The organism is Rhodococcus sp. FW305-130, assembly GCF_058788335.1.
This window is the reverse complement of the sequence record NZ_JBYTAP010000001.1, coordinates 111527-1010880: the sequence shown is the minus strand read 5'-3', so window position 1 is coordinate 1010880 and position 899354 is coordinate 111527. Positions and strand designations below refer to the sequence as shown.

Genomic DNA, 899354 nt, shown 5'->3' with positions numbered 1-899354 from the left:
TCGTCGTCGTGGGCTCAGTCGTCGTCGTGGGCTCAGTCGTCGTCGTGGGCTCAGTCGTCGTCGTGGGCTCAGTCGTCGTCGTGGGCTCAGTCGTCGTGGGCTCAGTCGTCGTCGTGGGCTCAGTCGTCGTGGTCGGCTCAGTCGTGGTCGGCGTCGGAATTACCGTTGTACCGCAGTTGTGATGGTGGCAATGCCAGCCGTAGTTGCCGTTGCCGTTGCCCTTGTTACCGCCACCGTTGTTGCCGTTGTTGCCGTTGTTATTGTTGCCGTTGTTGCCGTTTCCGTTGCCGTTGTTTCCACCGCCACTGTTGCCGCCAGGTTGGGCGGCGACGATGGCAGGGAAGACCGATACGGCAAGGACGCCGATACCCATCAGGCACATCACAGCAACAAGCATCATCGCTAGCCGTCGTGGCTGGCTCATCGACATTCCTCCCCGACACATACGTCCGACCTGCGGAAAACTGCGGCAGACTCATCGTGCCTATCGCACCGGACACACCCTCGTTACATTTCCGGCAAACATGTATCCGCCCAAGGATCATCCCTCACTTGGAAGCTCAACGGTCCGGATCAGCGGTCGCAATCGTATGAAACGGCGCACACTCGAGCTAAATCTTCACAATTCGGGCAGGCTCTGAAAATGCAGGAAAGGGCCGTTCAACTTTCGTTGAAAGACCCTTTTTGCTGGTACTTCTTGGTGGAGCTGAGGGGAATCGAACCCCTGACCTCTTCGATGCGAACGAAGCGCGCTACCAACTGCGCCACAGCCCCGTGCCACCGCCTCAGCGGTGCTCGGCAACTCTAACAGGAACGAATACTCCCGTTGGAATCACCCGACACGAACTTTCGACCTGACAAGATCGGCCCAGAAGGTCACTGACCGGATGCGCGACGCATCTCGGTGTGCCTGACCTCTTCTTCGTAGTGATCCAAGTGATCGAACGCCGGATCTTCGTCGTCGACCTCGAGAACAACCGCTCCTGGCCGGCGCAATCGCGCGGGAATCAGGCGCAGCTCTTCGTCGGTGTGCGATTCGACTCCGAGTCGCGATCGGTTGAGGCGCTCGGTGCGACGACGGCGAATCTCCTGCTCGATCCGAACCTGCCGACGTAGGTACGCCATGTACCCACCGAGGCCGCACACGGTCAGCACAAACAACCACCACACCATCGGCGAGATGATCAATGCGAGAGCGCCCGAGAGAATCGCGACGAATGCCAGGCCCAGCAATGTCCGCTGACGGAATGCGTACCGCGCCTCCCGGGCGATGGCATCCGCTTCGGGGTCGAACCCGCCTCGGCCGCGCCGAACGGGAACAAATTCTCCCACCGGTGCACGACCGCCGGCGTAGTCGTCTTCTGCGTGAGTGTCCATCTGGTCCTCCGCGTCGTAGCTGCTGCGCACTGGTTCTGGTTGCCAGTTCGGATCGCTTCGATGTCCTGCTGCCGGCCCGCGCTGAACAGGGTTGCTGTCGCCGCGGTGGAGTACTCGAGTCGCGAGCGCCGCGTCACTCGTCTGCCGGATCCTGGGGCGCTTGTTGACAAGCATCGGCACCAGGACGAACAGCCACACGGCCACCAGCCCGATCCACACGAATGAGCTAGGCATGCCGCGGCCTCCTCCCGATCACCTACCAGCACCTATGCCAGCCGTTGACGAGTCAAGGTTAACGGCCGACGCCCTCGCATCGTTGCCGACGCGCCGAACCCCACCATACTCATGTGTCACACGCGTACCGAACTGAACTTCCGGTTCAGTCCCAAAAGTCTCAAGTTCTGGTTGAATCAAAAACCACATTTTTCCGGCCGAAAGTAGGACTACTCAGCGGTAACTGCCGTTTAGCTCGCGTTTCTCACGCTCGTGGCGCCGTATTGGTCACACCCACGAAGCGCGTCCGGACCGCACCAATCTGTCGACGACGGTGGTGGGTACTTCCTCGATGGTCATTCCGACCAGAAGATGATCACGCCATTGGCCGTCGACATCGAGATAGCGCTTGAGAAGACCTTCCTCCCGGAACCCAACATTTCGTAGGACTGCGCGACTCGACGCGTTCTCCGGCCGAACGGTCGCCTCCACTCGATGCAGACCGACCTTCGAGAATGCGTGATCGAGTGTGAGCGCCACGGCCGCTGTGGCTACGCCCCCACCGGTGACGTGCGAGGCGACCCAATAGCCCACCCAGGCGGACCGCAGAGCGCCGCGCACGACATTTCCGATGGTGACCTGCCCGCAGTACTTCCCGTCGAGTTCGATCACCAAGGGAAGGATCCGGCCCTTGCGCGCCTCGGAGCGAAGATTCCCGCACAGGGACGGCCAGACAGTGATGTGGTGGCGAGCATCCCAGGGCGACTCTCCGGTGGGCTCCCACGGCTCCAGGTGCTCGCGATCGCGAATGCGGAGGCGACTCCACACAGCAGCGTCACGGAGCTTCACGGGGCGGACGGTCACCACTCCCGCGGGCACTCGCAGTGGGCCGAGATCTTCCGGCCATCCTGGATGGACTGACATCACACCCCACTCGGGTCGGCGTTACCCACGTTGGGCGAGAAAAGCTACGTCGACTTCTTCACCGATGTGCACTTCGGTGACGTCTCGATCGACAAGAACCAAGCAATTGGCTTCCGCCAAGGTCGCGAGGAGATGTGAGGACGCACCGGGCGCACCCCCGAGTGCCTGCACCAGGTACTCCCCCGTCGCTTCGTCACGCATCAGCTGACCACGCAGGAAACCCTTGCGATCGGCAATCGACGTGATCGTTCCCACCGTGCGCGCCTTCACTACTCGCCGCATCGGTTGGCGGCGTCCGAGCGCGATTCTGATCAGCGGGCGAACCATGACTTCGAATACCACCAGTGCGCTGACCGGGTTGGACGGTAGGAGAAAGGTCGGAACCTCGTCTCGTCCCAGCTTGCCGAAGCCCTGCACTGATCCCGGATGCATGGCAACGCGCTCCACCTCGAGTGTCCCCAGGTCGGCAAGCGCCTCACGAACCTCGTCGGACGCTCCGCCGCCCACGGCACCGGCGATGACAACGATTTCCGAGCGAATCAGCTGTCCCTCGACTACTTCGCGAAGACGGCGCGAGTCGTTGCCCGCGATTCCCACACGGTTGACGTCGGCGCCGGCATCGCGCGCTGCGGCGGCGAGGGCATACGAATTGACATCGTAGACCTGACCAGGCCCCGGCGTGCGATCCACGTCGACAAGTTCTCCACCGACGCTGATGACGGAGAGACGCGGACGCGGATGGACGAGCACTTTGTCGCGACCGACCGCGGCAAGCAAACCGACCTGCGCGGCTCCGATGATGGTGCCTGCCCGAACGGCCACGTCGCCCGGCTGGACGTCGTCGCCTGCACGGCGAACGTAATCGCCCGAACGCACCGGCTCGAAGATCCGAACGCGAGCGCGACCACCGTCGGTGTTCTCGAGCGGAAGAACTGCGTCGGCCAGCGTGGGCAACGGCGCGCCCGTGTCGACTCGCACGGCCTGACGCGGTTGCAACCGGATCGGTTGGCGTGAGCCCGCCGTCACCTCGCCGACCACCGGCAAGCTGAGGTCCGTAGGCTCGCCGTCCTCGCCGCGGAGGTCGGCTCCAGCGCCGGCGACATCGACACTGCGAACCGCGTAACCGTCGATGGCAGCTTGATCGAATCCCGGCAATGGGCGTTCGGTCACCACTTCCTCGGCACACAGCAGTCCCTGCGCCTCCGAGATGGCGACCCGAACCGGACGGGGTGCCACTGCAGCAGCGGTAACCCTGGTCTGCTGCTCCTCAACCGACCGCATCTGGTCCGCGTCCTCCTGTGTCTGGAAATTCGGTGATATCCGTCAGCTCATGATGCCTTGCCTTCGAAAAGGGACAAGCACATTGATACTGCGTTATCGGGCGATCAACCACCGTGGCGACACGCTCAGCGGTCGAGCCGATCCGCGAGCCACTTACGCAAGGACGGACCGTAATCGTCGCTGTCGAGTGCCAGGTCAACCGAAGCGCGGAGGTACCCGCCGGGGTTGCCCAGGTCATGACGCGTTCCGCGGTGCACCACCACGTGAACCGGATGACCCTCGGAAATCAGGAGAGCGATGGCGTCGGTGAGTTGCAACTCACCGCCGGCTCCCGGCTTGATGCGACGAAGTGCGTCGAAAATCGCACGATCGAGCAGATAGCGACCCGCAGCGGCAAAGGTCGACGGCGCGTCTTCCACAGCCGGCTTCTCGACCATGCCGACGACCTTGAGGACGTCGGGATTGACCGCGTCGGGAACGATCTCGACGTCGAAGACGCCGTAAGCGCTCACTGCGTCCTTGGGAACGTCGATTGCACAGAGAACGGACCCGCCGCGCTTGGCCCGAACTCGCGCCATGATCTCCAGGACGCCACGCGGGAGTACAAGATCATCGGGCAGAAGGACCGCGATGGCATCTTCGTCGTCGTCGAGAACCGACTCGACGCAACCGACTGCATGCCCGAGGCCGAGGGGCTGCTCCTGAATCACGGAATCGACTTCGAGCAAACCCGGCGCTTTGCGCACCTTTGCCAGGGCAGCAAGTTTTCCGCTCGCTTCCAGCTTGCTTTCGAGCACGAGATCCTCGACGAAGTGCGCAACCACTCCATCTTTGCCCGGGGACGTCACGATGACGAGCCGCTCGGCTCCCGAGTCCGCAGCTTCACCCGCCACCAGTTCGATACCCGGTGTGTCCACGACCGGCAGCAATTCTTTCGGAACCGTCTTGGTGGCGGGCAGGAAACGCGTACCAAGTCCGGCTGCGGGAACCACGGCCGTACGGAAGGCCCTCGTGCTGCTAGCGACAACGTCTGTCATGCCAACACCTTAGCCGCCGCTTGTTACCGCTCGGTCAGCACGACGAATATCGTTGCGGGGTGACACCTCAGACAAAAGCACAATGGCGACAAATCGCACTCGCAGCACGTGATGCAGTCTCCGAGCACACTCGAAATACGGAAACTGCGGCGTTTATCACGCACATACGTTCAGTGATTGTCGACGGCTCAACCGTCTGTGCGTACGTCCCCACCCGCACCGAACCAGGATCCACCGACTTGCTCGACGCCGTTGCCGAGATCGCGCAGCGTGTACTACTTCCGATCACCGGAGAACCCGGACCGTTGTCCTGGGTTCAATACAGCGGTGCCGACGGTTTGCGCCCCGCGAAGTACGGCATTCGGGAGCCCGTCGGACCCGTCCTACCACCGGAAACCCTGTCCGACGTGGAATGCATGCTGATCCCTGCTCTCGCGGTGGATCTTCGTGGAACACGCCTCGGCCGCGGCGCAGGCTTCTACGACCGGACGCTCGGGTCGGTCGGACCGCAGACTCGGCTCGTGGCAATTGTCAGAGACTCCGAACTCGTCGAGACCTTGCCTGCCGACGACCACGACATTCCGATGGGATGGGCATTGACGCCGAGCGGCGGTCTCACGCGGCTCCAGGGCGATTGATCTGCGGGAATAGATCCCTGATTAGCGCTGTTGGCACTGTCACTTGTAGAGTGCTAAAGGCTGCGGTGTAAATACGCGGCTGCTCGAACATCACAGTGCGGAGGAAGCCCGGTGCCCACCTACTCATACGCATGTACGGAATGTGACAACCGTTTCGACATCGTCCAGTCCTTCAGCGAAGATTCGCTGACGGTCTGCCCAGCTTGCTCAGGCAAGCTCCGCAAGCTGTTCAACTCTGTTGGCATCGTGTTCAAGGGCAGCGGCTTCTACCGCACCGACAGCCGCGGCGGCTCCGGGACTGCGAGCGAGCCCGCTAAGAGTGATTCGGCACCCGCTGCGAAGTCCGAGTCCAAGTCGGACTCCTCTTCGACATCGAGTTCGTCGACCAGCACGCCGGCGCCCGCGAAGGCTGCCGCAAGCTGATTTCCACAACCTCCGGGTTGTCCACAGTTTCACATCGTTAGGGCCGGAAGCACCGCTTCCGGCCCTAACGTGCATGAATGCCGTCAGCACGTTCTCGCTCGCCGAGGCGCTCCGATCCACTGCGCGCCCAGCTCGATCTCAGCCCGAGCACCTTCGATCGCGTCGTCGAACTGACACGCGGCACACGATTCCGCACGGCGACAGTCCGCAAGATCGCAGCCGTTGCCCTGGCCGCACTCGGCGTCGTTCTCTTCTTCCGAGGCGATCCCGCGACCGATACCGTCGCTGCAGTTGTCTCGAGTCGCGATCTCACTCCCGGACAGGTGATCGCGGATTCGGATGTCGAGATCCGAGAGATCGACTCGAAACAACTTCCCGAAGGAGTTGTCTCCGATACCGACCTGGTAGTCGGGAGAACCGTTTCCGGCCCGATTCGCTCCGGAGAAACCGTCACCGACGTGCGCGTTCTCAGCCCACGGCTGGCCGGGTTGTCCGTAGGAACCGACGACGCCCGTATCGTCCCCGTCCGATTGGCCGATGCAGCCGTCGCGGACATGTTGCGCAGCGGGGATGTCGTCGACGTCCTGACCGTCGGCCCTGACACATCCCGCACTGACACATCCCACCCCGACACACCCAACGAATCAATCGCCGACAAGGCCCCGCAGATTCTTGCGGCGGGAGCAGTAGTCGCGCTGGTCACCACGTCGGAAAGTACACGTAACCAGCAGGAACAGGTGATTCTGCTGGCTCTGCCGACACCGGCAGCCAACGTCGTTGCCGCGGCATCCCTGTCCAATGCGATCACCGTGACATTCCGCTGACCGCACAAAGCGTCCGAAGCTCCTCTAGGATTTTTCCAGTCGGTTCGGTATCAACGAACCATCTGGCACTTGCCATCGGAGACTCGAGGGGACACCGACATGCTCAAGGGATTCAAGGATTTCCTGCTTCGCGGAAACGTGCTCGACCTGGCCGTCGCCGTTGTCGTCGGCGCAGCCTTCACCGCCATCGTCACGGCATTCACCAGTAACATCATCAATCCACTCATCGCCGCAATCGGCGGTTCAAACGAGTTGGGCTGGGGTGTCGAAATCATCTCAGGCAACCCCGAGACATTCTTGAACATCGGCGCCGTGGTCACCGCGATCATCAACTTCATCATCATCGCGGCGGTCGTCTACTTCGTGCTGATCGTTCCCGCGAATGCGGCGAAGAAGAAGTTCGTCTCCGAGCCCGAGGACAAGGAAGCCAGCGAAACCGATCTGCTCATCCAGATCCGCGACATCCTCTCCGCCAATGCCGGTGGCGCCGACACAGGAGCCCACGCCAAGACGCTCGAATAGGCAGCGCTCACAGAACAAATCAGGCCCTCGGACATTGTGTCCGAGGGCCTGATTTACTTCTCAACCGCCGTGGTGCGGGGGCCGCTGACTGCGCAGCCAGTCGTCGTCCGAGGATCGCGAGGAACCTTCAGGACCCCGCTCGTCCGACGTCGTCTCGGGAAAGACGTCCCCGAAGATGCGCGCCAGGCGCTTCTTGTCGACTGGCGGCTTCTTCGGGGTATCTGGTTGCTCCGACAAGCTGTCTCAGCCCTCGAGGCTGGACAGCTCGGCGATGACGTGACTCGCCAAAGCCGTCAGGGTTGCCATGCCGTCGCGAATTGCCGGCCTGGTCGACGCCAGATTGGCGACCACGGTGCTTCCCGAAACCCCGACGAGGCCGCGGGACAAGCCTGCTTCGAGCGATCCGGCCGACAGACCGGAAGCGCGAAGTGCTTCGGCAATTCCCGGGATCTCGCGATCGAGAACCTCTGCGGTCACGTCGGGAGTGACGTCACGCGGGGATACCCCGGTACCGCCGACCGAGATGACGAGGTCGACGCCACCGATGACTGCGGTGTTGAGAGCGTTGCGGATCTCCACTTCGTCGGCGGCGACGGCGACCGTCGCATCGACGAGAAAACCCGCTTCGTTCAGTAGTTCCGTAACCAGTGGACCGATGGAGTCGGTGTTGTCGCCGTGGGCTGTGCGATCGTCGACGATGACGACCAGAGCGCGGCCGGCCGATGTGGCTTCGAGTTCCATGACACCTACCGTAGTGTCCGATCCCGACGCCGTTGCGATCTGGCCGAAGATCGGGTCGATCGTCTGCTGATCGCCGAACATCATCGGCCGCCCTGCGCTGCCGCGGTTCCCAACGTGACGTCGACGGTCTTGGTCTGCCCGCCGTCGCTGTACGTGATCGAGACCTTGTCGCCGGGAGCATGTGAACGCACTGCCGCGATCAGCGAATCACCATCTGCGACAACACGATCGTCGACCTTGGTGATGACTGCACCCTTCGGGATACCGGCCTTGGCGGCCGGCCCGTCAGCAGTGACATCCATGACGGTTGCGCCGTCGGCGTTGTCCTGCGACGGTACGGTCACGCCGATCATGGCCTGAGTCGCCTTGCCGGTCTTGATCAGTTCGTCGGCGACGCGGCGTGCCTGATCGATCGGGATGGCGAAACCGAGGCCGATGGAACCGCCCTGGGTACCCGACGACGCTCCGAGCGAGGCGATCGCCGTGTTGATGCCGATCAGCTGGCCGTCCATGTTGACGAGGGCGCCGCCGGAGTTGCCGGGGTTGATCGCTGCGTCGGTCTGCAGAGCGTCGATGACGGTGTTCTGGTTGCCGGACTCACCGCTCGTGGACACCGGGCGATCGAGTGCGGAGATGATGCCTTCGGTGACCGTGCCGGCAAGGCCGAGCGGGGACCCGACGGCCACAACCTGCTGTCCGACCTGAACGTCGCCGGAGTTCCCGAGATCGATGGGGGTGAGGTCGTTGCGGCCGTCGACCTTGATGACGGCGATGTCCGAGACGGGATCGGCACCGACAAGGGTGGCCGAGGCCTTGGTTCCGTCGGAGAACGCGACGCGAAGTTGCGCTCCCTGAGCACCGGCAACGTGGTTGTTGGTCAGGATCAGACCGTCGGAGGACAGGATGACACCGGAACCCTCACCGCCCTGGCCCTGCGCGGTGGCCACCTCGATCTGCACGACGCTCGGCACGACCTTCGAGGCAACGGCCTGAACCGAGCCGGCGGGAGCGTTGGACGTGTTGGTCGCAGTGGGCTTCGGAGCGTTCAGAGAGTTGGTGACCGTCGCGGTTCCACCGTTGCGGTCCACGACGACGGCACCGACCACGCCACCGACACCACCACTGACCAGAACCAGCGCCAGAGCACCGGCAACCAGCGCCATGCGTCCCGACTTCGGCCTTGTGGTGGTCGAACCGGAGTTCGGCCCCTGTAGCGGTGCGGGGATCTGGTTGTGGCCGCCCGGACCGTTCGGGCCGCCGGGGCCACCAGGGTTGGGTGCGCCGTACGGGGCGCTCTGCTGGTACGCGGCCTCATGGGCACCGTGCGGGTGGCCGAAAGCCTGCGTGGGCTGCTGCTGCGCCTGCCCGAAGGCTTCGGTGGGTCGGGCAAAGGATTCGGTCGGCTGATACGGCTGCTGAGGCGCCTGCCCCTGAGGCTGCTGCGGCTGCACTTGAGGTGCTTGCGGCTGCGCTTGGGTGGTGGGCTCGCTGTTGGGCTGCTCGGGCCGGGTCGGCCCGACGTTACGGTCCTCGGTCATCGGCTCGCTTTCGTCTACGGTGACCACCGGACGGGCAGTCACAACTGTTCTGCCGACAATGCTGCCTTGCGCTGCTGAGAAGGCGCTGAGACGTGCCTGTCACTTTACCCAGAGTTCGACGTGAAAATCCGGTGTTGTCGGCTCGGCCCGAAAGACTCTCGGGCCGAACGCATTAACTCGTGACGTCAGTCACCGAAGCACGGGACCAACGGGTCTACAGAACACGCTACTCGGCGCTCGGCCCTGGTTCGCCGGGAAGCACGATACGAACAAGCGCTCCCCCACGATCGGATTCGTCGATCGCGATGGTGCCGCCGTGCTTGACGACGACCTGACGCACAATCGCAAGTCCCAGACCCGATCCCGGCATCGAACGTGCCGCGGTCGACCGGTAGAAACGATCGAACACCAACTCCCGATCCTCCTCCGGAATGCCGGGTCCCGCATCACTTACGGTCAATTCCAACAATCCTTGGCCGACCGGACGCATTTCGACGCGTACCTGTTCGCCCTTCGGACTCCATTTCGCAGCGTTGTCGAGGACGTTCAGCACCGCACGCGACAGGCCCGCTTGATCTCCGTAGACGTACCACGGAGTGGTGACCGCTTCGAACTCGATTTCGTTGCGCCTGCGCCGCGCTCGTTCGAGCGCACGCTCGACGACGTCGCTGACGTCTACGCGCTCGTACACGGTTTCGGGCGCGTCTTCGCGGGCCAGATCGACAAGGTCACCGACCAGAGTCGACAGTTCCTCGATCTGCGCGACGACGTCGGCACGAAGTTCCGCCATGTCCTCGTCGGGAATCTGCGGCGCACCGGGGCGACTGGACGCGATCAGCAATTCCATGTTGGTACGCAACGAAGTCAACGGTGTGCGCAACTCGTGTCCGGCGTCCGCAACGAGGCGAGACTGACGCTCACGAGACTCGGCGAGCGCCCGCAGCATCGTGTTGAAACTCTCTGTCAGGCGCGCTAATTCGTCGCTGCCGGTAACGGGGATCTGCGTCAGATCGTCGGTCCGTGCAACGCGTTCGGTGGCGGCAGTCAGCCTGGCGATGGGCCGTAAACCGGTGCGGCCCACGGTAGTACCCGCCACCGCAGCAAGTATGACGCCACACCCGCCGACCACGAAGAGCACCCAGGCCAGTCGGTCCAGTACTGCAACGGTCGGCGCGAGCCGCTGACCGATCACCAAAGTGCTTCCGTCATGGGTTCGTTGAGCAAGCACTCGCTGACCGTCGACGGTTCGCAGCGAAGAATCCGATTCGCCACGCGCTACGGCATCTTCGGCTTCACCGATCGGCACGTCGGAACCGGGCGGCTGGTACGTGCTCAGGTCCGAGAAGATCAGGGCCACACTGATGTCGGTGGTGTACAGCGTCGCACCGGAGATGTAGCGAGGATCGAATCGCACGACATTGCTGTCGATGAGCACCGCCGCCCTGGTACGCAACTGGTGATCGACGTCCGCGTAGAGCGCACGCGAAACCACCGCGTACGCCGCGATTGCCATGACTGCGACGGCAATGGCCACCACCGACGCAGCGAGGAGCGTCACACGCCAACGCAATGACACCGAACGGGTCAGTGGCATCGGCGGGCGCATTTCGACGGACGCTTGGGTGGTGGAGGATTTCTTCGGTTCGGCGTTCTTGCCGAACGGAGCGGTGATCACGGAGGCGTCTCCCGCAGGACGTAGCCGACTCCGCGGACGGTGTGGATCAACCTCGGTTCGCCGTCGGCTTCCGTCTTGCGACGCAGGTAGCCGACGTACACCTCGAGCGCATTGCCGGACGTCGGGAAGTCGTACCCCCACACCTCTTCGAGAATGCGTCCACGGGTGAGCACGCGACGCGGGTTGGCCATGAGCATTTCGAGGAGGGAGAACTCGGTGCGGGTCAGGCTGATCGATCGCTCTCCGCGCTTGACCTCACGGGTGACCGGGTCGAGGGTGAGGTCCTCGAAGGCCATCATTTCGGAATCGGCGTCCAGATCGGGCGCGGTGCGACGCAGTAGTGCACGCAACCTGGCAAGCAACTCTTCCAAAGCGAAGGGCTTGGGCAGGTAGTCGTCCGCTCCGGCATCGAGGCCGGCGACTCGCTCGCTGACCGAATCGCGGGCGGTGAGCACGAGGATGGGCAGGTCGTCGCCGGCACTGCGAAGACGACGGCACACTTCGAGTCCGTCGAGTCGCGGCATCATGACGTCGAGCACAACGGCGTCTGGCCGGTTGGCGAGGATCTTCTCGAGTGCGTCGAGCCCGTCGACCGCGAGCTCGACCGTGTAGCCGTTGAAGCTGAGCGACCGCCGAAGCGACTCGCGAACCGCCCGGTCGTCGTCGACCACCAAAATACGCATACCGACAGTTTGGACTGAAGTGCTGAGATGCGGCTGAGAGGGTCCGATTCCGGCCTCCGGCGTGTCGCGGTCAGTCCCGGGTTCGCCTGGGCCCGGGCAGGCTCCAATGACGCCATAACGCAAGCAGTCTGAACACCGCGGCGAACGCCGTGCCGCACACCAGCGCGGCGTTGGTGGACAGTCCGGCTTGCGAGACTGTGACCACCAACGCAGCGCCGAGCAGTGCGGGAACCGCGTACAGGTCTTTGTGCAGGAGCAGCGGTACCTCGTTGACGAGGACGTCGCGGATCACTCCGCCGCCGATCGCCGCGGTCGCACCGATCAATGTCGCCGCCAGCGAACTGGCGTTGTTGTCCAGCGCGATGACGGCGCCGGTACTAGCGAACAAGCCCATCCCCAGTGCGTCGAGCGCCAGGATTTCACGACGCAGTCGATTGAGCGGCTCGTGTAGGTAGAACACGGCGAGTGAGGTGGCGGCGGCCGTTCCGAAGTACGGCCAACTGCTCAGCGAACTGGGCGGATGGACGCCGAGAAGGACGTCGCGGACGATACCGCCGCCGATGCCGGTGAACACACCCACCGAGCACACCCCGAAGATGTCGAGTCGCTTGGTGACGCCCACCAAGGCACCCGAGGCCGCGAACGCCACGATGCCCACCAGTTCGAGGATCCTCAGCAGCACCGGCCAAGGATCGCACGGTCAGATGCGGCTCGGGTCGATCACCCCGAGTCGAACTGCTTTGACCAGTCGCCGAGGAACCCGGTGGGTCTGGCCGAAGGCCGTGACCTCGACCAGATCGGGCGCCGTCGCCTTCCACTGGGCACGGCGACTGCGTGTGTTGGAACGCGACATCTTCCGCTTGGGAACGGCCATCAGAGTGCCTTGCGCTTTCCGTAGCGACGCTCGAACTTCTCGACGCGTCCGGCGGTGTCCATCACTCGTTGTGCTCCGGTCCAGAACGGGTGCGAGTCGCTCGTGACGTCGACGACCAACAGCGGGTATGTGCCGCCGTCTTCCCATTCGACGGTGCGCTCACTCGTCACGGTCGACCGGGTCAGGAAGCTCTTGCCGGTGCTGGCGTCCTGGAACACCACGGGGTGGTAGTCGGGGTGCATCTGCTTCTTCATTCGTTTCCCTCTCGCGTAGATTCGGTTTCGGCATAAGGTGATTCGGATTCGTCGCACGGGTCTTCGTGGAACTCTCCGAACGGGTCTTCCCAGGTGGTCCACGACGCTTCGTCGGCCAACTCCTCGTCGGTGACCAGGGCGTGCTGCAGTGTTCGGTCGATCTCGAGCGGGTTCGCACCGCACGTCAGAACGACCATCGAGGTGTCACGGTCGCCGAAACGCTCGTCCCATTTCAGGGCCGCGAGCGCACGGCGCTCGGCTGGAACGCGCTCGCGTTGCTGCGGCGTCATCGCGGCCAGCCAAGTGTCCGCGCTGGCAACTCGCAGGCCACCGCCCGCCGATTCGAGCCAGAGCGCTTCGCCCGGTTGCGTCGCCACCCAGACGCGCCCGCGGGAGTACACGACACCTTCGAGCAGGACGTCGATCGCCTCGTGCAGACGCCCGGGGTGGAACGGCCGGTTCGCAGTGAACTCGACGAGCATCACGCCGCCGTCGTCGTCGAGCGGCGGCTGACGACGCAACAGCGGTGAGTGAGCGTCGGCCAGCTCACCGCGTCGCGCATCCGCAGGCACCTCGAGGAGCAGTGCCTCGATGTCGTCTCCCTCATCGAAGACGGGTACCCGCGGAGCAATGCGCGCGAGAACCGCGTTCAAGCGGGACCGCTGCCAGCCGTCGAGTCCATCGGACCCGCGCAGTACGAGAGCGTCGGCGAAGTCGACCTGCCCGACGACGACCTGAGCCAGGGTGCGGTCGTCGTCGAGGGCTTCGTCGCCGGTGGCGTCGGCAAGCCAGGTCTGGGCGTCGATGCACGTCACGACGGCGTCGACGCGGCAGTCACGCTGCGCTGGTCCGTCCAATTGGCCGACGACGCCGGTCACGACGACATGCTCGATCGCCCAGCACAGCGCTTCGGGTTCGAGTTGGCGGTCAAGCAGCAAGACGATCCGCTGGACCGAACTGTGCGAGTGAAGGCGACGCAGCAGCGGTAGCAAGTCTTCGCGCAGGGTGCAGGAGACGCAGCCGTGCGCGAGCTCGAGGATCGTCTCGCGTTCGGACACCGTGCCGGCAGACCCGGTGCCCCCGGTCATCGAGGTGACCGTCCGCCGGACCACCCCTTCACGGACGTGGCTCAGGTCGTGGTGAACCAGAACAGTTCCGGTTCGCAGCAACGCTCGTGCGGTGTGTGGAGTGGATTCGCTCATGCCGGCGACCAGGACCAGCGGAGTCCTGCCGTCCAGGATCGTGTTCACAGCGGGCCTTTCTGGGAATGATTGTCATTACCGAGGTTGAACGCTACATTGATCTCACCGCATTGTCGAAAACGATTGTCATCTGCAAGTTGAAAGGAACACCCATGTCGGCTCACTGCCAAGTGACCGGACGTGTGCCGGGGTTCGGAAAATCCGTCTCGCACTCCCACAAGCGTTCGAATCGTCGCTGGAACCCGAACATCCAGCGCAAGACATACGTATTGCCCAGCGAGGGTCGTCGCATCACGCTCACCCTCTCGACCAAGGGCATCAAGACGATCGACCGCGACGGCATCGAATCCGTCGTCGCCCGGATCCGCGCACGCGGCGAGAAGGTCTGAGCAGATGGCACGCAACGAGATCCGCCCGATCGTGAAACTCAAGTCCACGGCGGGCACCGGGTACACGTACGTGACCCGCAAGAACCGTCGCAACGACCCCGATCGCCTCGTACTGAAGAAGTACGACCCCGTGGTGCGCAAGCACGTCGATTTCCGAGAAGAGAAGTAGGCATGGCCAAGAAGTCCAAGATCGCCAAGAACAACCAGCGACGGGTCATCGTCGAGCGATACGCGGAGCAACGATCGGCGCTCAAGGAGACAATCCGCTCCCCGAAAAGCTCACCCGAGGAGCGCGCGAAGGCCCAAGCGACCCTGCAACGTCTCCCACGCGACGCCAGTCCGGTACGATTGCGCAATCGAGACGCTGCGGATGGACGTCCGCGCGGCCACCTGCGGAAGTTCGGGCTCTCCCGGATTCGCGTGCGAGAAATGGCGCACCGTGGGGAACTGCCTGGCGTACACAAGTCGAGCTGGTAAGGAAGTCGGATGGCAGTCAAGCGTTCACCGTCGAAGAAGCCACGCCCCGTAGAGGGTCGTAAGCCCAAGAAGAACCCGTTGTTCGCAGCGAAGATCACGCATGTCGATTACAAGGACATCAACTTGCTTCGCACGTTCATCTCGGACCGCGGCAAGATCCGCAGCCGTCGCGTCACGGGCCTGACCCCGCAGCAGCAGCGTCAGGTCGCCGTTGCAGTGAAGAACGCACGCGAAATGGCGTTGCTTCCCTTCACCGCCGCACGGTAGTCACACGTAGAAGTACCGAAGAGGCCGCGCAGTCACTCGACTGCGCGGCCTTTTTGTTGCCCGGACTAAGATTTCCCGAAGTTATTCATTCCAGTCGAGAGGTGCCCGCAGCGTGTCGGGAGTTGTTGCGGGTTTCACCGTCATTTTTGTTGTCATCGCGGTCGGGTATCTGCTCGGCCGTCTCGGCACCCTCGGTAGCCAAGGACAGTTCGTTCTCGGTCGACTCGTCTTCTTCGTCGCGACGCCTGCCCTACTGTTCACCACCCTCGCGTCGTCCGATCTGTCGGTGATCTTCTCCCCGACGCTCGCGGTCGCGTCGGCTACTGCCTTTGCCGTCGGCGCTCTGTACGTCGTCGTTGCAAAGATCTGGCTCGATCGGCCGCTGCCCGAACTGACTATCGGCGCACTGTCGGCGTCGTATGTGAATTCGGCCAACCTCGGAATCCCGATCGCGGTGTTCGTGCTCGGCGATGCCACGTTCGTCGCGCCGCTCCTGCTCTTCCAGATCGTCGTGTACTCCCCGATCGCCTTGACGATCCTCGATCTCACGGCATTGCGGGGCGAAGCCGAAAAACTGTCACTGATCGACACTGTCACCGCTCCGTTCAAGAATCCGATCGTGCTCGCGGGCGCTGCGGGGTTGATCGTGGCGTTGATCGGTTGGGTACCGCCGAGACCCTTGATGCAGCCTTTCGATTTGATCGGCGCCACGTCGGTCCCCGGCGCACTGTTGGCATTCGGACTCTCGTTGTACGGCGTACGAGTGCTCGAGAAGGGCTCCAGTCCGCGCCGGGACGTCGCGCTTGCGTCGACCCTCAAGATCGTCGTCCAACCAGTGCTGGCTTACCTGATGGCGCACTTCCTCCTCGGCATCGACGGCCATCAGTTGTTCGCCATCGTGGTCGTCTCGACGTTGCCGACGGCACAGAACGTCTTCATCTACGCAAGCCGATATCGGCGCGGAATGGTCCTCGCCCGAGACAGCGCCTTTGTCACCACTTTGGCGTCGATACCGGCGATTGCGCTGGTCACGGCGCTACTCGCTTGAGCAGGGTTACGGTGGATTCATGCGTGTACTAACCCTCGCCGTTCTGGCCTGCCTTGCTGTGGCCGGATGCTCCGTCGGGGCCCAGACAACGGGGCCGGTTGCTGCGCCGAATCCGATGGCGGCCAACGAAGCAAGTCCCGCCGACTGGTCGCTCGGAACCCCCGTTCCCGACGAGGTCGACGACAGCGAGATGGGCACGGAGTTCGACAGCCGCACCGACATCGTGGGTGCGACGGCCACCATGTTCGAATCGTGGTCCGAGGTCGACGATCACACGGTGGCAGTCCACTTCGTGACCGGCACTCCGGAGTGCTACGGCGCGTACGCAACCGTCGAAGAGACTGATACGACGGTGATCGTCACGCTCCGAACCGGAGCATTGCCGGAGGCCGCGGACAAGATGTGCATCTTGGTTGCCGTGTTCGGCAGCCTGGACGTTCCGCTGAGCCGACCGCTCGGCGATCGCCACGTCATCAACGGCTAGCCGCGCCTAAACGGCACAAGATCACCGATCGAACACTCCGTTTCGTCAGGTGTGGTGTGCGTCTCCTCGGGACAGACTGAAAACCGACACCCGTGCACTCGCTCGTCGGCAGCTTTCGACTCGAGCGGTGCTCAACATGAAGGAGCTCGCAAGTGCCTACTCTCCAGAGAGACGTTGCAATCGTCGGCGCCGGCCCCTCTGGCCTGGCAGCTGCAACCGCGCTGCGCAAGGCCGGTTTGACCGTCGCTGTGATCGAAGCGCGCGACCGCGTCGGCGGCCGCACGTGGACCGACACCATCGACGGAGCAGTTCTGGAAATCGGCGGCCAGTGGGTCTCCCCCGACCAGACCGCGCTGATCTCCTTGCTCGACGAACTCGGCCTGAAAACTTTCGAGCGCTACCGTGAGGGCGAGTCCGTCTACATCTCGTCGGCAGGTGAGCGGACGCAGTACACCGGTGATTCCTTCCCCACGAACGACACCACGAAGAAGGAGATGGACCGTCTCATCGACGAGATGGACGATCTCGCAGCACAGATCGGCGCCGAGGAACCGTGGGCACATCCCCTCGCCCGCGATCTCGACACAGTCTCCTTCAAGCAGTGGCTGATCAATCAGTCCGACGACGCCGAGGCACGTGACAACATCGGCCTCTTCATCGCCGGTGGCATGCTCACCAAGCCCGCCCACTCGTTCTCTGCCCTGCAGGCCGTACTCATGGCCGCTTCCGCAGGCTCGTTCTCCCACCTCGTCGACGAGGACTTCATCCTCGACAAGCGAGTGATCGGCGGAATGCAGCAGGTATCGATCCGCATGGCGGAGGCCCTCGGTGACGACGTCTTCCTCAACGCACCCGTGCGAACGGTGAAGTGGAACGAATCCGGTGCAACGGTGTTGGCGGACGGCGATGTTCGCGTCGAGGCAAGCCGAGTGATCCTGGCCGTACCGCCCAACCTCTACTCCCGGATCTCGTACGATCCCCCGCTGCCGCGTCGTCAGCACCAGATGCACCAACACCAGTCCCTCGGCCTCGTCATCAAGGTGCACGCGGTGTACGAGACGCCTTTCTGGCGCGAAGCCGGCCTCTCCGGCACCGGCTTCGGCGCGTCCGAGGTAGTGCAGGAGGTGTACGACAACACCAACCACGAGGACGATCGCGGCACCCTGGTCGCTTTCGTCTCCGACGAGAAGGCCGACGCGATGTTCGAGCTTTCCGTCGAGGAGCGTAAGGCCACGATTCTGGCCTCACTTGCCCGCTACCTGGGCCCGAAGGCCGAAGAACCGGTTGTGTACTACGAATCCGACTGGGGCTCGGAGGAATGGACCCGCGGTGCGTACGCGGCCAGCTTCGACCTCGGTGGCCTGCACCGATACGGCGCGGATTCCCGCACACCCGTCGGCCCGATCCACTTCTCGTGCTCCGACATCGCAGCCGAGGGGTACCAGCACGTCGACGGTGCTGTTCGGATGGGGCAGCGAACCGCCGCCGACATCATCGCCCGCAGCAAGGCCTGACGGCCACTTTGCCAAGTCTCGATCATTGCCCGGCAGTCACGACTGCCGGGCAATGATCGAGAGCAGCAGTTCCGCACGAACTCTCGCTACCTCGAGTCGACAGTCGATCAAGCTCTCCACCTTCGCCATTCGGCTTCGCAGCGTGTGCCGGTGGACGCCCATCGTGATGGCTGCCGCTTCCCAGTGCCCGTTGGCCTCGAGAAATGCCCGCAATGACGCCAGCAGTTCGGTGCCGTTGTCACGGTCGTAGTCCTCGATCGGTGTGATCATCGTTTCCGCCAGAGTGTTGAGCACTTCACGCGTCGAATCGAAAGACAGCAGCACACTTCCGGTCAGCGCCGCGAATTCCAAAGGCTCGCCACCGATTTCCGCCGCAGACGCACACAGCTGCGACTGTTCGACGGCGACGGCCAGCGCTGCGACCACCCGTCGCGCACTCAGGCCCACACGAAGTGAGCGAAGATCGGACCTCGATACCCCGCCCAGTAGCTCTCGGGCGAACTGGACGTCGTCGGTTCCACGCAGCAGCACTGTGACGCGAGTGTCGTTGATCCGCGAGAACAACTGCCGCCCTGCCTTGTTCATGAACTCGGCAATCTCGACTCCGACGCGTCCCGCTACGTCGGACGTGTCGGCAAGAACTGTCAACCCTCGGATCATTCCCTCGCCGTCGGCGGCCTGCCGGATCTGTTGCCACGCCGGTGCCGGGTCGCGGTCTTCGGTGAGCAGCAGCCCGAGGGCGTGCGAATTCAACTGATCCTGAGTGGCGCGCAAGCGCGCAGGTTTCTCGAAGTCCAACGCCAGCAACGAGTTCGCGTGACCGAGCAGTATCTGATCGACGTAGCTGAGCGCCGAAGCACTGATCACCGCCAGGTATCCGTACGGCGTTCGCCCGACGCTGATCTGCTGCACCGCGATCGACGCTCCAGACCTTGCAAGCGTCACGCTGCTGGATGCGCCGCCCCCGAGAGTTGCTCGCAGTTCGTCGATCACGTCGTCCGTCGGCAGTTGAGGTGAGCTCTCGAGAACTCGTCCGGCGACGTCGAGAAGAAGCACCGTCGCCGAGGTTGCGATCGCCAGTTCACGCACGGTTGCGGCAGTTCCGCCGGAAATGACGGCACGCGTCATCCGCGGTTGCGCCCGCGACGCCCGGAGGACAGCTTCATATTCCTGCTCTGCCAACCGGCTCATAACGCGCTTGACGACGGCAGCAAACGGCGTCGGCAGCGGCACCTCGATCAGCGGGAGTCCGATCTCGTCGGCGACGGCCACCAGATCGGCCGGGACCTCGGGGTACGACAGCCCGGTTCCGAATCCCACCGCCGCCACACCCGCCGCATCGAGCATCCGGAGATAGCGGCCGCGCTTTTGCTGAGTGGACGGCAATCGGATGCCGGTGGTGAGGATGAATTCGCCGCCGGTCAACCATCGAAACGGGTCGAGCAGCTCCGTGGCGTGCGCAAATGTGATTTCGCGACCGACACCCCGCGCCCCACCTTTGAGTTCCAGCGCGAGATCCGGCTGCGCCAACATCCACCGCACAGCGATCGTCATGGCCAGGACTGTACAACTCGGCGCGTCGGGGATCAAAGATTTCACCTTTTTGGCAGCTGCCTTTACTTGTGAGTCAGCGCACACTTGCTCACACACGCCCCACAAAGTGCGAGTTCCGTGCTGATCACCTCGGCCGGAACTCGTTCGACCTCGAGAGGAACCGGTACCGATGTCGATCGTCGTACTCGAGAACTACATCAACGGTGAATTCGTCGCCTCGGCCGCGACGGAAACACTCGACCTGATCAACCCCGTGGACGAGAGTGTGGTCGGGCGTACGCCGGTCTCCACCAAGGAAGACGTCGACGCCGCCGTCGAAGCAGCACAGCGCGCATTCGAGACCTGGGGTAAGACGACACCAAGCGTGCGGCAGGCCGCACTCCTCAAACTCGCCGACGCCATCGAAGCGCACAGCGACGAAATCGTCGCAGCCGAAAGCGCCAACACCGGCCAGGCCCACCAGATGATCGCCGACGAAGAGGTCAAGGTCGGAGCCGATCAGATGCGGTTCTTCGCCGGAGCCGCACGACTTCTCGAGGGCAAGGCGGCCGGAGAGTACATGGAGGGTTTCACCTCCTACGTCCGTCGTGAGCCGATCGGCGTAGTCGGTCAGGTCACTCCCTGGAACTACCCGTTCATGATGGCGCTGTGGAAGATCGGGCCCGCCCTCGCGGCCGGCAACACGATCGTCCTCAAGCCCAGCGACACCACACCGGGCAGCACGCTGGTCCTGGCGAAGCTCTCGAAGGGCATCCTGCCGGACGGCGTGTTCAACGTCGTGCTCGGCAACGGCGGAACCGGCGCGACGTTGGTGGAGAACCCGGCCCTCGGTCTCGTCTCGATCACCGGTTCGGTGCGGGCGGGCATCGCTGTCGCCGTGTCCGCAGCGCAGCAACTCAAGCGCGCGCACCTCGAACTGGGCGGCAAAGCGCCGGCGATCGTCTTCGGCGACGTCGACATCGAGAAGACCGCCACCGGTATTGCCGAGGCAGCGTTCTTCAACGGTGGCCAGGATTGCACCGCGGCCACTCGCGTGATCGTTCACGAGTCCATCCACGATCAGCTCGTCGAAGCCCTCGTCCGGAACGCCGAGAAACTGCGCCCCGGCGCGCCTTCCGATCCTGATGCTTTCTACGGCCCGCTCAACAACATCAACCACTTCAACGCCGTGAGCGACAAGATCGCGAACCTGCCGGCGTCGGCCAAGATCGTTACCGGCGGAAAGCGTTCGGGCGAAACCGGATTCTTCTTCGAGCCGACCGTCATCACCGGCGTCGCGCAATCGGACGACATCGTGCAGGAAGAGACTTTCGGTCCCATCCTCACCGTCCAGAGCTTCTCCGACGAGAAGGAGGCAATCACGCTTGCCAACGACGTTCGATTCGGCCTGGCCTCGAGCATCTGGACCAAGGATCACGGTGTCACGCAACGCGTCTCCGCCGCTCTCGACTTCGGTGCGGTGTGGATCAACTGCCACATCCCGCTCGTTGCCGAGATGCCGCACGGCGGCTTCAAGTACTCCGGCTACGGCAAAGATCTCTCGGCATACGGAGTCGAGGACTACACCCGTCTCAAGCACGTCATGAGCTCGCACGACTGAGTCGCCACCCCTCCTGCTGTGCGCCTTTATTAACCCCCCGCGGTTAAGAAAGGCGCACAGCAGATTCCTCCAATCCGGAAAAGAGCCACCATGCGCCTTATCGTCGGATACCTCGCCACACCCAGCGGTAAAGACGGGCTGGTCCTCGGGGCCCAGCTCGCGCGCAGTCTCGGCGCGCAACTCGACATCTGCATGGTCCTCCCGCCGGATCGGACACTGCCGGCCAAGGTTCCCTCGGAAGCCGGCTACGACGACATTCTCGCCGCACGTGCACACGACTGGCTCGCCGAGGCGAAAGCATCGGTGCCCGAGGACATCCAGGTGGAAGTACACCTGAGCTTCCACGAGTCGTTTGCTCAGGGCCTGCTCGACGAGGTTGACCGATTGAGCGCGCTGGCGATCGTGGTGGGAGCTTCCGGCGACGGTCTGCTCGGCCGTCACGCGATAGGTTCGGTCTCGACCGAACTACTGCACTCCGCCCACGTCCCGGTAGCACTGGCTCCTCGCGGAACGCGGCACTCGTCGGCTACCGCAATACGAGAGGTCACCTGCGCGCTCGGCACCCGCGTCGGCGCCGACGTCGTCTTGAACACCGCCGTACGTACCAGCGAACTGATGCAGGTTCCGCTGCGACTGGTCTCGCTCGTGGCACTCGACCCCCAGAACGATCTGCGCGATCACCGCGACACCGCCGAGTCCGCCAGGGAACGTGCACGAAACCACGCTCAGGACACGCTTGACATCGCAAGAGCGGCGCTCCCCGCCGAGTTCCCCATCGAGGTCATCATCGCCGACGGTTCAACGGTGGAATCCGCAGTGCGTCAACTGGACTGGCAGGACGGCGACCTCGTGATGGTCGGTTCCAGCCGTCTCGCGCAGCCCCGCAAACTTTTCCTGGGCTCCACCGCCGCCAAGATGCTGCGCGTGCTGCCCGTTCCCATGGTCGTAGTGCCCAAGCACGAATTCACCCAGCCGGAGGCACTGTCATGACCAGCACCGAACTGAGTTCCAAAGGACTCGCTACCGGCAAGATCGGCATGATCTCCGGTGCCGTACTCGGAATCTCCTCCGTGGCACCGGGTTACACCCTGACCGCCAGTATCGGATTGATCGTCGCCGCGGTCGGCCTCAAGATGCCCGCCATCTTCATCGCCGGCTTCATCCCGATGTTCCTCACCGCGTACGCGTACCGCGAACTGAACTCCGACACACCTGACTGCGGCGCGTCATTCACGTGGTCCACCAAGGCATTCGGGCCGTACGTCGGTTGGATGTGCGGCTGGGGCATGGTCATCGCCACCATCATCGTGCTCTCGAACCTTGCTGCCATTGCCGTCGACTTCTTCTATCTGTTCATCGCGCGGGTGGTCGACAATCCGTCGATCGCCGATCTGCCGGGCAACAAATTTGTCAATGTCGGCACCACACTCGTCTTCATCGCCCTGGCCACGTGGATAGCGAGTCGGGGAATCACTACCAGCGAGCGCGTGCAGTTCGCACTCGTCGGCTTCCAGATGGTGCTGCTGGTCGTCTTCGCCATCGTTGCACTGGTTCACGTTGGCGCCGGCGATGCCCCGGCCGGCTTGTCCTTCGACCTGAGTTGGTTCAACCCGTTCAGCGGACTCGCCATCGGTGCGTTTGTCATCGGACTCACCGGATCGATCTTCGCGTTCTGGGGCTGGGATACCTGTCTCACGCTGGGCGAGGAGTCGAAGAACCCCAAGAAGACCCCAGGCCGCGCCGGTTTGCTCTGTGTCGCAACCATTCTCCTGACCTACCTGCTGGTCGCCGTTGCCGCGATGATGTACGCCGGCGTCGGCGAGGAAGGCCTCGGTCTCGGCAATCCCGACAACTCCGAGAACGTCTTCGGCGCTCTGGCCGACCCGGTCCTGGGCAACTGGGGCGGAATGCTCCTCTTCCTCGCAGTCTTCGTCTCTTCCGTTGCGAGCCTGCAGACCACGTTCCTGCCCGCCGCACGAACCATGCTCGCCATGGGCGCATACGGAGCTTTCCCCAAGAAGCTCGCCGAGGTCTCGCCTCGATTCCTGGTGCCGTCGTACGCCACCGTCGTGGCCGGCGCGGTAACCGCGGTGTTCTACAGCGTCGTCACGTTCCTCTCAGAAAGTGCGCTGCTCGACACGATCGCCGCCCTCGGCATCATGATCTGTTGGTACTACGGCATCACGGCATTCGCGTGCGTGTGGTACTTCCGCAAGACGCTTTTCGAGAGCGTACGAAACTTCGTCTTCCGGCTCGCGTTCCCACTCATCGGTGGTCTCATGCTGCTTGCGGTGTTCGTCATTTCGGTCCAGGAGAGTATGAATCCGGACAACGCCAGCGGAGCATCCATCGGCGGAATCGGCCTGGTCTTCTTCCTCGGCTTCGGAATCCTCATCCTCGGCGCGGTACTGATGATGGTCATGCGAGTGCGCAATCCCGAGTTCTTCGAGGGCAAGACCCTCAACCGCGACACGGAGGCTCTGCGCGACGAGAACGACCTCAGCGTGTCTTAGGAGACAGTAGGTTCGGGGGCCTGCGCGATCAGGCCCGCCATCAATACGCGCAAGCCGAATTCGAAGGCGGCGTCGGCACGTTCGGGATTTTTCCCGGATGTTGCCAACGCCGCCTTCATCGCGTCGTTGGCCTCGGGCCCCGATGCCCACTGGACATCCGGCGCCGCCAGATCCAACGCCGAACCGAGAACAAAACTGTCGACGGTTGTGATTGCGTGCAGCGTTTGAGCCGGGTCGAAGCCACCATCGGCGAATGCCTGCGCCAACGCGTTGTACAGGGTGAACGCCACACCGGCCTGCACCGTCTGGGCGGTGAAGAGCGGAATCAGGCGAGGATGTGCTGCGTAGCTTCGCCGGTACTCGGCTGCCAGCGCAGAGACGGTCTCGCTCCAGGATCCCGAGGCCGACTCCACGTCGATTCCCGCCATCAGCTGAGCCCTCATCAGTTCGACGATCTCGGCCCGTCCGGAAACGTGGTTGTAGAGCGACGACGGTCGCACCTTCAGTCGTGCGGCGAGTCCCGGCATGGTGAAGTCGCCGGATTCGGCCACCGACTCGATCGCTGCCTCGGTGATGATCGCCGGTGAGAGCAGTCGTTGCGATGGCCGCGGCATATGTCCTCCTGTAGTGATCCACACCGTTCGGGGCGCCGCAAAAAACAATTCCTCGAAAGTCCTTGATCAATCAGCGCTCACCCACCATACTTAACGAATCACATTCGTTTTACGTTGAACGTCGAATACCCGAGCACCGAGGAAACCCCATGCTGACGATCACCGCCCTCACCCCACCCGAGTCTCTGGCCGCGACTACGCCGTCCACGTCCACACCTCTGCGTGTAGGTCTCGTGCAACATCGCTGGCACGAGGACCAAGACGACCTCTACACCGAATTGAGCGAGGGCATTGCGTCCGCAGCGAAGCTGGGCGCTTCCGTGGTCTTTCTTCCGGAGCTGACGCTCAGCCGCTACCCCGCCTCCACCCCGGCCGGCGACAATCCCGGACGCGAAGCGGAAGACCTGCTCACCGGACCCACTCTCGCCTTCGCCGCCAAAGCCGCCGCCGCGAACCAGGTCCTCGTCCACGCATCGCTGTACGAGCGCAGTGAGGCCGAGGACGGTCTGGGATTCAACACCGCAATCCTCGTCTCGCCCGAAGGTGAGCTTCTCGCCAGAACCCGCAAGCTCCACATTCCGGTGACGGCCGGATACTACGAGGACACGTACTTCCGCGGCGGTCCGGCGCAGGACGCATACCCCGTCCACGAGGCACTCGGCGCGAAGTTCGGCCTCCCGACATGCTGGGACGAGTGGTTCCCGGAGGTCGCACGTGCATACTCCCTCGCCGGTGCCCAGGTTCTGGTGTACCCGACGGCGATCGGCTCCGAGCCCGATCACCCGAACTTCGACACCCAACCGCTGTGGCAGCAGGTGATCGTCGGAAACGGTATCGCCAACGGCACCTTCATGGTTGTTCCCAATCGCCACGGCAGTGAAGGTCTCATCACCTTCTACGGTTCTTCCTTCATCTCGGATCCGTACGGACGCATCCTCGTTCAGGCTCCCCGCGACGAATCAGCAGTGCTGGTCGCCGATCTCGATCTTCGGCAACGTGAAGACTGGCTTGCACTGTTCCCGTTCCTGGCCACTCGCCGACCCGACACCTACTCGGCTCTGACCGCACCGGTGAACACTGTGGGAGCCAACCGATGACCTGGCGAATGCCCGCGGAAAGTGAACCGCACGAACGTACCTGGATGGCGTACCCCAGCGCCGGATACTCCCTCGGCGACACCGCCGAGGAACAGCACGAAGCGCGCTCGACGTGGGCGGCCGTCGCCCACGCCGTCGCCGAATTCGAGCCGGTCACCGTCGTCGTCGATCCCGCCGAAGTCGAAGAAGCACGAAAGTATCTGTCCGAGAAGGTCGATATCGTTGAGGCACCTCTCAACGACGCGTGGATGCGCGACATCGGGCCGACGTTCGTCCTGTCCGACGAAGGCCGTCTCGGCGGAGTCGACTGGGTGTTCAACGGCTGGGGCGCACAGGAGTGGGCGCAGTGGGACAAGGACTCGAAGATCGGCGCATTTGTCGTCGAACAATCCGGTGCCCAGTTGATCGACTCACCAATCGTCAACGAGGGCGGCGGTATTCAGGTCGACGGTCTCGGCACCGTCTTGGTCACCGAAACCGTCCAACTCGATCCGGGACGAAACCCCGACCTGACGAAGGCCGACATCGAGGCCGAACTCGCCCGCACCCTCGGCGCCAAGCACGTGATCTGGCTTCCCCGCGGGTTGACTCGCGATCAGGAGACGTACGGAACGCGCGGACACGTCGACATCGTCGCTGCCATCTCTTCCCCCGGAGTGGTACTCGTCCATGACCAACGCAATCCGGTGCACCCCGACTACGCCGTCAGCAAGACGATCATCGAGTTGTTCGAAAGCTCGACGGACGTCGGCGGCCGGCCGTGGAAGGTCATTCGGGTGCCTGCACCCGAAATCCTGCGCGACGACGAGGGATTCGTCGACTACAGCTACATCAACCATCTCGTGGTCAACCGTGGAGTGATCGCCTGCAGCTTCGACGATCCTGCCGACGCCGAAGCGGCCCGGATCCTGTCAGCCGCTTACCCCGGACGCACTGTCGTCACCGTCGACGCCAGACCGCTGTTCGAACGTGGCGGCGGCATCCACTGCATCACCCAGCACCAGCCCGCTGAACAAGACTGACGGCGGCAGAATTAACGGCGACCTCGCATGTAGTCACTCACGACGGCTGCGCCGAGGCCGTCCAGGTCCGGCGCGATGACGCGTCCACCCACCCGGTGCGCCATCCGGTCGACCACCCTGGCCAGACCTGGATCCTCACCGAGACGGAAGAACGTGACCTTGGCGCCCAGCCTGGCCACGGCGTCGAGTGCTCGAACCGTCAAACCGAGGGTTCGCGCACTCGGCGGGTAGTCGAACCTGGCTTCTCCGTCCGCTTCGAGATGAGCCGTCGGCTCACCGTCGGTGACGATCAACACCACCGGCTGCGCATTGGAATGGCGTCGAAGGTGTCTGGCCGCCAACAACAGTGCGTGGTGCAGGTTGGTTCCCTGGTCCCACGCGCCGTCCAAACCGGCGAGCTCCGACGGGCTCAGTACGTGCGCGTGGCGTCCGAAGGCGATCAACTGCAGCTCGTCGCTGCGAAACCGCGTGCTCACCAGATGATTGAGTGCCAGAGCGGTGCGCTTCATCGGCACCCACCGATCCTCCATCACCATCGAGAACGACGTGTCCACCAACAGAGCCACCGCAGCCTGACTACGCTGTTCGGTTTCGGCCACCTCGACATCGACGACGCTCAGCCGCACCGGCATTCGGCCAGGGTCACGTAGGACGGCGTTGGTGATGGTTCTCGTGACGTCCCACGGTTCGGTGTCCCCGAACTCCCATTCGCGGGAAGCTCCGGTCGGTTCGCCCATCGCACCTGCCCGACGCGTATCGCGTTGACCGGTTCGCGACGACAGTTGCCCGGCGACGTCACGCAGAGCGGTCTGTCCGAGCTGTCGCATGGCTTTGGGCGACAAGCGCCATTGACCGTCTGGTGCGCGATCGAAGAAACCCTGTTCCTGCAAAGCCTTTTCGAGATCGGCCAGGGTGCGAGCATCAGCGGCCGCTTCGTCGCCGAGTTGCCGCGCGAGTAGCTCGGGGTCGATGTCGTCGAGCGCTGCGCCTGCATACTGCTGCGACAGTTGATCTGCCAGCGATTCCAGCTCGGCGATATCCTGCAGGGCACCGGTCCCCTCACCCAACCCCATTCCGTTGTCGCCGCGGAACTGTTGCGAACCTTCCCAGTCCTCACCCGGCCGAGCCGCCTGAAGGAACTGGTCGAGTTGACTCAGCTCACTCATCAGGCTCGGATCGCCGAACGCCTGCTGCGCCAACGCATCCAACTCGTCACGCTGCTCCTGCGAGAGCGAGTTACGCAATCGTTGTGCGGCCGCCGCGCGCTGCGCCAACGAATCCAGAAGTTCGTCGACGTTGCGCGGGTTGTCCGGGAAATACTGCCCGTGCTTGTCCATGAACTCCGCAAACTGCTCCGGAGTGTCGACGCCCCGAGAGTGCGCATCGAGCAGTTGATTCAGATCTGCCAGCATCTGGCGAATCTGCTCACGATCCTCGTCGGTAGCGCCCTCGAGTGCCTGCTTCATTCCCGAGAAGCGTTGATCGAGGACCTCACGTCCGAGCAGATCACGAATCTTCTCGTAATCCGCGCGAGCCTGTTCGCTGCGCCAGTTGTAGTCGGCCAGATCTTGCACGGCCTGAGCTGTCGACGGTGGCAACTCCTCGATCCGCATTTCGTTGAATCGTGCGTCGTCGTCGAGAGCACGTGCCAGTTCTTTGCGCTCTTCGAGCACCGCCTTGTCGAGAAGCTTACGAACCTCGTCGAGCGTTCCGTCGAGATTGTTGCGGCGTAGCAACTCACGTCGACGCCGGTTCGCCTGAGCAGCAAGGTCGTCGAGCCCGCGCATGTCTCGGTTTCCGCGGCGCAGGAGTTCCCGGAGGGCATGGCGCGGCGACGTGCCTGACAACACGTCGTCGCCGATTGCTGCCAAGGCATCGCGCAGATCTACCGGAGGCGCCAGCGGATCGGGACCACCGTCGTACGGCCCGTACCGCGGATTGTGGATCATCACTGCCCCTTACGAATACACCGAGCGGCCGCCCGGGCCTTGATCTTTGGAGATCCGGCGCGCGAGGTAAAGCCCTTCGAGGGCAAGTTCGGCACCGGCGGCACGCTCGCCGTCGGATTGCGCGCCGAGGCGTTCGGCTACTTCGTCCAGGACCTCGAGGTCCGGAAGCTCGTCGAGAAACGCCTTGGCCGTGACAGATTCACCGGTGACGATCGTATTGCCCGTCTCCACAGCAGCAACCAACATCCCGAGGTCGATTCCGCCGAGTCGTACCCGAACCGTATCGGCGGTCGCGCGACGCAGCAGGTGCTCGAGCACCTCCAGTTCCCGTCCCTCTTCACCGGATTCGAATTCGACCTTGCCGCGAAGAACCTCGACCACGGACTCGAGATCGACGGGCCGTGCAACAGGATCGGCCTCGCCGAGCACCGCCGCGCGTCGTACCGCCGCTGCACTGACGGTTTCCGCGCCGGCGACGGCAAATCGTGCCGACACACCCGATCGCTGATCCACCGAGGTGGATTCGCGTAGCAAGCGCGTGAACCTGGCAAGAATTTCGAGAAGGTAGTCAGGCACCTCCGCGGCCAGGTGCGCCTCCTGCTCGATCACCGCGATCTCGCCCGCCAACTCGACGGGGTAGTGAGTGCGGATTTCGGCGCCGAAGCGGTCCTTGAGCGGTGTGATGATGCGCCCGCGGTTGGTGTAGTCCTCAGGATTTGCGCTCGCGACCAGAAGGACGTCCAACGGAAGCCGAAGCGTGTACCCGCGGACCTGGATGTCCCGCTCTTCCATCACGTTGAGCAAGGAGACCTGGATGCGCTCGGCGAGGTCGGGAAGCTCGTTGATGGCCACGATTCCGCGATGCGCGCGGGGCACGAGACCGAAGTGAATGGTCTCCGGATCGCCGAGGCTCCTACCCTCGGCCACCTTGACCGGGTCGACGTCGCCGATCAGGTCGGCGACCGAGGTGTCCGGCGTTGCCAGTTTCTCGGAGTACCGCTCGCTGCGGTGTCGCCAGGCGATCGGGAGGTCGTCACCCAGTTCCTTGGCTCGACGTATCGAAGCCGGTGTGATCGGCTCGTAAGGGTGCTCCCCCAGTTCCGAGCCTTCGATGACGGGCGTCCACTCGTCGAGCAGGAGCCCGAGAGTGCGAAGCAACCTCGTCTTTCCTTGACCTCGTTCGCCGAGCAGAACCACGTCGTGGCCGGCGATCAGCGCCCGCTCGAGTTGCGGGGCGACCGTGTCCTCGAACCCGACTATCCCGGGCCAGGGGTCACGGCCGTCCCGCAACGCGGCGAGAAGGTTCTCTCGTAGTTCTTCCTTGACACTTCGCTGTACGTGTCCGGAGGCGCGTAGCTCTCCGAGGGTTTTTGCGACAGTCACTACTCCACGCTACGAGTGTTTGCGGGGTTTCGCCTCTCGCCGAGGAAGTTCGGTCGCTCAGCCCTCGATGTTCTCGGGATTCATCCAGATGATTTCCCAGATGTGGCCATCGGGATCCTGGAAGCTGCGGCTGTACATGAAGCCGTGATCCTGCGTCGCGTTACCTTCGGAACCGCCGGTCGCGAGCGCCTTGTCGACGAGGGTGTCGACGGCCTCACGGGTCTCGGCCGAGAGACCGAGCAGCGCTTCCGTCGACGTCGAGGTGTCGGCAATGCCCTTGGTGGTGAAGGTCTTGAAGAAGGGCTCGGCCAACAGCATCACGACGATGGTGTCACTGATGACCATCGACGACGCATTCTCGTCGGAGAACTGCGTGTTCTTGGAGTATCCGAGGCCCTCGTAGAAGGTGGTGGCCTTGCCGAGGTCCTTGACGGGCAGGTTGAGGAAGAACATCGGCTGCGGGTTTGTCGCCATGAAAGGTCCTTTCCGAGACTTTGCTGTGCGCCTTTATTAACCGCCGGCGGTTAATAAAGGCGCACAGTAGACCTAAACTCCACCCATGGATACCTGGGTGTTGCCCGCCATGCTCGGTCTCGGACTCGCCGCAGCGTCCGGAATGCGAACCTTCCTGCCGCTGCTGATGCTCAGCGCTGCCGTCCACTTCGAACTGTTCGGGATCACCGTCGGCGAGTCGATGCGGTGGATCGGATCCACCGGCGCGCTGGTGGCATTGGCAATAGCCGCTGTGGTCGAACTGGGTGCCGACCTCATTCCCTTCGTGGACAACGCACTCTCGGTGATCGGGAACGTCACCGGACCCATCGCCGGAGTGATCGCGGCCTGGGCGGCCTTCAGCCATCTCGACCCTGCGATGGCCGCGTTGGCGGGCATCATCGTCGGAGCACCGACGGCGCTGACATTCAGCGCCGCCCAGACCGGCACTCGCGCGGTCAGTACGGCCACTACCGGTGGACTGGCGAATCCCGTCGTCTCCGTCATCGAGGATGTGCTGACTTTCTTCACCTCGTTGATCGCGATGATCTTGCCGCTCCTGATCATTCCGCTGCTCGCCGCACTCTTGTGGTTCAGTTGGCGCGGATGGCGACGTGTCCGGAGTCTGCGCACCGCCTGAACCTGTGGACCTGGTAGACAAGTCGTCATGTCCGACACCGAGATCTCGTTCCAATCCGGCGACGTCACCCTGTACGGGAGTCTTCGCCTGGCAGCCTCACCCGACTCCCCGGCGCCGGCCGCGCTGATTCTGGCCGGCAGTGGCCCCACCGATCGCAACGGCGACAGCGCCCTCCTCGAAGGCGACATCGGAACTCTGCGGTTCATCGCGGATCTTCTTGAAAATCAAGGCATCTCAAGCCTGCGTTACGACAAGCTCGGCAGCGGCGAAACCGCACTCGGCGACTACGAGATCGAGGACATCGCCGATCTCGGCTTCAACACATTCGTCGACGCCGCCTCCGACGGACTTGACTACCTCGCCGGACAACCCGGCGTCGATCCCGAGCGCTTGTTCGTCGTCGGACACAGCGACGGCGCCGTCGTCGCGCTGGCACTTGCCACGGCGAAAGAGGGCACAAGAGTCAGCGCCCTCGCACTGCTCGAGCCGCTGAGTGTCCGGCTTCTCGATCTACTCACGACGCAGATTCACCGCCAGCTCGACGCCGTCGTCGGCGCCGGACAGTTGCCGGTCGAACTGGCTGACGAACTGCGCGTCGCGCTCGCCGACGCCGTCGAGTCTCTTCGGACCGAGGGCACGGTTCCGGATGATCTACCCGAACCGCTGCAGAACGCGGGACTCGTTCACGCCAATGCCAAGGCACTCGCCGAGGAAGACGCACTGGACCCGGTTGCGCTCGTAGCGGCGCTGCCGGCAGGCATGCCCGTTCTCACCAGCTGCTCGGACAAGGACATCCAGGTAATTCCCTCCGACGTCGCGGCACTCGACGCCGCGCTCTCACATACCGCGCTGACTTCAGTGCGGATGCGCAACGCCAACTTCGTACTCAAGGACATCGGCGAAGAACAGTCCACCGGGGCCGACTACGTCGCTCCGCTTCCGTACTCGGCAGAGTTCGCGGAGCCCTTCACAGCGTGGGTCCGCTCGTTCTCCTGATCACGTACAGACCGAATGTCCTCTTTTTCGGGTAGAAAGTTCCCTCCGCGAACCATCGCGGAGGGACTTCTGCTTTCTACGCCTGACCTGCAACGAAGGCTCTCTCAATCAAGCGAACCCGGGGACAGAAGTCACCCGGAGTTTACGTTCGCGGCGCTTTTTATTGGTGCGAACCCTCGATCCGTGCTGTACGGTCATCCATTAACCAGCAACGCCACCCAGAAAGGAACGGACATCATGTCGCTACACCCGAACTTTGCATCCGTACCTTCGTGGCGCAGCTGCACCGCAGGCAAGCACATTTTTTCGGCCGCAATGTCGGCCAAGCACATGGGCAACAAGCGCGGTGTACCCCGAGAATGATCCCCAGTTTCACCGGATTCGTTCTCGGGCACCCAGGGCAAACGCCTCGGGTGCCTTTTCTTTTACCTTTCACACGCAGGAGCACCACATGAAACTTCGAGTCAACCAACTGTCCATCGCGCCGCCGTATGTCGATCTGCCCGGTGACCTCACCGGATACGCCGTCACGCTGGACCTTTCGCACTCCGATGCGGCCCACGAAGCCACCCTCGGCGCACTGATCAGCGAAATCCGCAGTCGCGGAGCCTCACGCGTGGTCATCACCGGCTCACCCCGCGAACTCCAGGGCACCCACAGCAGCGCAGCCTGAAAGAACCGGGCCGGCCTGAATGCAGAACGGGCCCCGAACTCCCGTTGAGGAGTCGAGGCCCGCTACCGAGGCAGGGAATCAGTGCGCGAAGTGGCGCGCACCGGTCAGATAAAGAGTGACACCGGCTTCCTTGGCTGCGGCAATCACCTCGTTGTCGCGAACCGAACCACCCGGCTGCACAACAGCCTTGACGCCGGCGTTGAGAAGAACCTGCAGACCGTCGGGGAACGGGAAGAACGCGTCCGAGGCCGCAACCGAACCTACGACGCGGTCACCGGCTCGCTGAACAGCAAGATGCGCTGCATCGACGCGGTTGACCTGGCCCATACCGACACCGACGGACGCGCCGCCGGAGGCCAGCAGGATCGCGTTTGACTTCACCGATCGGCTGGCGCGCCAAGCAAATTCGAGGTCAGCGAGAGTCTCGGCATCTGCAGCCTCACCGTTGGCGAGAGTCCAGTTGGCCGGGTTGTCGCCGTCAGCGTCCAGAACGTCGCGCTGCTGGAGCAAGGTACCGCCAGAGATCGGACGCAGTTCGATTCCGGTAGCGGTCGGAGCCGCAGCCTTCAGAACACGAATGTTCTTCTTACGCTGCAGAACCTCGACAGCCCCGTCTTCGTACGAGGGCGCGATGACAACCTCGGTGAAGATATCGGCGATCTGCTCTGCCAGTTCGACGGTGACCTCACGGTTGGCTGCGATGACACCACCGAATGCACTGACCGGATCGCAAGCATGCGCCTTGCGGTGGGCGTCGGCAATGTCGGTCCCGATGGCGATGCCACACGGGTTGGCGTGCTTGATGATTGCGACGGCCGGATCAGTGAAGTCGTACGCTGCGCGCCACGCTGCGTCGGAGTCCGTGTAGTTGTTGTACGACATCTCCTTGCCGTGCAACTGCTCCGCCTGAGCCAAACCTGCAGGCGCAGACGGGTTTTCGTACAACGCAGCGTCCTGGTGCGGGTTCTCGCCGTAGCGAAGGACAGCGCTGCGGTTCCAGGTAGCACCGACCCAGGCCGGGAACAGCGAACCGTCCTCGTCAGCTGCGATCGTGCTCGTCATCCAGCTTGCAACAGCGACGTCGTACGACGCAGTGTGCTGGAACGCCTGCGCCGCAAGCACAGTGCGCTCACGCAAGGTGAATCCGCCACCGGCAACGGCAGTCAGGACATCGGCGTACCGAGCCGGATCGACCACGACGGCAACCGACGGATGGTTCTTGGCTGCAGCACGCACCATCGACGGGCCACCGATGTCGATCTGCTCGACGCACTCGTCCGGGCTAGCGCCCGAGGCAACCGTCTCGGTGAAGGGGTACAGGTTCACGACGACCAATTCGAAGGTCGCGATGCCGAGTTCCTCGAGCTGAGCGAGGTGATCCGGCTTGCGGGTATCGGCGAGAACGCCGGCATGGACGCGCGGATGCAGCGTCTTCACGCGGCCTTCGAGGCATTCCGGGAATCCGGTCAGAGCCTCGACCGGCGTCACGGGGATTCCGGCGTCGGCGATCTTCGACGCGGTCGAACCGGTCGAGACCAACTCGACACCGGCCTCGTGCAGGCCCGTGGCCAGCTCGATCAGACCACTCTTGTCGTAGACGCTGACAAGTGCACGGCGCACAGCCTTGCGTTCACTCACTGGGGATCACGGCCTTTCGTCCATCGGAAACCACTCCGCGCGTAGCAACAGCGGCGATGACGTCCGCCAACAACCGTCGCTCCACAATTTTGATGCGTTCATGCAACGAAGACTCGGTGTCGTCGTCATGCACCGGCACAGCTTCCTGCGCCAAGATCGGCCCGGTATCAACTCCGCCGTCGACGAGATGCACCGTGGAACCGGTGACCTTCACGCCGTACGCCAGAGCGTCGGGAACCGCGTGCGCGCCGGGAAAGGCAGGCAGCAACGCGGGATGAGTGTTGATGATTCGGCCGCCGAAACGCGCGAGAAAGCTGGGGCCGAGGATTTTCATGAAGCCTGCACTGACCACGAGATCGGGTTCGTGCTCGGCCACCGCTGCTGTCAGCGCCTCGTCCCAGGCGGCACGATTTTCATAAGTCTTGATCGAGACCTTGAAGGACGGGATCTTCGAATCCGCGGCGTGCTCGGCGGCGAGGCAGTCACGATCTACCCCGACGGCAACGATCTCGGCGGGGTATCCCTCGGCGTGCGAAGCGTCGATCAGCGAAGTCAGCAGGGTTCCCGCGCCGGAAGCGAGTACGACTACCCGCGCGATCGAGTCGCGAAATTGGACCCCGTCGGGCATTGTCGGCTGCGGATTGTCGGCCGAGGCAGTCAGCGCACTACTCCTGAGAACTGGAAGATGATGCGGCCGGAGTATCGGCCGCATGACAGCCTAGTCGCTGGACTTCTGCGGCTTCGAGGGCAGGTCGGTCTCCGGCTCGGCCCCGGCTGCGGAGTCGGCTGTGGGGTCCGCCTCGGGTGCCGCGACAACCTCGGCGTCGACTACTTCGATCTCGACGGTTTCCTCTGTCACTACCTGCACGGGTTCGCCTGATTCCTCGACGATTTCCGCTTCGACGACCTTGGTGACAACGACCGCAGATTCCTGGGCCAGCACTTCGCCCGTGTTCTCGTCGTCCTCGTCTTCCGGTGTGGCCGCGGCCGTGATCGCAAGTTCGGGCTCGACTGTTCGAGCCGGTTCAGCCGTCGGGGGCGCAACCTCGTCCTTCATGTGTCCGCGGTGTGAGAACCACATCGCGAACAGCGCCGAGACGGTTCCGAACAATCCCAGCCACGCAAAAGTCAGAAGACCGAAACCCCACCACAGGACCTCGACGGTGCCGAACTGCCCGAGGTCTCCCCCGGCAGCAAGAGCGAGCAGCGCCATGACGACGCCGGCACCGGCGGCTGCCGTCAGCACTGCGAGCACACTGTCCTGCCCGGCGATGCGTCGAGCGCAATCACGGCCGAGCATCATGCCCACCGCTGCCGGAACGATCAACAACACGGGCCAGATTCCACCGGCGACGCCTTCCGGAATCGCTCCGAGAAGGGGCAAGGGTGGCAGGTCACCGCCGATGTTGCCGAACACGCTGATGGAGACATTGCCGAAATCGGCCGTCGATCCCGTCATCACCGCGGCTGCGCCGACCACGAGGTTCGGCAGGTAGAGCAGCGACAACACCGTCAATCCCAGTACGCCGACAAACCCGTTGCCGCGCGCGAGTAGGTCACCGACCGTCGACCAGGACACGAGTAGTGACACCACGACGGCCACGGCGCCCGCAGCCAACAGCGCTGCCGACGCAGCCGTTGCCGGTCGAAGAGCGGCAGATGCCCACGGCGGAATCTCGGCGACGACGCGATCCCAGTGCGCAGCAGCAACACCGACGGACGCGGCGATCAGGTGAATCCCGGCGACCCAGCCGAAAGCGGCCAACGTGTTGGGGCTCGACAGCGGAATGGCTGCGGAGGCGTCGGCGACCACGGCGAGAGCGATTGCCGTGATAGTCAACGGTCCGGCTACCGCGGCCCCCACCAGGCGGAGGGTGTCGTCACGGGAGTCGGTGTGCACCGCAGTCGACGCGCATCGGCGTGCAACCACCCACATCATGACGGCCGTCGGAAGCAATGGCAGTACACCGAGTTGGACGCCGCTGATAGTCGCCGGCACCTGGTGGATGGCCAACCATGTGGTGGCAATGGCGCCGAAGGTTCCGGTCAGGTCGCTGCTCGCCGATACCAAGGTGACCACAACGACAGCCGCGATCAGCAGCATCGTCAGACCCGACGGCCGGAAGGCGACCGTCAGCAGCTTGCGCGCCAGGTCCGGGTTCGGTGCCGGGCGACCGCCGCCGACGCGGCCGCCGCCAGTACGACCACGTCCGGGTCGTGAGGACGCGGGACGGGACCGGGTGCCATCAATCAAAGAACTCATCCCCTCGAGGGTTTCACTCGATAGTGCGCCGCGCACTCAGGCGCGCCGTCGGGCTCACGGAATGTGGCCTCCACCCGCAGCGGGTCGGAGGCCACATTCATGTTCGTGAAACGAAGTAGTACTACTGCTGACGCTCGTCGGGGTTCTGTGAGCCGAAGACCTTGGTCTCGGCCGCGGAATCGCTGCTGCCCTGATCAGGCTCAGCAGACGGCGTCGGCGCTTCGAAAGTGGGCGGCTCGAAGCCCGTCGGCTGCTCGGTCGAGCCAGTCTGCTGCTGGTTGTACGGCTGGCCGTAACCGCGCGGAGCGGTGAACTGATCCGACGAGTAACTCGGGTTCGGCTGACTCGCGGGCTGCGAGGTCAGCGGATAATAAGACGACGTCGTCGCGGCCGACGAGTCGGTCTGTGCGGGATTCTGCACCGGGTTCTGACCGTAGGGAGACGCAGTCTGGCCGAAAGGCGGCTGCGAAGCAGTCGGGTCGGCGGGGGCGGCGTGCGCTCCCCCGTATCCCTGCTGCTGCGCCTGCCCGTACTGCGGGTTCTGCTGGTACTGGCCCGGCTGCTGAGCCTGCTGCGGCTGGCCGTACTGAGCCTGTCCGTATCCCTGTGGCTGACCTGGCGCCTGCCCCGGCGCCTGGCCCGGCGCCTGGCCCTGGGGCTGGCCATAGCCCTGCGGCTGACCGTACTGCTGAGCCACCGGACGCGGCGCGGGAGCCTTCAGGATTCCGATCTCGAACAACAACGCGGCGACTGCGACGACCGTCTGCACGAACGAGAGGATCAGCACGATGATCAGACCCCAACCGAGGCTGATGTCGACGTAGTCGCTGGTACCTACGGAGAACGCGGCGAACACCAAAGCGAAGAAACCCGTGAGGGTGAGCGCTGCGGCAATGCCTGCATACGACTGCTTCGGGAGGAGCGATACGCCTGCGACCACACCGCCGGCGAAAACGAATCCGAGGCCGTAGATGCTCGACTCGAAGAAGCTCGAACTGGTGTCCAGACCGCTACCGATGCCGCTGCTGCTTCCACTGATCGACGTGAAAGGCGCAAAACCGAGTAGGAAATTGATCAGGCCGAGTGCCGCGACGGCGATGAGCAGGATGAATCCGAGATTCTTGGTTCCACCGCCCGCTGCCGGCTGATTCGGTGGCCCGAAGCTGGGCCCTTGCGGCGTGAACGTCATGACTTCTCCTCGTAGACGGTCTTCGATGGTTACCAGCGTATGTGTCTCGACTTCGCACGCTAACACCGACAGGAGACAATGGGCAGATGCCCTTCACCCTCGCGCCCGGCGCCGACCATGTCGTCGAAACCGAGGTGAAGCACTCACGATTCATCGCCGCGCTTCGCCGGATCGACGACGCCGAGGCCGCCACGGAGTTCGTCGCGGAGCAGAAGTCGCTGTATCCCGATGCGCGCCATCATTGTTCGGCTTTCGTGATCGGATACGAAGCGAACTCACGCGTCGAGCGTGCACACGACGACGGCGAACCAGGCGGGACAGCTGGGGTGCCGATGCTTCAGGTTCTCAAGTCTCGAGATCTGGTCGATGTGATTGTTGTCGTCACGCGCTACTTCGGCGGAATCAAGCTCGGCGCCGGTGGATTGGTCCGCGCGTATTCGGGAGCCGTCTCGGTTGCTCTCGATTCGGCCGAGCTTGTGGCCAGGGAGAGGAAGATCCTGCGCACTTTGGCGATCCGGCACTCAGAGGCCGGTCGGGTGGAAGCGGAACTGAGAGCGCGGGGCGTCTCGGTGCTCGGAACTGCGTATGGATCGAAGGCGGTGATGACGCTCGCCGCCGGTGACGCCGACGATCTCGACTCGATCGTCGCATCCATCACATCCGGTGCCGGGCAGTTGGAACCTGCCGGGTCGATGTGGGTCGATACCACTGTGCGTGGTTAAGGAGTCCGGAGACTCCCTAACCACGCACGGGGGCGAAGCCCCTTACAGGGACTGAAGAATCTCGCGAGCGAGAGCAGCAGTGGCGGACGGCGTCTTGCCGACCTTCACGCCTGCAGCTTCGAGAGCTTCCTGCTTTGCCTGAGCCGTTCCCGAGGAACCGGAGACGATGGCGCCTGCGTGGCCCATGGTCTTGCCTTCGGGAGCGGTGAAGCCTGCCACGTAGCCGACGACCGGCTTGGTGACGTTGGCCTTGATGTAATCGGCTGCACGCTCTTCCGCGTCGCCACCGATTTCACCGATCATCACGATGACCTTGGTCTCGGGATCCTTCTCGAACGCCTCGATGGCGTCGATGTGGGTGGTTCCGATGACCGGGTCGCCGCCGATGCCGATGGCGGTGGAGAAGCCGAAGTCACGGAGTTCGTACATCATCTGGTAGGTCAGGGTGCCCGACTTGGAGACCAGGCCGATGGGGCCGGTGCCTGCAATGTTGGCGGGCGTGATGCCGACGAGGGCCTCACCCGGGGTGATGATGCCGGGGCAGTTCGGTCCGATGATGCGCGTCTTCTTGCCCTTGGACTCGTTGTACGCCCAAGCGTAAGCGGAGTCCTGAACCGGGATGCCCTCGGTGATGACCACGAGGAGCGGGATCTCCGCGTCGATGGCCTCGACGATGGCGTCCTTCGAGAAGGCCGGGGGAACGAATGCGATGGAGACGTCTGCGCCGGTCTCCTTGATTGCCTCTTCGACCGTCGCGAAGACGGGGAGCTCGACAGGGGAACCGTCAGCAGCAACGTGCGAGACCGTGGTGCCGGCCTTGCGAGCGTTGACGCCGCCGACGACCTGGGTGCCGGCCTTGAGCATCAGAGCGGTGTGCTTGGTGCCCTCGCCGCCGGTGATGCCCTGGACGATGACCTTTGAATCCTTGGTGAGGAAGATTGCCATTGTTCTGTGAGTCCCTTACTTCGCTGCGTGAGCGAGTTCGGCGGCCTTGTCGGCGGCCTCGTCCATGGTTGCGACGACCGTGACCAGCGGGTGGTTGGCCTCGGCGAGGATGCGACGACCCTCTTCGACGTTGTTTCCGTCCAGGCGAACGACGAGCGGCTTGTTGGCCTCGTCGCCCAGGGTCTTCAGTGCGCCGACGATGCCGTTGGCAACTGCGTCACACGCGGTGATGCCGCCGAAGACGTTGACGAACACGCTCTTGACCTGTGCGTCGTTCAGGATGACGTCGAGGCCGGCAGCCATGACTGCAGCGGAAGCTCCGCCGCCGATGTCGAGGAAGTTGGCGGGCTTGACGCCACCGTGGTTCTCGCCGGCGTATGCGACGACGTCCAGGGTGGACATGACCAGGCCTGCGCCGTTGCCGATGATTCCGACCTCACCGTCGAGCTTGACGTAGTTGAGGTCGTTTTCCTTGGCCTTGAGCTCGAGGGGATCGGTAGCGTCGCGATCCTCGAATGCCTCGTGGCCGGGCTGACGGAACGCCGCGTTCTCATCGAGGGTGACCTTGCCGTCGAGGGCGAGGATCTGATCGTCAGGCGTGCGAACGAGGGGGTTGACCTCGACGAGGAGTGCGTCCTCGTTGATGAAGACCTCCCACAGCTTCTGGATCGTGACGGCCGCTGCGTCGAGCACCTCTGCGGGCAGCTTTCCTGCCTCGGCGATGCTGCGCGCGAACGCGAGGTCGACGCCCTTGACTGCGTCGACGGGGATCTTGGCGAGAGCGTCGGGGTTCTCCTCGGCGGTGACCTCGATCTCGACGCCACCCTCTACCGAGCACATGGCCAGGTAGGTGCGGTTGGTGCGGTCGAGCAGGAAGGAGATGTAGTACTCCTCGGCAATGTCACTTGCCTCTGCGACCAGCAGCTTCTTGACGACATGGCCCTTGATGTCCAGGCCCAGGATTGCCTCGGCGTTTGCCACTGCGGCATCCACGTCGGGCGAGTACTTGACGCCACCGGCCTTGCCGCGGCCGCCTACCTTGACCTGTGCCTTCACCATCACGGGCTTACCGATTTCTTCGGCAATCTCGCGTGCGCCGGCGACTGTGTCTGTAACACGTCCAGCCGAAGTCGGCACTCCGTGCTTGGCGAAGAGTTCCTTCGCCTGGTATTCGAAGAGATCCATCTGCTCACCGTCTCGTCTGCGTTGTCACCCGCTCGAGGGGTAGGAGCGGGTCTGTTCTGGACTTTAACCAGTTGCCGCGTTCGGTTTGCGCCCGCACTGATGCTATGTGGCCCAAGTCACGCGCAAATGCGCAATGAGGCACGCCTCACCGATCGAGCAAGGTGGCCACACCGAATTTGTCAAGCATCAGTCTCACTGATTCTTGCGCTCGAGAACGCTGCAACGAGAAGCAACACTATGCCCGTGGCCGCTGTGATCGCACCCACCCCCACGGTTGCGTCCGATATGCGCGATGACGTGAGCGGCCACTCACTGACGTACACCAGAGCTGCCACGGCAGATCCGATCAGCAATGCCGCGCCTCGAGCCGGCCGCGCAGACGCTGCGATCACAGCGGCGATCACGACGGTGACGCCGACGAGCAGTTGCCCCCAGACGTCAATTCCCCACGGCCACTCCAGAACTGACGCCGCTGTGTAGGCGTCACCCCGATAGAGGGGAAGCGCGGTCCCGATCAGGACTGCGACTGCGCCGATCCCACCGACGAGAAGCACCAGCCCTCTCGAACCGCCGTCTACCGACGTGTCGACGTCTTCACGTTCTGCGCTTCCCGCCAGCCAGACGAGCAGTCCCGTCGCCGCAGCGAGGAGAGCCGCGCCACAAAGCACGAAGGCGCCGGCACCTAACCCGACGCCTGGAACGTCCGTCGCGATGACCGCCGACTGCATCACAGCCGCGACGCCCATCACGACGGTGGTCCACAGCACTCCGACGGCCGGACGCACCACGGCGGCGCGGCCCGGGGCAAACAGGCCCAGCGCGGCGAGGAGCAGTACGGCAGCCGAGAGCAGGACAACTCGAGACGACAGCATCGACGGTTCGGGAATGTTCTCCGGCAACGACAGGACCGGAAGTGCCACGCCCAGGGCTGCCACTGCTGCGGTGCCAACTGCGGCGATACCGGCAACGCGGTGAAGTCTGTTCACCCGCGCTTGCGCCGCCCGGGACTGAGCCACCATCGCTGCCTTGAGCGCACCCTTTGTTGTCTTCGCAGGCGCGCGGACCACACTTTCAGCGGGAATCGCATCCGTTTCACGCCTGGATGCGAGGTAAGGCGCTGAAACTCCGATCACGACGATGACCACGGCGGCCAGTGCCCCGACCACGGATCCCGAACCGACGCCGATCCGATCGCCGGCCGCGAACCCAGCCATCACCCTGGTTCCACTGACTGCGAGTGCGCCGAGACCGACACCGATCAGGGCGCCGCAGCCCACCGGTAGGGAGATGGACGTCAATGCCGCCGCGACCGCAACGAGCACCGCGACGCCGACCAATCCTGTACCGACGGCAATGGCCGACACCGAGTCGACGAGCGGTTTGACCAGAAAGATCGGATCCTGCGAACTGAAGGAAGGACCGAACAGGGAGAGCACGAACACCACTGCGGCCAGAATCAGCAGCGCTGTCGGCCACGCGCCGATCCGTCCGCCAACCGATCGCCCGTCGAATTCCGCGGCGCGAGCGCTGCCGTATCCGTCCCGTTCCGATTCACGATGGACAGCGACAAGTCCGAGCACCCCGGACAGGACAAGAAGGCAGTGTCCCGCGAGCGCGAGATAAGCGCCCGGACCCGCATCGATCGAACCCGCCGAAATCGGACGGAAAAGGTCCAAGCGGTTTGCATCGATTGCGTCGACGAACAACTGGACGTCGAGAATTGCCGCTCCGAGCGACACCGCTCCGATACCGGCCAGGAGTCCACCGGCCAAGGCGGGCCTGCGGCCCGAGGTGAGCACTGCAACCAACGGCACGATGATCGTGCAGACGGCCGCGAAGAGAGCGGCAGAAGCAAGAGCCCCCGTCGTGTCGACCCCGCGGCCACTCCCGACTCCGACGACGGGGCTGGCCGCCACTCCGACGGCACCGAGCAGTCCGATTACCGCCGCGAGTGGCGCCCCGGACTTCACTCCGGGGTCGTCGAAACGCGCCTGCGACGTAGTTCCAGGTGTTGTGGACACTCGATCGACGGTAGTGCCTGAATGGACCGGTGATCCGGTTGTGACACGCGTGATCACGAAACGAGATGATTCGTCCGTTTTGCCCGTATCGACATATTCCCAGGTCAAGCTGTGAGGCACGTCACATAATCGGACAGGTTTCCGCTACGGCTTGCGCCCATCGCAATCATTTCGTTACCGTCAGTCGGTCTAAGTCACGGGCTGATCACGAACTCGAGGAGAGAACCGGCATATGCATCACCGCAGCCAGTTCACCGCTAGTAGGTTCTCGAACTCAGCTCCAGACGAGGTCACGACCACTTATCCAACGCACTCGGCCAGGCGTTACACCGAGACCAAAAGTTCTGAGATCTCTACCGATATGTTCACTCGAAATTCATCCTCCACGTCGTCAGATTCCGACTCTCACGAGTTCGTCGAGTCCGACGTGATCAGCACCCCCACTTACGCCTCTTCCGCACCGACAGTCGATGTCGAATCTCCGGTTCGCCGCAGCGGTGCTCACCGACTCCCCACCCCTCCCTCTGCTCTCAAGGGCCGCGCCGCCGTTCTGGCAGTTGCAGCCGGCGCAGTTGTCGCCGCGGGCCAGGCAGTTGTCAACGACGGTTCCTCTTCCGCCGCCGACCACTCGGAAGTTGCACTCGCCAACGAGTCCTCCGCGATCGGCACCACCGCAGAACCGCAGGCCGCTCAGTTCGCTCCGGCCACCTCCACGGCAGCCACCACCGAGGCCGACGCTCCCCAGGTCCTCAACGTCGCAGCACCGACCGACCTCTCCCAGTTCAGCAACCTGCTTGCCAAGGGCCAGCGTTTCAGTGACGAGCGCGCAGCACGCGAAGCAGCTGCCCGTCGCCCGCTGTTCGTCCTGCCGGCAGTCGGCACGTTCACGTCCAACTTCGGCACCCGCTGGGGCACCCTGCACGCCGGCGTCGACATCGCCGCCCCGATCGGGACGCCCATCGTCGCAGTCGCCGACGGCAAGGTCATCGATTCAGGTCCGGCTTCCGGATTCGGCATGTGGGTACGCCTACAGCACGCAGACGGAACGATCACCGTCTACGGCCACATCGACACGTCCACCGTCACCGTCGGTCAGCAGGTCATGGCCGGCGACCAGATCGCCACTGTCGGCAACCGCGGCTTCTCCACCGGCCCGCACCTTCACTTCGAGGTTCACCTCGCCGGCGAGAACAAGATCGACCCCCTCCCTTGGCTCGCATCACGCGGCATCAGCCTCGGTATCGAGCAGGACTGACCGCAAGCCCAACGCTTCTGACAAAAAACTTCCGGCCCGCACCTTTCCAGGTACGGGCCGGAAGTTTTTTGTCTGTCTTCTACAGCTTGACCATCGGCACACCGCCGATGAGCATCAACCGCACCTTGCCCGCGCTACCGAAGTCGATGGTGACCGTCGCGGTGGGTCCGGTGCCCTTGGTTTCCAACACGGTGCCCAGACCGTACTTGTCGTGACTGACGCGGTCACCCGTGGCAAGGACCAGAACGTTGTTGCGGCCACGCGCGGCACCGAAACTGGGAGTCGACGCAGCCTTGCCGGACCCTCCCCCGTAGTTCTGCCCGCCACCGTATCCCTGACCGCCACCGTATCCCTGGCCGCCCTGGCTGCCGTATCGGCTTCCGCTGCCGTAACCCGGCCTGCCGCTTCCGAATCCACCACCGGTGCCCGGATCCTCACGGCGCCAATTGATCAGGTCCTCCGGGATCTCCTGGATGAACCGCGACGCCGGGTTCTGGATCGGTTGTCCCCAAGCCGAACGCATGATCGCGCGCGTCAGGTACAGGCGCTGCCTGGCGCGGGTGATGCCGACGTAAGCGAGTCGACGCTCTTCGGACAGCTCTGCCGGATCACCGAGGGCGCGCATGTGCGGGAACTGCCCGTCCTCCCAACCGGTGACGAAGACGACCGGGAACTCGAGGCCCTTGGCGGTGTGAAGCGTCATCATCGTGACGACGCCGTCGTCGGAGTCCGGCAGTTGATCGGCGTCGGCGACAAGTGATACCCGTTCGAGGAAGGCGGCGAGCGAACCCGGATCGGGTTCGCCTTCACGCATTGCTGCGGTTTCCTCGTCGTCCGGATCGATCAGCCCGGCCGCGTTTCGTGCGTCGGAGCTGAATTCTCTTGCCACGCTGACGAGTTCGTTCAAGTTGTCGAGTCGCGCGCCGTCCTGTGGATCGCTGCTGGCCGCAAGCTCGGCGCGGTAGCCGGTTCGCTCGAGCACTGCCTCGGCGACCTCACCGATGTCACCGAGTTCGAAGGGTTCGTCCTCGTCGGCGGCCGGTGTCGGCAGCAGGGCCCGCAGCCCGTCCATCATCTCGAGGAACGACGCGATGGCCTTCTGTGACCGCGTATTGAGCAGCGCCACTTTGCCTTCCGCGCCGTCGCGCAGTGCGGCGGCGAAGCTGATGTTGCGATGCTCGGAGTGCACGGCGACGCAGGCTTCGGCTCGATCACCGATACCGCGTCGTGGCGTGTTGAGAATGCGTCGCAGGCTCACGGTGTCGTCTTCGTTGGCGAGGACGCGCAGATACGCGACGATGTCCCGAACTTCCTTGCGCTCGTAGAAGCGAACGCCGCCGACCACCTTGTACGGCACTCCGAGTCGAATGAAGATCTCCTCGAGCGCGCGTGAGGAGTTGTTGGTCCGGTAGAACACCGCGATGTCGGCGAACTTGGTCTCGCCCTGGTCCACCAGCCGATCGATCTCCGAGGCGACAAAAGATGCTTCGTCGTGCTCGTTGTCTGCAACGTAGCCGACGATCAGTTCACCTTCACCCGAATCGGTCCACAGACGCTTTTCACGTCGGCCGGTGTTCTTGGAAATCACGGAGTTGGCCGCAGACAGAATGTTCTGCGTCGAACGGTAGTTCTGTTCGAGAAGGATGGTCCGAGCGTCCGGGTAGTCGCGTTCGAACTCTTCGATGTTGCGGATAGTGGCTCCGCGGAATGCGTAGATCGACTGATCGGCGTCACCGACGACGCACAATTCGGCCGGGGCAACGGCATGGTCGGACTCTCCGGCACCGCCGACCAGTTCACGCACCAGCATGTACTGCGCGTGGTTGGTGTCCTGGTACTCGTCGACGAGCACGTGACGGAAGCGGCGGCGGTAGTACTCGGCAATCTGGGGAAACGCCTGGAGAAGCGCAACGGTCTCACCGATGAGATCGTCGAAGTCGAGTGCGTTCGCCGCACGCAACCGCTGTTGATAGTGGCCGTAGACCTTGGCGATCAGTCGCGGCAGCTCGGCCGGATCCTGATCGGCTGCGACAACCGCCTCTTCCGGTCCGACGAGTTCGTTCTTCAGGTTGGAGATGTGAGTGGCGAGAAGCCGCGCGGAGAATCGTTTGGTGTCGAGCTCGAGGTCCTTCGAGATCATCGTCAGCAGTCGACGCGAATCGTCGGAATCGTAGATCGAGAAATTCGAGTTCAAACCGGGCAGGAGCGCCGCCTGTGCTCGCAGGATGCGCACGCAACTGGAGTGGAACGTCGATACCCACATGGCGTTGGCACGCGGTCCGACAAGAGCTGCCACACGCTCGCGCATCTCGGCCGCAGCCTTGTTGGTGAACGTGATGGCCAGGATCTGACCGGGGGTGACACCCCGTTCGGCCAGCAGATAGGCGATGCGACGCGTCAGTACTGCCGTCTTGCCCGAGCCGGCGCCCGCGACGATCAGCAACGGCGAACCGGTATGGACCACGGCCTCGCGCTGTTGCGGGTTGAGACCCTCGAGGAGGGCGTCCGAACCCGCGCCATGTCCCCGCGCGCCGCCCCCGTCGTGCTGGGAATGTCCGTCGTGCTCACCGAGTGCTGGGTACGTGTTCATCGCCTGTCCACGCTACCGGCGTCCACCGACACGGTCGTCAGTGCGTCCACCTGCTGGTAGAGGCACTTGGATTACCTGTGTCGAGCATGGCAAACTGGACGCTATGTTCAGCATTTCCGTTCGCGACAACACGGCCGACCCCGTCGGCCCGCTGTGGCGTTACTTTACGTGCCCCGGACCTCGGTGCACGTGATCTGAACAGCTCACCCGCCCCTGGTCCGAATCGGATCCGGGGCATTTTCGTCAGTGTGCCTGGATCGGTAACGACCCGAGCCGAGACCACGATCCACGCAGTAGGAAGAGGAGACGAATAGCAATGAGCACCCAGGCTGCAGCCCCCAATGGAAATACTGTAAATACTGTAAACACTGCTCCGACAGACGTCGAGATCCCCCAGAGTGAGGCGGAGATCGACGAGCTCCGGAAAGAAATCGACCGTCTCGACGCCGAGATCCTCGCGGCCATCAAACGCCGCTCCGAGGTCTCCCAGATCATCGGCCGTACCCGGATGGCATCGGGTGGTCCGCGTCTGGTGCACAGCCGAGAGATGAAGGTCCTCGAACGGTTCAACGAGCTGGGCCAGGAAGGCCACACCCTCGCGATGCTGCTCCTGCGCCTGGGCCGCGGACGCCTGGGCCACTAGCGCACACCCAGATCACTTGCGAACGGCTACATCGGATGCCTCTGGCAGTCCCGATGTAGCCGTTCGTGTGTGTGTCAGTTCTCGAGCGCGATGTACTTCGTGTTCAGGTATTCCTCGATCCCCTCGGTCCCGCCCTCGCGGCCGAATCCGGATTCCTTCACACCACCGAACGGCGCTGCCGCGTCCGAGATCACTCCGCGGTTGACGCCGATCATTCCTGATTCCAGTGCGTCGGAGACCCGAAGCGCACGGTCGAGATCCCTCGTGAAGATGTACGCAGCCAATCCGAACTCGGTGTCGTTGGCGGCCGCGATTCCCTCGGCTTCGGTGTCGAAGCCGGTGATTGCGGCGACGGGTCCGAACACCTCTTCCTTCAGTATCCGCGCGCTCGCCGGAACGTCGGCCAACACGGTGGCCGGATAGAAGTGCCCCTCACCACCTGGCGCTTCGCCGCCCAGTCGAACCTTCGCCCCGGCATCCACCGCATCTGCAACCAACTCTGCGACCGTGTCGAGCTGGTTCTGGTTGATCAGCGGGCCGAGCTTCGTCTCCGGGTCGGTACCCGGTCCCATCGTGAACGCCGCCATCTTCTCGGTCAGCTTGGTCGTGAACTCCTCACGCACGGCGTTGGCGACATGGAACCGGTTGGCGGCGGTGCAGGCTTCGCCTCCGTTGCGAAGCTTGGCCAGTACCGCACCCTCGACTGCCTTGTCGACGTCCGCGTCGTCGAACACGACGAAGGGCGCATTGCCACCCAATTCCATCGACGTGCGGAGCAATCGCTTCGCGGACTTCTCCACCAGCATCTTGCCGACGCCGGTGGACCCGGTGAAGGTGAGCTTGCGCAGTCGGGGGTCGTCGATGAGAGGGCCGGTCACTTCCCCGGATTTCGATGTCGGCAACACCGAGAGGACTCCGTCGGGCAGCCCTGCTTCGGCCATGAGCTGAGCGAGCAGCAGCATCGTCAACGGGGTCTCCGAGGCGGGCTTGACGATGATCGTGCAGCCGGCGGCCAACGCCGGTCCGATCTTGCGGGTGCCCATCGCCAACGGAAAATTCCAGGGAGTGATGGCCAGACACGGTCCGACCGGCGCCTTCGTGACGAGGATCCGGCCGTTGCCCGCCGGCGCCGGCGTGTAGCGCCCGCCGATGCGAACGGCCTCCTCGCTGAACCACCGGAAGAACTCGGCGCCGTACTTGACCTCGGCACGGCTCTCGGCGAGTGCCTTGCCCATTTCGAGGGTCATCAGCAGCGCCACGTCCTCGGCGCGCTCGGTGATCTTCTCGAAGACGGCTCGCAGAATTTCACCACGCTCGCGCGCAGGTGTGCTCGCCCACTTCGACGAGACGGCCACGGCTTCGTCGAGCGCGCGCATCGCATCCGCGGGGCTAGCATCGGCGACGTCGGTCAACGATTTTCCGGTCGCCGGATCTGCCACCGGGAAGGTCGCGTTGTTCTCCGCGGGCTCGAACCGGCCGCCGACGAACAACTGGGTGGGAACTGATCGAATGAATTCGAATGTGTCCATGGGTTCCATGATGCTCGTCGAAGCCGCGTCCGTCTGCCCGCGAGCGAGACTCACGCGGAAGTTTCCAGCTTGTGCCACTAAAGTCGATGATCGTGAGCACTGACATCACCGGAACCTCAGCCTGGCAGAAACTGCGCGCTCATTACGCCGACATCGAAGGCGTTCACCTGCGAGAACTCTTCCAGGACGATCCAGCCCGCGGGCGAGAGCTGACGATCGACGCCGGTGATCTTCACATCGACTACAGCAAGCATCGCGTCAGCCGCGAGACTCTCGCGCTACTCGTCGAGTTGGCCCGCGAGGCCGGCGTCGAGGCACGACGCGACGCGATGTTCGCGGGCGATCACATCAACAGCTCGGAAGACCGAGCCGTGCTGCACACAGCACTGCGTCTGCCGAAGGATTCTGCTCTGACCGTCGACGGTCAGGACGTCGTCGCGGACGTTCACGAAGTTCTGGACGCGATGGGCGCTTTCGCGGACCGGGTGCGCAGTGGCGAGTGGACGGGCGCCACCGGCAAGCGCATCCGCACCATCGTCAACATCGGCATCGGCGGTTCCGACCTCGGGCCCGTGATGGTCTATCGCGCGCTACGGCACTACGCGGACGCCGGAATCAGCGTTCGGTTCGTCTCCAACATCGACCCGGTCGACCTGGTCGGGCAGCTCGACGACCTCGATCCGGAGACGACCCTCTTCATCGTCGCGTCCAAGACGTTTTCCACCCTCGAGACGCTCACCAATGCGACGGCGGCAAAGCGTTGGCTGTTCGCCGGTCTGGGCAGCGAAGACGTCTCGGCCGTAGCCAAGCATTTCGTCGCAGTCTCCACCCATGGTGATCGCGTGGCGGAGTTCGGCATCGACACCGCGAACATGTTCGGATTCTGGGATTGGGTCGGCGGGCGCTACTCCGTCGACTCGGCGATCGGCTTGTCGGTCATGTGCGCCGTCGGACCCGTTCGTTTTGCCGAATTCCTCGACGGTTTCCACCAGATCGACACGCACTTCCGAAACCAACCGCTCGAGCAGAACGCGCCGGTTCTCCTCGGGCTCATCGGGCTCTGGTACTCCAACTTCTTCGGCGCTCAGTCCCGAGCAGTGCTGCCCTACTCCAACGACCTGTTGCGCTTTCCCGCGTACCTGCAGCAGCTGACCATGGAGTCCAATGGCAAGTCGGTTCGCGCCGACGGCTCACCGGTGACCACGTCCACCGGTGAGATCTTCTGGGGCGAGCCGGGAACCAACGGCCAACACGCGTTCTATCAGCTCCTGCATCAGGGCACGTGGCTCGTGCCCGCCGATTTCATCGGCTTCGCGGAATCCACCGACGATCTGCCGACGGCGGACGGCACCGGATCCATGCACGATCTGCTCATGAGTAACTTCTTCGCTCAGACAAAGGTTCTCGCCTTCGGCAAGACCGCCGAAGAAATCGCTTCAGAGGGCACGGCCCCGGAGTTGGTGCCGCACAAGGTGATGCCAGGCAACCGGCCTTCGAGCACCATCCTGGCCAAGGAATTGACGCCCTCGGTCGTCGGTCAGTTGATCGCACTCTACGAGCACCAGGTATTTGTCGAAGGTGCTGTGTGGGGTGTCAATCCGTTCGATCAGTGGGGCGTCGAACTCGGCAAGACGCAGGCACTGGAACTGGGACCTGCACTCTCCTCCGAAGAGGCACCCGGCGACCTCGGCGACACGTCCACCGACGCACTCGTGCACTGGTACCGCAAGGAGCGCGGACGGGCCTGATTCACGCGGCAGCAGGGCCGAACCAACTCTCCGTCGCGTACACACGTCCGGATCGGTCGACGAGCCGAGCGCGAAGCTCTTGCTGTTCAACCCATTTGATGGCGCTGATACCCCGGATCAACGCTGCTTCGCTCGCGGCGTACGCCCACACCGCGTCGTCCGCGATCACCGAGACTTGCGCCCATTCCGTGGAGGGACGCTCCTGGTTCGGCTCCCAGGAGGGCAGCTCTACCGCCCGCGCCGTCGCCATCGCGGTTCCGTTGATCAGTTCGACTTCCTCGCTGCCCGGTACCGGAATCTGCCAGCCACCGGCCGGTGCATGGCCGGCCGTGGCGATCACGTCGCCGATCCGTACGGCAACACCACATTGCAGTTCGGCAGCCACGATCTGCGCGGCGCGATCGACGGTGTCTGCCTTGGCAACTCCGGTGATGTCGAACGACGCACCCCAGGGCGCGTACACCACGTCGCCGTCGAGCTGTACGTCCTCGAACGTCGGGGTCGGGTGGACCGGAGGGATGGACTCGTCCTCGGAGTAGTTGTCGGCAAGCGGATTGACTGCGCCGCCGGTCATACGAGCCGCCCACAGCGCCGACCGCAAGAGAGCAGACATACGCCGAGTCACTTTGACCGGAGTTCCCTGAGCGAGGTTGACGGCGTGAATCTCGGCGTCGCCCCGGCGAAGGTCGCACACCGCCTCGGTCTCGTCGATGGCAGCTGCGATCAACGCGTGCGCAGTGGGCAGCGCAGCGCCTTCGGTGACATCCACCTCCACGGCGGAATCCCACATCGCCCACTTCTCGACACTGACCATGTCAGTCCTGCCCTTCGAACACACCGCGTTGTAACCAGTATGCGCCGGTCAGCAAGCCCCGTGCCATAAGCCGCTTCCGAGGCCGAGGCACGCATCCTGCAGGAGGAGCAGCGCACGGCAGGGGCTGATGGTAGATCTGTGCGACAGAATTGCCGCCCGGACTGTCGCCCTCCGTGTGCAAGCCGCGTAGTCCTTCGAAGGGTCCTGACACGCACCCGATGTCGACGGACGCCGACTACTACCGGCGCAGCGGGCTATTCCGATCCGAAAGACGCAGAGGCGACGCTCGACATGTCGTGCCGGGACGCTGCGCCTCGAGCTCGGTCTGCCGCAAAACACGTCCGGGCGACGCTGATATCACCGCAGGAGATAGCGGCGACTGACGAGAAGCACTGTGTTCCAACGTCGATGACATACCAATCGGCCGCTTTCGACCCGCGCCACTTTCGACAGGTCGACACACCTGCCCGCTCACTCTCGACTGCCGAGAAAATACGCGCCCATCACTACGTGCGAGCGTCGAGCAGAGCACCGAGAAAGAGTTCCGAACACGCGGCGCGCCAACCGCCGGAGAGAGTGACGCCCGGCGCCCGGCGGCAGTGCTCGCACGTTACAGACAGGGCCACAATGCATCGACGCAGCTTCATAGGACCGGCCGAAAGAACCTGCAGCACAACGGCGTAACCACCGACATTTTGCTTATACGCCACCCGCACGCCCGTTGGCAAAACGAACGGTCAGTACGCGGCGTAAATCACATACTTTACAAAGTCTTTGGAATCTCTCCGCGCCAAATATCCGCAGGTGAAAGGACTTTCGACCGGAGTCCAGAATAACCGTGTCGTCTACTATGTGAAAACTGCGAAGTAGCTGTGACGCTGGGTCACGCTCGAGGGAGGAATTGTGACCGATTCATTCAAGGACCGCTTGAACGCCTTGTACCCGGCCACAGCCCCGAGACTCACCAACGCACAAGTTGTGGAAGCCCTTTCACAACGCGGATGCAAGATTTCGACACCGTACCTCTCTCAGCTCCGGAGCGGTGTGCGCACAAATCCGTCAGAGCAAGTCGTTTTGGCATTGGCCGATTACTTCGGCGTAGCAGCAGAGTACTTCTTCGGCCCGACGCCTCGCCAAGATCCCGAACTGATTCCGGAAGAAGACCGTTCGGTTGTCGAAGAGTTCCACGACAGCGAATTGCGTTCTCTGGCTATGAAAGCGGTCGATCTCTCCCCTGAATCGCAGGACCTACTCTCGTCGATTGCGGAGAAACTTCGCTCGTCCGAAGGACTCCCGGCCGTACCTCCGGATTGCAGCACGTACGCCCCACCGTTCACTCGCGACTGATCCAGTGCGAAGATCAGCGAGTCAAGCGGCCCAATAGTGCCGAGGCGGTGACGATTCCGAGCAGCGCTGACCCGATCAGCACGCCGAAGTCGACGACATAGTTGGTCGGCATTCCGATGAGTAGACCGCGTAGTGCTGACACCTCGTAGCTCAGCGGGTTGATGCGGCTGAGCCACTGAACCCACGTCGGCATGAGTTCGACCGGGTACAGCGCGTTGGACGCAAAGAACAATGGCATGGTGATTGCCTGCCCGATGCCCATCAATCGATCTCGTTTGAGCACGATTCCCGCGATCGCGACCGACAAGCAGGCAAAGAACGCGGAACCCAGGACAACGACCAATACGACCCCGAGCAGTTTGAGCGGGTTCCACGTCATACTCACCCCCAACAGCGCCGCCACGATGACGACCACCATTGCCTGGGCGACTGCGCGGATCCCGGCGGCGAATGCCTTACCTGTCACCAATGCTGCGCGCGGCGTCGGCGTGACCATCAATTTGGTGAGGACTCCCGCGTCACGCTCCCAGATGATCTGGATTCCGTAGAAGATCGCAACAAAAAGAGCGGACTGCGCAATGATGCCGGGCGAGAGAAAGTCGAGATACGGTACGTCGCCAGTGGGGATCGCTCGGATATGGCTGAACGTCTGGCCGAAGATCACCAACCAGAGGATCGGCTGGATTGCGCGCGTGACCAATTCAGATCGGTCGTGCCGCAACTTCTGAACTTCCACGAGGCAGAATGTGTAAATTCTCGAGAGCAATCGAGCGAAACCGTTGGTAGTGGGATCAGCCCAAGCGGCGCGCTGTGCGACGGGCACTGCGGACATCGCGGAGACCTCCTGACTTGTCGCCGGTGAGATCGTCGCCGGTGTAGTGACGGAACACGTCTTCGAGAGTGGCCTCCGGCCCCAGTTCGGCGGCCAACTCGCTCGGCTCGCCCACCGCCCGAAGTTCACCGTGATGCATCAACGCAACACGATCACACAGCTCCTCGGCTTCTTCCATGTAGTGCGTCGTCAGCAGCACAGTCATGCCGTACTGCTTCTGCATCTCCGCCACTCGCTGCCAGACGGATTCGCGGGCAATGGGATCCAGCCCCACCGTCGGTTCGTCGAGTACCAGCAGCGACGGTCGGTTCACCAGCGCCTGCGCAAGTTCGAGCCGTCGCACCATACCGCCGGAGAAACTCGACGCCAGGCGATCGCCTGAATCGAGCAGGTCCACCATCTCGAGCGCCTGGTCGACGCGCTCGCGTCGTTCGGACCGCGGAACGTCGTACAGTCGCGCGAACCAGGTCACGTTCTCGCGCGCGGTCAATGCGCTTTCGATCGAGAGCTGTTGTGGCACGTATCCGAGGTAGCGCCGAATGGTCATCGCCTCGGTACGAACTGAGCGACCGAGAATCCGAATATCACCGTCTTGCAGAGGAAGTAACGTGTTGAGCAATCTGATCGTCGTAGTCTTTCCTGCACCGTTGGGACCGAGCAGGCCGAAGCACTCCCCCGCGTTGATGACCAGACTCAGGTTGTCCACCGCGCGGTGGTCGCCGAACTTGTATGTAACCGAGTCGATCTCGACCGCGTGTGCGCCGGGGTCGGGTGAACCTGCCGCTCGGCTCTTCCACCACTGTGTCAGCATCTCACTGCCCCTCACCTTCTGATCCGGCTGCTGCCAGAGCGCTCGCCAATCGCGACAGGGCTGGTAGCGCAGCCTCGATCCTCGCCCTGTCTTCTCCGGTCAGACTCGACAATGCCTGACCGACAATCACACTCCGGCGATCACGCCACACTTCGACGCGGGCGCGCGCCTCGTCCGAGAGGACCAATCGCGCGACGCGTCGATCAGCCTCGTCGGCAACCCGTTCGATCACTCCATCGTCGACGAGCTGCCGAACCAGGGTGGACACCGTGTTTGCCGCGACACCCAATCGCCCGGCAGCCTCAGCCACCGACAGACCCGGGTTGCGCCGTAGCAGCCTGACGAGTTCGATTTGGGCGCCGCCGAGCGGTCGTTCTGCAAACGGTCGCCCCGATGCCTTCCTCGTGCCCCGGCGCAATTGCCCGAGCGTCTCCAGGACATCATCCGAAAGCCTGTGATCTGCTCCGATTTCATCCACACCTCACAATAGCTCTGTAACAGAGCTATTGTCGAGGAATCCGGACGCCCGGCGTTTTCAGCTCGTCCGCAACGGGTATCCCCGATTGCTTGTCCCGAGCACTCCCGCCCAGAACGGAGACGTCATGCGCAGACAGTGGTTGTTCGCGACGGTTGCGAGTAGCGCCCTGATCCTCACCGGTTGCTCACCCGACGCCCTCGATTCCGGGGACAGCGCAGACAACGTCACTGCCATTTCGACGTCGCTGTCGCCACCCGCCGCCGCTGATGCACCCCTGCTGAAGACCGCCGACTCCCCACTCGGGACGATCGCCGTCGACGGCGAGGGCATGACCGTCTACGTCTACAACCCGGACGAGGAGAACTCACAAGCCGGGTCGTGCGACGAAGCGTGCCTGCGTTACTGGCCGGCGGTCACCTCGGTCACGGATTCGCCGATCGTCGAAGGAATCGACGCCGTCATCGACACTGTCGACGGGCCTGAAGGATCTTTCCAGATCACCGTCAACGGCAAGCCCGTCTATCGGTACCTCGACGACAAGGTTCCCGGAGACATGCTCGGACAGAGCGTCGGCAGCCTGTGGTGGATGATCGACGCCGCCGGAAACCCCGTGTTCAAGACTGAGTAACCCTCAGTTGTACGGCTGCCGCGCGGTTTCGGGGTCGCCGTACGTGATTGCCCGTTCCCGACGCGTTTTCGACGCCAGGGTTGCGCCCCAGTTCAGCACCGTGCTGGCGCGATTGCGGAAACCCGCGAGGAACGCGATGTGGATGATTCCCCATGACACCCATCCGATGAACCCGGACAACTGGACCGGCCCTGCCTGAAGCAACGCGTGGCGTCGCGAAATGTAGGCCGCGGTTCCAAGATCGCGGTACTTGAACGGTTTTCGGCTGGGCACGCCGTTTTCCACGGTTGCAGCGATTCGGGCACCGGCGTGCCGACCACCCTGCATCGCGACCTCGGCCACCCCGGCAAGTTTGTCCCGCGACATGAGGTCGCCCACCACGTAGACGTTCGGGTGGCCGGGAACGGTCAGATCGGCTTCCACCTCGATGCGGCCACCGCCGACCTGCTTCACACCCAGCGCCGTGGCCAGTGCCTCGGCGAACGGCACTGCTTCGACGCCCGCGGTCCACAGAATCGTGCGGGTCTCGTACTGCCGCTTCTCTTTTGTCTTCTTGTCCGTCGTCTCGATGCTGGTCTCGCACACGTCGGTGACGTGCACGCCGAGGTGAGTCTCGACGCCGATCCCGTCGAGAGTACGTTTGGCTGCGGCCGAGAGCTTGCGACTGAACGAAGGGAGCACCCGATCGTCGCCGTGGAAGAGCAGTACCCTTGCCTCGTCCGGGTCGATGGACCTGAACTCGTTTGTGAGCGCGTGCATTGCCAATTCGCGGATCTGTCCGGCTAATTCGACGCCGGTGGGTCCGCCGCCCGCCACGGCGAATGTCAGCCACGGTCGACGTTCTTCCGCTGTCGGGAGCGATTCGGCCATCTCGAACGCAGCAATGAGACTGCGTCTGATCGCCAAAGCGTCGTCGAGGGTTTTCATGCCGGGCGCCCATTTGATGAACTCGTCCTGGCCGTGGTACGACTGGCGCATTCCAGCCGCCACGATCAGGTAGTCGTACGGCAATTCGAAGGTCGACCCGTCGAAGCGACTGGCAGTCAGTATCCCGGCGTCGGCGTCCACCGACTTGGCCTCGCCCAGAACGACGTTCGTGTTCTTGTTGTCCTCGAGCAGATGTCGCAGCGGACTTGCGATCTGCCCTTCGGAGAGCAGACCCGTGGCGCACTGGTAGAGCAGGGGCTGGAAGACGTGGCTGGTCCCTCGGTCGATCAGAACCACCTCGACGTCGGCCTTCTTGAGTCGTCTCGCTGCGTACAGTCCACCGAAGCCGCCACCGACGATCACTACGCGGGGCTTACCGTTCGAGATGTGGATGCTCATCAGACAAACCTCGCTGTCACGGAGTTGGGCAGGAATCGTAGGGCCGCATCTATCCCTTGCCACTTGAGGCCGGGTAGCGCCGCTCGGGTGGTTTCCTTCTCGATGGCGTCGACCATGGCACTGACGCCTTCGTCCAAACTGGCCATGAGCGCTGCGTCGTCGCCGGCGCCGGCGGACATGTCGGTCTTGATGAAGCCCGGCAGCAGGGTGGTGACGCGAATAGGTGTGCGCGCCAACTCGATACTGAGCGCCTCACCCAGAGCCGCTACCCCGGCCTTGCTTGCCGAATAGGCCGCTTTTGGCCCTGGTAGCCCCCGATCGGCGCTGATCGAGGACACGAGAACCAGGTGTCCGGCGTCCTGCGCGCGGAAGATCTCGAGCGCAGCTTCACACTGCGACAGCGCGCCGACAAAATTCGTCTGCGCTGTTGCAAGATTCGCGTGCGCTTTTCCGGTTCCGATCTTGGCGCCCTTGCCGAGCCCGGCGTTCACGATCACCCGGTCCAGGCCACCCAACTCGTCGCGCAGCTCACCGAAAACCCGGACGACGGAATCGTGTTCGGTCACATCGAGTTCGCGAACTGCGACGCTGATCGACGGGTACTGCGCCACCAGCTCCCCACGCAGCGTGTCGAGACGATCCGTCCGCCGGGCACACAACGCGAGGTCGCGACCGGCCGCGGCGAATCTCCTGGCCATCTCCTCACCCAGACCCGAACTGGCACCGGTGATCAAAATCTTCTGCCGCGTCATGGGTGCAACTGTAACCATCTTCGAGTTCTCGTACCCGGCGGTAACCGAGCGAACTCGGACCGATCCGACATACCGTGGAGGCATGACCGACGAATTCGATGTCATCGTGATCGGCGGTGGGCCCGCCGGCGAGAACGCCGCCGCGTACGCCATCGCCGGAAGTAATCGCACCGCCGCAATCGTGGAACACGAACTGGTCGGCGGTGAATGCTCGTATTGGGCCTGTATGCCCAGCAAGGCGCTACTGCGCCCGGGGCAGGTCCTCGAGGCGGCCGACGCTTTGCCCGGGATCCCGGCCGGACCGCTGGACGTCGAGGCCGTCCTGAAACGCCGCGACTCGTTCACCCACAACCACGACGATTCGTCCCAGGTCGACTGGGCCACCTCCGCGGGAATCACAGTGATCAAAGGCCACGGGGTGATCGACGGCGAGCGCGCTGTGACCGTCGACGGGACCCGTAAGCTCCGCGCCCGCCAAGCCGTTGTACTCGCCACGGGCACAACTGCCACTGTCCCGAAGACGCCGGGGTTGCGTGAAGCACTCCCGTGGACGTCGCGCGATGCGACCAATCTCCACGAGGTTCCGTCGCGGGTGGCGGTCATCGGCGGCGGAGTCGTCGCAACGGAGTGCGCAACGTGGTTGTCGTCGTTCGGCGCTCACGTGACACTGCTCGTGAGAGGCGATGCTCTGTTGAAATCGGCAGAACCGTTTGCCGGAACGATGGTTGCCGAAGCACTCGGCGCCCGCGGCGTCGACGTTCGACTGAGCACCGCCGTCAACTCGGTGTCGCGACCCGACGCCAAGGACACCGGTGCGGGCCACATCCACGGTGGACCCGTCAGCATCGAGACCTCTTCCGGTGTGATCGAGGTCGACGAGGTCATCGTCGCGGCGGGCCGCGGGCCGACATCTGCCGATCTCGGCTTGTCCGTCATCGGCCTCGAGGACGGCAAGTACGTCACCACTGACGATCACCTCTGTGCCCAAGGTGAGTGGCTCTACGCCGTCGGCGACATGAACGGCCGCTCTCCCCTCACCCACATGGGCAAGTATCAGGCGAGAGTCTGCGGAGACGTCATCGCCGCGCGGGCCGAGAGCCGCGGACTCAGGGGACCTCGGTACACGGCGTCGGCGGACAACGGACAGGTCCCCCAGGTGGTGTTCACCTCACCCGAAATCGCGTGGGTGGGACGCACCGAGAAGAAAGCTCGCGACGACGGCTACGACGTCGAAGTCGTGGAGATCGAACTGGCCGTCGCAGGATCCTCGCTGTTGCGCGACGACTACTCCGGGCGCGCGAAGTTGGTCATCGACAAGGCCACCGACGTGATCCTCGGCGCAACTTTTGCCGGGCCCGAAGTGTCCGAACTGGTGCACGCGGCGACAATCGCGGTCGTCGGCGCCGTCCCACTCGAAACTCTCTGGCATGCGGTGCCCTCGTATCCGACGGTCAGTGAGGTCTGGCTTCGATTGCTGGAGGCTCGCCGCTGACGCGATCCCGAAGTACGTATAGTCGCGACATGGCGTCCGACATACTTGTGACCACGGCCGACGGCACCCTACGCGGCCGCCGGGTGGGAAAACTTCGAGCCTGGCGCGGAATTCCCTACGCCCGGCCGCCGGTCGGAACACTGCGTCTGACGCGGCCACAGCCGGTCACACCATGGACCGGAGAACGCGACGCGACCAGGTTCGGCGACGCCTCGGTCCAGCACAAGAAGGGGCTGCTGCTTTCGCCCGGGAAGTACCAGCCGAGCAGCGAGGACTGTCTGACACTCAACATGCTCGCTCCAGCGAACGCCGGTAACACCCCGCTTCCGGTCATGGTCTTCATCCACGGTGGGGCAAACACCATCGGGACCTCGGCTACCGGCTTGTACTCCGGTGTGTCCCTCGTCGAACGCGGCGACATCGTTTACGTCTCGATCAACTACCGCCTCGGTGCTCTGGGGTACCTCGATTTCACGCCCTTCTCCACGGCCGAGCGGGCATTCGATTCCAACCTCGGACTGCGCGATCAGGTCGCGGCCCTGCAATGGGTGCAGCGCAATATCGCTGCCTTCGGTGGGGATCCTGAAAAAGTCACGATCTTCGGTGAATCCGCCGGAGCCACTGCCGTCACCACCTTGATGGCTACTCCGGCTGCCAAGGGACTGTTCGCTGGTGCGATCGCCGAGAGTTCGGCTCCGGATCTGGTCTCGAGCACGCAGCGATCGCACGCCTGGGGCGCGCGTTTCGTCGAGATCCTCAATTCCGGTCTACCGCCCGCGAAGGCTTTGACCTCGGCGACTGCCGTCGAATTGGGCCGAGCAGGCAGCAGACTCGGTGCCGAGGTACTGGCGAACACGCCTGGACTACATCCCTTCGGTCCGGTCGTCGACGGCGACTTCCTGCCGCGCTCCCCCTTGGACGCATTCAATGAAGGATCGGCACACCAGGTTCCGATGATCATCGGCACCAACAGACGGGAGGGAACGCTGTTCCCGAAGGTGCTCGACGCACTCCCGACCAACCCGTCGCGCATCGACACCATGTTCGCTCTCACCGATCCCGAGGCCGGAAAGCGCATCCTCGCAACCTATCCCGGCTATCCCGACGAGCAGTCCGCGATCGACGTCGGTGGAGACGTGACGTTCTGGCACCCTTCAGTGGAGTTGATGCAGGCTCACGCACAATCGGCGCCGACGTACGCCTACCGATTCGACTTCGCGCCGACGATGATGCGTTGGCTCGGCCTCGACGCCACTCACGGTTTCGAGATGTTCGCGGTCTTCGGTATCGGCGACACCCTTGTCGGGCGCGGCCTCACCCTGCCCGGCGGTCGGCGCGGACTGCGCGCAGTCACCGAATCTGTTCAGGGACACTGGCTTCACTTCGCCAAGCACGGCTCGCCGCGTGGGTCGTGGCCGCGTTACGACGCGCAGGAGCGTAGGACCATGATCTTCGACGAGATCGTCCGCGTCGAGAACGATCCCAGACGTGAACAACGCTTGGCCTGGTCGGGATACAGCGGTTACCGTAGCCACGGCACCGACATCTCCCTACCGTGACGAGCCCCCTCGAGATCACTCTCGATTCCGGGGTCGTACGCGGGCGCCTCGATCGAGGACTGCGCACCTGGCGAGCAATCCCCTACGCAGCGGCCCCGACCGGCCGCTCGAGATTTCGCGCACCACAGCCGGTCGAGGCTTGGAATGGTGTCCGCCCGGCGGAAGCATTCGGCTCTCCGTCTCCGCAGCGCAAGAGCAACTTCGACGAGAACTCACTCTTCGTCAATGTCGTGGCCCCGCAGGTACCGTCGGATTCGTTGCGACCGGTCATGGTCTTCATTCACGGCGGCGCGTACAACGGCGGGAATCCGTCGACGCCCATGTACCGCGGAACGAGCCTGGTCGAACGTGGCGACATCGTCTACGTCTCGATCCAATATCGTCTCGGCGCGTTGGGCTACCTCGATTTCAGTGAGTATTCCACTGCTGAACAATCATTCGACACGAACCTCGGATTGCGCGATCAGATCGCCGCACTGACGTGGGTCCAGCGCAACATCGCCTCTTTCGGTGGCGACCCGAACGCCGTCACCGTCTTCGGTGAATCGTCCGGCGCCAACGCTGTCACCACTCTGATGGCAACGCCCGCGGCCCGAGGGTTGTTTGCTCGGGCCATTGCTCAAAGTCCGCCGGCTGCTTCGGCATACGGAAAGGATCGAGCGCAGCGATGGGCGCGCGAGTTCCTCGAGATCGCAGACGCACCGGAAACCGATCCTGCCTCGTGGCTGCGCTCCGCTTCGGTGAAGGAACTGGTCGACGCCGGCGAAGAACTTGCGCGACGCGGCGCGGACGAAGAACCCGGAACACGGGCATTCGCCCCTGTAGTGGGTGACGACATTCTTCCCGAACACCCGCTCGACGTGTTCGCCGCCGGACGGGCCCACCCCGTTCCGCTGCTCGTCGGTTCGAATCTCCATGAGGGGCGGATCTTTCCGCGCGTTCTCGACATCTTGCCTACCAACCCGGTTCGGATCGAGAAGATGTTCTCCCACACCACCCCTGAAGTGAAAGCACGTGCGCTCGCGGCGTATCCCACGTATCCGCATCGTTTCGCTGCCGCCGATCTCGGCGGCGACATCACCTTCTGGGAACCGGCAATACTGTGCGCACAGGGCCATTGCCAGGTAGCTCCTACCTACAGTTACCGCTACGATTTTGCGCCTCGCCTGCTCAGACTCATCGGCATGGGCGCTACCCATGCCACCGAATTGCTTGCGGTCTTCGGCCGTTCGGATGCACTCACCGCGGCCTTGACCGCGGTCGGTGGACGTCGCGGACTGGCCGCGGTGACCTCCACCGTGCAGCGCCACTGGATCCATTTCGCCCGACACGGAGTGCCGGACCAGGATTGGCCCGCCTACTCCGTCCCGGAGCGGCAAACGATGATCTTCGACGAGACGTCCAGAGTGGAGAACGACCCGATGGGTGAGCGTCGACGCGCCTGGATCGGCTACGAGCACCGACGCTGAAGCCCGGTCAGAAGAACTGGCCTTTCACGAAACCTGCGAGCAGGACCGCGAATCCGCCCACCTCACCGAGAATCAGCAGGAACATTCCGAGGTGCAGGGGCGGACCGGCGGACTCGAACTGATTGTCGGTGTCCTTCATCGCACCGTGAGCGATGTAGCTGAAAATCGCTGCGAGAAAGAAGAACACGACCACTGCGGCACTGGTCAGGTTGATCCACGTCGGCCACGCACTGAGTTCGACGAACACCGCGATCAGCAGCGTCGCAAACGAGTACATCAGGGCTGCGCGGTGGGCGATGTCGACATACGGATGGGCGAGGTGATTATCCGAGGTGGCCATCTGTCGGTACTTCCAGATTCCCAGGCACAGGGAGAGAAGGAAGATCAGACCGGCCGCGAGCAGCGTCAGTGTCGTGTCGATCCCCAGGGTCATCTGCTCACCCCGCAGTGCGCTTCCAGTGAGTCACCGCTGGGTGATCCAGTCGAAGGATTGTCGTAGACGACAACCAGCACCACCGCACGATCTGCCGACACCGATCGCATCCGGTGTGGCGTATTCGCGTCGAAATACAGGCTGTCGCCGGCGTCGAGGTGCATCGTCTGTCCGGGGATTTCGAATTCTACGGATCCGGAGTGCACGAACACGAACTCCTCTCCCGTGTGGTCCATGAACTTGGGACCCATCACCGACGCCGGATGAACCACGAACGGCTGCATGGCCTTTCCGACCATGGAGGGCGCGATCGGATCGTAGACGGAAGACTGCACGGAGGAAGCCGGGTCGATCACGCGGTCCTTGGCGCGCACGATCGTCATGGCATTGCCCTCCATACTGTCCGAGAACAGTTGTCCCACATCGGCATCGAGCACCCGTGCAATTTTGAGCGCCACCGCGATCGACGGGGTACTGATACCCCGCTCGACCTTCGAGAGATAGCTCTTCGTCAGACCGGTCTGCTCGGCCAGGCCCTCGAGCGTCAGACCGGCGCGACGCCGATGTGTTCGCAAAAACGCTGCCATTCGGTTCCCCTCACGAGACTTTGTGTCATCACCCTACCAACACATTGACCTGCGACGATCAGCGACGCTCGCACTGAGGGTTGCACATTTCCGTCCTATATGACACTTTGTGTCCTATAGGTGACTGAATGTCATTGATTCCGGCCCCCGAGAAAGGCACACCCCATGACCGACACGATGCATGCGAGCAAGCAAGAACTCATGGCCACCGCCGAGACGAAAATGCTCACCGAAGTAACCACAGGCAGTTGGACACTTCGACAGAAGATCGCACTGACCTGCCGCGCACTGTCGGACGCCGGCCACGATTCCGGTCTCGCCGGCCAGATCTCCGCCCGCGGTGAGCAGCCTGGCACGTTTGTCACCCAGCGACTCGGCCTCGGGTTCGACGAGATCACCGAGGACAACCTCCTGCTCGTCAACGAGGACCTCGAAGTCCTCGACGGGGAGGGCATGCCGAACCCCGCCAACAGGTTCCACAGTTGGATCTACCGCGCCCGACCCGACGTCAACTGCATCGTCCACACACACCCACTGCACGCGACGGCGTTGTCGATGCTCGAGATTCCCCTCGTCGTCTCCCAAATGGACATCGCGCCCCTCTACGACGACTGCGCATTTCTCGCCGACTGGCCCGGAGTTCCCGTGGGAAACGAAGAGGGCGAGATCATTTCGGCTGCGCTCGGCGACAAGCGGGCAATTCTGCTCGCCCACCACGGCCAACTCGTCGTCGGCAACACGGTCGAAGAAGCATGCTCCCTCGGGCATCTGATCGAGCGGGCCGCTCGGCTGCAGTTGCTGGCAATGGCTGCCGGCGACATCAAGCCGCTACCGCCTCGCCTGGCGAAGGAGGCTCACGATTGGACACTGACCCCTCGGCGCAGCGAGGCGAACTTCGCGTACTACGCCCGTCGGGCTCTCCGCAATCATCCCGACGCACTGACCAACTGAATTTCGTTTCCCACCAACAGAACAGAGAACCCCATGAGCAGCACAATCAAGGGAATCGTCGCCTACCCCATCACCCCGTTCGACCGGGACACCGGAGCATTCGATCCCAAGCCGCTACACACGCTCCTCGACAGCATGATCAGCAGTGGTGTCGACGCGATAGCCCCACTCGGCAGCACCGGCGAGAGCGCCTATCTCGACGACGCCGAATGGGAGTCGGTCGCCCGGGAAACTGTCGACTACGTCGACCGACGAGTCCCCACCGTCGTCGGAGTGTCGGATCTGACGACGGCGGGAGCACTCCGCCGAGCATCGATCGCAGCAGACGCCGGTGCCGACGCGATGATGATCCTCCCCACGTCGTACTGGCATCTGGGTGAGCAGGAGATTCGTGAACACGTCAGTGCGGTCGCCGATTCCGTCGACATTCCCACGATGATCTACAACAATCCCGCGACCACAGGGATCGACATGTCGCCGGAGTTTCTCGTCGACCTCGTCTCCACCGTCGACGGCATCACGATGATCAAGGAATCCACCGGCGACATCACCCGCATGAACCGCATCAACGAACTGAGTGGTGGCACTATCCCCTTCTTCAACGGCAGCAATCCTCTTGCACTGCAATCTTTCTCTGCAGGCGCAAACGGATGGTGCACGGCAGCACCGTGTCTGGCCCCCGAACAGGTGGTGCACTTCTGGCGTCTACTCGAATCCGGTGATCGGTCGGGTGCCGCCGCTGTGTTCGAACAGATCGAGCCACTACTGAAGGTCCTCGTCAGTCGCGGACTGCCGTCGACGGTCAAAGCCGGGTTGGAATTTCTCGGCGTCGACGCCGGCCTTCCCCGCCGGCCCCTGCTGCCCCTCGACGACAACACCAGGACAGCATTGTCCGACGCTCTGTCGGTGGCTCGCGATGTAATCGTCGCGTCGTGACCTGACGTGGGGGCGGGTTCCGGCAAGATGGGATGCACACCGACCGAAGGAGGGGCACCATGTCCGTAGATTCACGGTCTGCGAGGATCGCCGTCACCGGCGCTACCGGTCATATCGGCGGACTGGTGGCCCGGTCGTTGGCCGACGCCGGTGTCCCGCAGCGACTGATCGCACGGTCGGTCAACCGATTACCGCAGCTCCCCGGTGCCGATTCGGCCGAGACCACGTACGGGGATCAGGAGAGCGCTCTCGCGGCTCTGGCCGGAATCGACACCCTCTTCATGGTCTCGGCGGCCGAAAGCGCAGATCGCCTGGATCAGCACCGCACCTTCATCGACGCCGCAGCGGAGGCCGGGGTCAGGCACATCGTCTACACGTCTTTCCTCGGTGCCGCTCCGGACGCGACGTTCACGCTCGCTCGCGATCACTGGATCACCGAAGAACATATCCGCGCTTCCGGACTCGCATTCACCTTCCTGCGCGACAGCTTCTACCTCGATTTCCTACCCGCTCTCGCCGGTGAAGACGGTGTGATCCGCGGACCCGCAGGTGACGGTCTTGTCGGCGCGGTAGCGCGGTCCGACATTGCTGCCGTCGCCGTGTCGGTTCTGCAGGATCTGGATTCTCATGTCGGACAGACGTACAACCTGACCGGACGCGAGGCACTGACGCTCTCCGAGGCCGCGAGCATCATCACCGAGATCACCGGCAAGCGGACCACGTACGTCGAGGAAACGCTCGAGGAAGCCTACGAGTCGCGGGCGTCGTACAACGCACCCGCTTGGGAGCTCGATGCTTGGGTGTCGACGTACACCGCAATCGCGCAGGGTGAATTGGCGATGATCACGAGCACCGCGGAGGACCTTGTCGGCCGGCCTGCGCTCACGCTGCGTGAATTCCTCACAGCAGAAACCGCCTGATGCCACCACGCAAAGCAACCACGGCACGCAAGGCTGCCGCAAAGAAGGCTGCACCGAGGAAGGCTGCACCCAAGAAGAGTGCAACCAAAAAGACCGCCGCAAAGAAGACTGTCGCAAAGAAACGATCACGCGCTGTGATGCCCGACGTTCCGACAGCCGCTCCGGGCGAACGAGTCTGGCTTCTCGACGTACCCTTTCGGACGCCGGCGCCTGGTGCGCAGTTCGTCAAGAAATGGAAGAGCTACGCGTGGGTCGGCACGGAGTTGCCTGTAGAACTCGCTCCGTTCAAGGCACTCCCCTTCTCGTATCAGCAGTGGGTCGAGGACGACATCAATGACAGCACCGGCGAACGCCCGGTTGCTGCACCCAAAATTCCTCGGCCCGAGCAGGTTTCGGGGGCTGCGGCCGTCGTCGACGCTGCTCGGGCCGGCAAACGCGGATTTCTGTTGGCAGACAATGCCGGCCTGGGTAAGACGCTGATCGCAGTGATGTCGGCCAAGACGATTGCCGAGGAACGCGGCGAAACCAACATCCTCGTCCTCGTCGATCGACCCGCACAGATCACCATTCCGCATTGGCGCTATTCCATCGCCTCGGTGGGCGACGGCGGATTCCGCTGGCTGATCATGTCGCCTGACCAATTGAAGAAGCTGATCGCGCGAAACGGCCGTCCCAAGTACACCTTCGGTGTGGTGATCGCGGACGAGGCCCAGCTGTACAGCAACGACACACAGCGCACAGCTGCCTTCGAGAAGGTTGCGCGCTTTTCCAATTCACACGAGCAAGCGCCGTTCGTCCTGTCCGTGACAGCAACACCGGGACATACGCCGGCAGATCAGCGTTACCTGGCGCCGCTTTTTGCGCAGCTGCATTCAGAACCTTCGGAGTACTGGTCCGACCTGGGTGCCAGGCTTGTCGAGTCCGGCCTTCCGCTGGACAAGTCATACGGGAAGTGGACGTGGAGCGCAGAGGCGAAGGAATCAGCGACCCTGCAATCCCAGGCGCTCGAGACCGTGCGTGGATGGATGTCGAACAGCAAACCGCCCTTGATGATTCATCGACCGACTCCGTGGGGACCCGTTCCGCTCGACGGTATGCCGATCGACCTCACGCATGCCCAGCGCGCCGAGTACGAGACCGAGTGGGCCGAGTACGCCTACGAAATGGGATTGGCCCGCAAGAGCCGCAACATCGCGCGGGGCCGTGCGCTTGTTCTGCGCTATCGACAGAAGGCGGGCATGATCCGCGCCGAATCGACGGCCCAGTGGGCGCAGGCGCAGGTCAAGGCAGGCAAACAGGTGTTGGTGGCCGTCGAATTCGTCTCCACGGCAGGCGATCCATTGGTCGAGATGATCGAAGACTCCGGGATCTCGGTGGCAAAACTGTTCGGCGCGGTGCCGGACAAGGAAGGTCAACGTCTGCGGTTTCAACGCGGGGATGCACCGGTCATCGTCTTCAATGTCACGACCTCGATCTCGCTCCACGCCAACGAAGCACTCCCCGACGGCACTCACGCGTCCTCGTTGCCACGGACGGGAATCTTTCATCAACCGCGATACTCAGGGATTGCGGCAGAACAGACATTCGGTCGGTCACACCGCGACTACCAGACGTGTCCATGGGTCATACCCTTCGGCGTGGGCACCAAGGAAGAGGACGTCGCCACGGTCATGTTGCGCAATCTCAATTCGGTCACAGGTCTGAAAGGTGGTGATCGATCCGGTCTGCGGTCGCTGTCCGAACTGCTCGGCGTCGAGTGGCTAGAGCCCGATGTCTTGACCACGGAGGCTTGACCTCGGAGTCTTGACCTCGGAGTCTTGACCTCGGAGGCTTGACCACGGCGGCTTGACCTTCCAATGGCCGTCCAACGCGCGCACACGAACGGTTTCGGAGGTATGCCCCAATTCCACTCCACCAAAACCGAATTCGGCTGACCGCTTCATTCCTTTCGGGACCTTGGGACTCAGGTATCTGTGACCTGACGTGGCAGACTCTTTCGAGTCGAGGTGCACCAGCCTCGAAACAGTGCCGAGAAACCGAGGGGTCCTATGCGCAATATCTACCGGTCATTGATGCGCAATGTCGGCCATACACAATGGTTCTCGGATCTCGGCAAGGATCTGGTTCCGCTCGATCGAGCAGTGCAGAGAGTGTCGGGCGGCAAGCTCTCACTCGTCGGCGAGAACACGGTGACCCAGCTACTGCTCACCACCAGTGGCCGCAAGACCGGCCGTTCTCGCACCACACCACTCCTGTACGCACCCGACGGCGATGCGTTTGTCGTCGTCGGATCCAACTGGGGGCAGGATACGCATCCAGCGTGGACACTCAATTTGATGGCAAATCCCACCGCAATCGTGACAGTGAAGGGCGTCGAAATACCGGTCGGTGCGAGTCTGGCGGAGGGCGCCACGCGTAAGAAGTTGTGGAAGCTCGCGACCACCACGTGGCCACCGTACGAAACCTACGCCGATCGAGCATTCGGGCGCCAGATCCGCGTATTTCGACTCCAACCTGTCAAATAGCTGCTGGCGAGCGCAGGATGGGAAGGACCACCCTGCCGATCTCAGGAGCATTCGCGAATGTCCACAGCACTGACTCACGCAGAAGACACACAGATCACAGCTTCCAACGGGCGGATCGCACTGGAGCCGAACCCCCGCCGCATTCGAGCATTCTTCGCTGGTCACGCCGTCGCGGACACCACTCGTTCGGTGTACCTTTTCGAACGCGGCCGCCTGCCGATGTACTACATCCCTCGCGCGGACGTTCGCACCGAATTCCTCGTCCCGACGTCGACGACCACCCATTGCCCCTGGAAAGGCGACGCCACCTATTGGACGATCGAGATCGGGCATCGCCGGGCCGAGGACGCCGTCTGGTCCTACCCTGAACAGTTCGACGGTTCCCTGGACCTGAGTGAGTACGCCGCGTTCTATTGGGATCGCATGGACGCCTGGTACGAGGAGGATCAACAGGTCTTTGTCCACGCCCGCGATCCATACGTACGTATCGACGCACTCCCCTCGTCCCGACACGTCCAGGTTTTTGTCGGCGACGTACTGGTCGCCGAGACGACACGACCCAGACTGCTGTTCGAAACCGGACTGCCCACGCGGTACTACATTCCGAGAATCGACGTTCGCAGCGAGTACTTTGTGCCGTCCCCGACCACCACGGCCTGCCCGTACAAGGGCACTGCGTCGTATCTGTCCTTCACCGGCACAACCGAACTCGCACCGATCGAGGATCTGGCGTGGTTCTATCCGTTCACCACCGCCGAAGCGTCCGGGATCGACAACCACGTGTCGTTCTATCCCGAACGCGTCGGCAAGATCCTGGTGGACGGTACCGAAATCTGACAGGCGCCGAAATCTGACAGGTGCGGGGATCCGAGAAGGTGCGGGTGCCTATCCCACCGAGACAAGGGATTCCGGGATTCGCAGTTCAGTCTTTTCCAGCCGGCGATCGTGCATCCACACCAACGCCGTTGCAACCGAGAAGACCAACCCGGCGATGCATACTCCGTTCCAGCCGTACGACTTCCACACCATCGACCCCACAGCCGAGCCCACGGCGGCACCCACGAAGTAGGTGGTCATGTAGACCGAGTTCACACGCGAACGCGCTTCGGGGACAAGGGCGTAGATCACGTTCTGGTTGCTGACGTGCACTCCCTGCAGCGCGAGGTCGGCAAGAACGATGGCAACAAGAAACCACACTATATGCGTGGCACCGGAGGCAAACGGAAGCCACGAGACCAACAGAATCGCGATAGCTCCGCCCGTCGCCACCTGACCCAGTCCCCGATCGGCCAGCCTGCCCGCCACGGTCGCCATCAACGCTCCCGCCACGCCGAGTAGTCCGACCAGGCCGATTTGAGTATCGCTGTAGCCGAATTCGCCGGAGAGAAGAAAGGCCATTGTCGTGAAGACTGTGCTGACGGCAGCAAAAGCCAGCCCGCCCATGGCCGATCGAGTTCTCAGGCGCGGCAAGGTCGCAGCCAACTTCCCTACCGACACGAGCGTTGCGCCGTAGCTTGCCTTCGGTCGATCGGCGGAATCGGAAGGCAGAGATCGCCACAATGCCACGGCCATCACCACCATCAGAACCGCCGCAACCTTGTAGACCGTCGACCAACCTCCCAGTCCGGAGAGCACGCCGGCAACACTGCGCGCCAACAGGATTCCGATCAGCAGTCCACTCATGATCGTTCCGACCACCCGGCCGGACCGCTCAGGTTCGGCCAGTGAGGCGGCAAACGGAATCAGCACCTGTGCAGCAACCGAAAAGACCCCTGCCACTGCGATTCCCACGGCAAGCGTGGCAAAGTTGGGCGCAAATCCGCTGACCGCTTGACCGGTAGCCGCCAGCAGCATGAGCCCTACCGTCAGCTTGCGTCGGTCGACCATGTCGCCTACCGGAACCAGAAGTATCAATCCGAGTGCATACGCGACCTGTGCGATGGTCACCGTCGCGGCCGCTGCGGAGGCCGAGACGTTCAAGTGGTCCGAGATGGAATCGAGGAGTGGCTGATTGAAGTAGTTACCGCCCGCGCACAGACCCGTCGCTGCAGCCATCAGCAGCACTATCGGTAGTCCGAGCTTCGGACGCGCGTCGCTTGAAATCATGTCGTCAAGCATGACCGGCAACACCGACGTGCGTCCAATAGATAGATATGCATGATCTATCTCCAGAAGCGATAGATTGGTGCGATGGAACTACGTCACATCCGCTACGCCCTGGCAGTCGCGGAAGACAGACACTTCAGCCGTGCTGCCGCGCGGTTGCACGTTTCACAGTCCGCGTTGAGTGCCCAGATCAGAGACCTCGAAAAGGAACTGGGAGTCGAATTGTTCAACCGCAACAGTCGAAACGTCGGCCTGACTGCTGCCGGGGAGGTTTTTGTCGCCCGCTCCCGTGAGGTGCTCGGCGCCGTGTCGAGACTGGTCAGTGATGTCTCGGCACGGAGCAACGAGCAAGTGCGGCTGACGGTCGGCACCATCACCTCGGCGGGGCGCGTCGACGTCGGCCGTGCGCTGGCAGATCTGACACGCCGCCACCCTGCAATCAACATCACCGCGCGACCGTACGGCAGTGAAGTAGTTATCGAAGGAGTCCGGTCCGGCGCCATCGACGTCGGCATCGTCGGATTGGCCGCAGGCCGCTTACCCAAGAGCTTTGCCGCCGCACCGTTGTGGAGTGAACCCACCGCAGCGTTTGTTGCTCCCGACCATCCCTTTGCCCAGGCCTCGTCGATCAGACTCGAAGACCTACGGGATCACACTCTCGTGGACTTCGCCTCCGGCAGCGAGGCCCGTGTCCAAACCGACCAAGCCTTCGCCGAATCACAGGTCCCACGCGGAAAAACGCTCGAAGCCAACTCGGTGGACCTGATCTGTTCACTGACCGCCAACGGCCTGGGTGTCGGTTTGCTCCCCCAGTCCATGAGCGCCCTACATCCCGAACTGGTCTGTATTCCGATCACCGATGCGCCGCATCGGATCGTCCACGCAATTACCGAACCCACCCATTCGTCGGCGCTCGCCCGCGAATTCGTCGAACTACTCGCGGCGCAGTTCGCTACTTGAGCAGTTTCGACATTCGCCTGTCCGCCAACGGCTTACCGCCTGTCTGGCACGTCGCACAGTATTGAAAAGAACGCTCCGCGAACGACACCTCGCGTACGACGTCACCGCACACCGGACAGGGAAGTCCGGTGCGAGCATGTACTCGCATCCCCGAGCGTTTCTCACCTTTGAGCCGCGCCGCGTCCTGACCTTCCGAACGCTCGATCGCGTCGGCCAGCGTGGACCGCATCACGGCATACAGCGTCGAAATCTGCTCCGGCGTCAGCCGCGACGAGGTCGCGAATGGCGATAGTTTCGCGGTGTGGAGGATCTCGTCCGAGTAGGCGTTCCCGATGCCGGCGATCAGCGACTGATCGACTATCGAGTTCTTGATCCGCGCCGACGTCCCGCCCAGAATCTCTGCGAACTCAGCTTCTGTCACAGCCATCGCGTCCGGCCCCAACCGGGCGATGCCCGGAACCTCCTGCGGATCGTTCACCACCCACACGGCGAGGCGCTTCTTGGTGCCGGCTTCGGTGAGATCGAACGCCGGCGTCAACCCTTCAGGTGTGAAGAAATGAACGCGCAGCGCCAACGGCCCCTTCCCCGGCTTCGGCGGCGTTGGCGACGGATTATCGAGCCACCGCATCCAACCGGCACGGGAGAGATGCGTGACCAACCACAACCCGTCGCAATCCAGAGCCAGATGCTTCCCGAAGCGGGCGGCGCCCGTGACGTCACGCCCTTGCAAAGCCGTGATCGGCGGATCGAAGGTCTTGAGCACACTCAATGCAGCGATATCGACGCGTCCCACTACTGCGCCGACCGCGTGCTGACGAAGGAACCCTGCCAGCGCTTCCACCTCGGGTAGTTCAGGCATGGCATCAGACTAACGCCGACCACGGACACTCACCGTGTGCTCAGTCCGTTTCGGTCAGCAGAACCACCGAGTGTCCACCGCGCGCCTTCGCTGCGTACATCGCGCGATCTGCACGTCGCAGCAAAGTGGGATAGGCGATGAGTGCATCGTCCGGCGATTCGAAAGGACCTGCGACCTTCGCGATTCCGACGCTCAGGGCCACCTCGGAATGGCCGGGAGCAGTGACCGTTGATCGCTGAAGTTCTTGTTCGAGTCGATCGACCGAGCGTTGATCGCCCGAATCGACGATGATGAACTCGTCGCCGCCGATCCGTGCGATCAAGGCCGCCGGGCCGGCGCATTCGACCAGTCTCGATCCGACCTTCTCGATCACAGCGTCCCCGACTGTGTGCCCGTACTCGTCGTTGATGGTCTTGAATCGATCGATGTCGACAGCGGCGACAACGACAAGCGCCGAATTGGCGTACGACCGCTCCAGTAGCAGTCGCACCTCGTCGGCCAGTCCCCTCCTGTTGAGAAGTCCGGTCAGTGGGTCCAACTGCGAATTCAACGCATCGGTGCCGAGAATGGAGAAGATGAACTGACAGGCAAAGGGGATCACGTAGATCGCCGCGCCGACGAGAACTGTCAAAGCGACCAGAACCGGAACATCCGAATAGTTCTCGACAACGGAAATGCGCGTCACAATGCCGATGACTACGACGAATACCCACAGCATGTGCAGGCTCTGTATTCGAGCATTGTGGAAGAACGCGATGTATCCGCCGATCACCGAGAACATCACGGCATGGGCCAGTGCCGCAAGTGGATTGGAATACAACGCCATTGCGGCCGCTATTCCCACTTCCGAATAGAGCACAAAGGCGTATGACCAGGAACGGGAGAGGTTGCGCCTCGTCGAGAGGGCGACGGCCATCATCACGGTTATGACGATGATGACTGCGTTCGCGGTGCGCGCGTGCGGAGTGGTCGGTCCCTGTGGACTGAAGCGAGTCAAGAACATGATCACGGTGACCAGCACCAACGAGCAGACGACAAGAAACCGCGAGGCGACGGTCAACCCTTTGTCCGCGAGATAGCGATTGAAGGTGTCGAATTGGTCCGGACGCCGATACCAATCGACAAGTTGAGAAGAGATCAGCCGGAATGCGGGACCCGAGAGCGGCCGTTGAGACGCGACGGCGTCCGAACGCTCCACACTCTCGGCAGATTCCATAGGGTCAGGGTAATCCAGTCAACTCCCCGCAATCAGACAATTCTCACTCTTTGCCGTCCCACATCACAACTCGATCGCCGCCGGCGGCCTTCGCGCGGTACATCGAGGCGTCTGCTACTCGAAACAGTTCCGTCAACTCCTCGTCGGAAATGATCGAAGACCATTCGGCAGAGGTGATCGCGACTCCGACGCTGGTCGTCACCGCCGGATCACGATCGTCGATTCGCAGGTGCCTTCGCAGATTGTCCTCGAATGCGGGCGCTGCACCGACGTCGATCGTGTCCACCAAGACGAACTCGTCCCCACCGAATCTGGCGAAGAGCGCCTTCTCGCCGCCGCACCACCGCAGTCGATCAGCAATCTGACGAAGTACGAGATCGCCTTCTTCGTGCCCCCGCGAGTCGTTGACGCTCTTGAACGAATCGACATCGACGATCGCGACGACATACGACGACTTGCTCGACGCATGCCCCGTTGCCCCCATTTCGACAACAGCTCGCTGCAGCCCGCGCCGATTCAGAAGGCCGGTCAACGGATCCACATCCGAACTGTCCGCGTCGGAGCCAAGAAGTGAGAGGACGAACTGGCAGGCGAACGGGATGACCACGATCCCGGTGGCGATGATCAGACACAGTGCGGTGGCCAACGCAGGATCCGCGTAGACCGCGACCTTTCGTCCGACCACTGCCAGAACCACGATGGACAGGGCGATGTGAATCGCTTGGAGTCTCGCGTTGTGAAAATACGCGATGTACCCACCGATCAGTATCAAGAGCACGCACTGGATCAACCCGATGAAGGGGTCGTTGTTCAAGAACACACCGACGAATACGCCGACCTCGCAGTAGGCGACAAAAAAGTACGACCACCGACGCGTGATTTCGGGCAGGAGGCAGAAGAGCACGATCACCGCGACCGTGACTCCGATGATGACGGCGTTGACGACGCTGGTGACGTGGTTGTGCACGCCCGCGTCGCTGAAGCGCAGCAGAGTCATCGCAACGATGACCGTCGTCAGGGAACCGATGACCAGCAATCGGACGGCTAGCTCCAGGCCCTTCGTGGCGAGGTATCGATTGAAACTGTCGAATTGATCAGGACGCCGATACCACTGAACGAGAAGGTCGAAAGCCGACTTCACAGCTGATTTTTCACGGCCACGCGGCGCGGGCAGAATCGACTGCAGTCGGTCCTGTCCGAACGATGTCATGCGCAGATCATAGGTGCGCAGACCGTCGTTCGGGATCAAGAGCGCAGGATCGAGGCCGCAAATCCGCGGTCGGTGTCAGCGCCGAACGAGGTACGTGTCCATGATCCAACCGTGCTTCTCGCGCAGCTCCGCCCGGCGCGCGACGATCCGATCTTCGACGTCGCGCAGGTTGCCGGAAATCAACTCCTCGTCCGCGGTTCCGAGGTATGCCCCCCACCAGATTTCGGCATGGTCTTCGGCCACCTGAGTGAAGGTGCAATGCGCGTCGAGCATGACGACGGCGTTGTCCACGCCGTCGGGTAATCCCTCGGCCAGTTTGCGGCCGGTCGTGATGTGGATGGGTTCGCCGATTCGGTTGAGGACGATTCGGTGCTGTGCGGCCAACGACTGCACGCTGGTGATTCCCGGGATGACGGAGTAGTCGAACGTCGCTCTCCCGCGAGCGAGCACCCGCTCGACGATCCGCAGAGTGCTGTCGTAGAGGGAGGGGTCACCCCAGACGAGAATCGCTCCGACGCCAGGTTCGGCCGCGAATTCCGCTTCGAATTTCGCGGCCCGACGCTCGTGCCAGTCCTCGACAACCCCCTCGTAATCGGTCGGGGTTCGGTCCCGCGGCGGGTCCGTGATCTCGACCACCTTGTAGTCGAGGTGAACGTGCTCGTCGAGGATGCCGGTTCGCAAGTCGACCAGAGCCTGCTTCTCGTCACCCTTTCCGATGATGAAGAACGTATCGGCCCTGTTCATAGCCTTGATCGCCTGAACCGTCACCTGGTCGGGATCACCCGCACCGATACCGATCACCAAGAGTTCGCGCATGTGCCGAGGCTATATTGCCGTGGGGGGGGGGGGGGGGGGGGGGGGGGGGGGGGGGGGGGGGGGGGGGGGGGGGGGGGGGGGGGGGGGAGGTACGTACCCCCCCCCCCCCCCCCCCCCCCCCCCCCCCCCCCCCCCCCCCCCCCCCCCCCCCAAGGCAGGCCCTAGACTGATTCCCGTGACTGTCTCCACTGCTTACGAAGACCTCCTCCGGCTCGTCATGGAGACGGGTACCGCCAAATCCGATCGAACCGGAACCGGCACCCGCAGCATCTTCGGTCACCAGATGCGTTTCGATCTTGCCGACGGCTTTCCGCTCGTCACCACCAAGAAGGTCCACCTCAAGTCGATCGTCAACGAGCTCCTGTGGTTCCTGCGCGGCGACTCCAACGTGGCGTGGCTGCACGAGCACGGCGTCTCCATCTGGGACGAGTGGGCCGACGAGAACGGCGAACTCGGCCCCGTCTACGGCGTCCAGTGGCGTAGCTGGCCCACCCCTTCGGGCGAGCACATCGACCAGATCACGCAGACCGTCGAGACCCTGCGCTCCAACCCCGATTCGCGGCGAATCATCGTCTCGGCGTGGAACGTCGCCGACATTCCGCAGATGGCGCTGGCTCCATGCCACGCGTTCTTCCAGTTCTACGTCGCCGACGGAAAGCTCTCCTGCCAGCTGTACCAGCGCAGCGCCGACATGTTCCTCGGCGTTCCGTTCAACATCGCCAGCTACGCGCTGCTCACCCACATGATGGCCCAGCAGGCCGGACTCGAGGTCGGCGAGTTCGTCTGGACCGGCGGCGACTGCCACATCTACGACAACCACGTCGACCAGGTCACCGAGCAGCTCGGTCGCGAGCCCCTTCCGTTGCCGACCCTGAAGCTGAACAAACGCGACTCCATTTTCGACTACACCTTCGAGGACGTCGAGATCGTCGATTATCAGCACCACCCCGCGATCAAAGCGCCGGTAGCGGTCTGACGATGACCGATCGCACAGTCACCCTCATCTGGGCGCAGGCCCACGACGGCGTCATCGGCGTCGACAACACGATCCCGTGGCGCGTGTCCGAGGACATGGCTTACTTCAAACGCGTCACCATGGGACATCCGGTGATCATGGGACGGCGCACCTGGGATTCCATTCCACTGAAGTTCCGGCCGTTCAGCGGGCGTCGGAACATCGTCGTGACGCGCGATCCGCAATGGCAAGCCGAAGGCGCCGAGGTAGTCCACAGGCTGGACGACGCCTTGGCGTTGCCGGACGGTGACGTATTTGTCGTCGGAGGCGGGCAAATTTATTCGGCTGCACTGCCATTCGCGACGCATCTCCTGGTGACCGAGGTCGACCTCGACATCGCCGGTGATGCCTTTGCTCCCGAGATCGGCCCCGAATGGAACCTGAAGTCCGACGAGCCCTGGCAGACCTCGGAGAAGAGCGGGCTGCGCTTCCGCTGGCTGGAATACACGCGCTGACCGACTTCCGCCGATAACGAGGCACCTCGCGAGTGAGTCGGTCATACTCCAAGAACGACATTCACCGCTTCCGAGAGGTCTTCGATGGACAAGAAGTCACTGACCGCTCTCGCTCGTCAACAGTTGAAACTGGCGGGCTCGGCGACCAGCGGTCGCAGTTCACAAACCGTCTACGGCGGCCACCAGCGCAGCCTGCGACAGACGGTGATCGCCCTGAGCGCCGGCAAGAGCCTCGCCGAACACGACAGTCCGGGCGAAGCCACACTGTTGGTCCTGAGCGGGAAGCTGAATCTTGTGTGTGGGAGCGACCAGTGGAAAGGATCCACCGGTGATTTCCTCACCGTGCCGGCCGACCGCCACAGCGTCGAAGCGCTCGAAGACGTTGCATTTCTGCTCACCGTCGCCATGAAGGGTTGAAGTCGGTACCGTCTTCCGGGTGAGCGAAACCGTGATCGAAGTGTCCATCGTCGCAGCCCCGTCCGTTCTGTGGCCCGCCCTGCGCGACCCGTCGCTGATTCGTCGTTGGTTCGGCTGGGAGTACGACGGTCTCGACGACGAAATCGCCCAGATCTACTCCACCGCTGAGGCCGATCCCGAGGCACTGACGCTGAAACTCGGAAACGGTGACCGCTTCTCACTTCTCGAACAAGACGGCAAGACGGTCGTCCGCATCGATCGGCCGGCCAAATCTGCCGACGACGACTGGTACGACGACATCACCGAGGGATGGACGACGTTCCTCCAGTTGCTCAGATTCGCAGTGGAGCACCACGGACTCGCTGAGCGAAGAACCATCTATCTCGACGGCCTGCTGCTCCCTGGCGAGAATGCGGCAACCGTCCTCGGGCTCACCGAAATCGAATTGGAAGCGGGAAGTCGATACGCGGCGACAATCGCTCCCGGCGACTATTTCGAAGGCGTCGTCGACTACGTCACCGATCACCAATTCGGGTTGACAGTCGAAGATCTCGGCCCTGGTCTACTCTCTGTCGCGACCCAGTCGGTGACTCCGCAGCGCCCAGACGGAGGCATGTCCATCCTGCTGACCACCTACGACCTGAGCGATGACGAGTTCGACGAAATCAAGCATCACTGGTCGTCGTGGTGGGAAGGTCGCCGTCAGGAGGGCTGACGTCCCGCGAGGCGATATGCTTCGACCATGGTCGAAGCATCGGGTCACAGTCCGGCACGCACGTTCGGCGAGTTGCTCGACCGCCTGGGCGATTCCAATGCAGACATACCGACACTCCACCGTCTGCTCGAGGCGGTCCTGGTGGTCGGTTCAGGTCTGGATCTCGACCTGACACTCCAACGGATCATCACCTCTGCGACAACGGTTCTGGATTGCCGCTACGGCGCCCTGGGGGTTGCGGCGCCGGGGGGCGGGCTCTCGGAATTCGTGTACGAGGGAATCTCCGGGTCCCAACGCGCGACCATGGGGCATTTCCCCGAAGGTCATGGCGTTCTGGGTGTTCTGATGAATCACCCGCAGACTTTGCGTGTGGCGCATCTCGGCGACCATCCCGAATCGGTGGGATTCCCCGCGAATCATCCACCGATGGAGAGCTTCCTCGGGGCGCCGATCATGATGCGAGGAAAGGTGTTCGGAAGCATCTACCTGACTGAGAAGCGCGGAAAAGCCGAGTTCACCCAAGAAGACGAGGTCATTCTCGAGGCCCTCGCCATCGCAGCCGGCATCGCTGTGGAAAACGCCCGGCTGTTCGAGCAGTCACGAACTCGTGAAAGATGGCTCACCGCAACATCTGCCATTCGCTCGCGGTTGCTGGCCGGTGACTCGCTCGAGGACGGCCTGCAACTTCTTGCCAGTCGCGTTCGGGACCTGACCGGCGTCGACGACGTGATCGTGGTGATCTGCGAGAACGGATACGCACAGGTTCACGCTGCGGCCAGCGCCCGAACCACGTCACGTGGAGTCAGAATTCCAGCGACGACCTATCCGTTCGACGTGGTGCGGAGCACTCGAAAGCTACAGGTACTCACCACTTTAGGTGCACTCACCGAACTGGTGCCGTCGGCCGGAAGTGCGGTCGTGGCACCGATGTGCGTCGCCTCGGGTGTAGTCGGCGCGGTCATCGTGGCGTCGAACTCGACCAACACGCACTGGGATCACGACGAACTGACCCGAATCGAGTCGATGGCCGAACTCGGCTCCGTTGCAATCGAGTTCGACGAGAAACAAAAGGCGCAACGCCTGTTGTCGGTTCTCGCGGACCGCGACCGCATCGCACGAGACCTGCACGACAACGTCATCCAGCGACTGTTCGCGAGCGGAATGAGCCTGCAGAGCACGCTTCCGGACGAGACCCTCCCGGAGTCGGCGCGCGCGATTGTCAAACGATCCCTCGAACAGCTCGACAAGACAGTCCGCGAGATTCGGACAACCATCTTCGATCTGCAGACTCCCACGGCCACCGATTCGTCGAGCCTGCGCCGACGCCTCCTCGATGTCATCGGCGACGCCACCGCACAGTCCGCCGTGACCCCCAGCGTCCAATTCTCCGGCGCCATCGACACTCTGGTGAATCCCGGGATCCACCAGCACGCCGAAGCTGTGCTGCGTGAGGGGCTGAGCAACGTCCTTCGGCATGCACACGCACACCACATCACCATCGCAGTCACCGCGGACGTCGAATTTGCGATCACGATCGAAGACGACGGCGTCGGACTCCCCTCCGACTTCCACAAGAGTGGACTTCACAATCTCGAGCGCCGTGCCGAACATTGCGGCGGTACGTGCACGATCGTCAACCACAATCCGAGCGGTGCACGCCTGCTCTGGCGAGTACCGCTCGGGCGCACCAACTCGAATCGACCGAAGTCCGGTCGGTAGACCTATCGACTGCCGCTGCGGATTTCGGTGGCCAGCACCGCAGCCTGAGTACGACGCTGCATGCCCAGCTTCGAGAGCAGACGCGTCACGTAGTTCTTGACTGTCTTCTCCGCGAGGAACAATCGCGCGCCGATCTCCCGGTTGGTGAGTCCCTCTCCGATGAGGTCGAAGACTGCTCGCTCCTGATCGGAAAGTTCGGCCAACGGATCAGCGGTGCGGTCGCTACGGATCCGCTGCATCAGCGCCTCCGTCGCCCGACTGTCGAGCAGTGAACCGCCGCGCCCGACTGTGCGGACCGCAGCGACCAGATCGGTTCCGAGAATCTGTTTGAGGACAAATCCCGAAGCGCCCGCCATGATCGCGTCGAGTAGTGCCTCGTCGTCCGCGTACGACGTGAGCATCAGGCAGCGCAGGTTGGGCAGCATCGAGCGCAGTTCGCGGCACAGTTCGACGCCGTTGCCGTCCGGCAGCCGTACGTCCAGAACCGCGACGTCGGCATTACTCTGCGGTACCGCAGCCAATGCTTCTCCCACGGATGCGGCCTCACCCACCACCACGAAGTCTTCGACCCCGCCGAGTAGGTCGAACAATCCGCGTCTGACGATCTCGTGATCGTCGACCAGGAATATCCGCGTTGTCATCGAACCCCTCCAAAAGACATCTCACGTCGAACGGTACCGGAGATGGTGGACTCAAAAGTCATTGAATGCATTCTCTTCACTTGTTGACGTGCCGGACGATGAGAACCGGGCAATCCGCAGTATGGAGCAGTGCCCGACTGGTCGATCCGAGGAGCATTCCCGCGAATCCGCCGCGCCCACGGCTGCCGACGACGATCAATTGCGCCGTCTCCGCGTATTCGCTCAGCACTCGGACCGGACGGTCACGCGCGACGACTCTCTCGACGACGACGTCCGGGTAGCGCTCGGTGAAACCAGCCAATTGCTCGGCAAGGACAACTTCCTCACCTGTCTGGATGCTGCTCCACAGTGGATCGTCGGGGGTGGCGCCCAGGGAGGGCTGCACGCTCACATCGCTCCACACGTTGACGGCGATCAATGTTGCACCCCGAGCGGATGCCTGTTCGAAAGCATGCTCGACTGCCTCGATGCTGCTTTCGGATCCATCGACACCGACGACGACAGGACCTTCGGTCGGCGGTCGACCATCAAGCGTCCGGCCCCGGACTACCGCCACCGGAGATTCGCCGTGCGAGACCACCGACACCGTCGCGGAACCGACGACCAATCCGGTGAATTCACCATGCCCGCGGGGCCCGAGCGCAATGATGTACGCGCCCTTGGACAATTCGATCAGGCGATCGGAGACGCTGCCGTCGAGTAGTTCGGTGACGATCTCGAGGTCGTCGTCGATGCTTTGCCGCGCGAGGATCTGCGCGCTGTCCAGACGAGCGGTGGCAGTGCGGCGAAGTTCGTCCTTGAAGCTCTCGGCGAGGTACGGCTCGGAGTAGTAGAAAGCGGGGATGTGCACCACCGTCGCAATGTGCAGCGGACGACCGAGCGCCACCGCCGTTCGAGCGGCCCAGACGACAGCCGACGACGCCGATTCCGAGCCGTCCACTGCCACGACTACGGGTTTGGTTGCACTCATGTTCGTCCCTCCACGATCGACCAGAGAATCTCTTCGCCCTCACACTATTGCCCAATGACGGCAAAAAGGATTCATCAGCCGACGCGAGTCCCGAATCGGACATTCGGAGTTCGGGTGGACTGCGGCAACGGCCCCGCCAACATCCCTTTCGGGCGTCAACGAGGCCACCGGTGCCGGATTCGCACGCAAATCCTGGCTACTCGATCCACGTTAGGCGAAGAACCCGACCGGTCAGAAGTGAAAAAAGTCCCATATGAAAGCGCCGAAAATCGGGTTTCGTGCGCAAGAGATCCCGAATCACCCGCTCTGCTGTGCGCCTTTATTAACCGCCGGCGGTTAATAAAGGCGCACGGCAGGGTCAGTCACAAATCTTGCGGAACTTCTCGATCAGCTGAACACGGCCGTTGCGATCGGCCGCCAACGGCGTGACGTTGAGCGTCGTGACGCCGGCTTCGGCGAAGGCTGCGACGCGTTCCTTGACGTAGCTCTCGGGACCGATCAACGACACGGCGCGAACCAGCTCGTCCGGGACCGCTGCTGCGGCCTCGTCCTTCTTGCCCGCGAGGTAGAGATCCTGAATCTTCTCGGCGGCCTCTTCGTAGCCGTATCGCACCGCGAGGTCGTTGTAGAAGTTCTTGCCCTTGGCGCCCATACCGCCGATGTAGAGCGCAAGGCTCGGGCGTACCCAGTCGAGCATGTGGTCGACGTCGTCACCGATGGCCAGGGCCGGCGACGCGTACACCTGAAGCTCGCCGAGGCTCGGATCGCGCTTGGCCTTGCCCTTCGCAATCGGCTCGCCCCATACGCTTGCTGCCTTTTCCGGATGGAAGAAGATGGGTTCCCAGCCTTCGGCGATCTCAGCCGTCAGTTCGACGTTCTTGGGTCCGAGCGAAGCGATCAGGATCGGGATGCGCTCACGCACAGGATGATTGATCAGCTTGAGCGGCTTGCCCAGTCCGGTGCCCTTCTCGGCGGGGAGCGGAACCTGGTAGTACTTGCCCTGGTATTCGACCTTCTCGCGGCGCCACACCTGACGGCAGATCTCGACGACCTCACGCGTGCGTCCCAACGGAGCGTCGTACTTGACGCCGTGGAATCCCTCGATCACCTGCGGTCCGGAAGCACCCAGGCCCATCACGAAGCGACCGTTGGAGACGAAGTCCAGGCCCGCTGCCGTCATGGCGGTCAACGAGGGCGTACGGGTGTAGATCTGGAAGATTCCCGAAGCGAGTTCGATGGTGGACGTCTTGGCCGCCAGGTAACCGAGCTGGCTGACCGCGTCGAAGGAATACGCTTCCGGAACGAAGGCGATGTCCAGGCCCGCCTTCTCCAGGTCACCGACCTCTTCGACGGTTTCGGCGAACCCGCCGCTGTAGTTCAAACCCATACCGATACGCACGTTGTAACCCCAATCCAGACGATTGCCGCCGTGTGCGACGCGCACACAGCCTTGGTACTCCCATCGAACACTTAACTCACATCGAACACTACGGAACATGAGTCCGCATTCATGTGACTACCCCGTTCGTATTCGATGACCGAAACGAACGGGGTAGCGGGAGAACCTGGAGAGGTCAGGATTCTTCGGGGCGAACCACCATGACGGGGCACTTGGCCGAAGCGATCAGAGTATTGCTGGTCGAGCCGAGGAGCATGCCACGGAATCCACCACGTCCACGGCTGCCGACTACAACAAGCTGCGCTTTTGCCGACCAGTCCAGCAGCCGTCCTCGTGGGTTGTCGAGGTATACCTCGCGCCGGACCTTCACGTCCGGGTACTGCTCGGACCAACCGGCCAAGCTCTCGCTGAGTACGGCGTGCTCTTCCTCTTCGAGAGACTGCGGGGCAAGCGCAGCTGCCCTCGGGTCTTCGAATGCCGCGCTGCCGAGGTCACTCCACACGTGCAGCGCCACCAACTCGGCGCCGCGGAACGCTGCTTCCTCGAATGCCGCGCCCACTGCTTGCGCGCTGAGCGCACTGCCGTCGACGCCGACCACGACGGGTCCCTCCGAAGGCACTGCGCCGTCGCGGTCCCGCACGACGATGACCGGGCACTTGCCGTGACTGGCAACACCGACCGCTGTATTGCCGAGAACTGCCGTCGCCGCCTTGCCTGAAGCGGACGCTCCGACAACGACCCGCCTGGCCTGCGCCGAACTCTCGATCAACCACTGAGTTGCGCTGCCGATGGCGATTTCGGTGTGAACTTCGAGTTTCGGATCGATCTCATGGGCGAATTGTTCCGCCTCTGCCAAGATCGCTTTTCCCGCCTCTTCGACCCATTCGTACACCCCACCCGCGTCGACGTACGGTCCGCCGAAACCGTAAGGCGCGAAGTCGAGAGCGTGGATGATGTCGAGTCGCAATTCGCGCTGGGCGGCGATTTTCGCGGCCTCGCGGAGCGCAGTGGACGCAGTGTCCGAACCCTCGACTCCGACAACAACACTGTTATGTTCGCGTGAACTCATGTGCCCACCTTCCTGAAGAAGTAACCGAGCCACTTTCACTCTAACCATCCCACTTGTCCGGCTTTTTTGGGGTCGCCCCCTCTTCATTTCGGGGACTTAGGTCCCCGAAACTGTTGACGGATAGGAGAATTAGCAGAGCAATCAGGACCAGGTGTGAACGGGATCTCCCGCCCGCATGTTCTCGACGTAACCGCGGAGCATTCCGGTGAGCGCAGTCGAGCGATCCGCGCCCGAGGCCTCCGCGCGCGCCACGTGCTCTCGTTGCCAGGCGGCACCGGTCTGCCGATTCAGGCACCGCCCCTCGATGACGCCGAGATAACGATCGCGGGCCGCGGCGGACAATCCGAAGTCCGCCAAACCCTCGTCCGCCAATGGCAGCAGCCTTCGCAGGACCAACTCGTCGGCACCGACCCAACCGATCTCCGGCCAGTACAAAGTTGCGTCGAGTCCGTACTTGGCGCCGATGTGCAGGTTCTCTTCTGCCGCATGGAACGACATGTGCGACCACAGTGGCCGCTCCGCGTTCACCAGCGCCCGAACTGTGCCGTAATAGAAGGCCGCATTGGCCATGATGTCGACGACAGTCGGTCCGGCCGGCAGCACTCGATTCTCGATGCGCAAGTGCGGCTTGCCATCCGAGCAGTCGTACACCGGACGATTCCAGCGATAGACCGTGCCGTTGTGCATCTGAAGCTCGCTCAACTCCGGAACTCCGCCCGCCGCGAGCACTTCCAGTGGATCGGTGTCCGACACGTCAGGCAGCAGGGCCGGGAAGTACCGCGAGTTCTCTTCGAACAAGTCGAGCACCGAGTGGATCCACCGCTCACCGAACCACACCCGCGGCCGCACACCTTGGTTCTTCAGCTCGAAAGTTCTTGTGTCCGTGGCCTGCTCGAAGATCGGGATGCGCGATTCGTGCCAGAGCGCCTTGCCTGCCAGGAAAGGAGAATTGGCCGCCAACGCCACCTGTACGCCGGCCAGACACTGCGCGGCATTCCAATGCGCGGCAAACTCTTCCGGCGCAACGCGGAGATGCAACTGCATGGACGTACATGCCGCCTCCGGGACTACCGAATTGGTATCGGCCCGAAGAATTTCCACGTCGCTGCCAGGTAGCGCGACACCTTCGACGTCGAGTTCGATGTCCTCGCCTCGAGCGGTGAAAATTTGCTCGTTGAGCAATTCATAGCGCGGGTTCGCGGTGATCCACTCTCGATCGAGATGCTCGAGTTGCAGAGTCGGCAGCATCCCGATCATCACCATCTCGGCGTCGTGCGCATGGATTCGCGCGTCTGCGACGTCGAGGGAGGCGCGCAGTTTCTTTTCCAATTCGAAAGTTGCATCACCGGTGAGTGGGCCGGGTTCAACGTTCATCTCGACGTTGAACTGTCCGAGCTCGGTTTGGAAAACCGCAGCGTCGTCGATGGATTCGAGCACTTCACGGTTGGACATCGCAGGAGCCATGTCCCCGTTCACCAGGTTGAATTCGATCTCCATGCCCAGCAGCGGCGCCGGCTTGTCGACGGCGTCTCGGAAGTCACCACCGTCGAGCATCTGCTTCATGGCGTCGACGCATGACCGCACTTTCTTGCGAAAGAGCCTACGGTCCGCCCGCGTGAATTCTCGCGCCGTGACTTCTGCACCCATCGCGCATTCCCCCTTCGACGATCAACGTCACTGAAGGCTATCCGGCCGGTGTCACCGACAAACGAGAACTGCGGTGGCACCGGGAAGAATTTCCCGACGCCACCGCAGTTCTCCGAAAGTTTCTCTTACGAGTTGTCTACCCAGGTGACAGCCACGCCGCGAGCCTGCAGCCACGCTGCGGGGTCGACCTTTGCGCCGTTCTCGGCAACCTCGAAGTGCAGGTGCGGGCCGGTGGACTGTCCACGGTTACCCACTGTGGCGATCTGCTGGCCAGCATTGACGCGCTGGCCGACGTTGACCTGGTAGTCGTTGACGTGGCCGTACGTGGTGACCGTGCCGTCGTCGTGCTGGACGCGAACCCAGAGGCCGAAACCTGACGCCGGGCCGGCGTCGATGACCTGGCCGTCGGCTGCAGCCAGAATCGGCGTACCGATCGGAGCCGCGATGTCGAGACCGCCGTGGTGTGCTCCCCAGCGCGAACCGAAGGTGGAGGTCAGCGTTCCGGACACCGGCTGCACGGTGCGAGCAGAGGTGCCGGGGTTGATCCCCGCGAGGAACTGCTGTGCCTGCGTGTTGAGATCGGCAGCAAAATCGGGAAGCTCGGGAATGTCGAGAGCGGGAAGTGCCGCCAATTCAGCCGGAACGACAACGCCCTCGGGGAGCAGACCCTGCGGGATTTCGATGCCGGCGATGGTCTGTGTTGCCGGCGCCGCAGCAGCGGTTCCTGCACCCATCTGGCCTGCACCGACGAGGAGTGCACCGGTAGCCGCAGCTACGACACCCGCCTTGACACCGGCACCAGGGCCAGCCGACGGGGTGCGGTGGCGGCCGCTTGCTGCCTCGGGATCGATCTCGAAGACAACATCGTCATTGCCCGTGCGGTGGTGGTTTCCCACAGTGTGTACTCCGTCAGTCGTCGGCGTGCAGCGTCCTTCTGATGAAGCCCGCTCCTCTGTCTGCCGAAGAATGTAACAGTTTGATCAAGGCGGCCGCCACCGTTACCCGATCTTGACCAAAACTATTTCTCGCCGTTCTGTCGGCTGGCGTCCAGTTCTGACTTGAATGCGTCGTATCGTGCCCGGTGAGCGGGTCGGCGACGAATGATCGCCCACGCGATACCCAGAACCACGAACCAGATCGGTGTGACGACAAGTGCCTGCAGGGTGTCGTCCTTGGTTGTCAGCGCCCAGAGGATGAAGACGAAGAACGCGAGCACGACCCAGCACATCACGATGCCGCCGGGCATCTTGAACTTCGACGCCTCGTGCAGGTGCGGACGACGCTTCCGGTACACCATGTAGCTCGCCAAAATGATCGTCCACACGAACATGAACAGCAGCGCCGAGATGGTCGTTACGACGGTGAAGGCCTCGATCACGGAATCGCCCGAGAACAGCAGGATCAGCGACGCCAGCAAGAAGATGCAGGAGAACATCAGGGCGTTCGCGGGGACCTTGCGCGAGTTCAGCTTGCCGAGGGCCCGCGGTGCGTCGCCCTCCTGTGCAAGGCCGAACACCATGCGCGAGGTGGAGTAGATACCCGAGTTGGCCGAAGACGCAGCGGAGGTCAGCACGACGAAGTTGATGACAGATGCAGCGATGCCGAGGCCGGCGAGTGTGAACATGGCGACGAACGGACTCTTGTCTGCGCTGATTTCGCGCCACGGAGTCACCGCGATGATCACGGTCAGTGCAACGACGTAGAACAGCAGGACACGAATGGGGATGGAGTTGATGGCCTTCGGCAGGTTCTTCTCCGGGTCCTTCGCCTCGGCGGCGGTGGTGCCGACCAGTTCGATGCCCACGAAGGCGAACACGGCGATCTGGAAGCCGGCCACGAAGCCCATGAATCCGGTCGGGAACATGCCGCCGTCGTTCCAGAGGTTGTCGATACCCGAGGTGGCACCGTTCGGCGCCGTGAACCCGGAGACGACCATGACGATGCCGACGATGATCAGGCTGACGATGGCGACGATCTTGATCAGTGCGAACCAGAACTCTGTTTCACCGAAGGCGCGAACGGTCGGGAGATTGAGGAGCAGCAGCGCCGCGATCGTCAACAAAGCAGGTATCCATGCCGCGAGACCTGGCCACCAGTATTTGAAGTATCCGGAAATCGCGATGACGTCCGCGATGCCGGTGACGATCCAGCAGAACCAGTAGGTCCAGCCGGTGAAGAATCCCGCCCAGGGGCCCAGCAGATCCGCGGCGAAGTCGGAGAACGACTTGTACGCCATGTTCGAGAGCAGCAACTCCCCCATCGCCCGCATGACGAAGAAGAGCATGAAGCCGATGATCATGTACACGAAGATCACGGAGGGCCCGGCAAGCGAGATCGTCTTGCCCGATCCCATGAACAGTCCGGTGCCGATGGCACCACCAATGGCGATCAGCTGGATATGCCGGTTGGACAGCTGACGTGAGAGGTGGGGGTCTTCGCCGGACGGCTTCGTCAGGTCTGGTGTATTCGCGTGGTCGGACACGGAGGATCCCCCTCGTCATACGGTTCATCCGGGGCATCGAAATCGTGCCCGTCGGGGGAACCTCGGAAAATGTGCTCTCTCAAAGTACGCGTGCACTGGCTCACATCAAGCATCGGAAAGCGGACGCCGATAACCTGTCGAGGTGAACACTGACAGCACGGCCCATCAAGACGGACATATCGCCGCGACGCTGTTCGATTTCTCCGGAACCCTCTTCCGTTTGGAGGAGAGCGACGATTGGACCGAGCACCTCGTCGATCATCAAGGCGATCCGCTCGACGTGCACGCTCAAGCCGAGTTGATGCGTCGGATGACCGCGCCGGTGGGCAGAACCGTCGAGATGGACGAAGCCGGGATCTACGCGTGGGAGAACCGCGACCGGGATCCGAAGTTGCATCGTCAGGCGTACCTCGACGTGTTGAGCAAGTCCGGAGTGCCCGATCCGGTTCGGGCCGAAGCTTTCTACGCGCTGCTGGTCGATCCGGACCAGTGGTCGCCGTACCCGGATACCGGTGAGGTCCTTAAGTCATTGTCGGAGAAGGGCGTACGCACTGCCGTCTTGAGCAACATCGCCTTCGACATCCGTCCGGCGTTCGTCGACCGCGGCTGGGACGTCTGGGTCGACGAGTTCGTCCTGTCGTTCGAGGTGGGTGCAGTCAAACCGGAACCCGCGATCTTCGAATACGCCCTGGCACAGCTGGATGTGGATGCGGCGCAGACCCTGATGATCGGTGACAGCGACGTCGCCGACGGCGCGGCCCGAGACGTCGGTTGCCAGTTCGCACTCGTCGATCCCCTGCCGACGACCGAACGTCCGCACGCGCTACTCGACGCAGTGCGGAAGTTCGGGCTTCTGTAGGGAGCGCTCAGACGCCTTCGGTGAGTTCGCGCAACGACGCGTAGCGATCGCGCACGTGGGGAGCTGGTTCGGCGTCGAATCGTCGCTCTTCCGGTTTCGGCCACACCGGCGGCTGCGTGTCCCCGGACAGTGCCCATGCTGCTTGTCTGCATGCCCCTTCGGCGACGTACTCACCCGGAGCAGGGATTACGACCGGCACTCCGAGAATTGCCGGCGCGATCTCACAGAGAGCGCGAGACTTCGCTCCGCCTCCGACGAGGAGAACTCGCTTCACCTCGACGCCCTGACGAACCAGATCGTCGACGCCGTCGGCCAAGCCGCACAGGAGCCCTTCGACTGCGGCGCGCGCGAAATGCGCCGGCGTCGAGTTCTGCAGCCGGAAGCCGTGCATTGCCCCCGTGGCGTCAGGACGGTTGGGCGTCCGCTCGCCCTCGAAGTACGGAATCATGACCAGCCCGTCGTTTCCGAGGGGCGCGGTCAGCGCCAACCGGGACAGTTCGGCGTGATCGACACCGAGAATGGATGCTGTCGCATCAAGAATGCGCGCGCCGTTGAGAGTGCACACGAGCGGCAGGTGCAGACCGGTTGCGTCCGCGAATCCTGCCACGTTTCCACTGGGATCGTGCGTGGGGGTGGCCGATACAGCCGACACGACGCCGGATGTTCCGATCGAGATGATCACGTCACCGGGGACTGCTCCCAAACCCAGTGCGGCTGCGGCATTGTCACCCGTACCCGGTCCGATGATTCCCCCGGAGTCAGTGCTTCCGATCTTGTCGTTCGGCGATGCAACTCGGGGAACATGGGGGGTGCGATCGCGAAATGCCAACGCCAGCAAGTCGGTACGGTATTCGCGCGTCGAGGCAGCGTAATAGCCGGTTCCACTTGCGTCGCCCGCGTCTGTGGCGAGCTCCTCGATTGAACCGGACCCGCCCAATTTCCAGGACAGCCAGTCATGCGGAAGACACACCGCGGCAGTGCGATCGGCGTTGCCTGGCTCGTGATCTGCGAGCCATCGAAGCTTGCTTGCCGTGACCGCGGCGACCGGAACTACGCCAACCGCGTCGGCCCACGCCTTCGATCCGCCGAGTTCTTCGACCAGATCCGTCGCAGCCTTCGCCGAACGAGTGTCGTTCCACAGCAGCGCCGGCCTGACGACCTCGCCGCCGCTGTCCAGACACACCATGCCGTGCTGTTGAGCTCCGACGGATACCGCTGCGACGTCGCCGAGCCCACCCGCCGCGGCGATTGCATTGTCCATCGCCTCGAGCCAGCATGCCGGATCTATCTCGGTACCGACGGGATGGGCCGCCCGTCCTTCTCGTACCAGTTCTCCCGAATCGGCATCACGGACAATGACTTTGCACGACTGGGTAGACGAATCGATACCGGCTACGAGGGTCACACTGGCGTCCTTTCCGAAGGACCGTCAGCTCGCGTTGGCGACCGCGGGCATCCGGTTGCTGCGCTTACGCAGCGATCGCACATATTCTGCGCGCTCGGTCTCCGTCATTCCACCCCAGATGCCGTACGGCTCGTGGACGGAGAGTGCGTGTTCGCGGCACTGCTGGAGCACGGGGCACGTCGCGCAGACCTTCTTGGCGTTGCGTTCACGGTTCTCGCGAGCGTGTCCACGCTCGCCGTCCGGGTGGAAGTACACCGCGGAATCGTGCCCACGGCACGCTCCCTGCAGCTGCCAGTCCCACACTTCGGCGGTCGGGTACGGCATCGGAAGGTGCTTGTGCATGATGGCGACCTCAATTCCTTACTCGGGTGAAACGGATTCGGGTAACTCGGGGCTGACGCCGGGTCGGACTTATCGACGCCTGGCCGATTGGCCGAGTCGATGTGCACAGACCGTTGCGAGTTCGCCGGTGACCGGCGGAGTCAGCGCTACGACGCCGTCGTCGAGAATTGCCTGCAGCCTGCGGAAATACTCGTCCGGGGCGAGGCCGAAGGTTACAAAGATCTCTTCGTCAGGTCCACCGTCGAACTGCTGCCACTTACGTGCGAACTCGACGATCTCTTGTGTATCGGTGCGGCTCATCAGGTTCTCCCCTGTTTGTGCGCCCTGCTTCACAGAAACTGCGACTCGTCTCCTCGGACGCCCGTGGCAGTGAGTCAAGACACAGACTATGCCTACTTCTGCTTTTTCACAAGACCTACTTACGTCTTTTTGTGGACAAAGTATGCGAACTTTCGCACGCTGAAGTTACCGACGAGGAATGCTTGAATAGGACAATGACCCGACCGTCCACGACTCCGGCTACCGCGGGAGAGGTATTCACGCTGATACGCAGCGGTTCCGCGACCACGCGCAGCGAGATCGGGAAGCTCACCGGCCTGTCCAGGACGGCGGTATCGGCCAGGGTTGCAGCACTTCAATCGCTTGGTTTGATCGCCGATGACGACGAGGGCCCGTCGACGGGCGGCCGGCCGCCGTCCACTCTCACCTTCGCGAACTCGTCCGGCGTGGTTCTCGTCGTGGCAATCGGTCGATCGCGGGCACAACTTGCCGTCACCGACCTGGCGGGCACGATCCTCGCGGCAGAAGACATCGACAAGTCGGTCGGGGTCGGCCCCGACGAACTGATGCCCGAAATTGCCGAGCATCTTTCGTCACTACTGGCCCAGGTCCACCGCGCGCCTACCGAGGTCATCGGAATCGGACTGAGCATTCCCGGAACGGTCGACGTCGCCGCGGGAGCGAGCCTCGACTCTCCGATGATGGCGGGATGGGACGGCGTCGCTCTTGCCCCCTATCTGGCATCGGTGACCACGGCGCCACTGTTTGCCGACAACGATGCCAACGTGATGGCCCTGGCCGAATTGAGCGAACGACGCGAGAGTGCGCCCAACCTCCTGATGATCAAGGCGTCAACCGGCCTCGGCGCAGGAATCGTCATGGGCGGAATCCTCCAACGCGGTTCACTCGGAGCGTCCGGCGAGATCGGGCATACTAAAACCGCTGCAGCGCGGGGCATGAAGTGTCGCTGCGGCGATGTCGGCTGCGTCGAAACCGTCGCCAGCGGTTGGGCTCTCGTGCACGCCCTCCGAGATCAGGGCCGAAGCGTCGGGCACGTGCGTGACGTTGTCCGCCTCGCCCTGGACGGCGACAGCGAAGCCCGCCGGCTCATCAGAAGCAGCGGCCGACTGATCGGCGACGTCATTTCCGGCGCGGTAAACCTCCTCAATCCCGAGGTCCTGATCATCGGCGGCGACATGGCTGAGGCAGACGAGCTCTTCCTCGCCGGACTTCGGGAGTCCGTCTACGGCAACGCAACGGCGCTTGCCACCCGAAAGCTTCAGATCGCTTCGGTCAGCCACGGCGCACAATCCGGGATCCTCGGTTGTGCGGTTCTCGTCCTCGACCATCTGCTCAGCGCCAGGGAAATCGATCTGCGGATCGCCGCGTCGCTCCACACCTGAGCAACTGATTTCTCGCATGCTCTGAACCAGATAATCAGACCTTTCCAGCACCCCTTGTGTTGACGCTCACACTTCTGCATAATTCATTACCTACCGATCATTCGGTTGCCAATATCGACAATGAGATCGCGCAGGAACGCTCCGAGTCAGCCAAAAGCATGCACCGAGCACACCGGCAACGTCGCAGATCGAACAGCGTTTCTCCCCTGTTCCGACTTCCGCGAAGGAGTACGACCGCGCCGCGATGGCGTCGATGGTCGGCACCACCGTCGAGTGGTACGACTTCTTCATCTACGCCCAAGCCGCAGCCCTGATCTTTGCCGACCTGTTCTTCAAGCCGATGGGCTCGGCAGGCCAGATCGTCTCCTACGTCACGGTCGGCATCAGCTTTGTCTTCCGTCCTCTCGGCGCCATCGTGGCCGGATATCTCGGCGACAGACTCGGCCGTAAACGTGTCCTGGTCGCGACGTTGGCGATGATGGGGGCCGCGACGGTTCTCATCGGCGCGCTGCCGACGTATGCCTCGATCGGGATCTGGGCGCCGATCCTGTTGATCCTTCTCAGAATCGTGCAGGGATTCTCGACGGGCGGCGAATGGGGTGGGGCTGCTCTTCTTGCCGTCGAACACGCACCCACCAAGCGTCGAGGATTCTTCGGAGCGTTCGTCCAGATGGGCGTACCGCTCGGAATGTTGCTCGCCACCGGCGTTTTGGCACTGTGCACGTTCACCCTCACGGACGAACAGTTCACCACCTGGGGATGGCGAGTGCCGTTCCTGCTCAGCGTCGTGCTGATCGGCGTCGGCTTCTACATTCGAAGCAAGGTCAGCGAGTCACCCGTGTTCGCCGAACTCAAGGAACGCCGCACCGAGAGCAACACGCCTATCCGAACTCTGTTCAAGAAACACCCGAAGCAGGTCGTACTCGCGGCCCTCTCCTTCATCGGCACAAACGGCAACGGCTACATGGTGATCGGCGGATTCATCGTCGCGTACGCAACCAAGACCTACGGCCTGGGGAAGACCGAACTACTGATTGCCACGCTCGCAAGTGCAGTCACGTGGGGCGTTTTCACCATGATCGGCGCTTACTGGTCGGATCGGCGCGGCCGCACCACGGTGATGAACGTCGGCAACCTCGCAATGATCCTCTTCGCGGTGCCGTTCTTCCTCCTCATCGACACCGGCAATCTCGGCTGGATCTACGTGGCGATGATCCTGTTCTCGGTCGGACTCGGACTGTCGTACGGACCTCAACCGGCATTGTTCGCCGAACTGTTCCCAGCTTCGATCCGCTACAGCGGCGCGTCGATCTCTTACGCTGTCGGCACCATTTTCGGCGGCGCCTTGGCTCCCACCGTCGCCCAATGGCTCCTCGGCAAGACCGGTGGCACTCTTGCCATCTCGATCTATCTCGCCCTGTTGGCCGCAGTGTCGTTCGTCGCCACGATGCTCATCAAGGACCGGTCTGGACGAGATCTGATGGTGTAATCGACCTGAATGAGAACGCCCCACGGCGTCGCGATGCCGGAGTTTGTCAGCCGAACTTTCGAATGGCGAACTCCGGCAACGTCTTCGCAGTATTCGCGGAGCGTACGATCTTGTGGTTCTTGCCTCTCATCAGCGCCAATTGGATCCGCGATTCGATCCAGAACGCACCGCGTGGCGATCGGTTCCAGGTCTTGTGCAGCAACGTCTTCGTCGCTGCGACGGCGTCCGGCGAGCGAGTCATGATCTGCGACAACAGTTCCTGTGCCGGTTTGATCGGATTGTCACTTACTCCGCTCACGAACCCCCACTCGAGAGCCTGATTTCCATCGAACAGTTCAGCAGTCATGGCGAGGCGTTTCACGACGTCCATCGCCGCGAGTTCGCGCATCGTGACCGTTCCGGTCATGTCGGGGATCAATCCCCACTTCGCCTCCATCACCGAGAACGTGCAATCAGGGGTGGTGAATCGAAAGTCTGCGGCGAGCGCCAATTGCAGTCCCCCGCCGAAGCAGTGGCCGTGAACGACCGCGATGACCGGCACGGGCAATTCGCGCCACACCCAGCACGCGCGTTGAAAGAGGTTGGTCTTCTGACCGGGAAATTTCGCAAAGGCCTTGGCCATCCGGCTCGGCTGCTTGCCGGCAGAAGCGAAGTCCAATCCGGCCGAGAATGCGTCGCCCGCGCCTTGCAGAACCACGCCCCGGATCGAACGATCAGTTCTGATCGTTCGGGCCGCGTCCACCAGCGCGTCGAGCATGTCCAGATCGAGACCGTTGAGTTTCTCCGGCCGGTTCAGCGTCACGTACGCCACCGACTGCACTACCTCGACACGAACACGATCACTCACGGCAACTCCTCCGATTCGACATATCCCCGACGAACTTACCTGAGAGTAAGTTCGTCGGGGATTCGTCATACCATCTCGGCAAGAAGTTCCATCGTCACTTGCCCGGCCGGATCCGAATCAGCGGATGAAGGCACGGCCACGACGGTGTCCACACCGACCGCTCGATACGCCTCGAGTTGCTCGCGCGCATCGGCCGCGGTTCCCACGATTCCCACTGTCGCGACCATCGCGTCCGAGACCTGACTCAAGATCTCTCGAGGCGCGGTCCCGGCCCTGGCTGCCTCGATCACGGATGCAAACCCTGCTCGTACGAACATGTCCGAGTACCCGGGGGCAGCGAGATACGGCACAAGCCCACGTCTGAGCTGATCGATCGACATCTGAGTTGGGCCTTCGGTTGCCACGGCCGCCGGCGCCCAAACCGACACCTGGGGCATTGGCGTTTCCATTTCAGCCGCGATTTCCTTGCACCGTGCGATCAGGCGCCCCGCTTGCTCCGGGCTGACCAGATTGAGCACCAGTTCGTCGCCCAACTCCACCGCGGCGCGAAGGGCCTTGTCTCCGAAAGCTGCAACGATCAGCCGCCCACCCGGCGGCTGAAGTCGCAGTCGATATCCGCTGGTCCGCATCACCGTTCCAGCGACTTCGCCCCGCTCGCCGTTCATCAGCGCTCGCACAGCGCAGGCTGACTCCGCGAGTGCACGTGCGGCCCCGGATCTGCTTCGCCCATGCCATTTTTCGACCACGACAGCGCTGGACGTGCCCAACGCTATCGACACGTGACGCCCGGTCAGGTCGGCTACCGACGCCGCCCCGATCGCGATCATCGCCGGATCACGAACCGTCACCGCAAGCGGGCCGACCACCAACTCGGAGTGCTCGAAGCCGGCTCCGACTGACGTCGCCAGAGCAAAGGCGTCGTACGTCGCCATCTCCCCCACCCACACTCGGCCGAACCCCAGTTTGTCGGCGAGGCGTGCAGTAGTGGTCACCTCCCGCGGCGGACGGTCCTGCCACAAGCCCAGGGAGATATCGATCGTCGGCAGTCGGCTATTCGAAATCCCGCTATTCGAAATCCCGCTATTCGAAATCGGAGACAAGACCCATTCCCTTCAAGAGTGTCGGACGGTCGTAGTATTCGAGCCACTCTGTGACCAGCCCGTCTGCCATGCTGAGGATTCCGACAACAGGAACGACGCCGTGGGTCCCGTCGAAGTGGAAATCGTCCACTCGCTGTACAAAAACCCTGCCGTCGATCACGCCGAGCGACTCGATCTTCAGGGTGATCCGTTCACACTTGCTTGCCAGCAATGCAATTCGGCCCGCTACAGCCTCCTTGCCGACAAGAGGTTCCTGCATCACGCTGTGGAGCACACCGTCTTCGGCGAACAGGTCGACGACGCGTGCCCAGTCCATGACGTCCCACGCTTGGAACATCTCACGCGCCAACGCAAGCTTGTCACTGTCGTTCATCACACTCATGCCACACTCTTCTGTCGAAGCTCACGCTTGAGGATCTTTCCGGTCGAATTGCGCGGCAGTTCTTTCCGAATCTCCAGCCGCTCGGGAAGTTTGTACGACGCGATGCGCTTGTCTTTCAGGAACGCAACCAGAGCATCGAGTTCGAGTTCCGTCTCGGGTCGAAGTGTCACCACTGCTGCGACGCGCTCACCGAGTACTTCGTCGGGGTCGCCGATGACGGCCACGTCCGCGACGGCCGGATGCTCGGCGATCAACCCCTCCAATTCGGCTGGAGCGATGTTCATTCCACCGCGGATCACCAGGTCCTTGCCTCGATCCAGGTAGCGGAGGAATTGTCCGTGATCACCGGCAATCTCGAAGATATCTCCGGTGCACAGGAATCCGCGTTCGTCGAACGGTGACGGCCGATCGCCGAGATAGCCGGCAAAGACCGTCGGTCCGCTGATTCGCAACTCACCCGGGTGCCCGACTTCGGTGATGTCCTCGCCGGTGACCACGTCGACCAAGCGAACGTCCATCCAGTCCGAGATCCTGGTGCTCCAGCGGAAGTTCTCGACACCGAAACGAGGGAAGTACCGTGCGCGGTCGTCCGGATCCGGCATGTCCGCAGGCGAGGAGAGCAGACTGATGCCTTCGTTGGACCCGAAGAAGTTGATGACTCCGATTCCATATCGCTCCTGCCATCCCCGCACCATCGGAGGTTGCAGTGGCACAGAACCCGAACCGATCCGCGTCAAGCTCGACAGATCGACCGCCACGAGCATCGACTCGTCGGCGAGCAGCATCCACAACAGAGCAGGCGGCGCTACCGTGTATGTAACCCGCTCGGCCTCGATCTGCCCGAGGAACACTCGAAGGTCGAACGGGTGGTGCTGTACCAGTACACATCCCGTGCGGAGCCAGGGCAGGAACATTCCGTTGATTCCGGCCATGTTGACCATCGGGAACGGGTTAAGCAGGACGTCGTCGACGACGATGTCGGGAGCATCGATCGTGGCCCAGCAGATGGCCAGCCACTCGTAGTGCGAACGTGGGACCCCCTTCGGCTCGCTTTCGGTTCCGGAGGTCCAACAGATCGTCATCGCGTCGTTGGGGTCGTTCGGATCTTCGGTGTTTCGTCTGTCCAGAGCACTTCGCTGCGATTCGGTGGCTGCCCGAGGACTCAGCCCCACGACGCCGGTAGGAAGCTCAGCCGGAAGCTCTGATTCGGGAGCGTAGGCGAATACCGATCTCAGAGAGGCAATCCGGGATCTGATTGCAGCGATCTCGGTAGCCGGGAATCTGTCGCCGAAGCTGGGCACGGTGACAAATGCTGCAAACGCCGCCTGGTTGGCCATTCCTTCCACTTCACGTTCGCGGTACTGCATGGGCAAGGGTGAGACCACGATCCCCAGCGACCACGCTGCAAGGTAGACCTCGACCAGTTCGACGGTGTTAGGCATCTGAACGCCCAGAACGTCTCCCCGGCCCAAGCCTGCCTCGGTGAAGCGCGCAGCGAGCGAGATGACTTCGCTCTCCAGTTGGTTCCAACTGAGGCGTCGTGGATCTCCGCCGGACAACTCGCTGCGGTTCGCCGGATCAACTACGGCAAGCTCGTCCCCTCGGGTCCGCACCTGCACCCGGAACACGTGATCGATCGTCTCGTCGGACCACCACCCTTTCGAGGTGTATTCGTCCACCTTGACGCCAGGATGCAATCCCCTGTGTGTCTTGTTCATTCGCGCACTCGATTCAGTTCTCGTAACGGCCGGAAATGTCGATCACGTCGCCCTGCTTCTCGAACGCCTGAGTAGCGGCATTCCACTCGAACGGCTGAAAGGCCAGGATTCCCAACGCATGGTCCGCGGTCATCGTGAACTTGATTCCGTCGATGAACATCGGCGGGTGGTAGTCCTGCGTTCGCGCGGCACTCATGATGGTGGCACGTGAGAGTCCGTCGGATGACTGAGAGGCCCGAGTGAAGTTGTCCACCAACAGGTCACCGATGGCCCAGCCGTTCACGGTGTAGCTGTTGGTCGGGGAATCTGCACCGTGAGCCGCTGCACCGGCGAGATAGTCGCGCACCGCCGCGTCGTCCTTGTAGAGAGCGTTGTTGGGATCCTTGAGCCACACCATCACCTGCTGCCCGTCGGCAGCATCACCGGCGGGTGCATACAGGGTCGCACCGTCGACGCAGTTCGACGGCTGAATCACGGTGTCGGGCTTCCATCCGACACGTCCGATCGCCTGAGTGATCGCGAGGCAGTCGGTAGTGACACCGGCGACCACCAAAACCTCGGCGCCGCTGGCCTTGAGAGTCGAAGCCGCCGTCTTGGGGTCGGTCAGCGCCTCCTCCGCCGCGATCTCGAAGTTGGTTCCTTCGATCGCGGACTTGAAGCCGTTGGCGATTCCCTGTCCGGACTCGGTCTGGTTCGTGGCCAGTGCGACCTTGGCGCCGTTCGGATACTTCTTCTTCAAGCTCTCGACCACTACCTCCATCTCGACGCCCGGATCCGGTAGATACTCCGTGGTCCACGGGAAGTCTTCGATGACCCGGAACTCGGGCATGCCTGCCTGCGCGAAGAGCAGCGGCACGCAGGCAGTGGTCTGATCGTCCGCGATGGCGTTCAACTGTCCGGCCCCGAAGGTACCCAGAACGTCGACCTTGTCCTTCTGAATGAACTCTCCGACGTTGGCTTTGGCGCGCTCCGGGGAGAATGCATCGTCCTTGACCACGACGTCGAGCTTGACGCCGCCGATGCCGCCGGCCGCGTTCTCCACCTCGAACCGTGCTCGCATTCCTTCGATCACGTTGCCGACGGCATCGGCGAGCGGGCCTGACGTCGGCCCACTCCATCCCACCGTGAGTTTGTCGGTGATCGGCGCTGCGGCACCGCTGGGATCACTGCAGTCGTCGACCGATACTGCTCCGGCCGATGTCGACGTGTTGCTCTCTGCGTCGGAGCTACCTCCGCAGGCCGAAAGGAGTAGTGCCGCAGCGGCGATGACTGCGGGAATCGTGGTCTGCCTTTTCATATCGTCCAGTTCCTTGCTGTGAGTTGAGGGAAACGAGAGTGGGCGAGGGAGACGGCGCTCAGGTGCGAGGTTCACCCTCGCGATACTTGGGATGATCTGCGGGAACCACGAGGACGAACCGTCGGAGCACGCTGTTGATCCGTCCGACGATTCCGTCCGGCATCAAGAACACGATCGCGATCAGCACCGCGCCGAACACCACTCCCGACACGGGGCCGTCGGTGACGCTTCCGGTGTAGTACGGCAAGAACACCACTGCCGTTGCCCCAACGATCGGGCCGAATTGGGTTGCGATTCCGCCCAACACCAGTCCGGTGATGAACTCGATCGACTTCATCAGCGAGAAGGATTCGGGTGAGAGCGCGCCGATGTACATCGTGAACAGTGAACCTGCCAGGCCCGTGATCGCGCCGGAAAGCCCGAAAGCGAGAATCTTGACCCGCGCGACGTTGATGCCATTTGCGCTCGCCGCGATCTCGTTGTCACGCACCGCGACCATAGCCAGACCGAATCGACTCTTGACGAGATTGCGAATCAGGAGCATGACGATCGCCAGAGTCACCACCGACACCCAAAAGATCCAGAGGTAGGTGTCGGCTCGGGTCAGACCCGTCCATTTCGGCGGAACGAGCAGATTTGCGCGAACCACCATTCCGGCGGCACCACCGGTCAGATCCCCGGTCTTGCGGATCACCTCGGGAAATGCCACAGCGACGGCGAGTGTCACGAGAGCGAGATACAGCCCCTTGATCCGCAACGAGGGAAGACCAACGAGAAGCCCTAGTACAAAACACAATACGACCGCCATCGGGATCGTGGTCAACGGCGAGTATCCGCGATCGACGATCAGAACGCCGGTCGTGTACGCGCCCAGGCCGAAGAAGGCAGAATGGCCGATCGACAGAAGTCCGGTGTATCCGCTGACGATATTGAGTCCCGCAATGGCAATCGCGATGATGAAGACGCTCGTGAACTGGCCCACGCGAAACGGCGCGCTCTGTGACGCGAGAAGCAACGCACACACGGCAGCCACCAGCAGAACCAACTGGAGTATCCGGTACGACGTCGATCCGGCGACCACTACCCGCGGTCGCCTGACTGCCTTTTCGGCGACGGCGGGTTCATTTCTCTCGGCAAGCGTCGTCATACCCGCTCCAGTTTCTTGGTACCGAACAGTCCATTGGGTCTGACGAAAAGGATCACCACGATGATCAACAGGGCGGATGTCTGCTGCAGCGAACCGCCGATGACCGAAATGTAGCCGCTGAGCATCGATTCCAGGACACCGATCGTCAACCCGCCGACCACGGCGCCGACGAGACTGTCCAGACCGCCGAACAGCGCTGCGGCGGATGCTGCGATGAAGATCGGGAACATGGTCGTGAGACCGAGTTGTTGCGGCGAGAGCGGAGTGACCAGGACACCGGCCAGGGCACCGATGGCAGCTGCTACTCCCCAACCGATTGCGAGTATCCGGCTGGTCGGAACTCCGGCGAGAGTGGCAGATTCGGCATTGTCCGCGACGGCACGCATGTGCAGACCGACTCTCGTCTTGCGAAAGAGCAAGGACATCAACACAAGTAGGACAACGAGCGCCACCAGTACGCCCAGTGCGTCGCCGTACACGCGCGCACCGCCCACCGAGATGTAGTCGGTCGGACCGTTGGGGAACGGGCTCGGCATTATCTTGGTATCGCTCCCCCAGAGCATTCCGGCCAACGAGTTGAGCCCGGTGAACAATCCCAGTGCCACGATCAGCACTGCCATGTCGCTTCGACGCTGAACCGGCCGAATGAGCAGACGCTCCATCAATGCTCCGAGCAGGAACCCCAATGCCAGGGCCGCTCCGATCGCCGACCAGATCGGCCAGGACATCGTCGTCAGCCACCAGGCGACAAAGGTTGTGAACAGGGCCAACTCGCCCTGAGCGAAGTTGATCGTGCCGGTGGCGCGAAACACCACCACTAGTGCCAGCGCGAGAATTGCGTAGATCGACCCGTTGGTCAATCCGGAGATGAGTCGTTCGAGAAAGAGTGTCACCGTTTACTCCTGGTACCCGAGGTAAGCGCTGCGCACGACGTCGTCGGAACGAAATTCCTCGGGCGTTCCGGCAGCGACGATGGTGCCTACGTCGAGCAGGAAGACCTTCGACGCGAGTTTCATCGCGAGATCGGCGTTCTGTTCCACGATCAGCAGTGCAGTTCCGTCGCTGCGGTTGATCGCACCGAGCGTGTCGAACAATTCGGCAATGACGATGGGCGCCAGCCCCAGGCTCGGTTCGTCGCACAAAAGAAGGGTGGGACGGCTCATCAATGCCCGTGCGACCGCGAGCATCTGCTGTTCACCGCCTGAAAGCGAACCGGCCAACTGTGTGGACCTCCTCGCGAGCACGGGGAATGTCTCACACCACCGCTCGATGTCGGCTTCGATCTCCGCCTTGTCCTTACGAAGGGCAGCGCCGACGAGCAGGTTGTCACGCACCGACAGTTGACCGAGAGTTCCGCGGCCCTGTGGGACAAGGCTGACGCCGGCGGCCACGGCGCGTTCAGGTTTGGATCCCAACGGCGAACCGTTGAAGGTGATCGTTCCCTGATGCGGGATCAATCCGGCAAGCGCGCGCATCATGGTGGTCTTGCCTGCACCGTTCGCGCCGAGAACGACAGCGACCCCGCCGGGTTCCACGTCGAGCGAAATCCCGTGCAGTACATTGCCTCGCCCGTAACCGGCATGCAGATCGTCGACGCTCAGCAGGGTCATGCCGCACGCCCCAGATATGCGTTGATCACAGCGTCGTCCTGCTGGATCTCCGCCGGGGTTCCCTGGGCAATTTTGTGGCCGAAGTTCAGGGCGACAACGTGATCGGAGATCCCGAGCACCAATCCCATGTGGTGTTCGACCAGAAGCGCGCCGAAGCCGAAGTCGTCGCGGAGCGAGACGATCAGTTCTCCCAGTTCTTTGACTTCACTGTGCGTGAGCCCGCCGGCAGGTTCGTCCAGCAGAAGCAGCGAGGGCTCGGACATCAATGCCCGTGCCAGTTCGACACGCTTGAGAGTTCCGAACGGTAGACCGGACGCGGGTGCGTTCGCGACGTCGACGAGTTCGAGACGTTCGAGCAGGTACCAGGCCTTCTCTCGAAGTTCTCGGACTCGGGCACGCGCCGGAGGCAGGCCGAGAAGCCCACTCACGAGCCCGAAGCGACCTCGCGACGATCCACCGACCATGGTGTTGTCGAAGACACTCATGCCGCCGAACAGCGCGAGATTCTGAAAAGTTCGAGCGATTCCTGCGGATGCCAACGCATAGGGACGCAATCCCAACAGGTCGGTTCCTTGCCAGGTGATGACACCGCGACTCGGTTCGTAAATCCTTGTGATGCAGTTGAACAGCGTGGTCTTACCAGCGCCGTTCGGCCCGATGAGTCCGCAGATCTGTCCCGCGCGGACGTCGAATCCGACGGCGTCGAGAGCCGTGACTCCGCCGAATTCGATCGACACATCGGAAAGCGTGAGTACGACCGGTGCATTCCCAGGTTGTGCGGGTGGTGTGTTTCCAAGCATTGGTTTCACCTCCTCGTGACACTTCAATTAACAGTGTGATAGAGATTACTACAGTAAACAGAGGCACTCCGTCAACGTGCGGCCCCCGATCCGGAGCCGAGAAGGGACATCATCGTGAGGTCCAACAACATTCACGCAGTCGACAGCGGCGGGGGCCCAGACGTCAGGGACTACAGCCCGGTCGACGCTCTCGTCGCCAAGCAGGAAATCTACGAGGTTCTGGCTCGTTTCCTCCGAGCCGCAGACCGCGGCGACGTCGAGGACGCCAGGCGGTGTTATCTGCCCGGCGCAACCGAAGACCACGGGGGTGTCTTCACCGGCACCGCTGACGACTACATCGACCACATCGCCGGGGCCATCACCCACCCACGGTCACTGACCACCCACGCAATGACCAACGTCTTGGTCGAACTCGACGGGGATACAGCACACGTCGAGTCCTACGTGCTTGCCTTCGCACGAATCAAGACCTCGGACGGCATAGCCGACACACTCACTTCGGCGCGCCTGATCGACCGCTTCGGTTTCGAGGACGGCAGGTGGGGAATCCGCCACCGCGCACTGCGGTGGGACTGGAACCACGACATGGCCACAGCCGAAGGCTGGATCTTCGGGATGCTCGCGCCTGAAACGTCATTGAAGAAGAGCAAGAAATTCCCCGACGACCTCATCTACACCCGACAGACACAGGAGAACTCATGACAACCTTTCGCGGAACTCCGGTCGAGGGTGCGACCGTCCTCGTCACCGGCGCCAATCGAGGCCTCGGGTTGGCCTTCGTCCAACAGGCGAAGTTGATGGGCGCAGCCAAAATCTATGCGGGGGTGAGAAATCCCGACGAGGTGCCGGCCGAACTCCGAGCCACCGGTGCGCACATCGTCGAACTCGACGTCACCGATCCAGGACTCGTCGACACTGCCGCCGGGGCGTGCGGTGACACCACGGTCGTCGTCAACAACGCCGGGCTGTTCACCGGGAATCGGCTGATCGAGGCCGACGACCGAGAGGCCGCTCGAGCCGAGATGGAGGTCAACTACTTCGGACCGCTGACGATGATCCGAGCCTTCGCGCCGGTCCTCGCCGCCCGCGGCGGAGGATCGATAGTCAACGTCTTGTCAGTCGCCGCAATCGCACCCACCGCCTTCATGGGCGGCTATTCACCGGCCAAGGCGGCTGCTCTGTCGCTCGGTGGCATCGCCCGTGCCGAACTCGAACCGCACGGCACCACCGTCACCTCGTTGATCGTCGGCAGTGTCGACACCCGCATGGCTTCACACGTGCAGGGCCACAAGGAAAATCCCCTCGACATCGCCGCGACCGGACTCGCCGCCATGCAACGCGGCGAGTGGACGTGCGACACCGATTTCATGGCAATCGACGCCCGTGCGCGTCTGGCTCGAGACCCGATTCGGTACGAACGCGGACTGGGCAAGCTCCTCTTCGCCGGCGAACTGACCACTCGATCATGAGCGATCCGATTCGTGTTGCCCAGTGGGCGACCGGCGCCATCGGCAAGACCGCGCTCCGCGGAATCATCGATCGTCCCGACCTCGAGTTGGTCGGCCTGTACGTCTACAGCGATGCCAAGGTCGGGCGCGATGCCGGCGACATAGCCAGACGCGCGCCGACGGGCGTGATCGCCACACGCGACGTGGACGAGATCATCCGCTCGCGCCCCCAGGTTCTCATCCACAGTCCGCGTTTGCAGATTCCGTACGAACGCCACGACGACGATTTGTGCCGTCTGCTGCGCGCCGGGATCAACGTGATCACGACGGCCGGGCAGCACTTCCCCCGCGCACACGGCACCGAGCGCGAGCACATGTTCGCCCAAGCATGTAAGGAAGGCGATTCGACGCTCTTCGGCGTCGGAGTGAGCCCGGGCGTCATCGGTGAGCGATTGGCGTTGGCTCTGACGGGAACATCGATCGAACTGGACCGCATCACGATCGACGAGGTGCTCGACGCTCGCGGCATGCCTGACCCCGACTTCGCGTTCACCGTCATGGGAATGGGCTCGCCCCCGGAGGAACTGGACGGAACCGGGCCGTTGCCCTCGCTGTACGCGTCGCTGTATCTGGAGACCATCGCGTTCATGTGCGAACGTCTGGGGATCACCTACGACGAGGTCGTATCCGATCACAGGGTCGTTGCGGCGCGAACGGATCTCGACGTGGCCGCTGGACGCATCGCCGCCGGAACCGTCGGAACCACCGAATGGCGCTGGCACGCAATGGTCGACGGAAAGCAGTTCCTCACTCTGGCCATCATCTGGACCATGGAACCCGATCGTGAGGAATACGCGGGGCGCGATCAGTGGGAAGTCCACCTGTACGGCAAACCCGAGATCGTGATGACCGTCAATCTCGTCGAACCACAAGATCCGAACAGCCGGACAACCGCCGGTCAGTTCATCACTGCGGGCCCGGCACTACGCGCCGTCGAGCATGTACTCGCTGCTCCCACCGGCATTTTCGAACCCCCTGTCTTTGCCCCCTTCAGATTGGAGCATTCAGCATGACCACTCAGCCGACGGCCGTAGGTTCGACTGCCACCCGTGAACCCGCCACCCGCGAACCTTCTGTGAACGCGCTCCTACCCGATGGTCGCCCCGTGCAGAATCTCGAAGACTTGCTGCGCAGCCGGGCGATTGCCAGTCCGGAGAGCACCGCCGTCATCTCCGATGACGGCCGTACCAGTTTCCGCGAGCTGGACATCGAAGCAAATCGTGTCGCGAATGCACTTCTGCGCGATGGTGTTCGAACAGGTGACCGGGTGGCGTACATCGGCGCCAATGCACCGTCTTTCCTCTCCGTCCTGTACGGATCTTCGAAGATGGGCTCGATTCTGACGGCCGTCAACAATCGGCTGGCACCGGGCGAGGTCGACTACATCCTGAGCAACAGCGAGCCGACCGTCGTCGTACTCGGAGCAGGCGATGAGGGCCTCTCCGACGTCGCCGCGGCGGTCGGTAGCGTCCGGACCGTCGTCACGGTGGACGGTTCCGCAAACTCGGTCTCGTGGAACGACTGGCTCTCCGGTGCAGGGGACGACGACCCAGGAGTGTCACGCCTTCCCGACGATACCGCGCTGATCTTCTACTCGTCGGGAACCACCGGCCACCCCAAGGGAATCGAACTCACCGGCGCGAACCTCGGCCGCGCCCTCGCGACCATGTATCACCTGCTCGATCTCGACACCGATTCCGTGGCCATGTGCCCGGTCCCGTTCTTCCATGTGGCGGGGCTGGGTCTCGCTCTCGTCACGACGCTCGGCGGTGGCGCTCTACTTCTCAAGACCATCGCCGGTCCGCTGGAGCTGGTGGCGCTGATGCAGGAGTACCGGGTGACTCATGCGGTCGCTGTTCCCGCGGTGATCAGCGTCCTCACCTCCCTTCCTGCTGTACGCGAGGCGGATTGGAGTGCCCTGCAGTTCCTGGTCTACGGAGCGGCGCCCATGCCGCTACCCCTGTTACAGGACGCCACCAAGGTTTTCGGATGCAGTTTCCTGCAGGCCTACGGACTCACCGAGTCGACTGGCGGCGTCACCATGCTGACCCCCGAAGATCATCGGGCGACCGACGAGTCGACCGCGCATCGGTTGAAGTCCGTCGGGCAACCGATGTTCGGCGTACCCATCCGCATCGTCGATCCCGTGACGCTCGAAGACGTCCCGGTCGGTACTCGCGGCGAGGTGGTCATCGGCGGCGCTCACGTCATGAGGCGCTACTGGCGCAACGAGGCAGCCACTGCGGCCACCATGTTGGACGGCGACTGGCTCCGAACAGGAGACGGCGGATCGTTCGACGAAGACGGGTATCTCTACCTCCACGACCGCCTCAAGGACATGATCGTCTCCGGCGGTGAGAACGTCTATCCCGCCGAGGTGGAGAGCGTTCTCTCCGGCCACCCCGGCATCCGGGAGGTCGCGGTAGTCGGCGTTCACTCCGATCGGTGGGGTGAGACTCCCATTGCGGTGGTCGTTCGTTCCGGCGATTCGGCTGTCACCGAAGCGGAGATCATCGAGTGGTCACGCGAGCGACTGGCGCACTTCAAGTGCCCCAGTGCAGTTCAGTTCATCGAGGAACTGCCACGCAACGCGAGTGGGAAGCTTCTCAAGACTCGTCTGCGACAGGACTTCGCTTGAGTCCATGACAAGAATTCGGGGCCGGTCGCTTTGAGCGATCGGCCCCGATTTCTGTCGTTCGATGTGAAGCTGGCTCAGCCTGGGTGAATCCGGAATTCGACGCCGCCGACGATCAGGCCGGGCTCGACGGTGTTCGCTCCGATCGACGCCGCCAGATCGACCGCACTGAGCATCGACCGCTCGCCCGGAACGAACGACACGGCGCGCGACCCCAGCGCAATCGAGAGTGATTGCGCCGAATCCAGTTTCTTGCCGAACACTTCGGCCCACAGCGCCGCCGTCTTGGCCGGATCGGGAGAGGACACGTCGACGCCGAGAATGTCGTCGACCCGTGGATCGAGGGAAACCTCCTTCTCCGTCTGGTCCCAGAACCACTCGTCGGCGTCGGGAATCTCGTCGAGTTCTACGAGCAGTCCGAGATCACCGGGATGAAGTTGGACGATCCGGTGACCGTAGGCCTCGAGATCTGCCACCGTCCGAACATCGGCCGCAGCTGCACGTTCCAGATAGGGTTCGATGTTCGAAACCTGGATCGAGAGTGCATAGCCGCCCTCCCCTCCGCCCTTGCGGATCCATCTCGCCAGCGAGACCGTCTCGTCGAGCGGTGCGACGATCTCGAGAAATGCCTGCGGCCCGACGGCCAAGGTCTCGTCGGCCAAACCGATGTCTTCGAGCAGTGGATCTGCGAATCCTGGTGCCAGATTCAACGCTTCACGTAATTGTTGACCGGTCTTGTCCAGGTCTCGTGCACCGATCACCACCTGCCGCAGGATCTCCCACGTGCCCGCGTCGTGCGTGTCCGTCACAGTCCGACCGCTTCGGCTGCGGTGTCGGCACTCTGCCAGCGTCGGAGCTCGGCACCCGGCGCCCACGTCGAGTGGGTGCCACTCGAAATCCGTTCGGGAAGGCGAAGTTTGCACAATGGTCCGTCTCCGACGCGGGCAGCGTCGAAGATCAGGCAGAAGGACGCGTCCTCGTTCATGTCGGTGGTCAACGTGATGAGATAGCCGTCGTCTTCGGCGGTACCACCCACGCGTGGTGCCATCGAGGTCTCGCTTCCATACACGCCGTCACCGAAGGAGAATCGTTCCTCGTTCCCCGTCAGCAGGTCGTGTTTGACCAAGCCGTCGAACAGGAACCACGACGGCTTACCAGAAGCCGCATAGGCGTATCGGTACTTCTCACCCGCGAAATTGCCGTTCATCATGCCGAATTCGGTGATCGAGTCACTGAGTTGCTCTTCACGCGTGGCTCCGGTGACCAGGTTCAAACGCCAGCGGTGAAGCCGGGTCTGCATGCGATCGAGAGCGAGGAAACGGAAGGCGCGCTCCCACTGATTGCCCATACCGTTGTCCGACGGCTCCGGATCACCCTGGTAGAAACCGTCCAGAACAATCTCGTCCCCCTCTTCGTAGGCGTTCACGAAGTGCAGGACGTAGGTCGGATCGGCCTCGAACCACTTGATGTCAGCGGTGTTTCCGCGGCGTGGGATGACTCCGAGACGGAGCGGGATATCGGGATGGAAATTCGCGACGTGCGCGCCCTTCTCCAGTAGAACCGGATCCCAGAACAAGGGGCAGTCGTTGAGGATCGCGTAGTTCTCCGTGAAGGCCATGTCGTGTGGCAACCGCGGACCGGGAAGCGGGACGTCGACGTAGTGGACCAACTCGTTGGCCGAGTCCACGACGCCGTAGTGCATGTACGGCGCTTCCTTGCTGTAGTTGAAGAACAGCATTTCTCCGGTCTTGTCGTCCACCTTCGGATGCGCGGACACACCCCATTCGAAGGGGAACTTGCCGTTCCAGCTTTCCTTTCCGAGTGTCTCCGCCGACATCGGATCGAGACGATACAGATCTCCGCACTGGTAGAAGCTGGTGAGAGCAGTCCCCCGGTGAACGACGACGTCGGTGCTGGACGCGTCCTTCATCCGGGTGCGCGCACCCTTGCCGCCCTCGGGGCGACTGAGTTTGGGAGACTCGGCGAGTCCGGCCCACAAGGCGCCGCCGGCATCCTGCTCGGCCGCCAACCCGTCAGTCCGTACGAATCGATTGCGGTAGAACGACTCTCCGTCACGAAAGCCCACGATGTGAATCATTCCGTCGCCGTCGAACGGGTGATAAGCCTTCATCGAGGGATGGAGCGGATTCTCGGTGTTGCGCAGGTAGACACCGTCGAGGTCTTTCGGAACCTCACCGAATACGACTTCGAGGTTGTCCGCTTTGAACTCGGTGGTCTGGGGTTGCCACGGGCCGGTGCGATACGGGTGATCGTCATCGGCGGGAAGGGTGGACAACAACTTGCCTACGATTTCGACGTCCATGGAATTCTCTTTTCGACTGATGGGGAAAGGCTGGGCTGCACTTTCAGGAAACTGCGTCGACGACAAAACTGACGGTGGTGGCCGTACTTCCACCGAAGTTGAGCGTCGCAAAGCGGCTCGCACCCTCGACTTGGAAACCGCCGGCCGTTCCCGTCACCTGATGGGCCGCGTCGAGAAGCATTCGAACACCACTGGCACCCACCGGATGACCACCGCCGATCAGACCGCCGCTGGGGTTGATCGGTAGCTTGCCGCCCATGGCGATGTCACTACTCTCGATGGCTTTCCACGACTCGCCGGGCGCGGTCAGACCGATGTGGTCGATCGCGAGATACTCACTCGCCGTGAAACAATCATGTGTTTCGATCCCGTCTATCCCGGCCAGGTCGACTCCGGCCCGGGAGAAGGCACCCATCACCGCATCCCGAACGTGTGGCATCACGTAGGGATTATCGGCGTCACGGGCCAGCTTCTGCTCGAGACCTAAACCAACAGTCCGGTGACCCCAGCCCGCGATCTGGGCCAGCGGAGTCGCCGCGGCATCAGGATGCTCACGGAGGTACTTGTCCGTCACCAGCACAACCCCGGCGCCACCGTCGGTCACCTGGCTGCAATCGAATCGTCGAACACCGCCTTCCACAACAGGATTGGTGGCGTCGTCGCCGCCTGCATTCCCGAGCAGATCGGGTACCGCCCAACCGCGTGTCTGTGCATTGGGGTTGTTCTTCGCGTTCGCGAAATTGATCTGCGAGATCGCGCGAAGGTGAGATTCGTCGATCCCGTAGCGCCGCCCGTACTCCTTCGACACACGATCGAACATGTACGGCCACATGAATTTTGCTTCCTGACCTTCGTGTCCGACCCAGGCTGCAGCGCCCAGATGTCCGGCCGCGTCATCACCCGGAACCGTCTTCTCCAGTTCGATACCCATCACCAGAGCCGCGTCGTAGTTGCCGGCGCGCAGGTCTGCCATCGCGGCGAGTACAGCGATACTGCCCGATGCGCACGCCGCCTCGTGCCGGGACGAGGGCACACCCCATAGATCTGGATGCACGGTGGCGGGCATCGCACCCAGCTGACCTTGGCCGGCAAACAATTGACCGAAGGCATTACCGACGTGGATCACCTCGATGTCGGCGGCAGGAACCTTCGCCGCGGCCAGGGTGTGGTTCACCACCTCTTCGGCAAGGTTCGCGAAATCGAGTTCCTCACGGGTGAAGTTCCGTGCGAAGTCGGATTGGTACCCGCCGAGAATCCAAATGTTCGAAACAGTCATGACCTCTCCCCTTGCCGATCCGGCATCGGTGACGTCACCGAGATACCCGTGCATCGGCGGTTGTAATTTCATCGCAACCGTACTACAACTAGCAGAGTAACTCTACTAATTGAAGGGTTGAAAATGACTGATGCTTTTGTCCTCGACTACGTGCGCACACCGCGCGGCCGAGCATCGACGCGAGGTGCCCTCCACGAACACAGCCCAGTCGATCTTGTCGTCCACCTGGCCAAGGCTTTGCAGGGTCGAACGAACCTCGCCGCAGAACAGATCGACGACGTCGTTCTCGGTTGCGCATCGCAGGTGGACGAGCAGGGCGCGAACATCGCGAGAACTGCCGCACTCCTTGCCGGTTGGGGCGATTCCGTTCCCGGCGCGACCCTCAATCGTTTCTGCGCATCCGGCGTCGACGCAGTCGGCCAGAGCGCAGCCCGCATTCGCAGCGACGACGTCTCCCTCGTCGTGGCCGGTGGCGTCGAAAGCGTCTCCCGCACTCCGATGTTCAGTGATCGCGGACCGCTGTGGACCGACCCGGCAACCATCGCGCAGATCGGCTCCATCCATATGGGTGTTGCCGCCGACTTGAATGCCACGATCGAGGGGTACTCCCGCGACGAGTTGGATGCGTACGGCGTCGAAACCCAGCACAAGGCTGCCGAGGCCTGGCGCAACGGCGCATTCGAGCGGTCCGTTGTGCCCGTTCCCGGCAGAAATGGTGAAGCCGGAATCGCGCACGACGAACTGGTCAGGGCAGAGACGACGGCAGAGGGACTCGCCGCGCTGCCTCCGGCCTTCGAAGGGCTCGGCGCCGCCGGTCAGGATGCACTCGCGCTCGCCGCCTACCCTGAGGTCGGCAAGATCGAACACCTGCACACCGTCGGATCCTCTCCCGCCATGGCCGACGGCGCAGCACTACTACTCCTCGGATCCGAGAAAGCCGCGGCCAGAGCCGGCCTGACCCCTCGCGCACGGATCATCGGATCCGCCTCGACTTCGGTGAATCCGGTTCTCATGCTCACGGCTGGTCAGAGCGCCGTGGAGGCAGTCATCGCTCGAGCCGGGCTTCGTCCACAGGACATCGACGTGTTCGAGTTCGCAGAGGCCTTCTCCGCGCTCTGCCTACGGTTCCGCCGCGATCTTGACGCCGGGCCGGACCGCATGAACCCCAACGGCGGCACGATGGCGATGGGCCATGCATTCGGCGCCACCGGGGGAATTCTCGTCGGCGCGTGCGTCGACGAACTGGTACGGAGCGACGGGCGCTACGGTGTGGCCGCGGTCAGCGGCGCCGCCGGTGTCGGAGTCGCGGTGCTCGTCGAACGGATCGCCTCGTGACCGCCAGTTCACTCTCGGGCCGCGTTGCCGTCGTCACGGGAGGGGGTAAGGGCCTCGGCCGTGCCGTCGCACTGCATCTCGCGAGCCGAGGGGTCACGGTGATCGTCAACAATCGAAATCGCACACTCGACGGGAGCGGCCGGGGCCCTGCAGATCAGGTCGTCGACGAAATCCTCGAAGCCGGTGGCCACGCCGTCGCCAACCACGACGACGTCACCGACCCCGAGGTCGGTCGAAAGTTGGTGGACGACGCTCTCACTCGGTTCGGACGACTCGACTTCTGCATCACCAGCGCCGCGGTCAGCGGTCCACAGATGCTCCATCGCACCACCGCCGAGAACCTCAGCACCGTCATCACGACAAACGTCGTCGGGACCGCGCTGGTTGCCGCTGAAGCCTCCCGAGTGATGCGCGAAGCCGGATTCGGGCGCATCGTGATGATTGCCTCGACCGCAGGACTGCACGGCGAACCCACCGTGTCCGCCTACGCCGCCAGTAAGGGTGCCGTCATCGCACTGGGCCGCACCGCGGCCGGCGAAGGCGCGAGTCGCAATGTGTTCACCAATGTCGTACTGCCCTATGCCACTACGCAGATGACCGAGTCCGGAATGGACCCACGATTCATCGACATCATGGGGGCCGACCTGGTAGCCCCGGTGGTCACTGCTCTCGTCGATCCCGAGTCCACGACCAACGGGCAGGTGATCGTCACCGCAGGTAACGGAGTGCGTTCGGCCGACGCCGTCGAGGGCTCGACCGAATTCTTGCCCACCACCACAGAACTCGATGCCAAAGCGCTCGACGCACTGCTCGTGACCAGCCGGCTCGGCACTCCTCACACCTATCCGAGCGCACAGGAAGCCTTCGCGGACTTCGCTTCCGAACTGCTCGACCACCACAATCAGAAAGCGCGCGCATGACCGACATCCCATTGGGCGACCTTGCACTGAACTTCGGTGTGAGCGCACTCGCCGTACTCGTCTTCATCGCAGTCGTGATGGCCGTAGCCATCCGGATGAACAATCACTCGATCATCGACATCTGTTGGGGGCCTGGCTTCGCCGTCGTCGCCGTCGTCTCGTACCTGACGTCCATCGGATCGGACGGCAACGATCTGCGTCGCCTCGTGGTGCTGGCACTGACCGTGGTGTGGGGAATGCGACTCGGCCTCTACATCGGTTTCCGAAACCGTGGGCACGGGCAGGACAAGCGCTACACTGCCCTACTCAAACATCAACAGGGACCGCTGGTTCCGTTCCTGATTCGCAAAATCTACGGCCTCCAGGGCGTTCTCATTCTCGTGGTGTCGCTGCCCGTCCAGTTCGCGATGTACGAGTTTCGCGCCCTCGGAGTCATCGGCGCGATCGGCATCGCAGTCTGGACCGTCGGCTTCGTCTTCGAATCGGTTGGTGACTACCAACTTTCCCGATTCAAGGCAGATCCGGCCAATTCGGGAATGGTGATGGATCGTGGACTCTGGGCCTGGACCCGGCATCCCAACTACTTCGGCGACGCATGTGTCTGGGTCGGACTGTTCATCCTCGCGCTTGGTGATCCATTGGCGCTGATCACGATCGTCTCGCCGATCGTCATGATCAAACTACTGGTGAGCTACAGCGGTAAGGCCTTGCTCGAACGAGGCATGCGCAAGAGCAAAGGCCAGGCCTACGACGACTACGTCGCCCGGACCAGTGGCTTCTTTCCCCGTCCGCCCCGTCCGGCACGAAACCACGCGTCGTGAGCGCCCCCACGAGTGGTCTCGCCGACGTCTTCGATCTGGAATCGACCGGCCCGGACCGGTGGCAAGGGTCGAACGACGGTGTTCGGCTACCTCAGTTGTTCGGCGGCCAACTGGTCGCCCAGTCGATTCTCGCAGCCGGGCACACGGTTACCGACGGCAAAGCGATCAGTTCCGTCCACACGCACTTCCTTCGCCCGGGGTCGACGAATCGCGCGACCGAGTTCTCGGTAGATCGCCTTCGGGACGGAAAACGCCTGTCCACCAGAGGCGTCGACGTCCACCAGGACGGACGACTCGTCTGCCGTTCGACGGTATCAGCCTCCTCGATCGACGAGGGTATCACTCACAGTCGAGCCGTACCCGCCGCGCTCCCGCCCGCTGAGTGCGTGACGTTGCAGGAGTTGGCCGAGGCAGACGGTGGGCTGGGTGAGGTGTGGGAGGAGTTCTCCGCCATCGAGATTCGTGTGTCCCCCATCGATTCGCAGTCCCCCACGACGCATTCGGCGGCGCCTCCGCGCAACATCTGGATGCGTTCGGCTCAGCGACTGAGCGACGATCCGCTGATTCACGTCGCTGCTCTCGCCTATGCCAGTGATCTGATGCTGATGGCAACCGCGCTGACGCCGCACGGCTACGACATCGGGCAGGAGCACTCGCTCGATACGGATTGGACGGGCGTGTCCCTCGATCACACGATGTGGTTTCAGCGTCCCGTGCGAGCGGACGAGTGGCTCCTCTTCGAGCATTCGACGCCCACTGCTCATGCCGGCAGAGCAGTCGTGAATGCCGCGGTCTTCGATCAGTCCGGACTCCAGATCTGCCAAATCACCCAGGAAGCGTTACTCATTGCCCGTATCGAGTGATTCCCGACTCTTTCTGCAGACCACTCGGTACGGTCTCGCGGTGCCGCAGGGTTCGCGGCCTATGATTTCGGGGTGGTACGAGTGAATGCAACCGGATCTTCGGCGTCGGCCGGATCTCCGACACCCACGCCGTCGGTGGGCGTCACCGAGTTGCCTGCGGGCGGACCCAACGCACTGGCGGTCACGCTCGGGCTACTGGGAGACGAGTGGAACCTCTGGATTCTGCGGTTCGCCCTTTTGGGGTCGCGTCGATACAACGACTGGCTGGCTCTCGGGGGAATCTCCAACTCGGTGCTGTCCTCACGTTTGGCAGTCCTGACGGCCGGCGGAATGCTCGAGCGCCGGGAGTACCAGCAGAACCCGCCAAGGCACGAATACTCGGTCACTCGCAAAGGCCAGTCGATCTGGCCGGTCCTCATCACCATGTGGTCGTGGGAGAAGCAGTGGGCACCGAATGAAACCGCGCCACTACCGCCACTACGGCACAGCACCTGCGGAAACGACTTCACTCCGATCCTGCGTTGCAAGGAGTGCGGCGAGGACGTCGACGTGAGATCCCTGGACTCCCAAATGGGGCCGAGTGGGGACTTCTCACGCAGTGTGCCCGAAGCAACGTCGAGGCGCCGCTCCACCAAGTCCGAACGCCGACCGGAAATCCTGGCTCACACGATGGAACTCGTCGGCAATCGCTGGTCGGCAGCGATCATCGGGGCAGCTTTCCGCGGTGCCCGTCGCTACGGAGAGTTCGCCGAGATCACCGGTGCGCCGCCGGCAATCGTCGCCGATCGGTTGAAGCACCTCACCGAGATCGGTGTGATGGAAACGCGGCCGCTTCCGGATCGCCCACAGTGGTCGGAGTATCGACTCACCGACAAGGGAACCGCGTACTTCCCCGTCGTGATGTGCATGATCTCGTGGGGTCAGCGCTGGTTCAGATCCGCGGACGGTCCGGACATCGTTCTCCATCACAAGGCGTGTGGAAAGCGGTTCGAAGCAAGGCTGGGTTGTAGTGCGTGTGGTGAGGAACTGAGGTCTTCGGACATCGAGGCGATCGACCTCACCACCTCGGTGCACGTGCCGGGGTCCGGCTGGTCCTGAGATCCCCACTCAGCCGGCAGTGCGGATCCGGTCGAAGCTCCGTCCTCGGTGTTCGCGCGGCAGTCTGTCCCCTCGCCCGAACAATTTGTTGCGCAGCGTCCCCGCTTCGTAGTCGCTCTGGTAGGCGCCCCTCCTCGTCAGCTCCGGAATCACATGCTCCACAATGTCTTCGAAGGTTCCGGGAGTCACCGCGTACGCGAGATTGAAGCCGTCGACATCGGTCTCGGCGACCCACTCCTGCAACTCGTCGGCGACCTCCGCGCCGGAACCGACGACGATCGGGCCCAGCCCGCCGATACCCGCCCACTCCGCGATGTCCCCCACCGTCCATTCGCCACCTTTCTCGTCGGCCTGACGAAACGATGCGACCGCGGATTGAATGGCGTTGCTCTCGACGTTCCCGATCGGCTCGTCCGCTCGGTATCCGGAGAGGTCGATTCCCATCCACCCCGAGGTGAAAACGAGCGCGCCTTCACTACTCGCGTAGCTGCGGTAGTCCTCGAGCTTCGCCTGGGCCAACTCGGGGGTTCGGTCGGTGATGATCGTCAACAGTGTGTAGATGCGGGCCGAGTACGGATCGCGCCCGACCTTCGTCAGTTCGTTTCGGATTCGGGCAACGGTGTCTTTGAGAATCGCCTTTGTCGGTGCACCCACAAAGATCGCCTCGGCATTCTCGGCGGCGAACCGAACCCCGCGTGGCGACGCGCCGGCCTGGAAGATGACCGGCGTCCGCTGCGGAGAAGGTTCGGAGATGTGGATGCCCGGAACCGTGAAGTGCTTGCCTTCGTGCTCGATCGGATGAACTTTAGAGGGGTCCGTGTAGACCCCGGTGGTTCTGTCACGCACCACCGCGTCGTCTTCCCACGACGTTTCCCACAACTTGTAGAGAACTTCGAGGTACTCGTCCGCGTGGTCGTAGCGATCGTCGTGCTGGAGTTGGTCGTCCTCGCCCATGTTCCGTGCGGCCGACGGGAGGTATCCGGTGACCACGTTCCACCCGATTCGCCCGTTCGTCAGGTGGTCGAGGGTGCTCAAGCGCCGAGCAAACGGGTACGGATGCTCGAAAGCTGTACCTGCGGTGATACCGAAGCCCAAGTGCTCGGTCACGGCAGCCATCGCCGACGCCAGCAGTAGCGGGTCCGAGACCGGTACCTGCGCGCCCTGCCGCAGCGCTGCGTCGTGATTGCCGCCGTACACGTCGTAGGTTCCCAACACATCGGCCAGGAACAGCCCGTCGAATCGTCCACGCTCGAGGAGCTTCGCCAATTCCGTCCAGTACCTCAGATCCGTGTACCTGGACGACTGGTCCTCCGGGTGGCGCCACAGACCTGGCGATTGGTGGGCGACGCAGTTCATGGCAAAGGCGTTGAAGCGGATTCTGCGGGTCATTCCCGCACCATGCCGTGCCTGCTCCGCGGTGACCACCATTGCGATCAGTGCGATCGGTTCGGCTCCTGCTTGCACCCGGCGATACCGTCGACTTCGCGACCTCGTCGGCGGGCCGCTACACTGACTAGCGCAGCTGTGACGCCCGAGGCTTCGTGCCGACAGGTCGAGCGGATGCAACAGCAGTATCGGGAAGCGAAAACCCCGGCAGCACAGGGTTTTCAGCGCTTGTCGGTACGCTCCCCGCCCTCGTAGCTCAGGGGATAGAGCATTCCTCTCCTAAAGGAAGGGTCGCAGGTTCGAATCCTGCCGAGGGCACCAGGTGGGACTCTCCCCACATCGGCGTGACCAACGTGCCATTCTTGAATTCATGACGACGCCTCACTCCACGGCAACTCCCCCGAAGAACATGTCTTTGATCCCGGGTGGGACGTACTGGATGGGCTCCGAAGACTTCTATCCGGAAGAACGCCCAGTTCACCAGGTCACCGTCGACGGATTCTGGATGGACACGACGGCGGTGACAGTCGCCGAGTTCCGACGCTTCGTGAAGGCAACCGGCCACGTCACCACTGCTGAAATCGCCCCGGATGCCGCCGACTATCCCGACGCCGATCCAGCCCTCCTCGTCCCGGGATCGTTGGTCTTCAATTCGCCACCCGGCCCGGTTTCACTCGACGACTACACCCAGTGGTGGTCGTTCACCCCCGGAGCCGATTGGCGCCATCCCGAGGGCGCCGACAGCAACATCGGGGGACGTGAACGGCACCCCGTCACCCACGTGTCGTACTTCGACGCCCAGGCCTACGCCGCGTGGGCCGGCAAGGAACTCCCGACCGAGGCCGAGTGGGAGTTTGCCGCCCGCGGCGGACTCGATCGCCAGGCCTACGTGTGGGGCGATCACGACTCTCCGGGCGGGCGGCCCGGTGGCAACGTGTGGCAGGGCCAGTTCCCCTGGGAGAACCTCCTCGAGGACGGGTACGAGCGCACCGCTCCGGTCGGAAAGTTCCGGCCAAACGGCTACGGACTGCTCGACATGGCCGGGAACGTGTGGGAATGGACGGCCGATCACTACACGTCCGACCACGCCCACAGTTCCAAGAACGTCGCGCCGGCCTCGTCGTGCTGCATTCCTCGCAATCCCCGCGCGGAGTTCGCCACCGAGGCCTTGGCCGGCGAACCCTACGCACGACGGGTGATCAAGGGCGGCTCACATCTGTGTGCACCGAACTACTGCTTGCGATATCGCCCTGCCGCGCGGCAGGGCGAATCCGAGGAGTCCTCGACCTGCCACGTCGGCTTCCGGTGCATCATCCGCATTCCGCAGGAGTAGATCAGAAGGGCCGGTCCCCCAGGATGGCCACCCGCTCCATGACGCGGCGATGAGGGAAGTAGTCGCTCGCAGCGTAGTGCTGGGTGGCCCGGTTGTCCCAGAAGGCAATGGAATTCGGCGCCCACTTGAAGCGGCACTGAAAGTCCGGGACCTTGACCTGCGCGAACAATAGGTTGAGCAGATCGTTGCCTTCGACAGGATCCATATCCGGAATGTGGGTGGTGAAGAGGCTGTTGACGAACAGAGTCTTACGCCCGGTCTCCGGATGCTTACGCACCATCGGATGCAGAACCGGCGGGTACTGCTCCTTCATCTGCTCCAACTTCTCCGGGCTCATGCCGCGTCCGAAGGACGGCACAAAATCGTGGATGGCGTCCTTGCCGTCGATCAAGTCCTTGATCTCGTCGGGGAGGCAGTCGAAGGCGTTACCCATATCGGCCCAGAGCGTGTCACCACCGGCAGGCGGTACGTCGATCGCCCGAAGTACTGAACCGAGCGGCGGCGTCTTCGTCCAGGTGACGTCGACGTGCCAGATGTTCTCCGTTCCTGGACTGTCCTCACCGCGTTCGAATCTGACGACTGCCGGGACCTCTCCCTGCGGGAGAAGTGGATGAACCTCCAGTTCACCCCAATGGGCCGCGAAGTCACGATGATTCAAGCTCGAAATCGGCTGGTCCCGAAAGAACACGACCTTCCATTCGAGGAGGGCCCGGCGCACGTCCTCGATCTGCTCCTCCGACGGATCACGCAAGTCGATATCGCTGATCTCGGCACCGATGAACGGTGTGACGGGTGTGAGAGTGAACCGCTCGTACGGCCTCGATTCAACGCCTTCCGGATTACGCCTCATTCCGCGTGGTCCGAATTCGATTGTGTGATTGCCGATTTGGACTGTTCGTGATGATGTAAGGGTAGCCATCGAATGACTCCGTCCTGTCGTGTCGTGTCGCGGGGTCACACGTCAGTCGACGCATGCAGCCGCTTTGCTCGTGTGCGTTTGTGTGCGCTTTGGGGTGCGGTCAGTGCTCCTACCGTGAGATCGACCAGATGATCCACCGTCGTATCGAAATCTGCCTGCACAACCGGGTTTTCGTCTTCGCGGCGCTGCTCGAAGATTGCCAGAGCGGAGACGCTCATGTTGAACGTCAGATCGATCCGTTCCACCGCGACGCGGCGGGGCAGATGTGGCAATGCCCGCGTCAACCTGCCGACAACCTCGTTGATTCCTTCACTGACCTCGCGAAACTCAGCACTCTGTGTATCCACTGACGGTGAAATTCTCGCGATGAACCGCGCATAGTTGGACCCGTCGACCGTCGTCATGAAATCGGCCAGCGGATACAGGAAGGCTTCGACCAAAGCACGGACCAGGTCGGTCCGCCCACTGGCGTCGACGTCGTCCAGATACGTCAGTCGCGCGGCATTGATCTGATCCATCCGATGCCGGAATACGGCCAGCACCAGACCGTCTCGCCCACCGAAGTGATACTGAACTGCAGAGTTGTTGCGCTGCCCGGCCGCAGTCGCCACGTCCCGCATGGACACTTCGTGAATACCGTGCTCGGCGAACATCCGCTCGGCGACGGCGATCATGGCGTTCTTGGCATCCAACGAGGCGGGCATGCACCGACCATATAAGTCACTGACTTAATTCCGCAAGACCCACCCCCTGTGCGCGGTTAGGGAGTGCAGGGACTCCTTAACCACTCACAGGGTTGATTATCCCAGTCAGCGAGACCTACGCCGCCAACTGAATTCCGATCGATACGCTCCAGATTAAGACGACTGCTTAATCGACCCGGTTTTGCATACGCCAAGGAGCCTGCTGGTGAATCGCCATTCCATCCCGATCATTCCCGAGACGCCGAACGTCGCGGCCGCCGTGTACTACCCCGATCAGAATCCCCCGTACACCCGCCCGGAACCGCTTCGCCCGCCGGCCGGGGCCCCGAACGTGCTGCTGATCATGATCGACGACGTCGGATTCGGCGCACCCTCCGCGTTCGGTGGCCCGTGCCGCACGCCCACCGCCGAGCGTTTGGCCGAAACCGGCGTGAAATACAGCCGATTCCACACCACGGCTCTGTGCTCGCCGACGCGTGCCGCCACACTGACGGGGCGCAACCACCACAGTGTCGGTATGGGTGTCATCTCCGAAATGGCCAACGCGGCACCGGGATACAACGGTACCCGCCCTGCCTCTGCCGCCACGGTCGCACGCGTCCTGCAGGGAAACGGCTATGCGACGGGCGCTTTCGGCAAGATGCACCAGACCCCGACGTGGGAGACCACCGCTGCCGGGCCGTTCGATCGGTGGCCGGTCCGTGAGGGTTTCGACAAGTTCTACGGTTTTCTCGGTGCCGAGTCCGATCAGTTCACCCCGGTTCTCTACGAGGACTTCACGATGGTCGACTTACCCAAGACGCCACAGGAGGGTTACCACCTGTCCGAAGATCTCGTCGACCACGCGATCGAATGGGTCGAGGGCGTCAACACGATGGACCCGGACAAGCCGTGGTTCTGCTACCTCCCCTTCGGCGCGTGCCACGCTCCACTTCAGGTCCCGGACCGCTACCTGGACAAGTACGTCGGCGAATTCGATCACGGGTGGGATCGCCAACGTGAGATCACCCTCCACAAGCAGAAGGAACTGGGCGTCGTCGCTCCTGACACCGAGTTGGCCCCGTGGGCTCCGGGGCTCCCACACTGGGACGAACTCGACGACGACCAGAAGAAGGTCTCGGCCCGTTTGATGGAGTTGTACGCGGCATTTCTCGAGCACACCGACGACGAGGTAGGCAGGCTCGTCGACCGGTTGCAGGAAATGGGTGTACTCGACAACACTCTGGTGCTCTACATGATGGGTGACAACGGCGCCTCCGCCGAGGGCGGCATGGAGGGCTCGTTCAACTACCTCGCCGGCCTCAACGGTTACAAGAGTGCGACATCCGACGTACTGGCGCGCTACGACGAATTGGGGACCGAAACCAGCTACCCGCACTATCCGGCGTCGTGGGCTCTGGCTCTCGACACCCCGTACCAGTGGGCCAAGCAGGTTGCGTCCCACTACGGCGGTACCCGAAACGGTCTGATCGCCCACTGGCCCAAGGGGATCGACAAGCCAGGCGTCAGGGAGCAATGGCATCACTGCGTCGACATCACGCCGACAATCCTGGAAGCTGCCGGTATTCCGGCACCGACCAGCGTCGACGGGGTCACCCAGAAACCGATGGAAGGCGTGGCAATGAACTACACCTTCGCCGAGCCCGACGCCGAAGAGCGCCACACCACACAGTATTTCGAGATCTTCGGCAACCGCGGAATCTACGATCACGGTTGGACCGCAGTCACGGCCCACCGCGCACCCTGGCTGATGGCCACTCACGGCCTCGAGCTCACACCGATGAGCGAAGACCGTTGGGAGCTGTACGACACCTCGGTCGACTGGTCGCAGGCCCGCGATCTCGCGGACGAGCATCCCGAGATCCTGGCCCGGCTCAAGGAAAAGTTCCTCGTCGAGGCGGCCAAATATCAGGTGTTGCCGCTGGACGACAGAACGGTCGGTCGCCACGCCACCGCGGAATCACGCCCCCCGCATCCGATGATGGGCCGCAAGACCCTCACGCTGTACCCACACATGAACGGTCTGGTCGAGAAAGCCGCGCCGACGTTCTTCAACCGCTCGTACACGCTGATCGCGAGTCTGGGTAGCGTCGCCGACGGCATGCTGGTCAGCCTCGGTGGCCGGTTCGGCGGATTCGCTTTGTACATACTCGATTCCGTCCCCGTCTACTGCTACAACTTCAGCGGCGGTGGTCGGACCTTCGTGCGCGGGCGCAACCCGCTGGCACCCAATGCACGCGAGGTGTCCGTCCACTTCGAGTACGACGGCGGCGGAATCGGCAAGGGTGGAACCGCAACCCTGAGCGTCGACGACGAGGTGGTCTCCGAGGGCCGGATCGAGAAGACCACTCGGGCGATCTTCAGCATGAACGAACAGCTCGACGTCGGCATCAACCGGGGAAGCCCGGTCGCGGAAGAGTTCGCGGACAAGGGCACGTTCCGCTACGGCGGCAAACTCAACAGCGTGACGATCGACTTACGCTCCACCCGCGACGTAATGTCCGCGGAGGAACGGGAGAAAATCTCACTCGCCGTGCACTGATCGAACAGGCGACGCTCGCCGATTGTGCAGCCGCGCGCGATATCTGCCGTGCGGCTGCACAATCGCCCTGCGTCTATCCGACCGTGTACATCTGCAGGCACGGACCGACCGGGCGAGCTTCCAGGATGTCGCGCGCCTTCTCACGCGCTGCGTTGAACTCCCAGGGCGCAGTGGTGCCCGGCACTCCGAATCGATATCTGCTCAAGGCACATGAACGCTGCGGTTCCGGTAGACGATCCAAGGCAGGTACCGCGTCGACGGAGAGCCCGCGTAAGTAGGAAACGTCTATGCTCTTGCCGCCCTCGAACCGCTCCACGTTCTTTTGCGCGATGTACGCATCGGGGTTGAACACCGCGAAGGCAAGCAGCGCGACGGCCGAAGTGGCGAGAACAGCTGTGGGCAGCCACTTTCCGGACATCCGAATACCTGCGACGAGCAACAACACGAACACGAAGCCCAGAAGCAGTTCTGTCGCGAAGACGCTGACCCGGAGCACCGTGAAACCGTACTGATTCTCGTACAACCACATCCGGTGCACAGCAGACGCCACGATCACCAGGCTGAAGACACACAGGGCACCCAGCAGTCCGCGGGCAAGACGCCTCGATCCAGCGTCGCGGCGGTCGATGTACCGCACTGCGACGGCGATGACGAGCAGCGTCAGCACGGTAACCGCCATGAGCTGCCAGAAACCCTCACGCGCGTAGTCCGCGTAGGTCAGTCCATCGGTCACCTGTACGTGCTCGTCTCCCCCGAACAGCGTCTTCGTCTGTACTGCAACAAAACCGAGGAACAGCACGTTGAGTACTCCGAGCGGGACCGCCCACTCCCACATCGGCAACGGCGTCGCCGGCGCAGGTGCAAACGCGTCCACCGTCGGCGTTCTGCGACGCAGGTACACCGCAACCAGCGTGCCGAACGCCATCACCACGCCGGCAAAGATCCGTGCCCCCGGGTTCGACACCGAGATGGCAGGAGCGAAGCCGCCGAAGATCTTCGCGAACTCCGGATCCGCACTCACGAACAAAGATCCGAAAATCAGCAGGAGAAGAATCGACACTGCGCTCACGACGACAACTCGCGCCGCCGGCACCCGCGGAGCGGAGCGGGTAGCAAGTTTTCGACGACGAACGAAGTTGACCGTCCGGTGGGGTGCCCGCCAGGGAGCGAACGTTCCCAGAAATATTCCGGTCCACGTCCGCCCGCCGATCAGAGTCCACGTGAACAGAACCCACGCAGCTACGACGCAGAGGAACACCAACCACTCCGCACCGCGAACGGCGGCAACGCCCAGAAGTGCGAGCATCCCCATCGCGGCGGCCCACTGCGTCGTAGACATCCGCGGCGGCGTCAGAATCCCGAACACGATCACCACGCCGACACCGACGATCACGTACGCGATACTCACGAACCCTGGATCGAGGATCAGGGCCGCCAGCGCCCCAACGCCGCTCGCGCCGACGAGCATCGAGCGGGTGGCCATCGACGTGCGATCGGGACGCCAGAACCGGCTGGGTCGCTTGGGTTTTGCAACCGGTATCGGCGCTTTCGGCGGAATGACTATTGGAGCGCTCATGTGATCTCCCATGTTTCGGGTTCAAATTTCGGGTTCGGAACTACGGGCGAATGCCTGATGAAGGCATGCGCCATCGCGAGATCTCTCGATCTCGTTGGAAACTTTGATTCAGCTCTGCGGCAGCACTACTCGAATGCAGCAGCCAGACGGGGCATCGACGACGGCGATCCTGCCGTCATGTAATTCGACCGCCCACTTCGCGATCGCGAGACCCAGCCCGGTACCCCCGTCGGTCGATCCGCCGCGGATGAAGCGGTCGAACACTCGCTCACGGGCGTGTGGCTCGATGCCGGGGCCGTCGTCGTGGACATCGAGCACCAACTCCCCTGCACTGCCGGTACGTACTCGGATGACAACTTTCGTGTCGACGTTCCCGTGCTGAACCGCGTTGTCCACCAGGTTGGTCACCACCTGATGGAGGCGATCCGGATCGGCTACCACGGACAATTTCGGAGGCTTGACGTCTATCTCGATGTCGCCCGCACTCACACTCGACAGCTCACGTAGGAACGGCTCGACCTCGAAACGGCGGCGCTTCAACGGCATGGCGCCACCCTCGAGTTTCGAGAGGTCGAGAAGGTCGGCCACCAGCGCTCCCAGTCGTTCCGTCTGCCGCAACGCCGATTTCATCATCGCCGGATCCGGTTCTTCGACACCGTCGACAACGTTTTCGAGCATGGCTTGCAAAGCGGTGATGGGCGTCCGTAATTCGTGGGAGACGTTGCCGATCAACTCGCGGCGGTACCGGTCGTCGGCCCCGAGGTCCTCGGCCATCCGATTGAACGCATGGGCGAGTTCGCCTACCTCGTCGCGGGAAGTCGCTCGCACCCGCCGCGAATAATCGCCGCGCGCCATCGCCTTCGCCGCGGCCGTCATCTCGCGAAGCGGTGACGTCATTCCGTGTGCGAGCACTTGTGTAACTCCGAGAGCGACAACCAACGCCGTCAGGAGAGCAAAACGAAACGGTTGTTGCGACGTCAGCCAGAAACCGCCCGCGGCGAACAACAGCGCTGCGACAACCAGGAGGCCGACCTTCACTTTGAACGATCGCATCGGGTCCAGCGGCCGCGGCCACCGTGCAAAGAGTCGGTCGACGCCGCTCATCGCGGCACGTCCCAGGCGTACCCGACGCCGTGAACGGTCCGGATCACGGAAGGTCCGAGCTTGCGTCGTAGAGCCTTGACGTGGCTGTCGACGGTCCGACTACCCGCTCCCTCACCCCAGCCCCAGATCTCCTCGAGCAGCGACTCCCGCGGGATCGCCGCTCGCGGCCGCTCCGCCAGGTAGGCGATGAGATCGAATTCGGTGCGAGTCAGGTGGACTTCCTGCGTATCACGACGCACTCGACGTTCGGTCAGGTCGATCACGACGTCGCCGAACTCGAGCAAGTCGGCCACCGGGCGAGCAGCGTGCTCCGCACGATCAGCGCGCCGAAGCAATGCCTGAACACGGGCGACGAGGACACGCATGCTGAACGGCTTGCTCAGATAATCGTCGGCCCCGACGCCGAGACCGATCAGCATGTCGGTTTCATCGGCACGAGCGGTCAACATCAGCACGGGCACCGGGCGCACGGCCTGGATGCGGCGGCAAACTTCGAGGCCGTCGAATCCCGGCATCATCACGTCGAGCACCACTAGGTCGGCATCCATCTGCTCGCAGCGGGTCACAGCGCTGGGGCCGTCGAATGCCAACTCGACGTCGTAGCCCTCGGCACGCAGCCTCGCTGCGATGGACTCGCAGATACTGACCTCGTCGTCGACCACGAGCACTCTTCGCTGACTCATGGAACTGACTGTATTCGGCCCTCGTGGATGAACCTGGGAGGACTTGTGAAGGTTCTGTGCAGGTTCTAGAACCTGCGGATGTTGTTGATCGGCAGATCCGCCAGCGGCGTCAGTCCGGTCGGAACACCAACTCCGTAGGCGTTGAACACCATTCCGAATCCGGCGTAGATGCCGACGTGCGTCGCACCGGGGTAGAAGGTGATGACGTCGCCGGGCGCGAGGGCCCACCGAGGAACCGGCTGTCCGACGTTGGCCTGCTGTTGGCTGGTCCGTGGCAGATTCACTCCGGCCTGCCGAAACGCCCATTGCACCAGCCCGGAGCAGTCCCACGAGTTCGGCCCGACTCCGCCCCATTGGTAGGGCTTTCCGGTCTGAGTGCTCGCTGCTGCCAGCGCGATCAGGCCTGCCGGACTCGGAATGGGGAGGGCGGCTGATCCGCTGCTGATGCTTCCTGCGCTTCCCAGGCTGCCGGAGCTCCCGCTACTGCCACCGCTACCGAGGCTTCCCGGGTCGGCCGAGGCGGGGGCAGCGGAGAGCAACAGGACGCTTCCGGTCAGCAGAGCAGCGACCGTTCCCGTGCGGAGTGTCGACTTCTTCATGCATCCGTCCTTCGTGGGAGTCGTTTCGGCGCGCGGCAGCGCACCTCGATAGCCGTGAACTGGTAAGACACGTGAAAACAAACACTTCGTTCGGATGTTAACGGCGTAGACGTGGTGTTCGGACAGGAATCATTGATCCCATTTGTCGGTTTTCGACAAACAGGCCTTACGTCCCGGCCTGGCAAAGATCAGGGAATGATCGGGGATTTCCTGGATCCGTCGGAGCCAGCGGATCCCTAGATTCGAAATCATGCGCTCATACCTCCTTGTCGCCGCGGTCATCATCGGAGCCACCACGGCGCTGATCGGTTGCTCGACGCTCCAGCGCGCAGTGGAGATTCAATCGGATCTCGACGGACTCACCAGGTCGGGTGTCGTCGGGTCGATCGCAACACTCGACGACGGAACCACGACGGCTGTCATGACCAGCGGCGTACCCAATCGGACCAACGGCGATTCGATCGGCAAGAATGATCGGGTCCGGATCGGAAGTGTGACAAAGACATTCACCGCTTCACTCGTCCTGCAGTTGGTGGCCGAAGGCAAGGTCGACCTCGACGCACCGATCGAGCAGTACCTCCCGGGCCTACTGCACGGCAGTGACATGCACGGCAGTGACATGGACGGCAGTGACATGGACGGCAGTGGCACAGACGGTAGCGCAATCACCGTGCGGCAACTGTTGCAACATCGCAGCGGCCTACCCGAGTTCGCCGGAGAACCCGGCGCCGACGAATGGATTGCCGCAAACGAGGACCGAACGCTGACGCCGTCCGCCGCGGTCGCCATCGCCCTCGGCAAACCGGCGCAATTCGTCCCCGGAACGTCGTTCGTCTACACCAACACCAACTACATCGTTCTCGGAATGCTCGTCGAATCGGTGACCGGCCGCAGCTACGCCGACGAACTTCAGTCTCGGATACTCGACCCGCTGGACCTGGAAGACACGTACCTCCCGGCGGCCGGTGAGCGCGATATCAGGGGCGATCACCTGACGGGCTATCAGGATCTCGATGGTGGCCTGACCGATGTTTCCCGCACGGAACCGTCGATCCCCTGGTCTGCCGGAGCGATGGTCTCGACGGGCACAGACCTGAACGCCTTCTGGCGCGCGCTACTCGACGGGCAGGTGGTGCCGGCCGAGCAGCTTGCCGAGATGACCACCCCTCAGGTCGGCGCCACCGAAGCCGAGGGGCTCGGGTACGGGATGGGCGTCGGCGCCACCGAACTTCCCTGCGGCGTCACCTATACCGGCCACAGTGGCGGGATCTACGGGTACTACACGCTGTCCGGTGCGACGCCGGATCGTGCGTTCACCGTGACGCTGACGTCGACGCCGAAGGACCAGCCGGACACCGTCGCGATACTCTCGCACGCGCTCTGCCCCTGACGCTGTTACCAGTACTGATGACGCTGCCCGTCGGTATCCGCGACGAAGATGACCGCGTCGGCGCCGTCCAACTCCGAAGGTTTCAGCGGCAGATGCCCTGGCAGGATCGCTTCTCCCGCGGTGATCGACGGGCCGAGCGCGGCTCGCAGGGCCGGAGTCGAGAACAGGGCACGCCGACCGGTCGCATCGGCCAACGCTCCCTGCAGAGTGCCCGGATCACTGTCGGGGTTGGCGTCGGTTGCCAAAAATACGTAACGCTCCCCGAGGACAAGTCCGACAAGTGAGCCGGCGCTCCCCCAACTGACCACGTCGCCGTTGACCGGCATGTCGGACGGCACTCGCAAGAGATGGGCATTGTGTGCGAACAGCAGGCTAGGCCCGCGTCGCTGCTCCTGCGCGACGACCGCCAGCAGGTTCTCGGCCATCATCTCGGCACGCAGACTGAGCAGTGTTCCAATGCGATCAGGAGCGGAACTCGCCATCGCGGAGTGATAGCGCAAGAGCCCCAGAGCGGTGCGTGAATGTGCAAGGGCCAGGTCGTACCCGGCCGGGTCGACGGGTCGCAGCACTGGTGCGGCGCGCCGCAGGACGCTGCCGAGGTCGTCCGCAATGATGCGCAGAGCGCGAGCATGATCGGAGTTGCCGACGGACGCAGCCGGATCGAACATCGCCGCCGGGTTGGTCCAGTCGGCGTCCTGACCCAGTAAAAGGTCGGCGTCGTCGAGAGATTGTGGCCGCAACGCGGCGGGCAGGAAGTCACCTGCCGCAGACAGTGCGCGGCGCGGGCTCGGTGCACCGGAGTACTCCACCGGAGCGTCGAAGCCGTAGAAGCGAACTCGGTCAGCCGGAGCGCGGCCGTCGTTGTACTCGCGTAGCCATTCGACGAGTTCGCGGTTTCCCGGTACCGCACCGAATCCGTGGCTGAAGCCTGTGGCGAGCACCTTCTCGATGTCCGCCTCTCCCCCGTTCACGTAGCCGTCGACAAGCAATGCCGCAAAGACATCTGTTTCGAGCACGATCGACCGATATCCTCGTTCGACCAGTTGGCCGAGAAGTTCGTTGCGCAGCAACGGAAAAGCCTTGATCCCATGAGTCGGCTCGCCGAGAGCGAGCAGAGCCGGCACCTCGGTTCGTGCTGCGAGCAGTTCGTCGACGGCACGACCAAGACTTGCCGCGTCTTCGAGTTGGCGGCCGAACTCACTCAGCGCTGGGGCAGTGGACATGATCATCCCTTTCGAAGGTGGACTGCCTTCGACAGTATCGTTGAAGATTCGGGTGAAACTTTTACAACAATTACCTGGGGCATATCGTGAAAAGCCTCAATCGGAGGTGATCAGTGCGGCCCATCGACCTTGCCCGTGAACACGGGTTGTCCGCACAGGCGATCCGCAATTACGACGACGCCGGCGTCCTTCCTCCGGCCGAGCGCAGCAACTCCGGCTACCGGCGATACACCCCAGTGCACGCGCAGGCCCTGCGCACTTTCCTCGCATTGCGCGGCGGTCACGGGCACCAGCGGGCCACGGAAATCATGCGTGCGACCAACCAGGGCGACACCGAGTCCGCCTACCGCCTGATCGACAGTGCGCACGTGACACTGCTCGCCGAGCGAGGAACTCGCACCGAGGTAGCCGCAACGCTGGGGACTCTGTCCACCATGGCACCGGCGCTGGTCCACGGTCCAGCGCTGACGGTCGGTGAGCTTGCGCGCCGTCTCGGCGTTCACCCGGCGACACTGCGCACGTGGGAAGAGCACGGCATCCTGCACCCCGAGCGCGAACGAGCAACGGGTTATCGCGAATACGGTCCGGAGTGTGTGCGCGACGCCGAGATCGCGCGGCAGCTGCGGCGCGGCGGCTACCGACTGTCGCAAGTCGCCCAGTTTCTCGATTCGCTGCGCGAGGCCGGCGGAGCGGACTCATTGGCAGCGTTCCTCGAATCCTGGCAAGACCGGCTGACCATACGCAGTCGCAACCTTCTCGCCGGCGCGGCTCAGCTCGATGCCTATCTCACGATGCTGGATCAGACCTAGCCGGGCCGTCGTCGACGCAACCTATTCTCGCCCTGTGACATCGCCCGGCTTCTTGTCCTCCCGCAGACCCCGCCAACTCGGATGGCGAAGGCGTCCGGTCCCCGTCCAATCCATGAACCGCGCCTCACCGACTAGTTCAGGCCTCACCCACACCGCACCCTTGCGGTCATCTGCTGGAAGTTCCTCCTCGAACGGACTTTCCTTCTGACGCAACGGTTCCAGCACCGCAAGCAGTGACTCCAAATCACGATCACTGAAGCCGGTACCGACGCGCCCCACGTAGGTCAATCCGTCCTCGCCCGGAATTCCCATGAGCAGCGCCCCGATCCCCTGCGCTCGATTGCCCTGCCCGGTGCGCCACCCACCGATCACCACCTCTTGGCTGCGCCAGTTCTTCACCTTGATCCAACTCGACCCCCGCCGCCCTGGAAGGTAGACCGATGCACGACGTTTGGCGACAATCCCTTCCCACCCGGCATCGGTACTCACCTCCAAGGCGTTCTCCGCCGTGCCCTCGATCTGCGGTGGTACCTCGAGCTCACCGACCTTGCCCGCCAACGCATTCAACACGGTGCGGCGATCCGAATAGGACTTCCGCAGCAAAGACACTCCGTCGAGGTACAGAAGATCGAAGGCCAGGAACACCGGTTCCCCACCTCGCTGGAGGAGGCCGAAATCTGTAACTCCCGCGTCGTTGTACGCCACCACCTCACCGTCGAGAACCACGTCATGACCGTCCAGCACCTCGGCCAACCCGGCAAGGGCTGGATAGTCCCGGGTCTTGTCGTTACCCGCGCGACTGCGAAGCGACATTGTGCCCGAACGATATTCGAGAATCACTCGAATCCCGTCCCACTTTCCTTCGAAGGCCCACTCCTGCGGGTCGAGACCTTCGAGCGTTCCAGCGGTGGCAAGCATCGGCTCGAGATTCTTGGGAAACTCCGTTCCGAAACTCGCGTTCTGATCCTTCATCAGATGCATCAACCACTGATCACCCTTTGTCCGGATCAGCGCGAAGCGTCCCTGCACCCGCTCCCCACTCAAGCGCACGATCACCTCGTCTTCACGCCACTTCTCGGTCTCGTATGTCCCGGAATCCCAGATCGTCATCGAACCGCCGCCGTACTCCCCCTTCGGAATCGTGCCCGAGAACGTGGCGTATTCGAGCGGATGATCCTCGGTGTGCACGGCCAACCGATTTTCTCCGGCATTGGTCGGCACACCCTTCGGGACCGCCCAGGACACAAGCACACCATCCCGCTCGAGACGAACGTCGTAATGCAATCGTCTGGCGTGATGTTCTTGAATCACAAAGGTATTGCCTGCTGTCTCCTTGTCCACTGCAGCAGGGATCGGCTCCGGAGTCCGGTCGGCCGACCTCTTGTTGCGATAGTGCGTCAACGTATCGGCTACAGCCGCCGAGACCGGCGGATCCAGATCGCCCAGCAGATCACCGTCGGATTCGACGCGCTCCAGAACCTCGTCGAACAGCAGGTGGCGCAGTTTCGGATCGTCGAGTTCGTCCCAACTGCGCGGCGCGGCAACATAGGGTTGATCGCGACCGCGCATCGAATACGGCGCAATGGTGGTCTTGGCTGCGTTGTTCTGACTCCAGTCCACGAAGATCTTGCCTGCCCGGACATTTCGCGCCATCGTCGCGGTGACGAGATCCGGGTGAAGCTTCTCGAGCCCGGTGGCGATCTGCTTGGCGACAGTCGACGCACCACTGCCGTCCAAGGCTCGATCCAGTGGCACGTAGAGGTGGATTCCCTTGCTACCACTGGTTACCGGATAGGCCGTCCACCCCAGAGTTGCGACCAGATCTCGAATCGACCTCGCCACCTCGGCGCACTCGGCCAATCCGACGCCCTCGCCCGGGTCGAGATCGAATACCAGTCGTGTCGCCGGACCACGCTCGGAACCGTCGAATCTCCATTGGGGAACGTGTAATTCGAGTGCCGCCTGCTGCCCCAGCCACGCCAGCGATGCAACGGAATCGAAAATCGGGTAAGTGACGACGCGATCAGAATGTTGCAGCGAAGCACGCGTGAGCCACTGCGGGGCAGACGAGGCCAGGTTCTTCTCGAAGAAGGACTGACCGTCCACACCGTTGGGCCAACGCTTACGAGTGCCCGGTCTACCGACGACATGTGGAAGCATGACTGCGGCGATACGGGTGTAGTAGTCGATGACTTCGGCCTTCGTGGTGCCGCTCTCGGGGTAGAGAATCTTGCCCAGATTGGTCACGGACACGGTTGTGCCGTCGAGAGTGATCTGACCCCGATCCGTCGTTGCCATCTCCTCATTCTGCTGGATAGCGCTGTGTCTGGCAGTAGAAATCTGATGGATCGGAAACCTGCCGCTGTGCCAGGCCACGGGCAAGACTGGATTCTCGATGGGAGAGGAGACCACGATGACAGTTCGCAGTTCCGTGGAGCCGTTGGTGGACAACAACTGGCGGATGTTCGCCACCTGTAAAACAGTGGACCCGGCGGTGTTCTATTCGCCGGGTGAAGAGCGCGGACGCAATCGGGCTGCACGGGAGAGTTCCGCGAAGCAGGTGTGCTTCCGCTGCCCGGTCATTCGGGACTGCCTGACCTTTGCACTCGAGACCGCTGAAACGCACGGAGTCTGGGGTGGGACGACACCGTCGGAGCGCCTTGCGCTGCGACGCTCAGCTGCGTGAACTCCGCTCACACGAGACCCCCGTCACGTCCAGACCGGACAAACAGGCAAGATGGCCTAGTGCCTATGACACGACGCGCAGTTGCCGTGACCGCGATCTTCGCTTCCTCGATCTTGTTGGGCTCGTGTTCGTCGCAGCCGGAGGCACCTGCGGCAGCAGATACCACCACCACGGTTCCCGAGGCGTTCACCAAACTTCCATCGACGACCGCAGTGGACAAGTGCGGACCCCAGAGCGGGACCACCCTCGAAGACGGTGTCCTGACCATCGCCACTGACTCACCGGCGTACGCGCCGTGGTTCGTCGACAACGATCCGTCGAACGGCAAAGGCCTCGAGGGTGCGGTGGCCCGGGCGGTCGTCGACAAGCTCGGGTACAACACCGACCAGGTTCGCTTCACCACTGTCGCCTTCAACGACGCATTGAAACCAGGCCCCAAGGATTTCGACTTCGACGTCAATCAGTTCACGATTTCCGGGGATCGCCGCGCGAACGTCGACTTCAGCTCGCCGTATTACGCAGTGGCGCAGTCGGTGATCGCCTCACGCGGAAGCAAGGCCGCCGGTGCAAAGAATCTTGCGGATCTGGCCGGCTACCGTTTGGGCGCTCAGACCGGTTCCACCAGCCTCGCGGCGATCACCGACACGATTGTTCCGACCACTGCGCCACGCGAGTTCGCGACCACGGACGACGCGAAAGCTGCGCTGGCCGAGGGCGAGATCGACGCATTGGTCGTCGACATCCCGACCGGATTCCACATCACCGAGAACGAACTGCCCGGGTCGGTCATCGTGGGTCAGTTTCCGCGGCCCAACGCAGTCACCGAATTCTTCGGTTTGGTGCTCGAGAAGAACAGTCCGCTGACCGAGTGCGTCTCCGCGGCAGTCGATGCGCTCTACGCCGACGGAACCCTCGAGAAGCTCGCAACCGAATGGATCACCGACAGCGCCGACGCACCCGTTCTCGAGTAGTTCAGCCGGCGCGCCCACTGATCGCGCCGACGAAGACCTTCGGGATGTCTGCCGGTGTCGGAGCGAAGTGACTGTTACCGCCGGTGAGAGTCGAAATCTGCTCGAGCACATCGGTATCGGCATCATCGGTGACACCGATGGTGATGATCGGTACCGGCCGCGTCGGGTCCTGCTCGCGAGTCAGGGTGTCGAGAAGTTCCTGCAGGGCGATACCCGACGGATCGTCGTTGGCACCGTCGGTAAGCAGAATCACCGAATTGATCGAGGCCGGATCGTAGGACTGTTGCATGGACCGATACGCGGCGAGAACGCTGTCGTACAAACCTGTTCCGCCGCCGACGATCGAAGGGAGGTTGTCGATCCGAGACAGCAGTTTGCTCCGATGATCCGTGTCACCTTCAGTTGCATCCATACGGGCGACAGGTTCGAGTTCGCGGTAGTCCGTCCCGTCACCGAGGTCTACGGAGAACGCCCAGAGACCCAATTGTGCGTTGGCAGGGAACATTCGGATCGCGATGTCACCGGCCTGCGCCGTCGCGGCCATTCGAGTGACCCCGTCCTGCATGTAGTCCATAGACCCCGAGACGTCGACAACAGCCAGCGCGCGGGAAGGCCTGGACAGAATCTCGTACCGCGCAAGCGCTTTGGTGACCACAGACGGATCGGACGGCACCAGCGAGCCAACCTTTCCCACTCCACCGGCTACCGGTGGGGCCTGATCCGCGCCGCGGAACCCGAGGCCGGCAAGTACGGAGCGCCCGGTGTCCGATGCCAGCGCTGCCGCCAGCAGTTTGCCGGCGTCGTCCGCAGCCGACGAGGCTGCACCCACACTTGCCAACGGGTAGTCCATGAAGACCGAACCGGACGACGGTACCGACGCGGTGAGTCGACTGTCCGCATGTGCGGCGAGATAAGCCTCGAAGGTCTGCTCGGTAGTCACCGCGGTTCCGCCGGACGCGTCCACGGTTTGGATGCGCCCGGTCGAACCGGTTTCCTTCAGATTTCTGTACTGCGCTTGTGCCACCGGGACCAGGGATGCCGAGATGGATGTGAGGTCCCCGCCCCGCGACTGGGTCTCGGCAAAGGCCGCCACGATCGGCGCGCTGGAGACGGCACTGGTCAGGGGATCGCCGATGTGCAGCGATGGAGCGCCGAGGACATCCGTCCATGCGCCGGGCGCCTCGGTACCCGGCGCCGAGACGGCGACAACCGGGGTGGACGCGACCGAGTTGCTGATCCGGCGAATCTCCTGCCCGCTCGCCGAAACCTTGTCCAGCCATTCGCTCGAATCAGGGATCCACAGTGCGGGCGCCGCACCGTCGGCGATCGCCGCGACGGTGAGCACGGGATCTTGCGGCGTCACGCTGAGCGAGCTGCATCCGAGATCCGCGGCGGGGATGGCAGCGGCGACAGCTTCGAGTCCCGAGGCGATCGACGGATCGGCCGCCACGGTCACGGTTTCCGGGTTGTCACAGTTGGTTGCCGCCGCAGCTGCAGCGGCGCCCGCACCGAGTTCTCCCTTGTCGCTGACGCTTTTGAACGTCACGGCGAATGCTGCGGTTCCACCGACTGCAACTACCGCCAAGAGTCCGATCAGAACCTGCACGGATCGAGGCATGGACGCAGGTGGTGCGCCGTACCCATGACGAGACGACATTGATCGAATCCTTTCCGGCGGGACCCGCATCAATAACCAACTGATGCCCGGTTTATCCCGCCGAAAAGAATCCTAACTCATGTTAGCGGTGAAGTAGCTCTATGTGGAAATCTCTACAACCTAGGTGTAGATCTGGACAAACTGGGCCAGTGACTTCTCCACATCGCCTTTGAGCGCCCGCGCCACACTCGAACCGATCGGGCCGAACAAGGGCGCGCCGCCCAACTCGACTGTCAGCGCGAGTTCCGACCCGTCGCCCTTTGCCTTCACGTCAAGTTCGAGACCGAGCTTGACCCCACCCTTGCCGTCTCCCTTGAGCGAGATCGCCTTCGGGACGTCGTACTTCTTGATGGTCCACCGAACGCGGTTGCGCAGGCCTTTCACCGTCACGACCGAGCTGATCTCGGTGCCGACACCCAATTGCTCGGGAAGTTCACTGCGCCATCCGTCGTGAACCACGAGCCAGTTTTCGTAGCCGCTGAGATCGGAGGCCTTGTCCCACACTTCTTGAGGAGGAAGCAGAACGTCGATTTTCACTGTGAGCTTTGCCATGGCAGAACAATAAGCCCCGTGCGCCTTTTCCGTAACCAGAGGTACCAGAAAGACGCACGGGGCTTTGCCCCTCTTAGTGGCTGACAGCCTTTTCGACGCCGACGCCGGTGAGGGAGCGAACTTCCATCTCCGCCTGCTTTGCCGGATCTTCGATCTTGTTGCGTCCGATGTACGTACCGACGATGCCGAGGACGAATGCCAGCGGAATCGAGACGATGCCGGGGTTCGAGAGCGGGAACCAGGCGAAGTCGGAGTTCGGGAACATCGACGACGGCTTGCCCGACACTGCCGGGGAGAACACGATCAGCGTCAAGCAGCTGACCAAACCGCCGTAGATGCTGAAGAGCGCACCGGTGGTGTTGAACTTCTTCCAGAACAGCGAGTACAGCAGGGTGGGCAGGTTCGCCGAGGCCGCCACTGCGAAGGCGAGGGCCACCAGGAAGGCGATGTTCTGCCCCATCGCCATGATGCCGAGAACGATGGAGACGAGTCCGATGACCACGACGGTGATTCGAGAAACTCGAACCTGCTGCTCCTCGGTTGCGTTGCCGCGCTTGATGACACTGGCGTAGATGTCGTGAGCGAACGACGCCGAAGCAGTGATCGCGAGACCGGCAACGACGGCGAGGATGGTCGCGAACGCCACCGCGGAGATGATGCCGAGGAAGATGGTGCCACCGAGCTCGAAGGCGAGCAACGGAGCGGCCGCGTTCTCCTTACCTGGCGCTGCCAAGATCTTGTCCGGTCCGACCATGCTGGCCGCGCCGTAGCCGAGAACCAATGTGAAGAGGTAGAAGGCACCGATCAGCGCGATCGCCCAGGTCACCGAGCGACGAGCTTCCTTGGCAGTGGGCACCGTGTAAAAGCGCATCAGCACGTGCGGCAGGCCCGCAGTGCCGAGCACCAAAGCGATTCCGAGAGAGATGAAGTCGAGCTTCGTCATTCCGGAAAGACCGTACTTGGCACCGGGTCCGAGGATGTCTCGTCCCTGCACACCCTTGGTGGTGGAACTGTTGACCATGTCCTGCGCATTGGCGAGCAACTGAGAGAAGTTGCCGCGTACTGCCCACAGAACGAGTACGAACATGATTCCGGCTCCGGCAACCAGCAGAACTGCCTTGACCATCTGTACGTAGGTGGTGCCCTTCATGCCGCCGACCAAGACGTACACGATCATCAGCACACCCACGATCGCGACGACGATCGACTGTCCTACCTTGCCGTCGATGTTGAGGAGCAGGGCGACAAGTCCACCGGCGCCGGCCATCTGGGCAAGAAGGTAGAAGAGGGAAACGGCCAGGGTGGACAGGGCTGCCGCCATGCGCACCGGACGCTGCTTGAGCCTGAAGCTCAGGACGTCGGCCATCGTGAATCTGCCGGTGTTCCTGAGCAATTCGGCGACCAGAAGCAACGCAACCAACCAGGCGACAAGGAATCCGATGGAGTACAGGAATCCGTCGTAGCCGTACACGGCGATCGCACCTGCGATACCGAGGAACGATGCCGCCGAGAGGTAGTCGCCGGCGATGGCGAACCCGTTCTGCGGGCCGGTGAACTGCCCACCGCCGGTGTAGAAGTCGGACGCCTTCTTGGTGGTCCGGCTGGCGCGGATGACCAGCGTCATGGTCACGACGACAAACGCGAGGAAGATCGCGATGTTGAAGGCGGGGTTTCCTACGTCCGTTCCGGACGCGGCGAGTGTGGTGATCACTGTGCGGGACCTTCCAGTTCTTCACGGATGGCGGCGGAGCGGGGATCGAGCTCACGACCGGCGAACTTCACGTACCACGCGGTGATGGCGAAGGTCGTGACGAACTGCCCGAGGCCGAGGATGATGCCGAGATTGATGTTGCCGAGGACCTTGGTGGCCATGAAGTCGTGGGCATAGGTAGCCAGGACGACGTACACCGCATACCAGAGCAGGAAGAATGCAGTGATGGGGAAAACGAACTTGCGCAGACGCGTTCGGAGTTCCTGGAATTCGGGACTCGCTTGCATGTCTATGAATGCCTGGGCATCCGGGGTACGTCGCTCTTGCGGCGACCCCTCACTGATTTCTGCTGTGGACACTGCCGGCTCCTCGCCTCGCGTGTGAAGTGAACTACGCACAGACGTTAGTGAGATCGGAGTCACATGAAGACGCTGTGGCGCCAGTCACACGGTGAGCAGTCGCGCGCTGCGCCGAACGGTCAGGCAGGCGCGACCAACGGCAGAGGGTTCGGGCGGTGAAAGTCAGGGTTGGCGGAGATCGTCTTCGCGATCGGAGCCCATTCCGAGCCGTTCCGGGGCGTGCATCCGCGTGAAGATTCGCGCAATATCTGCCGGTATCTGCTTCGACGACACCTTGCTCACGACGATCATCGTGAGGAACGCCAGCGGCACGCTCACCGCGGCCGGGAACGCGAAAATGGCTGCCGGCCAGCCACCGAGGACGTCCTCCGACAAACCACCCAGGACGGCGACAGTGGCGGCAGTGCCCGCAACACATCCACCGACCACCATCCCCGCCCCCGCGCCGACGGCAGTCAGACCGCGCCACCAGATACCCAACACCAGCAGTGGGCAGAGCGTCGACGCGGCGACCGCGAACACCAACCCGACGGTTCTCGAGAGGTCGACCGACACCACCGCCAGCGACAGCACGAGCGGAACGAGCCCGGCCAGGAGCGCTGCAATACGGAAGTCTCGAACTCGTCCGCGGAGAACATCGGTACTGACGACGCCCGCGATGCTGACGAGCAATCCGGACGACGTCGACAAGAAGGCGGCAATGGCACCTGACGCGACGAGGGCTGCCAGCAGTTGTCCGCCCCACCCCGAGAACACCGAACCCGGCAGCAGCAACACCGCGGCGTCGGAGGTGCCCGTGATCAGAAGTTGCGGAACGTACAGGCGAGCGAAGACGCCGAGGAGGGTCGGAAACAGGTAGAACACGCTGACCAGACCGACAACTGCAAGCGAGGTCAGACGAGCGGCCCGGCCGTCGGGGTTGGTGTAGAACCGGACGAGAACGTGAGGCAGGCCGAGCGTTCCGAGGAAGGTCGCGAGCATCAGCGAGTACACCTGATACATCGGGTGCGGCCCGCCGAAACCCCAACCCGGGGTGATCCAATCCGAGTTCTGCGCGGGCGCTCCGGCGACGACGGGAACCGCGGCTCCCGCGTCGAGAACCATGGACATGCCTTCACCGAGGGTGTGCTCCCCCGGGCCCAGTGTCACGGTTCCTTCGACCACTCGCCCGTCGACTGTGCCGCCGCTGACCGTCACCGGCTCCGATACCTGGACGACGACGTCGGTGGTGATGTCGACGGTCGTCGCAGTGGTGACCGTCGGCGGCATCGACGCGCCTACGTCGTGATGATCGCCGAAGAAGTAGAAGGTCAGTGCCACAGCGGGAATCGCGACGGCAGTCAGTTTCAGCCAGTACTGGAAGGCCTGAACGAAGGTGATCGAGCGCATCCCGCCGCCGACGACGTTGGCGATGACGATGACCCCGACAGCAACGCCGCCGATCCAGCTGGGAACCCCGAGCAGAATGTTGAGCGTCAGTCCCGCGCCTTGGAACTGTGGAATCAGATACAGGATGCACACCATCGCGACGACGAGCATTGCGAGCTTGCGCAATCGCGGTGAGCCGAGACGGAATTCGGCGAAATCGGGGACGGTGTATGCACCGGAACGCCGAAGCGGTGCTGCGACGAACAGCAGCAGGGCGAGGTATCCGGCGGTGAATCCGATGGGATACCAGAGGGCGTCGGCGCCGTATTTCGCGACCAGCCCGGCCACGCCGAGAAACGAAGCAGCGGAGAGGTACTCACCGGAGATGGCTGTCGCATTCCACCGCGCGCTGACGGTTCTGGACGCGACGAGAAAGTCCGAGGTGGTACGAGCGAGCCGAACGCCGTAGATTCCGATAGCCACGGTTGCCACGGCCGCCGCAACGATGCCGAGCACCGTCAGCACCGGGATAGGTTGTCCTCCCACAGCGCCGCGCTCAGTCGTCCACGATGTCGTTGAAGTCCTGCTCGTTTCGCTCCGCACGACGCACGAACACCCAGCCTGTGGTCAACAGCAAGGGATACACGGCGCCGCCCATCACGAGCCACGGCAACCGGATGCCCAGGACTGCGACCTCCGACAGTGTCGGGAAGAGATGCGTCAGAAGCGGTACTGCACACAGGAGCCCGGCTGCGACGACGGCAAGGCGAATCGCCAGCCCCAACTGCGCGCGAACGAGACCGCGGATCATGGCGTCGCCGACTTCGGTCTGTTCCTGCACCTCCACCCGCGTACGGACGATCCGTGCGCCACTACGTTGCGCCAACACAACGCGCTCACGCTGCGGAGGATCGGACTGCGACGTCACCGTGACAACCAGCTCTGCTTGGGCGCACGAACCAGTCGATCCTTGAGTTCACGGGTGTGTCTGCGGCTGACCGGAAGTTCGACGGGAGGCTTGTCTCCGTGCGGGCGCAGACAGACCACCAATCCGCTGCCTACTGTGCGGATGCCGGTGACCAGCGCCAAAGACACCAGGTAGGAGCGGTGCACGCGCAAGAAGCCTGCGTCGGCCCAGCGTGATTCGAGTGTCGAGATCGGGATGCGTACCAGGTGCGACTTCCCGGCGGTGTGCAAACGCGCGTAGTCCCCGTCGGCTTCCACCCACTCCACCGAGGAGCGTTGAACGAGCGTCGTAACGCCGCCCAGTTCCACCGGGATCACCTCGTCGGTGGACGCAGCTTCGGGCTTGTTCTCGCTCTTGGTGCGCCCGGCCAACCCCACGATCCGTTGAACGGCCTGAGCGAGACGCTCCTCTCGGAGCGGTTTGAGTAGGTAGTCGACGGCACCGAGGTCGAATGCATCAACCGCTCGATCGTCGTGCGCTGTCACGAACACCACGGGTGGTGGCGTCGCGAAATTGGAGAGGATGCCGGCCAGTTCGAGACCGTCGAGTCCGGGCATGTTGATGTCGAGAAATACCGCGTCGATGCTTCCACTGCGCAGTATCCGCAACGCAGTCGTCGCATCCGATGCCGTGTGAACGTGCGCCACCGAGTCCTCGGCGCGCAGCAAGAAGGCCAGCTCGTCGAGGGCTGGTTTCTCGTCGTCGACGGCAAGGACGGTCAGCTGGGCATCAGTGTCAGTCTCGTTCACAACAGGTCCATGTTCCCACGACGGTTTCAGCCTGATCATCGAAGGCGAGAATCAGACGTGAATACCCTGCTTGAACTTGGGAACACGCATGCTGACCTTCGTACCGGCACCCGGCGCTGTCTCCACCACGAGTCCATAGTCGTTGCCGAACGCGGCACGAAGTCTGTCGTCGACGTTGGCCAAACCGACGTGAGCAGCTTCGCGTGCGCTGGGTCGTCCCGATCCCGACTCGATGGCGTCAAGTGAGCCGGAACGCAGTAGTTCAGGGTCCATCCCCACACCGTCGTCCTCGACGCTGATGATGCAGTCAGGTCCCTCGTCCGCGGCCACGATGCTCACGGTCCCGCCCTCCGGCTTACTCGAAATGCCGTGACGAACCGCGTTCTCGACCAGCGGCTGGAGAGCCAGGAAGGGAAGAACCACGTTGAGCACTTCGGGTGCGATCTGAAGGCGGACGTTCAGCGCCTCCCCGAATCGCGCGCGTTCGAGGGTCAGGTAACGATCGATATTGCGCAGCTCGTCGGCAAGCAGGGTGAACTCACCCGCAGATCGGAACGAATACCGGGTGAAGTCCGCGAACTCCAGGATCAGTTCTCGGGCCCGCGCCGGGTCGGTTCGAACGAACGACGCGACCGTGTTGAGCGCGTTGTAGATGAAGTGGGGACTGATCTGCGCGCGGAGGGCACGCACTTCGGCTCGATCCAACAGGGCTCTGGACGCGTCGAGGTCGGCGAGTTCGATCTGGCTGCAGGCGTATCGAGCCACCTCGGTGACCGCTCCGAGCATTCCCGGCCACGGGTCTTCGCTGGTGACGATTCCCAGCACGCCGACCACGCCGATGTCCTCGATCAGCAGGGGCTGAGCGATCAGCGCTCGCACATGGTGATCGCTCGGTCCGCGCACCAGGTCCGAGTGGGTGACGAGCACCCGGCGTTCGCCTTCGATCGCGCGAATGGCGGCGTCGTGGAATTGATCGGACAACGCTTCGTGACGGCCGTCCCACGCCAGCAGATTTCCCGACGCGTCTGCGAGGCCCAGACCGGAACCGCCGGTCAGCTCGCGTAGGTGAGGCGCCGCCTCGGCGGCCGAATTCTTGTCGAGTCCACGCCGAAGTGGCCGCGCGGCAAGTGAAGCCGTATGGAGCGCGGCATGGACGGCACGCTCGGTCGGGGTGGTCACCTCACGTCTGGTGCGCATCCACACCGCTGTCAGTGCCCCGGCCACTGCGAGAATCAGCACGCTGAGAAGCGCGACCACGGCCGGACTCAACGCGAATCCTCGTCCAGTTTCCGGATCAGTGTTTTCGGAGCCACCGTGCGGTACGCATCTTCGACGACGTCGGCTACGTCGTTCCAGAATTTCTCGTCCTCGGTCTCGTCGGCACTCGGAACGTCGAGGTACACACCGATCCATCCCCGGCCACCCACGTACGGGGGGACGAAGAACCTCGTCGGATCGCGACTGACCCAATCTGCCTGCGCCCCAGGTGGGGCCGCGGCCCAGATCGCGAGGCGATCGTCGTGGTGGTGATCTGCCATGGTGACGAACTGCGGCGCTTTGCGCACGAACCACGACGATTCACCGTGGCTGACCCGCTCGGTTGCCTCTGGCAATGCCAGTGCAAGTGCGCGGATTCGTGCCGACGCCGTCATCGATTCACGACCCGCAGGTATTCGGTACCGGAACACCTGCAAATCGATCCTTCACCCACGCAACAGCTCCCGGCACAGCGGCGCCGTCCGCGTGACCTTCGCCCGGTCGCGCCTGGAATTCGATGACGTCACCCTCGGCGCAGGCACGTTCGACGGCCGCCTCGGTCCATTCCGGACGGATGAGGTTGTCATTGGTACCGACGACTACGTACATCGGACCGCTCGCGCGTTGGCGTGGGAGAGCAACGTCGCTGAGCCACGCGTGAATTCGGTCCGCGTCCTCGGCGGTAGCTGGCCGGGTGTCGGCGGGCGTCACCTTTCCGACAAGACCCAACTTCTCCGTCGCGCGAGAGGTCAGGCACGAGGTGAGCAGGTCGTAGTTCTGCTCGAATGCGCCGCGCACGTAGTCGGTTCGTTCGAGCTCCGGATGGGTGAGGGACAGCCCTTCGAGTACATAGGGCAGCAGCAGTTGCTGAGGCAGTGACAGATTCACCTCGGAATCACTCGAGATGATCGGCGAGATGTCCGCTGCCGGGGACAGGTTTGCTGCACCGACGAATTCCAGTCCGTCGCCGTAGGTGTCGGCTTCCTCGGCCGCTGCCCAGGAAGCCTGCCCGCCTTGGGAAAGCCCCAGAGTTGCCCACCGAGTCGAGGTGTCCGGAACGACGTTGCGCGCCGCTCGAACCGCGTCGATGACGTTGAACGCCGCGGTGTCCGGTTGCAGGTAAGGATGCGGGTCCGGAGTGCCGAGGCCCTCGAAGTCGGATACAGCGACCACGTATCCCGAGTCGAGGAACGGCGCGACCAGGCCGATCGTGCCGAAGAGGGTCGGCGAGGTCGACGGCGCACAGTCGTCCGAAATACCCGTCGTGCCATGGCCGATGGAGACGATCGGCCAACCGCCCTCCGGCGGCGTTCCAGGCGGTGTGAACACGGTTCCCGATACCTGGGTCTCCCGGCCGTCGATACCGGAGGTGGAGCCGTACAGGATTTTCACCGCGCTCGCTCCGGACGCCGCCACTTCGGCTGTGCTGGTGAAGGGTTCACTGTCGAACACGACGCCGCGTTGCGCGCTGCTCTCGACCGGCGGGGTCGTCGTGGTTGCGTTGTCGGTGACAGAGACATCTGGCGAGGCATCCGATCCGCAGCCGACGCTCACGAGGAGCGCGCTCGCCACCACGACTCCCCAGCCTGCGCGAACCCTCGAACTCCGAACCGTCATACGCAGTGTTCCCCTCTATTTGCCCGCGCTGCCTGCTCGGCGACGCCTGACACGTTCCTCGGCTGCGGCCTCTTCGATGTCGAGTCCTTCCAATACGGTACGCAATACCTCGTCGTCGAGATCTCCGTCGTCGCGCGCGGCGATCAGTGCGACTCGCTGCGAGCGAAGGGATTGATGCCGGAATTTGTCGAAGAGCGCTCCCGCATTCCACAGGGCGGCCTCGCGATCGGCGTCCTCGTCGACCTCTTGGAGTTGAAGCCTCGCCTGCATCGAGCGGCGTACGCGCTCGACGATTGCCTGCAATTCCTTTCCGTCGATCCCGGATGGAGGGTGCGCGGCCGCGTCGGCCAACGCCTTCTCACCGGCCTTGCGAGAAATGTTGCGTGCCAACTCCATCTGTTCCTGGGTACGCAATTGTTCATAGGGATCCGCGACGTCGAGACGACGAATGAGGAACGGCAAGGTCGATCCCTGGATGAGCAGTGTCCCGACCGCGACGATGAACGCGATCGCCTGAATGACGCCGCGTCCGGGGAACGGCTCGCCGGACGAGAGCGCGAACGGGATACCGCCGGCCGCAGCAAGAGTGACGACACCGCGCATTCCCGCCCACGAGACCACCAGATTCTGTTTCCACGTCAGTTGATTCTCGCGATCACGGCGCAGGGTTACACCGAATCGCACACGGGAGTAGCTCAGGAACAGCCACACCGGCCGAATCACGATGACCACGGCCAGGACTGCCAGACCGTACGCGAACACGTGAAGCACCGGAAGCCCGTCGGCGACAACATCGTCGATCACGAAGCTCAGTTGCAGCCCCATGTACGCGAAGACGAACATCTCGAGGAGCGTGTCCAGGCTCGACCACACCGAGCGCTCCTGCAGCCTGGTCATGATCGACGCGTCCGTCGAATAGTGTCCGATCACCAGACCAGCAACCACGACGGCCAGAACACCGGACGCGTGTAGTTCTTCAGCGGCCAGGTAGGCAGCGAACGGAAGGACCAGCCCCAAGCCGGTTTCGAGTGGAGAGTCGTACATGCGGGCGCGAACGAACTTGACGACAAACGCGAGCACCAAGCCGACGACAACGCCGCCGATTACTTCGTACGCGAAGAACAACAGGGGCGAATCCGTCGCAATTCGCGTTCCGGTCACGGCAGCGACCGCGACGGTGAAGAGGGTCAGCGCGGTCGCGTCGTTGACGAGCCCTTCGCCCGTGAGGATGGCGATGACTCGCTTCGGGAGCCCGAGTTTCTGACCGACCGCCACCGCGCTGACGGCATCGGTCGGCGCGATCACAGCTCCGAGCACGAGGGCGGCGCCGATAGTGAACTCAGGAACCATCCATTCGGCGAAGAAGGCAACCACGAACGCCGTCACCAGCACCATTCCGACGCCGAGACGCAGAATGGGCGCAAGGTTGCGTTTGAAGGTCGCGACCGAGAACTTGAGAGCGGCCGAGTAGAGAAGCGGCGGCAGGACCACACCGAGAATGACGTGGGGGTCCAGTTCGGGCCGCGGCATACCGGGGATGAAGGAGGCGACCGAGCCCACGGTCACCAGGACCAGCGGGGCCTGCAGGTTTCGTCGATTGGACAGCCCGGTGACTGCGATGGCGGCAATGACAACCAGCAGAATCCAGGTGAAGTTCACGCGTTCATTCTGCCCGCCGACCCTGGGAGTTCACCCAGCGGACGCACAGAAGCCCGCAACCTTTTCGGTTACGGGCCCCTGAGCAACGGTATGGCCGAATCCGGTTTTACTGCTTTTCGGGAACAGCCTTCTTGGCGGCCTCGGCTGCCTTGTCGATCTGATCGCCGTACTTGTTTCCGGTCTTGTCGTCGGCGATGTCGGCCACCTTGTCGATCGCGTCGTGAACCTTGTCGGAGTTCTCCGCTGCGAGCTCCTGGCCCTTTTCGACCAATCCCTTGACGTTGTCCAAGAAACCCATGTCCGTGTCCTCTCCCGGTGCTGACGCACATCCTTCGGCGGAATCGTTCCTCCGCGCCCTTCGATTCTCACAGGTCGACGGCCTCTACGCCAGAAAGCAGGTCCGTGCGTTCGAGCCGCGCGCAACTCGAGGTAGCGTTAACCCGCCAATAGCTGATTGATCACCCATCGACATCGACAGGTGCCCGGATTGAATGCAGGACTGCGCGGGACGGGGAGCGACCCCCACCCCACGCGTGAACTGCTGTCCCGGTGGTGGTCGGATCGCACCGATTACACCTGGCTCCCCCGATTCCTCGACACTCGCGGGCTGACCGTTCCCGGACGCAAATTAGTCGCGGTGTGGTGTTTTCTCTTCGCGCTGATCGCGGCGACCATGCAGTTGAGCCGCTTCGGTTCCGATTCCGCCCTTGCACGGTCCATCCTCGCAGTCGGGACCATCAGCGGGGTCTATGCCGGTTGCCGTTGGGTGCGAAACGAATCGTGGCCCACCTGGCGCCAATCCGTGGCCTTTGTCGTCTGGGCCGACCTCTGGCTCGCCGTCACGCTCTTCTTCGCGGTTCGCACAGCGTTCGTCGGAACGCTGGGTTGCGTCCTGTTCATCATGATCGGCTTCTACGCGGCGATAGTTCACAGTCCGCGTGTTGCCGTGACCCACATCGGCTGGGCTCTTGCTGTCTGCACGACGCTCGCTGCCATGGCGATGTCCGAGCCGGTCAACGACGACTGGGTGGTCGTGAATCTCTATCTGATGGTTGCCGGTGTGGTTTTCTCCACCGCGTGGATTCTGCAGATCGTCTGGCTGCGCCTGACCGACGACGCACGAAACGCTCACCGGGACTACCTCACCGCGACACTCAATCGCCGCGGACTCCAGGACGAGGCACAGCATCTGCTGCGCAGTGATCGAACGCAGGCTCTGATCGCACTGCTCATCGACGTCGACTCGTTCAAAATCCTCAACGACACGCACGGTCACGTAGCAGGTGACGACGCGTTGACCGCTGTCGCCGACCGCCTCATCGCTGCCGCCGGGCCCGAGGCAGTGGTGGCGCGAATCGGCGGCGACGAGTTCGTCGTCCTGCGCGGAGTCGATCGAGGAGATATCGAACAGGTCGCCACCGAGATACATTCGGCGGTCTCGTCCGACTCCGATCCCTATCCCGTATCCGCCAGTACCGGCGTCAGCGTCTACCTCTGTCCCGAGACGGACTTACCGGATCGGGCTGTCAACGAACTGATCGAGCACGCAGACAATGCGATGTACCGGGCCAAGAAGCGCGGCGGCGATCGCATTGCCTGGGTGCAGATGTTCAGGCGCTGAAACTACTTACTCACTGTGGGCGTGGTGATGCTCGCCGGGCAGGTCGTCGGGCGTCGCGAAAATCTTCCGCTTCTCCCCGTGCAGGCGTGCGCTGATCCACCACGAGAGTTCCACGAGCACAACGCCGATAGCGCCGAGGGTGATCGCGAGCGTCGTCGCAGCGACGTTGCTCGGATCAAGCTTGAAGAACTCACGAGTGAACGGCAGCGCGAACAGGATGAGGTACCCGGCAACCGAACCGCCGATCAGAACGAGCTTCCACCACACGTACGGCCGAGCAACGACGGCCAGGACCCACACGGCGATCATGATCAACGTGATGAGTGCACTGGTTCCGGCCTGGATCTTCTGGGTCTCCGTCTGGTCGGGGCCTTGGTAAGCCAACACGTAGGAGATGAACGTGGTGATGCCGATGATCAGGCCCGACGGCAACGCCAGACGCATCACGCGGGAGACGAAACCGGTTCGGGCGCGCTCGTTGTTGGGGGCGAGAGACAAGATGAAGGCCGGGATACCGATCGTGAACCACGCCGCGATCGTGACGTGGCGGGGCAGGAACGGGTACGGCAGCGGTTCGAAGTCGAAGACCTGGGACAGGACGCCGGTGATGCCGATCAGGAACGCAAGCACCACCGAGTAGACGGTCTTGGTCAGGAACAGATTCGACACACGCTCGATGTTGCCGATCACTCGGCGGCCTTCCGCGACGACGTACGGGAGCGTCGCGAACTTGTTGTCCAGCAGCACGATCTGGGCCACGGCTCGGGTAGCCGGGCTGCCCGAACCCATCGAGACTCCGATGTCGGCGTCCTTGAGGGCGAGCACGTCGTTGACGCCGTCACCGGTCATCGCGACGGTATGTCCGCGAGACTGCAAGGCAGCGACCATTTCCCGCTTCTGATCCGGTCGTACTCGACCGAACGTCGTTGCTCCGTCGAGAGTGTCCGCCAGCTTTTCCTGATCGCTGGGAAGATCCCGCGCGTCGATGGGACGGTCACCACCCTCGAGCCCGAGGGAACCGGCAACGGCACCGACGGAAACCGCGTTGTCGCCGGAAATGACCTTGACCGCGACCTTCTGGCTGGCGAAGTACTCCAACGTCTCCTGCGCGTCCGGACGCACCTTCTGCTCGAGTACGACCAGAGCCTCAGGGGTGACTGTGCCCGGCGCGTCGGCGTCGTCGACGGGAAGGTTGCTGCTGCCGAGCATGAGGACACGAAGCCCGCTCGAACCCACTTCTTCTGCCTTGCGGGCCATCTCCGAGTCGGGATCGAGCAGCACGTCCGGGGCGCCGAGCACCCAGTTGCCGTGACTGCCGTACGACTGGCCACTCCACTTCTTCGCCGAGGAGAACGGCGCGAGCGCGGTGGCTTCGCCCCAACCGGAATCGTCGGAGAGAGACTCGCGAATCGCCAGAACGCTCGCGTTGGGGCGAGGGTCGGACGCGGCCATCGCGCTCAACGCGGACTTGACTGCAGACTCCCCTGATCCACCCGGTGCGACATCGACCTCGGACAGACGCATGCCGTTCTCGGTCAGCGTTCCGGTCTTGTCCGCGCACACCACGTCGACACGGGCCAAGCCTTCGATCGCCGGCAACTCCTGAACGAGACACTGGCGCTTGCCCAATCGGATGACCCCGACCGCAAAAGCAATGGACGTCATGAGCACAAGGCCTTCGGGAACCATCGGAACCAGCGCTGCCACCATGCCGTTGAGGGCGGGTCGGATCGGCAAGCCGATCGTGAAGAGCTGATTGAAGATGATCAGCGCTCCCGCCGGAATCATCAGATAGGTGATGAATTTCAGGATCTTGTCGATACCGCTGCGCAGTTCCGAATGCACGAGGGTGAACTTGCTCGCCTCTTCGGCCAGCTTGGCCGCGTATGCATCTCCACCGACCTTGGTGGCGCGGTACGCGCCGCTACCTGCGGCAACGAAACTGCCCGACAGCACTTGCTGGCCGCTCGCCTTGTGAACCGGATCAGCCTCACCGGTGAGCAGCGATTCGTCGACCTCGAGTGCGGCAGAACTGACCACCTCACCGTCGACGACTATCTGGTCACCGGATCCGAGTTCGATAATGTCATCGAGCACAACATCTTTGGGCGCCATTGCCACGGCGACGCCGTCACGCCTGACCATGGGCTTGGCCTGACTCACGATGGCCAGAGCGTCGAGCGTGCGCTTGGCGCGGATCTCCTGGATGATGCCGATACCGCTGTTCGCGATGATCAACAACCCGAACATGCCGTCAATGATCGAACCCGTCGCGAGCACGATCACCAACAACACGGTCAGGATCGCGTTGATGCGAGTGAAGACGTTGCCGCGAATGATGTCCTTGACCGAGCGGGACGCCCGGTCCGGTACATCGTTGGTTTGTCCCGACGCGATCCTTGCTGCAACCTGATCGGCGGTCAGACCGCGGGCGACGTCGACGTCGTCCGGCAATCGCTCAGGCGCTACCGCCACTGCTGTCTCTTCTGAACTGGTGTGCTCGTGAGCCATGGTCAAAGATTACGCACCCGGAGCAACTAATCAGGGTCGGACTCGTGTGGCAATGACGGCTACACGAAGATCACACCCGTGGGCCGCGGTTCTGCGATGCTGGCCGGAACGAGCAGAGAAGGCCATCGAGGAACGGTATGAAATACGTCTACAACGGTCTCGACGAGGCGCTTCGGTGCGAACGGCCCGTCGACCTGCCGATTACTCTCGACCTCAACCGGACCGACAACGTGGTTGTCTGGTTGTCGGCGATTCGGGTTTACTCGTTCGGGATGATGTTCGCGATTGATGCCCGCTACGGAGATCCGGCACTCTCGCTGAGTCTCGGCACTTACGACGGGCGTCCCACGTTCACACATTTCAGCGCGCCGCTACTCCTCGGCCTCGGTTTCGCGGACGGATCATCGGTGACCACCGCGCGAAGAACGCGAGGCTCGCTGCTGGAGTTACGCACGGCTGAAAGCCGCTCGGGCTCAGTGCGCGGTGAGTATTTGCTGGCTCCGATACCGCCTGCCGGGCCGATCGATGTCGCAACTGCATGGCCTCAGCTGGGAATGGACGAGAAGGTTGTCACCCTCGACGGAGAAGGCATCGCATCCGCATCCGAAAGTGTCACACAACTATGGGAACCGAAACGACAACCCGATCCCGACCTCACCAGCGAACAAGTGACGCATCAACTGCAGTACCAACGTGGGGGTTGGTTCGGAATCCGACTGGATTGAGGAAGATCCCGGGTGACTTTCGAGCAAGGGCCGCAGTCAGCCCAGCGGTATCCACCACTTCGACGGCGGTGTCGGTGACAACGCGTCGATCCTGCCGCCAGGCATCGGGACCGACACTGTTGTGCCCGCCTCTGCGGCCGACTCGTTGAGGCGAATGATCGGCTCCGACCACGAGTGAAACGCGAGGTTGAAGGTCGCCCAGTGGATCGGGACGAAGACACCGCGCGATCCGTCGCCCTTGTTGAGGTCGATGTGTGTCTGCACTGCCTCTTCCGGATTCATGTGAATGTCCGGCCAGCGCACGTCGTACGCGCCCACGGGGAGAAGCGTCAGATCGAAAGGCCCATAGGTTTCACCCAACTGTTCGAAACGTGATGTGTATCCGCTGTCTCCGCCGAAGAACACCCGGTGCTTCGGACCGGCGAATACCCACGACGCCCACTGCGTCGTGTTCCGGACGAGGCCACGACCGGAGAAGTGACGAGCCTCGGTGCACGTGAGAACCAGGTCGTCGATTTTTGTCGACTCGTCCCAGTCCAATTCCACGATCCGGTTCTCTGGCACCTTCCAGTGCCGCAGGTGAGCCCCGATACCGATCGGAACGACAAACGGAGCGGTCTGGGTGCGAGTCAGAATCTTGACCGTCGCCATGTCGAGGTGGTCGTAATGATCATGCGAGATGACTATCGCATCTACCGTCGGTAGATCAGCCAAGGCCACTGGAGTGGGATGCATCCGTGCGGGACCTACTGTGGCCGAGGGTGATACGCGTTCGCTCCACACCGGATCGGCGAGAACGCGGTAACCGTCGACCTCGACGAGAACACTCGAATGGCCGTACCACGTCACGGCCGCGTCACCCGCTACCGACGGCGCCAGCGGAGTGGCCAACGGAATCGGCTGACGCGGCCGACCCGTCGACCCCCGTGTAGCCATCGACTTGAACATCCCGGCATCGGTGCCCGGAATCAGAGTGCTGCTGGGCTCCGAGTTGTGGAACTGGCGGTCCCGGTATCGCGGGGACATCGCCGCATACGGTTGCACTGTGTTTCGCGACGCCCCGATCTGCGTCGGGATTCCCCATGCGGCTCGCGCCACCCACCCTGTCGCCGCGGCAACAGCCGCAACTCCGAGAACCGTCGTCTTCTTCATTCAGACGAGCGTAGCCACTATCTGTCCCGCGTGCCTGGTGCCTGTTTTCCCTGCAACGAGCTTTACTTTCCCTTGAATACGGGAGGGCGGTTCTCGATGCGGGCGGCGCGGGCTTCCTGGACGTCCTCGCTGAGCCAGGCGGCGTGGAGGGCGTCGAGTTGCTCGGGAGACTGTTCCTCCATGGTGCCGTCGTCGTTGAGAACCATCTTCATGTGCCGCAACGACAGCGGTGCGAGATTGGCGATGCGGTGCGCCCATTCCTGAGCGTCGTCGAGGGTTCCGAGCTTGTTGGCGAGACCGCGCGTGAAAGCTTCCTCGGCGCCGATCTGTTCGATGCCGAGCAGAATGGTACGCGCCGGACCGCCGCCGACCAGCGACGCGAGCCGACGCATGGTCCACTTGTCCACCGAGACTCCGAGGGTGGCCGCGGGGATTCCGAAGCGAGCGGTCGGTGCCACGACGCGCAGATCCGACGCGATGGCCAGCTGGGTACCGGCGCCGATGGCCGGACCGTTGACAGCGGCAATGACGGGGATGGGCGCCGTGTCGATCGACCGGAGCATTTCGAACAAGCGGTCGGTGAAGCCCTCCATGTAGACGTCACCGGACAGGTCCGCGCCTGCACAGAACGCCGATCCCTCACCGGTGATGACGACAACGTGCGCATGCTCGGCGACTGCCGCGTTCATCGCGTCCCGTATTGCGATGCAGAGTTCGGCGCTGAGCGCATTACGACGCTCGTGACGCTGCAACTCGATGGTCACGACGTTGCCGTCACGGGAGAACCCGATCATGTCCGCTCACTTTCGTTTCTGGAAGGCTCGACACACGGGAGTTCCGAGGCGCCGCTACCGTCCGCATACTTCTCTGCAGCTAAGTTCTGTACATCAGGAGGTTAGATTACCGATGAGTACAGACGACCTTGCCGCACAGCAACCACACCCGGTTGACGTGGTGGTGATCGGCGCGGGACAGGCCGGACTCTCCGCCGCGTACTACCTGCGCAAGTTCGGAATCGAACCCGAATCGGGGTTCGTGGTGCTCGATCATGCGTCCGGTCCGGGTGGAGCGTGGCAGTTCCGCTGGCCGAGCCTGACACTGAGCACCGTCAACGGTGTGCACGACCTCCCGGGGATGTCCTTTGCGGAAACCACCGGTACAGACGCCGAACAAGTGCCTGCATCGGTGGCGGTCCCCCATTACTTCGAACTGTACGAAAAGCAATTCGAACTTCCCGTCCACCGCCCGGTACACACACGGGTGGTGTGTCCGAGGGAAGAGCGACTGCGAATCGAAACCGACCAGGGGGTGTTCGCGGCGCGAGGCTTGATCAACGCGACGGGAACCTGGGAGCGCCCCTTCATCCCCCACTATCGCGGGGCCGAGTCCTTCCGTGGCCGACAGCTCCATACCAAGGACTATCGAACCGCTGCGGAGTTCGAAGGCAAACATGTTGTGGTGGTCGGCGGCGGTATCTCGGCCGTCCAACTGCTCGACGAGATCTCACGCGTCACGACCACTACCTGGGTGACGCGGCGCGAACCCGAGTTCCGCGACGAGCCGTTCACGCCGGACATCGGCCGCGCTGCGGTTGCCATGGTCGAAGATCGTGTACGACGCGGCCTGCCACCGGGATCCGTTGTCTCGGTGACCGGACTCCCCGTAACGCCTGCCATCCGGGCAGCGCGAGAGCGTGGTGTGATGAATCGACTGCCGATGTTCTCCGAAATTCTTCCGAACGGCGTGAAGTGGGCCGACGGTACCGTCGTCGACGCCGATGTCATCTTGTGGTGCACCGGTTTTCGTAGCTCACTCGATCACCTGGCGCCGTTGCACCTGCGCGGACCGGGTGGCGGAATCCCGATGACCGGGCGCCTCGCCACGCAGGTCGAAGCCGACCCTCGCGTGCACCTGGTGGGATACGGACCGTCGTCGTCGACGATCGGAGCCAACCGCGCCGGCCAAGCGGCGGCGCGCGAACTGACCGCGCACCTGGGAATCGGCGAATGAACAGAATACTGATTCCGGGCGAAACCTGCTGGCGCATCGAACCGGCGGACAATCTTGCCTGCATCGTCGACGCCGCTGACTACTTTCATCATGCGAAGTCCGCAATGCTGCAAGCCGAGAAGCGAATCATGTTGATCGGCTGGGACTTCGACACGCGCATCAAACTCGAACCAGGCAAGCAGACGCTCGACGGCCCCAACCGATTGGGAATGTTCCTCCGCTGGCTGGTCCGCGAGAAACCCGACCTCGAAATCCTCGTACTCAAATGGAACATCGGCGCGTTCACCGCAATTGGGCGCGGCATGACTCCCGTCTTCGTGTCCAACTGGCTGACCGACGAGCGCCTTCGGTTCGAGATCGACGGTGCCCACCCGGTTGGTGCGGCGCACCATCAGAAAATCATCGTCATCGACGACGCTCTGGCGTTCTGCGGCGGCATCGACATGACGGTGGACCGCTGGGACACCTCGGATCACGTCGACCGCAACGACTACCGGATCACACCGAGCGGGAGACGTTACGGCCCTTGGCATGACGCAACCACGGCGGTCGACGGCAATGCGGCCGCGGCCATCGGCGAATTAGCGCGGGCACGCTGGAAATCCGCAACCGGAGAGGACCTCCCACCGGTCCAGAGCACGGCGACGCCGTGGCCGGTCAATTTGGCTCCCACCTTGCGCGTCGTCGACGTGGCCATCGCCAGAACGCTGCCGGAACTCGGCGAACGCACAGAGGTACGCGAGATCGAGGCGCTCTATCTCGCGGCCATCGCCGGGGCAGAACACACGCTGTACATCGAAAGCCAGTACCTCGCCTCACGCACGCTGGCCGAGGCGATTGCCGCGCGTCTACGTGAGGCCGACGGGCCGGAGATCGTTCTGGTCATTCCGCGCAATGCCGATGGATGGCTCGAACAAAAGGCGATGGACGGGGCACGCCACGACCTGCTGCATTTGCTGTGGTCGGCCGATATCCACGACCGGTTCGGTGCGTTCTATCCCGTGACCTCTTCCGGCGCAACAATTTACGTGCATGCCAAGGTGCTCGTGATGGACGATCGCCTCCTGCGAATCGGGTCGTCGAACCTCAACAACCGTTCGATGGGCTTCGACACCGAGTGCGACATCGCCGTCGAATCCAACGACGACGCAGATGTCGAGTTGCGCGCCTCGATCATCGGATTGAGGCGCCGGCTACTCAGCGAGCACCTCGACGTCACCGAGGAAGAAGTCGACGACGCGTTGGGTGAGCAGTCACTGTTGTCGACGGTTCGCGCTCTCTCGACCTCCGACGCTCGCAGTCTGCGCGAATTCGACCGGAATACAGTCGACGGCGAAGACCACGTGCTCGCTGAAAATGCACTGATGGATCCCGAGCGCACGCCGCCCAGACTGAGCGATCGAATCGAAGGATTGCGCCGCCTGCTCGGCAAACGCTGAGACTCTAGAACACGCGCACGCAGTGCCCGGTTGCCAGCGCGAGTTCGACGAGTGTTGCACCGTGAACACTCGGGACGAGCGCGATGAGAAACGTATCGCTGTCGCTGTCGAGCCAGGCAAGTGAAACGCCCGTCTCGGTGATGTTGTCGCCGACTCGAGCGAGAAGCGATTCGAGTCCGGCAGCTCGATCGAAGGCCATGGCAAGACTCTGCGCCCACTCCCACGATCCTGCCGGCGCCGACTCGAGCGCTCGTAGCTGACCGAGAACCTCGGCAGCGTCCTCGTTCCAGTCCACCCAGACCAGGAGTTTTCGGTCGTGCAACGCGTCGACGAGAGCAAACCACGCCAATTCCGGGTGCGGCTTCTCGAGCGTCTGTGAGTACAGCTCGTTCTGTACTTCGACATACCGTTCCGGATAGTCGATCGCGAGAGTCACACGGTCGATGACGACAGTGCTGTCAGGGGCGAGCAGTTCGGCGATCGCGCGCAACGCGTCGCGAGCAGGTCCACCCACTATGGCTCCAAGGTTCGATTCGGTCATCGGTGCGGTTTCCACAGTCTGACATGCGAGTGCGCCTCGTTCGGACGTGTCCTCTATGTCAGGTCCTGAGGCAGATCCCTCCGGAGATTCCCGCGCGCCGCACATCAACGAGTCGACGAGTTACCGAATCGAACAACCCGGCTATCCCATTCGCCGCACTTGTCCGTTTACCCTTTCACCTGGCCTTACAATCCGGATATAGTAATCGGCGATCCATGAAGCCAACTGGGATGTAGCGAGCCAGCGAACAGTCTGTTACCGTTCAGCTAACTACCCCTTCTGGTCAAACCGGATCGAAGGGGTTCGGGCAATGACCCACGGGGGGTTGACGTGAAGGGGCCATGTTCCGCATGAAACACGATTCACACACGACAACCTCTTGGTGGTCGATCGGCGAATGGCGCCTGGGATGGAAGGTCATCGCCGTTCTCGCATTGCCGATGATCGTCGCCGTCGTCCTCGGCGCACTTCGAGTTCAGACAGAACTCGAAGAAGCCGCACAGCTGAGTTCCTCGTCCGAGCGTGCCCTCGCAGTGCCCGCGGCGATCAACCTCGAATCCGCACTGTACGAACTCGCCGAAGCCGCATCGGCACGCACTGACACCGGCCCGGCAACACAAGCAGTTTCGGACGCAATGGACCAACTGGTAGACGCCGCGCGGGCGTTCCAGTCCGACGGCGACCTCAACGACCAAGTGGCTTCGGCGCTCGCCGAGAGCCGTTCCATCACCGAGGAGATCGCCGCCGGCGCGGTGGCTCCCGCACGCTTGGTTTCGCGGGTCGGCGAAGTCTCGCGCGCACTCTCGAGCACCTTCACCAGCGTCGTCGAGCATTCTCAACGCCCTGTCCTGCGCGAACAAGGTGGTCGACTCTCCGCACTCTGGGAAGCGCGACGAGCGCTGGCCGAACAACGAATCCTCTTCGGCTCCGGTGATCCGGACCAGCAAGCTCGTACGTCGATGGTCAGTGCTGCCGGTGCCGAACTGGTCGCTCTGAACAACATTCTGGCCATCGACGGGAGTAACGACACCGTCCAGACCCTCAGCAACTCTGCTCAGAACCGGATCAACGCCCTCGGATCAACGCCGTCGACCTCTCCTCTGGGGAGTCGCGTCGGCGCCGATCTGAAATCCGGCAACGACCAGTACAACAGCCTGACCGACACCACCGTCACCGAGTTCGGCGACACCGTCACCGCCGAATCCAATGCAGCACGAACCGCAGCACTCCGTGACACTGCAATCGTGCTTGGCGCGGTTCTGCTGGCACTGGCCATCGCCCTCGTCATCAGCCGATCGCTCATCGATCCGATCCGCCGGTTGCGATTTGCCGCATTGCAGGCCGCACGACGCGGACTCCCCGACGCGATCGAACGAATTCGCGCAGGTGCCAGTACCGACGAACTCGACTTCGCCCGTGTCCCGATCCGCACCCACGAGGAAATCGGCGAGCTTGCGCGCGCGGTGGACGACATGCACGGTCAGGCCATCACGCTTGCCGGCGAGCAGGCCACCCTGCGGCGCCAGGTCAACGACATGTTCGAAACGCTGTCGAGGCGCAACAAGTCCCTCGTCGACCAGCAACTCGGTTTGATCGAACAGTTGGAGCAGGACGAAGACGACCCGCGTCGCCTCGAGAATCTGTTCCGGCTCGATCACATCGCCGCGAGAATGCGTCGAAACGGCGACAACTTGCTGGTCCTCGCCGGAACCGATGTACGCCGCGCCAGGACCGCCCCCGTCGCTCTCGGCGATACGCTTCGCGCCGCGGTATCAGGCGTCGAGGAGTATCGACGCGTCGAACTCGGGCAGATCCCGCCCGGAGTCGTCACCGGTCATGCTGCCCCGGACGTCGTTCACCTCATCGCTGAGCTGCTCGACAATTCTCTGCGGTACTCCCCACCGGAGACCACCGTCTCCATCAACGCTGCCCGCACTATCGACGGCTCCATGATCGTCGAGATCGCAGATCTCGGTATCGGCATGTCGCCTGCCGATATCCTCGATGCCAACGAGCGCCTCGCCGCCGGCGGCGAGATGAGCGCGGATACAGCGCGTCGCATGGGTTTGTTCGTCGTGAGCCGAATCAGCCGTCGCTACAACATCTCTGTGCGCCTGCGCCCGACGGCAACGTCATCGACGCACAGCGGCATCACCGCCACGGTGCTCCTACCGACGTCGATACTCGATTCGTCTCGGGGACCCGAGATCCGCACGCCGCGAACCGGACCCGTTCCCACGCTCGATCGGACTCCCCCTCCCACACCGCCCGCACCGTCATGGTCACAGCCCGTCCCGACCGACTCCGCACCCCCGCGGCCTGCGACCAGAAGTTTCGCTGATCTCCCGCGTCGAACGCCCGGTAACAGTACCGATCGGACCGAGACGTTCGCCCCGATCACACCACAATCCACTCCTACGGCAACAGCGCCTTCGGGATTGCCACGTCGCACTCCGGGCACAAGTGGAGTACCGGCAGTCAGCACCTCGACTCCGACCACTGCTGCACCCGCCACCTCGGTGTCGTCCTTCGCTCCTCTGCCCGATCCCGAAGGCACAAGCACATCGACGTCCCTTCCCGTTCGTACTCCGTCGCCGGAATTCACCTCGCCGGCACAGGGTCCCGAGATCCCGGTGGGTCCACAACCGTCGACAACCCCGCCGCCGCGGCACCGGCTCTCAGCCCCGACGCCGACAAATACTGCGGCATTCTTCTCCTCACGCACCCGTGACGGGCTCTCTGCTCGCGCATCGGCGAGGGCTGACGGCGCGGGCGACGGCAACTCGAACGGCGTACCCTCTGCTCCGACCACGATGCCGATTTTCGCCCGGATGGTGTCGGAGTGGCTCGTGGATCCGACGGCGGAGACTTCAGCGGCTTCCACCGGCAGTTCGTGGACCACCGACGCGGATCAAGGCTGGCTGGCCGCTCGGACCTCGTTCGAGATGCCGGTCACCAAGATCGCCGATTCCGGTCTGCCCATTCGAGATCGCGGAGCCCGCCTGGTTCCCGGTGCCGTCGGCGGAGGCGGTACGACACAGCGCCATGCATCCAATCCGGCGGACGTCCAACGTGGTTGGAGCAGTTACCAATCCGGAGTACAACGAGGGCGTCGGCGCGCCGCCGACCATCAGCCCGATGGCGGACAGTCTTTCGAATCGTCCACGATGTTGCACAACGATGAAGGAGAACAGTGAACACTGTCGGAGCCCAAGAGACTCCCCGCGCACTCGACTGGCTGGTTTCGGCTTTTGCCCGAGACGTGCCGGGTGTGAGTCACGCGATCATCGTCTCAGCCGACGGGTTGTTGACCGCCTCGAGCACACACCTTCCGCTTGATCGGGCGGATCAATTGGCCGCTGTCACTTCCGGACTCGCCAGCCTGTCCGCGGGGGCGTCACGCCTCTTCGACGGTGGGGCCGTCATGCAGTCCGTCGTCGAGATGGAGAACGGCTACCTGCTTCTCATGGGCGTCGGTAGCGGCGCTTACCTTGCCGCGCTCGCTGTCGCCGGATGCGACATCGGCCAGATCGGTTACGAAATGGCGACTCTCGTCGATCGCGTCGGGACCACGATGGACATTGCCCCGCGAACGTCGCAGGGTATTTGAGTTCGATGCCTCACCATCAATCCGAGTACGACGACCCCGAACCCAGCTTGGTCCGGCCGTACGCGCTCACCGAAGGTCGGACCCTGCCGTCCATCGACCTCCCGCTCGAAGCGATCATCGCGACGATCGAGGACGTGGTCTCGAACAATCTTGCACCGCAAGATATTCGTGCATCGATCGTCGCACTCTGCGAGCAGCGGATCTCGATTGCCGAGATCGCTGCCCACCTCGGTGTTCCGATCGGAGTCGTGCGGGTACTGGTTGCCGACCTCGTAGTAGCCGGATCACTGGAAATACATGCCACTCTGCGAAGCGACGCATCTCGAGTCGAGCGACGCGAACTGATCGAAAGGACCCTCAGTGGACTTCGGGCACTCTGACTCATCGTCTCGCGTGAAATCGACAAAAATCGTGATCGCCGGGGGTTTCGGTGTTGGCAAGACGACGCTTGTGGGGACCGTCTCCGAAATCGTCCCCCTTCGCACGGAGGCAATGGTCACCGACGCCAGCGACGGTATCGACAATCTCGGTTCCACTCCCGACAAGAGCACCACGACGGTCGCGATGGACTTCGGGCGCATCACTCTCGCCGACGACCTGGTCCTCTATCTGTTCGGAACCCCGGGACAGCGCCGCTTCTGGTTCATGTGGGACGACTTGATCACCGGTGCGATCGGTGCGGTCATTCTGGTCGACACGCGCCGCCTGGAAGACAGCTTCGCTGCAGTCGACTTCTTCGAGGCGCGAGGGCTCCCGTTCATTGTGGCGGTCAACCGTTTCGACGGCGCACCAATCCATTCGGCGAGCGATCTCCGGCAGGCATTGGCGCTACCCAACCGCGTTCCCATGATCGAGATCGACGCCCGAAACCGCGAATCGGCCAAACGCGCGCTGATCGCCGTCACCGAGTACTCCCTCGAACGACTTGCAGCTGAAGCAGTCGTCTAGATGAATCACCAGATGCGAATCGTCGCCGAAAGGAACTGGCATGTCGGATGAAATGCACCATTTCTCGATGGGAATCTGGCTGCTCGGGCTCGCCTACGTCGTGTCCGTGGTCGGGTCGGTAGTCGGCCTGGCGTGCACCAGGCATTCAGCGTCGGCGACGACAACCGCCACACGCATGCGATGGCTCGCCATGGCTGCCCTGTCGATCGGTGGTGTCGCCATCTGGCTGATGCACTTCATCGCCATGCTCGGCTTCGCAGTCCCCGGCAGTCCCATTCGATACAACCTCGGATGGACCGTGATCTCCGCGATCATCTCAGTAGGTGCTGTTTTTGTCGGTCTGCTGATCATCGGGACCGAATTCCGCTGGACGCGGCTTCTGATCGGCGGCGTGGTGACCGGTCTCGCCGTGAACATCATGCATTACACCGGCATGCGCGCCTTGCGCTTTCAGGGTGAGATCCACTACGACCTGCTCTTCGTTGCATTGTCGGTTCTCATCGCAGTCGTCGCCGGAACCGCTGCACTGTGGTTCACCATGGTGCTCGAGTCCACGATTCTGCGTTTTGTCGCCGGAATCATCATGGGCATCGCCGTCGTCGGTATGCACTACACCGGAATGGCCGCAGTCGAGGTTGTTCACGACGCGGCAGCCCCGGCGCCGCAGGGACTCGAAGTGTTCTCATTCCTCTTCCCCGTCTTCGTTCTCGGCCTGCTGGCGTTGGCAGTTCCGATTGTCGCCGTGTTGACAGCACCCAACCGTGCGACGGCACGGATGGAATCCGCCGCCGACGACCTGGCGTTCGAAGCACGAGAGTTCGCGACCTCGAACTGAGAGGAGTACGGGGCGAGTCGATGTGAATCGACGACGCCCCGTTACATTTCGGGGATGGTGGATGCCGGACACAACCCCCAGCCGTCGGCCGACGCGGCACTGGTCGTGATCGGTGGTTTGCCGGCCACCGGCAAATCGACGATCGCGCGGGTGCTTGCTCAGCATCACAAGATCCCCTACGTGCGGATCGATACCATCGAACAGTCGCTGATCCGCAGCGGTATCGCTGATGTATCCGGGACCGCCGGATACATCACCGGGTACGCGCTCGCCGCCGAACAATTGCGACTGGGACTCTCGGTCGTGGTCGAATGCGTCAACCCAGTCGAGGCGACACGAAACGCCTGGTCCGCTACCGCACAACATAATTCGGCGCGCTTGCTCAGTGTCGAAGTCATCTGTTCGGATCCCGACGAGCATCGCAGACGCGCAGAACGGCGAGTCGTCGACATCCCGGATCTTGTACTACCTACGTGGCAGGAAATCCTGGATCGAGACTACGAGCCGTGGACCACGGAACGGCTCGTGCTCGACACCGCAATCATGAACTCCGAGAGCGCAGTACGACGCATCACTGCCAGAATGTTCACCGAGTGAGAGCTGCTCACAGGGTGAGAACGAAGAATGCACTGTTCGGATCTTCGCGGTAGTTCCCGAACGGTGGACACGGGACGAACCCGAATTTCGCGTACAACCGGCGTGCCGGATCGAAGAAGTCCTGTGTGCCGGTCTCCAATTCGAGTTGCCGGTAACCTCGTTGTCTCGACTCGTCCACGACGTGTTGAAGAAGTCGCGTACCCACGCCACGCCCTCGAGCTACCGATGAGGTTCGCATCGACTTGATCTCGCCACCGGTCGACGACCGTTCCTTGAGTGCAACACAACCGAGTAGCTCGTCACCTTCGCTCCACAGCGTCCACATGGTCACGGAGCTATCCGTCAGCCCGGTGATGTCCAGCGCGTGAACGCTGTCCGCGGGCGAGGTCGCATGCATGTCGGCGAGATGTTCGGTCAGTAGAGCACGGACCGCATCCCGACTCAGGTCGTCAATTTCGATTCGCACGGATCCTCACTGTCCTCTTCGCTTCCGGCAGCATCGAATGAAAGTATGACTGGCCATCACTTCGGCGAAGGCTTGGCCCGTACGTGGATGCGTTCTCCTTGGGGGCCGAACAGACTCAGTACCTCGACTGGGCCGCCGCCGTCACTACCGAACCAATGCGGGTTTCGGGTGTCGAATTCAGCAGCTTCACCCGTACCCATCACGATGTCGTGATCGGCCAACACCAACCGCAACCTCCCCGACAACACGTACAGCCATTCGTAGCCGTCGTGCACTTGCGGGTCGGGGTCCGTCTGGGTTGCCGGGATGGTCATCTTGAATGCCTGCAGCCCACCGGGTTGCCGAGTCAGCGGCAATACCGTTCGCCCACTGACGCTTCGAGGCGCACTCTGGATACGTGGATCGGCGACCTGTGGTGCCGCAACCAGTTGGTCCAACGGCACTTGGTGGGCAAGCGCGATCGGAAGCAGCAACTCCAGACTGGGTCGACGCTCCCCCGCTTCGAGCCTCGACAGGGTGCTCTTCGAAATACCGGTGGACTCGGACAGCGCTGTGAGCGTGACGTTCCTCTGTGTACGAATGCGTTTGAGGCGCGCGCCGATCTGCGAGATGGCGGCATCGATGTGCGGGCCGTTGACATTCATGGTGCCGAGTCTGACGATGATTCCCAGAAATGGCAACATTAGTTGCTGACGAACCTCCTCTGCGAGCAATCTGTGCTCATGCGAACACACACTGAAACAGAGATCCTCGACGCCGTGATCGTCGGCGGTGGCGCCGCCGGACTCAGCGCAGCCCTGGTGTTGGGTCGGGCTCGGCGCTCGGTCGCCGTCATCGATTCCGGCAAACCGCGCAACGCACCGGCAGCACACATGCACGGCTTCCTCTCGCGAGACGGCATGGCGCCAGGTGAGTTGCTCGCCGTCGGACGCAGCGAATTACAGACGTACGGAGTCGAATTCAAACGCGACGACGTAGTCGACATCTCGTGGCGCGGTATCGAACCCGGCTTTGTCGTCGAACTGTCGGGAGGCACGACGCTCGAAACTCGCACTGTGCTGGTTGCCACCGGCCTACGGGATTCACTCCCGGAAATACCAGGAATCCAGGAGCTTTGGGGGCAAAGCGTGCTCCATTGCCCGTACTGCCATGCGTACGAGATCAGCGACCAACCGATCGGCGTTCTCGGCGGCGACGCTCGCGAGATGTCACTTCACCAGGCGTTTCTACTCCGACAGTGGTCGTCGGATGTGACGTTCTTCCCCGACAAGATCTCGCTCACCCCCGACGAACGCGCGCGACTGGCTGCCCGAGGAGTGACGGTTGCCGACGGATCGGTATCCGGATTGGTCTGCGAGAAAAGCAAACTGAAAGCCGTCGAACTCGACAACGGCCAACTGGTTGCGCGCTCAGCACTGTTCGTTGCGCCGCGTTTCGTTCCGAACGACGCACATCTGACGCGACTCGGCTGCAAAACCAGCCCCACGGGATTCGTGGCTGTCGATCATTCCGGCGCCACCAGTGTTCCTGGTATCTGGGGCGCCGGCAACGTCGTCGACCCTCGCGCACAGGTAATCAATGCTGCGGCTGCAGGTTCAACCGCGGCGATCGCGATCAACGGATACCTGGTCGAGCAGGACGTCGAATCGGCTCTTCGTTCGACCGAGCCTGAGGGTGGTTTCTCGGCGGCCATGGAGCAGGGCATCTGCGAGATGAACGGTGGCAGCGCCCTTCACGGCATCTGACCGAGGCGTCTAGGTCGCGGGGCCGCCGTGCAATTTCTCGTAGGCGGCCTTCTCGGCGTCGTGGCGCGAGATCTTCTTCGGGTTCTCGAGGTCGGAAGGCAAACCGTGACGCTCGAGGCGACGCGACCTGTTCTGAGCCATGTAGGAGACCGAATAGAACAGCGCCAGAAGCACTCCCAGCAGCACCATCGACGCCCGCAGGGCCCACGGCCCGGGGAACAGCATGAAGGCCGCGAAGACGGGAATGAACGGCACCATGCTGCGGATCAGGTGACGTGGCACAGCCCAGTCACCGATCAGGTCGTTTCGCACCCAGTCCTGCATCGAATCGGGCAACTTGCGCCCCACTGAATAACCCAACCACTGAAGGGGATTCGGGCTCGTGCGTTGCTTTTTGGCAGTCACGGAAGTCACCTGTTCGGTACGCATCGGTCTTGACGCAGTCGTCACGTTTCTTTCAGATGTGGTCATCACATTTCTCTCATTGGTCCAAAGCGCCGGCGCGGAGCGCGGCCTCGTTGACCCGCGTCAGAACGTTGTGGAGTTCTTCGAGTTCGGCGAGGCTGACGCCGAGCTTCGCGACAACCGCCGGCGGGATCTTCTCCGCCTCGTCACGCAGTGCCACACCGGCTTCGGTGAGGTCGACGTCGAGTTGACGTTCGTCGGCGCGGCTACGGGTTCGCGTGATCAACCCGGACGCCTCGAGTCGCTTGAGGAGCGGCGAGAGTGTCGGCGAATCGAGCTGCAATGCCTGCCCGATTTCCTTGACCGCCATCGGCGACTTCCCCCACAGGGCAAGCATCACCAGATACTGGGGATGTGTGAGGCCCATCGGCTCGAGCAGTGGCCGGTAGACGGACAGGACTGCCCGGTTCGCGACCGCAAGTGCAAAACACACCTGCCGGTCGAGAGCCAGCGGATCGTCCATCTGCGTCTGCGGAGCCTTCGTCGTCATGAATCCGATGTTACCAGATTGATTAGTGCAGTAACTATTATCGCACTAATCAATCTGGCGACGATCGTCACTTTTCTCCAACGTCGACGTGGGTTGCCCGGTGAGGCCCACGTGCGCTTCCGCCCTCATTCGCTCCACCATTTGCGGGTAGTGCAGCTCGAAGGCCGGACGCTCGCTGCGGATGCGCGGCAACTCGGTGAAGTTGTGACGCGGCGGCGGGCAAGTTGTCGCCCACTCGAGCGAGTTTCCGTAGCCCCACGGATCGTCGACGGTGACCACTTCGCCGTAGCGGTAACTCTTGAAGACGTTCCAGATGAACGGCAGTGTCGACGCGCCGAGCACGAAGGCGAAGATCGTGGACACCGAGTTCAGCACCGTGAACCCGTCCGAGGGCAGGTAGTCGGCGTAACGACGGGGCATACCTTCGCCACCGAGCCAGTGCTGGACGAGGAAAGTGCCGTGGAAACCGACGAACGTGGTCCAGAAGTGCCACTTGCCGAGGCGCTCGTCCATCATGCGACCGGTCATCTTCGGGAACCAGAAGTAGATACCGGCGTACGTGGCGAACACGACCGTACCGAAGACCACGTAATGGAAGTGGGCGACAACAAAATACGTGTCGGTGACGTGGAAGTCGATCGGCGGACTCGCGAGAATAACGCCCGACAGACCACCGAAGAGGAAGGTGATCAGGAAGCCGATCGAGAACAGCATCGGTGATTCGAAGGTCAACTGCCCCTTCCACATCGTTCCGATCCAGTTGAAGATCTTCACACCTGTCGGCACGGCGATCAGGAACGTCATGAACGAGAAGTAGGGCAGGAGAACAGCACCCGTCGCATACATGTGGTGAGCCCACACCGCGATGGACAGAGCTGAGATCGCCAGTGTCGCGTAGACCAATCCGGTGTATCCGAAGATCGGCTTACGGCTGAAGACCGGGAAGATCTCCGAGACGATGCCGAAGAACGGCAGCGCGATGATGTACACCTCGGGGTGCCCGAAGAACCAGAACAGGTGCTGCCACAACAGAACTCCACCTGACGCTGGGTCGAAGATGTGTCCACCGAGGTGACGGTCGACGAACAAGCCCATGAATGCGGCGGTCAGCAGCGGGAACGCCATCAAGATCAGGATGCTGGTGATGAAGATATTCCAGGTGAAGATCGACATCCGGAACATCGTCATGCCTGGTGCGCGCAAACAGATCACCGTGGTGATCATGTTGACCGCACCGAGAATAGTGCCGAGACCGCCCACTGTCAGTCCGAAGACCCACAGGTCGGCTCCGACGCCGGGGCTGTGCACCGCACCCGACAGCGGGGTGTACGCAGTCCAACCGAAGTCGGCAGCGCCGCCCGGCGTGAGGAATCCGCCGAGTACGATCAAACCACCAAAAGTGAAGAGCCAGAAGCCGAATGCGTTCAAGCGCGGGAAGGCCACGTCCGGGGCACCGATTTGCAGCGGAAGTATGTAGTTCGCGAAGCCGAAAACGACGGGCGTCGCGTACAGCAGCAACATGATCGTGCCGTGCATGGTGAACAACTGATTGAACTGCTCGTTCGAGAGGAACTGCATCCCGGGGACAGCCAGTTCCGCACGCATGAACAGGGCCATCAGGCCGCCGATCAAGAAGAACACGAAAGCCGTGATCATGTACATGATCCCGATCTTCTTGTGATCGGTGGTCTTGATCATGTCGAACATCCACGACCCCTTGGGATCACGACGCTTCGGGTACGGCCGCTCCGGAATCGGCTCCAGCTCTCCGGTCCGCTCGTCCGGCACCGTTGTTGTCATGCTCGCGCGTCCTCTTTCGTGCTCGATACCGCCCTCAAGAACTTTCCGCACGACCATATCGCATGTTAATAGTTAATGCACAAACTAAGTGTGGTCGACGTGGACATCAATCGAAAACCGAACGTACGCAACCTTTTGCAGGTTTCGGTGAGATAAAGTCAGGCGGCGGAATAGGTCGAGGGTCCGCCGCGTTGAACAAACCCGTGACTCTTCCCGACACATCGACAGCACCCGAGGCCTCCGCGTTGCGCGGCCTCTTCGAGCCTTTCGAGGTCAAATCACTCTCGTTGCGCAACCGTTTTGCGATGGCCCCGATGACTCGCGCCTTCTCTCCTGACGGAATCCCCGGCGCCGACGTGGCCGAGTACTACCGTCGTCGCGCAGCGGGCGGGGTCGGCCTGATCATCACGGAAGGCACCTATATCCCGGACCCGGCAGCCGGCCCGCACACCCGCGTACCGCGCATCTACGGTGATTCGAGCCTGGGCGGCTGGAAGTCGGTAGTCGACGCCGTGCACGCCGAGGGTGGATCGATCATTCCTCAGCTGTGGCACCTCGGAGTCGAGCGCGGCGAAAACTCGCGTCTGAACCCCGAGGTCGAAACCGTCAGCCCCTCCGGCCTGGCGCTGGACGGCACCCGTCTGGGACGAGAATTCACCACCTCGGATCTCGACACCGTGAAGCAGTCGTGGGTCGACGCCGCACTCAACGCGAAGAACACCGGTTTCGACGGGCTCGAGTTGCACGGAGCGCACGGCTACCTGCTCGACGAATTCCTGTGGGCCGGAACCAATGTCCGCACCGATGAATACGGCGGATCACTGGAAGCCCGCACCCGTTTCCCGGCCGAGGTCGTCGCCGCAATCCGAGAGGCTGTCGGAAACGAGTTCGCGATCGTCTACCGATTCTCGCAGTGGAAGTCCGGCCACTACGACGCTCGTATCGCCCAGAGCCCGGCTGAACTCGGCCGCATCCTCACTCCCCTGGTCGACGCCGGCGTCGACGTTCTGCATCCGTCGACGAGGCGCCACTGGGAACCGGCGTTCGCTGAATTCGACGGTGAAGACGGCAAGCTCGGCCTCGCCGGCTGGACGAAGAAGCTGACCGGGTTGCCGACCATCACCGTCGGCTCGGTCGGACTCGACTCCGTGTTCACGACGGCATTCACCGGCGACGCCGCATCGGCTGTCACGGGGCTGGAGCGTCTCGAAGCTCAGTACGATAGGGGTGAATTCGACATGGTTGCCATCGGACGCGCGCTGCTCGCCGATCCCGAGTGGGTCGAGAAGCTCCGCACCGGACGCGCGGACGAGCACATCGCATTCACTGCAGAACATCGCACGCACCTGAACTGACCTCGCACGACAGAACGGCACTCCCGCGATTGCGGGAGTGCCGTTCGTGGGTCTACCGGAAGTTCTAGCTGCCGAGCGTGACCGGGTCGGGGCCGATGCGGCCGGCCGGGTCGTCGAGAGCACCGATCGCGTTGATCTGTTCCGGCGTCAGTTCGAATCCGAAGACATCGAAGTTTGCGGCGATACGTTCGGGGGTCACCGACTTCGGAATCACCACGTTTCCGATCTGCAGGTGCCAGCGGATGATCACCTGAGCCGCGGTGACGCCATGAGCGTCGGCGATAGCGGTGATGACGGGGTCACCGAGAACAGTTCCCTGGCCGAGCGGGCTCCACGCTTCCGTCGCAATTCCCTTGCCGGTGTGGAAGGCGCGCAGTTCGGCTTGGTTGAACTTGGGGTGAAGCTCGATCTGGTTGAGGACCGGCACCTCACCGGTTTCACCGATGACACGCTCGAGGTTCTCGATGGTGAAGTTGGAGACGCCGATGGATCGAACCCGTCCGTCGGCCTTGAGCTTCTGGAATGCCTTGAAGGTCTCGACGTACAGGTCCTTGGACGGAACCGGCCAGTGGATCAGGTACAGATCGAGGTAGTCGAGACCCAACTTGTCGAGGCTTGCGTCGAAGGCAGCTAGCGTCGAGTCGTAGCCCTGATCGTCGTTCCACAGTTTTGTCGTGATGTAGAGGTCTTCGCGGGCGATGCCGGATTCGGCGATCGCGCGGCCGACGCCCACCTCGTTGCCGTAGATCTTGGCGGTGTCGATACTGCGGTAGCCGGTCTTCAGGGCGGTGGAGACGGCTTCCTGCGTCTCGTCGTCCGGAACCTGGAACACACCGAATCCCAGTGCGGGGATCGTCTTACCGTCGTTCAGAACAATGGTCGGTACAGAGGTCACATCGTTGGTCTCGGTCATATGTGGATCCAACGCACGGGCGCCAGGAGGCATTCCCCACCGAACCTCCTCTTCGCACCCTTGTCGCACCCGAAATGCCGGTCTACCTTGGAATACAAGTAATCGAATCGCCTCGAGAAAAGAGAGAGCGATGAATCTCGGATATCGTCTCGCCTACAAGGTCGGCGTCACTCCCTGGGAGCACACCGGTCACGGCTTCGACGCTCAACTGTCCGGCCTTCTGGATGCGATTCCCCTCCCGGAAGGTGGCCGTGCACTCGATATCGGTTGCGGCACCGGACGCCATTCCATCGAGCTGGCGCAACGCGGGTGGCACGTCACCGGCGTCGACGCCGAACAGGAACCGCTGGACAAAGCGCGCATTCACGCGCGTGAAGCACACGTCGACGTCCGGTTCCTCCACGAGGACGCGGCAGACCTGCACATTGCTGTCGACGGCGGGCACATGCTGGTGCTCGACATCGGCTGCTTTCACGGGCTCACCGATCATCAACGACGGGACTACGGGAGGTCGGTCAACGCGATCACCGCACCCGGGGCGTCCATGGTGATGTTCGCATTCGGGCCAGGTCACCGTTGGCCGATGCCACACGGCGTCTCCGAGGAGGACGTCATGCGAGTATTCGACGGTTGGTCGATGGCCTCGAGTACGGCTGCCGACGTGAGTGAATCGCCACTTCCGGTCCGTGCGGCACATCCGTGCTGGTACCACCTGGTCCGTGACTGACTGCTGTGCGCCTTTATTAACCGCCCGCGGTTAATAAAGGCGCACAGCACCGATTAACACAGGCGCACAGCTCCGGGGATACTTCTCAGGTGACTGCAACACTGCGCATCAGCGGCCTCTCTGCCTCCCGGGGAGAACGCACTCTGTTCTCCGACCTCGATCTCACCGTCGCGCCCGGCGACGTCATCGGCCTCGTCGGCGCGAACGGCGCCGGCAAGTCGACGCTTCTCACTGCACTGGCGGGAATCGGAACTGCCGACGTCGAAGGTTCGATCATCCTCAGCCCGCCAGACGCTGCGGTGGGCTATCTCGCGCAGGAACCCGACCGCATCGAGGGCGAGACCGTCCTCGAGTTCCTCGGCCGACGCACCGGCGTCGCGCACGCCGAGGCGGTCATGAACGCCGCGGCCGAAACCCTGGCTGAAGCGGAGGAGGATCTGTACTCTCCGGCTCTCGAACGCTGGCTGGCTCTCGGCGGCGCCGATCTGTTCGAGCGCGCTGAGAAGGTGGTCGAAGAACTCGGGCTCGGAGTTCCGCTCGATGCTCACATGACGGCGTTGTCCGGCGGTCAAGCCGCACGCGCCGGGCTCGCGTCGCTGTTGCTCTCGCGCTACGACATTCTCCTGTTGGACGAACCCACCAACGATCTCGACCTGCGGGGTCTCGAGCAGTTGGAGCGATTTGTCGCCGAGACCCGAGCGGCGCTGGTTGTCGTGAGCCACGATCGCGAGTTCCTCTCGCGCACCGTCACGGGGATCGTGGAACTCGATCTGGCACAACAGGACATCGCCGTCTACGACGGCGGCTTCGAGTCGTACCTCGCCGAACGCGAGATCGCCCGCCAGCACGCACGCGAGGCGTTCGAGGAATACGCAGGCACCCGCTCCGATCTCGAAGATCGCGCACAGATGCAGCGCAACTGGATGGAACACGGCGTCCGCAATGCGCGCCGTAAGGCCAAGGACAACGACAAGATCGGACGCGGATTGCGGACCGAGTCGACGGAGAAGCAAGCCGCGAAGGCACGCCAGACCCAACGTCGCATCGAGCGACTCGAAGTGGTCGAGGAACCGCGCAAGGAGTGGGAACTTCGCATGGAGATCGCAGCAGCTCCGCGGTCCGGATCCGTTGTCGCAACCACGAATGGCGCCAAGGTAACTCGCGGTCAGTTCACGTTCGGTCCGGTCACGACACAGATCGACTGGGGCGATCGAATCCTCGTCACAGGCGCGAACGGGGCAGGCAAGACCACCCTCCTGAACGTTTTGCTCGGCAAACTCGTCCCGGACGAGGGCATCGCGTCGCTGGGCTCCGGTGTCGCGATCGGTGAGATCGATCAGGCGCGTGGATTGTTCGAAGGTGATCAACCAGTCGTGGAGGCCTTCGGCGCTCAGGTTCCGGACTGGCCCGATGCCGATGTCCGTACTCTGCTCGCCAAGTTCGGCCTGCGCGGACACCACGTACTCAGATCTGCCGCTTCCCTGTCCCCCGGCGAAAGAACAAGGGCTGCACTTGCTTTGCTCCAAGCTCGCGGCGTGAACCTACTGGTACTGGACGAGCCGACGAACCATCTCGACCTTCCGGCGATCGAACAGCTCGAGCAGGCGATGGAATCCTTCGAAGGGACCCTCCTCCTGGTCACTCACGATCGACGCATGCTGCAGTCCACCCGAAGTACGCGCCGGTGGCGAATGGAGAACGGACAGCTCTTCGAGGAGTAGCCAACCGACTCTGCTTGCGCAGACAACCCGCGTGTGCAACTATTTATCAGGCGCACGCAATAGTTGCATGCGCGGCATAGGTGGGCACGGGCGACACGATCGCCCGTCGAACCGCCACACCCAGTCTTGAAAGGCGCTCTTCAATGTTGTCGATCCCCGACCGCACACTGACTCACGGAACCACCGGCGAACCGATCACCATCCCGCAACTCGGGTACGGCGTTTTCCAGGTACCGGACGCACAGACCGAAGAGGTCACTGCCACCGCTCTCGAGATCGGCTACCGCCACATCGACACGGCCGCAATCTACGGAAACGAAGCCGGTGTCGGCCGCGCCATCGCTAGTTCGGGTGTTCCGAGGTCAGAGCTTTTTGTCACCACCAAGTTGTGGAATGACGATCAGGGCCACGACCGATCGCTCGCCGCGTTCGACACGAGCCTCGACAAGCTCGGCCTCGACTTCGTCGACCTGTATCTGATCCACTGGCCGGCACCGGCAAAGGGCCTGTTCGTGGAGACGTGGACCGCTTTCGAGGAGATCCTCGCCTCCGGCCGTGCCCGTGCGATCGGCGTGTCCAACTTCCTGCCCGAGCACCTCGAACTGCTGGCCGAGCACAGCTCGATCACCCCGGCCGTCAACCAGATCGAATTGCACCCCAGACTGCAACAGCACGCGTCACGGGAGTACGCGCGAAGTCGCGGCATCGAAATCGAGGCATGGAGCCCACTGGGACAGGGAACTATCCTCGACGACCCGACCATCGGGAAAATCGCTGCAGCACACGGAAAGAGCCCAGCGCAGATCATTCTGCGCTGGCATCTCGAACAGGGACACACCGTTCTGTCGAAGTCGGTGACACCTGCCCGCATGCGCGACAACGCCGCAATCTTCGACTTCGCACTCGATACCGACGAGTCAGCTGCCATCGCAGCGCTGAACACCGACAGCCGTGTCGGACCCGATCCAGTCGAATTGAACTGAATCGAAACGGCTTCAGGAATTTTCGTGGGGAGTCAACGTCAGCAGCACGGAATCGACGGACTGCTCGGCCAGGAGCGCGTCCAACGGTAAGTGACGGAACAACGCTCGGTAATAGATCGGCGACGCCAGGGCATCCAGGACGAAGTCCAGGTCGAAGTCGCTCCGAATGTCGCCGCGTAGCCGCGCCGATTCCAGCACTGCCGCAGTGGAATCGCGTCGTGGCTGAAAGAATGCCGACTGGAAATCCCGCGCCAATTCCGGGTCCGCCGCCAGATCCGCGACCAACGCGGGCAGGATCCGCCCAACTACCGTTTCGCTCAGTCCCACAACCAATGTCGTGATGCCGGCGACCAGGTCTGCCCTGAGATCGCCGGTGTCCGGCGTTGGATCAGTGCCGATGTGCGCCACGACGACGTCGACCACCAGATGCCGCTTCGACGGCCATCTCCGGTAGATGGCGGGTCGATGCACGCCGGCTCTCGTCGCCACCGAACCGATCGACAGCTCCGCATAACCGTTCTCCCCCAACAACTCCAGGGTTGCCGCCAGTACGGCGTCGTCGATCCGCTCGTCGCGGGCGCGCACCATCTACAGCACCGGTCGCGGCATGAGCACCAGACGCCAGCCGTCGGGATCTTCGAAAGTCATCCCCGCATTCTCCTCCCAGTACGGATTCTCGGCGCCAACGGGTTCGTGCCCTGCTTCACCCAACCGCTGAACTACCTCGTACATCGCCGACTCGCCGGCGAAGTAGAGCACCAACAGGTTGTCCTGCGTCGGCGCCGGGCACGGGCTTCCGTCTTCGTGGGTCGTGAATTCGAGGTGATAGTTCGAATCCGGCAGCCCCAGCATGATTCCGTCGTACCCGGCATGACCGGAGAACCGGTAGAGCTCGGGCAATCCCAGACAGTCGCGATAGAACGCAATCACGTCGTCGAGCCTGTCGGTGGGTCGCGCTATACGCACTTGCACTACTGCGAGTTCGTTCGGCCAAGTTGCCATTAAACAGTACAGTACGTACCGTAATGTTTCGAGAAGATGGCCGCCAGCCTCCCGACGGCAGCTCGCTGCAACTACAAGCGATCATTCTCCGGAAACGCCGCTTTGGGCATGAACGTCGGCCTGGCGAACAGCACAGAGAGATTGGTGGGCTGCGACTCCACCGGGCGATCGGACCGATACAGCAAGGCCTGCTGCGGGGTACTCACCCATTCGCTGGCGAAAATCTCACCGATACGGCCCACCGGCACGTGCGATCCATCCTCGAGTCGAACGGTGACGTCTGCCCCGGCGTCCGACTGGCCGTACACGACCCACCACGATTCACCCTCAACGTCCCCTGGAGTGCGCTGACCGATACCGATGACGGCACCTTTTTCCATCGCATCGCGCCAGACCACTTCACGCCCTTGCGGTCCCACGCTGTAGCTACCGTCCTCGCGCACCTGCACGACGAGGCAGGACTTCTCGAGCACCAACTTTTCGACCACCATGCGACGCCCCTTCTGTTGCCTGAACCCTATCCGCCGACACCACCCAGAAACGGCATCTTCGCGGTTCATGTTGACAAACTGTTGGGTTTTTACAACACTTTGATGCATGAGCCCAGTCCGACGGGGAGACGCGCTCCCCATCTTCAATCGCATCGGAGTGCTTCGCGCCGAGCGGAAGATGAGTCGGGCCCAGCTTGCACAACTCGTCGACGTCAACCCGCAGACGGTGGGGGCGCTCGAACGCGGCGATCACTACCCCAGCCTGGATCTCGCGTTCAGGATCTGCTGGGTATTCGACCTTCCGGTCGAAGCGGTGTTCTCCCGGACGGAGTTCGGGCCGCTGTCGACGGAGGTCTACCGGAATGCACTGTCGACGGAGGTCTACCGGAATGCACCGTCGACGGAGGTCTACCGATCTGACCGCACTACCGAGGGGAGTGAAAAGCCCAGTGCCTGAATCAAATCTGATCGACCGCTACCAGGCCCACCGCACTCGGCGGTTCCTGCAGAACGAGGAGACGTTCCGACATTGGCTCCCGAATTGGCGAACCCGTCGACGTCGGCGGATGCTCGTCATCGCCCTCGGAGTCCTGTTCGCCACGATGGTTGCCATCGGCATAGCGTGCCTGTTCAACCCACTGTTCGCGGTGGCATGGCCGGTCCTCACCCTGTTGTTCCTACCGACGTGGTCTTCACTTCAAATCGTGTCGGGCAGGCAAGGGGATGCGCCGCGGCATGCTCTGGACGAATGGGAGATCCAGCAACGCAACGACGCCCGTTCCGTCGGGTTGAGCGTGACTCAATCGTTGGTCTTCATTGTCGCCATTTTCCTCATTTTCACCTCGTCGGTGCAGTGGAATGTAGAGAGACTGCCTTACTCGGGAGGTTTATTGGCACTGACTGCAATGCTGATCGGCGCGTGCACGCCCGCGATGATTCTCTCGTGGACCAATCCAGACCCGGATCCGATTGATTCCGAAGAGTTCGACCTCTGACCCGTATTACCGAAGCGCACCACTCGACCGATGGGAAGGACCCATGTCAGCCACCCTCACGATCGACGGCATCTCGAAACGCTACGGCGACGTCGTTGCACTCGACAACCTCAGTTTCGAAGTGCGACCAGGCGAGATCTTCGGATTCGTCGGCAGCAACGGCGCCGGCAAGACGACCACGATGCGCATTGCGCTGGGTGTGCTCGGAGCAGATTCGGGGGAAGTTCGCCTCGGCGGCAAACCCGTCGACCTCGACGTGCGTCGCACTATCGGATACATGCCGGAGGAACGCGGCCTCTACCCCAAGATGAAGGTGGGCGCGCAACTTTCCTATCTGGCCGAGCTACATGGACTCTCGAAAGCCGATGCGCATGCGGCGACAGAGCGCTGGACCGAACGTCTGGGTATCGCCGAACGCGTCAAGGACACCGTCGACTCCCTGTCCCTCGGTAATCAGCAACGTGTGCAGCTCGCGGCCGCGCTGGTTCACGATCCAGCGGTACTCGTTCTGGACGAACCGTTTTCGGGCCTTGACCCCGTAGCGGTCGATGTCATGAGTGACGTGTTGGTCGAGAAGGCTCGCACCGGTGTTCCCGTAATCTTCTCCAGCCATCAGCTGGATCTGGTGGAGCGCTTGTGCGATCGCGTGGGCATCATCAGCCGCGGCAGCATGCGAGAGATCGGAACCGTCGACGAACTACGAGGCAAGGGCGACGGCCGAATCGAAGTCTTCGCCCCTGACGCGCCGGTCGGCTGGGCACACCATCTGATCGGTGTCACCACACTGAGCCACCTCGACGGTCGAACGCTCCTGAGCGTCGACGGAACCGCCGACGATCAGCAGATCCTGCATGCAGCGTTGAAAACCGGACCGGTGCACGAGTTCACGCTACGACGTCCGTCACTGACCGATCTGTTCCGAGAGGTAGTAGCCGCATGAGCAACCAGTTGAGCGGAGGTCGAGCCATCGGGTTGGTCGCCCGACGCGAATTCATGACGCAGATCTCGAAGAAGAGTTTTGTGATCAGCAACGTCATCATCCTGGTCGCGATCGTCGGCGGCATCATCGCCTTCTCACTCTTCTCCGGCGGCGACGAGGACAAGTCGAAGATCGGCTTGGTCGGCAACCAATCACTCAGTGCCACGATGGTGTCCATCGGCGACACCCTCGGAAATCCGGTGACGGTGACGGAGGTTTCCGACGACGGAACCGCACGAAACCAGGTCAAGGACGGCGACTTCGACGTGGCCGTGATCGCTGGATCGGGCGGCGGCGTCACTGTCGTGACCAAGAAGGAAGTGCCCACGAATCTGCGCGCCGTCATCGAGAGTTCCGTTGCACAACAAGCACAATCGAATGCGCTTTCCGCTGCGGGGATCGACCCGGCTCAGCTCGCCGAAGCCACGTCCACCGCAGTGGTCACCATCGATGCCATCGATCCCCCGGATCCCGAACAGGGCCAACGCATAGCGATGTCGATCGCTGCTGTGGTGCTCCTGTACATGCAGATCCTGCTGTTCGGAACGTACGTGGCGATGGGCGTCGTCGAGGAGAAGTCCAGTCGCGTGGTCGAGCTGCTGCTCTCCACTCTTCGTCCGCTGCAGTTGTTGTGGGGCAAGGTTCTCGGAATCGGTGCTGTCGGCCTGATGCAGATGGCTGCCTATGCCGTCGCGGGCGTCGCCACCGGACTGGCGACGGGCGTCCTGACCGTGACGGGCACCGCAATCGGCGTTCTGTTCGGCACTCTCGGGTGGTTCATTCTCGGCTTCCTCTTCTTCGCCGTGCTGTACGCCGCCGCCGGGTCCATGGTCTCGCGGCAGGAGGACGTCAACGCCACCGCGATGCCTCTAGCGCTGCTCGTCATGGCGATGGTCAGCGTGGCTTTCGTTTCGGTGAGCAATCCAGAAGGAACCCTGAGCAACGTGTTGAGTTGGATTCCGCCGTTCTCGGCAATCCTCATGCCCCTGCGTATTTCCGCCGGTGTTGCTTCTCCGTTCCAGATCGTGGGAACGATTCTGCTGATGCTGGTGGTGACCGCTGCGTTGTCGATGATCGCGGCAAAGATCTACCAGCGCTCCATCCTTCGTATCGGCAAGGTCGTGTCATGGAAAGAGGCGTTCGGACGCTGATTCTCCAGCGCACAACTGGCGCCACGCGATCCCGGCGGCACCCCGTCCAGGTAGGTTCATCCTGGACGGGGTGCTGCTTACTTGGAGGACGTTGTGCGAATCTCGGCCGAAGAACTACTCACTGCGGTACTCGATCCCGAGAGCTTCGTCTCTTGGGACTCCCCGCCCGTCGACGTCGGACCTGGCCCGAAATACGCAGAAGACCTGGCGAAGGCCCGCGAGAAGAGCGGAGTGGACGAGTCCGTCGTCACCGGTGTCGGTACGGTTCGGGGCCGTCGGGTCGCGGTAATTGCCTGTGAATTCAGCTTTCTCGCCGGTTCCATCGGAGTCGCCGCGGCCGAGCGGATCGTGACCGCCGTCGAACGTGCTACGGCAGAACAACTCCCGCTGCTCGCCTCGCCCACCTCCGGCGGAACGCGGATGCAGGAGGGCACCGTCGCCTTCGTTCAGATGGTGAAGATCGCTGCGGCAGTGGCTGTTCACAAAGCGGCACACCTGCCCTACCTGGTATACCTGCGCAATCCCACCACCGGCGGGGTCTTTGCCTCGTGGGGATCCCTCGGCCACATCACCGTCGCGGAACCCGGTGCTCTGGTGGGATTCCTCGGACCCCGTGTCTACGAATCGCTGTACGGCGAAAAGTTTCCCGACGGTATCCAGACGTCCGAAAACCTGTATCGCAACGGCGTTATCGACGGCGTCGTACCCGTCGACCGCCTCCGTCTGCTGGTCAATCGAGCGCTATGCGTGCTCACCGATCCCCCGGCCCCGGCGGCCACGGACCCGATTCCCTCACCCGAGATTCCCGATGTTCCCGCCTGGCAGTCGGTGATGCTCTCGCGCCGGGCCGATCGACCCGGCATCCGGCAGTTGCTCCGCCATGCCGCAACTGAACAGGTACCGCTCAGCGGCACCGGGCAGGGTGAAACCGACAAGACGATCTTGCTCTCGCTCGCCCGCTTCCGAGGCTTTCCGTGCATCCTGCTCGGCCAGGACCGCAGTGGCCAATCCGCGCTCACCACGATGGGACCGGCCGCGCTCAGGGAAGCGCGACGGGGCATGAAACTTGCCGAAGAACTACAACTCCCGCTTGTCCTCGTGATCGACACTTTGGGCGCGTCGCTGTCCAAAGAAGCTGAAGAACGTGGACTGGCCCCTGAGATCGCCCGTTGCATCGCCGACCTCGTGACGCTGAAGACCCCGACAGTGTCGGTGTTGCTCGGTCAGGGAACAGGCGGCGGGGCGCTCGCGCTGCTGCCCGCCGATCGGGTACTCGCGGCACAGAACGGGTGGCTCGCTCCCCTGCCGCCGGAAGGCGCAAGCGCGATCGTACATCGCGACATCAGTCACGCACCGGAGATGGCGGCAGCGCAGGGCATTCGTTCGTTGGATCTGCTTCGAGACGGCGTAATCGACGCGATCATTCCCGAAACGCCTGACGCGGCCGACGAACCCGTGGAATTCTCCAAGAGGGTAGGGGCTGCGATAGCGCACGAACTCTTCGTGCTTGCCGAAGAGTCGGACACCGATCGCCAGTCCTCCCGTATCGCGCGCTATCGAAACCTGGGAGTTCCGCAATGACGACGAAGGACCGGAATGCGCTGACGCTGCCACACAGTTACGACCGCGCGGCACTCGCTCGTTTCGAATTGTTCCTGTTCGCGGGCATCGCCACCGTGTTGATCACCCGCGCTTATCTGGCGGCAACGGGCTATCCCCAGATCGGGGGCGGCGCCCTCCACATCGCACACGTTCTCTGGGGCGGATTGCTGATGGCCGTCGCCATCGTCGCGACCGCCATCACCGAAGGCTCTCGCACGCGTGACCTGGCCACGCTCGTCGGCGGAATCGGGTTCGGTCTCTTCATCGACGAGGTCGGAAAATTCGTCACCGCCGACGTCGATTACTTCTACCAACCTGCCATCGCGATCATGTACGTCGTCTTCGTTCTCTTCTATCTTGCCGCGCGCGAGGTGGTGATTCGGCGCGGAATGAATGATCGTCATCGGCTCGCCATCGGGGCGCGAGCGCTCTCGGACCTCGCTCTCGGTCAGCTAGACGAGATCCAGTACAACCACGCCCTCCGCGTACTCGACGGCGTCGAAGACCGCAGCCTCACCGACCTCGTCGATTCGATCAAAGCCGGCCTGCATTCACAGACTCCGCCGACCGGCGGTATCGAATCGAAGATCACTCGTGGCCGCAACGCGTTCTTCCACCGTGCTGAGGAACTGCTCCGGCACCGTGTCGTCCGCCGACTGGTACTGACCCTGTTCGTACTGCAGGCTCTTCTGGCGATTGTCCAGGTGATCTACGCGTTGGTGTCCGAGAACGTCGTCGAGGCCGACGACGTCTCCGACCTGGTGGTCCAGATCTCCACCGTCGCAACCGGAGTTCTTGTGGTTCTGGGAGTGTGGTTCCTCTTCCGCGGCCCGTACCTGCGAGCCCTGAGACTCCTGCGTGCATCCCTCATCGTGAGTCTCCTGGTGACGCAGGTCTATCTGTTCACGCAGGACCAGTTCGGCGCGCTTTTCGGTTTCGCAGTGTCACTGTTCATGCTCGCGACACTTCGCATCGCGATTCGAAGCGAAGAGGCCGCCGCGGCTGTACCGCAGTAATTCTCTACCGCAGCGAGATCGCCGGCCGACTCGGTAGATCGCGGATCCCGCGGAGCGGGCTGAAGAGCAAGACCAATCCACACGGCGCGATCAGGCAGGCCATGATCCACATCGTCCCACGCGGTCCCACCGCGTCGCCGAGGTAACCTGCCGTCAGCGCACCGAGCGGAATGCTGCTGTGCAGCAGGAACATACTCGTTGCCACTACTCGTCCGAGGCGGTCCGGCGGACAGTAACTTTGACGGAAACTGCCGAGCACCACGTTGCACGACACGACACCCGCAACCATCACCATGCCGCCGATGCAGAACCAGAACAGGCCGGCACCGTACGTCGTCAGAGGCGCCAACAGGATGAACGGTCCCGTCACCAACTGACAGATGAGAACGCTTCGGGCAGTGCCGAATCTGCGGCCGAGCGGGCGCGCGATCATCGATCCGACAATTCCGCCCACCCCGGCAATCGCCAAGAGAAGCCCGAGTCCGAACTCCCCCACACCAACCGTCTTTTCCAAGAACACGATCTGAATCGTGGTGTACCCGGTGAGACCGAAATTGAGCAGAGTGCCGTAGACGACGATCGACCGCAGATACGGATCACCGGCAACGAATCGCAGTCCGAGCGCAATCTGCCGTCGCAACGGTTCCCGCTGATTCTGTCCGCGATGGACGGTCTCCTGCACACGAATCAGCCAGATGCATACGAAGCAGAAGGCGAACGTGAACGCGTCGACAACCAGACCGGCCGCAAGCCCGACAGTTGCAACCACCAGCCCACCGACGCTTGGGCCGATCACCCGAGTTGCGGCCTCGGCGCCCTGAATCTTCGAGTTCCCTTCGACAAGATCCGCTTCGGCGAGCACCGTGGGGAGATACGAGTGATAGGCCGCCTGGAAGAAGACCGTGGCTGTACCGGTGAGCAGCGCGACCAGGAGCAGGTGGCCGTATGTCATCGCCTCCAGGAAGCCGGCGATCGCGAGGCTCGCGAAGAGCAGCGCGCACGCAGCGTTCGCGATCATCATGATCGGACGCCGTGGCAGCCGGTCGATCCAGGCACCGGCAGGTAGTCCGACGATCAACCACGGCAACCACACTGCCGATGCCAGCACACCGATCTGGAAGCTACTCGCGTCCAGTTCGCGAAGCGCGACCAGCGGCAGTACGACGGTCGTGACACCGTTTCCGATACCGCTGACTGCGTCGCCGGTCCACAGCAGTCGGAAGTCACGCAGAGCGAGGACTCCCCAGAAGCCTGCGCGTTGCGCTGCACCTGTCACATCGATCCCCCTTTCCGTCCCTGGCTTACCCCACCCCTACGCGCCACTGGCCGACGGGACAGGCCCGCCCGGCGCAAAGGGACGGTACCCGCACCGCTACTGAGGCGCACCGCACTGACGGTGACCTAAGGTGTTTCAGGTCACCGGTAAGCGAAGTTCACGAGAGGACACACGTCGATGAGCTCTTCCGAGCAGGCGTCCCACACCACGTATGCCGACGCATATCGCGAGAGCATGGATCAGCCGGAGAAGTTCTGGCTCGACGCTGCGCGGGCCGTCGACTGGGATGTCGCCCCCACGAAGGCTCTCGACGATTCTGCCGCGCCGATCTATCGCTGGTTCCCGGATGCTTCGCTCAACACCAGCTTCAATGCCCTCGATCGGCACGTCCGCGACGGCCGCGGCGATCAGACCGCGCTGATCTTCGACTCCGCGATGGTCCCCACCAAGGCCACGTACACCTACACCGAATTGCTCGAGCAGGTCTCACTCTTCGCCGGCGTCTTGAAAGATCAGGGTGTGGTGGCGGGCGACCGCGTGATCATCGACATGCCGATGATTCCCGAGGCCGCGATCGCGATGCTCGCGTGTGCGCGAATCGGCGCGGTGCATTCGGTGGTGTTCGGCGGCTTTGCGGCCAAGGAACTCGCAACCCGTATCGACGACGCCGGTCCAGTGGTGCTCGTGACGGCGTCCGGCGGCCTCGAACCCGGACGAACAATCGAGTACCTGCCGATGGTCGAGAAGGCTCTGCAACTGTCCGCCACGCCCGCGCACACCGTGATCGTGAAGAATCGCGAGCAGATTCCCGGCGCAGCTGCCGACTACAAGTCAAGTGCCGCAGCCTGGTTCGACTGGGACGAGCTGATCGCTGATGCAACTCCTGCCGACCCGGTGTCGGTCGCCGCGACGGATCCGCTCTACATTCTCTACACCTCGGGAACGACCGGTAAGCCCAAGGGCGTCGTCCGGGACAACGGTGGCCATGCCGTTGCCCTGACGTGGACGATGAAGAATCTCTACGACATCAGCCCCGGCCAGGTCTGGTGGACCGCCTCAGACGTCGGTTGGGTGGTCGGCCACTCCTACATCGTCTACGGGCCACTGCTCGCCGGAGCTACGACGGTCATGTACGAAGGCAAGCCCGTCGGGACCCCCGATGCAGGTGCATTCTGGCGCATCATTTCCGAATACAAAGTGTCGGCACTCTTCACCGCTCCGACAGCGATCCGCGCGGTCCGCAAGGCCGACCCGGATGCAAAAGAGCTTGCCAAGTACGACATCTCGTCGCTCGACACACTGTTCGCGGCCGGCGAGCGCTTGGATCCCGACACCTACGAGTGGGCTACTCGGATTCTCGATCGCCCGGTGGTCGATCACTGGTGGCAGACCGAAACCGGTTGGGCCATCTGCGCGAACCTGCGCGGCCTCGAACCGATGGAGATCAAAGCAGGCTCACCCACCGTCGCCTGCCCCGGATACCGCGTCGAAATCGTCGACGGCAAGGGCGAACTCGTGGGTCCGGGCACCGAGGGCAACATCGTGATCGGCCTGCCGCTTCCTCCCGGAACACTCGCCGGACTGTGGCGTGACGAGGACCGGTACGTGAAGTCCTACCTGTCGACTTTCGAAGGCTATTACCTCACCGGCGACTCCGGATACATCGACGAGGACAACTACGTCTTCGTGCTCGGACGAAGTGACGACGTGATCAACGTTGCCGGACATCGCCTTTCGACCGGAAGCATGGAGGCCGTCGTCGCCGGCCACCCGGCTGTCGCCGAATGCGCGGTCATCGGCATTCACGACGAACTCAAGGGGCAACGCCCCAGCGGCTACGTCGTGCTCAAGTCCGGCGTCGACATCGATCCCGAAACACTCCGACAGGAACTGGTCGCCCGGGTGCGAGACCAGATCGGTGCCGTCGCCACGTTCCGGGACGTCACCGTCGTCGCTGCACTACCGAAGACTCGTTCCGGCAAGATCCTCCGCAAGACCATGCGGCAGATTGCCGACAACGAGGAGTACACGGTCCCGTCGACCATCGAGGACGCGAGCGTACTGGACGAGTTGTCCAAACTCCTTCGCGGATAAGGATTCAGAGAATTCCCCTGCCTGGCTCGCATCGAACGTAGCAGTATGAACACGTTCCAGTTTTCAACGATTCAGACGGGCAGGGGAAGTTCGATGGGCAATTTGGACGGTCAGGTCGCATTCATCACCGGAGCGGCGCGCGGTCAAGGGCGCGCACATGCCGTCAAGCTCGCGTCCGAGGGCGCGGACATCATTGCGGTGGATCTGTGCGCGCCGGTCGCAACAGCGGGGTACGACATGGCCACCGAAGCCGACCTCGCCCAGACCGTCGCCCTGGTCGAAGCTCAGGGCCGGCGCATCGTCGCGTCCGTCGCGGACACTCGCGACCTCGATGCCCTGAAATCAGCGGTCGACGCCGGAGTCGAGAAGCTCGGCCGACTGGACATCGTGATCGCCAACGCGGGAATCGCGGCGTCGGCGAAATTGTCCTGGGACCTGAGCGCCGAAGAGTTCCGCGAGCTGATGGACATCAACGTCACCGGCGTTTGGTTGACGACCAAGGTGTCGATTCCGCACATCATGAACGGCAATCGAGGTGGATCCATCGTGTTGATCAGCTCGATGGCCGGGCTTCGAGGCGTGCCGGGTATCGCACACTATTCCGCGTCGAAGCACGCCGTTCGGGGGCTGGCGAAGTCTCTGGCCAACGAACTCGGCTGGGCGGACATTCGGGTCAACTCTGTACACCCGGGCAATGTGCGAACGACGATGATCGACAACGAACCGATGGTTCGTGCGTTCCGTCCAGACTTGGAGAATCCTGTCCTCGCCGATACCGCTCCGATCATGTCGAAGCTGAATCTGCTGCCCCACCCGTGGGTCGACCCCGAAGTGATTGCGGATGCGGTGTTCTATCTGGTGGGGCCGGCCGGGCGCGGGATCACCGGCATTGCGTTGCCGATCGATCTCGGCACCTCGGAAAAATTCGCCGGCGGCTGAAGGCCCGAACTGATGCAGAATTGCCTCTGCCGGATGGGTCTCGAGCACCATCCGGCAGAGGCAATTCCGGCTTGATCAAGCCTTCGTAGCAACAGAACAAGTAGTCGACAACCTCATAGGCGCTCCTCGTCTGGCGTGGGAAAAACCGTTGTGGGATGCGCAACAAACCCAAGACCCAGCGTAGAAGCATTTGGCCGCAAACGCGCGTCATTCGGCACTATTTTTTTGGATTCGGGCATACTGGACAACGCTCCCACCACGTATTATGGACCCGAGTTCACACTTACAGGGGGTAGGCACAGTGACGGTCAAATACGCCGTAATGGACCCGATTCACGGAAAAGTCGAGATCTCGTTCGATGTCGACACGGGGGTCGTCGACGTCCGAAACGGCAACTCACACGCTCTGTTGACGCGTCGAGTCGATGCCCCGCGCCGCGAAGGCACACCCATCGGAACGCGCGCCGCCGCCGACTTGTTCTTCACTGTCGGTGGCGACGAAGTCGAACTCACTGTCGGCAAAGGGTTTCTGTCCCGTCGCTCGTACTCTGTCTCGGCACTCGTCGACGGCGTGAGTTTGAACTTCGCCCCAGTCGACGACGCGAACAGTGCATTCACCCGCGACGGATTGCGGATCGGGCACTTCTCCAAGAACGAGGAATCCGATCCCAGACAGACCGACGCAGTCTGGTCGAGCACGCCGAGCACCGACGAACTTGTCATCGGATACGCCCTGGCCGAAGCCTTCGATTGTGGAGCACTCAACGGGGCTTTTGCGTTGATCGAATCACTGGTACTCGGCGGCGGATAGAGACCACTCAGAGCAGGTGGATTACCAGCAGAACAACGGCAATAGCTGGGAAAAGCACCTGCACGACGGCTGCGCGGGCTTTGTCGGGAGACGAGAGAATCAGCACCAGTCCCGCGGCAACCATCGATCCTGTGCCCGCCAGGACGAGGGCAATTCCGACCGACGCGGAGCCGGTCGCCGCAATCACGATGCCGACCGCTGACACGATCGCCAGGAAAAGGTTGTAAAAGCCCTGGTTGAAGGCGAGCGGCTGCGTGGTGATCGCCTCTTCCTCGGACTTCACGCCGAACGTGGCGCGGGTCTTCGGTGCCGTCCAGAGAATCGATTCGAGGACAAAAATGTATACGTGCACTGCTGCGGCCAGTCCCGCGAAGATGTAGCCGGCGACGTTCATCGGTGAGCTCCTGTTGCTTCGAGTGAATTCTGTATCGTTCGGTCCAATATATACTGGACCGAACGATACAGAAAGAGCGAGGCTTTGATGGGCAGATCACAAGAATTCGACACAACAGCCGTGGTCGCTGCCGCTTTGGACGTTTTCTGGGCACATGGGTACGAAGGCGCCTCTCTCGGCGACCTCGAATCCGCGACGGGGCTGAGTCGGTCAAGTCTCTACAACTCGTTCACCAACAAGCGCGGATTGTTCGACGCCGCCGTGCGGATGTACCTCGAACATGTCATCCGGCCACGTCTGCGCGGCCTCACGACAAATCCCGGGGCAGACGCCGTCGACGACTACCTTTACTCGCTTGAGCACGCGATCGGCACCATGACCGCCGACTCGCCTCGGCGCGGTTGCCTACTTCTCAATACGGCTGCCGGACTCGGCGCGCACGACGATGCGGTGGCAGCCGTGATCCGCGCCTATCGGCAAGAACTTGCCGTTGCAATTCGCAGCGGGCTACAAGCCACATTTCCGACCGAGACAGACGCCACGCTCTCAGACCGCACTCGAATCCTTCTCTCCTGCACAGTAAGTGCACTGGTCCTCGCGCGAGTTGATACCGAAGAGGCGATCGCAACTCTGGAATCCGCGCGCCGCCTGAACGAAGAGTGGCAGAGCCGGAACACGTAGGCCGTAACCGCACTGTCCGAGTGGGCATTCCGCGAAGTAGGGTTTCATCGATTGGAACTCGAGCACTCGATCCACAACCCACGATCGTGCCGAGTTGCCACCAAAGCAGGGTTCAGCGAAGAAGGTGTTCGACGAGGCTCCGCCAGGCACGCCGACGGCTGGCACGACATGCATGTCCACGCCCGACTACGTAGCGATCAGCCTTCGGCACCGACCCGCGCCGCGAGCGCAAGTGTCTGATCCACCAATTCCGCAACTCGCTGCGGCGCGACCGGTTCGAGGTCGAACAGAATTCGGTAGATGATCGGTGCCACCACGTGGTCCACTACCGAATCACCATCCACGTCAGCAGCTTCCGGCCAACGAGCTAGTATCACGTCGATCTGTGTCCGACAGAAAAAGGCGCACTTGAACTTCTTCGTACCGTCCGGTGCGTGCGTCTGGTCGTCGCTCATCAGCACATCTCGCAGCGATGCGCGACCGACGGGCGCAGACATCTCCTCCAGATAGTCCTGCGCCCAGATCGTCAGATCCCCTCGGAGCGAACCCGTTTCACGCGGGTCGGCGTCCGGTCGCAATCTCTCGATCGAGACGTCGGCAAAGACTTCGTTGATGTCGCCCCACCGCCGATAGATGGTCGACGGGGTCACACCCGCATCGGTCGCGATCATCGGCACCGTGATCTCTGCCCGATCACGCTGTTCCAACAACTTGCGCGCCGACGCATGCACTGCCTGTTGGATGCGCGCACTGCGGCCACCGGGGCGCGGACCTGCGGACGGACTCATAAATCAATACTAACGCAAAGATGTTGCATTAGGCTACGGCCAGGCGTAGCGTCCCAAACGCAAAGTATTTGCGTTTGAAGTCTTCACCACCCGCACGGGAAGCGCTACGACAATGACAACGACCATTTCACCACCGACCGAGAGCACTTCACGCCCACGCTTGGGGCGAGGCGTCGCTTTCACACTCATCGCCGTCATCATCGCTACGTTCCTGGGCGCCTCCGCGACCCCGACACCGTTGTACGAGCACTATCAACAGTTGTGGGGATTCTCCTCGCTCGCGTCGACGCTCGTGTTCGGCATCTACGCTCTCGCATTGCTCGCCACGCTCTTGACCGCCGGATCCCTGTCCGATCACATCGGCAGGCGCCCGGTCCTGCTCGGAGCGCTCGCCTTGGAGGCGGTCTCGCTCGCCCTGTTCGCCTCCGCCGATGGTTTGACCATTCTGCTGATTGCCCGGGTCGTGCAGGGTGTTGCCACCGGCGCTGCAATCAGCGCTTTGGGTTCGGCGTTGATCGACCTCGAACGCACTCCGGGACGCGGATCGATTATCAACAGCGTTGCTCCGACAGTGGGGCTTGCCGTCGGAGCCGTGGGTTCGAGTCTCATCAGCGAGCACCTGCCCAGGCCAACCAGCACTGTCTACCTGGTCCTTCTCGTACTCGTCGTCCTCGAGATCCTCGGGGTTTGGGCCGCTCCCGAGACTTCGGGCGGACGCCCCGGAGCCTGGCAGTCGCTACGCCCCACCCTTGCTGTTCCTCGCGAGGCCCGAACCATGATTGCGCTCACCGCACCGTGCCTGATCGCGGTCTGGGCGCTGGGCGGTTTCTACCTCTCGCTCGGACCGGCGCTGGCGCGCAACGCACTTGACGTTCACAGCTCGCTCATCGGTGCCATCATGGTCGCAACACTGACGGGATTCGGAGCCGCAGCGGTGCTCACCTTCCGCAAACTCGGCGGCCGAACCGTGATGCTGATCGGAACCACCGCCTTGGTGCTCGGGGTGGCAGTCACACTCATCGGTGCTGAAACATCCTCTGCAGTATTGATTCTGGTTGGTACGGCTGTTGCCGGGATCGGCTTCGGAGCAGGATTCCAGGGAACCATCCTCACTGTCATGCCGCTGGCCGAGAACCACGAACGCGCGGGGTTGTTGTCCACCGTCTACGTCATCGCATATCTGGCCAACAGCCTTCCGGCATTGCTGGCCGGCTACCTGGTCGGCAAGGTGGGGTTGGTGGATACGACGCGTGGCTACGGAGCACTCGTCATGGTTCTCGCGGCCGCCGCACTGATCGGACTGCTGGTCACCGGCGAGCGAAAGGTCGAAGCTGTCTCCGTGTCGGAGTAGGTGTCCCCCGATCGGTGGACACACCGTTCCTCCTGCACAGGGTCCGGGGAGTGGACATACGACATCGATCCGCTCCGACATAGTTGTCTTCGAGAGAGCCAACCGAACGCTCACCCGGACAAAGGACACCGACGATGACGAACCCACGCTACGTAGTTGCCGCAATCACAGCTCTGGCCGCCGGCGCCCTCACTTTGGGATTGAGCGGAATCGCCAGTGCCGGAACTCTTCCCACGACCGGCAACACCATCACGATGACGATCAGCAACGACACCGAACAGACAATTCATCTCGAAGGCGCCGACAACCCCTACGGACAGTGGATGCAGAGCCCACGCCAGTCGCTCGCGCCCCACGAGACCGAAATCGTCACGGCATACAACCAGGACCCGCGCGGCCTGACGGTCGACGTCGCCTATTCCACTCCCGGCGGCGGACAAGCCGTCTTCATGGCCAACGACTATCCGCAGTTCGACACCGACGGAACTCGCACCACCGACCCTGATCACTACTTCATCTCGAGCTACATCGACGGCTACTACCCGAACCTGAGCGTCGGGTACCACCTCAGTGCGGTGTGACTGCAGCAGTCGTCATAAGTAATCCATCTGCCTCTCAGACGCACTCGTTCTTGGACATTCGTCCGGCGCGCGGGAAGTGTTGAACACGGCCCCGCACGACCAGGCACACGCCCCGCTGCCGGTGGCCCGAACATCAACGGGAGAGGGAAAACCACAGTGCGACTACCCAACCAGTTTCTGATCTACGTCAGCGATGCCGCCTCCGCAGCAGCGTTCTACGGCGAATTGTTCGACGCGAAGCCTGAGGTCCTCAGCCCTCGGTACATGACCTTCGACCTCGGCGGCGGCGTGGTCCTTGCACTGTGGAGCGGCAAGTCCCGCGACCTCGATCCCGCGACTCCGCGCAATTTCGAAGTCGGCATATTGGTCGACGGCGGGAGCAATGAAATTCGGGCGATCTACGACGAGTGGGTGGCCAAGGGTGTCGAGGTCGTCGAAGAGCCAAACGAAGATGTCTTCGGTCTGACATTCGTCATTTCAGATCTGGACGGAAACCGCCTCCGCGTAGCGCCCGCAGATCACTGAGCACTCAGCCCTTGATCTCGCCGTACCGGCGCAAGGCTTCCTCACGCTCATGCGCGTGATCGACGATCGGGTCCGGGTAGTCGACCGGGCGCATCGCCTTCAACGAGTGGACGGCCTTCCCGGGAACATCGCGGAGTTCTGGAACCCACCGACGGACGTATGTGCCGTCGGGATCGAACTTCTCTCCCTGCGTGATGGGGTTGAAGACGCGGAAGAAGGGCGAAGCATCTGTGCCCGACCCTGCAGTCCACTGCCACCCGTGCTGATTGGAGGCCAAGTCACCGTCCACCAGATGCGACATGAAGAACCGTGCGCCACGCCACCACGGAATGTGTAGGTCCTTCACCAGAAAAGAGGCGACGATCATTCGCACCCGATTGTGCATCCAGTTCTCGGCCGCGAGTTGCCGCATGCCGGCATCCACGATCGGGAAGCCGGTCTTGCCCTCACACCAGGCCGTGAAGGCGGCGTCTGCGTCTACTCCACCGTCGTGACGTAAACGGTCGAACTTGTCGTCGTAGTTTTTCCGCGCGCTGTCGGGGCGTTGAAACAGGATGTCTGCGTAGAAGTCTCGCCACGCCAACTGGCGACGGTAAGCCTGAGCGCCGTCGCCCAGTCGCTTGGAGAGATCTGCCAACATCGTTCGCGGATGGATCGTGCCGTACTTGAGCGGAATCGACATCCGGCTCGTGGTGTCGAGGTCAGGCCGATTTCGTTCGTCGTCGTACCGGTCAAGATCGTTCTCACAGTATTCTTTCCACTGTTCGAGGGCGCCGACCTCACCGACGAAATCGCTGACGGAGGCGGATGGCGCGGGGATACTCACCCGGCGCGGGCCACCCTCCTTGTCGCTCGGATCGAACCAACGGACCGTCTGCGCATCGGTCGACGCGGGGCCCCGCCAACCGTGTTCCATCCACTGACGGAAGTACGGCGTGAACACCTTGTACGGATCACCGTCCGCCTTGGTGACGCGTCCGGGCGCCACGGCATACGGAGATCCGGTGGCGATCAACTCCACCTGCTCCGCCACGGCCGCGTCGCGCCGTCGGCCGTAGGGTCCGTAGTCGGCACTGATGTGAACTTCTTCGGCGCCAACGGATTCCGCTACACGGGGCACCACGTCCGCCGGATCACCTCGAACAACCATCAGTTTTCCGTCGAGTTGATGATCGAGCGCCGTCAAGTTGGCGAACAGTTGATCCTGACGGGGTGAGCCTGCCGGTCCGAGCAGGTTCTCGTCGAGAACGAACAAACCCAACGTCTGCCCGCCGGCATCCGACGCTGCACTCAGGGTGGGAAGGTCACCTACCCTCAGATCACGTCGAAACCAGACCACAGAGTTACTCACCCAGTCGAGCCTACCGATCAGATCCCAGAACGCACCCCACCGCACGAGCTGCAAGTTGCGCAGCTCGTTCTGTTGTCGGTTCGGAAGCGAGCCCGAGCAGTCGCTGCCGGTGCTCCTCCCCGAGCAGCAACGTGTACAACTGATCCGCGCACAGCGCAGCCTTCTGGCCGTGCTGATCGATCAATATCTTCTCCAGAAAGGCAATCGACTTGGCCGGGCCGGATTCGTAGAACGCGGCGGCCAGTTCCGGGAACTGCACGGCCTCGCCGATCATCATGCGGTGCAGCGCAATCGAGTTGTCGCTGTGCAGGGCGACGACGATGTCCACTGCAGCGGCGAGCAGGTCCGACTGGTCGCCACCGGCGTTCTCGACATACGCGTGCTGACGCGAAACAGCAGCAGCGAAGACCGCGGATTTGTCGCCGAAATAGCTGTACACGGTGCGCTTGGCGACGCCGGCCGCCGTGGCAATGGCGTCGATGGTCGTTCGAGCGAACCCGACTTCTCGAAACGAGTCGACCGCAACGTCGAGAATCTCGTTGCGTCGATCAGCTCGCTCCGCGTCGCTGGTTCTCCCACGTCTGCGCGGTTGCTCCATCAAGTCCCCTACTACCGTGCCACTCAATTAATGCTACGTTGACGTTTCATTATTTCGAACACTACAGGAGCACTGCATGACCGGACAACGACTCGTCCACGTCGCCATCGCCGACGACTGGGAAGCGTGCAAGCGTTTCGGTGAGTACGAGGTCTCGACGCGCGGAATCAGTTACGACGAGGCGGGATTCATTCGCGCAACCACCCCGAACGCGCTCGCTTCGGTGCTCGATCTGGTGTTCGGCGACCTCACGTTGCCACTGATCGTCGCCGTCATCGACCAGGACGCTCTGACCTCCGCAGGCATCGACGTCGAATGGGAGGCGGGAAAGCCCCGAATCCTCCGGCCTCTACCGATGGACGAGGACACCGTGCTCGTCGAACTGGTCGTGGAACGCGTTGACGGGGCCTGGCCGATTCCCGACCTGACCCCGTACGCAAGCCCCGCCGGCTAGACCAGCGCAGCCTCGGGTTCGACCACGGGGGTCGACGCCTTCTTCCGGCCGGCGGCGACGCACAGCGCGATCCCGACGGCAATCCAGCACACCAGCACCAGAAGTGGCGTGGCGGCGCCATGGCCGTCGAAGAACGCCATCGAACGGACGGATGCTCCTGCGGCGCCAGGTGGGAGCAGCTGCCCCAATGCACCCCAGCCTGCGGGCAACCACGCGGCAGTTGTCGCCATCCCCGAGAGTGGGTTTCCGATGAACATCATCGTGACGGCACCCAACGCGAATCCCTTCATCCCGAGCAGGGATTCGAGTCCCAGAATGGGCAGCGAGATGGCCGACATGCCCATGGTGAGTGCGAGCGCGGTGAGCAGGTAGTTTCCGTCAAGACTGTTGGTGCCGAACTGCAGAATGGCAGTCAGTGCAAAACCCGCGACAACCGCGACGCCGGCAGCGCCCAACACTCGCTTGACAATGCTCCGCGGAAACAGTTGCACGAGAACAACAGCAGGCATGATTCCGCCGAACACCAAGGGCAAGGCCAATGCCGTGAGCCCAGCACCGGTCGGGTCGTCCGCAGTCAGCGGCACAACGTCTTCGACGGGCACCTTTGCCCCCGAGGCCTCCGAGAGGCCGTTGGCCACCCCGGTCAGGGTCTGGGCGATCGGGGTTCCGCCTGCAGTCGCGATCAACACGTGAGGACCGTTGGCATCAACGGCGATTCCGCCGACCAGGTCGCGATTCCGAATCGCGTCACGCAGGGCGTCGGCGTCAGCGAATTCTCGAGTATCGAAGGCGCCTTGCTTACTCGCCTCGAGCGAGGTGCGGATCTGTTCGGTTGCCGGAGCTGGACCGGTGATGCCCAACTTCAGTTCGTGCGGGCCACTGTTGACCGAGGGCAGTACGAAGGCAAGCAGCATCAGCCCGATCACGGCGGACAAGCCCAACACCACAGCCACCAACTTCTTGCGGTCCCGTGCTTCAACTTCGGCGTTCATAACTACCTTCCCTAAGTGGAAGTTTTTCCTCCACTATTTGTGGAAGATATTCCTCCGGTTATGATGAACTGTCAATACCGGAGGTGAATGTGCGAGCCGATGCACGTGAACGCAGAAACGCAATAGTCGACGCCGCACGAGCGGTGTTCACCGAGCGCGGGCACGACGCGCCCCTCGACGCAGTCGCAGAACTCGCGAAAGTGGGCATCGCCACGCTGTATCGGAACTTTCCGACGCGCGAGGACCTCGTGACCGCCGTCGCCGTCGCAACACTGACCGATGTCCGCGAGGCTGCCGACATCGCACTCACGGCAATGTCCACCGATCCCACAAACGCGTGGCACACGCTGGTGGACCGCCTCGTGGAACTGCGCCTGGGTGCGCTCATTCCCGCACTGGTGGAACGCAGTTTCACCGAGCTGGCGCCCGAAGTTCTGGCGGTGCGTGAGGTGACGAAAACGAAGATGACCGCGACGATCGGCGCCGCTCAGAGCGCCGGACTGGTTCGCGCCGATCTGCAACCGCTCGAATTCGTCATGGCTCTGGCCAAACTGACGCGCCCGCAAATCGAATTGTCCGACGAGGCCATGCCGAACCTGGTCCCGCGGTTGGTCGCGGTGTTCATGGCCGGTCTGCGTCCGGACGGTACCGACTTGCCGGTCTGATCGGCGAAACCCGACGTACCAGGCAAGGCACAATGGGGCTGTGACCGAGATACCGAAAATCCTCGTAGTCGACGACGACGCAGACGTCCTGACCTCACTCGAACGCGGATTGCGGCTCTCGGGATTCACCGTACTGACGGCAGTGGACGGCGCCGACGCGCTCCGAGTGATCTCCGACAAGCGACCGGACGCGGTAGTCCTCGACATCAACATGCCGGTGCTCGACGGCACCGGTGTGGTGACGGCGCTTCGTGCCGCCGGCAACGAAATCCCGATCTGCGTGCTCAGCGCACGCAATTCGGTCGACGATCGCATCGCCGGGCTCGAATCCGGCGCAGACGACTACATGGTCAAACCGTTTGTCCTCGCCGAACTGGTTGCCCGGATCCGCGCAATGCTCCGTCGCAGCAACACTCCGGCCGGTGATCACTCCGAGGGAACGAACACCCTGCGGGTCGGCAACCTCGACATCGACCTCTCCGGCCGGCGGGTTCGCGTCGACGGCAAGGAAGTACCGCTCACCAAACGCGAATTCGAGCTACTCGATGTGCTCGCTCACAATTCCGGCATCGTGCTTACTCGCGAACGTCTCCTCGAACTCGTATGGGGCTACGACTTCGTCGCCGACACCAACGTCGTGGACGTCTTCATCGGCTACCTGCGTCGAAAGTTCGAATCCGGCGGTTCACCTCGTCTGCTGCATACCGTTCGCGGCGTCGGGTTCGTGCTTCGGGAGAACCCGTGAAGCGTCGCCGCTTCTCACTACGAACTCGCGTTGCCGCGGCCGCGGCACTGGGGGCGACGTTCATCGTCATCGCACTCGGCGTGGTCGTTGCACTGGCTATCGCACGAAACAATTTGGCGCAGTTGGACCGTCGCTTGGAGACGGCATCGACGGTCATCGTGGCCAATGCGGCAACAGCGGGACCTTTTCTCGGCGCATTCGGAGACGGCGGAGCGTTCTCCGTGACCATCCGCTCCGACACCGACGGAACCGTCAAATCCAGTACCCCGACGCGACTGCCCGAATTACCGGTCGGCTCGGCGACCGTCGACGTGGACGGTACGAAGTACCGGGCTTACACCGCCGAGGCCGACGGAATCAATGCCCTGGTCTCGCTGGCGGTTCCCTATGCCGAGGCGCGGGACATCACGGTCGACCAACAGCGTCAGGTTGCGTTCTTCGGCGTCGGAGCCGTAGCGGCCGCAGCCGCGTTGGGATGGTTGTTCGGTGGCCCGGCGGTGCGCCCACTCGTGGAATTGACCCGCCGGATCGCCAGGCGAGATCCCGATCTCGCCACCGAGGTTTCCGGCATCCGTGAAGCGGACGAGCTTGCCGCAGCAGCAGAATCGATGCTCAGCGACGTCGCCCGGGCACAGGCCGCGACCAACTCGGCCCTTGCTGCCGCTCGGGACTTTGCTTCCGCCTCGGCTCACGAACTCCGAACTCCGTTGACGGCGATGCGAACCGACATCGAAGTGTTGTCCATTCACGATCTCGACCACGAGCAGCGACGTGAGATCCTCACAGATCTGGCCCGCGCACAGGGCCGCGTCGAATCGACTCTCCGCGACCTGGAGCGACTGGCGAAGGGCGAGTTGTCGACGGCTGAGGACTTCAAGGACACCGATTTGACCGAGGTATGCGACATCGCGGCCGACGATGCACGACGCCACCACCCGAGCGTCGATGTCAGTGTCGTCACGGTGGATTCCCCACTCCCCTATTGCATCCGGGCCCTTCCCGGCGGAATCCGGTTGATCCTCGACAACGCGATCACCAATGCAGTCCGCCACGGCGGCGCGAGCACGGTGCGCATCACCCTCGCACGCCCGGTCGATTCACCGGACACCGTCACGATCACGATCGACGACAACGGTTGCGGAATACCGGCCGAGGAACGCTCGAGCGTCTTCGAACGCTTCACTCGGGGATCGACGGCAGGCAAGACGGGTTCCGGTTTGGGCCTGGCACTGGTGGCGCAGCAGGCGGCCCTGCACGGCGGACGTACGACATTTCACGGCAGTCCGCTCGGCGGGGCTCGCCTGCTGGTCGAACTCAGGGATCAGCCCGGACCCGAATAGCCCCTTCAGGTCTCGATCAACTCGCCGATCCCTGACGCTGTCACTTCGATGACCCGAGCCGAGCCGATGTCGAAGAACAGTCCGGCGATACGCAGGCGACCATCCACACGGGCCTGACCGACCAGAGGATGGCGTTCGAGAGTCTGCAATTGGACTGCAACATTGACCATTCCGAGCTGATCGACCTCCGAGAAACCCGCCTCGGCCGCAGCACGCGCCACCGGATGGCCACTCGTATATGCCTGCAAGCTCGTCTCCGCATGCCTCAACCACTCACCGACAACTCCCGCTTCCGACGAACTGTTCGTCAGGAGTGCCTGCATCGCGCCGCAACCCGAGTGTCCGCACACGATCACCGAACTGACACCCAACTCGTCGATCCCGAAGGCCAGTGCCGCTTCCACCGACGTATCGCGGCCGCCGGCAGGAACCAAGTTTCCGACGTTGCGCACAGTGAACAGGTCACCTGGGCCACTGCTCGTGATGATGTTCGGCACCACTCGCGAATCTGCGCAGGTAAGGAAAAGAGAGTCGGGATTCTGGCCGTCGCGCAACTGATCCATGTGTGGCCGTATCGCTTCGGCGCGATGGCGATGATAGTTGGACACCCCGTCGAGAATGGGTCGCAAGGCTGGCGGGCTGCTCAGATTCCTTCCCGAAGCCTGTGGTTGCCAACTACCCCACGGAGCGAGCAATCCGCGCAGGTCGGTGACTGCGGCGCCGCGCTTCGGCGGACCGGTGGTCGCGCTCTCCATACTCACCGAGCCGACTTCGTCGATGATCACCGAACCACCTGCCAACTCGTACTGCCTCGCCCACTCTTCGATGACGTCGAAGACGGCATGGTCGAGGAAGTCGACGGACAACTCGACGGTGACGTCGGACCGCGGCGGGATGCCGGCGAGTACCGAGGTGAGCTTGGGCAGCACCAGGAAGGTGCACGACCCTTCGACCAGCACCCGCCACTTCCCGGAATCCTTGTCAGCCAACTCTTCTGCCGTGACCGACGCGCGGATGACCCGCCACACCAGGAGGGCGATCGCCAACGCCAATCCGATCAGCACGCCCTCGAGCAGGTTCAAGAACACGACACCGACCACTGTGATGCCGTACACCCACAGGTCACCGGTCCGTCGCGCCAACCGAATGTGCGCCAGCTTGACCAGTTGAATACCGATGACGATCAACAGTCCGGCAAGCGCAGACTTCGGAATCTGCTGCACCAACCCGGCCAGCGCGGCCGAGAACAGCAGGATCCACAGGCCGTGCATGATCGACGACGCACGGGATTTCGCCCCGGCTTCGACATTGGTGGCGCTGCGTACGATCACACCCGTGACGGGCAGGCCGCCGATCGCCCCGGACACCATGTTCGCAGTACCTTGGCCGAGCATCTCGCGATCGAAGTTCGAGCGCGGGCCCGAGTGCATCTTGTCCACAGCCACGGCCGAGAGCAGACTCTCGACGCTGGCGATCAGTGCGATGGTCAGGATGCCGGTTGCGACGCCGAGCCACTGGCCGTCCGGCAGAGCGGGAAGTCCGATCGAGTCCAACAAAGATCCGTCGAGAGCAATACGTTCGACGTCGATCGGCAGCAGGAGCGAAGCGAGAGTTGCCAATACGATGCCGACCAATGCCGCAGGCACCTTCCGGACGCCCGCGGGGAGATAGCGCCACCCGAGAAGAGTGACGATGACAACGAGTCCGATCATCAAGTCCTCGACGTGCAGGGCACCGATCTGTGCGGGCAACTGCCGTAGATTGTCCAGCGCCGAACTGGCCGAGCTTCCGCCTAGCAACACGTGAACCTGTTGTAGCGCAATGGTGATGCCGATACCGGCGAGCATCGCATGCACCACCACCGGCGCAATAGCCAGTGCCGCACGGGCAATTCGGCTGAGCCCGAACACGATCTGCAAAATTCCGGCGCCGACGGTGATAAGGCAGGTGACTTTCCACCCGAACTTGCCGATCAGTTCGGCGACCACCACGGTCAGACCGGCTGCGGGACCACTGACTTGCAGCGGTGAACCTCCCACCGCTCCGGCCACTACTCCGCCGACGATGGCGGCGATCAGACCTGCCATGATCGGTGCCCCGGAGGCGATAGCAATTCCCAAGGACAGGGGAAGCGCCACCAGGAAGACGACCAGCGACGCCGGCACGTCGTATCTGATCAGTTGCTCGAGATAACGCCGGCTTCCACCACCCGGCGGAGACGAATCCCCCACGACTGCTTCGTCTGCGGATGATTGTGCGTGCACTACGGACTGCGTCGACATAGATCTCCTCGCCGGACCCCGGATCCGGCTGCTGGGCAACATGTTCGAAGCGAATCGGCGATCGGAATCGCCGATCGACTGTGACCATGGTAACCGCGATTCCTTACCGTTCCCTTAGATGCGAACCCAGACGTGGTCGACGTCACCGCCGCCCGGCACTGTGACTCGAACCTGAACGTCGGTCCAGAAGAGCGATCGAATTGCTTTAACCCGCAAGCATTTTCGTACGGGCCGCCCGAGTGTTCAGCACACCTGAATGCCGTCGGCGATAATGGTCGGGAGTAAATGCTCAACCACAACGATGTGAAGGCAGGCACCATGTCCGATCAGTACGTCGCCGCGCAGGACCGCTACGAAGCCATGCCCTACCGCCGAACCGGTCGGAGCGGTCTCAAACTCCCGGCGATCTCGCTCGGGCTCTGGCACAACTTCGGCGACGACGTACCGATCGAGAACCAGCGCGCAGTCCTGCGGCGGGCATTCGATCTAGGAATCACGCACTTCGATCTGGCCAACAACTACGGGCCGCCGTACGGAAGCGCCGAGACGAACTTCGGCAGGATCCTGCGTGAGGATTTCTCTTCGTACCGCGAGGAATTGGTCATCTCGTCGAAGGCCGGGTGGGACATGTGGCCCGGTCCTTACGGGTTCGGCGGTTCCCGCAAGTACTTGCTGTCATCCCTCGACCAGTCGCTCGGCCGACTCGGAGTCGATTACGTCGACATCTTCTACAGCCATCGCCCCGACGCCGAGACTCCGATCGACGAGACCGCAGGCGCGCTGATCAGTGCCGTCCAGCAGGGCAAGGCGCTGTACGCGGGTATCAGTTCGTATTCGCCGGAGCGCACCCGTGAAATCGCCGCACTGCTCGCCGCTGCGGGGGTCCCCTTGTTGATCCACCAGCCGAGCTATTCGATGCTGAATCGGTGGATCGAACAGGACCTGCTTTCGGCTGTCGACGATCTCGGAGTGGGCGTCATCGCGTTCTCGCCGCTCGCGCAAGGCATGCTCACCGACCGGTATCTGAACGGCGTCCCCGAGAATTCTCGCGCCGCCCAAGGTAAGTCACTCGATCCGTCGTGGTTGACCGACGACGCTCTCACCCACATCCGCGCGCTCAACGACATCGCGGCAGACCGCGGCCAGTCGCTGGCTCAGCTGGCACTGAGCTGGGCACTCCGCGATTCGCGGGTCACCTCGGTATTGATCGGTGCATCCAGCGTCGCCCAACTCGAAGCCAACGTCGGCGCGCTCGACAATCTCGAATTCAGCGCAGCCGAACTGGCCTCCATAGATCAGCACGCAAAGGACAGCGGCATCAATCTGTGGGCAGAGGCCAGTTCGATCTGAGCGATCATCTGCGCTAGAGCTGAGGCAACTCCACGTTCACGTGCTCGCCCTCTTCGAATACGGCCGAAGCAGGCCCGACGATCAAGGGATCCGGAGTACCGACTGCCCGGTGATCCTTGTTGGGATAGTCGAAGCTGGCGAGCACGTGACGCATCGCTTCGAGGCGGGCGCGCTTCTTGTCGTTGCTCTTGATCACCGTCCAGGGCGCATCCCCGGTATCGGTGTAGAAGAACATCGCTTCCTTGGCCTGCGTGTAGTCGTCCCACTTGTCGAGCGAAGCCAGATCAGTCGGTGAGAGCTTCCACTGACGCACCGGGTCTGTTCGACGGGCTGCGAATCGCGCCAACTGCTCTTCCCGGCTGACCGAGAACCACAGCTTGTGCAGATGGATCCCGGAGTTGACGAGCATCCGCTCGAAGTCCGGGGTCTCTCTCATGAACTCGAGGTACTGAGTCGGCGTGCAGTAACCCATCACTCGTTCGACACCGGCGCGGTTGTACCAGGACCGGTCCATCATCACGATCTCGCCGCCGCTGGGTAGGTGTGCGACATACCGCTGGAAGTACCACTGCGTTCGCTCGATGTCTGTGGGCTTCTCGAGCGCGACGACCCGGGCACCACGAGGATTGAGATGCTCGGTGAACCTCTTGATCGACCCGCCCTTACCGGCAGCATCGCGACCTTCGAAGATAATGAGCACTTTCTGCCCGGTTTCCTTGACCCACAGCTGCAGCTTGAGCAACTCGATCTGCAGACGCCGCTTCTTCCGCTCGTACTCGCGGCGCGACATTTTCTTCTCGTACGGATAGCCCTGCTTCCAGGCATCCGCGAACTCTGAGGGCTCGAGTCCGCCGAGCTTGTGCTTGAGACTCGAGAGCTCGTCGATCTCGGCCGCATAGTCCTCGGTGACGGAAATTCTGGTCGACGGGGTCGGCAGGTCAGGAACCCGACCGTCCACACCGCTGGAGTCGGGGCTCATGAATACGCACTCCCTGTCGTCGAAATGAACGAACGTCCGGAAAGTGAATTTTACGCGCCGAAGCCCTCCGCCGCGGGGCCGAAGCGAATGTTGCTTGGCATCGAGGAGGTAACGACAGGTCCGGCTTCCCAGGCGCCGAACCCCCACGCGGTACCTTGATCGAGGTAACTGAGACGGTCGGTAACCCCCGAGAGAAGAGAGTTCTGGCGAGATGCGAGTAGACGGACGGGAGATCCCGGTAACGGGAAGCCTCCTGCCACCACTGCACCGCCGTACGAGCGACATCATGCGGGTCGCGATCGCTGCCGTGCTGCTCGGCGGCGTCATCGCGGGTTCTCTGATCACCCGAAGTCAGTGGGACGCCCTCGAAACGTCGGTGTCCAACATCGTCGGAGTGCTGTCGCCGAGCCTGTCCGACACTGTGTACCTCCTCTACGGCATCGCAATCCTGGCGCTACCGTTTGCCATTCTGATCGGGCTCATCGTGGGGCGCCGATGGAAGTTGCTGGCCGGATACGCCGCTGCCGGCCTGTGCGCCGGACTCGCGCTGTCGTTCACCGGCACAGGACTCGCCGCACCCAAGTGGCACCTCGACGTCCCCGACCGACTCGACGCCACGTTCCTGTCCCAATTTCTCGACGATCCGCGGTGGATTGCGATGCTCGCGGCGGTGCTCACCGTCTCGGGTCCGTGGCTACCGAAAAAGTGGCGACGAGCCTGGTGGACGCTGCTTCTGCTGTTTGCGCCCATTCACCTGATCGTCAGCTCGATCGTTCCCGCCCGATCGATGCTGGGTCTCGCCGTCGGCTATCTGATCGGCGCGGTGATCGTTCTTGCCGTCGGCACACCTGCCCTCGAAGTGCCGTTGGACTCCGCAGTACGCGTCCTCGCGCGGCGTGGTTACCGCGTCACCGCTTTCCGCGTCGTGAGTCCCTCGGGAATCGGCCCGCTGGTCATGTCCGCCGACATCGACAAGGCTCCGGACGACGAACCGTTCGACGAACTCATTGTCGAGTTGTACGGACAGAACCAGCGAAGCAGCGGAGCAATTCGACAGACGTTCCGCTGGATCTCGTTCCGGAACCGTGAAACTCCTCCCCCTTACGGATCGCTTCGGCGCGCCGTCGAACATCGCGCGCTGATGGGTATCGCGTTCGCCGACATCGGTCTGGCCAGTTCCAAAGCCGTCGCCATCTCGGTGCTCGATCGCGGATGGGAGATGTACGCCCGCCCGAGCCCTCGCGGTATCCCACTTGCCGTCGCCGTCGAAAACCAGGCGGACGAGGAAGAATCCTCCAAACTGATCGACGCGTTGTGGCAAACACTGCATACCATTCACGTACATCAGATGGCGCACGGTGACCTGCGCGCTTCCGAGATTCGCGTCGAGGGCGGAACGATCCTCTTCGGCGGCTACGCGTACTCCGAATTCGGCGCCACCGAAGTTCAGATGCAGTCCGACAACGCCCAACTTCTTTTTGCCACCGCATCACTGTTCGGCGTCGACGCAGCGGTGGACGCCGCGATTCGTGCGCAAGGCGCAGACACGATTCTCGCTGCCTCCGGCCGATTGACCACCTCGGCGTTGCCCAACCGAATTCGGCGGACCGCCGAGGATTCCGCAAAATTGATGACCGAGATCCGAGACGAGGTCGGCGCGAAGAACGGGATCGAAAAGGTCGCTCCCGCACAGGTCACCCGATTCAGTCGCAATCAACTGATCCAGCTCGTTCTGCTCATCGGATTGGTCTACGTCGCCTATCCCTTCATCAGCCAGGTACCCGCATTCATCACGGAGTTGAAGACAGCCAACTGGTGGTGGGCACTGCTCGGCCTCGGCGTCTCCGCACTGACGTACGTCGGCGCGGCAGCGGCCCTGTGGGCCTGTGCGTCGTCGATGGTCAGTTACCGCAACCTCCTGATCATGCAGGTGGCCAACACCTTTGCCGCGACGACTACTCCGGCCGGAGTCGGCGGGCTCGCCCTGAGTGTGCGGTTCCTGCAGAAGGGCGGGCTCGGTACCGTCCGTGCAACGGCCGCAGTCGCGCTTCAACAGACGGTTCAGGTGGTCACCCACGTCGGCTTGCTGATCTTCTTCTCGATCGTCGCCGGACGCGATACGAACCTCTCGCACTTCATCCCGGGATCCACTGTTCTGTATCTGGCGGGTGGCGTCGCGCTCGGAGTTCTCGGTGCATTCATGTTCATTCCGAAACTTCGTGTGTGGCTGCGCGACGATCTGCGTCCTCAGATCACCGAGGTGTTGGGTGAACTGAGCCAACTTGCACGAAACCCGACCCGATTCCTCATCATCGTGGGCGGCAGCGCTGCAACAACTCTCGGTGCCGCCCTGGCTCTGTGGGCAAGCGTCGAGGCATTCGGCGGCGGAACCACGTTCATCACCGTCACCATCGTGACGATGATCGGTGGAACCCTCGCCTCGGCAGCTCCGACACCGGGTGGCGTCGGAGCCGTCGAGGCCGCCCTCATCGGTGGCCTGTCCGCGTTCGGATTGCCGGCAAGCATCGCAGTGCCGTCGGTTCTGCTCTACCGAGTCCTGACCTGCTGGCTCCCGGTGTTCTGCGGCTGGCCGACGCTGCGATGGCTGCAGAAGAACGACATGGTCTGAGCGTTCCCGCTACTGCCGGCGAACGATGTGGGCCTGCAACGCTTCACCGTCGTCGTCGACCCAGCCCTTGCTTTGGGCGTAGTCGACCATCGCCGCCACTCCGTCGACGTCAGTGGCGCTCTCGCGAACACGGGCTACCGAGATGAATGCACTACCACCGCTGACGTATCCGTAATTCCGAAGGCGCAAGAGCTCGTCCAGTTCGGAATCGGCGATGTCGCCGGTCACCTCGACGTGAAAGGCCTTCAGGTTGTCCACTTCGCGGACGCTGACGCGGCCGTTGTCCACCAGTACATACATGGCTTTCCTTTCCTGGATCACTCACGACGGTGAGTGCGTACCGAATACACGCCGGTGATAGGTCAGTGGATTCGCCTCGCAGTGCCAGGCGTCGTCCACCGATCCTGTCACGATCTTGTGATCACCACCGTCCACGACGGCGTCCACGGTGCACACGATCCAGATGGGAGCCTGCCCCTCCCTGACGGCATGCGCGTGAGCGCGGACAGCATAAGCACTACTTCAAAAAAACGGACAACTTCGCCGCCTACCAGCACTGTTGATGCCGATAACCGATACTGAGCTTTATGTCGGAACTCGGAAATGAACCAGACTCGAAGCAGAAGGCGGTGCTCGAGCGACACGCGTCATGGATCGAATTGTTCTTCGACCTGGTCGTGGTAGCCGGTATCGGTCAGCTGGCTCACCTGCTCCACGGTTCGCCGTCGTGGTCGGATGTCGCGCTCTACGCCTTGCTCTATCTCGCGTTCTGGACAGCATGGGCGACGTTCACGATGTACGGCAACATTGCCGGTGACCGTGTCCGAATCCCGAGCATGCTGATCGCCATGTTCGGACTGGCCGTCATGATGGCGGCCGTGGCCGGCATCCACGACAACCATGCGCTGGCCTTCGCTGTCGCCTACGTGGCCGTACGCCTGCTGGCGAGTCGGGTGTGGCACAACGGCCAGATAGTAGTGGACTGGCCGATCGCCCAGATGTCTCTCGGTGTGATCCCGTGGATCGTCTCGTTCTGGTTCGAGGGCGAAACTCGGTTCTGGCTCTGGACCGCCGGTGTGACCATCGATCTGCTGATCATGTTCGTCGTCTCCGGCAGCGCGATCATGGAAGACGCGCAGGAAAAGCTCGAGCGAATCATCAAGGTTCGCGGGTTCAAGGACGACCGGATGCCCGAACTCGAAGCCCTGCACTCCGATCGGGCTCATCTTGCCGAGCGACTGGGCCTGTACGTCATCATCGTGCTGGGTGAGGGTGTGATCCTCGTGATCTCGGCGGCCTCGAAGCTCACCTGGGACTCCACGGTGGTCAGCCTCGCCGTCGGATCGTTTGTCCTGCTCTCGGGCATGTGGGCACTCTCGCTTCTCTACGGCCACGCCGGTGTTCCGCACCTGCAGCCCGAGAAGTTTCCCGCTCGCATCGACATGGCACTGCACTGTTTCACCACCGGCGCTATCGCGGTTCTGGTCGCGGGCCTCGGAGCTGCCACCGAACACGGCGCGGAACACACACCCGCGAACCTGCGGTGGTTGTTGTGCGGAAGCATCGCAGTCTATTTCGGAATCAGCACCGTGGCGGGGCTGTTTGCGCGATCGGACCGACGGTGGCTGCTCGGCTGGGCGCTCCCCTGCACCGCCATCCCTATCGTCATGGGCATTGTCGGCACGCACATGAGCGCCACGTGGATCATCTGGGTGCTGGTGGCCACCGTGACCTGGCAGAACGGCTACGAGTACGCGCAGGTGCGGCGTTCGCGCCGCTCTGCTGTGCGCCTTTATTAACCCCCCGCGGTTAATAAAGGCGCACAGCAGGGACGGTCTTTACCCTCACCGCCGGGTCGAAGCGATAGGGCTGAGCCAACAGGATTCCAGCCAATCGCTTACGCAATCTCGACATCTCGGCCCGGACGGTCACCGTCTTGCGCGGATCGCCGAACAACTGTGAGGCGAGCTGCGAGGCCGTGAGGCCCTCGGGCGCCTGTGTCAGAGCCAGGAGGATCTGCGAATGGCGCGGGCTGAGGTCGATACTCCAACCTCCCAAGGCCGAGAAGTACCGCAGTTCCATCGCATTCGAATCTCGCAGGTCCAATTCGACTTCGGCACAAGCATTTCCAGACGCCGGGTTCGCCTGAGGGCGGATGAGCCAGCCGCCCGGAAGTGGCTCGCACATGCACAATCCGAGTGACGGGAGCCAATGCTCGCCGCTGGTCATCGCTTTCGGTAGTGCAATTCGGTAGATCGGCGCCATCGAGTCCACCGCAGCGACCCAGCCGCTACGGTCTACAACCATTGTCGGCTGACTCGCGCGAGCCAGCGTCGACGCCGAGATCATCCGAAGCCGATCCAATCCGATTCGATGCTTCTCCCGCAGTGCGGATTCCGCCAGTCTGGCCACGCTGTCCACCAAAGCGAGAGTCGACGGGTGGACAGTGCCTGCGGCGCCGGCGACGTTGACGACGGCGAGCGCCCGGCGACTACGCGGATCCCGAACCGTCGCCCCGGAGCAAGTCCACGGATGCTGCGAGCGCGAGTAGTGCTCGGCCGAGAACACCTGCACTGCCGAACCTGATGCCAACGAAGTACCGATCCCGTTGGTACCGACAGCTTCCTCGGTCCACGACGCACCCTCGATCATCCCGAGGCGTTCGGCCCGATCCAGCATTCGACCGGGCCCGTGGCGCCAGAGGATGCGACCCTGTCGGTCCGCCACCACTATCAAATTCGCGTCGTCCGGGCCGACGAGCGGTGCCAGACCGCGTACCGCCTCGTCGAAGATCTCCGTCATTCCGGCCGCACCCCGACTCTCTTCGATCTCCGAGGCACGAGTGGTCTTCGTGATCGAACACCGCTCCGGATCGAGTCCGAGGGCGCGCAGACGCGACCACGAATCGGCGATCACGGAGCGCGGGCGCGCGGGCGGTTTGCGCCCGGACATCGTTGCTTCGTACACGGATTCGAGAACACGTGCGTACTGCGCCGGGTCTTCACCACTACCCAGGGCCGGTTCGAGTCGATTCGTTGCGCCGATCACACTCCAGTCCTATGTGATGGGGTCATCGAAAGCGAGCGTTGCACCCGGTTGCAGAGTTGTCCGCGTGCGTGAACGTAGGACGGCGTTCACGCACGCGGACTGTGCTCATGCGTTGAGGGGTCTCCCCAGCGCCGAGAGCACAGACTCGTGCATTGCCTCCGAGAGCGTCGGATGAGCAAACACGACCTCGGCGAGATCATCGCCGGTGGCTTCGAGGGATCGGGCGATACCGAAACCCTGGATCTGCTCGGTCACATCCGGACCGACCATGTGCGCGCCGAGCAGTTCCCCGGTATCGGCGTCGAAGATCGTCTTGACGAAGCCTTCGGCCTCGCCGATCGCCAATGCCTTGCCGTTCGCCTGCAGGTCGAAGTGTCCGACCCGCAGCGTGCGACCAGTACCGGTGCACTGCTTCTCCGTCAGACCCAGACTCGCCACCTGCGGGCGGGCATACGTGCATCCCGGAACGTAGTCGCGATCGAGCGGATGAACATCGGGCACGCCTGCCAGCTTTTCGACGCACAGGACAGCTTCGTGACTTGCCTTGTGCGCCAAACATGGAGCGCCCGCGACGTCACCGATCGCGTAGATCCCGAAGGCACTGGTACGGCACCACTGGTCGGTGACGATCGCACCACGCTCGATCTCGATGCCCAGAGCCTCCAACCCCAGATCCTCGACGTTGCCGGTGATCCCGGCAGCCACCAATACCCGGTCCACGGTCACCGCCTGGACACCGTCGCTCGTCTGCACGTTCACTTCGACGGTGTCGGCGCCGACGGTCACCGCCGACACCGAGGCTCCGGTGTGAATCGTGATGCCACGCTTCTCGAACTGCCTGCGAACGAACGCCGAAATCTCTTCGTCCTCCACCGGCATGATGTGTGGTGCCATCTCGACAATGGTCACCTCGGTGCCGAGATCGCGGTACAGGCTGGCGAATTCGACTCCGATCGCGCCGGACCCGATCACGAGCAGCGACTTCGGTAGTTCCTTCGGGACGAGTGCGTCGAAATATGTCCACACCCGATCACCGTCGGGGGCAACCCCGGGAATCGAACGCGGCCGGGCGCCGGTTGCAATGATCACGTGGTCGGCTCGATACGTCTGACCTTCCACGGACACGACGCCCTTGTCCACCAACTTCGCGGTGCCTGAGATGACGTCTACGCCGTTCTTCTTCATCAGGTAGGCAACACCGCCGGACAATTTCTCCGAAACCCCTCGGCTGAACGACACCAACTTCGAGATGTCGAACTGGACAGACGCCGAACTGAATCCGTATTTGTCGAGTTCACTCAAGGTATGCGCGACGTCCGCGCCGTGAAGCATCGCTTTGGTGGGGATACAACCCCAGTTGAGGCAGATTCCGCCGAGGCGATCACGTTCTACCAGCGCAACGTTCAACCCCAACTGGGCGGCCCGGATCGCCGCCACGTAACCACCGGGGCCACCACCGATGACAAGAACGTCGTACTTTTTCGACGTATTGCTTTCCACCACAGCCCCTTACACCAACATCAGCGCGGGAGAAGCGACAAAGCGCTGGAGCTCCCGAAGGAAGGTCGCACCCAAGGCTCCGTCGATCACCCGGTGATCGCACGAGAGGGTCACGGTCATCACGGTCCGGACGGAAACACTGTCGCCGACCACCACGGCCCGCTTCTCCCCCGCACCTACGGCCAGGATCGCTCCCTGGGGCGGGTTGATGATCGCGTCGAATGCCTTGATCCCGAACATGCCGAGGTTGGACACCGTGAACGTTCCGCCTTGGAATTCTTCGGGACGGAGTTTGCCGGTCTTCGCCTTGGTGGCCAACGAGAGCACCTCACCGGAGATGTCCGCCAACGACTTGGTGTTCGCGCTACGCACGATGGGCGTGATCAGCCCGGTCGGAAGTGCAACTGCCACCGAGACATCCGCCGACGCGAATCGAAGAACCGATTCGTTCGCGGCATCGAACTGGACGTTCACGTCCGGCACCTTCATCAGCGCAGCCGCGCAGGCCTTCACGATGAAGTCGTTGACCGACAGCTTGACAGCCGGGACAGTCGAATTGATCTCCTTGCGCAGAGCGAGGAGCGCATCGAGCTCGAGATCCGCCGTGAGCCGGAAATGGGGAGCCTGCTGCTTGGACGCCTGCAACCTGCCCGCGATTGCCGATCGCATGGGCGTGAACGGAATTGTGTCGTACTCGGGTTCGACGGCGATGGTTCCCGTCTGAGCCGCCGCTTCTGGCAGGAGCTGCGCGGAACGAGCGGCGTCGTGCACGTCGGCGACGCAGACGCGGCCCCGCGAACCCGTCGGACGACAATCGTGCAGGTTTACGCCCAGCGATCGGGCAGTTCTGCGTGCGACCGGGGTGGCAGGCACGGCACTGTCGTCGGCGGTTGATCGCAGCGGGAGGCCGGATCTCGTGGCCGGCGCTGCTGTCGCAACAGTGCCACCGGCGTCACGAATCGCGTCGTCGATGTCTCGGACACTGATCCGCCCGAGTGGGCCGGTACCCACTACGGCGGCGAGATCGATTCCGAGCGCTTCGGCACGTCGGAGTGCTCGAGGACTCGCAAACACGTCGCTCTGCGTCGTGCCCTGCAGAACACTCGGTACGACGGTGGAACCGGTTGGTGCAGGTTTCGCTGCAACAACCACCTTCGCAGCGGGTGTAGCCGTAGGTGTCGCGGGAGCCTCCGGTTCGGCAGCTGGTGACGGTGCCGGCTCTTCCGCCGGCGCGGTTGCGCCGCGAGCGGCGAGGAACTGCTCGATCTCCGCATCCGTCGTGGACGCATCGGCGGACACACCGATCACGGCACCGACGGGCAGAGTCTGCCCCGGTATGCCGACGATCTTGCGGAGAACACCGTCGAACGGCGCCTCCAGTTCGTTGGTGATCTTGCTGGTCTCGATCTCACAGATCAACTGGCCCTTGGTGAACGAGTCACCTTCCTCGATGAGCCACGCGTTGACCAACCCCTCCTCCATGGAGAGCCCCCATTTGGGGATGTCGATAGCTTTGATGTCAGCCATGATCAGGCTCTCACCAGCTTGCGAACCGACTCTTCAATGCGCGCCGCGTCAGGCAGCCAGGCAGTTTCGAGGGTCGGTGAGAACGGAACCGGAGTATGTGGCGGCGTGATCAGTTCGATCGGCGCTTTCAGGTAGTTGAATCCCTTGGTGGCGATCAGTGCGGCCACGTCGTGCCCGAAACCGCAGCGGGCGGCGGATTCGTCGACGATCACGACGCGTCCGGTCGATGCGACGGATTCGAGGATGCCGTCCTCGTCCAATGGTGAGACGGTACGAGGATCGACAACCTCGACCGAAATACCCTCGGCGGCCAGCTTGTCCGCTACGTCATTGGCGCGGTTCACCATTGCGGACAAAGCGATGATCGTGACGTCGTCGCCCTGCCTGGTGTAGTTGGCGACGCCGAACGGAATCGCGTACGGCTCGTCCGGCACCTCGCCCTTGAGGTCGTAGAGCACCTTGTGCTCGCAGAACACAACAGGATCGTCGTCCCGGATGGCCTGGATGAGAAGGCCTTTGGCGTCGTAGGCGTTGGACGGCGCGACCACTTTCAGGCCAGGCACCGCGGCAAACACGTTGTACGGAGACTGAGAGTGCTGCGCAGCGGCGGAGAAGCCGGCGCCGATCATGCCTCGCACCACCAGCGGAGTTCTGGCTTTGCCACCGAACATGTAGCGGAACTTGGCAGCCTGGTTGTAGAGCGCGTCGTAGGAGACTCCGAAGAAGTCCATGAACATCAGCTCGGCGACCGGCCTCAGTCCGGTCAGTGCGGCTCCGGCAGCCATTCCGATGATCGCGGATTCGGTGATCGGGGTATCGATTACACGCTCCGATCCGAACTCCGTCCACAATCCCTTGGTGACACCCAGGACACCGCCGAATGCCTCGATCTTCTTCGTCTCCAGATCGGGATTGGTACCGGCATGCCCACCGCGTACGTCCTCACCGATCAGGACGACGCTCGGATCTCGTTGCATTTCTTGAGCGATGGCCTCTTTGACGGCCTCGCGGTAGGTCTTCTTCGACACGTTCGTGGCTTCCACGCTTGTCATCTCGGGCTCCTCAGTACGACACGTAGACATCGGTCAGCAGATTTTCGACTGGTGGGTACGCTGCGGCGCGCGCCTTCGCCACCGCCTCGTCCACCAGCACTCGCGACTGCTCGTCCACCGCGTCCAGATCAGCGGTGCTGACCTTCTTCGCATCCACACTGCTACGGAAATTCTTGAGCGGATCCTCGGTTTCCCGCAGTTGCGCAACCTGTTCCGCCGTGCGATACAGCTGCGCGTCACCCTCGAAGTGGCCGTGCCAACGGAATGCGGCCGCCTCGATCGTGGTGGGGCCACCGCCGGTCCTGGCTCGCTCGGATGCTTCCGCCATTGCGTCGTAGACCGCGAAGAAGTCGGTGCCGTCCACCTTGACGGCAGGCATTCCGAAGGATGCAGCGCGGGCGGCGATGTCGGGTGCGCCCACCGCGTAGTCGGTTCCTGTTGCTTCACCGAATCCGTTGTTCTCGATCACGAAGACGATCGGAAGATCCAGCACCACAGCCATGTTCATCGCCTCGAAGACGGTTCCCTGGTTGGATCCACCGTCTCCCGTGAACGACGCTGCGATGACGCCGTTTCGAAGTGTCTTGCCACTCAGTGCAGCGCCGATCGCCAACGACGGTGCTCCGCCGACAATCGCATTGGCACCCAGCATTCCCACGGACAGGTCGGCGATGTGCATCGACCCACCCTTACCGCGGCACAAGCCGTCGTCCTTGCCGAAGATCTCGGCCATCATGCCGTTCAGATCGCAGCCCTTGGCGATGCAGTGCCCGTGACCGCGGTGAGTGGATCCGATGTAGTCGGCGTCGCTCAGGTTCTCGCACACTCCCACCGCGATGGCTTCCTGGCCCGAGTAGAGGTGAATGAAGCCGGGGATGTCACCGGTTGCATTCTCTTCGTGCAATCGATCCTCGAACGCGCGGATGCGCGACATCTTCTCGTACGCCTTCAGCAATGCATCCCGGTCCAGCCCTGAATGAGGCTTGGCCCCGGTCTTTTTCGATCCTGACGTTGCCGGCTTCTGCGCCGTCCGTTGAACCACCGTCACACTCCTCGTTCTCGATCACTCGTCGCCATGCAGTGTCGTGTAGGTCACGGGCGAAGAGAAAGAGTTGCGTGAGGTTGCCGGGAGTTGCGAAGGGTTGCAGCTGTTGACTTTCGAGCGTTGACTCAGGCGCCGCTGAGGCTGCCGCGTCTGATCTTGGACAGAGCGCGGTGTTGTACGAGTTCGACGGCGCTCGTTGTTGTTCTCAGTGACAGCGCCGTCTCGCGCACGTCGAAACCGACAACGATGCGAGCTACCAAGACATTGCGTTCGACGGCCGACAGATCGCCGAACGGCAGAGTGAGTCGACTGGATGCGGGTAGCGAATCGATTTCGCGACTGATCGCGTCGTACAGATGCGCGAGGAACGCTTCTCCGGCGCGTCGTCGTCGCTGGATATCGGCCAGGACGGAACGGCAGATGCCGACGGCAATACGGTCAGCGTCGACCGGTCGCAATTCGGCACGACAGCGCCGCGTCACCAGAGGCACGATGCGTTGAAGGAGTTCCGCAATCGCGTCACGATCCCCTCGGGACGCATCGTCGGCAACACCGTCGATCGAACGTCCACCTGCCCTGCTTGTCATTCCGATCTCCCCCTGGTTCCACCCTTGGTCGAATTCCCGACTACTGCTCAGGTTTCGAACTCGCTAGGGGCGTATCGGCTCGGGGCAGATCCCGGTTTGTTCCCCGATGATGTTGATCTCGGCGTTGGAACGAGGGTCAGCGCCGTAGTTGATCTGGTCAGTGCACTTCTCGGGGGGTTCGACGGCACCGGATGGGAGCGGGGCCGGGCATGAACCCATCTGCTCTCCGATGCTGTTGATCTCTGCATTCGAACGAGGATCGCCCGCATAGTTGATCTGATCGGTGCACTTGGTCGACCCGGTAGCCGGACCAGGGGCCGCAGGGGCAACTGCGCTGGCCGAGACCGGCGTCCAGGCCGGTGCTGCTCCACCCGCCGGGACTCCCGGGGTGGATTCGTCCACACTGCCGGCCGAACTCGAATTTTCGACTGTCTCCGACGTAGGTGCCACCGTGGTCAGCGGGGGTGTGGTCGCGGACGCCGCGACCACTGACGTAGCCGTCGAACCGCTTTCAGGTGCAGTGGTGTCTTCACTCGAACACGCGGTCATGGCGCACGCGCTTCCGATCGTCAGTACGGCAAGCAACACTCGCAGGCGCCGAGACTTGTTGGTCAGCAGAACATCAGGCATGTGCTCTCACGCTCCTCGATACAGAAATTCGGGTCCGTTCACCTCAAATGGCGAACATCGACGTGAATCACTCTAAAAGCCTGATTCCATCGGTTTCGTAACAGAATTCCGGCGGTCGCGTACCAACTCCCGACATTCATACGATTACGTAACGGTGAGTGGTGAAACGCCGATATCGAGATCACGTGTGATCGTATGAAAGTGCGCATGCCGATGAGACAGTTCGCACCGGCCGGGGAGGGGAAAGTGTTGTATCGGAATGAGATCTGCGAGGGCCGAACAGGCCGCACTCGCAGGCTGTTCGGTACGGCACTCGCGACAGCGGCCGTCGGAGCGTCCGTGATCACCGGATGCGGGTCCACCCAGGGTGTTGTGATCGAAGGCGATGTCGCTTCCACCGGATTGTCCGTCACACAGCCCGCCGACCTGGCCAGACGGGTTGCCGAGAATTCGAGGCTGGGCCGTGCGCTTCTCGACGACCCCGGGGTGTCGGAAGGCGTGAAGACAGAACTCCGATCGTGCCCTGATTGGTATCCGATCTCTGTCGGATCCATCCTTCTCGATCCAGGCGCACCTCGTATCGTGCCGGAGACCGAACTGGTCGTCATGAATGTGTATCCGTGCCAACCGGCCCACCAACCCGGGACCGGAGTATCGATTTCGGTCAACCTCGCCGGCTACGTCTACCGCAGCGGCAAGGCCGGTTCGAGTGAAGACAATCCCGAACTGGGTGAGCGCCTGTTCTCCGTCGAAGAGCGCGGAAAGTTCATCGTCAGCGGTCAACGCGCCGCGAGTTTGTCTGTCCTGGAAACGGATCCGCGGTCACCGGAGTTCGAATGTTGCCCCCGTCCACCGCTTCGGACCGAGTTCCACTGGGATGGAACGGAGTTCATCCGTGATTGATCGCCGTCGCCGCGCGATGCTCGCCGGTGTTTGCCTGCCGGTCGCGTTTGCTCTCGCCTCCTGTTCCACCGAGCCTGAATCAGAACCCACTCCGAATATCGCAGCATCACTCGACCCCTCGGATCTCTCACAGGGCTTGAGCATCGATCCTGTTGCCCTCCTCAGAGCAGACCCGGAAGTGTCCGATGCGGTCAAGGACAGTCTCCGACTGTGCGGTGATGCGAACTTCCCCTTCGAAATCCGGTACTCCCACGTGACGGACGCCGTTTGGCAAGATGCCGTCGTCAATGTCTTCACCTGCGAGTCTGTCGGCATCTGGAGACGACCGGCCCCACCGGTCAGCTTCATGGTCGCCGGATTCGTCTACCAGATCGACGAATCGGGCGCTCACAAAGTCTTCGGAGTGCAAGACCCAGGACGCTACGTCGTCGGCTCAACCGGAGGATTGTCAGTCATGGTCGACCTGTGCAAAGACCCCGGCATTCCGGAGTTCTGTCAATCGTCGACTGCATACAAGTGGACCGGTGAAGGGTTTGAGAGTGTTCCGTTCCCATGAAAGCGAAGGCCGATGACCGATCCGTTGATTTTGCTGGTCGAAGACGACGCTGTCATCCGCGAAGCAACGCAATTGAATCTCGAACGCAACGGGTTTCGGGTGATCACCGCATCGGGTGGGTTGACCGGAATGGATTTGGCGGTCGACGCCAAGCCGGATATCGCCGTCCTCGACGTGATGCTTCCCGACCTGAACGGAATCAGCCTGTGCCGACGCATTCGTGAGGAACTGTCGGTGCCGGTCATCATGCTGTCCGCGCGCGACGACCCGGTCGACATCGTTCTCGGATTGGAAGCCGGTGCCGACGACTACGTCACCAAGCCCTTCGACAGCGGTGTCTTGGTGGCCCGTATCCGAAGTGTGCTCCGGCGGGTCGAATCCCATTCCGGTACGGAGAAAGACATCGTGACTCTCGGCGATCTGGAGATCGATCGCGAGTTGGTGACCGTCACGCGTTCGGGCGCCGAAGTGGCACTCACCCCCACTGAAATGAAGCTGCTCCTGATCATGGTGAGTGTGCCGCGCAAAGTCTGGTCTCGCTCCGAACTGCTCTCGGACGTCTGGGATTACGACTGGGGCGGCGATACGCGCATCGTCGACGTTCACATTCAGCGATTGCGCACGAAGATCGGCTCCGAACAGATCCGAACCGTCCGGGGGTTCGGCTACACGATGGACAACCATCGGTGAGATCGCGGGATCTCGCCGCCAAGCTCCCGTCCACCGGGAGGCGGTTGTCGTTTCAGTGGAAGATCGCTGCAGCGATCACGTTCGTGATTGCCGTCGCCTCGATCACGCTCAGTACCGTGATGCATCAAACCTTTTCACACAACCAAGAGGATGCAGCGCGGGCGGCAGCTGATCGCAATCTCCAACTGGTGCTGCAGGACGAAACGGGCAGCATGCGTGCGCTGTTCCGCGCCACCACAGATGGTCTCGACGTTCCGGAAGAGTTGCGTCAGGCCGTGACGGGCGGCAAACGTGCCACCTACCTTGTCAACAGCGGGGACCAGCCATTTGTCTGGGCTGCTGCCGACGTCAACACTCAAGTGGTGGCGATTCGCGTCCCGTACACCGCGCAGCGGGAATCGATCGCCAGCGTCGATCGGACACTTCGCAATGCCACCATCGCAGTGATCGCAGCGGGTGCCGTCCTGGGTGTGCTGCTTGGACTCGCGATGTCGTATCGATTGCGCTCGGCCGCCCGTGCGGCTCGCAAAGTGTCCACCGGAGCGAACATCCGCGTCCGCTCGGTCACCTGGTCGCTTTTCGACGACGAGATCACCGAGCTGGCGGATGCGGTCGACGCAATGTCGGATGCGCTGCGGGGACAATTGGACGCCGAGAAGCGCGTGACAGCCAACATCGCGCATGACCTCAGAACACCCATCTCCGGACTGGTCGGCGCCGCAGAGCTTCTGCCGCCAGGTAGGCCTACCGAATTAGTGCGCGACGGCGTCCATAAACTCAGAAGGCTTGCCGAGGACGTCATCGAAGTGGCCCGCCTCGACACCACGTCCGAGCACGCTGACATCCAATCGGTGGAACTGGCACCGGTGGTTCACCACGCGATTTCCACCACCGGGGTGGAGTGCGAAGTGAGAGTTCACGGGACGCCTGTGTCGTACACCGACGCACGTCGGCTCGAGCGGATCATCGCCAACCTGATCTTGAATGCTCGAAATCACGGAAAGCCGCCGATCAATGTCGACGTCGACCACTCCCGCATCACGGTGCGGGATCGGGGCAGCGGGTTCACTGAAGAGTGGCTTCGTCAGGGGCCGAAGAGATTTCAGACCGATTGCGTCGAACGCGGCCCGAACTCGGGCCTGGGCCTCGGCTTGACGATCGTAGTCGGGCAAGCGGCGGTCATCGGCGCTCGTATCAACTTCTCGAACCATCCGAACGGCGGCACTGTGGTGACGATCGACCTCCCCGAATGCCCGCCAGACGAGTTCGCTTGACACCGAGCCAGTTCGGCCGATCGGCCGGGACGCAGTGCCCCGGCCGATCAGTGGTGTCTCAGGTTCAAACCTGTCCGACAGTGACTCCGGTGCGAACGTCCGGTGCACCAAGGCGCGCCGCATCAGCGGTCAGGTCATCGGGCTGCTCCTGCGATTCCCGCTCGGCTGCAACACGCAACCGGTAGTGTTCGATCTCCTCGGCAATGTGCTCGGGAGTCCAACCCAGCACCGGCGCAACCAGTTCGGCTACTTCCGCGGCTGCCGCGTCGCCGCGGTCGGTCACCTCGATGGAGATGCGGGTACGACGGGTGAGGATGTCGTCGAGATGCTGCGCACCCTCGTGACTCGCGGCGTAGTGAATCTCCGCCTTGAGGTACTCAGTGGCGGAGTCCAACGGCTGCCCCAGTTCAGGCCTCGCCTCGATGAGTTCGAACAACTCGTCAGCCAAAGTGCCGTACCGCCCGAGTAGGTGCTCGATGGTCGAAACGTGGAGCCCGGTGCGCTCAGCGGTGAGATGCCGATTGTTGTGTGCGGCAAAATAGCCATCGGCACCCACCAGCTGGATACGCTCGGTGCAGGACTTCGGCACCTTCTGTTCGAGTCCGTGTACCGCGGAATCGACTGCGTCCTTGGCCATCACGCGGTAGGTCGTGTACTTGCCACCGGCGACCACCGTCAACCCTCGAACCGGACTCGACACCGCGTGCTCACGCGAGAGAGTGCTGGTCGAGTCCGATTCGCCGAACAACAACGGACGCAGTCCCGCGTACACACCGACAACATCCTCGTGCGTCAACTCGTCCTGGAGCAGCTTGTTGACATGTCCGAGGATGTAGTCGATATCGCTTCGGCTCGCTGCCGGATGCGCGAGGTCGAGGTTCCAGTCGGTGTCCGTCGTACCGATGATCCAGTGGCTTCCCCACGGGATCACGAACAGCAGACTCTTCTCGGTCCGCGTAATGATTCCGGTAGAGGAGTTGATGCGGTTTCGCGGGACGACCAGGTGCACACCTTTCGAAGCGCGAACCTGGAATTGCCCTCGCCCACCGACCATTTCCTGGATCTCGTCGGTCCAGACCCCGGCGGCGTTGATGACCTGACGAGCACGGATCTCGAACGCGCGACCCGTTTCCAGATCCACTGCCTTCACTCCGACAACGCGGTCCTCCTCACGGAGAAAACCGATTACGCGGGTGCTGTTCACGCACAGTGCGCCGTATTCGGCTGCTGTGCGCGCCAGCATCATCGTGTGGCGGGCGTCGTCTACCTGGCCCTCGTAGAACTTGACCGAACCCCTGATAGCAGAGCGCTTTCCGGAAGGGAACGACTCGAGAGTCTTCTTCTTTCCCACATGCTTGTGGTGTGAGGGAACCCCGCGGCCTGCGCCCATCACGTCGTAGACGCCGATGCCCAGACCGACGTACGGCCGGTCGATCAGCTTCTCGAGCGGGTAGATGAACGGCACCGGCTTCGCGAGATGCGGGCACAGCGAGTTCAGAACGAGCGACCGCTCACGCAGTGCCTCGAACACGAGCGCAAAATTGAACTGCTCCAGGTAACGCAGTCCTCCGTGGAACAACTTGCTGGACCTGCTCGAGGTTCCGGACGCGAAGTCACGAGCCTCCACCAAGCCCACCTTCAGACCACGAGTTGCGGCATCGAGCGCGCTACCCGCGCCGACCACGCCACCGCCGATGACCAGGACGTCGAGTTCGGTTTCTTCCAACTTCTTCAGCGACTCCGCCCGCGAGGACGGACTCAATGCTTGTGCTGTGCTCATGAAAAGGGTTCCTTCACTTGAAAATAGGTAGAAATTCGGGCGCCGCTATCAGTCTGCGTCGACCCAGTCGAGTGTCCGAGTGACGGCTTTCTGCCAGCCTGCGTACAGCCGCTCACGCTCGGCCGAATCCATCGACGGCGTCCAGCTCTTGTCCTTCGCCCAGTTGCTGCGAATGTCGTCCTCGCTCTCCCAGTACCCGACCGCGAGACCAGCGGCGTACGCAGCGCCCAATGCCGTGGTCTCCGCAACGACAGGGCGGATCACCTCGACGTCGAGCAGATCGGCCTGGAATTGCATGAGGAGTTCGTTCGCGACCATTCCGCCGTCGACCTTGAGTACCTTCAAGTCGACACCCGAGTCGAGGTTCATCGCCTCGATCACCTCACGGCTCTGGTACGCAGTCGCTTCGAGTACCGCCCGGGCAAGGTGCCCCTTGTTCACGAACCGGGTCAGACCGACGATGGCACCGCGGGCATCCGCGCGCCAGTGCGGTGCGAACAGACCCGAGAACGCAGGCACGAAGTACGCGCCACCGTTGTCGTCCACAGAGCGCGCGTTGACCTCGATGTCGGCCGCGTTGTCGATCATGCCGAGGTTGTCCCGAAGCCACTGGACCAGCGAACCGGTCACGGCGATCGATCCTTCCAGCGCGTAAACCGTTGGCTGCTCACCGATCTTGTAACAGACCGTAGTCAACAAACCGTTCTTGCTCATCACCTTTTCGGTGCCGGTGTTGAGGAGCACGAAGTTGCCGGTTCCGTAGGTGTTCTTCGCTTCTCCGGGTGAGAGGCAGGCCTGACCGAAAGTCGCTGCTTGCTGATCGCCGAGGATTCCGGCGATCGGGACGCCGGACAACGTTCCGCGTTCGCGTACGAATCCGAAGGTTTCGGACGAGCTGCGAATCTCGGGGAGCATCGATTCGGGGATGCCCATGTCGGCGCAGATCGCCGAATCCCAAGCGAGAGTGTCGAGATCCATCAACAGGGTGCGCGACGCATTGGTGGGGTCGGTTGCGTGCACTCCGCCGTCGACGCCGCCGGTCATGTTCCACAGCACCCAGGTGTCCATCGTGCCGAAGCACAACTCTCCTGCGTCGGCCTTCTCACGCGCACCCTCGACGTTGTCGAGAATCCACTTGACCTTGGGACCCGAGAAGTACGTGGCCAACGGCAATCCGGTGACTTCGGTGTACTTCTTCGGCCCGTCCTCGCCGGCGAGTGCAGTACAGATTCGATCGGTGCGTGTGTCCTGCCAGACAATTGCGTTGGAGACGGGTTTTCCGGTGGCGCGTTCCCACACCACCGCTGTCTCACGCTGATTGGTGATGCCGACGGACGCGATATCGGCCGCGGTCAGGTCTGCGTTTGCCAAAGCGCCCGCGGTGACGTTGCGGACGTTGTCCCAAATTTCGATCGGATCGTGTTCGACCCAGCCTGCCTGCGGAAAGATCTGTGTGTGCTCGTGCTGTTCGACAGCGACTACGTGCCCACTGTGATCGAAGATCATGCAACGTGTGGAGGTGGTTCCCTGGTCTATCGCGGCTACGAACTGCGTCATCGTGCTACCCCTTTGGTATCGAAAGAAAGTACGAGAGATTGACTGTCAGAGATAATGTTTCGCGGTCACGCCGGTATCGACGCCGGCTCTTCGGTCGCTTCCTCCGCCGACTCGTCGTCAGGCAGGAATCTTCCAACCAGCTTGTCGTAGAGAAACACTCCGATCGGAGCGCCGATCAGGGGTCCCACGATGGGCACCCAGAAATACAAGCTCCCGTACTGATCTCGCCAGGCGCTGCCGTAGCCGGTGATGAAGGACGCCAGTCGTGGCCCGAAGTCGCGCGCCGGGTTGATGGCGTACCCCGCGTTGGTCGCCCAGGCGAATCCGATTCCCACCACGATCAATCCGACGACAAACGGCGCGAGATTCGCGAGCGGCGGAGTTCCACGAGAATCGGTGACTGCAACGATGAGGAACAACAGGATGGCGGTGCCGATGATCTGATCGATCAGAGCCGAGCCGAGACTGACCGGAAGCGTTCCGTTTCCGGGCATCGTCGAGAAGATCGTCTGGGTGGCGGTTGTGTGTCCGGGATCGATCGCATTGAGCATGTCGTTGTAATTCCACCGGACTATCAACGCGGCGACAAAGGCTCCAGCGGTCTGCGCCAGGGTGTACGGCAGCACCTTGCGCCAGGAGAATCCCCGGAAGATCGCGAAGGCGAAGGTCACTGCGGGGTTCAGATGAGCACCCGTCACCCGGCCTGCGACATAGATGCCGAACATGACGCCGAGTCCCCAGGCCCACGCAATACTGTCGTGTCCGCCGAGACCCCCACCGCTCCCGCCGGACACAACCTGCGCCACAACTCCGACGCCGAACAAGATCAAGATCATCGTTCCGGCGAACTCGGCTGCCAACTCGCCTGGAAGCCCCAATCGCTTGGCTTTCTCCATCCCCACCCTCACTTCGTTGTGATGCATGTCATAGTTTGGATTGCTGCACCCGTAGCGTAAAGCCCATTGCACATTCACACATAGCTCGTGCACATATGTGCAAATGCGTCATTTGCGCACCGTAACGCGGGTAACAGACACACTTCTGGGACTTTGCGTGATCGAGCGGCTCAACCTGGTCCGACTCGGATAAGATTCGGTTCAGTGCTCTTGCACGTACGTGCAGACAGGACGAACCCATGGAAACTCCCACTTCCGACTCCGCTACCTCCGATCCGGCGGACCCTCGCATCGCCGACGCCGTTCAGGCCGCACGCCTCTATTACTTCCAGGACCAGACCATGGCTGCCATCGGCCGCGACATGGGGGTGTCCCGATCCACCGTCTCCCGATTGATCACCTACGCGCGCACCTCAGGCCTCGTCGAGATCAAGATCAGCACCCCGCACGGCCAGGCTCCTCGCATCGAACGCGAGTTCTCGGAACGATACGGAGTGCGTGCCCACGTGGTGACGGTGCCGGAACTGGTGGGCGATCTCGAGCGACTCGAGAAGGTCGCAACCTTTGCCGGACGCCTGCTCGCGTCGTTCTTCGACAGCGACATGGTGATGGGGATCGCCTGGGGAACCACTCTCAGTGAAGTCAGCAAGCACCTTGCCCCCAAACGCACGTACAACTCGTACGTCGTGCAACTCAACGGCGCAGCGAACACTCGCACCACCGGAATCTCGTACGCCAGCGACATCATCAGAACCATCGCCGACGCCTACGGCGCTCTCCCCCAAGGATTTCCGGTCCCCGCATTCTTCGACTACCCGGAGACCCGGGAGCAGTTGTGGCGCGAACGAAGTATCAAACGCGTACTGGACATGCAAAAGCGAATGGACCTGGCAGTCTTCAGCATCGGCGTACCGGGCGGTAACGTCCCGAGTCACGTCTACACCGCCGGATACCTCGAACCCGATGAAGCAGAAGCACTTCGACGCGACGGAGTAGTCGGCGACATCGCAACCGTGTTCTTCCGGTCAGACGGAAGCTACCGCGGAATCGAACTCAACGAGCGCGCGAGCGGCCCACGACTGGACCTTTTCGAGAAGGTCGCCAGGCGCGTGTGCATCGTCGCCGGAACAGCAAAACTGCCCGCGCTGGAGGGCGCACTACGGGGCGGGCTGATCACCGACCTGATCATCGACGACGTCAGTGCCACCGCGCTGGTGTCCTGACCGCTGCACCAGCTTCTCGATTCCGTCGAGCAGTAAGCCAAGCGAGAAACTGAAATCGAAGGCATCGTCGCCGGCGGCCTCACCCTCCGGGCTGCCGTCCTCGAAGCCGCCCTCCTCGATTGCGGCACTCAGGTGGGGGAATTCCTCCCGATTGATGACACGAGCAATGAGAGCACCGTATGCGACGTCGTCATCTGCCGACTGCGCTGAACGAGTAGCCAGGTCGGCCGAGAACCGGGCGCGGCCGATGACGAACAACGACACGTTGGTCACCACCTGGAACTTCGACGCGGCACTCAGGGCGACACCGTCGAGGGCGCTCAGACCCGCGTCGAGCCACGCCATGTTGTTGGGCCCGGTCGGTGGAGCCGTGATGGGCAGCTTGAGCCACCACGGTCGACTCAGCATCGTGGCGTACTCCTGATTCGCCCACGCCTCGAGCTTGACGCGCCAGGTCACGCCGTCGGGAATCACCGGCGGTGGCCCGATCACCCGATCCGAAATCAGTTCGATCAGTTCGTCTTTGCTTGCCACGTAGCGGTAGAGCGACATGGTCGTGAACCCGAGCGCTTTGGCCACGCGGCCCATCGACAGAGCCGTGACACCTTCCGCGTCGGCCAACTCGATCGCGGTGTCGAGAATTTGCTCGAGACTGAGCCCCTTCTTGGGACCCCGCGTTCCCGGCTGGTCCAGTCCCCAGGCCAGTTCAACTGCTCTCGGTAGCGCTCCGCGATCCATAAGCTCCCACTCTTCACTCTTGCCATCATCCTAGAACTGTGTACGCTATAAACACGAGTTTATGACATACACAGTTCTTACTTGGAGGTCTCGATGTCAGGAACGATCCCCGCAATCTCGGTCCACGGACTCCGTAAGCGCTACGGCGATCAACAGGTACTGGCTGGACTCGACCTGTCGGTCCCGGCCGGTTCGGTGTATGCCCTCCTCGGCGCGAACGGCGCCGGAAAGACCACGGCCGTAAGAATTCTCACCACCCTCATCCCCTTCGACGGAGGCGAGGTCACGGTCGCGGGGCATTCACTGCCCGGAGATCCACAGAATGTTCGGCGGCGCATCAGCGTGACCGGGCAGTACGCAGCCGTCGACACCTTGCTGACCGGATTCGAGAACCTGACCCTACTGGGCGAACTGAATCACCTGGGCCGGAAGAACTCCCGTCGCCGTGCCGAGGAATTGCTCGACCAGTTCGATTTGACGGACTTCGGCGACAAACGCGCCGGCGACTACTCAGGCGGCATGCTCAGACGACTCGACATCGCAATGAGCCTCGTCGCCCGACCGGACGTCGTCTTTCTCGACGAACCCACCACCGGCCTGGACCCTCGAAGCCGCCACGAAATGTGGTCGATCGTTCGAGGACTCACAGCGTCAGGCGTCACCATCTTCCTCACCACCCAATACCTCGACGAGGCAGACGAATTGGCCGATACAGTCGGCGTGCTGAGCGGCGGTCGCCTCGTCGCCGAGGGAACACCGGACGAACTCAAACGCCTTGTTCCCGGCGGCCATGTCGCTCTGCAATTCGAGAACCTGGCTCAACTCGAACTCGCCGCGGCATCACTGCCGCAGGCGCATTCGAATACCGAGACCTTGACCCTGCACATCCCTTCCGACGGGGCGGTTCCGTCGATCAAAGCCATCCTCGACTCGATCGACGATCCGTCGATCACCGTCGAGAAGTTCTCCGTTCACACTCCGGATCTGGACGACGTGTTCTTCGCGCTCACCGGATCAGGCCAACCCGAGATTGCGAGCGTTCGATGACCTCCACCATTGCAATCGATTCCGCGGTGATGCTCCGCCGGAATCTCAAACACGTTCTGCGCAGTCCGGATTCGATGATCACCGCGATAGCCCTTCCGGTCCTGCTCATGTTGCTGTTCGTCTACGTCTTCGGCGGCGCCATCAACACCGGTAGCGAGTACATCGACTACGTCGTGCCAGGAATCATCCTTCTGTGCGCCGGTTTCGGTGCCTCGACCACCGCGGTCAGCGTCTCGAGCGACATGAAGGACGGGATCATCGACCGTTTCCGGACCCTGGCGATCTCTCCGTCGTCGGTCCTGACCGGTCATGTACTGGCCAGCGTCGTCCGCAACGTCCTGACTACGGCGATCGTGGTCGTCGTTGCGCTGATCATGGGATTTCGCCCGACAAGCGATCCGTTGCGCTGGCTCGGCGTCGCCGCTGTGATCGTCGCCTTCGTCTTTGCCATGTCGTACCTCTCGACAGCTTTGGGGCTCTTGGCCAAGAACCCGGAGGCTGCAAGCGGATTCACCTTCGCCATCATGTTCCTGCCCTACGTCAGCACTGCTTTCGTACCGGCTGAGACCATGCCGTCCTGGCTGCAGGGATTTGCCCGGCACCAACCGGTAACCCCGATCATCGAGACGGTGCGCGGACTCCTGATGGGCACGCCGATCGGGAACAGCGCGGCCATCGCCCTCGCGTGGTGCCTGGGCATCGCCGCCGCGGGATTCGTGTGGTCGAACTGGCTCTACCGACGAAAGACCGCGAGCTGACCACACAAGAAAGCCCCACACCTGACGGTGCGGGGCTGCTTGTGCTGTGCGCCTTTATTAACCGCGGGGGGTTAATAAAGGCGCACAGTGAATTACTTGGCTTCCAGCAGATCGATCACGAAGACCAAGGTCTTGCCGGAAAGCTGGTGCCCTGCACCGGCGGGGCCGTATGCCAGCTCCGGCGGAATGGTGAGCTGGCGACGTCCGCCGACCTTCATGCCCGGGATGCCGTCCTGCCAACCCTTGATCAGGCCACGAAGCGGGAACTGAATGGACTCGCCACGGCTCCAGGAAGAGTCGAACTCTTCACCGGACTCGAACTCGACTCCGACGTAGTGAACGTCGACGGTGCCACCGGGAACGGCTTCGGCGCCTTCTCCGACAACCAGATCCTTGATGACCAGATCGGTCGGCGCGGGGCCTTCCTGGAACTCGATTACGGGCTTGCTACTCATGGGTCCTCCTCGTTGAGGCGAATATAGGGGCAGAAAGCTAGCGGGTTGTAATATCGCTAGGTCCGCGTCAGCGGGACGTAATGTCTCTGTAGTCACGCTCGGTGTAGCCGGTGTAGATCTGGCGCGGGCGGCCGATCTTCGTAGCCGGATCCTCGTGCATTTCACGCCAGTGCGCAATCCAGCCGGGCAGACGGCCCATGGCGAACAGCACCGTGAACATGCGCGGCGGGAAGCCCATCGCGCGGTAGATGAGGCCGGTGTAGAAGTCGACGTTCGGGTAGAGCTTGCGCTCGATGAAGTAGTCGTCCGTGAGGGCGGCCTCTTCGAGTTGCATTGCGATGTTGAGCAGTTCGTCGTCGCCGCCGAGCTTGGCGAGGATGGTGTGCGCGGTTTCGCGGACCAGCGCAGCGCGCGGATCGTAGTTGCGGTAGACGCGGTGCCCGAAGCCCATGAGCTTCACGCCGTCTTCCTTGTTCTTGACCTTGCGGACGAACTCGGCTGCGGTGCTGCCGCTGGCCTTGATCTCGTCGAGCATCTCGAGCACTGCCTGGTTCGCGCCACCGTGCAGCGGGCCCCACAGTGCGTTGATGCCGGCAGAGACGGAGGTGAACAGGTTGGCGTCCGACGAGCCGACCATGCGCACGGTCGACGTGGAGCAGTTCTGCTCGTGGTCCGCGTGCAGGATCAGCAGCATGTCGAGTGCCTTGGCGACCTCGGGATCACCCTGGTACGGCTCGGCCGGGAAGCCGAACGTCATACGCATGAAGTTCTCGACCAGGTTCAACGAGTTGTCCGGGTACAGGAACGGCTGTCCGACGGACTTCTTGTACGCGTACGCAGCGATGGTCGGCAGCTTCGCAAGAAGACGGATGGTGGACAGTTCCACCTGCTCCGGATCCTCGGGATCGAGCGAATCCTGGTAGTACGCCGACAGTGCGTTCACTGCGGACGAGAGAACCGGCATCGGGTGAGCGTTGCGCGGGAATCCGTCGAAGAACCGCTTGAGGTCCTCGTGGAGCAGGGTGTGTCGACGAATGCGGTCCGTGAAGGACTCGAGCTGGGCGTCGGTCGGCAGTTCGCCGTAGATCAGCAGGTAGCTGACCTCGATGAACGTCGACTTACCTGCCAACTGCTCGATGGGATATCCGCGGTAACGCAGGATTCCCTTCTCACCGTCGATGTAGGTGATTGCAGAACTGGTGGATGCAGTGTTCACAAAACCGGGGTCAAGGGTGGTGTACCCCGTTGTGGCCAGCAGCTTTCCCAGCTCGATGCCGTCATTGCCCTCTGTTGCCCTGGCAATGGACATCGTGTACTCACCACCGGGGTAAGTAAGCGTGGGCTTTGTGTCATTGTCAGCGGGCACGAAGGATCCCTCTCAAGCTCGAACCAACGAGTAACTACATGCGATCAACTAGAAACTAGTCGCACGGGAGAGATCGTGCCGAAGGAGGGTCGCTCCACGGCTATTTTTCGGGTACTCACGAACCCGACATACCCACCGAAACTGAAACACGTTCCAGGCTGGGTTTTCCCACTCGCGTGACCGGTACTCCAGTCTACGGAATCGCGCATTTACCCACACTGATCTGCAAATCTCGGCAGCAATCCGAGAATGGGACCAATGTCGGACCGTCCGGAGCACTGACACGAGGTACCGAAAACCGATTGTTATCGGCCGATGCCTACTCGGCGTTACACGATCCCACGGTATGAGAGCCGGATCACAGAGCCTTGATGCCCCAGCTACCCGTCCACGTCTGCCCCGGGTGAAGCACCAGGAGGTCGATGCCCGAATTGAAGGCGTCAGGCGGGCAGGTCATCGGTTCCAAAGCCAATGCGCGGCCGCGATCGGGATACCCCTTGTCGTTGGCGGGATCTGCGATGAAGGCCTGAATCCACGGGAACTCGCGGTTGGTCCACAGGGCAGTGCCCGTTCCATCCGGAGCCAGCAGCTCATGTTGCGTCCGACCACTGCCGTCGACGACGTCCAATGCGCTGTACGGCGTGTCCAACTGAACCCCGTCGAGCAGTCTCGGTGCCCGGAAGTCGTAATCCGTACCGGCGACTGCCTGCGAATACGCGTTCGGCAGCATCCTCGCCGGATCGATCGGCAACCGCGTGCCTGCGGCCAGATGCAGCGCACATTCGTCGAGCGGAAAGTCGCCGGCGCGAATGAAAGTGTGCATTCCGAGCCCGAACGGAGACGAGGTCGCACCCTTGTTCGTGGCCGTATGCGTGACGGTCAACCCGTCGGCACCGACCTCATAGGCGATCGTCAGCTGCAACGGATACGGCCAACCCTTGTGCAGTCCGACGTCCACCGACAGTTCGACGCGCTCGTAGGTGTGGTCCACGAGGCTCCAATTGCGACGACGGACGAACCCGTGGCTCGCGTTCCCCAGCGCAGGTTCGGTGATCTCGAGTTGATGCTCGATGCCGTCGAACATGAAGTGCCCGTCGCGAATTCGGTTGGGCCACGGCGCGAGAACCAATCCGGCCGACAGCGGTGGCTTCGATCCGAGCGCCCAGGTCTCGGTCAGCGCGCGCTGACCGTTCGGACCTTCGTGGTCGAGAAGCCGCAACCCGGCACCGGCCGCGGCGATCTCGGCTCGATAGCCGCCACCACGGATCTCGAACCCTCCCCTACCCGTGCTGTGCGGCGCAGTCATACGTACCAGTTTCCACCACGAGCGACCGGTTAACCAGGACGTCAGACGGCGCGTCCCACCTTGTAGCGAACGAACGCCGGAAATGCGAGGGCAGAAAGGACAACACCGACAATCACCAGGAAGCCGCCGCCCGCTGCCGCGACACCGGTCCCGAACAGGAAGGCCGCACCGCCGTGCAGGACGTCACCGATGCGCGGACCACCTGCCACGACCACGATGAACACGCCCTGCAGTCGTCCGCGCATGTCATCGGTTGCCACTTGCTGAAGCATCGTGCTGCGGAATGCGGCCGAGACCATGTCGACGGCGCCGCCGAATGCCAGGAATGCAACCGCCACCCAGAGCAGAATCACACTGGAACCGGGACTCGCGAAGTACACCGCTACGCCGAAGCCGACCATGGACAGCCCCCACAGCGCGATGCAGACCAGCACGGCCCGCCCCTGGTACTGAACCCGTGGCAACCAACCCGAGAACACTCCGCCCAGAACGGCTCCCACCGACATCGCTGCGAACAGCAGTCCGAGCGCAAAACCGCCGCTGGCGGGGTCACCGAAGGATTCGTGTGCGATTTCCGGGAACAGCGCTCGCGACATCCCGAACACCATCGCGATGATGTCCACCACGAACGACGCGAGCAGAACCTTCTGCGTCGCGAGATACGTGAAACCGCCGAGGACCTCGCTCAGCCCGGCCCGCCGAGACGTGCCGGTCGGCGGAATCGCCGGGAGCTTCCATACTGCCCACAACGTGGCGATCAGAAAGATCGAGTCGAGCAGGTACAGCAGTTGCAGACCGGCCGACGGTATGAGGACACCCGCCAGTAGCGGGCCGGCTATTGCACCGAACTGCACGACAGTCATGTTCAGCGAGTTCGCGGCAGGTAACTGCCTGCCCGGAATCAACCGAGGGATGATCGCCGCTCGCGTCGGTTGGTTCACCGCGAAGAACGCCTGTTGAACCGAGAACAATCCGAGCACCAACCACACGTTGTTCACGTTCAGAGCAGCCTGGATCCAGAACAGCACCGACGTGACACCGAGTCCGATCGAGGTGATCATCAACAGCCGTCGTCGATCCATGACGTCGGCCAGTGCGCCGCCCCACAGACCGAAAACGACCAGCGGGACCAGACCGAAGATTCCCGTCAGACCGACGTAGGCCGAGCTTCGGGTGATCTCGTACACCTGTTGCGGTACGGCGACCACACTGAGCTGAGCGCCGATGACGGTGACGATGCCGGCCGTCCACAGCCGTCGATAGTCGCGATTCTCGAGCGGAGTCGTGTCCGCGAGTAACCGACTCACGGCTGGAGACGGACGGCGGACCACTGTCCGTCGACCAGGCTCGTGCGAACTCGATTGTGCATGCGGTTGGCGCGTCCTTGCCAGAACTCGACGGACTCGGGCCGAATCAGAATCCCGCCCCAGTTCGGTGGCACCGGAATTTCACCGTCCACGCCGAATCGGGCGGCGACCTCACGCAGTTGCTCGTCGAGATCGGCACGCGAGTCGATCGGACGAGACTGCGACGACGCCCACGCGCCGAGCTGCGATCCACGAGGCCTGGTTCGCCAATACTCCTGCGTCAGTTGAGCACTCACGCGCTCGGTGGTGCCGCGGACGATCACCTGCCTGGCAAGGGTCAGCCACGTGAAGTTGGCCGACGCGTACGGGTGGGCGGCGAGGTGACGAGCCTTGTCGGATCCGTAGTTGGTGAAGAAGAGGACACCGTCTTCGCTGAGCCCTTTGCAGAGCACGGTGCGCGACGCCGGATGCCCACCGTCGTCCACCGTCGACAGAGTCATGGCGTTGGGCTCCGGCGCGTCGGCTTCGACGGCGTCCACGAGCCATTGACGCATGAGGGGCAGCCAACCGGTCTCGACGACCGAGGTATCCAATTCCGCACTCATGCGGTCCTCGACGGACTCCGATTCGCTGCCTGCTTGCGGATAGCCCACACGCATGGCCGCGAGTTCGTTGTCCACCGCCTGCGGGTCCTGACGTTCATTCGACACAGCCGAGAACGCTACTCCCGGGTACTCACTGGCCAACGGCTACGCGGCACGCGCTAAAGTTTGCCGTGGCTAGACCCGACCCGGACCGCGAGCCGCACCAGCGACAGCAACCGAATCGGGACGAGACGATTGCGCAGTACAAAACACGGTGCGTGCTCATCCCTGCGAGCACCGAGGCGCAGTCACTGAAGCTGAGGCAGTGCGACTGTAGACCTGGCGCACTCGAACGAGGAGAGTCCACGAGAATGGCAGCGAGCGCAGCAATACCGGACGATTTTGTGAGCGGACTCGAAGGCGTCGTCGCCTTCACCAGCGATATCGCAGAACCCGACAAGGACGGCGGCGCACTGCGCTACCGCGGTGTCGACATCGAAGACCTGGTCGGCCAGAGGGTCACCTTCGGCAACGTATGGGCCCTTCTCGTCGACGGCCGCTTCGGCCCCGGCCTCCCGCCGGCCGAGCCCTTCCCCCTCCCCATTCACACCGGCGACGTCCGTGTCGACGTCCAGGCCGGACTGGCGATGCTGGCTCCCATCTGGGGATACCAGCCGCTCCTCGACATCGATGACGAGACCGCCCGCGACCAGCTCGCCCGCGCATCCGTCATGGCACTGTCGTACGTCGCGCAGTCCGCTCGCGGCATCTACCAGCCTGCAGTCCCCCAGAGCCGCATCGACGAGGCCAAGACGGTCACCGAGCGCTTCATGGTTCGCTGGAAAGGTGAGCCCGATCCGGCACACGTCGAGGCAATCGACGCGTACTGGGTCTCGGCAGCCGAGCACGGCATGAACGCCTCCACCTTCACGGCCCGCGTCATCGCCTCCACCGGCGCCGACGTCGCTGCCTCGCTTTCCGGCGCCATCGGCGCGATGTCCGGCCCACTGCACGGCGGCGCACCGGCCCGCGTTCTTCCGATGATCGAAGAGACCGAGAAGACCGGCGACGCCCGCGCACTGGTCAAGGGAATCCTCGACCGCAAGGAAAAGCTCATGGGCTTCGGACACCGCGTCTACCGCGCCGAAGATCCCCGTGCACGCGTGCTCCGCGCTACCGCGAAGCGCCTCAACGCTCCCCGCTACGAAGCTGCCGCAGCTCTCGAGCAGGCTGCACTGGCAGAACTGCGTGAGCGTCGTCCCGATCGCGCGATCGAGACCAACGTCGAGTTCTGGGCCGCCGTCATCCTCGACTTCGCCGAGGTTCCCGCGCACATGATGCCTGCCATGTTCACCTGTGGCCGCACCGCCGGCTGGTGTGCACACATCCTCGAGCAGAAGCGCCTCGGTAAACTGGTACGCCCGGCCGCCATCTACACCGGCCCGGCGCCCCGTACTCCGGAGTCGGTCGAGGGCTGGGACCAGATCAGCCACGCGTAGTACCCCGCTCGAATTCGCCAATCACGGTAGTACAGAACACAAGTGAAGGAACAGAAAGAAGCGATGACCTCCACACCGATCATCCCCGCCGACCTCAAGCCCGCCGACGGACGCTTCGGCTGCGGTCCTTCCAAGGTTCGCCCCGAGCAGCTGCAGTCCCTGGTCGAGGTGGGCGCTTCGGTGTTCGGCACCAGCCATCGCCAGAAGCCGGTCAAGAACGTTGTGGCCAGCATTCGTTCCGGCCTCGCCGATCTGTTCTCACTGCCCGAGGGCTACGAGGTCGTCCTCGGCAACGGCGGAACCACTGCGTTCTGGGATGCGGCCGCATTCGGCCTCATCCGCGAGAAGTCGCTGCACCTGACCAACGGCGAATTCAGCTCCAAGTTCGCTTCGGTCGCCAAGGCCAACCCGTTCATCGGTGACCCGATCGTCGTTTCCGCCGATCCGGGCAGCGCACCGGTGCCGGTCTCCGACCCGTCCGTCGATCTCATCGGCTGGGCGCACAACGAGACCTCCACCGGTGTGTCGATCCCCGTCTCGCGCCCCGCGGGTTCGGAGAACGCACTGATCGCCATCGACGCCACCTCGGGCGCCGGTGGACTTCCGGTCAACGTCGCCGATTCCGACGTCTACTACTTCGCTCCGCAGAAGTGCTTCGCCGCAGACGGCGGACTGTGGATCGCGCTGATGAGCCCGGCCGCCCTCGAGCGCGTCGCGGAGATCAAGGATTCGGGCCGCTGGACGCCTGACTTCCTCTCACTGCCCATCGCCGTGGACAACAGCTCCAAGGATCAGACGTACAACACCCCGGCCCTGGCCACCCTCCTGCTCTTCGCCAACCAGATCGAGTGGATGAACAGCAACGGCGGCCTCGACTGGACCACCGCTCGCACCGCGGATTCGTCCTCGCGCCTGTACAACTGGGCCGAGGCCAGCGAGTTCGCAACGCCGTTCGTCGCTGATCCGGCACACCGCTCGCAGGTTGTCGGCACCATCGACTTCAACGACGACGTCGACGCTGCCGAGGTGGCAAAGATCCTGCGCGCCAACGGAATCGTCGATACCGAGCCGTACCGCAAGCTCGGCCGCAACCAGCTGCGCGTCGGCATGTTCCCGGCCATCGACCCCGATGACGTCACCGCTCTCACCAAGAGCATCGACTGGGTCGTTTCTCAGCTCGGCTGATTTTCATAATGCTTCACCGCTCGGCCCCCGACATGATGTCGGGGGCCGAGCGTCGTTTGCGCCAGGCCTTGTGAGCTACCACACCGGTGGTCGGATCCGAGGTCATCTCGCCCTGCGTGTCCTGCCGAGTCCATGGTCACGAATGAATTACAGTTGAGCGCGGCGCAAAGTCGCGAGCCGGCGCGATAAGGAGGTCAATGTGCGAGAGCTTCGAGTGATCGGACTTGAACCCGATGGATCGCATGTGGTGTGCGCAGATGCTGAAACCGGCCAGAAATTCCGGCTTCCCGCCGATGACAAACTTCGTGCAGCTTCCCGCGGAGACGTGGCTCGACTCGGCCAGATTGAGATCGAAATGGAAAGCCAACTCCGTCCCCGCGAAATTCAGGCGCGCATTCGTTCCGGTGCTTCCGTAGAGCAGGTCGCCGAAGAAGCGAAGATCCCCATCAGCAAGGTCGAGCGCTTTGCGTACCCCGTTCTGCTCGAGCGTTCCCGCGCCGCGGAAATGGCGCAGGGCGGACACCCGGTGCGCGACAACGGTCCGACGGTTCCCACCCTCTCCGAAATCGTGACCCACGCATTCCGCGCCCGCGGCCACAGCATCGACGAGGCCACCTGGGATGCCTGGCGTGACGAGGACAATCAGTGGGTCGCCCAGTTGCAGTGGCAGGCCGGCCGCACCACCAACGCCGCACACTGGCGCTACCAGCCCGACGCGCACGGCGGAACGATCGTCGCACTCGACGACGCGGCATTCGACTTGATCGATCCCGACTTCGGTCGCCCGCTCCGCGGCCTGGTACCGGTGGTTTCGAACGAGCCGCAGCAGCTTGAACTGTCCCGATTCGACGTCGAACCGGTGGCGGAGATCGAGCCGGAGCCCGCAGCAGTTTCCGAGCGGACAGCAGTTTCCGAGCGGACAGCAGCTTCCGAGCGAACGGTGGTGGCGGAACGAATCGTGACGCCCGAGCCGATTGCTGTCGAGCCGGAGACAGTCGTCGCCGAAGAGGTTCCCGAGCCTGCACCGGACGTGACCCCGAAAACCGCTCCGCAGCAGACGCAGACCAAGGACAAGCGCGGACGGCCTGCTCTTCCCTCGTGGGACGACGTACTCCTCGGGGTCCGCAGCAGCGGTCGCTGACCCGAAGGAAAGTATTCTTCTTTCGAGCGAGGCTGAGGAGAGAGGGCTGCCGGTGGCTGCACGGGTATCGACGATCTGGTTTCTGGGCGGCGCAGACGCTCGCACCGAATTGAGCAAGTACCCACAGCCGGATCAGACCGAGGCGCTGAAAATCGCCATGTCGCTGTACCCGGACAAGGAGTTCGAGTCTCTCGGTCCTCAGCCGCTGTCGATGGCCGCGACGGTGAGCCCCGGCTACGTCTTCGTCGGCGCGTACGGCCGAGTGAGCGTCGTCTGCAGCTCCGAACTCAGCACATTTGTCCCCTCGAAACTGCCTGAGTCCTGGCACCTTTCGGCCGAGGGTGGCTCGACGCTGTTGATCAGCTCCGTCCCCGAAACCGCGCAGGGTTCGTTTGCACTGTGGGAGAACGGCGAGCTACGACGCTCGTTCAGTGCCATCCCGATCGACATCGTCGAAAATCTGGGGATCCCGCAGACGTGGGAACTGGAATTCTGGGCCGGCAACCATCCCCTGCGTTACCCGCCCGGGATCCTGCCCGATCCGCAGTCACTTCCGTTCCACCCGCAGCAGTTCGCGGAGTCCGCCAACCTCGAGTGGCTGGGATTCCGATACACCGGCGCGCCGCGAGAACACGAACTCGACACAACGCAGATTCTCCTGTGGGGCTTCAAGATTCACCGCCCCGGCGAGGCACCCAAACCTGCGCCCCCAGCCCCCGTACCGGTACCCGAGCAGGCGCCGACAGAGATACCCATGCCCGAAAACATGCCGCCGATCCACGACGCACCCGTGGCCAAGCCGCGCGGTCGCCTCGCCCGGTACTTCGGGTTCAAGTAGCGCGAACAAGCATCACACAGTCACGCGGCTATCGCTGCGATCCACCCGAGCGGAACGCCGACTACCGCGCCGTAGACCACCCATCGCCACACGGAGACGGCTCGCCAGCGCCAGACGGTCGGCGCAAGTCCGCCTACCGCAATGATATTGACGACAACTGCCAGGAGCACGTTCACGTTACCCAGCGCGACGCAGAACGTCGCGACAGCGCTGGTCGAGAGCATCGCGGCGAATACCGACACCGCGATTCCGGTGAACCAGGGCGTGCGGTCCAGAGTCACCGGCCGGTCCTGACACGTTCGTAGAAGGCCATAGCCGCTGCGGTTGCGACGTTGAGCGAATCGGTGCCGGGTGCCATCGGTATCTTGGCACGAATGTCGGTGGCCCGCATCGCATGTTCGGTCAGACCTGGCCCCTCGGCTCCCAGCAGTAGCGCCACCTTCTCCCCGGTCATCGCTTCGGCCAAAGTGACCGCTTCCGGATTCGGAGTCAAGGATATGAGCTGAAAACCGTTGCCACGCAGCTCATCCAAGTCGTGTGGCCACTTTGCCACATGCGCGAAGGGCACTCGCAGCACGTGCCCCATCGACACACGGACCGACCGCCGGTACAGCGGGTCAGCACAACCCTTCCCGAACAGAACGGCGTCCACGCCGAGCCCTGCAGCGTTGCGGAACATCGAGCCGAGGTTCTCGTGATCGTTGACGCCTTCGAGGACCACGACGGTCTTTGCGTCCTTCAGCACGTCCGAGACCGCGAGTGGTGCCGGGCGCGCTGCTGCAGCGAGGACGCCACGGTTCAGGTGGAATCCGACGACCTCGGCCATCACTTCGGCGCTCGTACGGTAGAACGGCACGTCCACACCGTCGAGATCGTCAGCGAGCTCCAGGAGCCGTCGTTCAACGCCGAGAAGACTGATCGGCTGGAACCGCGACGTCAGCAGTCGCTGAGTGACGAACACTCCTTCGGCGATGACCAGTCCCTTGCCCTCCGGCAGGTCGGGGCGCCGATCCGAGGAGTTGAGATCGCGAAAGTCATCCAACCGGGGGTCGGCGGGATCTGAGATGTCGATGACGTGAACCACGGGTCTATCGTGCCGTACGCACCGCGGGCCCCCGTCACTACTCCCGACCTAGCGCAGCAGCGTAGCGAAATGCGCGTCGAGCACCTGGCCGATCACCTGCGGATTGGTTCGCTCGGGATTGTCGACGCCGTGCGACGCGAGCCCGTCGGCGAGCGCATGCAACCTCATCGCCTCGATGTCGACCGAAGCGTCCGGCTGCAGGAATCCTGCATCATGTACGGCCTCGACAAATGTTCGATAGTGCTCGAACAGCGTCCGGTCCGTCTCGTCACGCACTGCCGTCAACGTCGAATCGGTCTGGGCAGCAGCAGCAAACGCCTCCCAGACCTGCATTTCTTCACGCCGATCTTCGTCGAGGGGAACGAACTGATCGGTGAACTGGCGGATCGCGCGGCGGATGTCGGGATCGAAGTCGATGCCGGCGATTCTCTTCTCCACTCGGACGGTCACGAGCGTCATCGCGAACAGCAAGAGTTCGGACTGCGTCGCGAAGAAGTGCCTTAGCGACCCCGTCGACATCTTCGCCTCGTCCGCGACGGCCCGGACGCTCGCGCTCGCCACACCATCACGACGGATCACACGCCAGACAGCCTCGGCGATCTCTTCCCGTCGCTCATCGGGGCTGCTTCGTTTCACCACTTCACAAAGCTAACACAGTTGTGCTAGTTTTCGATCACTAACACAGTCGTACTAGAAATGAGCTGATGTCATGATCGTCCATCTGATCATCGCGTGCGAAATCATGTTCTGGGTGTTCATCGCCGCCGGTCTCGCCGCCCGCTATCTGCTGCGCCGCAAGACGCTGGGTGCCGCACTGCTCATCTGCGCACCCCTGGTCGACGTCGTCCTGCTCGTCGCCACAGCCCTCGATCTTCGGGACGGCGGCGAGGCGAACTTCACCCACGGGCTCGCTGCGGCCTACATCGGCTTCTCCGTTGCGTTCGGGCACAGTCTCATCTCCTGGGCCGACGCCAGGTTCGCCTACCGATTCGCCGGCGGCCCGGCTCCCGTCGCGCCACCCAAGTACGGGAGTGCGCGAGCACTGCGCGAATGGCGCGAGTTCGGCAAAGCCGCGATCGCCTGGGCCATCGCGTGCGGACTTCTCGGCGCAGCCATCTTCCTCGTCGACGACCCTGCACGTACGGGTGCCCTCGACGGATGGATCAGCAAGCTGACAGTGGTGCTGGGAATCTGGGGAGCAATCGCCCTGAGCTACACGGTGTTTCCCAAGCGCGAGAAGGTCACGGCGCGCGGCTAGCCTCGACTGCCTGTTCGGTCGCGTCGCACACGATCACCGGACGCAGGACGAACACCGGCAACCTTCCACCGTCTTCCGGCCTCGCAAGACGAAGTTTCAGCCCTTCGCTACGTAGCAGGTACACCCCGGCCACTGTGCCTGAGACGAGCGAGATCACTCCGCCCACGATCAGGGGCGCACGGGGGTCCACGGAGTCGGCGAGCCAACCCAGCAGCGGACTTCCCAGCGGTGTGCCACCGAGGAAACTGAGCATGTAGATGCCCATCACCCGCCCACGCATCTCGGAGGGGACCGACATCTGCAGGATGTTCATCGCGGACGTCGTGAACGTCAACGTCAGTGCGCCCGTGGGAATCAACATCAGCGCCACCAACGCGTAGGTAGGCATCAATCCCACCGCGACCTCGAACACGCCGAAAGCCACTGCGGCACCGAGGAACGTCCGCAACCGCGGCGCTTCCTTGCGCCTTGCGGCATACGCAGCGCCTGCAAGGGTTCCCACAGCAAGCGTCGTGGACAGCAGTCCGTAACCGTCGGCTTCGAGACCGAACGTGTTGCGCGCCATCACCGCCAGGCTGATCGCGAAGTTCAGGCCGAACGTCGAGACCATGAAGACGGACACCATGATCACCCGAAGGTCCTTGCGACCCCACACATATCGGAACCCGTCGCGCACCTGCCCCTTGGTACGCGGCGCCGGTTCGGACGGGATCAGCTCCTTCTTGTTCATCAGGTACAGCGCGATGAGGACCCCACCGAACGTCGCGACGTTGAGCAGGAACACCCATCCAGTTCCGATCAGGTTGATCAAAACACCCGAGATGGCCGGACCGACGATGCGGGCCGTGTTGAACGTCATCGAGTTGAGCGCGATGGCATTGGACAGGTGTTCCTTGCCCACCATCTCGATAGTGAACGACTGACGCACCGGTGCGTCGAGCGCCGAGACACAGCCGAGGGCAAAGGCGATCAGGAAGACGTGCCACAACGCAACGAGCCCACCGACGTCCAACAGACCCAACACCAGTGCGCATACCGCACTCGCCCACTGCGTGAAGATCAGGATCCGACGCTTGTCGTACCGATCGGCCAGCACCCCACCCCACACCGACAGAAACAGCGTCGGACCGAACTGCAAGGCCATGACGATGCCCACCGCCAACGCGTTGCCGTCCGAGAGCGTCAGTACCAGCCAGTCCTGGGCAATACGTTGCATCCACGTGCCGACCAGAGAAACAATCTGTCCGGAAGCCCAAAGGCGGTAGTTGCGGTTGTGGAGCGCGGCAAACATGCCGGAATCGGGGTCTCGGGGCACTCCACCATCTTGCCCCTCGAGTAATTCGTTTGGGCAACGACCTCTATGTAGCGGAGCTACGCGACCTCTGCGTAGCGGAGCTACGCGACCGCATAACTCGCGGAACTACTCCGTCTTGTTGACCATCTCCGTGATGATCCCGACGGCACCGCGCAGCGTCGCGAGTTCTTCGCCACCCAGCCCGGCCAGCTGCTCGTTCATCCACGCCTCACGCGCATGGGTCTCGTCCGCGAGCAACGCCTGCCCGGCGTCGGAGAGATTCACGATGATCTGACGACCGTCCGTGGGATGCGGCGAGCGCTCGACCAGACCGAGCTCGGCGAGAGAAGCAACAACGCGCGTCATCGACGGCGGCTGAACTTTCTCACGTGCTGCGAGTACGCCAGGGGTCATCGGGCCGTACTGATCCAGGCTCGCCAAAGCGGACAGTTGCGTCAGCGATACCTGAGCGTCGACTCTGCGGCCGCGCAGATGCCTGGTGAGACGCACTACAGCCAGGGAAAGATCGCTGGCCAGCGCACGAGTTTCGGTGGTCACGCGTCAGACAATACGTCAAGAGCTGGCCGGTAGCTCACGTAATCGAATACCGGTCAACCCTGATTTCACGTAAGGGCGTCGGTAATGGGTCCGACAGTGAAGTAGGCCACAAAAAGTGCCGCCACGATCCAGAGCAACGGGTGGATCTTCTTGATACCACCGCTGGCAGCGTGCAGGACCACCCATGAAATGAAGCCGACACCGATGCCGTTGGCGATCGAGTAGGTGAACGGCATGACGATCATGGTCAGGAACGCCGGGAGTGCCACCGAGAACTTGGTGAAATCGATGTCTCGGACCTGTCCGATCATCAGCGCACCGACGACGACGAGGGCAGGCGCAGCTGCCTCGATCGGCACGACGGAGTAGAGCGGCGTCAGGAACATCGCGACGAGGAAGAGCAGTCCGGTCACGACATTTGCCAGGCCCGTGCGGGCGCCTTCGGCGATACCCGACGCGGATTCCACGAACACGGTGTTCGACGACGCCGAAGCGCCACCGCCCACGATCGCGCCCGCGCCTTCGACGACAAGCGCGCGACCGACGTTGGGGAGGTTTCCGTCCTTGTCGGTCAGGCCGGCTTCCTTACCGAGACCCGTCATCGTGCCCATGGCGTCGAAGAAATTCGCGAGCACGAGGGTGAAGACAAGCAGGCTGGCGGCCAGAACACCGATGCGGGTGAACGCGCCGAAGATGCTGACGTCGCCGACCAGGCTCAGATCAGGCATACCACCGAGCATCTCCGGGATCGCGGGGATGCTGAGGTTCCAGCCCTTGGGGTTGGTTCCGAGCGAGGGTCCGACATCGGCAACTGCCTCGATGATCGCGGCGAGGATCGTCGTGACGACGATGCCGATCAGCAGTCCACCACGAACCTTGCGCACGACCAGAACACCCATGAGCAGGACACCGAAGATGAACACCACGGTCGGCCACGAAGCGATCGAGCCGTTGATTCCGAGTCCGACGGGAACCGTCGTACCGGCGGCATCGGGGATGCGGCGGACGAATCCGGCGTCGACCAGTCCGATGAAAGCGATGAACATGCCGATACCGGCCGCGATCGCGGACTTCAATGCCGAGGGAATCGCATTGAACACCGCAGTTCGGAAACCGGTGAGTGCCAACAGAACGATGATCACACCGTCGATGACCACCAGTCCCATCGCCTCGGGCCAGGTGACCTGAGGTGCGATGGTGACGGCGAGCAGGCTGTTGATGCCGAGACCCGCGGCGATGGCAAACGGATAGTTGGCAACGAGACCGAAGACGATGCTCATCAGGCCGGCAACCAGAGCGGTGACCGCAGCCACCTGGTTGACCGGAAGGATGTTGCCGAGAACGTCGGTCTTCGCTGCAGCGTCGTCAGCCGAGAAACTGCCGAGGATCAGGGGGTTGAGGACCACGATGTAGGCCATCGCCACGAAGGTGACGACACCGCCGCGAACCTCGGTCGAGATCGTCGACCCTCGTTCGCTGATCTTGAAATAGGTGTCGAGGATCTTGCCGGGTGCCGCCATGTTTGTTCTTTCCCCATCGCTGTAGGTCGCCGTGTGCCGGCGCACATGAAGCCGGTCGCACTAGGGAGAGTAGGCCACCGGGGTACGGGTAGCGTTAATTTTGTGACGGAGACTCGCAACACAACCAGCCTGATCGGCAAATTGTCCGCACCCGCGCCGGCACTGATCATCGGCACCGCGTTGTGGGTGGTCGCCACGATCGTGGTCGCGGTGAGCGGCGATCGTTGGTCGGATGCACTCCCGATCTGTTACGCGGGTATCGGAGTCGGCTTCCTCGGCCTCGCTCTGTTCTCCATTCAACGACGCGCAGCTGTGCGCGGTGACAAGGGCGCACAACAGGGCGCCGGTCTGGTCGACTGAGCAGGTCGATTCACCCTTTCAGTGTGGTAAGCCTACCCTGCACCCTAGTGTCGGTCTTAGCTCGTCAATGCTGAAAGGAACCACGTAACCGTGAAGATCTCCCACCGAAATCGTTGGAAAAGCCGAGGACGTTGGATGAGACTGACATCGGTTGCTCTGGTCGCCCTGGTCGGCACAGCACTCGTCTCCTGCAGTTCGAACGATGACGCAGCAAGTAGTTCGTCGAGTTCCGGTGGCGGCGCCTTCCCCGTCACGATCGATCACGCTTTCGGCAGCACCACGATCGATTCCGAACCACAACGGATCGTCACCGTCGGTTACAACGACGAGCAGGCTCTGCTGGCCTTGGGCATCAAGCCCGTCGGAATGGTCAATCAGTACCCGGGCGAGCCGGACGTCAACCGCACGTGGCCGTGGGTCACCGGCCCTTGGGGCGGAACCGAACCGACCGTCGTCGGCAGCAATCCCGAAACCACGATCAGCGTCGAAAAGATCGCTGCGCTCGAGCCTGACTTGATCCTCGCGCTCTACTCGAGCATCGACAAAGACCTGTACAGCACACTTTCCGCGATCGCCCCGACCGTCGCGAAGGATCCGGCCTACGGCGACTACGCAACTCCGTGGCAGATCACGACGAAGACCGCAGCGAAGGCAGTGGGTCGCGAAGCCGACGGCGAGAAGTTGGTCGCCGATATCGACAAGCAGTTCGCCGACGCCAGAAGCGCTCACCCGGAATTTGCAGACCAGACCGCGGTGATCATCAGCGTCGACACGACCCCGGAGTTCTACGCCTTCTCCTCCGAGGACGCCCGCGGACGGGTCCTCGGCAGTCTCGGATTCAAACCTGCTCCCGCGGTCGAGGCATTGATGAACGGTGAGTTCTACGCGCCCATCTCCACCGAGCGACTAGATCTCCTCGACGTGGACCGTCTCGTTGTCATCGGCAATCCCGATGCCGCCCAGGCGGTCCGAAACAATCCGGGCTTCCAGCAACTCGACGTGGTCAAGAACAATCGCGTCGTCTACGTCAACGACGATCAGGCCCCGCAGGTCGGTGCGGCCCTGACCGCGAGTTCAGCACTGAGCTTGCCGTGGGCGACAAGCCAACTACTCGCCGAACTCACGAAGTAACCAGCGCCCGGCGCTTCCTGATCTGCGCAGTTCCCCAGATCCACACTCCGGCCCACACCATCCCGAACGCCCAACCTGCCAGCACATCGGTCATCCAATGGGCAGCCAGGTAGACGCGGGAGAATCCGACAGCGATCGTGTACAGGCCGAGGCTCGCGAGCATTGCCATCTTCGCGAGCCTCGGCAAAGCAAGCCGAAGAATCACTGCGGCAACCGAAGTCGCGAGTATCGCGCTCATCATCGCGTGGCCCGACGGGAACGAATACGAATCGATTTCGATCAAACGCTCCGGCAGGGGTGGACGGGTTCGCGTGAAGATGCGCTTCAATCCGCTCATCACGAGCAGACCGGTCAACATCGATCCGGCGATCAGCAGAGCGTCCGTTCGGAGCCCCCGAACCAGAAGCACGATCGTGAGCAGCGTCGCGATCAGCCACGACGCGAGGGTTCCGCCGCTGTCGGTGATGACGTCGACCACGTCCACGAGCCACGCCGTCCGCTGGCTCACTGCACTGTCGAGTACCCACTGATCAAAAGACATCTGCCCTCACATCCCTTGCGGCAGAGTCCACGTGCGCATCACGTGATGAACGCCGTCCGAGTCCACCCACCACGGCACGGTCACTGTCGCCTCCACCGCTCCTGTCAGTTCCACCGACAGTTCGTGATGGATCACTACCTCGCCGCCGGGAACCTCACGGCCGAGGGCTGCGAAGCCGAGAACTGCCTGTGGTTCGTTCGCCCACGTCGTCACAACGCCGGTGCTGCTCACTCGTCCGTGAACGGATGTGGACGCCGTAGCGACGTCGAGCAGATCTGCCAGTGCGTCAGCTGTCTCGAAACTGCCGAGCACCACTCGTTGTGCAGGCAGTGCCGCTCCCAGCCACGGTCGGTCGAGAACAAGGGCGTCGCCGGGATCGACCAGATCGCCGGAAAGGCCTCGCACGAACGGCGGCAGGTGCAGTTCCTCCAGGTCGAGAACCCGTCGCTGCGCTGCCTCACCCAGCAGTCGGTGCGTCCGCGCGACGACGGCGGAGGCCGGCATCCGTAGTGGGTCGGCAAGCCGATCGAGCAGCAGCTGAGCTAGTTCCGGATCGTCGACGGTATCGGATGCCAGTAATCCGGCGAAGAATCCGGCGTCGGGGTGTTCGGCAGCATCGAGTAATCCCTCGAAGGTGCGATCGCCTGGAGCGCGCAGCAAGCCAAGCACCTCACCGCCGAGTTCGGCATTCGAACGCAACCACCACGCCGTGTATCCACGACGGTCGGTGAGCAGCGCCCGCGTCGCCGGCGACTCGACCAGCAGCGACAGCGCCTGCGGCCAGCGGTCTTCGTCCACGAGATCGAGATCGCGCACGGCTTCGATGTATTCGGGGTCCTCGTCGAGGGTGTCCCACCATGCGTCTTCGGCGTCGAGATCGTGATCGGGGCCGGACGGCAATTCCTCACGGACCACCGTGAAACCCCACCCGACACCGACTACCCGTAGCGCCTGCTCCCCCACCCGCTGAACAAAATCAGCGTCGACGATGCCGAAGGGAGAATCCTCGACCAGGACGCTTGCGAGGGGAGCTCCCGGAAGCAGAAGCTGGTCGGCGGACCGCAATTCGCCCTCCGAATCGGGAAGCAGCACTTCACCGATCCACGACGGCAGCGCCCCTGGCGCCACGTGGGCCGCCAATCCGAGCACCACTTGCGCCAACTCCGTCGCTACCGAATCATCCTGATCCGCAGCATCTTCGATCAATGCTCGCAGTGCCGGATCGGACAGCAGGTCGGTGGCACTCGCGGTCTGTGCTCCCAATCGAGACAGCAACGGGTGCGCCGCGACAGGATGAACCAACCTCGTCCACTGCACAGACGGTGCGTCTTCGCCCAGTTCGACGCCGACGACGACGGTCCGCGGTCCGGTCACCGTTCGTCCGTCGGAGAGCGGAACCGGCAGTGTTCCAAGCTCTTCCACCGCAAGAGTGTCGATCACCAAGGGCTCGAGAGCCGAATAGAGTCGATTCCACCACTTCGGTTCACGTTCCAAGCCGCTGAGCAGTTCGGCGATGCGCGCGAGCCCGATGCGGTGCGTCGACACCGCCGCGAGTGCTCGCTCGTGCTTGGGGCCGGAGAGCTCGGGGACAACCAGGCCGCCGATGATGTCGGTGAGCAACTCGGCAAGGTCATCACTGAGCCCGGGCACCACGGATGCTCGCTGCGGCGCGCGGTCGGGTTCACCGACCACCGGAAGCCACTCGTTTTCCTGCAGCTCCTTCAGAAGCGCTTCGCGCAGAAGCGAATCGGTTTCGCTGCGGGCAAAGGCAGGAATCGGGACGAGTGCCGTTCGCTGCCGAGGAGGTAGTGCAGCAAGGAACTTCGCATACCCCTCGGCAAGCGGAGCGATCGGTGCAGCGGGCATGAGGCGTCGCCGATCGGGTTGCATTGCAATGTCGGCAATGATGATCGCCGGGATCGACAGTTCCTCGTCGGATCGGGTCGGCGCCCGCAGCACGTCGTCTGCGACCGGCTCGACGACCCCGTCGCGGACCGGCACCAACCACCGTGCATTCGGCGCCGAGTACTGCCACCACGTGCGATCTCCGATGACCACCTCGACGAGACCGGAATCCAGCACTCGTTCCGATCGCCGAAAAGTCTTCTCACCCAAACGAATTGATCCGAGAGCCGGGAGTTCGAGCAGCAGATCGACTGCCTCACCTGTCATCTGCGAAAGCAGCGCCGCGGCATCGACGTCCGGCCGAAGCGTCAGCACCACTTCCGAATCGGCACCGTCGCTCGGCAATTCGCCAGACGGCCACACCAAACGAAGTACGGGGACACCGGTTTCCGGCACGGGGAGTTCGCGAGACTCGATCTCGCGCAGAGTTTGCGAGGCAGAGAATCGAATCGATCCCGTCGACGAGCGCAGTTCAACCTCGTCACCGACCGAGAGAACTGCCGAGAATCCGACTCCGAACCGCCCCGTCACGCCTTCGTCGGCGTCGACCTTGTTCGACGCACGCAGCGCCGTGAGTGCGTGAACGCCGGATTCGTCCAGCGGACGGCCGGTGTTCGCGACGGTCAGCGTCCGACCGTCCACGTCCACCCACAAAGAGCCCTCGACGCCCTCGCGTGCAGCTGCATCGGCAGCGTTCTGCGCCAGTTCGGTGAGCAGACGGTCGCGGTACCCGGCCTTCGCGAGGTCGGATTCCGCAGCCGCGTCTTCACGCAATCGCGTCGGAGATTCCGACCACGCGCGCAGCGTCGCCTCGCGGAGTGCGTCCGTGCCGAACGGATCTTCTACTCGGTGGATACCGAATCCTCAACTGCAACAACGCTCGACGGGCGAGCGGGCACCGCAATCAGCTCGACTGCTCCGTCGTCGAATGCGTCGAACTGCGGCGAGCCCGCACCGAGCGGCAAGCTGGTGTCCGAATGCGCGCCACAGCCGTAGGACACGCTGACCACCCGGCCGTCTGCGGAGAGTTCGTTGCCGCACACGCCGAACGCTGCGTGCAGCGAACCTGCGAGTGGAAGGAAGAATCCACACAGCCCACACGTCGACGGGGCAGCCTTGGCCATCTCCGACTCCGGGCCGAAGTCACCGTCGAACCAACGCTGCGCGGCATCGAGTCGGCCCTCGAGGCTCATGACCTGTTTGCGGCCTAGCCCGATTTCGAGAGCTACCTCGTCGACTTCCGGGTCACCGGTGGCGACGTAGCCGGGAACCAGCCGAGGATCCTCGGCCGGCGGGGCGAGTAGGTCACCGACGGAGAGATCGCCGGGACGAATCCGCTGATCCCATGGCAGCCATTCCGGCGCAACCAACGCGTCGGGACCCGGCAGCAGCGCCAACTCACTGACAGTTGCGCGGGTGTCCTCCGGTCCGGCAGCGACGACAACCGCCCACTGCCAACCGCGGTATCCGGGAATGTCTGCTGCAAATCGATGGGTGGCGGCAAATTCGTCCTCCGACGTCACGCCGAGGTATGCCCCCACACCGCCTTCATGCAGGTCGACGACTGCCGTTCGGGCAAGCTCGACCGCATCGGCCAGTACTGGGCGCGGCACTGCACGCTCTGGAGAAGTAGCAACACTCACTCCTCCAGTTTGCCGCACCACCGCAAGTCCGCAACGCACTGGGCTGCCATGCTGGGCAGATGAGTAGGTCACACGCCAATTCCGTGCGCACTTTTGCAGTGGTCGCCGTGATCGCGTCAGCCCTGGCGGGGTGCTCCGATTCCCCCGGTGCTCCCGACAGCCTCACGTCCGAAACCGGCTCCGTCGAGATCGTTCGAGTGTCCGCGCACGATCCCGACGCGTTCACGCAGGGCCTCGAGATCGACGGAAACCGGTTGTACGAAAGCACCGGACGCGTCGGGCAGTCCTGGGTGCGCTCGAGCGAGATCTCCGACGAGCAGTCCCCCGCTTCGGGACCGGAAGTTGCGCGTGCCGATCTCGACCCGCCGTTGTTCGGTGAGGGCATCACTGTCGCCGGAGACACACTGTGGCAACTCACCTGGAAAGACGGCGTCGCCATCGCCCGTGACAAGGACACCTTGACCGAACGTGGGCGGTTCCCACTCGACACCGAGGGATGGGGAATCTGTTCGCTCGGGGATCGGCTGGTCTCCAGCGACGGTTCGGCCACGTTGACCTTTCGCGATCCCGAAACCTTTGCGCCGATCTCGACAGTCGACGTCACCAGATCTTCGGAGTCCGTCGGCAAGCTGAACGAATTGGAATGCGCCGAAGACGGCTCCGTCTACGCCAATGTCTGGACCACCGACACCGTCGTCCGAATCGACCCGTCGGACGGCACCGTCACGAACGTGTACGACGCATCGGCGCTACGCGAAGAACTCGTCACGGATGGATCGACCAGCACCGTCGACGTTCTCAACGGCATCGCGCAGATTCCCGGTACCGATCGATTCCTGCTCACCGGCAAGTATTGGCCGCAGATGTTCGAAGTCCGTTTTGTTAACTGAGTCCGACATGACACAGGACTCGCAGGGGTGTGCGTGGTAGCCGCGCCGACACTAGGACAGAATTGAGTGGTGACCGGACCGCGCGAACCCTACGACCCCGAAACTCGGCGAATCCACGACGAGCCGGAGGGGCAACAGGTGCACCCCGGTTACGACAATTACCCACCCGCGGCCCGCCCGGACAACTACCCGCCTTCCGCTCGCCCCGCCGCGCGGCGCACGCCGTTGCCGCCGCTGCACCCGATCCCCGAATCACGGGGAGACTCGGATTCTGCGTCCGGTTCCAAGGCACCGGGTGCGGACGCCCCCAAGGCTCCCCCGATGCCCCGCAAGCTCACCGTCACCCGCGTCGCAGCGATGCGCAGCCGCGAACTGACGAACAAGGGCATCGCGACCTTCCAGCGCGCAGCGAAGGCCGACGGCGCGGACAAGTCCGGTCTGACCGCTCTCACCTACGCAGTGATGACGAACAACGCCACCGACGCCGCGATCTCCGTCGCCCTTGCGAACACGCTGTTCTTCTCGGCGGCGACGGGCGAGGACAAGACCAAGGTCGCGCTCTATCTCCTGATCACAATCGCACCGTTCGCGGTCATCGCACCGCTCATCGGTCCGATGCTCGACCGGTTGCAGCGCGGCCGCCGCATCGCACTCGCGTCGTCGTTCGGAATCCGGACGCTCCTCGCAGTGATCCTGGTCTTCAACTTCGACAGTTGGATCCTCTATCCGGCCGCGCTCGGCATGATGGTGCTCAGTAAATCGTTCTCGGTACTCAAGAGTGCGGTGACACCACGCGTCCTACCACCGGAAATAGACCTGGTGCGCGTCAATTCGCGTCTGACGGTCTTCGGGTTGATCGGCGGAACGATCGGCGCCGGCGCCGTCGCGGGTGCGCTCGCGCTCGCTTTCGGTTCCACCGGAGCCTTATGGTTCGCCGTCGCCGTCACCGTCTTCGGCGCATATCTGAGCATGCGAATCCCGTCGTGGGTCGAAGTCACCGAGGGTGAGGTTCCCGCGACCATCACCTACCACCCGGACGAGGCGCACCACGCCGGCAGCGCCCCACCACAGCCGAACGCGAAACCGGCCAAGGTCCGACAGCCTCTCGGACGCGCCGTGATCATCGGACTCTGGGGCAACGGCACTATTCGCGTGCTCACCGGCTTCCTGACGCTCTACATCGCGTTCGTCGCCAAATCACGCACCGATCACGAGCCGCTCCAGCAAGCCATGATGCTCGGCCTGGTCGGCGCAGCGGCCGGTCTGGGAAACTTCGCCGGAAATGCCACGGGTGCGCGCCTCAAGCTCGGCCGGCCCGCACTGATCGTGCTCCGGTGCACTGCGTCGGTCTGGATCATCGCGGTGATCGCAGCGCTGACGGACAACCTGATGACCGCTGCGCTGGCCACACTCGTAGCCTCCGCAGCCAGCGCACTCGCCAAGGTCTCACTCGACGCGTCACTCCAGCACGACCTGCCCGAGGAATCGATCGCGTCCGGATTCGGCAGATCCGAGACGGTTCTGCAGTTGAGCTGGGTACTCGGCGGCGCATTGGGGGTTCTGCTTCCGACCGAATACTGGATCGGGTTCACTGTTGTATCGGTGTTCCTGACGATCGGGCTTCTGCAGACCTTCCTGAGCTACCGAGGAAGCAGCCTCCTGCCCGGCCTCGGCGGGAAGCGACCCGATCTGGCCGAACAAGAAGTGACCGAAGTGATTTACACCGGTAAATCCAACCGAGGACAAGGAAGTACTCCGCAGTGATGATGCGCTCGAGAACAAAGAAGATCGTGGCAGCGATCAGTGTCCTGATGGTGGTGGCACTAGTTGCTTACGTCTCCGTTCTTTTCGTGATCATCAAGAACATCAACGACGACCCCGAAAAGCTGCCGGTCATCACTGCATACGCACACGGCAAGACGATCGAGACGAACCCTGCCGGGTTCTGCACCATCGATCTGTCCCAGTGCGCCCAGGTGGGCGACATCTATGCCCTCGACGTTCCCGCGGGCTACCCGCTGCAGCTGTCGTTGTCGACGGACGTCTCCGATGCGCAGTGGGCCCTGCTGGCGGTCTACGAGGATGCCGACGGCAACCAGACCGGCGAACCCCGAGTCTTCGAGCCCGGCGAGGCCCTGGCAGTGACGGTCGAATCTTCGAGCGATCCCGTCAAGCAACTCGTCGGCGTCGAAATCCACCTCGCCGTCGGTGAGGGAAGCGAACAGGGACTACTGATCTGGTCGATCAAGACCGCCTGATCCCCGGAAGAACGAAAATGCCCTGCACACCGATTGGTGTGCAGGGCATTTTGTTTCGAAGCCGTGTACGGCAGCTCGAATCGAGCGATCAGGTATCGAGCTCGCGAGCGACGGCTCGGACGACCTCGGAGATCCGCTGAGCGGTCTTGCGGTCCGGGTACTTGCCGTTGCGCAGATCCGGCTGGACCTTCGCCTCGAGCAACGTGATCATGTCCTCGACCATGCCGTGCAGCTGGTCAGGGGTGTGCTTACGCTCGACGGGCTCACGACGCGTCGCCGTAGCGCCCCGCAACGACGGCGCCGGCTCCAGCACCTTCAGGCTCAGCGCCTGCGGACCGCGGCGGCCCGCAGCCATGCCGAACTCGACGCGCTGGCCGGCCTTCAAGCCTTCGACGCCCTCGGGGAGAGCGGAAGCACGGACGTAGACGTCCTCGCCCTCTTCCTGCGACAGAAAGCCGAAACCCTTTTCGACGTCGTACCACTTCACCTTGCCGGTCGGCACCGCGTTCACCTGCTCATCACTCGACTGGGGCATCTGCCCCAATGTGCTCGGGAGGCTCTCGGAAGAGCCTCATGGCCTTGCTCGCATCGCTTCCGGTGGAAGAATGCAAAAGAACGCGCCCCACACTTGCTTCAGCGGGGCGCGCAGTCTGTTAACAGTCTACCTGTGACGAACCCGGGTCGGCACCCAGGTTTACAGGCACTATCCTCGTAGGTGTGGACCCTCAACCGAACCCGCGCACTTCCGGCACCGGAAACGGTCTGTTCCGTACGGCGATGGCACTGTTCATCGTCGGATTCCTGGCGATCGTGGCCATCTTCGCAGTCCACATCTTCAGCGACACCCCGCCCGGCCTGGCGTTGTACCTGGTGGCACTCGCGTGCCCGATCGGCTTCCTTCTGGCCATCGTCTACACACTCAGATCCGGCCGACGCGTGCGCTGATCACCCCCGCCTTCAACCGAAAGGTCACTGACCATGAGAATCCTCCTGAACGTGATCTGGCTGGTGTTCGGCGGCTTCTGGCTGGCGTTGGGCTACTTCGCCGCAGGCATCATCTGCTGCATCCTCATCATCACGATTCCCTTCGGAATCGCGGCATTCCGCATCGGCATCTACGCACTGTGGCCGTTCGGTAAGACCGTCGTCGACAAGCCGACCGCTGGCGTCGGTTCGATGATCGGCAATGTCATCTGGGTGATCATCGCCGGTATCTGGTTGGCGATCGGACACATCGTCACCGCCGTCGCGATGGCGATCACGATCATCGGAATTCCGCTCGCGGTCGCGAACCTGAAGATGATTCCGATCTCGCTGATGCCGCTCGGCAAGGAGATCGTCGACGTGGACCGCGTCAATTATGCATAGCCGTGGACCGCGTCAATTACGCATAGCCGTGGACCGCGTCAATTACGCGTAAGCGGGCCCGGAGACAGAAGAACCCGACCACTGCAGGTGCTGTGGTCGGGTTCTCTCGTATCAGGTCGGATCAGCGGCCGAGGCTACCGAGTCCGGGGAGGTTACCGAGCGAACCGGTACCCGTTCCCGGGTTGCCCGGATCAACGGGGCCGACCGGACCCTCGGAGACCACGATGGTCACACTCGAAGCGCGCGAAAGCACGCTCTTCGCAGTGATCTCGACGGTGACGCTGCCGACGGCCGTGGGGGTTCCCGAGATGGTGCCGTCCTGTGCGAGGGTCAGTCCGCCGGGCAGAGCACCGTTGGTGAGCGCAAAGGTTGCCCGGGTATCAGCGGCAGTGAGCTTCTGCGAATACGCCTTACCGACCTGAGCGGCAGGCAGTTCAACGGTCGCGGGTAGCGGGTACGCAGCAACGACGGTCACCTTGCCCCCGTTGGTCGTCGACGCGATGGCGCCGGTCGAGGTGTCGAGCGCGAGGTTTTTGACCTTCTCCAGTGCCGGAACCTTGGTATCGGTCAGAGCGGTGGTGGCGCGGGTCGTCAGATCGACCGACCACAGGTGTCCGTTCATGACGTCCGCGACATATGCAATGCCTGCAGCAGCGTCGACGACCACGCCGTTGGGAATCGCGGTCGGAGACAGCGTGGTCTTCGACAGAACCGCGCCGGCCGGGGTGATCGCCCACAGGTTGGTTGCCCGGGTGTCGGTCATGTAGATGTTGCCGGTGTTCGTGTCGACATCGACGTCGACCGGGTAGAGGTTGTCGGCACGCACGATCGACTTGAGTGCTCCGCCCTTGCGTACGTCCGCCTGCCACAGCGTGCGGCCGTAATTCTCGTCGAAGAAGTTGGTGTCCGCGATGTAGAGAAAGCCGCGGACACTGTCGAAGGCGAGCTTGGTCGGCGTTGCCGACTTGTCGACCAGAATGCTCGACACGGCGTCGGCGGCGTTGGGGTCGACGACTCGGATGTTGCCGGACTTGTAGTCCGAGAAGTACGCGCGGTGTGTTGTGGGGTCGACGACGACATCGTTGATCTGCGGCCGCGAGCCGTCGGGGTTCTTCTCGCTCAGCGTGACCGTCTTTTCGACCTTGCCGGTCTTCGTGTCGACAATCGAGATCGCGCCGCCGTAGGAGGAGGACACGTATGCGCGTCCGAGGTCCGAGTCCACGGCAAGTGCCGACGGGTAACCGACGACACCGTCGATGGTGCCGACGGACTTGCCGGTGTTCGTGTCGACGACGGACAACGAGCTGGTCGGTCCGCCGTACTGCGTGATGTATCCGCGGTGGGTTGCCGAGTCGACGACGATGTCGCCGGGCTGGGTTGCGGAATAGCTTCCGACAACACCGTGTGTCGGATCCTCGGGTGAGGCGTGTGCAGCGGGAGCAGTGACGGCCAGGCCGACAGCAGCAGCGGCGACGGCGAGTGACGCGGTGACCGCACGCCGACGGTATTGCAGTTTCATGAGGGGTGCCCTACTTCTTTGGAAGACTCTGCGAACCCTGCCCATTCGGGGCAAGTCAGGCAAACCTAACCTAAGTTTCAATCTCGATGTTGAGACACAGGACACATCTTCGACCTGGATCGGCGCACCTCTCACTCGGCCGGAATTCCATTTCCACATAACGTGTGACCTTGCTCACATTACGGGTGGATAACGGAACGGACACAACCGGACATTCACTCAGGCACCCCCACCTACCTGGGAAGAGTCTCCTGCGCTTTGTGTGACGCGTTGTACGTCCTTCGCCACGCCGCGTTATCAAATGGTGACACGAGAGACTCGAGCCGTTACCGTCGTTTTCGGCCGGGAAACTCGGCCACCTCCGGCCCGCCGCGCCAAGCCTTGTCCCGCGGGTACCGGACTTCCGACAGAGCATTCCAGGGACGAGGACGGGGGACCCAAAGTCCTCTGTGAGAACAGAAAAGTTCTCCAGTGGACACCGGTTCGATCGCAAGACCGAATCTTGGGGTGAAGCCAGACCCTTTCCAGCCAGGAAAGGCGAGGCCGGGCGACCTCTCAGCCCGAACCCGACAGCTGACCTCGCAGGCGCGTGTGGAGAGGATTTCGACCATCATGAGCGGACGCCATCGCAAGCCCACCACCACCGGTCGCACTGTCGCCAAGGTCGCCGTCACCGGCGCCATCATGGGCGTAGCAGGAATTGCAGCCACCGGAACCGCAAGCGCTGCCCCCGACTCCGACTGGGATCGTCTCGCCCAGTGTGAGGCCGGCGGAAACTGGGCCATCAACACCGGCAACGGTTACCAGGGCGGACTGCAGTTCTCCCCCAGCACGTGGAACGCACACGGCGGCGGACAGTACGCAGCCACCGCAAACCAGGCCACCCGCGAGCAGCAGATCGTTGTTGCCGAGCGTGTTCTCGCAAACCAGGGTTGGGGCGCATGGCCGTCCTGCTCCTCCAGCCTCGGACTGAGCAGCGGCGCCACCGAGCGTTCCGCTCCGGCCACCACGGCTCCTCAGGCAGCTCCGGCTCCGGCACAGCAGGTCGCTCAGACCGTTGCACACCCGGTCGCTGACGCCATCGATCAGGCAATCGCGTTCGCCAAGGCCAACGGCATCCCGGTCGACCCGCAGATCCTCGCAGTCGCCGACACCGCGAAGACGTTCCTCAAGTAACACCGGTAAGACTGTCCGCTCGGACGCTCGAACATCAAGAAGGCCCGCACCGAATCGGTGCGGGCCTTCTTCGTGTCGAGTTGTTATCGGTTGATGACGGTGTGCGGGTGTACGTAAGGAAGTGACTCCACCGGAACCGGAAAGGTGGTGTCCTCGCCGAAGGGTGAAAGTCCACCTGCGCGGGTCGATGACAATTCGGTCACTGCGTGATCTCCGTCTGCAGTTTCCGGCCATCCTGGATCTACATAGTGTTGCTTCGAATTGTTGGCCACGAAGTCATTTTGACAGGACGCCGTTACGCCGTACAGACCAGGTCTCTAATCTGATACCTGATGACCGAAACACGTGGCACCCCGGCGGGCAGTTCCGCAGCCGAAAGTCTGACCGATTGGCTCTCGGCGCGCAGTGACGCCGAGTTGACGGAGTTGCTGCGTCTGCGCCCCGATCTGGCCGTACCGCCGCCGAGCACGATGGTGGTTCTCAGTGGTCGGGCGCAGCAACGCGCGTCGGTCAGCCGAGCGGCGGACGAACTCGACACCCTCGATTTCGGTCTTCTCGAATTGTTGGCACTGGCTGGCGCCGAGGAAACTCCGATGACGCGGGCGGAGCTCAACAGTGCAATCGCCGAACGCGCCCTGACCGGCAAGGGCAAGGTCACCAAGAAGGCCGTCGACAAGTCACTGTCGAAGATGCGTGCGTCCGCCCTCGTCTGGGGTGTCGATTCCATCAGCGTCGTCCCGGCAGTCATCGGGATGATTCCGTGGCGTGTGGGGCGAGCCCTCGAACCTGCCGAGGCGATGACCGAGACCGAGATCTCGGCAGCCCTCGACGCTCTGGACACCCGCGAGCGGGATCTCCTCGAGACTCTCGCCAACTCCAGCCCGATCGGTCGCACCCGCGACGCCGCCCCCGGAACGCCGCCTGAGCGCCCGGTTCAGCGACTGCTGGCGGCCGGCCTGCTGCGGTGGCTCGACGAGCAGACCGTCGAGCTTCCGGCGACGGTTCGTCAGGTCATCCGCGGCGAGCCGGTTTTCGATCCGACGACGCTGACCGCACCCGTCATCGGGGGCGACAAACTCAAACCCGCGGACGTGAACGCCTCAGCGGCCGGCGAGGCGCTCGAGTTGGTACGCCAATGCGAGAGCGTGATCGCTGTTCTGGGCGCAGCACCGGCCCCAGCACTGCGAGCCGGTGGACTCGGTGTTCGAGAACTACGACGCGTGGCCAAGACGGCCGATCTCGACGAAGCGCGAGTGAGCCTGCTCGTCGAATTGCTCTCGGCAGCCGGACTCATCGCCAGTGGAACGCCCGACCCGGCGCCGGTCTCGGACAACGCGGACGAATACTGGACGCCCACACTCGCCGTCGACGGCTGGCTCAACGCGTCCACAGCTCGTCGGTGGGAGGTGCTGGCGTCCGCCTGGGTCGACGTACCGCGAGTTCCGTGGATGATCGGGCTGAGGGATTCCACCGACAAGCCCATCGCGGCGCTGTCCGAGGAAGGCCGGGCCCCGGCGGCTCCGCGCGATCGCCAGGCCATTCTGGGACTACTCTCCGAACTCGACAGTGGCCAGACTGCATCGGCCGTCGAGGTAAGTCGACTACTGGCGTGGCGACGCCCGCGATGGAGCGGGCGCCTACGGACGTTCGCAATCGAGCGGACTCTGGACGAGGCCGCCGCGCTCGGACTGGTGGCCCGCGGCGCGTTGTCGTCACCTGGACGAGCTTTGCTGCACGGCGGGCACGCCGAAGCCGAAATGCAGTCCGCGCTACCCGAGCCCATCGACTACATCCTGGTCCAGGCAGATCTGACTCTGGTTGCGCCCGGCCCGCTCGTACCGGACCTGCTCGAGCAGGTGAGCCTGGTCGCGGACATCGAGTCGGCAGGATCGGCGTCCATGTACCGCATCAGCGAGGACAGCGTGCGTCGTGCGCTCGACGCCGGTCTGACGGCCACCGAACTGCATGCGATGTTCGCCTCGAAATCGAAGACGCCTGTTCCCCAATCACTTTCGTATCTGATCGACGATGTCGCCCGTCGACACGGGCGACTGCGTGCCGGAGTGGCGGCGTCGTTCATTCGATGTGAGGACGCATCACTGCTGGCGGAGGTCCTCGCTTCGGCGGTGGCGGAGCCCCTGGCATTGCGCGCCTTGGCTCCCACAGTCGCGATTTCGCAGGCCCCACTGCGCGAGGTCCTGGCCGAGCTGCGCGCAGCCGGATTCGCGCCGGCAGGTGAGGACTCCTCGGGCACGTTGGTCGATCTCCGCCCACGCGGGGCGCGTGTACCGAACCGTCGCAGCCGACCGGCGTCGCGAATGCCCGCGAGCCCGTCGGCGGATCAATTGGCGTCGTTGGTACGCACGATGCGAGCAGGTGACCGCGCGTCCGCCCCGGGCCGTGGTGGTGTCCGGACGGACGGTTCGAGGGAGAACAATGCCGCCACCATCGCGTTACTGGCCACAGCGGCCCGGGACAATTCGAGCGTCAACATCGGCTATGTCGACGCTCAGGGGGTAGCGACTCATCGCATCGTCGACCCCGTCAGCGTGGGCGGCGGACAGCTGGACGCCTTCGACCCGGCAAGTGGTGCCGTACGCCGTTTCACGTTGCACCGCATTACTTCCGTCAGCCCCGTCGACTCCGGAAAAAAGTAGCAGAAAAGAAGCAACTGGCTTTTTTCTGTAAATGAAGTATGGTCGAGGTCAGTTTGTGATTGCCACTTCGAAAAATGAGGAGCGACAATGGCTGACAAGGCGCCGGGAAAGAACATGAAGAAACCCGCTCAGTCGATCAAGGAACGCCGCGCGGAAAAGCGGGCGAAAAATACGGAGTCTTCCGAGTTCATTCGTAAGCGGAAGCGGAGCTGACAGCACAGTCCAGAGGAAGACGAGCTGACTGCGAAGCTGACCAATGCCTGCCTCCACCGACACCCTCGTGCACCTGCACGAAACATTCAACCTGTTCAAGTCACGTAGTCGAGGAACTGATGCACGCTCGCGCGGCTACGCAGCGGGCATGACCCTTGCATCACTGTGTGTCCTCGACGAACACGCTCGGCAATCCGGAATACTTCTTTCGGATTTACCGCAGAAAGAGAATCAACCATCGTGAAAAGAACAATCCACACCCTGGACCGTATTCAAACGAGACTCGAATCGGAGCTTGATTCCACTCCGGGTGATTCCGAAAAGAATATCGGTTATAGATCCGGAATTTCCGAAGCTATTACTCATGTAATGGAAATGCGGAAGTCAGTGGTCGCGCAGAAATAGGAGGCGCATCAATTAGGCGCTCATCCCAATAACTGTCGCACTCCACCCACCAGAAAGACGACCTGGTCCTCGTAGAAGTCGGCAAGTCGCTCCGGCGCGAGCGGCTTGCTGCTTCCGCTCCAATCGTCCGCCCGGCTCAACGCCTGGAGGAAGCCCATCAAGGCAACCGCCCAGCGAGTCTCGAGCCTTTCGGGATCGGTAGCAGGAAAGCTACGACGGACCTGGTCGAGAAGATGATCGCGAAGGTGCAGCTCGGTCGCCTCGAGGGCTGGATGGCCCGGCCGTGACATCTGCGGCTGCGAAATCTGCGTGACGATTCTGATCCATCGCATTCCCCGCGTGCGATGGCGAAGAAGCAGTGTCTTGTATGGCGCCGTGACGGCCCGCACCAACGCTTCGACCGTCGGCGGCTCCTTGTCGGCGGCTAGGGCGTCCACGTTCGCGCTGATCTGATCTCGCACCGACGTTCCCATGTCCAACAGCACCGCGGCGACCAGATCCTCCTTGGTGCCGAAATGGTAGTGGACGGACGACGGTCCGAGACCGGCCGCCGCGTTGACCGCGCGCAGCGAAACTGCATCCAATCCCTCTGTCGCGAAAAGCCGTTCAGCAGTTTTGAGCAAACGCAGACGTGTCACGTCGCCTTGACGGTTCTGCCGGGAGTCGGTCATACGAACGAGCTTCGCACGGGCTCGCCGAACTTCTCCGAAGCGCTGACCGCGGAGTCAGAGTGATTCACGGTGTGCTCGCACCCTGTTGTCGCGATCGACCCAGCCGTGGGCGCGTGCGTAGTCCACCATCGCGGAGAACTTCTGCCTCCACTGCGCGTTTCCGACCTGGGCCGCGATGGCTTGTTCCAGGTGAGCAATGTCGAGCCAGACATGATCGTCCTCGAGTTCCCCCCACGGTTCCAATGCCCGACTCAGAGTCTCGGATTGATCGTCGCCGCCTACGACGACCGAGAGACTGGTGAAGTCGTCGACCCCGTTCAGTTCGACGGTCGAGGAGGTGGGGGTGATTGTGACGTCCAGTTGCATGACCTCTTTCAACGCTCCTTCTCAAAATGCCTGGTTCAGTTGATCGACTTGGAACAACCTTAGACGACATGATTACGCCAGATAGCGTTGAGCTACAAGTGATTACCAACCTCCCACTGTGCGGGAGATTCAACTTATTGGATCAGTTGATCCATGTTAGACATCTCCATCAGAGCGAGTGATCCAAATCACTCCCCTGTCGACAGGAGATGTCATCGTGTGGTCCGCATCGTCCATCCGCTTCGGAGCCTTCCTCGCCCCGTACCATCCGCTCGACGCCGATCCCGCCCTGCAACTCAGACGCGACATCGACCTCATGACACACCTCGACCACCTCGGATTCGAAGAAGCGTGGATGGGTGAGCATCATTCGACCGGCGCCGAGATCGTGCCTGCCCCGGACATGTTCATCGCGGCCGCCGCAGAGCGAACCGAGCGCATCCAGTTCGGCACAGGCGTGACGTCCCTGCCCTATCACCACCCGCTGATCACGGCCGACCGCATCACTCAGCTCGATCTGCAGACGCGCGGACGGCTCATCTTCGGCACCGGCCCCGGCAAGATTCCCCTCGATGCACACATGATGGGCATCAACCCGTCGGACCAGCGTCGCCGCCAGGGCGAAGCGCTCGAGGCCATTCTCGCGTTGCTCCGCGGCGAGGTCGTCAACATGGAAACCGACTGGTTCACGTTGCGTGACGCACGCGCACAGCTGCCCACATACCGTGCGGACGGCATCGAGACCGTGACAGCGTCGACGATTTCCCCCAACGGTTCGGTGCTCGCCGGCAAGAACGGGCTCTCCCTGCTCTCACTCGCGGCGAGTTCACCCAGCGGATTCGACGCACTGGATCGCAACTGGGATGTGTACGAGAAGGTCTCGGCCGAGCACGGCCACCACGCCGACCGGGCGACGTGGCGTGTGGTCAATCCGATGTTCATCGCCGAGACCCGAGCCGAGGCCGAGCGCGCCGTGAGCCGACGGATCGGATCGATGGCCTCCTACGTGAATCGACAGACCGGCCAGAACCCGGCCTGGGCAGATACACCTGCCGGAATCATCGACCAGTGGCGCAACGACACGCTCGGCGAGTTCGGTCAGGCGATCATCGGTACGCCCGAAGATGCGATTGCTCAGATCGAGCGTCTGATCGAGAAGACAGGAGGGTTCGGCACGTTCCTGATCCTTCACGTGGACATGGCGAGCTGGGAGGACACCAAACGCAGCTACGAATTGTTCGCCTCCGAGGTGGTCCCGCACTTCCGGAAGCGGAATGTCGGACGTCAGGCGAGCATGCAGTTCGCCGAGGACAACCGCGAATACCTGATCGGCGGGCTGGTCGGAGCGATCACCAAAGCCCATACCGACTACTACGGCCAACCGGCCGAGACGGGAGCCGTGCGCGCATGAGGGCCGTCCGATTCCACCAGGGAGAATTCGCCGTCGCCGAGATGGCCGACGCGCCGCCGTTGGCACCCCATCAGATCCGCATCGACGTCGTCGCCTGCGGAATCTGCGGCAGCGACCTGAGCATGTCGAAGGACCCGTGCCGATTCGTCGAGGTCGCACACAACGGTGGCTACCCGCTCGCCACCTTCGATCCAGACGCACCCGTGGTGCTGGGTCACGAATACGCGGGCATCGTCGCCGAGACCGGTTCTGCAGTAGACGATTTCATGATCGGTGATCGGGTGGCCGGCATCGGCTTGGCCACCGACACGGCTACCGGGATCCCGACGATCATCGGTTACTCGAACGAATACCACGGTGCGTTCGGCGATCACATCGTTGTCGACGCATTCTGGGTCCGCAAGGTTCCCGACCATCTGTCACTCGAGCACGCCACACTGGCCGAACCTCTACACGTCGGCGAGATGCATCTCCAGCAGTCCGGCCTCACCTCGGCCGATTCAGCGCTCGTCGTCGGTTGCGGGACGATCGGACTGGGTGCCATCGTCGCTGCGAAAGCGAGAGGGGCACAGATCGTCATCGCGTCCGAACCCTCCCCCAAACGCCGCGAGCTCGCCAAGAAGATGGGCGCGGACATCGTCGTCGACCCCTTCACACAGGATCCGATCGAACTGTGGAATCAGATGGTCGCCGAAGGCAACCCGCTCGTGGGCCAGGCCGCGAACGGCATCCTGATCGCCTACGAATGCAGCGGCCGGGCGGGGGTCATCGGCGAACTGATGCGCACCCTGCCGTTCAACTCGCGAATTCAGGTCCTGGCTGCGCCGTTCGGCGACGAGACCATCGTTCCCGTCATCGGGCAGTTCCGAAGGATCTCGATCAACTTCGGTCATGGCCCCTACGAGAACGCGTACGACATCACCCTTGCTCGGTTGGCCGCCGGCGAGATCGACGCCGAAGCGATCATTACCGGCCGTGTCGGGCTCGATGGAGTTTCGGACGCTTTTGCGGCTCTTCGCGCACCCGACGAGCACGTGAAGATCCTCGTCCTGCCCGCTGCAGGTCGTCCGGAATAGCGGTTGGTCCTGCTCTGTTGACGTAGGGGTGCCCGAACTCGGGCACCTCTACTTCTGGCTGTGCGAGCGTCGCCTGTTGGCGTATGCGCTCCGATACCAGGACAATGGCAGGGTTGGCGTCAGCCGACAACGCGGTGCAACGCTCTGTGGCTGCTGCGTTTGTTTCACTAGGAGGCTTCCGTGACCGACGGACCGTTGATCGTCCAATCCGACAAGACGCTGCTGTTGGAGGTCGACCACGAGCGCGCCGGCGATGCCAGGCAGGCAATCGCCCCCTTCGCGGAACTCGAACGCGCCCCCGAGCACGTCCACACGTATCGCATCACTCCCCTGGCCTTGTGGAATGCCCGCGCCGCCGGACACGACGCCGAGCAGGTTGTCGACGCTCTGGTTTCGTTCTCACGATTCGCTGTTCCGCAACCGCTGCTGGTCGACATCGTCGACACGATGGCCAGGTACGGACGCTTGCAGCTGGTCAAGAGCCCGGTGCACGGCCTCATCCTGGTCAGCCTCGACCGGGCAGTCCTCACCGAGGTGATGCGACACAAGAAGATCTCACCGATGCTCGGTGAGAAGGTCGACGACGACACGGTGATCGTCCACCCGAGCGAACGCGGCCGCCTCAAGCAGATGTTGCTCAAGGTGGGCTGGCCGGCCGAGGACCTCGCCGGCTATGTGGACGGCGAAGCGCACCCGATCGATCTCGCTTTCGAAGAGGGCCACTGGGAACTGCGCGACTACCAGCAGATGGCAGCGGATTCGTTCTGGGCCGGCGGCTCGGGCGTCGTCGTGCTGCCATGTGGCGCCGGCAAGACGATGGTGGGCGCAGCAGCCATGGCAAAGGCCAAAGCCACCACACTCATCCTCGTCACCAATACCGTCGCCGGTCGTCAGTGGAAGCGTGAGCTCATCGCCCGCACGTCGTTGACCGAGGAAGAAATCGGCGAATACTCCGGCGAGCGCAAGGAGATTCGGCCGGTCACGATCGCGACCTACCAGGTGATCACGCGTCGTACGAAGGGCGAGTACAAGCATCTCGAACTCTTCGACTCCCGCGACTGGGGACTGGTGATCTACGACGAGGTCCACTTGCTGCCCGCGCCCGTCTTCCGGATGACGGCAGACCTGCAGTCGCGCCGCCGTCTCGGCCTGACCGCAACGCTGGTTCGTGAGGACGGCCGCGAAGGCGACGTCTTCTCGCTCATCGGCCCCAAGCGCTACGACGCTCCGTGGAAGGACATCGAAGCGCAGGGCTGGATCGCGCCGGCAGACTGCGTCGAGGTGCGAGTGACGATGACGGACGCCGAGCGCATGTCCTATGCCGTCGCCGAACCGGAGGAGCGCTACAAACTGTGCTCGACGGCGCACACCAAAATTGCTGTCGTGAAGTCGATTCTGGCGAAGCACCCGGATTCACCGACCTTGGTGATCGGTGCGTATCTCGATCAGCTCGACGAACTCGGCGAAGCCCTGAACGCGCCGGTGATCAAGGGATCCACCAAGAACAAGGAACGTGAGATCCTGTTCGATCAGTTCCGCAACGGTGAGATCCAGACGCTGGTGGTGAGTAAGGTCGCGAACTTCTCGATCGACCTTCCGGAGGCGTCTGTCGCCGTGCAGGTTTCGGGAACCTTCGGATCGAGGCAGGAAGAAGCTCAGCGACTCGGGCGACTGTTGCGCCCCAAGCACGACGGCGGTCAGGCCCACTTCTATTCGGTGGTTTCCCGCGACACTCTCGATGCGGAATATGCGGCACATCGTCAGCGATTCCTCGCCGAACAGGGCTACGCCTACCGGATCACCGACGCCGATGACCTGCTCGGACCTGCAATCGGCTGAGCATTTCTGCAACACGTTGCAGAATCAAATGGACATACGTCCAGTTATCTGTAGAGTGTCCCCTGTCACAGTCGTGTCAATCGGCCGGGGGTCACCAGCACCATGCGCTCAGTTCCACGTCTACGGGGTCGGCTCGCCGGAACCATCTCGCTGCTGACTGCCGCCGTCGTCGTCGCCACGACCGGCGTCAGCGCCGCGGCACCGAGTCCTGCTCCTACCGCGCAGAACTCGGTGTACGCACTTGCGAACGGTTGCTTCGCGCTGCGCACCGAGTCTGGTGATTTCGTCCGTCGTGACGGGTCGGCGTACCTCACCGACGTAACGAAAGCCGCAGACGCCGAACCGTTCCGGCTACATGCGGCCCAGTTGGGTCGTTTCATGCTGTACGGCCCGGACGGGTCGATGCTCTCGCACGACGGCGCGGACTCGGTACTCGCCACTTCCGAAGCAACTCCCTCCACCGACTGGACCGTGATGTCCACCGGTGAATCGTTCGTTCTGACCGCGACCTCGAACGGCCGTCAACTGATCTCGCGCGACTTGACGCTCACGATGTCCGATCCCGGTGACGTTCCCGAATCTGCGTTCACGCTGATCCCGCGCGACGGCTGCGCCGACTTCCCCGAAGCGGAGGTGGGCGCAAACGGCGTTCCAGGAGAAATCGGACCGAACGGTGAAGTCACGGGATTCATCGACACACACGTGCACATGAACGCTTCCGAGTTCATGGGCGGAAACCTGCACTGCGGCCGACCTTTCGACCCTCAGGGCGTCACCGCAGCGCTCGTCGACTGCCCGGACCATCAACCCGACGGGATACCTGCGCTCCTCGAAAACGTTCTGTCGTACGGCAATCCCTTCGAAACTCACGACACCACCGGCTGGCCGAGTTTCGCCGACTGGCCGGCGCACGATTCACTGACGCACGAGCAGACGTACTACAAGTGGGTCGAGCGCGCCTGGCGTGGTGGTCTGCGAATCTTCACCAATCTCTTTGTCGCCAACCGTGTGCTGTGTGAGCTGTATCCGAGCAAGCGAAATCCCTGTGACGAGATGGAGACCGTCCGGATCCAGGCGCAGCAGACACGCGAACTCCAGGACTACATCGACGCCCAGTACGGCGGTCCCGGCCGGGGTTGGTTCCGCATCGTGAGCTCCCCTGAACAGGCCAGGCAGGTGGCCGCCGACGGAAAGCTGGCCGTCACCCTCGGGGTGGAGGTGTCCGAACCCTTCGGTTGCTCTGTGCGCAACGGTATTCCGCAGTGCACCGAGGACGACATCGACCGCGGCCTGGACGAGTTGTACGACCTCGGTGTTCGGCAGATGATCGTCACGCACAAGTTCGACAACGCCCTCGGCGGTGCCCGTTTCGACGGCGGCGTCACCGGAGTGGCCGTCAATATCGGCAACTACCTGGGCACCGGGGAGTTCTGGCAATCGGAACCATGCACCGGCGTTGCCGAGGACAATGTGCTGCCCACCAAGGTCGACGGCGCACAGAATCTTCTCGCGGTACTCCCACCCGGAGTGACGCTTCCGGTGTACCCCTCTGGTCCGCAATGCAATTCGCACGGCCTGACCGACCTCGGCGCATACACGATCCGAGGTTTGATGGACCGAGGGATGATCGTGGACATCGATCACATGAGCGTCAAGACCGCCGAAGAAGCCCTCGACATTCTCGAAGCAGCGAACTATTCCGGTGTTGTTTCCAGTCACAGCTGGAGCGACCCGAGCCTCTACAAGCGGATCTACGCGCTCGGCGGATTTGTCGCCCTGTACGCCGGGCAACTGGACGCATCGGACGACAAGCCCGAGGAGCGTGGGTTCATCGACCAGTGGCGCGACGCACGGACAATGCGAAGCGAGAACTACTACTTCGGTTTCGGCTACGGCGCAGACACCAACGGCTTCGGGCCGCAGGCCGCACCGCGCGGTGACGCCGCCGAAAATCCGCTCCAATATCCGTACACCGCCTTCGACGGCACCGTAATGGACCAGCAGCGCGCCGGCACCAGGGTTTTCGACGTGAACACCGACGGCGTTGCCCAGTACGGGATGATTCCCGACTGGATCGCGGACATGCGTATTGCTGCGGGCGCCGACGGTGACACGATCATCGAGGACATGAGCCGTGGCGCCGAGGCTTACCTGCAGATGTGGGAGCGCGCGCGAAACTAGCTACGCTGGTGGACGGCTCCCGGGAGATCGGGGGCCGGTCCTAGATCGTCCGGCACCACCCGAAGGATTTTTTCGTGGCTGACTTCCAGTTCACCGTCGACAAGGCCCACGCCAAGTCGGTCAACGACACACTGGCCGACGTACGCCGCCTGCAGATTTCTGCGGTGATCTTCGCGATCGTCCTCGCCGCGGTCGGAGCCTGGCTGATCAGCATGGGTGAGGTGTGGTCCATCATCATCGGCGCGGTCCTCGCCATCGGTGCGGCCAGTTCACTGTGGGTCGCCTTGTGGGCACCTCGCAAGGTGGGAAGCGTCGAATCTCTGTATGCGGACAACCCACTGGTTCCCGCGATCGTCACCGAGGTTCACCCTCGAGCGGCGACCCTGACGGCACTGATCGACATCGCGAAGCCGGCGGCCGGAGCACCGAAGTACGCGCTCGTCAGCCGCAATGTTCGACTCAATCCGAAGTGGCGAGTCGGCGACCGCATTCCGTCGGTGGCACTGCGTTCGGATCGTTCCACCCGCAGCAAGGCTGACACGTGGCAGATGGTCAGCCCCATGCCGATCGAGTGGGGAACCAAGGACTCGGCAGTGCTGGCACGCGCGATCGCAGCTGTCAGTGCGAGCGAGTGGAACTTCCTGCAGAGCCGGATCCCCGACTCCGAAGAAGTTCGCACCCACCCCGATCGCCGGGTTCTGATCAACCCGGCCGATCTTCCTGACTCCCTGCGCTAGCCCTAACGGTTACGCAAGCGCGGGCAGCACTTCCTTCTCGAACATCTCGATTCCCGACGTGTCGTACGCGGCCTCGGGGAAGTAGAAGATTCCGTACTCGAGTCCCTGCGCCTTGAGCGCCGACAGGTTCTCGATGATCTGCTCGGGTGTACCGACGGCAGGCATTCCGCGGAACGCATCGAGCGACGCATCGGCGGCAGCTTCGCCGACCAACGGCGTCAGTCTGTCCTTCAGTGTCTCCAACCGCTGAGCCACCTCGGCTTCCGTCGCGCCGATGGCCACGTTGTAGTTGGCCGAACGGACGATGGCATCGAAATCGGTACCGACGGTGTCGCAGTGCTTCTTCAGGATCTCGGACTTGTGCGCGAAGCCGGCCGGGGTGCCGTCGAAGTTTGTGTACTGCGCGTACTTGGCCGCGATCTTGAGTGTGACCTTCTCGCCGCCACCGGCAACCCAGATGGGAATTCCGCCCTCTTGCAATGGAAGTGGACGGCACAGCGCTCCCTCGACCTGGTAGTACTTGCCGTCGAGCGTCGAGCTGCCGGTCGACCACGCCTGCTGCATGATCTGGATTCCTTCGTCGAGGCGGCCCAGACGCTCACCGGCAGAGGGGAAACCGTAGCCGTACGCGCGCCACTCCTGCTCGTACCAACCGCCGCCGATGCCCATCTCGACGCGTCCACCCGTGATCAGGTCGGTGGTCGCGGCGACCTTGGCGAGGTACGCCGGGTTTCGGTAGCTCATGGCGGTACACATCTGGCCGAGTCGGATACGCGAGGTCGACGCACCGAGTGCGGCCATCAACGTCCACGCCTCGTGAGTCGCTTCTTCCGTCGGCTGGGGAACGGTGTGAAAGTGGTCGTAGACCCACACCGACTCCCACGGCCCTGCCTCCGCGCGCAGCGTGAAGTCTCGCATCACCTCCCACTGCTTCGCGGGGTCGATGCCGACCAGGTCCAGACGCCAGCCTTGAGGTACGAACAGTCCGAATCGCATGTAGCGAGCCTACCTACAGTTTCCCGACGCGCGACCGGGGTGACACCCGCGGAGAATAGACCGGAATGAAGCGGAACATCATCGCCGCGCCGGCGAACGAAGTCGCGCCCAGTGCGGCAAATGCCCACCCGAGCGGGAACACCGCGGCGAGAAGACCGATCGCGAGCGGCCCACCGAACATGCCCGTGTCGTGCGTCAATCGCCATGCAGCGAGGAACTCGGCGCGCTCTTCGGGCGGGGCGATATCAGCGCCGAGAGTCATGATCACGCCGTTGCCCAGTCCGTTGCCGATCCCCATCACGACAGCGACCACGGTCAATCCCACTGCGCCCGTCGAAAACGGCAACATCAGGTACGACACACCGATCACCGTCAGCGAAGGCACCGCGACCAACCTACGTCCGTATCGGTCCATGATGTGTCCGGCCGGATACGAGCACAGCAGGTCCACGGCCGCACCGATACCGAAGATCACACTCACCTGGGCTGCATCCAACCCGAGGTGCAATGCCCACAATGGAAGAACGGCCTCACGCGAAGCTCGGGCGGCGCCCATCAGAAGGGAGCCTGTCCCGAGCGTCGACAGAGCGGCACGATGACGGCGAAGGATCTCCGGGAGGGTGACGTGCCCGTGATCACTGTTGCCCGCCTGCACCTTTCGTGGCGGGTCGGGAACGCGGGCCATCAGCGCCCCGGCGAGCACGACGCCCACCAACTGGACGAGGAATCCTCCGCGCGCTCCCACCAGGAGAATCACGCCGGCACCGATGAGCGGTCCCAGGAAGAAACCCAACCGCCACATCGCGGCGAACGACGACATTGCTCGGGCCCGAAGACCGAGTGGCACGGTCTCGGCGAGGTAGCTCTGCCGCGCAAGGCCCCACACCGCATTCGCCAGTCCGGTCAACAGTGCGCCGATACCGAGCATCCACGGAGTCTGTGCAAGCAGACAGATCACCACTCCTGTTGCACCCAAAGAACTTCCGCCGATGATCGACCTGCGCTCACCGAAACGCGACACTATCCGGCCGGCAGGGAGGTCACCGAGTACGGCACCCAAGCCACCGAGCGCAACGATCAGGCCGGCGACGGCGACCGATGCACCCAGGTCGCGCGCGGTGACGGCCATGATGGGGGCAGCCGCACCCTGACCGATCCCGAAGATGGCCGCCGGCACGAAAACCGTTGTGACCAGTGGCTTGAGTCCGGCAATCGCCGGCTGTTCCTTGGGCAGTGTTTCCGTCACGCGCTCACTTCTGCCGCGTCAGCGGCCCGCGAGAACCGGTTCGCCGGACGATCGAGGCCGTAGTGGCCCCGCAGGGTCGATTCGGTGTACTCGGTTCGGAAGAGCCCACGCGCCTGCAGAATCGGCACGACCCGGTCGACGAACACCTCGAGCCCTCCGGGCAGATAGGGCGGCATGATGTTGAAGCCGTCCGCTGCGCCCTTGTCGAACCATTCGGTCAACTCGTCCGCGACCTGCTCCGGTGTCCCGGCAAAAGTCCGATGCCCACGGCCACCGCCGAGTTTGCCGATCAATTCACGGACGGTGAGGTTTTCGCTCTCTGCAAGATCTTTGACGAGCTGGTATCGACTCTTGTTCCCTTGGATGCGATCGATGTCCGGCAACGGTGGCAGCGGGGCATCCAGAGAATGCTCGGTGAGATCGACACCCACCATGTTCGAGAGCTGGCGCAGCGAATACTCCGGAGAGATCAGGTCCGTGAATGACTGCTCCAGAGCCTTCGCTTCTTCTTCCGTATCCGCGATGAAGGGCACGATGCCCGGCAGCACCTTGATCTCGTCGGGACTACGCCCGTACTTGATCAGCCGCGCTTTGAGATCGTTGTAGAAATCCTGCCCCTGCTCGAGTGTTCGTTGAGCGGTGAACACGGCTTCGGCATACCTCGCCGCGAAATCCTTACCGCTCTCGGAGGAACCGGCCTGTACAAGCAGCGGACGTCCCTGTGGAGACCTCGGCGAATTGAGCGGGCCAGCCACCGTGAATCGTTGACCGTCATGGTCGATGCGATGGACACGATCAGGATCGGCGAAGATTCCGGTCTCTTCGTCCAGGACAACTGCCCCCTCTTCCCAGCTGTCCCAGAGTCCGAGCGTCACGTCGAGAAACTCCTCGGCGCGCTCGTAACGACCGCTGTGCGTCGGTACCGCATCGAGGCCGAAGTTCGCGGCCTCGTCGGCGCCGGCCGACGTCACGATGTTCCACCCGCCTCGTCCGCCACTGATGTGATCGAGGGAAGCGAACTTCCTTGCAAGAGTGTACGGATCGCTGTAACTGGTCGACGCGGTTGCAATCAACCCCACCTTCTCGGTGGCCGCAGCGATCGCCGACAGCAAGGTGACGGGTTCGAAGATCGCCTGAGTGTTGTATTTGACCCGCGGGCCGACTGCTAGACCGTCGGCGAAGAACACCGAGTCCAGCTTGCCACGCTCGGCGATTCTCCCCAGTTCCTGGAAGTGCTTGACGTCCAGAAGGTTGGCCGCATTTGTAAGTGGGTGGCGCCACGCCGCCTCATGATGGCCGACGCCCATCAGGAAGGCGTTCAGATGAAATTGTCGTTCGGACATGAGTTCGCAGAATCTTTCCGTGAAAGTGTGGTCAGGTGGTGACGCGCCAGCGCGAGAGCCGACGTTCGATCAGGACCAGAATCGCGTTGATTGTCAGACCCAACAACGAGATCGCGACGATGCCCGCATACATGTTCGGGATCTGGAAGTTGAGTTGGGAAGCGGTGATCAGATACCCGAGACCGGCTTTGGCCCCGACCATTTCGGCGGCGATCAGCACGAGAATCGACGACGCGGCGGCCATGCGGATACCCGTGAAGATCGTGGGAACTGCGGCGGGCAGAACCACCTTCTGGAACAGCCGAATCGAGGAGAACCCCAGCGAGGCAGCGGACTTGATCAGCAGGGGGTCCACTGTTCGCACACCGGAGATCGTGTTGAGCAGAATCGGGAAGGTGCAGGCGTAGATCACCAGGGCGATCTTCGATTCCTCACCGATTCCGAGAATCAGCACGAAGACGGGAAGCAGAGCCAAGGCTGCTGTGTTGCGGAACAATTCGAGAATCGGGTTGAGGAAGTCGGAGACCGGGCGGTACCAGGCGATCGCGATTCCCAACGGAATCGCGATCGCAATGGCCACGAAGAATCCGGTCAGCGCACGCGTCAGACTGGCCGAAACATGCTCTTGCAATTGTCCGTTCTCGGCGAGAGTGAAGAATGCGGACACAACTTCGGTGAAGGGCGGGAGGAAGACCTTGTCCACCAGCCCGAGCCGAGGTGCCGCTTCCCAGATCCCGAGGAAGATCGCGATCGCAATCGACGGCTTGGCAATCCGCCAGGCGGTGGAACCAATGTAGCGCGCCGCCTTGCCGCCGGCCTGGCTCCGCTGCGCAATGTCAGGTGTTTTGTCGGGCAACGGTTTCGGGTCGACGACCACCTCCGGCGTCGCCAATGCGCTAGACATGTGCAACCTCCTTGGCAGGATCGAGTTCGCCGGCCCGAGCGCGCTCGACTTCACCGTGCAGCAGCGTCCAGATCCGGTGCCGGAACACACGGAACTCCTCACCTGATCGCACGTCGTCGCCGGACCGGTCGATGTCGATGTCGACGATCGTCTTGACGCGCCCCGGGCGCGAAGTCAGTACTGCAACACGTTGCCCGAGGTAGATGGCCTCGTCGATTCCGTGGGTGATGAACAGGATGGTCTTGCCGGTGGCCTTCCAGATGCGCAGAAGCTCGTCCTGCAGCGACTCTCGCGTCTGTGCGTCCAGCGCAGCAAATGGTTCGTCCATCAGCAACACTTCGGGATCGAAGGCCAAGCTGCGGGCGATCGCGACTCGCTGCTTCATTCCACCGGACAACTCGTGCGGATAGCGATCCGCGAAACCTTGCAGACCGACCAGTTCGAGGTAATGCTCGGCGAGTTCGCGTCGCTCACTCTTCTTCACGCCCTTCGCCTCGAGTCCGAACTCGATATTGTGACGTGCAGTTCGCCATGGAAGTAGCGCGTATTGCTGGAAGACGATTCCCCGATCCAAGCCTGGGCCCGTGATCTGCTTGCCGTCCAGAAGGATTCGACCGGAAGTGGGCGAACTGAGTCCTCCGAGGAGGTCCAGCAGAGTCGACTTGCCGCAACCACTCGGCCCGACGAGGACCAGGAACTCCCCCGGCGCCACGTCGATGTTGATGTCCTCGACCGCGGTGAAAACTTCGTCGGTCCCACGAATGTCGAACTGTTTGGTGACGTGCTCGAGCCGTAGTTTCGGTTCTGTGCTCATTTTGCTGCCTCCAGTGCCTGTCCGTCAGCGCCGCTGTCGGGTGAATACGTTCCGTTGGCGTACGGGTTGAATTCGTTGGTGTAGATGTCCGACGGCTTCAACTTTCCTTCTTCGAGTTCACCGTTACGGGTGAGCCAGTCGATCCACGTGCTGATCTCGGTATCGGTGATGGTTCCGCCGGGACCGGCAACTCCTGGGCTCTTCCAGTAGCTGATGAGCTTGGTGTCCTCGTTGCGTCCGCGGCTGTTGATGATCGACGTCAGCTTCGCGATCACTTCTTCTCGTGGGTGCGTCTGGGTCCAGCGAATGGCCCGCGCTGTTCCCTGTACGAAATCGGCGACCGCCTCCTTGTTCTGCGCGATGTAGTCGTCACGGAACACCAACGTGCCGTAGGTGAACGAGCCGAACAGCGATTCGTCGGTGAACAGCTCGCGAAGACCACCGCGTTCGAGCGCTGAGTCACGGAAGACCGAGCCGAGGGTGGCGACATCGATCTGTCCCTGCCGCAGCGCCTGTTCCGTGTTGACCGGCGGAACGACGATCAATTCAACCTGCTTGATCTCGTCAGGCGTAAGTCCCTGCCGCGCAAGCCATTCACGGACGACGAACTCGTGGTGCGCACCAAGGGTGTTCATCCCGACCTTCTTGCCGATCAAGTCCTTCGCCGACTTGATCGGACTGTCGTCGAGTACGTAGTACCCGTTGAAGCTCTCCTTGTCGGAGCCGTAGTACCCGATGACCGAGGTGATCGGTGAACCCGCGGAAGCCAACTTCACCACCGCACCGTTGAACGCTCCGCCGAACTCGGTTTGACCAGTCGCTGCGTTCTGAATGCTCTGAGGGCCGCTGGTCGTATCGCCGATCCAGTTGAGCTCCACGTCGTTGAAGTAACCGAGGTCAGCGGCCAGTTCGGGGTAGATGACCTGTCCGGTGCTGCCCTCGTACCGCAGGACGGTCTTGCCGTCGGCGGTCTTGACGACTTCGTCGGAGGAGCCCGAGCAGGCAACGGCAAGGCTGGACAGAGTGGCAAAGGCGACGGCCGCGGCTACCGAGCGCGCGAAACGAGGGCGAATCATGAAGTTGCTTCCTGTAGAAGATGATTGGTTCAGTTCTCGGCTACACCTGTCCGGAGCGCCGTGTGCGGCGCTCGGCACAGGCAGGTGTGGGGAATGTCAGTTCAACGACAACAGTTGAGCGACATGAGCGGGAAAGACCGAAACACGTGAGACTCCAATGAATGTGAAGACAGAATCGAGCCGTTAGCAGTGCCGAAACCATACGTCGGCACCCACTACCTGGGTCAACGGTTACATTCATGCCGGATTTAATGTGTGAGGTCCGTATCATGAGGGCATGCTTTCGCCGACGACTGCGCAGGACTTCGAGCAACACCGTGGCCACCTGACGTCGGTGGCCTACCGTCTCACCGGAAGTTTCAGCGACGCTCAGGATGCGGTGCAGGAGGCATGGATACGCTTGCAAGTCGCACAATCGAGACAAGGAAGCGACCTCGAGATCCGGGAGCTGCGCGGATGGCTCACCACTGTTGTCGGTCGGATCTGCCTCGATCATCTCAAATCGGCCGCAGTCAGAAGAGAAAGCTATGTCGGACAGTGGCTTCCGGAGCCGATCGTCACGCCCGTCGACGCCACCGCGGGCACACCCTCAGCGATACCCGATCCGCTGGAGTACGTCGTGACGCAGGAACAGAATCGTTTTGCGGCCCTCGTCGTCCTGGACACCCTTACTCCCGCTCAGCGCGTTGCCTTCGTCCTGCATGACGGCTTCGACGTGCCCTTCGCCGAGGTTGCGCGCATCCTCGACATCGAAGTAGCCACTGCCCGTCAGTTGGCCTCGCGGGCCCGTAAAGCCGCAGCGTCGGCGCCGGTCCCGGTCAGTAGCGAGGAGCATGCTGCCGCCGTCGAGCGATTGGTGACGGCTATCGCGAGTGGAGATCTGAACGCCGTGATCGATGCACTCGATCCCGATGCCGTCCTGATCGGTGACGCAGGCGGAACGACCCGCACGGCTGTCAACATTGTGCGCGGCAGCGATCGTGTGGCGCGGTTCTACCTGGGATTGGCCCGCAAGTACGGACCGGCAGCGGTGTTCTCGATGTCACCGGTTCTCGTCAACGGACGGCTCGGCGGTGTATTCGCCGGCTCACCAGGGGATGACCAGTACCCGCAGTTCGCCGCTCGCGTTGCCGGCTTCACTGTCCGCGACGGAGTTGTGTGCGCAGCCTACGATATTGCGAATCCAGCCAAGTTCAGCGCTGTGCCGATGCTCGATCACACCGAACCCGAACGCAAGTAACGAGACTCCCATTCCTCGAGGTGTGATCTGGACACCTGCGTTCCGAACCACAGTCGGTGCAGTACATCCGATCCCAGATGATGCAATTCGGTGTGCGTCCTCCACTGCTGCGACGCCCACTCGGGTTCGTTGTGGGCGGCGTCGATCCCGGCCATCGCGCTACCTCGCAGTTCGAAGTCCAGGTCCCGTCGAAGCTCCGAAAGCTCCGACCAATTCGCCTGTGGTGCATAGTGCCTCGCGCGAATTTCGGTCAGTAGCTTGAACAGGACGCTACTCGCCCGTTCGTCGACCCAGATCAGAGTGCGTCGATGCGCACCGCGCCCCACCGTCCACAGGACCACCAACGCCACGACGACGCCGATTGCCGTCTCGAGCATGCGGCTGAGGATCAGATGTTGGACGGTGCCGTGCGCACCACCGGCCGCGCCGAGGAGAATCGCGAGGGCGGTGATGAAGATGACGGCTATCCCGTAATTCCGCACCAGGAACAGCTCGATCCCGGCCATCAGGACGGCAAGTACCGCCACCAACCACAGACCGGTCGGACTCCAGGCGTAGATGGCACCCAACAGAATCAACCCGAGGACGGTTCCGCCGATGCGGTGAATTCCGCGATAGGTGCCCAGTATTCGATCCGGTCCTTGATGAAGGACCATCGCCGCGGCGATCACCGCCCAGTCCGGGCGATCGATGCCGAGCAGGACGGTGAGGGTTCCCGCGGCCATGCAGGCAATGGACAGCCGAAGTGCCGTGACCGACGCTCGGCTGGACGGATTGCAGGCGCGGAGGAACCGATATCGGATCGTCGGATCGGGCAGAGGCGGGTGAGCCCCGACCTCGTCGACGTCGAACGCGGGGTCCGCCCTGAGCTCCGGATCGTGGTCGTCGGAGATCGCTCTGGCCATCGAGATCTGCGCTCGTTCGAGTTCACGGGTCAACGGGTGGTCTTTCCCGACGATTGCGCCGCGGTAAAGGCACTGCCACGCGTCGTGCAGCCGAAGTGCTGCAGCGTGGCGTTTGTCTCGCGTGAGTTCGGGTGGGGCGTACGCCGCCTGAGCGTCCGTGTACTCCGCAACGGCCGATACGGCTGCCTGTACAGCGCTGCGTTCGACAGCTCTCGGTGCCCACACGATTCCCGTCATCGAGACGACCACCGCGCTGATCCCACCGATTGCCGTCCACATCGCGACCTCGACCGGCGGCTGGCCGGGAGTGGCGATCACGGAGCTGATCTCGGTGGTGAGCAACAGAAAGAACGCGCCCGGAGGACCCAATCGAAGCGCGTCGACGGTGAAGGCGCAGGTCGACACCACGACGGCCATGATCAGCACGACAAAGACGAGCAGCACCGTCGGCGCTCCCTCGGCGATGGCTCGGTGGACGGGCTCACCCACTGATGCCCCGATGAAGGACAGGATCGTCAGCGCCGTCGCGGCGATACCGACTGCCTTCCACCTGCTCCGGTACGGACGACCCTCACCGTAGATCGATGCAAATGCGCCGAGGCCGACCAGGAGCGACGCAGACCCGAATCCGAGCAGTGTGGCGATGGCCGCCGGAATCGCCAGGGCGAGGGCGACGCGAACTGCTCCGGGGTACCGGTTTCCCACCGGTGGCAATCCGAACAGGACGCTGCGCGCCGGCCGCGGAGCCGGGAGGTTGGACTCGTGACCCGCTGATGTTTCTTCGGGGTCCACTGCCCATCCTTCGCGCCGGCCTGTTCGTGTCTGTGTCGTCCCATTCTTGCGGGCGGCCGACGTGGAATTCGAGGCGGGTCCGGAGGTCGATTCGACCACCCCGTTATTGACACTCTGTCAACAGTGTGGATGATAGGTGGAGTCGGATCCGCTCGCGGGTCGCACTTCATCGATCGGGAGAATCACGATGACGCAAGGATCTACCGCAACCCGAACCACCGAACGCCGGTCCCCGTGGATGGACGACGAATTGGAGGCCGTGGCCGACCTGGCAAGGAACTTCTTCGCCAAACACGTCACACCGCATCAGAAACGCTTCGCGTCCCAGGGTTTTCCCGACAAATCCGCCTATCGGGAACTCGGGACGCTCGGGCTCGCCGGCATGTCGATCCCCACCGAGTACGGCGGCGGAGGAGGAACGTTTGCGCACGACGCCGTGCTGTTCCACGAGCAGGTCATGGCGGGTGATCATTCACTCCAACTCGGCGTGCACTCGGGAATCGTGCCGCACTACCTCAATGCCTACGCCGATCACGAGCACAAACTGCGCTGGCTACCGAAGCTGGTGAGTGGCGAGTGGGTGGGCGCAATCGCCATGACCGAGCCCGGCACCGGATCCGACTTGCAGAACATCACCACCCGCGCCGTCCGCGACGGTGACGACTATCTGATCAGCGGCGCAAAGACATTCATCTCGAACGGTCGCAATTGTGATCTGGTGATCATTGCCGCCAAGACCGATCCCGGCCTCGGAGCGCGTGGAGTGTCGCTCATCGTGGCCGAGGTCGATGACAACACACCGGGTTTCGAGCGCGGGCGAATCCTCGAGAAGGTCGGACAGAAGGGCCAGGACACCACCGAGCTGTTCTTCGACCGCTTGCGGGTGCCTGCAACAAACCTGCTCGGGGACCGCGAAGGCACAGGGTTTGCCCAGCTGATGCAGCAGCTACTGCCCGAACGATTGATCTGTGGGGTTGCAGCCACTGCGGCAATGGAGCGTGCCGTCGCCCTCACCGTCGAGTACACCAAATCCCGAAACATGTTCGGGCAAACGCTCTTCGATCTGCAGAACACCCGCTTCGAACTTGCCGAGTGTGCGTCCATCGCTCGTATCTCACGAACGTTCATCGACGACTGCATCGTCAAATATCTTGCCGGGCAGCTCGATGCGACTACCGCCGCGATGGCCAAGTACTGGCTCACCGATCAGCAGTGCGCCGTGATCGACCGCTGCGTGCAACTACACGGCGGGTACGGCTACATACTCGAATATCCCATCGCTCAGATGTACGCCGACGCTCGTATTCAGCGAATCTACGCCGGATCGAACGAAGTCATGAAGGACCTCGTGGCGAGATCACTCTGAGCAATCAGGAATCCGCCTCGCACGCCGGCAGAACGTCACGCACGATGGCGAGCAAACTGCGTACCAGCAGAAGGTGCACCTGTTCGCGGTCGAGCGCTCCCGTCACCAACCACTGCTTACTGGCGGCCTTCGCCAATCCTCCGTACGTCACGATCATCGAATGAACAGCAGCCTCGCTGCCTTCACTCGGTCGAATCTCGAGCGCATCCATCATCCGTCGCGCAGCAACGTCGTCAGCGTCCTGCAGGATCCGATCCATCTCGGGATCACGGCGGAGGTCGTCGGACATGACTGTCGAGATCCACATGTCTCGATGACGCCAGGCGACGTCGAGCCACCGATCGATCACGGCGCCGATCCGCTTCTCCTGGCTCGCCGATCGCGGAATGCGGTCCACCGCCACTTCGGGAATGAAGACGAATCGCCGCACGACGTCGAGGTACAACTCCCGCTTGGAGCCGAAGTAATGATTGAGCAGCGGACGACCGACCCCGGCCGCCTTGGCCAACTCGGTCATCGAGACGTCGGCAAAAGACTTCTCCTCGAAAACCTTTGCCGCGCTGACAATGATCTGCTCACGTCGGTCTTCGGGACCGAGACGCTTTCCGCCTGTGGCCGACGCGGACGTCATTCTTTTCTCGCGGGCGTGCTGTTGACCGTCGCCTGCGCTTCGACCATGAGCGAAATGTGTTCCACCAAACGCTTACGAGAGATCTTGGAGGACGGGGTGTGCGCCTGATAGATGAACGCGAGGGCACCGAACAGCCCCACCGAATTGAGTTCGGAGTTCGCGGAGTCGGTTGCCTCGCCGCCGTACATCAGCTCGAGCGACGCGGAGATCGGATTGGTGAACTCCGCCATCAATTCTCGCCCTCGATCCCACAGCGCAGGTTCCGCCTGGGATTCGACGAACATGATGCGTCCACGGCGCGGATCCCTGAATACGTAGGTGGTGAAGGCCTTCACCACGTGACGGATCAGGGCCGACGGTTCGGAAGGCGCCGCCTCGAGAGCGTCCAGAATAGTGTCGCGCGCCCCGAGAACGACCTCGTCGAGCACGGCGACCAGCAGTTCGTCACGATTGGCGAAGCTCTCGTAGAAGTACCGTTCGGTGAGCGCAGCCTCGCGGCAGGTCGCACGCATGGTCGCGGCGGCCGCACCCTCGGTGCCCATGATCTGCAGCCCGGCTTCGATCAGCTGTGCCCGGCGCGCGGCGCGGCGATCTTCTGGTTCCTGCCCACGCCACCTGCGCGGGCCGGTGCGCCGAGCCTCGGTATCCGTCATGTCCCCATGTTCTCACTGACCGGCAGTGCTCTCGACCTCAGGTTATCGCGGCGACCTCGGCAAGCGAACTGACATCGCACGATGTCAATCAATTCAATTCTGACATCAATCGCTGTTGACATCACTTGATGTCAGACTTACTCTTCGTTCAGTTGTTCACGCACCAATCAGGAGGCGTCACACATGGTCGACATCGACCCAACCTCGGGGCCATCGGCCGGTGACGAGGAAACTCGAACTCGCCGAACACGAGTCGTCGTCATCGGAGCCGGTTTCGGCGGCATCGGAACGGCTGTCCGCTTGAAGCAGTCCGGGATCGACGACTTCGTCGTTCTGGAACGTGCCGCGGAGCCCGGGGGGACCTGGCAGGTCAATACCTACCCCGGTGCACAGTGCGACATCCCGTCGATTCTGTACTCGTTCTCGTTTGCGCCCAATCCGAACTGGACGCGGCTGTATCCGCTACAGCCCGAGATCTACGACTATCTCCGGGATTGCGTCCATCGCTTCGGACTGGCCGGTCATTTCCACTGCAACCAGGACGTGACAGAAGCTTCGTGGGACGAGCAAGCCCAGATCTGGCGAGTACACACTGCGGAAACCGTCTGGGAGGCACAGTTCCTGGTCGCGGCCACCGGCCCGTTCAGTGCCCCCGCCACACCCGACCTTCCCGGGCTCGAATCGTTTCGTGGTCAGATGTTCCACACCGCGGACTGGAACCACGACCACGACCTTCGCGGTGAGCGGATAGCCGTGGTCGGCACCGGCGCCTCTGCGGTGCAGATCATCCCCAGACTGCAACCGCTCGCGGACACGTTGACCGTGTTCCAACGGACACCGACGTGGATCCTGCCGCATCCGGATCAGCCGATGACCGGCTGGCCAAGCGCTCTCTTCGAGCGGGTGCCGCTCACCCAACGACTGGCACGCAAGGGACTCGACCTGCTTCAAGAAGCCCTGGTACCCGGATTCGTGTACAAGCCGTCACTTCTCAAAGGGCTGGCCGCACTCGGCCGAGCACACCTTCGCCGGCAGGTGCGGGACCCGGAGCTTCGCGCAAAGCTGCTCCCCCACTACGCATTCGGATGCAAGCGTCCGACGTTCTCGAACACCTACTATCCCGCGCTGGCGTCACCCAATGTGGAGGTGGTGACGGACGGAATCGTCGAGGTGCAGGAGCGCGGAGTTCTCACCGCGGACGGAACCTTCCGGGAAGTCGACACCATAGTCATGGGAACCGGCTTTCGGATGGGAGACAACCCGTCTTTCGACATCATCCGAGGCCAGGACGGCCGCAGCCTCGCACAGACGTGGAACGGCAGTGCCGAGGCCTTCCTCGGCACCACTATCAGCGGTTTTCCGAACTTCTTCATGATCCTCGGCCCCAATTCCGTGGTCTACACCTCACAGGTCGTCACGATCGAAGCCCAGGTCGAGTACATCGTGAGCTGCATTCTTCAAATGGACGAGCGCGGCATCGGCAGCATCGACGTCCGCGCAGACGTGCAACGCGAGTTCGTACGCGCGACAGACCGCCGACTCGCCACCAGCGTGTGGAACGCCGGGGGGTGCAGTAGTTACTACCTCGTCGACGGCGGCCGCAACTACACCTTCTATCCCGGATTCAACCGATCATTCCGCGCCAGGACCAAACGAGCCGACCTCGCTCACTACGCGCAGGTACAACCCGTCTCGTCCGCAGCACTCACCACTGCTCGAGAAACCGTGAGGAGCCGATAATGCTCGGCATCAACGCCTTCCGAGGCACACCCGTCGTCGCACCGTCCGGCGCTCGCCGCTACACCGACGAAGCACATGCGATCGCCGCCCGTGACGTCGATTTCGACTGGGACGGCGTACCACTGCATTACGTGCCGAACGAACCGATGGTCACCCACGTCATCAACTTCATGCATCTCGTGTTACCCGAGGGAGAGCGGGCCATGTCCGCAACGCTCGCCGAAGCACTCCCGCTCATCGAGGACACCCGCCTGCACGAAGAGGTGGTGGGATTCGTCGGCCAGGAAGCAACACACGCGTCGTCGCACAAAGGTGCACGCGAGCATCTTGCGGACCTCGGCATGGACATGAAACCGATGTCACGCCGGATGGACTGGCTCGTGGACAAGATATTGGGCGACAAAGGATTGACCGGAAAAGCCAAGCACGCCTGGCTCTGTGAACGTCTCGGCTTGTTTGCCGCCATGGAGCACTACACGGCAGTGGTCGGGGAATGGCTGCTCACCGATCCCGCCCTCGAAGATGCCGGCATGCACCCGATGATGCTCGACATGGTCAAGTGGCACGGCGCCGAGGAAGTCGAACACCGCAACGTAGCCTTCGACGCCTACATGTACGTGGACGGCAGCTACGCCAGACGCGTTCGCACGGCGCTGCTGGCCAGCTTCACATTGTTCGTGCTGTTCATCGCCTCGATGAACTACCTGTTCCGACAGGACCCGTCCACGACGAAGGGCCGACTGTGGCCTCTCCAACTGATAAGCGCCACCCGTCGTGGCCTGGTACCCAACATGAAATTCCTGATCACCGAGATTCCTCCATATCTGCGGCCGAGCTTCCATCCTTCCCAGATCGGGGACATGGACGTCGCCATGCGTTACCTCGCTCGCTCGCCTGCTGCCAATCGTTCTTCCGAAGCGAGCGCAGGATGAACAAGACGACTGCCGACAGTTCCCACGACGCACCCGACTTCACACCGACCCGGTCGTTGAGGTTTGCCGCGCAAGCCACCGGCGCTTACCGCCGAATCTTTGCAGCAAGTCCAGCAGCGCACATACTTTCGCGCCCCAGCCCGGTCCGCTACAGCGGGTTCGACATGACTCTGGACGTGAAGTCCGTCCGGTCAGAGTGCGACGACGTCCTGAGTGTCACCTTGACCCCGAGGGAAGGAATCACCCTTCCGTCGTGGATTCCCGGCGCCCACCTCGACATCTTTCTCCCCTCGGGAAGGCAACGACAGTATTCGCTGTGCGGCGACCCCGACGACTTGTCCTCGTATCGGATCGCCGTCCGGAGGATCGACGAGGGTGGGGGCGGCTCGCGCGAGATACACGAGTCGCTGAAACCCGGCATGGTTGTGGACGTCCGAGGGCCACGCAATGCATTTCCGTTTGTCGCTGCTCCGTCGTACCTCTTTGTTGCGGGCGGAATCGGGATCACTCCGCTACTTCCCATGGTGCAACGTTGTCACCGCCGCGGAATCCCTTGGCGTTTGGATTATCTCGGACGAACTCGGACGGCCATGCCATTTCTCGACGAGATCGAGGAATACTCCAGCGGCCGGGTAACCATCCGACCGGACGACGAGTTGGGCCCGACGGATATCGAAACACTGGTCGCTGCTGCGGATCCCGGTGCCGCGGTGTACACGTGCGGACCGGCGCCGCTGATGAACATGGTGCGCGCGGCGACCTTCGCCGGCAATCCGACCGGATCGGTGCACAGCGAGAGGTTCTCCCCACTCCCGGTAGTCGACGGCAAGGAGTTCACGGTGCATCTGGCGCGCACCGGTCTCACCGTCGATGTGGGCGAGTCCGAAAGTGCTTTGGCTGCGATACGACGTGCACTTCCCGGAGTCGCGTATTCCTGCCAACAGGGCTTCTGCGGTACGTGCAAGGTTCGGGTGCTCTCAGGGAGCGTCGATCATCGAGACACCTTGCTCACCGAATCCGAACGTGCCGATTCGATGTTGACCTGTCGATCACGTTCCACCGGTGCTTCTTTGGTGGTGGACCTGTGAGGGGAAAATTCTCTCTTGCGGCAGCCGACGCAGACTTCGTCCGATCCGCGCCGCTGGTGATCACTCACCGGATCGAATCCGAAGCGACGTGCGAAAGCTTGTGGCAGACGTTGACCGCGGACGGAGCGCTCACGTCGTGGGCGCGCGGGATCACCGGAGCCGACTGGACCTCGGCCAGACCATTCGGCATCGGGACTACCCGAACCGTGCGCGCCGGCGCTTTTGCTGCACTGAACGAGAGATTCTTCCGCTGGGACGAGGGGCACCGAATGACGTTCTACGTGGAGTCGGCGTCACTGCCGGGGTTCAAACGCTTCGCCGAAGATCTGGTGCTGGAACCGACTTCGACTGGCAGCCGCCTCACCTGGACGTTCGCTGTCCAAGCGCAGCCGTTGTTCGCCCCGATTCTGTCGCTCTCCCGACCGATCCTCGAACGCGTCACTCGCAGCTGGGCCGACGGCGCCGTCCACCACACACTTCAAGGAACTCCACGATGACGGCGACCGAGATCGACACGACTACGCAGGCGTCCGACGACACGGTGACACAGGCAGTGCGCGACGCCCGAACTGCTTCCGAGTGGTGGGCAGAACTGACATTCGAGCAACGCGCTCGTCGACTGGATCGGTGGCGTGGAATCATCGCTCGTCGAGCATCCGAATTCGCCGACGTCGTGCACCGGGACATGGGCAAGCCGCACCCTGACGCGATGCTCGAAATCGCCATGGCACTCGAACATCTCGCGTGGGCGTCGAAGAATGCCCGAAAAGTATTGGGCAGGCGCAGCGTCCGCTCCAGTTTGTTGACGGTCAATCAGGCCGCCTCGGTGGAGTATCGACCTCTCGGGGTGATCGGTGTGATCGGTCCGTGGAACTATCCGGTCTTCACCCCGCTCGGTTCGCTCTCGTTCTCGCTGGCTGCAGGCAATGCCGTGGTCTACAAGCCGAGTGAGTTCGCCCCGGCAGTCGGGCAATGGTTGGTCCGAGCGTTTGCCGAGGTCGTCCCTGAACATCCTGTGCTGCAAGTTGTCACAGGCGACGGTTCGGTCGGCGCGGCACTGTGCCTGGCCGGTGTCGACAAGATCGGGTTCACCGGATCGACCGCGACGGGCAAGAAAGTCATGGCAGCGTGCGCCGGGACCCTCACACCGGTGTTGATGGAATGTGGCGGTAAGGACGCGCTCATCCTTGATGCCGACGGAAATGTTGGTGCCGCCGCGGATGCTGCGGTGTGGGGCGCATTGTCCAACTCCGGTCAAACCTGTCTGGGCGTCGAGCGTGTATACGTGCACGAACAGGTCTACGACGAGTTTATCGACAAGACAATCACTTTGGCTGCCCGAGTTCATGCCGGTCCGGGTGCCGAGGACAAGATCGGTCCGATCACCATGCCCGCGCAAGTGGCTGTAATCCGGCGCCACATCGACGACGCGATGTCGCGGGGTGGACGTGTCGTTCTCGGAGGGCTCGGCTCGATCTCCGGCCAGTACGTGCAACCGACCATCATGGTCGACGTCCCCGAAGACAGCCTCGCCGTCACGGAGGAAACTTTCGGCCCGACGATGACGATCACCAAGGTCGCCTCGATGGACGAGGCGGTGGAGTTGGTCAATGCGTCGCCATATGCATTGGGAGCAAGCGTGTTCGGCAAGGATGGAGTGGCTGTTGCCGATCGGCTCCGATCCGGAGGAGCGTCGGTGAACTCTTACGTGATGTATGCCGCGGTTCCCAACCTGCCACTGGGTGGGGTCGGAGCATCTGGTTTCGGACGCGTTCACGGCCCAGATGGTCTGAAGGAGTTCACCTATGCCCGGTCGATGACCAGGCAACGATTCCGTTCGCCCCTACCACTGACGACGTTTCGACGGACCGCCCGAATCGACTGGCTGGTCAAGGTTCTCATCCGCGCGCTACACGGAAGGCACTGAAGCAATGACGGGACGCATGTCCGCAATTGCGGGAACAGTCCGCGATCTGGGCATTCCACTGCCCGGACGCCGAATCGACTACGACGTTGCCGGAAAGGTCGTGCTGATCACCGGCGGAGGCGACGGTATCGGTTCCGCGCTGGCGCGCACTCTCCACCGGCGTGGGGCCACCGTGGCGCTGGTCGACGTCAACGAAAGTTCATTGGCAACGGCCGAGCGCTCATTCGAGTCACAGCGAGTCGTGACGGTGACGGCCGATGTCCGAGATCGGGACGGCATGACCGCAGCCGTGCAAACGATCATCGAGCAGCTGGGCAGAATCGACGTCGTGGTGGCCAACGCCGGAATCACCCCTCCCCCGGCAACATTGCGCCAGATCGATCCCGACGCATTCGATCGCGTGCTCGACGTCAATCTCACCGGCGTCTTCAACACAGTGCATCCGACCATCGACGAGGTGATCCGCAACAGTGGGCACATCGTCGTCGTGTCATCGGCGGCGTCGTTCGCCCCCGGTTTGGGCGGCGCTTCGTACATGATCAGTAAGGCTGGGGTCGAAGCGCTCGGCCGGGCGCTGCGTCTCGAGGTTGCCGGCTACGGCGCCACTGCCGGCATCGCGTACTTCGGGATGGTGGATACACAACTTGCACGCGCCACACTCGACGACGACGAGATCGGGCGCAAACTCGACGCTCGACTACCCGGTCCCCTCCGTCATCGAATCTCCCCGGACCGTGCCGCCACGGTGATCGCAGACGCGATCGCGCGCCGCGCCGCGCGGACCCTTGCCCCCGCTGCCTGGGAACCCTGGGCGTGGGGACGCGGATTCATCAATGTCCTGGCCGACGGCTATCTGGCCAGGGACAAACAGGCACACGACCTGATCCGCGAACTCGAAGACAGAACCACCGCTGCGGCCCCGACGAATGTATCAGCCCTGACAAAGGCATCCAGGAGATCATCATGACCACGTTGTGTGCAGCCTTCCAGCGAGTGTCGGCGGTAGCGCCCGACGCGGTGGCCCTGCGAGACATCGGCGATGCGCGAACACTGACGTGGCGCGAGTACGCCGAACAGGTCCGCGAGGTTGCCGCGGGATTGGCCGGAATCGGCGTGGGACACGGCGATACGGTTGCCCTGATGATGAGTAACCGCATCGAGTTCTATCCGATCGACGTCGGTGCCCAACATCTCGGCGCGACGTCCTTCTCCATCTACAACACGTCGGCACCCGAAGCCATCCGTTACATCCTCGCCAATTCCGGTGCACGGGTTCTCGTCTGCGAAGACCGGTACGTGGATACGGTCCGCCGCTCGGGCGCCACACTCGAGACGATCGTCGTCGTCGACGCGCAATCGCATGTCCACCAGCCCGGCACTGTGACCCTGCAGCAGATGAAGAATTCTGCCGCATCGGATTTCGATTTCGAGGGCACCTGGCGTGCGGTGAAACCGAACGACGTCGCCACGTTGATCTACACCTCCGGCACGACCGGCAACCCCAAGGGCGTCGAGACGACTCATGCATGCCTGTTGTTCGAAACCAACGCCGTAAGCGCTGTACTCCCCGTCGAATTCGGTGACCGCATCACCTCGTACATGCCGTCGGCGCACATCGCCGATCGGCTCACCTGCCTGTACATGCAAATGGTGTTCGGCACCCAGATCACTGTCGTGCCGGATCCGCGCCAGGTAGCGGCCGCGCTTCCGGACTGTCGCCCCACGATCTGGGGCAGCGTCCCCCGTGTGTGGGAAAAGCTGAAAGTTGCAGTCGAATCGGCTGTCGCCAACGAACCGGACGACGCGCGGCGAGCGGCGTTGCAGTGGGCACTCGACGTCGGTCGCACTCGTCTCGCACACTTACGAGCCGGTGAAACAGTCCCCGCCGAACTGGAAGCGGACTACGCCCGAGCCGATACGATGGTCCTGTCCGCTCTGCGTGCGAAACTCGGCTTTGCCGAACTGAAGTGGGCCATCTCTGGCGCCGCACCGATTCCGCCGGACACGTTGGCATTCTTTGCAGCCCTGGGAGTTCCGATCTCGGAGATCTGGGGAATGTCCGAGCTGACATGCATCGCGAGCACCGCGCCGGCCGAGCCGACCAAGCTCGGAACGGTCGGAAAGTTACTCCCAGGCATGGAAATGCGCATCGAGGCGGACGGCGAGCTACTGGTTCGAGGCCCGTTGGTCATGAAGGGGTACCGCGGCGAACCGGCAAAAACGGCCGAAGCGATCAGTGCAGACGGGTGGCTCTCGACCGGAGATGTCGTCACCGCCGACGCGGACGGCTACCTCACGGTGATCGATCGCAAGAAGGAGCTGATCATCAACGCGTCGGGAAAGAACATGTCACCGGCTGCCATCGAGACGGCAGTGAAGACGTCGTCGTCGTTGATCGGTGAGGTCGTGACGATCGGAGACGGCCGAAAGTTCAACACAGCGTTGATCACTCTCAGCGCCGACGCCGCGGTCGGAGCGGCACGCTCACTGGGACTTGCGGCCGAGGCCGCGGTACTCGCCAAGGACGCTCGGATCGTCGACGTCGTTGCAACTGCTGTCGCCGAGGGAAACTCGCGTCTGTCGAGGGCCGAGCAGATCAAGCGGTTTCACGTACTCACCATGTTCTGGGAGCCAGGCGGCGACGAGCTGACACCGACGATGAAGCTCAGGCGCAAGCCGATAGCCGAGAAGTACGCGTCCGAAATTGCAGCCCTCTATGCGGATTCGGTCGTTGAGGACGTCTACGAGCCTGCACCCTGCGCATAGATCAGCGTCTCGGTGGCCTTGACCACAAACGTAGCGGCCGATCCCGGAACCAGATCGAGTTCGGCCGCTGCGCTCGCCGTGATGTCGGCAGACAAGCCCGGCTGGCCGGCTTCGTCCTCCGCTCGCACTCGGACGACATCGCCTCGATTTTCGATCTCCGCGATCGTGACCGCAAACGCATTTCGTGGGCTGCCGTGCGGCGGATCCAGGAAGACCGACACTGCTCGCGGCTCGAAGACCGCCACGGCGGCACTGCCGGCCGGTAGGTCGGTCTCCGTCTGGCCCGCGATATCCACCCCGACCGGACTTCTGAGCACTCCGTCTCCGGCCATCGTGCCGCTGCGCAAGTTGATTCCGGCGATGCGTGCTGCGAATGCACTACGCGGGCGGGTCAGAACTGTTCGTACGTCACCACGTTCGACGACCCGGCCACCGTCCATGACGACAACCGTGTCGGCCAGCGCCAGTGCGTCCAGAGCGTCGTGCGTGACGAGTACGGCAGTGCGATCGCCGGTCCTGAGCACTCGGCGCAGTAACGACCGCAGCGCGGGGGCGGAGGCGACATCGAGCGCGGACATCGGTTCGTCGAGTAGAAGCAGTTCGGGTTCAGCAGCCAATGCCCTCGCCACTGCAACCCGTTGCGCTTGTCCACCGGAGAGTTGTGAAGGCTTGCGGTCAGCCAAATCGCCGGCGTCGACTGCGTCCAGCCAATGGCGCGCGGACTCGGCGGAATCGCGACGCGACCGCCCTGCACTGCGCGGCGCGAACGCCACGTTCGCAGCCGCACTGAGATGGGGAAAGAGAAGTGCCTCTTGCGCGAGTAGGGCAGTGCCGCGCCGATGGGGTGCCAACACGACTCCCCTACGGGTATCGGTGAGAACGCGGGAATTGAGTTCGATCAACCCGCGCCGCGGATGATGCAGTCCGGCAACCGCCGCCAGTACCGTCGACTTGCCGGCGCCGTTCGGCCCGAGGATGGCGGTCACCTCGCCCGCCGCTACGTCGAACGTCGCAACGACGTCGCGCTCCGGAATCTCGATGTCGACGTGGAGGCCACTCACAACGAACCCGCCGATCCGCGTCCACGCACCGCAACCACGATGACCACCGCGACTACAACCAGCACCAGCGAAAGCGCCACCGCTGCATCCGGATCGGTCTCACGCTGGAGATAGATTTCCAGCGGCAGGGTACGCGTCACCCCTTGCAGACTTCCCGCGAAGGTCAGCGTCGCACCGAATTCCCCCAGCGCGCGAGCGAAAGCCAGAACTGCCCCTGACACCAGACCGGGAAGCACCAGCGGCAGAGTCACCCGGCGAAGCACGGTGGTCGGGCGGGCTCCGAGCGTCGAGGCAACGGCCTCGTATCTTGTACCCGCAGTGCGTAGTGCACCTTCGAGGCTGACGACGAGGAACGGTAGCGCAACAAACGTCTGCGCCAGGACCACCGCGGTTGTCGAGAATGCTATCTGGATGCCGAGCACTTCCAACTGCTCACCGATCAACCCTTTGCGCCCGAACGTGTACAGCAACGCGATACCGCCCACCACTGGCGGCAGAACCAGCGGGAGCAGAATCAACGATCGAAGAACGGACAGTCCCCGAAAATGACTGCGCGCCAACACCGCGGCCATCGGTACCCCGAACAGGATGCACAGCAGCGTGCTCATTGCCGCTGTCTTCAAACTCAGTTTCAACGCGGCAACCGACGATTCGGAAGTCACGAGTTCCCAGAACTGCGACCACTGCACGGTGGCCAGCATCGCCGCCAAGGGCGCGATGACAAACGCTCCGCCGATCAGCGCCGGAAGGTAAATCCATACCGGCAACCCGAGCGGAGCCCGGACTGCCGGTCTTAGGTGTGTCACGGGGCAGCGAATCCCGCGTCACTCAGAACTGCCAGACCCTTAGGCCCCTTCACGAGATCGACGAATTTGGTTGCCGTTCCCGAATTCTTCGAATCCTTCAGCACCGCAATCCGGTACAGGTTGACCACCGTGGTGGCTTCCGGGAACGCGACCGACTGCACCTTGTCACCCGCGGACTTCGCGTCGGTGACGTAAACGATGCCGGCATCGGCCTGCCCGGACGTCACCTTGTTGAGAACGTCCGTCACCGACGATTCCTCACTGACGGGCGAGAGGGTCTCACCTGTGGCCGTCTCGACCTTCTTCGTAGCCGCGCCGCACGGGACCTGCGGAGCGCAGATCACCAGTTGTGTCCCCTCCTTTGCCAGATCCGCGAAGGACGCGATGCCCTTCGGATTGCCAGGCGGTACAACGATCGTCAAGGTATTGCTCGCGAAATCCGAGGGCGACCCCGCAACGACACCGGCATCGGTGGCCTTGGTCATGTTGGCGGCGTCAGCCGAGGCGAACACGTCAGCCGGTGCGCCCTGGGTGATCTGGGCGACGAGATCCGATGACCCGGCAAAGCTGAATGTGACCGATGAACCGGGGTTCTCGGACTCGAACTCCTTGCCGAGTTCGGTGAAGCTGTTCTTGAGTGACGCCGCCGCGAAGACGGTGATGCTTCCCGTGGCACTGTCACTGGAAGTGGTCGTGGTCGGAGCGGCCGACGACGTCTCCGACGACGAATTGTCGGAGGAACTACAACCGGTCACCAGGGCAAGCGAAAAGGCACCTGCTGCAACAAGTCCGACTACACGCTTCACGAATTTCCTCCAGTATGTTCAGAACTACGGCGTTTCCACGATGACCGTGGTGGCCTTCACGATTGCGACTCCGATACTCCCGACCTCGAGTCCGAGCTCCCGAACCGCGTCGCTACTCATCAACGAGACGACAGTGAAGGGCCCACACTGCATTTCGACCTGGGCCATCACCTTGTCGGTGACGACCTTGGTGACGAGGCCGGCGAACCGGTTGCGGGCCGAACTCGCACCCGTGAGCGGATCGGCCGGTGCGGGTCCGGCGTTGGACCGGGCGAAGCCCGCCAACTCGGCACCGTCGATGACCTTGCGGCCGGAGTCGTCCGTCGTCGCGGTGAGAAGCCCACCGTCGACCCACCGTCGAACGGTGTCGTCACTGACACCGAGCAGACCGGCAGCTTCGCGGATTCGAATGTTGGGCACCAGGTGATCGTAGGTCGCAAGTGCGGACCTAACAAGCCGAAATACTCCGCAGATGCGTGAACTAGTCAATCATGATCACGTATCTGCGGAGCATTGTCGATAGTTGCCGTAGACGAGTCAGCGCATCATTCTTCGGCCCAGGGCACGCGGCAGGAGTCGGTGCTGAACCCTTGCTCGGTGATCCCCAACGCCGAATACATCCGGGCGCGCATGTTTTCGAGCCCGATCTGATAGGTCAGTTCCACGACGCCCGCACGCCCGAACCTGCGCTCGAGATCCGCGACCTGCTCGTCCGTCACCCCGTTCTCCCCGTGCGGGTCACCGGTCATGGCATCGGCGTAGGCGATCGCGGCCCGCTCGTCCTCGCTGTACTTCGGTGAATCCCGGTAATTCGCGATCCCTTTCAGCTTGTCGATGTCCAAACCGTCCAAGCGCGAGAGCATCGTCCCGAAGTCGACACACCACGAGCAGCCGACAGTCCAGGCGACGCGATAGACGGCCAGTTCACGAATGTTCGACGGCAGCACCTTCGACGCCTTCTGCACGGCCATCTCGTGACGGGCAGCCGCGACGAACAATTTCCGATGGTTGGCCAGGACGGCAAAGGGCTCGGGGACTTCGTCGTACTGCCTGGCGGCGAATTTGTATGCCACTTTGATCAACGGACTGGCTTCCGACGGTGTCACTGCGGGAATGCGAGTCATGGCAAGCCTCCGTATGTTCTGGGGCACCGGATTCGATGCTCTCTACAGAGTTGGACGATGGCGGCGATTCAAACGTGACAAGCACCGCGTCCGAGCGGATGTGAGGATGCGGTGTCAGCCGACTAAGCTGCAAAGATGCCTTCGACGCCCCGCAACCGCACCGTCTCGCGTCTGCAGCCGTTCGCATCCACGATCTTCGCCGAGATGACAGCGTTGGCCACACTTCACGACGCGGTCAACCTCGGTCAGGGCTTTCCGGATACCGACGGTCCTGCGGCCATGCTCGAAGTAGCGCGCCGAGCCATCGCCGAAGGCGTCAATCAATACCCGCCCGGTCCGGGCATGCCCGTCTTGCGCCAAGCCATCGCGGAGGATCGGCGCATCCGCTACGGACTCGTCAGTGATCCCGACTCCGAAGTTCTGGTCACCGTCGGCGCCACCGAGGCGATCAGTGCTGCAATTCTCGGACTGGTCGAACCCGGCGAAGAAGTAGTGCTGATCGAGCCGTACTACGACTCCTACGCTGCATCCGTCGCATTGGCAGGCGCTGTGCGTCGGACTGTTCCGCTGGTCGCCGCGGGAGACGGATTCGCGGTCGATCTCGATGCATTGCGCGGCGCGATCACCGCCAAGACGAAGATGCTGATCGTCAACAGTCCTCACAACCCCACCGGCACCGTATTCACCGATCACGAACTTCGAGCGATCGCCGAACTCGCGTGCGAACGCGACCTGATCGTGTTGAGTGACGAGGTCTACGAGCACTTGGTCTTCGACGGCCTCGCCCACACACCGATGGCGTCGCTCCCGGGCATGCGTGAGCGCACCGTCACTGTGTCCAGTGCCGCAAAGACTTTCAATGTCACCGGCTGGAAGACCGGCTGGGCGATCGGCCCCCGAGAACTCATCGACGGAGTCCGTGCCGCCAAGCAGTTCATGTCATTTGTTGCCGGTGCACCATTCCAACCGGCCGTTGCGTACGCGCTGACCAACGAACAGCCGTGGGTCGTCGAACTTCGACAGAGCTTGCAGGGCAAACGGGACGTACTCGGAAAGGCTCTGACCGAGGCCGGTTTCACGGTGCATTCCGGCGGCGGCACGTACTTCCTCCTTGCCGACATCAGACCGTTGGGTGAAACCGACGCGGGAGATTTCTGTCGCGCACTGCCCGAGCGTATCGGCGTCGCGGCCGTACCGGTCGACGTGTTCGCGGACAACCGCGACGATTGGAAGCACCTGGTGCGCTTCGCCTTCTGCAAGCAGGACCACATTCTTTCCGAAGCTGCACGCCGTCTCCACCTGCTCCAAGGAGCAGCGCACCCATGACAGCGCGGACCATCCCGACCGCATTCGTCCACCGCTACCTCGCGTTCTCGCCGGACAACGACGTCGATTTGTCTGGTGCACTGCGAGCTGCTGGGATCGACCTGGAGACATTGTCGGACGCTCGCGCGCGGCTGACCCCAACTCAGGTCACCACCTTCATTCAAACCACCTGGCAGATCACCGACGACGAATTGTTCGGCCTCGGATCCGCCCCGGTCCCCCGTGGCACTTTCCGATTGATCTGCCTGACGTTGATCCATTGCCCTGACCTCGGATCAGCGTTCGCTCGAATGTCCGACGTGATCCGTGCGCTACCGGCTCTGGCCCCACTGGCGATCGAAAAGGGCGAGGAAAGCACGCGGGTGAGCTTCGCAGTCCGAGCTCGCGAAGGCGTCGCCGAACCTGATGTCGCAGAACGTGTCACAACCGATTTTGTCCTGATCTTGCTGCACCGATTTTCCGCGTGGTTGATCGGAAAGCGCGTCCGACTTCGGGCAGTCGAATTTCCGTACTCGGCACCGGATGCGCGGTTGGCGCAGGACTACGACTACATCTTCGGAGCGCCGGTCACCTTCGGCGCGCAGCGAGCGGCACTGGAGTTCGACAACTCGGCCATGCGCGCACCGATCATCCAAACCGAGGAGACGTTGGAGGAGTACCTCCGAGAATCTCCGATTCAGCTCATGTCCGAACGCGATTACGACAGCACTGCGTCGGCGCAGGTGCGACGGGTCCTCGAACTCGGGGTGAAGGGGCGAACCTCCACGGCCGAGGAGATCGCGGAGATGCTCTCGATCAGCGTTCCCCATCTGCGTCGACTGCTGCGGCGTGACGGAACATCACTGAATCAACTGCGCGAGGAAGTGCTCCGCGACGTAGCCATCGCTGGTTTGCGGCGCGGAGAATCCGTCGAAGTACTCTCGGCGCGATTGGGGTTCTCCGAGCCCAGCGCGTTCCGTCGGGCCTTCAAACGATGGACCGGCGACACTCCGAGTTCGTACCGCTAGCTGACGCAGAACTCGTTTCCTTCGGGATCGGTCATCGTGATCCACACGCTCGGCCCCTGCGCTCCACGGTGCAGGATCGTCGCCCCCACCGTCTCGAGGTGCGCTGCGACATCCTCGCGCTTGTCGCCCACTCGTATGTCGAAATGGAGCCGGTTCTTCACCGTCTTCGATTCCGGAACCAGTTGGAACAGAACGCGGGGACGTTCGGGATGCTCCGGATCGCTGATGGCTGCACCTTCGCGCCAGACGAGAACTCCCTCGAAGGTCGTGGTGTCAGATTCCTTGGCGTGACCAGCAGCGACGAGGCCCCTGATGAAGTCTTCGTCGCTGGGCTCCGCTGCCCACCCGAGTGCTGCGGCCCACCACTTCGCCTGTTCGTGCGGGTGTGCCGAATCTACTGTGACTTGAAATTCGTATCCCATGTTCCGACGTTAACGCCGACCACCGACACCTAGTGAAGGTTCAGCCGAGCCCGGGCATCAGTCGACACTCTTGATGGTCTTCATGGTGATCAGCGATGTCACCCGCGAGACAGCCGGAAGCCCGCTGAGCTTGGTGACCATGAAGTTCTCGTACGTCGCGAGATCTTTCACCGCGACCCGAATGAAGTAGTCGGGAATTCCGAACAACCGCCGACATTCGATCACTTCGTCGAAGGCGGCGACCTGGGATTCGAAGTCCTCGATGGTCGCCTGGTCGTTGACTCCGATCTCGGCGGTGACGATCACTTGAAATCCTCGGCCAAGCGCTTCCTGACTGACGATCGCGCGGTACCCGGTGATGATTCCGTCGGCTTCGAGCTTTTTCACGCGGCGCAGGCAAGGGGACGGTGTCAGACCCACCAGATCCGCCAATTCCGTGTTCGTCAGACTCGAGTCCTGACGGAGGTGAAACAAAATTGCGTCATCCATGGCATCCATCGCACTATTATTGCGCACTGTTCAATATGTGGGCATTCTGAGCAATCGATCACCTCGATCTTTGTTATAGATTTGCGTCGTGATCGAACCAGCATCGTCGACGGCCGCGCCTGCCGTCGAACTCTCGCCGCGAACCCCGGCGTGGCGGCACGCCTTCCAACTGTCGCTGCCGGTCGGATTCGGCCTGCTCCCACTCGGGATAGCCCTGGGCGTTCTTGTGGTCCAACAGGGCCTCAACCCTTGGTGGGCAGTCGCTTTCACCTCGCTGATCTACGCCGGATCGCTGGAGTTTCTCGCCGTCGGAATGGTCGCGGCCATGACACCACTGCCGTACGTCGCTCTGACCGCACTGCTGGTCAACTTTCGACATGTGTTCTACGCCTTGAGTTTTCCGCTGGAAAAGATTCGCAACCCCTTCGCCCGCTTCTACAGCATGTTCGCGCTGACCGACGAGGCCTATGCGATGTCGGTAACTGCCGATCCCAAGGCACTCACCGGACGCGTCATCGTCTACTCCCAGCTGTACCTCCACGGCTACTGGATCGGTGGCGCGATCCTGGGCGCGACGGCAGGACAGTGGATTCCAGATTCGATAGTCGGTCTCGACTTCGCTCTGACCGCACTGTTCGTCGTCCTCTCGATCGAGGCAATTCGCGCACAAAACGGATTCGCGGTGCCGGTCGCTGCGGTCACCTGCGCTCTGGTCGCCCGGCTCGCAGCCCCGGATCACATGCTGCCAATTGCAATGGGCGCCTTCGTGCTCTTCCTGATCGGCCGCTTTGTCTACGACTCACGAAAGGCGAAGATCGATGCCTGACACCTCGTACATCTTTGCGGCGGTCGCAGTCATGGCCGTGGTCACCTTCGCGCTGCGCGCAATCCCCTTCGCCGCGCTCATGCCGCTGCGCTCCTCCGCCCTGGTCGGCTACCTCGGCATCTACATGCCGGCCGGCGTCATGCTGATCCTCGTGATGTATTCACTCAAAGGGGTGTCGATCACCGCCCCGTCTCACGGCCTCCCCGAACTGATTGCAGTGTGTGCCACAATCGCCGCGCACCTGTGGCGAAAGAATGCCGTCCTGAGCATCGTTGTCGGAACGACGATCTACGTCGCACTGGTCAATACCGTGTTTGCCTGAGCAATTCCCATCCGGGAGCAAAGCATCTTTACTCCCGGATGGGTGATTTGTAACCTCCAGGCGCTTATCTGAACAGTTGAACACTTATACGATTTCAGTAGGGTGGCCGCCGGCCGCGACTGAAAGATCGGTGAGGTTCGATGTCCACGACAATGACCACGACGGGCACCCGAATCGCCGGCGCTTGGCACAGTCTGGATCGAGGCCAGCGTCGAAGCATCATCGGAATGACCGTCACCGTCGTTGCACTCAACGTCGTCGGGTGGGCAGTTCTGCTCGGTCTGGTTGTCCCCGGCCACTACACGATCGAAGGCAGTGTCTTCGGCATCGGACTCGGTGTCACGGCGTACACGCTCGGCATGCGCCATGCTTTCGACGCCGATCACATCGCCGCCATCGACAACACCACTCGGAAGTTGGTGGCGGACGGCAAGAAACCGATGTCCGTCGGTTTCTGGTTTTCACTCGGACACTCCACCATCGTCTTTGTTCTCGTCGCACTTCTGGCGTTGGGTGTGCGGCAACTTGCCACCAGCCTTTCCGACGACAACTCCGATCTGGAAAAGTGGACCGGCTTGTTCGGCACCACCATTTCCGGAACGTTCCTGATCTTGATCGGCCTCCTGAATCTTTTCTCTCTCATCGGGATTCATCGGGTGTACACGAAGTACAAGGCCGGAACCTTCGACGAGGAACAACTCGAGAAGGAACTCGACAGCCGCGGCGCCCTCAACAAGATCCTGGGCCCGGTGATGAAGATGGTTCGCAAGCCCTGGCACATGTACCCGGTCGGCCTACTGTTCGGACTGGGATTCGACACCGTCACCGAAGTGGGACTGTTGGTGATCGCCGGCGGCGCGGCAGCGACAGGGCTCCCGTGGTATTCGATCCTCGTTCTACCGATACTCTTCTGCGCCGGGATGTCTCTGTTCGACTCGATCGACGGATCGTTCATGAACTTCGCTTACGGTTGGGCATTTGCCCAGCCGGTACGAAAGATCTACTACAACATGGTGATCACCGGACTCTCGGTGGCAGTGGCACTGCTGATCGGGACCCAGGAAATCATCTCGATCTTCACCGACAAACTCGACATCCACGACGGGATTCTCGGCGCCATCGGGAACTTGGATCTCGGCGCGATGGGCTTCATCATCGTCGGACTCTTCGTTGCCACCTGGATGATCGCCCTCCTCGTGTGGCGGTACGGCCGCATCGAAGAACGGTGGCAAGCGCAGTCCGGTGCAGCAGTAGCACGACGAGCGACAGCAGACGAAGCGATGTGAGTTCGACTCGGCCTACGCAGAATCATGGGCCACCCGAAAGCGAATAGCTGATGTACGTCTCGCCCCATTTCAGGTACGCGCTCGACGTCGCCTGGCCGCGGATCTGGTCGTTCTGCCACTGGTAGACAGCGCGCCACGGAAATACGGAACTCACTTGTTCCAAGGTGTACTGCTCACGGTGGCCTTGCGCGTATCGCTGTTCGAGGTCTTCACGAGTGCGCGGCGGGAAATTACTGATCAGATAGGTCCGGCCGAGAGACTCGATGCGTCCTGGCGGCGCAAAGACATCAGCGCTGCGATAAGTGAAGGCCGCATACAGGTAGGCCGCCACCACAATCGTTGCCAGCGCTACCGCGCCGATCTTGAATGCACGTCGAAGCAGGGTCGGCATGGCTCACAGTACAACGACTGCGTCCCGATCTGATGCGGGTCGGCGGCAGCTGCACCTCCCGATTTCCTCGAGCCCAGACCACCTTCCGACTAGTACGGTGAGATCACCGGCAACCGATCTACGGCAACGATGGCGGACTCGCTCGACAACCCAGCGCCCTCTGCCACAGGTGAGGGCACATCGCGGCCAATCATTGCGGGCACCACGCACCAGTGCGGTCCATACGAGGGTCCCCCATGGGAAATCAGTTTCCGTCGCACAGCCTCCACGACCGAAGCCTTCCGCCCCTGCGTCTGGTCGCTATGAGCCAACCCGCTGCGAAAGCTCGACGAGCCGGTTCGAGAATCCCCATTCGTTGTCGTACCAGGCGAAAACCTTCACTTGTTCGCCGACGACCTGTGTGAGGGGCGCATCGAAGATTGCCGAGTGGGGATTGCCGACTATGTCGGCAGAGACAAGTGGCGCCTCCGAATAGGCAAGGTAAGACGAGAGTTCGGGAGTCTGCGATGCGACGCGAAACGCTTCGTTGATCTCCACGACAGTCGCCGGTCGTGAGAGATGGGCAGTGAGGTCGGTGATAGAACCGACTGGCACGGGGACGCGCAGCGAGAGTCCGGTCAATTTTCCGTCCAGCTCTGGGATGATCCGCCCGATGGTGGCGGCGGCGCCGGAGGAAGTCGGGATCGTAGACAATGCCGCGGCGCGGGCGCGCCGGAGATCGCTGTGAGGAGCATCGTGGAGGCGCTGGTCGCTGGTGTAGGCGTGGATCGTCGTCATCAGTCCGGACTCGATGCCGAACGCCTCGTGCAGCACCTTAACCATCGGTGCGAGGCAGTTGGTCGTGCAGGATCCGTTCGAGAATACGTCCTCCGACATGTCGAGGACGTCGTCGTTTACTCCGAGTACAACTGCAGGGACATCACTGTCGGCGGGAGCCGAAATGATCACCTTTCGCGCTCCCGCTGTCAGGTGTTGGCGAGCGTTGACCGAGTCCGTGAATCGGCCGGTCGACTCTATGACGACATCGACGCGTTCGGCTCTCCAGGGGATGAGGGACGGCTCGCGCTCAGAGGTGACGCGAATGCGCTTTCCTGCAACGAGAATCGCGTCCCCGTCGACCTCGACGCCGTCCAGATGACCGGACACCGAGTCCCACTCCAGGAGCGAAGCGAGGGTTGCGGCGTCGGCGATGTCGTTGATCGCGACGATCTCGACATCCGCATCGCTGCGTAGCGCAGCCCGCAGGTAGCTGCGACCGATACGGCCGAAGCCGTTGATTCCGATACGAACGGACATTGATTTCTCTTTCTCGAGTTGGTCAGTGATCGGTGCGCAGAGCGGACTGGGCGGCGTCGAGCAGGGAAATGGCTCCACGAACCGCCGCGTCCATCGGGCCCTGTTCACCCTGCGCGCGGGCAAGTACATAGCCGCCCTGCAGGACGGCTGCCAGCGTTCGCGCGAGATCCGCCGGGACGATGCTCGTCGGAAGTTCTCCTGCAGCAATCGCGGCAGTGATCGCCCGCTCCCAATGGTTCAGCATGGTGTCGAAGGCATTCGCAACGACTGCGATCAGTTCTGCATCCGTGACCACTTCCGGGTCCTGGGTCATCCGACCCACCCGGCACCCCCGAGTACCCGGCCGCGGCAACGAAAGGTAGCGCTTCATCTGTTCGAGGGGCGAGCCTTCTCCACCCAACGGAGATGACTCGCCCGTCATTTCTCGGGTAACTGCAGACAGCGCCTCTACCGCGAGTTCGTGCTTTCCACTGAAATGGTGATACATGCTGCCCTGGCCAACCCCGGCACGTGTCATCACGTCGCGTGGGCTCGTCGCTGCATAGCCGCGCTCCCACAACAGCTCTGCCATCGCACCCGTCAGCTGGTCCTTTGAGTTCACCAATCGACTGTAACAACTAGTATGTACAACCTCAACGTAGGTTCGACCAACAGGCCGGCCGGGCGATTGTGCGGTGATCGACCAGAGCATCGTTGCCGTTCTGGACGTGGCATCTGCAAGACTCCTGAAATGAAGCACGTCGGGCGCGAGGCAGCGGCACTGCTCAACGGGGCCGGGATCGAACTCAGCGAGGGCCTGACCGACGCAGAGTTCGATTCCGTCCACGAACGCTTTGGATTTCACTTCAACCCAGACCACCGCAGCCTTCTTGCCACTGCGTTACCACTTGGCGACCGTTGGCCGAACTGGCGTAGCGCCGACGACCTCGAGTTGGGTACTTGGCTAGATACAGTCACCGAAGGTTTCATTTGGGATGCACTGCATCAACAACCACCGTTCTGGCCGGCATCGTGGGGCAGAATGCCCGCCTCACCCGAGGACGTCACCACAATCGTGCGTCAACAGATCGGAGCGTGGCCGCGCCTTGTCCCGATCTTCGGACACCGCTTCACGCCCGCCGCACCCTCCCCCTCGGGATCGCCGGTGATCTCCGTGTGGCAGACCGATATCGTCTACTACGGGGCAAACCTCCTCGAATATCTCGCCAATGAGTTCCCCCTCGGACAGGGCCGAAAGACACTCTCTCCCATTAGCGTCCGCGTACCGTTCTGGTCCCGATTCATCGAGGCGGCCAACCGCGCGGAATCGATCTGACCGGCCAAAGGTCCTGTTCTGCCTGCCAATAGTTTCGCAGACGAATTTCGCGGGTATTGATCACTTGCGGCGGCGATTTCCAGAGCGAGGGGTCAGCCGCGCAAGGTCTGCCCCCGGCTGTCACTCGCCGGGTGGCGGGCCGCCAAAACCAGCGGGCCGCCGAAAACAATCTGTGCCAGGCGATGATTTCGATGCAAACGACACGACTCGACACCATCCTGATTCTGATCGTCGGGACGGCAATCGGACTGAGCGTCTGGCTGGCCACGCAGGAACCATTCGCGTCGATCGGACTCGGAATCGCAACGGTGGTGATCTGCTGGATCTCTTGCTCGATGATCCACGGCTTCCCACACCGATCGACGAAGGACATGCGTCCGCGCGAGAACCAGGATCGCGAGTCACCGAAACGGCGCTGACGCCGCGTAGGGATGAGGCCAACCGTGGAGGCCCGGACACAGCGAAGTGAGTGGTTCACCTGTCGCAGGTGAACCACTCACTTCGGTCAGAGGATCACACCTCGTCAGGTCGCCAGGTCGCGACGGCCCAGATCACGGCGACGTCGAGGGCGATGATCACGATCGACCACAGCGGGTAGTACGGCATCCACAGGAAATTCGCCACGATCGAGAGCGCCGCGATCACGAAGGCCATGCCGCGGGCCCACGTCATGCCGACGAACAATCCCAGCGACACCGCGATGCCGATGATTCCGAGCACGATGTGGATCCAACCCCATGTCGTGACATCGAATTCGAAGGTGTAGTTGACTCCGACGATCAGCAGGTCGTTGTCTGCGAGAGCCGCGATGCCCTGGAGCAACGCGACGATTCCCGCGACGAAGAGCAGGCAGGCTGCCGCCACCGTGGTCCCGATGGCAAAGCCCTGTCGGACAGGATGGTTCGCATGAGATTGGTGCGGAGCAGTCATGACGTCCCCTTCTTCGGCGAAATAGCGTGAGAACAGTATTCAAAGGTTCACGCCGACGGACATCACCCAGCAAGGATGAACAGCCGTCCAGCACTGCAATCAAGATTCATGGGAACATATGTTCGATTTCGGTGTACGGTGGAGCCTATGACCGCCACGATGCAACCGTCTCTGTTCGACAACGGTGACCTCGGCGTTTCTTTGGCCGATCTCGACGGCACGGTGCAGCGACGTATTCTCACCGCCGGCGCATGGGTCGACCATCGCCCGGCCTGGCTGACCGGATCGGAGGCCGTGTTCGACAATCTGGAAGCCTCGGTGCCGTGGCGTTCCGAACGGCGTCAGATGTACGACCGCGTTGTCGACGTCCCTCGTCTGGTGTGTTTCTACGCAGAGAATCAACCACTGCCGGACGCGCTTCTCACCGAAGCCAAAGACGCGCTGAGCAGTCACTACTTCGACGAACTCGGTGAACCATTCGCCACGTCGGGTCTGTGTTTCTATCGCGACGGTTCCGACAGCGTTGCCTGGCACGGGGACGACACGGGACGAAGTCGCACCGAGGACACGATGGTGGCCATCCTGTCTCTCGGTGCGGCTCGCCCGCTCCTATTGCGCCCTCGTGGGGGCGGCGAATCCATCCGCTTCAATCTCGGACACGGAGATCTACTCGTCATGGGCGGATCCTGCCAACGCACGTGGGAACACTGTGTCCCGAAGAGTGCGCGGGCCCTCGGGCCGAGAATCAGCGTTCAATTCCGCACTCGCGGAGTTAGATAGCGTCGCGGAGTTCGTCTCGCAGCGCCTTCCGATTGAGCTTGCCGACGGCCGTCTTCGGTATGGATTCTGCGAAAACAACCCGACGCGGTTTCTTGTACGACGCCAGTCGTTCGCCAACGTGCGCGACCAATGATGCTTGCAGTGCGTCGTTTTCGACGGTCCCGTCCTCGAGTACCACCACAGCCGTGACCGCCTCCACCCACTTGGCGTCGGCGGTACCCACCACGGCGACCTCACGGACAGACGGATGCGTCAGGAGTGCATCCTCGACTTCACGGGGGTAGACGTTGTATCCGCCGCTGATGATCATGTCCGAAGCTCGGTCCTTCAAGAACAAGAATCCTTCGGCGTCGAACTGACCGATGTCACGGGTGTGAACCCAGCCGTCTTCGGTGAAGGTGTCCGCATTCAGTTCCGGTGCATTGAAGTATCCGGCGATCGCCGATGGCGAGCGGATCACGATTTCACCCGGTTCTCCCTGGGGCACTTCGTTTCCCTCGCCGTCGAGCAGCCTGATCTCGACGTCGATGGCGGGCTGACCACAGGACAGCAGGCGATCTTCCGTGTGATCTTCGGGCCGTAGGACTGCGATACACAGCGGTGCCTCGGTCTGCCCGTAGTACTGGAGAAAACGGTGTTGCCCCCACGCCTGCATTGCACGTTCGATGGTGGCCAGCGGCATCGGCGACGCACCGTAGATCACGGATTTCAGACTCGAGATGTCTGCGCTCGCAAAATCAGGGCGTTCGAGGAGCATCTGAATCATCGTCGGCACCAGATTGATTGCCGTAGCCCGATGCTCGGTTATCGAGCCCAAGAAGGTCGACGGGTCGAATCCGGGAAGGATGACGGTCTTGCCGCCACGCAGCCAGAACGGAAGCACGAAGACACCGCTGGCATGAATCAGTGATGCCGCGTGCAGCATCGTATCGTCCTGAGTCGCCGGAAGCAGATTGAGCAGAACATTGCGGCAGATGCCGGCGTAGCTGCGCTGAGTGTGCTGCGCGGCCTTCAATGTTCCCGTGGTCCCGGAGGTGAACAGCGTCAGGATCACATCGTCGGGAGCTAACTCGACGTCCGGTGTGTCCGAAGGCATGCTCTGTGCTTGGTCGAGCAGCGAACGCTGCCGCGCCGAACCTGTTTCCAGCCCGATGAACGTACGTTCGGGGAACCTGGCGGACAGTTCAGCGGCGCGGTCGGCGAGGTCACTACCGAAGACGACGTGCGAGGTGTCGGTGTCCTCGAGCATTCTCGCGTGCTCGTCGAGCGAGAGACGCGAGTTGAGCGGAACCCTGTTGATGCCGGCTTTGACACAGGCAAAATCGACGGGGACGCTGGCAAGAGAGTTGTTGACCAGCAATGCAACCCGTGCACCACGCCCGATACCGAGGGCGATGAATGTGTGCGCCAATCGGCTGCTGAGTTCGTCCACTTCCGTGAACGTCATCGATCGATCGCCGAAAACGACGGCTGTTCGCGATCCGTGCTGTCGCGCACCACGGGCGATCAGGTCTCTGGTTATGGGCATCATGGTTCAGTTTCCTCGTTCGAATTCGGGTTGTTCTCGAACCGGCCGTGCCGGCCGGCGCCCGCGGCGAACGCAGCAGCGCCGCGCACACCTTCAGCGATGACAATGGGATTTCCCGCGACGCCCTCGGCCTGCAGTGCTTCGGCAAGTGGTAGATCAAAAGATCGGTAGGCCGACGCGCGATCCGCGAGCATGCAGAGTTGAGGGAAAGCGGACAACTGGTGCGCAAGCTCCTTGGCTGCCTGGAGTGACTGCCCCACTGGAACAACACGATTGGCCAGCCCGAAGGCCAGCGCCTCCGGAGCGTCGACCGGGCGACCGGTCAAGATCATGTCGAGCGCTCGCCCCTGCCCGACGATTCGCGGCAGTCGCACGGTCCCGCCATCGATGAGAGGAACTCCCCAGCGCCGGCAGAAGACTCCGAACACGGAATTCTCCTCGCAGATCCTCAGGTCCGCGAGCAATGAAAGCTCGAGCCCTCCTGCAACCGCGTATCCGCTGACGGCGGCGATCAATGGCTTGGACAACACCAACCGACTCGGCCCCATCGGGCCGGTGCCGCCGCCTTCCGGATGCAACTCGTGCACGCGGGCGGGGTCGGAGACTGCGGTCAAATCCGCACCGGCACAAAATGTGCCGCCCGCGCCCCACAGAATCGCCACCTTCTGACTCTCGTCCGATTCGAACTCCAGGAAGGCATCACGCAACTGCGCCGCCATCGGCCCGTCCACCGCATTCTTGCGATCAGGGCGATTCATCACGATGACGGTGACGCCACCGTCACGCTCCACATAGACATCGCCACCTGGTCGATCGGAGTCGGTCACGATATTTCCTCACTGCTCGCGGATAAGGTTTCCCGGTACCCACCATGCCACTTGTAACAGAATTTGTCAGGAGTTGTTCAAAAGTTGTTACAAACTGATCGAGGAATGTCCGCAACCCGAGTTGTGCTGGACCTCGCAACGGCGAGTCCGGACACCGAGTTCAGCACTGCAGTGCTGACCCGGGCCGGCGAGATCGTCGGTGTCAGCGCATCGAGCGTTCGCGTGGCAACGGGCCGCCTGTGCCGCGAGAACAAACTGCGTCGCACCGCTCGTGGAACGTACGTCCTCAACCCGGACGGCATCCCCACCTACAGCGAGGTCGAGGGGTGGCGAACTCGTACCGATCGCATACGCCCCTGGGACGGCACGTGGATAGCCGTCGAGCACTCAGCGCTCAAACGAAGCGACCGCACCGCCGCACGAAGACACGATCAGGCGCTGCGCCTGGCGGGCTACGAGGAGTGGAAGCCCACACTCGCCGTCCGCCCGAACAATCTGCTCGGCGGCACGGACAGCGCCCGCCGCACTCTCCGCCGACTCGGCGCCGCCCCCGAATCGGCTGTCATGGAAATCGCTCACCTTGCCCCCGAGGATGATTCGACAATCCGCACACTCTGGAACTCGGAAGCACTGTTGGTCGACATCGCCGAGGCCCGTGAAGCACTCACACAGGCGCAAACACGCCTGGCGACAATCAGTCGCGAGGAGGCTGCCCGTGAATCACTTGCCTTGGGCAGCGCGGTGATCGCGGTCATCGTGCGCAATCCGCTCCTTCCGGAAGAACTCGAACCGACGCAGCCACTACGTGAACTGATCTCGCACATGCTCGAGTACCAGGACGCATCTCGCGAACTGTGGCAGTCACTGCTCCAGTTCTGATCGACTTCTTCCAGAAGGTAATTCAGTACGTTGCGCGGCCACCGCTGGCGTCGTACACAGCACCCGTCGAGTAACTCACCGCCGACGACGACAGCCAGGAGATCAATTCGGCGATCTCGTCGGCCCGCCCCATCCGTGCCATCGGCGTCAAAGACTGCGAACGAGCGAGGATGGCCGGATCGGTGCCGGCATTCATAGGACTTTCCACGGCCGCGGGAGCAATCGCGTTGACCAGCACACCGGTGGTGGCGACCTCTTTGCCGAGCGACTTCGTCAGCGCGACGACTGCCGCTTTGGACGCGGAATATGCACTCTGATTCGGGTTTCCGTCCTTGGCAGCAATACTCGCGAGATTGACGACCCGCCCCCACCCGGACGCAACCATCCCCGGCACGAACGCCCGGCACATCAGGAATGTCCCTTCGACGTTGATGCGGAACGTACGCCGCCAAGCCGCGAGGTCGACGTCGACGAGTGGCGCTGATGGTCCTACGATTCCCGCACTGTTGATCAAGATGTCGACTCTGCCGAGTCTGGTTCGAAGCGCATCGACTGCTGTCGGATCACTCACGTCGAGTTGTTCGTCCGCACCCTCGGCAAGATCTGCCGTTACCACCCGAACTCCCCTCTCCGTCAACATCTTTGCACTGGCGGCGCCGATTCCGCTCGCACCGCCGGTAACGAGCGCGGTGACACCCTCTGGATAGCCCTGCATCATCTTCACTCCCGAGTTTCTGTGCGCTACGCACTCAATTTATGTTGCAAACAGGCATAATTGCCGTCACACTGTGTAGAAATTCTGAATATATGGCGTTTGCTGTCGACGTCAAATACCTGGAGGCCTTGCCGATGGAAACCCGCTGGTTGCACGCGTTTGTCGCGGTTGCGGAAGAACTTCACTTCGGGCGGGCCGCATCACGGCTCCAGATGGCTCAGTCGCCGCTCAGCCAGATGATCCGAAAGCTCGAAAAGGACATCGGCGTCAAGTTGTTCGAACGAAGCACTCGCAGCGTCGCACTCACGTCCGGCGGACATGCCTTTCTCCCCCACGCCTATCGCGTCATCGAGAACATGGAGACGGCACGACACGCTACGCGTGCGTCGTCGGGAGGCGTATACGGACGAGTCACGATCGGGTTCACCGGAGTGCTCAACTATCAAGCACTTCCGCCGCTCACCCGCGCGTTGCGTCAGCGCTATCCGGAAGTCGAACTGACACTCCTCGGCCGAATCATGACGCGCGACGCGATCATTCAACTCGAGAGCGGCGCCCTCGACCTCGCCTTCGTCGGACTACCGGTGGAATCCGCATCACTGTCTACCCGGCTGATCCGACGGGAGGCGTTCGGCGCCGTACTTCCGATCGACCATCCCCTTGCCGAGAGGGACGCGATCGATCTCCGCGAATTGGCCGACGACGGATTCGTGACCACCCCGCTCTCGGCCGGCTCGGCCCTCCAGGAAACCGCGATGCGCGCCTGCATGAACGCAGACTTCAGGCCTCGCGTCGTCCAGGAAATCACCGATCCGTACATGATCCTGATGCTCGTTGCCGCCGGCGTCGGTGTAGCGCTGATGACGTCCGGCATGGCTGCTATCACCCCACCTGGCAGTGTGTTCGTCCCACTCACCGGCGAGCCGACGTTCATGAATCACGGAATTGCCTGGTCACCCCGGCATATGACCGATGCACTCGCCGTCGCACTGGAGACGTCCGAGGAGATTCTGCCGACGGCGGAGATTGAGACCAAAAACGTCATTATCTGAGACTCATTTAGTGTTGGACGCGCCATAGTCCTTCGTGGCACTGTCGTCTCAGCCGCCGAAAGGTGAGGGACGTCACCGATGCGTGGTGCATCACCAAACGTGCCGCCACGGTCGGCCCATCGGGACGAAAGGACTTCACATGGCACCACCGATCAACTCCACCGGGTCCACGCACTCCACTGCGGAGCACCCGAATTCGAATGCGCGCCGCGCCGCCGTTTCGGGCTTCCTCGGCAGCACCCTCGAGTACTACGACTTCTTCATCTACGGCTCCGCAGCCGCGCTCGTGTTCCCCAAGATCTTCTTTCCTGGCGGCGGCTCGACGGCAACGCTGCTCTCGATCAGCACCCTGGGCGTGGCCTACGTCGCCCGCCCACTCGGCGCAGTGCTGTGGGGACACCTCGGCGATCGGTACGGACGCAAGAACGCGCTTCTCGCCTGCCTGCTCCTCATGGGTGTTGCGACGGTCATCGTCGGTTGCCTGCCGACCTACGACCAGATCGGCATCGCCGCGCCGATCATTCTCGTCTTGCTTCGCCTTCTTCAAGGGCTCTCTGCGGGCGGTGAATCACCCGGCTCTTCGGCACTGACGCTCGAACACGCGCCGGATCACCGTCGTTCGTTCTTCACCTCGTTCACCATGAGCGGGATCATGTTCGGCATCGTCGTCTCCAGCCTGGTATTCATCCCTGTGGCGAGCCTGCCCGACGAAGACCTCTACTCGTGGGGTTGGCGAGTTCCCTTCTGGCTCAGCATCATCGTGACCGTCGTTGCGCTGTGGCTACGTCGCGCCTTGGATGAGCCCGAGGTATTCGAAGAACTCAAGGAACAGGACGAGACGGCCGGAATTCCCGTCGTCGAGATGTTCCGCTCGCACTGGCGCACCGTGATCCGTATCAGCATGAGCTCGACCTTCGCGATGATCAACACCATCGTCAACGTCTTCGCCCTGGCGTACGCCGTCGAATCCGGCTTCGAACGCTCCACGATGCTGTGGGCCATCGCGACCGCCAATTTTGTTGCCGTACTGACTCAGCCGCTGTTCGGCATTCTCTCGGATCGCTACGGACGTAAGCCCATCTTCGTCGTCGGCGCCATCGGAGCCGGCTTGATGATCTTCGTCTTCTTCCATTCGATCGGAACCCAAAGCGTCCCCATGGTCTTCGCTTCGGGAATCGTCATGATCGGAATCTTCTACGCGATGCCCAACGGCACGTACCCGGCATACTTCCCGGAGCAGTTCCCCGCGAAGGTCCGATACACCGGAATGGCCGTCAGCCTCATGCTCGGACTCCTTGTTGCCGGCTTCACACCGGCTATCGCCCAGGCGATTTCGGCCGGAGACAAGAGCAACTGGACACCGGTTGCATGGATGTGCCTGGGCTTCGCCGTCATCTCCGCCATCGCGGCAATGACCGGACCGGAAACGTACCGCACGCCCACAGCAGAACTGGGCCAACCGAAGCCGAGCCTGCCGATCAAGCAGGACTCAGAGCTCACCAGCAACAACGCTTGACCGGACCGGCCCCTCGCGCTGAATTGCCGCGAGGGGCCGTCCCCACTTATGCAGGAGAATGTCATGACTTCCGAATACACACGTCACCGTATCGGCCTTGTCGGGTCGGGTATCGCCACCTCACTCTCGCCCGCGTTGCACGCACACGAAGCAGCAGCACTCGGATTCGACGATTACAGCTACGAACTGATCGATCTCGAGAACCTGAACATCTCGGTCGAGAAAACCGGTGAGGTGGTGCGTGGCGCCGTCGCGGGCGATTTCACCGGACTGAACATCACCCACCCGTGCAAGCAGGTTGTCGTGGACGCGCTCGACGAGCTGTCCGGCAACGCGCGGTTGCTCGGTGCCGTCAACACGGTGGTGGTCGACAACGGCCGTTTGATCGGCCACAACACAGACCACAGCGGATTCCTCACAGCACTGCAGCGCGGTTTGCCCGACGCCGCCTTGGACCGAGTGGTGCTTGCCGGGGCAGGAGGGGCGGGTTCCGCTGTGGCATACGCACTCGCCGCCGCCGGTACCACGGATCTTCGCATCGCAGATATTGATCCCGATCGCGCTGTCGATGTGTGTTCTCGCGTCACCTCGGCCTTCCCTGGCACGCGCACAACGGCTTTGGCGATCGATGAGATCGCCGTCAACCTGACGACGTGCGACGGCGTCGTCAACGCATCTCCGATCGGCATGGTGGGTCACCCCGGAACTCCCTTCGACCCTGCGGCGTTGCATTCCGGATTGTGGTTCGCTGACATCGTTTATCGACCGATGCGCACCGAATTGCTCGACGCTGCAGCTGCTCTCGGATGCGCGGTTCTCGACGGTGGGCAGATGCTGGTGGCTCAAGCCTCTGACACCTTCACACTCCTGACCGGTGTCGAAGCCGATACGGATCGCATGCGCAGCCATCTGAGCGAGCTGCTCTCCGAGACGGCATGCGCATGAGCACAACCGAACACCTACTTTCTCGCGAAGTACCAGGAGCACTGATGAAGGTGACTGCGCCTTTCGCCGAACCTCTCGACATGGGCAGCGTCCGCCTCCGGAACCGGTTCGTGTCCGCCCCGATGGAACGCAACTACTGCGAAGTCGACGGCACCATGACGGACGAGTACATCGCGTACCTCGCCCGCCGCGCCGAAGGTGGTGCTGCACTGATCTTCACCGAAGCCAGCTACGTGCGTGCCGACGGCAAGGGACGCATCCGGCAGATGGGCGTCGACGTCGACGAACGGATTCCCGGCATCAAGAAGATGGCCGACGCGATCCACGCACACGGCGCCCTCGTCGGAGTCGAACTCAACCACGGTGGACGTACGGCGCAAGGTTCTGTCAGCGGGTTTGTTCCCGTTGCCCCGACACCGATTCCGTGTTTGGTTGTCGGCGGCGAGATGCCAGAACAACTCGACGCCGACGACATCGAGCACATCATCGAATGTTTCGGTGAAGCCGCAGCGCGCTGCCAGCAGGCGGGCGTCGACGTCATCTCCCTGCACGGTGGCCACGGGTATCTGATCCACCAGTTCCTCTCCCCTGCTTACAATCACCGCGACGACGAATGGGCCGACCCCACCTTGTTCGTCAACAAGGTCATCGCCTCCGTCCACGAGCATGCTCCGGGAATCACTCTGGGACTTCGATTCTCAGCCTTCGAAGGCATTGACGGCGGACTCGACGCCGAGACGACCCGCGTGCGCATCGACGCCATCGATACCGACCGACTCGATTTCCTCGACGTCTCGGCCGGCAACTACGAAGCGGGACAGTGGATCATCCAGCCCGGTGAATGGTCCCGTGGACTCCTCGCGCCGTACTCCGAGCAGTACCAGCGCGACTTCGACATCCCGGTTGGTGTGGCCGGACGCATCACGTCGCCGGAGATCGCCGCGCAGATCATCGAATCCGGGCAGGCGAACTTCGTCAGCATGGCCCGTACGTTGCACGCCGATCCGGACTTCCCGAATCGCGCTGTCGACGGTGGCCGGTACCGCCCGTGCATCGCCTGCAACTACTGCATCGACAGCCTGGCTGCCGGTCCCATTCCCTGCTCCGTCAACCCGTGGGTCGGACGTGAACTGGATCAGCCTACAAAGCCGGCTGATGCCACCGTGCGGGTCGCCGTCATCGGTGCCGGTCCGTCCGGAATGGCCACTGCCCGCGACCTGGCACTTGCCGGTCACCGCGTCGACCTGTACGACGAACGCCCCAGTCTCGGTGGCGACTTCGCTCTGGCATCGAAGCTGCACGAATATCCCGAATACGGGCGGATCGTGGACTGGTACCTCGCGGAACTGGCCGAACTCGGGGTGCAGTGCCACACTTCGACCAGAGCTGACGCAGCATTGCTCGCAAACAGTGACTTCGACGCGATCGTCCTTGCTGCCGGTGGGCACGGTCCCGTGACTGACCTCCCCGGAGCAGCAACCCGTACCGTCCGTGATGTCCGCGAGTTCCTCGCCTCCGGAGATCCGGCCCCCGAAGCAATCACCATTTTCGGCGCCGACCGCGAGGCTGCCGCTGTTGCCGACGATCTGCTCCAGAAGGGCACCCAGGTCGTCATGATCGGGCCGCAGGAAACCATCGCGCACGACGTCGGCCGACGCGGCAAGATCGTACTGCTGCCGCGCCTGGCCTCAAGTGAGAACCTCACGACCTACCTGAGCTCGATCGTCACCAAAGTCGACGCCGATCGGGTCACGATCTCGACAGGCGGTGTACTGAGCGAAGTCGACGCCCCCGGCGAGCTGCTGATCTCACAGGGCGTCGAGCCGCGCTCGGAGCTTTTGACCGAACTACGTTCACTGGCACCACGACTCGGGGTCCATGCCGTCGGCGACGCGAGCGGTGACGGCGGATCCATCCATGCCGCACTCGTGACCGCAGCCGACGTTGCCGTCGCCATCACCGCCGCCGCTGCGGCCCGTCAGGAGGTTCACGCATGAGCGCACACACAGCCGCACCGGTGGCAACTGCGTTGCCACCCATCGGACTCGGAACCTGGCCACTGGTCGGTGCCGACGCCACGAAGTCGGTACTCTCCGGAATCGAGGCCGGGTACCGCCTCATCGACACCGCCGCGATCTACGGCAACGAGGACGCCGTCGGCGTAGCGTTGGCGGAGTCGGGCCTACCGCGAGAAGAACTGTTTGTCACCACCAAACTTCGTGGAAACGACCAGGTTTCCGGTGACATCCGCGGAGCGCTCGAGCAGAGCCTGGAACGACTGGGACTGGATCAACTCGATCTGTTCCTGATCCACTGGCCGCTCCCGCGAATCGATCGTTACGTTGCGTCGTTCGAGGCGATGCTGGCCTGCCGCGACGCCGGACTGGTTCGGTACGTGGGTGTGTCGAACTTCCTGGAGCACCACCTGCGCCGCGTCGTCGCCGAAACCGGCGAGGCACCGGCAGTCAACCAGATTCAGATGGACCCGTCGCTCGCGCGAATTCCGGTGCGCCGCGCCAACGACGAACTCGGAATCTTCACGCAGTCGTGGAGCCCGCTCGGCCGCGGCGATGTGCTCGACAACGCCGTGGTCGGGGAGATCGCCGGCCGAATCGGTTGCACCCCAGCTCAAGTGGTCCTCGCTTGGCACGTCGCGCAGGGTGTGGTTCCGGTCGCGCGATCAGCGAACCCGACGCGTCAGGCCGAGAACCTGGCAGCACTCGACGTGACCCTCTCCGGCGAAGACATCGAAGCACTGAACAGTCTCGACCGCGGCGAGTCTGCGGCGCGGGACGTCGAAGCAGAGGAACATTTCTGATGACATTGAAAGTCGGAATCGTCGGCTGCGGCAAGATCGCCGGCAACCATGCCCGAGCTCTACAACAAGTCCCCGGCGTCGAGGTAATCGGCTGCTGCGATCCCGATCTCGGACGCGCCCAGGAGTTCGCGGCAGCGCACGGCATTCCCGCAGCCGTGAGTTCAGTGGAGCAACTTCTTGCCCTCGGACTCGACGCCTGCACCGTCTGCACGCCGCACCCGGTACATGAAGAAGTAGTTGTGGCCGCTGCCGAAGCGGGTGTACATGTGTTGTGCGAGAAGCCCATCGCGGTCGATGTTGCTGCCGCCGACCACATGATCGAGGCCGCCGACCGCGCCGGTATCACGTTCGGGGTGCTCTTCCAACGTCGCTTCTGGCCGGCCGCGCGTCGGATCCGGGACGCCATCGACGACGGCCGGATCGGACTGCCCACGCTCGGCGAGGCGTCGGTGATCCTGCACCGCCCGTCGAGTTACTACTCGGCCGACGCGTGGCGCGGACGCTGGGACACCGACGGCGGTGGCGTGCTCATGACGCAGGCGGTGCACCAGATCGACATGCTGGCCTGGTTCATGGGCGAGGCCGTCTCGGTCAGCGGCTTCATACGCACCCACACCCACGGTGAGCACATCGAGACCGAGGACAGTGCGTCAGCTGTAATTTCCTTTGCTTCGGGCGGCACCGCCACCGTCACCGCGACTACCGGTGCCAATCACAATCTGGGCAACCGCGTGACAGTGATCGGGCGCACCGGCGCCATCGCCAGCGTCCTCGAATTTCCTGAAGGGCACGAGGGTGTCAACGAAATCTGGACCGTGCCCGGCGAAGTGGAGTTCCAGTCGCCGTACTCTGCCGACATCGACGCCAATCTCGATGTGGGAGCGGTCAATGCGGCACTGACCGACTTCCACACTCTGCAGGTTCAGGACTTCGCCGACGCGGTCCTGACCGGGCGCGAACCCGCCGTCACCGGACGAGACGCCCGCGCGTCACTTGCCATCATCGCCGCAATCTACGAATCGTCACGAACCGGGAAGGTTGTCGATCTGACATCGACACCGACCCTCGCAACAACTGCCAAGGAGCAGAAATGAGTAGCAGTACCCCCCTCACCTACGACGTAGTTGTCGTGGGCTCCGGCGCAGGCGGGCTTTCCACAGCAATTGCCGCAGCACATGGCGGCGCGTCGGTACTCGTTGTCGAGAAGGCCCACACCTGCGGCGGCGCAACGGCCTGGTCGGGCGGGTGGATGTGGACCCCGCGCAACATGTTTGCCATCGCCGACGGGGTTGTCGAGGATCGTTCGGCGCCGCGGACATATCTGGAGAACCGACTCGGCGACAACTTCGACGCTGCCAAGGTGGATGCACTCCTCGACGGCGCACCGGAGATGGTCGAGTTCTTCGAACGCAAGACTGCACTGAAGTTCGTTCCCGGAGCCAAGATCGCCGACATTCACGGCGACACACCGGGAGCCGGCACGGGTCATCGTTCCGTCGGACCGAAACCGGTGAGCTTGCGAAAGCTCGGACCCGACGTCGCGGCGCTACTACGTCGACAACTGTACGAGACGTCGTTCCTCGGCATGGGCATCATGGCTGGTCCTGATCTGCAGGCATTCCTGCATTCGACTCGATCGCCGAAAGCATTTGTGCACTGTGGTGTTCGCGTGACAAAGCACATGTTCGATCTCGCCACCAAGCGTCGTGGCCAGCAACTCGTCAACGGCACTGCGCTTGTCGGCATGATGCTTCGCTCAGCGCTCGATCTCGGCGTCGAGATTCAGGTGAAAACGTCGGCAACATCGCTGCAGACTGACGATGGCGGTCGCGTTGTCGGTGTCCGCCTCGAAGGCCCGGATGGTGCGTACTCGGTAACTGCCACGCGCGGCGTCGTACTGGCCACCGGCGGCTTCGCCCAGGACATCGACCGCCGACGTGAACTGTTCCCCCGTACCCCCACCGGAAACGAACACTGGTCACTCACTCCGAAGACAACCACCGGCGACGGCATCACCCTCGGCGAATCCGTGGGTGGTCGCCTCGACCGCACTCTTGCCTCCCCCGTCGCGTACTGCCCCGTCTCCATCGTTCGTTACCGCAACGGCAAGGAAGGTGTGTTCCCGCACATCCTCGACCGCGGAAAGCCCGGTGTCATCGGAGTTCTCGCGAACGGCAAGCGTTTTGTCAACGAAGCACTCGGCTACCACGACTACACCCTCGCCATGGTCGAGCAGGTTCCCGAGGAAGACGAGGTGTGCTCGTGGTTGATCGCGGATCAGCAGTACGTGCGCTACCTCCCGCTGGGCATGGCCAAGCCCCTGCCGATCCCGATCCAGCCGTACCTGCGCTCGGGATACCTGACACGGGGTCGCACTGTTCGCGAACTGGCGGAGAAGATCGGCGTTGATCCGACGCAGTTGGAAAAGACAATCGAGGCATTCAATGTCGGGGCCGTGGCCGGTGAAGACCCCGAGTTCGGTCGCGGCACAACGCCGTTCAACCGGGGATCCGGCGATACCGCCAACCCCTGGCCGAACCCGTCGCTTGCACCCTTACAGAAGGGTCCGTACTACGCGGTGAAGGTGGTGCCGGGCAGTTTCGGTACCTTCGCCGGGCTTGTCACCGACTCGTCGTCGCAGGTTCTCGATGACAACGACCGCCCCATCGAGGGATTGCTCGCCGTCGGCGTCGATCAGGCCAGCGTGATGGGCGGGCACTACCCGTCCGGCGGCATCAACCTCGGCCCGGCTATGACGTTCGGGTATCTAGCAGGTCGGGAACTGGCCGGAGCCAAGACAGTTGGAGCGCACGCATGACACTCACACTCGGGCTGGCAGCCCTCACGGTGCTCGATACCGCACCGATGCAGCACGTCGACTTGGCCGAAAAGCACGGCTTCGACACCATCGGTATCCGCCTGATGCCCGCGGCACCGGGCACTACGGCTTACCCCCTGCACGAGGACAAACAGGGGTTGAACGAACTGGTGCGTCGACTGGGCGATTCACCGGTCGAGGTATTCGACCTCGAAATCATCCGTCTTGCAGCCGACTTCGACCCCACCGACTACGTTCCGCTGCTCGAAGCCGGCGCACAGCTCGGAGCCAAAGCCGTTCTGGTGGGCGGCGACGATCGCGACCGCGCTCGGCTCACGGACTCCTATGCCCGCCTCGCTGAACTGTGCGCGAACTACGGCATCGTCGCCTCGCTCGAATTCATGCCGTGGACTGCGGTGCCCGATGCGCGTGCGGCCATCGAGATCGTCTCGGCGGCAGACGGTCCGGCTCGTAGTGTCCTGGTCGACGCACTCCACACCGACCGCTCGGCGACAACACTGGAGGATCTTGCGTCCATCCCGCGCGAGTGGCTTCACTACGCCCAGATGTGTGACGGTTCGATCCCCGCTCCCACCGATGACGCAGAGCTGATCCGTCACGCCCGCGAGGAGCGTCTGGTGCCCGGCACCGGCGGCATCGCCCTGGCCGACATCTGGTCGACCCTGCCTGCCGGACTGCCGGTCAGCATCGAATTGCCCAACGAGCCGCTGCGTCAGGCCGTCGGCACGGACGCCTGGCTGAAGCGCCTGGTCGAGGCCACGCGAGCAGTGTTGGCCTAGCGGCCCTGTGCGCGTTTAGCGAGTCCAGGCACTCCCTAAACGCGCACGGGGGCGTCAGCCCCTCCGAGCCGCAACGGCCTGCGCCAGACGGTCCAACTGCGCTGCGGTGGTGGACCAGTCGATGCACGCGTCGGTGATCGACTGACCGTAGGTGAGCTCGTCCGCCTTACCCAAGGTCAGGTCCTGACGGCCGGCCTCGATGAAACTCTCCAACATGACGCCGGCGATTCCCTGCTCGCCCTCGGTCAGACGTCGGGCAATGTCGTCCAGCACGACGACCTGACGCTCGTGGTCCTTGCTGCTGTTACCGTGGCTCGCGTCGATGACCACGCGCTCGGGCAGGTTCGACTTACGCAGGCGAGCAAGGGTATCCGCGACGGTCTCGGCATCGTAGTTCGGTCCGTCGCTGCCGCCACGAAGAATCACATGGCAGTCCGGGTTGCCCGCGGTCCGAATCAAGGCAGCCTGGCCGTCGAGATCCGTTCCGGGGAACACATGGCTCGCCGCCGCAGCGCGGGTACCGTCGACGGCTACCTGCACATCACCTTCGGTGGAATTCTTGATGCCGACGGGCATGGACAGCGCGCTGCACAGCTGACGGTGAACCTGACTGGCGGCGGTCCGGGCGCCGATTGCACCGTAGCTGACCAGGTCGGCGATGTACTGCGGCATGATCGGATCAAGGAACTCGCAGCCGACAGGCAGGCCCAGACTCGACACGTCGAGAAGCAACTTGCGGCCGATACCGAGCCCGGTGTTGATGTCGAACGTGCCGTCGAGGTGGGGGTCGTTGAGCAGGCCCTTCCACCCGAGAGTGGTGCGCGGCTTTTCGAAGTAGACGCGCATGACGATGTGCAGATCGTCCCGCAGTTCTTCGGCCTTGGCGGCCAACCGGCGGGCGTAGTCCATCGCCGCTTCCGGATCGTGCACGGAGCACGGACCGACAACGACGATCAAACGATCGTCGTCACCGTTGAGGATGTTGATCGTGTCGGCCCGACCGGTGCGCACGGTTGCGGCCGCGACCTCGTCCGGAGCGTGCTGAGCACGAACAGTCGCCGGTGACACGAGCGGACTGATACTCACAGTGCGCTGATCGTCGAGGCTGTCCGAAGCTGCGGTGGTGTCGATGGTGACAGTCATGGGGTTTTCGGTTTCCTGTTCTCAGGCCGACCCCAGAGATGAAGAGAAACTCCAGCGAGCCGGTCTGTAGTCCGGCTCTTGGGTGGAGGTTGTCAGCGCGTGGTTACGCCGGCAGGCCCACCCGGGGCCGGCCTGCTAAACCAGAAATAGACGCGCTGCATGACGGCCACGATACCTCGAGTTCGGATCAGATGGGCGCGCCCCTCCACAACAAGCCGAATCCGAGGGGCGAGTCCCGTGGCACGAGTCCGTGAAGAATGGCCAAATCCGCTGAGCGGTTGGCGCTTTCGAGTAAGGCTCCGGCTGCGAAGTTCGAATACGTTGGTTAGGCACCTGCCAATGCCCGGAACATCAGATGGAGCTGCGCCTTCTCATGCCTGTGATCGAATCGACCAAAACCTTCCACCCGACGGTGTCCCCTTCTGCGACCGAAACCCCCTTGCAGTCGACAAAAGATGTGGACGACGAATTCAGCCGTCTGATCGATTCCTTGACACGACGCGGGTTCCTGAGCGGTGCGGCGGCGCTCGGTGCACTGGGCGCACTGTCTGCATGTTCGAGCGAATCCAGCGGCACCGAAGCCTCGGACGAGTGGGTCGACATCGTCGTCGCAGACCAGACCTACCGTCTCCCGCGGGACCCCAAGCGTGTCGTGGTGCTCGAAGCCCGAGGCGCCCTCGATTTTGCACTACTGGCCGAGTACCCGATCGTCGCGACCAATTGGGATCCGAAGTCTCAGCTCATGCAACAGGTACCCGCCGGCGCAGCTCGCCTCGGTGGGACGAACAACGAACCGAATGCCGAATCGATACTGAGCTACGACCCCGATCTGTTGGTTGTCGGGAAAGGCTGGTGGGATTACTACCAGGACAGGGGCCTGCTCGGCACTGACATCGCCCCGGTGCTCGTCGTTGACGAGGGCACGACGGGCTCGTCCTGGAAACAGGCCATGACCGCGCAGCTCACGGCGCTCGATCGCCGCGAAGTCGCCGAACGCGTCATCGCCCGATACAACGCCGAACTTGCTCAAGCGCGGGCCAAGATCGGTGGTCTCCTCGAAGGCAAGTCGATTGCGATCGCCGGTGCAGACAGCGGTCAGATCTGGCTGCAGAACAACACGTTCGCCGTGTCGGTTGCACAGGACCTCGGCCTGAACGTCTTGACTGACGCCGCCCATGCCGCACCCGATCGGAAGGATTCGACTTTCTACAGCCTCGAGGAGCTCGCGATCTTCGACCAGGCCGACTTCGTACTGCTACAGAACCCCGACGCCGTCGAAGCCGAGTCGCCCACGTGGAGACGAGTCCGCGCTGTCCAGGACGGACATGTCGGACAACTGCGATACGACCTCAACAACGGCCTCGCGCTGACTGCGATGGCCCTGGCCGCTGATATCGCCGAACAGGTACAGGTCATGCGCTGACATCCGTGCGGGCATTGGATCGGTACTGGAGTGACCCCACCACACCTGGTGGGGTCACTCACGCCTCCAAGCGGAATTCGCCTCGCACCTGGCGTACACCGTTGATCTGCACTTCGACGGCATGGTCGCCGGCGTAGTACTTCCGGGTACTGATCGGTTTGAAGGAATGCCTCTTCGCGATGCGGGCCGGCACCCCAGGCTCGAGCGTTCGTGTTGTCAGTTTGAAGACCTTCGGCGTCGTGGTCCCGTTGGCCTTCACGTGGTGGACGATGTAATCGATCACGACGGTGACGGACTCGCTGCCGTTGTTCGTGACAGCGAAGTCGAAAGTGAGTTCTCCACCCGCATCGACTATTTCGCGGTCGATGACGAACCCTTCGACCACGACGTCGGTGGGCGGCGAGAACCCCAGAAGAGACAGAGCATCTGGGTCGCCGGCCTTGATCAACGTCCGCAATGCATGTTTGACGATTTTCAGTGTGTTGGAATCCGGTGTCTGTAACCAACGCTTCGCAGTCGACACGGCGAGCGCTGCGTCAGCACGACTGAGATCGTTGAGATGGTTTGCGACCGAGCGTCGTACATACTCCGAATCATCCCGATACAGCTCGTCGAGAATGGCGATTGTCGACTCGGGACACGCCGTCAATTCTTTCACTCGTCTTCCCCAGGGCAAACGAGTACGAGTGCCTTCGGTCGCCAAGCGCCGGACGTGTTCGTCTTCATGGCCGGTCCAGGTGAGTGCGATCGCCAGCGAACGGTCAAGGTCCGTCTCGAGAAATGTGCGAATTGCGAATTCGGCCGTCAGACGCGACGTCAGCTCGGCAAGCAGAGCCATTCCCTCGTCGGACTCGGAGCCACTTCGTGTCGCCGTGACGGCGACGGCTTCGGTCACCGGCCAGATCATCCAACCAGTGAAGGTCTCCTCTGAAAGCGCACGGCGGATGATCTCGGCGAAGGCCGGAAGATCCTGAGGCAGTTCGGCAGTCATCGCGTCCCGCACAACGCGGGTACGTTCGCCGAGACTCATACCGTCGAATTCGGATGTACTACCCCGAACGAGGGCGAGGCGTGTGTGACCGGAGGCTCGCTCGAGACAGCCTGCCAGATCGGCGACGACGGATTTCCCGAGCAGTTCGTCAGCGGTGGGCATCAGGGGCACACCGTGAGAGCGGAAATCCGATCACCGTCGAGAGTGAAATGGTGATGTAACTGGACGGGGCTTCCGGGAAAATCACCCTCGACCTTCACCGACACGACAACGGCCGAGCCTGGGGTGTTGACCGACTCGATCTTCTGGGTGAAGGTGAACGCCGTCGACACAGCGGACTTCCACGCCACGATTTCTTCGATGCCGACATACGTCCGGCCGTCGTCACGCACCACGGCGTCTTCGGTGAACACGTCACGGACGTCTCCGCCGTCGAAATACGCGCGCGCTGCGCCTGGCACCTTCGCTGAGTCGATCATTCGCGAAGAGTACTGCTGGGGTCCGACAGGTTCGGCGAACTCACTGCGCGAGCGGACGCCGCCAACTGAATCTCCATCAACAGCCTCGTCGAGGGCTCGGACAGGTCGGTATCTGTTATCTCCTCGACCCTTTTGATCCGATACCTGAGTGTGTTCGGGTGAATGCGAAGCTGCTCGGACGCGCGTCGGACATCGCCCGAATGCGCGAGGTAAACGGAGACACTTTCACGCATGTTCGACCCGTTACGCCTGTCGTAGACGTCGAGCGCGTCGATTCTCGGATCGTGCAGTTGCTCGTCGGCCGCAATCGCGTCCATGATTTCGCCCAGCAGCACCGGAGTGCGCGAGTCCGCGAGGGTGGTCACACGAACATCCCCCGACGTTCCGTCCAAGACCCGATCCACTTCGGCGCGAGCCCTAGCCACCTCAGTGAGCGTCGAAACCGGCGACGAGACTGCGGCCCGTAAACCCGAGGGCGACACCTTGTCCAAACGCGCGACAACTTCACGGGTCCACGAGACTGTGGATTTCACGGATTGGGTTCGCGGAAACAGCACATAGATCCGGGCGCCGAATGCACTCACCAGCGATTCACGGTGAAAGGCACTGGCGTGCAGGCGCAACGACGACACGAGCTCACCCGAAGCCGACAACACGCTGCTCCCGACACTCGCCACGCCGATCACCATCGCGGGTCCGGACATCGGGATGGACAACGAGGCCGCCAGAGAAGGAACATCGACGCCGCCGCCGAGAACCCCAAGCAAGCGCTGAACCTGTATCGCCTCGTTACTCGGCGCGTCTCGGATGCGCGAAATCAGCCGAGCTGCAATGGCCGCGGCACCGCGGAGCACTCTCTCGGCATCGCCGGCGATAGGAAGCGGGCCTTCCTGAACCCAGATCGTGCCGAGCAGATCAGAACTGAAACCGCTCTCCCCCTTGATGTTCTCGGAAATTCTGCGAATCGGAACCACCAACCTTCGCCTGATCGCGAGGTCTTCGTGCGCGGGCACCTCGACCACGTCGTCGCTTCGCCGCAAGCTTTCGAAGACGCCCCACTCCTGCAGCTTCCGGAGGTATTCCCGAGGTCCTTCACGGCCGAGGATCGACTGCCGGCGGAGCTCGTCCGCAGCATCTCCTGATGCCGAATAAGCCATGACGTGGGAACGCTCGTCCTCGATGCTGACCATCCCCCGGGTGAGTGACGCGACGTTCTGCGCCAGCTCGAACAAGTCTGTGTCACTGCCGAATACAACGTCCTCCGAATCCTGACGGGATACCGAATGATCGAGCACGCCCCGGATCGTGGTGAACAATCGATCCCAACGAGCGTCCGGATGGACTGCCATCAAGGCGATCCCGGCGCGCTGTGCCGCCGCGCGCACCGACGTGTCCGAGGCCTCCTTCGACATGACGGCCCGAGGCGCTGATCCCTTCTGATCGACGCGGTTCAGCCAGGCTGCCAATTCGGCTGCGCCGATACCGACAGCGAGCCAGAGTTCAGAGGATTCGACGTCCGCGGTTCCGGGGCGTGTGAGGTCCCCGACCTCCGCGAACACCACGGAGTCGACGAAGACGTCATCACCTGACGGCGCGAAGACGAGCTCGACAAAGGCTCCGCCCAGCGCCCGAAGGACCGCGTCGAGCCTGACCTCACGGATAGCCACGTACCACCCACTTTCCGGACCGTTCCAACGCCTCAATTTCGAGAATAGTGCATTTTCCTGCGGAAACGGTTCAGCCGATCGAACAAACAGCGTCCGAGAAGTTTGGCCGATCAGCGGATTACTCGCCGACTCCTTTCGGCTTGACTGATGACGACACGACAACTGCCCCACCCATCAGTCTGCCGAAGGATCGTCATGGACGCCGTCACCAATGTCCCCCACCCCTCCAACGAGCCGGTCAACAATTACGGGCCGGGAAGCCCGGAACGATCACGCCTACGCACCAAACTGACCGAACTGGCCGAGGCACCCACCGACATCCGACAGGTCATCGGGGGCGTCCACCGAACTGCGGAGGGCAAGCGGGAGAACGTAGTTCAACCACACCGTCACAGCTCGGTCATCGGATCGTTTGCGGGCGCAACGCACTCGGATGTTCGTGATGCCATCGACGCCGCTACACTCGCCGCCCCGGCCTGGCGCGACCTCTCGTTCGACGATCGAGCTGCGGTCTTCCTCCGCGCCGCCGATCTACTCTCCGGCCCGTGGCGCGAAACCATCGCCGCCGCAACAATGCTCGGTCAGTCGAAGACCGCATATCAGGCCGAGATCGATGCCCCGTGCGAACTGATCGATTTCTGGCGTTTCAACGTCGCGTTCGCTCGTCAGATACTCGCCGACCAACCCGTTTCCGCTCCGGGAGTGTGGAATCGCGTCGAATATCGACCACTCGAAGGTTTTGTCTACGCGATCACTCCCTTCAATTTCACCGCCATCGCCGGAAATCTCCCTACCGCACCGGCCCTGATGGGCAACACCGTGATCTGGAAGCCGTCACCGACGCAGGCCGTCGCGGCATACCTCACGATGCAACTACTCGAAGCCGCCGGCCTCCCGCCCGGGGTGATCAATCTTGTTCTCGGCGACGGACCCACGGTGTCCGAAGTCGCGCTGGCCGACCCCCGCCTGGCGGGCATCCACTTCACCGGATCGACCGCAACGTTCCAGCGTTTGTGGCGTGAGGTCGGAGCCAACATCTCGAACTACCGGACGTATCCGCGTCTCGTCGGCGAAACCGGCGGCAAAGATTTTGTACTCGCACACAGTTCAGCAGACCCCGACGTACTCACGACGGCATTGATCCGCGGGGCCTTCGACTATCAGGGACAGAAATGCTCGGCCGCGTCACGGGCATTCGTCCCGAAATCGGTGTGGGCCAAGATGGGCGACACGTTCATCGACACAGTGTCGTCACTGAAGTACGGCGACGTCACGGACCTGACGAACTTCGGCGGCGCCGTCATCGACCAGCGTTCCTTCGACCGCAACGCCGCCGCGATCGTCCGAGCCAAGTCGACCGGCAGCCTCACCATCGCAGCAGGCGGCGACTACGACGACCGCGAAGGATTCTTCATCTCGCCGACGGTCCTGCTCGGTGACGACCCCAGTGACGAGGCCTTCAGCACCGAGTACTTCGGCCCCATACTCTCCCTGCACGTCTACGACGACTCCGCACCGAATGCCTACGCCGACATCCTCGCTCGTATCGACAGCGGATCCGCGTACGCCCTGACCGGTGCCGTGATCGCCACCGACCGTGCGGCCGTCGATCAAGCTCACCACGGTCTGCGGTTCGCCGCCGGAAACTTCTACGTCAACGACAAGCCGACGGGCGCGGTAGTCGGACAACAGCCCTTCGGCGGCGCTCGAGCTTCCGGTACCAACGACAAGGCCGGTTCACCGCAGAACCTGCTCCGTTGGGCGTCGACACGCACCGTCAAGGAAACCTTCGTTCCTCCCACCGATCATCGCTACCCCCACCAGGACGTCGATCCAGCCGAGAGCGAGAACCGTTGATGAGTGCCGTCTCGCTGAGCAACCCGCTGCGCCCGGTACTCCTCGCTGCGGCACGCTCGTCGCGGCTGGAGAAGACAGTCTCCGGGATGACCGTGACTCGCAAGCTGGTAGACAGGTTTGTCGCCGGGGACGCGGAACCCGCAGCGGTCTCTGCCGTACGCGACATCCTCACCAGTGGCCGGTTCGTGACGGTCGACTACCTCGGCGAGGACACTACCGATCCAGCTCAGGCAACAGCTACCGTCGACGCCTATCTCTCCCTTCTCCGCTCGTACGCAACGCTTTCCGAAGCGGCTGGGACGCAACACACCCTCGAGGTTTCGCTCAAGCTCTCCGCGTTAGGGCAGTCACTTCCCGGTGACGGCGAGAAGATCGCCCTGGCGAACGCTCACCGAATCGTCACAGCGGCAGACGAAGTGGGCGCGTGGGTCACCGTCGACGCGGAGGATCACACCACCACCGACTCGACACTGTCCATCGTCGAAGAGTTGCGCCGCGACTTCCCGACGCTCGGCACGGTCCTGCAGGCGTATCTGCACCGCACCGAGGCCGACTGCCGGCACTTCTCCGGATCAGGTTCACGAATTCGACTGTGCAAGGGTGCATACAAGGAACCGGCCGACGTTGCGTTCCAAAAGCCCGGCGAAGTCGACGCGTCGTACCTGCGTTGCCTGAAGGTCTTGATGGAAGGTGACGGGTACCCGATGGTCGCCTCCCACGATCCCACCATGATCGACGCCGCCCTCGAACTCGCCACATTGACCGAACGGACAGCCGAGGATTTCGAGTTTCAGATGCTCTACGGCATCCGCGACGGCGAACAACGCAGATTGGTAGCCGAAGGCAATCACCTGCGGGTCTACGTTCCCTACGGCAGCCAGTGGTACGGCTACTTCATGCGTCGCCTGGCGGAACGGCCGGCCAACCTCATGTTCTTCATGCGCTCACTCGCCTCCAACAACTAGGTGCTGGAAACCGGTGGCAGCGGTGGCAACTCGAGGTTCTCACGGAAGGTACCCCCGACGTAATCTGTTCCCACGATTCTGCGCTTGCGTAGTTCCGGCAGCAGTCCGTTCGTGACGAAATCGCGTGTACGCGGATCGGCAAGGTCACCGAGCGTGATGACGTCGAGTACGCCCGCGTCGTATCGTTCCTCGATCGCGTCCGCGAGCTGTTCCGGGGTGCCCGCCGCTGCCCAGTGGCCGGTGTCCTTGGACGCGATGATCAACTCACGCAGAGTCTTTCCTTGTGATGCGAGCTTGCCGAAGATCTCGACCCGGCCCCGTCGTCGATTCACCGACGACGGGTCCGGCAACAACGACTCCGGGATCGGCCGATCCAGCGGCAATTCCGAGAAATCCACGTCACCGCCGAACATGTCGGCAAGCCTCGTGCGACCGGCGTCGAAGTCCGTCGATTCCTCGGCTTCTCTGACCAATCGTTCGACTTCGGTTTCGGTAGCGCCGTACGTTGCGTGGAACGAGCTGAAAATCAGTGGCAGTTCGTCCCCACGCCCCAACTCTGCCGCCCGGGCGCGGATCGTCTTCGTGTAGGTGACCGCGTCCTCGAAGGTTGCGAGAGAAGTGAATACGACCTCCGCGAAGCGAGCACCCAGTTCGATACCTCCGGCAGATTGGCCGGCCTGGAATTGGACCGGACGACGCTGCGGCAGGGAGGGGATGTTCAGCGGCCCCTGCACCGTGAAGTACTTGCCTCGATGCTCGATGGGGACCACCCTCGACGGATCGAGCACCGCTGAGCCCTCTCCCCGGGTCAGGGCGCCGGGCTTCCAACTGTCGAAGAGCGCGTTGACCACCTCGAGCGATTCGGCCGCTCGGGCGTACCGCTCCTCCGGACTCGGCAGGTCCAGGTCGCTGTAGTTCTCTTCTCCGAGTGAGGAAGTGACGGCATTCCATGCGGCTCGACCATTGCTGACGTGGTCCAGGGTGCCGAACAACCGTGCCAGGTTGAAAGGGTGATGAAACGTCGTCGTGACGGTGGCGATCAGCCCCACATGGGTGGTGACCGCACTCAGCGCGGCAAGGAAGATCAACGGCTCCTGCGCGCCGATCGCGCCCTGCGCGCCGAAACTCAGCAGGTCGGCGGCAAACAGTCCGTCGATCTTGTTCGCCTCGGCCGTCTTTGCGACGTCGATCGCGGACGCGACCGTCGACGTCGTCGGATCGATCGCTGCGTCGTAGATACTCACCGCCCCGCTGACACCGGTCACCGTCTTGAGTGGACGCCTACGATCGGCCACCGACCATCCTCCTGGCTTCGCGAAATCTGTTCCGAATTCACAACGCTAGACCGATCCTGGCTCCCGACAAGGTATTCACTCAGCCTGGTTCTATCCCTCCGAACACCGCTTGGTCACGCACCGGATTTACGGGCACGATAGGCGGCGACGTGCGCCCTGTTCCCACAGTTTCCGGTGTCGCAGTATCGCTTCGAACGATTGCGCGACAAATCCACGAAGACCGCTTCGCAGTCCGGGGCCTCGCACCATCGCAACCGCGAGAATTCGTCGGTTCGGATCAGATCGAGCACACCCATCGCCGCTTCTGCGGCCATCCGGTCCACCAGTGGCGAATCGTCAGCGGTGACGTGCAGATGCCAGCCGAGGTCGTCGTGCCTGGTGAGCCGCGGCCTCGCGCCGGATTCGAGTAGCAGCGTGTTCACCACCTCGACGGCGTCGTCCACTCCCGCGGCTTCCCAGAACTTTCGCAGTCGTGGACGCAGCGCACGAACCGCCGTCAATTCCTCCCGCGTGCCGTCCCGCCTGCCGGTCCAATGATCCGCGTCGAGAAACCGTGTCAGCTCCTCTTGATCCGGAAGCAGTTCAGCCCCGCCGCGGGCCGTGTTGACCAACGACGCGGCGAAGACGAGCGCCGATTCCGTGTCACCAGCAAAATGCACTTTGACTCCTGAGCTCTATCAACCTAATGTCAGCATCGTAATCGCTTTTACTCCTGACGGGTGACGACGTGAACTCTCGCAACGGCTTGATCTTCGCTCTGCTGTCCGCGGCAACGTTCGGCGTCTCGGGCCCGTTCGCGAAGTCTCTCATCGAATCGGGGTGGTCCCCCGGCGGCGCAGTGTTCGCGCGCGTTGCCGGCGGCGCACTGGTGATGATGGTGATCGCCGTAGCCACCCAAGGGCCTCGCCTACGACAGGTGAGCGCCCACACGCGAACGGTACTGCTGTACGGGGTGTTCGCGATCTCGGGCGTTCAACTGTGCTTCTTCAATGCCGTGCAACATCTTTCGGTCGGCGTCGCATTGCTTCTCGAGTACCTTGCACCCATCATCGTCATCGGATGGGTGTGGATAACCAAGGGCGCGCGTCCGAGCGTGCAGACGCTTCTCGGTGCGGCGGTTGCCATGATCGGCGCCGCCGTGGTGATCGACGTCTTCGGATCGGCAGAGATCAGTGCCGTCGGAGTCGCCTGGGGACTGGCCGCCGCGGCATGCCTTGCAGTCTATTTCGTCATTTCCGAACGTGCGGACGGTGATCTCCATCCTGTTGTGCTCGCGGCATCGGGGCTCACGGTCAGTGCAATGGTCATCGGCGCGCTCGGACTCGTCGGCGTCCTCCCCCTCCAGTTCTCGGCCTCGAACGCCGTCGTGGCAGACCATTCGGTGAACGTATGGCTGCCGGTGGTGGTCCTGGTCCTGGTCAGCACTGTCATTGCCTATCTCACCGGCATCGCCGCAATCACGCTGCTGGGGCCGACAATCGGATCTCTCGTAGCGCTGACCGAAGTGCTGTGCGCGGTCCTCGCCGCGTGGATCCTGGTCGGGGAATCCGTCACTGCACTCCAAGCTGTGGGTGGCGCAGCAATCATCGCGGGGTTGGTCCTCGCGCGCCTCGGCCAGGTTGCACCGAAACAGATACCGGCCGACCCGATGACAAATGTCATGGCAGAAGAATGACGGACGGACGAGGGATCACGACCTCGAAGCGAGCAGATTCTATGTATGACCTCAGCACAGGCACGGCATTCACCACAGGCACTGCACACACTCAGTGAAGGATCGGCACACGACGCCGTCCGGTTGACCGGACTTCGCAAGAGTTTCGGAACCGTCGACGCCGTCAAGGGTATCGACCTGAGCATCCGCCCCGGCGAGATCGTCGCGTTCCTCGGCCCGAACGGCGCAGGCAAGACGACAACCATCGACATGATCCTCGGCCTGTCCCGGCCGACGTCGGGCGACGTGAGCGTCTTCGGAATGTCACCCCGATCGGCGATCGCCCGCGGACTCGTTTCCGCAGTCATGCAGACCGGCGGACTACTGAAAGAGCTGACGGTTGCCGAGACGGTGCAGCTGACCGCCAGCCTGTACGCCCAATCCCGTCCGGTCGACGAAGTGCTGGGGAGAGCCGGAATCCTCGACATCTCCGATCGCCTGGTCAGCAAATGCTCAGGCGGACAACAACAGCGGTTGCGATTTGCGATGGCGTTGCTGTCGAACCCGCAATTGCTCATTCTCGACGAGCCCACCACCGGCATGGACGTCGAAGGGCGTCGGGACTTTTGGTCCGCCATCCGCGCCGACGCAGATCACGGTCGCACTGTGCTTTTTGCGACGCACTACCTCGAAGAGGCCGATGTCTACGCCGACCGCATCATCCTGGTCAGGCAAGGCACCGTGGTCGCAGACGGGACCACCGCCGAGGTCAAGGCGATGGCGTCCGGGCGCACCCTGCGCGCGACTGTTCCAGGCATCACCGACGAACTCCTGCGAGCCATACCGAACTCCGACGCCGTCGAGGTGCGCGGTGAGTCACTGCTCGTGCACTCGGGTGACACCGATGCCGTTGCACGGTTCCTGTTGACCAATACCCAGGCTCGCGATCTCGAAATCGTCTCGCGTGGCCTCGAAGACGCATTCATCGCACTCACGTCGAACAACTCCGAAGGACAGAAGTGATGACCACTGCAACCGAAGCGAACACCTACGGAGCCGAGCGAACCGTCGTACCTCTCGGCGGATTCAACACGACGCTACTGCGATTGGAATTTCGTCGCCTGACTCGCAATCGGCGCACGATGATCTTCACGCTCGTCATGCCGGTTGTCTTCTTCCTCGTCTTCGGGCTCGGTCAAGGCGACGACGACCACGGGATCGGGCACGGCAATGTCGCCGCGTACATCATGATCAGCATGGCTCTCTACGGCGCGATGCTGGCCACCACCAGCGGCGGAGCGATGGTCTCGATCGAACGAGCGTCCGGATGGAGCCGACAACTTCGGCTGACTCCCCTGACCCCGGTCGCCTACATCGCCGTCAAACTGATCATGGCGATGCTGCTCGGTCTCGTCTCGATCCTTGTCGTCTACGTCGTCGGAGCGTTCACCTCGGCGCAGATGGACGGATCACTCTGGTTCACAACGGCATTGATCGCCTGGTTGGGATCGTCGATCTTCGCGGCCTTCGGCCTGTTCATGGGGTATCTACTCCCCAGTGAGAACGTCATGCAGCTGCTCGGACCGGGACTGGCTCTGCTCGCCTTCGGCGGCGGACTCTTCGTACCGCTCACCGACGGTTCCGTTTGGGCGACCATCGCACAGTTCACCCCGATGTTCGGCATCAACGCCCTCGCCCACGCACCGTTGACGGGCAATAGCATTCACTGGACCTGGATCGTCAATATCCTGGTGTGGTTCGCCATCTTCGCCGGCGGAGCGATCTGGCGGTTCCAACGAGATACGGAGCGTGTGTAGTTGTCGCAAACGACTGACCGAGAAGATTCCGTCGCGCTCCCGCGGCGGAATCGTTTCGGCGTTCTCTTCGCGGCGGTCTGGATGGTATTTCTCGGCGGGCCGCTGATCGAGGGATGGAATCTGCGCGACGAACTGCGCGGCTGGACAGGGATTCTCGCGACGGTCGCCTTCGGTGCGCTCTATCTCTACACGTTCGCCACAACGCAGCAGCGGCGTCGAATGACAATGACTCGGCCGACGATTCGCGAAGCTGCACTGGCTTTGGCCGCCTTGACCGCGTTGGCCGCCGTGATGATCGTCAGCGTCGGGCCGACTGGTTTGGCAGCCGCACCGTATCTCGCGGTGACAGCGGTGACGCTGCTGCCGACCGTCGCGGGCGGCATTCTCGCCTTGGTGTTCGCGGCCTCCGTGGAGATAGTCAGCCTCTCGTCCGGGTGGGGGAACTACTCCGGACTCTCGCTCGGAGTCTGCGCGGCCGCATTCGCGACCTGGGGCATCATGTCCCTGATCAGCCGCAACTTCGCCATGCTCCATGAACGCGAAGAGCAGGAGCAGCGGGCAATCATGGAGGAGCGAACGAGGATGGCGCGCGATCTGCACGACATCCTCGGGCACTCGCTGACCGTCATCACGATCAAAGCCGAACTGGCCAATCGCCTACTCGATGTCGATATCGAACGTGCGCGCAACGAACTCGACGACCTCGAAAGACTTTCGCGTGACGCGTTGGCAGACGTGCGTTCAGCCGTCGAAGGATTTCGTGGGATTTCTCTTCCCGTCGAGATAGCCCGAGCACGAGAGGCATTGCGTGCGGCTGGTATCGAGGACGAGGTGCCGAGCAGTACCGACATGGTTCCCACGCGTCTTCGCGAACTCTTTGCATGGACGATCCGTGAGGGCGTCACCAACGTCGTTCGACACAGCGGTGCGACCCACTGCCGGATCACGGTCGACGAAAATAGTGCGTCGGTCGTCGACGACGGGCAAGGGGCCGGGTCGACGTCTTCCGGCAACGGTCTGATCGGATTACGCGAGCGCGCCGGAGCGTCGGGCGCACGAGTGATCATCACTCATCCCCAGCCGCAGGGGTTTGCACTTCAGGTAGTCGAACAGGAGACAGAGTGAACAGCCAGGGCGATCGAGCAACCATACGGCTGCTCTTGGCGGACGACCAGGCGCTCGTGCGAGGAGCGTTGGCCGCACTACTCGATCTGGAATCCGACCTCTCCGTGGTGGCCGAGGTCGGTCGCGGCGACGAGGTTGTGGCCGCTGTTCTCGAACACCGCCCAGATGTCGCGCTTCTGGACGTCGAGATGCCCGGCATGGACGGAATCGCCGCGACGGCGGCCCTTCGCGAGGCAGCACCCGACACCCGAGTCCTGATCGTCACCACGTTCGGACGTCCCGGATTTCTTCGCAAAGCCCTGCACGCCGGGGCCGGCGGGTTCGTCGTCAAGGACACACCCGCCAGGCAGTTGGCCGACGCAGTCAGGCGTGTCCACGCCGGACTGCGCGTCGTCGATCCCACCCTTGCGGCCGACAGCCTCGTCAGCGGCGAGTCGCCCCTGACGGAGCGTGAGACCCAAGTACTGCGCGCCGCTCACGACGGCGCACCCGTGGCAGCCATCGCAGGGGCGCTCTTCTTGTCCGCAGGGACAGTTCGAAATCATCTGTCATCCGCGATGGGCAAGACAGGTGCGTCGACGCGCGCGGAAGCCGTCAGAATCGCCGAGTCGAACGGCTGGCTCTGATCCGCGTGGCCGGAATCCGCTTCCCCGGCAAATAGTTCGCCGTTCGATTCTTGACGGCGATTTGTCCAGATCACTCAAAGTAGGGACCTTCTACCCTAGGGATTTTCCCTGCAAACAACCCCCTCCGCGAGAATCCAAAACAGCTAATCGTTCGATAACTGGCTATGATGCAGTTAATTGAATCGACGGAGCCTGTGCGTAACGGGGGAAGGGACGTCTCATGTCGAACCAGTTCAACGATCGCTTGAACTCGCTGTTCGAGACTGCCGACTTTCACGTCACCAACGCGATGGTCGTTCGCGGCATGACCGAGTTCGGCTGCCGCATCTCGACGCCGTACCTGTCCCAACTGCGCACCGGCGTCCGAACCAACCCGTCACCCGAAGTGGTTGCCGCCCTCGCCCACTTCTTCAACGTCCATCCGGACTACTTCTACGCCCCGTCCGATCAAACTCCGCCCGCGATCTCGGGCGGCGAGGCGGACCTCTCTCTCCTCGAACAGCTGCACAACGTGCGCCTGCGAAACCTCACCTCTCGCGTCGTCGATCTATCGCCGTCTTCGCAGGATCTGCTTGTCGAAATGGCGGAGAATCTACGTTCCTCCGAGAATCTTCCGCGCGTACCACCGGACTCGAATTCCTACATGTCACGCGCGTAGCGCCCTTCGCCGACTCTCCTTGACTGCTCAGGGAGGGTTGGCCTTATGCTGGTCGATGCAGCTGGTTCGCCCGGCGCGGTCATGAGGAGCCCCGAAGACCGTTCCCGGCGTCGAAGCCCCGTCAGCGCAAGCTGTCGGAGTGAGAGGGAACCCGGTGAAAATCCGGGACTGTCCCGCAGCGGTAAGCAGGAACGACCGCCGTTTATGTGCACTGGGCATCCGCCTGGGAAGCGACGGCCAGTAGGTTCGATCCAACTCGATCGAGTGCCCGCGAGTCCGAAGACCTGCCGACTGTGTCGGGCACGCCGTGCCCGACGGTCCACCGCCTCGTGGAATGGGCGTGTAGATCTCCATCGGACCTCGTGTGCGGTGCGGGCAGTACTGTCCGCCGAAACTCGAGGTCTCGTGAGGTGTACCCGTCTGCCGGCAGTGGCCATCAATGCATTGGCAATCTGGAGAAACTCCGTGACAACAACATTCACTTCGACCGTGCTGGGCTCACCGCGCATCGGTCCTCATCGAGAACTCAAGCGGGCAACCGAAAGCTACTGGGCAGGGCGCATCGACGCCGACGCCCTGCAGGCTGTCGCCCGTGACCTCCGTCGGCAGGGCTTGGCCGACCTCCGTGACCTGGGCCTCGACTCCATCCCGGTCAATACCTTCTCCTTCTACGACCAGATGCTCGACACCGCAGTTCTTCTCGGCGCGCTGCCCGACCGCGTCGCGTCGGTCGCCGATCCGTTGGACCGCTACTTTGCCGCTGCCCGTGGGACGGACACCATCGCGCCACTCGAAATGACGAAGTGGTTCGACACCAACTACCACTACCTGGTGCCGGAGATTTCACCGTCCACCACGTTCGCACTCGACCCGTCCAAGGTCTTGTCCGAACTGGCAGAAGCACTTTCCGACGGCATTGCAGCCCGCCCGGTCGTCATCGGACCGGCCACCTTCCTGCTGCTCTCGAAGGCTGTCGGCACAGACGAGCCGCTGCTCTCGCGGCTCGACGAACTACTCCCCCTCTACGCGGATCTACTCGGTCGGCTCGCGAAGGCCGGTGCGAGCTGGGTTCAGCTCGACGAACCCGCCCTCGTGGGCGATCGCACCGATGAGGAAATCGAAGCGGCACGCGCTGCGTACGAACAGCTTTCAGCGCTGTCCAAGCGGCCGTCGATCCTGTTGGCGTCGTACTTCGGTTCGCTGCGTGACGCGTTGCCCGCGCTTGCGTCCACCGGCGTCGAAGGATTTGCCGTCGACCTGGTGGCCGGTCAGGATTCGATCGGCTCCGTACCTGAACTCGCCCGCAAACTAATCGTCGCCGGAGTGGTCGACGGACGAAACATCTGGCGGTCCGATCTGGACTCGGCACTGAGCACTTTGGGTGCCTTGCTCGGCAGCGTGGACACGCTTGCCGTCTCCACGTCGTGCTCCCTGCTGCACGTTCCGTACACACTCGACGCTGAGTCCGATGTCGACAAGGCCCTGCGCTCCTGGCTCTCGTTCGGCACCGAGAAGGTCAAGGAAGTAGTAACTCTCGCAACCGCTCTCACACAGGGCCGAGAGTCGGTGGAGGACGAGTTCGCTCTGGCACGAGCGGCCGCGTCGACCCGCAAGGACGATCGCAGACTCAATGATGCGAGTGTTCGAGGCCGTCTGGACGCGGTGCTGAACTCGGCAACCGGTCGCGCGCCCGCCGCCGAACGTCGCGCTGCCCAGGACGAGCTGCTTTCTCTGCCGCCGCTGCCCACGACGACCATCGGTTCGTACCCGCAAACCTCGAAGATCCGCATCGCTCGCGCAGCACTGCGCAAAGGTGAGATCGACGAAGCCGAGTACGTCAACCGTATGCGCGCCGAGATCGCCGAAGTTGTTGCGCTCCAGGAAAAGCTGGACCTGGACGTGCTTGTTCACGGTGAGCCGGAACGCAACGACATGGTCCAGTACTTCGCGGAGCAGTTGGACGGATTCTTCGCCACCGCCAACGGTTGGGTCCAGTCGTACGGCACCCGCTGCGTGCGTCCGCCGATTCTGTACGGCGACGTCTCGCGCGCGAAGCAGATGACCGTCGACTGGATCACGTACGCACAGTCCCTGACCGACAAGCCGGTCAAGGGCATGCTCACCGGACCCGTCACCATTCTGGCCTGGTCGTTCGTCCGCGACGACCAACCCCTCGCCGACTCGGCAAATCAAGTCGCACTGGCCATTCGAGACGAGACCGTCGATCTGCAGGCCGCCGGAATCGGAATCATCCAGGTCGACGAACCGGCTCTGCGAGAACTACTCCCACTGCGTGCCGAGGATCAGCGCGCCTACCTGGACTGGTCGGTCGGCGCCTTCCGGTTGGCCACCTCGGGCGTCGCGGATTCCACCGCGATCCACACGCACCTGTGCTACTCCGAGTTCGGAGCGGTGATCGGCGCCATCGCCGGCCTCGACGCGGACGTCACGTCCATCGAGGCGGCACGCTCACACATGGAGGTCCTCGACGATCTCAGTTCGGTCGGGTTCGACCTCGGCGTCGGCCCCGGTGTCTACGACATCCACTCGCCGCGGGTGCCGAGCGTCGACGAGATCGCGGAGTCGCTACGCGAAGCACTCAAAGCTGTTCCGGTCGAACGATTGTGGGTCAACCCCGACTGCGGATTGAAGACTCGCGGTTCCGTCGCGGTCGAAGCGTCACTGCGTAACCTCGTCGAAGCCGCGAAGGTGGTACGAGCGGAGCTTTAGGGGCGAAGCCCCGGTGCGCCTTTTTGGTGGTGGGCACTACCAAAAAGGCGCACGGGGGGTCAGCTCAACCACGTGTTGCCGAAGAGCAGAATCCCGTCCGCACTCGGCATCACTCCGTGCACGTTCTCGCGCCACGGGATGAAAACCTTGCCGGAGTTGACCACGGCCATCGGCGCCGTCTCGTTGACCACGGTCTGAATATCGTCGATGACGGCTCGCCGCTCATCCTCGCCCGACGCTGTTTGCAACTTGCCGAGCAACTCGTCCATCCGAGCGTTCTTGTAGCCGAGAATGTTCGACGGCGATTCGCTGAACAGGTTGCCGTACATACGCACGAACGGTGACTCTTCCAGCACGTTGAACGCGAAGTAGGACACGTCGTAGTCATGCTTCGCGTACAGCATGGAAATCAGATCGTTGATGCTGGTTGCGTAGGTGATGTCGACCGTGAAACCCACTGCCTGCAAGAGCGACTGAAACGTCAGTGCGCTGCGCTGCGTCGCCGGATCGTTCATACCGACGTACGTCAGTTTTCCGTCGTAACCGTCGGCCTTCGCCTCGGCGAGATACTTCTTCGCCGCCTCGGGGTCGAAGCCGTTCCCGGCCACCGATCCGTGCCACTGCGACCACGACGCGAACATGTCGGTGCCGGGTTCGCCGAAGCCGCCCTGAACTCGCTCGTTGAACGTAGTCGGGTCCACCGCAGCGACAATCGCCTTACGCACGCGCTCGTCCTTCGCTGCCCGATCGTCGCGCTGATTGATTGCCAGAACGCCGGCCATGCTGGCCGAGTACACAAATCCTGGATCACCGGCTTCGAAAGCCTCGTGTATGAAATCGGGAGACTTCAGATAGGCGACCTGAATTCCGTCGGTGTGCAATCCCTCGAGTTTGCTCTTCTCGTTGACGATTGCCGGAAAGCGCAACTTCTCGAGGTACGGTGCCCCGTCCCAGTACGTCGGACGGGCAGCGAGCACCAATTCGTCCTGGGAGGCGAACTTCTCGACGGTGAACGGACCTGCCCCGATCGGGGTGAACGTGCCGGTAGCCATCGACGAGGGCGCGACGATCATGCCGGGACCGGTGGTGAACATGATCGGGAACTCGTCCCACGGCTGCGCCAATGTGAAGACGACCGTACTCGGATCCGGTGAATTCGTCTCGCGCACAGTGGTCTTCCACACCAGCGCGTGAGTTCCCTTCTTCTGCAGATAGTGATCGATACTCCACAGGACTGCCGCACTGTCCATCGGAGTGCCGTCGCTGAAGGTGACGCCGTCGCGCAATTTCAGTGTCCACACCGTGTTGTCGCCGTTGGCCGACAAAGACTGCGCCAAGTGGGGAACGTATTCGCCCGCCGCCGTATCGAAGCGAATCAGAAGGTCGTAGATGGCCGCCATTTCGCTACCACCGGTAGCGCCGCCGTCCTGACGGTCAGCCGGATCGAGACTGCTGATCCCGTTGTAGGTGGCAAACGACACGGTGCCACCCGAGCGCGGCTCTCCCCCGTTGTTCTGGTCACCGACAACTCCGACCGTCACGTCCGATGCATCCGTGGTCGTACCTTGGCTGCTACCGGCGCACCCCGTCACCACCAGTGTCGCCGACGCCAGGACAACCATCCAGATTCGAGAGCGAGCTCGGTACGAGCGCTTCATTGCGACTCACTTTCACAGTTCACGGACACGTCGATCCTTGGATCGGACATCCCGGCAGTTTTGTAAGTGAATTCTAGGTAAGGACGCTCCCTGCGTCTTCGTTTTCACAAAGCTGCAGCGATGATTCGCATTCACAGCGAGAGAAACAAGAACTGAATTCTAGAGTGACATCGTTCAGCGAAGTACCAGTCCGATGACGTCTTCGACGTTCCGCTGGGCCTCTGCGAACCCGATCCGGCCACTGGTCCACAGTGCAAGGGCCGTCAACATCGTGCCGCCCATTGCCACGGCCGCAACCCGCGCCGTCTCGGCCGGAATACCGTCCATCAATTCGAACAGCATTCTCCGATGGGCAGCCGCGCGCTGATCCAACGACTCGATCACGAACTGATCCGAGGACGAATGGAGTTCGATCTCGAGTCGAGCGAAGTGAGGCCTACGCTCGAATGCCTTCATCTCGCGGCGATGAAGTGCCAGAACCCGTTCGTACGCGTTGCTCTCTTCGCCGCCTGTTCGCGACTCCTCAGGACGACGAGCCGATTCGAGCCCGCTCCACGCCGTCATCGCCGCAGCAAGAAGTTGCTGTTTGGTCGGAAAGTAGCGATAGAGAGTGCCTAGCGCCACGCCTGAACGCTCCGACACTTCTTTCATCTGGATTCGATCCGACGGCATCTCTGCAAGCATCTCGACCACCGCCGTGGTCAATCGTCGTCTCCGCTCGAGTTGCCCCACCGACATGAGGTCGGTATCCAGGGGAAACTCGTCGCTGCGCACAGTCACGCGCGTCACGATAGTTCAGAACCTCGACCGCAGTGCCAGGTTGCGAAGTTTCATCAGAACCCCGAAATCTAGTACATAGATTAATCACCTGCCGATCGCGCTAGGGTTAGTCCATGAATGACCGGACAACCGATGACCAGTCAACCGTCGGCGAACTCAATTTCTGGTCGTTCATCGAACTGGCCAACAAAAAGCTGGCCACCGAACACGGCTTTCGCGATCAGCTCGCCACCGAGGTTCTCCTGACGCTCAACCGAGCCTCCAACGTCGTCACGTACGATCTCGAGTCGTCGATCCACCGCCCTCGAGGCTGGTCATGGTCCTCCTTCCGACTGTTGTTCGTCACCTGGCTGGCCGGTCCGATCGAGCCGAAGGCAGCCGCCGAGCTCACCGGAATGAGTAGGGCAGCGGTCTCCAATCTGTCCAAGTCGCTGCTGGCAGACGGATTGATCGATCGTCGGCCCACCGAGAACGACGGCCGTTCGGTCCAGCTGTACCTGACCGACAAAGGCCGAGAAGCCATGGTCGAAGCGTTTCGCGAGCAGAACGAACGCGAACACGCCTGGGTCAGCGTCCTGAGCGAGGCCGAACAGCGAATTCTTGTCATGCTCCTGGACAAACTGATCACCAACCGCAGCCAGTTCGACGTACGCGGACGTAACTGACATAGACCCGAACCCCCTTGAAGGGTTGCGCCCATCACATCATTTTAGTTAATGTATTTACTATCTGGTGGAGGTGAGCCAGGCAGAACAGCACAGAAGGAGCCCCGTCATGGCGTTCTATCGACAACTCGGCAACATCCCACCGAAGCGTCACACCCAACACCGTGACGAGTCCGGCAACCTCTACTACGAAGAACTGATGGGAGAGGAAGGTTTCTCCTCGGATTCTTCGTTGCTCTACCACCGCGAGATCCCGTCGGCCATCGTCGACGCAACGGTCTGGGAACTGCGCGATCAGAGCACAACCCCCAACCATCCCCTCAAACCGCGCCATCTGAAACTCCACACGCTGTTTCCCGAAAGCACCTGGAACGAGACCGACGTGGTAACCGGCCGTCGTCTCATCCTCGGAAATGCCGACGTGCGACTGTCCTACGTCGTTGCGGCGGCGCCATCTCCCCTGTACCGCAATGCAATCGGCGACGAGATGGTCTACATCGAATCTGGCGAGGCGACCGTCGAGACTGTCTTCGGCACACTCGAGGCCTGTGAAGGTGACTACGTCCTGATCCCGATGTCCACAACGCATCGATGGATCCCCAAGGGTGACAAACCACTTCGTGCCTACGCCATCGAAGCGAACAGTCACATCGTCCCGCCCAAGCGCTATCTTTCCCGCTTCGGCCAGCTACTCGAGAACGCACCGTTCTGTGAACGAGACCTGCACGGACCGACCGCGCCCATGATCGCCGAAGGCACCGACATCGAGGTACTGGTCAAGCACCGCACGTCGGCGGGCATCGTCGGCACCCGAATGGTTTATCCCACGCACCCTTTCGATGTCGTCGGTTGGGACGGATGCCTGTACCCGTACACCTTCAACATCTCCGACTACGAGCCGATCACGGGCCGTGTTCACCAGCCGCCGCCCGCGCATCAGGCATTCGAGGGGAACAACTTCGTGATCTGCAACTTCGTGCCCCGCAAGGTCGACTACCACCCCCTGTCGATCCCCGTGCCGTACTACCACTCGAACGTCGACTCGGACGAGATCATGTTCTACTGCGGCGGAGACTACGAGGCACGCAAGGGTTCCGGCATCGGGCAGGGTTCGATATCGATTCATCCCGGCGGCCACGCCCACGGCCCACAACCCGGCGCATACGAGCGAAGCATCGGCGCCGAGTTCTTCGACGAGCTGGCCGTGATGGTCGATACGTTCCGGCCCCTCGAATTGGGTGAGGGAGCCTTGGCCTGTGAAGACGAAGCGTACGCCTGGAGTTGGGCAGGGCGGGGGCCTCAGCAATGACGATCATCTCCGCACTCCTGCGCGGCCTGTGCGACGACGCAGCACTCTTCCCACCCGGCAATGCTCCTCTCGCCGAGGCAGTTCCGGCCCACGCGGCCTACCAGCAGGCGGACTATGACGCACTGGTCGGGCCCTTCGTCTTTCCCGCGCCGCGATTGAGCGAACTGGCCGCGTACGTTTCAGCTGACAACCCGGTGACGCTGAGTCTGACTGTGCCGGCCGGTCCAGCCGATACGGCGGCGGCACTGTCGAACGCGCTCGCTATCCCCGGTGTCAGCGTCGCCGCCGTCGAAGTGGGAATTCCTGACGGGTTGGACGCCGAAGCCGCCTTCGAGGAACTCGCTCCCGTCCATGCCGCTCATCCCGACCTGGACATTTTTGTCGAGGTACCCCGCGGTGATCGACGCATGGACTTTCTGACGGCGCTCGAAACCGCCGGGTATTCCGCGAAGTTTCGCACCGGAGGAATTGTCGCCGAAGCGTACCCGGACGAGGACGAGCTCGCCGACGCCGTGATATCCGTTGTCCGAGCGGGTATCCCGTTCAAGGCGACCGCGGGACTGCATCACGGCGTGCGCAATACCGATCCGGAGACAGGTTTCGAGCAGCACGGCTTCCTCAACATCATGGTGGCCGTCAACGCTGTGAGGCGGGGCGCCGACCGCTCGGAAGTTGTTGCTGCTCTGGCGCAACGCGATGGCGAATCGATCGCGCAAGCCCTGGCCGAACTGACCGCGGACGAGGCCGGCGAGGTGCGTCGCCGCTTCCTCTCGTTCGGGACTTGTAGCATTTCGGACCCTCTCACCGAGCTCGAAGGTCTCGGATTGATCGTCCGCTCCGACAAAACCGAAGGAACACTCGTATGACCGTCACGACCATCGACATTCCCGCCGACTCGTTGTTCGGGATCGACAATCTGCCATACGGCATCTTCTCCCCCGCCGGAGGATCACCGCGTGTTGGTGTTCGGGTCGCCGACTCGGTGGTCGATCTCGCAGCGACACTGGGAGATTCCGTCTTCGCCGAACCGACTCTGAATGCGTTCATGGCGCTGGGCCGAGATCAGTGGGTATCGGTGCGTAATCGGATCACGGATCTAGTGAACGGCGAAATAGACTCGGACGCAGTGTTTCCCGTCGACTCAGTCACAATGCACTTGCCGATCGCGGTGGCCGACTACGTGGATTTCTACGCGTCGGAAAATCATGCGACCAACCTCGGACGCCTGTTCCGACCCGACGCTGCCCCCTTGATGCCGAACTGGAAGCACCTTCCGGTCGGATACCACGGGCGCTCGAGCACCATCGTCGTCTCCGGCACCGATATCGTTCGCCCCTGCGGACAGCGCAAGTCACCCGATCAGGAAAACCCGGATTTCGGACCGTCCCGCCGCCTCGACATCGAGGCCGAAATGGGCTTCATCGTCGGAACTCCCTCGAAGATGGGCGATTCCATCACCCCGGACGACTTTGCCGAGCACGTCTTCGGCGCCGTCGTCGTGAACGACTGGTCCGCCCGGGACATCCAGGCGTGGGAATACGTCCCTCTCGGCCCGAATCTCGGGAAGAGCTTCGCGACGTCCATCTCTGCGTGGGTTGTCCCGTTACTCGCGCTCGAAGCTGCCCGAATCGATACGCCGGTGCAGGACCCCGAACCTCTCTCTTACCTGCGCGGCGAGGAGAAGTGGGGGTTGGACATCGACCTGGCCGTCGAATGGAACGGTCACGTCGTCTCCCGGCCGCCCTACGCCCAAATGTACTGGTCGCCGGCGCAGATGCTCGCGCACACCACTATCAACGGCGCAGCAGCGAGCACCGGCGATCTCTTTGCATCCGGAACCATTTCCGGACCGGACAAGGATCAGCGCGGCGCCTTCATCGAACTGACCTGGGGTGGCAAGGAACCCGTGACCGTGGGCTCCGAGACTCGAACCTTTCTCGAAGACGGCGACACCATCGCCATCTCGGCCACCGCTCCCGGCGTCGGGGGATCACGAATCGGCTTCGGGGATGTTCACGCTCGGATCCTGCCGGCAACGCAAACCGAAAGATAACGATTGACAACTGTTTGATTCACGCTGATCTGATGTCCGGAATTCCTTGCCTCACGATTCTCCGAAGATAAGCTGGACTAACCATCCAGAGCGATCGAGAGTCCTGGCTCCGTGACGTCGCAGCAACCCCCTCTGCTGAGGTGCGGGTGCTTTCTGCCAGGTCCGATGGAGGACTCGTGCCAGGCGATCGACCCCGTACCTCAGTGGGGACAGCAGCTGTCGTCGTGATCGTGGGCGGTGGCCCCCGCGGGACCGGCGTACTCGAGCGAATCCTCGCTCACGAATCGGTGAACGCCGATCCCGTACCGATCGACATTCACGTCGTGGACCCGTATCCGGCAGGCGCCGGCCGCATTTGGCGAGGCAGCCAGGCGCCGCTTCTGTGGATGAATTCGACAACCGCGGACGTCACGATGTTCACCGACGAGACCACCGCCGTGACCGGCCCGGTGCTGCCGGGTCCGACCCTCGCGGAATGGGTCGCCGAGCACTCGACTGAACTTGCCGAATTTCCCGAAATCGCGGCAGAAGTTCCGATGATCACCCCGTCGTCGTTTGCATCGAGGTCACTACAGAGCCGATACCTGAACTGGGTGTTCCAGACCGCGGTCGACTCTGCACCAGCGCACGTCGACGTTCGGGTTCATCGACGATCCGTGGTCGACATCGTGAACGTCGGCGAGATACAGACGGTTCATCTGGACGACGGAGTTGTCATCGAAGCGACGGCCGTCCTTCTCGCGCAAGGGCACCCCGATGCGTTGGCTGCCCCGCGTGAAACCGCGCTGACCAGCTTCGCGTCCGAGCACGGGTTGACCTACGTAGGTCCGGGATACACCGCCGACCTCGACGCCGATGTCATTCCCGAACGCGAACCGGTTCTGATCGCCGGGCTCGGGCTGGCTTTCATCGACTGGATGGTTCTCCTCGCCGAGAGCCGCGGCGGCGTCTTCGAACGCGGTGAGGACGGCACCCTCACTTACACTCCCTCGGGTCGGGAACCTCTGTTGTACGCCGGATCTCGTCGAGGCGTGCCGTACCACTCCAAGATTTCGTACTCGATCGCCGACGCGCGGCCACCGCTACCCCGGTTCTTCACCGCTGATCTTGTGCCCGGCGACGGGCCGTTGGATTTCCGAAACGACATCTGGCCGCTGGCGTCGAAAGAATTGGCAGGCGCCCACTATCACGAACTGTTCGCGTCGCACCCGGATCGGACGGTGGGCACCTGGGAGGAGTTCGACGCCGAATTCGCCTCGCTGGCTTGGGGATCGTCTCGATTGCAGGAACTGGTCGAGAACGCAGTTCCGAAGCCGGAAGACCGTATCGATCTCGAGCGACTGAACCGCCCACTCGGCGGTGAGCGCTACGACGGACTTGCCGAGGTCCAATCCCGGATCAACGAATACATCTCGGCAGACGTCGCGCGGAGGTCGGACCCGTATTTCAGCGCCGACGCCGCTGTCTTCTCAGCGCTGCTGTCGACGTACATGACTGTCGGAGAATTGCTGCGGCGCGGCAGAATCCCGGCCGAATCCGTCGCCAAGGACGTCGAGGGTTGGCTTCATTCGTTCTTCAGCTTCATCGCCAGTGGTCCGCCACCCGAGCGACTGGAACAGTTGATCGCGCTCAACGAGGCCGGCATCGTCCAGTTCCTCGGGCCGGATTCGGCGTTCTCCACCGAAATCGACCCGGTAACGGGGGCTGGGATCTTTGTCGCTCGTAGTGCGTCGCACACCGACATCGTGGCCGCGAACACCCTCGTCGAAGCACGCTTGCCGGTTGCGTCCATCAGCGCGAGCGGTGACTCGCTCCTGCGGACGCTTCACGGTCGGGGGGAGGCAGTCGAACTTCGTGCGACCGTCGACAGTTCGGCGAAGCTCGCCGTCGACGGTACTTCACGAATTCTCGACCAGGACAACACAGCTCATCCTCGCCGCTTCGCGGCCGGGCCGTGGGTTGCAGGCCACAACTGGTCGGCGGCTTTCCCTCGTCCCCGTACCAATGCGGGGTTTTTCCGGCACAACGACGCCCTGGCGGCGGAGATTTTGGGCGCTGCGCGCCTGTGAGCGGTTAGGGAGTCCAGGGACTCCCTAACCGCTCACGGGGGCTGTGCCCCTCCTAGCTGAACACCAACTCACCCTCGTCAACCGCGACGGTGATGCTGCCGCCCTCTTCGAGGAGATCATCGAGCAGCATGTCGGCGATCTTGTCGTCGACCACACGCTGAATCGAACGACGCAACGGGCGAGCCCCGAACTCGGGTTGATGCCCGTGCTCGGCAATCCAGTCCACTGCGTCGGCGGTGAACTCGATGTCGATGCCCTTGGACTGCAACCGCTTCCGGCTGTCGTCGAGCAACAGATCAGTGATCCGGTGCAGTTGCTCGGTGTCGAGCTTGCGGAAGATCACTATCTCGTCGATGCGGTTGAGGAACTCCGGCCGCATCGATTCGCGCAACCTGGCCATCACGCGGTCGCGCAGTGGCTTCTCCGCCGACTCTGCATCACCTGTGGTGAAGCCCAGTCCACCGGACTTGCTCGAAATGATGTCCGAGCCGAGATTGCTGGTCATGATCACGACGGTGTTCTTGAAGTCCACCGTCCGACCCTGGCCGTCGGTCAGACGCCCGTCGTCGAGCACCTGGAGCAAGGTGTTGAACACGTCCGGGTGTGCCTTCTCGATCTCGTCGAGCAGGATCACCGAGTACGGGTTACGACGCACCTGTTCCGTGAGCTGCCCGGCCTCGCCGTAGCCGACGTATCCGGGAGGAGCACCGACCAATCGGCTGACCGTGTGCCTCTCACCGAACTCACTCATGTCGAAGCGCAGCATCTTGTTCTCGTCACCGAAGAGTGTGGCAGCCAGAGCTTTTGCGAGCTCCGTCTTGCCGACACCGGTAGGTCCGAGGAACAGGAAGCTACCGACGGGACGATCCGGATCGCTCATACCGGTCCGGCTACGACGCACCGCACGCGCGATTGCGCGAACGGCGTCATCTTGCCCGATGACACGACCGTGCAGTTCCTCTTCCAGACGGCGCAGGCGATCTTTCTCTGCTTGAGTCATCTGGCTGGCCGGAATACCCGTGGCACGGGCGACAACTTCGGCGATCTGTTCAGCAGTCACATCCGGAGTTTCCTCGGAAGGAACCGAGGACCCTGCCTTCTCGAGACGCTTTGCGACGCCGTTGATCTCGTCACGCAGGGTCGACGCCTTCTCGTACAATTCGTCGGCGACGGCTTTCTCCTTGTCGCTCTCGAGCTGCTCGAGACGTTGCTGCAGAGCAGCGGTGTCCACGGTGGCCGTCTTCAACCGAAGCCTGGCGCCGGCCTGGTCGATCAAGTCGATTGCCTTGTCCGGCAAGAACCTGTCGCCGATGTAACGTGCCGACAGCTCCACCGCAGCGGTGATCGCCTCGTCGGTGTAGTGCACCTTGTGGTGATCCTCGTACCGACTGCGCAGCCCGCTCAAGATCGCGATTGCGTCCTCGATCGACGGCTCTCCGACCTGTACGGGCTGGAAGCGCCGCTCGAGCGCGGGATCCTTCTCGATGTTCTTGCGGTATTCGTCGAGCGTGGTGGCGCCGACGATGTGCAGTTCACCGCGAGCGAGCTTGGGCTTGAGGATGTTTCCGGCATCCATCGCACCTTCGGCGCCGCCTCCGGCACCGGCGATGGTGTGCATCTCGTCGATGAAGACGATCAGCTCGTCCTTGTGTGCGGTGATCTCGTCGATCACCTTGGTCAGCCGTTCCTCGAAGTCTCCGCGGTAGCGAGTACCCGAGACCATGCTCGAGAGTTCGAGCTGGACTATCCTCTTGCCCACCAACGATTCCGGGACATCCCCGTCGACGATGCGCTGGGCGAGACCTTCGACGATGGCAGTCTTGCCGACGCCTGCTTCACCCACCAGGACGGGGTTGTTCTTGGTGCGGCGGGAGAGGATCTCGATGGTCTGTTCGATCTCGTCGGCGCGGCCGATCACCGGATCGACGCCGCCGTTGCGTGCGCGATCGGTGAGATCGACGCCGTACTTGTCGAGCGTCGGTGTGGTGGACTCGTCTTCGACTGGACCGGCTGCAGGATTCTGAACCGCTGCCTGCAGCTTCTCCGGCGTGATGCCGGCCGAAGCGAGCAGACGACCCGGAACATGATCGGGGTCACCAGCCAATGCGATGAAGAGGTGTTCGGGATCGATGTACGTCGATCCCAGGGCTCGGGCCAGTTGATGAGCCTCGAGTAGAGCGGTTTTCACGGCGCTGCTGAGCGCAGGAGCAGAGTAGGCCCCCTGCTCACGGCCTTGTGGCAGCCGCAGATCGACGGCGTCGACCACGGATTTCGGGTCGGCTCCGGCGCGCTGCATGAGCGTGCGGACCGGATCCTGCTCCGCCATGACGCGGAGAAGGTGCAGTGCATCGAGATCCGAATCACCGCGAGCAGCCGCTACACGTGCAGCGTCAGCCATGAGTTGCTGGGTGGCCCTGCTCATGAGCCGGGAAATATCGATGCGACCGGGACCCTCGGGCCCGAAGAATGCTGGCATTCCGAAGCCTCCTTGCAGAAAGTTGAGCGTTACTGACTCAATTAACGTGCATGGGGCTCGATCAATTCCCGCGGGCTCAGATTTGTTTCAACACCTTCGGGCCACAGATCGTTCTCAACTACCGAAGGATCCGGTAGATCGACCGACCGGGTACGCCTCGACGTGCATGATCACCGATCCCTCGCAGGGACCACTCGCGATGTCGGTACGCCACGAACCTTTCAGACTGCCATCGGGCTGAGGTGTGTAATACGCCTCGGAGTGCGCCGGTGCCCACACCTTGGGCACGCCTTCCCCCTGGTAGCAATCCCACTCCCAGTCATAGGGGTGCACCCAACTGGTTCCGTCCCAGGTGTATCGCGCAGGCTGCGGCAACGTCGGATTGGCGGGAGCCGGACCGCCGACCACTGTGGCGATACAGACTCCGCTCGAGCAATCCGTCTCGAACGTGTATGTATCGGAGAAATCCGGCTCCCACTGGCTGGCGGCCAGACTTGTGCCCGTCTTGGTCGCGGCGAAACGCTTGAGCGAGTAATCACCGGACCAGTTCGCATCCGCAGCCCCCGCGGGCATCGCTCCGGCGACAAACCAAGTAGCAACGAGAGCAACCACCAGCAATGACTTTCGCATGCGTGAAGTGAATCACAAGCTATGTCCGAATTGTCGGATACTGACCACAAGAACACCGACGACGATCAGCACCAGCGAAACCAACGGCAACGCTCCCGCACCCCTGTCCGCCAAGATCAGCCCGCCCACGACGCCGCCCGCTGCGATCGCCGCATTGAAGATCGTCACGAAAACCGATTGCGCAGTGTCCACAGCGTCGCCCGTCGTGTCGGCGAGCGCAGTCTGAAGGAGAGTGGGAGCGCCTCCGAATGCCACGCCCCATACCGCAACGCTGACTGCGATCACTGCGAAGCTGTCACCGCCGACGCCCAACGCCGTCAAAGCTGCGGCAAAGACCACCAAGCTCAGCACGGTGAGACTTCGAAGGGCCCGGTCGACAAACACCCCGACCACACCGATGCCCACGAAGGCGAAAAGTCCGAACACGAACAAAACGATTCCCAACCGATCGCCGAAACCGATGCGATCCAGAAACGCCGCCAGATACGTGTACACGATGTTGTGCGCGAAGATCCACAAGAACGCGACAAACAGAATCGGTCGTACGCCCGGCAGGACCAGGACTTTCCGCACCGACAGCTGCCGATCCGCTTGTTGCCCGGGAAAGTCCGGCATCACCGTGAGTATCCACACGACCAGAAGTAGCGCAGCAACCGACATCACGGCGAAGACTACGCGCCAATCGGCCAGGGTCCCGAGCCACGCACCCATCGGAACGCCGATTGCCAGCGCGATCGGCTGTCCGACGGAGGCAACCGCAACGGCCCGCCCCTGCAGATGAGGGGGCGCCATCCTGCGTGCGTACCCCGCAAGCAACCCCCACACCACACCTGCTGCCATGCCCGCCAGAAACCGAACACCCAAGGTGAGAACAAGATTCGACGACAGCGCTGTCACCAGATTGAAGACACCGAATCCAACAGTCGCCGACACCAGGACAGCACGCCGTCGCAGTCCTCGGGTCAATGCGATCAGTGGTACCGCCCCGACGACCGAGCCCAACGCGTATGCAGTGACCAATTGCCCGGCGCCGGAGACAGATACGGACAGCCCTGACCCGATCTGCACCAGTAGTCCGGCCGGCATGGTTTCGGTTGTGATTGCTATGAAACCTGCCATTGCGAGTGCCGACAACCCGGCCAGCGGTAGCGTCCGGACGGAATCGGTCTCCGCCAGTGCCGAAGTCGCAGTCCCGTCCGAGTTCGCGCTCACCTCGTCGGCGTTTCGGGACTGCCTTCACCCGACTGGCCGGAACGGACCAGTTCTGCAATCGACGCCCAGTCCATCTCGCCCTGACCGTTCGCCAGAGCCTGAGCGAGCACGCCTCGAAGTACGCCGCCGAACGGCAAATCCAGATCGACGCTGTCGGCGGCGTCGAGCGCAAGCCTCAAATCCTTGAGGCCCAGAGTGGTGGTGAATCCTGCAGGCTCGTACTGACGCGTCGCGACGAGGTTTCCGTAGCTGGAGTAGACCGGCCCCGGGAAGATCGTCGAGGTCAGCAGTTCTACGAGTTGGCTTCCGTCCACACCTGACCTCTCCCCCAATGTGATTGCCTCACCCAAGGATTGAATCGCGGCAAGGATGAGGTAGTTACCGATGATCTTGACGATGTTGGCCTGCTCCGGACGCTCACCTTGTGGCCACGTGCGAGCCCCGATGACGTCGAGGAAGGGTTGCACTCGCTCGAGGAGGGAACTGTCGCCGCCGGCGATGATGTTCAACTGGCCGGCCTGAGCAACAGAAACGCGTCCGAATACCGGCGCCGCGATGTACCCGATGCCGTACTCGGCGTGCAGTGCGGCGGCGCGCTTGGCAAGGCCGACGCTGACGGTGGCCATGTTGACGTGCACGGTTCCAGTCGGAACGGATGCGAGTACGGCGGGATCCAGAATGGCCGCAGACACGGCCGAATCATCCGCCAACATCGACAGCACAACACCGGACTGGAATGCCTCGGCAACGGTTTTCGCGCCGGTCGCCCCTTCCGCGACCAATTCGGCTACCGCTTCAGTGCTGCGATTCCACACCGTCACGTCGAAGCCTGCACCCATCAGATTTCGAGCGATGGGACGACCCATCGCACCCAAACCGACCACGGAAACAGAAGTCATGGATTTCCCTCTCGAAAATGCTGAACCATCTAAGACGGTTCAACACTCTCACACAGGTACAGTTGCTGTCGAACCGGTTGAGATGGTTCGCTACAAAGGAGGATGAAAGTGAACGAAGCAGGAGCTGATCAATCCGCTCGGGACGTGTTTCGACTCGACAACGACACGCTCGCCTTCCGCTTCACCGCCACCCTCACCAATCGGAACGGCTCGAGGTTCGAACGACTCACGAGCCCGCAGCGACTCGAATTATGGTTACGCGCCAACGATCTGATGGACACCCCAGCAACCGCGACAGAAGACGACCTCCGCGGCGCGCAGGATTTACGTGAGGCCATTCATCGCATCGGAACCGCCGTATGCGAGGACCGCCGCGCCTCACGCGCCGATGTCGGGATCGTCAACACCGCATCCGAACTCGGTGATGCCCACCTCGTCCTCGAGAGTGGCCGGGCCCTCTGGAAATCAGCCGGAGACAATCCGATCCGCGACGCTTTGTCGATAGTGGCTGCCGACGCGATCGCGGTGCTCGGTGGACCCGACCACGACCGCGTCAAAGCCTGCCAGGGCGACGGGTGCACCGGCCTCTACGTCGACACCAGCCGCGGCAACAACCGACGCTGGTGCTCGATGAACATCTGCGGAAACAAAGCCAAGAAATCCGCGATGACCGCTCGCGCCGACTAGCTCATCTCACCTTCACCGCGACTCCATTTCGCCGCCACTCCATTTCGCCGCCACTCGGTTCCACAGCTTCTCGATCGGCGTCGACAGCAGGAGAAGAAACAGCGGGAAGTACGACGTCACCGGAACGAGCACACTGACGAGCAGCGCCACCACCATGATCAGGAAAGTGACGATTTCAGCGGTGAAATGCGGCTTCGCATTCTCTTCACTCAACGAAGGGTTGCGAACCAGACCCCACGCGACCACCGCCAGGCACGCAGCACTGGCTGCCATTGTCCCGATGTAGAGAGCCCTGGTTCCGAGATCCTGCGACGGCGCTGCAACGAGCGCAGTCGGGAACGGCAAGAACACGATGGTCATCACCCACAACCCCAGCCCGCGCACAACCACCTTGTCTCCGTCGACCACGAAACGAAGCAGCCGATGCTGCGACCACCAGAGACGGAAGATCACCAGAAAGCTCAGGGCGAACGAATAGAACTGCGCAGCGTGATCGCGCAGGAGTTCCGACGTGGTGCCGTGGTGGTCACTGGTGAGTTCGACCAGCGGCAGGACGAGCAGCGTGATCGCAATGGCGACAATCGCGTCGACGAAAGTGACGTAGCGCTCGAAGTAGCGGGTGCGTTCCGCAATCTCAGCCATTGCGGAAGCATAAGCCTCACAACAGAAACAGACCGGCGACGCCACTTTGCGGGAGGCGGTATCCCGAAACATACAATTAACGAATCAAATTCGTTATACCCCTTGACCGAGGCAGGGCCCATCCCCATACTTAACGAATCACATTCATTAAGTGACTCGCATCACGCCATCAGGGGTCGGTTCCGCCACCCCCCTTCAGGACATGGGGTTGCCCTAGTGCCAATCAACGCTTCTGCGATTACGCAGTCCGACCGGGTTCCACTCACCGCCAACCGCGGTATTGCCGTCTTCAGCATCGGTGTCATGGGATTCATCACCGCGAACCTCATCCCCCTGATGATCGTGGCAATGGTCGAGGACCTCGGTGTCACCGAATCCGCCGCCGGTGCCGTCCTGACCGCATCGCTGCTGGTCTGCGCGTTCACCTGCCTCGCCACCACTCGTATCGCATCGGGTCGGCATCGTCATCTCCTCGGCCGCGTCAGCCTGATGGCAATGGCAGCCGCATTCGGCGTTGCGGCCATCGCACCGTCCACGATGATCGCGTGTACCGCGATCATCGTCGGCGGCATCGGCGCTGGCGGATCTGCATCCGTTGGTGGAGCGGCACTGGCCGCGCTCACGAACCCGGACCGGGCGTCAAGCATCAGCGGCCTCGTGAACCGTGTCGTCGTCACAGCCGTCCTCGCTCTCATACCCATCCTCGGCACACACATGACCAACGCATTCGGCATCGTCGCAGTCCTGGCACTGGCTACCGCAGCAACGGTCACCTGGTTGCCGTCATCCCCGGTGAAAGAGTCGCCGGAGACGGCGAAGTCCGCCAAGACGACCACCACTCTCCCCGCCGGGGTAAGCGCGAAACGACTCACTTTTGCCGGAACCGCATTTCTCGCGATGCTTGCAGTCTGGGCGATCAGCGAAGACTCACTGTGGGCAGTACTCGGCATCATGGGTTCCGAGCACGCCGGACTCTCGGATCAACAAATGAGTCTCGCGCTGAGCGCATCAACGGCGGGTGGCGTGCTCGCGGCTGTTACTTTGACCGCGTTGGGTTCTCGGGTCAGTCGGACAGTATCGATCTCCGTGCTACTGATACTCGGGGCAATCCTGAAGCTGTCTGCCAGCCTCACCACCGATCCCACGATCTACCTGGTACTGGTCATCGCCTGGAACACTGTCTACGCGGCCACGTTCATCGTCTTGGTTGCCATCTCGGCCGCGCTCGACGCCGCCGGCCGATGGTCGGCCCCACTACTGGGCACCTACCTCATAGGCTCCGCGTTCGCGCCACTGTTCGGCACTTCGGTGACGGCCAGCCTCGGGTATCCGACCTTCGGAGTCATCATCTCCGGGATCAGCTTCGTTCTATTAGTCCCGTTCGCCTTGGTTTCCCGACTCTCCGCACGTACCGAGGGTGCGTATCGTCACCACAGCGCCGCCATCACTACTACCGTCATCGCGTAAGGATCACGTAGAAGTCATGAATGACAGCTTCACTCACTACCGCAACGGAAAGATCTTCACGGCTGCCGACGACGGATGGGCCGAATCGATAGTCGTCGAGGACCACAAGCTCAGATTCGTGGGCGAAACCGTCTATGCCGATATCCTGGCTCCCGACGCCGAGGTGATCGATCTCCAAGGCGCCGTCGTGCTACCCGGTTTCGTCGACGCACATACACATTTGGTCATGATGGGATTCGCGCTGCAGAAGTTGGATCTGCGTGATGCCACCGATCTCGCCGACATTCAGTCCAGCATCAAGCAATTCGCGGAATCGAACCCGGATGCACCACGTCTGCTGGGTCGCAGTTGGTTGTTCTCCGCCCTGGATGGAGGGCACCCGACCCGAGAGATGATCGACGCCGTCGTACCCGATCGCCCGGTGTACCTCGACGCCAACGACGTACATTCGGTCTGGGTGAACACAGCAGCACTGCGAGAACTCGGCATCGACGCGGACACTCCCGATCCGATCGGCGGTCGTATCGGCCGGGATCCGGACACCGGAGAAGCCACCGGAATGCTGTACGAGACCGCCATGATGCTCTACGTCTGGCCGAAACTGGCGGAGCTCGCATCCGACGAGGACCGGGACGCCGCCCTCGCGCTCGCGTTCCGCCACTATCTCGAGGACGGCGTGACCGGCGCGGTCGACATGGCTCTCGGCGCGGACGAATTAGCTTCGCTGGAAAGAGCATTGGATGCAGGAGACGGCACATTGCCGCTGCGCGTCGCGGCTCACTGGCTGATGACCCGCGAGGACAACGAGGCTGACAACGTCCGACAAGTTCACGACGTGATCGAACTCCACGAGCGCGTCCAAGGTCCGTGGCTCCGTATCGCCGGAATCAAGATCATCATCGACGGTGTGATCGACAGCTGCACTGCCGCAATGAAAGAGCCGTACTCTGACGGCACCAACGCCGAGCCCATCTGGGATCTCGAGTCCTTGATCCCCGTCGTGACAGCCGCTGACGCCGCAGGCCTGCAGATCGCGATGCACGCGATCGGCGACGAGGCGTCGGAGATCGGATTGACGGCACTCGAGTACGCGATCGCCGTCAACGGAGACATTCCCCGCAGGCACCGAATGGAACACTTGGAGTCCATCACCCGGGACAACGTCGAAAGGCTTGCCCGCCTGGGAATCATCGCCTCGATGCAACCGGTTCACGCTGACCCTGCTATCCAAGAGAACTGGCAGGCGATGCTCGGCGACTACCGGGTGAATCGCGCGTACCCCTGGCCCGAATTCACCGAGGCCGGAGCGGTTCTGGCGTTGGGTTCGGACGCTCCGACGGCGCCCCACCCGCCGCTGCCGAACATGTTCATCGCCACCACCCGTCGATCCGCAATCGATCCGTCACTGGCACCCAACCTGCCGGGGTACGCACTCCCCCTCGCGGACGCGCTGGCTCACGCAACCCGCGACGCTGCCTACTCGTGCCGGTGGGAAGATGTGACCGGCCAATTGGTTCGGGGAAAAGCAGCCGATTTTGTCGTACTGAAACAAGATCCGTTCACCGAAGGGGTCGATTCTCTCCTGACCACGGAAATCGCGATGACCGTGGTTGCCGGATCCGTGCGATACGACTCCGCTCGCGCCACAAACGCCGAAGCCGTCAACACCGAAGCCCGATAGCTGATCGTTACCGGTTGTTCGATAACGCACGCATGCGGCCCGGCGACAGAACGAAGGAGGGACTTGAACACGTGAACCCACACACTCTGGAGGACGCATGCGCAGGAAAGCTCCGATTTCGGCCGCCGTCGCAGCCGCTGCACTGGTGACGGCCACTGCCCTGACGGTCGCCGGTTGCGGGTCGACCGAAGGAACACCCGAGGCGGCGGCTAGTTCAACAGCGTCAAGCTCAACGGCGTCGGCGACCTCGACGGCAAACGAATCCGGGACGACGGTAACGAGTTCTCCCCCGCCGCAATCGGGCACCCCAGCAAGCGAATCCGTGCCGGCGACGACGCCTGCAGTCCCGGCTTCGGGTCCCTGTCTCGACGTCGACTCCCCGGTTGTCACGGACGCAATCGGTACCTTGGGAACCGACGTCAACGGCGGCAGCTGGATACCGAGATCCGCGAGCGAGGAGCAGATCGGTAATTGTCCTGACCTGCTCTGGGTTTCGGTCGATGGTGACGGCGTGGGCGATGCGACGTATCAGTCACACGTCCTGTTCTTCCACGACGGGACTTACCTGGGCACGGCTACCAGCAAGCCGTACTCGTACACACACGTCATCGACAGCAACAAGAATTCGGTGTCCGTCCAATACCGATGGTTGCTCGACGACGACGCATTCTGCTGCCCTCAAGGCGGACCGAATATCGTGAATTTCACGTGGAACGGCAGCGCTGTGGTCGCCGACGGCCAGTTCCCGCCCTCCTGAACCCGTTTCCGTACGATACAGCTCTGAATACAACTGTGCCCCAGCGACAACGGTCGCTGGGGCACAGTCTTCTTCGATCTACTCGCTGACGCTCCTACTCACCGACACCGAGTTCGCGCAGGCGAGTCTTGTACAGCTCGATGTTGCCGAGCTTGATGTCCTCGTAGCCGCGAACCACGTCCGGCAGCGCCGCGATCTCGACGGCGCGATCGTATCCGTCGGTTGCGAGCGTACGAGAGAGATCAGCGATCATGGCCTCGTACTCGGCGAGCAGTTCACGCTCGACCTTGCGGACGTGCATGTAGCCGAAGGGATCGAGCTTGGTACCGCGCAGCTTCTTGCCCTTGGCCAGAACCTTCAGTGCAACATGCGACTTGGGCCCGAGGCCGATCTTCTTCTTGCGGCCCATCACTCGGAGGATCGGGGGGTGGAGCTTGTAGGTCAGGTTCTCCCCGGCCGGCACCTGCGACTTGACGTCTTCGATGAAGGCAGGATCGACCAGCATGCGAGCAACTTCGTACTCGTCCTTGTACGCGGTGAACTTGAACAGGCCGCGGGCGACCGCTTCACTGAAATCGGTCCGCTCGGTTGCGGCACGTTCAGCAGTCCAGACTGCCTGAACCTGATCGATGTAGCGCTGGGCGATCTTGACGGACTGGAACTCGATGAGCTGTGCCGCACGCAGTTCGACCAGTCGCAGGGTTTCACCGGTGAAGGTGGTTCCGGCGAACATGTGAGCCGGTGCGACAACGGGTTCGCGGACGGACTTGGCCGGCGTGGTGACCGCCGAGAACGCTGCAGTGTCGGCAATTGCTGCACGGCCCCAACGGAATGCCGCGATGTTCGCGTCCACGGCAACGCCGTTGATGCCGATCGCTTCTTCGATGGCCTCGGCCGGCAGACGAAGTCCACCGCTCTGGTAGGCAGCACCGATCAGCAGGAAGTTGGCGGCTGCGGTGTTACCGAACAACTCCTGTGCCGCGGCGAGTGCGTCGAACGAACGCAGGGTGCGCGACACCTTGTCGAGACGGGCGAGGAGTGACGTCTCCTCGGGGTAGCGAACAGCCTTGTCGTAGACCATGTCTCCGGTCGGCGTCTGCGACGTCGATGCGATGGAGACCGTCTTCTCGGCGTTGCCGTAGTCGAGGTTCTTGTTGTCCGTCGCGGTCAGCAGGTCGAAGGCGACGATGCAATCCGCGCTGCCCGGGGTGAGGCGGTTGGACGGCTCGAGCGCGCTGGAGCTGAAACGCAGGTGCGAGACAACCGGTCCGGCCTTCTGGCTCAGGCCGATCTGGTCAAGGCTCTCCACCTCGAGGCCGGCGCGCAGTGCCGCAGTTGCGAGCACCTGGTTGACGGTCACGATACCGGTGCCGCCGATGCCCGCGAGGAACACGTTCTGCGTGCTGGTGAGCGGTCCGAAATCGGGATCTGCGACGACGGGCGGGACGGGACGTGCGGCCTTGGGAGCCTTCTTGCCCGGCACCAGTTCGACGGTCACGAATGAGGGGCAATCGCCGTCCATGCAGGTGTAGTCCGTGTTGCAGGACGTCTGGTCGATCTTCGTCTTGCGACCGTACTCGGTGTCCACAGGCTGGACCGAGAGGCAGTTCGACTTCACACCGCAGTCACCGCAGCCCTCGCACACTGCCTCGTTGATGACGACGCGAGTGTTGCGAGTGGGCAGCGTGCCACGCTTGCGCTGGCGACGAGCGTCGGCCGCACAGTGCTGGTCGTAGATCAGTACGGTGACGCCCTTGATCTCGCGAAGCTCCTTCTGAGCCTCGTCGAGGCGATCGCGGTGCCAGAGCTTGGTGCCCTTGGCCAGGGCGCGCTTGTTGTGGCGCGAAGGCTCGTCGGCGCAGATGATGATCTGCTTGACGCCCTCGGTGGTCAGCTTGTGGCTGAGTTGAGCAACGGAGAGGGCACCTTCTGCGTCCTGTGCACCGGTCATCGCCACTACTTCGTTGTAGAGCAACTTGTAGGTGATGTTCACGCCTGCGGCGATGCATGCCTGGACAGCCAACTGACCGGAGTGGAAGAAGGTGCCGTCGCCGATGTTCTGGAACAGGTGAGGCACGTCGGTGAACGGTGCCTGCCCGATCCACTGGCTGCCCTCGCCGCCCATCTGCGTCAGGCCGGTGACAGCGCTGTCCTCACGGCCGGACATGGTGACGAGTGTGTGGCAACCGATTCCGCCGCCGCCGATTGAACCCTCGGGGATAGCGGTGGAACGGTTGTGGGGGCACCCACTGCAGAAGTACGCGGTTCGCTTGGCGGAGAGCACGTTCAGTGACAGCGGTGCCGGGAGGGTGCGCTTGAGCTCGACGTGCGGCTTCAGTACGCGCCGCAACGGGGCGAGCAGCCGGCCTGCGGTCAGTTCACCACTGGCAGGCATGAGCAGACGGCCCTGGCCGTCACGCTTGCCGATGATGCGAGGAGCATCGTCGGTGCCGTACAGGACTTCCCGGATCTGAGCTTCGATGAACGCGGTCTTGTCCTCGACCACGACGATCTGCTCGAGACCTTCGGCGAACTCCCTGATCTTCTCGCCCACGACGGGGTAGCACATTCCGATGCGAAGGAGACGGATCCCGGCGCGGTGCAGCGCCGCATCATCGACGCCGAGGTCTGCCAGAGCTTGGCGGACGGAGTCGAAAGTTGTACCGGTGGCGGCGATACCGATCTTCGCACCCGAGGGGTTGACCTCGATCACATCGAGATTGTTGGCAGTTCCGTACGCGTGAACAAGATCCCATCGCGGGCCGTACAGATCGGCCTCGGCAATGACACTGTCCGGCGGCGCAGCCATCTGACGCTGCTTGTAGACGAAGGGCTTGCCCTCGAACTGAACTTCCGGAACCACGATGTCGAAGTCCGCGATGCTCCCGTCGATCGTCCAGGCACCGTCGGCGACGTCGGCGACGATCTTCAGCGCTACGACGCAACCGGACACCCGCGAGAGTGCAACGGCGTGCATACCCATCGTGATGATCTCTTCGGCATTGCGCGGAAAGAGAACCGGCACACCCATCGCGGCAAGCGAGCGCTCGCTGACGGCCGGAACCGTGGAGGACTTCGACGCCGGGTCGTCGCCCACCAGCAGGACGACGCCGCCCTTGGGGTTCACGCCGTACATGTTGGCGTGGCGAATGGTGTCGGTAGCGCGGTCGACGCCGGGGCCCTTGCCGTACCAGACGCCGGTCACGCCGTCGTGGGTCGCGGTTCCGGCCGGGAGATCCGTCTGGCTTCCCCATACCGCGGTGGCAGCGAGCTCCTCGTTGAAGCCGGGGATGAAGGTGATGTCGTGTTCCGCGAGAACCTTGGGCATGCCGTGGAGCATCTTGTCGACGCCGCCGAGGGGGCTGCCCTGGTAACCGGAGACAAAAGTGGCAATACGCTTACCCGCCCGGATGTCGCGAACGTGCTGCTCGACGAAACCGCGTGCGATTGCCTGAACACCGGTCAGCAACACCGGTCCCGATCCCGACCGGTACCGATCATCGAGGTCATAGGGCTTGGCCTGGGCTACGCCCGACACCAGTTCAGTCATCGTGGACCACCGTTCCGTCTGCAGTGCATTTCAACTACCGTGCATTTTCAACAACCGCGTAACTCGATCTGTTCAGATGATCGTGGTCGAGGTATGTGAAAGCGTCAACAGAGGCTTGTTCAACTATTCAAATTGGCAATTTGTGAGCCAAATCACGTGACCTAGGTCATCGAATCAATCAGTTGGAGACCCGTTCGTGGCGATACGGCGAAACGGACATAAAACGTTCCCGACAATGCACACCGAGAACTTTCTTGACATTGACGCAACGTCAACTTGCATGATGAATGAGCACAACCGATCCGAGAGTAGGAACTCCACGTGAGCGAATGGTCCATCCAAGAACTCGCCAAATCCGCCGGTACCACCAGCAGAACGCTGCGCCATTACGGCGATCTCGGACTCCTGGAACCAAGCCGCATCGGCGCCAACGGCTACCGCTTCTACGACGAAGACGCCCTGGTGCGACTGCAACGCATCCTGCTGCTTCGGGAACTCGGACTCGGATTGCCGGCCATCGCCGAAGTCCTCACCGGTGAACGCGACACGGCCGCCGCGCTGCGTACGCACCTCGAACTCCTCGAGCAAGAGCGCACGCGGATCTCGAGACAGATCGAATCGGTCAACAGGACGTTGAACAAGACGAAGAAAGGTGAATCACTCATGCCGGAAGATGTTTTCGACGGGTTCGACCACACCCGATACAAGGACGAGGTCATCGAGCGTTGGGGCAAGGACGCCTATACCAGCGGCGACAACTGGTGGCGGTCGATGTCCGAGCAGGACCGGAAAGCACATCTGCAAGCTCAAGCTGACATCGCAGCGGCATTCGGAAAAGCACTGACAGCGGGCCTACCCGCGGAAAGCGACGACGTCCAGACGATTACCCAGAGACAGTTCGAGTGGATAAAAATCGGTTGGCAGGGAAGGACTCCCAGCGCCGACGCCTTCACCGGACTCGGCCAGATGTACGTCGACGATCCCCGCTTCACTGCAAACTACGACAAGTACGGAGAAGGCACCGCTTCGCTGGTCCGTGACGCGATGAAGATCTACTCCGAGCGCAATTTGCACTGACGTCGATCAGTCCTGCCCACTGCCGAGGAGGTTGTGGCGGTGCGCTGCCGCGACGGCCTCTTCGCGGGAATGCGCACCGAGTTTGCGATACAGGGCTCGCAGGTGACTCTTCAATGTGTTGTTGGATACGAACAACTTTCGCGCTATCTCGCCGATCGGAATGCCGAGACCCAGTTCCACGAGAACGTCCATCTCCCGCTTCGTCAATTGGACTTGAACGATAGCCGCCGGATACATCTGCGGCACTTCGGATTCGAGAAAGCTTGCGACGGCACTGCTCGGGCCCTCGGCCCGCTCTTCCAGTTGCCTGATCAGATCACGCGGTATGGTCGCCAGCGCCGACAGGACACCTGAGGTTTCGAGCAGTCCGCGAGCCTCCTCCCACGGACTGGCGGCAGCGGGGATTCTCCCCAGTTCGCACAGCGCAGCGCATTCGATCAGCAGGGACTCGAGCCGAAACCTCGTGAGATACTGCTCGCTCCAGTCGATTTCGCGACACAATTCCAATGCCTGTGACGGAGCCCCCGTCAGGAGATGCGCACGAGCGACAGAAACCGTGACAACAGCAAACGTATGCGGCGCAGCGACTGATTCCTCCAGCGCCTTGGTACCCTCCCCGGACGCCAACAGAAGATCGATACGCGCCGCGGCGAGAAGTGCGTCACCGAGTGATCGTTCACACGGATTCACGTGCCCGTGCGTTGCCACTGCGCGCTGGAGCGAAATCAGCCCCGAGAACGGATCCGATTGCAGCAGTGCGAATCTGGTGTAAGTGTAGGCCGCGAACGCCCACAGGTCGCCCGGCGGTGTGATCTCGGCGAGCGCGTCCATCGCGGCAGCGCCGGCATTCAGGTCCACGCGATCGCACGCCACCAGTGCCCGCGCGATCGCTCCCCCCATATGCGAGGGCGGTCCCAACCATCCCGAAACGTCCGGGTGTGTGCTTTCGAGGTGAAGCCAGTCTGTCGCGTGCGCGACGTCCCCGATCAGCGCGGAGTTGAGCGCGGCATTGCCAGCGGCGTGCCGCAGGACGAACTCCGGACCGTGTTCCATCGCACCCTGATAGGCGAGTCGCAATTCCACCGCGGCATCACCGAGGTCACCGGTCAGTTGATGCGAAACACCCCAGATCAGGCGCAGGGCGGGCAGTTGAGACCCCAACGCGCCCAACGACTCGTCACCGAGTCCGTACACAACGTGAGCCAACTTGCGCGTGATCTCGGTAGAGCGTTGGTACTTACCGGATGTTCTCAGCACAACCGATTGGACCGTCCCGACGTTCAACAAGCTGTGCGCATGCGAACTACCACCTATCGCACGCAATTCCGCCGGTTCCGTCGGCAACGAATCGCCGTTGACCAACTGCGGCCGTAGGCGTGATTCGAGCAGGTCACGGCCCACCAGAATCGAAGAGTTCGAACTGAGTACGTCGCCGGGTATGGATTGCAACGCAGTCCGGACCAATCCGGTGTGATCGACCAGAAGATCGGCCCAGTGACGCTCGAGTATGTCGAGCACCCTGGTCCAATGGCGTCCGTCCAAGGCGTAGTGAACGGCACCGGCTATATCCGAAGTCCCGAGAGCGTGATCGACGAGAACCTGGAAGGGATCGTCGAATCCATCCCCTTGTTCGGTCCGTATCTGCATGAATGCCAGTCGAACTGACGGCGCAAAGTACCAGGATGCTTCTCCCTCGGGACCGTCCCGGAATATCAGACCGAAAGACTCGAGCAAGTCCAGTTTGCCCTCCACGTCAAGATCGTCGGACAAGACACGAGCGATCTCTGGTGTGACGGTGCGGGCGGCGGCGATCGTAGTCGCGAAGTCGAACAACTCGAGCGACTTGCCCGATCGAGGAGCGGTCCGACTGACGTACGCGTGGATCGCTTGGTCCACTCGCTGCTGAACGCGTTCGCGCCCACGACTCGGTTCACTCAGCCCCGCAACCGCACTCAGAGCAACCTTCATCAGCACAGGAACGCCGGCAACACGCTCGCAGATCGAATGGACGATGCCCGAGGGAAGGTGGATCCCTGCCTCCGCGAACAGAACTGTGGACTCGTCGAGCGTGTACCTGAGGTCGTTCGCGCACAGGTACTCGTCCACGCGGACGTCCTCGAGTAAGTCCGTCGCAGACCGATCCTGCAGCGTGACGATTACTTTCAATCCGGGAAGCCGCACGATCAGATCCACGATTCGGCGTCCCACCTCGTCACCCTCAACCAGGTCGATGCGGTTGAACACCAACACGAATGGAGTGGGCGACGAGTCGAGTAGTGATTCGATTGCCCCCACCGGATCCTCGCGCATTCGTGGCGGGGCCTCGAGTGATTCCAGAGAATCTTGAATCACTGCGAGCGCAGTGTTCCAGTACTCGAGGGGGGTCATCCGATTCGATGGCGCCGGCACCCAGACAACTGGTCTGATGGGCATGTGCCCGAGAGTCGTGAGCCACAACGCGGCGAGGTCCGTCTTCCCGAACCCACGCGGCGAATCGATGACCGTCAATCCCGCCGAGCGTTCCATCAACCCGAGCAGACGAGGACGAATCGCCGTGGCTCCACGCCCGGCGAGCCGTCTTTGCAGCGTGCCCCTTCCTCGAGGATTTCGCTTTGCTCGAGATAGCTGCGACCGATTCGAAGTGGATGTCATGATGGCCGACAAACGAGCAGTCGATCCCCGCCGAACTCGAGATTTCGTTCGAGCATCGAACTCCCAACCTGTCCACCCATAACGAACAACATAGACAGAATCACCGCGACACGCGAGCACTGGCCGTCTCACAAATACGCCCGATTTGTCTCATCATGTGGGCTCGGTCACTATTGACGTTTATTTGCGGGAGAGTGGCTGCGACCTGCGGGATCTGACATATCATGCCCGCGTGCCGATGAATTCCGCCCGCATTCGCGTGTCGACTCGATCGGTGGACCCTGCGGACGCCAACGACTTCTGGCGTGTCGTCACGCGTCCGTTCTTCGTCACCGAGCCGATAGGCGCCGACACGCCCCTCCAAGGCTCGATCTCCGCCCTGCCTATCGGGACCTCGCTGATCGGTGAAACGACCTTCAACGCGCAGAAGTACAACCGCAGCAAAGTTGTGATCGCCGAGAGCGGACTCGACGATCAGTACATGATCCAGGTCGTCCTCGGCGGACAGGTCAGTGGTGACGCCGACGGAGTGGATTTTGTCGCCCGCCCTGGGGACATCGCGTTCTTCGACCTCGGGCGAACCTGGACTGCTGACGTCGAAACCGAGGCGACCGGACGCACCATCACACTCCTGGCGCCGCGCTCCCTCGTCGAAGCGGAGTCGAAGGGTCGTTCTCTACACGGGACGGTACTGCGCGGAGTTCCTGCCGTCGTGCTCGCTCAGTGCATGCAATCGGTCGTACTCGCGCTACCGCATCTCGATCCCGATGCTGCGGCCGGCTACGAGGACGTCGTCGCTTCCCTCCTGCGTGTCAGTTTGGGTATCGCCGAACCTGATCTGTCGCCGCGGCCCGATCACTCGCTCCGCGATCGTGCGTACGCCTACATCGCCGAGCACCTCTCGGAGACCTGGCTCGGACCGACGAGCATGTGCGCAGCATTGTCGGTTTCCCGAGCACAGCTCTACCGCGCATTCGCATCCGACGGCGGAATCGCTCTTGTCATACGGCGCAAGCGTCTCGAACTCGTCTACCGCGAGTTGACCAGAGCCGAGATGCCGAACGAAACGATCGACGCGTTGGCCCTGCGATGTGGCTTCACCTCGAAATCCCAATTGGCGCGCGCGTTCAAAAACTTCTACGGGATGACTCCGAGCCAAGCTCGTACCGACGGCAGGCGCACGATCGGGGACCCGTCGATCGCACGGCTGCACAGTCGACTCGAGTTCTTCAGCCCCTGAATCCGAAATACTCCACAGCCTCGGGATCGCGCCTGTGTTCTAGTTGATCCATGAGCTGGGTCGACAAGGATTTCCGACATCCTTGATCGTACTGGCGGTCATCGCCGCAGTTGCGTACGTGTTCTCCTACCTGCTCGCCCCCGCCCAGGCCTCCCAGACCCCGTAAGAACCTCTGCTTCATCACGATTCGGCCTCCGAACCGCGGTGGAGATCAATAACTCCTTGCCAGGCAGCGAGCTCAGATCACTTCAGCTGGAAATGAACCGGAGAACAAACTGCTCGATGCCTTCCGAAATGACTTTGGTCAGCGCCGTGAAGTCGTTCGACCAACGTTGAATATCCAAGCTGCTCATTACTTTCCTCCGGTCTACGACCCGGCGCCTGTGACCGCACAACGTATGCGAGGCATCGGTCGCGCATTAGAACTATCTGCGAAAATGCGGTTTCCGTTACCGCTGGACCGACCGAACAGCGACGCAGGTTCACTCGAACCTGATATTGCAGATTCGTCGAACGGTTGCAACAACGTCGAGCAGAGTTCGAGCGAAAAGCACTATCCACCAAAAGTATTAGCTTGAAAGAACTACGATTCACTCGATCCCTGGACGCACGACACTCAACGCGCCGACTTGCGATAAGGGCGAGTTGGCAGGCAACAACCGGGACAAAGCCATCCGACGATCATGCACGAAATACGGCCACGCCACTCCAGGAATTATTCGAAGTCTCCCAAGGGATCGGCTCTGCTCACTCACTTCGCTGATTTCGCCTGGCGACGATGGCGAAGTTCAAAGGGATCCGCGGAGAGTCGCTCGGCAGAGTCCATCCGTTGGCGCATGGAACGAGTTCGGGGAAGGCCGGCCAGTCCATGTAGGGAAGTTCCGAAACTGATTCGATATGAAGACCCACATCCAGCAAGGAACCAATGACCTCGCCTAAGTCGTGGCGCCATTCGTGGTTGGCGGTGTGCGCTATCTGTCCGTCGGAGTTCCCGGTATAGGTCGCCGAGTCTTCGTACGATCGCATGCCGCCTCCGGAGAGGTAGTCGTCGGTGATCATCCACGGCTCGAATGCCATTGCGCCGAGGATCGGATGATCGTCCCGGATCTGAAACACCCCACCCGGCTCGAGGAGGTCGTGGATCGACTGGGCCCAGGTGGCGAGTTCCGGCAACCAGACGATTGTCCCGGCGCTGGTGACGATCGTGTCGAAACGTCGGTCGATCAGCGTCGAGGCGAATCGCGCATCACCTTCCACCCAGGTGATCTCGCGGTCGTCGGCCTTCGCGATACGCGCTGCGTGGCGCAGAGAGTTGGGCGAAAGATCGAGCCCGTGCACCTCCACCGCACCAAGGCGCGCCCAGGAAATGGTGTCGATACCAATGTGACACTGCAAGTGCAGGAGCGAGCGATCCCGCACTCCCGACGCCGGCAGGTGCGGAGACAGACTCGACAGATCGTTCTGCACGACTCTGGAAATGGCCGCTCTGTCGGCGAGAAACCCTCCGACGTCATACATTTCGGAGCGCACATGCACCTCGGCGCGATCGTCCCAATTCGACCGGTTGCCGGCGATGGCTTCTGCCTCGTGCTTCGCTTGGCCCTCGTGCACCATTGACCCTCCGCCATCGAATTGAAGTGTCTTTTTAACACGTCTGTGGTCGTGTTCGCGTTCCAGTTTTCGAAGGGCTGTGGTTTTCGAATCAGACGGTCACTTCTTCGGCAGGTTTCCCCTCGTGGCTCGCCGCGCCGAAGACGGCCACGGCGACGGCGCCCGCGATCGCTCCGACGAATCCGACGATGGCAAGCCATTCCAGGCCAGGTCTCGACGCGTCGCCGAGCACCACGACGCCGACGATTCCCGGAACGACCGTCTCGCCGACAACCAGTGCCGCTGTCGCTCCGTTGACGGATCCCAGTTGCAACGCCACCGTGTGCAGATAGAAACCGCCCAGGCCCGAGACGAGGATTGCCCAGCCGGCCGGATCGCGGAGCATCGTGCCGATTTCGAACGGATCGATCCCGTAGACCACGCGTACGGCAATGGCCAGACAGCCGAACAACACACCGGAGATCAACCCGGCGACAACTGCTGCGCGTGAGCCCAACCATCGGATCAAACCGATACCGATCGACAAGATCAACGCCGAGCCCACCAGGACACCCCAGTGGACGACGTCGTTGGAACTCCCGCCGCCCGCGTGACCGGAAGACAAACCGAGCAGCAGGAGCGATCCGATCACCGCGGCGATCGCGAACCAGTCGCGACGATGCAACTGGATGCCCAGGACCACGGTCCCCAGCACTGCCGTGATGACGAGATTGGCACTGACCACTGTCTGCGACAAGAACAGTGGAATAAGCCGCGCGGAGATGGCACTACCGGCGAATCCGACCGCATCGAGCACGGTGCCCAGGATGAACGACGCCGTCAGCGCGGCGGCGAACGTCGAACGCAAGGTCGGGCCACCCGTCGCCGTCACGTGTCCGGCCTCGCCTCGCTGCTCGGCGGCAGCTGCCGACTTGCGCGCGCCGTACGCCTGCAACACCGACGCCACGCCGTATCCGACGCACGCCACGATCGCGGCAATCAGTCCGATCAGCATCGAAATTCCACACGAAGTTCATGGGCAATGGTCATAGAGATAGACCCTGCCCTATTTTCCCAGGCCTGACATCACCCTCAGGTATTCGAACAAGTGCTACCCGAGAAGTACACCGACCGCCCCTGACCGGTACCTGGGGACACCCCGACCCCTAGTGGAATTGCTTGAGAGCCCTGATCTTGTTCATGACGTCGAGCGCCGCCACCTTGTACGCCTCGGACAGTGTCGGATAGTTGAAGACGGCGTCGACAAGGTATTCGACGGTCCCGCCGCACCCCATCACCGCTTGGCCGATATGCACGAGATCTGTTGCACCCGAGCCGAAGATATGAACGCCGAGCAGTTTCAGGTCATCCGTCGACACCAGGATCTTGAGCATCCCGTAGGTGTCGCCGGCGATCTGCCCGCGCGCGAGTTCACGGTATCGGGAAACCCCGACCTCGTACGGCACCGATTCCTTGGTCAGATCGACCTCGGTGGCGCCTACGTACGACACCTCGGGAATCGAGTAGATGCCGATCGGCTGCAGATCCATCAGCTTCGCGCCTGGTTCGTCGAAGGCGTGGTAGGCCGCGAGTCGACCTTGATCCATCGACGTCGCCGCCAACGCCGGGAAGCCGATGACGTCACCGACGGCGTAGATGTGTTCGACCTTGGTGCGGAAATTGTCGTCGACGTAGATGCGGCCACGTTCGTCGGCTTCGAGCCCGGCGTTCTCCAGCGCGAGTGGCGCTGTGAGGCCTTGCCGTCCCGCCGAGTACATCACGGTCTCGGCGGGAATCTGCTTGCCGCTGCGCAGCGTCGTAAGTGTTCCGTTCGCTCCGACGTCGACGGCCGTCACTTCTTCACCGAATCGGAAAGTGACCGCCAGATCGCGTAAATGGAACCGAAGCGATTCGATGACCTCGGGGTCACAGAAGTCCAGCATCGACGTTCTCTTCTCGACGACGGTGACCTTGGTGCCGAGTGCCGCGAACATCGACGCGTACTCGATACCGATCACTCCCGCGCCCACCACGACCATGGTGGTCGGGATGGAGGTCAGATCGAGGATTCCGTCGGAGTCGAGCACCCGGTGACTGTCGAAGGACACCCCCGCCGGGCGGGCAGGCAACGTTCCGGTCGCGATCACAACGAATTTTGCCGTGATCGTCATCTTGTCTCCGCGCGAGGCGTCCTCGACGAGGATGGTGTGCTCGTCGACGAACGAGCCGACCCCTACCAGCAATTCGACGCGGTTACGCAGGAGCTGAGATCGCACGACTTCGATTTCTTTGGTGATGACATGCTGGGTTCGCGCCAGCAGGTCGGCCGGAGTGATGTTCTCCTTGACGCGGTAACTTGCGCCGTACAGTTCGCGTTGGTTCATCCCGGTGAGGTAGAGAACCGCCTCGCGCAACGTCTTCGACGGAATGGTGCCGGTGTTGACGCACACTCCCCCGAGCATGTTGCCCTTCTCGACCATCGCTACCCGTTTACCCAGCTTGGCCGCCGCGATGGCAGCCTTCTGACCACCCGGGCCGGAGCCGATCACAACCAGGTCGTATTCCATCGGATCAGTCATCGCTTACAAATACCGTCTGCATACGACCGGCAGATGCCGAGCATGTCAATACTCGGTGAACAATCCGCGCGCCGAACGGGCACGACGGCTGTACACGAACCCTGTTGCAATTAAAAGAGATACAGTCAAACCCTTACGAAAATTGCTACACACAAACATATTCCGACATTCGCATGCGCACATTCTTCGCCGTCCGACGGAGTTCACAACGGTCTGTTGAAATTTGTTTCACCCCAGAGTGATTGATCGATCAACTGACAGGTGACCAGGGCAGTAAACCGGATGTCCAGTATTCGAATTGTCCGAAATAACGAGCAGAATGTTCCTCGTCACATCCCGGACCGAAGCAGTTGCGCGGAGCCTCAGGTCGCGTTCTACTTGCCTTGACTAATCATCTGTCACTCTCGGTTACAAACATCCGCCCCGTTCACGATCCCCACCTTTCGCCATCTCGAGAGATCAGGTTTCCCAATGGAATTCACGGAACTTGCCGACTATCCCCTACCTCCTGGGACCGTCACCGAGTGGACTCCTGCCGCAGTGAATCCGCCCGAACTGTGGCCTGTCGACCAGCGTCCCGCCAGCTACATACACGAGGCACACTTGAAACATGCCGAGCAGGCGAAACGGCAGGCGCACCATCACAACGACGGATGCACTCCGTCGTGGCTGGGTACCTCGTTTCGTATCCACGACCGACTCGACCGAAGGATCTGGGCGGCCACTCTCGATCACTGGATCGATCGCCACGAAGTGCTCCGAACACGAGTCGCCATGGAGGGCGAAGCGATAGTCCGACGCACCGCGGGTCCTGGAGACGTCCGAATTCTGGGTAACGAAGTCGGACATCTTGCGTCCTCGATGTCCGTCTTCACGCATCTGCAGCAACTGCTCGACCGGTCGACCGATCCACTTGTGTGGCCTGCGTACCAGTTCGCGACAATTGAAGGTCCCAACCATTTCACCGTGGTCTTTGCCGCTGATCATGCTCTGCTGGACGGATATTCGGTGGCGTTGACCGCGCACGAACTGCAGACGATCTACCGTTCGTCGAGCGAGGGAAGCCCTCCCTCGCCGTCGGAGACCGGAAGCTACATCGACTTCGGCACCAGGGAACGAGATCTCGTGGGACACGCGGACTGCTCTCACCCTGCGGTGCAGACGTGGCGCGAGTTCTACGCGCAGGGCGAGGCTCCGCTCTTTCCAGCGCTGCCCGAACCGGTCGCCGGACGCCGAGCCCCTCAGCAGAGCCTGTCCGCCTGGCTTCTGAGCGCCCGGGGAGCCGAACGCCTGGCAGAAGCGAGCAAGCGCAGCAACCAAGGATTCCTGGCCGCGATACTCGCGTGCGCGGCCAAGGTGACCGGTGATCTCACCGGTGCAGACGAATTCCGCGTCGTGGTGCCGCAACACACCCGTTCGGAGCTTCGATGGGCCGCATCGCTGGGATGGTTCATCGGTGTTGTGCCGGTGAGGATCCCGATTGCCCCCGCAGCAACCGTGAGCGATCTGGCCAAGGTTGCCGGCACGGAGATGCGACGCGTCCGTCCCGCAGCGGCCCTGCCGTATTCGAAAGTGTGCGAGCTGATCGACTCCCCGCAGCACCTGCCGTTCGTGCTCTCGTACATGGACGTTCGTCACGTTCCTGGTGCCGAGCAATGGACGAGCTGGCAGACCAGAGGCCTTCGTAGTCGCGATCATTCGGGAACCGACGTCTACATCTGGCTCACACGGACTCCCGAAGGGCTCAATCTGGCCATACGCCACCCAGGCAACGCGCGCACAAGCCGCCACATCCATCAGTTCGCGGGACTCCTACGCCGCGAAATGGAGGACTTTGCCTTCTCGACCGACACATGCTCACCTCCGACCAACACCGCTGTACCGATCAATACCGCTGCACCGATCGAGGAGAACTCTCATGGAAATGACACCCATCGATCTCTGGGCACCGAAAGCCGGGACGCTCACCGAGTTCAGGCCTACTGAGCAGTCCCTGACGGCAGCATCTCGAGCACCACTGAGCGACCAACCTCTCTCGTTCCTCCAAGAGGGACACATTCGTACCGCCGATCACAAGCGCGCACAAGGCGTCGACTGGTCACCGTGGATCGGATTCACGTTCACTCTGCCCGGTGATCTCGATCGGGAGGCACTGCGTCGGGCGGTCCAGGCGTTTGTCTTGCGGCACAACACACTTCACAGTTGGTTCGAGGTGAGACCATCCGAAGATCCTGGCGGCAGCGGGGTCATCGACCGTCATGTGGTGGATGAATCGACGATCGAACTCGCGCCGCACAGCGTCGGTTCCCTGAACACGACCGATGCGGTTCGCGAGCATGTCAGCCGAAGTTTCGCAGGCGATACCAGCCCACTGCAATGGCCTTCGTTCACCAGTGGCGCCGTCGAGCACGGCACCGGCGCCGGTTTCACCATCTACTACGGCGTCGATCACTCGCACACCGACGGCCTGTCGCTGATGCTGGGCGTCGAAGAACTTCGTGCGCTGTACATCGCCGAAAGCGCCGGCATCGACGCTCAACTTCCCTCTCCCGGTAGCTACGTCGAGTACAGCGGCGAAGAACGGGCAGCGGCGAAGAACCTCGACCTAGCCGCAGAACCTGTGCAGCAATGGATTTCGATTCTCGCCGCCAACGCCGGACAACTTCCGACGTTCCCCCTCGACCTCGGCGTCGCGCAGGGCGAACAGACCCGGTCGACCCGCACACATATCGACGTTCTCGACAGCGACGAGTCAGCCGCGTTCGCAGCGCTGTGCAAGTCCAATGGCGTCGGATTCTCCACGGGGATCTTCGCAGCCCTCGCCCTCACCGAGATCGAAGTTGCTGACAGAGCGAACTACTTCGCGCTCAACGCAGTCGGTACTCGTTCCGATCCGAGATACCTGTTTTCTCAAGGCTGGTTCATCAATCTCGTCCCGGTCTCGTTCACGCTGAGTGGTGTCACCACCTTCACCGATGCACTCCCCCTTGCTCACGCTGCTCGCGCAGCCGTGAAGGGACTCGCGGACGTGTCCATTCACTCGGTGATCGCCCAGGTGTCGAAGTTGACCGGATCCGACATCGGCGGAACCTCGGTCCCGCCGATGGTGTCGTACATCGACATGCGCCTGATTCCAGGTGCCGAGCACCACGACGAACTCGAAGCGCGCGCACTCGGTGGGCCAGGAACGACGGGTGATCTGTCGATGTGGATCAACCGGAAGGAAGACCGTACGTACGTGATGGTCAGTTTCCCCGATACCGAGCAAGCGCACATATCGGTGGATCGGTACCTTCGACACCTCCGCAACGTCCTGAGAACGGTCGCCGATACCGGCGACTACCGTGTCGTTCGTCAGGCGGATGCACGTCAGGAAGTGGAGACCGCCTGATGCACATCACCTTTCTCGACAGGTTCGAGGCACGGCCGGGCCGCATCCTGCAGTGGACGCCGAGCGAAATCTCCACCGGATCGACGTATCCGGTTCCTCCGACCTCGAATCAGCAGCTGCATCTTGCCGGGAGCCGCGGCGATACGACTTGGCTCGCTGCCACTTTCGACGTTCCCGGCCCGATCGACACGGACGCACTCCGGGCCAGCTTCGAGGAATGGACGTCCCGTCACGACGCCCTGTCGTGCTCGTTCTCCCAGGCCGAAGAAGCGGATGAATCCTCGGCGCTGTTCGTCGACGTCACCGATGTCGCCGGTCTGCGCCTCCGTGAGGAAACAGTGGCGGACGCGCGAACGCCGGAACAGGTGCGAGAACTCTTGGGCGAGCGCTTGGATCGATGGTGCAATCCTTTTGCGTTTCCCGCCTACTTTCTCGGGGCCATCACCCGCGAGGACCAGTCGACAGTGATCTGCGGATTCGACCATGCCATCTGCGACGGCTGGTCCATGAGCATCGCAATTACCGAGATCAGCACTCTGTACCGTGAATACACGCGGGCGGACCGTAATCCGATCGCGTCGGATCTCTTGCCCGAGCCCGGGAGTTTCCTCAACTACTGCTTCCGTGAATCGGCAACCGCGGATCCAGAGCCCGGCGACCACCGCATTGCGGGGTGGCGGTCTTTCCTTCGATCATGTGGGGGTGACACTCCCCATTTTCCCGTAGATCTGGGACTGCCCGCCGGGACCATGTCGCCCCAGGGCACAGACACCCGAATGCTCCTCGACGCCGACGAAGCAGAGCTGTTCGACCAGAACTGCGCCGATCATCGACACTCGTCGTTCGGTGCGATTCTTGCGTCGATCGGTTTGGTCACAACACAATTGACCAAAAAGCGAGACACACGCCTTCTATTCCCTGTTCACACGCGTCGGGAACCGCGGCACAACCACACCTTCGGCTGGCTGGTGGCCAATGCACCCATGACCGTGACGAGCATGGATGATCTTCACAGCACTGCTCGGGCAGTCAATCTCGCTTTCCACGAGGCACTTTCACTGTCGTCCGTGTCGTCGAGACAAGTGTTGAGGAGCTTGGGACCCGAGGTTTCGCCCACTCGCCGAGACATCTTCTCGGTGTCCTACGCCGACTACCGGACCATGCCCGGTGGATCTCGCCCCCGCGAATCACGGCCCGGCGACTCACAACCTGCGCCGATCAATCCGCAGCAACTCAGTCGCGTGTCGAGCGCCGACGACGTTCAGTTCTGGTTTTCGCGCACCCACGACGGGCTGGCAGTGCGCACCCGATTTCCGGCACCCGCGGCCCAGGCAGTGCTCACCTTCCTCGAGTGCGTATCCGAGATTCTGTCGACGCCGTAACCAGACGGCTGTGCATCCGCAGATCTATTTGACACTTCTTTGTTGTGCACAACTTAACTGTGCGCTACAGTTGTTCTCGTGACCAACCCACTCGCTCTCGAACGCCAGGTCTGCTTCGCCCTCTATTCGGCGTCGCGGGCCACTACGGCCGCGTACCGGGCAATGCTCGACGACCTGGGAATCACGTATCCCCAGTACCTCGTCCTGTTGACACTCTGGGAACGAGACGGCCGGGGCGTGCGTGAGATCTGTGAGGCACTCGATCTCGATACCGGAACTCTGTCGCCGCTGCTCAAGAGGCTGGAGGGTCTGGGATTCATCGAGCGCCGACGCCTCACCACGGACGAGCGTCGCGTCGAGATTCACCTGACCGAGGCGGGTTCCACCTTGCGCAGCAAGGCCGAGGACATCCCGGCCAAGCTCGCAGGCGCCACTGGTCTGAGTAACGACGAACTCACAGAACTTCGAGACGTTCTCACTCGTCTCGGTGAGTCACTTCAAGCATCCAATGCCCACTCCGACGGAAAGAAGAAGTCATGAACATCGTCTACACCGCAGAAGCACTTGCCACCGGCGAAGGCCGCAACGGTCACGCTCGCACTTCGGACGGACGCCTCGATCTCGGCCTCGCCATTCCCAAGGAAATGGGTGGCAGTGGCGAAGGCACCAACCCCGAGCAGCTCTTTGCCGCCGGATACGCAGCATGCTTCCACTCCGCTCTGCAGATGGTCGCCCGCGCCGAGAAGGCCAACGTGGCTGATTCCGCAGTCGGCGCGCGGGTCGGCATCGGCCCAAACGGTGCAGGAGGCTTCGGACTCGCTGTGACGCTGGAGGTTTCACTCCCCCATCTGCCCCATGATCAGGCCGTCGAGTTGACGGAGAAGGCGCACCAGGTGTGCCCGTACTCCAATGCAACTCGCGGCAACATCGAGGTCACCCTCGAAGTAAGTAAGGACGACGAATGAGCACCACCACTGTCAGCCGGGAAATCCGTCTCGCTTCACGCCCGAGCGGTTGGCCCACCTCGGAGAACTTCGCCACCGCCGAAGTAGAACTCCCCGAACTCGAAGACGGCCAGATCCTGGTCCGCAACATCGCCATCTCCGTCGACCCGTACATGCGCGGCCGAATGAACGACGTGAAGTCCTACCTTCCGCCGTTCCAGGTCGGTGCGCCGCTCGACGGTGGTGCTGTCGGCGAGGTCGTCGAATCCAAGTCGGCTGATCGCGCTGTGGGCGACGTTGTCGTCCACGGCCTCGGATGGCGTGAATACGCCATCCTCGACGGATCCGCAGTGACTCCGGCCGACACGTCCATCGCGCCGGCGACGGCCTACCTGGGTGCCCTCGGCATGACTGGCCTCACCGCGTATGCCGGCCTCACCGCGGTTGCGGAGTTCAAGGAAGGCGATACCGTATTCGTCTCCGGCGCAGCCGGTGCCGTCGGATCGCTCGTCGGTCAGATCGCCAAGTTGCTCGGAGCGAAGCGAGTAATCGGCAGCGCCGGTTCACCGGCGAAGGTTGCCCGACTTCTCGAACTCGGATTCGATGCGGCATTCGACTACCACGACGGCCCGATCACCGAACTGCTCGCCGCTGCCGCCCCTGAGGGCATCGACGTGTACTTCGACAACGTCGGTGGCGAGCATCTCGAAGCCGCCATCGATGCCATGAACCAGGGTGGCCGGATTGCCCTGTGCGGAGCCATCGCTCAGTACAACACCACCGAGAAGCCCACCGCTCCCCACAACCTGGCACTGGTGATCGGCAAGCAGCTCACACTGCGCGGTTTCCTCGTGGGCGGCTACCGTCACCTCGGTGGCGAATTCCGCACCCACATGGCAGGGTGGCTCGCCGACAACAAGATTCAGTGGGACGAGACCATCGTCGAAGGCCTGGAGAATGCACCGCAAGCGTTCATCGACCTGATGCGCGGCGCGAACACCGGCAAGATGGTTGTCACGCTGTAACCCGAACAACATCTGGCTCGAACGGATATGAAGGTGGCCGAGACTTTCTCGAGTTTTGCGCCCACCTTCATATCTGAATCAGATCCCGAACGAGACTCCGGTCAACTTCTCCGACAGCGTCCACAAACCCGAGGCTGTCTTCGAATCGTGTGACTTCTTGTTCGACCCCACGACCTTCGGATAACCTCGCTGCTCGAACGGACCGTCCGGTCCGATGTAACTGCCGCCGAAGGCATCCGGTGCGGTTGCCGCCCACAGTTCGGGAAGGGCACCCATCTCCGCAGACTGCGCGAAGATCGAATTGCCGATTCCCATCAGCTTGTCCTGGATCGACTCGGTGTGCCCCTGCAGGTTCGTCGACGCGTATCCCGGATGCGAAGCAAGCGCTTTGAGCGAAGATCCCGAGGCCGCAAGCCTGCGTTGAAGTTCGTACGTGAACAACAAATTGGCAAGCTTGGACTGCCCGTAGGCCAACCAGCGGTTGTACTTCCGACGCTCGAAATTGAGATCGTCCAGATCGACAGTTCCGAGCTGATGCAGGGCACTGGACATCGTCACGACACGGTCGGTGAGCTTGTCCTTCAGCAATCCGGTCAACGCGAAGTGCCCGAGATGGTTTGTGCCGATCTGCATTTCGAATCCATCGACAGTCCGGCGGAACGGAACCGCCATCACGCCGGCATTGTTCACCAGGACGTCGACCTTCTCCGTTGCGTCGGCAAAGGCTCGTACCGACGACAGATCCGAGAGGTCCAATTTGCGGACAACCGCGTTGGGTCCGATCTCGGCGGCCACGGCATCGGCCTTCGTGGTGTCACGACAGGCGAGGACGACGTCGGCCCCGGCTTTGCCAAGCGCCCGTGCGACTACCTCACCCAGTCCGCTGTTCGCCCCCGTGACGACAAATGTGCGGCCGGTCTGATCGACTACGTCTTCTGCGGTCCATTTGGTCATGCATTCCAGCGTACGTGCCTTACCCGCCGGTAGGGAGGGGTCGCTTTTCTGTCATCGCTTGCGTTTGGCGCGGATCGGCTTTGCACCCGGCAGCGGCGGTGCTGCAGCCACCCTGGGCGACGGGGGCGCAGTCACTCCGGGTGTCGGCGACGATTCAGCTTCCTTCTGCTCCGCCGCGATCCGGCCGTAGACCAAATGCTGTTGTCCCAGCGTCCAGCAGTTGTTACTCACGAAATACAGCAGGATCGCCACGGGCGCGAAAGCACCGAAAGCGATCACACCCACCGGAAACACCCACAATGCGAGCTTGTTCATGATCGCTGTTTGAGGGTTGACGGTTCCGGTGTCCACTTGGCGCGCGATGGACGCCCGCGACGTGAAATGTGTAGCGACGGCGGCGAAGATCATCAGCGGTACGGCAACCAGAATGATGGAGATACGGCTGACGTCGCCGAACGCTTCCAGTTGCGCTGCCGGACTCGAAATCATGGCAGACAACGGCGCGCCGAACAGTTTGGCGTCGAGAAACGACTGCACGTCCGAGGCACTGAAGAAGTAGTTGGCCGTATTCGCGTTGTCCGCCACCGACATCGGTTCGGTCGGGCTCAGAAACGGGACGTGCGATGCCGCTCCAGTCCGATTGAACGATCGCAGGACGTGATAAAGGCCGATGAACACCGGTGCCTGAACGAGCATCGGCAGACAGCCGAGCAACGGACTGTAGTTGTGTTCCTTCTGCAGCTTGGCCATCTCGACAGTGAGTTTCTGCCGGTCACCCGAATACTTCTTCTGCAACGCCTTGATCTGAGGTTGCAGCTTCTGCATCACCAGTTGGGTGCGGACCTGCTTGACGAAGGGTTTGAACAGCAAAGCCTTGAGCGTGAAGACCAGAAATACGACCGACAACGCCCATACGACGCCGTTGTCGGGTGATCCGGAGATCAGTGAAAAGACCTTGTGCCAGAACCAGAGGATTCCGGACACGGGGTAGTAGACAAAATCGAGCATGACGAATGAACCTCACCGAGAGGCACGCTCACAGGAGATGAGAGCGCGGGAATGGTCGTGGACGCAAGACGTCTGACCGACCTACGACGAGTTCACTCCCGCCGACGGCCGATCTACAGACCGATTCCCGGAGCTCGAGGCTGTGGACGGCCGGGCGCGTCCGGGCTGCTCTGCCTGCGGAAAGCGCCACGCAGGCAGCGTTCGTCATCAGAGGGGCCAGTGGCCGAAACCGTGCACAGCTGCAGAAGTTCGTACTTCGACGACGTTGCGAGGGCTGCGACCACGAAGACGGCAATCGCAGTTCCCAGCACCGCGGCGCTACCCGACGATCCAAGCGGAGGCACGGCGAGAAGAGCGATGAACGGCAGCAGAAGCAGCAACAGTGACCGTGTCACCGTTCCCGTGCTCCGCTGTTGCATGACTGCGAGAGTACAGAACATCTGCCGAATCCAGCTAGACGCTTGCCTCACGTACTTGTTCGCGCAGCCATTTGTGTGCTGGATCGTGGTCCAGCCGACCGTGCCACTGTTGGTGAATGGTGACGGCCGGTAGTTCGGTCGGCACCGCAAACCAGGCGACATCGAGGCGAGCGGCAAAGTATCGGGCAAGCCTTTCCGGCACCAGTGCAACGAGATCGCTGTCGGCCGCCATGAGCGCCGCCGCAACGGGCGAGGCAACCACCGCGATCACCCGCCGGCGCATTCCGACTGCGGACAACGCGTCGTCGATCGGTCCGTGTGTCCGGCCACGTCTGGATGTCGAGACATGTGGATGCTCACACAACTGCGCGAGTGTCGGCTGAGCCGTGCGGGCCAACGGCGACGACTTCGATACCAAGCCCACATGACCCTCTCGGTAGAGAATCTCACTGCACACATCAGAGGACGGCAACGGATCAGCGCCGATATCGAGATCGATCGAACCGTTCCGCAGCGAGTCGACGTCCTCGTTTCCCTCTCCGACACAACGGATTACAGCGTTCGGCGCTTCCGCCGCGAAACGCCTGACCAGAGCCGGGGTGAGGCTGGCCGCCGTGCCCTCGTTGATTCGGATCACGAAAGTCCGCTCGAGTTCTGCTGGTTCGAAGTTCTTGCGGTCGATCAACAGGCCTTGCGCCCCTTCCAGGAGCGATCGGACCTGAGGTGCTGCACGCAACGCAAACGGCGTCGGTACCAACCCACGCCCGGCACGAACAAAGATCGGGTCATCCATCGCACGCCGGAGACGCCCCAAAGCCCTACTGGTTGCCGGTATCGACAAGTTCAATCGCTCGGCAGCGCCGGTGACACTGCCCTCCGCCACCAGAGCGTCGAACACTCTCAAAAGATTGAGGTCCATATCCATCGCCATAGTTGCACCATACGCAACTATCTACTGCAATCTTTGCAGTAGACGCACGTTACCGAGATCCCTACTGTCGTTTCAGTAGCCGAATTGGCTGTCGATCAACAACTCCCGCAATAGAACAAATTCCCGCAAAGAGGTGCGTCTTGTCCACAAATACTTCGATACCGACGGAGGGTCGGGCGAACTCGGACGCGCGACAAGGATTGGTGCTCGCAACGTTGTGCGCGGTCACCGTCCTCGTTATTGCGTTCGTCGCGGCCATCAACCTGGCAGTTCCGCTCCTGACGTCCGGGTCTCTGCATCCTTCCTCGACGCAGCTTCTATGGATCGTCGATTCCTACGTCACGGTCTTCGCCTGTCTGGTGATCCCCTGCGGGGCACTCGGTGATCGCTTCGGACGCAAAGGGGTGCTGACCATCGGGTTGATCCTCTTCGCAGCAGGCGCCGCCGTGTCCGCGAGTTCCCCCACAGTGGCGGTGATGCTGATCGGCCGCTGCGTCACCGGAGTCGGAGCCGCCTGTGTTCTGTCGAACAGCCTCGCAATCCTCATGCACGCGACTCCCCCACAGAAGCGTCCTCGCGCAATTGCCATTTGGGCATCGTCGACCGGATTCGGCGGCGTGGCAGGGAATGTCGGTGGTGGCGCGCTTCTGCAGACCGGGTCCTGGCGCTGGTTGTTCGTCGCCGTCGTACCCATCGCGTTGGCAGGTGCTGCCGCAGTCGCCTATCTCGCTCCTCGCACCCCTCGAAATCACCGCGGTCTCGACCCTGTCGGAACCGTCTTGCTGACGGCGGCGACGTTCGGGTTGCTGGTCGGTGTCATCGAAGGACCCGAAAGTGGTTGGGGCAGCATCACGGTGATCTCAGCATTCGTCGCGTCGGCGGCGCTTTATGCGGCATGGATCATCGTCGAGCTCCGCGTCGAGCAACCCTTGCTGGATCCGCGGTTGTTCCGCCTTCCTCTGCTGCGCGCGGGATGCCTGGGAATGACCGTCGCGTTCTTCGGTCTGTTCGCACTGTTCTACGTCAACGCATCATTTCTGCAGTACGCCAAGGGATTCAGCGTTCTCACCACCGGCCTGGCGGTGATACCGCTGACCATTCCACTGCTGTTCGGTGCTCGCTTCGTGCCGCTGATCTCGGCTCGTCTGGGTTCCACCATCACCGTGGCGGCAGCGTTCGCGTTCATCGGGGTCGGCATGTTCGGGCTGTCGACCAGCACAGCCCACACTCCCTATATCGCCTACGCGTTGTGGCTCGTTGTCATCGGCATCGGCGCGGCAGCCGCGCTCCCCGTATTGACTCACGACATCGCGGACTCGCTGCCCCTCGAACAGGCAGGCGTCGGTTCAGGACTGCAGGCGACGGCACGAGAATTCGGCAGCGCCTTGGGCGTCGCCGTCATCGGCACCATCTTGACCAGCCGTTTCATCAGCGCATTGCCCGACGCGATGCGCGACGGAGACGGCGCCGCGCCACGCACGGTCGCAGACGGACTCGAGATGGCCGACACTCCCCTCGCTCACGACGCCGTCCTGAGTGCCTTCACCACCGGCGCGGACAGCGCCGTGCGCGTCATCGCGGTCATCACCCTGATCGCCGGCTGCCTGGTCACTGCGCAATCCGCGTGGTCGAACAGAACGCGAACGAAGGAGACAGAACAGGTGCACTGACAGCTCGTCCGGCCAGTGATTCCGTCAACACCTGGCCGAACAACTCCGCATCGTCGATAAGCCAATTGTGATTGCCAGGAACCTCGCGAACCTCGGGATCACCCAAGGCGGCGCAGACAGCATGAAAACTCGTTCGCGGAATCACATGATCATCAGCTCCCCACAACACGACAACAGGCATCGCGCGGACTGCGATCTCTTCGAGTGCATCGATGAGATCCGCAGTCCGCGCGAGGTTGCCCGTTTGCCACACTCCACGGGCGTTGCGAAGCGCGTTGAACGCGAACTCGTCGAGTCGAAACTGTGGGATTCTGCGAGCGTGTACCGACTCGGCAGCCTCGACCATCGCCGACACACACCAGTTCCACCACGGACGTTCGCGAATCGGGCGCTTCTGACCACCAGCACTCGACCACACGCCACCACCAACCGAGTTCACCAGAACCAAGCGCGAGACTCGCGTGGGGAAGTCCCGCGCCACTGCTGTCGCTACACCGCCACCGAACGAATGCCCGACGACGGTCACCGGACCGGCAACTCCGGCCGCGTCCAGAAACCGCGTCACCCACGCGGCATAACCTTCGAAGTTGCGATCGGCTCGGTCTAGTTCAGCCGTACCGCCAAGTCCCGGAAGCGCAGGCGCAATCACCCTGGATCCCCGGTGAACGACGGCAGCAAGCGCAGATCCATAGGCGCGAGGGGACAACCCCCAACCGTGCAGAAACAGCACTGTCTCGCCGTGCCCACCGACGCCGAAGTCGACAGGTCGAGAATCGACCACGGCGGTGCGCCACTCGATGAATGCATCGGTTCGACTTGCGGAGACAATCATGATCAAATCCCAGTTCAGGTGAGGTTTTTCTCCGGGTGAAGTATCGAACTCGATGTTGCCGCGCACGCACCGGCGCGGCGACGACCGTAGTACCTGCATCGGTACCTACTTCTTTCTTCTGCCACTTCGCGAGACGTCACGATTGCCGACATGCCACTCGAAAACAGGTATGCATCCCGTCCAACTGACCGGCGCGAACACGTCGAGGCGAAACCAGGCTGTGTGTCACAAGCCGAAGCCCGATCACGCCCAGCCGGATACCTGCTTCGGGACGCACCGACGCGAAGGCAACACGAGAAATGTCGCACCACCGATTCACCAGCCCCCGCATGACGAAGATCGCACTCGGAAGGGCGCTTGTCATCGGCGCGCTTTCACTGACAACCCTTGCCGTCAGTATCGACACCGCGAACGCTCAGGCCCCCTTGCTTCCGGACTGGAACACCGCGGGAGTTTCCGTCGTCACGAATCCGGCGAAAGTGTCATCTTTCGCTTCCTCGGACGGAGGCCGCGCATTGGCAGCCGCAGAGTCCAAGATCGGCGCACCGTACGTCTGGGGCGCGACCGGACCGGACTCGTTCGACTGCTCCGGCCTCGTTCAATGGGCCTATGCACAAGCGGGCGTTTCAATTCCGCGAACTACCTACGACCAGGCGGTCGGCGGAGCTCCGATTTCCCGGGACGATCTCCAGCCAGGTGACGTAGTCCTGTACTACGGCGGGGAACATGTGGGGATCTATGCCGGAGACAGTGAGGTCCTTCACGCCCCGACGTCCGGGGAGTCGGTCAAACGCGCACCCGTGGACTCGATGCCATACTATCTCGCCCGGCGCTACTGATATGTATCACGTCAGCTTGACAAAAAGTCTTGTATCGCAACAATATTCGGGCCGTTCATCACGATCCGAATGCTTGACACTCCCCCATTGCGCGGAATGTGATGCCATCCTCTCCCCCGCGAGCGCGGTCTGCACCAGGTGTCGCGGGGCGCGGTTGGACGTAACGCGGTGTTGCGGAGACGGCACTGTCGTGTCCTGGCGAACGGTTCACGGCGACCCCACGACCGTTCTCGCCATCGTCGAATTGGACGAGGGGCCGTGGCTGTACACGTTGCTCACGGAATCCCCGCGCGCGGATGCGTCCGGACCGCTGCGAGTATTGTTTCAACGGCGAGAACTAGGTAAGCGGTACCCGGTGTTCTGCCTGTGCGGCGACGATCGGGGAGAACTGCAATCGGACTTCAGTGCCGATCTGCTGAACCATTGACCTCGCGCGAGTCACGCTCTTGCGCAGTCGATACCACCCACGCCGCGATCTGCGCTCTGGAGGTGAAGCCCAATTTCGTCAGCACGTGCTCCACGTGCCCCTGTGCTGTCCGTGGCGAAATGACGAGGTGCTCTGCGACAGCGCGGTTGGTGAGGCCCTGAGCAACCAGTTCCGCAACTTGCTGCTCACGACGGGTGAGTCGAATCGCGTCGGTCGACGATGTGTCCGGGACTCTGAGATGCTCGTCGAGCGCGTACGCGACAGCTTCACCCTCGGTCATCACAATTCCCCGGTGAAACTGCTTGTCGAAAGCGCCCTTACCCAATGCCTTTTGAGCATCGTTTGCCGCCTTGTCATGGTGGGGTGACAAGATCGGAAGCCCCGCGAGCCGACTCCCGACCTTCTGCCAGTACATCGCCGCAGCGCCGAGTAGAACCGCCGATTGCTTCCAATCACGTTGCGCTGCAGCAATCCACGCCAACTGTTCGATACACCACGCCGAGTTCATTGAAGCGGCCGTGGCCCGCAGACTTCGCGCCAAATGGTCACGTGCGCGCTCGAGGTCACCTCGAAACCAGTCCACAAGCCCTAGATTGCTAAGCGCCGACGCCTGATACATCACTTCGTGCGGCGGTCCGGTGATGGCAAGGGACTCGTCGAAACACTCCACCGATCGCTCCAGCGCGCCGGTAAAGATGCAAGCGAGCCCGAGGGTAATCAAGCCGGCCACTTTGTGCTCTAGATTCTCAGCTGATTGGAAAAGCGATACGGCAGCCTCCAACTTCCTGGCGGCAGTGTCGAATTCGCCGTTGAACGTGTCGACATATCCGTCCGCCCATCCAGCCAAGCCTCGAGAGCGTACATCTCCCACGACCTCGGCAAGGCGCCAACTCTCCTCTACCTGTCCGCGCGCCCGGACGAGGTCACCCTGCATCCCATGCGCTACGGCGTCGATACACAGAATTTCCACGCGATAAGTGTCCGGCTCCCCATCGGAAGCTCTCAGGGTTCGATCCGCCCAGTGCCGCGCCGAAGCGATCCGACCGCCGAGAACCCAGAATTGGTACAGCGCCGCGACCATTCGCGTCGCTGATCGCGTCTGACCCGGCGTCGAGATCGAAAACTCAAGCGCGTCGTAGACGTTGTGCAGTTCACGACCCAGCCTTGCGATCCACGCAGCTTGCTGGTCGCTGATCCACTCGGCTTCCGCACGAACGACCAGCGCTTCGAACCAATCACGGTGGCGCCATCGAAGTTCCACGTAGTCGTTCGAGAACTCGGCCTTCTCTCGTCCGTACTCCCGCAGGAGGTCGAGCAGGTGATAGCGAACGGTGCCGTCGATCTCCTCACGAATGAGGATGGACTTCTCGACCAACGCAGTGACGAGATCGAGCACTTCCGTCGAACTCGAATCCTGCCCGCACACTCCCTCGGCAGCATCGAGATCGAACCCACCCGAGAACACCGACAGCCTCGCCCACAACCGTTGTTCACGCGGTGAGCACAAGTCGTAACTCCAATCGATCGACAATCGCAGGGTCTGCTGACGACTGGGAACATCACGCCCACCGGAAGTCAAAAGGCTGTAACGATCAGAAAGCCGATACATGATCTGCTCCGCCGACATAGATCGCAGCCGAGCAGCAGCCAACTCGATCGGCAACGGCAATCCGTCCAGATCGTGGCAGATACGGGCAACGGCATTCCGGTTCCCTTCGGTCAACACGAAACCCGGCACCACAGTCGCAGCTCTTTCTGCGAACAACAAAACAGACTCGTACCGAGCCAGCCCATCGAAAGCGCGCGGCCCCCGCAGTTCCGGCGTAGTGAGAGAAGGAACCCGCATCACCACCTCACCGCCCACACCCAGAGACTCTCGCGACGTCGCCAGAATCTTCACACCAGCACACCGACGCAAGATCGCCCCGGCAAGCCGGGCAACCGAATCCACCAGGTGTTCACAGTTGTCGAACACCAACAGCAGACTCCGATCGGCGCAAAATTCGATCAAAGCGCGCAGCGGATCAGACGACGAAACCGGCCGCACCCCCAAAGTCACGGCGACATAATCCGCGAGCAGATCCGGATCCGACAACTCCCCCAACTCCACCAACCAGGTACCGTCGCTGAACACCCGCTGCAGCGCACCCGCAAGCCGAATCGCGAGACGTGTCTTGCCCACGCCCCCGACGCCGGTCAGCGTCAACAAACGGGACGACTCGAACAATCTTCTGGCATCGGCCAACTCACGCCGCCGACCGACAAAACTCGTCAACTCCAACGGCAAGTTACCGACAACCCGATGATCGGCTTCTGCACGCACAGCGGATGCCATCGACCGACTCGCTTTCTGCGATTCCACTCCAAAACCAACGCTACCCCCGCGAACTGCACCCGAGAAGCGCTCACCACTGCCCGCGATCTCAGCCTCGGGAGTCGGTCTCCTGCTCGGTCGACACGAACCACGCCGCGATCTGCGCTCTGGAGGTGAAACCCAATTTGGTCAGCACATGCTCCACATGACCCTGAGCCGTACGAAGCGAGATCACGAGATGTTCCGCGATAGCGCGATTGGTCAGGCCCCGCGCAACGAGTTCCGCAACTTGCTGCTCACGACGAGTCAGGTGAGGTGCCTCAGTTGACGATGAACCCGGAACACTGCGACGCTCGTCGAGCGCATACGCGACAGCTTCACTCTCGGACATCACAAATCCGTTGCGAAACGACTTGTCGAAAGCACTCTTACCCATAGCCCTACGAGCAGTCTCTGCCGCAGTGTCGTGATGCGGCGACAAACCCGGCAGGCCCGCCAGCCGACCCCCGACCTTCTGCCAATACATGGCTGCCGCGCCGAGCAGAACCGCGGAATTCTTCCAATCGCGTTGCGCTGCAGCAATCCACGCCAGTGGTTCGATACACCACGCCGAGTTCATCGGGGCATCGAGAATTCTCAGACTTCGCGTCAAATAATCACGTGCGTCATCTAATTCACCTCGGAGCCAGCCCACGAGCCCGAGGGTTCCCAACGCAAAAGCCTGGAACATGACTTCGTTGGCGGGCACGGTGATCGCGAGAGTCTCTTCGTTGCACTCCACCGAGCGATCGAGGGCCCCGGAAAGAAAGTACGCGATCCCCAGGGTGTCCAGGCCGATCACCACATGCAGCAGATTTTCGTCCAATCGAAACAGCGTCAACGCGGATTCCAACTTGGCTGTAGCGGTATCGAAGTTGCCTCTGAACGTATCGACGTATCCGTCACCCCATGCCGCGAGACCGCGTGAGCGTACGTCCGCCAAGGCATTCGCCAGGAGCCAACTCTCGTCGACCAGCGCTTGTGCCCGTTCGAGTTCCCCCTGCATCGCGTGATTCACAGCGTCGATGGCCAAGACATCAACGCGGAACGGGTCGAGCTCCCGATCCTCTGTATTCAGAGCTCGATCCGTCCAATACCGTGCCTGCACAAGCAATCCACCAGAAAGCCAGAATCTGTACAACGCAGCGACCATTCGCGTCGCAGATCGCGCCTCTCCGGTAGTGGAAATCGAAAACTCCAGCGCGTCGTAGACGTTGTGCTGTTCACGACCCAGCCGTGCGATCCACGCCGCTTGCCGGTCACTGATCCACTCGGCTTCCGCACGAACAACCAGCGCTTCGAACCAATCACGGTGGCGCCGTTGAAGTTCCACGTAGTCGTTCGAGATCTCGGCCTTCTCTCGTCCGTACTCCCGAAGGAGGTCGAGCAGGTGATAGCGAACGGTGCCGTCGATCTCCTCACGAATGAGGATGGACTTCTCGACCAACGCAGTGACGAGATCGAGCACTTCCGTCGAACTCGAATCCTGCCCGCACACTCCCTCGGCAGCGTCCAGCTCGAACCCGCCGGAAAATACTGTCAGCCGACCCCACAGCTGCTGCTCCGGAGGCGAGCACAAGTCGTAACTCCAATCGATCGACAAGCGGAGAGTCTGCTGACGACTCGGTACGTCGCGTCCACCAGAAGTCAAAAGGCGGTAACGATCCGAGAGCCGATCCATGATCTGCTCCGCCGACATACCGCGCAGGCGAGCGGCCGCCAACTCGATCGGAAGCGGGAGTCCATCCAGGTCGTGACAGATATGAGCAACGGCGCGCTTGTTCTCCTCAGTGAGGGTGAAACCGGGGACGACTGAAGCCGCACGCTCGGTGAACAACGACACGGATTCGTACTGGGCAAGTCCCTCGTATTCGCGCGGCTGTTGCTGCGGTGTGGTGAGCGAGGGAACGCGCATCGTCACCTCACCGCCCATTCCCAACGATTCTCTGCTCGTCGCCAAGATCTTGACACCGGCACACCGCCGTAGGATCGCACCGGCAAACAGAGCGACGGCATCGACCAGATGTTCGCAGTTGTCGAGTACCAACAGCAGACTGCGATCGGAGCAGTAGTCGATCACAGTGTGCAGCGGGTCCGACGAGGACACCGGCCGCACCCCCAAAATCACGGCGACATAATCCTCGAGGAGTTCTGGATCCGTCTGCTCGCCCAACTCCACCAACCACGCGCCGTCTCGGAACACCCGCTGGAGCGCGCTCGCAAGCCGGATCGCGAGCCGCGTCTTGCCGACACCTCCGATACCGGTGAGCGTCAATAAACGGGACGACTCGAACAATCTTCTGGCTTCGGCCAACTCACGCCGTCGGCCGACAAAACTCGTCAGCTCCAAGGGCAAGTTGCCGACAACTCGCTGGTCGGCTTCTGATCGCACAACGGATGCCATCGACCGACTCGCTTTCTGCCAACCACTACAAATCAACGCTACCCCCGCGTTCGTCGCCCTGAGCAGCGCTCACTTGTGCTTCGTCATCGCAGTCGAAATGTCGGCCCCTCACAGATGCGATTCACGACGGCCATGCCGGTGTCACGCGCCCGAAACAACGGATTTCTACCCTGGCAGCGACGAGAAGGGAGACCGACATGCCACCGCGCCGTAGATCGGTACTACTGACGCAACTGGTAATCGATGCTCCCGGCAGTCCACAACAAACGATCCTCGACGAACTGCGCCGAGTGATTCTGTCGGGTTCGGCGCCTCCGGGTACCCCGATCCCTCTCGGCGACGTGGCTGATGTGTTCGGGGTCAGCCGAATACCAGTGCGGGAATCGCTGAAGACCCTGGTCGGAGAGTCGTTGGTCGACCACCGCCACCAATTCGGCTACACCGTTGCTCAGTTGACGCCGGCAGAACTGCGCGAGATGTACATCGTCCGCGAAACTCTCGAATCAGCTGCATTGGCCGTCGCCGTCGAACAGGCCACCGAAGAGGATCACGAACACGCCGTCGAGGTGAATTCCCGTCTGGAGATCGCGTTGCGCTACGACGACTCTCAGTCCTATCACTGTGAGAGCCGAAACTTTCACCTCGCACTGACCCGACCGTCGCAAATGCTTCGACTTCTGCACATGTTCGAAGCTGCCTGGAACATCACCGAACCGGTACAGCCGATGGTCCATGTTGCCGGCGTCGATCGCCAGGTTCTGCACTCCGATCACACCGCGATGCTGGACGCATTCCTGCGTCGAGACGCAGCCGCGCTTCTGAGTGCTTCCGAAATCCATCATCGCCGACTCAACACCGTGATCGCGACTCTGCCCACAGACACCGGCCTACTGGCCGAGAAAGATATACCGATTGCGCAATAGCTGTGCAACACAGCGTCGATACCTTTCTCTCAACACAGTTTTCATCACTGACGCTGAGAGCTCGTGCACTGTCCGCTGATTTCCTGCACTGATGCACAGGAGCTGTCATGACCGACATTCTTCCGTCCCGAACGACCACTACCCCTACTCCCCCAAAGGAAACCGGCTCGGCCGACCTCGTCGAAGCCGCGGGCCACCCTGTCGGCGGCGGACTGATCAAACCGGGCTACGACCCTCGTTTGACCAACGAGGATCTGGCGCCGCTTCGCAAGCAGACCTGGTCGTCGTACAACATCTTCGCCTTCTGGATGTCCGACGTACACAGCGTCGGCGGATATGTCACTGCCGGTAGTCTTTTCGCACTGGGATTGGCCAGCTGGCAAGTACTCGTCGCCCTGCTGGTCGGTATCACGATCGTTTACTTCTTCTGCAATCTCGTCGCCAAGCCCAGCCAAGTTACCGGCGTACCGTATCCGGTGATCTGCCGCAGCGTGTTCGGTGTCCTCGGCGCGAACATCCCGGCAATCATTCGTGGCCTGATTGCCGTGGCCTGGTACGGGATTCAAACCTTCCTCGCTTCGGCAGCCCTCGATGTCGTACTGATCAAACTCTTTCCGTCACTCGCACCGTATGCCGTCGTCGAAGACTACGGATTCGCCGGACTCTCCGCACTGGGCTGGGGAAGTTTCATGCTCCTGTGGGCACTTCAGGCCTGCGTCTTCTGGCGAGGCATGGAATCGATCCGCCGCTTCATTGACTTCTGCGGGCCGGCTGTGTACGTCGTGATGTTCATGCTGTGCGGGTACCTCATCTACCAGGCAGGCTGGAGCGCTGTCGATCTCACACTCGGCGACGTCAAATACTCCGGTTTCGACGCCGTGCCGGTCATGCTCGGTGCGATCGCTCTGGTTGTCTCGTACTTCTCCGGACCGATGCTCAACTTCGGTGACTTCTCCCGCTACGGGAAGTCGTTCGCTGCAGTCAAGAAGGGCAACTTCCTCGGTTTGCCGTTGAACTTCCTCGTATTCTCGGTGTTGGTCGTCGTCACGGCGTCGTTGACACTGCCGGTGTACGGCGAACTGATCACCGATCCCGTCGCAACAGTGGCACGAATCGACAGCACCTTCGCCATCGTCCTCGGCGCACTCACCTTCACCATTGCCACGATCGGCATCAACATCGTGGCCAACTTCATTTCCCCGGCCTTCGACTTCTCCAACGTGAGCCCGCAGAAGATCAGCTGGCGCGCCGGCGGGATGATCGCGGCGATCGGCTCGATCCTCATCACCCCGTGGAACCTCTACAACAATCCCGACGTCATCCACTACACGCTCGAAACCCTCGGAGCCTTCATCGGTCCGCTGTTCGGAATCCTGATTGCCGACTACTACCTCGTGCGCAAGCAGAAGGTGATCGTCGACGAACTGTTCAGCATGTCGCCGACCGGAACCTACTGGTACAGCAAGGGATACAATCCTGCTGCAGTGATCGCCACCGTGGTGGGAGCCGTCGTCGCAATGGTCCCGGTCCTGGGCAAGGACCTCACCGGGATGTACACCGCAGCGCAGTACAGCTGGTTCATCGGTTGCGGGCTCGGATTTGCCGTCTACTACCTACTCGCCACGCGCACTTCCCTGGCTGTCCGGAATGCTTCTTCTCCCGACACTGTGACGGTCGACTGATCGTCATGAGAATCAAGGTGATCAACCCCAACACCACGTGGGCGATGACCGCCAAGATCGAGGAATGTGCCCGGGCCGTCGCGGGCTCGGGCACATTCGTCGAGGCCGTCAGCCCTGCGATGGGTCCCGCGTCGATCGAAAGCCACTACGACGAAGCTCTCAGCATCCCCGGAATCCTGGCCGAGATCGCCGCCGGAGAAAAGAACGAAGTCGACGGCTACGTCATTGCTTGCTTCGGTGACCCAGGCCTGGATGCAGCCAGAGAGCTGGCCAAGGGCCCCGTCGTAGCTGTCGCCGAAGCGGCAATGAACTACGCAAGTTTCCTGGGACGCGGATTCAGCATCGTGACCACCCTCGGTCGAACCCGCGGCCGCGCAGCCGATCTGGTGGACCGGTACGGCATGCAGGCTCGGTGCCGGGGTATCCACTCCTGCGAGATTCCGGTTCTGGAACTCGATCGTGATCCCGACGCGCGAAAGGTGATCTTGGAAGCCTGTTTCGACGCATTGGAGCAAGACGACTCGGACGTCCTCGTGCTGGGTTGCGCCGGCATGGCGGACCTGTGCCAGGACTTGTCCGACGAACTCGGTGTCCCGGTAGTCGACGGCGTTGCCGCTGGGGTCACGATGGTTCAATCGTTGGTCACCCTCGGACTGTCGACCAGTGCGCGCGGCGAGTTCACACGGCCACTGCCCAAAATCTACACCGGCACACTGACACCGTTCTCGCTGTGAACGTGCCCGAGCGAGAGTCGAGCACCGATCGTCACCAGTGCCAGGACCGCGAACAATACTCCGGCCCAGACTAATTGGCGGGTTTCGAAATGCGCGAGAAACAGTCCACCGACCGCAGTTCCGAGCGTGATCCCCAAGTTGGAGAACGAGATGAAAAGGCTGTTGCCGAATTCAGGCGCGTCGACTGCGTCTCGCCCCATCCAACTCTGCGAAACCACCAGTCCACCGGAATGCACTACACCCCAAACCAACACGGCTACAACCATCGCACCGAAGTACGGGCCTGCCAGATAGAGCATCACGTAGACGACGATGTACAGCAAGGGAAAAGCCACAACCGTGCGCACCACACTCTTGGCGAGCACCGCCCCGAAGACGAAGTTGCCGAAGATCATCACGACACCGAAAGCCAAGAGCATCGCGCTGATCCACGATCCGCTCATGCCCGTCACTCCGCCGAGGTATTCGGCGAAGTATCCGTACACCGAGAACATGGCTGCGAAGACGAAGGTGACGGAAAGGATGGTCAACCACACGCGCGGCCGGCGAAGGATCCCGACCTGTGCGCCGTACGACAGGCGTTGTGTCACCGGAGCCGAGGGCAGAAGTACGACAATCCCGAGAAACGCGAGAACGTTGACCACTGCACCGAAAACGAAAGCCGTGGACACCGAGAAGTTCTCGGCCAGATACGACGTCAGCGGTACACCGAATGCGAATCCTACTGTGACACCCGCAAATACTTTCGTCACAGCTGCAGTTGCTTCCTCCGGTGGCACCAGTCGAACTGCACTCGCGAGTGCGAGCGCGAAGAAGACCGGGTGAACCACGGCGGGAATGATCCGAAATACAAACATCACCTCGAAACTCGACGTGCTCGCGTACACCATGTTGGAGACCGCAAAGACTGCAATCGCCACCAACAGAACGGTTTTCCTGTTGATTCCCGAGGTGATCAGCGTCGTGAACGGACCGGTCACCGCCACGACGAGCGCAAACACACCGACCAACCATCCGGCAGTGGACGCGGTGATACCGAACTTTTCGCTGACCTGAGGCAGAACCCCGATAATGCCCATCTCCGTAGTGATGATTCCGAATACACCCAACGCCAGAACCGGTATCAACAATTTCGACTTCACGACACACTCCTTACTACTAGGCCACACAAGACAGATACATATCTAGATATATAGATATGTTTGATTGAGCAAAACCGGCCGACGAGGGCAATCCGACCGCTACAGCTTTTCGCGAACGAATTCCCTGAACTCGCCGATCACGGTTTCGTTTCGTCGGTAGTACGTCCACTTCCCGATGCGCTCGGACTCGAGCAGACCCACATCTTTCATGCCCTGCAGGTACCCCGAGATCACCGACTGGGCAAGTCCCGATCGCCCCTGAATGTCACCGACACAGACTCCGATGTGAAACCCGAGATCCTGTTGCGTGTACGAGTCCTCGTCGAAATACTTCGCCGGATGCGCGAGCCACTCCAAGATCTGCAGACGAGTCGGGTTGGACAGCGCCTTGAAGATCGCCAAAGCATCCATGGACCGCACCCCTTCTCCTCGCCAACCGGAACGCATCTACTTTTATGGATATGTTTGGCGAAGTCAAGCCCGATTCGGACGCAAAGCTACGTACGTCACATCGACGCATTTGAAGTGAGCTGTGCCACTTACGTTTCGACGACCTGCGGAAATCTCAGCGCCGACTTTCTATCTGTGACGACTTGTTTATAGTTATCGCCAACAACGAATTGCCGGAAGTTTCCGGTTCGCCCGAGAATGCTCGCGGGTGAACACAATTCGCTCAACACCAGCCGTACCCGGCTAGTCATTCGGGAGTCGAACCATGAACACACCGCATCAGTTCAGGGCCGTCCCCACATGGTGATGTCGAAGCTCGCCAAGTGGCAGCTGGTCGCCCTCGTCGTGGTTGCACTCCTGGGTTTGATCTATGTCGGAGCGAAATACGTACGGCTGGACAATCTTCTGGGATTCGGCCAATACACGGTCAAAACCGAACTGGCGACGTCCGGTGGCATCTTCACCAACGCCGAAGTGACCTATCGCGGTGTACCCGTCGGACGCGTCGGCGACATGTCGCTCACGTCCGACGGAATCGAAGTCGACCTGTTGATCGACAGCAGTGCTCCACAGATTCCGGCATCCGCGCGAGCCGTGGTTGCCAATCGCTCAGCCATCGGTGAGCAGTACGTCGACCTTCAGCCCGATACCGACCAGGGCCCGTTCCTCGAAGACGGCTCGGTGATCGCCGTGGGCGAGACCACCACGCCGATCCCCATCGAGAACGTCTTGACCAGCGCCAACGGTCTGGTGCACTCCGTTCCGGTCGACGCACTCCACACCGTCGCGAAGGAACTCGGCGCGGCATTCAACGGCAAGGGCGAAGATCTGCAGGTACTTGCCGACTCGCTGTCGGGGATTTCCCAGTCGGGCCTCGACACCCTTCCCCAGACCCTCGGACTGATCCGTGACAGCCAGACGGTACTCACGACCCAGTCCGATCAATCGTCGGCGATCAAGCAGTTCAGCACCGACCTCGACGCACTGGCTGCGCAATTGCGCACCAGCGACCCCGACATCCGACGCGTGATCGACAACGGCATACCGGCCAGCGAACAAGTCGGCTCTCTCGTCACCGAAGCCGGCCCCGCGCTCACGACCAACCTCTCCAACCTCTCCGCCGTTGCAGCGGCAGCCGCCCCGACACTGCCCTCGCTGCAGCCCTTCCTGCTCTTCCTGCCTGCCCTCGCCGGGGCGGCGCCCACCGTTGCACCGGGAGACGGCACGGTACATCTGGGCTTGGTACTCGAGACCAACAACCCGCTCTCGTGCACCGTCGGTTACGAAGGGACCATGGCGGTCCTCGACGAGATGAAGCGCAAAGACCCGAACTTCGACGACACGACGCAGAACTTCCCGTTGAACACTGCCGCCAACTGCCAGGCACCTCAGGGCAGCGAAACGGGAGTTCGGAGCGCCAACCGCATCGCGTTCGCCGACCCGAACACCTCGCAACCGTGGGACAGCAAGCCCAAGGTGGACCCGGACAAGCTGAACCTGAACCCGATTGCCACTCAACTCGCACCGATGCTCGGTGCGACCCCGAAGTAGCCGTAAACAACTGGCACCGTCGACGCTCCGCGACGATGATGATGTGATGTCGCAAGGAACGCCTGAAGGCGAGTCACAGAGCATGTCACGAAGTTTCGAGGAACTTGTCGCCGAAGCCGAATCCGCCTCCGTCGACGGGTGGGACTTCTCGTGGCTCGACGGGCGCGCCACGGAGCAGCGTCCGTCGTGGGGGTATCAGAGGTTGATGGGTGAACGTCTCGGTGGTGCCGGCGCTGCGCTGGACATCCAGACCGGCGGCGGCGAAGTCCTCGCCGCTGCACCGACACTCCCGCCGGTGATGGCGGCAACCGAATCCTGGCCACCGAACGTAACCAAGGCCACCGCGCTTCTGCGTCCCCGAGGTGTGGTGGTGGTCGCGGATCCGGACGAGCCACCGCTACCGTTTGCCGATTCGGCTTTCGATCTGGTGACCAGTCGACACCCTGCGACGGTGTGGTGGGCCGAGATCGCTCGGGTACTCGAACCGGGAGGAACGTACTTCGCTCAACATGTCGGTCACGCCAGCGTGTTCGAACTCGTCGAGTTCTTCCTCGGTCCTCAGCCGCAGGCTCGTCGCGGACGGCACTACGAGGACGAAAGCGCCGACGCGATTTCGGCCGGGCTCACCGTCGTCGACCTTCGTTTCGAGCGTCTGCGCATGGAATTCTTCGATATCGGCGCCGTTGTCTACTTCTTACGCAAGGTGATCTGGATGGTTCCGGGATTCACCGTCGCGCAGTATCTGGACCGGCTCCGGGAACTCGATCAGCAGATCCGTCGCGACGGATCTTTTGTCGCGTACTCGAGTCGATTTCTGATCGAGGCGCGCAAATAGCCCCGCATTACGCGGGGTGAATGGTCTTCCAGTGCTCGGCGATGTCGATTCGCCGCGAGATCCAGACCTTTTCGTGTGACTGCACATGGTCCAGGAAACGCTCGAGGGCGGCAACTCGGGCAGGGCGGCCGACTATGCGGCAGTGCAACCCGACGGAGAGCATCTTCGGTGATCCGGCCGTTCCCTCCGCATACAGCACGTCGAAGGCGTCACGTAGGTGCGCAAAGAACTGATCGCCGCTGGGAAATCCTGCTGGAGAGGCGAAACGCATGTCGTTGGTATCGAGCGTGTACGGAACGACGAGATGCTTCACCGACTCTGTGCCACGCGGAACGTCTACCCAGTACGGCAGATCGTCGGCGTACGAATCGGAGTCGTAGACGAAGCCGCCGTGCTCGACCACCAATTCGCGGGTGTTCGGTGAATCGCGTCCGGTATACCAACCGAGAGGCGCCGAACCCGTCAGATCTTGCAGAATCTGGACTGCCTCGGCCATGTCGGCGCGTTCACGCTCGATGTCCACGGATTGGTAAGACTTCCAACGTAATCCGTGACACGCGATCTCGTGACCCAACTCCTGAAAAGCACTGACTGCTTCCGGGTTACGCTGCATTGCCCGCGCCACCGCAAAGACCGTGAGAGGCAGGTTTCGCCGCTCGAAGGTCCGCAGGACACGCCACAACCCGGCCCGGGAGCCGTACTCGTACAGCGATTCCATGCTCATGTGTCGATTCGGAAATGCCTCCGCCGGAGTCATTTCCGACAGAAAAGTCTCCGAAGCCGCGTCCCCGTCGAGGACGTTGTTCTCGGCTCCCTCTTCGTAGTTGAGTACGAACTGAACCGCTATCCGCGCGTCGCCGGGCCAGTGCGGATGCGGCGGATGAGGGCCGTACCCCACCATGTCCCGGGGATAGTCGTCGCGCGGATAGTCGCTCATGGCAACAACTTTACCGTCAGCGCCCGGAGATCACAGCGCGAGCAGCGTCGGTGAGTACGCCGAATACTCTCAGCCGCGCCAGGCCACCGTCCGGGAAGATGTCCAGACGGACATCGGTGACCGGAACTTCGGAATCGATCGGAAAGCGATGGCGCGTGTCCGGACGCAGCGTCGTACGCGGCAACAGTTCGATCCACTCCCCTTCCGGAGTTCGGCCGGTCAGAGCGCCCTCACCTGGACTGTTTCCGAGGAAGTACGAGGTGTCGATCTCGACGAAACTCAACACGCCTTCACCCGCGAGTTGTACTTGCACCCAGTCGTTTCCGTCGTCGCGGCGCCTGGCGGTCTCCCACCCGTCCCCCATCGAAGCAGCGCGGCCGGGGAACAGAATGTTCTGCGGTGAGCTGTAGAACATGTTGGAGCAATCGGTCACGCGGCCACCGTTTTCGAGTGCTGCGAGGTCCAACGGCCCGGCATCGAGGAAACGCGGGTCTGGCCGCGCTTCACCGTGAACACGGAATCTCGCAACGCCGCCGTCCGGATAAATGGTCAGCTTGACGTGCGTCCATCGATCCTCCGAAACCACCGAGAACGGATTCTCCGAGTCACCGTGCACGGTCGAGCGTTCGACGATGGTTGTCCACTCGCCGGATCCGGCCAGGTCGACGGGATCCGGATACCCGTCGACGGAGATTGCTTCCACCGAGATCTCGGGCGGGTAATTGCCCTTGAACCACGCGGTGTCGACCACGACGCCCCGCACCACTCCAGGAACACCGAGGCGCACGATCGCCTCGTCATGACCTGCCACACGGCGACGACGCGTCTCCCAACCGTCGTACACCTGCCCCTTGTGTCCGAACGTCGCCGGCTGGTATCCGGCTTTACCTGGTCGGATCAGGGCCTCGCGCTCGGCGAATGCCTCGTCGTTCGCCCAGATGACGGCTCCGCCGAGGGTGCGCAGTGCCAGGTCGGGCAGCAAGGTGAATTCGGTGGTGCTCATCGGTCAGTGTTCTCCTGTGATCGGTGTGGTGCGTCCTACGAGGTGGTGGAGTGCGTTGGTGTCCGCGCTCGGGGCGAGCCGGAGAACTTCGGATTCTGGATAAGCCCCCGCGTCGAGCCCACGCAGTACCACCGCTGCCAGCGCCTGGGCAGTTGCAGGTTCGTCCATCACGTCGCCACCTTGGCGCCCCAGGTACGACTGGATGCGCGGGGCAGCGGCGCCGAGCGCGTTGCGGTAGAAGCCGAACGTGGCGAGCCAGCGGGTGACCAGATGCCCGGGGTGCATGTCCCACCCCTGGTAGTAACCGCGTTCCAGGGACCGCGTGACGAGACGATGGTGCCGAGTGATCGCGTCGCGGATCGCCGTGGCGCTCCCGACGGGCGCGACCTGAGTTGACCCGTCGCACACCCAGACGCCGGTCTGCGCGGCAGCAGCCAACATGAGAGCCTTTGCGTGGTCTGCCACCGGATGTTCGAGCGACTGATGACGCGATGCAATTCCGCAAGCCGCACTGTAATCGTAAGTGCCGTAATGCAAACCGGTCAGACGGCCGGCACCGCGATGGATGGCCTGAGCAACTGCCACAGTTCCGTCGGCAGCGATGACCGCCTGCGGGCTCTCGATCTGCAGCTCGAACCGAAGCGAACCGGTCTCGAGTCCGTGCGCCTTCTCCAGTTCTTCGCAGAGCACCACCGTCGCCGTGACCTGCTCCACCGCGCGCAGTTTGGGAACGGTGAAGACAAATCCGTCCGGCACTCCGCCGGCCGCGTCGAGCACAAGCTCGAGCGTCCTGATCGAGCGTCGACGCTCACCGGCCGGCAGCCCTTTGAACCTGATGCCGCCCCAGTTCGGCCCGGCAGGATCAGCGCTCAACGCTGCAAGTGTCCGCCCGGCCGACGTCGCTGCTGCGTCTTCTTCTTCGTCGCTGCGGCGTCCGTACCCGTCCTCGAAATCGATCCGAAAGTCTTGGACCGGCTTGCGGCCGAGTTGAACTCGCACATCTGCGAGCGCATTCTCCGTGTCGAGATCGGCGAACACATGCGCATGGGAATCGAGAAGCGCGATCGCCTGCTCACCCCAGAGACGAGGGGTGTCGACGGTTGCATCCGCGGCACTGACGTAAATCGTGTGCACGGGCTGGATCTCGACACGGTTTCCCGGGAACTGGGCCGCGAGCCGCTCGTCCACCGGATCCAGAAGTCCGTCCAGACGATCGTGGACGGCGGCGGAGAGTCGGGATTCTGTCATCGGACGATCTTCGCAGAACGTCCGCGAGCCCGCAGGTTCTCACGCCGCCGATCCAGTCCGGGTCAGCGACCCCCGACGAACGGAACGTTGACGAAGCTCGGCCGATCCGCAGCCAATTCGATGTGCTGCGGCTTCAGTTGGCTGTCGGCAAGCATCGGCCCGAGCGCCAGGTATCGCGGCACGCTGGCAGCGTAGACGTCGACGCGGAGCCGGTGACCGGGTTGTAGCACTGCGTCCGTCGGGAGCATGTTGATGTCGACGGCGGTGACCTCACCGGGAACCACCGGCTGACGCGTGTCGATCGTCAGATAGTGGTGCGGTTCACTGTAGTCACCGTTGGCCGAGCGAGTGCTCTTGGAATCGTCGACCGCCCGGAGCGACGCAGTCAGCGCGCCGTTCGTGATCGGTGTCGATGTTCCGTCCGGCGCTACGTCGTTGACCGTCGCTGCCCAGAATCCGTCCGTCGCGTCCAGGACTGTCTCGAGGTGGACGTTGATCGGGCCCGAGAGTGAGGTCGGCTCCGTGACTGCCTCACCGGTGAACGTCAGACCCTCCGCTTCCTGGAATCGGGAATCCTTGGAACACGACGCACCGAGCACCACGGAGATCCCGGCAGTGCCCTGAGTTCCGTCACCGGAGCAGAAGCCTCGCAGTCCGGGTGCGACTGTCAATCGCGCTGCGGCACTGGGCTGGTCACTGGTCAGTGAACCGTCGTAGGCCGCGTGTGCGGCAGTTCCGCTGGGCGCGGAGTTCAGATACATACGTTCGTACGTCGCGCCCGCTCGCGGGAACTGATCATCCGTGATCCATCCGCCACCTTGCTGGAACATCGTCACCGGACCGTATCGCTCGATTCCGTTGTCGATGCCCTTGAGCCACTTGTCGAACCACGCGCGTTCGAGTACGTCGAGGCGAGGCGGCGCACCGTCCTTGCCGAATCCTCCACCGGGAGTGACGTGATAGCCGTTGCCCATGATCAACTGCTTCTGCCCGGCCGGCAGATCGATTCCGTTGTAGATCCGCGGCTCGCTGTTGGCGAAGATGTCGTGCCAACCGCCGTAGACCATCGTCGGAACAGTGATGTTGCCGACGTCAGCGGATCGGTCCTGATAGAACTGACCGTCCTGTGCGACTTGCAGAGTCGACGGTGACACGTCCTCGATTCTCTGGGCCGTCATCGCTTGTACCAGTTCAGGAATCAGGGTGCCGGGATCCTCGAGGCGGCTCGCCAACCACAGTGGATCGAAGTTGCCTTGCAGGATGTCCTGAACGTTCGGAATGAGTTTGAGCCCGTTGACCGCGGTCAGCCACAACGGCATGAACCCGACTCCGAGTCCGCCACCGGTTCCGACGATGTCGCGTAGCAGATCGTTGCCTGGTTCGACCGGGAAGATTGCCTTCAACGCAGGCGGATTGTTACTCGCGGCCTGTACGGAGTTGATCGCGGAGTACGAGATTCCGGCCATCCCCACTTTGCCGTCGGACCACCCCTGCTTGCTCATCCAATCGATGACTTCGACCGAATCCTGTTGCTCGCGCTTGCCGAGCACGTCCCAATTACCTTGGGAGAAGCCGGTTCCACGTGCGTCGACCACTACCTGCGTGTATCCGTTCTGGACCAGATCACGGTTGACGCCGAGAACCCTGGCGCCTCCGCCGGCAATGACGCCCGTCAACTCCGAGACTCCGTCGAACGGCGCCGCGAGGTCGAGCGAGTTCGCCACGTCCATCAACGTCTCACCCACCTGCGGGATCGACAGAGCTGAATCCACCAACGTGTCCAGCAGTTTCGTGTAAGGAGTTATGTTGAGAACCGAAGGCGCCTTCGATTCCACAGCGCGCCCGGACGCATCCGCCGGTCGGTACACATTTGCCTGCAGAACCGTGCCGTCACTCATCGTGATGGGTACGTCCCACTCGACGGAGACGCCCGGATACTGCGGCGCAGTCTCCGTGGCCGCGAGCCAGGTCTGTCCGTCCGACCCTCCCGTCGGATCCGCGGAAGCGACGGCGCTCGGCACCGTCAATCCCACGACGCACAGCCCCACCGCAATCGTTGTCGACCTTCGACGTAGAAGTCGTGTCCTCACGAAAACCCCAATTTTCTGTTGTGATGACCCAGCCCTGCCCCCACGACAGTGACCGGCGTCACGAACTTACCGGATAGTAACTTCCGTCCCATATGTCGTCAATAGGTCTCGATGCCGCCCGGACGGCTAGCTTTGAAGATGTGTCACGATCTCCCCTTCCCGTCCGCGACGGCCTGAACCCGAGTCGCATCCGTCAGCCAGACGACGGCATGTGGGCGACGACGCTCGACTACCTGCTCGAACGGTTTCCCCAGGACGCCGTCCGCCTACGGGAGAAAGTCGCAGCCGGGGAGGTCGTCGACGAGAAGGGCGTCGCGATCACCGAGACGAGCGGTTTCGCCCCCCGGCGTTTCGTCTACCTGTACCGCGACGCTCCCGTCGAAGCGCGGGTGCCGTTCGAGATCGACATCCTCTACCGGGACGAAAACATCCTGGTCGTGGACAAGCCGCACTTTCTCGCGAGCACGCCCCGCGGGCGATACATCGCCGAATCGGCCTTGGTGCGGTTGCGTCGGGATCTCGATCTGCCGGAGTTGAGTCCAGCGCATCGCCTCGACCGCGTCACGGCAGGACTGCTGCTGTTCACCGTGCATCAGGCGGCCCGGCGCGGCTATCAGACCATGTTCGCCGACCGCCGCGTCACCAAGGAATACGAGGCCATCGCGCGTTACGACGCGCAGGTGAGCACTCCCGTGATCGTGCGCAGTCGCATCGTGAAAGAACGCGGCGTGCTCAAGGCCGCGGAGATCGAGGGCGAGCCCAACAGCGAGTCGCGGATCGAACTGATCGAGACGCGAGACGGCTTCGCGCGGTACCGGTTGACTCCCCATACCGGCAAGACCCATCAACTTCGCCTGCACATGACCTCGCTCGGGCTCCCGATCCACGGCGACAACTTCTATCCCGACTTCTACGACGTTGCCGCAGAGGATTATTCGAACCCGCTGCGCCTGCTGTCGAAGGTTCTCGAGTTCGAGGATCCCACGACCGGCCGGCTGCAACGGTTCGAAAGTCGGCGGACCCTGTCCTGGCCGGACGAATCAGGCCGTGGCGACTCGCCGTAGGGACCCCGGACCCTTCCACTGCGCCTCCGATACCGGGAGGATGGAAGCGCAGACCGCACCGCAAGAGGAGACCAGATGAGCAAGACCGCCGTCGTACCCGAAGCCGTACGGGAGATCGAGCGCAAGTACGAGGCGCCGGCCGAGCAGGAAGTTCCCGCGCTGGGTGGACTTCCCGGTGTCGTCGGCGAACCGGTCCACGACTCGATACAGCTCTCTGCCACCTACTTCGACACCGCCGACTACCGGTTGCTCGCCGAGAAGATCACGCTGCGCAAGCGTGAGGGCGGCGATGACGCGGGGTGGCACATGAAACTTCCCGCAGGCGAGGACACTAGAACCGAAATCCAGCTTCCCCCGGACGAGAGCACCGATGTGCCCTCGCCGCTGGCGAGTCTGATCCGGGCGGTCATCCGCGGTCACGATCTGGTGCCGGTCGCCCTGATCATCACTGATCGGGAGCGCACCAGACTCAACGGCGAAAACGGTGTTCTGCTTGCCGAAGTGGTCTCCGACACCGTCATCGCCTGCAAGGCAGACGGTTCCGGTGAGTCGACGTGGCAGGAAGTCGAGGTCGAACAAGGCGCAGGCGGGCAAGCCCTTGCCGATGCAATCGAGTCGGTTCTACTGGACGCGGGGCTCGAGCGTTCTGCGAGTCCGTCCAAACTCAAACGAGCACTGGGCACTTCGGTCACTCCATACGTCGGCCACGAGGTCACCACTGGCAAAGCGTCGAATCCGCGAATTCTGTTGCGTAATTACCTCATCGAACAACTGCGCGCACTGGTCGCCGCGGATCTCGGCACGCGCCGCGCCGACGACGAAGCCGTTCACGACTTCCGGGTCGCAGCACGTCGTATCCGCAGCGCTCTACAGTCGTACGCCGGTCACTCCCCCAAGACCGACGATCTCATCACGGATCTTCGGTGGATCGGTGGAAAGTTCGGTGACGCCCGCGACGTCGAGGTCCAGTGGGAGCGTCTTGTGGAACGACTCGGTGAAATCGACGAGATGCCCGAGCGAGAAGCAGTGCGCGCTCGAATCGACGAGTACTTCTCGGCCCGCGGTGAAACCGCACAGGAAACCGCCCTCGAAGCGCTCGATTCCGAGCGCTACACCACACTGCTCGATCGACTCGACGAGTACGTCGGCGACCTCGAATTCGACACTGCCGCCCACCGTGTAGGAAAGAAGGCGTCGGCACGAGAGCTGGCGCATACCCTGCGCCATCTAGCTCACAAGGTCGGTAAGCGAGTCGATCACGTCTTCGATGCCGATACCCGCACCGAGCGTGACGAGCGAATGCACCGCGCACGCAAGGGCGCCAAGCGGATGAAGTACGCGATCGAGGTCATGGAACCGGTGTCGAAGAGCCGGGCCAAGCGTGCCTTGAAGCATTTCAGCCACTTCCAGGACGTTCTCGGCGAGCATCAGGATTCCGTTGTAGCCCAACATCATCTGCTCGAAATTGCTGCGGAGCAGCAGCACACCTCGCTCACCAGTTTCGGATTGGGCATGGCCTACCGACGAGAACTGGAAATCGCCGACGGGCAAGCAACACTGCTCCGCAAGACGTGGAAGGAAGCCGTCAAATCAGCGTCGTCACTCTGGTGACCAGGCTGCAACCAGTCGACCGATCTCGATCATTTCAGAGGAGTAGACATGAACACACTTGCAGGACACCAGGACGTCGTCGCCGGTATCGACGGATCCGAGGCCTCGACGGCGGCGGCCCGGTGGGCAGCCTCGGTCGCGAACGCGGTGAACTCACGACTGATTCTGGCGCATGCCCTGCCGCAGGAGGGCCCGATCTACAGTCCCGCTGCAGTGATGTTGCAGTCGCAGTTCCTCAGCCAGATCCGCGAAGACGGCGAAGCGATCATCGATGCCGCCGCCGCGGTGATTTCAGCTGAATTCCCGGAACTGACCATCGAATCCGAGATCGCACCGGGCCCGGCGTCGACGCACATCCTCGAATCCTCGGGTACCGCACGCCTGATCGTGATGGGGTCGACCGGATCCGGCGCACTGCGCTCGCGGCTGCTCGGATCGACCGCACTGAAGGTGGCAAATCACGCAACCTGTCCGGTCACTGTCTGGCGTGGTTCGGCGGAGAATCCCGGTCCGGATCAACGTCCCGTCATCGTCGGAGTCGACGGAAGTGCGTTGAGCAAGAAGGCCGTCGAGTACGCGTTTCGTTATGCCGATCAGTTCGACGCGCCGCTTATCGCGGTCCACACCTGGCAGGGTTCGTCCACCTTCCGCGAAGGCGGAGCGGGAATCCTCATCGACTGGGAGGCCGTCGAGCAGGAGGAATCGGCACTGCTGGCAGAGAACCTGGCCGGCATGGCCGATCAGTACCCGGACGTGCCGGTCACCCGCATCAGTGAACCCGGCGCCGCCGCCCCCGTCATGCTCAAGTACGCCGACGACGCGCAGTTGATAGTTGTCGGAAGCCACGGCCGCAGTGCGATGGCCGCCGCCGTGATGGGCTCGACCAGCCAGAATCTGCTGCACCACGCGCCAGGGCCGGTCATGATCTGTCGCGCCTGAATTGCTGTGCGCTTAGCTCACCCTTCCGCGGGCGGGAGGTGCCCACAGCAGGGGTCAGGCGAGGCCCGTGCCCACCAACTGACCTACTCCGTAGGTCACAGCCATCGCGAGCGCGCCGCCGATCACCACTCGTAGCACCGCTCTGGTCTTGCGGGCTCCGCCGAGCGTCGCGCTGATCGTCCCCGTCAGTGCAAGTGCGATCAGCACTGCGAAGAAGGCGATGGGGACGCGGATACCCGTCGGCGGCAACAGAATTGCGACCAACGGGATCGCCGCTCCGATCGTGAACGAGATTGCCGACGAAATCGCCGCGTGCCAAGGATTGGTGAGATCATCCGGGTCGATACCCAATTCGACTTCGACGTGTGCCGCAAAAGCATCGTGCTCGGTCAATTCTTCGGCGACGCGGCGGGCCGTCTCCGGACTCAATCCCTTGTTCTCGTAGATCTCGGTCAGTTCCTGGAGTTCCGCCTCCGGTGTCTCGAGGAGTTCCTTCTTCTCCTTCTGCAGGAGTGCGCGTTCGGTGTCTCGCTGAGCGCTGACCGAGACGTACTCACCCAACGCCATGGACACAGCACCGGCAACCAGACCAGCGAAACCGGCCGTGAAGATCGCGGAGCGCTCGGTTGTGGCTGCCGCGACACCGACCACGAGGCCTGCGGTCGAGACGATTCCGTCGTTTGCCCCCAGAACACCTGCACGCAGCCAGTTCAGGCGATTGTTCAAACTCGGTGCGTGAGGTTCCGATTCCCCACCGGGCGCCCCGTCGGTCAACTGCACACTGTCTCCGGACATGGCAACAGATTAGGACGATCAGTCCGGTTGCGATAGCAATCTGAGCCTGTCCTTCGCGTACTGATATATTCCCAGACAGAACCCAACCAAGCATTTGCTAGGTAATGAAACGGCACACCTCTGGAGGCATTGTGAGCGCAGCACGCACCGCTTTTGTCAGCGGCGGAACCGGTGGAATCGGGTCGGCGATCGCGCTTACTCTCGCCGAACGCGGGCACGACGTCGCCTTCACCTACCGAAACAACAAGGACGCTGCCGAGCAACTGAGCGAGCAGATTCGAGCGCATGGCGTGCTCGCCCACTCGTACTCTCTCGACTTGACCGACGAGTTGTCGATCAGCTCCGCCGTCCGCGATGCGGTCAGTGATCTGGGAGCGTTGACGACACTGGTCCACGCTGCGGGACCGCACGTCCCGATGACGCACCTCTCACGCGTGACGCCGGCGTTCTTCACCGAACAACTGAACCAGGAAGCCGCGGCGTTCTTCACACTCGTCCACACCGCCCTGCCTGCGCTGCGGGCATCTTCGGGTTCGGTGGTAGCGGTGACAACCGCGGCAACGGATCGTTTTCCCGTGCGCGACGGACTCTCCGCAGGCACCAAAGGGGCTGTCGAACAACTTGTTCGCGGATTCGCCGCAGAGGAAGGACGCTACGGCGTTCGGTTCAACGCGGTAGGACCAGGCATGTTGACGGACGGAATGGCGGAGCGACTGATCAACTCCGCCGAACTCGACCAGAGCGCACTCGACGTGACAATGAGCCGAATTCCGTTGAAGCGCTTCGGATCAGCTGTCGACATCGCCGAAGCAGTATGTTTCCTCGCAAGCGACGCGGCCGGATTCATCAGCGGTCAAAAGCTCAACGTCGACGGCGGCTACACCGTCTGAGCGCTATCCACCCAACTTGCGAAAGACCAGTCGCACGGCAAGTTCGAGGTGCGCCATCACCTCGTCCGTCGTCATCCGGCCGGCAACCCACGAGACCAGACTCGACATCCAGACGTCGTCGATGACCTTCACCGCATCCATCTGCTGTTGCGAGACTTCCTCGACGCCGATCGCCTTCGCGAACATCTCGGTCACGACCCCACCGAGCGCGTTGAGTTCCGGAGTCGCCGACGCGTCCGCGAACATGTACGCCCGAACCAACGCTTCGTAACGGAGGTGATCGGTCTCGAGGACCTCCGTATTCTTGCGCAGCACAAACAGAATTCGGTCCGACGGAGTCTCGCCCGGGATTACAAAGTCCTGGAATCTGTCACGCAAACCCTCGAACATCCACAACAATGCGACGACAAGCATGTGGTTCTTCGACGGGAAATACCGGTAAACAGTGCCGATCGCGACGCCGGCGCGATCGGCGACCGATCGCATCTGCACCGCGTCGTAGCCGCCTTCGGAGGCGGATTCCATTGCGGCGTCGACAATCCGGCGAAAACGCGCTCGTTGCGACGGCGTCGTACGACGTCCGGTCACCGAGCTACGTTCGACCACCGACTGGTCTGCCTTGTCGCCACCTGCCATGTCCACAACCCTAATTAGACGTCGTTTTGCCGACTCCCAATGTAGCCGCCCAACGCAATCGTCGGGTGCATGACTGCCCGCTTCCGAGCTGGCCGCCAGTAAGACTGGCCGAGATCAGGAAGCGCGCCGCGGCCGATCGGATCGGCCGCGTCTACGTGGATCTTCCGACCAGTCGCGCGACGGTGCGCGTCGGCCCGGCGCTTGAGTCCGGCGCCTGTCGGGTTGCGGCGCCCGTCGCTCCGGTCGGCGTTGACCAGTAGGGGCAGGCTGGGCGCGGCGAGCAGGCGGCCGACGTCGGCCAGTCTGTGGCTTCTTGGCAATGCCGAACCGAGGCTTGCCGAAGACCAGCGGAATCCAACCGCGACCGCTGCTCTCGGCCGAGGCGACAGCCTCGGGCTCACGGAAGGCTGCGTGCGCGATGAGCCCGAACATCAGCAAGGTGGTGATCATCGACGTTCCGCCCGCCGAGATGAGCGGTAGTTGCAGACCGGTCACCGGAATCAGGCCAACGACGTAGGCGATGTTGATGAACGCCTGCACGACGATCAACGTCGTTGCCGTCGCCGTCATGACCTTGAGGAACGGATCGGTGGACCGCTTCGCGATCCGCAGTCCGACGATCAGAACCGCGGCGAAGAGAGCAACGACGATCAGCGCACCGACCAGACCCAATTCTTCACCGATCACGGCAAAAATGAAGTCGTTGTGCGCCTGAGGGAGGTAACTCCATTTGGCGTCGGACTGCCCCAGACCGCGACCGAAGATGCCGCCGTTCGCCAATGCGTACTTGGCCTGAGTGCTCTGGAAGTTCAAGCCTTGCGGGTCGAGATCAGGATTGAGGAAAGCCTTGATGCGATCCGAGCGGTAACCAGCAGTAAGCCCGAGCACGAGAAATGCGACTGCGGAACCGAGCGTGAGGCTGATGAACGTCTTCATCCGGAACAGCCCGAACCACAGCACCGACATGAAGATGATGCCGATGGTGATCGTGGTTCCGAGGTCCTTCTCCAACACCACCAGAACCAGAACCAGCAGCGTCGTCCCGCCGATCACCGGCAGCGCGCGGTTGACATCCATCCGCGCGTTCATGAACGACGCAACCGTCGCCGCGGACCAGATCGCCAGAGCAAGTTTGGCCAGCTCCGACGGCTGGAAGGAAATACCCGCGATCACAAACCAGCTGCGAGCACCCATCTGTTCCGAGCCGATACCTGGAATCAGCACCAGGACAAGCAGAACAAGACACAGGATCAGCAGCCATGGTGAGGCTCTACGCATCGTTTCGGTCGGCAACCGCACGACCGCCACGAACATCACCAAACCGATCGCTGCGAACATGCACTGCGGCCAGAAGCGGGCGTAGGACGTCCCGGACAGAACATAGGATTCGACGCCCGAAGACGACAGCACCATCAGCAGACCGAACGCGACGATCAGCACGACCAGACCGACGATCATATGGAAATCGAACAGTGGCCGATTCGTCCACATCGCCGTTCGAGCGCGGAAGGGTGTCGATGTGCGGTCACGTTTGTCCGACGATCCACGGGGTGAGTTAACTGGCTCTCCACTCCCGCGACCGTTGGGCTTGTCTTCACTGCGACCGGTCACCACACAAGTATCGTCCCACGACTCCTAACCCATGGGTAACACAAGTCCCATGAGTCACACGGGCTCGGCCTCCCGAGGTCCATGGAGACCCACGAAATACCAGGTCACGTCCTTCGCCGGCGTCGGTCTGCCACCGCCCCCGCCAACGAGAGCGTCAACATGACCACGCAGACGGCAAGCGCGATCCCGAACGCACGTCCGTATCCGTCGGGCGACGATCCGAGTACACCGAGATACAACCCCGATACCGCGGCCAGCGAGATGGTCGCTGACAGGCGCTGAGACAGTTGAAGGAAACCCGCCGCAACACCGTTCGCGCCCGGCGGTGCATATTCGAGAGTCAGCACCCGATTGGGCGCGTCGACCAAACCGCTGGCAACTCCCGACAACACCGCTAGGACCACCAGCACCGGGATCAGATGTTCCCGCGGAATCAGATTGACCGCTGCGATGTACCCGAGGATGACAAGGATCTCGCCGACTATGGCAAAAACCACTGCACTTCGGCCGAACCTGGCAACCAGCCGCCATCCGAAAGCCGACGTCAATGCCATCGCGAGTGAGCTACCGGTCATGAGCAACGCCGCACTCAGCGGGGCGAAGCCCAAACCTTCGATCAGGTAGAGGCTGAGCACCGCGTTGACGGCGAGGATGGATCCGAACCAGAAGAGTGCAACCGTCGTACCCAACCGGAAGCCCCGTGAGGCGATCAACGACGGAAGCAGTACCGGCGTCCCGCCGCGCTCGGCGTACCGACGTTCCCAGAACCAGAAGGCAACGGCAGCGCCGAACGCACCGATCAGGAAAGCCGCAGCCACAGTGACACTGGTTCGGGTCACGATGGGCCACAACAGGAGCCCGGTCGTAGTCGCCAGCAGACACAGCCCAACCGGATCGATCGATGCGCCTGATCGGGTAGTTCGATCACGGCGCAGAAAGCGACACGCCAAAATCAGAGTGATCACGGCAAACGGCACGTTGAGAACGAGAAGCAACCGCCATCCGAAGTCGGCGTCGGAATACTTCAGCAGAACGCCACCGAGGATCGGTCCGGAAACGCCGGCCAGACCACCCGCGGTGCTGTACGCGCCTAACGCCTTCGCCCGAGCCTTTCCGGACACCCGGTCGGTGATGATGCCGAGCACCTGCGAACTGATGGTGCCTGCGCCGATCCCCTGCCCCAGACGCGCCAACACGATCATCGACGGATCCGACGCACATGCTCCGAGGATTCCCATCACAGCGAAAATGCTCAGCCCCGCCAAGAACAAGCGTCGACGCCCGACGACGTCACCGAGTCGGCCCGCCGGCACAAGGGCCAAGCCGAAAGTCAGCGAATAGCTCGCAAGGATCCACTGCACCTCGGAGGTCGACGCGCCCAGCGACGCCCGGATCGACGGAACCCCGATTCCGAGCACCGCCGAATCGAGAAGGGTGGTGAAGCCCGCGGCTACGCAGACGATGATCTCCCAGCGGACGGCCGAATCGAGCTTGGTGGATTCGGCCGCCGCTGTGACCGTGTGGGACAGGACCCGTTACCCCGCAACTTCAGACGCGGCCCGACGCGTGAGCGGCGGTCGCAACCCCAAGTGCTCTCGCAGCGTCGACGTGGAGTACTCGGTGCGGTACGCCCCACGCTCCTGCAGTTCCGGGATCAACCAGTCCACGATCTCGTCGAGCCCGGTCGGCACCAGGTACGGCGAGATATTGAAGCCGTCCGAAGCTCCGTTGCGCACCCAATGGACCAACTGATCTGCGACCTGCCCCGGGGTGCCCGCAAAACCCGAACGCTGCGAGGTCTCGATGGCGACCTGACGTAGCGACAGATTCTTTGCCTCGGCGAGAGCCCGCCATTCACGTGCAATCGCAATGGGGTCGTTGCCGTCTCGCGCGGAACCGCGCGTCTCGGACACCGGGCGGGCAACCGGATCTTCCTCCGGTAGTGGACCGTCCGGGTCTCGGTCGGAAAGGTCCTTCCCCCACACCAATCCGACGAGGGACAGTGCGGTTTGGCCGGTGAACTGACCTTCGAGGACCCACCGCGCCTTCTCTTCGACCTCGGACTCGTTCTCCGCCAACACGATCTGCGTGCTGGGCAGGATCTTGACGTCGTCCTCCGGTCGCCCGACGCTACGCAACCGAGCCCGAATGTCGTCGGCGAAGTCGAGCGCGCCGTCGAAATGCGTCCCGTGTCGCGAGAAGATGACGTCGGCGTGCGTCGCCGCGAAATCGCGTCCAGTCGGCGAATCGCCCGCTTGAAAGATGACCGGATGTCCCTGTCTGCTGCGGGGAAGCGTCGGCGTCACGGTGATGTCGAACTGCGAAGTCTGGCGGCGTACGTCGCTCACGGCTCCCGGAGTCGACCAGTTCTCGGACGTGCGAGAGTCCGAGATCGCGTCGTCGGCCCACGAATCCCACAGTGCCCGTGCAGTTTCGATGAACTGCCCGGCACGCTCGTAACGCAGGGCGTGGTCGAGGAAACCACCGCGACGGAAATTCTCTCCCGTCCAAGCGTTGTCAGTGGTGACCGCGTTCCAGCCGGCCCGTCCGTCGGAAAGTAGATCGAGGCCGGAGAGTCGACGGGCGAGGTCGGCCGGTTCGTTGTACGTGGTGTTCTGTGTCGCGACCAGCCCGATCTTGTCGGTGATACCGGCGAGGGCGGCCAACTGCGCAATGGCGTCGGGGCGGCCGGCGATATCCAGATCGAGAATCTTGCCGTTCTGCTCGCGAAGACGAAGGCCCTCACCGAGGAAGAAGGCGTCGAACAGACCTCGCTCGGCGGTGAGTACCAACCGCCGAAACGTCTCGAAGTCGATCTGGGATCCGCTCGAGGAATCGGACCAGATGGTGGTGTGGTTGACCCCTTGGAAGAAGACGCCGAAGTGAACGTGTGCGTCGGGTCGAGGTACGGCGGAGCGTGATGCAGTCATAGCCGAAATGTCCTTAGCGCGAAGTCAAGTCAGGAGGAGTGGACGAATCGATTTGCGGGCCGCTGCAGGCCGAGGTTGCCCCTCAGAGTCGATCCCGGAACCGGGCGTCGCGTCAATCCGGACTTCGACAGCGCCGGAAGCACGAATTTGGCCAGCACCGGAAGGTCCTCGTCGATCACGAGAGCGTGGAAATGAACACCGTCGAGGTGTCCGGCCAATTCCTTCAGAACCACGGCCGCTTCCCCCGGATCTGCAGCCAGGAGCAGTCGGCCAGTGACGACGGCATTCCCGTACGAGTTCAGCTCGATCAACCGCTGCGCCGCAGACAGATTCGGCGTATCGAATGCCACATCGACCTCGGCGACCACCAATGACGCGCCCTCATCGCGCGCCTTGGCAGCCGACTGTGCAATGGCCTCCACCGAATCACCGGAAACGAGAACAACATCGGCCTGGTGTGGTTCGATGGCGCCGTAGCGGCCGAACACCACCAACTGGCCTTGCGGCGGCCGCGGAACGATTGACGGCCCCTTCACCGAGAAGGTGTCGCCCTCGAAATTGACGTAATGCAGACGATCACGCTCGAGGAAACGCCCACTGAGATAGTCACGGACGACGGCGTCGTCCTCCCACGAATCCCAGAGATCTGTCACGACGGTAACCGAATCCCGCTGCTCCTGCTGACGCGCCGACTCCGTCGTTACCGGAGCCCTCCCCCACGCCCTCGCCGCGGCATCGTCTTCGACCGGAACAGCAAGCCAGCCGCCACGCCCACGCGAGGAGTAGTCCAATGTCGCCAATTGCGAAGAGGTGTGGAACGGTTCGGCGTACGTGGTCCCGACGACGGGGACCAGTCCGATCGTGCTGGTCGTCGCCGCCACGTATGACGCCCTGGAGACGGCATCGATGCGGCCGACAATGTCACCACTCGGAGGGAGGATGGAATCGTCGAACGTCGCGAAGGTGAAGCCCGCATTCTCGGCAGCCGCGACGCGATCGCGCACGGCCTTACCCGTGAGCAACTGATCCGGGCGATGTGAGCTTCGGCGCCAGGCAGCGGGGTGAGTGCCCTCGCCGTCCAGTTCGATACCCACGGCAAATACAGTCATGTGTCCTCCATCGGTCCTGGCGGTAGCACCCACACTGCGGTTAGGTAGCGGGTTGCTGCGGCATCATCGAGCCAGGTCTCTCAGCCACTCTGGATGGTGGATGCAATCTATGCGGGCGACGCTGAACAAGTCAAATCGCGCTTGACGAATCATATTGACCTACAACATATTTCAATACAATCATCCTGATCGAAAGGGTTGCGCAACGCTAGCCGACGTAGACACGAAAGAGCCCCGCCCGACTCGCGTCGGACGGGGCTCTCGGTGTGCGCTGGAACGCTACTTCGCGCCCATCCATGCCTGATCGAACAGCATGATGCCGGTTGCAGTCGGAACCACACCGTGCACGTTCTTCTGCCAAGCCCAGAACGACGTGAGCCCGCCGATCGGCGCCGACGGAACCGTCTCGTTCCACAGCGTCTGAATCTTGCCGATGATCGCCAGGGTCGACGAATTATCCTTGGCTTGTTGTAGATCTGCGATCAGCTGATCCATCGCCGGGTTCGCATATCCAGCAGTATTCGCCATCGAGGTGCTGTTGGTCGTGGAGAACAATCCGAGATCGAGAATCGACTCGTACATTCCGATGCCCGCGTGCGCGAGGTCGAAATCGTGCTTGACGTAGACGTTCTGCACGATGTCGCCGGCGTTGTTGGCCAAGATCAAGTTCACCTCGAACCCGACGGCCTGCAACAGTGACTGCACGGCGAGGCCGATCGCGTGGTCCTTGGGCTCACTGAGCACGACGTAGTCGAGAGTGCCGTCGTATCCGTCTGCCTTCGCCTGATTCAGAAGCTCCTTGGCCTTTTCGGGGTCGTAGGCAATACCCGGTGTGTCTACGTGCCATTGCGACGTCGGACCGAACAACTCCGAGCCAGGCAGTCCCTCACCGTTTTCCACGCGCTGATCGATCAACGTGGTGTCCAGCGCGTAGCCGATAGCCTGGCGAACGCGAACATCCGAGCCCGGTCGGCCTTCACGATTGTTGACAATCTCGGCACTACCGGCGTTGAGCACGTCGATGTAACCGGGGTAACCAGCGGACTTGGCGGAATTGATCGCCGAAGTAAGGCCGCGAATGTAGGCAACATCGAGCTGACCGCTGTTCAATGATTCGAGATTGGCCTGCGGACCGTTGAGTGCAACCATCCGCAGTTTGTCCAGCTTGGGAGCGCCGCCGTAGTAGGACGGGTTGGCTTTGAAGATTCGCTCGACGCTCGGCGTGAAGAGATCTTCGGTGAAGGGTCCGGCACCCACGGCGGTGAACTTGTCGCCTTGCTGCGAACTCGGGGCGACGATCATCCCGTGCCCGAGAGCGAGCATCGACGGAAAGCGCATCCACGGCGTCTTCAGCTTGAAGTCGACCGTCGTGGGGCCGCTTGCCTGCGCCGATTCCACCGAAGCCAGCCACAACTCGGCGCCATTGCCCTTGCCCGCGTTGTACCGATCGATGCTTGCAATCACGGCGTTGGCATCGAGCGCGGAACCGTCGCTGAACTTCACACCGTCGCGAAGTTTCAACGTCCACGTGCTTCCGTCGTCGCTGGTATCGAGCGATTGAGCCAACTTGGGCTCGAACTCGCCGCTCGCAGTGTCGTAACTCATCAGGACGTCGTACACCGCAGCAAAGGCCTCACCGCCGGAACCACCGCGCGCTGCCGTCTTGGTCGGGTCAAGTGAGGGAACGAGAACCTGCACGCCGTACGTCATGGTTCCGCCGGCGACCGCGTCGCCTGGGTCCGGTTGCTCGTTGACCATGCCGGTCACGACGTCCCCCGACGTATTCGTCGTATCGGTTCCGCTGTCGTCACCGTTGCTCGCGCAGCCCACCAACAGAACCCCGGTACCGAGCAATGCGACGGCGACCCGGCTGACTTTCCCGATGCGCCAAGATCTCGAGTGCGACACGGAGATTCCACCTCACTTCCAGTAGACGCAGCCACGGATCGGCCGCAATCGGCTAATAGTGATGTCCTCTGTGGAGTGACGCCCAGCACGTTCCCGGTGACCGGAAACATTCACGGAGACAAAGGATGCGCACAACTGAGATGATCGGGCCGAGTGGTTGACGGCGACTGACATCCGAGCACGAAAAAGCTCCAACCTTATGTTCGAAGAACATGAGATTGGAGCTTGTCGATAAGAATTATGGTGGCCAGGGCCGGGATCGAACCGGCGACCTTCCGCTTTTCAGGCGGACGCTCGTACCAACTGAGCTACCTGGCCGGACGGCACCCGAACCGAATGCCTATCGCATTGCTTTATTCTCAACCAATTGATTGAGAACAAAGCTTTGCGACCCTGACGGGACTCGAACCCGCGACCTCCGCCGTGACAGGGCGGCGCGCTAACCAACTGCGCCACAGGGCCTTGCTTTTTCCTTGCTGTGAAACCGTACTACATCTTCGAGCCGCTCCCAAACCACTGTCCTGGCCTGGCATTTGTGCATCTCAAAGCGTGTCGTGCGGGTCAAACCATACTGCATCGTTTCGCTTTCGCAAAACGTACCCCCTACGGGATTCGAACCCGCGCTACCGCCTTGAAAGGGCGGCGTCCTAGGCCGCTAGACGAAGGGGGCCCGCCGGATCTCTCCGAACTAGTACCCCAACGGCGTTCCGTTGGGAGCTTGGATAGCTTATGGCACAGCGTTCGGAAATCACAAATCGCCTGGTCATGGGCGAAAAGTGGACTATTCCGCGTCGGGGAACTCCACTTGTGGCCAGCCGTCGCGATGAAACTTCTCCAACCACTCCGGTGTGGCCATGGCTTCGAGCACCACTTCGAGGGACTCCTCGAACCACACACCCAGATCGCCACTCGAGGCAATCAGGTCCGCCATGTACCGCTGGCCGGCAAGGCTCGCTGCCAGTACGCGCGTGAATTTCTCCGGGTCCACGTCTTCGCGGAGCAAACCGTCGTCCTTGGCGCGCAATGCCAACTCGTAGGCGGTCTTTCCCCAGACCTGCCCGCCACCAGATTGCACATCCTTGTAGAACTCCGGCTCGATGATCAGCCGGAATTCCGCCTGCACGATTACCTCGGTACGGAAGACCTCGGCAATGTCGAGCACGAGCCCGTGCAATGCGACGAATGGATCGAGGTCTGTTCTCTTGGCCCAACGATCAGTGATTCCAGTGAAGGTTTCGATAGCCGAGGTCAGAACCGCTCGCGCCAACTCTTCCTTGGACTGGAAATGGAAATACATGGCGCCTTTGGTGGCGCGGGAGCCCTCGAGGATCGTGTTCACCGACGCAGCTGCATAGCCGCGCTTGGCGAATTCGACTGCAGCCGCTTCGACCAGGGCGGCGCGGGTACGCCGCGCACGCTCTTGTTGACGTGCCATTTACGGTGTTGTGCCTCTCGCAGAGTTGGTACGCAGAATCGCCGTGATCGGCGCCTGTCATCCCCCGAAACCTCACAATATCCCCTCCAACACACCCTACGTAAGGACTAGAGCGATACCCGCCAAAAGTACTAGAGGCAATCGGCTGTCCGGGGGACAACAACCGACTTTATGCCCAAAAGACACCAAGTGGTATGGTTTTGGCCGCTCGGGTGCGCTGCAGGGGGTGCGCATCCGAGCTTTTTCGTGTCCGAGATTCCGATAATCCGACCTCGCAGACGGAACTGCTTCGCCGACGGATGAACGGCAATCCCAAGGTTTTAAACAACTAATGCGATTGTTTATTCCCCAGTTTTCGTCGAAACCGTGCTGGCGGCATCGAAATAACACAGTTAGACTGTCTAAATGAACGATGGCGAGGGTCGCAGCAAGAATCGGGACGAGATCGACGTACTTTGGGACGATCTGGGTGCCTTCGTCCGGCGTCTCCGCACCAAACGCCACGACCACAAACTCACGCCGAGCCAGATCCAAGCTCTCGGCCACCTCGACCGACAAGGTCCGTTGACCGCAAAAGAGTTGGCGAAATTCGAGCGCGTCACACCGCAATCCATCGCAAAGACCGTGGCCGCGCTCGAGGAACAGGGCATGGTGACGCGAAGGGCGGATCCATCGGACGGCCGCGCGGCCTTGGTCACGATGACCGAACTAGGCACGTCGGCCCTTCACGAAGACCGAACGAAACGCACGCAGTGGCTGGCCGAGGTCATCGACGCCGAGTGCACCGAAGCCGAGCGTGACTTGCTTCTGATCGCCGGCCGAATCCTGCGCAGACTAGGCCAGGGCGCGTCCCCAGCATCGACATCGATATCAGAGGAGTCACTGATGAACCCGTGACCGCCGTCGTCGAAACGTCGACACCCCAAGCCTCCGTTCCCCTGAAACTGAGTCTTGCTCTCGGTTCGGGAACCGTTCTTCAGGCACTGAACTCGTCGATGATTGCGGTGGCAATCGTCCCGATCGCCACATACTTCGGTTCCAGTTCGGGCACAGCGTGGGTCATCTCGGCTCTCTACATCGCGACTGCAGTCACGGCACCGGCGGCGGGGCGACTCGGATCGATCCTCGGCGCCAAACGCGTCTATCTGGCGGGATTGGGTCTGATCGCTGCCGGATCGATCCTCGGCTCGCTCGCCCCGTCGCTGGGTTGGCTTATCGCGGCGCGGATTCTGCTCGGAATCGGCACGGCGACACAGTATCCGAATGCGATGACCGTCATCCGCGAATACGCTGACCGTCACCGGGCTCAAACCCGTTCAGCTATAGCAACACTCACCATTTGCGCTCAATCGGTCGTCGCGCTGGGGCCTACTCTCGGCGGGTTGCTGGTCGGCACACTCGGTTGGCAGTCGATCATGTGGGTGAACCTCCCGCTTGTCGTCGTCACTGCCGTATGGGTCTTCTTCGCCGCTCCGAGCGACTCCGCCCTGCCCGACCGGGCCGGCGCCACTGCGTTGTTCAAGTCACTCGACCCACTCGGTATCACGCTGTTTCTGGCCCTGACGACGTCGACGATGCTCTTCCTCCTGTCTCTCGCCGAGCACGCGAAGTGGTATCTCGTCCCGTCGACGGCCCTCTTCGCGTTCCTGTTCGTCTGGTGGGAACGTCGAACCACCTCGGCGTTCATCGACGTCCGTGCCGTCGCCCGAAACCGCGCACTGAGCATGACTCTCGGCCGGACCCTGCTGACTTACACAGCGTTCTACTGCATCTTCTTCGGACTCCCCCAGTGGCTACAGGTAGCCCGCGGAATGTCACCGATCAGCGCCGGGCTCTTCATGCTGCCCGTCGCTGCGGTCGGGATCTTCGCGACCATGTCCGCGTCCAGGGTGTACGGGAAATTCGGCGCACGGATCACCCTCCTGATCGGCACCGCCGCGTTGGCTGTCGGCGGGATTCTGATCGCCTTTGTCGAATCTAGTTCGACTCCCCTTGTGGCACTCCTGCTCATAGCGGCGATCCTGGGCATCCCCAACGGCTTCAACAACATGGGAAACCAGAACCTGATCAACTCGGTGACCACCTCCGCCGACGTCGGGACCGCGATCGGCCTTTACCGAACAATCCAGTACATCGGCGCCAACCTTGCGGCCGTCGTCATCGAGCTGACCATGCGCGGAACCATCGACGACGCGGGTCTGCATCGCACGGGCGGGACCATCGCCGTCATCGGAATCGCCCTTCTGATGGGGGTGGTGTTTTCACGGACTCTGCGGTCCCGTTAGACTCTGCGCCGCGCCCCTATAGCTCAGTTGGTAGAGCTACGGACTTTTAATCCGCAGGTCGTAGGTTCGAGTCCTACTGGGGGCACAAACACAGACCCGGCGCCTCATTCGGAGGCGCCGGGTCTTGTGCGTTCATGCCACATCAATTCGTGCCACATCAATGCATCAGCAGGTCATCGAAGCAGGAACTCGACGCTCACGCGCTCGAATGCCTCCTTGGCTTCGATCATCACCCAGTGCCCGCAGTTCGGGAATACATGCAGTTCGGCGTTCGGAATCAGTCGCATCGGAATCATCGGCATGTCCGGTGGACACTGCCTGTCGTCGAGCCCCCATGTCAGCAAGGTCGGGCATTGCACCTTGTGCATCATCGACCAGTACGGCGGCACATCCGAGTTGGACATCATCTGCTGCTGAGCGGCAAAGGCTTTGGATCCGTACATCGCGGTCAATGCCTGGTGCGAGGCCGGATCGTTGGCCGTTTCCCATCGTTCCTCGATCCGCGCCTCGGTGACGACAGTCTTGTCGTACACCATGCATTCGAGCCATCGAACCAACTTCTCACGGCTGGGAGCGTCGGCGAAGTCCTGCAGGAGACGGGTACCTTCACTTGGATTCTGACTGAAGATGTTCGGGCCGACGCCACCGATGGTGACCAGCCTGCAGACACGCTCCGGGAACCTCATCGCGACGTTGACGCCGACTACCCCACCCATCGAATTGCCGATCATCGCAGCCGATTCGATTCCCAGCGCGTCCATGAATCGGATCACCGACGACGCTGCCGTGATCACCGGATGGCCGTCGACGGGATCGCTCACGCCGAAACCCGGGAACTCGAGGATGTAGCAGTGGAAATGCTTCGCGAATACCTCGAGGTTCCCCCGATAGTTCCGCCAACCACTCACACCGATCCCTGAGCCGTGCAACAGGATCAACGGCGGACCATCGCCCGCCTCGTGAAAGCGCAAAGTCCCCTTGTCGGTAGCGACTTCGCGTTTGGTCCCCTCATAGGTCACGTCCATCACGCAAGATTAGAACGTGTTACAGATTCAGGACGGCTGATTGCGGAACTTCGCAACCACCGTCAGAAGCATCCCCCGCTACCTCGACGCCCACTGCGATTCGTGGACTTCTGCTCGCTCGGTTTCGACTTCCCCGGCCCAGCCTTCACACACCGGTTGGGGCGCCGCACTTGCTCGAAGTGTCCGGCGCTCACAACATGACCGGCCACACTCACCCGGACAGACGTGTCTGCGCGGGCGGTTCCGACTTCCGCCGAACCCAACGCCAACGCGAATGCAGCCACCAGCACCAGGGCTACCTTCTTCGAGATCTTCATTGGCACGGCCACTGAGACACGGTTCCACTCCAGATACTGAACAGGTGCGCGTGTCTAAGGAACACGCTGAGTGTCGACGATATTCAGTACGGGTGGCCGGCCGCGATCCTTTAGCTCACCAGTATCTGAACAGTCGACAACAAAAGTTTGGGCGGCACGTCAACATCCCGAGGGCGTCAACGAGCCAACGACCAAGCTACGCACCAATACTGAGAATCACGTAAACATCGTGCAGACGCCGGGGCCGGCGCCTTTCGAAACTCCCCCAAAGCGATGTCCAGGTTCACGTCCTGCCTGAATCGTTCTGTTTGGTACTTTTACCCCCTGAGGCGCACTCCTCAGATTCGCTGTCGACCCAGCACAAACGGCGTGCAGTACAAATCGGATACTGCGGCCCGCGAACGCCTTACCAAGCACTCACGAAAGCCCGGGCAAACATGACCGAAACGGAAACCACAGTGCGGGACGACCCGCCGCGGACGCCATTCGAACCCGAGGATCGCTGGGTTCCCGTCGACCGTAGATGGTTCGGCCTGGACCGAGCGACCATCATCCCGGCAGCGATAGTGCTGGCCGTTGCGATAGTCATGAGCATCCTCATCCCGGCCGTCAACAACTCTGTCGCCTACGACGACGAAGTCGTGGCCGGGGATGTCATGGAACTCAAAGACGGCATCACCTTCGTTCCCGCCGTCGGCTGGGGAATCACAGACGGGGTCCGCGAAACTGATGCTCCCGTCTCCGGTTCGTTCCCGCAGCGCGCAACTCTGGTGAACAGCGGTGCACTGTTCACCGTCTACACGGCACCCTTCGCCGGTGACGCGAACGCTCTACTCGAACAGATCAAGAAGACCTCGGACGCCCTGGCAACAGCAGAGTCTTTGCGCGTCAGCGGCGACTCTTCCTCGATCACCACGGCGAGCGGCATTCGTGGTGTCATCACCAGCTACTCGAACTCGACTGCCGACGGCGTGATCGCAGCATTTGTCGTCGACGGAAAAGGCATCGAAGTTGTCTCCACCGGGCCGAGCGATGTGGCTCCGACCATCACGGACGACATTGCTCACATGATCGTGAGCATCAGCCACCGAGCCGGAGAGGGTTCCTGATGAGCACTCCCACAACACAACCCGCAAACGATCTCCTCACCCGCGCCGGTGCGATCGAGAACTCCGGTTGGGGTAGGTCGTTCACGTTCTACCAGCCGCGCAACGCCGCTTTCTGGGTTTACCTCGCTTTGGTGGTGAGCGGCGCCTTCAAATTCTTCTCGCTGCTGTCGTCGTCCGCCGGCGCTTACGGAGAAGCCATCGCGCTTTCGCTGGTGCTGTTCGGTGTGTACGGCGCCATCTTCTGGTGGTTCACGCAGCACATCGACAGGTACGCGCGCCAACCGGTCAAACTGATCGTCGTTGCGTTCCTGTGGGGCAGCTTCGCCGCTACATGGGTGATGGCCGCAAACGCCAACGACGCCATCTTGTCCTTGTACGCCAAGACATTCGGACAGGCGTGGGCATCGGACTGGGGCCCCGGCCTGACAGCTCCGTTCACCGAAGAAATCGCCAAGGGCATCGGGTTGCTCCTGCTCATCGCACTGGCATCTCGATTGGTGCGCACCGCATTCGACGGATTCATCCTCGGCGCCTTCATCGGACTCGGCTTCCAGATCTTCGAAGACGTTCTGTACGCCTTGAACTCGGCCGCGTCGCAGTTCGGAGCCGATCCGGTCGGCGCTGCGATGCCGACGATCATCCTCCGCATGGTATTCGGAGTGGCCGCACACACTCTGTACAGTGCGATCTTCGGTGCCGGACTCGTCTATCTACTGGGACGGCCGGCGGAACCGCGTCGTGTGGGGCGCGGACTCGCGCTGATGGCGACCGCGATGCTGCTCCACGGCCTGTGGGATTCCGCCGGTGCCTTGACACAAGGCAAGAATGCACTCCTCTTTCCGCTCTTCTTTGTCATGGTCGCCGCTGCATTGACCCTCGTGGTCCGCGTGTTTCGAATGACGGTTCCACGTGAACGCCAGTTCCTGAGCGACATCCTGGCACCGGAAGTCGACCGTGGTGTCATCACGGACGAAGAATTCGTCGCTCTGTGCGGCGACCACAAGGCACGCAAGGCTTTCCGCAAATCTGCAGGCGGACACGCGGCCCGTAAACGCGCCGAATACGTCCTCGAAGCCGCGGCAGACCTCGCCGACGCCCTGGCAGACTCCCACGGAACCACCACCGGCCGAGTCGAATTCGCTCGATCCGAGGTAAGTCGTATCAGGAGCGGTCAGCCGTCGGTCAAGCTCTGACCCGCTCCGAACTGGAATTCAACGCCGCGTCCCCTCGTGCGAGAGCACAAGGGAACGCGGCGTTGGCCATTGATCACGTTGCACATCCGGTTCGTCACGTCGCGATCAACCGCTGAACCGCCCCGACCGCAGCCTCGCGACGCTGAGCGACGGGACGGGACGACTTGAGCGCGAACATCCGGGCGATGTCGGTGATCAACAGAATCAACTCCGCGGGATTCCACTCGGGGTCGATGTGTCCCTCGAGTTGACCTTTGCGAATCTCGGCTACCTTCGGCCGGAACGTCTTGCTTCGTATGTCGTCCTCGCTCATGACGTCCGGTGCTTCGAGATCCGCCCATTGCTGCAATCGAGCGTTCTCGGGATGCGCGACGTAGTTGTCGAAGAGTCGACCTGCATACCCCGGCAGATCATCACCTCGTAGTGCTGTCTCCGCTGTGGTTTCGGACGTCCATTGCTCAGTGACGGCAGAAAACAACTCTTCCTTGCTCGCGAAGTACGCGTAGAGACGGTCCTTGCTGGCACGCGCTTGCGCGGCGATCCGATTGATCCGCGCGCCGGCCAGGCCGTACGTCGCAAATTCGTCCTTTGCGGCCGCCAGAATGCGGTCTCTCGTGGCTTCCCCTGCTGAGCGCATGTTCACAGCCTAGAACGAATCGACCGTTGCCGAACCATCCGGTTCGGCGTAGCGTGCAGAGTTGACGAACAATTTGGTTCGCGAACTTCGGCCAACTCACCCGCCGACGCAAGGAGAGACATGAATCTCGATGACGCTCGAACCGCATTCACCCGGCTCCGTGGATCGGAAAGTGGTGTTTCACCAGCAGAACTCGACGAAGTGTGGGCCGCGCTGGAAACCGTTGCCGCCGAAGAAATCCTCGGCGAATGGAAAGGCGACGACTTCGCCACCGGTCATCGTCTGCACGAAAAACTGTTCGCGAGCCGCTGGTACGGCAAGACTTTCAATTCCGTCGAGGATGCCAAGCCGTTGATCTGCCGAGACGAAGACGGCAACCTCTACTCCGACGTCAAGAGCGGCAATGGCGAGGCAAGTCTGTGGAACATCGAGTTTCGTGGCGAAGTCACGGCGACGATGGTCTACGACGGCGCGCCGATCTTCGACCACTTCAAGAAAGTCGACGATTCGACGCTCATGGGCATCATGAACGGCAAATCGGCGTTGGTTCTCGACGGCGGACAGCACTACTACTTCCTGCTCGAGCGAGCGTGATTCGCGCCGAACAGAATTCGACGTCCGCCATGCAGATGACAGCGGCGCTCTCACACGGCCCGCACTCCCCCTTCACCCTCGACACCGTCGAGATCGACGAACCCCGCGCAGACGAGATCCTGGTTCGCATCGTCGCGACAGGCCTGTGCCACACGGATCTGTTCACGAAGACGGTGCTACCGGAAAAGCTCGGGCCCTGCGTGTTCGGACACGAAGGCGCCGGCGTCGTGCAAGCCGTTGGCTCGTCGATCGACAACATCGCGGCTGGTGATCACGTATTGCTGAGCTACCGCAGTTGCGGTGTATGCAGGCAATGTCTCAGCGGCCATCGGGCGTACTGCGAAAGCTCACACGGGCTCAACAGCTCTGGCGCACGCACCGACGGCTCGACGCCGGTCCGGCGAAACGGAACTCCGATACGGTCCGCATTCTTCGGCCAGTCCAGCTTCGCGGAATACGTCATCGCCTCTGCCGACAACACCGTCGTCGTCGATCCTGCGGTGGACCTGACCGTCGCGGCTCCGCTCGGCTGCGGGTTTCAAACCGGCGCGGGTGCCGTGCTGAATCTACTTCGCCCCGAGCCCGACTCGACGTTTGTCGTTTTCGGGGCAGGCAGCGTCGGACTCGCAGCGCTGCTGGCGGCGAGGGCTGCCGGCGTTTCCACCCTGGTCGCCGTGGACCCCGTTGCGCAGCGGCGCGAACTCGCCGAGGAATTCGGCGCCGTCACTGTCGATCCCTCGAATGAAGATGCGCTCGACGCGGTCCGCGCCGCCACCGACGGAGGTTCGACGCATTCCCTCGACACCACCGGAATCGGCTCCGTGATCAATCAAGCCGTCACATCACTTCGAGCACGGGGAACACTGGCGGTAGTCGGACTCGGAGCATCCACGGTCGAGGTGAACATGGCCGACATCATGCTGAGCGGAAAGACAATTCGAGGATGCATCGAAGGAGAGTCGGAAGTCTCGACGTTCATCCCCGAACTCGTCGAACTCTTCACTGGTGGCCGATTTCCGATCGACCGCTTGGTGACGCGCTACGCCTTCTCCGACATCAACAAAGCCGTCGAAGATCAAGCGTCGGGGCGCGTCATCAAACCCGTTCTCGTGTGGTGAGGGGCGAAATGTCTCATTCGTCGACCCGACGGAATTCGCCCTAGACTGCGCTCCTGCACTAGACGTCGGAGCAAGGTGGGGACGATGACAGAACACACCAGTACAGGCGCGGGCCACGGCCGGGCCGTTATGCCGATCATCCGGATGCGCGCACGCAGCCGCGACGAGAACCATCGCGCATCGACGCCACTCGAACTGTTCTTCGACCTGTGTTTCGTGGTTGCGGCCGCACAGGCCGGAGTTCAACTGGTGCATGCTGTTGCCGAGGGCCACTACGTCGACGGCATCGCCGGTTATATGTTCGTCTTCTTCGCGCTGTGGTGGGCGTGGGTGAACTTCACCTGGTTCGCGTCTGCCTACGACACGGACGACGTCCCCTACCGGATCGCGACCTTCGTACAGATTTGTGGCGTGCTCGTCTTCGCCGCCGGAATCCCCGATGCGTTCGACGGAACCGACCGTACGACGGCCATCGTCGGCTACCTCATCATGCGAATTGCGCTCACCTGCCAATGGCTTCGAGCCGCCAGCGGTGAATCCGGTGCAGCGCGAACCACTGCTTTGCAATATGCCGCCGGGCTCGTGATCGTCCAGGCCGGCTGGATCGTGCTGCTCCTGATGCCGGCGTCGGCGTGGATTCCGGGCTTCTTCGTTCTCATGATCGCCGAACTCGCGGTGCCGGCAATCGCCGAGCGCAACCACCAGACGCCGTGGCACCCGCAACACATCGCCGAACGCTACGGCCTCTTCACCATCATCATGCTCGGCGAAACCATTGCTGCCGCCACCATCGCGGTCCAATCCGGCATTCGTGATTTCGACGCCGCCGACCTATTGATTCCGATTGCTGTCGGCGGAGTTCTGATCGTGTTCTCCGCGTTGTGGATCTACTTCGCCGTCCCGATCCACGAGTACCTCGCAGACCAGGGCAATCGCGCCGTCCTGTTGTGGGGATACGGGCACTACTTCGTATTCGGATCCGCTACGGCCATCGGTGCCGGCATCGAAGTAGCCGTCGAGGAAGCAGTTGGCGAGGCGCACATTTCGACGTTCGCAGCATCTGCCGCGGTCACGATCCCCGCCGCGATGTTCCTGATCTTCGTGTGGCTCATGCACTCACGACACTTCAAGCGTGACAGGATCGAGCAGGCTGTTCTACCGGTGAGCGCAATCCTGGTTCTCGCCTGCACATTTGCCGGACACTGGGCGGTCCCGCTCGCCGGACTGGTGGCGGCGGGAACCGTCGGAGTCGGTGTCGGCCTGAGCACTCGGTCGAAGAGCTGACTCAGATTTCCGGGGCCGGAGCCTCGCCCTTGCTCTGCGGCTCGTGTTGCTTGAGCTCACCGCGCATCTTGTCGAGATCCTTGCCACGCTTTTTGTACATGTAGCCGAGCGCAACAAGACCCAGGAACAACGCAACGCCCAGGACTGCACCGACAACGGAGGCTCCGCGGAAACCGGGGCCGTCGACGTCGAGGATCCGCTCGCCCGCATGCGCTGCATTGTTGTTGCCGAGAACAACTGTCAGAGAGAGCAGATTCGGCAGCGCGAAGATCACACCCAACGCGAGAGCCGTGATCTGGATGATTCGAGCATGCTTGCGCTTGCGCACCTGCCAGACCGCCCGGAAGAAGATGAGCGGGACCAGGGTGCAGACGAGACCGAACAACAGTCCCCACGCGATTCCGGCGCTGAAGCTGCCGTTCGCCAACGACGCAATTCGCTGCGCCCACCAACGCGGAAGGAAGGCGGCAAGGATGAAGTAAGCGATGACCAGGACCACCGCCATCACTGCGATCCCGATGGCCTTCTTCGCCCACGGCGGCATGCCCGGTTTTGCGGTGGCCGGTGAAGTTTCCGGTGTCGTCATGACAAATCCTCGTCTAGTCGGCGTCTGTACTGACGAATCTATCCGTTACGGGCGTTCCTCATCCGCATCGAGAACGATCCGGGCAAGCCGCTTCGGAGCAACGAGGGTGAACGAGGTGTAGATCCATTCCTCCAGTTGCGACCATTTCTCCTCGGAAACGTCGGTGCCGATGTCGAGCGCAACCCACCCGTGGCGACCGAGACCGTAGCCGGCAGCGCTTGCGCCTGGTTCGGTGGCCACCACCGCTTCGGCTTCCTCCTTGCTCAACTTGACGGTCAAGGAGGTGGCTTCGACGTTGCAGAACACGAAGTTCTTGCCGCGGACCCGGAAGGTCGGGTGGCCGTCCCACGCTTCGATGTCGACGCGCTCCGCCTCCGGCAGGGACAACGAGATCTCTTCGAGTCGACGCATGTTGTCGGGCATGGAGACGATTCTGCACGCTCGATACCGCGCTTGACACCCGCGACACAGCTAGGCTCGGCGACGACCGCGTTACCGAACTCCGAACACAGGGAGAGTGGCATGCGCACGTTAGTTCATCTGGTTCTGCTCATTTGTGGAATCGCCGTTGCCGTCGGCTCGTTCATGTACGTACTGGCCGGGGTCAAACCCAACAACGTTCGCCTCGAGGACCTGCGGGACGGTTTTCCGGCCGGGTGGGCAATCGAGCAACTCGGCGATCAGTCCGTGACCTTCTACCATTCGATGGCGATACTTCTGCTCGCTGCAGCCGTATTGATTCTGATCGCCGCTTTGTTCGGTTCTCGTATTTCAGCGTGGATCGGAATCATCGTGGGATTGGGAACTCTGGGCACGTTCTACTACCGAGTGAACGATCAATTCGACAATGTCATCAGGGAAAACTACTCCACGATCCTGACAAATCAGACAGGATTCATCTTGACGGCCGGCGGACTGATTCTCGCTCTCCTAGCGTGTCTGGTCCCCCGCGAGAAGACCCGAGCCTGACCGCTCGGCAACCGGAGGGTTACCGTCGACGCCGACATTCACTAGTGTCTGCAACAGCCGGGTACTGACGAGTAGTACCCCAGAAGAGGTAGGGCATCAATGGCATCGCTTGACGACCTTCTATCCCAGATCCCCATCGACCAGATCGCGCAGCAACTCGGCGTGGACCAGGCAACTGCCGAATCGGCGGTCAAGACTGCACTTCCGACCCTCGTCGGTGGCCTCGGCGCCAACGCTCAGGATCCCGCAGGCGCAGCCTCACTCGAAAGTGCGCTGCAGTCGCACGCCGACACCAGCCTTCTCGACGACGGCGTCGACATCAGCAAAGTCGACACCGCTGACGGTCAGAAGATCGTCTCGAACATCTTCGGCGGCAACACCGATCAGGTCGCCAGCGCACTGGGCGGTGTCGGTGGCGGCGGTGGAAACGATCTGGTGAAGCAGTTGCTGCCGATCCTCGCTCCCATCGTCCTGGCCTACCTCGCCAAGCAGTTCACCGGTGGCGGCGCCGGCGCGCAGACCCAGGCCTCCGGTGGCGGCGGGCTCGGGGATCTCCTCGGCGGAATTCTCGGCGGTGGCGGCAATTCCGGCGGCGGCATCGGCGGCGCACTCGGCGGCATCCTGGGTGGATCCGGTGGCGGCGGCCTCGGAGACCTGCTCGGCGGCCTCCTCGGCGGCGGCAAGAAGTAAAACGCTAGACAGAACGCACTGCGGCGATCCCGTTCGGGGTCGCCGCAGTGCTCTGTTCAGTCAACCGTCGAAGATCGAAACATCCTCAGCGACAACGCAAACGCAACCAACAGCAGCGCGCCCACAAAGGCACTGACCCCACCCCAACCGCCGCCCGCGTACGCGAGACCAGCGAGGGCGCCCGCCACGGACGAACCCGCGTAATAGGCAAACAGATACAACGCCGACGCCTCGGCCCGGTGATCGGTCGCGATCAGCCCCACCCAACCGCTGGCCACCGAATGCGCCGCGAAGAATCCTCCGGTGAAGAGCAGCATCCCCACGAGAGTCAACGCCAGATTGTCCGGAACGGTCAGTGCCAGCCCGATACCGATGACAACAACCGAGCCGAGCAGAACACTGCGCCTACCCAGCCGGTCCGAGGCCCCGCCGGCTACCGCTGAGGTGAAAGTTCCGGCGAGGTAGAAAAGAAAGACCAGGCCGACAAGTGCTTCGGGAAGTCCGAAAGGTGCTGCCGTGAGCCGAAACCCGAGGAAGTTGTAGATCGAGACGAATCCGCCCATGAGGATGAACCCCAAGGCGAAAAGCGTGCGCAGCGACGGGTTCGCAAGGTGGCGTCGTAGATTCGATGCGATCGCACGCACCGACACCGGTTGCGGGCGAAAGAACTTCGACGCGGGAAGCTTCCGGATCATGTTGAGCGCGAACAACGCTGACAGCAAGGCTGCGGTCAACAATGCCCAGCGCCACGTACTGAAATCGACGACGGCCGACGGAACCAGCCGTCCGATCAGCCCACCGATCGTCGTGCCGGCTACGTACCTTCCCATCGCTGCACCGAGGTCCTTCCGATCGACCTCCTCGGCCAGATAGGCCATCGCCACCGCCGGGACCCCCGCCAGAGCCAAGCCTTGTGCCGCGCGTCCGATCAGCAGAACCTCGATCGTCGGACTGAGTGGCAGAAGCAAACCGATCACACAGGATGCCGACGCCGACGCGATCATCACCCGTGTGCGACCGAACCGCTCGGAGAGCGCACTGGCCGGAATGATCGCCAACGCCAACATGCCCGTCGTCGCCGAGACCGAAAGTGCAGACACCGCGGGCGAGACGTCGAAGCCTTCGGCGAACGCAGGCAGCAATGCCTGTGCCGCGTACATCGAGATGAATGTCGACAGCCCGGCCGCGAACAGCGCAACGGTCACCGTGCGATACCCCGATGTTCCGCGGCGAAGCGGCACCACTTCGGATTCGATCACATTCTCGACAGTCACCACATACCTCCAGGCATCACTTACCTCCGGTAAGAATCCTCCCGCCGCGCTTCGACAAAAGAAAATGCATAAACTTGGAGTTCTATATGCGTCATAGGTATATAGATTGGGTTCGTGATGCTGACCGAAGACCTCGAATGGTTTGTCGTTCTCGCCGAAACCCAACAGGTGACCGCTACCGCGGATCTGACTCACCTGTCGCAGCCGACACTCTCGCGCAAACTCGCACGCCTCGAACGACAGATCGGAGTGACGCTCTTCGACCGTCAGGGACGCCGGCTCGAACTGAACCGGTACGGCGAGATCCTCTACCGACACGCTCGCACCGCTCTTCACTCACTCGACGCGGCGCAGAGCGAAATCCAGTCGCTGGCGAGCCCCGAAAGCGGCACGGTCCGGCTCGACTTCCTCCACTCGTTCGGCACCTGGTTGGTGCCGCACATGCTGCGCGGATACCGCGTCGAGCATCCCGGAGTGCGATTCGAACTGCATCAGGACAGTGCGCAGTTCCTGGTCGACAGAATTGCCGCCGGCACGTCCGACCTGGCCGTCGTCTCGCCGCAGCCGCGTGATCCGCAGGTGGCATGGATGCAGATCGCCCAGCAGTCACTGGCATTGGCTGTTCCGGCTGATCATCGCTTTGCGAAGTTGCATTCGGTCGAGCTCGCGGACGCGGCCGACGAACCGTTCATCGGTATGCATCCGAACTTCGGGATGCGAAGAATTCTCGATGAACTGTGCGCGGCCGCAGGATTCACTCCGAATTTCGTCTTCGAGAGCAGCGAGCTGGCAACGGTCGGCGGACTGGTCTCCGCGTCCTTCGGTGTCTCGGTCATGCCGGTGCAGGATCCACCGATCTGGGCCGAAGGAGTCGTCTACGTACCGATCGAAGGAGCACAGCGAAAAATAGGGCTGATCTGGTCGAAGAGCCGCGAGCTGTCCGATCCCGCCCGGACGTTCCGCGACTACGTCGAAAGAACGACTTGGTCGTGAAAGTGCCCCCGGATAACTACGGATCGGTAACATCCCTCGAGGGGAGCAATTTTCATGCCATTCTTTTCAAACCTACGGTGCCGTAGGCTGGGGCGAAGTCGCGCATTCACTCAACATGGAGGCAAGAAATGACGAGGATTCTGACGCAGCTGGAGCTGCTACAAGAGCTGCAGCCGGTTGCCGAGGAGAACGTCAACCGCCACATCTCCATGGCCAAGGAATGGCATCCACACGACTACGTTCCGTGGGACGAGGGTCGTAACTTCGCAGCCATGGGCGGCGAAGACTGGAGCCTCGAGCAGTCACAGCTCGGCGAGGTAGCTCGCGCCGCGATGATCACCAACCTGCTCACCGAGGACAACCTGCCCTCGTACCACCGCGAGATCGCCGAGAACTTTTCGCAGGACGGCGCCTGGGGAACGTGGGTCGGCCGGTGGACCGCCGAGGAGAACCGTCACGGCATCGTGATGCGTGACTACCTCGTCGTCACGCGCGCAGTCGACCCCGTCGAGCTCGAGCGCTTCCGCATGGAACACATGACCAACGGTTACAGCGCGCCCATCGACGAGGGCGACGCCGGCCTGCTGCACTCGGTCGCCTACGTGACCTTCCAGGAACTCGCGACGCGCGTCAGCCACCGCAACACCGGCAAGGCTTGCGACGAGCCGATTGCCGACAAGATGCTTCAGCGCATCGCCGCTGATGAGAACCTGCACATGATCTTCTACCGCAACATCTGCGCCGCCGCGCTCGATCTTGCTCCCGATCAGGCTCTCAAGGCTGTGGCGAACATCGTCCAGAACTTCCAGATGCCGGGCGCCGGCATGCCGAACTTCCGTCGTAACGGCGCTCTCATGGCCAAGCACGGCATCTACGACCTTCGCCAGCACCTCGACGAGGTCGTCTGGCCCGTCTTGCGCAAGTGGAACATCTTCGAGCGCAACGATTTCAGCGCCGAAGGCGAGAACACGCGCGAAGAGTTGGCGGCCTTCCTCGAGACCCTTGCCGCCAACGCGACGAAGTTCGAGGAACAGCGCGATCGCATGCTCGCACGCGAAGCCGCCAAGCGCGAACAGCAGGCTTCTTAGTTTCACCAGCTATTCTGTGCCCGGTACCGGATTCGGTACCGGGCACTTCCAATTGTCACAAGTATTTGTTCAGAGGTAGACATGTCATCCCTACGTATCGGTTCACTCGAGCTGCACAGCCCCGTGGTCCTCGCCCCCATGGCGGGCGTCACCAACGTCGCCTTCCGCACGCTGTGCCGTGAACTCGAACTCGAACGTGCAGGCAGCACGTCTGGCCTCTACGTCTGCGAGATGGTCACGGCACGTGCGCTCGTCGAGCGCCAGCCGGCCACGATGCACATGACCACGTTCGGCCCGACCGAAACGCCCCGGTCGCTGCAGCTGTACACAGTCGACCCGGATACGACCTACGCCGCGGCCAAGATGATCGTCGACGAGAACATGGCCGATCACATCGACATGAACTTCGGCTGCCCCGTCCCGAAGGTGACCCGCAAGGGCGGTGGCTCCGCGCTGCCGTACAAGCGTCGGCTGTTCGGACAGATCGTCGCGGCTGCTGTGCGCGCGACCGAGGGCACCGATATTCCGGTCACCGTGAAGATGCGCGTCGGCATCGACCCCGAACATCACACGCACCTCGACGCCGGCCGGATCGCCGCAGCTGAAGGCGCTGCTGCCGTCGCACTTCACGCACGTACCGCGTCGCAGCGCTACTCCGGCACTGCTGACTGGAACGAGATCACGCGTCTCAAGGAACACGTCACCGACGTTCCGATCCTCGGCAACGGTGACATCTTCGATGCTTCGGATGCTGCCCGGATGATGAACGAGACCGGCTGCGACGGCGTCGTCGTCGGACGTGGCTGCCTCGGACGGCCATGGCTGTTCGCGGAACTCAGCGCAGCTCTCAACGGACAACAGATCGCCACGCCGCCGACGCTCGGCGAAGTCACCAAGATCATCGCCCGTCACGCCCAGCTGCTCGCCGCACACCACGGTGAGATGAAGGGCTTGCGCGAACTTCGCAAGCACGTCTCCTGGTACATGCGTGGGTTCCCGGTCGGATCGGATCTGCGGGTCTCGATGGCGTTGGTCAGCACGTTGTCCGAACTGGACGACCTGCTCGGACAGCTCGATCACGACGTCCCGTTCCCCAAGGACGCCGAAGGTCCGCGGGGTCGCCAAGGCTCGCCCGGTCAGGTAGCACTTCCGGAAGGTTGGCTCGACGATCCCGAGGACGATCTTGTGCCGGTGGGGGCTGACATGATGCACTCCGGTGGCTAGCGAGAACACGCCGTCGGATTACTCTGATCACTTTCTGAGTGAAGCACTCAGGATTCACCAGTAATATGGCTCCAGCTTCGTCGACAACCGGTTGACGCCGGCATCTGAATGACGAGTTACTGACAGTCGACGACGGGACAGGTTGCATCGGTGGGTGATGATCACGATTCGGGCCCACCTCCGCCCGAGAGCCGCGCCCCCTGGGAACGTCCGCTCGCAGACAAGCGGTTCCGCAACGCCCGCCCGGACCAACCGGCAACGCCCCAGCGTCCTGCCACACCCCAGCGACCAGCACCGCAACCACCCAGTCCCCCGGAGCGTCGCAGCAGTGGACGGACCGGCCGCCGGGATTCGCCTCCGACCGACGACTCTGTTTCGGTCGCCGAGTTGGTCCGTCGGGTAGGCGACAAGAAGCCGCCACCTGCCCCGGCTGCGCCGCCCAAGCCGGCGCCGACCAAATCCGTGCCACCCAGGACTCCACCTCCATCAGCGTCCGCGCCGCCCCCTGCCCGGCCGATTCCCGCGCGTCCGACCGTCCCGCCTGCCGCTGCGGACTGGATCACCGAAGAACATCCCGTCACCTCCGCAGTGCCGCGGGTAGTCGGTGACACCGGCGCTACCCGTCTGGCGCAAAGCAAGATTCGCCGCCGCCATCGCGCAAAAGTGATCGGCCGATCGGCAGTAGCGTTCCTGGCCGTCATGTCTCTCGCGTTGACCGGCGTCGTCTGGGGTTATCTGCGGTCGGTCGAAGGCGGTTTCGATCAGATTGCGGCACTCGACACCGAGTCCGACGACATCATCGACGCCGGGGGCCAGCTCGGCGACGAGACGTACTTGATCATCGGCACCGATACCCGCGCGGGCGCGAGCGGTGAGATCGGCGCCGGAACCGTCGAAGACGCCGAAGGCGCGCGCGCCGACACGGTCATGCTGGTGAACATTCCCGCCGACCGAAGCCGTGTCGTCGCCGTCTCCTTCCCGCGTGACCTCGACGTCGAACGTCCGATCTGCCAGGGTTGGGACAACGACGCCGGCAAGTACACCAGCGAAACCTTCCCGGCAGCCAGCGGCGACAAGCTCAATGCGACGTACGCACTCGGTGGTCCCAAGTGCCTGGTGAAGGTCATCCAGAAGATGTCCGGCCTGAAAATCGGGCACTTCGTCGGAATGGACTTCGCCGGCTTCGAGCGCATGGTCGACACCGTCGGCGGCGTGAACGTCTGCTCCCCCGGACCGATCGAGGACGGCATCCTCGGAACCGTCCTCGCATCCGGCGGAACGCAGATGCTCGACGGCCGTACCGCCCTCAACTATGTGCGTGCGCGCCACGTCGAAGCCGAGGGTAACGGCGACTACGGACGCATCACCCGTCAGCAGAAGTTCCTGTCGGCGCTGCTCCGCTCGGCCCTGTCCAACCAGGTCCTCCTGAATCCGAGCAAGCTCAACGGATTCATCAACGCCTTCACCAGCGACACGTTCGTCGAGAACATCGACACGAAGTCGCTGGTCACCCTCGGCCGTTCGCTGCAGAACGTCGACGCGGGCGCGGTCACGTTCTTGACGGTCCCCACGGACGGCACCAACGACTGGGGCAACGAGATTCCTCGCACCGACGAGATCAAGTCCCTCTTCCAGGCGATCATCGACGACGAACCGCTTCCGGGTGAAGAGCGCGAGGACACCACACCGTCGTCGACCAGTTCCACGACAACCGCTCCTACGTCCAGCACGCCGCCCGCCGCCACTTCCGTCGAAGCGATGAGCGCCTACAACATCTCGGTCGACGTCTCCAACGCGTCGGGAATCGCCGGGCAGGCCGCGACGATCGCCGACAGCCTCGCTGCTTACGGTTTCCAGATCTCCACGGTCGGCAACTTCAGCGCAGCCACCGGCCTGGCGAATGCTCAAGCCTCGACCACCGTCGTGCGTTACGCAGCAGGTTACGAGGCTGAAGCGGTCACTGTCGCTTCGTCGATTCCCGGTGCGGTTCTCGTTCTCGCTCCGAGCATGGGAGACATGATCGAGGTCGTCGTCGGAAGCAATTTCGCCGGCACCGTCGTCGCCCCCGCGGACCCGGGGACCATCCTGGCGGCAAATCCGACATCGGTCGACACCAGCACCTCGACGGCTCTGCCCGCCGACATCGCCAGCGTCAACGCCGGCGACACCACCTGCGACTGACACGCGTTCATTCACCTTGCGTTCACCTGGTGCTTGTGACTTGGTCTTTCACGGCACGTAGGCTCTGACCTCATGCGCGTGGCTTACAACGAACAGATGACCGAGCTTGCAGACACGCTCGGCGAGATGGCAGGACTGGCAGGTGCCGCTATGGAGCGCGCCACCCAGTCCCTGCTCCAGGCAGACCTGTCCCTGGCAGAACAAGTAATCGGCGAACACGACAAGATCACCGAACTCAGCACCATTTGCGAGGAGCGCGCGTTTGCGCTGCTCGCCCTGCAGGCTCCCGTTGCCGGAGATCTGCGCTCGGTGGTCAGTGGAATCCAGATCGTCGCCGACATCGACCGCATGGGTGCACTCGCCCTGCACGTCGCGAAGATCGCGCGCCGCCGACATCCCAACCACGTGCTTCCCGAAGAGGTCAACGGCTACTTCGCCGAGATGGGACGCATCGCTGTCTCCATCGGTGCGGCCGCCAAGGTCGTCCTCGAGACCCGCGACCCCGAGCGCGCTGCCCGCCTGCGCGAAGAAGACGAAGCGATGGACGACCTCCACCGCCACCTCTTCACCGTCCTCATGGACCGCGAGTGGAAGCACGGCGTTGCCGCCGCAGTCGACGTCACGCTGCTCGGCCGCTTCTACGAGCGGTTCGCCGACCACGCCGTCGAGGTCGGCCGACGCGTCATCTTCCTGGTGACCGGCAAGCTGCCCGAAGAGCCGGAAACCACCGAGAAGGTCGACAACCTCACCTCGTACCCGGATCTCTGAACCCAACAGTCCACGTGAGTAAAAGGCGGCCGCGCACTTGCACGGCCGCCTTTCCTATTCAGTTCTCGTGTAACCAGGTCTTCAACGTGGGTCCTGCAGTTGTGGATCCCGGCCCGGGCAGCAGCGCCCCACCCTTCATCGCCTTACCCGCTCCCGGCATCGAGATCGGGATCAGCCACTTGCGTCGGCCACGGTATTTCAAAATCTCACGCGTCATGGCCGGGATCTCGAGGACCTCAGGCCCGGCGAGATCTGGAGCCCTCCCGGTCGGACCGTTCTGAGCGCATGTCACCAGAGCCTCGGCGACGGTCTTCGCCGCTATCGGTTGGGAGCGCATCCGGGGAACCATCGCGACCGGCCCCAGTCCGAAGAGCGCGATGGTCTTCTCGCCGAACTCGAACCACTGAGTGGATCGCAGGATCGTGAAGGGAATGCCCGACGCTTCCACCGCGCGTTCCTGCGCGGCCTTTCCCTGGTAGTACCCGAAGGACTTCAACTGCGGATCGTCGCAGTTCACGATCGAGAGCAGCACGTGATGCTTCACGCCTGCTCTGGCTTCGGCCGCGGCGATGTTCTTCGCTGCCGTCTCGAAGAACTCGATCGCCTTCTTGGCACTGTTGGTGACGTGATCACTCACGTCGATGACAACGTCGGCACCGACAAATGCTTCGTCCAACCCCGCACCCGTAGAGATGTCGACTCCCGTCGATCGAGCGGCGGCGACGACGTCATGGCCCCCGATTTTCGCCTGCTCGACGACCAGCTTTCCCATCTGGCCGGTTCCGCCCAGAACAACAATTCGCATGATGCCTCCGTCAAACCCGTGCGCCCGGCTCTCTTCGGCCTGGTCACATACTGGACGACGCAGCCTCCCGAAGTGTGACGGTCGGGCGAATCAGTCGCTGTATTTCTGCGAAACCCGCCCACGCCACTGCGACCAGATCGGATCCAACGCTGCGCTCGCCTCGTGTGCGTGATCGGCCACGGCCCGTGCCAGCATCCCTGCTCCCGCCAGCGGCGTCACGTGCCCTTCAACCACGTCGGAAGTCTTGATCCCCAACAGCATCGTCGTACCGAGCACGCGATGGCCACCGAGAATTCCCGGCAGCGAACGGCCCGGCACGCTACGCAGGTCGAGTGTTTCCACGAGCAGCGCGTCACCGTCGACGGTAATGCGCTGATCCGAGCGAAGGGCACCGCCGGTTTCGCCGGTCCGGCCGAACACGATCATCTCGTCGAGCAGCGCAACCGCATCGGATTCCAGTGAAATATCCACGCGCCTGGTCACATCCGCGCCGCCCGCGACGACAAACGGTGCCGCGCGCCAGATCAGCGCCGCACCGGCGCCGACGCTCGCCGAAGCCGACCACGACGCCCGGCCGCCACGCGCGTTGTACGCGACGGTCCCCGACGGCTCGATCACCTCGAGGCACGTACCCGGAGCGACTACGAATTCGATACGCAGGTCGTCGCCGGCCAGCAGCGTTGCACTGTGCCCTACCAAGGCAATTCGCACGGTGAGCCCGCGAGCGTCGACGAACCGCGGGGCCAGGAAGTCGCCCGAGATCAGCTCTCGCGCAACAGCGGTGTCACCCACTCTCTCGACGACGACCCGCGTAGCTCCGGTGCGCATCAGTGAGCGTGAGAGTGGCTGTGCCCGTGACCGTGTCCGTGGTCTTCTTCATCGGCATGGAAGTGCGGCGCCATCGGCCCCGGATCCTGCGGGGTGTGACTACCCGCGCGGTGAGCTGCGATGACCTGGCGAAGCCACGCACTGAGCTGGTCGATCGTCGCGTGATCCTTCTGGCTGAGCGCGAGAACGGGAAGTCCGTCTCGCGCGGCCGTGGCATCGGCCACCATCTGGACCGCGTCGACGTCGACGTACGGGGCCAGGTCGATCTTGTTGACCACCAACAGATCTGCCCGCTCGATGCCGGGACCACCCTTACGTGCGACGTCTCCGCCGCCCGCGACGTCGATGCAGAAGATCTGGGCGTCGACCAGTGCCGGGCTGAACGTGGCGGTCAGATTGTCACCGCCGCTTTCCACGATCACCATGTCGAGGGGATGGAACTGACGCTCGAGGTCTTCGACCGCAATGAGGTTCGGCGTCACGTCGTCACGGATGGCCGTGTGCGGGCACGCTCCGGTCTCGACTGCGACGATGCGCTCGATCGGAAGTACGTTGGCCGCGCGCAACAGTCGCGCGTCCTCGTCGGTGTAGATGTCGTTGGTGACCACCGCGATCTCGTACTCCGACGCGAGCTCGCGGCAGATGGTGGCGATGAGGGTACTTTTGCCGGTGCCGACGGGGCCGGCAACGCCGAGCCTCAAACCTCTTGCAGCAGTGGTGGTGTTGTTCAGGTTGTCAAGCACGGAAAATCCTCCTGGATCGAGCGTGGTGTTCGAGTGACCATTGTTCGACCAACGGTCCTGTTGTTGCGGGTATATCTGTGACGCCCTCGACTGCTACGGCAGCCGCGGCGACGGTTTCGATGGTCGGGGCTGCTCGGAGCAACCATTCGACCGGTTCTGCCGGATCCACCGGCAGTAGCTTCAGTGCCGCCGACGCCACCGTTTGAGCGTCGTCGTACAAACAAGATCTGGCTGCCTGTAGGTCGTCCATCCCGGAGATCGCCGTGAAGACCCCCAACGCGAGCGGACGCATCGGATGCCCAGGCAGCGCCATGAGCATCTGGACCGCGGGGTGCTGCGGCCACAATCGCGACGCCAGCCTGGCCAGTCCACGTCCGAGCTGAATAGACGCCTCACGCAGCGGTGCGCTGGGCGTCCGAGCGAGCAGTTCCCTTGAGATCTCCTCGAGTTCGCCTGCACTACCGGCACTTACGGCCCAGCGGCGCGTGACCACCGTTGCAGCGGCCTCGACAAGTCCCACTGTTTCGAGTCGACCGCGAATGAAGTCGGGGACCTGACTCTGTAGGAGTCCGCCCGCCAGTGCCGGTTCCAACCCCGACGAGTGCGCGTGACCGCCGGTAGGCAGACGCCCGTCTGCCAAGAGCATCGATGCTATCTCGGCAGACGCCATCTCGATTGACATGGTTTCAGAACAGCATGTAGCGCTGAGCCATCGGCACTACGTCAACGGGGTTGGGCGCGATCAGGTCGCCGTTGACCTTGATGGCAAACGTCTCCGGATCGACGTCGATGGACGGCAGTGCCGTGTTGTTCGGCATATCCGCCTTGGTGAGGTGCCGCGTCGGACGAACACCGGTAAGGGTGCGCGTGAGACCGAGACGACCGGCCAGACCGTCCTCGATCGCCATCGGCGAGACGAACGTCGTGGACAGGTGCGGGGCTGATCCCGGAGTTGCCGCGATGGCCGGCCGAACGAACACCGGCTGCGGGGTCGGGATAGCAGCGTTCGGATCACCCAGCGGCGCAGCAACTATCGCCCCACCCTTGATCACGGCAGAAGGACGGACACCGAAGAACGCGGGATCCCACAGCACCAGGTCCGCCATCTTCCCGGCCTCGACCGATCCGATCTCGTGATCGATACCGTGAGCCACCGCGGGGCAGATCGTGTACTTGGCGACGTAACGGCGCGCACGCTCGTTGTCGGCCGGCATGCTGGTGCCCAGCTTGCCGTACTGGGCCTTCATGACGTGGGCGACCTGCCACGTCCGCAGGGTCACCTCTCCGATACGGCCCATCGCCTGGGCGTCGGACGAGGTGATGGAGATGGCACCTATGTCGTGCAGAAAGTCTTCCGCTGCAATAGTTGTCGGCCGGATCCGGGACTCGGCAAAGGCAAGATCCTCCGGAACCCGGGGATTGAGCGCATGACACACGATGAGCATGTCGAGGTGCTCGGCAACCGTGTTTACGGTGTGCGGCAACGTCGGATTGGTCGATGCCGGAAGAACGTTCGGCTCACCTGCCGTCACGATGATGTCCGGAGCGTGCCCGCCGCCGGCGCCTTCCGCATGGAACACGTGGATCCCGCGTCCGGCGATCGCGTCCAAAGTGTGCTGTACGTAGCCGGTTTCGTTGAGGCTGTCGGCGTGCAGCGCCACCTGGAGCCCGAACTCGTCGGCTGCTCGCAGAGCTGCGTCGATTGCCGCCGGAGTGGAACCCCAGTCCTCGTGGACCTTGAATCCACCTGCGCCGGCGAGAGCTTCCTGACGCATGGCCTCATGGCTGACGGTGCTGCCCTTGCCGAGGAGAAGAACGTTGAGCGGGATGTGGTCGAGGGCCCGGTGCATCATCGTCAGCGACCAGGCGCCGGGCGTGACGGTGGTTGCCTTGCTTCCCTCGGTTGGGCCCGTTCCGCCGCCCGCCACCGTCGTCGTACCGGTCGCGAGCGCTTCCATCATCTCGATTTCACTGAGGAAGTGCACGTGAGTGTCGATCGCACCCGCGGTGAGGATCTTTCCCTCGCCGGCGATCACGTCGGTGCTCGGCCCGATGAGCAACTTGGGGTGCACGCCATCCATGATGTCGGGGTTACCGGACTTGCCGATCGCAACGATGCGTCCGTCGCGAATTCCGACGTCTGCCCGGACGATTCCCCAGTGATCGAGGATCACCGTGTTGGTGATGACGACGTCGAGAGCGCCCTGGTCGCGAGTGGTCAGGCCCTGGCCCATCGACTCGCGGATGCTCTTGCCGCCGCCGAAGACCATCTCGTCGCCGGTCGCGGTGTAGTCGTGCTCGATCTCGATCCACAGATCTGTGTCGGCCAAACGGATCTGGTCGCCAGCGGTCGGGCCGTACAAGGAGGCGTAACCGCGTCGATCGATCCTGCTCATTCGGCTGTCCTCTCAACTGGCGTCGCGGCATCGTCCGGTGAATCCGCCTCGACTGGAACATCACTCACACGAACGTTCACCGAGGACGCTCGCAAAGGTTCTTCGACCTCGACACCGGGCGTGCCGAACGGCATCACGGTCTTGGGCTCACGCGCATGCGTCGGTAGGTCTTCGTCCGGCACGATCTGCAGGCCCGGAACCCTTTTGAGTCCGCCGAGCGCGATCAGTGTCACCGTCCTGCTTACCCCGGGTTCGAACCGAACCGACGTTCCCGAGGGGATGTCGAGCCGGAAGCCGTCTGCCGCTTCGCGATCGAAGGTCAACGCCGGGTTGGCCGCTGGAAGGTGGAGATGTGAACCGATCTGAATGGGGCGATCGCCGTCGTTGACGACGACCATCGTGATCTTTTCCGCGTCAGTGCCGAACTCGAGCGGTTCGGTGGACACACGTACCTCACCGGGAATCATCGAATGGGCTCCGTCACGGTGACCAGCTTGCGACCGTCCGGGAAAGTGGCCTCCACCTGGACGTTTGCAATCATCTCGGGTACCCCTTCCATCACGTCGTCGCGGGTGAGCACTTGCCGACCGGCGTTCATCAGTTCCGCAACCGTCATTCCGTCACGCGCACGCTCGAGAATCCAACACGAGATCAGGGCCATCGCTTCGGGGTAGTTCAGCAGTACCCCGCGCTCGCGGCGGTCGCGGGCGACCATGCCCGCAACGCTCAGGAGGAGCTTTTCGGTATCTGAAGGGGTGAGGTGCACTGACAAGCCCTTCCGGTTGTGAAACGACATCGATCGACAGCGTGCTGTCGGGCCGAGATTAGCATTGCCCGAAGCGTCGTCAGTATCCACGAGATTCACATCGGCGGCTACTTCAGCGCCCACTCGGCGCACTTACGCTGCTCATCGAATTATTCGGGCGCCCAACGACGCTCAGCTCTGCGCCCCGGAGTGGGAACTATCACCACAACCAAAAAGTTTCACCCCCGTCTCCTGTTGGAAACGGGGGTGAAACATGATCGTGCAGTGTGCAATCCCAGGGGCTATCCGAAGCGGCCGGAGATGTAGTCCTCGGTGGCCTTCTGCGTCGGGTTCGAGAAGATCTTCTCGGTGTCGTCGATCTCGACGAGCTGACCGGGCTTACCGGTTGCCTCGAGGTTGAAGAATGCCGTCTGGTCACTCACACGCGCAGCCTGCTGCATGTTGTGCGTGACGATGACGATCGTGAAGTCCTTCTTCAGCTCGGTGATCAGGTCCTCGATCGCGAGAGTCGAGATCGGGTCGAGCGCGGAGCACGGCTCGTCCATGAGCAGAACGTCGGGCGAGACCGCAATGGCACGCGCGATGCACAGACGCTGCTGCTGACCGCCTGAGAGGCCGCCACCGGGCTTGTCGAGGCGATCCTTGACCTCGGTCCACAGGTTGGCACCGCGCAGCGAACGCTCGGCCACCTCGTCGAGCTTCTTCTTGCTGCGCTCGCCCTGCAACTTCAAGCCCGCGACGACGTTGTCCTTGATGGACATGGTCGGGAAGGGGTTGGGTCGCTGGAACACCATGCCGATGGTCTTGCGGACGCCGACAGGATCGACGTTCGAGCCGTAGATGTCCTCGCCGTCGAGCAGGACCGAACCCTCGACGCGCGCACCGGGAATCACTTCGTGCATGCGGTTGAGTGAACGGAGAACGGTGGACTTGCCGCAACCGGACGGGCCGATGAAGGCGGTGACGCTCCGGGGCGGGACGGACAGGCCCACATCGGCGACGGCGTGGAACTTGCCGTAGTAGATGTTGACGTCCTTGAGATCCAGACGCTTGGCCATTACCGGCTCCCTACTGAGTTGTTGACGCTGTTGAGTACGAACATGTTCCGAGGCCGCATCACTTGCTTCTGACCTGTGAGAAGTGACCGATCAGCTTCGCGACGATGTTGAGGATCGCGATCAGCAGGATCAGGGTCAGTGCTGCGCCCCAGATGCGGTTGGTGCCGGCGTCGGTGGGGTTGTTCATCTCGGCGACCATGACGGAAGGCAGAGTGCCCATTTCGCCGTTGAACAGGTCGAAGTTGATGAACGGCGCGTAGCCGACGAGGATCAGCAGCGGCGCGGTCTCACCGAGCACGCGGGCCAGGGCCAGCATGACGCCGGTGATGATGCCGGGAAGCGCCGTCGGCAGAACGATTTTCGAGATGGTCTTCCACTTCGGCACACCGAGCGCGTACGACGCCTCGCGCAGATCCATCGGGACGATGCGCAGCATTTCCTCGGTGGAGCGAATGACGACCGGGACCATCAGGAGGACCAGAGCCAGCGATACAGCGAACGCGGACTTGGGGAAGCCGAAGGTCGCGATCCACAGTGCGTAGATGAACAGCGCGGCCACGATCGACGGAACACCGCTGAGGATGTCGACCATGAACGTGGTGAGCTTGCCCAGCTTCGACTTCCGGTCGGCGTACTCCACCAGGTAGATCGCGACGAAGATACCGAGCGGGATGGAGAAGACCGCACACACGATGCCTTGCAGCAGGGTGCCGATCAATGCGTGATAGATACCGCCGCCGTCGGCCGACGCCGTCAATCCGCTCAGCGAGTTGGTGAACCACGTGGGCGACGTCAGAGCGGGCAGGCCCTTTGCGATGACCGTGAAGAGCACCCAGACCAACGGGATGAGCGCGATGACGACTGCCAGGCTCACCAGGATGGTCGCGATGACGTCCTTGGCACGACGGCGGGCGCCGACGCCTTGGAAAGTGGGGGCCTTGACCGGCCGGTCCAGAGTGGAGGTCATGGGTCAGTCCTTCTTTCCGGCGATCACTGCGCGGGCAGCCGCGTTGACGACGAAGGTCAGTACGAACAGCACCAGTCCGGCCGCGATGTACGCGCCTGCCTGGATGTCGTTGTTGAACTCCGCGTAGCCGAGGGCGATCTTGGAGGCGATGGTCGAGCCGCCGTCGAACAGCGACCAGCCGAAGGCCTGAGAGGTGGTGCGCAGGATCAGGTACAGCGCCATCGTCTCGCCGAGTGCGCGTCCGAGACCGAGCATCGAGCCGCTGATGTAGCCGGACTTACCGAACGGGATGACCGTGGTGCGCACAACTTCCCAGCGCGTGGCGCCGAGAGCGAGTGCAGCTTCGATCTGTGAGCGCGGGGTCTGGATGAACACCTCGCGGGTCACTGCGGTGATGACCGGAAGGATCATCACGGCGAGGACGATGCCTGCGGTGAAGATGGTGCCGCCGCCGGTGATCGATCCGCTGCCGTCGGCGAAGAGCGGGAACCAGCCGAGAGTGTCGTTGAGCCACACCGCGACCGGGGTGATCGCCGGAGCGAACACGAGAAGTCCCCACAGGCCGTAGACGATGGACGGCACGGCCGCGAGAAGGTCGATCGTGTACGACAGTGGCCGCGTGAGCCACTTGGGTGAGTACGAAGTCAGGAAGATCGCGATGCCCAGTGCGATCGGCATCGCGAGCACCAGTGCGAACAACGAGACCAACACTGTGACCTGGAAAAGATCGAGGACACCGAACGCCATCGCGTTGATGTTCTGCGTCACCCATTCACGGCTGGTCAGGAAGTTGACCTGGTTCCGGCTCAAAGCAGGAACTGCACGCCAGATCAGGAACGCGCCGATCGCCGCGATGACAACCGTGATGAAGATTGCCGAACCGGATGCGAGCGAGCTGAAGATGCGGTCACCCGGACGGGTCACCGTCTTGCTGTTGCCGCTTCCCGGACCGTCACCCTTCGGAGGATGCTCGGTTTCTGGAGCCTTGGTGGAAGTAATCGTGTCCTCCGTGGTGCCGTTCGGACCGCCCACCCCGGCCCCGCTGGTTGCGGGGCCGGGAGAACGAGATGTCGAGGTGATGGGCGCGTCACTCATGTGCGCTCACTTCCTTCACGTCTGAATGTAGATCCATGAGCTTGTCCGCACGAGTCTCTAGGTCAGCTGATTGCCGTGATGGACGCGTTGAGGCGATCCTGGACGTTGGCCGGCAGCGGGACGTAACCCTGCTCGGCCAGGTTGGCCTGACCCTCGTTGGCCGCGCTCGTCAGGAACGACTTCACTGCTGCGGTGGTGTCCGCGTCGTAGCCCTTGGAGCAGACGATCGAGTACGTGGCGAGAACCAGCGGGTATGCGCCGGCTTCGTTGGTCTTGAAGATCGACGCGAGGTCGAGCGTCAGGTCGCCGGTTGCGTCGGACTTGAACTTCGCGCCTGCGATCGACTTTGCGGCCGAGTCGTTGGTCAGTGCGACTGCCTCGGAGCCGGTGTTGATTTCTGCAACCGAGAGCTTGTTCTGATCGGCGAACGACTTCTCGACGTAGGTGATCGAACCCGGTGCCGTGGCAACTGCCTGTGCAACGCCCGCCGAACCCTTGGCGCCCTCACCGACGCCACCGGTGAAGTCGGACCCTGCGCCCGACGTCCAAGCACCGTTCGATGCCGCGTCGAGGTACTTCTGGAAGTTGTCGGTGGTGCCCGAGGAATCGGAGCGGATCACGGTGGTGATCTTCTCGTCGGGAAGCGAAGCACCGGAGTTGAGCGCGGCGATTGCCGGATCGTTCCACTTGGTGATGCCACCGTTGAAGATCTTCGCGAGAACCTCTGCGTTGAGAACGAGCTTGTCGACGCCGTCGAGGTTGTATGCAACTGCGATCGGGCCGAAGACGAGGGGAAGGTTCCAGGCTTCGCCGCCGACGCAACGCTCCTTGGCCTTGTCGGCCTGCTCGTCCTTGATGGCCGAGTCGGAGCCGGCGAAGTCGATCTGGCCGGCGATGAACTGCGTGCGACCGTCGCCCGAACCGCTGGGGTTGTAGGCGACGTTGACGGTCTTGCCCTTTTCCTGGCACACGGAGATGTAGGTGGCGACGAACTGGTCCATGGCATTCTTCTGTGCCGAGGAACCAGCGGCAGAGAGGTTGCTCTTGCCTTCGCACGTTGCGTTCGATGCGGACGCGTCCACACCCGTCGACGACGAGTTGTTGTCGCTGCCACATGCGGCCAAGGTCATGGCGCCCACGGCCACTACACCGAGCAGGGCACCACTGCGCTTGAGATTCACCAAGATCCTCCGGAAATCGCTACCGCCACGCCCACGATCGGGCGGCGACATGAGATGCAAAATGATTGAAATCTGCATCAGGCAACACGGCGCTGCCCACAGAGAAAAGTAGGCGGGCGCGGTGTCCGGTTGGACCACACATGGTTAACAGAGAATGAACAGACTGGACATTTCTGCGTGTTCGACTGTGACGTCAGAGCGCGCGAGCGTAAGCCATGTCCACGTGGAACCGATCGAAGCCGAGTCGCTCGTACGTGTGGAGGGCGGCAGTGTTGTCACCTTCGACGTACAGAAGGACCGTTCCGAGGCCGCGATCTCGCAGGTAATGCATGCCTGCGAGAGTCAGCACTCGACCGAGACCACGTCCCTGCGCCGCAGGATCGATACCCACGACGTACACCTCCCCCAGCTCAGGATCGTCACCTTCGGGTGCGTGCACCTTGGTCCAGTGAAAGCCGAGAAGAGTATCGGGATCGGTGTCCGCGAACGCCATGAACAGACCGGCCGGGTCGAACCAACCTTCGGCCGTTCTCTCGTCGATCTCCGCCTGGGTCCAGCCACCCTGCTCGGGATGCCAGGAGAAGGCCGCGTTGTTGACGCGAAGGATCTCGGAATCGTCTTCGGGCCCACGGTACGTCCGCATCGTTATACCTTCGGGCACAACGATTTCCGGAAGCTGCGGAGCATCGAGCGGTCGACGCAGCTGGAGGAGTTCACGAACGCTGACCAGATCGAGGCTCTTGGCGAATTCCACTGCGGCGTCGACGTTTCCGTGCGCCCAGACTCGCGTGCCCGGCCGACCTTCGTCGAATACCGCTGCGGCAAGCCTGGTTCCGATACCACGGCGCCGCGCCTGCGGGTCGACCACCAACTCGGCCATGTCGGGATGCTCGTCCGAACCGGCTTGCAGCTGTGCATAACCGACGACCGTATCGCCGTCGAGTTCGAGAAAGTGTCGTGCTGCGCCGCGCCCGGCAACGGCATGGCGCCCCTGTTCCGACACGGGTGCCTTGCCGTCGAACTCGGTCGCGCGATCGAGAAGCGCGGAAACCTGCTCGGCGGATCCGGCCGGCAGTGAATCTGTCCAACCCACGTCAGACCACCGATCCGTCGGCCGCGTCGTAGTCGACGTCTTCGTCGTCCTCGAACTGAACGGGAGCAGCTGCGCCGCCCTTGGCCCTGGTCGGACGTACTGCCTTGTATCCGACATTTCGGACTGTACCGATCAAGGACTCGTATTCGGTGCCGAGTTTCGCCCGCAGACGACGCACGTGGACGTCGACCGTCCTGGTGCCGCCGAAGAAGTCGTAGCCCCACACTTCCTGCAACAGCTGTGCCCGGGTGAATACCCGACCGGCATGCTGCGCGAGGTACTTGAGCAGCTCGAATTCCTTGTAAGTCAAATCAAGGGGCCGTCCACGCAGTCGTGCCGTGTACGTCCCCTCGTCGATAACCAGTTCGCCCAGCGTGATCTTTCCCGACGCTTCCGGACTGGCGACACCGCCGCTGCGGGCGACCAACAACCGCAATCGGGCGTCCACCTCAGCCGGACCGGTACCGGGAAGCAGGATGTCGTCCAACCCCCAGTCGGCGTTGACGGCAACGAGTCCGCCTTCGGTGAGGACGGCGACCACAGGTACTGCGGATCCTGTGCTTCCGAGCAATCGACACAACCCGCGTGCGGCAGCTAGATCAGTGCGCGCATCCACCAATGCCACGTCCGCGGAACTTGCCTCGAGTAGCGAGGAAACCTCTGTGGGGGCAGGCCGAACCGAGTGCGCCAGCAACGCCAACGCCGGTAGTACAGCTTCCGGGTTGGGGTCGGAGGTGAGGAGGAGCAGTTCCACACGGCCTCCTATCTAGTAGCCCGCGCAACCCGTGAGGGCAACGCTCGAGTAGTTCGACGCTTTTGGTCGGTCCCTACATTAGCGTGCCTGGTACCGGGGCCGTCGCATCGAACCCCGACCGGAGTCCGTCACAATGGTGCGGTGCGCAAACTGATCATCGGCATCGTCTTTCTCCTCGGCCTCGGACTGGTGGCCGATTTCGGCGCTGCCGCGTACGCCGAGTACCGGGTTTCCCGCGAGCTCCGAACCGGCGCATCACTCGAGTCGGATCCTGAGGTCACCTTCAACGGGTTCCCCTTCCTCACCCAAGCACTCGGCGGGAAATACAAGGACGTCTACGTCAGAGCTACCGGCGTCCAGAGCGACGTGGTCGGCGAAGTGACCGTCGAAGCCGACCTGCGCGGGGTCACCGTTCCCTTCTCCGACATCGTGAACGGCAATGTCACCCAGCTCCCCGTCGACAAACTCGACGGCCGGATGGGAATCAACGCCACCGACCTCGGAAAGCTGCTCAACATCCCTGACCTGCAGGTATCTTCGCCGCCGGCCAACAAGTCGGATGGCACCGGGGGCAGCGGTGGAACGGGCGCGAGCACCGCGGGGGCCGTCGTGCTGACCGGAACGGTTGCCGTCGGTCCGGTCGAGACTGCAGTGAGCGTCCAGGCCAACCTGGTTCTGGAAGGTGGGCAGGTCAAGATCGTCGCAAGCAACCTGTACTTCGGTCCGGAGGGCAAAGCCGATTTCTCGATCCCCGCAGCACTCGAACCCGTGGTCCTCGGATTGTTCAGCTACACGATCGATCCGCAGGCACTCCCCTACGGAATTCAGCCGAGCCTGGTCTACGCGGAAGGCGGAAGAATCGTGATCGAAGGCAGCGCCGAAAACACGACGATCGATCTCGCAGAGCTGCAGAACCGATGACCGGGATCACAATTCTGCTGGTCGCGCTTGTCGCCGTCGTCGCGGTCGGGCTCTTTCTCAAGTCACGCAACGGAGCAGTCCGAGCCACCACCGCGGCATCCGGCACCACGAACAGCCGCCTCGAACTGCTGAGTTCTGCCGGAGTGTCTTCGCCGAACGGCGGGCCCGTCGTACTGCATTTCTCCGCCGACTGGTGCGGACCGTGCGCGGCAGTACGCCGCGTCGTCGGCCAGGTTGTGGTTTCGATGGCGGACGCTCCCCGTCCGCCGGTGGAGATCGAGCTCGACATCGACAAGGAACCGGCTCTGGCACGCGAAATGAGCGTCCTGTCGCTGCCCACCACGTTCATCCTCGACGGTGGCCTGGAGGAACAGTTCCGAGTGTCCGGAGTGCCGTCCGCAGCCGATCTGAAAGCTGCGCTCGTACCACTATCCGGACCCCACGAGCCAAAATCCGAGAATTCGGGGTAAACTCGCCGACGTGCAAACCCGCCACGAGCTGATGCTCACCCGACGCCGCGCAGTAGACCTGTGCCGCCTCGGGGGCTGTTGCTGTACCTGTTGCTGATCACCACATCCGTCAGATCTCTCTGACCTTCGAGCTTTCGCTCACGTGATCAATCCACCGAGTGGGACTTTTGCGTCCCCTTTTCTCGGTCCAGGCAAGCACCATGCAATCCAGCGCAGGAGCACTCCCGATGTCCACAACCACAGCCCAGCTCGAGCAAGTCGACGTCCGCGGACCTCGGTTCGCCGCGTGGGTCACCACCGGCGTTCTCGTTCTCACGCTCATCCTCTCGACCTTCTCTCTGCCCGCCGCCACCGTCGTTCTCGCATTGCAGGCGATCGTCTTCGCAGTCGGAGCGGTACTCGGCCCCAAGCGCAGCCCGTACGGCCAGATCTTCGGCAAGCTCGTCGCCCCGCGACTCTCGCCGGTCAGCGAACGCGAACCCGTGGCGCCGTTGCGCTTCGCTCAGTTCGTCGGCTTCGTCTTCGCGTTGGCAGGCACGGTCGGTTTCCTGGCCGGGTCGACGATCGTCGGCACCGTTGCCACCGGCTTCGCCCTGTTCGCGGCCCTGCTCAACGCCGCGTTCGGCATCTGCCTCGGCTGCCAGATCTACCCACTCGTCGCCAGGCTGCGAAATACCGGCCGCGCGACCACCGCGTGAAAATGCTTGCCACACAACCCCGCTGAACCCCTGCTAGATATCGACCGATGCAAGACCACATCGAAAGGAACACCATGGCTCGCTCCGACGTCCTAGTCTCCGCTGACTGGGCTGAGCAGAACCTCAACACCCCCAAGACCGTTTTTGTCGAGGTGGACGAGGACACCAGCGCATACGACGGCGGCCACATCGAGGGTGCAGTCAAGCTCGACTGGCGCAAGGACCTCCAGGACGGCGTCCGACGCGACTTCCTGAACCAGGAGCAGTTCTCGGACCTGCTCTCCGCCAAGGGCATTGCGAACGACGACACCGTCGTTCTCTACGGTGGCAACAACAACTGGTTCGCCGCTTACGCGTACTGGTACTTCAAGCTGTACGGCCACCAGGACATCAAGCTGATCGACGGCGGCCGCAAGAAGTGGGAACTCGACGGACGCCCGCTCTCCAAGGACGCAGTCAACCGCGAAGCCACGCAGTACAAGGCCGAGACCCCCGACTTCTCGATCCGCGCATTCCGCGACGAGGTCATCGACGCCATCGGCAGCAAGAACCTCGTCGACGTTCGCAGCCCTGACGAGTTCTCCGGCAAGATCCTCGCTCCCGCCCACCTTCCGCAGGAGCAGGCGCAGCAGCGTGGCCACGTCCCCGGAGCCATCAACATCCCGTGGAGCACCACCGCAAACGAGGACGGCACCTTCAAGTCGGACGACGACCTCACCAAGCTGTACGCGGAGAAGGGCTTCGACGACACCAAGGAAACGATCGCCTACTGCCGCATCGGCGAGCGCTCGAGCCACACCTGGTTCGTACTGCAGGAGATCCTCGGCAAGAACAACGTCAAGAACTACGACGGCAGCTGGGTCGAATACGGCTCACTCGTCGGCGCACCGATCGAATTGGGAGCCTGATCATGTGTGGAGCACCTACCCAGGGGCAGACCCTGCCTGCCGGCGTCGACGTCGAGAAGGAAACGGTCATCACCGGCCGCGTTCTCGCCGCTGACGGCCAGCCCATCGGCGGCGCATTCGTGCGTCTGCTCGACGGCTCCGGAGAGTTCACGGCCGAGGTCGTGGCATCGGGAACCGGCGATTTCCGCTTCTTCGCCGCTCCGGGCGAGTGGACCGTGCGTGCACTGTCCAGCTCGGGCAACGGCACATCCACCGTCGCTCCCGAGGGCTCGGGCGTGCACAACGTGGACGTGACCGTCAGCAAGTAATTCCTGCTTTTTCAGGCGGCCCCGCACCCCTTCGGTGCGGGGCCTTCTGCATTCCGGCTCCCGATTTTTCCGGTCGGTCGCCGCGGTCTAAGATGTACCCGTGGTCATTTTCTTCGAGGTACTCCTCGCACTCGCATCCGTCATGATCGCTTGGTTCTCCGTGTACGTCGTGTACCGCTTGGTCACCGACGAGTCGTGAGTCAGGCTCCGGATTCAGGGTCCGACGCGACCGCTGACGATTCCGCCGCTGCAGGTGCCGTAAGGCGCGGCAGCGGGGACGAAGCTGTCGCCATCGCCGTCGAGCGCTCCAAGTCGACGGCGTCGCTCAACATTCCGACCCTGCCGGACCTTCCGTTGCCCGAGGACACCGCAAACCTGCGCCTCGGCCCGGACATCAATCCCGAACTCCTCGCACTGCTCCCCCTCGTCGGCGTCTGGCGCGGCGAAGGTGAAGGGCACGACGAGACCGGCGACTACGCCTTCGGTCAGCAGATCGTCATCTCTCACGACGGCGGCCCCTACCTCAATTGGGAGTCCAGATCTTGGCGTCTCGACGCCGAGGGCAAGTACGTGAGCCCTGATCTGCGCGAGAGCGGTTACTGGCGCATGGGCGGCGACGGCATCCCGGGCAGCGTCAACCAGGAAGTCGTCGAGCTCCTGCTCAGCCACAGCTCCGGCGTCGTCGAAATGTACTACGGCCGTGCGCTTACCCAGGCGTCGTGGGAACTTGCCACCGACGTGGTGATCCGCAGCCAGTCCGGTGCACTGTACGGCGGCGCGAAGCGCCTCTACGGCATCGTCGAAGGCGGCGACCTCGCGTACGTCGAAGAGCGGATCATGTCTGACGGTGGCCTGGAACCGCGCCTCTCGGCGCGGCTGACCCGCTACATCGGCTAGTTCTGCTGTGCGCCTTTATTAACCCCCGGCGGTTAATAAAGGCGCACAGCAGATCCATCCACAGGCACCGACAAATTCCACAGGCGGGCTCTGGAGCGGCAGTTTCGACCGATTCCTGTCGGACCGCGATCTCACGGTATTCGCATGAACTGCGACTACATCGATCCTGATCTCCGAAGACTCTTCGACTTCCAGCACGGGCTCGCGACCAATAAACAGCTGCGCCCTTTCGGCTATTCACCGCGGCGCATCCAACATCTGGTCGAATCGGGTCAATGGACTTCCGTCCTCCACGGCGTTCAATCCAGCACCAACGGCCCACTCAACCGAGCAATGATTCTCGAGGCCGCCCTTCTGTTCGGCGGCGGAGAGACCTACCTGAGTCACCGGACTGCTGCTGAAGAGTGGGGGCTCACGCACATCGAGTCCGAACTGCCGGTCCACATCACTGTCCGATACGGCAGATCCTCACGCTGTCAGAGTCCGACGGTCAGACCCGAACGCTCCCCGGCGCGCCCCGTTCCGTTGGGGTGGTCCACTGCCCATCCCGGAGTGATCGTTCATCGTTCACGCGCTCAGGCCCACATCGGCGTTGCCACGCAGCCTGCTCGTACTTCGCTGGCCGACACCGCAATTGACCTGGCAGTTGCAGAGCCGTCGGCTCGCGACGCCGCTCGTTCTCTGGTCCGCTCGGCCACGGCGTGCAAGGTGTCCCGGGTGGAACTACGCACCCGAATGGAGTGCCGCCGGCCGAGGCGATATGTCAAAGCGCTGTCCTCGACATTGGACCTCTTGGATCGCGGCGTCCAGTCGGTACTCGAACATCGCTACGCAATCGAAGTCGAGCGAGCACACGGTTTGCCGGAAGCACGACGGCAATCGCCGGTCCTCGTCGACGGGAGAACTCTCTACGAGGACGTCGACTACCGCAATTGCGGTGTCGCACTGATCGTTCGACTCGACGGTTTTGCCTTCCACTCTTCTCGAGCGACTGCACTGCGGGATCGGCGGCGAGGTAACGCATCCGAACTGTCAGGCAACGCCACACTGGTCTTCGGTTGGGAGGAGGTGGAGGGGGCCTCGTGCCGAACTGCAGCCGAGGTCAGAGCGATCCTCGAGCGCGGTGGATGGTGGGGGCCTAATCCTTGTCCGCGCTGTGGGCCTTTCTTCACCGCCGGGGGTTAATAAAGGCGCACGGCACGAAGCGACCCCCGAGCCACACCCACGCTTTCGCGCGGATCCCGGTCGGACTGATCGGGGGCTCGGGGGTCGGGTGGCTGCCTGGGATTCGCCGGCCGCTCACGCGGTAAGTGAATTCCATCAGCGATTGCGGCTAGCTGGCAGCCACCTCACGCGTCCGTCTGTACTTCAATTTCAGACCACCTCCTTCCTTGTGTAAAGGAGAAAGTACGCCCACTTCACGACGACGGCAACGTATTTTCCACAGAAACTTTTCCGACGCATATCACCTGGTCAGCTGCTGTGCCGTCCGGAAGTTGGTGGGTGACGACAACAACGGTTCGCGAAGAATCGACCAGCGTTGCGTCGCGACTGAGCAACTCGCGGAGCAACTGAGCGCCGGCCTCCGCGTCCATGTGCTCGGTCGGCTCGTCGAGCAGCAGCACCTCCGCAGGCGAGACGATCGCGCGTGCCAACAGCAACCGACGACGCTCACCGCCCGAAACCGCTCGCATACCGCCGACCAGGTAGGTATCGAGCCCTTCCGGCAGTTCCGACAACCAGTCGCCGAGACCAACTGCGGCAAGTGCCTTCTCCGCGTCCTCGGCGGTGAGGTCACCCCGCGCAACGCGCAGGTTCTCGAGTACCGACGTCTCGAAGAGGTGTGCATCTTCGGCGAAGTACCCCACGTGCTTGCGCAGTTCGGCCGGATCGATATCCGAAATATCCACTGCGCCAACGCGAACTGTTCCCGCGACGGGCGGCAGCAACCCCGCCGTCGTCATCAGTGCGGTGGTCTTTCCGGATCCACTCTCCCCGACGACGGCAACGCGGGCACCGCGAGGAAGATCCACGGAGAGCGGTTCGGTCACCTTTCCCCCGGGCCAACCCGCCTGCAATGCATGCACGCTGAGAATCCCGTTCTCCGGCCACGCACGATTTCCTTCGACGTGTTCCGCGTCGGCTCGATCGAGTACCGCCATGATGCGAGCCGACGCCAGCCGCGCCTTGGTCAATGCAACTGCCGCGCTGGGCAGTATCGCGGTTCCCTCGAAAGCCGACAGCGGAAGCAGTACAAGGATTCCCATGGACATCGGTGACATGTCGGTGGTTCCGTACAGCGTAATTCCGATCAGCAGGGCACCGAGTACGCTCACGCCGATTGCCAGGGGCGTCGCAGCGGCGGCAAAGGCACTCGGTACCGCCGCGCGATCGGTTGCATCGACCACCTCGTTCTCGGCGGACACAGCCTCGCTCACCGCCTGATCCAAGCGACCTGATACTCGAAGCTCAGCGGAATGGTCGAGCGCGGTAACCGCCGACGCACTGAATCGCGCTGCGGCAGCTGAACTGTCGGCCTCCGCAAGTCGAGCAGCTCGCGCCGACAGCCAGGGCGCCGCAATCCCGGACACCGCCAGCGCAACAGCCAGAATGAGTGCGGCCGGAATCGAGATGAACAACAGGATTCCCACCGCGGCGAAGGCGAGGACAACCGAAACAGCAATCGGGATCAGCGCTTTGACGACGACGTCGCCCAGCGCGTCCACGTCGGAGCCCGTACGGGAGAGCAGGTCACCGCGTCGTAGTCCGGCGGCGGCCGCGGGATCTCCCGCCGCCAACTGCTGGTAGATCCTCGACCGCGCTGCGGTGGTGCCGCGCAATGCGACGTCGTGCGTCGTCAATCGCTCGAGGTAGCGGAAGACACCACGCGAGATTCCCAACGCGCGTACGGCAACCACGGCGACGCTGAGATCGAGAACGGGAGGCATCTCCCACGCGCGCGTGATCAACCATGCGGACAGCGCCGCCAAGGCGAGTGCGCTACCGAGTGTTGCCACACCGGCGGCCACCGCAGTCAGTACGCGTCGTGGTCGAAGTTCCAGTAGCCGAAGAGCACGCAGAAGCGGATCGTGAGCGTCACTTCTCATGAGCGCGCACCTCGACGATCCGGTCAGCTGCGGCGAGCACACTCGGACGGTGGCCGATCACGACGACGGTGTCGCCGCGCTCCGCCCGTGCTCTCAGAGAAGCCAACACTGTCCCTTCCGAATCGGAGTCGAGGTGAGCGGTGGGTTCGTCCAGGACAAGAACTGCGCGGTCGGAGGCGAGCACGCGTGTCAGCGCCAGTCGTTGTCGCTGCCCCAGCGACAAACCTGTGCCGCCGACGCCGATAACGGTCTCGACACCCGCAGGCAGCTCGGCCAATACCGCGTCGAATCCCGTCGCAGCAGCGGCGCGAGCCAATGCTTGCGCATCGACGACCCCGGTGAGATCGAGATTTTCACGAACGGTGCCAGGTAGGAGGACCGGATGCTGGGGAAGCCATGCCAACTGACTCCACCACGCGTGCTCGTCCAGGTCTCGGACATCGACGCCGGCGACCGTCACGCGGCCACTGCTCGGTTCGATCAGTCCGAGTAGCGCGTGCACTGCCGTCGACTTGCCGCAGCCGTTGGGACCGGTGAGCACGGTGATCGCCCCTGGCAACGCCACGGCGGAAAGTTGAGACGGTGCGACTCCCCCACGAGAGGTCACGCCGAGTCCGTCGAAGACGATGTCGGCACCGCGAGCGACCACCGTCGTGCTACCACCCTCCGGTGCGGCAGAATCCGCCTCGATCACCTCGAATGCCTTGTCGGCTGCTGCCATTCCGTCCTCGGCGGCGTGGAACTGGGTTCCCACCATCCGAAGTGGCAGGTACACCTCGGGTGCGAGGACCAACGCGACTATCCCCGGCTCGAGTGACATGTCCCCGTACACAAGTCGCAAGCCGATGCTCACGGCCACCAATGCGACGCAGAGTGTTGCGAGCAGTTCAAGCACCATCGAGGACAGGAACGCGACGCGGAGGGCAGACATGGTCGTTCGCCGATGGGCGTCACCGAGTTCACGGACACGCTCGGCAGGGCCTTGCTGACGACCGAGCGCTCGCAGCGTCGGCAGTCCGGCAAGTAGATCGAGCAGTTGCGAAGACAGCGTGGTCATCGCTGCCAACGTCTTCTCCGACTTACCCTTCGTCAGCAAGCCGATCAGAATCATGAAGATCGGGATCAGCGGCAGCGTCACGAAAATGATGACCGCGGACGTCATGTCCTGCACCGCAATGACTATCAGGGTGATGGGCGTCAGTGTCACCGACAGGACCAGAGCCGGAAGGTATCCCGTCAGGTACGGGCCGAGGCCGTCGACACCGCGGGTGACCACGGTCGCGATCTCGTCACGCCGAGGATCCAGATCGCGCGGACTCATCGCCGTCGCCGATGTCAGCACGCCGTTCTTGATCTCGGCAACGACGCGAGTCGACGCCCGGTGCGCATACCTCGTCTGCAACCAGGTCCCCAGAACCCTGACCGCCACCGCTGCGGCCAGAACAACCAATTCGGTTGTCCACGAAGAAACATCCACAGTTCGAGTGGTGATCACTCCGGCCAGCACTCGGCCGATCATGAGCGCCGCGACGATGACCATCACGACGTTCACCATCGACAGAGCGACCGTCAGGATCAGATAGCCGCGCGCAGAGGCGGAATGGCGCCACAGTCGCGGGTCGATCGGCCCCCGGCGACGCTCCCGAGTGGTGGGAGCGTCACCTACTTCGATAGTCACGTGAATTCGACCGTCAGTTCTTTCGTGTTTCGAATCTTTTGTGATTGCGGGTTTGCCACTACCACGTCTTCTCCTTGAATCGCAGACCGATCGACGCCGGAATCTGCTTGGAGGAGATGCGCTGTCGGAACACCCAGTACGTCCAACCCTGGTAGATGATCACCACCGGCGTCATGAATGCCGCGGCCCACGTCATCACCTTGAGCGTGTACGGACTCGACGACGCGTTCTCGATGGTCAGGCTGTACGCCGGATCGAGCGTCGACGGCATGACGTTCGGGAACAGCGAGGCGAACAGCAGCACGACGGTGGCGATGACGGCCACACAGGTGAGAACGAAGGCCCAGCCTTCGCGCTCGGCCCGCGTCAGGAAGACGACGCCGATCAGTGCAGCAGCAGCGGCGGCTACCAGAATCCACGTCCATCCCTTGCCGTAGGCGAGCTGCGTCCACAGGACGAATCCGCCGGCGACGGGAATAGCCGGAATTGCGAGTCGTGCAGCAATTTTCACTGCGTCTTCACGAACCTCGTCTGCACTCTTGAGTGCCAGGAACACAGCGCCGTGGAGAGCGAACACCAGCGCGGTGGTCAGACCGCCGAGCAGTGCGTACGGGTTGAGCAGATCGAAGAATCCCGACTCGACCTGCTTGTCGGCGTTGATCGCCACGCCCCGAACGATGTTCGCGAAAGCCACGCCCCAGAGAACTGCCGGGACCCAGGAGCCGAAGATGATGCCCCAGTCGCAGCGCTGACGCCATTTGTCGTCGTCGATCTTGCTTCGCCATTCGATGGCACAGATTCGAACGATCAAGGCCACCAGGATGATCAGCAGCGGCAGATAGAACCCGGAGAACAATGTCGCGTACCACTCCGGGAATGCCGCGAACATCGCGCCACCGGCGGTGATCAGCCACACCTCGTTGCCGTCCCACACCGGGCCGATCGTGTTGAGCGCCACCCGTCGACGCGTATCGGCCGGGAGGTCACTGCCTCTGCCGACAATCGGCATGAGCATTCCGACACCGAAGTCGAATCCTTCGAGGACGAAGTAACCGATGAACAGTACTGCGACGAGCACGAACCATACTTCTTGAAGTCCCATGATCGCCTCCTAGTACGCGAACGACAGTTGTTTGGGCTTGTCCGGATCTTCCGGCTCGTCATGATCCGTATCGCCCGGCGGATGCATGTCGTGCTCCAACGGACCTTCCTTCGCGTACCGCACGATCAGCTTGAACCAGACCACACCCAGCGCTCCGTAAAGGAGGGTGAAGGTGATCAGCGAAGCCCAGACGGTAGCCGACGCGTGGTCCGAAACACCTTGGTCGACAGTCAGTCTGATCATGTCGACGCCGGTCGGATTGGGATGCACCACCCACGGCTGACGGCCCATCTCGGTGAAGATCCAGCCCGCGCTGTTCGCCATGAACGGAGTGGGAATCGCGACGAGACTGAGGATTCCGAACCACTTCTGGTCCGGGACCCGCCCCTTACGTGTGACCCACAGTCCCGCGAGAGCCAGTGCTGCCGAACCGGCGGCGAGGCCGATCATGGCGCGGAAAGACCAGTACGTGACAAAGAGATTCGGTCGGTAGTTGCCCGGTCCGAAGTCCTGCTCCGCCTGCTCCTGCAGTTGGTTCACGCCTTGCAGTTCGACGCCGGTGAACTTGCCCTCGGCCAACCACGGTAGAACGAACGGCACCTTCAGAACGTGCGTCACGCTGTCACAGTTGTTGTGTGTACCGATGGTGAGAATCGAGAAATCCGGATCCATCTCGGTGTCGCACAGCGACTCTGCCGACGCCATCTTCATGGGCTGCTGCTGGAACATGAGCTTGCCTTGAACGTCACCGGTGTAGATGATGCCGATTCCGGCCACGATCATGACAAGCAAGGCGAATCGTGTTGCCGGGCGGTACATCGTTCGTGCGTCGGTTTCGAGACGCTCGGCTTCGGCGGCCTCAGCCTGCTTGGCGCGGCGCATGTTCCGCACCATCCACCAACCACTGATGCCGGCAACAAACGTCGCCGCCGTCAGGAAGGCGCCGGCAACCGCGTGCGGGAAGGCAGCAAGAGCGGTGTTGTTGGTCAACAACTCCCAGATGCTGGTGAGTTCGGCACGACCCGTTTCAGGGTTGTACGTCGCACCGACCGGATGCTGCATGAACGAGTTGGCCGCGATGATGAAGAACGCCGACGCGTTGACGCCGATCGCCACGAGCCAAATGCACGCCAGGTGTACAAGTTTGGGCAGCCTGCCCCAACCGAAGATCCAGAGTCCGATGAAGACGGACTCCATGAAGAAGGCGACCAGGCCTTCCAATGCGAGCGGAGCTCCGAAGACGTCGCCGACGAATCGCGAGTACTCGCTCCAGTTCATTCCGAACTGGAACTCCTGCACGATGCCGGTGGCTACACCGAGTGCGAAGTTGATGAGAAAGAGCTTGCCGAAAAACTTGGTGAGCCGATACCAGTGGTCCTTTTTGGTGACCACCCACATCGTCTGCATGATCGCGATCATCGGTGCAAGTCCGATGGTCAGCGGAACAAGGATGAAGTGGTAGACGGTAGTGATACCGAACTGCCACCTGGAGACGTCCAAAGTATCCATTGGCTACTCCGAGAGTAGGGCCCTGGGACAGGCTTCGGGGTTCGAGACGCGGGCAGTCGCTCGGCCCCTGCGGACACGGTACTGCTGTCCGGTTTGGACCGCAGGACTTTGCTACTACCAAATGTAGTAGAGACCTGTCGCGATTCCTATTCGCCTATCGCCCTGCTGAATCCGAATCAATTGCACGTTCAACCAATTCCGCGAATTCCTCGGAGACCTTCGGCTCTGGCAATGCGAGCCCGTCGAGTGTATGGACGCGTGCGGCCAGCGTGACGCTCGAAACCATCCACACTCCGTCGGCCGCAATCAAATCCGCAGGTCGGAGGGTTTCGTATCGGCAATCGAAGCGAGCACTGCCGGCAACGTCGAAGAGGGCACGCTGCGTCGTACCCATCAAAATGCCCTGTGCGGGAGGCGGTGTGATCAAAGTCCTGTCCCGAACGATCACCACCGTCGAGCGTGGCCCCTCCAACACATTGCCCTCGGAACTGACGAAGATCACATCGTCGGCACCCAAATTCGCCGCATATCGGAGCGCTGCCATGTTGGTTGCGTAGGACAACGTCTTCGCGCCCAGTAGCTGCCAGGGTGCCCGGGCAGAGAGATCGACCGAGAAACCTCGCTCGAGAGTCATCACCGACAGCCCCGATTCGCGGACCTGTCTGACCCGATCGGCCACCGGACCGACCATCACGAAGGCTGTCGGCTTGTCACCGCTCTCACGGCCGCGGGTCAGAACAAGACGAAGAGCGCCTTCCTTCTCTGTCCCCCACTCCTCGGCAGCCATCTCGGTCGCCAGACGCCAGTCATCGAGAACGGGGGCGGGCAGACCCAGTGCCCGCGCGCTCAGAACCAGTCGACTCAGATGTCCCTCGACCACCCGCGCCCTACCGTCGCGCACCAACAGCGTCTCGAAGACTCCGTCGCCGCGCACCACCGCCAGGTCGTCGGCGTGCAGAAACGGTGCGTCAGCATCGAGCACCTCATGGTCGAGAGTCACCAATACGCGATCAGGCATGCCATCAACCCTAACGATCTGCCAAGCCGCCGGGGCCGCCCTGTAACCGCGATCCCGCCCACACTCCTAGACTGGTCTTGTGGTCGACAACGCTCTTGTGCCCAACAGCCCACTTCTGACTTCCCCCGGCGCGGTCACCGCACCGGACAGTTCGGCCGACATCGGTGTCGCATGGCACTACGGCGATCCCCTCGGTGAACAGCGAACCGCGCAGCGCGCAGCAGTGGTGGTCGACCGCAGTCACAGATTCGTGATCGCCATTCCCGGCGACGAACGCCTCACGTGGCTGCACACGATTTCGAGCCAGCACATCGCCGCGCTCCCCGACGGCAAGAGTGCCGAGAACCTGAGCCTGGATGTCAACGGACGCGTCGAGCACCACTTCGTGCAGACGGACCTGGCCGGTGTCACCTGGATCGACACCGAAGCCGACCGCGGACCCGACCTCCTCTCCTTCTTGAAGAAGATGGTGTTCTGGTCCAAGGCCGAACCTCGAGACGGCAACGAACTCGCGGTCCTGAGCCTGGTCGGTCCCGAATCCCCAGCTGTCCTCTCCGCGATCGGCGTGCAGACACCAACCGATGCCTACGACGCTCTCGCGCTGGCCGACGGCGGGTTCGTCCGCCGCATGCCGTGGCCCACCGAGGACTCTTTCGATCTGCTCGTCCCACGTGAGCAACTGGCGGCGTGGTGGACCAAGCTGACCGATGCCGGTGCCAAGCCCGCCGGAAGTTGGGCCTTCGAGGCGCTCCGCGTCGAAGCGAGGAGGCCTCGCCTCGGACTGGACACCGACGAGCGGACGATCCCGCACGAGGTCCACTGGATCGGCGGGCCGGCCGAACACGGCGCCGTCCACCTCGACAAGGGCTGCTACCGCGGTCAGGAAACCGTCGCCCGGGTTCACAATCTCGGCAAGCCCCCGCGCCATCTCGTCATGTTGCACCTCGACGGCAGCGCCGAAGCGGTCCCGGAACCGGGTGACCCGATCACGGCGGGCGGACGAGCAGTCGGACGTGTCGGGACCGTCGTCAATCATCACGAACTCGGCCCCATCGCGCTCGCTCTGATCAAGCGCAACATTCCGGTCGACACCGAACTGATGGCCGGCCCCAGCGCTGCGTCCATCGATCCGGATTCGATCGTCGCGGACGACGCACCCCAGGCCGGACGTGAGGCTGTCAACCGATTGCGCGGAAAGTGACGGGCATGGTCGACGCGGTCTGCGTCGTCCACACCGAACGTGACAGTGGCGTCAGGCGAGTCCCCCGGACCGCGATCGACAAGCGTCCCGTCGACGGCCGCGTAGCGGTCGGCCGACTCGGCCTGGGTGGCGACTACGTCTGCGACACCGAATTCCACGGCGGCGCCTTCCAAGCTGTCTACGCGTATCAGCGCGACGAAGCGCAGCGATGGTCGGACGAGTTGGGCCGACCGCTCGCCCCGGGGTGGTTCGGCGAGAACCTCCACATCAGCGGAATGCTGGTCACGGACGCCGTGATCGGCGAGCGTTGGCACATCACCGGAGCCGAGGCGTCCGACGTGTTAGAACTCGAAGTAACCGCTCCCCGCGTCCCGTGCGGCACGTTCGGCATCTGGGCCGCGGAAAAGGGCTGGGTCAAAAGATTCACCGAGCGGACCGACGTCGGCGCCTACCTTCGCGTCAACCGGACCGGCACGATCGCTGCCGGCGACTCGGTCACCCGAGTCCACGTACCGGATCACGGCGTGACTGTTCGAGAGGTCTTCGCCGGAACCGACCCCGAGAGACTCCGACGGCTCCTCGCAGAACACACCGATCTTGCACCGAACGTCGCCGCGCGCGTCCAGAGGTTCATCGAACAAGCAGAAGCGCAGGTGCACTCGTGAGTATCGAATTGGTGGAAGTGGTCCGCTCCGGATTCCGCGAATGCGTGCATCGCGGATCGGCCGTCATTCTCGGCGCCGACGGCGAGGTCGTTGTCGGACTCGGGGAGATTCACACACCCATCTACCCGCGCTCGGCGAACAAGCCGCTGCAAGCCGTCGCTGCGCTTCGTAACGGCTTTGCACCCACCAGTCCGGAAGAGTTGGCCGTCGCGTCGTCCTCACATGCGGGCGAGGCCGATCACATCGAACTGGTCGCCGCGCTTCTCGCTCGCTACCAACTCGGTGTCGACCAGTTGCAGTGCCCCTCCGATCTGCCGGGCAACGAACTGGCCCGAGCCGAACTGATCGCAGCGGGCGAACTTCCCAGTCCGATCTACATGACCTGCTCGGGCAAGCACTCCGCGATGCTCGCGACGTGCGTCGTGAACGACTGGCCGCTCGAGACGTACATGGAGCCGACCCATCCCCTCCAACTCGCGATCCAGGAGACGATCTTCGATCTCAGCGGCGAGGAAGAGCAGGAACTCGGCATCGACGGTTGTGGTCTCCCGATCGTCCCGCTTTCGCTCACGAACCTGGCTCGGGCATTCGGACGCCTGCCCTCGGCCGAGCCGGACTCCCCCGAACGGGCTGTGGCCGACGCGGTCCGCGAAAACCCCTTCCTCGTCTCGGGCACGGGCCGCAACGATCAGCGTCTGATGTCCGCCGTGCCGGGTCTGTTCTCCAAGACCGGATACGACGGCATCTACGCCGGAGCGCTTCCAGACGGTTCCGCTTTCGCCCTCAAGATCGACGACGGCCACGAGCGGGCGCTCCTGCCATTGGCGGCAGCTCTGCTCAAGCGAATGAACACCGAGTGGACCGAGGAATTGGCGGCTCTCGCATCCGCTCCGGTCTTCGGCGGGGACGCCCGAGTGGGGACGATTCGCGCAATTCCCGGAAACTTCTGAGCAGTTCTCACAAAGTTCTGACGAGTTCTTTCAGCATCCTGGCAGCTCGCGGCCATAGTGAGAGCAATCAGACACGGCGGTGAGGCGTTCGTGGAAGCGGAAGCGACTTTTCCACGCTAGAGTGTGTGTCAGGAAACTTACACACTCAAACGGGGCCGCCAAATTCCCCAGGCCGCCCCGCGAAAGCGCGAGGGGGTCAGCCATGGGCCGCGGCCGGGCTAAGGCAAAGCAGACCAAGGTTGCACGCGAATTGAAGTACAGCGTACCGACCACGGATTTCGACAGCCTGCAAAGAGAGCTCGCAGGTGGATCGACCAACTCGCATCGGAGCAGTGTCCGATCGGACCAGACTTCCGATAGGGAAGGGCATGCGCGAGAGGACGACTACGACGACTGGCGGCGTTGACCGCGCACTGCCACCGCGCAGACTGTGAAATGAGGAAGAGCTGATCGCTCTTCCTCATTTTTGCGTTCCATTTTCTGCCTCGCGACTGCTTGTACGGACACACAAAACTGCCCCACCGGATCTCTCCGATGGGGCAGCTGACGTTGCGGTCTAGAAGCGCGGGTGGTCTCCGGCCAGGAACGCACGCTCTGCAGCGGCGTCCGACGCCTTCTTGACGCTACCGAGCGTCCAGCAGTCGATGTGGCGTGCAGTCAGGACGGCAAGTGCGCGGTCGACGTCCTCGGGCGCCACGACGGCAACCATGCCGACGCCCATGTTGAAGGTCTGCTCCATCTCGGCGCGCTCGACGCGTCCGCGCTGCGCGATCATCGCGAACACCGGAGCGGGGCTCCAGGTTCCGCGATCGAGTTCGGCGACCAAGCCCTTGGGCATGACGCGCGCGAGGTTGTTGGCAAGGCCGCCACCCGTGACGTGGCAGAACGTGCGCACGTCGGTCTCGGCAGCGAGTGCCAGGCAGTCCTTGGCGTAGATCTTCGTGGGCTCGAGCAGTTCTTCACCGAGCGTGCGGCCGAACTCGTCGACGTGTGCGCTCAGGTTCATGCGGTCGATCTCGAGCAGGACCTTGCGGGCCAGGGAGTAACCGTTGGAGTGCAGTCCCGACGAGCCCATGGCGATGACGACGTCGCCGGGGCGAACGCGGTCCGGTCCGAGCAGCTTCTCGGCCTCCACGACACCGACGCCGGTGGCGGAGAGGTCGTAGTCACCGTCGGCCATGATGCCGGGGTGCTCGGCGGTCTCGCCACCGAGGAGAGCGCAACCGGCCTGGATGCAGCCCTCGGCGATGCCGCTGACCAATTCCGCGACGCGCTCGGGGATGACCCGGCCGACAGCGATGTAGTCCTGAAGGAACAGCGGCTCGGCGCCACAGACGACGAGGTCGTCGACAACCATGGCGACGAGGTCGAGTCCGACCGTGTCGTGCTTGTCCATCGCCTGCGCGACAGCGAGCTTGGTTCCGACGCCGTCGGTCGATGCGGCGAGCAGCGGCTCTTTGTAGTCACCCTTGAGGGAGAACAAGCCGGCGAAACCACCGAGGCCACCCATGACCTCGGGGCGGCTGGCCTTCTTGGCCAGAGGGGCGAAGAGTTCCACCGCCCGGTCGCCTGCGGCGATATCGACTCCTGCTGCCGCGTAGGAGGCGCCTGCGGTGCGGTGACTGTCCTCGGTCATCGGGTTACTACTCCAGCCTTGTATTTCTCGCGAGCACGTATTGCTCGTGCACAGGTAAGTGGTCTTGCAATGTGAAGTGTTTGCAATCCTCGTGACGCGAGATGGATCGTTCGACTCGAGACCCAGAGCGCGCACACAAATACCGACGATTACGCCCATACGCTACCGGACCGGCCCCCTCGGTGAGACCTCGCGTACCCCGAGACGTCAGTTCTGCAGCCGCGCACCGATCGAGGAGTGCAGCGCTCGCAGACTGTTCTGCCCGAGTGCAACGGTCTCGGATTCGATGTGTTTGAGGAGGTGCCCGTCGTGGACGACCTTCTCGCTCGACTGGATCAGCACCGTGCCGGCTCCGGTGAAATCGAACTGGCGTTCTTCACCGGTATTCGCGCCGAACATGCTTCCCCGAACCGCGCCCAGGAAGCTCTGCATCCAGTCCGCATCGAAGTGATGGGACGGCGACGGGCAGTCGGCCCAACCCACCAACGCCTGCGGGTCGATGCGCAGCGGCGGCTCCGCGAACATGACCGGGCCGTTGGACGACGCCAGGAACTTGCCCGTTCCCAGCAGCGTCAAAAAGCCTGGGACGATGGACTGTTTGAGGTCCAGGCTCGTCTCGAAGGCGAGGAGATTGGCCGCGCGAATCGTGAGGTTGCCGTCGTCGAGGTCGTAGGAATTGATGTTGAATCCGCGGTCGCCGAGGATCAACTTGCCCTGCCCCTGGGCGAGCACCCAGTCGTCCGCGTAGAGCGGCGAAGAGAACCTGGCCGCGACGATCGCCGTCATGCTCGTGCGCCCGAGCGGCTCGAAGTTGATGTTTCCGTAGTACGCGATCATCGCGCCCTTGGACGTGAACCACGGTTGTCCGGCCATCTCGACGCAGAAGGCGTAGTCGTTGCCCGGGACGTTGTCGTTGGCGGGCAGAGTTGCCGGATTGTGAATTTCGATACCCATGCTCGTTGCCCTCTCAGAACTTCTGCTCGGACGCCTGGACCCAGACGGTGCCGGCGCCGGTCATCTTCAGCTGGATGGACTCCCCCGAGCCCTTGCCGACGGCCTCGCGCCAGCCGACGTTCGCGGAGATGTCGACGTTGATCTGACCGATGTGGCACACGTATGCCTGCGGGTCGACGACGACCTGAGGATTGTTCGGACCGACCTGCAACGGAATCGCGCCCCCGTGCGAGAGAACCGCGACGCTTCCCTGGCCGTGCAACTGCGTCGTGAACAGTCCTTGACCGGTCATCGCTCCGCGTACCGCTCCGCGCACACCGCCCTGCGACGTGAGAGCGACTATCGAACTCTGGAGGTAACCGTCGTGTGCGAGGAGTCGGTCGGCTTCGACCGTGAGCATCGACGAACCGTCGAGGTGGATGACCTCGACATACAAGCCGGCATGCCCGTAGAAGACCTCACCGTTTCCCTCGGCCGCCATCATGCGTGCATGCTCGCCGGACATCATGCGGCCGGCCATCCCGGCGATACCGCCCATGTTCGGCATGGCGCCTGGCCCACCGCCCATGCTGTGCGGGATGAAGCGGACGTCACCGGTGTAGTAGAGCATCGACCCGGTGCGGGCGAGCACGTTCTGGCCAGGCGCGAGGGTCGACTTGACGACCTTGCTGTTCACCAATTCCAACGGCATGGTTCAGCGCTCCTCGGGCTGGATGTAGACGACTCCGGATCCGTCGAATCGCAGCGAGAACGCTTCACCGCTGCCACCGCCGATCGCGGAGCGCCAGGTGACGTCGGTGACGAAGCTCTGGTTGAGCTGGCCGCGGTGAGCGACGAATGCGTCGGGATCGGCAACCAGCGGATACTGCGGGCTGACTTCGAGCGCGATGATCGGTCCGCCCTTCGACAGCACGGCCACCAGACCGGTGCCGCTGACGACCGTCGTGAACAAGCCCTGTCCGGAACCTGCGCCGCGGAGGCCGGCAAATTTCACATCGGTTCGCAGCTGTCCGACCAGTGCGAGCAACTGTGACGCTTCCACGTGCAGAGCGTCGTTGTCGAGTTCGATGATCGTGATGTCCTGGGCGTCGACCGCGAAGTAGACGGTGCCTTGTCCGCTGACTTCCATCAGGGACAGTGATTCACCTGCCGCCTTCTGTTTCAGCGCGGCACGTAACCCTCCGCCACCGCCCATACCGGCGTTCTTGAAGGTGATCGCACCCTCGTACGCCACCATCGAACCGTTGATCGCTTTGATGGTGTCCCCCACCAGGTCTGCGACCAGTACCCGGTGCCCATCCATTCTCAGTTGCGCCACGGAGGGCACTATGCCAGATGCTCACGACGTATGCCGTGTCGTCGAACGGAAAGTCGTGGAACAGAAAATCTGCCGCCCACATGTTGTGGACGGCAGATTCTCGGCTATCGATTTTCGGCGCTTTGCAGCTTTCGGTGTTCAGGGGCGGCTGAGCGCGCTCGCGTTGTCGTTGTCGCGAGTGGCCGTCGAACCTGCGGTGCTCTCGAGCATCCCCTCGAGGACGTTCTTGCCGATCGACGTTTCCTTGGGAAGCGCGATCGGGTAGGTCCCGTCGAAGCATGCGGCGCACAGACGGCTGGCCGGCTGCTCGGTCGCGGCGATCATGCCTTCGGTGGAGATGTATCCGAGCGTGTCCGCTCCGATGGAACGACGCACACCGTCGAGCATTTCCTCGAACGTCGCATCCTGTCCGCCTGCTCCGTTGGCAATCAATTCGGCCGGTGAGGCGAAGTCGATGCCGTAGAAGCAGGGCCACTTGACCGGCGGCGAGGCGATACGGACGTGAATTTCGAGGGCGCCGGCTTCGCGGAGCATCCGGATGAGCGCACGCTGAGTGTTACCGCGGACGATCGAATCGTCCACCACCACAAGCCGCTTGCCGCGGATGACTTCCTTGAGCGGGTTGAGCTTGAGCCTGATACCGAGCTGACGGATCGTCTGCGACGGCTGGATGAAGGTACGGCCGACGTAGGCGTTCTTCATCAAACCCTGGCCGTAAGGAATGCCCGAACCCTGGGCATACCCGACGGCGGCGGGGGTGCCGGACTCGGGAACGGGGATGACCAGATCGCCTTCGGCGGGGTGCTCGCTGGCGAGCAGACGGCCGATCTCGACGCGGGTCGAGTGGACCGAACGGCCACCGATGACGCTGTCGGGACGCGCGAGGTAGACGTACTCGAAGACACAACCCTTGGGAGTCGGGTTCGCGAAACGCGAGGAGCGGACGCCGTCTGCGTCGATCGCGAGTAGCTCACCGGGCTCGATGTCGCGAACGAACGACGCGCCGACGATGTCGAGGGCTGCGGTCTCGCTGGCGACTACCCAACCGCGGTCGAGTCGACCGAGGCAGAGCGGGCGGATGCCGTGCGGATCGCGCGCTGCGTACAGCGTGTGCTCGTCCATGAAGGTGAGGCAGAACGCGCCCTCCAACGTGGGAAGCAATTCCATCGCGGCCTGTTCGATGGTGCTGTCGCCGGCAGCGTGTGCCAGGAGACCACCGATGAGGTCGGAGTCGGAAGTCGCGGCATTGGGGCGCTTGTCGTTGACCAGGCCGGCTGCACGGGTGCGGCTCGCGAGTTCAGCGGTGTTGACCAGGTTGCCGTTGTGGCCGAGCGCGATGCCGGTACCGGCAGTGGTCGTACGGAAGATGGGCTGCGCGTTCTCCCACGTCGTGGAACCGGTGGTGGAGTAACGGCAATGTCCGACGGCGACATGTCCTGGCATCGCTGCGAGAGTCTGCTCGTCGAATACCTGGCTGACCAGGCCGAGATCCTTGAACACCAACACCTGGGAGCCGTCGGCTACCGCAATGCCGGCAGCTTCTTGACCACGGTGCTGAAGTGCGTACAGGCCGTAATAAGTGAGCTTCGCCACATCCTCTCCCGGCGCCCAGACGCCGAATACACCGCATTCTTCGCGGGGCTCGTTCTCGTCCTCGTCGGACGGGTTCGAAGCGAGGAGATTTGGACTGTTGACCGACAGATCGGCACGAGTCACCGGGCGCTCCCTTTGTGGGCAGGGGTTGGGGGGCATCCACAGTCTACGGCCATTTTGGGACACACTTCCCCTGAGGGCAGCCTTGGGCCTCAGATCACGCCGAAGCGAACCGGATGGTCTCTGTCACTACGCCAACCGGAGCAGTGGGAGCCAGTGCGCAATTTCGGGGGCGCGGCTACCTGATGCGTCGACTCGTCCGTCACCTGCGGCCTCGGAGAACTCGAGCAGTCCGGTGACCATCTGCAACCACGTGCGAGCGTCCGTCTCGACGACGTTTGGCGGGGTTCCGCGCGTATGACGTGGACCTTCGATGCATTGCACGGCGACAAACGGCGGCACCCGCACCTCGACGCTCGATCCGGGGGCGATCTGTTCGAGAGTGCGCGCACTCATCTTCACTGCGGCGCCGAGTTCAGCGCGAGAAGGCTTCGGAAGTTCCGGATCGCGAAGCCACGGGCCGACAGCCAGGACTGCGGCACGGAATTCGGCGGGGTCGACGGCGCGGCGGGGCGGCATCAGTTCACTCCTTGTCTTCGAGTAGCGATACGAACGGCAAGTGCGCCACCGGCATTGGTCGCGAGGTGCAGCAATGCCGGTGCGAGGACGCTGCCACCCCTGCGATGCAGCCACTCGAACAGCAGTGCCGACGCGCCGGTGAATGCCACTGCAGCGGGAACGTTGTCGCCGGCACCGCGGGCGGGGGCGACGTGCCACAACCCGAAAGTCAGTGCATGAACAGCCTGCGCGGTGGGACGGTTCAGCTCACGATTCCAGACTGCGGACATCGCGCTACGGAACAACAGTTCCTCGGAAAGCACCGTGCCGAAGGGGATGTGCAAGATGATCCATTCGAGGAAGTCCTCACGGCCGTCTGCTCGCTCGTCGGCAGCGAGTGTCGCACGCAAGGACGGGACAACCAGAGCGGCGCTGTAGCCGGTGAGGACCGCCCCGGCCGCGGCTCCGCCGAACTGGGCACCACCACGAATTCCGGTGTGTGCCAATCCGAGTTCCTCGCGGGTGTAACCACGTGCGAGTAAGACTCCGATGGCCGACAGACCGGCCGCGGTGTTGACCACGGCGCGAGCGCGAGGCGAAAGACCGAATGCCGGAAGCACGACGTTGCTCCAGGTGATCGCGGCGGCGGAGAGCGCGATCGAGGCGACTCCCCTCACTTCTCTGGGCCCTCGGATTTCACGGCGACAACCAACGCCGAACGCACCCGCTCGGTTTCTGCGGCCGTCCATCCCTCGGGCTGGGCGACGCTGATCCAGGCGTCCAGAACGGAGGTTCCGTAATTGTGACCGTGACCGTCCGGAACTCCCGCGGCGTTACCGAGGTCTGCAGACACCTGCCAGAACGTCACGACCGGGAACCATTTCATCGACGGTGAGCGGTCGAATCCCGGTACTTCCTTGAGCCACTCGGGCCGGTTGAACATGAGGTCGGGTGACCACCACACCACCGGATCGGAAGGATGCTGGACAAACAGAACTCGCGGCCGCGGCCACGTCATACCGTCGGTCGGAATGTCTGCGGAGCGATCCGCGAACCGGACTCCGGCCAGACCGTCCGCGTACACGGGCGCCACTTCGGGAGTGCCGGGATCGCGCCTCTTCTCGATCGAACGCCACAACTGCGTCGCGTTCGGTGGACCTACCCACAGAATTCCGTCGGCGGTATCGCGCGCCGCTTGCAGTGTGTCGAATGCCCCCGCGCCGGCCATGACGCCGAGGCTCTCGCCGTAGACCATGAACTTCGGCCTGGTGGCTTCCGGTTCCTGAAGCCATCTTTCGTGTACCCGCTCGATCAACAGGCGACCGGCAGCTTGCGCCTTCTCCTGGTCTGCGAGGAACGAGATCCAACTCGGCAGGTACGAGTACTGGCTGGCGACGAGAGCAGTGTCGCCGCCATGTACAAGCTCGATTGCCTGTGCCGCAGTGGGATTGACCCACCCTGTACCTGTCGTCGGAATGACCACGAGGACCTTGCGTTGGAAGGCGCCGGTTCGCTCCAGTTCCTTGATGACCAGATCCATACGCTCTTCGGGATCTTCGGCGCTTTCGAGTCCGGCATACACGCGAATCGGATCCATCGCAGGGTTACCGGTTGCCGCTTCGAGTTCCTGGGCGTCCAGTCCACGCGAGACGAAGTTGCGCCCCTCGAACCCCAATGTGTCCCAGGGAGCAGCAGATTCGGGGCTGCCCGATTTCATCGGATCCTGCGGTTCGACGACGCCGTCTCGAGTGGTCGAGTTCTGCAGACTGAAGATCGAGTTGGTCGCGGCATAGATTCCGCGGACGAGGACGCCGTCGACCAACATGAAGAACAGGACGGTGACAACCAGGACGCCGACACCATTGGCCACAGACCGCGACCAGTGGAACCGCCGCATCAGCTGTCGGGCAATCAGTTTCACCAGATCGTGGAGGACCCGCCAGATCGAGATGAGCAGGCCGCCGATGAAGAGGCTCAATCCGAGGGTTCGGATGTAGCCGGAGGTGGTCGTGCCTTCGGCGTCGGTCAGCGCCGCAATTTCGCGTTGCCACCCGGCGGCGTAGACCAACATGATGATCGCCGCGACGATGGATGCGACCGGTACGAAGACCTTGATCGCGGAAGGCACCGGCTCGGGCAGGGGCCACCACCGTCGACCGCTGAGCAGGTATCGCTCCACAGCCCAACCGATCGCGGTGCCGACGCCGTAGCCGATGGCCGAGTTGATGCCGCCGATCAGACCCTGGAAGAGCCAATCGCGCGGCAGCAACGACGGCGTCAGAGACCAGCAGAAGAAGAACGCGGCAAACGCGATGCCGGTGAAGTCGAGTTTGAGGAGCCCCCACGCCCACTCGGTGAAGCGGTTGTCGAACTTCTCGAGAGATGCGGGAACAGCCAGCCGCAGGTGGTGTTCCTGCGGCTGGCTGTCAGAAGAAGTCAGTTCTCCGGAATCGACCATCTATCACCCGAACAGTGCGGGCAGCGTTCCCTCGAAGGCCTCACGGAGCTTGGCCATCGTGACGGAGAAGTGTCCCTGGACCTCGACGGAGTCGCTGCCCTCGTCGACGACCCCGATACGCGTCCACGGCAAGCCGCGAGCGGTGCACATACCGGTGAAGCGGGTCTCCTCGGTGCGAGGAACCGCAACCAGGACGCGTCCGGACGATTCCGAGAACAGGGTCACGAACGGATCTGCGCCCTCGGGAATCAGGATGCGGCAACCGGTTTCGCCGGCCAGCGCGGCTTCGACGACAGCCTGGGCCAGTCCACCCTCGGAGAGGTCGTGAGCTGCGGTGACCAGTCCGTCACGCGAGGAGGCGAGCAGGATGTCCGCAAGCAGCTGCTCACGGGCGAGGTCGACCTTCGGCGGCACGCCACCGAGGTGACCGTGCTCGACCTGCGACCAGATGGAACCGTCGAACTCGTCGTGGGTGTCGCCGAGCAGGATCAGCGTCTCGCCAGGCTCGAGTCCGAGGCCCGTCGGGATACGGCGGTGAACGTCGTCGATCACACCGAGGACGGCAACCACCGGCGTCGGCAGGATGGCCGTGGATCCGGTCTGGTTGTAGAAGCTGACGTTGCCGCCGGTGACGGGGATGCCGAGGGTGGCGCAGCCGTCGGCGAGGCCGCGAACGGCCTGCTGGAACTGCCACATGACACCCGGGTCCTCGGGAGAACCGAAGTTCAGGCAGTTGGAGACGGCCTTGGGCGTTGCGCCCGTGACTGCCACGTTGCGGAAAGCCTCGGCCAATGCGAGCTGCGCACCGGTGTACGGATCGAGCGCGGTGTAGCGGCCCGAAGCGTCGGTGGACAGAGCGATTCCGCGTCCGGTCTTCTCGTCGATGCGGATGACACCGCCGTCGGCGTTCTCGGCCAGGACGGTGTTACCGCGGACGTAGCGGTCGTACTGCTCGGTGATCCACTTGCGGCTGCACAGGGCAGGCGAGGCGATCATCTTCAGCAGGGTCGCTTCGAGCTCGGCGTCGGTTTCGGGACGCTTCAGTCCGGCGGTCGTGTTCGCGATCAACGCGTCCTGGCTTGCCGGGCGCTCGACGGGACGGTTGTAGACCGGGCCTTCGTGAGCGACGGTGCGCGGGGGAACATCGACGACGGTCTCGCCGTGCCAGGAGATGGTGAGGTGCTCACCGTCGGTGACCTCGCCGATGTCGGTGGCCAGGACGTCCCACTTCTTGCAGACCTCCATGAACGCATCGACGTTCTCGGGCGTGACCACGGCGCACATGCGCTCCTGCGATTCGCTGGAGAGCACCTCGGCGGGGGTCATGCCGGTGGCGCGCATCGGAACCTTCTCGAGGTTGATGTGCATGCCGCCGTCACCGGCTGCAGCCAGCTCGGAGGTGGCGCAGGACAGCCCGGCGCCGCCGAGGTCCTGGATGCCGACAACGAGGCCGGCCTTGTAGAGGTCGAGACAGCACTCGATGAGCACCTTCTCGGTGAAGGGGTCGCCAACCTGAACCGCAGGGAGCTTCTTACGTCCGCCGGTGTCTCCACCCTCGTCGTCGAACGTCGCCGACGCGAGAACCGAGACGCCGCCGATGCCGTCGAGACCGGTGCGTGCGCCGAACAGGATGATCTTGTTGCCTGCACCCGAAGCGAAGGCCAGATGCAGATCCTCGACGCGCATGACGCCGGCTGCCAGTGCGTTGACCAGCGGGTTGCCTGCGTAGGACTCGTCGAAGACCGTCTCGCCGCCGATGTTGGGGAGGCCGAGGGAGTTTCCGTATCCACCGACACCACGCACGACACCGTCGACGACGCGACGGGTATCGGGGGCGTCAGCAGCACCGAACCGAAGCTGATCCATGACGGCGATCGGACGAGCACCCATGGCCATGATGTCGCGGACGATGCCGCCGACACCGGTTGCCGCCCCCTGGTAGGGCTCGACGTACGACGGGTGGTTGTGGCTCTCGACCTTGAACGTGACTGCCCAGCCGTCACCGATGTCGACGACGCCGGCGTTCTCGCCGATACCGGCCAGCATGTTGGCGCGCATCTCGTCGGTGGTGGTCTTGCCGAAGTATCCGAGGTGGACCTTCGAAGACTTGTACGAGCAGTGCTCGCTCCACATCACCGAGTACATCGCCAGTTCGGCGTCCGTGGGACGGCGGCCCAGGATCTCCTTGATGCGTGCGTATTCGTCGTCCTTGAGACCGAGCTCCTTGAACGGCTGAGCGGCATCGGGATCAGCCGATGCGTGCGTGACGGTATCGACCTGGTGAGCAGACACTGGAGAGTGGTCCCTTCCCTACGGGAGTCAAGAGGCAAGCCGGCGCGGAGCGGGACACCACGAATGTGCCCAACGAAAGAACGTGCCGGGGGACAGTCTATCGGTGTGGGCCGACGACTTCCGCAGACGGCAGCACCCGCAACACCTCCGGGCCTGCGAAGTATCGCCCGTCACACCCACCCCGGTTTGGGTAATCCGGTCGGTTTTCTTAAGGTCAGGCCGGTTCATTCTTTCCCTCGAAAGGTCTCGCATGCCCCAGGATGTTCGTCAAGCCGACCTCACGGCACAGTCCCAGTCGGTGACCACTCCCCTCACTCCGGCTGCAATTTTCCTGGTCGCGACCGTGAATCCGGGTGGCGAGAACACCACACGAGAACTGCTCGCCGATGTCGCCGGTCTGCAGCGGGCTGTGGGGCTGCGTGTCCCTGGATCGGGTTTGGACGTCGTGACGAGCATCGGTTCGCTGGCCTGGGATCGACTGTTCGCCGGTCAGCGCCCTGCGCTGCTGCACCCGTTCACCGCTTTGCAGGGTGACGTTCACTCGGCGCCGTCGACTCCCGGTGATCTGCTCTTCCACATCCGCGCGATGAGCATGGACGCGTGTTTCGAGGTGGCTCGGCAGATCACGAAGCGACTGCACGGCGCGGCCACGGTGGTCGACGAGGTTCACGGCTTCCAGTACTTCGAGAACCGCGACCTCATCGGCTTCGTCGACGGCACCGAGAATCCGGTCGGCCGCGACGCCGTCGCCGCAGTGACCGTCGGCGACGAGGATCCTGCGTTCACCGGCGGCAGCTACGTCCATATCCAGCGCTACATCCACAAGATGCGCGATTGGGAAGCAATCACCGTCGACGAGCAGGAGCGTGTGATCGGGCGCAGCAAGCTCGAGGACATCGAGATGACGTCCGACGTGAAGCCGGCCAACTCGCACGTCGCGCTCAACGCGATCAAGGACGAGAACGGCAAGGCTCTAGAGATCCTGCGTGCCAACATGCCGTACGGGCGCCTCGGTGACGACGAGATCGGCACCTATTTCATCGGCTACTGCCGCACGCCTGCGATCACCGAACGGATGCTGGAGAACATGTTTCTCGGCGACCCCCGCGGCAACTACGACCGACTACTCGACTTCTCGACGGCCGTGACGGGCTCGATGTTCTTCACACCGAGCGCCGACTTCTTCGAGGGTCTCCCGGCCGCACCCGCCGGGCTCTCAGCACTTTAACTACGCGACCTCTAACTTCGAGGCGTGAGGAAGGCACCGAGCGCGTCGGCATACATGCGGACGTCTGCCGCGCCCATCAACTCGCGGGCCGAGTGCATCGCGAGCTGGGGCGCGCCGACGTCGACGGTGGACAGTCCGGTCCGTGATGCCGTGATGGGTCCGATGGTGGAGCCGCACGGCAGATCGGCGCGGTGGACGTAGCGCTGCATCGGCACTCCCGCCTGATCACACGCGAGCGCGAATTCGCCTGCACCGGCCGCATCGGTGGCGTATCGCAGGTTCTGGTTCACCTTGAGTACAGGCCCACCGTTGATCTCGATCCGATGAGCGGGCTCATGGCGGTCCGGGTAGTTGGGGTGCGTCGCGTGAGCCATGTCGCCCGACGCACACACCGAGCCCGCCATCGCCTGCAGGAATTCTTCGCGGCCACCACCGCGCCCCAACACGATCCGTTCGAGCACGGTGTTCAGCAGATCTGAGAAAGCTCCACGGTCGGACATGCTGCCGACCTCTTCATGATCGAAGAGTGCGAGCACCGGGACCTGCTGACCGGGCGACTCGACTGCGGCCAGAAGTGCTTGTGTCCCTGCATAACACGTGCCCTGATTGTCCAGCCGAGGGGCGCTGACCAATTCCTTGTCCACCCCCACGACTGCGCTGGGCGCAAGATCGTGTGTCATCAATTCCCAGCCGAGAACCGACGACGCGGCTACACCCGCACGCTCGGCGACAAATCCGATGAACGACTTGGGTTTCGAACCCACTCCCCAGATTCCGTTGACGTGCCGCTGCGGATCCAGCGTCACGCCCTTGCGATCTTCGGACAGGTGGATAGCCAACTGCGGAACACGCAGAATCGGGTCGTCGATGCGAACCAGCTTCTGCTCCACCGTGTTTCCCACCCGGACACTCAATCGGCCGGAGATACCGAGATCGCGGTCGAGCCAAGAGTTCAGCCACGCACCGCCATACGGTTCGAGGCCCACCATCTGCCACCCGGCCGAAGTGAGGTCGGGATGCTGTTTGACCCGCAGATTCGGGCTGTCGGTGTGACCTCCGACGATCCGGAACGGAGCGGTGTTTCCCACGCCCTCGGTGCTCCAGGCAATCAGCGAACCACCGCGCACGAGGAAGTACCGTCCGGGCTCGGCGGGCCACGACTGCGTTTCGTGGACTTCGACGAACCCGCCGGCCGTCAGCTCGGTCGCCACCGTCGCGCACACATGGAACGGCGACGGTGACGAATCGACGAAGCTGCACAGGCCGACTGCGTCGGCCCCGGTCCGAGAAGTCTGAGAAGTCATGCCCCTCATCATGCCCGAATCGGTGCCCGCGAAATCAGTGGGCACGAAATCAGTGGGCGCGAATCGGGTGAGCTCAGAACCTGTCAGCTCAGGCGTGAGGACCGGACACACAGAACTGGTTCCCATCAGGATCGAGGAGCGTCACCCAACGGAAACCGTCCATGTTCTCGCGGTGGTGCTCGGTTGCTCCGGCCTCGACGAGCCGCGCCACCTCGGCGTCGAGATCCGGACTCCCCAAATCGAGATGGATGCGATTCTTGCCGGCCGTGGGGTCCGGGACCTTCTGGAATGCGAAGTTGGTGGCGCTGTCAGGGACCGCGACGATGTAGAACCAACCGTCGTTCTCCTCGACGATGTTTCCGCCCAACTGCGCCGCCCACCACGTTGCGAGCGGACCGGGATCGAGACTGTCGAAAGTGATCATGCCGAGTGTGAGAGTCATGCGCACAAGCTAATACAAGCCACCGACAAAGAGTCTCGATCTCGGGCTGAGATGAGACGATCCTCGAATGCGATTCACAACGCTGCGCGACCGTGTTGCAGAACCACTCTTCGCAGTTTTCATCGCGACCGGATTACTCCTGAGCGTCCTCGGAGTGCTCGCCTGGCGATTTGCCACGCCATCCACGCGGACAGAACATATCGGCATCCAACCTCCACCACCGCCGCCGATAGAGGACGGCAAGACGGGGTACATGTGGGTGATCGACGGCTACAGCTACTCCGACGCACCACATTGGTTCCCCGCGGCCGCTTGGTTCCTGATGGTCGGAACGGCTGTCGCCGTTGTCGTCTCGGCGATACTGAACGCGACGGGATGGCGACTGGCCCGCGACGCGCACGGTAGAAAATTTGCTCTTCCGCTTGCCCTTTCAGCTTTCGGCGCAGCCTACGGACTCGCGGTTGCCGTTGTCGGACGAATCTGGCCGCCCACCTTCTATTCGGTGGTCCTTCCCGAACCGCGCGACCCTCAGAACCCCTACCCGGCATCGGCCGTTATCCACTTCGACCTCGAGCCGAACCTGATCACCTTCACCGCAACAGGTCTTGCCGTCGGCCTTCTCGCGGCCGCCCTGCTTTATGTCCGGAACTACTCGCTCACACGAACGAACTAGCGGGCGCGGAGATCACTCGACCGCTTCGAGTTCCGCGACACTTCCGTCCGAGATCACTCGGACGTGGCGGGTGATCTTCTCGATCGGCCAGTCCCACCACGCAATTCGCACCAACTTCTCGATGTCTTCAGCGCTGAAGCGGCGCTTGATCTCCATCGCCGGGTTGCCGCCGACAATTGCGTAGTCCGGGACGTCGCGCGTTACGACGGCGCCGGTGGACACGATCGACCCGTGGCCGATCCGGACACCGGGCATGACTGTCACGTTCCCGCCGAACCACACGTCGTTCCCCACGACGGTGTCACCGCGCGACGGCAAATCCTGCACCAAATCCATGTGCCGGGCCCAATCGCCGCCCATGATCGGGAACGGGTAAGTGGAGACACCGTTCATACGATGGTTTGCGCCGTTCATGATGAAGGTGACACCGGTGGCCAGGGCGCAGAACTTGCCGATCACCAGTTTGTCGGGACCGTAGTGATGCAACACGTTTCGAGTCTCGAACTCTTCGGCGAACTCCGGATCGTCGTAGTAGGTGTACTCCCCTACCTCGATCAACGGGTTGTCGATCAACGGCTTCAGCAACACCACTCGTGGTTGCCCGGCCATCGGATGAACATTTGTGGGATCTGGCGCGTTCACTGCTTACTCCGATCCGTCGGCGCGGTGTCGCCGACCGCAGCAAGACTATCCGGTTCCTGCTGCGGTCGATCGACAAGCGAAAACGTTCCGGTGTCAGCCCAGGAGGCCCTTGGCGATATGGGTGACCTGAATTTCGTTGCTGCCCGCATAGATCATGAGCGACTTGGCATCACGCGCCAACTGCTCCACTCGGTACTCGGCCATGTAGCCGTTTCCACCGAACAGCTGCACGGCTTCCATCGCGACCTCGGTCGCTGCGCGCGACGAGTACAGCTTCATCGCCGACGCCTCCGCCAGGCTCACTTTGTCTCCGGCCGCGGTGCGTTCGATCGCGTTGAAGACCATGTTCTGCACGTTGATTCGAGCGACCTCCATCTCGGCGAGCTTGAGCTGGATGAGCTGGAACTGCCCGATCTCACGTCCCCACAGTTTGCGGGACTTCGCGTATTCGATGCTCAGACGGTGGCATTCGTTGATGATGCCCAGTGAGAGCGACGCGATGCCGATGCGTTCGGCGGCAAAGCTCTCCTTGGCGCTGGACTTTCCGTCGGACTTTCCGCTGTCCTCGGTTTCGCCGAGCAGACGATCCTTGGTGATGCGGACGTTGTCGAAGAACAGCTCACCCGTCGGCGAGGAGTTCATTCCCATCTTCTTGAACGGCGGGCTCTGTGTGAGCCCCTCCATGCCCTTGTCGAGGATGAAGGCGAGCACCTTGCGGTCACGACGATCAACCGAAGCGTCCCCCTCGTCGAGCTTTGCGTAGACGATCATCACGTCGGCGTACGGACCGTTGGTGATGAAGGTCTTGTTGCCGTTGAGGATGTAGTCGTCACCGTCGCGGCGTACGTAGGACTTCATACCGCCGAAAGCATCCGAGCCGGAGTCCGGTTCGGTGATCGCCCATGCACCGACGGTTTCGAAAGTTACCAAGCCGGGGAGCCAGCGTTCCTTCTGCGCGAGTGTGCCGCGGCTGCGGATAGTTCCAGCGGCCAATCCGAGGCTGACGCCCAACGACGCAACGAGGCCGAGGCTGACGCCGGCCAATTCGCTGTTGAGCACAACGCCCATGCTGCCTGCGCCACTGAAGGCGCTCGACTTCTCACCGTCACCGGACGGAGCATCGCCGCGCTCGCGTGCGAGCGACTTCTCGAGGCCCTCGCGTGCCATGTCGGCCAGACCGAAGGTCGAGTACAGCTTGCGAATGATGTCGAACGGCGGCAGCGCACCACTTTCGAGCTCGTCGACATGAGGCCGCACCTCTTTGTCGATAAAGCCCCGCAAGGCGTCGCGGAACATCAGGTCGGTGTCGGACCACTCGTACATGTGCCTGAACTCCAGTCGGTGAACGATCGAGAGACTGCCGAACGGCAGCCACACACCGAATATAGAACACGTTCCAAAACCGGAACAGGATTCAGCTGATCAGTCCCATTCGCTGCGAGATCCACGTCAGCTCCTGCTCGACGCCGGCCGACCACACCGAAAAGCTGTGACCACCGGGAAGCTCGAGATACCTGGCGTCCATTCCGGCCGCTTTGGCCGCTTCGTACACCTTTTGCTGGCCGGGCTTGAACTCGTTGTCATCTGTTCCGACCACGAACACTCCGCCCGAGTTCGGGAACTTCCGGGTCGCCAGCAGGTCCATCGGATTCACCTTCACGAATGCCGCCTCGTCGCCGCCGAATATCTCGTCGACGGTTCGCTGTCGGTCACCGAGCGAGGGCTCCAACTGACCGGAGAGATCGAGGAAAGTCGGATACACGTCGGGGTAGTTGGTAGCCATCTGCAGCGAGCAGGTACCGCCGTAAGAGAGTCCGCCGATGGCCCACGCCCTCGGGTTCGAGTCGATCTGGAACGCATTCGCCACTGCAGCGGGCAAGTCCTTTGCCAGGTACGTGCCGACCTTGCCCTGCGACGAGTCGGTGCACAGCGGATTGGCCATCTGCGAGCCTGTTCCATCGGCTATCACGACGACCGGCGCCAACCCCTCGTGATCCCGGGCAAAAGCATCCATTGTCGCGGTGAGCTTTCCGCCCTGGAGCCAGTCCTCGGGCTTGCCAGGCTGACCGGCCATGAGCACCAGGACGGGCAGTAGTGGACGCGGATTGGTGAAGTACGACGGCGGCAGATACACCTGGGCGTCACGTGCGGAGAATCCCGAAATCGTTCCGGGAACAGGCAAAGTCGTGACTCGTCCGCGAATCGGCATGCCTTCCGGCGCTTTCCACACCGTGTCGGTGGGATCGCCGGTGACAACAGGATCCGTCGGACCGGGAACTTCGCTGAGTGAAATGCGGTCGAAATCATCGTGTCCGAAGGCAATTCCCACCGTCGGGTAGGCAGCAAAGACCAGATTGATCTGCGTCGCGGCGGTGACGATGACCAGAACGGTCGCAACGACGGACACCACCGCCTTCGCGATCGTTCCGCCCGCCTTGATTCGCGGCCCGAGAAGTAGCACCGCGTAGATACCGATTCCGATCCACACGTAGATCGACATCTCGATGGGATCCGGGAACGGCACGATCACCTTTTCGACGGTGATCCAGACGGCGATCATGATCACCAGTGCGATCAGCCCCGCGATCGGTACCGCTCTGCGGTAGTACCAGCGAACGCTCGAACCGAGCAGCCACACACCACCCAGGACCCCGAGCACAGTCAGGATCACCGGCAGTGGTCCCGAGATCAAACTGATTCGGTAGAGCCAGTCCACGTCAAGCCTCTCGCACGTAGAAATGTCGCACGCACGAGGCTAGACGACCACGCTGATACGGCGACGACGCTAGTACTGTGTATCAGGTGACATTCATCAAGGTCTGTGGGCTGCGGGACGCTGACACGGTCGACCTCGCGGTGGGTCTGGGCGTCGACGCCATCGGTTTCGTCTTCGCCGAGAGCGTCCGCAAAGTCGACCCCGCACTCGCAGTCGATCTTCTTGCACGAATCCCCGAACACATCCGGGCAATCGGAGTATTTCTCGGGAACCCGATCGATCAGGTCCTCGAGATCGCCGAGATCACCGGTCTTCGTACCGTGCAGATTCACGATCTGGTCGACGCCGAGCAAGTGCAGCGGCTGCACGACGCCGGCCTCACTGTCATCCGCGCTGTTGTCTCCAGCAACGTCCGCGACGGTTACAACCTCGACCTCGGCGAGGACGAACTTCTGATCGACGGCGCCGACGCCGGATCCGGCGTGCCGTGGGACTGGGCACAACAGCAATCGCGCCCCCAAGGCCAGTGGATCCTGGCGGGCGGACTGTCCCCGGAGAACGTCCGTGACGCTCTTGATGCCACCGGTGCCTGGGGCGTCGATGTCTCCAGCGGCGTCGAGTCTTCCCGCGGCGTCAAGGACCACGCTTTGATCGAGAAGTTCGTCAGCGCTGTCCGGCAGACCGATCACTCGAAATAGGACGCATAGTCACTGAAGGCGATTTGACCGGTGGGACTCGCCTTCACGGCGTCGGCAACGGCAGGCGGAATGGGAGCCCAGTGCGCAGGCATGGCCGCCGCCAGTGACGGCTTCAAGATGTAGAGCAGTGCGAAGTTCACTATCCAGAGCGACGGCGCCATCGACATGCCGACTTCCGAACTCACATCGCCTTTGGTGTTGGTCACCAGCTGTGCTTCTCCCGAAATCTGTTGCGCTGCAAATCCGTAGACTGCCTGCACCGTGTATGCCGACTGATAGAGCGCAATCAGAGTGTGCGTCGCACCGTTGTTGCGCAACCAGGTGCCCACGAAACCGCCAGGGGCGATCAGCGTATTCACCTGTCGCGTCGGCGCATCCGCGTTGGCCGGACTCTCCAGCAATCCGTCGGGATTCACGTACAACCCGTAACTGGCCAGAACCGACGGCGTAGTGCCGGAATAGAGGGGCCGCCCGTTCGTATTGGTGAGAATCCGAGCGCATTCGTCGATCACCTCGGCATCCTCGAGATTGCCACCGATCCCACCGCCGGTCATGAGGTCGCGATACTGCTCCTCGGTCAAAGCGTCGGCTGGCTCGAGTCCGATCTGCGCGGCAATCTCTTCCGCAGTCTGCTGACCGAGCGGCTGGTTGAGTTGATCCGGAGTAGTCATCTGCGTGGGCGCGACGCTCTCGTAGACCGGTGCCCCGGCAAAAGGGATCACGAACCCGGTATCGACATTCTCTGCAACCGGTTGCGCGCCGGCCGTCTGAGTGGTGGCAAACGAAAGTACGCACACCCCAACCAAAGCCAGAACCGAGACGGTCCCGCGATGAGACCTTGCTCGTAGAGATTCTTGTCCACGTCTACAGCCCTCGCCTGAGAAAGCCTTGCCTGCAATTCCATTGCCGCGCATAGGTCAACCTCCCGGGACACAGTCCGGCGAATCAACTCGAGCTTGCATCTCAGTCAAACGCTGTGACCAGCGCCGTGTCAAGACACTGGTCAGGTCGAGGCACCTACGGCGACAGCTCGCTCGATACAGTCGACAGCTCGCCCGCTACAGTGATGCTTCCAACTGAAGTGACCTCACCCCATTTGAATTGCAGGACATCTCTGGAGGCGAGCAGTGTCTGACAGGCGCGGGACCGTGTTGATCACCGGCGTCGGCCGGAGCAAGTCGATCGGAGCAGCCCTCGCATTGGGTCTCGCCGAGGATGGTTGGGATCTGACGATCGGCTACTGGGCGCCTTATGACGAACGCGTCGGGTTCGTCCGCGGAGCGCACGATCCGCAGGACGTTGCCGAGAAGTGTCGCGCACTCGGGAGCCGTGTCGACCTGGTTCCCGGAGATCTGGCCTCGCCGGATGCGGCCGCACAGCTCGTTGACGCTGCCGCATCGCGGAATGACCTTCGTGGGCTGGTGCTCTCGCATTGCGAAAGCGTCGACAGCTCGATCCTCGATACCACCGTCGAGAGCTGGGAACGACATTTCGCCGTCAACGCCCGCGCCTCTTGGCTGCTGATCAAAGCGTTCGCTGAACGCCTTCCGGAGCAGCGCGACGTCAGTCAGGTGACTGGGCGGATCATCGCACTCACCAGCGACCATGCGGCCCACAATCTTCCGTACGGGGCCAGCAAGGGCGCTCTCGACCGCATCGTCATCGCCGCCGCACTCGAACTTGGATCACGCGGCGTGAGGGCAAACGTCATCAACCCAGGACCGATCGACACAGGGTGGATGACACCGGAGATCAGACAGGCCGCAACCCTCCAGACCCCTGCCGGCCGGCTGGGTACTCCCGGCGACACTGCAGACCTCGTTCGATTTCTGATGTCCGACGCCGGAGGCTGGATAACAGGACAACTCCTTCACTCCAACGGTGGATTCCGCACCAGCTGAGCAGGCAGACTGGGCCGCGCCCGGACTCAGGTCAGGCCTTGTAGGTCGGTAGCGTCTGCCCGAGCCTGCGGCCCATCTCGGCAGCCAATGCGGCGAGCCCGCTGGCCGGACGCACCATGACCTCGAAATCGACGATCTTGCCGTCCTCGTCGAATTCGACCATGTCGATTCCCTTGAGGCTCTTGTCTCCGATGTTCGCACTGAATTCGAGAACGACCTGCCGACCGTTGGCTCCGGCGAACTGACGGTGGTACTCGAAATTCTCGAACACCTGGATCACCGTATTGAGAATGAGCACAACGGCATCCGCGGACTGGTACGGCTTGAATCCGGTGGGCGATCGGAACTGCGCGTCGGGCGCGACAATGGTCGGTAGTGCCGACAGGTCACCGGTTTCGATCATGGTGTGCCACAACTGCAGTGCAGCTTCGACTTTCGGTTCGAGCGTCAATTCCGTGCTCATGCTTCTACCCTTTCCTCGATGTTACCTGCCGCTTGATTTACCGGCACTTGACTTGCGACGGCCCACGCACTCAACACAGTTCGCACCCCGGTCACGAGTTGCAACGGCTGATCGATCATGACGTGATGGCCGGCTTCGGGAATCTCCGCCACGATGGCCTCCGGTCCGAACAGTCCGCGCATGTGCTCCATGAGTCGATCGGACACGATACCGTTCTCAGCTCGGAAATAGGCTACGCGGCAACGCGGTTCACTGTCGAGAACATCTTCGGCGCCAACTCGGAGAAAGAAGTTCGGATCGAATTTCCATGACCAACCGCCATCGACTTCCTCCATGGACGTGGCTGCCACATGGTCACGCACCGCAGGCAGTCCCGAATCCTGGGGCGGAACGAAGCGGAATCGACCCATCGCGTCTTCCCTGGTGGGGTAAACCTTCTTGGGGCCGAACGCATTCTGGCGTCGAGCTGCCTCCTCTTCGGGCGTCCGCGCCTTGAGTGGCGAATCGATGATGACAACGCCGTCCAACAGTTCACCGTGCAGATGCGAGGCCACGAAGGAAACAATCCCACCCATACTGTGCCCCACCAGAATCGGCTTGCCGTCGATTCCCCCGGCCTCGGCCGCCGCCAGCACCTCGCGAGCCCACTGGGATATCGCGTAGGCATCGCGAGTGTCACTGTCGCCGTGGCCCGTCAAGTCGAGAGCGACGACGCGGCGCCCCTCGGCGAACTGCGGCGCGATGTGATCCCACCAGCGACTGTGGGCTGCGCCGCCGTGGATCAGCACAATTCCCGGCCCCGCCGACCCCCAAGCCCGAAAGTGCACCGAAGCGCCCTCGACCTCCACCGACCCCGTCTCGACCGGCGCTTCCAGCGCCCGAGTGAACCAACCAGGCGCGTCTTCGACGACATTGCTCATCGATCGAACATACATAGTCGTCAATCGGTTCATCCAACTCTTCCCAGTTCGTGATCCATCACCTATATTGAATCCGGCCTCAAGTTCAATTCGTTTCGCCGAAGGGGAGAGATGACCAACCGCCAAGTACGCCTCGCCGCCCGCCCGACAGGACTTCCCGACGCTTCCACCTGGGAATATGTCGACGCCGAGATCCCGTCCGCCGGGCCGGGTGAGTTTGTCGTCAAGGTCGAATACCTCTCCCTCGACCCCGCGATGCGCGGTTGGCTCAACGACGTCAAGTCGTACGTTCCGCCGGTCAAGCTCGGTTCCGTCATGCGCGCCCACGGCGTCGGACGCATCACCGAATCCCAACACCCCGATTACCAGGTCGGGGACATCGTGGCGGGATCGTTCGGCGCTTCCGAGTACGGAGTGTCCGACGGAACAGATGTGACCCGGGTCGACGAATCGATCGCTCCCCTACCGACCTGGCTCGGAGCTCTCGGATTCCCCGGCGTCACCGCATATTTCGGACTGCTCGACGTCGGAAAGCTGAAAGACGGTGACACCGTCGTCGTATCCGGTGCTGCGGGCGCGGTCGGCAGCCTGGTCGGTCAGATCGCAAAGCTCCACGGATGCAAGGTCATCGGCATCGCCGGCGGTCCGGAGAAGTGCGCGTGGCTCACCGAGGACCTCGGCTTCGATGTCGCCATCGACTACAAGAACGAATCCGTCTACAAGGCGCTCAAGTCCAACGCTCCCGACGGTATCGACGTGTACTTCGACAACGTCGGCGGAGAAATTCTCGACGCTGCTCTCTCCCGTTTGCGCCTGGGCGCTCGGGTGGTCATCTGCGGCGCCATCGCGGGTTACAACGCCACCGAGCCTCAGCCAGGCCCCGCGCACTACCTGTCACTTCTCGTCAATCGGGCCACGATGGCCGGCTTCGTGGTCTTCGACTACCTCGATCGCTACGCAGAAGCGCAGGAGCAGATCGGAAAGTGGATCAAGAGTGGCGAATTGACTGCCCGCGAGCACGTCGTCGACGGGGGTATCGACGCGTTCGGCGACAGCCTCAACCTTCTCTTCGCCGGTGCGAACACCGGAAAGCTGGTCCTGAAGGTCATCTGAGTCACCCACACACGCAGATCGGCCACCGGTATTCCGGTGGCCGATTCGCTTGGGTCAACTGACTCCCGACGGAGTGGGAACGCTGTCCTCCCCCAACCGCGGCGGGGCCGACCGATAGGTTGCCGGCGTGCCGCTCATCCGAATCGGATTGGCTACCTGGCGGGTCGGTGCATCGCGACGCGGGTCGTCGATGGACACCACCGGATCGAGATTCAGTCGCTCCGCCAGCGCTATCGCGTCGGCGATGTCGTTGAGAGGTCCACACGGGACACCTCGCTCGGTCAGCGCCTCGAACCACGAGTCTGCAGTGCCCTTGGCCAACGCAGCAGTGACGGCATCGAACAACTCTTCTCGATGCGCGACCCGATCCCGGTTCGAGATGAACCGCACATCCGCGGCAAGTTCGGGAACTCCGAGAACCTCTGTCAACGAACCGAATTGCCGGTCATTGCCGACAGCGAGGACCAGCGGACGGTCCGCGGTGTCGAACACCTCATATGGTGCGATGCTCGGATGTCGATTGCCCATTGCCTGAGGCACCACGCCCGCGGCAACATAGCCGGACGACTGGTTGGCGAGCGCGGAGAGCAACGAGGACAACAGATTGACCTCGACGTGCTGTCCTTCGCCCGTTCGATCGCGATGGCGCAGCGCTGCAAGGATTCCCACGCTGGCGTGTAGGCCCGTGATGACGTCGACCACCGCGACGCCGACCTTGGTGGGAGACTTGGGATCGGGGCCGGTGATACTCATCAATCCGCCCACCGCCTGGATCAACAGGTCGTATCCCGGCAAAGAGTTGTTGCCACCGAAGCCGCTGATCGAGCAGTAGACCGCACGCGGATTCATTTCTCGCACAGAGTCGTAACCCAATCCCAGCCGGTCCATCGTTCCCGGCAGAAAATTCTGAACCACTACATCCGCGCCGCGAACCAACTCACGCGCACTCTCCAGATCCTCCGGCTCGCGCAAATCCAGAGTGACCGACTTCTTGTTGCGGTTCACCGACAGGAAGTAACTCGACTCGTCCCCGACCCATGGCGGACCCCAACTACGAGTGTCGTCGCCGACACCCGGACGTTCGACCTTGACTACCTCCGCGCCGAGGTCGGCGAGAATCATCGTGGCGTACGGGCCGGCGAGGACGCGACCGAAATCCGCGATCACCAGCCCGTCGAGCGCTCCGACAGCGTCGACCGTCACCGGAACGCTTCTTCACCGGTTAGAGCGCGACCGATCACGAGCTGGTGAACCTCGGAGGTGCCCTCGTAGGTGAGAACGGATTCGAGGTTGTTGGCGTGGCGAATCACGGGGTACTCGAGTGTGATTCCGTTGGCGCCCAAAATGGTGCGGCATTCACGGGCGATCTTGATGGCCTCGCGGACATTGTTGAGCTTGCCGGTACTGACCTGCTCGGGGCGAACCGTCCCGGCATCCTTGAGGCGTCCGAGGTGGATGGCGAGCAACTGACCCTTGCCCAATTCGACTGCCATGTCGGCGATCTTGGCCTGGGTGATCTGGTACGCGGCGAGCGACTTGTCGAAGACCTTGCGATCACGCGCGTAGGAAATCGCGGTCTCGAGGCAGTCACGTGCGGCACCCATCGCGCCGAAGATGATGCCGAAGCGTGCCTCGTTGAGGCAGCCGAGGGGCCCGGAAAGTCCGCGTGCCTTGGGTAGCATCGCCGAGGCAGGAAGACGCACGTCCTCGAGCACCAGTTCCGAGGTGACCGACGCGCGCAGCGACATCTTGTTCTTGATCTCGGGGGCGGAGAATCCCGGAGTGTCGGTGGGAACGACAAATCCGCGCACGCCGTCTTCGGTTCGCGCCCAGACCACGGCGACGTCCGCGATGGAGCCGTTGGTGATCCACATCTTGGTGCCGTTGAGGATCCAGTCGTCGCCGTCGCGCTTGGCGTTGGTTCGCATACCGCCGGGGTTGGATCCGAAATCGGGTTCCGTGAGACCGAAGCAGCCGATGGCTTCACCCGCCGCCATCCGCGGGAGCCATTCTTCCTTCTGCTCTTCACTTCCGTTGTGGTGGATCGCGAACATGGCGAGCGAGCCCTGGACCGAGACGAGGCTGCGAATGCCCGAATCGACAGCTTCGAGTTCCTGGCAGGCCAACCCGTACGCCGTGGCACTCATTCCGGCACAGCCGTAGCCCTCGAGGTGCATGCCCAGAACGCCGAGCGCGCCCAGTTCCTTGGCCAGCTCACGCGCCGGCAGTGCTGCCGCTTCGAACCATTCACCTATGTGCGGGCGAATGCGATCGTCGACCATCTTGCGGACCGTGTCGCGGATCGCGATCTCCTCGGCGTCCAGCAGGGTGTCGATGGCAAAAAGCTCGGACAGGGACTGCGGCGTGGTCACGGGGCCTCCAGTGTTCTCGGGCGCAATCCTTTGCGAGAACGATTGCGCAATCGTTTGCATCACTTAGAGTAGAGCCCGGTTGCACACCCGTCAATCCCCGGACAGTCAACCGACTCAGAACCGACTCAGAACCGACGCACACCAGGAGCCCCGACGCAGATGACGCCCGATCCGTCGAACCGCAGCAACGGCCGTCCGCCAACGCTGCGCGAAATCGCCGACCAGGCCGGGGTCCACATCTCGACGGCGTCGCGGGTCCTCCGTCAGCCCGAGCCCGCCGACGGTTGGTCCGACTCCGCACTCCGAGTTCGTCAGGTTGCCGAGGAACTCGGTTACCAACCGAACCTGTGGGCGGCCAGCCTGCGTACCCGCAAGACCACCACCATCGGCGTCGTGATGCCGAGGCTGACGGACGTCGTGGTGGCCACGATGTTCCAAGGCATCGAGGAAGCCGCCACCGCAGCCGGGTACTCCGTCCTGCTCTCCAGCCCACCCGACGATCTGGACGCGCAGCGCAAAGCGGTCGAGTTCCTGGTCAGCCGACAGGTCGACGGTCTCATGCTGAGCAGCATCCACCTGCCGGGTACCGATTTCGTCGACTCGCTCCCCCTGCGCTCACTGCCGATCCTGCTGCTGAACCGGCACATCGACTCGGCGACGTCGTCTCCGAACCGAGGTCTTCCCTTTGTCAGCGGCGACGACCGCCTCGGCGGCTACCTCGCGGGGAAGCATCTACTGGACTGCGGCTATCGCGATCTCGGAGTGATCGCGGGGCCGGATCACGCCAGCACGTCGAGGGAACGCGTCGCGGGTTTCCGCGATGCCCTGACCGAAGCCGGTCTGGAACTGCCGACGAACCGAATAGTGGCGTCCGAGTTCGAAGTTCAAGGGGGTGTCGATGCGGCGGCGACATTGCTCGGTGGAGATTCACGCCCCGACGCCGTCTTCACGGTGAGCGACACCATCGCGATCGGCGTACTCGGTGTGGCCCGTGATCTCGGGTTGAGCATTCCCGACGATCTTGCGCTGGTCGGCTACAACGACATTCCGGTTGTCTCGCAACTCCCGGTACCCCTGACAACGGTGAGGTCCCCCGCCCGAAAGATCGGCGCGACCGGGCTCGAGCACCTACTCGCACTTATCTCCGGCAAGAACGTCGAATCCGTGAAACTTCCCGTCGAACTGATCGTGCGAGCCTCCACCAGAAAGCCTGCCAGTCGCAAACTCTGAGCAGCTACCAAACCTGAGATTCGTCGATGCCCAACTGTCGCGCGTAACCGGAGTTGAGTGCGTCCCAACCGTACTCGCGCGCCCGTTCGCCCACGATCGGTCCGAAGGGCTCGCCTGCCAGAAGGGCATCGAGTACGTCGAAGCACAAATGCCACCCGGCAGCGAGTGCCGACGCCATCCCCTCGGCGCGCGACCTCTGCGTAAGTACGACGCGGGTGCCGCCCTCGACCGAGGTCAAGTCCCACACCAATTCGTCCGGGCCCCACTCGTGTTCGAGCCGCCGAGTGGTCTCCACAACGTGAACATTGACCGGCAGCGACATTTCGGGGGCTCCGTCCTCGGTGAGCATGGTGATCACGGCGTCACCGGTACGGCTCAGATTCCGATCGGCGGTGTACGGCGTCCATTGCGCCAACATCTCCGGGTCGGTGATCGCCTCCCACACCTTCTCGACGGGATACGGCAGCACCCGAGGGAAGCTGACGACTGTGTCGTCCCCGTCGACGCTCACCGTGACGTCGGACAGGGCACTGGGCTGATACGGCTGGGCACTCATGATTCGATCTCACCAGGAACCACCGACACGGGCAACTGCCCGCTCGGCGTTCAGAACACGAACAAAGCCGATGCGGCCGCGACTGTCGCCTCCACCACCGGAAATTTCACAACGGACAAGTCGTGTCGTGCTCCTTCGAACTCCACCAGACGTGTCGCGGCGGGAACCTGGTCGAGTGCTGCCTGTATCTCCTCCGTCGTCGCGAACTCGTCCTTCGATCCGTGGACGACAACGGTCGGTGTGTTCAGGTCGGGCAGGTGTTCGGTTCTGAGCTTCTCGGGCTTCTTCGGTGGATGCAGCGGATAGGACAGCAGGACCAGGCCGTCGACAAGTCCCGGGTTCTCCGCTGCCAGCATCGACGCCTGCCGACCGCCGTACGAATGTCCGCCGAGCAGAACGGGTCCGGGCACCGAGTAGTCCGAGCGAACAGCGGCAATCACCTCGGCAATGCCCGCACGATCCTCCGCAGCACGCGACGGATGCGGCGGCCCCGAAGCTCGACGCACCCGAAACGCGAGATCGAAGCGCAGAACTTGCACTCCTGCTGCAGCAAAGCCGTCGGCGACAGCGCGCAACAGCACAGTGTCGCAATTACTTCCGGCGCCGTGGGTCAATGCCAGGGTTGCGACGGGCACTGACTCGGGGCGGTGCAGGAAACCGTGCACCGCGCCTTCGTCGACCGTTTCGACAGTACTCATGGACGCATCCTTGTCCGGCCCGCTCGGGCCTGTTCGACTGCGGCAGCCAAGCTGCCTTCGTAGACCGGCCCGTGTCCGGGAAACAGCGCGCCGGCGGGCGCAGCGGCAATATTGTCCAACGCCTGGTCCGTCGCTCCACGGTCATGGTTGAAGGGGCACACCAGAAATTGTGGTCCGGCGACACTCGACGTCGCATGTCCGGTCACCAGAGCGTCACCCGACGCGATGACTCCTGCGTCGGGAACAAGGTAAGCGCTGTGGCCGTCGGTATGCCCGTGGGTAGGAATCGGTACGATCCGACCGGGAACGTCCAGCGCACCACCTGCCGCAAAGGCCTGTGCTCGAGGCAGTTCCGCGCCTCTCAACGCGCCTGCTCCGATCACGTCGAGTAGCCACTTCGGAGCGCCTCGCCGCCACAACAGCAACGGAACTTTGGCCGGCGACAACTGCTGCAGGTACTCCCGCTTCGCGTGGGGCACTTCCAACGGATCCATCAGGACCGGAACCTGGAGCCGAGTCACGATGTCCGCGATTCCACCGATGTGATCGACATGCGCGTGAGTGACGAGGATTGCCCGAACATCCCCGAGCTGGTGACCGATCTGCTCGATCGAGCGTTCGACGTCGGCGCCGTTGGCCGGGTATCCGCCGTCGATCAACGTCAGATCGGCCCCCTCTTCGACCAGGACCCAATTGGCGTGACCGCACCGAACCAGATGTGTGTTCTCGATCTGCGTGATCGACAGTGCCGCAGTAGTCATGCTTGGTAGTCTGCGCCACGTGTCGGAATCCGTGAAGCAGGCCAGCAGCCGCAGCATTCGAGATCGCGCCGAAGCGTTCTTGGTAGCAGCCGCATTCGCGCTGCCCAGCGCGGTGAAACGTCGAATCACCGGGCCACCCGTCGTCATCGAGGGCAACACGCTCGACGCCGACGCACACCTGCTGCTCACGCTCGCGAAGACGCGGCCACTCCCCTCACATTCCACCGATCCCCAGTCACTCGCCGCTGCTCGCGCCAATCTCACCCGAACCGCGATCATGATGGGCGGCAGACCCGCGCAGGTCCGCACCGAAGAGATCTCCGTTTCGGGCGCCGACGGCCCCCTCCGCGCCCGGCTCTACGTTCCGACTACCGACACCGGCGCTCTGCTCGCCTACTTCCACGGCGGCGGCTGGGTACAGGGCGGCATCGAATCACACGACGCTCCGTGTCGCCTGTTGGCCGAGACCTCCGGCGCACGGGTCATCTCGGTCGACTACCGGCTTTCACCCGAATTCGCTTTCCCCACACCGGTAGACGACGCCTATGCCGCGTACCAGGATATCGTCGACCGCGCCGAAGAGTTCGGGGCAGACCCGACACGCATCGCTGTCGGAGGAGACAGTGCGGGCGGGCACCTGTCCGCGACGGTGGCGTTGCGTGCCCGCGACGACGGCAAGACCCCACCGGCAGCACAGCTGTTGATCTACCCCGCTACCGACTTTCACGAGAAGGCTCCCTCGAGAACGACGTTCGGTGAAGGCTTCTTCCTGACCGAGGCCAATATGAACTTCTACGAGTCCAGCTTCCTCGGCAAGGATGCCGATCGACTCGACCCGTTGGTGTCGCCGCTACGCGCCCCCGACGTGGCCGGACTGCCACCAGCCATCGTGATCACGGCGGGGTTCGATCCACTCCGGGACGAAGGCGAAGCGTACGCAGCACGATTGCGAGACAACGGTGTTCATGTCACGGATCGACGCTACCCCGGATTCATCCACGGTTTCGTCAACGTTCTGGGGCCCAGTGCCGGATCCCGTGCAGCGGTCGCCGAGATCGGCGGCATGCTCCGCGCACTCCTCAGCCGCCCGACAAAATTTCCCGCACCGTATCCACCAGCGGATCGACGGGAAGCTCTGGGCTGATTGCGCGCTGTAGCCCCAAACCGATTCCGACGCTGAGCATTCGCAGCGCGGCTGCGTCCGGATCCAGCGTCGGCGTCACCCCGTTGGATTCCGTGAGGTGTTGGACCAATCCGGCGATCAGTCCCCGCACCTGGTCGGCGCCCGCCGCGATCTTCTCCCGAATGTCCTCGCTGTGCCGCGATCTCACCGAGAACTCGACCTCGAGCAGCGTCCACCTCTGGTCCCCGATTGTTCGCTCGGCCCACCGCGCGAATTCAGCCACCGCATCGTCGAGGGTCGATTTCGCCCCGAGTTGCGCAGTGATCTCACCGACCTTGGTCAGCCTGATCCGGCCGAGAACTTCGGCACACAATTCATCCTTGTTCTTGAAATTCGAGTACACCGCCCCCTTGGAGTACCCGGCATCCTCGGCGATCTGATCGAGAGAGGCCGCGGCGTATCCGCGATCGAGAAAGTGCTCGACGGCCGTCGCCAACAGGGTCTCGCGGGTCAACGCCTGCGCTTCCTGCCTGGTCAATCGCGCCATCGGAACCTCCCATTGGTCCTCGGTATCGAGATTCCCACGGTAGCCGAATACCGCGAACGGTCGTCGAGTGGAGTACTGAAACCAATTTTTGGGGTACCAACGTTATTCGGATACTGATAGTCTCCGAAACATGACTTCAGATGTGACCGGTACCACCGTGCGCCAAAACAGCGCACCGAGACGCGGCTTGGCCATCGGTTGCGGCGGCACTCTCGGTTTTGCCTGGACTGTTGCCGCGCTCGCCTCGGTCCGGGATGCGCTCGACTGGGATCCACGGGAAGCCACAGCCATCATCGGGACGTCTGCCGGCGCCGAGTTCGTGACGATGCTCGGCAGCGGAGTCGGTGTCGACGAGTTGGTTGCCATGCAACTCGGCAACGCCGCCGCACGCCCCGAGGTCCTCACCCACATCGCGTCGGCGCCCGGAAAGCTCCCACCACTTCCGAGACTGGGCGTCGGCAATCCACGACTCCTCACGCGTCGAGACCTTCCGGTTCTGAGCCGGGTGAGCGGCATCGCACCGGTTGGTGGCGGCGACCCGTCCTGGCTCACTACGCTCGCCGAATCACTTGCTCCGGGCGATTCGTGGCTCCCACATCCGAACGCGTACATGGTATCCATGGACTACAGAACGGGGCGACGGGTCGCATTCGGGGCACAGGGGGCTCCGAAAGTGACCGTCGGTGAAGCACTCCGAGCGTCATGGGCGATTCCCGGCTGGTTTCCACCCGTGACGATCGACGGCGTCAGGTACATCGACGGCGGCGCCGCATCCACGGCTTCGGTAGACCTTCTGCTCCCCCTTCAACTGGACGAGCTGGTTGTACTGGCGCCCATGGCTTCTCGAACCCTGAGGCCGGCGCGCGGCGCCGCCCGTATCGAACGCGGTGCCCTGCGCAATGCCATGTCCAAGGGGCTCGATCAGGAGATCGAACTGGTCCGCTCCGCGGGTACCAGGGTCATACGAATCGATGCCACCGACGACGACCTTGCCGTGATGGGCGCCAACTTCATGGACGGCCGCCGACGGCTCGCCACCTTCGAATCATCGCTGCGTACAACACGTGCGAGTGTCAAGCGCGAACTCGATGTGCACCCGTTCCAGCCCACTCGTTCCCACCAGTGAAAGCGCAGACTCAGTGAACAACGAATCTGACCACTTCGAGGTCGTGATCATCGGCGGTGGAATTTCCGGAATCGGCGCGGCTATCCACCTGCAGCGTCTCGGAATCGACAACTTCGTGCTACTAGAGAAGGCCGACTCCCTCGGTGGAACCTGGCGCGCCAACACCTATCCCGGGTGCGCCTGTGATGTTCCATCCGGTCTGTACTCGTACTCCTTTGCCGCCAATCCGGATTGGACGCGCTTGTTCGCGGAGCAACCGGAGATCCGCGAATACATCGAGAACACGGCGGGCACGCACGGAGTCGACAAACACGTTCGCTTCGGGGTCGAAATGCTCTCCGCGCGTTGGGATGCGTCGCAATCACTGTGGAAGATAACAACTTCCAGCGGAGAACTGACTGCTCGCTTCGTGATAGCCGCTGCCGGCCCATGGAACGAACCCCTGACACCGGCGATCCCCGGACTGGAAGCGTTCGAGGGAGAGGTGTTTCATTCCTCGCAGTGGAATCACGACTACGACCTGACCGGAAAACGCGTCGCCGTCGTAGGAACCGGAGCCTCGGCAGTCCAGTTCGTTCCGCGCATCGTCTCCCAGGTCTCCGCCCTTCACCTCTACCAGCGAACCGCTCAATGGGTTCTTCCCAAACCCGATCACTACGTACCGCGGATCGAAAGGTCCGTCATGCGATTCGTGCCGGGAGCACAGAAAGCCTTGCGCAGCATCGAATACGGAATCATGGAAGCGCTCGGATTGGGATTCCGTAATCCGTGGATTCTGCGAATCGTGCAGAAACTCGGGTCAGCCCAATTGCGCCTGCAGGTACGCGATCCGAAGCTGCGCAAGGCATTGACTCCCGATTACACCCTCGGTTGCAAGCGACTGCTCATGTCGAACTCGTACTATCCGGCCCTCGGCAAACCCAACGTCAGCGTCCATGCCAACGCCGTCGAGCAGATCCGCGGTAACACCGTGATCGGCGCCGACGGAGTGGAGGCGGAGGTGGACGCCATCATCTTCGGAACGGGCTTCCACATCCTCGACATGCCCATCGCATCCAAGGTATTCGACGGAGAAGGTCGATCACTCGACGATCATTGGCAGGGAAGCCCGCGGGCGTACTTCGGTTCCGCCGTCAGTGGATTCCCCAACGCGTTCATCCTGCTGGGCCCGAGCCTCGGCACCGGGCACACATCGGCGTTCATGATCTTGGAAGCCCAACTGAACTATGTGGCGCAGGCAATCGGCCACGCCCGTCGTCACGGCTGGCAGACCATCGACGTGCGAGAGGAAGTTCAGGCAGCCTTCAACTCTCAGGTTCAGGAGGCATTGGGGACCACGGTCTACAACGCCGGTGGTTGCGAAAGCTATTTCTTCGACGTCAACGGCCGCAACAGTTTCAACTGGCCGTGGTCGTCCGGTGCCATGCGTCGACGGCTACGGGACTTCGATCCGTATGCCTACAACCACACGTCGAACCCTGAGTCAGACAACACGCCCCCTGAACCCACGCCGTCTGAACCCACGCCATCCGAGCCCACCACCAGTCCGGAACCGGAGTACACCGCATGAGCCTCTTCGGCACCACCTACCCGCCGATCGATCTCGACGGAGCGGTCGTCGTCATCTCGGGCGGTGGCCGCGGAATCGGCCGGGCGACAGCCAAGTTGTTCGCTGCTCGCGGTGCACTCGTATGCGTCGGCGATCTCGACGAGGAGACGGCCGCCGACACAGCGGAGTCCATCGGCCCACGTGCCCGCGGTTACCTGCTGGACGTCACCTCACGCGATTCCTGGGATGTGTTCGTCTCCAAGGTGATCGGCGAATTCGGCCACATCGACATTCTCGTCAACAACGCGGGAGTGATGCCGCTCGGCAGCTTCCTCGACGAGTCCGACGCCACCAGTCGAGTCACCCTCGACGTCAACATCTGGGGGCCTGTTCACGGGATGCGCGCCGTGTTGCCCGGCATGGTGGATCGACGACGCGGGCACGTCGTCAACATCGCATCGATGGCAGGCAAACTTCCGGTACCCGGGATGGCCGTGTACAACGCCAGCAAGTTCGGCGCAGTGGGTCTTTCGGCTTCTGCCCGTGTCGAATTCGCAGATTCCGGGGTCAGCGTCAGCGCGATCCTGCCCAGCGCGGTGCGGACCGGCCTCTCGTCAGGCGTGCCACTCGGAAAGGGAATGCCGACGGTTGAGCCCGAGGTAGTGGCCAAGGCCGTCGTCGACACGGTCGCGCATCGGCGAGCCGAAACTGCAGTTCCCCGTTACCTTGCGGGCTGGGATCTCGTCGACGCACTGGTCCCCGAATGGATCATCAACATCGGCCGCCGGGTGATCGACGATCGCCGCGCACTGACATCGGTAGATCCGAACGGGCGTGCGGACTACGAAAAGCGAGTGGCACGTCAGGTCGAAAACGGGGAGCACAATCCGAAGTGAACCGGGTAGTTTCGTGGCCATGTACATCCGCCGCGAAACTTCTTCCGACCGTGACGCCATCTATTCACTGCTCGGGGCGGCGTTTGCCGACCAGGCACCGCCCGGCGAGACTCCCTACGAGATCGAACTGACACGCCAACTCTTCGCCTCGGACGACTACTTACCGAAGTTGTCGCTGGTCGCCGTAGCCGGCGGTGAGATCGTCGGCTTCGTGATCGGGACACGCGGATGGGTCGGTCCCGTGGAGGCTGTTGGCCTCGGCCCGCTGGCTGTCACCCCGGGTAACCAGCGCAGCGGGGTTGGTTCGGCACTGATGCACGCGGTGGTCGGCGCGTGCGACGCCCTGGACGTGCCGCTGATCGCGCTCTTGGGCAGCACCGAGTACTACCCGCGGTTCGGATTCGTCACCAGCACGGACGTCGGAGTGGAGTCTCCGGAAGCTGAGTGGGGCGCTCACTTTCAGATCAGAACGCTCACCACGCATCGCGCTGATCAGACGGGGAAGTTTTCATACGCAGCGCCTTTCGGAATCGCGTGACCCGGAGCGCGATGTAAGAGTTCTTTGACATACGGCGTGCGTGAATCTACGCTCAACCCTGTCAAAGAACTCTTACATCCGGGAGGCTTCATGAGCACCACGGCACGGTGGAGCCTGGTTATCGGCATCGGCGTCGCAGTAACGCTGACCCTCGGCTTTTTTGCAGCACTGACCGCCGGCGACCAGAAGACGTTGACCTTCGTCGTCTTCGCAATCGTCATGGCGCCGGCTTGCATCGGATCCGTATGGGCCCTTTTCCCATCGGAAAAGAACAAGGCTCCCGCCTATCCCGAGGACACCGTCGAAACAGAATGGAGCCGCAAGGCCGGATTCGGCGCGTTCACAGACTTGATCACTGCCATGGGAATCGCGCTGATCGCGCACAATGTCTTCGGCGCTCCCGAACTGCCGCTCCTGATCTTCACTGCCCTCGGCCTGGTCGACTTCGGAATTCGGTACTGGGCGGTGTCGAGGGACCGCGCCCCCACGATCGAGATCTGATGCGCAACAATCTTCAAGAACTCAGGACGGCGGCCGGATTGTCACAGCAAGCGTGCGCCGACGCACTCGGAATCACGCGCCAAACCGTCATCTCGATCGAGAAGGGACACTTCGACCCGCGTCTGTCACTGGCGTTCCGAATCGCCGAGTACTTCGACAAACGCGTCGACGACGTCTTCTCCAGCTGACGTCTTCTCGGGCTGACAGAAGATCAGTCGAACAGGGTAGGCGACCCGTTTTCCTCTTTCCCGTCGTCGACCGCCGTCGTCTTCTTGCCCGAGCCCTTGCGGACGACGGTCAACGTCGTCGTTCGACGCGACAACCTGTGCCCGTCACTGTGTTCGAGCAACGCCATGCCCTGGCGAACTTCGACTACCGTCCACGGACCCGCATGGCCGGCTGCCTGCACGAGGTCACCGGACTCCACCTCAGTTGCCATGACCACTCCTTGTTCGTCGTGTCCTGCACGTTCTCCTTCCTATTATCGACGCGGCCACCTGGTAGTCGACGCGCAGGGTACCTACGCTGCAGCAGCAACCTTGACCGCATGGCCGACTTCGGCTCGGAATGCCGCGTATTCGGGTGAGCCTCGGAGATCGTCGGGATCGACGCCGGTTCGTGGCAGATCGATTTTCAGGTCCAGTGCGACCTTGCCTGGCCGGCTTGTCAGAACTACGACGCGGGAGCCGAGAAAGGCCGCCTCGTCGGCACTGTGAGTGACGAAGACACTTGTTCGCCCCGATTCGGCACTGACACTGCGGAGGTCCTCCTGTAGACGCTCGCGAGTGAGGGCGTCCAATGCGGCAAAGGGCTCGTCCAACAACAGCAACGATGTTTCGGCCGCCAGGGCCCGGGCAATTGCCACCCGCTGCTGCTGCCCGCCGGAGATTTCCCAGATACGCCGGTCCGCAGTGCCGCCCAGGCCGACGCGGTCGAGAAGCTCGTCGCGCCTTCGCCCGCGTTCGCTCTTCGTCACCCCGGCATATTTGAGTGCCAGATCGATGTTGCCGCCCACCGATTTCCACGGAAACAATCGTGGTTGCTGAAACACCACGCCGGCACTCGACCCGGGAATCGGGTCGGATCCTGATACCTGAACTGTTCCGCTGGAAGGATTTTCGAAACCTGCAATCAGCCGCAGCAATGTGCTCTTGCCGCAACCCGACGCTCCGACGAGGACCAGAAACTCACCAGGGGCGACGTCGATCGATACCGGCCCGAGTGCCGTGACGGACTCTCGACCGTGGCCGTACTTGTGCGAGACGGTGTCGATTCGGATCGCGCCCGGGCGGTCGGCAGCGAATCCTCCCGCGGCCTGCTGTGCGGTCTCGCTACTGGTCAAGGACATCGGGAAGCCCCTTCACATAGAGAGCATTCTGAAAGACCGCCAGATCAGGCACACTGTCGATCTGCTTCTGCTCGGCCAGGAATTGCGCTGCACTCTGCAGGTTCACTGCCAGATTCCCGGGAGCGCCTTCGGCGCCCAGCCATTCCGGCGAGGAGATCTGCTCGGGAGTGAGGAACACTCCCTGCTTCAGCTGCGCTGCCGCGTCGTCCTTCGAGGCGCCCAATTGCGCGGCAACAGCTTCCGCTGCCGCGTCCGGGTCCGTGGCGATCGTCGTGAGCGCGCGGGCCTGAACCTGGCGCCAGGTATCGACGATCTCGGGGTGATCCTTGGCAAACGCGGTCGACACCACACCAAGATCGAGTGTCGGCTTTCCAGCCGTCGCGAGCTCGCGACTGGCGATCAACTGTGTTCCGTCCTTACGGAGCTCGTCGAGCGTGGGCAACCAGGTGTAGACGGCATCGATGTCACCGCGCTGCCAGGCAGCGAGGGATGCTTGCGGCTGGAGATCCACCAACTGGACGTCGTCAGCACTGAGTCCGGCCTGGTTCAGTGCTGCCAGCAGACTGTAGTGCGCGGTCGAGGCGAATGCCGTGGCCACTTTCTTGCCACGCAGATCTGCGACGGTCTTGATTCCGGTTGCGTTGCGCGCCACCAAGGCTTCGTTGTCGCCGGCCACGTCGAGAACAAACGCGACCTGGTACGGAATGTTCAGCGGTGCCGAGAGGCCACGAGCAACCGGACTCGAACCGATTGCGCCGAAATCGATTTCACCGGCAATGAAGGCGGTGTTGATGTCGGCTCCCGAATCGAACTTCGTCCACTTCACGTTGTACTCGGGCAATGCGTCTTCGAGCCAGCGATTGTTCTTGACTATCAAGTCGCCGCTCGGGAACGACTGGTAGGCGATACGGATCGTTTCCTTGGACGAATCCTGGCCCGAATGATCCACCGAGCACGCACCGAGAACAAGGGCAAGAACGCCGATCAGCACCGTGAACGCCGTCCGGGAAGCCCTTCCCTCGTTGCGGTTCGGATTGCTGTTGCGCTTCAGATTGCCGCTGGGCTCGGAAATGCTGCCATATTTCTTATTGTCGGTCATACTTTTCCCCTCCAGGGAACGGCGCGGCGCTCAGCAGCCCGCAACAGTCCGTCGATGATCAAACCGGAGAATCCGATGGCGAAGATCCCCACCAGCACTACCGGAGTGTTGTTGTAATTGCTTGCATCCTTGACCATTCCGCCGATTCCGGGGATGCCGTTGAACAATTCGGCCGCGACAACTGACGAGTACGCCATACCCACCGACAAGCGAATGCCCGTGAAAGTTTCAGGCAGCGCCGACGGGACAACCACGTCTCGGATCACTTGTGCCCGTGAGGCTCCCAGCGCCCTGGCAGCTTCGACCAGCCCGACGGGTGCCGCGACAACAGCAGCTGTGGTGGCCACTGCTGCCGGCGGTAGCGCAGCCAACGCCAGAAGCGTGATCTTCGGCGCCTCGTCGATTCCCAGCCAGATCACCAGCAGGAAGAAGTACGCCAAGGGCGGCAGTGCCCGCAGGAAGGTCAACCACGGTTCGAGCAGGCTCCGCAGCCATGTCACCGATCCCATTGCCAAACCTAGGATCACGCCCAATCCGACGCCGATGATCACACCGACCAGCACCCGTCGCAGCGTCATGTAGAGGTGCTCCCAGAGCAAATACCCCTGGTAGCCACGCACTCCGTCGTGCGTGGTCATCGTGTTGACGAAGGCATGCCAGACCGTGCTCGGAAAGGGCACGAAGGTCTCACTCCAGGTGCCGCTCGCCGCGGCGACCTGCCACAAGGCCAAGAATGCGATCACTGAGAGCACCGGCAGTCCGACAGTGGTCACACTCGAAGTCCACGGCCGACGCGGTTCACGGTTCGGTTCCGCGACTGGTGTTGGTTCTATTGCTTCGACAGGAGTCGACATCGCTGTTCTTCCTCGACGTACGGAAAATTCCGGCACACATGCAGCAACGAGCGCACATGCAGGGGCGAAGGCGCACAGAGCGGCGCCGTTCTCACTCAGGAGAGTCGGAAGGAATCAACAGCAACAGCAGTTGGCACCAAGACGGCACAGGTCGACGGCGATGCGTCGTGTCAGTGGCGTCGTGGGCATGGGGGTAATTACTACCTGTGTCTGCAATTACCCGCAAATGCGGGGGAAATAGGCGTCAGTCGGCCAAGCGAACAGACAGCGAATACATCAGCGGTATCTCTGGTCGTCCGGCCGGGACTCCCCAACGCTTGCCACCGAGTTCTGCCATCTCCTCGAATCCTTGCCAACCGTTGGCGTACGGGTACTCGTCGAAGGACTCGAGCGTCAATCCGGCACGCCGCAGGGCGCCGAGCACCTCGGCGATGGACCAGTTGAATTCACATGAAGGGAAGGGATTTTCGAAGTTCTCGACTCCGTCTCCCTGAGCGCCCGGCAAGACGAGATCGGCTGAATCTGCCACGTAGTCGCCGACGCCACCGGGTTCGGTCACGGGAGTCCCGCCTCCGTACGGGTATGTCAGCGACCACTTCTCGTCGAAACACATGGCAAACGGATGAAACTCCACCAGAACGAATCGACCGTTCGGCGCCAGAACACCGGCAATCCCCTCGGCCCACTCGTCGAGATCGGGTAACCAGATCACCGTTCCGTACGAAGAGAAGACTCGATCGAACTTCCTCCCGGTAGCGCCGGCATCTCGGAGCCACGCAGATACATCCGCTCGCTCGAAATCGGCGGCAATGCCGGATTCCGCAGACAATGTTCGGGCGAAGTCGATCGCAGAATCCGAGATGTCGACGCCGGTCACCGCGGCACCGAGAGCAGCCAAACTCAACGAATCCTGACCGGAATTGCACTGCAGATGAAGAATCGAGGAACCGTCGATCTCGCCGAGCAGCGCCACTTCTTCCGGAAACAAGGTCGACCCGCCGTTGCGAAAGAACTGTGCTTGGTCACCTTTGTGACTGTTGTGAGCGACGGTCGCCGCATTCCACGACAACCGATTCATCTCCACTGCGTCCATCTCTACTGCATCCACCTCTCGGCCCACAACAACTCCGCCCGAGTTCACCACGCCCCCGGTCACGTCGGCAATCGATTTACTGGGCTGGAAACCTATCCGAACGAAGATGCAACAGGTTACAGTTTTTCGACGGACCATCGAAGGAGAACCAGTGCGCTACGGACTCAGCCTGTTCACCAGTGATCGCGGCATCCGCCCTGCCGATGCAGCAAAGGCTGCGGAGGCGAATGGATTCGACGCCTTCTACGTTCCGGAGCACACTCACATCCCCGTATCGAGGGATTCCGATCACCCCGGAACCCAGTCGGCAGAATTGCCCGACGACCGTTACATGCGCACACTCGACCCCTGGGTTGCCCTCGGCACCGCCGCGTCGGTCACGAGCACCATCCGATTGGGCACCTCGGTGGCCCTCCCCCTCGAACACGATCCGATCACTCTCGCGAAAACCATCGCATCGCTGGACCATCTTTCCGACGGACGCGTGGTTTTCGGCGGCGGATTCGGCTGGAATGCAGAGGAACTCGCCGACCACGGCGTACCGCCCAACAAACGCCGGACCGCACTCCGGGAGTATCTCGAAGCCATGGGTGAACTGTGGTCGAAGGAAGAAGCTTCGTACGACGGCCAATTCGTGAAGTACGGGCCTAGTTGGGCCTGGCCCAAGCCCGTTCAGAAGCCCCGTCCTCCCATCATGTTGGGCGGCGGCGGCAACGAGAAGACTTTCAAGTGGATCGCAAAGTCTGCCGACGGGTGGATCACCACACCGATCGAGCAGGAGATCGACGGAAACGTGGAACTGCTCCGAAAGATCTGGGCCGAAGCAGGTAGAGTCGGCGAGCCTGAAATAACCGTCCTGGCAGGCAAACCCGATCCGGAGAAGCTCGCCCACTGGGCAGATATCGGTGTCACGGAGGCGATGTTCGGCACTCCGGACAAGAGCCCCGAAGAGGTGGTCGGATACATGGAACGTCTGGCAGCCAAGCTCGGACGGTGAGGTCCGCCACAGCACCTTGACCTCAACTGCACTCGAGGTTTTAACGTCGGTATTGCACAAGACAGTGCAACGACAGCAAAACCCGAGTCAGAAGAGGTGCTAAGTGTGACGACAAAATTGGTTGGCACCCAACCTGTTTCGGATGTCGCTGTTGATTCGGCGCCGTCCATCCGAAGCGCATTCGTCGAGGCATTCCGAAATCATCCCGCCGGCGTCTCGATCATCACCGCGACGGGCGATGACGGCCCGGCCGGCATCACGTCGTCTTCGGTGATCTCGATCAGCGCCGATCCGGCAGTTCTGGCGTTCTCACTGCAGTCGTTGCGTGGTTCTGCGAGCGTCATTGCTTCCGCAGGCAGTTTTGTTGTTCACCTGGCAAATTCGGCGAACGAGCGACTGGCGGCCACGTTCGCGACCCGCGGCGCTGTCCGCTTCGGAGACGACATGCGCTGGTCGTTTCTGTCGACGGGTGAACCATTCCTGCACGGCACGGGCCACGCCTTGCGGGCGGTTCCCTTGAATGCCACGACGTGTGGCTCCGCAGTGATTGTCACCGCGCGCGTTGTCGACGTCATCGATCCGCAGCACGTGTCAGCGCCGCTCGTCTATCACGATCGAACCTATCGAAATCTCTCGTCTCACAACATTTCCTCAAAGGAAGGCATGTCACATGACTGAATACGTTCTCCCCGAGCTGGACTACGACTACGCCGCACTCGAACCGCACATCTCCGGCGAGATCATGGAACTGCACCACAGCAAGCACCACGCCACGTACGTGGCGGGCGCCAACAGCGCAATCGAGCAGTTGGCTGCTGCACGCGAAGACGGCACGATCACCGCGAAGGCGCCGCTGCTCAGTAAGAACCTCGCCTTCCACCTCGGCGGCCACACCAATCACTCGATCTTCTGGAAGAACCTCTCCCCCAACGGCGGTGAGCGACCAGAAGGCGATTTGGCAGCCGCGATCGACGAGCACTTCGGTACCTTCGACGCATTCGTCAACCACTTCTCTGCTGTAGCAACGACTTTGCAGGGGTCCGGCTGGGCGGTACTGGCCTACGACACGGTCGGGCAGCGCCTGGTCATCGAGCAACTCACCGACCAGCAAGGCAACATCAGCATCGGTATCGTTCCGTTGCTCATGCTCGACATGTGGGAGCACGCCTTCTACCTGCAGTACAAGAACGTCAAGGCCGACTACGTGAAGGCCTACTGGAACGTCATCAACTGGGAAGACGTTGCACAGCGATACGCGACGGCCACAGCCTCGACCGGCTTGATCGTCCCCGCCTGATCGTCCCGACCCGTTCACTGCCATATCACCCCGATCAGCCCAGCTCGGCACGGTGGCTCCGTTGCCGAGCTGGGTTTTTGCACCCCCGAGATCGATGTATGTGAAGGCAGGTAACATACACCGAGCACGGCTGACTCGGCCGTCCGCCGATTCGACTCCGAGGGGAACCAGTGCTCGATATCAGTGGTTTGATCGCGACGTGGCGTCCGACGCTGGACACCGCAGCGCGCAATGCATGGGGACTCTCGTTCGGCGACGGTGTCGAGAAGGCCGAACGCACGCCGTCGGTACTGATCAGCGAAGGTCCACACCGCGATCTGTATCGCTTCGGCGCATTGTGGACGCCCAGAGGCAATCCGGTCCTCCTCGTACCTCCCCTCGCGGTTTCAGCCGACTGCTACGACCTTCGTGCAGGCCAGAGCCTCGCCGCACACCTACTGGATGGCGCAAACACGCCCTACCTCCTCGACTACGGGACCATGCGGTACTCCGACCGCGGAATGGGTTTCGAGGCCTGGGTCGACGACATCATCCCGGAAGCGATCCGTACGATCTCGGACTTACATGACGGCGCACCTGTTTCGCTGATCGGGTGGAGCCTCGGCGGGACCATGTCTCTGCTCACGGGCTCCGCTCACTCCGACCTTCCGATCGCATCGATCACGGCAATCGGCACGCCAATCGATTACACGAAGATTCCCGCTATCAGCCCGTTGAGGCTGATCGGCAAATACACGGGCGACACCCCGCTCACGTCCGCGACCAATCTGGTCGGCGGACTGCCTGCTCCACTCGTTCAGGCGAGTTACAAGGTGACGGCGTTGCAGCGCGAAGTCCTCAAGCCATGGTTCATCGTGCGCAACCTCCACAACACCGAGACCCTGGCTCGCATGGAATCGATAGACAAGTTCATGGCAGCCATGCCTGGATACCCTGGCAAGGCATTTCAGCAGATCTGCGAACAACTCATGCTCGGCAACAATCTCTACAACGACGCTGTCACGCTTGCCGGACGCGAGATCAAACTGTCAGCTCTGAGCGTTCCCGTTCTCGCGATCGGCGGCACCACTGACGTGATTGCACCCATCGCTTCGGTGGAAGCGATCACGTCGGTCCTCACCGGCGCGCCGTCGGTCCGGTTCGAGAAGGCGCCGGGAAGTCACCTCGGGCTCGTTGCCGGCCCCACCGCGAGAGACTCCACCTGGGCGCACATCGACGAATTCTTGAAAGAGAATGCACCGCAGTTGGTTTCGACCAGCTAAATCACGGCGTCGTGATGCCCGCGGCCACAGCTGCCTTGTGCCAATCCGGGAATTCACTCAGCAAACGGGTGTACAACTGGGCGTCGTCGACGGTGTCGATGTCGTCCAGCGCGAAGAATCCGGCATTGTCGACCACCCTGCCGTCGAGGTCGTCGAGCTTCTCCAGCACTCCGTAGTTGGCCTTGCCGATTCCGACGAACTGCCAAAAGGCCGGGAGCCCAGACGCTTCGCGCATCAATTTCGTGATTTCCTTGCGCTCGCTGAAGCCTCCGTCGGTGAAGAACAGGACGAGCGTCGGCGCCGAACCACGTGTCAGGCCGGAGAGAATCTCAGTCATGATCGGCACTTCACGATTTGCGGCGCCGATCTTGTCATAGTTGAATCCGCCGTGCGAGCCGCGCAAGTGCAGGTAGGTATCCGACCACTCTTCCGCGTCATGGACAGAGATCTCGGGAAGCTTGACGAAGCTGACTGCATACAAGTACGGCTCCAGCTTGCCGTCGTCGTCGAGCTGGATCGCAACGGGAACCATGCGTTCGACAACACGATGCACCACTCTGGTGCGGTACTGCTTGGCCATACTTCCGGTTTTGTCGATCACCAGGACCACTCGCGCCCGAATTCCGTTGCCACCCTTGGTCAGCAGGACCTTGGCCACTTCGCGCTTTCGGAGGTCCAGTTTTTCCCGCTTCACCATCGAGAGTTTGGCTTCGTCGGGCACGGTCCGAATGCCATCTGCCGATTCAGCCGAGTCGGGTCGGCTCTGCGGTTCCTCGTCGACCGAGACTCCGAATGCAGTGACCAGATCTGCCAATCCGCTGTCCCAACCCGCCGAAACGTTCCGAACCTTCCAGTCCGTGCCGCGGCGATAGATCTCGACGAGGACCGCTGCCCTCTCACTCGTCAAACCCAAAGCCTGAGCCACGATAGCGATGGAACCAGCCTGCTCCACCACGACACCAAGGCCCCCGACAGCAGAAAGGGTTCCGTTTGCCGCCGCATCAAGCGCCACGGCAACACTCAGCTGGTGGATGTCGGCGGGCAACCTCGCAATGTCGATTTCGATGACGCCGCCGGACTCCAAGCGCACCGCACCTTCGGGCGACACCGGCTGATTGAAGAAGACAAAATCTGCGTCGTTCCGCACCTGGTTCCGTTCGTCGAGCTGGAACACCATCAGGTCCACCGTGCCCGGGGCGCTACCGTTCACCGCCACCTTCAGCGAAGTTCCGTCAACGACTGTGTTCGCTCCACGCGCCAGCTCCATGCCTGAAGATTAGCGGGCCACCAAAGAATCAACGGCCCCGCGGTCGGAAGAATCACAGCACACTTTCAGCAATCGCCAGGATTCTCGAGGCAGACTGTTCGTGGAAGATTTGTCGCACGCGGGACCAAGAGCCTGAGCATCGACAGAATCTTAGGGTCGATCAGGAGGTCACCAAATGCCGCACGGCCAGGCGCGCACCATCCCGATGTTGCCACTCCTGCCACCACTGACGAATTTCGACGACGCAAGTCGCTCGATCGTGTCCTACCTCGACGAATATCTTCCGCTGGCACTGTGGTCGATCACGCGGTTCGACGGGTCGAATCAAATCTTTCTCACCGTCTCACCCAACCCACTTCACATCGAAGTCGGCGAGACCCGGACTTGGCAAAACACCATGTGCAGCGAGGTAGTCCTCGGAAATGCGCCGCCAGTCTCATCGAATCGCGCACTCGTACCTGCACTTTCCCGAGATGACAGGTGGGAAGGCATAGGCGCATACGTCAGCATCCCAATCCTTCACAACGACGGCAGTCTCTTCGGCACTCTGTGTGGCGCCGACCCGATTACGGGCGACTCCGTACTCGAGGACAACCTGGCCCTCCTCACTCTCCTGTGCCGACTCCTCGGAACGATTCTCGATGTCGACTATCAGCGCGCGCAGTCAGTGCGACTGGCCGAAACTGCGCAACTCGATGCCGAGACCGACCCGTTGACAGGTCTTCTCAATCGGCGCGGGTGGAACCGCATCCTCGAGGCCGAGCAAACCCGGTACCGCCAATTCGCCGATCCGGGATCTATCATCATCGTCGATCTGGACGGCATGAAGACCATCAACGACGAACTCGGTCACGCCGCGGGTGACGAATATGTTCAACGGGCCGGCAAGATCTTGGCAGCATGCGCGCACCCTGGTGCGGTGGTTTCACGGTTGGGCGGAGACGAGTTCGGAATCGCTCTGCCCGATACACAGCCGCGCGCCGTCGACTACCTGGTCGAGTGTTTGGAGAAGGCGTTCCGGAATGCCGACGTCTGTTGTTCGATCGGTCGAGCCGACTTTTCCATGTTCCACAGCCTTTCCGAGACTTGGGATACGGCCGATGCCGAGATGTACCGCCACAAGCGCTCGAAGCACTGATTCGACTCCCCCACGGCCTGTTGGCACCGCATCGGAGGATCCCTTCGATGCGGTGCTGGCCCGTGTTCTGTTGTGCCCGAGGTTCTTCTCAGGTTTTGAAGGTGGTGTTCGCGGGCCGCGGGTGCTGCTGCGGGTCGATCGAGGGTGGTGGGATGAACCACGGTTTGTTGTCGACCCCGATGCGGATCACCCATTTCCCGACGAACCCGGACTTGCGGTGCATCAGCCGGTGATGTGAACGGCACAGCAGGACAAGGTTGTTCATCACCGTCGGGCCGCCGTTGGCCCAGTGCCGGATATGGTGCGCATCGGTCCAGGCCGGTACACACGTGCAGCCGGGGAACGCGCAGCCTCTGTCGCGGGCGATCAACGCCACTCGCTGCTCCGCGGTGACCAACCGTTTCCCGGGTCTCGCATCCAAGGGCGCGCCGTGATCATCGAGCAGAACAGTCGACAGGAAACAATCACAACCGAGGAGTCTGGTCTGCGAGACGGACAGTGGTCCGAGCCAGGGCATATGCCCGACGTCGAGATCCGACACAGCCGCTCCACCATCAGGAGCAGCGGGTGTTGCGGCGCAGTCCCGATGCTCCGCGAGATCGCGGGCGTTGATGTGCACGTTCACGTGCGGACGCTGACCACCGTCGGTGCCGGTTTTGGCGCAGTCGAGGTAACGCCGGATCAGTTCGGTGAACCCGTCCGCGGTCCGCTTCGCTGCCGACCGGGCATCGGGGGTTCCATCGGGTGCCGGGGTGGGCATCGTCAGATTCGACAACGCCGACAACAGCATTTCGCCGGTGAGGGCGTCGAAATCGCCGCGCACCACCACCCGACCGTTCAACGTCGACGCGATCCGCAACTCATTCCGATCCACATCCTCGGCGGGCGGAATCTCATCGGACTCGAACACTCGCTCCAAGGTCGCGATAACACTCCGCACCTTCGTGGTCATCGACTCCACCCCGGATGCCGCAGCCAACAACAAATCGATACAGCGAGGGAGCGCTTCCTCCGGCATCCCCTTCGGCGGTGACTCGCAGAACGCCACGATCAACACCGCATGATCGAACGAGCAGTCCCCGACGTCGAACCGGGCCGTCACCGCGGGAAACGGTCGTAGCGCTGCACCGAGGGCGGCGATCTTCTTCCCGTCCCGAACCTGCAGCATCGTGTTCGCCGCCAACCAGGCACCGACACCGCGGCTGGCGATCAGCTGATCATCGGGCCGCATCGAGAGTTCGTCGACCACCGCCACCCGAACGGCCTCGAGACGAAGAATCTCCGCGCTCGCCGACACCGCAGCGGCACGTAACTCAGAAGCAGACAACCGCCACAGCCGTCCACGCAACCCCACCGCAGAACCAGACACCACATCCGACAACAGAACACTCATTGAATCCCCCAATCCCCACCCCCAACAATACTCGAACACGTGTTCGAGTCAATACCTTGCTACCAGCACAAATGAGAGCGGGGAATAGTTCGATCGATCCAGGCGTATTATTTGAGTAAGCAATACTTGCGAGCGCAAATAAATGGAGGCTGTCACCGATGACTACCGACGAACGTCGACGCGGTTCCGTCTGGCGCGACCTAGTGGTCAGCCACAGCGTCATCCTCGGCAAGATGGAGGCGGACCTTCGAACCACCACCGGGCTCACCCTTGGCCAGTACGACGTTCTGCTCCGACTGCACGAAGCGCCGGGAAACACGATCCGAATGGGCGATCTGGCCGAACTGGTCCTGGTCACCACCAGTGGCGTGACGCGCGTCGTCGATCGATTGGTCGAGGCAGGACTGGCAGAGCGCGTTCGACCGGAAAACGATCGACGCGTCGTGACGGTATCGATGACGCCTGCGGGCAAGAAGACGCTTCGAAAAGCGTCCGCCATACACACGCGAGGGATCGCCGAATACTTCTCCGATCTCATTGAAACCGAGGAGCTTCCGGTACTCGAACGCTTCTTCTCCCGACTTGCCGCACATCACACGAATCAAGGCGGCGCATGCGATGCGCACGTAGAACAACTTTCCATCACCCCCACGAACAGATAGCGAGAAACAACATGGCTTTCGAATTGGGCGTCTACCATTTCGGTGAACTCACCCCAGATCCCACCACCGGCGCGATGATGAATCCCGGTGTCCACCTTCGCCATTTGGTGGAGCAGGCAACCGTTGCCGATCAGGTTGGACTCGATGTCTTCGGCGTCGGCGAGCACCATCGCACCGACTTCGCAGTCTCAGCCCCTGCAGTTGTGCTCGCGGCAATGGCTCAGGCTACCGACAACATCAAGCTGTCCAGCGCCGTAACCGTACTCAGTTCCGACGATCCCGTCCGTGTGTTCCAACAGTTCGCGACAGTCGACCTGCTTTCCGAAGGCCGTGCCGAGATCATTGCCGGCCGAGGTTCGTACACGGAGTCATTTCCGCTTTTCGGGTACGACCTGTCCCAGTACAACGAACTCTTCGCCGAAAAGCTCGATCTACTACTGAAACTGCGCGACGAGAACCCGATCAACTGGGAAGGACAACTTCGCGCACCACTGACCGACGGTGACGTGACGCCCCGCCCGGACCGTCAGATTCCGGTGTGGATCGCAGTCGGAGGTACTCCGGCCTCTGTCGTCCGTGCCGCGAAACTGGGCCTGCCCCTCTCACTGGCCATCATCGGTGGAAGTTACCAACAGTTCGAACCGTTCGTCGATCTATACCGCAGGGCTGCAGCGGAGTTCGGACACGATCCGAAGAAGCTCGCTGTCTCGATTGCTTCGCCAGGATTTGTCGATACCTCGAAGCAAACAGCACTCGACACGTCGTACCCGTACTTCCAGGCCGGGTGGATGCAGAATCATCATCAGCGGGGAAACGGAGTTCCCATGCCGCGCAGGGCATACGAGGCGCAGGCAACCACCGCGGGTGCGTTCTTCCTCGGCGGCCCGCAGGAAATCATCGACAAGACGATGGCGCAGTACGAACTGTTCCATCATGACCGCATCATGATCCAGATGGGGTTCGGCAACGTGCCACAGAAGGACATGCTGCGTGCGATCGAGATCCTCGGCACCGAAGTAGCCCCCGTTGTGCGTAAGGAAATCGAATCACTGAAGTCGTCCCAAAAATAGGAGTTTCGATGAGCACACCGCTCAAAATTGTTGCCGTTGTCGGCAACCTTCAAAAACCCTCCAAGACTCGTGCCCTCGTCGACCTGATCGTCGAAACCTTGGGAGACTTCGAGCAGATCGACACACGAGTTTTCGAGATCGTGGATCTGATTCCAGGTCTTGCGTCTGCTCTGGATCGCGATCACGTCGACTCAGTGACCGCCGAAGCGCTGGCAGCAGTCGAGTCCGCCGATATCGTCATCGCGGCGTCACCGGTGTTCCGCGGCTCGTACACGGGAATGTTCAAGCATTTCTTCGATCTCGTGGACCAGTACGCGCTTGCCAACACTCCGGTGATTCTTGCTGCGACAGGTGGCAGCGACCGCCACGCTCTCGTGTTGGACCATGCCCTGCGTCCACTGTTCGCCTTCTTCCAAGCGCTGACCGCTCCGGTCGGGATCTATCTCAGCTCAGGTGATTTCGACGGAACGACTATCCTCAACCCCGAGGTATTCGAGCGTATCGAGATGGCAGCAAAGGACGTCCTGCCGGTAGCGAGGATGCTCGCGGAGCGGGATCGAGTTGCGCTGACGTGAACGCCCCTCATTCGCACAACACGGCAACAGTTGCCGGTCTGAGGATGATCGAACAGCTACGTCAGGTTCACGAACCTCTACGAGCCGATATCGAGGTACTCGAGAACGCCCTGCAACAGTTGTCGGACGAAACCGCCGATCTGACTCGGATACCCGAAATGATCGACAATCTGACGATCGCGGATTTCGTCTGGCAACTACGGGTCAACTGCGACTTCTACTGCAACACGCTGACTCTGCACCACACCATCGAAGATCAACGTATGTTCCCCGTAATGACCAGGAACTTTCCCGAGTTGGCCCCTGCGGTCGAACGACTGCAGGCAGAACACAAGCTTGTCGGGGAGATCGTGGCGGAAGCCAAGCGTGCGTCACTCGCGCTGAGCACCGAATCCTCCACGGTCAATCGGGCACACGCCGCAATCTCCGAATTGGCGGATCATATGCAGTCGCACCTCGATTTCGAGGAGGCCACACTCTTTCCGTACTTCCGACGGATGGATCGCGACTGGCATTACGGCTGATCGTGCACACTCAGTGATTCTTCAGCTCCATCGCAGTAGCGTCGAAGGGGCCACCTCATGTCAGGAGCCCCCATGACCAACCCGGATCAACCCACCGTCCAGCAATCCGTTCCTCAGCACCCGATTCGACCGCCCGTCAATGCGGGTTGGGCAGTGGTCTCGCTGCTGTTCTTCTGGCCGCTCTCCTTCTCCGCTTTCACGCACGCCTTCAACGTGTATCCGCTGTGGGCCGACGGCGATGTGGCCGGGTCGCGGTACGCGTCCGATCGAGTGAAACGACTCGGTCAGATCTCGTTGTGGATCGCAGGCGGGCTACTACTCCTGGTCTGCATCCTGTACGCGATTGCGGCAATCGTGTGGTTCGCCAACGGTGGCCACGATTACGGGCCGCGACGTATGCGCTGAACAACCACCCTGAAACAACAAACTGCAACAACAACACCGCAACAACAACACCGCCGAACATCACCTCATCAATCGATCGATGAATTCCATGGTCTGGTCCATCGAAGCGACCGTCGTTTGGCCGTGGCTGATTCCGCTGAGTTCTTGATACTCGAACTGCGTTCCTCGCGAACGCATGTCGACCAGTTGCGCCCAGGTAAGGGCGACAGGAACCGTTGTGTCCGACACGCTCTGCACCACACGCAGTGACCGGTCGTAGCCGTCGACCGGCACCTGCATCATCTCGCGAAACAGATCGTGGAAGCGTGGCGTCCACACCGACCGAGAAAACAACGAGCTCAACTGGATTCGTTCGGCGCGAATGTGGCGGCCGAGATCTCCGGCGCACAGTGTCCGAGCCTTTTCCATCCACTCGATCCCCTGCGGCGAGAGAACCTCCCGAATGTTCTCTTCGGGTCGTTGATCGTCGATCCCGGCCAGAACGTACAGCGCGTATCCCACCAACCCGGTGATGCCGATGTCGGGAAACAGCGGTCCGCCCAACGGAAACAAACCTTCCATATGGGTGGGGCCCGCAACAACGACCGAGCCGCGGAAATCCAATTCCGGTGCACGAGTGGTGGCCTCGTGTCCCGCGAAGTACGCCGCATGACCGCCTTCGGACAAACCCGCAACCATCCACCGCGGACTCAGCACACTGCCGTACAACTCGTGCGCAGCCCGCACGATGTCGACCGCATTCGCGCCGGCGGCATGTCCGTCGAGATAGGCCAGCACCCCGTCGGTACCCAGTCCCGAGTAGTCGGTAGCGACTACCGCGTATCCCTGCTCCAACCAGCGTTCGATCGGTTCGATCTCGCCCGGACCGAATCCGGTCGACGAGGGTGCACACTGATCCGCACTGCCCAAAGTTCCGTGGGCATACGAGATGACGGGCCAACCGCCCGCCGGTGGGGCACCTTCCGGCAGAAACACGGACCCTGACGACTCTCCCCATCTGTCAGCGGTACGCAGAGTTCGATACACGACCCGCTGCGTCTCACCGGCGCCGACCGGAAACACTGCGGCCGAGAGTTCGCCATAGGACTCCAGCGCGCCCGCGACTTCCGGTTCGTCCGTCGTCGCCGCGGCAGCCCCTGACCCCCACCCGAGACTCGACAACAGAATGCTCGCCACCACGGCCGCAACAAAGGTTCTACCCGAACGACTCACCACGCCAACCCCTCCCGACCTGTGCAGAGCATGATGTCGATATGCAGATCATCATCACCGGTCACAGCCTGCCCGGACGTGAGTGTTCCGAAACCGCAACCTTCGAAGGGCGCAGCAACATCCACGTCGGCGTTCAGCGCCGAGGCAAGCCACACGAAATCCTCGACCTCGTACCAGGAGATACCGAGACAGTGCGATGGGAACTGACAGCGAGTCTGGAGCGAAAGTCCGGTGCCTGGGACATTCTCGGTTCACACATCCAGGGTCCACCTCGCGGACGCTTCATCTACCTGTCCTGGGTGACGGTATCCGATGACCAGACGTTCGAGATGTTTCGGCGCGCAAAGCTGATGCTCGACGCGATCCCCGAGCACATCGTCGAGCAGGCCGACGCTTCCGGTGTGCTCCACGGAGACCTCGGGCTCACCGACACCGCAGGTAAACCACTGTGCGCGGCAATCCGACCACCAACGATCACCTGGTCCTCCTCGCCTTACTGAGCATCGTTCAGTAGTGTGGTGATCGAGCACTAACTCTGCCGGTGGCCCCACATAGTCGATACGGAGTCCGAACTGATGAGCACCGAACACCTCGATGTCCTGATCGTCGGCGCCGGCTTGTCCGGCATCGGTGCTGCTTATCGACTCCAGACCGAGCTCCCAGGAAAGTCGTACGCAATCCTCGAGGCCCGAGCGAACAGCGGCGGAACCTGGGACCTCTTCAAGTATCCCGGCATCCGATCGGATTCCGACATGTTCACGCTCGGCTACCCGTTTCGCCCGTGGACGGATGCCAAAGCAATCGCCGACGGTGATTCGATCCTGCGGTACGTGCGCGACACCGCCCGAGAGAACGGGATCGACAAGAAGATTCGGTACAACCGGAAGGTGACGGCCGCATCATGGTCGTCAGCGACCTCGACCTGGACAGTCACGGTCACGACCGGCGACGAAGACGAAACATTGACCTGTAACTTCCTCTATCTCTGCAGCGGGTACTACAGCTACGACGGCGGATACACCCCCGACTTCCCCGGACGTGAATCGTTTGCCGGTGAGGTAGTCCACCCCCAGTTCTGGCCCGGAGAACTCGATTACTCCGACAAGAAGGTCGTTGTGATCGGAAGCGGCGCCACCGCAGTCACTTTGGTCCCCACGATGTCACGGGACGCAAGCCACGTCACGATGCTCCAGCGATCACCGACGTACATTCTGGCGCTGCCGTCCAGCGACAAATTATCGGACACCATTCGCGCGGTACTGCCGAATCAACTCGCGCACAGCATCGCTCGATGGAAGAGCGTCGTAGTGAACCTGAGTTTCTACCAACTGTGCCGACGCAGTCCGGCGCGTGCAAAGAGGATGCTGAACCTCGCGATCAGTCGTCAACTCCCGAAAGACATCCCCCTCGATCCTCACTTCACACCCTCCTACGATCCCTGGGACCAGCGCTTGTGCGTCGTACCCGACGGCGATTTGTTCAAAGCCCTCCGATCCGGCAAGGCCTCGATCGAGACCGATCACATCGACACCTTCACCGAGACCGGGATCCTTCTCGCGTCAGGTCGCGAACTTGAAGCTGACATCATCGTCACTGCAACAGGATTGAAGATGGAGGCGTGCGGCGGGATGTCCATCGAAGTGGACGGCGAACCCGTCACCCTCGGTGATCGTTACGTCTACAAGGGCATGATGATCAGCGACGTACCGAACTTCGCGATGTGCGTCGGCTACACCAACGCCTCGTGGACTCTGCGAGCAGATCTCACGTCGATGTACGTGTGCCGACTGCTGACGGAGATGGACAAGCGCGACTATTCGAAGTGCGTGCCGCACGCGACCGAAGAAATGGACCAGCGGCCGATCCTGGATCTGGCGTCGGGGTACGTCATGCGTGCCGTGGAACAGTTCCCGAAGCAGGGATCGAAGTCACCGTGGAACATGCGTCAGAACTACATCCTTGACCGTCTTCACTCCACGTTCGGGAGCATCAACGACCACATGACGTTCTCGAAGGCACCAGCTCGACATTCGACGCCGGTACCGAGCAAGAGTTGAGCGGACCACGAACAACCAGGTAGAGCAGTCTGGCGAAGCCACCAATCGATCCGACGACAAAGAACACGCCAGAACCTGCGACCACGGCACAGAGCGCACCGAGAACGATGATCGTCGACGCCTCTACCATTCGACCGGCTGACTCCGATCCCAGAACGTGTATTTCATCAACTCCTTCGTTCATAAAACTATTTTCAGCCAACCGTCCAGCCGGTTTGTAGGGACTTTAGTCACGAGTCGGGTCAAAATGGACTCATAATTGCAGGTCAAGCGTTCAGTTGGCCACTCCGGTCGGATGAACTGCAGACCGTTCCGTAGTGTGCGCATCACAGAAAGTGGAACCAACGCCGGGGGGAACATCATGAAGGTCGTCGTTTTCGGGGCAACAGGAATGGTCGGCAACAGCGTCCTGAGGGAATGCCTCGACGATCCACGAATCGACGAAGTCGTGACCGTCGGCCGCAATCCGTCCGGTACAACTGCCCCGAAGATCGTCGACATCGTTCACCGCGACATGCTCGACTTCTCGGCGATCGAAGCCGATCTGACCGGCGCGGACGCCTGCTTCTTCTGCCTCGGTGTCTCCTCTGCCGGCATGAACGAAGCCGACTACACCCGCATCACGCATGACATCACGCTTGCCGCCGCCACGACACTGTCGGGTGTGAATCCTCAGATGGTGTTCGTCTACGTGTCCGGCGAAAGCGCCGACTCCACCGAGACCAGCAAGACCATGTGGAAGCGAGTACGTGGCGCGACCGAGAATGCGCTACTCGCCCTCCCTCTCACGACCTACATCCTCCGGCCGGGATTCATCCGTCCGCGCCCGGGATCGCCGTCGAAGACGTGGTGGTACAAGGCCTTCTATCAAATCTCCGTGCCTCTCTACCCACTCTTGCGCAAGGTCTGGCCCAGCAGCGTGACCACCAGCGAAAACATCGGCAGGGCAATGATCACCCTCGCGGCAAACACGCCCGATCTTCCCGACCGCGTCCTTCGCAGCGACAAGATCAACGAACTCGCGCAGGCCTGACAGTCTTACCTCGAAAGACGAAGCCGCGGGCGACGAGTTCCAACGCCACGGCGACCGAGCAGGTTTGCGCCAACAGCAGCCCTGCCAGCACAAGAATTTGCACGGCACCGGCTTGAACGGCCGACCCCGTCGCGAGCAAAACGCCGACAAAAGCTCCCGGCAATGTCACGAGGCCGACGGTGCGCGTCTGGTCGACTCCCGGTAGCAGGGCGTCGGAGGCTGCGGCGCGGGCTACTTCCCACCGTGCATCGCGCTGGGAAAATCCAAGGCTCAGTGCGGCTTCGACTTCCCCGTATCGATCATCGACGGCGTCGAGTCCGCGTTTGGCTGCCATCGATGTTGCAGTCATCGCGCCGCCCAGAACAATTCCGCCGATCGGCACCAGAGCGATGCCTTCCAGCGGAACCACTCCGGACAGCAGCATCAGTGGCAGAACCACACCGATTCCCGACGCCAAGGCGATGGTCAGCCACGCTCCGGACGTTCCTGCGCCGCAGCGTCGTGCCGCGGTGAACGACGCCGCAGCGAACATGCCGACGAGCACGAGGAGCGCTGACCAGATGTGAGCCAAGGCTGCGGCGAGGATCAACGAAATCGCAGCCAACTGAAGAGCGCCGCGAGCGAGTGCGCCTGGGACTACCCGAACGCTACCGAGAGAGGTGAATCGGTAGACGAGCGTGGCGACAAGAGCCATGACGATGCAGAGCACAGCCAGACGGATGCCGGAGTCGGCTATCGAAAGGCTCATAGGTCACAGTGTTCCCTACGAGCCGAGTCCGACTCGAATTCGAGAACCGCTCAGAAAACCCAACCGCGAAGGGCGACAAATCGCAGGCCACCGACAATTCCGCTCACTGCGATCACAAGCCCGGCTTGAAGAAGTCCGTCGGCGCCGGGGAGAAGGAAGCCGAGCGCACTGATGGCGGCCGAACTGGCGATCAACCCGACCAGAGCGAGTCCACCGCCTTCCCACTGCGCGGTGAACCAGTTGACGCGATCCGCGGCATGGAAGGTGAGCCGGCGATGCAGCTCGTTGGCCAGAATGGTGCTCAAGACTGCACCAACGGCGTTGGCGACCAGCGCTCCGTCACCGCGCAGCGCCAGAAAAGCGGCAAAGTACAAGATATTGCTGGCTCCGCCGACGAGGGCAAAACGAACGAGCTGAGCAAAGGCGCCGTCGCCGGCAAGAGCGCGAAGCCTCGTTGCCGCGAAACCTGCACTCCGCGTACCCACCATCGAGATCGGATTGCTCCCGACCCAGATGTCAGACGTGCTCATATCGGCTTCTCTCATACGGACAATCGGAACCACACGTTCCGCTTAGTAATATAGCACTAACGGAATCGATCATTCCGCTTAGTGCCGTAGACTGTGAGGATGCCGACAACACACCCCGACGCTTCTCATGCGGGGACCTCGGCCGACTGCTCACAGCCGCGCCTTCGGTCCGACGCCAAGGCCAACCTCGAGCGCATCCTCAACTCCGCTCGCGAGGTGTTCGCTGCCCAAGGACTCGACGCCACGCTGGCGGACGTCGCCAAGCACGCCGGCGTCGGCGTCGGCACCGTCTATCGCCGGTTCGCCAGCAAGGACGAGCTGATCCAGGCCCTGTTCGACACACGGTGCTCCGAGATCGAAACGATTGCCGCCACCGCCCGGGAGATGCCAGACGCCTGGGAAGGTCTTGTCTACTTTCTCGACGTGATCTCCCTGCGCATGGCAGACAACCGCGGATTCGGCGATCTCCTGATGGACGGGCGCTTCGCGTCGGACACTTTCGCTCGCGCGCGCGCCGGGATCGCTCAGCACACCGCGGCACTTGTCAATCGTGCCAAGGAACAGGGCACCCTGCGGAGCGACTTCGAAGTCAACGACATTCCGCTTCTCATGCAGGTCGTCAAGATGGCCCAGAAGTTCGGCGGCGACGAGGCCCCTCAGGCTTACCGCCGCGCACTCGGGTTCATGATCGACGGACTCTGCGCGTCCCGCACCGGCCATCGCGAGTTGCCCGTCCCGGCGCTTTCCTCCGAACAACTCGATCACGTCCTTCATCGGTTTCAGGCATCGCCCGATAAGAACTGCTGACTCGATTTCGGGGTCGACGCCGCAATGGCGTCGACCCCGAAATTTGCTGTCAGTGGGCGATTACCGGCTCGCCTTCCGGCGAATCCGGCAGCAGTCCACTCCGAAGAACCAGTCCGGTCAAGACCGCACCGACCGCGAATATGCCTGCGGCCCAATAGAACGTCGTGGTGTAGCTCTCGACGGCAGCCTGTGCCTGGGTCAGCGGATTCATCTCGCGGCCCACCAGGTAGTTGGTGGAAGCCGAGGCTGCAATCGTGCTGAGCAGTGCAGTTCCGATCGAGCCGCCCACCTGCTGCATCGTGTTGACCGTGGCAGAGGCGACGCCGGCATCTTCGTGGTGCACGCCTGAAGTTGCTCCCTGCATCGACGGGGCGAAAATGCTGCCCATGCCGAGTCCGGTGACAACGAGCCCCGGCAGAATGTGGACTGCATAGGTGCTGTCCACGGAAATCTGGGCCAGCAGCGTCATTCCGATCGCCGCGATGACCATTCCGCTCACGATCAGCACTCGCGGACCGACGCGCGGTAGCAAAACCGCTGTCGAAAGCGTTGCCGCTGTCACGATTCCGAACACCATCGGCATGAATGCGAGGCCGGTCATGATCGGGCTGTACCCGAGGATCAGCTGCATGTAGTACGTCAGGAACAGGAAGACTGCGAACATGCCTGCGCCGGAAAGGAAGATCGCCAGGTACGAGCCAGCCCGGATTCGGTCGAGGACCACCCGCAGCGGAAGGAGCGGGTGCTCGGACTTGGTCTGCCAGTAGATGAACGCCGCCATGAACACTACGCCGGCAACGAGCCACGAGATGGTGGGAGTTGCACTCCACCCGTCCGATTCGGCCTTCGAGAATCCGAAGACGATGCTGAACAAGCTGATCGACACCAGGATCGTTCCCGGGATGTCGAGCTTGGGTCGCGAGTCACTGGTGTGCGGCGCGAGCAACAGGACTGCTCCGACCAGGGCGATCGCCGCGAAGAAGAGATTCACGAAGAGGCACCAGCGCCAGTCGACCCACTCGGTGAGTGCGCCGCCGAGCAGCAGTCCGATGGCGCCACCGCCGCCGGCAACGGCACCGAAGATACCGAAAGCCTTGGCACGCTCACCTGGATCCGTGAATGTCACGGACAGCAGCGACAGGGCTGCCGGGGCAAGGAGCGCACCGAATACGCCCTGGCCGGCACGAGCGGCAACAAGCATTTCGAAGTTGACGGCTGCGCCACCGATGGCGGAAGCCACTGCGAAGCCGATAAGACCGACGATGAAAGTTCGCCTGCGCCCGAACAAGTCGCTCAATCGACCGCCGAGTAGCAGCAAGCTGCCGAACGCCAATGCGTATGCCGTGATGATCCACTGGCGGTCCGAATCACCGAACTCCAGTGAGCGCTGCGCAGCAGGCAGCGCGATGTTGACGATGGTGGCATCCAAGACCACCATCAGCTGCGCAATTCCCAGAACCGCGAGAACCAGCCACCGCTTTGCGTGGTTGTCCCCTGAAGGCGCTGAGGACTGCTCGAATTCAGTCCGTTCAGCAATGTCTGACATAGTCCCTCGCCCAACCTATGCGGAGATGGCTTCTCCGGTTAGCAAAAACGCTACACCAAAACGGAGAGGCTGTCTCCACTTGGCGGGTAGAGTGGGGACATGAGTACCGCAATGGAGCGCCCCCTTCGCGCCGATGCTGCACGTAATCGGCAGTTGATCATCGACGCCGCACGTGAATTGTTCGCCGAAGAAGGGATCGACGTCACACTCGACGACGTCGCCCGGCGCGCGGGTGTCGGCGTCGGAACGGTCTATCGGCGGTTCGCCAGCAAAGAAGAATTGATCGACGGAGTCTTCCAACAGAACTTCGCCGACATGGCGGCGGCCGCGGACGCGTCACTCGCCAATCCGGATCCGTGGGACGGCCTGGTCACCTTTGCCGAATTCGCCTGCAGCCGTATGTCGGTCAACCGCGGGCTCAAAGACGTCCTGAATGGAACCGACGAGGGATGCGAGCAAGTCGCATGCCAACGATCCATCATCGAACCGTCGGTCGAGAGGATCTTCTACCGGGCCCAGGAGGCCGGGATGCTGCGCCCCGATGCCGTACCGACGGACCTGTTCGGCCTCATCTTCATGGTGGGCGCAGTCACCGAATTTGCTCAGCCCGTCAACCCGACCGTGTGGCGTCGATACCTCTCGGTGATGCTCGACGGTCTACGCACGGAGGGCTTGCACCGTGACGCACTCCCCCTTCCTCCGCTGAGTTCGGAGGAATTGCACGAGGCCAAGCAATGCCTGAAAGACCGCCGCCGTTGAGCGGTTCGGTCAGATCTGCTCACGAGGAATGAAGATCCACATCACGATGTAGATCAGAAACTGCGGGCCGGGCAGCAGGCACGAGAGCACGAACAGCAAGCGGACAGTCGACGACTTCCAACCGAAGTATCGAGCGATTCCGGCGCACACCCCACCGAACATTGCTCCCGAGCGGGCGCGGGTGAGCTTGCGGGTCTTCATCGGGGAGGTCATGTGTTGTTTCCTTTCAACGGAACTCGCGGTTCATCCGCGTCGACCTCCACTATCCGCCGCCGATCCACCTGTGCGCATCAGGCCATGGACCCATCTTTTCCGTCGCGGTGTGTCCTCAGGTACGAGTCCGTCCCCGCGTCGGACTCAGGGTTCTCCCCCACACCCCAGCCTCGTACCTCAGCAGGGAAACATGCGTCGAAGCCGTTTCGGAGCCGCAAAAGGTTGCCAGTTGTCGACGTCCTGTGCCAGACGATCGGCAACGGTCCACAACGCCGACGGGTTGTGGGTCAACCCCATATGACTGCCTTGCACCGCAATGCTTTCCGACAGGCCTGCCGAGGTTTCACAGCACGCTTGCCATGGAACGATACCGTCGTGCCTGGAGTAGACCGACGTGGCAGGAACGGAAATAGGCGATCCCTGTTCGGATTCGATGCCGTCGACCGGAGGCAGTATCGCGTGATTACCGGACAAACGAGCGTAGAGAGATCCGACTCTCGTCTGCTCCAGACTGGTGAGAGCGAAAGGACTTCCGAGTGTCACTACCTGACGTACGGAATCCGGCAGATCCCTCGCCAGCTTTCGAGCGTAGATACCGCCCAAACTCCAGCCGATCACCGACACCTTCTGCTCGTATCGATCAGCTACCTCGGCCAATGCGGCAGGCAATCCGTCGACCACCGTCGCCGTCGGACCGGTGTTCAGACCCAGATTCCAACCGTGAACCCGGTATCCGAGAAAGCTCAGGTACGTCCTCAAGGCGAGAGTCGACACGTCCGAAGTCAGCAATCCGGGGAGAACGAGGACCGGATGCCCGTCCCCACGCGGCGATCGAAGCAACCAAGGAGCCGCGAGAAGCAGTGAAGCGATGTCGACCAGTCCGCGCGTCGGCTCGCTCAGACACATCGCCAAGGATGGTGGCCCCGGAACGAGTGGGTCGACTTCACGAATCCGCGTCGATCGCTGCGCCCAATCGAATTCGGTCTCCGCGAAATCAATCGCCGAGACTTCCGCAACTACGGACACCTGAACTCCTGTCGGCCGGTGCCCTCGTCGGGGCGTGTGGTGGGGCGGTTCCGCGAGCTGTGTGCTCAACCCGCGGAACCTTGTCCTCATCCACCACCGGTAGCGAACCAGGACCCGTTCTGCCCACAGATTCGTGACCAAAGGCCTCTCGACCACACGAACACTGTGTGATCCAGAACACTAGTTTTGATTACGTTGCATCCACGTTGCGTACGTGTTTCGTCCCCGAAGGAGAACAGATGGCATTCACGGAAGAAGAAATCGCATACATGCAGTCGCAGCCACTGGCGCGCGTAGCGACGCTCTCACCGCACGGGCAACCAGACGTCGTGCCATTGGCCTTCGAATACGACGGGGCCCACTTCTGGATCGGCGGGGGCGGCCAGAGTGTCCTGAAAACCAAGAAGTTCCGCAATATCGGGTCAGGACAACTCGAAGTAGCCCTCGTCATCGACGACATGCCGTCATTCGAGCCGTTTGTCGCGCGCGGGATCAGGATCTACGGAGTCGCTGAGCGGCCGATCGAAAGGGTAGGAATGGTCGGTCCCGGAATCTATTCACGCATCACTCCGACAGTCTCGTGGAGTTGGAACTTGGCGGGAGAACCGGCAGGTGACACCTGGTACGAATCTCACAAGACTGTTCACACGCAATAGGTCAGTTCGGGCAACTCTCGGGTGGCAGGTTTTCGGCTGCCCACGTTGTCAGTTCACTGAGAGCGGGGAGCAGCGCCTGCCCCGACGCCGTGAGTTCGTACTCCACAGCGATGGGCGGGCCGGCGTCGACGGTCCGCGTGACCAGGCCCGCACCAGCCAGTTCGGTCAATCGGTCCGAGAGCACGGAGTCGCTGATCTTGCCCACTGCACGCTTGAGTTCCGCAAATCCCGCCGGACCACCGAGGAGCGTCGCCAGGATCACCCCGTTCCAGCGTTTGCCGAGAAAGCTGAAAGCGCGCGCCAACGCCGCGTCACAGACGCGTGGTTGGTGCTCGGCTTCGCTCTTCCCAGACATTGCTTCATCCTAGGCCCGAGGCGACTGTGGCCCGTCAACTCGCCGCAAGAGCGACTCCTGGGCGACGGTTGCAGCCAAGACGCCGTCGCGTGTCCAGAAGTGGCCCGTCGAGAATCCCCGACCGTCAGTGGCGGAGTTGCTTTCCTGGGCGAAGAGCATCCATTCGTCGGCCCGGAAAGGTCGGTGAAACCAGATCGCGTGATCAAGTGACGCCATCAGCACTCGCGAAGGTCCGACCATCAACGACCGGTGGGGCTGGATGTCGAGTGAGGCCGTCGATGCCAAGGACAAGTCCGACGCGTAGGTGAGCACACCAGCGTGGAACAACGGTTCGTCAGGAAAAGCGTGATTCGGTTTGAACCACACCGACTGTGCGACCGACCCCCGCTCGCGCTCACCCTCGTCGGCAACGAATCTCATGTCCATCGCACGATGTGTCTTGTTGTCGCGGAACTCGTCGGCGCGCGCACTCGCCCAGCGCTCGTATGGATCGGGAAGGTCCTCCGGAGCAGGTACGACGGGCATCTCCCCCTGTCGATCGGTGCTGTCCTCCGGAAGTTTGAAGGACACGGACAGTGTGAAGATCGGCGTGCCCAGTTGCAGGGCAGTGACCTGACGGGACCAGTACGTACGTCCGTCACGAAGACGACCGACTTCGTAGGTGATGGGCTGCCGCGGATCGCCTGAGCTGAGGAAGTATCCGTGAAGGGAATGCACCACCGCAGTCGCAGGCACTGTCCGACCAGCGGCGGTCAAACCCTGTGCCGCGAGATGCCCGCCGAAGATACGCCCGGGAGAACCTGCGTGACAGTAACCCTGGAATCTGTCGGGTCCGACGTCGTCCAGGCTCAGCAACGTGTGCAGGTCGAAGGACTCGAGTTCTCGCGATTCGGTGAGCGTCACGTCCACAACGTCCCTGCATCGACGGCTTCAGCGGCGGGGGCCGACGGCAGACCCGGATCGGAGCGGGAAAATCGCGGCGCCGGACGATGCTGAGTGACCCCGTCCAGTTCCACGAGCGAACCACGCTGGGCAACATGGGGATTGGATGAGGCTTCCGCAAACGTCAGAACCGGTGTCGTACACGCGTCGGTGCCGTCGAAGATCGCCGCCCACTCGTCGCGTGTCTTGGACGCGAACACATCGGCAAACACCTTCTTCGTGTGCGGCCATGCACTCTTGTCGTTCTGGCTCGGCAACGTCGCGGGATCAAGTCCCAAACCGGCCAGAAGTAGTGCATAGAACTGTGGTTCGACGGCACCGACTGCCATGTATCTGCCGTCGGATGTCTCGTAAGTGTCGTAGTACGGGGCGCCGGTGTCGAGCATGTTCACACCGCGTTCGTCAGACCAGCGTCCGAGACCCCGGAAACTCCACATCATGTGTGACAGCGCCAGCGTCCCGTCGACCATTGCGGCATCGACAACCTGACCCTGCCCGGACTTCTGTCGCTCGAAGAGCGCGGCAAGTACTCCGAACAACAGAAACATCGAGCCACCACCGAAGTCTCCCACCATGTTGAGCGGCGGAACCGGACGCTCACCGGCACGACCTATCGCGTGCAGGACGCCGGTCAGCGAGATGTAGTTGATGTCGTGCCCGGCAGCCTGCGAAAGCGGCCCCTCCTGACCCCATCCTGTCATCCGGCCGTACACCAGGGCTGGATTCCGTTCCAGCGCAACCTCCGGACCGAGGCCGAGCCGCTCGGTGACCCCAGGACGGAAACCCTCGATGAGCACGTCCGCACGCTCGATCAATCCGAGAACAATGTCGACGCCGGCAGGGTCCTTGAGGTCCACCTCGCAGATACGACGCCCACGCTGGGTCTGATCCCGTGGCTGACCGGGACCGGGGATCCGACCGGCGCGCTGAACACGGACGACGTCAGCGCCGAGATCAGCGAGCAACGTCGCTGCGTGGGGACCTGGACCGATTCCGGCAAGCTCTACGACGCGAAGTCCGGCGAGCGGTCCGCGGCCTGTGGTGGTACCCATGATTGTCCCTCGGTTTTCTCTCGTCTCGAAATATTTGTGTAAGTACGGGTTTCAGCCGAGCAATGACGGCAGCGCCCGGGCGAGGTTGCGTTCGTGAATCTGGGAGGCGCCCTCGTAGATTCGCAAGGCACGCACATCCCGCCACATACGCGGTACCGGGTGATTGCCGACGATGCCGACCCCGCCGAGCACCTGCACCGCCCGGTCCCCGACCACCGACGCCATCTCGGTGCAGTACAGCTTTGCCGCGGCAATCCGATGACGCGGCGGCGTTCCGCGGTCGAACTCACGGGCGCAGTCGAGGATCATCGCTCGTCCGGCCTCGAGTTCCGCATAGCTGCGTCCGAGCATCGCCTGCACGGCACCGAACTCGGCCAAAGGTTGGTCGAACTGCTCACGAGAACCCGCGTATTTCATTGCCTCCGCGAGCATCCGAGTCGCCTGACCGACTGCGGTCGCGGCAACGTGGGTGCGAGCCTGGTTGATTCCGCGCATCGCGTGAATCATCCCCAAACCTGTTGCACCGCCGATCAACCGGTCGGCGCTCACCACAACGTCACGCAAGCTGATCTCGGCGACTGGGCCTTCGGCATGACCGTTCATCAATTCAGGCACCCGGGTCTCTACCCCCGGCGATTCCCGATCTACGAGGAAGGATGAAATCTCGCCGTCCGCGGTGCGGGCGAACACCACCAGAACATCAGCCCACGCTCCGTTGGTGATGAAGCGCTTCTCACCGTTGATGACGTAGCCGTCCGGGGTGTTGGTAGCGGTGGCGCGCACGGCGGAGGCGTCACTACCCGCCTGCTCCTCGGTGAGAGCAAACGCCATGACGCACTCCCCCGCCGCCATCGCCGGTAGATACTGTTCACGCTGAGCGTCGGTGCCGTATTCGAGGAGGATCTGCGAAGCCAGTCCGATACTGGTCGAGAATCGGGAACGGTACACCGCCGATGACCGGGTGAACTCGAAAGTCAGCAGCACCTGCTGTTCGACGGTCCACCCCAATCCGCCGACGCTCCTCGGAAGCGTGATGCCGAATAGTCCGACCTCGGCCATCCTTGTCACGAGGTCAGCGGGAACCTCACCAGCAGAGACCATTTCGTTCTCACGAGGAATGAGCTCATTGTCGGTGAAGTCGCGGATCACCTGCCGGTAGGCGTCGAAATCGAGGTCGCGAATCTGTGGGTCGATCACGGTTCTACTCCTGGAAGCATGTTGGGAAGATGGCTGTGTCACCGGTAGGTCTCACGCAGAGTGCGCTTGAGGATCTTCCCTACCGGCGACAGCGGGAGTGCGTCGACGAAATCGACCGACCGCGGCGCCTTGTACCGAGCTATACGCTCGCCGACAAAATCTCGGAGTTCATCACCGCTCGAATTGTTTTCAGGTGTGCGCACCACCACTGCATGGACGCGTTCTCCCCACTTGTCGTCGGGTACTCCGATGACCGCGCAACTGCTCACACCGGGATGCTGGGACAGGGCGGCTTCGACTTCGGCACTGTAGACGTTCTCGCCGCCCGAGATGATCATGTCCTTGAGTCGGTCTACGAGAAACACGTAGCCATGCTCGTCCATGAAGCCGAGGTCACCGGTATGCATCCATCCACTGCGCACCGCGTGCGCCGTCTCCGCCTCGTTGTTCCAGTAACCCATCATGACGTTCGAGCCCCGCACGACGACCTCACCGATATCGCCGCGCGGAAGCTCTGTGCCGGTTGCGTCGACAATCCGCACCTCGGTGTGTGGCGCAGCACGTCCCACTGATCGAAGTCGTTCCGGGTGATCAGGATTGCGGTGGTCGTCGTCGCGGAGAAGTGTTGCTGCCGGGGCCAACTCGGTCATTCCGTAGCCCTGGCGCAGTCGAAGATCAGGTGATCGTTCGATCAAGCGCCGAACCAGTGGTTCGGGCATCGGCGATGCGCCGTAGGTGATCGAGGTGAGACTGTCGATCGGCAGACCTGTCCGATCAGCGTATTCGAGCATCGCTTGCACCATTGTCGGCACGAGCAGAGATTGTGTAACTTCCTTCTCTGCAATGGTTTCGACGAGTTTCTCGACGGTGAAGTCCCCCATCAAAACATGCACGGATCCGGTAACCGAGGCCTGGACCAAACCGGCGAAGGCTGCGAGGTGGAACAGGGGCGCCACGTGCAGGGAGCGGCCTGGCAGATTCGGCTCACCACTACCGGCAAGGACTCCGAGCACCGATGTCAGGATCTGGCCTGCGCTCAGCATGACACCTTTGGGGCGGCCTGTAGTTCCGCCGGTGTACATGAGCAACGCCAAGGCATCGGGATCTGCGTGAGTATCGGGAATCGGACCGTGCAGCGCCAAAGCAGAGTCGTAGTCGACCGTATCGCCGGGCAGATCCGCCGCACCGAATACGATCACGGTCTCCAGTACAGCGCACCGATCACGCAGTTCCAGCGCAGCGGGCAGGCGCGGTCCGTCCACGAGAAGCACTGTGATTCCGGCATCTTCGATGTGAAATGCCATCTCGTCGGGACTCCAGCGGTTGTTCACCGGGGACGCGACCATCGACGCCCAGGCACAGGCGAAGGAGTATTCGACATACTCGAGACAGTTCGTGGCCAGTATTCCTACCCGGTCACCTCGGTCGAGCCCGTACGACGTGAACATACCGGCCAATCGCGCAACGCGACTCTCCAGTTGAGCGAACGTCAACTGGCGCTGCCCGTCAACGACGGCGATCGCGTCGGGTTCGCGCTGGACCGACCGATGTAAACCCTGAGTCAAGTACATTCTCGTTCACTCTCCTGATCCCGATAACAATGTGTTCCAGTTCTTTTCAGCGGCCCGTGAAGTGCGGTACTCGTTTCTCGAGGAATGCCGAGCGCGCTTCCTCCACGTCTTCGGAATACGCGCACGTGATCAGCCGGTCGGCTTCGTCCATCAAGAATTCGGACAGCGGCCGCCACATCGCCGAATCGAGGTTCAGCTTTGCACCACGCACTGCCAACGGTGCCGAAACAGAGAGCCGCTGAACAATTTCCGTAGTCCTCGCTTCCAGCGATTCTTCGGCGAAAGCCTCGTGAATCATTCCGAATGAGGCAGCGCGATCAGCTTTGATTCGTTCGGACAGCAGCATCAATTCCCGCGCCTTCGATGTGCCCGCTGCGCGGGTCAGCAACCACGCCATTCCCATGTCACCGGACATTCCAGCCCCGAGGAAGGCCGTGTTGAACATCGCATCGGCTCCGGCATAGCGAAGATCGCACGCCAGAGCGAGACTCAAGCCGGCGCCCGCACAGCCACCGCGAATCACCGCCACCGTAGGCTTGGGATGCTGCACCAAAGTTGGTATCACCCGTGAAACATCAAGCAAGCGAGTGCGATCCTCTTGCTGTGAATCACCCCGCACTACACGGCTCGACCGATCACCGGACTGATCGCGACCGACCGAAAAGTTCCCTCCAGCGCCCGTGAGCACGACGACTCTCACGGCCTCGTCACCGGCGGCCGACGTAAGCGCGTTCTGCAGCTCGGTGAGCAGCGTGTACGTAATCGCGTTGCGTCGATCCGGTCGGTTCAGAGTCATCGTGGCGACACCGTCATCGACGTCGTAGAGAAGCTCTGCCATGGTTTCCCTCGATTCGTTCAGAACCCGGCCGCTTTGGCGATGATCGTCTTCATCACTTCGTTGGTTCCGCCGTAGATGCGCGACACACGGGTGTCCGCGTACAGACGCGCGATGGGGTATTCCAGCATGTAGCCGTAGCCCCCGTGAAGCTGCAAGCACTTGTCGATGACCTCGGCTGCCGTCTCGGTGCAGAACAGCTTTGCCTTGGCGGCGTCGGCAACACTGAGGTCGCCGGTCTCGTGTAATTCCAGAGCCCGGTCGACCATGCACTGAGCAGCCTCCACCTTGGCGATGCACTCGGCGATGACGAACTTGGTGTTCTGGAACTCCGCCACCGCCTGGCCGAACACCTTGCGGTCACGCACGTAGGCAGAGGCGAAGTCGATGGCTCCGACGGCCGCCGCAGTCTGGGTGACTGCGATCATCAGTCGCTCTTGCGGAAGGTTGTTGGCCAGGTAGCCGAAGGCAGCCCCCTCCTCACCGAGTAGATCCTCGGCCGGCACCCGCACGTCGGTGAAGGAAAGCTCTGCCGTATCCGAAGTGCGCATGCCGATCTTCTCGAGCTTGCGACCGACCTCGTAGCCTTCGCTCGACGTGTCCACTGCGAGGATGCTCAACCCGGCGCGACGGTTCTCTGCCGTCGGCGGTGACGTACGGCAGATCACGAGAACCCGATCAGCCTGAACGCCGCCGGTGATGAATGTCTTTGCGCCGTTGAGAACATAGTGAGTGCCGTCCTCGGACCGTTTGGCCGTGGTCTTGATGCCCGCCAGGTCCGAGCCGGTGCCCGGTTCGGTCATCGCGATGGCAGTCATCATGTCGCCACTGATGAAATCGGGCAGCCAACGTTGCTTCTGCTCTTCGGTTCCGTAGGTCAGGATGTATGGCAGGACCAGGCCGGTGTGTACACCGAATGCGCCAAAGCTGACTGCCGCACGAGCCGTCTCTTCGGTCAGGGCAGCCTGGAACTTGAAGCTTGTTTCACCCGCTCCGCCGTACTGCACGGGAACCGTCATTCCGAGAACACCGAGTTTGCCGAGCTGGCGATAGAAGTCGCGGGGCACCATGCCCTCGCGCTCCCAATCGGAGAAGTTGGGCATGACCTCGGCTTCGATGAAGCTGCGAATGACCTTGCGAAAATCCTCGTGCTCTTCGTTGAATACTGTGCGCTGCATTGTTTCTCCTGGATATTGTGAATGAAAGTGAGTAGTGCTCAGCCGAGGATGCGCACCCGATCGCGGGTGGCGTTGACTGCGCAGAGGGCGATGACGGCACCGATGACAGTCGCGATTCCGAAGATCTGGAAAGCGGTGGCGTATCCCTCCGCCGGCGTCGCTGCACTGTCGACGATGACGCCGGTGAGGTAGGGAGCGATCAGACCGCCGGTGGCCATCAGAGCCATGAAAACACCCAGTACCGAGGCCATTTGCTGTGGTGGGCAGATTTCGGAGATCGCTGCGTTGAACTGCGGAATGATGACCGTCCCGATGCCGTAACCCACTGATACCACGAGCACCGCAACGATCGGAGTCTTGATGAACGGCATGGTGACCAGGGCGAGCCCACAGATCAGCAGGGCAATTCCGGGAACGATACCGCGAAGGATCCTCGAGCTGGCACCGCGCGCCATCAGCCTGTCACTGATCGACGTGCACAGGAACATGAAGAACAGGCCTGCGATGCTGGGAATGCCGAACATGGTTCCCGCCTGAACCCGCGAGTATCCAAGTCCCACTTCGAAGTACGACGGCAGCCACGTGAGCACCACCGTGATGAGAGCGTACATGGTGAACACCGCGGCAAGCGCACCGAGGAATGTCGGCGTGAAGAAGATCTTCGTCAGCGGCACCTTGGCGACAACAGTCCCGTCTGCCACTGTCGACGCAACCGTGTCGGACTTCCGAACCGGCCGCTGCATGTACGGCCCCTCTTTCCAGGTGAACAACCACAGAACGCACCAGACCACGCCGACCCCGGCAAGGATGATGAACGTTGCTCGCCACCCCCAACTGGCTACAGCCAAGGCCATCAGCGGCGCGATCGCAATCTTGGCAATCGAAGCACCGGAAGCCAGAAAAGCTCCTGGAAGGCCACGCTTTTCCGCAGGATGCCACGAGTAGACACCGGTGTGAACGAGCGCGCCTGCTGGCCCCTCGAAGAATCCGAGCATCATGCGCGTGAACAGGAGCATCCCGAAACCGGCAACCACCACGAGCGGGATCATCGACGCTGCCCACCCCAGTGAGAGCAGAACCAGCAACCACCGCAGCGACATCCACTTGTGCAGTACCCCGGCAAAGAAGCCACCGACGGTGAAGGCCAGGAAGAATGCACTGCCGACCAGTCCGATCTGTGCCGAGGTCAGTCCGAATTCCTTGGCCAGCGGCTGTGCAACCAGGCCGAAGACTGCCTTGTCAGCCCAGTTGACGACGACAAGGAGAACGAGAACTCCGGTGAGCCCCCATGCCCGCACTCGGGATTCCCCTACTTCTCGCGGTGGTGCGGCGGTGGGAAGAGCCGGCTTGCTCAACGTCATTCTCATCGATCCTCTCAGGCAAGTGCGACAACTGCGCCACGGAGTGAGCGCAATGCGAAACAGAAGCTGGGTGAACTGATCTCAGCACCGAAGTACTGGATGCGGGACTCGGAGACCGGTCCGGTGCGAACCTGACGTGGCCGCTTCGACCGTCAGGCACCTACTCTGTGACGCACGCCACCTTGCCGCCCAGAAAGTAAATCATCAATCGGCATGCTGACGCAATAGTCTCGCAAAATCATCTACACACCTCGGCGAACCATCGGAAATTGCAACGAAAGTCCCACGTAAAGACGCACTGTGATCCAGTAGACAAAACTCGAATCGTGGTGTTAAGTAAATTTCCATCCGATCAATTAGGAGACAATCGTGACCAGAAAAGTCCATGTTGCCGGAGTGGGAATGATCCCGTTCACCAAGCCGGGCAAGAGCGAGAACTACAACGTCATGGGAGAGACCGCCGCCCGTGCCGCCCTCGACGACGCCGGTATCGACTACTCGCTGGTCCAGCAGGCCTATGCCGGCTACGTTTACGGCGATTCCACTGCCGGACAGGCCGCCGTCTACGGTCTCGGGCTCACCGGAATCCCGGTCATCAACGTCAACAACAACTGCGCCACAGGCTCGTCGGCCCTTTTCCTCGCACGCCAAGCCGTCGCGAGCGGCGCCGTCGAATGCGCATTGGCTGTCGGCTTCGAGCAGATGAAACCCGGTGCGCTCAAGCGAGTTTGGGACGACCGCCCTGCCCCGATGTACCGTTTCGACGATCTGATGACCGAGATCCAAGGCGTCCACGACGCACCGCGCGCAGCCCAGATGTTCGGTGGCGCAGGACTTTCGCACATGGAGAAGTACGGCACCAAGCCCGAGACCTTCGCAAAGATCTCGGTCAAGGCACGTAAGCACGCGGCCAACAATCCCAACGCGGTCTTCCGTGATCTTCTCACCGAAGAGCAGGTGCTGGAGTCACCGCACATCTTCGGCCCGCTCACTCGTTACCAGTGCTGCCCGCCCACCTGTGGCGCCGCTGCCGCTGTCGTCTGCAGCGAAGAGTTCGCCCGAAAGCACGGGCTGGCGGCTGACGTAGTGATCGAGGCACAGGCCCTGACCACCGATACACCAAGCACTTTCGAGGACCGCGACATGATGAAGGTCGTCGGCTACGACATGACGGCTGCCGCGGCCGCGCAGGTTTACGAAGCCGCAGGCGTCGGACCTGAGGACGTTCAGGTCGTGGAACTGCACGACTGCTTCTCCGCCAACGAACTCATCACGTACGAAGGTCTTGGCCTCACGCCCGAAGGTACTGCCGAGAAGTTCATCCTGGACGGCGACAACACCTACGGCGGACGAGTAGTCACCAACCCGTCGGGAGGCCTGCTGTCAAAGGGCCACCCCCTCGGCGCCACCGGTCTGGCCCAGTGCGCCGAACTGGTCTGGCAACTGCGCGGTCAGGCCGGCAAGCGGCAGGTCGAAGGAGCACGAATCGGACTGCAGCACAACCTCGGACTCGGCGGTGCGTGCGTGGTCAGCATCTTCAAGAAGGTGGGCTGACGTGGCACTCGATCCGTCCGTCGTCGGAACGATCATCCCGGGCCACGAGGCACTGGTCGAGCGCGGACGCCTGCGCTTCTTCGCCCAGGCCATCGGTGAGACCAACCCGATCTACGGAGACGTCGAGGCCGCCAAGGCTGCTGGGCATCGTGACCTGGTGGTACCGCCGACATTCCTGTTTTGCCTAGACATGGAAAAACCGGACCCGTTTGCCCTGGTCCGATCACTGAAAATCGACATGAGGTACGTCCTGCACGGCGAGCAGTCCTTCGAATATCACGCTCTTGCCTACGCCGGCGACACGCTGGCCTACAACGGCAAGGTCACGGACGTGTACTCGAAGAAGAACGGCGCCTTGGACTTCCTTGTCCGGACCGCCGAGGTCACCCGCGACGGCGAGTTGATCGCCCGCCTCACCAACACCCTGGTCGTTCGAAACCCTAAGGCGCAAAAATGAAAACAGGTGACGTTCTCCCTTCGCTGGAATTGCCCGAGATCAGCCGCACCACGCTCGCGCTCTACGCCGGAGCTTCTGGTGACCACAATCCGATGCACATCGATCTCGACGTCGCCCGCTCCGGCGGCATGGACGACGTGTTCGCACACGGCATGCTCTCGATGGCCTACCTGGGTCGATTGTTGACCAATTTCGTTCCGCAGGAACGTATCCGCACCTACAGCGTTCGCTTTGCCTCCATCACGCCGCTACACGCGACGCCGACGTGCACCGGGACCGTCACCAAGATCGAGGACGGTCTGGCCCACCTCGATATCGCCGTCACTCTCTCCGACGGCACCGTCACCCTGCGCGGCGACGCCGTCGTAGCCGCTTGAAAACTCTCTCTACCGAAAGGAACCCCGACATGGGCAAGCTCGACAACAGGACAGCACTCGTCACCGGATCCGGCCGCGGTATCGGCCGCGCCATCGCCATGAAGTTCGCCGCGGAAGGCGCGAGCGTCGTAGTCAACGATCTTGATCCGGGCCCGGCCAAGGAGACGGTCGAGGAGATCATCGCGGCCGGTGGCAAGGCAGTGGCGTGCGTCGGTTCGGTCACCGAAGAAGGTTTTGCGGATCGATTCGTCAACACCGCAATCGATACCTTCGGCGGCCTCGACATCATCGTCAACAATGCCGGGTTCACCTGGGACAACGTCATCCAGAAGATGACCGACGAGCAGTGGGACACGATTCTCGATCTGCATCTGAAGGCACCGTTCCAGATCCTGCGCGCCGCTCAGCCCTACATCAAGGCCAATCCCACCGACTACCACCGCAAGGTTGTCAACATCTCCTCCAATGCCGGAGTGGTGGGCAATGCCGGACAGTCCAACTACGCAGCCGCCAAGGCCGGCATCATCGGCTTGAGCAAGACCCTTGCGCGTGAGTGGGGTCGTTACAAGGTCAACGTCAATGCCGTTGCGTACGGTCTGATCAACACCCGCCTGACGGAAGCGTCGGCAGACGGTAACTCGACCATCGACGTCGAGGGTCGCGAGATCAAAGTCGGCGTCAACCCACAGCTCCTGGCGGCAGCCGAGCGGACCATCCCACTGGGCCGCGCCGGACGTCCGGACGAAGCGGCCGGCGCGGTATTTGTGCTCTGCCTGCCCGAAACCGACTACGTCAGCGGCCAATGCCTGGTGTGCGACGGCGGCAGTCGCTGACCTCACGTTTCCCGAAAGGAGCGGTCCCCATGTACTTGACTCAGTCTCTGCAACGATCAATGCAGCAACGCCCTGACCAACCCATGACCGTGTGTGGGGACCGTATCCGCACCTGCGCCGAGGTCGGCGGGAGAGTAACCCGTCTTGCGGGCGCTTTCCGCGACCTCGGTGTGCAGGTGGGCGATCGCGTCGCGATACTGTCGCTCAACTCCGATCGCTATCACGAGTACTTCTTTGCCACCTGGTGGATGGGAGGCGCTGTCAATCCGCTCAACACCAGATGGAGCGCTGCCGAGATCGCTTTTGCGCTGGACGATTCCGATACACGAGTGCTGGTCGTCGACGACACCTTTCTGCCGCTACTCGACGAGGTACGGGTGTTGTTCCCACAGCTCGCCGTAGTGATACATGCCGGCGAACTGCCGACGCCGGCCGGCGCTCTCGACTACGAGAATCTGATCGCCTCGAGCGAACCCACACCGGACCTGCGACTCGGCGGTGACACCCTGGCCGGAATCTTCTATACCGGCGGAACCAGCGGTCACCCCAAGGGGGTCATGCTCACCCACGCCAACCTCGTGACGTCGAGCCTCGGCGCAGTGGCCAGTAACAGAACGCCTGGTACCGACGGCCTGGCTCTGATCACCGCCCCGATGTTTCATCTTGCGTCGCTGGCAAATTGGATCGGCCGTAACACTGTCGGGGCGACGTTGGTGATTCAGCCAAGTTTCGAACCGGCCACCGCACTGCGCTTGATCGAGCAGCACAAAGTTACGTCGATGCTGTTGGTACCCACGATGATTCAAATGCTGATTCGTCATCCGGACCGGACGAACCGGGACCTGTCCAGCATCCTGGCCGTGCAGTACGGTGCTTCCCCGATCTCCGAAACCTTGCTTCGGCAAGCGCAACAGGCTTTTCCGCAGGCAGCCTTCATGCAGGGGTACGGCATGACCGAGGCCGGACCCGGACTCACCAGCCTGAGCGCAGAAGATCACGTCGACGCGACCCGCCTGAAATCTGCCGGTCGGCCGATGGGACACGTCGAGATTCAGGTGGTCGACGAGAACGGCAACGAGCTTCCTCGCGGTGAGGTCGGCGAAATCATCGCCCGCGGCGGCAACATCATGTGCGGCTACTGGAATCGGCCGGAAGAATCACGATCGGCATTGCGCGACGGTTGGCTGTACACCGGCGACGGAGGCTACATGGACGAAGCCGGGTATCTCTTCGTCGTGGATCGGCTCAAGGACATGATCATCTCGGGTGGTGAGAACGTCTATTCGACGGAGGTCGAAAACGCTCTGGCCACACATCCGGACGTAATCAGCTGCGCTGTGATCGGCGTACCCGACGATCAGTACGGCGAACGAGTCCACGCGGTCCTGGTCGTGCGTCCCGGGGTGTCTTTGACGTGCGAAGAAGTCCGCGCACACTCGAAGACGCTGATTGCCGGCTACAAGTCTCCGCGAAGTATCACCATCGTCGAGCAAATGCCCGTGTCCCCGGCTGGCAAGATACTCAAGAGAGAACTCCGCAGGCAGTTCTCCGACTTGGCAACCAGCACCATCACCTGACCACGCCACCGACCTCGAGGGCCCCATGACGATCGATACATCGGACGGCACACCTGCGGCCTCGCCGGACCGGCCGGCCACGCCGAAAACGACCCCGAAGAAGACGCTGCGCCCACGCAACCGCAAGGCGCAGATCATCACCGTGGCTCGTGAACAGTTCGGCCGCTCGGGGTACCACAACGTCAGCATGGAAGGCATCGCGTCTGCGGTGGGCATCACCGCAGGCGCGCTGTACCGCCACTTCCCGAACAAGCAGGAACTCCTCGCGCAGGCGATGCTCGACGGCTCGTCTTCGATCCTCGCGATCCTCGACGAGGTCGATCGAACCGATTCCAAGGTGGTCTTCACGGCACTGGTTCGTTACGGACTCGACAACAACTTCCGTAGTCTTCTCTTCGATCAGGAGGCCCGTAACCTGACCCCTGAGCGCAGAACGGAGGCGCGTGCCGGAGTTCGGGAAGTCACGAGCCGGGTCGCAGTCGCCCTTCGACACGAGCGTCCCGACCTGTCGGTTCCCGATTCCGTCGTTCTGGGGTGGGCACTCACCAGTATCGCGTTCAGCCCCGCTCGACACCGCACGACGCTTCCTCGAAAGCGCTTCGAGGCTCTGTTAGCCAGGTTGTTCGATGTCGTTCGTACCGCTCCGGTCCTTCCCGAGGAGCCGGCGGCACAGCCCCAGCCGACTTCGAACTTCAGCCACACTTCGCGTCGCGAAAGTTTGATGGGCGCCGCAATCACGCTGTTCGATCAACGCGGCTACCGATCCGTGACAATGGACGACATCGGCAGCGCCGCCGGTGTTCCGAGTTCGAGCATCTACACCCATTTCGGAAGTAAAGCCGAAGTGCTGCAAGCAATTCTGGCCCGCGGGAACGAAACACTCCGGCTCGGCCTGGTCCAGGCTTTGAGGAACGCAGACTCACGGGAAGACGCGATTGCCCGCGTCGTACATTCGTACACCAATTCGGTGATCTCACCTGACAGCGCGATTGCCATTCTCATCGAAGAAACAGCGAACTTGCCCGAAGAAGCGCAGGCCTCGACGCACATTGCACAACGCGAGTACATCGACGAGTGGGTACACCTGCTCGGTAACGAAACCGCGGATGCACGGGCGACGGTGTTGGCAACCATCAGCATGATCAACGACCTCACGCGCGTCCGACTCGAATCACGACAGTGCGCGATCGAGGATCTGGCGGTGAGGATTCTCGCCACCCAGACGGTCTGACTCGTCACTCCCCCGCGCTGAACCCTACGACTGGTGCTACCGTATCCAAGTACTTTCTTTTTACTAGCAACTAGCTTTACCGGGTAACGCTCGGATGAGCTACAACGGAAACGGAACCACCGATGTCACTCGACGCAGCCACCCCATTTACCGCACATCAGCTCGACGCAGCCGGCCGTGAACTGCTCTTCACAGCAGCCCGCACGGCAAACTCCTTCTCCAACGAACCGGTCACCGACGACGAACTGACTGCGATCTGGGAGCTCGCGAAGTGGGCACCGACCGCGGCCAACACCAATCCACTGCGCGTGCTGTTCGTGCGTACGGAGGAGGGCAAAGCGCGCCTCGTCGAGCACATGTCCGACGGCAACAAGGCCAAGACCGCATCGGCGCCTGCTGTCGCGGTTCTTGCCGTTGACACCAAGTTCTACGAGCACATTCCGGCACTGTTCCCCATCCGTCCGGAGATGAAGGACTACTTCGAGTCCGACGACGCTGCCGCCACATCGAGCAGCAAGTTCAACGCCGCACTGCAAGCTGGTTACGTGATCCTCGCGATTCGGGCCCAGGGCCTGGTCGCCGGCCCGATGGCCGGCTTCGACGCCGACGGCATCGACGGCGAGTTCTTCGCGGACGGACGCTTCAAGACCACCCTGGTGGTCAACATCGGCCATCCCGGCGAGAACCCGTGGTTCGACCGCCTGCCGCGGCTGTCCAATGAGGATGCGCTCAGCTGGGCCTGAGGCCGATTCGTACAGTTCCCACAATGCGGGAGGGTTCTCCGGAGCCCTCCCGCATTGCTGTCTCGAACATTCGCTGTCTCCAGCACGTTTCAACTCCGCACGCAGTGGGTACCTACCCGCGTCCCGCAAAATCTCACGTCCAGAACAACATCCGACACGCTGCAATCGGAATTAGTTGCAGTATCTCAGTTTTTGGACGACAGTCGAGGGAAACCCCTCGGCCTACGGAGGCTGCGGGGAAAGCCCTTGTGCGCCGGTCGGTGTCGAGGGAAGACGTTCGAGCGAGCAGAAGTCCGAAGAAAGTGGGTTCGGAAATATGGGCGCCCTATGGGATTTTGTCGTTGCACGACGACAACAATTGATGACCGACTCGTACCTACATGTTTCAGCAGTTATCCAGTCCGTGATCATCGCGACGATTGCCGCCGTGATCATCGGCATTCTCGTCTACCGGAGCCCGGCGGGATCCTCCATCGCTACGGCGTTGGCCAGCACGATCCTGACGGTTCCTTCATTCGCCCTCCTCGGACTGCTCATTCCGATTCTCGGTCTCGGCGTCGCTCCTACGATCACCGCGTTGATCTTGTATGCCCTGCTCCCGATCATTCGGAACACGATCATCGGTCTGGATGCGGTCAACCCGGCGATCACGGACGCAGCCCGCGGTGTCGGAATGAATCGCATGCATGTTCTGAGTCGAATCGAGCTGCCGATCGCGTGGCCGTCGATCCTCACCGGCATGCGGGTCAGCACACAGATGCTCATGGGCATCCTCGCCATCGCGGCGTACGCCAAGGGTCCTGGTCTGGGAAACCTGATCTTCTCCGGACTCTCGCGTGTCGGTAGCCCGAACGCTGTTCCTCAAGCGCTGGTCGGCACCGTACTGATCGTCATTCTGGCTCTGATTCTCGACGGAATCTACGTCGTCATCGGTCGTCTCACTACTTCGAAGGGGCTGCAATGACTGAAACCATTCCGTCTGACGTATCTGCAGATCAGAAGGTATCCGGGGTCGAGATTGTTCTCGAATCCGTCACCAAGCGTTACCCGGGCCAGAAAGCTGCAGCGGTGGACAATGTTTCACTGACTGTTCCGGCCGGTGAGATCGTGGTCTTCGTCGGACCTTCGGGTTGCGGCAAGACGACGACGATGCGCATGATCAACCGTCTGATCGAACCCACCTCGGGCAAGATCACCATCGACGGCAAGGACGCGCTGTCCATCGACCCGGACAAGCTTCGCCGCGGCATCGGCTACTCGATCCAGCAGGCAGGATTGTTCCCGCACTTCACCATTGCGAAGAACGTCGCGACGGTGCCCGGCCTCATCGGTTGGGACAAGAAACGTATCGCAGCTCGCACCGACGAGATGCTCGACCTCGTCGGCCTCGATCCCGATACCTATCGCGACCGCTACCCTCGCCAGTTGTCCGGTGGCCAGCAACAGCGTGTGGGCGTTGCGCGGGCGCTGGCTGCCGATCCACCTGTCTTGTTGATGGACGAGCCTTTCGGTGCCGTCGACCCGATCACCCGCGGCCTGCTGCAGGACGAACTGATGCGCCTGCAGTCGGAGTTGGGTAAGACCATCGTCTTCGTCACCCACGATTTCAACGAGGCAGTCAAACTCGGTGACCGTATTGCCGTGCTGGGCAATCAGTCCAGCATCATGCAGTACGACACTCCGGAAGCGATTCTCGCCAATCCCGCAAACGACATGGTCGCGGGATTTGTCGGGGCGGACGCCTCGCTCAAGCAGCTGACCCTGACACGCGTGCGCCAGATCAAACTCAAGCAGTGCCTCACCGCCCGCGAAACCGATTCGGTCGATGATTTGAGAACCGCACTCGCAGCGCGTAAGTGGAAGTGGGCCTTGATTCTCGATCAGCGTGGACGGCCGCTTCGCTGGGTCTCGCCCGGCCACCTCGCCCATGCGTCGACGCTTCGAGGTGTCGGTAACGAGATCGGCGAAGCCGTGTCCATCCAGTCCACCCTGCAGGATGCCTTGGAAGCTCTTCTCGCTGAAAGCAATGCGTCCACAGTGGTCACCGGACGGCGCGGCGAGTATGTCGGTCTCATCACCATCGACACACTGGTCAGCCATCTCTCCGAGATGCGCGAGGAGCATGCGCACGACCACGACGAAGAGCCAGACACCGAGAACGTCGAGGGTTGAACATGACTGCCACGACAGAGGAGCGCGTCTCCGCGCCTGAGATGGAACCGGACGCCCCCGATCTGGGTGCGGCCGAGAACGCCGCCACGCGCCGTGCGGAACGGATGCGACTGTATGTGCAACCGGTCATCGTCCTGATCCTGGTTGCGGGCGTGTTGATCTGGGCATTCAGCCGAGATCTCAACGCGACGCAGAAGGCGAGTATCAATCTCGACAACATCGTCACACTGACCTGGCAGCACGTACTGATCACGGCCGCCGTGGTCATCATCGTCGTCGCCATCGCAGTTCCACTCGGAACTCTGCTGACCAGGCCGAAATTCACCCGGCTGGCACCGTTCTTCGTGGGGATAGCCAACATCGGAGCCGCGGCGCCTGCCATCGGCCTGCTCGTGCTGTTCTATCTCGCAACAAGAACGACGGGCTTCTGGATCGGCGTATTTCCCATCGCGTTCTATTCGCTGCTCCCGGTGCTGCGCAACACCATCCTCGGCTACCAGCAAGTGGACAAGACCTTGATCGATGCCGGGCGCGGGCAGGGAATGTCTTCGCTCACGGTCCTGCGTCAACTCGAATTCCCGATGGCCGTCCCGTACATCCTTGCAGGACTGCGCACTTCGCTCGTTCTGGCAGTCGGCACCGCGACGCTGTGCTTCCTGGTCAGTGCCGGCGGACTCGGCATTCTGATCGACACCGGATACAAGCTCCGCGACAACGTCACCCTCGTGGTCGGTGCCGTACTGGCGGTGTCGTTGGCCTTGCTGATCGACTGGCTCGGCGCGCTCGCCGAAACTTATCTCGGGCCCAAGGGATTACGATGACCAAGACTTCGATCACCAGAACGTGGGGCTGGAAAGTCGCGGTTGCCACGATCGGCCTCACACTTGTCGCTTCGTGTGGCCTCGAGTCCGGTGGCGCACTGCCCCTGGCTGTCGGCCCCGGCAGCATCGAGCCGGTTCCCGAGCTCGAGGGTGTGAAGATGACCGTCGGCTCCAAGGACTTCACCGAGCAGATCGTGCTCGGATACGTCATCGAATTCGCGATGGCCGCTGCGGGCGCAGATGTTCGAGATCTCACGAACATCCAGGGCTCGAACAGCACCCGTGACGCACAGTTGAACGGGCAGATCGACCTTGCGTACGAGTACACCGGGACCGGCTGGATCAACTACCTCGGCAACGAGACTCCTCTTCCCGATTCGCAGGCGCAGTTCGAGGCCGTCCGTGATGCGGACCTTGCTGCGAACGACATGGTGTGGACCGATCCGGCGCCGATGAACAATACGTATGCATTGGCGATGAGCAAGGAGACCGCTGAGAAGACCGGCGTCAAGACGGTTTCCGACTACGCGAAGTTGGTCGAATCCGATCCCGGCGCCGCGGTGACGTGCGTCGAGACCGAGTTCAACGTCCGCCAGGACGGATACCCCGGCCTGGCAGCGAAATACGGTTTCGACGCCTCGCGTGCCCAGCGCCAGATCCTGCAGACCGGCATCATCTACCAGGCGACAGCCGACAGCGATCAGTGCAAGTTCGGCGAGGTGTTCACCACCGACGGTCGCATCATCGCACTCGATCTCGTTCTGCTCGAAGACGATCTGCAGTTCTTCCCGAAATACAATCCGGCATTGGTCATGAAAAAGGACTTCGCGGAAGCACATCCGGAGGTTGCCGAAGTCATGGCGCCGATCTCGGAGAAACTGACCAACGAGGTGATGACCGAGCTAAACCGGCAGGTCGACGTCGATGGCAAGGAGCCGGCGGACGTGGCTCGCGACTGGCTGGTCTCGGAAGGCTTTGTCACCGCTGAGTGATCGGCGGACCGCAGCACAGCCGAGTAGTTACCGCTTGCGTCCCACGCAGAACACCCGCCGGAACGGAAACAGCGTTCCGGCGGCTGTTGCGGGATACGCCTCCCGCAGCAGATCCGAATACTGGCGCTCGAACTCCGGAGCGTCGGCCTCGCCGAGAACGTCCAGCACCGGCCGAAGTCCAGTCCCCCGAACCCATCCGAGCACCGGATCAGCACCGGCCAGCACATGTACGTACGTCGTCTCCCAGGCGTCGACGTCGAATCCGTGCTCCTGCAGACGCTGCGCGTACGCAACCGGACTGTCGACGCCTTCCGGGCCGCGTAGGACGCCACCCAGTCGCTCGCTCCATTCCGCGGACTCCGCGAGGCTTCGCATGAGCGCATGTGACGGTGCATCGAAGTTTCCTGGAACCTGCCACGCCAGCCACGACCCGGATGCCAGGGTGTCCGCCCACTGGTCGATCAGCTCGCGGTGGCTCGGAACCCACTGCAATGCAGCGTTACTGACGACCACGTCGTAACCCGTGGCATCGAAGGACATGATGTCCCCCAACTCGACGGTGACGTTTCCCGGTAGGTCTGTCGGGGCCTGCGCCACCATTTCGGGAGACGAGTCGAATCCGGATACCGAGGCGTCCGGCCATCGTTCCCCCAGCATCGCGGTCAAGCTACCTGATCCGCAGCCGAGGTCGGCTACCCGCGTCGGGTCTTCGGTCGCCACCCGTGACACCAGGTCCACGAACGGGCGTGACCGCTCACCCGAATAGCGGCCGTAGACTTCGGGATTCCACGTGACAGTGCGCATGAACCCATCCTGCACCCTGTTCCTGAGAATTGCCGCCCTCTAGATCACCGACGCGGCACCACGGTGGACAGTACGTTCGGCAACCTCGACCAGTCCGCGGTGATGTAACTTGCGTGATCACCCGCCAACCGGTCGAGACGCTCGCTCGCCTCCACCTCGGTGGCATGCGCACCGTCGATCTGTGGAGCGACCTTGTGCGCGTCGGTCATGACGAGCAGGTAGCCACGATCGTGGTACCACTGCGGATCCACAACGCCCGAGGTGTAATCGAGGGCGTCGCCGTCGAAGATCACGAACCACGGGCGGATGCCCGGGTCGGCGTAACGGTCGATTCGTGGGTCTCCCGGTGACGCCCGGTGAACAGCGGGAAAGGCGGCGCCGAGTTGGACGAGTCCGGCAGCGGACAGATCTCGCAAGTGCGTCGCGTACTGCCGGTCGGTCCACTCCGTGTCGAGCGGGTTTCCCTCCTCGATCGTTCCCGGAATCAGCTCGAACAGAAATTTGCCGCTCATCTCGGACATGGTCGGCCATCCACGGTCGGTGACGGCGGCATCCGGGGTCGAGTAGGACTCACCCATCAGATCGGATGGAGTGAAGACCGCGTCGCCGAGAGTCCCGAGGATCAAGGCGTCGAGATCGGCAGGTCCGCGTCCGTAGCCGGTGGTGAAACCGTCCTTGAGTTCCAACTTGATCATCACCGGAGGATGCTCGGGGTCGGCTTCGTGCCACGCCCGCATATCTGCCAGGCATCCGCGCAGTCCCTGATCTCGCTGACCACTTCGCAACCCGGATGCGTCCTGCGCGCCGACGCAGTTGCTGTCGCTCGCCACCGGATTCATGTGCGAGACACGCCAGTCCGGACCACCGCCGTTGGTCCACAGATCCAATTCGAGCAGCGAGGCCCCGGAGTCCAAAGCGTCGGCGAAGTACGGAAACGTCGCCTTCTCGTAGGAGTTGTGGACGCCGACGGACGTGGTCTCGGAGAACGAGCGAGCTCGGTCCGCAGTCGTCTCGGCACCGACGGTGGAAGCCGAGACGACCGAGACGACCGCCGCGAATGCACTCACACCGGCTACCAGAATTCCACGCATGTTCGACACTCTCGCAGAAATCACGCCGCTGCAGGACGGAATCGGAAGAGACAACTGGACGAACGTCCTAGGCTGTGTCGACGGTAAGACTGTTCCGCAATATGTTCTTCTGTATTTTTCCCGTTGCGGTGACAGGCAGGCGGTCGACGAACCTGATCGAACGAACCTTCTGATACGGAGCCACCTTCGCGGCCACGTAGTCCGTCAATTCCCGTTCCAGCAATTGCAGGTCCGATGCAGATTCGGACGCGAAGTCGCGGTTCAATTGAACGAAGGCCGTCACACGCTCGCCGACCACCGGCACCGTTTCGCCGACGACGGCTGCCTGCGCAACGGCAGCATGCGAACACAGAATCTCTTCGAGCGGCTGCGGATACACGTTGTAGCCCTTGTAGATGATCATGTCCTTCGATCGCCCGACCAGAAACAGGTGCCCCGCATCGTCCAGCCGCCCCATGTCGCCGGTCGCGAGCCAACCATCGCGAAACTGAACCGCGGTCAGCTCCGGCTGGCTCTGGTATCCGTCGGTGATCTGGGGCCCGCGGGCCCAGACCTCACCCACCTCGCCGGGCCCGAGGACTGCCGAATTCTCGTCTCGGATCTCGAGTTCGGTGTCGAAGATTGCGACACCGACACTGTCCGGCGGCGTCGCGACATCACTGTTCAAAGGCGCACCGGTCAGGCCCATCGTCGCTTCGCTCAGGCCGTATCCCTCCGTGACCCAGGCGTTGCCGAAGATCGTTTGAAGGCTCCGCAGCGATGTCGTGTCGAACGGGGCTGCGCCGGAGTTGATCGCACGCACGGAGGACAAGTCGTGCGCTCCGATCCTGCTGCTCGCCAACAATGCGTAGTACATCGCAGGCGAACCGGTGATGTGCGTGACGCCGAGGCGCTCGATGTCTGCCAACATCCGGTCCGGATCGAAGCGGCCGGTGAAGACAACGGTCGAACCGAGCAGCGTACTGACGTTCTGTCCGACCAAGCCCAGACCGTGGAAGAGGGGCGCCACTGCGATGTTGACGCCTTCGCCAGGCACCAGCGCGTGAGGACCGCGATCGACGGTCGACTGCATGCGAAGCCCACCGAATTCGTCGAGTTCGGTGAGAAGTCCCGATCGCCAGGACGCCATCTGGATGACATTCGAAACCAGGTTACGGTTAAGTACGCGAACAGCTTTGGAGCGTCCGGTCGTACCACCGGTCAGCTGCAGATGGGCGACGAGCTCCGGATCGACGCGGTACGACACCAACGGCTGCGCTTGCAGTAGATCGCCGAATGCACGAACGCCCTCTGGCAGAACCGTTTCGGTCGCCGGCGCCGAGGGTGTCGCGGATACGCACACCACTGCGTCGACGCACTGCGCGTCCGCTGCCAGAACGATGCCGACGGTTTCGGGGTGCGAGATGACCACCCGGGCCTTCACATCGTCCAACTGATCGCGGAGACCGGCGGGCGGGAGAGTCGGATTGACCGGCGCCACAGCAGCACCCGCACACAACGCACCGTAGTACGCCACGACGTACCACAGGTTGTTCACCATATGGAGCGCCACGACGTGCCCCGGTTGCACTCCGAGTGCACGCAATCCCCCGGCCGCTCGTTGTGCACGATCATGCAACTCGGCGAAGGTGAGTGCAAGGTCGCCGTCTTGCAACGCGATTCGATCAGGGTAGGCGCACGCAGCTCCCGCGAGAACTGCGTCGATTCCCGTCGTCGGATAGTCGAGGCACCGAGGCATATCGGTCGGCCAGGCGAGCGTCATGAGTAGAACCTCCAGCTGTTCGGAATGGATGGAAAGAATCTTCTAGTCGAGTCGGCGAACCAGCGACTCTTGGACAACAGTGGCTACCAAATCTCCTTCCCTACTCCAGAAGTACCCACTCGACAGTCCGCGCCCGTCGCAGGACGATGGGCTGCTCTGCGAGAAGAGCATCCAGTCGTCAGCGCGGAAGGGTCGATGGAACCACACAGCGTGATCGAGGGAAGTCACGATCGCCCTGGATTGGCCCTTGAGCATCGAGCGATGCGGTTGAATGTCCAGTGACGCTGTCGACGCCAATGTCATGTCGGAGCCGTACGTGAGGGCGCAGACGTGAAGCAACGGATTGTCGGGCAAGGCTCGAGCGGGTTTGAGCCACACCGTCTGCTCTGAAAGTCCCGGTACTGCACGGTGGTCCGATACCCGATCCTGCGGAACGAAGCGCAGGGACATCACTCGCACTGTTGTCGCGGCCTGGTACTCCTCAGGCCGCTCTTGCGCCCAGTGCTCGTACGGATCCGGAAGTTCCTCGGGTGGCGGCACTTCGGGCATCGTCAACTGCCGATCCGCGCCGCCTTCGGGCAGTTTGAAGGAGGCCGACAACGTGAAGATCGGTTCGCCATCTTGTCTCGCAGTGACTCGACGGGAGTGATACGACCGCCCGTCTCGGAGTCGTTCCACCTCGTAGACGATCGGTTTGGTGGGATCGCCCGCGCTGAGGAAATAACCGTGCAGCGAATGCGCAAGATTTTCCGGTGGAACGGTACAGCCGGCGGCGGTCAGAGCCTGAGCCGCCACCTGCCCGCCGAACGCCCTCATCGGATGCCCGGCATGGCAGTAGCCGCGAAACTCGTTGCTGCTCAACTCTTCCAAAGTGAGTAGGCTCTCGAAGTCAGGCGAAACATGATGATCGAGTACGAAGGTCATCGAGATCGGCCTATCGGGCAGCAACAACGGGAGCGTTGGGGCGCACCAAGTTCTTGTCACGGGCAGGGTCGATGATGACGATGCCGACAACGGCCACGACGAGTGCAACCCCACCGAGGATCTGGAAGGCGGTCGCGTAGCCGTCACCACCGTCGCCGGCCGCATCGACGATGCGTCCCATCATGTACGGCGCGATGAAACCACCGAACGCCATGAGCGACAGGAACACCCCGAGTACCCCGGAAATTTGCTTCGGCGGGCACAATTCGCTCACACAGGCATTGAGAAGCGGCAGCACCGGAGTGCATATCGCATAGCCCAAGGACACCATGAACACAGCCATGACGGGCGCACTGACGAACGGCAGGAAGACCAACATCGTGCCGCCGATCAGCATGCCGACCGCAGGAAAGACCACCCGAGCAGCCCGCATGCTGACGCCTTTGGTGATGAGCCTGTCACTGAGCCACGTGCTGCTCAACATGATCACAAGGCCGATGAGGCTGGGGATGGAGAACATGGAACCTGCCTGGAGCCGTGAATAGCCAAGGCCCATTTCGAAATACGACGGCAACCAGGTGAGGACCACTGCTGCGAGTGCGTAGGCGGCTGCAATGAGCAGAACTCCGCCGATGAAGGTGCGGGTATGGAAGATGTGCAGCCAGGGCACAGCCGGCTCAGCGTCGGTCGTGGGCGCCGTTGCCGTTGCCGATGCCGGATCCGAGTCTTCAGGGCCCGATTCTTCAGGGCCCGAGTCGACGCTATCGGCCTTACCCGAGTTGCCACTGCGGCCGTACGGACCTTCCTTCCACATTGCCAGCCACAGCACAGCCCACAACAGACCCGCGATCGCCAATGCGACCAGCGCAGAACGCCAACCCCAGGTGACGGCCACGTACGCGAGGATGGGTGCGATCGCAATCTTCGCGATCGACGCCGAGCAGGTCAGGACGGCTCCCGGCAGTCCGCGTCGCGCCGGCGCATGCCAGGAGTACGCGGCGGAGAACAGCAGGGGCGAGTTGGGTCCTTCGGCGAAGCCGAGAATCATCCGACTCACCAGCAGGGTCACGAAGCTGGCCGAGAGAATGAGCGGCAACATCGCCACGGACCACAGGACGACCAGCAGGACGAGCGCCCAGCGCAGTCCGAGCCACTTGTCGAGAGCGCCCGAGAACAAGCCACCGAGCGAGAGCATCAGAAAAAAGGCACTACCGGTCAGACCGATATCCGAAGCGGAGAGTCCCAACTCCTTGGCCAAGGGCTGAGCGATGATGCCGAGAACTGCTTTGTCGGCGAAGTTGATGACATACATGGCGACCAGCACGCTGGTCATCCCCCAGGCCACTGTCCTGGATTCGCCTGCTTCTCCGAGCTTGGCCCGAGGCCGGTTCACCTGCTGTTCGAGTACCACTAAATCTCCTTGAACTGGTAAGGGAAGATTCGCCACGACTTCGCCGTTGGCGCTCGACATGCCCGATTCGGTGATGGGCGTCACATTGCCTGCTAGGCAGGATTCAATCACTAAAACAGCTTCCTAGCAAGCAGTTCAATGAATAATGTGAATTTGCCATAACTAGATGCAGGGTCAATGATCGAAATGGATCGCCATCCAAACAAAAGTTATTGGTAATTCACTTATCTGTCCAACCGCAAAGACGCCGACCTCGAAGTCGGCAACGAAGGAGCACGCCATGAACGACGCCGTCATCGTCGACGCAGTTCGCACACCGATCGGAAAGCGGAACGGAGGGCTGTCCGGGATTCACCCAGTCGACCTGTCCGCACATGTCCTTCGCGCCCTCACCGAACGCAACGACCTGGATCCGAGCACAGTCGACGACGTCTTGTGGGGTTGCGTCAGCCAGGTTGGTGAACAAGCCGGCGGCGTCGGCCGATACGCCGTACTCGCCGCGGGTTGGCCCGAATCGGTCACCGGTGTGACCGTGGACCGGGCTTGCGGATCCTCGCAACAGTCCTTGCATTTCGCCGCGGCCGGAATCATCAGTGGCCACTACGACATCGCCGTCGCCGGAGGCGTCGAGAGCATGAGCCGCGTCCCCATCGGCTCGGCACGCAGCGCCACCCAATTCGGCAAGCCGTTCGGCCCGCTGGTCCGCAAGCGATACAACGGAGTGGAATTCAACCAGGGTGTGGGCGCAGAAATGATCGCCGAGAACTTCGGGCTGACCCGAACGCAGCTGGATCAGCACGCTCTCGATTCCCACGAGCGAGCTGGCGCGGCAATCGACTCGGGCGCATTCGAGAGTCAGATCAGCCCGGTGAAGACCACGGCCGAAGGCACCGTGTCCATGGTCGACACCGACGAGGGGGTCCGGCGCGGATCGACTCTCGAGCGATTGGCTGCGCTCCCTACCCCGTTCAAGGACGACGGACGTATCACCGCTGCCAACTCCTCACAGATCTCCGACGGCGCCGCTGCGCTTCTGGTCACCAGCAGCGAATTGGCGGCTCGCAGAGGGTGGAAGCCCATCGCCCGGGTCCACACCGTGGCATTGGCAGGCGTCGACCCGATCACCATGGCTACCGGTCCCATTCCGGCCACCGCCAAGGTCCTCGAGCGTTCGGGGCTGTCACTGTCCGACATCGGGGCATTCGAGATCAACGAGGCTTTCGCTTCGGTCACTCTGGCTTGGATGCAGGCGACCGGCGCCGACTATGCCAAGCTCAACCCTCTCGGCGGCGCGATGGCACTCGGTCATCCTCTCGGCGGTTCGGGCGCACGTCTGACGACGACCCTCGTACACCACATGCGCGACAACGGTATTCGGTACGGATTGCAGTCGATGTGCGAGGCTGGCGGTCAGGCCAATGCCATGATCCTGGAACTGATCTGAATCAGGCCACGCGCCCCGGACTCCTTGGAGGAAGCACATGCAACTGACTCAATTCGTTCACCGATCCATGCGAGCAGCCCCGGAAACCCCGATGACAGTGTTCGGAGATCGAGTCCGAAGCTGCCGACAATCGGTCGAACGAATCACGAAGCTGGCGGGCGGGTTGCAGGCGATGGGCCTGCAACCCGGCGATCGCGTCGCGATTCTGGCATTGAATTCGGACTGGTACCACGAGGCGCTCGTCGCCTGTTGGTGGTCGGGAGCGGTGGCGAGTCCCGTCAACACCCGTTGGAGCCCAGCGGAAATCACTTACGCACTCGAGGATTCCGGCTCGACCTTCCTGCTGGTCGACGACAACTTCGCTCCCGCCGCGAGCGCCCTCCGCGAATCGTGCCCAAGTCTGGCGACTGTGATCTACTGCGGCGAAGGACAGGCCCCCGAGGGAATGCTCGACTACGAACGGGTGATCTCGGAATCGGTACCTGTCGCCGATCTACGCGTCGGCGGCGACACCCTGGCACTCCTGCTGTACACAGGTGGTACGACGGGCGTACCGAAAGGTGTGATGGTCAGCCATCGATCGCTGATCACCTCTGCCTTGGGCACACTCGCCGCAGGAAATGTCGCTGTCAGTGGTGGAGTGAACCTAGCGGTCAACCCTCTGTTCCACATCGCTGGGATCGTCGGGTGGCTGGCCCAGTCGCTGATGGGTGGCACTCAGGTCTTCCTGTCGAGATTCAGTCCGGGCATATTCCTCGAAGCAGTTGACCGCCATCGGCCGACAACCGTCGGCCTGGTCCCGACGATGCTTCAGATGTTGATCTCGCACGAGGACACGGCTTCCTACGATCTGACCAGTGTTCGAGTCCTGAGGTACGGCGCCTCCCCCATTTCTCCGACGCTTCTGGGGCAAGTCATGCAGATGTTCCCCAACAGCGCCTTCGCGCAGGGCTACGGGATGACGGAGACCGCCCACATCAGTGTTCTCAGCCCCGCTGATCATCTGGAAGGCGGCGAGTTGCTCCGTAGCGCCGGTCGCATTCTCCCGCACTGCGAGGTCCGGATCGTCGATCCGGCAGGCACGGAACTGCCTCCGGGTGAGGTAGGCGAAATTGTCACGTTCGGCAGCCACATCATGCTCGGATACTGGAACAAACCGATCGAGACCGCCGCGGTACTACGCGACGGCTGGATGCACACGGGCGATGCGGGATACCTCGACGAGCGCGGTTACCTGTTCATCGTCGATCGCATCAAGGACATGATCGTCACCGGAGGCGAGAACGTCTACTCCACCGAGGTCGAAAACGCCTTGGCTCGACATGAATCCGTGGCAGCGTGCTCTGTCATCGGCCTACCCGATTCCCAGTGGGGCGAACGCGTACATGCCGTGGTCGTCCTTCGAGCGGATTCGAACGTCGACGTCGACGCATTGCGCGCGCATGTGAAGACACTCATCGCCGGGTACAAGGTTCCTCGCTCCTTCCAGTTCGTCGATGCGTTGCCGGTCAACGGTGCCGGCAAGGTACTCAAACGCGATCTGCGTGCCCTGGCCGCCACGTCGGACTAGTCTGTCCTCTCCACCAGACTCGGGAATCATCCATCACTCGGATTAGGTTCTCAGACTCCTTGACAACTGCACCTATCTGGGCCAAAGTGAATATGCGCTAACCGCGATTCGAAACTCATTCATCAGATGGCGGACACTTTCGCCCAGATTCCGAGGAGTTTGTCATGACCAGCCTCGACGCCGGGGTCATCGGCACCCGAATTCCCGAGCACTCGGTGGAGGTCGAGCGCGGGCGACTCGCCTTCTTCGCCCGCGCCACCGGACAGGACGACCCGATCTACACCGACCGGAGCGCCGCCGAACAGGCCGGACACCGCGACATCCCTGTCCCACCGACGTTCTTGTTCTGCCTCGACATGGAGCGACCGAATCCCTCCACCTTCTACGCGGATCTCGGAATCGACATCCGGACGATCCTGCACGGCGAGCAGGAGTTCACCTACCTGAAGACCGCGTATGCAGGTGACACTCTCCATTTCTCCACTTCGGTCACGGATTGCTACGCGAAAAAGGCTGGTGCACTGCAGTTTCTGGTCCGCACCACCGAGGTGACACGCGAGGGGCAACCGATTGCGACCCTCCGCTCCACCACGGTCATCCGTGATCCTCGAGCTTGACGACACTCATTCCACCTAGACTGCAAGGACATCGAACATGGGCACTCTCGACGGCAAGGTCGCCATCGTCTCCGGTTCCGGCCGCGGAATCGGTCGCGACATCGCACTCCGCCTCGCTTCCGAAGGCGCATCCGTAGTGGTCAACGACCTCGATCCCGAACCGGCCCACGAAACGGTCGAAGACATCAAGGCTGCAGGCGGACACGCAATCGCCTGCGTCGGATCCGTGACGGACGCCGATTTCGCCGAGCGTTTCGTCGGCACCGCGATCGATGCGTTCGACGGACTCGACATCATCGTCAACAACGCGGGATTCACCTGGGACACCGTCATCCAGAAGATGACCGACGAGCAGTGGGACACCATTCTCGACGTCCATCTCAAGGCACCTTTCCGTATTCTTCGGGCCGCCCAGCCGTACATCAAGGCCAACCCCACCGACTACCACCGCAAGGTCGTCAACGTCTCCTCGGTGGCCGGCCTCTACGGAAACCCCGGACAGTCCAACTACGCAGCCGCGAAGGCCGGAATCGTCGGACTGACAAAGACTCTCGCCAAGGAATGGGGACGCTACAAGGTCAACGTCAATGCGGTTGCCTACGGGTTCATCCTCACCCGCATGACCGAAGCAGTTGCCGGCGACGATTCGTTTGTCGAGATCGGCGGCCGCAAGATCAAGGCCGGTGTCAGCGCGGCCGTCATGGAACGAGTCAAGACGTCCAACCCACTCGGTCGCCCGGGTACTCCCGCAGAGGCTGCCGGCGCCGTGTACGTGCTCTGCACGCAGGACACCGACTACGTCAGTGGGCAGTGTCTGACCGTCGATGCCGGCTCGCGTTAGTCTCCCTACCAGCGAAAGATGTCTATTTCCATGACGATTGACGCCAGTCCCAGCGGTCCGCTCGCCGGCCTTCGTGTCGTCGAACTCGGCGGTATCGGGCCAGGCCCGTTCTGCGGCATGCTACTTGCCGATCAAGGCGCTGACGTGATTCGGATCGACCGAAGCACCGAGGCCGGAAAGCAGTCCGGACATCCTGTGCTGCATCGCAACCGGCGTTCGGTAGCTCTTGATCTCAAGGATCCTCACGACGTCGACACCGTCTTGAAGATCATCGACACCGCCGACGCGGTAATCGAGGGCTTCCGGCCGGGAGTCACCGAGCGTTTGGGGCTCGGCCCGGACACCTGCCTCGCCAGGAACCCGAAGCTCGTGTACGGCCGGATGACCGGGTGGGGCCAGAATGGGCCGTTGGCACAGGAACCGGGCCACGATCTCAACTACATTGCCCTGACCGGCGCACTCGGGGCCATGGGAGCCCCCGGGGAGGTCCCTCCGGTTCCGCTGAATCTGGTCGGAGACATGGGCGGTGGCGGAATGCTGCTGGCACTCGGCATCACAACCGCAATGTTGCGCGCACGAATCGACGGCCGCGGACAAGTGGTCGACGCGGCGATGACCGACGGCACCGCCGTGCAGCTGGCATTGATCCACGGACTACTCGCGCGAGATCGCTGGGTGGACGAGCGCGCATCCAACATGTTCGACGGCGGCGCTCCCTTCTACCGGAACTATCGTTGCGCCGACGGTGGATTCATGGCGGTGGGTTGCGTGGAGCCACAGTTCTATGCCGCAACCATGAGAGTGCTCGGACTGACCGAAGATCCACTGTTCGCACAGCAGCACAACAGAGAAGCATGGACGGCAATGGCGGACCGGCTTGCCGATCTCTTCGCGACCCGTACCCGCGACGAATGGGACGCTGCATTCGACATGCAGGGCGCCTGCGTCTCCCCGGTATTGAACTTCGACGAAGCAGCGGTACACCCGCACAATGCCTTCCGAGCGACATTCGGAAAATTCGGCGACGGTCACATCCAACCGAATCCCGCTCCGCGTTACTCCGATACACCGGCCGACGACCCGCGTCCCGCACCCGTCATCGGCCGACACACCGACGAAGTGCTCGCCGAAATCGGCGTAGTCACTGCCGCAAGCTGAAAACGAAAAGGATCGCATCATGGGAACACTCGACGGCAAAGTTGCCATCGTCTCTGGCTCGGGACGCGGGATCGGCCGTGAAATCGCTCTCAAGCTCGCTTCCGAAGGCGCCTCGGTAGTGGTCAACGACCTCGATCCCGAACCTGCCGCTCAGACCGAACGCGATATCAAAGCCACAGGTGGACAGGCTGTCTCGTGCGTCGGCTCCGTTGCCGAGGACGGGTTCGCCGAACGCTTCGTGAACACTGCCGTCGAATCATTCGGCGGACTCGACGTCATCGTCAACAACGCGGGATACACCTGGGACAGCGTGATCCAGAAAATGACCGACGAGCAGTGGGACACCATCCTCGACGTCAACCTCAAGGCGCCGTTCCGGATCCTGCGTGCCGCCCAGCCGTACATCAAGGCCAATCCCACCGACTACCACCGCAAGGTCGTCAACATCTCCTCCACTTCGGGTGTCTTCGGCAATGCAGGACAATCCAATTACGGCAGCGCGAAAGCCGGCATCGTCGGTCTCACCAAAACGCTGGCCAAGGAGTGGGGCCGCTACAAGGTCAATGTCAACGCGGTTGCATTCGGCTTCGTCGTCACCCGAATGACCGAGGTGACAGCCGATTCCGACACCAAGATCACGATCGACGGTCGCGACATTCGTGTCGGAGTCAATCCCGACCGCATGGCAGCCATGGCAACCACCATCCCCTTCGGTCGAGGTGCGACTCCGGTGGAAGCCGCGGGTGCCGTATACCTGCTCTGCACACCGGAATCCGACTACGTCAACAGCCAGTGCCTGGTTGTCGACGGCGGACGAGTCTGACACCGCTCCCCTCGATCATTCGGAGAAACGATGAGCCGTAAAGCATTTGTAGCCGGGGTCGGCATGATCCCTTTCACCAAGCCAGGTAAGAGCGACGACTACGACGTCATGGGAGCAGGCGCGGCCACCGCGGCACTCGAGGACGCAGGCCTCGAGTACTCGAAGGTTCAGCAGGCCTACGTCGGGTATGTGTACGGCGATTCCACCAGTGGCCAGCGCGCGCTGTACAACCTCGGTGAGACCGGCATCCCGGTGATCAACGTCAACAACAACTGCGCCACCGGTTCGACTGCGCTCTGGCTGGCCCGCCAGGCAGTCGAGAGCGGCGCGGTGGAATGTGCTCTGGCGCTCGGCTTCGAACAGATGCAACCCGGCGCCCTCAAGGGTGCCTGGACGGACCGCCCACGCCCCCTCGGTCGCTTCGACGAGGTACTAGAGGCCGCCGCCGGGATCGACGCATCAGTTCCGCGGGCTGCGCAGTACTTCGGTGTGGCGGGTATGGAATACATGGAGAAGTTCGGTATGAAGGCCGAAACGTTCGCCAAGATTCAGGTGAAGGCACGCAAGCACTCGGCCGACAACCCGTACGCGGTGTTCCGCACACAACTCACCGAAGAAGAAGTGCTGGCAGCGCCGACGCTCTTCGGACCCGTCACGCGGTATCAGGCCTGCCCACCCACGTGTGGCGCCGCGGCAGCGATCATCTGCACCGAAGAGTTCGCCCGCGCCAACGGACTTCGTACAGACGTCGCGATCAAGGCGCAGTCGATGACTTCCGATCTACCCAGCACCTTCGACGAAGGAAGCATGATCAAGGCCGTCGGCTACGACGTCACCGCCTCGGCCGCTCGTAACGTTTACGAGGCCTCGGGCGTCGACCCCCGCGATATCAAGGTCGTCGAACTTCACGACTGCTTCACGGTGAACGAGGTGCTCTGCTACGAAGCTCTCGGACTCGTGGAAGAGGGCGGCGCCGAGCAGTTCATCCTCAGCGGCGACAACACCTACGGCGGACGAGTGGTGGTCAACCCGTCCGGCGGCCTTCTGTCCAAGGGCCACCCACTCGGCGCCACCGGCCTCGCCCAATGCGCAGAGTTGGTATGGCAGCTTCGTGGCGACGCCGGTCCACGTCAGGTGGACGGTGCAACCCTCGCGCTGCAGCACAACCTCGGCCTCGGCGGTGCCGGAGTCGTCACCCTCTACGAAAAGGTGAGCTGAGTTGAATACCGGAGACATCCTGGACCTGACGGTCCCGAAGATCACACGCACCGCACTCGCTCTGTACGCCGGCGCTTCGGGAGACCACAATCCCGTCCACATCGACATGGATGCCTGTGCAGCAGTTGGTATCCCCGACGTCTTCGCCCACGGCATGTTGTCCATGGCGTACCTCGGACGACTACTCACCGATCACTACGAGCAGGAGCGCATCCGTTCCTTCTCGGTCAGGTTCTCAGCGATCACCCCGGTGAACTCGACGCCACGGTGCACCGGGACGGTCGTCAAGGTCGAAGACGGCCTCGGTCACCTCGACCTCACCATGACGCTGCCCGACGGCACCGTGACACTGCGCGGTTCCGCAGTCGTCGCGGTCAACTAACCCTCCACGAGAAAGCAGGACGAGATGAAGCGCAACCTCTTCACCCAGGAGCACGAGGATTTCCGCGAGACGATCCGCACGTTCATCGCGAAGGAAGTCACTCCGTTCTACGCAGACTGGGAACGCGACAACCGCGTCCCACGCGAGTTGTTCCACAAACTCGGCGATCTCGGTGTCATGGGTTTCGACATCCCCGAGGAATACGGCGGAACCGGCACGATCAGCTACAAGTTCCAGGCCGTGATGGACGAGGAAACCTCGCGCGCTGCAGTCAGCTTCGGCCACTACACGGTCAGTACCGGAATCGTCCTGCCGTACCTCCTGCGTCTGGCGAACGAAGAGCAGAAGCAGCGTTGGCTCCCCTCGATCGCCACGGGTGAGAAGACGCTGTGCATCGCCATGACCGAGCCCGGTACCGGATCAGATCTGGCCGGCATCCGCACCACTGCCAAGCTCTCCGACGACGGCACTCACTACATCCTCAACGGAGCGAAGACCTTCATCACCGGTGCGGTGAATTCCGAACTGTGCGTGGTGGTTGCACGCACGTCCGCGCCCGCAGAGGACGATCGACGCTTCGGGCTGAGCCTGATGGTGGTTCCCACCGACGCACCCGGCTTCGAATACGGTCGCAAACTCGAGAAGCTCGGCCTGCGCGCCAGTGACACCAGCGAACTTTCGTTCACCGACGTCAAGGTTCCGGTTGCCGATCTCCTCGGAGAGCAGGACAAGGGCTTCTCGTACCTGGGGCAGAACCTGCCGCGAGAGCGCCTCTCGATCGGCAGTCGTGGTGTGGCATCTGCCCGGGCTGCAATCGAATTCGCGAAGGCCTACGTCCAGGAACGCCAGGTGTTCGGCAAGCCCGTCGCGGCGTTCCAGAACACCAAGTTCGTTCTCGCGGAGTGCTCTGCCGAGGTCGAGGCCGCGCAGGCACTCGCCGATCGAGGCATCGAACTCGACGATTCAGGCGAACTCACCGCCGCCGACGCAGCGCGCATCAAGCTGTTCGGTACCGAGGTCGCCGCGCGCGTCATCGACAAGTGCCTGCAATTACACGGCGGATACGGCTACATGCTCGAGTACCCGATCGCGCGTTTGTACGCAGACACTCGGGTGAGCCGTATCTACGGCGGTACAAGTGAAGTCATGAAGACGATCATCGCCAAGGACATGGGTCTGTAGAGACCGGATCCAGATCTTCCCAGTCACACGAACGATCGAAGGAGTTCCCATGCGTGACGCAGTCGTCGTCGACGCCGTCCGAACCGCAGTCGGTAAACGAAACGGTGCACTTTCCCGAATGCATGCAGTCTCGCTGTCTGCACATGTTCTCGAGGCCTTGGCCGATCGAGTCGATCTCGATCCGGCGCTCGTGGACGACGTGATCTGGGGTTGCGTCGGCACGCTCGGGATGCAGTCCGGGTGCATCGCCCGGTCTTCGGTCCTGGCGGCCGGTTGGCCCGAACATGTGCCAGGGGTAACCGTCGATCGCCAGTGCGGATCGTCCCAACAGGCAGTTCACCAGGCGGCCGCCGGCGTGATCTCCGGCCAGTACGATGTCGCAATCGCGGGCGGCGTCGAGATGATGAGCGCCGTACCGATGGGCTCCGCACGTGCCGACGCACGTTTCGGTGAGCCGCACGGGCCGCTTGTCTGGGAGCGCTACAACGGTATTCGTTTCAACCAGGGTATGGGCGCCCAGATGATTGCCGAAAAGTACGGCATCTCGCGGGCCGAACTGGATCAGCATGCGCTGGATTCGCACGAGCGCGCCGCCGCCGCGATCGACGAAGGTCGTTTCAAGGATCAGATCACTGCTGTGACGGTGACTGACGCCGACGGCCGCAGCAGTGTCTTCGAGAAGGACGAGGGGGTGCGTCGCGGTGGCACTCTCGAGAAGCTCGGATCGCTCAAACCTGCTTTCTCCGAAGACGGCTCGATCACTGCCGGAAATTCGTCGCAGATCTCCGACGGTTCCGCCGCGCTGCTCGTGACCACCAGCGAGTTCGCGAAATCTCGAGGTTGGGCACCCATCGCACGTATTCACACCGCGGTGGTCACCGGTACGGATCCTGTCACCATGCTCGAGGGTCCCATTCCGGCTACGGCGAAAGCTCTTGCGAAGTCCGGTCTCTCGATCGGTGACATCGGTGCGTTCGAGATCAACGAAGCTTTCGCCTCGGTGTCGCTGGCCTGGCTCCGTGAGACCGGCGCCGATTACGAACGCATGAACCCAAACGGTGGCGCGATGGCATTGGGTCATCCGATCGGTGGTTCCGGCGCACGTCTGATGACCACTCTCGTACATCACATGAGAGAGAACGGCATCCGCTACGGATTGCAGTCCATGTGTGAAGGCGGCGGAATGGCCAATGCCACGATTCTCGAGCTGATCTGAGATGACGGCTACAGAAATTCAGAGCCCTGACATGAGTTCGAGTTGGCCGCTCGGACTGCCACGCAGCTTGGAATATCCCGAATGCGGTGCCGACGCGATTCTGGCCGGAGCGGCCCGCTCGTACCCCGAACGTCTCGCCCTCGTCGACGGCGACACGTCACTGACCTACTCGCAATTGCATGATCAAGCGCTGCGCGTAGCGCAGGGTCTGCGGGAGCGTGGTGTCCAGCCGGGTGACGCAGTGGGACTGCACATGCCGAACTCGATCTGGTTCATTGTCGCGTACTACGGCGCACTGTGCGCCGGAGCAGCAGTGGCTCCGATAAATCCGGCGCAGCCTGTGACCGAATTGAAGCGCCAGCTCGACGACGTCGACGCCAAGGTCGTATTCACCCATCCATCCTGTGCTGCAACGGCAATCGAGGCCAACACACTGTCCGCACCGCATCGCATCCTGGTACTGGTTCCGGGAGTCGGCGCGCAGTCAGGCCATTGCGAAGGTCTCACCTCCATCACGGACCTCGCCTCGTCGAAACCATTGGCCGACTACCGGGTGGATCCCAACCTTGTTGCTCACCTGCAATTGACCGGCGGCACAACCGGAAAGTCCAAGGCCGTACGGGTACTTCACCGGAATCTCGTGGCCAACGTGCTCCAATCCGCCTGTTGGCGCTCCGGGCATCGAGCCGAACTCGTCGACGGTGCACTTCTCGTTCGGCCGATCGAGGGCGCAGTCACGCGTTACTCCATCGTTCCGGGTGAAGGCGCGTCGATTTCGATCGCGCCTCTGTTCCACGGCCTCGGTCTGGTCAGTCACAACTTCACCACCTTGCTCGGTGGCACGGTGATACTAGGGACGCGCTTCGATCCGGACCGATTTCTCGCCGACGTCGACAAGTATCAGGTGACGTACATCGGCGGATCTCCCACGATGTACTACGCGTTGCTACGCGCACGGACTCTGCGGGAGCACGGTCTGGGTTCGGTTCGGATTCTCGGATCCGGAGCAGCCCCACTCGATACGACGGCGATCCGTACACTGCGAGAGGTCTTCCCGAACGCGCTCGTCACCGAAGGCTACGGGCTCAGCGAAGCAACAATGGGTCTGACCATGGGTTCACCGTGCGACGAACGCCCCACTCCGTTGGGAAGCGTCGGGCTCCCCTTCCCCGACACCGAGATCGAGATCCGCGACGAAGTCACCGAAGCCGTCCTGGCTACGGGTGAGACCGGGCAGATCTGGGCCCGCGGGCCACAGATCACCGACGGATACCACAACGAACCCGAACTCAGCGCCGGTCAGTTCATCGGCGGTTGGCTTCATACCGGAGACATGGGTTGGCGTGACGAGCATGGCAACCTGTTCATCGGCGGCCGCTCCAAGGACTTGATCATCTACAAGGGTTACAACGTCTACCCGCAACCGCTCGAAGAGTTGGTGTGCACGCACCCCGACGTACTGCAGGCGGCCGTGGTCGGCGCGCCCGACCAACTGGCCGGGGAGATTCCGGTGGCCTTCGTCGTGGTCAACCCGGAGTCGGTCGATCGCATCGAGCAGATTGCGACCGAGATCATGGATCATGTTGCCACGCAGGTTGCTCCGTACCAGAAGATACGCGAGGTATACGTACTCGACGAGCTACCGTCGACGCAGACCGGGAAGATCCGTAAGAACGAACTTCGCGACACTCTGGCGCCCTGAGCGTTCGGCCGTCCCACGACCACAGGTGCGCGGTATCCGAGAACCGGAAGGATACCGCGCACCTGTTTGCTCTTCGTCCTCGCTCAGCGAGGTCGACTGCGACCCAGCCTTCGTACGACCAGATCTTCTGTAGCAGATCGATGTTCGTCGCTCGCCCGGATCAGTTCGGCCGAATCTTGATCGCGAACGGCCTGGAGAATCCGGCCGTGGTCCTCGGAAACCTTCCGACGCGACGACGGCTCGTGGATGTACAGGGCACGATAGAAGTCCGACATGTACCAGAGCCGATCCACTTCCTGCAGCACACGCTGCAGGGGCGAGTACGAGAACAGACGAAAGTGGAACTCACGGTTGGCTTCCTGAAACTCTGGACCCTGCTCGCTCGGTTCCGCCTGGTCGACCTGCTCCTGGATTCGTTCCAACTCGGCGACGTCGACGCCACCGAGATCGATCGACGTCAGGATCTCCGTTTCGAGCAGACGTCGCATCAGGTAGAGCTCGGAAAGATCTTCGCTGCTGAATCTGGCGACGGTGTACCCGGTGTTGGACTTGTGTTCGAGGACACCCTCTGCCTGCAAGGTCGAAAGTGCCTCACGGACCGGAATTCGGCTGACGTTCAACCGCTCGGCGAGCTCGCTTTGGTGGACTTTCTGTCCAGGCAGCAGCTCACCCGAGACGATCATCTGCCGGATCTGTTGCAGGCAGCGTTGCGCACCGGTTGGTTCCTTCACGGTGGATACGATAGTGGTCGCGTCGACTTCACCTCGCGTTGAACTGCGGTTGCACTCGTGCGAGGTTGGCCTCGATGCCGGCGACGCAGTCCTCGGTCCCCCAGAGAACAACCTGCTCCGCCAACTCGCGCTCGAGAACAGTGGCGACCTCGTCCCGTAGCCCCGCGCGCAACGTCGCCTTCATGGAGCGGACGGCCAACGGTGCACTCGAGGCAATTTCGTGGGCGTACGCCAGTGCCTCTTGCCGAATGTTCGCATCTTCGGCCAATCGGTCCACCAAACCGAGTTCGTGCGCCTGTACGCCCGTCAGCCGCCGCGCCGTGTACAGCAGATCCGCTGCAGACTGCATCGAGACGATTCGGGGCAAGGTGACGCTGAGGCCGAATCCCTGGTGGAACCCCAACGCAGCGAAGTTCGCGTGCAACCGTGTCGACGGCCCGGCGACGCGGAAGTCCGCGGCGCAGGCGAGGCCGAGACCACCGCCCACCGCGGATCCCTGCACTGCCGCAATCACGGGAACCGGAATCTCGAACAGCCGCAACGCCTCGGTGTAGATCGCGCGCACCGTGTCGGCGCGATCGGGCCCCAGTCCACCCTCACCGAAGTTCGCGCCGGCACAGAAGTGTTTGCCCGCCGAGGCGAGAACTATCGCGCGAATGTCTCCACCGTTGACGAGACCGGCTGCCGCATCGGCGATCTGCTGCAGAATCTCCTGATCGAAGTAGTTGGCGGGCGGGCGTGAGAACTCGATGGTTCCGACATGTCCGTCGATTTCCACGTGCACGGCATCGGTCATGACTTCAGCTCCAAGGTCGGTTGTGGGTCGGTGATCAATCGGGGCAGGGAGGGCGTCGTCGCGACAGCACTTCCGAGTTGCGTCGCAAGCGCGATGTCGTCGCCGAACTCCGATCGCCAGGCATGCAGTCGTCGGGTGAGTTGTTGCAAGCGGTATTCGCGGGTCATGCCGATCGCACCGTGTGCCTGGTGGGCGGCGCGCACGCTCGCGAGCGCATTCTGCGAAACCACCAATTTGGTTGCACACACTTCGAAGTCGGCGTCGCGACGGGTGAGCGCGTGCGCCGTGCGATCCACGGACAGTGTGGACATCGATGCCATCTGTGCGAGGGTGACGATGTGCTGCTGGACGGCTTGGAACTGCGCAATCGGCCTGCCGAACTGCACCCGCTCCGAAACGTAGCGACGGGTCAACGTCGACACCGACTCCATGGCTCCTGCCATCTGTACCGAGCGCAAGAAGGCACCGAGTCTACTGAGAATCCGGGCATCGACCGGGTTGTCACCGTCGACGGTGCGCGCTTCGGAGAACGTCAGACTCTGACGCGGTTGCCCTGCGAAATCCGTCCCGGACCCGATCTCGGCATCGGAGATGTCCAGAAGTACAACTCGATCACCGAGAACTGCCGCCAGCACTGATGCTGCGCTCCCCCATGGCACATCGTGAAAGGTTCCCGATACGTGGCCGTCGCCGATCCGACGCGCATCGTCGCGCTGCGATCCCGGGGCGACGGTTGCGATTCCGGAGGGCACCGGTAGCCCGGCCGCTGCTGCCAGCCTGCCCGCGAGGTAAGTCTCGGCGAGAGGCAACGGCGCAGCGTGCCTCGCAGCAGCGCGCTGCACAGTCACGGCATCGAGGAGCGAGCCACCGGAACCACCAACAGATTCGGGAAGACCGACCAGCGGCAACCCCAGTTCCACTGCTGCGTTCCAAAGTTCGCTGGGAAGACCGTCGATCTCGGCCTGCGCCACCACTTCGGTGCCGGACTTCTCGGCGAAGAATTGCTCGACCATCGCTTCGAGGTCGGCGTCGAATGTGTACGCGTTGATCTCTGACCCCGAATTCATCGGTTCAACCCTTTCACGATCACGGTGCGGAGAATTTCGTTGGTGCCACCGCGAATCGACCACGACGGTGCCACCAGCACAGCCCGGGCGAGCAGTGACTCGTACGGGTCGTCGGATGCAAGGTCCGGAGCCCGGCCGAGGTGCCGTGCCACGGTGGCAACACAGTCCTGTTCGAAGCGTGTTGCCATTTCCTTGATCAGCGCGGCCTCCGTGACCGGCGAGCGACCCGCGTCGACCATTCGTGCAATGGACAGCGACATCCCACGAAAAGCCCAGCAGCGCGCGGCAATCGAGCCCAGATCGGCCAGGGCCGCGGGGCCGCCCTGCGCCGCCTGGTTGGCTGCCCAGTTCTCGAGGACCGGCATCAGCGACATCCAACGGTCGACGCCACCTCGCTCGAGTGCGAGTTCACCGGTGTTTTGTCCCCAGCCCGCTCCGACGTCGCCGAGGCGACGCGAGTCCGGCACGAAAACGTCCTGGAAAGACACCTCGCAGAAGTCCTCGCTTCCGTCGATGAACGGAATGGGTGAGACGGTCAGGCCATCGCTGTCGCGATCGACGATCAGCTGAGTGAGTCCGTTGTGCTTGTCTGCCGAGGTTCGAAGCAGGGCGAGTATGTGTGTGGCGTGGAAGGCACCGGTGGTCCAGATCTTGGTTCCGTTGACTTTCCATCCGCCCTCGACACATTCGGCGCGAGTTCTTACCGATGCCAGGTCCGAACCCGAGTCGGGTTCACTCATTCCGATCGAGAACGAGAACTCACCGTTCGCGATACCTGGCAGGAAGTGCCGCTTCTGTTCTTCCGTGCCGTTGGCGGCGATGCTCGGACCCGACTGTCTGTCTCCGATCCAGTGATAGCCGACCGGCGCTCCCCGCGCGAGAAGTTCTTCCACGACGACCAATCGATCCACTGCCGACCGCCCGCCCCCGCCGTATTCCTTCGGCAGAGACATTCCGAGCCAGCCACGGCTACCGAGATCTCGCGAGAACTCCGGATCCACTGCCCCGGACATCCCGAGTCCGAGCGGGTAGCTACCGGGGGTGAGCCGCTCGTCGAGGTACTCCCGCACTTCTGCCTGAAGTTCGAGTTCCTCGATCGTCAGTTCTGTTGCGTCGAAACGCATGGACGTCTCCGATCAGTTGAATTCATCGACTAGGTACTCAAGAAACATATACAAAAATGTATACCATCTTGAATGTGACTGTCCGCCAACAGCACCCGGCTACTCTCTCGACTAGCCGCCCAGCAGAACTGCGGAGCCGATCTCGAACAGGCGCTCAGGCAGGTCTTCACGACGACGTAGCCGGCCGATACGCACCGCGTTTTCCACAACGGTCAATGCGGCATTGACGGTTATTCTGGCCGTCGCGGGTTCGAGCCCCGGACGAACGTCGTCGAGCATCTTGACCCACAACGCGACGTACTCACGCTGATTCTGTTCGCACGTGCGGCGGAACTTGTCCGGCAACTGGTCGAGTTCACTGATCAACAGTCCGATCAGATGACGCTCGTTGATCGCGAAATCAATATGTGCTGCAAGCAATCCGGACAACGCATCCTCCGGTCCCGATGCGGCAGCGAGCGCCTGCGCGACACCGATCCGCCGCCGCTCACCACCTCGCGAAACCGCCGCGATCAGAAGGTCGATCTTGGCATCGAAGTGGTTGTACACATTGGGGCCCGTAGTTCCGGCAGCCTCACCGATGTCCTCGGTGTTGACCGCCTGGTACCCACGCTCGTCGAACAGACGAATTGCTTCGGTCAACAAGAGTTCACGCCTGGGCATCGCCAACGGAACGTGACCGGTCGGCGTCTCCACCTTCACCTCGGAGTGGCCGAGTTCCGTATGCACCGCCCGCTCCGCCAACTCCGCCAGCAGCAGTTCCATCTGACGTCTCGGCAGGGACACCCGATGCGAGGACACACTGTTGAAGACAGCGATGAGAGCCCAGGCGAGTAGATAGCTGTCTTCCTCGTCGAGTTCGGGGCGTTCCGTTCGGATCAGCGCAGCATCGCGTGCGGCGGCACTCTTGAGCGTCGCGCGCATTTCTTCCCGTTGCTCGTCGGGTAGGTAGCGGGCTTCGCGTTGCCACAGCAGCGAGAGCCCTCGACGACGAGATACCGAAGCCGCAAGCTCGGCGATCATCGATTTCAGATCCTCGGACCCGGCGACCCGGTCGTAGAGCGATTCGATGCCCGCGTTGACCGCGGCGTAGAGAAGATCCGGCTTGTTCTTGAAGTGCCGATACAGGGCAGGCGCCGTGATTCCAACTCCCGCAGCCACCTGCGCAACGGACACGTTGTGATAGCCGTGCTCACGGAAAAGTTCACCAGCAGCAGCAAGTATCTGCTGCTTGCGGTCGTGGGGCCGACGTACGACCATCCTGACTCTCTCCTTCGCGACAACCGGAATTTCCGAACAAACCGGAATTCCGAACAACCAGTGTTGCATCGTCAAACACACGTCTATGAGTTATTATTCACTTATTGCCGGAAAACAACAGCTCATTCCGCAATTTTCTCTCAACATCTGGTTAGAGAACCTTACCTCACCTCAGAACCGGACACCTGACTTCAGGGTACCGAGCCCAAGGAGAATCACGTGCAACGAACCGTCTACAACAGCGATCACGATACGTTCCGTCACATGATTCGGACGTTCATCGCCCGTGAGGTCGTCCCACACTTCGCAGAATGGGAGGAAGCCGGCATGGTTCCCCGGTCACTGTATCGGCAGTTGGGTGACCTCGGAATATTCGGAATCGAGCTACCCGAGGAATACGGCGGCGGCGGGGAGACGAGCTTCAAGTATCAGGCAGTGATCCGTGAGGAGACCGCACGGGCAGGGGTCACTTTCGGCGCCGACGTCGTCCACACGTGCCTCGTCCTTCCCTATCTGGTCGAGTACGGCAACGACGAACAGAAAGCTCGGTGGCTTCCCGGTTTCCTCTCCGGTGAACTGATGACCGCCATCGCGATGACGGAACCGGGCGCCGGTTCCGACCTTGCCGGGATCAAGACAACGGCGAGACTGTCCGGTGACGGCAGCCACTACATGCTCAACGGATCCAAGACGTTCATCACCGGCGGAGTGCAGGCCGACTTGATTCTCGTGGTCGCCCGCACCAGTCCTGCAGGCGATGCGGACCGCCGCGCTGGTCTGTCGATTCTCTGCGTCGACACCACGTCGGAAGGCTTCAGCGTCGGTCGCAAGCTCGAGAAGTTGGGGCTGCGAGCGCAGGACACCGCAGAACTGTCGTTCACCGATGTCCGCGTGCCGATCGAGAACCTCCTCGGCGAGGAAGGTGCCGGGTTCGGCTACCTCACCCGAAATCTCGTCCGGGAACGACTCGGCGCCGCCGTGGGGTCTTACGCGAATGCGAGCGCAGCAATCGAGTTCGCGACCGCATACGTCAAGGAGCGCGAGGTCTTCGGCACCCCCGTGGCTCAATTCCAGAACACGAAATTCGTCTTGGCAGAATGCTCGGCAGAAGTCGCGGCCGCGCAAGCTGCGGTCGACCGAGCACTCGATCTGGACGAGATCCGCGAGTTGACCGTCGCGGACGCCGCGAGGATCAAGCTCTTCTGTACTGAAATGGCCGGCCGCGTCATCGACAAGTGCCTGCAACTACACGGCGGATACGGCTACATGCGTGAATACCCGATCTCACGTCTGTATGCGGACACACGGGTCAACCGAATCTATGCGGGTTCGAGTGAAGTGATGAAGACGATCATCGCCAAGGACATTGGCATCTGACTCAAGCTGATTCGGCCCCACCTCGACAATCGAAGTGGGGCTGAATCTTTGTGATTTCGCCTGATCAAGCAGGGAGGAAGATGCTCTTGGCTTCGAGGTACGCTGCCAGACCTTCCGGGCCGAATTCGCGCCCCACTCCCGAATTCTTGTAACCGCCGAAGGGACCAACGACGTCGAATCGTTGGCAGTTGACCGAGAAGGTGCCGGTGCGAATCTGCCGTGCCACCTCGACGCCGTGCTCAGTGTCCGCGGTCCAGACTGCTCCGGAGAGTCCTAGATCCGAATCGTTGGCAATCGCGATTGCGTGGGCTTCGTCTTCGAAAGGAATCAGGCAGACGACCGGCCCGAAGATTTCCTCGCGAGCAATCCGCATGGAGTTGTCGACGTTGCCGAAGACCGTGGGTTCGACGTACCAGCCCGTCGAAAGCCCCTCCGGAACAGACCCTCCCGTCAAGATCTTCGCACCCTCTGCCTCGCCGATTCCGACATAGTCGAGCACTCGTCGCTGCTGCGCCGCACTTGTCATCGGGCCGATCACAGTCGCCGGATCGGTAGGATCGCCGACCTTCATCGCCGCGACTGCGGCAGCGAACTTCTCCGCGATCTCGTCATACCTGCTGACCGGCAACAAAATACGCGTCAGCGCGACGCAGGCTTGACCGCTGTTGGCGAACGATCCGGCCAAGATATTGGGCAGCGCCTGATCGACATCTGCGTCTTCGAGGACTATCGCAGCCGACTTGCCACCGAGTTCGAGGGTCACCCGCGTGAGATTCGCCGCCGCAGCGGCCATGATCGCCTTACCTGCTGGCACCGAACCGGTGAAGGCCACCTTGTCGATTCCGGGGTGGGCAACCAGATAAGCGCTCACGTCTCGTTCGGCAGGCAAGACGGTCAGCACTCCCTTTGGAAGCCCTGCCTGTGAACAGATCTCGGCCAGCAAGTTCGAATCGAGCGGTGTCTCCGGAGCCGGTTTCAAGATCACCGCGCATCCACTCAAGAGTGCCGGAGCAAGTTTCGCAGCGATCACCAACTGTGGCACGTTCCACGGAACGATTGCGGCCACGACACCCACCGGTTCGTGACGGATCAACATCGGGCCGCCGACGCCCGCACGCGACTCTTCGAACGGGAACTGCGCCGCAACGGCACACGCCGCGCCGTAGGCCGCAACGGCTCCCAACACCTGCGTGCGCATCGCCGAACTGGACGGAGCACCGTTCTGCCGCGAGATCAGCGCTGCGAATTCCTCACTCCTGGCGAGGATCGCGTCCTTGATGCGAGTGACGACCGCGATGCGATCAGCAAGAGGTGTCTGTGCCCACTCCCCGGAATCGAATGCCGCCCTCGCGATCTCCACTGCGCGGTCGACGTCCGCCGTCGACGCCGCTGGGACCGAACCGATCACGCGCTCCGTGTGCGGCGACATCACCTCGATGACTCCACTACCGGACGGCGTCACCCATGCACCGCCGATGAATAGTTCCGTGTACTCGACACGTGTTTCCATACTCGTCCACTCCTAGGATTAGTGTCCAACGGATCAGTGTTTCGAACCATCAAATCTGCCGCAGACCATCTGATTCAGATCATAAAGTTAATTCTCAATAATGCAACCATACTTTTCACTCGCCCTTGACACATTTAAGGATATTGCCTTACCGTGGCGAAAGACCCCACCCGAACGAGTAAGGATGACGGACATGACGGCATTCGTGAGCGGACAGATCTATCCGGTAGCAACCGATCCACTCGCCGCCTACGGGCCGCTCGTGGCCTCTCGCACCGCGGAGGGATTCGAAGTGTTGCCGTACACACGTTTCACACTCACTCCGACGACGCCTACCATCGGTGCAGAAATCTCGGGAATCCAACTGAGTGGCCAACTCTCGGATGAGACGATGTCGGAACTTCGCCGAGCGCTACTCGAATGGAAAGTACTCTTCTTCCGCGATCAAACTATCGATCGCAGCGAACACCGAGATTTCGCGAGTCGATGGGGCTCACTGGAACAGCATCCGTTTTTCAAGTACACCCAACCCGGTCAAAGCGAAGCCGACATAGTCACACTTGCAAAAGATGCGATGACCGGCGGGGTCGAGAACAACTGGCACAACGACGTCAGTTGGCACGAATTCCCCTCGTTCGCAGCGGTATTGCGCGCAGTCGAGGTACCCCCGGTCGGAGGCGATACCTTGTGGGCCGATACCGGAGCGGCATACGAGCTACTCCCAGAGGGCATCAAAGAACGCATCGACCAGCTTGTTGCCGAGCATGATTGGATCAATTCGTTCGGCAAGCACATGGATCCGTCGACGGTGGCGAAGTTGCGTCCACAGTTCCCGGCGGTTCGACATCCGGTGGTGAGAGTGATTCCCGAGACCGGCCGAAAGGTTCTCTTCGTCAATCTCAGCTTCACCCAGAGGATCGTCGGGGTGTCCGAAGCCGAGTCCGACGAGCTACTCACCCTGCTCTACCGACACGTACATCGTCCCGAGTTCCAAGTACGACTCAAGTGGCGGACGAATACGATTGCATTCTGGGACAACCGAACTTGTCAGCACTACGCGGCCAGCGACTACTTCCCCGCCCGCAGAGTGATGGATCGAATCTCGATAGTCGGCGACAGACCCGTCGGCACTCGCTGACGCGGCGGCCTCAGGAGCTGACGAACGACTCGACCATCCGTCGTTCGGCGGCCCTGTCTGCAAGAGGCCACGCCAACAGCATCAACACGATCCGAACCACCCACTGCGACTGTTGACCTTCGGGATCCAATCCAGCAAGTTCGAGTGCAGTACGCGGCAGCAACGGAGAAGACACGAGATACTCGTCGATACCGTCGGCCCGCGCCGCCGCAAGGCCATGGCTCATGGCGGCGTCGGCTCTGATCGCGTCGACGGCGACGAGGATCGACTCCACGATCCGCTCGTCGCCACGCAGTGATTCGACGGCAGCCGAAACCTGGCTCGCCACGGACGCCGCACCTCGCGACAACAGCCCCTCACGGATCGCGGACTTGCCACCCACGTAGCGGTAGAGCGTCGCCCGCGAACAGCCTGCGCGGGAAGCGACGTCGTCGGCATTGAACCGATCGAATCCCTGTTCTCGAATCAGCTCTGCTGCAGCCGCGAAGATGCGCTCGGTTGCGAGTTCACGGCGGTTACCGCCGGCCAACCAGTCGGCAGCGCGGCGCTCGTTCACACCGGTCACTCTCCGTCACCTCGTCTCACCTCGTCTCACCTCGAGACAGATTCAATCAGAAATCTCAAGGCTACGGAAGGCCGCGAGCCTCTGACCTGGGAGAAGTACGAGGGGGTCGATGTGCGTGAGATTTTCTCAAAATGCCAGTTCAGAGGCCTTTTCCACCTGTTGACTTCTCCTCGCTGGCCGTGAAATCTTCCATTCGTGACACCACCGACGCTGGACATCAACCCCTTCCTCCCGTCGAATATCGACGACCCTTACCCGCTCTACGACGTACTCCGGCGCGAGCACCCCGTGTATCGAATACCCGATACCGACTTCTATCTGGTGTCGACGTGGGAACTTGTCACCGAAGCCGTTTCCCGTACGGAGGACTTCTCCTCCAACCTCACCGGGGTGCTGGTCCGTACACAGGACGGTTCGGCCCTGACCTTCGATATGGACAGCGGCGGGCAAGCTGTTCACGTTCTCGCGACTGCCGACGAGCCCGACCATCAGCACCAGCGCAAACTTGTGCTGCCGACACTGGTCGCCAAACGCATACGAGCACTCGAGCCGACGATGCTCGAGTACACGCAGCAGTTGTGGGACAACGGCTTCGACGGTCGACAGATCGAATGGGTCACGTCGGTAGCGGACACACTGCCGCTGCAGATGGTTGCCACACTGATCGGCTTGCCGACAGCCGACGTCCCCCAATTGCTGGCGTGGTCTTACGACAGCACCGAACTTCTCAGCGGCATCGTGACGGCGGAACGGTTTACGGACGTCGTCACCTCGGCGGCCGAACTCACCGGGTACCTCTACAGCAAGTTTCGTGAGGCGCGGACAAACCCGGTCGACGATCTACTCGGAGACCTCGTCCACTGCTGTGACGCAGGCGAACTCAGCGAAGACGTGGCCGTTCTGATGTTGGTGCAACTCGTCGGTGCGGGTGGCGAATCGACCGCCGGACTGATCGCCAACTCTGCACGGCTACTCGCCGAGCGCCCCGAGATACAGACGCAGCTGCGCGAGGACCCCCTACTCGTGAGCGCATTCCTGGAGGAGACGCTCAGACTCGAGTCGCCTTTTCGCGGACACCACCGACATGTCAATGCGGACACAACCCTCGGCGGAGTGGCGCTACCCGCCGGCAGTCATCTCATACTGCTGTGGGGCTCGGCGAACCGCGACCCGGAGTCGTTCACCGACCCACACGCGATGAACCTCGACCGGGCCAATCTCCGAGCGCATTTCGCCTTCGGCAAGGGAGCACATTTCTGTGTCGGGGCCGCGCTGGCCAGGCTGGAAGCAAAAACCGCCATCGCCGTACTTCTCGAAAACAGTTCGCATGTCACAGTCGATTCCGAATTCCCGCCACGTTGGGTCCCCAGCATGTTCGTACGCCGCCATCAGAGTTTGCGTCTCGCTGTCACCGGATAGTTTCACTCAGTTGTCGAAATTGTGGGCAATCCAATCGATTGTCTGCATTCCGAACAGGTCTGTCCCCCAACCGTATGGATCCGCGACTGCGCGATCCATACTGCAGTCGGTGGGCTGATAGCTCACGTCCGTCCCTCGGCTTCTGTACGTGTCCGCCAGTTCTCGCGCATCAGCTACCGGTACAAGTGACATCGGGGAGTCGTCCTTTGCACACGAAGTTATCAATACCTTCGACGCCGGAGCACCGTGACCCAATACGTTGTCGTCGTACGCGCGCTGGAAGCTGGGTTCTGTGATCGGATCGATTCCCGGCTCGAAAAGGCTTGCCAACGGCACGAACGGAAGCGTGAAGTACGCCGGCATCTGGCACTCACCCCGGTACACGTCGGCAATCGCTCGGCCCACGGGATTGAGCTTGTCGTTCAACTTCATCTCGGGATACCACGGTTCGAGACCGAGGAGCGTCGCAAATCCGAAGCCTGCGCCGACCGAGGAATCTGTTGTCTCCATGAATGTTCGGGGCTTGATCACCATGCCCTCGAGGACTGTCGAGACGATATCGAGTTCCGGCGCGTAGGACTGCGCAGATTCGGCGGCGAATGCCGAACCGACTCCACCACCAGCGATTCCGAACAACGCAATCTCCGCATCCGGATTCAGCTCGGAATCCTGCAGCTGAAATGCTGCGCGCACTGCATCCAACTGGGCGTGCCCGGCGAACTTACCCGCGAAGACCCCGTGGGGATCACGGTCTCCGTTGTTCCCGACGTCGGAAATCACTACGGCATAGCCTTTTCCGAACATCAGCGCCAGTGGACCCAAGGCCGACCAGGAGGCGCCGTCCAGCGGATCGCCGCCGGTCCAGTGTGAACTCGGATGACAGTAGCCGCCGACGCTGTCGTTGGCCTCCTGATAGCTGATGATCTTCTTCTCCGACGCAGGCGTTCCGTCGATCGGGATCATCATGATTCCAGTGCTCACTACCGGCGTCGAACCGTCGATTCCGGTTGTGACATACATGATCTTGTAGGCGTCGAGCTGTCCCGGTTTGTATCCGGTGAACAGTACATCCACCTTCTTCGACTTCAGGAGATCACCGGGACGCTCGGCGCCGGTCAACACCGGCTCGTCGTAAAACGGATCATCGGCGGTGAGTGCAGTGAAGATCTCCTCTTCGGATGCGAACTCCCCTGAACTGAGAGCACCGACGGTGAACCCGTTGAATACCTCTCCCAGAGTTGGGGTGTCGGTCCGAAACTCCTCGGATACAGGAGTTTGCACGTCTTTCGGGACATCACTGTCCGGCACCTCAGCTCCAGCCGTTGCTGGCAGGACCAGCGCAACGGTCAGCGCTACCAGCGGCGCCAACCTTCGGAATGTCGCCGACGACATCACTGAACCGTCACTTTCAAACTGGAGAGGGCCGATTCGAGAGTTTGTGGGAGGGTCATCATCGGGCGGTGGCTCTCCAATTGAATTTCGTAGGGAACACTCAATGTGGCTACGAGCCGTGGCCAATCTTCTTCGACCATTGCTCGGTACTTCGGCAATAGCTGTGAGGTGATGTAGTCCCACCGGTCCTCGTACACCGACCAGTTCCAATCCGGCAGTGGCATCGTCACGTTCGCGGTGCGTCCGTCAGCGAGTGTCGTCGTGAACTCGAGGGGCCGGAACGAGCGAGGCGGGACCACGCCGGCGACAGAGGGCGAGCCGGCAACGGTCGATGCGTAGGTGATCGCTTCTCCCACATCACCTTTGTAGGCGCGCACGGTATCCCACTGGTCGCGGATGATCACCCCTTGCTCACGCTGGAGCAGCGCAACGTTCCCCAGTGCGATCCGATTCGAATCACTGGACGCGACATCACGCCAGGCGTCCATGACATCCTTGCCGAATAGTCCGGCACTCTGCATTTCCTCCAGCGCGGGAAGCCCTTCATCCACGTATGCCTGATGCATCGGCATCAGATCCAAGAAGATGTTCTTCTGCATCACCAGGATCATCCCCAGCGCATAATCCAAGTCGTCCGCCGTGACGTTCCTGCCCACCGCCGCGAGTGCGCGCAGCCCTGCCGGCAATTGGTTCAGCGCTTGCACGCCAACCTGATCCGTGACCTGAGAAACTATCGAATTGGCAACCTGCTGGAGATTCGGAAACGAGTACACGTCCGCCATCAGTTCGAAGTCGATCAGTCCCCCGCCGAAGTCCGCGCCTACCTGTCCGCCCATGCCCGCCCACTGCAATTCCGGGTGCCCGAGTTGCAGATCCTCGTAGTAGCGGTACGACTTCACCAGGTTGGTGCGATTAGCCGACACTCCGGCGCGCGGGTTCCACGATGAGAGATCGATTCCGGCGGCTTCCGTGGCAGCGACCAATCGATACTGAAACAGCAAGGCCGCATAGGATTCCGGACTGCGACCACTGGCGCGGGCTTCTTCCACAAGGGCTTGCAAGGTGCCGAGATCAGTCGGCAAAGCGGGATGGACACCGCCCGGACCGTGTTCGGCATTCCGATTCACCAAAGGCAAATTCACGTACTCGTCCAGTTCGGACGCCGAGGCTGATGTCTGGACCGACAGCAACGCGGAAATCGCCAGCGCACATGCCGCCGTGGCTGCCAATACGTCTCGCGCCCAACGACGTCGCCGAACTACGGCCCCCAGGTTTAACCGCATATCGGTCCTCGTACTCAGGTCGGCAATCGCCCCGATCGATTGCCGAATTCATACTTACTTTGCAGTAAGATAGCTGAATCTGTAAGAAATACCAAATGCCGAATCAACATCTACACAGCGACTGAAGCCATTGCAGATGAGAATCCTTTACCCCGCATGGCCGGCATCGAAACCCACTCGACAAGCGATCAACCAGCTATCCGCGCTCCCAATCTGCGGCTCACATCCGCTCCGATCACAGTTCATTTTCAGCTGCCTCCCAGTAGATTCGTCAGACTTCCGAAAATTGTTGCACAACATACAGTTAGCTCTCACAACTCGTCACGCTCGGACGTTTGTCCGACTAGAATTCGGAGTTATGAAAACTATCAGTTACTCATCTCGAAAGCCTGGTGCGCTATGGAGCACAGTCATTGGGATACTCACGGCCCTCGTACTTGCACTGGTGGGCGGAGCGCTGATGCCGTCGCTCGCTCACGCAGCGGACGGTGAGAGTGGAATCATCGAGTACTCCGCGGACTACTCGACCTGGGGAGATGCTTCCAAAATCGTCTGGAGCACAGACATACTCATCCCGGGTGGGACCAACACAACCACATTTTACGTCCGAAACGCATCGGACCGCGCAGGTGAGGCACACTTCTACGTCGGAGATTACGAAATCAGCGACGGCATGGAAGCATTCCTTCGTGTCGACGTAAACGGCGTCGCCGGCAATCCGCTCACCGTCACCGGCAATGCCGCCACACCAAGGACCCAGTTGAACTCGGTCCACCTCGCACCGGGCCAAAGTGCCAAGGTTGCCTTCGTCATCGGAATGCCCTTCGAAGCAGGGAATTCGTCGCAGAACGGCAGTATTACGCCGAACTGGAGTGTAGACCTCACGCTTGATTCCACCGATACACCCGTCACGCCCGGCGGAACCGGATCACTCGATTTCGGTTCCCTGAATTTGGGGTCGGCGAGCTTCGGTTCACTCGACACCGGATCAGTAAAGACCGGATCTGCCAGCTCCGGATCGCTTGATGTCGGATCGCTCGGCAAGTCGGTCACATTCATCGGATAACCGCCCCCTACAACAATTCACAAAGTGAGGCCGGGTAGCAAATCTGCTACCCGGCCTCACTTCTGAACAGCTATTACTCTGGCGTCGACCGCGCCTTATCATGCAGGTATCTGCACCAGATTCACGTCGAATCGCGCCAAGTTCAACGACTGATCCATTGACAACGCTGTCGCGGAATCCTTGTCGAAGGTGAAACGTATTGCCACATCGACGATCTTGCCGTCCTTCGACGTACTGACCACAGTTCCGTCCGCACCGACCGGCACTGGTACACCATCGAGCTTGACTTCCGTGACCGGCTTCAGCTGGGCAACCAGAGCATCTCCGCCGGAGACACCCAGATCACTGGTCGACAGCTTTGCCTTCATTTCAGTTCCCTTGATCTCCAACGCGAAACTGGCGTGATAGGTCAGAACGTCGCCCGGCACGACAACCATTGTCGAAAGGTCGATCGGACCGTTCTGATCCGTCCATGTTGGTGCAGTGACGGTTTTCAGCGCCAACGAACCGGATTCGACCGGAGTAGTCACGACAGGGGTAGTCGTAGCCGGAACGGAAGTGGTCGTGGTGGGCTTGCCGCCGCCTGAGGAACCCAGCGAGCCGGTATCAGCACAGCCCGTCAGGAATGCCGCTCCGCCGAGTACGACCAGCGATACCCCGATCATTCTGGTACGTCTCGCGTTCCATCGACTTGCGGGAACGATACGATCATTCATCCGAACTCTCCCGTCCCCGAATTCCCTCTGTTCTTTATTCATCACTTCTGCCCGTCGATCCAGGCAGCGATCTCTGCGGGAGCTTCGCCGGAGGGGTTCTTCTCCGCGACACCCGTTGCGGCATTGACTCGATAAACGTTGGGGCCGTCCACGATCCACAGGTCGTCTGCGTCGGACTGCCACATCACGGTCGCCGTGGCGCTCACCGGTGTGCTCGACACCGCCGTACCCGAACTGTCGGTGACCACCACTGCGACGCTGGCACCGTCCTGCATCAACGCTGCGCTGTAGCCGGTCAGCGATGTCTGCGCCGCACCCAATGCCACCGGCGCTTCCTTCGTGGTCGTGCTGGTTGTCGTGGTTGCATCCGTTGTCGTCGTTGCATCCGTTGTCGTCGTTGCATCCGTTGTCGTTGTCGGAGTTGTCGACTGAGTCGTAGTGCTGGTCGAGGTCTCCGTTGTTGTGGTGGGACCGGTCGTGGTTGTCACGTCAGCCGTAGTGGGAGCCGTCGTCGACGTGCCTGTCGTTGTCGGCGTACTGGACGTGGTGGTCTCGGCAGCCGTCGCGGTTGTCGGAGCAACTCCGCGAGCAAGCTGCTCAGTTTCAGCGACAGCCGCGCCGGCGATCGAGCCTGCCTCACCTTGGCAATAGATGCTTGTCTGAGACGCAGGTTGGCGTAGGTTCCACCCTCGCCAGTCCGTTGATGATTCGCCCGTGATTCGGTTGATCGTGTAGATGCGAAGCGTGTACGTGTATGAGTTGAAAACGCTGTAACCAGCATCTGTGTAGTAGATAGTGGATGAGACCTGGGTTCCTACTGCGGCACCGACACCGGGATCGTATCCCCATGTTTTCATCAACGAGTTTCCGTTGTAGTACCGCGCCTCGTAGCGATATTGGGGGCCTATGTGACTCCACTTAACAGTGGACGATTGAGAGCCACCTATGCCGTTTGTCGTGCAACTGACGCTGCTCGTTGCAGGATTGATCTTCCCGCTCACGGTAATGGCACCACTCGTTGCGACGGCAGTGTCTGTGAAAGCCGCTGCGGTGCCGCTCACCTGCGTAACACCGATCAGTGCAAAGGCCGAGACACCGAGAACCGCAAGCTTTCGGAGCGAGAACGCCGAGCGATGTCCGCCTGTCCCGCTGCTCGAAGAAACCATCGGAAACTCCATCGTTGCAGCGGCTTCCGTGTCCACACTGCCAACTCCTCCACTCGGACCGTCATCCGAATCCTTGCGGCGAGAGTTGGGCCGGAAGGCAATGATCACCAATCCGCCGACCAACGCTCCGCCGAGGAAGATCGCGAGTGGGCTGGAGAGCCAAGCAATTGCGTAGCCCAGGCCCCCGACGCTGAAGAAAATGCGGTCGGCTTCGGTGATGAAGTAGGGCTCCACGTCTGGCTTGGCATTTGCGTCGCCCTTGAGAGTCACCGTGACGGAGTTACCAGCCTGCTGGTCAAGTTCGTACACGCGGTGTGTGATGCGCGTGCCCTGTCCGTTGACGACGCTTACGACGTCGCCCACTGAGAGGTCGGTGGCGGGCACGGTTCGAGCCAATGCCAAGGAGCCAGTGGTGATTTCGGGAGACATCGAACCCGAACGAAAGACGAGCGGCTTGATGCCGAACAGCATCGATGCCGCGGCGGCGAGAACACAGATGAGTCCAGCCACCGCCCCTATTGTCAGCGCGAGTTCGCGACCGGCACGTGCCGATCTCGAACTGCCGGGAGTTGTGTGATCAGACATGGTCACCTCAGGCCGTCGTCGCCGCGAACTGGAATGAAACATTGATCGACTTGTTCTGTTGTGCCGAAAGCACTCCCGTATCGAGCGCAACCTTGAAGCACAGCGTCTCAGAACCTGTATTCGCAGCCAACTGACGTCCTGTTGTGATGATCGGAGTCGCGGCAGTCGTCGACAAGCCGACCGGGCCGGCAATCGGGGTTGTGCAACTCTGATCGAGAACAGTCACCTTCATAAACGGGGCAAGCGCGGCCTCGCCTGTTGCGGTTGCTGCCATGGTGTATTTGAACTGTGCCGCGCCAGTGTTCTGTACAGGCAGAGTTGCCGTGACACTGTCGCCGGGCATCATGCCCGTCTTGGTCAACGCGGTGAAGCCGTAAGCAGTCGGATCTCCCGGGTCACCGTTGAGCTTCATCTCGATCGAACCGGTGCTGAATACGCCGGAAGTCGCTGTAGCGTTGTCAGTCCACGCAGCAAGAGTGCCAACGGCACCGAGGCCCAGAACAATTCCCACCGACATGATCGCGCGTGCGCGGCCGCTGGTTGCGCCCCGGACCAGACGTGTACCGAGCGAGGCGGGCGCCTGCTGCTCCTCGTGCTTAGACATGGCTGTGCCTTTCTTGCTGCTCAACTCGAGGCGCCGGCGCACTCGGTTCGGAAGGTTGGGGGTCTGCAGACGCAGAACGTCGCCGGGTACGGTCACGGACCGATCCGACGAACATGAACACGGCATAGATAGACAGTGCGCCGACGACAACCGTCAGCATCACCGAGCGCATCTGCCCCGTGATGGCGTTGTATACGTACCCGATGTACGGCACGCTGTACCACACCTTGCCGCGAATCTGCTCCGGTACAACGGGATTCTGATCCGCTATCGGATTTGCATCGCCTTGTGTGACGAAGGTGAGATCACCGGCGGAGTTGAGTCGCACCATCGTGATTCGGTGCGTAACCACATCGGGCTTCCCCGACTCGATTTGGTAGGTGATCGCATCACCTGCCCGCAATTGGGCAGCGTCCTGCGGTTTCACCACGATAAGGGTGCCGGGTGGATAGGTGGGCTGCATCGAACCTGTCAACACAGTGAAGGGCGTCGACCCCGTCAAACGTGGAACAACGACCGTCGACAACAGAATCGCCAGAATACCCAGCAGCAGAGCCCACGAGACGATATTGCGGATCCACCACCAAACACCGGTTCTCTGATCAGAACCCTTCACTGCGTGCGTCATACCGACTCCGCTTCGAATGAGAATTGCACACTCGTCGAGACACCAGACGCAACGTCAGCACCGACAGTGCCACGCAGGCACAAGATATCGGTACCGCCGGCAGCGACCGTGCGCCATCCTGGAGCTGTCGGTACCTGAGCACCGACCATGGGTCCGTCGTAGATCGCGGTGCCGGAAGCTGCACCTTGGGCGGGGCAACCGGCCTCTGAAGTCACTGGCGTCACCGCGAGTGAGAGCGGAACATCAGCGGAAGACTGCGCGACGTTCTGGATCCGGTAATTGAGAGGAACATTTCCGGAGTTGTGAACTGTCAACGGAGCCTGTGCATATGCGTTGGGGAACATACCGGTGGCGCCCAGAGCAGTGAAGTCGTAACTGCTCTGGCCGCTACCGGCACTGCCCACCGTCAGGTCGAGGATCCCGGACTGGATCGTGCCACCGGACAGTGTTTCAGCGGCCGTCCACCGCGCGCTGGTCTGCTGCACCGATACAAAGATCAGTCCGATGACCAGCGCGGCGGCAGTTGCCCACCAACGGTAGTGCTTACGCAAGCCTTAGGCCTGATCGAGAGTGACGTTGAAGTTCGTCAGATCGACCTGGCTGTCCTGCGAACTGTTGGTTGCTGGAGCCTTCGTGAAGTCGAAGACAACATTCACGCTGACGACGTTGTCGTTGTTCGCGGAAGTGATGACAACGCCTGTTCCGTTCGTCGGCAACGGAGTCGCTCCGACCGTCGCCGTCGTGACCGGAGCCATCTCGGCCTTCAGCGTGCCGGTTCCCGTGATCGTCGAAGCATCCGCCTTGAGCGTCGCGCTCAGATTGTTGCCCACAGCACCGATCTTGACGGAGCCGGAGTAGGTGAGGACGTCGCCAGGCGAAACCTTGAATGTGCTGATGGTGACGGGGGCCGCGGTACCACCGTTGACAGCTGCGTTCGAAACCGTCCACGACGGGGTTCCTTCGGTCGTCAGCGTCAGCTTGCCCGAAGAAATAGTGCCGCCGTTCAGAGGCGCGTTTGCGTTCCACGCCGCCATGGTTCCCGCGCCACCGGCGAGGAGAAGTGCTGCTGCACCGGCCGCGACTGCGCCCTTGGTTGCCTTGTTCATGGAGAACACTCTTTTCGTCTGGTCCCCGTGGCGGGGAGCTTGCAGGGTGAGAAAGCTGGTCGGATCCAGTCATGTGCGCCCTGGTACGGGCAGAGGGTTTCGTTCATCCGTGGTCAGTGAGGGGTCGTAGCGGTAAGTGCAGAGCGAGAGCGTGTTGCGGAAAGATTGCGAGCCGTTCTCGCGAACGGGCCATTCCTCTCTCGTGCTGTCGACGTCCGCTTGCGTCGTTTAGATTTTTACCACACGTATCAGTAATTTTTGGCGAAAAGCTGGTCGAATGTCCAGAAGATTGTTGAAACCTGAACTTGACTACAGAATCGCCTCTCACCTGGACTATTGGAAAAACCTAGCGCTTTGTTGCAACCCGTTTGCTGAAGTAACCTTCGTCCAGATGGTCCTTGGGGTCCGAAAATGAACTGAAACAGGTTCTACAAACTTTTGGTTTGTTTTGGAAATTGTTCGACTGCCGCTACTTCGAAAGCAGCGACAATCGAGCAACAACTAAGGCGGAGGCCCTACGCCTCGAAGACGGTCTCACCGCCGACAACCGTGCGCAGGACCGACAGTTCGTTCAATTCCTGAGAAGCGCTCCGCAACGGATCTCCGTCGAGCACAACAAAATCCGCCAAAAGTCCCACCGCTATCCGACCTTTGTCCGATGACTCACCGGTGAGACGGGCGGCAGCGCTTGTGTAACCGGCCAACGCATCGGACGCGGAAACCCGTTGCTCTGCACCCAGAACATGACCTTCTCGCGTCACACGGTGTACGGCTGTGTTCATCGTGAAGAGCGGGTTCACGGGAGTGACAGGGCAGTCGCAATGCAGCGCGTAGGCAAGCCCGGCCGCCACGACCGAAGCCACGGGGCTGATCCGCTCGCCGCGACCCGGCCCCAAGAACCGATCACGGTGCCGGTCTCCCCAGTAGTAGACGTGGTTCACGAAGATCGACGCCACCACCCCGAGTTCGACCATCCGCGCGATCTGATCCTCCCGCAATGTCTGAACGTGCTCGAGTCGATGTGAGACCTCGACGCCCGGGTGCGCTGCCCGCGCCGCGGCAATTGCGTCCAGTGCGAAATCGATGGCTTGATCACCGTTGGTATGAATCGCAACCTGTCGCCCGGCAGCGTGATGTTCCTCGACGAGCACCCCGAGTGCACCTGCCGGGATTGCCATTCCGCCGCAGTGGCATCCGCCCAGATCGTGGTACGGCTCGGTCAGCGCAGCGGTGTGCAACTGAATCGACCCGTCCGAAATGAGTTTGACGCCGCCCACACGAACTCGATCTGTCGAATCGGCGAGTTCGCCCAATTGATCGTGCACCCCGTGGCCGAGATAGAGGCGCGCACGCAGACGCAGGTCACCATCAGCGTCCAGTTGTCGGTACGCCTCGTACATCTCGGCTGTGACGTACATGTCGTGAAAACTTGTCACGCCCACCGAAGCCATGACTTCCTGCGCCCGCAGCATCGCGATCTTGGACGCATCCGGATTCATATCCGGAACAAGTCCGTGTACCAGAGACATTGCCGGAACCTCGCACAGTTCACCGGTGGGTACACCGGCGCTGTCCCGAACGATGACACCACCCTCCGGATCGACCGTGGTGGCATCGATCCCGGCCTTCTCCAGTGCGACCGAGTTGACATAGATCCCGTGAGCAGACAAGTGCCGCACCAGAATCGGATGCTCGGTGGATGCCTTGTCCAGATCAGCTGCGGTCAGACCTCGATCCTCCGCCACGAGGCTGTCGTCGAAGCCCCACGCTTCTATGGGCTCGCCAACTGGTGTGATCGCGGCCCGCGCGGCCAACGCCGTGATCAACTGCTCGATGGTCGGGCACGCACTCGTCGTTGCGTCGACCCCACTGAGCATCAAACCCCACATCATCGGATGAAGGTGCGTCTCGATGAACCCCGGAACAATCACCGCTCCGGCGAGATCGACAACGGAGGTTTCGGAATCGGTCAGCGCCGAGATCTCGGCATCAGTTCCGAGAGCGACAAATCTGCCGTCCTTGACGGCCACAGCGGTGGCGTTATCGCTGACAGCACCGTCCATGGTCCTGATCTCGCCGTTGATGTAGATGTGGTCAGCCACCGGTGTCATACGCTTGTCTCCATTCGTTTTCCGACTACAGTCGTCGAGGACTTCTTCGCAGGTATCCGCGTCGCCACAACCACTCCGGCCAAAATCATTCCGGCACCTGCAAGTTGGACGAGAGTTGGGGTCTGCGCAAGCATCACCGCGCCGAACAGCAGTGCCGACGCCGATTGCAACACCAGGCTGGCGGCGACTGCACTGGCAGGCAGACGCTGACTGGCGCTTGCCACCAGGAGCCACCCGATCACCTGAGATACCAACGCGAGCAGGACAAGCCAGCCTTGAGCTACGAGCGAAGGCGTCAGATCCAAAGTTCCACTCACGAGGCCGTATGCACCTGCAGTGAGGGCAGTGGCTCCCGTCGAGACGAACATCGGCAGAGCCGTTCTACCCGCCGCCCGAGTAGCCAGACCCATCAGGAAGATGTAGACCGCGTAGGCGCCTGCGGCGATCACGGCAAACGACACTCCGACAGCAGGATTCGACCCGGTGAGCGTTGTGCTCGTCCCGGCTACCAGAGCAACTCCGACGAAGAGCAACGGAAGGCTGGCGACCAGTTCCCGGCCGATCCGTTGGCGCAGAACAACGTAGCCGAGGATTGCGACGAACAGCACTTGCAAATTCAGGATCACAGTCGAAAGACCTGCCCCGATCGAATGAATCGACTCGTGCCAGAGCACCAGATCGATTCCGAGGAACGCGCCGGCAAGCAAAGACTTCATGATCCAGGGCGCCGAGATCGAAGACCGGGATGACCGACGACGCTGAACGAGCACGAGTATGCCGAGAGGGATGAGCGCATAGAGACACCGAAAGAAGGCACCCGTCGACGGAGACACTCCTGAGAGTTCATAGAGCACCGAGGTCAACCCGAGGATGCATGCACCGGTGACGACTACGCGCAGGTCACGACGGCGTAGTTGATCGCCGGACGGCACGCGTGGCGATACTTCATCACTCATGGTGATAATGTATCACCGACGCAAAGCCTGTCATACAGGGAAGATGCGTGCATGAGAACTCCGGTTACCCGTGAACGCGTGATCGCTGCCGCAGCCGACCTGGTCGACAGCAAAGGCGCCGACGCTCTGGTACTGAGTCAACTCGCCGAGACCCTCGACGTCCGGCAGTCAGCCCTGTACAAACACGTCGACGGGGTCGACGACGTCCACCATCAACTCAGCCTCCTCGCACGCAACCTTCTCGCCGAACAACTGCGTGCCGCCGCGGTTGGTCTCTCGCGCGACGACGCCGTCATGGCGCTCGCAGACGCATGGCGTGCCTTCGTCCGGGTGCACCCCGGGCTCTACGCCATCACCGACCGCTACCCCACTGCTCCGCATCCCGATCTGGTCTCCGCCGTCGGCGAGGTGGTAGACGTCATCAACAAGGTGATCGCGGGATACGGTCTGAGCCCGGATGATTCGGAGCAGGCGGCGTGGTCTCTTCGTAGCGCGCTGCACGGTTTCTGCATCCTCGAATCGGTAGAGGGTCAACCGGCCGGCACCGATCCGGATCGGGTGTACCGAAGACTGGTCGAACTTCTCTGCGCCGGTATTGCTCGTATGTAAATACCGGCTCCTGTTATCGTCGGATGAAACGACACAGACCAAAAAGGATCAGACATGGTTGGTGAACTCGACATCTCCGGATAAAACCGGGCATGACGGCCACCGGCAGACGCCTCGGAGCGCTGCCGTAGTGGCCATGTTGTCGTTCACTTACCCGACTTTTGCGGAGCAGCGTTGCCACGCCCGCACGACACCTGAGGTCTATTCATGTCCGATACCTACATCGTTTGCTCGAATCTGTCTTTTGCCTGGCCGGACGACACTCCGGTCTTCGACGAATTGTCCTTCACCGTGCCCGGTGGCCGAACCGGGCTGGTTGCCCAGAACGGCGTCGGGAAAAGCACTCTGCTCAGATTGATCGCCGGTCAACTCCGCCCACGCGCCGGCAGTGTGTCCGTCGACGGCGTTCTCGGATACCTTCCGCAAGACCTTCCACTGACGGGCGATCTGACCGTTGCCGAGGTCTTGGGCATCGCCCCGACGCTCGCTGCGCTGGACGCTGTCGAATCCGGAGACACACGAGAAGAACACTTCACCACAATCGGGTCCGACTGGGACATCGAAGAGCAGACCCGAGCCCAACTCGGCCGACTCAGTTTGAGTGACATGACGTTCGATCGTCGGCTCGACACTCTGAGCGGCGGGCAGGTCGTCTCGCTCGGACTGGTGGCTCAACTCCTGCGACGCCCCGATGTCCTTCTCCTCGACGAACCCACCAACAATCTCGACCTTGACGCGCGCCGCAGACTTTACGACGTTCTCGACGACTGGAGTGGCTGTCTGTTGGTAGTCAGCCACGATCGAGGACTACTCGACCGTATGGACCGCATCGCTGAACTTCACAGCGGCGAGATCAGCTTCTACGGTGGCAATTTCACCGACTACGAAGCTGCGGCACGCTCGGCTCGCGAGGTGGCGGAGAAGAACATCCGCAACGCCGAGCAGGACGTCAAACGCGAGAAGCGCGAACTGCAGCAGGCCCGAGAACGCGCTTCACGACGCGCAAGTAACGCTGCCCGCAATCTCGGGAACGCGGGCTTGCCCAAGATCTTTGCGGGGACCATGAAGCGCAATGCTCAGGAATCGGCCGGCAAGGCGAACGAGACACACCTCGCCCGGGTCGATGCGGCAAAGGACCGACTCGACAGAGCGGGCCGCGCTCTTCGAGACGATCAGACGATTTCGCTCGAATTGCCAGGTACTCACGTACCCGCCGGACGCATGGTGTTCTTTGGTGAGCGAATGCAATTCGCGTTCGGCGATCGCGAGATCTTCGCCGACCCCGGCATTGACCTGGCCATTCGAGGACCGGAGCGTATCGCGTTGACCGGGCCGAACGGCGTCGGAAAGTCGACGCTACTTCGCATCGTCAACGGGGATGTTGCGCCGACTTCCGGTGAGGTCAAGCGAGCCGACGGCCGGGTGGCATATCTGTCGCAGAGGCTCGACCTACTCGACCCTGCACGCACCGTCGCCGAGGACTTTGCATTGTCGGCTCCGGGCCTTCCTGCACCGGAACGCATGAACATCTTGGCGCGCTTCCTCTTTCGGGGTGCGGGTGCTCACCTACCCGTCGCTGCACTCTCGGGCGGTGAACGGCTGCGGGCTACGTTGGCATGCGTTCTCTTCGCCGATCCGGCCCCGCAATTGCTTCTTCTCGACGAGCCGACCAACAACCTCGACTTGGTGAGCGTTGCTCAACTCGAAAGTGCCCTGAATGCATATCAGGGCGCGTTCGTGGTGGTCAGCCACGACGAGAGATTCCTGGCCGAAGTGAACGTCGAACGCTGGCTGAGGCTCTCGGACGGCCGTTTGACCGAGGTCGCCGCACCGGACGTAGTGGGCTGACACGACCAGTGAACAGGCGAAAGGCCTTCACACACATCGTGTGTGAAGGCCTTCGTCTGCACTACTGGTCAAGGCGTCCTGGTGTACACCGGATCGTCGAAGGATCGACGTTGCGTCACCCAGTCCGTGGGCAGGATGTTCTCGATCATGTCTTCACGGGATTCGTCGAACACGACGATCCGATCGGCGATTCGCCACTCACCACGGCGCCTTTCGAACCTGTCGACGTAACGGCACTTGATCGTGGCAAGCATCTGCACCGAATCCGTACCGGAACGCTCCTGCCGCAGAAAACACAAACAGTACGACTCACACTGAGCGACATCGCCGTTGACGTCGATCAGTATGTTGGAAATGCAGTGAATCGAAGAGTCGATCGTCTTGTGCCTGAGCTTCATGTCTTCGATGAGCCCGTCGACGGTTCCGATGTAACCACCGTGGTTGTCTATCGCGTCGTCGAAGTAGCAGAGAGCTACGCTGTCGAAATCTTTCCGATCGACGGCCCGAGCGTAGCGATACAGAACTTCGGTGATTTCTTGCTTGTCAGCGAGGGACACAACACGTCTCCTGTTCTCCCGAGGTGATCAATCAACCTGCAGTTCAACGCCCTTGGTCTCCTTGATGAAGAAGACCGTGACGAGGGTGATCACGGCACAGAACACGAAGTATCCGGCCGGGGCGAGAGAGTTACCGGTCAAGCTGATGAGATAGGTGGCGATGAAGGGCGCGGTGCCACCGAGGAACATGTTGGTGACGTTGTTACCCAAGGCCAGACCGCTGTACCGCACAGATGCTTTCAGCATTTCGACATAGGTCACGTACGAAGCACCGTTGACAACGGAAACGCAGATGAAGAGCACCGACTGACCGACAACCGCCTGCCAGATACCAGAACCGGCCATCATCATGAACATCGGGATTCCGAGAACCACTGCGGCGGCACTACCGGCGAACAGCACCGGCCGACGCCCGTACTTGTCGGCCATGTATCCCGAGATCGGCAACGTGATGACGCCGAGAACCAGTGCAAGAGAGGTGGAAAGGAAGGCAACGCGCGACGAGTGACCGCCGGTGGTCTGCAGGTACGTCGCGGCATACACCGAGGCGATGTAGTAACCGCCGGTGATGAGTGCGCCCAACAGGATGATCTTGACGACGCTGCCGCCGGAGGTACTGAGCAGCTCACGGATGGGAAGCTTCTTGGTCTCACCCTTGTCCTGCAGCTCCTCGAACTGAGGAGTATCTTCCATCTGGCTACGGATCCAGATACCGATGCCGCCGATCAGCAGGCTGAGCAGGAACGGGATACGCCAAGCCCACTCGAGGATCTGCTCTTGCGAGAATACCGACGTCAGGCCGAGGGCCATGAGCGAAGCAGCCAGCGAACCCAGGTAGGTGCCGGTATTGACCATCGACGTCTGCGTCGCTCGCCACCGCTTGGGAGCGGACTCGGAGACAAAAGCGTTGGCACCGCCGAGTTCACCGCCGGCCGCGAAGCCCTGCAGGCAACGAGCCAGAACGAGGATGGACGTGGCCCACACACCCAACGTGGCGTACGTCGGCAGCAAGCCCATGCCTGCTGTCGCCAGAACCATCAGAAGGATGGTCCAGGAGAGAGCATTCTTTCGGCCGTACTTGTCGCCGATGTGGCCGAAGAAGATTCCGCCGGGTACGCGTAGGAAGAAGGCCACGGCAAATGCTGCAAAGGTACCGAGCAGTGCTGCGTTCGGGTCGTGGGAAACGAAGAACAGCGCGGCGATTGTCGTGGCCATGTATCCGTAGATACCGAAGTCGTAGTACTCGACGACGGTACCGACGATGGCCGCGCGAATTACCTTCGTCGTCGACTGTCGTTCGGTTGCCACGCTGCTGCCCTCGGTGGATTCGGCTCTCGCCATGGTCTCATTCTCTGACATGTTGTTCCCTGCCTGGATTGGATACTGACTGGATTCGGTGCCGCGCAGACGTCGGACGTCAGGAGTGCGCGATGGAATGGACCGGTGCGCTCTCAGCGCTGGTCCTGGTGTAATTCGCCGCATTACGTCCCGCTACGCGGCCCATGGTCAAAGCGTTGGCAACTGCATTGCCGCCGCCCACGTATCTCAGTCCGAGGATTCCGGCGCCGGCCTCACCGGCCGCGTACAGACCCTCGATAGGTACTCCGGTGCTGTCGAGCACGGCCGCATCGGTGTTGATTTCCATTCCCGCATGCGTGCATACGAGCTCCGCCGGAAGGATTTTCGCGGCATAGAACGGTGCTGTCGCAATAGGATCCGGGTTGCCGACGGCACCCTTGTTTCGCAGCGTGCGATGACGGAGGAAGTCGTCGTCGTTACCGCTGGGCAGTTGGTCGTTCCATCGACGCAGGGTTTGCGTCAACGTCGCAACCGGAACACCCGTAGCCACTGCGAGGTCTTCGATCGTATCCGCGCGAATCGTGCCACCGGCGGCAACTTCTTCCTCGATGCGTTCGGGATTCCAATCCGCATATCCCGGAGCCAGATTCACGCGAGCGTTCTCGTCGAAGATCATCCAACCGTATCCACCCTGATGGTCGATGATGCCGGTCGAGACCGCGTACGAGCTGTCCTCGTCCATGAATCGACGACCGTCCTGGTTGACGTAGATCCGCGATTTCGGCGGAAAACCTGCCTGCCAGTGATGGAATCGCTGGAAGTAGACCGTGGGCAGCATCAGGCCCCAGCCGTCGCCCGCCACGGAAGCACCGAGGTCTTCGGCAAAACGAAGATGGTCTCCGCGACTCCCCTCGGCTGCGACGACGAACAAGGCGTCTCCGGCCTTGTTCGCGTCCGGGAAGTGGCGCGCCACCAAGCCCGGATCTTGCGCGAATCCACCGGAAGCAACAACGACGGCGCCCGCACGTACCTCGATGTCGTCGGCGACAACACCGACAACCCGACCGTCTTCCTCGATCAGCTTCTGCACCCGTGTTCCGAAGATGACCTCGATCCCGTGCTTACGACGAGCCTTGTCCAGCACCTGAATCAGTCCGTATCCCTGATCCTTGGGCACATGGCCGCGCCAGACGTCCTCGACGCCGGCCTGGGCGAGTCCCGGTTGGTGGGCGTTACCCGAGATCGCCGCTGGAATCTCGACGCCGAGTCCGATGAGCCATTCCAGTGTCGGACCGGCATTTTCGCAGAACGCACGAATCAATCCGGGTGAGAGCATCCACTGGTTGAGGTCCATGTAGTGCTGGAAGAACTTCTCTGCCGAGTCGTCGACTCTGAGGCCTGCCTGCACGCTTGTTCCGGCGGCCGTGAAGATTCCGGCCGAAAGCGCAGTGGATCCACCGAGTTCGGTTTCGGACTCGAACAGCAGAACGGATGCGCCTTCTTCAGCTGCCGACACCGCAGCGGCGAGACCGGCTCCGCCGCCACCGATGACAACGACGTCCCAGTGCTCGGTCATGAAAGTTCTCCAGTCTCCGCGATGATGCGGTGGTAAAGACCGTTCGACACCAACCCGCCGTCGACGGTGAGCTCCGTACCGGTGGTGTAGGTCGAACTGTTCGAGAGCAGGAACAGCACTGCTTCGGTGATCTCGTCGAGAGTTCCCATGCGTCCGAAGGGAACCGACTTCAGTGACGCGGCGACGAAGTCGTTTGCGCCGCCGAGCAGCGCCGTACCGACCAGTCCCGGGTGCACAGAGTTGACGCGAATCCCCCACTGCGCGAAGTTGCCCGCGGCCGACTTCGACAGACCGGTCAAACCCCACTTACTCGACGAGTAAGCCGGAGAGAAGTATCCGATCTGACCGGCGATGGACGAGATGTTGACGATCGATCCGCCACCACTCTCGCGCATCAGCGGCGCCACCGCCTTCATACCGTAGAACGGACCGAAGAGGTTGATCTTCATGGTCAGTTCCCAGATGTCGTTCGGGGTGTCCATGAATTCGAGCCGACGCGAGATGCCGGCGTTGTTGACCAGTCCCCCGAGTTCCCCACGGGTGGTGCGAATTTCGTCGACAACCCGGTCCCAGGCATCGGCATCGGTGACGTCCAGAAGATGAGCGGACGCCGATCCGCCGGCGGAGACAATGTCGTCGACCACGCCGGATGAATCCGAAACATCGGCAATGCAGACATGCGAACCGCGCGCGGCGAGAGTGCGCGCGTGATGCGCTCCCATCCCGGCAGCACCGCCGGTAACGAGAACGACGCCGGGATATTTCGTGGACTCAGACATGCCGCGAACCACCGTCGACCGCAATGCTGTGCCCGGTGACGTAGCGCGCGCTGTCCGAGAGCAGGAACAGCAGCGGGCCGAAGACCTCCTCGGGCGAGCCCAGACGATGCAGCGGTACCGCGTCGAGTGCGTTCGCGAGCGCGATCGGATCTTCCTGAACCCACTTCGTCATCGCCGTGTCGATGTAGCCGGGCGCAATGGAGTTCACACGAATACCCTTGTCTCCGAACTCCACTGCGAGAGACTCCGTGAGGTGCGCGACGGCAGCTTTCGACGTGCAGTAAGCGCCTCTCCCCTTCCGCACACGCAGCGCAGATACCGAGGACATGTTGACGATGGCGCCGCCGGGACCGAGGTGGCGTGCCGCAGCCTGAGCACCGTAGAGCACTCCTTCGACATTGACACTCAGCGTTGCGCCGATCTGCTCCGGGGTGATCTCCTCGGCCAGCGCGAACGGGAAGATACCCGCATTGTTGATCCAGAAATCGACCCGGCCGAACTCCTTCAACGCCAACTGCGCAAGCAGTTCGTGCTCGTCCGGCTTGGTGACGTCGACCCGAGCTCCGACGACGCGACCCGGCTTGTCCGCCAGTGCATTCGATTCCAGGTCCGTATTGATTCGTGCGGCCGTGGCGAGCATCTGCTCTTCGTTGATGTCGGCACCGACGACATGTACGCCGCGTGTTGCCAGCCCTTCGGCGAAGGTCGCACCCATACCCTGAGCCGCGCCGGTCACCACTGCGACCTTGCCTGCCAACTCCGGGTACACCGCCGACATCTGCGTCACAACGGTGCGGCCCGGGTTCGTCTGGTCAGAGCTTTCGGTCATGATGTACTTCTCCTACTGAATATTGTTGTGCAAGAAACTTTTCGGTACTTCAGCCGTGTTCGGACACTCGAGGTGCGTCGTCGCGGGAGACGGTGCGGCGGGCGATCTTCCATTCCTCACCGACCCGAACCACGCGGTCATCGACAGTCGTCATCCGCACCAGTCGCGATTCGCCGCCGCGAGCGGTGGCAACTATCTGCAGGTACCCGCGCACTGCGAGAGCACTCTCGTCCACCGCCTCGACTACGAGATTGGTCAGAACGTGCCGATGCACCTCGTCGACGGCTTCCCCAGCAGCGTGAAAGCGAGCAGCAAACGCTGCAAGGTCGCCGAAACCGACCACGGGTTCCGGATAACTGGGTGAATGAAATTCACCGTTGTCCGTGAATGTCTGCGCCCAATCCTGCTGGCGCCCAGAGTCTATGCAATGACTCTGGTGGCCGTACAGCTGTTGGATTGCGACAACATCCTCCGTTGCCACGACGCGATAGTTGCTCATGAAGGTTCTCTCCGAACACGCTGCGCTGCATCCACCCGAAGGTTGTGCAGCTCCGTAAAGTGTGCGATAATCGCACACACTGTGCGATATGTTCAAAGCGTAGGTGGCATACCTCACAAACGTCAAGAAAGGGATTTGATGTCAGAGCTGAGCGAGGAACACCGACCGCGCAAAAGCGCAGTTCAAGTGGACTCGAGCATGTCGAAAACGCTGCACCACGGACTCGAGATCTTGGAACTCCTGACGTCCTATCCGCACGGTTTGTCAGTCACGGACATTGCCGACGGAGTGGGAGTCCACCGGACTGTCGCACATCGGTTGATCCGCACGCTCGAGGCTCATCACCTGTGCCGCAAAGACTCCTTCAAGCGCGTCACTCTCGGCGCCGGACTGGTCACCCTCGCCGAACCGGTGGAACAAGATTTGCGAACCCTGGCCCGCCCGATACTTCAAGAACTTGCCGAGGCCACCGAGGCGACAGCACACCTGGTGGTCCGCGAGAGCGACACCGAAGTGCGCGCACTGATGGTGGTCGAACCGCGCAGCGCCAAGGTTCACGTCGCGTTTCATCCAGGGCAGGTTGATCCGATCGACCGCGGCTCCGCCGGGCTTTCCATTCTTGCCTCACTCCCACCGGTGAGCGGGGAACGAGAGGAAGTGACGGCTGCCCGCGCACGGGGTTACGCAGTGACCGTCGGGGAGGTCATCCCGTCCGTCCTGGGAATCTCGGCAGTCATCCCCGGCAGACGCCGCGACGCCATCTCCAGCCTCGGAATCTCCGTGTTCGACTCCGAGGATCAAGCAGCCCTGGGCGCCGAGGTCATGGCAGCGGCAAAAACCCTCGGCAGCATGTTGCGCTGATCCAGACAACAGGCTGATCCGAACACCAGTCGAGCCCCGGGAATACCCGGGGCTCGACTTTGTTGACTCCGAATGAGATAGTTGAATAATCAACTACCTGACATCAGCTTCACGGATACAAGGAGTACGACATGCCTGCTGTGACAGTCGAGAACATCTTGGCCCTGCCCCGCCTCGACGAGCCGGCAGAGGCAGCAGTCGACCGCCCCGTCAAGAGCATCACCACCGCGCCGGTCGGATACGAAGGTGAAGGCTTTCCCGTCCACCGCGCGTTCGCCGGCATCGACCTCTCCGCCCTCGACCCGTTCATCCACATGGACCAGATGGGCGAAGTCAACTACGCACCCGGAGAGCCCAAGGGCACTCCGTGGCACCCGCACCGCGGCTTCGAAACCGTCACCTACATGATCGACGGCATCATGGAGCACCAGGACTCCAACGGTGGCGGCGGTGTGATCGGCGGCGGCGACACCCAGTGGATGACCGCGGGTGGCGGCATCCTTCACATCGAAACTCCGCCGGAGCACCTCGTCCTCAGCGGCGGCCTGTTCCACGGCGTCCAACTGTGGGTCAACCTGCCTCGCGACAACAAGATGGCATCTCCGCGGTACCAGGACATCACGGGCAACAAGGTGGCCCTGCTTTCCTCGCCGGACGGCGGAGCCTTGGTGCGCGTCATCGCCGGAGACATCGCCGGCCACGCCGGACCCGGATCGACGTACACACCCATCGCGCTCTCCCACACCACTATTGCCCCGGGTGCGAGCCTGACTCTGCCCTGGAACCCCGAGTTCAACGCCATCGTCTACGTGCTCGCCGGCGAAGGAACGGTCGGAGCCGAGCGTCGACCCATTCGAGTAGGGCAGACGGCTGTCTTCGGACGCGGTGACTCCATCACCGTCGCCGCTTCCGATCGCCAGGATTCGCGGACCGAATCCCTCGAGGTATTCATCCTCGGTGGCAAACCGATTCGTGAGCCCATCGCGATGGCCGGGCCGTTCGTCATGAACACCAAGTCCGAGGTCATGCAGGCCTTCGAGGACTTCCAGGCCGGACGCCTCGGATCCATCCCGGCAGCACACGAAAAGCTGAGCTGACATGTCGTCGGTGGTCGTCCAACGAGCAGCCGAACGTGCGCACCTCAACTACGGCTGGCTCACCGCGCGTCACAGTTTCCCCTTCGCCGGAAACTTCGATCACGCCGCGTACGCGCACGGACTTCTGTTGGTGAACAACGACGACATCATCGAAGCCGGCTCCGGTTTCGACACTCATCAGCACCGCGATACCGAGATCGTGACGTGGGTGCTCAGCGGATCTCTGGTTCACCAGGATTCCGCTGGGCACTCCGGCGTCATCCATCGCGGACTCGCGCAGAGAATGAGCGCCGGTACCGGAATCCTGCACTCCGAGCGCAACGATCGCTTCCGGGCCGACGGCTCACGCGTCACCGAACCCGTTCACGTCGTTCAGATGTGGATACCGCCGGACGAATCCGGAGTGACCCCGAGCTATCAGGAACTCGACATCAACTCCGAACTCGACGGCGGTGGCCTGATCACCCTGGCATCGGGGATGCCTGCGCATCGCGGTCACAGCGCCATCGGCCTGCACAACAAACATGCGGCACTACATGTTGCTCGCCTCGAGACCGGCGGGTCGGTATCTCTTCCGGATGCGCCGTACGTGCACGGGTTCATCGCCAGCGGCACTGTCGACGTCGAGGGAGTCGGATTGCTGGGACCAGGAGATTCGTTGCGACTCAAGGACACTGGCGGTCAACGAGTCGAGGGAATCGACGATGCGGAGATACTCGTGTGGGAGATGCACGCGTCGACGAACTGACGACACCACCGAGTACGCCCAATGTTCGGACTACACAGCAGGTTCGTCGTAGGGTGGATGCCGGTAGTGGTGGATCCGGTAGTGATGGATCCCGGTGGCACAGAAGGAGGAGCCATGGCATCTGGTCGAGCACAGGCCCCACGGACGACACCGCACATCGATGTGCACCGCTCCGGTGATCGCTTGAAATCCCGCGTCTCCTGGCTGGATTCGAAACATTCGTTCTCGTTCGGACAGCATTACGATCCGGACAACACTCATCACGGATTGCTGCTCGTCAACAACGACGACACCGTACTGGCGGGAACCGGTTTCGATACCCATCCGCACAAGGACATGGAAATCGTGACCTGGGTGCTTCGCGGTTCGCTCGTGCACCAGGATTCCATCGGCCACACCGGCGTCATCTATCCAGGCCTCGCCCAGCGCATGAGCGCCGGCACCGGAATCATGCACAGTGAGAAGAACGATTCGTGGCGTATTGGCGGCGAACAGCATTCCGACCCCGTGCATTTCATCCAGATGTGGGTGGTACCCGACGAAGGTGGACTGACTCCCGGCTACGAACAACTCGAGATCGACGACGAACTGCTGCGCGGCGGTCTGATCCCGGTGGCCTCCGGAATGGAGCGCTACAAGGATCATTCGGCGATTCGCATCAACAACAAGAACGCCGCCATGCACGTCGCGCGGATTCTGCCCGGCACCTCCGTGAATCTTCCCAGCGCACCGTTCCTGCACGTCTTCGTTGCGCAGGGCACTGCCGAGATGGAGGGCGTCGGCACACTGTACGAGGGTGATGCCGTCCGGTTGAGCGATTCGGGTGGGCAGCAACTGACCTCCGATGCCGGGGCGGAAGTCCTCGTCTGGGAGATGCATTCACGTATCGGTGGTTGAGACCCGGTCTCGGCAGGACTGGGCGCGCTGGAGATACTCGACGGATGAGCATCGACAACTCCGCCGCACCCGTCACACAACTTGACCCCCTCAACACCTTGATGGGTGTGCGCGCCGTATCGGTCGTGCCTGGCGACTTGGCCTTCGCGCAGGCAGTCGGCCCGCGCTTCCACGATCACCGTGGCAAGACGGTGCTCGGTTCCATCGGCGTCATGATCGACGGTGCCATGGGCGGCGCGGTGTACTCGGGACTGACCTCGGGCCATCAATCCGTGCTCGCGCAGGTCACGGTCAGCGCGGGCGCCGACATTCCCGCTCTCGCAGACGTCGGCGCCACCGGCACGCTCGTGCATCTCGACGACGGCGTCGGGCTCGCGTCCGGTCAACTTCGCGACGAGAACGGCACCCTCCTGGCCGTGATGGCCGGCCGCGCAATGGTGGTCTCGCGTCCACCCGTCGTCGGAATCGACGACTACGTGGACGGTGCGCCGCTACCGGTCCCGACGCCGGAGAAAACGAGCAACCTGAGTGGGTTGTCGGGGTCCGACGTCGTCGAAGGTATCCGAGGCGGCACGCTCGAACGCGGACCGCTCGCCGGGCTACTCGATCTTGCTGTCGTCGACGTGACGCCAGGTTCCGTCGTCGGGGAGTTCGCACCCGTCGCCTGGATGGCCAACCCGCTGGGCGCCGTGCAGGGTGGTGTCCTCATCTCGGCAGTCGACGCCATTACGGGACTGGCAGCACAGACCCTGACCAGCTCCGATCAGGACTATCGCGTCCTCGACCACAAGATCGACTTCCTGCGCTCACCCGACATCGGCGGGCCGGTCTTACGCGCCGAGGCCTCCGTGATTCGTGCCGGGCGCAGGCTCGCGCTGATCGAAACGCGCATCGTCGACGCCGGCGGACAGGTCTACGTACGGGCCACCTCGAGCATCCAGATGCTCTCCCAGCAAGTTCACAGCGGATAACCAGTTCCGCACCAGGTCGCCCGTCCACCATTGAGACAACAGCCCACACAATGGAGGTACAGCGGCGTGAACAAAGACATCGAAGCGAGCAGGCTACGCGTGAGCCGTCGACGGGCCCTCGCTCTCGGCGGAACCATCAGTCTCGGCGGGCTCATCGCAGCCTGTTCCGGTAACAGTGGCACCGCCACGACGACTTCGGCCGCGGCTGCATCGACGACAACCACTTCCGGCGCTTCCGCAGCGGCAACGTCCGGCGATGCCGTCACCGCACTTCTGGCCAAAGCACCGCAGTGCGTCATGAGCAAGGAAGAGACACAGGGCCCCTACTGGTTCGACGTCGACTCCATTCGCGGCGACATCCGCGAAGACCGTCCGGGCACCACACTGCAGGTGGCAATGCGCGTGCAGGACAACAGCCAGTGCAACGTCGACGGCAGCATCGGCGCGGTCAGCAACGCCGTCGTCGAGATCTGGCACTGCGACGCCGGCGGCGTGTACTCCGGCTTCGAATCCGGGTCGCTGAGCGCCAACGGCGGCGGCGGCGGCGGAACTCCCCCGGCCGGCGGGATGGGTGAACCTCCGTCAGGTGCACCCGGAGGTGGAATGGGCGAACCTCCGTCAGGCGCCCCCGGAGGAATGGGCGGCGGCATGGGCGGTTCCGGCGAGACCTCCGACGGTTCGTACAGCGTCGGCGACACCGAAGCCACCACCACGGACGACGGCACCTACCTGCGCGGTGCCCAGACCACCGATGCAAACGGCATCGCGCAGTTCACCACGATCTTTCCCGGCTGGTACATGGGCCGCACCACCCACATTCACGTCAAGGTGCATATCGACAAGAAGACCGTCCTCACGTCGCAGACCTTCTTCGACGAGACCCTTCTCGACGAGGTGTACTCGCAGTCCCCGTACAGCGAGCACACCGGTCGTGAGAACAACACGAACAACGCCAGTGACGGCATCTACGACGACACCGGCCTCATGACCGTCGAGAAGCAGTCGGACGGTTCCTACCTCGCCGTCATCAACCTGGGTATCGACGCCTGAGGTAGGAGCCGACTCAGCCGCCGACGTATGCCGCGAGGTGCTTTCCGGTGAGGGTGGAGCCGTCGGCGACGAGCTCCTCGGGAGTGCCTTCGAAGACGATCCGACCGCCGTCGTGACCGGCACCAGGGCCGAGGTCGATGATCCAGTCGGCGTGCGCCATCACGGCCTGATGGTGCTCGATGACGATGACGGACTTACCGGAATCGACGAGTCGATCGAGTAGACCGAGCAGCTGCTCGACGTCGGCCAGGTGCAGTCCGGTGGTCGGCTCGTCGAGGACGTACACGCCACCCTTCTCGCCGAGGTGCGTAGCCAGCTTGATTCGCTGTCGTTCACCGCCGGACAGCGTCGTCAACGGCTGGCCGATCGTGAGGTACCCGAGCCCCACGTCGACCAGTCGGACGAGGATCTTGTGCGCAGCGAGCGTCTTCGCCTCACCGTCGCCGAAGAACTCCTCGGCCTCGGCCACCGACATCGTGAGAACCTCGTTGATGTCCTTGCCACCGAATTTGTATTCGAGAACTTCCGCCTGGAAGCGCTTGCCTTCGCACTCCTCGCAGAGAGTGGCAACGCCGGCCATCATCGCCAGGTCGCTGTAGATGACGCCGTTGCCGTTGCACGTCGGGCAGGCGCCTTCGGAGTTGGCACTGAAGAGCGCCGGCTTCACGCCGTTGGCCTTCGCGAATGCCTTGCGGATCGGGTCGAGCAGCCCGGTATACGTTGCCGGGTTGCTCCGACGCGAGCCGCGGATCGCACTCTGATCGACCGACACCACGTCCTCGCGTTTCGCGAGCGAGCCGTGGATCAGCGAACTCTTACCCGATCCGGCCACACCAGTCACCACGACCAGTACACCGAGCGGTACGTCGACGTCTACATCTTGGAGGTTGTGTGAGTTCGCTCCACGAATCTCGATTGCTCCGGTGGACTCCCGCACGGTCTCCTTGAGGGCGGCCCGGTCGTCGAAGTGACGCCCGGTGACCGTATCGCTGGCTCGCAAGCCATCGACTGTGCCCTCGAAGCAGACGTTTCCACCGGCGCTACCCGCGCCTGGCCCGAGGTCGACGATGTGATCGGCGATCACGATCGTCTCCGGCTTGTGCTCGACAACGAGCACGGTGTTGCCCTTGTCCCGCAGGCGCAGCAGAAGATCGTTCATCCTCGCGATGTCGTGCGGATGCAGGCCGGTAGTGGGCTCGTCGAATACATACGTGATGTCGGTGAGCGAGGAACCCAGGTGCCGAATCATCTTGGTGCGCTGAGCTTCACCACCGGACAGCGTTCCCGACGGACGGTCGAGGCTGAGGTAGCCGAGTCCGATCTCCACGAAGGAGTCGAGCGTTTCGCCGAGCGTCGTGAGCAAAGGCGCGACCGATGGTTCCTTCAGACCGCTGACCCATTCCGCGAGATCGCTGATCTGCATCGAGCAGGCGTCGGCGATGTTGACGCCCTTGATCTTCGACGACCGCGCGCCCTCGCTCAGTCGCGTCCCGTCACATTCAGGGCAGGTGGTGAACGTGATCGCCCGCTCGACGAATGCCCGGATGTGGGGCTGCATCGCGTCGACGTCCTTGGCGAGGAACGACTTCTGAATCTGCGGAATCAGACCCGTGTACGTCAGGTTGATGCCTTCGACCTTGATCTTGGTCGGCTCTTTGTAGAGCAGATCGTTCAGTTCCTTCTTGGTGTACTTCTTGATCGGCTTGTCGGGATCGAAGAAACCGCAGCCGCGGTAGATCCGGCCGTACCAACCCTCCATGCTGTAGCCGGGGACCGTGATCGCACTCTCGTTGAGCGACTTGGTGTCGTCGTACAACGCGGTCAGATCGAAATCGTTGACCGCCCCTCGTCCCTCACATCGCGGACACATGCCGCCGGTGATCTTGAAGCTACGACGCTCTTTCGTCTGACGTCCGCCGCGTTCCATCGTGACCGCGCCTGCTCCGGAGATCGAGGCCACGTTGAACGAAAACGCCTGAGGCGAACCGATGTGAGGCTTTCCGAGACGGCTGAACAAGATGCGGAGCATCGCGTTGGCGTCGGTGGCGGTTCCGACTGTCGAGCGCGGGTCGACGCCCATCCGCTGTTGATCGACGATGATCGCGGTGGTCAGGCCGTCGAGAACATCGACGTCCGGCCGCGCGAGCGTCGGCATGAATCCTTGAACGAAAGCGCTGTAGGTCTCGTTGATCATCCGCTGCGATTCCGCGGCGATCGTACTGAACACCAGCGAGCTCTTTCCCGAACCGGAGACGCCGGTGAATACCGTCAGCCTCCGCTTCGGGATCTCGACGCTGATGTCTTCGAGATTGTTCACCCGCGCGCCTTGCACGCGGATCAAATCGTGGCTGTCTGCAGTGTGCAGGGCAGTCATCGTGTCTCCATCTGTCAGTCGATCGCCGACGGTCTCAGCGCAGTTGACGGGCTCAGCGCAGTTGACGGTCTCAGCGCAGTTCTTGAATACGGATCAGGTTTCCCGCTGGGTCGCGGACGGCGCAATCGCGAACGCCGTACGGCTGCTCGGTCGGTTCCTGGACGACGTCGATGTCGCCGGCCTGAAGCCGCTCGAACGTATCGTCCAGGTCTTTGGTGGCCAGAAGAAGTCCGCCGTACGTGCCCTTGGCCATCATCTCGATGATGGTGCGGCGCTCGTCGTCGGTGATTCCGGGATCGACGGCCGGCGGATGCAACACGATGGAGGTGCCGGGCTGGCCGGGCGGCCCCACCGTGATCCAACGCATCCCGTCGTAGCCGACGTCGTTGCGCACCTCGAAGCCGAGGGTGTCGCGATAGAAGTTCAGGGCGGCGTCAGGGTCGTCCTGCGGAAGGAAACTCGAGTGAATGGTGATGTCCATGGCGATCACGTTAATTGCGGTTGTGGGTTCTGCGCTTCTCGATTCCTGATCGGTCTGGTGACTTGTTTGGACACGCAGGACGGCATTCCGGCCGTCGACTGCTCGGCCTCGCGCCGATAGACGCTGGGCGGGACCCCTACCAATTCGGTGAACTTACTGCTGAAAGTGCCGAGAGAGCTGCAGCCGACTTCGAAGCAGACGTCCGTGACACTGAGGTCCCCGCGGCGCAGTAACGCCATTGCGCGCTCGATTCGCCTGGTCATCAGGTATGCGTACGGCGGTTCGCCGTACGCCTGACGGAATTGGCGACTGAGATGTCCCGCAGACATGTTCACTCCCCGCGCGAGCGCCTCCACGTCCAGAGGCCGCGCGTACTCCCGGTCGATACGGTCACGCACGCGTCGTAGTCGCGCGAGGTCCTGCAGGTGCGGATCTGCGGCAGGTCTGCTGGTCACGTATTCGATCGTGCCATGCGGTACCGACGTTGCCCAGCACAAGAGATGAACTGGGGTGTGGAGCGATCACGCACACACCGAGCAGTTCGTCATGATCGTGTAAGGATGGAGAAATGACCACGGCTCATCGCTCAGGCATCGACCTCACCCACCTCGACGGCGACACACGGGCGCAGGACGATCTGTTCGTCCACGTCAACGGAAAATGGCTCGCCGAATACGAGATTCCGGCAGACCGCGCAGTCGACGGGGCCTTCCGGACGCTCTACGACAAGGCCGAAGAAGACGTACAGACCATCATCACCGAAGCCGCGGAGTCCAACTCTGCCGCCGGTACCGATGCACAGCGCATCGGCGACCTGTACTCGAGCTTCATGGACGCCGACGCCGTGGAGGCCGCGGGCCTCAGCCCCATCGACGACGAGCTGGACGCCGTCGCCGATGCGCCGGACCGGTCGTCGTTGGCCACCGTGATCGGACGCCACCAGCGCGTCGGCGTCGGCGGTGCCATCTCGCATTACGTCGACACCGATGCCAAGAATTCCGAGCGGTACCTGATCCACTTCAGCCAGTCGGGAATCAGCCTGCCCGACGAGTCGTACTACCGCGAGGACAACTACGCGGAGATCCGCGAGAAGTACGTCGCGCACATCGACAAGATGTTCACCCTCGCCGGCGTCGGCTACGACGCACAGCGTGTGTTCGAACTCGAGAAGAAGATCGCGGCCGGGCATTGGGACGTCGTCAAGCGTCGTGACGCAGATCTGAGTTACAACCTCGTGGGCTTCGAGGAACTGACCGAGCAGAACCCCGGTTTGGACTGGGCGGCATGGTTGTCCGGTCTCGGCGCCGATTCGGAGAAGTTCGCCGAGATCGTGGTCCGTCAGCCCGATTTCCTGCACACCTTCACCGCACTCTGGGCGTCGGAGTCACTCGACGACTGGAAGGCATGGGCAGCGTGGAAGGTGCTGCACGCTCGCTCCCCCTACCTGCATTCGGCGCTGGTCGACGAAACCTTCGCTTTCTACGGAACCACGCTCTCGGGTACCGAAGAGAACCGTGAGCGCTGGAAGCGCGGGGTCAGCCTGGTGCAAGATCTGCTCGGCGAGGCCGTCGGCAAGCTCTACGTCGACCGTCACTTCCCCGCTGAGGCGAAGACCCGCATGCTGGAACTGGTCGCCAACCTGCAGGAGGCGTACCGCCGCAACATCTCCGACCTCGAGTGGATGAGCCCGCAGACTCGTGAGGCCGCGTTGGCCAAGCTCGAGAAGTTCACCCCGAAGATCGGTTACCCCGACAAGTGGCGTGACTACGCCGGCCTCGATATCTCGGCTACCGACCTGGTGGGCAACTACCGTCGTGGATACGCCGCCGAGTACGACCGTGACCTGGCCAAGCTGGGTGGCCCCGTGGACCGTGACGAGTGGTTCATGACGCCGCAGACCGTCAACGCGTACTACAACCCGGGCATGAACGAAATCGTGTTCCCCGCAGCCATTCTCCAGCCGCCGTTCTTCGACGCCGCAGCCGACGACGCCGCCAACTACGGCGGCATCGGTGCCGTCATCGGCCACGAGATCGGGCACGGCTTCGACGATCAGGGCGCCAAGTACGACGGCGACGGCAACATGGTCGACTGGTGGACCGACGAGGATCGTAGCGAATTCGGCAAGCGCACAAAGGCTCTCATCGAGCAGTACAACGAGTTCGAGCCCAAGGAACTGCCGGGCCACCACGTCAACGGTGAATTCACGATCGGCGAGAACATCGGCGATCTCGGCGGGCTGTCGATCGCGATCGCGGCGTACAAGATCGCGACCGAAGGTACCGAACCTCCGGTCATCGACGGACTCACCGGTCTGCAGCGCGTGTTCTTCGGGTGGGCGCAGGTATGGCGCACGAAGGCCCGTGAGGCCGAAGCGCTTCGCCGTCTGGCCGTCGACCCGCACTCGCCGCCGGAGTTCCGGTGCAACGGCGTCGTCCGCAACCTCGACACGTTCCACGAGGAGTTCGACGTCAAGCCCGGTGACGCACTGTATTTGGAGCCGGAGAAGCGTGTGAAGATCTGGTAGCAAGGGCAAGCCCCTGTGCGCGCTTAAGGACCCCCTGGACTCCTTGAGCGCGCACGGGGCCGAAGGCCCTACCGGGCGTACATGATCACCCCGACGCCGACCAGACAGATCAGCGCACCGGCGATGTCGAAACGATCCGGGCGGAATCCGTCCATCACCACCGCCCACAGCAGTGAACCCGCTACGAAAATCCCGCCGTACGCGGCGAGGATGCGCCCGAAGTTCGCATCGGGTTGCATGGTCGCGACCAGACCGTAGAGACCGAGCGAGATGACGCCGAGCCCTACCCAGATCCAGCCCTTGTGCTCGCGAATTCCCTGCCACACCAACCACGCGCCCCCGATCTCGAGCAGCGCGGCGAGTACGAACAGCAAGAGCGAACGTGCGACGGTCATGCCGCACACAGTATCGCTACAGACGTACCCCGGTCTCCGCGGAAAAGAAGTACACCTCGCCGGCCTTGGGCAGCAGATGAAGCGACTCCCCCGGTGCCACCGACATCTTCCGATCGACGCGAATGACAATTCGGCCGGATCGGCTCTGCCACTGCGAATCCGGGGCACCCTTTGCATAGACGAACGATTCGGCGCCCAACTCTTCAAGCAGGTCGGCATCCACGGCCAGCGAGCCCTTTCGCCACGCTCCCACCAGATCCCACGACTCGGGACGCACTCCCACGACGACCCGCTCCCGCTCGGACGCCCCGGTGGGCAGCGGAATCCGCAGGTCACCGAGCACTGCGACGGTACCCTCGACCGGCGCTTCGATCAGGTTCATGCCGGGCGATCCGATGAAGGCGGCCACAAAGGTGTTGACGGGGTTGTCGTAAAGTTCCCGCGGCTTCGCCACCTGCTGCAAACGACCGTCCAGCATCACCGCCACCCGGTCCCCCATCGTCATCGCCTCGACCTGATCGTGGGTGACGTAGACCGTCGTGGTGCCCAGTCGACGCTGTAAGGCAGCGATCTGCGACCGCGTACTCACGCGTAGTTTGGCGTCCAGATTGCTGAGCGGCTCATCCATGCAGAACACCTTGGGATGGCGAACGATGGCCCTACCCATGGCAACTCGCTGACGTTGCCCACCGGACAGCTTGGCCGGTTTACGTCCGAGCAGCGGTTCGAGTTCAAGCATCCGTGCTGCCTCGAGTACCCGCTCGCGCCGTTCGGACTTTCCCACTCCCGCGTTCTGGAGCGCAAAACCCATGTTCTGCTCGACGGTCATGTTCGGGTACAGCGCGTAACTCTGAAACACCATGGCGACGTCACGTGCTCGCGGCGCGAGATGCGTGACGTCCGTGCCGCCGATCTCGATCCGGCCGTCCGACGCGGATTCGAGACCGGCGAGCATTCGCAGGCTGGTGGACTTACCGCAACCGGAAGGTCCTACGAGTACCAGGAACTCACCGTCGGCGATGTCGAGGTCGAGACGGTCGACTGCCGGTCGATCGGTTCCTTCGTAGCGGTGCGTGACTCCCGCGAATTGCACGTTGGCCATGAGTGTTCTCTCCTACTACTTCGGCAGCTTTGGGGTGATCTGCCGGTCGATGATCTGCTGCAACTGGGTGGCAACGCCGGCGAATGTCGATGCGACGTCGGCTTTCTGGAGAGCAATCTGCTCGAGTCCGGTGCCGATGATCTGATCGCCACCCGGGACGAACACGCGTGCGTAGTCCTGCGAGCGCGTACGCGAAAGCTGATCCACAGCGGTACGGGAGTTCGGATTCGCGTCGAGGAATGCCTTCATGCTCGGCTCCGACGTTGCCGACTTGCGGACCGGCATGTAGCCGACGTTCTGCGAGAAGTACGCCGTGTTCTCACCATTGGTGATGAAGTCGATGAACTTGAGCGCGTTCTTCTTACGCTGATCGGAGATCTTGGACGGGATGGCAAGTCCGGCGCCGCCGGTGGGGCAACCGGGAGTTCCGTCCACCGCCGGGAGGAACGCGGTGCCGAAGTCGAAGTTGGCAGTCTTCTTGATGCCGGACAGGTCACCCGTCGACGCGATGGTCGACGCCAGGATGCCCGTACCGAATTCGTTTGCGATGTCAGTGGAGACCGCGGCGTACTTCTTGTCGTGAATCATGCTGGAGAGGAACTGCCCTGCGGCAATGGTCTTCTCGTTGTCGAGCTGCAAATTCCACTGGTCGGAGTACGATCCGCCGAAGGTCCAGATGGGGCCTTCGTAGGTCCAGCCGAGGTAATCCTTCGCGTTGCCCCACCCGTGTGCCAACTTGCCGTTGCCCACGACCTTCTGCAGCTCAGGTCCCCACTCGTCGAACTCCTGCCACGTTGCAGGCCCACGGTCGGGAAGTCCGGCCTGCGACCAGACCGCCTTGTTGTAGTAGAACAACGGCGTCGACCGCGCATAGGGAAGTGCGTAGTGCTTGCCCTGGAACAGGTAGTCGGCGAGCAACGAGTCGACGTAGTCGGCCGAGTCGACGCCCACCTCGGAGAAGAGTCCGTCGAGCGGCTCGATTGCCCCGGCAAGTGCGTAGTTGAACCACCAGACATCCGACAGCACAACCACATCGGGAACATCTCCGCCGGAGAGAGCAGCGTTGAACTTCTGCGCCACCTCTTCGTAGTTCTTGCCGCCGTCCACCAAGTTGACCTTCAAGTCCGGGTACTTGGTCTGGAAGCGGTTGATCAATTCCTTCTCCACGTCGGTGGACTTACCCGGGTGGTTCGACCAGAAGGTGATGGTGTTGGAATCACCCGACGCACCGGATGTTCCCGCAGCATCAGCGCTGGAACCACCGGATCCCGCGCACGCGGTCAGTGCTGCGCCGGCGGCGATTGCACCGCCGAGGCTCAGAAATCCGCGCCTGTTCATGTTTGCCATTACTGCTCCTCGAGAAAGAAATGTGACGGGAAAAGCTGTCAGCCCTTGACCGCACCGGAGGTGAGGCCTTTGATCATGTGTCGTTGCAGCAGAAGGAAAATCACCAGGATCGGTAGCATCGTCAGTACCGTTCCTGCCATGACGGGACCCCAGTTGGTGAGTCCGTCGTTGTTCTGCAGTTGGGTCAATCCGATCGGCAGCGGCGCCACCGAGGAATCGTCGGACATGAGGAACGGCCACAGGTACTCGTTCCATTCGTTGACCACCGTGATGATGCCGAACGCCACCATCGTGGGCCCGGAAACGGGGAGCACCACGCGCCAGAGAAGCCGCCAGTGGCCGGCGCCGTCCATCCGCGCTGCCTCGACGATCTCCGAAGGGATCGAGAGAAAATGGTTGCGCATGAGGAACGTACCGAAGGCTACACCCGCGAGCGGAACTATGATGCCCTGGAACGTGTTACGCCAGCCCCACTCTGCCACGAGTGCGTAATTCGAGATCACGGTGATCTGGTTCGGAACCATCAATGCGGCGATGATTCCGAGAAAGACGAAGTTCTTCCCCGGGAAGCGCAGGAACACCAGCCCATAGGCGCTGAGAGTCCCCAGAACGAACTTCGCCGCGGACAGTATCGTCGTGATCACTATCGAGTTCCGCAGAAACATCCAGAACGGAACCGATGTCGTTGCTTCGGAATAGTTTTCGGGATGCAGCGACGACGGCCACCACGTTGCAGGCTGCGTGTAGATCTCCGGACGCTCCTTGAACGAGGTCATCACGATCCAGTAGAGCGGCAGGACGATGATGACCAAGGCGACCACCATTGCCGCGTAGCCGAGGATCTTCACACCGACCTCACGCCGGTCCACGTTCTTGCGATCCGGCCCGGGCCGGACGACGGAAGTCGGAGCAGCGCTTTTCTTTTCCTCTACCGCTGTCATTTCTCTTCTCCCCGATCCATGGCACGAACCTGGTAGACGGTGATGATCAGCAGGATCAAGAACATGATGGTGGCAACCGTCGCGCCGTAGCCCGCCCGGAAGTTTCGGAATGTCTCGTTGTACACCTGGTAGACCATCGTCGTCGTCCCTGTACCCAGCGGGCCACCACGGGTCATGACGTTGATGATGTCGAAGACCTGGAGCGAGTTGAGCATGACGGTGATGGAGAGGAAGAACGTCGTCGGGCGCAACTGAGGTAGGAGAACCCGGCGGAACTTGGTCCACGGCTTGGCACCGTCGATTTCGGCGGCTTCGTTCAATTCTTGCCGAACTCCTTGCAACGCAGCGAGATAGATGACAAACGTGTAGCCGAGGTTCTTCCACATGTATGTCACCGTCACCATGAACAGCGCCCAGTGGGGATCCTGATAGAAGTCGGGCGATTGGAGTCCGACACGGTGCAGGAGATCCTGGATCAGACCGAAGTTGGGGTCGAAGACGAACTGAAACGCGACACCGATCGCTGCACCGGAGATCACGAACGGAGCGAAGATCGCCGACCGGACCAGGTTTCGCCCGACGAGCTTGCGATCGAGCAGCATGGCCAACGCCAGACCGATGACCATCGAACCCACCACTGTGACCAATGTGAATACCACCGTGTTGGTGACGATCTGCCAGGTGTCGCTTCGTCCGAACCACTCACGGTAGTTGCTCAGCCCGATGAACGTCGCCTTCGGGTCCGCAATGTTCCAGTCGAAGAACGAAAGTCGGATGTTGTCCACCAGCGGGCGATAGGTGAACAAGATCAGCAACGCGAGATTGGGACCTACCAAGAGCGCAAAGAGCGCGTAATCACGCCATGGTCTGCCCCACAGACCTGGCTTGCCTGATGTGGGCAGCGTTCTTTCCGGACTCGATCTCACTGAGGCAGTCTGACCGCTCGCAACGAATGAATGGTGAACGTACAAGACACTCGAGCTGAACGCGACACGAAAAAGGCCCTGCGCGAATACTTCTCGCGCAGGGCCTTCCTCGTCGATGTCTAGCGGTTCCAGTCACCCAATCCGTCGGCGCCGCTGAGGACTCCACCTGCGGTGTTCTGCACGATCACCGGGTCACCCTTGCCTGCGTTCTCGAAGAACCACTTGGCGTCCTCGGTGCTGACATTGAGGCAGCCGTGGCTGACGTTGGTGAAACCTTGTTGCGCTACCGACCACGGAGCGGCATGGACGAAGATGCCACTGTAGGAAATTCGTGTCGCGTACTCGACGTAGGTGCGGTAACCCTCGGGAGAATCGATCGGAACGCCGTACGTGGACGAATCCATGTACATGTCGCGCAGCTGCTCCCCGACGATGTACGTGCCGTTCGGTGTTTCGTGACCTGGCTTGCCGAACGACGTCGGCATGGTGCGCACGACCTCACCGTTGCGGGTGACGGTGACCTGCTTGGTGTTGTCGTCCGCGACGGTGACGAGTGCGTCACCGATGTTGAACGTGGAGTGCGAATCACCGGCGTCGACGGTCACGGAGATGTTCGCCGGCCAGAACTGTGCCGGCTTCCAACGGACCTGGCTGTCGTTGATCCAGTAGAAGCTGCCATCGACCGGAGAATCGGTGGTCACGCGAATCGCGCGCTCGGCCGTGGCACGGTCGCCGACTGCCTCGTTGAAACGAATGATGATCGGCTGCGCGATGCCGACTGTCTCACCCGCCGACGGGTTGAGCGACGGCGCGGAGAAGTTGGGAGCGCCGATGGGAGCCTGAATCGGTGTACCCGGGATGCCCGGAACCGGAATCGCCGGATCGAGGTACGGAACGCCGGGAATGACGGGCAACGGAATGTCCGGTCCACCGGGGAAGAGAGGAACGGCCGCGGAAGGTCCGGCGAGAGCCAGGCCGGCAGCCACCGCTCCGACGATTGCCACGGCAACCCGTGACGTCCGACGACCCTGTTTGCTGCCCATGTCACTACCTTCGCTCGAATGACCACGTACTCACGTGGATTTTGCGCGGCCGGCATCGATACCCGCCTGGTACCGATGCCGATGCACCATCCGGACGCGCCCGCCGGGCGCACACCTACACACCCGAGCACGCCAAAGAGAGCAAACCGCACATTTCCATAGTCATTAACACACAAATGCGGCAATCGAGCAATTCGGATGTTCGCCCAAACGTTGCTATCCCTCGCTGCGAGCAGCCGCCAACATCGATTCGATGGAGATGAGTTTGGTTCGCGGTCTACCGGCGGCGGCACCGGATGCTCGTTCTGCCTTGTCGATCCGCTGCCAACCTTGGTAGTCCACCTGATCCGGCGACCGATCTGCCAGCAGAACCTGCAACTTGTCAGCGTCCTCGGTCGGCGTGGCGAGGCGCCCACCAGCGAAGTCGTCGAAGATCATCGACACCGTCTCGGCGGAGCAGTACTTGTTGGTGCCGATCACGCCCGTCGGTCCGCGCTTGATCCAACCCGCGACGTAGACACCCGGGATCGGCGTGCCGGTCTCGGTGTCGATCACGCGACCGTTCTCGTTGGGGATCACGCCGCGAGCGTCGTCGAAGGGCAAGTCGGCCATCGGTGTACCGCGGTATCCGACCGACCGAAGCACCAGGGAGGTGTCGATCGTCTCCTCGGTTTCGGTAGGCCGGGCGGAGAGCTGACCGGTCGGCGTTGCCACCAACTCGTTTTTCACGATCCGCACCTGTGCGACTGCACCGTCGCCGAGGATCTCGACGGGCGAGGTGAGGAACCGGAGAACGATCCGCTTGCGGGAAGGATCTGCGGTACGGGAAGCAAATTCCTGCGCCTGCTTGACCTTGAGCAGCACGGACGGCTCCGCGGCATCGCTGTCCACGAACGCCTGACTGGCCTCGTCGAGTTCGGCTTCGATCGGGTCGACGACTACGTCCACGTTCGCCATCTGTCCGAGGGCCAACAGTTCGGGATTGGTGTACGCGGCCTGCGCCGGCCCGCGCCGCCCGAGAATGACGACCTCACGAATCTTGCTGTTACGCAGCGCTTCCAATGCATGCTCGGCGAGGTCCGTCTTCGCGAGCTGGTCCGGGTCGGTCACCAGGATGCGAGCGACGTCGAGTGCGACGTTGCCGTTTCCGACGATCACCGCTCGCTCGCCGGACAGATCGAAAGTCCGATCGGCATATCCCGGGTGGCCGTTGTACCAGGCGACGAACTCGGTGGCAGCGTGACTTCCCGGCAGTTCCTCGCCCGGGATCTCGAGCTTGCGATCCCCGGCAGCGCCGACCGCGTAGATCACTGCGTGGTGATGGTCCAAGAGTTCCGAATGCGAGATGTGGGTACCCACCTCGACGTTGAAGTGGCAGCGCACGGTCTTTTTCGCGACCACGGCGCGGAACTGGTCGGTGACGCCTTTGGTTCCGGGATGATCCGGCGCCACGCCGGCGCGCACCAATCCGTAGGGAGTGGGAAGCCGATCGAACATGTCGACCTCCACGCGAGGCTTGCCGGTCAGTTCCATCGCCGCATAGCAGGCTGCGGGGCCGGAGCCGACGATCGCCACTTTCAGCGTTCCCAGTTCGGGATCGATCTTGGCCATCGTGATCGGCTCGGGCCAATCCGGGCCCATCGGATGCTTCTCGAAGTACGACGCGTTCATCTGCAGGTACGGCGCGTCGTCCTCGTCGAGTTCGTTGTCCGGGAAGATCGCCTCGACCGGGCACTCGTCCACACACGCACCACAATCGATGCAGGTGTCGGGATCGATGTAGAGCATTTCGGTGGTCGCGAACGGAGCTTCGTCCGGTGTCGGGTGAATGCAATTGACCGGACACACGTCAACACACGAGGCGTCGTTGCAGCACGGCTGCGTGATCACATACGCCATGACATTCCCCTATCCCTGAAACACGAAGCACGAACTGATTCCCAGACTATAACGTGTTCCAATTTGGCGCGAGAATCGTTTTCAGATCACCCCATTGCGCTTCAGCAGCCATACCGCCTGCACGGTGGCGTGACCTCGCCATTCCAACGCCGCGGCGGGCGAATAGCTGTCGAAATCCACCGCCCAACCGCCGTCGTCGTGTTGCCGTGCAGCGAGCGCGGACAGTTCGGAGTTGATCACCGCTGCATCGAACAACGCGCGGGTCGGACCGCCAGGAAGCGGTGAGAAATCGAGGGGCCGCATGAATTCGCCCTCGGCTCCCCCGTCCACGTGAACCAAGCCGTCAGCCGGGATACGCGAACCAAGAGTGCTCACCAACGACGACGCTTCGGGACTGTTCCGGTGAACCGCGTCGAGAAACTGCAAGGCAAAGGCCAGCTCGAGGGCATGCAGAGAATCCGCCCCGTCGATCGCGTCGAGGCAATATCGAACGGCAGAGGCGAACCACGGATGTTCGGCGACGGCCTCGTCGAATTCGGCAACGCGAGCCGCTGCAGCACACACGATGCTGGTGATCTGCAACGACGGCGCCGACGGATCCGCGCTCACCCAGAAGGGCGCACACCCGGCTGGGTCGGCAATCGGGAAGGCGAAGGGTAAACCGCCGCCTGCCAGCGAATTGGTCTGCAACCAGTCGCACAGTTCGACCGCTCTGGGCGTCGGCGTTCCGATGTCGGCAAAGGCTTCGAAGGCATGCAGCGCTCCGCCAGGTTGGCTGGTTGCCGAGCGAAGATCCGGTTCGAGTCCCCAGCCGTACCCACCGTCCGGGTTGCGATAACCGTCCACGGCCGCACAAGCCGCGGCCCGGTCACCCTGTCCGAGAATCAAATTCAGCCGATGCCGATCGAGAGTCCTGGCATGTCCCGCCATGAACCCGACGGCCGCCGTGAGATCAACACTCATGAAGAACGGTTCAGGATTCGTCGCCGTCGAGCCGGAAGCCGACCTTCAACGTGACCTGGAAATGCGCTACGGCGCCGTTCTCGATGTGGCCGCGAGTTTCCACCACCTCGAACCATTCGAGGTTGCGCACCGTCTCGTTCGCCCGGGCGATGGCGGTGCGAATTGCCGCGTCACTGCTCTCGGTGGACGAGCCGACGATCTCGGTCACCCGGTACACGTTGCTGCTCATGGCATTCCCTTCGTGTCAGATTCGACGAACCAACTCCTGCGCCTCGGCGCCGAGCCTCGCAAGGCGAAGATCACCGAGAGCTGTCACAGCACTACCCAACCTGTTGGTGGTGAAACCGAGCGAGAGTCCGCTGGACAGGTCCGCATACGCGCCTGAACCGCCGACTCCGTAGTGGCCTATCGCATTCCGCGGCTGCCGCCGCGCGGCAATGATCGGCGGGTGGTAACCGAGAGTCCAGTTGGGCCGCACCGCCAGCACGTAATCCCGATCGCGAGTCTGGATGGTCGACATCTGGTCGATGGTCGATTCCTTCAGGAACCGCTTCCCGTCGATCACGCCGCCGTTAGCGATGGCGCCGTACATCTTCGCGAGAGCGCGCGCGCTGAACACTCCGTTCCAGCCCGGCATGACCGCGTCATGGACAGCCGGGTTGCGCACCATGACGTCGAAACCGTCCGGCATCGCGGCCTCCGCGAGTCCGCGAGTCGGACCGACGTGTGAGAGCACGGTCGACGCGAAGGCCCAGTTCAAGCCGGCAGGGTTGATATGTGGGAACAGCTTCGCGATCCGTGGACGCTCGGTTTCGGGTACGCGGTACCAGAATTCGTCGACTCCGAGGGGCTTCGCTATCTCCGCTTGTACGACGTCGATGAACGGCTGACCGGACACCCTGGCCACAAGTTCGGCTACCAACCAGCCGTAGGTCACAGCGTGATAGCCGGGGCCTCGAAGCCGACGCGGATCCGGCTTCTCGGCAGCCAGGGCGGCAACGACCGCGTCGTAGTCCATCAGGTCGAGGGGATGCGGCATCAGGCCGCGAACGCGGTGAAGGCCCGCGCGATGTGACATCAGTTCCCGGACGGTGATCTTGTCCTTGCCGGCCCCTGAGAATTCGGGCCAGTACTGAGCAACCGGAGCGTCGTAGTCGATCAGCCCGCGTTCGGCGAGTCGATGAACGACGGTGCTGGCCACGCCCTTGCCGGTCGAGAAGGAAAGCGACACCGTGTCGTGGTCCCAGCGCCTGTCGCGGTCGGCATTGCCGGCCCAGATGTCGAGAACTTTCTCGCCGCCCAGGTACACGACCAGCGCGCCGCCGCCTTGTTGCGGTTGGCGATACATCGCGAAGAAGCGGTCGGCCAAGGGAAGGAATCGCCGGTCCACATACAGCTCGGTGCGCGAAGGCACCTCCACCCGGGCGAGCGAACCCCGTCGTGCATTGGGAGCCATCGCGTCCTCCGATCCCCGCTGATTCAAGTTGTCCGGTCACCGGATCGGTGGCAGGAGCTTGACACCATTGTGACCACTGTCACGCAAGAGGCTCAGGACCGGGGTGCACTCACGGGGTGACCCACGTCGAAGTGCCGTCGCTGACACATCCCTGACCTGTGGCAAGGTTGAAAACAAGGGTGGGACCACCCGAGCAGATCGCCCCGACGTCCGCGTCACCCACCGCCGCTCTGCCGCCAGGTCCGCTGAGCACCACGGCAAAGGGTGAGGAGTCTGTGCGACCGAGTGCGAGCGAACCCGGGCCGTACGCAACGGCGGCAAGAAGCCCACCGCGCGACTCCGCTGCAGCAACGCCGCCGAAGAGTCCGACGCCCGCCGACCGGCCACCGTCTCGCGAATCGGCGACGCCGACGCCATCGCCCTCCACGTGTGAAATCGCGTAACTGGAGGGATCTGCCACCGCTCGGCATGCGGATGACCCGTCGACGATCGTCTGATCTTGGCCGCGCGCCGAACAATCCAGCGTCGCGGCCGACGCTGTTCCGCTACCGAGTGACAATCCGAAGGCGGCAAGAATCACGCCACCCGCCGCTAAACCTGCTGCTCGCATTTTCCGGCGATCCATATCCAACCCCCACAGTGCATTCGACGTGACCGTACATTCGACGTCTAATCGAATTACCCGATATGTCCGCCTCTGACGCTACCCGTCTTTGTTCTTCCGATCGCGGTCCTTGCTCGGTTGAACTCGTTTGGGTTCACCGGGCATTTTGGGATAGTTCGGCGGGTACGGCAGATCGCCAAGTCCCGCCACCAGATCCTTCTCCCACATCTCCAACAGAACGTCGAGGGCAAAGGCCTTGTCGTGCATCGCTTCCATCGGATCACCACGATCGGCGAGCAAGCCGGGAACCGTGGCGATGGTGCAGTCGTCTGGATGCACGTCCCGCAGTTCGTCCCAGGTCACCGGCGTGGACACAGTTGCGATCGGCGTCTTACGAGCCGAATACGCCGCCGCGATCGTCCGGTCACGGGCATTCTGATTGAAGTCGATGAAGATCCGTTCACCCCGCTCTTCCTTCCACCACGCGGTTGTGGCGCGATCGGCACTACGCCGTTCGACTTCACGGGCGAGGGCGATACCCGCGTGGCGGACCTCGACAAAATCCCAGCGCGCCTCGAGCGGGATGTAGACGTGAAGGCCTCGGCCACCGGACGTCTTGGGAAATCCTTCCAATCCCAACTCGGCGAGCAGAGGGCGAAGGACCTCGTCCGCGATGGCAACGGCCTCGTCGAACCCGGTCCCCGGTTGCGGATCGAGATCGATGCGGAGTTCGTCCGGGTGGTCGGTGTCCGGGCAACGCACGGCCCAGGGATGAAACGTGACAGTCCCGAGATTTGCAGCCCACACGATGTTCGCAGCACTACGCACTCGAAGGACGTCGGCCTTGCGACCCGACGGGAACGTGACCTCGCAGGATTCGACGTGCTCGGGCCGCTTTGCCGGCAGCCGCTTCTGGTAAACCTCTTCGCCCTCGATGCCGTCGGGGAATCGCTGAAGATGCGTTGGCCGATCTTGGAGCGCCCGCAACGCTGCACCCTGCAGCGCCACCGTTCGGTAGTACTCGACAAGATGCCGTTTGGTTCCGCCGTCCTCACCCAACTGCGGATAGTAGATCTTGTCCGGGCTCGACAACCGGACCGCGATCCCGTCGACGTCCAGTTCCTCTGCGGGACTCGCCATCACTTACCACCTGCAAGAACATCCGCGAAGTCGTATCGCACCGGAACCTCCAACTGATCGAAAGTGCATTCGTCGGGCACCCTGTCCGGACGCCAGCGCAGGAACCGCGCGGCGTGCCGAAAGCGTTCCCCTTCCATCTGGTCGTACGCCACTTCCAGCACCCGCTCAGGACGAAGCGGAATCCAGGAGCGGTCTGCGGCCGATCTCCACCGGCTGGCCTCTCCCTCTGCCACAACGTCGTCCCCGAGGCGCAAAGGTTCGAGTTCGGCCAACAACTCGATCCGCCGCGCCGCGGTGAAAGCCGAAGCGCCACCGATCATCTTCAATTCGGCACCGTCGAACAGACCCAGAAGCATCGACCCGATACCCGGCTGGCTCTTGTGTGGACGGTAGCCCAGCAGTACGACATCCGCGGTCCTGGCGTGTTTCACCTTGATCATCTCGCGTTTGTTCGGCAGGTACGGTCCCGCCAGCTTCTTGGCGACAACCCCGTCGAGGCCCGCGCCTTCGAAGGTTTCGAACCAGGCCATTGCTTCGGCGCTGTCGGCCGTCGCTGCCGTGACGTGGCAACTCGGCCCGCCACCGACGCAATCGAGGAGCAACGCACGTCGCACACCGAAGTCCTCGATCGAGACGTCGCGATCCCCGAGCGCCAGTAAATCGAACCCGACAAATTGCGCGGGCGTCTGTTCCGACAACAATGCGACGCGGCTCGCGGCGGGGTGAATCCGCTCGGAGAGCGCTTCCCAACTCAGGCGCGTCACACCGTCGATCTCACGGGGAACCACCAGTTCTCCGTCCACCACACATTTTTCGGGCAATTCAGACTTGACGGCTTCCACCGCCTCGGGAAAGTACCGCGCCAAGTCCTTTCCTCCTCGCGACCCGAGCACCACTTCGTCACCGTCACGAAAGATGATTGCTCGAAATCCGTCCCATTTCGGCTCGTACGACCACGTCGGGTCACCGGACTCGGGCTGAGGCGGCACAGTGGCCGCAGCCTTCGCGAGCATCGGGGCAAGCGGCGGCATCAGGGGTAGCTCCACCTACCCATACTGACAGTCCGGTTGGCAATTCGACTACCGATGTATTGGAATAGGTCCCGAACAATCTACGAACCAACAGAATTATCCAAGAATCAACAAAGGGGTCCTTATGTCCGGAATCGTCCGGCGACTTTGCACTGCGGTGATCGCAACTTCTGCAATCGCCGCCTTCACCGTCGGTTGCGGTTCCGACATCGAGCCGAAAGCCATTGCGGAATCATCTTCCTCGGTTGCCGATTCGACCACTACCTCCGCAGCCCCGACCACCTCGAAGATCACCGGCCAGGAGGGTTCGGACGACGGCGGCGACGTCGACATCGACGTGTCGATCGGTGATTGCGTCAAGCTCGGCGGTACCACGACGGCCGCGGAAATCGACAACGCGGACTGCGGTAGCAAGGATTCCAACTACAAGGTGGTCGCCAAGGTTCCCACCTCTGATCAGTGTGCCTCCGATGTCGACTCGTACTACTACGAGACCCTCGCGGGTGACGAGCAGGGCGCTGTCTGTCTCGACGTCGACTGGGTAGTCGGCGGATGCATGGACCTCGGCAGCGGAATGGACGAGCCCGCCCGCATCGAATGCTCGGATACCAGCGGCACCAATGTAGTCGAGGTCGTCGAAATCCTGCAGAACTCCACGTCGATCGACGAATGCGGTTCGGGGGCAGACTCGGGATTCGAGCACCCGGAACGTAAGTTCACGGTCTGCGTCGCAACGCTCTGATTCGAGCGCCCTCCCGAAAAACACCTGTGCGCCTTGTCAACCGATCTCGGTTGGCAAGGCGCACAGCGCTTTCTACAGCCGGCGCTTTCTACAACCAGCCCCGACGTTTGAAGATCGTGTAGAGACTTCCACACGTCAAGAACATCATCGAGAGAGCAAACGGATAGCCCAAGTGCCAGTGCAGTTCCGGCATGTCGTCGAAGTTCATTCCGTACACGGTTCCGATAAGCGTCGGCGCGAAGAGAATTGCCGCCCACGCCGAGACCTTCTTGATCTCCTCGTTCTGCGCGTAGCTCGCCTGCGTCAGATTGCGCATCTCCTCGTTCTGGTTCTGCGACACCAGAGTTGCGTTCACCGTGAGGATGTTTCCGAGCAACTGACGAAAGCCGTCGGCCCGCTCCACCACAGTCGTCGCATGGTCGGTGACGTCGCGGAGGTAACGCTGGAGTTCCTCGTCCGTGTGGTACTTGTCGAACCCCGCCGACAACCCACGCAGCATTCCCAGCAGCGGACGCGTCGCCCGCTGGAATTCGATCACCTCACGGGTCAGTTCGTAGATGCGACGCGAAACTCCGGGATCGCCACTGAACACTTCGGTTTCGATCTCGTCGATGTCGTTCTGCAGGCCGGCCACCACCGGGGCGTACCCGTCGACGACTGCGTCGAGAATGGCGTAGAGAACGGCCTCGGTACCCAACCGCAACAGGTCAGGATCGTTCTCCATGCGAGTCCGCACCGCCGAGAGATCCGGCGATTCACTGTGACGGACGGTCAGAATGAAGTTCGGACCACAGAAGATGTGCAACTCGCCGAATTCGACCCGCTCGGTCTCGTCGCGGTACCGCGCAGCACGCAGGACCACGAACAGTGTCTTGCCGTAGCGCTCGAGCTTGGGACGCTGGTGCGCGACAATCGCATCCTCGACCGCCAGTTCGTGGAGGTCGAAATGTTGTGCAGCGGCATACAACTGGGCGTCGTCGGGCCGGTACATGCCGATCCACGCCATCGACTGCGAATCCGGAAGGCATGACAGTGCTTCCGCCAGCGTGGACGGCGACGCTATCCGCTCGCCGTCGCGGTACACGCCACTGTTGACGACGGTCGATTCGACGGGCGCCACCGCCTCGGGCGGGGCAGCCTTGACGACGGTGCGTGCGGCACGCGAGTGCCCGGGATGTGAGTCACCGAGACCCGCGGAACGACGTGGCAGTACCGAACGTGAACGACGAAATTCGCGCATGCTGAACAGCTTTCGAGGGAAGAGTGAACGACGACGCTTGCTTCACAGCAAAGCCGAAGCCGATGAACACACGATGAAGCTGCAGCAAAATACCGGAACAACCCGGGCGGCTACAGCTTCAGTTGGTACTCGGAGGTTGGCCACGCATTACAGCCACACCTCCTCTTCCCTGAATTCCTACGCAAGTCCGCGCACGACGCCAACATGCTACCCCGACTGTCAGAGCGGGACAAACCGAACGACAAGCCGCAGGACAGCACGAACCGGTCGGAGGAAACCCGCTTGACGAATGCAGCTTTCAGTCAGTTCGCAGCGCGCAATCCGCCGATCAAGAGTTCGACGATCTGGTCCGCCAACGACTCCGTCTCCGCCAAAGTCTGCCCTTCACGCCTTCGGTACCAGAGGTCGATGCCGTTGAGACTGCTGAGGAGTACTTTTGCCGCCATTCGCGGCGAGCTCGCACGAATGGAACCATCCGCGACACCTTCGGTCATCACGTCGACGAACAGATTCTCGTAGTCGAGTCGCAGCGAATTCAGTTCCACGAGGACTTGCTGTTGCCTCGGCTTGAGCGCGGAGTTCATCTGGCCCCGGACACCTTGGTGGATCGTGTGGTGGTACCCGAGATGTGTCATGAGATTGACCAGGTGGGCGTGCGACATCGCTTCGAGACGCGCGAGGCCGCTGTCTGCCCCGTCGATCCGAGACTCGACCTCCGCGCGGAGCAGGCTCATCCCGCGCTCGTAGATTGCCAGGTAGATGTCGAACTTCGAACGAAAGTGGTAGTAGACAAGACCTTTGGTGGCCCCGATTCGATCGGCCAGCAAATCCATGGTCGTGGCCGCGTAACCGTCTTCGGCAAAGGCGTCGGCGGCGCTGGTGATGATCGCGGATCGCACGTCCGGAAGATCACTACTCATTCGACTTCCACTCCCATTCGCACTGCCTGCCGGCCCTTGACTGTTTCCACGCTATCGCATAGTAATACTGAGTAGTATCCCAGATCAGAGAGGTTTTCCAATGTCGTTGGATTTTTCCGGCAAGGTAGCGATCATCACAGGCGCAGGCGGCGGACTCGGCCGTTCGCATGCATTGGCCCTCGCCGCACGCGGCGCACGCGTCGTCGTCAACGACATGGGTGGCTCGGTCAACGGCAGTGGCGGCGCTGATACCGCAGCAGCCAAGGTAGTGGCGGAAATCGTCGAGTTGGGTGGCGAGGCGATCGCGGACCACTGCGACATCACCGACGTCGACGCCGTTGCCGCCATGGTCGCGACGGCCGTGGACAAGTGGGGCCGCGTGGACATCCTGATCAACAACGCCGGAATCTTGCGCGACAAGTCGTTCATCAAGGCCGAGCTCGACGACTTCCGCAAAGTCATCGACGTGCATCTGATGGGTTCCGTCATCTGTTCCAAGGCAGTCTGGCCGCACATGGTCGAACAGAACTACGGACGCATCCTCATGACCACGTCGGCGTCGGGAATTTACGGCAACTTCGGCCAGGCAAACTACGGCGCCGCGAAGTCCGGCGTCGTCGGCCTGATGAACGTTCTCGCTATCGAGGGCGAACGCAAGGGCATCCGCGTCAACTCGCTGGCCCCGACCGCCGCGACCCGCATGACCGAAGACCTCCTCGACGAGAAGACTCTCGCTCTGCTTGCACCCGAATCGATTTCACCCGGCGCACTGTTCATGGTCTCCGATGACGCACCGACCAAGACCATCCTCAGCGCTGGTGCCGGTGTCTTCGCGATCGCTCGCATGGAAGAGTCGCAGGGCGTGTACATCCCCGAAGGCGCACTCTCCCCTGAGGTCGTCGCCGAACGGTGGTCCGAGATCAGTGACATGACCAATTCCGTCCAGGTGCCCGCGGCGTTCGATCAGACCCGCCGGTTCGTCGAGAAAGCTGTAGCCGAGCAGCCGGCCAACTGAGCTGGGCAACCAGCCGACTGATCGATCCTGCTCCCCCTAAGGTGTGGTGGTGACCACACCAACGGGAGTTTCGATCGTCGACATCGTCGACAGACTGGGAATGACGTTCCTCAGCGGAGGCGACACCGTCGACGACGCCCGCACTGTCAGCCGAGTGACCCTGCACGAAGGGTCCGGAGTCACGCAAGGCAGTGCGGGCGCCGTCGTGCTCGGCGCAGGACTGGCCGAGTCGGCCGACATTGCCACTGCAGTAAAAGAATACGGTTCGGCCGGAGCCGTCGCGCTGATCGTCAGGGAGCCATTGGCCGTCGACGAAAGCGTCGCACGGGCGGTCGCCGAAGCCGATATCGCACTACTTGGAATGGTCAAGGATGCAAGCTGGCTGCAAAGTGCGTCGCTGATCAACGAGATCCTCGAATCCGGCAACAACGGGGACCGCACGTCCGCCGCCGACGCCGACCTGTTCGATCTTGCCAACTCGATCGCTCAGGTATTGAACGGCCCGGTCACCATCGAGAATCAGTCGAGCCGGATCCTCGCGTTTTCGGCGGATCAAGCCTTCGGCGACGAGGCACGTAAGCAGAGCGTCCTCGGACATCAAGTGCCGCAGCACTATTCCGACCGGCTCAGGTCAATGGGGTACTTCAACAAGATCTACGGCTCTACCCTGCCGGTATTTCTACCGGGTATCGGGCCGGGCATCAGGCCCCGGGTCGGCATGCGAATACATGCGGCATCCCAGATCCTCGGTTCGATCTGGGTGATCTTGGACGAGGAGCCGAACGAATTGCAGGTCAAAACGCTCGTCGAGGCGGCGGGGGTAGCCGCGATGAGTTTGCTTCGCGCCAAGCTGGCCGCCGATTCCGCACGACGGCTGAGGTTGGGCGAGGTGATCACGCTACTGAGTGGCGGCACTTCGGCCAAGGAAGCGGCCGAGCGACTGGGCTACGGCCGCTCGAAAGCAAACGTACTTGCGGCCGGCTTCCGTAGCGGCGCCGGCGCATCGTTGGAGGCCGAAGCCGACGTCGATCAACTGGCCCTGACACTCAATACCTATCTCGACCAAGTATTTCCGTTGTCGGTGGCGGCAGCGATCGGTGGCACCGTCTACGCCGTCATCCCACACACCCGGCACCAGACCGACGACGACTACGTGCGTCGGATCGCGTCGGAGTTTGCAGACCGTTCCCGTTCGGAAAAGTCGGTGGTCATCGGAATCGGTGCGACAGTGGCCGACGTGATGACGCTGGAGAAGTCACGCGACGAAGCCGACCGAGCGCTTCGCGTTCTGAGGTCGACGTGGAATTCCTCGGGCCGGACCGTCGCGCGCGCCGACGACGTGCAGATCAATTCCCTACTTCTGCGCCTCTCCGACGCCCTGGCGGACGAGAACGAGACCGCGTCGGGTCCGCTCGCGGTACTGCGTGAGTACGACCGCACTCACGACATCAACCTCGTGGACACCCTTCGAGCCTGGCTCGACACGTTCGGCGACATTCCGGCGGCCGCGTCGTTGGTTCACATCCACGTCAACACGTTTCGATACCGCCTCAAGAAGCTTGCCGGGATTGCCGGAATCGATCTCGATGATCCGGAAACTCGATTCAGCCTGATGCTCCAGCTTCGTCTCTTCTATCCGACAGCGTTGTAGCGATCTACCAAGTCTCACGAAACATTCGTAAATCCGGACGATGTTCTCCTCCTTTTGTTGGGTGAGGATTCAAGCAATCGTTTATTGCTCCTGACCCGACAGACCTCGCGTCACTCGGGCGGGACTACACCTTCCGGAGGCACCATGAAACAACGGTCCTACGCACTGCTGGCTGCGGCAACTGGCACCGTTCTTGCCCTGACCGCGTGCTCATCGGGTGGCTCGTCGGGTTCGGGTTCGGGTTCGGGTGAACCCGTCACGGACGGCACCTTCAAATTGGCTCTCGTGGCCGACCCCGGCGCTCTGAATCCGCTGATGACGGCCGCATCGCCGGCGCACCAGCTGGCGCGTCTGAGCTACGACTATCTGCTCCACCCGGATCCCGATACCGGTGTCACCAAGCCCTGGCTCGCCGAGAAATGGGAAGAGACAACCACTTCCGCGTCCTTCACCATTCGCGACGGCGTCACCTGTACCGACGGATCCGCTCTGACTGCCCAGACTGTCGCCGACAACGTCAATTTCATCACCAACGCAGCAAACAAATCTGCTCTCCGCGGGGTGTACGCACCGGCAACTGCGAGCGCCACCGCCGACCCGGCGACGCGGACAGTGACGGTCACGACTCCGGAGCCCTCTCCGTTCCTGCTTCTCAACCTGGCGCGAATACCGATCATGTGCGAGGCCGGGTTGAAGGACCCGACGGCGGCAAACAAGACGACCTTCGGGTCGGGCATGTTCCAGATGACAGAGGCAGTCGCGAACGATCATTACTCCTACGTCCGGCGCGACGGCTACAACTGGGGACCGGACGGCACCACCTCGGATACGGCTGGAGTACCCAAGAATGTCGTCGCGTCCATCATCACGAACAACAGCACAGCGGCCAACCAGGTGTTGTCCGGTGATCTGAATGCCGCAGCAGTTTCGGGCCCCGACCAGGATCGCATGAACGCCGCGAACCTGGATACCGTCAAGCAGCCCGCTCCGGCGGGCGAGATGTTCTTCAACCACAGTCCCGGCAATCCGACGAGCGATCCTGCCGTCCGCAAGGCTCTGATCCAGGCTCTCAATCTCGACGACCTCGCCGAGATCTTCACGGCCGGTCGCGGAACCAGATCGACCACGATGGTGTCCATCGAACCGCGGGCCTGCATCTACGACTCTGTCGCCGGAAACCTGCCGGACTTCGATACCAGTGCAGCCGCAGCAACTCTCGAGTCTGCGGGCTGGAAGGTCGGCGCGGACGGTAAGCGCAGCAAGGACGGCACACCGCTCCGAATTCGGATGGTGTACGAGACGTTCGGTGACGCGACCGATGCTGCCGCCGACGTCGCGGTCAACGCGTGGAACGACCTGGGCGCCACCATTGAACTCACCAGCGGCGACTCGAACAAGATTCTCGATGTAGCACTCAGCGGCAAGGACAACACGGCGTGGGATGTTGTGTGGGAGCCGATCAACGTCGCGCTGCCCAGCATGCTGGTCCCCTTCCTCTCCGGTCCTGTGCCCGCGGCGGGAATGAATTTTGCGTCGATCTCCAACCCGGCCTACGACGCAGCCGTCACCAAGGCTTCCGGGCTGACGGGCGAGGACGCTTGTGCCGCTTGGGCAGACGCTGAGTCCGAGATCATCAAAGCAAACTCGGCGGTACCTTTTGCCGACAAGATCACGACTCTCTACTTCAACAATGCGGGTCTTGCATTCGGCCGCAATTTCATCGGTTCAGCCCTGCGGCTGTACCAGTAGCGGTTCAACGCGATGCCTGCCCACGACGGACGCACAAGCGTTGGCAGGCATCGCGATCGTAATTGATTACGAAGAGTCTCCGAACTTTCGTGAAAAGCCACGATACGGCAGGTAGGTCGTCGCGTTAGTGTCGATCAATCGTCATTCGTTCCTTGCCCGCTGCATAACTTTTCGACTTGGGCGAAGGATTCTGCCACCGGAGGCTCCATGAAAAAACGTACTTGCGTCGTGCTGGCAGTCGTCGGCTGCGCGACCCTTCTTTTGTCCGCTTGTTCGTCAGGCGGGTCGCCGGGCGGCAACAGCGGCCAACCTGTCACGGACGGAACATTCCGGCTGGCACTGTTCGGTGACCCAGGAGCGCTGAATCCGTTGATGACCACGTCCACCTACGCTCACAGTCTTGCTCGTCTGAGCTACGACTATCTGATTCACGTCGATCCGGAGACCGGAAACCCTGGCCCGTGGCTGGCCGAAAAGTGGTCAGAGACAACCACTTCAGCCGACTTCGCAATTCGTGACGGTGTCACGTGCTCCGACGGATCCGCGCTGACGGCCCGCACGGTCGCAGACAGCATCAACTTCGTCACCGACGAGACCAACGGGTCAGCTCTCCGCGGCGTCTACGTACCGGCAACCGCAACTGCCACTGCTGATCTCGCGGCCCGTACGGTAACAGTGACGACGCCCGAACCCTCGCCGTTCCTGCTCCTCAACCTCGCGCGACTACCGATCATGTGCGAAGCGGGGTTGAAGGATGCGACGGCAGCGAACAAAACCACTGTCGGCTCCGGCATGTTCCAGATGACGGAGTCCGTCGCAAATGATCACTACACCTTCACCCGACGAGACGGCTACAACTGGGGACCGGACAAGACGACATCGACGACGGTCGGTGTACCCGCAACAGTCATCGCGTCGATCGTCCCGAACATGAGTACCGCCGCAAACCAACTTCTGGCGGGCGATCTGAACGCTGCACAGGTGTCCGGTGCGGATCAGGACCGATTGAACTCTGCGCCGCTGGATACGATCAAGCAGCCCTTCCCGTCCGGCGACATGTTCTTCAACCACATGCCGGGCAACCCGACAAGTGATCCGGCGGTGCGGAAGGCGCTCGTCCAGGCGCTGAATCTCGACGATCTCGCCGAGATCTACACCTCAGGACGTGGCACACGTTCGAGCACGATGGTGTCGGTTGAACCGCGCGCATGTATCTACGATTCGGTCGCCGGCAATGTACCCGACTTCGATCCGAACGCAGCGGCAGCAACTCTCGATTCGGCGGGCTGGAAAATCGGAGCCGGCGGCAAGCGGAGCAAGGACGGCGCGCAGTTGCGAATCCGACTTCTCTACGAGGCACTCGGCGACTCGTCCGATGCCTCGGCAGATCTCGCGCTCACGGCGTGGTCGAACCTGGGAGCGACCGTCGAGCTGATCAGCGGCGACGCCAACAAGATTCTGGATGTCGCGCTGAGCGGTAAGGACAATTCCGCGTGGGACGTGGCATGGGAAACGATCAACGTGGCAGTTCCCAGCATGCTCGTGCCCTTCTTCGCCGGCCCGGTTCCTGCCGACGGACTGAACTTCGCGTCCATCTCCAATCCCGAGTACGACGCAGCGGTAGCCAAGGCTTCAGCGGTCACCGGCGATGCGGCGTGCTCGGCGTGGGCGGAGGCCGAGTCGGAGATCGTCAAGGCCAATTCGGCGATTCCGTTCGCCGACCAGATCACCACGCTGTACTTCTCGAATTCGGGGCTTGCTTTCGGACGCAACTATGTCGGCTCCGCTCTTCGGCTGTACGAGTAACCGTGCTGCAGCGACCGGGGAAATCGTCGTGTTTCGCCGGTCGCTGTCGGTATACGGACAGGTATTCACCGATCCAGGCGGTTTTCGTGGGAGCGGACGAAAATCGACCCGATTTTCGTGAGGATCGACAGAGATGCGCGTCACGTCATGCGCCAAGATTTAGCAGTCAACACTCAATCGCGCCCTCACGTTTTCGCTCGGGCCCCAGCTCCATCCCGGAGGCACCATGAAACACCGCTCCTATCCAACACTTGCGGCAGCCGCAGGGCTCACGCTTGTGTTGTCTGCTTGTGGCTCGGGAGGCACGTCCTCGGGCGCCAGTGGCGGTGAACCGGCCACGGACGGGACCTTCCGTTTCGCCCTGCAGGCCGATCCGGGCGCACTCAACCCGATCATGTCGGCAGCGTCGGCGACCGCAGAGTTGTCGCGTTTGGCCTATGACTACCTCGTCTACCAGGATCCCGATACCAGTGAAGTCGGACCGTGGTTGGCCGAGAAGTGGGAAGAGACCCCGACCTCGGCGTCCTTCACCATCCGCGAAGGGGTGACCTGTACCGACGGATCCACGCTGACTTCCCAGACCGTCGCGGACAACATCAACTTCGTGGCCAATCCGGACAACGGTTCACAGTTGCGCGGGTCCTCCGTTCCGACCGGTGCCACTGCAACCGCCGACGCTGCAGCGCGCACCGTCACGGTCACCACTCCGGCGCCGAGCCCGTTCCTGCTTCTCAACGTCGGTCGCCTGCCGATCCTGTGCGAGGCCGGGTTGAAAGATCCGACAGCGTCGAACAAGAAGTCGCTCGGCACCGGCATGTTCGAAGTCACCGAAGTCGCCGCCAACGATCACTACACGTTCCAGCGTCGCGAGGGCTACAACTGGGGCCCCGACGACACGACCTCCGACACCCCGGGTGTCCCCAAGACGGTCATCGCCGCGATGTCGCCGAACGTGAGCACCGCCGCTAACCAGCTTCTCTCGGGTGAACTCAATGCAGCTCCGATCGCCGGTCCGGACAAGGACCGCGTCGCGGCAGCCAATCTGGACTCGGTCGGCCGTCCGCTGCCTTCCGGTCAGATGTACTTCAACCAGATCGCGAGTAATCCCACCAGCGATCCCGCAGTGCGCAAGGCCCTGATCCAGGCGGTCAATCTCGACGACCTCACTCAGGTCATCACTGCCGGACACGGAGTCCGGGCAACCAGTCTCGTCGCCGTCGAACCGCGCGCCTGCGTCTACGACTCCGTCGCAGGCAACATTCCGGACTTCGATCTCACTGCCGCCAAGGCAACACTGGACGCTGCAGGTTGGACCGCTGGTTCTGACGGCAAGCGAAGCAAGGACGGAAAGCCGCTCAATCTCCGTCTCGTGTACGACGGCACAGACGATCCGCGCAACGCAGCAGCAGAACTCGCTCAGTCGGCGTGGTCCGAACTCGGCGCAAACGTCGAGGTGATCGGCGGCGACTCGAACAAGATCATCGACGTCATCCTGAGCGGCAAGGACAACTCTGCCTGGGACATCGCCTGGGTCCAGATCAACTCCTCGCTGCCCAGCACCTTCACCGCCTACTTCACCGGTCCGGTTCCCGCTGCAGGCAAGAACTTCGGGTCGACAAGCAACCCCGCGTACGAAGCAGCAGCCACCAAGGCTTCCGGTCTGACCGGTAGCGACGCTTGCGACGCTTGGGCCGACGCCGAGTCGGAGCTCACCAAGACGATCTCCGCTGTGCCGTTCTCGGATTCAGTTATGAACGTGTACTTCAACAAGGCTGGACTCTCATTCGGTAAGTCGCTCAACGGTTCTGCGTTGCGCCTCTACCAGTAGGTCGCCCGCCCACTCTGAATATCTTCCCGCCCCAGCATCCCGCCCTCCGGAAAGACAGCCCATGAGTCAAACTATTGAAGCCGCGAAACCAGAAGCGGCGCCTCAGGCTCGAGCAAAGTGGCTCGAGTCCGACAGCTGGCCCGCATATCTTCTGCGTCGTTTCGGCACCTTCGTGATTTCACTCTGGGCGCTGGTGACTGCGGCGTTCCTGATGCTCCAACTGATTCCGGGCGACCCGGTTCGGTTGGCTCTGGGAATGAACGCACCGGTCGAACTGGTCGAGACAACGAGGTCTCAGCTCGGTTACGACCTTCCCTTGTGGCAGCAGTACTTCCGATTCGTCGGCGGGTTGCTGAGCGGGAATCCCGGTGACTCGATCACCTTGAGGACTCCGGTCTTCGAGGTGATCGCGTCCCGCCTACCGGCAACACTCGAACTGGCTGTACTCACAGTGGTCACGGTGCTGCTACTGGGCATTCCGATCGGCCTCATCTTCGCTGCACTGACCCGCAACGGTCGACGACGCGGAGTCGAGATCGGTTACACCGCAACGTCGGGCACCATCGCCGTGATCCCCGAGTTCATGTTCGGTACGGCGCTGGTCTACCTCTTTGCCGTCACGTTCCCTGTTCTGCCCGTCGCCGGCCGCGGTGGACCGGAAAGCTACATCCTCCCGGTCGCGGCCATGTCGATCGGTGCCATCGCCTCGATGTCGCGCATCGTCCGTGCAGAGGCACTCGGCGTGTTGGACATGGACTACATCCGTACGGCGCGCGCCAAGCGAATGCCCGTGGCACGAATCTACTTCCGTCATGCAATGCCCAACCTCATGACGTCGACGCTGACGCTCGCCGGACTCCTCCTGGGTGGTCTGATTGCCGGCACCGTGCTCATCGAGAGCATCTTCGCCTGGCCCGGCATGGGCATGGCGCTGGTCAAGTCCATCACCGAGAAGGACTACCCGCTCGCCCAGACACTGGTCGTGATCTACGGCGCCATCGTCCTTCTCATCAATTTCATCGTCGACGTGGTGCTCGCTCTCATCGACCCACGATCCACAATTCGGGAGAACTGAGTTGAGCACCTCACCTACGGCCCCCACTGCGGCCCCCAAGACGCCCCCGCGACGACACTGGATCGTCGGAACGTTCCGCACCCCATTGGGAATCCTGGCCCTCACCTTCCTGACCGCTCTGATCGCCCTCGTCATCTTCGGACCGATGATCTGGGGTGACGCCGCTGTCGCAGCCAACCCGAAGGCACTCTCTCAGGGACCGAGTTCCGAGCACATCTTCGGCACCGACGCCGGCGGGCGTGACGTCTTCGCCCGCACGATGACCGCCGCGAGACTGTCGGTGCTCATGGCTCTCGGAGCCGTCGCACTCGGTGTCACAATTGGCCTGATACTCGGTACGCTCCCGACGCTCGCACCCCGCTGGGTCGGACGCATGGTCGTGGCATTCCTCAACTTCGCCATCGCGTTCCCCGGTCTCCTTCTGGCCATCTTCCTGTTGGTCGTTCTCGGACAGGGTGCGGGCAGCGCGGTGATCGCCATCGGTCTCGCCCTGGCCTCGCCGTTCGCGAGGTTGACGTACGCACTGGCTTCGTCGGTCAACGGACGCGACTTCATCGACGCAGCACGCATCCTCGGGGTCACCAAGCCGGGGCTGCTGTTCCGCCACATTCTCCCCAATATCCGTGAACCACTCATCGTCAATGCCAGCATCGCTGTCGGCAGCGGCCTGGTGGTCTTCGCCGGACTCTCGTTCCTCGGCTTGGGCATTCAGCCGCCTGCATTCGACTGGGGCCGGATGCTCAACGAAGGTCTGTCGAAGATCTTCGTCAACCCGGCCACCGCACTTGCCCCCGGCATCGCCGTCGTGCTCGCCGGCTTGACCTTCACGCTGCTCGGCGAGGCCATTGCTCGCGGCGCGGGAGTTCGCAGCCCGATCAGCAGTCGCCTGCCGAAGTGGAAGCCGATCAACAGGAAAACTGCCCAGGCCGATTCGGCGCCCAGCGACGAGGACGCAGTTCTCACCGTCCGCAACATGTCCGTCGCAGTCCCCGCGGGTGACGACTGGCGTCGCCCCGTCGACAACATCAGTTTTACAGTTCATCGCGGCGAAACCGTGGGCATCGTCGGTGAATCCGGCTCCGGAAAGTCACTGAGTTGCATGGCAATCGCGCAGCTGACCGACCACCCCACCGTGGTCGACGCCGGGCTCATCGAGTTCGACGGCACCGTGCTGATGAAGGACGGGAAGCGGCCGGACAACGCGGCTTCGCGCAAGGTTGCCCGCCAACTCGGCACACGTATGGCGATGGTGTTCCAGGATCCGATGTCGTCCATGAATCCGTCTCTCAAGGTCGGATACCAGGTCGCCGAGATCGGTTGGCTCCACGAAGGTATGAGCAAGGTCGACGCGAAGAAGGCGGCAGTCGAGCGACTGAACGCCGTCAAGATCCCCGACGCGCCCAGGCGTGCGAAGCAGTACCCCCACGAGTTCTCCGGCGGTATGCGTCAGCGCGCGATGATCGCCATGGGTCTGATGGGCAAGCCCGCTCTGATCATCGCGGACGAACCCACCACTGCGCTCGATGTGACCGTTCAGCGTGAGGTCCTCGGGCTGCTCCACGAGGTTCGCGAAGAAACCGGTGCCGCAATCCTTCTCATCTCGCACGATATGGCCGTCATCACCGGCATGTGCACCCGTGTCCTGGTCATGTTTGCCGGCGAAATCGTCGAAGACATCGCAGTCGACGATCTGATTGCCGGTCGTGCAAAGCATCCGTACACCCGCGCGCTGATCGCCGCGGTCCCCACCATGAGCACCGATCGCGACAAGCCGCTTGCCACCGTCGACGAAGCCTGGCAGGTGGAGAGCCTCGATGCCGAGGAGAGCACCGCCGACATCGAGTTGGAAGAACTGTTGGCTGTTGCAGAGGAGATCCGATGAGCAGGCTCGAATTCCGTGACGTCAACGTCCACCTCGGTAGCGGTTCGAAAAAATTCCACGCCGTCAAGAACATCAATCTCGACATCCCCTCCGGATCGGTGGTCGGTCTCGTCGGTGAATCGGGTTCCGGAAAGTCGACACTGGCGCGAGCAACTGTCGGCTTGGCCGAGCCCAGTTCCGGCCAGATCCTTCTCGACGGTGTGGACGTCGCTCACGCCCGCGGCGCGACCGCTCGTCTGCGCCACCGGATCCAGATGGTCTTCCAAGATCCGTACTCGTGCCTCGACCCGCGAATGACCATCGGCCAGTCACTCGCCGAGGCGCTGCGGTCCACCGAGCGTCGTGACAAAGCTCGCCGCAGCCGCGGCGACCGCGCTGCCGAGGTGGCTCGACTCCTCACCACCGTCCAACTGCCGGTGGAGAAGGCGCACGAATACCCGTCGTCGTTGTCTGGCGGTCAGCGCCAACGCGTTGCCCTCGCGCGGGCTTTGGCAGCCGCACCGGCAGTTCTGCTTGCCGACGAAATCACCTCCGCTCTGGACGTGTCCGTGCAGGGCGCGGTTCTGAATCTGTTGGTGGATTTGCAGAAGCAGCTGGGTCTGACGGTTCTGTTCGTCAGCCACAACCTGGCGGTGATCCGCTATGTCTGTGACCACGTCGCAGTCATGCTCGGCGGCGAAATCGTCGAGCACGGGCCGGTTCTCGACGTAATCGATTCGCCCAAGGAGCCGTACACGGCAAAGCTGTTGTCCGCGATCCCGACCTTCGGGGAGCCGATGTTCCAATGACAACGCCGACCACTCTCGACTCCCCCGCTGCCGTAGCCCGTGCCGAAGAACGTCGTTCGGCGAGAATCCAGGATTACGCGTCCGTGGTCACACCGGCCAGCATCGCCGTCTCAGCGTCGGGACGCATTGCATACGTACGTACCGAAGCGAATCCGGCCGCGGATACCAACGAGCACTCGATCTGGTTGGCTTCCCCGCAACTACAGCTCACCGCTGGACCTGCCGACACCTCGCCGGCATGGCATCCCGTTTCCACGCTGTTGGTCTTCGTTCGGCCGGATTCCTCGGGCACACCGCAACTGTGGAAGGTCGACGCCACCGGCGGGCCCGCCGTTCAGATGACCACCACGGCGCAGCTCCCGCTCGGCGCTGGGGCACCAGTGTTCTCTCCCGACGGTGCTCGAATCGCCTTCAGTGCCCCGGTCGACCGCACTGCCGCCGGATCGTCACACCTCTTGGTGGCGAAACGCCTCAACTACAAGGTCGACGGATCCGGTGTACGGGGCAGCGTTCGGGCGCACTTGTTCGAGTTCGATCTGGCCGCCAGCTCGCTTCGGCAACTGACGGACGGCGATTGGGACGCTTCGCATCCCGCGTACAGTCCCGACGGCACCGAACTTGCTTTCACCGCGGCGATGGACGGCAATGCCGATCTGACACGGGCGAGCTCCGCGTGGACCGTATCGCTGACTGATCTCGCCTCGGCTCCGCGGATGCTGGGGCACGCACGCGGCATCGCCGGACCACTGACGTGGACACCTGTCGGCGACGCCGTCGTAGCAGTCGGTTGGCACACGCCGATCATTCACAACAACGAACTTCTTGTCCTGCACCGCGACCAGCGAGTGGAAGACCGCAGTCTGACATCCGCACTCGACCGAAACGTCATGCCTGGCGGGACCGGTTATCCCGGTGGCGCACCGCGTTTCACCGCCGACGGCGACATCGTCTTCTGCATCCGCAACCACGGCTCCACCGAACTGCACAAGGTCGATTTCGGATCAGGCTCCGTCTCACCACTTCTCACCGGAGAACAGACAGTGGTCTCCGGTCTTGCCCTGACCTCTGGGAAGGCCGTCGTCGCGCTGGCAACGGCGACGTCCTTCGGTGAGGTCGCCGTCATCGACCTCGAGACTCGTGCAGTCGAAACCGTCACCGAATTGAACACGGAACTGACAACTTCCGTCGCGTTTCCAGTCGCCTCCGAGCGTTGGTTCGACATCAGCGACGGCACCCGTGTTCAGGGTTGGATCCTGCGCGACCCGAACGTCACGGGCGCCGGTCCGCTGGTTCTGGACGTCCACGGCGGACCACACAATGCCTGGACCGGTACACCCACCCCGATGCACGCGTACCACGCGGAACTGGTCGCGCTCGGATACACGGTCTTGATGATCAATCCGCGGGGAAGCGACGGCTACGGCAACAAGTTCTTCGACGGTGTGCGTGACGGTTGGGGTGAGGCGGATCGCGCCGACCTGCTCGAGCCGGTCGAAACCCTTGTCGCCGAAGGGATGGCCGATCCGAAGCAACTGGTGCTCACGGGCTACAGCTACGGCGGATTCATGACGTGCGCCCTGACGTCCGTCACCGATCGGTTTGCCGTCGCAGTCGCTGGCGGCCTTGTCTGCGACATCGCGAACACGGCGGGCCCCTCGGACGAAGGCATCTTGCTGCAGACGGTCGAATTCGACCCGCAGTCATCTCGGGTACAGGAACTTTCGCCGCTGGGGCGAGTCTCCCAGGTGACGACACCGACGCTGATACTTCACGGCGGTAGCGACGTCCGCTGCCCGGTCAACCAGGCAGAACAGTGGTTCGGTGGACTGCGTTTGGCCGGCACCCCGACCGAACTGGTGGTCTTCCCGGGCGCGTCGCATGCCTTTGTGCTGACGGGTCGACCCTCCCACCGTCTGGATTACAGCACCCGTCTCGTCGACTGGATCGAACGTCATCTCTCGCCTACGCCGGCACTGACCACGGTCGATCCCGACTACTGGCAGTACCGACTCGACACCCTGAGCGCGAAGTACGGGGTACCCGGTGCTTCGCTCGGAATTCTGACCACTACCCGCAGCGGTTTCGACCGCACCGTGGTGACGTCCGGTGTCGTCAGTACCCGCACCGGTGTCGCGGCCACTCCCGACACGTTGTTCCAGATGGGTTCGATCAGCAAGGTCTGGACGGCCACCCTGATCATGCAACTCGTCGAAGAAGGATTACTGGACCTCGACTCGCCTGTCCGGAACATCTTGCCGGACTTCGCAGTTGCCGACGCGGTAGCCACCGAAACAGTCACCACTCGCCACCTGTTGACTCACACCAGTGGCATCGACGGTGACGTCTTCATCGACGGCGGACGCGGCGACGACTGCGTCGAGCGATACGTCGCAGCCCTGACATCGACGGTGCAGCTCTTCGCACCCGGTACCGATTGGTCGTACTGCAACACCGGCTTCGTCATCGCCGGACGAATCATCGAGGTTCTCCGAGGCAAGAGTTGGGACGCGGTTCTGCGTGAGCGGATCATCGAGCCGCTCGGCCTGACCAAGACCACGACCTTGCCCGAGGAGACGGCACTGCACCGCGCTGCGGTCGGGCATGTCGGCGGTGCCGACAATCTCGCGCAGACACCACAATTCCTCATCCCTCGCTCGATGGGCCCCGCCGGTCTCATCAACAGCACCGCCGAGGACCTTCTTCTGTTCGCGCAGGATTCGATGCGCGAGGATCCGATTCTGCTTCAGCGGTCCACCCATCTGGCGATGCTCGAGGAGCGCCGCCAGATCGGAGAGGTGTCATCTGCAGACATCATGGGAACCACGTGGCTGCTGCACAATTGGGACGGGGTGCTGGCGCATGGTCACAACGGTGGAACCCTCGGACAGCAGTCCTTCTTGCGGGTGGTCCCGTCCTGCGGCATTGCGGTAGTCCTGATGGCCAACGGCGGTGCGATGGACGCTCTCTCGGGCGACCTTCTCGCCGAGGTGATCGGTTCCATCGGCGGCGTCGCCGTGACACCGGCATTTTCGCCTGGAGACCCCGCCACCCGCACCACGTCCTCACCTGAGGAACTCGATGCGCTGTGCGGTCTGTACCGCGATGCTGCTGCCGATTTCGTCCTGGAAAGGACCGGGAGTTCCCTGACCGCCCGCCGCACCGAGCACATCGACCCTTCGGTCAACGCCGAAAGCGCAGAGTCCGTCTCTCTCAGCCTGATCGAAGTTCACCCTGGAGTATTCGCGACCCAACTACCTCAATCAGCGGGTTGGATCCGGATCACTTTCTCCGACACCGGGAGTACACAATTGCTACACGTCGGAAGCCGCGCGTATCCGCGAGTGAACAACCGATGACCATTCTCCGCGATCTGGCCGAGCGCCAACTTCCTCAGATCCTCGAGGACGCCATCGCGCTCATCGAAGTCGAGTCGCCGTCGCACGATCTCGAAGCTGTTGCCCGCAGCGCGAAGTGGACGTCAGACCTTGTCCACGAACGACTCGGAGTGACACCGGAGTCGATAGTGACGGAAGGCCGAACCCATCTGGTGACCCGTTTCGGCAGCTCACCGACGCGGCTGATGCTGCTCGGTCACCACGACACCGTGTGGCCGATCGGAACCCTGACGCGCCTACCCGCAGCGGTCACCGACGGCGCACTTCGAGGTCCGGGTGGCCTCGACATGAAACTTGGTGTCGTTCAGGCAATCCACGCCCTCGCCATCGTCCGAGAGTTGCACGGCGACGATGCACTCGACGGAATCACTCTCCTGGTCACCGGTGACGAAGAAATCGGTTCGCCCACGTCGCGGTCACTGATCGAGGACCTCGCGGCGGGCGCGGTACTGGTTCTCGAGGCCGGCGGAGACGGCGGCGAACTGAAGACTGTCCGCAAGGGAGTGTCGCTGTATCGGATCCATGTTGCCGGTCGCGCCGCGCACGCCGGACTGGAGCCGGAAAAGGGCGTCAACGCTGCAGTAGAACTGGCTCGTCTCGTGATCGAGATCAACGACTTGTCCTCGCCGGCGCAGGCAACCACCGTCACCCCGACCGTCATTTCAGCCGGAACTACGACCAACACCGTTCCGGCAGAAGCCTTTGTCGACGTGGACGTGCGCGCAACCAGCGCTGCCGAGCAGGAACGGGTCGATGAGAATATCCGAGCCCTGCAGGCAATCCACCCCGAAGCCGTAGTCACGGTCTCGGGTGGTGTCAACCGTCCACCTCTCGAAGCGACGATGTCCGCACCGTTGCTGGCGTTGGCGGAACGTGTTGCGCTCGAGCATGATCTGACTCCTCCCGTCGGGCTCGCCGTAGGCGGAGCCTCGGACGGAAACTTCACTGCCGGTATCGGTATCCCCACCCTCGACGGCCTCGGTGGCGTCGGCGGCGGTGCACACGCCGAGACCGAGCATGCGCTCGTGTCCGCTATCGCCCCGAGGACGGCGTTGGTTGCGGGCCTTATTCGTTCGATCACGTCTGAAGGGGGCCCTCGTGTCGAAAAGCAAAGCGGTTGAGTTTCGAGAGCTGGTCGACAATCGCGAAATAGCCGATCTATCTGCCGTTTTCGACGAGATCTGGGCTACCAGTCCCGGACCGGCTCATTTCGGCACGGCGATGTTGGTTGCGCTTCATCACGGTGGTCACTACGTGGTGGGAGCCTTTTCCGAAGGCGAAATGATCGGTGGTTGTGTCGGATTCTTCGTCGAGCCTCTCGGCGAGGTTCTGCACTCACACATCGCCGGAGTACTACCGGGACACGCAGGCAAGGGAATCGGCCGCGCCCTCAAGCATCATCAGCGAGACTGGTGCATCGAGCGCGGTGTCAGGACGATCCGGTGGACCTTCGATCCACTGGTCGCACGAAATGCCTATTTCAACATTCAGCGTCTCGGTGCCGCACCGACCGAATACAACCCGGATTTCTACGGTTCGATGGCAGACGGCATCAACGCAGGCGACGCCAGCGATCGTATGCTCGTCAGTTGGGATCTCGACGTCGATGGATCTCCGAGTTCTGCTGTGGCCGTGAATGATACATTCAAGGTGCTTCAACCCACCGAGGACGGTACGCCTCGAATGCTCCCGATCCCACCCGACTGCATCGATATCGCAGTCGGAATACCCCGAGACATCGAGCATCTGAGAACAGTCGACCGCGCCTCTGCCTTTGCCTGGCGACACGCGCTTCGCGAGTACCTCGAACCACTGATCGCCTCGAAGGAATGGCAATCGACCGGCTTCGACCCCAGCGGCTATTACACGTTCACGAAAATCTGCGAGACAACCGGAGAAGAGCAAGTCCATGCACATTGAGTCCGTCGAATTGCGCGAACTGCGCATCCCTCTCGTCTCCCCCTTCACCACGTCATTCAGCACCCAGCTCGAGCGCAACACCCTCGTCCTGAAGGTGAGCGGTACCACCGACGGCCCTAATGGCCCGGTGGAGACTATCGGCTGGGGCGAGTGCGGCTCGCTCAGCGATCCGTACTACAACTCCGAATACACAGCTGGTGCTCGGGCGATGCTTCGCGAGTATCTCGTTCCGACGCTACGTAAGTCGCAGTCGGATCAGCCGCTCACCGCCGAGACTGTCGGCAGCGTACTTCACCACATCGTGGGTCACCAGATGTCCAAGTCGGCTATCGAAATGGCAATTCTCGATGCTGAATTGCGCGCTCGCGGACAGTCTTTCGCTCGGTACCTCGGTGCCACTCGCACGCGAGTTCCCTCGGGAGTGTCCGTCGGCATCCAGGACAGCATCCCTCAGCTGCTAGAGACCGTCGGCAACTATCTGTCGCAGGGGTACGTGCGAATCAAGCTGAAGATCAAGCCGGGCTGGGACATCGCTCCCGTGGCTGCGGTGCGCAAGGAGTTCGGCTACGACGTTCCTCTACAGGTCGACGCGAATGCCGCGTACACCCTCGTCGACGCGCAGTTGCTCCGTCGCCTGGACGAATTCGCACTGCTCCTCATCGAACAGCCGCTGGCCGAGGACGATTTGGTGCAGCACGCCAAGCTCGCCCAGTCCCTCTCGACTCCGATCTGCCTCGACGAGTCGGTCGAGTCGGCCAAGGATGCGGCGGATGCCATCACGCTCGGTGCCGCTTCGGTCATCAACATCAAGCCGAGCCGTGTCGGTGGATATCTGGAAGCCAAGCGCATCCACGATCTCGCCTCGGCACACGGTATTGCGGTGTGGTGCGGCGGAATGCTCGAGACCGGAATCGGCCGCGCCGCCAACGCGGCCCTCGCGGCGCTGGACGGGTTCACGCTGCCCGGCGACATCTCGGCGTCCGATCGCTTCTACAAGGAGGACATCACCGAACCGTTTGTCATCGAGGACGGCCACATCGCCGTGCCGCAGGGACCGGGCTTCGGTGTGACTCCACGTGAAGACGTCATGGATCGCTTCACGGTCGGAACCGAGACTCTGTAGGTCCACACAGTCACGCAGCAGCCACCTCCACCTTCACCCGGCGGAGGTGGCTGTTCGTCGTTTCTGTCGGTAGGGAGGTGCATAGTGATTCGGACATGACGTTCTGCACCGAAAGGCCCCCGATGAGTAGCTGGTCCGATCGCCCGATCTGCGCGTTCGACCTCGAGACCACGGGGCGGAATCCGTCGAATGCTCGCATCGTCAGTGCCTGCGTCGCGGTCATCGACGGTTCGAATGTCGAAACACGCACGTGGTTACTCGATCCCGGCGTCGATATCCCCGCCGACGCTTCGGCTATTCACGGAATCAGCACCGAGTACGCGGCGCGGCACGGCCAGAACTACGCCGAGGGCTACGAAGAGATTCGCGATGCTCTGCATAATTCCTGGGCGCGCGATCACGCCGTCGTGGCGTTCAATGCCTCCTATGATCTGACGGTCATGCATGCCGAGGGTCTGCGCATCGGCAAGCCCGCATTCGTTCCCGGGTTGGTGATTGATCCGTACGTGATCGATCGGGCGATGGATACGTTCCGCAAGGGCAAGCGAACGCTTGCGGCCGTGTGCGAGCACTACGGAATTTCATTGGAGTCGGCGCACGAAGCCGAGGCCGATGCCAAAGCGGCGGCGGCGTTGGCCCGCGAGTTGGCCGTGCGGTTCCCCGACCTCCTGGGGCTCGATCTCATGGTCGATCAAGCCGATTGGCACGCCGAGCGCCAGCGTGATTTCGCCGAGTACCTACTCAGCCAGGGCCGGGACGTAGGAGACGTCCACGGCCAGTGGCCGATTCGCGTTATCGCCTGATCCGGGCAATCGAGTACGCCGTCAGTCGGGAGTCACGATCGCGAAGTTCTTGTCGCCGGGATCCAACACCGCGGCAAGTCGCGCCAGAACCGACTCGTCCCCGGTGAGCGCGATGCCGGCATCGGCAAGCCCTTCGGCGGACAATCCGCCGAGAGCCAACGCAGGCAGCGATCGTTTGGTCGTGGACAGGATCGCGTCCGCAGGATCCTTTTGACTGTGCGCACTGTAGGTCAGGACTCCGTTGGCGAGCCGCAATCGGTAGCGTTCGTCGACATCGGTCAGCACGACGTCGATGGACAGTCGTTCATTCCAGGCACTCGGACCGTCAACTTGAATCGCTATGGCGTCGAACAACATTGCAGGTGTCAGCTGCGCGATTACATCCGGGGCGGTGGTTTCGGTGGGGGTGCCGAACTGGCCACCACGCAGTTCTGTGGTACCGGAGAGATACCAGTTGCGCCAGGTGCCGTTCTCCGCACCGTAGCCGAGCTGTTCGTAGGTGTCGGCCAACAGCGCTTTGGCTCCGGCGTGACCAGGCTCCGAGAACACGACGTGATTGAGTACCTGTGCGACCCAACGGTAGTCGCCGGCGTCGAACGAATCACGCGCTTTGGTGACCACTGCGTCGGCGCCACCCATGAATTCGACGTACCTAATGGATTGCTCAACCGGAGTGTGTTCCCACAGACTGGCCGGGTTGCCGTCGAACCAACCGAGATAGCGTTGATAGATCGCCTTCACATTGTGGCTGATCGAACCGTAGTAACCTTTTGCGCTCCAGGCATTCTCGAGCGACGGTGGCAACTGGATCTCTTCGGCGATTTCAGGTCCGGTGAGACCTTTGTTGATCATGCGCAGCGTCTGATCGTGGACGTAGGCGTACAGATCACGCTGCGTGGCAAGGAATTCGACGACGCGGTCGTTGTCCCAAGTCGGCCAGTGGTGCGAGGCGAAGACAACTTCGACGTCGTCACCGAACATGTCGATGGTTTCGGTGAGGTATTGCGACCAACCGTGAGGATCACGCACAACAGCGCCGCGTAGGGTCAAGAGATTGTGGAAGTTGTGGGTGGCGTCTTCGGCTGCACACAGAGCTTTGAAGCCGGGAAGGTAGATCAACATTTCCGACGGTGCTTCGGTATCAGGTGCCATCTGGAAGATCATGCGGACACCGTCGACGGTCTCTTCGTGTCCGGTGGTGGTGACGATATCGGTCGGCGCGATGAGAGTGACGGTTCCGACCGACACAGTCTGTCCCAGACCTCCACCGACTTGTCCCTGCGGACCCCTGGCCAGTGCGGCACCGTACATGTAACCCGCACGTCGTCCCATCGCGGTACCCGCATACACGTTTTCGGAGACCGCGTGCTCGACGAATCCCTCCGGCGCAAAGATTTTCACGCTCCCGCCGTCGACTTCCTCCTGCGTGACGAATCCCTTCACACCACCGAAGTGATCGACGTGTGAGTGAGTGTAGACGATCGCCTTGATCGGCCGATCTCCCCGATGTTGTCGATAGAGTTCGAGCGCCGCCTTTCCCGTTTCGGCAGACAGGAGGGTGTCGATGACAACTACCCCCTCGTCGCCTTCGATGAAAGACGTGTTCGACAAGTCCATTCCGCGGACCTGATAGATGCCCGGGACTACTTCGAACAATCCGTCGATCGCGGCGAGTTTCGACTGCCGCCACAGACTGGGATTCACAGTCTCGGGTGCATCCCCTTCGAGGAACGAGTAGGTGTCGTTGTCCCAGAGAACTGTTCCGTCTTCGGCGGTCACCGCGTTCGGTTGACGGCGAGCAACAAGCCCGCGAGTGGCGTCGTCGAAATCCTGTGTATCGGCGAACGGCAGACTCCCGAGGAGCGCCTTCTGCTGACGAATGATGGTCTCGGATGCCGCGTTCGATGTCGTAGCCATACCGACATTTTGGCGCGCTGCGGTCGTCTTCGCCTCACCTTCTACGGGTGAATGATGTTCGTGACCAATGCGTCTGACCCGCGAACGGAGAAACGAGCTTCCTTCGATCTGCGACGGCCTCGTGATCGACGCAGGCGGGGGTGTTGCAGTCGCGGGTGTATCGGCGGATAGATCAGGCTCAGTGTCGATCCGAGTGTGAAGTAGCTGCGAAGCAGACGGAAGACGAGGTAGGCGGGAACGTACTTGACCGAACTCGGCCGCCAGACCAGGCACACGACGACCGTCATGATCATCGACATACCCAACAATGTCGCGACGATAGGTTGCCATTGCAGAGTCGTGAATGTCGATTGGAATGCGATTCCGGCGATACAGGCGAAAATGAGCAGTGGCGCCAGCATCGCTCGGCGTGCGGCGTTGACCAGGTTGAACGGCAACACGAACGTTCCGATCATCGTCTGCCGATCCAGGAGCAGCGCCCGGTTGCGCGCCGCGAGGTGGTAGATACTGCGAAACCACCGGGTTCGCTGCTCGAGTAGGTGCGCGTAGGACGCCGGAGTCTCGCTGTAGTACACAGCTTTCGGATCCGCCACACTGTGGTAGCCGGCGGCGGTCAGCCGCATGCAAATGTCGGTGTCTTCGCCGTTCATCCCCTGCACCATGCCGCCTACCTTGATCAACTGGCTCCGCCGATAGACCGCGAACATCCCGGGAATGCCCATGACGCCCTGATACCCGTCGAGCGAGACCTGGAAGAAGCCGTGGCGCATGTACACCTCGATCAGGCGACACTTGTCGATCCAGGTCTTTTCCTCGCGCGGCATGGGGATCCCACCGACGCAGCCGACGCGCGGGTTCGCGAAATGTCGCATCGCTGTCTCGAGGCAACCCGGGCCGATGACAGTGTCAGCGTCGATCCTGGCTACGAACTCTTCGGTGATGTGGTCGATTCCCATATTGAGTGCGATTGCCTTGCCCGGTGTCGGGCAGTCGAGGACGGTACCGGTGATGAAGCTGCATTCAGCAATGATCTGTTCTGCGACTTCGTGTGTGTTGTCGGTGGAGGCATTGTCTACGACGTAGAGGTGGATTCGTCCCGGGTATGTTCGCGCTGCGGTGTCGACGGCAGCGATGGTAGCGGCGATATCGTGCGCCTCGTTGTGAGCCGGAACAAGAATTGCCGTAGGCGGCGAGAACTCGTGACCGCGCGACTTCTTCAGCGCACGTACTCCGAGCAGTGCCGTCGAGATCGCCAGGAGTTGCTGCATGAGGAAAACTCCGGCACCGATACCTCCGAGAATTGCCCAACTCTTGAGGAGGTCGACGAGGTCGTACAGGACGTGCAATGCGATCGCGGCTCCAGCGATCGCCAGTACCAGGCATCCTGACAGTTTCAGGAACGCGCTCAGCGGTATTCGCGGGTCGAGTGGCAGCGGCCCCTGCGGGGGAAGTTGTGCCTGACGGAGGATGGTGTGAGGGAAGATCGCGAGGGCGATCAGCCCGGAGATCATCTGAGCTCCGAAGACGGAGATGGAGATGATCCCGGCGTTGTGGAGCAACCACGCCACAGTGTCGACCGCGACGCAGAACAACGCGTACTTACCCAGCAGGGAGAAGGCGAGGAATACTCTGCGCCAGATGTTCGAGTAGGCGCAGAGTGCGTAGGTGAAGAAGAACATGATCAGAAACAGCCGCAGAGGGAAGACGACCTTCCCTCGTCCCTCCGAAAAGATGACCAGGTCTCGCGGCATGTCGGTCAAACCTGAATGTACGAGGAATGTTCGGATGCACATGACGATGATCGACAACCCGGCAAAGGTGATCAGAAATCCGTTGGTCCCGCTCGACGGCCGATCGACGGCGTAGTCGGCCGGCGCGCTGTCGACAGACCGGAAATGATCGACCAGCGCACGGTCCTCGTCAGGAGCACGCAAAGCGTCAGTCATCGCACTCCCCCACTCACCGGGGTCCGTTCGCACGTGCCGGAGCGCCGGGACCCGTTGTGCCGTCGGCGTTCACGATGACGCTGCCCTGAGCCGTCATCAGTCGAGCGGATTCCGTCCCGAACGGCGGTACCGGAATCTTACCGGGTTCCCCGACAAACTGAATGGCGAGTCCCCCGGTACCTGTTGTACTGGTGGCAGTTTCGACCACCATGCCGTTGTCGAACGAGGAAATGTCGAGGGCGGATTGCTCAGGGCCGGCCAGAATTCGTCCATTGTCGATGCGCACCGGTGGATTCACTTCCGGGCTTTGCCCGATCAGCACGAATGGCTGACCCGATGCCGGTTGGGAATTCCAGAGAAACTCCGGGTCGTACCCATTCGGAATGAACTTCGTCAGCACCGGGACGACTGCGTTGAGTTCGTCCACTGCGCTCACGCTCGAAGCATCGGGTCGATAAACGGCGAATCCTGGCGCAAGCGTTCGCGGTACGGCCGTGAATCCGATCCCCGGGTCATCCCCGAGCACAAGAGCAGAAGTTGTTTCGAGTTGCATCGGGTACGTGGTCACTCGCACATCGCAGCCACCCAGATCACGGTCACGCTGGATGCTGAGGGTCAGGGTGTTTTCCAGTAGCTGCGACGTCGGCAAAGGGATCACAGTCTCCACCGAGGTCGCGCGATCGAGGCGGCGACTGTCGACCAACTGATCGTTGAGTTGAACGTTGAGAATCCAGGTGAGGTCGTCGGGAGACGCCGGGAGTTGCATCCCGACCCGAACTGATTGCGGTAGACGCCCGCCGGGTAGATCGGCGAGTGAGTACCCGATGCGCCACCGATGGTTTTCGGTGACCTGCACGACGGACGTGTCACCGCCGAGTGCATCGAGAGCCACGTCGTTGCCGCTCAACGGTTTTGTCACGAGCGCTTGCGGATCGCTCCCTTCTGAATCGGCCGTGGACACAATCGGAGTCGTGAGAAATCTCGAAATCAAGTCACCGTTCGGTTGGGTCATCGCCACCACCGCTGTGCCCTCGGCCTTTCCGAGCGTGATGGACTCAGCTTGTCCTTCCGGGGCAGACCAGCCCTGATCGACGAGTGCGTCCGTCGGGCCCACCATCACCACGTTTTCATCGCCGTCGCCTGGCAACCGGTCCGAGTACGTCACCTCGTACCCTGCTCGGGTCAACGCGATTCCCATTTGTGCTGCGGCGGTTCGCCACTGGTCACTCTGATCGACCAGGACCACGGTGAGTCGACGATCCCAGGAGACGACGGCGTCGCGAACTGTGTGTACAGGTTCCGACAAGGCCGCTTCTACGACGCTGGTGGGGTCCAGGTGCACCTGCATTCCGGCCGCGTGGTCGGGTGTGCAGGTCCGGTTGTCGAGGGTCCCTTGTACCTGCACCTGTACGCGCACCTGTCCGTCGCTCGACAACTGCTCCGGAACGTCGACCATGACGTCCAATCCGGTTTCCCCCGTGTCCAACTCACTCTTGTAGACCTGCTGACCGTCCATCCTCACGATCAGGAATACGACACTGTCCCGGGCCACCTGCGACGTCCCGGTCAATCGCAGTCGGGTCTGTTCCCGCGCCGAATCGACCGGGAAGGTGACGTCGAAACTCGTCGACGGCGAATCGTCGGTGAGCCAGACGCCGTCGTCGAATCCCGCTCCCGACAGCGACTTGGTGTAGTGACGATCCGCCGGAACATCGAGGCTGTTGTCGTCGACGTCGCGCGTGAACCACAACGGCCGCACGAACACGAACACCAGCAAGAGTACGACGGCGGCCGCAAGTACCCACCATGCCGATCGTGGAACCGAACGGCCACGTTCACCCGGAAAGTACTCGGGTTCGGCATCTTTCGCTCCCGAGCCCGGCTTGCCATCAGATGGATCTGCGCCCGGGCCATCTGTGTCGTCTTTCATGCGTCGCCTCCTGCGGCAGATGATCTCCTTGCGCTGTTCCAGTACGAGGTGGACGGTATTCGGCTCACATCGACCCGATCTGCATACTTCTGTGCGATTTCCACCGACTCCTGCAGCAGTCCGGCGTCCAGCCGAGTCGGCTCCAGACCGAGGCCGAGCAAGTGATCGTTGCGTGCACTGAGCAGGTTTTCATCAGCCTCGGCGCGGGGGTTCGGGACCTCACTGATGCGCGCGCCGATCGTCTCGGCGACCAGGCGTGCCAGATCGGAGACGCGGTGAGTTTCGGTCACCTGGTTCATCACGCGTACCCGGCCGTCGACGGCGTCCCCGGATTCTGCGGCTAATCGTATGCACCGCACTGTGTCACGAATGTTGATGAAGGCCCGAGTCTGCCCTCCGGTCCCGTGCACGGTCAAGGGATGACCGAGCGCCGCTTGAACCAGAAAGCGGTTCAGCACCGTTCCGAAATCACCGTCGTAGTCGAAGCGGTTGATCAATCGGGAATCGAGCGCTGTCTCGTCCGTCTGCGTGCCCCAGACGATGCCCTGGTGGAGGTCGGTGATCCGCACGCCGTCGTTGCGTGCGTAGAACTGGAACAGCAACTGGTCCAAGGACTTGGTGAGGTGGTAAACGCTACCGGGCGCCGTCGGGTACAGAATTTCGCGTGAATGAAGATGTCCGTCTCGGTCCGGGTAACTCACGGTCAGATAGCCTTCGGGCAGATCTACCGGCACCGACTCGTATCCGTAGACGCCCATCGTCCCGAGATGAACTACATGGGCGTCGAGGCCGGCCTGAACCACCGCGGCAAGCAGGTTGTGAGTTGCGTTGAGATTGTTGTCGACGGTGTAGCGCTTGAGTTCCGGCGATTTCATCGAGTACGGAGCAGCGCGCTGTTCCGCGAAGTGCACGATCACCTCCGGACGAACCTTGCTGAGGACATCGAGTAAGACGTCGTACTCGTGGGCCAGATCGAATTCGACGACGTCGATTCTTCGGCCGGTCACTTCCGACCAGGCCCGCACACGCTCGGAGAGAGTCGAAATCGGGGTCAGCGACTGCACCCGCAGTTCGTCGTCGATTCGACGACGAACAAAACTGTCGACGATGGTCACCTGATGCTCGTGCGCCGAAAGATGCAGTGCGCTCGGCCAACCGCAGAATCCGTCACCACCGAGTATCAGTATGCGCATGATCTCCCTTAGTTCGGCGGAGGACAGATGGACTCAGTCAGAGGGGCCTCGCACATTTCACCTGTAGCCCGAACTCCGATAGCCAATGCGATGCCATGACCACATCGACAGTCTGTAATGCCGAGATCGCATGCACTTCACCTACTACGGGTGAACATCGCGTGCATGAGCATCGACGTGGTAGTAGACACGGGCTTCGGGGGTATGGTCATCTCGTATTCCCGAGGACAACACCGATGCGAGTCCGGGAGTGACTTCTTCCGCCGACTGTCGTTTCATGTTGTGCCGCAATTCGAGACCGGGACACGATTCGAGGATCGGGTGACCGTTCGATGACGAAGCCGAGGATGTGGTTGGCGTGACGATTTCCGGAGAACTTGCCAGGGATGCGTATCTCTACGCCTATTCGATCGACGAGGCGTACAAGTTCCTGTTCGAGACGACCATCGAGCCTGGGCGCGCTGTAAACGAGTTCCAACTGTTGCGAGACCTGGCAGATGACACCTATACGGCGCACCCGTCGATCAACAACGACACACTGCACCTGCAGGGATGGTTCGATGTCGGTGCCGAACCTGTGGTTGTGACCGTCCCGGACTTCGACGAGGGGCGGTACTGGATCCTGCACACGATGGACCTCGGTCATTACACCAACGCCATGATCGGATCTCGAACGCGGGGTGCGCGAGGAGGACGCTTCCTGTTCGCCAGTGGTGTGTGGGACGGTGACATTCCGGACGGGGTCGACGAGGTTGTGCGCTCCGAGTCCGATCTGATCAAGGTCATGGCCCGCATCATGACTACCGGCGGCGACGACCTCGAGGCGGCCCGAAACCTCCAGGACCAGTGGAAGTTGGAAACGCTGTCGGTGTTCCTCGGGGTGTCTGGCCCGGGGCAACCAATCCGCGACTATCCCGATCCGAAATCGACGAACTGGCTCGCGCGCACCAACTTTGTCCTGGCTGCCGGTTCAATGGCCCGAGCAGATGCGGAATGGCTGACGAAGTACCACGACATCGGTTTGGAGCCGGGGAAAACTGAATTCACACCTGAGCAACTGGATGCCGCCGAGCGCGGAGAGCAGCTTGGGATGGCACATATCCGTGATCTCGCGCCTGAGATGACGAACGCGGGAAAGCTGCTGGGCACACGGGCCGACCTTCAGGACGGGCCGCGCGATCTCTTCGCCGAGGGAACGTATCTCGGCCAGTGGGGGCTGCCACCGGTCGAGTCGGTGTACGTCAAGGTCGAGTCAGGCTCCGACGGGCAACCGATCAACGGCGCGCATGGCAAGACGTACCGTGCGCGCCTTCTCCCTCCGGAGGTGAGCGAATTCTGGTCGTTCACCGTCTATGGTTCTGACGATCGCTTGATGGCGCACAATGCGATCAATCGTCACAGTCGCGGCGATCGCACGCTGATCATGGACGACGACGGTTACTTTACGATCGTGCTGAGCGCGGACGTCGACGCCAACGCAGAGAATCCGAACTTCCTACCCATTCCGGAGAAAGACGCCTACCTCATCATGCGAATGTACGGCCCGAGCAAGGCCGTTCAGGACGGCGAATACCTGACACCGTCCTTCTACGTCACTTGATCGAGCGCCTCGACTGAAGCCACCGATGAATTGCCGACCGACATTCGACGCGTGACGGCCACCGATTGATCACGGTTACCCAGCCGCGATCCTCGTCCCGACGGTATGGACGATCTGAACGTCCGGGTTCCACGGAATCAGTGCGTCGATCGATGCCTCCAGTTCATCCAGTGGGGGAAGGGTTTCCGGGCCGAGCACGTCGATGGTGGCGGTACTGCCCTGCCAGGTGACATCGGTGACCTCGGCTCCCGGAGTGTCTGAGAGCCACTGTTGCGCCGCGCTCCCGATCTGCCTCGCCCACAACGACGACAGGGAGTTGCCGACCATCGGAATCGCGACGACGATCAACAGAGCGGCAAGCACGAGGTATGCCCGCCGCCGCGACGTCTTCAAGATCCCGGCGTCGCGCGCGTACCCAGCTGCGACGAACACGCCTGTCGCAGTGATGATCATGGCAACCACGTTCGATGCGAACAGTACAAACGCGCCCACCGCCAAACTCGGTGACCCCGAGCCGAGACAGACACCTACCACCGCCAACGGTGGGACAAGCGAAATTGCGATGGCAACACCGGGAAGTACGTCGCCGACATCCTTGCGCGCGATCGCGATGGCCCCGACCAAACCGGTCGCAAGTGCTGCCGTCAAGTCCATCAACGTCGGCGAAGTACGCCCAAGCACTTGGGAATTGGTCAGCACGTTGGAGGGATTCGGCAATACCTGAGCGAACGCGACACCCAATACGACGACGAGGCAGATACCACCGACGACATAGACCAGGCTCCGCCCCACCAAAGCGCCTTGGCCAGTTGTGATGCCCAACCCGACCCCGAGAATCGGCGTCGACAAGGGAGCGACGATCATCGCTCCGATGACGGTTGCCGTGGAATCGCCCACGACACCGGCCACGGCGATCACGGCAGACAGCGTCAGCATCACCCAGAAGGCGGATCGCTTCGAATCTCGGTCCCCCACCGAGAAATTGAGCTTTTCGTCGAGCTCCGCCAATGTGCGCCGTTGTGCTTGCGGAACCACCCCGTTCACGGTCGATACTCCATCACACGCCGATACGGCGGGTGGTCTGCGCTGACCCTGCGACCCCGGTGAGCAACGAGACGATCGCGATTCCGACGACGAAGTAGATTGCGGCGCTGGCGACTCGCGATGCGGTGGTCGCTGCGATCGTGAACGGCCACAGCGCGGTGGCGATCGTTGCGAGGATTCCGATCCACGCGAAGAAGTTCGACGCACGTGGCGTCGACACCATCAACGCATGCAGAAGTGCGGTAGCGACCAGCGCTGCGATCGCGGCGCTGAGAGCAAGCGAGCCGGCTTGGGAATTCCCCGGCATCCGCTCCGGTGTGATGACCGGAGTGTCGAGGATTCCCCGCACGATCAGTAGTCCGACGACCGCGGCCAGGGCCGCGACGAGCGCAGTTGCGGCCCCGCCCGCCCACAGTCGTTGTGCATTGACGGCGGGAGTCGCCGGACTGTCTGGTTGGAACTGGCTCATCGAGAGACTCCTTCACCGATACCGGATAGGGCTGTCCTTCCGAACTGTATGCGTTTCGGGACGGCACACATTCACCCTCGACGGGTGAAAAACACGGCGCTCTCGACTCTTCGACGGTGCCGGGGCTACGCCGGGACGGGCGGCCACACCGGGGCAATGCTCCACGGGCGCGCCACCTCGAGCTGCGACGCAACCCGGATCAGCAAATCTTCACGCCCGAACGCACCCACCAACTGCACACCGATAGGAACGCCGGCCGAGTCATGACCCATCGGCAAGGAAATCGCAGGCTGACCTGAACTGTTGAACGGACTGGTCAAGCCGCTGTACCCGGCCGAATGCTCCCAGATCGACATGGGATTTGCCGTGTCGAGCAGACCGAGCGGAGCTGCCGGTCGAGCCATCGTCGGCGTCAGCAACAGGTCGTGATCGACAAAGAACGCACCGATCACCTGGGCTGCCCGCTCGAGTTCCTGCAATGCCTTGACGACGTTCGTCGCACTTTCGGACTTCGCGCGGTCGTAGATCATCCGAGCCATCGGCTCGAGGTCGTCGTCGCGGATTGCGCGGTTCAGGGCCTCGAGTCGTTCGTCGACCTCGATCGTCATCGGAATGCCCATCAACACGGAAAGCCCGGCGGTGAGCGCATCGAGCGGAAAGTTCGGGGCACCCTCGGTCACATCGTGACCGAGTTCTTCGAGCAGGCCGGCAACACTGGTTGTGACGGCCGAGCACTCCGGGTCCACCGGGGTGCCATCAGGAAGAGTGTTACTCAGACCGATCCGCAACCGTCCGGGATCCGCACCAACTTCCTCGATATACGGCCGCTTCGGCGCCAGGATCACGTAAGGATCACCGACAGTCGGTCCGGCGGAGAGATCGAGAAGCAGTGCAGTGTCGCGGACACTTCGGGTGAGTGCGTGATGAACACTCATCGGCGACGAGAACAGCGTGCGCGCCGGTGCCGTCGGAGTACGTCCACGGCTGGGCTTGAGGCCTACCAAGCCACAGGCCGATGCGGGAATACGGATCGATCCACCGCCGTCACTGGCATGGCCGCCGGGCACGATCCCGACGGCAACAGCTACAGCCGTGCCACCCGAAGATCCGCCGGGTGAACGATCAAGGGCATAAGGGTTGCGGGTAGGCCCGAACAGCGCAGGTTCGGTACTCGCATTCTTACCGAACTCCGGGGTGTTCGTCTTGCCGATGACAACCAGACCGGCCTCACGGTACCGCTCCACGAGCGTCGAATCTTTTTCTGCCACAGCATCGGCGAACAATCGAGATCCGTTGGTGCTCGGCAATCCTGCGACGTCCATGCCCAGGTCTTTGATCACGAACGGGACGCCGTGCAGTGGACCTTCCGGCAAGCCGCCTGATACCTCGTTGCGTGCCTCCTCGCGACGCTCACTGATCACCGCGTTGACTGCCGGGTTGCGCTCGTCGAGTCTGTCCAGGCTGAACTCGAGAACTTCCTTGGCGGAGACGTCGCCGCTCTTGATCGCCTCGGCCAGGCCGGTCATGTCGTTGTTGTCGAACAAATCCTGCATCGATGCCCTCATCACTCGTGTCGAACTCTGCCGATAGTGAGGTCCGTCATACCAACCATGGCGAAGGCGTAGCTTTGAAATTCCGCTTGGCGGGACCGGCCTACCGATTCAGCCTTACAGAATCAAGCCCTGCCGCCGCGCTTCCACAACTGCTTCGTGCCGACTGCGGACGTCGAGTTTTCCCATCAGATTCCGCATGTACGTCTTGATCGTTTCGACGCTCAGGGACAACCTCTCGGCGATCTCGGCATTGCGCAGTCCCAGAGCTACGTAGCCCATCACCTCCCGCTCACGGGGCGACAGGACAACGGTGTTCGCGACTGGAGTGTTCGCGGAAGGGTTCGGCGACGCCAACGCCCGCAACTTTGCCTCGACGGCGAGGACCTGCGCGCTGAGAGCCATGTCCTCGAGGTTCGCCGCGATCTCGCCGAGCGCCAGGACGCTCTCGGTCAACCCTTCGGATATCTGGGCATCGCGATTCGAACCATGTTCCACCGCAGCGGTATCGAGCATCGCCACCCGACGATCCACTTCGTCGCGAATCTCGAATTCGCGGGCCAACGCGTACGACGATCGCATCATCGTCTCGGCGATCACGTCGCCGATCGGCAGGTTGGCACGCAGTCCTCCGTAGATCGCTCCGCGAGTAACCCCGCGTACGACGATCGGGACTGCCATCAAGGATTCGATGGCTTCGGTGCCCACTTCGTAGTCGTAGTCATGAGTGATGTGCGACGAGTTCGCGTAGTCCTGCACCGCGCCCGGTCGTTGTTCTGCGATCGCACGACCACCGAGTCCGCATTCGGCGTCGATCTTCAAATTTCGCAGGATGTTGCTACGAGTCCCGACGTAGCCGGTGATGGTCAGCGACCGGTCGTCAACACAACCGCCGAACAGAACCGGCAACTCGGTTCGGGGGTGCAGTCGACGCAGTTCGGCGCGCAACGCGTCGTCGTCGCTCGGTCTCAGTACCCTGCTCACTCTCACCTCCACATACCCAATTCAGAGGGTAGCGGCACCTTTGACTGGGCAATAGCGTGCATCCAGGCCATTTGTAGTGCCGATCACAACTACCGTGACACCAACCGTGTCACGTCGCCTTCGGAGGAACCGTGTCTGTCTCGACAGCTCTCGCAGCCAACAACACCCCGCTCAGTCCGCTGCGCTTTCTCGAGCGCAGCGCTGCGGTGTTCCCCGATCGCACCGCCGTCATTCACGGCGACCGGAGCTACACGTACCGAGAGTTCGGTGACGAGGTCGCAGCGCTGGCCCGCGTCCTGCGTCAACGCATTCAGCCCGGTGACCGCGTTGCGTACCTGGCGCCGAACGTTCCCGAGATGCTGTTCGCGCATTTTGCCGTCCCACTCGCCGGCGGAGTCCTGATCGCCCTGAACTCACGCCTCGCCGGTCCCGAACTCGAGTACATCCTCGATCACTCGGGAACCACGATCCTGTTCGTCGACTCCGAATTCGTCGGCTCGGTCACCTCGTCCAAGGCGAACGTGACGAGCCTGCGCGAGATCATCGAGATCCCGGACTCCACCGTCCCGTCCCCGGAGGTTCCCACCGGAATCGTCACCGGGCAGTACGCCGATCTGATTGCCGAAGGTGAAGCTCTCGCCGATCAGCCACTGTACTGGGGCGTCGACGACGAGCAGCAGTGCATCGCCATCAACTACACCTCTGGCACCACCGGAAAACCCAAGGGCGTCATGTACTCCCACCGCGGGGCGTACCTGAACTCGCTCGGCGAGACATTCCACAACGGCTTCGACGGAGCGACAAAGTATCTGTGGACGCTGCCGATGTTCCACTGCAACGGGTGGTGCACGCCGTGGGCCGTCACTCAGGCCGCGGGCACACATATCTGCCTGCGCGCGGTCCGCGCCGACGCGATCTGGGACGCCATCGACAATCTGGGCGTGACGCATCTGTGCGGCGCTCCTACCGTCTGCTCCACCATCGCCGACGCGGACCAGGCCCACAAGGTCGACGCCCTGCGCATCACCACCGCCGGCGCTCCCCCGTCACCGACGATCATCGGAAAACTCGAAGACATCGGTGTCACCGTCGTTCACGTCTACGGCCTCACCGAGGTATACGGCCCTTACACGATCTGCGAGTACCAGGAAGCCTGGGACGACAAGCCGCAGTCCGAGCGCGCGGCACTTCTCTCCCGTCAGGGTGTCGGCATGGTGCAGGCCGAAAATGCTCGCGTTGTCGATGACGAGATGAACGACGTTCCCGCCGACGGCCAGACCATGGGTGAGATCGTGCTCCGCGGCAACAACGTGATGCTCGGTTACTACCGTGACGAGGCCGCGACCGCCGAAGCATTTGCCGGTGGTTGGTTTCATTCCGGCGACCTCGGCGTCATGCATCCCGACGGTTACATCCAGCTCAAGGACCGCGCGAAGGACATCATCATTTCGGGCGGTGAGAACATCTCCACCGTCGAGGTGGAGCAGGCGATCATGAGTCACCCTGCCGTGATCGACGTGGCAGTCGTCGGCGTTCCCGACGAGAAGTGGGGCGAGCGCCCGAAGGCATTCGTGGTGCTGGGCAAGGGATTACAGGCTTCCGCCGAAGACATCGTCGAGCACACCCGTGCATTGCTGGCCGGGTACAAGGTTCCCCGCGACATCGTCTTTCCACTCGACCTTCCTCGCACCCCGACCGGCAAGGTTCTCAAGTTCCAATTGCGTGCGTCGAAGTAATTCGGCCGTAGGGTCTCAGCGCACCGAACTGTGACGCCGGCGCAGATCGACAGGTTGCCCGTCCGAAGGGAACGGCAAGGACGTGAAGTCGAGCGGAGCGACGTAATCTGCGTCGACGTTCCAGTCGAAGCGCATGAGGAGGTGGTGCATGATTGCCTTGATCTCGGCGCCGGCGAAGTGCATTCCCAGGCATTTGTGCACTCCACCTCCGAACGGTTCCCACGCGTACCGATGAACCTTGTCTTCGCGTCGATTCTCGGCGAAACGTTCGGGATCGAAACGCTCGGGATCAGGCCAGTACTGCGCCATGTGGTGCGTGAAGTGAGGGGCGACAGAAACATACGTTCCCGCAGGCACGAAGTGACCCCGTACTTGAGTGTCGCGGACCGCTCGCCGCGCCATGACCGGTACGGGAGAGACGAGTCGGAGGCATTCCTTCATCACCAGGTCAAGGCTGCTCAGGCCGTCGAGATCTGCAAAGCTGGGCGTCGAGGTCCCCAGAGCGAGCGACTCGGCACGGCACCTGTCCTGCCACTTCGGATGTTGACCTAGATATTGCATCATCGTGGAAAGGGTGATCGTCGAAGTGTCGTGTGCGGCCATCAGGAGGAAGATCATATGGTCGATCACTTCGTCGTCACTGAAGCGTTGTCCTGCTTCGGATTCGATGTGACAGAGCACGGAGAACAGATCATCGGTTGCGCGAGCTCGACGCGCCGGCAGGTAGCGACGAAAGAAGTCTTCCAGGACCCGGCGGCCGTCGAGTCCTCGCTTCCATCTGGTCCCCGGCACGCGGTAGCGGACCAGAGAAGTAGCCGCCTGCACACAATCCACGAAAGCCTTTTTCACCGAAGATATTTCGCTTTCGGTACTTCCTTCCGCACCGCCCATGAAGATGTCGGTGGCGAGATCGAGGGTGAGTGTCTTCAGCGCTGTGTATGCACGAAATCCGTCAGTGGGGGTCCATGTGTCGAGCGCCGAGTCGATTGCCGGATTGAGAACGTCGACAGACTTCTCGATCCGAGTCCGAGTGAACGCCTGCTGCATGATTCGACGATGCCGTAGATGTTCTTCCGAATCGAGAAGCATCAGCCCACCGTGAAAAAAGGGGCCGATAAGCACCGACCAGCCGTCGCTGTTCACAAATGCCCGATCTTTGTTCTGCAGCACTTCCTGGCACGCGTCGGGTCCGAGAACAGCGATCCACTGCCGACCGACCATCGAGAACCAAGAGACCTCGCCGTATCGATCCCAGTTCTCTTGCATCAATGCGAGTGGATCGCGGATGTATGCAAGAGCGTGCCCGACGAGAGGCAGCCCGGAACGGCCCGAAATCGGGTGCAACTGCGAGTTCACGGGGGGACGAGCCAGGATCTTGGACACTGCGACCTCTACTCTCGCTCAATCTGACAGTGCATCCTGTCAGATGGACTGTAGTCTGCGTCACAGTGGTTGCGTCTGTCAATATCGACCTATGACTTCTCCGACGCCGCGGCGGTATGCCGGCCTCAGCGGCGACCAGCGCTCAGCATTGCGGCGCGAGAGCTTGCTAGAGGCAGGGCTGGAACTATTCGCTGTCGCAGGCAGTCGAGGCGCCACGATGACCGCGATCTGTGCGCGAGCCAAGTTGACGGAACGCTACTTTTACGAAAGTTTTTCCAGCAGAGACGAACTGCTGAAAACAATCCTGGACGGAATTGCCGACGAGGTTCGCGACGCCGGCCTGACCGCACTACGAGCGAGCGACGGAACGCTCGAGCAGCGCGTACGAGATGCCATCACGTCGTTCGTCACCCTCCTCACCGACGATCCCCGCAAGGGGCGTGTGGCAATGATCGAATCCGCTGCATACGAGCCCCTTCGCGCACACCGGCGCGCGGTACTGCACGGCTTCGCGCAAATGGTCGCGGACGAAGCCTCGCGAATGTACGGCGACCGAGCTTGGCCATCTCATCAAGGTCAGATCAACGGACTGCTCTTCGTCGGGGGCCTTGCCGAATTGGTCACCGCGTGGCTGAACGAGGAGATCGCTATTACCCCTGACGAGATCGTCGAGGCGGCAACCTACCAATTCACGTCCACCGCACACCGTTGAGATGGAACCGATCGGCATGCGGTTGCTGCCCGCCACACCGGGATGGCGCGAACAGGCGCAATACTTGTCCCCATGAGTGAACGCGCAGACCTGCCCGGAACTGACCCCGCACAGTTTCGGGTACACGTCGCGTCTCAAGCGATCCGGTTGTTCTCGGAGAACGGGTACGAAGCCACCACCGTCGAGCAGATCGCCGCTGCCGCCGGTGTGTCGCGCCGGACGTTCTTCCGGCAGTTCCGCTCCAAGGAAGACGTGATCTTCGCCGATCACGAGTCCCTCCTCGAACACGTGGCCGAGTTCCTCGCGTCCGATTCCGCCGACCCCTGGGCGTCGGTGTGCGAGGCCGCGGGACTGGTCTTCGACTTCTTCCGCCGGAACCGTGACCTTTCGATGCGGCGATACCGCGTCGTACAGCATGTTCCGGCTCTTCGCGACCGCGAACTCGTCACCGGATTCCGCTATGAGCGCCTCTTCGTCGACTACCTGCGCAGCGCTGTTCCCCGCGAACCGGTCCTCGAGGTTGTCGGTTTTGCCGCAGCTGTCACCGCGTGCCACAACTACCTCTTGCGAAGCATGATCAAAGGCGACGAAGACGCCACAGCCGAAGCGCTGAGCCAGGCATTGCTCGACGTTCGGCGGACGTACGGCGTGGCACCCGGGTCCAAGACCAGCACGCCAGAATCGAAGTCTGTGCTGGTAGTAGCATTTCCCCCGGGAACGTCCGCCCAGGAGATCAGCAGAAAAATCCACGAACAACTCGGCTGACACCGCTCGTGCACCGGAACTTCACACTCCCATCCCTTGACCTGGCACTCAGTGCCGTGTTTGACTGGGGTCATTGGCACCGGTCTGTCCGCGAATCTCGTTGGTAACGCCGGAGCCGCACCGACCGCCTTCAAGCAACCTTCACCAAGGAGCGTTCCCATGGCAGGAAACCCGGATTTCAATCTCTTCGCACTGAACGAAGAGCACGACGAACTGCGGGCTGCTATCCGCGGACTCTCCGAGAAGGAAATCGCGCCGTACGCCAAGGACGTCGACGAGAACGCACGATTCCCCGAGGAAGCGCTCACCGCCCTCAACGCGTCCGGCTTCAACGCCATCCACGTTCCCGAGGCTTACGACGGCCAGGGCGCCGACTCCGTCGCCACCTGCATCGTCATCGAGGAAGTCGCCCGCGTCTGTGGCTCCTCCTCGCTGATCCCCGCCGTGAACAAGCTCGGCACCATGGGCCTGATCCTCAAGGGTTCCGAAGAGCTCAAGTCCAAGGTGCTCCCGGATCTGGTCAACGGCGGAATGGCGTCGTACGCGCTGTCCGAGCGTGAAGCCGGATCCGACGCGGCCTCGATGCGTACCCGCGCGAAGGCTGATGGTGACGACTGGATCCTCAACGGCTCCAAGTGCTGGATCACCAACGGCGGCAAGTCGACCTGGTACACCGTTATGGCTGTCACAGATCCCGACAAGGGCGCAAACGGCATCTCCTCCTTCATGGTCCACAAGGACGACGAGGGCTTTGTCGTCGGACCGAAGGAAAAGAAGCTCGGCATCAAGGGCTCCCCCACCGCTGAGCTGTACTTCGAGAACTGCCGCATCCCCGGCGACCGCATCATCGGCGAACCGGGCACCGGCTTCAAGACGGCACTCGAGACCCTCGACCACACGCGTCCCACCATCGGCGCTCAGGCTGTCGGCCTGGCCCAGGGCGCACTCGACGCGGCTCTGGCATACACCAAGGATCGCAAGCAGTTCGGCAAGTCCATCAGCGACTTCCAGGCTGTTCAGTTCATGCTCGCGGACATGGCAATGAAGGTCGAAGCCGCACGTCTGATGGTCTACACCTCCGCTGCTCGCGCCGAGCGCGGCGAGAAGAACCTCGGTTTCATCTCCGCTGCGGCGAAGTGCTTCGCTTCGGACGTTGCCATGGAGGTCACCACCGACGCCGTGCAGCTGTTCGGTGGCGCCGGCTACACCACCGACTTCCCGGTCGAGCGCATGATGCGCGACGCCAAGATCACGCAGATCTACGAAGGCACCAACCAGATTCAGCGCGTCGTGATGTCGCGTGCGCTACTGAAGTAGGGCCTCCGGCCCTGTGCGCGGTCAGGCAGTCCATAGACTCCTTAACCGCGCACGGGGCTTGACCCCTGTCTGAAGAATCTTGAGGAGAATCGTGGAACTCGTAGGCGTAATCGGCGGCGGCACCATGGGTGCCGGCATCGCCGAGGTATGTGCAAAAGCCGGTAGCTCGGTACTGGTGCTCGAAACCAAAGAAGAATTTGCCGCCGCTGCTCGCGAACGGATCGCCAAGTCGATCAACCGCGGCGTAGCCAAGGGCAAGATCACCCAGGAAGAAGCCGACGCCGCGATCGCACGCGTCCGCGTCACCCTGGACATGGAAGAGTTCGCCGATCGCGACCTGGTGATCGAGGCGGCTCCCGAGATCGAAGCTCTCAAGTACGAGATCTTCGGCAAGCTCGACAAGATCGTCAAGCCTGCAGGCATTCTGGCGACCAACACGTCGTCGATCCCCGTCATCAAGATCGCCAAGGCCACCTCGCGCCCCGGCCAGGTTGTCGGCGTTCACTTCTTCAACCCCGTGCCGGTCATGCCGCTCGTGGAGATCGTGGTCAGCCTGACGACGTCCGAAGAGACCGTTCTCGCCGTCACCGACTACGCCAAGAACACCTTGCGCAAGAAGACGGTTCGCGCGGGCGACCGCTCGGGCTTCATCGTCAACGCTCTGCTCATCCCTTACCTGTGCCAGGCAGTCCGGATGCTCGAATCCGGCTACGCCACAGCAGAAGACATCGACGAGGCCATGAAGGGCGGCTGCGGCTACCCGATGGGTCCGCTGACGCTGCTCGACACCGTCGGTCTCGACATTGCCCTCGCAGCGGCAGAGTCCCTGTACGCGGAATTCGCAGAACCGCACTACGCTCCGCCGGCGCTGCTTCGCCGCATGGTCGACGCCGGTCGTCTCGGCAAGAAGACCGGTCGCGGGTTCTACGAATACGCCTGAGTCCGACCGCTTCACTCTTCCGGCCCCTCACCTGTTGCAGGTGAGGGGCCGGAGTTGTTTTCGGACAGATCTTGTCGAATCGATTGACAAATTCGCGTAGCGCAGTAAAAGTCATCATGTGACAACAACCGTTGTCACATGATGGCAGGCGGAGGGGCACCCAGATGAGCAGCGACGCAGACACGGGCACTCGTCGATCGAAGCCTCGAGAACTACTAGCCGATCCGATCGGCCCCGGCTCTCTGACATGGACACACTTCGGCGACGTTCGCGGCCTGCTGTACCTCGGACGCGCAGGCACCCTGCAGAACATGCACCCCGCGGTAAGCGGAGCGCTGCAAGATCATTCGAATTTCTTCGACAACCCGCTCGACCGCCTGTTCCGCTCACTGCCGCCCATCTACGGCGTCGTGTACGACCGGACCGAAGAGGACACAGGCACGCTCGTTCGCAACTTCCACACCGATCTCAAAGGAATCGACGAAACCGGCGGGCGCTACCATGCCCTCACTCCTGACACTTTCTGGTGGACACACGTCACGTTCTTCGAGGTGATTCTCGATTTCAACGAGCGATTCGCGTACAAGAAGTTCACGCAGGAGCAGAAGGACCAACTTGTCCGTGAGGCCGTAACCTGGTGGCGCTGTTACGGACTCACCGATCGACCGGCTTTCGACGATTACGCCAGCTTCCGCACGTATTGGGAAGACATGCTCGACAACCACCTGATCAACACCCACACCACAAAATGGTCGACGCGCATCGCCGAGCACGACATCGCACCGGCTCCGAAGGTTCCGACGTGGCTGTGGCGTCTTAGCTCTCGCCCCACGATGGCCGTGGCGAACTGGATCGGCAAGGCACTGATGCCGGAGAAGGCACGCAAGACCCTTGAATGGGAATGGACGCCGCGCGACGAACGGATGTACTTCTGGTTCGCCCGCTTCCTGACATTGACAGATCGGTTCTGGCATCTGCTGCCGCTACGACTGCGGTATGCACCGCGCGCCTACTCGGGCATCCGCGCGCAGGGTCTGTGAGCACTCGTCGGTAGGCTGGAGTGCGTGCCAGCCCAACTCCCCTCCGACGCGATCAGTGTCCGCGTGGACAGCTGGACGTGGGCGGTTCGGCTGTTCAAGACACGCTCGCAGGCGGCGACGGCCTGCCGATCGGGACACGTTCGGGTCAATGGAACGTCGGCAAAGGCGGCTCAGCAGGTGAAAGCCGGCGACGAGGTGCGGGTGCGTGTATCCGGCATCGAACGCATTGTCGTCGTGGTCAAGCCGATCACGAAGCGAGTCAGCGCGGTGCTGGCCGCCGATTGCCTGCAGGACAATTCGCCGCCCCCACCACCGCCCGAACTGATCGCGTCCATTCCGCGACGTGATCGTGGCGCCGGCAGACCGACCAAGCGCGAGCGACGCGACCTCGAGAAGTTGCGCGGCCTCGAGCCCTGATTACTACCTCGAAACAGGCTGACGCAGAACCGTCTTCAGTTTCTCGGGCGGCGTCCGGCGCGCATCACTGAGGTAGATCTCGTGATGATCGCCGTTGAAACTGAAGCCGTTCGACGGGATGAACGTGTTGTGCAAGCGGTCCAAGGTGGGGGCCTCGTCGTCGTAGGAACCTACGTGAAGAATCTGGACGGACAGGCCCTCCTCCAATTCGAGGAACCTGACCTTGTCCAGAGCGGCCACGTTCTTCTTGGCCCGGACGGCTTTGGCTCGGACTGCTGTAATCGCCGCAGACAGTTCGGCCGCCGTGATCCACTCCGGCTGCGAGATCATCATCGTCCAATCCCAAGCCGCCTTGTCCCGTGTCACGAACACCTCGGGGTCATCTGCCCGCCACAACCCTTCCAGCGGGCCAACGACGAAGTCGCGATCCAATTCCTTCTTGCTCGCGAATTTTGCCGAGTAGGACACCGAATACAGCGCTTCGAGCGCCTCGGAGTACTCGGTGGCAGTGTTGGGGTCGCCGTGACCGTCGACGGCGAAGTAGCCGAAGCGGGGAACGGTCACGAGGGCAAAATCGCGGCACCCAGGCGAGTAGAGATCCTTGTATGCCTTCTTGACGTCGTACTTCTCCATGCGCCACCCACCTGATCACTGGCCGAGTTTCAACGTTCGGAAACCTATCCGAGAACACCGACATCCCGATAGCGGACCACTGTCCCCTTGTTAATAGACCAGTGGACCTTTACTCTGGACGGGGTGACTACACCCCAGGCGACCGACGTCGCTCGAGTTCCGCGCCGCAGACCGTTGCGGATCGTTGCCATATCCGCGATTGTCGCGTCGATCTCGGCTCTGTTGTTCGTGTACCCGTGGTGGAGCTTGTTCATCCGGCCGGACTGGCCGACGGCGGTGGCAGTTTTCGGCACCGTTCTGTTTGCCACCCTCTTGATCGCCCTGCCTGCCAGTATGGTGCTCAGCCACGGACACACCGACCGCGATCCAGTTCGCCTGATCGGCGACGCCCTCCTCGGAATCATCTGGGTCGTGTTCGTGTGGACCCTGCTCGGCGAAGTTCTGAGGCTCGGACTGCTCGTCGGCGGCGTGGATGACCCGCTTCGATCGAGAATTGTCGCCGTTGCCGCACTGATCATCTCGGCCCTTCTGCTGATCTGGGGCTACCGGGAAGCCATGAGACTGCCACGGATCAAGCAGGTCGACGTCACCATCCCCCGCCTTGGTGCGGGGATGGACAAACTTCGGGTAGTCGCGATCACCGACACTCACTTCGGGCCGATCAATCGCGAGAAGTGGTCCGAGCGCGTGATCGCGGCAGTCAACGATCTCGACGCCGACATCGTGGCCCACGTCGGTGACATCGCCGACGGAACGGTAGAGCAGCGCCTCGGCCAAGCGACCCCCCTCGCATCGGTCGAAGCCGGGCTCGCTCGCGTCTACGTGACCGGCAATCACGAGTACTTCCACGAGGCTCAGGAGTGGCTCGACTACATGACCTCGATCGGCTGGGACGCGCTGCACAACCGCCACCTCGTCGTCACCAAGGGCGGAGACAGACTGGTCATCGCCGGAGTCGACGATGCGACAGCGTTGGGATCGAAACTCGACGGGCACGGCGCGAACTTCGACATGGCCCTGGCCGGCTCCGACCCCGAATTGCCGATCCTGATGCTCGCCCACCAACCGAAGCAGGTTACTCAGTCCGCTTCCGCGGGAGTGGATCTGCAGCTCGCCGGTCATACCCACGGCGGACAGATCTGGCCCTTCAACTTTCTGGTGAAACTCGATCAACCGTCGGTGCACGGGCTTACCAGGCACGGAGAACGTACGCGGCTGTACACCAGCCGGGGAACCGGATTCTGGGGTCCGCCCTTCAGGGTGTTCGCACCGAGCGAGATAACCGTTCTGACGCTGCACAGCGCCTGATCGTTCTCAGCTCGTTCGGGTTGCCGCTCGCGCCGACAACCCGACGAGCTGGTTGATCAGACCTTCACGCAGGCCGACTGCGAACATGTCGGAGGCCGGGGGCGCCTGCATCTCGTTCAGTACGACGACCATGGATTCAGTCGGCTCGGCAGTCGGCCACAAGCCGGCAACGATCACCAGGGTTACCTTGGCGAATTGAGCGGCGTCGCCCTCCGAGAGATGGGGCAGTTGCGAATGAACCAGCGACGCAAACCTTCCCGAGTTGACCGTCGCCCGCCTCTTGAAGTCACGGGCGAAGTCGACGGAGATGTTTCTTTCGAGGACACCGGCCATGACACTCATCAACTCGCACAGCAACCGCTGTGAGACAAGCGATTCCGCAACCGCGGATGCCACATGAATTTCAGCGGCAAACGGTGAGTCGTCACTGGTCGGAGTCAACGACTCGGACAACCCGTCCAGCCACGCTACCCAGTTCTCGTCGAGCACTTCGAGAAAGATGGCCTCGCGACTGTCGAAGTACCGGAGCACGTTCGACTTCGCGAGGCCGACGCTCTCACTGAGCTCACGCAGACTGATGTCTGCGACTGGCTTGGACCCGAGCATCGCGCGAGCTGCGTCGAGAATCGCGCACCGACGTGCTTCGATCTGCTCGGGCCTGCGCGCGCGCTGGAATCCATGGGTCGCCACCATCACGCAAGATTATCAGACCATCGTTCTATTGTTTGCTGTACTGCGGGTCAATTGTCCGAAGGTGCATGCTGCGCCACGACTCCCCTCGACGCCAGTTCGCGACGCAGCGAATCGGTATCGACGGACGCGAGATCGACTCGGTGCGTGCGGGTGGCCAATGCTCGGACCTCCACGGACAGATCTGCCACCTGCTTACGCGTCGCGGCCTGCCCTGCCTCGTCCTGTTCAGCCACTCGCTCGACCAACCAGGAAGCGAGTGTGGCAGTCACGATGCCCAGCAATGCAATTCCGCCGATCATCAACGCTCCGGCGATCAGGCGCCCGGTTGTAGTGACAGGAGCCATGTCTCCGTAACCGACGGTCGTAACCGTCTCCATCGCCCACCACAACGCCGTCCCGTACGACGTGATGGCGGCGCCCTCAGCGTGCCGCTCGGCGTCGAGCATGGCCAGTGCCGCGACACCGATCAGCAAGGCCGTGGCCCCGGTGGCGTAGACAACCACTCGCCCACGCAAGCTTTGCCCGCTCGAGCGGTGGACTATTGCAAGCAGGGTGACCAACCGAAGGAGGCGCAAGGGACGCAGCATGGGTAGCACCACCATCGCCAAATCCAAGAGATGCCTGACGAACCAGCGACCGCGTGCAGGAGCCAACCACAGGCGAACTGCGTAGTCGACGGCAAATACGAACCACGCGGCCCACATGATCCATTCGGTCAGGCGATGCGGGAAGCCAGTCGGTTGCGCCAGGACTTGGTACGCGTACGCCACCAAGAACAGGCAGGCCGCAGCGGCCAAGGGGATGTCGGTGGTGAGCTGCCACCGCTCCGACGTCCACGCAGTGCGGCGGTGCACCGACTTCCTCGATTCGTTCATCCGAGAAGTCTTACACCACTGCTACCGCGTGACCGGCAGAACCAACTCAGATCCGAGTGTGCGTCAAGATGTTGAGCGCCATGGGAACTGCCTCGATCGTGATGGGCAACGGCCCCACCCGATCGCCGTCCGCGTAGGCGATGATGCCCTCGGATACCAACCGCACCTTCTTCGACCGATACGTCTGCACCGCATCCAAGGAGACGTGAGTTCCCTTGTACACCCGCGGAAACAGGCGCACCAGACGCAACCTCGAACCGTGCCCGACGACGGTCAGATCCAGCAACCCGTCCGACTTCGACGCTCCTGGCGTGATGAGCATGCCGCCACCGTACGAGCGCCCGTTGCCGACAGCCACGAGCGTCGCGTCCACCGTGATGACCTCGTCGTCGAGTTCGATCCGGTACGGCAGCGGCTTCATCTTCGCCAACTCGGCGAGCATCGCCAAGTTGTAGCGCATCGGTCCCTTGGGCCACGACATCCGATTGGCCCGTTCACTGACCAGCGAATCGAATCCGCTCGCGATGATCGTTCCCGACCAGACGACGGAACCGTCGGCAAGCGTGATCTTCGCCAGGTCGGACTGCTGCACGACGCCGTCGGCGATCACATCGGCGGCTGCCTCGGGATCGCCTGTGGGAATGCCGAACTCACGGGCGTGATCGTTACCGGTGCCCGCCGGGATGAGCCCGATAGGAGTATCGGTCAACGCGGCAGCCTGCAATCCGATGCTGATGGCACCGTCACCGCCGACCACCACCAGCGCGTCGGTACCCTCCTCGATCGCACGACGCGCCAACTTCTTGGCGTCGTCGGCATCGGTTCCGATGATCTCGGTGACGGCAACTCCCCGAGCACGCAGTCGCGCAACACCTTTGCGTCCGGCTGCAGGCGCGTGACCATGTCCCGCCATCGGATTGATCAGGACGGTAACCTTCTCGATCTGACTGCGGGTTTCGGTCACGGAATCAGCTTTCCAGGATTGAGGATGCCGGCAGGGTCCACTGCATTCTTCACTGCGCGAAGGATATTCGCGCCCAATTCGCCGATCTCGTCCTTCATCCACGGGCGATGGTCAGCTCCGACTGCGTGATGATGGGTGATCGTGCCACCGGCGGCGATGATCGCATCGCCAGCGGCAGTTTTCGCCTTGTGCCACTGAGCGATCGGATCCTCGGTCTGCGCGCTGACTACTGTGAAGTACAGCGAAGCACCGGTCTTGTAGGTGTGCGAAATGTGGCACATCACGAGCGGCTGAGTCCCCTGCTCGACGAGAGCCTTGGTCAGCGCTTCGGTGACCGAGGAGCGCAGGTTCGCGAGGTTACCCCAGGTGGTTGCTGTCTCGAGGGTTTCACACAGTGCGCCGACGTCGAGAAGAGCGTCACGCAGATACGGCGCATCGAATCGCCCGTGTTCCCAACTGTTTCCGGGCTCCTCACCGAGCGAAGTCCCACCGTGAGCGGTGAGAATTGCTCGGGCCTCCGCCATCCGTTCAGCGGTGTGCGAAGCGGTGCCCTCGTAGGTGGTGATGCCGAGGCAACCACCGGTGAAGGCGTTCTCGCCGATCTTGTCGGTGGTCGCCAGATTCACGCCGCTCTCGGCCTCGTCGGACAATCGCAGTACGGTCGGAGCCGATCCTTCCTGGACCAGCTCACGCAATGCTGCTGCGCCGGTGGCGAAGTCGGGGAAGCTCCACCCTTCGCGCACGGTGGTCTCGGGCAGGCGGTGAACCCGGACACGCACGTGCGTGATGACGCCGAATGTCCCCTCGGAGCCGACAAAAAGCTCACCCAGATCGGGGCCTGCGGCAGAGGCCGGCGCACGCCCGGTCTCGACCACACCGCTCGGGGTGACAACGGTGAGGCCCTGGACCATGTCCTCGAAGCGTCCGTATCCAGCCGACGCCTGCCCCGAAGACCGGGTGGCGGCAAACCCGCCCAGAGTGGCGAACAGGAAGCTCTGCGGGAAGTGCCCGACCGAGAAACCGTGCTCACGCAGAAGCTCCTCGGCCCGTGGGCCGGTGGTTCCGCCGCCGAACGTCGCGATGCCCGATTCCTCGTCCAACCCGACGAGCTGATCGAACCTGCGCAGATCGAGAGATAGAACTGCGTCGAACCCGTCACGAATGGGATCGAGCCCGCCGACGACGCTGGTGCCACCACCGAACGGGACCACTGCGATCCGGTTGGCAGAGCAGTATCGGAGAACCTGCTCGACCTCTGCGCCTGTCCCTGGAGTGACGACTGCGTCCGGTGCGTCCTGCGGCTCGGCGCTACGACGACGAAGCAGATCCGGGGTGCTCTTGCCACCGGCCCGAAGGATTCGATCCGAATCCTCGGTGCTGACGTACTCGGCCCCGACCAGCCCAGCCAGCGCCTCGACGTGCGACTGAGCCAGGGCGGACGGAGTCACCTGAACGTCTTCGATGGCGAGGCGCGAGCGAGTCGGTGCGGACACACCGAGAAATCCGGTCAACAATGATGTGACTGCGTCCGACAGTTCACGCTTCTTGGCCGGATCGCCCCAGGCGTCCCACTGCATCGGCGGTTGCAAGGCAGACTTTTCGGTGCTCATAGACACTAGTGTTACATATTTGTGTGATGTGTAAACATCCCGGTTGATCGAGCTGTCGATCAACCCATCGTCTTCGAGCCGTCGATGGCTTCACGAAGCATGTCTGCGTGGCCCGCATGCTGGGCCGTCTCGGCGATGATGTGCAGCAATGCGCGCCGCGCTGACCAGCGAGCGCCGGCTTCGAACCACGGAGCGCTCGGAAGTGGATGAGAGATGTCGAGGCTGTCCAGCGAGGCCACCAACTGGTCGGTCCTGGCCGCGATCCCTTCGTACTCGGAAACGATGCTTGCCAAGGTTTCACCCTCGACCATGGCAAATTCGTTCGCCCGTTCCTGTTGCATCTCTTCCGACCACTGGGTCGGGTCGAAGTCCCCGCCAAGTCCGGCCGGCCCTTCCAGAATGAAGTCGACCCAACCCTTCTCCGCCTGACCCACATGCTTGATCAATCCGCCTAGGCACAGTTCGCTCACGGTCGGCCTCGAAGCAGCCTGCTCGTCGGTGAGGTCCTTGACCGTGAAGAGAAGGAATTCACGATGTTGACGCAGGCTCTGGAGGAGATCCGCGCGCTCGCCGGTGACGGTGGTGGTCGGTGCGTTCATGATGTTTTTCCTTCGCTCGTGGGTTCTTTGCCCTGTGAGAACTACGTTAGAAGTCATTGCGGACAGAAACGGTCCTCATTAGAAAACGATCAAAGAAAAAACTCCCGGCACTCACCAATGAGGGTGAGTGCCGGGAGTTCGAGCGAGCTAGAACGAGATCAGACTGTGCGGGCCAAACGATCGGCCAGCAGGCGCGTGAAGTGCGCCGGGTCGCTCAGCTCGCCGCCCTCGGCAAGCAACGCCATGCCGTAGAGCAACTGAGCCGTCTCAGTCAGGTTCTCCGCATTGTCGTTGGCGGCCTGCGCCTCCCGAAGGCCCGAGACAAGCGGGTGCTCCGGGTTGAGCTCGAGGATGCGCTTGCTGTGCGGAACAGGCTGACCCGAAGCCTTGTACATCTTCTCGAGCGTCGGAGACATGCTGAACGCGTCGCCGACGATGCAGGCAGCCGAGGTGGTCAGTCGCGTCGAGAGACGCGTTTCCTTGATGTCGTCGGACAGGGTTTCGGTCAGCCACGTCAGCAGCTCGCCGAATTCCTTCTCCTTCTCTTCGCGCTCGGCCTCGGCCGCCTTCTTCTCGTCCTCGGTGTCGAGGTCGACCTCGCCCTTGGCGATCGACTGGAAGGTCTTGCCGTCGAAGTCCGAGACAGCGTCGACCCACATCTCGTCCACCGGGTCGGTGAGAACCAGAACCTCGAGGCCCTTGGCCTTGAAAGCCTCCATGTGCGGAGAGCTTTCGATCAGGTGACGAGATTCGCCCGTCATGAAGTAGATCTGTTCCTGACCGTCCTTCATGCGCTCCACGTACTCGGCGAGAGTGGTCACGCCCTCTTCGCTGTTGGTCGAGGCAAACGAAGAGATGTCGAGCAGCGTCTTGCGGTTGTCGGCATCGGCCATCAGGCCTTCCTTGAGCGCGCGTCCGAACTCGGTCCAGAAGGTCGAGTACTTCTCGGGCTCGTTCGCCTTCATGTCCTTGATGGTCGAGAGGACCTTCTTGGTCAGACGACGACGGATGGCAGCGATCTGCCGGTCCTGCTGCAGAATTTCACGAGAGACGTTGAGCGAGAGGTCTTGTGCGTCGACCACACCCTTGACGAAGCGCAGGTAATCGGGCACCAACTCTTCGCAGTCGTCCATGATGAAGACGCGCTTGACGTAGAGGTGGATGCCGGCCTTGCGCTCACGCATGAACAGATCGAACGGCGCCGTCGACGGAATGAACAGCAGCGCTTGGTATTCGAAAGTACCTTCGGCCTTCATCGGGATGACCTCGAGAGGCTCGTCCCAGGCGTGGCTGACGTGCTTGTAGAACTCCTTGTACTCGTCCTCGGACACCTCGTCCTTGGAGCGAGTCCACAGTGCCTTCATCGAGTTGATCGTCTCGGTCTCGATGGTGACCTCGGGCTCTTCGCCCTCGGCCGGCGTCGACGTACGAGCGACATCCATGCGGATGGGCCACGCGATGAAGTCGGAGTACTTCTTGACCAGTTCCTTGATCTTCCATTCCGACGTGTAGTCGTGCAGGCCGTTCTCGGAATCCTCGGGCATCAGGTGCAGGGTCACGGAGCTGCCCTGCGGCGCCTCGTTCACATGCTCGAGCGTGTACGTGCCTTCGCCGGTCGACTCCCAGCGCGTCGCGTGATCTTCACCGGCGCGGCGGGTCAGCAGCGTGACCTTGTCCGCCACCATGAACGTGGAGTAGAAGCCGATGCCGAACTGACCGATCAGTTCTTCCGATGCCGCTGCATCCTTGGCTTCCTTGAGCTTACGACGCACCTCGGCGGTGCCGGACTTGGCGAGCGTGCCGATCAGGTCGACGACCTCGTCACGCGACATTCCGATGCCGTTGTCGCGGATGGTCAGGGTGCGTGCCGCCTTGTCGATGTCGATCTCGATATGCAGATCGGAGACGTCGACGTTGAGGTCTTTGTCCTGGTACGACTCGAGGCGAAGTTTGTCCAGCGCGTCCGAAGCGTTGGAGATCAACTCACGAAGGAAGCTGTCCTTGTTCGTATAGATTGAATGAACCATCAGATCCAGCAGCTGACGTGTTTCTGCTTGGAACTCGAGCTGCTCGGTATGCGCGGTCACTTCGATCCCTTTCTCTTCTCGGACTGATCACAGGGATTTTACTCGACCTCGAATACCGCGGGCCGGCCCCCGCACAGACAAGGGAGGCCACGCGACCTGCGCATGACCTCCCGTTATCTTCACCCACCGATCTACTCGGTGACGTCAACCATCGAATAGTTCGAGACGCCGCCGGCCAGCACCCTGAGGTGATCGTCCGATGCGCCCAAAGTGTGTTCGATGGCCACCAGCCGCGAGACGTAGTGCCCGACCGGATACTCGGCTGTCATACCGATACCACCGTGCATTTGAATTGCTTCCTGACCGATCTGATGCGCGGCACGACCGACAGCCAGCTTCGCTCGCGACGCGATGGTCGGATCGATCACTCCGTCGGCGATGGCCATGGTCGCGTACAGACTCATGCTGCTCGCCAGTTCGAGCGCCACGTACATGTCGGCCGCACGATGAGTCAGCGTCTGGAACTTCGCGAGCGGAACACCGAACTGCTTGCGCTGCTTCAGGTAATCTGTCGTCAGTCGCAGCGCCTCGGTCATGATTCCGATCGCCTCGGCGCACAGAGCTGCCTGCGCCCGGACCTCTGCGTCAACGATCGCCGCCGTGACATCGCCGCCCTCACCAAGTTGTTCGGCCGCGGCATCGGTGAACGTGAACTGCGCGCCGCGACGGCCGTCGTGGGTCGCGTACGTGCTCCGTGTGACACCCGAGCCTTCCGCATCCACCAGGAAGAGCCCGGTGCCGCCGCCTGGAAGTGTGGCACTGACGATCACGACGTGCGCACTGTCGCCCTGCAGAACCGGGTTCTTGACGCCGGTGATCGTCCACCCCGATCCCTCCTGCGATGCAGTGGTCGTGACAGTGGCGACCGGCCAGCGCGTCCCAGGTTCCGTATGGGCAAATGCCGACAACGTGGTCCCGTCGCTGAGCGCCGGCAGGAGTCGCGCCCGCTGATCTGCCGAACCGATCGCAGCAATCAACCCACCGGGGATCAGAACACCACCCAAATACGGCTCGGGTGCAAGCGCGCGGCCCAGTTCGGTCATCACCACCATGGTCTCGACCGGCCCAGCGCCCATCCCGCCATCGGCCTCCGCGAATGGCAGGCCGAGCAGCCCGAGCTCGGCGAACTGCTTCCACACCGAGGCATTCCATCCCTCGTCAGTGGCCGAGGTGGCGTTGCGCTTCTCCGCGTCGTAGCTGCGGCTGAGTAATTCGCGCGTTGTGTCGCGAAGCATCGTCTGTTCGTCGTCGAGTTCGAAATTCATGTCAGATGCTCACAATCCGAGGATCGAGGAGGCAATGATGGAGCGCTGCACCTCACTTGATCCGCTGTAGATGGAAACCTTCCGGTAGTTCAAGTAGCGCGGCGCCGCCTGCTGCGCCCACTCCGGCGAATCGATGTCGGCGATATCTACCGGCAGAGAGTCCGGTCCGGCGACATCCATCAGCAATTCCGTTGCTGCCTGCTGCAATTCGGAGCCACGGAGCTTGAGCAGCGAGGATGCCGGATTCGGCTTTCCGTCTGCCGAACTCGCCACAACTCGCAGTTGAGTCAGATCCAGTGCAAGCAATTCGTTTTCCAACTCGGCCAACCGAGCCGCGAACAACGGATCCTCGAGGAGGGTGCCGGTTCCGACGCGAACCTCCCGCGCCTTCTCTTTTGCCGTGGCGACAAGAGTTTTGGAGAACCCGACCCGCGTGACGCCCGTGCGTTCGTTGCCGAGCAGGAACTTGGCGTAGTCCCAGCCCTTGTTCTCCTCGCCGACAAGATTTTCCGCAGGAACACGGACGTTGTCGAAGAACACCTCGTTGACCTCGACGCTGCCGTCGATCAGTTTGATGGGACGAATCGTGATGCCGGGAGTCGCCAAATCGATGAGCAGGAACGAAATTCCTGCCTGACGCTTCTGGGCACTGGCATCTGTCCGAACCAGACAGAAGATCCACTCGGCGTGCTGCGCGAGAGTAGTCCACGTCTTCTGACCGTTGACGATGTAATCCGCGCCGTCACGGACAGCAGCCGTCTTGAGTGAAGCGAGATCCGAACCGGCTTCTGGTTCCGAAAAACCTTGGCACCACCAGATATCGGCGTTAGCCGTCGCCGGGAGAAACTTTTCCTTCTGCTCCTGCGAGCCGAAGGCTGCGATAACGGGCCCAACCATGCTCACGTTGAACGGCAACGGGTTGGGTACCGACGCCAACTGCATTTCCTCGGAATAGATGTGGCGCTGTACCGGAGTCCAGTCCTTGCCACCCCATTCGACCGGCCAGTGCGGAACCGCCAGTCCGTGTGCGTTCAGAATCTGTTGGCCCGCAACGATGTCTTCACGCGTCAGCTTTCCGAATCCCGCTGCACGTGCACGAAGTTCGGGCGAGAATTCGGTGGTGAAGAACTTTCGCATCTCCTCGCGGAACGCAACTTCCTCACCGGTCAATTCGAGATTCATATGGAGTCTGCTTTCTTCTGGCAGGATTTCAGAACAACATTCGTGCGACGGTCTGCGCAACAACGGCTGGCTTGTCCACGCCTTCGATATCGACGGTGTTGGTGATCTGACTCTGCAGCGAACCGTTCGGCAACTCTTCAATCGCGGAGAGCACTGCAGTGTTTCGAACCTTGGCTCCAACCGGCACTGGACTCGGGAATCGAACCTTGTCGGACCCGTAGTTGATGACCATCTTCGCCCCGTCGATGCGGTACACGGACTTCGACAGAAGCGGCAGGAGCGAGAGAGTCAGATACCCGTGGGCAATCGGACCGCCGAAAGGTGATTCACGCTTTGCCCTTTCGTCGTCGACGTGAATCCACTGATGGTCACCGGTCGCGTCGGCAAATTGATGGACCATCTCGCGGGTGACCTCGACCCACTCGCTCGAGCCCAGCGTTTCACCGACCGCCCCCAGGAGATCGGCCTTGTTCTCGAACACCCGCGTCATCTGATCCTCCACGTTCCCGAACACTGTTAGGTTAATTGGATAATAAACTCACGGTGTAAGGTTGTCCAGTACTTTCACACGAAAGGGTGTGCGATGGCGCGACCGCGGATTCCACTACTGAGCAAGCCGATCATCAGGGACACCGCCCTGAAACTGGTCGACGAGCACGGTTTGACCGACTTCTCGATGCGCAAACTCGCCACCGTTCTCGGCGTGCAAGCACCATCGCTGTACAGCCATTACGCCAACAAGGACGAGCTACTCGACGACGTCGCGAACGTCATCATGGAGTCCGTCGACGTGAGCGGCTTCGACTCTGACGATTGGCGCGGTGCGCTGTGCACGTGGGCGCGGTCCTACCACGCCGCCCTGGGCAAGCATCCCAATATCGTTCCCTACTTGGCCTACGGTCCGAGCGTCAGGCCCATCGCCCTTGACCGCGCCAACGCCATCCACGGCGGGCTGGTGCGCGCCGGATGGCCGCAGCGCACGGCAACGCTGATCGGCGCTTCCGTCAAGTACGTGGTCATGGGCGCTGCGACAGCGACGTTCTCCGGCGGATTCGTGGACGATCCGGCGATCTACGCCGAGCGTTACCCGCACCTCACGCGAGCACATCTGTTGCGCGAGCGTGCTACGGAAATCGATGGTGCCAGTTTCGAACTCGCGCTGGAATCCCTGCTGGACGGGCTGGAAGCCAAATATGCACTGCTGCAGACCACTTCAGAGTTATCCCTCGAAAACTGAGGGTTGCTACTTTCAGTCAAGCACGCCGAGCATCGCAACAAAGGCCGCCTGACGATCCCCGAGAGCGGCAAAGAATTCCCGATCCGATGCTTCGACCGCACGATTTGCCTTGCCTGCCAGGGCCGCACCCGCCTGGGTCACCACCACCGAGCGTGCCCGAGCGTCCGTCGGGTGTGGACGTCGTTCGACCAATTTCTTGGATTCGAGGGTCCGTATCACCTGTGACGTCATCATCGGATCAGTGCGCGCATACTCGGCAAGATCGCGTTGAGTTATCGGTGTTTCCGCGTCCAGCCACGTCAGTGCGGCGAGCAGAACGAACTGCACGTGAGTCAGGTCGAAAGGCCGCAGCGCCGCGCGAATCGAGGCCTGCCACGCGTTGGTGACACGCCACAACATCAGACCCGGACTGTCGCCAGCATCCTCGAAGTCGGTTTCCAGTTTCTTCACCACAGCGTCAGTGTGTCAGCTCTTTGCCGAGCGCAGAATCTCGACGTCGTTGCCATCCAACGGAATCAAGCCTCGGCGGAGCTGATACCCCCAATTCGGTGTCGAGGTCAATGCCAATCGACTCCGTACGTCGCCGAGAGGAACGGGCGTGAACTGCTCGTATCGCACTCGCCGCCGAAACGGCTTGAAGCACCCCTCGTCCGCCTGCCAGATCTCACCCTCTTCGACCACACCGAGGGCTGTGAACTCGCGCAACGGATCTCGATCACCAATGGACTCGACCGGCGAATAGTAGACAAGCACATCGCCCGCCTTCATCCGCGCCAATCCGGACCTCTTCCCGTGCCCGATCTGCGCGATCCCAAGATCCACTGCGCGACGCACATGTTCGGCCGAGACAACCCCTAACCAGGCGTTCATCGCCGACCACCTGGCGAACCGAGCGCAAGTTCAATCATGATTTTAGTATGCGCGCTTATTATATTCCTCGCAACAGATCGACTCTTGAACGTGTTCAACTTCAAGGCGTACGCTGAACTTGAACACGTTCAAAGGAAGGGAGCCCATGAGCAGTCGCGGGATCGAAACCAGGGAAAAGCTGGTGGCAACAGCTTTGCGGCTCTTCCGCGACGAAGGCTTCGCAGCGACGACCATGCGCAAGATCGCGACCGAAGCGGAGGTCTCCCTCGGGAATGCCTACTACTACTTCGCCAGCAAGGACGAACTGGTTCACGAGCTGTATCTCGTCATCCAACGTGATCACCGAGAGCGTGCGCTTCCACTCCTGCGGCAGGGTGGCTCACTCGCGGAAAATCTCGCGATCGTTCTGCACACCGGACTCGATGTCATGGGGCCCTATCACGGCTTCGGTAGCGCGTTTCTGCACGTTGCCCTACCAACCGCATCGCCGTCCAGCCCGTTCTCGGCCGAGTCGAGCGATGCGAGATCGATGGCCGTCGAATTGATGCGCGAAGCACTGGCGGCGTCGAAGCAGAAGACGCCGGCGTCCTTGGAGACCCAGCTCCCAACACTCTTGTGGCTCGGCTATCTGGGCGTGACGCTGCACTGGGTCACCGACTCGTCTCCGGGGCAAACTCGTACCCGATCCCTGGTCGACGGCCTGGTCCCGATCATCGCGAAAACACTCGCCCTCGCCCGGCTACCGGTGGCCCGCGGCCTGGTCGGTGACGTCGCCGCCCTGATGACCAAAGTCGTTTCTCCAGAGGGGAACACAAAATCATGAAGACTGTCGTTGTATCCGGTGCGTCGGGCTACATAGGGCAATCTCTCGTTCGAGCGCTCGAACCCAACGGGGTGGACGTACGAACGATCGGCCGGGGAGGAACGAGCGATGCCACCTGGTCCGACGAGCAAGGTGTCGCCGACGTACTCAGCGGCGCGGATCTGCTGGTCAACCTCGCCGGACGCTCTGTGAGCTGCCGATACAACAAGCGCAATGCCGACGAAATCTTCTCCTCCCGCGTGGAAACGACCGCACTGTTGGGTCGCGCACTGGCCCGTACACCGCAGCCACCCTCGCTCTGGGCGAACGCCAGTACCGGCACGATCTACCGAGACGCGAGGGATCGACCGATGGACGAGAAGAACGGAGAACTGGGTAAGGGATTCTCCGTCGCTGTCGCGCGGGCGTGGGAGCACGAATTGTTCTCAGCCCCAACCCCCGTTCGCAAAGTCGCGTTACGAATGTCGATCGTTCTCGGCGCCGGCGGCGGAGCAATCAACCCCTTCGTGAACCTGGCCCGAACAGGCTTCGGCGGAAGAATGGGCGACGGACGACAAATGTTCAGTTGGATACATATCGCCGATGTCGTTCGCTCGGTCATCCACATCTACGAGCATCCGGAGATCTCAGGCCCGGTCAATATCGCATCCCCGTATCCGGTAACCAACACCGACATGATGCGGATGGTACGAGCGAAACTTGGCCGACAATGCGGGTTTCCGACGCCGGGCTGGATGCTCGAGTTCGGCGCACGAATCATCCGCACCGAGGCTGAACTGGTGACGAAGAGTCGCTGGGTTTTACCAGGGGTGCTCGCGGACAGCGGCTTCCAGTATCAATTTCCGACGTTGGAGTCTGCGCTGAAACAGATCGCTCAGGAGACCCCGCGAGGGCTGCTTCCGGTGACACTCGGCTGAGCATCGTGCTCTCCGGTCCGCCCGCCGTACGTCGCAATCTTGTACTCCGTCGCAGCCAAAGACAATGTGAGCTCCTTGATCTGCCGACGAACGGTGTCCCGGTGCTCGAGCAGCATATCGAGCCTCTCCGGAACTGTCCCTTCACCGGCGTCGACCAGTTCAACGTAGTGCTGCAGGTCGCGAATCGCCATGCCTGAGATACGCATGCGGGTCAGAAACACCAGCCTGCGAATAGATTTCGGCCCGTACACACGATGTCCGCTCGAATCACGATCCACCGCAACCAAGCCGATCTTCTCGTAATAACGCAGGGTATGTGCCGAAACATCCAGCAGGTCTGACACTTCGGCGATCGACATCGGGTCCTGAACATCCCCTGTATCGACGAGTCGATGGATCACCTCGATCGACATGGGCCCGTCCACTTCCCCAAGTGCCTCGAGTGCCTTGCGCATCAAGTCTTCGGTAGCCATGCTTCTCAGCCTAGAACGGACGGACGGGTCCGGCAGCATCCGCGAAGTCGGCACTGCGAGCCAGATCAGCCCAGACGGATACCTCGGCGAGATTCTTCCGATACGACGCGGATATCCGCGCCACGGCTTCCTTTCCGAGCGGCAAGCGAAGTGGCACATTCTCACTGTGCACCAGCGAGGTGATGATCTCTGCTGCCTTCTCTGGATCACCCTCCTGAACACCGTCTGCCGCCGCCATGTCCCGCAGAACAGGATCGAGCAAATCACGGTAGTCCGAGGATGATTCGGCGAAGCTCAGAACGCCAGGTGTGTTGAATGCTGTGCGGAATCGGCTGGGCTCGACGATCATGACCCGGATGCCGAACTGCCCGACCTCACCGGCAAGGGCCTCCGACCAGCCTTCAATCGCGAATTTGGACGCCGAATACGCCCCGACGCCGGGAAACGACATGCGGCCGCCTTGACTGCTCATCTGCACGATCGTTCCACTGCCCTGCGCTCGCATCGAAGGGAGGACGGCGCGCACCAACGCGGCGGGTCCGATCAGGTGCAGTTCCATGAGATCCCGCAAGGTCGAATCGTCCACCATCTCCGCCGCGCCGACCATCCCGCGACCGGCATTGTTGACCAGCACGTCGACACGACCGAAATGCTCGAGCGCATGTTCGACGACGCTGGGTGCCGCCGCGGTGTCGCGGACGTCGAACGTCACCGCCGAGAACCGATCCGGATGCTCCGACGCGATATCTGCAACGGACTCGGGCCTACGAACTGCCGCGACTACCGCGTCCCCGGTTCGAAGTGCGGACACTGCAAGTTCGCGGCCGAAACCCTGAGAAACTCCAGTGATGATCCAGGTTTTTGTTGTCATGGTCGGCAACGCTAGGGGTTAGAGCGCGCTCCAACGCAAGCCTTTGGTTCTACAGCAGAGCTACACGCCGGCCCAAACCGGTCGCTCGCCGCGAAGGAAACCGTCGACACCGGCTTTGAAGTCGTCACTGCTGTAGATCATGCGCATCAGATCATCGTTGTCGGTGATCGATCGGGTCCTGATGCGGCGCAGGGACTCTCGAATCGTCCACACGGTCATCGGGGCAGCCGCAAGGAGTTCCCGCGATACCTGGGCAGTCAGGCTCGCAAACTCTGTCTCTGTTGCACAGTCGCTGAGGAAGCCGTTCCGCAGAGCCTCGTCGCTCGACATGACCCCCGCCCGAGCGACCAACGACATCAGACGCGAACTGCCGATCCTGTCCGCCAGCAACGCCACGGAATGGACCGACAACGAGTTTCCGAGCGTGCGCGCGATCGGGAGGCAGAAGCGGGACCCGTGCGTCGCGATCCGCACATCGCACGCTGCCGCTAACAACAGCCCGGCTCCCGCGCACACACCGTCGATGACCGCCAGCGTGGGAACCCGCACTTTCTCGAGTTCGGTCAGCACGCCGACGAACCGACTTTCGTAGTCGAGCCCGTCGTGAAAACTCGAGAAGGTCTGAAAATGGCGTATGTCGGAACCCGCCGAGAACGCCTCTCCCCCAGCACCTCGGAGAGTGAGTAACCGGATCTCGCGGTCGGAGTCGGCGCTCCGGCAGGCTCCGGCAATGGCGTCGTACATCTGAGGAGTCAGTGCGTTGTGTTTTTCCGGCCGGTTGAACACGACGTCAAGCGTCTCGCCATGACGAATGATCGAGATGTCTTCGTGCGTTTCAGTCATGACACTGACGCTATTACCGGCAAGGAACAAACGAAACACATTGCACTCGAGTATCTTTGCGAATATTCGGTGCGAAGTTGCAGATAGTGCGAACGGAGAAGCGTCGACGAGGCCAGGAGACGGTGATGCCAGAACCGAACCTCGCCGACGCAGCATTAGTGGGGTGTCATGCCACGACTACCAAAACTGTTATGCCACAACGGTCCGCTGCGGCACACCGGAGTACTGGCTCAGCGGCCTGATCAGTGCATTCGACTGCCCCTGCTCGATGATGTGCGCCGTCCATCCGGTGATGCGGCTCATCACGAAGATCGGCGTGAACATCTCGACGCCGAAGCCCATGAGGTAATACGCAGGGCCCGTGGGGAAATCGAGATTCGGCTTGATTCCGGTGGCACTGACCATCGTCTTCTCGAGGATCTCGTACATCTGCACCCACTTCTCGCCGTCCGTCGCTGCCGCTACGTCGAGGAGCGCCTGCTTCATGGTCGGAACACGCGAATCACCGTTCTTGTAGACACGGTGCCCGAAGCCCATGACCTTCTCTTTGGCAGCCAATTTCTCCGACATCCAGGCTTCTGCGCGGTCGGGGTCGTCGATCTCGAGCATGTCGTGCATGACAGCTTCGTTTGCGCCGCCGTGCAACGGGCCCTTGAGCGTGCCGATCGCAGCCGTCACTGCGCTGTAGATGTCCGAAAGTGTGGACGTCACAACACGAGCGGCAAACGTCGAGGCGTTGAAGGAGTGCTCCGCGTACAGGATCAGCGAGACCTCGAAGGCCTTCACGATCGCCGGCTCCGGAACAGCACCGAAGCACATGTTCAAGAAGTTTTCGGCGAAACCCAGGTCCGACTGCGGCGCGATGGGATCCTGACCGCGCCGGCGGCGGAAATCGGCTGCGACGATGGTCGGCAGCACAGCCGTCATCCGCAGTGCCTTGGCCAGATTGGCCTTCTCGGAGTTGTCGTCCTCCGCCGGATCCTCGGCGCCGAGGTAGCTGATCGCCGTCCGGACCACGTCCATCGGGTGGCAGTTGTCGGGCATCTTGGTCAGGAGCGAGAGCAGTGAGCGATCGGCACGGCGAGCCGCACGCTCACGCAGACAGAGCAATTCGAGCTGCTCGGGTGTCGGCAGTTCGCCGTACCACAGCAGGTGCGCAACTTCTTCGAAGCTACAATTCGCGGCGAGGTCCTGCACTGCGTAACCGCGATACGTCAACGAATTCGTCTCGGGCACAACCTTGGAGATAGCCGTCGTGTCGACGACAACCCCGGCCAAGCCCTTGTAGATCGTCGGAATCTGTTCGGTCATGTCCTACTCCCCTCCACGCTGAAATTGAAAATGCCACTGTCGAATTCGTTGTAACGCTCGTACTCGAGAATCTCGTACAACCTGCCGCGCTGCTGCATCTCGCCGAGCAGTCCTTCTTGCGTGCCCTCCGCAAAAATCTCGCGCAGACCCTTTTCGATAGCGAACATCGCCAGACGAAGGGTGGTCACGGGGTAGATGACGGCGTTGAAACCGATCTCTTCCAATGTCCTCGCCGAAATGAGGTTCGACTTTCCGAACTCGGTCATGTTGGCGAGCAACGGAGTGTCGACTGCTGCGCGGAACTTCTCGAAGTCGGCCTCGGTGGCAAGAGCCTCTGTGAAGATCAAATCAGCGCCGGCATCCGCGTAGGCCTTTGCTCGCTCGATCGCTGCGTCGATACCGTCGATTCCGGCAGCATCGGTACGCGCGCAGATGACGAAGTTCGGGTCACGACGTGCCGAGACTGCAGCACGAACTCGGCGAACCATGTCTTCGGTAGGCACGATCACTTTGCCGTCGAGGTGCCCACAGCGCTTGGGGTTGATCTGATCCTCCAGGTGCAGACCGGCTATACCGTCGTCCTCGAAGACCGTGACCGTGCGGGCAGCACTCATGGGTTCACCGAAACCGGTGTCGGCATCGATCAGCGTCGGGAGGTCGGTGACCCGCGCGATCTGCTTGCTGTGGGCGGCGACCTCGGTCAACGTGGTCAGCCCGATGTCGGGAAGCGCCAATCCGGCGGAATACGCACCACCCGAAACGTAGACACCTTCGAACCCGATTTCCTGAATGAGCTTGGCTGTCAACGGATTGATCGCACCGGGGAGTCGTTGAATCTTTCCGGACGTCAGCCCGGCCCGGAAGGCAATCCGCTTGTCGGCTACAGACGTCGATGCGGCAATGAGGCCCGTCATCAGAAGAGTCCCTTGGCGACCTTGGGTGCCCGAGCAAGGACGTCTTCGGAAACGGTGAAGGTCAGCTGATCCAGTTCGCCTGCTTTCAATTCGGCGGTGCGCTGTGCCGCGTCGAGGAAGCGGTCCTGTTCGCTCGGCTCGATGACGCCCTCGGCGAGGGTGCGGAACTTCGCGACGTACTGATCGCGAGCGAACGGACGTGCGCCGAGCGGGTGCGCATCAGCCACCGCAAGCTCGTCGACGATGACCTCGCCGCTCTTCAAGGTGATCTCGGCGCGAGCACCGAATGCCTTCTCGTCCGGATCAGTCGAGTGGTAACGGCGTGTCCATTCGGGATCTTCGCGCGTGGAGATCTTGTTCCACAGCTCGATCGTGTCCGGGCGCTGTGCACGCTCGGGCGCGTAGGAATGCTCGTGGTGCCACGTACCGTCCTGCAGCGCAACGGTAAAGATGTACATCACCGAGTGGTCGAGGGTTTCACGCGAGGCGGTGGGGTCGAACTTCTGCGGATCGCCGGAGCCAGTGCCGATGACGACGTGGGTGTGGTGGCTGGTGTGCAGGACGATCGAGGCGATCTGATCGAGATCACCTACGCGGGCACGCATCCGGCGTGCGAGGTCGATCGGTGCCTGGCTCTGGTACTCCGCGGAGTGTTCCTTCGTGTACGAGTCGAGGATGGCGCGCTTCGCCTCACCAGAACCCGGAAGCGGAACGTGGTACTCCTTGTCCGGGCCACCGAGCAGCCAGGCGATCACGCCGTCTTCGCCTTCCCAGATCGGTGACGGCGCACCTTCACCGCGCATCGCACGGTCGACTGCCTCGACGGCAACCTTGCCGGCCAGCGCCGGCGCGTAGGCCTTCCAGCTGGAGATCTCGCCCTTGCGGGACTGCCGTGTAGCCGTCGTGAGGTGCAGCGCCTGACCGATTGCCTGGTAGACCGTCTCGGTGCCCAGGCCCAGCAAGGTTCCGATACCTGCCGCGGCCGAAGGGCCGAGGTGTGCGACGTGATCGATCTTGTGCTCGTGCAGGCAGATAGCCCGAACCAGGTCGATCTGGATCTCGTAGCCAGTCGCCAGACCACGAATCAGGTCTTTGCCGTCACGCCCGGCGTGCTGAGCGACGGCAAGGATCGGCGGGATGTTGTCACCGGGGTGCGAGTACTCGGCGGCCAGGAACGTGTCGTGGAAATCGAGTTCACGAACCGCTACGCCGTTGGCCCAGGCGGCCCACTCGGGCGAGAAAGCACCCGAGATACCGAAGACGGTGGACCCGGGCGTGTACGGATGTGACTGCGCCTGAGCACGCGCATTCACTACGGGGCGACGGACCAGGGAAGCTGCGGCAACTGCCGCGTTGTCGATTATCCGGTTGACGATCATGTCGGACGTGGCGTCGGTGACCTCGACGGAATCCGTCGCAACTTCCGCGATCTTCCACGCGAGGTGGTCTTCCTTGGGGAACTCTTCGGCAGAGCGGTGGGTGCGTACGAGATGCGTCTTCATCGATCCTCTTCTCACGTGCTTCGGTATCTATTTGCACGCTACGCAGCTCGTTCACCTCGGGATAGGCCCTCGCAATTGCCTATTTGTGCAATAACAATCCTGCAATGTTGCGAATGTTGCGAATGGCTCCTCGGTAGGGTGAACGCGATCGGCACCGAGGAGATTCGATGAAGAAGATGTACGCGGGAGCGCGGCTGCGACGGCTGCGGGAAGAACGAAACCTGTCACAGTCCGCACTGGCGAAGGCACTCGAACTCTCCCCCAGCTATGTCAATCAACTAGAGAACGATCAACGACCGCTGACGGTCCCCGTCCTTCTCAAGCTCAACGCCGAGTTCGATCTCGACGTGCAATTCTTCGCCTCCGATTCCGACGCACGCCTCGTGGCTGACGTTCATCACGCCTTGGCCGAAACCTCGGAATCCGGGGACGTATCGCTGGCAGAGGTAGACGAATTGGTGGCCCGAATGCCCGCGGTCGGACGCACCCTCGTGATGTTGCACCGTCGTTTGCACGCCGCAACCGAGCAGTTGGACCAGTTCTCGACGCAATTGTCCGGCGAGGCAGCTTCTGACGTGTCGCTGGTGCCCATGCCTTACGAAGAAGTTCGGGACTTCTTCTACGACCGAAAGAACCACATCGCCGTTCTCGACGACGCTGCCGAGCAGATGTTCGTGGACAACGGGTTGTCCGTGGGAGCAGTGGATCTGCAGCTGGCACGACTGCTTCGCGATCAGCACGGCGTCACCGTGACGATCCGCACGGACGAACCAGACAAGCTCGGCCCCAAGCGTTTCTACGATCCGGACAAGTCGGTACTCACCCTCGCCCGTCGTCTGTCGGCAGGGCAACGCGCGTTCCAGATCGCGATGCAGTTGGCCTTCTTCACCCAAGCCGACGTGATCGATTCTCTTGTCGCCGAGGATGAATCATTGAGTGCCGAATCCGCAGCTCTCGCCCGCATCGGACTCGCGCATTACTTCGCCGGCGCGCTACTACTGCCGTACACCCAATTCCTGGAATCCGCTGAGGCCTTGCGATACGACATCGATCTGCTCAGCCTCAAGTTCGAGGTCGGCTTCGAGACCGTCTGCCACCGGTTGTCCACACTCCAACGGCACGGCCAGCGCGGCATTCCCTTCTTCTTCGTCAGAACCGATCGCGCCGGAAACATCTCGAAGAGACAGTCCGCTACCGCTTTTCACTTCTCCAGAGTCGGCGGCAGTTGCCCGCTGTGGGTCATCCACGAGGCATTCGCGAGCCCTGGACGCATCCTCACCCAGGTCGCGAAGATGCCCGACGGCCGGACATACCTCTGGGTGGCGCGCACTACCCACAGCGGCGGGCTCGGGTACCTCGCCCCCGAGCGGAACTTCGCCGTCGGACTCGGTTGCGACATCGGCTACGCCGATCGCATGGTCTACTCCCACGGAATCCAGACGGACGACCCCGCGACCATCGTGCCGATCGGCGCGGGGTGCAAAGTCTGTGACAGACCAGCGTGCTCTCAACGCGCCTTCCCCCAACTCGGCCGCTCGATCTCCGTCAGTCAGAACAGCAGCAGCCATCTGCCGTATCCGCAACAGTAGGGCGCAAACAATAGGGCGCACCGACTCCACCTGCGCTTCCCCGGAGCTACGGCGCCTTTCTGCTTCGATGGATGTCATGCAACCCGATACCGTAACCCCTCGTCGACTGGTTCTTCGCCGCCTTTCGGCCGTGGTTGGTGTGGCCGGAATCGTGACGGGTTTGGTTGCCTTGATCGCAACTCAGCTGGACGTCGATCACAACATCGTGATCGTTCTGGCGTCAGTGGCACCCTTGTTGATGATTGCTCCGCTGATCGGTGCCGTCGTCTCGGGTATCGGGCGTCAGTGGATCGTATGTGCCGCATCCCTTGTCGTCCTTGCACTGTTCGGATGGTCTGTGAGCCCGCTGTACATCGGCGGAACTGGGGAGTCGACGTCTGCGAACGGTCCATCGATTCGGTTGATGCAGGCCAACTTGATGGTCGGTGCAGCGGATCCGGAGTCGCTTGTGGCGATGGTCCGCGAACGCAACGTCGACGTGGTGACGGTCCAGGAGTTGACGTACCAGGAAGCCGAGGCGCTCGAAGCCGCCGGGCTTGAAGAGGTTCTGAGCCACCAGTTCCTGATCCCCTACGCCGACGGCGGTGGCGGGGCCGGAATCTACAGTCGCTTTCCTCTCTCCAATCCACGTAGCCTCGACGGGTTCTCACCCGAAACGCTGTCCGCAGAGCTGAATGTCGGCTTGGCGCAGCCAGCCACATTGTTCGCCGTGCATCCGGCACCGGCATACATCTCGCCGGCTTCGGTGTGGGCGGCCGAGCAGCAGAAGCTTGGGTCTTACATGGACGAAGTCGCCGGGATGGACAATGTGATAGTCAGCGGCGATTTCAATGCGTCGTACTCGAACAAACAGTTCCGGAATCTCCTCAGCAACGGATACACCAGCGCCGCCGATCAATTGGGTTCCGGCCTGATCCCGACGTACCCGACCGACAAGTGGTATCCGGCGGTGGTCGGTATCGACCACATAATCACCAAAGGCGCCGTGGCGACATCCTTGGAACGGATCGAGATCAAGGGATCCGATCACCACGGCCTGATTGCCGACATCACGTTGTCTTGACTAAATCCTGGATTGAGCGAGCACCGGAGCATGGTTGTGCCCGGTGCTCGCGTCTCGAGTTGTTTCACTTCAGGCTGCTGTCGGTGGGCTGTTCCCGCCGATCGGCTGTTGATACGGATCGATCGACATCAGTGGATAGAACACCGACTTCCGATCCGGGCCGATCTCCACCCGCCACTCCGTGTGATGCATCGTCCGATGATGACGACCACACAACAAGATCAGATTGTCGAGATCTGTTGGGCCACCATCGTTCCAGTGATCAATATGATGGGCATCGCACCACCCCGACGGAGTCCCGCACCCTGGAAATGCACACCCGCCATCCCGAACCGCCAACGCCCGCCGCTGCGGCACCGTCGCTGTTCTTACTTCCTTACCGCATTCGAGCGGAACACCATTCTCGTCCAGGAGGATCCGGGTGACGGTGCAGTCGCAGGCGAGCATCCGGGCAGTGTCGATACTGATGGGGCCCACCCAATCCGTCCACGCGAACCCCAACTCCTGAGTGGACGGCAACAGGTCTTTCAGAACTTTAAGGTCCGTCATGTCCTTGGCCGACGCGGTCACCGTGATGTGCGGTTTCACGCCGCGTCGGAGCAGACAAACTCGACAACAACGTGATCAGACGCGCCCCGTTCACCGCATCCAGATCACCCTTCACAGTGACCCGCCCGTACAAGCCTTTCGAGGCGTAGAACTCGTTCCGCTCCGAATCCTCGCCGACCGGAACACCGTCCTCGCGTTTTCCGTACTGCTTCTCGATTCGGCGGATCGCCGCCCGCACCGCATCACAATCCGCGATATTCTTCGACGCCAACGACAACAAAATCCCACGGGCCTTGTCCACATCCGCCAGGGTCATGTTCTTGGGCGGATGCTGACAAAACGACGCCACCTGACGGGCTTTCAACGCATCCACATCACCCCGGTGAAACGCATCGCCCACAACAGGTTCGAGCATCAACAACCGCGCCAAACCGACCAGCAGACTGCACTCACCGATCTCCAAATTCGTCGAACCATGCAACCACTGCGCGATCGCCCGAAAACCCTTCCCGCCGAGAACCTCACGGGAAAACATCTCCACGATCAACAACACAAACCGCGACTGCAACTCGTGCCGGACACGCACCAGATCCAGAACCTCACTCTTGAGGTCCTCGCCATCCAGCTGCCACGCTTCGCGACTGTCCATGCCGAAAGTTTAATCGAACACACTTTCGATAACCAGAGACAAAACGGACAACTTCACGAGCGCCCAGAACTCGAGACTCGTTGAAATACAGCCTCATTCAACTGCCACACGCTGCTACGTCGGCGTGACTATCGCAAAGTTCGGATCAGGCTCGTCGAGGTGCCCCGCAAGTTCTGCGAGCTTCGCCGGGTCGCCGGCCACCGTGATACTGCCATTCGCAATCTCGGCGCCCAGGTCCGCACCACCGAGCAGCACACCGAGTAAGCCGAGACGACTCAAACTGAACGTCGCATCCACAGACCCGGCATCTGCAGACCCACCTTCCACGTCGAAATGGATCAGCACTCCGTTGCTCAGTTCCGTTCGGTGCACGATGTTTTCGTCGGTGATGTTCCAATCGATGACGATGTGGGAATTCGCTGCACTCACTCCGTCGACGCGGAGCGACACGGCGTCGAACACCTGCTTCACCGACAACGCTGCGGTGATATCAGGAGCTGCAGCAACTGTGGGCGTACCCACCGAACCGTTGCGCAGTTCGTATGCACCCGTGAGGTAGAAGTTTCGCCAGGTGCCGTTCTCTGCGCCGTACCCGAGTTGCTCGAAGGTATCGGCCTGCAGGGTCTTGGCCTCCGCGTTGTCCGGTTCAGCAAAGATGACGTAGTTCACCACCTGCGCGACCCACCGAAAGTCTCCGCTCTCGTACGATTCCCGAGCTTTTCGGAGCACCTCTGCCGATCCGCCCATGAACTCCACGTGACGCTTGGCCGATTCGACGGGTGGATGCTCCCACAGGTGCGCTGGGTTGCCGTCGAACCATCCCATGTAGCGCTGGTAGATGGCTTTGACGTTGTGACTGACGGAACCGTAGTACCCGTGTGTGTGCCACGCCTGTGCCAAGGCGGCTGGCAGTTCGATGGATTCGGCGATCTCTAGACCGGTCCACCCCTGATTGATTCGACGAAGTGTCTGATCGTGAAGGTACCCGTAGAGATCGCGCTGCAATGACATGAACTCGGTGAGCCGTTCGGTCCCCCACGTCGGCCAATGGTGGGATGCAAACACGACATCGGATCGCGAGGCGTAGCGATTGATCGATTCGGTCAGGTACGCCGACCACACATGCGGATCTCGCACCAACGCTCCACGAAGTGTGAGCAGGTTGTGCAGATTATGAGTTGCGTTCTCCGCCATGCACAGTGCGCGAAAGTCCGGGAAGTAGAAGTTCATCTCGGACGGCGCCTCGGTGCCTGGGGTCATCTGGAACTCGATCCGAACGCCGTCGATCGTCTCCGTATGACCGGTCTTCGAGATCGACACCGTCGGTGAAATGAGCGTCGGTGTACCGGTGGAGGTGGTCTGGCCCAATCCTGCACCGACACCACCTCGAGGGCCTCGAGGCAATGCCGCCCCGTACATGTATGCCGCGCGTCGAGCCATTGCCGTTCCCGCATAGACGTTTTCCTCGACGGCATGCTCCACGAACCCCGTTGGCGCAAAGATCACGCATCGCCCGGCAGCGACGTCGTCTTCGGTGGTCACCCCCTTGACCCCACCGAAATGGTCGATATGCGAATGCGTGTAGATCACCGCGACAACCGGTCGATCACCACGATGCGCCCGATACAACGCGAGACCAGCGGCCGCGGTTTCCCGAGAAATCAGTGGATCGATGACGATGATCCCGCTCTCCCCCTCGATCAGGGTCATATTCGACAGATCGAGGCCGCGTATCTGATAGATCGAATCCGTCACCGCAAATAGCCCTTGCTTGGCCACCAACCTCGATTGACGCCACAAGCTCGGATTGACGGTCGGCGGGCACTCTTCATCCAGGAATGAGTACGAGTCGTTGTCCCACAGCACTTTTCCGTCGGGTCCGGTTACCACGCCGGGATCGAGCGCGCCGATGAACCCGCGCTCGGCATCGGTGAAATCGGTCTTGTCGGAGAACGGCAGGGTCTCGGTGACTCGGGAGTTCGCCGCTTCGATTGCGGCCGATGCTGCGCGTGGGTCGATCATAGATCAGCCTCTCATGCTCAATTGTCCAGTGTGGTAAACCGGTTCAAGGCTTCAAGAGCCAGCAGGCACTAGCTCAGCAACTGCGACTTTGCCGCGGCGAACTCCGCGTCGGTCAACACGCCGGACTGATGAAGCTGACCCAGCTCCTGCAGCTTGGAGACCAGATCGTCCGCGCCAGAAGGGGGAACGGACTGCACGGGTGCGACCTGCGGCGGCGGCTGTTGCTGCTGGTACTCCTGCTGGTATTCCTGCTGCTGCTCGCTGGCCTTCCGTTGACTCCGTCTATCCATGGCGTTGGACGTCGCTTTTGCGGTTCCAGCCACTACCGCAGTGCGCGCCACCGTGCCGAGCAACCCCGGCCGCCCTCTGCGTCCACCTCGAAAAACCATGCCGAACTCCTTGGGTAATTGTCGCTACTGAAATGCTGCTTCGACCGCTGCGACGACTACCTCGCGCGGTATCTGAACGTGAAGGACTACATCGCCGCCGCCACCGCGAACCGTCGACGCGAGCTCACGCGCCCACGTCTGCTCGTAGACGATGACTGCGGCGGACGTTCCTGGTTCGAGTGACTCACGGACCACGTCCAGATCCTCGTCACTGATCAATGCCTTGGCTTCGATGGACAGAATCGCCAGTCCGATCTCTGTGAGATCTTCGTCGACGTCGATCTGCGACACCTGTCCGTCGGCGTCCTTGGCGATGTACACGAGGTCGAGCAGGGTGACAAAACCTCGTTCCACCACGTTTTGCAGCGCGGCGACTGCTTCAGGATCCACAGTAGAACCTGGGAATGCCAGCACCACGAGCTCGACCGGTCCGATGTTCATTGCGTCGTTCATCCATCAAGCCTGGTGGCTCGGACGCTTGGGAACCTCACCCGCAGGGGATGAATTACCCGATGCGATCGAGTTATTTGTTGCGACGAATGACTTCGCGAATCGGCCGTACGTGTACGCCTTCTGCCGCGAGGGCTCGCCGGGCTTTGCCTCGGGTGACGAGCACACCGACGATACCGAGAACCCAGACCGGATATTGCACCATCCAGGCGACGCGGAATCCGTCGAACGTGTACCCGCCCATGTGTCCGAGGATTACGCCCATCACTTGAATCACGATGAGGGAAGCGAGGAATCCCCCGATGTTGACCATGCCTTGCGCGGTGCCCATCGCCGAACTCGGGTTGGACGTACGCGCGTAGTCGAAGCCGATCACCGAACCCGGCCCACCCACCGAGATGACGACCACCAGGATCGTCAACAACCAGAGCGGAGACGGTTCGCTTCGTGAAAGCACGATCGTCCACATGAGCGCGCTGGCCACCATGATGGTGAGAACCAACCACGATCGACGCATGGGATAGCGACCGGTGAGAATGCCGAGGATCGGGCCGGCCACGATTGCCGAGATGACCGACAGCGTCAGCAGCGAGCCGACCGTCGTGGAGTCGAGGCCTTGAGCCGATTTCAGGTACGGCACACCCCACAGCAGCGCGAACGTCGTGATCGAGAACTGAGTCCCCATGTGGCTGAAGAACCCGAGGCGGGTGCCGGGCCGCATCCACACCGTCTTGATCTGTCGCCCGATCTCCTTGGCACCGGCCGGCACGGCGACCACGTCGGCACCGGGAGGAGCGTCGCGGATGACACTCAACGCCAGTGCAAACGCCAACAGTCCGACAGCGGCAGCGCTGCCGTAGGCAAAAGTCCAGCCCGGTCCGGACAACAGCAACATGAACGGGAGCGCAGACATCACCTGGCCCAGCTGACCGAGGATGCCCGTGAACTGCGAGACCAACGGCACCTGCCGGGGCGGGAACCACTGCGGTACCAACCGCAACACCGAGATGAAGGTGAGTGCATCCCCGGCACCGACGGCAATACGTGCACCGATCGCGACGGGCAGCGATTCGGTGAAGGCGAGAGCCAACTGCGCGGACATCATGATGAACGCACCGACTGCGATCATGATCCGCGAACCGTAGCGGTCGAGGAGAACTCCCGCCGGAATCTGCATACCGGCGTACACGACGATCTGCAGCACGACGAAGCTCGACAGAACGCTGGGCGAGATCGAGAACCGATCAGCAGCAGACAGACCCGAGACACCGAACGAAGTGCGGTGAAGCACGGCGATCACGTAGGCAAAAACACCGACACCCCAGACCAACCACACTTTTTTCATCGGGTCTGTATGTTACTCCTGTCTTTCGCAAGGCTCAGGACATGATTATTCGCGGCCCTGAGAGACCCAACTCAAATCAGCCGAACGGAAGCCTTCGGTAATCGCGGCGAGGGAGTCGAGGCGAGCGATCTGGTCTTCGCTCAGAACGATGTCCAACGCTCCGGCGTTTTCCGTGACTCGTGCAGCGAACCGCGTGCCGGGAATCGAAACGGAAGGCAACCCGTACTGACGGCCCTTGGCATCGAGCCATGCCAGGGAAACCTGTGCAGGCGTCGCGCCGAGCTCCTCACCGACGGCGCGGACCACGTCGAGAACCTTCTGATTAGCAGGGAGCGCGGAGTCCGAGAAGCGTGGGAAGCGTCGGCGCAGGTCGTTGTCACCGAGCGTCTCCGGATCGAACGATCCCGCCAGGAAGCCTCGGCCCACAGGTGAGAAGGGCACGAATCCGACTCCGAGTTCCGCGGCGGTGGGTACTACCTTGTTCTCGACGTCCCGACTCCAGATGCTCCATTCCGACTGGATCGCCGCGATCGGATGCACCCCGTACGCACGACGCAGTTCATCGCCGGTCGCCTCGGACAGGCCGATGTTGCGGACCTTGCCCGCCTTCACCTGCTCTGCGATCGCGCCGACGGTGTCTTCGATCGGAACGTTCGGGTCGACCCGGTGCAAGTAGTAGAGGTCGACATGATCGACGCCGAGTCGTCCCAGAGACTCGTCGAGTGCCTGCGGTACGTAGGCCGGGTCTCCGTTGATCCCGCGCTGACCGTTGGCGATGTTGCCGACCAGACCGAACTTCGTCGCCAACTGCACTTCGTCCCGGCGGTCTTTGAGAAGCTCTCCCACCGCACGCTCGCTCGAGCCCTCGCCGTACACGTTGGCGGTGTCGATGAACGTGATCCCGATGTCCACCGCATGGTGCAATGTGGCAAGCGCCTCGGCCGGATCCACCGGGCCGTAGACAGGGGCGACGGACATCGCGCCGTATCCCTGGGCGCTGACAGTGAGACCTTCGGCCAGAGTGACGGTGGGGACGGTCATGAAAACTCCTCGATTCGACTAAGCGACAACCTCGACAGTCTTCACCGAATCGAAGCCTCACGCACCGATTAACGTCACGCTGATCGGGTTACCCTCGAGTGATGGCATTCGATTGGCTCGAACTCGTGCTCACCGCCCACCGCGAATTCGGTTCACGACTCGCCGCAGTCGAGGACTGGAACGCACCCACGCCCGACTCCGACTGGCACGTCGAACACCTCGTCCGCCACGTCATCGAGGAGCAGCAGTGGGTACCGCCGCTCCTGGCCGGACTGACGGTCGGCGAGGCGACACCGGACATCGTTCCCGTCGGGGACGACCTGTGGACCGAATGGCAGAAGTACTCCGATGCCGCCATCAAAGCGTGGAAATCGACGGACCTCAGTGCCCACGTTCACCTCTCGTACGGCACAGTGAAGGTGGAACCCTATCTGCGCCAGCAGACCTCGGACGTCACGATCCACACCTGGGATCTCGCGCGAGCGGTCGGAGCAGACGAGCGACTCGATCCAGACCTCGTCGAGGCCGTCTGGTCCGACCTCGACGGGCAGCGCGACATGCTCGCCGAGAGCGGCCTGTTCTCCGCTCCCGTCGATCTTACTGACGATGCGTCGTTGCAGGACAAGCTGATTGCCCTGACCGGCCGCGATCCTCGTTAGACGTTCAGCGTCACGCCCGTCGTGCGGGCGACGCCGTCCCAACCACCGGCAGGTGCACCGAGGCCGAGCAGAGCCGCAACCGTCGGCGCGACGTCGATCGTGCGAGCCTGCGTGTCGATCTTCCGTCCACCGTCGAGAGCGGGATGCCCGCCGCTGAGGAAGAACGGGATGGGCAGTGTCACGAAGTGGCCGTGGTTGCCGGGAATCGGGTTGGACAGTGGAGTCGGATCACTGAACCGCCAGCCCTGGGCGCAAAACGCAACGACGTCACCGGCATTGGTGCCGAGATCGAATTCGGCGGGGAGGTGGCTCGATTCGACGCCGTCGACACCATCCACGATCTGCTGAATCCGGCTGACGGCTTCCGCCCGTTCGCCATCGGGTCCGACGAAGTAGATCAGGTCTGCGCCACCGTTCTGGGCGATTCGAATCTTGCCTGCCAGCAACGGGTCCGCGTTCAGCGGTCGATCGAGTCCGATGAGCCGCGCGGGCTCCGACCAGTCCATGGAGTGGTCGGCCAACACGATCAGAATGCTCCGATTCCAGCGACCCGTGTCATGAAGGAAGTCGACGAAGCGGCGAACCTGGTTGTCGGTGTTCTGAAGTGCGGCCGTGCGAGCGATCCGGATGGACGGACCGGACAGATCCAGGTGCCCAACCCGATCGACGTCACCGAGGTTGGTGAACGAGAGCCGCGGCGAGTTCCCGCCGACGATACGGATCAAGGCGTCGATCGTGAAGTTGTCCGGCGCGTGCTCCGTGCCGGGAACGAGCGGCTGGGGATCCCACACCAGTGAGGCGCGGTCACCGAACAACCCGTGAAGGTAGCGCTTCGACAGCACACTCGCAGTGGTCAATCCGAGTTCGGCGCGCACCCGATCCAGAACCGTCGATGCCTGCAGGTCGGAAGGCCGATCGAGGTCACGCTTCTTGTCGGTGGACGGATCGTAGACGGAGTTTGCAGGCACTCCCGAACGCGCCGGCAGCACTCCCGTCATCATCGCCGTGTGATTCGGCAGCGTCTCCGCGATCGTGATGGCGCTGGCGTCCGGGTAGTGAATACCGCCGGCCGCAAGCCCGGTCAGCGTCGGGGTGAGCTCCGATCGCAACTCGTCCGGACGCATGCCGTCGACGACGATGACATGCACGTCCAGGTCTGGGATGCCTGCGCTGGTGGGAACGCTCGCGCGAGCGGGCGTTCCGAGCAATGCCGTTCCGGCGACAACACTTCCACCGATCAGAACGCTACGACGCGAAACTTCGATACTCACTGGTCGACTCCTGGTCGGTACGAGGCCTGATCGAGGGCGGCCGAAGTGGGCGAGACTCTACTGCCCGCGCCTGCCGGTAGACGGTAGCTCACGGCATAGTGCGCATTGCTCTGTGGATTGGTGAGATCGTCGACGTAGTACCAATCCATCTGAGTACCTTCGCGGGCGATTTCGAATACGCCGAAGCCGTGCGAATCCAGTTCGACGTACCGCACGTGTCGGTTCACTGCCTTGAATGCTTCTTCTGCCGCAACGGTTACCGTTCGCGGCGGCACTTTCAGCATGTCGTCGATGTTGGGCGACGTCACCGACGGGACGACGAACTCGGCGCCGACAGTCGGCCCGCCTGGGTAATTCGCGGCATTGGTCGGTAGGTCGCAAGCCCACGACGTGTGGATGTCACCGGTGATGAAGACGGTGTTGTCCACACCGTTCGAGGTGATCGCATCGAAAAGCCTGGTGCGGTCGGCGGTGTACCCGTCCCACTGATCCGTGTTGTACGGGACACCGGCCTGCGGCACTCCCACCAGTTCGGTCAACGCCGCGGTGGTCGCCGGTTCCAGCGGCGGGAACACGCAGGGCGTGATCATGACCGGATTGCCGACGATCTTCCACTGCGTCGGGGAGGTGACGATTCCGCTGGTCAACCAATCCATCTGTGCGCGTCCGGTAATGGTGCGTGACGGATCGTCGACCTGCTTCATCGTCGGCTGCTCGTCGCGGTAGGTACGCAGGTCGAGCATCGAGATCTCGGCCAGATTCCCGAAGCGGAACCGTCGATACAGCTGAACGCTCGAACCACTACCCGACGGGCGGACAGGCATCCACTCGAAATATGCCTTGGCCGAGTTCGCCTTTCGATCTGCCCAATCGCCTTCGATACCGGGAGTGTGATTTTCGGCGCCGTCCCGGTACGCGTTGTCGGCCGATTCGTGATCGTCCCACGTAGTGATGAACGGGAGTTTCAGGTGAAGAGCAGCCAGATCCGGGTCGGTCTTGTACTGCGCGTGCCGAATTCGGTAGTCGGCCAGCGAAATGATCTCGTGGGCCGGCTCGTGAAGGCGAACGGATCCGTTCCGCGCGCCGTACTCCCCCTGCCCGTACTCGTAGATGTAGTCACCGAGATGAATGATCGCGTCGAGGTCTTCGCGGAATGCGAGGTGGCGATAAGCACCGAAATATCCTGCTTCCCAGTTGGAGCAGGACACGACGCCGAAGCGGAGACGATCGAGATCCGCCGAGTTCGACGGTGCCGTACGGGTGCGGCCCACCGGAGAAACGGCCGAACCCGCAACGAATCGGTACCAGTACGTCGTCGACGGATCGAGTCCGGTGACGTCGACCTTCGCGGTGTGATCGGAATCCGCCGAAGCAGCAACACTTCCCGACGCCACGATGCTCGCGAACCCCTCATCGGTCGCGACCTGCCAGTTGAGCGTCACCGCCGGCCCGACGCCGGAACCGGGCGTCGCCTCTGCCGTCGGGGTGATGCGGGTCCAGATGATCACGGCATCCGGCAACGGGTCACCGGATGCCACGCCGTGCGCGAATCCCGGGCTGCCACCCGGAACCTCGGCACCGGCGTGGCTCGCCGAAGCGACACCGAGACCTACTGCGCCGGCGAGAGCCGCCGATCCCTGCAGTAGGCCACGTCTGGATATTCGATCGAAGGCATTCGTGTGCACGCTAGGAGTGAACCCGCACCTGAACGGCCGTTCAAGAGAGCTTCGGGATGTTCACCCAGGCTTCGCCTGCGATTCTCTGAAAGTTTGACCGAGTCGATCCCGATCACAACCGGTAGTCGAGGGCCGAGCCTCGAACAACACCGACCTTGACTCCGATGTAACCGCCGAGTGCACCCCCGGCCGCGATCAGGATCCAGAACGCCGGCGGAATCAGCGCCTCGGACCCGTCGATCTCGGAGAACGCGGAATAGCCGGCGATCAACGCACCGAACAGCACAGGCAGTATCAGCAGCGCGGCAAAGAAAGTCACCCACACCGATACGAAGCGGCCCTTCCACCGGGCAATCTCGTGCAGAACCGTCAGAACAACCAGGAAGACACCACTACCGGTCAAGACGGCCGCCAGAACTGCAAACCCGAAAGCTGAAATCAGTTCCGACTCCACCTGAATCCCCCTGTACTTGAATCGCCCAGCACACCCAGCCCCAACTGTGATGCGACGAGTCTATTCACGACGGACGACGTCTGTTGGCAACTCGAGTCGCTCGTCTGCCGGAAAGACATCCCGCTGACGCCTATGCTTGGAAAATGACCGAACCCGACATCAAGCCCAGAAGTCGTGACGTCACCGACGGACTCGAAAAGACCGCAGCGCGCGGCATGTTGCGTGCAGTAGGAATGGGTGACGACGACTGGGTCAAGTCGCAGATCGGCGTCGCCTCGTCCTGGAACGAGATCACACCGTGCAACCTGTCCCTCGATCGCCTGGCCAAGGCCGTCAAGGAAGGTGTCCGGGAGGCCGGTGGATTCCCCCTCGAATTCGGCACCATCTCCGTTTCCGACGGCATTTCGATGGGTCACGAGGGCATGCACTTCTCCCTCGTCTCTCGTGAAGTGATCGCGGACAGCGTCGAGACCGTCATGCAGGCCGAGCGTCTCGACGGATCGGTCCTTCTCGCCGGCTGCGACAAGTCGTTGCCCGGCATGATGATGGCGGCGGCCCGCCTCGACCTCGCCAGCGTGTTCCTGTACGCCGGCTCCACCCTCCCCGGCGTCGCCAAACTTTCCGACGGCAGCGAGCGGGAAGTCACCGTCATCGACGCGTTCGAGGCCGTGGGCGCCTGCTCGCGCGGACTGATGAGCCGCGCCGACGTCGACACCATCGAACGGGCGATCTGCCCGGGCGAAGGCGCGTGCGGCGGCATGTACACCGCAAACACGATGGCCAGCGCCGCCGAGGCCATGGGAATGTCGCTGCCCGGCAGCGCTTCACCGCCCGCACCGGACCGTCGCCGCGACGGATTCGCCCGCGAGAGCGGCAAAGCCGTTGTCGAACTCCTGCGTCGGGGCATCACCGCCAGGGACATCCTCACCAAAGAGGCGTTCGAGAACGCCATCGCAGTAGTCATGGCGTTCGGCGGATCCACCAATGCGGTGCTCCATCTCCTCGCGATCGCGCACGAAGCGTACGTTCCGCTGACGCTCGACGATTTCGCTCGCGTCGGCGCGAAGGTCCCGCACCTCGCCGACGTCAAGCCCTTCGGAAAGCACGTCATGACGGACGTCGACCGTATCGGCGGCGTCCCCGTCATCATGAAAGCATTGCTCGACGCGGGACTCATGCACGGAGATTGCCTGACCGTCACCGGCAAGACTGTTGCGGAGAACCTGGCGCACATCACCCCGCCCGATCCGGACGGCAAGGTCCTGCGGGCGATGAACAAGCCCATTCACCCGACCGGAGGCATCACGATCCTGAAGGGCTCGCTCGCTCCCGGCGGCGCGGTGGTCAAATCGGCAGGATTCGAGTCTGATGTATTCGTCGGCACTGCACGGGTTTTCGAACGTGAACGTGCCGCAATGGACGCGCTCGAAGACGGAACCATCACTGGTGGCGACGTCGTTGTCATCCGCTACGAGGGCCCGAAGGGCGGTCCCGGAATGCGCGAGATGCTGGCCATCACGGGCGCGATCAAGGGTGCGGGTCTCGGCAAGGACGTCCTGCTGTTGACGGACGGACGATTCTCGGGCGGCACCACCGGCCTGTGTGTCGGACACGTTGCGCCCGAGGCCGTCGACGGCGGTCCCATCGCGTTCGTTCGCGACGGCGACCAGATCCGGCTCGACGTGGGTACCGGACAACTCGAATTGTTGGTCGACGACTCCGAATTGGAAGCCCGCAAGAAGGGCTGGGAGCCGTTGCCGCCTCGCTACACACGTGGTGTGTTGGCCAAGTACTCCAAGCTCGTGGGATCAGCCTCGGGTGGAGCAGTGTGCGGCTGATCCCAGCTCGCTGCTAGATGGGCCGGTACCCGGCGCCGACGCCTCCGTGGGCATTGATCGTGTCCACGATGGAGGTCATGTTGGTGCCGAGTTCCGGCCCCAGGCACGGCACCCAGAGGTAGGCGTTGACCATCGCGACCAGCGTCGTCCCGACCGTGACCGGGGCTCCGGAATCACCGTGGTCGACGCAGATCTGAGTCCAGGTGGATGCGTCGGCGCTCAGGTCTCCCCAGACGACGCCGCAGGTGGTGCCCGTCGTACGGCCTTCCTTGCAGGCTGTAGCCGGGAAGCTGGCCGGAGCGCCGATCGAGGTGATGGTTGCCGCGCCCACCGTTCGAACTGGTGTGACCTTGCCCGGATCGAACTGGATGACCCCGTAGTCCAGGTCCGGGTTCGACTCGACGAACGTGCCGACCACGCCTGCGTCCTCGTTGCTTTCCGGGATCACGAACGATCCAGGACCACCGCAGTGACCTGCGGTGATACCCACGAGTCTGCCGCCGTTGTCGTGCCCGATAGTGGTCAACGTGCAGACCAGCTGATTGTCGATGATGATGCCCGAACCACCACCCATGGGCGTGGGTGCAGCAACCGCGTTGCTGCTGACGATGAACCCGAGTCCGAGTGCCAAGACCAACGCTGCCAGAGCCGAAACAATTCGCTGCAACATCACAATCTCTCCGCCGGTAATCTCCCCGCTGCAAAAAACGCATACCCCGGAAAGTGCGGACCTACGCAGCGTTTCTAGTCGGTAGCTCCGAGCGCTTCGAGCATCTTGCGTGCCTCCTCGAGCTGGCGACTCAACTCGTCGACTCGCGCTGCAGCCATGTCCCGTGCAGCGACGATGATGGACTCGACAGCTTCGATGGCGGTGGGCTCACCCAACTCGCGGACAGCTCGCTCGACTGCATCGGGTGCGACCGGAACTGCTTTGCCCGGACGCTTGGCGCCCTGTGTGACCGTCACGCTCCAGTCGTTGTCCGCGCCCGCATGGATGGTGACGCTGATGCCGGCCGGCAGTTTCTTCGCACGCTTGACGGCCGGACGAGGTGTCGCGGCAGGGGCAGCAGTGGTAGTCGTTACCGGAGCGGGTGCAGGCTGCGCACGCGGCTTCGGTCGAACAGGCTCTACGAGTGGCTCCATCAGGGGCTCGGACTCCACAACTGGTTTGGGCCGTGGCGCCGGTTTGGCCGGTGCCGCGGAGACGCGGTTGATGCGCAATTCCTCTGCCTCGAAAGGCAATTCGTCGTTCACGCCCTTGGGGCGAATCATCACGGTGTTGCCGTCCACCGACACGACTTTCGCCGAGGTACCGGCTTCGATCCCCAGGCTGGGAGTCGCCTCGCGCAGATAGACGGTGGCGCGCTTGCCTTCGGCGACAGCCGTGGCGAGCGCTGCCAGATTGTCCGCAGTGAGGTGATCCGGCGTTGATGCGGCAGCGCCGGAACGTCTACGGGGTGGCATGCGCAGGTCCTTTCAGAAGTATCTCGTGCATTTCAGTATCGACAGTGCTTTTCTCGGGGCAACTCTTGCACAAGCCACCGACGTGTTGACTCTCACCGCCCGCCTGGGCCCGAGGATCCGTAGGCGGTTCGGCCAATTCAGTACTGTTCTCGGGGCACCGCGTGGAAGATGGTGGACAGAAATTCGTTGCGGCAAGAAGGAGCACGGTGAGCAGTTCGGAGTCAGAGTGGATCGACGAGGTCACCGAACCCGCCCCTGCTGAATCTAACGCTGCTGAATCTCACGCTGCTGAGCCGATCGACGTCGATGCTCATCTGCTCAGCCGGATTCAAGCCGACATCGAGGAGTCCCTCCTCGGCGGACCGCGCTGCTTCACACAGTCGCAGATCGCGGATTTCGCCGGGGTGACACGCGAGCGCGCCGATCGTCTGTGGGTGGCGATGGGCTTTGCCGTCGACGAGGATCCCGACGCCGTCATGTTCACACAGCAAGACGCCGACGCCCTCAAGACCATCACCGACATGGTCAATCGAGGCGTCATCTCGCAGAACAGTGAGGTGGCAGCTGCCCGTTCTCTCGGACAGTCGATGTCGAGGTTGGCGGAGTGGCAGGTATCGCTGATCAGCACACACATCATCGATCAGCTTGCGGACTCGGTGGATCACGAACCCGACGCCATCAGAAATGTCGTCCTGAGCCTCGGCGCCGAGATCATTCCCGCTGTCGAATCTCTGCAGACGTACGTATGGAAGCGTCACGTCGCGTCGTCGACGGGCCGCAACGTGGGAAACCCGGGCGAAGAAGTCGCGAGTCGTGTTCTGGTCGTGGGTTTCGCCGACATCGTCGGGTACACCTCGCTGACTCGCGGACTCGACTCCGCCGAACTCAACGATCTGCTCGAGCGGTTCGAGTCCGCGTCCACCGAAATCATCGGACGCAACTACGGCTGGGTGGTCAAGACCGTCGGTGACGAGGTCATGTTTGCCGCCGAGAGCCCCCACCACGCCGCCGAGATCGCCTTGCAGATCCAGCAGGCGGTCCTCGCCGATCACGACGATCCACAGCTTCGGGTAGGTCTGGCCATGGGTCCGACGTTGGTTCGCTTCGGAGATCTCTACGGTTCGGTGGTCAACAAGGCCGCGCGCCTGACCAGCTCTGCTCGCCCCGGCACCGTGCTGATCGACTCCGAGCTGGCCACCCAGCTCGGCTCGGACGCCAATTTCAAACTGCGACACCTTCGTCCACGACGAGTGCGCGGCATCGACCGCCTCGAGCAGTACGTGCTACGACGCAATCTGGAGCCGTGAGCTGTCAGCTCGACACTCCGCGTGCAGCCAGAAAATCGTCCACGATCTGCTCACACGCGGCCTCCCCGAGAGGCGTCAGCGTGGCCAGCTTGGTGAGCACCAAAGGTCCGACCAATTGAGCAAGTGCGACGTCGTAGTCGTACTCCCCCAACGCTTCGATCGCATCCGGCGAGCGCAGGATCCGATCGAACGCGTGACGGTACTGCTCGAAGACCGTCTGGCGCAACGATCGCAATTCGGGCTTGTCCGTCGACAGCGCGTCGACGCTCGAGTAGCCCTTCAGCTCCGGCCCCAAGCCGAGCCAGCACATGGCCGTCACCTGGATCGGTGCGCTTTCGATGGCCTTGGCCTGACTGGTCAACAACTCGAGCAATTGCGCGCGGAGGTCACCTTCCCCGGACATCTCGGGCACCGGCGGTAAGAGGCGAGCAAATGCCGCGGCGAGTAACTCCGTGCCGCTGTCGAAATGCCGATACAGCGTCGCACGTGCGACGTTGGCCAATTTGGTGACGGCATCGATCGTCACCGCGTCCACGCCGCCTTCTGCCAGCAGCTTGGTCGCCGCGTCGAGCAACCTGGACCTGGAACGCTGTTTACGCGGATCCTCGTCGCTGACCTGCTTGTCGATTTCCTGCTTGTCGATTCCCGCCGTCACAACCTCAGTTATACCCACTTGGGGGTTGTGGAACTGCTGTTCTTGTAACGATACTGATGGTCTTGTTTCTATCGGGAGGTTTCGTGAGTAGCGATACGACGCTCGAACAGTCCACGTGGACCATCCGACAGATCTGGATGCTGACGGTCGCGTGCTGCGCCGTCGCGCTGGTCGTCGCAGCGATGGCCGCTCTCAACACGGCCCTTCCCGACTTGGCCCGCGATACCGGTGCAACACAGAGCCAGCTCACGTGGATCGTGGACGGGTACACGCTCACGCTGGCTTGTCTCTTGTTGCCGGCGGGCGCACTCGGCGATCGATACGGTCGACGAGAACTGCTCATGTTCGGACTACTCGTTTTTGCTGCCGGCTCGTCGATTCCGGTCTTCGCGGACGAACCGTCGTGGATCATCGTCTCCCGCGTGATCTCCGGCGTCGGCGCCGCATTTGTCATGCCGGCGACGCTGTCTCTACTCACTGCAGGTTTCCCGCCGGCGCAGCGTGCCCGTGCCGTCGGAGTCTGGTCCGGCGTCGCAGGGTCCGGTGCAATCGCCGGACTCGTCGTCTCCGGGCTACTCCTCGAAAAATGGTCCTGGCATTCGATTTTCGTCAGCCTGGCCGTCGTCTCGGTCCTCATCCTCGTGGTGTCGTTCACGATCGTGACGTCGAAGGACACGGAGGCAACTCCACTCGATCTACCTGGTACAGCGCTGATCGCCGGCTCGATCGGACTGTTCGTCCTGGGGATGATCGAGGCGCCGGCCCGCGGTTGGCTCGATCCGGTAGTTCTCGCGTTGCTGGTCGGCGGAATTGCCATGGCCGCGGTATTCAGCTGGGTCGAATTACGTACTCGCCATCCACTTCTGGACGTGAGACTGTTCGCCAATCGCGCATTCGGCAGCGGCGCAGCGTCACTGACCCTGCAATTCCTGGCGACTTTCGGCTTGTTCTTCCTGATCGTGCAGTATCTCCAACTGGTGCTCGACTACTCCCCACTGCAATCGGCGCTCGCCCTCATGCCGATCGCTGTGCCGGTGATGGCGCTGTCCGTGGTTGCTCCCCTACTGATTCCGCGTATCGGCCTTCGCGCTCTCACCGCCACCGGTGTTGCCTTCCTCGGAACCGGAATTGCACTCTTGACGCGCTTGGACGCCAGTTCGACCTACGCCGAGGTCTGTGTCCCCTTGGTAGTAGCCGCTATCGGATTGGGCTTGTCGACAACCCCCGCCACTGCTGCGATCGTCTCCAACGCACCAGACTCCAAACAGGGTGTTGCCTCAGCAGTCAACGACGCAACCCGTGAGATCGGCTCTGCCATCGGCGTTGCACTGGCGGGAAGTATCCTCGCCGCCGGCTATGGCAATCACGTCCAGCCCGCGGTCGACTTGCTGCCCGAACCCGCCAAGGAACCGGTATCCGGTTCTCTGGCCGCCGCTCTCCATGTCGCCGAAGCAGCCGGGCCGCAGGGTGCCCAGTTGGCCGAATTCGCCCGTGAAGCCTTCATCAAAGGCATGGATCAAGGAGCACTCACGCTCGCCGCGATCATGTGGGTATCCGCGATCGTTCTGGGATTCTGGGCTCCGGGTCGTCAGCGAGACTGACCGCCTCGTCGGTATGCCGGGGCCTTGGTCGTCTGCTCCGATTGCAGAGTCTGCAGTAGGGGCATCGACCGGAGCGGCACCACAACCGAGAGAACCATGACGCTGGTCGACCGGGTGGCTATCCCCGACCGATTCAGTTCGAGCAGCGTCGCTTGTAAATCCTCGTGCGACGCAGCGGCAATCCGGCACAGCACGTCGCCGGAGCCTGTGGTGGCAAAGGCTTCGAGCACACCGGGGATTGCCTCGAGTTCCGCGGTGACGGTGTCGAGCGCCCCCTGGGCGATCTGCAAAGTCACGAATGCTTGTACTCCGAAACCCGCTGCAGCCAAATTGATGTGCGGCGCGTATCCGGCGATGACGCCCGCATCTTCCATCCTTTTCAATCTCGCCTGCACTGTCGCCCGCGCCACCTTGACCTGACGCGAAAGCTCCAACGCACCGGCCCTCGGGTGCTTGTTCATCGCGTCCAACAGAGCCAGATCCACTGCGTCGAGATTCACGTCTGCTCCACTCGTCGTTCAACTATGCAAATTGCCTACAAAACAGTGCCACCATCTTCGCATTCCGGCGCTGTGTCTACTTTCAACTACCTCCGTTGACTACCCAACCTCTGAAGGACTTATCTGTTTGTACTGGCAGTGCCGAACATAACTCGAGCACCGCGCTGTGTACATGGCACTCAGAGGGGACTCATCATGACCGTCGAACAGACTCTCACCGACGACGAACAGCTGGCCGGCCTGGATCTGGAGCAATTGCGCCAGTTGGTCGGCTTGGTCGAGTACGACAGCGATCACGATCCCTTCCCCGTGAGCGGTTGGGACGGCCTCGAATGGATCGTCGGAAATGCCACGCAGACTTCACATTTCTTCCAGTCCGCGTTCGGCATGGAATTGGTGGCCTATTCAGGCCCGTCGACGGGAAACCGCGACCACCACGCGTTTGTACTCAAGAGTGGGGCGGTGCGGTTTGTCGTCAAGGGCGCTGTGGATCCGGCAAGTCCGCTGATCGAACATCACAGCCGTCACGGCGACGGTATCCGCGACATCGCGCTCAGCGTCCCTGACGTGGACAAGTGCATCGCACACGCCATCACCCAAGGCGCGACGGTGTTGAGCGAACCGCACGACATCACCGACGAGCACGGCACCGTTCGCCTGGCCAGCATCGCGACGTACGGCGAGACTCGGCACACCCTCGTCGACCGTTCCCGCTACACCGGCCCTTACCTTCCCGGATACGTTGAACGGACGTCGTCGTACCGCAAGCGTGACGGCGCGCCCAAGCGAATCTTCCAGGCCCTCGACCACGTCGTCGGCAATGTCGAACTCGGCAAGATGGACCAGTGGGTCGACTTCTACAACCGGGTCATGGGATTCACCAACATGGCCGAGTTCGTGGGCGGCGACATAGCCACCGACTACTCCGCGCTGATGAGCAAGGTCGTCTCGAGCGGCAATCACCGAGTCAAGTTCCCACTCAACGAACCTGCCATCGCGAAGAAGCGGTCACAGATCGACGAGTACCTCGAGTTCTACCAAGGTCCCGGCGCTCAGCATCTCGCGCTTGCGACCAACGACATCCTCGGAGCAGTCGATGCTCTGGTCGACGAAGGAATCGAGTTTCTCTCCACTCCTGCTTCGTATTACGAGGATCCCGAATTGCGCGCGCGTATCGGAGAGGTTCGAGTTCCGATCGAGGAATTGCAGAAGCGAGGCATCCTCGTCGACCGCGACGAGGACGGCTATCTTCTTCAGATCTTCACCAAGCCGATCGGAGATCGTCCCACCGTGTTCTTCGAGATCATCGAACGCCACGGCTCACTGGGATTCGGACTGGGAAACTTCAAAGCCCTGTTCGAAGCGATCGAGCGTGAGCAGGCCGCGCGGGGCAACTTCTGAGGTAGGTCAGCTGTTTTCGGTCCACGCCCAGACCACCGCGGGTCGCCCGGTGGCACTGACCCGGACTCGTTCGTCCGTACGTTCCAGCCCTGGCAACGCTTTGAGCGTCCGGTTCAAGTTGCCCGGGTCCGGACGCACACCGGAAAGCTCCTCCGCCACGGCCAGCGCGTACGACGCCGGAAACGACGGACCCAGTAGTGCCCGCGTGAAAGCCTGATCTCGCCACAACAGGGTGTCAGCAAGGATCGGGTGGGTATCGGCGACTATCCGATTGTGGTCGAACGCAAGGTCCCCCGGGTTGTCCCAGCTCACCCATTCGGCCGAACCCGGCACCTCGTCCGACGAGATCACTGCCCACATGGTCACCGAGAGCGTCGGACCGCGGGGGTCGCGATTGGGTTCGTCGAACACGGTCAATTGACCGCTGACGAGGATCTTCTCGTCGGGAATTCCGAGCTTGGTGGTCACGGCTCGCCTGGCGGCGTCCTGCAACCGCTCACCGGCGCCCAGCAGTACACCGGGCAGCGCCAACTGCCCGGTGTACGGCTCCGCTCGCCGCGGAGTGACTGCAAATCGCAACATCCCGGGTTCCGGATTGCCGAACCGGAGCGCGATGACATCGATCGAGACAAGTGACTGGTCCACACCGTCCATCATGCAGGCACTGGGCATCGCACCTGACGATCGACCCGGTCGGCACCGTTCGCGGTCAGCACTACCGGCGCACCCATTTCCTCGCTCAGATACCGGGCGAAATCCTCCGGGTCGGCCGGAAGTTCCTTCGGCACGACCCCTACGGCTTTCAGGGAATCTGTCAGCGCCTGCTGGTGATCGAGATCCTTCCACTCTCCGACGGCAACGAACGGCAATCCTTCGTACGCGTGCACCCCGTGGATCGGGATGCCTGCAGCCCGCGCGCGATCCATCGCGTCGAGATGAGTAAGCGCTAAGCCGTCGACGCCACCGCTCACCTCGATTGCGTAGTGCAACAACAACTCGTCGAGGTGGCCCGTCCGGAATCCGCCTTGATACTCACCCATCCCGTTGTGCAGCTCGGGCAACACCTTCGCCAGCTCCGGATCCTCCGTCGGGAACGGCCCAGCTCCGTGTCGTGTCATGTAGGTGCGGGTGACGCCGAGTACGTAACTGTCCCGGCCCAACTCGTCGATCATCGCTCGCGCGTTGGACGGCTCGACCGTCGACCACGTGGTGTGTGGGTGAAACCCCCGCCACTCGTCGAGAAGGACACCTTGTGCCCCCTCGAACACCAGACGACCACCGGCACCCAACGCGCCCAGCGCATCCGGGTCGGAGATGTCCACGACGGCACCGAATTCGGCGTACATGTCGACCATGTCGTCGATCGGCGGAAACCCGTGGCGACTCTCCGCGATCAACGGTCCGTAGAATGTGGCCAACGCCCACAACTTACGACGCAAGGAATCAGGTCGCCGGCAGTCTCCCACCGTCGGCGCATCGGCAACTTCGAGCGCATACGCCGCGGTCTCACCGATCCCCTTGCCGCACGAGCCGTGTCGGTTACCGCCGCGAGCATCCTCACGGGCCCTGTTGGCGGCCACGTGGATCGGTGTCGTCAACAGTGCGCGCGCGTCGATCCGTATCAGGTCGAACGGATTTCGAACTCCGAGCGCTTCCAGTGCACGTGCTTCCCGTGCGAGCGCGATGGGTTCGACCAACACGAATCTCGAGAGAAACGTCGGGACGCCGGACAGCGTTCCCGAGCCGAACTGCGAAAACGTGTGGTGGCGCTCGCCGACCGTCACGTTGTGCGCTGCCTGTGCCCCACCGTTGAAACGGACCACTGCGGCCACATTCAGATCGGCTCGATCGGAGCAAAGCCAATCGACGGTTGCTCCCTTCCCTGCATCTCCGAACCCGAGGTCTACTACGACGATATCGCGGTCTTCGAACGGCTCCATCATGTTCTCCTTCTAGGCGAAATCGACATCGTCCGTGCCGGTTCCGAGATCGCGGGGCAACCCGGCCACCGTCGCGGTGCTGCGCCCTGGAATCAGGGCGAGAGCCTTGCCGACAGTCTCGGCTTCAGCTCTTGAACCGATGTCGCGGAGATCCGCCAGTCCGTCACGCAGGTCGATGCGGTCCTCGCCGATTCCGACCGTCAGCGCGATCAGTTCGCACACCGCGGCGGGATCGTCGAGTTTGACGAAGCGTTCACCGAGCAACGTCTTCCAGTGATCCGCGATTTCCGGATCGTTGAAGTACGACGACTGATCCGGCAGAACGAAGTAGACGTTCCATCTTTCTTCGAGTTCACTGTAGATCGACGGCACCGACACGTCCTGACGTACCTTGTCCCCGATCACCGAACGGATGTGACGAGCCGAGAGCCGCGGCTTGTTCAGCTCGTCACCGATGATGAAGAGGTAGCCTTTCCTTCCGCGCTTCTCCCAGGCATCCGTACTGGTGTGACGTGCCATGAAATATGCTGCCAATTCATAGCTTTCCGATTTCTGACCACCACCGTTGCCCTCGAGGAAGATGGTCCGAAGCTGCTCGTCCATCGCGTTTCCCGACTCGAACTGGCCGACTTGTAGTGGCACCTGATCGGAATCGGCGTCGCCGATACCACCGAACAGAATCTGCGGATCATCCGCATATCCCTTGCGTTGCAGCAGCCCGTGCAGCTTTCCGAGCTTGTCCTGCATGATTCGAGGAACAGCGCCCATCGAGCCGGTGACATCGAAAAGCACTGCTATCGGGAGAGAATCGGGGTGCCCGTCCGAGTCTCGGCATTCACGCTTGTCGACGCCGAAGGGGTCGAGGGTCGGGTCCGCTTTCCAACTGCTTCGCGGACGCGACCGAAGCGAATCGGTGTAACCGAAATCGTCGACACCGCGTGCGGCACGAAAAGTCTTGCCCGCCAAATAGGTGTTGTCGTCCCAGTATCCGTAGCCCATGACAATCACTGTCCTTTCGTGGATGGAACGGCGAACGGACGAAATGTCCGCTGGCCATAGAGAAGATCGAGGAGTTCGTCGAACTCGCCAAGTAGGTCGACCGCGTCGGGACGCAATCTCGGGTTGTCCTGCATGCAGCCGTCGGCAAACGCCTTCATCCGTTCGTGGGTCTGCTCGCCCAGCATTCGGAGCATCAAATGATGAGCCATGTACACGTCCCAGGCCGGAGACGCTCCTTCGCCGAGTTCCGGTGGGTACGAATCACGATCGGAACCGATCGTCGCCACCGGGCGGCTGCCCGTACGGGTGGCAAAGGACCAGCCGGCCAGCACCACCCCGTGCCGATCAGGCTCGATCAGCACGTTCTCCGCGGTAATCGCGGTGTGCACCCAACCAGTCGCATGCGCTGCTGCCAGAGCCCGAAGTAGCCGTCGGTGCATCCACGCCCACTCCCGTGGATCGAGGCCACCTGGATACGCCTCACGGACGTCGGCGAGACTCACAAAACCTTCGGTCAGATCGTCCAACACATCGATCTGACGTCTCGTGCCGCTGCCCACATGGGTGATTCGATCGATCAATCGCGGGAAGTACGAGACTGCCCAACCGGCTTCGCACGAATTCTCGATGTCCGTCAACACATTCCGTTCGGCCTCGATCATCGAGTTCGCCCGAGGGTTTCGCGGAATCTTCAGTACGACACCGGCATCGGACCGGTACAGGTTAGCGACCGAGCCGCGCGCTACCAGTCCACCCAACGTGTACTCGCCCCGCTCGCCGACATAAACGGGTCGAGAATCTGCCGGTTCGAACTCCGCTGCCCAACTGCGGTAAAGCTCGTTCAACCGAGATGTTGCGGCCGAGTATCGCACCCGATCTTCGGGCGTCGCCCGGTCCGGATGGATAGCGGAAGCGAGCCGATGAAAACGACGCTTTGCAGCGCGACGGGTGTCGAGATCGCTGGAGTCTCCCCCGAACACATCGGCCGAAACTCGTGCCGCCTCGACGATTTCAAGTGCCGTGCTGATCGTTTTCATGGTTTTAGTCTAACTGACTAAAACGAAGACGGCAAGAATGCGCATTTCATCCGAGTACATGCGCATCACATCAGGACACGGCAATCACCTGGCGGCACCGAGGGCTGAAACAGCTTTGCGTAGCTCGATCACTGCCGGACTGCTGTCGCCCTCGCGGGTACACAGATCGATCGAACACTGCTCGATGTCGGAAATGCGCACGAAACTGATATCCGAGCGGGTGTAGTACTCGGCAATGGTTGCTGCCGTTATCACCACCGCCCGACCGTTGGCGACAACCTCGAGCGCTTCGTCCATCGTGCGGACCGAGGGACCGTACCGGACGGGTACACCACTCGGGCGCGGGTCCACCGACCACCATTTCACCCATTCGGGTGGTGCGCCGTCACTCGAAACCTGCACCATCCCATCTATTTCAGAAATTTCGATGCTCGCGCGACCCGCCAGTTGGTGCCCTCGAGGCAGAGCCACCACCCGCGGTTCGACGCCTATCCGTTCGAGCACCACACCGTCGAGCACCGGCAGTGGCGGTCGCACGAATGCCGCGTCGACGGTCGCGCTCGCCACCGCCGAAACCTGTTGGGACCAATCCAACTGGACGAGCTCCACCTCCGCGTGCAACGAATCGATCACCGCACGCCCCAAACTCCCGGCAGCCCCGTTGATGAATCCGATCCGCAACCGCCTGGCCCGCCGACGCTCGAGTGCGTCGAGACCGTTCATCGCGCGAACGGCAAACTCGAGAGCGGGCCGCGCATCCGCGACGAACACCTCACCCGCGGCGGTGAGCACCACCGGATGCGAACTGCGATCGACCAACTCGACTCCCACCTGCTCCTCGAGTCGACGAATCTGCTGACTGAGGGCGGGCGCGGTGACGAACAGCCGGTCTGCCGCTCGCCCGAAGTGCCCTTCCGCCACGACGACGAGCAACGAGGACACCAAACGCAGATTCAGATCTTCGCCTCTTCTCGCCTTCTTCATTACCGTCCATTCGGTTGTTTTCGGCCCGCCGCTCGACTTGAAGTGACGACCATCACGGTATCTGAACAGCGGAGTTAAGCAAACTGGCAATTCTCGAACGAAGATCTACATGTACAGCGAATGCCTCGCCAGGTCACAGTTGTCGCAGATCCGGACAGCCCGCCGAATCTGCGAAACCAGGAGATGTGATGAGCAAGTACGAGCACGAATTCGTCCACATGATGGATGGCGTCGAAAAGCAATTGGAAACCATCGACAATCCGCGGCACCAGAAGATCCTCCGTAACTACCGACGCCACGCCTTGCTCGAGGTCTCCGGTCGCTACAAGGAAATCCTCTCGCCGGACATGACCGTCGAAGAACCCGTCTACCGGTTGTTCGAAGACGGTCAGTCGATTGTCCTCGACGGCATGGACGCCGTCACCAACTTCTACCAGTCACTCGCCGAGACGGACACCCTTGTCATGTGGACCGGGAAGTCCGACTTCGCCGTATCCGACAGTGGGTTCTCCGGCGAGACCCTCTTCAGTCAGTTCGTCCCCGGTTCGATCCTCGGAGACGGGGTGTTCGGCGCGGTGCACGAATCGGGCGGATCCACGTCCGCAGCCCCTGAACAGTCGTCGGGCATCGACTCCGACGGTTGGTATCTCGTGCGTCGGACCTTGGCATTCGTCTGGCCGTACGACGAGCAGGGTCGACTCATCGGTGAGCACGTCTACGAAGATTCTGCTTCGAAAGTCGTCACCAAGGTGGATCCGAGCGAGGTCATCACGGCAGCGCGCGCAGCCGAACTGCTTGCCCCACTGCTCGAAACGCACCTGCCGTGAGCGCGCCCGTAGCCATTGTCACGGGCGCAGCGGCCGGGTTGGGCGCCGCTATTGCCGAGCGGCTTGCCGAGGACTTCGGCACCCTGCTTCTACTCGACATCGAAGAGGCTGCACTCGCCGACACCGCAGCACGCCTGGAAAGCCTTGGCGTCGATCGGTGCCCGCTTGGGCGGTGACATGCTCGCGCACTACGGACCGTCGAAGGCCGCCGTGATCGAGATGAGTCACAGCGTCGCCCGGATCGGCGCGACTCGAGGGCTCCGTTCGAACACGGTCATGCCCGGGCTGATCCTCACCGACATGTGGCTGCGAACCATCAAGGAACTGCGTCGGCGCGATGCTGCACTAGCGGGCGTTTCCGATGCTGATGTCTTCGATTCTTTTGTTGCCCAAATGGTTCCGATGGGTCGAGCCCAGACGCCCGGAGACATCGCCGAGATGGTCGCGTTTTTGCTCAGCGACAAGGCTCGCAACGTCACCGGGCAGACGATTGCCGTCGACGGCGGCGCCGTGATGACCTGATCGGGTCGATGGCGGTCAGCCCCAGCGCGACTGACCGCCGTCGAGCGGGATCGTGGCACCCGTCAGGTAACCGGCGTCTTCACTGACGAGGAAGACGACGGCACGACCGATGTCGGTCTCGGGATCTCCGACGCGTCCCAGCGGGATACCCGCGACAAAAGCCGCCGCCTCTTCCGGATTCTTGTCCATCCACCACTGCAACGCGGGGGTCTTGGCGTGCGGGGCGACGTTGAGAACGCGGATGTTGTCCTTGCCCCATTCGCAGGCGGCAGCGCGGGTCAACGAGCGCATGCCTTCCTTGATGGAACCGTAAGCGCCGTAGTTACTGGCATCCCAGCGCACGGCTGCCGAGGTGACCATGTTGATGATGACGCCACCGCCACGACTGTTCATGTGCGGGTACGACGCCTGCATCATGCGCAGGGTGGCGAGTGGGCCCGTCGCGAAAGAACGCTCGAAGTCTTCGTCCAGCACGCTCAAGAGCGGGCCTGGCTTGCAGTCGTTGGCGTTGTTGACCAGGATGTCGATTCCGCCGAACAGTTCGACGGTTCGGTCCACGGCCGCCGTGATGTCGTCCTTCTTACTGACGTCACAAACCACGGCCTCACCGCGCGCACCGATGTCAGCGAGTAGTCCGCAGGTGGTGTGCAACTTGGATTCGGTGCGACCGGCAACGGCGATCACGGCGCCCTCTTTGGCCAAGGCCAGGGCAATCCCCTGCCCGATTCCCTGACCCGCGCCCGTGATGAGTGCAACTTTGCCTTCGAGCTTGCCCATGTGACTACTCCAATGTCTGTCGACGCAGAGGTCCCTTTTGCGGGAAGGACCGGTCGATTCTGGTGACTGCCGCCGTTTGTCGTCTACACTCGACCTACAAAACAACCAAGCACTTGCTTGACCCTAAGGTGTGCGACCACGTCGCGTCAATCACATTGGGCGGCAATTCAGCTCGGCACCGCACCAGGAAGGCTCCACCGTGACACTGCCCAACCCCGTCGATTTCAGCGGACGCTCGGTGATCGTCACCGGCGGCACCAAAGGCATCGGCTACGTCATCGCCGAAACCTTCCTCGCCGCGGGTGCGAACGTGCTGGTCTGTGGCCGTAACGAGCCCGAAAACCTACCCACCGCCGACGGCCGTAGCGCAGCCTTTCGCGCCACGGACGTCCGCGATCCCGCCGACGCCGCAGCCCTCGTCCAGGATGCCGTCGAGCGCTTCGGCCGTCTGGACGTCCTGGTCAACAACGCCGGCGGCTCCCCCGATGCCGATGCTGCGACGGTGTCACCCCGCTTCGTCGAGAAGATCGTGGCCCTGAACCTGTTGGCACCCTTCAACGTTGCCCAGGCCGCCAACGCAGTGATGCAGACTCAGGACGACGGCGGTGCCATCATCAACATCGGCAGTGTCTCGGCAATCGATCCGCAGCCCGGAACCGCGGCGTACAGCGCAGCCAAGGCCGGCCTCCTCGTTCTGACCAAGGCATTGGCCCTCGAATGGGCGCCGAAGGTCCGGATCAACCACATCACCACCGGCCTGATCCGTACCGAGGCTGCCGCCGAGGTCTACGGCGCCGACGGCGGCGCGGCGGTCACCAGGACCATTCCGATGGAGCGCATGGCCGTCCCGGCCGATATCGCAAACTCCTGCCTGTTCCTGGCGAGCCCACTCTCCTCGTACGTCAACGGCGCCGACATCGCCGTTCACGGCGGCGGTGAGTACCCGGCTCGCTACATGGCGACCCATCAGGACTGAACACAAGCACAGAGCAGCCCCTGAGCGAATCGCTCAGGGGCTGCTTCTTCGTGCAAACAACTGCGGGGCGCGACAAGGGGTCAAGCACCCCGCAGTTGAGTCTGGAGGGACTAGTGGGCGGAGAAGCTCACTCGTGCACCGGAAATCGCTACCTGATCACCCTTGGTGACCTGGAAAGCCAAGTCGTCGGGAGTTCCCCACGCAATGATGGACGGCGACTCACCCGGATGGATCGCCGCAGCGAATCGACCTTCGAGACTGACAAGATCAGCCGGATGCACTCCGGCGACCCGAGCAAGCTCGAGTGTGCTGGCGGCCAACGTGCACAGCCCGTGCATGATCGGACGCGGCTGGTTGATCCGCGCCGCAGCCTCGGGATCGATGTGGATGTGGTGTTTGTCGCCCAGGAGCCGGTACATCGCCGTCTGGTTCTCCGCTGTGGTCAGCACACCGGTCAACGAAGGCTCACCGGTCGGCTCCGCCGGACGTGAGGGTCCACGTTCTCCGCCGAATCCGCCGGCACCGGGAGCAAAAAGTGACCAGGTCGCGACGAAGTATTCGCACTCCACCTTCACTTCGAAAACGGCCGCAGCACCCTTGTCCCACACCTCGCCGACCGAAGCCTTCAACGTCACCTCACCGCTACGCGGAAGCGGAGCAAGCACTTTCAACTCTTGCGAGCCGTGCAGTGCCGTCGAGGTGTCGAAGGCGCCCGCCGAACCCAGAGCGTCGGGAGCCCACTGTGCCAGTGTGAGAGCAAAAGTCGGCAGTACCCGAAGCTGATCCTCGAAGACGAGGTCCAGCTCGGTTGCCTTGGCGCCCACGGCGAGTGCGTACAAGATCGCGTCGCGCTCGGTGTACGCCACGGTGCGGGTACCGAGATCGGCTCCGCGCCAATCGCCGGCGGTCTTCGCAGCTTCCGAAGTTGTCACTGTCATTTCCTCTCTTAAACAGCGCCCAGAACGAGACCGCTGGTGGGCACTGCCGTTCCGGCTGTGACCAAGACGTTTTCGACGCCATCGGGCTGATTGGTCGACGTTCCTCGGACCAGTCGCACACCTTCGGCAATTCCGTTGACGCCGTGCAGGTATGCCTCGCCGACCTGACCACCGTGAGTGTTGGACGGCAAGCGTCCACCGATCTCGAGGTTGCCTTCGCGAATGAAGTCCTTGGCTTCGCCTGGCTTGCAGAAGCCCAGTTCTTCGAGCTGCGGAAGCACCAACGGGGTGAAGTGGTCGTACAGAATCGCGGCGTTGATGTCATCAGGGGTCAGGCCGCTCTGGCCGTACAACTGACGAGCAACCAGGCCCATCTCCGGGATACCCGAGATGTCAGGACGGTAGTAGCTGGTCATCATGTGCTGATCCCTGCTACTGCCCTGAGCGGCGCCCTTGATGATGACGGGCTTGTTGGCCAGATCCTTTGCACGCTCGGCAGAGACGATGACCAATGCCTGGCCGCCGTCGGTTTCCTGGCAGCAGTCGAGCAGGTGCAGAGGCTCGGCGATCCAGCGCGAGTTCTGATGGTCCTCGAGTGTGATCGGACGCTCGTAGAACCAGGCAGCCGGGTTGTTGGCGGCATGCTTGCGCGCCACCACTGCAACTCGTCCGAAGTCCTCACTCGTCGCACCGTACTGGTGCATGTAGCGGCGGGCGAACATGGCGACCCACTGAGCGGGAGTCGACAATCCCTGCGGAGTCATCCACGCATATGCCGCGCGATCCGCGGTGCTGTCCATGGGTCGATCGTGCTGCCCAAGGCCGTAGCGCACACCGGAGCGCTCGTTGAAGGCGCGGTAACAAACCACGACGTCGGCAACACCCGTCGCAACTGCCATGGCCGCCTGCTGCACGGTGGCACACGCGGCGCCGCCGCCGTAGTGAATGCGCGAGAAGAACTTCAGCTCGCCGAGGCCACAGTTGCGAGCCACAATGGCTTCGCCGTTCGTCTCCGACGTGTAGGTGGACAGACCGTCGACCTCGGACGGATCGATACCGGCGTCAGCGAGTGCCGCGACGATGGCCTCACACGCCAACTGCAGTTCGGTGCGGCCGGAGTTCTTGGAGAACTCGGTGGATCCGATGCCGACGATGGCGGCGGCTCCCGAGAGCGGGCTGATCGCCATCAGAGCCTCTCCTCTTCCTTGAAAGCGACTGCGACGGTGCCGGATGCATGGTTGCCGAGGCTGTTTGCACCCTGCACCTTGACCACGACCACTCCGTCTTCCTTGGACACGACCTCACCGGTCATCGTCATGGTGTCACCCGGGTAGTTGGGCGCCCCGAGACGAATGGCGATGCGGCGCAGGGTCGATGCAGATCCGGCCCAGTCCGTGACGTATCGACCGACAAGACCGTTGCTCGTGAGGATGTTCATGAAGACGTCCTTGGAGCCGCGCTCCTGGGCCAGGCTCGGATCGTGGTGCACGTCCTGGAAATCGCGGGTGGCGATTGCGGTGGCGACGATCAACGTGCGGGTCAACGGGATCGCCAACTCGGGCAATGCCTCTCCGACAACGACGTCTGCGTAACTGCGACCGGCAAGAACGGTCATGCGAGCACCTCCACACCGGATGCGAGCTGCGCACCCAGACGCGCGAGATCGGAGCTGGAACCGCCGAGGGTGGCAGCAATCTGCTTGCCCCACAAGAGGTGACGGTGAACCGGGTAGTCGGTGTCGACGCCCATACCGCCGTGGACATGCGTGGTGCGATGCACGACGCGCTGTCCGCCGTCGGTTGCCCACCACTTGGCGACCAGTACCGAGGTGCCGAGATCCAATCCCTCGGAGATACGCCAGGCGGCCTGCCATAGTGTCACCCTCATCGCTTCGAGATCGATGTAGCAGTCAGCGAGTTGATGATTGACGGCCTGGAAGGTCGCCAGCGGACGGCCGAACTGCTTGCGGCCGTTCAGGTACGTGACAGCCTGCGCGACTGCACCCGAGCCGACACCCCATTGAATTGCGGCCAATGCCAGCTCAACTCGGTCGATCAGCCACGGAACCGTGGTGCCGTCAGCCGCACCGATCAGCTGCGCGGGGGCACCGGCAAAGGTGACGTTGGCACAGATCTCCCAGTTGGTGGACTGCGTCTGTTCGAGCGTCACTCCTTCGGCACTCAGATCCACAAGCAGCAGTGCCGTACCGGTGGAAGCGGTTGCCGAAACGAGAGCAAGGTTCGCGACGTGAGTCATCGGCACTACTGCCTTCTCACCCGTCACGGTCCAGTTGCCGTCGGCGTCCTGCTCGGCCGTGGTCAGCGGGTCGCCGCCCGTGTACGGCCCGAATTCCTCGAGCCCGACGGTCAGGAATCGACTGCCGTCGGCAACACTCGGAAGGAGCTCGGCACGAAGGGAATCGGAACCGAATTCATTGACAGCCAATGCCGCAAGGATCGTTTCCCAGATCGGCACGGCCGCAACGTGACGGCCCTGCTCCTCCAGCAGTGCGTACAGCTCGGACAAGCCGAGCCCGCCGCCGCCGAACTCCTCGGGCAGTGCGATACCGAGCAGGCCGGTACTCGCGAGTTCTCGCCACAGTTCACGGTCGACGCGCTCGGCGGAGAGTTCGATCTCCTTGGTGCGCTCGATCGTTGCCTTGCTGGTGAAGACCTCGTCGGCCAGTGAGCGAATCGCGTCCTGCTCTTCGCTGAAATTGAAGTCCATCAGTGCTCCTCGCGTACGGCCGGCCGGAACGCGGGAAGCGTCAGATCCGGGTCGGCGTCGATCCAGTCAAGTTCCACGGGCATGTCGACCACGACATCTTCGGGCGCGATACCCACCATGTTGGCGATCAATCGGGTTCCCTCTTCGAGTTCGATTACCGCAACGATGAGCGGGTAGTCGAACGCGTCGATCTTGGGGTGATGATTGACCACGAAGCTGTACACCGTGCCACGCCCCGACGCGTCGATCGTGTCCCACTCGAGTGACTGGCACTCGCCGCACATCGGGCCGGTGGGATGACGCAACGTCTTGCAGGACGTGCAGCGCTGGATCACCAGACGGTGCTCCTTGGCCGCTTCGAACCAGAAAGCATTGTCCGCGTTGAGAGCCGGACGCGGACGCAGTGCGCGCGGTGCCTCCGGTGCAGCAGCTTCCTGAGGCTTGAACCGCAGCGTCCGCCACCGTTGGGTGCCGACAACTTCGTCGTCGCCGTTGCGGTACGTCTTGAGCGTAGTCACGAAGTGTCCGACACCGAGTCCGGTCTTCTTCTCCGGCGAAATCGACTCGATGACCTCGGTGTAGTTCACGCGATCGCCTGGGCGCAGTTCGGCGAAGAACTCCTGATCGGAATCGGTGGCGACGACGGAACTGTAGCCGGCCGCGTCGAGGGTCGCGATCAGATCGGTCCACACCTGTGACGGGTCGTTGCCCGCCATCTTGTCGGTGAACGTCCGCATGATCCAAACCTGAAGCATCTGAGCGGGAGCGACGACGCCGTCACGGCCGGTGGCGCGGGCAGCGTCGTCATCGAGGTAAACGGGGTTGGTATCGCCCATGGTCTCGGCCCAATGCCGGATCATGGGGATGTTGACCTCGTCTGGCCCCCAGGTTGTGGGAACAAGCGTCTGGCCGACAAAAGCGTCGAGTTGCGCCGAAATGTCGCTCACTTGACCCTCTTTTCGCGAACGAGTCCCAAGCCGATGGTGCCGACCATGTCACGCAGAACCTCGTTGACGCCGCCGCCGAAGGTATTGACAACACCCTGACGGGAGATCTGCTCGATCTGACCGGCAAGCAAAGCGCCCGGAGACTCGGGGCGGATGCGTCCGGCGGAGCCGAGAATTCCGAGCAGGGTGCGGTAGACGTCGACGTGAGTCTCGGTCCCGTACGTCTTGGTAGCGCCGGCGTCGGCTCCGGAGAGCGTGTCCTGTGCGACGGCTGCCGTCATCTTCCAGTTCAGCAGGCGCATGGCCTCGAGCTTGGCGTGTGTACGAGCGAAGTCCTGCTGCACCCACGGGATGTTGATGGCACCGTTTTCCTTGGCCCAGTCCAGAACCAGGTTCCACAGACCGTAAGTGCGACCACCGATGGCCGCCAAGCCGATTCGCTCGTGATTGAGCTGAGCCGTGATGAGCTGCCAGCCGCCGTTGACCTCGCCGACAACGTCCTTCGACGGAACACGAATGCCGGAGTAGTACGTCGACGTCACCATCAAACCGCCGACGGTGTTGATCGGTGACCACTCGAAGCCTGCGTCCTCCGTGGGGACGATCAGGATCGAGATGCCCTTGTGCTTGGGGGCGTCCGCGTCGGTGCGGCAGGCCAGCCACACGTAGTCGGCAGTGTTTGCGCCACTGGTGAAGATCTTGTTGCCGTCGACGATCCACTCGTCACCGTCGAGAACCGCACGAGTCTTGAGTGATGCGAGGTCGGTGCCGGCCTCGGGCTCGGTGTAGCCGATGGCGAAGACGATGTCGCCGGCAAGAATGCCGGGCAGGAATCGTTCCTTCTGCTCTTCGGTGCCGTACTTCATCAACGTCGGTCCGACGGTATTGACCGTCACGAAAGGGAACGGCAGACCCGCGCGCTGAACCTCGTCGAAGAACACGAATTGCTCTTCGATGGAGCGTCCCTGGCCACCGAATTCCTTGGGCCAGCCGATGCCGAGCCAGCCGTCCTTACCCAGCAACTTCACGATCTCGCGGAAGTACTCGCCGCCCACACCTTGCTCGCCGGCCGCGCGACGCTTCTCTTCCGGTAGCAGCGCCGCGAAGTACGCGCGCAACTCCTTGCGGAGCTCCTGCTGCTCGGGCGATTCCCTCAGATCCATCGCTGTTTCTCCTATGGCATTCATGGCTGGCAACTCTTGGTCTGGACGCTAACCAGATGCCCAGGTGGGCGCTGTGAATGTCTCGTTGAGCGGGAAGCCGAAACATGAGCGGCGTCACATAGGGTGAGATATGCGCATGGACTCCTCGGATCGCGTCGCTCTCACCGACTTGGCCGCCAGGTATGCACAGGCCGTCGACCGCCGAAACACCACCGCGCTTGCGGCTCTCTTCACTGACGACGTGGCATTCGTCTTGCCGCCGGCATTGAACGGAACGGATGCGCCGACGGAGATACGTGGGAACACCGTCGTCAGCAGTTCGGTGGTCGATGCCGTCTCACATCTGCACTCGACCCGGCACATCGTCGAGCAGCAGATCCTCGACCTCGACAGCCCCACCACCGCGCACGGTGAGGCCTACTGCTCCGCGCACCACATCTATCCGCGGGGCGAGGGCCACCGGGACAACCGGATCGAGATTCGTTATCAGGACAGCTTCGAAAAGGTCGACGGCACCTGGCTGTTCTCGCGTCGCGAATTGGTAGTCGATTTTGCCGAGGACGTTCCGATCATCCTGCTCGGACAATAGGTACAGGAAAAAATCGCGGTGATTCTGTATCTCCTCACGGGAGGTTTACCGGGCTAGCGTTCAGCAACTGTCACGCCATCTCGGCGTGACGTTCGGCTATGTCTTGGAGATTCACATGTCACGCTCGCGCACCAGAAGATTCCTCGCTGCCTTCGCAGTGGCCGCCGTCGCAGTCGGAACCGTCGCAGCGTGCTCGAGCGACAACTCCTCCGATGAGAACGCGCCCCTTCGCATCGTCGCTTCTTCGGTTCCGCACGCCGAGATCTTGAAGTTCGTCGAAGAAAAGGGCCTGCTCGGCGACACCAAGATCGAGGTCAGCGAGATCACCGGCGACCTCGACGCCAACGAGGTGCTCGAAGCGGGCGACACCGACGCCAACTTCTTCCAGCACGTGCCGTACCAGGAATCGTGGTCGAAGGAAAAGGGTGTCGACGACCTGGTCGCCGTGGCGAAGGTCCACGTCGAGCCCCTTGGTGCATATTCCAAGAAGGTCACCAACGTGGCCGACCTGCGCCAGGGCGCAACGGTCGCTTTGTCCAACAACGTGACGAACTTCGCCCGTGGGCTGTACCTGCTGCAGCAGGCCGGTTTGATCAAGCTCGATCAGCAGTTGGGCGCCCCCGGCACCGACATCACGCAGATCAGCGAGAAGAACATCATCGACAACCCCAAGGGACTCACGTTCACCCAGGTCGATCCCCCGCAGCTTCCGCGCACTCTCGACGACGGAAATGTCGATCTCGCAATCATCAACGGCAACTACGCAATCGAAGGCGGCCTCAATCCCGCCAAGGACGCACTGGTGCTCGAGAAGGCCGAGGGCAACCCGTACGCCAACGTCCTGACGGTTCGTACCTCCCTCGAAAACGATGCGCGAGTGCAGAAGTTGGCCGAGGCATTGACGTCCACCGACGTCGCGACGTTCATCGAGCAGACCTACCAGGGCTCGGTCATTCCGGCCAGCGCTACCTGATCGAGACCCGTCATGGTCTTCTCGATCGAATCGGTCTCCAAGGAATACCGCAGCGGCACAAAGGTTCTGCATGCACTCGATTCCGTGTCCCTGAAAATCGAAGACGGCGAAATCTTCGGCATCATCGGCAAGAGCGGCGCCGGTAAATCGACTCTGCTGCGCTGCCTCAACCTGCTCGAACGCCCGACCAGTGGCCGGATTCTGTTGGGCGACACCGATCTGACCGCGTTGAGCCCGGCGCAGTTGCGCGATGCACGCAAGCGGATCGGTGTCGTGTTCCAGCATTTCAACCTGCTGCACTCCCGCTCGGTCGCCGCCAACATCGCCTTTCCTCTCGAAGTGGCGGGGTACTCGCGGGCAGATCGCCGTGCCCGCGTCGACGAGCTGATCGAGTTGGTCGGCCTGGAAGACCGACGTGACGCCTTCCCTTCGCAACTGTCCGGCGGACAGAAACAACGGGTCGGGATCGCGAGGGCCTTGGCGGCTTCTCCCGATGTCCTCCTGTGCGACGAAGCCACGAGCGCCCTCGACTCGGATACGACCGATTCGATCCTCGACCTGCTCGCCGACCTCAATCGACGTCTGGGTGTGACCATCGTTCTGATCACCCACGAGCTCAACGTGGTTCGACGGATCTGTCACCGCGCCGCCCTGATCGACCAGGGACGCATCGTCGACGAGGGAACGCTCACCGAACTGGTTGCGGACCCGGACTCACCCCTCGGCGAGGCGCTACTGCCGACCGGAACGGTGCGAACGTCCCCGACCGGAATTCCGGCACTCCTCACCTTTGTCGATTCGCTGTCGACCTCGCCCGTGATTTCCCAACTCTCGCGTGATCTCGATGTCGACGTCACCGTGATCTCCGGCGGTATCGAGGACATCGGAGCCCATCAGGTCGGCCGCCTTCGCGTGGAGTTCGCCTCGCACACCGGACTCGCCAACGACGAAGAGACAAGAAAGTCTGTCGAAGAACATCTTTCGCAGCGCGGAGTGAAGGTGACGTTCTCATGAACAAGACGTCCTGGCAGGATTCCCTGGGCGAAGCATGGGAAGCCCTACTCGACACGCTCTACATGGTCGGCGTCTCGTTCGTGCTCACCGTGATCATCGGTATCGCCCTCGGCGTTCTGTTGCACGCGAGCGCGCCCCACGGAATCCGTCCGAACCGCGTTCTCAATTCGGTACTGGGCACCGTGGTGAACATCGGCCGTTCGCTGCCGTTCGTCATTCTGTTGGTCCTCCTCATCCCGGCGACGCGGGCGATCGTCGGAACAGCGCTCGGGGCGACGGCAGCGATCGTCCCGCTGACCATCGGCTCGGTGCCCTTCTTCGCTCGCGTCGTCGAGAACGCACTGCGTGAGGTCGATTCCGGACGCGTCGAAGCAGCACGATCCATGGGCGCCACCGACAAGGACATCATCACCAAGGTCCTACTGCCCGAATCAGTTCCGGGATTGGTAGCCGGAGCGACTCTGACGGCGGTGATGCTGATCGGTTTCTCAGCCATGGCAGGCGCCATCGGCGCCGGCGGTCTCGGCGACTTCGCGATCAAGTACGGCTACCAACGATTCAACACCCCGGTGTTGTTCGTCGCTGTCGTGATCTTGATCGTGTTGGTTCAGGCGATCCAGTCGACCGGCGATCTCGTAGTTCGTTCGATGGCCCACAAGCGGTAACCGCTCAGCTCGACACCATCGCGATCGCTGTTCGCAGGCCGCGCCGCTTACCGGTCTGCGGATCGACGCCGAAGACTTCCTTGATTCCGCCGCGGATGCGGAACTTCAACTCCGAGTGCGTCTCCGGAGCATCGTCCTGGGACGCGGAGAGAAACCTGTTGGGCAGCGACAACTTCCAGATGGTCCGCAACGTCAATCCGTACTGCTTCCACAGCGGCCCGGTGGTGTACGGGAGGTCGTACTTGTCACACAAGTCCCGCAGCGGCACCGCGATTTCCGAGTACCGATTGCTCGGCAGGTCAGGGAAGCAGTGATGCTCGATCTGGTAGCAGAGGTTGCCGCTCATAAAGGCCATGACGGGACCGGCATGAAAGTTGGCGGACCCCAGCATCTGTCGTAAGTACCACTGAGCGCGGGATTCGTTCTCGAATTCCTCGAGCGTGAACTTCTCGGCACCGTCGGGGAAGTGCCCGCAGAAGATGACGGCGTAACTCCAATAGTTGCGGATGAGATTTGCAACGGCGTTGGCCGTCAACGTGGTCTTCCACGCCGGGCCGGTCAGGGCGGGGAACAGGATGTAATCCTTCGCCACCTGACGCGCGATCTTCTTTCCGACGTCCTTGGCCATCTCCGATTTCTCGGACCACTTCACCTCGCCCTTGCGAAGCTTGTCGGTCTCGAGGTGATGCAGTGCGACGCCCCACTCGAAGAGGGTCGCCAGCACGAAATTCGTGATCGGTTGGAAGAGATAGTCGGCGTGCCACTTCTGATCGCGCGTGACGCGCATGATGCCGTAGCCGACATCGTTGTCGAGGCCGACGATGTTGGTGAACTTGTGATGAGTGAAGTTGTGCGAGTGCTTCCATCCCGAGGACGGGCAGGTGTTGTCCCACTCCCAGTTGCTCGAGTGAATCTCGGGATCGTTCATCCAGTCCCACTGACCGTGGATGATGTTGTGGCCGAGTTCCATGTTCTCGATGATCTTGCCGACCCCAAGCAGCGCAGTCCCCAGAATCCAGGCAGGCTTCTTCTTGCTGGCGAACAAGACGATGCGGCCGGCCACCATCAGAGAGCGTTGAAACGCGATCGTCCGCTGGATGTATCGAGCATCGTGCGCGCCGCGCTTCTCCTCGATGTCGAGCCGAATGGCGTCCAACTCGCGCCCGAGCGCTTCGACGTCTTCCTCGGTGAGATGGGCATATTCCTTGATGTCGGTGATCGCCACAGTGTTTCTCCGTATCGGTTTTCTCCGTGCCGCAGGACTGGTCCGTCGGGCGGTACCCCTGGGAGCCGGTGCGGAAACGTCAGCCCCGATATTCATGTGCGTCTTCACGCAATCTATGCCAAAGTCGATATACGTGAGCCCCGAAAACAAGATCACCATCCGCACCGCTACCGAGAGCGACTGGCCGGCTCTCCAACTACTCGACTCGGTGGGGTTCGGTTTTCACCCGTCTCCCGCGGTCAGCGAACTGACGAAGGCTCTCTACAAGCCCGAGGACATCATCCTCGCCGTCGACGGTGACCTACCCGTCGGCGTGGCCATCGAAATCGACATGGAATTCACCGTGCCCGGCGGACGCCAGCTACCCACGCGCGGGATCACCTGGGTATCCGTCGCACCGACTCACCGTCGCCGTGGCGTCCTACGCTCGATGTTCACTGCACTTCACGCCCACATCGAGTCGACCGGAGCACCACTTGCCGCCCTGACGGCCAGCGAGGCCGGCATCTACAACCGCTTCGGATACGGCCCGGCCACCTTCAGCGAGGGCATCACCCTCGATCGCCGCTTCGCGCGGTTCCGCCCCGAGGTGCCCGACAACGGTGGCGTGTCGATCGTCGACGTCAAAGCTGCCTCGACGCTTCTACCCGAGATCTACGATCGCTGGCGACTGCTGACACCCGGCGCTCAATTGCGTCCGCAACCGCTCTGGGACCACATGTTCGCCGACCCGTCCGAGGATCGTGACGGCGCCTCCGGACTGTTCTTTCTGACACACGCGGACGGATACATCGCTTACCGGCACACGAGCGAGGGCCGCGACAGCATCGCCCGGATCGACGAGTTCGTGACGATCACCGAAGACGCGCACGCGGCGCTGTGGCGCACGATCTGCGGCCTCGACCTCGTCACCCGGATCGAGACACGCCAACATCCTGCCGATCCACTCCGGCTGATGCTGACGGACTACCGCCTTGCCCGAACGACGACGCGCTCCGATCGACTGTGGCTGCGCATCACGGACGTGCCCGCGGCTCTCGAGGCTCGTGAATATGCTGCTGACCTGGACACCGTCATCAAGGTCGAAGATCCGTTCCTGAAGGCCGGCGGAACTTTTGCACTTCAGGTCAAGGGTGGCAAGGCCACCTGTACGGCCACTGACGCGGAGCCCGCGATCACGATGCCCTCTGATGTCCTGAGCAGCTTGTACCTGGGCGAGCACCAGGCCAAGACCTTCGCGGCGGCGCACCGACTCCACGCGTCCGATCCGCGGGAAATCCGGAATTTCGACTTCGCCTTCAACGCAGAGAAGCCCGCAATTCTCGGGTACGGATTCTGATGATCTTGCCGACACAGGCATCGACGATTTGTGCCGTCGGTCGTATTCAGGGTTAGCCTCGAACAATGGCGTTTGTCGAAAAGATGGTCAATAGGCTTCCTGAGCGGGTTCTCGTGCGCGTCCTGCCGCACGCAGAAATGCTCAAGTTCCTGGTGGTCGGCGGCATCGCCTTCATCGTCACCACGGTGCTGTTCTTCGGCATCAAGTGGACGGTTCTGCCTCAGCACCCGGTGACGGCCAACATCCTTGCGGTCCTGATCGCGACGGTTCTGTCTTACGTCCTCAACCGCGAATGGTCGTTTGCTCAGCGCGGTGGTCGACAGCGCCATCACGAGGCCGCTCTGTTCTTCATCGTCGCGGGTATCGGTTTGGCCATCAACCAGGTACCTCTCTGGACCTCCAGGTACGTGTTCCACCTGCGTCAACCCGAGGTGTCGGTGTTGATGGAGAACTTCGCGGACTTCATCAGCGGATCGATCATCGGGACCCTGCTGGCGACGGCCTTCCGCTGGTGGGCCATGCGTCGGTACGTCTTCCCCGAAGAAGCCACCGACAGCCAGGTCGTTCTCGACATCGAAGCGACTCCCGGCACCAAGACGCCGACAACCGACGCCACCGCCCTCGACTGACTTCCCGGATCGACGCACCCGATCGCTCGCGCTTCGTGGGCGCGATGGTCCTGAACGGGCTGGCCCATCCCTGATCAGACGAAGGACTACGCTCCGAGCCCCAGCCGCTTCGAGCATTCAGCCATTTCGTCGATGATCAATTCCAACGACGTGCCACGACGGCTCGCGGACAACACGATTCGATCGGCTCCCAACCCGCGTGCCCAGTCGAGTTTCGCTTCGTCGAGCCTGGGCAGTGTCGCACCGAGTACCAGCGATACGTCGGCAGGATCTCGATCTGCCTTCACCGCAGCCGCTTTCATCGCCGCTACAGCCTTGTCGAGATCTTCACCGGCCAGTCCCAGCGGCTGGAAACCATCACCCAACCGGCCTGCTCGCCGAGCAGCAGCGAGACTGTGTCCACCGATGTAGAGCGGAACTCCGGATTCGCGGTGCGGCTTCGGCCAGCTGTACGCACCCTTGAACGAGAAGTAATCGCCGTCGAAATCGACTGCTTCCTTGCCCTCCCAGAGTGAACGCATCACCGCGATGGCCTCATCGGCTACCTTGCCGCGGCGCTCGAAGTCACCGCCGCACGCTTCGATCTCTTCTTTCATCCAGCCCAGACCGAGACAGATGCGCAATCGCCCACCCGAAAGTCGATCCAGCGTCGCCAAGCGCTTGGCAAGCACTACCGGATTGTGGTTGGGAAGCACCAGAACTCCGGTGGCCAGACCCAAAGTCGTTGTGGCGCCGGCAACAAATGACAGTAGTTCCAGTGGGTCCGGGATGTCACAGTCATCGGGTAGGTGAGATTTTCCGGTCGGAGAGTACGGGTATTCGCTCGCCGTATCCGCGATGACAACCGAGTGCTCCACGGCCGAGATCTCGTCGAAACCCAACGATTCGGCAGCACGGGCGAATTGCAGAATCCAGGCGGGATCTCCACTTCGACCCAATTCGACCGGAACAACTACGCCGAGCTTCATACCGTTTCCTCCAGTGTCGCCATCAATTTCGGACCGTCCACGACGCGACCGAGGAACCGGGCCGCATCCGGATCTGTTGCAAGCCACACCGCAGCAGCGGCGGGCACGGATGCCGGTGTGGCCGCAAATCCGGCTTCCACTATCGCGTCCGCGCCACCACGGGCTTTCCCTGATTCCGTGATGACAAATCCCGGACTCAGGTTGAACGCTTTGATTCCGGCGCCTCGATACTCCGAGTTGATCGCTCCGGCGATACGTCCGAACGACGCCTTCGACGCGGCGTACGACAAACCCCAACCACCCTCGCCGGGAGGCGCAGGCGGATCCAGGGTCGCCGAACCAGATGCGAGGTTGACGACCACCCCGTTGCCGCTCTTGATCATCGACGGCAGAATCACCTGAATCAACGCAAGCTGGTGCAGATAGTTGCCGATCGCCATCGCCTGGGCGTCGTCGATCTCGATGTCGAGCACCCGGTCCATGTTTCCGACCGTCTGGGCGTAGGCGTTGTTCACCAACACGTCGACATGTCCCCACTCCGCCAGCACCCGTTCACCGGCGCCGCGGACGGAGGCCAGATCGAGCAGATTCATCGGAACGGCCAAGGCGCGCACACCGAAGGACTCGATCTCGGCAACCGTCGTCTCCAGGCTGCCGGGTACCGGAATGACCTGCTCCCCCTGCCTCGTTCGCGGGGCCGCCCGCCCTTCGCCTTCACGAACAGTGCGGGCTGTGATCGCAACATCGAATCCGGCGCGCGCGAATGCCAGCGCGCACTCACGGCCGATCCCCCGGGAAGCGCCGGTAACCAGCGCAACACCACTCATAGGAACCGCGTGCGGCCGTGTCATAGGAACCGCGTGCGGCCGTGCGTCTCGAACTCCTTCTCCAGGTCCACCACGTCAGCTTCGGTCATCAACGTGTATTCGGGAGTATCGCGGCCCACCCAGTGGAACACTGGTTCGTCGGTCCGCCAGCGGTCGGCTTGAAGTTCACGTTTGAGTACCTTGTTGGAGCCCGTGACGGGCAGATCAGTCGAAACACGAACAAATCGCGGCGCTGCCTTGGTACCCAAATCCGCCTGCGCGGCAAGGTAGGCGGCGAACTCGGCCGGATCGAAATCGGCAAAGTCGGCGACCTCGACAGCTGCCATCACCTGATCGCCCGAACGCGGATCCGGTACCGCGAAGACACCCGTGGCAATCACTTTGGGGTGCCGACGCAGGATGTGCTCGATCATCAAAGCCGAGGTGTTCTCACCGTCGACGCGGATCCAGTCACCCTTACGTCCGGCGAAGTAGATGAACCCGGCCTCGTCGACGTAGCCGAGATCGCCTGTCCAGTACCAACCGTGGCGAATCTTCTCGGCAATTGCGTCTTCGTTCTTGTAGTACCCCTCGAATTTCTTCGATCCGGCCTTGTCGACCATCTCGCCGATGGATTCGTCGGGGTTCAGCACGTGACCGTGCTCGTCGAGAATTGCGCGGGGTCGCTCTTCGCGGGTATCGGGATCGACGATGACGATGTTCTCGCTCGCGGGACGGCCAAGCGCGCCGGCAGGTTGGTTCGGATCGAGCACGACCGAACCGGCACCTTCACTCGAACCGTATCCCTCGAAAAGCTGTGCACCGAAACGTCGGATGAACTCTGCCTTGTCCCCCGGCGACGCCTCGGTCCCGAAGCCGTGCGTGAGGGTGTTCTCGATGTCGTCGGGCAGTTCCGGCGTCGCCATGAGATACCCCAAGGCCTTACCGACGTAGGTGAAATATGTTGCGCCGTAGAACCGAACGTCCGGCATGAATCCCGAGGCGGTGAACTTACGAACGAGGCAGACCGTAGCTCCCTGCGAAAGGGCCGGCGCCCACAGAGCCATCAACGCGTTGCCGTGGAAGAGCGGCATGCAGCAGTAGCAGACGTCGTCGCGGTCGATGTCGTACTTGGCGCAGTTCGCGTAGGCCAACCGCGTCAGACGCCCCTGGCTGCACCGCACCGCCTTGGACATTCCGGTGGTGCCCGAGGTGAAGAGAAGCAAGAACAGCGTCGACGCGTCGACGCCGAGGTCGATCTGAGGCGACTCGACCTGGTGAGCGGAAATCTTGTCCGGGTATGACGCGTCGTCGACCAGAACAAAACGATCTTCGGTCAGTCCGAGGTCAAGGCCGGACAACTTCTCGTAGCCCGCTTTGTCGGTGACGATCAGCTGGCAGTCGACGTACCGAACCTCAGCCTCGAGTTCAGCTCCACGCCTGGTCGGATTGATGCCGACGATCGTGGCCCCGGTCAGGGCCGCGCCGCCGAGCCAGAACAGGAACTCGGGATCGTTCTCCAGAAGTACTCCGACGTGAAACGGTCCAGGCGCGCGAAGCGACTTCGCAAGCGAGCCGCGCGCCGCGCTCTCGCGCACCACCTCGTCCCAGCTCCAGTCCTGCGTCCGCGTCCGCAGACCCAGGTGCTGATCACCGAGACGGTCGATCAACATCTGCGCGACGTCCTCGCGCTGAGGAGCTGCAAGAGCTGCATTCGAAGATGCTTCGGTGGCGGTGTTCGTCATCGTGTCCTGTGTCCTAGTCGATATCGGAATGTCGATTACTCCAACTGCGATACGACTCGAACGTATCGACGCCTCAATGCCGGAACCGTCCCAGTCTCGCTCAGTGGTAACCACCGCCACAGATATGATTTTCTCGTGAGATTTTGTGACGTGAAAAGCGCCACAATACGAAAGGCCATTCCATGACTGCCCCCGCAGATCCGCAGTTGCTTCTGGACCAGGCGGTCTCACGCCTCACCGGTCCAGGTGGGCCATTCGAGATCGTCGAAGAAGAGGTTCTCGGCACCATAATGCCCGTGATGAAGAACCGTGGTCACGCCATCGGTGAACTCATCTCGGCATCTCGCGCCTGGGGCGACGGCGACTATCTCGTCACCAGCGATCGTCGAATCTCGTTCACCGAGCACGCTGATTCCGTCGCCGCGCTGGCAACTGCTCTGCGGGACAAGTACGGAGTCCGCAAGGGCGACCGTGTGGGCATCCTCGCTGCCAACACTCCCGAATGGGTCATGACGTTCTTCGCGACGCAGGCGCTCGGCGCGATCGCTGTCGGTCTCAACGGTTGGTGGGTTCCGCGCGAGGTCACCCACGGGATCGAGCTCTCACGTCCGAAGGTTCTGGTCGTGGACGCCAAGCGCGGCGCCGCCCTCCCCGAACTGCCGGCAGACATCACGGTCCTCACTATGGAAGAGGATCTGCCCGCACTCATCGCGGAATATGCAGGCTCCGACGTGCCGAGCACCGACATCGACGAGGACGACCCCGCCGTCATCCTGTTCACCAGCGGTACCAGCGGCCGCCCCAAGGGCGCACTCCACTCGCACCGCAACGTGATGGCCGTCGTCGACTACCACAAATACAGCGACGCGATCGGCGCTGCATTCACCGGCCGTGAGTACGACGCTTCCAAGCCGAGCCCACTGCGTTATCTACTCACCTCCCCGCTCTTCCACATCGCCAGCCTGCACAATCTGGTGGTCCCCCGTCTCGCGACAGGCAGCGCCGTCATCCTGACCGAGGGCGGCTTCGACGTCGACAAGGTGCTCGGGTTGGTCGAACGCGAGCGCGTCACCAACTGGGGTGCTGTCCCCACGATGGCATCGCGGCTACTCGAACACGGCAACATCGCCAAGTACGACGTCTCTTCGTTGACTGCATTCTCGCTGGCATCCGCGCCGTCGTCGCCCGCGTTCAAGGAACGCCTCAAGGAGCAGGTGCCGTTCGCACGCAATGCTCTGGTCGACAGCTACGGCCTCACCGAATGCAGCACCGCCATTGCGGTCGCCGTCGGCGCCGAACTCGAAGAGTTCCCAGGCACTCTCGGACGTCCGATCATCACCGTCTCGATGGAGATTCGCGATCCCTTCGGCGAGTGGCTGCCGGACGGCATCGAAGGTGAAGTGTGCGTGCGCAGCCCGTTCGTCATGCTCGGATACTGGGAGAACGACGAGGCGACCGAGTCTGCAATTGCACCTGGACGCTGGCTCCGCACCGGCGATTTCGGCGTCATCGAGAACGGACGTCTCCGTCTCACCGGTCGTCGTTCCGACCTGATCCTGCGTGGTGGCGAGAACGTCTACCCCACCGAGATCGAGCAGACGCTCGACGAACACCCCGACGTGATCGAGTGCGCGGTCATCGGCATGCCGCACCCCGACCTCGGCCAGGAAGTGTCCGCCGTGGTTGTACTGCGTCCCGGGGCTGCCACCACGGAGGCGGAGCTGCGCGACTATGCCGCCGAGCGACTTTCCTACTTCAAGGTGCCGTCGAAGTGGCGCATCACCAGTGATCTGTTGCCTCGCAACGCAACCGGCAAGATGATTCGGCGCGAGATCACCGTATGACCGCAGAGCTGTCACGGATCGTCGCCGAGTCTGCGATCCGTGACCTGCTCTGTGAGTACACGCATCTGATCGATCAGGGCAGATTGCGTGAAGTCGCTGCATTGTTCGCCCAGTCCGACTACGGGCAGTGCGGACCGGACGGGGTTGCCACCACACTCATTTCGTCCGACGCCGACGCAGTGTTCGCAGCCTGCAGCGGCTTCATTCGGATGTACGGAGATCCGCCGGTTCCACGCACCAAACATCTGCTGACCAACACGCGAATCTCGGTCGACGGTGAATCAGCGACGGCACTCTCGTACGTCACGGTCATACAAGGTACCGAAGATCTTGCCCTGCAACCTATTTTGTCGGGATGCTACTTCGATCGCTTCTCGTGCATCGACGGGTCCTGGCAGTTCAGCTCGAGGCTCTTCTGTTTGGACAACATGGGCGACATGTCCGCTCATGCCAAGCGGGCACTGTAGAGGAACGACTGTGGAAATCGGTGTCAACGTTTTGGGTCTCGAGGCCCTGTTCGACGGCAAGGTCCGCCCGGTCCTGGACTTCGCCGCGGGTGCTGACAGAGCCGGGATCGATCTGATCTGCACCGGCGACCACCTCGGGTTCAATGCCGACGCTCACGCCCAGCGGGTAGTCGAACACAACTTCCTGTTCCCGTTGGATCACCCTTGGTACGAACCGATTTCATTTCTGTCTTCGATCGCCGCGGTGACGGAACGAGCTCGCCTCGGAGTATCGGTTCTGATCGCCACGGTTCGCCCGGCGGCCCTGCTTGCAAAGCAGGTTGCCACTCTCGACTCATTGTCCGAAGGTCGAACTGTCATGGGTTTCGGCGTTGGATGGCAAGAAGCTGAATACACCGCCACCAACATGCCTTTCGACGCGCGATTCGGGCGCATGGAAGAGACCGTCGCAGCCTGCCGCGAACTGTGGACCAATGCACCGGCCACCTTCCAGGGACGCGACTTCGCTTTCGAGAACTACCACAGCCTCCCGCTGCCGATCCAACCCCGAATACCGGTGCTCTTCGGTTTCGGACCAAGCCGGCGGAACTTCGACCGCATCGCACGCGTCGCCGACGGCTGGACCGTGAACCCGACCGATCTGGGAACGTTCACCGACAGTGTTGCACTGTTGCGCAACACGTTCGAAGCCCACCAACGTGACCCGGAGTCGGCGCGCGTGCAAGTGTCTGCGGCGCCGGTTCGACGCGACAACGGGGCCGTCGACCTCTCGGCAACCGCAGACAAGGCCCGGGACTGGTTCGCCCGCGGCGCGTCCGTCGTCGTTCTCCGACCCGCCGTATTCGATTGCGCTGCCGAAGAACTACCAGAACTACTCGACTGGATGACCAGCATCAAGGAGGCGTGACATGGACCGGGCACTGCAAGATCTCATCGACAAGCAGGCAATCCGTGAGGTGGTTCTGACGTACTGCCGTGGCATCGACCGCCTCGACTTCGATCTCGTCCGCAGCGCCTACCACCCGGATGCGATCGACCATCACACCGGATTCGACGGCAACATCGACGAGTACATCGCCTGGGTGACACCAAAACTCTCGGCGATCGGCGGCACGATGCATCACATCGGCAACCACCTGGTCGAACTGCACGGCGACCACGCGATCAGCGAGGCGTATTCGATGTCCACACACTGGGGTGGGCCCGAAGGCATCGGGATGATCAACTTCACCAGCGGTGCGCGATTCATCGACCACATGGAGCGTCGCAACGGTCGCTGGGCGATCAAGGAGCGATGGGCCGTACGAGAGTGGACTCGCTCGGACGAGGGCCGCTTCGTCAACCCAGAAGGGCCTGGTCCGCGTGGGCGTCGTGACGCCTCGGATCCTCTCACCACCCTACGAAGTTCCCTTGAATAACTTGGGGTTCAGTCTTCGAGGTCGAATTCAACTCGCGCTCTCGCGAACAACATGCGGATGTCCTTCCCGAACGTGACTGCTGCCGTTCCCAATGCATTGACCGCTGCGGTCAACGGGTCCGATTCGAGCGCGTCGAAAATCGCATTGAGAGCGTAGGACGGGACATGAATATTCCCGTGATCGAACGGATTGGACTCCGGTTGCGGCGAACGGTCCACTATCTCGACCTTGACTTCCAACTGCACGTTGTCGGTCCTCGCGCCGAATTCCTCCTCGTGTAGGTGTTCGAATGCCGTTGTGCGATTTCCGAAGGGTTCCGGAAGTTGTTGTCCCACATGCATAGCGTTGAGGGCCGGGCGAACCCAGTCCCTGTCGGCCAATCCCGCATACTCATACGCCTGCACAGCGACCCAAAACGCGAGTCGACGAAGAGTCGGGACGTTCATGCGGACGACCGCTTCGGCAAGTGGTCGGTCCATACGAGCTATGTCTTTGCCGGACTGGAATCGTTCGAGTTGAGGCATCGGATCTCCTCCCCACTCCTGCCGCTCTCGTTCAGCAGCTTCGGCGCGGAGGTCACTGATTTGCACAAACCTGGACGGCTCGCCGTTCTCGCCGTCAATCGTTATCCATGTCGACTCGATGTCCCGCTGTGCACGAGGAATCGGTTCAGGTATCGGTTCGTCCACCGGAACGCCATATCCCGGCATGTCCCACTGCAGCGATGGCCGCACCTCGTCGCCGCCTGAAGGCCACATACGCACCCGCCAAACATCTCCGGGTTCTGTCGATCCGGGCCAGCCGTAGTTCACAAAACCGCGGCCGGCAATCTCAACCAGATATGACCCCTCCGGTACATCACAGACAATGAACTCCCCACCCGGAGGTGAATCAAAGCTAATTGACCCCTGCGGACCAACCTTCAGAAACGACTCACTGACCTGCTGCCATTTCTGGCGGTCGGATGCGGGTCGGGAGGACCAGACTTCGACCGTTGCATGCATGTCGAAGTTGTTCTGGTGCGGGCTCAGGACAATCACAATTGTGCCGTCACTGTACGCAGGGCGCGAAGCCATCGCGAGTTCGAGCAGGTCCGTTTCCCTCCCGAAACCGTCATCGTCGCCGTATATGTAAAACTGTCCATAGTCCATGAAGAGCACAAGCGACTGTTCACTGAGTTTCACCGCGTTGTCTGCCATATGCCGATACTTACACAGTGGCACGACAACATGTCCGAGTTGCGAATGGACAGGATCCAAAACGCAAGCACAATAAGCATTTCGGCCGATTCGGACTATTCCGACTGATTTGAGAATTCACTTCATATCGAACACACATTCGAATAGAATGGATGCATGTTCAACCCGACAACAGAGCTCTTCGGTATCTCAGCGCAGCTGACCGGTACCGAAACTGATTGTGCGCTGGTTGATCTCATGACAGATCTGCACGCATGTGAGGCGATGCTGGTCGAACGCAAGCTCGCTGTGATTGCCGAGTTCTTTTCGCGGCGAAGCTCAGAGCATGCCGCCAGTGGTGCGTGGTCGTCGACCGCACACGAGTTGGCTGAATCAGAAGTCGGTGCGTCACTGACGATGGGCCGCGCGGCTGCCGGCAAGCTGATCGGGTTGGGGTTCTCGTTGAAGACTCGTTTGCATCGCACTCGAGCGGCGATGGCGCGTGGCGAGTTGGATCTGTACCGAGTTGGTTTGATCGATTCCGCGACCGCGAACGTGAAAGACGAATTGATCGACGAGGTGGAACGACTACTGCTCGAGCAGGTTCTCGCCCCACCAGTAGCCGGCGGAACGGGCTTGACGGGAAGGCGACTGACAGCGGCGATCGATCGGATCGTGGCGATGGTGGACCCGGAAGGTATGCGAGAACGTCGACACCGTGCTCTCACCGATCGGTTCGTCGGGGTCAGCGCTGCCGAGGACGGGATGGCAAAGATCTTGGGAAGCATTCCGGCAGAGCAAGCTCGGGCATTCGACGGCCGACTACGCGAGTTGGCAATGTCGGTATGCCGAAACGACTCTCGAACATACGAGCAGCGACGAGCCGACGCGCTCTTCGAGTTGACCAACGGATCACCGTTCTTGCCGTGCAACTGTGGCCGAGCTGATTGCCCGCAGGATCGAAGCGGTGGTGTTGTCGTTCGTCGGCCCGTGGTTCACGTCGTGATGACTGATTCCACTCTGCGCGGAGGCGGCGAGCCCGCTCACCTCGACGGGTACGGGGTGATCAGCGCTGAGCATGCTCGCGACATCGCACAAGACGCCGTAATTCGAAACGTCCGAGTACCCGCTGATACCGCCACCGAACAGGTGCCCGGTTCGGCGTACGTCTACCGGCCGGGTTCAGTTCTCGATACCTGGTTGCGGATCATCGCGGGCAGCTGCCAATGGCTGCATTGTGATGTCCCGGCCTGGAATTCCGATCTGGACCACAATGAACCGTTCCATCGTGGCGACCCCGAACGCGGCGGCAAGACAGTCGAATCGAATATGAGTGCGTTCTGCCGCAACCACCATCGCCTCAAGCATTCCGACCGGTGGCAATTCGCGTCGAACCAGGATCGGACCATGTCGCTGACATCGCCGACTGAGCATTGCTACCGAACACGCCCCGCAGGGTTGATGGCCGGGCCGCACGGCCCGATGCCGCCGCAGTGCGGTCGAGATCGGCGGACCCAGGCGGAGAACAAGGCCGCCCGTATCCAGTCCGAACGCAATCGTCAACGCCGACGGATTCAGAAACGAGCTGAGGAGCACGTTCAATGCAAGCGGCGGAAATCACCGCGAGCCCACCGAGAACCCATCGACTACGGGGACGACCCACCACCGTTCTGAGATACCGAGCGGCGTCGAGGCGGGTCGGCGTGTCGCAGGGTCAGGTCGACGTGTCGCAGGGGTCAGTCCGAGGCCGGCTTGGTGTCGTCATCTCCCGCTGACGGATCGTCTCCAGCAACCGGGTCCGGATCGTCTTCACCAAACGGATCGATGGTGTCGACACCTTCGAGGACGGTCAGCTCTTCTTCAACCTCGGCCAGGAGGCCCTTGGCTTCAGCTTCGAACTTCTTCTCCCAATCGGACATACCGAGCCTCTTCTCTTCCGAAGCGAGTTCCCGCTGTATCTGAACTCAGACTACGTCGCCGGCGACGAGTTTCGCCGTCCCCTCGAGTCAGTACTCATGACCGAGTACTCATGATTCACGACGGACGGAGCACCCATGCCCGGACAGTTGGAAGGCAAAACCGCACTGATCACCGGAGCCGCCCGAGGTCAGGGCCGAAGCCATGCCGTGCGATTGGCGCAGGAGGGTGCGGACATCATTGCACTCGACATCTGCCGCCAGATCGAATCGGTGGCCTACCCGATGGGTACCGCCGAGGATTTGAGGCAGACAGCGGCAATGATCGAGGCTCTCGGGCGAAATGTCGTCGCGCGAAAAGTCGACGTTCGCGATTTACCCGCGCTGGGAGCCGCAGTGGCCGAAGGTATCGCAGTGTTGGGCAGCCTCGACATCGTCCTGGCCAACGCCGGTATCGGCATGATGTCCCCGGACATCGACGATGCCCGCGCCTTCCGCGACCAGATGGAGGTCAATCTTTTCGGCGTCTGGAATACCGTCCAGGCCGCAGCGCCCGCGATGATCGAGCAAGGGACAGGCGGCGCAATAGTCCTGACCGGATCAACACTGGGACTTGGCGGCCGCGGAGGTGATGGAACCGGCGGATCCGACGGCTACTGCGCGAGTAAACACGCCATCGTCGGGTTGGGGCGCACGTGGGCGCACTGGCTTGCTCCCCACAACATTCGTGTCAACTCCGTGCATCCGGCGGGAGCGAATACACCGATGGTCGTCAACGATGCCGTCGCGAAACTGTTCGCAGACTCCCCCGCATCGAGCGGAGCCGATGTCGGCAATCTCTTGGACGTCGGGCTGATCGAAGCTTCCGACGTCAGCAACGCGATAGCCTGGTTGGTCTCGGATCAGGCTCGATACGTCACAGGTATCGCGTTGCCGGTCGATGCGGGATTCACGGCCAAATAGACGCCGGATTCTCGAGCCGAATTACTGCCGATCAGTCGACGGTCGGCGCCCACTGCACACCGTTGATGTGCCCACCACCGTCGACGAAGAGAGTGTTGCCGGTGACGTAGCGGCTGTCGTCGCTCGCCAGGAAGGCCGCAACGGGGCCGATGTCGTCGAGGGGATCGCCGATCCGCCCCATCGGGTTCTGTGCGGCCATCACTGCCGCGTTTTCCGGATTGGCTTCGGCGACACGCTTGTACGCCGCACTCTGCGCACCGGGACAGATGACGTTGCAGTTCACGTGCTTGGGAGCCCACTCGCGGGCAGCAGTGCGAGTCAGTGTTCGCAATGCTTCCTTGGCCGCGTTGTACTGCACCGAGTACATGTGAGCATTCACGCCGTTGAGGCTGCACATGTTGATCACGCGGCCGGTGCCGTGACGCTCGAGTTCCGGCAACGCAGCCTGCATGGCCCAGAAAGCGGCCATCACTGCCATGTCGAAACCGCCGCGCAATTGCTCGTCGGTCATCTTCTCGAGCCGAGCGAAACCGAAAGTCCGCCAAGCATTGTTGACCAGGATGTCGAGGCGTCCGAACCGCTCGACGGACTTGTCGACCATGGCAACAACCTGAGCTTTGTCGGTGACGTCGGTCCGGACGAATTCCGCCTCCGCACCCCATTCGTCCCGCAACCACTGGGTGGTTTCGAGGCCCGCTGCCTCGTCGATCTCGGCAACCAACACCGACGCGCCTTCACGCGCGAACGCGCCTGCCACTCCGCGCCCGATGCCCATACCGGCACCGGTGACCACTGCTACACGTCCGTCGAGCTTGCCCACTGGGCCCTCCTTCGTCAGACCCCTACCTGGGGCGCGGCACGGTCTTGTCGATGAACAATCCCTCTACCGACACACACAATTCGCCGTCCGCAGTCTTGATCTCACCGACGGTGTGAATCTTGCGGCCGTCCTTGGAAAGGAATTTGCCGCTGATCGTGAGGGGCTCGAACAGCGGAGTCGGGCGATGGTACCGAGTGCTCAATTGTGCTGTCATGCCTGAAGTTCCACCCCAGGCATTGGCCACACCGAGAACGTGATCGAGCAGCAGAGCCGAAACACCGCCGTGTACGTGGCCGGGAGGGCCCTGGTACGGCAGCGTCAACGTGACCACTCCCTGCACCGACCCGTCAGCGAGCCCTTCCAGAACCAGCGGCGGCGCAATGGCATTCTCGGGGCCGGTCACCGGATCGTGACGAGTCACGCCCTCACCGTTCCACATGTCGATCAAGCGCTCGGCCACCTCGGGCGAGTGCTGCTCGAGGTGCTCGGCAATGCTGTTGAGCTCCTCCGCAACCCGATCCAGATTGGCGTTTCCGCGGTCGGTGCGCAGCATCGCGTCGACAACGCGACGCGCTGCTGCCGTGGCCCGGTCGACCGGGGCGTCCTGCGGCGGCGACGTCAAAACCGTGCCGCCCGGGTGTGTGGCTGCCGTGGGGTGCGTGCCGAGGTCCATCAGTTGATCTCCATTGTTGCGTGTGTGAGAACCGGGGAGTTCTCGCGCTCGGGGCACGTCGCCGCCAAGGTCAGTGTGTTGCCGTCCTGCCATACCGATGTGGTGATGGATTCGCCGGGGAACAGCGAACCGGCGAACCGCACCGAGTAGTTCTTCACCCGCGTCGGATCTCCGTCGAGAATTCCGTCGACCACCGCCTTGCAGACGATGCCGTACGACGCCAGACCGTGCAGAATCGGAGCGTCGAATCCCGCCATCTTCGCGAAGGAGGGATCAGCGTGCAGCGGGTTCATGTCGCCACTGAGTCGGTACACCAGAGCTTGTGAGGTACTCGTGCTCGACGTCAGTACCTTGTCGGGCGCCCGGTCAGGCACCCCCGCAACAACTTCGGGACCGGCGCTGCCGCCGAAGCCACCTTCGCCGCGGGCCCAGATCTGCATTCCGGTGGTCCACAACGGATTCCCGTCAAGGTCCTCGGCCGCCGTCTCGAGCACGATGACGGCAGCCTTGCCCTTGTCCCACACGTCAGCGATGCGAGTGGAAATACGAGCAGCACCCGTCGACGGGATCGGCGCGTGAAGTGTCAGCGACTGCCCACCGTGCAAAATCTTGCGCAGGTCGATGTCGATTCCCGGCATACTCATCGACGCTGCGGGCAGTACACCCGCCGAAACTCCCTGGCCTGCAACCATTGCAAAGGTCGGGAGCACTTTCAGACCCTTTTCGTACACCCAGGTGAGCTCGGCGGGATCCAGAGCGTTCACGCCGGCTCCGAGCCCCAACTGGTAGAGCATGACGTCGCGGTCGGTCCACGACGCTTCGCGCACAGTCGGTTCGGCGGACAATGCCACCTCGAGATCGATAGCCATCAGTTCTCCAAAGTTCCGGCTCGGTAGACGGTCACGACGCACGCGCCGCCCAGTCCGAGGTTGTGCTGCAATCCGATTCGTGCGCCTTCGACCTGGCGAGCGTCTGCGGTCCCGCGAAGCTGCCACGTCAGTTCGGCACACTGTGCCAGCCCGGTGGCACCCAGCGGGTGGCCCTTCGAGATCAGACCGCCAGACGGGTTGACGACCCACTGGCCGCCGTACGTAGTGGCACCGGATTCGACGAGCTTTCCGCCTTCACCAGCGCCGCACATTCCGAGACCTTCGTAGGTGATGATCTCGTTGATCGCGAAGCAGTCGTGCAGTTCGATGACATCGACGTCGTCGATGCTGATGCCGGCTTCGGCAAAGACCTGCTCGGCGGCCGCAGCCGTCATCGGCGCGCCGACTACGTCGATCATCGACTTCTCGGCAAACGCTGCCGAGGTGTCGGTGGTCATGGCCTGAGCGACGATCTCGATCGCACGGTCCTCGAGTCCGTGCTCACGGACGAACTTCTCACTCACGACGACGGCAGCACCGGCACCGTCCGAAGTCGGTGAACACTGTGAGCGCGTCAGCGGCTCGTGAATCATCTTGTCGCCGAGCACCTGTTCGAGGGTGTACTCGTCACGGAACTGCGCATACGGATTGTTGACCGAGTGCTTGTGGTTCTTGACCGCCACGGCTGCAATCTGCTCGACCGTGGTGCCGTACTTCTTCATGTGCTCGACGGCGGCATTACCGAACAACTGAGCGGTCATGGGCGATCGGGCGAAGCCGTAGTCCTCGACCATGATCTTCAGCTGCGAATCCAAAGTGGTGACCTTGGGCATCTCACCGGTTCCGGTCAGCGCCGTTTTGGTCATCTTTTCGAAGCCGACGGCCAGTGCGCAGTCCGCTTGTCCGGCCTGTACCCACTCGCGCGCCGTCATCAGTGCCGTCGAGCCGGTGGCGCAGTTATTGTTGACGTTGAAGATCGGGATACCGGACAGACCCGTTTCGTACAGGGCACGCTGGCCTGCTGTCGACGCGTTGAACACGTAACCGACTGCAGCACGCTGGATCTGGTCGTAGCTGATCCCGGCATCGGTGAGTGCATTCGAGACGGCTTCGGTCACCATGTCCGGGTATTCCCAGTCGCGGGTCTCGATCTTCTCGAACTTGGTCATGCCCACGCCGATGACGAAGGTGCGATTGCTCATGTGCAGGTCACTTTCCCGGTTCGGGGTCGCGAGGCAGACCCAGGATTCGCTCACCGATGATGTTGAGCTGAACATTGGTTGTACCACCCGCGATGGACATGCACTGCGAGTTCAAGAACATCTGGGTTGCAGACATCCGATGCTGGTCGCCCAGAAGTGAACTCGGCCCGGCCCACTCCATTGCCACATCCCAGACCTGCTGGATGTGCTCGACACCGATCAACTTCGCCACCGAGGATTCGGCCCCCGGCTGCGCGCCGGTGAGCGAGCGCAGCGTGGTGCGCAGACCGAGCAGACCGCCGGACTGCGCGTCGCACAGCACCTTTCCGAGCACCGTCAGCTGCTCGTCGTCGATGCCACCGGGTAGTCCGTCGACCAGACTCAGAAGAGCCTCACCACCCGATCCGAGAGACGAGTCGTTGGACAGCGAGACACGCTCGTTGGCCAGTGTGGTGCGAGCGAGCTTCCAGCCGTCCCCCGGCTCGCCGACCAGGCACTCGTCGGGGACGAAGACGTCGTCGAAGAAGACTTCGTTGAACAGAGCTTCACCGGTGATCTCGCGAAGCGGGCGAATGTCGAGGCCGCTGTTCTTGATGTCGATCAGGAAGTAGGACAGGCCCTTGTGCTTGGGGGCGTCGGCGTCGGTGCGCGCGAGGCAGATTCCCCAGTGCGCGTCGCGTGCCATCGACGTCCACACCTTCTGGCCCTGCAACTTCCAGCCACCGTCGACCTTGGTGGCCTTGGTGCTCAGAGCCGCGAGGTCGGAACCTGCGCCGGGCTCGGAGAAGAGCTGGCACCAGACGATGTCGCCACGCAGTGACGGCGGGACGAACTTGGCGAGCTGCTCTTCGTTGCCGTGCGCGATGAGCGTCGGGATGACCCAGTTGCCGATGATCATGTCGTGCGGCTTGATCTTCGCAGCGCGCAGTTCTTCGGCGATGACCAGCTGACTGACGGCATCGGCGGATTTTCCCCACGGAGCCGTGAAGTGCGGTGCGGTGTAGCCCTTTTCCGCGAGATACGTCTTCTGCGCGGCGCCTTCGAGTTCGAGTGCAGGAGCGAGCTCGGCGCGGACGTCGGCGCGGATCGCCTCGGCCTCGGGCGGCAACTCGATGCTGAGCACGCGACGGGTGCCGGCAATGGTCAGCTCGGCAACGCGACGACGCCAGAATGCCGTGGAACCCAGCAGAATTCGCAGGGACTGCGCGCGGCGCAGGTACAGGTGCGCGTCGTGCTCCCACGTGTAGCCGATTCCGCCGAGCACCTGGATGCAGTCACGCGTGACGGAGAAGCCTGCTTCGAGGGCCGTGGCTCCGGCGACGGCTGCTGCGAGAGAAGCCTCTTCGGCACCGACGCCGTTGGCGGGCGTCAATGCGCGCGCAGCGTCCCACGCGCAGACGCGCGCCTGCTCGGCAAGAGCGAGCATCCGAGCGGCCTTGTGCTTGACGCCCTGGAACTGGCCGATCGGGCGACCGAACTGCTGACGCACCTTCGCGTAGTCGGCCGAGGTCGTGACGGCCCAGTCGGCCAAACCTGATGCCTCGGCCGCGAACAGTGTTGCGGCAATGTCGAGTACACGCTGCGTATCGATGGTGAGGATCTCGGAATCGGCGAGGATCAGACCGTCGACGGTGACCTCGGAGTTACGACGTACGACGTCGTAACTGGCCAAGTCCGTGACCTCGAGGCGGTCACGTCCGAGCAGAACGAATCCGCTGTCCGTCGCGAGGAGGAACACGTCGCCGACATGGCCACCGAGAATCTGGCTGGACGTTCCGCTGAGGGTGGCGGTGTCGCCGTCGCGGGCGATCTTCAGCGAACCCGGCTGCAGTGCAACGGCTCCGAGCGTGCTGCCGTCGACCAGTCCGGCCAGCGGAGCGGTGACTCCGGCGTCGCTGAGAACGGCGCTGACCACGACTGTCGGCAGGAACGTGCCGGGAACCATGGAGCGCCCGAGTTCCTCGACGACGATCGCGAGCTCGACCAATCCGTATCCAGCGCCACCGAATTCCTCGGCCACGTGTAGTCCGAGAAGTCCCTGCTCGGCAAGCCCGCTCCAGAGTTGGGGGCGAGTTTCGACCTTCGCCTCGACCGCTTCACGGATAGCGGTGGGTGTTGCGTGACGTGCCGCCCAGCCCCGTACGGAGTCGCGGAGGTCACGATCTTCTTCACTCAATCCAATGGTCATGTCTACCTCGTCAATTCGACAGTTTGAGTACGGGTCAGATGCGTTCGATGATGGTGGCGGTAGAGAGAGCGCCACCGGCGCACATCGTGACCAGCCCCGTGGACTTGTTCGAGCGCTCGAGTTCGTGCAGCGCGGTCGTGATCAGACGAGCGCCGGTCGAACCGACGGGATGCCCGAGTGCGATCGCACCGCCGTTGACGTTGACCTTGGACAGATCTGCGTCGTGAACCTGCGCCCAGGAGAGCACTACCGAGGCGAACGCTTCGTTGATTTCGACGAGATCGATGTCGTTCAGAGTCATTCCGGCCTTGTCGAGCACCATCTGAGTGGACTCGATCGGTCCGTCCAGGTGATAGAAGGGATCAGATCCGACCATGCCGGACGCGACGATCCGCGCGCGGGGCTTCAATCCCAACTCCTGCGCGCGCTCTTCGCTCATCAGCAGTACCGCAGCCGCGCCGTCACTGATCTGCGACGAGTTGCCGGCGGTGTGGATATGGCCTTCGATGACCGGCTTGAGTCCGCCCAGCGCCTCGGCTGTCGTCTCGCGCAGGCCACCGTCGCGCGTGACAGTGGCGATCTCACCGGTCGGCACACCTTCCTTGGTGACGACAGGAGCCTTGACGGGCACGATCTCACGGTCGAAGCGTCCTTCTGCCCAAGCCTGGGCTGCGCGGCGCTGCGATTCCAGGCCGAAGGCGTCGACGTCGGCGCGTGTGATGCCACGCTTCTCGGCGATACGCTGCGCAGAAGTGAACTGGTCACCCATGTCGATGGTCCAGTCGTCCGGGTACGGGTTTCCCGTACCGGGCGCGTTTGCCTGGCCCAGAAACACACGGCTCATCGCCTCGACGCCGCAGCCGATACCGGCCGAGATCTGACCTGAGGAAATCAGGCCGGAAATCAAATGCACTGCCTGCTGGGCAGATCCACAGGCGCAGTCGATGGTGGTTGCCGCTGTGCTGTACGGCAATCCGGCGTGCAGCCACGCTTGCCGCGTGACGTTGTTGGACTGCTCACCTGCCTGGGTGACACAGCCGCCGATGATCTGCCCGATGTCTTCCGGTGCGACGCCTGCCCGTTCGAGAACGCCGAGTTGCGCTGCTCCCAGAATCTCGGCGGGGTGCAGCCCCGCCAGGGCGCCGCGACGACGGCCGATCGGTGTCCGAGCGGCCTCGACGATGACTGCATGACCCATGATGTGCGCTCCTTCGTGGAGTTTTCGGTCGGTGAGCTGACTCACCGTCAACTTTTCTGTAATGTATTCTATTGTTGATGTCAGGGCAATGCCGGAATGAACGTCATCTTTGAACCAAGTCTGACTCGAATAATAGAATTGATTTCAATTTTGAGGACACGACGAACCCACCCCGAGAAGGGGCGAGGTCACGTCAGTGTCGTGAGAGATTCACCAAAAGCAGGTCGCACCCCTTGCGGATGTCGTACTCCGCATCCGGGATGGAAATTCGACCGTTGAGGCACGATTGGATGACCCCGAACCACAGCTGCATCAGCAGACGCAACCCGGTGTTGTCTTCCTCGGTCGGGTTCTCGATCCCGGCCGCATCGAGGATGATCTGCCGGAAGCCGCGATCGATCTTGCCCACGTCCGGCACCGTCGCGACGTTGGCGGTACTGGACGACTGCAGCATCGCAGTCGAAAGGGCCGGCCGACGCAGTAACCCGCGAGTCGCGCGCACCAGGACCTCGTACACGGCGTCCTGCGGATTGGCCGACTGCACCTGATGCTTGGCAAAACTGTCGCCGATCTGATCGATCTGCTCGACCATCACAGCAACGAAGAGGTGCGTCTTCGAAGGGAAATAACGGTAGAGAGTGCCGATGGCCACGCCTGCCCGCTTGGCGACTTCGTGCATCTGAACCCGCGAGAGTTCTTTCTCGGTCCCCAATTCGGCGGCCGCTTCCAGCATCCGCACATGGCGCGCCCGCTGCTCGTCCGAACTGGGCTCAGCAGCGTCCCTGACCTCGGCAATTCTCGGCAACGTCGCCCCCATCATCGATTATGTGTCCCGGCCGCGAACGACCGCGCTAATTCTCTCACCTGGACCACCCATCTCGGCATATTGCCCGCTCAGTGGGACCTGGCATGGCCTTCCAGTGCCGTGCGGTATTCCGTGGACACCCCACCCTCTTGGAGTAAGGACGCAATGATGCAGGACTGGACCAGCGAGTGCGACGTGTTGGTAGTCGGCTCCGGCGGCGGAGCGCTGACCGGCGCATATACCGCCGCTGCTCAGGGATTGACGACGATCGTCCTCGAGAAAACCGATCGTTTCGGCGGGACCTCCGCCTACTCGGGTGCCTCGATCTGGCTCCCAGGTACCCAGGTACAGGAACGCGCCGGACTTCCCGACTCGACCGAGAAAGCCCGCACCTATCTGCGCGCGTTGCTCGGTGACGCCGAGTCCGAGCGCCAGGACGCCTACGTCGAGACCGCTCCCGCTGTCGTCGCGCTACTCGAGCAGAACCCGAACATCGAATTCGAGTTCCGTGCGTTCCCCGACTACTACAAAGCCGAAGGCCGGATGGACACGGGACGCTCCATCAACCCTCTCGATCTCGATCCCGCCGACATCGGTGACCTCGCCGGCAAGGTGCGTCCGGAACTGGACCAAGACCGCACCGGTCAGGATCATGCTCCCGGCCCGATGATCGGTGGGCGCGCACTGATCGGCCGTCTGCTGGCCGCAGTTCAGAGCACCGGTAAGGCCGAACTTCGCACCGAATCCGTCCTCACCTCCCTGATCGTGGAAGACGGCCGTGTTGTCGGCGCCGAGGTCGAATCCGGCGGCGAAACCCAGCGAATCAAGGCGAACCGCGGTGTCCTGATGGCAGCAGGCGGCATCGAAGGCAACGCCGAGATGCGTGAGCAGGCAGGCACCCCCGGCAAGGCGATCTGGAGTATGGGTCCCTTCGGCGCCAACACCGGCGACGCGATCTCTGCCGGTATTGCTGTCGGCGGCGCAACAGCCTTGCTCGATCAGGCGTGGTTCTGCCCCGGCGTCGAGCAGCCCGACGGCAGCGCCGCCTTCATGGTCGGCGTTCGCGGTGGGCTCGTCGTCGACAGCGCCGGTGAGCGCTACCTCAACGAGTCGCTTCCGTACGACCAGTTCGGACGAGCCATGGATGCTCACGACGACAACGGTTCTGCCGTGCCGTCGTTCATGATCTTCGACTCGCGCGAGGGTGGCGGACTGCCCGCCATCTGCATCCCGAACACGGCGCCCGCCAAGCACCTCGAAGCCGGAACGTGGGTCGGTGCCGACACTCTCGAAGAACTCGCTGCCAAGACCGGACTACCGGCCGACGCATTGCGCAGCACTGTCGAAAAGTTCAACGATGCCGCAAAACTGGGCGTCGACGAAGAGTTCCATCGCGGCGAAGACCCGTACGACGCGTTCTTCTGCCCACCCAACGGCGGCGCGAATGCGGCACTGACGGCCATCGAGAACGGTCCGTTCTACGCGGCCCGCATCGTCCTCAGTGACCTCGGCACCAAGGGCGGATTGGTCACCGACGTCAACGGCCGAGTCCTGCGTGCTGACGGCAGCGCCATCGACGGCCTTTACGCCGCAGGCAACACGAGCGCGTCACTGAGCGGCCGCTTCTACCCCGGCCCCGGAGTTCCACTCGGCACGGCCATGGTCTTCTCGTACCGAGCAGCCCAGGACATGGCGAAGTAACCAGCACAACGAGGACGTGGGGCAGGCGATGTCAGAATCACCTGCCCCACGACCTCTTTCAGGCTGCCCTCTTTCAGGGCGTCGCCAGGTTGAAATTCGGATCGAACGTGTCCATGATGTCGGCGAAGCGAGTCAGCGCCGAAACATCACCGTCGGACGTGACTTTTCCGGTGTCGAGGATGGCAGAGGCCTTTCCTGGTTGGAGAAGGATGCCGGCAAGCAACGGCTTGGGACCGGTCAGGGTCAGTTGCGCGTCAGGGGCGCGGCCCGAACGCGCGTTGAGAACTGCCCGTCGAATCCACATGTTCCAATCCTGTTTCGTGTCAGCAAAACTGAAGTTGATCGAAATGTCGACGTCGTCCGCCTTCTCCGCGATGAGATGTACTCCCGCATAGTCGAAGAGCAGATCGATCGGCATCGACAAAATCGTGTCCGTGCTGTCGGTGTTGACTTGACCGGCACCTGTGACGCCGTTGCGCAATTCCATTGCGGTGGCGAGGAAGATCGACCGATACTGCGGGACTTCCTGCTGGTATCCGAGTTGCTCGTAGGCGTCGGCCTGCAGGTTCTTTGCTTCCTCGTCGTCAGGATCGGCGAAGACCAGGTGATGGAGAAGCTGCACCGCCCACCGATAGTCGCCCGCTTCAAAAGCATTGCGCCCCTCGGCAAGTATCCTCTCTCGCCCGATCAGGTCGACGTGCCGCTTGGCATGATCCTCGGGCAGCAACGGCAAGATCGTCGCCGGGTCACCGTCCCAGAATCCCAGCTCCTTGTGGAAGACCGCGCGGACGTTGTGGTGCAGTCCGCCGTGGTAGTAGCGGTTGTACCACTTCTGTCCGATGGCTTCCGGTAGCCGGACGACCTCCGCAGCTTCGAGCGGCGTGTAGCCCTGGTTCGCGAACCTTAGCGCCTGGTCGTGAATGAACTTGTACATATCCCGTTGTGATTCAAGGAATTCCACCACCGTGGCGTTCCCCCACACCGGCCACGTGTGCGGACCGTGGTGAACTTCGACCTCGTCGCCCCACCGCACCAAAGTCTCATCCAGGTATCTGGCGAAGTTGCGCGCATCTCGGGTGCGTGCGCCTCGGATCGTCTGGATGTTGTGCATCGAGTGATTGGCGTTCTCGGCACAGGTGAGCGCTTTGATGGCCGGGATCCAGATATGCATCTCCTCCGGCGCTTCGGTGTCGGGAGCGTAGAGGAACTCGAAGTCCCACCCGCCGAGATTGCGTACCTCACCGGTCTTGGTGATGCCGTCAGTGGGCGGAATGTAGGTCATGTGGATGTTCATCCCGTCGGCGCCTGATCCCAGACCGACGGTCACCAGACCACAATCACATTGGGGCAGAATCAAACCGAAGGTGTACCCCATCCGCCGCGACATCGCATTGCCGGTGATGACGTTCTCGCCGATCGCAAACTTGTTGAAAGACTCGATGGTTCCAGGCGCGACGATCGGAATCTTGCCGGACACCACGTCTGCTTCGTCGACGAGGCCCTTGACGCCGGCGTAGTGGTCGAAATGCGTGTGGGTATAGATGATCGCGACGATCGGCTTGTTGTTGCCGAGTTCACGGCGGAAGAGTTCCAGGCCTGCTTTGGCTAGATCAGCGCTGGTGGTGGTGTCGATGATGACCAGTCCGTCCGGCGCATCGACAATGGTCAGGTTAACCGCGAACCTGACTTGGTACAGCCCGTCGATAACCTTGTAGAGCCCGCAGCGCCTCACCAACTGCGACTGCCGCCACAGACTGGGGTTCACAGAGTCAGGCGCTTGCTTGTCATCGGTGATGTACTCGAGAGGTTGACCGTCGTGAATCAGATCGCCCTCGTCGTTGAAGACCTGATCGTTCTCCCACCCGGCGATGAACCCGCGGTCCGCGTCGCCGAAATCCTCCCGGTCAGACATGGGATAGTCGTCGACTGCCGCGCGATTGACCTCGACGGTGAACGGTGTTGCAGGCTTGGTCTCAGCACCCATGAGCACTCTCCTCCGGTCCTTGTGTCCTCGTCCACGCAAGAACGCGATGCCATCGGACGTGACCTCACGCGGAACCCTGTCCAGTCAATCTGGCGGTCTCGCGGTATTTGCACATCACCCGTGGCAGATGAGATCGCGGCTGAACCCCAGGTGGCCGGGGATCGCATCGAGCAGACACCACTTGAAGGAAGTCACTTGGCGGACGCTGCGGCGGCTCGAATCTCCTCACACATCGCTGCGAAGGCGCGGTCGTCGGCGGGATCCGCCGGCACTGCCAGTGCAATGCCGTCGCAGAGACTCGCGTATTTCGAACTCAGCACCCCGGGGAGTTCGGCGTAGGTGCATTGCGTGACCAAGATGTCGAGAACATCGTCCGTGAGCACAGCTGGTAGTCGAGCCCAATCACCCGTTCGTGCCATCGCAGTCAGCTTCTCGCCGATCCCCGCCAAGCCGAGAACCTCGAGCGCGATTCGATATGCCGGTGTGGAGTAGAGAAAGGCAAGTTCACTGCGCACCGCTTCTCGTTGAGCAAGTATCGCGGCACGATCTTTGCCGGTGATCGTCTTCGGAACGGCAATCAGCCGCGGCTTCCTTCCGCCGGCCGTCAATGATGGAATGATCCTCTCCGCGAGCACCTTCGGATGGGAGCTGGTGGGGTGAGCAACAAAGCCGTCGGCGACGGCTCCTGCCAGCGAGCACATGCGGGAGTTCACTCCCCCGGTCCAGATCTCGGGAGCTGGAACGTCGAGCGGCCCCGGATTGAAGTAGGGCTGCAGTCGGTTGAAGGTGTAGTGCGAGCCGGCATAGTCGAGTTCGCCGCCCGTCTGGAACGCTTGAAATATCTCCCGTACAGCACTGACGTAATCGCGCAGTTGTGCAACAGGATTGGTCCACGGCATCGAGTACCGCCCGACGATGTTCCCGCGCACCTGCGTTGCGAGCCCCAGTTGAAATCGCCCACCCGAGAAACCTGCAAGATCCCAGGCAGCCAAAGCCGTCACCATGGGACTGCGCGCAAACGCGACAACCATCGACGTCCGGACAGTGAGAGTGCTGCTGTGCTCGACGGCCAGTGCCGCCACGGCGAAGGGGTCGCGAATGGTCTCGGAGATGTGCACCGTGTCGAAACCGAGGTTCTCGATGCGTTCGACGTGCTGAGCCACCTGCCGCAGCGGAGTGTCGGCAGGTAGCGAGGTCACCAATTCCATGTCAGCCCAAAGGCTCCAGACGAATCGACAGCAGCTTTCCTTCTGTTGCCACCTTGCGAGCGTGTTCGTTGAAGTCCGGGGCGGCACAGACGAACAGCGTACGACCGTCGGTACCGCCGAGCCCGCAAGCGAAGACGCCGCTGTCGAAGGCAATTTCATCGATTGTCTTGCCAGACGGGTCGACGTGGAGAATTCGACTTCCGAGTGCGTCGGCCACCCACATCGAATCGTCTCCGTCGATGCAACATCCGTCGGGCGCAACGACGATCTCAGCGAGGGTGGTCTCCATCTCGGGTCCACCAGGTACCGACCCGAACGACGCCCAATCACGGCGTTCGCCCAGAGAGCCGTCGGGCTGGACGGCAAACGCACTGATTCGATTTCCCAGCGTTTCGTCCACGAGCAGATCTCCGGTCGACGTCAGAGCCATCCCGTTGGGGAAGTGGAGATCTCGCGCCACGACGTGCACCGATCCGTCCGGGTCGACGCGGAGGAGATCTGCCGTCTCGACGGGGGCCAGGTTCATCAGGTCGAACCCGAAGTTGCCCACGTACGCTCGTCCCTGCGCGTCGACCAGCATGTCGTTGACGTTGGCACTCACGTACTCGGACAAGTCTGCGTGCACCACCAAATCGCCATCGGATTCTCGCCGCAGAATCTTCTGGTCCCGCATGGAGACGACCAGTAATCTGCCGTCCGGAAGCCACCCCAACCCGGACGGCTGCCCTGGAATCTCCGCCTCGACGCGTACGTCGGTCCCGTCCTCACGGGCCGAAATCACCTGGTAGGTATAGAAGTCCGACACCCAGATTCGGTCCTCGTGCCAGCGCGGGCATTCGAAGTAGGTATATCCCTCGAGAACTACCGCAACCTCTGGTGCCATCAGGCTCTCCCACGTCGGTGATTGAATGGTGTGTTCACTCCATTCAATCACCGGTGCCCCGGTGGCGGTGTCCGATTCCCGACTACTCGCCGCGGTATACCTTGTCCAGCACGTCGAACGCGGATTCCCACCCGTCGTAGACGTTGCCGTCGCCCTTGAAACCCGGGATCCCGACCAGATGAAATGTCATCTCGGTCTTGTCTCCCCGATCTGCGAGCGTGACCGTGATTCGAGGCGCGGTGTCCACCGAATCTCCCGGATCCCCCCAGGTGAAGACTAGCTTCTTCGGCTCGTCGACCTCGAGATAGGTTCCACCGGTGGGAAACTCGGCACCATTCTCGTCGTTGATCATCAGGTAGCGGTACGTTCCGCCAACTCTGGGGTCGATCGTGACGTGCTCCCGAGGGCTGCTGACACCCTCGGGGTGCCACCACCGCGCCGCCTCGTCGGGATCGGTCCACGCTTGCCAGACAAGGTCACGCGGCGCATCGAAGATCCGGGTGATGGTGAATTCTGCGGTGGCATCGGCATTCTGGTCACTCATTGTCCTTCTCCTTCTTCGGTCGACGTTGCTTCAGCTCACGTAGACGCTCGTCGAGGAGGTCGAAGCGTTCGTTCCAACCGCGCCGGTGTTCGTCGACCCATGCGCTGGCGTCGTCGAGACCCTCCGCGCGAAGGGTGCAGGTGCGCCATTGCGCGGTGGCGGTTCGTTCGATGAGACCGGCTCGCTCGAGCACCTTCAGATGCTGCGAGATGGCGGGCCGACTCATCTCGAACGGCTCGGCCAGCTCACCGACGGTCATCGAACCATCCGTCAGGCGAGAGAGCATTTCACGCCTCGTCGGGTCGGCCAGTGCGCTGAACACTGCATCGAGTCGACCACTTCGTTCGTCCATGTAAGCAACTCCTTAATTAAGGAATAACTTAAACATAGAACTCACGATCCTAAGCGTCAACCCCTTCAACTCCAGGTGTATCGAAGCCGCTCGACGGTTGTCGCCTCGTCCATCTGGGAGAACGTCTCCTGCTCAGCTCCCTTCACGGACACCATCGCTTCGATGATCGACTCCCCGAAGATTTCCCTCGCCACCGAGGAGGAGTTGAACTTCTGCACGATCTCGCCGAGATCGGTGGGGACTCGGGTCACCCCGCGCTCATCACGTTCCGCCTCTGTGAGAGTCGACGGGTTCACCACGATTTCAGGCGGCAATGGCGCGGCATTGTCGATACCGATCTGCGAAAGACCGAGTACCGCAGCGGTGGCCAGATACGGATTGGCCGATGGATCGATGATCTTGACTTCGGCGTTGGCGCCGTGTGGATTCGACGGTGACTCCGTGCAGAACCTCAGTGCCGCTTCCCGGTTCTCGAGCCCCCAACAGACGTAGGCCCCCGACCAATTGTCCGGACGCAGCCTGAGGCCGGAGAGCGGCGAGGAAGCAAAGACGGCCGTGAATTCCGTGAGGTGAGAAAGGATTCCACCCAAAGCTGATGATCCTTCGTCGGTCATCCCGTAGTCCTGACCACCACCGGAGAAGACGGGCCGCCCACCTGAGATCAACGAAAAGTGCTGGTGTGCACCGTTCCCGGCACCTCCGATCGTAGGTATCGGTGAAAACGATGCCGCCAATCCATGGGCTCTGGCAGTGCGGCTGATCAAGATCCGGGCAAGCACCACAAGATCGGCCGCTTGAACAGGAGCGCTCGGAGCGATGGAGATCTCGAATTGATCCGGTCCGTACTCCGCATGAACTTGCTCGATATGAAGTTGTGCGCGTTCGGCATTGCGCAGAAGGTCCTTGAGGAAGTCCTCGCGGCGAAGGACTGCACCTAACCCGTACGCCGACCACGCTCCGTCGCACGCATCACCGAAAAGAGTGAATTCGATCTCGTGACCCACGCGAGCTTCCAGTCCGTAGGCAGCAAGCCGCGCCACGACGGCAGTGAGTGCGGACCGAGTGCACACGGCAGCCGTCGAACCGTCTTGCTCGTACAAAGTGGCCGGCGCCCACGACACGCCCCCGCCGAGATCGCGGAGGTCGGAGCGGTCGATACGCAACCGGAGATCACCCACGACGGAAAAGGAATCGGTGAAGGCAATCCGATCGTCGCTGCAGAAAACATTCCAACTCGGCGAGACCCCCGCACCGACTTCCTCGAAGACACCGCTTCGGCCTGCCGGCATCACTTTCGCCCGCGCGACACCCGCCATGTCCACGATCGAGCCGATAGTCAGCGCCGGAACTTCCCTCATCCAGAGGCAAATACCCCACTCGGCGGCGCGCCAACCGGTCAGATCAGGTTGTCCTCCACCGGCAGTCCGAACGCCGCCCGGCCGTACAGCGCCAACGCGCGCTCGGGTTCGTTGGCAACGTGAACGCTGCCCGCATGAACGTCTCGCCACGCACGCTCGATCGGGTTTCCGCGAGAGAGGGAGTTCCCGCCTGCCGTCTTGAACAGCATGTCGATCGCCTCCACCGAACGTTCCGTCGCGCGAACCTGATCACGACGCGCGCGCAGCCTCATCGAGAGCGGAAGCTCCTTGCCGGCGACAGCAAGTTCGTACATCTCCCGGATATTGCGATCCATCTGCAGAATCGCGGCATCGATCTCCGACGACGCACGCGCGACGGCAACCTGAGCGAACTGGTCCTCACTGAACCTCCCACCACCCAAGCTCAGACGGACCCGCTCACGCATCACGTCCAGGTACCCCTCGTAACAACCGGCGACGATGCCCACACACGGAGCCGCGACCGTCGAGGTGAAGATACTCCCGAACGGAAGCTTGTACAGCGGACCAGGATTGACTGCTTGGCCTGGGCCGCGAAGTTGTGCGGTCTCGTAGTTGCGCTTCAATCGGTGCTCGGGCACAAAGGCCTTGTCGACCACGATCTCGTTGCTCGCGGTGCCGCGCATCCCCACGACATCCCAGACATCTCGGATCTCGTAATCCGTACGCGGCACCAACACCGTCATGAAATCGACCGGCCGGCCGTCCATCCCGACCACCATCGCGCCCAGCAATGCCCAACTCGCGTGATCACAGCCGGAAGAGAAGCCCCACTGGCCCGACAGTTCGTAACCACCGTCCACCGCCGTCAGTCGACCGACCGGAGCGTACGCGGACGAGATGAGCGTCGTCTGATCCTCTCCCCACACGTCTGCCTGTGCCTGGTCGTCGAAAAGCGCCAGATGCCACGGGTGCACTCCCACCACCGACGCGACCCAACCGGTCGAACCACAGGCAGCGGAGATTGCCCTGACCACTTCGTAGAAGTGGACCGGGTCGCTCTCGGCGCCCCCATATCTCTTCGGCGCCAGCATGGAGAAGACGCCGGCTTCGGAAAGCTCCCGGATGGTCCGTTCGGAGATCTTGCGCGAATCGTCGACCTTCTGAGCGCGGGCCGCGATCTTCGGAAGCAGATCACGGACTGAGCTCAGAACCTTGTTGACCATGGAAGACACTCCTCGCACCGAACCGTGAGGGAGCGGATCGGCAGATAGACATAACGGCTGCCCCGTCACGATATGTCGGTCACGCGTTCCGATGATCGGAAGTCCCGGAGGCCGGGATCAGCCGCCGGATCCTTGCGCTCGCCGCTGGTCCCGGCCAGTGAGACGAGGCCCCAGCGGTAATTCACGCTCCCCTAGCGTCGGGCGTCGACACTGACCCTGGAAAGGACGGGACTCATCGTGACGATCAATCAGTCCGACAACGACGAAGTTCGCGAGATCCAAGCTGGAACCGCGCCTACTCGCTTTGCACGTGGATGGCACTGCATTGGGCTCACGGAGTCCTTCAAGGACGGCCAGCCGCACTCCATCGAGGCGTTCGGCACCAAGCTCGTCGTCTTCGCCGACAGTGAAGGCAACGTCAAGATCCTCGACGCGTACTGCCGTCACATGGGTGGCGACCTGAGCCAGGGCACCATCAAGGGCGACGCCATTGCCTGTCCGTTCCACGATTGGCGCTGGGGCGGCAACGGCAAGTGCCAGAAGATTCCGTATGCACGCCGCGTTCCCCCGCTGGCCAAGACGCGCGCATGGCAGACCCTCGACCAGGACGGCATGCTCTTCGTCTGGCACGACCCCGAGGGCAACCCGCCGACCGACGACGTAGCCATCCCCCGTATCGAAGGCGCGCTCAGCGACGAGTGGAGCGACTGGGTCTGGTACACCACGACCGTCGACACCAACTGTCGTGAAATCGTCGACAACATCGTCGACATGGCGCACTTCTTCTACGTGCACTACTCCTTCCCGACGTACTTCAAGAACGTCTTCGAAGGCCACGCCGCAACGCAGTACATGCGCGGCGTCGCTCGCTCCGATATGCGTCCCCACGCAGCAGGCACCCCGAAGATGGTCGGCAGCAACTCGGTTGCCACGTACTTCGGCCCCTCCTTCATGGTCGACGACCTGACCTACGAGTACGAGGACTACAACGTCGACTCTGTGCTCATCAACTGCCACTACCCGGTCAGCGCTGACAAGTTCGTGCTCCAGTACGGCATCATCGTCAAGAAGTCGGATCGCTTCCAGGGTGAAGCCGCCGACGCGATGGCCGCGAACTTCGGCACGTTCATCGCCAAGGGCTTCGAGCAGGACGTCGAGATCTGGAAGAACAAGACTCGCATCGAGAACCCGCTCCTGTGCGAAGAGGATGGCCCGGTCTACCAGCTCCGCCGCTGGTACGAGCAGTTCTACGTCGACGTCGCGGACATCGCTCCCGAGATGACCGAACGCTTCGAATTCGAACTCGACACCGCGCGACCCGTCGCCGCCTGGCAGAAGGAAGTCGAAGACAACCTCGCTGCGAAGAAGGCAGACGAAGATGCAGCCTCTTCAGTGCGCTGAGTGCAAGGCGCAGGTCCTGGTCCAGAAGAACAGTTGGGAACACACCACCGTTCAGTGGAGTGACCAGGCCCGCGCCCAGTGCCTCGAAATCGCCGACGACCGTGAATTCGGGCAACGCGAAGGACGACCCGGTGCTCCCCGCAAGGAGTGCGGCGCCTTGATCGCGTCCATCGTGAACGCTGCAACGGCCGGCAAGCTCGAGATTCTCAACGACGAGCCGGTGCCTCAGCCGATCGTCGACGACAGCGAACCAGTACCCGCTCCGTTTCACTAGCCGAGCCAACATCTTTCGAAGAAGGTAGTAATGATCGATCCCCAGTACTACGGCCCGTGGGCAGTCATCGCCGGCGGTTCCGAAGGTGTCGGCGCAGGGTTCGCCGACGAGCTCAGCAAGATCGGCATCAACCTCGTTCTCATCGCCCGCAAGCCGGGCCCGCTTGAGGAGACCGCGGCCAAGGCACGCGCCAACGGCGTCGAAGTACGCACTCTCGCACTGGATCTATTGGTTCCCGACGCGCTCGACCAGATCAAGGCTGTCACCGACGACGTCGAGGTCGGCCTGCTCATCTTCAACGCCGGCGCCAACAGCTACGGCCACGAGTTCGTGACCGGTGATCTGAAAGGATTCGCCGGAGTCATCGAGCTGAACATCAACAAGCAACTCGAACTCTCGCAACACTTCGGCGGTTTGATGAAGGATCGCGGACGAGGCGGCATCATGCTGCTCGGTTCGCTGGCCGGATTCATGGGCTCCGAGCACCAGAGCATCTACGCGGCCTCGAAAGCTTTCGGTCGCATCTTCGCCGAAAGCCTGTGGCTCGAACTTCAGCCGTACGGCGTTCACGTCGTCGAGTTCATTCTCGGTGTCACTCGCACGCCGGCCATGATTCGCGCGGGATTGAACTTCGACATCCCGGGCATGAACGTCGCAGAGCCCGAGGATGTTGCACGCGAAGGCCTCGAACACCTTGCCGACGGCCCGATCTGGGTTGCTGCAGGAAACTACGAAGGCGCCAAGAAGCGCAGCGGCTTCCCCCGAGACAAGATGGTCAAGGGCGCTGCCGAAGCGATGCGCAAGCTGCTGAACCGCTGACTTCTGCTGTGCGCCTTTATTAACCCCCCGACGTTAAGAAAGGCGCACAGCATGAGCGTCGACATCACCACTCTTCTCGACGAACGCGAGATCACCCGCTCCATTTTCGAGTTCGCCCGAGCCATGGATGCGCGGGACTGGGATGAACTCCACCGAATCATGACTCCGGACGCTACGGCAGAACTGGGAACCGGAACTCTTCGTGGACCTGCCGAGGTGGTGGCTTCCATCCGCTCGTTCCTCGACGAGTGCGGTCCCACCCAACATCTGATCGGCAACGTGCTGGTCGAAGTGGTCGGTGATATTGCCACCAGCCGCTCCTATGTCAGCGACATGCATGTGGGCACCGGGAGCAAAGCTCACCTGAACTTCTTCACCCTCGGCGACTACCACGATTCGTGGACCCGAATCGACGGAAGGTGGCGAATGACGCACCGCACCAAGCATTCACACGCCAGTCAGGGATCCATCGAGGTTCTGGGCGCCGGCCCCAGCGGTTGGCGGAGCTGACTCAGCTCAACATCGACGAACGGCTGGTCGCGAGTGGACTCTTGCTGGTGAGTCCACCGTCGACCACCAAGGTCTGCCCCGTCATGTAGCGAGATTCGTCCGACGCCAGGTAGAGCATGGCGTGTGCGATATCTTCGGGTTCACCGAGGTAGGGCAGCGCGTTTGCCTGCTTCATGCCGTCGATGACATCAGCGGGGATGTTGTCCACGAGTGCGGGTGTCATGATCGCGCCCGGTGCTACGGCGTTGCACCGAACTCCGTTTGCTCCGTACTGGACTGCTATGTACTGCGTCAGACGAATGACTGCCGCTTTGGCGGATCCGTAGGCAGACTGCAGGGAATCCCCGATCAATCCACCTACCGAGGCCGTGTTGACGATCGATCCTCCACCGGCACTGTTCATGTGCGGAATGGCAAGTCGTGAAGCGACGACAGTGCTGCGGACGTTGAGCGACATCACGCGATCCCACTCGTCCAGGTCCATCCGGAGCAGGTCGAGATCCTTGCGCGGATTACTACCGCCCACGTGATTGCACAAGACGTTGATGCCACCGAATTCGGCGACCGCTCTTTCGATCATCGCTGCCAGAGACTCCTCGTTCATGACATCGACGCCGAAACCCAGCGCAGTGCCGCCGGTCTCGCGTATCGCCGCCGCTGCTTCCTCCGCTCGAGCTGGATCGAGGTCGGCGACCAGCACCTTGGCGCCTTCTGCCGCCATGAGTTGTGCTGCTGCACGCCCGATTCCGCTGGCGGCGCCGGTGATCACTACATTTTTGCCTTCGAGCCTGTTCATATTCATTCCCTTCGCGGGGAATCGCCGTACCCGGATCTCATGTGCCCGAAATTGACAGCTCGGCGACTACCCGATCACTACCAGTGAACGCAGGATCGACAGCCGCGTCCAACTTTCTTGAATGAACTCACAAGTACGTGACCACGGCCCGCGCACCTGCTACACCGCCGAAATCGAGTGGCGACAGAAGACACCACTGTGCTGAAGTGGCACTATGCAGAATTCTGTTCGACCGCTGTCCATCGACGACCTCGACCGTGCCGCCGAGGTTCTCGGCGAGGCTTTTGCCGACTATCCCTGGACGAACTGGTGCGTCGCCGAAGACTCTCACGTGGAACGGGTCGCCGCTCTACAACGGATCTACCTCGAACACCTGGCACTACCGTTCGGACGTTCATACATCGATGATTCAGGCAACGGCGTCATCGCAGTCCTGCCGCCCGACGCCCCGCAGCCTGATGAAGCGACTGTCGAGAAGATCGTGGAACTGCACGGAGATCGGTTCGAGCGCGTTCTCCAGGCTGACGAACAACTGTCTACGCTTCCCGTCCCCGACAACGCGTGGTCGTTGGCAACGATCGGTACGACACCGCATTCGCAGGGCAGTGGATTGGGTTCTGCGCTACTGAAACATGCTTTGGCGGAACTGGATCGAACCGAACAGGCTTGCTGGCTCGACACGTCGACCGAACGAAATCTCCCGCTGTACCAACGGTTCGGTTTCACGATCGTCGGCCAGACCTCGCTCCCCGACGGACCGGATGTATGGCGGATGCATCGACTTCAGGGCTGATTGTTCGACTTCAGCACTCGCCGAATCATTTTCGACAACGACGCGTATTGGGTGATCGTGTTGACGGCGATCCACCTCGAGACCGGCCACGTCCGGGTCCACGAGAAAACCCCGACCGACAGCAGTTGATCGTCTTCGAGAGTTCCCACGTATCGACGCAGCGCTGCGACAGCCGCGCGCAAACGATCCCGAAGCTCTCGAACCGAGGTACCTGCACTCGCCTCGACCACCGACTGGTTCAGCGCGGGTGTTTGCGTCCACTTGTAACCCGCAGCCGGCGTCTGCGGTGTCTCGTCTCGCAGTCCGGCACCTATCCACTCTACGACGGCCTCTGCCCACCAGACACGCACAGCGAGTACGTCGTGCACCGTCCACGCATCGACGGCAACGGCGTCGAACGCATCGGCCTCGGCGACGCCGTCGAGTAACGCGTCGAGTTTCGAATACGCCGAGTCCAGCGCACTCGCCAGTTCCTCACGTGACAAGGTCTGTGCCACAACGCCTCCGAACGATCAGTAGAGAAAGAAGAAGCGGGACCATCTCGACTCGATGGCCCCGCATTCAACATTAACGTCCTACGGGTTTCAGTTCAGCTCGCCCAGGAACCTTTCGAGGTTCTCGGCGATCTCCTTCGACTTGGTGTGGTGTAGGTAGTGGTCTCCGTCCAGCAAGACCAATTCACCGTGATCGACCGATGCTGCCTGTTCTTCGTGCAGCTCTGTCCAACCCTGGACCTTGGAATTCTGTACAGCGAACAACAGAATCGGGAGATCGGCAGGGAACGTCTTGCCGATCGCCGCGGCGAAGTTGCTGGAAAGGTGATCCATTTCGTTCAGATACGTGTCGCTGAAGTTGTTCTTCGCGACCAGTCGGCTCATCTCTGCCTTCTCGGCTTCATCGAGGTAGGCATCGGTTTCCTCACTGCCACCGAGTTTCGCCAGAACGTCGGAGAAGCCCAATTTCTTTGCAACGCGGAAGACTTCGATCGGGAACTTGGTGTCCATGTTCGGCTGCCCCGGGACGCTGCTGTCGATGCCTACGAAAGCGGTGACCTCGTCGCCGTACTTCGCGGTGTAGTCCAAGGCATAAACACCTGTGATGGAGTGACCCATGAGGATGTATTCGTCAATCCCCAAGGCCTGCACAGCCTCGTGTATCTCTTCGACGATGTTCTCAGCCGTGCGGTCCTTGTCGGTTGCGTCGCTGTATCCGTAGCCGAAGGGCTCGATCGTGACAACGCGGTAGTCAGGTGCAAGCTCGTCGATGAGTGATTTGAAGTCGAGGATCGGTGCGGACGTTCCGAACCCGGGCAGCAGCACGATGGTCCGATCACCGCTGCCGCGAATCGAGTAGCTCATGTTCTTGCCGTCGACGGACACGAACTGGTTGCCCGTTTCCGCGGTCGGAACGTTCGCCTTGCTGGAGCCGACGTTGAATACGAGCGCTATCGATACCAGCACAACCAGAACTACGGACACCGAAGCAACCACCTTCAGTGCAACGGTACGAATCTTCTTCATTCTCATCCTCATCTTCTCGGGCGTCGATACGGCTAGGAAAGGCTCGATATCGAGGCCGCACTGGTCTCGTCGAGCACACGCAACACGTTGTTGCCCATCAGCTTTGCCAAGTCCTCCGCGGACCAACCTCGTTCTGCCAGACGGTCTATCAACACCGCGAAACCGGATACGTCCTGCATACCGTCCGGAAAGTCGTCGAATCCATCGTAGTCACTACCCAAACCGATGTGATCGATGCCCGCGACGTCTCGGGCATGCTCGACGTGATCGGCCAGATGGTCCACCGTCATCGCCGGCCGTGGGCCGACCCGCCCGCCTTTGAACCACTCGTTGTACTCGGAAGAAAGGAACATGGGCACAAAGGCGATCATGATGACCCCGCCGTTGTCCGCGAGCAGCCTCATGACGTCGTCGGGAACGTTGCGGGGGTGACCGCATAGCTGAGTGCAGGACGAATGGCTGAAGATCACCGGCGCCGACGACGTCTCGATGGCATCTCTCATCGTTTCCACCGAGACGTGCGACAGGTCGACGAGCACGCCGAGCCGGTTCATTTCGCGCACGATCTCGCGACCGAAGTCGGTCAGCCCGCCGTGTACTCGAGTGTCCGTCGCGGAGTCCGCCCACCCGGTGTTGTCGTTGTGCGTCAGAGTCATGTACCGAAGACCAAGGCGCGCCATCATTCTCAGGACGCCGAGCGAACTGCCGATGCTGTGACCGCCCTCCGCACCCAACAATGACGCGACCTTGCCCTCGCTCCAGATGCGACGCACGTCGTCACCGGTGCGCGCGAATTCGAAAGTATCCGGGTACCGCTCGATCATCCGGTACACGTAGTCGATCTGCTCGAGTGTGTACTGAACAGCCTCGGCCTCCGTCCTGTCACACGGGGTGTAAACCGACCAGAACTGCGCACCGACGCCACCGCGACCGAGTTTGTCGATGTCGGTTTGGAATATGGAATCCTTCTCCAGATTTTCCACCGAGTATGCGGCAGTTTCGCGAGCCGTCCATGCCAGATCGTTGTGACCGTCGATGACCGGCGCAAGGCCGTAAGCATCCAGTGCCGCTGGGTGATTCACGTCCGGAAAAGGAGCGAGAGGTTTCAACATGAGTTTTCCTCGAGAAAGTAGTGCGGGCAGGTCGAGGGCCCTCATCGCCCTCGACCTGCCCGAGATTTCATTCAGCGGAGAGAATCATCTCGCCGCGGCTAGTCGGAAATCTTCTTGAAAAGCCGTGTCATGTACAGATATTCCTCGCCATCGATCGTGAGGTGAGCCATCTCGCCAGAAGCGCTCTCGTTACTGATCGAGAACCGGGAAGCAGACAGAGGCACGACCTTGGTGGGCGGGGCCGGCGGCTCGCCGTCGATCTCGACCTTGGCGAAGTTCTGAACCTGGAATCCGCCGTCGTCGCCACGCGTGAGTTCGATTCGAACGGTTGTCGATTCATAGGTCCCGAGAATGTGCGACAGATCGATGTCTGCTGCATCCGGTTCGGACTTCGGCTCCGGCAGAACGAGATCGAGTTCCTGAGCGATCTCCTTCTCGATGTCGTGAGCCAGGGCGCCGCCACCACGCGAGTTGGTGACAACTGCCATGGCCAGGCCGAGCTCGGGGAAGGTGTGAAAACGAGTGATCTGGCCGATCGTCGCACCACCGTGCTGCGCGGACGTCACACCGCCCCAGTCGGACAGGATCCAGCCGAGCCCCCAGGCCTGATCGACGCTCGAAACCGCAGTCAGGTCGAACTGTGGGGTGCGCATCAGACGGGCGGATTCTTCGGACAGAATGCGTTCACCCGTCAACGCGAGGCCGTCACGCATGTGTGCAGCGCCGAAGGTCAGAAGCGAGCTGACGGATCCGGTGATGATCCCGGCCGGACCGATACCGCGAGGAAGCAGCCACTGCTTGGTCGGAACCACCTTGTCCGGCGACGTCCGATCCGGGTTCGCCACATGACCGACGGCGGTGCGGAACAGCGGGGCATCCTTGGCCTTGGTGATGATGTGCGTCAATCCGAGTGGCTTCCAGAGGTATTCGACCAACGCCTCGTCCCACGTCATCTCACGAAGAACCTCGACGATACGGCCGGCAACGGCGAAACCTGCATTGCTGTAACTCAGATGCCCGCCGGGCTCGGTGACGCTGATCGCGGTTGCGAGTTCGTCGACGTACTTCTCGACGCAGTCGTCGCCGTCGCCGGTGTCGTTGAACAGGTCTCCGTCGATACCGCTTGTGTGCGTGAGCAACTGGCGGATCGTGATTTCCTTCGTGTTGGAAGGATCCGCGATCGTGAACTCCGGAAGCACCTCCACCACCAGGGTGTCCAGCGTCAGCTTGCCCTCGTCGACGAGCTGCATGATCAGAGTCGTCGTCCAGATCTTGCTCGCGGATCCGTACTGGAACAGGGTGTCGGCGTCGACGTCGACACGCGTGTTCAGGCTCGTCACTCCGGTGGTGATGACACGGATATCCGCTGCACCGTCTTCGCCCAGCGCGATCACACCGACCTGCGCGCCAGGTACCGAATGCTTGGCTGCCAGTTCGTCGAGGCGTTCCTGCCACTTCGGGGCGACAAGTAGGTCCTTGGGCAAGTCGGTCACAGGTCGAACTCCTTCGATCATGGAAGCCAGTGGCGTAGACAGCGTTGCTGCGATCCGCTCAGGTCTCACTCGTCGGGAAGTGAGGTTGCGGAAGCAATAACCGTCCACCCATGATCTCAGTGTGCTCGCAGTCACGTCCTGGTCGATTGCACCGAACTCGACCCCGAAAATGGTGCGATCGGACGAGCCTGCGTTCAGGACTCGCCACTCGAAACGATCAGCGCTCGAAGGTTCCTTCCAAGCGATTGCGTGAACCGGGGTGGATCAAGCGCGCCGCACTGACCAACCCGTTGGCCGACCAGGTGCGGCGGCGAATCAGCAGACACGGTTCCCCTCGATCGATGCTGAGCAGCTCGCATTCGTCCGGGCTACCTAACACTGCTTCCACGACATGCTCGCCGCGAACCAGAGGCGCAACGTCACTCAAGTAGTTGTTGGGGGTGATCGCGGTGAAGTCCTGGCGCAGATAGTCGGGCGCCTCGTTCGGATTCACGAACCGGTCTTCCACCTGAATCGGGGTTTCGTCCTCGAAGTGCACCATCAGCGAATGGAACACCCGTTTGCCCACCGATTCACGAAGGAACGTCTGCCCGTGGTCGGTTTCTTCCTCACGAACGAAGACGACCTCGGTTCGATGACGGTGGCCGCGGCGCTGAATCTCGTCGGCGATGTTCTTTACTTCGAACAGCGGGGACGCGGTCTTCGTGGCGGCGACAAAAGTACCGACCCCCATCATCCGCACGATCAGACCGTCGCTGGTGAGTTCACGAAGCGCTCGGTTGATCGTCATACGTGACAACCCAAGTGCACTGACCAGTTGATTTTCCGAAGGCAGCTGATCGCCTTCGGTCCACCGACCCGAATTGATCTGCGAGACCACGAGGTTCTTCACCCGTTCGTAGGCAGGGGCGGACTCGCCGCCTGCCTCGTTGAACAGCACGGCGAGTTCTGCGTCCACTTCAGCAATCGCCATCGCCACCACCCGTTCGTCGAAAACCACCGAGTCGGTTCTCCCGTTCGGCCTTCGAAGTCTATCCGGCTCGCGCACCTTTCCGATCAATCCGCGGGCGTCCGCGCCGGGCCTAGCCCACCATGCGCCGCAATTGGCTCGTCGCAACCGAAAGCGCAGCAAGATCGTGTTGCCCCGATGCCTCGATCTCGGCGAGCGCGAGAGTCGACCTCTCGATTCTCGACGCATTCCTTTCTTCCCACCTGGAGAGTTTTTCCGCTGTCGAGTCACCCGCTTCCGCGTCGGCCAAGACGTCGAGGGTCAAGGCCCGCACCGTCGAGTACAACTCGTCCCGCAGCGACAACCTCGCCAATGCGTTCCATTTTCCGTCCTTGCTCAATGCCGACACTCGATTGAGCATCGGGACGAGCCCAACATGCTCACCGAGCCGGAAGTAGAGTTCACCGGTCTCCGAGATTGCGCGATCGGCGAGGTCAGCGATCTCCACCACATCGAGCAGTCCGAACTGATCGAGCAATATCTCCACTCGCCTGACCAGGTTCTCCGGCGCGCCCTTGTCCGTGATGAGGACCGTTCGCGCAGCCAGGTTCCGCTGATCTGCGCCTACCAGCCAGTCATCGAGCTCGGTCGACGCCTCCGCGATGCGATCACCGAATCTACTGATCTCGGCCCCGACGGCCAGCGGTTGCGGCCGACGCGTCAGCATCCACCGTGACGCCCGGTCGAGCAGTCGCCTGGTGAGCAGGATCAACTCGTCGGATACGGCGGTCGAGATCGAGGCTTTGCTGATGTCGTGCCACAACTTCCACAGTCCGAACACCTCGGAAACCACGGTGAAGGCACGTACCGCGTCTTCCGGATCAGCGCCGACCTCTTCACCGAGCCGATACGCATAGGTGATGCCGCCCCGATCGATGACGTTGTTCGTCAGCACGGTCGCGACGATCTCGCGCCGCAGTGGGTGCCGGTCGAGGGCGTCGCCCCCTGCATCTCGAACGCCCTCCGGAAAGTAGTTCACCAGCGCCTTGCGGTAGATCTGGTTGTCGATCGAGCTTCCCGCCAACAGCGTGGACTTCAGATCGAGTTTGACGTGGGCCATCAGTGTGGCGAGTTCCGGCGACGTCAGCCCCGTTCCCGTCTTCTCGGCCGCGGCGAACTGCTTCTTGGTCGGAAACCCTTCGATGACGCGGTCGACGATTCCGCGAGATTCGAGGTTCGAAATCACTCTGCCGTGCACGCCGATCATTGCCCCCGCATCCGCACGCGTGGTGCCCATCAGTTCGTTCTGTGAACGGTTGTCTGCAAGAACGAGTTCGGCGACCTGATCGGTCAACGATTCGAGCAGTGCGTCGCGATGTGAGTCCGCGACGACGCCTGAGCTGATCAGGGAGTCGAGAAGGATCTTGATGTTCACCTCGTGATCGGAGCAATCGACTCCCGCGGAATTGTCGAGGGCGTCTGTATTGATCCGTCCGCCGATACGCGCGTATTCGATTCGTCCTGCTTGGGTGAGGCCGAGGTTGCCTCCTTCACCGATCACACGTGCACGCACTTCGTTGCCGTTCACCCGAACCGCGTCATTACTCTTGTCGCCGACTTCGAGGTCGGACTCACCGGAGGCCTTGACGTACGTTCCGATGCCGCCGTTCCACAAGAGATCTGCCGGGGACCGCAGAATCGCCCGAACCAGTTGCGGTGGAGTCAGTTCGGTGACGTCGGCGTCGAGACCCAGTGCCTGTCGCATCTCGTCACTGATCGGAACGCGCTTCGCCGAGCGTTCCCACACTCCGCCACCCGCACTGATCAAGGTCGGGTCGTAGTCGGCCCACGACGATCGTGGGAGCGAGAAGAGACGTGATCGCTCGTCGTACGAGCGCTCAGGTGACGGGTTCGGGTCGACGAACACGTGCCGATGATCGAACGCCGCGATGAGACGAATGTGCTTGCTGCACAACATACCGTTGCCGAAGACGTCACCACTCATGTCTCCGATCCCCACCGCGGTGAAGTCGTCGTGCTGGGTATCGACGCCGAATTCCCGGAAGTGCCGCTTGACACTCTCCCAGGCGCCCTTCGCCGTGATACCCATGGCTTTGTGGTCGTAGCCGACCGATCCGCCGGATGCGAAGGCGTCGCCGAGCCAGAATCCGTACTGCGCGGCAACGTCGTTCGCGATGTCGGAAAACTTTGCAGTGCCCTTGTCCGCGGCGACAACAAGATAAGTGTCGTCCCCGTCGTGGCGAACGACCCTTCGCGCCGCGACAACGGCGCCGCTCTGTTTGTCGACGTTGTCGGTCAGATCGAGTAGTCCGCGAATGAAGGATCGGTAGCACTCGATCCCGGCCGCCAACGTGGCTTCTCGGTCCGCGTCTACACCCTGTCCTGGAACCGGCGGGCGTTTGACGACAAATCCGCCCTTCGCACCGACAGGCACGATGACCGCGTTCTTGACTGCCTGCGCCTTCACCAATCCCAGGACCTCGGTGCGGAAGTCCTCTTTCCGATCCGACCAGCGCAAGCCGCCGCGGGCAACCGTACCGAAGCGAAGGTGCACACCTGCTACATCGGGTGAGTACACGAATATCTCGAACTTCGGTCGAGGGAAGGGCAGTACGGACAGCTTCTCCGAATCGAACTTCAACGAGAGTGCGCCGAGCGATTCGGTGCCATAGACGAAGTAGTTGGTACGCAACGTGTTACGGACCAGTTCGGACAACGCGCGCAGGATCCGATCGGCGTCGAGTCCTTGCACTTGTGCCACGGCTGTTTCCACCTCCGCTGCTGCACGCGCACCTCGATCTCCGTCTACGACGTCGGGATCGAAACGGCTCTCGAACAATTCGCACAGACCGGCGGCGATCTCGGGATGATCGGCAAGTACCTCGGCGACGCGACTGGTGCTGTACGGAAATCCTGCTTGCTGCAAGAACTCCGCGTATGCCCGCAGCACCACTACTTGTTTCCAACCGAGTCCGGCGATCGCGACAAGTTCGTTGAACGAGTCCGGCTCGGCGGAGCCGTTTCGAACCGCGGCAAACGTCGCCGCGAACCGCGTGGCAAAGTTGTCGAAGCCTTCGACCGGCGCACTCGGATAGTCGAGCGTGAACTCGTAGATCCAGGACTGTTCCGAGCCTGCCGAGACGAGCTCGTACGGACGCTCGTCGACCACGTCGACCCCCAGGCTCTGCAATACGGGCAGCACCTCGCCCAGCGAGAGCGGGTCACCCGATACGTACAGCCCGAGTCGGTGAGTACCGGGTCCGTCGACAGATCGGGCCAACCGTGGGCTCACCTCTCCGAGTTCGAGGCCGTCGAATACCGCCATGTCCTCGGCGGCTCGGACGGCGTCGAAATCCTGCTTGTACGCCACCGGAACTCGCTCGGCGAACTGAGCACGCCTGCGCTGCTCGTCGTAGTGCGAAGCATCCAGAACGAAACGCTCGTCCCACGTCAGGCACGCGTCGACGACGAGATCCCGAATCTCCCGCGCTTGTCGCGCCGATGCAAAGTTCGCGCCGCCGCCGACTGTGGCCGTGAAATGCACGACGGCCAAGGGAGATTCCGATACTCGGCTGGAGAACTCGATGGTGCGGGCACCGATCGCCTCGGCGAGTACCGACTCGGCCGTTGTTCTGATCGTCGTACTGAATTTCTCGCGCGGAACGAAGAGCAAAGCCGACAGCTCCTGGTCTTGCCCCGTCGTCGGAGAGCATCCCACGGGTTGCAGGAACAGATGGAACGACGTGCGGCCGTCCACAGAAGTGAGTTCGTCCAGTGCGTCCGCAATTCGGGCCGGGTCGGCGGCAAAGAGGACTGTGATCGGAATCGACTGAATCACCGCCAGCATCGATTGTCCGACAAACGAATCCACGGTGGATCCGGAGGCGTCGAAGATGTCTGCGACGCGCCCTCGCACGAGCGGGGTCCGCCTGACGTCTGCGACAAGTCCGGTCGAGGTGAAGGACCCGATGAATCGGTATTCACGGTCACCGACTGACACGTCGATCTCTGTGGCGTATGCGGATCCACCGAACCCTTGCCCGAGGTACACCACTCCGATCGCGAGGGGCACCGCCTTCGAATCCGAAGAGCCGGTTGGATCGGGGAGCACGCCGAGGGTGTACGGCTCGTGCCTGTCGATTTTTCGCGCACCGCCGACGACACTGAAGTTTCCGGCACTGCACCACTGGAGGAAGTCAGCTTCTTCGGCGTGACCGCCCGAGGCCAGTTGCCCGCGCGCCTCGTCGACGAGATCCCGCAGGGGCGAGGTATCGCGGAAGGCACGCGCGATACGGTCGAGGATTCCGGCGACGTCATCAGCGATCACCTGCGCCTGCGCGTCCGAACAATGTGCGGGTAGTCCTATGTGGATCCATGATTCGGCACGCTCCCCGACCCGGGTGTCTTCAGTGCTGTGCGCCGGTTGCACGACTGTGCGAAGCACTGGGTGCACCACGAATTCCGGCTCCATGCGCGCGCGGGCAAGTGTCGCCAGAACCGCTTCGACGAGCTGCGGCATGTCGTCGCCGACGTATTGAATTGCCGGCCCGTCCCCCAGCTCCCCGGCCGGCGCGAGTCTCGAGATCGACGAGTTGTGTCCCCGTCGGCGCGAAAGATCCATGTGCGCGGCGACCATCGCAAGCTTGCGGTCTTCGGCGAGCGCCGCGTATCGATCAGCCGACAAGCCCTCGAAATACCTACTGCACACCCTCCTCACATTCTCGGAGTCCGGTGTCGTGTCGACTGAAACGAGGTTCATGTCAGCACCTTCCGCCGAAAGCCACGCTGCTTCCGACTTGTAGTGGGTTCGATCCGCGATCAACTTGTCTATACAGGTTTAGACAAGTTGATCATTGCAGAACGTGAGCCGCGACACAACAGCTCCACCCCTGGACAAATTCGCCACCCTCAGCCATAGTCAGTCGCGCCAACTAGTGGCAATTAGATTCCATTAGATGAAATTCGTGAACTACCTCGCTTCGAAGGAGCCCCCGTGACCACCCAGACCGCGCACGACATCGACAGCGTTGATCTCGCTGAGTTCCGCAGCACCGTCCGAGCCTTCGCCAACGCCGAGATCCAACCCGGAGCAGCCGCACGCGACGAATCCAAAGAGTTCCCGGCGCAGCTGGTCAAGCGCCTCGGACAGCAGGACCTCATGGGCATTTCCGTGCCGGAGGAATTCGGCGGTCTGGGCCTGTCGACACGAACCCAACTGGTCGCCATCGAAGAAGTTGCACGCACCGACGCCGCACTGGCATCGATTTACACCGCGCACTACCTGGGCCTCGAGCCGATTCTCGTCGGCGGTTCCGAAGAGCAGAAGCACCGCTGGTTGCCCCAGATCGCGTCGGGCGAACTGCTGGCCGGATTTGCACTCACCGAACCCGACGCCGGCTCCGACATCGCCTCGATGCGTACCGTCGCTCGACGCGAGGACGACGGCTGGCATCTCTCCGGATCCAAGACGTACATCTCCAACGCGAAGGAAGCCGACCTGGTCGTGCTCTTCGCCAAGACGGACCCGAGCGCAGGATTCCGCGGCATCACCGCCTTCGTCGTCCCCAAGGGCACTCCGGGAATCAGTTACTCGGAGCCGCAGGACAAGATGGGAATTCGTTCGGCTCCGACATATACCGTCTACCTCGACGACGTCGTGCTGCCGCTCGACTCGGTGATCGGCACCGAAGGTCGCGGCGGCAACATCGCCTTGACCGCACTGAACCGTGCGCGCATCGACGTGGCGGCAATGGCGAACGGCATCGCTTTGCGCGCTTGGGAACTGGGACGTGAGTACGCCACCGAGCGAAAGCAGTTCGGCACGCCGATCTTCGACTTCCAGGCAATTCAGCTACTCCTCGGTGGCTGCGACGCGCAACTGGTCGCATCACGCGTCACCGCAGACTGGGCCGCCGACGTCAAGGACGCCGGTCAGGACATCCGCCGCGCCGCATCGATTTCGAAGTACGTCGCCACCGAGGCCTGCTTCTCGATCGTCGATCAAACCGTGCAGATCCACGGTGGCGCGGGATTCATGCGCGAATCGGAAATCGAACGCCTGTACCGCGATTGCCGCATTCTCCGCATCTTCGAGGGCACCTCGCAGATCCAATTGCTCACCATTGCCGGCAACGCTCCGTCGCCGCGTTCCACCGATTTCTGAAAGGCACGGACATGTCTGCACTTCCACCACTCGACGGCATCCGGGTCATCGACCTCTCGCGCGTCCTCGCCGGACCCTACTGCACCGCACTGCTTTCCGACGCCGGTGCGGACGTCGTCAAGATCGAATCCGAACACGGTGAAGACTCGAGGCACCTCGGCCCGTTCCGCGACGGCGAGAGCATCTACTTCAACGTGCTCAATCGTGGCAAGCGTTCGGTGGCACTCAACCTCAAGAATGACGAGGACCGTGAGGCGCTGCTGACGCTCATCGAGACCGCCGACGTCGTCGTCGAAAACTTTCGCCCTGGCGTCACCAAGCGCCTGGGAATCGACTACGAGGCCGCGCGGGCTCGCAATCCGCGGATCGTGTACGCGTCGATCTCCGGTTTCGGCCAGGACGGACCCATGTCCGGCGCCGCCGCCTACGACCTTGTAGTCCAGGCTCTTTCGGGAATCATGAGCATCACCGGTTCGGAGGAATCAGGGCCGACACGGTTGGGTGAGTCGTTCGGAGACCTGGTCGCCGGGCTGTTCGCCGCCTGGGGAATCAGTACCGCCCTGCTGAGTGCACGGGCGACCGGACTCGGGCAGCACCTTGACGTCGCGATGTTCGACAGCATGCTCGCCATGCTGCCGACAGCACACAGCCAACTGCAATCCACCGGGCTCACTCCCCCACGCGTCGGTAACCGTCATCCGGTGTCGACACCATTCGACACCTATCGGGCCGACGACGGACTCTTTGTCCTCGCGGTTGCGAGCCAATCCGGCTTCGAGAAATTGGCGCAGACGATGAATCGCATCGACCTGATCGCAGATCCTCGATTTGCCGACGACACCGCCCGGACCGAGAACGAGCCGGCACTGCGCAAGGAGATCGAAAACTGGGCTGCCGGAAAGACCGTCGCCGACGTGGTCGGCATTCTCGGCGACGCGGGCCTCGCCGGCTCGGAGATCTGGGACGTCCAGCAGGCACTCACCTCCGCACAGGCCGAGTATCGCGGAGTCGTCGAATCGTTCGAGCACCCGGTAGCAGGAAAGATCTCCTACGTACGACAACCCGTCGTGTTCGGTGAGAGCCGACGCCCCGATGTCCGCCGCAGTCCCCTGCTGGACGAGCACCACGGTGAGGTACTGCCGGGCTCGCGATAGATTCAGCGCAGACATCCCTCGGCACTTGGAGTAGGACATGGCCCCCGGCGACGTGACCCGCAGCGCGAATCGCACGTTCGAACTTCTCGGTGCGATCGTCGAGCACGGCGGATTGACGCTCGGCGACGCCGCCAAGGCAACCGATCTGGCAACCAGTACCGCCCTTCGCCTGATCAGAAGCCTCGAACAAACCGAGTTCGTCGTTCGCGGCGAGGACAACGTCTATCGCGTCGGCCCGCGGCTACTGCAGATCGGAGCTCGCGCTCTCGGTGACAATCAACTGTTGCCGAGAGCCCGGCCCGCGATGAAGGCCATCGCCGAAACCACGAGGGAATCGACCTACCTGTCGACGATGGGACCGAAAGACACTGCGCTGTATCTCGATCAGATCGAGGGCACGCACGCGATCCGCCACATGGGGTGGGTGGGACAGAGCGTTCCCCTGGACGGCACCGCCGTCGGCGCAGCGTTGAGCGGCAAGGTAGGCGAGAGCGGGTACGCCATTGCGCACGACACCATCGAGGATCACTCGACCGGAGTTGCCGCGCCGATCTACAACGCAGTCGGTCAGATAGCCGGAGCGCTCAGCGTCGTCGGCCCGACATTCCGTCTGACGGACGAGGTCTGCGCCAGCCACGGTCGCGTCTTGGTGGAGCACTGCGCACGGTTGTCCGCGGAACTCGGCAGCCAGGCACCCTGAGCACTTGGCGATTCAGTCTCGTATCCGAGCGCTTGGCGATTCAGTCTCGTATCCGAGACAATGTGGTTCCCCGCTCCGGATTTCCTACCTACTCGTAAGGACACACCCCACATGACGACGAGTCGCGTGAAATCTGCTGAGCGCGTGCTCGACGTGCTCGATCTCCTGGCCCGCCGGGGTGTGCCGCTGGCGACGGCCGAAATCTCGAGCGCCCTCGAGCTGCCGAAGAGTACGACGCATCACCTCCTCAATGTCATGCGGGATCGACGGTTCGTCTCGTACTGGGCTGATCAACGCGCCTGGACCCTGGGCGTCTCGGCGTTCGAAGTCGGTGCGTCGTACATGCGCTCAGGCCCACTTCACCGTGAGGGCCAACGATTCATGCTGGCACTCACTCAGTCGACGGATGAGACGTCCCATCTGGCGGTACTACAGGGGTCTGACGTCATCTACCTCGACAAACGTGAACCACTGAAGCCGGGCGTGCGATTGGTGACCGAAATCGGGACTCGCCTTCCAGCGCATCTCACCGCAGTCGGGCGCGCGATTCTGAGCCGTCTGGACGTGGAACAGATCAGCGCGCTCTACGAGGGATACACCTGGCCGACGCGGACCGGAACGGGACCGTCGACGCTCGCCGAACTGCGAGAACTGCTCGCCGCAGCACGTGAGAGCGGATATGCGGTCGAAGAGAATGCGACGACATCCGGGATCAATTGCATCGCCAGCCCCGTGATCACGCGGGACGGTCGTCCGGTCGCAGCTCTCGGCGTCACCTTCCTCTCCGGCTCCAAATCGGCCGAGGAGAGTGCCCTGATCGCCGACCGAGTGCGCGCCGTCAGCGCCGAGTTCTCCGCCGATCTCGGAGATCGAATGGTGGAGACCCCGCCCGCAGACATTTAGCCAATTTCTCCGTTCCGTACTTTGCGGGCCTTGTTTTCGTCTCATATTCAAGACTAGAGTCTCGTATACAAGACTTGCTGGAACACCGCCGCATCATCATTGGAGTCCCATGAACGCCACCCCTGCCACCCATACAGCCACCCGAACCATTGAGGTCGGAATCGGCGCTGTCACCATCGCCGACGTCGTCGACGTCGCGCGCAACGGTTACGGCGTCGCATTGACCGCGGAATCACTGGCCGCGATCGCCGAAAGTCGTGCACGCATCGAGGCCCTGGCCGCAGATCCCACGCCGGTCTACGGGGTTTCCACCGGATTCGGCGCACTTGCCACCCGGCACATTCCGGCGCATCTGCGGACGCAGTTGCAGCGCAGCCTGATCCGCTCACACGCGGCAGGATCGGGACCGGAAGTCGAACGCGAAGTGATCCGGGCCTTGATGCTTCTGCGCCTGTCGACGCTCGCCACCGGAAGGACCGGAGTGCGCCCCGTGGTCGCACAGGCGTACGCCGACCTACTCACCGCAGGCATCACCCCGGTGGTGCACGAATACGGCAGCCTCGGATGCTCGGGAGATCTGGCACCACTGGCCCATGTGGCGATGGCAATCATCGGCGAAGGTTCCGTCCGCACCGCAGACGGTGAACTCACCGATGCGGCAACGGCATTGGCTGCCCACGGCCTCGAACCGGTGGTTCTGGCCGAGAAAGAAGGCCTCGCACTGATCAACGGTACCGACGGGATGCTCGGCCAACTGGCCCTTGCGATCACCGATCTCGATCATCTGCTCAAGTTGGCCGACATCGCTGCCGCCATGAGCGTCGAGGGCTTGCTCGGCACCGATCAGGTGTTCGCCGCGGACCTCCAAGCGCTTCGCCCCCACCCCGGCCAGGGCGCGGCCGCATCGAACATGGTGCGTCTGCTTGCCGATTCTCCGATCGTCGCCAGCCATGCGGGCCCTGACTGCACCAGGGTTCAAGACGCGTACTCACTGCGGTGCGCACCGCAGGTCGCCGGCGGCGCACGCGACACCGTCGATCACGCCCGCCTCGTCGCCGGGCGCGAATTGGCCAGTGCTGTCGACAATCCCGTTGTCACCCTCGACGGACGGGTTCGATCCAACGGCAACTTCCACGGAGCTCCCGTGGCTTACGTCTTGGACTTCCTCGCCATCGTGACCGCGGATGTCGCGGGTATCAGCGAACGCCGAACCGACCGCTTCCTCGATGTTGCGCGCAACCACGGTCTGACTCCCTTCCTTGCCGACGACCCCGGAGTCGACAGCGGACTGATGATCGCGCAGTACACACAAGCTGCCGTCGTGTCCGAACTCAAGCGACTCGCGAGCCCCGCCAGCGTCGATTCGATTCCCTCCTCGGCCATGCAGGAAGATCACGTCTCCATGGGATGGTCGGGTGCACGTAAGCTCCGCCGGTCCATCGACGGTCTCACCCGAGTTCTCGCGATCGAGATACTCACTGCAGCACGAGGAATCGATTTGCGATCCCCACTCGAGCCCTCACCAGCCACCGGAGCCGTCCTTCGGACCCTGCGCGAGAAGGTGCAGGGGCCGGGCACCGATCGCTTCCTGTCCCCCGAGATCGAGGCCGCGGTGGACTTGGCGGCATCCGGTGCACTCGTTGCGGCCGCGGAGAACGCGATCGGCGCCCTGGCATGAGCGCGCCCGGAGCGCTGCGGCCTCGCCCCCGACCCGAAATCGAAGCACTCCCTCGATACTCCAAAGCCGCCGGCCTCGAGCAGGTTCGGTGGCGGGCGTCGAGCAACGAGTCGACGGTTGCACCCTCGGCGGCAATTCTCGCGGCCGTCAATCTCGCGGCCTCACACTCGCACTTGTATCCGTCGCTGTTCGGCGACACGCTGATCGCCCGGTTGAGCGACCGCCTGGGCGTCGGCGACGACCAGGTATTGGTCGGCGCCGGGTCGTTGGCACTGCTCCAGCAGGTATTGACCGCATACACGGGCCCGGGCACCGAAGTCGTCTACCCGTGGCGCAGCTACGAGGCGTACCCGATTCTGATCGGAATCGCCGGGGCGAGCGGTGTACCCGTCGCACTCGATTCCGAACATCGGCACGATCTGAGTGCAATGGCGGCAGCCGTGACTCCGCAGACCCGCGCGGTACTCGTCTGCAACCCCAACAATCCGACCGGAAGCGAGTTCTCGACCGCCGAGTTCATCTCGTTCGCCCGCTCGATCCCGGGTGACGTCCTCATCCTTCTGGACGAGGCTTACCGGGAGTTCGCGACCGGCGATGTCGACGGCGTCGACCTGCTTCGAGCCTTTCCCAACATCGTCGTATTCCGAACCTTCTCCAAGGCTTACGGATTGGCCGGCCTTCGTGCCGGCTATGCCGTCACCAATCCGGCGATCGCAGCGGATCTTTCCAGCGCGGCACCGCCCTTCGGGCTCAGCGCCGTTGCCGAGGCCGCGGCCTGCGCAGCGCTGACCGATCCGGCGCACACCGATTCGATAGTCGAAACGGTAACCGCGGGTCGCGCTCACCTACGTGAGCAACTCGCTGTGCGCGGCGTCGAGTCCGTCCCCAGCGGAGCGAACTTCGTCTGGATCCCTCTCGGCGAGAGAGCTTCTGCACTAGAAGCGGCTTGCGTCGCCCAGGGTGTCTCGGTCCGGATGTTCCCCCGCGAGGGGGTGCGGGTCACCGTCGGCGAGCGGGCCGCAGAAGACGCCGTGATCGCCGCTGTGGATGCTCTCGCACAAAACCTTTGACCGACTGGAGAAAAGAATGTCCGTCCACGAACTCGCTCGGTCGATCGGTTCGAGTCGCCTGATCACCGACCCGGCGGTAATGGACTCGTACCGTCGCGACGAGGCCCATCTCGCCGAACCCGGCCATCCGGCAGCCGTCATGCTCGCTGAAACTGCGGCCGACATTTCCGAGGCTCTGAAATGGGCTACTGCTCAACGTGTCCCGGTGGTAACCCGCGGTGCGGGGACCGGTTTGGCGGGTGGCGGGGCAGCCGTCGATGGCTGCCTGGTCATCTCGACCACTCGCATGCGCTCGATTCTCGAGGTCAATCCGGACGATCAGCTCGCTGTCGTGGAAGCCGGGGTGATCAACGCTGACATCAGTCGAGCAGCAGACGAGTACGGGCTGATGTACGCCCCCGATCCGAGCAGCTTCGAGATCTCCACGATCGGCGGAAACATCGCCACCAACGCCGGTGGGCTGCGTTGCGTGAAGTACGGCGTCACCCGCGATTCAGTCCTGGGTCTCGAGGTTGTGCTCGCCGACGGTCGGATCGTGCGGACAGGCCGAAGGACCGTCAAAGGTGTTGCGGGATACGACTTGACCAGTCTTCTCGTCGGTTCGGAAGGAACACTCGGAGTCGTCACGAGTGCCACGCTCAAGTTGCAGCCCAAGCCCAAGAGAGCACCTGTCACCGTCGTCGGCAGTTTCGATTCTCTCCACTCCGCAGCGGAGGCGGTTGCCGCGGTCGTTCGCGACGGGATCGGGCCGAGCCTGCTGGAGCTGATCGATCGAGCAACCCTTCGCGCAGTCGACGACTGGAAACGAATCGGGTTGGAAGACAACACCGCCGCGATGCTGATCGCACAGGCCGATGGGGTCGACGCCGACGCAGCAGCCGCGGCGATGCAGAAGCACTTCGAGCAGGCCGGCGCCGATTTTGTCGCCGTCTCACAGGACGCAGCAGAAGCCGCACAGCTACTCGAGATTCGCCGACTCGCCTATCCTGCATCCGAACGACTCGGGCAATGTCTGGTGGAAGACGTCGGGGTCCCGCGGTCGAAACTGCCCGACATGCTCGAAAGTATCGACCGGGCTGCCGCCGAGCACTCGGTCAAGATCATGACCGTCGCGCACGCGGGTGACGGCAACGTCCATCCGACCTTCGTCTTCGACCGCACAGCCGACGGCTCGGTCCCCGAAGCCGTGTGGACCGCCGCGGACGAGGTCTTCCGGCGTGCTCTCGAACTCGGCGGAACTCTGACCGGAGAGCACGGCGTCGGCGTTCTGAAGCGTCGCTGGCTCTCTCTCGAGCTCGGTGAGGACAGCATGCAACTGCACCGATCGATCAAGGCCGCGTTCGATCCACTCGGAATCCTCAACCCTGGTAAGGGTTTCTGATTCTCGAGCGGTGTTACACAGCATTTACGCGAAATCGGGTTTCAGGTATTGACGCCTGTATATACAGGCATATACATTTATCCGCAGTGACAGTGACCCAGCGCACAGAGCACCAGGCGCAAAGCACCAAGCACGAAGAAGGTGGGCAATACCCCGACGTCGATTCCGTCGCTCGACGGGCTCGCAGCAGAAAGACAGGCCTATGACTCACGATGGACCGGCCGAGGTCATCCTCACTCCGGAACGACGCACTATCGACGTCGTCCCGGATGCAGAACGACACGGCACCCCGCGCAGCCAGTTCACTCTCTGGTTCGGCGCCAACATGCAGATCACGGCAATCGTCGACGGTGCTCTCGCCGTCGTATTCGGCGCGGACGCCATCTGGGCAATCGTCGGACTTCTGATCGGCAACATCTTCGGTGGCGCTGTCATGGCGCTTCACTCCGCACAGGGCCCGCGCATGGGCCTCCCCCAGATGATCTCGAGTCGCGCCCAGTTCGGCGTCAAGGGAGCCGTCGTACCGCTAGTTCTCGTCATCCTGATGTACCTCGGCTTCGCTGCCACCGGCACCGTGTTGGCCGGCCAAGCCGTCAACAAGATCCTGCACATCGACAGCCCCACCGTCGGCATCGTCGTCTTCGGTCTCCTCACCGCATTCGTCGCGGTCACCGGCTACAAGCTGATCCACATCGTCGGCAGGATCGCCACCGTCGTGGGCATCGTCGGATTCTCCTACCTGGCCGTTCGACTGTTCCTCGAGTACGACGTCGCCTCGTACGTCGGTATCAAGGGCTTCGACATCGTCACCTTCCTGCTCGCGATCTCGCTGGGCGCCGGTTGGCAGCTCACGTTCGGCCCGTACGTCGCCGACTACTCGCGTTACCTGCCGCGCAGCACCTCCGAGAGAACTACCTTCTGGTCGACGTTCCTCGGTAGCGTCATCGGATCACAGTGGTCCATGACCTTCGGCGCCCTCGTCGCGGCCTGCGCCGGCGACGCGTTCCTGGGTAACCAGGTCGGCTTCATGGGAGATCTGGCCGGACCCGCTGCCATCGCCTTCCTGATCTACTTCGTCATCCTGGTCGGCAAGCTGACGGTGAACGTGCTCAACGCGTACGGCGGATTCATGTCGATCCTGACCACCGTCACAGCCTTCAACGGCCAGTCGCGAATCTCGAGCACCGCCCGTACCCTCTACATTCTCGGATTCACCGCCGTCTCGGTGTTGATCGCGATCGCCGCCAGCGCCGACTTCCTGGACAACTTCAAGAACTTCGTCCTGGTGTTGCTGATGGTGTTCACGCCGTGGAGTGCGATCAATCTGATCGACTACTACCTGATCTCCAAGGAGCGCATCGACATTCCGGCGCTCTACGACGTCAACGGTCGATACGGAGCATGGAACTTCACCGCATTGGCTTGCTACGCCGCCGGCGTTCTCGCCCAGATCCCGTTCCTCGCCCAGAAGATGTACACCGGCCCCGTCACGGACATGCTCGGCGGCGCCGACATCTCCTGGATCGTCGGCATCGTGTTCACCGGGCTGATCTATTACCCGCTCGCCAAACGCACCAGCAATCCACCTTCGTCGATGATCTACCCCGATCACACCGCGATGACCGACTCTCGCGTCTGATCCCCCAACATCTTTCGAACTTCAGTTAAGCAAGGAGAACACCATGGAAATCAGCACCCCCGGCCACGAGCCGCGCCCCGTCCGTGCTCCCCGCGGCCCCGAGCTCACGACGCTCGGTTGGCAGCAGGAGGGCGCCCTGCGCATGCTCATGAACAACCTCGACCCCGATGTTGCCGAGCACCCGGACAGCCTCGTCGTCTACGGCGGAACCGGTCGCGCAGCACGTAGTTGGGCGGCATTCGACGCCATGGTCGCCACACTGAAGACGCTGAAGAACGACGAGACCATGCTGGTGCAGTCCGGCAAGCCGGTCGGTGTCTTCCGCACCAACGAGTGGGCACCGCGAGTGCTGATCGCCAACTCCAACCTCGTCGGTGACTGGGCGAACTGGGAAGAGTTCCGCCGCCTCGAAGACCTCGGCCTGACCATGTACGGCCAGATGACCGCAGGCTCTTGGATCTACATCGGCACCCAGGGAATCCTGCAGGGCACCTACGAGACCTTCGGCGCCATTGCGAAGAAGCGCTACAACGGATCGCTCGCCGGAACGATCACGCTCACTGCAGGTCTCGGCGGAATGGGCGGCGCCCAGCCTCTCGCCGTCACCATGAACGACGGCGTCGCGATCTGCGTCGACTGCGACATCACCCGCATCGACCGTCGTATCGCCCACAAGTACCTCGACACCAAGGCCGACAGCATCGAGCACGCGCTCGAACTGGCGACAGCGGCACGCGACGCCAAGAAGCCGCTCTCCATCGGCCTCGAAGGCAATGCGGCAGAGATCTTCCCGGCGCTGCTGGAGATGAAGGCCCCCATCGACATCGTGACCGACCAGACCTCGGCGCACGATCCCCTCGCCTACCTGCCGATCGGGATCGACTTCCCCGACATGAAGATCATGTCGGAGAAGGATCCGCAGAAGTTCACCGAAGATTCCCGCAACGCGATGGCCGCGCACGTCAAGGCCATGGTCGGATTCATGGACGCCGGCGCCGAGGTGTTCGACTACGGCAACTCCATCCGTGACGAGGCCCGCAAGGCCGGCTACGACCGCGCTTTCGACTTCCCAGGATTCGTTCCGGCCTACATCCGCCCGCTCTTCGAAGAAGGTCTCGGCCCCTTCCGCTGGGCAGCTCTCTCCGGTGATCCCAAGGACATCGAGGCCACCGACAAGGCCATCCTCGAACTCTTCCCCGAGAACGAGCACCTGCGTCGCTGGATCACCATGGCAGGCGAAAAGGTTGCCTTCGAGGGCCTTCCGGCCCGCATCTGCTGGCTCGGATACGGTGAGCGCCACCTCGCGGGCCTCAAGTTCAACGAGATGGTCGCCTCGGGCGAACTGTCCGCGCCGATCGCCATCGGCCGCGATCACCTCGACTCGGGATCGGTCGCCTCGCCGTACCGCGAAACCGAATCGATGATCGACGGGTCCGACGCGATCGCCGACTGGCCGCTGCTCAACGCCCTGGTCAACACCGCGTCCGGCGCTTCGTGGGTTTCACTTCACCAAGGCGGCGGCGTCGGTATGGGACGCTCCATCCACGCGGGACAGGTGTGCATCGCCGACGGCACCGAACTCGCAGCCAAGAAGCTCGAAGCGGTTCTCACCAACGATCCCGGGATGGGCGTCATCCGGCATGCGGATGCGGGATACGACCACGCCATCGACACGGCGGCCACGCGCGGCGTCCGTATCCCGATGACCGAGAACTGAAACAGCTCCACCACCTCACACTGAGTTAGGAATTACATTGACCACGAATGGTTCTCGAACCACAGTTCTGACCAACATCGGAACCCTCGTCACCAATGACCCGACTCTGGGTGAGGGCAAGCTCGGCGTACGACACGACGCGGCAATCGTTTTCGACGACGGCGTTGTTGCTTGGGTCGGCGATTCCGCCGACGCCCCGGCTGCCGATATCGGTCAGGATATCGGCGGTCGGGCCCTGCTCCCCGGCTTCGTGGAGAGTCACTCACACCTGGTGTTCGGTGGCGAGCGGGCCGAGGAATTCGCAGCTCGCATGGCGGGAGAGATGTACGCCGCCGGCGGCATTCGCAACACCATCGAAGCGACGCGCTCGGCCACCGACGAACAATTGCAGGCCAATGTTCGGCGCCTACTCGACGAATCCCTGCGCTCGGGCAGCACAACCGTCGAATGCAAGACCGGGTACGGGCAGAACACCGAGAGCGAACTACGCAGCGCACTGATCGCCGGGCAGTTCACCGACGAGGTCACACTGCTGGCCGCCCATGTTCCACCACCCGAATATGCCGGCCGCGCCGATGATTACGTCGCCATGGCGTGCGACGAGATGATCCCTGCCTGTGCGCCACACGCAAAGTGGATCGATGTCTTCTGCGAGCGAGGAGCGTTCAACCGCGAACAGGCTCATGCAGTCCTGAGCGCAGGCGTCGCCGCCGGACTGACCCCCCGAGTTCACGGCAATCAACTCGGCGAAGGGCCAGGAGTTCAGCTCGCCGTCGAGATGGGAGCAGCGTCCGTCGACCACGTCACGTACGTCACCGCCGAGGACATCGACGCCCTGGCTCAGAGTTCCACCGTAGCAACACTGTTGCCCGGCGCCGACTTCTCCACCCGCAACAAGTACCCCGACGCCCGCGCACTGCTGGACGCCGGAGTCACCGTAGCTCTGGGCGCCGACTGCAATCCCGGTACCTGTTACACCACGAGCCTTCCGTTCTGCATCGCAATTGCGGTGCGAGACATGCACATGACGCCCGCTGAGGCAGTCTGGGCAGCCACTGCAGGTGGCGCTCGGGCGCTGCAGCGCACCGACGTCGGAACCCTTTCTCTCGGAACACGTGCCGACGCCATCGCGCTCGATGCACCGTCGTACCTCCACCTCGCCTACCGCCCGGGCGTCCCTCTGGTGCGCGAGGTCTGGAAAAACGGCACACTCGCCACAAGCTACTGAAATACACTCACCGGGAGGCCGTCGTGGCACATCAGATCGCAGTCGACATCGAACCCAAGCCGTGGACCGGGCGCTCCGACGGCACCACTGCCGAGCATCTGCGGTGGCATCATGCCGTGCAACCGTATTCAGCCGAAACAGCTCCCGGCGACTGTGTTCTGATCGGATTCTCCAGTGACGAAGGAGTCCGCCGCAACAAGGGCCGTCGCGGTGCCGCGAACGGCCCAGACGCGTTGCGAGCGGGGTTGGCCTCCATGGCGCTGGCCGAACCACTGCAGATTCAGGACGCGGGAACCGTTGCCGTGTCGGGTGAAGACCTCGAGGCCGGTCAGGCCGCACTCGGGAACGCCGTCAGCGTTGCGCTCGATTCGGGACACTTCCCCGTGGTTCTCGGGGGAGGACACGAAATCGCCTACGGTACATACCTCGGCGTCGCGGGCTCCGACTTGCGAACCGCCGGAGCCAAACTCGGAATCCTCAACTTGGATGCGCACTTCGATCTACGTGGCGACCCGATCCCCAGTTCCGGCACGCCCTTTCGTCAGATCGCCGAGGACGAAGCCGCGGCAGGCACCTCACATCAGTACAGCGTGATCGGAATCAGCCAACCGAGCAACACCACTGCTCTGTTCGATACGGCTCACCGCCTTGGCGTTCGCTATCTGCTCGACGAAGAATGCGGAGTGATCGGTCGAGGCGTCGTGGATCAGTTCCTCGCAGACTTCCTCGACGACGTCGATCTGGTCTACCTGACCATCGACCTCGACGTGCTTCCCGCCGCCGTGGCGCCGGGCGTCAGCGCACCCGCGGCCTACGGCGTCAGCCTGGAAACAATCCAATACGTATGTGATCGAGTCACATCCAGCGGAAAGCTCGCGGTTCTCGATGTCGCCGAACTGAACCCGAGCCTCGACATCGACAATCGCACTGCCCGGACCGCTGCTCGCCTGATCCACCGGATAGTCACCAAGCACGTGCCGGTTCGCCGCTAGCCTCGGCGCGCCTCCAGCGCATCGAGGATGAGATCGAGACCGTAGGCGAACTCACGCGTGTGGTCGTAAGCCGGACTCAGACCGTGATCGACGATCATCTCGTGAAGGAAGGGCAACTCTTCAGCCGGAAGGCGCTCGAGGATGTCACTCGCAACTTCTTCGACGTCGCCGGGTGCGCTCATCGGCAGATTCGCCTCCTGGAGAACATATCCGCCGATGTAACTGTCGATCAGCGAGGCTCCGTGGGCGGCCATCGGCAGCGTGAACCCGGCCTTCCGGAGGACTCCGAGCACAGCGTCGAGATGACGCAGGGTCGCCGAGCCAGGGTTGCGTCGCGAATCCAGCAAACCGAGAGCCCAACGGTGCTGCGACAGGACTGTGCGAGCGGAAAAGGCGCGTCCACGGATTGCATCTCGCCAATCCGCACACTCGCCGTCGGGTAGGTCGATCGCCTCGAAGACCGCATCGACGACGCCGTCGAGAATCGCATCTTTGTTGGGAACGTGGTGGTAGAGCGACATCGCCTCGATGCCCAACTCCTGGGCCACCCGTCGCATCGTGACGGCCTCGACACCACCCGCGTCGGCAACGCGGATCGCACCCTCGATCACGCGAGTCCTGTTCAGCGACTGTCGCGGTTGCCGTGACACACAGACTCCCCTCCGAGGAACGAATACGTTGACAACCTTACATCCGTAAGTCACCCTTACAGGTGTAAGTCAGCCTTACGTTCGTAAGGCGCTCGCGAAGGGAGACCGCAATGCCGATGCCGAGATGGTGGGGACATGTCAACAAGCGAGTGTTCAATCCTCGTGCGATCTCGAGCGGGAAATGGCCGGTACTGACACACGTCGGACGCACATCCGGCACGACCTACCGGACCCCTCTCGACGCCTATCCGGTCGAGGGTGGCTATGTCTTCATTCTGGTGTACGGATCAGGCTCGGACTGGGTGCAGAACGTCTTGAAAGCGGGAAGCGCTCGACTGTCGGTCGACGAGACGGAGGTGAGCCTCGGCGCCCCGCGCCTCGTCGCGAAAGACGAAGCATTTCAAGCACTTTCCTCAGATGTGTCCCAACCCCCGAGACTGCTCCGCATCACCGAGTACCTTCGGATGGATCTGCTTACGGCCTGAGGCTGCCCGTCACGCGAGGACCTCACGCACGGCGGACCTGACTTCGTCCATGCTGCAACCGGATTCGATCAGTTCAGTACCCGTATGCACCAGCGAGTTGATCAACTTGGCGGTGAGCTTCGGGTCCGACACGCCACGGAGGCGAAGGGCCTCGACAAGCGGGAGCACAAGACTGTCGTGCATTTCCATGATCCGCGAATCCCGAAACGTTTGCGGGGTCAGCGTCGCCAGCGCTCCGACTATCGCATGCTCCCCGTCGGCTACCAGTTGGAGGTTTGCTTCGACGTAAGCCCATATCGGATCGTCTGCGCCTGCCATCGCCTCGACGATCTTGTCGTTCCAGCGCGGGAACATATCTTCGACGACGGCACTGAGGAGATCTTCTCGGGACCGGAAGTAGTGGTAGGCACTCGACCTGGCGAGCCCGGCCTTCGCTGCCACCTCACCGAGCCCCGGCGGCCGGTCCGGGGTCTCGGACAGAAGAGCGTGTGCAGCGTCGAGGAGGGCACGGCGCTGAGCAGCACGATGCTCGACCACAGTGGGGGCATCGATCCTCGGCACCGAATCTCCTCCAGTCCCCTTGCGGGCTTACTCGCTCTGACGCAATCGACCGTCAACCATTTCGAGGATGCGGTCGCAGTGCCCGAGCACGTCGTGATCGTGGGTCACCATGATCGTAGCGACGCCGGCCTCGTGAGTTTCGCGCGAGAGCAGTTCAACCACCTCATGGCTACGTTTTCGGTCGAGAGCAGCCGTCGGCTCGTCGACGAGCAGTAGCGAGGGATTGCTCATCAATGCCCGAGCGATACCGACGCGCTGTCGTTCACCGCCGGAGAGTTGACCAGGTCGACGATCCGCACGGTGGCTCATACCGACCGAGTCGAGCAATTCCTCGGGATCGCGACCAGGCCGCCCCGTGAGCTTGGGAATCAGCCGAAGCTGATCGCGCGCCGTCAGCGCTGGAATCAGATTGCCCGATTGAAAGACGAAGCCGACCTTGTCTCGTCGCAGTTTGGCCAATGCACGGGCCGGCATCGCCGACACGTCGACGCCGTCGATGACAATCGTTCCACTCGACGGCCGACCGAGTCCGCCGGCCACAGCGAGCAAGCTCGACTTTCCAGCCCCTGACGGCCCGACGATCGCGACAAGTTCGCCGCCCGTGACCTCGAGGTCCACGTCGTCGAGGGCGAGCACGGTGGAGTCACCGTCACCGAAGTGAAGACTGACAGCGGTCAATACCAGTCCGGTAGTGGTTTTTTCGACTGTGGTCATCGGTTTTCTCCCAATGCGGTGAGCGGGTTGACACGAGTAACGCGGACGATGGAAACGGCTGCGCCGATCAGCCCGAGTACCGCCAAGAGCACTCCGCCGTTGACGACAGGACCGGACTCCAGAGCGAACGGCATCCCACCGCCTTCGAGTCCCGAGCCGAGCCCCAAGCCCAGCAACACACCGATGCCGATGGAACCAAGCAGCACTACGAGTGCCTGTGCCATGCCGTCGCGAAGCAGGAAGCCGGTGGAGGCTCCCATCGCACGCAACACTGCGAGTTCGCGACCACGCTGAACTGTCCAGATACTGAAGAATGCGCCGACGACCAGTGCGGAGATCGCGTACAGAAACGCCTTGATCATCGACATTGTCATCATTTCCGCGGAGAAGCCCGGTGAGGAGTCGAAAGATTCCTCGAGCGTCTTTGCGGACGTTCCCGCCGCCGCATCGCCCGATACGAGGTCCGGCAGTGTATCGTCCAGCCCGCGAATCGCGACAACACTCGCTTCGGAATACGCACTGGCGTTGGCGGTTTCGCCGATCTTGGCACCGGCGTGAACCTCCTGCCAGGTACGCAGGGGCAGGTAGGCGACGTCTACGTGCCCGAAAGTGCGCTTGTCTTCGGTGAATCCGACAACTGTCAGCTCCGTACCGAGTCGATCGAGTATCACCGTGTCACCGATCGCAACACCATCATCACGGAAGGTAGAGCTGACGATGATGTCCGTGTCGGCTTGCAGTCCCCTCCCGTCGGCGGTGACGGGCTCGAGGAAGGAGCCAGGTTCGATACCGAAGAGCGTGAGATCGACAGGCGTGCCACTGCGAGTTTTTGCATTGACGATCATGTTTCCGAACAGTTCGGCGTCTTGGACATCGGGTTGCATGCGCCATGCCTGGGCCTGCTCCTCGGTGACGACCGAGCGCGAAAACGCCGAGTCGGCTTTGGTGTCCGGCGCGAAGGCAAACGCCTGAATCGGCGTCCGCTGCAAAGCGGACACACCGTCGTTGACCAGGCCGGACGAGAGGCCGGACAGGATCACCATCAGGATCGAGATGAGGGCAACCACGGCACCCATCAAGAGGAATCGATTTCGCGCAAACCACAGTTCACGCAGGGCGAGGAACATTCGGGGAGCTCCAAAGTCGTCGGTGCGAGTTACGCCGACTTTTATCGACGCCTTGTCGAAATCATATCGACAAAGCGTCGAAAAACTATGTGAGGTGCGTTACTACTATTCGTAGTAGACATCGTGAGGCGCTGAGTGTCGTATCAGTCCCCGACGCCCACTGGCCGATCGCCGACAATCGAGATTCGATCCATCACACGACGAGCCGGGAAGTAGTCACTGGCCGCGTAATGCTGGCAGGTCCGATTGTCCCAGAAGGCAACAGTATTCGGCTCCCACTTCAGTCGGACCTGGAATTCCGGACGATTGACGTGGCGATACAGCATCGTGAGAAGTTCGTTCGATTCCTCTTCGGATACACCCAAGATCCGTTGCGTGAAGGTCATGTTGACGAACAACACCCGCCTGCTGCTTTCCGGAATGACCCGAACCACCGGATGCTGCACCGCGGGGAACTTCGGACGCAACATCTCGACCGCATCCGCCGGCATCGACCTGCCGAACGAGTTGATCCAATCATGTTCTGCAACAAGCGGGTCGATACGCTTCTTGACGTCTTCCGGAAGCAGATCGTAGGCAGCAGCGGTGTCAGCCCACAACGTGTCACCACCCACCTCTGGCACCTCGACTGCACGAAGTACGGCTGCAAATGAAGGAAACTCGTGCCACGTCACGTCGTTGTGCCAGTTGTTCTCGACGCCGCCGACCATCGCATCCTTGGCCAGCGTCGTGACATCGACGTCCGTCTGCCCTGGCTGCGTGTACTTGAAGAACGGATGCTGTTCGAGATCGCCCCAACGCTCGGCAAAAGCTCGATGTTCTGCTCGGCCGAGGTCCTGATCCCGAAAGAAGAGGACTTTCCATTCGAGGAGAGCGCGGCGAAGTTCCGCAATCACGGCATCAGACAGGTCCCCACCGAGTCGAATGCCGGAGATTTCCGCTCCGATCGTCGGCGTGACCGCCTTGACCGCAAAGTGTTCGTACGGCGCCGCAACTACGGACTCGGGATTCCGGCGAGCGACAAGTGGACCATAGGCAGCAAGCGGATCGGTGGGGATCGGAAAGATCGTTGCCGCAGGCAAAAGGGTAGCCATCAAGGCACTTCCTCGGAATCGACGATGTCGTAACGGACAAAATCCAGATTAAGGCTATGTCCTTAACGTGTCAACGGTCACGTTCTCCGGCGCGCACCTTGACCCTGACGCCGCGTCAGGGTTGGAGAATGGTTTCCACAGACGAAATCCGAATCGACAAACGGGAGGGCGAGGCGATGATGACCATCGGCGAGCTGGCGAATCTGGCCGGCACCACCGTCAGATCCGTGCGCTACTACCACTCGAACGGGCTTCTCGAAGAACCACAACGCCAACCCAACGGCTACCGCATGTACCGGGCGGTGGACCTGGCACGACTGAGCCGCATCCGCCGCCTGCGCGATCTGGGGATTCCTGTTGCCAAGATCGCCGAACTGCTCGACGGCGACGCTCACGACACCCGGTCCGCACTCGACGCACTCGACAAGGAACTGGCAGCCAAGGCCGAACAGATCGCGGTTCAACGTGCTCACATCGAGTCGCTACGCCGCAACGCCGATCCCGAACTACCCGACGCGTTTTCGGAAGTGCTCGCACAGTATGTCGTTGCCGGTGCGCCGACAGCGTGGATCGACAACGAGCGCGAACTCCTGATCCTCGCGCTCACCGTCTCCGGGGGTGATCCCGAAGTCTGCGATTCACTCCTGAGCGCACACCGCCGGGCGTTGGCGAAGCCGAACCGCGAGCAGGCAATCGAATTGATTACTCGCATGTACGCCCTCACCGACGCTCCGGCGGACGCCGACACGATTGCGGCCCTTGCCATTCAGTTCTGCGATTTCACCGAGAGAGTGCTTCCTGAACAGGCCGCACCGGAACGCCCTTCACCCACCCGGTTGGTAGCGGTGCTGCGCGAGCACCAAGCAGATCGAAGAACCCCGACCCAGGAAAGATTCGCGAAGGCTGTAGCGGCCGAGTTCGCTGCCCGCCAGTCTCGACCCTGAAACTCCGCCACTGAATCCCCACATCGGAAGTGGGGTGATCAACGCTGCCCGAAAATGGGCTCGAAACAAGGACACGACACGACAATGACTGGATCCATCATGCCCAGATCACGCACGCCTCGACCACGAAAGTGGCTGGCTACCACAATCGCCGCTGCCGCACTCGCAGTACCTGCGCTGTCGGCGTGCTCGGATCCTGCTGCTCCGCAGGAAGATCCACAATCGAATCTCAGCGCGTTCTACGACCAGGATGTCGAATGGGGGCCATGCGCCACAGACACCGGAACATCGACGGCAAGTGACTGCGCCATGGTCACAGTACCTTTGGACTATTCCGCACCTGACGGCAAGACGATCGAAGTGGCGATCTCGCGGGTCGCGTCCACCGACCCTGCACAGCGACGCGGGATCTTGCTCACCAACCCTGGTGGCCCGGGTGGCCGAGGACCGGGATTGCCCGCGATTCTGAATGCCGGGATGACACCGGAAGTCGCAGCGGCATACGACGTCATCGGCATGGACACCCGAGGGCTCGGCAAGAGCACGCCGATCGACTGCGGCGTCGAGCAGATGACATGGATGCGTTCACCCGGTACCACAGAGGAAGGGTGGAACGAAAGTGTTGCGCTCGCACGCGAGGCCGCTGACACATGCTGGGACAAGTACCCGGACTATCTGCCGCACATCAATACTCAGAACATCGCCCGCGACCTCGACGTGATTCGTGGCGCCCTCGACCAGGAGAAGGCGTCGTACTTCGGGTGGTCGTACGGCACATATCTTGGTGCGAACTATGCGCAAATGTTCCCAGACAGGATCGACCGTGTGGTTCTCGACAGCGCACCGGACCCGAAGAAATACGGTTACGAGATGTTCCAGGACATGGGCCCGGCCAATGAGAAAGCGATCGACGGATTCTCACAGTGGGCAGCAGAACGCAATTCCACCTATGCACTCGGATCGACGCCCGCCGAAGTTCGCGCCCTCATCGAGAAGCTGATCTCGGACGCTGCCACCACTCCGATTCAGATCGGTGACTACGCCGTCGACGATCACGTCCTTCCATTCCTGATGTACGTCAACGGAACCGGGGACACCGAAAAGGAAAGCGAGGCATTCGCGCAGGTATTGGTTCAGTTGCGCGAACTCGCCGCAGGCAAGACCGTCGAGGACATCCATCCCCAGCTGACGGGACTGATGCAGGCGTGGTTCCAGACCGAATTGGGGACCGGCCCTGACTATGCCGGAACAATCGCCATTGTCTGCGGAGACGTGTCGATGCCGAGCGATCCCGCGTGGTATCGCAACAAGTTGGAGGAGCACCGTGGTGATCAGCCGATCTTCGCCGGCACGCACAACACGATCATGCCCTGCGCGTTCTGGCGCAGTGAGGCCCCGAAGCGGATCGACATCGACAACAACGTTCCGGCATTGCAGATCCAGGCAACCGGTGACACCCGCACGACGTACGACGAAGGCCTCGGCATGCACGAAGCGATGAAAGGCTCACGGCTCGTGACAGTTCCAGGCCGCACTCATGCGGTGTTCCCGGGCTACGCGAATACTTGCGCAAACGCCGCCGTCAACTCGTACCTGCTCGACGGCTCACTGCCCGCCGAAGACGTGGTGTGCGAGTCGTGATCTCAGCCAGTCAGCTCGCTCTTGATCTCGTTCTTGAGAACTTTGCCGACCTTGGAGCGAGGTAGATCGTCCCAGACGATGACTTGCTTCGGAGTCTTCACACTTCCGATGCGAGACTTCACGAAAGCCATCACCTCGGCGCCGTCGATGTCTGCGCCGAGGTGTGGCTGCACCACTGCCACAACACGTTCGCCCCACTTGTCGTCCGGCAACCCGATCACTCCGCAGTCCTGAATCCCCGGATACGCCATGAGTGCCTGCTCCACCTCGACCGAATAGACGTTGAAACCGCCGGTGATGATCATGTCCTTCGCACGATCGACGATGAACAGGAAATTGTCCTCGTCCAGGTACCCGATGTCGCCGGTGTGATGCCAGCCGTGGGCTGACGCTTCCGCGGTTGCGTCGGAGTTCTTGTAATAACCCGCCATCACCAACGAACTGCGAATCACCACCTCACCACGCTCGCCACGTCCGAGCAGCGCGCCTTTGTCGTCCATGATCCCCACGGTCACCAGCGGCGACGGTCGACCCGCCGACGAAAGTCGTGACGTTGCGACAGTGCCGTCCGGGCCGAAATGCTCCTTCGGTGACATCGTCGAGATCATCATGGGGGCTTCACTCTGCCCGAACAGCTGAGCCATGACCGGTCCGATCTTGTCGATCGCCTCCTCTAGCCTGGTCGGGGAGATCGGTGCCGCGCCGTACCAGAAACACTGCAGCGAGCTACGATCCGTTACCGCGAGGTCCTCGTGCTCGAGCAACATGTAGATGAGCGTCGGCGGCAGGAAGGTGTGAGTCACCTTGTGCTTCTGAACGTTCGCGAGGAAGTACCCGAGATCGGGCTTCGGCATGATCACCACTTCGCCGCCGAGGGCCATGATCGGGAAGCACAAAACACCGGCGGCGTGAGTCAACGGCGCCAACGCCAGATACACCGGGCGCCCCTCGAATGGATAACTCATCAAAGTGATTGCGGTCATCGTCTCGATGTTGTGCCCGGTCAACATCACGCCCTTGGGGCGGCCCGTCGTACCACCGGTACCGACCAGCATGGTGACGTCGTCGGGCGCCGCGGCGTCGAGTTCTTCTTCCCCGAGCCAGCTTTCGAGGGACTGTGCCGAATCCCATTCGCCGTCGATACAGACGAGCGTCACCAACTGTGGAAGCGCGTCCTTGATCTGGTCGACGAGCGGCGCATAGGACTTCTGGAAGAACAGAGCGCGACAATCGAACAGATCCAACAGGTCTCGGTTCTCCGCAGCTTCGTTGCGGGGGTTGATCGGGCACCAGACCGCGCCAGCCCTACTGATACCGAATACGCAGGAGAACGAGATCGGGTCATTGCCGGACAGAATCGCGACCTTCTCGCCCGCCGCGATGCCCGAAGCCGCGAGCGAAGCTGCGAAGCGTCGGCTGAACTGTTGCACCTCGCCGTAGGAGAGAGTGCGCTCCCCCATCGTCAAACACGGTGCGGTGGAACCAAGAGAGGCTCCCTTGTCGAGATAGTCGGTCAAACGCATGGGGAGCCTCCAGGGCGGGGCTCCCGGCGCGATGCACGCCGGGAGCCGTGAACATGATGACGAGGGCGACGAGCTAGGCGTTGATGGTTACTTCCGGCTCCAGAGCCAGCCCGAAACTACGTAGCGCGCCGAGTAGTTCGCGATGGCCGAACGCCTGGCAGGCCGAGGCAAGCCCGGTCCTCTTGGGCGCCTGCTGAAGCAAGGAATGCGCTGCATAAGCGTGTAGGAGGCCCGTCTGCTTGTAGTTGCAGTTTCCGTGGATCACGACGTGCGAGCGACCCAGCGGACCCGACGCGTAGACGGAGTCGAGTGAGGTGTTGATGCGCGGATTTTCACGAGGGGGCATACCCGCCTGAACCGAACCGGCGATCTCGGCCAAGGCGGCTTCCTGCTCGTCGGCGGGCAGGGTCTTGATCTGCTCCTCCACGATCTTCTGTGTCGCGACAACACCTTCCATCACGGTGCGGTCGAACACCCCGCCCGCAGCCTTGACGTTGGAAACTCGCGGATCGTTCTTGAACCACACGGGGTGGCAAGTTCCGCCCCACGGCAATGCAAGCGCAGTTTCGTGCTGGCCGGGAACGACGACGTCGAAAGTCTGGCCGGGCGCCCACTGCACGTACTTGTTCTGCTCGAGGTAGTACCAGTTCGCCTTGAGGATGGTGAAGATCGTCTGAGTGGAGGCGTAGGTGGGAAATCCCTTCCACAGCACGAGAATGTCGAGCGTATCGAGACCCGGCGTTTCCAGTGCGATGTTGGCCGCGATCTCACCGGTGGTGTACATCTGCGCGATACCGGGCGAGAGAAGCAGACCCTTCTCCTGGTACTTGTCGCCGAATTTCTCCTGGACGTCGAGTACCCAGTCCTGCTCACCGGTGGTGTCCATGTAGTGGCAACCGGCATTCAACGCAGCCTCGACGACGGTGCCGCCAAGCTTGATGAACGGCCCGACCATGTTGCTGACAACCTGTGCGCCGGTAAACAATTCGGTCAGAGCCTCGACCGTGTGCTCGACCTCGACGACCTCGTGATCGACGGTGTCCAAACCGGGGATCTTGTCGAGGACCTCTTGGATGCGAGCGGCGTCGCGACCGGCTGCGATGAACGGGATGTTGAACTCGCGCAGGTATTCACACACCAGACGGCCGGTGTACCCGGAGACGCCGTAGACGATGACGGGCTTCTTTTCGGACATGTTCGTGGAACCTTTCGAAGACGTGAGGAGGGTGTACGTACGAATGGGGAGGGCAGTTACATGCCCATGCCACCGTCGACCGGTAGGCCGATTCCGGTGATGAATCGCGCGGCGTCGGAGGACAAGAACACCACGGCGTCAGCCATGTCGTTCACTTCACCGAGGCGGCCGAGCGGGGTGAGACCGATGACGTCGCCGACTGCCGCTTCGGCACTGGGCCAGAGGCCGAGCTTCTCCATGTCCGCCGCGAGTCCGAGACCCATCTCCGTGGCGACGAGGCCCGGGTAGATGCAGTTGACGCGGACTCCGTAGCCGAGCTTGCCCGACTCGGCGGCGGCAACTCTGGTGAAGCGATCGACCGCGGACTTGGTCGCGGAGTATCCACTGATCCCGGGAAACGGAATGGTTGCGGCCACTGAAGAGATGTTGATGATGGAGCCGCCGGTTCCGGCTACGCCACCCGGACGCATGCTGCGGAGTCCGTGTTTGGTTCCGAGCGCTGTTCCGAGGATGTTGACCTCACACATACGGCGGATGTCGCCCGGATCGAGGTCGACCACCAGCGAGGAAATCTCGATGCCTGCGTTGTTGACGAGGATGTCGAAGCCGCCGAGAGTCTCCGCGGTGGCGGCGACTGCCTCTTCCCAGTTGGCGTCGTCGGTGACGTCCAGCTTTACGAAGCCGGTTTTGACTCCGCCCGAACCAACGGCCTCTGCGGTGGCACGACCTTCGTCTTCGAGAACATCGCCGATCATCACCGACGCCCCCGCCTTCGCCAACGCCTCAGCCATTCCGGCTCCAAGCCCCTTGGCACCACCTGTGACCAGTGCTTTTCGTCCCTCGAGATCAAACACGCTCATTTTCGACTGCCTCCATGACTGAAACGACTCTCGCGATGCCACCGTTCACAGCGACGCTGCCAAGTGGTGTGAGTCACAGAGTATTCAACTTTGGACGAGTGTCAAGAGAAATCTTGACGACTGTCAAGATTTTGTTACACGCCCGTCAAAGACCAGGGGTTACACTGATTCGGACGCGGCGATCGTGCCGCTGTGGAAATCGCAGGGAACAGGACGTGCCATCGTGACCACGACAGTCGAGAAGCCAAGTGGGGCAGGAAAAAAGGCGGTTCCTGTCTCTTCGGAGAAGCGGTCCAACGCAGACAAGGTGTCACGTCGTCAGGTCGACAAATTCTCCGAGCGACGTGATCAACTGGCCGAGGCCGCACTGCAAACGCTGGCCGAACTGGGCTACGCACGCACGAGCCTGCGCGAAATCGCCCAGAATTCGGAGTTCTCACACGGCGTCCTGCACTACTACTTCAGCGACAAGGTCGATCTCATCACCCACTGCGTGCGCCACTACAAGGCACGCTGCGTCACCCGCTACGACGGCATCGTCGCCACCGCTCAGACGCCGGAGGAACTGAAAACGGGTTTCGGCGCGCTGCTCGCCGAGACCATGATCGACGAGCCGACGATGCACCGCCTCTGGTACGACCTGCGCGCGCAGTCGATGTTCGAGGAGTCGTTCCGAACCGACGTGGCCGCGATCGACGAGAGTCTCGAAAACATGATCTGGCGCATCGTCTCTCGCTATGCCGAGCTTCTCGACGTGGAGCCCTCGGTCACCTCGCCGGCGATGTACGCGATCTTCGACGGCCTGTTCCAGCAGAGTCTTCTTCGCCACCTGTCCGGTGATCAGACTGCCGCGAACTATCTTTCGGAGAGCGTCCAGCAGATGCTGCCCCTGGTAGTGCCCACACCCTGAGCCGGCACCACGTCCTGAGTCGGCTCAGCGAGCAGCGATGCCTTCCGCGACGTACCTGGCACCGCGATCGAATTCGCCGACCACGTCGTAATCGGCGTCTTGCCGCCAGAAGCGGACCAACGCTCCGTACGTACCGCCGATCATCTGCGCGAGAAACAGCGGCGGGTAGTCCGATCTCACTTCGCCGGCTTCGATACCGGCAGTGACGATCCGCAGAAGTTCCACATGGAACCGATGATCGTGTGCCGCCCCCGCTCCGGAGGAGGCGAAGTCGCGCTCGAGTTCTGCAGTCACCATGCGCAGATAGCGCGGATGCATGATCGCTTGTTGCGCAAAGTCCTGAAAAATCCGGGAGATCCGATCAGAGGTCGGCATCGGCGATTCCATGAGCTGATCCACCAGTGCCGCAAGCTGATCGAGATGATCACTGTGCAGCGCCTCGAGAACCGAGTCCTTGCCCTGGAAGTAATTGAAGAAGGTGGCTCGCGACACCTCGGCTCGCTCGGCGATGTCGTCGACGGTCGTGCTGGCGAAACCCTGCGCCGAGAACAGAATTCGAGCAGCCGAGAGCAACCTGTCGTTGGTGTCGCGCTTGTTCTGTTCTCGTTTGGAAATCACGTCGACCTGCCTTTCTCCGCCTCAGAACACAGTCTTCGCCACAGTCCGGAATGTGTCCAATGTCGGTCTCGCCAGTTGACGCACCACCCCTTCGATAGATGGACTACAGTCCAATTATGTCGACTGTTTCCACAGAACGCCACGACCGCGTTCTCATCGTCAGGATCGAACGCGAAGAACGTCGTAATGCGATCAATCGTGAAACTGCCGAGGGAATCGAAGCCGCACTGAACCTTCTCGACGACGACCCTTCTCTGTGGGTCGGCATCATCACCGGAACCCCCAACATCTTTTGCGCCGGAACCGATATCCGAGAGCGAGCCGACCTTCGCATGCCTCGCGGCGGTGAGTACGGCGTCATTCGGCGTCAGCGAAACAAGCCTCTGATCGCCGCAGTGGAGGGATACGCGCTGGGCGGCGGCTTCGAAATCGCATTGGCCTGCGATCTGATCGTCGCTTCCGCCACAGCCCAATTCGGTCTGCCCGAAACCAAACGCGGTCTGGTTGCGACGTCCGGTGCGCTCTTTCGGGCGCCACGTGCCCTTCCGATCAATGTCGCTCGCGAACTCCTGATCACCGGGCGCACTCTCGATCCCGATCGGGCCAAAGATCTCGGCGTCGTCAATGCAGTGACTGCCCCGGGTAAGGCGCTCGACGAGGCTCTGGTGATGGCGGCCGAGATCTGCGAGTCCTCTCCGACCTCGGTAAGCCTGAGCCTGAAGGCAATCGACGCTCTCTACGCCGAGGCCGATACTGCCGGATGGACCATCACCGACGACGCCAAGGACGCGGTGCTCCGATCGCCGGACATCGCCGAAGGACTCGACGCTTTTGCGAGCCGTCGGACGCCGCAGTGGAGCGGACTGCCGCCCACATGAGCGACCACGATCCGAGACGGATTTCCTATAGGGCTGGTCGGAAAGGGTGTGAACCGGTTACAGTCTCTTCCGTGACGGGAATTGGCGCATACGAGACGGGCACGCTGCTGACGCGGCGACGCCATGTCGATTTTGCGCACGTCTGTACATCCGGGTGTCCGATCTACTGATCGGACCTACGACGTGAGCGCCGCTCACGTCGATACTCGTATGTACACCCAGATCAGGGGACATTTCTGTCATGACCACCGCTTCGATCTCGCACCTGAGTTCCGCCGTAGCAGCCAATGCCGACGCCATCGACAAGGACGCAAGCAAAGCGCACGTCGTCTTCAAGGCATCCGCTCAGGCGCACGACGCCGTTGCCAGCACCATTTCTCTCGGTAAGTACACCGTCGAGGTCGACGAGCCGCCGGCCCTCGGCGGCGAGAACACCGCAGCCAATCCCGTCGAGTACTATCTCGCATCCCTGCTCTCCTGCCAGGTGGTCACCTACCGTGTGTGGGCGGACAAGCTCGGTATCGCGCTCGACGACATCTCGGCCAGGGCAGAAGGCGACCTCGACGTTCGTGGATTCTTCGGATTCGACGATGCCGTCCGCCCGGGATTCTCCGAGGTTCGCGTCGTGGTGACCCTGACCGGTCCGGAAACTCGCGAGCGATACCTCGAGTTGCAGGAGACGGTCGACGCCCACTGCCCCGTACTCGATCTCACCCGAAATCCCGTCTCAGTGCATACAGTCGTCGAAACCGCCTGACCCGCACCAACCCACCTTCACCACGGAGTATGAATTCATGAGCGAGAACACCCCCGTCGACACCGATCCGACCGCCGATTGGTCGTTCGAAACCAAGCAGGTCCACGCCGGACAGGGCCCGGACAGCGCTACCAACGCTCGAGCGCTTCCGATCTACCAGACCACCAGCTACGTCTTCGACAACACCGACCATGCGGCGGCGCTCTTCGGCCTCGCCGAGCCGGGCAACATCTACACCCGCATCATGAACCCGACGCAGGACGCCGTCGAGCAGCGCATCGCCGCTCTCGAAGGCGGAGTCGCGGCTCTGCTGGTTGCGTCCGGTCAGGCCGCCGAGTCCTTCGCGATCCTCAACCTCGCCGAGGCCGGGGACCACATCGTCTCCAGCCCTCGCCTGTACGGCGGCACGTACAACCTCTTCCACTACACGCTGCCCAAGCTCGGCATCACCGTCGACTTCGTCGAGGACCCGGACAACCTCGATCACTGGCGTGAGGCGATCCGTCCGAACACCAAGGCGTTCTACGGCGAAACCATCTCCAACCCCAAGAACGACGTGTTCGACATCCCCGGCATCAGCGCAGTCGCTCATGAGCACGGTATCCCGCTGATCGTGGACAACACGGTTGCAACTCCGTACCTCATTCAGCCGCTGAAGCACGGCGCCGACATCGTCGTCCACTCCGCCACCAAATACCTTGGTGGACACGGCACCGCGATCGCCGGCGTCATCGTCGACGGCGGCACGTTCGACTGGACCCAGGGACGCCACACCAACTTCACGACCCCCGACCCCAGCTACCACGGCGTCACCTTCGCCGATCTCGGTGCACCCGCCTACGCCCTCAAGGCACGCGTTCAGCTTCTGCGCGACCTCGGCTCGGCCATCGCACCGTTCAACGCCTTCCTCATCTCGCAGGGCATCGAGACACTGAGCCTGCGCATCGAGCGCCACGTGTCCAACGCCCAGAAGGTCGCGAAATTCCTCGAGGGCCGCGCCGAAGTCACGTCGGTCGCGTACGCCGGACTGGAATCCTCACCCTGGCACGAGCGTGGAAAGCAGCTGGCTCCCAAGGGAACCGGCGCCATCGTCGCGTTCGAGCTCGCCGGTGGAGTCGACGCAGGCAAGAAGTTCGTCAACGCACTGACGCTGCACAGCCACGTCGCCAACATCGGTGACGTTCGCTCACTCGTCATCCACCCCGCGTCGACGACGCACTCGCAGCTCACCCCCGAGGAGCAACTCGCTTCCGGCGTCACCCCGGGGCTCGTCCGCCTCGCGGTCGGTATCGAAGGAATCGACGACATCCTCGCCGACCTCGAAACCGGTTTGGCAGCAGCAGCTTCCTGATCGAGCACACGAAAAAGCTCGGTCCCGACAGGCGTCGGGACCGAGCTTTTTTGTTGCGTCAGAACTAGCTCTTGGGAGTGAACGCGGCCAGCGGTTCACTGTCGGACCAGTCATGGCCCCAGTAGCTGTCCGCCGTGATTTCCTCAGCGGTGTAGAAGGTTTCGTCGACAAGCGTGCCTTCGCAACCGAACTCGAGATCCCAGCCACCGGGTGCGCGCACGTAGAACGAGACCATCTTGTCGTTCGTGTGGCGACCCAACGTCGAGGAGATCGAGAAGCCGAGCTTGGCAACACGATCGAGAGCCTGACCGACGGCGTCGAGAGTCTCGGCTTCCATCATCAGATGCACAAGACCGGGTTCGTCAACCGGCGGCGCCGGGCACAGCGCCAGGCTGTGGTGGCGCTGGTTGACACCCATGAAGCGAACGCGGCGAGCCGGCGGCGGCGCATCGATTCCGCCGAGACGGATGGAACCGCGCGGGAGGAATCCGAGCACCTCGGTGTAGAAGGTGTACGCCTCGTCGAAACGCGTAACTGGAAGCACCACATGGCCGAGTCCCTGATCACCGGTGACAAAGCGGCCGCCGTGCGGGGTGACCAACGGGCTGTGGTCGAGTACCGGTCCGAAGAAAACCTCGACGCGGTTGCCGTTGGGATCGTCGAATGCGATGACCTGCTCGGCATCGCGGTAGCTGGCGTCGACCTCGGAAAGAACCTCGACCTCGACTCCGGCCTTCTCGACCTCTTCACGAACACGCTGGAGCGCGAACTGATCTCGCACTTCCCAACCCACTGCGAGAGCCTTGTCCGTCTCACCGGGCAGGACGATCAGTCGCGCACGACGCTCGTCGAGGCGCAAGTAGAGGCCGTCGGCTTCCGGGCCACTACCGACCGCGAGGCCGAGTCCGTCGACCACGAGCTCGCGCCAGCGAGCCACGTCCTGCGTTTGGATCCTGAGATACCCCAGGCCCCGAATTTCAGTCATGCCTAACCGTCCTTGCTTCGAGAGTGATTGTGGGACTAGATCATCGAGCGGTGGATGCCCTGCGGTTCGCCACCGAGCTGCGAGAGCGTCGACGCGTGGAAAATGGAACCGGGTACATGGATCGCGTGCGCGAGACCGGCATGAGCATCGCGCCAGAACCGCTGCATCGGCGTGTTCAACTGCAACGCGCCACCACCGGAACGAGCAAAGATCTCGTCCACCGCCCGCACCGCACGCCACGCCGCCGCAGTCTGCGTACGCCGACCGATCGCACGAAGCTCGAACGAAACTTCCTGCCCCTTCTCGGTCATGTCCCAGAAACGATCCACCGTCTCCAAGATCGCAGCCCGAGAAGCAGCGATCTCGGCCGCCGCCTCACCGATCGCGAACAGCACGTACGGATCTTCCTTGATCGGAACGCCACTGACCGTCACACGCTCACGCTGCGCCGCCATGTTGCACGCCAACGCACCCTCCGCGATACCGATCAACGACGAAGTGATCCCCAACGGGAAAATGCAGGAGAACGGGAACTTGTACAACGTCTCCGTACGGCCCGCTTCCTTCCACGCCGTCCCGTCGTACACCTTTCCGGCGTCGATCGTGCGGTAGGTGGGCAGGAACGCGTCCTTGACGATCAGGTCCTTCGACCCGGTTCCGCGCAGGCCCACGACATTCCAGCTGTCCTGGTCGATGTCGTAATCGGAGCGCGGCAGCAGTACGTGCAGGTGCTTCGGCGGCATCAGCGGCTTGCCGGACTCGTCACCGACCATCGCGCCGATCATGATCCAGTCACAGTGATCGGTACCGGAGGAGAACGACCAGCGACCGTTGAGGATGTACCCCCCCTCGACCGGCCTCGCCACGCCCATCGGCGCATACGGCGACGCCATCCACGTATCGGGATCGGTTCCCCACACCTCTTCCTGAGCCTTGCGGTCGAAGAACGCAAGCTCCCACGGATGAACACCGACGATGCCGCTGACCCAGCCCGTGGCACCGTCCATCGCACCGATAGCCATTGCCGTCTCGGCGAATTCACGCGGATGTGCCTCGAGGCCTCCGAACTCCTTCGGCTGGAACATCCGGATGACGCCGGAGTCGCGCAGGCGCTTCGCGCTGCCGTCCGTCAAGCGCATCAGCTTGTCGCCCTCGACTCCGTCGGCGCGGATCTCGTCGGCGAACTGTGAGATGTTGTCCAGAACCTGACCCATGATTTTTCCGGCTTTCTGGTTTCGCTACCCGGCGAGTGCCTGGGCAGAATGAAAATCTGTTGGTGAAACGGTGGCAGGTAGCCCGCCGAAGTGCAGAAACGCTTCCCGGTGAGTGGGAGCACCCCCTGTGCGCCTTTTTGGTAGTGGGAGCTACCAAAAAGGCGCACGGGGGCGAAGCCCTTTACTTGCCTTCTGGACGCGTCAGGAATGCCAGAACGGACGCGACCCAGGCGTCACGGGCTTCGATCATCGTCCAGTGTCCGCAGTTGGGGAAGATGTGAACTTCGCCGTTGGGGATATCACGCATCGGCAGTATCGCCATGTCCACGGGGCTGACGCGGTCGTCGCGTCCCCAGGTCAACAGCGTCGGCGCCTTGATCTTGTTCAGCTGCGCCCAGTACGGCACGGCGGTTGACGCAGCGGCAGCCGCGCCCATGGCAGCCATGGCCTTGCTGCTGTACATGCGGCGGGCGATCTCGAGCGTCGTCGGCTCTGTGGCCAGGGCCCAGCGCTCTTCGATGAGCTGCTCGGTGACGACCGCGCGGTCGAAGACCATCGAGTGCAGCCACCGGACCAGAGCTTCGCGGGTGGGGTTGTCGGTGAACTCCATGAGAAGTTTGATGCCTTCACCGGGGCCGGGAGAGAAGGTGTTCTTGCCCATGCCGCCGATGGTGACGAGCTTGCTCACCCGGTGCGGTTCGTCGATCGCAACCTTGGTGGCGACGATGCCGCCCATGGAGTTGCCGATCATGTGGACAGGTCCGAGGCCAAGGCCGTCGAGGAACATCCCCACCGATGCCTGCGCCATCATCATCGGGTGGTCGGGGCCGGGATCGCTGACGCCGAATCCGGGGAACTCGAGAACGTAGCAGTGGAAGTGCTCCGCGAAGTCCGCGAGAACGCCGCGGTAATTACGCCAACCCGTGACACCGGGGCCCGAACCGTGCAGCAGCAGGAGCGGCGGGCCGTCGCCGGCTTCGTGGTACCGGAGCACACCGAGATCGGTCTGCAGTTCCTTCAGGGTTCCCTCGTAGCTCAGTTCAGTCGTCATGGTCCGAACGGTGCCATCAGTACCGCTGAGCTGCTATGACTCGTCCCGATCAGCGAGACAAGTCGATCAAAATACGTCAGATCCAGTGGTCGGACGACGCTGCCAGCAGGCGATCCATCGTCTCCGCCGAGAACGTATTGGTCGGAACGGGAGGCGTCTTGCGGCCGCGTCGAGGAGCACCCAGTTCGGGGTACAACGTCCGCGAGACCTCGCGAGCCGCATCGACGACCAGCGGAGCAACTCGCTCGAGCTGAGCGGTCCGCATGTCACCACACAACGCGATGCTGCCGACGGGACCCTCGTGTCCGCGAATTGCCGAAGCCACACATGCGACTCCACGCGCCGACTCCCCGCGTTCGAAAGCCAGTCCCCGACGCTGACGGATGCGGTTCAGTTCCTGATGGAGCACGGCGACGTCGGTGATGGTGTTCTCGGTGCAGCGGGGAAGTGCCGACCCGAACAGAGCGTCGACGCGCTCGGGGTCGATCCATGCCAGCATCGCCTTGCCGCCGGCCGTCGAATGAGCGAGCACTCTGCCGCCGACGCGGGACGGCAGCGCCGCGGCGAATCGTCCGCCGACCTTGTCGAGGTAGACGCTCTCGCGTCCGTCGAGCACCGACAGGTGAACGACCATGCCGGTCTGCAGGTGCAGTTCGTGCAGAAGCGGTGCTGCGGCTTCGCGGATCTGGCTGTGGCCGCCGTCGCCACCACCGAGGCCGAGCGCGCGGCGCCCGAGGCAGTAGCCGAACGATGCGTGATCGACCCAGTCCAGCTTGACGAGCTGATCGAGAATGCGGTGGACGGTGGACCGCGGCAACTGAGTGCGGCACGCGACTTCTTCCAGCGTCAGCCGCGCGGCGCGGCCGTCGAAGGCGTCGAGAATCAATGTCATCCGCTCGACCATCGACGGCGGCAGATCCTTCTTGGGTTGCCCGGCGGCGTTCTGGACGGTGGACAGTGTGTCGTTCATGTCAACGATGGTCATGGACGCCTCCCGAAAACTGGAATTGATTCTACCGACTATAACCCAGGTCACAGTTTCTGGAAAGTGAATCGGTCGTTTCGATCCCGATCAGCGGTAATTCACCCGCCGCCGCGTCGGTGGGAGCGCTATAAACGCCCGATGCACCTGGGAATCGTCACGCCGGTCCTGATTCAGCACCCGAGCACGCGTTCGGATTGGGAGGCAAGTGCTGACATCGGCGAGATCGCCACAGTGGCTGCCACGGCGGATCGACTCGGTTTCCATCATCTGACCTGCAGTGAACACGTGGCGGTTCCCGAGGAAATTGCCACCGAACGCGGCGGAACCTATTGGGATCCGCTCGCCACGCTGGGCTACCTGGCCGCACGCACGTCGCGGATCCTCCTGGCGACGCAGGTGCTGGTACTGGGTTATCACCACCCCCTCGAGATCGCCAAGCGCTACGGAACGCTTGATCGCGTCAGCAACGGACGCCTGATACTCGGTCTCGGAGTGGGGACTCTGAAACAAGAATTCGATCTCATAAATGCTCCGTTCGTCGACCGAGGAGCACGTGCCGACGACGCTCTGGCAGCACTTCGAGCATCACTGTCGACTCCGACTCCGGAGTATCACGGCGAGTTCTACGACTACTCCGGATTTGTCGTCGAACCCCATGCCGTCCAGAAACGTGTGCCCCTCTGGATCGGCGGCCGGACAAAGAGATCGTTGCGCCGGGCCACCACACACGGCGACGGGTGGGTGCCGTTCGGGCTGCGATTCTCCGAACTGAAGGAAATGCTCGACGCCACGACACTCCCCGACGGATTCGACGTAGTGCTTCCCGCCGGTGCTCCGCTCGATCCCCTCGGCAATCGCGAATCCGCCCTTCGCGCCTTGACACGCGTCCGTGACGCCGGGGCGACCATCGCCAGTTGCTCGGTCGGCGCTCGAAGCGTCGAGCACTACTGCGAACAACTCGAAGAACTTCACCGAATCGCCCTCGCCGAGGGCTTCTCTTTCACCACTTCCTGATTTGCCGACAATCCAATGCAAAGGACGTACCGATGACCGACTCGACCGCCCTGATCGAATCTCTGCTCGCCCGAGTGGAATTGCTCGAGGACAAGCTCGCGATCACCGAACTGCTGACCACGTACAGCCCTGCCGTCGACAGCGGATCAGCCGACGAGGTCGCGAACCTGTGGCTCGAGGACGGTGTCTACGACGTCGACACCGGCGCGATGCACGGCCGCGGCGAACTGCGCGCGATGGTTCACAGCGCCTCTCACCAGAACTGGATCATGAACGGCGCCGCTCACATGATGACGCCCGCGCACATCCGCATCGACGGCAACAAGGCCGTCGCGACCTGCCATTCGCAGTTGGTCATCAAGGACCCCGAGAACCCGACGGGGTTCAAGGTCCTCCGCATCACCGCGAACCGCTGGGAACTGATCAAGACCGACGGCGAGTGGAAGGTCGAACTGCGTACCAACGCCCTCCTCGACGGCCGACCCGAGGCCCGCGCTCTCCTGGCTGCCGGGGTGACTGCCTAACCCCCTGTGCGCGGTTAGGGACCCTCTGCGGTCGCTGACCGCGCACAGCTGTTGAAAGTTCGGCTCCCCGAACTCTATAGTTCACTTATTCGAACCAACAGGTCCGAGTACGTGTGACCAGGAGACCGATGAGCACCAGTACGCAAGAGCCGACGACTCCGCGCCGACGACCTACGGGAAGATCCATCGCCCTGCTCGGTCCGGCGTTCGTCGCGGCAATCGCGTACGTCGATCCGGGTAACGTCGCCGCCAACCTGACCGCCGGCGCGAAGTACGGCTACCTCCTCATCTGGGTACTGGTACTCGCCAATGCAATGGCCGTGCTGGTGCAGTACCTGTCCGCGAAACTCGGGCTGGTCTCCGGCAGATCCTTGCCCGAAATGCTGGGTCAGCGCCTGCGTAAGAACAACCGCCGCGCCTTCTGGCTCCAGGCCGAGATGATGGCGATCGCGACCGACGTCGCCGAAGTCATCGGCGGCGCCATCGCACTCAACCTGCTCTTCAACATCCCGCTCTTCCTCGGCGGGTTGATCACCGGATGCGTGTCGATGGTGATCCTGACGATCCAAAGTCGGCGCGGACAGCGCACTTTCGAGTTCGTGGTCATGGGATTGCTGGCCATCATCACCATCGGCTTCCTGACCGGGCTCGCCTTCACCGACGTCTCCGGCAGCGAAGCGGTCGCCGGACTGGTCCCCCGCTTCGAAGGAACCGAGACCGTACTGCTCGCCGCCAGCATGCTCGGAGCAACGGTCATGCCGCACGCGATCTACCTTCACTCCGCATTGGCACGTGATCGCCACGGCCACATCAAACCCGGGCCACGGTTGCAGCGACTACTCAAAGTCACCCGTTGGGATGTCGTCGTCGCGTTGATCATCGCCGGTGGCGTGAACATCGGCATGCTGCTTCTGGCCGCTTCGGCGCTGCGCGGAGTACCCGGCACCGACACCATCGACGGCGCGCATGCCGCGATCGAGAATTCACTCGGTCCGGGTGTAGCCGTGGTGTTTGCGATCGGACTCCTCGCCTCCGGACTCGCGTCGACCTCCGTGGGGTGCGCGGCCGGCGCCGAGATCATGCATGGTCTTCTGGCCATTCGCATTCCGGTGATCACACGCCGAATCGTCACTCTCATCCCGGCACTGATCGTGCTCGGACTCGGCGTCGACCCGACGCTGGCACTCGTGCTCAGCCAAGTGGTCTTGAGCCTGTGCATCCCCTTCGCGATCATCCCGCTGGTGCGAATGACCTCGGACCCCGAACTCATGGGCGACGCGCGCAATGCCCCGTTCACGACCGTCGCGGCATGGATTGCGGCCGGCTTGATCGTTGCACTCAACGTCGCTCTGCTGGTTCTGACGGTGACAGGCTAGAGCACCAGAGCCACCCAACGCGTCCCTCACAAACGCGCTGGATGGCTCCGGCCGGACTAGGAAACTTGCTCGGCGAGAGTGGCCTTGGCCCAGCGATAGTCGGCCTTTCCGCTGGGAGAACGCCTGATCGACGGAACGTTCATGACGGTGCGCGGCACTTTGTACCGAGCGACCTGCGACGCGCAATGCTCACCGATCTCGGCAGCGTCCGGGACGTCGAAGCCTTCGCGGGTCGTGATGACCGCAGCGACGCGCTCACCGAACTTCGCATCCGGAATTCCCGCGACCAGAGCGTCGAGCACCGCGGGGTGACTCTTGAGTGCCTGCTCGACCTCTTCGGGGTACACCTTCTCCCCGCCGGTGTTGATGCACTGAGAACCACGCCCCAGCAGGACGATCGAGCCGTCGACTTCCACGCGCCCGACGTCGCCGAGCACCGACATCCGCACCCCGTCGATCACCGGGAACGTAGCCGCGGTCTTGACCGGATCGTTGAAGTAACCGACCGGCACGTGACCACTGCGAGCGATGTAACCGGTCTCGGGCGATCCCGGCTCCAGCGGCCGCATCCTTTCGTCCACGACGCGGGTCTCGTCGCGAGCGGCGATGCGCATCAGGCCGTCTTCGCCGATTTCGAGATTGCCGTCGACGCCCGACTCCGAGGAGCCGAATCCGTCGCGGATCACCAGGTTCGGAAGTATCGACTTGAGCTGCTCCCGCAGTGAGAGCGAGAACAAGGCCCCGCCGGACGAGACCATGCCGACCGTACTGAGGTCGTAATCTGCTGCGTTTGCTGCCAATTCGTCTGCGAGCGGACGGGCCATCGCGTCTCCGACGACGGTGATCGAGACGGCCTTCTCACTCCCGGCGAGCTGCAGGGTCGTCTTCGCGTCGAACCGCGCCATGAGAATTGCGTTGGCGCCCATGAAGAATCCGGTGAACAGCGAGTACGACGCCGCACCGTGCATCAGGGGTGCGGTACTGAGCATGTTCATCGCGGGAACGTTCGGCACCGCGGCGAACAGAGCCTGTGCGGTCGTGTGCGGCGGACCGAACGGATTTCCGCCGGTGAGCGCCGCGAAGTAGAAGTCTTCATGACGCCACATGACACCCTTGGGCATCCCCGTCGTGCCGCCGGTGTAAATGACAAAGAGGTCGTCGTTGCTGCGGGGCGCGAAGTCACGAGTGGCGGGCTGCTCCGCGGCAGCGTCGGCAAATCGAACGACGTCGACGCCTTCGATATCGCGGACGGCTGACTCGCCGACGACAACGACGTGCTTGATGCCGGGCGCGGCCGGGAGAACCGTCTCCACGACGGAAACGAACTCCTCGTCCACGATCAGTGCCACCGACTGCGAATCGTTGTACAGATAGGTCAGTTCGGCGTCGACGTAGCGATAGTTGACGTTGATCGGGACCGCACGAATCTTGAGGCAGCCGAGCAAACTCTCGACGAACTCGACGCTGTTGCGCATGTGCAGAGCGACGTGATCGCCCGGCCCGACACCGACACTCGCCAAGTGGCGGGCAATGCGGTTCGATCCCTCGTCCAGTTCGACGTAGGTGCGACGACGGCCATCGCACACGAGCGCCGTGCGGTCCGGAATCAGATCCGAAATGCCCTCGTACAGATCTGCCAAATTCAGTGACACTGCTGGTGCCTTCCTTGATGTCCGGCCCGGTGAATTCGGGGCCGACCGTACTGCGTTTTCGGTGAGAACTATCCGACCCTGGAGCCGACGAATGCGGCCGAGAACTGAGCGGATCGGTGGTGACGCAAACGCGTACGCGGTGGGATCGCCGCGTCGACCCAAGGTGGCATGCAGCGCTCGTGACCCAGATCACCGCTCCCGCTGAGTGAGACTGCTCCTCAGTTGGTCAAACTTCTGCTCAAAACTAGAACTAATTCTGATTTCGCTCGAATGATTTTTTCGGAAAGACTGCCGAACTCTCGACTTCAAATTAGAATGAATACTAATTTTGCTGTACCTACCCGCCAGACCGGATCGAAGGAGCACGACATGACGCAATCACTGAGCTTGGAAGGCAAAGTTGCCGCCGTCACCGGCGCCGGCGCCGGCCTGGGTCGCGCCGAAGCACTCGGACTCGCGGCTGCCGGTGCAGCCGTCATCGTCAACGACATGGGTGCAGCGGCCAACGACGTGGTCGACGAGATCAAGGCCGCAGGTGGACAGGCACTCGCCATCACCGGCGACGTCTCCGACTGGTCGCTCGGCGGGCGCATCATCGAAGAGGCTGTCAAGAACTTCGGATCCTTCGACATCCTCGTCAACAATGCAGGCATCCTGCGCGACAAGATGATCTTCAACCTGACCGAATCCGATTGGGACGACGTCATCCGCGTGCACCTCAAGGGCCACGCCGCCACCTCGCACGCAGCCGCAGTCCACTGGCGCGCAGCCAGCAAGGCAGCCGACGCACCGGTCTACGGCCGCATCATCAACACCTCTTCCGAGGCCTTCCTCTTCGGCAGCGCCGGACAGCCCAACTACTCGGCAGCCAAGGCCGGCATCACCGCTCTGACGCTCTCGAGCGCAGCAGGTCTCTCCCGCTACGGCGTCCGCACGAACGCGATCTGCCCCCGTGCCCGCACCGCCATGACGGCAGAAGCCTTCGGCGAGAACAACACCGGCGTCGTCGGCCTCGATCCGCTTGCACCCGAGCGCGTCGCGACCCTGGTCAGCTACCTCGCATCCCCCGATTCCGACGAGATCAACGGACAGGTCTTCGTCGTCTACGGCAAGATGGTGGCGTTGATGGAAGCACCCAAGGTCGAGAACCGTTTCGACGCAGCCGGATCCGCGTTCACCGTCGAAGAACTCGGTGGCCAGCTCTCGTCTTACTTCTCCGGCCGTGGGCCGTACGAAACCTACGCTGCCTACAGCATCGCCGGCCTCGAAAAGATCGCACTTGCAGTCGACGAGACCGCAACAGTTTAAGCAGCACTTACGAAGAGGAGCGTTTTCATGAGGTTGAACGGCAAGGTAGCGATCGTCACCGGCGGCGCCGGTGGAATCGGTCGCGCTATCACCCGAGTCTTCGCCCGTGAAGGCGCGAAGGTCCTGTTCGTCGACATCAACGACGAGCAGGGCCAGGCCCTCGAACAAGAACTGGCCGGCTCCGGCAAGTTCCTGAACGTCGACCTTGCTGCCGCCGGTTCGGCCGAGCAGATCCGTGACGCCGCGCTCGAGGCTTTCGGCAAGCTCGACATCCTGGTGAACAACGCTCACGCGTCCCGTCAGGCTCCGTTGCTCGAAACCACGCAGGACATGTTCGACCTGTCCTTCAACACCGGTTTCTACCCCGTTGTCCACCTCATGCAGGCGTGCCACGACGAACTCGCGAAGACCAAGGGTTCGGTCGTCAACTTCGCATCGGGTTCAGGTTTGGACGGAATGCCCACCCAGACGTCCTACGCTGCGGCCAAGGAAGCTGTGCGAGGCCTGACGCGCGTCGTCGCCAACGAGTGGGCGCCGGAAGGCATTCGGGTCAACGTGGTCTGCCCGTTCGCCGCCACCGAAGGCGTCGTCAAGTGGCAGGAAGCCTTCCCCGAGCGCGCAGCCGCATCGGTTGCCAAGGTACCTCTCGGACGCATCGGTGATCCCGAAACCGACATCGCTCCCGTCGTGGTATTCCTGGCAAGCGAGGATTCCAAGTACATGACCGGACAGACGTTGATGGCCGACGGCGGCAGCATCAAATTGCGCTGAGCGAAATACTTCTCGGTGGGCTCAGCTCACCGAGAAGAGTTTCGCAGCGTTGTCGTGCACGACGGCTCGCAGCCATTCGTCTCCGAGATCGAAGCGCGTAACCGCTTGCAAGGCTGTGAGATACGGGTACGGAATGTTCGGGAAGTCGCTACCGAACAGAATCCGGTCCTGCATGTCGACGAGCCGTGAAACGTCTGCCTTCGGGAAGGCGCACTGCTCTTCCGTGAAATCGGTGAACGCCATGGTCGTATCCAGGCGGACGTTGCCGTGAGCCTCTGCCAGATCGAGGAATTCGCTGTACTCGGGCATCCCCATGTGGGCGACGATCAAAGACAGGCGCGGGTACCGTGCGAGCAGCGAAGCAATGCGATCGGGTCCCGTGTACTCCCCCGGCGCCGGTCCCGATCCACAGTGAATCACGATGGGCGTCTCGGAGTCCTCGAGCTGACCCCAGACCTTGTCGAGCAGAGGGTCGTTCGGATCGTAGTTTCCGACCTGGATGTGGGACTTGAAGATTCGCGCGCCCGACTCCAGGGACTTTCCGACGTACGACGCCGCCGACTCCTCGGGATAGAACGTGGCCGTGTGCAGGCAATCAGGTGTTTGCGCGGCAAATTCGACGGCCCACTGATTGAGCCACTCGGCCATCGCGTGCTTGTGCGGGTAGATCATCGACGTGAAAGCCCGGACACCGAACTCGCGGAGACGGTGTACCCGCTCCTCCTCGGCAAGTCGGTACGCGATCGGCCATGGTCGACCGATCATCGGTCCCGCTGAATCGAAGTAGCCCCACACCTTGTCCATGACGCTCTTCGGCATGAAATGGGTATGGACGTCGATCACGCCAGGAACACCCAACTCGCGCCAGAAAGCCCGAACCTCGGCGATCTCCTCCGGTCCGGTCGATGGGACCTCTTCGGTACACACGTCTGACACCCCTTTCGTTCGCTCGACCATACCGAGTGCCGTCGCGCTCACCGGGACAGGTCGTTGACGGCCCGCGCTGAGCACCCGAATGTGAACCCATCTTGCCGATCACCGTTGGAGGTTGAATGTCTCAGGCCGAGTCCGAAGTGGGATCGATCAGTGCCGTCGAGGAACTGCTCGCAATCGAGGAAATCAAACGTGTCTTCGCCGCGCGCCTACGCTGCATGGACACCAAGCAGTGGCATGTCTACCCAACCCTGCACACCGCAGACGTCGTCAGCGAGACGTGGGGCGGACTCCCGACAGACAAGCAACCCAAGACCGGTGACACCTCGAACCAGGTAGTGGGCATCGACAAACTCACCGCGGCAATTCGGAACATGCTCGACGGCGACATCCCCCTCACCACGGCGCACCACGCACACACTCCCGAAATCGTGCTGACCTCACCCACCACCGCAACCGGTATCTGGGCGATGGAAGACATGCTGTGGTGGAACGACGGCGAGAAAGAACTACACCTGCACGGCTACGGCCACTACCACGAGGAATACCGCAAAGAAGACGGCAAGTGGCTGATCAGCTACCGAACCCTCACCCGGCTCCGTGTCGACCAGGACCCCGGATTCTTCCGATTCATGAAAGCGCTGTGACGAAGTGACCAACCCGCTGTTCCAACCGCTCCGCATCCGTTCGCTCGAATTGTCCAACCGCATAGTCATGTCGCCGATGACGCGCACGTACTCCATCGAGGGCGTGCCTGGCCGCGACGTCGCCGACTATTACCGCCGACGCGCCGAGGGCGGTACCGGACTGATCGTCACCGAAGGCGTCGCGATCGATCACCAGACTGCTGTCGACCACGCCAACGTCCCCAACCTCCACACTCCCGCTGCTCAGGCCGGATGGCGCAAGGTAGTCGACGACGTGCACGCTGCTGGCGGCAAGATCGTGCCTCAGCTCTGGCACGTCGGGCCTCTGTGGGGCGCGATGACGCAGATGGACCCTTCGCTCAAGCCGATGCGTCCCTCGGGCGAGTGGGGTCCGCTCGGCGTCACCTCGTACTCCGCGGCCTACGTCGAACGCGCGCAGGCGAGCACCGAAGCGATGACCGAGCAAGACATCCAGGACGTCATCGACGCGTATGTCCGTAGCGCGAAGCACGCCGTCGAACTCGGCTTCGACGGTATCGCGATCCACGGCGGTCACGGCTACCTCCTCGATTCCTTCTTCTGGGAGGGCACCAACCAGCGCGACGACGCGTGGGGCGGCGACCTGGAGCGTCGAACCAAGTTCCCGGCCGCCGTCGTCGCTGCGATCCGCGCGGCCATCGGACCGGATCTGCCGATCATCTACCGTTTCTCGCAGCACAAGCAGCAGGATTTCACCGCGAAGATCGCGGAGACCCCCGAGGAGTTGGGCGTCATCCTGGGCGCGCTGGTCGACGCCGGAGTCGACGTTCTCGATGCCAGCATCAGGCGCTTCGACGTCCCCGCCTTCGAAGGCAGCGATCTCTCGCTGGCCGGCTGGGCGAAAAAATTGACCGGCGCCGTCACGATGGCCGTCGGCAGCGTCGGTATCGGAAAGTCGCTGCGGGACAGCCGTATCGAAGGCGTCGCCCCTGTCGTCGACAACATCCCACAGCTCGAGGAACGCATCGGCAGCGGTGAGTTCGATCTGATCGCGATCGGCCGTCTCCACCTCGCCGATCCGGCATTGGCGACAACCCTGCGCGACGGTAGTCCGCTGCCGGCATTCGATCGGGCGGTGCATGAGGGCAGCTTGATCTAGGGGCTCCGCCCTGTGCGCCTTTCCGGTAGTTCGCACTACCGAAAAGGCGCACAGGGCCGAAGGCCTTTATGTTCGACCCATGACTACTTTCAACGCCTGGGTCGCCCGCGAAAGCGACGGCACCATCGACTTCGCCCCCGAAACCGTCGACGAATCCTTCCTCCCGGCAGGTGAGGTCACCATTCGCGTCGAGTATTCGAGCGTCAACTACAAGGACGCTCTCGCGGTCACGCCGAAAGGCGGGGTGGTTCGCGAGTACCCGATCGTCCCCGGCATCGACGTCGCCGGCGAGGTCATTGCCTCCGAGTCCGACGCATTCGCCCCGGGCGACAAGGTCGTCGCACATGGCTACGAGATCGGGACCGCCCGCAACGGCGGCTACGCCGAGATCGCCCGTTTGCCTGCCGAGTGGGTCGTGAAGCTCGACGGCATTTCCACCGCCGACGCTGCTGCAATCGGCACGGCAGGATTCACCGCAGCCATGAGCGTCCAAGCCATTCTGGCCAGCGGAGTGAAGCCCGCCGACGGTCCCGTCCTGGTGACGGGCGCGAGCGGCGGAGTCGGCACCGTCAGCGTCGACCTTCTGGCAAGCGCAGGCTTCGACGTGGTCGCCTCCAGCGGTAAGCCAGGCGCGGCAGACCTTCTGACGTCACTCGGTGCGTCTTCGGTGATCGGCCGGCTCCCCGAAGATCCCGACGCCAAGCCTCGCCCGCTCGGAAAATCTCAGTGGGCGGCGGCCGTCGACTGCGTCGGTGGAAAGACCCTCGCTCACGTTCTGAGCACGATCAACTACGGCGGTGTTGTGGCCGCCAGCGGTTTGACCGGCGGCGCCGCGCTGCCAACGACCGTGCTGCCGTTCATTCTCCGCGGAGTCTCACTGCTGGGCATGGACTCGGTATTGATGCCGATCGACCCCCGTCGCGCGCTGTGGGCCCGTCTGGGCTCCGACTTGGCCCCACGTCATCTGAAGGAGATCACGAACCTCGTTGCCGTCCGCGATGTCGTCTCGGTGATCGATCAGGTGCGCGAAGGCAAGTACACCGGCCGGGCACTGGTTCAGGTTGCCGACGGTTTCTGAACCGCTCAGAAAAGTGTGAACAGATCTGCCGGTTCTTCGGCCGTCGTGGACTTCTCCTTGTAAGGAGAGTTCACGGCGGTCGGTTCCTTCTTCACCGGGGCAGCAAGCGGGACCGATGCGATGTCCCCCGAGACGATGGCGCGTGCGGCTTCGCCGGCCAGCTTGTCTGCCATTTCGTTGTAGTGGTTGCCGACGTGCCCGCGCACCCAACGAAAGCGCACCGGACCGACCCGATCGGTGATGGCTCGGTCGATGCTCTGCACCAGTTCCAGGTTCTTGACCGCCCCGCCGCTCGCGGTCTTCCAGCCCTTGCGCTTCCAACTCGGCAGCCATTCCGACGCGCACTTGATGGCGTACTGCGAGTCGGATTCGATGAGCAGAGGATCAGCACCGGGATGGGCGACGACGGCCTCGAAGAGCGCACGCAACTCGGCAATCTGATTGGTGCCGGACGCTTCTCCGCCGGACATGCTCGGACCCTCGTGATTGACCCACGCCCAGCCGATAGCCCCGCCGGGGTTTCGCAGACAGGATCCGTCGGTGCTCACGATGATCATGGCTCGGACAATACGTTGCGCCACCGACACACGCCTTAACGGAGGATGGACGGTGGCGATACGCTGACCTCGATGACGCCGCTATCTCCGGTCGACGAAGTCACGGTGACTTCTCAGCGACCGCTCGATGCCGCGCTGACGCTCAGCCCGCATCAGCGCGGACCCGGCGACCCCGCACATCGACGGTCAGCCGACGGAGCGATCTGGCGAGTTTCCCGCCAACTTTCGGGTCCTGTGACCTACCGCATCACGCAGTCGGATCGCCATACGGTCCGGGTACAGGCCTGGGGTCCCGGCGCCACGGAATTTCTGACCGGCGCCGAAGCTCTGCTCGGTCTCGACGACGAGGCCGAAGATTTTGCGCCCGAGCATCCCAAGCTCGCCGAAGCTCATCGACGCTTCCCTCATCTGCGCATCGGCCGCACCGGACGCGTCATGGAAGCCCTCGTTCCCGCGATCCTCGAGCAACGCGTCCACGGCATCGACGCGTTTGCCGCATGGCGCCGGCTGCTGACCAAATTCGGGGAGCGCCCACCCGGCCCCGCGCCCGACGGAATGCGAGTTCCACTCACCGCGGACCAATGGCGACGAATGCCGTCGTGGGAGTTTCATCGCGCAAATGTCGATCCCGCGAGATCCAAGACGATCGTTCAGTGCGCTCGCGTCGCCGACCGCCTCGAGCAGGCGTCATCGTTCCCCAGGGCCGAAGCGACCAAACGATTGCGAGCGGTGCCCGGCGTCGGGATCTGGACTGCCGCGGAAGTGGCTCAGCGCGCCTTCGGCGATTCCGACGCACTCTCGGTCGGCGACTACCACCTCGCTGCGGTCGTCGGCTGGTCGCTCCTGGGCGAACCGATCGACGACGCCCAGATGGTGCAGTACCTCGCTCCCCTCCAACCGCATCGATACCGCGCGGTGCGGCTTCTGCAGGTCAGCGGCCAAGCCGTCAAACCCAAGTTCGGTCCGCGAACTGCCGTTGCCGACCACCGCTGGCACTGAGCACCAGGAGATAAAGAATGTCGACCCGATACGCACACATCGCCTTCTCCCCCGCTGCGGTGGAGCGTCAGCGGTCGACCGGGAGTTTCACCGTCTACGGTTCAAAGCTCGATCAGCCCGACGAAGGCCCGATGGAATTCGATTTCCGCGCTCAGGGATTCGTGAAATCCGTGGATTCCTTCTTCATGTCCACGGTGACGCCCGACGGTTGGCCGTACGTCCAACATCGCGGCGGCCCGCGCGGATTCCTGCATGTGTTGGGCCCGAATCGAATCGGATTCGCCGATCTCCCCGGCAATCAGCAATTCGTGACGCTCGGCAATCTGGAAGAGAACAATCGCATCTCGCTGTTCGTCATCGATTACCCGACGCGAACGAGATTGAAGATCTACGGGCGTGCGCACGTGATCGAAGCGGACGAGGACCCTGAACTGCTGCAACAACTCTTGCAGGTCCCCGGCGGCACCATGACAGCAAAAGCGCAGCGCTCCATCGTCGTCGAGGTCGAAGCGTTCGACTGGAACTGCAGTCGAAACATCACACCTCGCTTCGACAAGGAGCGCATGGACGAATCCCTCGCTCTGGCACGCCAACCCCTGCAAGCCGAGGTCGATCGGCTTACTGCCGAGGTCGAAGAATTGCGCGCGCGGTTGTCGAAAAACGAATGAGACTGGGCGGTTTCAGGGCCCCCTGAGTCGGGTAGCCACCAAACACGGCCCGTCGCGCGGAGACGACGGGTCCCGTTGTGCCCGAGGAGGTCCGCACGATCGATCCAGACGGTGGAGTTCTGGTTAACGAACTGCACCGCCACCATTCACGACTGGTTCCACACAGACAGATTGGCCGTCCCCATGAAACTGTCCCGAACTCTCACCATGTCCGTTCTCGTTGTCGCCGCTGTCGGCGCCGGAGCCGGCACCGCGGTCGCAGCGCCCCCGAATGCGGGCTTCGATCCGTCCCAACCCCTACTGACACCGACCGCCGAGTCGAACAGCCAGGCGGCGTTGATGCTCTTCCCCGGTAACGATCCGAAGCAAGCCGCGTTCGACACGATGGCCAACGAGGTCAATATCGGCTGGAACAACGGCGGCGTGCAGTCGACGCTCATCGGAGCCAACCTCGGCGTCGGAATCGGCTGCCTGTCGATCTTCCCGAACTTCATCGCCGGCTGCATCGTCGGTGGAGTCATCGGCACGGTTGCCGGGGTCGGCGCGGGAATCACCAACGGAAACCCGAACGCTGCGCCGGCCGTCGAGAAGTTCTTCGCGACTCCTTGAGAGACGCTCAGCTGTGCGTGTGCCCGGGGGTGGGTGTCTCGTCGTGAAAATGTGTGGCGCCGATCGAATGCAACAGCTGGTGAACGGTGTCGTCCGCCAGTTGGTATCGCATCGATCGGCCGTCGCGCGTCGCGCTCACCCACCCCTGGCTACGCAGTAGCCGCAGCGCATGTGAGACGGCTGTGCCGCTCATCCCCAGCGCCACGGACAGATCCGTGACGCAGATACCCGGTGCGTGGTGAAGGCAGAGCAACAGACGCAGACGGTTGGCGTCGGAGAGAAGCTCGAAGCGACCGGACCAACTGGTGACATCGAGACCCTCGAGTGCAGCCCTGGCGCGACGAACATCCTCGACGCTCAGCGCGCCACTGGTGTCTGCTGCGCCTGCATTCGTCAACCGACTGCCTCCGTAGAACTTCCGATCCCCCGCCGCAAGTGTACCCAGAAGCGAACCTCGTCAGGCAGACTCCACCACGGCTGCCATGCCCTGGCCACCGCCGATACACATGGTCAACAGCGCTTTTCCGCCGCCGCGACGGCCGAGTTCGTGAAGCGCGGTTGTTGCCATACGCGCACCCGTCGCTCCCACGGGGTGCCCGAGCGAGATGCCGGAACCGTTGACGTTCAGTCGATCGAGGTCCTCGAAGCCCCATTCCTTCACTACGCCGAGAACCTGGCACGCAAACGCCTCGTTCAGCTCGACCAGATCGAAGTCGGCAAAGCCTGCCCCTGTGCGAGCAAACAGTTTCGAGACGGCGGCAACCGGTCCGAGGCCCATCAGCGCCGGTTCACAACCGGCCGCGGCCCAACTGTCGAGGAACCCGATGGGTTCCAGCCCCAGCTCGTCCAGACGATCCTCGGCGACCACCAACATCGCTGCCGCAGCGTCATTCTGTTGGCTGGCGTTACCGGCGGTCACGACGCCTCCCTCGGTCACCGCACGCAGCCGTGCCAGGGTTTCGAGTGAGGTATCCGGACGGATCCCCTCGTCAGCACGAAACTGTGTGACATTCCCTTTTCGATCCGTCAGTTCGACGGCGACGATTTCGGCATCGAATCGGCCGGATTCTCTTGCCAGTGTAGCTTTTCGGTGACTCTCGACGGCGAAGGCGTCCGACTCTTCCCGCGTGATCCCGCATCGTGTCGCGACGTTCTCGGCCGTTTCGATCATTCCGCTGATCCGGCCGAAACGCCACTCGGGTTGCGAGCGCTCTCGACCACGATCGAGGCGGTCGAACAGTTGCAGCCCACCGGATTTGGTGCCCCACCGCGCTCCGGTGGTGTAGTGCTCGATCCCGCTCATCGATTCGACGCCACCCGCGAGAACCACGTCGGCAGCACCCGTCTGGACCATCATGGCCGCGGTAACGATGGCCTGCAGACCCGTTCCGCATCGGCGATCCGTCTGGAAGCCGGCTACCGAAATCGGCAACCCTGCCTCGAGCGCCGCCCACCTTCCGATGCACGGTGCTTCCGAATTGGCATACGACTGCCCCATCGCGACGTCGTCGATGCGGGACGGATCGATTCCGCTACGACGCACGGTCTCCTTGACGACAGTGGCAGCCAAACTTTCCGCAGGCACGTCACGAAGTGCCCCTCCGAAACGGCCCACCGCGGTTCTGACCGGCGCGACCAATGCTGCTCGTTTCACAACTGACCTCGAATCTCGTTCTGGAAGAATGGAAAAGGATTCAGGAGACCAACAGGCGCACGGTATCCGCCACCAGCGCAGGTTTACCTGCTCCTTCGATTTCGATCGTGTACCGCACGACAATCGTCGCGCCCTTCGCGGTGCGCTCGAAGGAAAGAATCTCCGCACCTGCCCGCACCGAAGAACCGACCTTGACCGGTTCGGGGAATCGCACCTTGTTGCTGCCGTAGTTCACGGTCATGGAGATTCCGTCGACACGCATCACCTGAGCGCCGAGCACCGGCAACAACGAAAGAGTCAGATAGCCGTGGGCGATGGTGCCGCCGTACGGACCCTGCGCTGCGCGCTCGGGATCCACGTGAATCCACTGGCGATCCTCGGTGGCGTCGGCGAACTTGTCGATCCGATCCTGTGTGACCGGGAACCACGCGCTGTAGCCCAAGTGCTCACCGACAGCCGTCTCAACTTCGTCGATTCCGTTGAAAATTCGCATAGTTCTCTCCTGAAAGGTGTTGAACAGCAAAGAAAACGGCGCAGCGCTAATGTGCGCCGCGGCGCAGCGTCACCCGATAGGTGTACTGCTCCGGCAAGAAGTAACTCACCGACAACTCGTTGGCAACGCCCTGCGCGTTGGAGTACAAACGGTCCACCCGCAACATGGCGTGGCCGATCTCGCAATCGACGTCCCTGGCAACGTCTGCCGTTGCCGGGGACACCGTGATCGATTGTGCTGCTTCGACAATCGGACTGTCGATCAGCGGTTCCAGCAGGCCGATCACCGTATTGGCGCTCACCGCACCGGCCGCCATGGCGGGCAGGTCGATGATCTGCCGCGCGATCGCCTCCGGCAGATGCGCCGTCGTCTGCACGAACGGAACTCCCTCGTGTATCCGTCGGAAGACCACGGTGTACACGACGTCGGTGTCGAGCCGAAGCCGACTGGCCGCCTCGATGTCCACGCGCCGTTGCAGCGGTGACACCACTTCCATCGTCGTGTCCCGCGAAAGGTTCATGAGATCTTCGATGGATCCGAGATGACGGAGATAGCGGCCGCTGTTCTCGGTCACGAAAGTCCCGCGCCCGGGTACTCGGTACACGATGCCCTCGGCAACAAGATCGTGAAAGGCTCGGCGGACCGTCTGCCGACTCACGCCGTGATGCTGCGCCAGTTCGGATTCGGTGGGCAGTTGAATGCCGTCGCGGTAGGTACCGGCAGAGATCTGCTGACGAAGCTCACGAGAGAGGCGTTGGTACGCCGGCTCCGTCTCTCTTTCCTTACCGCTCATAGCGACATGATCCTACTTGCTCACCGGTCCGTCACAGACCGCCGCGGGCAACCAGCTGCGAAACGATCACGTTACGCTGAATTTCGTTGGTTCCCTCCCCGACGATCATCAGTGGTGCATCACGGAAATACCGCTCGACGTCGTACTCCGTCGAGTAGCCGTAACCGCCGTGGATGCGGACGGCGGACAACGCGATTTCCATCGCCACTTCGGAGGCGTACAGCTTGGCCATGCCTGCCTCCATGTCGCACCGCTCGCCGCTGTCGTACATCTGCGCCGCGTGCCAGGTCAGCTGCCGCGCGGCCGTCAGCTTCGTTGCCATGTCGGCGAGGTAGTTGCCGATCGACTGGTGCTTCCAGATCGGCTGGCCGAAGCTCTCGCGCTGCTGCGCGTACGCAAGTGAATCTTCGAGTGCGGCCGTGGCGACGCCCAGTGCACGGCAAGCCACCTGGATACGGCCGGTCTCGAGCCCCTTCATCATCTGCCCGAAACCCTTTCCGGGAGTACCACCCAGAATGGCCGACTCGGCGATGCGGTAATTGTCGAAGGACAGTTCACAACTCTCGACGCCCTTGTATCCGAGCTTCGGGAGGTCGCGGGACACGGTCAGCCCTTCGCCGTGCTCGACGAGAACGATCGAGATGCCCGCATGACGAGGGCTTGCGCTTGGATCAGTCTTGCACAGCAAGGCGATCACGCCGGATCGGCGGGCATTGGTGATCCATGTCTTGGCGCCGTTGACGACCAGATCTGTGCCGTCGCTCTTGGCGTTGGTCGTCATGGCCTGCAGATCGGAACCACCGCCGGGCTCGGTGAGGGCCATCGTTGCCCGGATCTCGCCGGTTGCCATTCGCGGCAGGTACTTCACCTTCTGCTCTTCGGTACCGAACAGCGAGATGAGCTTGGCAACCACTGTGTGTCCGCCCATCGCTCCTGCCAGGGACATCCATCCGCGCGACAGTTCCTGCGTCACCTGCGCATAACAGGGCATGGACACCGGCGATCCGCCGTACTCCTCGGGAATCGCGAGGCCGTAGATCCCGATCTGCTTCATCTGATCGATCCACTTCTCGGGATACTCGTTCGCGTGCTCCACCTCCTGGACCGTGGGCTTGACCTCTCGGTCGACGAACCGGCGCACGGTTTCGATCAGGAATGTCTCTTCGTCGTTGAGCTTGAGCATGAATCCGCCTCGACTTGAAATAAGTTTGTACGGCCATATTTCGATATTGTTCGCGCAATGTCAATACCGCGCCTTGACATCGATACGCAGCAACTGCCAGCATCGAGGCAGTTCGCTGCACATCAACGCCGTTCACGGCAGCACACCTATTTCACAACTGGCCGTACATTTGATCACCAGATCGAGGTAATCGACACACTATGGACGAGAACCACTACCGCGCGACCAGACGCCGTGCGTCCCTGGTCGCTCCGGGTTCAGACGAGCGCAAGGCCCGCAAGGCACTCTCTTCGAACGCAGACGAGGTGATTCTCGACCTCGAAGATGCCGTCACTTCGGCGAACAAGGACCTTGCGCGAACCCTCGTGAGCTCCTTGGTGCACGAGTTCGGTAAGGCGCGCACCATCTCGGTCCGAATCAACGGCCTCACCACACCATGGGCCCGCGACGACCTGACCGCCTGCGGCACCCTCGCAGAATCGCTGACGAGCGTGATCGTCCCTAAGGTCGAGTCCGCCGACGAAGTCCTCGAGGCCGAGCACATCCTCTTCGCTGCCGGTGGGCACCACACCACCCTGCAAGCCCTGATCGAAACTCCGCTCGGCGTCCAGAATGCCGACTCCATCGCCCGCGCGACTCCTCGTCTGCAGGCCGCGATCATCGGATACGCAGATCTCGGTGCAGCGCTGGGTCGCTCACGCTCGGCACTGCCCGAACACTGGCTTGCCGTCCAGGACAGAATCCTGATCGCCTGCCGCGCAGCCGGCGTCGCCGCCATCGACGGACCCTTTCTCGGCATCACCGACGACGATGCCTTCCGCCGCGCCGCGCACTGGACCAGCGCTCTCGGGTTCGACGGCAAATGGGTCATCCACCCGGCGCAGATCGACTCGGCCACTACCGCATTCACTCCTTCGGACGACGCCGTCAATGACGCCAGACGGGTGTTGACCGCACTCGAAGAAGCCGAAACCCTGGGTTCCGGCGCCGCCCAGCTCGACGGCCAAATGCTCGACGAAGCAGTGGCCGTGGCAGCGCGTCGTACGCTTGCCCGAGCCGAAGGAGTCACCGTATGAGCGAGCACTACGTGGGAGGACCGTACTTCGACGAACTCACCCACGGTCAGATCTTCGACGAAGCACCAGCGGTGACGTTGACCAGTGGACTCGCCGCCTCCCATCAGGCGATCCTCGGTGACCGCATGCGCTTGCCTCTCGACGCACATCTGTCGTCGAGCGTCACAGGTTCCGCTGCACCAGTGGCGAATCCAGGACTGGTCACCGACGTCGCCATCGGCCAGTCAACCGTGGTCACACACCACGTCAAGGCAAACCTCTTCTACCGTGGACTGCGATTCCACCGTTTCCCGGTACTCGGTGACACCCTGTACACGCGCACCGAGGTTGTCGGTCTACGCGAGAACTCGGCCAAGCCGGGACGCGGCGCCACCGGACTTGCCGCGCTACGGATGACGTCCGCTGATCAGAATGGCAACACGGTCCTCGACTTCTACCGCTGCGCCATGCTCCCACTGAGCCCCGACCCGATCGAGACGAGAACTCGCCACGCCGACGACCTCTCCGTGATCGGTCCGTCCGAACCGGCGCCGTACGTATCACCTGACGGTTGGGACCTCGACACATATCGAGATCGGGTACCCGGCAGGCACTTCGAGTCGGATTTGGTGGGCTCGGTATTCCGTAGCAGCGGCGACGTCGTCACCAGTGCACCCGAACTTGCCCGGCTGAGCTTGAACATCGCAGCGACGCACCACGACGATCGCGTCGGCACCCACGGTCGCCTCGTCTACGGCGGCCACACCATCGGAATTGCACTTGCCCAGGCAACTCGCGCTCTGCCCAATGTGGTGACGGTTCTCGGATGGCACTCGTGCGATCACACCGGGCCCGTTCACGAGGGCGACACCCTCACGAGCGAACTGCACGTCGAAAGTTCGTCGCCCCTCGAACACGGAACCGCAGTGCAACTGCGTTCGCTCGTGTTCTCCCACAATGCTTCTGCAACACAGACTCCAGTTCTCGACTGGCGTTTCACCGTGTTGATGGCATGATCGCACACTCTTCTACCGCGAAGGATCACAGATGACTCAGACCCAAGGCCCGCTGTCCGGGCTTCGCATCGTCGAGGTCTCGAGCTTTGTCGCCGCACCCCTGTGCGGACTGACTCTCTCCCAGCTCGGCGCCGAGGTGATCCGGATCGACCCGATCGGAGGTGCCTCCGATTACAAACGCTGGCCCGTCACCGACACGGGTGAAAGCATCTACTGGACCGGACTCAACAAAGGCAAACGGTCACTGTCAGTGGACATGCGCGCCGAGCGCGGCCAAGAACTGATTCGCCAACTGGTCACGGCTCCGGGACCTGGCGGCGGAATCCTGGTCACCAATGCCGGCGGTCGCACCTGGATGAGCCACGACTCCCTGGCCCAGTTGCGTAGCGACGTCATCACCCTCGAGGTTCTCGGACGCCGCGACGGCAGCCCCGGGGTCGATTACACGGTCAACGCCGCGTTGGGATTTCCACAGATCACCGGCCCCGCCGACTACGCCGGAGTTGTCAACCACGCACTGCCCGCCTGGGACGTCGCCTGCGGGCTCTACGCCGCCCTGTCGATAACTGCCGCAGTGCGCCAACGTGACTCGACCGGACACGGCACGCAGATCACGCTGCCACTCGAAGACGTCGCATTGGCCACCGCGGGAACCCTCGGCTACCTCACCGAAGTCCAAGTGAACGGTCGCAGTCGCGAGTCCGGCGGAAACGCCGTCTACGGCACGTACGGAATCGATTTCGTCTCCAGCGACAACGAACGGTTCATGATCGTTGCACTCACTACTCGCCATTTCCGTGACCTTGCGTCGGTCACCGGCACCACTGCGGCTGTCGACGCCGTCGAAGCTGCACTCGGAGCCGACTTCTCCACCGAAGCGGATCGCTACCGTCATCGAGAGGTACTCACTGCTCTGTTCTCACATTGGTTCCGGGAACACAGCGGCGCCGAGATCGCTGCAGCGCTGGACACATCGTCGGTTCTGTTCGAGAGGTACCGCAGTTTCGAGGAAGTGGTGAATTCCGGTGAACTGGAGAACAACCCGATGTTCTCCGCACTCGATCAGCCTCGAATCGGAAGTTATCTGGCTGCCGCGAACCCAGCCTCGTTCGACGGCGCCCACCTGAGCGCCGGACCGGCCTCCGAGGTGGGCGGCGATTCGATTGCGGTGCTCGCGGATGTCCTCGGAACCACTGCCGATCACGCCTCGGCACTGATCGCGGACGGCATCGTCGGCGTTCCGGCGAACTGATCTACCTGGAGCATGTTTTCGGCCTCGGAACAAATGTTCCGAGGCCGAAAACATATCGAGAGTGCGTCAGAGACCAAGATCCTTCGCGATGATGGTCTTCATGACTTCACTTGTGCCACCGTAGATTCGTGTGACACGCGTGTCTGCGTAAAGACGCGCGATGGGATACTCGGTGATGTAGCCGTACCCGCCGTGCAATTGGAGGCACTTGTCGATCACTCGACCTGCTGCCTCGGTGCAGAACAGTTTCGCCTTCGCGGCGTCGGGAATCGTCAGAGTGCCGCGGTCATGACATTCGAGTGCGTTGTCGGACACCAGCTGGATGGCATCAACCTCGGTAGCACATTCGGCCAGAACGAATTTGGTGTTCTGGAATGCCGCGACGGGCTTACCGAACACCTTGCGGTCTTTGACGTAGTCGATGGCAAAGCGAAGCGCTGCACTGGCAGTGGCGGCCGCTCCGAAAGCGATGGTCAACCGCTCCTGAGCCAGGTTGTGGGTCAGATAGCTGAATCCGTCGCCCTCTTCTCCGAGCCGGTCCTCGACGGGCACCTGTACGTCGACAAACGAAAGCTCCGCAGTGTCGGAGGTCTTGAGACCGATCTTGTTGATCTTGCGCCCCACCGAGTATCCGGGCGACGACGTGTCGACCACCAGGATCGACAACCCGGTGCGTCGGTTCTCCGCTGTGCTCGGCGCGGTGCGGCACACCACCAGGACACGATCGGCAAGTACCCCGCCGGTGATGAACGTCTTGGAACCATTGACCACGTAGTGCGTACCGTCCTCCGACAGCTTGGCCGTCGTCGCGATGTTCGCCAGATCCGACCCTGTTCCCGGTTCGGTCATCGCAATCGCGAACATCAGATCGCCGGAGGCGAAGCCCGGCAACCAGCGGCTCCTCTGCTCGTCGTTCGCGTACTCGAGCAGGTAGGGCAGGATCAGGTTCGTATGCACCGACTGCGAGCCGAAAGACGCCCCGGCGGCAGCAACCTCCTCGGCGACGACGACGTTGAACTTGAGCGACTTCTCGCCGCCTCCGCCGTATTCCTCCGGCACCTGAATTCCGAGTACGCCCAGCTCTCCGAGTCGTCGGTAGAAGTCACGGGGCGGGTGACCGTCCTCTTCCCACTTCTCGTGGACCGGGGTTACTTCCTTCGCGATGAAATCGCGGACGGTGGCCCGGAATGCCTCGTGATCCTCGTTGAACACGGTGCGCTGCATGTATGAACTCCAGTCGGTCAAGGGAACAGGGTGATCCTGATCTCACCTTGCCTCAAGGTTCCGCATTCGATCCAACACTCATCGGCTATGCGTCCGATAGGGCGTACCAATATGGCCTGACCTGCGATACATAGGCAACCGCTATCGTTCCGATCATCGACGCGACATTGCTCAAAGTGATCCAGAACACGTTGAATGGGTCAGCCGGCAAACACAACACCATCGATCGCTTCGAGGCCGCGCTTCGAGCACGATCGCATCCGCCCACCAGTCTCGAAGGGACGCCACGTGACCCCCATCGCGCCACAGCGTAACGACGTCCAGCCCGAAGCAACAGCAACGCCAGATTCGTCAGCAGTCCCCGTCTTCGGTACCCGCAAGCGTGCGTGGACGATGACCGGGCTCGTCGTCTTCCTCTACATCGTCAACTACGCGGACAAAGCAGTCCTCGGAATCATCGCTCAGCCCCTCGCTCGCGAACTCGGACTGAAGTCTTCGCAAATCGGCATGGTCGGCTCGCTGTTCTTCCTGATGTTCTGCATCGGCGGATTTCTCGCCGGACCGCTCAACAAGTACCTGACTCTACGTTGGGCGCTGTTGATCCTGGCCGCAATCTGGTCCGTGGTCATGCTCCCCCTCGTTCTCGGTGCCAGCCTCGCGATGTTGATCGTCTCGCGCATGCTCCTCGGATTTGCCGAAGGCCCCAGCTCGGCGCTGATGCACACCGCCGCGTACTCATGGCACCCGCCGGCCAAGCGCGGCCTTCCCGGTGCAATGCTTGCCGGATCCGCCTCCGTCGCGAAGATCGCCCTCGCGCCCGTACTGACCTTCATCGCCGTTCACTACGGCTGGCGCGCAGCGGTTCTCTCGCTCTCTGTCCTCGGACTCGTGTGGATGGGTTGCTGGCTGGCCGGTTGGTCCGAAGGCCCGTACACGAGCAAGGCCGTCAAGGCGACCAAGACTGCAGATACAGAAGCAACCGAGGCGACCGGGACGGCAACGAAGGCAGTCACCGAGCCCAACGTTCCGTGGCGCAAGATCCTGCTCTCCCGCACCTTCGTCAGCTGCTGCTTCCTCATCGCCACCATCTACGCACTGACCACCGTCGTTCTCACCTGGTTGCCGTCGTACTTCGAGGTCGGCCTCGGATACAGTGCGATGCAAGCCGGTTCGATGTTCGCACTGCCCTCGATCGTCGGCCTCGTCCTCATGATCACCTCCGGTTCCGTCACGGACAAGTTGATCGGCCGCGGCTTCACCTCTCGCACGGTTCGCGTCATCGTTCCCTGCGTCGGCGTTCTGATCTGCGGATCGATTCTCCTGTTCCTGCCACAGATCTCCACTCCCATCGTCGCTGTCGCCATGGTCTCGATCGGCTACGGATTCTCGGCAATCACCTTCCCGCTCATCAACGCTGCGATCTCCGAACTGTGCCCGCCGCAGCAGACTGCAGGCACCATGGGATTCTTCCTCGCCATCATGTCGATCGGCGGCCTGATTGCTCCCTACGCAACGGGAGTCATCGTGGACAACGCAGCAACCCCGGCCGACGGTTACGCCCAGTCCTTCCAGGCAATCGGCATCATCGGAGTCGTCGCCGCGGTTCTGGTCCTCGTCTTCGCCAATCCCGAGCGCGATCGCAAGCTCATCCGCGGCTGAATGCTCCACGTATAGCCATTCGCTAACAAAGCCATTCACCGAAAGACATTGCCGGGTCGACCCGCTCGTGATCGACTCGAGGCACGCCCCGACCGCACAATCGCAACACCGGGCACGAACAGCAGGAGAGATACATGCGAGATGCCGTCATCGTCGACGCAGTACGTACACCGATCGGCCGTCGAGGACGCGCCCTCTCGGAGATCCATCCGGCCGAACTGTCCGCACATGTACTGCGTGCACTCGCTGAACGGACCGGACTCGACGCGGCCACGGTCGACGACGTGATCTGGGGATGCGTCAGTCAGGTCGGCGAACAGGCCGGAAGCATCGCCCGCACAGCGGCACTCGCCGCCGGCTGGCCCGACAGCGTTCCCGGCGTCACATTGACCCGGGCCTGCGGATCGAGCCAGCAGGCAGTTTCCTTTGCTGCGGCCACCGTCATCGCCGGTCAGAACGACGTGGTCGTAGCCGGAGGCGTCGAATCGATGTCGCGAGTTCCGATGGGAACCGCCAGCAAGAACGGTGAGCATTTCCCGCCTTCGGTACTCGAACGCTACGGTGTGGACAGTTTCAGCCAGGGGACCGGCGCCGAGATGATGGCCCGGAAATGGGCACTCACACGAACGGCTCTGGACGAATATTCCCTCCGCTCACACGAGCTCGCGGCCAGCGCCACCGATGCTGGAGCATTCACCGGGCAGATCACTCCGATCGCCGGGTTGTCCCAGGACGAAGGCATTCGGCGAGGTGGAAGTCTGGAGTCGCTCGCGAAGTTGCCCCCGGCCTTCGACGCCGACGGTGTCATCCACGCCGGCAACTCTTCTCAGATCTCCGACGGGGCGGGCGCCACACTCGTCACGACCAGCGAGTACGCCCGGGCACGCGGTTGGAAGCCGCTCGTTCGTATTCACACCGCAGTGGTCGCAGCCGACGACCCGGTCATCATGCTCACCGGTCCGATTGCCGCCACCGCAAAGGCACTGGATCGCTCCGGATTGTCCATCGACGACATCGGCGCCTTCGAGATCAACGAGGCATTCGCCCCCGTCCCGCTCGCCTGGCAGGCTGAAACCGGCGCAGCCATCGATCGTGTGAATCCGCTCGGCGGCGCTATCGCGGTCGGCCACCCACTCGGCGGATCAGGTGCGATCTTGATGACTCGCCTGGCACATCACATGCGCGACAACGGAATTCGATACGGTCTCCAGTCGATGTGTGAGGCCGGCGGCATGGCCAATGCGACCATTCTCGAATTGATCTGACCCGACAACGCTTTCGGGCCGACACGTCATCCAGCAGGAAAGAAGAATTGATTCATGAAACTCGAGGGACTTTCCACCGCGATCACCGGCGGCGCTTCAGGTCTCGGCCTGGCAACCGCTCGACGGCTGCTCGACGCCGGAGCGCAGGTCACGTTGATCGATCTGCCTTCGTCCGACGGTAAGCAGGTGGCGGCCGATCTCGGAGCTGCCGCGCAATTCGCCCCGGCCGACGTCACCGACAGCGAACAATTCGCCGAAGCACTCGACGCGGCGCACGAGCGCGGCGGCCTTCGCGGCGTCGTCCACTGCGCGGGTGCCGGGCGTCGCATGCGCATTCTCGACAAGGACGGAAAAGCCGGATCGGTCGAAGATTTCGAGTTCGTCGTCAAACTGAATCTTGTCGGTTCGTTCAACGCACTCCGTCTCGGCGCCGAGCGGATGGCAGAACTCGATGCCGTGGACGGTGAGCGAGGAGCCATCATCATGACGGCGTCGGTCGCAGCATTCGAAGGTCAGATCGGTCAGATCAACTACACGGCGTCCAAAGCCGGCATCGTCGGTATGACGGTCACCGCTGCCCGCGATCTCGCCAGCCGCGGAATCCGCGTCAACACCATTGCTCCCGGCATCATGGACACTCCCCTGCTGGCGCGCCTGCGCGAAGATGTGCGCACGGCCCTCGAAGCCTCGGTTCCCAACCCCTCACGGCTGGGTCGCCCGGACGAGTTCGGCCAGCTGGCCGTCTCGATGCTCGAGAACGGCTATCTCAACGGCGAAACCATCAGACTCGACGGCGCTATCCGAATGGCTCCCCGGTGACGGGCATCAGCGTGATCGCCAATCCACAACTGCGCCACAACATGCACTACCCGGACACCACCATGGCCTACTGGGCACCCAGCATGGCGGCGCTCTACGGTGATCGCCTCGCCGTCGTGGACGGCGAGCGCACGTGCACGTTCCGCGAACTCGGTCAGCGCAGTGCACAATTCGCCGGCGCACTGCGGCAGGCCGGGGTCGGCGTCGGCGATGTCGTGTTGCTACACCTCGGCAACTGCGTCGAGTTCCTCCAGGCCTACTACGGCTGCCTGCAGGCCGGGACGACCGTTACATTGGTCAATCCGCTGCAGCCAGAACTTGGACTGCGCAAGCAGATCGAGGAGACGTCCGCCGTTGCTGCGGTCACTCAGAGTTCGCAGCTGCGCACACTGCTCGCGGCCTCTTCCGGAACCTCCGTACGTACGATCGTGATGGTCCAGGACACCGAGGGTGCGCTCGACACACCGGAGTCGGTCGTCGCGTTCGACGCCTTCATCGCCGATCTACCCACCGAATTCACCCCTGCCTCCGTCCGAAGCGACGACATCGCACACATCGCGTTCACCGGCGGAACCACCGGAGTATCCAAAGGTGTTCGTGTTCTTCACCGCAACGTCGTCGGCAACATCACGCAGATGTGTGGGTGGAGAACCGGGCACGAGTTGGAGGCAGGTCCGGACGGTCTCGTCACGCCTCGACGCATCGACGGCCTCGACGTGCTCGGTCCGACGCCGGGAACAGGGGCGACCATCGTGGTCTCACCTCTCTTCCACGCACATTCGTTGCTCAACACGTCGTTCCTGTTGATCTCCGGTCTCACCCAGGTATTTGCCGGTCGGTTCGAACCCGGCCGGATGCTCGAGCTGATCGAAAAGCACGAGGCCACCTACCTCACCGGGTCTCCCGCTATGTGGCACGCACTGTCGGTTCATCCCGACGCTACTGTGCGCAACACCGACAGCGTGTGCGTCGTATCTTCGGGCGCTGCCCCGATCGACAGCGTCACGCTCGCCGCACTCCGCCGGGCATTTCCCAAAGCGCTCGTCGTCGAGGGGTACGGGCTGACCGAGGCCACCTGTGTGGTCACGGCAGCTCCGCTGATCAACGGCTCGGAATACCGGCAGAGCAGCGTCGGCCTCCCGATCTTCGACACCGAAATCCAGATTCGCGATCAGCTGGACCGGAAGACCGTTCTGGGCGAGAACGAACGCGGCGAACTGTGGGTGCGTGGGCCTCAGGTCACCGACGGCTATCTCGGACACCCGGAAACCACCGCAGAACAGTTCGTCGACGGCTGGTTGGACACGGGTGACATCGCGTACCTGGACTCGGACGGATACCTCTTCATCTGTGACCGGGCGAAGGACATGCTCATCTACAAGGGGTACAACGTCTATCCGCGTGAACTCGAAGAGATTCTGGTTTCGCACCCGGCGATCTCGACTGCCGCGGTTGTCGGCCGCGAAGTGGGGAGCAACGGCCAGGAGCCCGTAGCCTTCGTGGTGATGATTCCGGGCGCCGAGTTCGACGCCGAGCAGATCAAGGCGTTTGTCGCCGAGCAGGTGCTGCCGTACAAGAAGATTCGCGAGGTCGTCGAGGTAGAACTCCTTCCGACATCGGCTGCCGGTAAGGTCCTCAAGACCGACCTCCGCTCGAGACTTCTCGAATCCGTCGATCAGAAAGGCGGTTCCAGGTGACGACCTTCGCAGACCTGACGTCGCAACTGCGTGTCCCGGTTCTCGCTTCACCGATGTTCATCATCTCGACTCCTGACCTCGTCATCGCGCAGTGCACCGCTGGGATCATCGGGTCCTTCCCGGCACTGAATGCTCGTCCGCAGTCGGCACTTCGGGATTGGCTCAAACTGATCACGGTCGCTCGTGAGGACCATGATCGTGAGCACCCGGAAAATCCGTCGGCGCCATTTGCCGTCAACCTCATCGTCCACCGGTCCAACAACCGCCTGGAAGAGGACCTGGCGACCATCGCCGAGTTCGAGGTTCCGATCGTCATCACGTCCCTCGGCGCTCGCACCGACATCAACGACGCCGTCCACGCATACGGTGGAATCGTTCTTCACGACGTCATCGACAATCGCTTTGCACGCAAGGCAATCGAGAAGGGCGCCGACGGACTGATCGCGGTAGCTGCCGGGGCCGGTGGTCATGCCGGTAGGCAGTCGCCGTTTGCCCTGATTCGGGAGATTCGTGAGTGGTTCGCCGGTCCACTGCTGTTGTCAGGTGCCATCGCTCATGGTGATTCGATTCTCGCTGCGCTCGCGGCCGGAGCCGATTTGGCATACGTCGGATCAGCTTTCATCGCAACCGAAGAGGCTAACGCGGATCCTGCGTACAAGGAGATGATCGTGGGTTCAGGGGCCTCCGACATCGTCTATTCCAACCTGTTCACCGGAGTACACGGAAACTACCTGCGGGGCAGCATCGTTGCCGCCGGCTTGGACCCCGACAACCTAGCCGAATCCGATCCTTCCGCAATGAGTTTCGCGACCACCGACACCGATACCAAGGCGTGGCGTGACATCTGGGGCGCCGGACAGGGCATCGGAGCGATCGACGCCGTACTTCCGACGCATGCAGTAGTAGAGCGTCTCGCCGCCGAGTACGCTGCCGCTCGAGAACGCATCTGCCGACTCTAGTGCTGTGACCGGTGTTCGTCAGAGAGGGATTCGTCAGAGCGGGATTCGTCGGACAGGTACTCGTGAATCAGGTTCACGAATACCTGTCCCACCGGCGACAACGTCGAGGGGTCGAAGGCGAGACCGTACGCACGCAGGAATCTCGGCTCGCAGGCCCGTTCCACGACCTGACCAGGCATCGATTTCGCCACCGAGCGCTCGACCAACGAACCGCCGAGGCCGGCGATGACCATCGGGAGCCGTGACTCCCGTTGCTCGGTCACCACCGCGAGTTCCGTTCTGGTACCGGCCTTTCGGATCGAATCTTCGATCGCGTCACCCATCGCTGCCCCGCGAGGAACGAATACCATGGGAATGTCCGGCATTTCCGAAAGGCGTACCGGCCCCTCGGGTAGTTCGGTTCCCGCCGGGTAGACCAGGCGGTACTCCTGCTCCCCCAATTCGACGATCTCGAGCCCTTCGCCCGCTTCGAGTGGCAGATGAGCCACCGCGAATTCGCAGTGGCCGTCCCGAATGAGACTTTCCAGATTGTCCTCTCGCTCGAGTTCCGAGAATCTGACTCGTGCTTGCGGATAGCGTCGACAGAACTCCGCAATCAGATCGACGATCGTCCCCGAGGTCAGTGCAGGGAAAGCCATGATGTCGAGGCGACCGACGATGGCGCCATCGGATGCCGTCAACTGTTCAGCCGCCGCAGCTACGTCTCGCAAAACCTGTCGACTCGGGCCGACCAGGCTGCGACCGGCCGCACTGAGCACCATGCCGCGCCCGATGCGATGGAAAAGCCGCACTCCCAGTTCACGTTCGAGCCCGCGCAACGCTTGTGACACGGTCGGCTGAGCAACTCCCAAAGCAGCTGCGGCGCCGTTGATCCCCTTGTTTTCGACGACCGCGAGGAAGTACTCCATCTGCCGGAACTCCACAGTTCACTCCTCTTCCTTGGACGGAACGGCGGAGGTGGCCATTTCCGCAGCCGTCGCGATGAATGCGGCGGCGGCCGGGGATTGCTCGCCCGAGCGATAGACGATGCCGACGTCGCGTGTCAGCGGCGGATCGAAGGAGAAGGCGCAGACGTCTGTCATCTGCTGCTGTGCAACCCTTCTCGGCACGACGGTGGCGCCGATCCCTCGACGCACGAGTTCCCACGTGGTCACAGGGTGGACACAGTCCACGACTACGTTCTCGGCGCCTTCGCTGAGTAGACCCCGGAACTGATTCGATTGATCACCGAGATCGACCACCAGCGGCAAACTGTGCAAGAGCGTTCGCGGAACCGGATCCGCCAACGGCGTTGCAAGCCGGCCGGACAACGACGCATGGGTGGCGAGTACCAACTCCTGAGCGGCAATCGGAGCCGTGACCAAACCTTCGTACCCGATACTCAGATCGGTGACGCCGACCTCGGCCGACCCTCGCCGTAACGCACTGTCGACCCCGGCCGGGCCGTACGTGTCGAGGACGCGCACGACGATCTTCGGAAAGTTGACCCGGAATCGACGAACTAACTCGACCATCGGATCGATGGAGAACGCCGAGTACGAGACGACGTCCACCCGGCCGAACTCGAGTTCGCGAACGGCGGTCACTTTCGCCTTCGCGCGCTCGACGTCGGCAAGGATTCTCCTGGCCGCGAGATCGAACGTGCGGCCCGCGTCGGTAAGAACCAACCGCCTACCGGTCCGGTCGAACAGCGTGGCGCCGAGTCGACGCTCGAGCGTGCGAATTGCCTGTGACAGCGAGGGCTGCGAAATGTAGAGAGCCTGAGCGGCCTTCGTTATCCCACCGTGGTCGACGACAGCGACGAAGTAGGTAACGAAATGTAGATCCACTCATCCATCATACGACCAGCGATCCGACGCTCACTCCAATCGAGTTAGCCCTGGTACGGCCCACTCTCCGGTGAAGACCGGCTCCCGCTTTTCCACGAAGGCACGAACCGCGTCGGTAGCATCCGTCGCAAAATTGACCGCTTGCGCCCTCGCCTCGTTGTCCAAGGCTTCCCGCAACGAGAGTGAGGTGTGACGTTCGAGCATGGCGGCAGACTGACTCAGTGCGGCTGGCGGACCGTCAGCGAGCCGCTGCGCAAGCTTCGACGTGTGTTCGTCCAGTTCACCCGGCTCGACCAGATAGGTCACCAGCCCGAGCTCGTAGGCTTCCTGTGCGTCGATCGTCTCGGCGAGCATCACCAGTCGCTTCGCTTGCTGGAGGCCGACCAGTCTCGGCAGGATCCACGAACCCCCGAAGTCGACAGACAACCCCCGTTTGGCGAAGATCTGGCTGAACTTCGCACCCTTGGCTGCCACGACGAAGTCGCAGAGCAACGCCATGTTCCATCCGGCTCCGACGGCAAACCCGTCGACCTTCGCCACCAGAGGCTTGGGAAACTCACCCAGTGCGATGGCCGTTGCGTTGATGACACGCATGCGATCGAGAGGGTGCGACGAGCCGCGTTTGTCCAGATCGGAGCCCGCACAGAAGGTCCCGTCCGCGCCGGTCAGGATCACAGAGCGAATCTGCGAATCCTCTTGAAGTTCGAGGACTGCTTCACGTAGTGCGATCCAGGCGTCGAGATCGAGAGCGTTGCGGCGGTGCGGCCGACAGAGAACAATCGTCGCGACAGCACCGTCACGTTCGATGCTTACGGCCGCGCGCTCGATCGTCTCGGCACTCATGAGCCACTCCACACGGGAGAGCGCTTCTCGGCAAACGCCGTTGCACCTTCCTTGGCGTCACGTGAGGTGAAGACCGGATCGATGAATTCGCGTTGCGCGACAAAGGCATCCGGATCGGTGTACTTGGCGGACATTGCCAGTACCTGCTTGGTCGCGCGAACAGCCAGTGGACCGTTTGCCGCTACTCGGGCCGCAAGCTCGCGTGCGACGGTCAGCGCCTGTCCAGGTTCGGCGAGCCGATTGACCAAGCCGTGATGATGCGCCACGGTGGCACTGAGCGGATCCCCGGTGATCGCGATTTCCATGGCCAACTGATACGGGAGGATCTTGGGCAGACGCAGAAGGCCACCGGCGGCCGCGGCAAGTCCCCGCTTCACCTCGGGCAAGCCGAATTTCGCGTCGGTGGACGCCACGATCAGATCGGCTGCCAACGCCAGTTCGCACCCGCCGGCGAGGGCCCACCCCTCGACGGCTGCGATCAGCGGCTTCGACGGCGGAGCCTCGGTCAGACCGGCAAAACCACGACCGGGCAGCGATGGCCGTTCCCCTCGCGCAAATCCCTTGAGATCCATACCAGCGCAGAAGGTTCCACCAGCTCCGGTCAGAATGCCGATGGTGAGATCGGCCCGTTCCTCGAACTCGTCGATGGCCGCAGCCAAGGCTTCGGCAAGTTCGAGATTGACCGCGTTCTTGGCCTCGGGACGATTGAGGGTGATGACGGCAACGCCCTCGGCGAAGTCGGTGAGCACGACGCTCATGTTCGGTTCCTACTTCCGTGATGAGATTCTTGAAAGGTCACTGCGCGCGAATGCTCCAGCGCACGGGTGTGCCGCCGGACGGTGTCACGATCTCCCGCTTGGCCAAAACAACGAGATGAGCATGGGTTTCGCGGACTGCCAAGCGAAGTAGTCGCGGCGACATCTGTTCGAACGGGCGAGACCAGGAGATCGTGCGTGAGAGTTCCCAGGCCGTGGATTCGGGCTCATCCTGAACCGCAGCCACGATCTCCGCCAATCGCTCCTCGTGGTGCCCCATCAATTGACGTGCACGATCGGCGATCCCACGGAATCGATATTCATGTGCCGGAAGCACTTCGCACTCGCCCAGTGTTGTCGTCGCCTCGAGCGAGAGAAGATAACGATGAAGCGGGTTCTCGAGTTCACCGGGAATCGTGGAGATGTTCGGGCTGATCCTCGGCAGCATGTGATCGCCGCTGAACAACAAGCCTCTGTCCTCTTCCACGAAGCAGAGATGTCCGGGAGTGTGCCCCGGTGTCCACTGAGCCCGGAGATTCCACCCGGGAAGATCGAGTGAATCACCATCTCCCAGAACAATGTCGATGGTTTCGTGCTCAGCGAACCGCACCAGGTCGACCCGAGACGCGTCGAGCACTTCGGCCGGTGCGCCGAGTTCGGACAATTGCAGGTTCCAGCCACTGATGTCGTCGCGGGTCTGCTCGGGACCGTGGTATCCGAGGAGCGTCGCGTCGGCCACGTGCATCGCAAGCGTTGCGCCGCTGACCTGCCGAAGACGCGGCGCCAGACCGAAGTGATCGGGATGCAGGTGCGTGATTGCCGCATAGCGCACTTCGGAAACGTGGTATCCGATCGATGCTATGCCGTCGACGAGAGCCTGCCACGACTGTTCGTGATCCCAACCGACGTCGATGAGGGCAAGTCCGTCGTCGAGCGCGAGTGCGTAGACGAGCACGTAACGCAAAGGGTTGTCCGGCATGGGAACAGGGATCGACCACAGTCCGTCCCGCACCTGTTCCACCGGTGGAAGGACTTTGTTCGCCCACGCCTCACGTTGTGCGACACCGACGTCTTCGGTCACGATCATGATGCTTCTCCGCTCGCGTTCAGCATGGTCCGCAGGCTCGACTTGAGCAGTTTCCCGCTCGCGTTGCGAGGCAAGGAGTCCACGAAATGGATCTGGCGAGGTTTCTTGTACGACGCCAACTTCGCTGTGCTGAACGCGATCAACTCGTCGACGCTCGGCACGTCGGCACCGTCGACCAGTTTGACCACCGCGGTGACGGATTCACCCCAGCGCTTGTCCGGAACCCCGACCACCGCGACCTCGGCAACCGAGGGGTGTTCGGCCAGAATGGATTCCACCTCGATCGGATAGACGTTCTCACCGCCGGTGATGATCATGTCCTTGAGGCGGTCGGTGACGAACAGATACCCCTCGTCGTCCAAATGGCCGGCGTCGCCTGTTCGGAGAAAGCCGTCCTGAGTGAACAGTTCCGCGGTCTCTCGGTCACGTCGCCAGTACCCGCGAGTGTTGTTTCTGCTGCGCGCAACGATCTCACCGGATTTGTTGGGCGGCAATACCTCACCAGTTGTGACGTCTCGAATGGAGATCTCGACGCCGATCATCGGTTTTCCCGCCGAGCGGAGCAACTCCGAACGCGGACCGCTCACATGATGGTCGAAGGCACGAAGGACGGATACCGAACCCGTTGTCTCGGTCATCCCGTATCGCTGGACGAATTTGCAGTTCAAGACAGTCATCGCATGAGCGAGGAGTGCCGGAGTGATCGGCGACGCCCCATAGGCGACCACCTCCAGGCTGGTCAGATCGAAACTGTCGAGAGTGGGCAGATCTACCAGCGTCTGAATGACGGCAGGCACCAGAAATGCGTGGGTGACGTGGTGAGTCGCGATGGCATCAGCGACCCGAGCCGGCGCCATGTCTCCGAGCAGCACCAATGGCACTCCGGCCGACAAGCACGTACTCATCCAGCCGGCGCCGGCGATGTGAAAGAGGGGAAGTGCGTCGAGTGCGACTGCATTCGAACCGAATTCGTAGACATCGAACCCCTCGGGCTCGTTGTACAGATTCCGGTGCGTGGCCACGACGCCCTTGGGCCGGCCGGTTGTCCCGGACGTGTACAGCTGCAGAACTGCTGCGTCCGGATCGTGCCCATGTCCGGGGTCGACGCCGTTCCCGGAGGCCACGAACTCCGCCCAGGTTCGCGAATCCGGCAGGCCCCCTGCAGCTCCCACGGTTATGACCTCGATCTCCGGCAACGCTGCGGACATCGCCGCCGCCCCCGCGGCGAACTCGTCATCGACGATCAAGACGTCGAGCTCCGCATCCTCGGCGATGTCGACGAGTTCGAGTGGGTTGAGCCGCCAGTTCAACGGGATGAACACAGCGCCTGCCTTCGCACACGCGATGAAGGTTTCCGCACCTTCGAGCCCCATCCGCAGTAGCGCACCGACGCGAGCACCGGCAGCGGTCACTTCTGCCAGCGCGCTCGCCAAGGTACTGGTCTCGCCATCCAGCTCAGCCCATGTCAAAGTTCGGTCGCCGCACGTGATCGCCGGATCGGACGGCCGTGTCGACGCCGAGTGGCGTATCCGGTTGGGTAGGTGAAGCTCGCTCACATCACGCTCCTGTGTTCCAGGTACTCACCGAGCACGAACCGCGGTCGGTGGTACTGGAACAGTCGATCATCGCTATGGCCTGCGCCACAAAGACGAGAAGGCGCACAGAGCCATAGCTGAGACCTATGTCTGCAGGTCGCAGCAAGTCACCGCCGCCAAGGTCCGGTCATCTGGGAGAATTTGCCAGATGCAGGCACCCGGGATGGACATACGCAGCGCGCAGTATCTCGTCGCCGTCGTCGATCACGGCAGCGTCACCGCCGCCGCGGACGTCCTGCGTATCTCGCAACCGTCACTCTCGCAGGCCGTACGCAACCTCGAACGAGCACTCGGAGCCACACTCTTCGAGCGCACCACTCGCGGTCTGGCTCCCACCACAGTCGGACTGGCAATTACCGATTCTGCACGTGCGCTGCTCGCCGACGTTGCTCGGGCCGAAGCCGCGGTGGCCGCAGTAACCGCTCTGCGCGCCGGCGAACTCGCCATAGCTGTTCAGTCCGATCTTGCCATCGACCCTGTCGCAGAGGTCGCCGGACGCCTCCATCTGACGGCGCCCGGAATTCGGTTCTCCACGAACGCCGTCCCGAACGCACAGGACGTGCGCGCGCTGGTCAGAGCGGGCACGTGTGAACTCGGGTTTCTCGAGACCCACCCGGGTACCGATGTCTCCGACGGGCTTCGAGAAATTGCCGTGAGTACCCAGGAAACGGTCTTGTCGATCCCCGTTCGCCTGGCCACAGACCTCCCCGATCCGGTTCCGCGCGCCGTGGTTGCGCGCCTGCCGATGGTGGTCGAGGCATCGACATTTCGGCGCGGGCATTCGATCGACGACGATCTGGAGCTCACCAACGTCGTCGTGGAAGTACCTGATCGCCTTGCCGTCCGGGAAATGGTCGGGCAAGGTGTAGGCGCCGCGCTGCTGCCCAGATCGATCGCCGAACAAGACTCCCCAGCATCTGAGGTTCGCTCGCTTTTCCCACCGATCACGCGGCAGACGATCTTGGTCTACCGCGACGGCCCGCTCTCGCCGGCCGGGTCTGCGTACATCGAGAACGTCTCCACACGTCACAAGCCGTCCACGAACAGCCTGCCCAACGGCGAGAGCGTCTCCGGATCGAACTCGATGCCGTAATTCAGTGAGATCGCCGGCTCCACCGGAAATATCTCCGCGCCGGACGCGACCGATCTCTCGGCCAACGAACGCTCCATGAATGCCATACCCAAACCCGCAAAGACGAACGCGCCGACGGTCTCCCGCTGCGCCAACTCCGTCGACATCCGAGTCCGGGCCCCGGCGGCCTGCAGAGACGACTCGATGGCAAGCCGAGCCCGCGAGTGTTTGAGCACACCCACCACGGGGAGATCGGGCAATGCCGTCAATGACACCGGCTCTCCCGCAGCGGGTTTCACACCATTCGGCCAGACGTCAGGATGAACCCCCGACGGCACTGCCAGCCAGTATTCGTTCACCCCGATCACTTTCGTGGACAGCGCCGACATGTCGGGTGGCCAATAGCTGAAGACCACCTCACATGCGCCGTCTGCCAACACCTGCTCAGACGTTGCGCCCTGCGGCAGTTCACCGACCCGAACGGTCACAGCCGGCCACCGCTCACGAAAGTCCGCCACGATGCGTGCGATCGGACCTTCGAGACCATGTGCCGCGGAGCAGATGTCGAGCCGCCCACGAGGCTCGTCGGCCGTCCCGGTCGCGACATTGAATGCGGCCGCACTGCTGCGCATCATCTGCCTCGCCGGCCCTACCAACGCCCGACCTGCCGCCGTCAGAACCAAACCGCGACCGACACGGTGAAACAGTTCGACTCCGAGTTCACGCTCGAGACCACGAATACCCTGCGACAGCGACGGCTTGGTGACCGACAGATTCTGCGCAGCCGTCGACAAGGACTCCCCACCGGCAACGGCAAGGAAGTACTCGATCTGACGTAGGTCCACGCCATCGACTTTGCCATAAGCGCAGCCGACAGTACCGCCGGCAAGCGCAGACGGTGTTCATACACGCTTCACTAGTCGGACATACAGGACACACCTTTTTCTACCCGGCGCCACCTAGCGTAATTGGTCCAGACCAATTACGGATGGGTCTGAACCACCGCGTCGAAGACAAGGAATCCTCGTGAGACGTACGACCATCGCGATAGCAGCCGTGACCGCGGCTCTCGCCGTTCCCGGCATCGCCCCCGCCGAATCCCAAGCCGAACCCAGCTGGGGCAGTTCGTCCTTCGAATGGGGTAGCTCTTCGGGCGAGAGCAACACGCCGCCCGCAGCGCCCGGCGTCAGCGTCCCCGGCGGACGGTACGAGCACCCTGTCGATCTGACCTTCACCGCCGAGCGCGGCGCCACCGTCCGCTACACCTTGGACGGAACGACACCCACCACCGACAGCCAAGCTGCCACACCGGGACGTCCGCTGCAGATCGCACAGGACACCAACGTCACTGTCGCCGCTTTCCGCGGCGATCACGCGAGCGCGGCCGTCTCGTTCGGCTACCTGATCAAGACCTCGGAGAAGCCGCTGGCTCAGGTCGTCGTAATGTCCGACGTCCACGTCGGCGACCACGCGAACAACGACAAGAAGTACGAAAGCTTTTTCGACACAATCGGTTCCATCTTCCCGAAACCCGACGCGATCCTCTCCAACGGCGACATGATCAACGACAACGGAGACGGCAAGGGGCCTGACCACAAGATCGTCGCAGAAATCTTCCAGGCAAACCTCGCCAGGAAGGGCATGAACGACACACAACTCCTGATCTCCAACGGCAATCACGATGCAGGTCTCGCGGCAATCAGAGCCGGATATCCGGCGGAGTGGTTCCCGGATTCCGGTGGCGGATACTACGAATCCGATGTCAGCGGTGTCCATCTCTTCACGGTCAACACCGAGACATACAACAATGATTCAGCGCAACGTAATTGGCTGAAGTCCCGCCTGACCGAAATCACCGCGGAGTCCGGGAACCTGACCAAGCCGATCCTGGTCCAGGGACACCGGCCGGCAAGCAACACAGCCATGGACGGCCAGCAGGCGTCGAACCCTCGACTGACCGAAGACTTGAGCGCCTTCCCTCAGGCAATCTTCTTCTCCGGGCACTCACATCTGAACAACAACGACGACCGGTCGATCCATCAGCGTGACTTCACGTCGGTCAACGACGGCTCGATGTCGTACATCGAAATCGATCACGGCTACCAGATGGTGACCGAGTCCGGTCTCGCGAACCGTTTCGAATCACCCACTGCCCAAGCGCTCTTCGTCGAGGTCTACCAGGACCGCACGGAAATCAACCGCATCAACATGGCGGCAGACAAGCACGACATCTACGCCGGTGGCGCGTGGTCAGCCAACTGGCAGCCGCCGTACTCGAGCGCGGGCACGCTGAGCGGTTCGGGGTGGACGGTCGAGCTCGACGGGTCGACCAACCAGCAGATCAAGGACAACTTCCGCTACACCTCGGGCGCACGGAACACGCACGCGCCGGAGTTCACCTCGAGCACTACGCTCTCGGTGACGACCGGCGAAAACGGTGCGACCGCACTGAGGATCGCGCAGGCCAAGGACGATCAGATGGTGCACCACTACGCCGTCGAGGTCACGGACACAGCCACCGGAGCGAAGGTGGTCTCGTCGAAGGTGCTCTCCGACTTCTACTTCATGCCACGGCCGAACAGCCTCGACATTCCGATTCCCGATGCAGCAGCGGGTACCGCATACGATGCCCGCGTCGAAGCCGTTGACGCATACGGCAATCGGTCACCGGTGACGACCTTGGCCTTCACCCGCTGATATTTACCCACTGACGTCCACCCGCTGATCCGACACGACAAAACGGCACCGCGCATGTTCGCGGTGCCGCTTGTCGGCTCAGTTGTAGGTGCGCAACAAGCCCTTGCTGATGATCTGCTTCTGGATGTCGCTGGTGCCTTCTCCGATCAGAAGGAACGGCGCCTCACGCATCAACCGCTCGATCTCGTATTCCTTGGAGTAGCCGTATCCACCATGGATACGGAAACTGTCCTGCGTGACCTCCGAGCAGAATTCACTCGCCAGATACTTCGCCATACCCGCGGCGACGTCGTTGCGCTCACCCGAGTCCTTGAGCCTGGCAGCGTTGACCATCATCAGATGTGCCGCTTCGACTTTGGTGCCCATTTCGGCGATCCGGAACGCGATGGCCTGATGCTCGGCGATCGGCTTGCCGAACGTCTCGCGCTGCTTGGCGTAGGTGACAGCCAGTTCGAAAGCGCGCTGGGCGATTCCGCACGCACGCGCGGCGACGTTGACCCGGCCGACCTCGACGCCGTCCATCATGTGCCGAAATCCCAAGCCGGGAGTGCCACCGAGAACCTCTTCGGCTCCGATCTCGAAGCCGTCGAAAATCATCTCCGTGGTGTCGATTCCCTTGTAGCCCATCTTCTCGAGCTTGCCCGGAATGGTCAGGCCCGGGAGCACCTCGCCGAAACCTGCGGGCTTCTCGATCAATATCGTCGTCAGATTGTTGTGCGGCTTCTCCGCGCCCTCGTCCGTCTTGACGAGGACTGCCACCAACGTCGACGAACCACCGTTGGTCAGCCACATCTTCTGGCCGGTGATCACGTAATCGCCGGACTCCGTACGCTTCGCCTTGGTCGATATGGCAGCAACATCGGAACCCAGGGCCGGTTCCGACATGGAAAATGCGCCGGTGAGTTCCCCGGACGCCAGACGTGGCAGGTACTTCGCCTTCTGTTCCGGCGTCCCGTGCGCGGAGATCATGTGAGCCACGATGAAATGCGTGTTGATGACGCCGGACACGCTCATCCATCCACGGGCCAGCTCTTCGACGCACAGCGCGTAGGTGAGCAATGATTCGCCGATACCCCCGTACTCGGGGTCGATGGTCAGTCCGAACAGACCCATGTCCTTCATCTGCTTGACGATGTCGGTCGGGTACGTATCGGAGTGTTCGAGCTCCTGCGCCGCGGGGATGACCACACGATCGACGAACTCGCGTACCGCCCCGACGATGTCGCTCTGGGTCTCGGTCAATCCCGCCGTCTGCGCCAAACGAGTCACTGTTCCACCTGTCTGTCGGTACTTCGTGCTCTCCTGTCGACGAAACTGATTCGACTCCAGGAACTTTCACCCCACCGCGACATGTGTGCGGCAGAGACGCTGCATCCATTCAATCCCCGAACGGCATATGTGTCAAAGTCGATTTCGCATACGAACCGTATGGCGGAAACTATGTCCGAACAGGTCGTTCCTGCTGTTGACAACCGCGCCACGCGTGCTGGATATTCGAGTGGCCAGGTCGCGATGGGGCCCTTCGATCGGCCCGTTCACGCGACGCATTCCCCACCTCTCCTCGAGACAGGCGCATTCCATGCACGACGCAGTCATCTGTGAACCCGTTCGCACCCCGGTGGGCGGATTCGGCGGAGTCTTCAAGGACGTTCCCGTCACCACTCTCGCCAGCACTGTTGTGCGTGGCCTCGTCGAACGAACCGGCATTGCGTCCACCGATGTCGACGACGTCATCTTCGGTCAGGGTTACGCCAACGGAGAGGCCGCGGCCATCGGGCGAATCGCGGCACTCGACGCCGGTCTGGACGTGTCCGTTCCCGGAATACAACTCGATCGCCGTTGCGGTTCGGGATTGCAGGCGATCATCTACGCCGCGATGCAGGTACAGACCGGGATGAGTGATCTGGTCATCGCCGGCGGCGCCGAGAGCATGAGCGGAACCGAGTTCTACTCCACCGATATGCGTTGGGGCACAAAGCGCCCTTCGGTCGAGTTTCACGACCGATTGGCCAAACCGCGCACGAACTCCGGCGGGGTCAACTTTCCGGTCGAAGGCGGCATGATCGAGACCGCCGAGAACTTGCGCCGGGAGTACTCGATCACCCGCGACGAGCAGGACCGATACGCGGTGCGATCGCACGAACGGGCCGTTCATGCCCAGGACAGTGGGTATTTCGACGACGAGACCATTCCCGTTTCGGTGCGCGGGCGCCGTGGTGAGCAGACAGTCGTCACTCGCGACGAGCATCCACGCCGAGGGATTCAGCTGTCCGATCTTGCTGCACTGCGCCCCATTCGAGGTCGAGTCGACCCCGAAGCCACAGTCACCGCCGGAAACGCCTGCGGCCAGAACGACGCCGGAGCCGCGGCCATCGTCACCACTGCGGCCAACGCCGAACGCCTTGGCCTGCGACCGTTCGCGAAACTGGTCAGCTGGGGTGTGGCGGGTGTGGAGCCGAACCGGATGGGCATCGGACCGGTGCCTGCCGTGGCGAAAGCTCTCTCCCGTGTCGATCTGTCGCTCGACGACATCGACCTCATCGAAGTCAACGAGGCATTCGCCGCACAGGTTCTCGCGTGCGCCAAGGCCTGGGGATTGAGCGCGCAGGACATCGAGGAGCGCTTCAACGTCAACGGTTCCGGGATCTCGCTCGGACATCCTGTCGGTGCCACCGGTGGGCGGATCCTCGCCAATCTGCTGCGCGAACTCGACCGGCGCCAGGGACGGTACGGGATCGAGACCATGTGTATCGGTGGCGGACAAGGGATTGCAGCGGTGTTCGAGAACCTGCGACGCTAGAAGCGTTAACCGATCGATCCGTCGCGGCGAAGGTCCGCGATCTGGTCTCCCGTACGCCCCAACTCGGCCAGCAGAGAATCCGTCTGCTGGCCGAGCGCCGGAACGTCACCCATGCGCATTTCGACGTCCGAGTACGTCATCGGAGGCAGCACGGCATCGATCGGTCCGTTTTCGGTGCCCACGGACCTCCACCTGGCACGCTTCTCCAACTGCGGATGTTCCAGTAGACCGGCCATGTCGTTGAGTGCAGCGGCCGGGACACCGGCGTCGGCAAGGCGTTGATCCAGATCTGCCGTCGAATACAGACGAGTCAGGGAACCCACCAATTCGTCTACCTCGCCGCGATTTTCGACGCGCACGATGTTGGTGGAAAAGCGCGGATGGTCGACCAGATCCTCTCGCTCGAACACGTCCACCATCAGTGCACGCCATCCACGATCGTTCTGGACGCCGATCAGGATCTTGCCGTCGGCAGTAGGATACGAATCGTAGGGAACGATCGCCGCATGGCCGAGACCGACCCGCGGAATCTGCTTTCCTGCATACATTTTCATGTACATCGGATGCCCGAGCCATTCGACGGTGGAATCGAACATCGAGACCTCGACGAGCGCTCCCTTACCCGTTCGCTCTCTACGGAACAGGGCGCTCAGAATCGAAGTCAGCGCGTACATTCCAGCGGCGATGTCCGAGACCGGGATACCCGTCTTGGTGGCCGTCTCCGGTGTGCCTGTCACGGAGATCATTCCGGTCTCGGCTTGGACCAGCATGTCGTACGCCTTGCGCTCACGCCGTGGGCCGGCACTGCCGTATCCGGACATGTCGATCACGATGAGCTGTGGGAATTTCTCGCGCAGTTCCTCCGCGCCGAACCCCAGTCGCGCAGCTGCGTCGGGTGCCAGATTCTGTAGGAACACATCGGCTCGCGCGACAAGATCGAGAACGATCTGCCGGCCGGATTCCGACTTCACGTCGACAGCGATCGATTCCTTGGAACGGTTGAGCCACACGAAGTGTGACGCCTGACCGTGAACCGCCCGGTCGTAGTGACGCGCGAAATCACCCTCGCCGACGCGTTCTATCTTGATCACCCGCGCACCCATGTCCGCGAGATGCCTGGTGGCGAGCGGCGCCGCCACCGCCTGTTCGAGTGCAACCACGGTGATTCCGTCGAGCGGAAGATCCGAGTTCGGCTGTCCCATGTCAGTAGTCACCCCAGAAGTTTTACACCCAGAAGTTTTACACTCTGAATTCTTGCACTCGAACAGGACGGGTCAGATGTGGCGGCCGCCGGTGATCTCGAGAACCGTGCCCGTCATGTAGCTCGAGAGGTCGCTCGCGAGGAACAGTACAACCGAAGCAACCTCCGAGGGCTCGGCCGCACGCCCCATCGGGATCTCGGCAAGCTTCTCGTTCCAGATCCGTTCGGGCATTGCCTCGGTCATCGCCGTGCGGACAAGTCCGGGCTGAACGGCGTTGACGCGAACGTTCTTGAACGCGACCTCCTTTGCCGCGGCCTTCGTCAGACCGACGATGCCGGCCTTGGCGGCCGAGTAGTTGGTCTGCCCGAGCATGCCCACCTTGCCGGAGATCGACGAGATGTTCACGATTGCGCCCGTCTCACGCTCGCGCATGCGGGCGGCGGCAGCGCGTGTTCCGTTCCAGGCGCCCTTGAGGTGAACGGCGATCACGTCGTCGAAGTCCTGCTCGGTCATCTTCCGCATCGTGGCGTCGCGCGTCATGCCGGCGTTGTTGACCATGACATCGACTGGGCCGAAAGCACTTTCGGCCAGATCGAGCATGGCCTCGACCTGTCCGGAATCACGCACGTCGCAGGAAGCGAAACGGGCGACCGACTCTCCACCGAGTTCGGCGACCGCAGCCGTTCCGACGGTTTCGTTGATGTCGCCGAGAACGACGGTCGCGCCTTCCTTGATGAAGGTGCGCGCAATTTCGAGCCCGATGCCCTGCGCTCCGCCGGTCACTACCGCAACCTTGCCGTCCAACAATCCCATGTCCACTCCGTTCGTGAGGTTAAAGCTCGTCAGGTAAAGGTGTCAGCGCTGGTTTTGCTTTTTCGCTTGCGCCACGAGCCCACCGCCGAGAATCAGTCGCTGGATCTCGCTGGTTCCCTCGTACAGGCGCAACAGGCGAACTTCACGGTAGATGCGTTCGACCGGCACACCGCGCATGTACCCGTTGCCACCGTGGATCTGCACGGCGAGATCCGCGACCTTGCCCACCATCTCGGTGCAGAAAAGCTTTGCCGCCGAGGGGCCGAGACGTCGATCCTCACCGCTGACGTACCGCGCAGCCACCTCACGCACCATCGCACGCCCGGCCATGACACCGGCCTGCTGGTCAGCCAGCATCGCTTGAACCAGCTGGAAGTCACCGATAGCGGTGCCGCCCTGTTCCGTGACCACGGAGAACGCGACAGATTCGTCGAGCGCTCGCTGTGCTGCTCCCACCGAGAGCGCCGCGATATGGACTCGTCCGCGCGCGAGAGACGTCATCGCTGCGCGGTATCCGGTGTCCTGGTCGCCACCGACGAGGGCCGACTCGGGAACCCGGACGTTGTCGAAGGTGACCTCGGAGGTCCAAGCACCTTCCTGACCCATCTTCTTGTCCTTGGGACCAACTGTGACTCCTGGCGTGTCAGCCGGAACCAGGAAGACTGCAATTCCCGGACCATCGGAATCCGCCGGGCGAGTGCGCGCGAACACCACGAACAGCTGTGCCAGTGGAGCATTGGTGATGAACCGCTTGTTGCCGTCGATCACCCATTCGGATCCGTCCAGAACAGCCTTGGTCCGGAGGCCGGCCGGGTTTGAGCCCGCGCCGGGTTCGGTGAGAGCAAAGGAAGCCACGACGTCGCCGGAGGCGATGCGCTCGAGCCACTGAGCCTTCTGCTCGTCGGTACCGAAGCCGACCAGCACCTGCCCGGCAATTCCGTTGTTGGTACCGAACATCGAACGCAGCGCCAGGGACGTGTAGCCGAATTCCATTGCCAGTTCGACGTCTTGGGTGAGGTCGAGTCCGAGCCCACCCCATTCCTGAGGAATCGCGTAGCCGAACAGCCCGATGGCTGCGGCCTTCTTGCGTATGTCCTCAGGAATGGCGTCGGTGTCGGCAATCTCCTGCTCACGCGGAACTACTTCCTTACGGATGAACTCCCGCGCAGTCGCCAAGATATCTGCGAAGTCATCTGCATCGACCTGCATTCCCACCACTCACCTTGCTGTTTCCGAAGTCCATGCCGTCCTCCGAAGTCAATACCGTGAGGCAATCGGAGTCAAAGACCTGAAAACGAACCGAAGGTAAGGCAGAACCTATAGCAGGTGTCAGACGGTGCGCAGTTCCCGCTTGAGCAGCTTTCCGCTCTGATTTCGCGGGAGTTCGGCCACGAAACGCACGTGCTTGGGGACCTTGAACGGGGCAATTCGCTCCTTGACGTGGGCAATCAACGCCTCAGGCGTCAACTCGTCGTTGCCGTCCTTGAGCACGACGATCGCGGTGACGGCCTCGATCCACTTCTCGTCGGGCGTACCGATCACGGCAACTTCTGCCACAGCCGGGTGTGTGTAGACCGCATCTTCGACCTCGCGCGACGCCACCAAGATGCCGCCGGTGTTGATGACGTCCTTGATTCGGTCGACGACCGTGATGAACCCTTCTTCGTCCCGCACGACAAGATCGCCCGAATGGAACCAGCCGTCGCGGAAGGCGTCGGCGGTGGCTTCCGGATTTTCCCAGTAGCCGTTGCACAGCTGCGGTGAGCGGTAGAGAACCTCACCGGACTCACCGTCGGCAACGTCGTTTCCGTCGGCGTCGACGACACGGGTTTCGACGAAGAACACCGCTCGCCCGCAAGAAGACGGACGATCAGCATGCTCGCCGGGCTGGAGAACTGTTGCCAGCGGACCGATTTCGGACTGGCCGAAGCAGTTGTAGAAGCCGATGTCCGGGTAACGCTCACGCAGACGATTGAGCACCGTGACCGGCATGATCGAGGCGCCGTACTGCGCCTTCTTGAGCGAAGACAGATCGCGGGTCTCGAGGTCCGGATGGTTGGCCAACGGTACCCACACGGTCGGGGCCAGGAACAGCGATCCGATCTTTTCTGCTTCGACGCGGCGCAGGATCTCCGGGATGTCCGGCGCCTGCATCAGACTGACCGTCGCACCGACGGACAGGTACGGCAGCATGAAGACGTGCATGCCCGCGGAGTGGTACATCGGCATGCAGATCAGCGGGTTGTCGTTCTTGTCGAGCCCGAGCGCGATCACCGAGGACACGTACTCGTGAACCAGCGCGCCGTGAGACATCATGGCGCCCTTGGGCTTCGAGGTGGTGCCCGAGGTGTACAGCAGTTGCGCCAGATCCGTCGACGTCGCACGCGGTTCGAAAACAGGCACCTCGCCGGCCTCGCCGATCGTGACCACCGACAGTTCCGCGTCCCGCAGTGCGATCACGTGGTCGAGATCGAGGTCGGAGCGAACCGAGTCGAGCGTCGACGCCAATGCCGGATCCACCAACACCGCGCGGGCGCCTGACTGCGCCACGAGGTACCGGAGTTCCTCCCCCTTGAGTGCGTAATTGACCGGAACATGCACCAAACCTGCTCGCGCACAGGCAAGGAATCCGATTGCATAGGCGTCGGAGTTGGTTCCGTATGCCGCGACGCGGTCGCCGTGATCGAGGCCCAGACCGAGCAAGTGGGCCGCGACCCGCGTCACCGCGTCGTCGAGTTCGCGGTAGGTGCGAGTGCGATCTTCGAAGACGACGGCTACGCGGTCGGGGTACTTGGCTGCCGAGCGCCGAAGCACTCCGTCGACGGTGTTGGTGCGTGGATCCAGGCTCATTCGCTCAGGTTATAGGACGTCCAACTAATCCGGAAGAGCGATCGTTACTTATTGCGCCATTCAGGCTTTCGCTTGTCCACAAAAGCTTGCATACCTTCTTGAGCGTCGCAGGTCACGGCATTGGTTGCCATCGTTTCCGCCATCGCCTCGTACGCCTGGGCTTGCGGCAGATCGATCTGGTGATAAAACGCTTGCTTACCGATCTTCACCGTCAGGGGGCTGGCCGTCGTGATCTTGCCGGCCAGTTCGCGCACCTCTCGGTCCAGGTCTTCGGGCGCGACGACGAAGTTCACCAGACCCCAGTCCGCAGCGGTGTCGGCGTCGATCGTCTGCCCGGTGAGCAACATCTGCATCGAGCGCTTGCGCCCTACTGCCCTGCTCAGGGCCACCATGGGCGTCGAGCAGAACAGTCCGATCTTGACGCCGGGAGTACCGAAGACAGCGTTCGACGCAGCAACAACCAGATCACACGACGCGGCCAGTTGGCAGCCCGCCGCGATAGCCGGGCCCTGTACTGCGGCAATCACCGGCTGCGGAATCCGCTGTACGGTCTCCATCATCTCGGTACAGCCGTCGAAGATCGCCCGCTCGTCTTCGAGGGTTCTCCCGATCATCTCCGTCAGATCGTGGCCGGCGGAGAACACCGGGCCTTCGGCGCGCACGATCACGACCCGCACGCGCTCGTCTGCAGACAATTCGAGAAGGGCAGCCGTCACCTCGCGCATGGTCTCCGCCGAGAGCGGATTGCGCCGCGCCGGCCGATCGAGCGTCAGGAATCCGAGTCCCACCGACTCCTCGACGGAAATCTTCACTGCAGTGTTTTCTACCTGTGTCTGCGACATGTGTTCTCTCTACCAATCGAATCCGTCCCGGTCAACGAGACGAAAGGGGCATCTGTTCGCGCCGCGTCGATACGGTCCGGTCAATACTTCGCCACTACGAGGAGTGCCCATGAGCACCGATGCCGCCGTCACCACCGATCTCGAAGAGATTCTGCGGGCCCAGCAGGAAGCAACTCGCGCCGCTGGTCTTCCGTCCGCGCAGACACGACGCGAGCGCATCCAACGCGTCGTCGATCTTCTGGTGGCAAACCACAAGGATCTGACCGAAGCGATCAACGAAGACTTCGGCGGCCGAATCCCGGCCTACTCGGTGATGAATGATGTTCTGGGATCCATGGTTTCACTCAAGCACGTTCGTGATTCGCTCGAAGAGTGGATGATTCGCTCACCGAGAGCCACCGGGGCGATGCAGGATCAGCTGGGTGCCACGGCGTACGTGTCGTACCAGCCGAAGGGTTCGATCGGCATCATCGGAACCTGGAATGCTCCCCTTTTCACTCTCCTGAGCCCGCTCGCCTGCGCCCTCGGAGCGGGAAATCGCGCCGTTCTCAAACCGTCGGAGATCGTGCCGAACACTGCGGCGGTCCTGGCCGAGGCGGCGCGTCGAACGCTCGACCCCGTGGAGGTCGCGGTGGTGACAGGTGGACCGGAGGTCGCTGATCTGCTGACGTCGCGGCCTTTCGACCACCTCGTCTTCACCGGCAGCACAACCGTCGGAAAGCTGGTCATGGCCAATGCTGCGAAGAACCTGGTGCCGGTCACCCTCGAACTCGGCGGCAAGTCACCGAGCGTCTTGAGCCGCAGTGCCGATATCAGCTCTGCTGCATCACGTTTGGCCATCGCGAAGTCGACCAATGCCGGCCAACTCTGCGTCTCTCCCGACCTGATCTACGTCCCGCGCGAGAACACAGAAGCGTTCATCGACGCGTTCACCGATCAGTTCACCGGACTGTTCCCCACGATCGCCGACAACAAAGACATGGTCTCGATAGTCAGCGATCGTCACCTCGCACGCATCGAGGGGTACATCGCGGACGCGGAAGAGCGTGGGGCACGAATCATCACCGTTCCCGACGAAGAACTCTCCGCAGACACTCGTCGCCGCCCACTGCGAATCGTAGTCGACCCTCCGACCGACGCGCAGATCATGAAGGAGGAGATCTTCGGACCGGCCGTCGTGATCCTGCCGTACGACCAACTCGACAGCGTCGTCGCCGACATCAACTCACGGCCGAAACCGTTGGCGCTGTATTACTTCGGAACCGACCTGGACGAGAAGGAATCCGTACTCGAACGCACCGTCTCGGGCGGCGTCACCATCAACGACGCGATGTCACACCCGGGCCTGAGCGACGCACCCTTCGGCGGCGTCGGAGCTTCGGGTATCGGGCACTACCACGGCCGCGAGGGTTTCCGCGAGTTCAGTCACGCCCGAACGGTATTCGAAGCAGCGCAGCATGACCCGCGCGGTGAATGGGGAATGCTCCCGCCGTACGGTGAGGGTTTCGAGCAGATGATGTTGGCTCAGGTCACGCCCTGAGGCCTCCGGCCCCGTGCGCCTTTTTGGTAGTGCACGCTACCGGAAAGGCGCACCGGCAAGGCCGCGGCTGAGGAACTCCACCAGCTGACCGGGTTCGGTATCCACCGACTCGATCAGTTGGATCAGTTCCCTCTTGTCCTCTGCTGCAAGCGGTTCGATGCCACCGAAGGTGCGCATCGTGGAGCCGGCGGGGAGAACGCGTGCACAGACGAGCGTGCCCGGCTCGAGATTGACTGAGCCCCACTCGTCCGTGACCTTCACCAGATGCCCGTTGCGGACGTCGCTGAGGGTCACCAACTGTCCCGGCTCCGTCGAGGCGACCTTGTACACCGAGCGCGGAATCGACAACCACTGATCGGCCAGTTCGCGTTCGTCGGCAGGCAACAGTTCTCCGCGCCGCTCGACAAATGCCGCGAAAATACCCGCATCGAACAAGGCAGCGTCGACGGCCAATCCGCCTTCGACGGCCAACGTCAGTGCTTCTTCGCTGTTGAACTGCTCGGCACGGATGAGCGCAAGATCGAACACGGCGTCGAAGTACTCCGGTGTGCGCGAGAACAACTGAGCCTTGACGTAGAGCCAGTTGGCCCGATCATCGAACGTCACCTCGGACTTGCCCAGATGGCAGAACTTGAACTTCCGACCGGAACCGCACCAGCACTTGTCATTTCGGCCGAGTTCGGGGTGCTCGGCCGGGGCATAGCGCTGAAGAACCTCGTGCAGAACCTCGGACTCGCCACCCTCGATCCGGCCGAGAAGTGCCAGCGCGCGGGTCACGTCGCTGCGATCGGCCGCCAGCAGTGCCAGATCGAAGATCGCGGGAGTCCAGTCGGGATCGAGATCGTGCGCCGTTTCGTACGACGCCTCAGCGACAAGGATCTTGCCGAGACGATCCGAAGCCTTGCCTGCCAGCCAATGCGCTGCCGGCTTGACACGACGCGACCCTTTCTCGGCGAGAGCAGTTGCAACAGAATGCAATACGGAATCATGATCGTCGAGTTCGGACAACAGCTCCAACGCTGCCGCAGCCGCGGGCGGCTCGGCGATGCCGGCGAAGGTCTGCGGATCCTCCTTGATCTGCTTGCGCGCCCAGTCCGAGACATCCTCGACGGCTTCGGCTTTCGCGGCCATGACCACATCGACGAAGGCAATCACCGAGGCGGCTTCTTCCGGGTGCAGGTTCTCCCGAACCTCGAGCATGCGGGCTCGGTTCGCCAGGTGGTATGCCTCGAAATCGAATCCGTCGACCGCAACGTAATCACCGTCGCGGACGTAACCTGCCGCCTCGAGCATTTCGCCCAGCGGTGCGGTGGGCTGACGGAACAGCGACGGCTCGTCGAGCATCAATTGCCAGACAATGGCATCGAGGGTGTCAGCACCGATGTCTGCGAGGACCGTCCCCAGACTCTCGCCGAATCCGGGTGCGGGATCCAGTACCTCGGGGATGGTGCAGAGCGTCAGCTCACGGTCAGCGACGAACAGTCCGATCAAATCGCCCGCAGAACATTCGGCGAGAGTATCGGTGTCGAGGAGAAAACCCTCGTCGTGCGGGAACTCCGGATCTTCGATCCCACGATCAGCCAACAGGTCGTCGTCGATCCCGCGGTGCACGACGCCGATGCCATGAATCTCGTCGTCGTCACGATCGAGGAACACCCGCAGCATCATCAGATCAGGGTTCGCGTCGAGAACGCCGGACTTTATTTCGGCTTCGGTGAGCCGATGGGTCAGCACTCGATGCTCGAACAACGTGTCGAGTGCGGCGTACCGCTCCTCACTCAAGTAGCCGAGCAGTGGGTCCTCGACGTACTCGACGAATTCGGCCATGTCGTCGGCTGTACCGTGGCCGGCATCGGCCAACAGGGTGCCCCAGTCCGCCGCTGTCTGCGGGCCGTGCTCACGCAACAACTCCATCGCGGCTTCGGCGATCAAGTCATTGGCATCCATCGGTTCGTTCACCTATCCAACTTTAACGGGGTCGACTCGATACATCGTCACCGGTCATCGGTCGAGTGATCGGCGCCTCCACGCGACTCGCGGACCAGTTCTTCGGCGTCGAGTTCCTCGGAAGCGAGAACCTCGAGTACCCTCGCAGCCTGCGATTCCGAGGACATGACGACTACGCCCACCGCAAGCGCGCCAGTGGGGGCCGTCAGGAGCCTGGCACTGATCAGGTCGCCGGGCTTTCCTTCGACCGGGTGAACAAGGGTGACGGTTTCCTCGGACACACGATCGAGCAGCACGACGCCGGTGTCGGAAGTTTCGATCACCTCGTACACCGACCTCCGGACCCCGAGCCACTGTGCGGCTGTCACTACTTCCGCCTCCGGAAGTAGTTCGCTGCGTCTGGCCAGGAAGTCGGCAAAGATCCCACCCTCGAACAGAGCCACGTCCAGTGCCGAGCCGTCGAAGATCGTGGCGGCGATCAGTTCGTCCTCGGAGAGATTCGCGTTTTCGAGATCGTCGAGCCCGGTCACGACGTCGACGAATTCGGAGGCAAACGCAAACAGGCACGCCTTCTTGTACAACCAGCGACCATCTGCCTTGACCGATTCATCGGCCTTCCCAAGGTGGCACACCTTGTACTTGCGGCCGGAACCGCACCAACACTTGTCGTTCCGCCCGAGCTCCGGGTGATCGGCTGGGACGAAGTCCTGCAGTACGGCGTAGAGATTCTCTTCACTTCCGCCGTCGATCCGCCCGAGCAGTGACAGCGCCCGGGTCGCGTCGCCGCGGTCCGACGCGAACTGAGCCAGCTCGAACAAGGCCGGACCCCAACCGGATTCGGCAAGGAGCGCTTTCTCGTAGTGCGCCTCCGCTTCGAGCACGCGCCCCAGCCGATCGACGGCCTTACCTGCGAGCCAATGAGCCGCCGCCCTGACCGACCGTGGCCCTCGCTCGGCCAGCTCGGAGGCAAGCGCTTCGAGGATTGCGTCGGTCACCGGGTCCTGATTCCGAAATCCGAGATCGAACACGGCCACTGCAGCACCCGGATCTGCCAGTGAGACAAAGAAGTCCGGGGCGGCGCTGACGTGGCGGCGAGCCCAATCCACGATGTCGAAGTCGGCGATGACGGCATCGGTGTATCCGCGGTCCGCCAGATCGACAAATGCAACAGCAGCGACGGCCTCGTCGTGGGTCAGGTCGTAGGTACTGGCGACCAAAGCTGTCCGAATCTGCAGGTCGTAGGCATCGAAGTCGAATCCCCGCCGAGCCAGTAGTTCACGCTCGTGCTCGTAACCTGCCGCCTCGAAGATCTCACCCAGCGGCGCAACAGGAACCGTGAAGAGAGACGGATCCTCGAGCAGGAGTTGCCAGCACACCGAATCCAGGGCCTCGACTCCGTCCTCCTCGAAGAGTTCGCCGAGCGCCGGAGCAAGATCGGGTTCGTCCTCGATCTCGACCAGACGAAACGCAAGTCTTCCGTCTTCGACTGCCAGGCCGATGAGATCACCGTCGGCGCACTCGCCGAGGGTTCCGGCTGGAAGAACCACAACTCGTCGACTCCGGAAGGGAGCAGCTCCACGTTCCACGGCCGCTTCTTCCGCCAGGGCCACCCGGATCGCCCCGTCTTCGCCGTCGCCGTCGCCGTCGCCGAATGCCAAGATCGGCTCCAGGTCGGGGCTCGCGTCGAGGATGTCGGACGCAATCTCGAGCTCGCTTAGCCGGTGAGTGAACACGAGGCCTTCGAGGACCGTGTCGAGGGCGACGTACTTTCCGTTGGGCAGGTACCCGAGCATCGGTTCGGACAGATACTCGAGCACGTCGGCCAACTCGGTCGCAGTTCCGTACTCCTCGAGATGGGTCGCCCACTCTTCGAGACTCAGCGGGCCTTGCTCGCGCAGAACAGCCAAAGCAGCGGAGGCAATGGAACCAGCAGCGTCGGAACCAGCGGTTTCGTCGTCGAAATCAGTCACCTGCCAATGGTAGGCGACTTATTGCAGTCCACTGAGCCCCTCGCCCAGCACGGTCGCGCCGAGGATCGCCAGGATGACCGCCATCATCACTGCGTTGTTCGCGGTCATCCATGACTTCGCTGATGCGAGGATCTCGTCGGCTCGCTTGCCGGAGAACACCTTGACCAGGATCGGCGACGCGATGCCGACGCTCGCGATGACCGTGAAGATCACCGCGGCAACAATCTGTTGGGCAACAACATTCGTGGCGACCGCGATAGTGGCCGCACCGGATACTGCCAGCGCTGCATTTTTGGGATTGACCGCCGCGGACAAGAACGCCAACCCGAACGCCTTCCGCGGAGTCAACCCGTCGATGCTCTTCATCCACTTCGGAACTGTCGGATCACTTCCGTCCCTCGGACGCGCTCGCCACTGCTTGTACGCCAATCCGAACAGAACGAGCCCCAACACGATTCGTACGACGCTCGACCACACCGAAGTCTGCGACGACTCCGACTCAGCAAACGAATAGTCAGCGATCACGATCGTCACCGCAACGACTGCCGAGATTCCGAGGACCCACCCGAGTAGAAAAGATGCTGCCCCTCGATGTGCTCCAGCGGTGATCATGACGAGCACGATCACCGCCATGGGCATCGAGACGAAAAGCAGGCCGAGGGCAATCGGAAGAGACAGACCGATCGCAGCTAGCACCAAAAACCTCCAGTTGAATGCAAAATCGACGATCGACTCGAGGTCGAAATCACGACGGCGGAGGCAGCATGACCTCGATGAGATGCGGGCCGGGTTCCGCCAGCGCTGCGGCAAACTGTTCGGCCAACTCCTCCACTGTGTTCGCCCGCGACGCGGGCACTCCCAACCCCTCGGAGATCTTGACGTAGTCCATGTTCGGAGACGACAGATCCAACATCGACTGTGCTACGACGCCGCCACCTTCTGCGCCGACTCGTTGCAGTTCGCCACGCAGGATGGCGTATGCGCGATTGTTGAGCAGAATCGTCGTGACGTTCAACTGTTCTCGCGCCTGCGTCCACAACGCCGTGATGGTGTACATCGCGCTTCCGTCGGCTTCGAGATTGATCACCGGCCGCTCCGGCGCTGCCACAGCGGCGCCCGTCGCCACCGGGATGCCCTGGCCGATGGCACCTCCGGTGAGCGTGAGCACGTCGTGGCGCGGCGCTCCGGCAAGGGCAATCGGGATCGCCCAACCGGAAGTGGCCGCCTCGTCGGAGATGATGGAGTCGTCCGGCAGCAGGGCCCCGATCACGTCGGCCCAATTTCGCACGTCGAGAGGCCCGCTCGGCAGCGACGGCCGATTTGCCTCCTGCAGAACGGGTTCCACTCCGGGTGCCACGAGTTCCGCCACTGCTTCCAACGCGCCGACAACATCGTCGCTGACATTCGCCAGCGTTGTCACCGCGGCGCCGTCCGGGACCAGATCGCTCGGTTTTCCGGGATACGCAAAGAACGAGACCGGCGAAACCGCGCCGGCCAGGACGAGCTGAGTTGTTCCGCGAAGTTGTTCGGTGGCGTGCTCGGCGAAGTATCCCAAGCGCTCGAATGACGGTAGTCCCGCACCGCGTTGAAGCCTGGCCGGAAAGGTCTCGACCAGAATCTGTGCACCGGTCGCGACTGCAATTCGGGAAGCGGCGCGCAGTCCGGCTTCGGAACACGCTGCGCCGCCCAGCAGTAGCGTGGCGCGCCCCTCGGCATTGAGCGCGCCTACCACCGAGTCGATCTGTGCTGCAGTTACTTCCGCTCGCCCCGGTATGTCTCGAGGACCCGCAAGAACTCCACCTTCGCCCCACGAAACGTCGGCGGGGAGGACAAGTGTGGCAATGCGTCCGGGCGGATCCATGGAGGCGGCAACGGCGTCGGCCGCATCGCTACCGACGGTCGCGGTGGAGTCGGAACGTCGACTCCATCCCTCCAGCCACTCGGTCAGCGCGTCGATATTCGATTCGAGTGGAGCGTCGAAACCGTGGTGGTAGGTCGCGTGGTCCCCGACGATGTTCACGATGGGGGTGTGGGCGCGGCGCGCGTTGTGAAGGTTCGCCAGTCCGTTCGCCATTCCGGGGCCGAGATGAAGCAGCGTCGCGGCAGGCTTTCCGGCGATACGCGCGTACCCGTCCGCGGCACCGGTGACGGCGCCCTCGAACAAGCCGAGTACCGCACGCATCTGGGGAACGGAATCGAGTGCGGCAACAAAATGCATCTCGGACGTTCCGGGATTGCCGAAGCACACATCGACACCCGAGTCGACCAAGCTCTGGATAAGCGATTGTGCACCATTCATTTCGGTCACCTCTTCTTCATGAAAGCTGCGAAGGCTTCTTGCGCTTCGTCGGATCGCCGCCGTCTCGCGAAATGATCCGACTCCACGTCGATGGTTTCCAGCAGGGCATCGAGATGTGGGCGGCGGAGGAGCATCTTCGTCAGCGTCACCGATTCAGCCGGGGAGTCTGCAATGCGCACCGCGCGCTCCAATGCCACGTCGAGCGCGGTCTCGGCCTCCACGACTCGATTGATCAGGCCGGCTTCGGCAGCCTCCTCCGCCCCGAACATTTCTCCGAGCATCAGTAGTTCCGTTGCCCGCTTGAGTCCCGCGATCTGCGGCAACAGGTAACTCGATCCGCCCTCGGGCGAGAGCCCGAGCGGAACGAACGGCAATCGGAATCGTGTACCTCGCCCCGCGAATGCCAAGTCGCAGTGCAACAACATCGTGGTGCCGATTCCGACTGCAAACCCCTCGACCGCTGCGACAATCGGTTTGCGTGCGGTGACGAGTGCGATCAGCAGGTCTTTGGCCTCGCCGCCGTCTTTCCCGGCAGTGTCCTGGAAACTTCCGATGTCGTTGCCGCTGGTGAAGACACCACCGGCGCCCGTCAGCACCGAAACCCGCACTGCGTCATCGTCGTCAGACTCCCGGATCGCGTTCGTCAGTTCGCGGTAAGTCTTGGGGTCGAGCGCGTTGCGCCTCTCCTGGCGATCCATCGTGAGCAACCGGACTCCCGGTGCGTGTTCCTCGATCCGAACAGTCATCCGTACCTCCGTCGTGGCCGAGAGTCTCGATTCAAGCTACTCGGTCGGGAGTTCAGCGTTCATAGCCCTTGCGCATATCGTCGACGATGCGCGGCCGGTCGAGTGTCGAGGGCTCCATTTCCCGCCTCGGGCGATCGCGAGGAAACACCGAGGCCGACGCCAGGGTGGGCTCGTCGAGGAACCGCAGGTTCGGCACATCAGCGGGCAGACGAAGCTCGGGCGGCGTGGAACCTCTTTGCGCGAGCACGTATCCCCAGTCACCGAAGCTCGGCACGAAAACGTGGTAGGGCGAGACGCTCAGTCCGACAGCCGATACCGTCGACACCGTTCTCCAGTACGCATCCGGCGTCGAGTACGGACTGCCGGACTGGACGACCATCAGCCCGCCCGGATTCATCGCGGCAGCGGCAAGTCCGTAGAACTCCATCGAATACAAGCGGCCAAGTGCGGGGGTGTCAGGATCCGGGAGGTCGACGATGACCGCATCGAAGCCTGGATCCGGACGCTCGCGCAACCACCGAAACGCGTCGTCGAGTACGACGTCCACCCGTGGATCCTCGAGTGCTCCCGCGTTCAGATCACGAAGACGCGTGTTGGCCAACTCGATGACTGCCGGATCGAGTTCCACCTGAACTATCTGCTCGACGCTGTTCATTCGCAGCACTTCCCGTGCAGCGAGGCCGTCACCGCCGCCCAGAATCAGCACGCGCCGCGGGTCGTTGACCAGGGCCGGATACACCAGCGACTCGGTATACCGATGCTCGTCGACACTGGAGAACTGCAGGTCTCCGTCGAGGAACAGTCGCACGTCGTTTCCCCGCTCGGTGACGACGATTTCCTGGTACACCGATCGCTCGGCGGCCACCACGGGATCGGTGTAGAGCCGCTGCCTCGACGTGGTCTCGATGTCCGAGGCCGCGATCAGCAGCCACCCGATCAAGCTCGCCGCCAACAGCATTGCGACGACGGCGATCAATCGTGCACGCAGGCTGAGCTGCCACCGAAGAAGTATCAGCGCGACAACTGCCGCAGCCACGAGATTGATCATGCCGGTGAGTGCGGCACCGCGAATCATGCCCGCCCACGGCAACAATACGAACGGCCACAGGAGGCCGCCGATCAGCGCGCCGAGATAGTCGGCTGCATTGAGGTTGGCCAATACCTTTCCGGTGCTCTGTGCGTCGTTGTCGCTGCGACCGGACTGCAACAGCGTCATCAGCAGAGGCACTTCGGCACCCACGAGGATACCGATCAGCGCGGTCGCAGCCACCAGAACTGCTGCGCTGGAACCGAAGAACGTGAAGGTCACGTACAGCGTGACGGCACTGAATCCGCCGATCAGCCCGAGCAGGATTTCGACGGTCACAAACGAGATGGCCGCATGCCCCAACAGCGGTTTGGCGGCCAGCGCTCCGATACCCAGCGCCGCAACAAATCCCGCGACGATCAACGACGTCTGGGTGATGCCGCCGCCGGTCAGACTCACGCTGAGCGTCAACAGGGCCAGCTCGTAGATCAGGCCGCACGCCGCGCACGCGGCAACAGCCGCAAGGAGAAGCACGCGTGCGCGTGAGCCGAGCATCGTCGAACGCTCGGCAACTTTCACATCGCGATCAGCGGCAACCATCAGGTGAGCGCTGCGGCGTTCACCAAACCGATGGACAACAAGCTCACACCCACCGCCCACGCGGCGCCGCACATCTTCGGATCCTGCACCAGTGCAACCAACTTGCCGGGAAGGAATGCGTTCATCAAACGCAGCGCGATCGCTTGCAACACGATCGCGAACAGTCCGTACACCGCGGAGTCGGCGAGTCCCTGGGCAAAGCCGTCCGAACTGGTCAGGATTGCCGTCACCACGATGATCGCCAGCGCAAGATGGTTGGAAGCCAACAGAATCGCAGCGTTCGGGTTCTTGTCGACGTAAACCTGGTGGCGGAGATTTCCGGGTGTCATGAGGTCGAGGACCAGGAATCCCGTCGCCAGAACCGCTACGCCGACGACGAAGTAGGCGAGGGTGCCGAGAACGCCCCCGACGAGCAATGCCGGATCCACCGTTCCGATCTCGACGGAAGTGGATGCAAAGATGTTCGTCACGCCGTTCTCCTTCTCATTGAGCACTACCGTCATTTGGCACTACCCGAGCCGCCGCTGCCACTACTTCCACCCGCCGGGGATCCCGGGTTGAAGCCCGGTCCCAGGTACGCGTATCCGCCGCTGCGATACGTGCCGTCGATGTCCTCTACCTTGATGGTGCTGCCACCGCCCGAAGCCGAACTGACAGTGACGATGTCATCGTCGTAGCGCAGGTATTCGTTGCCGCCGTCAGCACTTCGCGCCGCTGGTTCGTCCGCGTCGACAATCCGTGAGACGGTCGTGCCCACTGGATCTTTCGACGAGTACAACACGACGTCGCCATCCTGGGACGTCTTGGAATAGTTGTCCGCGATGAAGTCTTTGGCTCCACCACCGCACGCCGACAACATAATTGCGGCTGCCACCATCACCGGAGCAAACCACGTCCGCCCCCTCACGGGCGCCACCTACTGCGCGTCTTCACGATCACTCCTGTCCCCTCCCCCGGGTACAAATGCCAACTCTGCCAACTCCACCCCTGGCGGTCTCGCACGCCACACAACGCGGTCAACGCTGTGTCGTCGCCGGGAAAGGATCCGCAGATCCAACCGTCCTGGCCGGCGGACTCTCTCAACGATGCAGCTTCCGAATCGAATTCGACTCGGTCCAGGATCAGCGACGAAGACTCGAACCGGTAGTTTCCCGTGGACTCCACTGCCGGCAAGGGTTCACCGCCGGCGGCAAGAGCATCGCACGAAACCTGCTCGGTCAGTTCCTTTCCCGACGCCCGGGCCGTCACCACGTGAGATGCCCCGAGCACTCCGAGTGTCAACGTCGCATCGGAGGTTTCGATCACCAACTCGGCGAGGGTCGGCGGCGAGGGAGCTCCCAGCACCAACCCCAGTGCCGAGGCATTCACGTCGGTCGGTTCCACATCGAGTCGATACAGACTCATTCCGGTGGGCCCGAGTGGATGACGGTGAGTTCGCTGCGGGTGACCGCACGTCCCGTGGAAACCTCCCACGACTGTCCGCGCGCCCACTTCTCGAATGCGATCAGCCCGGTCTTGTCGGCGGTCGCGTAGTCCGCGTATTCCATCGAGCCGGAAGGGGCCGTACCCGTCGTACCCTCGGCCGTGAACTTCGCCGTTCCACTTTCGATCTTGCGGTGAACCTTGTCGTCGAGAATGACGTCGCCGTTCGGGACCAGGTTGGTTCCTTCTCGACGCATCCAGAGAGTCATCTCCAGTTCGCCCTCGTCGTCCTCCACTGTCAGCCAACGACGACCGGTCGACCCGTCGAGAAGGTGCTCACGCCAGATGTACCCCTCTTCGTCGAGCGTGATCGTCCCTCGAACAACGTGGTCGATACCCGCGTACGTGATGATGTCGCCGACCCCGATCTTGTGGGGGTCGTACACCTCGGGATAGTCGGCGAGCGGGTCCACGCGAGCATTCGGCTTGCCCTGGCGTCCACGCAGGACCACAAACGCGACGGCAGCGATCACTACGAGTATCAGGACAACTATCAGCACGTTGGTCAACGGTTTCTCCGAAATCGTCTCGGCAGGGTTGCCGCGGGCCATACCCTACCGATCCGTTCTCAGCCTTTTCGGATGAGACTGCCGGCAAGCTGACCGACCGCCGGCCGGGCAGGTCTCCAGCGCCGCGGGCAGATCGAAAGACTGCCCCGGCGCACCTTTGCGTTTACGCTCAGCCCGAGGAACTCCGCGCGAAAGAAAGCCGGTCGACTGACGATGAGCAAGAACCCGGAGCCGTCTGCCCGCACCGTCATGCACACACCACGATTCTGGTTGACGCCGTTGATAGTGGTCACCCTCTTGATGTCGGCGCTGGCAGCGCTGTACATGGGCGGAATACTCGACCCAAAGAAACACCTGGACCAGTTCCCGATCGCCCTGGTCAACCAGGACGAAGGCGACACCCTCCCCGGCGGCGACCCCGCCGACCGCAAGAATTTCGGAAACGACATCGTCGCCGGCCTCGAAAACGGAATCGACCACCAGAAGATCGACCTGCAGCAGATCGGTATCGCCGAAGCCCAATCTCGGTTGAACTCCGGCACGCTGTACGGCGCGATCGTGATTCCCAGTGATTTCACGAAGAGGACGATCATCCTGGCGGAGGCCAGCGTCGTCGCCGGTGACGTAGAGCAACCGATCATCACGATCTACACCAATCCACGTGCAGGTTCCGTCTCCGCATCTCTGGTCCAGTCGATCGGAACTACAGCCCTCGCCTCGGTCAACAAGAATATGGGCGAGCAACTCACCACCCTGGTCACCCAGCAGTTGGAAGCGGGAGGCACCGGAACCCAGATCTCAGGAGCGAGCCGCCTGCTGCTCGAAAATCCGGTGAACGTACTCACGGTGGCCCACGATCCGCTTCCCGACGGCACCGGATTCGGTTTGGTTGCATTCTATTTCGCGCTGCTGTTGGTCCTAGCGGGATTCACCGGAGCAACCGTGGTCAATTCCTTGGTGGACGGCATGCTCGGATATGCGCCTACCGAATTCGGTCCGCTCTTCGTTCAGAACGACGTTGTGGGTATCAACAGGTTTCGGACGCTGCTCGTCAAATGGGCGTTCATGATCGTGTTGTCCGGCATAGTCTCCGCGTTGTTCCAGTGGATCAGTCGCGCCCTCGGAATGCCGGTCACTCACGGGCTTGCATTGTGGGAGTACGGCGCGCTGGTCATCACTGCAGTCGGCATCACGGCGATGTCGGTGATGGCCGCATTCGGCTCGTTGGGCATGTTGATCAACCTGTTCGTGTTCGTCATTCTCGCGCTGCCCTCTTCCGGTGGCACCATCCCCCTCGAAGCCAGCCCCAGGTTGTATGCCTGGCTGGCGCAATTCGAGCCGATGCACCAGATCTACATGGGTACGCGATCGATCCTGTTCTTCGGCGCACGCGGTGAGGCAGGGCTGCTGCATGCCGTCTGGATGACGTTGGTGGGTCTACTGATCGGCGTCGTACTCGGCATCGTGACCACCCGTTTCTACGACCGCAAGGGCTACGAACGCACCCATCGCCCCAAGGTGGCGTGACATGGTACCCAGCCGGGATTTGATCGAAACCTGTTGGGCCGATTCAATGTGATTGCGCGTTTCGGGAATCTTCGACCCCCTTCCGCACGTTGTACAACTATGGCTAATTACAAAACAGTCAATCCCGCGACAGGTGAAACCGTCAGGGAATTCGATACTTTGGATGACGCCGGAGTTGAAGCCGCACTTGCGAACACGCATCGCGGCTACTTGACCTGGCGCAACAGTGCGCCACAGCAACGTGCGGCAGTCCTGAGCAAGACCGCCGAACTGTACACAGAGCGGGCGGACGAACTGGCCCGAATGATCTCGTTGGAGATGGGTAAGCCGGTCCGCGAGGCCAAGGGCGAAGTACAACTCTCGGCCGCGATCTATCAGTGGTACGCAGACCACGGTCCGGCGTTGCTCGAGGAAGAACGGCTCGACGTTCCCGGGGCCGAGGAGTCGGTTGTGTACCGGCGACCGATCGGTGCCCTGATCGGCGTCATGCCGTGGAACTTCCCGTACTACCAGGTCGCCCGCTTCGCGGCACCGAATCTCATGCTGGGCAACACGATCATTCTCAAGCACGCGTCCAACTGTCCGCAGTCGGCTCTGCTGATGGAAGAGACCTTGCGACAAGCCGGATTGCCGGACGACGCCTACGTCAACGTCTTCGCGACCAACGAGCAGATCGCGGACATGATCGCCGATCCCCGAGTTCAAGGCGTGTCACTGACTGGCAGCGAACGCGCCGGCACCAGCGTCGCCGAAACTGCGGGACGCAATCTCAAGAAGGTCGTCCTCGAACTCGGCGGATCGGACGTGTTCATCGTCCTCGATTCCGACGACATGGATGCCACCGTCAAGTCCGCAACCAAGGCGCGTCTGTCCAATGCCGGCCAGGCCTGCAATGCGGCCAAGCGTTTCATAGTCACCGAAGATTTCTACGACGACTTCACCCGCAAATTGGCGACGTCCTTCGAATCCGTTTCTGCCGGTGACCCATTGGACGAAACCACCGTCCTGGGCCCGCTGTCCTCACAGAGCGCGGCAGACACTCTGATCGAGCAGATCGACGACGCTGTGTCCAAGGGAGCGACGCTGCTAACCGGTGGAAAGAAGATCGACGGCCCGGGCGCCTACGTTCAGCCGACGTTGCTCGCAGACGTGACCCCGGACATGCGGGCTTACAGCGAAGAACTGTTCGGACCTGCCGGCGTCGTCTACAAGGTCAAGTCGGCCAGCGAGGCTGTGGAACTTGCCAATTCGTCGGTCTACGGTCTGAGCGGGTCCGTCTGGAGCAGCGATCTCGATTCCGCCCGGTCGGTCGCTGCCGATCTCGACGTGGGAATGGCGTTTGTCAACGAGCACGGAACGACGTTGCCCGGTCTGCCCTTCGGCGGAGTCAAGCGCTCCGGAGTCGGCCGCGAGCTCGGTCCGTGGGGAATGGACGAGTTCGTGAACAAGAAGCTGCTCCGCGTCTCCAAGAAGTAGCGCGGTGCAAAAGTAGCGCAATACAAAGGAAGGCCCTGATCTCTGTTGAGGTCGGGGCCTTTCCTCATATCCCACGGACCAGCAAGAGCAATGCCCTGGTCACTCGCTTGCCGGAGTGACACTCCCACGAGTGAGGCTCCACCCGAACCTCGTCGCGATGACAGCTGACAGCCAGCCCAACACCGCACCCACCAGTGGAGCAGCGATCGCGGTGTAGATCGCCTCGTTGGAAACACCAACCGACACGGCGGAGTCACCGACAAAGGCGAAATCGGTTCGGGAGGCGACGGACGCCAACTCGATCAGGCCGGAGACAACAATAATCAGGAACCCCAGCAGGAATCCGAAGCCGGCCAGAAGAACATGAAGTGCACGCATCCGATCAGTCTGCCTGTAACACCCATCCAGATAAAACCGACCTGCTGGTATGACACTTTCACGAATCGCTCGCACTACCGTGATCGCCGCCGCCATCAGCGCGAGCGCCGCCATCTGTTCCGCGACGTCAGCTTCCGCGGACGTAGTAGACGTCACGATCCTTCCGGGTCTCAGTAGCGGGCCGACAACGCCGTACGGGGCGGGCTGCACGTATCTGGTGGTTGCAAGGACAGCAGCGTTGGACGAGTCGAACGTCTCGATTGTCGACCTGAACCGGGCGTCGACCATGTTCCCGCAGGAATTGATCTGGGACACCGTCAATCCCTATTTCACCTTGCCGGTTGTACTCGGCCACGCCGTCACGCTGTGGACTCCGACCGCACCCGGCGAACATTCTCTGATGGCCTACCAGACGTCAGCGGGCGGGCCGGTCACAACGGTCGATGTCAATCCGGCCACCCCGATCGGTCCGGGGTGCGTCGTCGCACCCTGATCCGCTAGCCTTCCAAGAAGTCGACGAGCACTCGGTTGAGTTCATCGGCGGGAACCATCGGAATACTGTGATGTGAAGCATCTTTCAGCACCTCGACACGTGCTGCGGGAATCCTCTCCCGCACCGACCTCGACACCGTTTCCGCATCATGCACCCGTCCGTCCTGCGCGAGGACCACCAGCAACTCGACATCCAGTGCGCTCAAGTCCTCTTTCGAAGGACGTTGAGGCACTACGAGATCGGGTCGCGGTAGATCCGAAGTGCCCACTTCCACAAGAGACAGCCAGTCGGAGTCGATACTCAACTCACCTGTCTCCCACTCCAACAGTCGCTTTCGGCGTGCTCGCGACGGGGACAGCAACAGCGGAAGCGCACGCAGAAGGTAGCCCGCCTTCATGCCGGCGAAACTCGAATTAGGATCGAGCAGAACAAGTTTCCCGACACGATCCGGTCGATGCAGCGCAAAGGCCAACGCAATCATTGCGCCGTAGGAATGTCCGACCACATCGACGGTGTCGGCGCCGGTGCAATCGACTATCGAGTCCATCCACTCGATCAGATCGTCGACGGACTTCATCGGATCACCATTGGGAATGCTGAGTCCGGCATCGCCCAGGGTGTCGACGGCAAAAACACGCCGGGATTTCGACAGCGCCGCAACGTTGTCGAACCACACCGTCGAAGTGGCACCTCCCCCGGGCAGAAGGATCAACGGCCGCGAGTCTTCAGGTCCACAGACGTTCACATGCGTTCGGCCGAACCGGCCTGCGAGATCCACACCCAGCGGTTTTTGCGGCCATTTGGTCAGTACGGCGTCGTATGCGCGATTGAAGTCCATTCCCCACCCCCATTTTCTCTCGACTATCGAGATAGTAGACAATCGAGAGACAACACACCAGGGCTGGAGGCATCCATGAGCGTCGGCGATGCAGAAGACGAAGCAATGGCGATCGTCCACTCGCTTCGCGCACTGACCGTCGACTTGAACGTGGCGGTTTCCGGCTTTGCGAACAAGTACAAAATGCACTCGACCGACGTCCGCGCACTGATCTGCCTTCTCGATGCCGAGCGCTCGGACACACCGGCGACGCCTGGTTGGTTGGGCTCACAGCTCGGGATCAACTCTGCGTCGGTGACTGCACTGGTCGACCGGATGGTCAAAGCGGGGCACGTAGCTCGGGAGCGAGATTCGGCGGACCGTCGACGGGTGCTCTTGCAGGTCACACCATCGGCGGTCACTCTGGGCGAGAGCTTCTTCGGCCCCCTCATTTCACGGGCTGCGAGCACCGTCGGGAATTACACCGCGGCCGAGCGAGCTACCATCGCGAGTTTCATCGTGGCGATGCGAGCGGACGTGGAGCGGACTCGAATCGATCGGGAGCCCTCCCTGTGACTCGCATACTTCCCGCGGGAGAACGCGCATTTCTCGTAGACCTCGATTCCGAAGCTGACGTTCTCGCGTTCACCGAAGCACTGACGCGTAACACCCCGGTCGGGGTCGAAGACTTCCTCCCCGCAGCTCGCACGGTCCTGGTCACGTGCACCCCGGCCGCAGATCTCACGTACGTCCGGAAGTGTTTGAACGATCTCGAGCAAACCAATTCTGCCGCGACCACAGACGAGCATTCCGAGACGGATGCACTCACCATCGCCGTCAGGTACGACGGGCCCGACCTCGACGACGTCGCACAGTCACTCGGAATGAGCCGTTCCGAGGTGGTTGCGGCCCATACCGGGGCGATGTGGCGTTGCGCCTTCATCGGATTCGCACCCGGCTTCGCCTACCTGACTTCAGGCGACACTCGGCTCGACGTTCCACGTCGAACTCAGTCGCGAACCGCAGTGCCAGCCGGTTCCGTCGCCCTGGCCGCTGGATACAGCGCGATCTACCCGCGGGCATCGCCGGGTGGCTGGCAGATCATCGGGAGCACCGACGCCGTGATGTGGGACCTGAACTCAACGCCACCGGCCGCCGTTCAGCCCGGGTGCCGCGTGCGCTTCGTCAACGAGGACGACCGATGAGCGGTCTGGAGATACTCGACACCGGGCCGCTGAGCTTGATCCAGGACCTCGGACGGACCGGACACCTTCGCTCGGGCGTCGGGGTTTCCGGTGCTGCGGACAGGCGATCGCTCAAACTCGGCAATCGACTCGTCGGCAACGACGAGGGCGCGGCAGGCGTCGAGGTCCTTCTGGGCGGGCTGAGCATTCGGGCGCAGCAACAAGCAACGATCGCGTTCACCGGGGCGCCCGCACAGGCCTACCGCGACGGCATTCCGGTCGGGCATTCGAGCGTGATCGCTCTCGACGTCGGTCAGACCGTCCGCCTCGACTACGCACCGAGTGGCCTGCGGACGTATCTGACCGTCCGGGGCGGCATTGTGGTTCCCGAGATCCTGGGATCGCGCAGCACCGACACCATGTCCGGGATAGGTCCGGCGCCTCTCGAGCCCAAGGTTGTTCTCCCGATCGGGCCTTCGCCGACCGCGTTCTCGCTCGTCGACCTTGCACCAGTTCCACCGATGACAAACGAGACTCTCGACATTCGAGTCGTATTCGGGCCGCGCGCAGATCGATTCACCAACCCCGAATCGCTCCTGCGGGGGCAGTGGGCGGTCTCGACCGACTCGGACCGAATCGGGGCGCGACTCGATCGTGTCGGCACCGACGAACTGCTGCAACAAACGAATGACGCCGAACTCCCCACCGAAGGCGTAGCGCTCGGATCGATCCAGGTCCCACCCAGCGGCCAACCTGTCGTGTTCCTCACCGATCACCCGATCACCGGCGGGTATCCGGTGGTCGGAGTGGTCGCGGACGCAGATATCGACCGACTCGGCCAAGCCCGCCCGGGTCAGCACATCCGGTTCGTCGGGGCCTGAGCAGCGCCGAGCGATGGCGTGTCGGACCCTGCCGTCACACTGATGTCGTGCGAGTTGTCCTGGTCCCCGGTAGTACGACGTCCACGGGAGCTGTGACGGCAACTGTCCTACGGACCGACCCCGGTGGAACGCCGCTCGCCGATCCCGTCGAATACCCCGACCTGATCGCAGCGGTGCGCACCATCGAGGAAGCCGAGCACCCGCGGTGGGTGTGGCCGAGTACGGCGACCGTGTACCCACCGCTACTGCGGGCAGGCGTACGGGTTCAGCGGTGCCACGACATCTCCCTGACCCGCGCGATACTCGGAATGCGCGTCGGCAAACCGTCACCACCTGCCGAGGAGTTCGGCGACGATCGACTCGGACTCTTCGACACTGCACCCGTTCTCGATCCTCTCGCCGTCGCCACCGAATTCGCCGATCAGCGCGCAACCATCGGCACGGATGCTCGACTGGACTTGTTGATCGCAGCAGAATCGGCCGGCGCTCTCAGCGCCGCCGAGATGACGCACACGGGCCTGCCGTTCTCGACGCAGAAGCACCGCGAACTCCTCGAAGAACGACTGGGGCCGCGGCCGACGGGATACGACCTCCCCGCTCGTATGCAGGAACTTGCCGCACAGATCAGCGAGGTCTTCGGGCGCACCGTCAATCCTTCGTCTTCGGTGGAGATCACCGAGGCGTTCGGGCGTCAGGGCATCGAACTGCCGTCGACGCGCAAGTGGTTTCTGCAGGAAATCGATCATCCGGCTGTGCCGCTGCTCCTGCGTCATCGCGAACTCGCCAAGCTGTACAGCACCAACGGTTGGCAGTGGATGGACAGTTGGGTGCGGGGCGATCGATTCCGCCCGAACTACGTTCCCGGTGGTGTCGTGTCCGGCAGGTGGGCGAGCCGGGGCGGCGGGGCCCTCCAGATTCCGAAGACCATGCGCTCGAGCGTCGTCGCCGATCCGGGCCACGTGTTCGTCGTCGCCGACGCCGGTCAGCTCGAACCCCGAATTCTGGCCGCCATGTCCGGCGACCGCCGGATGATGGCTGCCGCCGGCGACGACGATCTGTACGCACTTGTCGGTGCCGAAGCCTTCGGCGGGGATCGCGCAAAAGCCAAGGTCGCAATCCTCGGAGTCCTGTACGGGGCGACGGCGGGCGAAGCCAAAGCACTGCTCATCTTGTTGCGGAAGCGATTCCCGGTCGCCGTCGAGTACGTCGAGCAAGCTGCCAAGGCAGGTGAGCGCGGCGAGGTGGTGAAGTCACTGCTCGGCCGGGCCTGTCCCCCACCGTCTCCCGACTTCTACTCCCACGGCGACGCTCATGCCCGCGGTCGTTTCACGCGAAACTTCGTCGTTCAGGCCACTGCGTCCGAGTGGGCGTCGTGCCTGCTCGCCGACCTCAGGCGCCGCCTCGCCGAAGATCCGGACGGCGAGTTGGTCTTCTTCCAGCACGACGAAGTGGTCGTGCATACCCGAAATCCCGAGTCAGGTGCCGCCCACGTGCTGGCCGCCGCGGCTTCGGCAACTCGATTGTTGTTCGGCGACACAGTCGTTCGTTTTCCCATGGACGTCGCAGCCCGCGAGACTTACGGCAAAGACACTTCGTAGCGTCGTCAATTCCACTCCAAGTGGTTCCACCGCGCCCGTATTGCGTGTTCTACTGGAAAACGTTGCTTTGTTGGTGCTGGTCGACTGCGTTCGAGGAGAACCATGACCAAGCTGGATACAACTGATGCAGAACGGAACGAGCGCGGAACGGTCAAACGCCGTCGACTGCCGATCTTCACCGTGATCGCGCTTGCAATCTTTGCCTTCGTCGCAGGCGGATTCGGCGGTTCGTTCCAAGGCAAACTCGCCGAGGTTCAGAAGAACGACAACGCCTCGTACCTGCCGGGTTCCGCAGAATCGACGATCGTCAGCAATCAATCCGCGAACTTCCTCGCGGTCGAGACGATCCCTGGTTTTGTTCTGTTCCATCGAGATTCGGCCCTCACCGAGGCGGACAAATCTGCAATCAACTCGGCGTACGGCGCTATTGCCGGCATCTCCGGAGTAGACGCCGACGGAATGCAACCCACTCAGTACTCCGCCGACGGCACAACTGCGTCGATCTTCGTGCCACTCGTCGCCAAAGACGGAGACACATCCGTGGCAGGCGATGTCCTGGCGACCACCGAGCAGAACGTCATCGACGCAGCAAAACAAGCAGCTGGTGATGTCGAGGTACTCCCAGCCGGGCCAGGTGGGCTACTCGTTGCGTTCATCGACGCCTTTGCCGGTCTGGACGGAGCGCTCCTTGGCGCGGCACTCCTGGTCGTGATCCTCATCCTGCTTGTCGTGTACCGATCGCCGGTGTTGTGGTTCTTCCCGCTGTTCTCCGCGCTCCTCGCCATCGGCTTGTCGTCGATGGTGATCTATTTCCTCGCGAAAGCCGAATTACTCACTCTGACCGGACAATCTCAAGGCATCCTTTTCGTGTTGGTGATCGGTGCCGGTACCGACTACGCCCTACTCTTGATCTCTCGCTATCGCGAAGAACTGCACACGTATCCCAACCGCTTCGACGCGATGATCAAGGCCTGGCGCGAGTCTGCGCCGGCCATCACCGCTTCGGCTGTCACCGTGATTCTCGGTCTGCTCTGCCTGACGTTCTCTCAACTCAACTCCAACAAGAGCCTCGGACCCGTCGCCGCCATCGGGATCGCCTGCACCTATCTGGTGATGATGACGTTCATGCCGGTCGCTCTGGCCGCCACCGGACGGTGGGTCTTCTGGCCGCGCAAGCCCAAGGTCGATCACGCCGCAGACCTTACGACGCACGGGATGTGGGGCAAGATCGCCGAGGCCGTCGGTAGCAAGGACCGCCCACTGTGGATCGGCGCCACAGTCTTGTTGATCATCCTGTTCGCGGCCGGGATCGGCAGTCTCAAAACCGATGGCCTGACATCCACCGAAAGCTTCACCAATCGTCCCGACGCTGTTGTCGGACAAGAACTCTACGACTCGAAGTTCGATCCCGGAGCCGGCGCACCGGCTGTGATCACCGCAAACGCCGACCAGGCCGACGCCGTCATCAAAGCAGCCAGCGGAGTCGAAGGTATCTCGCAGGATCCCGGCGCCGTCTGCACCCAGGTGGACGTCGCAAAGGTCAGCGAGCTGATCAAGACCAACCCCGCTGCAGTCGCACAAGCCGCCGCTGCGGGTTGCGCCCCTGCGGCTTTCACCGTTGCACCGATCGACGGCCGAACCATGATCAATGCAACCCTCGCCGACTCTTACGATTCGCCGCAGGCACTCGAAACTGTCAAGCGACTGCGGAGTGCCGTCCACGAGGTGCCCGGCGCCGACGCGCTCGTCGGCGGCAGCACGGCCACCACCCTTGATGTCCAGGCGGCCTCGGTCCGCGACAGAAACCTGATCATCCCGATCGTGTTGGTGGTGATCTTCCTGGTCTTGGCCGCTTTGCTCCGTGCTCTGCTGATCCCGGTGATTCTCATTGTCACCGTGGTGCTTTCCTTCGCGGCGACGCTCGGTGTGAGCGGATTCTTCTTCACACACGTATTCGGGTTCGCCGGGGCGGATCAATCGTTCCCACTGTTCGCCTTCGTGTTTCTGGTCGCTCTGGGTATCGACTACAACATCTTCCTGATGACCCGTGTGCGAGAGGAGACCGGAGAATTCGGCACCCGCGCAGGTGTCCTGCGCGGTCTTGCGGTCACCGGGGGTGTGATCACCTCAGCCGGAATCGTCTTGGCCGCAACATTTGCCGTACTGGGCATCCTGCCGCTGGTCTTCCTCGCCGAGATCGGATTTGCCGTGGCCTTCGGTGTGCTGCTCGATACGATCATCGTGCGCAGTGTCCTGGTGCCTGCGCTCTCTCACGACATCGGGAAACGTATATGGTGGCCGTCCGAACTGGCCCGCGCGAAAGATTGACCACTACAGAAACGCTTCCTTGGTCCACAGATGAAAGAGTGCGTACGCTCGCCAGGGTCGCCAGCGCTCGGACAACGCTGCGGCTTCTTTGCCCGACGAGACCCCCAACGCTCGCTTCAACACCAGATCGTCGGGTACGAAGGCGTCGCGATCACCGAGAATTCGAACAGTGAGATAGTCAGCGGTCCACGGTCCGATTCCCGGTAGCGCCAACAACTCTTGTCGAAATTGGACAGGATCCGCATCCCAGGAGAGATCGAGACCGTTCGCTGCCGCAGTTGCCAACGTGTGCACTGTTCTTGCGCGCACTGTGGTCAATCCGACGGCTTTCTGTATGTCCTCCGGCGATTGCGCTGCAACCGCCTCCGGATCAGGGAAGGCAAGAAACTCCCCTTCCACCGGCGCTCCGAATGCGCTGACAAAACGACCACCGAACGTCCTCGCTGCGGCGAGCGAAACCTGTTGCCCCAGAACGGTGAGCACTGCGGTCTCGAACCCGTCCACCGAGCCGAGCACCCGCAATCCTGGACGGGCGGCAACGAGTGGGGCCAACAACTCATCGCTACCGAACGCTGCTTCGACAGCAGTGTGATCGGCGTCGAGGTCGAGCCAACGACGCACGATCACCTCCAGCACTGCGGAATCCTCCGCCGGCACATCGGAATCCACGACGACACCGTCGTCTGTCCACGACACCGACACAACTACCGGGCCGGAAGGCAACGGTATGATTCTGGTGTGAACACCGTCGTCGTGACGCTCGAGGCCTGCGACGCAGTGAGCCCGCAAGGCACCGGTGAGCGGTTCGACTGCATAGGGCGCCTGAAAGCGCAGCGTCACTGCGCTCACCGGCCGGCTTCCAGATCCAGCAGAATCGCTTTCAGTTCGGGGCCGCCGGCGTACTGCCCGAGGCTGCCGTCGCTGCGCACCACCCGGTGACACGGGACCACCAACGGCAGCGGATTCTTTGCGCATGCGGTCCCGACGGCACGCACCGCACGTGGGCTTCCCGACGCTGCTGCGACCACCGAATAGCTTGCAGTGTGGCCGTATTCGATCTCGGGGAGATGACGCAACACTTCGCGTCGGAACCCCTTCGCGAGTTGGAAGTCCAAGCGCAGATCGAATTCTCGACGCGCACCGGCAAAGTACTCGTCCAACTCGCGAGCGACAGCGTCAAGCCTGCGCGGGTAATGAAGCACACGGGGGCTGACGGTGTCCGCCAAACATTCCAGAACGAGGTCGTGCCCTTCGACGGCAAAGGCAACCCGCACCAGGCCGACATCGGTCGCCGCCAGGAGCAGCTTTCCGACCGGCGAATCGACGGTTCGATATGCCACGTCGATCAATTCAGCTTCGGACGCCTGCGCAGCCAGGCGCGCCCGTAGGCGGATCATGGCGTCAGCGTCAACGGCTGGAAGCGCCTCGAACACATCGTTACTCATGAGTGACTCCCTTCCGCAGCGGTAGCGGACAAGTAGGTTCTTCGTAGTGTGGCGATACCGTCGGCACCCGCGCGTCTGGCGGCCGCCGGGGTGTTGCCGAGGATGTCCGCGATCTCTGCGTACGGCAGCCCACCCAGAAAGTGATAGGCGACTGCCGCACGTTGTTTGAGCGGTAGCTGTTCGAGTGCGTCCCAGAGTTCGTGATCCCACGTTCCGGGTACGCCGATTCGCGTCGGCAACTCCGGAACCTCGTCTGTCGGCACGGCCACGCGGGCGCGCACTCGGGTGATGTCGATTGCCTTGCGGTGCGCGATGGTCACCAGCCAGGCTTCGATGTTCGCGTCCGGATTCAGATCCGGATATGCCCGCATCGCTGCGATGAACGTCTCGGACCACGCGTCCTCGGCGTCGACGGGACCGACCACCGCGCGGCAGACACGGAGGACCACTGCACCGTATTCGGTCACGACGTCTTCGAACGGTTTGAGTCTCACGATCGGTAGACGTTCCCGATCACCGAATTGTGAGCCGAGCGCATCAGAAGAGGACATCCGATTCGCCGCCGTGCTCGCGGTCGAGCAGGAACCGCTTGCGTTCGAGGCCGCCGGCGAAACCGGTCAGACTTCCGTCGCTACCGACCACACGATGGCAGGGAACGATGATGCTGATCGGATTCTTGCCGTTTGCCGCGGCGGCGGCACGGATCGCAAGCGGGTTACCCAAAGTTTGCGCGAGCTCCATGTATGTCCAGGTTTCGCCGTACGGGATCGTTCGCAAGGTATCCCACACCCGCTTCTGGAACTCGGTACCCACGGGCGCCAGCGGCACGGAGAACTCCGTGCGATCACCCTCGAAGTACTCGGTGAGCTGCGATTCGACTTCACCGAAGACCGCCGCGGAACGATCACCGAACGTGGACTCGTCCGGCTTGTGGCGATGCTCCGCCATGTACAGCCCGCAGAGGTCGTCACCTGCTGCTACCAGCGTCAACGCCCCGATCGGCGAGTCGATCACGGTGTGCGTACGGATAGCCGTCATGTCTCGATCCTTCCAGGTTGCGCGGTGCAGCAGGCAGCGGGTGAATTGATTGTCCGCGCCGGCACCGACACCTCGAAGACGCCGCTGGCCTCGTGAATGTGAGATTTACCTGTACTTTGACGTCACATCAGGCAGTATCGAGGGATGGCTCTAGTTTTGCCCGGCAGCTCCACCGTCGTCCGCTCCGTCGGCGACGTGGTGCACTGGTCCCTGTCCACGGTCGCTTTTGCGGTCACCCTGCCCACTCGACTCGAGGCGCTCCTCTTCTCGGTCGAGAGGTTGGTGGCACGCATCAACCAGATCGCCGACAACGCCGACCGCGTCGTCATCGGAGCCGCCGCCGTGACCGTTCGAGCTGAGACGCTGGTCGAGGCCGTCGAACAGACCTCGGACATCGCGGGACAACTCCTCGAGATCTACGAGCCCATTGCGTTGCAGCTCGCGCCGCTGGCGGCCAGATTCGCCGACGACCTGTCCGAGGCGGAGGTCAGCGCCGCGATCAAACTGATCGACCAACTGCCGGAGCTCACCGACCGCGTGACCGCGGTGCTGCCCATCCTCGGAACCTTGGACTCCGTCTCGCCCGAGATCCACGAACTCCTCGGAGTGGTGAAGGACCTGCGTCAGGCGATCGTCGGAGTGCCCGGCTTCCACTTTTTCCGCAAGCGGGGCGAAGCCAAGCTGGATTGATCAGGCCGAGTAGCCGTTGGTTCCGGCTCGCGTCATGACGACCTTCGGAACCACTGCTCGAGACGAGAGCTTGAGCAGTCCGTCCACTAACTCCACGATGTCGTCGACCTTGATCATGGTCTCGGGTGTGATCCGATCGTGCGTCCACGCCGACATGTCCGTGTCGACGTAACCGGGAGCAATGGCCGTCGCGCTCACTCCGTTTCCGGATTCCTCGGCGTTGAGTGCTTCGACCATCGAAATGAGTGCAGCTTTGGTGGCTCCGTAGACGGCCAGACCGCTCTCGGCGTAGACGCCGGCCATCGAGGCGAGAGCGATCACCTTTGCTCCGCCGGCGAGGTCCGCGTCCGCCGCTGTACGCAGGAGCGGCAGCGACGCTTGCAATAGTGCGAACGGTGTCCGGAGATTGACGGCAACGGTCTTGTCGAAACGTCGCATGGGGTAGTCAGCCACTCGCCCACTGGTTCCCACTCCGGCGTTGAGGACGAGGGCTCGCATGGAGCCGAACCGCTCGCCGTGCGTGGCTACGAGTGCTGCGGCGAAGTTCTCGTCCGCCATGTCGCCGGCCGAGACGACGACGTCCGGCGATCCGGCGCGCGTAAGTTCTTCGGCGACAACGGCGAGCCGTTCGGCATCACGCGCCGTGATGGTCAGCCCGTACCCTTGCGAAGCCAAGCGTGTTGCGATGCCGAGCCCGATTCCCTTGGAGGCGCCGGTGACCAGTGCTGATCGAGTCATTCGAATTTCCCTTGCAGTGCGTTGAGTCCGGCCGAGATCAGTTCCGGCACAGAAGATCCAGCCTTGTCGAATCCCCCGCCGACGGTGGCTCCTGCTCGGAATCGGTGATCGATGCCCTGCGCCACGACTGCGAGTTTGAAGAACCCGAGCGCCATGTAGAAGTTCCAATGCGCCAGTTCACGACCCGAAACGGACGAATACCGTTGCGCCAGATCGACAACGGACGGTAGCGACGGGCTCGTCCACGCAGCAGGCTCACCCAGAACCAGATCCAGCGCGGGATGCCGATAGACGCACATCATCGCGATGTCCGCCAGCGGATCTCCCAGCGTCGACAGTTCCCAGTCCACCACTGCGGCAACCTTGGTGACGTCGTTCGCCGCGAGAATCGTGTTGTCGATCCGGTAGTCGCCGTGCACGATCGACGAGGCCGATTCAGCCGGAATCAATTCTGCGAGGCTCGACGCCAACCTGTCCACATCGGCCGAGTCCTCGGTCTTGACGCGCGACCATTGACCGGCCCACAACTTCACCTGGCGGGCTACGTAACCGTCGGGTCGGCCGAGTTCGCCGAGACCCACTGCGTTGTAGTCGACGTCGTGCAGGGCAGCGAGAACACGCACCAACTCGTCGGTGCACTGCGTGACCAGCTCTGCCGGAACAGCTTCCAACTCGGTTTTGGTCCGGATCACTTGACCGGTGACGAACTCGACCACCGTGAACGACGCACCCATCACCGAGGCGTCCTCGCACAGCACGACGGTCGGGGCGACCGGCACGGCGGTGTTCTGCAACGCCGAGGTGATTCGGAACTCGCGCGCAACGTCGTGCGCCGACGGCGTGAGGCCGGCCGTGGGTGGACGACGCAGAATCCACTTCGAGTTGTCGTCGAAGATTCCGTAGGTGAGATTGGATTTGCCGCCTGAAATCAGTTCGGCTCGCAACTCACCGCTCACCTCGACGCCTGCGGCTTGCAGATACTTGTGGAGCGCCTCGAGATCGAGTCCTGGGAAGTCCGTCACTTCGCCTCCTCCCGAGCAGCGCGCTTCGCAGCGCCGACAACACGTTTCGCAATTGCCCAGCGATGAACCTCGGACGGACCGTCGTAAACGCGGAAGGGACGCACTTCGCGGGACAACCGTGCCAGCGGCAGATCGCCGGACACGCCCATTCCGCCACACATCTGAATGGAGCGGTCGACGATCCGGAAGATCGCCTCGGCCGCGTAGGTCTTGGCGATGGACGTCGCGTTGCTCGCGTGCCCGCCCTGATCGAGTTCGAAGCAGGCCTGCACCAGAAGTGCGCGACTGGCTGCGATGTCGATCTCGTTGTCGGCGACCATCTTCTGGATCATTCCGAGATCACCGAGTTTCGAGCCGAAGCCTTCTCGTTCGGCAACCCTGGCCACGGCGACGTCGTGGCCGCGGCGTGCTGCACCGAGCCAGCGCATCACGTGCGTCATGCGGGCGGGACCGAGACGAACCTGCGCGTAGGCGAATCCCTGATCGACCTCACCGAGAACGGCCTCGTCGGGAACGAAGAGATCCTCGAACGTGACCTCGCAGTGCCCGCCGATCATGGACTTGTCGAGAGTGTCGATGTGTCGACCCACGATGAGACCCGCTGTGTCCGTCCGCGTCAGGAACATGGTCGCTCCGCCGCGCTGCCCGGGCTCGCCGGAGGTGCGCGCCATGATGATGAAGAATCCGGCGCCGTCGGCGCCGGTGATGAACCATTTCTTACCGTTGATCTTCCAGCCACCGGGGACTTTCTCGGCGCGGGTGTTCAAAGCCGAGGGATCGGATCCCGCTCCCGGCGCGGGTTCGGTCATGGCGAATGCCGACCGCATGTCCCCGCTTGCGAGCGGCGCGAGGAACTGCTGCTTCTGTGCTTCGTTCGCGACGTGGGCCAGCATGTGAACATTGCCCTCGTCCGGCGCAGCGATGTTGAGCGCCGTCGGCCCGAAGAGCGAGTAGCCGGCTTCCTCGAAGACAGGCGCGCGATCACTCATGTTGAGTCCGTGGCCGCCGTACTCGATCGGTGCATGTGGTGCGAAGACACCGGCTTCTTTTGCTGCCGCCTGCATCTCGATGCGGATGGCATCGCCACCCGCGACGGCGATGTCACCGGCGTGTTCGTCTTCGATGGGGAGCACTACGTTGCGCGTGAAGTCGCGCGTCTTCTCGATCAGCGCCACCACCTCGGGCGCGTACGTCAGATCGATTGCCACCAGCCACCTCCGAAAGAACATCCCGACCGAGCGATCGCTCGGTAACAGCACTCTCGCACATGCCGATGCGCCGGGTCAACAATCTTCGAGCATCGCCTCGCCCTGATCGAGCCGGCCGGCAACCACCATGTCGCGGTACAGATCGTCCTTGTCCATGAGCTCGTCATGGTTGCCGATGTTGCGGATCCGACCGTCTTCCATGACCACGATCCAGTCGGCGTCACGCACCGTTGAGAGCCGGTGAGCGATGGTCACCACGGCCCCGGTACGTGCACGTTCGTTGATCGCGTCGACAATCGCGGCTTCGGTGAGTGTGTCGACCTGGGCAGTGGCTTCGTCGAGCAGAAGCAAAGCACTCGGTCGCAGAACTGCGCGTGCCATCGCGATCCGCTGACGTTGGCCGCCCGACAGCGAGGTGGCCGTCAGAGCGGTGTCGAGTCCGTTCGGCAGGGCCTCGATCGCGTCGTCGAGCCGGAGCAGGCGCAGAACGGCCTGGACTTCTTCGTCCGTCGCGTCGGGATGGCTGAAGACGACGTTCTCCCGAATCGTTCCGGGCACCACCGGTGTCTCTTGCTCCACGTACGCGAGACTCTCGCGCACAGCGCGGTGATCGAGCGCGTCGTAACCGACTCCATGCAGGAGAACCTCACCCGATCGCGGTTCGACGAATCGCAGCACAGTCGAGAGCAAGGTCGTCTTTCCGGCACCCGACGGGCCGACGATGGCCATGTGCCCACGCGTCGGAATGACCAGCGAGACATCGCGCAACGCCGGCTGGCTCGACCCGTGGTAACTCACGGTGACGTCGCGCAACTCGATCAGCGGCGCGGCAGCATTTGTTTTCGCGACCACGTCCACGACCTCGTCGTACTGCTCGGTGGGCAACGACTGCATCTCGCGAATCCGGATAGCTGCCGCGATTCCCGACTGAACGGAAGTCACGTTCTGCGCCAGCTCCGACACCGGCCCCATCAGGGTGAAGGCGTAGAGCAGAAACGCGATGAGCGTCGAGACTGCCATTTCGCCGTCGGCGACTCGCCAGGCACCGAAGCCCAGGATGGCAATGATCGATCCCTGAATGGCGGTCCACGCGACAGTCCACGCGGTTGCCGACACTCGAACCGCCGTGATCGCATGCTTTTTCGCATCGGACGCATTGGTCGTCACCAGAGCGCCGACGCGATCCTCGGCGAGGGAAACCTTGACCGTACGGATCGCACGCAAGCCACCCTCGAGTACGCCGCCGAGCTGACCGAGCGATTCCTGGGTTCGCGCTTCGGCTGCGGAAATCCGAGGCATCAGAACGGCAAAGAGTATGGAGGCGAACACGATTGCCACCATGGTGACCCCCAACAACGGCAGATCCAGAACGCCCATCAGAACAATCGTTCCGATGGTCAACGCGGCTGCGTTCAGAATATTCACCGCGGCCGACGACGCCGCCTCCCGCAGCAGCAAGGTGTCCGACGTGACCCGGGTGACCAATTCACCCACGGATCGCGATTGCAGCGAAGGTACGGTCGCCGCCAGGAATCGCTTCACCAGCGAAGACCTGGCGTCGAAGACAACCTTCTCGGCGGCGGTTCCGAGAACGATCCACTGAGCACAACCGAGCACAGCACCGACGATCAGAAGGACGACGAGCGTGAGGATCGGTCCCTTCAGCGACGCACCGGTATCCAGGGTGTCGAGAACCCACTTGGTGACCATCGGCGTTGCCAGCGTCGCCGCCGAGCCGCACAGCGCCAGTACCAATCCGAGGAGGAGCGACGGCAGATGCGGTCGAGCGAACTCCGAGAGGACGCGGAGATTGCTCCATTTCGGTGCGGGCTGAGAAGCGTCGGGTTCAAGCATGAATTTATGGAACACGAATGTTCCATAAAGGGCAAGAGAAATTCCGATTCGGAAACACTGGATACCGAAACCGGACACGGCTACGCTTCGAATTCGTGACAACGATCCACAGCGCACCAGAACAAAGCGCGACCCGCGAGCGCACACGGAAGGCCATCCTCGATGCTGCCGTTTCGGTGTTCGCGTCCAAGCCTGCTGCGACCCTCAGCGAGATCGCTTCGGCCGCGAAGGTCGGCCGGACCACTTTGCACCGCTACTTTCCCGAACGATCCGACCTGGTCGACGCAGTCGCGGCCGAGGCCACTCGCGCCGTCGGTGAGGCCGCAGCAGCGGCGCGACTCGGTGAGGGCACCGGAGCCGAGGCACTGGTTCGCCTCTGCCACGAATACTTCGAACTGGCCGACCTTTTGACGGTCCTGTTCTTCACTCCCGGCGTCTATCAAGAAGATTCGTTTGCCGAGTCCGCGTCGAACGACGACGGAGTCACCGACGCCATCGAACGCGGACACTCCGACGGGTCCATCGACCCCGACATGGGTTCGGACTGGGTGCAGAACCTACTGTGGTCACTGCTTTACACGTCGATGGACTACGTGAACCGCGGTTCCGGGACTCGACTACAAGCCTTGGATCTGACGGTTCGCAGCCTCCGTCGCGGAATCGCCCCCGATCCCGCGGTCTAGGTTGTCGGCTGCTTGAACAGCGGCACGCCGCTTGGCCACACCTAATTTGCGGTAAATCGAGCGAATGTGAGTCTTCACAGTGGGATAGGCGATGCCGAGGTGCGCAGCGATCTCGTCTGCAGTCATCGTGGTGCGCAGTAAAGTGAGAATCTCGTTCTCGCGTTCGGTCAGGACTCCGGCGAGCTGGGCAGAGAGCCTGCTCCGTTTTTCCAGAATCGTGCGCAGGAGGTCCTGGTGTCTCGACCCCCGTATTGCGTGCGCGTTCAAGAGATCGACAATTACCGGATCGCCGCTGAGAAAGGGGGCGAGGATCTGCTCCGGGATTGCCTCAGCCAGCGCACGATCCAGCTGCTCGTGCGCCTGCGGCCCACGCCCTGCGACGGAGCTCAGCGCTGCAGAGGTGACAAGTGTGCTCACCAGCGCATATCGCGGCAGCGCGGCCGAGCTTGCCAACCGAAGCGCCTGCGCCGACGGTTCCGGATCCCCCAAGACTCGATAGAGCTCGGCGAGCAGCGCGTGAGCGACCGCAGCACCTGTTCTGGTCAGCGTGGGCTTCGCGATGCGGCGCGCTTGCTCGTCCTGCCCCTGAGCGTGGGCGAGCCAGGCCGTGGTGACGCGCCGCAGCGTATCCCAAGGAATGCCGTGCTTGTCCGCAGTGCTCACGCCTCGCAGCAGCCGAGCGGCGTTGTGGTACCGGTCTTTCCGGTTCAGAGCGATCAGGCTCATCACCAGGTACAGACGGGCGAGCGCCTCGAAGTTGGTTCCGGGACTACCCTCCACGATTATCGAGTCGAACTGAGCGATCGCTTCCTCGAAGTCGCCACGCCAATAGGCGATGCACCCTCGATTCGACTGTGGGAGTCCACCTTCGAAGCGTTCCCAGTCGGATGCAACCTCTCGGGCAGGAAGGCCGTCGAGGATCTGTTCGGCTTCGGTGAACACTCCCGCGTGGGTGAGTGCAAAAGCCAAATTGGATTGCGCGAGACGCAACGTCTCCGCACGCGACTGCAACCGCGCTTCATCGCCGGCGGAGCGAAGTAGCGCGATGGCGCGAGGTAGATCACGACGAAGCCTGATCTCGGTCCACCCGAGGAGGAAAAGTGCGGACGGGTAATCGTCCTCGGGCTCGCACTGGGCGAGGGCGTGACGCGCGCGATCGGCGATGACGGCCTTGGTCGAGGTGTCCGGAGCGAGCAGTAGGTCGGTGAAACAGACGACAAAATCGTCGGACGCAACCCGTAGACCCTGCCCGCGTAGAAACTCCGCGCCGTACGGATCGCCGCTGAGGTCGCGGCAGCACGCCCGTATCAGCAGGATGTGTGGATCGTGCGGATCGGGATGCGCAAGGCAGAGTTGCTCGAGTTCCCTGGTATGAGATTCGAGAATCAGACGGAGCCAGTTCTTCCGCAGGACGCGTCGAGCCTGCTCCGCCTCACCGGAGGCAAGTGCGTCACGCACGGCTTCGATCATGTGTCGAAGATACTCGAGACGTTCGACGGCCGTGGAAATCCCGTCTCATCCGCTTCGGATGAGACAGCGATCGAAGCATGCGGAAACCGGTGAGAATTGCCGGAATCAACTGAAAGCGCGAGTCGGCGGAATGCCGATGCGCAGGCCTGACACGAACGGACAAGACACATGAGTTTCTGGGAAAGCCTCGGCTGGATGCTGTGGGCGACCGTCTTCGTCGGATATCTTTTCGCGCTGTTCGCGATCGTCGCCGACCTGTTCCGCGACCACAAGCTGAGCGGCTGGTTGAAAGCTGTTTGGATATTTTTCCTGCTCTTCCTACCCATCCTCACCGCGCTCGTCTATCTCGTCGCCCGCGGCGATGGGATGACGGAACGCAGCAACAAGGCCGCACGCGAGGCCGAGAGCGCGGCCGAATCGTATATCCGCGAAGTCGCAGGAAAGAGTCCCAGCGAGGAAATCGCCACAGCTGCAGCACTCCTCGAAGCCGGATCGATCAGCGAGGAAGAGTTTGCCGCACTCAAGCTGAAGGTGCTCTCGTGAGTGCCGCGCGTTTCGGCCCCGTCGACTTCTACCTTCTCGGTCTGCCGGGGCAGAGCCTCGACCCCGCCGCGTTCTCCGCGCTCACCGACATCACGGATACCGGCCTGGTACGACTCCTCGATCTGATCGTCATCTCCAAGTCCGACGACGGTGAACTCACCCTCGTCGAGGTCGAGGAATTGCCGAACGGCTTCGAGATCAACGTCGAAATGCTCGGCGCGTCCGGTCTGCTCGGGCATGAAGACATCACCGAACTCGCGGAGGCGATTCCCGCCGGCGCTTCAGCGCTGCTGGTCGCGCTCGAGCTGGTCTATCAGCGCGAACTCGCCGCCCGGACCGCCGAGTCCGGCGCGGTGTTGCTGGGTTACGAGCGGATACCCGCACCCGTCGTCAATGCCCTCATGGACACGATCATCCCGAAATTGGAGGTCTGACATGCCGTACATCCCGAGAAGAGGACGCCCTGGACTGCTGGGCCTCGCCGCCCGCACCGCGGTCGTGACCGGTACCGCGACCGCCGTCAGCGACGGTATGGCCACCCGCCGGCAAAGGAGAGCTCAGGCCGACTACGAGCAGGCGCAGTACGAATTCGCCCAGCAGCAGGCCGTACTCCCCACACCCGCACCCCCGGTCGATCTTGTCGCCGAGTTGCAGAAACTCGGCGATCTCAAATCACAAGGCCTACTGAGCGACGCCGAGTTCCAAGCCGCGAAAGCACGACTGCTGGGCTGATTCACCCCGACGGGCCATGGATTACCGCGCCCGCTTCCGTACCCCGACACCGATTGGAATCCGCTATGTCCACGATCGCCGTCAACGTCCTGAACTTCAATCGGGCAGAATCCGATCTCATGTTCGCTCGCCTGGCCGCGGGCGTCGGCCTGGGCACGTGGAACCACACTCGCGAGCTCGGGTCACTCGACAACCAGCCGATCATCCGCCAGAACCGCGACACCCTGTACAGCAGCGCGATCATCGACGTGCGCGAAAACGTCACGATCACGGTGCCCGATACCGGCAAGCGCTACATCTCCGTCTGGGTGGTCAGTCAAGATCATTTCGGTCCCGTCATCCTGCGCGATCCGGGAGAGCACCTGCTCACACGCGAATTGGTCGGGACCGACTACGCCGCACTGATCGTGCGCATCCTCGTCGATCCGAACAGCCCCGAAGACGTCGCCGAGGTGAACCGGTTGCAAGACGCCCTCACCATCGACGGCGGTGGAACGGGCGAGTTCCCGTTGCCCGACTACGACGAACAGTCGCAGACCGAGACCCGCGACGCGCTCCTCGCACTCGCTCGTGGCATCACCACCTACGACCATTCATTCGGCACCGCGGCGGAAGTCGACCCGATCAGGCACCTGCTCGGTACCGCATCCGGCTGGGGTGGCCTTCCCGAGTACGAGGCCACCTACGTCAACTTCGACGAACGTCTCCCGGTCGGGGAATACCGTCTCCGCCTGAACGATGTTCCCGTGGATGCGTTCTGGTCGGTCTCGCTGTACAACGCAGCCGGATACTTCGAAGAGAACGCCTTAGGCGTCAACAGCATCAACAGCCTCACAGCCACCCCCGACTCCGACGGCAGCACCACCATCCGGTTCGGCGTCAATCTCGACGGCGTCGCGAACGCACTGCCCATCATGCCGGGCTGGAACTACGTACTGCGCCTGTACCGCCCCCGCCCCGACGTGCTCGACGGCACCTGGACGGCACCTCGTCCCGAGGCCCTCCAGCAAAGCGTTCCCCACGCACACACCACTCTCGGGTGACTCGACCTGATCACGGAGGTACAAGCCATGCGTCTGTTATTTCAGCTCATTTCGCAATGTGTACTCGGCGCGATCGCGCTGATCGTCGTGCATTTTGCGCTGCCCGGGGTCAGCCTGAGCGTCAACGGTTTCTTGGCCGCTATCGGTGTATTCACCCTCGCCCACATGATTCTCGGCCCATTCGTGCTCAGCGTGGCACTGCACTACGCGGCTCCGCTCGCGGGCGGTGTCGGCTTGGTCGCCACGCTGCTCGCGCTCTGGGTTGCGACCCTGGTCCCCGACGGCATTGAGATCAGCGGCGTCGGGTCCTGGATCCTCGCCCCGATCATCGTGTGGGTGATCACCGCGTTGGGAGGATGGATCTTCATGGCTCTCGTCATCGACAAGTGGATCAAGAGACGCAATGCCGAAAAGCTCGTGCGCAGTGTGCAGAAGGCATGAATGATCAGTTCGGAAACGGAACCCACAAGGAGTCAGCCATGCCAACTCACCCGCTCGATCGTCGCGTTCTCCTGAAGACCGCTCCGAACTTCCGGGATCTCGGTGGCATTCCCGTTGCTGATGGCACCGTCCGCGCCGGCGCGCTCTACCGTTCGGCGACGCTCGCGAAACTCGACGGCGACGACGTCGCCGCGGTCGCCGACTTGAACGTCCGGACGGTCTACGACCTGAGGACCGCTGCCGAGCGCGACGGCGCGCTCGACAATCTCCCTGACTCGACGCGGACGGTCTGGCTCGACGTTCTCGCCGACAATGCCCAAAACGCCGCGGCCACCGGACTACTCATGACGGACCCGGTCGCGTACGCCGAGACCATCAGCGATGGACGTGGGATCGCACAGATGGAGGAAGCGAACCGCAACTTCGTCACCCTGCCGTCCGCCCTCGACGCCTACCGCGCGTTCTATCTCGACCTCATCGACGAAAAACGCACCGGTGCAGCACTTTTCCACTGCACCACCGGCAAGGATCGCACCGGGTGGGCCGCGACCTCTTTCTTGCTCCTCCTCGGCGCCGACGAAGCCGATGTACGCGCCGACTACCTGGAGACGAACACCGATCTGGCACCTATGACGGAACCGATCCTCGACTTCGCCGCAAGCAAAGGCGTTGACGGAGAACTGCTCCGGCCGCTCCTCGGAGTCCGCGACAGCTACTTCGACGCCGCGCTCGACGAAATGCGCACGCAATTCGGCGCAGTCGAGGACTACGCAATCAACGGACTCAAGCTCACCTCAGAACAAATCACCGCGCTCCGCGAGCGGTTCACATCGCGATCGGGCTTCGTCAGCGCGACGTGATCGGAGCTCTTGCCGGGCAGGAATCCGTGCTCTCGTCCTGCTTCTTCGGTCGATTGTCCACCCGGGTGACCACGACGACGGCGACGATGCCCACCGCCAAGCCGAGAGCGGTGAACGGAGTGAAGGATTCTCCGAACATCAGTGCGCCCCAGACCGCGGTGACGGGGGCGATCAAGAACATCAAGGTGTTGACGGACGTGATGCCGATGCGACGAAGCAACAACCAGTACAGCCCGTATCCGCCGAAGGTCGACAACACGATCAACCAGAGCAATGCGATCCAGAATGTGCTGACACTCGGCGGTACGGCAGCACCCGAGGCGATCGCCAGAGTTGTGAAAACTATTGCGCTGGTTGAGCAGTGGATGGCCAAAGCCTGCAGTGGCGGCGTGGACGTGGGAGCGCGTTGCTGGACGAAGGTGGATGCAACCAGGCTGAGCATCCCCAGGAACGGAATCGCGTACGCCCACCACGGGGCCGATGTACCGGCCCCGGCGTCGGCTGCCGTGACCATCGCGACGCCGGCCAGTCCGATCGCCAGTCCGATCCACTGCATCCGAGGGACTGCGACACCGAGGACCGGACCGAGCAGCGCGGCGGCCACCAGCGGCTGAATACCGTCGATCAGCGCTGTGGTTCCGGTGTTCACGCCGAGATCGACTGCCCAGTACACAGACAACAGGTAGCCGCTCTGGGAGAGTATTCCGATCACCACCTGCCTGCCGAAAGCCCGCGGTGTCGGCATCGCGTTCAGGCGCCGGGCGGACAGCCAGACAATCGGGACCAGTACCGCCGCAAGCGGGAGAAAACGCCACATCAGCAGCGTGGAGACCTCGGCACTGCCGGCGCCGAGTTTGGCTCCGATGAATCCCGAACTCCAGCACGCGACGAACAGGACCGACAAGGTAGCCGTCACGGCAGATCTCGAGGTCACGATCCGAGGTATACCGATCTGTTTACTCATGGAGTCGACTATACAGATCGGTATACTTTTGTCCATGGCAGACGAATCCGTACCCGACTTGACTCCGAAAGCACGTCGCATTCTGGAGTCGGCGTCGAAGCTGTTCTACGAAAAGGGAATTCACGCCGTAGGCGTGGATACCGTCGCACTGGACGCCGGGGTCACGAAGAAGACTCTGTACGAGCGGTTCGGCTCGAAAGACGGCCTCGTCGTGGAATATCTGAAGGATCGAGATCGGCGGTGGCGAGCCTTTCGCGACAAGAAGCTCGCATCAGCCGGACACAGCCGCGCCGAGCAGTTGAGTGCGGCATTCGACGCTTCCGCCTCTTGGTCCAAGGCGAGCGGAGGCAAAGGTTGCAGCATGGTCAACGCTCACGCCGAGTTCAGCGATCGGTCACACCCGGTGTTCGCTGTCATCGCCGAACAGAAGCAGGAAATGTTGGACGTCTTTCGGCGCATTCTGGCGACAGACGGGCAAGCCGACGAACGTCTCGTCGAGGCAATCATGCTGCTTCACGAAGGCGCCCTCGTCGCAGACGGTATCGGTATCGGCACCGACCCCTTCGACGTCGGCCGGGATGTGGCCCTCGAAATGCTGAAGCATTCCGGGTGATCCACCCCTCTCCACACATTCCAGAAGACCCTTCGACAGAGTCCACACCTGAAATCGAGATCATTCCTCATAGGCCCCACAAACTGACCGTCAACCATCGCCTCGCCCGACGAATACAGGAAACCCGCACATCACCGCGCACGGAGGTCGGGGTTCCTGTCGACAATCTCATGCAAGGCATCGGTTATCGCCCGCACGCGGGCCAATCTGATCAGCTCGCGCGGGACAACGAGCCAATACGACCTCCGAATTACGAACTCGTCACGCAGCACCGGCACGAGGTCATCGTCGGTCGCGCCGATGTACGTCGGCAAGGGCGCGATTCCCACACCGTGCCTGACTGCCTCGTAGTGACCAGCGATGTTATTGGTCTGGATCTGCGCTCGCCCGGTGGGCAGTATCCGGTCGAGGATACGCAGAGGTTCGACATCCAAGAACGCGTCCACATACCAGACGAGCGTGTGATGACGTAGGTCGTCCACCGACGAGATCGACTCGTGCGTCTCCAGATACCGACGCGAGGCGTAAAGCCGCAAGTTGTAGTCCGCAAGTTTGCTGACGACCACAGATCGGGGAGAGGGACGCTCCAATGTGACGGCGACGTCGAAGTCACGCCCGGTCAACACATCGTGGGTAGTCGAAGTCAGCACTTCGGTGTACAAATCCGGGTGCCGGGCACGTACAGAGCGCAGGCCCGGAACCAATACGAAGGCACCGAAGCCGTCTGGGGTCAGGATCCGGACCGTCCCGTTGAGGCTCGGCGACGCCGAGGCGGTCGTCTCACCGAGCGCAGAAAGTAGCGTCGACTCGATACTCTCCGCGTAGGGAACCAATCGCCTGCCCGCCTCGGTCAGCTGCCAGCCCGAGACGCCGCGATCGAAAAGCCTTGCTCCCATGTCTTTTTCAAGCCTAGAGATTCTCCTGGAGACCGTGGTCTGATCGACCCCCAGTCGCTTCGACGTATCCGAAATACGCCCCGTGCGTGACAGTTCCAGCAGAAAGCGCAGGTTGTCAGAAGTGAACATCGCCATTCCCGTTCTTGGCTGCAATTTTGCATTGAGTACTGCGATCTTACTTGTTGACGACGGCAATTCTGCGGCACAGACTCGAATCAACCCCAGCCTCAGGAGTGAATAGTCATGACTGTCATCGCACATTGGATCGACAACAAGATCGCCCCCGGTTCGAGCGGAAACTCCGCTCCGGTCACGAACCCTGCGACCGGCGCCGTCACTGGCAGTGTCGCGCTCGCCAGCGTGCAAGACGCACGCGCCGTTATCGACGCAGCTGCTGCTGCGTTTCCCGATTGGCGCGACAGTTCGCTCGCCAAGCGCACCGCAATCCTCTTCGCGTTCCGCGAACTGCTCAATGACCGCAAGCACGAACTCGCAGAGATAATCACCGCCGAGCACGGCAAAGTCCTCTCCGACGCACTCGGCGAGGTGTCAAGAGGCCAGGAGGTCGTCGAATTCGCTTGTGGCATCGCGCACCTGCTCAAGGGCGGTATGACCGAGAATGCCTCGACGAACGTCGACGTCACCTCGATCCGTCAACCGCTCGGCCCGGTCGCGATAATCTCGCCGTTCAATTTCCCCGCGATGGTCCCGATGTGGTTCTTCCCCATCGCGATCGCCACCGGAAACACGGTAGTACTCAAGCCGTCCGAAAAAGTTCCATCTGCTTCGCTGTGGATCGCGGCGCTCTGGGCCGAGGCAGGACTTCCAGCGGGCGTGTTCAACATCCTGCAAGGCGACAAGACAGCTGTCGACGAACTTCTGACCAACCCTGCGATCAAGGCCGTTTCGTTTGTCGGTTCAACCCCCATCGCCCAGTACGTGTACAGCACCGGCACCAGCCACGGAAAGCGCGTTCAGGCTCTCGGAGGAGCGAAGAACCACGCGATCGTCTTGCCTGACGCAGACCTCGATCTGGCCGCCGACGCAATGGTCAACGCCGGATTCGGCTCGGCCGGCGAGCGCTGCATGGCGATCTCGGCACTGGTCGCCGTCGGCGACATCGCCGATGAACTCGTTGGCAAGATCGCCGAGCGAACCCGCACCCTGAAAACCGGTGACGGCACGAAGAACTCAGACATGGGTCCTCTGGTGACCAAGGCCCACCGCGACAAGGTCGCCTCCTACGTCGACGCCGGTGAGGCGGCCGGCGCGACGCTCGTCGTCGATGGCAGGCACGTGCAGGCGAACGGTGGTGAGGGCGGATTCTGGCTCGGCCCGACCCTGATCGACCACGTCACCACCGACATGAGCATCTACACAGACGAAATCTTCGGCCCTGTGCTCTCGGTCGTGCGAGTGAACTCCTACGACGAAGCACTCGACCTGGTGAATTCGAGTGCATTCGGGAATGGCACCGCGATCTTCACCAATGACGGTGGCGCAGCACGTCGCTTCCAGAACGAGATCGAGGTCGGCATGGTCGGGATCAACGTCCCCATTCCCGTCCCCATGGCCTACTACAGCTTTGGCGGTTGGAAGAACAGCCTGTTCGGCGACACGCACGCTCACGGTACCGAAGGAGTCCACTTCTTCACCCGTGGGAAGGTCGTCACTACCCGCTGGCTCGATCCCAGCCACGGCGGCATCAACCTCGGCTTCCCCGAAAACAACTGAGTTCTTGTCCCGTCCGAATACGACGGGCCGGGAAATACATTCACAACATTCGAAGGGATCGGCATGGTTGCCAACATTTCATTTCCCCGGTTCTTGAAACTTGGTCCTGGGTCCGTCGAGAGTCTCGGCGAAGTGCTGACGGATCTGAACATCGAGCGTCCGCTTCTTGTCACCGACGCGTTCATGGTCAGCAATGGTTCTGCCGATCGATTGCTGAAGATCGTTGCAGCAGCAGGAAAGAAGGCCGCACTCTTCTCCGAGACGGTTCCCGACCCCACTACCGATTCTCTACAGGCTGGTCTCGACGCTCTGACCGCCCACGATGCCGACTCGATCATCGGCTTCGGCGGCGGCAGCCCGATGGACACGGCAAAAGCACTTGCCGTCTTGTTCAAGCAGGGCGGCGTCATGCGCGATTTCAAAGCCCCTCGGGTGTACGCGGGGCCGGCGCTTCCGATCATAGCCATCCCGACGACGGCAGGAAGTGGCTCGGAAGCAACACAATTCACGATCATCACGGATGTTGCCAGCGACGAGAAGATGCTATGCCCTGGGCTTTCTTTTCTTCCGATCGCCTCGATCGTCGATTCCGACCTCACGATGTCGATGCCGCCGAGACTGACGGCCGACACAGGTGTCGACGCACTCACACACGCGATCGAGGCCTACGTCAGTAAGAAGGCAAACCCCATCTCGGACGGGCTCGCACTGTCTGCGATGAAGACAATCGGGGCGTACCTCTTGCGCGCGTACCGTGACGGCTCAGATCGAGAAGCACGTGAACAGATGATGCATGCTTCCACTCAGGCGGGTATGGCATTCTCCAATGCGAGCGTGTGCCTGGTACACGGGATGAGTCGTCCGATCGGCGCACATTTCCATGTGGCGCATGGACTTTCCAATGCAATGCTACTTCCGGCGATCACCGCGTTCTCCATACCCGGGGCGCGTGATCGATACGCCGATTGCGCCAGGCAGCTGGGCGCGGCCGACCGCCGCGATTCAGACGAGGCGGCCTCGCACAAGCTGGTCGACTTCATCGATACTTTGTGCGTCGACGTAGAGGTACCCAGTCCGCGCACATTCGGCATCGACGAGTCCCGCTGGGAGGAGCTCATTCCACTGATGGCGGAACAGGCCTTGGCGTCGGGTTCTCCGTCGAACAACCCGGTGGTGCCCAGCGCACAGGAAATCGTCGAACTGTACCGGAGAGTCTATCGATCCTGACCACTTCGGCCCGGTCAGCATGGTCTCGTTCAGACTGTGCTGACCGGGCCTGTCGAGTTTCGGACGATCAGCTTGGTTTTGAAGATTTTCTGCCTCCGCTTGGCGCCGTCGATATTGTCGAGCAGCATGGAAGCTGCGGCGCGCCCCTTCTCCACCAGCGGTTGACGCACAGTGGTCAGATCCATGAGTTCGGCGATTGGCGCATCGTCGAATCCGACAACCGAAACAACCTCAGGTACTGAGATATTCATGCCACGAAGCACGCTCAAGGCAGCGACGGCAAAGACATCTGATGTCGTGGCTATTGCGGTCGGATTCAGTATCTCGACCATCGAGCGAACAGCACGGACGCCGCTGTCACGATCGATACCTGAAGCCTCGTAAACCTCAATCGAGATACCGGCATCTCCCCGTGCAGTTGCAGCATCGAAGTACCCGAGGATCCGATCTCGCTGGACCCGCTCCGAAGAGTGTTCGACAACTGCCTTGGAGATCGGCCCATCGGTGCCACCGATGTTCAAACGTTCGCAGACCACACCGATTCTTCGGTGCCCGAGATCCAAGAGATGGGCCATCTGCTTGAATCCCGCAGCGCGATCATCGATTCCGATGAACGGCAAGCCGCAGTCCGCGGGTGAATCGATCGCAACTGCCGGCGTTCCTGAGTGAATCAGGGCCGCAATGATCGGGTGGGTAGGAGTCACATTGTGCAGGACTACTCCGTCGACCAAACCTCTGACCGCGGGAGAATTGAATCCTTCTTCCCTACTGGAGACCAACGGCAACAAAGTGAGGGCAACGTCGGCGAGTTCGTTGACTTCGACTACCCCCTTCATCAACAGCATGGTCGACGGGTCTTCCAGTGCGTGCCCCAACGACTCCATCACCATGATGCCAACCGCTCCAACTCGGCCGGAGCGCAGGCTACTGCCGACGATGTTCGGCCCGGCGTAGGACAGAGACTGAGCGACTGCGTAGATGTGATCGCGCTGCGATGCAGAAACTTTCGGAGAGTTACTGAACGCGTATGAGACAGCGGCTTGGGAGACGCCTGCTGCCCGCGCCACGTCCTTCATCGTAACCACTGAAGCGACTCCCCTTGCTCCGGACGAATCATCCGCCGTAACCCTTGACGATCTCACGAATTCTATCGTGGTCTCGTTTCAACCGAGTGTTGGCTTCGGTTGACCTGTCGTCACAGTAGATGGTGTTCACACATTCGCCCACACCGGACTGCATGCGTCCAAGCTCTACGAAAGCCCCCGAAGAGCTCGACACGGTATGGCACATCGTCTTTTCCGCCCCGACATCGCCGTGTCGATCTCGCCACAGAGGTTGCATCGAGCTCGCACGGCCAGCGGCACAGACGGCTTGGGCATAGGCAACGACGAACCGATATGGCGACACGTGACACAGACGTACCCCACTTCTTCCTCCATACGGTGACTAGCCATGTTCGTCGCCCCACTCCTGCCGTTGCCTCGATAGTTTCAAAGATGTTTCTGCACTGAAGGTCCCGCGAATGTACGAACGATGACGTCCGTGAGAGGTACTGTCGGCAGCGGCGATTACCCCGACCGAACACTTCGGGAGACGGTAGGCGCGACACCGTGGTTTGCGATACTTCCGCCTGTCGCGCCACATCTCAACCTTCACCTTGTTTCACCACCACAGACACGAGTGAATCGTATCACCAGGTGATACGATTCACTTAACCCTCCACGAAGAGAATCAACGAAATGCTCTACCCGAAGTTGACCTTCGTGCTCGGCCGCACGAAATGGGCACAGCTTGTCATCTTCGCACTTCTCGGAGCTTTCCAAGCCTCTTGGGTGACAGTGACACCCGACGTCAAGAATGCACTCGAGCTCACCACCAGCGGATTCGGTTTCGTCATCTTGGGACTGCCCGGTGGTTCCCTGTGCGGATTGCTGGCAACAGGCCGTCTCATTGCCGCGCGCGGAGCTCGCAGGGCGATCAGTATAGGTTTAGCCACGACAGGAACCGCCGTCCCCCTCATCGAAGTCGGAACGCTAGTTCCTTCCGGAACGTCGCGACGAACTGATCGCCGAACCTTCCAGCAGCTCAAGACCTTTGACTGCCAACAGCAAGCGCTGCCGTGTTTCCGGGGCATCAAGGGATTTTCCGAGAATCGTGGAGATCCGCTCCAACCTGTTGTACAGAGTTCTGCGCTGCACGTAGAGTTTGTCCGCCGCTTCGGTCTTGCGCCCGTCGACGCTGAGAAACGCACGCAGTGTCGGCAGCAGCGGACTGGCCGAGTGCGCATCCTTCGTCAACAACGGACCCAATTCGTCTTCGACGAAGCTCGCCAGTTCCGGGCCCTGCGCCAGGGTCACCAAAATCCGCGCGACCCCCAGTTCGTCGAAGTGAAGGACACCACCAGAAGCTCGGGCGACCGCCGCAGCACTGCGCGCTTGAGTGAGCGCGACAGCAACCATGTCACGTGAAATAGCGCGGCTCACACCGACACCCGCTCCGACGAAACCGACAAGATCCTCGATCTCCGGCGGACGGCCACTCACTTCCGGCGCCACCGTGACGATGTAATCACCCATGTCGGCACTGATCGCATTGGGACTGCTCCTGCGCTTGGGCCGGATTCCACCAGAATCGTCACGAGTATTCTTGTTGGCCACGAACACTCGCATCAGGCCAGATCCGAGCCGATACCCCAGACGACTGGCCTGCTTCACGAACTCATCGCCGGAAATTTCTCCCAGCAGCAAGTGTGTCATCAAAGCGGTACTGCGCTGATCGTCACGCGCCTCGCGGCTACGATCGGTGAGAAGCGAGATCGCGATCGCTGCTGCTGCCCGCTCCGCCGCGAATTCAGCCGAGAACGGCGCGGTCGGCGATTGTCCCTGGAGCACGTGGATCCACCCCCACGGTTGACCACGCATGACGACGGGCCTTCGGACACAATCAGTTTCATTGTCGTGCGATACTCTGGCGTGACGATTCCACTCGTCGTCATCGAATTCGACACCGTCCACTGAAAAATAGACCGTCACCCGGTGCGCGATGTTTTCCAGAACCACCGTGCTGTCGGTGAGCGCCGCCAGAGTCTCCACTATTCCGAGATGGTCTGCGCCGTCGAGCAGCAATCCCGAGAATGTTGCTTCGACCTCACGCTCACGAGTCAGGCTCCGAAGTCGCATTTCGGTCAGAATTTCGTGCACCTGGGCGGAGACTCCGGCGAACGACACTTCGTGGGTCAACGCGATCACCGGAAGCAGCATTTGTTGGGCTTCCTGTACAACAGCTTCAGGAACTCGATCGAACATGCGACCGGATTCTTCGATCACCAGAGCTGCCGCACCCGCTCGAGAAATCGCCTTCACGTAAGCACGCTGCTCGGCTTCTGTTTCCCCTATACCGAGGCCCGCCGTCAGCAACAATTCGCCGCCGCTGAGAAATCGTGCGATATCGGGGATCTCGGACGAGTGAACCCATCGGACTTCGCGTTGATCCAGATCCGTTCCGTTGGTGAGTACGTGAGGACCGGCCGCGCGGATCAGTGAGAGTTCCAGAGCGTCCGCAACCGTGAAAGACATGTCAAAGACACTACACAAAACGTGTCGCTCAGCCGAGACATCTTTCCCGCCTTGCGTCTAGCTGTGAATGCAGTCACAGGACAGTATTTCTACAACCCCAGGGCTTCACCGGGGGGCGCCAAACAGAGTTGAGACACATGGCGAACCCGCTTCCTACCTGTCCGAAGATTTGTTTCAGCGCCCATATAGACCCGGCCCACCGTCCGAGTAATCGCTACCGGTTCACGAACCGAACGCGAACTGCATGGCACCGATCCAAATCTCGACACGCACAACGCCGTGCCGCCGGGTGACCTGATTTCGCTCTTTCGACCGAACACCGACACACCCTTTCGAGGAGTCCTCAATGCCCCTGACCGAAGACCAGCAGAAACGGCCGCCAAGCGCGCGAATCTCTGTCGATGACGTCGGCCGTTCCACTCGTTCCGCGGCACCCCAGCCGCCCCACGCATCCTCGCAGGAATGGCTACCTGCTCTGCTCAAACGCATTCTGCCAAGCACACCGTCGCAGGTCGTTCAGCGGGTGATGCTGACTGTACTGGCCGCATCGGTGGTGATTCTGTGCATCGCCAACCCGATCTTTCGGCAGTCGGACAACCTGCTGAACGTGCTGCAACAGGCGGCGATGGTCGGAATCATTGCCGGCGGTATGCAGCTGATGATTATCTCAGGTGGCTTCGATCTCTCGGTCGGAATCGTGGCAGCGGCAGCCGGATGCGCGGCAGCGTACGTCAGTCTCCAGCACGGTATAGCCATCGGAATTCTCGTCGGATTGGTCGCCGGTCTACTCGCCGGCTTCGTGAACGGCATCCTCGTAGCCAAGATCGGCATCAACCCATTTGTGGCCACGTTCGGTACACAAGCCGTCGTCACCGGACTGCTGTACGCCGCAACCGGCGCCACCCCGATCGCTCCTCTTCCTTCCGGATGGACCGATCTTGGCTTGAGGAACATCGCTGGAATCTCCTTTGCCAGTCTCACATTCGTCGTGGTCATCCTGATTCTGTTGTTCGTCTTACGATGCACGCTCTTCGGCCAGCACATCTACGCCGTCGGGAGCAACAAGGAAGGCTCGCGTCGTGCCGGAATCCATGTCGATCGGGTTCTGATTGCCGTCTATGCCATCGGCGGACTGTGCGCTGCCATCGCAGGAATTCTTCTCGTCTCGATCTCGGGAATCGGGAGTCCGGCAACAGGTACACAGTGGGCACTCCTCGCCATCGCCGCCGTCATCATCGGCGGCACACCACTCACTGGCGGAGTCGGCGGCATCAGCTCCGCGGTGATCGGCATCCTGTCGCTCACCGTCCTCACAAACGCACTGAACCTGTACAGCGTTTCCGCTTACTGGCAGCCGGCGCTGACGGGTACGGCCGTTCTGCTCGCAGTCGGCTTCGAAGCGTTCCGCAGCGCCCGCAAACGCTGATACGTCCGATTCCAGTCGCAGCCAACCACATTCCAGGAGTGACAACATATGACCGCAAGAAGAACGTCCCGAACAATCAAAACCGCATTTGCCCTTTGCCTGGCCGCGTTCGTCGCCGTCGCACTCACGGCCTGCGGAACCGCACCTTCCTCGGGTGCGAACAAGACGCTGGGCTTCGTGGTGTACGACGTCGGCGTCGACCCGTGGATGAACGTAGCCATCTCGACTGTGCAAGAAGAAGCTGAAGCTGCGGGATACAAGCTCAGTGTTGTCAACGGGCACAACGACATCGCTCAGATGAGTAGCGGAATGGACCAGCTGGTCACGCAGAAGGTCGACGCAATTCTCCTCGCCCCCAGCGACCAGGACAGCATGACTCCGTCAATCAAACGAGCCGAAGCAGCAGGAATCCCGGTCATCGCATTCTCCCTGGCGCTGTCAGAAGACGCCCCGGTCTCCTCGTTCGTCGGGACCGACGACGTTCAGGTCGGACGCGAGCAGGCGAAGATGGTCGCAGGAGCAATTGGCAATCGGGGCAACGTCGCCTTGATGACCGGCATCCTCGGCAGTGGGCCGCAGATCGGCCGGTCGGAAGGGTTCCGTGCCGAACTGCAGGAGAACTTCCCCGACGTCAAACTCGTCGAAGAGCAGCCGAACAACTGGGCGAACGACAAGACCATCAGCCTGACCCAGGACTGGCTCGCGAAGTATCCGGCAGGGCAGATCAACGCCGTCGTCGCGCAAGGACCCGAATTGGCTGCGGGCGCCCGCCTGGCCAAGTCGATGGGCCGAAGCGAAATCGTCTTCGTCGGCAACGACTATCCGGAAGAGATGCGCGAGAGCATCCTCGCGGGAGACACGTACGGAACCATCAACGGCGATCCCAAGGAGATGGCGCGAGAAGCTGTCGCCGCCATGCTGACCCTGCTGGACGGTGGCACGGTGCAACCCAAGATCTTCGTCCCGATCCCGCCCGTAACATCCGCCAATGTCGCCGACTCTCCCGCAGCGTACTGATTCGAGACGACCCCCCAGATCGGAACCACCTCAATGAGTACTATCACCAACACCACCGAGCCTCTTCTCCAGACTACGAACCTCTCCAAGTTCTACGGCGGCGTCAAAGCTTTGCAAGGCGCCTCCATCAGCGTCGGACACGGTGAGCACATCGCCATCATGGGCGACAACGGCGCAGGCAAGTCCACCTTCGTCAAGATCCTTTCCGGCGCGCAACCGTCGAGTGATGGCACCATCCGATTCGACGGTGCGGACTGTGAGTTCCAAAGCCCAATCGATGCACGCGAAGCCGGGATCGAAACCGTCTATCAGGATCTTTCACTCGCAGACGACCTCGACGTCCTGACCAACCTGTTCCTCGGGCGTGAAGAGAAGCTGATCAACCTGGGCGGCTTGAGCGTGCTCAACAGACGCAAGATGGCCAAGCGTGCAACCGAATTGCTCACGGAGATCGGAGTGAACGTGCCCGAGGTACACCGGACCGTTCGGGGTCTCTCCGGTGGCCAGCGCCAGGGTATCGCCATCGCCCGCGCATCCGGTTGGGGATCGAAGCTCATCATCATGGACGAACCCACAGCGGCATTGGGCCTGCAGGAGACCGCCCACGTCCACGACATCATCAAACGCCTCAAACAACGCGGAGTCGCGGTCATCATCGTCAGCCACAACATGCAACAGGTGCTGGAACTGACCGACCGGGTGTACGTTTTCCGGCGAGGCCAGGTCGTCGGGTGCCGAAACACCAAGGAAACCACCGCCGACGAGATCGTCTCGATGATCACCGGCGCCCGACCAGCAGAAGCCGTCGCGTAAGCAGCTGTAGCTGCAAGCAGATCGACGTACAGGCCCGTCTGAAGTCACCACGACTGTCGACGGGCCTGTTCGTGTCGCGGATCCGAGACTCACTGTCTCACCGTCGGCGTCGGACATCCGAGACCCTTTCCATCACCCACCTGGCCCCCACCGCCCCAGACGAGGCAGAACTACAGCCGCCGAGACGAAAAGTGCTCGGGCCCAACCTGATGAGGTTGGGCCCGAGCACTTTCGGTGTTCGGTTAGTTGATCTGTATTCGGCCGTCGACGGCTTCGATCCGCGGGATCGGCAGTGCGCGTACGGCAGGCGGGGCTGTCACGAACTCCTCGACGGTCGGCACTTCACCGTTCGGAATCCTCGGCTTCATCACGGACGGGTCCATGATCACGACTGTATTCATGTTTCCCGGATGCGTCTCCAAACCGAACACGGCTACTGACCGACTGCTTCGATCAATGCGCTGAGGTGGGTGTAGCTCTTCTTCGCGGCGTCGAGCGTGCCGCACTCCACCGACAAGACGACGTCGTGGTCGGCCGCGGCGAGTGTGTCGACGATGCGCTTCCAGTCGATGACGCCTTCACCGCATGCGCATCCCAGCATGCCTCGCACTTTTCCGCGTAGACGTTTCGCGTCGTCTAACGCGATGTCCTTGGCGTGCAGGTGCGTGACCTGACCGATGATGGCTTCGAGCCACTCGTGCGGATCGTTCTCACTCAGGTAGCTGTTTCCGGTATCGAGGTTGATCGTCAGGGCAGGACTGTCGACCAAATTCATGATCTTGTCGAGGCGCTCCGGAGTCGCGGTGTACGGCCCGTGGGTCTCGATTGCGATCTTGATACCCCGGGGTTCCGCGACCAGCGCTGCCTCCTTCAGGGTGTACCGCATGAGCGTGTAGTTCTCTTCCTCCGTGGTCCAAGACGGGGTGGGTCCATCGTCGACCATGATCATCGGAGAACCTGCCTCCGCGGCGTAACGGATGGCCTGGCGGAAGTACTCCACTGCCACCTCCGGCTTGGCGAGTGGCGCGTGGCTCGACAGCGACGAGATGCTGAGACCGCGATCTTCGGCCGCATTCCGTAGGATCAACGGATCGTCGAGCATGGAACGACTGTGGAAATATCCTGCTGCACTGAGCAGTTCACGACCCCAGTGCACCATCGGCTCGACGTACTTGTAGCCGATCTCAGCAGCTTGGTCCATGGCCCAATCGAAAGAGCCGTTCTCGTATCGCGCGAACTCCAGATTAAGTCCGAGTTTGATGTTGCCCATGACTTACAACTACTTTCCGGTGAGGGGTGGGTCAGAAGCCGCGCTGGTTCACGTAGTCGTCTCGAACTTCGCCGTGGTACGCCGGTACGGTGATATCCCACCAACCCATTGCATGCATCTCGGTCCAGGGCAGCTCGCGAGCACTGATCGCCTCGATGACTACGGGGCCCTCGGTCTCGAATGCGCGCTGAACAGCGGCGCCGAGCTTTGCCGGATCCTCGACACGCTCGGACTTGCATCCGAGGGACTGGGCGAACGCAGTGATATCGGCGAAGTACGGGGATCCATCCGGCAACTTCCACCCTGAGATGATTTCCCGTTCCGCGCCGAAGAGATTGATCTGAAGGTCCTTGATTGCTTCCCAGCCACCGTTGTTCAGAACGACGAAGACGACATTGACGCCGCTCATGGCGGCAGCTGCGATCTCCGTGCCGGTCTGTAGGAACGCGCCATCGCCGACGAGCGCGAGAACCAGCTTGTCCGGTGCGCCGATCGCGGCGCCGATCGCGGCAGGTACACCGAATCCGATTCCGGAGAATCCGCCGGCAACGATGTTGCTCTTCGGCTCGTAGATCGGGAATTCGTTGAACGCCTGGTTTGCCGGGTTGCTGGAATCGGTGACCAGAATTCCGTTACGCGGAAGAACCTTTCGGATCTCGACCATTGCCCGCGAGTTGGTCATCGGTAAGTAATCGGTCTCACGCATAGGGCGCAGGTGCTCGTCCCACTGCGCCTTCAAGTCCTGAAGTTCGGCGTAGTAGTCGGTTGCTCGGAAGTCGTAATCCGCTGCCGGTGCGCCGAGTTCGTCGATCAGAGACGCGAGCGAGGTCTTGGCGTCGCCGACGATCCCGACCTCGACCGGGTAGTTGCGGCCGATCTCGAATCCGTCGATGTCTATGTGAACGAGTTTCGTGTTAGGGATGTCGAATGTGACTCCCGGGCGGTAGGAGGACGTGATGCGATCGCTGAACCGGCAACCCACTGCAAGAATGACGTCGGCGGTCTTGGTGACTCCGTTACCAGGAATCGATCCCATGTCGCCGCACGGCCACGCGTACAGATCGTGGTCTGCGGGGAATGCGCCTTTGCCCTGGAAGGAGTGCGTCACGGGAGCGCCGAGACGTTCCGCCAGTGTGAGGAGTTCCGCACCGGCCTCGGCTGCGATGACGCCTCCGCCAGCGAGGATCACGGGACGCTTAGCACCCGCCAGTAGCTTGGCTGCCTCGGCAATGGCGACGGGATCACCAGTCGCCCGGGTCTGAGCTCGGCGCGAGTACAACTCTGGAACATAGTCGCCGTACTCAGCTTGCAGGTCCTGCGGGATATCCACCAGGACAGGCCCTCTGCGACCTTCGAGCATCGTGTTGAACGCCTGAGCCATCGCGGAAGGTAGCTGCTCCAGTCGACCGGGCTGCCACCAGCGCTTGACGACCGGCTCGACCATCCGTGGGAAATTGTTCCCGTGCGGCCGATCGATCTCCTGGAGGACGCCGCGGTTCTCCATATACGTGTGAACGGCGCCGGTGATCAGAATCATCGGCTGCGAGTCCGCGAACGCAGTCGCGATTCCGGTTACGGTGTTCGTCGCTCCCGGTCCGATGGAAGTACAGACGGCCGCGATCTTGCCCGATGCGCGGTAGTAGCCGTCGGCCATGTGTGCGGCGCCCTGCTCGTGGATGGCGGGAACCAACTCGATTTCGTCGGCCCGGTCGACGAACGCATCAAGTAACGCCGTATTGCCGTGTCCCGGAATAGCGAATACCTTTTCAACTCCTTCACGGATCAGTATGTCGACCACCATCTGGCCACCGGTGAGCTTTTGCACAGTCATGTTCTTCACTTTCGAATCGAAAAGAATTGGGGTGAGCAATTTATGCAGAGATCGACGAGCCGTGCGATGCACCCGCCGTGGAGTCGCCGCTTCGAGCGATGATCGAATCTGCAACACGCAACGCGTTCGCCGCGATCGACAGCGCCGGATTCATCACCGGGAGCGACGGAAAGAAGGAGGAGTCGACGACATACAGGTTGTCGACATCGTGTGCCTGGCAACTCGGATCGAGGACCGATGTAGCCGGGTCGGTACCGAGCCGAACGGTTCCGGCCTGATGCGAGTTCACCTCTATCCCGGTTCCTTCACTGATGACCACCGGAAATCCGATCTTGCGAAGCATTTTTCGCGTCTCGCGAACCAGAACCTCGTGTGCCCGGACGTTATTCGGTTCCCACGCGATCTGGATACGCCCTCCGGGAGTCAGCGTGACACGATTTTCAGGGTTGGGCAGATCCTCCGTGAACAGCCACCAATCGGTACTACGGTTCGTGGCAAGGCTCAACGCCCATTTGGGGATGTGGGGCCGTTGCCCCTTGATCATCTCCGCCTGGAGCTTCCCGATCAGTTGCACGTGGCCCAGCGGATACGGATGATCGTCAGTGCCACGCAGGTAGAAGTCGTTGAAGTACAACGTCTTTTGAAACTCGGACTTGTTCTTCTTGAGTGGGTCGATGGCCACCATGATCGAGTTCATGTGCACCATGTAGTTACGACCGACCATTCCGGAGGAATTTGCGAGCCCGTCAGGATGGACAGACGTGGCCGAACGTAGCAGCAGCGCTGCAGAATTGACCGCACCACAGGAGATTACGACCGTATCCGCACGTACGGTGGAGGTGACGCCGCGATGGGTCACTTCGACGCCTGATGCTCGACGTCCGGAATCGTCGGTCAGCACCTTCTCCACGTACCCGTTCGTGACGATTTCGACGTTGCCCGAATCGAGTGCGGGTCGCACGCAACAGACGTCGGCATCCGATTTCGCCAAGGTACGGCAAGGGAACCCGTCGCATGTCTTGCATCGAATACATGACCCACCCTGCCGAAGGTCGACCCCGAGCGGGAGATTGGAAGGGGTGAAACCCGCCTTACGCATATCGTCGGCGACCTGCTGTATCGCTGGCTCGTGCCCTACGGGAGGGTACGGAAACGGTTCGTTGCGTGGCAACGTCGGGTCGTCGGTGTGGTCGCCGTGAACCTTGTACACCTGCTCGGCACGTGCGTAGTAGGGTTCGAGATCGTCGTACGAGAACGGCCATGCCGGCGATTCACCGTCGTGATGCCGTGAGGACTGAAAATCCTCTCGCCTGAACCTGACCAGCGAGCCACCGTAGAATTTGGTGTTTCCGCCGACGTAATAGTAGGTGCCGGGGGCGAACTCCCGCCCTTCGGTGTCGACCCATTTTTCGGCGTTCTTGTACCGATCTTTCTCGAACACCGCTCGGGGGTCCCAATTCTGACGTTCCTGTGGAAGGAAGTCTCCCCTCTCGATCAAGAGCACATCGAGGCCGGAATCCTTGAGAGCGTATGCCATCGTTCCACCCCCCATTCCGCTTCCCACGACGATGACGTCGTAGTTGCTCTTACAGGGGGGATGACTGTCCATTCGTGTCTTTTCGAACATGGTTTCCGTCTCCTGGCTGGCTTGACGCTGTACGTCCTTGAACCGTGCCGACTCAGCTTCTGTCAATCCTGACGCAACAGGACTGCAAGTAGTTATACGTATCACTAAACGATACCGCCCACATGTGCGGTGTCAACCGCCCTGAAGACCTGGTCAGGTCGACGGGACGAGCGGATCGAAATCGGGAGCCGACACGATCGCAGTTCGTGCCAAATTCGCAGGCTCCATGATCGCGTCCAAATCCTCCTTGCCCAACAACCCGCGTTCGAGCACCAACTCCACGACGGTGCGACCGGAAGCAAGCGCGTCCGCCGCCAATTCCGTCGCGGCTGTGTAGCCGATGTAGGGATTGAGCGCGGTCACGACACCGATCGAAGCCGCGACCGTTCGTTCGAGATGCGCGACGTTGGCGGTAATGCCGATCACGCATCGCTCGCGCAACACAGTGCAGCCCCGCGTGAGGAGTTCTGCAGTCTCGAACAGGCTGTGTGCAATGACAGGTTCGAATGCGTTGAGCTGCAGTTGACCCGCCTCGGCAGCCATGGTGATGGTCAGATCGTTTCCCACCACCCGGTAGGCAATCTGATTGACCACTTCGGGAATGACCGGATTGACCTTGCCAGGCATGATCGACGAACCCGCCTGCACCGCAGGTAAATTGATCTCACCCAGCCCTGCGCGTGGGCCCGAGGACAGCAATCTCAGATCGTTGCAGATCTTGGACAGCTTGACCGCAGTGCGCTTGAGCACTCCCGACAACTGAACGAAGGCCCCGACGTCCTGGGTTGCTTCGATGAGATCCGATGCCGTCGAGATGTCGAGACCGGTGATCGACACCAGGTGCTCACGCACACGTCTGGCGTACTCCGGGTGCGCATTGAGACCGGTGCCTATCGCCGTCCCTCCCAGGTTGATCTCCGAGATCAACCGAGCGGCCTCTTCCAGTCTCTGAGAGTCCTCCTTGATCATCACGGCGAACGTGACGATCTCTTGACCGAGAGTCATCGGGACCGCGTCTTGCAACTGAGTCCGTCCGACCTTGAGCACGTGGGAGAACTCGGCTGCTTTCTCCGCGAATGCGCCTGCAAGTTCGTCCATCGCACCTCGAAGCCTGGTGACCGCACCTTGCAAGCCGATTTTGATCGCGGTGGGGTAGACGTCGTTGGTGCTCTGACTCATGTTGACGTGTTCGAGAGGATGGAGGAATTGGTACTGCCCCCGTTCGCGGCCGAGCATTTCGAGCGCGCGGTTCGCGACCACTTCGTTGGCGTTCATGTTCGAGGACGTGCCGGCACCACCCTGAATGACGTCGACGACGAACTGGTCGGCGAACCTGCCCGCGCGAATCTCCTTGCAAGCTTGCTCGATCGCTGTTGCATGCTCGGGCGAGAGGATTCCGAGGTCGGCGTTCGCCCGAGCCGCGGCCTGCTTGACCGCGGCCAACGCCGATACCATGTCCGGGTGGACCGAGAGAGGAATACCGGTGATCGGGAAGTTCTCCAGTGCCCTCAGCGTGTGGATGCCGTAGTAGGCCTCCGCAGGCACTTCACGATCACCGAGCAGGTCGTGCTCGATGCGCATCGTCATTTGAGGTTTGCCGCCACCGGGATCTCGCCCCACGGTAGTTCGGCTCCACCGAACTTCGCCGCACGCAGGTCACCTGAACGGGCGTGGCCTTCGAAGCGTTCCAATCGGGACAGTCGCGCAGCGATCTCGCCGATCCTGGCGCTCGCCGCCGGATCGCGCACCTCCTGGAAAGTGAGGGTTTTGAGGAACTTCCCTACCCAGAGCCCTCCGGTGTAGCGCGCAGCGCCAAGAGTAGGAAGTACATGGTTGGTCCCGATCACTTTGTCGCCGTATGGAACACACGTTCCTTCCCCGAGGAAAAGGGCACCGTAGTTGCTCATGTTGTCGAGCGCTTCACGCGGATTCTGCGTCAGGATCTGTACGTGCTCGGAGGCAAACTTGTCCGCGAGTTCATATGCTTCGGAGAGAGTCCCGACAACGTGGATCTGTCCATGGTCGCGCCAGGCAGGCCCGGCGATCGCGTTCGTCTCCAGACCGGGTAGCAATGCGTCGATGTGTTTGATCACCTCGTTGCCCACAGCCTCGGACGTCGTGATCAACACACACGGTGAATCCGGACCGTGTTCAGCCTGGCTGAGTAGATCCACTGCGATGGTGAACGGGTCGGCGCACTCGTCGGCAACGATCAGTGTTTCGGTGGGACCTGCAAAGAGATCGATTCCGACCTCACCGAAGAGTTGACGCTTTGCCTCTGCCACGTATGCGTTGCCCGGCCCCGTGAGGATCGAGACAGGATCGATCGTCTCGGTACCGAGAGCCAGCGCTGCAATCGCCTGTACGCCACCGAGCACGAAAATCTCGTCGGCCCCGGCGAGATGCATTGCGGTGATGCTGATCTGGGGCGGAAGCCCGTCATTCGGGGGCGTCGTAGCCGCGACGCGTTCGACGCCTGCGACCTTCGCGGTCAGCACCGTCATGTGCGCCGACGCTGTCAGCGGGTACCTGCCACCCGGAACGTAGGCTGCAGCCGCGTCGATCGGAACGTTCCGGTGCCCCAAGAACACGCCGGGCAGAGTCTCGACCTCGAGGTCTGTGATGGTATCGCGCTGCGCCTGGGCGAAGTCGCGAATCTGACGCTGCGCGAACTGCAGGTCCTCGAGGACCGTTGTCGGGACGGACTTGACGATCTCGCGGATCTGATCTTCGTCGAGCCGGAACGAATCCGGCGACCACCGGTCGAAACGGTCAGAGTACTTGCGGACCGCGTCGTCACCGTTGGCACGAATGTCTGCGATCACACCCGCGACTGTGTCGACCACCGCCGGATTGCTGGCACGCTGCGCTGGTTCGCCGACTGCTGCTTTGAGAACGAACGACATTGGCGGGTTGCTCCTTCGAGGTGAGGCATGAAATCAAACTGATAGCCCTAGCTTTCCTGCGAAGTGATCCAGCGAACAGACACATAGGGGGAAGCACTTCTGCCAAAATCTGCCCAATCCGTGCATGATATGCCGGTCGTTCGAAAGCTCACGGTCAGAGCAGGTGCAGCGCTCGCGCCTGCTCACAGTGGTCGATCAGCGGCTCACGCTTGCACGTTTTGGCGCTGTCGATATTTATCGCCACTTCGTAGTGTTGGCCTACCAGATTTCGTCCGCGCCGAACTCCTGACGTCGAGTCGGCCAATACCCGGAGCCGTCGTTGTCTATTCGACATCGTCGATGCCCGAGAAGGAATACTTCGATGAGCGAACAACCGCATCTCGTCTGGGGAATCGTCGGTGCGAGTGATATCGCCGAAACGCGAATGATTCCCGCACTGCGAAGGACCGGCCACCACATCAGTTCCGTGTACAGCGGAAATGCGGACCACGCCGAGCAGTACGCACGTCGGAACGAGATATCGAACCGAACGAACAAGCTGAACGATCTGCTCAGCGATCCCCTCATCGATGCGGTCTACATCTCCAGTGCAAATGATCGCCACCTCGAGCAGGTGTGCGCGGCGGCAGCAGCCGGAAAACACGTTCTCTGCGAGAAGCCGCTGTCGACGAGCATCGACAATGCGCGGAAGATGACCGCCGCTTGCCAATCCGCCGGCGTAGTCCTAGGTGTCAACCACCACCTGCCTGCCGCAGGTACGCACCAGGCCATTCGACGCACAGTGACGCGCGGCGACATAGGCCGGATTCTGTCGGTCAGTGTTCGCCACACGTCACTCCTACCCGAACGATTGCGAGGGTGGCGACTCGGTAGCGCGCCGGGATCAGGCGCCGTCATGGATCTTTCCTGCCACAACGCATCAGTCGTGAATCCGCTACTCGGCACAAGAGCACTGACGGCGAGCGCGATCACTGTGGCTCAAGGAGATTGGGTGACCGAAGCCGAAGATGCAGCCTCCTCGTCGATTCTCTACGAGAACAACGTCCTTGTACGATTCCACGACACTTTCACTACGCCATTCGCACCCACGTATGTGGAGGTGCACGGGACAGCCGGCAGCCTTCATGCAGCCGACGTCATGACTCCGGAACCCATCGGGTCGGTCGTTCTGCACGATCGCCGGGGATCACACGAGATCGATGTCGAAGACCGCCGGCACACGTACGACATCACGCTGGAACACTTCACCCGTGCCACGAACGGTGACGGCCGACCAGTCGTCGACGGACTCGACGCGACCAACGCACTGGCAGTGAGCATCTCGATACTCGAGTCGGCCAGGACGGCTAGCCGGGTCACAGTCGACTTCTGTGGACAGTAGCCGTTCACAATTCACACTCGGAGCTGGTTCGATCCAAGGTAGAGGTTCATGAAACGTCCCACTGAACGTGACGAAAATTCGGATTGGAATAGATTCGCGATCCCACAATTCGTGGAACTTCTGCGGTCCGGTTCAGTTGGGCGCGGCCCGGCAATCGTAGGGATCGACGGGAGGGGTGGTTCCGGCAAGTCGACGCTGGCCGCACTGTTATCGGCAAACTGCACAGGGACGGTCATCGTGCACACAGATGACATCGCGTGCAGTCGAACATTTTTTGGCTGGGATACCTTGCTCGCCAAGGAATTACTGGAACCTATACGGCGAACTGGGCTTCCATTCACCTTCCGGTCGAACCACGACAAGCCTCGCGATATCGCTGTCTCTGACCAGACAACGTTGCTTCTCGTGGAAGGTGCCGGGTCGATCCGCCGTTCATTGCGGATGTTGTACGACGCGACAGTGTGGGTCGACACCGCACCGGAGACAGCGCGACAACGATTGGTCGAGCTCGGCGAGGATCCACAGGGCTATCACGACGACAGGATGATCGAAGAGAATTCGTTGCTGAACGCGGACCGCCCCTGGGCGCACGCAATGTTTCACGTGTCTGGAACCAACTCTGCGACCAACGGCACAGTCCTGGTGCGCCGAACATAACCGCGTCGACCTCGAACAGCATTGGCATCACGAGTCGTCCACGGGGTTGTCTACGACGGGTCGCTGCCCAGTTACGGCATATTCTCCTGTACAGAGCGTCGGTGTCGCCAGCGATCGCGCGGCCCGATTCTGTACGAGTAGCAACCTGGATCAATCCGAGCCGAAACACACTACCGGGCACGGCGACCCGCGACGAAGGGTGAGATCGAGTCTCTCGGCGATATCGTGAGGCGCGAAAAGGGCCGAACCCGAATAGTTCTCGATCTCTTCCAGAGTCCACCATCTGAAACCGTGTAGGTGCTCATCGCGCAATTCTGCGTCGGTCAATGCCCCTCGTGGTTCGAATCCATGAACTCGAACCAGGAAATAGAAGTTGTCGACGCCGCTGAATCCGGGAAAGTGCTCTGGATCGATGATCGTTTGGCGCCAGACGAGCGGCTGCGTCGTGCGTAGTTCGAGCCCTACCTCTTCTCGAAGCTCTCGCTCGAGTGTGCCGCGTGGGGTCTCACGTTCCTCACAACGGCCACCGGGCGTGATCCAATAGGATTCATCGGATCTAGATCGAAAGTTGCACAACAGTATTCGATACGAATGATCCACGATCAGCGCTCGCGCAGAACGTCTGATCGACTCCGAAGGTCCGCCAGTGCTCATCCTGTTTCTTCCTCAAATCCCGAACAGAATTTCCTTCCGTTCGGTGACACCAGTGCGAGTACACCGGATTTCGATGTACTCGCACGTGGGCCACTGCTTGTTCGACCTCAGTGGGAGACCGTGTGATGCTCCGGCTTCAGAGCATTTCCCGTACGTTCAGTTTCCGAGTATCGCGGAACGGTTTTCATCAATACAGGACCGCCGACGGCGATGAGCAGGAGCAAGATTGCCGGCAGCGCCGGCATCCAGCCGATTCCGAATCCGTCGACGATGAGCGTGATCGCAGCCGGCCCGACGAGCATGCCGACGTAGCCGATCGCATTGACAATTCCGATGTTTCTTCCGGCGTTCTCGGGGTCACGACGGCCGGCAGCAGAGAGCATCAGCGGAGCCATGCATGCCAGCCCGAGCCCCAGGAGAACGAATCCCACCAGGGCGAACGGAGCTGACGCACCCCCGATCGCAAGCAAGGCACCGACGAATCCGATCACACCACTGACGGCCACGATGACGCGCGCACCGAAGTACTCGGCGAGCCGGTCACCGAAGAGGCGCCCCACGAATTGTGCACCGGAGTAGAAGGTCACAGCTGTCGCAGCCATACCAGCGCTGGTATCGGCATGGCGCCGGACGAACTCTTGTCCCCAGTCCAGAATTGCGCCTTCGCTGAGCATCGATGCCAGCATCAAGAGGCCGAATCCGGCCATGATCAGCAAAGTCGTCGTCGACGCCGATCTCCCGGTTGTCGATTGCTTCCCGAGAACGGCTGCGGCATCCGGGGGTAGCAGCTCATCGCGAGTCAACAACCAGCGACCGAACACAGCTCCGAGAACCGACATCGTGACACCGATCGAGATGTAGGCCACCGCGGGGCTCTCGACATAGTGACGGGCGATTGCACTGGCCACCAGGCCGATGACGAATCCGCCTGCCGGATAGGCCGCGTGGAACGCAGACATGATGGGCCTGCCGTAGTAACGCTCCACCTGCACACCGTGTGTGTTGAAGGCGGTGTCGAAGGCACCTCTCAACAAGCCGATCATCACGCCGAGGAACATTGCGCTGGCAATACCCTGCAAGAACGCGAACGGGATATACATCAACGGGTAGATGATCATCGTGGGCATACAGGTGGCTCGCGGACCGTACCTGTCGACGAACGGCCCGATGAGGAAGCAGCCGACTGCAGCGCCGACGCCGATCGCCAATGCCACCAGCCCGAAATTCGAGTCGCCGCCCTCCCCCGACCACCCCAGGTGAGCACGGAGCGCAGTGGTGTTCGTCGACCACGTGAGCATGACCGCTCCCAATTGTGCGAATCCGAAGAATGTCGCAACCCGGGCAAGCCGAATTCGCTGGAGGCTCAGCGCCCGCGGGTCTTCCGAAATGTTCGTAGTCATTGTGAGTCCTCAATCTGCACACGCATGCCCCTCAATAGGGTTGCGAGGCAAGTCATGTACTGCAATCAGCGTTGTCCAAATCACGTTACGGAGTCACCATCACAACAACGATGCACAGTACGAGCACTACTTCACCATAAATATGCACACATCGTGCATATAGCAGGCCAAACAGTCCCTGCAGTCACACGCCCGCCAGGTCCACACTGCACACTGCATCATTGCGCGTACCGACGCCGGGGATAACACTCACCATGCTCGTGCGGTTAAACGTATCACCGCACGTGGAAGAGTCAATAGGGCAAGAATCAGCGCACTGGTAAACGATCGACCGAGCCGGATGCCCGAAGACGCGCCCCGCGTCGGCGCAGAAGTAGCTACTGCGAGCCCTGCACACGCACACTCGACCTGCCGCATTCGGAAATCGCTCGCATCGCAGCGGCCTTCGTTCACGGCGTCCAGACCTCTGGAGTCGCGGCAATCGCAAAACACTTCCCAGGGTTCCCAGTACTCGAACACGACCCCGCAGCAAAGGACACGGCCGTCGGCGCAAAGGGCTGGAGCACAAAAACTCTCACACCGTTCAAGGCTGTCGTCAACGCCGGCGTTTCCCGCATGATGATCGGACCGGCCATTGTCGAAGCCGTCGATCCAACCGCTCCGACGACGGCCTCGAGCATCACGGTCCGAGCATCGCAAGAGGACCTGGGCTTCCGCGGCGTAGTCGGGAGTGACGATCTGGATTCCCCTGCAACGGCGCGTGGGCGGGCACCCGCAGAGACCGCACTCGCAAGCCTCCTGGCCGGCGCTGACCGCCTACTGATCCCCGGCGGCGATGAAGTCGCCACTGTCGCAAAGTCGTTGGCCGCCGCGGCCGTCCGGAATCCGATAGTTGGAGAACGCCTTCGCAACGCAGCAAACCGTGTCCGCGCGCTGGTCAATGCGACCGACCTATGCGATTTCCCAGGCAAACAAAAGCGAGGTTGAACGCGTCGTGGCCGACACCAAACGCTGGCGACCGCCTACCGCGACACTGCACACAGCAGTTACTCCCCCACCCGCTTCGCCCCCACAGTCACTCCCCCACCCGCTTCGCCCCCACCATCCGACGCGCTATCTCCAGATACCTCTCCACCAACTCGTCCGGAGACAACTCACCGTCCGGTCGGTACCACACCGCGACGGCGACGCACATCGTCACGACAGCTCGGCTGGCATCCTCGGGATGGTCGGCATCGAACACGCCCGAAGCAACGCCGTCGAGGACGATCCGGTCCACCTGCTTCTGCTGTTCGTCGCGCTGCGCGATGTAACTAGCCCGGCTGTCGGGCTCCATGCTGCGAATCTCGGAGGAGGCGACGAACGACTGCTCGCGTCGAAACATGTGGAACCGCAACAGAGATTCGATCACCGCGTCGAAGCGATCAGAGGGATCGTCCCCGGCGTCGAGTTCGGCGGCGCGGCTTCGCTCCAACAACTCCGTCATCACCACGGTCGCCAGACCGATCAACAGAGCCTGCTTGGACGGGTAGTGGTGGTAGAGCCCCGGCACCGACAGCCCGGACCGCGACGCGACGTCACGGATCGAAGTCCCGTGATAGCCCTGCTCGACGAACGCCTCCAGCGCCGCAGCGAGCGGTTTCGGTAGTCCCAGGTCTTCGTAATCGCGCCAGGACCCGCGTACCGGAAGCTCGTTCGTCATACCGATACCGTAGATCGCCGTTGCGCCGCCGCCGAACGCGTCGGTGCCATTGGTTACAGTCGATGTTCACCGAAAGACAGGGACCAGTCATGATCCATGTTCGCCACTCCGCGGTTGCTGCCGTGCCGGTTGATGTCGCCTTCGACTACATCGACGACTACCGCAACGTCCCGACGTGGATGTTCGGTGTTTCCGAGTTCACACCGTTCGGAGAGTTCGATCAGGGGCTCGGCGCCACGTTCGACGCGGCCATGCAGATCGGGCCAAGCACGTTGCGCTCCAAGCTCGAGGTCACCGAGTGGGAGAAGAATCGGATCATCAAGCTGTCTTCGCTCGGCGGTGTATCCAACTCGTCCACGTGGGAGTTCGCCGCGATCGACGATTCCAAGACCGAGCTTTCCGTCGACTTCGCCTACAAACTCCCCGGCGGCATTGCCGGCAAAGCTCTCGGCCGCTTGATCGGGCCGTTCGTCGAAAACGCTGTCAGGAACAGCGAGGAGACGTTGCGCCACAGCCTCGAGCAGCAGTTCGCGGCCCGCGGCGAAGGCTGAAACTACCCGCGGTCGCCTTCGAGGCCCAGCGCGTTGGCCCACACCTGAGTAGCCGTCTTGACGACGTCCTCGAACGGGACGGGGTTGCCGTCGGCGCCAGGTTCCTCGGAGACGAACGAACTGTAGGCAAGACGGCTCACCATCGCCGACAGTGCTCGGGAAGCCAGCAGCGGATCCAGTGAGCCGTCTGCCTTGCCAGCTGCTTGCAGGCGTTCGATGGCTCGGGCATTGCGAGAAATGAAGGTCTCGGCTCGGTCCCGACGCAGTTTCGCGAAGGCCGGATCGATGTGCGATACCTGCTCGAGCAGACCCATCAGTTTGGCGTTGCGGCGAAAAGCCGTCAGGTAGGCACGGTTGCTCGATTCGAGGACCGCATACGGATTGTCGACGTCGCGGACCCGTCCCATGCCGGGGTGCAACATGTCTTCCTGCGCAACGTCGAGAACTGCGGCGAAGATCTGCTCTTTGTTGTCGAAGTAGGTGTAGAACGTGCCGGTGGAGCAGTTCGCTTCCTTGGTGATGTCCGTCAGACGGGCATCGAGATACCCTGCGCGCTCGAACACCGTTCGAGCCGCTGCGACCAGAGAAGCCCTGGTCCGGACGCCGCGGGCAGTCACCGGCAGGTCACGCAGAAGCTCCGTCGCAGCCATGGATGGTGGCGGACGGTCTTCCCAGTTCTCCTGAGGTTCGGCGCGAGAGGTCACCAGCTACTTATACGGCAAAGCCGGCGACATCTCGGCATCGGCGTCAGGTGATGGTGATTCCTCCGTCGACGGCGATGGTCTGACCGGTGACGTATCCGCCTGCCTCGGACGCGAGCCACACCATGGTGGCCGCGAGCTCTTCCGGATCGCCCATGCGGCCGAGGATCAGGCGCGGAGCCATCGCGTCCAAGTAGCCGTCGTTGTATTGGTCGGTCATTTCCGACTTGAAGAAGCCTGGCGCTATCGCGTTGACGCGAATGCCCTTGCGCGTTCCCCACTGCTGTGCGAGGTCACGGGTCAATCCGACGACGCCTGCCTTGCTCGCCGCATAGGCGGCCTGTGGGAGTCCGGCGGTCGTCAATCCGAGAATGCTCGAGATGTTGACGATGGAGCTGCCCGGGAGCATGACGCGGCCGCAGGCCTGCGCTGCCCAGTAAGACCCATTGAGGTTGATGTCGATGACGGCGCGGAACTGGTCCGGGGTCTCACGGGTTGCCGGAACAGCGGTTCCGACGCCGGCGTTGTTGACCAGTACGTCCACGCGGCCGAACTTCTCCATCGCGGCGTCGACCATGTTCTGAGCCTGTGCCGGATCGACGATGTCGGTGGCCACGCACAACGCTTCGCGGCCTGCGTCACGCACGAGCTTGGCCGTGTCTTCGAGCTTGTCGACGCGGCGAGCAGCGAGGACGACGTCCGCACCCGCCTCTGCTGCGGC

The 899354-nt window shown here is 62.3% G+C and carries 861 protein-coding genes, 6 tRNA genes, 1 pseudogene and 4 riboswitches (1 of these 872 cut by a window edge); of the genes and pseudogenes, 402 read left to right on the top strand and 466 right to left on the bottom strand.

The window, feature by feature from the left end; translation table 11 throughout:
* The coding region (locus AC3WQS_RS04935; RefSeq protein ID WP_492741412.1) for a hypothetical protein at window positions 1–182 on the top strand (182 nt) is incomplete at its 5' end.
* Window positions 182–406, top strand: a complete 225-nt coding sequence (locus AC3WQS_RS04930; protein ID WP_492741410.1) for a hypothetical protein — start codon at window positions 182–184, stop codon at window positions 404–406. The genes AC3WQS_RS04935 and AC3WQS_RS04930, both read left to right, overlap by 1 nt.
* A gap of 292 nt (window positions 407–698) precedes the next feature.
* On the opposite strand, the gene AC3WQS_RS04925 is transcribed toward AC3WQS_RS04930, so the two are convergent.
* The 5 genes from AC3WQS_RS04925 to AC3WQS_RS04905 all read right to left on the bottom strand — a co-directional run bounded on the left by AC3WQS_RS04925 (window position 699) and on the right by AC3WQS_RS04905 (window position 4832).
* Window positions 699–774, bottom strand: a tRNA-Ala gene (locus AC3WQS_RS04925).
* A 102-nt stretch (window positions 775–876) separates the two neighbouring features.
* Window positions 877–1611, bottom strand: a complete 735-nt coding sequence (gene sepX, locus AC3WQS_RS04920) for a divisome protein SepX/GlpR (protein WP_492711606.1) — start codon at window positions 1609–1611, stop codon at window positions 877–879.
* A gap of 267 nt (window positions 1612–1878) precedes the next feature.
* Window positions 1879–2514 carry a GNAT family N-acetyltransferase gene (locus AC3WQS_RS04915; RefSeq protein ID WP_007727523.1) on the bottom strand — a complete coding sequence of 212 codons (636 nt, stop codon included), beginning with the start codon at window positions 2512–2514 and terminating at the stop codon, window positions 1879–1881.
* 21 nt (window positions 2515–2535) lie between these two features.
* Window positions 2536–3795 (bottom strand): molybdotransferase-like divisome protein Glp, encoded by a 1260-nt coding sequence (glp, locus tag AC3WQS_RS04910; protein ID WP_003946353.1) that lies wholly within the window; start codon window positions 3793–3795, stop codon window positions 2536–2538.
* A 125-nt stretch (window positions 3796–3920) separates the two neighbouring features.
* A complete protein-coding gene (locus AC3WQS_RS04905; RefSeq protein ID WP_019744725.1) occupies window positions 3921–4832 on the bottom strand; it encodes a UTP--glucose-1-phosphate uridylyltransferase in 912 nt (303 codons plus the stop codon).
* A gap of 59 nt (window positions 4833–4891) precedes the next feature.
* On the opposite strand from AC3WQS_RS04905, the gene AC3WQS_RS04900 reads away from it, so the two are divergent.
* The 4 genes from AC3WQS_RS04900 to mscL all read left to right on the top strand — a co-directional run bounded on the left by AC3WQS_RS04900 (window position 4892) and on the right by mscL (window position 7239).
* Window positions 4892–5470, top strand: a complete 579-nt coding sequence (locus AC3WQS_RS04900) for a 5-formyltetrahydrofolate cyclo-ligase (RefSeq protein ID WP_492711608.1) — start codon at window positions 4892–4894, stop codon at window positions 5468–5470.
* 111 nt (window positions 5471–5581) lie between these two features.
* The gene (locus AC3WQS_RS04895) at window positions 5582–5893 is read left to right on the top strand and encodes an FmdB family zinc ribbon protein (protein ID WP_003946378.1); all 312 of its coding nucleotides are present in this window, start codon (window positions 5582–5584) and stop codon (window positions 5891–5893) included.
* Between the two features lie 77 nt (window positions 5894–5970).
* Window positions 5971–6717: an SAF domain-containing protein gene (locus AC3WQS_RS04890; protein WP_492711610.1), complete on the top strand. Its 747-nt coding sequence runs from the start codon at window positions 5971–5973 to the stop codon at window positions 6715–6717.
* 99 nt (window positions 6718–6816) lie between these two features.
* The gene (gene mscL / locus AC3WQS_RS04885) at window positions 6817–7239 is read left to right on the top strand and encodes a large conductance mechanosensitive channel protein MscL (protein ID WP_153211839.1); all 423 of its coding nucleotides are present in this window, start codon (window positions 6817–6819) and stop codon (window positions 7237–7239) included.
* A 60-nt stretch (window positions 7240–7299) separates the two neighbouring features.
* Here the strand turns inward: mscL and AC3WQS_RS04880 are convergent, their stop codons facing one another.
* From AC3WQS_RS04880 to mrf, 9 genes are all read right to left on the bottom strand, one after another.
* Entirely contained in the window at window positions 7300–7476 is a 177-nt protein-coding gene (locus AC3WQS_RS04880; protein ID WP_019744729.1) for a hypothetical protein, read from the bottom strand.
* 6 nt (window positions 7477–7482) lie between these two features.
* Window positions 7483–7980 carry a MogA/MoaB family molybdenum cofactor biosynthesis protein gene (locus AC3WQS_RS04875; protein ID WP_176720912.1) on the bottom strand — a complete coding sequence of 166 codons (498 nt, stop codon included), beginning with the start codon at window positions 7978–7980 and terminating at the stop codon, window positions 7483–7485.
* A gap of 80 nt (window positions 7981–8060) precedes the next feature.
* Window positions 8061–9518, bottom strand: coding sequence for a S1C family serine protease (locus AC3WQS_RS04870; RefSeq protein WP_492711611.1), 1458 nt, complete (start codon window positions 9516–9518; stop codon window positions 8061–8063).
* A 226-nt stretch (window positions 9519–9744) separates the two neighbouring features.
* Window positions 9745–11124 carry a HAMP domain-containing sensor histidine kinase gene (locus AC3WQS_RS04865; RefSeq protein ID WP_020908630.1) on the bottom strand — a complete coding sequence of 460 codons (1380 nt, stop codon included), beginning with the start codon at window positions 11122–11124 and terminating at the stop codon, window positions 9745–9747.
* A gap of 65 nt (window positions 11125–11189) precedes the next feature.
* Window positions 11190–11876 (bottom strand): response regulator transcription factor, encoded by a 687-nt coding sequence (locus tag AC3WQS_RS04860; protein ID WP_003946387.1) that lies wholly within the window; start codon window positions 11874–11876, stop codon window positions 11190–11192.
* Window positions 11877–11946: 70 nt separating this feature from the next.
* Window positions 11947–12558: a trimeric intracellular cation channel family protein gene (locus AC3WQS_RS04855; RefSeq protein ID WP_003946409.1), complete on the bottom strand. Its 612-nt coding sequence runs from the start codon at window positions 12556–12558 to the stop codon at window positions 11947–11949.
* An 18-nt stretch (window positions 12559–12576) separates the two neighbouring features.
* Window positions 12577–12750, bottom strand: a complete 174-nt coding sequence (gene rpmF / locus AC3WQS_RS04850) for a 50S ribosomal protein L32 (protein ID WP_007727540.1) — start codon at window positions 12748–12750, stop codon at window positions 12577–12579.
* On the bottom strand, window positions 12750–13004 hold the full coding sequence (locus tag AC3WQS_RS04845) for a type B 50S ribosomal protein L31 (protein ID WP_003946367.1): 255 nt from the start codon (window positions 13002–13004) through the stop codon (window positions 12750–12752). Before AC3WQS_RS04845 ends, rpmF begins: the two co-directional genes overlap by 1 nt.
* The gene (gene mrf, locus AC3WQS_RS04840) at window positions 13001–14254 is read right to left on the bottom strand and encodes a ribosome hibernation factor-recruiting GTPase MRF (protein ID WP_021345156.1); all 1254 of its coding nucleotides are present in this window, start codon (window positions 14252–14254) and stop codon (window positions 13001–13003) included. Before mrf ends, AC3WQS_RS04845 begins: the two co-directional genes overlap by 4 nt.
* A 104-nt stretch (window positions 14255–14358) precedes the next feature.
* Here mrf and rpmB point away from each other — a divergent pair, with 104 nt between their 5' ends.
* From rpmB to AC3WQS_RS04805, 7 genes are all read left to right on the top strand, one after another.
* Window positions 14359–14595 (top strand): 50S ribosomal protein L28, encoded by a 237-nt coding sequence (rpmB, locus tag AC3WQS_RS04835; protein WP_020908631.1) that lies wholly within the window; start codon window positions 14359–14361, stop codon window positions 14593–14595.
* Between the two features lie 4 nt (window positions 14596–14599).
* Window positions 14600–14764 (top strand): 50S ribosomal protein L33, encoded by a 165-nt coding sequence (gene rpmG, locus AC3WQS_RS04830; RefSeq protein ID WP_019744734.1) that lies wholly within the window; start codon window positions 14600–14602, stop codon window positions 14762–14764.
* 2 nt (window positions 14765–14766) lie between these two features.
* The gene (rpsN, locus tag AC3WQS_RS04825) at window positions 14767–15072 is read left to right on the top strand and encodes a 30S ribosomal protein S14 (RefSeq protein ID WP_020908632.1); all 306 of its coding nucleotides are present in this window, start codon (window positions 14767–14769) and stop codon (window positions 15070–15072) included.
* 9 nt (window positions 15073–15081) lie between these two features.
* Complete coding sequence (gene rpsR / locus AC3WQS_RS04820) at window positions 15082–15339, top strand: 30S ribosomal protein S18 (RefSeq protein ID WP_003946414.1); 258 nt, start codon at window positions 15082–15084, stop codon at window positions 15337–15339.
* Window positions 15340–15451: 112 nt separating this feature from the next.
* The gene (locus AC3WQS_RS04815; RefSeq protein ID WP_492711613.1) at window positions 15452–16387 is read left to right on the top strand and encodes an AEC family transporter; all 936 of its coding nucleotides are present in this window, start codon (window positions 15452–15454) and stop codon (window positions 16385–16387) included.
* A 19-nt stretch (window positions 16388–16406) separates the two neighbouring features.
* Window positions 16407–16871 (top strand): hypothetical protein, encoded by a 465-nt coding sequence (locus AC3WQS_RS04810; RefSeq protein ID WP_007727550.1) that lies wholly within the window; start codon window positions 16407–16409, stop codon window positions 16869–16871.
* Between the two features lie 152 nt (window positions 16872–17023).
* Complete coding sequence (locus AC3WQS_RS04805) at window positions 17024–18385, top strand: flavin monoamine oxidase family protein (RefSeq protein WP_020908634.1); 1362 nt, start codon at window positions 17024–17026, stop codon at window positions 18383–18385.
* Window positions 18386–18421: 36 nt separating this feature from the next.
* Here AC3WQS_RS04805 and AC3WQS_RS04800 read toward each other — a convergent pair whose 3' ends face one another.
* Window positions 18422–19939: a PucR family transcriptional regulator gene (locus AC3WQS_RS04800; RefSeq protein WP_029255927.1), complete on the bottom strand. Its 1518-nt coding sequence runs from the start codon at window positions 19937–19939 to the stop codon at window positions 18422–18424.
* 169 nt (window positions 19940–20108) lie between these two features.
* On the opposite strand from AC3WQS_RS04800, the gene AC3WQS_RS04795 reads away from it, so the two are divergent.
* From AC3WQS_RS04795 to AC3WQS_RS04785, 3 genes are all read left to right on the top strand, one after another.
* Window positions 20109–21539, top strand: coding sequence for a gamma-aminobutyraldehyde dehydrogenase (locus AC3WQS_RS04795; RefSeq protein ID WP_003946421.1), 1431 nt, complete (start codon window positions 20109–20111; stop codon window positions 21537–21539).
* A gap of 90 nt (window positions 21540–21629) precedes the next feature.
* Complete coding sequence (locus AC3WQS_RS04790) at window positions 21630–22529, top strand: universal stress protein (protein ID WP_019744740.1); 900 nt, start codon at window positions 21630–21632, stop codon at window positions 22527–22529.
* Window positions 22526–24052: an APC family permease gene (locus AC3WQS_RS04785; RefSeq protein ID WP_492711615.1), complete on the top strand. Its 1527-nt coding sequence runs from the start codon at window positions 22526–22528 to the stop codon at window positions 24050–24052. The genes AC3WQS_RS04790 and AC3WQS_RS04785 overlap by 4 nt, the downstream gene beginning before the upstream one ends.
* On the opposite strand, the gene AC3WQS_RS04780 is transcribed toward AC3WQS_RS04785, so the two are convergent.
* Window positions 24049–24666, bottom strand: coding sequence for a TetR/AcrR family transcriptional regulator C-terminal domain-containing protein (locus AC3WQS_RS04780; RefSeq protein WP_264613157.1), 618 nt, complete (start codon window positions 24664–24666; stop codon window positions 24049–24051). The two genes, AC3WQS_RS04785 and AC3WQS_RS04780, sit on opposite strands and share 4 nt — an antisense overlap.
* A gap of 149 nt (window positions 24667–24815) precedes the next feature.
* Between AC3WQS_RS04780 and AC3WQS_RS04775 the strand changes: the two genes are divergently transcribed.
* Together AC3WQS_RS04775 and AC3WQS_RS04770 are read left to right on the top strand one after the other, a co-directional pair.
* The gene (locus tag AC3WQS_RS04775) at window positions 24816–25763 is read left to right on the top strand and encodes a nitrilase-related carbon-nitrogen hydrolase (protein WP_029255930.1); all 948 of its coding nucleotides are present in this window, start codon (window positions 24816–24818) and stop codon (window positions 25761–25763) included.
* Window positions 25760–26785 carry an agmatine deiminase family protein gene (locus AC3WQS_RS04770; protein WP_492711617.1) on the top strand — a complete coding sequence of 342 codons (1026 nt, stop codon included), beginning with the start codon at window positions 25760–25762 and terminating at the stop codon, window positions 26783–26785. The genes AC3WQS_RS04775 and AC3WQS_RS04770 overlap by 4 nt, the downstream gene beginning before the upstream one ends.
* Window positions 26786–26796: 11 nt before the next feature.
* Here AC3WQS_RS04770 and AC3WQS_RS04765 read toward each other — a convergent pair whose 3' ends face one another.
* The 3 genes from AC3WQS_RS04765 to AC3WQS_RS04755 are packed head-to-tail and all read right to left on the bottom strand — an operon-like array spanning window position 26797 to window position 30591.
* A complete protein-coding gene (locus AC3WQS_RS04765; protein WP_021345164.1) occupies window positions 26797–28734 on the bottom strand; it encodes a vWA domain-containing protein in 1938 nt (645 codons plus the stop codon).
* A 9-nt stretch (window positions 28735–28743) separates the two neighbouring features.
* Complete coding sequence (locus AC3WQS_RS04760; RefSeq protein ID WP_024487182.1) at window positions 28744–30117, bottom strand: ATP-binding protein; 1374 nt, start codon at window positions 30115–30117, stop codon at window positions 28744–28746.
* Between the two features lie 57 nt (window positions 30118–30174).
* On the bottom strand, window positions 30175–30591 hold the full coding sequence (locus AC3WQS_RS04755; protein WP_019744746.1) for a VOC family protein: 417 nt from the start codon (window positions 30589–30591) through the stop codon (window positions 30175–30177).
* An 85-nt stretch (window positions 30592–30676) separates the two neighbouring features.
* Between AC3WQS_RS04755 and AC3WQS_RS04750 the strand changes: the two genes are divergently transcribed.
* From AC3WQS_RS04750 to AC3WQS_RS04740, 3 genes are all read left to right on the top strand, one after another.
* On the top strand, window positions 30677–31249 hold the full coding sequence (locus tag AC3WQS_RS04750; protein ID WP_007727593.1) for a DUF4126 domain-containing protein: 573 nt from the start codon (window positions 30677–30679) through the stop codon (window positions 31247–31249).
* 27 nt (window positions 31250–31276) lie between these two features.
* Window positions 31277–32245, top strand: a complete 969-nt coding sequence (locus AC3WQS_RS04745; protein WP_080909167.1) for an alpha/beta hydrolase family protein — start codon at window positions 31277–31279, stop codon at window positions 32243–32245.
* A 451-nt stretch (window positions 32246–32696) separates the two neighbouring features.
* Entirely contained in the window at window positions 32697–32918 is a 222-nt protein-coding gene (locus tag AC3WQS_RS04740) for a hypothetical protein (protein ID WP_003946391.1), read from the top strand.
* Between the two features lie 78 nt (window positions 32919–32996).
* On the opposite strand, the gene purH is transcribed toward AC3WQS_RS04740, so the two are convergent.
* The 4 genes from purH to AC3WQS_RS04720 all read right to left on the bottom strand — a co-directional run bounded on the left by purH (window position 32997) and on the right by AC3WQS_RS04720 (window position 38008).
* Complete coding sequence (purH, locus tag AC3WQS_RS04735) at window positions 32997–34556, bottom strand: bifunctional phosphoribosylaminoimidazolecarboxamide formyltransferase/IMP cyclohydrolase (RefSeq protein ID WP_058037880.1); 1560 nt, start codon at window positions 34554–34556, stop codon at window positions 32997–32999.
* Window positions 34549–35268: a phosphoribosylglycinamide formyltransferase gene (purN, locus tag AC3WQS_RS04730; protein ID WP_020970352.1), complete on the bottom strand. Its 720-nt coding sequence runs from the start codon at window positions 35266–35268 to the stop codon at window positions 34549–34551. Before purN ends, purH begins: the two co-directional genes overlap by 8 nt.
* 6 nt (window positions 35269–35274) lie before the next feature.
* Window positions 35275–36819, bottom strand: a complete 1545-nt coding sequence (locus tag AC3WQS_RS04725; RefSeq protein WP_195790617.1) for a cell division protein PerM — start codon at window positions 36817–36819, stop codon at window positions 35275–35277.
* Window positions 36820–36940: 121 nt separating this feature from the next.
* Window positions 36941–38008, bottom strand: a complete 1068-nt coding sequence (locus AC3WQS_RS04720) for a DUF5336 domain-containing protein (protein WP_492711622.1) — start codon at window positions 38006–38008, stop codon at window positions 36941–36943.
* Between the two features lie 86 nt (window positions 38009–38094).
* On the opposite strand from AC3WQS_RS04720, the gene AC3WQS_RS04715 reads away from it, so the two are divergent.
* Window positions 38095–38730, top strand: coding sequence for an IMPACT family protein (locus AC3WQS_RS04715; protein WP_019744752.1), 636 nt, complete (start codon window positions 38095–38097; stop codon window positions 38728–38730).
* Window positions 38731–38772: 42 nt separating this feature from the next.
* Here the strand turns inward: AC3WQS_RS04715 and sucD are convergent, their stop codons facing one another.
* From sucD to AC3WQS_RS04700, 3 genes are all read right to left on the bottom strand, one after another.
* Window positions 38773–39675, bottom strand: coding sequence for a succinate--CoA ligase subunit alpha (gene sucD, locus AC3WQS_RS04710; RefSeq protein WP_003946432.1), 903 nt, complete (start codon window positions 39673–39675; stop codon window positions 38773–38775).
* A gap of 15 nt (window positions 39676–39690) precedes the next feature.
* Complete coding sequence (gene sucC / locus AC3WQS_RS04705; RefSeq protein ID WP_019744753.1) at window positions 39691–40860, bottom strand: ADP-forming succinate--CoA ligase subunit beta; 1170 nt, start codon at window positions 40858–40860, stop codon at window positions 39691–39693.
* A 179-nt stretch (window positions 40861–41039) separates the two neighbouring features.
* Window positions 41040–42881, bottom strand: a complete 1842-nt coding sequence (locus AC3WQS_RS04700) for a hypothetical protein (protein ID WP_492711624.1) — start codon at window positions 42879–42881, stop codon at window positions 41040–41042.
* Window positions 42882–43113: 232 nt separating this feature from the next.
* Here AC3WQS_RS04700 and AC3WQS_RS04695 point away from each other — a divergent pair, with 232 nt between their 5' ends.
* On the top strand, window positions 43114–44136 hold the full coding sequence (locus AC3WQS_RS04695; RefSeq protein ID WP_020970357.1) for a M23 family metallopeptidase: 1023 nt from the start codon (window positions 43114–43116) through the stop codon (window positions 44134–44136).
* A gap of 79 nt (window positions 44137–44215) precedes the next feature.
* On the opposite strand, the gene pcrA is transcribed toward AC3WQS_RS04695, so the two are convergent.
* On the bottom strand, window positions 44216–46726 hold the full coding sequence (gene pcrA, locus AC3WQS_RS04690) for a DNA helicase PcrA (protein ID WP_492711627.1): 2511 nt from the start codon (window positions 46724–46726) through the stop codon (window positions 44216–44218).
* 316 nt (window positions 46727–47042) lie between these two features.
* Between pcrA and AC3WQS_RS04685 the strand changes: the two genes are divergently transcribed.
* The gene (locus AC3WQS_RS04685) at window positions 47043–47369 is read left to right on the top strand and encodes a chorismate mutase (protein WP_019744757.1); all 327 of its coding nucleotides are present in this window, start codon (window positions 47043–47045) and stop codon (window positions 47367–47369) included.
* A gap of 74 nt (window positions 47370–47443) precedes the next feature.
* Here AC3WQS_RS04685 and AC3WQS_RS04680 read toward each other — a convergent pair whose 3' ends face one another.
* The gene (locus AC3WQS_RS04680; protein WP_283383945.1) at window positions 47444–48898 is read right to left on the bottom strand and encodes an NAD-dependent succinate-semialdehyde dehydrogenase; all 1455 of its coding nucleotides are present in this window, start codon (window positions 48896–48898) and stop codon (window positions 47444–47446) included.
* Between the two features lie 92 nt (window positions 48899–48990).
* On the opposite strand from AC3WQS_RS04680, the gene pgi reads away from it, so the two are divergent.
* Window positions 48991–50646 (top strand): glucose-6-phosphate isomerase, encoded by a 1656-nt coding sequence (gene pgi / locus AC3WQS_RS04675; RefSeq protein WP_021345178.1) that lies wholly within the window; start codon window positions 48991–48993, stop codon window positions 50644–50646.
* 1 nt (window position 50647) lies between these two features.
* Here the strand turns inward: pgi and AC3WQS_RS04670 are convergent, their stop codons facing one another.
* A complete protein-coding gene (locus AC3WQS_RS04670; protein WP_020970361.1) occupies window positions 50648–51460 on the bottom strand; it encodes an FAD:protein FMN transferase in 813 nt (270 codons plus the stop codon).
* Between the two features lie 903 nt (window positions 51461–52363).
* Between AC3WQS_RS04670 and AC3WQS_RS04665 the strand changes: the two genes are divergently transcribed.
* A complete protein-coding gene (locus AC3WQS_RS04665; RefSeq protein ID WP_019744761.1) occupies window positions 52364–52807 on the top strand; it encodes a helix-turn-helix domain-containing protein in 444 nt (147 codons plus the stop codon).
* A gap of 13 nt (window positions 52808–52820) precedes the next feature.
* On the opposite strand, the gene AC3WQS_RS04660 is transcribed toward AC3WQS_RS04665, so the two are convergent.
* The 3 genes from AC3WQS_RS04660 to AC3WQS_RS04650 are packed head-to-tail and all read right to left on the bottom strand — an operon-like array spanning window position 52821 to window position 54928.
* Window positions 52821–53639: an ABC transporter permease gene (locus tag AC3WQS_RS04660; protein WP_283383946.1), complete on the bottom strand. Its 819-nt coding sequence runs from the start codon at window positions 53637–53639 to the stop codon at window positions 52821–52823.
* Window positions 53599–54450: an ABC transporter ATP-binding protein gene (locus AC3WQS_RS04655; RefSeq protein WP_020908654.1), complete on the bottom strand. Its 852-nt coding sequence runs from the start codon at window positions 54448–54450 to the stop codon at window positions 53599–53601. The genes AC3WQS_RS04660 and AC3WQS_RS04655 overlap by 41 nt, the downstream gene beginning before the upstream one ends.
* Before the next feature lies 1 nt (window position 54451).
* The gene (locus AC3WQS_RS04650) at window positions 54452–54928 is read right to left on the bottom strand and encodes a MarR family winged helix-turn-helix transcriptional regulator (protein WP_020908655.1); all 477 of its coding nucleotides are present in this window, start codon (window positions 54926–54928) and stop codon (window positions 54452–54454) included.
* Between the two features lie 124 nt (window positions 54929–55052).
* On the opposite strand from AC3WQS_RS04650, the gene AC3WQS_RS04645 reads away from it, so the two are divergent.
* Window positions 55053–55556 carry a COG4315 family predicted lipoprotein gene (locus AC3WQS_RS04645; protein WP_047888490.1) on the top strand — a complete coding sequence of 168 codons (504 nt, stop codon included), beginning with the start codon at window positions 55053–55055 and terminating at the stop codon, window positions 55554–55556.
* Between the two features lie 3 nt (window positions 55557–55559).
* On the opposite strand, the gene AC3WQS_RS04640 is transcribed toward AC3WQS_RS04645, so the two are convergent.
* Window positions 55560–56882, bottom strand: coding sequence for an NAD(P)/FAD-dependent oxidoreductase (locus AC3WQS_RS04640; RefSeq protein WP_003946361.1), 1323 nt, complete (start codon window positions 56880–56882; stop codon window positions 55560–55562).
* A complete protein-coding gene (locus AC3WQS_RS04635) occupies window positions 56882–57634 on the bottom strand; it encodes an SDR family oxidoreductase (RefSeq protein WP_019744767.1) in 753 nt (250 codons plus the stop codon). Before AC3WQS_RS04635 ends, AC3WQS_RS04640 begins: the two co-directional genes overlap by 1 nt.
* Window positions 57635–57716: 82 nt before the next feature.
* Here AC3WQS_RS04635 and AC3WQS_RS04630 point away from each other — a divergent pair, with 82 nt between their 5' ends.
* Genes AC3WQS_RS04630 through AC3WQS_RS04620 form a run of 3 tightly spaced genes read left to right on the top strand, consistent with a single transcriptional unit; the run spans window position 57717 to window position 62154 of the window.
* Window positions 57717–59126 (top strand): dihydrolipoyl dehydrogenase family protein, encoded by a 1410-nt coding sequence (locus AC3WQS_RS04630; RefSeq protein ID WP_492711630.1) that lies wholly within the window; start codon window positions 57717–57719, stop codon window positions 59124–59126.
* 29 nt (window positions 59127–59155) lie between these two features.
* The gene (locus tag AC3WQS_RS04625) at window positions 59156–60685 is read left to right on the top strand and encodes a carboxylesterase/lipase family protein (RefSeq protein ID WP_492711631.1); all 1530 of its coding nucleotides are present in this window, start codon (window positions 59156–59158) and stop codon (window positions 60683–60685) included.
* Window positions 60682–62154 (top strand): carboxylesterase/lipase family protein, encoded by a 1473-nt coding sequence (locus tag AC3WQS_RS04620; RefSeq protein ID WP_021345183.1) that lies wholly within the window; start codon window positions 60682–60684, stop codon window positions 62152–62154. Before AC3WQS_RS04625 ends, AC3WQS_RS04620 begins: the two co-directional genes overlap by 4 nt.
* Window positions 62155–62161: 7 nt before the next feature.
* Here the strand turns inward: AC3WQS_RS04620 and AC3WQS_RS04615 are convergent, their stop codons facing one another.
* On the bottom strand, window positions 62162–62587 hold the full coding sequence (locus AC3WQS_RS04615; RefSeq protein WP_003946354.1) for a hypothetical protein: 426 nt from the start codon (window positions 62585–62587) through the stop codon (window positions 62162–62164).
* A complete protein-coding gene (locus AC3WQS_RS04610) occupies window positions 62584–63174 on the bottom strand; it encodes a helix-turn-helix domain-containing protein (RefSeq protein WP_020908662.1) in 591 nt (196 codons plus the stop codon). Before AC3WQS_RS04610 ends, AC3WQS_RS04615 begins: the two co-directional genes overlap by 4 nt.
* A 165-nt stretch (window positions 63175–63339) precedes the next feature.
* On the opposite strand from AC3WQS_RS04610, the gene AC3WQS_RS04605 reads away from it, so the two are divergent.
* The 6 genes from AC3WQS_RS04605 to AC3WQS_RS04580 all read left to right on the top strand — a co-directional run bounded on the left by AC3WQS_RS04605 (window position 63340) and on the right by AC3WQS_RS04580 (window position 69343).
* Entirely contained in the window at window positions 63340–64125 is a 786-nt protein-coding gene (locus tag AC3WQS_RS04605) for an aldolase (protein WP_019744772.1), read from the top strand.
* A gap of 33 nt (window positions 64126–64158) precedes the next feature.
* Window positions 64159–65061 carry a dihydrodipicolinate synthase family protein gene (locus AC3WQS_RS04600; RefSeq protein WP_259121315.1) on the top strand — a complete coding sequence of 301 codons (903 nt, stop codon included), beginning with the start codon at window positions 64159–64161 and terminating at the stop codon, window positions 65059–65061.
* A gap of 59 nt (window positions 65062–65120) precedes the next feature.
* On the top strand, window positions 65121–65981 hold the full coding sequence (locus AC3WQS_RS04595; RefSeq protein ID WP_492711632.1) for an SDR family oxidoreductase: 861 nt from the start codon (window positions 65121–65123) through the stop codon (window positions 65979–65981).
* A complete protein-coding gene (locus AC3WQS_RS04590; RefSeq protein WP_259121311.1) occupies window positions 65981–67774 on the top strand; it encodes a DEAD/DEAH box helicase family protein in 1794 nt (597 codons plus the stop codon). Before AC3WQS_RS04595 ends, AC3WQS_RS04590 begins: the two co-directional genes overlap by 1 nt.
* A gap of 255 nt (window positions 67775–68029) precedes the next feature.
* On the top strand, window positions 68030–68506 hold the full coding sequence (locus tag AC3WQS_RS04585; protein WP_492711633.1) for a nitroreductase/quinone reductase family protein: 477 nt from the start codon (window positions 68030–68032) through the stop codon (window positions 68504–68506).
* A 57-nt stretch (window positions 68507–68563) separates the two neighbouring features.
* Window positions 68564–69343: a DUF427 domain-containing protein gene (locus AC3WQS_RS04580; protein ID WP_084325267.1), complete on the top strand. Its 780-nt coding sequence runs from the start codon at window positions 68564–68566 to the stop codon at window positions 69341–69343.
* 48 nt (window positions 69344–69391) lie between these two features.
* Here the strand turns inward: AC3WQS_RS04580 and AC3WQS_RS04575 are convergent, their stop codons facing one another.
* Window positions 69392–70624: an MFS transporter gene (locus tag AC3WQS_RS04575; protein ID WP_084325266.1), complete on the bottom strand. Its 1233-nt coding sequence runs from the start codon at window positions 70622–70624 to the stop codon at window positions 69392–69394.
* Between the two features lie 72 nt (window positions 70625–70696).
* Between AC3WQS_RS04575 and AC3WQS_RS04570 the strand changes: the two genes are divergently transcribed.
* Window positions 70697–71572 (top strand): LysR family transcriptional regulator, encoded by an 876-nt coding sequence (locus AC3WQS_RS04570; protein ID WP_019744779.1) that lies wholly within the window; start codon window positions 70697–70699, stop codon window positions 71570–71572.
* On the opposite strand, the gene AC3WQS_RS04565 is transcribed toward AC3WQS_RS04570, so the two are convergent.
* From AC3WQS_RS04565 to cobF, 4 genes are all read right to left on the bottom strand, one after another.
* Window positions 71565–72431, bottom strand: a complete 867-nt coding sequence (locus AC3WQS_RS04565) for an Fpg/Nei family DNA glycosylase (RefSeq protein ID WP_019744780.1) — start codon at window positions 72429–72431, stop codon at window positions 71565–71567. The two genes, AC3WQS_RS04570 and AC3WQS_RS04565, sit on opposite strands and share 8 nt — an antisense overlap.
* Before the next feature lie 40 nt (window positions 72432–72471).
* Window positions 72472–73647, bottom strand: a complete 1176-nt coding sequence (locus AC3WQS_RS04560) for a GGDEF domain-containing protein (protein ID WP_084325264.1) — start codon at window positions 73645–73647, stop codon at window positions 72472–72474.
* A 43-nt stretch (window positions 73648–73690) separates the two neighbouring features.
* The gene (locus AC3WQS_RS04555) at window positions 73691–74857 is read right to left on the bottom strand and encodes a GGDEF domain-containing protein (RefSeq protein ID WP_020908672.1); all 1167 of its coding nucleotides are present in this window, start codon (window positions 74855–74857) and stop codon (window positions 73691–73693) included.
* 75 nt (window positions 74858–74932) lie between these two features.
* Window positions 74933–75673: a precorrin-6A synthase (deacetylating) gene (cobF, locus tag AC3WQS_RS04550; RefSeq protein WP_019744783.1), complete on the bottom strand. Its 741-nt coding sequence runs from the start codon at window positions 75671–75673 to the stop codon at window positions 74933–74935.
* A gap of 175 nt (window positions 75674–75848) precedes the next feature.
* On the opposite strand from cobF, the gene AC3WQS_RS04545 reads away from it, so the two are divergent.
* The 5 genes from AC3WQS_RS04545 (at window position 75849) to AC3WQS_RS04525 (ending at window position 79994) form a co-directional block, all read left to right on the top strand.
* Complete coding sequence (locus tag AC3WQS_RS04545; protein ID WP_021332281.1) at window positions 75849–76649, top strand: thymidylate synthase; 801 nt, start codon at window positions 75849–75851, stop codon at window positions 76647–76649.
* A 2-nt stretch (window positions 76650–76651) separates the two neighbouring features.
* Window positions 76652–77143 carry a dihydrofolate reductase gene (locus tag AC3WQS_RS04540; protein ID WP_019744784.1) on the top strand — a complete coding sequence of 164 codons (492 nt, stop codon included), beginning with the start codon at window positions 76652–76654 and terminating at the stop codon, window positions 77141–77143.
* A gap of 84 nt (window positions 77144–77227) precedes the next feature.
* Entirely contained in the window at window positions 77228–77560 is a 333-nt protein-coding gene (locus tag AC3WQS_RS04535; RefSeq protein WP_003946336.1) for a cupin domain-containing protein, read from the top strand.
* A 19-nt stretch (window positions 77561–77579) separates the two neighbouring features.
* Window positions 77580–78275 (top strand): hypothetical protein, encoded by a 696-nt coding sequence (locus tag AC3WQS_RS04530; RefSeq protein ID WP_084325262.1) that lies wholly within the window; start codon window positions 77580–77582, stop codon window positions 78273–78275.
* Between the two features lie 27 nt (window positions 78276–78302).
* Complete coding sequence (locus tag AC3WQS_RS04525) at window positions 78303–79994, top strand: sensor histidine kinase (protein ID WP_047888501.1); 1692 nt, start codon at window positions 78303–78305, stop codon at window positions 79992–79994.
* A gap of 2 nt (window positions 79995–79996) precedes the next feature.
* On the opposite strand, the gene AC3WQS_RS04520 is transcribed toward AC3WQS_RS04525, so the two are convergent.
* From AC3WQS_RS04520 to cycA, 7 genes are all read right to left on the bottom strand, one after another.
* Window positions 79997–80635: a response regulator gene (locus AC3WQS_RS04520; RefSeq protein WP_019744786.1), complete on the bottom strand. Its 639-nt coding sequence runs from the start codon at window positions 80633–80635 to the stop codon at window positions 79997–79999.
* Window positions 80636–80711: 76 nt separating this feature from the next.
* Window positions 80712–81605, bottom strand: coding sequence for a universal stress protein (locus AC3WQS_RS04515; RefSeq protein WP_003946389.1), 894 nt, complete (start codon window positions 81603–81605; stop codon window positions 80712–80714).
* Between the two features lie 358 nt (window positions 81606–81963).
* On the bottom strand, window positions 81964–83004 hold the full coding sequence (locus tag AC3WQS_RS04510) for an LLM class F420-dependent oxidoreductase (RefSeq protein WP_007727670.1): 1041 nt from the start codon (window positions 83002–83004) through the stop codon (window positions 81964–81966).
* A gap of 175 nt (window positions 83005–83179) precedes the next feature.
* Window positions 83180–84073: a universal stress protein gene (locus tag AC3WQS_RS04505; protein ID WP_019744789.1), complete on the bottom strand. Its 894-nt coding sequence runs from the start codon at window positions 84071–84073 to the stop codon at window positions 83180–83182.
* A 141-nt stretch (window positions 84074–84214) separates the two neighbouring features.
* Window positions 84215–85720: a glutamate-cysteine ligase family protein gene (locus AC3WQS_RS04500; protein WP_080909156.1), complete on the bottom strand. Its 1506-nt coding sequence runs from the start codon at window positions 85718–85720 to the stop codon at window positions 84215–84217.
* A gap of 125 nt (window positions 85721–85845) precedes the next feature.
* Window positions 85846–86616, bottom strand: a complete 771-nt coding sequence (locus AC3WQS_RS04495) for a M23 family metallopeptidase (protein WP_003946431.1) — start codon at window positions 86614–86616, stop codon at window positions 85846–85848.
* Between the two features lie 122 nt (window positions 86617–86738).
* Complete coding sequence (gene cycA / locus AC3WQS_RS04490) at window positions 86739–88202, bottom strand: D-serine/D-alanine/glycine transporter (protein WP_019744791.1); 1464 nt, start codon at window positions 88200–88202, stop codon at window positions 86739–86741.
* Window positions 88203–88344: 142 nt separating this feature from the next.
* Here cycA and AC3WQS_RS04485 point away from each other — a divergent pair, with 142 nt between their 5' ends.
* Window positions 88345–89061, top strand: coding sequence for an HAD family hydrolase (locus tag AC3WQS_RS04485; protein ID WP_020908678.1), 717 nt, complete (start codon window positions 88345–88347; stop codon window positions 89059–89061).
* Between the two features lie 7 nt (window positions 89062–89068).
* On the opposite strand, the gene xylB is transcribed toward AC3WQS_RS04485, so the two are convergent.
* From xylB to AC3WQS_RS04470, 3 genes are all read right to left on the bottom strand, one after another.
* The gene (gene xylB, locus AC3WQS_RS04480; RefSeq protein WP_133727910.1) at window positions 89069–90466 is read right to left on the bottom strand and encodes a xylulokinase; all 1398 of its coding nucleotides are present in this window, start codon (window positions 90464–90466) and stop codon (window positions 89069–89071) included.
* Between the two features lie 24 nt (window positions 90467–90490).
* Window positions 90491–90808, bottom strand: a complete 318-nt coding sequence (locus AC3WQS_RS04475) for a WhiB family transcriptional regulator (protein WP_003946343.1) — start codon at window positions 90806–90808, stop codon at window positions 90491–90493.
* A 69-nt stretch (window positions 90809–90877) separates the two neighbouring features.
* A complete protein-coding gene (locus AC3WQS_RS04470; protein ID WP_020970382.1) occupies window positions 90878–91108 on the bottom strand; it encodes a DUF3263 domain-containing protein in 231 nt (76 codons plus the stop codon).
* A gap of 194 nt (window positions 91109–91302) precedes the next feature.
* Between AC3WQS_RS04470 and AC3WQS_RS04465 the strand changes: the two genes are divergently transcribed.
* Both AC3WQS_RS04465 and AC3WQS_RS04460 read left to right on the top strand, forming a co-directional pair.
* Window positions 91303–92490 (top strand): ROK family transcriptional regulator, encoded by a 1188-nt coding sequence (locus AC3WQS_RS04465; RefSeq protein WP_151531472.1) that lies wholly within the window; start codon window positions 91303–91305, stop codon window positions 92488–92490.
* Between the two features lie 244 nt (window positions 92491–92734).
* Window positions 92735–93979: an MFS transporter gene (locus AC3WQS_RS04460; protein ID WP_492711638.1), complete on the top strand. Its 1245-nt coding sequence runs from the start codon at window positions 92735–92737 to the stop codon at window positions 93977–93979.
* A gap of 46 nt (window positions 93980–94025) precedes the next feature.
* Here the strand turns inward: AC3WQS_RS04460 and AC3WQS_RS04455 are convergent, their stop codons facing one another.
* The 9 genes from AC3WQS_RS04455 to AC3WQS_RS04415 all read right to left on the bottom strand — a co-directional run bounded on the left by AC3WQS_RS04455 (window position 94026) and on the right by AC3WQS_RS04415 (window position 102880).
* On the bottom strand, window positions 94026–94826 hold the full coding sequence (locus AC3WQS_RS04455; protein WP_020970383.1) for a crotonase/enoyl-CoA hydratase family protein: 801 nt from the start codon (window positions 94824–94826) through the stop codon (window positions 94026–94028).
* A gap of 65 nt (window positions 94827–94891) precedes the next feature.
* A complete protein-coding gene (locus AC3WQS_RS04450; RefSeq protein ID WP_445387272.1) occupies window positions 94892–95845 on the bottom strand; it encodes an LLM class F420-dependent oxidoreductase in 954 nt (317 codons plus the stop codon).
* 61 nt (window positions 95846–95906) lie between these two features.
* Window positions 95907–96308 (bottom strand): nuclear transport factor 2 family protein, encoded by a 402-nt coding sequence (locus tag AC3WQS_RS04445; RefSeq protein WP_019744799.1) that lies wholly within the window; start codon window positions 96306–96308, stop codon window positions 95907–95909.
* Window positions 96305–98026, bottom strand: a complete 1722-nt coding sequence (locus tag AC3WQS_RS04440; RefSeq protein WP_492711640.1) for a class I adenylate-forming enzyme family protein — start codon at window positions 98024–98026, stop codon at window positions 96305–96307. Before AC3WQS_RS04440 ends, AC3WQS_RS04445 begins: the two co-directional genes overlap by 4 nt.
* Window positions 98027–98039: 13 nt before the next feature.
* Window positions 98040–99323, bottom strand: a complete 1284-nt coding sequence (locus tag AC3WQS_RS04435) for an ABC transporter substrate-binding protein (RefSeq protein ID WP_029255959.1) — start codon at window positions 99321–99323, stop codon at window positions 98040–98042.
* Between the two features lie 58 nt (window positions 99324–99381).
* Window positions 99382–100470 (bottom strand): branched-chain amino acid ABC transporter permease, encoded by a 1089-nt coding sequence (locus AC3WQS_RS04430; RefSeq protein ID WP_020970387.1) that lies wholly within the window; start codon window positions 100468–100470, stop codon window positions 99382–99384.
* Window positions 100467–101363 (bottom strand): branched-chain amino acid ABC transporter permease, encoded by an 897-nt coding sequence (locus AC3WQS_RS04425; RefSeq protein ID WP_019744803.1) that lies wholly within the window; start codon window positions 101361–101363, stop codon window positions 100467–100469. Before AC3WQS_RS04425 ends, AC3WQS_RS04430 begins: the two co-directional genes overlap by 4 nt.
* Before the next feature lie 3 nt (window positions 101364–101366).
* The gene (locus AC3WQS_RS04420) at window positions 101367–102080 is read right to left on the bottom strand and encodes an ABC transporter ATP-binding protein (RefSeq protein WP_020970388.1); all 714 of its coding nucleotides are present in this window, start codon (window positions 102078–102080) and stop codon (window positions 101367–101369) included.
* Window positions 102077–102880 carry an ABC transporter ATP-binding protein gene (locus AC3WQS_RS04415; RefSeq protein WP_019744805.1) on the bottom strand — a complete coding sequence of 268 codons (804 nt, stop codon included), beginning with the start codon at window positions 102878–102880 and terminating at the stop codon, window positions 102077–102079. Before AC3WQS_RS04415 ends, AC3WQS_RS04420 begins: the two co-directional genes overlap by 4 nt.
* Before the next feature lie 114 nt (window positions 102881–102994).
* Between AC3WQS_RS04415 and AC3WQS_RS04410 the strand changes: the two genes are divergently transcribed.
* Genes AC3WQS_RS04410 through AC3WQS_RS04395 form a run of 4 tightly spaced genes read left to right on the top strand, consistent with a single transcriptional unit; the run spans window position 102995 to window position 107026 of the window.
* Window positions 102995–103582: a nuclear transport factor 2 family protein gene (locus AC3WQS_RS04410; protein WP_492711642.1), complete on the top strand. Its 588-nt coding sequence runs from the start codon at window positions 102995–102997 to the stop codon at window positions 103580–103582.
* Complete coding sequence (locus AC3WQS_RS04405; protein WP_438472289.1) at window positions 103579–104349, top strand: SDR family oxidoreductase; 771 nt, start codon at window positions 103579–103581, stop codon at window positions 104347–104349. The genes AC3WQS_RS04410 and AC3WQS_RS04405 overlap by 4 nt, the downstream gene beginning before the upstream one ends.
* Window positions 104346–105401 (top strand): NAD(P)H-dependent amine dehydrogenase family protein, encoded by a 1056-nt coding sequence (locus AC3WQS_RS04400; protein WP_097387043.1) that lies wholly within the window; start codon window positions 104346–104348, stop codon window positions 105399–105401. Before AC3WQS_RS04405 ends, AC3WQS_RS04400 begins: the two co-directional genes overlap by 4 nt.
* A complete protein-coding gene (locus AC3WQS_RS04395; RefSeq protein WP_020970392.1) occupies window positions 105398–107026 on the top strand; it encodes a long-chain-fatty-acid--CoA ligase in 1629 nt (542 codons plus the stop codon). The genes AC3WQS_RS04400 and AC3WQS_RS04395 overlap by 4 nt, the downstream gene beginning before the upstream one ends.
* A gap of 74 nt (window positions 107027–107100) precedes the next feature.
* Here AC3WQS_RS04395 and AC3WQS_RS04390 read toward each other — a convergent pair whose 3' ends face one another.
* From AC3WQS_RS04390 to AC3WQS_RS04380, 3 genes are read right to left on the bottom strand one after another with little or no spacing between them, the layout of a single operon-like run.
* On the bottom strand, window positions 107101–107832 hold the full coding sequence (locus AC3WQS_RS04390) for a VOC family protein (RefSeq protein WP_317558748.1): 732 nt from the start codon (window positions 107830–107832) through the stop codon (window positions 107101–107103).
* A complete protein-coding gene (locus AC3WQS_RS04385; protein WP_019744811.1) occupies window positions 107829–109346 on the bottom strand; it encodes a carotenoid oxygenase family protein in 1518 nt (505 codons plus the stop codon). Before AC3WQS_RS04385 ends, AC3WQS_RS04390 begins: the two co-directional genes overlap by 4 nt.
* Window positions 109347–109389: 43 nt before the next feature.
* Window positions 109390–110622: an acetyl-CoA acetyltransferase gene (locus AC3WQS_RS04380; protein ID WP_492711724.1), complete on the bottom strand. Its 1233-nt coding sequence runs from the start codon at window positions 110620–110622 to the stop codon at window positions 109390–109392.
* A 123-nt stretch (window positions 110623–110745) separates the two neighbouring features.
* Here AC3WQS_RS04380 and AC3WQS_RS04375 point away from each other — a divergent pair, with 123 nt between their 5' ends.
* The 5 genes from AC3WQS_RS04375 to AC3WQS_RS04355 all read left to right on the top strand — a co-directional run bounded on the left by AC3WQS_RS04375 (window position 110746) and on the right by AC3WQS_RS04355 (window position 115659).
* Entirely contained in the window at window positions 110746–111957 is a 1212-nt protein-coding gene (locus AC3WQS_RS04375; protein WP_492711643.1) for an acetyl-CoA C-acyltransferase, read from the top strand.
* Window positions 111954–112877, top strand: a complete 924-nt coding sequence (locus AC3WQS_RS04370) for an SDR family NAD(P)-dependent oxidoreductase (protein WP_020970396.1) — start codon at window positions 111954–111956, stop codon at window positions 112875–112877. The genes AC3WQS_RS04375 and AC3WQS_RS04370 overlap by 4 nt, the downstream gene beginning before the upstream one ends.
* Entirely contained in the window at window positions 112874–113698 is an 825-nt protein-coding gene (locus AC3WQS_RS04365) for a DUF1295 domain-containing protein (RefSeq protein WP_029255965.1), read from the top strand. The genes AC3WQS_RS04370 and AC3WQS_RS04365 overlap by 4 nt, the downstream gene beginning before the upstream one ends.
* Window positions 113695–114561 carry an acyl-CoA thioesterase gene (locus tag AC3WQS_RS04360; protein ID WP_019744816.1) on the top strand — a complete coding sequence of 289 codons (867 nt, stop codon included), beginning with the start codon at window positions 113695–113697 and terminating at the stop codon, window positions 114559–114561. Before AC3WQS_RS04365 ends, AC3WQS_RS04360 begins: the two co-directional genes overlap by 4 nt.
* Window positions 114562–114642: 81 nt before the next feature.
* Window positions 114643–115659: a winged helix-turn-helix transcriptional regulator gene (locus AC3WQS_RS04355; protein ID WP_021345229.1), complete on the top strand. Its 1017-nt coding sequence runs from the start codon at window positions 114643–114645 to the stop codon at window positions 115657–115659.
* A gap of 9 nt (window positions 115660–115668) precedes the next feature.
* Here AC3WQS_RS04355 and AC3WQS_RS04350 read toward each other — a convergent pair whose 3' ends face one another.
* Window positions 115669–117048 carry an LLM class flavin-dependent oxidoreductase gene (locus AC3WQS_RS04350; RefSeq protein ID WP_153211817.1) on the bottom strand — a complete coding sequence of 460 codons (1380 nt, stop codon included), beginning with the start codon at window positions 117046–117048 and terminating at the stop codon, window positions 115669–115671.
* A gap of 242 nt (window positions 117049–117290) precedes the next feature.
* Here AC3WQS_RS04350 and AC3WQS_RS04345 point away from each other — a divergent pair.
* A tRNA-Arg gene (locus tag AC3WQS_RS04345) sits at window positions 117291–117366 on the top strand.
* 49 nt (window positions 117367–117415) lie between these two features.
* Window positions 117416–118378, top strand: coding sequence for a formylglycine-generating enzyme family protein (locus tag AC3WQS_RS04340; RefSeq protein ID WP_492711644.1), 963 nt, complete (start codon window positions 117416–117418; stop codon window positions 118376–118378).
* Window position 118379: 1 nt separating this feature from the next.
* On the opposite strand, the gene AC3WQS_RS04335 is transcribed toward AC3WQS_RS04340, so the two are convergent.
* Both AC3WQS_RS04335 and AC3WQS_RS04330 read right to left on the bottom strand, forming a co-directional pair.
* Entirely contained in the window at window positions 118380–119297 is a 918-nt protein-coding gene (locus AC3WQS_RS04335; RefSeq protein WP_029255969.1) for a TauD/TfdA dioxygenase family protein, read from the bottom strand.
* 35 nt (window positions 119298–119332) lie between these two features.
* Window positions 119333–120001, bottom strand: a complete 669-nt coding sequence (locus AC3WQS_RS04330) for a TetR family transcriptional regulator (RefSeq protein ID WP_492711647.1) — start codon at window positions 119999–120001, stop codon at window positions 119333–119335.
* Between the two features lie 205 nt (window positions 120002–120206).
* On the opposite strand from AC3WQS_RS04330, the gene AC3WQS_RS04325 reads away from it, so the two are divergent.
* The gene (locus tag AC3WQS_RS04325) at window positions 120207–122543 is read left to right on the top strand and encodes an arylsulfatase (protein ID WP_492711649.1); all 2337 of its coding nucleotides are present in this window, start codon (window positions 120207–120209) and stop codon (window positions 122541–122543) included.
* A 73-nt stretch (window positions 122544–122616) separates the two neighbouring features.
* Here the strand turns inward: AC3WQS_RS04325 and AC3WQS_RS04320 are convergent, their stop codons facing one another.
* The 4 genes from AC3WQS_RS04320 to AC3WQS_RS04305 all read right to left on the bottom strand — a co-directional run bounded on the left by AC3WQS_RS04320 (window position 122617) and on the right by AC3WQS_RS04305 (window position 126505).
* Window positions 122617–124119, bottom strand: a complete 1503-nt coding sequence (locus tag AC3WQS_RS04320; protein ID WP_492711650.1) for a DUF4153 domain-containing protein — start codon at window positions 124117–124119, stop codon at window positions 122617–122619.
* Window positions 124120–124227: 108 nt separating this feature from the next.
* Window positions 124228–125223: a HAMP domain-containing sensor histidine kinase gene (locus tag AC3WQS_RS04315; protein WP_047890295.1), complete on the bottom strand. Its 996-nt coding sequence runs from the start codon at window positions 125221–125223 to the stop codon at window positions 124228–124230.
* A complete protein-coding gene (locus AC3WQS_RS04310) occupies window positions 125220–125906 on the bottom strand; it encodes a response regulator transcription factor (protein WP_020908708.1) in 687 nt (228 codons plus the stop codon). The genes AC3WQS_RS04315 and AC3WQS_RS04310 overlap by 4 nt, the downstream gene beginning before the upstream one ends.
* A gap of 65 nt (window positions 125907–125971) precedes the next feature.
* The gene (locus AC3WQS_RS04305) at window positions 125972–126505 is read right to left on the bottom strand and encodes an NlpC/P60 family protein (protein ID WP_029255974.1); all 534 of its coding nucleotides are present in this window, start codon (window positions 126503–126505) and stop codon (window positions 125972–125974) included.
* Window positions 126506–126755: 250 nt separating this feature from the next.
* On the opposite strand from AC3WQS_RS04305, the gene AC3WQS_RS04300 reads away from it, so the two are divergent.
* Window positions 126756–127895 carry a serine hydrolase domain-containing protein gene (locus AC3WQS_RS04300; protein WP_492711652.1) on the top strand — a complete coding sequence of 380 codons (1140 nt, stop codon included), beginning with the start codon at window positions 126756–126758 and terminating at the stop codon, window positions 127893–127895.
* A 5-nt stretch (window positions 127896–127900) separates the two neighbouring features.
* Here AC3WQS_RS04300 and AC3WQS_RS04295 read toward each other — a convergent pair whose 3' ends face one another.
* Window positions 127901–129124: an erythromycin esterase family protein gene (locus tag AC3WQS_RS04295; RefSeq protein WP_492711653.1), complete on the bottom strand. Its 1224-nt coding sequence runs from the start codon at window positions 129122–129124 to the stop codon at window positions 127901–127903.
* 107 nt (window positions 129125–129231) lie between these two features.
* Here AC3WQS_RS04295 and AC3WQS_RS04290 point away from each other — a divergent pair, with 107 nt between their 5' ends.
* Window positions 129232–129927: a TioE family transcriptional regulator gene (locus AC3WQS_RS04290; RefSeq protein WP_492711654.1), complete on the top strand. Its 696-nt coding sequence runs from the start codon at window positions 129232–129234 to the stop codon at window positions 129925–129927.
* 21 nt (window positions 129928–129948) lie between these two features.
* Here the strand turns inward: AC3WQS_RS04290 and AC3WQS_RS04285 are convergent, their stop codons facing one another.
* The gene (locus tag AC3WQS_RS04285) at window positions 129949–132225 is read right to left on the bottom strand and encodes an ATP-dependent DNA ligase (RefSeq protein ID WP_492711655.1); all 2277 of its coding nucleotides are present in this window, start codon (window positions 132223–132225) and stop codon (window positions 129949–129951) included.
* Window positions 132226–132340: 115 nt separating this feature from the next.
* Here AC3WQS_RS04285 and AC3WQS_RS04280 point away from each other — a divergent pair, with 115 nt between their 5' ends.
* Together AC3WQS_RS04280 and AC3WQS_RS04275 are read left to right on the top strand one after the other, a co-directional pair.
* A complete protein-coding gene (locus tag AC3WQS_RS04280; RefSeq protein ID WP_446695628.1) occupies window positions 132341–132613 on the top strand; it encodes a WhiB family transcriptional regulator in 273 nt (90 codons plus the stop codon).
* Between the two features lie 65 nt (window positions 132614–132678).
* Window positions 132679–133584: an ABC transporter substrate-binding protein gene (locus AC3WQS_RS04275; protein WP_283308468.1), complete on the top strand. Its 906-nt coding sequence runs from the start codon at window positions 132679–132681 to the stop codon at window positions 133582–133584.
* Window position 133585: 1 nt separating this feature from the next.
* Here the strand turns inward: AC3WQS_RS04275 and AC3WQS_RS04270 are convergent, their stop codons facing one another.
* The 12 genes from AC3WQS_RS04270 to AC3WQS_RS04215 form a co-directional block, all read right to left on the bottom strand.
* Window positions 133586–135241, bottom strand: a complete 1656-nt coding sequence (locus AC3WQS_RS04270; protein WP_492711657.1) for a substrate-binding domain-containing protein — start codon at window positions 135239–135241, stop codon at window positions 133586–133588.
* Window positions 135242–135361: 120 nt separating this feature from the next.
* The gene (locus AC3WQS_RS04265) at window positions 135362–135793 is read right to left on the bottom strand and encodes a type II toxin-antitoxin system Rv0910 family toxin (protein WP_492711658.1); all 432 of its coding nucleotides are present in this window, start codon (window positions 135791–135793) and stop codon (window positions 135362–135364) included.
* 73 nt (window positions 135794–135866) lie between these two features.
* Window positions 135867–137504, bottom strand: a complete 1638-nt coding sequence (locus tag AC3WQS_RS04260; protein ID WP_003939876.1) for a monocarboxylic acid transporter — start codon at window positions 137502–137504, stop codon at window positions 135867–135869.
* Window positions 137501–137863, bottom strand: a complete 363-nt coding sequence (locus AC3WQS_RS04255) for a DUF485 domain-containing protein (protein ID WP_003939976.1) — start codon at window positions 137861–137863, stop codon at window positions 137501–137503. Before AC3WQS_RS04255 ends, AC3WQS_RS04260 begins: the two co-directional genes overlap by 4 nt.
* A gap of 162 nt (window positions 137864–138025) precedes the next feature.
* On the bottom strand, window positions 138026–139777 hold the full coding sequence (locus AC3WQS_RS04250) for a sodium/solute symporter (protein WP_019744836.1): 1752 nt from the start codon (window positions 139775–139777) through the stop codon (window positions 138026–138028).
* Between the two features lie 10 nt (window positions 139778–139787).
* On the bottom strand, window positions 139788–140159 hold the full coding sequence (locus tag AC3WQS_RS04245; protein WP_003939880.1) for a membrane protein: 372 nt from the start codon (window positions 140157–140159) through the stop codon (window positions 139788–139790).
* Window positions 140156–140947: a LytR/AlgR family response regulator transcription factor gene (locus tag AC3WQS_RS04240; RefSeq protein ID WP_020908718.1), complete on the bottom strand. Its 792-nt coding sequence runs from the start codon at window positions 140945–140947 to the stop codon at window positions 140156–140158. The genes AC3WQS_RS04245 and AC3WQS_RS04240 overlap by 4 nt, the downstream gene beginning before the upstream one ends.
* A 51-nt stretch (window positions 140948–140998) precedes the next feature.
* Window positions 140999–142216 carry a sensor histidine kinase gene (locus AC3WQS_RS04235; protein WP_019744838.1) on the bottom strand — a complete coding sequence of 406 codons (1218 nt, stop codon included), beginning with the start codon at window positions 142214–142216 and terminating at the stop codon, window positions 140999–141001.
* The gene (locus AC3WQS_RS04230; protein WP_020970430.1) at window positions 142213–142599 is read right to left on the bottom strand and encodes an MmcQ/YjbR family DNA-binding protein; all 387 of its coding nucleotides are present in this window, start codon (window positions 142597–142599) and stop codon (window positions 142213–142215) included. The genes AC3WQS_RS04235 and AC3WQS_RS04230 overlap by 4 nt, the downstream gene beginning before the upstream one ends.
* A gap of 4 nt (window positions 142600–142603) precedes the next feature.
* Window positions 142604–143821 (bottom strand): lipase family protein, encoded by a 1218-nt coding sequence (locus AC3WQS_RS04225; RefSeq protein ID WP_492711660.1) that lies wholly within the window; start codon window positions 143819–143821, stop codon window positions 142604–142606.
* A 15-nt stretch (window positions 143822–143836) separates the two neighbouring features.
* Window positions 143837–145480 carry a Na+/H+ antiporter gene (locus AC3WQS_RS04220; RefSeq protein WP_019744841.1) on the bottom strand — a complete coding sequence of 548 codons (1644 nt, stop codon included), beginning with the start codon at window positions 145478–145480 and terminating at the stop codon, window positions 143837–143839.
* A gap of 106 nt (window positions 145481–145586) precedes the next feature.
* A complete protein-coding gene (locus tag AC3WQS_RS04215; protein ID WP_003940164.1) occupies window positions 145587–145778 on the bottom strand; it encodes an antitoxin in 192 nt (63 codons plus the stop codon).
* Window positions 145779–145958: 180 nt separating this feature from the next.
* Here AC3WQS_RS04215 and AC3WQS_RS04210 point away from each other — a divergent pair, with 180 nt between their 5' ends.
* Entirely contained in the window at window positions 145959–147101 is a 1143-nt protein-coding gene (locus AC3WQS_RS04210; protein ID WP_020908721.1) for a GGDEF domain-containing protein, read from the top strand.
* 6 nt (window positions 147102–147107) lie between these two features.
* Here AC3WQS_RS04210 and AC3WQS_RS04205 read toward each other — a convergent pair whose 3' ends face one another.
* Window positions 147108–149612, bottom strand: a complete 2505-nt coding sequence (locus tag AC3WQS_RS04205) for an HAD-IC family P-type ATPase (protein WP_019744843.1) — start codon at window positions 149610–149612, stop codon at window positions 147108–147110.
* 137 nt (window positions 149613–149749) lie between these two features.
* On the opposite strand from AC3WQS_RS04205, the gene AC3WQS_RS04200 reads away from it, so the two are divergent.
* Window positions 149750–150337 (top strand): hypothetical protein, encoded by a 588-nt coding sequence (locus AC3WQS_RS04200; protein WP_492711663.1) that lies wholly within the window; start codon window positions 149750–149752, stop codon window positions 150335–150337.
* Window positions 150338–150373: 36 nt separating this feature from the next.
* Here the strand turns inward: AC3WQS_RS04200 and AC3WQS_RS04195 are convergent, their stop codons facing one another.
* Window positions 150374–151489, bottom strand: coding sequence for an MBL fold metallo-hydrolase (locus AC3WQS_RS04195; protein ID WP_092763063.1), 1116 nt, complete (start codon window positions 151487–151489; stop codon window positions 150374–150376).
* A gap of 62 nt (window positions 151490–151551) precedes the next feature.
* The gene (locus AC3WQS_RS04190) at window positions 151552–152283 is read right to left on the bottom strand and encodes an enoyl-CoA hydratase (protein ID WP_019744845.1); all 732 of its coding nucleotides are present in this window, start codon (window positions 152281–152283) and stop codon (window positions 151552–151554) included.
* Window positions 152284–152395: 112 nt separating this feature from the next.
* On the opposite strand from AC3WQS_RS04190, the gene AC3WQS_RS04185 reads away from it, so the two are divergent.
* On the top strand, window positions 152396–153499 hold the full coding sequence (locus AC3WQS_RS04185; RefSeq protein WP_492711664.1) for an NAD(P)-binding domain-containing protein: 1104 nt from the start codon (window positions 152396–152398) through the stop codon (window positions 153497–153499).
* Window positions 153496–154938: a phospholipase D-like domain-containing protein gene (locus tag AC3WQS_RS04180; RefSeq protein ID WP_279163627.1), complete on the top strand. Its 1443-nt coding sequence runs from the start codon at window positions 153496–153498 to the stop codon at window positions 154936–154938. Before AC3WQS_RS04185 ends, AC3WQS_RS04180 begins: the two co-directional genes overlap by 4 nt.
* A 4-nt stretch (window positions 154939–154942) precedes the next feature.
* Here the strand turns inward: AC3WQS_RS04180 and AC3WQS_RS04175 are convergent, their stop codons facing one another.
* On the bottom strand, window positions 154943–155479 hold the full coding sequence (locus tag AC3WQS_RS04175) for a DUF6630 family protein (protein WP_254664940.1): 537 nt from the start codon (window positions 155477–155479) through the stop codon (window positions 154943–154945).
* 350 nt (window positions 155480–155829) lie between these two features.
* On the opposite strand from AC3WQS_RS04175, the gene AC3WQS_RS04170 reads away from it, so the two are divergent.
* From AC3WQS_RS04170 to AC3WQS_RS04145, 6 genes are read left to right on the top strand one after another with little or no spacing between them, the layout of a single operon-like run.
* Entirely contained in the window at window positions 155830–158676 is a 2847-nt protein-coding gene (locus AC3WQS_RS04170; RefSeq protein ID WP_257209770.1) for an ATP-binding protein, read from the top strand.
* A complete protein-coding gene (locus AC3WQS_RS04165) occupies window positions 158673–159089 on the top strand; it encodes a roadblock/LC7 domain-containing protein (protein ID WP_003940329.1) in 417 nt (138 codons plus the stop codon). Before AC3WQS_RS04170 ends, AC3WQS_RS04165 begins: the two co-directional genes overlap by 4 nt.
* Before the next feature lie 5 nt (window positions 159090–159094).
* Window positions 159095–159469 carry a DUF742 domain-containing protein gene (locus AC3WQS_RS04160; protein ID WP_047890020.1) on the top strand — a complete coding sequence of 125 codons (375 nt, stop codon included), beginning with the start codon at window positions 159095–159097 and terminating at the stop codon, window positions 159467–159469.
* Window positions 159450–160037 (top strand): GTP-binding protein, encoded by a 588-nt coding sequence (locus AC3WQS_RS04155; protein WP_003940118.1) that lies wholly within the window; start codon window positions 159450–159452, stop codon window positions 160035–160037. Before AC3WQS_RS04160 ends, AC3WQS_RS04155 begins: the two co-directional genes overlap by 20 nt.
* A 40-nt stretch (window positions 160038–160077) precedes the next feature.
* The gene (locus AC3WQS_RS04150) at window positions 160078–160872 is read left to right on the top strand and encodes an MHYT domain-containing protein (protein WP_019744851.1); all 795 of its coding nucleotides are present in this window, start codon (window positions 160078–160080) and stop codon (window positions 160870–160872) included.
* A 54-nt stretch (window positions 160873–160926) separates the two neighbouring features.
* Complete coding sequence (locus AC3WQS_RS04145) at window positions 160927–161469, top strand: P-loop nucleotide/nucleoside kinase family protein (protein ID WP_355329360.1); 543 nt, start codon at window positions 160927–160929, stop codon at window positions 161467–161469.
* A 7-nt stretch (window positions 161470–161476) separates the two neighbouring features.
* Here the strand turns inward: AC3WQS_RS04145 and AC3WQS_RS04140 are convergent, their stop codons facing one another.
* Both AC3WQS_RS04140 and AC3WQS_RS04135 read right to left on the bottom strand, forming a co-directional pair.
* Window positions 161477–161935: a GNAT family N-acetyltransferase gene (locus AC3WQS_RS04140; RefSeq protein WP_492711666.1), complete on the bottom strand. Its 459-nt coding sequence runs from the start codon at window positions 161933–161935 to the stop codon at window positions 161477–161479.
* Window positions 161936–161991: 56 nt separating this feature from the next.
* Window positions 161992–162618, bottom strand: a complete 627-nt coding sequence (locus AC3WQS_RS04135) for a helix-turn-helix domain-containing protein (RefSeq protein WP_428689321.1) — start codon at window positions 162616–162618, stop codon at window positions 161992–161994.
* Between the two features lie 33 nt (window positions 162619–162651).
* On the opposite strand from AC3WQS_RS04135, the gene AC3WQS_RS04130 reads away from it, so the two are divergent.
* On the top strand, window positions 162652–163680 hold the full coding sequence (locus tag AC3WQS_RS04130; protein WP_492711667.1) for an NAD(P)/FAD-dependent oxidoreductase: 1029 nt from the start codon (window positions 162652–162654) through the stop codon (window positions 163678–163680).
* Window positions 163681–163689: 9 nt separating this feature from the next.
* Here AC3WQS_RS04130 and AC3WQS_RS04125 read toward each other — a convergent pair whose 3' ends face one another.
* Genes AC3WQS_RS04125 through ctaD form a run of 3 tightly spaced genes read right to left on the bottom strand, consistent with a single transcriptional unit; the run spans window position 163690 to window position 166435 of the window.
* Window positions 163690–164109 (bottom strand): DUF5313 family protein, encoded by a 420-nt coding sequence (locus AC3WQS_RS04125; RefSeq protein ID WP_492711668.1) that lies wholly within the window; start codon window positions 164107–164109, stop codon window positions 163690–163692.
* A 52-nt stretch (window positions 164110–164161) separates the two neighbouring features.
* Window positions 164162–164635 (bottom strand): MarR family winged helix-turn-helix transcriptional regulator, encoded by a 474-nt coding sequence (locus tag AC3WQS_RS04120; RefSeq protein WP_019744857.1) that lies wholly within the window; start codon window positions 164633–164635, stop codon window positions 164162–164164.
* 45 nt (window positions 164636–164680) lie between these two features.
* Window positions 164681–166435, bottom strand: coding sequence for an aa3-type cytochrome oxidase subunit I (gene ctaD / locus AC3WQS_RS04115; RefSeq protein WP_492711670.1), 1755 nt, complete (start codon window positions 166433–166435; stop codon window positions 164681–164683).
* Window positions 166436–166638: 203 nt separating this feature from the next.
* Between ctaD and AC3WQS_RS04110 the strand changes: the two genes are divergently transcribed.
* On the top strand, window positions 166639–167790 hold the full coding sequence (locus AC3WQS_RS04110) for an NADH:flavin oxidoreductase (protein ID WP_492711671.1): 1152 nt from the start codon (window positions 166639–166641) through the stop codon (window positions 167788–167790).
* Between the two features lie 64 nt (window positions 167791–167854).
* Here AC3WQS_RS04110 and AC3WQS_RS04105 read toward each other — a convergent pair whose 3' ends face one another.
* A complete protein-coding gene (locus AC3WQS_RS04105) occupies window positions 167855–168703 on the bottom strand; it encodes an aldo/keto reductase (protein ID WP_019744860.1) in 849 nt (282 codons plus the stop codon).
* Window positions 168704–168833: 130 nt separating this feature from the next.
* Between AC3WQS_RS04105 and AC3WQS_RS04100 the strand changes: the two genes are divergently transcribed.
* From AC3WQS_RS04100 to AC3WQS_RS04090, 3 genes are all read left to right on the top strand, one after another.
* Window positions 168834–169430: a class I SAM-dependent methyltransferase gene (locus tag AC3WQS_RS04100; protein ID WP_020908736.1), complete on the top strand. Its 597-nt coding sequence runs from the start codon at window positions 168834–168836 to the stop codon at window positions 169428–169430.
* Window positions 169431–169519: 89 nt separating this feature from the next.
* Entirely contained in the window at window positions 169520–171151 is a 1632-nt protein-coding gene (locus AC3WQS_RS04095; RefSeq protein ID WP_472795472.1) for an ABC-F family ATP-binding cassette domain-containing protein, read from the top strand.
* Between the two features lie 143 nt (window positions 171152–171294).
* A complete protein-coding gene (locus AC3WQS_RS04090) occupies window positions 171295–172134 on the top strand; it encodes an aldo/keto reductase (RefSeq protein ID WP_492711673.1) in 840 nt (279 codons plus the stop codon).
* A 12-nt stretch (window positions 172135–172146) separates the two neighbouring features.
* Here the strand turns inward: AC3WQS_RS04090 and AC3WQS_RS04085 are convergent, their stop codons facing one another.
* From AC3WQS_RS04085 to AC3WQS_RS04075, 3 genes are all read right to left on the bottom strand, one after another.
* A complete protein-coding gene (locus AC3WQS_RS04085) occupies window positions 172147–172722 on the bottom strand; it encodes a TetR/AcrR family transcriptional regulator (protein ID WP_007733408.1) in 576 nt (191 codons plus the stop codon).
* Entirely contained in the window at window positions 172723–173136 is a 414-nt protein-coding gene (locus tag AC3WQS_RS04080) for a VOC family protein (RefSeq protein ID WP_080909125.1), read from the bottom strand.
* A 71-nt stretch (window positions 173137–173207) separates the two neighbouring features.
* Window positions 173208–173627, bottom strand: coding sequence for a hypothetical protein (locus tag AC3WQS_RS04075; protein ID WP_492711674.1), 420 nt, complete (start codon window positions 173625–173627; stop codon window positions 173208–173210).
* Window positions 173628–173733: 106 nt separating this feature from the next.
* Between AC3WQS_RS04075 and AC3WQS_RS04070 the strand changes: the two genes are divergently transcribed.
* The 6 genes from AC3WQS_RS04070 to AC3WQS_RS04045 all read left to right on the top strand — a co-directional run bounded on the left by AC3WQS_RS04070 (window position 173734) and on the right by AC3WQS_RS04045 (window position 179370).
* Entirely contained in the window at window positions 173734–174084 is a 351-nt protein-coding gene (locus AC3WQS_RS04070) for a helix-turn-helix transcriptional regulator (RefSeq protein ID WP_020970449.1), read from the top strand.
* The gene (locus AC3WQS_RS04065; RefSeq protein ID WP_020970450.1) at window positions 174077–174622 is read left to right on the top strand and encodes a hypothetical protein; all 546 of its coding nucleotides are present in this window, start codon (window positions 174077–174079) and stop codon (window positions 174620–174622) included. Before AC3WQS_RS04070 ends, AC3WQS_RS04065 begins: the two co-directional genes overlap by 8 nt.
* A gap of 43 nt (window positions 174623–174665) precedes the next feature.
* Window positions 174666–175562 carry an ABC transporter ATP-binding protein gene (locus AC3WQS_RS04060; protein WP_019744869.1) on the top strand — a complete coding sequence of 299 codons (897 nt, stop codon included), beginning with the start codon at window positions 174666–174668 and terminating at the stop codon, window positions 175560–175562.
* Window positions 175559–176752 (top strand): ABC transporter permease, encoded by a 1194-nt coding sequence (locus AC3WQS_RS04055; protein ID WP_492711677.1) that lies wholly within the window; start codon window positions 175559–175561, stop codon window positions 176750–176752. Before AC3WQS_RS04060 ends, AC3WQS_RS04055 begins: the two co-directional genes overlap by 4 nt.
* A gap of 93 nt (window positions 176753–176845) precedes the next feature.
* Window positions 176846–178333, top strand: coding sequence for an acetyl-coenzyme A carboxylase carboxyl transferase subunits beta/alpha (locus AC3WQS_RS04050; protein WP_020908744.1), 1488 nt, complete (start codon window positions 176846–176848; stop codon window positions 178331–178333).
* A complete protein-coding gene (locus tag AC3WQS_RS04045; protein WP_492711679.1) occupies window positions 178330–179370 on the top strand; it encodes a hypothetical protein in 1041 nt (346 codons plus the stop codon). The genes AC3WQS_RS04050 and AC3WQS_RS04045 overlap by 4 nt, the downstream gene beginning before the upstream one ends.
* 4 nt (window positions 179371–179374) lie before the next feature.
* Here the strand turns inward: AC3WQS_RS04045 and AC3WQS_RS04040 are convergent, their stop codons facing one another.
* Window positions 179375–180646 carry an MFS transporter gene (locus tag AC3WQS_RS04040; protein ID WP_021332237.1) on the bottom strand — a complete coding sequence of 424 codons (1272 nt, stop codon included), beginning with the start codon at window positions 180644–180646 and terminating at the stop codon, window positions 179375–179377.
* Between the two features lie 177 nt (window positions 180647–180823).
* Here AC3WQS_RS04040 and AC3WQS_RS04035 point away from each other — a divergent pair, with 177 nt between their 5' ends.
* From AC3WQS_RS04035 to AC3WQS_RS04025, 3 genes are all read left to right on the top strand, one after another.
* The gene (locus AC3WQS_RS04035; protein ID WP_492711681.1) at window positions 180824–182740 is read left to right on the top strand and encodes a propionyl-CoA synthetase; all 1917 of its coding nucleotides are present in this window, start codon (window positions 180824–180826) and stop codon (window positions 182738–182740) included.
* Between the two features lie 93 nt (window positions 182741–182833).
* A complete protein-coding gene (locus AC3WQS_RS04030) occupies window positions 182834–183679 on the top strand; it encodes a mycofactocin-coupled SDR family oxidoreductase (RefSeq protein WP_020970454.1) in 846 nt (281 codons plus the stop codon).
* 301 nt (window positions 183680–183980) lie between these two features.
* Window positions 183981–184490: a hypothetical protein gene (locus AC3WQS_RS04025; RefSeq protein ID WP_223304422.1), complete on the top strand. Its 510-nt coding sequence runs from the start codon at window positions 183981–183983 to the stop codon at window positions 184488–184490.
* A gap of 7 nt (window positions 184491–184497) precedes the next feature.
* On the opposite strand, the gene AC3WQS_RS04020 is transcribed toward AC3WQS_RS04025, so the two are convergent.
* Complete coding sequence (locus AC3WQS_RS04020) at window positions 184498–184884, bottom strand: DUF1304 domain-containing protein (protein WP_029255997.1); 387 nt, start codon at window positions 184882–184884, stop codon at window positions 184498–184500.
* Between the two features lie 87 nt (window positions 184885–184971).
* Between AC3WQS_RS04020 and AC3WQS_RS04015 the strand changes: the two genes are divergently transcribed.
* Together AC3WQS_RS04015 and AC3WQS_RS04010 are read left to right on the top strand one after the other, a co-directional pair.
* The gene (locus tag AC3WQS_RS04015) at window positions 184972–185565 is read left to right on the top strand and encodes a TetR/AcrR family transcriptional regulator (protein ID WP_492711684.1); all 594 of its coding nucleotides are present in this window, start codon (window positions 184972–184974) and stop codon (window positions 185563–185565) included.
* A gap of 12 nt (window positions 185566–185577) precedes the next feature.
* Window positions 185578–185805 (top strand): GNAT family N-acetyltransferase, encoded by a 228-nt coding sequence (locus tag AC3WQS_RS04010; protein ID WP_302622414.1) that lies wholly within the window; start codon window positions 185578–185580, stop codon window positions 185803–185805.
* On the opposite strand, the gene AC3WQS_RS04005 is transcribed toward AC3WQS_RS04010, so the two are convergent.
* The gene (locus tag AC3WQS_RS04005) at window positions 185763–186353 is read right to left on the bottom strand and encodes a TetR/AcrR family transcriptional regulator (RefSeq protein WP_020970457.1); all 591 of its coding nucleotides are present in this window, start codon (window positions 186351–186353) and stop codon (window positions 185763–185765) included. The genes AC3WQS_RS04010 and AC3WQS_RS04005 overlap by 43 nt on opposite strands.
* Window positions 186354–186465: 112 nt before the next feature.
* Here AC3WQS_RS04005 and AC3WQS_RS04000 point away from each other — a divergent pair, with 112 nt between their 5' ends.
* The 3 genes from AC3WQS_RS04000 to AC3WQS_RS03990 all read left to right on the top strand — a co-directional run bounded on the left by AC3WQS_RS04000 (window position 186466) and on the right by AC3WQS_RS03990 (window position 188810).
* A complete protein-coding gene (locus AC3WQS_RS04000) occupies window positions 186466–187704 on the top strand; it encodes an MFS transporter (protein ID WP_046379047.1) in 1239 nt (412 codons plus the stop codon).
* A 134-nt stretch (window positions 187705–187838) separates the two neighbouring features.
* Window positions 187839–188285 (top strand): hypothetical protein, encoded by a 447-nt coding sequence (locus AC3WQS_RS03995; RefSeq protein WP_069146443.1) that lies wholly within the window; start codon window positions 187839–187841, stop codon window positions 188283–188285.
* Between the two features lie 156 nt (window positions 188286–188441).
* Window positions 188442–188810, top strand: a complete 369-nt coding sequence (locus AC3WQS_RS03990) for a VOC family protein (RefSeq protein WP_020970460.1) — start codon at window positions 188442–188444, stop codon at window positions 188808–188810.
* Window positions 188811–188814: 4 nt separating this feature from the next.
* Here AC3WQS_RS03990 and AC3WQS_RS03985 read toward each other — a convergent pair whose 3' ends face one another.
* On the bottom strand, window positions 188815–190161 hold the full coding sequence (locus tag AC3WQS_RS03985; protein ID WP_031333757.1) for a cryptochrome/photolyase family protein: 1347 nt from the start codon (window positions 190159–190161) through the stop codon (window positions 188815–188817).
* A 10-nt stretch (window positions 190162–190171) separates the two neighbouring features.
* Window positions 190172–190759, bottom strand: a complete 588-nt coding sequence (locus AC3WQS_RS03980; protein WP_021345249.1) for a TetR/AcrR family transcriptional regulator — start codon at window positions 190757–190759, stop codon at window positions 190172–190174.
* A 76-nt stretch (window positions 190760–190835) separates the two neighbouring features.
* Here AC3WQS_RS03980 and AC3WQS_RS03975 point away from each other — a divergent pair, with 76 nt between their 5' ends.
* Window positions 190836–191213 carry a DUF952 domain-containing protein gene (locus tag AC3WQS_RS03975; protein ID WP_438472311.1) on the top strand — a complete coding sequence of 126 codons (378 nt, stop codon included), beginning with the start codon at window positions 190836–190838 and terminating at the stop codon, window positions 191211–191213.
* Here AC3WQS_RS03975 and AC3WQS_RS03970 read toward each other — a convergent pair.
* Window positions 191210–192205, bottom strand: a complete 996-nt coding sequence (locus AC3WQS_RS03970) for an ABC transporter permease (RefSeq protein WP_408989363.1) — start codon at window positions 192203–192205, stop codon at window positions 191210–191212. The genes AC3WQS_RS03975 and AC3WQS_RS03970 overlap by 4 nt on opposite strands.
* A gap of 89 nt (window positions 192206–192294) precedes the next feature.
* Here AC3WQS_RS03970 and AC3WQS_RS03965 point away from each other — a divergent pair, with 89 nt between their 5' ends.
* Genes AC3WQS_RS03965 through AC3WQS_RS03955 form a run of 3 tightly spaced genes read left to right on the top strand, consistent with a single transcriptional unit; the run spans window position 192295 to window position 194955 of the window.
* Window positions 192295–192870 (top strand): TetR/AcrR family transcriptional regulator, encoded by a 576-nt coding sequence (locus AC3WQS_RS03965; RefSeq protein ID WP_029256004.1) that lies wholly within the window; start codon window positions 192295–192297, stop codon window positions 192868–192870.
* A 40-nt stretch (window positions 192871–192910) separates the two neighbouring features.
* On the top strand, window positions 192911–193615 hold the full coding sequence (locus tag AC3WQS_RS03960; RefSeq protein ID WP_492711692.1) for a response regulator transcription factor: 705 nt from the start codon (window positions 192911–192913) through the stop codon (window positions 193613–193615).
* A complete protein-coding gene (locus AC3WQS_RS03955; RefSeq protein WP_492711694.1) occupies window positions 193612–194955 on the top strand; it encodes a sensor histidine kinase in 1344 nt (447 codons plus the stop codon). Before AC3WQS_RS03960 ends, AC3WQS_RS03955 begins: the two co-directional genes overlap by 4 nt.
* 5 nt (window positions 194956–194960) lie before the next feature.
* Here the strand turns inward: AC3WQS_RS03955 and AC3WQS_RS03950 are convergent, their stop codons facing one another.
* Window positions 194961–197237: a SulP family inorganic anion transporter gene (locus tag AC3WQS_RS03950; protein WP_492711697.1), complete on the bottom strand. Its 2277-nt coding sequence runs from the start codon at window positions 197235–197237 to the stop codon at window positions 194961–194963.
* 318 nt (window positions 197238–197555) lie between these two features.
* Here AC3WQS_RS03950 and mgrA point away from each other — a divergent pair, with 318 nt between their 5' ends.
* On the top strand, window positions 197556–198587 hold the full coding sequence (gene mgrA / locus AC3WQS_RS03945) for an L-glyceraldehyde 3-phosphate reductase (RefSeq protein ID WP_070796082.1): 1032 nt from the start codon (window positions 197556–197558) through the stop codon (window positions 198585–198587).
* A 13-nt stretch (window positions 198588–198600) separates the two neighbouring features.
* Here mgrA and ppk2 read toward each other — a convergent pair whose 3' ends face one another.
* Window positions 198601–199566 carry a polyphosphate kinase 2 gene (ppk2, locus tag AC3WQS_RS03940; protein ID WP_020970466.1) on the bottom strand — a complete coding sequence of 322 codons (966 nt, stop codon included), beginning with the start codon at window positions 199564–199566 and terminating at the stop codon, window positions 198601–198603.
* 211 nt (window positions 199567–199777) lie between these two features.
* On the opposite strand from ppk2, the gene AC3WQS_RS03935 reads away from it, so the two are divergent.
* A complete protein-coding gene (locus AC3WQS_RS03935) occupies window positions 199778–202195 on the top strand; it encodes a lysylphosphatidylglycerol synthase transmembrane domain-containing protein (protein ID WP_492711699.1) in 2418 nt (805 codons plus the stop codon).
* A gap of 9 nt (window positions 202196–202204) precedes the next feature.
* Here AC3WQS_RS03935 and AC3WQS_RS03930 read toward each other — a convergent pair whose 3' ends face one another.
* Together AC3WQS_RS03930 and AC3WQS_RS03925 are read right to left on the bottom strand one after the other, a co-directional pair.
* Window positions 202205–202495 carry a Rossmann-fold NAD(P)-binding domain-containing protein gene (locus AC3WQS_RS03930; RefSeq protein ID WP_031333759.1) on the bottom strand — a complete coding sequence of 97 codons (291 nt, stop codon included), beginning with the start codon at window positions 202493–202495 and terminating at the stop codon, window positions 202205–202207.
* Between the two features lie 21 nt (window positions 202496–202516).
* The gene (locus tag AC3WQS_RS03925) at window positions 202517–202660 is read right to left on the bottom strand and encodes a flavin reductase (RefSeq protein WP_283308773.1); all 144 of its coding nucleotides are present in this window, start codon (window positions 202658–202660) and stop codon (window positions 202517–202519) included.
* Between the two features lie 122 nt (window positions 202661–202782).
* Here AC3WQS_RS03925 and AC3WQS_RS03920 point away from each other — a divergent pair, with 122 nt between their 5' ends.
* Window positions 202783–203994: a low temperature requirement protein A gene (locus AC3WQS_RS03920; RefSeq protein WP_492711701.1), complete on the top strand. Its 1212-nt coding sequence runs from the start codon at window positions 202783–202785 to the stop codon at window positions 203992–203994.
* A 10-nt stretch (window positions 203995–204004) separates the two neighbouring features.
* Here AC3WQS_RS03920 and AC3WQS_RS03915 read toward each other — a convergent pair whose 3' ends face one another.
* The 7 genes from AC3WQS_RS03915 to AC3WQS_RS03885 form a co-directional block, all read right to left on the bottom strand.
* Window positions 204005–205243, bottom strand: coding sequence for a helix-turn-helix domain-containing protein (locus AC3WQS_RS03915; RefSeq protein ID WP_492711702.1), 1239 nt, complete (start codon window positions 205241–205243; stop codon window positions 204005–204007).
* A gap of 105 nt (window positions 205244–205348) precedes the next feature.
* Window positions 205349–206746 (bottom strand): dihydrolipoyl dehydrogenase, encoded by a 1398-nt coding sequence (gene lpdA, locus AC3WQS_RS03910; protein WP_378667675.1) that lies wholly within the window; start codon window positions 206744–206746, stop codon window positions 205349–205351.
* A gap of 6 nt (window positions 206747–206752) precedes the next feature.
* On the bottom strand, window positions 206753–208270 hold the full coding sequence (locus AC3WQS_RS03905; protein WP_387402859.1) for a dihydrolipoamide acetyltransferase family protein: 1518 nt from the start codon (window positions 208268–208270) through the stop codon (window positions 206753–206755).
* Window positions 208271–208272: 2 nt separating this feature from the next.
* Window positions 208273–209322, bottom strand: a complete 1050-nt coding sequence (locus AC3WQS_RS03900) for an alpha-ketoacid dehydrogenase subunit beta (RefSeq protein WP_019744899.1) — start codon at window positions 209320–209322, stop codon at window positions 208273–208275.
* A gap of 10 nt (window positions 209323–209332) precedes the next feature.
* The gene (locus AC3WQS_RS03895) at window positions 209333–210256 is read right to left on the bottom strand and encodes a thiamine pyrophosphate-dependent dehydrogenase E1 component subunit alpha (RefSeq protein ID WP_283308771.1); all 924 of its coding nucleotides are present in this window, start codon (window positions 210254–210256) and stop codon (window positions 209333–209335) included.
* A 236-nt stretch (window positions 210257–210492) separates the two neighbouring features.
* Window positions 210493–210954, bottom strand: coding sequence for a hypothetical protein (locus AC3WQS_RS03890; protein WP_060938163.1), 462 nt, complete (start codon window positions 210952–210954; stop codon window positions 210493–210495).
* Between the two features lie 63 nt (window positions 210955–211017).
* Entirely contained in the window at window positions 211018–211584 is a 567-nt protein-coding gene (locus tag AC3WQS_RS03885; RefSeq protein WP_070795820.1) for a hypothetical protein, read from the bottom strand.
* Window positions 211585–211830: 246 nt separating this feature from the next.
* Between AC3WQS_RS03885 and AC3WQS_RS03880 the strand changes: the two genes are divergently transcribed.
* Genes AC3WQS_RS03880 through AC3WQS_RS03865 form a run of 4 tightly spaced genes read left to right on the top strand, consistent with a single transcriptional unit; the run spans window position 211831 to window position 215007 of the window.
* Entirely contained in the window at window positions 211831–212487 is a 657-nt protein-coding gene (locus AC3WQS_RS03880; RefSeq protein WP_492711704.1) for a hypothetical protein, read from the top strand.
* Window positions 212480–213043: a hypothetical protein gene (locus AC3WQS_RS03875; RefSeq protein ID WP_492711706.1), complete on the top strand. Its 564-nt coding sequence runs from the start codon at window positions 212480–212482 to the stop codon at window positions 213041–213043. Before AC3WQS_RS03880 ends, AC3WQS_RS03875 begins: the two co-directional genes overlap by 8 nt.
* 12 nt (window positions 213044–213055) lie before the next feature.
* The gene (locus AC3WQS_RS03870) at window positions 213056–213733 is read left to right on the top strand and encodes a response regulator (RefSeq protein WP_020908777.1); all 678 of its coding nucleotides are present in this window, start codon (window positions 213056–213058) and stop codon (window positions 213731–213733) included.
* Complete coding sequence (locus AC3WQS_RS03865; RefSeq protein WP_492711708.1) at window positions 213730–215007, top strand: sensor histidine kinase; 1278 nt, start codon at window positions 213730–213732, stop codon at window positions 215005–215007. Before AC3WQS_RS03870 ends, AC3WQS_RS03865 begins: the two co-directional genes overlap by 4 nt.
* Before the next feature lie 64 nt (window positions 215008–215071).
* Here AC3WQS_RS03865 and AC3WQS_RS03860 read toward each other — a convergent pair whose 3' ends face one another.
* From AC3WQS_RS03860 to AC3WQS_RS03850, 3 genes are all read right to left on the bottom strand, one after another.
* Window positions 215072–216787 (bottom strand): glycerol-3-phosphate dehydrogenase/oxidase, encoded by a 1716-nt coding sequence (locus AC3WQS_RS03860; RefSeq protein ID WP_021332223.1) that lies wholly within the window; start codon window positions 216785–216787, stop codon window positions 215072–215074.
* Between the two features lie 48 nt (window positions 216788–216835).
* The gene (glpK, locus tag AC3WQS_RS03855; RefSeq protein WP_492711710.1) at window positions 216836–218344 is read right to left on the bottom strand and encodes a glycerol kinase GlpK; all 1509 of its coding nucleotides are present in this window, start codon (window positions 218342–218344) and stop codon (window positions 216836–216838) included.
* 65 nt (window positions 218345–218409) lie between these two features.
* The gene (locus AC3WQS_RS03850) at window positions 218410–219240 is read right to left on the bottom strand and encodes an MIP/aquaporin family protein (protein WP_021345269.1); all 831 of its coding nucleotides are present in this window, start codon (window positions 219238–219240) and stop codon (window positions 218410–218412) included.
* Between the two features lie 239 nt (window positions 219241–219479).
* Here AC3WQS_RS03850 and AC3WQS_RS03845 point away from each other — a divergent pair, with 239 nt between their 5' ends.
* On the top strand, window positions 219480–220463 hold the full coding sequence (locus AC3WQS_RS03845; protein WP_007733475.1) for a sugar-binding transcriptional regulator: 984 nt from the start codon (window positions 219480–219482) through the stop codon (window positions 220461–220463).
* Here AC3WQS_RS03845 and AC3WQS_RS03840 read toward each other — a convergent pair.
* Window positions 220398–221201 carry a TetR/AcrR family transcriptional regulator gene (locus AC3WQS_RS03840; RefSeq protein WP_021345270.1) on the bottom strand — a complete coding sequence of 268 codons (804 nt, stop codon included), beginning with the start codon at window positions 221199–221201 and terminating at the stop codon, window positions 220398–220400. The two genes, AC3WQS_RS03845 and AC3WQS_RS03840, sit on opposite strands and share 66 nt — an antisense overlap.
* Window positions 221202–221294: 93 nt before the next feature.
* Here AC3WQS_RS03840 and AC3WQS_RS03835 point away from each other — a divergent pair, with 93 nt between their 5' ends.
* Both AC3WQS_RS03835 and AC3WQS_RS03830 read left to right on the top strand, forming a co-directional pair.
* A complete protein-coding gene (locus tag AC3WQS_RS03835) occupies window positions 221295–222248 on the top strand; it encodes an ATP-binding cassette domain-containing protein (RefSeq protein ID WP_492711711.1) in 954 nt (317 codons plus the stop codon).
* Window positions 222245–223006 (top strand): ABC transporter permease, encoded by a 762-nt coding sequence (locus AC3WQS_RS03830; RefSeq protein ID WP_492711713.1) that lies wholly within the window; start codon window positions 222245–222247, stop codon window positions 223004–223006. The genes AC3WQS_RS03835 and AC3WQS_RS03830 overlap by 4 nt, the downstream gene beginning before the upstream one ends.
* A gap of 92 nt (window positions 223007–223098) precedes the next feature.
* On the opposite strand, the gene AC3WQS_RS03825 is transcribed toward AC3WQS_RS03830, so the two are convergent.
* The 5 genes from AC3WQS_RS03825 to pdxH all read right to left on the bottom strand — a co-directional run bounded on the left by AC3WQS_RS03825 (window position 223099) and on the right by pdxH (window position 228150).
* On the bottom strand, window positions 223099–223461 hold the full coding sequence (locus tag AC3WQS_RS03825; protein WP_019744913.1) for an FKBP-type peptidyl-prolyl cis-trans isomerase: 363 nt from the start codon (window positions 223459–223461) through the stop codon (window positions 223099–223101).
* Between the two features lie 67 nt (window positions 223462–223528).
* Window positions 223529–224827 (bottom strand): citrate synthase, encoded by a 1299-nt coding sequence (locus tag AC3WQS_RS03820; protein ID WP_003940509.1) that lies wholly within the window; start codon window positions 224825–224827, stop codon window positions 223529–223531.
* Window positions 224828–225185: 358 nt separating this feature from the next.
* On the bottom strand, window positions 225186–226133 hold the full coding sequence (locus AC3WQS_RS03815; RefSeq protein WP_080909109.1) for an aldose 1-epimerase family protein: 948 nt from the start codon (window positions 226131–226133) through the stop codon (window positions 225186–225188).
* Between the two features lie 41 nt (window positions 226134–226174).
* Entirely contained in the window at window positions 226175–227440 is a 1266-nt protein-coding gene (locus AC3WQS_RS03810; protein WP_019744915.1) for an MFS transporter, read from the bottom strand.
* Entirely contained in the window at window positions 227437–228150 is a 714-nt protein-coding gene (gene pdxH, locus AC3WQS_RS03805) for a pyridoxamine 5'-phosphate oxidase (RefSeq protein ID WP_021332218.1), read from the bottom strand. Before pdxH ends, AC3WQS_RS03810 begins: the two co-directional genes overlap by 4 nt.
* A gap of 245 nt (window positions 228151–228395) precedes the next feature.
* Between pdxH and AC3WQS_RS03800 the strand changes: the two genes are divergently transcribed.
* From AC3WQS_RS03800 to AC3WQS_RS03785, 4 genes are all read left to right on the top strand, one after another.
* On the top strand, window positions 228396–229523 hold the full coding sequence (locus AC3WQS_RS03800; protein WP_003940025.1) for a citrate synthase 2: 1128 nt from the start codon (window positions 228396–228398) through the stop codon (window positions 229521–229523).
* A 63-nt stretch (window positions 229524–229586) separates the two neighbouring features.
* Window positions 229587–230708 (top strand): phosphoserine transaminase, encoded by a 1122-nt coding sequence (gene serC, locus AC3WQS_RS03795; protein ID WP_007733484.1) that lies wholly within the window; start codon window positions 229587–229589, stop codon window positions 230706–230708.
* A 199-nt stretch (window positions 230709–230907) separates the two neighbouring features.
* Window positions 230908–231849: a septation protein SepH gene (gene sepH / locus AC3WQS_RS03790; protein WP_264613211.1), complete on the top strand. Its 942-nt coding sequence runs from the start codon at window positions 230908–230910 to the stop codon at window positions 231847–231849.
* 52 nt (window positions 231850–231901) lie between these two features.
* Window positions 231902–232687 carry a DUF6928 family protein gene (locus AC3WQS_RS03785; protein WP_046379063.1) on the top strand — a complete coding sequence of 262 codons (786 nt, stop codon included), beginning with the start codon at window positions 231902–231904 and terminating at the stop codon, window positions 232685–232687.
* Window positions 232688–232707: 20 nt separating this feature from the next.
* Here AC3WQS_RS03785 and AC3WQS_RS03780 read toward each other — a convergent pair whose 3' ends face one another.
* Genes AC3WQS_RS03780 through AC3WQS_RS03770 form a run of 3 tightly spaced genes read right to left on the bottom strand, consistent with a single transcriptional unit; the run spans window position 232708 to window position 234410 of the window.
* A complete protein-coding gene (locus tag AC3WQS_RS03780) occupies window positions 232708–232968 on the bottom strand; it encodes a DUF2537 domain-containing protein (RefSeq protein WP_492711717.1) in 261 nt (86 codons plus the stop codon).
* The gene (locus tag AC3WQS_RS03775; RefSeq protein WP_020970487.1) at window positions 232965–233771 is read right to left on the bottom strand and encodes a TrmH family RNA methyltransferase; all 807 of its coding nucleotides are present in this window, start codon (window positions 233769–233771) and stop codon (window positions 232965–232967) included. The genes AC3WQS_RS03780 and AC3WQS_RS03775 overlap by 4 nt, the downstream gene beginning before the upstream one ends.
* A 48-nt stretch (window positions 233772–233819) precedes the next feature.
* Window positions 233820–234410 carry a TetR/AcrR family transcriptional regulator gene (locus AC3WQS_RS03770; RefSeq protein WP_019744923.1) on the bottom strand — a complete coding sequence of 197 codons (591 nt, stop codon included), beginning with the start codon at window positions 234408–234410 and terminating at the stop codon, window positions 233820–233822.
* 70 nt (window positions 234411–234480) lie between these two features.
* On the opposite strand from AC3WQS_RS03770, the gene AC3WQS_RS03765 reads away from it, so the two are divergent.
* Window positions 234481–235029: a hypothetical protein gene (locus AC3WQS_RS03765; RefSeq protein WP_020908793.1), complete on the top strand. Its 549-nt coding sequence runs from the start codon at window positions 234481–234483 to the stop codon at window positions 235027–235029.
* Here the strand turns inward: AC3WQS_RS03765 and AC3WQS_RS03760 are convergent.
* From AC3WQS_RS03760 to AC3WQS_RS03750, 3 genes are all read right to left on the bottom strand, one after another.
* Window positions 235013–236320, bottom strand: a complete 1308-nt coding sequence (locus tag AC3WQS_RS03760; protein ID WP_007733487.1) for an MFS transporter — start codon at window positions 236318–236320, stop codon at window positions 235013–235015. The two genes, AC3WQS_RS03765 and AC3WQS_RS03760, sit on opposite strands and share 17 nt — an antisense overlap.
* Window positions 236321–236449: 129 nt before the next feature.
* Entirely contained in the window at window positions 236450–236881 is a 432-nt protein-coding gene (locus AC3WQS_RS03755) for a MarR family winged helix-turn-helix transcriptional regulator (protein ID WP_019744926.1), read from the bottom strand.
* A gap of 65 nt (window positions 236882–236946) precedes the next feature.
* On the bottom strand, window positions 236947–238401 hold the full coding sequence (locus tag AC3WQS_RS03750; protein ID WP_020970489.1) for an NCS2 family permease: 1455 nt from the start codon (window positions 238399–238401) through the stop codon (window positions 236947–236949).
* Between the two features lie 102 nt (window positions 238402–238503).
* On the opposite strand from AC3WQS_RS03750, the gene AC3WQS_RS03745 reads away from it, so the two are divergent.
* Window positions 238504–238761 carry a DUF2530 domain-containing protein gene (locus AC3WQS_RS03745; RefSeq protein ID WP_019744928.1) on the top strand — a complete coding sequence of 86 codons (258 nt, stop codon included), beginning with the start codon at window positions 238504–238506 and terminating at the stop codon, window positions 238759–238761.
* Window positions 238762–238896: 135 nt separating this feature from the next.
* Window positions 238897–239892, top strand: coding sequence for an iron-siderophore ABC transporter substrate-binding protein (locus AC3WQS_RS03740; RefSeq protein ID WP_084325205.1), 996 nt, complete (start codon window positions 238897–238899; stop codon window positions 239890–239892).
* On the opposite strand, the gene AC3WQS_RS03735 is transcribed toward AC3WQS_RS03740, so the two are convergent.
* The 3 genes from AC3WQS_RS03735 to AC3WQS_RS03725 form a co-directional block, all read right to left on the bottom strand.
* Window positions 239882–240433 carry a phosphatase PAP2 family protein gene (locus tag AC3WQS_RS03735; RefSeq protein ID WP_019744930.1) on the bottom strand — a complete coding sequence of 184 codons (552 nt, stop codon included), beginning with the start codon at window positions 240431–240433 and terminating at the stop codon, window positions 239882–239884. The genes AC3WQS_RS03740 and AC3WQS_RS03735 overlap by 11 nt on opposite strands.
* Before the next feature lie 6 nt (window positions 240434–240439).
* Window positions 240440–243112, bottom strand: coding sequence for a sacsin N-terminal ATP-binding-like domain-containing protein (locus AC3WQS_RS03730; RefSeq protein WP_492711721.1), 2673 nt, complete (start codon window positions 243110–243112; stop codon window positions 240440–240442).
* 68 nt (window positions 243113–243180) lie between these two features.
* Window positions 243181–244002, bottom strand: coding sequence for a DUF3027 domain-containing protein (locus tag AC3WQS_RS03725; RefSeq protein WP_019744932.1), 822 nt, complete (start codon window positions 244000–244002; stop codon window positions 243181–243183).
* A gap of 38 nt (window positions 244003–244040) precedes the next feature.
* Here AC3WQS_RS03725 and AC3WQS_RS03720 point away from each other — a divergent pair, with 38 nt between their 5' ends.
* The 3 genes from AC3WQS_RS03720 to AC3WQS_RS03710 all read left to right on the top strand — a co-directional run bounded on the left by AC3WQS_RS03720 (window position 244041) and on the right by AC3WQS_RS03710 (window position 247129).
* Window positions 244041–244871, top strand: coding sequence for a glutaminyl-peptide cyclotransferase (locus tag AC3WQS_RS03720; protein WP_051636494.1), 831 nt, complete (start codon window positions 244041–244043; stop codon window positions 244869–244871).
* 69 nt (window positions 244872–244940) lie between these two features.
* Window positions 244941–246635, top strand: a complete 1695-nt coding sequence (locus tag AC3WQS_RS03715; protein WP_030244200.1) for an MFS transporter — start codon at window positions 244941–244943, stop codon at window positions 246633–246635.
* Between the two features lie 26 nt (window positions 246636–246661).
* Window positions 246662–247129: a DUF2771 domain-containing protein gene (locus AC3WQS_RS03710; protein WP_225989529.1), complete on the top strand. Its 468-nt coding sequence runs from the start codon at window positions 246662–246664 to the stop codon at window positions 247127–247129.
* Between the two features lie 88 nt (window positions 247130–247217).
* Here AC3WQS_RS03710 and AC3WQS_RS03705 read toward each other — a convergent pair whose 3' ends face one another.
* Window positions 247218–247631, bottom strand: a complete 414-nt coding sequence (locus AC3WQS_RS03705; RefSeq protein ID WP_007733502.1) for a cold-shock protein — start codon at window positions 247629–247631, stop codon at window positions 247218–247220.
* A gap of 215 nt (window positions 247632–247846) precedes the next feature.
* On the opposite strand from AC3WQS_RS03705, the gene AC3WQS_RS03700 reads away from it, so the two are divergent.
* Together AC3WQS_RS03700 and AC3WQS_RS03695 are read left to right on the top strand one after the other, a co-directional pair.
* A complete protein-coding gene (locus AC3WQS_RS03700) occupies window positions 247847–248074 on the top strand; it encodes a hypothetical protein (protein WP_003940194.1) in 228 nt (75 codons plus the stop codon).
* 33 nt (window positions 248075–248107) lie between these two features.
* Window positions 248108–248497 carry a YccF domain-containing protein gene (locus AC3WQS_RS03695; RefSeq protein ID WP_003939919.1) on the top strand — a complete coding sequence of 130 codons (390 nt, stop codon included), beginning with the start codon at window positions 248108–248110 and terminating at the stop codon, window positions 248495–248497.
* Between the two features lie 121 nt (window positions 248498–248618).
* On the opposite strand, the gene AC3WQS_RS03690 is transcribed toward AC3WQS_RS03695, so the two are convergent.
* The gene (locus tag AC3WQS_RS03690; protein WP_021332210.1) at window positions 248619–250016 is read right to left on the bottom strand and encodes a YncE family protein; all 1398 of its coding nucleotides are present in this window, start codon (window positions 250014–250016) and stop codon (window positions 248619–248621) included.
* Window positions 250017–250410: 394 nt separating this feature from the next.
* A riboswitch (cyclic di-AMP (ydaO/yuaA leader) is annotated at window positions 250411–250620 on the top strand.
* Between the two features lie 8 nt (window positions 250621–250628).
* On the opposite strand from AC3WQS_RS03690, the gene AC3WQS_RS03685 reads away from it, so the two are divergent.
* Window positions 250629–251192 (top strand): transglycosylase family protein, encoded by a 564-nt coding sequence (locus AC3WQS_RS03685; protein WP_019744938.1) that lies wholly within the window; start codon window positions 250629–250631, stop codon window positions 251190–251192.
* A gap of 83 nt (window positions 251193–251275) precedes the next feature.
* Here the strand turns inward: AC3WQS_RS03685 and AC3WQS_RS03680 are convergent, their stop codons facing one another.
* On the bottom strand, window positions 251276–251464 hold the full coding sequence (locus AC3WQS_RS03680; protein WP_019744939.1) for a hypothetical protein: 189 nt from the start codon (window positions 251462–251464) through the stop codon (window positions 251276–251278).
* A gap of 60 nt (window positions 251465–251524) precedes the next feature.
* Between AC3WQS_RS03680 and AC3WQS_RS03675 the strand changes: the two genes are divergently transcribed.
* Window positions 251525–253849 carry a helicase-associated domain-containing protein gene (locus AC3WQS_RS03675; protein ID WP_492713468.1) on the top strand — a complete coding sequence of 775 codons (2325 nt, stop codon included), beginning with the start codon at window positions 251525–251527 and terminating at the stop codon, window positions 253847–253849.
* An 87-nt stretch (window positions 253850–253936) separates the two neighbouring features.
* A complete protein-coding gene (locus tag AC3WQS_RS03670; protein ID WP_256063234.1) occupies window positions 253937–254062 on the top strand; it encodes a hypothetical protein in 126 nt (41 codons plus the stop codon).
* Between the two features lie 425 nt (window positions 254063–254487).
* Here the strand turns inward: AC3WQS_RS03670 and AC3WQS_RS03665 are convergent, their stop codons facing one another.
* Together AC3WQS_RS03665 and AC3WQS_RS03660 are read right to left on the bottom strand one after the other, a co-directional pair.
* Complete coding sequence (locus AC3WQS_RS03665) at window positions 254488–255138, bottom strand: TetR/AcrR family transcriptional regulator (protein ID WP_021332208.1); 651 nt, start codon at window positions 255136–255138, stop codon at window positions 254488–254490.
* Between the two features lie 54 nt (window positions 255139–255192).
* The gene (locus AC3WQS_RS03660) at window positions 255193–255504 is read right to left on the bottom strand and encodes a hypothetical protein (protein ID WP_492713467.1); all 312 of its coding nucleotides are present in this window, start codon (window positions 255502–255504) and stop codon (window positions 255193–255195) included.
* A 217-nt stretch (window positions 255505–255721) separates the two neighbouring features.
* On the opposite strand from AC3WQS_RS03660, the gene AC3WQS_RS03655 reads away from it, so the two are divergent.
* The 5 genes from AC3WQS_RS03655 (at window position 255722) to AC3WQS_RS03635 (ending at window position 262748) form a co-directional block, all read left to right on the top strand.
* Window positions 255722–256915, top strand: coding sequence for an LLM class flavin-dependent oxidoreductase (locus tag AC3WQS_RS03655; RefSeq protein WP_020908805.1), 1194 nt, complete (start codon window positions 255722–255724; stop codon window positions 256913–256915).
* On the top strand, window positions 256912–257991 hold the full coding sequence (locus AC3WQS_RS03650) for an alcohol dehydrogenase catalytic domain-containing protein (protein ID WP_019744946.1): 1080 nt from the start codon (window positions 256912–256914) through the stop codon (window positions 257989–257991). Before AC3WQS_RS03655 ends, AC3WQS_RS03650 begins: the two co-directional genes overlap by 4 nt.
* A gap of 180 nt (window positions 257992–258171) precedes the next feature.
* A complete protein-coding gene (locus tag AC3WQS_RS03645) occupies window positions 258172–259830 on the top strand; it encodes a DNA repair helicase XPB (protein ID WP_019744947.1) in 1659 nt (552 codons plus the stop codon).
* A gap of 102 nt (window positions 259831–259932) precedes the next feature.
* Window positions 259933–262011 (top strand): peptidase, encoded by a 2079-nt coding sequence (locus AC3WQS_RS03640; protein WP_492713466.1) that lies wholly within the window; start codon window positions 259933–259935, stop codon window positions 262009–262011.
* A gap of 74 nt (window positions 262012–262085) precedes the next feature.
* Window positions 262086–262748 carry a DUF3239 domain-containing protein gene (locus AC3WQS_RS03635; RefSeq protein WP_020970500.1) on the top strand — a complete coding sequence of 221 codons (663 nt, stop codon included), beginning with the start codon at window positions 262086–262088 and terminating at the stop codon, window positions 262746–262748.
* A 9-nt stretch (window positions 262749–262757) separates the two neighbouring features.
* Here the strand turns inward: AC3WQS_RS03635 and AC3WQS_RS03630 are convergent, their stop codons facing one another.
* From AC3WQS_RS03630 to AC3WQS_RS03605, 6 genes are read right to left on the bottom strand one after another with little or no spacing between them, the layout of a single operon-like run.
* The gene (locus AC3WQS_RS03630; RefSeq protein WP_492713465.1) at window positions 262758–263744 is read right to left on the bottom strand and encodes an LLM class F420-dependent oxidoreductase; all 987 of its coding nucleotides are present in this window, start codon (window positions 263742–263744) and stop codon (window positions 262758–262760) included.
* Window positions 263745–263757: 13 nt separating this feature from the next.
* Window positions 263758–264990, bottom strand: a complete 1233-nt coding sequence (locus AC3WQS_RS03625; protein WP_021332205.1) for an MFS transporter — start codon at window positions 264988–264990, stop codon at window positions 263758–263760.
* Window positions 264987–266333, bottom strand: coding sequence for an LLM class flavin-dependent oxidoreductase (locus tag AC3WQS_RS03620; protein WP_492713464.1), 1347 nt, complete (start codon window positions 266331–266333; stop codon window positions 264987–264989). Before AC3WQS_RS03620 ends, AC3WQS_RS03625 begins: the two co-directional genes overlap by 4 nt.
* 31 nt (window positions 266334–266364) lie before the next feature.
* Entirely contained in the window at window positions 266365–267237 is an 873-nt protein-coding gene (locus AC3WQS_RS03615; protein ID WP_042952728.1) for an ABC transporter permease, read from the bottom strand.
* Window positions 267230–268051 (bottom strand): ABC transporter ATP-binding protein, encoded by an 822-nt coding sequence (locus AC3WQS_RS03610; RefSeq protein WP_003940477.1) that lies wholly within the window; start codon window positions 268049–268051, stop codon window positions 267230–267232. Before AC3WQS_RS03610 ends, AC3WQS_RS03615 begins: the two co-directional genes overlap by 8 nt.
* Complete coding sequence (locus AC3WQS_RS03605; RefSeq protein ID WP_492713463.1) at window positions 268048–269127, bottom strand: ABC transporter substrate-binding protein; 1080 nt, start codon at window positions 269125–269127, stop codon at window positions 268048–268050. Before AC3WQS_RS03605 ends, AC3WQS_RS03610 begins: the two co-directional genes overlap by 4 nt.
* Window positions 269128–269404: 277 nt before the next feature.
* Here AC3WQS_RS03605 and AC3WQS_RS03600 point away from each other — a divergent pair, with 277 nt between their 5' ends.
* Entirely contained in the window at window positions 269405–270367 is a 963-nt protein-coding gene (locus AC3WQS_RS03600) for a sigma-70 family RNA polymerase sigma factor (RefSeq protein ID WP_492713462.1), read from the top strand.
* On the opposite strand, the gene AC3WQS_RS03595 is transcribed toward AC3WQS_RS03600, so the two are convergent.
* Complete coding sequence (locus tag AC3WQS_RS03595; protein WP_492713461.1) at window positions 270343–272064, bottom strand: FUSC family protein; 1722 nt, start codon at window positions 272062–272064, stop codon at window positions 270343–270345. The genes AC3WQS_RS03600 and AC3WQS_RS03595 overlap by 25 nt on opposite strands.
* Before the next feature lie 187 nt (window positions 272065–272251).
* Between AC3WQS_RS03595 and AC3WQS_RS03590 the strand changes: the two genes are divergently transcribed.
* Entirely contained in the window at window positions 272252–273430 is a 1179-nt protein-coding gene (locus tag AC3WQS_RS03590; protein WP_020908816.1) for an acyl-CoA dehydrogenase family protein, read from the top strand.
* Between the two features lie 4 nt (window positions 273431–273434).
* On the opposite strand, the gene AC3WQS_RS03585 is transcribed toward AC3WQS_RS03590, so the two are convergent.
* The gene (locus tag AC3WQS_RS03585; protein ID WP_492713460.1) at window positions 273435–274061 is read right to left on the bottom strand and encodes a TetR/AcrR family transcriptional regulator; all 627 of its coding nucleotides are present in this window, start codon (window positions 274059–274061) and stop codon (window positions 273435–273437) included.
* Window positions 274058–274714 carry a TetR/AcrR family transcriptional regulator gene (locus AC3WQS_RS03580; protein ID WP_046379073.1) on the bottom strand — a complete coding sequence of 219 codons (657 nt, stop codon included), beginning with the start codon at window positions 274712–274714 and terminating at the stop codon, window positions 274058–274060. The genes AC3WQS_RS03585 and AC3WQS_RS03580 overlap by 4 nt, the downstream gene beginning before the upstream one ends.
* Before the next feature lie 183 nt (window positions 274715–274897).
* Between AC3WQS_RS03580 and AC3WQS_RS03575 the strand changes: the two genes are divergently transcribed.
* Genes AC3WQS_RS03575 through fadD11 form a run of 7 tightly spaced genes read left to right on the top strand, consistent with a single transcriptional unit; the run spans window position 274898 to window position 283167 of the window.
* On the top strand, window positions 274898–276454 hold the full coding sequence (locus tag AC3WQS_RS03575; RefSeq protein WP_047889902.1) for a flavin-containing monooxygenase: 1557 nt from the start codon (window positions 274898–274900) through the stop codon (window positions 276452–276454).
* Window positions 276454–277386, top strand: coding sequence for a metal-dependent hydrolase (locus tag AC3WQS_RS03570; protein ID WP_029256039.1), 933 nt, complete (start codon window positions 276454–276456; stop codon window positions 277384–277386). The genes AC3WQS_RS03575 and AC3WQS_RS03570 overlap by 1 nt, the downstream gene beginning before the upstream one ends.
* Window positions 277383–278474 (top strand): PDR/VanB family oxidoreductase, encoded by a 1092-nt coding sequence (locus AC3WQS_RS03565; protein ID WP_020908820.1) that lies wholly within the window; start codon window positions 277383–277385, stop codon window positions 278472–278474. Before AC3WQS_RS03570 ends, AC3WQS_RS03565 begins: the two co-directional genes overlap by 4 nt.
* A complete protein-coding gene (locus AC3WQS_RS03560) occupies window positions 278471–278971 on the top strand; it encodes an SRPBCC family protein (RefSeq protein ID WP_021345298.1) in 501 nt (166 codons plus the stop codon). The genes AC3WQS_RS03565 and AC3WQS_RS03560 overlap by 4 nt, the downstream gene beginning before the upstream one ends.
* On the top strand, window positions 278968–280401 hold the full coding sequence (locus AC3WQS_RS03555; RefSeq protein WP_492741403.1) for an aldehyde dehydrogenase family protein: 1434 nt from the start codon (window positions 278968–278970) through the stop codon (window positions 280399–280401). Before AC3WQS_RS03560 ends, AC3WQS_RS03555 begins: the two co-directional genes overlap by 4 nt.
* Window positions 280402–280405: 4 nt before the next feature.
* On the top strand, window positions 280406–281368 hold the full coding sequence (locus tag AC3WQS_RS03550) for an SDR family oxidoreductase (RefSeq protein WP_031330876.1): 963 nt from the start codon (window positions 280406–280408) through the stop codon (window positions 281366–281368).
* Window positions 281365–283167 (top strand): fatty acid--CoA ligase FadD11, encoded by a 1803-nt coding sequence (gene fadD11 / locus AC3WQS_RS03545; RefSeq protein ID WP_197941794.1) that lies wholly within the window; start codon window positions 281365–281367, stop codon window positions 283165–283167. Before AC3WQS_RS03550 ends, fadD11 begins: the two co-directional genes overlap by 4 nt.
* Here fadD11 and AC3WQS_RS03540 read toward each other — a convergent pair.
* From AC3WQS_RS03540 to AC3WQS_RS03520, 5 genes are all read right to left on the bottom strand, one after another.
* Window positions 283143–284228 carry a sulfate/molybdate ABC transporter ATP-binding protein gene (locus AC3WQS_RS03540; protein ID WP_021345303.1) on the bottom strand — a complete coding sequence of 362 codons (1086 nt, stop codon included), beginning with the start codon at window positions 284226–284228 and terminating at the stop codon, window positions 283143–283145. The genes fadD11 and AC3WQS_RS03540 overlap by 25 nt on opposite strands.
* Entirely contained in the window at window positions 284225–285034 is an 810-nt protein-coding gene (locus tag AC3WQS_RS03535; protein WP_020970514.1) for an ABC transporter permease, read from the bottom strand. The genes AC3WQS_RS03540 and AC3WQS_RS03535 overlap by 4 nt, the downstream gene beginning before the upstream one ends.
* Window positions 285031–285840: a molybdate ABC transporter substrate-binding protein gene (gene modA / locus AC3WQS_RS03530; RefSeq protein ID WP_197941793.1), complete on the bottom strand. Its 810-nt coding sequence runs from the start codon at window positions 285838–285840 to the stop codon at window positions 285031–285033. The genes AC3WQS_RS03535 and modA overlap by 4 nt, the downstream gene beginning before the upstream one ends.
* A 24-nt stretch (window positions 285841–285864) precedes the next feature.
* Window positions 285865–286260, bottom strand: a complete 396-nt coding sequence (locus tag AC3WQS_RS03525; RefSeq protein ID WP_197941792.1) for a TOBE domain-containing protein — start codon at window positions 286258–286260, stop codon at window positions 285865–285867.
* A 125-nt stretch (window positions 286261–286385) separates the two neighbouring features.
* The gene (locus AC3WQS_RS03520) at window positions 286386–286964 is read right to left on the bottom strand and encodes a carboxymuconolactone decarboxylase family protein (RefSeq protein ID WP_020908828.1); all 579 of its coding nucleotides are present in this window, start codon (window positions 286962–286964) and stop codon (window positions 286386–286388) included.
* Between the two features lie 135 nt (window positions 286965–287099).
* Here AC3WQS_RS03520 and AC3WQS_RS03515 point away from each other — a divergent pair, with 135 nt between their 5' ends.
* Together AC3WQS_RS03515 and AC3WQS_RS03510 are read left to right on the top strand one after the other, a co-directional pair.
* Entirely contained in the window at window positions 287100–288290 is a 1191-nt protein-coding gene (locus tag AC3WQS_RS03515; protein ID WP_019744972.1) for a pyridoxal phosphate-dependent aminotransferase, read from the top strand.
* Window positions 288287–289297, top strand: coding sequence for an AraC family transcriptional regulator (locus tag AC3WQS_RS03510; RefSeq protein ID WP_019744973.1), 1011 nt, complete (start codon window positions 288287–288289; stop codon window positions 289295–289297). Before AC3WQS_RS03515 ends, AC3WQS_RS03510 begins: the two co-directional genes overlap by 4 nt.
* Here the strand turns inward: AC3WQS_RS03510 and AC3WQS_RS03505 are convergent.
* Window positions 289294–289719, bottom strand: a complete 426-nt coding sequence (locus tag AC3WQS_RS03505; RefSeq protein WP_003940409.1) for a VOC family protein — start codon at window positions 289717–289719, stop codon at window positions 289294–289296. The two genes, AC3WQS_RS03510 and AC3WQS_RS03505, sit on opposite strands and share 4 nt — an antisense overlap.
* A 57-nt stretch (window positions 289720–289776) precedes the next feature.
* Window positions 289777–290217 carry an Lrp/AsnC family transcriptional regulator gene (locus AC3WQS_RS03500; RefSeq protein WP_020970517.1) on the bottom strand — a complete coding sequence of 147 codons (441 nt, stop codon included), beginning with the start codon at window positions 290215–290217 and terminating at the stop codon, window positions 289777–289779.
* 79 nt (window positions 290218–290296) lie between these two features.
* On the opposite strand from AC3WQS_RS03500, the gene AC3WQS_RS03495 reads away from it, so the two are divergent.
* The 3 genes from AC3WQS_RS03495 to nicT all read left to right on the top strand — a co-directional run bounded on the left by AC3WQS_RS03495 (window position 290297) and on the right by nicT (window position 292642).
* Window positions 290297–291034 carry an AzlC family ABC transporter permease gene (locus tag AC3WQS_RS03495; protein ID WP_020970518.1) on the top strand — a complete coding sequence of 246 codons (738 nt, stop codon included), beginning with the start codon at window positions 290297–290299 and terminating at the stop codon, window positions 291032–291034.
* Window positions 291027–291356, top strand: coding sequence for a branched-chain amino acid transporter permease (locus tag AC3WQS_RS03490; RefSeq protein ID WP_003940007.1), 330 nt, complete (start codon window positions 291027–291029; stop codon window positions 291354–291356). The genes AC3WQS_RS03495 and AC3WQS_RS03490 overlap by 8 nt, the downstream gene beginning before the upstream one ends.
* 140 nt (window positions 291357–291496) lie before the next feature.
* A complete protein-coding gene (gene nicT, locus AC3WQS_RS03485; protein WP_078377369.1) occupies window positions 291497–292642 on the top strand; it encodes a Nickel transporter NicT in 1146 nt (381 codons plus the stop codon).
* A 22-nt stretch (window positions 292643–292664) separates the two neighbouring features.
* Here the strand turns inward: nicT and AC3WQS_RS03480 are convergent, their stop codons facing one another.
* From AC3WQS_RS03480 to AC3WQS_RS03470, 3 genes are all read right to left on the bottom strand, one after another.
* Window positions 292665–293033 carry a hypothetical protein gene (locus AC3WQS_RS03480; RefSeq protein WP_042952746.1) on the bottom strand — a complete coding sequence of 123 codons (369 nt, stop codon included), beginning with the start codon at window positions 293031–293033 and terminating at the stop codon, window positions 292665–292667.
* A 300-nt stretch (window positions 293034–293333) separates the two neighbouring features.
* Entirely contained in the window at window positions 293334–294329 is a 996-nt protein-coding gene (gene gap / locus AC3WQS_RS03475) for a type I glyceraldehyde-3-phosphate dehydrogenase (protein ID WP_047889893.1), read from the bottom strand.
* A 22-nt stretch (window positions 294330–294351) separates the two neighbouring features.
* Complete coding sequence (locus AC3WQS_RS03470; protein WP_081328939.1) at window positions 294352–294930, bottom strand: TetR/AcrR family transcriptional regulator; 579 nt, start codon at window positions 294928–294930, stop codon at window positions 294352–294354.
* A 129-nt stretch (window positions 294931–295059) separates the two neighbouring features.
* Between AC3WQS_RS03470 and AC3WQS_RS03465 the strand changes: the two genes are divergently transcribed.
* Together AC3WQS_RS03465 and AC3WQS_RS03460 are read left to right on the top strand one after the other, a co-directional pair.
* Window positions 295060–295644, top strand: coding sequence for a hypothetical protein (locus AC3WQS_RS03465; protein ID WP_053062078.1), 585 nt, complete (start codon window positions 295060–295062; stop codon window positions 295642–295644).
* A 191-nt stretch (window positions 295645–295835) separates the two neighbouring features.
* Window positions 295836–296063 (top strand): hypothetical protein, encoded by a 228-nt coding sequence (locus AC3WQS_RS03460; RefSeq protein ID WP_020970523.1) that lies wholly within the window; start codon window positions 295836–295838, stop codon window positions 296061–296063.
* Between the two features lie 94 nt (window positions 296064–296157).
* On the opposite strand, the gene AC3WQS_RS03455 is transcribed toward AC3WQS_RS03460, so the two are convergent.
* The gene (locus AC3WQS_RS03455) at window positions 296158–296574 is read right to left on the bottom strand and encodes a DUF7144 family membrane protein (RefSeq protein WP_003940106.1); all 417 of its coding nucleotides are present in this window, start codon (window positions 296572–296574) and stop codon (window positions 296158–296160) included.
* Window positions 296575–296721: 147 nt separating this feature from the next.
* On the opposite strand from AC3WQS_RS03455, the gene AC3WQS_RS03450 reads away from it, so the two are divergent.
* A complete protein-coding gene (locus AC3WQS_RS03450; protein ID WP_279217697.1) occupies window positions 296722–297354 on the top strand; it encodes an alpha-ketoglutarate-dependent dioxygenase AlkB in 633 nt (210 codons plus the stop codon).
* Here AC3WQS_RS03450 and AC3WQS_RS03445 read toward each other — a convergent pair.
* Both AC3WQS_RS03445 and AC3WQS_RS03440 read right to left on the bottom strand, forming a co-directional pair.
* Entirely contained in the window at window positions 297347–298885 is a 1539-nt protein-coding gene (locus tag AC3WQS_RS03445) for an AMP-binding protein (RefSeq protein ID WP_069145730.1), read from the bottom strand. The genes AC3WQS_RS03450 and AC3WQS_RS03445 overlap by 8 nt on opposite strands.
* Complete coding sequence (locus AC3WQS_RS03440; protein WP_492713112.1) at window positions 298882–299709, bottom strand: crotonase/enoyl-CoA hydratase family protein; 828 nt, start codon at window positions 299707–299709, stop codon at window positions 298882–298884. The genes AC3WQS_RS03445 and AC3WQS_RS03440 overlap by 4 nt, the downstream gene beginning before the upstream one ends.
* A 105-nt stretch (window positions 299710–299814) precedes the next feature.
* Here AC3WQS_RS03440 and AC3WQS_RS03435 point away from each other — a divergent pair, with 105 nt between their 5' ends.
* Entirely contained in the window at window positions 299815–300588 is a 774-nt protein-coding gene (locus AC3WQS_RS03435; protein ID WP_019744985.1) for a hypothetical protein, read from the top strand.
* Window positions 300589–300610: 22 nt separating this feature from the next.
* Here AC3WQS_RS03435 and AC3WQS_RS03430 read toward each other — a convergent pair whose 3' ends face one another.
* Window positions 300611–301303 (bottom strand): SDR family NAD(P)-dependent oxidoreductase, encoded by a 693-nt coding sequence (locus tag AC3WQS_RS03430; RefSeq protein ID WP_047889919.1) that lies wholly within the window; start codon window positions 301301–301303, stop codon window positions 300611–300613.
* Between the two features lie 134 nt (window positions 301304–301437).
* Between AC3WQS_RS03430 and AC3WQS_RS03425 the strand changes: the two genes are divergently transcribed.
* The 8 genes from AC3WQS_RS03425 (at window position 301438) to AC3WQS_RS03390 (ending at window position 311252) form a co-directional block, all read left to right on the top strand.
* Window positions 301438–302355 carry a LysR family transcriptional regulator gene (locus AC3WQS_RS03425; RefSeq protein WP_492713114.1) on the top strand — a complete coding sequence of 306 codons (918 nt, stop codon included), beginning with the start codon at window positions 301438–301440 and terminating at the stop codon, window positions 302353–302355.
* A 139-nt stretch (window positions 302356–302494) separates the two neighbouring features.
* Window positions 302495–303871 (top strand): MFS transporter, encoded by a 1377-nt coding sequence (locus tag AC3WQS_RS03420; RefSeq protein WP_020908842.1) that lies wholly within the window; start codon window positions 302495–302497, stop codon window positions 303869–303871.
* Window positions 303872–303934: 63 nt separating this feature from the next.
* Window positions 303935–304816, top strand: a complete 882-nt coding sequence (locus AC3WQS_RS03415; RefSeq protein WP_264613232.1) for a shikimate dehydrogenase — start codon at window positions 303935–303937, stop codon at window positions 304814–304816.
* Window positions 304817–304860: 44 nt separating this feature from the next.
* On the top strand, window positions 304861–306813 hold the full coding sequence (locus AC3WQS_RS03410) for an oxidoreductase (protein WP_387404040.1): 1953 nt from the start codon (window positions 304861–304863) through the stop codon (window positions 306811–306813).
* Window positions 306810–307634: an aldo/keto reductase gene (locus AC3WQS_RS03405; RefSeq protein WP_021345325.1), complete on the top strand. Its 825-nt coding sequence runs from the start codon at window positions 306810–306812 to the stop codon at window positions 307632–307634. Before AC3WQS_RS03410 ends, AC3WQS_RS03405 begins: the two co-directional genes overlap by 4 nt.
* Complete coding sequence (locus AC3WQS_RS03400; RefSeq protein WP_259117009.1) at window positions 307634–308728, top strand: Gfo/Idh/MocA family protein; 1095 nt, start codon at window positions 307634–307636, stop codon at window positions 308726–308728. The genes AC3WQS_RS03405 and AC3WQS_RS03400 overlap by 1 nt, the downstream gene beginning before the upstream one ends.
* The gene (locus AC3WQS_RS03395; protein WP_492713111.1) at window positions 308725–310452 is read left to right on the top strand and encodes an FAD-dependent oxidoreductase; all 1728 of its coding nucleotides are present in this window, start codon (window positions 308725–308727) and stop codon (window positions 310450–310452) included. The genes AC3WQS_RS03400 and AC3WQS_RS03395 overlap by 4 nt, the downstream gene beginning before the upstream one ends.
* Entirely contained in the window at window positions 310449–311252 is an 804-nt protein-coding gene (locus tag AC3WQS_RS03390; protein WP_021332173.1) for a sugar phosphate isomerase/epimerase family protein, read from the top strand. The genes AC3WQS_RS03395 and AC3WQS_RS03390 overlap by 4 nt, the downstream gene beginning before the upstream one ends.
* Before the next feature lie 54 nt (window positions 311253–311306).
* On the opposite strand, the gene AC3WQS_RS03385 is transcribed toward AC3WQS_RS03390, so the two are convergent.
* Entirely contained in the window at window positions 311307–312395 is a 1089-nt protein-coding gene (locus tag AC3WQS_RS03385) for a 3-deoxy-7-phosphoheptulonate synthase (RefSeq protein WP_020908849.1), read from the bottom strand.
* Between the two features lie 373 nt (window positions 312396–312768).
* Between AC3WQS_RS03385 and AC3WQS_RS03380 the strand changes: the two genes are divergently transcribed.
* On the top strand, window positions 312769–313818 hold the full coding sequence (locus AC3WQS_RS03380) for an ABC transporter substrate-binding protein (protein ID WP_492713110.1): 1050 nt from the start codon (window positions 312769–312771) through the stop codon (window positions 313816–313818).
* A gap of 58 nt (window positions 313819–313876) precedes the next feature.
* Here the strand turns inward: AC3WQS_RS03380 and AC3WQS_RS03375 are convergent, their stop codons facing one another.
* The 3 genes from AC3WQS_RS03375 to AC3WQS_RS03365 are packed head-to-tail and all read right to left on the bottom strand — an operon-like array spanning window position 313877 to window position 316955.
* Window positions 313877–314971 carry a DNA alkylation repair protein gene (locus AC3WQS_RS03375; protein WP_492741400.1) on the bottom strand — a complete coding sequence of 365 codons (1095 nt, stop codon included), beginning with the start codon at window positions 314969–314971 and terminating at the stop codon, window positions 313877–313879.
* Entirely contained in the window at window positions 314971–315288 is a 318-nt protein-coding gene (locus tag AC3WQS_RS03370) for a nuclear transport factor 2 family protein (protein WP_019744997.1), read from the bottom strand. Before AC3WQS_RS03370 ends, AC3WQS_RS03375 begins: the two co-directional genes overlap by 1 nt.
* Window positions 315285–316955 (bottom strand): PucR family transcriptional regulator, encoded by a 1671-nt coding sequence (locus AC3WQS_RS03365; protein ID WP_336503572.1) that lies wholly within the window; start codon window positions 316953–316955, stop codon window positions 315285–315287. The genes AC3WQS_RS03370 and AC3WQS_RS03365 overlap by 4 nt, the downstream gene beginning before the upstream one ends.
* A gap of 195 nt (window positions 316956–317150) precedes the next feature.
* On the opposite strand from AC3WQS_RS03365, the gene pruA reads away from it, so the two are divergent.
* Both pruA and AC3WQS_RS03355 read left to right on the top strand, forming a co-directional pair.
* Window positions 317151–318812: an L-glutamate gamma-semialdehyde dehydrogenase gene (pruA, locus tag AC3WQS_RS03360; protein ID WP_060938131.1), complete on the top strand. Its 1662-nt coding sequence runs from the start codon at window positions 317151–317153 to the stop codon at window positions 318810–318812.
* On the top strand, window positions 318812–319777 hold the full coding sequence (locus AC3WQS_RS03355; RefSeq protein WP_060938130.1) for a proline dehydrogenase family protein: 966 nt from the start codon (window positions 318812–318814) through the stop codon (window positions 319775–319777). The genes pruA and AC3WQS_RS03355 overlap by 1 nt, the downstream gene beginning before the upstream one ends.
* Here the strand turns inward: AC3WQS_RS03355 and AC3WQS_RS03350 are convergent.
* Together AC3WQS_RS03350 and AC3WQS_RS03345 are read right to left on the bottom strand one after the other, a co-directional pair.
* Complete coding sequence (locus AC3WQS_RS03350) at window positions 319774–321072, bottom strand: NtaA/DmoA family FMN-dependent monooxygenase (protein ID WP_020908855.1); 1299 nt, start codon at window positions 321070–321072, stop codon at window positions 319774–319776. The genes AC3WQS_RS03355 and AC3WQS_RS03350 overlap by 4 nt on opposite strands.
* A gap of 113 nt (window positions 321073–321185) precedes the next feature.
* On the bottom strand, window positions 321186–321731 hold the full coding sequence (locus AC3WQS_RS03345) for a CGNR zinc finger domain-containing protein (protein WP_020908856.1): 546 nt from the start codon (window positions 321729–321731) through the stop codon (window positions 321186–321188).
* A 68-nt stretch (window positions 321732–321799) separates the two neighbouring features.
* Here AC3WQS_RS03345 and AC3WQS_RS03340 point away from each other — a divergent pair, with 68 nt between their 5' ends.
* The 7 genes from AC3WQS_RS03340 (at window position 321800) to metE (ending at window position 329682) form a co-directional block, all read left to right on the top strand.
* On the top strand, window positions 321800–322747 hold the full coding sequence (locus tag AC3WQS_RS03340; protein ID WP_492713108.1) for an EamA family transporter: 948 nt from the start codon (window positions 321800–321802) through the stop codon (window positions 322745–322747).
* A 45-nt stretch (window positions 322748–322792) separates the two neighbouring features.
* Window positions 322793–323749 carry an ABC transporter ATP-binding protein gene (locus tag AC3WQS_RS03335; RefSeq protein ID WP_069145719.1) on the top strand — a complete coding sequence of 319 codons (957 nt, stop codon included), beginning with the start codon at window positions 322793–322795 and terminating at the stop codon, window positions 323747–323749.
* Window positions 323749–324543: an ABC transporter permease gene (locus AC3WQS_RS03330; RefSeq protein ID WP_019745005.1), complete on the top strand. Its 795-nt coding sequence runs from the start codon at window positions 323749–323751 to the stop codon at window positions 324541–324543. The genes AC3WQS_RS03335 and AC3WQS_RS03330 overlap by 1 nt, the downstream gene beginning before the upstream one ends.
* Entirely contained in the window at window positions 324544–325668 is a 1125-nt protein-coding gene (locus AC3WQS_RS03325; RefSeq protein ID WP_021332163.1) for a sensor histidine kinase, read from the top strand.
* Window positions 325665–326294 (top strand): response regulator transcription factor, encoded by a 630-nt coding sequence (locus tag AC3WQS_RS03320; protein WP_019745007.1) that lies wholly within the window; start codon window positions 325665–325667, stop codon window positions 326292–326294. The genes AC3WQS_RS03325 and AC3WQS_RS03320 overlap by 4 nt, the downstream gene beginning before the upstream one ends.
* A 220-nt stretch (window positions 326295–326514) precedes the next feature.
* Entirely contained in the window at window positions 326515–326952 is a 438-nt protein-coding gene (locus AC3WQS_RS03315) for a helix-turn-helix domain-containing protein (RefSeq protein ID WP_019745008.1), read from the top strand.
* Window positions 326953–327049: 97 nt separating this feature from the next.
* Window positions 327050–327258: riboswitch (cobalamin riboswitch) on the top strand.
* Between the two features lie 159 nt (window positions 327259–327417).
* Window positions 327418–329682, top strand: coding sequence for a 5-methyltetrahydropteroyltriglutamate--homocysteine S-methyltransferase (metE, locus tag AC3WQS_RS03310; protein ID WP_492713107.1), 2265 nt, complete (start codon window positions 327418–327420; stop codon window positions 329680–329682).
* A gap of 59 nt (window positions 329683–329741) precedes the next feature.
* Here metE and AC3WQS_RS03305 read toward each other — a convergent pair whose 3' ends face one another.
* Window positions 329742–331340 (bottom strand): ABC transporter substrate-binding protein, encoded by a 1599-nt coding sequence (locus AC3WQS_RS03305; protein WP_492713106.1) that lies wholly within the window; start codon window positions 331338–331340, stop codon window positions 329742–329744.
* 174 nt (window positions 331341–331514) lie between these two features.
* Entirely contained in the window at window positions 331515–332129 is a 615-nt protein-coding gene (locus tag AC3WQS_RS03300; RefSeq protein ID WP_029256072.1) for a TetR/AcrR family transcriptional regulator, read from the bottom strand.
* A 104-nt stretch (window positions 332130–332233) separates the two neighbouring features.
* On the opposite strand from AC3WQS_RS03300, the gene AC3WQS_RS03295 reads away from it, so the two are divergent.
* The 5 genes from AC3WQS_RS03295 to AC3WQS_RS03275 all read left to right on the top strand — a co-directional run bounded on the left by AC3WQS_RS03295 (window position 332234) and on the right by AC3WQS_RS03275 (window position 338216).
* Window positions 332234–332785 (top strand): MarR family winged helix-turn-helix transcriptional regulator, encoded by a 552-nt coding sequence (locus AC3WQS_RS03295; RefSeq protein WP_019745012.1) that lies wholly within the window; start codon window positions 332234–332236, stop codon window positions 332783–332785.
* Window positions 332786–332894: 109 nt separating this feature from the next.
* Entirely contained in the window at window positions 332895–334094 is a 1200-nt protein-coding gene (locus AC3WQS_RS03290; protein WP_019745013.1) for a homogentisate 1,2-dioxygenase, read from the top strand.
* Window positions 334091–334960, top strand: a complete 870-nt coding sequence (locus AC3WQS_RS03285) for a hypothetical protein (protein WP_020970550.1) — start codon at window positions 334091–334093, stop codon at window positions 334958–334960. Before AC3WQS_RS03290 ends, AC3WQS_RS03285 begins: the two co-directional genes overlap by 4 nt.
* Window positions 334957–336147, top strand: a complete 1191-nt coding sequence (fahA, locus tag AC3WQS_RS03280; protein ID WP_047889883.1) for a fumarylacetoacetase — start codon at window positions 334957–334959, stop codon at window positions 336145–336147. Before AC3WQS_RS03285 ends, fahA begins: the two co-directional genes overlap by 4 nt.
* A gap of 78 nt (window positions 336148–336225) precedes the next feature.
* Window positions 336226–336319: riboswitch (SAM riboswitch) on the top strand.
* A gap of 4 nt (window positions 336320–336323) precedes the next feature.
* Complete coding sequence (locus AC3WQS_RS03275) at window positions 336324–338216, top strand: FAD/NAD(P)-binding protein (protein WP_244891468.1); 1893 nt, start codon at window positions 336324–336326, stop codon at window positions 338214–338216.
* A 52-nt stretch (window positions 338217–338268) separates the two neighbouring features.
* On the opposite strand, the gene AC3WQS_RS03270 is transcribed toward AC3WQS_RS03275, so the two are convergent.
* The 4 genes from AC3WQS_RS03270 to AC3WQS_RS03255 all read right to left on the bottom strand — a co-directional run bounded on the left by AC3WQS_RS03270 (window position 338269) and on the right by AC3WQS_RS03255 (window position 343433).
* Window positions 338269–340692, bottom strand: a complete 2424-nt coding sequence (locus AC3WQS_RS03270; protein ID WP_492713105.1) for an ATP-dependent Clp protease ATP-binding subunit — start codon at window positions 340690–340692, stop codon at window positions 338269–338271.
* A 114-nt stretch (window positions 340693–340806) separates the two neighbouring features.
* The gene (locus AC3WQS_RS03265) at window positions 340807–341322 is read right to left on the bottom strand and encodes an Rv2253 family sensor-like surface protein (RefSeq protein ID WP_019745018.1); all 516 of its coding nucleotides are present in this window, start codon (window positions 341320–341322) and stop codon (window positions 340807–340809) included.
* A gap of 12 nt (window positions 341323–341334) precedes the next feature.
* On the bottom strand, window positions 341335–342534 hold the full coding sequence (locus AC3WQS_RS03260) for an MFS transporter (protein WP_492713104.1): 1200 nt from the start codon (window positions 342532–342534) through the stop codon (window positions 341335–341337).
* On the bottom strand, window positions 342531–343433 hold the full coding sequence (locus tag AC3WQS_RS03255) for an NAD(P)-dependent oxidoreductase (protein ID WP_492713103.1): 903 nt from the start codon (window positions 343431–343433) through the stop codon (window positions 342531–342533). Before AC3WQS_RS03255 ends, AC3WQS_RS03260 begins: the two co-directional genes overlap by 4 nt.
* A gap of 102 nt (window positions 343434–343535) precedes the next feature.
* On the opposite strand from AC3WQS_RS03255, the gene AC3WQS_RS03250 reads away from it, so the two are divergent.
* Window positions 343536–344120, top strand: coding sequence for a CGNR zinc finger domain-containing protein (locus AC3WQS_RS03250; RefSeq protein ID WP_021332152.1), 585 nt, complete (start codon window positions 343536–343538; stop codon window positions 344118–344120).
* A 12-nt stretch (window positions 344121–344132) separates the two neighbouring features.
* On the opposite strand, the gene AC3WQS_RS03245 is transcribed toward AC3WQS_RS03250, so the two are convergent.
* Window positions 344133–344762 (bottom strand): TMEM175 family protein, encoded by a 630-nt coding sequence (locus AC3WQS_RS03245; protein WP_195790538.1) that lies wholly within the window; start codon window positions 344760–344762, stop codon window positions 344133–344135.
* A 216-nt stretch (window positions 344763–344978) separates the two neighbouring features.
* Between AC3WQS_RS03245 and AC3WQS_RS03240 the strand changes: the two genes are divergently transcribed.
* The 3 genes from AC3WQS_RS03240 (at window position 344979) to AC3WQS_RS03230 (ending at window position 348667) form a co-directional block, all read left to right on the top strand.
* Window positions 344979–346229 carry an MFS transporter gene (locus AC3WQS_RS03240; protein WP_019745023.1) on the top strand — a complete coding sequence of 417 codons (1251 nt, stop codon included), beginning with the start codon at window positions 344979–344981 and terminating at the stop codon, window positions 346227–346229.
* 16 nt (window positions 346230–346245) lie between these two features.
* Entirely contained in the window at window positions 346246–347910 is a 1665-nt protein-coding gene (locus AC3WQS_RS03235; protein ID WP_492713102.1) for an amidohydrolase, read from the top strand.
* 97 nt (window positions 347911–348007) lie between these two features.
* Window positions 348008–348667: an LppP/LprE family lipoprotein gene (locus tag AC3WQS_RS03230; RefSeq protein WP_492713101.1), complete on the top strand. Its 660-nt coding sequence runs from the start codon at window positions 348008–348010 to the stop codon at window positions 348665–348667.
* A 94-nt stretch (window positions 348668–348761) separates the two neighbouring features.
* Here the strand turns inward: AC3WQS_RS03230 and AC3WQS_RS03225 are convergent, their stop codons facing one another.
* Window positions 348762–352217 carry an indolepyruvate ferredoxin oxidoreductase family protein gene (locus AC3WQS_RS03225; RefSeq protein WP_020970559.1) on the bottom strand — a complete coding sequence of 1152 codons (3456 nt, stop codon included), beginning with the start codon at window positions 352215–352217 and terminating at the stop codon, window positions 348762–348764.
* Between the two features lie 321 nt (window positions 352218–352538).
* Between AC3WQS_RS03225 and AC3WQS_RS03220 the strand changes: the two genes are divergently transcribed.
* On the top strand, window positions 352539–353294 hold the full coding sequence (locus AC3WQS_RS03220) for a MerR family transcriptional regulator (protein WP_019745027.1): 756 nt from the start codon (window positions 352539–352541) through the stop codon (window positions 353292–353294).
* A 6-nt stretch (window positions 353295–353300) separates the two neighbouring features.
* Here AC3WQS_RS03220 and AC3WQS_RS03215 read toward each other — a convergent pair whose 3' ends face one another.
* Window positions 353301–355820, bottom strand: a complete 2520-nt coding sequence (locus AC3WQS_RS03215; protein ID WP_487759789.1) for a helix-turn-helix transcriptional regulator — start codon at window positions 355818–355820, stop codon at window positions 353301–353303.
* Window positions 355821–356184: 364 nt separating this feature from the next.
* On the opposite strand from AC3WQS_RS03215, the gene AC3WQS_RS03210 reads away from it, so the two are divergent.
* Entirely contained in the window at window positions 356185–357186 is a 1002-nt protein-coding gene (locus AC3WQS_RS03210) for a helix-turn-helix domain-containing protein (RefSeq protein ID WP_238076651.1), read from the top strand.
* A gap of 747 nt (window positions 357187–357933) precedes the next feature.
* On the opposite strand, the gene AC3WQS_RS03205 is transcribed toward AC3WQS_RS03210, so the two are convergent.
* The 3 genes from AC3WQS_RS03205 to sthA all read right to left on the bottom strand — a co-directional run bounded on the left by AC3WQS_RS03205 (window position 357934) and on the right by sthA (window position 361355).
* Window positions 357934–358800, bottom strand: coding sequence for a class I SAM-dependent methyltransferase (locus tag AC3WQS_RS03205; RefSeq protein WP_492713100.1), 867 nt, complete (start codon window positions 358798–358800; stop codon window positions 357934–357936).
* Window positions 358801–358888: 88 nt separating this feature from the next.
* Window positions 358889–359791, bottom strand: coding sequence for a hypothetical protein (locus tag AC3WQS_RS03200; RefSeq protein ID WP_019745033.1), 903 nt, complete (start codon window positions 359789–359791; stop codon window positions 358889–358891).
* A 151-nt stretch (window positions 359792–359942) separates the two neighbouring features.
* A complete protein-coding gene (gene sthA, locus AC3WQS_RS03195; protein ID WP_007733953.1) occupies window positions 359943–361355 on the bottom strand; it encodes a Si-specific NAD(P)(+) transhydrogenase in 1413 nt (470 codons plus the stop codon).
* Between the two features lie 471 nt (window positions 361356–361826).
* Between sthA and AC3WQS_RS03190 the strand changes: the two genes are divergently transcribed.
* From AC3WQS_RS03190 to AC3WQS_RS03165, 6 genes are all read left to right on the top strand, one after another.
* Window positions 361827–363341 (top strand): condensation domain-containing protein, encoded by a 1515-nt coding sequence (locus AC3WQS_RS03190; protein ID WP_492713099.1) that lies wholly within the window; start codon window positions 361827–361829, stop codon window positions 363339–363341.
* A complete protein-coding gene (locus AC3WQS_RS03185) occupies window positions 363274–364746 on the top strand; it encodes a condensation domain-containing protein (RefSeq protein ID WP_492713098.1) in 1473 nt (490 codons plus the stop codon). The genes AC3WQS_RS03190 and AC3WQS_RS03185 overlap by 68 nt, the downstream gene beginning before the upstream one ends.
* A complete protein-coding gene (locus AC3WQS_RS03180; protein WP_492713097.1) occupies window positions 364746–366128 on the top strand; it encodes a condensation domain-containing protein in 1383 nt (460 codons plus the stop codon). Before AC3WQS_RS03185 ends, AC3WQS_RS03180 begins: the two co-directional genes overlap by 1 nt.
* 78 nt (window positions 366129–366206) lie before the next feature.
* Window positions 366207–366668: a MarR family winged helix-turn-helix transcriptional regulator gene (locus tag AC3WQS_RS03175; RefSeq protein WP_003940568.1), complete on the top strand. Its 462-nt coding sequence runs from the start codon at window positions 366207–366209 to the stop codon at window positions 366666–366668.
* On the top strand, window positions 366665–367093 hold the full coding sequence (locus AC3WQS_RS03170) for an organic hydroperoxide resistance protein (RefSeq protein WP_003939720.1): 429 nt from the start codon (window positions 366665–366667) through the stop codon (window positions 367091–367093). The genes AC3WQS_RS03175 and AC3WQS_RS03170 overlap by 4 nt, the downstream gene beginning before the upstream one ends.
* Window positions 367090–368097, top strand: coding sequence for an NADP-dependent oxidoreductase (locus AC3WQS_RS03165; RefSeq protein WP_492713096.1), 1008 nt, complete (start codon window positions 367090–367092; stop codon window positions 368095–368097). Before AC3WQS_RS03170 ends, AC3WQS_RS03165 begins: the two co-directional genes overlap by 4 nt.
* A gap of 78 nt (window positions 368098–368175) precedes the next feature.
* Here AC3WQS_RS03165 and AC3WQS_RS03160 read toward each other — a convergent pair whose 3' ends face one another.
* The 4 genes from AC3WQS_RS03160 to AC3WQS_RS03145 form a co-directional block, all read right to left on the bottom strand.
* The gene (locus AC3WQS_RS03160; protein WP_020970568.1) at window positions 368176–369051 is read right to left on the bottom strand and encodes an oxidoreductase; all 876 of its coding nucleotides are present in this window, start codon (window positions 369049–369051) and stop codon (window positions 368176–368178) included.
* Between the two features lie 51 nt (window positions 369052–369102).
* Window positions 369103–370059, bottom strand: a complete 957-nt coding sequence (gene yidC, locus AC3WQS_RS03155) for a membrane protein insertase YidC (protein WP_020908879.1) — start codon at window positions 370057–370059, stop codon at window positions 369103–369105.
* A gap of 113 nt (window positions 370060–370172) precedes the next feature.
* Window positions 370173–370478 (bottom strand): DUF6412 domain-containing protein, encoded by a 306-nt coding sequence (locus AC3WQS_RS03150; RefSeq protein ID WP_021345368.1) that lies wholly within the window; start codon window positions 370476–370478, stop codon window positions 370173–370175.
* A gap of 34 nt (window positions 370479–370512) precedes the next feature.
* On the bottom strand, window positions 370513–371409 hold the full coding sequence (locus AC3WQS_RS03145) for a LysR family transcriptional regulator (RefSeq protein WP_020908881.1): 897 nt from the start codon (window positions 371407–371409) through the stop codon (window positions 370513–370515).
* A gap of 203 nt (window positions 371410–371612) precedes the next feature.
* On the opposite strand from AC3WQS_RS03145, the gene AC3WQS_RS03140 reads away from it, so the two are divergent.
* A complete protein-coding gene (locus tag AC3WQS_RS03140; RefSeq protein WP_438472362.1) occupies window positions 371613–373079 on the top strand; it encodes an MFS transporter in 1467 nt (488 codons plus the stop codon).
* Here AC3WQS_RS03140 and AC3WQS_RS03135 read toward each other — a convergent pair.
* Entirely contained in the window at window positions 373018–373911 is an 894-nt protein-coding gene (locus AC3WQS_RS03135; protein WP_492713095.1) for an alpha/beta fold hydrolase, read from the bottom strand. The two genes, AC3WQS_RS03140 and AC3WQS_RS03135, sit on opposite strands and share 62 nt — an antisense overlap.
* A gap of 329 nt (window positions 373912–374240) precedes the next feature.
* On the opposite strand from AC3WQS_RS03135, the gene AC3WQS_RS03130 reads away from it, so the two are divergent.
* Window positions 374241–374750: a C40 family peptidase gene (locus tag AC3WQS_RS03130; RefSeq protein ID WP_492713094.1), complete on the top strand. Its 510-nt coding sequence runs from the start codon at window positions 374241–374243 to the stop codon at window positions 374748–374750.
* 190 nt (window positions 374751–374940) lie between these two features.
* Window positions 374941–375177 carry a PhlB family protein gene (locus AC3WQS_RS03125; RefSeq protein WP_492713093.1) on the top strand — a complete coding sequence of 79 codons (237 nt, stop codon included), beginning with the start codon at window positions 374941–374943 and terminating at the stop codon, window positions 375175–375177.
* Here AC3WQS_RS03125 and AC3WQS_RS03120 read toward each other — a convergent pair.
* Together AC3WQS_RS03120 and AC3WQS_RS03115 are read right to left on the bottom strand one after the other, a co-directional pair.
* A complete protein-coding gene (locus AC3WQS_RS03120) occupies window positions 375152–377512 on the bottom strand; it encodes an ATP-binding protein (protein ID WP_492713092.1) in 2361 nt (786 codons plus the stop codon). The genes AC3WQS_RS03125 and AC3WQS_RS03120 overlap by 26 nt on opposite strands.
* A gap of 88 nt (window positions 377513–377600) precedes the next feature.
* Complete coding sequence (locus AC3WQS_RS03115) at window positions 377601–379934, bottom strand: ATP-binding protein (protein WP_492713091.1); 2334 nt, start codon at window positions 379932–379934, stop codon at window positions 377601–377603.
* A 197-nt stretch (window positions 379935–380131) separates the two neighbouring features.
* On the opposite strand from AC3WQS_RS03115, the gene AC3WQS_RS03110 reads away from it, so the two are divergent.
* The 3 genes from AC3WQS_RS03110 (at window position 380132) to AC3WQS_RS03100 (ending at window position 383273) form a co-directional block, all read left to right on the top strand.
* The gene (locus AC3WQS_RS03110) at window positions 380132–380857 is read left to right on the top strand and encodes a GntR family transcriptional regulator (protein WP_020908886.1); all 726 of its coding nucleotides are present in this window, start codon (window positions 380132–380134) and stop codon (window positions 380855–380857) included.
* Between the two features lie 107 nt (window positions 380858–380964).
* Window positions 380965–382539, top strand: a complete 1575-nt coding sequence (locus AC3WQS_RS03105; protein ID WP_029256096.1) for an NCS1 family nucleobase:cation symporter-1 — start codon at window positions 380965–380967, stop codon at window positions 382537–382539.
* Window positions 382540–382544: 5 nt separating this feature from the next.
* The gene (locus tag AC3WQS_RS03100) at window positions 382545–383273 is read left to right on the top strand and encodes an aspartate/glutamate racemase family protein (RefSeq protein WP_019745045.1); all 729 of its coding nucleotides are present in this window, start codon (window positions 382545–382547) and stop codon (window positions 383271–383273) included.
* On the opposite strand, the gene AC3WQS_RS03095 is transcribed toward AC3WQS_RS03100, so the two are convergent.
* Both AC3WQS_RS03095 and AC3WQS_RS03090 read right to left on the bottom strand, forming a co-directional pair.
* Entirely contained in the window at window positions 383240–384415 is a 1176-nt protein-coding gene (locus tag AC3WQS_RS03095; protein WP_046379121.1) for an MFS transporter, read from the bottom strand. The two genes, AC3WQS_RS03100 and AC3WQS_RS03095, sit on opposite strands and share 34 nt — an antisense overlap.
* A gap of 99 nt (window positions 384416–384514) precedes the next feature.
* The gene (locus tag AC3WQS_RS03090) at window positions 384515–384826 is read right to left on the bottom strand and encodes an ArsR/SmtB family transcription factor (RefSeq protein ID WP_021345375.1); all 312 of its coding nucleotides are present in this window, start codon (window positions 384824–384826) and stop codon (window positions 384515–384517) included.
* 339 nt (window positions 384827–385165) lie between these two features.
* On the opposite strand from AC3WQS_RS03090, the gene AC3WQS_RS03085 reads away from it, so the two are divergent.
* Window positions 385166–386416 (top strand): MCE family protein, encoded by a 1251-nt coding sequence (locus AC3WQS_RS03085; protein ID WP_371330907.1) that lies wholly within the window; start codon window positions 385166–385168, stop codon window positions 386414–386416.
* 82 nt (window positions 386417–386498) lie between these two features.
* Window positions 386499–387251 carry a class I SAM-dependent methyltransferase gene (locus tag AC3WQS_RS03080; RefSeq protein ID WP_029256099.1) on the top strand — a complete coding sequence of 251 codons (753 nt, stop codon included), beginning with the start codon at window positions 386499–386501 and terminating at the stop codon, window positions 387249–387251.
* Between the two features lie 7 nt (window positions 387252–387258).
* Here the strand turns inward: AC3WQS_RS03080 and puuE are convergent, their stop codons facing one another.
* The 4 genes from puuE to AC3WQS_RS03060 form a co-directional block, all read right to left on the bottom strand.
* Window positions 387259–388188, bottom strand: a complete 930-nt coding sequence (gene puuE / locus AC3WQS_RS03075; RefSeq protein ID WP_029256100.1) for an allantoinase PuuE — start codon at window positions 388186–388188, stop codon at window positions 387259–387261.
* 16 nt (window positions 388189–388204) lie between these two features.
* Entirely contained in the window at window positions 388205–389191 is a 987-nt protein-coding gene (gene alc / locus AC3WQS_RS03070) for an allantoicase (protein WP_020970582.1), read from the bottom strand.
* Window positions 389192–389194: 3 nt separating this feature from the next.
* Window positions 389195–390439 (bottom strand): DUF6986 family protein, encoded by a 1245-nt coding sequence (locus AC3WQS_RS03065; protein WP_492713006.1) that lies wholly within the window; start codon window positions 390437–390439, stop codon window positions 389195–389197.
* Between the two features lie 62 nt (window positions 390440–390501).
* Window positions 390502–392529, bottom strand: coding sequence for a CocE/NonD family hydrolase (locus AC3WQS_RS03060; protein ID WP_047889858.1), 2028 nt, complete (start codon window positions 392527–392529; stop codon window positions 390502–390504).
* 140 nt (window positions 392530–392669) lie between these two features.
* On the opposite strand from AC3WQS_RS03060, the gene AC3WQS_RS03055 reads away from it, so the two are divergent.
* The 3 genes from AC3WQS_RS03055 (at window position 392670) to AC3WQS_RS03045 (ending at window position 396143) form a co-directional block, all read left to right on the top strand.
* A complete protein-coding gene (locus AC3WQS_RS03055; RefSeq protein ID WP_029256102.1) occupies window positions 392670–393593 on the top strand; it encodes a pseudouridine synthase in 924 nt (307 codons plus the stop codon).
* A 75-nt stretch (window positions 393594–393668) separates the two neighbouring features.
* On the top strand, window positions 393669–395204 hold the full coding sequence (locus tag AC3WQS_RS03050; RefSeq protein WP_492713008.1) for a CYTH and CHAD domain-containing protein: 1536 nt from the start codon (window positions 393669–393671) through the stop codon (window positions 395202–395204).
* A gap of 48 nt (window positions 395205–395252) precedes the next feature.
* Window positions 395253–396143 (top strand): universal stress protein, encoded by an 891-nt coding sequence (locus AC3WQS_RS03045; protein WP_019745056.1) that lies wholly within the window; start codon window positions 395253–395255, stop codon window positions 396141–396143.
* A 54-nt stretch (window positions 396144–396197) separates the two neighbouring features.
* Here the strand turns inward: AC3WQS_RS03045 and AC3WQS_RS03040 are convergent, their stop codons facing one another.
* On the bottom strand, window positions 396198–396938 hold the full coding sequence (locus AC3WQS_RS03040) for a VIT1/CCC1 transporter family protein (protein ID WP_019745057.1): 741 nt from the start codon (window positions 396936–396938) through the stop codon (window positions 396198–396200).
* A 104-nt stretch (window positions 396939–397042) separates the two neighbouring features.
* Here AC3WQS_RS03040 and AC3WQS_RS03035 point away from each other — a divergent pair, with 104 nt between their 5' ends.
* Window positions 397043–397828: an SDR family NAD(P)-dependent oxidoreductase gene (locus tag AC3WQS_RS03035; protein ID WP_492713009.1), complete on the top strand. Its 786-nt coding sequence runs from the start codon at window positions 397043–397045 to the stop codon at window positions 397826–397828.
* Window positions 397829–397831: 3 nt separating this feature from the next.
* Here AC3WQS_RS03035 and AC3WQS_RS03030 read toward each other — a convergent pair whose 3' ends face one another.
* The 10 genes from AC3WQS_RS03030 to AC3WQS_RS02985 form a co-directional block, all read right to left on the bottom strand.
* The gene (locus tag AC3WQS_RS03030) at window positions 397832–398464 is read right to left on the bottom strand and encodes a TetR family transcriptional regulator (protein ID WP_019745059.1); all 633 of its coding nucleotides are present in this window, start codon (window positions 398462–398464) and stop codon (window positions 397832–397834) included.
* A 114-nt stretch (window positions 398465–398578) separates the two neighbouring features.
* Window positions 398579–399955 (bottom strand): putative lipid II flippase FtsW, encoded by a 1377-nt coding sequence (gene ftsW, locus AC3WQS_RS03025; protein WP_492713029.1) that lies wholly within the window; start codon window positions 399953–399955, stop codon window positions 398579–398581.
* Window positions 399956–400179: 224 nt separating this feature from the next.
* The gene (locus tag AC3WQS_RS03020) at window positions 400180–401541 is read right to left on the bottom strand and encodes an MFS transporter (RefSeq protein ID WP_492713030.1); all 1362 of its coding nucleotides are present in this window, start codon (window positions 401539–401541) and stop codon (window positions 400180–400182) included.
* A 69-nt stretch (window positions 401542–401610) separates the two neighbouring features.
* Window positions 401611–403005 (bottom strand): NtaA/DmoA family FMN-dependent monooxygenase, encoded by a 1395-nt coding sequence (locus tag AC3WQS_RS03015; protein ID WP_020908902.1) that lies wholly within the window; start codon window positions 403003–403005, stop codon window positions 401611–401613.
* A 29-nt stretch (window positions 403006–403034) separates the two neighbouring features.
* Window positions 403035–404114 (bottom strand): LLM class flavin-dependent oxidoreductase, encoded by a 1080-nt coding sequence (locus AC3WQS_RS03010; protein ID WP_492713010.1) that lies wholly within the window; start codon window positions 404112–404114, stop codon window positions 403035–403037.
* Window positions 404115–404118: 4 nt separating this feature from the next.
* Window positions 404119–404214: riboswitch (SAM riboswitch) on the bottom strand.
* A gap of 179 nt (window positions 404215–404393) precedes the next feature.
* Window positions 404394–406022 (bottom strand): ABC transporter substrate-binding protein, encoded by a 1629-nt coding sequence (locus tag AC3WQS_RS03005; RefSeq protein ID WP_021345389.1) that lies wholly within the window; start codon window positions 406020–406022, stop codon window positions 404394–404396.
* A gap of 241 nt (window positions 406023–406263) precedes the next feature.
* Window positions 406264–406340 (bottom strand) — tRNA-Phe (locus tag AC3WQS_RS03000).
* A gap of 70 nt (window positions 406341–406410) precedes the next feature.
* Window positions 406411–406484, bottom strand: a tRNA-Asp gene (locus tag AC3WQS_RS02995).
* Between the two features lie 135 nt (window positions 406485–406619).
* A tRNA-Glu gene (locus AC3WQS_RS02990) sits at window positions 406620–406692 on the bottom strand.
* A 111-nt stretch (window positions 406693–406803) separates the two neighbouring features.
* Window positions 406804–407457 carry a TetR family transcriptional regulator gene (locus AC3WQS_RS02985; protein WP_019745065.1) on the bottom strand — a complete coding sequence of 218 codons (654 nt, stop codon included), beginning with the start codon at window positions 407455–407457 and terminating at the stop codon, window positions 406804–406806.
* Window positions 407458–407862: 405 nt separating this feature from the next.
* Between AC3WQS_RS02985 and AC3WQS_RS02980 the strand changes: the two genes are divergently transcribed.
* The 3 genes from AC3WQS_RS02980 to AC3WQS_RS02970 all read left to right on the top strand — a co-directional run bounded on the left by AC3WQS_RS02980 (window position 407863) and on the right by AC3WQS_RS02970 (window position 409827).
* Window positions 407863–408354: a MarR family winged helix-turn-helix transcriptional regulator gene (locus tag AC3WQS_RS02980; protein WP_492713011.1), complete on the top strand. Its 492-nt coding sequence runs from the start codon at window positions 407863–407865 to the stop codon at window positions 408352–408354.
* A complete protein-coding gene (locus AC3WQS_RS02975; RefSeq protein ID WP_269576971.1) occupies window positions 408351–409742 on the top strand; it encodes an MFS transporter in 1392 nt (463 codons plus the stop codon). The genes AC3WQS_RS02980 and AC3WQS_RS02975 overlap by 4 nt, the downstream gene beginning before the upstream one ends.
* A gap of 12 nt (window positions 409743–409754) precedes the next feature.
* A tRNA-Lys gene (locus AC3WQS_RS02970) sits at window positions 409755–409827 on the top strand.
* An 88-nt stretch (window positions 409828–409915) separates the two neighbouring features.
* Here the strand turns inward: AC3WQS_RS02970 and AC3WQS_RS02965 are convergent.
* Both AC3WQS_RS02965 and AC3WQS_RS02960 read right to left on the bottom strand, forming a co-directional pair.
* A complete protein-coding gene (locus AC3WQS_RS02965) occupies window positions 409916–410767 on the bottom strand; it encodes an alpha/beta fold hydrolase (RefSeq protein WP_487759773.1) in 852 nt (283 codons plus the stop codon).
* A 62-nt stretch (window positions 410768–410829) separates the two neighbouring features.
* Window positions 410830–411096, bottom strand: a complete 267-nt coding sequence (locus tag AC3WQS_RS02960; RefSeq protein WP_134999848.1) for a hypothetical protein — start codon at window positions 411094–411096, stop codon at window positions 410830–410832.
* 425 nt (window positions 411097–411521) lie between these two features.
* On the opposite strand from AC3WQS_RS02960, the gene AC3WQS_RS02955 reads away from it, so the two are divergent.
* Together AC3WQS_RS02955 and AC3WQS_RS02950 are read left to right on the top strand one after the other, a co-directional pair.
* Window positions 411522–412193 (top strand): hypothetical protein, encoded by a 672-nt coding sequence (locus AC3WQS_RS02955; protein WP_046379179.1) that lies wholly within the window; start codon window positions 411522–411524, stop codon window positions 412191–412193.
* Window positions 412193–413386, top strand: coding sequence for a PrsW family intramembrane metalloprotease (locus AC3WQS_RS02950; RefSeq protein ID WP_492713012.1), 1194 nt, complete (start codon window positions 412193–412195; stop codon window positions 413384–413386). The genes AC3WQS_RS02955 and AC3WQS_RS02950 overlap by 1 nt, the downstream gene beginning before the upstream one ends.
* A gap of 94 nt (window positions 413387–413480) precedes the next feature.
* Here AC3WQS_RS02950 and AC3WQS_RS02945 read toward each other — a convergent pair whose 3' ends face one another.
* Window positions 413481–414023 (bottom strand): TetR/AcrR family transcriptional regulator, encoded by a 543-nt coding sequence (locus AC3WQS_RS02945; protein WP_029256113.1) that lies wholly within the window; start codon window positions 414021–414023, stop codon window positions 413481–413483.
* A gap of 120 nt (window positions 414024–414143) precedes the next feature.
* Here AC3WQS_RS02945 and AC3WQS_RS02940 point away from each other — a divergent pair, with 120 nt between their 5' ends.
* The 3 genes from AC3WQS_RS02940 to AC3WQS_RS02930 all read left to right on the top strand — a co-directional run bounded on the left by AC3WQS_RS02940 (window position 414144) and on the right by AC3WQS_RS02930 (window position 417019).
* Window positions 414144–414617 carry a DUF4334 domain-containing protein gene (locus tag AC3WQS_RS02940; RefSeq protein ID WP_019745072.1) on the top strand — a complete coding sequence of 158 codons (474 nt, stop codon included), beginning with the start codon at window positions 414144–414146 and terminating at the stop codon, window positions 414615–414617.
* A 29-nt stretch (window positions 414618–414646) separates the two neighbouring features.
* Window positions 414647–415735, top strand: coding sequence for an NAD(P)-dependent alcohol dehydrogenase (locus AC3WQS_RS02935; RefSeq protein WP_020908913.1), 1089 nt, complete (start codon window positions 414647–414649; stop codon window positions 415733–415735).
* 84 nt (window positions 415736–415819) lie between these two features.
* Entirely contained in the window at window positions 415820–417019 is a 1200-nt protein-coding gene (locus tag AC3WQS_RS02930; RefSeq protein WP_492713013.1) for a low temperature requirement protein A, read from the top strand.
* A 1-nt stretch (window position 417020) separates the two neighbouring features.
* Here the strand turns inward: AC3WQS_RS02930 and AC3WQS_RS02925 are convergent, their stop codons facing one another.
* Together AC3WQS_RS02925 and AC3WQS_RS02920 are read right to left on the bottom strand one after the other, a co-directional pair.
* Complete coding sequence (locus AC3WQS_RS02925; protein WP_020908915.1) at window positions 417021–417605, bottom strand: hypothetical protein; 585 nt, start codon at window positions 417603–417605, stop codon at window positions 417021–417023.
* 45 nt (window positions 417606–417650) lie between these two features.
* On the bottom strand, window positions 417651–418028 hold the full coding sequence (locus tag AC3WQS_RS02920) for an MmcQ/YjbR family DNA-binding protein (protein WP_007733864.1): 378 nt from the start codon (window positions 418026–418028) through the stop codon (window positions 417651–417653).
* Between the two features lie 99 nt (window positions 418029–418127).
* Between AC3WQS_RS02920 and AC3WQS_RS02915 the strand changes: the two genes are divergently transcribed.
* Window positions 418128–418574 (top strand): hypothetical protein, encoded by a 447-nt coding sequence (locus tag AC3WQS_RS02915; RefSeq protein ID WP_492713014.1) that lies wholly within the window; start codon window positions 418128–418130, stop codon window positions 418572–418574.
* A 99-nt stretch (window positions 418575–418673) separates the two neighbouring features.
* Window positions 418674–419264: a DUF937 domain-containing protein gene (locus AC3WQS_RS02910; RefSeq protein WP_003940105.1), complete on the top strand. Its 591-nt coding sequence runs from the start codon at window positions 418674–418676 to the stop codon at window positions 419262–419264.
* 56 nt (window positions 419265–419320) lie between these two features.
* Here AC3WQS_RS02910 and AC3WQS_RS02905 read toward each other — a convergent pair whose 3' ends face one another.
* Window positions 419321–420538 carry an MFS transporter gene (locus tag AC3WQS_RS02905; protein WP_047889846.1) on the bottom strand — a complete coding sequence of 406 codons (1218 nt, stop codon included), beginning with the start codon at window positions 420536–420538 and terminating at the stop codon, window positions 419321–419323.
* A 114-nt stretch (window positions 420539–420652) separates the two neighbouring features.
* Between AC3WQS_RS02905 and AC3WQS_RS02900 the strand changes: the two genes are divergently transcribed.
* The 5 genes from AC3WQS_RS02900 to phoU all read left to right on the top strand — a co-directional run bounded on the left by AC3WQS_RS02900 (window position 420653) and on the right by phoU (window position 426792).
* The gene (locus AC3WQS_RS02900) at window positions 420653–421531 is read left to right on the top strand and encodes a LysR family transcriptional regulator (RefSeq protein ID WP_019745078.1); all 879 of its coding nucleotides are present in this window, start codon (window positions 420653–420655) and stop codon (window positions 421529–421531) included.
* 128 nt (window positions 421532–421659) lie between these two features.
* Window positions 421660–422619, top strand: a complete 960-nt coding sequence (locus AC3WQS_RS02895; protein WP_003940492.1) for an acyl-ACP desaturase — start codon at window positions 421660–421662, stop codon at window positions 422617–422619.
* An 81-nt stretch (window positions 422620–422700) separates the two neighbouring features.
* Window positions 422701–423843 carry a tRNA dihydrouridine synthase DusB gene (gene dusB, locus AC3WQS_RS02890; RefSeq protein WP_003939756.1) on the top strand — a complete coding sequence of 381 codons (1143 nt, stop codon included), beginning with the start codon at window positions 422701–422703 and terminating at the stop codon, window positions 423841–423843.
* A 150-nt stretch (window positions 423844–423993) separates the two neighbouring features.
* Window positions 423994–426024: an LCP family protein gene (locus AC3WQS_RS02885; protein ID WP_029536959.1), complete on the top strand. Its 2031-nt coding sequence runs from the start codon at window positions 423994–423996 to the stop codon at window positions 426022–426024.
* Between the two features lie 72 nt (window positions 426025–426096).
* Window positions 426097–426792, top strand: coding sequence for a phosphate signaling complex protein PhoU (gene phoU / locus AC3WQS_RS02880; protein WP_003940130.1), 696 nt, complete (start codon window positions 426097–426099; stop codon window positions 426790–426792).
* A gap of 58 nt (window positions 426793–426850) precedes the next feature.
* Here phoU and AC3WQS_RS02875 read toward each other — a convergent pair whose 3' ends face one another.
* From AC3WQS_RS02875 to AC3WQS_RS02815, 13 genes are all read right to left on the bottom strand, one after another.
* Entirely contained in the window at window positions 426851–427597 is a 747-nt protein-coding gene (locus tag AC3WQS_RS02875) for an SDR family oxidoreductase (protein ID WP_097386951.1), read from the bottom strand.
* A gap of 90 nt (window positions 427598–427687) precedes the next feature.
* Window positions 427688–428425, bottom strand: a complete 738-nt coding sequence (locus tag AC3WQS_RS02870) for an urease accessory protein UreD (protein WP_020970608.1) — start codon at window positions 428423–428425, stop codon at window positions 427688–427690.
* The gene (ureG, locus tag AC3WQS_RS02865) at window positions 428425–429168 is read right to left on the bottom strand and encodes an urease accessory protein UreG (protein WP_020908922.1); all 744 of its coding nucleotides are present in this window, start codon (window positions 429166–429168) and stop codon (window positions 428425–428427) included. Before ureG ends, AC3WQS_RS02870 begins: the two co-directional genes overlap by 1 nt.
* Window positions 429161–429850, bottom strand: a complete 690-nt coding sequence (locus AC3WQS_RS02860; protein ID WP_029256121.1) for an urease accessory protein UreF — start codon at window positions 429848–429850, stop codon at window positions 429161–429163. The genes ureG and AC3WQS_RS02860 overlap by 8 nt, the downstream gene beginning before the upstream one ends.
* A 4-nt stretch (window positions 429851–429854) precedes the next feature.
* Window positions 429855–431564 (bottom strand): urease subunit alpha, encoded by a 1710-nt coding sequence (locus AC3WQS_RS02855; RefSeq protein ID WP_019745084.1) that lies wholly within the window; start codon window positions 431562–431564, stop codon window positions 429855–429857.
* The gene (gene ureB, locus AC3WQS_RS02850; protein WP_020908924.1) at window positions 431561–432031 is read right to left on the bottom strand and encodes an urease subunit beta; all 471 of its coding nucleotides are present in this window, start codon (window positions 432029–432031) and stop codon (window positions 431561–431563) included. The genes AC3WQS_RS02855 and ureB overlap by 4 nt, the downstream gene beginning before the upstream one ends.
* Window positions 432028–432330, bottom strand: a complete 303-nt coding sequence (ureA, locus tag AC3WQS_RS02845) for an urease subunit gamma (RefSeq protein WP_003939800.1) — start codon at window positions 432328–432330, stop codon at window positions 432028–432030. Before ureA ends, ureB begins: the two co-directional genes overlap by 4 nt.
* A 281-nt stretch (window positions 432331–432611) precedes the next feature.
* Window positions 432612–433388, bottom strand: a complete 777-nt coding sequence (pstB, locus tag AC3WQS_RS02840) for a phosphate ABC transporter ATP-binding protein PstB (protein ID WP_019745087.1) — start codon at window positions 433386–433388, stop codon at window positions 432612–432614.
* A gap of 58 nt (window positions 433389–433446) precedes the next feature.
* Window positions 433447–434355 (bottom strand): phosphate ABC transporter permease PstA, encoded by a 909-nt coding sequence (gene pstA / locus AC3WQS_RS02835; protein WP_003940100.1) that lies wholly within the window; start codon window positions 434353–434355, stop codon window positions 433447–433449.
* A 3-nt stretch (window positions 434356–434358) separates the two neighbouring features.
* Window positions 434359–435450, bottom strand: coding sequence for a phosphate ABC transporter permease subunit PstC (gene pstC, locus AC3WQS_RS02830; RefSeq protein WP_007733846.1), 1092 nt, complete (start codon window positions 435448–435450; stop codon window positions 434359–434361).
* Between the two features lie 62 nt (window positions 435451–435512).
* The gene (pstS, locus tag AC3WQS_RS02825) at window positions 435513–436631 is read right to left on the bottom strand and encodes a phosphate ABC transporter substrate-binding protein PstS (protein WP_019745088.1); all 1119 of its coding nucleotides are present in this window, start codon (window positions 436629–436631) and stop codon (window positions 435513–435515) included.
* A gap of 193 nt (window positions 436632–436824) precedes the next feature.
* Entirely contained in the window at window positions 436825–437724 is a 900-nt protein-coding gene (gene mshD, locus AC3WQS_RS02820; protein ID WP_029256122.1) for a mycothiol synthase, read from the bottom strand.
* A 1-nt stretch (window position 437725) separates the two neighbouring features.
* A complete protein-coding gene (locus tag AC3WQS_RS02815) occupies window positions 437726–438478 on the bottom strand; it encodes a winged helix-turn-helix transcriptional regulator (RefSeq protein ID WP_003939728.1) in 753 nt (250 codons plus the stop codon).
* A gap of 141 nt (window positions 438479–438619) precedes the next feature.
* On the opposite strand from AC3WQS_RS02815, the gene AC3WQS_RS02810 reads away from it, so the two are divergent.
* The 8 genes from AC3WQS_RS02810 to AC3WQS_RS02775 all read left to right on the top strand — a co-directional run bounded on the left by AC3WQS_RS02810 (window position 438620) and on the right by AC3WQS_RS02775 (window position 443865).
* A complete protein-coding gene (locus AC3WQS_RS02810) occupies window positions 438620–439399 on the top strand; it encodes an LmeA family phospholipid-binding protein (RefSeq protein WP_003939847.1) in 780 nt (259 codons plus the stop codon).
* Window positions 439396–439869, top strand: a complete 474-nt coding sequence (locus AC3WQS_RS02805; RefSeq protein WP_019745090.1) for a thioredoxin family protein — start codon at window positions 439396–439398, stop codon at window positions 439867–439869. Before AC3WQS_RS02810 ends, AC3WQS_RS02805 begins: the two co-directional genes overlap by 4 nt.
* A gap of 10 nt (window positions 439870–439879) precedes the next feature.
* Window positions 439880–439966 (top strand): putative leader peptide, encoded by an 87-nt coding sequence (locus AC3WQS_RS02800; protein ID WP_350318872.1) that lies wholly within the window; start codon window positions 439880–439882, stop codon window positions 439964–439966.
* A 130-nt stretch (window positions 439967–440096) separates the two neighbouring features.
* Window positions 440097–440567: a DUF4395 domain-containing protein gene (locus tag AC3WQS_RS02795; RefSeq protein WP_020970613.1), complete on the top strand. Its 471-nt coding sequence runs from the start codon at window positions 440097–440099 to the stop codon at window positions 440565–440567.
* Between the two features lie 74 nt (window positions 440568–440641).
* Window positions 440642–441475: a sulfurtransferase gene (locus AC3WQS_RS02790; RefSeq protein ID WP_020908929.1), complete on the top strand. Its 834-nt coding sequence runs from the start codon at window positions 440642–440644 to the stop codon at window positions 441473–441475.
* Window positions 441476–441477: 2 nt separating this feature from the next.
* The gene (locus AC3WQS_RS02785) at window positions 441478–441783 is read left to right on the top strand and encodes a DUF1416 domain-containing protein (protein ID WP_003939797.1); all 306 of its coding nucleotides are present in this window, start codon (window positions 441478–441480) and stop codon (window positions 441781–441783) included.
* A 291-nt stretch (window positions 441784–442074) separates the two neighbouring features.
* A complete protein-coding gene (locus tag AC3WQS_RS02780) occupies window positions 442075–442680 on the top strand; it encodes a heme-binding beta-barrel domain-containing protein (protein ID WP_170320401.1) in 606 nt (201 codons plus the stop codon).
* A 144-nt stretch (window positions 442681–442824) separates the two neighbouring features.
* Complete coding sequence (locus AC3WQS_RS02775; RefSeq protein ID WP_492741395.1) at window positions 442825–443865, top strand: hypothetical protein; 1041 nt, start codon at window positions 442825–442827, stop codon at window positions 443863–443865.
* Between the two features lie 233 nt (window positions 443866–444098).
* Here AC3WQS_RS02775 and cydC read toward each other — a convergent pair whose 3' ends face one another.
* The 5 genes from cydC to AC3WQS_RS02750 form a co-directional block, all read right to left on the bottom strand.
* A complete protein-coding gene (cydC, locus tag AC3WQS_RS02770) occupies window positions 444099–445787 on the bottom strand; it encodes a thiol reductant ABC exporter subunit CydC (protein WP_492713015.1) in 1689 nt (562 codons plus the stop codon).
* Window positions 445777–447465, bottom strand: a complete 1689-nt coding sequence (gene cydD, locus AC3WQS_RS02765; protein ID WP_492713016.1) for a thiol reductant ABC exporter subunit CydD — start codon at window positions 447463–447465, stop codon at window positions 445777–445779. The genes cydC and cydD overlap by 11 nt, the downstream gene beginning before the upstream one ends.
* 58 nt (window positions 447466–447523) lie before the next feature.
* Window positions 447524–448567, bottom strand: coding sequence for a cytochrome d ubiquinol oxidase subunit II (gene cydB, locus AC3WQS_RS02760; RefSeq protein WP_003939727.1), 1044 nt, complete (start codon window positions 448565–448567; stop codon window positions 447524–447526).
* 9 nt (window positions 448568–448576) lie between these two features.
* Entirely contained in the window at window positions 448577–450076 is a 1500-nt protein-coding gene (locus AC3WQS_RS02755; protein ID WP_020970618.1) for a cytochrome ubiquinol oxidase subunit I, read from the bottom strand.
* A 154-nt stretch (window positions 450077–450230) separates the two neighbouring features.
* On the bottom strand, window positions 450231–451094 hold the full coding sequence (locus AC3WQS_RS02750) for an aminodeoxychorismate lyase (protein WP_492713017.1): 864 nt from the start codon (window positions 451092–451094) through the stop codon (window positions 450231–450233).
* Between the two features lie 79 nt (window positions 451095–451173).
* Between AC3WQS_RS02750 and ygfZ the strand changes: the two genes are divergently transcribed.
* From ygfZ to AC3WQS_RS02730, 4 genes are all read left to right on the top strand, one after another.
* Window positions 451174–452295 carry a CAF17-like 4Fe-4S cluster assembly/insertion protein YgfZ gene (gene ygfZ / locus AC3WQS_RS02745; protein ID WP_492713018.1) on the top strand — a complete coding sequence of 374 codons (1122 nt, stop codon included), beginning with the start codon at window positions 451174–451176 and terminating at the stop codon, window positions 452293–452295.
* Window positions 452292–452960: an MOSC domain-containing protein gene (locus tag AC3WQS_RS02740; protein ID WP_019745099.1), complete on the top strand. Its 669-nt coding sequence runs from the start codon at window positions 452292–452294 to the stop codon at window positions 452958–452960. Before ygfZ ends, AC3WQS_RS02740 begins: the two co-directional genes overlap by 4 nt.
* Window positions 452957–453910 (top strand): asparaginase, encoded by a 954-nt coding sequence (locus AC3WQS_RS02735; protein WP_003940365.1) that lies wholly within the window; start codon window positions 452957–452959, stop codon window positions 453908–453910. The genes AC3WQS_RS02740 and AC3WQS_RS02735 overlap by 4 nt, the downstream gene beginning before the upstream one ends.
* 202 nt (window positions 453911–454112) lie before the next feature.
* Window positions 454113–454316, top strand: coding sequence for a DUF3073 domain-containing protein (locus AC3WQS_RS02730; protein WP_003940337.1), 204 nt, complete (start codon window positions 454113–454115; stop codon window positions 454314–454316).
* 150 nt (window positions 454317–454466) lie between these two features.
* Here AC3WQS_RS02730 and purM read toward each other — a convergent pair whose 3' ends face one another.
* The 9 genes from purM to purL form a co-directional block, all read right to left on the bottom strand.
* Window positions 454467–455546, bottom strand: coding sequence for a phosphoribosylformylglycinamidine cyclo-ligase (gene purM / locus AC3WQS_RS02725; protein ID WP_003940225.1), 1080 nt, complete (start codon window positions 455544–455546; stop codon window positions 454467–454469).
* Between the two features lie 207 nt (window positions 455547–455753).
* The gene (locus AC3WQS_RS02720) at window positions 455754–456500 is read right to left on the bottom strand and encodes an AIM24 family protein (protein ID WP_019745100.1); all 747 of its coding nucleotides are present in this window, start codon (window positions 456498–456500) and stop codon (window positions 455754–455756) included.
* A gap of 13 nt (window positions 456501–456513) precedes the next feature.
* Window positions 456514–457191: an AIM24 family protein gene (locus AC3WQS_RS02715; RefSeq protein WP_003939918.1), complete on the bottom strand. Its 678-nt coding sequence runs from the start codon at window positions 457189–457191 to the stop codon at window positions 456514–456516.
* 3 nt (window positions 457192–457194) lie between these two features.
* A complete protein-coding gene (locus tag AC3WQS_RS02710; protein WP_020970622.1) occupies window positions 457195–457803 on the bottom strand; it encodes an AIM24 family protein in 609 nt (202 codons plus the stop codon).
* 153 nt (window positions 457804–457956) lie between these two features.
* A complete protein-coding gene (gene purF, locus AC3WQS_RS02705; protein WP_003940541.1) occupies window positions 457957–459534 on the bottom strand; it encodes an amidophosphoribosyltransferase in 1578 nt (525 codons plus the stop codon).
* Window positions 459535–459660: 126 nt separating this feature from the next.
* Window positions 459661–460050 carry a sterol carrier family protein gene (locus AC3WQS_RS02700; RefSeq protein WP_003939745.1) on the bottom strand — a complete coding sequence of 130 codons (390 nt, stop codon included), beginning with the start codon at window positions 460048–460050 and terminating at the stop codon, window positions 459661–459663.
* Window positions 460050–460706, bottom strand: coding sequence for a CPBP family intramembrane glutamic endopeptidase (locus AC3WQS_RS02695; RefSeq protein WP_019745102.1), 657 nt, complete (start codon window positions 460704–460706; stop codon window positions 460050–460052). The genes AC3WQS_RS02700 and AC3WQS_RS02695 overlap by 1 nt, the downstream gene beginning before the upstream one ends.
* On the bottom strand, window positions 460703–462487 hold the full coding sequence (locus AC3WQS_RS02690) for an alpha/beta hydrolase (protein ID WP_492713019.1): 1785 nt from the start codon (window positions 462485–462487) through the stop codon (window positions 460703–460705). The genes AC3WQS_RS02695 and AC3WQS_RS02690 overlap by 4 nt, the downstream gene beginning before the upstream one ends.
* 3 nt (window positions 462488–462490) lie before the next feature.
* Entirely contained in the window at window positions 462491–464779 is a 2289-nt protein-coding gene (gene purL, locus AC3WQS_RS02685; protein ID WP_019745104.1) for a phosphoribosylformylglycinamidine synthase subunit PurL, read from the bottom strand.
* A 250-nt stretch (window positions 464780–465029) separates the two neighbouring features.
* On the opposite strand from purL, the gene AC3WQS_RS02680 reads away from it, so the two are divergent.
* Window positions 465030–466007: a Dyp-type peroxidase gene (locus AC3WQS_RS02680; RefSeq protein WP_283308339.1), complete on the top strand. Its 978-nt coding sequence runs from the start codon at window positions 465030–465032 to the stop codon at window positions 466005–466007.
* Window positions 466008–466018: 11 nt separating this feature from the next.
* Here the strand turns inward: AC3WQS_RS02680 and AC3WQS_RS02675 are convergent, their stop codons facing one another.
* Both AC3WQS_RS02675 and AC3WQS_RS02670 read right to left on the bottom strand, forming a co-directional pair.
* Window positions 466019–467311 carry a M18 family aminopeptidase gene (locus AC3WQS_RS02675; RefSeq protein ID WP_024487294.1) on the bottom strand — a complete coding sequence of 431 codons (1293 nt, stop codon included), beginning with the start codon at window positions 467309–467311 and terminating at the stop codon, window positions 466019–466021.
* A gap of 88 nt (window positions 467312–467399) precedes the next feature.
* Entirely contained in the window at window positions 467400–467753 is a 354-nt protein-coding gene (locus AC3WQS_RS02670) for a VOC family protein (protein ID WP_020970627.1), read from the bottom strand.
* A 67-nt stretch (window positions 467754–467820) separates the two neighbouring features.
* On the opposite strand from AC3WQS_RS02670, the gene AC3WQS_RS02665 reads away from it, so the two are divergent.
* The gene (locus AC3WQS_RS02665; RefSeq protein WP_042952816.1) at window positions 467821–468426 is read left to right on the top strand and encodes a hypothetical protein; all 606 of its coding nucleotides are present in this window, start codon (window positions 467821–467823) and stop codon (window positions 468424–468426) included.
* A 12-nt stretch (window positions 468427–468438) separates the two neighbouring features.
* Here the strand turns inward: AC3WQS_RS02665 and AC3WQS_RS02660 are convergent, their stop codons facing one another.
* The 3 genes from AC3WQS_RS02660 to AC3WQS_RS02650 form a co-directional block, all read right to left on the bottom strand.
* Window positions 468439–469035, bottom strand: a complete 597-nt coding sequence (locus AC3WQS_RS02660) for a CatB-related O-acetyltransferase (RefSeq protein WP_070796070.1) — start codon at window positions 469033–469035, stop codon at window positions 468439–468441.
* Between the two features lie 126 nt (window positions 469036–469161).
* Window positions 469162–470391 (bottom strand): acyl-CoA dehydrogenase family protein, encoded by a 1230-nt coding sequence (locus AC3WQS_RS02655; protein ID WP_007733810.1) that lies wholly within the window; start codon window positions 470389–470391, stop codon window positions 469162–469164.
* Window positions 470392–470482: 91 nt separating this feature from the next.
* Window positions 470483–471784: an alpha/beta hydrolase gene (locus AC3WQS_RS02650; RefSeq protein ID WP_492713020.1), complete on the bottom strand. Its 1302-nt coding sequence runs from the start codon at window positions 471782–471784 to the stop codon at window positions 470483–470485.
* A gap of 86 nt (window positions 471785–471870) precedes the next feature.
* On the opposite strand from AC3WQS_RS02650, the gene AC3WQS_RS02645 reads away from it, so the two are divergent.
* Window positions 471871–472482 carry a phosphoribosylanthranilate isomerase gene (locus AC3WQS_RS02645; RefSeq protein ID WP_042952822.1) on the top strand — a complete coding sequence of 204 codons (612 nt, stop codon included), beginning with the start codon at window positions 471871–471873 and terminating at the stop codon, window positions 472480–472482.
* Here the strand turns inward: AC3WQS_RS02645 and AC3WQS_RS02640 are convergent.
* Window positions 472470–473396: a hypothetical protein gene (locus AC3WQS_RS02640; RefSeq protein ID WP_492713021.1), complete on the bottom strand. Its 927-nt coding sequence runs from the start codon at window positions 473394–473396 to the stop codon at window positions 472470–472472. The genes AC3WQS_RS02645 and AC3WQS_RS02640 overlap by 13 nt on opposite strands.
* A 213-nt stretch (window positions 473397–473609) precedes the next feature.
* On the opposite strand from AC3WQS_RS02640, the gene AC3WQS_RS02635 reads away from it, so the two are divergent.
* Window positions 473610–474383: an SDR family oxidoreductase gene (locus AC3WQS_RS02635; protein WP_021332096.1), complete on the top strand. Its 774-nt coding sequence runs from the start codon at window positions 473610–473612 to the stop codon at window positions 474381–474383.
* Window positions 474384–474414: 31 nt separating this feature from the next.
* Here AC3WQS_RS02635 and AC3WQS_RS02630 read toward each other — a convergent pair whose 3' ends face one another.
* Window positions 474415–474846 carry a nuclear transport factor 2 family protein gene (locus AC3WQS_RS02630; protein WP_046379194.1) on the bottom strand — a complete coding sequence of 144 codons (432 nt, stop codon included), beginning with the start codon at window positions 474844–474846 and terminating at the stop codon, window positions 474415–474417.
* Complete coding sequence (locus AC3WQS_RS02625; protein WP_019745115.1) at window positions 474843–475766, bottom strand: alpha/beta fold hydrolase; 924 nt, start codon at window positions 475764–475766, stop codon at window positions 474843–474845. The genes AC3WQS_RS02630 and AC3WQS_RS02625 overlap by 4 nt, the downstream gene beginning before the upstream one ends.
* Window positions 475767–475877: 111 nt before the next feature.
* Between AC3WQS_RS02625 and AC3WQS_RS02620 the strand changes: the two genes are divergently transcribed.
* A complete protein-coding gene (locus tag AC3WQS_RS02620; RefSeq protein WP_020908948.1) occupies window positions 475878–476879 on the top strand; it encodes an NADP-dependent oxidoreductase in 1002 nt (333 codons plus the stop codon).
* 54 nt (window positions 476880–476933) lie between these two features.
* On the opposite strand, the gene AC3WQS_RS02615 is transcribed toward AC3WQS_RS02620, so the two are convergent.
* Together AC3WQS_RS02615 and AC3WQS_RS02610 are read right to left on the bottom strand one after the other, a co-directional pair.
* A complete protein-coding gene (locus AC3WQS_RS02615; RefSeq protein ID WP_019745117.1) occupies window positions 476934–478082 on the bottom strand; it encodes a CaiB/BaiF CoA transferase family protein in 1149 nt (382 codons plus the stop codon).
* Window positions 478079–479251 (bottom strand): acyl-CoA dehydrogenase family protein, encoded by a 1173-nt coding sequence (locus AC3WQS_RS02610; RefSeq protein ID WP_029256136.1) that lies wholly within the window; start codon window positions 479249–479251, stop codon window positions 478079–478081. The genes AC3WQS_RS02615 and AC3WQS_RS02610 overlap by 4 nt, the downstream gene beginning before the upstream one ends.
* A gap of 159 nt (window positions 479252–479410) precedes the next feature.
* Between AC3WQS_RS02610 and AC3WQS_RS02605 the strand changes: the two genes are divergently transcribed.
* On the top strand, window positions 479411–480481 hold the full coding sequence (locus AC3WQS_RS02605) for a LacI family DNA-binding transcriptional regulator (protein WP_446695582.1): 1071 nt from the start codon (window positions 479411–479413) through the stop codon (window positions 480479–480481).
* Window positions 480482–480485: 4 nt separating this feature from the next.
* Here the strand turns inward: AC3WQS_RS02605 and AC3WQS_RS02600 are convergent, their stop codons facing one another.
* Genes AC3WQS_RS02600 through AC3WQS_RS02590 form a run of 3 tightly spaced genes read right to left on the bottom strand, consistent with a single transcriptional unit; the run spans window position 480486 to window position 482496 of the window.
* The gene (locus AC3WQS_RS02600) at window positions 480486–481037 is read right to left on the bottom strand and encodes an SRPBCC family protein (RefSeq protein ID WP_020908952.1); all 552 of its coding nucleotides are present in this window, start codon (window positions 481035–481037) and stop codon (window positions 480486–480488) included.
* A 50-nt stretch (window positions 481038–481087) separates the two neighbouring features.
* Entirely contained in the window at window positions 481088–481735 is a 648-nt protein-coding gene (locus AC3WQS_RS02595) for an alpha/beta hydrolase family protein (protein WP_336503617.1), read from the bottom strand.
* Window positions 481732–482496 (bottom strand): MBL fold metallo-hydrolase, encoded by a 765-nt coding sequence (locus AC3WQS_RS02590; RefSeq protein WP_019745122.1) that lies wholly within the window; start codon window positions 482494–482496, stop codon window positions 481732–481734. Before AC3WQS_RS02590 ends, AC3WQS_RS02595 begins: the two co-directional genes overlap by 4 nt.
* 19 nt (window positions 482497–482515) lie before the next feature.
* Here AC3WQS_RS02590 and AC3WQS_RS02585 point away from each other — a divergent pair, with 19 nt between their 5' ends.
* Window positions 482516–483640: an alpha/beta hydrolase gene (locus AC3WQS_RS02585; RefSeq protein WP_416315730.1), complete on the top strand. Its 1125-nt coding sequence runs from the start codon at window positions 482516–482518 to the stop codon at window positions 483638–483640.
* On the opposite strand, the gene AC3WQS_RS02580 is transcribed toward AC3WQS_RS02585, so the two are convergent.
* Window positions 483576–484166, bottom strand: a complete 591-nt coding sequence (locus tag AC3WQS_RS02580; protein ID WP_019745124.1) for a TetR/AcrR family transcriptional regulator — start codon at window positions 484164–484166, stop codon at window positions 483576–483578. The two genes, AC3WQS_RS02585 and AC3WQS_RS02580, sit on opposite strands and share 65 nt — an antisense overlap.
* 130 nt (window positions 484167–484296) lie before the next feature.
* Here AC3WQS_RS02580 and AC3WQS_RS02575 point away from each other — a divergent pair, with 130 nt between their 5' ends.
* From AC3WQS_RS02575 to AC3WQS_RS02550, 6 genes are all read left to right on the top strand, one after another.
* Window positions 484297–485292, top strand: coding sequence for a patatin-like phospholipase family protein (locus AC3WQS_RS02575; protein ID WP_492713022.1), 996 nt, complete (start codon window positions 484297–484299; stop codon window positions 485290–485292).
* Between the two features lie 13 nt (window positions 485293–485305).
* A complete protein-coding gene (locus tag AC3WQS_RS02570) occupies window positions 485306–486862 on the top strand; it encodes a flavin-containing monooxygenase (RefSeq protein WP_446695580.1) in 1557 nt (518 codons plus the stop codon).
* Entirely contained in the window at window positions 486859–487737 is an 879-nt protein-coding gene (locus AC3WQS_RS02565; RefSeq protein ID WP_492713023.1) for an SDR family oxidoreductase, read from the top strand. The genes AC3WQS_RS02570 and AC3WQS_RS02565 overlap by 4 nt, the downstream gene beginning before the upstream one ends.
* 19 nt (window positions 487738–487756) lie before the next feature.
* The gene (locus AC3WQS_RS02560; RefSeq protein ID WP_020908958.1) at window positions 487757–488275 is read left to right on the top strand and encodes a GNAT family N-acetyltransferase; all 519 of its coding nucleotides are present in this window, start codon (window positions 487757–487759) and stop codon (window positions 488273–488275) included.
* 90 nt (window positions 488276–488365) lie between these two features.
* Window positions 488366–488776 (top strand): hypothetical protein, encoded by a 411-nt coding sequence (locus AC3WQS_RS02555; protein WP_020970646.1) that lies wholly within the window; start codon window positions 488366–488368, stop codon window positions 488774–488776.
* On the top strand, window positions 488776–488964 hold the full coding sequence (locus tag AC3WQS_RS02550) for a helix-turn-helix transcriptional regulator (RefSeq protein ID WP_019745129.1): 189 nt from the start codon (window positions 488776–488778) through the stop codon (window positions 488962–488964). The genes AC3WQS_RS02555 and AC3WQS_RS02550 overlap by 1 nt, the downstream gene beginning before the upstream one ends.
* A gap of 23 nt (window positions 488965–488987) precedes the next feature.
* Here AC3WQS_RS02550 and AC3WQS_RS02545 read toward each other — a convergent pair whose 3' ends face one another.
* The 5 genes from AC3WQS_RS02545 to AC3WQS_RS02525 all read right to left on the bottom strand — a co-directional run bounded on the left by AC3WQS_RS02545 (window position 488988) and on the right by AC3WQS_RS02525 (window position 493233).
* Window positions 488988–489215: a hypothetical protein gene (locus AC3WQS_RS02545; protein ID WP_446695578.1), complete on the bottom strand. Its 228-nt coding sequence runs from the start codon at window positions 489213–489215 to the stop codon at window positions 488988–488990.
* An 81-nt stretch (window positions 489216–489296) separates the two neighbouring features.
* Complete coding sequence (locus AC3WQS_RS02540) at window positions 489297–490124, bottom strand: ABC transporter ATP-binding protein (RefSeq protein WP_019745131.1); 828 nt, start codon at window positions 490122–490124, stop codon at window positions 489297–489299.
* The gene (locus AC3WQS_RS02535; protein ID WP_042952828.1) at window positions 490108–491223 is read right to left on the bottom strand and encodes a taurine ABC transporter substrate-binding protein; all 1116 of its coding nucleotides are present in this window, start codon (window positions 491221–491223) and stop codon (window positions 490108–490110) included. Before AC3WQS_RS02535 ends, AC3WQS_RS02540 begins: the two co-directional genes overlap by 17 nt.
* Window positions 491220–492077 carry an ABC transporter permease gene (locus tag AC3WQS_RS02530; RefSeq protein WP_021332086.1) on the bottom strand — a complete coding sequence of 286 codons (858 nt, stop codon included), beginning with the start codon at window positions 492075–492077 and terminating at the stop codon, window positions 491220–491222. The genes AC3WQS_RS02535 and AC3WQS_RS02530 overlap by 4 nt, the downstream gene beginning before the upstream one ends.
* Window positions 492078–492321: 244 nt before the next feature.
* The gene (locus tag AC3WQS_RS02525) at window positions 492322–493233 is read right to left on the bottom strand and encodes a class I SAM-dependent methyltransferase (RefSeq protein WP_037136748.1); all 912 of its coding nucleotides are present in this window, start codon (window positions 493231–493233) and stop codon (window positions 492322–492324) included.
* Between the two features lie 88 nt (window positions 493234–493321).
* On the opposite strand from AC3WQS_RS02525, the gene AC3WQS_RS02520 reads away from it, so the two are divergent.
* The 4 genes from AC3WQS_RS02520 (at window position 493322) to AC3WQS_RS02505 (ending at window position 496726) form a co-directional block, all read left to right on the top strand.
* Window positions 493322–494167 carry an LLM class F420-dependent oxidoreductase gene (locus AC3WQS_RS02520; protein ID WP_492713024.1) on the top strand — a complete coding sequence of 282 codons (846 nt, stop codon included), beginning with the start codon at window positions 493322–493324 and terminating at the stop codon, window positions 494165–494167.
* A 105-nt stretch (window positions 494168–494272) separates the two neighbouring features.
* Window positions 494273–494845 (top strand): flavin reductase family protein, encoded by a 573-nt coding sequence (locus tag AC3WQS_RS02515; RefSeq protein WP_492713025.1) that lies wholly within the window; start codon window positions 494273–494275, stop codon window positions 494843–494845.
* Complete coding sequence (locus AC3WQS_RS02510) at window positions 494838–495464, top strand: superoxide dismutase (RefSeq protein WP_182262588.1); 627 nt, start codon at window positions 494838–494840, stop codon at window positions 495462–495464. Before AC3WQS_RS02515 ends, AC3WQS_RS02510 begins: the two co-directional genes overlap by 8 nt.
* A 170-nt stretch (window positions 495465–495634) precedes the next feature.
* Window positions 495635–496726, top strand: coding sequence for an alpha/beta fold hydrolase (locus tag AC3WQS_RS02505; protein WP_060938070.1), 1092 nt, complete (start codon window positions 495635–495637; stop codon window positions 496724–496726).
* 1 nt (window position 496727) lies between these two features.
* Here AC3WQS_RS02505 and AC3WQS_RS02500 read toward each other — a convergent pair whose 3' ends face one another.
* Window positions 496728–497993: a vWA domain-containing protein gene (locus AC3WQS_RS02500; RefSeq protein WP_492713026.1), complete on the bottom strand. Its 1266-nt coding sequence runs from the start codon at window positions 497991–497993 to the stop codon at window positions 496728–496730.
* 175 nt (window positions 497994–498168) lie between these two features.
* Here AC3WQS_RS02500 and AC3WQS_RS02495 point away from each other — a divergent pair, with 175 nt between their 5' ends.
* Window positions 498169–499131: a GGDEF domain-containing protein gene (locus AC3WQS_RS02495; protein ID WP_492713027.1), complete on the top strand. Its 963-nt coding sequence runs from the start codon at window positions 498169–498171 to the stop codon at window positions 499129–499131.
* Between the two features lie 88 nt (window positions 499132–499219).
* On the opposite strand, the gene AC3WQS_RS02490 is transcribed toward AC3WQS_RS02495, so the two are convergent.
* On the bottom strand, window positions 499220–500524 hold the full coding sequence (locus AC3WQS_RS02490) for an HNH endonuclease signature motif containing protein (RefSeq protein WP_492741392.1): 1305 nt from the start codon (window positions 500522–500524) through the stop codon (window positions 499220–499222).
* Window positions 500525–500682: 158 nt separating this feature from the next.
* Here AC3WQS_RS02490 and AC3WQS_RS02485 point away from each other — a divergent pair, with 158 nt between their 5' ends.
* The 5 genes from AC3WQS_RS02485 (at window position 500683) to AC3WQS_RS02465 (ending at window position 503760) form a co-directional block, all read left to right on the top strand.
* Window positions 500683–501186, top strand: coding sequence for a MarR family winged helix-turn-helix transcriptional regulator (locus AC3WQS_RS02485; RefSeq protein ID WP_020908970.1), 504 nt, complete (start codon window positions 500683–500685; stop codon window positions 501184–501186).
* A gap of 11 nt (window positions 501187–501197) precedes the next feature.
* Complete coding sequence (locus tag AC3WQS_RS02480; protein WP_211918586.1) at window positions 501198–502256, top strand: LLM class flavin-dependent oxidoreductase; 1059 nt, start codon at window positions 501198–501200, stop codon at window positions 502254–502256.
* An 8-nt stretch (window positions 502257–502264) separates the two neighbouring features.
* Window positions 502265–502831, top strand: a complete 567-nt coding sequence (gene msuE / locus AC3WQS_RS02475; RefSeq protein WP_019745144.1) for an FMN reductase — start codon at window positions 502265–502267, stop codon at window positions 502829–502831.
* Window positions 502828–503355 (top strand): hemerythrin domain-containing protein, encoded by a 528-nt coding sequence (locus tag AC3WQS_RS02470; protein ID WP_492712987.1) that lies wholly within the window; start codon window positions 502828–502830, stop codon window positions 503353–503355. The genes msuE and AC3WQS_RS02470 overlap by 4 nt, the downstream gene beginning before the upstream one ends.
* A 72-nt stretch (window positions 503356–503427) precedes the next feature.
* Window positions 503428–503760, top strand: coding sequence for a CD225/dispanin family protein (locus AC3WQS_RS02465; RefSeq protein ID WP_003940071.1), 333 nt, complete (start codon window positions 503428–503430; stop codon window positions 503758–503760).
* A gap of 60 nt (window positions 503761–503820) precedes the next feature.
* On the opposite strand, the gene AC3WQS_RS02460 is transcribed toward AC3WQS_RS02465, so the two are convergent.
* A complete protein-coding gene (locus tag AC3WQS_RS02460) occupies window positions 503821–504975 on the bottom strand; it encodes an alpha/beta hydrolase (protein ID WP_060938064.1) in 1155 nt (384 codons plus the stop codon).
* Window positions 504976–505013: 38 nt separating this feature from the next.
* Here AC3WQS_RS02460 and AC3WQS_RS02455 point away from each other — a divergent pair, with 38 nt between their 5' ends.
* From AC3WQS_RS02455 to AC3WQS_RS02445, 3 genes are all read left to right on the top strand, one after another.
* Complete coding sequence (locus tag AC3WQS_RS02455; protein ID WP_141488431.1) at window positions 505014–505472, top strand: DUF5990 family protein; 459 nt, start codon at window positions 505014–505016, stop codon at window positions 505470–505472.
* Window positions 505473–505547: 75 nt separating this feature from the next.
* Window positions 505548–507029 (top strand): flavin-containing monooxygenase, encoded by a 1482-nt coding sequence (locus AC3WQS_RS02450; RefSeq protein ID WP_492712988.1) that lies wholly within the window; start codon window positions 505548–505550, stop codon window positions 507027–507029.
* A 319-nt stretch (window positions 507030–507348) separates the two neighbouring features.
* Window positions 507349–508062 (top strand): NAD(P)H-binding protein, encoded by a 714-nt coding sequence (locus AC3WQS_RS02445; protein WP_241896037.1) that lies wholly within the window; start codon window positions 507349–507351, stop codon window positions 508060–508062.
* On the opposite strand, the gene AC3WQS_RS02440 is transcribed toward AC3WQS_RS02445, so the two are convergent.
* Both AC3WQS_RS02440 and AC3WQS_RS02435 read right to left on the bottom strand, forming a co-directional pair.
* Window positions 508040–508810 (bottom strand): ABC transporter permease, encoded by a 771-nt coding sequence (locus AC3WQS_RS02440; protein WP_492712989.1) that lies wholly within the window; start codon window positions 508808–508810, stop codon window positions 508040–508042. The two genes, AC3WQS_RS02445 and AC3WQS_RS02440, sit on opposite strands and share 23 nt — an antisense overlap.
* 50 nt (window positions 508811–508860) lie before the next feature.
* Window positions 508861–509298: a GtrA family protein gene (locus AC3WQS_RS02435; RefSeq protein ID WP_020908979.1), complete on the bottom strand. Its 438-nt coding sequence runs from the start codon at window positions 509296–509298 to the stop codon at window positions 508861–508863.
* Window positions 509299–509439: 141 nt separating this feature from the next.
* Here AC3WQS_RS02435 and AC3WQS_RS02430 point away from each other — a divergent pair, with 141 nt between their 5' ends.
* Window positions 509440–510147: a TetR/AcrR family transcriptional regulator gene (locus AC3WQS_RS02430; RefSeq protein WP_020970663.1), complete on the top strand. Its 708-nt coding sequence runs from the start codon at window positions 509440–509442 to the stop codon at window positions 510145–510147.
* 49 nt (window positions 510148–510196) lie between these two features.
* Here the strand turns inward: AC3WQS_RS02430 and AC3WQS_RS02425 are convergent, their stop codons facing one another.
* The gene (locus AC3WQS_RS02425; protein ID WP_003940566.1) at window positions 510197–511693 is read right to left on the bottom strand and encodes an MFS transporter; all 1497 of its coding nucleotides are present in this window, start codon (window positions 511691–511693) and stop codon (window positions 510197–510199) included.
* A gap of 99 nt (window positions 511694–511792) precedes the next feature.
* Here AC3WQS_RS02425 and AC3WQS_RS02420 point away from each other — a divergent pair, with 99 nt between their 5' ends.
* Window positions 511793–512452 carry a TetR/AcrR family transcriptional regulator gene (locus AC3WQS_RS02420; RefSeq protein ID WP_019745154.1) on the top strand — a complete coding sequence of 220 codons (660 nt, stop codon included), beginning with the start codon at window positions 511793–511795 and terminating at the stop codon, window positions 512450–512452.
* 9 nt (window positions 512453–512461) lie between these two features.
* Here the strand turns inward: AC3WQS_RS02420 and AC3WQS_RS02415 are convergent, their stop codons facing one another.
* Complete coding sequence (locus AC3WQS_RS02415; protein ID WP_019745155.1) at window positions 512462–512665, bottom strand: PspC domain-containing protein; 204 nt, start codon at window positions 512663–512665, stop codon at window positions 512462–512464.
* Window positions 512666–512842: 177 nt separating this feature from the next.
* Window positions 512843–513691, bottom strand: coding sequence for an alpha/beta fold hydrolase (locus AC3WQS_RS02410; RefSeq protein WP_019745156.1), 849 nt, complete (start codon window positions 513689–513691; stop codon window positions 512843–512845).
* Between the two features lie 239 nt (window positions 513692–513930).
* Here AC3WQS_RS02410 and AC3WQS_RS02405 point away from each other — a divergent pair, with 239 nt between their 5' ends.
* The gene (locus AC3WQS_RS02405) at window positions 513931–514347 is read left to right on the top strand and encodes a PPOX class F420-dependent oxidoreductase (protein ID WP_070795737.1); all 417 of its coding nucleotides are present in this window, start codon (window positions 513931–513933) and stop codon (window positions 514345–514347) included.
* Window position 514348: 1 nt separating this feature from the next.
* On the opposite strand, the gene AC3WQS_RS02400 is transcribed toward AC3WQS_RS02405, so the two are convergent.
* The 8 genes from AC3WQS_RS02400 to AC3WQS_RS02365 are packed head-to-tail and all read right to left on the bottom strand — an operon-like array spanning window position 514349 to window position 522775.
* Entirely contained in the window at window positions 514349–514702 is a 354-nt protein-coding gene (locus tag AC3WQS_RS02400; RefSeq protein ID WP_046379212.1) for a winged helix-turn-helix transcriptional regulator, read from the bottom strand.
* Window positions 514703–514711: 9 nt separating this feature from the next.
* Window positions 514712–515605 (bottom strand): acyl-CoA thioesterase, encoded by an 894-nt coding sequence (locus tag AC3WQS_RS02395; RefSeq protein ID WP_241896038.1) that lies wholly within the window; start codon window positions 515603–515605, stop codon window positions 514712–514714.
* Entirely contained in the window at window positions 515602–516696 is a 1095-nt protein-coding gene (locus tag AC3WQS_RS02390; RefSeq protein WP_046379214.1) for a CaiB/BaiF CoA transferase family protein, read from the bottom strand. The genes AC3WQS_RS02395 and AC3WQS_RS02390 overlap by 4 nt, the downstream gene beginning before the upstream one ends.
* Before the next feature lie 51 nt (window positions 516697–516747).
* Window positions 516748–517893: an acyl-CoA dehydrogenase family protein gene (locus tag AC3WQS_RS02385; RefSeq protein WP_029256162.1), complete on the bottom strand. Its 1146-nt coding sequence runs from the start codon at window positions 517891–517893 to the stop codon at window positions 516748–516750.
* 38 nt (window positions 517894–517931) lie between these two features.
* Window positions 517932–519464, bottom strand: coding sequence for an acyl-CoA synthetase (locus AC3WQS_RS02380; RefSeq protein ID WP_046379215.1), 1533 nt, complete (start codon window positions 519462–519464; stop codon window positions 517932–517934).
* Window positions 519465–519510: 46 nt separating this feature from the next.
* Window positions 519511–520302 carry an enoyl-CoA hydratase/isomerase family protein gene (locus AC3WQS_RS02375; protein WP_046379216.1) on the bottom strand — a complete coding sequence of 264 codons (792 nt, stop codon included), beginning with the start codon at window positions 520300–520302 and terminating at the stop codon, window positions 519511–519513.
* Window positions 520303–520319: 17 nt separating this feature from the next.
* Window positions 520320–521477 (bottom strand): acyl-CoA dehydrogenase family protein, encoded by a 1158-nt coding sequence (locus AC3WQS_RS02370; protein ID WP_046379217.1) that lies wholly within the window; start codon window positions 521475–521477, stop codon window positions 520320–520322.
* A gap of 38 nt (window positions 521478–521515) precedes the next feature.
* Window positions 521516–522775: an MFS transporter gene (locus AC3WQS_RS02365; RefSeq protein ID WP_080945767.1), complete on the bottom strand. Its 1260-nt coding sequence runs from the start codon at window positions 522773–522775 to the stop codon at window positions 521516–521518.
* Window positions 522776–523207: 432 nt separating this feature from the next.
* On the opposite strand from AC3WQS_RS02365, the gene AC3WQS_RS02360 reads away from it, so the two are divergent.
* The 11 genes from AC3WQS_RS02360 (at window position 523208) to AC3WQS_RS02310 (ending at window position 533595) form a co-directional block, all read left to right on the top strand.
* On the top strand, window positions 523208–524392 hold the full coding sequence (locus AC3WQS_RS02360; RefSeq protein ID WP_472795528.1) for a lipid-transfer protein: 1185 nt from the start codon (window positions 523208–523210) through the stop codon (window positions 524390–524392).
* A 1-nt stretch (window position 524393) separates the two neighbouring features.
* Window positions 524394–524849, top strand: coding sequence for a MaoC family dehydratase N-terminal domain-containing protein (locus AC3WQS_RS02355; RefSeq protein WP_020970674.1), 456 nt, complete (start codon window positions 524394–524396; stop codon window positions 524847–524849).
* A complete protein-coding gene (locus AC3WQS_RS02350; RefSeq protein ID WP_269576933.1) occupies window positions 524846–525226 on the top strand; it encodes a MaoC/PaaZ C-terminal domain-containing protein in 381 nt (126 codons plus the stop codon). Before AC3WQS_RS02355 ends, AC3WQS_RS02350 begins: the two co-directional genes overlap by 4 nt.
* A gap of 29 nt (window positions 525227–525255) precedes the next feature.
* On the top strand, window positions 525256–526059 hold the full coding sequence (locus AC3WQS_RS02345) for an SDR family NAD(P)-dependent oxidoreductase (RefSeq protein ID WP_269576932.1): 804 nt from the start codon (window positions 525256–525258) through the stop codon (window positions 526057–526059).
* A gap of 29 nt (window positions 526060–526088) precedes the next feature.
* Window positions 526089–527636: a long-chain-fatty-acid--CoA ligase gene (locus AC3WQS_RS02340; RefSeq protein WP_492712990.1), complete on the top strand. Its 1548-nt coding sequence runs from the start codon at window positions 526089–526091 to the stop codon at window positions 527634–527636.
* Window positions 527637–527661: 25 nt separating this feature from the next.
* Window positions 527662–528867: a TetR/AcrR family transcriptional regulator gene (locus tag AC3WQS_RS02335; protein WP_020970677.1), complete on the top strand. Its 1206-nt coding sequence runs from the start codon at window positions 527662–527664 to the stop codon at window positions 528865–528867.
* Between the two features lie 122 nt (window positions 528868–528989).
* Window positions 528990–529610, top strand: a complete 621-nt coding sequence (locus tag AC3WQS_RS02330; protein ID WP_046379221.1) for a malonic semialdehyde reductase — start codon at window positions 528990–528992, stop codon at window positions 529608–529610.
* Window positions 529611–529926: 316 nt separating this feature from the next.
* On the top strand, window positions 529927–530574 hold the full coding sequence (locus tag AC3WQS_RS02325; protein WP_019745160.1) for an ABC transporter permease: 648 nt from the start codon (window positions 529927–529929) through the stop codon (window positions 530572–530574).
* On the top strand, window positions 530571–531782 hold the full coding sequence (locus AC3WQS_RS02320; protein ID WP_020908997.1) for an ATP-binding cassette domain-containing protein: 1212 nt from the start codon (window positions 530571–530573) through the stop codon (window positions 531780–531782). Before AC3WQS_RS02325 ends, AC3WQS_RS02320 begins: the two co-directional genes overlap by 4 nt.
* Window positions 531783–531784: 2 nt before the next feature.
* Entirely contained in the window at window positions 531785–532603 is an 819-nt protein-coding gene (locus AC3WQS_RS02315) for an ABC transporter permease (protein ID WP_003939758.1), read from the top strand.
* Entirely contained in the window at window positions 532600–533595 is a 996-nt protein-coding gene (locus AC3WQS_RS02310; protein WP_019745161.1) for a glycine betaine ABC transporter substrate-binding protein, read from the top strand. Before AC3WQS_RS02315 ends, AC3WQS_RS02310 begins: the two co-directional genes overlap by 4 nt.
* Before the next feature lie 27 nt (window positions 533596–533622).
* Here the strand turns inward: AC3WQS_RS02310 and AC3WQS_RS02305 are convergent, their stop codons facing one another.
* The 5 genes from AC3WQS_RS02305 to AC3WQS_RS02285 form a co-directional block, all read right to left on the bottom strand.
* Window positions 533623–534399, bottom strand: coding sequence for a trans-aconitate 2-methyltransferase (locus tag AC3WQS_RS02305; RefSeq protein WP_020908998.1), 777 nt, complete (start codon window positions 534397–534399; stop codon window positions 533623–533625).
* A gap of 44 nt (window positions 534400–534443) precedes the next feature.
* Window positions 534444–535490 carry a phosphatidylinositol-specific phospholipase C domain-containing protein gene (locus AC3WQS_RS02300; protein ID WP_042952853.1) on the bottom strand — a complete coding sequence of 349 codons (1047 nt, stop codon included), beginning with the start codon at window positions 535488–535490 and terminating at the stop codon, window positions 534444–534446.
* Between the two features lie 67 nt (window positions 535491–535557).
* Window positions 535558–537252, bottom strand: a complete 1695-nt coding sequence (locus AC3WQS_RS02295; RefSeq protein WP_492712991.1) for a class I adenylate-forming enzyme family protein — start codon at window positions 537250–537252, stop codon at window positions 535558–535560.
* Window positions 537253–537294: 42 nt separating this feature from the next.
* Complete coding sequence (locus AC3WQS_RS02290; protein ID WP_060938052.1) at window positions 537295–538176, bottom strand: acyl-CoA thioesterase; 882 nt, start codon at window positions 538174–538176, stop codon at window positions 537295–537297.
* Window positions 538177–538186: 10 nt separating this feature from the next.
* Window positions 538187–539671: an MFS transporter gene (locus AC3WQS_RS02285; protein WP_492712992.1), complete on the bottom strand. Its 1485-nt coding sequence runs from the start codon at window positions 539669–539671 to the stop codon at window positions 538187–538189.
* Between the two features lie 196 nt (window positions 539672–539867).
* Here AC3WQS_RS02285 and AC3WQS_RS02280 point away from each other — a divergent pair, with 196 nt between their 5' ends.
* From AC3WQS_RS02280 to AC3WQS_RS02230, 11 genes are all read left to right on the top strand, one after another.
* On the top strand, window positions 539868–541031 hold the full coding sequence (locus AC3WQS_RS02280; RefSeq protein WP_046379225.1) for a thiolase family protein: 1164 nt from the start codon (window positions 539868–539870) through the stop codon (window positions 541029–541031).
* A 37-nt stretch (window positions 541032–541068) separates the two neighbouring features.
* Window positions 541069–542601 (top strand): acyl-CoA synthetase, encoded by a 1533-nt coding sequence (locus tag AC3WQS_RS02275; protein WP_046379226.1) that lies wholly within the window; start codon window positions 541069–541071, stop codon window positions 542599–542601.
* 164 nt (window positions 542602–542765) lie between these two features.
* Window positions 542766–543218, top strand: coding sequence for a MaoC family dehydratase N-terminal domain-containing protein (locus AC3WQS_RS02270; protein WP_019745170.1), 453 nt, complete (start codon window positions 542766–542768; stop codon window positions 543216–543218).
* Between the two features lie 37 nt (window positions 543219–543255).
* Window positions 543256–544059, top strand: coding sequence for an SDR family NAD(P)-dependent oxidoreductase (locus tag AC3WQS_RS02265; RefSeq protein WP_019745171.1), 804 nt, complete (start codon window positions 543256–543258; stop codon window positions 544057–544059).
* A gap of 30 nt (window positions 544060–544089) precedes the next feature.
* Complete coding sequence (locus tag AC3WQS_RS02260; RefSeq protein WP_020970685.1) at window positions 544090–545217, top strand: CaiB/BaiF CoA transferase family protein; 1128 nt, start codon at window positions 544090–544092, stop codon at window positions 545215–545217.
* Window positions 545218–545236: 19 nt separating this feature from the next.
* Window positions 545237–546040 carry an SDR family NAD(P)-dependent oxidoreductase gene (locus AC3WQS_RS02255; RefSeq protein ID WP_020970686.1) on the top strand — a complete coding sequence of 268 codons (804 nt, stop codon included), beginning with the start codon at window positions 545237–545239 and terminating at the stop codon, window positions 546038–546040.
* Between the two features lie 30 nt (window positions 546041–546070).
* Window positions 546071–547258, top strand: coding sequence for a lipid-transfer protein (locus tag AC3WQS_RS02250; protein ID WP_019745174.1), 1188 nt, complete (start codon window positions 546071–546073; stop codon window positions 547256–547258).
* 1 nt (window position 547259) lies between these two features.
* Window positions 547260–547640 carry a MaoC/PaaZ C-terminal domain-containing protein gene (locus AC3WQS_RS02245; protein ID WP_042952859.1) on the top strand — a complete coding sequence of 127 codons (381 nt, stop codon included), beginning with the start codon at window positions 547260–547262 and terminating at the stop codon, window positions 547638–547640.
* Between the two features lie 24 nt (window positions 547641–547664).
* A complete protein-coding gene (locus AC3WQS_RS02240) occupies window positions 547665–548822 on the top strand; it encodes an acyl-CoA dehydrogenase family protein (protein ID WP_020909009.1) in 1158 nt (385 codons plus the stop codon).
* Window positions 548823–548871: 49 nt separating this feature from the next.
* Window positions 548872–550038: a thiolase family protein gene (locus AC3WQS_RS02235; protein WP_020909010.1), complete on the top strand. Its 1167-nt coding sequence runs from the start codon at window positions 548872–548874 to the stop codon at window positions 550036–550038.
* 31 nt (window positions 550039–550069) lie between these two features.
* Window positions 550070–551740, top strand: a complete 1671-nt coding sequence (locus AC3WQS_RS02230; protein ID WP_070386451.1) for a class I adenylate-forming enzyme family protein — start codon at window positions 550070–550072, stop codon at window positions 551738–551740.
* An 83-nt stretch (window positions 551741–551823) separates the two neighbouring features.
* On the opposite strand, the gene AC3WQS_RS02225 is transcribed toward AC3WQS_RS02230, so the two are convergent.
* From AC3WQS_RS02225 to AC3WQS_RS02205, 5 genes are all read right to left on the bottom strand, one after another.
* Window positions 551824–552471 carry a GntR family transcriptional regulator gene (locus AC3WQS_RS02225; protein ID WP_020970691.1) on the bottom strand — a complete coding sequence of 216 codons (648 nt, stop codon included), beginning with the start codon at window positions 552469–552471 and terminating at the stop codon, window positions 551824–551826.
* Between the two features lie 28 nt (window positions 552472–552499).
* Window positions 552500–553267: an enoyl-CoA hydratase/isomerase family protein gene (locus AC3WQS_RS02220; RefSeq protein ID WP_019745180.1), complete on the bottom strand. Its 768-nt coding sequence runs from the start codon at window positions 553265–553267 to the stop codon at window positions 552500–552502.
* A complete protein-coding gene (locus AC3WQS_RS02215) occupies window positions 553264–554334 on the bottom strand; it encodes an acyl-CoA dehydrogenase family protein (RefSeq protein ID WP_492712993.1) in 1071 nt (356 codons plus the stop codon). Before AC3WQS_RS02215 ends, AC3WQS_RS02220 begins: the two co-directional genes overlap by 4 nt.
* Entirely contained in the window at window positions 554331–555458 is a 1128-nt protein-coding gene (locus tag AC3WQS_RS02210) for an acyl-CoA dehydrogenase family protein (RefSeq protein WP_046379231.1), read from the bottom strand. The genes AC3WQS_RS02215 and AC3WQS_RS02210 overlap by 4 nt, the downstream gene beginning before the upstream one ends.
* A 111-nt stretch (window positions 555459–555569) precedes the next feature.
* On the bottom strand, window positions 555570–556718 hold the full coding sequence (locus AC3WQS_RS02205; protein ID WP_492712994.1) for a TetR/AcrR family transcriptional regulator: 1149 nt from the start codon (window positions 556716–556718) through the stop codon (window positions 555570–555572).
* A gap of 219 nt (window positions 556719–556937) precedes the next feature.
* On the opposite strand from AC3WQS_RS02205, the gene AC3WQS_RS02200 reads away from it, so the two are divergent.
* Window positions 556938–558095: an acyl-CoA dehydrogenase family protein gene (locus tag AC3WQS_RS02200; RefSeq protein WP_019745184.1), complete on the top strand. Its 1158-nt coding sequence runs from the start codon at window positions 556938–556940 to the stop codon at window positions 558093–558095.
* 64 nt (window positions 558096–558159) lie between these two features.
* Here the strand turns inward: AC3WQS_RS02200 and AC3WQS_RS02195 are convergent, their stop codons facing one another.
* Window positions 558160–559605: an aldehyde dehydrogenase gene (locus tag AC3WQS_RS02195; protein ID WP_492712995.1), complete on the bottom strand. Its 1446-nt coding sequence runs from the start codon at window positions 559603–559605 to the stop codon at window positions 558160–558162.
* A 184-nt stretch (window positions 559606–559789) separates the two neighbouring features.
* Between AC3WQS_RS02195 and AC3WQS_RS02190 the strand changes: the two genes are divergently transcribed.
* A complete protein-coding gene (locus AC3WQS_RS02190) occupies window positions 559790–560743 on the top strand; it encodes a TauD/TfdA dioxygenase family protein (RefSeq protein WP_019745186.1) in 954 nt (317 codons plus the stop codon).
* Between the two features lie 10 nt (window positions 560744–560753).
* Here the strand turns inward: AC3WQS_RS02190 and AC3WQS_RS02185 are convergent, their stop codons facing one another.
* Window positions 560754–561308 (bottom strand): TetR/AcrR family transcriptional regulator, encoded by a 555-nt coding sequence (locus tag AC3WQS_RS02185; RefSeq protein WP_070795721.1) that lies wholly within the window; start codon window positions 561306–561308, stop codon window positions 560754–560756.
* Window positions 561309–561503: 195 nt separating this feature from the next.
* Between AC3WQS_RS02185 and AC3WQS_RS02180 the strand changes: the two genes are divergently transcribed.
* On the top strand, window positions 561504–562727 hold the full coding sequence (locus AC3WQS_RS02180) for a cytochrome P450 (RefSeq protein ID WP_492712996.1): 1224 nt from the start codon (window positions 561504–561506) through the stop codon (window positions 562725–562727).
* A gap of 6 nt (window positions 562728–562733) precedes the next feature.
* Here the strand turns inward: AC3WQS_RS02180 and AC3WQS_RS02175 are convergent, their stop codons facing one another.
* Complete coding sequence (locus AC3WQS_RS02175; protein WP_492712997.1) at window positions 562734–564119, bottom strand: lipase family protein; 1386 nt, start codon at window positions 564117–564119, stop codon at window positions 562734–562736.
* Window positions 564119–565402: a hypothetical protein gene (locus tag AC3WQS_RS02170; RefSeq protein ID WP_492712998.1), complete on the bottom strand. Its 1284-nt coding sequence runs from the start codon at window positions 565400–565402 to the stop codon at window positions 564119–564121. Before AC3WQS_RS02170 ends, AC3WQS_RS02175 begins: the two co-directional genes overlap by 1 nt.
* 460 nt (window positions 565403–565862) lie before the next feature.
* On the opposite strand from AC3WQS_RS02170, the gene AC3WQS_RS02165 reads away from it, so the two are divergent.
* Window positions 565863–566468: a hypothetical protein gene (locus AC3WQS_RS02165; protein ID WP_355329801.1), complete on the top strand. Its 606-nt coding sequence runs from the start codon at window positions 565863–565865 to the stop codon at window positions 566466–566468.
* 98 nt (window positions 566469–566566) lie between these two features.
* Here the strand turns inward: AC3WQS_RS02165 and AC3WQS_RS02160 are convergent, their stop codons facing one another.
* The 8 genes from AC3WQS_RS02160 to AC3WQS_RS02125 form a co-directional block, all read right to left on the bottom strand.
* Window positions 566567–567184, bottom strand: a complete 618-nt coding sequence (locus AC3WQS_RS02160; RefSeq protein ID WP_158024815.1) for an alternate-type signal peptide domain-containing protein — start codon at window positions 567182–567184, stop codon at window positions 566567–566569.
* Between the two features lie 41 nt (window positions 567185–567225).
* The gene (locus AC3WQS_RS02155) at window positions 567226–568935 is read right to left on the bottom strand and encodes a signal peptidase I (RefSeq protein ID WP_492712999.1); all 1710 of its coding nucleotides are present in this window, start codon (window positions 568933–568935) and stop codon (window positions 567226–567228) included.
* Window positions 568936–568942: 7 nt separating this feature from the next.
* Window positions 568943–569539, bottom strand: a complete 597-nt coding sequence (locus tag AC3WQS_RS02150) for a SipW-dependent-type signal peptide-containing protein (protein WP_060938034.1) — start codon at window positions 569537–569539, stop codon at window positions 568943–568945.
* Window positions 569532–570167 carry a signal peptidase I gene (locus AC3WQS_RS02145; RefSeq protein WP_492713000.1) on the bottom strand — a complete coding sequence of 212 codons (636 nt, stop codon included), beginning with the start codon at window positions 570165–570167 and terminating at the stop codon, window positions 569532–569534. Before AC3WQS_RS02145 ends, AC3WQS_RS02150 begins: the two co-directional genes overlap by 8 nt.
* The gene (locus AC3WQS_RS02140) at window positions 570164–570718 is read right to left on the bottom strand and encodes a hypothetical protein (RefSeq protein WP_070795714.1); all 555 of its coding nucleotides are present in this window, start codon (window positions 570716–570718) and stop codon (window positions 570164–570166) included. The genes AC3WQS_RS02145 and AC3WQS_RS02140 overlap by 4 nt, the downstream gene beginning before the upstream one ends.
* Window positions 570719–570721: 3 nt before the next feature.
* Window positions 570722–571273: an alternate-type signal peptide domain-containing protein gene (locus tag AC3WQS_RS02135; protein WP_024488239.1), complete on the bottom strand. Its 552-nt coding sequence runs from the start codon at window positions 571271–571273 to the stop codon at window positions 570722–570724.
* 515 nt (window positions 571274–571788) lie between these two features.
* A complete protein-coding gene (locus tag AC3WQS_RS02130) occupies window positions 571789–573384 on the bottom strand; it encodes an amidohydrolase (protein ID WP_070795712.1) in 1596 nt (531 codons plus the stop codon).
* Window positions 573381–574340, bottom strand: coding sequence for a DMT family transporter (locus AC3WQS_RS02125; protein ID WP_070795711.1), 960 nt, complete (start codon window positions 574338–574340; stop codon window positions 573381–573383). Before AC3WQS_RS02125 ends, AC3WQS_RS02130 begins: the two co-directional genes overlap by 4 nt.
* Before the next feature lie 51 nt (window positions 574341–574391).
* Between AC3WQS_RS02125 and AC3WQS_RS02120 the strand changes: the two genes are divergently transcribed.
* Window positions 574392–574949, top strand: a complete 558-nt coding sequence (locus AC3WQS_RS02120; protein ID WP_003940110.1) for a TetR/AcrR family transcriptional regulator — start codon at window positions 574392–574394, stop codon at window positions 574947–574949.
* 207 nt (window positions 574950–575156) lie between these two features.
* A complete protein-coding gene (locus tag AC3WQS_RS02115) occupies window positions 575157–576797 on the top strand; it encodes an ABC-F family ATP-binding cassette domain-containing protein (protein WP_492713001.1) in 1641 nt (546 codons plus the stop codon).
* A gap of 68 nt (window positions 576798–576865) precedes the next feature.
* Here the strand turns inward: AC3WQS_RS02115 and AC3WQS_RS02110 are convergent, their stop codons facing one another.
* The 6 genes from AC3WQS_RS02110 to AC3WQS_RS02085 all read right to left on the bottom strand — a co-directional run bounded on the left by AC3WQS_RS02110 (window position 576866) and on the right by AC3WQS_RS02085 (window position 582336).
* Window positions 576866–577354 carry a nuclear transport factor 2 family protein gene (locus tag AC3WQS_RS02110; RefSeq protein WP_021332046.1) on the bottom strand — a complete coding sequence of 163 codons (489 nt, stop codon included), beginning with the start codon at window positions 577352–577354 and terminating at the stop codon, window positions 576866–576868.
* A gap of 27 nt (window positions 577355–577381) precedes the next feature.
* A complete protein-coding gene (locus tag AC3WQS_RS02105) occupies window positions 577382–578695 on the bottom strand; it encodes an MFS transporter (protein ID WP_007731424.1) in 1314 nt (437 codons plus the stop codon).
* A 76-nt stretch (window positions 578696–578771) separates the two neighbouring features.
* Complete coding sequence (locus AC3WQS_RS02100) at window positions 578772–580229, bottom strand: FAD-dependent oxidoreductase (protein WP_070795709.1); 1458 nt, start codon at window positions 580227–580229, stop codon at window positions 578772–578774.
* Window positions 580226–581008, bottom strand: coding sequence for an SDR family NAD(P)-dependent oxidoreductase (locus tag AC3WQS_RS02095; protein ID WP_019745204.1), 783 nt, complete (start codon window positions 581006–581008; stop codon window positions 580226–580228). The genes AC3WQS_RS02100 and AC3WQS_RS02095 overlap by 4 nt, the downstream gene beginning before the upstream one ends.
* On the bottom strand, window positions 581001–581837 hold the full coding sequence (locus AC3WQS_RS02090) for an SDR family NAD(P)-dependent oxidoreductase (protein ID WP_007731420.1): 837 nt from the start codon (window positions 581835–581837) through the stop codon (window positions 581001–581003). The genes AC3WQS_RS02095 and AC3WQS_RS02090 overlap by 8 nt, the downstream gene beginning before the upstream one ends.
* Before the next feature lie 49 nt (window positions 581838–581886).
* Entirely contained in the window at window positions 581887–582336 is a 450-nt protein-coding gene (locus tag AC3WQS_RS02085) for a nuclear transport factor 2 family protein (protein ID WP_070795708.1), read from the bottom strand.
* A 138-nt stretch (window positions 582337–582474) separates the two neighbouring features.
* Here AC3WQS_RS02085 and AC3WQS_RS02080 point away from each other — a divergent pair, with 138 nt between their 5' ends.
* The 6 genes from AC3WQS_RS02080 (at window position 582475) to AC3WQS_RS02055 (ending at window position 587960) form a co-directional block, all read left to right on the top strand.
* Window positions 582475–583197 (top strand): IclR family transcriptional regulator, encoded by a 723-nt coding sequence (locus AC3WQS_RS02080; protein WP_029256190.1) that lies wholly within the window; start codon window positions 582475–582477, stop codon window positions 583195–583197.
* A gap of 131 nt (window positions 583198–583328) precedes the next feature.
* Window positions 583329–584294: a pirin family protein gene (locus tag AC3WQS_RS02075; protein ID WP_021332042.1), complete on the top strand. Its 966-nt coding sequence runs from the start codon at window positions 583329–583331 to the stop codon at window positions 584292–584294.
* Between the two features lies 1 nt (window position 584295).
* Window positions 584296–585042 (top strand): pirin family protein, encoded by a 747-nt coding sequence (locus tag AC3WQS_RS02070; RefSeq protein ID WP_020970713.1) that lies wholly within the window; start codon window positions 584296–584298, stop codon window positions 585040–585042.
* A 114-nt stretch (window positions 585043–585156) separates the two neighbouring features.
* Window positions 585157–585939, top strand: a complete 783-nt coding sequence (locus AC3WQS_RS02065) for a pirin family protein (protein WP_020970714.1) — start codon at window positions 585157–585159, stop codon at window positions 585937–585939.
* Window positions 585940–585983: 44 nt separating this feature from the next.
* Window positions 585984–586910 carry a PaaI family thioesterase gene (locus AC3WQS_RS02060; RefSeq protein WP_492713002.1) on the top strand — a complete coding sequence of 309 codons (927 nt, stop codon included), beginning with the start codon at window positions 585984–585986 and terminating at the stop codon, window positions 586908–586910.
* A gap of 66 nt (window positions 586911–586976) precedes the next feature.
* The gene (locus AC3WQS_RS02055) at window positions 586977–587960 is read left to right on the top strand and encodes an intradiol ring-cleavage dioxygenase (RefSeq protein ID WP_007731412.1); all 984 of its coding nucleotides are present in this window, start codon (window positions 586977–586979) and stop codon (window positions 587958–587960) included.
* Window positions 587961–587973: 13 nt separating this feature from the next.
* Here AC3WQS_RS02055 and AC3WQS_RS02050 read toward each other — a convergent pair whose 3' ends face one another.
* From AC3WQS_RS02050 to AC3WQS_RS02040, 3 genes are all read right to left on the bottom strand, one after another.
* Entirely contained in the window at window positions 587974–590334 is a 2361-nt protein-coding gene (locus AC3WQS_RS02050) for an ATP-binding cassette domain-containing protein (protein ID WP_019745212.1), read from the bottom strand.
* Between the two features lie 70 nt (window positions 590335–590404).
* Window positions 590405–590815, bottom strand: a complete 411-nt coding sequence (locus AC3WQS_RS02045; protein ID WP_020909044.1) for a VOC family protein — start codon at window positions 590813–590815, stop codon at window positions 590405–590407.
* A gap of 5 nt (window positions 590816–590820) precedes the next feature.
* Entirely contained in the window at window positions 590821–591270 is a 450-nt protein-coding gene (locus tag AC3WQS_RS02040) for a helix-turn-helix transcriptional regulator (RefSeq protein ID WP_019745214.1), read from the bottom strand.
* A gap of 113 nt (window positions 591271–591383) precedes the next feature.
* Here AC3WQS_RS02040 and AC3WQS_RS02035 point away from each other — a divergent pair, with 113 nt between their 5' ends.
* Entirely contained in the window at window positions 591384–593342 is a 1959-nt protein-coding gene (locus AC3WQS_RS02035) for a M13 family metallopeptidase (protein ID WP_019745215.1), read from the top strand.
* Window positions 593343–593410: 68 nt separating this feature from the next.
* Here the strand turns inward: AC3WQS_RS02035 and AC3WQS_RS02030 are convergent, their stop codons facing one another.
* From AC3WQS_RS02030 to AC3WQS_RS01970, 13 genes are all read right to left on the bottom strand, one after another.
* Window positions 593411–593737, bottom strand: coding sequence for a YnfA family protein (locus AC3WQS_RS02030; protein ID WP_003940244.1), 327 nt, complete (start codon window positions 593735–593737; stop codon window positions 593411–593413).
* 16 nt (window positions 593738–593753) lie between these two features.
* Window positions 593754–594839 carry an ABC transporter ATP-binding protein gene (locus AC3WQS_RS02025; protein WP_019745216.1) on the bottom strand — a complete coding sequence of 362 codons (1086 nt, stop codon included), beginning with the start codon at window positions 594837–594839 and terminating at the stop codon, window positions 593754–593756.
* A 15-nt stretch (window positions 594840–594854) separates the two neighbouring features.
* Window positions 594855–596186 carry an ABC transporter substrate-binding protein gene (locus AC3WQS_RS02020; RefSeq protein WP_003940485.1) on the bottom strand — a complete coding sequence of 444 codons (1332 nt, stop codon included), beginning with the start codon at window positions 596184–596186 and terminating at the stop codon, window positions 594855–594857.
* Window positions 596187–596224: 38 nt separating this feature from the next.
* On the bottom strand, window positions 596225–597127 hold the full coding sequence (locus AC3WQS_RS02015; protein WP_021332037.1) for a carbohydrate ABC transporter permease: 903 nt from the start codon (window positions 597125–597127) through the stop codon (window positions 596225–596227).
* The gene (locus AC3WQS_RS02010; RefSeq protein ID WP_019745218.1) at window positions 597124–598098 is read right to left on the bottom strand and encodes a carbohydrate ABC transporter permease; all 975 of its coding nucleotides are present in this window, start codon (window positions 598096–598098) and stop codon (window positions 597124–597126) included. Before AC3WQS_RS02010 ends, AC3WQS_RS02015 begins: the two co-directional genes overlap by 4 nt.
* Window positions 598099–598172: 74 nt before the next feature.
* Window positions 598173–599096, bottom strand: coding sequence for a L,D-transpeptidase (locus AC3WQS_RS02005; protein WP_279218975.1), 924 nt, complete (start codon window positions 599094–599096; stop codon window positions 598173–598175).
* Window positions 599097–599312: 216 nt separating this feature from the next.
* Entirely contained in the window at window positions 599313–600995 is a 1683-nt protein-coding gene (locus AC3WQS_RS02000) for an FAD-dependent oxidoreductase (protein ID WP_492713003.1), read from the bottom strand.
* An 81-nt stretch (window positions 600996–601076) separates the two neighbouring features.
* On the bottom strand, window positions 601077–601958 hold the full coding sequence (locus tag AC3WQS_RS01995; RefSeq protein WP_019745221.1) for a hypothetical protein: 882 nt from the start codon (window positions 601956–601958) through the stop codon (window positions 601077–601079).
* Between the two features lie 10 nt (window positions 601959–601968).
* Entirely contained in the window at window positions 601969–602187 is a 219-nt protein-coding gene (locus AC3WQS_RS01990; RefSeq protein ID WP_003939815.1) for a dodecin, read from the bottom strand.
* Window positions 602188–602202: 15 nt separating this feature from the next.
* Complete coding sequence (locus AC3WQS_RS01985; protein ID WP_047889667.1) at window positions 602203–603414, bottom strand: serine hydrolase domain-containing protein; 1212 nt, start codon at window positions 603412–603414, stop codon at window positions 602203–602205.
* 109 nt (window positions 603415–603523) lie between these two features.
* Window positions 603524–604039: a DUF6764 family protein gene (locus tag AC3WQS_RS01980; RefSeq protein WP_020970725.1), complete on the bottom strand. Its 516-nt coding sequence runs from the start codon at window positions 604037–604039 to the stop codon at window positions 603524–603526.
* A gap of 78 nt (window positions 604040–604117) precedes the next feature.
* Window positions 604118–605158 carry a non-homologous end-joining DNA ligase gene (gene ligD, locus AC3WQS_RS01975; protein ID WP_042952883.1) on the bottom strand — a complete coding sequence of 347 codons (1041 nt, stop codon included), beginning with the start codon at window positions 605156–605158 and terminating at the stop codon, window positions 604118–604120.
* The gene (locus AC3WQS_RS01970; RefSeq protein WP_020909053.1) at window positions 605158–606204 is read right to left on the bottom strand and encodes an ATP-dependent DNA ligase; all 1047 of its coding nucleotides are present in this window, start codon (window positions 606202–606204) and stop codon (window positions 605158–605160) included. The genes ligD and AC3WQS_RS01970 overlap by 1 nt, the downstream gene beginning before the upstream one ends.
* Window positions 606205–606313: 109 nt before the next feature.
* Between AC3WQS_RS01970 and lppU the strand changes: the two genes are divergently transcribed.
* The gene (gene lppU, locus AC3WQS_RS01965) at window positions 606314–606931 is read left to right on the top strand and encodes an LppU family putative lipoprotein (RefSeq protein ID WP_019745226.1); all 618 of its coding nucleotides are present in this window, start codon (window positions 606314–606316) and stop codon (window positions 606929–606931) included.
* Between the two features lie 88 nt (window positions 606932–607019).
* Here lppU and AC3WQS_RS01960 read toward each other — a convergent pair whose 3' ends face one another.
* Window positions 607020–608171 carry a magnesium and cobalt transport protein CorA gene (locus AC3WQS_RS01960; protein WP_007731382.1) on the bottom strand — a complete coding sequence of 384 codons (1152 nt, stop codon included), beginning with the start codon at window positions 608169–608171 and terminating at the stop codon, window positions 607020–607022.
* Between the two features lie 302 nt (window positions 608172–608473).
* Complete coding sequence (locus AC3WQS_RS01955) at window positions 608474–609091, bottom strand: TetR/AcrR family transcriptional regulator (protein ID WP_020970727.1); 618 nt, start codon at window positions 609089–609091, stop codon at window positions 608474–608476.
* Window positions 609092–609191: 100 nt separating this feature from the next.
* Between AC3WQS_RS01955 and AC3WQS_RS01950 the strand changes: the two genes are divergently transcribed.
* The 13 genes from AC3WQS_RS01950 to AC3WQS_RS01890 all read left to right on the top strand — a co-directional run bounded on the left by AC3WQS_RS01950 (window position 609192) and on the right by AC3WQS_RS01890 (window position 628126).
* The gene (locus AC3WQS_RS01950) at window positions 609192–610106 is read left to right on the top strand and encodes an SDR family NAD(P)-dependent oxidoreductase (protein WP_019745228.1); all 915 of its coding nucleotides are present in this window, start codon (window positions 609192–609194) and stop codon (window positions 610104–610106) included.
* Between the two features lie 49 nt (window positions 610107–610155).
* Window positions 610156–611757 (top strand): PucR family transcriptional regulator, encoded by a 1602-nt coding sequence (locus AC3WQS_RS01945; RefSeq protein WP_037120543.1) that lies wholly within the window; start codon window positions 610156–610158, stop codon window positions 611755–611757.
* Window positions 611758–611901: 144 nt separating this feature from the next.
* The gene (locus tag AC3WQS_RS01940) at window positions 611902–613506 is read left to right on the top strand and encodes an ABC transporter substrate-binding protein (RefSeq protein ID WP_492713004.1); all 1605 of its coding nucleotides are present in this window, start codon (window positions 611902–611904) and stop codon (window positions 613504–613506) included.
* A 207-nt stretch (window positions 613507–613713) separates the two neighbouring features.
* Window positions 613714–615312, top strand: coding sequence for an ABC transporter substrate-binding protein (locus AC3WQS_RS01935; protein ID WP_054831195.1), 1599 nt, complete (start codon window positions 613714–613716; stop codon window positions 615310–615312).
* Between the two features lie 226 nt (window positions 615313–615538).
* On the top strand, window positions 615539–617140 hold the full coding sequence (locus AC3WQS_RS01930) for an ABC transporter substrate-binding protein (protein WP_483633716.1): 1602 nt from the start codon (window positions 615539–615541) through the stop codon (window positions 617138–617140).
* A gap of 61 nt (window positions 617141–617201) precedes the next feature.
* Entirely contained in the window at window positions 617202–618215 is a 1014-nt protein-coding gene (locus tag AC3WQS_RS01925) for an ABC transporter permease (protein WP_019745232.1), read from the top strand.
* Window position 618216: 1 nt separating this feature from the next.
* Window positions 618217–620097 (top strand): dipeptide/oligopeptide/nickel ABC transporter permease/ATP-binding protein, encoded by a 1881-nt coding sequence (locus tag AC3WQS_RS01920; protein ID WP_020909058.1) that lies wholly within the window; start codon window positions 618217–618219, stop codon window positions 620095–620097.
* Window positions 620094–620885 carry an ABC transporter ATP-binding protein gene (locus AC3WQS_RS01915; RefSeq protein ID WP_003940215.1) on the top strand — a complete coding sequence of 264 codons (792 nt, stop codon included), beginning with the start codon at window positions 620094–620096 and terminating at the stop codon, window positions 620883–620885. Before AC3WQS_RS01920 ends, AC3WQS_RS01915 begins: the two co-directional genes overlap by 4 nt.
* On the top strand, window positions 620882–624241 hold the full coding sequence (locus AC3WQS_RS01910; protein ID WP_492713329.1) for a serine hydrolase: 3360 nt from the start codon (window positions 620882–620884) through the stop codon (window positions 624239–624241). The genes AC3WQS_RS01915 and AC3WQS_RS01910 overlap by 4 nt, the downstream gene beginning before the upstream one ends.
* Window positions 624238–625401, top strand: a complete 1164-nt coding sequence (locus AC3WQS_RS01905; RefSeq protein ID WP_134999049.1) for a M20/M25/M40 family metallo-hydrolase — start codon at window positions 624238–624240, stop codon at window positions 625399–625401. Before AC3WQS_RS01910 ends, AC3WQS_RS01905 begins: the two co-directional genes overlap by 4 nt.
* On the top strand, window positions 625379–626200 hold the full coding sequence (locus AC3WQS_RS01900) for a GNAT family N-acetyltransferase (RefSeq protein WP_029256203.1): 822 nt from the start codon (window positions 625379–625381) through the stop codon (window positions 626198–626200). The genes AC3WQS_RS01905 and AC3WQS_RS01900 overlap by 23 nt, the downstream gene beginning before the upstream one ends.
* On the top strand, window positions 626190–627323 hold the full coding sequence (gene menC, locus AC3WQS_RS01895; protein ID WP_387403076.1) for an o-succinylbenzoate synthase: 1134 nt from the start codon (window positions 626190–626192) through the stop codon (window positions 627321–627323). The genes AC3WQS_RS01900 and menC overlap by 11 nt, the downstream gene beginning before the upstream one ends.
* A 122-nt stretch (window positions 627324–627445) precedes the next feature.
* A complete protein-coding gene (locus AC3WQS_RS01890; protein ID WP_492713330.1) occupies window positions 627446–628126 on the top strand; it encodes a 3'-5' exonuclease in 681 nt (226 codons plus the stop codon).
* A 21-nt stretch (window positions 628127–628147) separates the two neighbouring features.
* On the opposite strand, the gene AC3WQS_RS01885 is transcribed toward AC3WQS_RS01890, so the two are convergent.
* The 4 genes from AC3WQS_RS01885 to AC3WQS_RS01870 are packed head-to-tail and all read right to left on the bottom strand — an operon-like array spanning window position 628148 to window position 635112.
* Window positions 628148–630043, bottom strand: a complete 1896-nt coding sequence (locus AC3WQS_RS01885; protein WP_020909064.1) for an alkyl/aryl-sulfatase — start codon at window positions 630041–630043, stop codon at window positions 628148–628150.
* A 41-nt stretch (window positions 630044–630084) separates the two neighbouring features.
* Window positions 630085–631989 (bottom strand): glycosyltransferase family 2 protein, encoded by a 1905-nt coding sequence (locus tag AC3WQS_RS01880; RefSeq protein ID WP_205906830.1) that lies wholly within the window; start codon window positions 631987–631989, stop codon window positions 630085–630087.
* A gap of 13 nt (window positions 631990–632002) precedes the next feature.
* Window positions 632003–633919: a hypothetical protein gene (locus AC3WQS_RS01875; RefSeq protein WP_084324836.1), complete on the bottom strand. Its 1917-nt coding sequence runs from the start codon at window positions 633917–633919 to the stop codon at window positions 632003–632005.
* Window positions 633916–635112 (bottom strand): NAD-dependent epimerase/dehydratase family protein, encoded by a 1197-nt coding sequence (locus AC3WQS_RS01870; protein WP_020909067.1) that lies wholly within the window; start codon window positions 635110–635112, stop codon window positions 633916–633918. Before AC3WQS_RS01870 ends, AC3WQS_RS01875 begins: the two co-directional genes overlap by 4 nt.
* Before the next feature lie 358 nt (window positions 635113–635470).
* Between AC3WQS_RS01870 and AC3WQS_RS01865 the strand changes: the two genes are divergently transcribed.
* Entirely contained in the window at window positions 635471–636712 is a 1242-nt protein-coding gene (locus tag AC3WQS_RS01865; protein WP_492713331.1) for a DUF1254 domain-containing protein, read from the top strand.
* A gap of 75 nt (window positions 636713–636787) precedes the next feature.
* Here AC3WQS_RS01865 and AC3WQS_RS01860 read toward each other — a convergent pair whose 3' ends face one another.
* The 4 genes from AC3WQS_RS01860 to AC3WQS_RS01845 all read right to left on the bottom strand — a co-directional run bounded on the left by AC3WQS_RS01860 (window position 636788) and on the right by AC3WQS_RS01845 (window position 640759).
* Entirely contained in the window at window positions 636788–637756 is a 969-nt protein-coding gene (locus AC3WQS_RS01860) for a TIGR00341 family protein (protein WP_020909070.1), read from the bottom strand.
* Window positions 637757–637769: 13 nt separating this feature from the next.
* Window positions 637770–638225, bottom strand: a complete 456-nt coding sequence (locus tag AC3WQS_RS01855) for a DUF6069 family protein (protein ID WP_020909071.1) — start codon at window positions 638223–638225, stop codon at window positions 637770–637772.
* Between the two features lie 125 nt (window positions 638226–638350).
* On the bottom strand, window positions 638351–639778 hold the full coding sequence (locus AC3WQS_RS01850; protein WP_041815258.1) for an amidase: 1428 nt from the start codon (window positions 639776–639778) through the stop codon (window positions 638351–638353).
* A gap of 114 nt (window positions 639779–639892) precedes the next feature.
* Window positions 639893–640759, bottom strand: a complete 867-nt coding sequence (locus AC3WQS_RS01845) for a helix-turn-helix transcriptional regulator (protein WP_041815263.1) — start codon at window positions 640757–640759, stop codon at window positions 639893–639895.
* A 131-nt stretch (window positions 640760–640890) separates the two neighbouring features.
* Here AC3WQS_RS01845 and AC3WQS_RS01840 point away from each other — a divergent pair, with 131 nt between their 5' ends.
* Window positions 640891–642495 carry an acyl--CoA ligase family protein gene (locus AC3WQS_RS01840; RefSeq protein ID WP_047889673.1) on the top strand — a complete coding sequence of 535 codons (1605 nt, stop codon included), beginning with the start codon at window positions 640891–640893 and terminating at the stop codon, window positions 642493–642495.
* Window positions 642496–642510: 15 nt separating this feature from the next.
* Here AC3WQS_RS01840 and AC3WQS_RS01835 read toward each other — a convergent pair whose 3' ends face one another.
* Window positions 642511–643878 (bottom strand): cytochrome P450, encoded by a 1368-nt coding sequence (locus AC3WQS_RS01835; RefSeq protein WP_047889674.1) that lies wholly within the window; start codon window positions 643876–643878, stop codon window positions 642511–642513.
* A 91-nt stretch (window positions 643879–643969) separates the two neighbouring features.
* Between AC3WQS_RS01835 and AC3WQS_RS01830 the strand changes: the two genes are divergently transcribed.
* The 6 genes from AC3WQS_RS01830 (at window position 643970) to AC3WQS_RS01805 (ending at window position 649069) form a co-directional block, all read left to right on the top strand.
* Window positions 643970–644590 (top strand): TetR/AcrR family transcriptional regulator, encoded by a 621-nt coding sequence (locus AC3WQS_RS01830; protein WP_021345503.1) that lies wholly within the window; start codon window positions 643970–643972, stop codon window positions 644588–644590.
* Between the two features lie 72 nt (window positions 644591–644662).
* Window positions 644663–645355, top strand: coding sequence for a TetR family transcriptional regulator (locus AC3WQS_RS01825; RefSeq protein ID WP_205906834.1), 693 nt, complete (start codon window positions 644663–644665; stop codon window positions 645353–645355).
* 159 nt (window positions 645356–645514) lie between these two features.
* Entirely contained in the window at window positions 645515–646672 is a 1158-nt protein-coding gene (locus AC3WQS_RS01820; protein WP_003939784.1) for an acyl-CoA dehydrogenase, read from the top strand.
* Between the two features lie 91 nt (window positions 646673–646763).
* Window positions 646764–647612, top strand: a complete 849-nt coding sequence (locus AC3WQS_RS01815) for a 3-hydroxybutyryl-CoA dehydrogenase (protein WP_003940434.1) — start codon at window positions 646764–646766, stop codon at window positions 647610–647612.
* 164 nt (window positions 647613–647776) lie between these two features.
* On the top strand, window positions 647777–648652 hold the full coding sequence (locus AC3WQS_RS01810) for an oxygenase MpaB family protein (RefSeq protein WP_084324832.1): 876 nt from the start codon (window positions 647777–647779) through the stop codon (window positions 648650–648652).
* 24 nt (window positions 648653–648676) lie between these two features.
* Window positions 648677–649069, top strand: a complete 393-nt coding sequence (locus tag AC3WQS_RS01805) for an RNA-binding S4 domain-containing protein (protein ID WP_029256216.1) — start codon at window positions 648677–648679, stop codon at window positions 649067–649069.
* Between the two features lie 3 nt (window positions 649070–649072).
* Here AC3WQS_RS01805 and AC3WQS_RS01800 read toward each other — a convergent pair whose 3' ends face one another.
* Window positions 649073–649702 carry a GyrI-like domain-containing protein gene (locus AC3WQS_RS01800; protein ID WP_492713332.1) on the bottom strand — a complete coding sequence of 210 codons (630 nt, stop codon included), beginning with the start codon at window positions 649700–649702 and terminating at the stop codon, window positions 649073–649075.
* Between the two features lie 123 nt (window positions 649703–649825).
* Here AC3WQS_RS01800 and AC3WQS_RS01795 point away from each other — a divergent pair, with 123 nt between their 5' ends.
* Window positions 649826–651010 (top strand): metallophosphoesterase, encoded by a 1185-nt coding sequence (locus tag AC3WQS_RS01795; protein ID WP_492713333.1) that lies wholly within the window; start codon window positions 649826–649828, stop codon window positions 651008–651010.
* A gap of 6 nt (window positions 651011–651016) precedes the next feature.
* On the opposite strand, the gene AC3WQS_RS01790 is transcribed toward AC3WQS_RS01795, so the two are convergent.
* The 9 genes from AC3WQS_RS01790 to AC3WQS_RS01750 form a co-directional block, all read right to left on the bottom strand.
* Entirely contained in the window at window positions 651017–651703 is a 687-nt protein-coding gene (locus AC3WQS_RS01790) for a TetR/AcrR family transcriptional regulator (protein WP_060938009.1), read from the bottom strand.
* 47 nt (window positions 651704–651750) lie between these two features.
* Window positions 651751–652578, bottom strand: a complete 828-nt coding sequence (locus AC3WQS_RS01785; RefSeq protein WP_092764375.1) for a potassium channel family protein — start codon at window positions 652576–652578, stop codon at window positions 651751–651753.
* Between the two features lie 46 nt (window positions 652579–652624).
* A complete protein-coding gene (locus AC3WQS_RS01780) occupies window positions 652625–653542 on the bottom strand; it encodes a diacylglycerol kinase (protein ID WP_003940547.1) in 918 nt (305 codons plus the stop codon).
* Window positions 653539–655119: an FAD-binding oxidoreductase gene (locus AC3WQS_RS01775; protein WP_042952898.1), complete on the bottom strand. Its 1581-nt coding sequence runs from the start codon at window positions 655117–655119 to the stop codon at window positions 653539–653541. Before AC3WQS_RS01775 ends, AC3WQS_RS01780 begins: the two co-directional genes overlap by 4 nt.
* A 92-nt stretch (window positions 655120–655211) precedes the next feature.
* Window positions 655212–655751 carry a DinB family protein gene (locus AC3WQS_RS01770; RefSeq protein WP_097386903.1) on the bottom strand — a complete coding sequence of 180 codons (540 nt, stop codon included), beginning with the start codon at window positions 655749–655751 and terminating at the stop codon, window positions 655212–655214.
* A 158-nt stretch (window positions 655752–655909) separates the two neighbouring features.
* On the bottom strand, window positions 655910–657838 hold the full coding sequence (gene htpG, locus AC3WQS_RS01765; protein WP_020909088.1) for a molecular chaperone HtpG: 1929 nt from the start codon (window positions 657836–657838) through the stop codon (window positions 655910–655912).
* Window positions 657839–657969: 131 nt separating this feature from the next.
* Window positions 657970–659103, bottom strand: a complete 1134-nt coding sequence (locus tag AC3WQS_RS01760; protein ID WP_080909600.1) for an acyl-CoA dehydrogenase family protein — start codon at window positions 659101–659103, stop codon at window positions 657970–657972.
* 9 nt (window positions 659104–659112) lie between these two features.
* On the bottom strand, window positions 659113–660285 hold the full coding sequence (locus AC3WQS_RS01755; protein WP_060938003.1) for an acyl-CoA dehydrogenase family protein: 1173 nt from the start codon (window positions 660283–660285) through the stop codon (window positions 659113–659115).
* Between the two features lie 28 nt (window positions 660286–660313).
* A complete protein-coding gene (locus AC3WQS_RS01750; RefSeq protein WP_492713334.1) occupies window positions 660314–660775 on the bottom strand; it encodes a MaoC family dehydratase in 462 nt (153 codons plus the stop codon).
* A gap of 93 nt (window positions 660776–660868) precedes the next feature.
* Here AC3WQS_RS01750 and AC3WQS_RS01745 point away from each other — a divergent pair, with 93 nt between their 5' ends.
* The gene (locus AC3WQS_RS01745; protein WP_029256223.1) at window positions 660869–661522 is read left to right on the top strand and encodes a TetR/AcrR family transcriptional regulator; all 654 of its coding nucleotides are present in this window, start codon (window positions 660869–660871) and stop codon (window positions 661520–661522) included.
* A 12-nt stretch (window positions 661523–661534) separates the two neighbouring features.
* Here AC3WQS_RS01745 and AC3WQS_RS01740 read toward each other — a convergent pair whose 3' ends face one another.
* On the bottom strand, window positions 661535–661975 hold the full coding sequence (locus tag AC3WQS_RS01740; RefSeq protein ID WP_021332013.1) for a MarR family winged helix-turn-helix transcriptional regulator: 441 nt from the start codon (window positions 661973–661975) through the stop codon (window positions 661535–661537).
* 12 nt (window positions 661976–661987) lie between these two features.
* Complete coding sequence (locus tag AC3WQS_RS01735) at window positions 661988–662392, bottom strand: EVE domain-containing protein (protein WP_416315775.1); 405 nt, start codon at window positions 662390–662392, stop codon at window positions 661988–661990.
* Window positions 662393–662537: 145 nt separating this feature from the next.
* Between AC3WQS_RS01735 and AC3WQS_RS01730 the strand changes: the two genes are divergently transcribed.
* Window positions 662538–663215 (top strand): TetR/AcrR family transcriptional regulator, encoded by a 678-nt coding sequence (locus AC3WQS_RS01730; RefSeq protein ID WP_492713335.1) that lies wholly within the window; start codon window positions 662538–662540, stop codon window positions 663213–663215.
* Window positions 663212–664132, top strand: coding sequence for a TIGR01777 family oxidoreductase (locus tag AC3WQS_RS01725; protein ID WP_492713336.1), 921 nt, complete (start codon window positions 663212–663214; stop codon window positions 664130–664132). Before AC3WQS_RS01730 ends, AC3WQS_RS01725 begins: the two co-directional genes overlap by 4 nt.
* Here the strand turns inward: AC3WQS_RS01725 and AC3WQS_RS01720 are convergent.
* From AC3WQS_RS01720 to prpD, 6 genes are all read right to left on the bottom strand, one after another.
* Window positions 664090–664605 carry a MerR family transcriptional regulator gene (locus AC3WQS_RS01720; RefSeq protein ID WP_269576899.1) on the bottom strand — a complete coding sequence of 172 codons (516 nt, stop codon included), beginning with the start codon at window positions 664603–664605 and terminating at the stop codon, window positions 664090–664092. The genes AC3WQS_RS01725 and AC3WQS_RS01720 overlap by 43 nt on opposite strands.
* A 10-nt stretch (window positions 664606–664615) precedes the next feature.
* Window positions 664616–665476 carry an SDR family NAD(P)-dependent oxidoreductase gene (locus tag AC3WQS_RS01715; protein ID WP_269576898.1) on the bottom strand — a complete coding sequence of 287 codons (861 nt, stop codon included), beginning with the start codon at window positions 665474–665476 and terminating at the stop codon, window positions 664616–664618.
* Window positions 665477–665536: 60 nt separating this feature from the next.
* Window positions 665537–666319: an enoyl-CoA hydratase gene (locus AC3WQS_RS01710; RefSeq protein WP_416315780.1), complete on the bottom strand. Its 783-nt coding sequence runs from the start codon at window positions 666317–666319 to the stop codon at window positions 665537–665539.
* Window positions 666320–666508: 189 nt separating this feature from the next.
* Window positions 666509–667630, bottom strand: a complete 1122-nt coding sequence (locus AC3WQS_RS01705; RefSeq protein ID WP_416315781.1) for a bifunctional 2-methylcitrate synthase/citrate synthase — start codon at window positions 667628–667630, stop codon at window positions 666509–666511.
* Complete coding sequence (prpB, locus tag AC3WQS_RS01700) at window positions 667627–668544, bottom strand: methylisocitrate lyase (RefSeq protein WP_492713337.1); 918 nt, start codon at window positions 668542–668544, stop codon at window positions 667627–667629. Before prpB ends, AC3WQS_RS01705 begins: the two co-directional genes overlap by 4 nt.
* A complete protein-coding gene (prpD, locus tag AC3WQS_RS01695; protein WP_492713338.1) occupies window positions 668544–670046 on the bottom strand; it encodes a 2-methylcitrate dehydratase PrpD in 1503 nt (500 codons plus the stop codon). Before prpD ends, prpB begins: the two co-directional genes overlap by 1 nt.
* A 167-nt stretch (window positions 670047–670213) precedes the next feature.
* On the opposite strand from prpD, the gene AC3WQS_RS01690 reads away from it, so the two are divergent.
* Together AC3WQS_RS01690 and AC3WQS_RS01685 are read left to right on the top strand one after the other, a co-directional pair.
* Window positions 670214–671635, top strand: coding sequence for a short-chain fatty acyl-CoA regulator family protein (locus tag AC3WQS_RS01690; RefSeq protein WP_019745269.1), 1422 nt, complete (start codon window positions 670214–670216; stop codon window positions 671633–671635).
* Window positions 671636–671702: 67 nt separating this feature from the next.
* Window positions 671703–672698: an endonuclease/exonuclease/phosphatase family protein gene (locus tag AC3WQS_RS01685; protein WP_492713339.1), complete on the top strand. Its 996-nt coding sequence runs from the start codon at window positions 671703–671705 to the stop codon at window positions 672696–672698.
* Between the two features lie 69 nt (window positions 672699–672767).
* Here the strand turns inward: AC3WQS_RS01685 and AC3WQS_RS01680 are convergent.
* The 6 genes and pseudogenes from AC3WQS_RS01680 to AC3WQS_RS01655 all read right to left on the bottom strand — a co-directional run bounded on the left by AC3WQS_RS01680 (window position 672768) and on the right by AC3WQS_RS01655 (window position 679143).
* Window positions 672768–673896: pseudogene (locus AC3WQS_RS01680) on the bottom strand (HNH endonuclease signature motif containing protein).
* Between the two features lie 114 nt (window positions 673897–674010).
* Window positions 674011–675918, bottom strand: coding sequence for an alkyl/aryl-sulfatase (locus AC3WQS_RS01675; RefSeq protein WP_019745272.1), 1908 nt, complete (start codon window positions 675916–675918; stop codon window positions 674011–674013).
* Between the two features lie 68 nt (window positions 675919–675986).
* Window positions 675987–676307, bottom strand: a complete 321-nt coding sequence (locus tag AC3WQS_RS01670; protein WP_019745273.1) for an SHOCT domain-containing protein — start codon at window positions 676305–676307, stop codon at window positions 675987–675989.
* Between the two features lie 24 nt (window positions 676308–676331).
* On the bottom strand, window positions 676332–676760 hold the full coding sequence (locus tag AC3WQS_RS01665; RefSeq protein ID WP_020909115.1) for a DUF6325 family protein: 429 nt from the start codon (window positions 676758–676760) through the stop codon (window positions 676332–676334).
* 70 nt (window positions 676761–676830) lie between these two features.
* Window positions 676831–678102 (bottom strand): MFS transporter, encoded by a 1272-nt coding sequence (locus tag AC3WQS_RS01660; RefSeq protein WP_019745275.1) that lies wholly within the window; start codon window positions 678100–678102, stop codon window positions 676831–676833.
* A gap of 45 nt (window positions 678103–678147) precedes the next feature.
* On the bottom strand, window positions 678148–679143 hold the full coding sequence (locus AC3WQS_RS01655; protein WP_492713058.1) for an aldo/keto reductase: 996 nt from the start codon (window positions 679141–679143) through the stop codon (window positions 678148–678150).
* Window positions 679144–679244: 101 nt separating this feature from the next.
* On the opposite strand from AC3WQS_RS01655, the gene AC3WQS_RS01650 reads away from it, so the two are divergent.
* Window positions 679245–679802 carry a TIGR03086 family metal-binding protein gene (locus tag AC3WQS_RS01650; RefSeq protein ID WP_446837105.1) on the top strand — a complete coding sequence of 186 codons (558 nt, stop codon included), beginning with the start codon at window positions 679245–679247 and terminating at the stop codon, window positions 679800–679802.
* Here AC3WQS_RS01650 and AC3WQS_RS01645 read toward each other — a convergent pair.
* The 3 genes from AC3WQS_RS01645 to AC3WQS_RS01635 all read right to left on the bottom strand — a co-directional run bounded on the left by AC3WQS_RS01645 (window position 679799) and on the right by AC3WQS_RS01635 (window position 683203).
* A complete protein-coding gene (locus AC3WQS_RS01645; RefSeq protein WP_151531060.1) occupies window positions 679799–681073 on the bottom strand; it encodes an alkaline phosphatase family protein in 1275 nt (424 codons plus the stop codon). The genes AC3WQS_RS01650 and AC3WQS_RS01645 overlap by 4 nt on opposite strands.
* On the bottom strand, window positions 681070–682758 hold the full coding sequence (locus AC3WQS_RS01640; protein WP_020909120.1) for an alkaline phosphatase D family protein: 1689 nt from the start codon (window positions 682756–682758) through the stop codon (window positions 681070–681072). Before AC3WQS_RS01640 ends, AC3WQS_RS01645 begins: the two co-directional genes overlap by 4 nt.
* Before the next feature lie 103 nt (window positions 682759–682861).
* Entirely contained in the window at window positions 682862–683203 is a 342-nt protein-coding gene (locus AC3WQS_RS01635; protein ID WP_019745280.1) for a hypothetical protein, read from the bottom strand.
* A 143-nt stretch (window positions 683204–683346) separates the two neighbouring features.
* On the opposite strand from AC3WQS_RS01635, the gene ilvD reads away from it, so the two are divergent.
* Window positions 683347–685041: a dihydroxy-acid dehydratase gene (gene ilvD / locus AC3WQS_RS01630; RefSeq protein WP_003940201.1), complete on the top strand. Its 1695-nt coding sequence runs from the start codon at window positions 683347–683349 to the stop codon at window positions 685039–685041.
* 13 nt (window positions 685042–685054) lie between these two features.
* Here ilvD and AC3WQS_RS01625 read toward each other — a convergent pair whose 3' ends face one another.
* Window positions 685055–685711: a S1 family peptidase gene (locus AC3WQS_RS01625; protein WP_007732621.1), complete on the bottom strand. Its 657-nt coding sequence runs from the start codon at window positions 685709–685711 to the stop codon at window positions 685055–685057.
* Between the two features lie 74 nt (window positions 685712–685785).
* Window positions 685786–686505, bottom strand: coding sequence for a DUF6319 family protein (locus AC3WQS_RS01620; protein ID WP_019745282.1), 720 nt, complete (start codon window positions 686503–686505; stop codon window positions 685786–685788).
* A gap of 206 nt (window positions 686506–686711) precedes the next feature.
* Between AC3WQS_RS01620 and AC3WQS_RS01615 the strand changes: the two genes are divergently transcribed.
* On the top strand, window positions 686712–687812 hold the full coding sequence (locus tag AC3WQS_RS01615) for an adenylate/guanylate cyclase domain-containing protein (RefSeq protein ID WP_020970778.1): 1101 nt from the start codon (window positions 686712–686714) through the stop codon (window positions 687810–687812).
* Window positions 687813–687816: 4 nt separating this feature from the next.
* Here the strand turns inward: AC3WQS_RS01615 and AC3WQS_RS01610 are convergent, their stop codons facing one another.
* Complete coding sequence (locus AC3WQS_RS01610; RefSeq protein WP_019745284.1) at window positions 687817–688467, bottom strand: TetR/AcrR family transcriptional regulator; 651 nt, start codon at window positions 688465–688467, stop codon at window positions 687817–687819.
* A 56-nt stretch (window positions 688468–688523) separates the two neighbouring features.
* Here AC3WQS_RS01610 and AC3WQS_RS01605 point away from each other — a divergent pair, with 56 nt between their 5' ends.
* On the top strand, window positions 688524–690068 hold the full coding sequence (locus AC3WQS_RS01605) for an MFS transporter (protein ID WP_019745285.1): 1545 nt from the start codon (window positions 688524–688526) through the stop codon (window positions 690066–690068).
* Here AC3WQS_RS01605 and AC3WQS_RS01600 read toward each other — a convergent pair.
* Window positions 690056–690568 carry an Lrp/AsnC family transcriptional regulator gene (locus AC3WQS_RS01600; RefSeq protein WP_003939810.1) on the bottom strand — a complete coding sequence of 171 codons (513 nt, stop codon included), beginning with the start codon at window positions 690566–690568 and terminating at the stop codon, window positions 690056–690058. The genes AC3WQS_RS01605 and AC3WQS_RS01600 overlap by 13 nt on opposite strands.
* A gap of 195 nt (window positions 690569–690763) precedes the next feature.
* On the opposite strand from AC3WQS_RS01600, the gene hppD reads away from it, so the two are divergent.
* Window positions 690764–691969: a 4-hydroxyphenylpyruvate dioxygenase gene (hppD, locus tag AC3WQS_RS01595; RefSeq protein WP_019745286.1), complete on the top strand. Its 1206-nt coding sequence runs from the start codon at window positions 690764–690766 to the stop codon at window positions 691967–691969.
* Window positions 691970–691975: 6 nt separating this feature from the next.
* Here hppD and AC3WQS_RS01590 read toward each other — a convergent pair whose 3' ends face one another.
* The 5 genes from AC3WQS_RS01590 to AC3WQS_RS01570 all read right to left on the bottom strand — a co-directional run bounded on the left by AC3WQS_RS01590 (window position 691976) and on the right by AC3WQS_RS01570 (window position 696929).
* The gene (locus AC3WQS_RS01590; RefSeq protein ID WP_492713057.1) at window positions 691976–692626 is read right to left on the bottom strand and encodes an NUDIX hydrolase; all 651 of its coding nucleotides are present in this window, start codon (window positions 692624–692626) and stop codon (window positions 691976–691978) included.
* On the bottom strand, window positions 692623–693912 hold the full coding sequence (locus AC3WQS_RS01585) for an adenylosuccinate synthetase (RefSeq protein WP_492713056.1): 1290 nt from the start codon (window positions 693910–693912) through the stop codon (window positions 692623–692625). The genes AC3WQS_RS01590 and AC3WQS_RS01585 overlap by 4 nt, the downstream gene beginning before the upstream one ends.
* 9 nt (window positions 693913–693921) lie before the next feature.
* Complete coding sequence (locus AC3WQS_RS01580; protein ID WP_084324962.1) at window positions 693922–694908, bottom strand: hypothetical protein; 987 nt, start codon at window positions 694906–694908, stop codon at window positions 693922–693924.
* A gap of 5 nt (window positions 694909–694913) precedes the next feature.
* Window positions 694914–695945, bottom strand: coding sequence for a hypothetical protein (locus AC3WQS_RS01575; RefSeq protein ID WP_492713055.1), 1032 nt, complete (start codon window positions 695943–695945; stop codon window positions 694914–694916).
* A gap of 84 nt (window positions 695946–696029) precedes the next feature.
* Window positions 696030–696929, bottom strand: a complete 900-nt coding sequence (locus AC3WQS_RS01570; RefSeq protein WP_492713054.1) for a LysR family transcriptional regulator — start codon at window positions 696927–696929, stop codon at window positions 696030–696032.
* A 188-nt stretch (window positions 696930–697117) separates the two neighbouring features.
* Between AC3WQS_RS01570 and AC3WQS_RS01565 the strand changes: the two genes are divergently transcribed.
* Genes AC3WQS_RS01565 through AC3WQS_RS01555 form a run of 3 tightly spaced genes read left to right on the top strand, consistent with a single transcriptional unit; the run spans window position 697118 to window position 698278 of the window.
* Complete coding sequence (locus AC3WQS_RS01565; protein ID WP_021345538.1) at window positions 697118–697756, top strand: hypothetical protein; 639 nt, start codon at window positions 697118–697120, stop codon at window positions 697754–697756.
* Complete coding sequence (locus AC3WQS_RS01560; RefSeq protein ID WP_020909129.1) at window positions 697753–697932, top strand: SDR family NAD(P)-dependent oxidoreductase; 180 nt, start codon at window positions 697753–697755, stop codon at window positions 697930–697932. The genes AC3WQS_RS01565 and AC3WQS_RS01560 overlap by 4 nt, the downstream gene beginning before the upstream one ends.
* Before the next feature lies 1 nt (window position 697933).
* Window positions 697934–698278 (top strand): SDR family NAD(P)-dependent oxidoreductase, encoded by a 345-nt coding sequence (locus AC3WQS_RS01555; RefSeq protein ID WP_019745294.1) that lies wholly within the window; start codon window positions 697934–697936, stop codon window positions 698276–698278.
* A 15-nt stretch (window positions 698279–698293) separates the two neighbouring features.
* On the opposite strand, the gene AC3WQS_RS01550 is transcribed toward AC3WQS_RS01555, so the two are convergent.
* Entirely contained in the window at window positions 698294–699055 is a 762-nt protein-coding gene (locus tag AC3WQS_RS01550) for an SDR family NAD(P)-dependent oxidoreductase (RefSeq protein WP_020909130.1), read from the bottom strand.
* Between the two features lie 199 nt (window positions 699056–699254).
* Between AC3WQS_RS01550 and AC3WQS_RS01545 the strand changes: the two genes are divergently transcribed.
* Window positions 699255–700031, top strand: a complete 777-nt coding sequence (locus AC3WQS_RS01545; protein ID WP_003940546.1) for an SDR family oxidoreductase — start codon at window positions 699255–699257, stop codon at window positions 700029–700031.
* 110 nt (window positions 700032–700141) lie between these two features.
* On the opposite strand, the gene AC3WQS_RS01540 is transcribed toward AC3WQS_RS01545, so the two are convergent.
* The 6 genes from AC3WQS_RS01540 to AC3WQS_RS01515 are packed head-to-tail and all read right to left on the bottom strand — an operon-like array spanning window position 700142 to window position 705806.
* Window positions 700142–700963 carry a MaoC/PaaZ C-terminal domain-containing protein gene (locus AC3WQS_RS01540; RefSeq protein WP_069145788.1) on the bottom strand — a complete coding sequence of 274 codons (822 nt, stop codon included), beginning with the start codon at window positions 700961–700963 and terminating at the stop codon, window positions 700142–700144.
* Between the two features lie 14 nt (window positions 700964–700977).
* The gene (locus AC3WQS_RS01535) at window positions 700978–702156 is read right to left on the bottom strand and encodes a lipid-transfer protein (RefSeq protein ID WP_046379286.1); all 1179 of its coding nucleotides are present in this window, start codon (window positions 702154–702156) and stop codon (window positions 700978–700980) included.
* The gene (locus AC3WQS_RS01530; protein ID WP_020909133.1) at window positions 702156–702584 is read right to left on the bottom strand and encodes a MaoC family dehydratase; all 429 of its coding nucleotides are present in this window, start codon (window positions 702582–702584) and stop codon (window positions 702156–702158) included. The genes AC3WQS_RS01535 and AC3WQS_RS01530 overlap by 1 nt, the downstream gene beginning before the upstream one ends.
* A complete protein-coding gene (locus AC3WQS_RS01525; protein WP_020970790.1) occupies window positions 702581–703696 on the bottom strand; it encodes an acyl-CoA dehydrogenase family protein in 1116 nt (371 codons plus the stop codon). Before AC3WQS_RS01525 ends, AC3WQS_RS01530 begins: the two co-directional genes overlap by 4 nt.
* Window positions 703696–704643, bottom strand: coding sequence for a bifunctional MaoC family dehydratase N-terminal/OB-fold nucleic acid binding domain-containing protein (locus tag AC3WQS_RS01520; RefSeq protein WP_029256254.1), 948 nt, complete (start codon window positions 704641–704643; stop codon window positions 703696–703698). Before AC3WQS_RS01520 ends, AC3WQS_RS01525 begins: the two co-directional genes overlap by 1 nt.
* Entirely contained in the window at window positions 704640–705806 is a 1167-nt protein-coding gene (locus tag AC3WQS_RS01515) for an acyl-CoA dehydrogenase family protein (protein WP_020970792.1), read from the bottom strand. Before AC3WQS_RS01515 ends, AC3WQS_RS01520 begins: the two co-directional genes overlap by 4 nt.
* Window positions 705807–705936: 130 nt before the next feature.
* Here AC3WQS_RS01515 and AC3WQS_RS01510 point away from each other — a divergent pair, with 130 nt between their 5' ends.
* The 4 genes from AC3WQS_RS01510 to AC3WQS_RS01495 all read left to right on the top strand — a co-directional run bounded on the left by AC3WQS_RS01510 (window position 705937) and on the right by AC3WQS_RS01495 (window position 709047).
* Window positions 705937–706395 carry a nuclear transport factor 2 family protein gene (locus AC3WQS_RS01510; protein WP_042952936.1) on the top strand — a complete coding sequence of 153 codons (459 nt, stop codon included), beginning with the start codon at window positions 705937–705939 and terminating at the stop codon, window positions 706393–706395.
* A 115-nt stretch (window positions 706396–706510) separates the two neighbouring features.
* Window positions 706511–707368: a MetQ/NlpA family ABC transporter substrate-binding protein gene (locus tag AC3WQS_RS01505; protein ID WP_042952942.1), complete on the top strand. Its 858-nt coding sequence runs from the start codon at window positions 706511–706513 to the stop codon at window positions 707366–707368.
* 12 nt (window positions 707369–707380) lie between these two features.
* A complete protein-coding gene (locus tag AC3WQS_RS01500; RefSeq protein WP_060937984.1) occupies window positions 707381–708382 on the top strand; it encodes a methionine ABC transporter ATP-binding protein in 1002 nt (333 codons plus the stop codon).
* Entirely contained in the window at window positions 708379–709047 is a 669-nt protein-coding gene (locus AC3WQS_RS01495) for a methionine ABC transporter permease (RefSeq protein WP_084324948.1), read from the top strand. Before AC3WQS_RS01500 ends, AC3WQS_RS01495 begins: the two co-directional genes overlap by 4 nt.
* A gap of 4 nt (window positions 709048–709051) precedes the next feature.
* Here the strand turns inward: AC3WQS_RS01495 and AC3WQS_RS01490 are convergent, their stop codons facing one another.
* Entirely contained in the window at window positions 709052–710272 is a 1221-nt protein-coding gene (locus AC3WQS_RS01490) for a fatty acid desaturase family protein (protein WP_003939858.1), read from the bottom strand.
* Between the two features lie 133 nt (window positions 710273–710405).
* Between AC3WQS_RS01490 and AC3WQS_RS01485 the strand changes: the two genes are divergently transcribed.
* Entirely contained in the window at window positions 710406–711611 is a 1206-nt protein-coding gene (locus tag AC3WQS_RS01485) for an enhanced intracellular survival protein Eis (protein ID WP_492713053.1), read from the top strand.
* 65 nt (window positions 711612–711676) lie between these two features.
* On the top strand, window positions 711677–712240 hold the full coding sequence (locus AC3WQS_RS01480) for a GtrA family protein (RefSeq protein WP_003939753.1): 564 nt from the start codon (window positions 711677–711679) through the stop codon (window positions 712238–712240).
* An 86-nt stretch (window positions 712241–712326) separates the two neighbouring features.
* Here the strand turns inward: AC3WQS_RS01480 and AC3WQS_RS01475 are convergent, their stop codons facing one another.
* Genes AC3WQS_RS01475 through casI form a run of 3 tightly spaced genes read right to left on the bottom strand, consistent with a single transcriptional unit; the run spans window position 712327 to window position 715687 of the window.
* Window positions 712327–713208: an LLM class F420-dependent oxidoreductase gene (locus AC3WQS_RS01475; protein ID WP_492713052.1), complete on the bottom strand. Its 882-nt coding sequence runs from the start codon at window positions 713206–713208 to the stop codon at window positions 712327–712329.
* On the bottom strand, window positions 713205–714035 hold the full coding sequence (locus AC3WQS_RS01470) for an SDR family NAD(P)-dependent oxidoreductase (protein WP_492713051.1): 831 nt from the start codon (window positions 714033–714035) through the stop codon (window positions 713205–713207). The genes AC3WQS_RS01475 and AC3WQS_RS01470 overlap by 4 nt, the downstream gene beginning before the upstream one ends.
* Before the next feature lie 20 nt (window positions 714036–714055).
* The gene (casI, locus tag AC3WQS_RS01465; protein WP_492713060.1) at window positions 714056–715687 is read right to left on the bottom strand and encodes a steroid-22-oyl-CoA synthetase; all 1632 of its coding nucleotides are present in this window, start codon (window positions 715685–715687) and stop codon (window positions 714056–714058) included.
* Between the two features lie 254 nt (window positions 715688–715941).
* On the opposite strand from casI, the gene casG reads away from it, so the two are divergent.
* Genes casG through AC3WQS_RS01445 form a run of 4 tightly spaced genes read left to right on the top strand, consistent with a single transcriptional unit; the run spans window position 715942 to window position 719488 of the window.
* Entirely contained in the window at window positions 715942–717603 is a 1662-nt protein-coding gene (gene casG / locus AC3WQS_RS01460; RefSeq protein ID WP_492713050.1) for a steroid-24-oyl-CoA synthetase, read from the top strand.
* Window positions 717600–718070 carry a nuclear transport factor 2 family protein gene (locus AC3WQS_RS01455; protein ID WP_492713049.1) on the top strand — a complete coding sequence of 157 codons (471 nt, stop codon included), beginning with the start codon at window positions 717600–717602 and terminating at the stop codon, window positions 718068–718070. Before casG ends, AC3WQS_RS01455 begins: the two co-directional genes overlap by 4 nt.
* A gap of 10 nt (window positions 718071–718080) precedes the next feature.
* The gene (locus AC3WQS_RS01450; RefSeq protein ID WP_492713048.1) at window positions 718081–718977 is read left to right on the top strand and encodes a TIGR03619 family F420-dependent LLM class oxidoreductase; all 897 of its coding nucleotides are present in this window, start codon (window positions 718081–718083) and stop codon (window positions 718975–718977) included.
* Between the two features lies 1 nt (window position 718978).
* Window positions 718979–719488, top strand: a complete 510-nt coding sequence (locus tag AC3WQS_RS01445) for a nuclear transport factor 2 family protein (RefSeq protein ID WP_019745312.1) — start codon at window positions 718979–718981, stop codon at window positions 719486–719488.
* An 8-nt stretch (window positions 719489–719496) separates the two neighbouring features.
* Here the strand turns inward: AC3WQS_RS01445 and AC3WQS_RS01440 are convergent, their stop codons facing one another.
* Window positions 719497–720012 (bottom strand): hypothetical protein, encoded by a 516-nt coding sequence (locus AC3WQS_RS01440; protein WP_492713047.1) that lies wholly within the window; start codon window positions 720010–720012, stop codon window positions 719497–719499.
* A gap of 831 nt (window positions 720013–720843) precedes the next feature.
* Here AC3WQS_RS01440 and AC3WQS_RS01435 point away from each other — a divergent pair.
* Window positions 720844–722340, top strand: a complete 1497-nt coding sequence (locus AC3WQS_RS01435; RefSeq protein ID WP_492713046.1) for a DUF222 domain-containing protein — start codon at window positions 720844–720846, stop codon at window positions 722338–722340.
* 62 nt (window positions 722341–722402) lie between these two features.
* On the opposite strand, the gene AC3WQS_RS01430 is transcribed toward AC3WQS_RS01435, so the two are convergent.
* Window positions 722403–722585, bottom strand: a complete 183-nt coding sequence (locus AC3WQS_RS01430; RefSeq protein WP_020909150.1) for a hypothetical protein — start codon at window positions 722583–722585, stop codon at window positions 722403–722405.
* A gap of 135 nt (window positions 722586–722720) precedes the next feature.
* On the opposite strand from AC3WQS_RS01430, the gene AC3WQS_RS01425 reads away from it, so the two are divergent.
* On the top strand, window positions 722721–723545 hold the full coding sequence (locus tag AC3WQS_RS01425; RefSeq protein ID WP_492713045.1) for a mycofactocin-coupled SDR family oxidoreductase: 825 nt from the start codon (window positions 722721–722723) through the stop codon (window positions 723543–723545).
* A gap of 31 nt (window positions 723546–723576) precedes the next feature.
* Here AC3WQS_RS01425 and AC3WQS_RS01420 read toward each other — a convergent pair whose 3' ends face one another.
* The 7 genes from AC3WQS_RS01420 to AC3WQS_RS01390 form a co-directional block, all read right to left on the bottom strand.
* Window positions 723577–724365 carry an SDR family NAD(P)-dependent oxidoreductase gene (locus AC3WQS_RS01420; protein WP_029256266.1) on the bottom strand — a complete coding sequence of 263 codons (789 nt, stop codon included), beginning with the start codon at window positions 724363–724365 and terminating at the stop codon, window positions 723577–723579.
* Between the two features lie 22 nt (window positions 724366–724387).
* Complete coding sequence (locus AC3WQS_RS01415) at window positions 724388–725038, bottom strand: PaaI family thioesterase (protein ID WP_021331979.1); 651 nt, start codon at window positions 725036–725038, stop codon at window positions 724388–724390.
* Complete coding sequence (locus tag AC3WQS_RS01410; protein ID WP_020909153.1) at window positions 725038–725907, bottom strand: MaoC/PaaZ C-terminal domain-containing protein; 870 nt, start codon at window positions 725905–725907, stop codon at window positions 725038–725040. Before AC3WQS_RS01410 ends, AC3WQS_RS01415 begins: the two co-directional genes overlap by 1 nt.
* Entirely contained in the window at window positions 725907–727109 is a 1203-nt protein-coding gene (locus tag AC3WQS_RS01405; RefSeq protein ID WP_019745320.1) for a lipid-transfer protein, read from the bottom strand. Before AC3WQS_RS01405 ends, AC3WQS_RS01410 begins: the two co-directional genes overlap by 1 nt.
* 7 nt (window positions 727110–727116) lie before the next feature.
* Complete coding sequence (locus AC3WQS_RS01400; RefSeq protein ID WP_029256269.1) at window positions 727117–729297, bottom strand: acyl-CoA dehydrogenase family protein; 2181 nt, start codon at window positions 729295–729297, stop codon at window positions 727117–727119.
* 34 nt (window positions 729298–729331) lie between these two features.
* Window positions 729332–730495 (bottom strand): steroid 3-ketoacyl-CoA thiolase, encoded by a 1164-nt coding sequence (locus tag AC3WQS_RS01395; protein WP_047889710.1) that lies wholly within the window; start codon window positions 730493–730495, stop codon window positions 729332–729334.
* A 193-nt stretch (window positions 730496–730688) separates the two neighbouring features.
* Window positions 730689–731315, bottom strand: a complete 627-nt coding sequence (locus AC3WQS_RS01390; RefSeq protein WP_019745323.1) for a TetR/AcrR family transcriptional regulator — start codon at window positions 731313–731315, stop codon at window positions 730689–730691.
* Window positions 731316–731468: 153 nt separating this feature from the next.
* On the opposite strand from AC3WQS_RS01390, the gene AC3WQS_RS01385 reads away from it, so the two are divergent.
* Entirely contained in the window at window positions 731469–733001 is a 1533-nt protein-coding gene (locus AC3WQS_RS01385) for an FAD-dependent oxidoreductase (RefSeq protein WP_492713044.1), read from the top strand.
* Between the two features lie 73 nt (window positions 733002–733074).
* Here the strand turns inward: AC3WQS_RS01385 and AC3WQS_RS01380 are convergent, their stop codons facing one another.
* The 7 genes from AC3WQS_RS01380 to hsaA all read right to left on the bottom strand — a co-directional run bounded on the left by AC3WQS_RS01380 (window position 733075) and on the right by hsaA (window position 740535).
* The gene (locus AC3WQS_RS01380; RefSeq protein WP_308371240.1) at window positions 733075–734985 is read right to left on the bottom strand and encodes an alkyl/aryl-sulfatase; all 1911 of its coding nucleotides are present in this window, start codon (window positions 734983–734985) and stop codon (window positions 733075–733077) included.
* A gap of 191 nt (window positions 734986–735176) precedes the next feature.
* Window positions 735177–736193: a TIGR03617 family F420-dependent LLM class oxidoreductase gene (locus tag AC3WQS_RS01375; protein ID WP_182262388.1), complete on the bottom strand. Its 1017-nt coding sequence runs from the start codon at window positions 736191–736193 to the stop codon at window positions 735177–735179.
* A gap of 1 nt (window position 736194) precedes the next feature.
* Window positions 736195–737076 (bottom strand): SMP-30/gluconolactonase/LRE family protein, encoded by an 882-nt coding sequence (locus AC3WQS_RS01370; protein ID WP_492713043.1) that lies wholly within the window; start codon window positions 737074–737076, stop codon window positions 736195–736197.
* Between the two features lie 82 nt (window positions 737077–737158).
* On the bottom strand, window positions 737159–737620 hold the full coding sequence (locus AC3WQS_RS01365) for an SRPBCC family protein (protein WP_021345567.1): 462 nt from the start codon (window positions 737618–737620) through the stop codon (window positions 737159–737161).
* Window positions 737613–737972, bottom strand: coding sequence for an ArsR/SmtB family transcription factor (locus AC3WQS_RS01360; protein ID WP_003940373.1), 360 nt, complete (start codon window positions 737970–737972; stop codon window positions 737613–737615). Before AC3WQS_RS01360 ends, AC3WQS_RS01365 begins: the two co-directional genes overlap by 8 nt.
* Before the next feature lie 65 nt (window positions 737973–738037).
* Window positions 738038–739330 (bottom strand): type I glutamate--ammonia ligase, encoded by a 1293-nt coding sequence (locus tag AC3WQS_RS01355; protein ID WP_290283802.1) that lies wholly within the window; start codon window positions 739328–739330, stop codon window positions 738038–738040.
* A gap of 38 nt (window positions 739331–739368) precedes the next feature.
* Entirely contained in the window at window positions 739369–740535 is a 1167-nt protein-coding gene (gene hsaA / locus AC3WQS_RS01350; protein WP_020970820.1) for a 3-hydroxy-9,10-secoandrosta-1,3,5(10)-triene-9,17-dione monooxygenase oxygenase subunit, read from the bottom strand.
* Window positions 740536–740772: 237 nt separating this feature from the next.
* Here hsaA and AC3WQS_RS01345 point away from each other — a divergent pair, with 237 nt between their 5' ends.
* From AC3WQS_RS01345 to AC3WQS_RS01330, 4 genes are read left to right on the top strand one after another with little or no spacing between them, the layout of a single operon-like run.
* A complete protein-coding gene (locus AC3WQS_RS01345) occupies window positions 740773–741936 on the top strand; it encodes a 3-ketosteroid-9-alpha-monooxygenase, oxygenase component (RefSeq protein ID WP_019745333.1) in 1164 nt (387 codons plus the stop codon).
* Entirely contained in the window at window positions 741914–742210 is a 297-nt protein-coding gene (locus AC3WQS_RS01340) for a hypothetical protein (protein WP_019745334.1), read from the top strand. The genes AC3WQS_RS01345 and AC3WQS_RS01340 overlap by 23 nt, the downstream gene beginning before the upstream one ends.
* 30 nt (window positions 742211–742240) lie before the next feature.
* A complete protein-coding gene (locus AC3WQS_RS01335) occupies window positions 742241–743029 on the top strand; it encodes an SDR family NAD(P)-dependent oxidoreductase (protein WP_446695538.1) in 789 nt (262 codons plus the stop codon).
* 51 nt (window positions 743030–743080) lie between these two features.
* A complete protein-coding gene (locus AC3WQS_RS01330) occupies window positions 743081–743539 on the top strand; it encodes a nuclear transport factor 2 family protein (protein WP_047888948.1) in 459 nt (152 codons plus the stop codon).
* A 1-nt stretch (window position 743540) separates the two neighbouring features.
* On the opposite strand, the gene AC3WQS_RS01325 is transcribed toward AC3WQS_RS01330, so the two are convergent.
* Window positions 743541–744335 (bottom strand): SDR family NAD(P)-dependent oxidoreductase, encoded by a 795-nt coding sequence (locus AC3WQS_RS01325; RefSeq protein ID WP_031333800.1) that lies wholly within the window; start codon window positions 744333–744335, stop codon window positions 743541–743543.
* A gap of 214 nt (window positions 744336–744549) precedes the next feature.
* Here AC3WQS_RS01325 and AC3WQS_RS01320 point away from each other — a divergent pair, with 214 nt between their 5' ends.
* Window positions 744550–745128, top strand: a complete 579-nt coding sequence (locus tag AC3WQS_RS01320; RefSeq protein WP_046379305.1) for a GNAT family N-acetyltransferase — start codon at window positions 744550–744552, stop codon at window positions 745126–745128.
* Here AC3WQS_RS01320 and AC3WQS_RS01315 read toward each other — a convergent pair.
* From AC3WQS_RS01315 to AC3WQS_RS01290, 6 genes are all read right to left on the bottom strand, one after another.
* The gene (locus AC3WQS_RS01315) at window positions 745119–745625 is read right to left on the bottom strand and encodes a ClbS/DfsB family four-helix bundle protein (protein WP_019745339.1); all 507 of its coding nucleotides are present in this window, start codon (window positions 745623–745625) and stop codon (window positions 745119–745121) included. The genes AC3WQS_RS01320 and AC3WQS_RS01315 overlap by 10 nt on opposite strands.
* 87 nt (window positions 745626–745712) lie before the next feature.
* Window positions 745713–746648, bottom strand: coding sequence for an alpha/beta fold hydrolase (locus AC3WQS_RS01310; RefSeq protein WP_029256278.1), 936 nt, complete (start codon window positions 746646–746648; stop codon window positions 745713–745715).
* Between the two features lie 32 nt (window positions 746649–746680).
* Entirely contained in the window at window positions 746681–747760 is a 1080-nt protein-coding gene (locus tag AC3WQS_RS01305; RefSeq protein ID WP_020909170.1) for a dipeptidase, read from the bottom strand.
* Between the two features lie 98 nt (window positions 747761–747858).
* Complete coding sequence (locus AC3WQS_RS01300; protein ID WP_029537034.1) at window positions 747859–749253, bottom strand: serine hydrolase domain-containing protein; 1395 nt, start codon at window positions 749251–749253, stop codon at window positions 747859–747861.
* Window positions 749254–749470: 217 nt separating this feature from the next.
* Window positions 749471–750226, bottom strand: a complete 756-nt coding sequence (gene hutC / locus AC3WQS_RS01295) for a histidine utilization transcriptional repressor HutC (RefSeq protein WP_492713059.1) — start codon at window positions 750224–750226, stop codon at window positions 749471–749473.
* Between the two features lie 109 nt (window positions 750227–750335).
* On the bottom strand, window positions 750336–754982 hold the full coding sequence (locus AC3WQS_RS01290) for an NAD-glutamate dehydrogenase (RefSeq protein ID WP_492713042.1): 4647 nt from the start codon (window positions 754980–754982) through the stop codon (window positions 750336–750338).
* Window positions 754983–755216: 234 nt separating this feature from the next.
* On the opposite strand from AC3WQS_RS01290, the gene AC3WQS_RS01285 reads away from it, so the two are divergent.
* The 11 genes from AC3WQS_RS01285 (at window position 755217) to hutG (ending at window position 768848) form a co-directional block, all read left to right on the top strand.
* Window positions 755217–756386, top strand: a complete 1170-nt coding sequence (locus AC3WQS_RS01285) for an acyl-CoA dehydrogenase family protein (RefSeq protein WP_070795661.1) — start codon at window positions 755217–755219, stop codon at window positions 756384–756386.
* Between the two features lie 11 nt (window positions 756387–756397).
* Window positions 756398–757540, top strand: coding sequence for a CaiB/BaiF CoA transferase family protein (locus AC3WQS_RS01280; RefSeq protein WP_092764119.1), 1143 nt, complete (start codon window positions 756398–756400; stop codon window positions 757538–757540).
* A 37-nt stretch (window positions 757541–757577) separates the two neighbouring features.
* Window positions 757578–758240: an IclR family transcriptional regulator gene (locus tag AC3WQS_RS01275; protein WP_020909174.1), complete on the top strand. Its 663-nt coding sequence runs from the start codon at window positions 757578–757580 to the stop codon at window positions 758238–758240.
* Window positions 758241–758351: 111 nt separating this feature from the next.
* The gene (locus AC3WQS_RS01270) at window positions 758352–759143 is read left to right on the top strand and encodes an IclR family transcriptional regulator (protein WP_211918862.1); all 792 of its coding nucleotides are present in this window, start codon (window positions 758352–758354) and stop codon (window positions 759141–759143) included.
* A 109-nt stretch (window positions 759144–759252) separates the two neighbouring features.
* Window positions 759253–760821 (top strand): histidine ammonia-lyase, encoded by a 1569-nt coding sequence (gene hutH / locus AC3WQS_RS01265; RefSeq protein ID WP_492713040.1) that lies wholly within the window; start codon window positions 759253–759255, stop codon window positions 760819–760821.
* Window positions 760818–761891, top strand: a complete 1074-nt coding sequence (locus AC3WQS_RS01260) for a histidinol-phosphate transaminase (protein WP_492713039.1) — start codon at window positions 760818–760820, stop codon at window positions 761889–761891. Before hutH ends, AC3WQS_RS01260 begins: the two co-directional genes overlap by 4 nt.
* A 16-nt stretch (window positions 761892–761907) precedes the next feature.
* A complete protein-coding gene (locus tag AC3WQS_RS01255) occupies window positions 761908–763272 on the top strand; it encodes an FAD-binding oxidoreductase (protein ID WP_492713038.1) in 1365 nt (454 codons plus the stop codon).
* 202 nt (window positions 763273–763474) lie between these two features.
* A complete protein-coding gene (locus tag AC3WQS_RS01250; RefSeq protein ID WP_492713037.1) occupies window positions 763475–764911 on the top strand; it encodes a purine-cytosine permease family protein in 1437 nt (478 codons plus the stop codon).
* Window positions 764912–764954: 43 nt separating this feature from the next.
* Window positions 764955–766628, top strand: coding sequence for a urocanate hydratase (gene hutU / locus AC3WQS_RS01245; protein WP_019745352.1), 1674 nt, complete (start codon window positions 764955–764957; stop codon window positions 766626–766628).
* A 37-nt stretch (window positions 766629–766665) separates the two neighbouring features.
* Window positions 766666–767856 (top strand): imidazolonepropionase, encoded by a 1191-nt coding sequence (hutI, locus tag AC3WQS_RS01240; protein WP_492713036.1) that lies wholly within the window; start codon window positions 766666–766668, stop codon window positions 767854–767856.
* Window positions 767857–767879: 23 nt separating this feature from the next.
* Window positions 767880–768848: a formimidoylglutamase gene (gene hutG / locus AC3WQS_RS01235; RefSeq protein WP_020970836.1), complete on the top strand. Its 969-nt coding sequence runs from the start codon at window positions 767880–767882 to the stop codon at window positions 768846–768848.
* Here the strand turns inward: hutG and AC3WQS_RS01230 are convergent.
* A complete protein-coding gene (locus AC3WQS_RS01230) occupies window positions 768845–769498 on the bottom strand; it encodes a TetR/AcrR family transcriptional regulator (protein ID WP_031330804.1) in 654 nt (217 codons plus the stop codon). The genes hutG and AC3WQS_RS01230 overlap by 4 nt on opposite strands.
* Window positions 769499–769608: 110 nt before the next feature.
* Here AC3WQS_RS01230 and AC3WQS_RS01225 point away from each other — a divergent pair, with 110 nt between their 5' ends.
* Window positions 769609–769983, top strand: a complete 375-nt coding sequence (locus AC3WQS_RS01225; RefSeq protein WP_021345589.1) for a nitroreductase family deazaflavin-dependent oxidoreductase — start codon at window positions 769609–769611, stop codon at window positions 769981–769983.
* Between the two features lie 9 nt (window positions 769984–769992).
* On the opposite strand, the gene AC3WQS_RS01220 is transcribed toward AC3WQS_RS01225, so the two are convergent.
* From AC3WQS_RS01220 to AC3WQS_RS01205, 4 genes are all read right to left on the bottom strand, one after another.
* Window positions 769993–770544, bottom strand: a complete 552-nt coding sequence (locus AC3WQS_RS01220; protein ID WP_019745357.1) for a TetR/AcrR family transcriptional regulator — start codon at window positions 770542–770544, stop codon at window positions 769993–769995.
* 27 nt (window positions 770545–770571) lie between these two features.
* Window positions 770572–771258 carry an ABC transporter ATP-binding protein gene (locus tag AC3WQS_RS01215; protein WP_172932613.1) on the bottom strand — a complete coding sequence of 229 codons (687 nt, stop codon included), beginning with the start codon at window positions 771256–771258 and terminating at the stop codon, window positions 770572–770574.
* Window positions 771255–772385: an ABC transporter permease gene (locus AC3WQS_RS01210; protein WP_492713035.1), complete on the bottom strand. Its 1131-nt coding sequence runs from the start codon at window positions 772383–772385 to the stop codon at window positions 771255–771257. The genes AC3WQS_RS01215 and AC3WQS_RS01210 overlap by 4 nt, the downstream gene beginning before the upstream one ends.
* Before the next feature lie 143 nt (window positions 772386–772528).
* Window positions 772529–773479, bottom strand: a complete 951-nt coding sequence (locus AC3WQS_RS01205; protein ID WP_492713034.1) for a TauD/TfdA dioxygenase family protein — start codon at window positions 773477–773479, stop codon at window positions 772529–772531.
* Window positions 773480–773607: 128 nt separating this feature from the next.
* Between AC3WQS_RS01205 and AC3WQS_RS01200 the strand changes: the two genes are divergently transcribed.
* Both AC3WQS_RS01200 and AC3WQS_RS01195 read left to right on the top strand, forming a co-directional pair.
* Window positions 773608–774423: a MerR family transcriptional regulator gene (locus AC3WQS_RS01200; RefSeq protein ID WP_279219484.1), complete on the top strand. Its 816-nt coding sequence runs from the start codon at window positions 773608–773610 to the stop codon at window positions 774421–774423.
* A gap of 99 nt (window positions 774424–774522) precedes the next feature.
* Window positions 774523–776064 (top strand): alpha/beta fold hydrolase, encoded by a 1542-nt coding sequence (locus tag AC3WQS_RS01195; protein ID WP_492713033.1) that lies wholly within the window; start codon window positions 774523–774525, stop codon window positions 776062–776064.
* Between the two features lie 2 nt (window positions 776065–776066).
* Here AC3WQS_RS01195 and AC3WQS_RS01190 read toward each other — a convergent pair whose 3' ends face one another.
* The 3 genes from AC3WQS_RS01190 to AC3WQS_RS01180 all read right to left on the bottom strand — a co-directional run bounded on the left by AC3WQS_RS01190 (window position 776067) and on the right by AC3WQS_RS01180 (window position 779642).
* Window positions 776067–777587 carry an AMP-binding protein gene (locus tag AC3WQS_RS01190; RefSeq protein WP_019745370.1) on the bottom strand — a complete coding sequence of 507 codons (1521 nt, stop codon included), beginning with the start codon at window positions 777585–777587 and terminating at the stop codon, window positions 776067–776069.
* A gap of 73 nt (window positions 777588–777660) precedes the next feature.
* Window positions 777661–778782: a DUF5938 domain-containing protein gene (locus AC3WQS_RS01185; RefSeq protein WP_019745371.1), complete on the bottom strand. Its 1122-nt coding sequence runs from the start codon at window positions 778780–778782 to the stop codon at window positions 777661–777663.
* Window positions 778783–778838: 56 nt separating this feature from the next.
* Window positions 778839–779642, bottom strand: coding sequence for an SDR family NAD(P)-dependent oxidoreductase (locus AC3WQS_RS01180; protein ID WP_019745372.1), 804 nt, complete (start codon window positions 779640–779642; stop codon window positions 778839–778841).
* A 307-nt stretch (window positions 779643–779949) separates the two neighbouring features.
* Between AC3WQS_RS01180 and AC3WQS_RS01175 the strand changes: the two genes are divergently transcribed.
* On the top strand, window positions 779950–780552 hold the full coding sequence (locus AC3WQS_RS01175) for a TetR/AcrR family transcriptional regulator (RefSeq protein ID WP_020909198.1): 603 nt from the start codon (window positions 779950–779952) through the stop codon (window positions 780550–780552).
* A gap of 24 nt (window positions 780553–780576) precedes the next feature.
* Here AC3WQS_RS01175 and AC3WQS_RS01170 read toward each other — a convergent pair whose 3' ends face one another.
* A complete protein-coding gene (locus tag AC3WQS_RS01170; RefSeq protein ID WP_003940428.1) occupies window positions 780577–781170 on the bottom strand; it encodes a TetR/AcrR family transcriptional regulator in 594 nt (197 codons plus the stop codon).
* 116 nt (window positions 781171–781286) lie between these two features.
* Between AC3WQS_RS01170 and AC3WQS_RS01165 the strand changes: the two genes are divergently transcribed.
* The 3 genes from AC3WQS_RS01165 to AC3WQS_RS01155 all read left to right on the top strand — a co-directional run bounded on the left by AC3WQS_RS01165 (window position 781287) and on the right by AC3WQS_RS01155 (window position 784156).
* Window positions 781287–782048, top strand: coding sequence for an enoyl-CoA hydratase-related protein (locus AC3WQS_RS01165; protein ID WP_029537047.1), 762 nt, complete (start codon window positions 781287–781289; stop codon window positions 782046–782048).
* Window positions 782049–782289: 241 nt separating this feature from the next.
* The gene (locus tag AC3WQS_RS01160; RefSeq protein WP_492713032.1) at window positions 782290–782805 is read left to right on the top strand and encodes an OsmC family protein; all 516 of its coding nucleotides are present in this window, start codon (window positions 782290–782292) and stop codon (window positions 782803–782805) included.
* Between the two features lie 37 nt (window positions 782806–782842).
* Window positions 782843–784156 carry a bifunctional o-acetylhomoserine/o-acetylserine sulfhydrylase gene (locus AC3WQS_RS01155; protein WP_019745377.1) on the top strand — a complete coding sequence of 438 codons (1314 nt, stop codon included), beginning with the start codon at window positions 782843–782845 and terminating at the stop codon, window positions 784154–784156.
* A 64-nt stretch (window positions 784157–784220) separates the two neighbouring features.
* Here AC3WQS_RS01155 and bphC read toward each other — a convergent pair whose 3' ends face one another.
* From bphC to AC3WQS_RS01135, 4 genes are all read right to left on the bottom strand, one after another.
* Window positions 784221–785141: a biphenyl-2,3-diol 1,2-dioxygenase gene (bphC, locus tag AC3WQS_RS01150; protein ID WP_020909199.1), complete on the bottom strand. Its 921-nt coding sequence runs from the start codon at window positions 785139–785141 to the stop codon at window positions 784221–784223.
* A 35-nt stretch (window positions 785142–785176) separates the two neighbouring features.
* Entirely contained in the window at window positions 785177–786355 is a 1179-nt protein-coding gene (locus tag AC3WQS_RS01145) for an acyl-CoA dehydrogenase family protein (RefSeq protein ID WP_003940250.1), read from the bottom strand.
* A gap of 181 nt (window positions 786356–786536) precedes the next feature.
* Entirely contained in the window at window positions 786537–787406 is an 870-nt protein-coding gene (locus tag AC3WQS_RS01140; RefSeq protein WP_019745379.1) for an alpha/beta fold hydrolase, read from the bottom strand.
* A 76-nt stretch (window positions 787407–787482) separates the two neighbouring features.
* Window positions 787483–788391, bottom strand: coding sequence for an IclR family transcriptional regulator (locus AC3WQS_RS01135; protein ID WP_020970849.1), 909 nt, complete (start codon window positions 788389–788391; stop codon window positions 787483–787485).
* Window positions 788392–788529: 138 nt separating this feature from the next.
* Here AC3WQS_RS01135 and AC3WQS_RS01130 point away from each other — a divergent pair, with 138 nt between their 5' ends.
* The 3 genes from AC3WQS_RS01130 (at window position 788530) to AC3WQS_RS01120 (ending at window position 791305) form a co-directional block, all read left to right on the top strand.
* The gene (locus AC3WQS_RS01130; protein WP_492712781.1) at window positions 788530–789405 is read left to right on the top strand and encodes a TIGR03619 family F420-dependent LLM class oxidoreductase; all 876 of its coding nucleotides are present in this window, start codon (window positions 788530–788532) and stop codon (window positions 789403–789405) included.
* A gap of 32 nt (window positions 789406–789437) precedes the next feature.
* A complete protein-coding gene (locus tag AC3WQS_RS01125; protein ID WP_003939809.1) occupies window positions 789438–789929 on the top strand; it encodes a nuclear transport factor 2 family protein in 492 nt (163 codons plus the stop codon).
* 128 nt (window positions 789930–790057) lie between these two features.
* Window positions 790058–791305, top strand: coding sequence for an Nramp family divalent metal transporter (locus tag AC3WQS_RS01120; RefSeq protein ID WP_021345600.1), 1248 nt, complete (start codon window positions 790058–790060; stop codon window positions 791303–791305).
* A gap of 56 nt (window positions 791306–791361) precedes the next feature.
* Here AC3WQS_RS01120 and AC3WQS_RS01115 read toward each other — a convergent pair whose 3' ends face one another.
* Window positions 791362–792957 carry an acyl-CoA synthetase gene (locus tag AC3WQS_RS01115; protein WP_195790780.1) on the bottom strand — a complete coding sequence of 532 codons (1596 nt, stop codon included), beginning with the start codon at window positions 792955–792957 and terminating at the stop codon, window positions 791362–791364.
* A gap of 369 nt (window positions 792958–793326) precedes the next feature.
* Here AC3WQS_RS01115 and AC3WQS_RS01110 point away from each other — a divergent pair, with 369 nt between their 5' ends.
* A complete protein-coding gene (locus AC3WQS_RS01110; protein ID WP_007729451.1) occupies window positions 793327–794265 on the top strand; it encodes a 3-oxoacyl-ACP reductase in 939 nt (312 codons plus the stop codon).
* Window positions 794266–794292: 27 nt separating this feature from the next.
* The gene (locus AC3WQS_RS01105) at window positions 794293–795036 is read left to right on the top strand and encodes an SDR family NAD(P)-dependent oxidoreductase (RefSeq protein WP_019745385.1); all 744 of its coding nucleotides are present in this window, start codon (window positions 794293–794295) and stop codon (window positions 795034–795036) included.
* Between the two features lie 21 nt (window positions 795037–795057).
* On the opposite strand, the gene AC3WQS_RS01100 is transcribed toward AC3WQS_RS01105, so the two are convergent.
* Window positions 795058–795963, bottom strand: coding sequence for an amidohydrolase family protein (locus AC3WQS_RS01100; RefSeq protein ID WP_492712782.1), 906 nt, complete (start codon window positions 795961–795963; stop codon window positions 795058–795060).
* A 125-nt stretch (window positions 795964–796088) separates the two neighbouring features.
* On the opposite strand from AC3WQS_RS01100, the gene AC3WQS_RS01095 reads away from it, so the two are divergent.
* From AC3WQS_RS01095 to AC3WQS_RS01085, 3 genes are all read left to right on the top strand, one after another.
* Entirely contained in the window at window positions 796089–796616 is a 528-nt protein-coding gene (locus AC3WQS_RS01095; protein ID WP_019745387.1) for a nuclear transport factor 2 family protein, read from the top strand.
* Between the two features lie 4 nt (window positions 796617–796620).
* Window positions 796621–797754, top strand: a complete 1134-nt coding sequence (locus tag AC3WQS_RS01090) for an oxidoreductase (RefSeq protein ID WP_492712783.1) — start codon at window positions 796621–796623, stop codon at window positions 797752–797754.
* 79 nt (window positions 797755–797833) lie between these two features.
* The gene (locus AC3WQS_RS01085; RefSeq protein WP_492712785.1) at window positions 797834–798832 is read left to right on the top strand and encodes an acrylyl-CoA reductase family protein; all 999 of its coding nucleotides are present in this window, start codon (window positions 797834–797836) and stop codon (window positions 798830–798832) included.
* Window positions 798833–798837: 5 nt separating this feature from the next.
* On the opposite strand, the gene AC3WQS_RS01080 is transcribed toward AC3WQS_RS01085, so the two are convergent.
* The gene (locus AC3WQS_RS01080; RefSeq protein WP_007729467.1) at window positions 798838–799389 is read right to left on the bottom strand and encodes a ribonuclease H family protein; all 552 of its coding nucleotides are present in this window, start codon (window positions 799387–799389) and stop codon (window positions 798838–798840) included.
* Between the two features lie 45 nt (window positions 799390–799434).
* Here AC3WQS_RS01080 and AC3WQS_RS01075 point away from each other — a divergent pair, with 45 nt between their 5' ends.
* The 3 genes from AC3WQS_RS01075 to AC3WQS_RS01065 all read left to right on the top strand — a co-directional run bounded on the left by AC3WQS_RS01075 (window position 799435) and on the right by AC3WQS_RS01065 (window position 801665).
* Complete coding sequence (locus tag AC3WQS_RS01075; RefSeq protein WP_019745390.1) at window positions 799435–800388, top strand: DNA-3-methyladenine glycosylase family protein; 954 nt, start codon at window positions 799435–799437, stop codon at window positions 800386–800388.
* Window positions 800389–800405: 17 nt separating this feature from the next.
* Entirely contained in the window at window positions 800406–801056 is a 651-nt protein-coding gene (locus tag AC3WQS_RS01070; RefSeq protein WP_019745391.1) for a pyridoxamine 5'-phosphate oxidase family protein, read from the top strand.
* 111 nt (window positions 801057–801167) lie between these two features.
* A complete protein-coding gene (locus AC3WQS_RS01065) occupies window positions 801168–801665 on the top strand; it encodes a glycine zipper family protein (RefSeq protein WP_019745392.1) in 498 nt (165 codons plus the stop codon).
* Window positions 801666–801672: 7 nt separating this feature from the next.
* On the opposite strand, the gene AC3WQS_RS01060 is transcribed toward AC3WQS_RS01065, so the two are convergent.
* The 5 genes from AC3WQS_RS01060 to AC3WQS_RS01040 are packed head-to-tail and all read right to left on the bottom strand — an operon-like array spanning window position 801673 to window position 805788.
* Window positions 801673–802062 carry an ArsR/SmtB family transcription factor gene (locus AC3WQS_RS01060; protein ID WP_019745393.1) on the bottom strand — a complete coding sequence of 130 codons (390 nt, stop codon included), beginning with the start codon at window positions 802060–802062 and terminating at the stop codon, window positions 801673–801675.
* 60 nt (window positions 802063–802122) lie between these two features.
* Complete coding sequence (locus AC3WQS_RS01055; protein ID WP_019745394.1) at window positions 802123–803319, bottom strand: acetyl-CoA C-acetyltransferase; 1197 nt, start codon at window positions 803317–803319, stop codon at window positions 802123–802125.
* 40 nt (window positions 803320–803359) lie between these two features.
* Entirely contained in the window at window positions 803360–803812 is a 453-nt protein-coding gene (locus AC3WQS_RS01050; RefSeq protein ID WP_070795645.1) for a MaoC family dehydratase, read from the bottom strand.
* A 46-nt stretch (window positions 803813–803858) separates the two neighbouring features.
* Window positions 803859–804605: a GntR family transcriptional regulator gene (locus tag AC3WQS_RS01045; protein ID WP_003940169.1), complete on the bottom strand. Its 747-nt coding sequence runs from the start codon at window positions 804603–804605 to the stop codon at window positions 803859–803861.
* A gap of 31 nt (window positions 804606–804636) precedes the next feature.
* The gene (locus tag AC3WQS_RS01040) at window positions 804637–805788 is read right to left on the bottom strand and encodes an acyl-CoA dehydrogenase family protein (protein ID WP_019745395.1); all 1152 of its coding nucleotides are present in this window, start codon (window positions 805786–805788) and stop codon (window positions 804637–804639) included.
* 200 nt (window positions 805789–805988) lie between these two features.
* Between AC3WQS_RS01040 and AC3WQS_RS01035 the strand changes: the two genes are divergently transcribed.
* From AC3WQS_RS01035 to AC3WQS_RS01025, 3 genes are read left to right on the top strand one after another with little or no spacing between them, the layout of a single operon-like run.
* Entirely contained in the window at window positions 805989–806864 is an 876-nt protein-coding gene (locus AC3WQS_RS01035) for an HpcH/HpaI aldolase/citrate lyase family protein (protein WP_279164228.1), read from the top strand.
* Window positions 806861–807859, top strand: coding sequence for a MaoC family dehydratase (locus tag AC3WQS_RS01030; RefSeq protein WP_047888283.1), 999 nt, complete (start codon window positions 806861–806863; stop codon window positions 807857–807859). The genes AC3WQS_RS01035 and AC3WQS_RS01030 overlap by 4 nt, the downstream gene beginning before the upstream one ends.
* A gap of 31 nt (window positions 807860–807890) precedes the next feature.
* Entirely contained in the window at window positions 807891–809111 is a 1221-nt protein-coding gene (locus AC3WQS_RS01025) for a CoA transferase (protein WP_279164226.1), read from the top strand.
* Between the two features lie 66 nt (window positions 809112–809177).
* On the opposite strand, the gene AC3WQS_RS01020 is transcribed toward AC3WQS_RS01025, so the two are convergent.
* Window positions 809178–810335, bottom strand: a complete 1158-nt coding sequence (locus AC3WQS_RS01020; RefSeq protein ID WP_279164225.1) for an acyl-CoA dehydrogenase family protein — start codon at window positions 810333–810335, stop codon at window positions 809178–809180.
* Window positions 810336–810530: 195 nt separating this feature from the next.
* Between AC3WQS_RS01020 and AC3WQS_RS01015 the strand changes: the two genes are divergently transcribed.
* The 5 genes from AC3WQS_RS01015 to AC3WQS_RS00995 all read left to right on the top strand — a co-directional run bounded on the left by AC3WQS_RS01015 (window position 810531) and on the right by AC3WQS_RS00995 (window position 816734).
* Window positions 810531–811994 (top strand): MFS transporter, encoded by a 1464-nt coding sequence (locus AC3WQS_RS01015; RefSeq protein ID WP_019745400.1) that lies wholly within the window; start codon window positions 810531–810533, stop codon window positions 811992–811994.
* Window positions 811995–812128: 134 nt separating this feature from the next.
* The gene (locus tag AC3WQS_RS01010; protein ID WP_477993963.1) at window positions 812129–813259 is read left to right on the top strand and encodes a thiolase family protein; all 1131 of its coding nucleotides are present in this window, start codon (window positions 812129–812131) and stop codon (window positions 813257–813259) included.
* 54 nt (window positions 813260–813313) lie between these two features.
* Window positions 813314–814078, top strand: a complete 765-nt coding sequence (locus AC3WQS_RS01005; RefSeq protein ID WP_007729494.1) for an SDR family NAD(P)-dependent oxidoreductase — start codon at window positions 813314–813316, stop codon at window positions 814076–814078.
* Between the two features lie 41 nt (window positions 814079–814119).
* Entirely contained in the window at window positions 814120–815775 is a 1656-nt protein-coding gene (locus AC3WQS_RS01000; RefSeq protein WP_047888316.1) for a class I adenylate-forming enzyme family protein, read from the top strand.
* 53 nt (window positions 815776–815828) lie between these two features.
* Complete coding sequence (locus AC3WQS_RS00995; protein ID WP_250884952.1) at window positions 815829–816734, top strand: NAD(P)H-dependent flavin oxidoreductase; 906 nt, start codon at window positions 815829–815831, stop codon at window positions 816732–816734.
* Here AC3WQS_RS00995 and AC3WQS_RS00990 read toward each other — a convergent pair.
* Genes AC3WQS_RS00990 through AC3WQS_RS00965 form a run of 6 tightly spaced genes read right to left on the bottom strand, consistent with a single transcriptional unit; the run spans window position 816731 to window position 822804 of the window.
* On the bottom strand, window positions 816731–817657 hold the full coding sequence (locus AC3WQS_RS00990; RefSeq protein ID WP_060937949.1) for a LysR family transcriptional regulator: 927 nt from the start codon (window positions 817655–817657) through the stop codon (window positions 816731–816733). The genes AC3WQS_RS00995 and AC3WQS_RS00990 overlap by 4 nt on opposite strands.
* Before the next feature lie 3 nt (window positions 817658–817660).
* Window positions 817661–818563 (bottom strand): LysR family transcriptional regulator, encoded by a 903-nt coding sequence (locus AC3WQS_RS00985; RefSeq protein WP_492712786.1) that lies wholly within the window; start codon window positions 818561–818563, stop codon window positions 817661–817663.
* A 30-nt stretch (window positions 818564–818593) separates the two neighbouring features.
* A complete protein-coding gene (locus tag AC3WQS_RS00980) occupies window positions 818594–819406 on the bottom strand; it encodes an enoyl-CoA hydratase/isomerase family protein (RefSeq protein WP_047888317.1) in 813 nt (270 codons plus the stop codon).
* Window positions 819403–820164, bottom strand: a complete 762-nt coding sequence (locus AC3WQS_RS00975) for a crotonase/enoyl-CoA hydratase family protein (protein WP_020909221.1) — start codon at window positions 820162–820164, stop codon at window positions 819403–819405. The genes AC3WQS_RS00980 and AC3WQS_RS00975 overlap by 4 nt, the downstream gene beginning before the upstream one ends.
* A gap of 37 nt (window positions 820165–820201) precedes the next feature.
* The gene (locus tag AC3WQS_RS00970; RefSeq protein WP_003940131.1) at window positions 820202–821248 is read right to left on the bottom strand and encodes an MBL fold metallo-hydrolase; all 1047 of its coding nucleotides are present in this window, start codon (window positions 821246–821248) and stop codon (window positions 820202–820204) included.
* The gene (locus tag AC3WQS_RS00965; protein WP_046379331.1) at window positions 821245–822804 is read right to left on the bottom strand and encodes a long-chain-fatty-acid--CoA ligase; all 1560 of its coding nucleotides are present in this window, start codon (window positions 822802–822804) and stop codon (window positions 821245–821247) included. Before AC3WQS_RS00965 ends, AC3WQS_RS00970 begins: the two co-directional genes overlap by 4 nt.
* 187 nt (window positions 822805–822991) lie before the next feature.
* Here AC3WQS_RS00965 and AC3WQS_RS00960 point away from each other — a divergent pair, with 187 nt between their 5' ends.
* Entirely contained in the window at window positions 822992–823936 is a 945-nt protein-coding gene (locus AC3WQS_RS00960) for a LysR family transcriptional regulator (RefSeq protein ID WP_021345613.1), read from the top strand.
* On the opposite strand, the gene AC3WQS_RS00955 is transcribed toward AC3WQS_RS00960, so the two are convergent.
* Complete coding sequence (locus tag AC3WQS_RS00955; RefSeq protein WP_020970870.1) at window positions 823870–824760, bottom strand: LysR family transcriptional regulator; 891 nt, start codon at window positions 824758–824760, stop codon at window positions 823870–823872. The two genes, AC3WQS_RS00960 and AC3WQS_RS00955, sit on opposite strands and share 67 nt — an antisense overlap.
* Before the next feature lie 181 nt (window positions 824761–824941).
* On the opposite strand from AC3WQS_RS00955, the gene AC3WQS_RS00950 reads away from it, so the two are divergent.
* Entirely contained in the window at window positions 824942–826612 is a 1671-nt protein-coding gene (locus AC3WQS_RS00950) for a chitobiase/beta-hexosaminidase C-terminal domain-containing protein (protein ID WP_492712788.1), read from the top strand.
* Between the two features lie 78 nt (window positions 826613–826690).
* On the opposite strand, the gene AC3WQS_RS00945 is transcribed toward AC3WQS_RS00950, so the two are convergent.
* Complete coding sequence (locus AC3WQS_RS00945; protein WP_019745412.1) at window positions 826691–827881, bottom strand: acyl-CoA dehydrogenase family protein; 1191 nt, start codon at window positions 827879–827881, stop codon at window positions 826691–826693.
* A gap of 310 nt (window positions 827882–828191) precedes the next feature.
* Here AC3WQS_RS00945 and AC3WQS_RS00940 point away from each other — a divergent pair, with 310 nt between their 5' ends.
* Entirely contained in the window at window positions 828192–829412 is a 1221-nt protein-coding gene (locus AC3WQS_RS00940; RefSeq protein ID WP_020909227.1) for an acetyl-CoA C-acetyltransferase, read from the top strand.
* A 5-nt stretch (window positions 829413–829417) separates the two neighbouring features.
* Here AC3WQS_RS00940 and AC3WQS_RS00935 read toward each other — a convergent pair whose 3' ends face one another.
* The 5 genes from AC3WQS_RS00935 to AC3WQS_RS00915 form a co-directional block, all read right to left on the bottom strand.
* On the bottom strand, window positions 829418–830614 hold the full coding sequence (locus AC3WQS_RS00935; RefSeq protein ID WP_492712814.1) for a CaiB/BaiF CoA transferase family protein: 1197 nt from the start codon (window positions 830612–830614) through the stop codon (window positions 829418–829420).
* A gap of 72 nt (window positions 830615–830686) precedes the next feature.
* Window positions 830687–831427, bottom strand: a complete 741-nt coding sequence (fabG, locus tag AC3WQS_RS00930; protein ID WP_003940214.1) for a 3-oxoacyl-ACP reductase FabG — start codon at window positions 831425–831427, stop codon at window positions 830687–830689.
* Between the two features lie 42 nt (window positions 831428–831469).
* Window positions 831470–832636, bottom strand: a complete 1167-nt coding sequence (locus tag AC3WQS_RS00925; RefSeq protein ID WP_019745415.1) for an acyl-CoA dehydrogenase family protein — start codon at window positions 832634–832636, stop codon at window positions 831470–831472.
* Between the two features lie 120 nt (window positions 832637–832756).
* Complete coding sequence (locus tag AC3WQS_RS00920; protein ID WP_070386342.1) at window positions 832757–834277, bottom strand: acyl-CoA synthetase; 1521 nt, start codon at window positions 834275–834277, stop codon at window positions 832757–832759.
* Between the two features lie 44 nt (window positions 834278–834321).
* Window positions 834322–835119 carry an enoyl-CoA hydratase gene (locus AC3WQS_RS00915; RefSeq protein WP_019745417.1) on the bottom strand — a complete coding sequence of 266 codons (798 nt, stop codon included), beginning with the start codon at window positions 835117–835119 and terminating at the stop codon, window positions 834322–834324.
* 109 nt (window positions 835120–835228) lie between these two features.
* On the opposite strand from AC3WQS_RS00915, the gene AC3WQS_RS00910 reads away from it, so the two are divergent.
* Entirely contained in the window at window positions 835229–836659 is a 1431-nt protein-coding gene (locus AC3WQS_RS00910) for a coniferyl aldehyde dehydrogenase (protein WP_492712789.1), read from the top strand.
* Window positions 836660–836695: 36 nt separating this feature from the next.
* Here the strand turns inward: AC3WQS_RS00910 and AC3WQS_RS00905 are convergent, their stop codons facing one another.
* The 10 genes from AC3WQS_RS00905 to AC3WQS_RS00860 are packed head-to-tail and all read right to left on the bottom strand — an operon-like array spanning window position 836696 to window position 847281.
* On the bottom strand, window positions 836696–838618 hold the full coding sequence (locus AC3WQS_RS00905) for a YecA family protein (RefSeq protein WP_492712790.1): 1923 nt from the start codon (window positions 838616–838618) through the stop codon (window positions 836696–836698).
* A gap of 35 nt (window positions 838619–838653) precedes the next feature.
* Window positions 838654–840576: an SEC-C domain-containing protein gene (locus AC3WQS_RS00900; RefSeq protein ID WP_492712791.1), complete on the bottom strand. Its 1923-nt coding sequence runs from the start codon at window positions 840574–840576 to the stop codon at window positions 838654–838656.
* Window positions 840577–840594: 18 nt separating this feature from the next.
* The gene (locus AC3WQS_RS00895; RefSeq protein WP_042952994.1) at window positions 840595–841272 is read right to left on the bottom strand and encodes a GAP family protein; all 678 of its coding nucleotides are present in this window, start codon (window positions 841270–841272) and stop codon (window positions 840595–840597) included.
* A gap of 49 nt (window positions 841273–841321) precedes the next feature.
* Window positions 841322–842875: an acetolactate synthase large subunit gene (locus tag AC3WQS_RS00890; RefSeq protein WP_492712792.1), complete on the bottom strand. Its 1554-nt coding sequence runs from the start codon at window positions 842873–842875 to the stop codon at window positions 841322–841324.
* 5 nt (window positions 842876–842880) lie between these two features.
* Entirely contained in the window at window positions 842881–843621 is a 741-nt protein-coding gene (locus AC3WQS_RS00885) for an enoyl-CoA hydratase/isomerase family protein (RefSeq protein ID WP_020909237.1), read from the bottom strand.
* A gap of 52 nt (window positions 843622–843673) precedes the next feature.
* Window positions 843674–845248 (bottom strand): polyamine aminopropyltransferase, encoded by a 1575-nt coding sequence (locus tag AC3WQS_RS00880; RefSeq protein ID WP_019745423.1) that lies wholly within the window; start codon window positions 845246–845248, stop codon window positions 843674–843676.
* A complete protein-coding gene (locus AC3WQS_RS00875) occupies window positions 845248–845751 on the bottom strand; it encodes a DUF350 domain-containing protein (RefSeq protein ID WP_019745424.1) in 504 nt (167 codons plus the stop codon). Before AC3WQS_RS00875 ends, AC3WQS_RS00880 begins: the two co-directional genes overlap by 1 nt.
* On the bottom strand, window positions 845748–846125 hold the full coding sequence (locus AC3WQS_RS00870; protein WP_044480673.1) for a DUF4247 domain-containing protein: 378 nt from the start codon (window positions 846123–846125) through the stop codon (window positions 845748–845750). Before AC3WQS_RS00870 ends, AC3WQS_RS00875 begins: the two co-directional genes overlap by 4 nt.
* Before the next feature lie 26 nt (window positions 846126–846151).
* Window positions 846152–846652 (bottom strand): DUF2617 family protein, encoded by a 501-nt coding sequence (locus AC3WQS_RS00865; RefSeq protein ID WP_019745426.1) that lies wholly within the window; start codon window positions 846650–846652, stop codon window positions 846152–846154.
* Window positions 846649–847281 carry a DUF4178 domain-containing protein gene (locus AC3WQS_RS00860; protein WP_019745427.1) on the bottom strand — a complete coding sequence of 211 codons (633 nt, stop codon included), beginning with the start codon at window positions 847279–847281 and terminating at the stop codon, window positions 846649–846651. The genes AC3WQS_RS00865 and AC3WQS_RS00860 overlap by 4 nt, the downstream gene beginning before the upstream one ends.
* Before the next feature lie 171 nt (window positions 847282–847452).
* On the opposite strand from AC3WQS_RS00860, the gene AC3WQS_RS00855 reads away from it, so the two are divergent.
* Window positions 847453–848766: a YhgE/Pip domain-containing protein gene (locus AC3WQS_RS00855; RefSeq protein ID WP_020909240.1), complete on the top strand. Its 1314-nt coding sequence runs from the start codon at window positions 847453–847455 to the stop codon at window positions 848764–848766.
* 99 nt (window positions 848767–848865) lie between these two features.
* Window positions 848866–850242 (top strand): NAD-dependent succinate-semialdehyde dehydrogenase, encoded by a 1377-nt coding sequence (locus AC3WQS_RS00850; protein ID WP_492712793.1) that lies wholly within the window; start codon window positions 848866–848868, stop codon window positions 850240–850242.
* A gap of 99 nt (window positions 850243–850341) precedes the next feature.
* Here AC3WQS_RS00850 and AC3WQS_RS00845 read toward each other — a convergent pair whose 3' ends face one another.
* Window positions 850342–850620 (bottom strand): hypothetical protein, encoded by a 279-nt coding sequence (locus tag AC3WQS_RS00845; protein WP_492712794.1) that lies wholly within the window; start codon window positions 850618–850620, stop codon window positions 850342–850344.
* 49 nt (window positions 850621–850669) lie between these two features.
* Here AC3WQS_RS00845 and AC3WQS_RS00840 point away from each other — a divergent pair, with 49 nt between their 5' ends.
* Complete coding sequence (locus AC3WQS_RS00840) at window positions 850670–851113, top strand: hypothetical protein (protein ID WP_256062860.1); 444 nt, start codon at window positions 850670–850672, stop codon at window positions 851111–851113.
* Between the two features lie 4 nt (window positions 851114–851117).
* Here AC3WQS_RS00840 and AC3WQS_RS00835 read toward each other — a convergent pair whose 3' ends face one another.
* A complete protein-coding gene (locus tag AC3WQS_RS00835) occupies window positions 851118–851951 on the bottom strand; it encodes an alpha/beta fold hydrolase (RefSeq protein WP_020970888.1) in 834 nt (277 codons plus the stop codon).
* Window positions 851952–852026: 75 nt separating this feature from the next.
* On the opposite strand from AC3WQS_RS00835, the gene AC3WQS_RS00830 reads away from it, so the two are divergent.
* The 5 genes from AC3WQS_RS00830 to AC3WQS_RS00810 all read left to right on the top strand — a co-directional run bounded on the left by AC3WQS_RS00830 (window position 852027) and on the right by AC3WQS_RS00810 (window position 857921).
* The gene (locus AC3WQS_RS00830; protein ID WP_019745433.1) at window positions 852027–852506 is read left to right on the top strand and encodes a MarR family winged helix-turn-helix transcriptional regulator; all 480 of its coding nucleotides are present in this window, start codon (window positions 852027–852029) and stop codon (window positions 852504–852506) included.
* The gene (locus AC3WQS_RS00825) at window positions 852503–853135 is read left to right on the top strand and encodes a 5-oxoprolinase subunit B family protein (RefSeq protein ID WP_097386833.1); all 633 of its coding nucleotides are present in this window, start codon (window positions 852503–852505) and stop codon (window positions 853133–853135) included. The genes AC3WQS_RS00830 and AC3WQS_RS00825 overlap by 4 nt, the downstream gene beginning before the upstream one ends.
* The gene (locus tag AC3WQS_RS00820; RefSeq protein WP_092764174.1) at window positions 853132–853995 is read left to right on the top strand and encodes a 5-oxoprolinase subunit C family protein; all 864 of its coding nucleotides are present in this window, start codon (window positions 853132–853134) and stop codon (window positions 853993–853995) included. Before AC3WQS_RS00825 ends, AC3WQS_RS00820 begins: the two co-directional genes overlap by 4 nt.
* A 47-nt stretch (window positions 853996–854042) precedes the next feature.
* A complete protein-coding gene (locus AC3WQS_RS00815; RefSeq protein WP_492712795.1) occupies window positions 854043–855593 on the top strand; it encodes a bifunctional 3'-5' exonuclease/DNA polymerase in 1551 nt (516 codons plus the stop codon).
* A 102-nt stretch (window positions 855594–855695) separates the two neighbouring features.
* Window positions 855696–857921, top strand: coding sequence for an MMPL family transporter (locus tag AC3WQS_RS00810; protein WP_492712796.1), 2226 nt, complete (start codon window positions 855696–855698; stop codon window positions 857919–857921).
* Between the two features lie 3 nt (window positions 857922–857924).
* Here AC3WQS_RS00810 and AC3WQS_RS00805 read toward each other — a convergent pair whose 3' ends face one another.
* Genes AC3WQS_RS00805 through AC3WQS_RS00790 form a run of 4 tightly spaced genes read right to left on the bottom strand, consistent with a single transcriptional unit; the run spans window position 857925 to window position 860404 of the window.
* The gene (locus AC3WQS_RS00805) at window positions 857925–858770 is read right to left on the bottom strand and encodes a DNA-3-methyladenine glycosylase family protein (RefSeq protein WP_416315821.1); all 846 of its coding nucleotides are present in this window, start codon (window positions 858768–858770) and stop codon (window positions 857925–857927) included.
* Window positions 858767–859366: a methylated-DNA--[protein]-cysteine S-methyltransferase gene (locus tag AC3WQS_RS00800; RefSeq protein WP_492712798.1), complete on the bottom strand. Its 600-nt coding sequence runs from the start codon at window positions 859364–859366 to the stop codon at window positions 858767–858769. The genes AC3WQS_RS00805 and AC3WQS_RS00800 overlap by 4 nt, the downstream gene beginning before the upstream one ends.
* Window positions 859363–859917 carry an RNA polymerase sigma factor gene (locus AC3WQS_RS00795; protein ID WP_020909250.1) on the bottom strand — a complete coding sequence of 185 codons (555 nt, stop codon included), beginning with the start codon at window positions 859915–859917 and terminating at the stop codon, window positions 859363–859365. The genes AC3WQS_RS00800 and AC3WQS_RS00795 overlap by 4 nt, the downstream gene beginning before the upstream one ends.
* The gene (locus AC3WQS_RS00790) at window positions 859904–860404 is read right to left on the bottom strand and encodes a methylated-DNA--[protein]-cysteine S-methyltransferase (protein ID WP_019745441.1); all 501 of its coding nucleotides are present in this window, start codon (window positions 860402–860404) and stop codon (window positions 859904–859906) included. The genes AC3WQS_RS00795 and AC3WQS_RS00790 overlap by 14 nt, the downstream gene beginning before the upstream one ends.
* Before the next feature lie 144 nt (window positions 860405–860548).
* On the opposite strand from AC3WQS_RS00790, the gene AC3WQS_RS00785 reads away from it, so the two are divergent.
* Window positions 860549–861094, top strand: coding sequence for a hypothetical protein (locus tag AC3WQS_RS00785; protein ID WP_019745442.1), 546 nt, complete (start codon window positions 860549–860551; stop codon window positions 861092–861094).
* On the opposite strand, the gene AC3WQS_RS00780 is transcribed toward AC3WQS_RS00785, so the two are convergent.
* The 4 genes from AC3WQS_RS00780 to AC3WQS_RS00765 all read right to left on the bottom strand — a co-directional run bounded on the left by AC3WQS_RS00780 (window position 861095) and on the right by AC3WQS_RS00765 (window position 865916).
* Window positions 861095–861832, bottom strand: coding sequence for an SDR family NAD(P)-dependent oxidoreductase (locus AC3WQS_RS00780; RefSeq protein ID WP_020970896.1), 738 nt, complete (start codon window positions 861830–861832; stop codon window positions 861095–861097). It lies immediately after the preceding gene.
* A complete protein-coding gene (locus tag AC3WQS_RS00775) occupies window positions 861829–862854 on the bottom strand; it encodes a phosphotransferase family protein (protein WP_492712799.1) in 1026 nt (341 codons plus the stop codon). The genes AC3WQS_RS00780 and AC3WQS_RS00775 overlap by 4 nt, the downstream gene beginning before the upstream one ends.
* Window positions 862851–864062: an acyl-CoA dehydrogenase family protein gene (locus AC3WQS_RS00770; RefSeq protein ID WP_141488338.1), complete on the bottom strand. Its 1212-nt coding sequence runs from the start codon at window positions 864060–864062 to the stop codon at window positions 862851–862853. The genes AC3WQS_RS00775 and AC3WQS_RS00770 overlap by 4 nt, the downstream gene beginning before the upstream one ends.
* Window positions 864063–864137: 75 nt before the next feature.
* Window positions 864138–865916, bottom strand: coding sequence for an ABC transporter ATP-binding protein (locus AC3WQS_RS00765; protein WP_492712800.1), 1779 nt, complete (start codon window positions 865914–865916; stop codon window positions 864138–864140).
* A 95-nt stretch (window positions 865917–866011) separates the two neighbouring features.
* Between AC3WQS_RS00765 and AC3WQS_RS00760 the strand changes: the two genes are divergently transcribed.
* A complete protein-coding gene (locus AC3WQS_RS00760; RefSeq protein WP_019745447.1) occupies window positions 866012–866599 on the top strand; it encodes a TetR/AcrR family transcriptional regulator in 588 nt (195 codons plus the stop codon).
* On the opposite strand, the gene AC3WQS_RS00755 is transcribed toward AC3WQS_RS00760, so the two are convergent.
* Complete coding sequence (locus tag AC3WQS_RS00755; protein ID WP_020909255.1) at window positions 866534–868069, bottom strand: LuxR C-terminal-related transcriptional regulator; 1536 nt, start codon at window positions 868067–868069, stop codon at window positions 866534–866536. The genes AC3WQS_RS00760 and AC3WQS_RS00755 overlap by 66 nt on opposite strands.
* 168 nt (window positions 868070–868237) lie before the next feature.
* Between AC3WQS_RS00755 and AC3WQS_RS00750 the strand changes: the two genes are divergently transcribed.
* From AC3WQS_RS00750 to AC3WQS_RS00725, 6 genes are all read left to right on the top strand, one after another.
* On the top strand, window positions 868238–868612 hold the full coding sequence (locus tag AC3WQS_RS00750; protein WP_019745450.1) for a PLDc N-terminal domain-containing protein: 375 nt from the start codon (window positions 868238–868240) through the stop codon (window positions 868610–868612).
* On the top strand, window positions 868609–869046 hold the full coding sequence (locus AC3WQS_RS00745) for a DUF6325 family protein (RefSeq protein WP_019745451.1): 438 nt from the start codon (window positions 868609–868611) through the stop codon (window positions 869044–869046). The genes AC3WQS_RS00750 and AC3WQS_RS00745 overlap by 4 nt, the downstream gene beginning before the upstream one ends.
* Before the next feature lies 1 nt (window position 869047).
* Window positions 869048–869344, top strand: coding sequence for an SHOCT domain-containing protein (locus AC3WQS_RS00740; RefSeq protein ID WP_019745452.1), 297 nt, complete (start codon window positions 869048–869050; stop codon window positions 869342–869344).
* 65 nt (window positions 869345–869409) lie between these two features.
* Window positions 869410–870387, top strand: coding sequence for a DUF1214 domain-containing protein (locus AC3WQS_RS00735; protein WP_070385179.1), 978 nt, complete (start codon window positions 869410–869412; stop codon window positions 870385–870387).
* 27 nt (window positions 870388–870414) lie between these two features.
* Window positions 870415–870828, top strand: a complete 414-nt coding sequence (locus AC3WQS_RS00730) for a phage holin family protein (protein ID WP_020970904.1) — start codon at window positions 870415–870417, stop codon at window positions 870826–870828.
* A gap of 38 nt (window positions 870829–870866) precedes the next feature.
* Complete coding sequence (locus tag AC3WQS_RS00725) at window positions 870867–871688, top strand: tyrosine-protein phosphatase (RefSeq protein ID WP_258955540.1); 822 nt, start codon at window positions 870867–870869, stop codon at window positions 871686–871688.
* On the opposite strand, the gene AC3WQS_RS00720 is transcribed toward AC3WQS_RS00725, so the two are convergent.
* Complete coding sequence (locus AC3WQS_RS00720) at window positions 871675–872604, bottom strand: DMT family transporter (RefSeq protein WP_029537079.1); 930 nt, start codon at window positions 872602–872604, stop codon at window positions 871675–871677. The genes AC3WQS_RS00725 and AC3WQS_RS00720 overlap by 14 nt on opposite strands.
* 82 nt (window positions 872605–872686) lie before the next feature.
* Here AC3WQS_RS00720 and AC3WQS_RS00715 point away from each other — a divergent pair, with 82 nt between their 5' ends.
* Window positions 872687–873265 carry a TetR/AcrR family transcriptional regulator gene (locus AC3WQS_RS00715; RefSeq protein WP_019745457.1) on the top strand — a complete coding sequence of 193 codons (579 nt, stop codon included), beginning with the start codon at window positions 872687–872689 and terminating at the stop codon, window positions 873263–873265.
* A 131-nt stretch (window positions 873266–873396) separates the two neighbouring features.
* On the opposite strand, the gene AC3WQS_RS00710 is transcribed toward AC3WQS_RS00715, so the two are convergent.
* Window positions 873397–874290: a LysR family transcriptional regulator gene (locus AC3WQS_RS00710; RefSeq protein ID WP_058037608.1), complete on the bottom strand. Its 894-nt coding sequence runs from the start codon at window positions 874288–874290 to the stop codon at window positions 873397–873399.
* A gap of 114 nt (window positions 874291–874404) precedes the next feature.
* Here AC3WQS_RS00710 and AC3WQS_RS00705 point away from each other — a divergent pair, with 114 nt between their 5' ends.
* Both AC3WQS_RS00705 and AC3WQS_RS00700 read left to right on the top strand, forming a co-directional pair.
* Complete coding sequence (locus AC3WQS_RS00705; RefSeq protein WP_492712801.1) at window positions 874405–875895, top strand: CoA-acylating methylmalonate-semialdehyde dehydrogenase; 1491 nt, start codon at window positions 874405–874407, stop codon at window positions 875893–875895.
* A gap of 63 nt (window positions 875896–875958) precedes the next feature.
* Window positions 875959–877122 (top strand): iron-containing alcohol dehydrogenase, encoded by a 1164-nt coding sequence (locus AC3WQS_RS00700; protein WP_133727154.1) that lies wholly within the window; start codon window positions 875959–875961, stop codon window positions 877120–877122.
* A 29-nt stretch (window positions 877123–877151) separates the two neighbouring features.
* Here the strand turns inward: AC3WQS_RS00700 and AC3WQS_RS00695 are convergent, their stop codons facing one another.
* Together AC3WQS_RS00695 and AC3WQS_RS00690 are read right to left on the bottom strand one after the other, a co-directional pair.
* A complete protein-coding gene (locus AC3WQS_RS00695; RefSeq protein WP_019745461.1) occupies window positions 877152–878198 on the bottom strand; it encodes a LacI family DNA-binding transcriptional regulator in 1047 nt (348 codons plus the stop codon).
* Window positions 878199–879155: 957 nt separating this feature from the next.
* The gene (locus tag AC3WQS_RS00690) at window positions 879156–880697 is read right to left on the bottom strand and encodes a PucR family transcriptional regulator (RefSeq protein WP_492712802.1); all 1542 of its coding nucleotides are present in this window, start codon (window positions 880695–880697) and stop codon (window positions 879156–879158) included.
* A gap of 346 nt (window positions 880698–881043) precedes the next feature.
* On the opposite strand from AC3WQS_RS00690, the gene AC3WQS_RS00685 reads away from it, so the two are divergent.
* From AC3WQS_RS00685 to AC3WQS_RS00675, 3 genes are read left to right on the top strand one after another with little or no spacing between them, the layout of a single operon-like run.
* Window positions 881044–882123, top strand: coding sequence for an ABC transporter permease (locus tag AC3WQS_RS00685; protein WP_019745464.1), 1080 nt, complete (start codon window positions 881044–881046; stop codon window positions 882121–882123).
* A gap of 48 nt (window positions 882124–882171) precedes the next feature.
* On the top strand, window positions 882172–883140 hold the full coding sequence (locus AC3WQS_RS00680) for a sugar ABC transporter substrate-binding protein (protein ID WP_097386818.1): 969 nt from the start codon (window positions 882172–882174) through the stop codon (window positions 883138–883140).
* A 33-nt stretch (window positions 883141–883173) separates the two neighbouring features.
* Entirely contained in the window at window positions 883174–883953 is a 780-nt protein-coding gene (locus AC3WQS_RS00675) for an ATP-binding cassette domain-containing protein (protein WP_070795630.1), read from the top strand.
* A gap of 242 nt (window positions 883954–884195) precedes the next feature.
* On the opposite strand, the gene AC3WQS_RS00670 is transcribed toward AC3WQS_RS00675, so the two are convergent.
* The 6 genes from AC3WQS_RS00670 to hisD form a co-directional block, all read right to left on the bottom strand.
* A complete protein-coding gene (locus AC3WQS_RS00670; protein ID WP_153211537.1) occupies window positions 884196–884336 on the bottom strand; it encodes a hypothetical protein in 141 nt (46 codons plus the stop codon).
* Between the two features lie 50 nt (window positions 884337–884386).
* Window positions 884387–885223, bottom strand: a complete 837-nt coding sequence (locus tag AC3WQS_RS00665) for a sugar phosphate isomerase/epimerase family protein (RefSeq protein WP_070795628.1) — start codon at window positions 885221–885223, stop codon at window positions 884387–884389.
* A 31-nt stretch (window positions 885224–885254) separates the two neighbouring features.
* Window positions 885255–887054 carry a thiamine pyrophosphate-binding protein gene (locus AC3WQS_RS00660; RefSeq protein ID WP_492712803.1) on the bottom strand — a complete coding sequence of 600 codons (1800 nt, stop codon included), beginning with the start codon at window positions 887052–887054 and terminating at the stop codon, window positions 885255–885257.
* A 40-nt stretch (window positions 887055–887094) separates the two neighbouring features.
* Entirely contained in the window at window positions 887095–888681 is a 1587-nt protein-coding gene (locus tag AC3WQS_RS00655) for a GMC family oxidoreductase (RefSeq protein ID WP_029537086.1), read from the bottom strand.
* Window positions 888682–888834: 153 nt separating this feature from the next.
* On the bottom strand, window positions 888835–890268 hold the full coding sequence (locus AC3WQS_RS00650) for an aspartate ammonia-lyase (RefSeq protein ID WP_019745471.1): 1434 nt from the start codon (window positions 890266–890268) through the stop codon (window positions 888835–888837).
* Window positions 890265–891587: a histidinol dehydrogenase gene (hisD, locus tag AC3WQS_RS00645; protein WP_492712804.1), complete on the bottom strand. Its 1323-nt coding sequence runs from the start codon at window positions 891585–891587 to the stop codon at window positions 890265–890267. The genes AC3WQS_RS00650 and hisD overlap by 4 nt, the downstream gene beginning before the upstream one ends.
* A gap of 361 nt (window positions 891588–891948) precedes the next feature.
* Between hisD and AC3WQS_RS00640 the strand changes: the two genes are divergently transcribed.
* Both AC3WQS_RS00640 and AC3WQS_RS00635 read left to right on the top strand, forming a co-directional pair.
* Window positions 891949–892968: a Gfo/Idh/MocA family protein gene (locus AC3WQS_RS00640; protein ID WP_492712805.1), complete on the top strand. Its 1020-nt coding sequence runs from the start codon at window positions 891949–891951 to the stop codon at window positions 892966–892968.
* Window positions 892969–893373: 405 nt separating this feature from the next.
* A complete protein-coding gene (locus AC3WQS_RS00635; RefSeq protein WP_133727159.1) occupies window positions 893374–893625 on the top strand; it encodes a hypothetical protein in 252 nt (83 codons plus the stop codon).
* A gap of 150 nt (window positions 893626–893775) precedes the next feature.
* Here AC3WQS_RS00635 and AC3WQS_RS00630 read toward each other — a convergent pair whose 3' ends face one another.
* Both AC3WQS_RS00630 and AC3WQS_RS00625 read right to left on the bottom strand, forming a co-directional pair.
* Window positions 893776–894279, bottom strand: coding sequence for an NUDIX domain-containing protein (locus AC3WQS_RS00630; RefSeq protein ID WP_080909894.1), 504 nt, complete (start codon window positions 894277–894279; stop codon window positions 893776–893778).
* Window positions 894280–894386: 107 nt separating this feature from the next.
* A complete protein-coding gene (locus tag AC3WQS_RS00625) occupies window positions 894387–895679 on the bottom strand; it encodes an MFS transporter (protein ID WP_387403222.1) in 1293 nt (430 codons plus the stop codon).
* 408 nt (window positions 895680–896087) lie between these two features.
* On the opposite strand from AC3WQS_RS00625, the gene AC3WQS_RS00620 reads away from it, so the two are divergent.
* Window positions 896088–896666 carry a glycoside hydrolase family 3 N-terminal domain-containing protein gene (locus tag AC3WQS_RS00620; protein ID WP_080572255.1) on the top strand — a complete coding sequence of 193 codons (579 nt, stop codon included), beginning with the start codon at window positions 896088–896090 and terminating at the stop codon, window positions 896664–896666.
* Window positions 896667–896754: 88 nt separating this feature from the next.
* Here AC3WQS_RS00620 and AC3WQS_RS00615 read toward each other — a convergent pair whose 3' ends face one another.
* Window positions 896755–897381 (bottom strand): TetR/AcrR family transcriptional regulator, encoded by a 627-nt coding sequence (locus AC3WQS_RS00615; RefSeq protein WP_070795625.1) that lies wholly within the window; start codon window positions 897379–897381, stop codon window positions 896755–896757.
* Between the two features lie 89 nt (window positions 897382–897470).
* Here AC3WQS_RS00615 and AC3WQS_RS00610 point away from each other — a divergent pair, with 89 nt between their 5' ends.
* Window positions 897471–897932, top strand: a complete 462-nt coding sequence (locus AC3WQS_RS00610) for an SRPBCC family protein (RefSeq protein WP_019745480.1) — start codon at window positions 897471–897473, stop codon at window positions 897930–897932.
* 2 nt (window positions 897933–897934) lie between these two features.
* Here AC3WQS_RS00610 and AC3WQS_RS00605 read toward each other — a convergent pair whose 3' ends face one another.
* The gene (locus AC3WQS_RS00605; protein WP_019745481.1) at window positions 897935–898582 is read right to left on the bottom strand and encodes a TetR/AcrR family transcriptional regulator; all 648 of its coding nucleotides are present in this window, start codon (window positions 898580–898582) and stop codon (window positions 897935–897937) included.
* Between the two features lie 97 nt (window positions 898583–898679).
* A protein-coding gene (locus AC3WQS_RS00600; RefSeq protein ID WP_003939707.1) for an SDR family NAD(P)-dependent oxidoreductase crosses the window boundary here: on the bottom strand, window positions 898680–899354 show its 3' portion. It continues 87 nt past the right edge of the window; 675 of the gene's 762 nt are visible here — the last part of the coding sequence; its start codon lies beyond the right edge, outside the window; it ends in the stop codon at window positions 898680–898682.

What these genes read in the sequence shown, in the direction of transcription:
- AC3WQS_RS04930 (WP_492741410.1), top strand. Translation starts at nt 182, where the DNA reads ATGGTGGCAATGCCAGCCGTAGTTGCCGTTGCCGTTGCCCTTGTTACC.
- sepX (WP_492711606.1), bottom strand. Translation starts at nt 1,611, where the DNA reads ATGCCTAGCTCATTCGTGTGGATCGGGCTGGTGGCCGTGTGGCTGTTC.
- AC3WQS_RS04915 (WP_007727523.1), bottom strand. Translation starts at nt 2,514, where the DNA reads ATGTCAGTCCATCCAGGATGGCCGGAAGATCTCGGCCCACTGCGAGTG.
- glp (WP_003946353.1), bottom strand. Translation starts at nt 3,795, where the DNA reads ATGCGGTCGGTTGAGGAGCAGCAGACCAGGGTTACCGCTGCTGCAGTG.
- AC3WQS_RS04905 (WP_019744725.1), bottom strand. Translation starts at nt 4,832, where the DNA reads ATGACAGACGTTGTCGCTAGCAGCACGAGGGCCTTCCGTACGGCCGTG.
- AC3WQS_RS04890 (WP_492711610.1), top strand. Translation starts at nt 5,971, where the DNA reads ATGCCGTCAGCACGTTCTCGCTCGCCGAGGCGCTCCGATCCACTGCGC.
- mscL (WP_153211839.1), top strand. Translation starts at nt 6,817, where the DNA reads ATGCTCAAGGGATTCAAGGATTTCCTGCTTCGCGGAAACGTGCTCGAC.
- AC3WQS_RS04875 (WP_176720912.1), bottom strand. Translation starts at nt 7,980, where the DNA reads ATGGAACTCGAAGCCACATCGGCCGGCCGCGCTCTGGTCGTCATCGTC.
- AC3WQS_RS04870 (WP_492711611.1), bottom strand. Translation starts at nt 9,518, where the DNA reads ATGACCGAGGACCGTAACGTCGGGCCGACCCGGCCCGAGCAGCCCAAC.
- AC3WQS_RS04865 (WP_020908630.1), bottom strand. Translation starts at nt 11,124, where the DNA reads ATGCGCCCGCCGATGCCACTGACCCGTTCGGTGTCATTGCGTTGGCGT.
- AC3WQS_RS04860 (WP_003946387.1), bottom strand. Translation starts at nt 11,876, where the DNA reads ATGCGTATTTTGGTGGTCGACGACGACCGGGCGGTTCGCGAGTCGCTT.
- rpmF (WP_007727540.1), bottom strand. Translation starts at nt 12,750, where the DNA reads ATGGCCGTTCCCAAGCGGAAGATGTCGCGTTCCAACACACGCAGTCGC.
- AC3WQS_RS04845 (WP_003946367.1), bottom strand. Translation starts at nt 13,004, where the DNA reads ATGAAGAAGCAGATGCACCCCGACTACCACCCCGTGGTGTTCCAGGAC.
- rpmB (WP_020908631.1), top strand. Translation starts at nt 14,359, where the DNA reads ATGTCGGCTCACTGCCAAGTGACCGGACGTGTGCCGGGGTTCGGAAAA.
- rpmG (WP_019744734.1), top strand. Translation starts at nt 14,600, where the DNA reads ATGGCACGCAACGAGATCCGCCCGATCGTGAAACTCAAGTCCACGGCG.
- rpsN (WP_020908632.1), top strand. Translation starts at nt 14,767, where the DNA reads ATGGCCAAGAAGTCCAAGATCGCCAAGAACAACCAGCGACGGGTCATC.
- rpsR (WP_003946414.1), top strand. Translation starts at nt 15,082, where the DNA reads ATGGCAGTCAAGCGTTCACCGTCGAAGAAGCCACGCCCCGTAGAGGGT.
- AC3WQS_RS04810 (WP_007727550.1), top strand. Translation starts at nt 16,407, where the DNA reads ATGCGTGTACTAACCCTCGCCGTTCTGGCCTGCCTTGCTGTGGCCGGA.
- AC3WQS_RS04800 (WP_029255927.1), bottom strand. Translation starts at nt 19,939, where the DNA reads ATGACGATCGCTGTGCGGTGGATGTTGGCGCAGCCGGATCTCGCGCTG.
- AC3WQS_RS04795 (WP_003946421.1), top strand. Translation starts at nt 20,109, where the DNA reads ATGTCGATCGTCGTACTCGAGAACTACATCAACGGTGAATTCGTCGCC.
- AC3WQS_RS04790 (WP_019744740.1), top strand. Translation starts at nt 21,630, where the DNA reads ATGCGCCTTATCGTCGGATACCTCGCCACACCCAGCGGTAAAGACGGG.
- AC3WQS_RS04785 (WP_492711615.1), top strand. Translation starts at nt 22,526, where the DNA reads ATGACCAGCACCGAACTGAGTTCCAAAGGACTCGCTACCGGCAAGATC.
- AC3WQS_RS04780 (WP_264613157.1), bottom strand. Translation starts at nt 24,666, where the DNA reads ATGCCGCGGCCATCGCAACGACTGCTCTCACCGGCGATCATCACCGAG.
- AC3WQS_RS04775 (WP_029255930.1), top strand. Translation starts at nt 24,816, where the DNA reads ATGCTGACGATCACCGCCCTCACCCCACCCGAGTCTCTGGCCGCGACT.
- AC3WQS_RS04770 (WP_492711617.1), top strand. Translation starts at nt 25,760, where the DNA reads ATGACCTGGCGAATGCCCGCGGAAAGTGAACCGCACGAACGTACCTGG.
- AC3WQS_RS04765 (WP_021345164.1), bottom strand. Translation starts at nt 28,734, where the DNA reads ATGATCCACAATCCGCGGTACGGGCCGTACGACGGTGGTCCCGATCCG.
- AC3WQS_RS04755 (WP_019744746.1), bottom strand. Translation starts at nt 30,591, where the DNA reads ATGGCGACAAACCCGCAGCCGATGTTCTTCCTCAACCTGCCCGTCAAG.
- AC3WQS_RS04750 (WP_007727593.1), top strand. Translation starts at nt 30,677, where the DNA reads ATGGATACCTGGGTGTTGCCCGCCATGCTCGGTCTCGGACTCGCCGCA.
- AC3WQS_RS04745 (WP_080909167.1), top strand. Translation starts at nt 31,277, where the DNA reads ATGTCCGACACCGAGATCTCGTTCCAATCCGGCGACGTCACCCTGTAC.
- AC3WQS_RS04740 (WP_003946391.1), top strand. Translation starts at nt 32,697, where the DNA reads ATGAAACTTCGAGTCAACCAACTGTCCATCGCGCCGCCGTATGTCGAT.
- purN (WP_020970352.1), bottom strand. Translation starts at nt 35,268, where the DNA reads ATGCGGCCGATACTCCGGCCGCATCATCTTCCAGTTCTCAGGAGTAGT.
- AC3WQS_RS04725 (WP_195790617.1), bottom strand. Translation starts at nt 36,819, where the DNA reads ATGAGTTCTTTGATTGATGGCACCCGGTCCCGTCCCGCGTCCTCACGA.
- AC3WQS_RS04720 (WP_492711622.1), bottom strand. Translation starts at nt 38,008, where the DNA reads ATGACGTTCACGCCGCAAGGGCCCAGCTTCGGGCCACCGAATCAGCCG.
- AC3WQS_RS04715 (WP_019744752.1), top strand. Translation starts at nt 38,095, where the DNA reads ATGCCCTTCACCCTCGCGCCCGGCGCCGACCATGTCGTCGAAACCGAG.
- sucD (WP_003946432.1), bottom strand. Translation starts at nt 39,675, where the DNA reads ATGGCAATCTTCCTCACCAAGGATTCAAAGGTCATCGTCCAGGGCATC.
- sucC (WP_019744753.1), bottom strand. Translation starts at nt 40,860, where the DNA reads ATGGATCTCTTCGAATACCAGGCGAAGGAACTCTTCGCCAAGCACGGA.
- AC3WQS_RS04695 (WP_020970357.1), top strand. Translation starts at nt 43,114, where the DNA reads ATGCATCACCGCAGCCAGTTCACCGCTAGTAGGTTCTCGAACTCAGCT.
- pcrA (WP_492711627.1), bottom strand. Translation starts at nt 46,726, where the DNA reads ATGAACACGTACCCAGCACTCGGTGAGCACGACGGACATTCCCAGCAC.
- AC3WQS_RS04685 (WP_019744757.1), top strand. Translation starts at nt 47,043, where the DNA reads ATGAGCACCCAGGCTGCAGCCCCCAATGGAAATACTGTAAATACTGTA.
- AC3WQS_RS04680 (WP_283383945.1), bottom strand. Translation starts at nt 48,898, where the DNA reads ATGGACACATTCGAATTCATTCGATCAGTTCCCACCCAGTTGTTCGTC.
- AC3WQS_RS04670 (WP_020970361.1), bottom strand. Translation starts at nt 51,460, where the DNA reads ATGGTCAGTGTCGAGAAGTGGGCGATGTGGGATTCCGCCGTGGAGGTG.
- AC3WQS_RS04660 (WP_283383946.1), bottom strand. Translation starts at nt 53,639, where the DNA reads ATGTCCGCAGTGCCCGTCGCACAGCGCGCCGCTTGGGCTGATCCCACT.
- AC3WQS_RS04655 (WP_020908654.1), bottom strand. Translation starts at nt 54,450, where the DNA reads ATGCTGACACAGTGGTGGAAGAGCCGAGCGGCAGGTTCACCCGACCCC.
- AC3WQS_RS04645 (WP_047888490.1), top strand. Translation starts at nt 55,053, where the DNA reads ATGCGCAGACAGTGGTTGTTCGCGACGGTTGCGAGTAGCGCCCTGATC.
- AC3WQS_RS04640 (WP_003946361.1), bottom strand. Translation starts at nt 56,882, where the DNA reads ATGAGCATCCACATCTCGAACGGTAAGCCCCGCGTAGTGATCGTCGGT.
- AC3WQS_RS04635 (WP_019744767.1), bottom strand. Translation starts at nt 57,634, where the DNA reads ATGACGCGGCAGAAGATTTTGATCACCGGTGCCAGTTCGGGTCTGGGT.
- AC3WQS_RS04630 (WP_492711630.1), top strand. Translation starts at nt 57,717, where the DNA reads ATGACCGACGAATTCGATGTCATCGTGATCGGCGGTGGGCCCGCCGGC.
- AC3WQS_RS04625 (WP_492711631.1), top strand. Translation starts at nt 59,156, where the DNA reads ATGGCGTCCGACATACTTGTGACCACGGCCGACGGCACCCTACGCGGC.
- AC3WQS_RS04615 (WP_003946354.1), bottom strand. Translation starts at nt 62,587, where the DNA reads ATGACCCTGGGGATCGACACGACACTGACGCTGCTCGCGGCCGGTCTG.
- AC3WQS_RS04610 (WP_020908662.1), bottom strand. Translation starts at nt 63,174, where the DNA reads ATGGCAGCGTTTTTGCGAACACATCGGCGTCGCGCCGGTCTGACGCTC.
- AC3WQS_RS04605 (WP_019744772.1), top strand. Translation starts at nt 63,340, where the DNA reads ATGACCGACACGATGCATGCGAGCAAGCAAGAACTCATGGCCACCGCC.
- AC3WQS_RS04600 (WP_259121315.1), top strand. Translation starts at nt 64,159, where the DNA reads ATGAGCAGCACAATCAAGGGAATCGTCGCCTACCCCATCACCCCGTTC.
- AC3WQS_RS04595 (WP_492711632.1), top strand. Translation starts at nt 65,121, where the DNA reads ATGTCCGTAGATTCACGGTCTGCGAGGATCGCCGTCACCGGCGCTACC.
- AC3WQS_RS04590 (WP_259121311.1), top strand. Translation starts at nt 65,981, where the DNA reads ATGCCACCACGCAAAGCAACCACGGCACGCAAGGCTGCCGCAAAGAAG.
- AC3WQS_RS04585 (WP_492711633.1), top strand. Translation starts at nt 68,030, where the DNA reads ATGCGCAATATCTACCGGTCATTGATGCGCAATGTCGGCCATACACAA.
- AC3WQS_RS04580 (WP_084325267.1), top strand. Translation starts at nt 68,564, where the DNA reads ATGTCCACAGCACTGACTCACGCAGAAGACACACAGATCACAGCTTCC.
- AC3WQS_RS04575 (WP_084325266.1), bottom strand. Translation starts at nt 70,624, where the DNA reads ATGCTTGACGACATGATTTCAAGCGACGCGCGTCCGAAGCTCGGACTA.
- AC3WQS_RS04570 (WP_019744779.1), top strand. Translation starts at nt 70,697, where the DNA reads ATGGAACTACGTCACATCCGCTACGCCCTGGCAGTCGCGGAAGACAGA.
- AC3WQS_RS04565 (WP_019744780.1), bottom strand. Translation starts at nt 72,431, where the DNA reads ATGCCTGAACTACCCGAGGTGGAAGCGCTGGCAGGGTTCCTTCGTCAG.
- AC3WQS_RS04560 (WP_084325264.1), bottom strand. Translation starts at nt 73,647, where the DNA reads ATGGAATCTGCCGAGAGTGTGGAGCGTTCGGACGCCGTCGCGTCTCAA.
- AC3WQS_RS04555 (WP_020908672.1), bottom strand. Translation starts at nt 74,857, where the DNA reads ATGACATCGTTCGGACAGGACCGACTGCAGTCGATTCTGCCCGCGCCG.
- cobF (WP_019744783.1), bottom strand. Translation starts at nt 75,673, where the DNA reads ATGCGCGAACTCTTGGTGATCGGTATCGGTGCGGGTGATCCCGACCAG.
- AC3WQS_RS04540 (WP_019744784.1), top strand. Translation starts at nt 76,652, where the DNA reads ATGACCGATCGCACAGTCACCCTCATCTGGGCGCAGGCCCACGACGGC.
- AC3WQS_RS04535 (WP_003946336.1), top strand. Translation starts at nt 77,228, where the DNA reads ATGGACAAGAAGTCACTGACCGCTCTCGCTCGTCAACAGTTGAAACTG.
- AC3WQS_RS04525 (WP_047888501.1), top strand. Translation starts at nt 78,303, where the DNA reads ATGGTCGAAGCATCGGGTCACAGTCCGGCACGCACGTTCGGCGAGTTG.
- AC3WQS_RS04520 (WP_019744786.1), bottom strand. Translation starts at nt 80,635, where the DNA reads ATGACAACGCGGATATTCCTGGTCGACGATCACGAGATCGTCAGACGC.
- AC3WQS_RS04515 (WP_003946389.1), bottom strand. Translation starts at nt 81,605, where the DNA reads ATGAGTGCAACCAAACCCGTAGTCGTGGCAGTGGACGGCTCGGAATCG.
- AC3WQS_RS04505 (WP_019744789.1), bottom strand. Translation starts at nt 84,073, where the DNA reads ATGAGTTCACGCGAACATAACAGTGTTGTTGTCGGAGTCGAGGGTTCG.
- AC3WQS_RS04500 (WP_080909156.1), bottom strand. Translation starts at nt 85,720, where the DNA reads ATGGGTGCAGAAGTCACGGCGCGAGAATTCACGCGGGCGGACCGTAGG.
- AC3WQS_RS04475 (WP_003946343.1), bottom strand. Translation starts at nt 90,808, where the DNA reads ATGCACAAGCACCTTCCGATGCCGTACCCGACCGCCGAAGTGTGGGAC.
- AC3WQS_RS04470 (WP_020970382.1), bottom strand. Translation starts at nt 91,108, where the DNA reads ATGAGCCGCACCGATACACAAGAGATCGTCGAGTTCGCACGTAAGTGG.
- AC3WQS_RS04465 (WP_151531472.1), top strand. Translation starts at nt 91,303, where the DNA reads ATGACCCGACCGTCCACGACTCCGGCTACCGCGGGAGAGGTATTCACG.
- AC3WQS_RS04460 (WP_492711638.1), top strand. Translation starts at nt 92,735, where the DNA reads ATGGCGTCGATGGTCGGCACCACCGTCGAGTGGTACGACTTCTTCATC.
- AC3WQS_RS04445 (WP_019744799.1), bottom strand. Translation starts at nt 96,308, where the DNA reads ATGAGTGTGATGAACGACAGTGACAAGCTTGCGTTGGCGCGTGAGATG.
- AC3WQS_RS04440 (WP_492711640.1), bottom strand. Translation starts at nt 98,026, where the DNA reads ATGAACAAGACACACAGGGGATTGCATCCTGGCGTCAAGGTGGACGAA.
- AC3WQS_RS04435 (WP_029255959.1), bottom strand. Translation starts at nt 99,323, where the DNA reads ATGAAAAGGCAGACCACGATTCCCGCAGTCATCGCCGCTGCGGCACTA.
- AC3WQS_RS04430 (WP_020970387.1), bottom strand. Translation starts at nt 100,470, where the DNA reads ATGACGACGCTTGCCGAGAGAAATGAACCCGCCGTCGCCGAAAAGGCA.
- AC3WQS_RS04420 (WP_020970388.1), bottom strand. Translation starts at nt 102,080, where the DNA reads ATGACCCTGCTGAGCGTCGACGATCTGCATGCCGGTTACGGGCGAGGC.
- AC3WQS_RS04415 (WP_019744805.1), bottom strand. Translation starts at nt 102,880, where the DNA reads ATGCTTGGAAACACACCACCCGCACAACCTGGGAATGCACCGGTCGTA.
- AC3WQS_RS04405 (WP_438472289.1), top strand. Translation starts at nt 103,579, where the DNA reads ATGACAACCTTTCGCGGAACTCCGGTCGAGGGTGCGACCGTCCTCGTC.
- AC3WQS_RS04400 (WP_097387043.1), top strand. Translation starts at nt 104,346, where the DNA reads ATGAGCGATCCGATTCGTGTTGCCCAGTGGGCGACCGGCGCCATCGGC.
- AC3WQS_RS04395 (WP_020970392.1), top strand. Translation starts at nt 105,398, where the DNA reads ATGACCACTCAGCCGACGGCCGTAGGTTCGACTGCCACCCGTGAACCC.
- AC3WQS_RS04385 (WP_019744811.1), bottom strand. Translation starts at nt 109,346, where the DNA reads ATGGACGTCGAAATCGTAGGCAAGTTGTTGTCCACCCTTCCCGCCGAT.
- AC3WQS_RS04380 (WP_492711724.1), bottom strand. Translation starts at nt 110,622, where the DNA reads ATGACTGTTTCGAACATTTGGATTCTCGGCGGGTACCAATCCGACTTC.
- AC3WQS_RS04375 (WP_492711643.1), top strand. Translation starts at nt 110,746, where the DNA reads ATGACTGATGCTTTTGTCCTCGACTACGTGCGCACACCGCGCGGCCGA.
- AC3WQS_RS04365 (WP_029255965.1), top strand. Translation starts at nt 112,874, where the DNA reads ATGACCGACATCCCATTGGGCGACCTTGCACTGAACTTCGGTGTGAGC.
- AC3WQS_RS04350 (WP_153211817.1), bottom strand. Translation starts at nt 117,048, where the DNA reads ATGACCCGCAGAATCCGCTTCAACGCCTTTGCCATGAACTGCGTCGCC.
- AC3WQS_RS04340 (WP_492711644.1), top strand. Translation starts at nt 117,416, where the DNA reads ATGACGACGCCTCACTCCACGGCAACTCCCCCGAAGAACATGTCTTTG.
- AC3WQS_RS04335 (WP_029255969.1), bottom strand. Translation starts at nt 119,297, where the DNA reads ATGGCTACCCTTACATCATCACGAACAGTCCAAATCGGCAATCACACA.
- AC3WQS_RS04330 (WP_492711647.1), bottom strand. Translation starts at nt 120,001, where the DNA reads ATGCCCGCCTCGTTGGATGCCAAGAACGCCATGATCGCCGTCGCCGAG.
- AC3WQS_RS04320 (WP_492711650.1), bottom strand. Translation starts at nt 124,119, where the DNA reads ATGAGCGCTCCAATAGTCATTCCGCCGAAAGCGCCGATACCGGTTGCA.
- AC3WQS_RS04315 (WP_047890295.1), bottom strand. Translation starts at nt 125,223, where the DNA reads ATGAGCGGCGTCGACCGACTCTTTGCACGGTGGCCGCGGCCGCTGGAC.
- AC3WQS_RS04310 (WP_020908708.1), bottom strand. Translation starts at nt 125,906, where the DNA reads ATGAGTCAGCGAAGAGTGCTCGTGGTCGACGACGAGGTCAGTATCTGC.
- AC3WQS_RS04305 (WP_029255974.1), bottom strand. Translation starts at nt 126,505, where the DNA reads ATGAAGAAGTCGACACTCCGCACGGGAACGGTCGCTGCTCTGCTGACC.
- AC3WQS_RS04300 (WP_492711652.1), top strand. Translation starts at nt 126,756, where the DNA reads ATGCGCTCATACCTCCTTGTCGCCGCGGTCATCATCGGAGCCACCACG.
- AC3WQS_RS04295 (WP_492711653.1), bottom strand. Translation starts at nt 129,124, where the DNA reads ATGATCATGTCCACTGCCCCAGCGCTGAGTGAGTTCGGCCGCCAACTC.
- AC3WQS_RS04285 (WP_492711655.1), bottom strand. Translation starts at nt 132,225, where the DNA reads ATGGCAACGACGGATCGGGGTCAGATCACTCTCGACGGCACAACCGTG.
- AC3WQS_RS04280 (WP_446695628.1), top strand. Translation starts at nt 132,341, where the DNA reads ATGACAGTTCGCAGTTCCGTGGAGCCGTTGGTGGACAACAACTGGCGG.
- AC3WQS_RS04275 (WP_283308468.1), top strand. Translation starts at nt 132,679, where the DNA reads ATGACACGACGCGCAGTTGCCGTGACCGCGATCTTCGCTTCCTCGATC.
- AC3WQS_RS04270 (WP_492711657.1), bottom strand. Translation starts at nt 135,241, where the DNA reads ATGTCGTCTCGTCATGGGTACGGCGCACCACCTGCGTCCATGCCTCGA.
- AC3WQS_RS04265 (WP_492711658.1), bottom strand. Translation starts at nt 135,793, where the DNA reads ATGGCAAAGCTCACAGTGAAAATCGACGTTCTGCTTCCTCCTCAAGAA.
- AC3WQS_RS04230 (WP_020970430.1), bottom strand. Translation starts at nt 142,599, where the DNA reads ATGACGGCGTCGGCACGAATCCGCGCACTTGCACTGGCATTGCCAGAG.
- AC3WQS_RS04225 (WP_492711660.1), bottom strand. Translation starts at nt 143,821, where the DNA reads ATGACGGTTCGGAGTTCGAGGGTTCGCGCAGGCTGGGGAGTCGTGGTG.
- AC3WQS_RS04215 (WP_003940164.1), bottom strand. Translation starts at nt 145,778, where the DNA reads ATGGGTTTCTTGGACAACGTCAAGGGATTGGTCGAAAAGGGCCAGGAG.
- AC3WQS_RS04205 (WP_019744843.1), bottom strand. Translation starts at nt 149,612, where the DNA reads ATGGCTCACGAGCACACCAGTTCAGAAGAGACAGCAGTGGCGGTAGCG.
- AC3WQS_RS04200 (WP_492711663.1), top strand. Translation starts at nt 149,750, where the DNA reads ATGAAATACGTCTACAACGGTCTCGACGAGGCGCTTCGGTGCGAACGG.
- AC3WQS_RS04195 (WP_092763063.1), bottom strand. Translation starts at nt 151,489, where the DNA reads ATGAAGAAGACGACGGTTCTCGGAGTTGCGGCTGTTGCCGCGGCGACA.
- AC3WQS_RS04190 (WP_019744845.1), bottom strand. Translation starts at nt 152,283, where the DNA reads ATGATCGGGTTCTCCCGTGACGGCAACGTCGTGACCATCGAGTTGCAG.
- AC3WQS_RS04185 (WP_492711664.1), top strand. Translation starts at nt 152,396, where the DNA reads ATGAGTACAGACGACCTTGCCGCACAGCAACCACACCCGGTTGACGTG.
- AC3WQS_RS04180 (WP_279163627.1), top strand. Translation starts at nt 153,496, where the DNA reads ATGAACAGAATACTGATTCCGGGCGAAACCTGCTGGCGCATCGAACCG.
- AC3WQS_RS04175 (WP_254664940.1), bottom strand. Translation starts at nt 155,479, where the DNA reads ATGACCGAATCGAACCTTGGAGCCATAGTGGGTGGACCTGCTCGCGAC.
- AC3WQS_RS04170 (WP_257209770.1), top strand. Translation starts at nt 155,830, where the DNA reads ATGAAACACGATTCACACACGACAACCTCTTGGTGGTCGATCGGCGAA.
- AC3WQS_RS04160 (WP_047890020.1), top strand. Translation starts at nt 159,095, where the DNA reads ATGCCTCACCATCAATCCGAGTACGACGACCCCGAACCCAGCTTGGTC.
- AC3WQS_RS04150 (WP_019744851.1), top strand. Translation starts at nt 160,078, where the DNA reads ATGTCGGATGAAATGCACCATTTCTCGATGGGAATCTGGCTGCTCGGG.
- AC3WQS_RS04145 (WP_355329360.1), top strand. Translation starts at nt 160,927, where the DNA reads ATGGTGGATGCCGGACACAACCCCCAGCCGTCGGCCGACGCGGCACTG.
- AC3WQS_RS04135 (WP_428689321.1), bottom strand. Translation starts at nt 162,618, where the DNA reads ATGTTGCCATTTCTGGGAATCATCGTCAGACTCGGCACCATGAATGTC.
- AC3WQS_RS04125 (WP_492711668.1), bottom strand. Translation starts at nt 164,109, where the DNA reads ATGCGTACCGAACAGGTGACTTCCGTGACTGCCAAAAAGCAACGCACG.
- AC3WQS_RS04120 (WP_019744857.1), bottom strand. Translation starts at nt 164,635, where the DNA reads ATGACGACGAAGGCTCCGCAGACGCAGATGGACGATCCGCTGGCTCTC.
- ctaD (WP_492711670.1), bottom strand. Translation starts at nt 166,435, where the DNA reads ATGACAACAACGGTGCCGGACGAGCGGACCGGAGAGCTGGAGCCGATT.
- AC3WQS_RS04105 (WP_019744860.1), bottom strand. Translation starts at nt 168,703, where the DNA reads ATGACCGAGACCAACGATGTGACCTCTGTACCGACCATTGTTCTGAAC.
- AC3WQS_RS04100 (WP_020908736.1), top strand. Translation starts at nt 168,834, where the DNA reads ATGAATCTCGGATATCGTCTCGCCTACAAGGTCGGCGTCACTCCCTGG.
- AC3WQS_RS04090 (WP_492711673.1), top strand. Translation starts at nt 171,295, where the DNA reads ATGTTGTCGATCCCCGACCGCACACTGACTCACGGAACCACCGGCGAA.
- AC3WQS_RS04085 (WP_007733408.1), bottom strand. Translation starts at nt 172,722, where the DNA reads ATGGTGCGCGCCCGCGACGAGCGGATCGACGACGCCGTACTGGCGGCA.
- AC3WQS_RS04080 (WP_080909125.1), bottom strand. Translation starts at nt 173,136, where the DNA reads ATGGCAACTTGGCCGAACGAACTCGCAGTAGTGCAAGTGCGTATAGCG.
- AC3WQS_RS04075 (WP_492711674.1), bottom strand. Translation starts at nt 173,627, where the DNA reads ATGGTGGTCGAAAAGTTGGTGCTCGAGAAGTCCTGCCTCGTCGTGCAG.
- AC3WQS_RS04070 (WP_020970449.1), top strand. Translation starts at nt 173,734, where the DNA reads ATGAGCCCAGTCCGACGGGGAGACGCGCTCCCCATCTTCAATCGCATC.
- AC3WQS_RS04060 (WP_019744869.1), top strand. Translation starts at nt 174,666, where the DNA reads ATGTCAGCCACCCTCACGATCGACGGCATCTCGAAACGCTACGGCGAC.
- AC3WQS_RS04055 (WP_492711677.1), top strand. Translation starts at nt 175,559, where the DNA reads ATGAGCAACCAGTTGAGCGGAGGTCGAGCCATCGGGTTGGTCGCCCGA.
- AC3WQS_RS04045 (WP_492711679.1), top strand. Translation starts at nt 178,330, where the DNA reads ATGACGACGAAGGACCGGAATGCGCTGACGCTGCCACACAGTTACGAC.
- AC3WQS_RS04035 (WP_492711681.1), top strand. Translation starts at nt 180,824, where the DNA reads ATGAGCTCTTCCGAGCAGGCGTCCCACACCACGTATGCCGACGCATAT.
- AC3WQS_RS04030 (WP_020970454.1), top strand. Translation starts at nt 182,834, where the DNA reads ATGGGCAATTTGGACGGTCAGGTCGCATTCATCACCGGAGCGGCGCGC.
- AC3WQS_RS04020 (WP_029255997.1), bottom strand. Translation starts at nt 184,884, where the DNA reads ATGAACGTCGCCGGCTACATCTTCGCGGGACTGGCCGCAGCAGTGCAC.
- AC3WQS_RS04015 (WP_492711684.1), top strand. Translation starts at nt 184,972, where the DNA reads ATGGGCAGATCACAAGAATTCGACACAACAGCCGTGGTCGCTGCCGCT.
- AC3WQS_RS04005 (WP_020970457.1), bottom strand. Translation starts at nt 186,353, where the DNA reads ATGAGTCCGTCCGCAGGTCCGCGCCCCGGTGGCCGCAGTGCGCGCATC.
- AC3WQS_RS04000 (WP_046379047.1), top strand. Translation starts at nt 186,466, where the DNA reads ATGACAACGACCATTTCACCACCGACCGAGAGCACTTCACGCCCACGC.
- AC3WQS_RS03995 (WP_069146443.1), top strand. Translation starts at nt 187,839, where the DNA reads ATGACGAACCCACGCTACGTAGTTGCCGCAATCACAGCTCTGGCCGCC.
- AC3WQS_RS03980 (WP_021345249.1), bottom strand. Translation starts at nt 190,759, where the DNA reads ATGGAGCAACCGCGCAGACGTGGGAGAACCAGCGACGCGGAGCGAGCT.
- AC3WQS_RS03975 (WP_438472311.1), top strand. Translation starts at nt 190,836, where the DNA reads ATGACCGGACAACGACTCGTCCACGTCGCCATCGCCGACGACTGGGAA.
- AC3WQS_RS03970 (WP_408989363.1), bottom strand. Translation starts at nt 192,205, where the DNA reads ATGAACGCCGAAGTTGAAGCACGGGACCGCAAGAAGTTGGTGGCTGTG.
- AC3WQS_RS03950 (WP_492711697.1), bottom strand. Translation starts at nt 197,237, where the DNA reads ATGTCGACGCAGTCCGTAGTGCACGCACAATCATCCGCAGACGAAGCA.
- mgrA (WP_070796082.1), top strand. Translation starts at nt 197,556, where the DNA reads ATGTCCGATCAGTACGTCGCCGCGCAGGACCGCTACGAAGCCATGCCC.
- ppk2 (WP_020970466.1), bottom strand. Translation starts at nt 199,566, where the DNA reads ATGAGCCCCGACTCCAGCGGTGTGGACGGTCGGGTTCCTGACCTGCCG.
- AC3WQS_RS03935 (WP_492711699.1), top strand. Translation starts at nt 199,778, where the DNA reads ATGCGAGTAGACGGACGGGAGATCCCGGTAACGGGAAGCCTCCTGCCA.
- AC3WQS_RS03930 (WP_031333759.1), bottom strand. Translation starts at nt 202,495, where the DNA reads ATGTATGTACTGGTGGACAACGGCCGCGTCAGCGTCCGCGAAGTGGAC.
- AC3WQS_RS03920 (WP_492711701.1), top strand. Translation starts at nt 202,783, where the DNA reads ATGTCGGAACTCGGAAATGAACCAGACTCGAAGCAGAAGGCGGTGCTC.
- AC3WQS_RS03905 (WP_387402859.1), bottom strand. Translation starts at nt 208,270, where the DNA reads ATGGCTGACATCAAAGCTATCGACATCCCCAAATGGGGGCTCTCCATG.
- AC3WQS_RS03900 (WP_019744899.1), bottom strand. Translation starts at nt 209,322, where the DNA reads ATGACAAGCGTGGAAGCCACGAACGTGTCGAAGAAGACCTACCGCGAG.
- AC3WQS_RS03895 (WP_283308771.1), bottom strand. Translation starts at nt 210,256, where the DNA reads ATGTCGCGCATCCGCGCGTTCGAGGATCGATTGCACGAAGAGAATGCA.
- AC3WQS_RS03890 (WP_060938163.1), bottom strand. Translation starts at nt 210,954, where the DNA reads ATGACAAGCAGGGCAGGTGGACGTTCGATCGACGGTGTTGCCGACGAT.
- AC3WQS_RS03885 (WP_070795820.1), bottom strand. Translation starts at nt 211,584, where the DNA reads ATGCCTGATGTTCTGCTGACCAACAAGTCTCGGCGCCTGCGAGTGTTG.
- AC3WQS_RS03870 (WP_020908777.1), top strand. Translation starts at nt 213,056, where the DNA reads ATGACCGATCCGTTGATTTTGCTGGTCGAAGACGACGCTGTCATCCGC.
- AC3WQS_RS03860 (WP_021332223.1), bottom strand. Translation starts at nt 216,787, where the DNA reads ATGAGCACAGCACAAGCATTGAGTCCGTCCTCGCGGGCGGAGTCGCTG.
- glpK (WP_492711710.1), bottom strand. Translation starts at nt 218,344, where the DNA reads ATGACGCAGTTCGTAGCCGCGATAGACCAGGGAACCACCTCCACACGT.
- AC3WQS_RS03850 (WP_021345269.1), bottom strand. Translation starts at nt 219,240, where the DNA reads ATGGAGAAAGCCAAGCGATTGGGGCTTCCAGGCGAGTTGGCAGCCGAG.
- AC3WQS_RS03845 (WP_007733475.1), top strand. Translation starts at nt 219,480, where the DNA reads ATGGAAACTCCCACTTCCGACTCCGCTACCTCCGATCCGGCGGACCCT.
- AC3WQS_RS03840 (WP_021345270.1), bottom strand. Translation starts at nt 221,201, where the DNA reads ATGGATCGCGGAGCGCTACCGAGAGCAGTTGAACTGGCCTGGGGACTG.
- AC3WQS_RS03835 (WP_492711711.1), top strand. Translation starts at nt 221,295, where the DNA reads ATGTCAGGAACGATCCCCGCAATCTCGGTCCACGGACTCCGTAAGCGC.
- AC3WQS_RS03830 (WP_492711713.1), top strand. Translation starts at nt 222,245, where the DNA reads ATGACCTCCACCATTGCAATCGATTCCGCGGTGATGCTCCGCCGGAAT.
- AC3WQS_RS03825 (WP_019744913.1), bottom strand. Translation starts at nt 223,461, where the DNA reads ATGAGTAGCAAGCCCGTAATCGAGTTCCAGGAAGGCCCCGCGCCGACC.
- AC3WQS_RS03815 (WP_080909109.1), bottom strand. Translation starts at nt 226,133, where the DNA reads ATGACTGCGCCGCACAGCACGGGTAGGGGAGGGTTCGAGATCCGTGGT.
- AC3WQS_RS03800 (WP_003940025.1), top strand. Translation starts at nt 228,396, where the DNA reads ATGGCAGCGAGCGCAGCAATACCGGACGATTTTGTGAGCGGACTCGAA.
- serC (WP_007733484.1), top strand. Translation starts at nt 229,587, where the DNA reads ATGACCTCCACACCGATCATCCCCGCCGACCTCAAGCCCGCCGACGGA.
- AC3WQS_RS03765 (WP_020908793.1), top strand. Translation starts at nt 234,481, where the DNA reads ATGATCGTCCATCTGATCATCGCGTGCGAAATCATGTTCTGGGTGTTC.
- AC3WQS_RS03760 (WP_007733487.1), bottom strand. Translation starts at nt 236,320, where the DNA reads ATGTTTGCCGCGCTCCACAACCGCAACTACCGCCTTTGGGCTTCCGGA.
- AC3WQS_RS03750 (WP_020970489.1), bottom strand. Translation starts at nt 238,401, where the DNA reads ATGGCGGCACCCGGCAAGATCCTCGACACCTATTTCAAGATCAGCGAA.
- AC3WQS_RS03740 (WP_084325205.1), top strand. Translation starts at nt 238,897, where the DNA reads ATGAGACTGACATCGGTTGCTCTGGTCGCCCTGGTCGGCACAGCACTC.
- AC3WQS_RS03735 (WP_019744930.1), bottom strand. Translation starts at nt 240,433, where the DNA reads ATGTCTTTTGATCAGTGGGTACTCGACAGTGCAGTGAGCCAGCGGACG.
- AC3WQS_RS03720 (WP_051636494.1), top strand. Translation starts at nt 244,041, where the DNA reads ATGAGTAGGTCACACGCCAATTCCGTGCGCACTTTTGCAGTGGTCGCC.
- AC3WQS_RS03695 (WP_003939919.1), top strand. Translation starts at nt 248,108, where the DNA reads ATGAGAATCCTCCTGAACGTGATCTGGCTGGTGTTCGGCGGCTTCTGG.
- AC3WQS_RS03690 (WP_021332210.1), bottom strand. Translation starts at nt 250,016, where the DNA reads ATGAAACTGCAATACCGTCGGCGTGCGGTCACCGCGTCACTCGCCGTC.
- AC3WQS_RS03685 (WP_019744938.1), top strand. Translation starts at nt 250,629, where the DNA reads ATGAGCGGACGCCATCGCAAGCCCACCACCACCGGTCGCACTGTCGCC.
- AC3WQS_RS03675 (WP_492713468.1), top strand. Translation starts at nt 251,525, where the DNA reads ATGACCGAAACACGTGGCACCCCGGCGGGCAGTTCCGCAGCCGAAAGT.
- AC3WQS_RS03670 (WP_256063234.1), top strand. Translation starts at nt 253,937, where the DNA reads ATGGCTGACAAGGCGCCGGGAAAGAACATGAAGAAACCCGCTCAGTCG.
- AC3WQS_RS03665 (WP_021332208.1), bottom strand. Translation starts at nt 255,138, where the DNA reads ATGACCGACTCCCGGCAGAACCGTCAAGGCGACGTGACACGTCTGCGT.
- AC3WQS_RS03660 (WP_492713467.1), bottom strand. Translation starts at nt 255,504, where the DNA reads ATGCAACTGGACGTCACAATCACCCCCACCTCCTCGACCGTCGAACTG.
- AC3WQS_RS03650 (WP_019744946.1), top strand. Translation starts at nt 256,912, where the DNA reads ATGAGGGCCGTCCGATTCCACCAGGGAGAATTCGCCGTCGCCGAGATG.
- AC3WQS_RS03640 (WP_492713466.1), top strand. Translation starts at nt 259,933, where the DNA reads ATGCGCTCAGTTCCACGTCTACGGGGTCGGCTCGCCGGAACCATCTCG.
- AC3WQS_RS03630 (WP_492713465.1), bottom strand. Translation starts at nt 263,744, where the DNA reads ATGCGATTCGGACTGTTCGTACCTCAAGGCTGGCGTCTGGACCTGGTC.
- AC3WQS_RS03620 (WP_492713464.1), bottom strand. Translation starts at nt 266,333, where the DNA reads ATGTCCGAACGACAATTTCATCTGAACGCCTTCCTGATGGGCGTCGGC.
- AC3WQS_RS03615 (WP_042952728.1), bottom strand. Translation starts at nt 267,237, where the DNA reads ATGTCTAGCGCATTGGCGACGCCGGAGGTGGTCGTCGACCCGAAACCG.
- AC3WQS_RS03610 (WP_003940477.1), bottom strand. Translation starts at nt 268,051, where the DNA reads ATGAGCACAGAACCGAAACTACGGCTCGAGCACGTCACCAAACAGTTC.
- AC3WQS_RS03605 (WP_492713463.1), bottom strand. Translation starts at nt 269,127, where the DNA reads ATGATTCGCCCTCGTTTCGCGCGCTCGGTAGCCGCGGCCGTCGCCTTT.
- AC3WQS_RS03600 (WP_492713462.1), top strand. Translation starts at nt 269,405, where the DNA reads ATGCTTTCGCCGACGACTGCGCAGGACTTCGAGCAACACCGTGGCCAC.
- AC3WQS_RS03590 (WP_020908816.1), top strand. Translation starts at nt 272,252, where the DNA reads ATGACGCAAGGATCTACCGCAACCCGAACCACCGAACGCCGGTCCCCG.
- AC3WQS_RS03585 (WP_492713460.1), bottom strand. Translation starts at nt 274,061, where the DNA reads ATGACGTCCGCGTCGGCCACAGGCGGAAAGCGTCTCGGTCCCGAAGAC.
- AC3WQS_RS03580 (WP_046379073.1), bottom strand. Translation starts at nt 274,714, where the DNA reads ATGACGGATACCGAGGCTCGGCGCACCGGCCCGCGCAGGTGGCGTGGG.
- AC3WQS_RS03575 (WP_047889902.1), top strand. Translation starts at nt 274,898, where the DNA reads ATGGTCGACATCGACCCAACCTCGGGGCCATCGGCCGGTGACGAGGAA.
- AC3WQS_RS03570 (WP_029256039.1), top strand. Translation starts at nt 276,454, where the DNA reads ATGCTCGGCATCAACGCCTTCCGAGGCACACCCGTCGTCGCACCGTCC.
- AC3WQS_RS03565 (WP_020908820.1), top strand. Translation starts at nt 277,383, where the DNA reads ATGAACAAGACGACTGCCGACAGTTCCCACGACGCACCCGACTTCACA.
- AC3WQS_RS03555 (WP_492741403.1), top strand. Translation starts at nt 278,968, where the DNA reads ATGACGGCGACCGAGATCGACACGACTACGCAGGCGTCCGACGACACG.
- AC3WQS_RS03550 (WP_031330876.1), top strand. Translation starts at nt 280,406, where the DNA reads ATGACGGGACGCATGTCCGCAATTGCGGGAACAGTCCGCGATCTGGGC.
- fadD11 (WP_197941794.1), top strand. Translation starts at nt 281,365, where the DNA reads ATGACCACGTTGTGTGCAGCCTTCCAGCGAGTGTCGGCGGTAGCGCCC.
- AC3WQS_RS03520 (WP_020908828.1), bottom strand. Translation starts at nt 286,964, where the DNA reads ATGACTCGCATTCCCGCAGTGACACCGTCGGAAGCCAGTCCGTTGATC.
- AC3WQS_RS03515 (WP_019744972.1), top strand. Translation starts at nt 287,100, where the DNA reads ATGCCTTCGACGCCCCGCAACCGCACCGTCTCGCGTCTGCAGCCGTTC.
- AC3WQS_RS03510 (WP_019744973.1), top strand. Translation starts at nt 288,287, where the DNA reads ATGACAGCGCGGACCATCCCGACCGCATTCGTCCACCGCTACCTCGCG.
- AC3WQS_RS03505 (WP_003940409.1), bottom strand. Translation starts at nt 289,719, where the DNA reads ATGGGATACGAATTTCAAGTCACAGTAGATTCGGCACACCCGCACGAA.
- AC3WQS_RS03500 (WP_020970517.1), bottom strand. Translation starts at nt 290,217, where the DNA reads ATGGATGCCATGGATGACGCAATTTTGTTTCACCTCCGTCAGGACTCG.
- AC3WQS_RS03490 (WP_003940007.1), top strand. Translation starts at nt 291,027, where the DNA reads ATGCCTGACACCTCGTACATCTTTGCGGCGGTCGCAGTCATGGCCGTG.
- nicT (WP_078377369.1), top strand. Translation starts at nt 291,497, where the DNA reads ATGTCCACGACAATGACCACGACGGGCACCCGAATCGCCGGCGCTTGG.
- AC3WQS_RS03480 (WP_042952746.1), bottom strand. Translation starts at nt 293,033, where the DNA reads ATGCCGACCCTGCTTCGACGTGCATTCAAGATCGGCGCGGTAGCGCTG.
- gap (WP_047889893.1), bottom strand. Translation starts at nt 294,329, where the DNA reads ATGTCCGTTCGTATCGGAATCAACGGCTTCGGCCGTATCGGTCGCAGC.
- AC3WQS_RS03465 (WP_053062078.1), top strand. Translation starts at nt 295,060, where the DNA reads ATGAAGCACGTCGGGCGCGAGGCAGCGGCACTGCTCAACGGGGCCGGG.
- AC3WQS_RS03460 (WP_020970523.1), top strand. Translation starts at nt 295,836, where the DNA reads ATGCAAACGACACGACTCGACACCATCCTGATTCTGATCGTCGGGACG.
- AC3WQS_RS03455 (WP_003940106.1), bottom strand. Translation starts at nt 296,574, where the DNA reads ATGACTGCTCCGCACCAATCTCATGCGAACCATCCTGTCCGACAGGGC.
- AC3WQS_RS03450 (WP_279217697.1), top strand. Translation starts at nt 296,722, where the DNA reads ATGACCGCCACGATGCAACCGTCTCTGTTCGACAACGGTGACCTCGGC.
- AC3WQS_RS03445 (WP_069145730.1), bottom strand. Translation starts at nt 298,885, where the DNA reads ATGATGCCCATAACCAGAGACCTGATCGCCCGTGGTGCGCGACAGCAC.
- AC3WQS_RS03435 (WP_019744985.1), top strand. Translation starts at nt 299,815, where the DNA reads ATGTCCGCAACCCGAGTTGTGCTGGACCTCGCAACGGCGAGTCCGGAC.
- AC3WQS_RS03430 (WP_047889919.1), bottom strand. Translation starts at nt 301,303, where the DNA reads ATGCAGGGCTATCCAGAGGGTGTCACCGCGCTCGTTACCGGCGGTGCG.
- AC3WQS_RS03425 (WP_492713114.1), top strand. Translation starts at nt 301,438, where the DNA reads ATGGAAACCCGCTGGTTGCACGCGTTTGTCGCGGTTGCGGAAGAACTT.
- AC3WQS_RS03420 (WP_020908842.1), top strand. Translation starts at nt 302,495, where the DNA reads ATGGCACCACCGATCAACTCCACCGGGTCCACGCACTCCACTGCGGAG.
- AC3WQS_RS03415 (WP_264613232.1), top strand. Translation starts at nt 303,935, where the DNA reads ATGACTTCCGAATACACACGTCACCGTATCGGCCTTGTCGGGTCGGGT.
- AC3WQS_RS03410 (WP_387404040.1), top strand. Translation starts at nt 304,861, where the DNA reads ATGAAGGTGACTGCGCCTTTCGCCGAACCTCTCGACATGGGCAGCGTC.
- AC3WQS_RS03405 (WP_021345325.1), top strand. Translation starts at nt 306,810, where the DNA reads ATGAGCGCACACACAGCCGCACCGGTGGCAACTGCGTTGCCACCCATC.
- AC3WQS_RS03400 (WP_259117009.1), top strand. Translation starts at nt 307,634, where the DNA reads ATGACATTGAAAGTCGGAATCGTCGGCTGCGGCAAGATCGCCGGCAAC.
- AC3WQS_RS03395 (WP_492713111.1), top strand. Translation starts at nt 308,725, where the DNA reads ATGAGTAGCAGTACCCCCCTCACCTACGACGTAGTTGTCGTGGGCTCC.
- AC3WQS_RS03390 (WP_021332173.1), top strand. Translation starts at nt 310,449, where the DNA reads ATGACACTCACACTCGGGCTGGCAGCCCTCACGGTGCTCGATACCGCA.
- AC3WQS_RS03385 (WP_020908849.1), bottom strand. Translation starts at nt 312,395, where the DNA reads ATGACTGTCACCATCGACACCACCGCAGCTTCGGACAGCCTCGACGAT.
- AC3WQS_RS03380 (WP_492713110.1), top strand. Translation starts at nt 312,769, where the DNA reads ATGCCTGTGATCGAATCGACCAAAACCTTCCACCCGACGGTGTCCCCT.
- AC3WQS_RS03375 (WP_492741400.1), bottom strand. Translation starts at nt 314,971, where the DNA reads ATGCCCACCGCTGACGAACTGCTCGGGAAATCCGTCGTCGCCGATCTG.
- AC3WQS_RS03370 (WP_019744997.1), bottom strand. Translation starts at nt 315,288, where the DNA reads ATGATCGACTCAGCGAAGGTGCCAGGCGCAGCGCGCGCGTATTTCGAC.
- pruA (WP_060938131.1), top strand. Translation starts at nt 317,151, where the DNA reads ATGGACGCCGTCACCAATGTCCCCCACCCCTCCAACGAGCCGGTCAAC.
- AC3WQS_RS03355 (WP_060938130.1), top strand. Translation starts at nt 318,812, where the DNA reads ATGAGTGCCGTCTCGCTGAGCAACCCGCTGCGCCCGGTACTCCTCGCT.
- AC3WQS_RS03335 (WP_069145719.1), top strand. Translation starts at nt 322,793, where the DNA reads ATGACCTCAGCACAGGCACGGCATTCACCACAGGCACTGCACACACTC.
- AC3WQS_RS03330 (WP_019745005.1), top strand. Translation starts at nt 323,749, where the DNA reads ATGACCACTGCAACCGAAGCGAACACCTACGGAGCCGAGCGAACCGTC.
- AC3WQS_RS03315 (WP_019745008.1), top strand. Translation starts at nt 326,515, where the DNA reads ATGTCGAACCAGTTCAACGATCGCTTGAACTCGCTGTTCGAGACTGCC.
- AC3WQS_RS03305 (WP_492713106.1), bottom strand. Translation starts at nt 331,340, where the DNA reads ATGAAGCGCTCGTACCGAGCTCGCTCTCGAATCTGGATGGTTGTCCTG.
- AC3WQS_RS03295 (WP_019745012.1), top strand. Translation starts at nt 332,234, where the DNA reads ATGAATGACCGGACAACCGATGACCAGTCAACCGTCGGCGAACTCAAT.
- AC3WQS_RS03290 (WP_019745013.1), top strand. Translation starts at nt 332,895, where the DNA reads ATGGCGTTCTATCGACAACTCGGCAACATCCCACCGAAGCGTCACACC.
- AC3WQS_RS03285 (WP_020970550.1), top strand. Translation starts at nt 334,091, where the DNA reads ATGACGATCATCTCCGCACTCCTGCGCGGCCTGTGCGACGACGCAGCA.
- fahA (WP_047889883.1), top strand. Translation starts at nt 334,957, where the DNA reads ATGACCGTCACGACCATCGACATTCCCGCCGACTCGTTGTTCGGGATC.
- AC3WQS_RS03270 (WP_492713105.1), bottom strand. Translation starts at nt 340,692, where the DNA reads ATGCCAGCATTCTTCGGGCCCGAGGGTCCCGGTCGCATCGATATTTCC.
- AC3WQS_RS03265 (WP_019745018.1), bottom strand. Translation starts at nt 341,322, where the DNA reads ATGCGAAAGTCATTGCTGGTGGTTGCTCTCGTTGCTACTTGGTTTGTC.
- AC3WQS_RS03255 (WP_492713103.1), bottom strand. Translation starts at nt 343,433, where the DNA reads ATGACTTCTGTTTCCGTGGTCGGTTTGGGTGCGATGGGTCGTCCCATC.
- AC3WQS_RS03250 (WP_021332152.1), top strand. Translation starts at nt 343,536, where the DNA reads ATGAAAGTGAACGAAGCAGGAGCTGATCAATCCGCTCGGGACGTGTTT.
- AC3WQS_RS03245 (WP_195790538.1), bottom strand. Translation starts at nt 344,762, where the DNA reads ATGGCTGAGATTGCGGAACGCACCCGCTACTTCGAGCGCTACGTCACT.
- AC3WQS_RS03235 (WP_492713102.1), top strand. Translation starts at nt 346,246, where the DNA reads ATGAATGACAGCTTCACTCACTACCGCAACGGAAAGATCTTCACGGCT.
- AC3WQS_RS03230 (WP_492713101.1), top strand. Translation starts at nt 348,008, where the DNA reads ATGCGCAGGAAAGCTCCGATTTCGGCCGCCGTCGCAGCCGCTGCACTG.
- AC3WQS_RS03225 (WP_020970559.1), bottom strand. Translation starts at nt 352,217, where the DNA reads ATGACTGAACTGGTGTCGGGCGTAGCCCAGGCCAAGCCCTATGACCTC.
- AC3WQS_RS03215 (WP_487759789.1), bottom strand. Translation starts at nt 355,820, where the DNA reads ATGGAACGCTCGGCGGGATTGACGGTCATCGATTCGCCGCGTGGGTTC.
- AC3WQS_RS03210 (WP_238076651.1), top strand. Translation starts at nt 356,185, where the DNA reads ATGAATTCCGCCCGCATTCGCGTGTCGACTCGATCGGTGGACCCTGCG.
- AC3WQS_RS03205 (WP_492713100.1), bottom strand. Translation starts at nt 358,800, where the DNA reads ATGGTGCACGAGGGCCAAGCGAAGCACGAGGCAGAAGCCATCGCCGGC.
- AC3WQS_RS03200 (WP_019745033.1), bottom strand. Translation starts at nt 359,791, where the DNA reads ATGCTGATCGGACTGATTGCCGCGATCGTGGCGTGCGTCGGATACGGC.
- sthA (WP_007733953.1), bottom strand. Translation starts at nt 361,355, where the DNA reads ATGACTGATCCGATGGAATACGACCTGGTTGTGATCGGCTCCGGCCCG.
- AC3WQS_RS03190 (WP_492713099.1), top strand. Translation starts at nt 361,827, where the DNA reads ATGGAATTCACGGAACTTGCCGACTATCCCCTACCTCCTGGGACCGTC.
- AC3WQS_RS03185 (WP_492713098.1), top strand. Translation starts at nt 363,274, where the DNA reads ATGGAAATGACACCCATCGATCTCTGGGCACCGAAAGCCGGGACGCTC.
- AC3WQS_RS03180 (WP_492713097.1), top strand. Translation starts at nt 364,746, where the DNA reads ATGCACATCACCTTTCTCGACAGGTTCGAGGCACGGCCGGGCCGCATC.
- AC3WQS_RS03170 (WP_003939720.1), top strand. Translation starts at nt 366,665, where the DNA reads ATGAACATCGTCTACACCGCAGAAGCACTTGCCACCGGCGAAGGCCGC.
- AC3WQS_RS03165 (WP_492713096.1), top strand. Translation starts at nt 367,090, where the DNA reads ATGAGCACCACCACTGTCAGCCGGGAAATCCGTCTCGCTTCACGCCCG.
- AC3WQS_RS03160 (WP_020970568.1), bottom strand. Translation starts at nt 369,051, where the DNA reads ATGACCAAATGGACCGCAGAAGACGTAGTCGATCAGACCGGCCGCACA.
- yidC (WP_020908879.1), bottom strand. Translation starts at nt 370,059, where the DNA reads ATGCTCGATTTTGTCTACTACCCCGTGTCCGGAATCCTCTGGTTCTGG.
- AC3WQS_RS03150 (WP_021345368.1), bottom strand. Translation starts at nt 370,478, where the DNA reads ATGCAACAGCGGAGCACGGGAACGGTGACACGGTCACTGTTGCTGCTT.
- AC3WQS_RS03145 (WP_020908881.1), bottom strand. Translation starts at nt 371,409, where the DNA reads ATGGCGATGGATATGGACCTCAATCTTTTGAGAGTGTTCGACGCTCTG.
- AC3WQS_RS03135 (WP_492713095.1), bottom strand. Translation starts at nt 373,911, where the DNA reads ATGATTGTCTCCGCAAGTCGAACCGATGCATTCATCGAGTGGCGCACC.
- AC3WQS_RS03130 (WP_492713094.1), top strand. Translation starts at nt 374,241, where the DNA reads ATGACGAAGATCGCACTCGGAAGGGCGCTTGTCATCGGCGCGCTTTCA.
- AC3WQS_RS03120 (WP_492713092.1), bottom strand. Translation starts at nt 377,512, where the DNA reads ATGGCATCCGCTGTGCGTGCAGAAGCCGATCATCGGGTTGTCGGTAAC.
- AC3WQS_RS03115 (WP_492713091.1), bottom strand. Translation starts at nt 379,934, where the DNA reads ATGGCATCCGTTGTGCGATCAGAAGCCGACCAGCGAGTTGTCGGCAAC.
- AC3WQS_RS03110 (WP_020908886.1), top strand. Translation starts at nt 380,132, where the DNA reads ATGCCACCGCGCCGTAGATCGGTACTACTGACGCAACTGGTAATCGAT.
- AC3WQS_RS03105 (WP_029256096.1), top strand. Translation starts at nt 380,965, where the DNA reads ATGACCGACATTCTTCCGTCCCGAACGACCACTACCCCTACTCCCCCA.
- AC3WQS_RS03100 (WP_019745045.1), top strand. Translation starts at nt 382,545, where the DNA reads ATGAGAATCAAGGTGATCAACCCCAACACCACGTGGGCGATGACCGCC.
- AC3WQS_RS03090 (WP_021345375.1), bottom strand. Translation starts at nt 384,826, where the DNA reads ATGGATGCTTTGGCGATCTTCAAGGCGCTGTCCAACCCGACTCGTCTG.
- AC3WQS_RS03085 (WP_371330907.1), top strand. Translation starts at nt 385,166, where the DNA reads ATGGTGATGTCGAAGCTCGCCAAGTGGCAGCTGGTCGCCCTCGTCGTG.
- AC3WQS_RS03080 (WP_029256099.1), top strand. Translation starts at nt 386,499, where the DNA reads ATGTCACGAAGTTTCGAGGAACTTGTCGCCGAAGCCGAATCCGCCTCC.
- puuE (WP_029256100.1), bottom strand. Translation starts at nt 388,188, where the DNA reads ATGAGCGACTATCCGCGCGACGACTATCCCCGGGACATGGTGGGGTAC.
- alc (WP_020970582.1), bottom strand. Translation starts at nt 389,191, where the DNA reads ATGAGCACCACCGAATTCACCTTGCTGCCCGACCTGGCACTGCGCACC.
- AC3WQS_RS03065 (WP_492713006.1), bottom strand. Translation starts at nt 390,439, where the DNA reads ATGACAGAATCCCGACTCTCCGCCGCCGTCCACGATCGTCTGGACGGA.
- AC3WQS_RS03050 (WP_492713008.1), top strand. Translation starts at nt 393,669, where the DNA reads ATGAGCAAGACCGCCGTCGTACCCGAAGCCGTACGGGAGATCGAGCGC.
- AC3WQS_RS03045 (WP_019745056.1), top strand. Translation starts at nt 395,253, where the DNA reads ATGAACACACTTGCAGGACACCAGGACGTCGTCGCCGGTATCGACGGA.
- AC3WQS_RS03040 (WP_019745057.1), bottom strand. Translation starts at nt 396,938, where the DNA reads ATGTCCGGAGACAGTGTGCAGTTGACCGACGGGGCGCCCGGTGGGGAA.
- AC3WQS_RS03035 (WP_492713009.1), top strand. Translation starts at nt 397,043, where the DNA reads ATGAAACGGCACACCTCTGGAGGCATTGTGAGCGCAGCACGCACCGCT.
- AC3WQS_RS03030 (WP_019745059.1), bottom strand. Translation starts at nt 398,464, where the DNA reads ATGGCAGGTGGCGACAAGGCAGACCAGTCGGTGGTCGAACGTAGCTCG.
- ftsW (WP_492713029.1), bottom strand. Translation starts at nt 399,955, where the DNA reads ATGTGGACGAATCGGCCACTGTTCGATTTCCATATGATCGTCGGTCTG.
- AC3WQS_RS03015 (WP_020908902.1), bottom strand. Translation starts at nt 403,005, where the DNA reads ATGACTGCATCACGCTCCGCCGTACCTCGACCCGACGCACACGTTCAC.
- AC3WQS_RS03010 (WP_492713010.1), bottom strand. Translation starts at nt 404,114, where the DNA reads ATGACTGTATTTGCCGTGGGTATCGAACTGGACGGCGAGGGCACTCAC.
- AC3WQS_RS02985 (WP_019745065.1), bottom strand. Translation starts at nt 407,457, where the DNA reads ATGGCACGTCAACAAGAGCGTGCGCGGCGTACCCGCGCCGCCCTGGTC.
- AC3WQS_RS02980 (WP_492713011.1), top strand. Translation starts at nt 407,863, where the DNA reads ATGAACGATGGCGAGGGTCGCAGCAAGAATCGGGACGAGATCGACGTA.
- AC3WQS_RS02965 (WP_487759773.1), bottom strand. Translation starts at nt 410,767, where the DNA reads ATGGACGTGACCTATGAGGGGACCAAACGCGAAGTCGCTACCGACAAG.
- AC3WQS_RS02955 (WP_046379179.1), top strand. Translation starts at nt 411,522, where the DNA reads ATGACCGAAACGGAAACCACAGTGCGGGACGACCCGCCGCGGACGCCA.
- AC3WQS_RS02950 (WP_492713012.1), top strand. Translation starts at nt 412,193, where the DNA reads ATGAGCACTCCCACAACACAACCCGCAAACGATCTCCTCACCCGCGCC.
- AC3WQS_RS02945 (WP_029256113.1), bottom strand. Translation starts at nt 414,023, where the DNA reads ATGCGCTCAGCAGGGGAAGCCACGAGAGACCGCATTCTGGCGGCCGCA.
- AC3WQS_RS02940 (WP_019745072.1), top strand. Translation starts at nt 414,144, where the DNA reads ATGAATCTCGATGACGCTCGAACCGCATTCACCCGGCTCCGTGGATCG.
- AC3WQS_RS02935 (WP_020908913.1), top strand. Translation starts at nt 414,647, where the DNA reads ATGCAGATGACAGCGGCGCTCTCACACGGCCCGCACTCCCCCTTCACC.
- AC3WQS_RS02930 (WP_492713013.1), top strand. Translation starts at nt 415,820, where the DNA reads ATGACAGAACACACCAGTACAGGCGCGGGCCACGGCCGGGCCGTTATG.
- AC3WQS_RS02925 (WP_020908915.1), bottom strand. Translation starts at nt 417,605, where the DNA reads ATGACGACACCGGAAACTTCACCGGCCACCGCAAAACCGGGCATGCCG.
- AC3WQS_RS02920 (WP_007733864.1), bottom strand. Translation starts at nt 418,028, where the DNA reads ATGCCCGACAACATGCGTCGACTCGAAGAGATCTCGTTGTCCCTGCCG.
- AC3WQS_RS02915 (WP_492713014.1), top strand. Translation starts at nt 418,128, where the DNA reads ATGCGCACGTTAGTTCATCTGGTTCTGCTCATTTGTGGAATCGCCGTT.
- AC3WQS_RS02910 (WP_003940105.1), top strand. Translation starts at nt 418,674, where the DNA reads ATGGCATCGCTTGACGACCTTCTATCCCAGATCCCCATCGACCAGATC.
- AC3WQS_RS02895 (WP_003940492.1), top strand. Translation starts at nt 421,660, where the DNA reads ATGACGAGGATTCTGACGCAGCTGGAGCTGCTACAAGAGCTGCAGCCG.
- dusB (WP_003939756.1), top strand. Translation starts at nt 422,701, where the DNA reads ATGTCATCCCTACGTATCGGTTCACTCGAGCTGCACAGCCCCGTGGTC.
- phoU (WP_003940130.1), top strand. Translation starts at nt 426,097, where the DNA reads ATGCGCGTGGCTTACAACGAACAGATGACCGAGCTTGCAGACACGCTC.
- AC3WQS_RS02875 (WP_097386951.1), bottom strand. Translation starts at nt 427,597, where the DNA reads ATGCGAATTGTTGTTCTGGGCGGAACCGGCCAGATGGGAAAGCTGGTC.
- AC3WQS_RS02870 (WP_020970608.1), bottom strand. Translation starts at nt 428,425, where the DNA reads ATGCGCACCGGAGCTACGCGGGTCGTCGTCGAGAGAGTGGGTGACACC.
- AC3WQS_RS02860 (WP_029256121.1), bottom strand. Translation starts at nt 429,850, where the DNA reads ATGTCAATCGAGATGGCGTCTGCCGAGATAGCATCGATGCTCTTGGCA.
- AC3WQS_RS02855 (WP_019745084.1), bottom strand. Translation starts at nt 431,564, where the DNA reads ATGAGCAGGATCGATCGACGCGGTTACGCCTCCTTGTACGGCCCGACC.
- ureB (WP_020908924.1), bottom strand. Translation starts at nt 432,031, where the DNA reads ATGATTCCCGGTGAGGTACGTGTGTCCACCGAACCGCTCGAGTTCGGC.
- pstB (WP_019745087.1), bottom strand. Translation starts at nt 433,388, where the DNA reads ATGGCCAAGCGTCTGGATCTCAAGGACGTCAACATCTACTACGGCAAG.
- pstA (WP_003940100.1), bottom strand. Translation starts at nt 434,355, where the DNA reads ATGACCTCCACTCTGGACCGGCCGGTCAAGGCCCCCACTTTCCAAGGC.
- pstC (WP_007733846.1), bottom strand. Translation starts at nt 435,450, where the DNA reads ATGAGTGACGCGCCCATCACCTCGACATCTCGTTCTCCCGGCCCCGCA.
- AC3WQS_RS02805 (WP_019745090.1), top strand. Translation starts at nt 439,396, where the DNA reads ATGACCGGGATCACAATTCTGCTGGTCGCGCTTGTCGCCGTCGTCGCG.
- AC3WQS_RS02795 (WP_020970613.1), top strand. Translation starts at nt 440,097, where the DNA reads ATGTCCACAACCACAGCCCAGCTCGAGCAAGTCGACGTCCGCGGACCT.
- AC3WQS_RS02790 (WP_020908929.1), top strand. Translation starts at nt 440,642, where the DNA reads ATGGCTCGCTCCGACGTCCTAGTCTCCGCTGACTGGGCTGAGCAGAAC.
- AC3WQS_RS02785 (WP_003939797.1), top strand. Translation starts at nt 441,478, where the DNA reads ATGTGTGGAGCACCTACCCAGGGGCAGACCCTGCCTGCCGGCGTCGAC.
- AC3WQS_RS02775 (WP_492741395.1), top strand. Translation starts at nt 442,825, where the DNA reads ATGAACTGCGACTACATCGATCCTGATCTCCGAAGACTCTTCGACTTC.
- cydC (WP_492713015.1), bottom strand. Translation starts at nt 445,787, where the DNA reads ATGAGAAGTGACGCTCACGATCCGCTTCTGCGTGCTCTTCGGCTACTG.
- cydB (WP_003939727.1), bottom strand. Translation starts at nt 448,567, where the DNA reads ATGGGACTTCAAGAAGTATGGTTCGTGCTCGTCGCAGTACTGTTCATC.
- AC3WQS_RS02755 (WP_020970618.1), bottom strand. Translation starts at nt 450,076, where the DNA reads ATGGATACTTTGGACGTCTCCAGGTGGCAGTTCGGTATCACTACCGTC.
- AC3WQS_RS02750 (WP_492713017.1), bottom strand. Translation starts at nt 451,094, where the DNA reads ATGCCTGATCGCGTATTGGTGACTCTCGACCATGAGGTGCTCGATGCT.
- AC3WQS_RS02730 (WP_003940337.1), top strand. Translation starts at nt 454,113, where the DNA reads ATGGGCCGCGGCCGGGCTAAGGCAAAGCAGACCAAGGTTGCACGCGAA.
- purM (WP_003940225.1), bottom strand. Translation starts at nt 455,546, where the DNA reads ATGACCGAGGACAGTCACCGCACCGCAGGCGCCTCCTACGCGGCAGCA.
- AC3WQS_RS02720 (WP_019745100.1), bottom strand. Translation starts at nt 456,500, where the DNA reads ATGGGTATCGAAATTCACAATCCGGCAACTCTGCCCGCCAACGACAAC.
- AC3WQS_RS02715 (WP_003939918.1), bottom strand. Translation starts at nt 457,191, where the DNA reads ATGCCGTTGGAATTGGTGAACAGCAAGGTCGTCAAGTCGACCCTCGCG.
- AC3WQS_RS02710 (WP_020970622.1), bottom strand. Translation starts at nt 457,803, where the DNA reads ATGGATGGGCACCGGGTACTGGTCGCAGACCTGGTGGGGGACACCATC.
- AC3WQS_RS02700 (WP_003939745.1), bottom strand. Translation starts at nt 460,050, where the DNA reads ATGCCGCCCCGCCGCGCCGTCGACCCCGCCGAATTCCGTGCCGCAGTC.
- AC3WQS_RS02690 (WP_492713019.1), bottom strand. Translation starts at nt 462,487, where the DNA reads ATGGTCGATTCCGGAGAACTGACTTCTTCTGACAGCCAGCCGCAGGAA.
- AC3WQS_RS02680 (WP_283308339.1), top strand. Translation starts at nt 465,030, where the DNA reads ATGCCCCAGGATGTTCGTCAAGCCGACCTCACGGCACAGTCCCAGTCG.
- AC3WQS_RS02675 (WP_024487294.1), bottom strand. Translation starts at nt 467,311, where the DNA reads ATGACTTCTCAGACTTCTCGGACCGGGGCCGACGCAGTCGGCCTGTGC.
- AC3WQS_RS02670 (WP_020970627.1), bottom strand. Translation starts at nt 467,753, where the DNA reads ATGACTCTCACACTCGGCATGATCACTTTCGACAGTCTCGATCCCGGT.
- AC3WQS_RS02665 (WP_042952816.1), top strand. Translation starts at nt 467,821, where the DNA reads ATGCGATTCACAACGCTGCGCGACCGTGTTGCAGAACCACTCTTCGCA.
- AC3WQS_RS02660 (WP_070796070.1), bottom strand. Translation starts at nt 469,035, where the DNA reads ATGGCCGGGCAACCACGAGTGGTGTTGCTGAAGCCGTTGATCGACAAC.
- AC3WQS_RS02655 (WP_007733810.1), bottom strand. Translation starts at nt 470,391, where the DNA reads ATGTACGAGTGGTCCGACACCGACCTGATGTTCCGCGACGCCTTGCGG.
- AC3WQS_RS02640 (WP_492713021.1), bottom strand. Translation starts at nt 473,396, where the DNA reads ATGCGCGGCAATGGAATTGCAGGCAAGGCTTTCTCAGGCGAGGGCTGT.
- AC3WQS_RS02630 (WP_046379194.1), bottom strand. Translation starts at nt 474,846, where the DNA reads ATGAGCACGGAATTGACGCTCGAACCGAAAGTCGAAGCTGCACTGCAG.
- AC3WQS_RS02625 (WP_019745115.1), bottom strand. Translation starts at nt 475,766, where the DNA reads ATGAGCAATGTCGTCGAAGACGCGCCTGGTTGGTTCACTCGGGCGCTG.
- AC3WQS_RS02620 (WP_020908948.1), top strand. Translation starts at nt 475,878, where the DNA reads ATGACCAACCGCCAAGTACGCCTCGCCGCCCGCCCGACAGGACTTCCC.
- AC3WQS_RS02605 (WP_446695582.1), top strand. Translation starts at nt 479,411, where the DNA reads ATGACGCCCGATCCGTCGAACCGCAGCAACGGCCGTCCGCCAACGCTG.
- AC3WQS_RS02600 (WP_020908952.1), bottom strand. Translation starts at nt 481,037, where the DNA reads ATGAGTGCCCAGCCGTATCAGCCCAGTGCCCTGTCCGACGTCACGGTG.
- AC3WQS_RS02595 (WP_336503617.1), bottom strand. Translation starts at nt 481,735, where the DNA reads ATGAGTACTGTCGAAACGGTCGACGAAGGCGCGGTGCACGGTTTCCTG.
- AC3WQS_RS02590 (WP_019745122.1), bottom strand. Translation starts at nt 482,496, where the DNA reads ATGACTACTGCGGCACTGTCGATCACGCAGATCGAGAACACACATCTG.
- AC3WQS_RS02580 (WP_019745124.1), bottom strand. Translation starts at nt 484,166, where the DNA reads ATGGCGCGATTGACCAGGCAGGAAGCGCAGGCGTTGACCCGCGAGACC.
- AC3WQS_RS02575 (WP_492713022.1), top strand. Translation starts at nt 484,297, where the DNA reads ATGACTTCAGATGTGACCGGTACCACCGTGCGCCAAAACAGCGCACCG.
- AC3WQS_RS02565 (WP_492713023.1), top strand. Translation starts at nt 486,859, where the DNA reads ATGAGCCTCTTCGGCACCACCTACCCGCCGATCGATCTCGACGGAGCG.
- AC3WQS_RS02560 (WP_020908958.1), top strand. Translation starts at nt 487,757, where the DNA reads ATGTACATCCGCCGCGAAACTTCTTCCGACCGTGACGCCATCTATTCA.
- AC3WQS_RS02555 (WP_020970646.1), top strand. Translation starts at nt 488,366, where the DNA reads ATGAGCACCACGGCACGGTGGAGCCTGGTTATCGGCATCGGCGTCGCA.
- AC3WQS_RS02550 (WP_019745129.1), top strand. Translation starts at nt 488,776, where the DNA reads ATGCGCAACAATCTTCAAGAACTCAGGACGGCGGCCGGATTGTCACAG.
- AC3WQS_RS02545 (WP_446695578.1), bottom strand. Translation starts at nt 489,215, where the DNA reads ATGGCAACTGAGGTGGAGTCCGGTGACCTCGTGCAGGCAGCCGGCCAT.
- AC3WQS_RS02540 (WP_019745131.1), bottom strand. Translation starts at nt 490,124, where the DNA reads ATGTCCTTGACCAGTAGCGAGACCGCACAGCAGGCCGCGGGAGGATTC.
- AC3WQS_RS02535 (WP_042952828.1), bottom strand. Translation starts at nt 491,223, where the DNA reads ATGACCGACAATAAGAAATATGGCAGCATTTCCGAGCCCAGCGGCAAT.
- AC3WQS_RS02530 (WP_021332086.1), bottom strand. Translation starts at nt 492,077, where the DNA reads ATGTCGACTCCTGTCGAAGCAATAGAACCAACACCAGTCGCGGAACCG.
- AC3WQS_RS02510 (WP_182262588.1), top strand. Translation starts at nt 494,838, where the DNA reads ATGACTGAATACGTTCTCCCCGAGCTGGACTACGACTACGCCGCACTC.
- AC3WQS_RS02500 (WP_492713026.1), bottom strand. Translation starts at nt 497,993, where the DNA reads ATGGAGCTGGCGCGTGGAGCGAACACAGTCGTTGACGGAACTTCGCTG.
- AC3WQS_RS02495 (WP_492713027.1), top strand. Translation starts at nt 498,169, where the DNA reads ATGCCGCACGGCCAGGCGCGCACCATCCCGATGTTGCCACTCCTGCCA.
- AC3WQS_RS02490 (WP_492741392.1), bottom strand. Translation starts at nt 500,524, where the DNA reads ATGAGTGTTCTGTTGTCGGATGTGGTGTCTGGTTCTGCGGTGGGGTTG.
- AC3WQS_RS02485 (WP_020908970.1), top strand. Translation starts at nt 500,683, where the DNA reads ATGACTACCGACGAACGTCGACGCGGTTCCGTCTGGCGCGACCTAGTG.
- AC3WQS_RS02480 (WP_211918586.1), top strand. Translation starts at nt 501,198, where the DNA reads ATGGCTTTCGAATTGGGCGTCTACCATTTCGGTGAACTCACCCCAGAT.
- msuE (WP_019745144.1), top strand. Translation starts at nt 502,265, where the DNA reads ATGAGCACACCGCTCAAAATTGTTGCCGTTGTCGGCAACCTTCAAAAA.
- AC3WQS_RS02465 (WP_003940071.1), top strand. Translation starts at nt 503,428, where the DNA reads ATGACCAACCCGGATCAACCCACCGTCCAGCAATCCGTTCCTCAGCAC.
- AC3WQS_RS02455 (WP_141488431.1), top strand. Translation starts at nt 505,014, where the DNA reads ATGCAGATCATCATCACCGGTCACAGCCTGCCCGGACGTGAGTGTTCC.
- AC3WQS_RS02450 (WP_492712988.1), top strand. Translation starts at nt 505,548, where the DNA reads ATGAGCACCGAACACCTCGATGTCCTGATCGTCGGCGCCGGCTTGTCC.
- AC3WQS_RS02440 (WP_492712989.1), bottom strand. Translation starts at nt 508,810, where the DNA reads ATGAGCCTTTCGATAGCCGACTCCGGCATCCGTCTGGCTGTGCTCTGC.
- AC3WQS_RS02435 (WP_020908979.1), bottom strand. Translation starts at nt 509,298, where the DNA reads ATGGTGGGTACGCGGAGTGCAGGTTTCGCGGCAACGAGGCTTCGCGCT.
- AC3WQS_RS02430 (WP_020970663.1), top strand. Translation starts at nt 509,440, where the DNA reads ATGCCGACAACACACCCCGACGCTTCTCATGCGGGGACCTCGGCCGAC.
- AC3WQS_RS02425 (WP_003940566.1), bottom strand. Translation starts at nt 511,693, where the DNA reads ATGTCAGACATTGCTGAACGGACTGAATTCGAGCAGTCCTCAGCGCCT.
- AC3WQS_RS02420 (WP_019745154.1), top strand. Translation starts at nt 511,793, where the DNA reads ATGAGTACCGCAATGGAGCGCCCCCTTCGCGCCGATGCTGCACGTAAT.
- AC3WQS_RS02415 (WP_019745155.1), bottom strand. Translation starts at nt 512,665, where the DNA reads ATGACCTCCCCGATGAAGACCCGCAAGCTCACCCGCGCCCGCTCGGGA.
- AC3WQS_RS02405 (WP_070795737.1), top strand. Translation starts at nt 513,931, where the DNA reads ATGGCATTCACGGAAGAAGAAATCGCATACATGCAGTCGCAGCCACTG.
- AC3WQS_RS02400 (WP_046379212.1), bottom strand. Translation starts at nt 514,702, where the DNA reads ATGTCTGGGAAGAGCGAAGCCGAGCACCAACCACGCGTCTGTGACGCG.
- AC3WQS_RS02390 (WP_046379214.1), bottom strand. Translation starts at nt 516,696, where the DNA reads ATGGGTACCACCACAGGCCGCGGACCGCTCGCCGGACTTCGCGTCGTA.
- AC3WQS_RS02380 (WP_046379215.1), bottom strand. Translation starts at nt 519,464, where the DNA reads ATGTACTTGACTCAGGGTTTACATCGGTCGGTCCAGCGCGAACCCGAC.
- AC3WQS_RS02375 (WP_046379216.1), bottom strand. Translation starts at nt 520,302, where the DNA reads ATGGCAGAGCTTCTCTACGACGTCGATGACGGTGTCGCCACGATGACT.
- AC3WQS_RS02370 (WP_046379217.1), bottom strand. Translation starts at nt 521,477, where the DNA reads ATGCAGCGCACAGTATTCAACGAAGAGCACGAGGATTTTCGCAAGGTC.
- AC3WQS_RS02350 (WP_269576933.1), top strand. Translation starts at nt 524,846, where the DNA reads ATGAAAACAGGTGACGTTCTCCCTTCGCTGGAATTGCCCGAGATCAGC.
- AC3WQS_RS02345 (WP_269576932.1), top strand. Translation starts at nt 525,256, where the DNA reads ATGGGCAAGCTCGACAACAGGACAGCACTCGTCACCGGATCCGGCCGC.
- AC3WQS_RS02340 (WP_492712990.1), top strand. Translation starts at nt 526,089, where the DNA reads ATGTACTTGACTCAGTCTCTGCAACGATCAATGCAGCAACGCCCTGAC.
- AC3WQS_RS02335 (WP_020970677.1), top strand. Translation starts at nt 527,662, where the DNA reads ATGACGATCGATACATCGGACGGCACACCTGCGGCCTCGCCGGACCGG.
- AC3WQS_RS02330 (WP_046379221.1), top strand. Translation starts at nt 528,990, where the DNA reads ATGTCACTCGACGCAGCCACCCCATTTACCGCACATCAGCTCGACGCA.
- AC3WQS_RS02325 (WP_019745160.1), top strand. Translation starts at nt 529,927, where the DNA reads ATGGGCGCCCTATGGGATTTTGTCGTTGCACGACGACAACAATTGATG.
- AC3WQS_RS02320 (WP_020908997.1), top strand. Translation starts at nt 530,571, where the DNA reads ATGACTGAAACCATTCCGTCTGACGTATCTGCAGATCAGAAGGTATCC.
- AC3WQS_RS02315 (WP_003939758.1), top strand. Translation starts at nt 531,785, where the DNA reads ATGACTGCCACGACAGAGGAGCGCGTCTCCGCGCCTGAGATGGAACCG.
- AC3WQS_RS02310 (WP_019745161.1), top strand. Translation starts at nt 532,600, where the DNA reads ATGACCAAGACTTCGATCACCAGAACGTGGGGCTGGAAAGTCGCGGTT.
- AC3WQS_RS02305 (WP_020908998.1), bottom strand. Translation starts at nt 534,399, where the DNA reads ATGCGCACTGTCACGTGGAATCCCGAAGTCTACGGCCGCTATTCGGGT.
- AC3WQS_RS02300 (WP_042952853.1), bottom strand. Translation starts at nt 535,490, where the DNA reads ATGCGTGGAATTCTGGTAGCCGGTGTGAGTGCATTCGCGGCGGTCGTC.
- AC3WQS_RS02295 (WP_492712991.1), bottom strand. Translation starts at nt 537,252, where the DNA reads ATGACGCTCGCCTGGCCGACCGATATGCCTCGGTGCCTCGACTATCCG.
- AC3WQS_RS02290 (WP_060938052.1), bottom strand. Translation starts at nt 538,176, where the DNA reads ATGACCTTCGTACTCGATCATCATGTTTCGCCTGACTTCGAGAGCCTA.
- AC3WQS_RS02280 (WP_046379225.1), top strand. Translation starts at nt 539,868, where the DNA reads ATGAACGACGCCGTCATCGTCGACGCAGTTCGCACACCGATCGGAAAG.
- AC3WQS_RS02275 (WP_046379226.1), top strand. Translation starts at nt 541,069, where the DNA reads ATGCAACTGACTCAATTCGTTCACCGATCCATGCGAGCAGCCCCGGAA.
- AC3WQS_RS02270 (WP_019745170.1), top strand. Translation starts at nt 542,766, where the DNA reads ATGACCAGCCTCGACGCCGGGGTCATCGGCACCCGAATTCCCGAGCAC.
- AC3WQS_RS02265 (WP_019745171.1), top strand. Translation starts at nt 543,256, where the DNA reads ATGGGCACTCTCGACGGCAAGGTCGCCATCGTCTCCGGTTCCGGCCGC.
- AC3WQS_RS02260 (WP_020970685.1), top strand. Translation starts at nt 544,090, where the DNA reads ATGACGATTGACGCCAGTCCCAGCGGTCCGCTCGCCGGCCTTCGTGTC.
- AC3WQS_RS02255 (WP_020970686.1), top strand. Translation starts at nt 545,237, where the DNA reads ATGGGAACACTCGACGGCAAAGTTGCCATCGTCTCTGGCTCGGGACGC.
- AC3WQS_RS02250 (WP_019745174.1), top strand. Translation starts at nt 546,071, where the DNA reads ATGAGCCGTAAAGCATTTGTAGCCGGGGTCGGCATGATCCCTTTCACC.
- AC3WQS_RS02240 (WP_020909009.1), top strand. Translation starts at nt 547,665, where the DNA reads ATGAAGCGCAACCTCTTCACCCAGGAGCACGAGGATTTCCGCGAGACG.
- AC3WQS_RS02235 (WP_020909010.1), top strand. Translation starts at nt 548,872, where the DNA reads ATGCGTGACGCAGTCGTCGTCGACGCCGTCCGAACCGCAGTCGGTAAA.
- AC3WQS_RS02230 (WP_070386451.1), top strand. Translation starts at nt 550,070, where the DNA reads ATGAGTTCGAGTTGGCCGCTCGGACTGCCACGCAGCTTGGAATATCCC.
- AC3WQS_RS02220 (WP_019745180.1), bottom strand. Translation starts at nt 553,267, where the DNA reads ATGACCGATGCCGTGCACGTGGAAATCGACGGACATGTCGGAACCATC.
- AC3WQS_RS02215 (WP_492712993.1), bottom strand. Translation starts at nt 554,334, where the DNA reads ATGAATTCGGGGTCAGAGATCAACGCGTACACATTCGACGCCGACCTC.
- AC3WQS_RS02210 (WP_046379231.1), bottom strand. Translation starts at nt 555,458, where the DNA reads ATGCGTTTCGACGCAACAGAACTGACGATCGAGGAACTCGAACTTCAG.
- AC3WQS_RS02205 (WP_492712994.1), bottom strand. Translation starts at nt 556,718, where the DNA reads ATGGTCGTACGTCGGCCCCACGACCGCAAGCAGCAGATACTTGCTGCT.
- AC3WQS_RS02195 (WP_492712995.1), bottom strand. Translation starts at nt 559,605, where the DNA reads ATGGAAACACGTGTCGAGTACACGGAACTATTCATCGGCGGTGCATGG.
- AC3WQS_RS02190 (WP_019745186.1), top strand. Translation starts at nt 559,790, where the DNA reads ATGACGGACATGACGGCATTCGTGAGCGGACAGATCTATCCGGTAGCA.
- AC3WQS_RS02175 (WP_492712997.1), bottom strand. Translation starts at nt 564,119, where the DNA reads ATGTCGTCGGCGACATTCCGAAGGTTGGCGCCGCTGGTAGCGCTGACC.
- AC3WQS_RS02170 (WP_492712998.1), bottom strand. Translation starts at nt 565,402, where the DNA reads ATGCGGTTAAACCTGGGGGCCGTAGTTCGGCGACGTCGTTGGGCGCGA.
- AC3WQS_RS02165 (WP_355329801.1), top strand. Translation starts at nt 565,863, where the DNA reads ATGCCGTCGCTCGCTCACGCAGCGGACGGTGAGAGTGGAATCATCGAG.
- AC3WQS_RS02160 (WP_158024815.1), bottom strand. Translation starts at nt 567,184, where the DNA reads ATGAATGATCGTATCGTTCCCGCAAGTCGATGGAACGCGAGACGTACC.
- AC3WQS_RS02155 (WP_492712999.1), bottom strand. Translation starts at nt 568,935, where the DNA reads ATGTCTGATCACACAACTCCCGGCAGTTCGAGATCGGCACGTGCCGGT.
- AC3WQS_RS02150 (WP_060938034.1), bottom strand. Translation starts at nt 569,539, where the DNA reads ATGTCTAAGCACGAGGAGCAGCAGGCGCCCGCCTCGCTCGGTACACGT.
- AC3WQS_RS02145 (WP_492713000.1), bottom strand. Translation starts at nt 570,167, where the DNA reads ATGACGCACGCAGTGAAGGGTTCTGATCAGAGAACCGGTGTTTGGTGG.
- AC3WQS_RS02135 (WP_024488239.1), bottom strand. Translation starts at nt 571,273, where the DNA reads ATGAACAAGGCAACCAAGGGCGCAGTCGCGGCCGGTGCAGCAGCACTT.
- AC3WQS_RS02130 (WP_070795712.1), bottom strand. Translation starts at nt 573,384, where the DNA reads ATGACACCGGTGGCTGACCACATCTACATCAACGGCGAGATCAGGACC.
- AC3WQS_RS02125 (WP_070795711.1), bottom strand. Translation starts at nt 574,340, where the DNA reads ATGAGTGATGAAGTATCGCCACGCGTGCCGTCCGGCGATCAACTACGC.
- AC3WQS_RS02120 (WP_003940110.1), top strand. Translation starts at nt 574,392, where the DNA reads ATGAGAACTCCGGTTACCCGTGAACGCGTGATCGCTGCCGCAGCCGAC.
- AC3WQS_RS02115 (WP_492713001.1), top strand. Translation starts at nt 575,157, where the DNA reads ATGTCCGATACCTACATCGTTTGCTCGAATCTGTCTTTTGCCTGGCCG.
- AC3WQS_RS02105 (WP_007731424.1), bottom strand. Translation starts at nt 578,695, where the DNA reads ATGGCGAGAGCCGAATCCACCGAGGGCAGCAGCGTGGCAACCGAACGA.
- AC3WQS_RS02100 (WP_070795709.1), bottom strand. Translation starts at nt 580,229, where the DNA reads ATGACCGAGCACTGGGACGTCGTTGTCATCGGTGGCGGCGGAGCCGGT.
- AC3WQS_RS02095 (WP_019745204.1), bottom strand. Translation starts at nt 581,008, where the DNA reads ATGTCTGAGTCCACGAAATATCCCGGCGTCGTTCTCGTTACCGGCGGT.
- AC3WQS_RS02090 (WP_007731420.1), bottom strand. Translation starts at nt 581,837, where the DNA reads ATGACCGAAAGCTCTGACCAGACGAACCCGGGCCGCACCGTTGTGACG.
- AC3WQS_RS02085 (WP_070795708.1), bottom strand. Translation starts at nt 582,336, where the DNA reads ATGAGCAACTATCGCGTCGTGGCAACGGAGGATGTTGTCGCAATCCAA.
- AC3WQS_RS02080 (WP_029256190.1), top strand. Translation starts at nt 582,475, where the DNA reads ATGTCAGAGCTGAGCGAGGAACACCGACCGCGCAAAAGCGCAGTTCAA.
- AC3WQS_RS02075 (WP_021332042.1), top strand. Translation starts at nt 583,329, where the DNA reads ATGCCTGCTGTGACAGTCGAGAACATCTTGGCCCTGCCCCGCCTCGAC.
- AC3WQS_RS02070 (WP_020970713.1), top strand. Translation starts at nt 584,296, where the DNA reads ATGTCGTCGGTGGTCGTCCAACGAGCAGCCGAACGTGCGCACCTCAAC.
- AC3WQS_RS02065 (WP_020970714.1), top strand. Translation starts at nt 585,157, where the DNA reads ATGGCATCTGGTCGAGCACAGGCCCCACGGACGACACCGCACATCGAT.
- AC3WQS_RS02060 (WP_492713002.1), top strand. Translation starts at nt 585,984, where the DNA reads ATGAGCATCGACAACTCCGCCGCACCCGTCACACAACTTGACCCCCTC.
- AC3WQS_RS02050 (WP_019745212.1), bottom strand. Translation starts at nt 590,334, where the DNA reads ATGACTGCCCTGCACACTGCAGACAGCCACGATTTGATCCGCGTGCAA.
- AC3WQS_RS02045 (WP_020909044.1), bottom strand. Translation starts at nt 590,815, where the DNA reads ATGGACATCACCATTCACTCGAGTTTCCTTCCGCAGGACGACCCTGAC.
- AC3WQS_RS02035 (WP_019745215.1), top strand. Translation starts at nt 591,384, where the DNA reads ATGACCACGGCTCATCGCTCAGGCATCGACCTCACCCACCTCGACGGC.
- AC3WQS_RS02030 (WP_003940244.1), bottom strand. Translation starts at nt 593,737, where the DNA reads ATGACCGTCGCACGTTCGCTCTTGCTGTTCGTACTCGCCGCGCTGCTC.
- AC3WQS_RS02025 (WP_019745216.1), bottom strand. Translation starts at nt 594,839, where the DNA reads ATGGCCAACGTGCAATTCGCGGGAGTCACGCACCGCTACGAAGGAACC.
- AC3WQS_RS02020 (WP_003940485.1), bottom strand. Translation starts at nt 596,186, where the DNA reads ATGGCAAACATGAACAGGCGCGGATTTCTGAGCCTCGGCGGTGCAATC.
- AC3WQS_RS02015 (WP_021332037.1), bottom strand. Translation starts at nt 597,127, where the DNA reads ATGACAGCGGTAGAGGAAAAGAAAAGCGCTGCTCCGACTTCCGTCGTC.
- AC3WQS_RS02005 (WP_279218975.1), bottom strand. Translation starts at nt 599,096, where the DNA reads ATGGGCAGCAAACAGGGTCGTCGGACGTCACGGGTTGCCGTGGCAATC.
- AC3WQS_RS02000 (WP_492713003.1), bottom strand. Translation starts at nt 600,995, where the DNA reads ATGGCGTATGTGATCACGCAGCCGTGCTGCAACGACGCCTCGTGTGTT.
- AC3WQS_RS01995 (WP_019745221.1), bottom strand. Translation starts at nt 601,958, where the DNA reads ATGAGTGTTGATCTCACGGCGGCCGTCGGGTTCATGGCGGGACATGCC.
- AC3WQS_RS01990 (WP_003939815.1), bottom strand. Translation starts at nt 602,187, where the DNA reads ATGAGCAGCAACGTGTACCGGGTGACCGAGATCGTCGGCTCGTCCACC.
- AC3WQS_RS01985 (WP_047889667.1), bottom strand. Translation starts at nt 603,414, where the DNA reads ATGGCTCCCAATGCACGACGGGGTTCGCTCGCCCGGGTGGAGGTGCCT.
- AC3WQS_RS01980 (WP_020970725.1), bottom strand. Translation starts at nt 604,039, where the DNA reads ATGGATCGCCGGAAAATGCGAGCAGCAGGTTTAGCGGCGGGTGGCGTG.
- ligD (WP_042952883.1), bottom strand. Translation starts at nt 605,158, where the DNA reads ATGGCGAGTCCCGCAGAGGAACTGGACGTCGACGGGATCGCGGTCCGG.
- lppU (WP_019745226.1), top strand. Translation starts at nt 606,314, where the DNA reads ATGTCCGGAATCGTCCGGCGACTTTGCACTGCGGTGATCGCAACTTCT.
- AC3WQS_RS01960 (WP_007731382.1), bottom strand. Translation starts at nt 608,171, where the DNA reads ATGCGCGAATTTCGTCGTTCACGTTCGGTACTGCCACGTCGTTCCGCG.
- AC3WQS_RS01955 (WP_020970727.1), bottom strand. Translation starts at nt 609,091, where the DNA reads ATGAGTAGTGATCTTCCGGACGTGCGATCCGCGATCATCACCAGCGCC.
- AC3WQS_RS01950 (WP_019745228.1), top strand. Translation starts at nt 609,192, where the DNA reads ATGTCGTTGGATTTTTCCGGCAAGGTAGCGATCATCACAGGCGCAGGC.
- AC3WQS_RS01940 (WP_492713004.1), top strand. Translation starts at nt 611,902, where the DNA reads ATGAAACAACGGTCCTACGCACTGCTGGCTGCGGCAACTGGCACCGTT.
- AC3WQS_RS01935 (WP_054831195.1), top strand. Translation starts at nt 613,714, where the DNA reads ATGAAAAAACGTACTTGCGTCGTGCTGGCAGTCGTCGGCTGCGCGACC.
- AC3WQS_RS01930 (WP_483633716.1), top strand. Translation starts at nt 615,539, where the DNA reads ATGAAACACCGCTCCTATCCAACACTTGCGGCAGCCGCAGGGCTCACG.
- AC3WQS_RS01925 (WP_019745232.1), top strand. Translation starts at nt 617,202, where the DNA reads ATGAGTCAAACTATTGAAGCCGCGAAACCAGAAGCGGCGCCTCAGGCT.
- AC3WQS_RS01915 (WP_003940215.1), top strand. Translation starts at nt 620,094, where the DNA reads ATGAGCAGGCTCGAATTCCGTGACGTCAACGTCCACCTCGGTAGCGGT.
- AC3WQS_RS01910 (WP_492713329.1), top strand. Translation starts at nt 620,882, where the DNA reads ATGACAACGCCGACCACTCTCGACTCCCCCGCTGCCGTAGCCCGTGCC.
- AC3WQS_RS01905 (WP_134999049.1), top strand. Translation starts at nt 624,238, where the DNA reads ATGACCATTCTCCGCGATCTGGCCGAGCGCCAACTTCCTCAGATCCTC.
- menC (WP_387403076.1), top strand. Translation starts at nt 626,190, where the DNA reads ATGCACATTGAGTCCGTCGAATTGCGCGAACTGCGCATCCCTCTCGTC.
- AC3WQS_RS01890 (WP_492713330.1), top strand. Translation starts at nt 627,446, where the DNA reads ATGAGTAGCTGGTCCGATCGCCCGATCTGCGCGTTCGACCTCGAGACC.
- AC3WQS_RS01885 (WP_020909064.1), bottom strand. Translation starts at nt 630,043, where the DNA reads ATGGCTACGACATCGAACGCGGCATCCGAGACCATCATTCGTCAGCAG.
- AC3WQS_RS01880 (WP_205906830.1), bottom strand. Translation starts at nt 631,989, where the DNA reads ATGACTGACGCTTTGCGTGCTCCTGACGAGGACCGTGCGCTGGTCGAT.
- AC3WQS_RS01875 (WP_084324836.1), bottom strand. Translation starts at nt 633,919, where the DNA reads ATGAAAGACGACACAGATGGCCCGGGCGCAGATCCATCTGATGGCAAG.
- AC3WQS_RS01870 (WP_020909067.1), bottom strand. Translation starts at nt 635,112, where the DNA reads ATGCGCATACTGATACTCGGTGGTGACGGATTCTGCGGTTGGCCGAGC.
- AC3WQS_RS01855 (WP_020909071.1), bottom strand. Translation starts at nt 638,225, where the DNA reads ATGAGCCAGTTCCAACCAGACAGTCCGGCGACTCCCGCCGTCAATGCA.
- AC3WQS_RS01850 (WP_041815258.1), bottom strand. Translation starts at nt 639,778, where the DNA reads ATGCAGGATTTGTTCGACAACAACGACATGACCGGCCTGGCCGAGGCG.
- AC3WQS_RS01830 (WP_021345503.1), top strand. Translation starts at nt 643,970, where the DNA reads ATGACTTCTCCGACGCCGCGGCGGTATGCCGGCCTCAGCGGCGACCAG.
- AC3WQS_RS01825 (WP_205906834.1), top strand. Translation starts at nt 644,663, where the DNA reads ATGAGTGAACGCGCAGACCTGCCCGGAACTGACCCCGCACAGTTTCGG.
- AC3WQS_RS01820 (WP_003939784.1), top strand. Translation starts at nt 645,515, where the DNA reads ATGGCAGGAAACCCGGATTTCAATCTCTTCGCACTGAACGAAGAGCAC.
- AC3WQS_RS01810 (WP_084324832.1), top strand. Translation starts at nt 647,777, where the DNA reads ATGAGCAGCGACGCAGACACGGGCACTCGTCGATCGAAGCCTCGAGAA.
- AC3WQS_RS01800 (WP_492713332.1), bottom strand. Translation starts at nt 649,702, where the DNA reads ATGGAGAAGTACGACGTCAAGAAGGCATACAAGGATCTCTACTCGCCT.
- AC3WQS_RS01790 (WP_060938009.1), bottom strand. Translation starts at nt 651,703, where the DNA reads ATGGTGGCGACCCATGGATTCCAGCGCGCGCGCAGGCCCGAGCAGATC.
- AC3WQS_RS01785 (WP_092764375.1), bottom strand. Translation starts at nt 652,578, where the DNA reads ATGAACGAATCGAGGAAGTCGGTGCACCGCCGCACTGCGTGGACGTCG.
- AC3WQS_RS01775 (WP_042952898.1), bottom strand. Translation starts at nt 655,119, where the DNA reads ATGCAGTGGGACGCCTGGGGCGATCCGGCCAAGAAGCGTGAACTGTCG.
- AC3WQS_RS01770 (WP_097386903.1), bottom strand. Translation starts at nt 655,751, where the DNA reads ATGAACGCACCGACCACCACCGTCACCGGCGAGCGCGCGGATCTCCTC.
- AC3WQS_RS01760 (WP_080909600.1), bottom strand. Translation starts at nt 659,103, where the DNA reads ATGAATTTCGAACTCGACGACGAACAGACGATGCTTCGCGACACAACG.
- AC3WQS_RS01755 (WP_060938003.1), bottom strand. Translation starts at nt 660,285, where the DNA reads ATGAATCTCGAATTGACCGGTGAGGAAGTTGCGTTCCGCGAGGAGATG.
- AC3WQS_RS01750 (WP_492713334.1), bottom strand. Translation starts at nt 660,775, where the DNA reads ATGACGCGGGTGTTCGAGAACAAGGCCGATCTCCTGGGGGCGGTCGGT.
- AC3WQS_RS01745 (WP_029256223.1), top strand. Translation starts at nt 660,869, where the DNA reads ATGGCGCGACCGCGGATTCCACTACTGAGCAAGCCGATCATCAGGGAC.
- AC3WQS_RS01735 (WP_416315775.1), bottom strand. Translation starts at nt 662,392, where the DNA reads ATGAACGCCTGGTTAGGGGTTGTCTCGGCCGAACATGTGCGTCGCGCA.
- AC3WQS_RS01730 (WP_492713335.1), top strand. Translation starts at nt 662,538, where the DNA reads ATGAGCAGTCGCGGGATCGAAACCAGGGAAAAGCTGGTGGCAACAGCT.
- AC3WQS_RS01725 (WP_492713336.1), top strand. Translation starts at nt 663,212, where the DNA reads ATGAAGACTGTCGTTGTATCCGGTGCGTCGGGCTACATAGGGCAATCT.
- AC3WQS_RS01720 (WP_269576899.1), bottom strand. Translation starts at nt 664,605, where the DNA reads ATGGCTACCGAAGACTTGATGCGCAAGGCACTCGAGGCACTTGGGGAA.
- AC3WQS_RS01715 (WP_269576898.1), bottom strand. Translation starts at nt 665,476, where the DNA reads ATGACAACAAAAACCTGGATCATCACTGGAGTTTCTCAGGGTTTCGGC.
- AC3WQS_RS01710 (WP_416315780.1), bottom strand. Translation starts at nt 666,319, where the DNA reads ATGACTGAAACGCACGAAGACATCTCGATCATTCGTCATGGCGAGACG.
- AC3WQS_RS01705 (WP_416315781.1), bottom strand. Translation starts at nt 667,630, where the DNA reads ATGACCGAACAGATTCCGACGATCTACAAGGGCTTGGCCGGGGTTGTC.
- prpB (WP_492713337.1), bottom strand. Translation starts at nt 668,544, where the DNA reads ATGACGGGCCTCATTGCCGCATCGACGTCTGTAGCCGACAAGCGGATT.
- prpD (WP_492713338.1), bottom strand. Translation starts at nt 670,046, where the DNA reads ATGAAGACGCATCTCGTACGCACCCACCGCTCTGCCGAAGAGTTCCCC.
- AC3WQS_RS01690 (WP_019745269.1), top strand. Translation starts at nt 670,214, where the DNA reads ATGAAGAAGATGTACGCGGGAGCGCGGCTGCGACGGCTGCGGGAAGAA.
- AC3WQS_RS01685 (WP_492713339.1), top strand. Translation starts at nt 671,703, where the DNA reads ATGGATGTCATGCAACCCGATACCGTAACCCCTCGTCGACTGGTTCTT.
- AC3WQS_RS01675 (WP_019745272.1), bottom strand. Translation starts at nt 675,918, where the DNA reads ATGATCGACCCACGCGCAGCATCGGCCGCAATCGAAGCGGCGAACTCC.
- AC3WQS_RS01670 (WP_019745273.1), bottom strand. Translation starts at nt 676,307, where the DNA reads ATGGTTTTTCGAGGTGGACGCAGAGGGCGGCCGGGGTTGCTCGGCACG.
- AC3WQS_RS01665 (WP_020909115.1), bottom strand. Translation starts at nt 676,760, where the DNA reads ATGAACGACGCAATGAACATCGGACCGGTCGAGCTCGTGGTGCTGGCA.
- AC3WQS_RS01660 (WP_019745275.1), bottom strand. Translation starts at nt 678,102, where the DNA reads ATGAAAAAAGTGTGGTTGGTCTGGGGTGTCGGTGTTTTTGCCTACGTG.
- AC3WQS_RS01655 (WP_492713058.1), bottom strand. Translation starts at nt 679,143, where the DNA reads ATGACCGTCCCCACCGTCACTCTGGCCGAAGGTCTCACTGTCAGCGCC.
- AC3WQS_RS01650 (WP_446837105.1), top strand. Translation starts at nt 679,245, where the DNA reads ATGGCATTCGATTGGCTCGAACTCGTGCTCACCGCCCACCGCGAATTC.
- ilvD (WP_003940201.1), top strand. Translation starts at nt 683,347, where the DNA reads ATGACCGAACCCGACATCAAGCCCAGAAGTCGTGACGTCACCGACGGA.
- AC3WQS_RS01625 (WP_007732621.1), bottom strand. Translation starts at nt 685,711, where the DNA reads ATGTTGCAGCGAATTGTTTCGGCTCTGGCAGCGTTGGTCTTGGCACTC.
- AC3WQS_RS01620 (WP_019745282.1), bottom strand. Translation starts at nt 686,505, where the DNA reads ATGCCACCCCGTAGACGTTCCGGCGCTGCCGCATCAACGCCGGATCAC.
- AC3WQS_RS01605 (WP_019745285.1), top strand. Translation starts at nt 688,524, where the DNA reads ATGGTCTTGTTTCTATCGGGAGGTTTCGTGAGTAGCGATACGACGCTC.
- hppD (WP_019745286.1), top strand. Translation starts at nt 690,764, where the DNA reads ATGACCGTCGAACAGACTCTCACCGACGACGAACAGCTGGCCGGCCTG.
- AC3WQS_RS01590 (WP_492713057.1), bottom strand. Translation starts at nt 692,626, where the DNA reads ATGATGGACGGTGTGGACCAGTCACTTGTCTCGATCGATGTCATCGCG.
- AC3WQS_RS01585 (WP_492713056.1), bottom strand. Translation starts at nt 693,912, where the DNA reads ATGATGGAGCCGTTCGAAGACCGCGATATCGTCGTAGTAGACCTCGGG.
- AC3WQS_RS01580 (WP_084324962.1), bottom strand. Translation starts at nt 694,908, where the DNA reads ATGGGCTACGGATACTGGGACGACAACACCTATTTGGCGGGCAAGACT.
- AC3WQS_RS01575 (WP_492713055.1), bottom strand. Translation starts at nt 695,945, where the DNA reads ATGAAAACGATCAGCACGGCACTTGAAATCGTCGAGGCGGCACGAGTT.
- AC3WQS_RS01570 (WP_492713054.1), bottom strand. Translation starts at nt 696,929, where the DNA reads ATGAAGAAGGCGAGAAGAGGCGAAGATCTGAATCTGCGTTTGGTGTCC.
- AC3WQS_RS01565 (WP_021345538.1), top strand. Translation starts at nt 697,118, where the DNA reads ATGAGCAAGTACGAGCACGAATTCGTCCACATGATGGATGGCGTCGAA.
- AC3WQS_RS01555 (WP_019745294.1), top strand. Translation starts at nt 697,934, where the DNA reads ATGCTCGCGCACTACGGACCGTCGAAGGCCGCCGTGATCGAGATGAGT.
- AC3WQS_RS01550 (WP_020909130.1), bottom strand. Translation starts at nt 699,055, where the DNA reads ATGGGCAAGCTCGAAGGCAAAGTTGCACTCATCACGGGCGCGGGTCAG.
- AC3WQS_RS01535 (WP_046379286.1), bottom strand. Translation starts at nt 702,156, where the DNA reads ATGGCGATCAGCCCGCTCTCGGGAGCCGCCGCCATCGTCGGCATCGGA.
- AC3WQS_RS01530 (WP_020909133.1), bottom strand. Translation starts at nt 702,584, where the DNA reads ATGACCGTTCTTGCCGGTCGCAGTTACGCAGACGTCGTTGTCGGAGAG.
- AC3WQS_RS01525 (WP_020970790.1), bottom strand. Translation starts at nt 703,696, where the DNA reads ATGGACTTCAATTTCAGCGAAGAGCAGGACGCGATTCGCTCACTGGCC.
- AC3WQS_RS01515 (WP_020970792.1), bottom strand. Translation starts at nt 705,806, where the DNA reads ATGGATCTGAGGGAATCGCCCGAGCAGCAGGAGCTCCGCAAGGAGTTG.
- AC3WQS_RS01510 (WP_042952936.1), top strand. Translation starts at nt 705,937, where the DNA reads ATGCGCATGGACTCCTCGGATCGCGTCGCTCTCACCGACTTGGCCGCC.
- AC3WQS_RS01505 (WP_042952942.1), top strand. Translation starts at nt 706,511, where the DNA reads ATGTCACGCTCGCGCACCAGAAGATTCCTCGCTGCCTTCGCAGTGGCC.
- AC3WQS_RS01500 (WP_060937984.1), top strand. Translation starts at nt 707,381, where the DNA reads ATGGTCTTCTCGATCGAATCGGTCTCCAAGGAATACCGCAGCGGCACA.
- AC3WQS_RS01495 (WP_084324948.1), top strand. Translation starts at nt 708,379, where the DNA reads ATGAACAAGACGTCCTGGCAGGATTCCCTGGGCGAAGCATGGGAAGCC.
- AC3WQS_RS01480 (WP_003939753.1), top strand. Translation starts at nt 711,677, where the DNA reads ATGGCGTTTGTCGAAAAGATGGTCAATAGGCTTCCTGAGCGGGTTCTC.
- AC3WQS_RS01475 (WP_492713052.1), bottom strand. Translation starts at nt 713,208, where the DNA reads ATGAAGCTCGGCGTAGTTGTTCCGGTCGAATTGGGTCGAAGTGGAGAT.
- AC3WQS_RS01470 (WP_492713051.1), bottom strand. Translation starts at nt 714,035, where the DNA reads ATGAGTGGTGTTGCGCTGGTTACCGGCGCTTCCCGGGGGATCGGCCGT.
- casI (WP_492713060.1), bottom strand. Translation starts at nt 715,687, where the DNA reads ATGTTGATCGACCGTCTCGGTGATCAGCACCTGGGTCTGCGGACGCGG.
- casG (WP_492713050.1), top strand. Translation starts at nt 715,942, where the DNA reads ATGACTGCCCCCGCAGATCCGCAGTTGCTTCTGGACCAGGCGGTCTCA.
- AC3WQS_RS01455 (WP_492713049.1), top strand. Translation starts at nt 717,600, where the DNA reads ATGACCGCAGAGCTGTCACGGATCGTCGCCGAGTCTGCGATCCGTGAC.
- AC3WQS_RS01445 (WP_019745312.1), top strand. Translation starts at nt 718,979, where the DNA reads ATGGACCGGGCACTGCAAGATCTCATCGACAAGCAGGCAATCCGTGAG.
- AC3WQS_RS01440 (WP_492713047.1), bottom strand. Translation starts at nt 720,012, where the DNA reads ATGCCTCAACTCGAACGATTCCAGTCCGGCAAAGACATAGCTCGTATG.
- AC3WQS_RS01435 (WP_492713046.1), top strand. Translation starts at nt 720,844, where the DNA reads ATGTTCAACCCGACAACAGAGCTCTTCGGTATCTCAGCGCAGCTGACC.
- AC3WQS_RS01430 (WP_020909150.1), bottom strand. Translation starts at nt 722,585, where the DNA reads ATGTCCGATTGGGAGAAGAAGTTCGAAGCTGAAGCCAAGGGCCTCCTG.
- AC3WQS_RS01425 (WP_492713045.1), top strand. Translation starts at nt 722,721, where the DNA reads ATGCCCGGACAGTTGGAAGGCAAAACCGCACTGATCACCGGAGCCGCC.
- AC3WQS_RS01415 (WP_021331979.1), bottom strand. Translation starts at nt 725,038, where the DNA reads ATGGACCTCGGCACGCACCCCACGGCAGCCACACACCCGGGCGGCACG.
- AC3WQS_RS01410 (WP_020909153.1), bottom strand. Translation starts at nt 725,907, where the DNA reads ATGGCTATCGATCTCGAGGTGGCATTGTCCGCCGAACCGACTGTGCGC.
- AC3WQS_RS01405 (WP_019745320.1), bottom strand. Translation starts at nt 727,109, where the DNA reads ATGAGCAATCGCACCTTCGTCATCGGCGTGGGCATGACCAAGTTCGAG.
- AC3WQS_RS01400 (WP_029256269.1), bottom strand. Translation starts at nt 729,297, where the DNA reads ATGACCATTGGATTGAGTGAAGAAGATCGTGACCTCCGCGACTCCGTA.
- AC3WQS_RS01395 (WP_047889710.1), bottom strand. Translation starts at nt 730,495, where the DNA reads ATGGGTCATGCAGTCATCGTCGAGGCCGCTCGGACACCGATCGGCCGT.
- AC3WQS_RS01390 (WP_019745323.1), bottom strand. Translation starts at nt 731,315, where the DNA reads ATGATGGGGGCGACGTTGCCGAGAATTGCCGAGGTCAGGGACGCTGCT.
- AC3WQS_RS01385 (WP_492713044.1), top strand. Translation starts at nt 731,469, where the DNA reads ATGCAGGACTGGACCAGCGAGTGCGACGTGTTGGTAGTCGGCTCCGGC.
- AC3WQS_RS01380 (WP_308371240.1), bottom strand. Translation starts at nt 734,985, where the DNA reads ATGGGTGCTGAGACCAAGCCTGCAACACCGTTCACCGTCGAGGTCAAT.
- AC3WQS_RS01375 (WP_182262388.1), bottom strand. Translation starts at nt 736,193, where the DNA reads ATGGAATTGGTGACCTCGCTACCTGCCGACACTCCGCTGCGGCAGGTG.
- AC3WQS_RS01370 (WP_492713043.1), bottom strand. Translation starts at nt 737,076, where the DNA reads ATGGCACCAGAGGTTGCGGTAGTTCTCGAGGGATATACCTACTTCGAA.
- AC3WQS_RS01365 (WP_021345567.1), bottom strand. Translation starts at nt 737,620, where the DNA reads ATGAGTGACCAGAATGCCGATGCCACCGCAGAATTCACCATCACCCGG.
- AC3WQS_RS01360 (WP_003940373.1), bottom strand. Translation starts at nt 737,972, where the DNA reads ATGGACGAACGAAGTGGTCGACTCGATGCAGTGTTCAGCGCACTGGCC.
- AC3WQS_RS01355 (WP_290283802.1), bottom strand. Translation starts at nt 739,330, where the DNA reads ATGAGGGAAGTTCCGGCGCTGACTATCGGCTCGATCGTGGACATGGCG.
- hsaA (WP_020970820.1), bottom strand. Translation starts at nt 740,535, where the DNA reads ATGGTCAACAAGGTTCTGAGCTCAGTCCGTGATCTGCTTCCGAAGATC.
- AC3WQS_RS01340 (WP_019745334.1), top strand. Translation starts at nt 741,914, where the DNA reads ATGCAGCCTCTTCAGTGCGCTGAGTGCAAGGCGCAGGTCCTGGTCCAG.
- AC3WQS_RS01335 (WP_446695538.1), top strand. Translation starts at nt 742,241, where the DNA reads ATGATCGATCCCCAGTACTACGGCCCGTGGGCAGTCATCGCCGGCGGT.
- AC3WQS_RS01330 (WP_047888948.1), top strand. Translation starts at nt 743,081, where the DNA reads ATGAGCGTCGACATCACCACTCTTCTCGACGAACGCGAGATCACCCGC.
- AC3WQS_RS01325 (WP_031333800.1), bottom strand. Translation starts at nt 744,335, where the DNA reads ATGAACAGGCTCGAAGGCAAAAATGTAGTGATCACCGGCGCCGCCAGC.
- AC3WQS_RS01320 (WP_046379305.1), top strand. Translation starts at nt 744,550, where the DNA reads ATGCAGAATTCTGTTCGACCGCTGTCCATCGACGACCTCGACCGTGCC.
- AC3WQS_RS01310 (WP_029256278.1), bottom strand. Translation starts at nt 746,648, where the DNA reads ATGAAGAAGATTCGTACCGTTGCACTGAAGGTGGTTGCTTCGGTGTCC.
- AC3WQS_RS01305 (WP_020909170.1), bottom strand. Translation starts at nt 747,760, where the DNA reads ATGTTGAAACCTCTCGCTCCTTTTCCGGACGTGAATCACCCAGCGGCA.
- hutC (WP_492713059.1), bottom strand. Translation starts at nt 750,226, where the DNA reads ATGGCGATTGCTGAAGTGGACGCAGAACTCGCCGTGCTGTTCAACGAG.
- AC3WQS_RS01290 (WP_492713042.1), bottom strand. Translation starts at nt 754,982, where the DNA reads ATGAACCTCGTTTCAGTCGACACGACACCGGACTCCGAGAATGTGAGG.
- AC3WQS_RS01280 (WP_092764119.1), top strand. Translation starts at nt 756,398, where the DNA reads ATGTCTGCACTTCCACCACTCGACGGCATCCGGGTCATCGACCTCTCG.
- AC3WQS_RS01275 (WP_020909174.1), top strand. Translation starts at nt 757,578, where the DNA reads ATGGCCCCCGGCGACGTGACCCGCAGCGCGAATCGCACGTTCGAACTT.
- AC3WQS_RS01270 (WP_211918862.1), top strand. Translation starts at nt 758,352, where the DNA reads ATGACGACGAGTCGCGTGAAATCTGCTGAGCGCGTGCTCGACGTGCTC.
- hutH (WP_492713040.1), top strand. Translation starts at nt 759,253, where the DNA reads ATGAACGCCACCCCTGCCACCCATACAGCCACCCGAACCATTGAGGTC.
- AC3WQS_RS01260 (WP_492713039.1), top strand. Translation starts at nt 760,818, where the DNA reads ATGAGCGCGCCCGGAGCGCTGCGGCCTCGCCCCCGACCCGAAATCGAA.
- AC3WQS_RS01255 (WP_492713038.1), top strand. Translation starts at nt 761,908, where the DNA reads ATGTCCGTCCACGAACTCGCTCGGTCGATCGGTTCGAGTCGCCTGATC.
- AC3WQS_RS01250 (WP_492713037.1), top strand. Translation starts at nt 763,475, where the DNA reads ATGACTCACGATGGACCGGCCGAGGTCATCCTCACTCCGGAACGACGC.
- hutU (WP_019745352.1), top strand. Translation starts at nt 764,955, where the DNA reads ATGGAAATCAGCACCCCCGGCCACGAGCCGCGCCCCGTCCGTGCTCCC.
- AC3WQS_RS01225 (WP_021345589.1), top strand. Translation starts at nt 769,609, where the DNA reads ATGCCGATGCCGAGATGGTGGGGACATGTCAACAAGCGAGTGTTCAAT.
- AC3WQS_RS01215 (WP_172932613.1), bottom strand. Translation starts at nt 771,258, where the DNA reads ATGACCACAGTCGAAAAAACCACTACCGGACTGGTATTGACCGCTGTC.
- AC3WQS_RS01210 (WP_492713035.1), bottom strand. Translation starts at nt 772,385, where the DNA reads ATGTTCCTCGCCCTGCGTGAACTGTGGTTTGCGCGAAATCGATTCCTC.
- AC3WQS_RS01205 (WP_492713034.1), bottom strand. Translation starts at nt 773,479, where the DNA reads ATGGCTACCCTTTTGCCTGCGGCAACGATCTTTCCGATCCCCACCGAT.
- AC3WQS_RS01200 (WP_279219484.1), top strand. Translation starts at nt 773,608, where the DNA reads ATGGTTTCCACAGACGAAATCCGAATCGACAAACGGGAGGGCGAGGCG.
- AC3WQS_RS01195 (WP_492713033.1), top strand. Translation starts at nt 774,523, where the DNA reads ATGCCCAGATCACGCACGCCTCGACCACGAAAGTGGCTGGCTACCACA.
- AC3WQS_RS01190 (WP_019745370.1), bottom strand. Translation starts at nt 777,587, where the DNA reads ATGCGTTTGACCGACTATCTCGACAAGGGAGCCTCTCTTGGTTCCACC.
- AC3WQS_RS01185 (WP_019745371.1), bottom strand. Translation starts at nt 778,782, where the DNA reads ATGTCCGAAAAGAAGCCCGTCATCGTCTACGGCGTCTCCGGGTACACC.
- AC3WQS_RS01180 (WP_019745372.1), bottom strand. Translation starts at nt 779,642, where the DNA reads ATGAGCGTGTTTGATCTCGAGGGACGAAAAGCACTGGTCACAGGTGGT.
- AC3WQS_RS01165 (WP_029537047.1), top strand. Translation starts at nt 781,287, where the DNA reads ATGTCGACTGTTTCCACAGAACGCCACGACCGCGTTCTCATCGTCAGG.
- AC3WQS_RS01160 (WP_492713032.1), top strand. Translation starts at nt 782,290, where the DNA reads ATGACCACCGCTTCGATCTCGCACCTGAGTTCCGCCGTAGCAGCCAAT.
- AC3WQS_RS01155 (WP_019745377.1), top strand. Translation starts at nt 782,843, where the DNA reads ATGAGCGAGAACACCCCCGTCGACACCGATCCGACCGCCGATTGGTCG.
- bphC (WP_020909199.1), bottom strand. Translation starts at nt 785,141, where the DNA reads ATGACTGAAATTCGGGGCCTGGGGTATCTCAGGATCCAAACGCAGGAC.
- AC3WQS_RS01145 (WP_003940250.1), bottom strand. Translation starts at nt 786,355, where the DNA reads ATGGGTCAGGTTCTGGACAACATCTCACAGTTCGCCGACGAGATCCGC.
- AC3WQS_RS01140 (WP_019745379.1), bottom strand. Translation starts at nt 787,406, where the DNA reads ATGACGACTGAACTGAGCTACGAGGGAACCCTGAAGGAACTGCAGACC.
- AC3WQS_RS01135 (WP_020970849.1), bottom strand. Translation starts at nt 788,391, where the DNA reads ATGACCATCGTTGACATGAACGACACACTGTCCACCGTCCAGAACGCC.
- AC3WQS_RS01130 (WP_492712781.1), top strand. Translation starts at nt 788,530, where the DNA reads ATGCACCTGGGAATCGTCACGCCGGTCCTGATTCAGCACCCGAGCACG.
- AC3WQS_RS01125 (WP_003939809.1), top strand. Translation starts at nt 789,438, where the DNA reads ATGACCGACTCGACCGCCCTGATCGAATCTCTGCTCGCCCGAGTGGAA.
- AC3WQS_RS01120 (WP_021345600.1), top strand. Translation starts at nt 790,058, where the DNA reads ATGAGCACCAGTACGCAAGAGCCGACGACTCCGCGCCGACGACCTACG.
- AC3WQS_RS01110 (WP_007729451.1), top strand. Translation starts at nt 793,327, where the DNA reads ATGACGCAATCACTGAGCTTGGAAGGCAAAGTTGCCGCCGTCACCGGC.
- AC3WQS_RS01105 (WP_019745385.1), top strand. Translation starts at nt 794,293, where the DNA reads ATGAGGTTGAACGGCAAGGTAGCGATCGTCACCGGCGGCGCCGGTGGA.
- AC3WQS_RS01095 (WP_019745387.1), top strand. Translation starts at nt 796,089, where the DNA reads ATGTCTCAGGCCGAGTCCGAAGTGGGATCGATCAGTGCCGTCGAGGAA.
- AC3WQS_RS01085 (WP_492712785.1), top strand. Translation starts at nt 797,834, where the DNA reads ATGACTACTTTCAACGCCTGGGTCGCCCGCGAAAGCGACGGCACCATC.
- AC3WQS_RS01080 (WP_007729467.1), bottom strand. Translation starts at nt 799,389, where the DNA reads ATGATCATCGTGAGCACCGACGGATCCTGTCTGCGAAACCCCGGCGGG.
- AC3WQS_RS01075 (WP_019745390.1), top strand. Translation starts at nt 799,435, where the DNA reads ATGGACGGTGGCGATACGCTGACCTCGATGACGCCGCTATCTCCGGTC.
- AC3WQS_RS01070 (WP_019745391.1), top strand. Translation starts at nt 800,406, where the DNA reads ATGTCGACCCGATACGCACACATCGCCTTCTCCCCCGCTGCGGTGGAG.
- AC3WQS_RS01050 (WP_070795645.1), bottom strand. Translation starts at nt 803,812, where the DNA reads ATGCGAATTTTCAACGGAATCGACGAAGTTGAGACGGCTGTCGGTGAG.
- AC3WQS_RS01045 (WP_003940169.1), bottom strand. Translation starts at nt 804,605, where the DNA reads ATGAGCGGTAAGGAAAGAGAGACGGAGCCGGCGTACCAACGCCTCTCT.
- AC3WQS_RS01040 (WP_019745395.1), bottom strand. Translation starts at nt 805,788, where the DNA reads ATGCTCAAGCTCAACGACGAAGAGACATTCCTGATCGAAACCGTGCGC.
- AC3WQS_RS01035 (WP_279164228.1), top strand. Translation starts at nt 805,989, where the DNA reads ATGGACGAGAACCACTACCGCGCGACCAGACGCCGTGCGTCCCTGGTC.
- AC3WQS_RS01030 (WP_047888283.1), top strand. Translation starts at nt 806,861, where the DNA reads ATGAGCGAGCACTACGTGGGAGGACCGTACTTCGACGAACTCACCCAC.
- AC3WQS_RS01025 (WP_279164226.1), top strand. Translation starts at nt 807,891, where the DNA reads ATGACTCAGACCCAAGGCCCGCTGTCCGGGCTTCGCATCGTCGAGGTC.
- AC3WQS_RS01020 (WP_279164225.1), bottom strand. Translation starts at nt 810,335, where the DNA reads ATGCAGCGCACCGTGTTCAACGAGGATCACGAGGCATTCCGGGCCACC.
- AC3WQS_RS01015 (WP_019745400.1), top strand. Translation starts at nt 810,531, where the DNA reads ATGGGTCAGCCGGCAAACACAACACCATCGATCGCTTCGAGGCCGCGC.
- AC3WQS_RS01010 (WP_477993963.1), top strand. Translation starts at nt 812,129, where the DNA reads ATGCGAGATGCCGTCATCGTCGACGCAGTACGTACACCGATCGGCCGT.
- AC3WQS_RS01005 (WP_007729494.1), top strand. Translation starts at nt 813,314, where the DNA reads ATGAAACTCGAGGGACTTTCCACCGCGATCACCGGCGGCGCTTCAGGT.
- AC3WQS_RS01000 (WP_047888316.1), top strand. Translation starts at nt 814,120, where the DNA reads ATGCACTACCCGGACACCACCATGGCCTACTGGGCACCCAGCATGGCG.
- AC3WQS_RS00995 (WP_250884952.1), top strand. Translation starts at nt 815,829, where the DNA reads ATGTTCATCATCTCGACTCCTGACCTCGTCATCGCGCAGTGCACCGCT.
- AC3WQS_RS00980 (WP_047888317.1), bottom strand. Translation starts at nt 819,406, where the DNA reads ATGAGTGCCGAGACGATCGAGCGCGCGGCCGTAAGCATCGAACGTGAC.
- AC3WQS_RS00975 (WP_020909221.1), bottom strand. Translation starts at nt 820,164, where the DNA reads ATGAGCGTCGTGCTCACCGACTTCGCCGAGGGCGTTGCCGTCATCACC.
- AC3WQS_RS00970 (WP_003940131.1), bottom strand. Translation starts at nt 821,248, where the DNA reads ATGATCGTGACCGAAGACGTCGGTGTCGCACAACGTGAGGCGTGGGCG.
- AC3WQS_RS00960 (WP_021345613.1), top strand. Translation starts at nt 822,992, where the DNA reads ATGCAGGCACCCGGGATGGACATACGCAGCGCGCAGTATCTCGTCGCC.
- AC3WQS_RS00940 (WP_020909227.1), top strand. Translation starts at nt 828,192, where the DNA reads ATGCACGACGCAGTCATCTGTGAACCCGTTCGCACCCCGGTGGGCGGA.
- AC3WQS_RS00935 (WP_492712814.1), bottom strand. Translation starts at nt 830,614, where the DNA reads ATGGGACAGCCGAACTCGGATCTTCCGCTCGACGGAATCACCGTGGTT.
- fabG (WP_003940214.1), bottom strand. Translation starts at nt 831,427, where the DNA reads ATGGGATTGTTGGACGGCAAGGTTGCGGTAGTGACCGGCGGAGCGCAG.
- AC3WQS_RS00925 (WP_019745415.1), bottom strand. Translation starts at nt 832,636, where the DNA reads ATGCAGGTCGATGCAGATGACTTCGCAGATATCTTGGCGACTGCGCGG.
- AC3WQS_RS00920 (WP_070386342.1), bottom strand. Translation starts at nt 834,277, where the DNA reads ATGAGCCTGGATCCACGCACCAACACCGTCGACGGAGTGCTTCGGCGC.
- AC3WQS_RS00915 (WP_019745417.1), bottom strand. Translation starts at nt 835,119, where the DNA reads ATGTCGCAGACACAGGTAGAAAACACTGCAGTGAAGATTTCCGTCGAG.
- AC3WQS_RS00910 (WP_492712789.1), top strand. Translation starts at nt 835,229, where the DNA reads ATGAGCACCGATGCCGCCGTCACCACCGATCTCGAAGAGATTCTGCGG.
- AC3WQS_RS00890 (WP_492712792.1), bottom strand. Translation starts at nt 842,875, where the DNA reads ATGAATGGTGCACAATCGCTTATCCAGAGCTTGGTCGACTCGGGTGTC.
- AC3WQS_RS00885 (WP_020909237.1), bottom strand. Translation starts at nt 843,621, where the DNA reads ATGACTGTTCGGATCGAGGAACACGCACCGGGAGTCCGGTTGCTCACG.
- AC3WQS_RS00880 (WP_019745423.1), bottom strand. Translation starts at nt 845,248, where the DNA reads ATGGTTGCCGCTGATCGCGATGTGAAAGTTGCCGAGCGTTCGACGATG.
- AC3WQS_RS00875 (WP_019745424.1), bottom strand. Translation starts at nt 845,751, where the DNA reads ATGACGGTAGTGCTCAATGAGAAGGAGAACGGCGTGACGAACATCTTT.
- AC3WQS_RS00870 (WP_044480673.1), bottom strand. Translation starts at nt 846,125, where the DNA reads ATGGTGGCAGCCGCAATTATGTTGTCGGCGTGCGGTGGTGGAGCCAAA.
- AC3WQS_RS00865 (WP_019745426.1), bottom strand. Translation starts at nt 846,652, where the DNA reads ATGAGTCTGTATCGACTCGATGTGGAACCGACCGACGTGAATGCCTCG.
- AC3WQS_RS00860 (WP_019745427.1), bottom strand. Translation starts at nt 847,281, where the DNA reads ATGGCCCGCGGCAACCCTGCCGAGACGATTTCGGAGAAACCGTTGACC.
- AC3WQS_RS00855 (WP_020909240.1), top strand. Translation starts at nt 847,453, where the DNA reads ATGAGCAAGAACCCGGAGCCGTCTGCCCGCACCGTCATGCACACACCA.
- AC3WQS_RS00850 (WP_492712793.1), top strand. Translation starts at nt 848,866, where the DNA reads ATGGCTAATTACAAAACAGTCAATCCCGCGACAGGTGAAACCGTCAGG.
- AC3WQS_RS00845 (WP_492712794.1), bottom strand. Translation starts at nt 850,620, where the DNA reads ATGCGTGCACTTCATGTTCTTCTGGCCGGCTTCGGATTCCTGCTGGGG.
- AC3WQS_RS00840 (WP_256062860.1), top strand. Translation starts at nt 850,670, where the DNA reads ATGACACTTTCACGAATCGCTCGCACTACCGTGATCGCCGCCGCCATC.
- AC3WQS_RS00835 (WP_020970888.1), bottom strand. Translation starts at nt 851,951, where the DNA reads ATGGACTTCAATCGCGCATACGACGCCGTACTGACCAAATGGCCGCAA.
- AC3WQS_RS00830 (WP_019745433.1), top strand. Translation starts at nt 852,027, where the DNA reads ATGAGCGTCGGCGATGCAGAAGACGAAGCAATGGCGATCGTCCACTCG.
- AC3WQS_RS00820 (WP_092764174.1), top strand. Translation starts at nt 853,132, where the DNA reads ATGAGCGGTCTGGAGATACTCGACACCGGGCCGCTGAGCTTGATCCAG.
- AC3WQS_RS00810 (WP_492712796.1), top strand. Translation starts at nt 855,696, where the DNA reads ATGACCAAGCTGGATACAACTGATGCAGAACGGAACGAGCGCGGAACG.
- AC3WQS_RS00800 (WP_492712798.1), bottom strand. Translation starts at nt 859,366, where the DNA reads ATGAGTAACGATGTGTTCGAGGCGCTTCCAGCCGTTGACGCTGACGCC.
- AC3WQS_RS00795 (WP_020909250.1), bottom strand. Translation starts at nt 859,917, where the DNA reads ATGTCCTCTTCTGATGCGCTCGGCTCACAATTCGGTGATCGGGAACGT.
- AC3WQS_RS00790 (WP_019745441.1), bottom strand. Translation starts at nt 860,404, where the DNA reads ATGACGGCTATCCGTACGCACACCGTGATCGACTCGCCGATCGGGGCG.
- AC3WQS_RS00785 (WP_019745442.1), top strand. Translation starts at nt 860,549, where the DNA reads ATGGCTCTAGTTTTGCCCGGCAGCTCCACCGTCGTCCGCTCCGTCGGC.
- AC3WQS_RS00780 (WP_020970896.1), bottom strand. Translation starts at nt 861,832, where the DNA reads ATGACTCGATCAGCACTGGTCACCGGCGCCTCCAAGGGAATCGGGCTC.
- AC3WQS_RS00765 (WP_492712800.1), bottom strand. Translation starts at nt 865,916, where the DNA reads ATGCTTGAACCCGACGCTTCTCAGCCCGCACCGAAATGGAGCAATCTC.
- AC3WQS_RS00755 (WP_020909255.1), bottom strand. Translation starts at nt 868,069, where the DNA reads ATGATCGAAGCCGTGCGTGACGCACTTGCCTCCGGTGAGGCGGAGCAG.
- AC3WQS_RS00750 (WP_019745450.1), top strand. Translation starts at nt 868,238, where the DNA reads ATGAGTTTCTGGGAAAGCCTCGGCTGGATGCTGTGGGCGACCGTCTTC.
- AC3WQS_RS00740 (WP_019745452.1), top strand. Translation starts at nt 869,048, where the DNA reads ATGCCGTACATCCCGAGAAGAGGACGCCCTGGACTGCTGGGCCTCGCC.
- AC3WQS_RS00735 (WP_070385179.1), top strand. Translation starts at nt 869,410, where the DNA reads ATGTCCACGATCGCCGTCAACGTCCTGAACTTCAATCGGGCAGAATCC.
- AC3WQS_RS00730 (WP_020970904.1), top strand. Translation starts at nt 870,415, where the DNA reads ATGCGTCTGTTATTTCAGCTCATTTCGCAATGTGTACTCGGCGCGATC.
- AC3WQS_RS00725 (WP_258955540.1), top strand. Translation starts at nt 870,867, where the DNA reads ATGCCAACTCACCCGCTCGATCGTCGCGTTCTCCTGAAGACCGCTCCG.
- AC3WQS_RS00715 (WP_019745457.1), top strand. Translation starts at nt 872,687, where the DNA reads ATGGCAGACGAATCCGTACCCGACTTGACTCCGAAAGCACGTCGCATT.
- AC3WQS_RS00710 (WP_058037608.1), bottom strand. Translation starts at nt 874,290, where the DNA reads ATGTTCACTTCTGACAACCTGCGCTTTCTGCTGGAACTGTCACGCACG.
- AC3WQS_RS00705 (WP_492712801.1), top strand. Translation starts at nt 874,405, where the DNA reads ATGACTGTCATCGCACATTGGATCGACAACAAGATCGCCCCCGGTTCG.
- AC3WQS_RS00700 (WP_133727154.1), top strand. Translation starts at nt 875,959, where the DNA reads ATGGTTGCCAACATTTCATTTCCCCGGTTCTTGAAACTTGGTCCTGGG.
- AC3WQS_RS00695 (WP_019745461.1), bottom strand. Translation starts at nt 878,198, where the DNA reads ATGAAGGACGTGGCGCGGGCAGCAGGCGTCTCCCAAGCCGCTGTCTCA.
- AC3WQS_RS00690 (WP_492712802.1), bottom strand. Translation starts at nt 880,697, where the DNA reads ATGTCTTTCACGGTTGCGGACGCTCTGGAACTCTCACTGATCCGCGCG.
- AC3WQS_RS00685 (WP_019745464.1), top strand. Translation starts at nt 881,044, where the DNA reads ATGCCCCTGACCGAAGACCAGCAGAAACGGCCGCCAAGCGCGCGAATC.
- AC3WQS_RS00680 (WP_097386818.1), top strand. Translation starts at nt 882,172, where the DNA reads ATGACCGCAAGAAGAACGTCCCGAACAATCAAAACCGCATTTGCCCTT.
- AC3WQS_RS00675 (WP_070795630.1), top strand. Translation starts at nt 883,174, where the DNA reads ATGAGTACTATCACCAACACCACCGAGCCTCTTCTCCAGACTACGAAC.
- AC3WQS_RS00670 (WP_153211537.1), bottom strand. Translation starts at nt 884,336, where the DNA reads ATGGACCCGTCCGTGATGAAGCCGAGGATTCCGAACGGTGAAGTGCCG.
- AC3WQS_RS00665 (WP_070795628.1), bottom strand. Translation starts at nt 885,223, where the DNA reads ATGGGCAACATCAAACTCGGACTTAATCTGGAGTTCGCGCGATACGAG.
- AC3WQS_RS00660 (WP_492712803.1), bottom strand. Translation starts at nt 887,054, where the DNA reads ATGACTGTGCAAAAGCTCACCGGTGGCCAGATGGTGGTCGACATACTG.
- AC3WQS_RS00655 (WP_029537086.1), bottom strand. Translation starts at nt 888,681, where the DNA reads ATGTTCGAAAAGACACGAATGGACAGTCATCCCCCCTGTAAGAGCAAC.
- AC3WQS_RS00650 (WP_019745471.1), bottom strand. Translation starts at nt 890,268, where the DNA reads ATGACGATGCGCATCGAGCACGACCTGCTCGGTGATCGTGAAGTGCCT.
- hisD (WP_492712804.1), bottom strand. Translation starts at nt 891,587, where the DNA reads ATGTCGTTCGTTCTCAAAGCAGCAGTCGGCGAACCAGCGCAGCGTGCC.
- AC3WQS_RS00640 (WP_492712805.1), top strand. Translation starts at nt 891,949, where the DNA reads ATGAGCGAACAACCGCATCTCGTCTGGGGAATCGTCGGTGCGAGTGAT.
- AC3WQS_RS00630 (WP_080909894.1), bottom strand. Translation starts at nt 894,279, where the DNA reads ATGAGCACTGGCGGACCTTCGGAGTCGATCAGACGTTCTGCGCGAGCG.
- AC3WQS_RS00625 (WP_387403222.1), bottom strand. Translation starts at nt 895,679, where the DNA reads ATGACTACGAACATTTCGGAAGACCCGCGGGCGCTGAGCCTCCAGCGA.
- AC3WQS_RS00615 (WP_070795625.1), bottom strand. Translation starts at nt 897,381, where the DNA reads ATGACGAACGAGCTTCCGGTACGCGGGTCCTGGCGCGATTACGAAGAC.
- AC3WQS_RS00610 (WP_019745480.1), top strand. Translation starts at nt 897,471, where the DNA reads ATGATCCATGTTCGCCACTCCGCGGTTGCTGCCGTGCCGGTTGATGTC.
- AC3WQS_RS00605 (WP_019745481.1), bottom strand. Translation starts at nt 898,582, where the DNA reads ATGGCTGCGACGGAGCTTCTGCGTGACCTGCCGGTGACTGCCCGCGGC.